The organism is Thermodesulfovibrio sp. 3907-1M, assembly GCF_040450955.1.
Taxonomy (GTDB): domain Bacteria; phylum Nitrospirota; class Thermodesulfovibrionia; order Thermodesulfovibrionales; family Thermodesulfovibrionaceae; genus Thermodesulfovibrio; species Thermodesulfovibrio autotrophicus.
The window spans coordinates 1,132,339-1,935,540 of sequence record NZ_CP144373.1 but is presented as its reverse complement, the minus strand read 5'-3'; the positions used below and the strand labels follow the sequence as shown (position 1 = coordinate 1,935,540).

Genomic DNA, 803,202 nt, shown 5'->3' with positions numbered 1-803,202 from the left:
TCTTCTTCTTAAAGCCCATGACCGGGATCGAACCGGTGGCCTCGTCCTTACCAAGGACGTGCTCTGCCGACTGAGCTACATGGGCATAAAAAAGCGGGAAACGGGATTTGAACCCGCGACCCTCAGCTTGGAAGGCTGACGCTCTACCGCTGAGCTATTCCCGCACATATGGAGGGGGAAGGATTCGAACCTTCGAAGGCAGACGCCAACAGGTTTACAGCCTGTCCCCTTTGGCCACTCGGGTACCCCTCCATTGTTAATATTATATCTTTTTATTTTCAAGCAATTCAAGCCACCGAAGGGATTTGAACCCCCGACCCGCTGATTACAAATCAGCTGCTCTACCCGCTGAGCTACGGTGGCATCTATAACTTATAATATAAGAACTTTTAAGCTGGATTGTCAACTTTTCAAGAAACCTGTATAATAATTTTAACAAAATAATACAATGGAGGTAAAGCATGAATACAAAAGTAAAGGAAGTAATGAACACTAAACTGGAAACAATAAAAGCCGAAGCATCGGTTTATGATGCTATTGAAAAACTGGTTGATAAAAGAATGAGGTCTTTGATAGTTCTGCCAAGGGATGAAAAGGATGTATATGGAGTAATAACTGTTAGAGACATTGTTTTTAAAGTAATTGCAAAAAACCTTGATCCCCATAAAATCAGAGTAGAAGAAATTGCTTCAAAACCTGTTATAAGCATTGATAAGGAAACAGATCTGGAGCATCTTATCAAGCTTATGGAAAAATTCAACATCGCGAGAGTTTTTGTTCACGAAGGCAAAGAAATCGTAGGAGTTGTATCCCTTCTGGATGTAATGGGTGCTTCCTTAATAGAAAGGGCAAGGAGAGTTTAGATGTTTGATAAAATTATTTCTGGTGGAAAATTAGAAAAAAAAGTAATAGAAGACATAAAAACACACATCAAAACCTTATGTTTAGCAACTGAATGTTTTAAAAATGCCTTAACAAGCTCAGATATTGAATCTACATTCTGTGTGGCAGACCTTGAAAGAGAGGCAGATTCAATCAGAAGAGAGATAATCTCCACAATTCATGAAGGAGCTTTTTTGCCATTCATAAGACCAAACATATGCAGATTTATAGAAATGGTAGACGAAGCCTTTGATATTCTTGAGGATGCTGCATTTGAATTTAGATATCTTAACATGGAAGTTTACAGAATAATTGAACCTGAATGTGTAAAAATTGCTTCCATAAATACCAATATATGTGAGCTCCTTTCAATTGCCTTTGATAGTCTGATCACTAAAGGAGACCTTAAAGAAAAAAATCTTGCTATAAGAGTATATGAAAAGCAGGTTGATGATCTTAAGTTTGATATAACGGAAAAATTAAGAAAAATTGAGATAAAAAACTTTTGGGAAGGGAAAATAATAACTGATTTTGTTGAGTATTTAACCAGAATAAGTGACTTAATTGAAGATGCAAGTGACTATTTATACATAATTGAGATAAGCCTGAGATAATTTATGACAGAAATTGCAGTTGTAGCGAGTCTTCTTATTGCATTTGGAATAGGTTCAAATGATGCCTCTAATGCTCTTGGTATCTGCATAGGTGCAGGAATAATAAGATTAAAAAGAGCAATATTTCTCTTCGGACTTCTTGTTTTTCTCGGCATTCTTCTTCAGGGACAAAAGGTCATGAAAACAGTGGGAAAAAACATTGTTGATGTTAATTCATCAATTATCATAGTTGCATTAACTATTTCTGCAATTTTGATTATTGTTTCAAACTGGCGCAGGCTTCCTCTTTCAACTCATCAGGTAATAATAGGCAGTCTCACAGGTGCTGCAGTTGCATCAGACAGCACTGTTAACTTTGCATCTATCATAAAAATTATAGTATCCTGGCTCATTTCACCTTTTGTAGCCATGGCTTTTTCATTTTTTTTATATAAACTCCTTGAAAAAACTCTATCAAAATTTCCTTTCTTCCAGATTGAAAAACTTTTAAGAACTTTTCTTCTCTTAAGTGCTTCTTTAATTGCCTATAACACAGGAGCAAATGAACTTGCAACTGTTCTTGGACCTGTGATGCATTCAGGAATTGAGATTAATAAAATACTGCTTTTCTTTCTTGCTTCAATCATGGTTTTTTCTGGTGCTACTCTGCTTAGCCACAGGGTTATTGAAACCGTAGGGAAAGGAATTACCACCTTAGACCCTTACTCTGGATTTGCTGCCCAATTTGGTGCAGGTGCATCTGTTTTATTCTTTACTTTTCTGGGTATGCCTATATCAACCACTTACTGCATAATAGGTGGAATAAGTGGAGTGGGAATGTCCAAAGGTATTGCTACAGTTAAACTCAGCCTTTTAAAGAAAATTGCTATTAATTTTGTAATCACGCCATCTGCTGCTTTTATAATAAGTTATCTTGCTTTAAAACTCTTTTATTCCTAAATATTCCTTAATTTTTGATATAACCTCAGGTATTGCTGCCTCAACAGAAGGACTCAACTGCCTGCTTAAGGTTTCCACATCCTCTACTTCTACGCCAATGATTTTTATTTCCTCTGGCATTTCATCGGAGAAGAGAGAATAACCAATTCTTAATATCTCAAAGATTGAGAGATTATGTGTCCCACTTGCATATATGTTTCCCCAGTAATCAGTATTAAATTCTAAGATGCTTCCTGGTTCAGCTCCTGATTTAACTCCATCAACGATCACAGCTCTGTCATAACCAAGTATGGAATCAATAATTTGAAAACTTATGTTTAAAAGAGAAACTGTATCTACCAATCCATCAAGTTTTTCCGCGATCTTAAGCCCTACTGCATCATCTTTAAAATTTGGATTACCAATTCCCACAACTATAGCTTTCATGTTTTATCCGTGGTGTTATACTTGAAAGCGGAGGCTGATGCCTCCGCCTGGACTGATAAATTAAGCGATTTCAAAATTTCTGAGGCTTTTTACAACTTCACCGTGGTGATCAATGATGTCAATTCTTACAGGAATTCTTCCAGGAAGAGTATGAGTTGAACAGGCAAAGCAAAGGTCATAGGGACGATAGGCAATCTCAACAAGATTAAGAATTCCATCATCAACTTTGCCATTCTTTATAAAGTTCTGGGCAGCCCTCTTAACTGCAATGTTCATTGGACCTTTATTATGAGTTGTTGCAACTATAAGATTAGCATCAGTAACTATACCCTTTTCATCGGTCTTATAATGATGAATCAATGTTCCTCTTGCTGCTTCAACAATTCCCACACCTTCACCAACAGGACTGCCAAGCTCCTGACGAACATTTGGATCTGTAATAGATTCATCTGAGGCAATCTGTTTCACTTTCTCAGCAGCGTGCATTAATTCAATTGCTCTTGTCCAGTGATAGGCAAGTGTGTTATGAACAGGCTTACCACCAAAGGCAGCAACCATTTTTTCATATGCTTCCTGTGCCAGAGGTGTATCAAATCCACTTCCAACATTAAACCTTGCAAGTGGTCCTACGCTGTAAATGCTTGTTCCATCTCCATCTACGAGACCCTTCCAACCTATTTTCTTTAGATATGGAGCTTTCTGATAACTCCATGGAAGGGTCTTTTCTGCAATGTAGTCCAGATATTGAATGCCTTTAAATCTTCCTATTTCATTTCCTTTTGTATCAACAATCTTTTGAGTTCCATCATAATAGGTAACCTTATCGTTTTCATCAACTGTTCCAACGTAATTGGTCACCACCTTATAAACATCACCTGTGACCAAAGCCATGTATTCTTTGTTCTGAAGTACAACTTTATCAAATACATCAAGAGTCAACTTTCCAAGCTCAATACAATCATCAGCACACTTAAGAATCTCCTGCCTTTCTTCTTCTGTTATTCTCTTTGCCCATCCTCCTGGTAATGCAGCAACTGGATGGCTTGTTCTTCCACCAGTGATCTCAAAAATTCTTACTGCTGAAAATCTTTTCTTTAAAACAAGCTTACCCACATCTGCACCCACTTTCAAAATAAGTCCTATAAGATTTCTCTCAGCAGGTGAAGCTGTTGGACCGCATACAAAATCTGGAAAACCAAGAGCATAGAGAATTCCTGTGTGGTCTTCTACATAATGGGCATTATAAAAAAGTTCTCTTATCTTTTTTGCTGTAGGAGTTGGTTCAACTCCATAAACTGCATCTGCAGCCTTCACTGAGGCTGTAAAATGCACGCCCCTTCAAACTCCGCAGATAGTGCTTACAGTTCTGGGAACTTCCTCAATGGGCATACCTATGAGGAACTTTTCGTATCCCATAAATTCAACAACTTGCATAAAAGCATTCTCTACATTTCCCTGTTCATCAAGGAATATGGTTATTTTGCCATGGCCTTCAAGCCTTGTCATAGGATTAATTTCAATTTTCTTCATTCCCTTTCCCCCCTTCTGGGTTATTTTTCTTATTATATCTTTCAGACTCATTTTTTCATCTCTTTATTCTTTTGCCAAGAAAAGAACTTGGCAGTGTGTATCTATAAAATAAATGAACCGGATCTGGAATCTTATCCACAAGCTCTTCATTGTCAAGCATGCTTGCAATAGCACTTATTGCTCTGAGACCAAAGTCTTTGACTCCAGGGATTGGTCCTCCGCAGCCTCTACATGGAATATTTGCAGAAGGACATTTTGCACCACAATCTCCCTGCGTTACAGGACCAAGACATAGATATCCTTCTTCAAGAAGGCATCCGTCTTCACTTGGTGCTCCATCAATTGTTCTTTTTACCTCAGTGGCAAGCTTCTTTGGTTTGCCTTTTAATACAGGATTTCTATCGCATACCTCGCATACAGCCTTGCCCATTGTAATCCATGAACCTGGAGGTGGAAGCTGTCCAGAGAGTAAAGCTGTAAATGCCTTTGCTATATGTTCATGATAGGGAGGGCATCCACCTATGTAATAATCCACCTTTACAACCTGATCAAGAGCCCTTGCATCCATCAAAGTTGGCAGCGTTAACTCATATTTTCCATCCACCACAACAGTTGTTTGAGGAAGTATCTTTTCTGGATTATCTGTGCTGAATGTATTGATGTATGCTTTTTCAAGTAACTGCTCAGTTGTATGTAAATTCACAAGTCCTTTTATTCCACCACATGATGCACATATTCCAAAAGCGATAAGAACTTTACATTTCTGTCTTAATACCTTTGCAATATGCTCATGCTCTGAATTCCTTACATTACCACTAAAAAGCCCTACATCAATTGAACCATCTGGCATTGCTTCAAGATCTTTATACTTTACATCTGCCACTGTTGGTGCCCAGAATACTATATCTAATTGTAAAGCAACATCTACCAATGCTTCAGATAAATCTACAACTGCAATATCACAGCCACCACAACCTCCGGCAAGATAATATGCAAGTTTAGGTTTACTCATTGTGCCCCTCCTTTCAATGGATTTGGTCCAAGTTCCCTAATTTTAGCATCAAACTCTGTCATGGCTTCAGAAAATCTCTTGCCTTCACTTCCTGAGATCCATTCAAGCTGAATTCTTTCAGGCTCAATTCCGAGATCTGTGGCAACTCTCTTAAAGAGTTTGAATCTTCTGATTGCTTTGTAGTTACCCTCTTTATAATGGCAGTCACCAAAGTGGCATCCACCAATAAATACACCATCTGCACCTCTTCTGAGGGCTTCTGCAATAAATTCGGGTTCAACTCTTCCACTACAGGGCACTCTTACAATATGCACTGTAGGAGGATAACTGTAACGGAGACTTCCTGCCAGATCTGCCCCCTGATATGTACACCACTGGCAGGCAATAACAATTAGCCTTGGCTCCCATGCCATCTTAATTCCCTCCTTTTATCTTAGTTATTACTCCATTCAAAGGGATTGATGCCTGTGCTGTTGCTTTTTCAACATCTGCACCCATTGCTATAGCAGCAACCTGAACAATATGAAGAGCTGGAATCTTGTAATCAAGCTTTTTCTGCTCTACTAAAAGAGCCTGTCCTGCATCAAACTGAAGTAAACATGAGCTGCAGCCCGTTACTGTAACATCAGGATTTAACTCCTCTTTTATTACATCAAGTTTCTTTTTAAACAATGCAAGAGATTTTTCAGAAGCAGCAGATCTCAGTGCGCCCATTCCACAGCAGTCAGTTATTGTGCTGTAATGTGGTGCCACACCGCCCATAGCTTCGCAAATCTCTCTCAGTCTTGTTGGATAAAATGTGTTATCCTCATTTGTTGGATAAGCTCTGCTGGGCCAGAGATTGTGACATCCAGTCTGAACAGCGCATTTTAATCCATTGAGATTGTATTTTATTTTTGATTTGAGATTGTCAAGTCCGATTTCTTCATATAAAAAGTTAATAAAATTCCATACCTTTACTGTTCCTTTGTATTCTTTCCCGACTTTACCAAGAATTTTATTAACCTGCTCCTTAATCTCAGGATGCTTTTCCATGTGATATCTTGCTTCATTTAGTGAACCATAACAGGAACCACACCCTGTAATTATATCAACACCTTTTTCCTCAGCAATGCTTAAATTCCATGCTGATGCAGCTGCCCATCCTACAAGATCAACTGATGGCATTGTTCCAAAGGCAGGACAGCATGCAGCTCCTTCAAGCTCTACAATTTCAACTCCGAGTTCATTCAACATATACCTTGCTGAATACTCCACATCTGGTCTATTAAAGGGTATGTTACATCCAAGGAAAAATCCTATCTTTTTCATTTCTCTCCTCCTTAGTCAAGCGGGAATGGTGCTATTTCTTCCAGGATAGTTTGTTTTAAAACTTCCTGGTATTTTTTCCTTAACTCGTCATAACTCAATGCGGTTGGTGGTTTTTCTGGCAATCCTGCTTTCTTTCTTCTTTCTTCAAAACCCTTAGGAAATACTGCATGACCGAATTTGTATAAATTTCTCAAACCTTCATAGGTGTTTGCAGGACAGGATTCAACCTTAATTGCTGCTCTTCTTAATGCTTGAATAACTTCATAAGGTTTTATATCCATTGGGCATATTTCAACACAACGGTTACAGGACTGACACCCCCACACTGAAGAGTCTTCAAGAAGCACATCCCTTAAACCTAAGTTTGCAGCATGAACAATTCTTTTAATAAAAAACTCTAAGCCCGCTAATGCCATTGGACATGTAGCTCCACATTTTCCACACTGTATGCATTCTCTAAGTTCATCAGCCCCTAATCCTTCCAACTCCTTTACAAAACTCTCATCTCCCTGTGTAAGATCAATTACATTTACGCCACCCTCTTCCATTTTTTCCCTCCTTTTATTTTTTATGCTTCTGCTAATGCATCAATCTGTGCCAGAATCTGCTCTGTTGTGAATCCATGGAATGTAATTGCCCTTGATGGACATGCACTGGCACAGACTCCACATCCTGCACATAAGGCAGGCTCTATGTATGCCTTTTCTTTACCTTTATACTCCTCAAGTCTTATTGCTCCATAAGGACAAAGAGGTACGCAGACACCGCAGGAACTGCACTTTTCTCTATCAACTTCAGAAATAATTGCCTCAAATTTAATCTTGCCTGGAATAACAAGAGCAGCAGCTGCAGAAGATGCTGCACGTGCCTGAGCAATGGACTCAGGAATATCCTTTGGACCTTGAACACATCCAGCAAGAAATACTCCTTTTGAAGCTGTCTCAACAGGATAAAGCTTGGTATGAACTTCCCTTAAAAATCCTTCCCTTCCGCAGGTTGCTGCAAAAAGTCTTCCAAGCTCATCTGTTCCTGCTGGAGGTTCAATGGCTGTTGCAAGCACAACCATGTCTGCCTCAAGCTCAACAGGGGAGCAAAGGTCAACATCAAAACCTCTTACTCTCAGTTTTCCATTTGGCTTCACATCAACTGCTGAAACTCTTCCTCCCCTTATTACCTTTACGCCAAGTTCTCTTGTATAAACATAGAATTCTTCAAAGTCCTTACCAGCTGTTCTAACGTCTATAAAGAAGAGATAAAGCTTTATATCAGGATACTTTTCCTTAAGAATTCTTGCATGTTTTAGCATATACATGCAGCATACTTTTGAACAGTAAGAATGATATCTCTCATCACGGCTTCCAACACATGAGATAAAAGCAATTGTCTTCGGCTTTGTTCCATCGGAAGGTCTTTTGAGCTCTCCTTCTGTTGGACCTGTTGCTGAAAGAATTCTTTCAAACTCCATTGCTGTAACCACATCTGGACTATGAGGTGAGTATTCTTTGAAGTGAGTTTTTTCCATTACCTTGTATCCTGTGGCAATAATCACTGCTCCAACTTTGAGATTTATATACTCGTCTTTATCATCAAACTTAATTGCACCTGCTGGACATCCCTGTATTCCTTTAGGTGGTATTCCTTTTTCGCAGATCTGACAGGCAGGCTTTCCTGTTTTATCCATTGATTTGAAGTACAGGCAGTTTGCTCTATCAATAACTGCTTTTTTAGGCACTGCCTGTGGAAATTCAATATATGCTGCTCTTCTCTGGTTCATACCAAAGTTATACTCATTAGGAACCCTTGATGGACATATCTGTGTACAAACACCACAACCTGTGCATTTATCCCAGTCTATATATCTTGCCTTTTTCTTTACTGTAATATCAAAATTACCAACATAACCCTTTACAGAATCTACCTCTGCATAGGTAATAAGCTCAATATTTGGATGCTGAGCTACTTCAACCATCTTTGGAGTAAGAATACAGGCTGAGCAGTCCATTGTAGGGAAGGTTTTATCAAGCTTTATCATCTGCCCACCAATGGATGGCTGTCTTTCAACAAGATAAACCTTAAGCCCCATGTTTGCAAGATCAATAGCTGCAAACATTCCTGCAACTCCACCACCAATAACCATAACAGATTTCTCCATGTCTCCATAGCGATCCTCAAGAGGCTCAGCCAGTCTAACCTTAGCAACAGCACTGCGAATCAGTCTTTTTGCTTTTTCTGTAGCACCAGTTTTATCATGCCAGTGTGCCCAACTATCCTGATCTCTTATGTTTGCCATTTCAAGAAAGTATCTATTAAGCCCAGCTGACTCCACTGCATCTCTAAAGATTGGTTCATGCGTTCTTGGCGTACAGGCAGCTACCACCACTCTATCAACCAATCCATCTTTAATGTCCTTTTTAATAATATCTTGTCCTGGATCAGAACACATGAATAAATAGTTTCTTACGACTGCTACATCTGGAAGGGTCTCTGCATATTTCATAACTTCTTCAATCTTCACTGCACCTGCAATATTTTCTCCACAATGGCACACATAAACCCCTATTTTTGCCATCTTAAGCCCTCCTTATAATTATAGATTTTTAATGTGGTTTACCCTTTTTACCATTTTTTGAAAAATTTGTCAAGAGGTATTTTAAAATATTTACATGTTGTTGATTTTTTTTGATTTTTTATGGTATTGTTGTTTATAGCCGGTGTGGTGGAACGGCAGACGCGGCGGACTCAAAATCCGCTGGGAGCAATCCCGTGTGGGTTCAAATCCCACCACCGGCATTCTTAAATCTTGAACTTTAAATCATATATAGGGTATAGGGCGGTGAATGGCTTAATCGCTGAAGGCATTACCGGAGGAGATTCCTCGCCTTCAGCTCGGAATGACAAGGAAAGAGCTCGGAATGACATAGAAAGAGCTTGGAATGACAAGGAAAGAGGCTCGGAATAACAGCCTACATATATTATCATTGCGCTGGTGACAATGCTTTTTTATTGTCATTCCGAGGGTGGCACTCCACCCGAGGAATCTCTGATTTGTTCCGATGCTGAAAAAAGGTGGAGATTCCTCGTCGCTATCGCTCCTCGGAATGACAAGGAAGAAATGAAAAAGCGGAAGTGATTCCTCATCTGCTACGCAGGTTCGGAATGACATGGAAACGGCTTGAAATAACAAGAAAAAAGGCTCAGAATGAGATAGAAAAAAGCTTGGAATGACAAAAAAGTTCAGAATCAGAGGAAAGATGTGCGAAATCACAAGAGGAGTTTATTGAAAATTAAAGAGGTTTGCAAGTTCTTGATTTTCAAGAAATCACAAATTTTTGACCTCTCTTATATGTTTATAGGTGGAAGAAATATTCTTGCGGAATTTCATCATAGAAAGGTAAAATCACACTTACCCCCCCCCCAACAAGAAGTAGGTATTTCCAATATCTGCAAAACTTTTTTAAATAAGCCTTTTTTATTCAATGAAATCACTGCAATTTAAATTAACAGAAGAATCTTTATTTTCTATCTTTGAAAACATTGAACACAACATGTCTATTATGGATAAAGAGCTAAATGTCTTGTGGTGTAACAAAGTCTATGCTGAAAGATTAGGCATGACTCCTGAGGATGTTAAAGGTAAAAAATGTTATAGTCTGTGGCATAAAAGAAGCACTCCCTGTGAAGGCTGTCCATGTGTGAAAGCCTTGAAAACTGGCAGTACTGAAACCGCTGAAAGAATATCAGATGAAGGAAGGCACTATATTTTAACGGGAATTCCTCTCAAGGAGAACGGAGAAATAAAGGCTGTCTTTGAAATAGGGAGAGAAGTAACGGAGAAGAAAATAATTGATGAAAAATTTAAGGAAGCTATAAAACTTGAAGGAATTTATGAGGTTCTGGATAATCTCACACATCAGTTTAATAATATATTTAATGGTATCTATGGATTTGCCCAGTTACTGAAAGACAGAGTTACGGAGAAAAATTATTCTCTATACATTGAAAAATTAATTGAATCTGTTGAAAAAGGTGCTAAATTGATTCAAGCTTTGCTTGCCCTGAGAAAAACCCCTTCTTTGGCAAAAGTTTTTGATCTGAATTCTCTTGTTATTTCCACTAAAGAGGTGCTCAAAAATATAGCAGGTGAAAAAATAAATCTGGAGATTTCTTTATCTAAGGAAAGCCCTTTAATTAAAGGAGACCCTCAACAGCTGAGAGAAGTTCTGGTTGAGCTTGTTCAAAATGCAAGAAACGCTATGCCTGAGCATGGAGTTATTTCAATCTCTACTGAAAAAATCAGAACTGACTTAAAAGAAAATATCGTTCTTACAGTTTCTGATACAGGACATGGTATGGATAAAGAAACACTGGAAAAATGCTTTGAACCTCTGTTTACTCAAGATCCAAGAAAATTTGGGCTGGGACTGTCAATTGTAAAAAATATAGTTCAAAAACATAATGGCTTTATTGAAGTAAAAAGCTCTCCCCATGCCGGGACAACAGTAAAAATATTTTTCCCTTCTGCTACTTTACAACAAGAACAGGACACTTAGAATATTCAACAACTTTGGCAGATACGCTTCCAATAAGAAATTTTTTTGTTCCGTGTTTTCCATGAGAGCCTGTAACAATCAGGTCAACCTTCATTTTATGAGCTGTCTCAAGTATTTTTTCAGCTGGGTCTCCTTCTCTTACAAGAAATTTAATCTCAATTGGTTTTCCTGAAAGAGACTTTCTTATCCTTTCCATATTCTCTTCAGTTTCCCTTTTAAGCACTTCTGTAATTCTCTGTCTGTCAGCATCAGAAAGCTCTGTAAGATAAAGCTCTGGAACTACTGCAAGCACAGTGAGGGATGAATTCATGCTTAAAGCGATCTCCAGTGCCTTTCTTAATGCTTTGTCTGATGCCTTTGAACCATCATGAGCTACTAAAATTCTCTGCATCTTTTCCTCCTTTATATCTTAATCTCCTGTAGTAGGCTTCTGTTTTTCTTGAACCAGTCAACGGTAATCTGAATTCCCTCTTCTATTGAAATCTTTGGAGACCATCCTATGTATTTTTTTGCCTCAGAAATGTCTGCCCATGTTGCATAAATATCCGCTGGATGTCTTGGCTGCCATTGAATTTTTGCTTTTTTTTGAAGAAGTTCCTCAATTAAATTTATTACATAGATGAGTTCAACAGGTCTGTCATTACCAAGATTCAAAATTTTATATCCATCAAGATTAAGGCAGCGCACTGTTGCCTCTGCAATGTCTTCAACAAAGGTAAAATCTCTTTTCTGTTTTCCATCTCCATATACAGTTATTGGTTCTCCTGAGTCTATTTTCTTGATAAATCTAAAAATACTCATATCAGGTCTTCCAAAAGGTCCATACACTGTAAAATATCTTGGAATTATCGTATTTATATCATAAAGATAGTGATAGCTGTAGCAGAAAAGTTCTGCAGCCTTCTTTGAAGCAGGATAAGGAGCAAGAGGTTTATCTGTAGCATCAGAAACCTTGAATGGCATCCTTTCTGTGTCACCATAAACGCTTGATGTGGAAGCAAGAACAAATGTTTTAATTTCGTGCTCCTTAATGCATTCAAGAAGATTAATTGTCCCTTTAACATTTGTGTCAAGATATCCCCAGGGATTTTCAACAGATGCTCTGACTCCAGCTCTTGCTGCAAGATTAATAACCGCATCTATTTTATGAGTTTTAAAAATGTTTTTCAGTATCTCAAAATTCTCAATGTCTGCCTTGTAAAAAATAAAATTCTGAAATTTTCTTAAGTCCTGAAGCCTTAATTCTTTAATTTTTGGGTCATAGTAGTCATTAACATTGTCAATGCCTATAACTGTAAAACCTTGGTTTAAAAGTAATCTGCACGTTGCCCATCCAATAAAACCAGCGCTTCCTGTTACAAAAATTTTTTGCATAGTTTTTTATTTTAACATAAAAAGTTATTTTCTTTGTTTGACTTTTATGCTTATGGGAGAAAACTCAAAATTAAATGTCTCTCGCAAAAGTTTTTCAATAAATTTGATGTGATGCTGTTTGACTGCTGATTTATCATTAACAAAGACAACAAATGTAGGTGGTTCTACACCAACCTGGGTTATGTAATAAAACTTTAACTCCTTTCCACCTGAGGAAAGCACCACATCTTTTAATTTCTGATTAAAAAGTTTATTCAACTCAGATGTGGATACTCTTTTAGTGTATTCCTCTAAAATCTGATCAATAAGTGGAAAAATTTTTGTGAGTCTTGTTTTATCTACTGCAGAAACAGTAAGATACGGAGCATAATCAACAAACCAGAGTTTTCTTTTTATTTCATCGGCAAAAAATTTTGCCTTTCTGTCTCTTTCATCCTTTGCAATTAAATCCCATTTATTGATTAAAATTATCAATCCTTTTTTCTGCTCAGCCACTATGCCAGCAATTTTCTGATCCTGATTAACAATGCCTTCTGTGGCATCTATAACAAGAACTGCCACATCAGCTCTTTCAATGCTTCTTAATGCTTTAAAGTATGAAAGCTTTTCAACATAAGAGTGTTGAGCTATTTCTTTCTTATAATAGGAAAGTCTTTTTATACCCGCTGTGTCTATCAATAGATATTTTTTCCCATAGTATGTGCATACTGCATCAATAGCATCTCTTGTTGTTCCAGGTAATGGACTTACTATCATTCTTTTTTTGCCAAGCAAGGCATTGATAATAGTTGATTTTCCCACATTGGGCCTACCAACAATAGCTATTTTCGGCAGTTCTTCTTCTAATTTTAATGATTGAGTTAAAGGGAGTCTTTCAATAATTTTTTCAATCAGTTCTTCAAATCCATAACCTGTAAGGGCTGAAATCGGTATAAGTTGTTCTGGGCCTATGCTATAAAACTCATATGTTCTGCTTAGTTTTGAAGGATCATCTATTTTGTTCACGACCCACAGAATCTCTTTTCCTGTTTGCCTTAACCATCTTGCTGTTTCAATGTCATCAGGAAGAAGCCCTTCTTTTCCATCAAGAAGATGAATTATTAAATCTGCCTCTGATATTGCCATTTCAATCTGTTCAAGCATCTGTTTCTGAATTATGTCTTTTGCTTTTTCCTCTGGGAAAAAACCTCCTGTATCAACTACAGTAAATGCTTTATCATACCATCTCGCAACTCCGTAGTTTATATCTCGGGTTACTCCGGGAAGCTTATCTGTAATTGCTTTAATTTTATCATCAGACTTAATCATTCTATTAAAAAGAGTTGACTTTCCAGCATTAGGACGACCAACAATAACTACTGTTAACATTTAATTCTCCTTTAGTTTTCTGAAAACTCTTTGGGAAGAATTATTCCAAGAGATTTGATTTTTTTATAGAGATTGCTTCTCTCCATTCCTATGATTTCTGCTGTTTTTGTCATATTCCAGTTATTCTCTTTAAGTTTTCTTAGAATGAATTCCCTTTCAAAGGCCTCTCTTGCCTGTTTTAATGAAGTATAAGAAAAACATGTTTCTTCTTTTACATTATTCTTTATTATTCCAGTATTTTCAATATCTGAAATCTCTATCACATCTTTTGAGACCATTATCATAAGTCTTTCTACAGCATTTCTCAGCTCCCTTACATTTCCAGGCCAATCATAATTCTGAAGCATTTTCATTGCCTCAGGCTCCACAGTCTTTTTTTTCCATCCTTTCTCCCTATTGAATTCATCTATAAAGTAATTAATCAGCTCTGGGATATCTTCTTTTCTCTCCCTTAAAGGAGGAATATAGATGGGAACAACATTAAGTCTCCAGTAAAGGTCCTCACGGAAATTGCCTTTTTTAATCTCTTCAGTTAGGTCTTTATTTGTTGCTGAAATAATTCTAACATTTACTGTTATATCCCTTGTCCCTCCAACTCTCTGAAACTTCTGTGTTTCAATTACCCTTAAAAGTTTTGCCTGTGTAAGCAAGGACATGTCTCCTATTTCATCAAGAAAAAGAGTTCCTTCATTGGCAAGCTCAAATTTACCAATCTTTCTGTCTATTGCTCCTGTAAAAGCACCTTTTTCATGCCCAAACAGTTCGCTTTCTATGAGTTCCTGAGGAATTGCTGCACAGTTTACCTCAACAAAAGGAGCTCTGGCTCTGGGACTGAATAAATGAATCATCCTCGCTACAAGTTCCTTACCTGTTCCAGACTCACCAAGTATTAAAACTCTGGAGTCTCCTTTAGCAATCATTTCAATCTGAGTCTTTATTTTTTTCATTGCCTGAGAACTTCCAATAAGTTCATACTTTTTAGTTACACTGCTGCGAAGCTTTATGTTTTCTTTTTCAAGGCGTTTAAATTCTAATGCCCTCTCAGCAGTCAATATAATCCTTTCCATTGACAGAGGCTTTTCAAGAAAATCAAATGCTCCAAGCTTTACAGCTTGCACTGCAACTTCCACATTTCCATGTCCTGAAATCATGATAACTGGAATATTAAAATCCTTTTCTTTTATCTTTTTTATTGCTTCAACTCCATTCATCTGAGGAAGCCAGACATCAAGAAAAATTAAGTCTATCTCTTCTTTATCAAGGATATCCAGAGCAGTCTCTGCATCCACTGCTGTAATGGTGCTATAGCCTTCGTCTTCTAAAATACCAGAGACTGTGTCAAGAATTCCCATCTCATCATCAACTATTAAAACTTTTCCTTTCAAGCAGGCACCTCTATTTTAAAAATTGTTCCATGGGGTTTATTATCTATAACATATATCTTTCCACCATGCTCATTAACAATTTTCCTTGCAATCGCAAGACCAAGACCTGTGCCCTCTTTGTTTTTTGAAAAGTATGGTAAAAACAGCTTTTCTTTTATTTCATCATCCACTCCAGGACCGGTATCAGCCACTTCTATCTCAAGGTTATTATTTAGTTTAACAGATATTGTTATTTCACCTTTAGCATTCATAGCTTTTATTGCATTGTCAATTATATTTATCAAAACTCTTTTAAATTCCTGAGAATCAAGCAAAACAGGTCTAATCTCGTCACACAATACAAGATTTATCCTCACATCTTTATATCCTCTATAAAGCTCTATCACATCTTCTATTAAATTTATCGGATTTACAGATTCCTTTTTAATTTCAGGGAGTTTACCCAGTTTCTGAAAGGCATCAATTAAATTTTTAAGAGATTCAACTTCTGATATAATTGTCTGAGTTGATTTTTCAAAAACTCTGTCAAAATCCTCCTCTTTATTTTTCCATTTTTTAATCAATCTTTCAGTGGCAAGTTTAATTGGAGTAAGAGGATTTTTTATCTCATGGGCAAGTCTTCTTGCAACTTCTTCCCATGCAATTGCCTGTTGTGCCTTAACAATATCTGTAATATCATCAAATACCACGAGAATTCCCGTGGCTTCACTTTCCTGAGATTCTCTTAACGAAATAAATCTTGACTTAATTATTTTATTTCTGCCTTTTATTTTGATATTTAAATCTTTGGAAATCTCATAGATTCGCTCCTCAGAAAGCTTCTTTATAAATTCTTTTAATTCATCAGATTCAATAAATTCAAGGATTTCTGTATAGTGTTTGCCCTCTATTTTATCTCCTGGAATTTGAAGTATCTCTTCTCCTGCTTTGTTTATTTTAAAAATTTTACCACCCTGTCCAATGAAGATAATTCCTGAAGTAATATTGGAAAACATTCTCTCAAGTAAAATGTTTCTCTCTGATAGCTCAAAATAAGCTCTGTCAAGCTTTGCTATCATTTCATTGAAAGAATTAACAAGAATTCCTATTTCATCAGAGCTTTTGGTAAGGATTTTCACCTTAAGGTCTCCCTTTGAGACACGCTCAGTTGCCTGAACAAGTTCTTTAAGAGGATTTGTAATTTCCTGAGAGATTTTTAAGGATGCCCATAGAGCTAAAAAAACAATAATAAGACTGAGAAATCCAAGAAACATGAAATAGTTTGACTTAACAGCTTTTCTCATAGAACCCATTTTGAGATACTCTTCGTGACGAGCCTTAACCTCTTCAACTTTTTTTGTTATATAAGAAGGAACCCTCATCTTTAAAGCCAGAACACCTTTTTCATCAGGTACTGCTGCAATAATTACATCACCATCTGAAGAAGAAATAACCTGAACTGATTTCTTGCCATAAAAAGCATCTTTTATTGATTCTGGCATATCAGTCTTAAAAATTTTCAGTCTTTCAACAGTAATTCCATAGGGAACACCCTTTATTTTGTTGTTTCTCAAATCTTCAGCAAAATTAAGAAGCTTTTCTTTTTCAAAGTCGTAAAAAGCTTTAACTGTATCAACTGTTTTTGATATAACTTCTCTGTTTGATTTGGAAAAAATTCTTTCTATTGAATTTTCAAGAACTCCGCTAAAGGCAATGAATAAAAGAGCTGAGGGAATGAGCACCAGTCCAACAAAGATGGTCACTATTTTTATCCTGAATCTGTATCCAGGCACTTCTCTATGCTTTTCAAGATAAAGTCTAAAGACACTTCTTATGACAAAAAATCCTAAGGTTACAAGGGAAATTATGTTTATTACAAAAAGTGAAACGATTATAAACCTCGTAGGAATCTGTTCAGGTGGAAGCCTTAAAAGGTATATTTCAAAACCAAGAACTATAAAAAGTAGCGATGTTAGAAAAACAGGAAAAAAGTATTTTTTCAGTTTCTCTTTCATGGCAATCTAAAGTTTTCTGACTCCTTTGTTATTTTTTTTTCATATGTAGGTATAAAAAACAAAATATGTTCAAGAACTGAAGGAAGCTTTTTTATGTTTGATTCGACTGTAATTTTTATGTAATACTTACCTTTTTCCACATTATTGATATTCACAATTTTTACAGGTTCTATCTTTAAAGCCCAGTCCAGAGCTTCCTGCCAGTTTTTAAACCTTTTTTCCGTTAAAGCCTCACCCTGCAAAGTTTTTACAATAAACTCATCTTTTATTGGATCAGAAATTAAAACTCTCTGTATCTGAACTCCGCTTATAAACTCATCTGGAATAATTGACCATCTTCTGTAAAGCTCTATCAGTATAAAAATATTTTTACTTAAGCCATTTTTAAAATCTTCAATAAACTCCTGAGAGGGAATAATGCGGGCTCTGACAATGAGGAAAGAATTGTCTCTCTGAATCTCCATGTTTATGTTTTCAATTGCCTGCAGAGGAAATGGGATTACCAGTAAAAATCCCACAATAATAATGAAGCTTATCATGAATTTTTTCATCAGTTTTATTATATTATTTTTCCTTTACTTTTTCTTAATCTTTATGATAAAAACAAAATTAAAAGGAGGCTGTTCAATAAAAAATTTTGTTATTCCGAGGGAGTCGTCCCGATGAATCTCTAAAAATATTTAGAGAGGAGGAGATTCCTCGCTTACGCTCGGAATGACAAATAAAAGGCTCGGAATTAAAAAAGAAAAGGCTAGAATTAAAAAAGAAAGGCTCAGAATGATAATTTTTCTGTTATCCCGATGGATTTTTTATGTTACTGTAAGGCTATTTTTCTGTCATCCCGAGTTATTCTATTCTGTCATCCCGAGCTATTCTGTTCTGTCATCCGAGCTATTCTATTCTGTCATCCGAGTTATTCTATTCTGTCATCCCGAGGCGAAGCCGAGGGATCTCCTCCTTAGTGAAGGTGGAGTTAATTGAAAATTAATGAGACTTGCAATTTATTGATTTTCAGGATTTTGCAAGTTTTTGAATATACTTAAAACTATTTGGAGGTTTAGAATGAAAAAGTATTTAATTATTGCAGGAGCAACATTTATTTTGTTGAGCGGTTGTGCAACAAAGGAGTATGTAAAGGAGCAAACAGACCCGATTTATCAGAAACTTGAAAAAATTGAAAAACAACTGGAAAACATGAACAAAGAGATTTCTTCCCTCCGAACAGATATTAAAACCATCAGCTCCCAAGTAGATTCTGTTCAGTGGACAGCAAAGGAGGCATTGAAAAAATCAGAAGAAGCAGTGAAAGAGTCTCAAGCTGCAGTGATACAGGCTCAGGATGCTGCAAGAAAAGCTCAGGCTGCAGCAGAAACATCTAAAAAAGCTTTTGAATTACAGCAAAGAAAGTAAATTTGACATTTTAGCTTAATAAGTATTAAATTTTTTGATTGTGAAAAATCAGTTTATCCATTCGGTATGGATAGGAGCGGTTGCTGGCTGTTTTGGTGGGCTTGTTGGGCTGGGTGGTGGAGTGGTTATGATTCCATTGATGGTGGCTGTACTCAGAATTACCCAGCACAAAGCTCACGGAACAAGTCTGTTTGCACTGGTATTTACAGGCATTACAGGTGCAATCACTTATGGGATGAAAGGTTCTGTTGATGTTATTGCTTCTTTGATTCTTGCTACAACAGCAATCTTTACTGCTCGAACAGGTGCACGCTTTGCCCATAGTCTTGCAGAGTGGAAACTTAAAAGAGCTTTTGGTGCCTTCTTAATATTCGCTGCTTTAATTCTTGTTGCAAAACCTTATCTTACTGAGTTTTACCACTTTGAAATTCAAGGAGTTGGAAAAATTATCGCACTTCTTATGACAGGCGTTTTTGCAGGCTTTCTTGCTGGAATGATGGGTATAGGTGGAGGCACTGTTATGGTTCCTGCTTTAGTTATTATTCTCAATTATGGTCAGCATATAGCACAGGGAACATCTCTTTTATGCATGGTTCCTGCTGGAGCAGTTGGTGCTTATACGCATTTAAAGCTTGGTAACGTTATTAAAAAACTCCTTCCTGGATTGATTTCTGGAATTATCGTTGGAACTTACATTGGCTCTAACATTGCCCATGCTCTTGCTGATACTTATTTAAGAGTTATATTTGCTTTGATTATAATATGGACAGGAATAAGATTTTTAAAAACACCAAAACCTGTTAAATGATTAAAAAAACAGTAATTTTTATTATTTTTTTTATTTTATCAACAGCTTTTGCACAGGAGGATACCCATAAAATAGTTTTAAAATACGGCAAGCATCAGGATTTTTATAGATTTGTCCTGGTATGCGAAAAACCTGAGATTACATATTCAATAAATGTAAATCTGCTTAATGATGGAAAAATAAAACTAAGTTTTACAGCACCCTTTGATATTGAATTTGAAGGGAAAATACTGTCTCAACAGGATAAAATAAAGGATTTAAAAATTTTTAAAAATGAGGGCAGCTTTATTATCGGAACTTCAAACATAAGTAAAATAAAAGTCTCAAGATATGAATCTCCTTCAAGGCTTGTAATAGATGCTTTTTTGGGAGAGCCCTCAGAAGAGGAAAAAATTAAATCAGCATCAATATTAATTGATCCGGGACATGGTGGACAGGATTCAGGAATAAAGGAAAAAAACAGCAGTGAAAAGGAGCTTGTGCTATATATCTCCAAGGAGATAGCATCAAGGCTTGCACAGAAAGGCATAAAAGCTTTCTTAACAAGAGCTACTGACGAAGATATCTCACTTAAAAAAAGGTTAAAAATTCAAAATGCTCTGAAACCTGCCCTGTTTCTGAGTGTTCATCTATCAAGTAGAGATTTCTTTGTTATTTATACATCTGCAAAGAAGATAAACATATCAAAAGATGATCCGTCAAAAATTTTTCTCAAAGAAGACAGTTTAGTACAAACTTTTGTAAAAAAAATAAAAGAGAAGTTTTCAGAACCTGTTTATACAGAAAAACTGCCTGCAACTCTTCTTAAAGAAGCTTCTGCACCGGCTTTGATGATTGAAGTTCCTAAAAGAGCTTTATTTTCTGATAAAAGCTATGTAAATAAAGTTGTAGATGTGCTTGTTCAGGGAACTCTGGAAAACTTTAAAATAAAACTACAGAAAACAAACGATGAATAAAAGATTAATTACAATTTCAGTTTTAATATTGGTTGCGATAGCAACCACTGTAATTTATTTCACTTTATTTAAACACGATGGAAAAACTTCTGAAAAATCTCAAACAGAGCAAACCATGGTAAACTTTAAAATATACCTGCCTTCTTCAAATTCTACAGTTGTAAAAGAAATATACCTGCAGAAAGAAAGCTCAGAGTTAAAAAATATTGAAAGAATTCTTGAAAGTTTTTTATCAGAACTGCCTTTAAAGGAAACGAAGATTCTTGGCATATACAGAGACATGGAAAATGTCGTTTATATAGATTTATCAAAAGATTTTGCCATACCTCAGAGTATGCTGCAGGAGTATCTTATGCTTAAATCCCTTTATAAAACATTAAAAGAGAACTTTCCGTGGATAAAAGATATTAAAATATTGATAGAAAGCAAAGAAGTTGAAACTGTATCAGGACACATCTCAATTGCTTCATCTTTAAAAGAAGCTGTGGAGGAAAATTAATGCAAGAAAAACCAATAGGTATTTTTGACTCAGGGATTGGAGGCTTAACAGTTTTAAAAGAAATTGCAAAGCTACTTCCAAATGAAAACCTCATATATCTTGGGGATACTGCAAGGGTGCCCTATGGAATCCGTTCTGCTGAGACTGTTATCAGATATTCTCTTGAATGTGCAAAATTTCTTTTTAAAAAAGAGATTAAAATGCTTGTCGTAGCCTGTAATACCTCTTCATCTGTAAGCCTTGAAATTCTGAGAGAAAAATTACCAGTACCTGTCATTGGAGTTATTGACCCCGGAGTTCGGGCAGCATTAAGAGTTACAAAAAATGGAAAAATTGGTATAATTGGAACAGAAGCAACTGTTCAGAGTGAAGCCTATCCTAAAAAAATTAAAACAATAAAACCAGATACAGAGGTTATTTCAAAAGCCTGCCCCTTATTCGTTCCATTAGTGGAAGAGGGAATTTTAGAGGGAAGCATTGCAGAACTGGTAGTTGAAAGATATCTTAAAGATTTGAAACACAGTGGAATTGACACTTTAATTCTCGGTTGCACCCATTATCCTTTACTAAAAAAAACTATTCAGAAATACATGGAAGGAATAAGACTTGTGGATTCCGCTCAGGAAATAGCTCAGGAAGTAAGAAATCTACTTAGCCAGCAAAAGCTTATAAATAAAAGCTCCGAGCCAGGTTTAAAAACCTTTTATGTAACTGATTCACCGGAGAGATTTAAAAAAATCGGCGAAATATTTTTAAACTGTGAAATCAACAACATTTTTAAAGTATCTCTTGAGGAGGAAAACTAAATGAGGCCTGATGGACGAAAAAATGATGAACTTAGGAGTTTAAAAATTGAAAAAAACTTTATTAAAAATGCTGACGGCTCTGTTTTAATTGAACTTGGTAATACAAGAGTAATATGCACAGCATCAATAGAAAATAAAGTTCCACCTTTCCTGAAGGATCAGAAAAAAGGATGGATCACAGCTGAGTACGGAATGCTTCCTCGGTCAACTCCTGTGAGAATGTTAAGGGAATCTACTGCTGGAAGAGTTGGAGGAAGAACTCATGAGATTCAAAGGCTCATTGGAAGGTCACTGAGAGCAGTTGTTGACCTTGAAAAGCTTGGAGAAAGAACAATATGGATTGACTGCGATGTTATTGAAGCTGATGGAGGAACCCGAACAGCCTCAATAACCGGTGGGTATTTAGCGTTAAGAGAAGCTATTAAAAAGGCAATGAATGCTGGAATGATTACTGAAAATCCAATTAAAGATAGCATAGCTGCTATTAGTGTTGGAATAGTCTCAGGTGAACCCCGTCTTGACCTCTGCTATCAGGAAGACTCTCAGGCAGAGGTTGATATGAATATAGTAATGACAGGGTCTGGAAAGTTTGTGGAGATTCAGGGAACAGCTGAATTAATGCCTTTTTCTAAGGAAAATCTGCTTCAACTCATTTCTCTGGCAGAAAAAGGAATAAGGGAGATAATAAGAATTATAAATATTGACTGAGTATGTATCATGTACTGATACTTCATTTTGATGATACATACTTTTATCAACGCAATTTAAGAAAAAAAGCTTTTGTAGAGATAGACTTACGCTTTCTTAAAGAAACAAAATTTATGTGTCCACAAGAGCGTCTGAAGTTTATTGAAGAAAGAATTCCTCTTCATCATTCTTTAATAACTTTTATCGGTAAAGGGGATTACCATTACATCTCCTTCCTTTTTCTTAAAAGAATAAGAGAATACTTTGCTCTTGTAGTCATTGATAATCATCTTGATATGAGAGCCTCTAATGAAGATATTATAAGATGTGATTCATGGATTTACAGGGCAGGTTTTATTAAAAATCTTAAAGAAATCTTCTACATAAACTCTTCAAATATTGAAACAACCCCTTGTTTTATGCTTCCAGTATATCTGAGCATAGACAAGGACATCATTGATAAGAAGTATTTAAACACGAATTGGACACAGGGGAAAGTAACACCACAACAACTTTTTAATTTTATTTCAAAGATTAATTTAATTACCAAAATAATTGGTGTAGACATCTGTGGAGAGCCACAGCTTGATATGGAAGAATTAAGGAAAAGTGAAGCAATAAATCTCTCAATTGTTGAAATTTTACAGTCATTGAGCATGAAAAAATCCGCATAATTTACTAAAATCAGCTTAATCATATATAATACTCAACATGAAGGTTGCTATTGGTTCTGATCATGCAGGTTTTGAATTAAAAGAAGTTATCTCCCATATGGTGAAAAAAATGGGACATGAAGTTATTGATATGGGAACAGGCTCCTCATGCTCTGTTGATTATCCAGATTATGCAGAGGCTGTTGCAAAAGCTGTATCTGATGGTGCTGTTGAAAGAGGAATTCTGATATGCGGCACAGGCATAGGCATGTCAATTGTTGCAAATAAGTTTAAAAATGTCCGCGCAGCTCTCTGTAATGATCTTTTTACAGCAAAAATGTCCAGACTTCACAATGATGCCAATATTCTCTGCATTGGTGGAAGAGTTGTAGGAAAGGACCTTGCAATGGAAATAGTAAATGTCTGGTTTAACACTTCTTTTGAAGGTGGAAGACACATAAGAAGGCTTGAAAAAATAAATCTTATAGAAAGGAAGGTCATTGATAGATGAAAACAAAATCATTAAAAGAAGTTGACCCTGAGATTTATTCGTTAATACTGAAGGAAAAAAAGAGAGAGAGCAACAAAATCCTCATGATAGCTTCAGAAAACTATGCAAGTAGAGCAGTTATGGAAGCTCAGGGCAGTCTTTTTACAAATAAATATGCTGAAGGATATCCTGGCAGAAGATACTATGGTGGTTGTGAGTATGCTGATGAGGTGGAAAGACTTGCCCAGGAAAGATGTAAGCAACTTTTCAATGCTCAACATGTAAATGTTCAACCCCATTCTGGAACACAGGCAAACATGGCAGTTTACTTTGCCGTATTAAAACCTGGAGATACAATAATGGGAATGAGCCTTCCTCATGGAGGGCATCTTTCTCATGGCTCTGCTGTAAACTTTACAGGTAAGCTTTACAAAACAGTATTTTACGGTGTAAACAAAGATACTGGATACATTGACATGGAGGAGGTTCGTAGACTTGCCCATGAACACAAACCAAGAATAATCATTACTGGTGCGAGCGCCTATCCAAGAATTATTGATTTTAAAGCTTTTGCTGAAATAGCAAAAGAAGTTGACGCCTACTTGATGGCAGACATTGCACATATCGCTGGACTTATTGCCACAGGAATTCATCCTTCTCCTGTCCCCTATTCTGATTTTATAACAACAACAACTCATAAAACTCTCAGAGGTCCAAGAGGTGGCGTCATAATGTGTAAAGAGGAGTTTGCAAAAGCCATTGATAAAGCTGTTTTCCCGGGAATTCAGGGGGGGCCTCTGGTCCATGTAATTGCAGCTAAAGCTGTTGCCTTTAAGGAAGCTCTATCAGAGGAGTTTAAAGAATATCAGAAAAAGGTTGTAAAAAATGCAAAAACCCTCGCAGAGGCATTAAAAAGAAAGGGCTTTAAATTAGTATCTGATGGAACAGACAATCATCTCATGCTCGTTGATCTTACGAATTTTAACATTACTGGGAAAGAAGCTGAAGAAGCCCTGGATAAAGCTGGAATAACAGTAAACAAAAATACCATTCCCTTTGACACAAAGCCTCCTACGGTTACTTCTGGTATAAGAATAGGAACTCCCTGTGTGACAACAAGAGGGATGGGAGAACAGGAGATGGAGGAAATTGCTGAGATTATTGAAAGAGTTATAAAAAATATATCAAATGAGTCAGTGATAAAGGATATGAAAAAAAAAGTTCAGGCACTCTGTAAAAGATTCCCCATTTATTGATTTCTCAATTCCTTAAAAAATCTCTGCAAAACAGCACGGCATTCTTCTTCAAGAATGCCGGCTGTTATCTCAACTTGATGGTTTAGTCTTGGATCCTGAAGAATTCTGTAAAGACTGACTGCTCCTCCACTTTTCGGATCACTACATCCATAGACAACTCTTTTTATTCTTGCATGAACTATAGCACCAGAACACATTATACATGGCTCTTTTGTTACATAAAGAGTTGCCTCTGTAAGTCTCCATGCATCAAGAGCATTTGCTGCCTGCCTGATTGCCAGCATTTCTGCATGAGCAGTAGGATCATTAGTTGTTTCTTTTATGTTATGAGCTCTTGCAACGATTCTACCATCCACAACTATAACAGCACCAACAGGAACCTCACCAAGTGCATATGCCTTTTCCGCTTCTTTTAATGCTTCTTTCAGGAAATATTCGTCAGAAGCCAGTTCGTCCACTCATCAATACCCTGCCCTGTTTTGCATGATACTTCAAATATCTTGATTCCGGGGTTTAAGAATTGAGCATCTTTTTTGATTTTATCAATACTTACATCAAGTAAATCCCTGAGGTCAATCTTATTAATAATCAAGACAGAGGATTCCTGAAACATGAGAGGATACTTAAGAGGCTTGTCATCTCCCTCGGTGAGGCTTAAAATCATTACTTTAACATCTTCTCCAACTTTAAATTCTGCTGGACATACGAGATTCCCCACATTCTCAATAAATAAAACATCCAGATCTTTAAGTGGTAGCTCCTTTGCTGCATCAGCTATCATGTTCGCATCAAGATGACACGCTCCTTCAGTATTAATTTGAACCACAGGAACGCCAAGACGGTCTATTCTTTCAGCATCATTTGTTCCAGTAATGTCACCTTCAATAACTCCAACTCTCACTTTATCCTTTATTGCTGCAATTGTTCTCTCAAGTAAAGAAGTTTTTCCTGCACCAGGAGAACTCATGAGATTTATTACATAAACCCCTGCTTCTTTGAACATTTTTTTGTTTTCTTCTGCTATTCTTTCGTTGGCATCAAGAATTTTTGTTGTTAACTTCACCTTCATTGGCTAACCTCCATCTCAATTATGTTAAGTTCTTTGCCTGAAATTAAATCTACTGAAAAGCTTCCACAATGCGGACATTCAAAAATAATATAGTTTTCATTACTTTCAAACTCTTTTCCACACTCCTTACACACTCCTCTTACAGGAAGTTCCTCAATTATCAATGTAGCATTCTTTGCAACTGTATCTTCCTTTAAAACATTAAAAGCAAAAAGCAAAGCATCGGTCATTACACCCGTTGCTCTGCCTACCACAACTTTGATTGTGTCTATCTTACTGTATCCATTTTTAGAACACTCATTCACTGCAATATTGAGCAATTCATAGGCAATGGATGCCTCGTGCATCAGCCTTCCTGCTCCTTGTCCTTAGACAGCTCCTTTTCATAAGCTTCTTTCCCTGCTTCAACTGCTTTTGTAATGGCTGATTTTTTCTCTTCAAGAGTTTCTTTAGCTTTATCAAGAATGCCTGCTACTTTTCCCTTTGCTTCTTTCAGGTAACCTTCAGCCTTTTCTTTTACATCCTCAGCTGTTTCTTTAATCTTAGCTCTTGTCTCTTTCCCTGACTGTGGAGCTAAAAGCAAAGCCAGCCCTGCTCCTACAATGCCACCAAGTAAAAATGATAAAAACACTGATTTTGCGCTGAATCCTCTTTCTTCATCCATTTTTATTTACCTCCTTTCTTTAAATTCTCTAAAAAAACATTAGTTGCCACACTTAATGCTGTTTTTAAAGCACTGCTCCTTAGAGAGACAGAACTTTTTATCCTTTCAACAGCATTTACAACTTCAGACATGAGAAAGGTTAATTTCTCTACAGCCTGCGAAAGTTCTTTAACTTTTCTGGTTACCTCATTTACATCATCCACCGATGCTCTGACACCCTGAATAACCTTTTCAGTTTCAAAAATAGCAGGGTCTAATTTTGACTTTGTTGAATTAATAAATTCTTTTAATGCACTAATCCCTCTTCTTAATTCAACAGCAACAACAATGAGAAAAATAAGTGCAGCAATAAGACTAACAGTTGCGAGAAAATATCCTATGCTCAGCAAGACTATCAATGTATCACTCATTTCTGCCTCCTTTAAAAAAGGATAACATTTTAAATATCATTGAGGCAAATATTTAATCTGCTTTCTGGCATAAAGAATTCTTTGAATTACCGTTATCCAGCTCAATGCTGTAAGAATTATTAACACAGGATATATCAGATTCGTTAAACAACCAAAGGCAAGAAAAATCAATCTTTCGGGTCTTTCTATTATGCCCACATTACATGACACTCCTAAACCTTCTGCCCTTGCTCTTACATAGGAGATCAGATAAGAGGCTATCATGCATAAAAGAGCAATAATCAAAGCAATATCATGATTGAGCCTGAAAAAATACCATGCTATCCCAATAAATATAAATCCATCGGCAATTCTATCAAAGGTAGAGTCAAGCAGAGCTCCAAATCTTGTTGCTCTTCCATTAACCCTTGCCACTATTCCGTCAACAAGATCAAAGGCGCCTCCAGCAAGAATGAAAATTCCGCCCAGAAAGAGATTAAAAGGAATTATGAATCCTGATAATGCTGTAACAAGCATTCCTATAAAAGTAATAATATTTGGATTAACAGGCAAGGCTTTTGCTAAAGGTGTTAATGGTTTGTCTAATAGATGACTGAATTTCTCACTGAGCAAGTTATCGTTCCCTCTTGCCTTCTATAAACTCCTCCACCATAGTTCTTGCCACTTCGTCAGGGTATTGAACTCTTGGATGCTTCATAAAGTAAGCAGATGCTGATATGAGCAGCCCGCCAATTTTCCTGTCAAGGGCTAATTTACAGCATCTTATTGCATCAATTACAACACCAGCACTGTTAGGAGAATCCTCAACAGAAAGTCTTAGTTCAAGATTAATCGGAACATTTCCAAAAATTTCACCTTCAATTCTTAGAAAGCATATTTTATTGTCATTTAACCACGGAATATAATCAGAAGGACCAATGTGAACATGTTCATTGGTAATCTCATGTAAAATCTGACTTGTTACAGCCTCTGTTTTTGAAATCTTTTTTGATGAAAGTCTTTCACGATTGAGCATATTTAAAAAGTCAGTGTTGCCTCCTACATTAAGTTGATAGGTATTCGTTATTTTTACTCCTCTGTCCATGCAGAGCTTTGTAAGGACTCTATGAACAATCGTTGCACCTATCTGACTTTTAATGTCATCTCCTATTATTGGAAGATTTTTGCTTTCAAATTTTTTGATCCATTCATCATCAGAGGCAATAAAAACAGGAATACAGTTTATAAAAGCAACACCTGCATCTAAAGCTGCCTGTGCATAAAAGCGGGTGGCTTTTTCTGAACCAACAGGCAAATAACTTACCATTACCTGAGCACCTGAATCTTTTAAAATCCTGACAACATCTGCAGGCTCTTCATTGGCTGGAATAAATCTTTTATCTGGAGGATAATTCTTCATGTGTTCAGCAAAACCATCAAAAACAGGTCCCATAGAGACTTTTACAGGATAATCGGGTAAATCTGGATAAAATATTTTTGTGCAGTTTGGCTTGGCAAAAACAGCTTCCCTGAGAGGCTTGTTCACCTTTCTTTCATCTATATCAAAAGCTGCTACAACTTCTATGTCTCCTGGAACATAACCTCCTAAATTGAAATGCATAAGTCCAGGAACCTGGTCCATGGCATTGTATTTTTTATAATACTCAATTCCCTGAATAAGAGCACTTGCACAGTTTCCTACTCCCACAATAGCAAGCTTTATTTTACCCATTCCATGCTCCTTAATTTTTCTGTTAAAAATGCTAAAACAAATTTTTATAAACTAATAAATGCCTTTATGTCAAGCATAAAGCTGTTGATTTAATTTATCATCGGATTTTACAATATTTTTTGAAGATGAATAAAACTGACTCCTGCATAAATAATTTTTTAAATTATATAAGACTTCAAAAAGGAGACTCTGTCCATACCATCAGAGCTTACAAAAAGGATTTGGAAGAGTTTTTTAACTTTGCTAAAATAGAACCTGAGCAGGTTGAACCTGTCACAGTGAGAGGCTTTATTTCAGAGCAGATATTAAAGGGCAAATCAAAAACAACGGTAGCAAGAAAACTTTCCACATTAAGATCCTTTTTCTCCTATCTATATTCAGAGGGAATTATAAAAGTTAATCCTGCAAGGGTCGTTGCATCAGTTAAAACAAAGAGGAGTCTGCCGAAATTCCTTACTGTTGATGATGCCTTCAGGCTTGTTGAAGCACCAGGTGAAGATAAATTTACAGCTCAAAGAGACAAGGCAATTCTTGAAGTTTTTTATGGCAGCGGAATAAGAGTAAGTGAGCTTTGTGGGTTAAACATGGACGATGTAGATTTAAAAGAAGGACTGATAAAAGTGAGAGGAAAAGGAAGAAAGGAAAGAATAGTTCCTATTGGGCAGAAAGCACGAGAAGCATTGAAAAAATATCTTGCAGTAAGACAGATTTTGCGAATTAAGAAAAAATTGGTTGCAGAGGAGTCTCCACTTTTCATAAACAATCGCGGCAAAAGAATTTCCGATAGACAGGTACGGAGAGTTGTTGAAAGATATGCAAAAGCCATTGGAATTCCTGAAAAAATTGGACCTCACACCTTAAGACACACCTTTGCCAGTCATATGCTCATGGAAGGTGCTGATCTAAGAGTAATTCAGGAACTTCTCGGACACGCTTCTCTTTCTACAACTCAGATTTATACTCACATTGATTTAAAACATCTAATGGATGTGTACGATAAATCGCATCCGCTTTCAAAGGAGGAAAAATAAATGGAGTTTCATGGAACAACAGTGTTATGCGTAAAAAGAAATGATTCTGTAATTATGGCATCTGATGGACAGGTAACGATGGGGAATACTGTGCTAAAACATAATGCAAGAAAAATAAGAAAACTTTACAATGGTCAGGTTATTACAGGTTTTGCAGGCTCTACTGCAGATGCTTTCACACTCTTTGAGAGATTTGAAGGAAAACTTGAAACATATAAAGGGAACCTCCTGAGAGCTGCTGTTGAGCTTGCAAAGGACTGGAGAACGGACAGGATCCTTAGAAGGCTTGAAGCACTGTTAATTGTAGCAGACAGACAGCACATCTTAATTATTTCCGGAAATGGAGATGTAATTGAACCAGAAGACCCTGTAGCAGCAATTGGCTCTGGAGGTCCCTATGCCTTTGCAGCAGCAAAGGCACTTTATGAAAACTCGGAGCTTTCAGCAAAGGAAATTGCTTTAAAAGCAATGGAAATTGCTTCTAAAATCTGTATTTATACTAACAATCAAATAATACTGGAGGAATTAAGCTGATGGAAAATCTTACACCTAAAAAAATAGTTGAAGAGCTTGATAAATTCATTATTGGACAGATTGAGGCAAAAAAAGCAGTGGCAATAGCATTGAGAAACAGATTCCGCCGACAAAAGCTTCCCAAAGAGTTGAGAGATGAGATTTTGCCAAAGAATATATTGATGATCGGTCCTACAGGAGTTGGAAAAACTGAAATTGCAAGAAGACTTGCAAGGCTTGTAAATGCTCCATTTATAAAGGTGGAGGCATCAAAATTTACAGAAGTAGGATATGTTGGAAGAGATGTGGAATCAATAATCAGAGACCTTACAGAAGTGGCAATGAATATGGTTAAACAGGAACATACTGAGAGAGTGCAGGAGAAGGCAAAACAGATGGCAGAAGAAAGAGTTCTTGATATACTTTTACCTCAACCAGGATACTCAAGACAGATGGATGAAGCAGCAGAAGAAAAAACAAGGTATAAAGAAACGAGAGAAAAACTCAGAAAACAACTAAGACAAGGAGTTCTTGATGACCGTTATATTGAGATTGATTTAAAAGAAAAAGTTGTGCCTTTCGGTATCATATCAAATGTTGCTATGGAAGAGATAGAAATAAACCTTAAAGAAATGCTTGGCAGTTTTTTACCGGAACGAGTAAAAAGAAAGAAGGTAAAAATTAGAGAAGCCCTTCACTTATTCACTCAGGAAGAGGCAAATAAACTTATTGATATGGATAAGGTGACAAAGGAGGCAATTGAAAGAGTTGAACAAACAGGAATCGTCTTTATTGATGAAATTGACAAAATTGCTTCTCGTGGAAGCTCCTACGGTCCTGATGTATCAAGGGAAGGTGTTCAGAGAGACCTTCTTCCCATTGTTGAAGGCTCCACAGTCACAACAAAATATGGACCTGTAAGAACTGATCATATTCTCTTTATTGCTGCTGGAGCTTTCCATGTGGCAAAACCCTCTGATCTTATACCTGAATTGCAGGGAAGATTTCCAATAAGGGTTGAGCTAAGCTCCCTTGGTAAAGAGGAGTTTGTAAGAATTCTTACAGAGCCTGACAATGCACTTATAAAGCAATACATTGCCCTTCTGGGAACAGAAGATGTTCATCTTGAGTTTACCAGTGATGGAATTGAAGAAATTGCAGAGATAGCCCAGCAGGTAAATGAAAAAACAGAAAATATTGGAGCAAGAAGGCTTCATACAGTAATGGAAAAACTTCTTGAAGATATATCTTTTAATGCTTCAGAGCTAAGAGGACAGAAAATAGTGATTGATGCAAAGTTTGTAAGAGAAAAACTGAGTGAGATAATCAAAAGTGAGGATCTCAGCAGATACATTTTATAAGTTAAAAATAGTACTGCTGGTATTTATACTGTTTTCCTGCACTCCTAAAAAGCCTCCTGAAATAGAATATGTGCCAGAGGGATCACTGAAAGGAATTGCATCCTGGTATGGAGCAGATTTTCACGGAAGACCAACAGCATCAGGAGAAACATATAACATGTATGATTACACATGTGCGCACAGAGAATATCCTTTTGGAACAAGGCTGAGGGTTGTAAATCTTCAGAATGGAAAAGATGTTGTATGCACAGTAAATGACAGAGGTCCTTTTATCCCGGGAAGAGATCTTGATTTGTCCTATGCATCGGCAAAAAAAATTGGTCTAATCGGACCAGGCACAGCAGAAGTCTTAATGCAACCTATTGGACGAGACATGAGCTATGTAAGATATGTAAAATATACTCCTACATCCGGGCTGTTAACAATTCAGGTAGGAGCTTTTCGTGAAATTGAAAATGCAATGAGACTAAAGCAGGCTTTGAATCTTAAATATCAAAATGTTTACATAAATAAAGTACTGCTGAGAGGAGAAACCTTTTATAGAGTCAGAGTTGGAAAGTTTACAAACTATGACGAAGCATACAGCTTAGCAAAATTAATGGGACAGGAAGGATATAAGGTAATCATCACCAATTTTACAGGAGGGAAAGATGAAATTTGAAGATGTAGTAAAATTTCACGGGCATAGCTGCCCAGGGCTTGCACTTGGATATAGAGTGTCCACTGCAGCGCTGGAAGAACTTGGAGTCAAAGACCGCTCCAGTGATGAGGAAATTGTATGCATAGTGGAGAATGATTCCTGCGCTGTTGATGCCATTCAGGTTGTCACAGGATGCACTTTTGGAAAGGGAAACTTGATTTTTAAGGATTATGGAAAACAGGTTTACACATTCTTTAACAGAAGAAATGGTAAAACTGTAAGAATCTCAATTGATTTTGAATTCAAGGAAACTGAAGATGAAAAAGCACTATGGCAAAGATTTATGCAGGGAGACAGCTCCACTGAGGTTGTTGAATTCGTAAATAAAAGAAAAGCAGAGAAAATAAAGCAGATTCTCAATGCAGAAAAAGAGAAAATTCTTAAAATTACCTATCCTAAGATTGATCCACCAAGGCAAGCAAGAATTTTTAAAAGCTTGAGATGTGCAAACTGCGGAGAAAAAGTTGCAGAGGCAAAAGCAAGAATACTGGATGGAAAAATCCTGTGCATTCCCTGCTTTGAGGCATATTTATGAAAGAGATAGAAATTCAACTTACAGGTATGGCACATCTTGGTGAGGCAATTGGTAAGTATGATGGTAAAGTGGTATTTGTTCCTTACGCAATTCCAGGAGAAACAGTAAAAGCTAAAATAGTAAAAGATGAAGGAGACTATCTTAGAGCAGAGATTGTTGATGTAGTTGAACCATCATTTTTTAGAGAAGACCCTCCGTGTAAACTCTTTGGAGTGTGTGGTGGCTGTAGTTTTCAGCACGTGGCATACAGCTATCAAATAAAATTGAAAGAAATTGTTGTGATGGAGCAGCTTAAAAGAATTGGAGGTTTTGAAAATCCTGAAGAGTTTACACTTCTTACAATTAAAGCAGAGCCTTTTTACAATTACCGTAATAGGGCTGATTTTTCCATAAACAGACAGAGGCTTCTGGGATTTAAAATGCGAGCAAGCCATAAATTTATTCATGTAGAGCACTGCTTCCTGCTGCATCAAAAAATAAATGAAATTCTTGCTACTCTACAGGGTAAAACACCAAAGAGAAAAACCCACAATGTTACAATAAGATATGGAGTAAACACAGGACAGTGGCTTGTTCAGCCTGAAATGGATACTGAAGAAATTGAAACAGGACAGAAAAATTATACTGAAAAACTTTTTGAACATGAATTCCTTATATCAGCACCTTCGTTCTTTCAGGTAAATACCTACCAAGCAGAAAAACTTATTGAGACAGTTCTGAAATACATAGACAGAGATGACAGAGTAATTATAGATGCCTATGCTGGAGTCGGAACATTTACAGTTTTTTTAGCAAAAAAAGCAGACAAAGTTATTGCCATTGAAGAAAGCCGCTCTGCTTATAAAGATGCTCAGATAAACATTAAAAATTTTGATAACATCAACTATCTTTGTAAAAAAACTGAAGAAGCCTTAAATGAGCATAGCATTGATGCAGATGCTATAGTTCTTGATCCACCAAGAGTTGGATGTATGAAAGAAGTCCTTGAAGCAATTTCTGAAAAAAAGATTAAAAAAATAATCTATGTATCCTGCGAACCATCCACCCTTGCAAGAGACTTGAAATACTTAAGGGAAAAGGGATACAAACTCATAGAAGTTCAACCAGTTGACATGTTTCCCCAGACATATCACATTGAAAATGTGGCTTTAATGAAGATTGAATAAAGGAGGAATTACCATGGCATTAAAAATTAATTTAAGTGAAGTTCAGATGAATCCCCATCCTAAGTTTAGTGGAGTAAAAGTTGGTTATGTAGTTACAAAGGACAGGTATCCGGAGTTAAGCATCATAATACTTGAACTTGATTCAGGAGTTGAAATCCCTTTGCACACCCATGAAAAAGAAGTAGACAGCATTTTTATAATTGAAGGTGAAGGTGATATGTATATTAACAATGACTGGCAACCAGTAAAAAAAGGTGATATCATAGCCATTGGTAGCAGGGAACTACACGGACTGAAGGCTAAAACTCTACTGAAATGCTATGTTGTTCACGCTCCAGCTCTGTGGTAAAACTGTAATAACTTGAGAATTCTTAATGCTTTACTGAAATGTTATAATTTTGCTAAATTAAATAATGTAAAATAAAATGAACACTGACGGAGGACTCTTGAATAATGGATAGAATTCCAATGACACCTGAGGGTTATGAAAAACTCAAAAGTGAGCTTGACAGACTGATAAAAATTGAGCGTCCTGCAATAATAAAGGCAATTTCAGAAGCCCGTGCTCACGGAGATTTATCAGAAAATGCCGAGTATCATGCTGCCCGTGAAAAACAATCTTTTATTGAAGGAAGAATTCAAGAACTTCAGGCAAAGCTTTCCCGTGCTTATGTAATTGAGCCATCAAAGATAAATCAAAACAAAGTTGCCTTTGGTGCAAAAGTAAAGGTGGTTGACCTTGATACAGATGAAGAAAAAGAGTTTCATCTTGTTGGTCCTGATGAAGCAGATGTAAAAAATGGAAAAATTTCAATTACTTCACCTGTAGGAAAGGCTTTAATAGGGAAGGAAGTTGGCGATCAGGTTACAATAAAGGCTCCTGCAAGAACAATTAATTACGAAATTATCTCTATAAGCTTTGAATAAGTTATTTAAATCAAAAATAATAACTAACGAAGCAGTTACAGAGGAGATTTATTTAATATCCCTTGAAATTCCTGAGAACATTGAAACAAAACCAGGACAGTTCTGCATTCTAAGGTTAAATCACAGACTTGACCCCCTTCTTGGAAGGCCGTTTAGCATTTTTGACCATGTCTGTGGTGAAATAAAATTTTTATACAGAGTAAAAGGAAAGGGAACAAAGATACTGAGTCAACTTAAAAAAGATGAGCTTCTGACTGTTACAGGTCCGTTTGGAAAATGGTATCCCTTTCCTCAGGGAGACTTTATAGTAATTGCAGGAGGAATCGGACTTGCTTCAGTTTATTATCTAATTAAAAAATTTCCTAAAAAGGCGCATCTTTTTTACGGAGTAAGAAACGAAAACGAGATACTCTTTTATGAAGAGTTAAAAGAGCTTGCAAAGCATGTTTATATTTCCACAGAAAAAGAAACATCATATACGTACAGAGGCGTTGTTACAGAGCTATTTAAAGAAAAAGGCAAAAGTTTATCCTTGCCCATTTATGCGTGCGGACCTATGGTAATGCTAAAAGAGCTTAAAAAGATAGTTAACGAAGCTCAACCATGTTATGTAGCTACTGAGGAGAGAATGGCTTGCGGAGTTGGTGCATGTCTTGGCTGCGTAATAGAAACAAAGCAGGGATTTAAAAGAGTTTGTACGGATGGACCTGTTTTTGAGATTAAGGAGCTTTTGTTATGATGCCATCCTTAGAAGTTAAAATAGGTAATCTTACTTTTAAAAATCCTGTTTTAACAGCTTCTGGCACATTTGGATACGGACTTGAGTATTCCCAGTTTGTTGATCTCAATCTTTTAGGCGGAGTTGTTGTAAAAGGGCTTTCCCTGCAGCCAAAACAGGGAAATCCTCCTCCAAGAATTTATGAGACTGCCTGTGGAATGATTAACTCCATCGGATTACAAAACATAGGATTTGAAGAATTCAAGAAAGAAAAACTTCCATTTTTGAAAAAGTTTAACACTAACATAATAGTTAATTTTTTCGGTGAAAATCTTGAAGAATATATTGAAATGGCTCGTTTACTTGATTCCCTGCAAGAGATTAATGCTCTTGAGATGAATGTTTCATGCCCTAACAAAGACAGTGAGTGGAGAAGAATGGGGCTGGAACCCGAGCTGCTGAAAAAAGCTGTAAAGGAAGTTAGAGCCATTACAAAAAAAACATTAATTGTAAAACTAAGTCCTCAAGGAGATGTTGCTTTAATGGCAAAAATCTGTGAAGATGAAGGTGCCGATGCTGTTTCTCTGATTAACACAATTCCTGCAATGGTTATTGATATAAAAACCCGTAGAAGTATGTTAGGAACTTCCACAGGAGGTCTCTCAGGTCCTGCAATAAAGCCCATAGCATTAAGAGCAGTATGGGAAGCTTCACAGACTATTAAAATTCCAGTGATTGGAATAGGAGGAATTGTTACTGCAGAGGATGCATTACAGTTTTTAATTGTTGGAGCAAGAGCTATTCAGGTGGGAACAGCTAATTTTATAAATCCTCAGGCAACAGTTGAAATAATTGAGGGAATCAAACAGTTTTTGATTGAAGAAAAAATAAAAGATGTAAATGAAATCATTGGAAGCTTCATCCAGTAAAATAATTACGATTCTGACAGATTTTGGTTTAAAAGATCCTTTTGTTGGACAGATGAAAGGAGTTATTTTAAGTATAAACCCGCATGTAAGAATAGTTGACATTACTCATGAAATTGAACCTCAGTCAGTTGAAGATGCTGCTTTTGTTCTGTATGAGAGTTTTCAGTATTTTCCTGAAGGAAGCATTCACATAGCAGTTGTTGATCCAGAAGTGGGATCTCAGAGAAAAGCTTTAATAGTGAAATCACAGGGGCACTACTTTGTTGCACCTGATAATGGTATTCTCAGTTATATTTTAAAGGAGCCTTTCTATGCTGTGTCCATTGAAAATGAAAAATACTTTTTAAGAAAAAGTCCTACTTTTCAGGGTAGAGATGTTTTTGCACCAGCTGCTGCATGGCTTTCAAAGGGTATTGAAATAAATGAATTCGGAGGTCCTGCAAAGGATATTAAAGTCTTCAAAACTCTTTATGATATTCAGGGCTTTGATGACAAAATTGTTGGTAAAATAGTTTACATTGACAGATTCGGCAACGCGATAACCAATATAAAGCCAGAGGGTAAAAAAATAAGGCAAATAAAAATTAATGAGTTAATACTTCCAGTGGTAAGCTTTTATTCACAGTATCCCCATAAACCTGCAGCAGTTATAAACAGTGATGGATTTATTGAGATATTCATTTACATGGGTAATGCTAAAAAAACTCTAAGCTTAGAGAAAAAACAGACTGTGGAGGCTTTTTTAGATGGATGAAGTCCTAAAGGGATTAATAAAGGATGAGCATGTTTTAGTTGTAGCAACGATTTGCACAGAAACAGTTGAGTATGCAAGAAAAATTCATGATACCTGGCCCACAGCAACTGCAGCTATGGGAAGGGTTATTGCGGGAAGCCTTCTTTTGGCATCAACACTTAAGGACAGACAAAAAGTAATGATTCAGATAAAAGGTGACGGACCTCTTAAAGAAGTTGTTGCTGAAGCAGACTTTCTTTACAGAGTTCGTGCCTATGTTAAAAGACCTCATATTTACATGGGATTGAAAAATGAGAAGATTGATGTGGGAAGGGCAATAGGTAAAGGCTTTTTAAATGTGATAAGAGACCTTGGTTTAAGAGAATACTACCAGAGCAGTGTGGCACTTCAAACAGGTGAGATTGCAAGAGACCTTGCCTATTATTTGAATGTTTCTGAACAAATTCCTTCAGCAGTCTCTCTTGGAGTTTATGTAGAACCAGACAATTCAGTTAAGGCAGCAGGTGGATTTATGATTCAGACAATGCCTGAAACAAGGGCTGAGATAATTGATTTTCTTGAAAGAAAGCTTTATCAAACTCCATCAGCTTCATCAATGATACTGCAGGGAATGGATTGTCTAAGAATTCTTGAAGAAGCCGTAGGACTTCCCATTGAGGTTCTTCATAGAGGCAGTGTGGCATACTTCTGTCCATGTACAAAAGATAGAGTTATCAGTGCAATTATTACTCTTGGAAGAGAAGAAATTCAAAAAATGATTGATGAAGGTGAAACAGTTGAGGTTGAATGCTATTTCTGTAAGAAAAAATATAAGGTAACTGTAGAAGAATTACAGAGTCTTCTCATGGAGATTTAAGCTTCAGTTTAAAATTGTAATCAGCAAATCTGTCCTTTTTCTTAATAAAAAGCCACTCATCTGATTTTCCTTTAAGTCTCACTAAAACAAAGTTTCCCTTTAAAATCTCACCTTCCATAAAAATCTCCCACTGCCCCTCTTCAGGAGAGCCTTTTACAGTGCTGTAACTACCTCTATCCCAGATATAGACTTCTCCAGCTCCATACTGCCCTTCGGGAATAACTCCTTCAAAATTACCATACTCCAGTGCATGGTCTTCCACCTGAATGGCAAGACGCTTATCCTTAGGGTTCATTGAAGGACCTTTTGGAATTGCCCATGATTTGAGTACTCCATCCTTTTCAAGTCTTAAATCAAAGTGAAGCTTTTTTGCATGATGCTCATGGACAACAAAATAGGGCATGCTCCCTCCTATTTCTTTGCAAAAATTCTTTTAATAACCATTGTGGCATAGGAACCTCTGGGAAGAATAAATCCAACAATGAGTTTCTTTTTGCCTTCATAAACCTCGTCATCTCCAATTTTATACTGTAGTTTTGGAATAACAAGAATTACTCTGGGAACTGATTTAAAGAATGCCTGCCTTATTTTCTTTAGATTAAACTGTGCAGGTCTTATCTGCCTTTCTGAAACTATCTCATTATATATTTCTTCAACGACAGTATCTGATATTTCTGTTTTTGAAGAGATTAAGGGAATTTCCAGGTTTTTAAGATATTCAAAAATTTTGTCATCAATTTCATCAAAAAATATGTATTCTCCTGCAACTCCTTTATGATAAAGGAGATTCTCCTGTGGTAGCAATTTTTTGATAAGCCTTTTTACTGTTTCATTCCATATAAAGCTTTGATAGGCAGCAAAAAACATTGACATTTCCTCTTTAGGAATTTTCTGCAGAGGTAAAAGATAATCCTTTGGATGCTCTTTAAGATATCTGAATGTAAATTTTTCAAACTTTGTTTTTGCTAAACTCAGGCAGACGCTCCAGTTTCCCCAGTTTTCAAAAATCTTTCTTTTTCTTTCCTTTGCTAATTTTTTATCTTCAGGATATATGTGAGTAAGATAAATTTTTAGTGCTCCATTGTAATGCCCTTTAACGATTTTTTCAGCAATAAAGCCCTGGTCTGGATCATAGCTTCCAAAACGCTGATCATCAAAGTAGTTTATAAATCCTTGTGTTTTAACTTTTTCTATGCGCTGCATGATAAGATCAATCATTTTTTCTGGTATGGCTCTTACAGTTAGTTTAAATACATTGCAATCAATTAGCAGTGGAGTCATCGGTTGATCTGAAAATCCAACATGTTTGAGTTCAAAGTGGTCTTCTTTTAGATTAATCTTACGAGGTGGATTCTTTATTGTTATGAACTGTTCTGTAATGCCGTGTCTGTCTTTTTTACCTCCATAGGAGATGTTGTCAAGGGGAATTTTCAACTTTCGTGCAATTTTTTTTAATAGATCAAAGGTATTCCATCCTGTCTTCTTTAAAATAAAAACACTGTATGGACCTTCTTCTTTCAATGGTATTGAACTTATCTCTTTTACAATAAAGTCTTCAGGTTTTACTTTAATTTTATATTTCATTCTTTGAATTTTATTTTTGAGATTTTTTTATCAATCCGGCTCTCTTTTTTAACTCCTCTACTTCTTCTTTCGTCAATGCTCTGTATTGCCCTGGTTTAAGTTCTCCCAATTTAATACCGTCAATAGAAACTCTTATAAGTCTTATCACAGGATGTCCTACTTTTTCCAGCATTTTACGAATCTGACGCTTTCTTCCTTCATGAAGCGTAATTCTTATCCAAGAGTTTGCTTTAAGTTTTTTGACAAAATTAACACTTACAGGAACTGCAAGTTTTCCCTCAATTTTTATACCTTTTCTCAGTTTTTCAATTGTTTCAGGTTCAATTATTCCGTCAACTTTTACTAGATAGGTTTTTTCAATCTCTGAACTTGGATGCATTATGCGATAGGCAAGCTCTCCATCATTGGTAAGAATTAGTAAGCCTTCAGAGTCATAGTCAAGCCTGCCAACTGGATAAACCCTGAATTTAATACCTTTTAAAAAATTTTTTATTGTTGGTCTTCCTTGTGGATCAATCAGTGAAGTTATTACTTTTCTCGGCTTGTAAAAAGCATAATAAACTTTTGGTTCAGGTCTTATGAGAAGTTTTCCATCAACTTTTATGTAGTCTTTTTCAGGGTCTGCCTTCTGTCCAAGATGAGCAATCTCACCATTTACAGTAACTCTTCCTTCTTTAATTAATTCTTCTGCTTTTCTTCTGGAAGCAATTCCAAAGTCAGAGAGAATTTTTTGCAATCTTTTCATCATAGACTAATCCATAATTTCAATGTAAGCTCTCTGACGAAGCCCTCTTGTCCAGAGTTTATATTCTTTTTTAAATTTTTCATCTTCTAAAAGATTTCTCACATAATTTACAAGCTCTTGTGAGCCTTTGCTGAAACATACTCCATCAAGCTTAAAAATAAAAACTCCCTGCTCTGTCATCATTGGTTCGCTTATTTGCCCTACACTCATTTTGGAAAAAAGATTTGAAAGTTCTCGGGCAATTTCATTTTTTTTCAAAACTCCGATTGCTCCTCCTGATCTCGCTGATACATCCTCACTCATCTGAGAGGCAACTTTGCTAAAGGATTCTCCCTGAATAAGTCTTTTAAAAATCTCATTGATTTTTGCCTTTAATTCCTCTGGATTTTCTCTTTTTTTGATAAATATCTGACTCACATAGTATCCATCATTATCACAACTTAGTTCAGGATGAGCTCCGATGTATCCATTTATCTCAGCATCAGTAACAATGATCTTGCTCCTTACAAGTGAGTTCAATGCTCTTCCGATTATTATCTGTTCCTTAAGCATCTTTTTGTAATCATTAAGAGTCATTCCTTCCTTTTTAAGTATTTCTATGAAGCCTTCTTCAGTGAGATTGTATTTTTTCTTTATATCATTTATTGCTCCTTCTATCTCACTATCACTAACAAAAATTCCGTATCTTTCTGCTTCCTCAATCTGAAGTTTTGTATCAATAAGTTTTTCAAGGAACTCTTCCTCATGAGCTTTGAAGTATTTGAATTTTTCATCAGGATTTAATGCTTTAAACTCATCCTTTGCATTGAACTCCATAAATTTGTAAAGTTCACTCCATGTAATAACTTCCTTATTAACCACAGCTACTACTTTGTCAACAAAAAATTTATTTTCCTCTGCCCAGACTGATTTAATTAAGAAACTCAGCGATAAAATAAAAAAGACAAAAAATTTGAACAATTTTAACTCCTCCTTAATCTTTAAATTTAACATATTCTTGGTAATTGCTCTCCCGGAAGCATATCAACTATTCTTGTGCCTCCGATGGATGTCTTAAGTAAGACTTTACCCCCCTCACCAGTAACCTCTCCAATTATAGCAGATTCCTTCCCAAAAGGATGTGATTTCATTAATTCAATCAATTTTTCAGCCATATGGGATTTCACAATAGCTATAAAAATCCCTTCGTTTGCCACATATAGAGGGTCAAGTCCTAATAGTTCACAGGCACCTCTTACTGTATCATGAAGGGGAATTGTATTTTCATAAATTAAGATGTCTTTCCCTGACTCAAGAGCAAGCTCTTTAAGTGTTGTTGCCACTCCTCCACGAGTTGGATCACGCATTACTTTAACATAGCAAGCAAATTCTTTTAAGATTTCTGATATTAATCCATTTAAAGCCCTTGAGTCACTTAGCACAGGAGGCTCAAAAACAAAGCCGTTTCTCTCGCTCATCACAGCAATTCCGTGATTTCCAATGGAACCACTTATTATTACTTTATCACCAACTTCTATTTTAAGAGGTGAAAGCTCAACTCCTTCAGGCACTATACCAATGCCTGAGGTATTTATAAAAATTCCATCTCCCTTTCCTTTGTCAACGACCTTTGTATCTCCTGCAACTATTTTTACTCCTGCCTTTTTAGCTGCATTTGAGATACTATTTAAAACTCTTTCAAAATCAGATATTGGAAAGCCTTCTTCAAGAATAAAACCAACAGTAAGATAAAGAGGAATAGCACCAACAACAGCAAGGTCATTCACTGTTCCATTAATTGCCAGGTCTCCAATGTCACCACCAGGGAAAAATATCGGTGAGACTGTGTAGGAGTCAGTTGTTATTGCCAATTTACCTGAGTGACTAATTGAGACTATGGCAGAATCCATTAAAGAAGGCAGCTCAAATACAGGAGCAATATATTTTTTTATAAGCTCATGCATAAGCTTTCCACCACTTCCATGTCCAAGAAGAATTCTATCCATTCTGAACCTCCACTTTTATTTCAATAGGTTCGCTTTCCTTTAAAGGAGCTGCTGAAGAAATTCTATAAAAAACTGGTGCTTTCAAATTATTTATATTATACTGCACATCAAAAAACAATGGAATCATAGTTTCACCAATCAGGATAAACTCTGAATCACTGGCTGTTTTTCTGTAAATTTTGTATCCCTTAATCCATTTTTCAGGAACTTCTTTCCAGGAGATATAAACACCGTTTTCATTGATTGTCCAGAATACTTCTTTGGGTTTTGATGGAATAAAATCTTCAATGGGAATCTTTATCTGTCTGCCAGGTCCTTCAATGTACGCTGCGCCTTCAGAAATATATGGAGAAATAAGATAGGTTAAATATCCAGAAGCAGTAACATCCTCAAAAGAAATAAAAGAACTTAAAGTGAAAAAACTTATTTTATCCAGGAAAAAATCTTTATCCGTTGAGCCTTTTTTTGACCTTTCTCCTTTATGATTGATCGTATAAATGTTATACATAACAGAGTCTGAACTATGCCATGAAAGCATCACTCCTTCATCTGTAATCTTATACTGGATATTTTCAACCTCAGGCAGTTTTTTTGGGGTTATACTTGCCTCAACCGGTTTACTGTAAACACCCTTTCCACTTATTGCAATCAGACGATATTTATAGGTTTCACCAAGTACAAACTCTTTATCTTCATATGAGTTAGTCTGATTATCAAAATATCCTAAAGATTTTACCTGGCCTGAATTTTCTCTTTCCAGAAGAAAACTTCCAATTTTTGCTTTCTTTTTTTCAGAGTAGCTCCATGAAATCACAATTTTGTCATAAGAAGCTGATAATGTTATGTTCTGAGCAGGTTCTGGTTGAAGATAATCTTCCAGGGTAGGATCCATCTTTCTTCCACAGCCTGTAAGGAGGAACAACAATGAGATGAAAATTACTAAGAAGGAGGAGATTCCTCGCTTCGCTCGGAATGACAATAAAAAAGCTCGGAATGACAATAAAAAAGCTCGGAATGACAATAAAAAAGCTCGGAATGATCTAATATACGATGACAAGGAAAAGGCTCGGAATGACCTATTTTTTGTCATTCCGAGGGGCTCAATGCCCCGAGGAATCTCTATGTAAATATTCAATTTTCCTTTCTTCATCCCCTCAATCTCTTTCTCAGTAGCTTTATCTGCTCCTTTACACTCTTTTTTGAACTGCTTCCATAGGAGATTTTTACCTTAATTGAACCTTCTGGAGTAAGTATTTCGTAAACATCTCTTTCAATTTTTCTGGAAAACTTTTTAAACTCCTTCATGCTCAAATCTGTGAGATTCTTTCCCTTTTCAATGCAGTAAAGCACAATCTTGCCTGTTATTTCATGGGCATTTCTAAAGGGAACACCTTTTTTTACAAGATACTCTGCAAGGTCTGTAGCAGTGGTAAAGCCTTTCTCTGAAGCTTCTTTCATCTTGTCTTTGTTGAACTTTATCTCTGGAAGCATCTCATTGACTATCTTAAGGCTCACGTTCACTGTTTCAACTGTATCAAAAACAGGTTCTTTATCCTCCTGCATGTCTCTGTTGTATGTAAGCGGAAGTCCTTTCATTGTTGTAAGAAGGGAGAGCAGATTTCCATAAACTCTGCCTGTTTTTCCCCTGATTAACTCTGCCGGGTCTGGATTTTTCTTCTGAGGCATCATACTTGAGCCTGTTGAGAATCTATCGGGAAGCTCTATGAATCTGAACTCATCAGTTGCCCAAACTATTAACTCTTCAGCAAGTCTGCTTAAATGCATCATCACCATTGCTCCGCAGTATAAAACATCAAGCACAAAATCTCTATCTGATACAGCATCCATGCTGTTTGGAATAACTCCTTCAAATCCAAGCTCTCTTGCAGTGAATTCCCTGTCAATTGGAAGGCTGCTACCAGCTATTGCACAGGCACCAAGGGGGCAGTGATTTATTCTTTTTAATGCTTCTTTAAATCTTTCACGGTCTCTTTCAAACATCCATGCATAGGCAAGAAGATGATGAGCAAGAAGCACTGGCTGAGCTTTCTGAAGATGGGTATAGCCGGGCATAATTGTATCAATATGTTTTTCAGCAATGGAGATGAAGATTTTCTCAAGTTCTGTAAGCTGTTCAATAATTTTAGAGACTTTTTTTCTCAGATAAAGTCTCAAGTCTGTTGCTACCTGATCATTCCTTGAACGGGCAGTATGAAGCTTTGCACCTGCAGAGCCGATCTTTTCAATGAGTGCTTTTTCAATGTTCATATGAACATCTTCAAGCTCCTCTTTAAACTGAAATCTGCCCTGCTCAATCTCTTTCGCAATCTCTTTAAGTCCCTGAAGTATCTGCTCAAGCTCAAAGGCATCAATAATGCCCTGTTTATGAAGCATCTTTGCATGGGCAGAGCTTGTCTCTATGTCCTCTCTCCAGAGTTTATGGTCAAAGGAGATGGACTGGGAAAACTCCTCAAGAGTCTTTGCTGTCCCTTCCTTAAACCTCCCACCCCACGGCTTTTTCATTTATTTATCCTCACTCCTCTGCCTTCGCCTGACGCTCTTTCTGTCTTTGTTCAATTATTTTCTGAGCTATATGTGATGGAACTTCTTCATAGTGTGAAAACTCCATTGAATAAATTCCCCTTCCTGATGTCATGCTATGTAGCTGGTTTGCATATGTAAGCATCTCTGCCATTGGAACAAGGGCAATTATTTTCTGATTTCCACCTGCCTGAGGCTCTACTCCCTGAACTTTTCCCCTGCGGGAGTTAAGGTCTCCAATTATTGTTCCAAGAGTTTCATCGGGAACAACTATTTCAGCCTTCATAATTGGCTCAAGAAGAACCGGTTTTGCATCCATGAATGCTTTTTTAAGTGCAAGTGCACCAGCTATTTTAAAAGCCATTTCTGAGGAATCCACTGGATGATAGGAACCATCATAAAGGGTTACCCTTATGTCAATAATGGGATAGTATGCAAGGATTCCCTCTTTCATTGTTTCAATTATTCCCTTTTCAACTGCAGGACGATACTGCTGAGGGATTACTCCGCCAACAATTTTGTCAACAAACTCATAGCCTCCACCTCTTGGAAGTGGTTCAATCTGAATCCAGCAGTCACCATACTGACCTCTTCCACCTGACTGCTTTTTATACTTACCCTGTGCTCTTGCAGTGGCTTTTATTGTCTCTCTATAAGGAACTTTTGGTGCCATAAGGTTAACTTCTACTCCGAATTTTCTCTTCAGTTTTTCAAGAGCAACTTCAATGTGAACCTGTCCCATGCCGCTCAGTATCATATCCTTTGATTCCTCATCTCTTGAAAACTTAAGAGTCGGGTCTTCTTCAAGAAGCTTGTGAAGTCCTGCACTTACCTTTTCCTCATCACCTCTTGTTTTTGGCGCAATAGCATAGGATATAATGGGCTCAGAAAATCTAACCTCTGGAAGCTGAACTGGATTATTCTCATCGCATAGAGTATGCCCTGTAAGTGTATCCTTAAGTTTAACTGTTGCCACAATCTCTCCAGGACCTGCTTTCTGACAAGGTGTTTGAGTTTTGCCGAGAATATAATAAATCTGACCAATTCTTTCCTTTGTCCCTGTATTTGGATTAAGAACTGTTGAGTCAGCTTTAAGCACGCCAGAAAAAACTCTTATGTAGGAAATTTTTCCAGCAAATGGGTCAATCGTAGTTTTGAAAACATAGGCAGCAAGTGGTTCAGTTTCAGATGGTTGTCTTGTAACCTCGCTTCCATCTTTTGGATTAATGCCTTTTACAGGATAGATATTTGCTCTTTCCTTTGGATCAGGCAGAGCAAGTATGATGCTGTCAAGCAACGCTTCCACACCAACTCCAAGAAGTGCAGAACCTGCAAGCACAGGTATGAATCTTCTTGCTAAAGAGGCATCATGCAATCCCTTTCTTAACTCCTCTTCAGTAAGCTCTCCACCTTCAAGATATTTCTCAAGAAGGCTGTCATCAAGCTCTGCAATCTTTTCTACGAATTTTTTCCTGTATTCTTCAACCCTGCCCATCAAATCAGAGGGAATCTCAACTTCTTTTAATGATTTTCCATCCTGAATGTAGGCTTTTAAAGAAATTAAATCTACAATTCCTTTAAGGTCTGGGCCTTCTCCTATTGGTAAAGTAAGAGGGATTGCTTCTTGTCCAAAGACCTTTTCAATCTCGGCAACAGCTCTATCAAAGGAAGCATTTTCCTTGTCAAGCTTGTTTACAAAAACAACTCTTGGAAGGTCATAGTCATCGCAGTATTTCCATATTCTTTCTGTTTCAGCTTTAACTCCAGAGATGGCACTTACAATTACCACAGCACCATCCACCACTCTCAGTGCATTCTTTGTATCTTCAAGAAAGTTCACGAATCCCGGTGTATCTATAATATTGATTCTGTAATCCCTGTAATCGCAGTAAGCAACTTTACAGCTTAATGTCATGTTTCTTGCAAGTTCTTCTGGTTCATAATCAATCACCTTACCTGTTGTCTCTCCAGTTGTGACCCTATCAATCTGGCCTGTTTTAAAAAGTATCTGCTCTGCAAGTTTTGTGTTACCTGCACCTGCATGGGCAACAATTGCAATGTTTCTGATTTTAGTGATATCTCTACTCATACTCTGCCTCCTTTTATTTTTTAAATTTTCCTTTTGGACTTATATCCAAATTTGCCTTAAGTAATGCTTCTACGGGATGTGTGCCATTTGCAACATTATACACTAAGAGATATTCATGAACTATTTTTAGATAACCTATTAAAGAATTTGATTCTTCTTGAGATTTATTATTTGTTACTAACACAATCTCCTTAAGCCATAAATTTTCATGTGTTATTAAATCCACAATTTTTTTTGCAAGAGGTTCTACATATCCATTTATTCTCACATCATTAGTTTGAATTACTAAAAATCCCTTATCTTTTAGGTCTGGTAATACTCTCTCAATCATTTCTTTTAAACTCCCAAAGTATTGCTCAGGTTCAAACCAGGCAGCCTCTTGAACATTGGCTTTTATTATCATAAGCTCATATTTATTTTTAATTTGCCTTTTTCCTGTTCTACTTTTAATTTCTGGAATAAAGCCTGAATGTGTAAAAAAGTTAATAATGCTATAACTGCCTTTTTGAGAATATCTTTCAATTATATTTTTATTCAATCTCTCCTCAAAATCCTTTTCAGGAAATATCCAGACCTTAGTTGTCTCAAGCTCTTCTAATCTTTTTTTTAATTTTAGCATTGCTCATTTCCAAAAGCTCTCCTGTAAATATGCTCAATATTTCTTGTGTAATAGTTTAGCTCAAAAATGCTCTTTATTTCATCTTCAGTAAGATATTTTCTTACATCACTATCATTAAGTAAAAGCTCCATGAAAGGCCTACCATCTTTCCAGCTTTTCATGGCATTTGACTGAACAACTCTGTATGCTGCCTCCCGGGTAAGTCCTTTGTCAACCAGAGCAAGTAGCACACGCTGAGAATTATAAAGACCGAAACTAAGTTCAATGTTTTTAAGCATTCTTTCAGGATAGACCCTTAAATCCTTGATTATTCCATAAAGCCTGTTAAGCATGTAATCAACAAGAATGCAGTTGTCTGGAATTATCACTCTTTCCACAGATGAGTGGGAAATGTCTCTGTCATGCCAGAGTGCTATGTTTTCAAAGCTTGCAAAGGCATTACTGCGGACAAGTCTTGCAAGCCCTGACAGATTTTCACATCCCACTGGATTTCTTTTGTGGGGCATTGCTGAGGAGCCTTTCTGCCCTTCTGTGAAGGGTTCTTCTGCCTCAAGCACCTCTGTTCTCTGAAGATGCCTTATCTCAACAGCAATCTTTTCAATCATTGCAGCAATCAATGCAAGAACACTTAAGAATTCAGCATGTCTGTCCCTCTGAACCACCTGAGTTGCCACAGGCTCTGGTTTAAGCCCGAGTTTGTTGAGTGCAATCTCTTCAATCTCTGGCGGAATATTTGAAAATGTGCCAACAGCGCCAGAGATTTTACCTACAGAGATTCTATCAATTGCTGAGTTAAGCCTCTCAATGTTTCTTTTTGCTTCTTCATACCACAGAGCAAATCTCAATCCAAAAGAAGTTGGCTCAGCATGAACTCCGTGGCTACGACCCATGCATATTGTGTCTTTGTATTGAAATGCCTTTTCACGGAAAAGCTCTTTGATTTTCTCAAGATCGTTCATTATGAGTTCTGCTGCCTGCCTCATCTGTAAAGCCAATGCAGTATCAACAACATCAGAAGAGGTAAGTCCCATATGAATGTAACGAGATACAGGTCCAACTTTTTCAGCCACAGAAGTTAAAAAGGCTATTACATCGTGCTTGACAGTTGCTTCAATCTCATCAATTCTTTTAATGTCAAAGTCAGCTTTTTCTTTTATCTCCTTTAAAGCATCCTGAGGAATTTTGCCGAGCTCTGCCCATGCCTCGCAAACAGCAATCTCCACCTCAAGCCATTTTCTGAATTTGTTTTCCATACTCCATATATTACCCATCTCTTTTCTTGTGTACCTTTCTATCATGATACCTCCTCCCAGATAATTCTTTCTGGTTTTATGATTACGCCATTGCCAAAGCCTATTCCAACTATTTTTCCTGTTTTATCCTTAACCTTTACCCATCCTGCTGGAACAATGCCTGAGAGAATTTTTACAGAGTTGCCATTAATAAATCGTCTAACAAGCGTATCATCTACTGTCACAGAGGAAATAAAGTATAAAGCCCTGTCAATATTTAATATGGATGAGACTGAATCATCTAACCCCTTCTCACATAAGGCTCTCAATCCATCAATATCAATTGAATCTTCAATCTTAAACTGTCCTACTCTTGTTCTCTCAAGTTCTACTATGTGAGCACCCATTCCAAGCTCTTCACCAACGTCATGACACAGAGCCCTTACATATGTGCCTTTGCTACATACTACCCTGAATCTGACAAATGGAGGAGAGAATTCTTCAATGTTAAATGAGTGTATGAAAACTTTTTTCGGTTTTCTTTCCACTTCAATACCTTTTCTTGCAAGTTTATGAAGAGGCTTTCCTTCCACTTTGACTGCTGAATACATTGGCGGAGTCTGTATGATTTCACCTGTGTATTTTTTAAGTATTTTTTCTAATTCTGTTGTTTTAAGTTCAAAATTATCAACCTCTCTTATAACTCTTCCTTCAGCATCATAGGTATCTGTTGAAATCCCAAATCTTGCTTTAAAAACATACTCCTTTTCAAGTTCCATTAGTAAAGCAGAGATCTTTGTTGCCTCATTAAGACAAACAAGCAAAACTCCCGTTGCCATTGGATCAAGTGCACCGGCATGACCTGCTTTTTTAGCTTTTAAAATCCTTTTTACTTTTGTAACAGCATCCTGACTTGTAAATCCCTTTGATTTATTAAGAACTACCACTGCGTTCATAAACCCTTATTGGTCCTATCCCCTTTAATTCAAAAATTACAAGGAAACTGAATTCAGAAGTTTTTCTTCCCTGAATTTCCACAGGTCTTCTCGTTACTGAAATATTTGCTGCCCAGCATTTCTCAGCATATCTTACATTTAATGAACTATCCCTTAATCCAGCTCCTTTGGCATCATAGTTTACATTTGCTGTAAATGACCACTTTTCTGATAGTTTTTTAACCAATGTCAGAGCATAGGTTTTTATGCCACCTTCTTTTTCCTGAACATTGTACTGGTCTCTCAATGTAGGAGACCATAGATAGGCAGGGGAAAGAGCTTCGTTTCTTGTATATCGCTCACTGAACGACAGAGATGTTGTTTCATCAGGAGAAAAGCTTATATCACTGTTAAATCTTTCCATTCTTTTTTTCACAATATTCTGATATGTATCAAATCCTAAGCTTATTTTCCAGAATGAGATTCTTCCTTCAAGAAGAACAGGATAAAGTTTGTCCCACTCATTTTTTGCCCTTAAGTCATATACCTGCGTAATTCTCGCTTCTGCAGTCAAAGTTTTAAAATTAATTTTATTATAAACTCCAGCCCTTAGAAGTGCGGTATCGTCAATTACCTCAGAACTCTTTAAAATTGGCGGCTTACCATTGACTCCAATAAAAACTCCTTCTACAAAAGGCTCAATTAAATGGGTAAAATTTTCTCCTCTTTTATAAAGCCTGATAAAAGTTTTTGCATTATACTGAATCATTTCTCTGTGAGAAGTATCCTCATAGGGAAAAGTTTTTTCAAGATTGTAAAAAATTTCATTTAATCCGAGCATTTGGGTTAATTTAATAGCATCTCCTGATGTATGACTTATCTGAGGAGCTATCTCAAATCTCTGCCCTTTAACTCCATCTTCTTTATAAAACTCAGCCACATTGGTATTAAAATTTACATTAAACTGTCCGAGTCTGTATGGATAAACTACATATCCAAGCTCTGTTTTCACTGGAGGACTCGTGCTCCCCTCTTTTAAATCCTTCCATCCCTGTCCAAGCAAATAAAATCTTGATTGAACTCCAGGAACAGAAAGCTCTACAGAGGACTGTAAAAATCTGTCATATCTTGCTGAGAGGTCTTTACTGTATTCCTTAAAAAGATACGTATTTGAAGCTGAGCGCACATCTCCATATTCTCTGTAAAAATCATTTTTATTCACATAGTTTATATCTGCGAGTAGATCAACTCCTTTAAATTTTTGAAGATGAATACCCCTTAACTCAATATAATCTTTGTTAAGTTTTCTGTCTTTAATCTGATATCCATACCACATTCCCTTTGTATCAAAGTCAAGGTATCTGTATTCAATTCCTTTGCCGAGTCCAACTTTTGAAAAATAATCAAGATAAAATGTTGCATCTTTATTGCTATCAACTACAAGATAATAGGCTGGGCTAAAACGAAATCCACGAGTATTTGAATTGCCAAATTTAAACGGTAGAAATCCTGATTTTTTTGTGCTTCCTCCCGGTCCCCAGAACACAGGAGAAAAAAGAATAGGCACATCTTTTACTTTAAAGGTGGTAATTTTTGATGTTAATTTATCATCAACTACAAGGTCAACAAACTCTCCTGTAAAACACCATGGTTGAGCACTGTCTGGTTCTGGTTCACATGTGGAGAATGTGGCTTTTTTAGCTTTGTATTTAATTTCACTTAATCTTTCAATCTCTGCTGCCTTTATCCACATATCCTGCTTTTTTATATGAAGAAGAGCGTTTTTTAAAATTCCTGTTTTTTTATCTCTATTAAATTTTCCTTCTTCTGCCCATGTTGTTATTTCATCGTCATCGTAATATAGATCTCCAAAGGCTTCTATTTCACCAGTATTTTCATAATAAATTACCTTCTGAGCTTTAAGATCAAATGTTCCGTCACTCATATAAACATCACCGATTGCAATAAATTTTTTTTCTTCTTCAAATCGTTCCAGTGTGTCAGAAATTATCTCCATAGCAAATGAAACAGTAGCTTTTAAAAGAATAATCAAGACGATCAATGAACTGCTTATTATTGACCATCCTTTGAATCCTCTTGAGTCGCATTTCATATAAGCTCTCCAAGTTTTCTATGCAATGTTTTCTCACCAAGATACTCTTTCAGTTCACCAATCAGATAAGTTGAGCCTGTACAGAGAAGAAACTTATGGCTATTTTTACATATGGAAAGCCCTTGGTTAAACGCTTCCACAGGATCATGTATAAAGCAGTCAATCATTGAAGCACAATTTTTATTTAGTTCTTCATATGTGATAGCTCTTTCATAGTGAGGCACTGTAAAGATTAATTTATGAGCATAAGTTTTAAAGCAATCAATAAATCCACATACATCTTTATCTCGCATCATCCCAAAAACTATCACAGGTCTTTCATCTGTAAGAGCTTTCAGGGATTTTACTAAAGCCTCCGCAGCAGGTGGATTATGAGCTATGTCAAAGATTATAAGAGGATGCTTTGACATGACTTCAAGTCTTCCCTGTAATCTGACATTTTTAAGTCCTTCCTTAATAAAATTTTCATTCCATTGAGGATATGCGTTCATAAAAGCTTTTAATGCTACAGAAGCATTTTCAAGTTGATGAACTCCTGTAAGAGGCAAGAATAAGGATAGGCTTAATGCTGAAGAGTTAAAAACAAAACTAATTCCCTCTAAATTCATTGATTTAAGCTCGGCGGAAAACTCTTTCCCATATGTAAAGACCGAACAGTCAAGCTCACTGGCTTTTTTATAAATCTCTTCTTCTACATAGGGATTTTGCTTTGATGTAACAACAGGAACTCCTTTTTTTATAATCCCTGCTTTCTCTCTGGCAATGGAGCTTATATCATGTCCGAGAAAATCCTGATGATCAGGTCCAATACTGGTAATTACAGAAACCTGAGGTATTACCACATTTGTAGCATCAAGTCTTCCTCCCATACCTGTTTCAACAACTGCGTATTCAATGCTTTTTTCTTTAAAGTAAAGAAAAGCCATTATTGTAACATACTCAAAAAAGGTAAGCTCCTCTGCAAAGGGTTTAATTTTTTCAATTAATTCTACAACTTCCTCTTCAGAAATTTCCCTATCATTAACAACTATTCTCTCTGTAAATCTTGTAAGATGTGGAGAAGTGAAAAGTCCTGTATTTAATCCGTGCGTCCTTAAAAGAGTGTAAATTATTTTAGAAACCGAGCCCTTTCCATTTGTACCTGCAATATGAATTGATTTAAAACTTTGATGAGGATTGCCAAGTTTTTCCAGCACTGAGAAGACTCTTTCAAGTCCCAATTTTATGCCATTTGTTCTTTTTCTATAAAGCTCATTTATCAATTCTTTATATTTCTTTGTCTCTGTCATACTTCAGGAGGACTGCTCTGAGGAAGGTTTGACAAACTGTTAAGATTATAAGAGCTTGATGCTGGCATGATAATTTCAATTAGCCTGTAAATAGTATTTTTCAGTTCCTTTCTTTCCACAACAATATCAACCATTCCGTGTTCAAGCAGAAACTCAGCTCTCTGAAATCCTTCGGGAAGTTGCTGCTTTATGGTTTCCTGAATAACTCTCGGTCCTGCAAAGCCTATAAGACTGCGGGGTTCTGCAATGATTATGTCACCGAGCATGGCAAAAGATGCTGTAACTCCTCCAAAGGTGGGATCAGCTAATACAGAAATATACAGTATGCCTGCTTCTTTAAGTTTACCGATTGCCTGTGCTGTTTTAGCCATCTGCATAAGTGAAAACATTCCTTCCTGCATTCTTGCTCCACCCGATGAAGATATGATAATTAACGGAACTCTTCTCTCTAATGCTTTTTCAGCAGCTCTTGTAATCTTTTCTCCAACAACTGTTCCCATGCTTCCACCCATGAAAGAAAAATCAAGAACAGCGATTACCACATCTCTTCCATTGATTTTTGCCTCCCCGTATATGGCTGCTTCTTTAAGCCCTGTCTTTTTTTCATTTTCAGTAAGCCTTTCTTTATAAGACACTGTATCTTTAAATTCAAGAGGATCAGGGCTTTTAAGTTCAGGATCTAATTCTATAAAGGTTCCATTGTCAGTTATGAGAGAGATTCTCTCTTTTGCTGAAATTCTGAAGTGATACTGACATTTCGGACAAACCTTAAGATTGTTTTCAAGCTCTTTGCGATAAATTATTTCCTTACAGTTTTCACACTTTACCCACAATCCTTCAGGAATTTTTACTTTCTTTTCTATTTTTGGCTCTTTTCTTTTAAACCATGCCATTACACTGCCTCTCTAAGTGATTTAATAAACTCATAAGCCCTTTCAGGTGCTTCATGGAAAATTTTTACAATGGCGCTTCCCACAATTACTCCATCAGCAAATTTGGCTACATATTTAGCTTCTTGAGGGGTACTTACTCCAAAGCCAACGCAAACAGGTTTCCCAAAACTTTTAACGAAATTTATATGCTCATTGAAGGTGCTTTCAAGTCTAAGTTCAGTGCCTGTTATGCCTGTTATTGAGACATAGTAAACAAATCCAGTTGAGGACCTTACAACTTTTTTAACTCTTTGAGGAGTTGATGTTGGTGCTACGAGGAAAATCGTATCAATACCATATGCTTTGGCAAAATCTCTGTAACTGTCTGATTCTTCCACTGTAAGGTCAGGGAAAATTACTCCTGCTACATTTGCTTCACTGGCATCATGAAAAAACTTTTCTATCCCGTAGCAGAAAACAGGATTTAGATAGGTCATCAGAATTATTGGTGTATCTATACTTCCTTTGAAATCATGTAAGAAACTGATTATTTTTCTTAAAGTTGTTCCAGAGTTTAATGCTCTTTCTGCTGCTCTCTGTATTGTTGGTCCGTCAGCAAGGGGATCTGTAAAGGGCACACCAAGCTCAATAAGATCAGCACCTGCCTCATGTAAAAGTTTTAGCCTTTTTGCAGTTTCATCAAGGCTGGGATCTCCTGCCATGATATAGGGTATAAATGCTTTTTTACCCTGTTTTTTTATATATTCAAGCTTTCCTCTTACAGCAAACCCTTTCATAAAGAAATTCCCTTTATCCTTGCTACTTCCTGAACATCCTTGTCTCCTCTTCCAGAGAGGTTTACGATGACTACTGAATCTTTTGGCATCTTAGGTGCAATCTTTACTGCTAAAGCCACTGCATGGGCAGACTCCAAAGCAGGGATAATTCCTTCAAGTCTGCTTAAAAGCTCAAAAGACTGCAAAGCCTCTTCATCTGTTGCATAGGTATAGGTTACTCTGCCTGTATCTTTTAGATAGGCATGTTCAGGACCAACAGAGGCATAATCAAGTCCAGCACTGACAGAGTGAGTCTGAAGAATATTCCCATCTTTATTTTCAAGAACATAGCTAAGGCAGCCCTGAAAAATTCCCTTCGCACCACCTGCAAATCTTGCTGCATGGAGCCCTGTGTCAATACCCTTGCCTCCTGCTTCAACGCCAATCATTTTTACATCTTTATCGTCTAAAAAAGCACTGAAAAGTCCTATGGAGTTACTGCCACCTCCAACGCAGGCAATTAAAACCTCTGGAAGTTTGCCTTCTTTCTGAATTATCTGCTTTTTTGCCTCTCTACCAATAACACTCTGAAAGTATCTAACAAGAAGTGGATATGGATGAGGTCCAAAAACAGTGCCTAAAACATAGTGAGTAGTCCGTACATTTGTTGTCCAGTCTCTTAAAGCTTCATTTATGGCATCCTTTAGTGTTTTTGAACCTGTATCAACGGGAATAACCCTTGCACCGAGAAGATTCATTCTAAAGACATTGAGCTTTTGCCTTCTTATATCCTCAGTTCCCATGTATATGTCACAGCTCAATCCTGCAAGAGCAGCACCTGTTGCAGTGGCTACACCGTGTTGCCCTGCTCCTGTTTCAGCAATAATTCTTTGCTTTTTCATTAATCTACTGGCAAGAAGTGCCTGCCCAAGAGCATTGTTTATTTTGTGAGCTCCTGTATGGGCAAGGTCTTCTCTTTTGAGATATATCTTTGCTCCACCAAGATGTTCCGTTAATCTCCGGGCAAAGTAAAGAGGTGTCGGTCGACCCACATAGTCTTTAAGCAAGGATTCAAATTCAGCATTAAAATTTTTATCTCTTTTTGCTCTTTGAAAAGCTCTCTCAAGCTCTTCAAGAGCTGGCATTAAGGTTTCAGGAACAAAACAGCCTCCATATTCTCCAAAGTATCCTCTTTTTTTGCCCATGAAAAGTATTATAGCATGAAGATTTTAAGTTTTTCATTTGATACCAGGAGAAACTCTGCCTCAGTCTATCATGAAGTTTTAAGGCTTGCATAATTTTTTAAATGCCTTTCCTGAGAGGATTTCTTCAGCTCGTGAAGTTACTTTGAAGTTATTTCTTTCATCTTCAATCTCTCCTATAAATTTTTCAAGCAACTGCTTTACTCTTTCTTCGTCAGCTTTTTCTCTTAAGTATTTCCAAATGACATAAAATCTCAAGGATTTTTTCTGCAACCTTTAAATATGTAGTGGCAATTAAATTTTAGTGCTTTCTGAGCAATTGCTCCTGAATTTAAATATGTGTAGTTCTCCAGAGGAAATAAAGCTAAATAACAATGACCATTGCTACACTGTATTTTTTTTCATGAGAGAGGGATACAAAAATTTTCCTATTCAATCCCTCTATTTTAACCTCTGGTGAGCCATCAGAATTGTTTTTTACTTCAATATGCTTTAAAGTTAAACCTGAAGGCTTTTTCAGTGCCTTAATCACTGCTTCCTTTACAGCAAAACGAGCTGCAAGATGGCAAAAGGGATTTGAATAACTAAAGCTATAAGCAATCTCTCCTTCAGTAAAAACTCTATCTAAAAACTTTCTTCCAAATCTTTCATAGACTCTTTTTATTCTATCAACAGAAACAATATCAACACCAATCCCTTCAATCACGGCACTGCCCAGCTCCTTGGTATAAATATTTTCTCAAAAGTATAAAGGGCATATCTGTCTGTCATTCCTGCAATAAAATCACATATTTTTCTGTGAAGTTCCTTTTCTTCAAGGGCTTGAGCATCTATTGCATGAGGATTCTCAAGATAATAATTATAAAGACTTTCAAGTATTCTTTTTGCCTTTTTAAACTCCTGAATAACCCTCTCATTGTAATAAACTTTTTCAAAGAGAAAATCCCTAAACTCATAAACCATTTCTTCCATTTCAGAAGACATGGAAATTTTTTTATAGTCTTCTTTTATAGTCGTAAAAATAACATCTCTGACCATTTTGTCAATTCTTTTTGAGTGCCTGTCACCAAAAAATTTTAAAAACCTTTGCGGAATATCACTTTTTTTGATAATTCCAGCTCTCAGTGCATCATCAATATCATGATTCAGATAGGCAATAACATCTCCTACTCTCACAATCTGACCTTCTAAAGTAACTGGCTCATCACTTAAAATCCTTCCCCGACCTTTTGAATGTTTAAGTATTCCGTCCCTTACCTCAAAAGTAAGATTAAGTCCTTCTCCATTTTTTTCAAGAACATCAACTACTCTCAGGCTCTGCTCATAGTGTTCAAATCCTCCTGGATGAAGTTCTCTTAGAATTGCTTCTCCTGCATGTCCAAAAGGAGTATGCCCCAGATCATGTCCAAGTGCAATGGCTTCTGTAAGGTCTTCATTAAGTCTTAATGCTCTTGCAATTGTTCTGGCTATTTGAGAGACTTCAAGCACATGAGTAAGTCTGGTTCTGTAGTGGTCACCCTGAGGAGAAAAGAAAACCTGAGTTTTATGCTTCAGCCTACGAAAAGCTTTGCTGTGGATGATTCTGTCTCTGTCACGCTGAAAAGGTGTTCTGATATCATCCTCTGGTTCAGGCTTAAGCCTTCCCTTTGTTTGACAGCTTAAACATGCTCTGGAATGTAGAACAGTTTTTTCTATCTCCTCGTATTGTTTTCTAAGGTTCATACAAGCATTATTCCATGATTTGTTTTACAGCTTTCACAAGTAATGGAATCTCTCTTTCCTGTATGGTTCTCGCGTCAAAAATAACAAAATCGTCCTTTATTCTCCCAATAACCGGAGGCTGAGTTTGTCTTAATTTTTCTGAGAATTCATCAGGCTTATCTGTCTTAATAGCAACAACATATGTTCTAACTCCACTTTCAGGAAGTGAACCTCCTCCTGGCATTGATACATCTTCTCTGAGCATTGCCTCAATCCCGTGTTTTTTAAACATTTTTAATATCTTAGCTGCTCTTTTTTTGATTTTTTCCGGTGGTTCAAGAATCATTCTCAGTGTGGGAATTTTTTCAATGGCTTCTTTTTCGTCAAGATAAAGCATTAAAGTTGCCTCAAGAGCTGAAAGAGTGAGTTTGTCAACTCTTAATGCCCTCATAAGAGGATTTTTTGATATTCTCTCAATAATCGCAGATCTGCCAATTATAAATCCTGCCTGAGCTCCTCCGAGAAGTTTATCCCCACTGAAAGTAACAATATCAGCTCCTTCATCTACCACTTCCTGAACTGAAGGTTCTCCATAGAATCCGTATTTTTTTAGATCAATAAAACATCCACTGCCGAGATCAACCATTACTGGAATGCCTCTCTGTTTTCCAAGTTCACAGAGCTCTTTTACTGAAACTTCTTCGGTAAAGCCTGTAATCTTGAAGTTTGATCTGTGCACTTTAAGTAACAGAGCTGTATTTTCATTTATTGCTCTTTCATAATCGCTTAATCTGGTTTTATTTGTTGTTCCCACTTCCCTTAAGATGGCGCCTGATTGAGCCATAACATCAGGAATCCTGAAAGAACCTCCTATTTCAACCAATTCTCCACGAGAAACAACTACCTCTTTACCATGAGCAAGTGTATTAAGAGACAGGAAAACCGCACCTGCATTGTTATTTACAACTACTGCTGCCTCTACATTCACAATCTTTTTCACAGCATCAATAATGTGAGCATATCTTTTTCCTCTTTTACCCATCTCAAGGTCATACTCAAGATTTGAATAACTCTGAGCAATCTCCACAACATGCTTGATTGCCTCTTGTGGAAGTATCGCTCTTCCAAGGTTTGTGTGAATCACCACTCCTGTTGCATTTATGACAGGCTGAAGAGAATACCTTTTATTCAAGGAGTTCTTTATCTCTTCAATTAAGCTTTCTTCATTAATTTCTGAAAAACTGCCTTTCAAAACCTTAGTCCTCAAACTATCAATAACATTCCTTACTGATTCTCTGACCATTGAGTAAGAGTAATCTTTGAGGAGAGCTTTTATTTTTTCATTTTTCAAAATTCTGTCAACTGAGGGAATCTCTCTTAAAACCTTGGCTTTATCCATAATAGATTTTCAATTATTCTTTCAATTTTTCTTCAATCTTTGTAATCCTTAGATTCATTTCATTTATGAGAGATTTCAGGTTTTCAATCTCGTCTTTTGTGGCTAAGTTCATTCCCTGAAGTGTTTTCTGAATCATCTCTTTAAAGCTCTCTTTAAAGCCCTCCTTTGCTTCCTCAGATTTTGAGATGAATTCATTAACTATCTTTGCAGCCTCAGACTCGCTCATCTTTCCTTTTTTTACAAGATCATTGAGAAATTCTTTAAGTATCTCCTGCATTCCAAGACAGGCAAAAATCATATTTTTAAATAAATCCTGAAACATTCTTCCCTCCTGTTATTTTTTAATTAATTCATAAAATACTTCTACTGCTTTGTCAATGCTTGCAGCATCAGGACACCCACCCTGAGCAGAATCAGCCCTTCCTCCACCCTTACCACCAACAGCCTGAGTTATGTTTTTTAAGAGTTTACCAGCATCATATTTAGCTGTGGCATCTTTTGTAACTGAAAGAAGCAGAATTCCCTGCCCATCAGTCTTTGATGCAACTAAAATTACTGCTGGATGGAGTCTCTCTCTAAGTTTGTCTGAAAGTGTTCTTAAGGATTTTGTATCAACGCCTTCAAGTTTTATTGCCAAGGCTTTAACTCCGTCTATTTCTCTTGCCTGTTTTACAAATTCATCAATATTCTGACTGATTAGTTTCTCCTTTAAGGCTTCAATTTCCTGTTGCTTTGCCTTTAATTCACTGATAAGTCTTTCTACTGCTTGTACAGGTTCTGCTGATTTAAGAATCTGGGAGATATTTCTTATCTGCTCTCTATACCTGTTAGCATATTCAAAGGCATGGAGCCCTGTAACAGCTTCAACTCTCCTGATTCCTGAGGCAACAGAGCCTTCTGAAACAATATAAAAACTTCCTATTTCACCAGTAGATTTACAGTGAGTGCCACCGCAGAGTTCTTTACTGAATCCGAGAATTTTTACAACTCTAACAGTATCTTCATATTTATCTTCAAAAAGGGCTATAACACCCTCATTCAAAGCCTCATTAAGGGACTTTATCTCTACTATGACGGGTAAATTTTCAACTATTTTCTCATTGACAATGCTCTCAATTTCCTGTAACTCCGTATCACTCAAGGCATCAAAATGGGTAAAATCAAAACGAAGTCTGTCTGGTGCAACAAGGCTTCCAGCCTGCTTTACATGCTCACCAAGAACAGCTCTTAAGGCAGTGTGAAGAAGATGAGTTGCTGTATGATTTCTCGCAATTGCCTTTCTTCTTTCTATGTCAATCTTTGCAAAAACTTTGTCACCTTCTGTTATGTTTCCTTCAATAACTCTTACTTTGTGACAGTGAAGTCCTGCTATCTTCTTGGTATCAAAAACCTCTGCTTTACCTGAACCTGAAATTATTATTCCTGTATCTCCTACCTGTCCACCTGACTCTGCATAAAAGGGTGTTTCATAGAGAAAAACTTCTCCTTCCTCACCTTTTTCAAGTATCTTTACAGTCTTTCCATTTTTTACGATGGAATGAATGTTTGTTTCTGCTTCATAATCAGTGTAACCTGTAAATTTAAACTCATAAGCCCCGCTTCTTAACTCTTTATATACTTCATCTACTCCGATTTCCTGAGCCTTTGAAGCTGCCCTTGCCCGCTCACGCTGTTTATTCAGCTGTCTGTGAAAGCCTATCTCATCAAGCTCCAAGCAAGAATCCTCTGCCATCTCCTTTATTAAGTCAAAGGGCAAACCAAAGGTATCATAAAGTCTGAAAATTTCTTCTCCAGGAAGAACCTTTGAGCCTGATTTTTTAAGATTTTCAAGAATTCCATCAAAAATCTGCTGCGCCCTTTCAAGACTTCTAAGAAATCTTTCTTCCTCCACTTTTATAACCTTTTCAATTCTCTTTCTTTCAGAAACAATCTCAGGATAAACTGTTCCAAGAGTTACAATAACAGGTTCAACAAATTTATAAAAAGCCACTCTATCATACTGAAGTAGCTTAATGTGTCTTAATGCTCTTCTTATAATTCTTCTTAAGACATAGCCTCTTCCTTCATTGGAAGGAATTAGTCCTTCAGCTATCAAAAATGTGGAAGCTCTGATGTGGTCTGCAATAACTTTTATTGAAATGTCAGTTTTCCTTTCTTTACCGTAACTTACATTTAAAACAGAGCAAACTTCAGAAATAATTGGCTGAAAAAGGTCTGTATCAAAATTTGTTTTCTTTCCCTGCAATACTGCTGTAATTCTTTCAAGTCCCATTCCTGTGTCAATGCTTGGCTTTGGAAGAGCTGTCAATTTTCCTTCTTCGTCTTTGTTGTACTGCATGAAAACAAGATTCCACAGTTCAAGAAATCTGTCACAGTCACAACCTACTGAACAGTCAGGCTTTCCGCATCCAAAATCCTCTCCCTGATCAATTATTATCTCAGAGCATGGTCCACAGGGTCCTGTATCTCCCATCTGCCAGAAGTTATCCTTTTCACCTAAACGAACAATTTTATCTGAAGGAATCCCTATCTCTTTCTCCCATATATATGCAGCCTCGTCATCGTCTTTATAGATTGAAACCCAGAGTTTTTCTTTCGGTAGTTTAAAATGTTCTGTTAAAAGCTCCCATGCAAAAACTATTGCTTCCCTTTTAAAATAATCACCAAAGGAAAAATTTCCAAGCATCTCAAAGAAAGTATGATGTCTTGCAGTAAATCCAACATTTTCAAGATCACTGTGTTTTCCGCCTGCACGCATACATTTCTGACAGCTTGTGGCTCTGCTGTAAGGTTTCTGTTCTTCACCAAGAAAAACTCTTTTAAACTGAACCATGCCTGCATTTGTAAATAACAACGATGGATCATCCTTAGGAATGAGTGGAGAACTCTTTACAAGTTCATGTCCATGGGAGACAAAGTATTCCAGAAATAGATTCCTTATTTCAGAACTTTGCATTTACTACTCCTCACCTATTATTCTCTGCTCATTGCTTATTATGTAAGTGAGCTTACCATCAACAAAAATAAGCCTTGATTTTAAGAGCCCTAAAGAGGAAGAATAAACCCATTCCTCTCTTTGCTTTCCTTTTTCAGGAGTAAGAATCCTCACCGAAGAAGGATTCCCCCATGAAAGTCTTACCTGCTCCTTTGTCATTCCAAGTGCTATCTCTCCTTTAGCAATTCTTTCCTGAATATCTGGTGGATAGTTTTTAATCTCATCATAGGTATATCTCACACCCTGAGAAGCACATCCAAAGATAAATAATGCGATAAATAAAGCAATTAAAACTCTCATTGCAGTTCCTCCTTTAAATTGTCATTCTCTGGAGACTCTGTGTCTCCGGGGAATTTCTCACTTAAGCATTTATTTATAGTGTCCCATGAAAATCCTCTTCTGAGAAGATATCCTGCTATTTTAACCTTTTTTTTCTCTGAAGAGTCATGCTTGATTAAATGAATTTTTCTCTGGATAAGTTTCTGAGCAAGGGAAAATTCTTCTATCTCTGGGATACTGTCAAGTAATTCTTTATCAATACCTTTTTTTGCAAAGTAGTTTTTTAAACCCATATTGCCTAGAAATCTGTCCTGTGCAATTTTTTCTGCTTTCTGGATAAATCTACTGTCATCTATAAATCCATTCTGCTTTAGATAAGCAACTGCCTCATCAATGTCCATTTGAGAAAATCCTTTTCTGTGAAGTCTATCTCTTAATTCAGCCTCTGTTCTATCTTTTTTAGTAATTAACCTCAATGCATACTTCACTGCTTCATTGTTCTGCTTTTTCACCTTCCATAACCTTTGGCTTTAATCCATAAGCATCCATAACTTTGGAGTAAATTTCATTGAAGATTTCAGAATGAATTTTTAGATATTCCTTGGCATTTTCTCTGCCCTGGGCAAATCTTGCTCCGTTGTAGTTGTACCATGCTCCGGATTTTTCAATAATTCCTTTTTCCACTGCAAGATCAAGAACCTCGCCTGTCCTTGATATTCCTTCATTAAAGTAGATATCAAAGTGAGCTTCTTTGAATGGTGGTGCTACTTTATTTTTCACGATTTTAACTCTCACTCTACCACCTGTTGTATCCTGCCCTTCCTTCAATGTGTCTGTCTTTCTTATATCCAGCCTCATTGAAGCATAAAATTTCAGAGCAGTGCCACCGGGTGTTGTCTCTGGATTTCCAAACATTACTCCAATTTTCTGTCTCAGTTGATTTATAAATATTACCACTGTTTGAGATTTTGATATGGCTGCTGTAAGCTTTCTCAATGCCTGACTCATAAGTCTTGCCTGAAGCCCGGGAAGGCTGTCACCCATCTCTCCTTCAATCTCAGCCTTTGGAACAAGAGCAGCCACTGAGTCAATAACAATAATGTCAACTGCTCCGCTTCGGACAAGGGTTTCTGTTACTTCCAGAGCCTGCTCTCCTGTATCAGGCTGGCTTATCAGCAAATTTTCCACATCAACACCTAATTTTGAAGCGTAACTGACATCAAGAGCATGCTCAGCATCTATAAATGCTGCCACACCGCCAAGTCTCTGAGCCTCTGCAATTGCATGAAGAGCAAGGGTTGTTTTCCCTGAAGACTCAGGTCCAAAGATTTCTATAACCCTTCCACGGGGATATCCTCCAACACCTGTTGCTATATCAAGAGATATTGAACCTGTTGGAATTACGCTTATTCCCTCTGCCTGAGCTTTGGTTCCAAGACGCATTATTGCGCCTTTGCCAAAATTTCTCTCAATCTGAGATATGGCAATCTCCAATGCCTTTAATTTTTCCTTATTCATAAAACACCTCTTTAAGCTTTTTTTTATTATACCATTAAACTATTTGAGCAGAGGAAACCTCTCCAGAACCGAATAAATTGAACCTTTTGCAGTCAATGTACTTTTCATTAAAACGAACTCTTTAACCTCAAACTGGAAATTAAAAGAGTTTTCAGAAAACTTCTTTAAAATCTTCTCAAAAAAATACTTCCCATTCCTGTGATTCTTCACTCTTGCTAAGGTTATGTGAGACTTAAACTGTCTTTCTTCCCTTTGAAAACCAAGACTGGCGGTCTCCTCGTCAATCCTTTCTGCTAATCTCCTAAGTGTCTCTGTATTTTCTGTGCCAATCCATATGACTCTTGGTTTTATTTTATCCGGGAAAACTCCAGGAGTAGTAATCTTCAATGTAAAATTAGAAAACTCACTTGATAAGGATTTCAAAGTAGATATTAAATCAGGGATAATTTTTTCTTCAACTTCACCAAGAAATTTTAATGTAATATGAAAGTTTTCTTTCTGAACAATATTAACTCCATCAATTGTTGATTTGAAACTGGTCAGTTCTGCAAGAAACTCTTTAATTTCTCGAGGAAGTTGTATTGCTATGAAAAGACGCATAAAATATCATAACAGAAGAAAAACTCTTATTAAAAGATTGCTAAGGACTCCTGCCAGAAAATCATCAATCATGATACCAAATCCACCACCTATTCTTTCAGCCTGCCTTATGGGAGGTGGTTTTACAATATCAAAAAATCTGAAAAGCACAAATCCTGTAATCAGAACATTCAAGTTTAACGGAAGAAAAATCACTGCTGTGAGATAGCCTGCAAACTCATCTATCACAATACAGGAAGGATCTTTAATACCCAGATGCTTTGCCAGTATTTCCGAAGAAATTGTTCCCAGAATAAATGAACTCAGTAGCATGAATAACACAATCGTATCATGGGGGTTAAAAATCCATAAAAAAGCCATTGCAAAAGCAGAAGCCAGTGTGCCTGGTGCAACAGGACAGTATCCAATAAAAAAAACTGTAGCAATAATCTTTGAAAGCATTAAAAATTTCACTTTTTTATTATGCTTAACAGTCTTAGTTTAGTCAACAATTGAGAAGAATCTAAATTTGCTGACAAAAATAGAAAACTAATGTTTCAAAGGGGTTTATAGATTTGTCATTCCGAGCTCCTTCTCTGTCATTCCGAGCCTGCCCATACTTTGTCATTCCGAGCGAAGCGAGGAATCTCCTCCTTTCTCACTATTTCAGAGATTCCTCGGGTGGGATGCCACCCTCGGAATGACAATGAAAATGGCATTGAGCCCCTCGGAATGACAGTTTCTATCTTCAATTTCAGAGAGAATTGAACTGTTATTGACAAATAGGTTACACTTCATTATAATTCACTAAAAAAGTTTATGGAGGGAGAGATGGATACAGCACTGGTAGTAAGTGAAAAAAAAGCAGGTGGAGATACAAAAATTCTTCAGCTTGTCACATTTACTCTTGGTGGGGAAGAATATGCTGTTGATATCCTCAAAGTTCAGGAAATAAACAGAATGAAAGAAATAACAAGAGTTCCCAATGCTCCATACTATGTTGAAGGCGTTATAAATCTTCGTGGAAAAGTTATTCCTGTTGTTAGTCTGAGAAAAAAATTTGGTCTTCCAGAGGAAGAAGAAACGGCAAAACAAAGAATTATGATAATGGATATTCAGGGTATAACCATCGGACTTATTGTTGACTCAGTCTCTGAAGTTCTAAGAATATCCACTGATATAGTTGAACCACCTCCACCAATGACTTATTCTGTAAGTTCAGAGTTTATATGGGGAATTGCAAAACTTGAAGACAGACTTATTATACTTCTTGATATGGACAGGCTTATTGGTAAAGAAGAAAGCGAAGGAATGGTTGAAGCTGCAGAAAAGGTAGCTATTGAGTAATAAACTTCCAGTATCTCTTTTGGTGCTGTCGTCCGCTTCTCCAGCACGGCTTCATATTCTCATCGCGAAATGAATAAATTTTGCCTGTTGATATGTTATGAATTGATCTTGCAATAATAAAAAATTCACCCTTTTTTGAAAAAAACTTAGCACCATGAACAACCACTTCATCTCCAAGATTGAGTTCTATTTTTTCCTGCTCAATGTACCATCCTGGAGCTGTGATAATATTGTAAATTTTATCATGCTTTGTGATTCCTATCACCACAGGTCCACGGTCCCTCTGGATAATTTCAGCAATTTTACCTTTAATGGCAATTTCTGTGTTGGGATCATAACTTTCCTCCCATTCTTGAGCTTCTGCAACTTGACCTATGGTTATCAGAAAAATCATTATTAAAATACTCCATTTCATTGCATTAATCCTTAAAAGGGGGCATAGGCCCCCTTGATTTTTTACCATCCACAGATTCTTCTGATGTTTAATCCTCTTTTACCACCTGGTGCATAGGGAAGTCCCATTTCATAAGCCTTCTTGTGCATTTCAACTTTTAAGCTTGCTCTTTCCTGTTCTTTTTGCTTGATTGCATTCCAGTCAGGGTTTGGTTGTGCCCAGAGGGTCAAAAGCTCACCCCTTAGCTGTAAATCCTTCTGATAAAGTGGCTGAACTTCCTTACAATACTGCTGTGCCTTGGCTGGGTCAACTCCTACTGGATACCGTGGTCCCATCCCTCTCTGAGCAAAAGATACACCTGCAAATACTGTTAGTGCTGTTAGTAATGCAACCACTGTTAAAAACTTTTTCATTTCTTACACCTCCTAATGAAAAATAATAATATTAATTAAGAGGGGCAATGCCCCTCTTGTTTTACCAGCATCTTCCACAATTTCCAAATCCTTGCATTCTACCAAATCCATATCCGTATCCTGTCCCATACTCCTGTGCCTTTTTCTTCATTTCTACTCTGAGCTGTGTCAATTCCTGCTGTTTCTTACCAATAGCGTTCCAATCTGGATTTGGCTGTGCATAAAGCTGTGCAAGCTCTCCTCGTAACTGAAGCATCTTCTGTCTGAGTGATGCTGTGTCATTATAAAATTTTTGAGCCTTTTCAGGATCAACATTAGCATAACCAGGACAATTATAACCGTATCCACCATATCCAGGTCCTCCACCTCTCCATGCATAAGCTGCACCAACCAAAGCAACTGCAAACAGAGCAACCAAAGCTATTATGAGTGTTTTCCTCATCTTCTTTCACCTCCTTTTTGTTACTTTTCTTTACTTCTTTAGTTATCAATTACCATGCCAGAATTCAAATGTATTGATTTTATTAGGTTTTATTATGAAACCGTGGATAACCAAAGCCTTTATTTTTACAAAATTTGCATTATTTTTTGCAAAATTTGCAAACTTCATTGGTAATGTAAGCAAAATCCTCAATTGAAAGTTCTTCTGCTCTTTTCATTGGATTTATACCGATTTGAGTTAAAAATTCTTTTGGCTTCTCAATAACTAATTTTAAAGAGTTTGCTATCATTTTTCTTCGCTGACCAAAGGCTGATTTAACGATCTTAAAAAACATCTGTTTATCAGCTACTTTTACAGCTGGACTGGGTCTTCTGTCCATCTTTATTACTGCTGAATCTACTTCTGGTGGAGGAGTGAAAAATTTAGGAGGAATATAAAATTTTATTTCAGGCACAGTATAATACTGAACAATAATACTCAGGGCAGAGTATGCCTTTGAGTGAGGAACTGCAACAACTCTTTGAGCAACCTCCTTTTGAACTGTTAAAGTCATTGAAATAAGATTCTTAGCTTCAATTAATCTGAAAATTATTGGTTTTGTTATGTAGTAGGGTATGTTAGCAACAACTTTAAACTCTCCAATTTCTTCATATGGAAATCTGAGAGCATTTTGATTTACTATCTTTAAGTTTTCCCTTTGAGCAAATCTTTCCTTTAAAATTTTAAAGAGCACAGGATCAATCTCAATTGCTATAACTTCCTTTGCATTCTGAATTAATAAATCTGTTAAATCGCCCATTCCTGCACCAATCTCAACAACTCTGTCCTGAGGTTTAATCTCTGAAACCGTAACAATCCTTTGAAGAATCTCCTTATTTCTTAAGAAATGCTGTCCAAGCTTTTTACCCATTTATTAGCTTTAACTTTTCTATATTGATTGTTAAGGTTCTATTTTTGTAATAAACAATAATTCTGGAAGGCATTACAAGTGAAGTTTTATCCTCAGTCTGAAACTCTTTAAAATTATCATAAGTTATTAAAATTTGCTGATTTTCAAAAGTAAAGCTCTGGCTTACGGGTATAAATCCTTTTTTATTTAGCATAACTTCTCTGTCGCTATTTTTTTCCTTCAAAATAAAGTTATTGTCTTTTTCATTAATCTCAAAATCACCAACCCACCACATAAAACCCTTTCTTACTCCGGTTAAAATTTGCTTTACCTTATCTTTTTCTATTGGTAGGGTCGATGATACTTCTTCATCTTTCTGATAAACTTCACCTGCAGGAAAGCCTATGTAATAAATGCGAAGAAGTGTTTCATTTTTGTTGATTTTAAGTAAAGCATCTCCACTGAGAAGATTTCCCTTGCTTTCGTAATCAATAGCTAAGGAGCTCTCAATGCTCTGATAATTCTGCATTTTTTTTATAAAATCATGAACATCCTCAGCATAAAACTCTTTCAAAATCTCAGGCTTCTTCTCAGCACAACCCAAAATAAGAAGTATCACAAAACTAATTGTCAATAATCTCAAGAAGTTCATTTATTGACCTCACTCCTTTTATGTTTAAGTTATAATCTTCTTTAAGTCTTTCAAAGTTGCTTTTAGGAATAATTGCCTGTTTCATACCTATTCGGTATGCTTCTTTTAATCTTAACTCAGTTTGAGATATCGCACGAACCTCACCACTTAATCCAACTTCACCAAAAATAACAGTTCTCTCAGGCAAAGGCACATCTCTGAAAGAGGAAACAATGGCAGAAATTATTGCTAAATCTGAAGCAGGCTCTGTAATTTTGAGTCCACCAACTACATTTACGAATATATCTGCACCTGCAAGATTCACTCTTCCACGCTTCTCCAGCACTGCAACCAGAAGATTTACCCTCTGATAGTCAACTCCAATATAGTTCCTTCTTGGCATGCCAAATTGAGAAGGTGCCACCAGAGCCTGTATCTCTGTAAGAATTGCCCTTGTACCCTCAATTGTTGCCGTAATGGCTGAGCCACTGCAGACTCCATGTTCGGATAGAAAAATGAGGGAAGGATTTTCAACCTCTGAGAGTCCTTGCGAAGTCATCTCAAAAACACCTATTTCATTGGTTGGTCCAAAACGGTTTTTTACGCTTCTTAAGATTCTGTAGGCATGTCCTCTGTCTCCTTCAAAATAAAGAACTGTATCTACAAGATGCTCAAGCACTCTTGGACCTGCTATTGCTCCTTCCTTTGTCACATGACCAATTAGAAAGACAGGCACACCCGTGGATTTTGCAAAATTCATAAATTTTGCTGCAGAATCTCTAATCTGACTTACAGAACCAGGTGCTGAAACTACTTCTTCAGTGTAAACTGTCTGAATTGAATCAACAATTAGCACAGCTGGTTGAGTTTCTTTTGCACATTCAATAATTTTCTCAACAAGGGTTTCACTTAGAAGCAAAATTCCCTCTGAACTAATTCCGAGCCTTTCTGCTCTAAGTTTTATCTGGGTAAGAGATTCTTCTGCTGAAACATAAAGAACTTTACCATACTGCACTGAAAGATTAAGGGATGCCTGTAGCAGTAGCGTTGATTTTCCAATACCAGGGTCTCCTCCAATAAGAATAAGAGAGCCTTTAACTAATCCGCCACCAAGAACTCTGTCAAGTTCACCAATTCCAGTTAAAAACCTATCCGATACTGTAATTTCAATGGAACTAATGGAGACAGGCTGAACAGTTTCTGATAAAGTTTTTCTTTCAGCTCCTGCTTCTATAGTTTCCTCAACAAAGCTATTCCATGCGCCACAATCAGGGCATCGGCCAATCCACTTTGGTGAAATATATCCACAGCTCTGGCACTGAAAAAATCTTCTCAGTTTTACCTTCATGCATTAATGATAATTTATTTTGCTATAAATACACAATTGCCATAACCATTGCACCTGTTATGGCACACATGAGTAAAACTGGAATCAAAACCGCTTTTATAAACTGTGCTTCCTCTTTTCCTCCAACACCAATTGTTGCAGCCGCATTTGTAATCTTAGAAGGAGTTATTGCAGAGGCTATTCCTCCACCAACTGCGTGGGCTGCATAAATCCACATAAAAGCATTTGCTCCAACTGTTGAAAGTGTTGCCTCCCATTGAATCTTTGCAAAAAGAACATTTGACGCTGTTTCACTTCCGCCCACAAAGGCACCAAAAAGACCAAGAAAAGGTGCAATGAAAGGATAGGCAGGACCAAAGACATTTGCAAGGGTGATTCCAATAATTCTGTCCATATTATACTGAGCAAAATATTGAGATGGAACAAGCTTTCCATTAGAAACTTCCATTGCAGACCATGCCATAATGAATGCGACAGCGAAAAAAAGTGAGTAAGCCAGAAATGGTCCCCATATTCTTGTTATCCAGAGTTTAAAGACATTGCTTAATTGCTTTCCTGATGGTCTTAGTATAAATACTGAAATAAAAGAGACAAACATTATCCAGAACCAGACATTTCCAAGAATGTTGAGATCTTCTCTTTTATCGGCGATGATTCTAATTACCTCTGTCTGACCCAGAACATTTTCAAGCTTCGTTTTTAACGAAGGAATATTTACAATGAGCGAGATTATTATTAGCAGAATAAATGGTAGGCAGGCTATAAAAACTTCTTTATTAAAAACAGCTCTGCTTTGCTCCTGGCTGTTATTCCTGCGATAAATAAAATAAACTGTGAGCATGGTAATTAATCCAGAGATAATTCCTATAATCTCTACTGGAAGAATTCTGAAACCGGCTATTATCAGAGCAGAAAATGAAAGCACAAGCCCTGAAATCAATGCCGCTTTCCAGTTTTTCTTTATAGCTTCTTTCCCTCCCACAACTTTAAGCATTAAAAAAGCAAAAATTACTGAGATTACAGGTAATAAAACAGTTACCTTGAAAGTGTAATCCCAGATAAATTCATTAAGGCTTTCTATGCCAGGAGGTTTAATGCCAAATGCCATTGCAACTTTTGAAGGCAGAGTCAAAGGGATTGTAAAGAGAGCAAAGGAAGTGAGAGGGTCGTAGCACAGAATGCTTACGCCAATGGCTGCAATAGGGGAAAAACCGAGTAATAAAAAAATTGGTGGAAACATTGCAGGAGTTACCATTCCCAGTGCTGTGCTTAAAGAACCAAATCCCATTCCAATAAAAAGAGTCTGTTCCTCCTTATTTCTGGCAATTCCCTTTACATACTCAATGATTTTCTTTAATGCCCCTGTTTCTCTCATTAAAAATATCAAAAACATTGTAAATACTACAGCTAAGGATATTCCAAAGGCTTTCACAATTCCCGTAAGTGTAGCACCCCATACAACATTCCATGGAGTTTTAAAATAGTAAACTGCTACAATTACAGCAAGAACCCATCCTACTACAGAAACAAAGCTCCCTGAACGATAAAAAACGAGCATACCTATTAAAACCACAAGAATCGGGAAAATAGCTAAAAAGAAATCCATCTTACCCTCCTTTTAGAGTTGAAAATTTCAAAAAAGTTTAATATTTTAAACAATTTTTCATTATAAAAATCAACATGGTATAATTTTAAAGTTGCTGAGAGAAAATATTATTTCGAGCCTTTGCCTTGTCATTCCGAGCCAAAGGCGAGGAATTTGAGAATACTGCAACGCCCGAGCTTGTTGGACTCACAATCACGGCAGAGGCAATGCTTTGTTAATTCTATTCGGCAATCTTAGGATAAACCGAAACAAGGAGGATTTATGAATCGCACACTTATAGCTATTTTGAAAATTCTTGCAAAGGAAAATAAAATAATAGGCTCAAAAGAAATTGCAAAAAAATTAAAGATGTATGGTGTAAATTTATCAGAGAGAACAGTTAGATATCATCTGAAAATTCTTGATGAGAAAGGCTTGACAAAAGTCTTTGGTAAAGAGGGCAGAGTTATAACTGAAAAAGGCAGGCAGGAGCTTGAAACTGTAAGCACAGTTGAAAAAGTTGGATTTATCATAAATAAGATTGAAACGCTGAGTTATCTTTCTGATTTTGATATAAATTCATGTAAAGGCAAGATTATTGTCAATCTCAGCTACATTCCAAAAAGCAAACTTAAAAAAGCTCTCAAATCAATGGAAAATGTCTTTAACTCTTCACTCGTAATGAGCAATAGAATTCTTTTTATAGAAAAAGATGATGAGACTGTTATTGTCCCTGATGATCATGTTTGTATAGGAACAATATGTAGTGTCACGCTCAACGCTATTTTATTAAAACATGGAATACCTGTTATATCAAGGTTTGGTGGAGTGCTTGAAATAAGGGATGGACAGCCTTATAGATTTAATGCCCTCATAAGTTATGACGGAACATCACTTGACCCACTGGAAATATTTATAAGAGGTAAGATGACCGATGTTTCAGGTGCCATCAAAAACGGTTATGGAAGAGTTCTTGCAAGCTTTAGAGAGATTCCAACTGTTTGCCTAAATAAAGTTAAAGAGATTTATGCAATAATGCAGGACAAAGGATTTCAGGGAATTCTTATGTTTGGCGAGCCAAATCAGTCTTTGCTTGACATCCCTGTTGGAATAGACCGGGTTGGTATTATAGTCGTGGGAGGACTGAATCCCATTGCAGCAGTTGAAGAATCTGGCATTCAGACATATACTTCAGCTATCTCCACACTTTGTGATTATCAGGCAATGATTGATTTTAAAGAACTGAACGAAACTGTGAAATAATGCAGATAATAACAACCCATCTTAATGCTGATTTTGACGCTCTTGCTTCTTGTATGGCAGCAAAAAAACTTTATCCAGAGGCAGTTGTCGTGCTACCTGGCTCAATGGAAAAGAAGGTTAAGCTTTTTTTTGAAACTTTCAAGCCCTTTGAAATAAAAAAAATAAAAGAAGTTGATTTAGATAAAGTGAAAACCTTAATAGTTGTTGATACAAGAAGCGTTCAAAGAATTGGAGAACTTGCCCAACTATTAAAAAAACAACTAAAAGTTCATCTTTATGATCATCATCCTAAGGGAGAAGATGACATAAAAGCAGATTTTGAAATAACAGAGCAGATTGGTGCTCTTGCATCCCTTTTTACAGAAATTTTCCGTAAAAAGAATATTCCTATAACCCCTCTTGAAGCAACTCTTCTGTGTCTGGGAATTTATGAAGAAACAGGATGTCTTCTTTTCCCATCAACAACTGAAAGAGATGTCCTATCAGTGGCATATTTACTTAAAAGAGGAGCAAATTTGAATATAGTTTCACAATTTCTTAAGGAAGAGCTTTCACGGGAAGAAGTATCTCTTCTTAATGAGATTCTTAACTCCCTGCAGGAACATTTAATTAATGGAATAAGAATTAACATCGGTCATGCTGTAAAAGAAGAGCCTCAGGACATCTCTCACATTGCTCATAAAGTAATGGACATTATTGACACAGATGCGCTTTTTGTCATCATTGAAATGGAAGATAAAATTTTGATAATCGGAAGAAGTAACACTCCGCAGGTTGATGTAGGTTTAATTTTAACTGAATTTGGAGGAGGCGGACACCGGGCTGCAGGAAGTGCCACTTTAAAAGAAAAACCTGTTAATTTAATTATTGATGAGCTTGTCAAAGTTATTAAACAGCAAATAAAGCCAGAAAAAGTTGCCAGAGATTTAATGACAACTCCGGTAATCTCTGTTCAATGGGACAGAACAATCAAAGAAGTTGAAGGAATGATGACAAAATATGGCATAAATGCCATGCCTGTAATTAAAAATAATAAATACATTGGAGTAATCACAAGAGGTGTGGTTGAAAAAGCAATTTTTCATGGACTGAAACAATCAAGAGTTGGAGATTTTGCTACAACAGATGCCTACACTGCTGAGGAAGACACTCCATTATGGGAGGTAGAAAAAAACATGGTTGAACTTAATCAGAGATTTGTTCCAATTGTCAAAGATGATAAAGTGGTGGGAGTTATTACCAGAACCGATATACTGCGTAATTTATATGAAGAATTAATAAAAAAATTTAAGATTTCAAAGCCTGTAGAGGTCGAAGAATCAAGCAAAAATGTAGCAAAGCTGATGAAAGAGTTTTTCTCTGAAGAAATTTATGAAATTCTCACTACTGCTGGAAAACTTGCTGAAGAAATGGGATATGGAGCCTATCTGGTAGGTGGCTCAGTGAGAGACCTTATTATGAGAAGACCGAGTCCTGATGTAGATATTGTAGTTGAAGGAGATGGCATAGCTTTTGCACAGGAGCTTTCAAAAAAAATAGATGGCAAGGTAATTCCTCATCCAAGATTTGCTACTGCCAAGATCTTAAAAGAAATCATAAGAAATGGTGAAAAAAAGAGCTTTTACATAGATATTGCAACAGCCCGAACAGAATACTATGAGTCACCAGCAGCTTTACCAAAAGTTGAAACTTCATCCATCAAAAAAGATTTATATAGAAGAGATTTTACAATAAATGCTCTGGCTGTCAAACTAAATTCAAAAAACTTCGGATTGCTCATAGATTTTTTTGGTGGACAGAGAGACATAAAAGACAAAAAAATAAGAGTGCTTCATAACCTAAGCTTTGTGGAAGACCCTACCAGAGCTATAAGAGCCATAAGATTTTCAGAGAAATTGGGATTTAAAATATCAAAACACACTGAAAATTTAATAAAACTTGCGGTTAAGATGAGCATTTTTGAGAAACTTAAAGGACCAAGACTTTATGAGGAACTCATTTTACTTTTAAAGGAAACTCAACCTCATCACTCAATAAAAAGACTTGCAGATTATGGTTTACTCAAAATCCTTCACCCTTCCTTAGAAGAAAAAAAACTTTACAGTGAACTTGCAAGAGCTTATGAAACTGTGCAAGCCATGGAACTCCTTTTTTTAAAAGAAAAATACAGAAAAGAATTAATCTATTTAATGGTCATGCTCTGGAACCTGGAGGATCATGAAAGGCAGGAGTTTCTTCAAAAAATATGCGTTCCAGAGAATATAAAAAAGGAAGTTATTGAAAATATTATCTCCGCTGAGAAAGCCCTGCAGGCTTTTCCTTCTGAAGAGTCTCCTGTAGAAATATATACACTCTTAAGCAGTTTGAACATAGAAATAATAATTTTGATGATGGTTTATGCACAGGAGCAGCAAAAAAAAGCAATTTCTTTCTATCTTACTAAGCTTAAAGAAATAAAGCCCTTATTGCGTGGAGAAGATCTAAAAACTCTTGGAATTCCGCCTGGACCTATTTATAAAAAGATTTTTGATGAAATTTTAAAGGAAAAGCTCCAGGGGAGACTCCTATCAAAAGAAGAGGAGATAGAGTTTGCAAAAAATTTTGGAAAATAAAAAATTTTATATGCTATTATAGTTTATGGCGTCCACTAATCTTGAAGAAATAAAAAAAATAATTAAAACTGAATTACCAACAATTTTGAGAACAGATCCTTCTTTTCGCAGATATATTCTTCAAATAACAAAGCTTTATTACCCTCCAAAGAAAAAAACAGAAGACAGAATAGAACAACTTTATCAACAGCTTTTGCAGATGCAGGAACAATCTGAAAAAAGATGGCAAGAGTGGAGCAAAAGATGGGATGAAACTCAGGCTGAGTGGAATAGAAAATGGGAAGAAAATCAAAAAACTATAAATGAAATGCTTAAAAGGCTTGACAAAATTGACAGAAGACATCTTTATACAATTGGTGCACTTGGTGCAAGATGGGGACTTTACTCAGAAGAATCATTTCGTAATGGACTTAAAGCAATCATTGAGGATTCCTTCGGTGTGGAAGTTATGCGATATGTTGATTATGATGAAAAAGGAGAAGTATTTGGACCTCCTGACCAGATAGAACTTGACTTGATAATAAGAAACGGAGTGGTTATCGCGTGTGAGATTAAGTCTTCCATGAGCAAAGCTGACATGTATACTTTGTGGAGAAAGAAAAAATTCTATGAGAAAAAACATCAAAAAAAAGTGGATAGAGTCATTGCTATTTGTCCAATGGTTGATCCTCGTGCAAAACCTGCGGCAGAAAAACTTGGGATAGAGCTCTATACTCATTCAGACGAATTTATAGAAAAAGAAGAAAAAAATATAAACGAAATAGCATAGTAAATTGTTTCAGGACAGTATCCCTGTTTTGATGTATCATCATGTAATGCCCTGCAGTAGTGCCCTTAATGTTACTCCAGATATTTTTGAAGAACAACTGAGAGGCTTAAAAACAAAGGGCTGGAAAACCCTTGAAGCAAAAGAGTTTTTATATCTCATGGAAAATCCTGAAGAGTCAAGAAAAAAATGCGTGCTTATCACCTTTGATGATGGCTTTGTTGATAACTATATTTATGCTTATCCTGTTCTCAAAAAATATAAAATGAAGGCATTGTTATTTGTGGCAACAGATTTTATAACTGATTTAGATATTAAAAGGAGTAACTTAAAACTTACCCATAAAGAGATGTGGGAGATTGCTTTTTCAGAAAGAAAGCATGAGGTAATGTGCACATGGAATGAACTCAGGGAAATGCAGGATGAAGGCGTTTTTGATATACAGAGTCATGGACACACGCATAAAACGCCTGATTTCATAGAAAGGGCTGATTATCAGGCGCTGCAGGATGATTTAAGAGTGGGAAAAGAGTTATTAATTAAAAATCTCGGGAAACAGCCTCTTCATCTTGCCTGGCCCAGAGGAGTTTATGACAGCAAGACAGTAGAAGTTGCAAAAAAACTCGGATTTAAAGCTCTCTATACAACTCAAAGAGGAGCAAACATAGATGATCCCTTTCATATTAAAAGACTGGCTATAAAAAACAAAGGCATGGGATGGCTTAATAAAAAGTTAATCATTTACAGCTCTTCACTGTTAAGCAAAATATATTATAGAATAAGACTTTAATGAAAATTGCTTTCGTAAAAAGAAATTTCTCATATCATGGTGGTGCAGAAAGATATCTTTCCACCCTCATAGAAGCTTTGAAAAACAAAGAATGGGAAATTCATATATTTGCAAACAAATGGTTAAAACATGAAGAAGTAATATTTCATAAAATTCCAATTTTGCCTTTAGGATCATTTTTGAGGGCTTATAGCTTCAACCGAAATCTTAAAATTAATCTTAAAGAGTTTGACTGCGTTATTAGCTTTGAGAGGACCACAAATCAACATATTTACAGAGCTGGAGAAGGATGCCACAGAAGATGGCTTGAATTACGTTCTTCCTTTGAATCTGAAATAAAAAAACTATCATTTAAACTGAATCCACTTCATAGATACTATCTACGGCTTGAAAGGGAAATCTTTGAAAAAACTCCATTAATTATTGCAAACTCACATATGGTAAAAAATGAAATAATCAATTATTATGGAATCCCTTCTTCAAAAATAAAGGCAATTTACAATGGCGTTGATACTGAGAAATTCTCACCGAAAAACAGAAAAAAAAATAGTCAATTAAGGCAAGCACTTAATTTGCCAGAGGACAGAAAAATTATTCTTTTCGTTGGTTCAGGATTTAAAAGAAAGGGACTTTTTACTCTTCTTAAAGCAATGGCAATTTTGAAGCACAAACCTTATCTGCTTCTTGTTATAGGTAAAGGAGATATAAAAAAATACATGAAGATATCTAAAAATCTTGGTATTGAAAATAAAGTATTTTTTATGGGCACAAGAAAAGAGATTGAAAATTTTTATGCCATTGCGAACCTGTTTGTTCTTCCAACAATCTATGATCCCTTCAGCAATGCAGCACTTGAAGCAATGGCATCGGGAATTCCAGTAATTACAACCACAAACAATGGTGTAGCAGAATTAATTGAAGAAGGAAAAGAGGGCTTTACCATAAAAAATCCCTTTGCCCATGAGGAGCTTGCAGATAAGATAAATACTGCCATGGAGAGTACTGAAAAAATGGGAGAGTTTGCAAGGAAAAAAGCAGAACATTTTACAATTCAAAGAGCTGTAGAGGAGTTCATGGAGTGTATAAAAAATTTCTTGTCATAAAGCTTCGTCATATAGGAGATGTTTTACTTACAACACCTGTTTTCAAGACTTTAAAAGAAAATCTTCCGAATTCCTTTATTGCTGCACTGGTAAACAAAGGCACAGAGGCTGTTCTTGAGAAAAATCCTTACATTGACCAGATTATCACCTATGACAGGGAAATAAAAAAATTACCTGCTTTTAAAAGATATATTGATGAGATTCGATTTCTAAGGAATATAAAAAAGATTGGGTTTGATACCACCATAGACCTTACAGGAGGAGACAGAGCAGCGGTAATATCCTATTTTTCAGGAGCTAAAACAAGAATTGGCATAAAATCAAAAGGATTTTTTGGGAAAAAACATCTTTATACCAGAATTTTTGAAATAAACGGGCATAAACATACATTGCTTCAAAATCTTGAAGTTCTTGAAAAAATAGGATTAAAAATCGGAAAGCCTGAATTATTTCTCAATGTTACAGAAGATGAAAAAACTTTGGCAAAAAACCTGATTTTTCCTCGTCATTCCGAGCCTCATTTATGTCATTCCGAGCAAATGCGAGGAATCCCCTCCTCTAATAAAAAAATTATCCATATTCATCCTACATCCCGATGGCTTTTTAAATGCTGGAAGGACGAATACATGGCAGAAGTTATAAAATGGCTGATTTCCAATGGACACAGAGTTGTTCTTACTTCATCGGCAGATGAAAGGGAACTTAAAAAAATAGAGTCAATTCTTTCATATATTCCCTCCTGCCATTATGAGCCTTTCGGCTACTCTCAGGATGGTTCTTCTATAATCAATCTTGCAGGAAAACTAACACTTAGACAACTCATAGCAGTAGCAGCCCTCTGTGACATATACTTTGGCATAGACACAGCACCAATGCACATAGCAGCAGCCTTAGGGAAACCTGTTGTAGCACTTTTTGGTCCAAGTGGAGCATTCCATTGGGGTCCATGGGATAATGAAGCAGTTGAAAATCCCTATTCACAAAAAAATGGCATTCAAAGATTCGGCAAAAACATAGTAATCCAGAGAAACTGGAGTTGCATTCCCTGCGGACAGGATGGCTGCGGAGGCTCAAAAATAAGCAAATGCCTCTTTGACATAAAACCTGATGAAGTGATTGAGATTTTAAAAACAGTATTGAGTGGAAATATTCAATAACAACAGAGATGTGATATAATTCAAGGATATAGATGAGGTTGAAGATAAGGGAAAATTTGCTTTATATAGCATTAAAAATAATTAAAAAATTTGATAAAAGACAAACAGATTTAAAATATTTTAATCCCGATGAGGTTAAAAATATACTTGTTGTGTCTTCAACTGCAATTGGAGATACTCTCATGGCAACGCCTGCAATAAGAGCAGTAAGAGAAAGATATCCTGATGCAAAAATAATCGCTCATTTTAATGTGAAAAATATGGAGCTTTTTGAAAACAATCCCCATATTGATGGAATTATTCCTTATTACGGTGGATGGAAAAAATTTTTTAAAACAATCAGGGAGTTCCGTAAACACAAGTTTGATGTAGCGTTAATCCTTCACGGAAATGAACCACAGGCAACTCCAATGGCATACCTCGGCGGTGCAAGATTTATTGTAAAAGTGCCAATCCCCAAAGATTTTGGCTTTTTACTCAGTAATAAAACAAACGGATTTGATGACCCATGGAAACATCATGGAATAGATGTAAGGCTTAAGGCAGCATCTTTTATTGATTGTCAGATTAATAACAAAGAAATGGTTCTTTTAGTAGATGAAGAAGACAGAGAGAAAATTAAAAAATTACTAAAAAACATAAAAATAAGAAATGGCAGAAAAATAGTGTGTTTCCAGGTAGCGGCAGCTACCAAATTTAAAATGTGGCCAAAAGAAAATTTCATACAATTAGGTAAAAAACTTATTGATAACAATAAAAATGTTGTAATTTTGATCTTAGGCTCAAAAGAAGAAAAAAAACTCTGTGAAAGTATTGCAAAAAAAATAGGAGAAAATGCTATTTCCTTAGCAGGCAAATTATCATTGAGAGAATTGAGAGCTTTAATAGAAAAAACTCATTTATTGATAACAAATGATACAGGCACAATGCATATAGCTATTGCTCTTAAGACCAAAACATTATCTTTATTTTGTCCAACCTATGCTTGGGGAGTTGGTCCCTTACAGGACTTCCATCTTCATAAAGTAATAGAAAAACATAGACCATGTAATCCCTGCATTACAAAAAAGTGTAAAAATCCATATTGTATGAATCTTATAAAAGTAGAAGAAGTTTTAACATCTGCTCAAGAGATGTTATCATGAAAATACTTTTTTATAATGTCACAACTACCATAAAACATGGAGGAATAGAAAGCTTTTGTTTAGGCTTAGCAAAAAATCTTGCAATTTCAGGATGGGATGTGACTGTTTGTGGTGGTTTCCCAATAAATATTGAACTGCCTGATAATCTAAATTTTTTAACTTTTCCTTTTATACCAAGAAAAAAATTCCCTGATTTTGGTTCAAGATTTAGAAAATTCATGGAAAGACTGTCTTTTGCTTATGCCGCATTGCCGACTTTAAAAAAGAATAGATATGATTTTTTCTGTATTTTTAAGCCCTATGATTTACCTGTCGCTTTATTTATTAAAAAGATGAATAAGTGCAAAATAATATTTTTCTCTGGAGGAACAGAGTTTTACCCAGGATATGGTTATTTTGTTAAAAAATTAGATTATTTTTTCTCCTGTAGCAATTTTAATGCTTCTCAAATAGAAAAATATTGTAATATTAAGCCTGTAGTGCTCCCAAATGGAATTGATACACAAGTTTTTAAACCTCTTCAGCCCGATTTAGAAATAAAAAATTCTCTTGGAATAAAAAATGAAAAAGTTATAATAAGTGTTTGCAGACTTGTAGGTTGGAAAGGTATTCAATACAGCATTAAAGCTGTAAATAAAGCCATTAAAGAAGGATATAATGTAAAATATTTAATAATTGGAGAAGGAGAATATAGAAAAAATCTTGAAAGATTGGTAAATAGTCTCAAAATTAATAATAAAGTTATTTTTTTAGGGAATAAAAGCAATTTTGAACTCCCAAGATATTATTCAATAGCAGATATTGCAATATTTCCGAGCGTAGCAGATGAAACATTTGGGATATCTATTGCAGAGGCTATGGCATGTGGGATTCCTGTAATATCAACAACTGTAGGAGGAATTCCCGAAGTAATAGGAGATACTGGTTTTTTAGTGCCACCTTGTGATAAAAATGCGATTTTAGATAAAATAAAACTTTTGATTAACAATGAAAATCTCAGGATTGAATTAGGTTCTAAAGGTAGACAGAGAGTAGTACAGAATTTTAGCTGGGATATAGTAATAAAAAAATTTTGGAGACATCTTTATGCCTAAAAAAGTTTTAATTTTTGCCGGACCTGTTCATCCTAATCCTCCTCTTAAAGGAGCAGCTGTGGAAACATGGATGTTTGAAACAGCAAAAAGATTGATCAATTTTGAACCTCATATTGTTTCCATAGGTAATCCATTTTATGCTGAAAGACAATATAAAGATAATATTTATTTTTACAGAATTAATTTTGGTAAACTTTATAAAAGATTTTTTCAAAAAATGACAAAACTTGATCCTTTATCATATCCAAAAAGAATACTAAAAATTATAAACGAAGTAAAGCCAGATATAATTCATGTACATAATACTGTAAAGTGGTTTTTTCCTATCATTAAAGAGTTAGACACGAAAATAAAAAAGATTTTACATTTTCATAATGAAATTTCCATAAGTACTCCCTTAGAAGTAGATGCTTTCATCGGATGCAGTAATTATATTGTCAATATTTATAAAAACAATGAAAAAATTAAAGCTAAACAGTTTAAATGTATATACAATGGAGTTGATTCTCAAAAATTCTCTCCTTATTGGGAGCTTGCTGAGTTAAGAAAAACTATCAGAAGAAGATTTAAAATTAATGAAAATGAATTTGTAGTTTTATTTGTTGGCAGAATCTCACCAGAAAAAGGAGTAGAACATTTCGTTAAAGTAGCGATCAATTTAAAGGAATTTGAAAATATTAAATTTGTTGTAGTTGGAGAAATTGCAAAAAGAGGAGATAGATTTGATTACGCCAAAAAAATATTTGAACTTTCCAGAAAGCTAAACAATAAAATAACTTTTACAGATGTTTTCCCACCATCTAAAATTCACCAAATTTATTTAATAGGCGATGTAGTACTTATACCATCTGAATTTAATGAACCATTCGGTATGGTGGCTTTAGAAGCCATGGCAACAGGACTTCCTGTTATAACAAGAGCCCGAGGAGGATTAAAAGAATATATTTATCATGGGATAAATGGATTTTTTTTAAAAGAGGATAACTTACTCAATAATGGAGCCGAACTTGTTAAAACCTTAATGATAGATAAACAACTACATCAAAAAATTAGTAAAGAAGCGAGAAAAACAGCGGAAAAATTTGATTGGCTTTATATTTCTGAAGAATTGGAAATATTTTATAACGAAATATTAGAAAAATGAATAAAAACTTACAATTATCAAATAAATTACTTTTATTAACTGAATATGGAACATATCTTTTAATACTTTTTTTATTTATGGACAAGGGAGAAACACTACGGGCAATCGGAATTTATATTCCTCCACTTCTTATTTTTGTAAGAGCTATTTTTCTAAAAGAAAATCCATTAAATTTTAAAAATATTATTTCTATTTTAACGATTTTTTTATGTTTGTCTGGAATCATTTCCTCAATTTTTGCCCCTGACCCATTATACTCTTTAAAATGGTTTCAAAGAACATATCTCAAACTTTTTTTAGTATACCTAAGTATTTCTTATGTTTTCCAAACTCAACAAAAACTTGAAAAATTGAGTAGATTATTCGTTTTTCTTAGTGTTCTATTCACAATTTTTACATTTTACGACTTTTACACCAAAGTTCTACCAAACTCCTATAATTATGGAAAATTTGTGAGAAAATATATAGTTCCATTAGAATTTTTCTTACCTTTTATTCCGTTTTTCATTACTACTCAAAAAACAAAGCTTTTGAAAGTTATAGGCTTCGTTATTTTATTATTAGGAATAATAGCAATTATTCTTACTGGAAGTAGAGGTGGTTGGATAAGTGTTAGCTTAAGCTTATTTATTTGGTTAATTGGTTACCTGCTGATTACTAAAAAGAAATTTATTAAAATTTTACCTATAATAAGTGGAATCATTGTAGTAATAGTAATTTTACTTACAGTAATATCGCCTCCTTATGTAAAGGGAAATTTTAAAGAGCTTTTGGAAGGATATACTTCTTTAAGAAAAGAAATGGTCTGGCCAGCAGCAATAGATTCATATTATAATCTTTCTCTTATTAATAAGATATTTGGCAATGGACTTGGACGAATGACATATCTTGAAGATTTCAAAAAATGGTACCTGAATAAGTTCGGTAAAGAACCTGAAGAACTTTATTCACCTCATAATGTCTATCTTTCTATTCTATATAAGCAAGGCATACTCGGTATTAGCATATTTTTATTGTTGATATATTTTTCTTTTAAATATTTCATAGCAAATTTGACAACTGAACAAATTTTATCAATGAAACTTTTTAGTCTGTCATTAATATCTGTTTTAACAATATTGCTTGTTCACGGAATAGTAGAAGATACAAGATTTATTCAATTGATATTGATAATTCCATTAATTGGAGCTTATGTTAATTTTGTGGAGAAAATAAAAAAATGATTGAAGTTATATATCCTGTTCCAGAAGTATTTCCAGACAGTAGAGCAAGATTTATTCAGATAATCAATACCTGTTATGCTCTTGCCAAAAAAGGACTAAATATTACTCTGGTAACGGGAATTAAGAGTGGATATTCCATGAGAGATTTATATCAATTTTATGATATAGAGTCCTGTGAGACTTTTAAAATTATAAATCTACCTGTATTAAGAAGAGAAAAGGCGAAATATTTAAAGATTTCGTGGAATGGATTATTTTATTTATTTTTTTTGAAATTTTTATCAAATAGAGCAAAAAAGCAAAAATCCTTAGTATTTTTAAGACATGTTAAACTTGCCAGTTTTTTGCTGAATTTTAAAAGATTTTTCAAAATCCCTATGATTTTTGAGGTTCATGAAATATTTCATTTAAATACTTTAAACAAAAAAAAACAGAACAAATTAAAGCAAACTGAAATAGAGGTTTACAAAAACATGGATGCTCTAATATGCATATCTTTCAAACTTAAAGAATTCCTGATAGATAATTTTAAAATTGATGAGAAAAAAATTTCAGTGGTACACGATGCTGTTAGAAATGAATGGTTTGAAACAGAGAGAAATCATGAAAATTCCTATATATGTTATACAGGAAGTTTATATAAATGGAAAGGAGTAGATGTTTTAATTTCTGCCATGAAATATCTTCAAGATGAAAAATTAGTGATAATTGGAGGAGGGGATAGATTAAATGAATTAAAAGAGCTTGCTATGGAAGAAAACATAGATAATAGAGTAATTTTTACAGGAGATATCCCTCACTCTCTTATACCTGAATATCTTTCTAAAGCTAAAATTGCTGTGTTACCTAACTTAGCAGAAGGACCGTCAGAGTTTTCATCGCCTTTAAAATTATTTGAGTATATGGCTGCAGGAATCCCGATTGTAGCTTCTGATTTACCAGTTTTTAAAGAAATACTACAAAATAATGAAACTACTATATTTTTTGAAGCTGGGAATCCTAAATCTCTGGCGGATGCAATAAAAAAAATTTCAGATTCAAAAAGTTTAGCAGAAAAATTAAGTTACAATGCAAAAAAAATTGCTAAACATTATACATACGAAAAGAGGGCTGAGAAAATTCTTGAAATATGTCTTAAATGTCTAAAATGCTAAACAAAATCCTTTTCATTCGCCGGGATAATATTGGTGATCTTATATGCACAACGCCTGCAATTCATGCAGTAAGAAAGCATTGTCCTAATGCAAAAATTGGTATTCTTGTAAACAGCTATAATGCAGAGGTTGTAATGAATAATCCAGATATTGATGAAGTTTACATTTATGAAAAAGCCAAGCATGTGCCTGAAAAAAATAAGCTTTCTGTCTGGCTGAATAATTCAAAGATTCTCATAAAAATTCGCAAAGAAAAATATGATATGGCAATTGCCTGTGGTTCATACTCGCCAAGACTTGCAAGATATACATATATGACTCAAGCAAGAATAAGAATCGGATATTCACCTAAAAATGTTAATAAATCCCTGTTTTACAATATGTCTTTAAAAGAAGCTGAAAAGCCAATGCATGAAGTTGAAAGAGTTTTTAATCTACTATCACCTCTGGGAATTGATGGTTTACCTGATAAATTGAGGGTATTCCCTTCAACCACTGAGATTCAAAGAGTGCGGGAATTTTTACAAAGGAGAAGATCCCTCGCTAACGCTCGGGATGACAGACTATTATCAGCTACTTCAGGTATACCATTTCAGAATGGCGAGCTTCTAATCGCCTTCCATATAAGCAGTAGAAAGCCTGAAAATAGATGGTCTGCTGAAAAATTTATAAGCCTTGCAGAACTTATTTTGAAACAAAAAAATGCAGAAATAATGCTTTTGTGGTCCCCAGGAAGTGAAAAAAATCCTTATCATCCCGGAGACGATGAAAAGGCAGAGTTAATTATTAAAGCAGTGCCTCAAATTATTCCATACAAAACAAATCATTTAAGAGAGCTTATTGCTGCCCTGAGTCTTGCTAATCTGGTTGTCTGTCTTGATGGTGGCACAATGCACATAGCAGCAGCACTTGAAAAACCCATTGTAACAATATGGGGCTCTACAGACCCACATAGATGGAGACCGTGGGGAGTAAAGCATACTATTTTACAGGGAAGTGATAGGAAAGCTGAAAATGTTAATGTTGAGACTGTTTTTGACGCAATTAAGCAATTTCTTAAGGAGATTACCAGATAAATGTCACTTAAAATACTTCATACAGAAGCCTCACCTGGATGGGGAGGGCAGGAAAACAGGATTCTAAATGAAGCATTAGGGATACAAAGGCTTGGAGCAAAGGTTTACATTTTATCTCAGCCTGAAAGCAGGCTTGCTGAAAAAGCAGAAGAAGCAGGAATTGAGGTTTTCACCTATCCCATGCAAAAAAGTTACGATTTTAAGGCAATTTACTATACAGCAAGGCTTATCAATAAATTAAATATTGATGTTGTAAACACTCACAGCGGTAAAGATAGCTACATTGCTGGATTTGCTGGTAAACTTTCAAAAAAGCGTGCTTTAATTGTAAGAACACGGCATCTTGCATTACCCATAACTTCAACTTTTTCATATAAATATCTTGCAGACATTATCGTTACAGTAAGCAAATATGTAAGAGAGTATCTCATAAGCAAGGGTATTAATCCTGAAAAAGTCTTTGCAGTTCCGACAGGCATTGACATTGAAAAATTCAATCCAGACAGAGTAAAAGCCTCTTTAAGAGAAGAACTCGGACTTAGTGAAAACATCCCACTCATCGGGACCATATCAGTTTTAAGAAAGAAAAAGGGACATCATATTTTAATTGAGGCAATCCCAAATGTTTTAAAGAAGTTTCCTCAAGCAGTTTTTATTTTTGCTGGTGATGGTCCTCAGAGAAAAAACATTGAAGATAAAATAAAGCAGCATGGCTTATCTCAAAATGTTATCATGCTCGGACACAGGGATGACATTCCACAAATTCTTAAATCCATTGATATATTTGTCCTTCCAACGCTTCAGGAGGCACTGGGCACATCATTCATTGAAGCAATGGCAATGGGAAAGCCTGTCATAGGCTCTGATGTGGATGGCGTAAGGGAAGTAATTGATGACGGAGTAAATGGCTATCTTGTGCCTTGTGAGAATTCCTTAGCCTTAGCAGAAAGAATCATAGAGCTTCTTAATAACAGACAAAAAGCAAGGGATTTTGGAGTTCAGGGAAGGAAAAAGGTTGAAAACAAATACACAATAAAAAAAATGTGCAATGGAATGCTTGAAGTTTATCTAAAAAATTTAAAGAAGCTTTAAAACAAAATTTTGGAAGCAAAAATTTTTATATTTTGTTAAAATACTTACCATGATTACAGGAAAAACGAAAATAATCGGGATATTTGGTGATCCCGTTGAGCATACCCTTTCTCCCTTAATTCATAATGAAGCTTTTCAATATCTCGGGCTTGACTACTGTTATGTGCCATTTCATGTAAAAAAAGAATATTTAAAAGATGCTGTTTTTGCCATCAAAGCCTTGAATATAAAGGGTGTGAATATAACAGTTCCCCACAAAGAGGTAGTAATTCAATATCTTGATGAAGTTTCAGAGGAAGCTAAATATATTGGAGCAGTCAATACGATTCTAAATAATGAAGGGACTCTGAAAGGGTTCAATACAGATTCACAGGGCTTTGTTTTATCACTTAAGGATGAAGGAATATTGATTAAAGATAAAAAATTTCTGGTGCTTGGTGCAGGAGGTGCTGCAAAAGCCGTAGTTTACGGAGTTTTAAAAGAAGGTGGGGAAGTTTATATCTACAATAGAACCCTGTCTAAAGCATGGGCAACAAAAGAAAGATTTAATAACTTAGGACTTATAGAGGTAGTAAACACCATTGACAAATCTGTTACTGAAAGAATGCAGGTAATAGTAAATGCCACTTCTCTTGGGTTAAAAAAGGACGATCCTATGCCCTTAAGTCCAGAACTATTATTATCAGAGCATATTTATTGTGATATTGTTTATCCTGAAACTCCTTTAATGAAGGAGGCGGAAAAAATTGGATGCAAAGTTATTGGAGGCACTGGAATGCTACTTTGGCAGGCTATAGCTGCCTTTGAAATATGGACCGCATTGCAGGCACCTGTTGAAATTATGAAAAAAACTCTATATAAAGTATTGACAAAATAATAATTTTTTATTATAAAACTTAAAAATGATGCTCGGCATAGAAATAGAAACTTCTTCTGTGAGGGTTGCTTACATAGGGAAAAAGTATGAACTTACTGAATGGGAGAGCTTTGAACTTCCAGAAGGAGCAATCAGTTCTGAAGGAATAGTGGATGCTGACAGTGTCGTAAAAACTCTTATAAAAATCCCATCTAAATTTAATATGAAAAACCCGAAAGCAGCATTTGCAGTTTCAGGACCTGCTTACACAGCAGTAAGAATAATTCAGGTTCCTTTTATTGATAAAGATGAAATTATTTTAAATCTTCCAATGGAGCTTGACAAATATATTCCATTTAATGTGAAAGAAGTTTACCACGATTTTCACATAGTTGAAACAGTAAAAGATAAAAATTTAACAGAACTTATTGTGGCGGTGGCAAACAAACAGATCGTGAATGAATATGTTAATGTTTTTGAAAAAGCAGGCATAACTCCTCAGGTTGTAGATATTGGATCCTTAGCTCTTTATAATATATATGAATTGAATTACAGAGAGAATGATACAAATCTCATTGTAAATGTGGGAGAAAGTGTTATTAACTTCATTATTGCCAGAGACAATAAACCTCTTTATGTAAGAGATAGCATAATTACTGTTAAGATTAACATAAATGAAGCTAAGGAAGAAGAAATAAGGAATTTTGCCGATGATGTTTCTGCAGAAATCTATAGACAGATTGAATACTTTAAATCTTTTTTAACAGAAAGACCCGTAAAAAAGATATATCTTACAGGCTATCCAGTGATTTCTCCCATTTTTATTTCATCAATTGAAGAAAGACTTGATCAGGAAATCCTTATATTGAATCCCTTTAGAAAAATCAAAATAAATAAAAAAATTGCATCAAAGATGCATAAATATTCACATATAGCTGCCATATCAATCGGATTGTCTCTCAGGGGAACGGAGAAGATAAAATGATAAAGATAAATCTTCTACCCAAAAAAGAGATAAAAAAAGCAGGCAAAAAAATTGAAATCAAATTATCAGGAGAGATTGTTAAAAAACTGGCAATTCCCGTAGGTTTAACTTTGATCGTCCTGGTAGCTATTTTAGTCTACTGTGAGATTACAAAATCAGCCCTTGAAAAAGATATTCAGCTTCAAAAAAGAACCATTGAAGGGCTTCAGAAAAAAATACAGGAAGTTAAAAAATTTGAAGCAATGAATAAAGATATAGAAGCAAAGGCAAAATTAATTGAAAACCTTAAAAAAATGCAGTCAGCACCGGTTAGTATTTTAAGTATTGTGGTAAAAAGACTTCCCGATGGAGTATGGCTTACAGCGCTTACATTTGATAACACAATTACAGTGGAAGGAATAGGATTTTCAAATCTGAATGTTGTCCAGTTTGTTGATAATCTTAAAGCAACACCAGAGCTGCAGGATGTTTATCTTGTAGAATCACAACAAACTGAGTTTGAAAAACAGGCTGTTTACAAATTCACCGTAAAATTCAAGTTAAAGGTGTGATATGGACTGGGAAAGACTTTCAAAGAGCAACAGAGTTCTTTTAATGATTCTACCATGTCTTGTTCTATCTGTTCTTTTCAGTTCTGTTTATTTATTGCCAGCTGTTGAAAATATTAATAAGTTAAACTCTGAAAAAAAGATCCTGAAAGAGGAAATAGACAAAGCCAATATGATTGTCAATAAATATGAAGACTTAAAAGCTCTGAATGAGCAACTTCAGAAAAAAATGGAGTTTTTAAAAACTCTTCTTCCAAAAGAAACAGAAGTTTCCGATGTATTAAAAAAGGTCTCTGAGATAGGACTACAGAAAGGACTTGTTGTAACATCATGGAAACCTAAGGAAAAAGTACCCCATTCATCAAATGAAGTTTATGAAATTCCTGTTGAAGTATCCATGAGAGGAAAATATCATACATTTGGAACATTTTTCGCCGATATTACAAAAATAGAAAGAATAATTAACATAAAAAAGATGGAAATAAAAAAGGGAGACAAGGATACAACAATGCTTAATGCAAATTTAACTGCAGTAACCTATTCATTGATACCTGAAGAGGAAAAGAAAAAAATACAAAAAAAGAAAAAATAATGGGAAGAAAAAGGATTTTAATTATTACTGGAGCATTGGTATTATTAGCAGTTTTGCTGATAGCTGGGTATTTCTTGCTTAACAAAGAGGAAACCAAACAGACAGTCACAAAAACTCCAAAAAAACAACCAGTTCAGATAAATCAACCTGAGATTGTATTCCCCACATACAACTATGATGCTCAACAACTAAGAGATCCATTCGCACCACTGATTGTAAAAAGAGAGGCAAGAAAAAAAGGTGCCTCACCTCTTGAGACTTACGAGATAGAAGAACTTAAACTTACTGGAATTGCTAAGGATAAAAAAGGCTCTTTAGCACTCCTTCAGGCACCTGATGGAAGATTTTATATTGTGAGGGAAAACGATAGAATAGGATATAGCGGAGGAAAAGTAATTAAAATTCTAAATGACAGCATTGAAATCAGAGAGAACAACAAAGTTAAATATTTAAAACTCAAGACGGAGGAAGACAGATGATAAATAAAATTGTCTTTAGTTTAATCTTTATATTTCTTCTTGCAGTAAATGCTCTGGCAGTAGAGATCATCAGTATAACTCCTGAAGGAGATACATTAAGAATAAAACTTACAGAAAAAACCGAGTTTAATCTTCTTCCAAGTGAAGATCCCTTCAAAATAAAAATAGAGCTTAAAAATACAAAGCCAGGAGTTTTAGAGAAAAAAATGTTCTTAAGAGAAGGCATTGTAAGTGAAGTTTCCGCTCAAGTAAAGGACAACAACACAGAGATAGAACTTCTTGTCAGTGAACCTGTAAGACCTGAAATTAAAATGGAAGAAAATATTCTTACTGTTTCTTTTAATTCTGCTCCTGCTCAAACATCCAGAGTTACAAAAATTATTGAAATGACAATGGATGAAACAGAAGAAGGCTTTGAAATATCAATCCAGGCAGACAGCGAACTTCCTCAGCCATCTGTGAATAAAGTTGATGATTACATCAATGTGGATTTTCAAGGAGTAAGTTTTGAAGCAGAAACTGGAAACATTCCTGTTTCTGTAAAAAGACAAGGTGATGAGCTTACATTAAGCTTCTTTTTTGGAAAAGATTTTGATGTTGAGCCTGTTTATCTTGGAGATGAATTAATCCTCAATTTAAAAAAAGTTAAAGAACTCAAAATTGCTAAATCAGAAGAAAAAAAGCCTGCAGAAGCAATTAAACCAGAAATTTCCAGTGAAAAAACTGTTTCCCTTGACCTTCAGGATGCTGACATTGTAGGAGTTTTTAGACTTCTTGGAGACATAGGAGGATACAATGTTGTCATACATCCTGAGGTAAAGGGCAAAGTAACGCTTAAGCTTATAAATGTTCCATGGATACAGGCTATTGATGTAATATGTAAAACCTTTCAGCTTGAAAAGACCTTTGAGGGAAACATAATAAGAATTGCTCCAATTAAGGTCTTCCAGGAGGAGAAAAAACTTGAAGCAGAAACAAAAGACCTTTTCAAGAAAGCTGAGGATGAACAGATTCGTATATTTGTTTTAAAATATGCCTCTGTTGATAAGGTAAAAACAACCATAGAGGCATCAAAAATTCTTTCACCAAAAGGGAATATCTCCACTGATGAAAGAACCAGAACAGTAATTGTGAGAGATATTCCGTCAGTGCTAAATCAGGTAGCCTCCCTTATTCAAGATCTTGATAAACCCACAAGGCAAATACTTCTTGAAGCAAGAATTGTAGAGATATCAAGCAGTTTCTCAAAGGCTCTCGGATTTGAATGGGGTATTTTCTGGCAGCCTCCTGATACAAGAACAACAATAATGGGTTCAGTGGGAGCATCTACCACAGGCACATTACAAAACCCGTCCATTAATGTTGTCGGAGTCCCAGGTGGGGTTACTCCACTTGGAGTAAATCTACCTGCTTCAACAGGAAGTGTCACCTCACCAACAACTGCATTCACCATTGGATATATTAATGCCGCTGGCACATTTGCTCTTGATTTAAGAATTTCAGCGCTTCAACAATCAGGAAAAGGCAAGGTCATATCAAATCCTAAGGTTATCACTCTTGACAATCAGAAGGCAAAAATAGTTCAGGGAGCCAGTATTCCCTACGGAGAAAAAGATGTTCAGAGCGGGCAGATATCAACCAAGTTTAAAGATGTTGCCATAACAGTTGAGGCAACTCCCCATCTTATTGACGATAAATCAATGCTTCTTGATGTCAATGTTGTAAAGGAAGACCTTGTTGAGTTTGTAAATATTGGAGGAGTTTATGCACCGAGAACTCAAAAGATAGAAGGAAATACAAAGGTTGCTTTAAAAGATGGTGAAACTCTTGTCATAGGTGGAATATACAAAAAAACTGACAGCACTACAGAATCAAAGGTTCCAGGGCTTGGAGATGTTCCTGTGCTTGGTGAGTTGTTTAAAAGTCGTGGAAGGGATGAAACACTTTATGAAGTTATGATTTTCATAACTCCAAGAATAATGAAGTATGAGTAATGAGGATTCTTCTTATAGAAGATGATAGAATTTTCGGCGAAACACTCAAGGATTATCTTAAAATTGAAAATGTAGAGACAGTATGGCTATGGGATGAAAGACAGCTTCCTAAAATTATCACCAAATATGAGTTTGATGTAATAGTTATAGACCTTATATTAAAGTTTACTTCCGGCGAAGAAATTATCGCTGCATTGAGAAAAGCAGGCATTAAAACTCCGATTTTAGTAATTACTGCGAAAAAAACTCTAAATGACAAAGAAGAATGTTTCCTGAGAGGAGCAGATGACTATCTTACAAAACCTTTTGAATTCAAAGAATTTGTTCTCAGGCTAAAAGCACTAAGCAAGAGAAAGCATTTACCCAGTGTTTTTACCATTGGTGATGTTACTGTAAATATTGATGCAAAAACAATCTACAGAGGCAGTGAAGAAATAAAGATTTCAAAAAAAGCATGGCAACTTCTTGAGTTTCTTCTTAAAAATAGAGGAGAAATTGTAAGTTCTGAAAAAATCCTGAACTATGTCTGGCCAGAAAAAGCAGTGGGAGATGAGATTGTGAGAGCCTATATTAAAGAACTGAGAAAAGCACTACCACCAGACAGCATAATAACCTATCCAGGAAGGGGATACAGAATCCGTTGAAATTCCAGATTAAAATAATCATCGTTTTTTCTCTGGTTTTAGCCTTGATTCTTTTCTATTTAAACACAGTGGTGTTGAGTTTTCTGGATTCTTTTAAAGAGGAGTATGCATTGCAATCTTTAACTGGAAAAAATTTTGTTGAGCAGAAGTTTCAGGAATATGTAAAGAATATACTGTTATGGGAGTTTTTGCTTGTTTTAAGTTTAATGCTCATTTTATACAAGATTATTGAGAAAATGCTTAAGCAGGAAAGAGACTACATGGATTTTTTAGAGTTAATTCTTTTAAATATCTCTCACAAATTTGGCAATTTTTTAGCCACTCATAAAGGCAATATAGAGATTTTAAAAATCAGATACGATGAAAAAGCCATTCAAAGACTTGAGACCAGTTATAACTACATTCAAAATGATTTTTGTAAAATTTTAGAAACAATAAATCGTTTTAAAAGCTTTTCATCCAGCAAAGAAAAAGTTAATTTAAAGGAAACAGTAGAAAAAAATCTTTCAATATTTGAGATAAATCAAAAACTCATACTTAATCTAAAAGATGTTTTTATCTATGCAAACAGGCAGATGGTGGACAATATTGTATTTTCACTTATAGATAATGCTATAAGGTATTCCGACGAAAAAATTCATATAAGGCTGACAAAAAACTTTCTTGCAATAGGAAATGACATTTCAGAGAAAGAAAAAGGCTCTGGAGTAGGTTTGAAAATTACAGAGGCTCTTGCAAAAAAACAGGGATTTAAACTAAAATACCGAGCAAAGGAGAATAAATTTATTGTAGTTTTAAAATTCACATAGTTTTCACAACTTATTTAAACTTTTTGTTTATAATTTCTTTAAAAGGCTTCCTTGAAGCCTGAAAAATCTTATGGAGGTTTAACTATGAAAAGAGTATTTTTAAGAGACCAGAAAGGTTTTACCCTGATTGAACTACTAATCGTCATCGCAATTATTGCAATTCTTGCCTCAATTGCCATTCCTCAGTATATGAAGTATCAGCAAAAAGCAAAGGTATCCTCTTATGCAGAACCAATGGCAAGAGCATGCATGATGGATGCAACTGCATACTGCGTTGAAAATCCTGATACTTCAGGAAACGGTTACACCATTCCTGTGGCAAGTCTTAAAAACTGCTCACAAGCAAATATTACAATTACAACTCCCGGTGGAGCAGTTATATTGTCTGGAAATGATAATATTACATGTGATTCTACAGGTTCAATTACCGCTGGAGCTGTAACAGGCTCTTTAGCTGGTGTTACTGCCTATCAAGCATACTGCTCTGTTTCTGCTGGTGGATTTAAGTGTGAAGTTAAATAGTTTAATAGGGCAGGCTTATGCCTGCCCTTTTCAGTTTTCATATCCCTCAAAAATTGTTCTCAATGAGTTCTAAAAACTTTCCTCTCTCCATCTCTCTTTTTCTCATTATGTCTCTTTATATTTTCTCCCTTCCTCCTGTTCTTTCAACAGGTGATGGAGGAGAACTTATAGCAGCATCATACGGACTTGGCAGTCCCCATCCCTCAGGCTATCCTCTTTATGTTCAGATTGGTAAAATCTTCAGTTTCCTTCCCGCTGGAAACATTGGAATCAGAGTTGAGTTAATCTCAGTTTTTTTCTCAATGCTTACACTTCTTCTTGTATACTCAGTGGTTTTTAAACTCTCAGGGCAGAATCGTGAGGCATCCTTTGCTGCTATTGCATCAGTTATTTTTCTTGCCCTTTCCTACTCATTTTTTGGACAGAGCATTGTGGCAAAGTTTTATACTTTAAACTCTTTTTTTGTTATGTTTTTAGTTTTTTGTGGGATAATTTTAGTTTTAAAAGGATATGACAGAAGAATTCAATTTATTGCATCATTTATTCTGGGACTTACGCTTTCAGCACATCATACAGGATTTATGATGATTGTGCCTCTTGGTGTTGTTGGATTTTTTTATTGCAGAAATTTTTTACGAAATCTTCCATTGAGTTTTCTCTTTTTTTCCCTTGGCTTTTCAGTGAATTTTTATTTTTTTATTAGAGACATGAAAGGAACTCTTTTCAGCATGATACCTGTAACTGACCTGGATTCTTTTTTAAAGGTTTTTTTAAGAAAAAACTACGGAGCAGGTTCATCAATTGATGTTACGGCATCAGGGTTTTTTAATCTTTATGGATATTTTTATGCTTTTAAAAACTATCTTTACCTTATTGAAAAAAACTTTACTTTTTTTTCTATACCTTTTTTCATTCTTGGAGTTGTATGGCTTTTTAAAAAATCAAAAAAACTTCTTGTATTTGTTTTAACATCCTTTTTTATCTATTCAATTTTTCTTGCAAAGTTAACATTTTCAATGCAAAATCCTGACAGCCATGAGCTTTATGTAATAGGACATCAATATTTTATTCCATCCTTTGCCATTTACTGTGGTATAGTCGGGCTGGGAGTTTATTTTATATACAGCATTTTTGAAAAATATGGCTTTTATTCCCTTCAAAGAATCGTTCCCATTATTGTAATCTTCTTTCCTTTACTAATGATTTTTGACAGACTCACTGATCAGTATCAGGGGAAAAACTATGTTCCCTATTCGCATACTAAAGGGATTTTCACATCTCTGCCAGTAGCATCAATTTATATGACCTACGGAGACAATCATGCTTTTCAGGGATGGTATTTAAAGCTTGTTGGAAGATACAGAGAAGACATATGTCATATTGTTCTTGATGACTATAAAACCATGGTCTGGGCACTTCATGGCTGCAAACCCTATAGCCTTTACAAAAGAATTTTCCCTGAATTTTTTGGTGGCAATTTGATAGAGCTCACTGAAAAATACAGATATTACTCAATCATCGCTTTATCAGAAGAACATCCCCTTTATACCGTGGTTGACAGTTACCCTTATTTTTATATTTTCATTTATATTGGAAAACAATCGGATAAAAGGGATTTTGATGAATTTTTCATGGAAAGAATGAAAAAAGTTGAACCCTTTTTAAACTATGAAGACTGCCTTACCCATAGAACAGACGATGTTTATACGCTTCAGCTGTGTAATTTCTCTACAATTGGATATATAAGCATTGCCAAGGCATATGAAAAAGCATCTGATAAAGACACAGCAGAAGTTGCATTTGATCAGAAATTAAGCTATGGCGATTTTACAGCACCCTTTAAGATGAAGCTTAAAGTTAACAGTGAAAATGAGAAATATCTCAACATCTACAATGCAGTTAAAAAATACAATAAAATGAATAAATTTTACCTGCTTGGGAAGGAAGATGAAAAGAATTAGCTTATTTTTTCTCATATTAATCCTGATAATGCTTTTAATTTTTTATCTGAGACTTTTTTTACAGCAAAAAGATTTTATGAATAAAGCAAAGCATAGCAATGATTCAATAAAAGCAATCACATATTATGAAAGAGTTATTCTTTCCTATATTCCATTTAGCCCCTACAGCAGGGAAGCAGTTAATGGAATCCTTGAGAAATGCAAAAAAACTGGCGATGATGAACAGAAACTTTACTGTTATGAAACATTAAGAAGTGCTCTTTATCAAGTAAGAAGCTTTTATCAGCCCTACAGAGAGGAAATTAAAAAGCTTGAACCTCTTATTGCAGAGCTTAAGACATATGAGATGATTCAATGGAAGTATAATAATCTTTCAGAGAAGGATTATCAGCGTCTTTACAATTATAATATTGAAATCATGCAATATGATAGTTCTCCATCTGTATTCTGGAGCATGGTGTCTGTTTTGTCTCTTTTTGCATGGATCTGTTCTGTTTGCTTTATAATTCTTAAAGGACTTAAAACTCCAATAAATAAAAGATATCTCTTATGGGGGTTGACAGGTTTCATACTGTTTTTTAGCCTATGGATTATAGGACTTTATAATGCATAGACCATGAAAATTCTTATTTTACCACTTTACGGAATAGGCGATACATTGATGACAACACCGGCAATTGAGACTCTGAAAAGATCCATTGACTGCAGGATTGTCAATATATGCATGTTTAAAACTACCTGTGAGGTTCTTAAAAAAAATCCATTCATTGATGAGCTTGTCTATTTTCCTTTTTTAGAGCAGGGGTTATGGAATTCATTGAAATTCATTTTTTCTCTTGGAAAATTTGACTGTGCAATAAACTTTTATCCTTCAAACAGAAAGCAGTATAACATATTAAGCTTTCTTACCAGAGCAAAAATCAGACTGGGACATAGATATTTAAAAAGAGATTTAAGTGAGCTTAACTTTCTTAAAAATCGGACATTAAAGGAAAACCCTGATCTACATAATGTGGAAGAAAATCTCAGAATTCTTGAGCTTCTTGGGATAAAAACAGATAATACCCCAGAAATGAAGATTTATCTTGACGAAAAGGAGATTGAACAGGGAAAGGCATTTGTAAATGCTTCATCTAAAAAAACATTTAAGGTGGGAATTCATACAGGAACGAGTAGTTTCAAGGGACACAGACAGAGAAGATGGCAGAAGGAGAAATTTCTGGAACTTATAAATAGTCTGCCTGATGTAGATTTTTTCCTCTTTGGCACAATAGAAGAAAAGCAGGAAAATAAATTTATACTAAAAAATGCAAAACATGGGAATGTAATCCTTGTTGAGAATAAACCTATTCGTGAAGTTGCATCAATTATTGCTCATCTTAATGCATTTGTCTCCAATGATTCAGGGCTTATGCATCTTGCTGCAGCGGTAAAAGTGCCTGTTGTGGCTATTTTTGGTCCTACAAACCCAAAATGGGTTTATCCATGGGTTGTAGAACACAGAATAGTAAGAGTTAATTTAAATTGTTCTCCCTGTTTCTATTACTCTCCAGAACCTCTAAGGTGCGAATCTGGGCTTGATTTTAAATGTTTAAAAGATATTGATGCTTCAATTGTAAAGTCAGCATTGGAGTCATTAATTAAATCGTAAATCTAATTTTACCCTTCCCTTCCGCTTTAGCTAAATAAGCGCATTGGTCAGCTTCTTTTATCAGTGTTTCAATATCTTTCGTCCCATCAATAATCGTTATTCCTATACTTACTGAGGGATTGATTGTATGATTACCAAGATTTAAATTTATTTTCCTGAGATTTGACTGAATTCTTTCTGCAACAGTTTTCGCATTTTCAACATTTCCTTTTAATAAAACAACAAATTCATCTCCACCCCATCTTGCAGCAATATCGCTTGCTCTAATGCTATTTTGAATAGCCCTTGACACAGCTCTTATTGTATCATCACCTACTAAATGACCAAAGTTATCATTAATTTTCTTTAAATTATCCATATCAATAAAAAGAATAGAATAAATTTCCCCTCTTTTGGCTGATTCTATTGTATTTTTTAATGTTTCTTCAAAGAAATTTCTGTTATACAGTGAAGTTAACAAATCTTTTGTAGCAATTTCAAAGAGTTTATCCCTTTCTTTTTTGAATAAAGTTATATCATGAGCAATAAAGAGCATTGTTCCTGTTTTGCTGTCGACTGGAATTATCCATGCGCTTAAGAAAGTTCCGTCAGGCAATTTTATCTCCTGCCATGCTGTAATTTCCTCATCTTTTAGTTGAAGAATATTCTGTATAAAAGGCTTCAGTTTCTCCTGAGAAAGAGTACATTGCTCATTACCCAAGTAATCAATGGCTTTAGGATTTGCAAAAACTATATCGCCTTTTTTATTGAAAATTATTATTATTTCTTCAGATCTGTCAGCTATAAGCTGATAAATCTTGCGAGCTTCTTCAACTTCTGAAATACGAGTTTTTAAAGCTTCTATGTATTGGTTTATCATTTTTTGAAAATAATCTATCTCATCTTTATAAAAGCCTATTACTAATGGAGTGCCTTTGTCCTTCTCTTCTTCATATAATTTTGATATAATCTTTGAGATTCTTTTTATTATATTTCGTCTAACGATAAAATAAAGAAGTACTCCAGATAAAATCCAAACCGTTAAATTTAACAGTAATAAGAGCTTCACATCTTGTTTAATATATACCCCGGAAATCAGTGCATTTACCCCAATAACAAGCCCACTGCAAAAACAATAAATAAGAATTATTTTCTTCGTTATGGACATGGGGATAAAAAATTCTAACATAAATGAAAGAGAAAATTTGACATTTCCATAATTTTTTCTGGCATCATAAAATTAATGAACATATTTGAAAAAATCGCTGAAGAAAAAATCAGGGAAGCAATTGAGCAGGGAGTTTTTGATAACCTTCCCAACAAAGGAAAGCCTTTAGAGCTGGAAGACCTTAGCTGGGTTCCTGAAGATTTAAGACTTGCCTACAAGATTCTTAAAAATGCTGGATGCATTCCTCCAGAGATGGAGATAAGGAAGGAAATTATAGATTTAAAAGAACTGCTTAAAACAATTGATGAAGACGAAGAGAGAATTAAAAAAATTAGAGAGCTCAATTTTAAACTGCTGAAATTCAATATTGGAAGAAAGCGTCCCTTTTATCTTGAAGACTTCCCTGAATACGAAGACAAAATAATAAAAAAATTCATAGAATAACGGAGAGGGAGGGATTCGAACCCCCGGTGGTGTTACCCACAGCGGTTTTCGAGACCGCCCCAATCGTCCACTCTGGCACCTCTCCAGAAGGTTTATAATAAATTATATCACTTACAAAAATGGAAAAAGTAGTTGTTGCAATGAGTGGTGGCGTTGATTCAGCAGTTACAGCCTATTTATTCACTAAAGAAAATAAGGCTGTAGAAGGAGTATTCTTTATTCTCTTTGATGAGCCACCAAATATAGAGCTGGCAAAGAAAACCGCAGATTTTCTCAAAATAAAGCTTCATATTGAAGACCTAAGAGAAGATTTTAAAAAATATGTTATCAATCCATTTTTTGAAGGATACAAAAAAGGGCTCACACCAAATCCATGTATTCTCTGCAATAGATACATAAAGTTTCCCGCTCTTAAAAGAATTGCTGATAAAGTATCTGCAGATTTTTTTGCCACAGGACATTATGCAAGAGTATTGAAAAAAAACGGCAAATGCTTTCTTCTTAAAGGAACTGACAAGAAAAAGGATCAGTCCTACTTCCTTTATGGAATAAACAGGTTATTTCTTAATCAGCTTGTCTTGCCTCTTGGAGAATACACAAAACAGCAGGTTAAAGACATTGCTGAGCAGGCTCAAATTCCCTCTAAGGTTGCAGAGGAAAGTGCAGAAGTCTGCTTTCTCAAAAACAAAAGATACTATGAGATTCTTAAACCAGCATCTTATGGACCCATAGTTGAAGCATCAACTGGCAAAATTATTGGGCAGCATAGAGGGATACATCTTTTTACCATTGGGCAGAGAAAAAGACTGGGAGTTTCATCTTCCCATCCTCTTTATGTGGTAAAAATAGAGCCTGCTATTAATGCAGTCTATGTTGATTCAAAGGAAAAGGCTTTTATGAAAAAGTTTTATGTGAAACAACTGAACTGGCTTGTTATGCCTGAAACTAATATTTTCACCTGTGAAGTAAAAATTCGCTATGCCATGAATCCAGAAAAAGCATTAATCACACTAATTGATGAAGATAGAGTCAAGGTAACTTTTGATGAGCCTCAGTTTGCACCAACCCCAGGTCAGAGTGCTGTTTTTTATAATGATGAAGTTGTTTTAGGTGGAGGAGTAATTACGGAGACAGTGCAAGGCTTCTGAGAGCCTTCGCCTCATCAATTCCGAACATAATGTTCATGTTCTGCACAGCCTGTCCTGATGCACCTTTTACGAGATTGTCAATAGCAGAGACAAGAATAAGCCTTTTTGTTCTGGGATTTACAACTGCACCAATGTAACAGTAGTTTGTTCCCCTTACATACTTCATACTCGGAAGTTCACCTTCTGGCATAATCTGAATAAATGGCTCATTCTGATACTGCTCTTTAAGAATTTCTAATGCCTCAGCAGTGGATAAATCTTTTTTCATACTGGCATATATTGTTGAAAGAATTCCTCTGTTTAAGGGTAACAGATGGGTTGTAAAATCAATTGTTATTGAACTGCCAGAGGCAAAGCCAACTTCCTGCTCTATCTCAGGTGTGTGTCTGTGTTTTGCCACATTGTATGCTCTGAAATCTTCGTTTACCTCGCAGTAGCTTAAGGTGATATCAGCTTTTCTTCCTGCTCCAGAAACACCTGAGCAGGAATCAACAATGATTGTGGATGTATCAATAAGTTTCTTTTTTAAAAAAGGATAAAGGGGAAGAATCACACTTGTAGGATAACATCCTGGATTGGCTATGAGTCTTGCTTTTTTTATCTTTTCCCTGTAAATTTCGGGCAATCCATAGACTGCTTCTTTAAGTAGCTCCGGAAACAGATGTTGAGTTTTATACCATTGTTCATAAATCCTGACATCCTTAATTCTGAAATCAGCAGAAAGGTCAATTACTTTCTTGCCAGCCTGAAGAAGTTCTGCTGCAACCTGTTGAGATTTTCCATGGGGAAGTGCAAGAAAATAGACATCTGCCCTGTTTTTGATAGCTTCTGTATTAAGGCTTTCAAATTTAAGCTTTTTATAAATAAAAAAAGCAGGGAAAAGCTCTGAAACTTTCATCCCTGCTGATTTTTCAGAAGTTACTCCGACTATCTCAACTTCGTCGTGCAAAGCAAGAATTCTTAAAAGCTCACTTCCTGTATAGCCACTTCCTCCGCATATGAAAACTTTAAGCATTTTATCTCTTGGAGAACTGGAATCTCTTTCTTGCCTTTGGCTGTCCGTATTTCTTTCTTTCTACTTCTCTTGGGTCTCTTGTAAGAAGTCCTTCTTTTTTGAGTTTTGGCTTAAGATCTGGATTAAGATTTACAAGGGCTCTTGCGATTCCATGCCTTATTGCTCCAGCCTGACCACTTAAACCACCTCCATCAACTGTTACAATTGCATCATACTTGCCAGTCACACCAGCTACATGAAAGGGTTGCATAAGTATCATTCTCAGAGTTTCTCTTGGAAAGTACTCTTCCACTGGTTTTTCATTAACCGTGATTTTCCCTGAGCCGGGCATTAGGATTACCCTAGCGATTGATCTTTTTCTTCTTCCTGTAGCTAAATTTTCAGCCATTATCTTCACCTCAAAAATTAACTTATTTTCAGAGGTTCAGGCTTCTGTGCAACATGAGGATGCTCTGAACCTTTGTAAACTTTCAGTTTTTTTATCATTTTTCTGCCCAGTCTTGTTTTTGGAAGCATGCCCCAGACAGCATCAACGATAACTTCCTCAGGCTCTTTTTCAAGCCTTTCTTTAAGAGTTTCTGCTTTGAGATTGCCCATAAAACCCGTGTGACGATAGTAAAATTTGTCAGTAAGTTTTTTACCGGTTACCTTAATCTTCTCAGCATTGATAACTATAACAAAGTCTCCATTATCTACATTGGGAGTATAAGTTGGTTTGTGCTTACCCATCAAAATCTTTGCAATTCTTGATGCAAATCTCCCGAGAGTCTGCCCATTTGCATCAGCAATATACCACTGTCTGTTAACTTCTTCTTTTTTTACAAAAGCGGTTTTCATTTTTATCCCTCACCCCTAAAATTTTAATTATTGAGCTAAAATTATAAAATACCTTAAAAATTATTTATTTGTCAAATAATTAAGGGATTGTCTCAATAAATGCATACTTTGGTTCATGAAGAGGGATGACCATTTGAGCCATCTCTTTAACTTTTAAAACTATGTCATAGGCTTCATAGGAATTTATAAGGGTTCCTGGAGGAATTACCTCCATCCCCATACCAAGAATTTTTGGTGGAGGATTAAGGTTTTCTTCAATTATGCAAAATCCTGTTATTAAAACATCGCCTTTTTCAGTATTTATGAGAACAGACATACCGCCCGGAGTATGGGCTGGCGTATGAATCATTTTTATTCCTGGAAGAACTTCTGTGTCTTCCTTTAATTTTATAATCTGCCCATTGCTTTCAATCTCTGTAATAAAGTCTTCGTTATATCTAAAATCAAGGGGATGGGGATTATGTATTTGCTTAAGCTCCTTTTCATGAACATAAAATGTGGCATTCACGCATTTTGAATCATTTTCACAATGGTCATTATGAAGATGTGTATGAAGCACTATATCAATGTCCTCAGGCTGTAATCCATATTTTGCCAGACCTTCTTCAAACTTATAGACCTTTCCGATCGTCTGTTCAATCTCAACAGATGTGCGGGGGCTTAGCTCCCCTGTATCTATAAGGATATTCTTATCGCTTCCCTCTATTAACCACGAAAATATAGGTATAACAAAGGGTTTACCATAGTCATGCTGATATGTCATCATACCTTTGTCAAAAATTTTTGCTCCTACTAAAATTGGATGAATCCTGTAAATCATTCTATTATATTAAGTATTTTTTACAAAATTATGTCAAGGTTCTGAATTACACCTTTGCGGTCCTTTTAAAAATTTTTATGTCATCCCGAGGATTTTTCCCTATCATTCCGAACCCTTTTCCCTGTCATTCCAAACCTGCCCATACTTTGTCATTCCGAGGGGCTCAATGCCCCGAGGAATCTCCTCCTTGAAGACTTTAAATAACCAATAAAGCTATATACTCTCTTATTGCCTTTGATGAAAGCGAAAAATTACCAAATTTGGGTAAAAAGCTGTAAATATTGTAATGGTTACTTCTTTTGAAATCTGCAGGATAAGGCAAAATCACAAGCCCCGTTTTCTTGAAAAGTTTAACTGCTCTCTCCATATGATATGCTGATGTAATAAGTATTACTCTTTTAAAATTTTTTTCTTTACATATTTCACTAACATATCTGGCATTTTGAGCTGTATCTTTACTTTTACTCTCTTCAATAATTTTATCTGATTCAACTCCAAGTTCTTTTAACATCTCAGCCATTGCAGTTGAATCTGGAGTTTTTCCTTCCAAAGCACTACCTGAAACAATAATAGGAAGTCTGGTCTTTTTATAAACTCTATACCCAGCTAATAATCTATTTGATGTGTCTTCAGTGAACGAATTTAAAGAATATATACCGCCCCCAAGTATAACAATAGCATCGGCATTTAATTTCTCAGTAACAGTATAGTTTTTCTCAAGAGGATACAACAACAAATCCTTTACAGGCTCAATAGATATCAAATAAACGAATAAAGCTGATAAAATTGCTAAAAAACGAATAAATTTCTTTTTTTTCTCCAAGACTGCCATGAAAAGAAAAATAAGTATCAGAATGCCTGGTGGTAAAATCATGGAAGTTAAAAATTTTTTCAAAAAAAACATGAAAATAAGTATAGCAAAATTGCCTGTTTCATGCAAAATTAGGTTATAATAAACAGCAATGGAGATAATAAGAATTCCAAGAATAATGAGAGAGATATCCAGAGAGTTAAGAGCAAAGGGAAAATCCATAGGATTTGTTCCCACAATGGGTGCACTTCATGAAGGACATCTTTCTTTGATTAAGAGAGCAAAGGAAGAAAATGATTTTACTGTAGTGAGCATTTTTGTAAATCCAACACAGTTTGCTCAGGGAGAAGACTATGATAGATATCCAAGAGATGTTGAGTCTGATAAAGAAAAACTCCAGAAAATTGAAATTGATTATTTATTTTTGCCTGATGTTGAATCTCTTTATCCACAGGGATACAGCACTTATGTTACAGTAGAAGGACTTAGTGATAAACTTTGCGGAAAGTTTAGACCTGGTCATTTCAGAGGAGTTGCCACAATAGTCTGCAAGCTTTTTAATATTATAAAGCCTGCAAAAGCATATTTCGGACAGAAGGATTATCAACAATCATTAATAATCAGAAGAATGGTTGAGGACTTAAACTTTGACATTGAGATTATTGTCTGTCCAACAATAAGAGAGCAGGATGGGCTTGCAATGAGCTCACGAAATCTTTATTTAAATGAAGAAGAACGAAAAGCAGCTACTGTTATATATAAAGCCTTGCAGGAAGGTGAAAAGCTTTTAAAACAGGGTGCTCAGCCAGTAGATGTAAATTTAAACATGATGGAAATTCTTAAAAATGAACCTCTTGTTAAAGAAATTCAGTATGCCGGTGTTTTTGATCCATTGACACTTGAAGAAGTTAAGGAAAAACAGAAAAAATATTTGCTTGCAATTGCTTTAAAAATTGCAGAGACAAGATTAATTGACAATCTTCTTGTTGAAGTTTAATCTTTAAATGTTTCCTTGATTTTTAAGAAACTGTCAAGATTTTCCATGAAAAGCTCTAAAAGTTCTGGGTCAAAATGGCTTCCTTTGCCTTTTTTCATAATGTCAATCGTTTGCTCAACAGTAAAAGCTGGTCTGTAAACTCTATCTGATGTCATTGCATCAAATACATCGCATACTGCTACAATTCTTGCATAAGGATGTATCTCCTGCTCTTTAAGTCCTTTAGGATATCCAGAACCATCCCACTTTTCATGATGCTGCAGAGCTATGATTTTCCCTGCATGAAGTGTTATAAATCTCGTATCAGAGGTTAAAATTTTTCCACCTATGATAGTATGAAGCTTCATAATTTCAAACTCTTCAGGAGTCAAAGGTCCTGGCTTTCTTAAAATATTATCCGGGATTCCAACCTTGCCAACATCATGTAAAGGAGAGGCATAAAATATAATATTTTGCTCAGACTCTGGCAAGCCTGCAAGCTGAGCAAGCAATCGGGAATAGTAACTGATTCTTCGTATATGCTGTCCTGTTTCTTCGTCTCTGAACTCAGAAATCATACCAAATTTTAAAACCATCTCATACTCTGCTTCTTTCGCAAGTTCCAGTGCTTCTCTGAGTTCTTTTGTTTTTTTCATTACCTCTTTCTGCAAAACTTCGTTTATGTCTTTTATTAAATCCTGATATTTTTTTACCTGCAGGTTATTGATTACCCTGAGCTTTAACTCTTCAGCATCAAAAGGTTTTGGAATAAAATCGTTAGCTCCGTTTTTTAAAGCATTTTTTCTCTCCTTTTCATCTCCTGAAAGAACCACAACAGGAATGTGTGACGTATTGGGGTCAGACTTTAAAACATTTAAAACTTCTATTCCATTCATTCTTGGCATTCTTATATCAAGAACAATAACATCAGGAGTATGTTCTTTTAGAACTTCCAGTGCTTCCAGCCCATCCCTTGCTGTAATAACCATAATATTTGGAGAGTCTATGAAAACAGCAGATATTAATTCCAGATTTACATTTTCATCATCAACTACTAAAATTTTTGAAATTTCTTCAAACATGGTATGATATATTAACATAAAATGATAGCACTTTTGCAGAGAGTAATAAAGGCAAGTGTAGAAATTGAAGGTAAAAAAGTATCAGAAATTGGCAGAGGTATTGTCGTTTTTATTGGTATAGAAAAGGAAGATGCTGAAAAAGATGCTCAATATCTTGCAAACAAGATTGTTAACTTAAGAATTTTTGAAGATAAAAATGGTAAAATGAACCTCTCAGTAAAAGATGTGGGCGGTGAAATTATGGTTGTATCAGAGTTTACCCTTGCAGGAGACTGTAAAAAAGGAAATCGCCCCTCATTTGATAGAGCAATGCCACCAGAGGAAGCTGAAACAATTTATAGATATTTTGTGGATGCCCTTAAAAAAAGAGGCATCCCTGTAAAAGAAGGAGTATTCAGAAGCTATATGCATGTATCCCTTGTAAATGAAGGACCTGTCACATTTATATTAAAGGCTGTTTAATATGAATAAAAGCTTTATTTTGTCATTCCGAGGGGCTCAATGCCATTTTCATTGTCATTCCGAGGGTGGCATCCCCCCGAGGAATCTCTGAAATAGTGAGAAAGGAGGAGATTCCTCGCCTTCCGAGGGGTTCAATGCCCCGAGGAATCTTTGAGTCTTTCAATGCCGAAAAAAACAAAGGAGATTCCTCGCTTCGCTCGGAATGACAAAGTATGGGCAAGCTCGGAGTGACAAAGTATGGGCAGGCTCGGAATGACAGAGAAGGAGCTCGGAAGGACAAAGGAGAAATAAAAAAAGCAAGCAATAACGAGTAAAGCTATGTAAAATTAAATAGACCTGCAAATTCTTGATTTTCAAGAACTTGCAGGCTTTTGAACAGTCTCTTATATTAAATACGAGGTGAGCCATGTTTGAGAAATTAAAAGAAAATCCACATTTTAAAGAAGCTGTGGAATTTTTAAACCAAAAAAATCTTTATGAAAGCTCCTACCTCGTTGGCGGAAGTGTAAGGGACATACTGCTTGAACGTGAATTAAAAGATATTGACTTTGCAATAAAGGGTGATACTATTGAGCTTGCACGAGAGTTTGCAAGAAAGGTCAATGGAAGTTTTGTCTTACTTGATGAAGTCTTTTTTATTGGAAGAATTGTAAAGGATTATGTAACAATAGATTTTGCACAATTAAGGGGGAATTCAATTGAGGCTGACTTAGCAGACAGAGACTTTACCATAAATGCCATGGCAGTAACTCTAAATTTAGATACTTTGATTGATCCTTTCAATGGTAAGCAAGATTTGAAAAACAGATTAATAAGGATGGTTAAGGAAGAAAACCTCAAGGCAGACCCGCTCAGAGTGCTCAGGGCTTACAGATTTCATGCCACACTGGATTTTGATATTGAGGAAAACACCCGAGAAGCTTTAAAGAGAAATGCCCATCTAATGAAAGTTACTGCAAGAGAAAGAGTAAAAGATGAGTTATGGAAAATTCTTTCAGTATCTGAGAGTTTCAAAACCGTTCAACTCATGATTGAAGATGAGATATTTAAAGCCATTTTTAAAACCCGTGATTTTCTTGAAATAAAGCCTGATATTGAAACCCTTAAGACTGCTGAAGAAATCTTAATGAATTCAAAAAAAGAAGTGAAGAATTTAAGTTGTTTTAAGTTTGCCTGTCTCTTTGATTTCCATGCCTCTGAACTGATAAAGCAAATAAAACCTGCAAGAAAAGAACAAAGATTTGTTGAAGATTTAGTTGAGGCAGGTGTAAGAATAAGAAAAATAGAGACCTTACTTGATAAAGTAAGATTCATAAGAGAGTTTGAAAGCATTCTTTATCCAGCCCTCTTATATGGAATGAGTAAAGACCCATTAAAAACATCAAAAAGATGGTTTTACGATGAGATTGAGGAGTTTTATAAAAAAGTTTACTTAAAAAACAAAAAAAAGCTTCCCATTCTGAAAGGCGAAGATATAATTTCACTGGGGTTTGAGCCTTCTCGGCTTGTTGGCGAAATAGTTGAAAGAATAGAAACCCTTGTTTTAGCAGGAAAAATCTCAAACAAAGAGCAGGCAATTGAGGAGATTAAAAAGAGATTTATTTTAAAATAAAAAACCTTCACCAAGAATGAGGCACTTGTCAAGAGTTTTGTGTCTGGCCATAGAATTTTCTGTTAAAAATCTGTCTGAGTTCATAGGCATTAGCCTTGAGTATAGGGACGGGTTTTTTCCATCTGCCCTGTAATAATCGCTCCCTCTGCAAAAACAGATTCATCTCAAGTATTTCAACTGATTGAAAGTATCCTCCAAGCCTGAGCCTTATCTCCTCTATCCTCCGATTAAAGTTCTCTACTGCATTGGTTGTGTATATGTGTCTTTTTTATATTTTCAGGATATCTAAGGAAATTAAAATACTTCTCTGCCTTCTCCTTCAGTTCTTTCATAAAATAAGGATAACTTCTCTGGTATCTATCTCAGAGGGCTTTAAACCTCTCTACAGCCTCCTCAAGACCTGCACTGAATTGTTTTATCTGATGAAGCTTTTTGAGAAACTCCTTGGATGCCTCCTTTCCCATATTCCTCCTTATGTTTCTCTTTAAATGCACAAAACACAACTGATGCTCTCAGCCTTCCTTACTCTCTGAGCCAAAAAACTCATAAAATCCATAGATATCCTTCTGCCCCTGAAGGTCTATCCCCATTCATCATGGTTTAGATTTACCTTGGTCTTAGCCCCTTACTTCAGGGATTCCTGTTTGGACCTTAGGGTTGTCATTCCGAGGGGCTCGATGCCATTTTCATTGTCATTCCGAGGGGCTCGATGCCCCGAGGAATCTCTGAGTCTTTCAATGCCGAAAAAAACAAAGGAGATTCCTCGCTTCGCTCGGAATGACAAAAAAAGAGTGACGTCAGGGATTCCTGTTTGGACCTTAGGGTTGTCATTCCGAGGGGCTCGATGCCATTTTCATTGTCATTCCGAGGGGCTCGATGCCCCGAGGAATCTCTGAGTCTTTCAATGCCGAAAAAAACAAAGGAGATTCCTCGCTTCGCTCGGAATGACAAAAAAAGAGTGACGTCAGGGATTCCTGTTTGGACTAGGGGCTGGCAAAAAAAAGAAGATATTCAAAAAATAATCAAAAAGGGAAGAGTAATAAAAAATGAATTATAGAGGGCTGCGCCTGGTAGCCCTGTGGGACCTATGCAGCGGACTCCCATAACCCGCTGAAAGAGGTTTACACCTCTGTGGGTCTGCGCATTTACTTCAACCCCCTTTTTGAGGTCCAGGCAACCTCTCAGCCATTCGCCGGGAGATTTTTCCATAGATCCTTATAAATATTATGCCACATTTTAAACGCCTTTTAAGTCTCAGCCCCTGACGTCAGGGATTCCTGTTTGGACCTTAGGGTTGTCATTCCGAGGGTGGCATTCCACCCGAGGAATCTCTGAGTCTTTCAATGCCGAAAAAACAAAGGAGATTCCTCGCTTCGCTCGGAATGACAAATTATGGGTATGCTCGGAATGACAAAGTATGGGCAAGCTCGGAATGACAAACAAAGAGCCCCTTACGTCAGGGATTCCTGTTTGGACCTTAGGGTTGTCATTCCGAGGGGCTCGATGCCCTGAGGAATCTCTGAGTCTTTCAATGCCGAAAAAAACAAAGGAGATTCCTCGCTTCGCTCGGAATGACAAATTATGGGTATGCTCGGAATGACAAAGTATGGGCAGGCTCGGAATGACAAACAAAGAGCCCCTGACGTCAGGGATTCCTGTTTGGACCTTAGGGTTGTCATTCCGAGGGGCTCGATGCCATTTTCATTGTCATTCCGAGGGGCTCGATGCCCTGAGGAATCTCTGAGTTCTTTCAATGCCGAAAAAAACAAAGGAGATTCCTCGCTTCGCTCGGAATGACAAAAAAAGAGTGACGTCAGGGATTCCTGTTTGGACTAGGGGCTGGCAAAAAAAAGAAGATATTCAAAAAATAATCAAAAAGGGAAGAGTAATAAAAAATGAATTATAGAGGGCTGCGCCTGGTAGCCCTGTGGGACCTATGCAGCGGACTCCCATAACCCGCTGAAAGAGGTTTACACCTCTGTGGGTCTGCGCATTTGCTTCAACCCCCTTTTTGAGGTCCAGGCAACCTCTCAGCCATTCGCCGGGAGATTTTTCCATAGATCCTTATAAATATTATGCCACATTTTAAACGCCTTTTAAGTCTCAGCCCCTGACGTCAGGGATTCCTGTTTGGACCTTAGGGTTGTCATTCCGAGGGGCTCGATGCCCCGAGGAATCTCTGAGTCTTTCAATGCCGAAAAAAAACAAAGGAGATTCCTCGCTTCGCTCGGAATGACAAAAAAAAGAGTGACGTCAGGGATTCCTGTTTGGACCTTAGGGTTGTCATTCCGAGGGTGGCATTCCACCCGAGGAATCTCTGAGTCTTTCAATGCCGAAAAAAACAAAGGAGATTCCTCGCTTCGCTCGGAATGACAGAGTATGGGCAGGCTCGGAATGACAAAGTATGGGTATGCTCGGAATGACAAAGTATGGGCAAGCTCGGAGTGACAGAGTATGGGCAAGCTTGGAATGACAAAGTATGGACAGGCTCGGAATGACAAACAAAGAGCCCCTGACGTCAGGGATTCCTGTTTGGACTAAGGTATATTGAATCAATAGGAGAAGTTGTAGGGCTTACATTAATGGGAGTGAAGGAGAGATTTTTAAAAAGTCTGAAATCAAATTGATCTCTTAAAAATATCTCCTCCGTGACAGTCAATTGCCACTATAGCAGGAAAATCTTTAAGTAGCAATCTTTTGATTGATTCTGTCCCCAGTTCAGCAAAAGCTATCTCCTCTGCTGAAACAATGTGTCTGCTAAGGAGAGCTCCTGCTCCGCCTGTTGCAAGAAAATAAACGGCTTTATATTTTTTTATAGCCTCCCTTACTTCCTCACCTCGCTGTCCTTTTCCTATCATGCCTTTAAGTCCTAATGAAAGAAGAAGGGGAGTGTATGAATCCATCCTTGATGAAGTTGTTGGACCTGCTGAGCCTATCACCTTTCCCGGAGGTGCTGGTGTTGGTCCCACATAGTATATTACCTGTCCTTTCAGGTCAAAGGGTAAAGGTGCATCATCGTTTATCAATTCTACAAGTTTTTTGTGTGCAGCATCTCTTGCTGTGTAAACATATCCATTTATTAAAACAATATCCCCTGCTTTTAAATTTTCCACTACCTCATCTGTAAGCGGCGTTTCAATCTTTATCATATCTCTGCCTCCTTTAAGATTAACTAAACAACAAAGTCAGTAAAAATTTAAGTTTCTCCTTTGATATCCCTGCTTTTTTGAGTATGTTATGTAAAGTTCCCCTTTTTAATGGTTTATTTGCATGAACAGGGACAGGGATTGTTATTGTTCCTTCTTCGGTTTGTTTCTGATATATCCTATGTGAAGCCGTTTGTCTTATCAAAACAAAACCATCCTTTTCAAGAGCTTTACATAGTTGCTTACCAGAAACTGATGGTAGTTTACTCATTTATTACAAGTTCCAGCTCCTGCTTACTGATCTTACTTGAAAAGTGGGGAATATTTTCTAAGCCCACAACTTCAATATAACCCTCTGCAGCATCCTTAAGCATAGCAATTGCCTCTTCAATAGTTTCTCCTTCTGTGGTGATGTCAAGTTCAGGACAATAAACTACATATCCTCCCTCTTCAGCGGGGATCAATTCAGCTGTTAATTTTATTTTTCTCATAATTGTCCTCCTTAAATATCATATCTCTGCCTCCTTGTGTCTTGCAGAATGGCATTGAATGTTTACTGCAACAGGAAGTGATGCAATATGACACGGTGCATACTCAATATGAACAGCCAGTGCAGTAACTTTACCTCCTATACCCATAGGACCAATGTTAAGAGAGTTTATCTGCTGTAATAACTCTCTTTCAAGTTGAGCATAAGATGGATTTTTATTGGGCTGTCCAACCTTCCTCAAGAGTGCTTTTTTAGCAATGATTGCAGCCTTTTCAAAGTTTCCTCCAACTCCAACTCCAACTATTATTGGTGGGCAGGGATTACCTCCTGCGTTTTTAACTGTTTCAATAACAAACTCCTTCACTCCTTTCAATCCCTGCGCAGGTTTAAGCATCCGAAGAGCAGACATATTTTCGCTTCCTGCACCCTTTGGTGCAACTATGATTTTTACCCTGTCACCCTTTACCAGTTCAAAATGAACAATACAGGGTGTGTTATCTTTCGTATTTCTTCTTTCAAATATAGGATCATCAACTACAGAAGCCCTCAAGTATCCCTCTTTCACTGCAAGCCTTACTCCCTCATTGAAGGCTTCAATGGGGTCTTCATCTTCATACACCACCTCACTGCCCCATTCAACAAAAATAACAGCAATGCCTGTGTCCTGACACAGTGGAATTCTGTCTTCAAGTGCTACTGTTTGATTATCAATAATCTGTTTAAGTATCTCCTTTGCTAACCCTGTTTCAGCTTCATATGCAGAGTTCAATGCTTCTGAAACATCCTGTGGGAGAGAAATTGCTGCATCCATGTAAAGTTTTTTAACTGTTTTTACTATCTCTTCCTTGCTGATTTTTCTCATATCTCAATTAAATACTTAATACCCTCCCCTCTTGATAGTTTTTCAAAAGCCAGAGAAATCTCAGAAAGTGGAAACCTGTCTGATATAAGCTCTTTAAGTCTGAGTTTTTTAGATTTTATAAGAGCCGCAGCTTCTTTAACATCATCGGGATTATAATGAAAAGCTCCTTTAAGAGTTATTTCGTCATAGTGAAGTCTGCCTGCATCATAGCATACCTCTGTGCCAGTCTTGAGTCCTCCAAAAAGCAAAACTGTGCCACCTTTTCTCACATAGTTTACTGATTTAAGCCATATTTCTTTCTGTCCTGTGCATTCAACAACACTGTCAAAACCAAATCCATCTGTAAAATCAAGGGGGTTCTGTTCTGAACTGTAAACTTTATCAGCACCGAGGCTTTCAGCCAGAGCAAGCTTATTTTTATTTCTACCTATAACCGCTACATTAATATCCATACTCTTTAAAACCTGAAGAAAAAGAAGCCCTACCGGACCTGTTCCAATTATGAGAATTCTTTCTTCTTTCTTTGGATTAAGAGCCTTTACTCCGTGAACTATACAGGAAAGAGGCTCTAAAAAAGCAGCCTCTTCAAAATCTATGTTTTCTGGCTTGTGAAACATGTTCTGCCTTACAACTCTTTCCTTTACAACAATGTATTCAGCAAAAGCACCAAGCATCATTTCCTTTGTTAGAGTATCGCAGAGATTGAAAAGACCTCTTTTGCAATAAGCACATTCTCCACAGGGTGCTGTGTGAACAAGCATAACTGCATCTCCTGTTTTAAAACCATTTACACCTTTGCCAACATCCTCAATCACTCCAGAAAACTCATGTCCAAAAGGTCCTGGCATGGGAATAAGAGGATGTCCCCTTAAATAGGCTTTCAGGTCAGTGCCACAAGTAAGTGCTGCTTTGATACGAACCAGAACTTCTCCTTCATTTATTGTGGGAACAGGTTTTTCTAAAACTTCAATTTTATTTGGTTCTATTAAATAAGCTGATTTCATTGTATTTCATCCATTTTCAGGCTTTTTTCATAGAGCTCTTTTTTGCTTAAGTTATAAAGCTCTGATACTATTTTAACAGCTTCTTTTCTTCCTTTTCCTTTTTTCATGAGCTCCTTTACTTCCTTCAGAGCCTCTTCAAAGCTCTGAAAAGCTTCATGAGCACCTTCAACTACTATAACATATTCACCTGCTATCTTAGAATTTTCAAGCTTTTCAATAATTTCTGAAAGCCTGCCTCTTACAACCTCCTCAAACATCTTTGTAAGCTCCCTTGCAACACAGGCTCTTCTGTCTCCAAAGACTTCAAGCAAGGCAACAAGGCTTTGGAGTATTCTGTGAGGAGCTTCATAAAAAACAAGGGTTCTCTTTTCTGTGCTTAGCTCAAGAAGTTTCTTTCTTCTCTGAGACTGTTTGACAGGAAGAAAGCCTATGAAGGTGAATTCATCTGTGTTCAGTCCTGAAATACTCAATGCAGTAATCAATGCTGTAGCCCCCGGGATTGGTATTAGTTCTATTCCCTCTTCAATTGCCCTTCCAATAACCACTGCTCCGGGGTCTGAAATTCCAGGAGTTCCTGCATCAGTTATTAAAGCCACTGAGTGTCCTGAGCGAATTTTTTCAATTATCTCCTCAGCACGCACCTTTTCTTTCTCTGACCAGTAACTTATAAGAGGCTTTTTTATTCCGAAATGATTGAGAAGTTTTAGACTGTGCTCTGTATCCTCACAGGCAATATAGTCAACTTTTTTAAGTGTCTCAATTGCCCTTAATGTTATGTCATCAAGATTACCAATTGGCGTTGACACTATGTAAAGCCTTCCTTGCAACTTTCATCCTCCTGGGAATTTATCACTCCTCTTTCAATAACTGCCTTAGTCTCTTATCAGCCTTTATTATATCGTCAACACTCTCACCTGTAATATCCCACGAGTATTCACCCTTTTTATCACGATGAAGTTTTATCTTAACTGGTTTCTTTGGCTTTGCATACTGAAGCGACTTATCCTTCGTAACCTGAACCTGTGTCTGGCTAAAAGAGATGTCAGAAAATGCAAATGCTAAAAACAAAAATAAAGATGTGATTATGAATAATTTTCTCATAGCTCCTCCAGAATTGCTTATTCTATATTTACAATCTCTTTTAAATCTCTGTCATTTAATCGCACGAAAAAATTATTTTTCTTAGCTTCTTCATAAAGCGAGTTCAACAGATTTTGATTTTTAATTTTATCAATCTCAAGAGATTTTTCCGAAGTCAGCTTCAGCATACTTATATTTCGGTATTCCTTGTCGTTAATTCTTAGATTTTTCAAATTTGTATAAAGTATCATCTTTATAAGACCATCTTCTATGTCATTCATTGATGGCAAAATGGAGTTTTTTGAGTGTCTGCTCTCTATGAGGAAAGCTGTATCAGGCTCTTTAATGATGACTTCATCGGAGGTAAAGAAATAGCAACCTCCAAGATAGTTTTTGATTGTGAGAGAAGCCTTCTTCCCTGAAAGCTTTTCCTTAGGCTGAACTGTATGGGTTTGTCTAATCTGTGCACACTTTGCCAGATTTCGGGAAAAATTTAAAAATGAATTCTTTTCATTGAGAATTTCGTTTATTCTCTTATTTACTTCCTCATCGGAATGAAGTTGAACTTTAAGTTTCTTAGAGATTTTTTCATAACACTGCAGAGCATTTTCTGTAAGTTCTGATATTTTTTTAATCTGCTCCATGTTCCAATGGAAGGCATCAGATTGATAGAAAGATAATCGTTCAATTTCGGTTTTTAAATATTTAAAATCAAACCTCTGATTAGTAATTTTGTTTTTAAATCTTGGATTTTTATAAGTATCTTTGTAAAATGCAATAACAACATACACTCCCAGCAAACTCATCAAAGAAATCGTATCCCATTGAAGAAAATCACGGTCTCCATCCTTGCCTTCATCTTTTAATACTGGAATAACTGTAACTCTTTTCCCCTGAAAAAATAAAGAATCATAAACTCTTGCATAGGGATATGACCTCGTTCTTTTTGGAGATACCCACCAGCTTATGGCAAATTTATTATTTTTATTCAGTGTTAAAATAAAAGTACCATCTTTTTCAAAAGCTCTTTGCAGGTCTGATAGGCAGTATTCATTTAATTGTCGGCATAAAAATGGAGTATAGTTTATCCCCTCTATTTCAGCAAAGAGATTCAACTTTTCTTCCCTCTCTGATTATTATTTCCAATGTGTCTTTTTCCCCATCAATAGAAAGCTGACCTTCAAAGCCGAGTTTTTTCTTTATTATTAGGAATCAGAGACTCATTTATCTCAATGCCTATGCTGTTTCTGCCAAGCAATCTTGCCATCTTCATTGTTGTCCCCGAGCCTGCAAATGGGTCAAGCACTGTCTCTCCTTTGTATGAAAAAAAGTTTAATTATTCTATATGGTAGCTCTTCAGGAAAAGCTGCGATATTTTTCTCCAGTACTGAGTTTGGTAAAACATTGACCATATCCCATAGAGTTGAATACCATTTATTGTCTAAAAACTCCTTAGTATCAATCTTTGAAGCTTCTTTTATTTCTCTGGGTATTGAAGCATAGTTGAATTTTCCCTTTTGAAAGATAAGAATGCTTTCAAGAAGATTATCAGGATAAAAATACATGGGATAGGGGTTTTGAAGGATCACTCCACTTCTTCTGCTTATTCTCAAGTATCCATCAGGTTTTTCCATATTATCCTGTCTCTGTATCTAAAACCAGCTCTTTGAAAAATTTTTGTTACATCAGCCACAATGGGAAATTTTTCACCATTAATGAGCATGTCATCAATATTGACAACCGCTACCCGTCCATTTTTAAGCACCCTGTAGATTTCTTCAGCAACTTTACCTATAAGTTCAAGATACTCCTCATAGCTTTTAAACATATCCTTGTAGTCAAAGGGAGCATTAAAATATGGAGGTGATGTTAACATCAGATGAACTGATTCATCTTCAATCTCACGCATACTGATAGCATTCCCGATTATCAATTTATGCCATGTGGGCACTCCTAACCTCCAAATCTGTTCGTAATAGGGAATCTCCAGTCTTTGCCGAGGGATACGGAAGATACTTTTATACCTAAGGGAGCCTGCCTTCTTTTGAACTCTGCTTTTTTTACCATTTTCAATACTTTTTGAACCGTGCTTCTTTCAAGCCCGTACTCAACAATCTCTTGCTCTCCCATACATTTTTCAATGTGTAAATAAAGAATTTTATCAAGCACTTCATAGGGAGGGAGAGTATCCTGATCAGTCTGTCCTGGTTTAAGCTCTGCAGATGGTGGCTTTGTAAATACCCTCTCAGGGATTCTTCCACGGGATGCCCATCTCGCAACTTTGTAAACCTGAGTTTTATAAACATCTTTAATTACAGCATATCCACCTGCCATGTCACCATACAGAGTGGCATAACCCACGGAAAGCTCTGATTTATTTCCTGTTGTTATCACAAGCCAGCCAAACTTGTTTGAGACTGCCATAAGAATGTTACCACGAATTCTGCTCTGGATGTTTTCTTCAGTCACATCCTGAGGCAGGTCTTTAAATGTATCTGAAAGGAATTTAAGATACTCCTCAAAGAGTTCATCAATGGATATCTCAATTAATTCAATCCCGAGATTTTTTACGAGCTCATACACATCTTCTCTGCTTTCCTTTGATGTATATCTTGATGGCATAAAAACACCGATAACTCTATCTCTACCCAGTGCCTCTACTGCAATCAATGCCACAAAGGAAGAATCAATTCCTCCACTTAAACCAAGACATACCCTTTTAAAGCCATTCTTGTTAACATAATCTCTCAACCCTGTGGTAAGAGCCTTAAAAATCTCCTCTTCTTCTGTCATTTCATGGTCAGAAGAAGGCTTTTCAGAGCTCGGAATGAGTTTATTTTTTGCTTTTCTTTTCAATGGAACTTTAATAACTTCGCCGCCTTCAAAATCACCTTCCCATCTTATCTTTGGTTCACGAAGTCTTGTTCTTGTTACCTCTTCCATGTCAATCTCAGCAACTATAAAATCTTCCTCAAAGGCTTTACCTCTTACAAGAATCTCACCTGATGGCGAGATAATGAGACTTCTTCCATCAAATACTGTCTCATCCTGTCCACCAACCATGTTTAAATAGCAGACATAAACCCCCATGTCATAGGCTCTTGTTGTTAGCATTCTCATTTTTCTCTGATACTTTCCAGCATAAAAGGGTGAGGCACTTATGTTTATTATCAATTCTGCACCAGCTGCTGCCTGAATAAGCCCGGGAAGGGAAGGATGAAAGATGTCTTCACATATATTCACAGAAAAAAACACTCCATCATATTCATAAACAGGGGTTCTGCTTCCTGGCTTAAAATATCTCATCTCATCAAAGACACTGTAGTTGGGAAGATAAATCTTATGATAAATATCAATCAGGTTTTGATCTGCAACAATAGCAGCAGAGTTATAAAGATCGTCCTTTTTTACTGGCAAACCAGCAATTACTATAAAATCCTTAACTTTTTTAACTATCTCGTATAAAGCTTCCTCTGCTTTTTTTATAAAGGTTGGATAAAAAAGAAGGTCTTCAGGATTGTATCCAGTTATTGCAAGCTCTGGAAATATGATAATCTCTGCTTTTTCAGCTACTGCTTTGTCAATGTAAAAAAGAATCTTTTCAAGATTTCCCTCAATGTCTCCAACAATAGGATTTATTTGGCATACTGCTAATCTTAAGCTTCTCATATATTACAGGTTGGACAGCATTTTATTGCATCAAAGGCATAAAGAATTCTTCTTTCCTTCGGTAGTTTTTCTTCGCTGTAGGGGATAAAACTTATTGATGGCAATAGCCTGAGTAAATCCTCTTTCTTCGGAATATCCATTGTCTCTTTTACTTCTCCTGTAAGAACATCTATCAGTCTTCCCTCTCTTCCATCAGTGACCATAGCAAATGGAATCTGATATGGCTCAACAACCCTGCAAAATGCAAGCATAAACCTTTCCCACGAATCAATGGATGCGGGAGTGCACTTAATTGCATATAAAACCTTTTCCTGTAGCCTGACAACTATATCAACACTGGTTACAAACTTTTCTTTCTCAGAAACAACAACTTCATAGCCTCTGTTAAGCTCTATATCATCTGAGCTATAGCCACGCTCAATTAAATATTGAATTACCAATCTCTGAATGTATCCAATGCTTTGGGCAAAAAGTTCTTCCTGTTGCTTGATAATATCTCCAATAAGCTCCTTCCTTTGTTCTGGAGATTCAGGCGTTTTATTGAGCGGTAAATACATGACAACCTCCTTTTTTTAAAAATTTTTTTATTTCAACATTTGTGAAAGAACCAAATAAATAGGCAAATACGATCTGTTTATTTTCCGATAAAACATTCTTTATTTTATTAACAAGTTCTGCCTTCATCTTTCAATATTTTTAAACAATAAAGGTTAAAAAATCAAACTATATAGACAAACACAAGATTCCTGACAAGTGCCGCAGTGTGGTCAATTGGCTTATCTTTATGAAAGTTTTTGGATAAGACCATAGAGATAGTCCTGAAGTTTCTCTGGTGAAAAGGCATCAAAAACAGGTTCATTTATTAACATTGCTCTGAACATTTTGCGCAGTAATTCAGAAGGAGCATAGTTTTTTATTTTCTCTCCAAGAGATTCTGAATAGTTGAGAATTAAAAAAGACTCTGTATACCATAAGTCTTCTTTTATAGGTTTTACATACTGACAGAAAAGATTTTTCACTGTCTCAGGGGTAGCTTTGTTTTCAATTATGATTGCTCTGATGTCGTTGTTCAGGCTCTGGAGTCCCTTAACAGCAGGATTCTGTCCCAGTCTGTGTCTGCCCTTTGTAATTGGAGCAAACTTTGTTAGATTTACACCTGAACAATAAATGTGCTTTCCATCTTCCAGAGGTTTTACTACAAAATAAACAAAATCGTTTACATATTCCATAGGTTATCTTTTACCACATACAGGACAAGCTGAGTCTTTCCTGGCTTTGAAGGTTTTAAACTCTCCGCTCATTCCATCCCATACAAGAAGCTTGTTTTTAAGAAGTTTACCAATTCCCACTATGTATTTTATTGCTTCCAGTGCCTGAAGTGCTCCTATTACTCCAGGAGTTGCACCTACCACAGGAAATGTCTCTCTTGGAGGTGCTTCAGGAAAGAGGCATTTAAGACAGGGTGTCTCCGGAGGCTGAATAAAGCTGAGCATTCCCTGTACTCCATAAATTGCACCAAAAACAAGGGGAATCCCTTTTTTTATTGCCGCTTCATTAAGAATATATCTTGTCTCAAGATTGTCCATGCAGTCCATGATTATATGTGAATCTCCAACAACTGCAGAGGCATTTTCAGCTGTAATCTTCTCAGTAACAGGAATTACCTCTACATCAGGATTTATTGCACTCAAGGTAATCTTTGCTGAAAGGGCTTTGTTAATTCCAATTCTTGTATGGCTGTGCAGTATCTGCCTGTTTAAATTTGTAATTTCTACGCTGTCAAAGTCACATATGATTATTTTTCCAACTCCAGAAACAGTAAGATAAATTGAAACCGGGCTTCCAAGACCACCCGCACCAGCAATGAATACAGTGGAATTTTTTAGCTTTTTTTGACCTTCCTCACCCCATCCATCTATTAGCATCTGACGACTGTATCTTAAGAAATCCATCCAATGACCTCCTTCATTTCTTTAAGAGTCTCACTAGCTACCTTTTTTGCCTTTTTAGAGCCTTCACGGGCAATTTCAATGAGCACTGAAGGGTTATCAATTAAATGCTGTCTTTTGTCCCATATGGGTTTTAAAGTATCAATTACATGTTTTATAAGAACCTTTTTACAGTCAATACAGCCAATGCTTGCTTGGCTGCAGCCTTCAATGACTTCTCTTTTTTCTTCCTCTGTGGAAAATATTTTATGCAGATCAAATACAGGGCATTTCTTGGGGTCTCCTTTGTCTGTTCTTCTTTTTCGTGCTGGATCAGTTACCATTGTTCTTATTTTTTCTGTAACGGTTTTTTCATCATCGCTGAGATATATGGCATTTCCATAGCTCTTTGACATCTTTCTTCCATCGGTCCCCGGCACCTTTGGAAACTCTGTAAGCAAAGCTTGTGGTTCAGGGAAAAACTCTTTTCCATATAGATAGTTAAATCTTCTTGCAATTTCACGGGAAATTTCAAGATGAGGCACCTGATCAACTCCAACAGGCACATACTTTGCCCGATAAATTATGATGTCTGCTGTCTGAAGCACCGGATACCCGAGAAATCCATAGGTATCAAGGTCTTTATCTTTAATCTGCTCTTTTTTTTCTTTGTAAGTGGGGACTCTTTCAAGCCAACCAAGTGGTGTAATCATGCTTAAAAATATATGAAGTTCTGCATGCTGAGGTACTTGTGACTGAATGAATATGGTTGATTTTTCTGGGTCAAGCCCTGCTGCAATAAAGTTCATAAGAAGGTCAACTGTCCATTCCTTTATCTGGGAAGGATTTCCATATCCTGTTGTCAATGCATGCCAGTCCGCAACAAAAAAATAGCATTCATATTTGTCCTGAAGCCTCACCCAGTTTGAAAGAGCTCCAATAAGATTTCCAAGATGAAGTGGTCCGCTTGGCTGCATTCCACTTAATACTCTGTCCATTTATGCCTCCTAAAAAAGTGAGAGTATATTAAAAAAAAGTTTGACTATGGGCCATACAAAAACAGTTGTTAAACCTGTGATAATCATAAAAATGACGATTAGAGAACCGAAAGGCTCAATTCTCTCCATCATCTGAGCATACTGTAAAGGTAGTACCCCCATTAGAATTCTTCCTCCATCAAGAGGTGGTATGGGAATGAGATTAAATGCTGCAAGAACTATGTTTATCATTATTGTGGCTCTGAGAATTAAAATCAATGGTTCAAAAATATAATCAGGAATTACGCCCATTAAAGGTAAAACAATCCACTTAATCAAAATAGTGCAGATTATTGCAACCATAAGATTTGCCGCAGGACCACCTGCTGCTGTAAGTGCCATACCAGATCGGGGATTTCTGAAGTTGTAAGGATTTACTGGAACTGGTTTTGCATATCCGAATACCCACTGCCCATTTGTAAGAATTAGAAGAACGAATGGCATAATTATCGTTCCAAAAGGGTCAATATGGGATACTGGGTTGAGAGTCAGCCTTCCTGAAAGCTTTGCCGTGTTGTCACCAAGCCTGTAAGCTACCCATCCATGAGCAAGCTCGTGAAAAACGATTGCAATAAGTATTGCAGGTGTTGAAATTATAATCTGTCTCAGGATTCCTGTAAAGTCCATTATCTTATCCTTATCATTACTTCATCAGGGTTGACCATGTCACCTTCTTTAATATAAATCTCTTCAACTGTTCCATCAACTGGTGAGTGAATCTCATTTTCCATCTTCATTGCCTCAACTATTACAACCGTGTCTCCAGCACTGACTCTATCACCTTTTTTAACCTTAATTTTTACTACTGTACCAGGCATTGGGGAGGCTATGTCACCAGGTTCTGAAGGTCTTGGCCTTACTGATTCTTTTGGCTTTATTTCCACTTTTCCTTCCTCACTGGGAACAATCTCCTGAAGAGGTTCAACAATGACTTCAACAAGTTGATTGTTTACATAGAGAAAATAGGGTCTTTTACCATCAACTTTATGCCCTTTGCCTCCTACCTTTACATGATAGGACTCTCCATAAAGATTTATGACAAACTCTGTTGGTGCAAGGCTTGGAGCAGGTTTTACCTCTTCTTTCTTTGGCTGAGGTTCTTCTTTAATCCCTTTTTCCTTTGCTTCAAGGAACTCGAGGAAAATCTTTGGAAAGAGGCAATAACTGAGCACATCTTCCTCTGAGCGAGCTTTGTCTTTTAACTCTGCTTTTGCTTTTTCAAACTCAGGCTCAAGAAGGTCTGCAGGTCTGCATGTGATAAATTCTTCGTCTCCGAGTATTTTTTTTCTAATCTCTTCATTTACCGGCACAGGGGGCTTACCATACAGTCCTTTAAAGTAGTTTTTCGTCTCTGTTGTAACCATTTTATATCTTTCACCTGTAAGCACATTCAAAGTAGCCTGTGTTCCTACAATCTGGCTTGAAGGAGTAACCAAAGGAGGATATCCAAAGTCCTCTCTTACACGAGGAATTTCTTCAAGAACTTCTTTTATTCTATGTAAAGCATTCTGTTCCCTTAGCTGATTTACAAGATTGCTCAACATCCCTCCAGGAACCTGATAAACAATTACTTTTGGATCAGGTCCAATGTATTCGCTTTCAAGATGTTTGTATTTTTTCCGTTTTTCATAAAAATAGTCAGCAATCTCATCAAGAAGCTCCATATTGAATTTTGGGTCTCTTTCAGTTCCTTTAAGTATATGGCATATTGTCTCAACAGGAGGTTGAGATGTTCCTCCTGCCATTGTTGATATTGCAGTGTCAACTATATCAACTCCTGCTTCAATTGCCTTAATTGTTGTTGCCACTGCCATTCCTGCTGTATCATGGGTATGAAGATGTATTGGTAGATTTATTTCTTCCTTTAGTCTTTTTATAAGCTCATAGGCAGTGTAAGGATCAAGAAGTCCTGCCATGTCTTTTATGCAGATTATATGCGCTCCGAGGCTTTCCAGGTTTTTTGCAAGTCCGACAAAGAAATCTATTGTATAAATTGGTCCTATTGTGTAACAAAAAGAAGCCTCAACAATTCCACCATACTTCAATGTAACCTCTATAGCTTTTTCCATGTTTCTTAAGTCGTTTAAAGCATCAAAAATTCTGAAAATATCTATACCATTTGCACGAGCTCTCTCAACGAATTTTTCCAAAACATCATCAGGATAGTGTCTATATCCGACAATGTTCTGTCCTCTTAGAAGCATCTGAAGCTTTGTATTTTTAACGAGCGCTTTTATGGTTCTCAATCTTTCCCAGGGGTCTTCTCTCAAGAACCTTAAACAGCTGTCAAAAGTTGCACCTCCCCATACTTCAAGGGAGTGAAACCCGACTTGATCCAACTTCTCGGCAATAGGAACTATATCCTCAAGCTTCATTCTTGTAGCATGAAGACTTTGATGGGCATCCCTTAATGTAGTGTCCATTATTTTAATAGGTGATGATTTTGACATCTCTACACCTCTTAATTTTATTTAAACTCTGCTATGAGCAACAATGGCAGCAGACAGTACCACTGCCAGATCAAAGGGATCTTTTTCCTCACTGTAAAGAAGGCTTGGAAGCTTTTCTTCAATGTATTTTGTGCTAAAGTTTCCTTTACGGAAATCTTCATCTTCCATGATTTTTATGTAAAGAGGAATTGTTGTTTTAACTCCTCTTATAATGTATTCACTCAAAGCGCGATGCATTCTTCTTACAGTCTCTTCCCATGTTCTTCCTCTGGCAACAAGCTTTGCCAGAAGAGAGTCATAATAGGGTGGCACATTATAGCCCTCAGTTACATGTCCGTCAATTCTGATTCCAAAGCCACCAGGAGAATAATAAGCTGTAACAGTACCTGTAGAAGGAAGAAAATCGTTCAGAGGGTCTTCAGCATTAATTCTGCACTGAATGGCATATCCATTGAGTGTCACCTCGTACTGCTTTATTTCAAGAGGCTCGCCATAGGCAATTTTTATCATATTTTGCACAAGATCAATTCCTGTGATTTCCTCTGTAATTGTGTGCTCCACCTGGATTCTCGTGTTCATCTCAAGAAAGTAGTAGTTGAGATTTTCATCAACGAGAAACTCAACTGTTCCAACATTATCGTAACCAACTTCATAGGCAAGTCTCTTTGCCGCCTCTCCCATCTGGCATCTTACTTTTTCTGTAAGTAAGAGTGAAGGTGCAATCTCTATAAGCTTTTGATGTCTTCTCTGAATTGAGCAATCCCTTTCTCCAAGATGAATAATTTTTCCGTATTTATCAGCCATTATCTGTATTTCAATGTGATGAGGTCTTTCAAGATACTTTTCAATAAAAACTCTCTCGTCACCAAAGGCTTTTTTTGCCTCTGACATGGCAATTGGTATCTGTCTCCGTAAAGATTCTTCATCATAACAGATTCTCAAGCCTCTTCCACCACCTCCTGCAACAGCTTTAACCATGACTGGATAACCGATTTGTCTGGCTGCACTCACTGCTTCATCTATACTGTGCAGAGGAGGTGTCCCGGGCAAAAGAGGAATGCCAAGCTTTTGAGCAATTCTGCGGGCTTCGTCTTTAAGTCCCATTTTTCTTATTGCCTGAGGATTTGGACCTATAAAAGTTATTCCAGCCTGCGTGCAGGCTTCTGCAAACTGAGGATTTTCAGCAAGAAAACCATATCCTGGATGAATTGCATCAGCCCCAACATTTTTTGCAAGCTCCACTATTCCGTAAATATTGAGGTAACCTCTTAGAGGACCTGGAGTGACAAGATAAGCTTCGTCAGCTTTTTTAACATATCTTGCTGTTGCATCGGGCTCGCAGTATATGGCAACAGTGCGAATTCCAAGCTCTTTACAGGCACGAATTATTCTTAATGCAATCTCTCCTCTGTTTGCAACTAAAACTTTTTTAAACATAGCCTGCCTTTCAAAGGTAAATATAAAAATTTTAAATGAAAACTTAAAATAAATCAATTAGCAGTGCTATAATAAGTTTATGTTTGATGAAATTAAAAGAAAAATCATACATGCAGAACGAATTAATAGAGATGAAGCATTAGAACTTTTTAATACAGATGATATTCACAAGCTTGGTGAACTTGCAGATGAAGTATCAAGAAGATTTAATTCAAATAAGGTCTATTTTATCGTAAACAGGCACATTAATCCCACCAATATATGCGTTAATCGTTGCAGATTCTGTGCCTTTTCTCGTTCAAAGGGAGAGGAATACGCCTATGAACTAAGCATTGATGACATAATTGCTCAACTTAGGGAAGCTCAGAAGACTACTGGCTACATAAGCGAAGTTCATATTGTTTCAGGACTTCATCCTGAATGGCAGTTTGAATACTATCTTGAGATGATTTCAACAATAAAAAAAGAGTTCCCTTCAATTGGAATTAAGGCATTTACAGCTGTTGAAATTGATTACTTTGCAAGAAAATCTGGTTTGAGCATAGAGCAGACACTCATGAAACTGAAGGAAGCAGGACTTGATATTATGCCGGGAGGCGGTGCAGAAATCTTCAATCCTGAGGTAAGAAATAGAATATGTCCAGAAAAGATCTCTGGTGAAAGATGGCTTGAGGTAATAAGAACTGCTCACAGGCTCGGGATAAAAACAAATGCTACCATGCTTTATGGTCATGTAGAAACATATGAGGACAGGGTTGAGCATTTGATGAAATTGAGAGAGCTTCAGGATGAAACAGGAGGATTTCTTGCTTTCATTCCTCTCAGTTATCAGCCTGAAAATACGGATATTAAAGTTCCCTATCCAAGTGGAATAGATGATCTAAAGACAATTGCTGTCTCAAGGCTTGTGCTTGACAATATTGCACACATAAAGGCCTATTGGATAATGCTCGGAGAGAAGCTTGCACAACTTGCCCTGCTTTATGGTGCTGATTGCCTTGAGGGAACTGTAATTGAAGAAAAGATTGCCCATTCAGCCGGTGCTCGCTCAAAAAAGGGAAACACCATTGAAGAACTTGTTCACCTTATAAGGGAAGCAGGCAAAATCCCTGTGGAAAGAGACAGCTTTTATAATGTAAAGAGAGTATTTGATTAAGGAACCAAAATGAGGAGCTTGATTAGTAAGGAAAAAATTTTAGAGTTGTACAATTTAACCTTTTACATGAACTACACAGAGTGCAAGAGAAAATAAGACTTTTTGAAAACAAGTATAATATTGGATTTGAAGAATTTGAAAAATTAATAAAAGGTTTACTCCTCAGATAAAATTCAATGTGATGAAATATTAAGAGTAGAGATAAAAATTTTGATGGTTTGATTATCATGGTAAGAGTTAACAAAAAAGAAGCTATTGAGATGCTCAAAGAAGCCTCAATTTATGAACTGGGCAGAATTGCTGACAGCATAAGAAAAGGGCTTCATCCAGAGGGCATTGTCACCTTTGTTGTTGACAGAAATATAAATTATACAAACATCTGTATTAACCGCTGTAAATTCTGCGCTTTCTGGAGACCAGCAGGACATCCTGAAGCATATATTCTTACAAAAGAAGAGCTCGCGCAGAAAATTCAAGAAACCATTGAAAAAGGCGGAACCCAGATACTTCTTCAGGGTGGAGTGCATCCAGAGCTCGGATTAGATTTTTACATTGATATGCTTAAATTTATAAAGAGCAACTTCATGATTCATGTTCATGGATTTTCACCTCCGGAGATTTCCTTTTTAAGTAAAAAGGAGTGTTTGTCAATAAAGGAGGTTCTTGAAAGACTGAAAGAAGCAGGTCTTGATTCAATTCCCGGTGGTGGAGCAGAGATTTTAAGTGATAGAGTAAGACAGATTCAGTCACCAAACAAGATTAAGTCGTCTGAGTGGCTCAAGGTAATGCGTGAGGCACACCTTCTCGGCATGAAAACTTCAGCCACAATGATGTTCGGAAGCATTGACACAGAGGAGGATATAATTGAACATTTAGATGCACTAAGACAACTACAGGATGACACAGGTGGATTTACTGCCTTTATTCCGTGGAGTTTTCAACCTTCCAATACAGAGCTTAAAAGAGAATTTCCAGAGCTTCATGCAGCAGGCTCTGTGAAATATCTTAAAGTTCTCGCGTTAAGCAGAATTTATCTTGACAACTTTCCCAATATTCAGGTCTCCTGGGTTACTCAGGGGATAAAAGTTGCTCAGGTAGGACTCAGATTTGGTGCTAATGACTTTGGCTCAACAATGCTTGAAGAAAATGTTGTAAGGGCAGCAGGAGTCTGCTACCGTGTAAGTATGGATGAGATAATAGAGGCTATAAAAAGCGCAGGATTCAGACCAGCACAGAGGGATACATATTACAGAATTTTGAAATTCTTTGATGAAAATTAAATGGGATTAGTCCAAACAGGAATCACTGACATCAAGGGCTCATTTTTTGTCATTCCCTTCTTTTTTGTCATTGCGAGCCGAAGGCGTGGCAATCTCCTCTGCTACCTTAATCTGTCATCCCGAGGGGCTCTCTTCCTGTCATCCAGAACTTCTCTTTCTGTCATTCCGAGGGTGGCATTCCACCCGAGGAATCTCTGAAATAGTGAGAACAAAGGAGATTCCTCGCCTGCCTCTGGCAGGCTCGGAATGACAAAGGATGGACAGACTCGGCATGACAGGGGAAAAAGTCGGAATGACAAAAAAGGTTGAATGACAAATGAAAAAACGCTTAAAATGATATAAAATGGTGAGGGTGCGCGGAATGACATTTGGAGTAATTGAAATTTAAAGATGTTTACAAACTTTTGACTTTCAAGGGCTTGTGAGTTTTTAAACAGTCTTACTTTTATAAGGAGGTCACAATGAGTGAAGTTTATGATGTAATAATAATCGGCGGTGGACCAGCAGGACTTACAGCAGGGATATATGCAGCAAGGGCAAACCTTAAAACAATAATTCTTGATAAATCTAAAACAGCAGGAGCTTTAGCCTACGCTTCTTTGATTGAAAACTATCCCGGGCTTGAAAAACCCTTGCCGGGCAAGGAGCTTCTTGAAAGAATCAGGTCACAGGCACTATCTTTTGGAGTTAAATACAAAGAGGAGCAGGTTGTGGGAGTGGATTTAACATCAGAAACAAAGGAAGTGGTAACAATGAGTGATAGCTATAAAGGAAAAACCGTTATTGTTGCCACAGGCTCCATGGGAAGAAAGCCGACAATTAAGGGTGAAGGTGAACTTCTTGGAAGAGGAGTAAGTTACTGTGCTGTATGCGATGCTCCTTTTTTCAGAGGAAAAACTGTAGCTGTGCTTGGTGACAGTGAAGAAGCTGTAAAAGAGGCAATTTATTTAACAGAATTTGCTGAAAAGGTTTATTTAATAACTTCTTCATCAAAGTTAAAGGTAGAGCCTGAACATCCCGTTTACCAGAATGCAAAAGTTGAGACACTCACATCTCATTCAATAAAGGAAATCACAGGCAAAGATTTTGTTACAGGAGTTCTATTGAAAGACTCAGTGGGTAATGAAAAAAATCTTGAGGTTACAGGAGTTTTCGTCTATCTGCAGGGTTCTCAACCTGTGGTAGATTTTCTTGGAGAGGCTCTAAAGTTTGATGAAAAAGGTTTTATTTTGGTAGATAATTTTATGCAGACAAATATTCAGGGCGTGTTTGCAGCAGGAGATGTGGCAAGCCCTCATGCAAGACAGGTCGTTATAGCCTGTGCTCAGGGAGCTATTGCAGCACTTTCTGCTGAAAAATACATAAGAGGAAGAAGCCGTATAAAAACTGACTGGCATGGGTGAGAGTATGAGTGGAAATGATAGTAGTTTTAGTAATTGGGAAGGCGAAGCTTTTGAAGAAATGCTTTTTGACTACCTTGACAATGGATACCTTGAAAACATAATAACCTTCTTTGAGCATGAGCCTGAGCAGATTAAGTTAATACCGAGAATGCTTGCCGATGAGAGATTAAGAGTTAAGGTTGGAGCATTTGCAATAATTGAAGAAATGAAAACAAAAAATCCCGGGCTGCTACGGGAAATTATTCCAGGCATTGTTGAACTTTTAAATTCAAAAGAGAAAAATATTCGCGGTGATGCTGCCTATGCTCTCGAGATAATTGGCGATGAAAAAGCCAGACCAGCATTAATTGAAGCCTTATCAAAGGAAGATGACGCTCAGGTAAAGGAGTTCATTGAAGATGCCTTAAAAAGCATAAGATGAGTTACAGAGTTATTGATGTTGCAGGAGATGTAGGTTTAAGAGCAGAGGGAAAAACAGTTGAAGAATGCTTTGTAAATGCAGGCTTAGGGCTTTATAGCCTCATTACTGATATAAGTCTCGTAACTGCAGGAGAAAAAAGAGAGTTCTCACTGACAGAAGAGACTCTTGAAGACATGCTCGTAAGCTTTCTCAATGAACTTATTTTTCAGTTTGATGCTTATGGATTTATTGGCAGAGATATAAAATTGGAAATTAAGGGAAATACTCTTGAAGCAGCTCTTTTTGGCGAGCACTTTAATGCAGAAAAGCATGAAAGAAAACTCCTTGTAAAAGCAGCCACATATCATAATCTTGTTCTTAAAAGGGAAAACTCCCACTGGATAGCAGAGATAATTTTTGATATTTAAGGATATAATAATAAAATTAAAGCCTGCCTCAAAGGAGGTGTCCTATGCCTAAAATAGAAGGGACAGAAAGAATAGACCCATACAGAATCAGAGTGCCAAAGGGATTTGTCCAAGGAATGAAAACCGAGGGAATTATCTTTGTTGATGAAATCCTTGAGCAGGAGCTTGAGTTTGACTCAGTAAAACAGGTAGCAAATGTGGCAACACTGCCAGGAATTGTGGGCAAATCCCTTGCAATGCCAGATATTCATACAGGATATGGATTCCCTATAGGTGGTGTTGCAGCCTTTGATGCAGAACAAGGGATTATCTCTCCTGGAGGCGTCGGATATGATATTAACTGTGGCGTAAGACTTCTCAAGAGTAATCTTACAAAAGATGAGGTGGAGCCAAAAATCAGAGAGCTTGTTGATTTACTTTATACTCACATTCCCTCAGGAGTTGGTTCCACTGGAAAAATTAGACTTAATTATGAAGAGCTAAAAAAAGTTGTTCGCAAAGGTGCAATATGGGCAGTTGAGCATGGTTATGGCGATGCTGATGACCTTAAGCGTATTGAATCTCATGGATGCCTTGATGGAGCAGACCCTGAAGTTATAAGTAAAAAAGCCTATGAACGCGGTAAAGATCAGTTAGGAACTCTTGGTTCAGGTAATCACTTTCTTGAGGTTCAGTATGTGGATGAAGTTTATGAGCCAGAAATTGCTCAGGCTATGGGATTGTTCAAAAATCAGGTCACTGTGATGATACATAGCGGTTCTCGTGGTTTTGGTCATCAAATATGCGATGACTATGTGAGAGATATGTTACAGGCAGCAAAAAAATACGGAATAGAGCTTCCTGATAGAGAGCTTGCATGTGCTCCTTTCCTCAGTAAAGAAGGACAGAGATACTTTTCTGCAATGAAAGGAGCAGCTAACTATGCATGGGCAAACAGGCAGTGTCTTATGCACTGGACAAGAGAAGTTTTTCTGAGAGTCTTTAAAGTTTCACCAAAGGAGCTTGCCATGAGAGTTGTTTATGATGTGGCACACAACATTGCAAAGGAAGAATTCCACATTATTAACGGCAAAAGAAGAAGAGTTGTTGTTCATAGAAAAGGAGCAACCAGAGCCTTTCCAGAGGGACATCCTGAACTGCCTGATTGCTACGCTTCTATTGGACAGCCTGTTATTATTCCTGGAGATATGGGAAGAGTTTCCTTTGTCCTTGTAGGGCTTCAAAGAGCAATGGATGAGACCTTTGGTTCAACATGTCACGGAGCTGGAAGGCTTCTCAGCAGAACACAGGCAATAAAGCAGGCAAAGGGAAGAGCTATCAAAGAGGAGCTTGCTCAGAGAGGCATAGTTAAGATCTGCTGGTAAGGAAACTCTCGCAGAGGAGATGCCAGATGCTTACAAAGATGTATCAAATGTTGTTGACATTGTTCATAATGCAGGAATTGCTCGTAAAGTTGTAAAATTAAGACCAATGGGGGTAATAAAAGGGTGAAGTTAAAAGTAGGATGGATTCAGTATGCCAATGTTTATCCCATATTCTATGTTCTTGAAAAAGAGGGTTTAATTACAGAAGAGATTCATTTTGTAAAAGGAGTTCCATCTCAGCTTAACTGGGCATTAAGAAATGATTTGATTGATGTGAGCCCTTCATCTTCAGTGGAATATCTCCTAAATCAGGAGCTTTATGACTATGTTGATGGAATCTGCATAAGCTCAAAAGAGTATGTAGGAAGCGTGCTTTTTTTCAGTGATTATGAATTAAAAGCCCTTGATGGCAAAAAAATACTTCTTACAGACCAATCAGCCACTTCTCATTTATTGTTAAGAGTCATACTGGAGAAATTCCTGGGATTAAAACCAGAGTATGATATTTCAGCTGCGCCTTTTACAGGGGAATCTTTTTTGTTAATAGGCGATGATGCACTCAGATATAGAAAAATTCTTAAAAATAAGAAAGTTTACGACCTTGCAAATATATGGTATCAGAATACAGGGCTTCCATTTGTTTTTGCCTTATGGATTGTAAGAAAAGAGATTACTAAACCTGAAAATGAACTTTACGGAGTTTATACAAAATTCAGGGAAAAACTTCTTTATGCAAAAGATAAATGGATAGCTTATGCTCAGGAGATGTTGAAAGATTACTACTTAAAAAATTTTATGAGTGAGGATGAGATTTTATTTTACTGGAGAGAAAACATGGATTATAATCTTACAGAGACCCATAAAAAAAGTCTAAAACTCTTTGGCTCATACATTAATTCATTGAGGTAAAAAATCAGCGTAAATTCTCTTGAGCACTATTTCAGTTAAATCTTTAAACTCGGAAGTATCAACTCTTATCAACCTTTCACCTTCTATTTCATCGGGAGGTTCAAACTTTCGCTTCTGCGCTAAATATATTTCCCATCGGGCATCTGAAATATCTTCTGCTTCCTTCCTTTTCATAAATCTTTCCTTAACAACGCTGTCTTCTGCAGTGCACCATATAAAGTAAATCTCAGCAAAGTTAAGCTCTCTCGAGACTGCCTGCCTGAAGACTCTTTCACGAAAAGTGGCATCTAAAATAACATCCCTGCCTCTCAGTAGATGCTCCCTTGCAATTTCTATCATTTTCATATAGGTCTTCTCTGTAATTTCTTTACTGTAAATACCCTTTTCAAAGGGCTCATAGTGATGCTCTGTTGGTGCAATCCCAACAAGGCTTTTGCGAACTATGTCAGATGCAATCCATTCTGCAAGGGTCTTCTGAGCAAGAGCTCTTGCAAAGGTTGACTTCCCTGTTCCAGAAAGTCCGAAAACAACAAAGACCTTAGGTTTACCATCAGCATAAATATAGGCAAGGTCAAAGTATCTCCGTGACTCCTGTAAAGCAGACTGTCTTGTCTCTTCAGATAAAGCAGTATCCTCTGAGGTAAAACATCCGATTTTCCCCCTCACATAGGCACGGTAGCATTTATAAAAATTTAAAAGTTTTAACAAATCTCCATCGCCAGCCTTTTCCACATAGGTTTTAACAAAGTATTCTGAAAGCTTTTTATAGCTATGAAAATCCAGATCCATGCTTAAAAAAGCTATGTCAGAGGCAACATCACCGCATCTAAATCTTTCATTGAACTCAATGCAGTCAAATATGTAAACTTTTTTTAAATTATCAAAACATATGTTGGCTGAGTAAAGGTCTCCATGACCTTCACGGATAAATCCTTCCTTAATACGGGTTTCAAAGAGTGCTCTGTTTTCTTTTATAAAGTTTCTTGTCCAGCTAACAATCTCATTATATCTCCATTTATTAAGGGCAATGCCTACAAAGCTTTCTGTCTGGCTGAAGTTTTCTTCAGTATTAAAGGAAACTGTATCAATAGAGCCATACTCATCAACTCCTTTTCCTGTTTTGGCTGATTTATAAAAAGGAACTAATAAATCCACAATTAAATCAATGTGTTTTTCTGTTAATGCTTTATCTTTCAATATTTTTTGCATCATTCCATCCTCTGGAAGCCTCTTCATCTTTACAGCATACTCTACAACATCTGAATTATCCTCAACTTTATAGCCATTCTCTGTTCGGGAAACAGGCACGACTCCAAGATAAATCTCAGGGCAAAGTCTTCTGTTAAGTTCCACTTCCTTTTCTGAGTAAAGCTTTCTTAACTCAAGGGTTGTGAAATCAAGAAAACCAAAGTTTACAGGCTTTTTAATCTTATAAACCACCTCATCAGCAAGAAAAACATAGGAAATATGTGTTTGTAAAATTTTTAATTCCTGCGGCTTATCTGGAAAAGCCTCTCTTTTAAGCTCCTCTGCCCAGTTAATCATCTTCATTGTCTCCATGATGGTATAATCTCACTGCCATATTCTCTCTGCCAGTTTTTTAGCTTCTTCAAGAAGATATTTTTTCTCTTCAAGATTCTTTGTTTCTACATATATACGAATTTTTGGTTCTGTTCCTGATGGTCTTATCATAATCCATGATAGGTCATCAAAAACAATTTTAATACCGTCAATGTCTGTTATGTGGAGAATTTTTTTATTGAGTGTTCCTATTTTAAATAAATCACCAGCTTTAAAGTATTCTTTCAATGCATGTGCCTGCTTTTTTATGTGGGGACTGAACTTTTCCCGTGGTATCTCAATACCCGTTCTTTCTGAATAGTATCTTCCATAAATGGATTCAATCTCTTCAAGATAATCGCTCAGGTTTTTATTGAGCGTAGCCATCATCTCAAGGGCAAGCAAACAACCAAAGATAGCATCTTTTTCAAGCACATGATTCTGAGCTGAAATTCCGTCAGATTCTTCAAATGCTACAATGGCTTTTTTTGTTGCTTCTGGCAGAAGATATGGTCTAAAATGCTTGAATCCTACTTTTGTTTCAATAACTTCAACTCCTAATACTGCTGCAATAGCATTTACAAAGTTACTTGTGCCAACACTTTTTGCAACAACTCCACGCATCCTTTTATAAGTATAAAGGTAATGTAATGCCATTGCACCGAAATAGTTCATAGGAATCTGCCTCCTGAGGTCTGCAAAACGAACTCTGTCTGCATCAGGGTCAATTATGGCTGCAAATCCTAAGGAGTTTTTATTTAAATATGATAGGGCAAGCTTTAAATTAGTCTCGCTTGGCTCTGGAGGAAGACCTTCAAAGAGGGGATCATCCTCTTTTCTTAAACATACAAAAGTTCCTGGCTTTAATGAAAGAATTCTTGCCAGCTTGCCTCTACTTGTTCCATACATATGATCAATTGCGCAGACAGGTTTTTCAGTTTCCATGAAATTTTTAATTTTTTCCAGGTCCAACACAGCTCTTTTTTTGATAAATTTTATGTAAAGTTCTGTCAGGTCTATTTTTTCAATGTTTTTTGGTTTTATGCTTTTTACATCCTGAGCTTTTTTCATTATTTCATTTGCAATAGCCTCAACTGGTTTTGTGAGCTCTTCTGGAGCAGGTCCTCCATCTGCAGGATTTAGTTTCAATCCTCCATAGTTTGCTGGATTGTGACTTGGAGTAAGATTCACCGACGCTGCTGCTTTAAGTTCAACTATTCCTGCTGAAAACTCTGGAGTTGCTGCTTCGCCTGCATAGAGGCATCTAACTCCTTCTGACTGAAATAATCCTATTACTTCCCAGGCAAAGTCTTTTCCGAGAATTCTGTTGTCATGTCCAACAATGACTCCTCTGTCTTTGAATTCATTGAAGGAGTTCACTCCCAAGGCATTTAAAATCCTGCGGTCTTCGCTTTTTACTGCCTCAATGATTGCTTTTGTTAGCACTCTCACATTCTGCATTGTGAAATCAGAGCCAATCTCTCCACGCCATCCAGAAGTGCCAAAATGAATCTCCGCAGGCTCAGTATTTTCCTTTGCCAGTTTTTCTATCTCTGTGAGAAGTTGTCTTTTATTTCTGGGGTCTTTGAGAATCTCTTTCCATAAATTGGATGCCTTCATTGATTTCCTCCAGAGTTTTATTTAATTATAAATATCTTAGCACGCTAAAGGCAAAATTTGATGGTATAATATGAAAAAATACAGAAAAGGAGGAAAGAAAATGGTAAGGAAGCTTCAGGCAGAAGAGGTCTATAAAAAATGTGAACATAGCATATTTGATTTTGAAACAACTGAAGAGCTTTCACCTCTTAAAGGAACAATCGGGCAGGACAGAGCAGTTGCTTCTTTAGAGTTTGGTTTAAATCTGCCAGCTAAAGGTTTTAACATATATGCTCTTGGTGAACAGGGCACAGGTAAGATGCGTGCAATAAGAACACTTCTTTCTGAAAAAGTAAAAAAAGAGCCTGTTCCACCTGACTGGTGCTATCTTTATAACTTTAAAAATCCTGATGCTCCAGTGGCTGTTAGTTTACCTGCAGGCAGAGCAACGGAATTTCAGAAAGACATGGAAAATCTTATTAATACACTAAAAGTAGAAATTCCGAAAGCCTTTGAGTCAAAGGAGTATGATAAACAGAGAAACAAAATCCTTGAGGATTTTCAGCAAAAGCAGAGAGAATGGTTTTCCACAGTTGAAGAAGAAGCAAAAGCAAAAGGCTTTGCAATTCGTAAAGCTCTTGCAGGATTAATAATTGTTCCCGTAAAAAGAAATGGTGAGCCTCTTACAGAGGAAGAGTTTCAGGCTCTTGATCCCGATACAAGAAAACGAATTGATGAACTTGGTAAAATGCTTCAGGACAAACTTGATGATGTTGTAAGAGCAGTTAAAGAAGCTGAGAAAATCGTTAAGGACATGCTTGCGAGGCTTGAACGGCAGATCGCACTTGATGTAATAGAGCAACCTATTGAAGAACTCAAGAAAAAATACTCTTTCAATGAAAAAATTGTAAATTATCTTGATGCTGTCAAGGAAGATATACTTAACAATATTCAGGATTTTAAGATTCAGGAAGAAGTGCCTGCAGTGCCTCCTTTTATGAAAATTCAGAGGGAGGTTTCTTTTGCTAAATACAGTGTAAATGTTCTTGTTGACAACTCTACGACAGAAGGTGCTCCTGTTGTTTATGAACCAAATCCTACGTATCTCAATCTTTTTGGAAGGATTGAATATAAAATCCAGTATGGAATGGCAATTACTGATTTTACAATGATTAAGCCTGGCTCGCTTCATAAGGCAAATGGAGGATATCTTGTAATAGATGCGATGGCTTTAATAAAAAATCTTTTTTCCTATGATTCTTTAAAAAGAGCATTAAGAAGTAAAGAAATCAGAATTGAAGACGTATGGGAACAATACAGACTCATAACCACTACTACATTAAGACCAGAACCAATTCCATTAAATGTTAAAGTTATTCTTACTGGAACGCCCTTTCTTTATTACATTCTCTACAACTATGATGAGGAATACAGGGAACTCTTTAAAGTTAAGGCAGATTTTGATATACGAATGCCAAGAACTGAAGAGAACATAAAAAAATATGCTCAGTTTGTCTCCCTCTGTCAAAAAGAAGAAGGACTTCTTCCATTCCATAAATCAGCGGTTGCAAAGATTGTTGAATATGGTTCAAGGCTGGCAGAGCATCAGGAAAAGCTTTCTACTCAATTCAGTAGTATAGCAGACCTTATAAGAGAATCCCATTTCTGGGCAAAAAAAGATGGAAAAACGCAGGTTTATGAAGAAGATGTCAATAAAGCCCTTGAACAGAGGGTTTACAGATCAGCAAGCATAGAGGAAAAACTAAGGGAGCTGATTGTCGAAGATGTTTTAATCGTGGAGACATCTGGCAGAAAAGTGGGACAGATTAACGGACTTGCTGTTATTGATCTTGGAGACTACAGCTTTGGCAAGCCTTCCCGTATTACTGCAAGAGTCTATCTTGGTAAGGCTGGAATAGTGAATATTGAAAGAGAAACAAAGATGTCTGGCAAGATTCATGAAAAGGCAGTTATGATTCTTTCAAGCTACCTGTGGAGTAAATACGCCATAAAAAAGCCAATAAGTCTGAGTGCTTCCCTTACATTTGAGCAACTATATGAGATGATAGAAGGTGACAGTGCTACATGTGCTGAACTTTATGCACTTTTAAGCAGCATTGCCGAAATACCTTTAAAACAAAATATTGCTGTTACAGGCTCAATGGATCAAAAAGGAGAAGTTCAGCCAGTTGGTGGAATAAATGAGAAAATTGAAGGATTTTTTGAACTCTGTAAAATCAGAGGACTTGATGGAACTCACGGAGTAATAATTCCAAGAAGAAATACGAAACATTTGATGCTGAAGGAGGAGATTCAAAAAGCTATTAAAGACGGAGCTTTCCATATTTACGCCATTGATTATGCAGAGGAAGGGCTTGAAATACTTACAGATATGCCAGCAGGTGAGCTTCAGCAGGATGGAACATATCCAGAAGGAACGATAAACTATCTTGTTATGAAAAAGCTTGATGCGATGTCAGAGTTGCTTAAGCAGAAGGAAAAAGAAGAGGAAAAAAAGAATGAGAAATAAAAAATCATTTAAAGGCTTTAAAAACAGTGGAGATTAAAAAGAAAAAGATTAAAATTGTTGAGATTGATGCTCCAAGCGGAATTCCTGAGTAAAAGGAAAGAAAAATTCCTGTATAGGATGAAAAAAGAGAAATAATAATTGAGAATATTACCGTAGTTTTAAGGCTTTTAGAGAGCTGCATCGCAGTTAAAGGAGGAATAATCATAAGAGCACCAATTAAAAGTGCTCCCATTGTTTTTATTGATATGGAAATTGACAATGCTACTGTAGTGGCAAAAAGCATTTTAGTTTCTGTTGTATTAATTCCAGAGGCATGAGCAATCTCTTCATCAATGCAGAGATTTAATATTTTTTTATGATATTTGAGCAGGAAAGCTCCGCAGATTAAAGCCCCGGCAAGAATAAGATAAAAATCTTCCTTCGTTACAGTGGAAAGACTTCCAAAAAGTATATTCATTATTGAACCTGTACTACCAGATAATGCTATAAAAACTACTGACAGTGAAACACCTGCATAGAGAAAAAAGGAAAGAGAACCCTCTGCGGGAAGCCTGTCTTTTGCTCTAAGCTGCTCAACAGAAATAGAGACAATAAGGCTCAATAAAATAAGCAAAACAAGAGAATTTATCTTAAAAAAAAGGCTCAATGCCAGTGCTAAAAAACCAACATGAGCAAGAGTATCGGCAAAAAAGGCATATCTACGCAAAAGTAGAAATACTCCAAACACAGGAGCCAGTGGAGCTACAAATGTTATAACCAGAAAAGCTCTCTTTATGACGCTTAACTCAAATATTTCAAGCATTTTTATGGGGAAAAACAGTATGTTCAGGATATAACATGCCCATATATTCATCTTTTAGAATCCTCTGAGGCTCTCCGAGACATACAACCTTTCTGTTCAGACATAGAATACATTTTGCTTCATGGGCAAAAGTTGCTATATCATGAGTAACCACAACTATTGTAATTCCAAAATCCTGATTAAGACTCTCAAGTATCTGAAGCAGCTCATCCATTGAGTAAGGATCAATACCTGTAGTTGGTTCATCAAGCAGTAAAATTCTTGGTCTGCAAGCAATTGCTCTTGCAAGAAATGCCTTCTGCCTCTGACCTCCAGAAAGTTCCCTAATTAATTTCTTTTTTAAATGGGAAATCTTAAAAACATCCAGCGCCCATTCAATATTGTCTTTTTTAAATTTTTCATGCCCGCTTCTAACAAGTTCTTCTACTGTAAATGGAAACTCATATATTGTCTGGGATATTCTCTGAGGCAGATATCCAATAGGCTCTGATTTTAAATACTCCTCTGGAGTCACTCCATAAATCAATACCTGACCTCTTTGAGGTTTTATTATGCCCAGTATTAACCTCAGCAGAGTTGTTTTACCTGCTCCATTTGGTCCTATAATTCCGAGATAACAGCCTTCAGGTATCTCAAGATTAATGTCTTCAAGCACAAAAATGCTGTCAAAGGAGTAGTAAAGATTCGTTAATGTTATGGCTTTTAGTGGCATTTTAAAGCGGTTTTTAAAGTTTTAAGGTTCTCATTCATTATTTGAAAGTAGTCAAGTCTATGTTGAGTATCTGCTCTGTGAAGAGTGTTAAATGTTAATATTTTTGCTGCTGTTTCTTCTGATAGAGCTTTTGCGATTCTTTCTCCTTCAGGCTCTGAAACAATATACTCAATGGAGCTCTGCTTCATGAGATCCTTGAGTTTTTTAATTCTCTTCAAAGAAGGCTCCTGTTCTGGTTCATGAACGATAAAGTAAGAAGTAAAACCATATCTTGAACTGAGGTAGTTTAAAAATTCATGGGTAATTATCACATCTTTCAAAGAACAATTTGACAGTCCTTGCCTGTAGGAATTATCAAGCTCTTTTAATTTTGTTTCATAAATGGAGAAATTTTTCTCGTATAAATCTTTTTTTTCTGGTGTAATCTCTGTGGCTGCATTTTTTATGACTTTTATAATTTCTGCTGTTAAAATAGGATCTAACCATATGTGAGGGTCTATTTCATTGCCTGAAGAGTATTTTTTAAATTGAATGCTATCCTGGAGTCTGACTACCTTTACGCCCTTTTGAGTAAGTTCATCTTTTATTTTGTCAATCCATCGGTCAATATCTGTATTTCCAAGATACACTATCATGTTTGCCCTGTAAAGTTTTTGAATGTCCTTTAAAGAAGGCTCAAAATTATGGGGATCAACTCCCTGAGGCATTACACTCTCAACCTGAGCTTCTGGAATTATCCATTTTGTAAACTCTGCAAGGGGATAAAGACTCGTATAAACTACAATAGACTTTGATATTTTCTCAGGCTTTTGACTGCACGATGAAAAAACTATCATAAAGCAGATTAGAAAAAGGAAAATTATGTTTCTTTTCATAAATACCTCTACATTGAAAAGATGTCTTTTATTTTATCTTTTAGTCCCTTTGAAGTTTTTTTGATTTCTTCGCCAGAGACTCTTGCAAACTCTTCAAGAAGTTCTCTCTGTCTTTCATTAAGCTTCTTTGGAACATCAATGTAAACTGTTACAATCTGATCTCCTCTGTGGGTGCTCCCAACTCTTGGAAGTCCTTTACCCTTGAGCTTAAAAACTCTACCAGATGGTGTCCCAGGAGGTATTTCTATCTTTGCTTTGCCATCAATTGTTGGAACTTCCACTTCTCCGCCAAAAACTGCTCTGACAAATGAAATGGGAATAGAACAGTAAATATTTATCCCCTCTCTTTTGAAAAACTCGTGCTCTTTAACATTGACATAAATATAAAGATCGCCACGGGGACCACCAAACTCTCCAATTTCTCCTTCTCCAGTAACCTTCAATTTAGTGCCTGTATCAACGCCAGGAGGAATATGAATTTTTAACTCTCTCTCTATCCTTACCTTACCATTTCCAGAGCAATCAAGACATGGCTCTTTAATAATTCTTCCAGTTCCACCACACTTTGAACATGTCTTTGATACTGAGAAAAATCCCTGATTGTATCTGATATATCCGGTTCCACCGCAGGATGAGCATATAATTGGCTCACTGCCTGGTTTTATTCCAGAACCATTACAGGTTTCACATATTTCCCAGCGGAAGAATTTAATTTCTTTTTCAACGCCTTTAGCTGCCTCTTCAAGGGTAATTGTAATATCATATCTTAAATCAGCTCCTTTTTTAGGTCTGTTTTTCCTGAATCCAAAGCTGCCGAAAAATCCTTCAAATATGTCTTCAAATATGTCTGTAAAGGTTGTATAAGTTTCGTATCCAAATCCTGTAGCTGCTCCTTCTGCAGTTCCATATCTGTCATAGTTTGCTCTTTTTACTGGGTCACTAAGACATGCATAAGCTTCATTTATCTCTTTAAATCTCTCTTCAGCCTCTTTGTTACCAGGATTTAAATCAGGATGATACTGTCTTGCAAGGCGCCGGAACGCCTTTTTTATTTCTTCCTGAGAGGCGTTCCGGCTTACTCCGAGAATGCTGTAATAGTCCTTCATTTATTGTCTTTGTCCTCTACTTCAGCTTCTATCACATCTTCCTCTTTTTTAGTCTCTGAAGAAGCACTCTGTGATGCACCTGCACGCTTGTAGAGCTCTTCTGCTATTCTGTGTGAAGCTCTGGCAAGCTCTTCTGTAGCAGCCTTTATCTCATTTATGTCATTACTTGTGTCTTTAATTCTACGGCACTTTTCAATGGCATCCTGAATTCTTCTCTTTTCATCCTCTGGAACTCTGTCACCCATCTCTCTTAAAGTTTTTTCCACTGTATAAATCATGTTGTCAGCATCATTTCTTGCTTCAGCAAGCTGTTTTTTACGCCTGTCTTCTTCTGCGTGAGCTTCAGCTTCTCTGATCATTCTTTTAATCTCTTCCTCTGTAAGACCGCTTGAAGCTGTAATTCTGATTGACTGTTCCTTACCTGTGGCAAGATCCTTTGCAGAAACATGTAGAATTCCATTCGCATCAATGTCAAAGGTAACCTCTATCTGAGGAATTCCTCTTGGTGCAGGAGGGATTCCAACCAGCTCAAATACTCCAAGAAGCTTGTTATCAGCAGCCATTTCTCTTTCGCCCTGATATACCTTGATTGTAACAGCTGTCTGGTTATCAGCGGCTGTTGTGAATATCTGAGACTTTCTGGTTGGTATTGTTGTATTGCGCTCAATAATTTTCGTAAATACTCCGCCAAGTGTTTCAATTCCGAGGGAAAGAGGTGTAACGTCAAGAAGGAGAACTTCTTTTACTTCTCCCTTAAGAATTGCTGCCTGAATTGCTGCTCCTATGGCAACAACCTCATCAGGATTAACGCCTTTGTGAGGCTCTTTCCCAAAGAAATCCTGAACAACTTTCTGAACCTTTGGAGTTCTTGTCTGTCCACCAACAAGTATTACTTCATCTATCTGACTCTGAGAAAGTCCAGCATCAGCAAGAGCTTTCCTGCATGGTTCAAGACTTTTCTGGATTAAATCATCAACGAGCTGTTCAAGTTTAGCTCTGGTTAGCTTCATAAGAAGATGTTTCGGACCTGATGCATCAGCTGTTATAAAGGGAAGATTTATTTCCGTTTCCATTGCTGAGCTTAGCTCTATTTTTGCTCTTTCAGCAGCTTCTTTAAGCCTCTGAAGAGCCATTCTGTCTTTGCGTAAATCAATGCCTTCCTGTTTTTTGAATTCTTCTATGAGCCAGTCCATAATTCTTATATCAAAGTCATCACCACCAAGATAAGTATCTCCATTCGTAGCCTTTACTTCAATTACACCTTCTCCTATCTCAAGTATGGAGATGTCAAAAGTTCCACCACCAAGGTCATAAACAGCGATTTTTTCTTCTTTTTTCTTGTCAAGCCCGTATGCAAGTGCTGCAGCTGTTGGTTCATTGATGATTCTCAGGACATTTAATCCTGCAATACGGCCTGCGTCTTTTGTTGCCTGACGCTGACTATCATCAAAATAGGCAGGCACTGTAATTACTGCTTCTGTAACAGGCTCTCCAAGATAGTCCTCAGCAGCCTGTTTAAGTTTCTGAAGAATCATTGCAGAGATTTCAGGTGGAGAGTATCTTTTACCCATTATCTCCACATGAGCATCTCCATTGGGAGCTTCAACAATTTTATAGGGAAGTCTTTTTTTAGCCTCCTGCACTTCAGGAGAGTTATACTTTCTTCCCATCAATCTTTTTATGGAAAATATTGTATTTTCAGGATTTGTTATTGCCTGTCTCTTTGCCACCTGTCCAACCAGCCTTTCACCTTTATCAGTAAAAGCAACCACAGAAGGAGTTGTTCTCTGTCCTTCCTGATTTGGTATTACAACTGGCTCACCACCGATAACTACTGCAACAACAGAGTTTGTTGTGCCCAGGTCTATTCCTATTGCTTTTCCCATTGTTTAATCCTCCTTTTTATTTGTGTCTTGAGCACCCGAGGGGTGCATACCCTCCTCTGAGGGTTTAGATTTACGAGAAACAGCCACCAGAGGTTCTCTCAAAAGTTTATTTTTATACATGTATCCTTTCCGCAATTCTTCTACGATAATGTTATCATCCATGTCTGCTGTTTCAACTGTAGAGACTGCATGATGCAGTTCAGGATTAAAAGCCTGCCCAACTGTCTCCATCTGCTTTACTCCATACTTCTCTAAAATGCGTAAAAACTCTTTAAGTGCGTTTTCCACTCCCTGTTTCATACTTTCAAGCCATTGGGAATTCAGTTCATTCCCTGCGTGTTTGATAGCCAGTTCAAAATTGTCTATGACTGGCAGTAAATCCTTAATCAGTCTTTCGTTTGCATAATTTATCAGTTCCTCTCTTTCTTTTTGAATCATCCTTTTATAGTTCTCAAACTCGGCATACAATCTCAAATACTTCTCTTTTTGCTGATTTAACTCATTTTGAAGATTTTCAATAATATCCCTTGGTTTGTCTTCAAGGGCTGAGCCTTCATAGGAAATTTCTTCGGTTTCTCTATTCTCAGTTATCTCTTCCTTTTTTATCTCCTCCATTTTTCTCCCCCTAATCTGAAAGTGTTCTTGTCAACACCCTTGCAAAGGCATTAACTAAAACGATTGCTCTTTGATAGTCCATTCTCTTCGGGCCAACAAGAGCAATAACACCGAGTGACTTATCTTTTTCTTTATATGGTGAAGCAATTATGCTAAAGCTTCGGAATTCTTCCACAGGATTTTCCTCTCCTATTATAACCTTTACATCCTCATCTTCAGAGATGTTTTCAAAGAGTTTGAGCAAAAGATGCTTGTTCTGTATTGTTTTAGCAACTTCTCTGAGCTTTTCTATATCGGAAAAATCAGGTAAATGCATAATGTGATACAATCCTGATACATAGACATCTTCTACGGAAAAATACAATGCTTCCTGACACATCTTTAAAATCTTTGTAATCAGTTTATCCCAGAAAAGTTTTTCCTTTTTTATTCTTACGAGAAGGTCTTCTCTTATTTCATCAATAGTTTTTCCATGATAGTTTCTATTGACAAAATCCGCAAGGCTGTTAAGTTCGTTCTGAGTTATTTCAGGATAGGCTTTTATAATTTTGTTTTTAACAATGCCTTTATCGTTTACAACAACCGCAATTACAAGGTCATCTTTAAACTTTATAAAATCCACTCTATGAAGTGCAGTTTTTTCAGTGGCCGGTAAAACAGCCAGCCCCAGATATTGAGTAGCCTGAGACAAACTCTGAGTTGCCTCAAGAAACAGTGAATTCATATTGTTTCTTAGTTTTCTCAATTTTTTCGTTAAGTTTTCTATGAATTTTTTAATTTCCGCTGAATGGATAACTAAGGCTTCCTTAAATATGTAGTCAACATAAAATCTATATGCTCTGTCAGTTGGCACTCGTCCTGCTGAAGTATGAGGCTGGAAGAGAAAACCAGCATCCTCTAAATCTGACATTATATTTCTTATGGTTGCAGAGCAAACATCAAATCTGTATTTTTTCATAATATAACGGGAGCCAACAGGTTCTGGTTTCTCAATATAACTCTCTACAACTGCGCAGAGTATTTTCTTAGTTCTCTCATCAAGCATTATATCTCTCATTTTAGCACTCTCCATCATTAAGTGCTAACATTTAAAAATTATCATGAAAACTTTAAAAAAGTCAAATATCTTACCAATCAAGTTCTTTATTAAGAAGTTTTGCATAAATATCACGAGGCAGAAAACAAACTCTGTGTAAATCTTCTGTATAAAGTTTTGTTGATACTTTCACCTGCTTTCTTATCTCCCTGGGATCCAGCGATTTTGAGCCAACGGAAAAGCTCCACCAGTTTCCAGCATAGGTTGCAATAGAAGCCGTATAAAGGTCAACAATGGGGAAAATAAGCTTCATTGAGTTTTGAACTTCATAAACGAGCTCTTTATGAAAGATGAGGGATTCTGAAAGGGTTACAAACATTCCATCCTGAGTAAGGGCATCTCTTACTGATTTAAAAAACTCAACGGTAAAAAGACTTTTAGCAAAACCGATTATATCAGTGGAATCAACAATTATAATGTCAAGAGCATTATTCATCTCCTTTATAAACTCTGCTCCATCCATACATCTTATCTCTACTCTTGGATCATCTATGGAGCATGATACAGTGGGGAAAAATTTTTTTGAAACATTTATCACTTCTTCATCAATCTCTATAAAATAAAGCTTTTTTACGCAGTCATGCTTGAGAACCTCTCTTACTGCACCACCATCTCCGCCTCCTATAACTGCAACTGTTTTTGCTTCTGGATGAGCGTGCAAGAGGACATGGGTTAACATTTCATGATATATGAACTCATCTCTTTCAGTGAGCTGAACAACACCATCAAGAACAAGAATTCTTCCAAAATAGGGATTTTCAAAAACCATTATCTCCTGAAACTTACTTTTGCCCTTATAAAGAACCTTTTCTACATCATACACATACTGTATTGGGGCATAAGGGTCCTTCTCAAAAAATTTAATCATAGCATCCTCCTAAATTAAAAATGTTTTTGGTATAGAAAATCCATTGAACTCTGAAGCATAGGATATGGTATATGCTCCAGCAGAAAGAATAAGTATAAGACTTCCCACATCTGGTTCAGGTAGCAGAACTTCCCTGTCTATGACATCAAAGCTATCACAGCTTGGTCCTGCAATTGTCCACTGCTTTTGCTCTCCTCTGCTTCCAACAATATACTGATATTTAATTCCTCCTATGCTTTCCATTAACCCATTGAAAACACCCACATCTATGTAAAGCCAGTTTTCATCTCCTCTTTGAGCTTTGCCAATAATTCTTGAGACAAAAACTCCAGAATCTCCCACCACTGCTCTACCAGGCTCTATAAAAATCTCGGTATCAGGAAAATATTCTTCAAGAAGCGAGTTAATTTTTGCCTCTATTGTTTCTATAGGAGGCACTCTTTTAGTGTATTCAATAGGATATCCACCTCCAATATTAAGCATTTTTATTTCAATCCCTGCCTTTCTGGCAAGCTCTTTTACCTGTCTTGCTTTATCTATGGCAGTGTGCCAGTTATATATATTGCTGCACTGTGAACCCACATGAAAGGTAATACCTACAGGGTCAAGTCCTTTCTGTTTTGCATAAATAAGTAACTGTACAGCTTCTTCCATCTCAACACCAAATTTTTTACTGAGAGGCCATTCACTTCCTTCATTCGGAACAGACAGTCTTACATAGACTTTTTTTTCAGGTGCATATTTCGCCATTTTTTCAACTTCTGCCTGAGAGTCAAAGGCATAGTAGTCAATTCCGTACTGCACTGCCTCTTTAAGAAATTTAAATGTCTTTACTGGATTGCTTGTTATTATTCGCTCAGGCTCAACATTAAGCTGTTTAAGGATTGCCAGCTCTCCCTCTGATGCTATCTCAAAGCCCACATTAAAACTATTTAAATATCTGAGAACTTCCACATCTGGATTGGCTTTGACTGCGTAGAAAATCTTTGAATTTTTGATTCCTTTCCCGATAAGGGAGATTTTTTCTTTTAGAGTCTCTCTATCAATAAGAAGATATGGAGGTTCATCATCATGAGAAGCTATCCAGTTTAAAACTCTGTCCATAAGAAGATTCTGTTTTTTCATAATTTTAAAATTTTATCATATTCTATGATAGAATAAGAAATGGAAAATGAAAGGTTAAAAAATCTAAGAGATAGGATTGACAAGATTGACAGAGAAATTCTCAAACTTTTGAATGAGAGAGCAAAAATTGCTATAGAAATAGCAACAATAAAACGGGCTAAAGGACTTTCATTCTATGACCCTGTAAGAGAAAAAAATATCATTGATAAAGTTTTAAAAATAAATGAAGGACCCTTTTCTGATGATGTAATTAAAACTCTTTTCAGAGAAATTGTTTCAGCCACACTCGCACTTCAGGAATCACAAAAAGTGGCTTATCTCGGACCTGAGGGAACATTCACCCATCTTGCTGCAATAAAGTATTTTGGAAGCTTTGCTCAGTTTGAACCTCAGGATAGCATTAAATCCATTTTTGAGTCCGTTGAAAAGGGACTGTCAAGATTTGGCGTTGTTCCAATAGAAAACTCCAATGAAGGAACTGTTACATATACTTTAGATATGTTCATGCAGTATGCAGTAAAAATCTCTGGAGAGATAATAATTCCTATAACCCTTCACCTTCTCTCTCTTACAGGTCAAAAGGAAAAAATAAAGAAAATCTACTCCCATCCACATGCAAGAGCTCAATGCAGAGAATGGCTTAGCAAAAACATGCTCGGTATTCCTGTGTATGATGTGGCATCAACTGCTGAGGCAGCAAGACAAGCCTGCGTTGATGAGGAAATTGCAGCCATTGCAAGCGAATTTGCAGCGCAGATCTACGGACTTAAATTTGTTGCAAAACACATTGAAGACTTCAAAAACAACTACACAAGATTCTTTATAATCGGGAAAAGCTTCCCAGGTAAAACAGGTTCTGATAAGACTTCTATAATGTTCTCCCTTCAGGACAAGCCCGGTGCTCTTTATAATGCTTTGAAACCATTCAAGGATGCCAGCATAAATCTTACCAAAATAGAATCAAGACCGGCAAAGATGCGTAAGTGGGAATATATATTTTTTGTTGACTTCATAGGACATATAGAAGATGAAGAAGTGAAAAAAACCCTTGAAAAAGTAAAAGATTACTGCATAGAGCTTGTCCATCTTGGCTCATATCCAATGTTTGAATAAAGGGAGGCTTTATGATTAAACCATTACCATATGTGCAAAAAATTCAGCCCTACATTCCGGGTAAACCAATTAAAGAGGTTGAAAGAGAGCTTGGTATAAAGCAATGCATTAAGCTTGCTTCCAATGAAAATCCTCTTGGACCTTCACCAAAGGTTGTAGAGAGCATCATGGATTTTTTATCAAATCCTGCAGAACTTGCGAGGTATCCTGAAGGAAGTGGATTTTATCTTAAAAATGCTTTATGTGAATTATTTGCAACAAGAGGAGTAAATCTTACACATGATGAAATCATTCTGGGCAATGGCTCAAATGAGCTTATTGATATTGCAGTAAAAACTTACATTGGTCCAGGCGATGAAGCAGTTATGGCTACTCCTTCTTTCGTTGTCTATGCAATGAGCGTGACAGCACAAGGTGGAGTGGCAAAGGAAGTAACACTTAAAGAGTGGAGACATGATCTTGAAGGAATGCTCAAGGAGATAACAGACAGAACAAAAATCGTATTCATAGCCAATCCCAATAATCCAACAGGCACAATGAACTACAGAGATGAGTTTGATAGCTTCATGAAAGCTCTCCGAGAAGACATACTCGTTGTGGTAGATGAAGCTTATTATGAGTATGTGACAGAACCAGATTATCCTGACACCTTAAAATATTTCAAAGATGGCAGGGATATACTGATTTTAAGAACCTTTTCAAAAGCCTATGGATTAGCAAGCCTGAGAATAGGTTATGGAGTTGCGAAAAAAGAGATCATTACAGAGATGAACAGAATAAGAGAACCCTTTAACACAAACACCATTGCTCAGATTGCTGCAGAGGCTGCTTTAAAAGATGAGGAGCATCTGAAAAAAGTGCTTGAAATCAACGAAAAGGGCAAACAATATCTTTATTCTGAGCTTGATAAAATCAGACAAATTCAATATCTTCCCACACAGACAAACTTTATTTACATAATACTGCCAGAGAGTATTTCATCCAAGGAAGTTTTTGACTCACTTCTCAGGCAGGGAGTTATTATAAGACCTGTAGGACCAAGACAGATAAGAGTCACAATTGGTTTACCTGAAGAAAATAAAGCTTTTATAGAAAGTTTAAAAAAATTTTTTGGAGGTTAAAGCATGGATATTATTGTATTAAGACCTGATGTAACTGATGAGCAGATTGAAAAGATTGTAAAAAAACTTGAAGCAAAGGGACTTAAGCCCCACATCTCAAGAGGAGCAGAAAGAACAATCATCGGAGTTATTGGAGACACATCAAAGGTAACAGAAGATGAGGAAAATGCTATAAGAGCAATTCCAGGAGTTGAGGATGTTGTAAGAATTCTCAAGCCCTACAAACTGGCAAGCAGAGACTTCAAAAAGACTGATACAGTAATTCAGGTTGATAATACCGTGATAGGAGGCAAAAGAGTTCACATTGCAGCAGGTCCGTGTGCTGTGGAAAACAGGGTTACACTTCTTGATATTGCTGAAAAAGTTAAGGCTTCTGGAGCAACGTTCTTAAGAGGTGGTGCCTTTAAGCCTCGCACATCACCTTACTCCTTTCAGGGGCTTGGTGTTGAAGGACTTAAATATCTCAAAGAGGCAAAGGAAAGAACAGGACTTCCAATTATTAGCGAAATCATGGATCCAAGAGACATTGATGTAATGCTTGATTATGTTGATATTCTTCAAATTGGCACAAGAAACATGCAAAATTTTAAGCTTCTTATGGAAGTTGGTTCAGTGGACAAGCCTGTTTTACTTAAAAGAGGAATGTCTGCCACAATAAAAGAGCTTCTTATGGCAGCAGAGTATATTCTTTCAAGAGGAAATGAAAAGGTCATACTCTGTGAAAGAGGAATCAGAACCTTTGAAACAGCAACGAGAAATACCCTTGACCTGAGCGCTGTTCCACTTCTTAAGTCAGTCAGCCACTTACCTGTTGCAGTGGACCCAAGTCATGGAGTAGGAAAGCGTGAGCTTGTTGGTCCAATGGCAGTTGCAGCTGTTGCTGCAGGTGCTGACATGCTCTTAATTGAGGTTCATACAAATCCTGAAGAAGCTCTATCTGATGGAGAACAATCCTTAACTCCAGAGCAGTTTAAAGAAGTGATGAAAAAAGTCAAAGCTGTGGCAGAGGCTATTGGCAGGGAAGTGTAATGGAGGATGGATTTAAAACTGTATCAATTATTGGAGTTGGGTTAATTGGAGGCTCATTAGCCTTAGCATTAAAAGAAAAAAGCTTAGCTGATAAAATTATTGGATATGGAAGAAACGAGGAAAGGCTTAAAAAAGCTCTTAAGCTTGGCATAATAGATACCTATACAGATTCTCTTAAAGAGGCTTGCGAAGCAGAACTCATTGTTCTTGCAACCCCTCTGGGAGTATTTGAAAAAATTACTTCAGAAATGGTTTCTTATCTTAAAAGAGGAACAGTGATTACTGATGTGGGAAGTGTTAAGGAAGAAGTGGTTAATAAACTTGAAAGATTAATGCCACAAGGCGTTTACTTTGTTGGAACACATCCTATTGCTGGTTCAGACAGAACAGGATTTGAGCATGCAAAAGCTCATCTTTTTGAGGGTTCAAAGGTCGTCATTACTCCCACAGAGAAAACTGACAAATCTGCCTTAGAAAGAATTGCGAAACTATGGACTAAAACAGGAGCCCAGGTTGAGTTCATGACTCCTTCAGAACATGACAGAATTTATGCTCTTGTAAGTCATCTTCCCCACCTGGTATCCTTCTGCCTTGTAAACACTGTGGCGGAGATGGATAAAAATCTTATAAAATACGCTGGCTCTGGATTTAAAGACACAACGAGAATTGCTAAAAGCTCTCCAGAACTCTGGGCTGATATTTTCGCAATGAATGATAAAAATGTCTTACACTGCCTTGAAATTTTTACAAAAAAGCTTGAAGAGGTCAAACAGATGCTTTATAGAAAAGAGCTTGAAAGAGTCAAAAAATTTATAGAGGAAGCAAAAAACTTAAGGCAGGAGCTTGATTGATAATGGGGGAATGAATCTTGACCTGACATTTATACTAAATGAAGATGGTAAGACACTTAAAGATCGCTTTAAACAGCTAATAAAAGACTGCAAATTCTTTGATTGCCTTGTAGCTTACTTTTATGTAAGCGGATTTCATTTAATTTATGAAGCACTGGAAAATACTGAAAAGCTGAGAATTCTTGTGGGAATTGGCATGTCAAAAGAATCCTACGATCTGATAAAGAAGACAGAACAAGAGAGGCTATCCCATTACGAGGCAAAGCAGACAATAGAAAAACTGATTGAAGATGAGATGGCTGAATCAGAAGACAGTGATAATGTTGAATCAGGCGTGCAGAAGTTTATTGAATGGATAAACTCCGGGAAACTTGAGATACGAGCTTATCCCTCTCAAAACCTTCATGCAAAGCTATACATTATGACTTTTAAGGAAGGAGACAGGGATGTAGGAAGGGTCATCACAGGTTCAAGTAATTTTACTCAATCTGGGCTTAACGATAATCTTGAATTTAATGTTGAGCTTAAGAGCCGTGCAGATTATGAATTTGCAAAGGAAAAATTTGAGGAGTTATGGAAAGATGCTGTTGATGTTAGTGAAAAATATGTTGAAACGATAAAAGAGAAGACCTGGCTCAATCAGAACATTACACCCTATGAGCTCTATCTTAAATTTTTGTATGAATATTTTAAGGATGAACTCAGCAGAGTTGATGAGATTTTTGCTAAATATCTACCGGAGGACTTCAAAAAATTAAAATATCAGGAGCAGGCTGTCTTAAATGCAAAGAAGATCCTTGAAGAATATGGAGGGGTTTTCATATCTGATGTGGTGGGTCTTGGGAAAACCTATGTTGCCACTATGCTTGCAGGACAACTTGATGGAAGGACTCTTGTTATTGCACCGCCAGCACTTCTTAATGAAAACAACCCAGGCTCATGGACAAATGTAATCCGCGACTTTCACATTCCCGCCAAATGTTGCTCTATTGGGAAGCTTGATGAAGCGAAGGCATTTGTGGAAAGATATGAAAACACAGAACATCCCGTAAAAAACATAATCATAGATGAAGCGCACCGCTTCAGGACAGAAACAACGATAAGTTATGAAGATATTGCTGAAATCTGTAGAGGAAAAAGAGTGATTTTGGTATCTGCAACGCCATATAATAATTCACCAAGAGACATTATTGCCCAGATTAAACTTTTTCAGAATACAAAAAAGAGTAATATTCCAGGGATTCCAAACCTTGAACTATTCTTTGTAGGACTTGAAGGGAGATTAATAGGAATTGACCGTCAAGAAGACTACGAGGAGTACCTTGAATTAATAAAAAATAATGCAAAAGAAATCCGTGATAAAGTTTTAAAACATCTGATGGTTAGAAGGACAAGAAAAGAGATTGAAAAATATTTTGCAGAGGATTTAAAGATAAACAATGTCAAATTCCCAGAAGTTGAAGATCCCAAGCCATTTTATTATCAATTAAGCGATAAAGAAGATAAAATCTTCATGGAAACTGTGAAAATGATAACTCAAGATTTTAAATATGCTCGTTATATGCCGTTACTCTATTTAAATAAGCCCATCACTCCACTTGAACGGCAATCCCAGCGAAATATGGGTGGATTTATGAAAGTTTTGCTTGTAAAACGCCTTGAAAGCAGTTTTTACGCCTTTAGGAAAAGTATTGATAGATTTATCAGGTCTTACAAAATGTTTATTCAAGAGTATGAAAAGGGAAATGTATATATTAGCAAGAAATATATAAATAAAATCTTTGAACTACTGGAACAGGGTGATGATGAAGAAATTCAGAGGTTGATAGAAGAAGGTAAAGCAGAGAGATATAAAAGCGAGGATTTCAACCCTGATTTTGAAGAAGACTTAAAGAATGATCTTGAAATTTTGAAAAAAATAAAATCCATGTGGGAAGAAATTAAGCGTGACCCGAAGCTTGAAACACTTCTTAAAAATTTGAAATCTCACCATGTTTTGAAAGGAAGCGACAAAATAATCATTTTCACTGAATCAAAAGAGACCGCAGAGTATTTGACCCAAAACATAAATAAAGAGTTTGGCGAAATTGCACTACTTTTTCATGGGGGGTCTTCTGGAAGCATCAGAGATAAAGTCATAGAGAATTTTGATGCAAGGGCAAGAAACAAAAAAGACGATTACAGAATACTTATCTCAACCGAGGTCCTTTCAGAGGGTGTTAACCTTCATCGTTCAAATATCGTTATAAACTATGACATCCCCTGGAATCCAACTCGGCTAATGCAAAGAATTGGGCGAGTAAATCGTGTAGATACAAAATTTGATAAAATATATACCTTTAACTTCTTTCCAACAAGCAGGGCGGATTCTGAAATTGAACTAACAAACATTGCCCGCTCAAAGATAGAGGCTTTTTTGACCTTACTTGGAGGCGATTCAGCAATTCTTACAGAAGGAGAGCCTGTTTCATCTCATGAATTATTTGATAAACTCCTTTCAAAGAAGACCATTACAGGAGATGATGAGGAAGAAGAAAGTGAGCTTAAGTATTTAAAAATCATTGAAGATATTCGTAATAATAATCCAGAGCTTTTTGAAAGAATAAAAAGACTTCCCAAAAAGGCTCGCTCAGCAAAGATATTTTCTGAAGATTTGAAAGATTATGTTTCTCCTGATGCATTGCTCACATTTTTTAGAAAAGGGAAACTTATGAAATTCTTTTTATCAAATAAGGGAAAAACTGTTGAACTTGACTTTTTAAGTGCTGCAAAGATTCTTGAAAGCTCAACTGATGCAAAAAGGGCAAAACTGCCTTTAAAGGAATATTACGAGCTGCTTGATAAAAATAAAACTGCCTTTTTTAATTCAACCATTGAGGGAATAATCGAAACACGAAGGCGAGGTGGAAGAAGTAGTTATGATGAACTCCTGAAAATCTTGAAGGTGACCCAAAAGAATAGCAGTCAATTAACAGAAGAGCAGGAAGAATATCTTAGAAAAGTAATAACCCGACTTGAAGAAGGCTCACTGCCTAAAAAGACAGTCCAGAAGACTCTTAAAGCACTGAATACCCTTGGCAACGAGCTTCAAAATCCAATAAAAGTTATCGGAACACTCCAGCGAGAGATTCCACCTGCTTTTCTTAAAAGCCACTATGCGGAAACCTCTGCTATAACAGAAGGGAAAAGGGAGGTCATTCTATCACTTTATCTTGAGGGCGATGAAGATGAAAAAAATTGAAGAGATAAAAGAAAAATTAAGAGAATTAAAGCCTTTGCTTCAAGAAAAATACAAGGTTAGCGAGATAGGAATTTTTGGCTCTTATATAAAAGAGGAGCAGAGAAAGAGAAGCGACCTTGATATTCTTGTTGATTTTTACGAAGTTCCTGACCTCTGGACTTACATTGAGCTTAAAGATTTTTTATCAAAGAAGTTGAAAGTTAAAGTTGATCTTGTTATGAAATCTGCACTGAAACCATATATAGGGAAGATTATCTTGCAAGAGGTGGTTTATATATGAGAGTTTTGTGGAAAGTCATTAAAGAAAAAATACCGGAATTTTAAGAAGTTATCAAAAAGATGATTGAAGAAATAAACGAAAATGAATAGAGAACAGGCAAAAAAAATTATAGTTGAAACATTTGAAAATCCTTTTAACAAATCTAACTTTGTTAATTTCGTTACCAATCTACTGAAAAGTTATAACAGAACAAAAGCCCTTGAACCAAGGTCTGGCATACAGGGGGTCACTGAAAGATACCTTAATTTTATAAGTTCCTGGGAAAGAGTTGGTAGGTATGAGGACAAAATTGGTAATAAGATTGATATATTGGTTGTGAATTTAAAAAGAGGAACATCCCTTTACAGAGCAAGAACTGCTCAGAGAAATTTTGTTGCTGAATACTTAAGGGGAAGACTCGGGACAACCACTGAAAAAGACGCAGCCCTTGTTGCCTTTGTCTCACCAGATGAAGAGGATTGGCGTTTTTCTCTCGTTAAGATGGATTATCGCTTTGAGGAAACACCAGTTGGCAAAGTAAAAGTCAAAGAAGAATTCACACCTGCAAAGAGATGGTCATTTTTGGTTGGCAAAAATGAAAAAAGCCATACTGCCCAAAGTAGATTTTTACCAATACTTGAAAATGATGAGCTAAAGCCAACCCTTGAAGATTTAGAAAAAGCCTTTGATATAGAGGTTGTAACAAAAGAATTTTTTGAAAAGTATAGAGACCTGTTCATAAGAACAAAATTAGAACTCGATAAAATCGTAAAAAATAGCCAAATTGTTCAGCGGGAGTTCCAAAATAAAAACATCAATACCGTTGACTTTGCAAAAAAACTTCTCGGTCAAATTGTATTTTTATATTTTCTTCAGAAAAAAGGATGGTTTGGAGTTGAAAGAGGAAAACTTTGGGGAACAGGCCCAAAGGATTTCATAAGAAGATTATTTAATAGGGAATTCGGAGATTACAAAAACTTTTATAACGATATACTTGAACCACTCTTTTATGAGGCATTAAGAACTGATAGAACTGCATATGACCATTATTACAACAGATTTAATTGTAAGATTCCATTTTTAAATGGTGGGCTTTTTGACCCAATAAATGATTTTGACTGGGAAAATGTTGATTTGCTTTTACCAAATGAACTTTTTTCAAATAGCAACAGAACAAAAGAAGGCGATATTGGCGATGGAATTTTAGATGTTTTTGATAGATACAACTTCACAGTTAATGAAGAAGAGCCACTTGAAAAAGAGGTTGCCCTTGACCCAGAGCTTCTTGGAAAAATCTATGAGAAATTAAATGCCATCAGACCTGATAATTTTGATGAGTATGTAAAGGTTTTGAAGTCGGGTAAAAAGGGAGAAGAGACAAAGTTTAATAAAGAATACGGTGTTTATTATACACCAAGAGAAATTGTCCATTATATGTGTCAGGAGAGTTTAATAAGTTACTTGTGTAGCACAGACATTCTTGTCTGTACAAAGAAAGACATAGAAGAGTTTGTTAAATATGCTGATTTAATTTTAGAGCACGAAAGAACCGCCATTGAAAAGAAAGAAAAAATTGAGATGGGATATCAGAAAGAAACAAAGTACGAACATAAAATGCCAGAAAGTATCATTCAAAACGCAGAACTCATTGATAAACTTCTTGCTGATATTAAAGTTTGCGACCCTGCTGTTGGGTCAGGAGCATTTCCAATAGGAATGATGCATGAGATTGTGAAATTGAGACAATTATTATCAATCTATCTAAACAGGGAAATTAACACCTATCAACTAAAACGCCACTCAATTGAAAACTCCCTTTATGGCGTTGATATAGACCCCGGAGCAGTTGAAATCTGTAAATTAAGGTTCTGGCTTTCAATGATTGTAGATGAGGAGGACTTTTATCAGATAAAACCTCTTCCAAACCTTGATTATAAGGTTGTTTGTGGGGATTCACTTTTGGGGGTTGAAAAAGATTTATTCAATGCAGATGCATTTGGAAGATTAGAAAAACTTAAGCCATTATATTTCAACGAAACAAACCCATCGAAAAAACAAGAATATAAAAGACAGATTGATGAATTGATTAGAGAAATAACAAAAGGACACACAGAATTTGATTTTGAAGTTTATTTTTCTGAGGTATTTCATCAAAAAGGTGGCTTTGATATTGTAATTGCTAATCCGCCGTATAGTGGAGTTTTAAGGAGTAAAGATAAACTTGTAAATCAATACCGATATTTTGATTCCAGAAAAAACTCAGCATCATTTTTTATTGAAAGAGCCACTCATATTACTAATATTAAAGGAATAGTAGCCTACATAGTTCCGAAAAGCCTTACTTATGTAGAGGGTTGGGAAAATACAAGAAAATTTGTTTTAAATAAGAATCTTCTTATAGATATTGCAGATGTCAGCAAGGCATTTGAGGATGTATTATTAGAACAGGTGATTATTATTTTTAAAAGTGATACTCAACAAAAGAATTATGAGTTCTTTACATTTGAAGGATGGAGTAAAAATATTCTGCGTCTCGGAAAGATATCAATTGCTGATTGCCATAACCTTAATATTATCCCTGTTTATTTGGATGACCAAAAGAAAAATATTCTTTATAAAATGAGAGAGAACTCTCTTCCTTTATCATCAATTTCAAAAACCTTTAGAGGATTGCCATTTCAAAAAAGAGTAGTAGGAAAAGGTGGAATTGAGATATTAAAGGGTAAAAACATCGGTAAATACAGAATATATGGTAAAATTGACTATGTGAAATTGGATAAAACCGAGTTAATAAATAAAAAAATTCAGGAACTGATGAGACCAAAAATAATCTCTCAAAATATAGTAGCTCATGTTATGAATCCATTTGACAGAATAATTATAATGGCGACTTATGACAAAGAAGGCTTCCTAACGCTTGATACAGTAATGAATACATTTTTAACTGACGATAGATTTTCATATGAGTATATTCTGGGAATTTTGAATTCGCGCTTAGCTGAATGGTTTTACTACTGGTTTGTCTATAACAGAGCAATAAGGACAATGCATTTTGATGAATATTATATTGGAAAACTGCCAATGAAGAAAATCACTCCCCAAAACCAGCCCATAGTCAAAGGGATAGAAAACCTCGTCTCCCAAATCCTCTCCCTCACCCAATCCGAGGATTATATGGAGAACCAGCAAAAACAAACTCAGGTCAAAGCCCTTGAAAGAGAGATTGACCAATTGGTTTATAAACTTTATGCTTTAACGGAAGAAGAAATAAAAATAATTGAAGGTAATAAAATATGATACATAAAGCCCTTGATTATATAATTTTTGATGCCCTTGGCTTAACAGATGAAGAGCGAAAAGAGGTCTACTGGGCAGTGACAGAACTTGTTAAAACAAGGTTAGAAAAAGCAAGGAGTGTGTGAAAGGAAGAATTATCATAAACGTAGTGGCGGACCTGCGTGTCCGCCCTGATAAAATGGGTTGTGAAAGGATGAAATATAATCCCGACATTCACCACCGCCGTTCAATTCGTTTAAAAGAATACGTTTATTCCCAACCCGGCGCGTATTTTGTAACGATTTACACAAAAAACCGCCAATGTTTATTTGGGGATGTTGTTGATGGTGAAATGATTTTAAACGATGCTGGGAAAATGATTGAAAAAATGGTATTTTGAATTAATGAATAAATTTCCTGATATCCAATGTGACCAACACATTATAATGCCAAATCACATCCATTTCATAATAATAAATGTACGGGTAGACCTGCGTGTCTGCCCCAATAACATAGGCGAACACACAGGTTCGCCCCTACAGAAAATCATACAATGGTTTAAAACGATGACAACGAATGAATACATACGTAATGTAAAAAATAATGGATGGAAACCATTTGATGGTAAATTGTGGCAACGCAATTATTACTGAAAAAACAGCGGATGCGAAATCTATTAAAAATTGCTCTGCCTGATAAAGCTCTTTACAGGGAAATAATGCTTTCCAACTAAACAATCCGTAGGAGCGAAAAATATTTTACAAAGAATTTTTATGCTATAATAAAACCTTATGGAGAGACTTCTTAGAAAAGCGAAAGCTCTTAAAGGCGAGATAACTCCACCTGCTGATAAATCCATATCTCACAGAGCAGTTATGTTTGCCTGTATGGCAGAGGGTCATTCAAGGATAAAAAACTTTTTATGGGCAAAAGACCCTCTCAGCAGTCTCACTGCGATGAGATCGCTTGGAGCAGAAATTCAGATAACACAGGCAAAAGAGATCATGGTTAATGCAAAGGGTTTACATTCCTTGAAAGAGCCTGAAAATGTCATTGACTGTGGAAATTCTGGAACAACGATAAGACTACTTAGCGGAATACTTGCAGGACAGCCGTTTTTAAGCGTGCTTACAGGTGATGACTCTCTTAGGCAAAGACCGATGAGACGAATTATTGAGCCTTTGAGGCTTATGGGAGCTAACATCATGGGAAGAGCAGAAAACACACTCCCACCTCTTGTGATAAAAGGAGGTCATCTAAAGGCAATAAACTATAGTATGCCCATTGCCTCTGCACAGGTAAAAAGTGCGATTCTGCTTGCAGCTCTTTTTGCAGAAGGTGAGACTTCTGTCACAGAACCCCATAAAAGCAGAGATCACACTGAGAAGATGCTTAAAAGCATGGGGGTAGAGCTTGAAATAAACAATAATACAATAAAAATAACACCACCCGAGCATCCTCTTAAACCTTTTGATATAGTCATACCAAATGATTTCTCATCAGCAGCTTTTTTCATTGCAGGAGCCTGCCTTGTGTCAGGCTCTGAGATAATAATTAAAAATGTCTGCCTGAATGAGACAAGAACTGGTTTTATTGAAGTTTTAAAATCAATGGGTGCAAACATAGAGATATTTAATTTAAAAGAACAGGCTGGAGAGCCTGTGGGAGATATATCAGTAAAAACTGCTAGTGCTCTTAAAGCTGTGAGTGTTCAGGGTGAGATTATTCCAAGACTTATTGATGAATTTCCAGTTTTATGTGTTGTAGCCACACAGGCTGAAGGAACCACAGTAATTAAGGACGCTAAGGATTTAAGAGCAAAGGAATCAGACAGAATAAAAGCAATGACCACAGAGCTCAGTAAAATGGGTGTTTCAATAAAAGAGTTTGAAGATGGAGTTGAGATAAAAGGTCCGTGCAGGCTTAAAGGTGCCCGGGTTTACTCTTATAAGGACCACCGTATAGCAATGGCATTAAGCATAGCAGCACTTATTGCACAAGGTGAAACTGTGATAAAAGACGCAGACTGTGTTGATATATCATTCCCGGAGTTTTATAGTCTTCTTGAGATGCTTCAGAGATGAAAAAGGTAATAGCAATTGATGGACCTTCTGGTGCTGGTAAAAGCACTGTTTCAAGACAGGTAGCTAAAGCATTGGGCTTTCAATATCTTGATACAGGCGCTCTATACAGGGCTGTGGCATACTATTTTTTTAAGAAATTTCAGAACATTGATGATTTTTCACTGTTAACAGAGCATGAAATAGAAAGAGAGCTTTCAAATATAAAGATTTACTATGAAAATGGTAGAGTCTTTTTATCTGATGAAGATGTCTCAGAGTTAATTAGAGACCCCAAAGTTGGTGCTGTTACATCAGAGCTTTCTGCTAAAAAGATTATAAGAGAGTTTTTACTGCCTCTTCAGAGAAGCTTTGCAGAAAAGATGAATCTTGTTGCTGAAGGAAGAGATATGACAACAGTTGTTTTTCCTGATGCGTGGAAAAAGTTTTATCTGGACGCATCCCCAGAAGAAAGAGCCCACAGAAGATTTGAGCAACTCATACAATCAGGTAAAAAAATAACCTTTGATGAAGCATTAAGAGATGTTATTGAAAGAGACAAAAGAGACTCCTCCCGTAAAGATGCTCCCTTAAGAATCAGTAAAGATGCTTTTTATATTGATACATCAAGGCTTACAGCTCAGGAAGTTGTATCAATCATTTTAAAAAAAGTTGCAGAGGATGACTGATATCATGTATTATCAAAAACAGTATGTTAAAAGAGATTGTTCTTGTAGAAGGTGCTGGTTTTTGTTTTGGAGTAAAAAGAGCTATTGACATCGCCTTTGATGTTGCTAGAAAACATAAAGACGGCGTTTTTACCTTAGGACCTATCATTCATAATCCTCGGGTTGTAGAAAAACTTAAAGATTTAGGCGTTTATCCCATAGATGATATCCATGAAAAAAACATAAAAACATTGATAATCAGAGCTCATGGAATCCCGAAGGAAAACTCTGAAGAGATTAAAAAGCTCGGTATTGAGGTTATTGATGCCACATGTCCTTTTGTAAAAAAAGCTCAGAGTCTTGCTGCAAAATTAGCATCTGAAGGTTATCAGGTTCTCATTATCGGTGACAGGGAACATCCTGAAGTTAAAGGAATTTTCAGTTATGCCGGTGAAAAAGCTGCTGTAATAGGCTCTGATGAAACTCCAGCTTTAAATAAAAAAATTGGTATAATTCAACAGACAACTCAGCCAATCTCAAAGGTTAAGGAGATAGTAAACAAAATAGTAAACTCCCAAAATGAATTTGAAGAGATAAGAATTTTCAACACTTTATGTAATTTTACATCCAGAAGGCTTGAGGCAACAGAGAAAGTTGCCCGAGAAGTTGATGTTATGATTGTTGTAGGAGGTAAAAATAGTGCAAATACAACCCAGCTTGCCAATCTTTGTAGAAAGATTGGTGTAAAAACATATCATATAGAAGATGCTCAAGAGATTGACAAAGACTGGGTTAAATCTGCTAAAAAAATTGGTATTACAGCAGGAGCATCAACTCCTCAGTGGATTATTGATGAAGTAATTGATAAAATAAAAAGTTTATAAAAGTAAGGAGGAACTGGACCATGCAGAGTGAGATCAGTGAAAAACAAGAATTGGAAAGTCTCTATGAAGCCTCACTTTCTCATTTAGAAAGAGGAGAGATCGTAAAAGGTAAAATAATAGGAGTAAGAAATGATGGAGTAATAGTGGATGTGGGATATAAATTTGAGGGAATTATCCCACTCAATGAATTTTCAGAAGAAGAGCTGAAGAATGTTAAAGAAGCAGATCAAATAGAGGTTTTTATTGAAAAAATAGATGATGCCCAGGGAGTAATATCTCTGTCAAGAGAAAGGGCATTGAAAATAAAGGGATGGGAAATTCTTATGGATGCTTATGAAAAAGGACAGCCTGTTGAAGTAAAGGTTACTGGAAAAACAAAGGGAGGCGTTTTAACGCTCTTTTATGGTATAAATGGTTTTATACCTGCTTCATTGCTTGAACTGAGAAAACCGAGAAATCTTGATGAATACACAGGAAAAACTTTTAAAGTAAAGATAGAAAAAATTGAGCCGCCCAAAAATCTTTATGGACAGTGGAGAAATCTTAAAACTTCTTTAATTTTTTCAAGAAAAGCTTATCTACAGGAAGAAAGGGAAAAACTTAAAAAGGAAATATCTGAAAAAATAAGAGAAGGACTGAAAATAAAAGGCGTTGTGAAAAATATAACAAACTATGGAGTTTTTGTTGATCTTGGCGGGCTTGATGGTTTTCTTCATATTTCTGACATATCCTGGGGCAAAGTTAAACATCCTTCTCAGTTTTTTGAAACAGGTAAGGAGTATGAATTTATTGTATTGAAAGTTGACTCGGAGACTGAAAGAATAACACTTGGATATAAGCAGAAAAATCCTGATCCATGGGAAAATATTGAAAAAAAATACCTACCAGGCATGAAAGTTAGAGGGAAAGTAACAAAAATTGAGGAGTTTGGTATTTTTGTTGAGCTTGAAGAGGGAGTTGAAGGACTGATTCATTTAAGTGAACTTGACTGGACAACTCCAAAGCATCCAACATATTATGCAGAAGTGGATGAATGGATAAATGTAAAAGTTCTTGATATTGATAAAGAAAAGAGAAAAATCTCTCTAAGCCTTAAACAACTGAAGCCCAAACCATGGGAAGTGGTTGCTAAAAAATACAAAGTGGGCGATAGGATTACAGGAAGAGTAAAAACAATAACAGATTTTGGAGTATTTGTAAGACTGCCAGAAGGAGTTGATGGACTCATTCATATATCTGACATTTCATGGACAAAACATGTTGACCATCCCTCACAATTTTTTAAAAAAGGACAAAAAATTGAGGCTGTTATTTTAAATTTAGAACCTGAAAAGGAAAAACTTTCACTGGGCGTAAAACAGCTTACTGAAGATCCATGGATTAATGAAATTCCAGAGAGGTTTAAAGTTGGAGAAGTTTACAATGCCAAGGTAATTAAACAAACTGAACACGGATTATTTGTTGATATTGAAGGAATTGTTGAAGGATTGGTTTATAACTCTGAGATTGATAAAAGCAAACCTGTGAAAGAAGGAGATGAAATAAAGGTTGTGGTTGTAAAAGTAGACAGAGATAAAAGAAAAATCGGATTAAGCATGAAAAAGACAGGAGAAAATGAAAAATAAACCGCTTAAAATATTATTTATTATCATTGGAATTCTGCTTTTGTTGAGCCTTATTATAACCATTATGGAAAGCGGGCTTTCTCCTGGCAAAGTGGCTATCGTTAATATTAAAGGTGTTATTGTAGACTCTAAGCAAGCAATTGATGAAATAAAACAATACAGAAAGGATCCCTCAATAAAAGCTATTGTAATACGTGTGGATAGCCCTGGTGGTGCTGTTGTTCCATCACAGGAAATGTATGAAGAAATAAAAAGAACAATCTCTGTGAAACCTGTTGTAGTTTCTATGGGTTCTGTAGCTGCCTCAGGAGGCTATTATATTTCCTGCCCTGCTACAAAAATAATTGCTAATCCAGGAACACTTACAGGCTCAATAGGAGTATTGATAGAGATACCCAATATAAAAGGTTTGCTTGACAAAATTGGAGTTAAGGCAGAAGTTATAAAAAGTGGCAGATACAAAGACATTACATCTCCTTTTAAGCCTTTACAGAGTGATGAAAAAGAAGTATTGCAAAGATTGATAGATGATGTTCATGAACAGTTTATCAAAGCTGTGGCTGAAGGAAGGAAAATTCCAGTAGAAAAAGTAAGAAAAATAGCTGATGGAAGAGTATTCACAGGACTGAAAGCTAAAGAGCTCGGACTTGTAGATGAGATAGGTGATCTTGATTATGCAATAAAAGTGGCTGCTCAGCTTGCTAAAATAAAAGGTGAACCAGAGATAGTAACGAAGAAATCAACGCTGTTAATTGAACTTTTAAAAAGTGATACTGAGTCATTGATAAAAAAGATTTTGCCTTATATACAGGTTTATTATTTATATTCACCGGTATTGCAGAATTAAAATTATTTAAACAGACAGGGAGGACAGATATGAAAAAATCAGAGCTAATTGAAAGGGTTTCTCAAAAAATTGATATTTTAACAAAAAAACAAATTGAGACAATAATAGATATGATTTTTGATTGTATGACAGAAACCCTATCAAGGGGTGAAAAGATTGAGATAAGAGGATTTGCCAATTTTAAAGTAAAACAAAGACCTGAAAGAACTGCAAGAAATCCAAAAACAGGTGAGAAGATTAAAGTTCCAGCTCAGAGAGCAATACATTTTAAAATGAGCAAAGCTCTTCGGGAAGCTTTAAATAAGTGAAGTGCTACTTCAGGTTCAAAATCTAAGGACATTTTATAAAAATGCTGCTATCATAGATGATATCAATTTTCATGTAAAAAAGGGTGAGATATTTTCTATTGTTGGCGAGAGTGGCAGCGGAAAAACTCTAACAGGACTCTCAATAATAAATCTTTTGCCAGATTATTTCAGAGTTACGGGCAGATTAATATTTAAAAATACAGATATTCTTGCTCTTGATTCTTCTCAGATAAGAAAAATCAGAGGTAAAGAGATTTCCTGTATATTTCAGGACCCTATGGTCTCTTTAAATCCTGTTCTGAAAGCAGGCTATCAGGTCGCAGAGATGTTTATCTATCATTTTAATATGTCTGAGAAAGAAGCAATAAAAAGAACGGAACAAATATTTAACGAGCTTAAAATAGCCCATATAATCAATAACTATCCCCATCAGCTTTCAGGTGGAATGCGTCAGAGAGTTATGATAGCAATGGCAATAGCATGTGAGCCCGAGCTTATAATAGCGGACGAACCCACTACTGCACTGGATGTAACTGTGCAGGAAGAAATTCTTGATCTTCTTTATTTTTTAATTAAAGAAAAGGAAAAAGCCATGATTTTAATAACTCATGACATGAACATTCTTGGCGAGTACGCTGATAGAATGATGGTTATGTATGCAGGGAGAATCATGGAGATGGGAGATGTGGAGGAGATTTTTAAAAATCCTCTGCATCCTTATACCCGAGCTCTTCTGGATTGCATGCCTGTAGAAGGAAAGAAAATAGAAGGCATTCCGGGTAGTGTTCCGGACCTTAAAAATTTACCTCAGGGATGCGTATTTTATCCAAGATGTAAATATAAAGGGAAGGAGTGCAGGGTTGAGCCTCCTTCCCTTCGTGAGGTAGCTCCCGGACATCTTGTCCGATGCTTTTTACATTGACTCCTTTGATGTTATCTGAATCACTTCCTTTATATGTTTGTCTATTATTTCAGGCAGGAATGGTATGTCAAGATTCAGAAATCCGCTTGTAATAAGGCTTGTTGCCTCATCCTTTGTCATTCCCCTTGACATAAGATACTCAACCTGTTCCTCTGATATAGGACCTATTGATGCTTCATGGGAAAGGTCTGCTCTATCTGCTCCATACGAAATAAGCTGGGGTATTGCATATATAGATGCTTCTTTTGAAAATATAATACCTCTACAGTCAAGTCTACCCATACAGTATTCTCTTGTTTTTGCAATAAGATCACCACGGGAGTAAATAACACTTTTATGGTCAGCAATGGTTCTTGCAAGAGATTCTCCTTTGGTGTCTTTCCCCTCAAAGATTATTTTAGAGCCAAGGTCAATGTATGAATCTTTAAGCCCGTAAATTACTGTATTAAACCTTGCTGAGGCTCTGTCTCCTTTTAAATAAACCACGGGAAATGACTGAATGGATTTTACGGGTTTTAGCAGAGCATAATTGTTTACATAAACTCCGTCTTCTTCAACCATAACTGCTGTTCTTGGTCTAACATAAAAGTTTTCAGCCCAGTTATGTATCATTGTGAAGAAAAGCTTTCCACCTTTTTTAACATAAAACTCTGAAATTCCAAGATGGATTCCAGTTGCGTCAGACCTTGAAAGAGTGCAACCTGTAATTACATGAAGCTCTGCTCCTTCTTCAACAATAATTATATTATGGACATTCTGGCTAATATAGCCTTCTGCAATCATCAGACAGGTTTGAAGTGGATAATCAAGCTTCTGCCCTGGCAGAATTCTTATAAAGTATCCATGCGTAGGATTTAATGCAACCTGAGCAGTGTATTTATCAGTATCAGGCTGAACAATTCTCCAGAAATACTCTTCAAGCCAGTCATAGGATTCAACTGCTTCATTTGTGCTCATCAGTTCAACCTTGCCTTCATAAAGTTTACTCAGCCTTTTATATACTACTGAGTGGTCCATCTGTAGATAAGAGCCTGAACGCTCTTTTTCCTCCACATCAACGCCTGCCATCAATGCAGCTTCTTTTGCAAGCTCTGGAAGAAGCTCAAGAGACTCAATTTTGCTTCTTTCAATGTATTTTTGAAATTTTGTTAAATCTATATCCTCTCCATAAACTGCTGGTTTGTTTAAGGCTTTTTCAGCTCTTTTGCGGATTTCCTCTAAGTATTTCTTGCTTACTGGCATGTGGCGCACCTCCTGTAGCCATTTTTCTTTATTTCAGATAGTATGTCTCTTGGATTACCCCTGCACATGAGTTTCCCATTAAAAAGTATGTATCCTCTGTCAGCATTGATGTAGTCAAGTATATATCCTGTGTGGGTTATTACAATTGCGCTCCTTTTTACATCTTTAACTCTCTGGTCTCTTCCAAGAAGATGATTTGTCATTTCACCGATTAATACGATGTTTTCAAGATCAACTCCACTTTCTGGTTCGTCAATAAAAACAAGTTCTGGCTTCTGCATTAGTAATTGCAATAACTCTGCTCTTTTTACCTCACCTCCTGAGAAACCGTCATTTACGTCTCTGTCTAAGTGATTTGTAAGATTCAATTTTTCAGCATATTTTAGAATTTCATCATCTGTGTTTTTGCCATTGCTCACAATTTTAAGAAGCTTCCTTAAACTTACACCTCTTACAACAGGAGGTCTCTGAAAGGATATTCCCATTCCAAGTTTTGCTCTTTCAGAAATATCCATATGTGTAATGTCCACACCTTTAAAGATTATTTTACCTTTCTCAATTTTATATTTCGGGAATCCCATCAATGTCATTATAAATGTTGTCTTACCAGCACCATTTGGTCCGAAAAGAACTGCTATTTCTCCATAATCAAGGGAAAAATTAATATCCTCAAGAACTCTTCTGCCTTCAACAGAAACATGGAGATTTTTTACTTTTAACATCTCTCCCATACCAGTCCTCCTTTGTTTTAAATATTGTATCACCGTTCACATTCCTCGTGATTTTTAGTATTGCATCTTGGGTCTGATTTACTGAAATTATTATAGTGAATAATACTGTGAGCAACACAACCTCCCCTGCATTTTTCTTTTATGTTACATGATTTATTATTACATGAATTGTTAAGGAGAGTTTTAAAAATTTTAAATTTGTGAGAGTTGAGAATCTCATAAAGAGAATTTTGAAAAACATTACCTATGCAGAACTCGTCAAATCCTGATAGAAGATAACAGGGATAAACTGCTCCATCGGGTATGACAGTTATTTTTTCCGTTCCTGCAGGACAACGATATTTCTTATCTCCACCTGTAAATCCCTTACAGTAAACAGGCTTTATACCCGAATACTGATTTTTTAATTCTTCAATTAGTTTCATAAATTCATAAAAAGGCATTGATAGCTCTAAATCTTTTTCTGTTACAGCGTCCATGTAGATTAAATAATAATCAATCCCATTGTTTTTTGCAAATTCTATGATTTCTCTGTGAGGAGTATGTTTTCTTGATATAACGCTTTTAATCCATAACTTATGTTTTTTTATTAAATCAAGAAGACTTTGATTTATTCCATCATTGATGGATACTCCGATCTGTATTCTGGAATTTTTATTAAGTTTCAATAGCCTTTCTATTCTTTCCTCAAAACTTCCATTTGTGCTGATAGTTACTTTTATTTCATGATCAATGGCTGATTTCACTAGCTCATCAAGAGCTTCATAAAGAAAAGGCTCACCACCAAGGATATCAAGGTGTAGAACATTGTTTCTTTTTAAAATATTTACAAAATCTTCAATTTTATCTGGAGGAAACTCTACAGATTCAAAAGAGCGATTTGCCCTGTTAAAACAGAAGTCACATGTTTTATTACATCTTAGTGTGGGAAAAAACTGGACATATTCAATCATTTTCTAACAATTCTATCACAGCGTTTTTTAAATCATTGATTACCTCATAATTTTTCAATAAAGAGCCGGGTTCTTCATATCCGAGGTAAGAGATTGTTCTGTGCTCACTCACATTGATTGTTCTGAGAAAGGCTTTCAGTGTTGCCTCTGAACAGGTAACTCCAATTTGTCCCTTTTTCATCCCACCAACAAGCATGATGAGAGCTTTTCTTTTAAACTCTTTTTCCGGAATCGGTCTTTTTAAAACATATTTTTCATACCAGAAGCACTGACATCGGTCAATAATAAGCTTTAATTGGGCTGGAACACCAAAAAAGAATATGGGTGATGCAATTATGATTCTGTTTGCCTCTCTTAGTAAAGGATAGATTTTATCCATATCATCATGAATAATGCATTCACCCGTATCTTTACAGCCATCACAGGCAGTGCAGCCTGAGATGTTTAGTTCACATGCTTTTATGAGATTTATCTCATAATTTTTTTCACTACAGAGCTTTATTGCTTCATTGAGAAGCATTTCAGAGTTTCCCTTTCTTGGTGAACCCAGTATAGCAAGAATTTTCATTTTTTTTGTAAAAGCTCCCTCCAGAATGGAGGGAGCTTTGGTTTATTCAATTTTTTTATACATCTTTTTGGGAGCACCACAAACAGGACATTTATCTGGTGGTTCACCTTCTACTGTATGCCCGCATACCTGACAGACATAGTAGTCAGCATCCAGTTTTTTATCGAGATTTTCAAGGGCTTTTTTGAATAACTCAGCATGAACCTTTTCCACTTCATTAGCATAGTAAAAGCTTCTTTTTGCCTGAGTAGCACCTTCTGCTTCTGCATCTTTAATCATTGGTGGATACATGCTTTCAAATTCATAGGTTTCTCCACTGATGGCAGCTTCAAGATTTTCTTTTGTGCTTTTAATTCCATTTGCAGCTTTTAGGTGATTCATTGCATGAATCGTTTCAGCATCAGCAGCAGCTTTGAAAAGTTTAGCAACTGCGGGGTATCCTTCTTCCTCTGCTTTCTTTGCAAAGGCAAGATATTTTCTATTTGCCTGAGACTCACCTGCAAAGGCTTCCATCAAATTCTTAAGTGTTTTTTCCATTTTTACACCTCCATTTTTGCATGATATTCTTTTAAAGCCTTTCCAAAGGCTATGCCAAACTCATAGCATTTAGCCAGATCCTCCTCTGATGGTTTGTATAAAACTCTTATACCCGGTTCAAAAACATCAAGTTTCATTGCTTTAGCTATTTCATACATGTCTTTTACTGCCTCACCAGACCAGCCATAACTCCCGAATGCAGCAAATAGCCTGTTTTTAGGTCTTAGACCTTTAAGATAACTTAAAAACTCAGCAACTGATGGGAAAACTCCATTATTTAATGTGGGGCAACCAACTATAACCCCCCTTGACTTCCAAACTTCCTTTACTGCCACTGATTTTGGAGTTGCTCTGAGTTTAATTATTTTTACAGGAATCCCTTCATCTTCAAGCCCCTTTGCAATTGGAAAGACCATCTGCTCAGTGCTGTGCCACATTGTATCATAGACTATAACTGCACTTAATTTTGCTTTTGCATCAACCATATTAGAATAAAGACTCAATACTTTGTCTATGTGAGAACGCCAAATAACCCCGTGGTCTGGAGCTATCATTTCAATCTCAATGCCAAGCTTTTTTATTTCCTCAATTTTCGCCTTAATAACATTTCCATAGGGCATAAGAATGTTTGCATAGTAATCAATAACAGCATCTTCAAGCTCTTCCATTGAACGGCTCTGAACAAACTCATCATCAAATCTCTCTACAGTTGCCATGTGCTGACCAAAAGCGTCCTGACTTACGAGCAGTTTTTCTTCTTTAATATAGGTAAACATGGAGTCAGGCCAATGCATCATAGGTGTTTCAATGAAATGGAGGGTTCTTTTTCCAGTTTTGAGGCTATCTCCTGATTTTACCACATTGACTTTATATCTGGATAAATCCATAAATCTGCTTAATCCCTTTTTGGCTCTTTCTGTCATGTAAAGATTTGCATTTGGAACAATCTCTAAAATCTTTTCCAGTCCTGTAGCATGGTCATTTTCAATGTGATTTATTACAATGTGCCTTATTTTTTTAGGCTCAATGATTCTTGAGATGTTTTCAATTGAAATATGAACAAAATCATGATGAACTGCATCAAGCAGTGCTGGTTCGTCATCAACTATAAGATAGTTGTTATAACTTGTTCCATGAGGTGTTTCATAACCGTGAAAATCTCTTATTGCCCAGTCAACAACGCCAACCCAGTAAATCTGATTTTTTAATTCCACTGGCTTCATTTTTATTCCTCAAGAAGAGAACTGAATTTATCAAGATGAATCTCTTCTTCTTCAAGAATCTGCTCAAAGAGCTTCCTTGTTACATAGTCTTCTTCTTTCTCAGCCATTTTGATAATTTCTTTGTAAAGCGCAACAGCTTCCTCTTCTGCTTTTTTGTCAATCTGAAGCATTTCCGTGAGGTTCTTACCAATTGTTATTGGGTCTGGTTGTGTTGTTGGGATGCCTCCATAAAAGGCAATTCTTTCTGCAATCTTTTCAGCATGAATCATTTCATTAATAGCAAATTCCTTAAAAAGTTTACCCACTGCCTCTGCTTTGATTCCCTTTGCCAGAACATGTTGCCACATGTACTGAATGCTTACCTGAAGCTCTCTTGCAACTGCTTTCTGCAGTTTACTCATAAGCTCATTGCTTATCATAAAGCACCTCCGTTTTTAATGAATTGATTTTTTTTAATTTTGATGTTTAAGTTCTTCCAAAGTGCCTCTGCTTCCGCAGGAAGGACATTTCTGAGGTTTGTGCTTTGCTGTTCTGATTGAATCACATTGAGAGCATTTATATTCTTTCAATCCCACTTTGATGTCTTTTTTCTTTTTACATTCAGGGCATAAAACATGTACTGTTAATTGAGCATCAAGAATGTCAAACTGAGGAAGATACTGATACAAATCAGGAAGCTCAACTTTTTGATAAATGTCAAAAACTTTTTTACATCTTACACATATTGCATGATGATGTTCAGTTGTATCAGGATCAAATCTTCTTTTCTCAGGATCAACATGAATCTCTTTAACTTTGCCCGTTGTTTTTAAAAACTCTAAAACATTGTAAACTGTTGCAACTGACATTGTAGGGAAATCCTTTGATAAGGCTTCATAAATCTCCTCTGCTGATGGATGTTGTTTATTTCCATCAAGATACTTCAAAATAGCAAGCCTCTGCGGTGTCCATTTTATTTTCGGTATCATTAAAACAATTCTAAATAAAAAACGATTTGTTTGTCAAATTAGTTAATGGCACATTGACAGATTCAGTTATAAATTTATACAATTAATTAATCCCTGGGGGAGGTCAAAGGACCTGAGAGTTCCCGATGAGGGAAGACCCCTTGAACCTGATCCGGGTAATGCCGGCGTAGGGAAAGGGAGAGACTGAGCTAAAAACCAGCCTCTATCCTTCAGGGATAGGGGCTTTTTATTTTGGAGGTTTTATGAAAGTAAGGGTAAATGGCAGTGATATGGAGGTGAAGGCAACTACAATAGCAGAGCTTTTACAGGAGCTTGAGATAAATCCTCAGAGGGTTGTTGTTGAGGTTAACCTTGAAATAATTAAAAGAGATAGATTCAGTGAGCATAAAATAAAAGAAGGCGACTCAATTGAGATCGTCAACTTTGTTGGAGGAGGATAAAATGGATGATCCATTAATTATCAGAGGTATTGAGTTTAAGTCAAGGCTATGGGTTGGAACAGGTAAATACAAAAACTTTGAGGAAACTGCCCGTGCAATTGAAGCTTCCGGAACAGATGTGGTAACAGTGGCAGTAAGAAGAGTAAACATCATAGACCGCTCAAAGGAAAATCTTCTTGATTACATTGATCCAAAGAAATACAAAATTCTTCCCAATACTGCAGGTTGTTACACAGTGGAAGATGCCCTTAGGTATGCAAGATTGGCAAGAGAAGCAGGTGTGTCAGACATGGTCAAGCTTGAGGTAATTGGTGACGAAAAAACACTTTTCCCTGATGTATGCGGGCTTCTTAAGGCAACAGAGATTCTTGCAAAAGAAGGCTTTATTGTTTTTCCATACACAAATGATGACCCTGTAACAGCAAAAAGACTTGTTGATGCAGGTGCTGCAGCAGTTATGCCTCTTGGTGCCCCCATTGGCTCAGGACTTGGAATAAGAAATCCCTACAACATAAAGATAATTCTTGAGACCGTAAATGTTCCTGTAATTGTTGATGCAGGAGTAGGAACAGCCTCTGATGTATCACAGGCAATGGAGCTTGGCTGTGACGCAGTTCTTGTAAACACTGCAATTGCAGGCGCCAAAGATCCAATTATGATGGCTCAAGCACTGAAGCATGCATGGATTGCTGGAAGGCTTGCATACAAGGCAGGAAGAATTCCTAAAAAGCTTTATGCCTCTGCAAGCTCACCAATTGAGGGAATGCTTACATGAAGTATAAACTTTATCTCATAGGTGATAGAAAGCTTTTTCCTCAAGAAGAAGCTTTTTTAGAGGCAGTGCAAAAGGCTCTTAAGGCAGGTGTTAAGGCTTTTCAACTAAGAGAAAAGGATTTGACTGCAAAGGAGCTTTATTTTCTTGCAAAAAAAATGCGTGAGATAACAAAAAGAAATGACGCTTTACTATTCATAAATGACAGAATTGATGTAGCTCTGGCTATTGATGCTGATGGAGTTCATCTTCCCCAGAGCGGTTTTCCTGCTCATGTTGTAAGAAAGGTATGGAAGGATAGATTTATCATAGGTGTATCAACCCATTCAGTGGAGGAGGCAAAGGAAGCTTCAGAGTGGGCTGATTTTATAACCTTTAGCCCTGTTTTTCATACTCCAATGAAAGGAAAGCCACAGGGAATAGATAAGTTAAAAGAGGTAAAAGAGGCTGTTAAATGCAAAGTTTTTGCTCTTGGAGGAATCAAGCTTGACAATCTCCATGAAGTAATGCCCTATTGTGATGGAGTGGCCATGATAAGCGGAATTTTAGGGCAGAAGGACATTGAAGGAACAGTGAAAAAATTCAATGAAATTTTAGGAGAAAAGCCATGACAAGAATTGAGTTAGCAAAAAAGGGAATAATTACCGATGAAGTAAAAGAGGTTGCAAAAGAGGAAGGTATCTCACCTGAAATGCTTTCTAAAAATATTGCAGAAGGAAAGGCAGTTATAACAAGGAATGTTCTTCGTGATATAAAGCCTCTTGGAATAGGAAAAGGATTAAAAACCAAGATAAATGCCAATATTGGAACATCAAAAGATAAAACAGACCTCAATGAAGAGCTTGAAAAGCTTGAGATAGCTGTCCATTACGGTGCTGATGCAGTAATGGACCTTTCCACAGGAGGTCCACTTAAAGAGATGCGTAGAGCAGTGATAAAGCATTCTCCTGTAAGTGTTGGAACTGTTCCAGTTTATGAGGTTGCTGTAAGGGCAATTGAAAAGTATGGAAGCATAGTAAAGATGACCGTTGACGATATATTTGATGTAATTGAGGAGCATGCAAAGGATGGAGTTGATTTTGTAACAGTTCACTGCGGTGTTACCATGAAGATTGTTGAGATGCTTAAATCCGGTGAGAGAGTTTTACCAATTGTAAGCAGAGGAGGTTCAATCCTTGCAGACTGGATGTGTTATCATGGAAGAGAAAATCCACTTTATGAGCAGTTTGACAGACTTCTTGAGATTGCAAAAAAGTATGATCTCACACTTAGTCTTGGAGATGGATTGAGACCAGGATGTCTTGCTGATGCAACAGATAAATATCAGTTGCTTGAACTCATAACCATTGGTAAACTGAAGGAAATAGCTGTATCAGAAGGAGTTCAGTGCATAATTGAAGGACCCGGGCATCTTCCACTGAATCATGTGCAGACAAACATTAAACTTCAGAAAAGCATATGCAGGGAAGCACCTTTTTATGTTCTTGGTCCTCTTGTAACAGACTGTGCGATGGGTTATGACCACATTGCAGCAGCAATTGGTGGTGCTCTTGCAGGGATGTACGGTGCTGATTTTCTCTGCTACGTTACTCCTTCAGAGCATATAAGGCTTCCTGATAAGGAAGATGTAAAGGAAGGGGTTATTGCATCAAAGATTGCTGCCCATGCAGCAGACCTTGCAAAGGGGTTACCTCAGGCATGGCAGAGAGACAACAAAATGGCAGAAGCAAGAAGAAACTTTGACTGGCAGGCTCAGATTGCTCTGTCCTTTGACCCTGAAAAAGTAAGCTCCATGCGAGCTCAAAGACCACCACTTCAGGATGAAAAAGTCTGCAGCATGTGTGGTGAGTTCTGCGCAATAAAGATTTCACGGAGGGCTGTTGAACTTTAATTTAAACTTTGAACTTTAAATTTTGAATATAAATAAGCGAATATTTCTCAATAATTCTTTTTACAGCCCTGTGCGCTGAATTAAATGCATGAACTATACTGCCTCTTTTAACTGCTACATCACCAACAAGAAATACTCTTTCAAGATTGCTCTCTCCAAATTCATCAATGTCCGGGAGTGAATCTTTAAATCTTACACCTATTTTCTCAAGAAAGTTTCTTGGTGTGCTTCCTCCAAGACAGTAAAAAATCTTTGAAAATACTTCAGTATACCCATCAGTGAAGATTACTTTTACTCCTTCCTTTTCAGGTTCAACTCCCTTTATCTCTGTGCCCAAAAAAAAGGTTATTTTATCTTTTCTCTTTTCAAGCTCTCTAAGATTTTCTTCATTTATTCTAAAAAATTCAGGTCTTCGGTATGATATATATACATCACACCTTCCTGATAGAATACAGGCAAGTTCAGCAGCTGTATTCCCTCCTCCAACCACAAGTATTTTTTCTCCTTCAGGCAACTCTTTTGGAAGTTCAAAAAAAACTCTGTGTTTTACTTCTTCAGGAATTGGATATGATGGCTTTTTAGGCTTATCAAAAACTCCTGTAGCAATAACCACCGCATATGCTCTGGCAACAGAACATGTGCCAGCTTTAATAATATAAAATTCTCCGTTCTTTTGCAGCCCGTTAATTTCTGTGTTATAAAAAATTTCTACCTGATAATCTTTAATATATTTCTCCATCCGTTCAAGAAATTGCTCTTTTGTTTCTGTTTCAAAAGAACATACTCCCTCTAAAGCTATATTCATGCCTTTGTAATTTCTATCCACTCTTTTACCTTCAGGATAAAGCCTTCGTATTGTGTAACAAAGATTACCAGCTTTCTCAAAAATTGCAATATTCTTTATGCCTGCTGTTTTCAATTCAACTGCTGCAGCAATACCTGCAGGACCTGCACCAATTATGGCAACCAATAGCTCTTTCATAAGCTTTTATTATACCTTAGAAAGCCTGCCTGTGTAAAAATATTGACTTTTTTATAATTACTATTTTATAATTATTTTAAAATAAAATCGGAGGTGATAAGATGGATGTAAGAATGCCTTTATTAGGTGAGAAAATTGAAAACAGAAAAGTAAAAACAACGCACGGAATCATTAATTTCCCCGGTGATTATGCAGAGAAATGGGTAGTTTTGTTCAGTCATCCTGCAGACTTCACGCCTGTTTGCACAACAGAGTTTGTTGCTTTCCAGAAGCGAATTGATGAATTTAAAGCATTAAATTGTGAGCTTATTGGGCTTTCAATTGATCAAGTATTCTCTCATATTAAATGGATTGAATGGATTAAAGAAAAACTTGGAGTGGAAATAACTTTTCCAATTATTGCAGATGATATGGGAGAAATAGCAAGATCTTTTGGAATGATTTCGCCGGCAAAAGGAACCAATACAATCAGAGCTGTATTTGTTATTGATCCTCAGAGTGTTTTAAGACTTGTTCTTTATTATCCTCAGGAAGTAGGTAGAAACATTGATGAGATTATTAGAGCAGTAAAAGCACTACAGACATCTGATGCTAACAATGTTGCAATTCCTGCAGGATGGCCTAATAATGAATTAATAGGAGACAAAGTAATCATTCCACCAGCCTCTGATGTGAAAACAGCTCAGGAAAGAACTAAGCAGTTTGAAAACTTTGATTGGTGGTTTTGCTACAAGAAACTATAGAATTATTGAGCCCGCTTATGCGGGCTGTTTCCCTCTATATTGCCCTTATAAAATCACACTTTATTTAGCATAATATGATAAAATTTAAAAAACACATCAACAGGAGAAAAACAATGAAGAGGATAAAAATATTTATTGAAGGAATGAGTTGTCAACATTGTATTAAAAGAGTTTCTCAGGCACTTCAAAAAGCGGCAGTTGCAGAAGCAGATGTAAAAATCGGAGAAGCTACAATTGTTTTTGATGAAAATAAAACAAATATTGAAAGGATTACACAGGCTATTGAGGAAGCAGGGTATAAACTTAAAAATTAGGTTCTGAGAGTAGCTCCGGTTTCAGCAATAATTTTTTCTATTAATTGATTATGAAAGCTTTCAACTTCCTCTGCAGTTAATGTCCTGTCAAAGGCTCTATAAGTTATCCTGAAGGCTATACTTTTACTTCCTTCAGGAATTCCTTTGCCCTGATATACATCAAAGATAAAGACATCCTCAATAAGTTCACTGCTGTATGAGCTAACAATATCAAGTATTTTCTGTGATTCAAAATCAATAGGCAGTATTAATGCCACATCTCTCTTCACTGGAGGATATGTGGAAAAAGGTTTATACTTTATTTCTGTCTGAACGAATGAGAACAACTTATCAAGATCAAGCTCTGTCATACATATGTAAGGCTTTGTCTTAAAATCAAGTCTTGATAAAACCTTTGGAGAAAGTACTCCAATGAATCCAATTTTTTCACCATTTACGAAGATATCCGCTGATTGTCCAGTATGTAAAAATATCTCTTTAGACCTAATATATTGAACATTGTTTATTTTGAAATACCTGAAAACTCCGTCAATCAAACCCTTCAAAGCATAGAAATCATAGGGGTCCTCTTTAAAGGGAGATTTAAAATCCTCTTTCTTTGTTATTATGGCAAGATGAACAGGTTCTTCAGGAAGAGAGGCAGCTTGCTGAGCTATAAATACTCTTCCTATTTCAAAAAGCTTTAAATTTTCTATGCCACGGGCAGTGTTTTTTTCAATGTTCTTAAGAAGCCCCGGAAGAAGCATTGTTCTCATTACTGATTCTTCCTGCCTTAAAGGATTAAGAAGGGAGATAAACTTTCTTCTTCTGTCATCTTTTGGAATTTCTAATAAATCAAGATCATCGGCAGACATAAAGCTGAAATTAACAGCTTCGCTGAAGCCAAGAGAAATCATGTAATTTCTTAAAAGATCTAAAAATTTTCTCTTTTTTGTAAGTTCATAGTTTTCTTCAACATATTTAAATGCCTGAGGTAACTCAGCAGGGATTCTGTCATAACCATAAATTCTTGCTACTTCTTCAGCAATATCTTCTTCAATTGATATGTCCTGTCTGTGAGAGGGAATTTTAGCAATATAAATCCCGGAGTCCTTTTTTCTAACTTCTATTTCAAGAAGTTCAAGAATTTTTAAGATTTCATCATCTGAGAGATTTATACCTAAAAAGTTGCGGATTTTTTCTGTGTTAAACAGAACTTCTTTCAATGGAATTTTGACTGGATAGACATCTATGATCTCATAGAGCTCACCGCCTGCAAGCTGCTGAATTAAAAAAGCTGACCTGTCAAGAGCTTCTTTAAGAGCCTCAATATCAGTGCCTCTTTCAAATCTGTAAGAGGCTTCAGTTGAAAGTCCGAGTTTTTTTGATGTTTTTCTTATTCTTTCAGGTTTAAAATAAGCACTCTCAAGAAGAATATTGACAGTTTTATCAGTAACCTCAGTATCTGCACCACCCATAATTCCAGCAATCGCAACAGGTTTTACTCCATCCCAGATTAAAAGATCATGAGAGTCAAGCTTTCTTTTTGCCCCATCAAGAGTGGTAATTTCAACAGAATCCATACCAAAATCTTCTGGCGTTCCAACTCTTATTTGCTTCCCTTCAAGAAGGTCAAGGTCAAAGGCATGAAGAGGTTGCCCCCATTCAAGAAGAACATAGTTTGTAACATCAACAACATTGTTTATTGAACGAATTCCTGATGCCTCAAGCCTTTTTTTTAGCCAATCAGGTGATGGAGCAATCTTTACATTCCTGATAATTCTTCCCGCATATCTATAACAGAGGTCTTGATTGGCAATAGAAATTTTAAAATTCGGTTCTTTTAATTCTTTTTGAATTTCAAAGAATGGTTTTTTGAGTCTTAATCCAAAAATTGCTTTAATCTCTCTTGCTATTCCAATTAGGCTGAGGCAGTCTGCTCTATTGGGTGTTATTTCTAAATCAAGAACTGCATCGCCTTCAAAATCTTCAATTCCTCCTACTTCAACTCCTACCATTGTCAGGGCATCGGCAAGCTTTTTTAGTTCTATCTCTCCCTCAATGTAGTCTTTTAACCAGCTAAATAAAACTTTCATCAGAATTGCCTCAAAAATCTTATGTCATTTTCAAAGAATAATCTTATATCATCTATTCCGTATTTAAGCATTGTAAGTCTTTCCACACCCATTCCAAAGGCAAAGCCTGTGTATTTTCCTTCAGGATATCCTGCAAACTTAAATACATTGGGATGAACCATTCCAGCACCAAGAACTTCAAGCCATCCACTGCCTTTACAAACCCTGCATCCAGCTCCACTACAAATAATACAGCCAATGTCTATCTCAGTTGAAGGCTCAGTAAAGGGGAAAAAACTTGGTCTAAATCTTATGGGAATATCTCCAAAAAGCCTTTTTAAAAAATAAACAAGCACACCCTTTAAATGAGAAAAGGAGACATTTTCATCAACCATCAAACCCTCAACCTGATGAAACATTGGAGTATGTGTTACATCTGAATCACAGCGATAAACCTTTCCAGGAGAAATAAACCTAAGCGGAGGCTTTTTCTTTTCCATAACTCTCACCTGAACAGGTGAGGTGTGGGTTCTTAAAACAACATCTTCACTTATATAAAAAGTATCCTGCATGTCTCTGGCAGGATGGTTCTTTGGAATGTTTAATGCTTCAAAGTTATAATAATCAAGCTCTACTTCAGGACCTTCTTCAACAGTAAATCCCAGTTCTCTGAAAATATCTATGATTTCAAGAAGAGTTCTGTTAACTGGATGACTTCCACCAGAATAAAAATCCTTACCTGGCAGTGTGATATCAATTAATTCTTTTTTTAAAGCCTCTGATATTTCCTTTTGCTTAAGTTCTTCTTCTTTGTTTTTAAGAGCTTCTTCAATAAAGTTTTTAAGTCCATTAAGGATTTTTCCCTGTAATTTTCTCTGTTCAGGCGGAAGTTTTCCTAAATTTTTGATTCTTTCTGTAATTATACCTTTTTTACCAATATACTTTGCTTTAAGATTAACAAGCTCAACAACAGAGTTAATCTCATTTATTTCTTTAACAAAGGCTTGCAGTAAAGGGTCTTGCATTTATGCTGCTTTTACAAAGGGTTTTACCTTCTCTATCAATGCTCCAAAGGCATTTATATCATTGTAAGCAATATCAGCAAGAGCTTTTCTGTTAAGTGAAATATTTGCCTTTTTAAGTCCATTAATGAATTGATTATAAGTGAGACCAAACATTCTTGCAGCAGCATTTATTCTTGTAATCCAGAGAGCCCTGAAGTCTCTCTTTTTAAGCCTTCTGTCTTTATATGCGTGCTCTAATGCCTTTTCTACTGCTTTGGCAGCCACTTTATATGAGCGATGTCTGCCACTGTAGTATCCTTTAGCCATTGAAAGAACTTTTTTATGATATCTTCTTGTTTTAAATCCACCTTTTGCTCTTGGCATCTGCTCCTCCATTAATTTTAAAATTTAAACTCCTGGGGAGGGATTCGAACCCCCGACCAAGTGGTTAACAGCCACCCGCTCTGCCGACTGAGCTACCCAGGAATCATTTTAAAGTTATCAAATTTTGCTAAGTTATGTCAAATTTCAAAGCTGTGCTACTCTGATTTTTTCTCTTCCTTTTCAGGTTTCTTATAGTCTACAAACTCCAGTATTGCCATTGGTGCGCTATCTTTAATTCTAAATCCTGTTCTTACAACTCTTACATATCCACCGTTTCGGTCCGCAAAGCGAGGTGCAATTTCTGTAAAAAGCTTTCTTATTAACTCTTTATCTGGTAAGTAACTGAGTGCGAGCCTTCTTGAGTGCAGATCCCTCCTTTTCCCAAAGGTAACAAGTCTATCAGCAAGTTCTTTAACAGCTTTTGCCTTAGCAGCAGTTGTTTCAATTCTTTCATACTTAATAAGAGAAGCCAGAAGTCCCCTCAAAAGAGCCTTTCTCTGATTTGCTGTTCTTCCAAAATGTCTTCCATCAACTCTATGCCTCATCCATTACCCCCTCTGAGCTTTTTCTTTGAATTTTTCAAGTAACTCTTGATTTATTCTCATTCCAAGCTTTAAACCCAATGTGTTCAAAACTTCCTTTATTTCCTCAAGTGAACGCTTACCAAAGTTTTTAGTTTTTAAAAGCTCGTTTTCGTTTTTCTGAACAAGTTCAGCAATGGTGTTTATTCCAGCACTCTTTAAACAATTATATGCTCTAACAGATAGTTCAAGGTCCTCAATTGGCTTAAAAATATTTTCATTTACTGTATCAAATGTTAAACTTTCTTCGGTGTTAGTAACCTCCTCTTCTGACTGTTTATTTTGAATTTCAGATTCTTTGAAAAACCTCATATATTCAAAATGATTGATGAGTATATTAGAAGCCTCGCTGATTGCTCTCTCAGGAGTTATACTTCCATCAGTCCAGAGCTCCAAAATCAATCTATCATAGTCTGTAAGTTCTCCAACCCTGGTCTTTTCCACTCTAAAGTTGACCTTTTTAATGGGACTGAATATGGCATCAACAGTAATCGCATCTACAGGCAAATCCTCATCTTTAATTGCCTCTGAAGGAACATACCCCCTGCCTTTGCTCAGATAAAGGGACATCTCCAGTGAAGCATCCTGATCAAGAGAGCAAATATACTGGGATTTATTCAAAACTTCATATGTTCCATCCGTCTGGATAGCTTCTGCAGTAACTTCAGCTGGACCTTTTACATTAAGAGTAGCTATTTTTTTATCAGCACTCTGAGAATAGTATTTAAATCTTAATTTTTTAACATTCAAAACAATATCCAGTACGTCTTCCTTTACTCCTTTTATTGAGCTGAACTCATGTAAAACACCATTTATTTTTATGGCATAAACTGCTACTCCTTCAAGAGAAGAAAGCAATACTCTTCTCAATGAATTTCCCAGTGTTATTCCATATCCTCTCTCAAGGGGCTCTATTATAAGCTTTCCATATGTATCAGTTAAACTTTCCTGCTCAAACTCAACTTTTTTGGGCATTTGAAATTCTTTATATAAATTCATTTACTGCCTCCCAACTTTCACTATAAATTATTTTGAATAAAACTCTACAATTAACTGTTCTTGCACTGAAAGCTGTATTTCGTCTCTTTCGGGAAGTCTCACAAATTTACCTTTCATTTCTTCAGTATTCACTTCTATCCACTCAGGGAATCCTCTCTGCTCAGCCAAAGCAAAGCTTTCTTTAATGACTTCTAATTCTTTACCTGATGGGATAATTTCAATTATATCTCCAGGTCTTACCAGATAAGAGGGAATATCAACTTTTCTGCCATTAACCATAAAATATCCATGCTTTACTAACTGCCTTGCCTGTCTTCTATTCAGAGCAAACCCCATCCTGTAAACCACATTGTCAAGCCTTCTTTCAAGAAGTCTCAATAGATTTTCACCAGTTACACCCTTCATTTTTGTAGCTTTTTCAAAGTAGTTCTTAAACTGCCTTTCCATAACACCATAAATTCTCTTGACTTTCTGTTTTTCTCTTAACTGTAAACCATAATCTGATAATTTACCCCTGTTATGTCCGTGCTGTCCAGGAGGGTATTTTCTTCTTTCAAAGGCACATTTTTCTGTATAGCATCTTGTACCTTTTAAAAACAGTTTCATGCCTTCTCTTCTGCAAAGTCTACAAAGAGGACCTGTATATCTTGCCATTTTTTAAACCCTCCTTCTTTTTGGAGGTCTGCACCCATTATGGGGCACAGGTGTTACATCTTTAATTAAGTTAATTTCAAGCCCTGCTGCCTGTAGTGCTCTTATTGCTGTTTCTCTTCCTGCTCCAGGACCCTTAATTAAAACATCTATCTGTTTCATTCCCATGTCAATAACTCTCTTTGCAACTGTCTCTGCTGCTATTTGAGCTGCATAAGGAGTTCCCTTCCTTGAACCTTTAAAGCCGCAACTACCTGCAGAAGCCCACGCTACAACATTACCATTGGGGTCTGTGATTGTTATAATTGTATTATTAAAAGTCGTCTGAACATGAGCCACTCCGTATGGAACATTCTTTTTTACTTTTTTTATACCTTTTCTTTTCTGTGCCATTAATTTATATAACCTCCTTTAAATTTTTTATTTTTTCTTCATGATCTTTCTTCTCGGACCTTTACGGGTTCTCGCATTTGTGCGCGTTCTCTGTCCTCTTACAGGCAAGTTAGCCATGTGTCTGAGTCCTCTATAACAGCCTATATCCATCAATCTTTTTATATTCATGGATATCTCTTTTCTGAGCTCACCTTCAACCTTGTAGTTTCTCTCTATCTCACTCCTTATCTTTACTATCTCTTCATCTGTAAGGTCTTTTACTCTTTTGTTAGGATCCACCCCTGTTTCTTTCAATATTTTATTTGACAAGCTTCTGCCTATGCCGAAAATTCTTGTCAGTCCTATTTCAACTCTTTCATTTTTTGGTATATCAACGCCTGCTATTCTTGCCATACTATACTCCTTTCTTATCCCTGTCTTTGTTTATGCTTTGGATTTTCACAGATAACTCTAATAACTCCTTTTCTCTTAATTATCTTACACTTTGAACAAATCTTTTTTACTGAGGCTCTTACTTTCAATTAACACCTCCTATTTAACCTATTTAAATCTATAAATTATTCTACCTTTGGTAAGGTCATAGGGAGATATTTCAACCAGTACTTTATCGCCTGGCAAAATCTTTATAAAATGCATTCTCATTTTTCCAGAAACATAAGCAAGTATAACATGCCCATTTTCAAGCCTTACTCTAAACATAGCATTAGGTAAGGCTTCCTCAATGGTTCCCTGCATTTCTATATGTTCTTCTTTCGGCATATAACTTGTTAATATATCTATATTTTTATAATTTAGTCAAGATTTCCGGTTCACCTTCAGTAATTACAATGGTATGCTCAAAGTGAGCTGAAAGAGAACCATCCTTAGTAACAGCTGTCCATCCATCTGAGAGAATTTGTACTTCATAAGTTCCTACATTTACCATGGGTTCAATAGCAAGGGTCATGCCTTTTTTCAGTTTTGGACCAACTCCTTTTGTGCCAAAATTCGGAATTTGAGGATCTTCATGAAGAGACCTTCCTATTCCATGACCTACAAAGGCTCGTACAACAGAAAATCCGTTGGATTCAACATGTGCTTGAATTGCACTGGATATATCACCGATTCTATTGCCTGGAATTGCTTCAGAAATTCCTTTATACAATGCTTCTTCTGTAACTTTGAGTAATTTCTGAGCTTCCTCTGAAATCCTTCCAACAGGATAAGTATATGCAGCATCACCATAGAAGCTTTCACATAAAACTCCTACATCAACGCTCACAATGTCTCCTTCTTTAATAAAAACTTTTTCTGATGGGATTCCATGAACAACCTGCTCATTTATTGAAATACATGCACTGGCAGGATAACCTCTGTAACCTTTAAACGCAGGAGTTCCTCCCATCTTAATTATCAAATTTTCAATAAATTGCTCTATATGCTTTGTTGTCAATCCTTCTTTAATAAAATTTTTAAGTTCACAAAGAACTGCAGCCACTATCCGGCAAGATTTGCGCATTTTTTGTAGCTCTTCAGGACTTTTTAATATGATCACTACCTGATTAGTCCTTCCTGCCCTTTATTCTGAACTTTTTGAAGAATCCTTCATAGGATCTGCTTATCATGTGAGTTTCAATTTGAGAAACTGTATCAAGAGCCACACCAACTGCTATAAGAAGTGAAGTTCCACCAAAATAAAAAGGAACTTTAAACTTGGCAATAAGAATTTCCGGTAAAACACAAACAGCACTCAGATAAAGAGCACCGATGAACGTAAGGCGTGAAAGCACACGATAAATATATTCAGATGTCTTCTGTCCTGGTCTTACTCCTGTAATATATCCTCCATTTTTCTGAAGATTTTCAGCAATTTCCACAGGATTGTAAATTACAGCTGTATAAAAATATGTAAAAAAGATTATCAAACCAACGTAAAGTATGATATGAAGAAAGCTTCCTGGAGAAAGCTGTTTTGCCAGAGCCTGAACCCATGGAACAGCTATAAATCCTGCGACAGTAGCGGGAAACATCAATACTGAAGAAGCAAAAATCGGAGGAATAACTCCTGCTGAATTAATCTTCAATGGAAGATATGTGGTATATCCACCATACATCTTTCTTCCAACAACTCTTTTTGCATATTGAATCGGAATTCTTCTCTGTCCTCTTTCAATAAATATAATTCCTGCCACAACTCCTACCATAACCGCAACCAGAATTAAAACAAAAAATATTGATAATTCACCTGTTCTAACAAGATTGTATGTATAAAAACAGGCATTTGGAAATCTTGCAACAATTCCTGCAAATATTATTAAAGAAATACCATTACCTATTCCTTTTTCTGTTATCTGTTCTCCAAGCCACATGAGAAAAGCTGTTCCTGCTGTCAGAGTAATCATTGTTACGAATCTAAATGACCATCCTGGGTCCTGAATAAACTGTCCACCACCCATGCTTTCAAGTCCAATAGCTATACCAAATCCTTGAATTGCAGCAATTACCACTGTTGCATATCGTGTATATCTCGTTATTTTTTTCCTGCCTTCCTCTCCTTCTTTTGCAAGCTTTGCCAGAGATGGAATAACAACAGTCAAAAGCTGAAAAATAATTGATGCACTTATATAGGGCATTACGCCGAGAGCAAAGATGGTAACCTTAGAAAGTGCTCCACCTGTAAAAATATCAAAAAAGCCCATAACCGCTCCACCGCGCTCAAGTAAAAACTTGCTCAACGCTTCACCATCTATGCCTGGTGTTGGTATATGAGCTCCGATTCTGAATACAGCAAGCATGGCAAGAGTAAATAAAACTCTTGCCCTTAATTCTGGTATCTTGAGAATGTTTCTAAAGGCTGTTATAAGTCCCACTATATGACCTCTACTTTACCACCGATTGATTCAATCTTTTGCAGGGCTGCTTTGCTTATAGCATGAGTCTTAATTATGACAGGCTTTTTTATTTCACCACTTCCAAGAATTTTCAATCCATCTTTTAACTTTTTAACAACACCTTTCTGTAAAAGAGTTTCTGGAGTAATAACATCAACTTCATCAATAATTTTATTTAAATCTTTAAGATTTACTATTGCATACTCTTTCCGAAAAGGTACATTTGAAAAACCTCTTTTGGGAACTCTTCTCTGAAGCGGCATCTGCCCACCTTCAAATCCTGCTCCTTTAGCACCCCCTGAACGGGATTTCTGTCCCTTAATTCCCTTTGTTGCATATCTTCCATGTCCAGAACCCAGTCCTCTTCCAATTCTTTTTACTCTTTTTTTGCTTCCTGGAGCTGGTTTTAATTCATTTATTTTCATAAAACCTTTTCCTCCTCAACTGCTTGATTTTCTTCAGGGACTTCTATTTCAGAAGGTTTTACTCTGAGTTTTGCTACCGAAGTAGGCTCTTTTAGGCTACTTAATGCTCCTATTGTTGCCTTAACTGAATTAAAAGGATTGTGGCTTCCAAGAACTTTTGCAACAACATCCTGAACTCCCGCCACTTCAAAAACCGCTCTTGCAGGACCGCCAGCTATTATACCAGTTCCTTTTGGAGCAGGGTTTATTACTATCTTTGTAGCACCATATTTGTACTCCACACGATGTGGAATTGTAGTATCTTTCAATGGAAAACTTATAAGATTTTTTTTCGCCTTATCTATTGCCTTTCTTATTGCATCAGGAACTTCTGCTGCTTTTCCCTTGCCAACTCCAACAATCCCTGCTTCATTTCCTACTACAACCAAAGCACTGAAGGAGAATCGTCTGCCACCTTTTACAACTTTGGCAACTCTATTTATGTAGACTACTTTATCTTTTAAATTCAGTTCCTGAGCATTTATTCTCTGCTGCTTCATTACTCCTCCCTAAAATTGTAATCCCTTTTGTCTTGCAGCATCTGCAAGAGCTTTAACACATCCATGATATTTATAACCTGCTCTGTCAAAAACAACTTTGGTTATACCAGCCTTAAGAGCTCTTTCTGCAATCAGTTCTCCTACCTTTGCAGCAAATTCTTTATTACCCTTATGACCTGGTAAATTTCTCAATTCTTTGTCAAGAGTTGAGGCAGATACAACTGTATGTCCCTTTGTATCATCAATAATCTGCGCATATATATGATTGAGACTTCTGAATACACATAGCCTTGGCCTGTCAGGAGTTCCAAAAACCTTTTTTCTGATTCTTCTGCGTCTTCTTTCTCTTAATTCAGTTTTATCTCGCAATGCTGAACCTCCTTATTTCTTTCCAGTCTTTCCAGGTTTTAATTTTAAAACTTCATCAGCGTATCTGATTCCTTTACCCTTGTAAGCATCTGGAGGTCTGATAGCTCTCAGGTTAGCAGCTACCTGCCCAACAAGCTGTTTGTCTATCCCGTACAGAGTAATGGTTGTCTGTTTCTCATCAACAGTAGCTTTAATACCCTCTGGAAGAGGAAACTCCACTGGATGAGAATATCCCACATTAAGTATAAGCTTATTTCCACTTACTTGAGCCCTGTAACCAACACCATAAATCTGGAGAGTCTTTGTAAATCCCTGAGAAACTCCTATAACCATATTTGATATCAAACTTCTTACAAGTCCATGCATGGCTTTTTGTTTAGCCACATCAGAATCTCTTGTAACAACTACAGCTTTGCTGTCTAAGGTTAATCCTATTCCTTCAGGTAGTTCATAGCTTAACTGTCCTTTTGGACCTTTAACAATGACTTTTCTATTTTCTACTGCTATGTTCACTCCCTCTGGTATCTGAATTGGTTTTCTTCCTATTCTTGACATCCCTTCACCTCTTACCATACATAACATATTACTTCTCCACCGACTCCTCTATGTCGGCACTCTTTATCAGTCATAACACCCTGAGATGTGGTCAATATAGCTATACCAAGTCCTCCCATTACACGAGGAACTTCATCTTTACTGACATATACTCTTCTGCCAGGTTTACTGATTCTCCGAAGATTTGAGATTACTGAATCGCCCTCGGGCGTATATTTCAGATTTATTCTTATTATGCCTTGCTTTTTATCCTTGATAATCTTGTAAGACTTGATAAACCCTTCTTCCTTAAGTATCTTTGAGATCTCAATCTTCATCCTTGAAGCAGGGATATCAACCTTATCTGCCTTTACTTTTATTGCATTTCTAATCCGAGTTAGCATATCTGCAATTGGATCTGTCATCATAATTACCACCTCTTACCAGCTTGCTTTTACAACTCCAGGGATCTTCCCTGAGTTGGCTAAAAATCTAAAACAAATTCTACAGAGCCCAAAGTCTCTCAGATATCCTCTGGGTCTACCGCAAATTTTACAACGATTTCTTACTCTTACTTTAAATTTTGGTGGATACTTTGCTCTTTCTATTTTACTCTTTCTTGCCACAGCTCCTCCTTATCTTATTGGCATTCCAAAGGCTTTTAATAATGCTAAAGCCTCTTCATCAGACTTAGCTGTTGTGCATATAGTTATATCAAGTCCGTGTATCATCTCAACTTTATCATAATCTATTTCAGGAAATATAAACTGCTCTTTAATTCCAAAGGAGTAGTTTCCTCTTCCATCAAAAGATTTTGGCGAAATCCCTCTGAAATCCCTTATTCTTGGTAAAGCAAGACAAATTAATCTATCTAAAAATTCATACATTCTGTCTTTTCTTAATGTAACCTTGCAGCCTATAGGCATTCCTTTTTTAAGTTTGAAAGCTGCCAGTGCTCTTTTAGCCTTTGTTATAACAGGTTTCTGACCTGTAATTAAAGCAAGCTGTTTTTCAGCAGCATCAAGAAGCTTTATATTCTGAATTGCCTCTCCCAGAGTAACATGAACAATTATTTTATCAAGGCGAGGCACCTGCATAACGTTTTTATAGTTAAACTTTTTCATTAATGCTGGAATGATTTCTTTGTCATATTTTTCCTTAAGGCGAGGCACATATTTTTTAGCTTCAGCATTCATCAGTCAATAACCTCCTTACACTTCTTGCAAATCCTCAGCTTTTTACCATCTTCTAAAATTCTTGCACCTATCCGTGTAGGTTTATCACATTTTGGACACATAAGCATTACCTTTGATATGTGAATCGGATGCTCTCTTTCAATAATTCCACCCTGTGGATACTTACGCGAAGGTTTCTGATGCTTTTTTACAATATTAACTCCCTCTACTACCACTTTTTCGTCCTTGGGTATAACCCTTAGAACTCTTCCTTTTTTATCCTTATCTTTTCCTGATAAAACTAAAACTGTGTCTCCCTTTTTTATCCTTAAGCTCACTTTATTCCTCCGCCTAAATAACTTCTGGAGCAAGAGAAACTATTTTTGTAAACTCTTTCCATCTCAGTTCCCTTGCCACAGGTCCAAATATTCTTGTGCCTATAGGTTCAAGTTGATTGTTTACCAGCACAACAGCATTCTGATCAAATCTTATATAAGAACCATCAGGTCTCCTTACGGATCTGCGCAATCTAACAATAACAGCTTTCACGACAGAACCCTTTTTTATATTGCTATCTGGCAAAGCCTCTTTAACACTTACAACAATAACATCTCCCAGACTTGCATATTTTCTATTTGAACCTCCAAGAACTCTTATGCACTGTACTTTTTTTGCACCAGAATTATCAGCAACCTCAAGAATGCTTCTTGGCTGAATCATTGAGCATCAACCTCCTTAATAATTCTTAAAACCTTCCATCTTTTTGTTTTACTTATTGGTCTTGATTCAATTATCTCCACCATATCTCCGAGTTTGCATTTGTTTTCTTCATCATGGGCTTTATACTTCTTTTTTGTTTTAATGGTTTTTTTGTAAAGAGGATGCTGAAAAATTCTTTCCACAGAAACCACCACTGTTTTATCCATTTTATCGCTTACAACTGTGCCTTTTAATATCTTTTTCGGCATATCACTAACTCCTTATTCCTCTTTGTTTCTCTGTAATAATCGTTAAAATTCTTGCAATGTCTTTTTTTACTGCCCTGATTCTTTTTACATTCTGAAGCTCACCCTTTGCAAGTTGAAATCTCAAATTAAACAGCTCCCTGCGTAACTCCTGCTCTTTTTTCTTTAACTCTTCTATTGAAAAATTTCTAAGCTCTACAGTCTTCATACAAAACTCTCCTGCCTTTTTACGAATTTCGTCTTAACTGGAAGTTTATGTGATGCCAGTTCAAAGGCTTCTTTTGCAACTTCTTCTGAAACTCCAGATAGTTCAAAGAGAATTCTACCAGGTTTAACCACTGCGACCCAGAATTCAGGATTACCTTTTCCTTTACCCATTCGTGTTTCAGCAGGTTTACGAGTAATTGGCTTATCAGGGAAAATTCTTATCCAGAGCTTACAGCCCTTTTTAGCATGCCTCATTATAGCAACTCTTGCTGCTTCAATCTGCCTTGCTGTAATCCATGCTGGCTCTAAAGCCTTAAGTCCATAATCACCAAAAGAGATTGTGCTACCTCTGTAGGCAATTCCCTTCATTCTGCCTTTTTGCATCTTACGAAATTTAACTTTCTTTGGAGCTAACATAATTTATTCCTCTCCGTTTCTAAGAGTTTATATATTGCCCTGGCTGAACTTCACCCTTAAAAATCCATACCTTGACACCAATCACTCCATAGGTAGTCCTTGCCTCTGCAAAACCATAATCAATGTCTGCCCTGAAAGTGCTCAAAGGAACTCTTCCTTCTCTATACCATTCAGTTCTTGCTATTTCTGCTCCTGCCAGTCTTCCAGCACAGGATACCTTGATACCTTTAGCCCCGAATCTCATGGAAGAGGCTACGGCTCTTTTCATTGCCCTCCTGTAGGCAACTCTTTTTTCTATCTGAAGAGCTATGTTTTCAGCAACAAGCTGTGCATCAAGCTCTGGACGCCTTACCTCCTGCACATCAACAGTTGCCTGTTTATGCGTTATTTCTTCAACTTCCTTTTTTAGTTTTTCCACTTCTGCACCTTTTTTACCTATGATTATCCCGGGTCTGGCTGCAAATATTAAAACCTTTATTTTTTCTCCAACTCTTTCTATCTCAATTCTGGATACTCCAGCATGATAAAGCTTTTCTTTTAACATCTTTCTAAGCTTCAAATCCTCTATTAATTGGTCAGCATATCCTTTTTTAGCAAACCACCTGCTTTCCCATGTTCTTATTATTCCCAGTCTGTTACCTATTGGATTTGTTTTCTGTCCCAAATCAACACCCCCGGTTTAATTTTCTTCAATTCCAACATATATTGTAATATGCGAAGTTTTCTTTTTAATGATATTTGCTCTTCCCATAGCTCTATGCTCAATCCTTTTCATCATAGGACCCTGATCAACATAAGCCTTCAGTATTTTTAATGCATCTATATCTATTCTTGGATTTTTCTGCTCAGCATTTGCCAGTGCAGATCTTAAAACCTTTTCAATTATTCTGGCACCTCTGTGAGGCATATATTTCAACATCAGCAATGCCTCACCTGCTCTTTTACCACGAATTAAATTTATAACTCTTCTTGCTTTAGTTGGAGTTATACGAGCATATCTCAATATAGCCCTTGCTTCCATCTTTATTTCCCCTTAGCCTTTTTCTTTTCTTCAGAGCCTGCATGCCCTTTAAAGGTTCTTGTTGGAGCAAATTCTCCGAGCTTGTGCCCGATCATATTTTCAGTAACATATACAGGAATAAACTTTTTGCCATTGTGAACTGCAAATGTAAGACCAATAAACTCAGGAATAATCGTAGATCTTCTTGACCATGTCTTTATAGGCTTTTTATCTCCTGTTTCCAGTGCTTTTTTTACCTTTTCCATAAGTTTGGCATCAACGAATGGACCTTTTTTAAGCGATCTTGCCACCTTTAACCCCCTTTACTTCCGCCTCTTTATTATAAACTTATCAGTTCTTTTGTTTTTCCTCGTTTTAACTCCTTCAGGTTTACCCCATGGTGTGCATGCAGGTCTTCCTCCGGAGGATTTACCCTCTCCACCTCCAAGAGGATGATCCACAGGATTCATTGCAACTCCTCTAACAGAAGGTCTTCTTCCCATGTGCCTCATTCTGCCTGCTTTTCCAATTATGACATTTTCATGCTCAAGATTGCTTACCTGCCCTATGGTGGCAAAACAGTTTACATTTATGAGCCTCACTTCTCCTGATGGCAGTTTTACATGGGCATATCTCCCCTCTTTTGCCATAAGCTGGGCTGCTGTTCCTGCACTTCTTACAAGTTTTCCTCCTCCACCAGGATAGAGTTCAATATTATGTATCATTGTTCCAAGAGGTATCTCCTTAAGAGGCAAACTATTACCAACTTTTACATCAATGCCTGAGCCACTTATTATTTTGTCTCCAACACTTAATCCATCAGGTGCAAGAATGTATCTGTATTCACCATCCACATACTTCAGAAGAGCTATCCTCGCTGATCTGTTGGGATCATACTCAATACTCACAACTGTTGCTGGAACACCGTGTTTGTTTCTTTTAAAATCTATAATTCTATAAAGCTTTCTGTTGCCTCCTCCTTTAAGCCATGAGGTGATTCTGCCCTGATTGTTTCTTCCCTTTCTCTTTTTAATGCATACAGTCAAAGGCTTATAAGGTTCTTCCCTGGTTATCTCACTAAAATCAGGATATGTTACAAATCTTCTACCTGCTGATGTTGGTTTACACCTTCTTATAGCCATTTATACACCCTCTATCAGATCTAATTTTTCCCCTGGTTTCAGGGTAACTATTGCTTTTTTTATCTTCTTAGTTTTTGTAAAATGGAGTCCCACTCTTTTTAACTTAGGTTTAACATTGATAACATCAACGCTGTCAACTTTTACCTTGAATATTTCCTCAAAAGCCTTCCTAATCTGAACCTTATTAGCATCAGGATGAACTTCCACAATGATTTTATTCTGACTTTCTTTTAGATTTAAAGCTTTTTCTGTAAAAATAGGCTTTTTTATTATGCTGTAAGTATCCATCAGGAAACCCCCTTAATACTTAGCAACTTATCAAGTCCAGCAACTGTGAATATTACTTTATCAAACATTGCCACATGGTAAGCATTGAGATCCTCTGCCCTTACTACGCCTACATATGGAATGTTCCTTGCCGAAAGAAGTATTTTTTCATCCTTCTCTGGAAGAGCTATAAGAACAGATTTCCCCTGTAGCTGCAACTTTTTTAAAATTTCTACCATATCTCTGGTCTTTATTCTATCAAGAGAAAGATTATCAAGCAATAAAATCTCGCTATCTTTGTATTTCATCGTTAAAGCTTTAAACAAAGCAGTATCTTTCATCTGCTTTGGTAACTGCACATAGTAGTCTCTTGGCTTAGGACCAAATACTATTCCACCTTTTCTCCATAAAGGCGATCTGATGCTGCCATGCCTTGCTCTTCCTGTATGCTTCTGTCTCCACGGCTTTCTTCCACCACCAGAAACTTCAGCCCTTGTCTTCGTAGAATGCGTGCCCTGTCTCTGATTTGCCATATAGGCAACCACCACTGTATGAACAACAGATTCATGGGCTGGATTGTTAAAAACAATTTCTGGAACTTCTTTTTTACCAACTATGTTGTTATTAATGTCTCTTATCTCAATCTCCATCATGCTTCTACCTTCCATATTTCTAAGATTCCATTTTCACCCCCCGGAACAGCACCTTTCACAAGAAGTAAATTCTGCTCCGGAATAACATCAACAATTGTTAAATTTTTCACAGTAACTGTCTCGTCTCCCATATGACCCGCCATTCTTTTACCTTTCCACACCCTTGAAGGAAAAGAACTTGCACCAATAGAGCCAGGTGCCCTGTTAAACATGGAACCATGACTGTCAGGACCACCTGCAAAGTTATGCCTTTTCATAACTCCCTGAAACCCTTTTCCTTTTGAAGTTCCTCTCACACTTACCACATCACCCTTTGAGAATATTTCCACAGTAACTTTATCTCCCACATTGTAGCCTATCATTCTGAATTCCCTTAAAACTCTGCATGGAGGAACTCCAGCTTTTTTAAAAATTCCAAGCAAAGGTTTGGGTATATTTTTTTCTTTCTTTATTTCTTTAAAACCGAGCTGAACCGCTTCATACCCATCTTTCCCAGGAGTTCTAACCTGCACAACCCAGCAAGGTCCTGCTTCTATAACAGTTACAGGAATAATTCTACCTTCTTCATCAAATATTTGAGTCATTCCTACTTTTCTACCCAAGATTCCTTTCATAGCTTTATCTCCACATCTACCCCTGCAGAAAGCTCTAATTTCATAAGAGCCTCCACTGTTTCGGGGGTGGGATCATGTATATCTATTAATCTTTTATGCACTCTTATTTCAAATTGTTCCCTTGATTTTTTATCCTGATTTGTTGACCTTAAAACCGTGTATCTACTTATTTTTGTTGGTAAAGGCACAGGACCAGAAATCCTCGCGCCTGTTCTTTTAACAGTATCCACTATTTCTTTAACAGACTGATCCAGAACTCTGTGATCATAAGCTCTTAATTTTATTCTAATCTTTTGGTCCATTTTACTCCAGCACCTCTGTGACTACACCTGCACCTACTGTTCTTCCACCTTCTCTTATTGCAAACCTCAGTCCCTCCTCCATCGCTATCGGCGCTATCAGCTCCACTGTTAGATTAACATTGTCCCCAGGCATTACCATCTCCACTCCCTCAGGTAACTTTATCACTCCTGTTACATCCGTTGTCCTAAAGTAAAACTGCGGCCTGTATCCATTGAAAAAGGGTGTGTGTCTCCCCCCTTCTTCCTTCGTCAATACATAAACTTCTGCCTTAAACTTTGTATGCGGTGTGATGCTCCCTGGCTTCGCCAACACCATCCCACGCTCTACTTCATCCTTGCCTATCCCCCTTAACAGTACTCCTATGTTGTCTCCTGCCCTTCCTTCATCAAGTATCTTACGAAACATCTCTACCCCTGTGGCTACTGTCTTCCGTGTCTCCCTTAATCCCACTATCTCTACTTCATCTCCTACTTTTATTATCCCTCTCTCTACTCTACCCGTCACTACTGTCCCACGACCAGAGATGCTGAATACATCCTCTATGGGCATTAAAAATGGCTTGTCTATCGGCCTCTCAGGCTCTGGTATGTAGTTGTCCAGCGCATCAAGTAGCTCCTGTATGGGTTTGTACTCAGCTGCATTCGGATCTCTGCTGCTGCTTTCCAATGCCTTCAATGCACTGCCCCTTATTATCGGTATCTCATCCCCAGGAAATCCATACTTGCTCAACAATTCCCTCACTTCAAGCTCTACTAAGTCAAGCAACTCAGGATCATCTACCATGTCTGTCTTGTTCATAAATACTACTATGTACGGCACTCCTACCTGCCTGGCAAGCAGTATGTGCTCCCTTGTCTGTGGCATAGGTCCATCATTGGCTGCCACTACAAGTATGGAGCCATCCATCTGCGCCGCACCCGTTATCATGTTCTTTATGTAGTCTGCATGTCCAGGACAGTCTACATGTGCATAATGCCTCTTGTCTGTCTCATACTCTACATGGGCTGTGTTTATCGTTATCCCCCTCGCTTTCTCCTCAGGTGCATTGTCTATCTGGTCATAACTCCTGTACTGCGCCAATCCCTTAAGTTCCAGATACTTCGTTATCGCTGCTGTAAGTGTGGTCTTTCCATGATCAATGTGCCCTATCGTTCCTACATTTACATGCGGCTTCTTCCTCTCAAATTTTGCCTTAGCCATCGTCTCCTCCTTAAAATCTTATAAAACTTTATTTATTATTACCCTTTATCTTGGCAATTATCTGCTCTGTAAGATTTTTTGGAACCTCGTCATAATGTGAAAACTGCATTGTGTATGTGCCTCTACCCTGTGTCTTTGACCTTAAATCAGTTGCATAACCGAACATTTCTGATAATGGAACCATTGCTCTTATCACCTGAGCTTTTCCTCTTTTTTCCATAGACTGAATTTTACCACGTCTTGAATTCAAATCTCCTATAACCTCACCCATATAGTCTTCAGGAACTACAACTTCAACATCCATAATTGGTTCCAGCAAAACAAGTTCAGCTTTCTTACAGGCATCTTTAAATGCCATTGATGCAGCAATTTTAAATGCAAGCTCTGAAGAGTCAACCTCATGATAGGAACCGTCAAAAAGCGTTACTCTCACATCAACAACAGGATATCCAGCGAGAACTCCTCCCTCCATAGCCTCAATGATACCTTTTTCAACAGCTGGAATGAACTCTCTTGGGATAGTTCCTCCGACAATCTTGTTCACGAACTCAAAACCCTTTCCTCTCTCAAGTGGCTCCACCTCAAGCCATACATGTCCGTACTGACCACGTCCACCAGTTTGCCTTATAAACTTTCCTTCAGCCTTTGCTGGCATTTTAATTGTTTCTTTATATGCAACCTGAGGCTTTCCAACATTTGCTCCAACTTTAAATTCTCGTGTGAGTCTGTCAACAATTATTTCAAGGTGAAGCTCTCCCATTCCAGAAATAATTGTCTGGCCCGTTTCTTCATTAAAGCTTACCCTGAAAGATGGGTCTTCCTGAGAGATTTTCTGCAGCGAAAGAGATAATTTTTCCTGATCTGCCTTTGTTTTTGGTTCTATGGCAACGGAGATAACTGGCTCGGGAAACTCTATAGATTCAAGAATAACAGGATTATTTTCGTCACAAAGAGTATCTCCTGTTAAAGTATTCTTTAAACCTACAACAGCAGCAATATCTCCTGCACAGATTTCTTTTATTTCTTCTCTTCTATTTGAATGCATTCTAAATATTCTTGCAACTCTTTCTTTTATGTTTCTTGTGGAATTGTATACATAGCTGCCAGAAGTTAAAATACCTGAATACACTCTCACATAAGTAAGACTACCCATGTACGGATCTGCCATAATCTTGAAAGCAAGAGCTGTCAATGGTTCATCTATAGTTGCTCTTCGCTGGACCTCTGTTCCATCCAGAGGATTGACTCCTTTGACCGGAGGGATGTCAAGAGGAGAAGGCAAATAATAAACAATAGCATCAAGAAGCATCTGAACTCCTTTATTTTTAAAGGCAGAACCACATAAAACAGGAGTAATCTTCATCTGGATTGTTCCTTTTCTTATCGCAGCCCTTATTTCTTCTGCAGTAATCTCCTCTCCTGAAAGATATTTTTCCATAATTCTATCATCTATATCGCATAGGGCTTCTATCATTTTTTCTCTATATTTTTTTGCCTCTTCAAGATACTCAGAGGGAATTTCGTCTTCTACAAATTTGGCACCGAGTGTCTCATCGTCAAAATAGTAGGCTTTCATTTCAATCAAATCTATCGGCCCCCTGAATGTATCTTCTTTGCCAATGGGAATCTGCACTGCCACAGGGTTTGCACCAAGTTTTTCTATCATGCTTTCAATGGACATGAAAAAATCTGCTCCTATTTTATCCATCTTGTTCATAAAAGCAATTCGCGGCACTTTATATTTGTCAGCCTGTCTCCAGACCGTCTCACTCTGTGGTTCAACTCCTGCTGAAGCATCAAAAACAGCAATAGCTCCATCAAGAACTCTTAAAGATCTTTCAACCTCAATTGTAAAGTCAACGTGCCCTGGAGTGTCTATTATATTAATTTTATGTTCCTTCCACATACAGCTTGTGGATGCTGCAGTTATCGTTATTCCACGTTCCTGCTCCTGTGGCATCCAATCCATTACTGCGGTGCCTTCATGAACTTCTCCTATTTTATAGGTCACACCGGTATAGTACAGAATTCGCTCGGTAGTTGTTGTTTTACCGGCATCAATATGAGCCATAATACCAATATTTCTCGTCTTTTCAAGCGGAAATCTTTCCATAATACTCCTTCTAATAAATTACCACCTATAATGGGCAAATGCCCTGTTGGCTTCTGCCATTTTGTGGGTTTCTTCTTTTTTCTTTATTGAAGAACCTACATTATTGTAGGCATCAAGTATTTCTGCAGCAAGTCTTTCTTTCATTGTCTTTTCTTTTCTTTGCCTTGCATATGTCTTGAGCCACCTTAATGCAAGACTCAATCTTCTATTGGGTCTTACCTCCATTGGAACCTGATATGTAGCACCTCCTACTCTGCGAGGCCTTACTTCAAGAACAGGCTTAATGTTTTCAATTGCCTGCTTAAATACTTTTAAAGGATCTTGACCTGTTTTTTCTTTAATTATCTCAAATGCACCATAACATATTTTTTCACTTATTGATTTTTTGCCATCTTCCATGATTACATTTATTAATTTGGATACAAGCTTGCTTTGATATTTTGGATCAGGCAAAACTTCTCTTTTTGGTACATAACCTCTTCTTGGCATCTTATACTCCTACTTATTTTGGTCTTTTAGTGCCATATTTTGAACGACTCTTTCTTCTATTATTAACACCTGCACAGTCCAGAGTTCCTCTTACAATATGATATCTCACACCTGGCAAATCCTTCACTCTTCCACCTCTCACAAGAACTATCGAATGTTCCTGTAAATTGTGTCCTTCTCCGGGTATATAAGCTATTACCTCAACTCCATTTGTAAGCCTTACCTTTGCCACTTTTCTTAAAGCAGAATTAGGCTTTTTCGGAGTTGTAGTATATACCCTTACGCAAACCCCTCTTCTCTGAGGGCATGATTGCAAAGCAGGTGATTTGGTTTTCTTTTCAACCTTTTCCCTGCCTTTTTTTACTAATTGTGAAATTGTCGGCACCTTTCCACCTCATAATAAAATTACTTTAACAAAACTTTAACATTTGCAGACAAGACTTTTTAGTTTATCAAAAAATAAAAACTCTGTCAAGTAAGTAGCGGCACAAAAATTTGAAATATATAAAAAATAATTTAACCAAATTTATATAAAAAAAGCAACAAGACTCAATAATCTTAGCCGAGAGAATATCTGTGATACTTGCCTTTTTTCTTTCTTATCTTTTCAATCTCTTTCTGTTTTTCTGTGGGAATGCCTAAATATTCTTTTAATTTTTCCACAAGCATTCTACGTGCAAAAAAGCGATTTAATCCTTGAGATCTTTCCTTTGTGCATTTTACCTCAAGTCCTGTAGGTTTATGCTTTAAATAAACTCCTGTGGAGGCTTTATTTAGCTTTTGTCCTCCACGCCCTGAACATCTGATAAACTTTTCCTCAATATCTGATTCCTTTATCCCAAGCTTTTGCATTTCATCTAAAAGCTCTCTTTCTTTCTTTTCAGTTACTGGAAATTTTCCCATTTTAAGAAAGAAGTGGCAAAATTTTATTGATTTCTGTAAGAGTTTCAACAACCATGTCTGCCTCTGTCTTTTTCAGTGTTTCAACACCGTAAGGACCTGTAGCAACGGCTATTACCTTTGCTCCATAGGGCTTTGCACAGGCTACATCTCTTGGAGTATCGCCAATAACAATACATTGATGGAAATCTAAATAATTATTGAATCTCTTTGAAAATCTCTTAACAGCGATGGGCAAAAGTTTGTTTCTGTCCTCATGGTCACTTCCAAAAGCACCGGTAGGGAAAAAAGAATTTAAGCCAAAGGGGTCTAACTTAATTCTTGCGCCTTTTTCAAGATTTCCTGTAAGAAGTCCAATTGGATATTTTAATTCGTAATGGATAAACTCTATGAAATCCTTTACTCCTGGTTTTAGGTGCTTTGAGTTATTATTTATTTCCACTGTCAGATTTTTAAGATAACTCTCAATCAGTTCACTAACCAGAGAAATTGAAGGCTCTATTCCATGAAGTATAAGTCCTTCCTTTATAATCTGGACATCGGTTTTACCAGCCATTTCAAAGTTTTTAAATGCGTCTTTAATTCCAAGAACCTTTTCAAAGGCTCTATTAAGAGAGCGGGTTCCAGCTCCTCCAGCACTGATTAATGTCCCATCAATATCAAAAAGAATTAGCTTCATAAATCCTCCGCGGAATTAACTTTTCTTTCAGAAATTTCGCAGTTTTTGATGTAGGCTTCTGCTCTTTATTCCATTCTGTTGAATCCTTTTTATTTAAAGCTTCATCAAGCAAAACAAGAAAAACTTTTCGTGGCATTTCATAGGCTCCAAGGCTTAATAAATGTCTGTTTGTAATTTGACAGTCAATAAAGTAAAAATTATTTTTAATCAGATGTTCAACAAGACAGGCAAGAGCTACCTTTGATGCATCCTTCATAAGTGTAAACATTGACTCACCGAAAAAAGCTTTACCAAGTGAGACTCCATATAGTCCTCCTACTATTTTATCTTCAAACCAGACTTCCACTGAATGAGCATATCCAAGTTTGTGAAGCTTTATATAAGCCTCCATCATTTCTGAAGTAATCCATGTTCCTACAGAATCACTTCTTGGAGCTGTGGCACATCCCTTAATAACAGAGATGAAATCTCTATCAAAGCTAACTCTATAAATGTCTTTTTTTAAACTCTGATAAAGACTTCTTGACATTTTAAAAAGCAAGGGGAATATCAGAGGCCTTTGAGAAGGTGACCACCACAAAATTGGTTTATGATTGTACCATGGAAATATCCCTGATCTGTAAGCAAGTATAAGTCTTTCTGGACTAAGGTCTCCACCAATTGCAAGTAAACCGTCGGGATCTGCAAATTCTGGATGAGGAAAAACCAGTTCCTCACGAAGTAAATACACTGTCATCTATTTCAAAGGAAATGCTTCCTTCATGTAGAGTTACGATAACTTTTCCGCCTTGTTTAAGTCTTCCAAATAAAATTTCTTCAACAAGCGGTGCTTTTACTTCCTTTTGGATAATTCTTTGAAGGGGTCTTGCTCCGAATTTTGGATCAAAACCCTTTTGTGCAAGCCATTTTCTTGTTTCCTCTGTAATTTCAACGAAAATATTTTTTGATGCAAGCTGTTCATTAAGTTCCTTTATGAATTTATCCACAATCTTTAAGACAATATCTTCAGGTAAAGGATTGAAACTAACTATTCCATCAAGTCTGTTACGAAATTCTGGGCTAAAGAGTCTTTCAACCGCCTCTTTACTTTTTCTGAGTTGATCAGAACTTCTGTCACCGAAACCAACTACCGGTCTTTCCATTTCTCTTGCACCAATATTTGATGTCATAATAAGAATAACATTCCTCATATCTGCTTTTCTTCCTGTGTTGTCCGTGAGAGTTCCATAGTCCATTACCTGAAGCAGCACATTAAATATATCTTCATGGGCTTTTTCTATCTCATCAAGCAAAAGCACACAGTGAGGATTTTTTCTTATCTGCTCAGTAAGAAGCCCGCCCTGTTCAAATCCGATATATCCTGGAGGAGCTCCAATAAGCTTTGCAATAGAATGTTTTTCCATATATTCAGACATATCAAATCTTATAAAACTAATTCCCAGTATGTTTGCCAGCTGCCTTGAAAGTTCTGTCTTTCCAACTCCTGTAGGACCTGTAAAGAGAAAGCAACCTATTGGTCTCTGAGGCTCTTTAAGACCCGCTTTAGCAAGTTTTATTACTCTTGCAACTGCCTCTATTGCTTCATCCTGCCCAAAAATTACAGATTTCAATTCTGATTCAAGATTTCTGAGCCTGTCAGCATCACTGGATGTTATCTCCTGAGAAGGTATTCTTGCCATCTTTGCCACTGTCTGCTCAATGATTTTTTCAGTAACAACTGGATTATCACTGTGATAAAGTCTCACAACAGCACCTGCCTCATCAATAACATCAATGGCTTTATCTGGTAAAAATCTCTCAGTTATGTATTTCGCTGAAAGGTGAACTGCTGAGCGTAAAGCTTCTGCAGTATAAGCTACTCCATGATACTGCTCATAGTAGGACTTGAGACCTTTAAGAATCTCAATTGTCTCTTCTTCAGAGGGTTCGGAGATATCTATTTTCTGAAATCTTCTTGAAAGTGCCCTGTCTTTTTCAAAGTAGTTTCTGTATTCCTCATAGGTTGTGGCACCAATGCAGCGTATTTTCCCTTCAATTAAAACGGGCTTTAAAAGATTTGATGCATCAACAGTACTTCCACTTGCAGAACCAGCACCAACAACGGTATGAATCTCATCTATAAAAAGTATGCAGTTTTTTATTTTATAAAGAGAGTTTATTAAAGCCTTCATCCTTGCTTCAAAATCTCCTCTGTATTTAGTCCCGGCAAGCAATGAACCCATGTCAAGAGCAAAAATTTTAACATTTTTAAGATGCTCTGGCACTTCACCATGAGCAATCTTTAATGCCAGTCCTTCAACAATTGCGGTTTTTCCAACTCCTGGTTCTCCTACTAAAATTACATTGTTCTTTCTTCTTCTTGATAGAACCTGAATAACTCTTTCAAGTTCACTCTGCCGACCAATTATTGGATCAATTTCGCCCCTTCTTGCTTTTTCAACCAGTTCTATTGTAAAAGTCTTAAGGGGATCACCCCGTTTTTCCTCTTTTCTTACAGTTTCTTCAAAGCCTGTTTTAGGAATGCCATGAGAAATATAATTCAAAACATCAATTCTTGTGATTCCATATGACTTAAGAAGATTTACTGCGTAGGTTTCTTCCTCAAGAAAAAGGGATGCAAGAAAATCTCCTGCATCAGCCTCTTTTTTCTCTGCACTTTTTATATGATTGAGGGTTCTTTCCATTACTCTCTGGAAACTCACTGTTGGATATGTCTGCCCTTTGGTTTTTCTCTTTGGAACCTGTTCTTCAAGAAATCTTTCAAGATTTCTTTTAATCTGTTCAGGGTCTCCGCCGCAGTTTTTAATTATTTCCATGCCAAAATCATCATGGAGAATAGCATAAAGAAGATGTTCAACTGTAAGATACTGATGACCCCTTTCAATGGCATCTTCAACAGTAGCTGATATAATAATCTGTAAATCTTTATTGATCATCTCTTTCTATACTGCATTTTAACGGAAAACCATTGGCTCTTGCAAGGCTTTCCACCTGGGCTACCTTTGTTTCAGCAATCTCCTTTGGATAAATACCTGCAAGACCTTTTCCGTGTCTGTGAACATAAAGCATTATTCTGGTAGCTTCTACCTTTGATTTTTCAAAAATTGTCATTAAAACATGGACAACAAAATCCATTGTAGTGTAATCATCATTCAGGAGATAAACTCTGTAAAGTTCAGGTTGGTCAATTGAGATTTCCTGTTCTTCTTCAAGGAAGACTCTTTCTTTCATTTTGTAATAAGGGAAAATTAAAAATTGCTCAATGTCTGATTAATCCAAAAATAGCAATAAGAATACTTATGAATGTAAAACCAACACCCATAAACCACTGTAAAAATTGAACTCTTCTCTCCAACGCTTCAAATCTTTTGTCAACTGCCTCAAATCTCTTTTCAACTGCCTCAAATCTCTTGTCAACTGCCTCATGATAAGCTTTCATCTGTTGCTGAATCGCCTCAAATCTCTTGTCAACTGCCTCATGATAAGCTTTCATCTGTTGCTGAATCACCTCAAATCTCTCCTGCATTGCATCAAATCTTGCATTTTCAATTTCTCTTAATGCCTTTAGTTCTTCCTCAACTCTGATGATTCTTTCAATAATGGATAATTCCCTTGCTCTTTGTTCATTCTGACGAACAAGACCTTCAATAATTTCCTTTACAAGGGTTTCCAGTTCTTCTCTTGATATTTTTTCTATAACTTCAGGCATAGTTAATTATATCATATTTTTTGTTTAGAAATGCCATTATAATTAAAATGGATTGAGCGAATCAAAAAAACAGCTTAATTCTCTATCGGCAAATTCAGCTTTTATGTAGTGTATGCAGAGTTTATTCTCACATATTCTTCCGATAAATCAGTTGTGAAAACAGTTGCTTTCCCTGTACCGAGATTTAAGTTAATCAAAATCTCAATTTCATGCTCTTTAAGAATTTCCTTGAGTTCCTCCTGTCTCATTGTGGGAAAGCCTCTGTTAAAAAGGCAGATACCATTTATATAAATCTCAATTTTTTCTTCCTTTACAGCAACTCCAGAGTATCCCACAGCAGCAATTACTCTGCCCCAGTTGGGGTCACATCCATAAAAGGCTGTTTTAACCAGAAGGGAATTTGCCACAGCCCTGGCAACTCTTTTTGCATCCTGAGCTGTCTTAGCTCCTTTAACATTAACTGTTATGAATTTTGTTGCTCCTTCTCCATCTTTCACTATCATTTTTGAAAGCTCAATACACAGCTCATTAAGAGCTCCCTTAAACTGCTTCCATAGAGTGGTTTTTCTTTCAATCTTTACATCAGATTCTCCATTCGCAAGCATTAAAACCGTATCATTTGTTGACATGTCTCCGTCAACTGTAATTGAGTTAAAGCTCTGTGCCACAGCATCTCTTAAAGCCTCTTTCATCAAATCCGAACTTATCTTCGCATCAGTAACTATTGCACACAGCATTGTTGCCATATTTGGACAGATCATTCCAGCGCCCTTACATATTCCCAGAATCGTGACAGCAGTATCCTCTCCAATTTGCCTGTATGTAAGCTTTGGGAAAGTATCGGTTGTCATTATTGCTTCTGCAACCTGTATAGGCTGAGCATTGCCAAGCCTGTTTACAAGTTCATCAACTCCTTTAATGATTTTTTCAACAGGCAAATGCACTCCAATAACTCCTGTTGAAAGTGGTAAAACATGTTCTTTATTAATATTGAGTTTTTCTGCCAGATAATCCGTTATTTTTAATGCATCCTCAATTCCTTTCTGGCCTGTGCAGGCATTGGCATTTCCACTGTTTAAAATCAATGCCTGAGCCTGTCCTGAGCGTATTCTTTTCATACAAATTTTTACAGGAGCAGCTTTTATCTGATTGGTAGTAAAAACTCCTGCAACCTGAGCAGGCTTTTTAGAATAAATTAAAGCCACATCATACCTGTCTTGGTACTTAATCCCCGCCTTTGCAACTGAATAAAAAAATCCTTCAGGTGAAACAATATCCATTACTGCTCACCTAATTTAAATGTATCATGAAGCACTCTTACAGCAAGTTCAGTATATTTAGCATCAATAAGGCATGAAATCTTTATCTCCGATGTGCTTATTGCCATTATGTTTATTCCATGGTTGGCAAGGGCTTCAAACATCTGAGCTGCCACTCCTGAATGTGTTCTCATGCCAACACCTACAATGGAAATTTTCGCTATCCCCTCGTTTAAAAGAACTCCCTCGGCTCCCAGTTCTCTGGAAATTTTCTCTGTAAGCTCAAGAGCTTTTTTAGCATCAGCTTTTGGAACTGTAAAAGAAATGTCAGTTGCTTTACCATCACTGCTTATGTTCTGAACAATCATGTCAACAACAATATTTGCATCTGCCACTGCTTTGAAAAGTTTTGCTGCTATTCCAGGTCTGTCAGGAACTTTAAGAATTGTTATTTTTGCTTGATTTTTGTCATGGGCAATGCCTGATACTACCACTTTTTCCATGTCTTTATCCTCCTTTGTAACTAATGTTCCGGGATTCCAGTTAAAGCTTGAACGAACTATTACAGGGACATTGTATTTCATTGCAAACTCTACAGAACGAGTTTGCAAAACCTTTGCTCCCAGTGAAGCAAGTTCAAGCATTTCCTCATAAGAAATCTTATCAAGCTTACGAGCATTGGGGACAATATTTGGATCAGCAGTAAATACACCATCAACATCTGTGTAAATTTCACATAAATCAGCATTCAATGCAGCTGCAATGGCAACTGCCGTAAGATCAGAGCCACCTCTGCCAAGCGTTGTTACATCCTCTGTTTCCGTAATCCCCTGAAAGCCTGCAGCCACTACAATATAACCGTCTTCAAGAGCTTTCAATGCTCGGGTTGCGATAATTTTCTCAATTCGTGCCTTTGTATGCACTGCATCGGTAATTATTCCCATCTGCCTTCCAGTAAGAGCAATTGCCTTGTGTCCCAGTTCGCATAAAGCCATTGCTGTAAGTGCAGCAGTAACTCTTTCTCCAGAGGAAAGAAGTAAATCCATTTCCCTTTCTGGAGGGTTTGAACATACCTGATGAGCAAGTCCAATGAGTTTGTCTGTCTCTCCAGCCATTGCAGAAACAACAACAACAACTTTATTGCCTTCTTTAACAGTTTTTGAAACCCTTTCTGCAACAGCTTTTATTCTTTCAATGTTTGCAACAGAAGTTCCACCATATTTTTGAACAATAAGCATAGATGCCTCCATCTCGGAAATTTGAGTTTTTCTATTATGTAAAAATTCTTCACTTTTTTACAATTATCTTAAAATATCATTAGAAATCGTCATGCCGAACCTGCGTAAGCAGGCGAGGAATCTCTTCCGCTTTTTTCGCCATCGGAAGAAGACACTGCCTTCGCCTCGGGATGACAAAGTGGTGTGTCATTCCGAGCGGAGCATGAGTGGAGTGAGGAATCTCATCCTACTCAATGCAAAAAAATAATGATACTGCCACGCACCCTACTGCTACTCACAATGACCAGTGAAAGTTTTTCTATCTTTATCGGCAAATTTAGACATTATCCTGAATTTATCTCTCCTGTATGGTATAATTTTGATATGAAAGTCGTCACATCCCGTGAAATGGCAGAAATTGATAGACTAACCATTGAGCATTACGGCATTCCTTCAATGGTATTAATGGAAAGAGCTGCCTTAGCTGTTAGTGAGCATGTGCTTGAGCTTAATCCAGAAAATGTTATTGTTCTTGCAGGACCAGGAAACAATGGTGGTGATGGAGTTGCCTGTGCAAGAATACTTAAAAATAAAATTAAAGATGTAAAAATTTTTCAGCTTTTTCCCGATGAAAAACTTTCCAGTGATTGCAAAAATCAACTTGATATTGCAAAAAAATTTGGAGTGCCAGTGATTGATGGTTATCCCGGAGATGAGGAAATAATGCAGGCAGATGTAATTATTGATGCAATCTTTGGAACAGGACTTAAAAAAGCAATTGAAGGTGAAATTGCCCAATTCATTGAAAATTTAAATTCTCTAAAAAAATTCGTTTTAGCTGTTGATGTTCCCTCAGGAATATCCTCAGATACAGGAGAAGTTCTCGGAGTTGCTATTAGAGCAAAAATAACTGTAACTTTCGGACTTCCAAAAAGAGGGCATTTACTTTTTCCAGGAAAAGAGTATACAGGTAAGCTTTTTATTGAAGATATCGGATTTCCAAAAGAATTAACAGAGTCTGAAAATTTAAAGATTTCAACAATTGAAAAACATCTTGCCTGCTGCCTTATTCCTCCGAGACCTGAGTATTCTCATAAAACAAGATACGGGCATGTTCTTGTGATTGCAGGTTCTACAGGAAAAACAGGTGCAGCAGTCATGACAGCAAAGGCTGCTTTGCGGGCAGGTTCTGGACTTGTAACAATGGCAGTTCCTGCAGCACTTAAAGTTGTTTTTCAGAGTAAGGTTCTTGAGGAGATGATTCTTCCTCTTGCATGCACAATGAATACCCTTTCAAGGCAGGCTTTACCTGAAATTATGGAATTTATAAATGCAAAGGCAAACTCTGTTGCCTTTGGTCCTGGAGTTGGAGTTAATGAAGATATTGAGATCATTTTAAAAGAGCTTATTTTAAACTGTCCATGTCCAATTGTAATTGATGCTGATGGTATAACAGTTCTTGGAAAAATCTCAGATGTTCTCAAGCAAGCTCGCTCTGAGATTGTTCTTACGCCTCATCCTGGTGAGTTAAGCAGACTTATAAACATGGCAGTCAAAGATATTGAAAAACAGAGAGTTGATATTGCTCAAAAAGTAGCGAACCAATTAAATGTTGTCCTTGTTTTAAAAGGAGTTCCAACAGTAGTTGCTGAGCCTCAGGGTAGCGTATATTTAAATACAACAGGAAATCCAGGAATGGCAACAGCAGGTTCAGGAGATGTTCTCACAGGCATAATTGCTTCACTTATTGGGCAGGGACTCACTCCTTTTCATGCTTCTGTGCTTGGTTGTTTCATTCATGGATTAAGTGGAGACATAGCTGCTAAAAAGAAAGGATATCATGGTCTTATTGCCGGAGATTTGATTGAAAACCTTCCAGAAGCTTTTATTGAGCTCAGTCAATGAAGTGGATCCAAAGTCCTGAAAATCCATTAATAAAAGAAATAAAGAAAATCATCAAAAAACCAGAGGAAAAAATCTTTATTGAAGGAATAAATCTTATTGAAGCAGCCCTTACCTCTGATTATGTTCAGATTGAGGAAGTACTTGTTACAGAAGATTTTATTGAGAAACAAAGGGAGTTTTTTAAAACTTTTAAAAGCAAAATCCTGGTTACAGGCATTTCTGAAAGGATTGCAAAGACAATATCTGAAACAGTAACTCCTCAGGGAATATTTGCAGTAGCAAAATTTAAGTATAAAAATCTCAATGAAATCAAAAATCCAAAACTCGCCGTTATTGCAGACAGAATTCAGGATCCAGGAAATCTTGGAACAATCATTCGTGCTTCTGAGGCTCTTGGTGCAGAAGCTCTGCTGACCACTCCAGGAACATGCAATCCCCTTTCAGGCAAGGTTTTAAGAGCATCCGCAGGAAGCATATTTTTTATTCCAGTGATAAAGGCTTCTGTAAAAGATATTAAAGACTTCATCTTGAAAAATAAACTTAAGCTTGTAATAACAGATTTAAAGGCAAAATTGCACTGTTTTAATGTTGATTTTACTGGTTCATTAGCAGTTGCTTTTGGGAATGAATCTCATGGAGTAAGTGAAGAGCTAAAGACAATAAAACATATAAGTTGCAGAATTCCCCATAAAGGTAAAACAGAAAGTCTGAATGTTGCCATAGCTGCTACTGTGCTTCTTTATGAAATTCTTCGTCAACGATCTTTAAAGCCTCCTTAAACTCATGAATATAAAAAGGTTTGGTAAGACAAAGAGCATTATTTTTTAAAATTTCTTCTTCAGGACAGTTCAGAGTAGATAAAATTATCACAGGTTTATGAGAAATTATGCTCGCTATTTCTTCCAGAAGATTTAATTCCTTTATTGTTGTATAATCGGCTATAATAAATTTGTAGTCTATAAATGATTTTACAGTTGATGTAGCAAGTTCACCTTCATAGCCAAAGAACCGTAGATACTCCATCAGGACTTCTTTTACAAGTCGGTTATTTTCAATGACCAGAACTTTTTTCATAGTTATAAATTTTATACAACTTTTGATATATAAAGTCAATATTTTTACAACTAAATATTGATAGATTTTGAAGGGGTTGAAGATTTAATGTTTTAAGTTGATGAAAATAGGTGAAACAATAAAGAAGTTGAGAAAGGCAAAAGGGATTTCTCAGATGGAACTTGCCGACAGGATTGGAATAACCTATCAACAGCTTCAGAAGTATGAAAAAGGGAAATCAAAAATTACAATAGAAAGGCTTATTGATATAGCAAAAGCCCTTGATGTTCCCGTAAGCGTATTTTTCCATGAAGTATATGAAAAGGAAAGGAAATTTTATTCTGAAGATGAAGTTATTCTTATAGAACTTTACAGAAAACTTTCTGACGCTGAATTAAAAAAAGCATTATTGAAAATCATGAAAGAACTGAGCTCAAAATAGTCACACTTCCTATACTTATTTGTGCATATGGTATGATATATTTAAGTGAAAAAATTTTTTGGGAGGCAGTAATGAAGGTAATTCTCAAAGAAGATGTTCATGGATTGGGTAAAGCAGGACAGATTATCAATGTAAAAGATGGATATGCAAGAAACTATCTTCTGCCAAGAGGGCTTGTATTAATTGCTGATGAAAAAAACTTAAAAGCTCTTGAGTATCAAAAGAAAAAAATTGAAGAAGAAGCAAAGAAAAAGCGTCAGGATGCAGAATCAGTAGCAGAAAGACTCAGTGCTCTTGAACTTACAATTAAAGCAAAGGCTGGGGAAGACCAGAAACTTTTTGGTTCCATTACAGCAAAAGATGTAGCAGAAGCTTTACAAAATCATGGTTTTTCAATCGACAAGAGACAAATCAACATCTTAGAGCCCATAAAAAGATTGGGAGAGCATGAAGTAGAGGTTAAACTCCATTCAAATGTCAGTGCAAAATTAAAGATTAATGTTGTAGGAGAATAATGGCTTATTTAAAGGAAATAGATGCTACTGCCCTCAGACTACCACCTCAGAGCCTTGAGGCTGAACAAGCTGTTCTTGGTGCAATAATTCTTGAAGGAGACTCAATAACTAAAGTAATTGAAATAGTTTCACCAGAAGATTTCTATAGTGAAAGGCACAGAAAAATTTATCAGGCAATGCTTGAACTTTTTGATAAAAATGAGCCAATTGACCTCATCACTCTTACAGAACATTTAAGGGACAAAGGTGAGCTTGAAGAGGCTGGAGGAGTTAGTTATTTAGGAAATCTCACCACAGTAGTTCCTACAGCAGCAAATATAAAATATCATGCCAGACTTGTCAGAGAAAAGGCTTTGCTGAGGGCTATTATTCGTGCCTGCACTGAGATCGTTACAAAAGTTTATGAAGAGCCTGAGGATGCTGAGGAAATGATTGATTATGCTGAAAGATTAATCTTTGAAATTTCAGAAAAACGAACAAATACAAGCTTTTATCATATGAAAGATGTGGTGAAACATACTTTCAAGATAATAGAGAGCATGTATGAGAGAAAGGCAGTAATAACAGGCATTCCTTCAGGTTTCAAGGACCTTGACGAGTTAACCTCAGGTTTTCAGCCTGGGGATCTGATAATTATTGGTGGCAGACCTGGAATGGGAAAAACAGCTTTTTCATTAAACATTGCCCAGCATGTGGGAGTAGAGCTTGGAGAGCCTGTTGCCTTTTTCAGCCTTGAGATGTCAAAGGAGCAAATCGCAATGAGGCTTCTTAGCAGCATTGCAATGGTAAATTCCACAAGTCTCAGAAAGGGCTTTATAAGTAAGAAAGACTGGGAAAGAATTACAGATGCTGCTGTTAAACTTAGTGAAGCACCCATTTACATAGATGATTCCTCTCAGATGAGTGTTCTTGAGATAAGGGCAAAGGCAAGAAGGCTTAAAATGGAAAAAGGCAGGCTTGGACTGGTTATCATAGACTATCTTCAGCTTATGAGAAGCAGAAACTCATATGATGTAAGAGAGCAGGAAATAGCTGATATATCCCGTTCACTCAAAGCTATGGCAAAGGAGTTAAAAGTTCCTGTCATTGCATTGAGTCAGCTTAATCGCTCAGTGGAAAAAACTTCTGATAGAAGACCTACTCTGGCAAACTTAAGAGAATCAGGTGCAATTGAACAGGATGCAGATGTAATAATCTTTCTTTACAGAGACGAAGTATACAACAGGAAAAACTCTGCCAACAAAGGCAAAGCTGAAGTAATAGTGGCAAAGCAGAGAAATGGACCTACTGACACTGTGTATCTTACTTTTCTTGATGATTATACAAGATTCCTTGATTATACAGACAAGTACACAGGCACAGAAATACAAGAGGAAGTCTAAAATGCTTAGAAGAAAGCCAGCAGTTGCAGGATATTTTTATCCATCAAATCCTAAAGAACTTTTATATGAAGTGGAAGAATACATGACCCCACAGGCAAAACTGAAGGCTCGTGGTGCCATATGTCCTCATGCAGGATATGTTTATTCAGGTCATGTAGCAGGTGCTGTATACTCAAGAATTTCTCCTGGTGAAACGTTTATTCTTCTTGGACCAAACCATACAGGGTATGGAGCAGATATTTCTCTGATGGTTGAAGGACAGTGGGAAATTCCTCTTGGAAGTTTAAAGATAAATGAAGAACTTGCGAAAAAAATCATAGAAAATTCTTCTGCTACAGAAGACCTTCAGGCTCATCTTTACGAGCATTCACTTGAAGTTCAGCTCCCTTTTATTTATAAGCTAAACCCTCAGGCTCAGATTGTACCTATAACATTGAAAATGCTTTCACTTAAAGACAGTCTCAGTTTAGCACAGTGCATTGCTAAAGCAGTGGAAGAGCTTGCTGTTAAGGATAAAGTTGTTATTATTGCAAGCACAGATATGAGCCATTATTTACCCGATGATCTGGCAAGAAAGGTTGACTCCCTGGCAATTGAAAAAATTAAAGCCTTTGATCCAGAGGGACTTTACAACGCTGTATTAGAGCATGGGATATCAATGTGTGGAGTAATTCCTACCACAGTAATGCTTCAGGCAACAAAGCTTCTTGGTGCAAAGGAAGTTCAAATTATTAAATACGCAACCTCTGCTGAGGTTAGCAGAGACTATGATAAGGTTGTAGGATATCTCGGTGCAATTGTCATCTAAACTGCCTCTGACAGGTGTAATACTTGCTGGTGGAAAATCATCACGAATGAAAACAAATAAATGTTTGCTTTCTTTGAATAACAAGAAACTTATTGAAATTCTTCTCATAAACTTGAAAGAAATATTTGAAGAGCTTTTCATTGTTACAAACTTTCCTGAAGCATATTTTTATACAGGCTTTCCTCTGCTTGGAGATATTTATCCCTTTAAAGGACCCTTGGCAGGAATTCATGTGGCATTGAAGAACTCAAAATACGATGTCTTTGCTTTTGCCTGCGATATGCCCTTTGTTAAAAAGGAAATCGTTTATTTTCTTGGTGAAAAACATCGTAGTCAGAAAAACAACATAACTGTTTCCTGTTATAAGGAAAAGATTTATCCTTTACCAGGGATTTATTCAAAAGAGATTCTGAATGAATTAGAAAATTTACTTAAAGAAGACAAACTAAGCATGATTAGACTTATTGAAGATATTCATGCTCAGACAGTAGATGTTGCAAATTTAGATAAAGAAGGGTTATCTTTTATTAATGTAAACACAGAAGAAGACTTAAAATTTCTTGAAAAAGGAGGCAAAAGATGTTTGGGTTAGGAACACAGGAATTAATGCTAATTCTTATAATAGTGGTTATTCTTTTTGGGGCAACAAGACTGCCCCAGATTGGAAAAGGAATTGGCGAGGCTATAAGGAACTTTAAAAAAGCAACATCTGAAAAGGATGAGATTGATGTAACTCCAAAAAAGGATGAAGAGAAAAAATAGATGTGAGACTTCTTGAAGCAGAGATAGATTTAAAAGCATTAATTCACAACTTTCATACAGTTAAAGCTGTCCTCAAGCCAATTAATCCATCCTGCCGGATAATAGCAATTGTAAAAGCAGATGCCTATGGACATGGAGCAGTAGAGGTTGCCCGTGCTCTTGAAAAAAGATGCTTTGCCTTTGGAGTGGCTTTTTTAGAAGAAGCTGCTATATTACGAGAATCAGGAATAAAATCAAAAATTATTGTTCTCTTTGACAGAGAAGTGGAAGGTATATTTAAATACGATCTTACTCCAGTGGTCTTTGATTTTAAACAGGCTCAGGCTCTTTCAAAACAGGCTCAGAAAAAAGGAGTTGCTCTCCCTGTTCATATTAAAGTTGAGACAGGCATGGGAAGACTTGGAATTTATAATGCACCATGCAAAACAATTAAAAAAATTGCTCAGTTACCAAATATAAAAATTGAGGGTGTTATGAGTCATCTTTCAGAGGCTGAAAATAAAGAATGGACAACAGAACAAATAAGGAGATTTCAGGAGATTCAAAAATGCGTTAGCAATCTTGAAATTAATCCTGTTTTCCACATTTCAAACTCTCATGGAATTATATATCCTGAGGCTTTGTTTGATGCAATAAGACCTGGTTTGATGCTTTACGGATACAGTCAAAACTTTGAAAAAGAATTAAAACCATGCATGAAAGTTAAAACAAAAATTATTGACATAAGAAGGCTTCCAAAGGGTTCACCAATAAGTTATGGAAGAACCTTTATAACAAAAAAAGCCTCTCTCATTGGAGTTATTCCTGTGGGATATGCTGATGGATACTTCAGAAAATTAACTAACAGAGCAAAGGTTATTGTGAGAGGTAAAAAGGTGCCTGTTGTAGGGACAGTTTGCATGGATCTTACAATGATAGACCTTACAGATGTGCCAGATACAGAAATTGACGATGAAGTAATTTTGCTTGGAGAATCAGGAAATGAAAAAATTACAGCTCAGGATATTGCAGGATGGGCAGAAACTATACCCTATGAAGTATTAACTTCCTTAGGAAGCCGTGCAAAAAGAAAATATATTAAGGAGGAGGCATGTTAGCAGAGAGAACAAAAAAAATTAAACCTTCACCAACTCTTGCCGTTGACAGCCGAGCTAAGGAATTAAAAGCAAAGGGAATGGATGTTGTAAATTTTGGAGTTGGAGAGCCAGACTTTGATACTCCTGAACATATTAAAGAGGCTGCAATAAAGGCAATCAAAGATGGTTTTACAAAGTATACTCCTGTTGGTGGAATTGATGAGCTCAAAGAGGCAATAATTGAAAAACTTGAAAGAGACAATGGATTAAAGTATGAAAAAGCAAACATTTTAGTGTCCTCAGGTGCAAAACATTCTTTGTATAACATTGCTCAGGCATTATTTGGTCCAGGGGATGAAGTAATAATTCCCGCTCCTTACTGGGTTTCTTATCCTGATCAGGTTTTACTTAATGATGCCCAGCCTGTAATTGTTGAAACAAGGGAAGAATATGATTTTATGCTTCATCCCGAGGTTTTAAAAGAAAAGATTACTTCGCGCACAAAAGCAATTATTCTTAACTCACCATCAAATCCTACTGGTTTCATTTACACAAAAAAAGCCCTGGAACAGATCGCAGAAATTGCTTTAAAACACAATCTTTACATTATTTCTGACGAGATATATGAAAAACTGATTTATGATGGTGAAAAACACATAAGTATTGCCTCTTTAAGTGAAGAGGTTAAGAATAAAACTATCGTTGTAAATGGATTGAGTAAATCCCACGCAATGACTGGCTGGAGAATAGGATATGCAGCAGGACCTCAAGAGATTATAAAAACTATGACGACAATACAGAGTCAGTCCACATCAAATCCAACCTCTATTGCCCAGAAAGCAGCAGTGGCAGCACTGAGAGGACCTCAGGATTGTGTTGAACAGATGCGTCTGGAGTTCGAAAAAAGAAGAGACTATCTTGTCAAAGAGTTAAACAGCATTCCAGGAGTCTCCTGCAAAATGCCAAAAGGTGCTTTTTATGCTTTTCCAAATGTAGAAAAAATTCTTGGCAAAAACGGAATAAATTCATCAATGGATTTAAGCATCTACCTTCTTGAGAAAGCTCTTGTCGCTGTGGTTCCAGGTTCTGCCTTTGGTGCTGAAGGATATGTAAGAATATCCTATGCAACAAGCATGGAAAATATATCAAAAGGCATCAATAGAATACGCAAAGCAGTGGAAGAACTTAGATGAAATGTGGATATGTTGGAATAATTGGAAGACCAAATGTTGGTAAATCTACACTTCTGAATACAGTTGTTGGAGAGAAAATTGCCATCGTGACTGAAAAGCCTCAGACAACAAGAAATAGAATCATTGGAATAAAAAATCTTCCCCATGCTCAAATTATCTTTGTTGACACACCTGGAATTCACAAACCAAGACATAAACTTGGTGAATTTATGGTTAAAGAATCTCATCAGGCAATGGACATGGTTGACTTAATAGTTTTCATGGTAGAACCAGTGAATCCTTCTGAAACTGAATTTTCAATTATTGAAAAACTAAAAAAGCTCAATAAACCTGTTATTCTCACAATTAATAAAATAGACACAATCTCAAAGCAGAGCCTTCTTCCTTTAATAGATCTGTATAAAGATTTATATCCATTCAAGGAAATAATTCCCATTTCTGCCCTTAAAAACGACGGGATTGAACGCCTGCTTGACAGAATTATTTTTTATCTTCCAGACTCTGCGAAGCTTTATCCAGAGGATATGCTTACTGATCAGGCAGAAAGATTTATGGTTGCTGAGTTCATAAGAGAAAAAATTATGAAATACACTTATAATGAAATTCCTTATTCAGTGGCTGTTGAAATAGAAAAATGGGAAGAAATAAAAAAACTGCTCAAAATTGGAGCAAATATTTATGTTGAAAGAGAAGGACAGAAAATTATTATAATAGGGGAAAAGGGTGAGAGGTTGAAAAAAATTGCTCAAGAGGCAAGGCTTGATATTGAGAGATTTCTGGGAACAAAAGTTTTTCTTGAAGTCTGGGTAAAAGTTAGAAAAAAGTGGAGGCAAAGAGATATAATATTAAAATCACTGGGGTATTGAGATGTTAATTGAGATGAAAGTAGAAGGATTGTTATTTGATCCAAGAAGTGGAATGTATATTCTGTTACTTCAACAGATAGATGGAGATGAAACCCTTCCCATATGGATTGGCAAACCAGAGGCTGACTCAATTGCACTGGCACTTGGTAAGGTGCTTACTCCAAGACCTTTAACGCACGATCTGATAAAAAACATTCTTGAGGAACTTGAAGTTCGGATTACAAAAGTTGTTATAACTGACTTAATTGACAATACTTATTATGCTCTAATATATGCTCACGACGGAGTAAGAGAAAGAGCTATTGACTCTCGCCCTTCTGATGCTGTTGCCATTGCTTTAAGGGTTCAGGCGCCAATATTTGTTGAGGAAGGAATCTTTGAGTTGAGAAAAGCAGATGAGCTTGAAGAGTGGCTCAAAAATCTTAAACCTGAAGATTTTGGCAATATAATGTAGTGATTTATTCCACTGAAGGAATTGTCCTCAAAAATACAGACTATGCCGAGGCAGATTTAATCGTTACTTATCTCAGTAAAGATTTTGGATTAATAAATCTTTTTGCAAAAAGCCCTCGCAAAATAAAAAGCCGCTGGGGAAGTTCCTTTGAACCTTTAACCTATGCAAGAATCTCATTTATCGGGAAAGAAGATAAACTTCAGAAAATAATTCAATCCGACATAATAAAGCCTTTCCAGACAATAAGGGAAAACTATAGGCTCTTCTTAAAGCTGTCAGAGGTTTTAAGCCTCTTTTTAGATATTCTTCCAAAAAGAGAGCCAAATCATGAAATTTTCTCTCTTTTTTTAGAAACTCTTTTTTTTATGGAGAACACGCAAAGGGCAGAAAACTACATTGTTTTTCTTAAACTAAAGACATTAAAAATTCTCGGCTATCTTCCCGATTTCAGCCATTGTGGAGTCTGCCGTGGTTCTTTAAATGGAGAGTCCTTTTATTCCGATGGTTTTGTAATCTGCAAAAAATGCGCTTCCAACAGAGAATCTCATATGCTGTCTCAGGGAGTTTTAAAGCTTCTCAATACAATCTCCCAATGGAGATTGTCATATCTTGAAAGAGTAAAGATTGCAGAAAAATTGATGAATGAAATGGAAAAATTTTTAAAAAATCACATTTCAAACACTGTTAAGGTATAATAAAAGCATGGAATACAGGCAGAAATACTTTGATTTTATTGAAAAGCTTTCATTTGACAGAGATGATTTTTTCAAAAAATATCTGCAAACACTTAAAATAAAACTAAAAACTCTTGGTGCAAGGAAGATTTACACTAAAGGCGGGTATTATTGGGAATTAAAGCCTGATTATAAATTTGGAGAAATAATTGAGTTATGACAACTCATCAGCTCGCAAAAGAATATGATATAAAGAAATTCTATTTTGTCATTCTGAGGGTGGCATCCCACCCGAGGAATCTCTGATTTGTTCAGATACTGAAAAAAGGAGATTCCTCGCTTCGCTCGGAATGACAAAGTATGGGCAGGCTCGGAATGACAAAGTATGGGCAGGCTCGGAATGACAAAAAAGCTCAGGATACAAAAGAGCTCGGGATGACAACTTTAAGGAGGTGGAGAAGAGTGCTATGTCTGTCTTTGTCAGACTCGCAATTGAAAAATGTCATCCACAGTCAAAGCAGTTTGTACTCCTTAGTGAAGGTGGAGGTTATTGAAATTTTAAACAGTCGCTAATAAAACCTTAGGAGGTAGCAATGGCAGAGCAAAAACCAATGTGTATTATCTGTGCATGGAGGGCAACATGCCAGAAACAGTTTTCCCTTAAAGCAGGGCAGAGATGTCCTGACTTTGTAAAAGATGTAACAGTAAAAACTGAAGAGGAAGAACAAGAAAAGGAAAAAGAAGAAAAAGAATAAGTGGAAATAATAAAGACATTTTTACTCACATTTATACCCATTTTTGTGGCAATTGATGCACCTGGAATTCTGCCTCTTTACATCTCACTTGTTGAAGGCATTCCAGAGGCTCAAAGAAAACACATTGCAAGGCAGTCTGTAATTACAGCCTTTCTTGTGGCAATCTCTTTTCTGTTTCTGGGAAACTTCATATTTTCTCTGCTTGGAATAAAGCTTGAAGACTTCATGATTGCTGGAGGGATTCTTCTCTTAATTCTTTCAATCTCAGATATTCTAACACTAAAAAAAGAGCTTTCAATAACTGACACTCTTGGAGTTGTTCCCATAGGAACACCCCTGCTTACAGGTCCTGCTACTCTTACAACACTAATTATTCTTGCAGGAAGTTACGGATATCCGATTGTGATTTTTTCCCTTTCTCTTAATCTTTTGATTGCATGGGTAATGCTTGAAAAAGCAGATTTTGTAATAAAAGTAATGGGAGTTCACGGAATAAAAGCCTTTGCAAAAGTTATGGCTTTACTTTTGAGTGCCATTGCTGTAAGCCTTATTAAAAAGGGATTGACAAAGATTTTAGGAGTCAGTTAATGATTCAGGTTTACACAGGTGATGGAAAGGGTAAAACAACAGCAGCAGTAGGAGCTACGATAAGGGCAGTTGGAAACGGTTTAAAAGTTTTGTTTGTCCAGTTTATAAAAGGTGCTCACACAGGAGAGATTGAAGTATTTCAGAAATTTCCGGATTTGATTAAAGTTTACCGATGTAGCACCGGCTTTGTTTATGGAAAGCCTTTACCTTCTCAAATAAGTGTTGTAGTGGAATGTATTAAAGAGATTGAAACTCTTACTAAAAAAGAACATTACGATTTGATAGTGCTTGATGAACTTACTGTAGCATTAAACACAGGCTTAATCTCAAAGGAGCAGGTGCAAAATCTTATAGCCCTTGCCCAAGATGCAGAGCTTATAATTACTGGAAGAAATGCACCAGACTGGCTTATTGAAAAGGCAGATTTAGTTACAGAGATGAAGAAGATTAAACACTATTTTGAAAGAGGAATAAATGCAAGAAGGGGGATTGAATACTGATGAATCCAACATTAGTAATTTATCTTTTGAGACATGGACAAACAGAGGGAGCAAGAAAAGTCTATAAAGGTCACATTGATGTTCTGTTAAGCAAAGAAGGAGAGGCTCAGATTGAGAAAGTTTCCAATTTTTTAAAGAAGTACATAAAAAAATATAATCTCAAGCCTGAAGTAATCTATTCATCACCCCTTAAAAGAGCCATTACTTCAGCAGAAATTTTAAGCAAAACTCTTTCATTAAAAGTAAGACCTGAGGAGCTTTTAAAGGAACGAAGCTTTGGAAAATGGGAAGGCTTAAGCATAAATGAAATAGTATCACTTTATCCTGATGACTTTGAAAGATGGAGGCTCAATCCAGTACAGTTTTCACCTCCAGAAGGTGAATCCACCATAGAGGTAAGCAAGAGAGCTACTGAGGCATTAAAGAAGATTATTAAAAACCATAAAAACAGCCAGATTTTTATCACAGCCCATGGAGGAATAAACAGAGTAATTTTATGCAATCTTCTTGGAATGCCCCTTGAAAACATATTTAGAATTGAGCAGGATTTTGCCTGTGTTAATATAATTGAATTTTACGAAAGCGAGCCTGTCGTTAAGCTCGTAAATGGCGTCTTCTGGAAAAATGAATATTTTTGAAAGGCTTTATCTATGTTTTTACCTTCGTAAAAAAAAGAAACTCCTAAACTGTCAGAAAAAGCTTCCATTTCCTGTAATCAGCGTTGGAAATCTGACAGTTGGAGGAACAGGGAAGACTCCTTTTACAATCGCTTTTTCAAAGGAGTTAAAAAAAGCAGGCTATGAGCCAGTTATTCTTACCCGTGGATATAGAGGCAGGCTAAAAGGACCTGTAATCGTCTCTGAAGATATGAATGCAGAGGATGCCGGAGATGAGCCATTGATGATGGCTATGGAAGGTCTTAAAGTAGTAAAAGGTGCTGATAGATACGCTGCTGGAGTGTATGCCATTGAGAAATTCGGATTTGATGAACATAACAAAGCAGTATTTATTCTTGATGATGGATTTCAGCACTGGAAGCTTTACAGAGATTTAAACATTTTACTCGTTGATGGATATAAAGGTTTTGGAAACTTCCGTTTGCTTCCATCTGGACCTTTAAGGTCTCCACTCAATGAAATCTTTGAAGCAAACATGATATTTATAACAAAAAAAGAAAATGAAACTTTGAAAGACAAACTCAAAGCATATGGAGCTAAGGAAATACATTTTGCACCAATAAAAATTGAAGGAATTAAAAACCGGGATGGCAGAGACATTCAACCAGATGGTAAAAGAGCTTTTGCCTTTGCAGGGATTGGCAATTTTCAGAGCTTCATAGACTGCCTAAGCAAGCTTAATCTTAAAATTATCGGACAGAAAAAATTTATTGACCACAAGAGATACACTGAAAAAACTATTAAAAAAATTGAAAAACTTGCCAGAGACTCAGAACTCCTTATCACAACAAAAAAGGATTTCGTAAAGATAAAGGATAAGATTTTGAAACCAGAGCTATGCTATCTTGAAGTATCTTTGAAAATTAATAAAAAATCTGTTGCCAATATAATTGATTTTTTATTAAAATTGAAGCATGATAGAGCTTGAAAAGAAAATTTCCAGCGCACTCACCACAATTTTATTGATTTTTCTGATTTTTACTAGCTCAGCAGTTTTTGCAAAGGATTTCTCTCAGGAAGACAGGGAAAGACTGATAAGGCTTGAGACGACCTTAAAGGAGTTCAAAGAATCTGTTGACAAGAGATTTGAACAGATTGACAAGAGATTTGAACAGATTGACAAACGGCTTGAATTCATGCAAAATCTTATGATAGGAATGCTTGGAGTATTTGGAGGACTATGCGGAGTATTTGTAGGATTACTCTTATGGGATAGAAAAACTTTTAAGGAGAATGCAAAAGAAGAAGCAATGAAAGAAATTGAGGCAAAATACAGGGTGGGAGACTGGATTACTGCATTAAAGGAGTATTCAAAGGAAAGACAGGATCTGGCAGAGATTCTCAAAAAATTGAATTTATTGTAGAGTTGCTGGTTTAGTTAAGAAAGGAGGTGAGAGGAACTCTGGAGGAAGGATGTCATAACTGCCAATATGGGCGTCATGGTGGTTATGACAGATTCCGAGTGACGCAACCGGCCTCCTGTTAATGCAATGACATTTTTTGTTATGTTGCTTTGTATTGATATTCTGAAGTAAGTGGCATTGAATTTGCATGAACAAAATCAAAAAAGGAGGTCAGGTTATGAAGTATTTAAGAAGTAACAGAGGTTTTACTCTTGTTGAGTTAGCAATTGTTCTTGTGATCATTGGAATCATTCTCGGTGCAGTGCTAAAGGGACAGGATTTGATTCAGAATGCAAGACATAAGAAATTTATCAATGATGCTGGCAGAAAATTTGAAGTTGCCACATGGACATTTTTTGACAGAAATGGAAGATTCCCTGGAGATCCCGATAAAAATGGAATCATAAATGATGGAACAGGAACACCTGATGTCCATCAGGACCTTGTTACAAACTCCAAGTTGCTTAGTGATACTGATAATCCAGTAACCCTTGGAAGTTTCAGCTTTTATGTTGGTCTGGGAAATGATGGTGGTACTCCCAAAAAGAATGTCCTTGTAATATGTCCAGGGACAGGAGGTTCGTGTAATGGGAGCATCACTGACGATGAGTTAGAGTTCTTTAAAGCCTTTGATACATCAATTGATGGGACAACTGATGCTGGCTCTGGCGTAGTAAGAGGTGCAACTAGTGCTACTTTTAATTCGGGCACGTGGATAATGACACCAACGGGTATACAGAATACGTCTACTGACTGGAGTTCCGCAATGAAAGCCCTTGTTTACTACTTTGACAGAAAACCATAAAAACTTAGGGGAGGCGTATGCCTCCCTTTCTTAAAATTAATAAGCTTTCAGCTGAAAGAATCCTGCTTTTTATTCTGAGTTTTGTTTTTTTATTTATAATGCATATATTCCTTCCAAATATTGGAGGAGTTATTGCAAAGCAGGTTGAATATGTCATATGGTTTTGTTCAGGAGCAGTTGTTTTTATTGCAGGATTGAAAGTAATCGGAAGCAAAACTATAAAAGACTCTCCGCTAAAAATATACATTCTTCTTTTTATTGCTCTGTGGATTGGTAGCATAGTTTTCAACCCAATAAGAAATCTTGATTATTTTTTAATAAGCTCAGCATGGCTTTCTGGCGGATTTGTTCTCTGGTTTGCACTTATTCAATATGAACTCACAGTAAGACAGAAGCTTTTTATTCTTTTTTTGATATTTTTATCCGCTTTAATTGAATCCATGATAGGAATAATCCAGTTTTTCGGACTTTACAGATACATTCCTGTTAGTCCATCCCCTGAGGCAGGAATGGTTGGAGGAGTATTTCAGCAAAAGAATCTTTTTGCATCATGGATAGCAACAGGGCTTATTATAAGTCTTTACCTTATTTCAACAGCATGGCTCAGAAGCTTTTCAAAGGCTAAAAAAATATTATTTTTTTCAGGAGTCTTTGTTTTATCACTAAGTCTTATTATTGCAGAGTCAAGGACAGGACTTCTCGGTGTGGCAGTTGCAATGACTTTAATCTTTATATCCAGATGGAAAAATTACAGAGCAATAAAAAAGACTGTTTTTGTCTTGATAATGATTTTTATTGCAGGATTTTCAACTGGATTTCTCCTTCTATCCATTCAGGATCAGCTTAGTATAGAAAAACTCGCATTGAAAAAAATAAAATGGTTCTCTGATCCTGAACAGATCTCCTACAGAGAAAGAATTCTAATGTATGAAACATCCTTTGAGATGTTCAGGGAAAAACCGATCACAGGACAGGGATTTTCAAATTTTGGTAGTCTTTACATGTATTATCAGGCAAAGGTTAAAAAACTGCATCCTCAGTATTATAAAGGAACTGGAAATCAATATACCCATCATCCTCACAATGAGCTTTCTCTTATAGTAGCAGAAAGTGGAGGCATGGGAATTGCAGGGCTTTTAATTCTTTTATATGGGGTTTTAAGGTTTTGTAAGAAAATTGGCTTAACACGGGCAGTTGCTTATACTGGTCTTTTGACACCTTTTTCAATTCATATGATGCTTGAGTATCCCCTTCATCTTTCAGTGGCTCACTGGTTTGCCTTTTTGCTTATTGGTGCAATTGCAACATCTCATTTTTTAAAGAAAACTGAGTTAAGAATTAAAAAAATTCTACAGGTTATATCAGTGGCAACAGTTTCAGTTTTATTTCTACTTTTTTCAGTTTTCATAGTAAAAATCTTTATTGCCTATAATCAGCTCGTTATATGGTATATAGATTACTCTGAAGGAAAACAGGCTTACATTGAAAACCTGATTCCTGCAAAAGAAAATATTTATTTAAGAAACTGGGCTATGCCAATGTATATGTTTTACAGCGCTGAGAATGCATTGAAGGATATTGACAAAAATAAAGAGTTTTTGCTCGATTTTTTAGAGTGGGCAGAGGCTGAAAAGAAAAGAATTCCTATACCTCAGGTTTTTCAGTATGATGCTTTTGTTTTATTCAATCTTGGGAAACACTTTGACAGATTTGAATACTTAAGTGAAGCAGCAAAATCAACTGAAGAGGGGCTTAAGCTCTATCCTGATAATCAAGAACTTAAAAACCTACGGAGGGTTATTCTGGTTGAGGCTTTTAAAAGGATACTCAATAACTTTAAAAAAAATAATCTGAAACAGCAGGCGTAAAAAGTAGAGATTCCTTGGACAGACACTGCTATTACTCGGGGCAAGCTCTAGAATGACAACATTCAGGCGCAACTTCAAATTGACTTACTTCCGATAACATTGCTAATATTAACTATGCCAGACGCTATCCTTTTTAGAAAATTGTGAAATCTATGCTTCTTGTAGGTATTGTTCTTATTTTGATTGGCTACTTTATTCTGTTTTCAGTCCCTTCAGAGGCAACACCAGAAAGAATTATGAATCAAGCAATGACTGGTATTGGATTAAGCATCGCAGGTGCTATTTTTTTAATAATTCACATTTATAAAAAGACCTGAACTAATCGCAAACATAAATCAAAATCTCTTGACTTTTTTAGCCATCTATGTTTTTAATAAATAAATTCTTAAAGCAATGAAAGAGCTTCACATAATAAGTACAGGTATATCTCTTTTAACAAATGCGCAGAAAGCAGGAATTTTTCCTGAGAGAAAAATTTCTGACGAAGATTACTGGCAGAAGCTTCTCAATTCTGACATTGAAATTCATAAACTTGTGAACTTCCTGAAAAGCTCACCAATGAAAAACTCTGCTGAGATGAATACATTTTTAAGGGTTGTTGAGGGAAAATCCCCGAATTCCATTGAAGTTTATCTATTCGGCACAAAAACTGCATCAAATGAACTCTGCAGACTGGCAATTGAGCAGTTTCTGAAGGATGCAGGATATGAAATTTATACACCCTATGAAATAAGCGGATATTTCTGGGAGGCAAAGTATTATGAACCTTCTTACGCCATAGATAAATTTAAGCTCGGCATTTCAGAGCTTCTTGACAGATTAATTTGTCTTGCCAATACAAAAAAGAAACAGGGTTACAGAGTATTTTTCAATCCCACTGGAGGACTTAAAGCCCATGTAATTGCCACTGCTCTGGCAGGAATTCTTACAGACTGCCAGATTTATTATATGAACGAGGAATTTCACGAAGTTGTATTTTTACCAAAACTATTTTACCTTCCAAAAGGAAAAGAGCTTGAACTTCTTAAAAAATTAGCAGAAAAAAGAGTTTTCACCAGTAGAGACTATGAAGAACTGGAAAAAAACTATGAAGAAGAAATTGAAAGACTTGAGATTTACGGACTCATAGCAAGACTACCCGATGAATCACAGAAAGCTCTGTGGATAACCAACAGGGGGTTACTGTTTATAGCTGAATCAAATGAAAAAATTTAAAGAAATTCTCGTTTGTGTTATAGGTGGAACTCCTCAGATTATTACAGAAACCCTTTATGCTCTCGCCAATAAAGAGCCTCCAGTTTACATTGATGAGATATATATAATAACAACATCTGTTGGCAGGAAACAGATTGAAAATGCATTGATTAAAAAAGAAATTTTAAAACAGTTTCTCGTTGAATACAATCTCCCTTATGTTGAAATCAAGCCTTCGCAGGTCATTGTAATAAAAGATAAAAATGACAATGAAATTGAGGACATAAGAGATTCTTCTCATAGCGAGGCAACAGCCGACACAATCATCTCTTTAATAAAAGAGCTCACAAAAGACAGTTCTACAAGACTTCATTGCTCTCTTACAGGTGGAAGAAAAACAATGAGCTTTTATCTTGGCTCTGCAATGGAGCTTTTCGGACGCCCACATGACAGGCTTTATCATGTGCTTGTTTCACCAGAGTTTGAATCAAATCCAGAGTTTTTCTATAAACCGAAAAAAGAAAAGTTTATAAAGTGCAGACTTCAAGACGGCACAATAAAAGAAATAAGCACAGAGAAAGCAAAAATTGAGCTTATGGAACTTCCTTTTGTAAGGTTTTCTGGAAAGATTCAGTTTCATGGAAAAAACTTTAAAGAACTCATACGGGAGACTCAATCAGAAATTAATCTTGGAGGCTTTCAGCCTGAAATAATTCTTGATGTAAAAGAGCGAAAACTGGAAATTGCAGGAGTTTGCCTTACCCTGAATCCAGCTTTCATTGCTCTGTATGCCACATTACTTCAACAAAAACTTTCATGCACCAGAAAAAGAGTTTGTAGTAGCTGCACTGACTGCTATGTATCGCTAATTCAGATTACAGAGGAGCCTCTGGTAAAATGGTTTGCCAGGTTTTATTCAGAAGCTTACAAACCTGCCTTAGTTTCAGCGGAAGAAGTAGAGGAAAAAATAAGAAAAAAACTGAGTCTATACACTATAAGAAGTTACATAAGCAAAATAAATAATTCAATTTTTCAGGCTCTACCCGATAAAGCTATACATTGCAAAATTAACTCTATTAGGCGATATGGTGCAACTACCTATGGTATTGCTGTTGACAGAAGAAAAATAAAAATTAAATAAAAATATTGCAGCAACATTGTTTTTGAAAAAAAATTGAAAAAACTTAAGATAAAATAGATTTGAAATGACTCAATAAGACGCAAGGAGAAAAGTTATGAGCTTTAAAATCTTAAAAATTGCTTTGGCAGGCATGCTGCATGACATCGGAAAATTCATGGAAAGGGCTGAATTGAAGATACCACAGAAATACATAGATAATAATCAAGCACTATATCAACCAAAAACCCACTGGCATTATACTCACAAGCATGCTCTCTATACAGCTTACTTTATTGATGAAATGAGCGAATACTTTCCTAGCCAATTTACAGAATATTCCTCTCCAAAAGATTCTATCGTAAATCTATGCGCAAAACACCACAGACCAGACTCAGATTCTCCAGAACAAATAATAATTCAGGAAGCTGATTGCATAAGCAGTGGCATCGAGAGAAGAGAATTTGAAGAAAAAGAAGAAAGTGTGAGAAAAGCAAAGGAGATTCCTTTACTGTCAATATTTGAGGATATTTCTATTACCGAAAACTGGAAAGCAGTTAGCTCCCAGGAGTTCCGTTTTTCCTATCCTGTAAGAGAAATTTCTCCCGTAAATATTTTCCCCATAGAGAAACAGAATGTTACGGGACAGGCTTATTCTGAGCTTTATCAGAAATTTGTTAAAGTTTTTAAGAATCTCCCTCATAAAGACTCTCCCAGACTCTGGATGGAACATCTTGATTCAGCACTTTTTGTTTTCACAACATTGATCCCATCAGCCACACTTAAAGAGGCTCAAGGCAGGTTTGAAGAGATTATTTCAGATATCTCTCTTTATGATCATGGAAGACTTACTTCTGCTTTAGCAATTGCCATGTATCTTTATCATCTCTCAACAGATTCAATGGATGAAAATTCAATAAAAGCAAGAGATATCAAGAAATTTCTTTTAATTGAGGGAAATTTTTACGGAATTCAGGATTTTATATTTTCAGAAGGTGGCTCTACTGCTAAACATGCAGCAAAATTACTGAGAGGTAGATCCTTTTATGTTTCTCTATTAAGTGAGCTTGCTGCAGATTTTATCCTTGACAAACTAAACTTACCTTTCACATCAATTGTTACGAATGCAGCAGGAAAATTCAAAATTTTAGCCCCCAACACTGAAAAACATATTAATGCAGTGAAAGAAGCAGAAGATGAAATAAACCACTGGCTTGTAAAAAACTTTTATGGAGAGGTAAGCATTGGTCTGAGCTGGATTGAAGCCTCACCAGATGATTTCATTTGTAGCGGAGACAGTCTTGGTAGAGTTTTAAGAGCGATTGGAAATGCATCTGAGGAAAGAAAACTCAAAAAATTAGATCTTACTCTATATGGAGGCACTAAATCTACTGCAAGATATCTTGATACATTTTCCGATGCTGGAGTATGTTCCCTTTGCAATCGAAGAGCAGCAAAACTTGAAAATCAAATAAATGAAGACTACCTATGTGATATCTGTCATGATCACGTAAAAATTGGGGAAAATCTTGTTAAGAAAGATACTCTTGTTGTAGCAACAGCTGATGCAGAACTTCACGAAACACTAAAAATGCCAGTTTTTGATAAGTATCAGGTAAGTTTTCTCCCAGGAAGACTCTCAGAACTCGTAAGACAGAACAAAATAATTCATTACTGGAACATTAATTCTCTCTGGAAAAATGAGAATATTCTTGATGATTTTGTTTCAATTAAACTTATAAACGGCTATGTTCCAAGGTTTACCCCAGAATATAAAAATGAGATTGAAAAAATAACTTATGGAGAATCAGATAAAGAAGAAACTATTGAAGCTATTCAAAACCAGGCAATTCTTAACTTTCATCATATCGCAAGACTTGCTTTACAGAAAACAGAGCAGGGGATGAATGGAGTGGATGCTCTGGGAGTTTTTAAAGCCGACATTGATAATCTCGGAACCATATTTACTAAAGGATTAAGACCTGAAAAGAGAACTTTCTCAAGATATGCAGCACTTTCACGCCAGCTTAACCTCTTTTTTACACTTTATCTACCATATCTTTGTAAAACAGAGTTTAAAAACATCTATACAATTTTTGCCGGAGGAGATGACCTCTTTCTCATTGCTCCGTGGAGTGAAATAACGAGATTTTCAATGAGACTGTCAGAGGATTTTTACAGATACTGCTGTAACAACAGTGAAATTACTCTCTCAGCAGGAGTATATATTACTCAACCTGAAACCCCTGTGCTCAAAATGGCTGAAGCTTCAGAGAAAGCACTGGAAAAAGCAAAAAATAGTGGGAAAAACAAGATAACAATATTTAATTGTCCTGTTGAATGGAGCAGTATTGAAGAATTGGAAAAAATTAGACAGGAACTGGAAAGCTGGTTTGATGACGAACTTATAACCATTTCTTTCCTGTATAAACTAAACGAGCTGAGACAGCTTGCTGAAGAGGAGAAAGAGATACTGAAACGACAATTAATCCATGAAAAACTTAATCCTCTAATATGGAGAGCAAAACTTCATTATTTTGCCACAAGAAACATTGCAAAAGGGAAAAACAGAGAAGAGAGAATTAAAACAGTAGAAGAAGTCCTATCAAAACTCGTAATCTGGATAGAAAAATACAGGGAATCCTTCAGGATTCCCTTATGGCAAACAATTTACATGAGGAGGAAAGCATGAATACTAAACTACCAGAAATCAAATTCTGGAAAGATGAAGTTAAAGGTCTTGTTAATCCAGAACTGTTCTCAGAGGTAGCGAATAAATGGGCAGAGCAAATTAAAACAGCAGGTAAAAACAATAAAGACAGAAACAAAATTTCCCAGCTTAGAAAGTTTTACGATGAAGTTTTAATCTTTCATGGAAGAGTAAAAAACGAGGAAGAATTCCAGAAAATGCTTCCTTACATTAAGATTCTTAATGCCAAAGCATATTATGCTGAAGGAAGAAAACTTATCACAGAAGATTTTAGAGAGTTTATACAAAAAGCGTTAAGTCAGATTAAAAATAAAAGAGACTTTGATGTCTTTGTAAAATTTTTTGAAGCCTTCATGGGCTTTTACAAATACTACGATGAAAAATTAGATAAAGGAGGCAGCCGATGAAACTAAAGGAAATCAAAACAATCAAAGGCAAAATAATTCTTAGAACAGGACTTCACATTGGCTCAGGCAACATGGAAATGCAGATAGGAGGCACAGACAATCCTGTGATAAAACACCCCCATACCCAGGAACCCTACATTCCTGGCTCATCACTAAAAGGCAAAATAAGAAGTCTTCTTGAATACTACTACGGTGTTGTTGCAGAATCTGCAAAAACTGAAGATTACAAAAAATCTGGTGGTCTTGCCTCCTGCGAACTTTACAGAAGAGCAAACGGCGATGTTAAAAAACACATAAAAAACATACTCAAAGTATTTGGTTCAGCTGCATCTGATGAAGAATTACTTGTAGAGTTTGGACCAACGAGGGTATCTTTCAGTGACTGTAGCCTCAGTGAAGATTTCAAAAAAGAAGCTGAAGAAAAACAGTGGAGTTACATAGAAGTAAAATCTGAAAACAGAATAAATCGCATTACAGGAACAGCAAAGGATCCAAGATTTATTGAGAGAGTTCCAGCAGGCGCTAAATTTGATTTTGAAGTTTACTTTAAAATTCTTGACGATGAAGATGAAGAGCTCTTTGAAAACTATTTACTTACAGGGTTGAAACTTCTTGAGATGGACTCTCTTGGAGGTTCAGGAAGTCGTGGATACGGAAAAATTGAGTTCCAATTTTACGATAAACAAATAAGGGAAAAATTTAACTCTTTAAAGCTATGGGGGTAAATTTGAAAACTTATATTGTAAAAATAAAACCTCTAACAGGCTTTGGAAGCCCTATTAAAGGAGATAGCCTCTTTGGACATCTCTGCTGGCAGGCAGTTTATGACCCTCAACTTTTTGGAAAACCTCTCAAGGAGCTTCTCAAAGACTATGAGGAAAATCCCTTTATAATTGTATCCTCTGCTTTCCCTTTTATAGATGAAAAAATTTATCTGAAACGTCCATCATTGCCTTTGTTTAAGCTTTTTAAACTCACAGAGGAAGAATTTGTGCAAAAAAGAAAGGAATTAAAGAGCAAAAACTACTTTGCCTTTGAAATACCTCTTAAACCACTGAACGAGATTGAATACGAAAAAATAAACTTTATAGAGGAAGATACTCAGACAAGATGCACCATAAATAGAATTAGCGGCACAACAGGTGAACCCCCTTTTAATCCATACACGGTTGACAGATTTTACTTCAACTGTGAGCTTGCCATATTTGCAGGAATAAGACAAGACATAACCATTGATTCCTTTGAAGAAGCATTATCAAGAGTAGGGAAATATGGATTTGGCAAGGATGCAACTGTTGGATATGGTAAGTTTGAGGTAATAGAAAGCAAAGAAATTCAGCTTTCAAATGCTTCTCAAAATTTCAATGCCCTATACACCCTTGCTCCTTCTGTTCCAAAGAAAGAAGAAGTTAAGGAAATCTACTTTTCTCCTTTTATCAGATTTGGACGCCATGGAAGCTTCCTTGCAAAGTCAAAAAATCCATTCAAAAATCCGGTGATATTTGCTGATGAAGCAGCGGTAATAATTCCAGCACAATACACTCAGAAACCCTACATCGGCATGAGTGTAAGAAATCTCTCAAAGACAGTCCCTGAAACAGTAACACAGGGATACTCCCTGGTTTTACCTGTGGAGGTGCGATAATGATTTACGAAGTAAAACTTCATGTATTAAGTCCTGTTCACATTGGCTGTGATGAGAGTTATAAACCTACAGAGTTTGTCATAGATACGGACAATAGCACAATGATCCACTTTAATCTATGGCAATTCATAGAAAACCTTACAGATGAAGAATTGCAGGAACTCAAAAGAATATCTGAAAAGCTATCAGCCACAGCTCTTGTTGAATTATATAGATTTTATGCCAGTTGCAAAGGAAAAATAAATGGCAGAGTTATTCCAATTCCAAAAAAGTTAGCTGAAAGATATAGAGAGGTAAAGCAATTAAGAGAGGAAGGAAAGATTTTAAGAAATTTCAACGAATTTGATATTCCAAGAACCTTTTTTAATGCCTATACACAAACACCTCTGATTCCTGGAAGTTCTGTAAAGGGTTCTCTTAGAACTGGTTATCTTGAAGGACTACTTGAAGAATCACAAAATAAAACGGCTCTAATAGAAAATGCCAATCCCAGAAGTCCTGAACAACTTGAAGAGAGCATTCTTAAAGGGAAAATGTCCACAGATCCTTTCAGGCTTTTGAAAATTTCAGATTTTGAGCCTATCAATGAGGTCAAAACAAAAATTATCTATCAGATAAATGTAAATAAACTCAGAGCATCTGTTTCAGCACTTTCAATTCCTCTGGAAGTTATTCCTGAAGGCAGTATTTTTAGAGGCAATGTAAGCTTAGACAGTCCTTTAGAAAACTCTGGTATAAGAGAACCTCTTAACTTTCTTAATCTTCTTCTTAAAGCCCATGCACATTACGCTGGTATCTTTAACGGTGAAATTGATTTGCGTAAAAATAAAGGCTTTAGAATGCCCAATATATCGCCATTTATAGATGCTATTAAAAGGAGATATTTTCTTATTCGCATCGGAAAGCACTCTGGTGCAGAGGCTGTTACTATAAAAAGCGTAAGAAAAATAAAAATAAAAACAGCAAAAGGTTCAAGATGGGACAGAACAGCAACCACTATCTGGCTTGCCAGTACTGATAAGGGACCAGACAATCTCAGTCAAACAATACCTTTTGGATGGGTTATGCTTGAGGTTGTAAATGCAGATAAACTATAAAATTCTTGAATTTACTATAAAAGCTGAAACCGAGCTAAAACTGCCAGATTTCAAGGGTTCTGCTTTCAGAGGAGGTTTTGGAAATGTTTTCCGACAGATTACATGCGTTCTTAAGCGATATAATTGCGTAGAATGTCCTCTTAAGGGAAAATGCATTTATGCTTATGTATTTGAAACCGTATCTGATGGAGCATCTGAGTTTCTCAACATGCATAAGTATGAGAAAGTTCCTCATCCCTTTATTTTTGAGCCACCATTAAGCAGAAAAAATACGTTTCAGCCTGAAGAAGAACTCAACTTCAAGGTAATACTCATTGGAGATGCTATAGATTACGCTCCATATTTTGCTTTTACATTTAAAGAACTTGGGTATGTGGGAATTGGCAAAGGCAGGGGTAAATTCAGTATTTCAAAGATTTTATCAACCAATGTTAGAAACCTGATACTACAACCTAAAGAAGTGAGTGAAAAAAATTATACAAAGTTATGTTTACATATCCTTACTCCCATCAGAATAAAGTATGAGCGGAAACTTATAGACAAGCTTGATTTTCACATTCTTATTCGCTCACTCCTAAGAAGACTCACTCTTCTTTGTTACTTTCACTGCGGAAAACAGCCGCCTCAAATTGATGTAAAATCATTGATTGAAAAAGCAGAAAAAGTCAGAATTTTAAACGAAAACATTCGCTGGTATGATTGGGAGAGATACTCATCAAGGCAAAATACCAGAATGAAACTCGGTGGTGTCATTGGCGAGATTACCTATGAAGGCAGTCTTGCTCCATTTATACCTTTTCTGAAAGCTGGTGAAATTCTTCATATAGGCAAAGGAACAAGCTTTGGACTGGGTAAATATGAAATAGTTGACATCTGAGCAATTTAAGAACCAGCAAATTCTTGCATCCTGAGCAAACTAAAATAGAAATGTTTCTGGAATATTGTTTTCCAACAAATTTTCTCAACAGGAATTTTAAAATTAAAGATGAGGAGTCTATTCATAATAGCCTATGATATAACTGATGAACGAAGACTGGCACAGATAAGATATTTTCTCAAAGGCTACAGCACCGGTGGACAACGCTCTGTTTATGAATGTTTTTTAATACCTGAAGAGGTTAGATTCATTATAAGCAAGCTTAAAAGACTGATAAATCCATATGAAGACAGAGTTCACATATTCAGAATTGACGGACACTGTACAGTGCATACCCTGGGAATAGCAGTCTTACCAAAAGACCCTTCTTACTTTTACATAGGATAAATGGGCACAGTTTTCATAGATAGAAAGGACATCTATTTAAAAACCGATGGAAACTCAATTGAATTTTACTACAGAGGGAAAAAAGAAGGAAGTCTTCCTATTACTCCCTTAAAAAGAGTTGTAATAGTCGGAAATGTTAAACTCCAAACAACTGTAATTCATAAGTTGATAAAAAATAATGTTACAGTAGTTTTTTTTACTGGAAAACTTAAATATATTGGCACAATTTATGGCTCATTGCATAATAATGGATTTTTAAGAGTAAAACAGTATGAAAAATCAACTAATGAATTTGCTCTTAAACTGGCAAAAGAGATTGTGGAGAAGAAAATCTCATCAAATATTGAATTTTTGAAGGAAATAGTAAATATCAAACCTATTCTTTCAATGCATGTGACAGAAACTATAGAAAACTTACAAAATAAAATTAATTCAGTCAAAACTGCCTTATCCATTGACTCATTGAGAGGCATTGAAGGCACAGCACAGGCACTTTATTTTTCAATATATACAAAGCTATATCCAAACTCATATGGCTTTACAAAAAGAACACGCAGACCTCCACTGGATCCTGTAAATGCCATGCTTAGCTTTTGCTATACTCTGCTTCATTATGAAACAGTAAGAGAGATTCAACTTATCGGACTTGACCCTACAATTGGTTTTTATCATCAGTTTGAATATGGAAGGGAATCTCTTGCCTGTGACATTGTGGAAATGTTCAGAGTTGATGTTGACAGACTCGTATATGAACTTTTCAAAGAAAGGCATATTACTGCGCGAGATTTTATGAAAGATATGACACAAGGAGGAGTTTATCTGAAAAAATCAGGTAGGAAAAAGTTTTATCCTCTTTATGAGCAATGGGCACAGCCAATGAGGCAAAAATTAAGAGACACCTTAAGAGCCATTGCAAGGAGGATAGTTGATGCAAAGGACATTATATCTGATTGAACGAGGAAACAGAATAAATTTACATGCCGATGGACCCTCGCTTTTGATAACCTCTCGAAATAAGGCGGCACGAAGAATTCCTGTAAATGCAATTGATAAAGTTGTAGTAATCGGCAATATTAGAATTGATGCTGATTCAATTACTCTTTGCGCTGACAATAACATACCATTGCTTTTTATTTCACAAGGAAATACAGAAAAAGCTTTTATTTTACCATACAATCATAAACTTCCCAGGCATTATAAAGAGCAAAGGATAATTATTCAATCAGAAGATACACAAAGGCGATACAGAAAATGGATTCAGACAAGAAAGACCATGATGCAGATGCAGATTTTAAGAGAAATATTTAAAAAATTCCGTCTTCCAGATGAGATTGGCGAGGGAAATTATCAGTTTATAATCAATAAAATTGGCCAGAGATACGCCACATGGAGCATGATAAAAGATATAGTTGAAAACTTTATCAGAGCAATAATTTTAGGAAGAATCCTTAATGCAGGATTAGATCCTCACTTTGGAATAATCAACAGAAGAGTTAATTTTGGATTATTACTTGATCTTTCACTGATCTTTGAACCAGAGGCAGATCTTCAAACAATAAAGTTCTTCCAGTCCAACAGTGTAAAAATTGAAAATAATGAACTTTCAGAGAGTAATATAAAAAGCATAATTGACAGATTTGAATCAAGAAGGGAAAGCATCTTTCAACTTGCTGAAACTGTTATTGATGAATTTTTTGAAATAATGAAGGATCTAAGAAAATGAAAGCACCTTATCTTGTATGTTATGACATAGCTGATGAAAAAAGACTTGCAAGAATTTACAAATTAATGAAAGGGAAAGGACTCCATCTTCAATACTCTGTTTTTTATTGTGTTCTTACAATTCATGAGCTTAGAAATTTAAAAGATAATCTGAAAAAACTGATTCATCCAAAATACGATGATGTGCGAATTTATCCGCTCTCTAAAGATTCACTGGTTGCGGTGCTGGGTTGTGGAGCTAAAATTCCCGATGGAGTGGAGGTTTTTATGTGATTTTTAAATTATTTGCTTTTTTTAATCTTGAACTTTGAATTTTTACTACCTGTTTCTCTCGGCAATCTGATGATGAATTATTTAAAGTTGACTTTTTCAACAACTGTATGCTTTAATTTTAAAAATACTGATCTTTGACAATGCGAGCTTTACTTTAAGGGAGTGGAAATTTGTTAAAAAATCTTGATTTTAAGAACATTAAAAATCTTGCATTAATAACACTTTTTGACTTAATCGGTGATAGAAATGTATTAAAAAATTTGCACAACCTTCCTTATAACTTATTGAAAAATAAGAAAAAAAGTAACCGACTCAGTAGGAAACTTGACCTCATTTAAAAGGGATTGCGACAAAATGCTTAAGAATTCTTTTAGTAACTCTGTAGGAAACTTGACCTCATTTAAAAGGGATTGCGACTTTAAAATGCTTCAAGTAATTCTTTGAGATAGGGACATCGTAGGAAACTTGACCTCATTTAAAAGGGATTGCGACCTGGAAAACCTTTTTCTCATCTTTTCCTCCTTCTTTCTCTCGTAGGAAACTTGACCTCATTTAAAAGGGATTGCGACCTCCCCAGGATCTGCGCAAAGCAAATCCTGAGGAACCAGTAGGAAACTTGACCTCATTTAAAAGGGATTGCGACTGCCAGACCCACCCACACTTACCACATCCAACCTTAACGTAGGAAACTTGACCTCATTTAAAAGGGATTGCGACTATACCCCTGCCGAACTACATTCTGTTTAAGCAAAAAGTAGGAAACTTGACCTCATTTAAAAGGGATTGCGACAAGAGCTGATACAATCACGCCCCCGTAGGTAAGAAGTAGGAAACTTGACCTCATTTAAAAGGGATTGCGACATCGTTCTTTGCAAGAATTTTGAATAAAGCCTCCATCTCGTAGGAAACTTGACCTCATTTAAAAGGGATTGCGACAAGAGCTGATACAATCACGCCCCCGTAGGTAAGAAGTAGGAAACTTGACCTCATTTAAAAGGGATTGCGACTATCTGGAAATCAAGACAGTATTTCCCAATAATGTGTGTAGGAAACTTGACCTCATTTAAAAGGGATTGCGACCTCTTCTCTTTCCATATTCCCCCCCTTACGTTTTTGTAGGAAACTTGACCTCATTTAAAAGGGATTGCGACTATCTGGAAATCAAGACAGTATTTCCCAATAATGTGTGTAGGAAACTTGACCTCATTTAAAAGGGATTGCGACCTCTTCTCTTTCCATATTCCCCCCCTTACGTTTTTGTAGGAAACTTGACCTCATTTAAAAGGGATTGCGACTTCTTTATTATCTTCATAAATTTGATTGCCGCAGAAAGTAGGAAACTTGACCTCATTTAAAAGGGATTGCGACTACTTCATCTTCTTGCACCCCCTTTCTTTTTTCATAGTAGGAAACTTGACCTCATTTAAAAGGGATTGCGACAGCATGCTCGGTCCAACATCTTTGTTACCTGTTAAGTAGGAAACTTGACCTCATTTAAAAGGGATTGCGACTGTGAATAGTTAATAGTTATCCCTTTTAAAAAATAGGAGTAGGAAACTTGACCTCATTTAAAAGGGATTGCGACGTCAATCAAAAATGAAAATTCTGTCTTGCTTTTAAATGAGTAGGAAACTTGACCTCATTTAAAAGGGATTGCGACTCGCAGAATTCTGGCAAAATTCGATAAATGTTGCATATGGTAGGAAACTTGACCTCATTTAAAAGGGATTGCGACGGACATAATTCCTTCAATCTTTTTGCATAAGTTGTGTAGGAAACTTGACCTCATTTAAAAGGGATTGCGACCAACAAATTTTTTAAAAGTTCTCTTTCCATGTTATCGTAGGAAACTTGACCTCATTTAAAAGGGATTGCGACGAAAACACATACCCGCCAACCTTATCCCTGAACCCATGTAGGAAACTTGACCTCATTTAAAAGGGATTGCGACTTGCCTTTGGGGTGATCAAGGGAAAAACCTACTCGTAGGAAACTTGACCTCATTTAAAAGGGATTGCGACTTATCTCTAATAAGAAAGCCATAGTTACCATTTTACACGTAGGAAACTTGACCTCATTTAAAAGGGATTGCGACACATACCGTCCTAACAGGATGTCTAAAAACCTGCTTAGTAGGAAACTTGACCTCATTTAAAAGGGATTGCGACGCTGTCAAGTTTACGCCATATCTATAAATCAACAATTTTGTAGGAAACTTGACCTCATTTAAAAGGGATTGCGACGCCACGCCCTCGGCGTGAAGTGAGTTCAGGACTAACTCACTAAATCACTTGCGACTAACTCTCACTACTTTAGCCGACCTCATCTCGGGTTTAAGATCAATGGCTGGGAAGAAACGAGCAGTTTAAGTTTTGATTGCCTTCAAAAGAGATTCTGGTTCTGAATTAATTTTTATTGCTTTAATCTGTAAAATCTTTTCAATATCACTTATTTTTAAATTATCTATGAACATGTCTTCAGAATCCTTCATTGTGACATCAGGGATAAGAAGTAAGTCTCCAGGCTCCACACATGAAGCTAACCCTTTGATTATGTCCTCGCCAGTTAAAAGTCCTGTTACTGTTACTGTTTCTCCAAACATGTTGTTTTTTAGAGGATAAACATCAATTGGAATGTTTTTTTTCTTAAGTTTTTCAATAAACTCACAAAGATATGGATAAAAAGACGCTCCTGTAAAGGTAACAAATCTTTTTTTTAAACTCATTGATGGTATATTCAGTTTTGCTGCTTTATGCATAAACAATGGAACCATTCCAACTCCATTTTCAATCTGAGGAAGCTCGTCATAGAAACTAAGCGGCGGAAAAGGTCTTTCAGCTTTAATGTAAAACTCATCGGCAAGATAAACAAAGCTAACTCCATGTTTTTTTCTGAAGCGTCTCTGAAATCTTTCAACAGTTTTTATTACTTCTTCAGCTTTATCTTTTGTTACAGGAGTAAGTCCATTTTTATGATATTTTGTAAGTCCTACGGGAACAATGGCTACTGAAGATACATAGGGATAAAGTTTGTAAAGATCTGAGATTGTTTTTTCAAGTATTTCTCCATCATTAAACCCGGGACAGAGCACTATCTGAGTATGCATCCTGATTTTGATCTTTGCAAGTTTTTTTAACTCAATCATAACTGGTGGAGCTTCAAAATTTCCTAAAAGAGTGTTTCTTATCTCAGGCTCTGTAGCATGAACAGAGATATAAAGAGGGCTCAGTCTTAGTTTTTTTATCCTTTCATAGTCCTTCTGGGTGAGATTTGTCAATGTAATATAATTTCCATAAAGAAAGCTCGCTCTGTAGTCTTCATCTTTAACATATAAAGACCTTCTTAATCCCTTTGGAAGCTGCTCAACAAAACAAAACAAACACTTATTTACGCATCTCTTTATTCTGAAGGGCTCTACTTCAATGCCAATAGGCTTTGCTCTCTTTTTAATATTAAAGCTTATTTTTTTGCCATCTCTTTCAACTGTAATTTTGAGAAAATCCTCATCAGCATAGAACATTAAATCAACTGCATCCTTGACAGAATGCCTGTTTATTGATAGTATTATATCTCCTTCTTTTAATCCTGCTTTTTGAGCGGGACTTCCAGGATTTATGTATTCAATTTTAACTCCTGATTTTGCCATCTTTAAATCTTATCAATATGTATTGAAATAGTGAGACAATTGCAAGGAAGCTTACCAAGAAATATCCAATTTGAGGTATTGAGGGAATGTCAAAGTTTGTGGAAAGAAGAATATAGCCAAACATGATTACCTGTGAGGCATTGCTTATCTTGCCAAGCAGTGTTGGTTTTGTTATTTTTCTTTTTCTTAGGTAAATTTCTAACCATCCAGTAGCTACAAATGCATCTCTTATGAAAACCAGTATTATAAACCATTTTGGTGCAAGTTCATTGATGTAAAAAGTTATCATAATACTTAAGAGAAGAAGTTTATCTGCCAGAGGGTCAAGAAACACTCCAAGCTTTGATATCTGATTAAATTTTCTTGCAATAATTCCATCAAGGCTGTCAGTTAACCCTGCAACAATTACAATTTTTAACGCTGCTGAGTAGTCCTTTGAGTTCATCGCAATAATGAAAAAGGGCACAAGAAATATGCGGAGACAACTCAGTATATTTGGAACTGTTATTACCCTTGCATTTGTCATCATAAATTATAATCTATGGAATATTATAAGGCAAAGAATACTTCCTATTAATTAAAGCCTGAGCATATTTTTTCTCAAGTGCAAAATCGTGATTTTGAGCTTCTTTCCATGCTTCATTAAAATATTTCATTGCCATTTTTTTTCTTCTGTTTAGATAATGGAGCATGCCTCTTTGAAGTTTGCAATATATTAGTCCGCGGGGGTCATTGCAGTTTTTGAAGTTTTTTTCGGCTTTTTCAATATACTGGAGAGCCTTCCTATACTGCTTCTGCAAAATATACACCATTGCCATGCTCCAAAGGGTATAAGATGAGCTTACAATATCACCGATTTTACTGTAAATATTTAAAGCCTTTCTGAAATTTCTTTCCGAATTTTTAAAATCATTTATCATTCTGTAAGCATTACCTATACCACAAAAAGAGTAAGCCAATCCAAATCTATCTCCAATTTTATGAAATATCTCATTTGCCATTTTGTAGTATTTCATTGAATCTTCATAATTACCATAGATTCTTGAGCTTCCACCAAGCCCGCAGTAAACATATCCAAGACTCTGTTTTTCTCTAAGTTTCTTAAAGTGCAATAGTGCTTGATTAAAAGACTGTAATGATTTTTTTATTCTTCCTCCAAATCTCCATATACTGCCTTCAGCCCACAGCGTAAAGGCAATTCCTTTTTTATCCTTATGATTTTCATAAATCTTTCTTGAAAGTCTCACAAATTTTAAAGCATCTTTCCATTGACCTATTGCCTTTTTTGTAAGAGCAAGTCCTACCAAGGCGTCTGCTTTAGCGAGTCTGTTATATAAAATATCTGAAACTTCTAAGGCTTCATTATAAAGAAGTGCTGCTTTTTTAAATTTTCCAATAATTCTGTTCAGGTCTGCAATCACTATTAAACAGTCAACAGAAAGCTCCAAATCATTGTTTTTAATCGCCTTCTTATAAATTTTTCTCCACAGCTGTAAAGATTCTTTAAAATAACCATTCAGCCTTAGTTTTTCAGCTTTTTCAATAATTTTTTTAATCTCCATATAACTCCCTATTCAGATTTTCCATAAATACTCTGTAATCTTTCTGCCCAAAAAATGCTGAACCAATTACAAGAATGTCTGCTCCTGCCCGAACAATCTCTTTTGCATTTTCAAGCTTTACTCCTCCATCTACTTCAATCATTGCTGAACAGCCACGAGATAAAACCATCTTTTTAGCTCTGTTAATTTTGTCAATTGAAGAAGGAATAAATTGCTGCCCACCAAAACCTGGATTAACCGACATAATTAAGATTAAGTCAATATCCTGCATGATTTCTTCAATTGAAGAAAGTGAAGTTGCAGGATTTAAAGAGACTCCTGCTTTCGTTCCATGCTCTTTTATCTGCCACACTGTTCTGTGAAGATGCACACATGCCTCAACATGAACTGTAATAATGTCTGCTCCTGCCTTAACAAAATCATCAATATATTTTTCCGGGCTTACAATCATCAGATGAACATCAAGTGGAAGTGCTGTTGCATTCTTGACTGCTTCCACTACGAGAGGACCTATCGTTATGTTGGGAACAAAGCATCCATCCATTACATCTATATGAATCATGTCTGCACCAGCCTGCTCTGCAAGCTTAACCTCTTCAGCAAGCCTTCCAAAATCAGCAGAAAGTATTGATGGAGCTATAAGTGTCATTGTTCTTCCTCCTTTTGTCCAAGACTTACAATTAACTTCACTGCCTTTCCTCCTTCCTGTGGCTCGGGTGACTGTGCTATAACAGTGGCTTCAGGATATTTGTCTGAATGAATCTTTATAACTTTTTCTATGGGAATACCTTTCTCATTTAAAACTTTTTCAGCCTCATCATAACTCATTCCTCTTACATCAGGAAAAACTGTAAACCTCAATCCCTTACTCATTATTACTCCAATTTCTCTTCCTTTTTTAATCTTTGTTCCTGCGGGTGGAGATTGTCTTGAAACTGTTCCTGTAGGCATTTCTGAATACTCTTCTCCATCAATTCGTATGTAAAGTCCCTTTTCCTTAAGTATTTGATTTGCCTGTACAATGTCTTTCCCTCTTAAGTCAGGAACTTCTATGGTTCCTCCTGAAACAAAGAGAGTCAAAGAAAGATAACCTGCTAAAAAGCCTCCAAATATTGCTCCTGCTATGTATAACACTCTTCTCATTTAATTCTCAAAAGCTTAGCCATGAAAAATCCATCCATTCCGTGTGTGTGCGGATATGTTCGTAACTTATTTATACTACTAAATTCATCATGCTTCTGTAAAAAACTTTCAATTACTTCTTCTGCCTCCTCTGGCTCTGTTGAACAAACAGAGTATAAAAGAATACCGTCTTTAGCTAAAAAATGTGAGACCTTTTCAATCATATGTTTTTGAATTTCTGAAAGCCTTTTAATCTCTTCTTCACTTACTCTGTATCTTACATCAGGATTTCTTCTTATAACTCCCGTTGAAGAACAGGGTGCATCAAGAATAATTCTTTCAAAGAAGTATTTAAACTCTATCTGACGAATGTCTGCAAGCTGAGGCTTTATTTTTACATGAGGGACAAATTTTTTCAATCTGTTAATGTTTTCCTGCAAAGTTTTAAACCTTACTCTGTTATTTTCAATGCAGATAATTTCTCCCTTTTTCATCAAAGCTGCTGTAAGAAGTGTCTTACCACCAGGGCTTGCACAAGCATCAAGAATTCTTGCACCCTCAAAGGACTCTAAAAGAAAACAAACAAGCTGAGAAGCTTCATCCTGAACAATCCAGAAAAATGAAGCCTCCCTGAGAGCCTGTCTTATTTCATAGCCCTGTCCATATAGTTTTAATCCCGATGAAACAGCTTCTGAAAACTCTACTTTAAAGCCCTTTTCTGTTAAGTAATCAGCCACAGTAGCTCTTTCTTCAGGCTTAACAGCAATTGTAAATGGCGGTTTTTCATTATTTGCTTTAAGAAGATGCTCTACATCTTCATGGGAAAATCTTTTGAGCCATCTTCTGATAAGCCACTCTGGATGGGAGTATTTTATTGAAAGAGATAAGTTGCTTTTAACAATGTCCTGCAAACTTTTACCAGAATACTGTTTTATGAAATTTCTCAATATGGCATTTACAACCGAAGGATTCCCATTAAAGCTTTTTTCAACATTTACAGCCTCAAAAGTCACAGCATATTCTGGCAGTCTCATAAACAGCAGTTGATAGACTGCTGATCTTAGATTGTTTACTGTAAAAGGAGAAAGCCTTGTTTTGTCTTTAAAAAAACCTTCAAGTAAAAAATCAATGAGATATAGATTTCTTAGTGTGCCATATAAAACTTCTATGAGAAATGCTCTATCAGGCTTATGAAAAGATGAGAGAACTTCATCAGTAAGCAGGGATTTCAAAGATTTTTTTTTATACAATACAGTGCTTAAGATTGCAACTACCGTTTTTCTTGGTGATTTATAAACCATTTAATTGCTTCCTCAACTTTCTGAAGATTTACTGTGGTGTCAATGCATGGACCAAATGGTCTCTCATTGAGAATTCCAATAACAGGAATTGGATAAGTATCAACTATTCCACTTGAGAGATCCCTTTCACAGGCAACTGCAACAATCGCATCCGGTTTAATCTCCTTTACTACTTTTCTTGCAATTGTTCCTCCAGTAGCAATGGCAATTGATACATTGTAAGTCTCAGCAAGTTCAATTAAATATTTTACTTTACAGCTTCCACATCTACGACATTTATAAACATCAAAGGTAAGCCTGACATCGCACTTTGAGTTCTGAATACAGTGAGGAAGCAAAAGAAGTATTTTTCTTGGATTCACACTATCACGCATAACGAGAAGATTGTTAAGCTTTACAATGTATGCCTGAAATTCAGCCTTTTTAGATTTTAAAAATGCTCCCACAAGCATTAAGACAGGATAAAGAATCTTAAGAATAAAACCTCTAAGAAAATGAATCCACGCCTTCATTTATTTTTCTTCCAGAGATAAATTCTTTTGCTGTCATTACTTTTTTACCTTCGGGTTGAATAAGAAGAATTCTTAGTAAGCCACTGCCTGTGCCGACAATTAATTCATTTTTTGCTTTAACAATAATGCCTGGAGAGGCAACTCCTTCCAATACTTCTGCCTTAATTATTTTTACTCTCTCATTTTTTAAAAAACCGTATGCGCACGGCCAGGGATAGGTTCCTCTTATAAGATTAAGTATTTCCCGTGCTGAAAGATTCCAGTTAATTTTTCCGTCTTCCTTTTTAAGCTGAGGCGCGTAGCTTGGCTCTCCCTCTTGAGGCTTTGGCTCAATCTCTCTATTTCTCATTTTTTCAATTGTCTTAATAATTAATTCAGCACCAACTATAGAAAGCTTATGAGCAAGACTCTGAGCGTTGTCTTCATCTTCTATGGGAACTTCTTTCTGCAAAAGCACCGGACCTGTATCAAGACCTTCATCAATAAGCATGGTTGTCACACCAGTTATCTTTTCTCCTTTTATCAATGCCCACTGGATTGGTGCTGCACCCCTGTATTTTGGCAGCAGTGAAGCATGCAAGTTTATGCAACCGTATTGGGGTATTTGAAGAATCTCCTTGGGAAGAATTTTTCCATATGCCACCACCACTGCAAACTCAGGAGATAACTCCTTTAACATCTTTACGAAGCTTTCATCTCTCAATTTTTCTGGCTGTACCACATTAAGCCCGAATTCTATAGCAACTTTCTTAATCTCACAGGATTGAATAATCTTTCCTCTTCCTTTTGGTTTATCAGGCTGTGTGATTACAAGGAGAATCTTTTCTTTTCTTTCAATTAAAGCTTTAAGCGTAGGAACTGCAAACTCTGGAGTCCCAAAAAAAATTATCCCGGCTGGCATGACAGAGTTATTTCTTTGCTTTTAAGTATTTTCTTCTGAAAAGTTCCCGTTTAAGAGGACTTATTCTATCAATAAGAAGAATGCCATCAAGATGGTCAATTTCATGCTGCAATGCTCTTGCAAGAAGTCCTGTTGCTTCAATTTCTATGGGCTTACCTTTTCTGTCCAGTCCTTTCACAAAAACTCTTTCATTTCTTTTAAGCCTCGTTATAAAACCTGGTAAACTCAAGCATCCCTCTTCAGAGAGAACTTCTCCCTCTGAATTTATTATCTCAGGATTGATTAAAACAATAAGTGATTGATTCTCCTGTCTTGGAGAGGTATCAACAATAATAACTCTTTTTGAGACTCCCACCTGAGGAGCAGCCAGGCCAATACCATTTGAATTATACATAGTTTCAATCATGTTATCAATGAATTTCTGTAAATCTCCATCAATATCATTAACTAACTCAGCTTTCTTTTTTAATACCTCATCAGGATATTTTCTTATCTCAAGGGTTGCCATAAAAAATTATAACTAAAATATGCTGAATTTGAAAAATTTTTTCGGTTCTTTCTTTATTTCCTCAATAAGTTCTTTAAGCTCTTTTATGCTTTGTTTTAAATCTTCCGCTGCTTTTTTATCCTTGATTAGCATCTTAACTGTTCCCTCTGAATCTTCAATTTCCTTTAAAAGATTTTCAAGTCTTTGAGAACTGTTAAGAAGGCTTTCATATAAAGCAGGATCATTTATCATTTTTCCAAGTGTTCCCTGCTGTGAGGATATTTTATTTGAAGCTTCCTCAAAGTTTTTTAAAGCATTTGCCAATCTTTGAGAAAGTTCCTTATCTCTTGAAATCATTCCAATGCTTCCAAGTCTTATCTCTTGCACTGTTCTTTTAAGTTCTAAAACCGTTGAGTTCAGATTATTATAAAGGGAAGGATCAGTGATCAGTTTTGGAATTGTTCCTTCAGCGCTTTCAACTTTTGTTATCAAGAAATCAATTTTCTGAATCAGTCCTTCAATTTTATTCATTGTTGATGCTGCAACTGCTATTATTTCCCTTACTTCTGTCTGAGGATATCCATGCATGGCCTTTGATATGTCAAAGCTTTCCTGAGATTCACCTGGAAATATCTCAATGTATTTATCACCAAGAAGTCCTATTGTCTGAACAGTAGCTCTGGCGTCGGATTTCAAATAACCTAAAACTTTTTTATCTATCAAAACTCTTACCACAGTTCCGTATTCTTTGCTGAGTTTTATATCCTTGACCTCTCCAACATCAACTCCTGCTACTCTTACGGGTGCACCTTTACGCAGTCCTTTTACATCTGATATGTAAATATTCATCAGCACTCTTTTTTGAAAAAAGGATTGTATTCCGCCTGAAAAAATTATTACGAAAAAAATTATAAGCAGGGTAGTTGTTATGACAATACCAACTTTTAAAGATGCCCACCTGAGCTGTTTTTTTCTGTCAAACATTATATTCTTTTAAGAACCTCTGCGTACTTACTCACCATTTCACTTATTTCTCTTTCAATCCTTTCATCAGGCTTTCCAATTGAAACAGGTCCGTAGTGTCCAAGTCTTGTAAAACCTAAACATATACATCCATGAATTAAAAATGCCTTCAGAATATCAAGACATACTGTCTCTCCACCTCCACCAATCATTCCAGTAGAGGTGAAGGCTGCTACAAGTTTTCCCTCAATTTTTCTGTAATATTTAACAGACTCATCAATGAATTTTTTAACCTCTGCTGCCATAGTTCCAAAATAGTTCGGTGAACCAATTATAAAACCATCATACTCCGGCAGGCTGTCTACACTCGCTTCTTCAACTTTTTTTAAATCAACAATGACACTTTTATCCGCAAGTCCTTGAGCAATCATTTTTGCCATTTTCTCTGTATTTCCTGTCCTTGAATAGTAAAGTATCAAAACTTTTTTCATCTTCCACCTCCATAAGCTTATTTTTTCCATTTTATCATAGTATCATTAAATTTGCCATAAAAACCTTCTAAATCATGTCTTGAGTAAGTAACTGCTCAAGCAAAACTCTGGTGAGTTTCTAAACAGTATTTGATATAATTGTTTATAAAAAAATTAAACAAAAGTATATGGGGGTAAACATGAAAACAATAGGAATTTTCACTGTTGGTGGAAGCACTGTGCCCATTATAAACTCCATAATAGAAGAGAAGTTTGACTTCGTTTATTTTATCTGTTCCTCTGGAAAATCTGATGTAGCATCGGAAAGACTGGTTGATGGTAAGCCCTTGAAAGAAGGGGATAAAATTATCGCAAAAGAGTGCAATCTTTCAAAAGAAGACTATGAAAAAATAACTCTTGATGTGGACATTATAGATGACCTAAATGAAACCTTTAAAAAGCTTGAAGAAGATTTGCTCTCCAGACTAAATGAGAGGTTTCCAGACAAACAAAGTATCAGAGTCATTGCAAACTACACTGGAGGGACAAAAACCATGAGTGCAGCACTGGTGATTCTTAGTATTCTTCAGGATGGTTGGGAGCTTCAACTTAATACTGCCCAGAGAACAAACCTTATTAAAATTGACAGCGGAGACTTTCCAACATCAATAAATAAGATAAATCTTCTTTACAGAATTGACAGGAAATACTTTGATACTTTAATGCATAAGTACTATTACGAGGAAATCATTGAAAAAGCGAAAAACTATCTTAAAGCTTCCCTGCCTGTGGAAACAAAAAACGAAATAATGCGATTAAAGGATATACTTAATGCATTTGTTTTATGGGATAAGTTTCACCATCAGTCTGCTTTTGAAGAGTTTGACAGAATAATTAAAGCCCTTCCAAAGGACAGTTCTTGTCACAAAGCAATAATCAACTATTATCTCTGTCTAAAGCAAATTCTCGGGAAAAAATCCTGTCATGGTTATGAGAAAGTTATTGACCTTGTTATGAATGCTGAAAGAAGGGCTGAACAGAGTAAGTTTGATGACTCTATTGCCAGATACTACAGAGCAATTGAGATGATAGCACAGCTAAGGTTAAATTCTCACGGAATAGATAATTCAAACATAAAATGTAATGAGCTTCCTAAACTTAATGAGAAGGCTTTGCAATTTTTGCAAACAGAGTGTGAAAAGAATAGCGAAGATGGCATAGTCAAGCTTGCTCTTGCAAAGAGCTATGAACTCCTCGCTCATATGGATGACGATTTAGGAAAACTTTACCTGGAAAGAAAAAAAGAACTTCTTGAATGCCTCAAATTGAGAAACAACTCCATACTTGCCCATGGATTGGAGCCCGTACTAAAAGAGAAGTTTGAACAAGTAAAAAGCACATTTAAAAGTTTCATACAGGAAGCATTAAAAATTGCAGCAGGCACAGACTTAGAATCACTAAGACAATTTCCAAGAAGCCTGAGGGATATAGGGTTTTAAATACCTTCACAAATTCTTGATTTTATTGGCGGGGTGGACGGGACTTGAACCCGCGGCCTCTTGCGTGACAGGCAATCCTAAAATCAAAACATGGCTTGCATAGCTGATTTGTCAAAGTGATTTTTTCAAATTTTGATGCCTTTTATTACAGTTTTATTACAGCAGCCCAACACTTTTTAGTATCTCTGCCACTCTGGAGTCAATCTTTGAGAGTTCTTTTAAAGCTTTTTCTATTTTATCTTGTCTTTCTTCCAGTTCCTTGTTTTTCTTTAATGCAGGTTGAAGCGTGGAGATACCTTCCAGCTCGTGTAATTGGATAGGAGTTTTGTTATTAAGCGAGGCCGGAGGAAATTGTAATGTGTAACAAAGAGGACAGTAAGGGCTACAGCGCCATTTAAACAATTAAAGCCGTGAGCAGGTTTCACACGGTGTTTGCAAGTTCTATTAAGCCTTTCAATGAGTTGTTTAAAAGCCCTGAATTCTTCTGATTCATCATCAAGGTTTTGCAGCCCAACAACCTTGCGATGCTGGACATTGGAGTTTAATAGATTGGCAATCTCACTTTGATTAATGAAGTGAATATCTGCTGGATAAGAAGGATTTCCATTTTACGAACTTTCCAGGTAAAGAGTGCATGATGGCAATATGAGCAATAGTATCTGGATTTAGAGTATTTACGGGCTCTTTGATTTAGTTGAAAGAGGTGATTGCAGACCTTACATCAGGAGTGAATTTAGAGCAAATCCAGAAAACGAGCAACTTTAGACATACGAGCTTGCCTCCTTTTGTAGTTGCTGTAGCTACTAGTTTAACCCTAAAAAGGGGGAAGCAAGCAAAATATAAACAATACATTTAAATTCAAGGCTTTTAAGCATTTTTGCTTAAAAAGTTTTGACAATCCTATTGAGTATATGATTTAGTATGAGTAAAATGGATTTCTCAAAAATTGCGACAGAATACGAAGAATACGCAACCGTTCAAAAATCAGCATCAGAAATACTGCTAAAACTTTTAAAAATTAGAACTAATGATGATGTTTTAGATTTGGGGTGTGGAACAGGGCATTTAACGAGGAAGATAAGAAGTTTGTCTAATGGAAATGTTGTGGGAGTTGATCCTTCTGAAGGGATGATGAGGGAGGCTATTGAAAAAAGTAAAGGGTTAGAGATAGTGTATGAAATTAAAAGTGCAGAGGATATAGATTATGTGGAAAGTTTTGATGTTATTTTTTGCAACTCAGCCTTTCAGTGGTTTAAAGATCCCGAGAAAGTGATAAAGAACTGCTACAGAGCATTAAAGAGGAATGGAAGAATTGGCATTCAGGCACCAGCAAAGAAGATATACTGTCCCAATTTTATAGAAGCAGTTGAAATGGTGAAGAGAGATGAGAGGACAAAAGAAATATTCTCCCATTTTAAGGAACCATGGTTCTTCCTTGAAACTGCAGAAGAATATAAATCTCTATTTGAAAAATGTGGTTTTAAAGTTGTGTTTTCAAAAATTGAGACCATCACAACAGAACATACACCTGAAGATGTGCTCAAGATATTTTCTTCGGGCGCAATAGCAGGATATTTAAACCAAGATTACTACAACATAAAACTGACAGCAAACTACATCTCAGTATTCAAAGAAATCGTGAGAAAAGCATTTGAATATCAAGCTAAAAAAGGAATGGTAAAATTAAAGTTCAACCGGATATTCCTAATAGCAGTAAAAGAATGATGGTAACGGCAGATAACAGCGGACATAAGGCTATGCTTCGCTCGCCCAAATTCGGCAAAGCTGAGCTTCGCATGTCCGCAAGCCGTTATCTGCTCATTCGTTATCGGCTCGTTGAGGATAGAAATAAAAATTATAAGGAGGTCTAAATTATGAAAACAAAGTTTTTAGTATGGCTTTTAATGAGTCTTATGGTTTTCCCGGTTCTTTCATCTGCCCAGATGAAACCACAGACTCCTGCTCAGGTAAAAATTGCTAAGAGTTACTGGTGCGCAGAGGTAGGAGACATTCTTTTTTCTAAGGGACCTCAACAGGGAGAAAAATTAAATGTTGGCGCGAGGGTCAAATTCACAAAGAAGACAATAATTCCTGGCGCTCCGGGTCAAAAGCTCTGCGACTGTGCCTTTGAAGGACCTTCAGACGCTCCAGCTAAATTCTGGTCAAAAACGATGTCTCTCAGACTGATAGGAATTAAGTATTCTGAAACTGAAACTAATCTTCTCGAATATTATGGTCCAACGCCAGCCTTTCCTCCCTACGATTATGGCGGATTTCCAGTTATAGGCTTTGTAGTAACAGAAAATGATTTAAAGAAGGGCTACATTGATGTATGGGGATGGTCTTCAAAAGAGCCTTTACAATGCAGGGACGCTGCAATCCATGCCTCTTTCGCAGTTTACAACCGGTCGCCATATGACCAGAAAAATGAATGCCATCCACATCCTGACTTCAAAAAGAGTTTCAAACCAAAATGCCTCCAGGTTCCAAAGATTCCTGAAGGGGCTGTAAAAGAGGGGGTAAAAAAGTCAGAGGAAGTATTAAAATCTCTACCAGACCTAAAAATAACAAAAGCTGAGATTTTCCCAAAAATTTCAGAAAGAGAAAATGAGCAGGCTGTTGTCTATGATGAAGCACAGCTAAAAATTAATGTCGTCAATTCCGGACATAGTGATGTTTCAAAGCTGAAGGTCAGAATTGAGAGAAGATGGGATTGGGAAAAGGAGTATCACGCAGAAACTGGTAGAGATAGTAAATACGATGTAGGTTATTATTACAGCAAAGAGGAAAAGTGGCACAGTATAAAGGAAGGTAAAATTGTGAATGGAATCATAGAAATTGAGGATCTTCAAGCTAATGGAGGATATAGAACTATATGGATTTATGTTGACAACTATTTTGCACCAAAGGCTGATTGCTGGTTCAGAATTACTCTTGATCCTGATAACGAGGTAGCAGAGCTTGATGAATCAAATAATAGAACTAGTGATATCTTCTTCCCCAGCCATTATGAACATCCCGAAAAATATAAAAAATTTAAGCCTGCTCCAGCAAAAGCAAAATAGGAGGTTATCATGAAAAGACTGACAGTTTTTCTTATTTTATTCCTCTTGGTTTTCGGGTCTGGGGGTTCCTATGCCCAGAAAAGGTTTGAAAAGAAACCAAAGGTAGTAACTAAGAATAATGTCCCTCCAGAAAAAGCCGACGAGGAAACAGGCAGAGTTATCCTATCCCTTGGATTTTCAGGTCCTTCTTTTGGCAGTGACCCTTGCTCAAGGATGGAAAAATCAAGGATGGGCGGGTTGAAAAAATATTCTCCCGAGGGTTTATCCATGGGGAAATTACCAGGAAAACCCTCGGCAAACATAGGAAAGTCAGGGCAGGCAATGGAGGGGGAGGTAGATAGAAAAGAGGAAGAAGAAAAGATCATTGATGAGATGGATTCTGCCATGAACGACTTTCTGAACAATAAAAATGAATCGGCAGAACAGCATTTAGACAATGCTCGAGAGATAAATGATGATAGGACCAGAAGGGACATGGAAGAAGTAAAAAATACTGAAAATCCAACAAATGAACAACTGGACAGATTAGCGGAAGACATCCATACTGGATGGGTGATTGGGCGGAATGATGACAGCCTTGATCGTCAGGCATGGCAGGAGTTTGCAAAAGGAGCTGTGAGATCAACCGAGTACCCTCAAGATAGAAAAGAATGGATTAAAAAGACCATTTATACGCCTAATCCTGAGTCAGTATCATGTGATAGTCCTGTATGCAAGAAGGCTGATGAATTGAGAAGAAAATATAAGGAGCAACTTGAAGCTTCTATAAGAAAAGAGAAAGAGAGGAAGATTGGCAAACAGGAGCAAATAGGCGGAAGGACATTCAGCAAAGGAGTGCAACCTTCTAAAACCTATCCCGGTGAAGCAACAGAATCTGGTTATGAAAAAGAAAAGGAGGCAAAGACTGGCAAGGGTGGGCTTGTTACAAATCCGACTGGTGAAGGTGGAGGGTTTTCTACAAGAGGTTTTGACCTCTGCGGTCGGCATCTTCCAACACCACAGGAGATGACTGCCATGAAGCTCGACCAGGGCCACATTGTTGACCCTGCTGACAAAAGCTGGATCGGAAGGATTGAGGAGATTGCTCAGGAAAGGAGCCTTGTCTGGTCAAAGAGCATGAGAGGGAGTGATGGTAATATGGTGAAGGTAGAAAGGAGATATACAGATGGGAATCTTTCATCAATAAGTTATACCTTTTACGATAGAAATGGCAGGCAAATAGGAACCGTCAATTACAATGCCAAAGACCATTTAGTGAGAGGGGAAAGGAAATAAGGAAAAGAAGTTTTGCCACCGCTTGTAAGAAAGCTAACATCAGAGACTTCCACTTCCACGACCTAAGACACACACATTTGCAAGCCAACTGGTGATGTCAGGAGTGGATCTGAAAACTGTTGAGGACTATCACAAATTCTTGATTTTATTGGCGGGGTGGACGGGACTTGAACCCGCGGCCTCTTGCGTGACAGGCAAGCGTTCTAACCGGGCTGAACTACCACCCCATTTACCACATGGGCGGAACAGGTTTCGAACCTGTGACCTCAGCCTTGTAAGGGCTGCGCTCTCCCATCTGAGCTATCCGCCCATCTTTTTTAAACTACTACAATATTTGAGAATTTGTCAAGAAAATAGGGAGAATCCTAATATTCTTAACTACTTAACAGAAACCTTAAAGATTTTAACAGGTTTTTCTTTCCCTTTTACTGATATCTCTCCAAGTTCCTCTACATCTATTGCACCAAAAAAATCAGCCTCAATCTTCTCCTGCAATTTTTTAAATGTAAATTCAGATATAATTATTTCAGAATTAAACTCTTTATTTAAACCTTCAAGCCTTGATGCCAGATTTACACTATCACCAATTACAGTGTAATCCATCTTTTTACCCTCTGCACCAATATTGCCAACAAGAGCTTGTCCTGTGTTTATACCAATGCCAATTTTTAATTGAGGTTTTCCCTCTTCATCCCACTTTTTACATAAATTCCTTAGCTTTTTTATCATCTCTACTGTGCAGTTCAGGGCTCTCTCTGCATGGTCATTCTGTGAAAGTGGCGCATTCCAAAAAACCATTATCGCATCACCCATAAATTTATCAAGTGTTCCTTCCCATTTGAAGATAATCTCAGCCATCTGAGCAAAATACTCATTGAGAAGCTCGACAACCTTCTCAGGAGGAAGCTTTTCAGACAGAGTTGTAAATCCTCTGATATCAGAGAATAATACAGTAACTTCTCTTCTTTCTCCACCAAGTTTTGCCATTGAGGGATTTTTAATAAGTTCATTGACAACCTTTTCTGTGACATAGCTTGAGAATATCTTTTTTATCTGTCTTGCCTGTTTTTCAGAGTATGCATATCTTAATGTGATTGTTGTCAGAAAATGAATAAATAAACTTCCTGAAACATAGATAACAGAAAGCCATGTGCCCTTTGTAAATAAATAGAAAGATGCCATGAAAACTCCGCTCAGCATAATCAGCAAAACAATCAAACAGTATCCTGCTTTTAATCTCTGATAGAGAAACAGTCCTGAAAATACTGAAGTTAAAATCAACATAACAACAACATAGTTGGAAACTGCAAGAATGCTTTTGCCTTCCATAAGTGAAGCAATTACATTTGCATGTTTTTCCACGCCCGGCAAAGCTGAACTCACTGGAGTCACCCTTAAATCATAAATACCAACAGCAGTAGCACCAATGAGGATAATTTTGTCCTGTAGCGCATCTTTTTTAACTCTGTTTTCAACTATATCAGCAATTGAGATGTGTTTGAAACTTCCATTACCTCCGTAGTAGGGAATTAAAATTCTTCCCCAGGGGTCAGTTGGAATGTATCTTTTGCCAAGATAGACTCCTTTTGTTGCATCAATCAGTTGCTTTTCCTGAGGGATTCCGAGATACATTGCTGCTGTTTTAAGAGGAAGTCCTGGTATCATGTATCCATAGTAGTTAATAAACAAAACTTCCCATCTTATTGTCCCGTCAGAATCCGGAAACATATTTATATGTCCAAATCCTGCTGCTTTCCGAGAAAGAATGCTTTCAGGAACAAGAACGCTTTTTGATGAAACAGGTTGGTATCTAAGAAATCTTTCAGGATTTAAAATAGAAAAAGCTGATTCGGTTATTTCAGCCTCTTTCGGTGCATCTTCCACATCAAAAAAGAAAACAACAGGTAAAATAACATTACCTGCTCTTGATATAGTTTCAGCCAATAAACGATCATTTTTTTCAGACTCGCTAAAAATAATATCCAGAGCAATAACAGCAGCTTCATATTCTGAAAGTTTATCTATTAGTTTTGCTATTTTATCTCTACTCCAGGGCCATCTTCCAAGTTTTTCAAGCGAGGCTTCATCAATTGCAGCAATAACTATGTTGTCAGGAGGATTTTCTTTGCCACGAACATGGAAAAATAAATCATATATTTTCATATCAATGATTTCAAGTGGTCGTGGTTTTATATAAAAGAGACACGAGAAAAAAACAGCAATAAATAAGGTTGCTATGAGTTCTTTATTTTTAGCCATCATTAAAACTTTATTGTTTCTCCTCCCTGAAGAATCTTTATTCTGTACTCAGGGAACTTCTTTAGTTCTTTCTCAATTTGCTTTCTGTAAAAGGGTTTTATGTGGGTTATGAAGATTCTTTCAGGCTTATGATGAAACATCTTTAAAGCTTCAAAAAAGAGTTCTGCGGTTAAATGTCCTGTTTTTATTGCAAGTTCTTTCATTTTATCTGGAAGAGAAACTTCAATGATTAATGCATTTAATTTCTTGTCTGAAAGCTTTTTCCAGGAATTCTTTGCAGGTCCTGTATCTCCTGTATAAAAGAAAGCTTGACCATCTTTTTCAACAAGATAGCCAACTGATGGCACTGTGTGATTCATTCTGTAAGCAGTTATTTTATATCCATCTATTAAAATTGGGCTTTCTTCTGGAATGATCTCAAGTCTTAAAATTGAGTTCTGAACATCTGGAATAACTGTGAAATCTGGCCATAGTCTGTGATTGAGCAAATGTTTTTTTATATCATCAAGAATTTCTTTTATGGAATAAATTTTTATACTTTTCCCTTTACCGCTCACAATTAAATTATCAGCCAGAAAAGGGATATCTCTTATGTGGTCAAGATGAGCATGGGTTATAAATATATGCTCTATTTTCTGTTGATTTCTAAAGCTTAAAGAGCCTGTGATACCTCCTGCATCAAAAAGTATTTTATTGTTTAAAAGAAAAGATGAAAGGTGATATCCTGGAACATCAGAACCGGAAGCCCCAAGAACTTTTATTCTCAAAGCTCACCTCATTTTATTTAATGCTTTCAGAAAGGCTTCAACCAACTCAGAATCAAATTGAGTTCCTGCCTTATCTTTCAACTCTTCTATCGCATTTTCAACACTCATTGCTTTTCTGTAGGGTCTGTCTGTGGTCATTGCATCAAATGTATCAGCCACTGCAATAATTCTTGCAATTAAGGGAATCTCTTCCGCTTTTAGTCCTTCAGGATATCCACTACCGTCAAACTTTTCATGATGATATTTTACTCCAGGAATAATATCTTTAAGCTGTCGTACATGTTGAAGAATTTCTGCTCCATAAATTGCGTGATTCTGTATTATTCTATACTCTTCATCTGTTAATCTTTCGGTTTTAAGTAAAATTGAATCTCTTATACCAATCTTGCCTATATCATGAAGTATTGCTGCGAGTTTGAGTTTTTCAAGCTCTTCTTTACCAAGCCCCATCTCAATCGCTGTCGCAACAGAATAATCCATCACTCTTTTTGTATGTCCTGCTGTATAGGGGTCTCTTTTTTCAATGGTGTCTGCAAGGGCAAAAACAATTTCATAAAAGGTCTGTTTAAGTTCGTCATAGAGTCTTGCATTTTCTATTGCCACTGCAACCTGACTGCTAAGTGCATTGAGTAGCTCCATATCGTATTCATTAAAAAAACCGTTCCTTTTGTTTATTGCCTGAATCACTCCTAAAAGTCTTTCTTTAATCATTACAGGTAAACAAAGCATTGTTTTTGTGATGAATCCTGATTTTTTATCTCCTCCTCTGAAAAATCTTGGATCATTCTGAACATCATTTATTATAACTGCCTGTTTTTTTTCAGCGACCCATCCAGCAATACCCTGTCCCAATTTAAGTCTTATTGTTTTTACTTTGTGAGCTTTTTCTCCAAGAGCAACATCAAAATAAAGCTCTTCTGATTCCCTATCAAAAAGCAGAAGACTTGCAGCCTCGCAATTGACGAGAGCTATTATTGCTTCGCAGGCTCTCTTTCTTATCTCTTCAATTTCAAGAGATGAATTAATTATTGCTGAAAACTCAAGAAGTGCCCTAAAATGCTCTGAAAAAATTTCTTTTTCCATTAATCCTTATATTTTTCTTTTATTTCAATTATTTTTTTAAGATTTTCAAAGAAAACATCAACAACTTCTGGATCAAAGGCTTTTTCTTTCATAGCTTCTATGTAACTTACTGCCTTATCTATGCTCCACGATTCTCTGTCATCTTTATCTGTTGTAAGGGTATCAAAGTTGTCAACAACGCCTACTATTCTTGCCCATAAAGATATTTCATTTTCTTTTTTAGCAAAGGGATAACCCTTTCCATCCCATCTTTCATGGTGTTCCAGTGCTATTATGGCTGCCATCTGTAGAAGTTCACTTTCTTCATCGTAAAGAAGCTCATATCCAATTATTGGATGTTTTTTCATTATTTCCCACTCATCAGGTTCAAGCCTGCCTGATTTCTGAAGAATTCTGTCTGGAATCCCTATTTTTCCTATATCATGCATTGTGGAAGCTAACATGAGCAATTCACATCTTTCCTCATCTATTCCAAGTTTTTCTGCAATTAAACTTGAAATAAGTCCCACTCTTAAAAAGTGGTTCGGAGTTTCAGGGTCTTTGTATTCTGCTGCTTTTGAAAGTTTTATGAGAACTTTTTTTTGTACTTCTTTTATTTTTTCGTAAAGCATTCTCGTCTCTATTGCCGCTGCAGCAAACTCTGCAATAAGCTTCATTAGCCTGATGTCTGTGTTGTTGAATCTGCCTGATTTGTTTATCGCCTGATATACACCAATTACCTTGCCTTTTGAATCAATAACTGGAACAGCGAGAATATTTCTTGTTATGTATCCTGAGGCTCTATCAATCTCTGGATTAAAAAATTTGCTTTTGTAAGCATTTTCTGTCACGTAGCTTTTCCCTGTTTTTACAACATGCCCTGCAATCCCAGAAGTCAAAGGAATTCTAATTTCCTTTACTCCATGGGCAAATATTGTATAAAGCTCCTTTTTTGGTTCATCTATGATAAAGAGACTGCAACGGTCAACTTCAATTATCTCCTTTGCAAGATTAGAAAGAATCTCAATAAGATTATTAAGTCTTTTCTCCCTTGTTATCTTTGGAGCAGCTTTAAGTAAAACTTCAAGCTTGTCCATCAATCCTCCACAGTAACTCTTAAAACTTCCTCTATGCTCGTTATTCCTGCCATTATTTTTCTTATCCCCGATTGCCTCAAAGTAAGCATACCAAGTTTTACAGCTTCTTTCTTAATCTCTCTTGCAGAAGCACCTGTAAGAATCAATTCTCTAATTTCCTCTTTTATAGGCATTACTTCATAAAGAGCCATTCTTCCACGATAACCTGTTTGATTGCACTCAGGACATCCTTTTGCCTCATAAATTTTTAATCCTTCAATCCTGTCCTCAGGAAATCCGAGCTTTATTAAAGAGTCTTTTGAATACTTTTGTTCTTTTTTACAGTTTTCACATAGCTTTCTTATAAGTCTCTGCGCTACAATCAGAATTACGGAGGATGAAATTAAAAAAGGCTCTATACCCATGTTTACTAATCTTGTAATGGTGCTTGGTGCATCATTTGTATGAAGTGTGCTCAAAACAAGATGCCCTGTGAGTGCTGCTTTTATGGCAATCTCTGCAGTTTCAAAATCTCTTATTTCACCAACCATGATTATATCAGGATCTTGTCTTAAAAAAGACCTTAGCACCTGAGCAAATGTCCTTCCTATTTCTTCTTCAACCTGAACCTGTGTAATTCTTGGAAGAGTGTATTCAACAGGGTCCTCAACAGTCATGATATTTACCTCTGGTCTGTTAAGTTTCATTAAAGCTGAATACAAGGTAGTAGTTTTTCCTGAACCCGTTGGTCCTGTAACGAGTATCATTCCATAGGGTTTGCTCAGAGCCTCAAGGAAAAATTCAAGAGATTCTTCTTCAAAGCCAAGACGGGTAAGGTCAAGCTGAAGAGAGCCTTTTTCAAGGATTCTTAAAACAATCTTCTCACCAAATATTGAAGGAAGAGTGGAGACTCTGAAATCAACCTCTTTTTTGCCGATTTTCATCTTTATCCTTCCATCTTGGGGAAGCCTTTTTTCTGATATATCAAGATTTGACATAATCTTTATTCTTGCAGTCAGATTTCTCTTTAATTTTTCTGGTAAAGTTAAAATATCATGAAGAACACCATCTATTCTGTATCTTACATATACACTGTCTTCAAAAGGCTCTATATGAATATCGCTTGCTCTTTTTGAAATAGCATTCAAAATTATTTGATTGACAACTCTAACTAAAGGACCTTCTGCTTCCAGGTGAATCTCCTCTTGAGGCTCTCCTGAAGAGGGTTCCTTAGAGACTATCTCAACAAGTTCATGAATATTCTGGGAAGCATAAGTCTCATCCTGTTCTCCAAAAAATTGATTTATCAGAGTTCTAAAATCCGAATCCTTTCCTATATAAAACATTATTCTAAATCCACTTAAGAAAAACTTAAGCTGTTCCAGTGCTATTTCATTAGCTGGATCAGTTGTAAGAACCTTTACTATGTTTCCTTCTCTATAAATTGGCAACATCTTATACTTTTTTATTACATCCTCTGGAAGAAGTTTAACTACAGAGGGATCAATTTTGTGAGAATCCATTTTAAATACTGGAAATCCGTAAAGCTCGCTCATAGACTGCACAAGCTCATCTTCTGTTATATAACCTAATTTTACTAATGCGGCACCAATCTTTATACCTTCAATTTTCTGAACTGCCTGAGCATCAATTAGTTGTTTCTCAGAAATCTTACCTTTTTTCAGAAGGAAAGCCCCAAGAGGCATTTTTTCTGTCAAAGGTTTTGTCGGCATAATGCTAATATAGCATAGCATAAAAATCGTGCCAAAGTGTATACTAATTTATTAATATCAGCGTTAGTAAAGGAGGATAGATGGTAAGGGTTAGATTTGCACCTTCTCCAACAGGACATCTACATATTGGAGGAGCAAGAACAGCTCTTTTTAACTGGCTTTTTGCAAGGCATCATAATGGAATTTTTATCTTAAGGATTGAAGACACTGACAGGTCCCGTTCCACAGAGGAGTATATTGAATCAATTATAGAGGCATTGAAATGGTTGGGACTCAACTGGGATGAAGGTCCTTTCAGGCAGACTGATAGAATAGAAATTTACAAAGCCTATGCCCATAAACTTCTTGAAGAAGGGAAAGCCTATCGTTGCTACTGTACTCCAGAGGAGCTTGAAGATCGTAGACAAAAAGCTATGAAAGAAGGAAAACCGCCAAGATATGACAGGCGCTGTAGAGAAATTAAAGAATACCTCAATAAACCCTTTGCAATTCGTTTTAAAATGCCTCTTGAAGGTGAAACAGTAGTTAATGACCTTGTAAAAGGTCCTGTTACATTTAAGAACAGTGAGATTGAAGACCTTGTAATACTTAGAAGTGATGGAACTCCAACATACAATTTCTGCGTTGTTGTTGACGATTATGAAATGAGAATAACTCATGTAATAAGAGGAGAGGATCATCTTAATAACACACCGAAACAGATTCATATTTATCATGCTCTTGGAATCAATCCTCCAGAGTTTGCCCATATTCCTATGATTCTTGGAAAAGACAGAACTCGTTTAAGTAAGAGGCATGGTGCTACCAGTGTGCTTGCTTACCGAGATGAAGGATATCTTGCAGATGCAGTTGTAAACTTTCTTGCCCGACTTGGCTGGTCTCATGGAGATCAGGAGATTTTTACCAGAGAAGAATTAATAAAATATTTTAACTTAGATCAGGTAGGAAAGGCAAATGCTGTTTTTGATTCTGAAAAACTTCTCTGGTTAAACAGTGAATACATGAAATTAACTTCAGAAGAAAAACTCTTTGAACTTGTAAAACCTTTTTTAATTAAAGAAGGATACATAAAAAAAGACGAAACTGTTGATTTAAAATGGATATGCAAAGCTATAAGATCCCTTAAAGAAAGATGTAGAACACTTCTGGAACTTGCCCATGCAATGAGATATTATTTTCTTGAGTATGTTGAGATTGATCCAAAGGCAAAGGAAAAATACATAAACTCTGAAACCATGCCAATACTTAAAGAAGTTACTGAAAAACTATCTCAACTGCAAGATTTTACGCAGGATAAAATAGAAAAAATATTTATGGATATCGTTAATGAAAGAGGATTAAAACTTGGTCAGATAGCCCAGCCTGTTAGAGTAGCCATAACAGGCAATACTGTAAGCCCTGGAATATACGAAGTTCTTGAAATTGTTGGCAAGGAAAAAACTCTGAAAAGATTAAGGAGGTTGCTGGATGCCTCTTGATAAAGAATTGCTTGAGATAATAGTCTGTCCAAAATGCAAAGAGGATCTTGTTTATGAAGAAGACGAAGAAAGACTTGTCTGTAAAAACTGCTCTGTCTATTATCCAATAAAAGAAGGTATCCCTATTCTATTAATTGAAGAGGCTATTCCAATTGAACCTGAAGATAAGTTATAATTTTGTATGCCTGAGTTAGAGACAGAATTCCTATCAAAACAGCAAGTAGAAGCTCTGGTAAGAGAGTTAATAGCTGATTTTGTTCGTCAAAATGAGCAGAGAGCAAAGGAACTCTCTATTATTGAGAGAGTTATTAGGGTTGAAGAGGAAATAAAAGCTTTAAGGGAAATAGAAACTGCACGATTTGAAGCAATGGAAAAAAGATTTGAAGCTCTACAACGGGAGATGAATGCACGATTTGAAGCAATGGAAAAAAGATTTGAAGCTCTACAACGGGAGATGAATGCACGATTTGAAGCAATGGAAAAAAGATTAACATTCATACAATGGTTTATAGGAATAGGATTTACCTTTGTAAGTATTCTCATCACAATATTTGGTTTAGCTGCCAAATAACTCAATAGTGATAACTCTTGCCATGAATGATCGTCATTGCTCTGTAGAGCTGTTCAAGAAGAAGGAGTCTACTGATTTCGTGGGTAAAGGTTAAATAAGAAAGAGAAAGTTTAAAGTAAGCTGACTTAATAACTTCTTCACTGACTCCATAAACTCCACCTATGACAAATTCATGTGTGGCTTTATCTTTTATTAAACGTGCAAATTCTAAAGAATCAAGCTTTTGTCCTTCTCTATGAAGAAGGATAAAATTTCCCTTTACTGAATTAAGAATCTGCTTTGATTCTTCTTCAATTACTTTATCTGCTTTCCCGTGTCCTTCTTTAAGCTCAATGAGTTCAACCTTTGCATAGGGAGTAAGGAGTTTAGTGTAATGGTTAATACCATCTTTAATAAACTTGGCTTTTGTTCTTCCTGGACAGATAATTCTGAGTTTATACAAGCCTCACCCGAGTATCTTCAGCAATTCTTCATAGGATATGGTTTTCACTCCTAATTCCTTTGCCTTTGCAAGTTTACTTCCCGGTTCTTCACCTACTACGAGATAGTCAGTATTTTTTGATACAGAAGATGAAACTTTACCTCCAGCCTTTTCAATCATATCCTGCACTTCATGTCTTGGCTTAGGTAGACTGCCTGTTATAACAAAAGTAAGTCCTTTAAGAGGTAATGGTCTTTCTTTCTCCTGATAATCCGGATTTTCTATGGTCAAGCCTAATTTTTTAAGTTCCTCTATTGCTTTCAGATTTTCTTCATTATTGAAGAACTGCTCAATTGCTCTTGCTGTTTTTTCTCCTATCTGAGGAATCTCAATGAGTTGCTCCATTTTAACATGATAAAACTCCTCAAGTCTTCTAAAATTCTGAGCAAGAAGTTTAGCCGCATACTCTCCAACCTGACTTATTCCAAGAGCGTAAAGAAATCTTGCCAGAGTTGTCTTTTTGCTCCTTTCAATTGCTTCAATAAGCTTTTTTGATGAGAGATCAGCAAATCCTGGAAGTCCTCTAATATCTTCCTGTTTAAGTTTATATAAATCAACAAAACTTTTTATCAAACCTCTTTCATGAAGAAGTTCAACAGTTTTGTCCCCCAATCCTTCAATATTCATTGCTCTACGGGATGCAAAATGTTTAATCCGTTCCTCCACCTGGGCAGGACAGTTGAAGTTAATGCATTTTAAGGCCACCTCTCCTGGCTCTCTCACAGTTTTTGATCCACACACTGGACATTGCTCGGGAACCTGAGGTATGACTTCTTGTCCGCTTCTTCTATCAACAACAACGCCGATTATATGAGGAATTACCTCTCCAGCTCTCTCCACAATCACATAATCTCCAACTCTTATATCCTTTCTTTTTACTTCATCCCAGTTATGAAGAGTTGACCTTGAAACTGTAACTCCTCCAATTCTGACAGGTTCAAGGATTGCCACTGGTGTTATAACACCAGTCCTTCCTACACTTGCAAGAATGTCCTTCAATTTTGTAATTCCTTGATGGGCAGGATACTTATAGGCAATTGCCCATCTTGGTTCACGGGTTTTTGCACCGAGACGTCTCTGAAGTTCAAAACTATTCACTTTAACAACAGCTCCATCTGTCTCAAAAGGATAACCTGCTCTAAGTTTTTCTATCTCTTTTATTGCCTCTATTACTTCATCAATTCCTTTTGCCACCTTAACAAAAGCAGGAACAGGAAATCTTGCTTTTTTTAGCCACTCAATAAACTCATCCTGAGTTTTAAAATCTATGCCTGAATAATATCCCACACCATAACATGCCATATGAAGTCTTCTACTCGCTGTAATAGATGGGTCAAGTTGACGCACTGAACCAGAAGCTGCATTTCTTGGATTGGCAAAAACTGGCTCTCCTTTTTCTTCTCTTTCACTGTTTATTCTCTCAAATTCATCAATGTTCATGTAAACTTCACCACGAATGTCTATCTCTTCTGGTATGATCTGCACTCCTTCAATTTTGAGGGGAATTGATTTTATTGTCTTGATATTCTGAGTTATGTCCTCACCAACATAGCCATCTCCACGGGTTGATGCTTTGTATAAAAATCCATTTTTATAGGAAAGCTCTACTGCAAGCCCGTCATATTTTGGCTCTACTGTGTATTCAACAGGTTCACTGCTTCCAAGAAGCCTTCTTACTCTGTTATCAAAATCTCTTAATTCCTCTTCAGAAAAGGCATTATCAAGGGAAAGCATGGGTTCACGGTGTTCAACCTTTTCAAACTTTTCAGATGGAGCTGCTCCAACTCTCTGAGTGGGTGAGTCAGGTAGAATATATCCCCATTTTTCTTCAAGCTCCTTGAGCCTTCTCAGCATCTGGTCGTATTCTTCATCAGAGATAACAGGGCTGTCAAGAACATAGTAACGGTAGTTGTGATAGTTTATCTCTTTAACAAGCCTTTCTATCTCCTTTTTTATATCTTCAGGAATCTCATTCATAATATAACCTCTTTTAATTTCATCTAAAAATGTCCAAATTTCCCCAAATATTCAAGACTTTTTATTATAAAATCCTCTGAAGAAAGTCCTATCCTTGCAATTAAAGAGAAGTCTGAAAAATCAAAATAAAGAATTTTTAAGTTGGATTTTAAGGCAAGATTCTGAATTAAATTTATATACCCTTTCATTCATTTAGTTCTTCAATCTTTTTAATTTTATCTGAAAGAACTTTTAATGACTCAATAGCATGTTCCCACTGCATTGCATCCTTTTCAACATCCCATGAGAAATTTCTCTTTTCTACGATATTTTCTTTTTCAAAAAATGTCATTCCATACTTTTTTTCATATTTTCTTCTGTATTCATTTAAAACAATTTCTTTGAGTTCTTTTTCTGAAATAAGCTCGTTAATTTTCATATTTTAATTATAACATTTCTTCAAGCAACTTTAATGCTTCTTCTGTTGCTTTTATTTTATTTGATAGTCTATCACCTGTAAGATTAAGTTCCTTAATACAGAGCTTTTCTGGTGTTGAAACAGCAATATAGATTAATCCCTTTGGCTTTTCCTCCATTGTATCAGGTCCGAGATTTCCTGTTGTGGAAATTGAATAGTCTGAGACAGTGATTGATTTTATCGCTCTTGCCATTGCTTCTGCCATTTCTTCTGAAATAACTCCGTAGTGAAACACTTCATCAGGAATTTTTAAAATCCTTTTTTTCATCTCAGTTGCATAAACAACGACTCCTCCGAGAAAAACTTTGCTTGCACCAGGAATCTCTGTTATTGATGATGCAATAAGACCTCCTGTGCAAGATTCTGCTGTTGAAAAAGTTTTTTGTTTTTCTTTGAGCTTTCTGACAATATCTGAAGCAATTTTATTCAAGGAACTCATAAATAAATTATATCAAAAATCAGGACATGGAGCACTGAGTCCTTCAGCTATGCTCAAGGTAAACTTCGCAAGAAAGTTGCCTGAAAAATCTAATCCTTAAAGGGTTATCCAGAACCACTTTTTTCTGTCATCCCTAAGCAAGCCGATGGGTCTACTCCTTAGTGCGAAGATAATTGAAGATTAAAGAGGCTACAATTTCTTGATTTTCAAAGGCTTGTAAATTTTTGAAGAGTATCAAAAATAAAAGGAGGGGAAGACCCTCCTTTAAAACCTCGTTGATTAAGCACCTTTGCGTTTTTCTCCAAGTTCTATATAGCTTCCACCAAAGTAGGTATAAATCAACTCTCCTGAGTCAATAAGCTCTCTTATTGCTGCTTTTGTTTCTGCATCAGGAATACCCTGCTGTCTGAAATGCTTTATTACATCTGCCTGCTTGTATTTCTTCTTGCCGGCTGACTGCTCGATTAGTTGGTATATTGCTTTTTTGAGTTCCTCTTTCTCCATTTAAAATCACACTCCTTTCGTAAAAAATTAAGAAGGAGGGTAATCCCCTCCTTCTTATTTATTTTGTCCACTTAAATTGTGTTGTAGTTCTAAAAGTCTTGAATGCATATGTCCAGTCGTCAATGTGCTGGAATGTGAATGGTAAACCAGTGACTGCGAAGAATTTCTCCCAGCCAATCCTTTCAATCCATTCACCCACTCTCTCATGCTTCTTTGCACCAGCAACATAAGCATCAAAAATCTTCCTCGTTGCCTTTACAACTTCTGGCCATCTTGGTGGATTATTTGGTAGATATGCAACCGCAAGCTTTGAAAACATTGGTGGTTTTCTCAAATTACCAACCTTTCCACCTACCACTATTGCAACACCATCATTCTCAGGGTCTGCAATGGGAAGTGCAGGACAGACTGAGAAGCAGTTACCACAGTACATGCATTTATCAGCATTGATTTTTACTGATTTCTTTGCTGGATCAGGTGTTATTGCTGCTGTTGGGCATGCAGCCATTGTTGTAGGAAGCTCGCAGAGGTTTTTAAAGTTATCATGGTCAATTCTTGGAATCTTTCTATGAATTCCCACAAATGCTATATCTGAGCAGTGAACTGCACCACACATGTTTGTGCAACAGGCAACTGCAAATCTAACCTTATTAGGAGTTTCTTTTGTGGTAAAATAATCAGCAAATTCATCCATTATACATTTAACTAAAGCAGAAGCATCTACTGCAGCTGAATGACAGTGAATCCAACCCTGTGTATGAACAATATTGCTAACTCTTGAGCCGATTCCGCCAATCATGTATTTCTTAGCTGTAAGTTCATCCATTAAAGGTTTAACTTTGCTTTCATCGGATACAAGAAACTCTATGTTGTTTCTCGTTGTAAATCTTAAATAGCCATCACAATACTTCTCAGCAAGTTCAGCAATCTCTCTCAATGTATCAGTGCTCAGAAGTCTTGGAGATGCTACTCTTACCGTCCAGATTTTATCACCAGAATTAGCTATATGAACCATTAAGCCAGGGCTTAATATTTCATGGGTTTTCCAGTCTCCATAGTTTTTCTGGATTACTGGGGGTAAAAAGTTTTTGTAATGAGGTGGTCCTATATCTGTTTTCCTCTGTTTTACATCTACTACATCGGGAATTACATAAGGCATAATTCTTACCTCCTTTTATTTAGTTAGTTATTTTAAGAATTCTTCCCATGGTTTTTTCTCTAAGTCTTCTTCTTTCCAGAACCAGAATGGATCATTTCTTGGCTCTCTAACCATTTCAGGTGTTGGTTCAAGTCCACATACTTCAAGGAACTCTCTCATTCCGCGGCGAATAATAAGCTCTCCAATTCTTTCTCTGTTCTTTCCATATTCGTTCCACCAATCCCACATATTTCTAATAAGATTCTTTATTTCTTCATATGGTGGCTTCATTTCCATAAATGGTACGATTACCCATGAAAGAGTTGCACCTATAACGAATGGTGCCTTTGCACCTATGAGAAGAGTTGCACCAAAAGGTGGTGTAGGCTTTAAAGCTCCTTTAAGTCTTGTGATACAGTGCATGCAACGTAAACAATCACTGTTGTTTATTGAAAGATTGTTTCCATCCCATGTTATGCATTTTCCAGGACAGAAATTAACTATTTCTTCCTGAATATTCATGCCTTTCTTTGCATACTCTCTGACTTTGTCCTGATCAATTGCTATAGGTCCTTTCCATGTTCCGATTATAGAAAGGTCTGCACGGGCAATAGCTGCATTGCAATCAACTGGACATCCAACTGTTTTAATTTTGAACTTGTATGGGAACTGTGGTCTATGAAGCTCATCCTGGAATTCTTGAGTTAAGATCATAAGTGATATCAAGTGTATCAATCATTGACCACTCACATCTTGCTGGACCAACACAGCAGCTTGGTGTTCTCATTGCAGAACCAGAACCACCAAGGTCAAAACCATTCATGCTTAAAATAGTAGCTATCGGCTCAAGGTTGTCAGTTGTTGTGCCAAGCAATACCATATCACCTGTTGAACCATGAAAGTTGGTTAATCCACTTCCATACTTGTCCCAAAGATCACAAATAAATTTGATAGTTTCTGAGGTATAAAATAATCCAGAGGTTTGATTAACACGGACTGTGTGGAAGTGAGCAACACCAGGGAACTGATCAGCTAACTGGGAGTATCTTCCGATAACTCCACCTCCGTAACCTCTTACGCCAACGATTCCACCGTGCTTCCAGTAAGTTACTTTGTCCTTCATGACTTTTTTCTAACTGACCAAGCTCATCAGCGGCCATTGGATTTTTAGCAGCTGCTTTCTTGATTTCCGTAACAAAGCTCGGGAAAGGACCTTTTTCAAGTTCATCCAATAAAGGTGTGTCATACTTCTTTGTCATAGTTTCCTCCTGCTTTAAGATTTTTTAAAATTATACCACAAATTTTAGTGTCTATCAACAGTAAAATAGTTGCACTTTTTTGGTCAAATAAAAAAATTTTATGTTTACATTAAAGCTTTTAAATGCAAAATAAGCTAAAATATTTTAATGCGAATTAGATGGATAGAACTTAACGGATTTAAATCTTTTCCTGAAAAAACCAGAATAGAGCTCAATGAAGGTATAACCTGCTTTGTTGGACCAAATGGAGCAGGAAAAAGCAATATTGTTGATGCCTTCAGATGGGTCCTTGGCGAGCATAATCCCAGAATTCTTCGTGGTGAAAAAATGGAAGAAGTCATATTCCAGGGATCTCAATCAAAAAAAGAAAAGGGCATTGCTGAAGTAACCATCCTATTAAAATCTCTAAAAGAACCAGAAAATGGAGGGCAACCAGAGGCAGAATTAACCGAAATAAAGAGAAGGTTTTACAAAACAGGAGAATCCTACTTTATCATCAATGGTAAACAGGCAAGACTTAAAGACATAAAAGAGATATTCCTTTCAGAAGGAGTTGATGTAAGAACTTACTCAATAATTGACCAGATTAAAATCAATGAGATCTTATCAAAACCTTCACATAGGAAAGCTCTTCTTGAAGAATGTGCTGGAATTTCATTGTATAAACTGAAAAAAAACGAATCTGAAGGAAAGCTTCAATCAGCACAGGAGAATCTTCAGAGAATAGAGGACATCATTAGCGAGCTAAAAAAACAGTACTCTTTACTTGAGAGACAGGCTAAAAAAGCTGAAAAGTATAAAAAAACCATGGAAGAATTAAAAAATCTGGAATTAAAGGTCTCTAAGGCTGAAAGCTTAAATCTCCTTAAAGAAATTGAAAAACTTCGCGAAGATATTCAAATTCTTGAAAATACACAGTTAGAATCAAAAGAAAAAAACGAAAAAATTATAAAAAAGATTAACGAGCAGAAGATAAAAATCTCCTATACTGAAAATCTCATACAGGAAAGGGAGAAAGAACTAAAGCAAAAAGAGATAGAAAAGACAAAGGCAGAAAATCAACAGACCCTCATGATTCAGGAAGAAAAAAGTAAACGAGAATTGATAAATAAACTTCATGAAGAAAACTCTGCTTTAAAAAGAGAAATAGAAAAATCTCAGAATGATTTAAAATCTGCTTGCATTGAATATGGAGAAATTGAGGAAAATATTGCCAATCTCCAAAAAGAAATCATTCAAAAAGAACAGGAACTAATGAACTTTTACAAAGAAATAAATGAGATTGAAAAGGAGATTGAAAAGCAGAGAAAAATTCTTTTTAATCTTACCACTGAATTGGTAAACAAGAAAAATTATTACCAATCCATAAATAAATCCAGTGAAAATGCTCAAAACAGGTTAAACACTCTTTATATACGAAAAAAAGAAACAATACAAAGGATAAATCAGATGGAAACAGAAATTCAAAAGATGCAGAAAAACATAAAAAACTTAAAAGAAAGCCTGCAGTTAGAAAACAACAAAAACAAAGCTATTCAAAATCAACTCTATGAGTTAGAAAACCAGCTGGAAACAAAAACTCAGCTAATAATTGAAAAAAAGAAACAAGAAGCAGTAATAAACGGAAAAATTGAAGCCCTTTTATCAGAAATATGGCAGGAGGACAAAAACCACAAACTCTTTTTTGAATGCATTGATGTAAGCCCTGAAGTTGAGGAATTAATTGAAGCTGTCCTGGAAGAAAGACTCAAAGCCTCAGTAATACAAGACATTGAAACAATTAAAGATTTTAAAAATAAGGGCTGGTTCTTTTTAAAAAATACAGAATTAAGTTCTGCTTACCAAAAAGATGAGACTCATAGTGATAAAAAAATTAAAAGCTACATAAGAATAAAAGAATCAGGGATTAATGAAAAAATTTTTGATAATGTTTACATTGTAAACAATCTCAAAGAGGCAATGGAAATAAAAAAAGAAATTCCCAATTGCTGCTTTGTGACCAGAAAAGGTGAAGTGTTTTTTCCAGATGGATTTATAAAAACAGGCAAAACTTCAAATCTTCTTAAAAAGAAAAGAATGCTTGAAGATTTAAATAAGGAAAAGTCTGAAATATCAGAGGAAATTGAATACTTACAGCATGAAATTGAAAAAATGCAAGCTACAAAACAGGAGCTTAAAAGAGAAATAGAAAGTAAAAGACTGCAGATTTCTCAAATACAAAAAGAGATTTTCAAGGCTGAGGAAAAAAATAAAAGTCTTCACAGGGAAATGGAACAGACAAAGCAAAGAACAAAATACATGGAAAATGAAGAAAAAGCTCTACAAAATGAAATATCTCATAACACAAAAGTTATGGAAAAAACCCGCTCTGAAATTGAGCAACTTTCTATGGAAATTGAAGCTTTAGAAAGGACGATTGAAGAATTGAAAAATAAACAAAAAGAGATATCCCAAGCGAACGAGAGCCAGAAAGAAGAGCTTTCCAGCAAAAAAATTATCCTTTCCACATTAAAGGAAAGATACAATAACAAAAAGCAGGAAATAAACAGGCTAAATGAAGAAATTAAGAAACTTACAATGAAACAACAGAAAAATGAAGAAGAGATTGAGCAAAGTCTGAAAAGATTATCTCAGATTGAAAAAGAAAAAACAGAGATATTAAAAACAATTGAAATGCTTACTCTTGAAACATTCAATCTGAAAGAGCAAATAGAAAAACTTTATAAAGAACTGCAGAATGAAAAAGAATATTTAATAGAACTGGAAAAAAATTATCAGAGCATAAACGAAAAACTACACAACATCACAGCAGAACTCGGAGAGAAAAAAACCATTGAAGGTGAAAAAAAAGTAAAGCTTGAAAATCTATGGAATGAGATTTATAGCATATACGGCATTGACATAATTAAAGAAGAGATTGAGCCAGCTCAGGAAACGGAAACATTTAAATCTCGTATAACACAGCTTAAAAATCAGCTCAAAGAAATCGGAGCTGTTGATGTAGAAATCTTGAAGGAATATGAAGATGTTAAAGAGAGATATAACTTTTTAATAGCTCAGAAACAGGATATTGTAAAATCCATAGAAGAATTACAGGAAGCAATAAAAAAAATTAACTCACTCACGAAAAAGAAACTAAGAGAAACATTCAATCTTTTAAAAGAAAGATTTAATAGCCTTTTCAATGAACTTTTTGAAGGAGGAAAAGCTGAAATTTTTCTTACTGATGAAAATAACATTCTTGAGTCAGAGATAGAAATGCAGATTCAACCACCTGGCAAAAAAGCAGGAAACATAAATCTCCTTTCAGGCGGGGAGAAAGACACTTACTGCCATAGCATTCATCTTTGCTTGCTTGAGCATCCGTTCATCTCCTGTATGTATACTTGATGAAGTTGATGCTCCCCTTGATGATATAAATACGCTGAGACTGAGAAAACTGATAAAAGAGCTAAGCAAGGATACGCAATTTCTCATCATAACTCACAATAAGCTCATGATGGAAATTGCCGATTACATATATGGTGTTACAATGCAGGAGGAAGGAGTATCAACAGTAATTTCTTTAGAATTAAAAGAAGCAGAGGTATATGCATGAAAGATACAAAATTACTTGAAGGAATAGAGATATCAGATGAAAAAGAAGACCTTATATGCTACAGCTACGATGCTTCCTATGCAAAGGGAACTATTCCAGAGTTTGTAGCATGGCCAAAAAGCTCTGAAGAGATTGTAAAGGTTGTAAAATGGGCAACAAATAGAGGATTAAAAATGCTGCCAAGAGGTGCTGGAACAGGCATGGCAGGAGGTGCCATCCCAATCAATTCAAGAACAGTCGTAATCAGCCTTGAAAGAATGAGAGAAGTTCTGGAAATAAATTCAAAAAACTTTACTGCCACTTTAGAGCCTGGTGTTATAAATGGAGAACTTCAAAAAGAACTTATGATTTACGGACTCTTTTATCCACCAGATCCTGCATCCATGGATTACTGCACAATAGGAGGAAATGTGGCAACAAATGCTGGTGGTCCAAGAGCAATAAAATATGGAGTTACAAGAAACTACTGTTTAGCCATTGAGGTGGTGCTTTCAACTGGAACTGTTCTTACCTTAGGTGGTAAAACTTTCAAAAGAGTCACAGGATATGAAATGAAAGAACTTTTTATTGGCTCAGAGGGAACACTTGGAATAATTTCAAAGATAACTGTCAGAGTTTTACCACAACCAGAGGAAGTAATCACCCTTCTTATAAGTTTTAACTCAGTAGAGTCTGCTGGAAAGAGTGTTTCAGAGATTATTGGTTCAGGAATTATTCCAAGAACCCTTGAGTTCCTTGACAGTTCCTGTTTAAGTTTAATTGAAAAAAATTTTGAACTCGGACTGCCAACAAATGTGGAAGCAATGCTTCTTGTTGAGCTTGACGGAGAGATAACTTCCATTAAAAGACAGGGTGAGAAAATTGTTGACATTGCAAGAAAATTTAATGGAGAGGCTAAGATTGCCACAGATTACTACTCAAGAGAAAATCTATGGAAAGCTCGCAGAAGCATTTCACCGTGCATTTTGAAGATGAAGGATAAAGAAAAGATAAACATTGATATTGCCGTTCCTATAGATAGCCTTTCAAAAACATTCGTTAAGTTAAATGAGCTTTCAAACAAATCAAATATTCCCATTATATCCTTTGGACATGCTGGAGATGGTAATATTCATGTAAACATTCTTGTTGAAAAGAGCAATGAAGAAGAAAAAAAACAGGGGTTTGAAATGGTTAAAAAAATTTTTGAATTCACAGTCAGTATTGGTGGAGCTATTTCAGGAGAACATGGAATCGGAATAACAAAAAAGCCTTACATTGATATTCAATTAGAAAAAAAACAGATTGAGCTGATGCAGGCTATAAAAAGAGTTTTTGATCCCAAGGGATTTATGAATCCAGGAAAGATTTTTTAAATGTTCCAAGAAAGTCAGGTTGAAATCAAAAAATTTCAGGAAGTTTTCCCAGAGCTTCCTTTATTTTTTCATCGGGATATTCAAAATCAGAAAGTCTCCCTGATAAGTATGCCTCATAAGAAGGAAGATCAAGAAATCCTATTCCGCTTAGATTGAAAAGTATTACTCTTTCTTTTCCTTCTTCCTTTGCTTTTAATGCCTCATCTATTGCCACCTTGATGGCATGAGCACTTTCAGGAGCAGGAATAATTCCCTCACTCCTTGCAAAAAGTATGGCAGCTTCAAAGACAGATATCTGTCCTACTGCCTTTGCTTCAATCAAGCCATCGTGACATAGCTGACTTATGAGTGGAGAGTCTCCATGATATCTTAAACCTCCTGCATGAATTCCCGGAGGCACAAAATCATGTCCGAGAGTATACATCATGAGAAAAGGTGTAAGTCCTGCAGTATCGCCGTAGTCATATCTGAACTCGCCCTTTGTAAGTGTGGGACATGAGGATGGCTCTACGGCAATAACTCTTAGATCCTTCCCATGAATCTTATCATAAAGGAATGGGAAGCTTATACCACCGAGATTGCTTCCTCCTCCGCAGCAACCAATTACTATATCCGGGTATTCTCCTACAATTTCAAACTGTTTTTTGCATTCAAGTCCTATAATTGTCTGATGAAGTAAAACATGATTTAGCACTGAACCAAGAGCATAGTTTGTATCTTTATGGGTTGCTGCATCTTCAACTGCTTCTGAGATGGCAATTCCAAGTGTTCCAGGATGATCTGGATTTTCACGGAGAATTCTTTTTCCTGATTCAGTTTTATCAGAGGGAGATGGATAAACCTTTGCTCCCCATGTTTCCATCATTATTCTGCGGTAAGGTTTCTGATCATAGCTTACTCTTACCATATAAACGGTAATCTCTATCCCCATTAATGCTCCTGCTAATGCAAGAGCAGAACCCCACTGACCTGCCCCAGTTTCTGTAGCTATTCTTTTTATTCCTTCAATTTTGTTGTAATAAGCCTGAGGGATTGAAGTATTTGTCTTATGACTTCCTGCCGGTCCAAAGCCTTCATGTTTAAAATAAATCCTTGCAGGAGTCTTAAGAGCTTTTTCAAGTCCAATTGCTCTATAAAGAGGAGTTGGACGAAAGCTTGCATATATATCTAAAACCTCTTGTGGAATATCTACCCATCTTTCAATAGTAACTTCTTGCTCAATAAGAGACATGGGAAATATAATTTTTAAATCATCAGGAGAAATTGGCTTCTTTGTTTGAGGATGAAGAGGTGGAGGAGGTAGCTTTGGCATATCAGCCTGTATGTTATACCACTGTCTTGGTAGATCTTTTTCAGAAAGTAAAATTCTTCTCATTCTGCCCTCCAGTTGCTGTAATTTTTTATGATAATTACACCTTTTATATTTTTGCAAGATTTTTCTTGCAATCCTGATCTCTTGTATGATAAAATGTTTTCAAGCCACGAAGGCTTAATAAGCTCAGAAAAGCTAAAATTAAGCTTTCGTGGCTTTTTTATTTTCTTATATAAAAGGAGGAGAACATGAAGAAATGGTTTATTTTTCTTGTGGTTTTATTGTTTCCTGTATCAGTTTTTGCTGCGGATGTAACAGACTGGCTTTCAGTATCTGGCTCAGCTACTACCGTCTATCAATGGCTGCACATGACAAAGGGATATGTAGATTCTGACACGAATGATAAGACAAAAGACCGTGGCTCAGCAGTGATTGACTTTAATGTATCCCTTAAGCCTACTGAAAATGACGAATTCTTTTTAAGGGCAAGCTTTGCAAAAGGAAGCGGATTTCATTCAGAAAGCGCAAACTATCCCTTTGTTCTTAATCCAAATGCAGATGATCTATTTGTAGACTTGAGAAACATCAATGGACATGCAAGGGATCATCTTCAGGAGTTATGGTATTCTCACAGGTTTCCAATTGAAAAAGAAGTATTCCTCAAGCTTACAGCAGGAATAATTGACTCAACAGCTTTTATTGATGACAATGCCTATGCAGCTGATGAATTACAGCAGTTCATGAATGAAGCTCTGGTTCACAACCCCCTTGCAAATCTTCCAAGCTATGATGCTGGAGTTGCAGCAGAGTTTGAAGCTGGTAAATTTCATCTGAGAGTAGTTGGAATGCGCTCAAAAAATGAAAACGAGACAATGGATGTCAAGAGATACAACTGGATAGGAGCACAGATTGGTTACAAACTTGAGACAGGACTTGGTGAGGGAAACTACAGGATTTATGGCTACACAACGAATAAGAAGTTTGAAAACTGGGATGCTGATGCATACAAGGCATTAAAAGGAATAGGAGTATCATTTGACCAGCAACTGCTGAAAGACACTCTTGGAGCATTCTTCCGTGCAGGATGGCAGGATGACTCAGCCCAGCGGGTGAATTACAACAGAATGGTTTCACTGGGATTGAATCTCAATGGAAGCGTATGGGGTAGGAAGGACGATGAAGTAGGAGTTGGCTATGCCTATCTGAAAACTCCATCAAAGAATGAGGAGCTCAAGCACAGTCAGGTATTTGAGTCATATGTGAAGTTTAAGCTGTTTTCATACAAATTTCTGAGCTCAGATATAACCCTTGATTACCAGTACATTCGTGACACTGCCCGTGAGTCTGACAACACAAAGGCAGGTCATGTTTATGGTGTTAGATTTAACATTAACTTTTAATGAGGAGGTTTAAGATGAAGAGTTTTAAAAGTCTTTTAATCAGCAGCATCATCGCAGTATTATTTCTTACAGGCACAGCACTGGCTCATTTTGGAGTTATAATGCCTTCTGATGACATTATCGGAGAGAAAGACACAAAAAAGATTACACTTAAAGTTTACTTCATGCATCCCTTTGAGCAAGAATGGCTTAACATGGAAAAACCAAAAGCTTTTGGCGTAATGCTCGGTGATGAAAAAACTGATCTCCTGAGCACCCTCGTTAACAAAAAAGTAAAAGGCAAAAACGCATGGGAGACTACTTTTACAATTAAACGCCCAGGAGACTACATCTTTTATCTTGAGCCACAGCCTTACTGGGAGCCTGCTGAGGAAAAATTCATAGCTCACTATCCTAAGGTTGTTGTTCAGGCTCTTGGAAAGGAGGAAGGATGGGACAAGGAAGTGGGGCTTCCTATTGAGATTGTTCCCCTTACAAGACCTTACGGACTCTGGGTTGGAAATGTTTTTCAGGGAGTTGTGAAACTCAATGGAAAGCCTTTGCCTTTTGCAGATGTTGAGGTTGAATACTTTAATGAAAGTGGTAAAGTTAAAGCACCAAAGGAAGCCTATGTAACACAGGTTATAAAAGCTGATGCAAACGGTGTATTTACCTATGCAATTCCAAAGGCTGGATGGTGGGGATTTGCAGCATTGACTGATGCTACTTATAAGATTAAAAAAGATGGTAAAGAATATCCTGTTGAAATTGGTGGAATTATATGGGTTAAGGCAAGGGAGATGAAATAATGCATATATCTGAAGGAGTTCTTTCTGCGCCGGTATTGCTTACCGGCGCTGTTTTATCTTTAAGAGGTCTTGTCCTTGGGCTTAGAAAGATTAAGAATGAAGACATTCCAAAGGTTGCTGTTCTTTCTTCTGCTTTTTTTGTGGCATCATTAATTCACATTCCAATAGGTCCTACATCTGCTCATCTTGTTTTAAACGGGCTTGTTGGAATGCTCCTTGGATGGGCAGCTTTTCCTGCTATATTTGTCGGACTTGTGCTTCAGGCTCTGCTTTTTCAGTTTGGTGGATTGACAACTCTTGGTGTGAACACCTTTGCAATGGCAATGCCTGCAGTATTATCATATTATGTTTTCAAACGATTGTTACATAAAGGTAAAAATACTGCCTTTATTGGAGGAGCTCTTGGAGGAGCTTCTGCAGTGCTTGTTGGCACATTATTTATCAGTCTGGCTCTTGATTGAAACAGAAAAAAGCTTTATGGCAGTTGCAGTAACTCTTTTTACAATGCATCTTCCAATTGCTGTAGTGGAAGGAATAATAACGGGTTTTGTTATATTGTATCTTAAAAAAGTAAAACCGGAGGCATTGGAATGAAAAAATCGCTCAATTCAGCATATTTTTTTCTTTTTTTAACAATTATTTGCCTACAGCTTCTTCTTTCCAACGATGTTTATGCTCATAAGGTAAGTGCCTATGCATACAGGGATGGTGATAAAGTAGTTGGTGAATGCTACTTTGTTGATGGTTCACCATGTAAAAACTCTAAGGTTGAGGTTTATGACAGCAGGGGTAAAAAAATTACAGAGACCACCACTGATGAAAAAGGAAGATTTAGTTTTAAAACCTCAGAAGCTGGACAATTAAAAATAGTAATTCCCGCTGGAGAAGGTCATAGAACAGAATACACCCTTGAGGCAGCTGAAAAGCCTGAAAAAAAGGAAGTAAAAAAGCAGGAACCAGTTAAAGAGACTCAGAAACAACGAGATCTCCTCAGGCGTCAATCAACAAAGAGGAACTCAAACAGATTATTGATGAGGCAATGGATGCAAAACTTCAGGGATTAAGAAGTGAGCTCATGGATTTAAGAAAACAGATGGATAAAATCAGCATAAGAGACATAATCGGAGGAATTGGATATATTGTTGGAGTCTGGGGCATAATAATGTTTATTAAAAGAAAGAAAAATGCATCTTGAAGAGTTTTCAGAAGGAAGCTCTTTTTTACATAAGGCAGACCCGAGATTAAAAGTCATAGTTTTTTCCATATTCAGCATTCTCTGCGCCACTGCTTCAGGATTGAAAACTCCATCTTTGTTTTTACTCTATTCTGTTTTTTCTGTTTTCATTGCACGATTAAGAATAAAACCGCTTTTTTCAAGACTCAGTATGACAAACTTTTTCATACTTTTCATCTGGATTTTTGTGCCTGTAAGCTATCCAGGCAATCCTTATATCTCATTTGCCGGATTAAAGATAAGCCATGAAGGTCTTCTTTATGCATTATCAATTACCCTGAAAGCCAATGCAATAATTATAGCTACAATAACACTTCTTGGAACTTCTTCCATCAATGCTTTAGCTCATGCAATGCTTCATCTAAAAGCACCTAAGAAACTCGTTACAGTATTTTTCCTTTTTTATCGCTACATTACAGTTATCCATGACGAATATTTAAAAATAAAAAGAGCTGTTATTGCCCGGGGATTCGTTCCAAGAACAAATCTTCACACTTACAGAACCTATGCTTACATTGTTGGTGGAATGCTTATTAAAAGCTATGAAAGAGCAGAGGAGATTTATAAGGCAATGCTGTGTAGAGGCTTTCAGGGATATTTTCCACTTTTTAAGCATTTCCATATGAGAAAAACTGATATAATATTCAGTATCGTTTCAATTTCTGTGTTTATTTTATTCTGGAGTGATTAGTATTGGAATCTTTGAAACTGCAACGGGAGTTAAATTTGGAGCAACCAATTATCAAGCTTAGAAATATCTCCTTCCATTATGATGACAGGGCTGTTTTGGACAACCTGAGTCTTGATATTTATGAGGGTGAAAGAATTGGTCTTATGGGACCTAATGGTTCGGGGAAAACAACCCTTCTTTACATTATAATGGGACTTCTTAAGCCATCTTCAGGGACAGTTGAGATATTCGGAAATGATAAGACAAAAAGAGAAAGACTTCATTGAAGTAAGGACAGAAGATAGGGCTTTTATTTCAGGATTCAGAAAGTCAACTCTTCTGTCCGACAGTAAAAGAAGATATAGCATTTGGACCGCTCAATCTCGGGAAAACAAAAGAGGAGGCATTAAAAATTGTAAAAGAGACCTGTGAAATTCTGGGTTTAAAAGGTTTTGAAGACAGGCTAACCTATAAACTCTCTGGAGGAGAAAAAAGGCTTGTAGCACTTGCAACAGTAATAGCTATGAAGCCAGTCTGCTATCTCTTTGATGAACCTTCAAATGGTCTTGATGAGAAAACTAAAGAAAGACTTCTTCAGTATTTAACAGGCAATGCAAAGACCTATCTTATTGTGTCTCACGATAGGGATTTTATAGAAAAAACAACTGATAAAGTTTATCTTCTTGAGAAGGGCAGTATTTATTCTTAAAAAGGAAATATCTTAGGAAGCTTAAAGCCCTTACCGTGTTTTAACTGTTTCATCATCTTTTTCATCTCATTGAATTGTTTAATAAGCCTGTTAACATCTGTTACGGTCGTTCCGCTTCCTTTTGCAATTCTTATTCTTCTACTTGCATTTAATAATTTTTGGATTTCTTCTTTCTTCTGGCGTCATAGAATTTATTATTGCCTCAACTTTCACAAACTCTTTTTCATCAATTTTTATTTCCTTTAATATCTTATGAGCTCCGGGAAGCATTGAAAGTATATTTTCAAGGGGACCCATCTTTCTCATCTTTCTTATCTGCTCTCTTAAATCATCAAAGGTAAATTCTTCTTTTTCAATTTTTTTCTTTAGTTTTTCCGCTTCTTTCTCGTCATAGGCTTTCTGTGCCTGCTCAATTAGTGTGAGAACATCACCCATTCCAAGAATTCTATTCGCCATTCTATCAGGATAAAACTCCTCAAGAGCATCAATCTTTTCTCCTGTTCCAATAAGTTTTATGGGCTTGCCTGTTACTTCTTTTATTGAAAGTGCTGCACCACCACGGGCATCTCCATCCATCTTTGTGAGAATAACTCCTGTAATTCCTATTTTTTCATTAAAGCTTTTTGCAATATTTACTGCATCCTGTCCTGTCATTGCATCGGCAACAAAAAGAACTTCGTGAGGATTGAGAATTGCCTTTACATCCTGTAACTCCTGCATCAATTCTTCATCCACATGCATTCTTCCAGCAGTATCAACAATCACTGGATCCATTCTATCAATTACGGCTTTTTTTAAAGCTTCTTTGCAGAGGAGCCGCGGATCCTTAGTTTCATAAGAATGAAATACTACAACATCAATTTGTTTGCCCAGGGTAACAAGCTGTTCAATTGCTGCTGGTCTTTGAAGGTCTGCTGCCACAAGCATTGGACGCCGCCCCTGTTTCTTAAAAATTCTTGCAAGCTTTGCTGAAGTGGTGGTTTTTCCAGAACCGTGCAGTCCCACCATCATAAGAATAGTTGGTGGATTTGCAGTTAGCTGAATCTTAGAAGTGGTTCCTCCCAAAAGCTCGCACAGTTCATCATAAACAATTTTTATTACCTGTTGAGCAGGAGAAAGACTTTCAAGGATTTCTTTGCCAACAGCTTTCTGGCGAACTCTTTCAATAAAAGACTTTTACAACCCTAAAATTGACATCTGCTTCAAGCAAAGCAATTCTTATCTCTTTTAAGGCTGCATCAACATCTTCTTCTTTCAGAATTCCTTTGCCTTTGAGTTTTTTAAATATTGCTTCAAGTTTATCTGTTAATGCCTCAAACATCTATTTTACCTCTCTCAGGAGATTTTCAATTTCCTTATTTAACAAACCAAAGGTATCCTGTGTTATTCCTCTGTATATCTGAACTACGATTTTTTTCTCATTTAAAATAAAAAAATTTGGAAAACCGTAAACATTATACATTTTTTTTATCTTTGCATCAGCTATAAATAGAGGATATTGAATTCCTCTATCTTTTGCGAACTCAATAAGTTTTTGAGTCTCCTTTATTTCGTCATTGAATAAAATCCCGATTATTTGAACATTTTTATTTTTGAATTTCTCATAAAGTTTGTTTATATCCGAAATTACATAATCACATGCAAAACATTTAGTTGAGAGAAACTCTATAACTATGACCCTGCCTTTAATTTGATAAAGCTCTACAGGCTTACTATTTATATCGGTTAAGAAAAAATTTGGGGCAGAATCACTCTTTTTAAGTGCACTCTGCCCTACCTGTGGAATTAACAATATAAGAGTTAAGATTAAAAGCTTTTTCACAGATCAACTGTTAAGAAGGCTATCCAGTTTGCTTTTTAATATGGATTTTGGAACAACTCCAACGATCTGGTCAACCCTTTGACCATCTTTGAAAAACATTATTGTGGGAATGCCCATAATTCCATAGCGTGTTGCAATATCTGGATTTTCATCTGTATTAAGTTTTCCTACTTTGATTTTTCCTTCATATTCTTTGGCAAGTTCCTCTATTGTTGGTGCAATTATTCTGCAGGGACCACACCATGGTGCCCAGAAATCTACCATTATTATACCTTTTGAGTTTAAAACTTCTGTTTCCCATTTAGCACTTGTAAGTTCTAAAATACCTTCAGCCATTTTTACCTCCACAAAAATTTTGTAAACAACTTTTTTAAAATAAATTTTTCTTTATTATTTTGTCAATCTTGAAATTCCTATATTCATAATCAAAGAACGAAATCCTGAGCCTGCCAGTGAGCAAGCTCAGGACAGTTATGAATATATTTAAATTCACTCCAGTGGAATCTTTATCTCTCTTGGCTTTGCTTCCTCTTTTCTTAAAATAACTATCTCAAGTAAGCCATTATTTAGATTTGCCTTGACAGAAGATTTATCAACATCTGCTGGCAAATTGATAGTTCTTGAAAAAGGACCATAGCTTCTTTCATTCAAAATATAGTCTTCTTCAGAAACACCTTCAGGTTTTTTAATTTCTCCTTTGATTATGAGTCTATCATCAGTAATTGTTAAATCTATATCCTGTTTGTCAACCCCTGGAATTTCTACCTGAATAACCAGCTCATTTCCTCTCTCAAAAATATCCACATTGGGAGAAATAATTCCCTCACTGCTAACAGCCCTTTTCCTCCGAACAGGTGAGAGAAACTCTTCAAAAAGCCTGTCCATTTCCTTTCTTATCTCCTCAATCTCTTTTAAAGGACTCCATTTTACAATAGCCATTTTACACCTCCTAATTTTTAGGCTGCTTCTGCCAAAACAACTTTATCAAATATAATTTTACCATCTTTGAAATCCACTTCCACAACATCTCCCTCTCTGAATGCTCCTTCAATAAGTTTTACTGCCAGTGGATCAAGTATCTCTTTCTGCAATACCCTTCTTAGAGGTCTTGCTCCATATACAGGATCATAGCCAATTCTTGCAATGTATTCTTTTGCCTTTTCTGTAAGAGTAATATCAATCTTTCTCTGCTTGAGATACTGCTTTATTCTCTTAATCTGAATTTCTATGATCTCTTTCATCACTTCTCTGCTCAATGGATTGAATATGATTATCTCATCAATTCTGTTGAGAAACTCAGGTCTGAAGAAGGCTCTTAAGTCATCCATAATTTTTGTTTTTAAATCCTTTTTCAAATCCTGCCAGTGCTCAGAGCCTGCAGTCTCAAGAAACTCCTGAATATGGGCACTCCCTATGTTTGATGTCATGATGATAATTGTGTTTCTGAAATCAACGGTTCTTCCATGCCCATCAGTCAGACGACCATCATCAAGAACCTGAAGCAGTATGTTAAAAACTTCCTGATGAGCCTTTTCAACTTCATCAAAAAGAACAACACTGTATGGACGTCTTCTTACTGCCTCTGTAAGCTGACCACCTTCCTCATAACCAACATATCCAGGAGGCGCACCAATCAGACGGGATACTGTATGACGCTCCTGATACTCTGACATATCAATTCTAATCATTGCATTTTCATCATCAAATAGAAACTCTGCCAGAGCCTTTGCAAGCTCTGTTTTACCCACACCAGTAGGACCAAGAAACATAAACGAGCCAATCGGGCGATTGGGATCCTGAAGCCCTGCTCTTGCTCTTCTTATGGCATTTGAAACAGCAATAATTGCCTCATCCTGTCCAACAACTCTCTGACGGAGTCGCTCTTCCATTTTGATTAACTTCTGGGTTTCACTCTCAAGCAGCTTTTTAACAGGGATTCCTGTCCATTTAGCAACAACCTCTGCAATGTCTTCCTCATCAACCTCCTCTTTAAGCATCTGTCTTGTCTTCTGAATCTTCTTCAGCCGTGCATTTGCCTCATCAAGGGCTTTCTGTAGCTCAATGAGTTTTCCATACCTGAGTTCTGCTGCTCGTGTAAGGTCTCCCTGACGCTCTGCCTGCTCAGAAGCAATACGGGTCTGCTCAATCTCTGCCTTTATCTCTCTGATTTTTAAAATAATCTCCTTTTCAGCCTGCCACTGCCTGCTTAACTCCTCTTTTTTAGTAAGCAGTTGCTCTATCTCCTGAGAAATCTTTTCTATCTTCTCCTTTGCATCCTCAGTTGGCTCTTTGCTCAATGCCTGTCTTTCTATCTCAAGCTGACGGAGTTTTCTCTCAATCTCATCAAGTTCAATTGGCATGCTGTCAATCTCCATTCTGAGCTTTGCTGCAGCCTCATCAATCAGGTCAATTGCTTTATCTGGAAGGTATCTGTCTGTTATGTATCTTGCTGAAAGAACTGCAGCAGCAACCAGTGCTGAATCCTTAATCTTTACACCATGATGAACTTCATATCTCTCTTTAAGTCCTCTCAAAATTGATATTGTATCCTCAACTGAAGGCTCTTTAACCAAAATAGGCTGAAATCTTCTTTCCAATGCAGGGTCTTTTTCAATGTATTTTCTGTATTCATTAACTGTTGTTGCACCAATGCATCTTAGCTCTCCTCTTGCCAGAGCTGGCTTAAGCATATTTGCAGCATCAACAGCTCCCTCTGCCGCACCTGCACCTACAAGTGTGTGAAGCTCATCTATGAATGTTATAATTCTTCCTTCTGACTGGGTAATCTCCTTAAGCACTGCCTTAAGTCTTTCCTCAAACTCTCCACGGTATTTTGCACCTGCAAGAAGTGAGCCTATATCAAGTGCTATCAGTTCCTTGTCTCTCAGAGATTCAGGAACATCGCCTGCCACAATTCTCTGCGCAAGACCTTCAACTATTGCAGTTTTACCAACACCAGGGTCTCCAATCAGCACTGGATTGTTCTTTGTTCTTCTGCTTAAAACCTGAATAACTCTTCTTATCTCCTCATCCCTTCCAATAACAGGATCAAGCTTGCCTTTGCGGGCTAACTCTGTAAGATTTTTACCATATCTAACCAATGCCTGATACTTTTCCTCTGGATTGGGGTCAGTTACCTGATGAACTCCCCTTATTTTTCTCATTGCATCAAGCACTTTTTGCCGTGTAACTGCCTGCTTCTTTATGGCATCAAGGGCAGGACCACCTACATCAAAAAGAGCTATAAGAAGATGTTCCACACTAATGTATTCATCCTTAAGATGCTCAGCTTCTGCTTCAGCTTTCTCAAAAAGCTGATTCAGTCTTGGAGTAATATAAATCTGCTCCAGGGGTTGAGAACCATAAACCTTTGGAATTCTATCAATGGCTTTTTTTAAATCTGCTTTTATTGTGTTTAAGTCTGCTCCGCATTCCCTTAAAATACGGGGAACAAGCCCTTCACTGTCTTCAATTAGAGCATAAACCAGATGCTCCACGTCTATCTGCTGATTGCCATACTGAGAGGCAATTCTCTGAGCCTCTCTTATCGCTTCTTGAGTTTTATAGGTAAATCTATCAAATCTCATGGGTTTCCTCCTTAAATTTCTTCAAAAATTTTTTTAATTCTCTTTTCAATCTGCTCTTTTATGTCTTCATCAACATAGCGAAGTAATTCCTGTATGAATTGTTCCATAATCTGCATTCTTTCCCGCATTCTGAGAATAATATCCACTCCAGCCCTGTTAACTCCAAATTCCTTAGTAAGTTTTATTACAAAGTTAAGTCTTTCAATGTCTTCATCAGTATAAACTCTCTGTCTTTTAATTCTCTTTGGTTTTATAAAACCTTCCCTCTCATAAAGCCTCACTGTCTGAGGATGAACATTGAGAAGTCTGCACACCATGCTTATCATATAGAGCCTGTCGTCCTGTCTCATGCTTACCTCCTCAACATGAATTCTCTTGGGTTTTCTCTATAAAGGCGTTCAATTTTTCTTATTTCCTCCTTTTCAGAAGCTGTTAATCCTCTGGGAACTGCTATTTTTATAACCACATACATGTCTGCTTTTCTGCCTCCTTTAGGAGAAGTAAATCCTTTCCCTGAAATTCTGAATTTCTGTCCACCCTGTGTTCCCTCTGGAATCTTCATTGTGACTGTACTGCCATCTGCTGTCGGAACATCAACTTTAGCTCCTAATGCAGCTTCAACAAATGTTACTGGAAGCTCAATGTATATATCATCTCCTTTTCTGGTGAAGAAAGGATGGGCAGTAACATTAACCTCAAGTATCAGATCACCATAAGGTGCGCCGCCTCTACCGGCATTTCCATATCCTTTAACCTTTACAGTTGAACCATTATCAACTCCTGCTGGAATTTTTGCCTTTACTGTCTCCGTGATTAATATTCTTCCTGTTCCACCACAGTTTTTACACTTTGATGCTGAAGTTCTTCCTGTTCCACCACAATTGGGGCAGGTCTGGCTTACCCTCATAAATCCCCTTGAGGTTTGAATTCTTCCTGTTCCGCCACATCTTGAGCATATATCCACTTTATCAGCACCACTTCCATGACAGAGTTGACACTCAATGTATCTCTGATAGGTAACTGGCTTTACAGTGCCTTTATAGGCTTCTTCAAAGGTTAATGTAACAGGAATAACTATATCTTCGCCTTTTATATAAGTAGTTCTTGTTTGAGTAAATGTCTCACCGAATATATCTCCAAAAATATCTCCGAGGTCAAAGCCTTTTGTAAAGTCAAAGCCACCAAAGTCAAAGCCCTTAAAATCAAAGCTCTCGCCCCTGTCATACTCAGCCCTTTTCTGCGGATCACTCAGAACTGCATATGCCTCATTAATCTCCTTAAACTTTTCCTCAGCCTCCTTATTTCCGGGATTTAAATCAGGATGATACTTTCTTGCAAGCTTACGATAAGCCTTCTTAATCTCTTCCTGTGTGGCATCCTTGCTTACACCGAGAATTTTATAGTAATCCTTGCGTTCCATAAAATCATTTTAACATATTGAGTTAATTTATATCAATATCCTGAGATTGCCGATAAAATCATGTGCTGAATGAAATTGTTCAATAAAAATGTAAATTACTTTGCCATTTCAAGCGATACGAGAAATCTCTTGATTCAGGTTGAAGGCATAATCAAGCACTACTCGGCGATTCTCCGCCCTGATGGACAATTCAAAGTTTAAAAAACAAAGGTAATTTTGCCTATCGGCAATTTAAGTAAATTAATGTTAAAATAAAAAATTAACTCATGGAAATAGGAGGTGGGAAATGAAATATGTAAAAGGACTTAAATGCAGAGAGTGCGGAAGAGAGTATCCTGTAGAGCCCATATATGTTTGTGAATTCTGCTTTGGTCCTCTTGAGGCAGTCTATGACTATGCAAAGATAAAGAAAGCTCTTTCAAGGAGAACAATAGAAAAAAGACCTAAAACATTATGGCGATACAAGGAGCTTTTACCAATAGACGGTGAACCACAGGTGGGACTCAATTCCGGTTTCACACCTCTGGTTGAAGCTAAAAATCTTGCAAAATATCTTGGCGTAAAAGAACTTTACATAAAAGATGATACAGTTGCCCATCCCACCCTTTCATTTAAAGATAGAGTTGTTGCAGTAGCGCTTACAAAAGCAAAAGAGTTTGGTTTTGATACAGTTGCCTGTGCTTCTACAGGAAATCTTGCTCATGCTGTTTCAGCTCACGGTGCAAAAGCTGGATTTAAAAGATTCATATTTATTCCTGCTACCCTTGAACAGAGTAAAATCGTTGCTTCCATTGTTTATGAGCCAAATCTTGTTGCCGTTGACGGCAATTATGACGATGTAAACAGACTTTGCAGTGAAATAGCAAATAAATACAGATGGGCTTTCGTAAACATAAACATCCGACCATTTTATGCAGAAGGCTCAAAAACAATAGGATTTGAGATAGTTGAACAGCTTGGCTGGAAAGCACCAGACAGCATTGTTGTTCCCTGTGCAAGTGGCTCACTTCTTACAAAGGTGTGGAAGGCATTAAAGGAGTTCAAGGAGCTTGGTATTTTAAAGGAGCTTGAGACAAAAATATATGGTGCACAGGCAACTGGATGTTCTCCGATTTCTACAGCCTTTAAACAGGGTACAGATGTTATAAGACCTGTTAAGCCAAACACAGTTGCAAAATCTCTTGCAATTGGAAACCCTGCTGATGGATATTACGCTTTGCAGGCTGTAAAAGAAAGTGGCGGTGCCATGGAGGATGTATCTGATGAAGAAATAGTGGAAGCAATAAAGCTTCTTGCAAGAACTGAAGGAATCTTTACAGAGACAGCAGGAGGAGTTACTTTAGCCTGTTACATCAAGCTGTTGAAAGAAGGAAAAATTGACAAAAAAGACACAACAGTGCTTTGTATTACAGGAAACGGGCTTAAGACAGCAGAGGTTTTAAATGGAAGAACAGCAGAAGTTTACAATATAAAACCAAATCTTGCTTCATTTGAAGAAGCTTTGAAAAAAATTAATGAAAAGGGGAGGTAAAAATGGCAGTAAAAGTTTTAATACCAACACCACTTCAGAAATTAACAGGTGGTAAAGATGTGGTAGAAGCACCAGCTGGAAAGATCATAGATATAATCAATGCTCTTGATAAACAATATCCAGGGCTTGCAGAAAGGTTGTGTCAGGATGGTAAGATAAGAAGGTTTATAAATGTTTATCTGAACGAAGAAGATGTGAGATTCCTTCAGGGAGAAGAAACTCTGGTTAAAGACGGTGATGAAGTATCAATTGTTCCTGCCATTGCAGGAGGCAAATAAGTAAGGAGGATTTTATGGGTGAGATTAAAAAATTAAGGGTAAGGCTCACCTTCCCTCAGGAATTAATAAAAGAGCCGGTGCTTTTCAGAATGGCAAAAAAATACGATGTTATGCCAAATATTCGCAGAGCAAGGGTTACTGATACATTTGGAGAGATGATACTGGAGCTTGAAGGAGTTGAAGAAAATCTTAATGAAGGTATTAACTCCCTAAGACAGCAGGGAGTTGTAGTGGAATTAATAGAAGGAGACATAATTGAATAGCCATGAATACAAAATCACCTTGGAAAGGAATTATAAAAGAGTACTTTGAATTTTTCCCTGTAAGTGAAAAAACTCCTGTCGTCACTTTATTAGAAGGCAATACTCCTCTTGTAAAGGTCAATAATCTTACGAAAAGATTAAATATGGACATAGAGCTTTATTTTAAATTTGATGGAGCAAATCCAACAGGCTCCTTTAAAGACAGAGGAATGACACTTGCAATTTCAAAAGCATTAGAGGAAGGCTCCAGAGCGGTCATATGTGCTTCTACTGGTAACACTTCTGCCTCTGCATCAGCCTATGCTGCAAGAGCTGGGATCAAGGCAATTGTCCTTATTCCTGAAGGTAAAATTGCCACTGGAAAGCTTGTTCAGGCAATGATTCATGGAGCAGTGGTCATTCAAATAAAGGGTAATTTCGACCAGGCTCTCAACATAGTTAGAGCAATAGTTAATGAATATCCAATAACACTTGTAAATTCAATTAATCCATACAGAATTGAAGGACAGAAATCAGCAGCCTTTGAAGTCTGTGATCAGCTTGGAAGAGTTCCTGATTATCATGCTTTGCCTGTGGGAAATGCGGGCAATATCTCAGCATACTGGAAGGGTTATAAAGAATACAAGGAAAAGGGAAAAATAAATAGTTTACCAAGAATGCTCGGATTTCAGGCAGCAGGAGCAGCACCGATTGTTCTTGGGCATCCTGTGGATAAGCCTGAAACAATTGCAACAGCAATAAGAATAGGAAATCCTGCAAGCTGGAAAACTGCTGTTAAGGCAAGAGATGAATCCGGTGGAACGATTGATATGGTAACAGATGAAGAAATCCTTAAAGCTTACAAAATGATAGCATCCTATGAAGGTATATTCTGTGAGCCAGCTTCTGCAGCTTCGGTTGCTGGAGTTATAAAGCTTTACAGTCAGGGATATTTTAAAAAAGGAAGCTGTGTAGTTTGCACACTTACAGGCAATGGACTCAAAGACCCTGATACTGTTTTTAAGGTAGCTGATGAACCTCATGTTTTGCCTGCAAGCCTTGATAGTGTGAAAGCCTTTGTGGAGAAGATTCTATGAAATACATTGTCATTGTTCCTGATGGTGCAGCAGATTATCCCCTTGATGAGCTGGGAGGACTTACTCCTTTACAGGCTGCCAATACTCCCAATATGGATTATCTTGCTTCATGTGGCATTGCAGGCTCAGTTAGAAATATTCCTGAGGCATTTCCTCCTGGAAGTGATGTGGCAAACCTGAGCATTCTTGGTTATGACCCGAAAGTTTACTATACAGGAAGAGCACCACTTGAAGCTGTAAGCATGGGATTGAATCTATCAAAAAATGATGTGGCATACAGGTGCAATCTTGTTACGCTGAAATTTTCAGATAAAAAAAGGATTTTCATGGAAGATTACTCAGCCGGTCACATATCTTCTGAAGAGGCAAAAATTCTTATTGAAGAGATAGATAAAAAACTTGGAAGTGATGCTTTGAGATTTTATCCTGGAGTAAGTTATCGTCATATAATGTTATGGAAAAATGGTTCAGATGACGTAGAATGTAGCCCCCCTCATGACATTACAGGAAAGGAAATCTCTATGTATCTTCCTATAGGCAGAAGTGCTCAAATGCTAAAAGAGCTTATTTTCAGGTCAATGGATATTCTTAAAGACCATCCTGTGAATAAAAAAAGAGCATCTCAAGGCAAAAAACCTGCAAACAGTATATGGCTGTGGGGGCAGGGACGGACTCCAACGCTACCAAAGTTTCAGGAAAAATACGGAATTTCAGGTGCTCTTATTTCCGCAGTGGATTTAACAAAAGGGCTTGGAATTTTAGCAGGATTTCATATAATAAATGTTCCCGGAGCAACAGGCTGGATAGATACAAACTATGAAGGCAAGGCTGAATATGCACTTAATGCACTTGAAAGGGTTGATTTTGTATATGTCCACATAGAAGCGCCTGATGAAGCAGGACATCAGGGTGATTACAAACTGAAAATTAAAGCAATTGAAGATATTGACAGCATTGTTATCAGGAGAATTCTTGAGGAAGCACCAAAGCGTTTCAAAGAGTTTAGGATTCTCCTACTTCCAGATCATCCAACACCAGTAAAAGTAAGAACCCATACTGCTGAAGCGGTCCCATTTGTAATTTACGATAGCAACCATATTGAAAAGAAAGATAAAAAATTTTCAGAGGAAATTCTTACTTCTCCCGATCTTCACATAGAAGATGGCTACAAACTTATGAGTTTATTTATATTCGGACATGTTTGATTTGATTGATCTCCTTCTTCATATTGACATTTATCTTGAAACTCTCTTTTCTCAGATTGGCAACTGGATTTATGTTGTGCTTTTCTTCATTGTTTTCTCAGAAACAGGATTTGTTGTAACGCCATTTTTGCCAGGTGATTCTCTTCTTTTTACTGTAGGAGCTTTATCTTCAAGGCAATTACTCTGTCCATTGAGCTCCTTAATTATTTTAAGTATTGCCGCTACAGTGGGAAACACTGTAAACTATCATGTTGGTAAATTTGTTGGTCCGAAAGTTTTCTCAAAGGAAAACTCCTTTTTTTTCAACAAAAAGCATCTTTATACAACTGCCCAATTCTATGAAAGACATGGAGCAAAAACTATAATAATAGCGAGATTTTTGCCAATTCTTAGAACCTTTGCACCATTTGTAGCAGGCATAGGAAGAATGAGATATTTAAAGTTTCAGATTTACAATATCGTTAGTAGCATTCTCTGGAGTGGCTCTTTAATTGCCACAGGTTATTTCTTCGGAAATCTTCCCTTTGTGAAAAAGAACTTTTCCATGTTCATACTTGGTATTATTATTGTTTCAGTCATGCCGAGCATATGGAAAGCTATATCAATTAAAAGGAGTAAATTAAAATGATACCAATAAGAGATTGCCTTCCAAGAAGATACACTCCATACATGACATGGTTGATTATAGCTCTGAATTCATTTATCTTCATTTTTGAACTCATGTTCCCAAAAGAGGACTTAGATTATCTATTTCACATATTTGGTGTTGTTCCTGCAAAATACATGCTTGTAGCCTCCCTTCCTCTTGATCCTTTTTATTATCTTCCTTTCTTAACGAGTATGTTTCTTCACGGAGGATGGTTTCATTTAATCAGCAACATGTGGGTAATGTGGATTTTTGCTGACAATGTGGAAGACAAGATGGGTTCTTTCAGATTTTTAATTTTCTATCTTATTTGCGGATTTGGAGCAAGCTGGATTCACTGCCTCATCAATCCAGCTTCAACAATACCTACAGTTGGAGCTTCAGGTGCAATTTCAGGTGTTTTAGGTGCCTATATGGTAATGTTTCCGCATGCAAGAGTGATAACTTTATTCCCCATTTTATTTTTTCCATTCTTTTTCGCGCTTCCTGCATTTTTCTATATTCTCATGTGGTTTTTTATTCAACTTTTTTCAGGGCTTGGCTCTCTTCTTAGCCCAGCAGATGTGGGTGGAGTTGCCTGGTGGGCACATGTAGGAGGCTTTCTGTTTGGAATTATATTACATAGAGTTTTTGTAATCAAAAAACGACTCCGTATATACGATGACCACTTTGATTACTACTGTGCCTGGGGAAGATTTTTATAATTATTTTATAATTAAATATGTCAACTTGCAAAATTTGCAATAATTTCTCTCCCTACATTGCAAAACATCCTGGAGTTTGTCTTAACTGTATAAGAAAAAAGCCATCTCAAGCTATTACAGTGGCTTTACAATCCCATACAGCAAGCAGACTCACCTATGGATTACCTCCATCGCCTCCAAAAGCTGAAGATGCAGTTCAGTGTAAAATTTGTGCAAACGAATGCAGAATTGCAGAAGGGCAGTATGGATATTGTGGATTAAGAAAAAACGAAAGAGGAAAATTAATTGCTCTTCAACGCAATCATGGAAAACTTAACTGGTATCTTGATCCTCTTCCGACAAACTGTGTTGCAGACTGGGTATGCCCTGCTGGAACTGGTTCTGGATATCCAGATTTTGCCTATACCAATGGACCTGAATACGGATACTACAATCTTGCAGTATTTTTTCACGCCTGTTCCTTTAACTGTCTTTACTGTCAGAACTGGCATTTTAAAGAAGAAACCTTTAAACCAGAAACAAGAACCGTTGATGAGTTATTAAGAGACATTACTTCAGCTGTATCCTGTATATGTTATTTTGGAGGTGATCCTTCGCCTCAAATAATTTTTGCCATTGAGGCATCACGCAGAGCAATTAAAGAAAAAAAGACAAAGATATTGAGAATATGCTGGGAGACCAATGGTTCAATGAATAAAGCCTATCTTGAAAAAATGATTGAGTTGAGTCTTCAGTCAGGAGGCTGTATCAAGTTTGACCTGAAAGCATGGGATGAGTCTCTGCACATTGCATTAACAGGAGTTTCAAATAAAAGAACCTTAGAAAATTTCGCCTATGTGGCAAAGTTTTTTGAAAAAAGATCTGTTCCACCACTTCTTATTGGAAGTACTCTCTTAGTCCCTGGATATATAGATAGTGAAGAAGTAAGTAATATAGCTAAATTTATTGCCTCATTAAATCCTGAAATTCCCTACCGTTTACTTGGATTTTATCCTCATTTTTATATGAGTGATCTTCCTTTAACTTCTAAAAAATTAGCCCATGAATGCTATGAAGCTGCTTTAAGTGCAGGGTTAAAAAATGTTTCCATTGGCAATGTTCATTTATTAAAATAAGGAGAGGGCAGAAACCTGCCCTCTAAATTTAAAGAATCGGTAAATATCTTTCAATTTCATAGGGGAAAATTCTGATGCGATAGTCATCCCACTCCTTCTTTTTGCTCTCAATGAGATTTGTGAATATGTGGTCTCCAAGAGTTTCTCTGAGCAATTCACTTTTTTCAGCATATTCAATGGCTTCAATCAAGCTACCCGGAAGATTATCTATACCAAGAGCTTTTCTTTCTTCTGGATCAAGATGATAAACATCCTTTTCAACTGGCTCAGGCAGTTTATACTTCTTCTCCACTCCTGTCAATCCCGCATTTAACATACATGCAAAGGCTAAATAGGGATTGCATGCTGGGTCTGGACTTCTTAACTCAATTCTCGTTGCTTTTTCTTTGCCGGGTTTATAAAGTGGAACTCTTATAAGTGCAGACCTATTTCTTCTTGCCCAGCAGATATAAACAGGAGCTTCATAACCAGGAACAAGCCTTTTGTATGAGTTAACCCACTGATTCAAAACAAGAGTAATTTCTTTTATGTGAGTTAAGACTCCTGCTATGTAGCTTTTCGCCACATCTGAAAGGTAGTACTTGTCTTTTGCATCAAAAAAGGCATTTTTATCACCTTTAAATAGAGACTGATGGGTATGCATTCCGCTTCCGTTTTCACCAAAAAGTGGTTTTGGCATGAATGTGGCATAAACACCATGCTTCTTGGCAATCTCTTTTACCACAACTCTGTATGTCATAACAATGTCTGCCATCTGTAAAGCTTCAGCATACCTCAAGTCTATTTCATGCTGAGAAGGTGCCACTTCATGATGTGAGTATTCCACTTTGATACCCATCTGTTCAAGAGCCAGGATAGTGTCTCTTCTCAGGTCTTCTGCAGCATCAAGGGGATAATCAAAATATCCGCCTTCATCAAGAGTTTCGGGATTTCTGTCCGATTTAAAATAGAAAAACTCAAGCTCTGGACCAAGATAAAAGGTGTAACCTTTTTTTGCAGCTTTTTCAAGATTTAACTTCAGAATATATCTGGGGTCTCCTTTGTAAGGCGTTCCATCAGGCTCATAGATATCACAGAACATTCTTGCAACAGCGCTTTCTGATGGTCTCCATGGAAGAATAGCAAAGGTTGTTGGATCAGGTCTTGCAATCATGTCTGACTCATCAATCCTTGCAAATCCGTGAATTGATGAACCATCAAACCCCATTCCTTCTGAAAAAGCCATTTCAAGTTCTTCAACTGGAACGGCAAAGCTTTTTAGCTGTCCGAGAATATCAGTAAACCACAGTCTTACGAACTTGACATTCATCTCCTTGACCAGTTTCATTACATCCTTTTCATCTCTCGGTTTTGTGTAAGTCATAACATCCTCCTACAGTTTTTTATTGAGGCAAAGCCCCTTATGTTTAAATTTTAGCTTTCAAAAATAGTTTAACCATATTTATATAAAACTTTTCCATTAATTTTAAACGGCTAACGGTTACCATATAGACATAGAAGTATGATAATCAATATTTAAAATTTTGTCAACATTTTTTGCCTCTAACAAAAATCATGTAACTGTAACGTTTTTTGTAACAATTCCCAACGAGCTAAGCCTTAAAAAGGAGAAGGCAAATTAAGTTTACAAAAAATATTTGACAAAAATGTAGCTTTGGTAATATTCTAAAGTTATGGTAACCATTTGCCGAAGGGAGACTACTGATGTGTAGATTGGCAGCTATAACATCATCTAAATATTTTTCACCAATGGAAAATATTCTTGCCCTTGAAACAATGAAAGAAGGACACGATGGCTCAGGGCTTGGGCTTACACTTAAGGATCTGGGAGGAGAGTTTAAAGATTTAAAAAAATATCCTATACTTTCAGGAATTTGCTCAAGAAAGGGCAAAGAGATTCTTGATGATTACATGAAAGAGTGTGGCTTTAAGCTAATGCATGAGTGGACACCTAAAATTAAACCTGTAAAGGGTATCATTAGAAGGGACTATTATTTTGCAAGAGTTTATGATTATCCTGATGACTGGAAGGATAAATCAGACAGAGAAAAAGAAGACCTTCTTATGAATACGAGATTAACCCTGAGAAAAATGGGCGAAGCCGATGAATCAATCTTTGTTTTTTCTTTTTATCCTGATATTGTAACCATCAAAGAAGTGGGTGATCCTCTTGAACTTGCCGAATTTTTTGGACTTGATAAAGACAACCTTGAGGCGAAAATAATATTCGCTCAGGGAAGGCAGAATACTAACTATCAAATATATCTTTATGCATGTCATCCCTTCTTTATTCAGGGATACTGCACAATGACAAATGGTGAAAATACTGCCTTTGTTCCTATTAGAGAGTTTCTTATGAGTAGAGGATTTCCTGGCTATGTGGGATATAATTCAGATAGTGAAGTGTTCTGCCACATACTGCATTATTCTGTAAGACAGCTTGGATTTCCGCTTACTTATTATAAAGACATAATTACTCCATTAAAATGGGAAGAAATACAACAGAGACCTGACAGAGAAGCTTTATCACTTTTAAAAATGTCCCTTCGTCCTCTTTGTATTGACGGTCCTAATATGGTGATAGGTTTTACTCCTGATGGCACATGCTTTATGGTTCAGGATGCAAAAAAACTGAGACCAGGAGTCGTAGGAGGCGTAAAAGGTAAATATGCACTTATGTCAGAGCTTTGTGGACTTGACAAAGTCATTCCTGAAAGAGATAAATCAAAAGATATATATCCAATGAAGTATGACATGGTGATTGTATCACCAGGTGCAAAGGAGGTAAAAGTATGGAACCAGCTACAGGTTTAAGACTTGACTTTAATCATAAATTAACACTAAAAGAGTTTCCTTACATAATTCGCTGGAGAGAAGACCGTTGCAAACGCTGCGGACAATGTACAGCAGTATGTCCTCAGGGAGCCATCAGACCTGCCGTTAAATACGTGAGAGTTATTGAATCAGGTGGAGATACTCCAAAGCCAAGACCTGTAAGAAGAATAATTCATGTAATTGAACAGGTTAATGATATTGAACACTATTGCACTGGATGTGCCATATGTTCTCTTGTATGTCCAAATAATGCTATAGAGCCTGAATACAATCCTCAGAATAAATTTTTATTTTATAAGAATCGTGGAGGAGAAGGATACAAAAGAGGTGGGAGAAGAAATGATCCAGGCGTATCAACTCTTGACAGACTTAAGTTCACAAGAATCTCAATGCTTACAGACCCTGCCCTTGATGCTGGAAGACACGAATTTAGAGTCCGCTCATACATAGGAAGAATTCTTCCTCCAGAGGAATTGCCTCTTAAAGTTGAAGATGGCAGACTTGTTGTTGATAAATCCTCAGGAAAGTTTATTCCGCCAGTAAGAGAAATATTTCCTATAATGATTGGAAGCATGTCTATTGGCGCACTTTCTCCAACAATGTGGGAAGGACTTGCAATGGGAGTTGCCTATCTTAATGAGGTTGAAGGAATTCCTGTTGTTATGTGCTCAGGTGAAGGAGGCTTTCCTCCAAGACTTCTTAAATCAAGATATGTGAAATATTTTATTTTGCAAATTGCTTCAGGTTATTTTGGCTGGGACAGCATAATTCACACTTTACCATATATGACTGAAGACCCTGCAGCAATAGAAATAAAATACGGTCAGGGTGCAAAACCAGGAGACGGTGGCTTATTGATGGCTCCAAAGGTTATAAAATTGATTGCAGAAATAAGAGGAGTTCCTCAATTTGTAGATCTTCCTTCACCTCCAACTCATCAAACAAAGTATTCAATTGAAGAGTCTGTTATGAAGATGATCCAGTCAATGTCAATGGCTTTTGGCTTCAGAGTGCCGGTTTATCCTAAAATTTCTGGAACCCGGACTGCCAAAGCAGTTCTTAACAATCTTGCAAGAAACCCCTATGCTGCTGCTTTATGCATTGATGGGGAAGACGGTGGCACAGGAGCTGCATACAATGTATCTCTTGATAAAATGGGACATCCAATTGCATCAAACATCAGAGAATGCTATCTTGATCTTGTAAAACAGGGTAAACAGAACGAGCTTCCACTTATTGCTGCAGGAGGAATTGGTAAAAAAGGAAATCTCGCAGCAAATGCAGCAGCACTAATAATGCTTGGTGCAAGTGCAGTTGCTGTTGGAAAATATATAATGCAGGCAACTGCTGACTGTCTTGGCGATGAATACAACCGTTGCAACATATGCAATACAGGAAAGTGCCCAAGAGGAATAACAACGCAAGACCCTAAACTTTACAGGCGTCTTGATCCTGATAAAGTTGCAGAAAGGCTTGTGGAAGTATTTAAGGCTGCTGATGTTGAACTTCGTAAGATATTCGCACCGATGGGAAGAAGCACAGAGCTTCCAATTGGAATGTCTGATGGATTAAGTATAGATGATAAAGCAATGGCAGAAAGGTTGGAGATAAGCTATGCCTGCTAAGAAAACAACACAAAGAGAAATGCCAAAAATTGGCTTACATGAAACCATTATCCCATATGAAGAAGTGGTAAAATGGGTTGATGAAAAATCTGTAATTATTCATGGAAATGTAAAAGGAAGAAGGATTCCCTCAAGAATTCTTGAGGACTACATTCAGGAAGCTGTCAGAGAAGGTGCAAGAAATCTACATGTCTATGCTGATGGACAGCACGGAATTGGTGGAAGAATATATCCACAGGGTGAGCCTGTGAGAGTTACTGTAGAAGGACCTGTTGGACAGAGATGTGGTTCAATGGGAATGTTCGGCACAGAGATAGTGGTAAAAAATGGAGTTTCCGATGATGTTGGATGGCTCAACTGTGGTGCAAAAATCACAGTGCTTGGAGATGCTACAAATGGAGCATGGAATGCTGCTGCACAGGGAATTCTTTATGTTCAGGGAAGTGGTGGTGCAAGATGTGATACAATGACAAAACACAATCCAAGATTTGATCCTCCTCAGTCCTGGTATTTCAGAGATGTGGGGGACTCCTTTGCTGAGTTTAAAGCTGGCGGAATTGCAGTAATCTGTGGAGTAAATCCGCGGAATCCAAGAACAGTGCTTGGATACAGACCCTGCGTTGGAATGGTAGGTGGTGTAATTTATTTCCGTGGCAGAATTGAGGGATACAGTGAAAGAGATGTAAAACTTCTTGAACTAAGTGAACAGGACTGGCAGTGGTTATGTGAAAATCTTAAGCCATTTCTTACTGCCATTGACAGAATGGATTATTATGATGAACTCACAAAAGATGTTGAGCAATGGCGTAAACTTGTCCCCTTTACACCACAGGAAAGAAGAAGGAGAAGATGGTTTAAGATTGAAATCTCAGAATTCAGAAAAAACTACTGGGAAAAAGAAGTTGGTCAGGGTGGAATATTTGCTGAATACATTGACCATGAACCCACTGTTATCCCATACATAGTAACTGGCAAATATCGTAGATACAAACCAGTATGGGCAAATGAAAAATATGCTCCACCCTGTGCATACAGTTGTCCAACAAACATACCAACCCATAAAAGAACAGCGCTGATCAGACTTGGCAAAATAAAAGAAGCACTTGAACTCGTACTTCAATACAGTCCTCTTCCTGCAACTGTATGTGGAATGATTTGTCCAAATCTATGCATGCAGGCATGTACCCGTGGCAGAATTGATATGCCCATCTCTGTAAAAGAGCTCGGTAAAGCTTCAGCCTTGCTTCCTCCCCCAAAGAAGGCAGAACCAACAGGACATAAAGTAGCTGTGATTGGAGCAGGACCTGCAGGAATGTCTGTTGCATGGCAACTAAGCCTTAAAGGACACAGTGTCACAGTGTTTGAAGCAACAGATAAAATTGGTGGAAAAATAGAGCTTTGTATTCCAGAACATAGACTTGACAAAAAAATTCTTCACATGGAAATAGAAAGATTCATTGAAGTTGTGCCAGATGTTCGTCTTAATACAAAGGTTACGAAGGAGCTTTTTGAAAAAATACGTAAAGAATACGAATTTGTCGTTATAGCAGTTGGAGCTCATAAACCAAGAAAAATCCCTTTCCCCGGGTCAGAGCATACTATCTCAGCGTATGAATTTTTAAGGGCAACAAATGAAGGTAAACCATTTGATCTTAAAGGGAAAAAAGTGGTTATAATTGGTGCTGGCAATGTGGGAATGGATGCTGCAGTAGAGGCTTTTTTGTGTGGAGCAGAAAAAGTAACTGCAATTGATATTCAGAAACCTGCATCTTTTGGAGCAGAGCTTGAACGGGCACAACAAAAAGGTGTGGAGATCCTCTGGCCCAAGTTCACTGAAAAATATGTTCCAGAGGAAAAAAAGATTTACTTCAAGGATGGAACAAGTCTTGATGCAGATTTTGTAATTATGGCAATAGGTGATATGCCTGACCTTGATTTTATTCCGCCACAGATTCATACTGAAAAGGGCTGGGTCGTTATAAATGAATTTTTCCAGACATCTGATCCAAAAGTCTATGCAATTGGTGATGTAACAGGCTTGGGGCTTGTCACTCATGCAATTGGGCATGGAAGAATTCTTGCCGAGTATCTGCATGGAGAGTTGATGCATGCACCTGTAACAAGGGATTTAAGGCAGAGAATCCCCTATGAAAAAATCAAACTTGACTACTATGAAAGATGTCGCGCCACATCTTCTCTTGAGCAGGAGGCAGAGAGGTGTCTTAGTTGTGGCTCATGCAGAGACTGTCACATGTGTGAGATGACCTGTTACTGGGGTGCAATAAGCAGAGTGGAAAAGCCTGATGGAAGATATGAGTATGTTGTTGATGACAATAAATGCATTGCCTGTGGCTTCTGTGTAGGGATATGCCCCTGCGGTGTGTGGGAGATGGTTGAGAATATTTAAACCAGCTTAAATCAATCTTTTCTTATTAATTTAAGTTTTGGCTGCTAATTGAATTTAGCAGCCATTTTTTATTCAACTGAAGCCCGTCCTTGAGATTGCCCTTGAGGTTAAAATTTCCGATTTATGGTAAATATTGCTTGAATTGTTTTATAATTTTAAGATTTTTTCTTGAAGGGAGCTTAAAATGAAAATACCCATCTCTATTCCTGCTGAAACATTTAAAGTAAGAGCAATTGATATAGCAGTATTTTTTATTATTCTGGGAATTCTTTCTTTCATTATATATATTGCCTCTCAGTGGAGCACTCCCTATGAAAGGACTCTGCAGATAGATCTAAATCCTTCAAATATTCCGGAATATGCCCTTCAGTCTCTGGCAAGAATTTTTTCTGCCTATTTACTCTCACTCCTTTTTTCAATATGGTATGGATATACTGCATCAAGAAGCAAGATTCATGAAAAAATAATGATTCCCCTTCTTGACATTCTTCAGTCAATTCCTGTGCTTTCTTTTTTGCCTGGAGTTGTTTTGGCAATGATATCTCTTTTCCCGGGCAAAAGAATCGGACTTGAACTTGCATGTGTTCTTCTTATTTTTACTGGACAGGTATGGAACATGACCTTTAGCTTTTATCATTCCATCAATACCATTCCAAAGGAATTAAAAGAAGTAGTGAAAGTTTTCAAAATGAATAAATTTTCAAAGTTCTTAAGACTTGATCTTCCCTTTAGCGCCATAGGCCTTATCTGGAACAGCATGATGAGTGTAGCAGGTGGCTGGTTTTTTCTAATGGCATGTGAGATGTTCATCCTTGAAGATAAAGATTTCAGACTGCCAGGAATTGGCTCTTATATTCAGACAGCGGCGAATAAAGGAAATATTGAGCATGTAATTTATGGACTTGGCACAATGATTTTTTTGATAATTATTCTTGACCTCTTTGTATGGAGACCTCTCATTGTATGGTCACAAAAATTCAGACTAGAGACAGTTCCACCAGAAGAAGAAAGAGAGTCCTTTGTATTAAATCTTTTTTCAGGCTCTATTTTTATTAAAAAAGTAGGAGAGTTTATTACCGGCACAATTAACAAAATGGAAAAAATGAGTTACAGGAAGTTTGCCTTTTCAGAAAATCCATTTATTAATAAACTAAGCAAAATAACGGGATTCGTTTCTTTATTGATCATTTTAATGGTGATTATTTGGGCTATTTTCAAGGCTTCCCATCTCCTTTCATCTGTCAGTTTAAGTGATATTATAACCATAATAAAAGCTGCTTCTTATTCATTGCTGAGGGTTTCAATGGCTTTATTAATAGCTCTTGCATGGACTCTTCCGGTTGGTGTTTACATTGGACTGAATCCAAAGGCTGCGAAAATCTTGCAGGGAATTGTTCAGATAGCTGCAAGTGTTCCTGCAACAGCAGTTTTCCCTGTTATTCTTTTATTTTTAATTAAACTCGGTGGAGGACTTGATGTTGGAGCAGTATTTCTGATGCTACTTGGAACTCAGTGGTATCTTCTTTTTAATATAATTGCTGGAGCAAGTGCTATTCCAAAAGATTTGATAGAGATCTCTAAAGCCTATGGAATTAAAGGACTGAGAAGATGGAAAACTCTCATACTTCCTGGAATATTTCCCTATCTTGTTACAGGCTTGATTACTGCCAGTGGAGGGGCGTGGAATGCTACAATTGTAAGTGAGTATGTTTCCTTTGGTGGAGAAATCATGCATACAACAGGGCTGGGTGCATTAATAAGTCAGTCTTCTGCTTCTGGAAATTTTGGAGTCTTATTGCTCTCCACTGGTTTTATGTCCTTCATTGTTGTTGGAATAAATAGATTGGTCTGGAAAAGACTTTTTATTTTAGCTAAAACAAAATATATTCTGGAGTAGACTATGGAAAAAGAAATTATCCTTGAAACCATAGGCATTAAAAAATCTTTTTTGGTAGGCAAAGGAAGAGAAATCACAGTTTTAGAAGATATTAATCTCAAAATATATTCGGGTGAGTTTGTCTCAATTCTTGGACAGTCAGGTGCTGGGAAATCAACCCTTTTAAGAATCATTGCAGGAATTGTGGAGCCCACTGAAGGAGAAGTCTTGTATAAAGGAACACCGCTTAAAAATGCCAGAGCTAAGATAGCAGTAGTTTTCCAGAGTTTTGCTCTTTTTCCATGGTTTACTGTTCTTGAAAATGTTAAAGTTGGGCTGGTAGGACAGGGATTGAACGAACAGGAAATGAATGAAAAAGCTTTGAGAGCAATTGACCTTGTTGGACTTGACGGATTTGAAGATGCCTATCCAAGAGAACTAAGTGGTGGAATGCGTCAGAGAGTTGGAATTGCAAGAGCACTGGCAGTGGAACCTGAACTTCTACTTATGGATGAACCTTTTTCAGCCCTTGATGTCCTTACAGCTGATAATTTACGTGGAGACATTATTGACTTATGGAGAAATGGAAAAATGCCAGCAAAGGCAATTATTCTTGTAACACACAATATTGAGGAAGCTGTAAGCATGTCAAGCCGGGCTATTGTGTTAAGTCATAATCCAGGAAAAATAAAAGCTGAAATACCCATTGAAATGCCCTATCCGAGAGACAGAAATTCAAGAGATTTCAAATTTTTACTGGATAAAATATACACTGTTCTTATAAAATCACCGGAAGAAATTCCCTTTCTGCTTGCTGCCGGCAGATATCAGTTCCTTCCCCATGCAAAAGTTGGAGCAATTGCAGGACTTATTGAACTTGTTCATGATAAGGGTGGAAGAGTTGATATCTATGCCCTGAGTTCAGAGCTCAGCATGGAGGTGGATGATATTTTCCCATTGATAGAAGCCTCCGTAATACTTGATTTTGGAGAGATAAAGGAGGGTGACTTTATTCTCACTGAAAAAGGTAAAAAATGGGCAGAGGCTGATACTCTTGAGAAAAAAGAAATATTTAAAGAAGTTGCTCTTCAGAATGTTCAGCTTATTAAACAGATTATGCAGGTTCTGTCAACAATTTCAAAACATAGGGTATCTGAGGAGTTTTTTCTTGACATTCTCAAGAATCATTTTACGCCTGAAGAATCATGGAATCAGCTTGAGACAGCCATAGACTGGGGAAGATATGCAGAGCTTTTTGCCTATGACTACGATGCTGGAGAGCTTTACCTTGAAGCAGCTGAAACAATTGATATGTGAGCTTTCAGATTTAGCTGGAGTAATTCCTTTTTACTATGATTGTAAAGGCAATTACATTGAAATATCTTTTGAAACAAAGGCTCAACTAATTTATTCTATGGGAATTAGCCCTGAAGAGGCTCTGCATTGGATTGAATACTTTAAGAGTTATCCTGCTTTTTTAGAACCAGTGTATGTTATTGAGCCAGGTTACCCTGTAGAGGTTTATCTAAAAGGCTGCTGCAGAATGAAATACGCCATGATTGAAATTTTTCCTTTTGAGGAATTGGCTGACAAAGGTGACGCTCTTTGTTTTCAGGTAGAGTGCTCACCTGTAGCAGAGAAAAAATACAGCATTCCCATTCCTTCTTTGCCAATTGGTTATTACAGATTACGAGTTTCTTTAGAGAAAACCACCGGTGAAACTGTTTTAATAGTTGTGCCAGAGAATTGTTTTGTGCCCTATAAAAATAAAATATGGGGGCTTCAATGCAATCTCTGGAGCTTAAAAGAAAGCGCAGAGGGAAATTTTTCCCATTTGAGGGAATTGGCAGAATACTTAAAAAGTATTGGAGGATTTATAAGCATAAATCCTTTACATTTTAATGACCCTGAGGACATATGTGGAATAAGTCCCTATTCAGCCATATCAAGGCAGTTTAATACGCCTCTTTATTTATCAAAGTGTCCAGTCCAGCTTAAAAATGAGAAGATTTTTGAGTATCCATCTGTCTGGAAAGAAAAAATGGAATACCTCAGAAAAGACTTTGAAGCATTTTACAGGGATTACATCAATGCAGATGCCAGGAATTTCATCGCTTATAAAAATAAGCTTTGCCCAGCAATTAGAGAGGATTTAAAATTCTTTTCAGTTTTTTGTTTCCTGAGAGAAAGATTTGGAAAAGACTGGCAGAGCTGGAGTCCTGAATTTCGGCATCCCAGCAAAGAAGTCCTGAATAAAATTTACAGAGACAATGAAAAAGAAGTTCTCTTTTATGAGTATCTTCAATGGCTTGTGGATAGTGAACTTGAGGAGATTAAAAAATATCCAGTCTTACTTGATATGGGTTTCTGCTCAATTAAATCAAGCTTTGATGTGTGGATTAATCAGGAGCTTTATGCTCTTAAGGCAGAATATGGTGCGCCTCCCGATGATTTTAATCCAAAGGGACAGAAATGGGGAGCACCTCCTGTGATTCCCTTTAAATTAAAAGAAAAGGCTTACCTTCCCTTTATAAAGACTTTAAGAGCAAATATGAAAACAAAGCTTCTCAGAATTGATCACGCTCTTGGTTTATTTAGAGCATTCTGGATTCCTGAAGGTTCTTCTCCATACAATGGTGCCTATGTAAGATATCCATGGAAAGACCTTCTTGGAATTATTGCACTTGAAAGTCAGTTAAACCAGACAGGAGTCATAGGAGAAGACCTCGGAACAGCAGAGGAATGGATGAAGAATGAGTTGATTAAAAGAAAAATATGCTCATGGAGAGTTTTTTATTTTGAAAAAACTCAGGAAAGATATAAACCATCTAGTATTTATCCTGAAGATTCTCTATGCAGCATAACAACCCATGATTTGCCAACACTTAAAGGATTCTGGAATGGAAAGGACATAGAATTGAGAAATAAATTTAAAATTTACGATGAAAAACAGGCTCATAATGCTTTTTTGGAAAGACAGAATGATAAAGAAAAAATCATTGCTCTCTTAAAAGAAGAAAGCTTGCTTGAAGGAGACTCTCTAAAAGAGCTTTTTTTTGCCATATTAAGATTTCTTGCAAAAACTCCCTCAAAATATCTTCTTTTATATCCTGAGGATATCTTACTTTTAGAAGAGCAGATAAACTTTCCTGGAACAACCACTGAGTATCCTAACTGGCAGAGAAAGCTTCCTTTTGCAATTGATGAAATTATAAAACTGCCAATCTTCAAGGAAATTGAGGCTATTTTGAAGGAGGCTGGTCGGGTTCATTCTTTTGATTAGACTCTAATGGAGTTTCCTGTAAAACGGGCATAGAATCTTTTTCTTCTGGCTCTGTATACTCTTCCTTGATTATCCCTCTTTTCTGCATTATAAAGTAAATAAGATTTGCCCGTCTTTCAATAAATCTTGAATTTCCTACAGGACTGTATCTAAGAGGATTTGGCAAAGATGCAGCCAGCCTTGCTGCCTCCATTGCTGTAAGCTCTGATGCTGATTTCCCGAAGTAATGCCTTGATGCAGCCTCTACACCAAAAATTCCCTCACCCCACTCAGCAATATTGAGATATAGCTCAAGAATTCTCTTTTTGGATAGAGTTTTTTCAAGCCTCCATGTAATTATTGCTTCCTGAATCTTTCTTACCGGATTTTTTGATGGATTGAGGTAAAGATTTTTTGCAAGCTGTTGGGTGATTGTGCTTCCTCCGTATTTAAGCTTTTTTTCTTTTATATCCTTTTCAATTGCTTTTTTTATTCCTTCAATATCAAAGCCTGAATGGCTGTAAAATTTGTCATCTTCACCAATAAGCACAGCTTTGACAAGATAGGGTGAAATTCTATTAAGAGGCATCCATATTTTTTTGATTTTTATTTTTCTGCCTTCCTTTTGCCATTGCTCCATGCGATACTTCATCATTGCAGTCAACTCCGGATTTTTCTTTTTTAAATAAGAAACATCCACGACAAAAGGATAAATAATTACGTAAGTAAAATAAACTAAAACTGCGGCAATTAAAGTTCTAAAAAACCATTTAAGCATTTTAATATTTTATCATTCAAAGCGTCATATTCCTCAAATAACAGGTTAATCCTGGTGATATTTCTGTGGTATAATTAAAAATCAAAGCTGATAAAAAGGAGTTTTCATGGCTTTTGAACAAGGATGGTGTTGCAAGAAAAGATTTAGAGAATGTGGTTTAAAATGGACACAAACCCGTGAAGCCATAATAAATCTTCTGTCTTCAAAAAAAGGTCATCTAAGTGCTGAAGAAATTTTTCTTGAAGTTAAGGAACTTTACCCGGGAATTGGACTTGCAACTGTTTACAGAACTCTTGAGCTTTTAACAGAACTTGGAATTTTAAGAAAGTTTGACTTCAAAGATGGAAGAGCCCGTTATGAATTTATTGCAGGAAAAGAAACAGTTGAGCATTATCATCTTGTTTGCAGAATCTGTGGTAAAATCATTGATTATGAAATTGACCTTGAAACACAGCAAGATCCTCTTAAATATTTAAAAAACACTCTTACTGAGAAGTTTAAGTTCTCAATTGAGCGTTCTGATATTCAGTTTTTTGGACTCTGCGAAAGATGTAAGGCTCTTTCAGAAAGAGGTTAACTTAACTTTCTTTTAGATTCTCTCTTATGGCTTTGCCTATATCAACCCTCGCAATTATTCCAACAACAACACCAGAGCGTTTTACTACAGGAAGCCTTCCAATACCTCTGTTAGTCATTATCTCAAGGCAGTGAGCCAAGGTATCTTCTTCTGTAACTGTAATAACCTTTTTTGTCATTATATCACCCACTTTTTTTTGTACCAGATTTTTAGCAGACTTTATATCCTCCTTTGTAATTATCCCAACAACTTTGCCCTCGCTCAATACTGGTAAACCACCAATAAAATTCTCTTTCATTAAATGAAAAGCCTCTGTCGCAGGAGTTTCTGGATTTACAGTTATAGCTGGTTTCATATATTCTTTTACTTTAAGCTTCTGAAGCACATAAATACCATATTCATCCCTGTACGCAGGAGAGTCAAATTTTGTATTTACCTGACTTGGAAATATTGTCTTATCTCCACTCAGGTAATACGCTGTAAAAACAGAAAGCATGGCAGGTAAAAGAAGACTGTATCCGCCTGTCATCTCGGCAATGAGAATCAAAGTGGAAAGAGGAGCTTTTGCAGCAGCACCAAAAAGAGAAACCATCCCAACTACTATGAATGAAGGAAGGTGTAAGTTTAGATTTATGAACCTGTTCCATAAAAGGCAATAAACTGCTCCTGTAAGTCCTCCAATCATAACAGAAGGGCCAAAAATTCCTCCAGAACCACCAGAACCAAGAGTAAAAGATACTCCAAGAATAACTCCAGCAATACCCATTGTTATGAAACTCATATCCAAAAGTTTTCCATCTATGATCAACTGAATCCATCCGTAGCCATTTCCTATAGCTACAGGGATAAAGGCTCCTATAGCACCTGTAATAACTCCACCAATTGCGGGTTTTATATAAGAGGGAATAGAAAAAGCATCAAATTTACTTTTTATATAAAAAAATAAAAATATGTAAACTCTTATCACAATAGCACATACAATGCCAAGCCCTACATAGAAAAATAAATCCTTTATGTTTATATATGGAGGTATCTGAGTTGAAAATATTGGCTGAAAACCAAAAACAAGACAGGCTACAGTATAGGCAGTGACAGAAGCTATAAAGCTCAATAACATTGCCTCAATGTCAAAGTCTCTTTTAAAAAAAACTTCTCCGCTGATAAGTGCACCTGCTAAGGGAGCTTTAAAAATAGCAGCAATTCCAGCTCCGAGTCCAACTGCAAGAAAAATTCTCTTTTGCTTTTCTGCAAGATTAAATATCTTTCCCATCCATGAGCCAATACTACCTCCAATAAGAGCAATTGGTCCTTCCCTGCCTGAAGTTCCACCTGTACCTATTGTTATGGCAGATGTAATAAGCTTGATTATGGAGGTTTTTATAGAAAGACTCTGTCCCTCATGATATGCCTTTATGGCAGCATCTGTTCCTATTCCACGGGACTCTGGAGAAAAGAAATAGGTTAAGAGTCCTCCTATAAAACCTCCTGCTGCGACAACCATTGGAAGAAGATAAGGCTTCTGAAATATGAATTTGTATGTTTCTGATTCTCCACCTTCTCCATATGGTTTTGGTTGAATATATAAAACAAACCTTTCAAGTACAAAGGAGTTGATAAAATTTATGGCATAAATAAAAAGTATGGCAAAAATGCCTACAAAAATACCTATTAAAAAGGAGATGAAAACATGATTTTTCCCGAAAAAGCTCAACTTATCAATGAAAATGAATTTTTCCCTTATTTTCATCTTTATGACAGACATTATATCACATAATTACCGAGACACTCCTAAAATTGCCTATAGAAAATCATATCTTGATTATTTTGATACTTTTGAGTGTGATTTTTTCAATTCTATACATAGAAATTTTATGAAAAAATTAAAATAGAAAAAAGTCCGGTGATGACTACTACATAAAAAATACTGATTTTCCTTAAGAGACAGAGAAAACCTATTAAAACAATAAATAGTTTAATCCAGTCCCAGGTTACTGCACCGGCAAACTTAATTGTGGCAAACAGTAAAAGTCCTGTAAAGGATGCTAAAAGCCCTCTTTTTGCTCTGATAAATACCTTTGAATTCTTTATTTTTTCACTTACTTCTGAGGCAAAAGCCATAATTAAAAAGGAAGGAGTAAAAACCGCCAATGTGGCAACAAGAGCACCTGCAGATCCCTTTAAAAGATACCCCACAAAGGCAGCAGTAATTACAATTGGTCCAGGAGTCACCTGTCCGAGAGCTATTCCATCCATGAATGTCTTTCCATCAAGCCATTGTAGTCTGTCAACAACTTCATGTAGCATCAATGGCAAAGAAGCATAACCTCCTCCGAAGGCAAAGAGATCTATTTTCATCATGAGCAAAGCAAGACTTAAAAGAGTTTTATCAAAGAAAAAAAGAAAAATTAATCCTGAGGTTACAATTAAAATGAGACTGCCAATACCTTTGAAATTTAATCTCTTTAAATTTTTAGTTTCAATGTTTGCTCTGTCTTTAAAAATTAATTGAGAAATAAGAAAGCAGGCTATGATTATCAAAAAGGGATTGGTTTTAAAGAAAAAAAGCAAAAACGAGAAAACAGCCACCACTATTTCACCGATTGATTTAATAACTGGTTTTGCAAAGCTTAATGTAGCATTGGCAACTATTGCTACAACAATCACCTGTAGCCCGGTAAAAATCGCTGCTACCTGAGAAACTGAATGAGTCTTTTCGTATAATGCTGAAAGAATAAGCATGAGTATGAATGCTGGTAATCCAAAGCCTGTAAAGCTTGCAATTCCTCCTGAAATACCTCTTGCCTTTAACCCTACATAAGCTGCAACCTGCATTGCCGTTGCACCGGGAATTGCCTGAGCGAGCGCAACTCCTTCCTGAAAAGTTTTTCCATCAAGCCACTTTTTCTTCTGAACAGCAAACTCTTTAATGTAGGCAACCATGGCAGGACCACCAAAGGCAGTAATCCCAAGCTTGAGGAATGAGAAAAACAGCTCTGTTACTTTAGCAAATCCCATATCATTTTTGCTGCTATGATATATAATACAATGCCTATGACTTTTTTTACCTGCGGAGCAGAAAGCTTTTTTCTCATAAGATAATTTCCTAAAACAGCACCGGCAATTGAACCAACAGCGCATAAAACCAATAAGTTATGGTCAATGTTTCCAAGTGAGATGTGCCCTAAGAATCCTGAAAAAGATGAAAAAATAACTATGAAAGCTGTTGTTGCTGAGGCTTTCTTAGGGTCAAAGCCAAGCCATACAAGTGCAGGAACAATCAGATTACCTCCACCAACACCTAAAAGACCACCAACATAACCTGCAAATCCACCAACTCCCACTCCATAGGTGATCAGTTTATTGGGAGATGAAATCTCTCTTTTCTTTGGTTTATACCATAGCATCATTGAGCCTGCAAAAATAAGAAATCCAACAAAAAGCCATAAAAGAAGGTTTCTTGAAAGATGTTCTGCAGTAATCGCACCAAGAGGAGATAGAATAGAGGCAAAGATTAAAATTGGCAGGGCTGTTTTGTAAACAATCAGCCCTGCTCTGGCATTATAAAAAGAAGCAACAGCCATGGCAATGCTGTTTAAAAGCAAAGCAGTTGACATGGCTGTAAGAAGAGGAACTCCAAGAGCAACAAACACTGGAATCAGAATAAAGGCAGCTCCGACTCCTGCTATTGTCAGCAGTGCGGTAAAGATAAAAGTGACCAGAGATGCTATGATATAGGTCATTTTTCAAAACCCTCTTCATATCCTGAGCAGTCTATACATACTTTTTTAAACTCTCCAACCTCGCAAGCCTGTCCTGAACCAATAAGCCTGAGATAGGGTCTTGCCACCATCTCTCCGCATATATCACAGATACCCATTCCCATAACTTCAACTGGTGGCTCAAAATGGCTATCTTCCACCTTTCCAACTAAAAGCACCTCTTCAACTGGAGAATCAAGCACAAGATTTACAACTTCCATGACTTCTTCAGGAGATATCTCTGTTGGAGGAACTCCTGCTGCTCTTTTCTTCATAAAGCTTGAGTTTGCGATCTTTTCCCTTATTTTTGGATTAAAGCAAAGCCTTATCTGTTTACCCTGCTTAGGATCAATCAGTGTGAAAGCAAGTTTACCTCTTGGTTTTTTAATGAGATTTCCTTTTCCTGCTGTGCAGCCTGTTGCAAACTGAACTCCGTCTCCAAAGCATCCTGCTCCATGATTGTATCCTGTTTCAAGAATTACAAAAAGCTCCTTCACATTTGAGCGATTCACTCCGAGTTTTTCCAATGCAAGCAATCCTGCTCTTAATCCCAGTGCAGAAGCCCAGCATCTGTGCCCGTGAAACTCAAACATTTTGTTTAACAATTCCCTGTCCATAACAAAACCTCCTTTGTTTAATTTTGTTAAATGCAGTTTAAAACATTTAAAGAGATTCTGTCAAGAATAAATAAAAATTTTTTATTATGAAAAGAATTTTCAATTAAGTAATCCACCTGCTATTGGAGGGAAGAAGCTCAATTTATCTCCATCTTTAAGTTTTATGGCAAGGTCATGAAGAATGACTCCATTGAGGACAACTATAAAAGGTTTTTTATTTAATGAAAGCTCATCAATCAGCTCAGCAACAGAAATCTCTGATGGAAGCTCTACAATAAGATCCCCTTCTTCATTCTTTGGGAAATCTTTTGTTGATTTTATTCCTCCAAATAGTTTTACAGTGAGTTTCATAAAAGCTTCTGGAGCCTGCATGAAGCAGGCTCCAGATTTATTTTACCAGTTAAAGAGCTGATCAAGCTCTTCGTCTTTTACCTGGAAAACAACATTGTGCGGTGGAATTGGCTCTTTGTAAAAGAATCTCGGAAGTCTGTCATGCTGTTTTGTAAATCCTGCACGGGTATTAAAATCTCTTTCAAATTTGAGAACTTTTTTGCCATACTCAACGACATCTTTATCAGTCATATTCCATCCGTAAAAAGCATTGAGCATGTCAAGCAAAGCCTGATTTGTCTCTGGCTGGTCAAGCAGGGCAAAGGCAATAAACAGGCACATTCCTGTTGAATCTATGAAAGCTGTTGCAATCTGAAGATTACGGGATAGGTCAACCTGTCCTTCGGGTTTAAGGGGATCAACAAATCCACCTGTTTTCAATACATTAAGTGCAATGGAATAACCTGCTGTGTGATCAGCACCCATCGGGCTTGTTGCATAGGTAACACCTATGCCTTGAACTGCTCTTGGATCATAGGCTGGAAGTGCCTGTCCTTTGACAACAGGAACTCTCTCAACTGCAAAGGCTCTACCAGTGAAGGCTGCACCATTTCCGATGATTCTTCCAAGAGGTGTGCCTTTCCCTACTTCATGCAAAAGATTTATCGCTCCATCAGCATCACCCCATTTAAGAATTCCTGCTTCCATTGCAACTGCAATTGTTGCACCCATCTCAATTGTATCAAGTCCGTAGTTGTCACAGAGGAAATCCATCATAGCAATTTTGTCTATGTCATCAATTCCACAGTTTCCACCCAATGCCCATACTGTTTCATACTCAGGCTGTTTTGTAAGATAATGCCCATCCTTGTCATGATAAATTCCTGAGCAGCGAATAACACATCCACGGTGACATCCATGAGTTGGATTTCCACCTCTCTGTTTTTCAAGCTCTGCTTCAACTTCACCACTGATTTTTCTTGCTCCTTGAAATCTTCCTTCTTTAAAATTATAGGTGGGATAAGCACCAACTTCATTTATAATGTTTGTAAGCACATTCGTTCCATAGGCAGGAAGTCCCTGACCTGTAACAGGATGTTTCTGAAGCCCTGCTACAAAGCGTTTGTTAGCATCCTTAAATGCCTCTGCATCCTTTGGCTGTCTTGGCGTTGTTCCTGTATCATCAAGAACAATTACCTTAACTCCCTTTGAACCCATTACAGCTCCGACACCACCTCTTCCAGCATGTCTGGTGGGTCTTAGCTCCATATCTGTTATGGCAACTGAAGCTCCTGAAAGTTTCATCTCACCTGCAGGACCGATGCTCACACAGGCAATTTTCTCTCCGTATTCCTTTTTCATTCTGTCAATGAGGTCATAGTTGGGAAGCATCTTAATGGAGTTGTCCTTTTCAATCCTGACTTCATCTTTATTAATGTAAACTTTGTAGGTATCGTTTCCTTCAGGCTTTCCTTCAAGAACAATTGCTGCAATGCCGAGTCTTCCAAGAACCTGTCCAGCCTGTCCACCTGCATTTGCTTCTTTAATTCCACCTGTAAGCGGACTTTTACATCCTACAGAGACTCTTCCAGACATAGCAGCTGCTGTCCCACCAAGCAGCCCAGGAGCAATTACAAGCTTATTGTCAGCACTTAGGGGATGACACAAAGGGTCAACTTCTTTTGAAATAACTGCAGAGGTAAGAGCTCTTCCTCCAAGTCCTTCATACTCACCCAGTTCCTCAAACTTTGCAGTAGGATTTCCAGACATGTTAATTCTTAAAATCTTCATACCACACCTCCTTGTTTTTAAAACTCACGTTCAATTATATCATACAATAAAACAAACCGCCACACCACAAGCAGGCTCCACAGGGAACAGGGTTTGTGTAGCAGTCGTAGAGAAACTCTTCAAACTCCATAAGGTCACAAAGGGCAAAGTTGCAATCATAGCAATAGGGAAAATCATATCTCAGAACAGATTCAATAAATTGACGATATGAAGGAGAGTTAAAAATCTCCAGTGGATCCTTTTCTATTACATTTCCAAAGCTCCATCTTTTGACAGATTTTTTTAATCCACCAATGTAGCATGTAAAGCTATGCCACAGGAAATAACATGGCGAGATTTCTCCATCAACTCCAACATACATGCATTTTTCTTCAAGAAAATCACATTTTCTATGAGGTGCAGGATTTGTTCCTGGAATCTGAACGGAAATATTCGCTTTTTTGCACAAATTCTCCACTTCTTCAAGCACAGCTCTTACAGTATTAACTAACTCACCGTTTCTATTTATAAGATTCTGCATATGAAGAGTAAGTCCCTGGTATGCAGCTTCATCATACATTGCTTTAAAAAGTTTCATGGGCTCATTTTCCTCTGGAAAAAACTCTGGCAGGGCTTTCTTTTTCATGAGTTCAAGCCAGTCATTTATTGTGTATCCTTTATTTTCAAGTGAGCTTACCCATTTTTTAAAAATTTTTACTGCCTCTTCATTGTTCGTTTCATAGGCAACTTTCTTTGAATTTTCTGATGAATAAGGAATAAGATGTGAAAGAATTATGAAGTCAATTCTGTATTTTAAAGACTCTTTTACTGTGGGAAAAATCTGCTCAAGGTTATCAGTAGTTATAACAAGCTCTATCCCGCTTTTAAGGTTCTTTGCTCCATTTAATTTTGCCCGGGCAATAACTTCAAGTGCTTTTTCTCCAAATTCTGGAACATGAAGCCCATTAATAGGCACAAGGCTATCAATAGAAACACAGATTCTGTTCAAACCTGCCTTAATAAGCTCTTTTAATTTTTCATCACTTAAAAGTGCTCCATTTGTTTGAAATCCAATGAAGGAGTTCTCGGGCATGTGTGCTTTTGCAAAGGCAATAAAATTTTCAATCTCTGAATGTAAAAGAGGTTCGCCGAGTCCATTTAATACAAGACTTTTTATATGAGGAAAAAGAGGCTTGAGCCTGCTGAATGTTTCAAAATCCATATCTGACTCAGGCTGGTGATAGTTGGGACTCTGCTTTGGACAGATTTCACAATGAAGATTACATTTTGTAGTAATCTCTACAGATAGTCTTTCAGGAAAATTCACGTGCCCATCTGCCAGCTGTGTAAATACTTATATTGCTCCGTTGTCAGGATGTCAATTCTTATACCCATAGATTCAAGTTTTAATCTGGCAATCTCTCTGTCAATCTCTTCAGGAACAGGATACACCTTTTTTTCAAGTTTTTTTGAATTTTTATAAATATACTCAGCAGAAAGAGCCTGATTTGCAAAGCTCATGTCCATAACAGCTGCAGGATGACCTTCTGCAGCAGCTAAGTTTACAAGACGACCCTGGGCAAGAAGATAAATTCTTTTTCCATTTTTCAGAGTGTACTCTTCGACGAAATCTCTTACTGTTCTTTTTGATTTTGAGATTTTTTCAAGGCTTTCAATGTCTATCTCCACATTAAAATGTCCTGTATTTGCTACTATAGCACCGTCTTTCATTTTAAGAAAATGTTTATCTGTAAGCACATTAATGTTGCCCGTTACAGTTACAAAAATATCTCCTGATTTTGCTGCTTCAAGCCCTGGCATCACATCAAATCCGTCCATAACTGCTTCAAGTGCTTTAAGTGGATCAATCTCTGTAACAATTACCCTTGCACCCATTCCCCTTGCTCTCATGGCAACACCTCTACCACACCATCCGTAACCACAGACTACAAATATACTTCCAGCAAGAAGTCTGTTTGTTGCCCTGAGAATGCCATCTATGGTGCTCTGCCCTGTTCCATAGCGATTATCAAAAAGGTGCTTTGTATAAGCATCGTTTACAGCAATTACAGGATACTGAAGAGCTTTGTCATCTGCCATTGCTCTAAGACGGATTACTCCTGTAGTTGTCTCTTCTGTCCCTCCAAGCACATTTTTAAGAAGCTCTCTTTTTTCTTTATGAAGCGTGGATATCAAGTCTGCTCCGTCATCCATTGTTATATGGGGTTTAATCTCAAGTGCCTGATAAATATGTTTATAATATGTATCTCTGTCTTCCCCTTTAATTGCAAAAACAGGGATTTTGTAGAACTTAACAAGTGCAGCTGCTACATCATCCTGAGTGCTTAATGGATTTGATGCACATAGGGCAAGTTCTGCACCACCCTCTTTGAGAGTAATCATTAAATTGGCTGTTTCTGTTGTTACATGAAGACATGCCGCAATCTTTGCACCTTTAAGGGGTTTTTGTTTTTTAAATCTCTCCCTTATCATTCTCAAAACAGGCATATCCATCTCTGCCCATTCAATTCTGAGTTTACCTTTCTGAGCAAGTTTTATATCTTTTATGTCATGCTTTAACAAAGCTCTGCCTCCTTTCTGAGAGTTTCTGCCATGTCTGTCTGTTCCCATGTAAAATCTGGGTCAAGCCTTCCAAAGTGACCATAGGCAGCAGTTTTTTTGTATATGGGTCTTCTAAGCTGGAGTTTTTCAATAATCCCTTTAGGAGTCAGATCAAAGACTTTCTTAACAATCTCTTCCATTTTTCTATCTTCAATCTTGCCTGTTGCATAGCTGTTGATATAAACAGAAACTGGTTCAGGAATGCCTATTACATAGGCAATCTGAATCTCAACTCTGTCACAAAGTCCTGCTGCAACAAGATTTTTTGCGATATATCTTGCCATATATGAGCCTGAGCGGTCTACCTTTGTAGGATCTTTACCTGAAAAACATCCTCCACCATGTCTTGCAACCCCTCCATAGGTGTCAACAATTATTTTTCTTCCTGTAAGCCCTGTATCACCCATTGGACCACCAATTACAAATCTACCTGTTGGATTTATAAAATACTGAACCGACTCCTCATCAAGAAGCTCCCTTGGTATAACAGGTTTTATAACCTTCTCAACTATGTCTTCTCTTAATTCTCTCAGAGTGATGTCTGGTGCGTGCTGGGCTGAAACAACCACACTGCGGACCTGATAGGGCTTGCCATCTCTGTATTCTACTGTAACCTGAGTTTTTCCATCAGGTCTGAGATATGTAAGAATGTCTTTTTTCCTTACTTCAGCAAGTTTCATTGCAAGCTTATGGGCAAGCATTATTGGCATTGGCATAAGCTCTTCTGTTTCATTGCAGGCAAATCCAAACATAAGCCCCTGGTCTCCTGCTCCGCCCGGGTCAACACCCATTGCAATATCAGGTGATTGCTCATGAATTGATGTTATAACAGCACAGGTTTCATAATCAAATCCATACTTTGCACGGGTATAACCAATTTCCTTAACAGTTTCTCTTATTACAGATGGGATATCCACATAACACTCCGTTGTAATCTCTCCTGCAACCATCACAAGACCAGTGGTTACAAGAGTCTCACAGGCAACTCTTGAATAGGGATCCTTTGAAATCATTGCATCAAGTATGGCATCGGAAATCTGGTCAGCCACTTTATCTGGATGTCCCTCGGTTACTGATTCTGAGGTAAAGATGTAATCCTTTCTGTCTCCTAACATTTTCTCCTCCTAAAGCATTTTTATAAGTTCTTCTGCGATCTGAACAGCATTCAATGCTGCACCTTTTCTCAGGTTGTCTGATACAATCCACATATTTATTCCATTTTCAATTGATTCATCTTCACGAATTCTTCCAACAAAAACCTCATCTCTGCCTGATGCATAAATTGGCAGAGGATACTCATTTTTGTCAGGATTGTCTATTACAACCACACCTGGTGCTTTGCTGAGAAGTTCTCTAACTTCCTGGGCTGTGATTTTCTTTTCAGTTTCTATATTTACGCTCTCGCTATGCCCTCTGAATACAGGAACTCTTACCGTTGTGGCAGTGACTCTTATTGATGGGTCTCCCATTATCTTTTTTGTTTCGTTAACCATTTTCATCTCTTCCTTTGTATAGCCGTTTTCAAGAAATTTATCTATGTGTGGTAAAACATTAAAGGCAATCTGATGGGGATAAACTTTAATTTCTATATCCTTAAAATTAAGTAAAGCCACTGTTTGCTGAAGCAGCTCGTCCATTGCTTTTTTACCTGTTCCTGATACTGCCTGAAAAGTCGTAACTACCACTCTTTTAATCTTTGCCACATCATGAATTGGCTTTAATGCAACAACCATCTGGATTGTGGAACAGTTTGGATTGGCAATAATGCCTTTGTGCCATTTTAAATCATGAGGATTGACTTCTGGAACAACAAGTGGAACCTCCGGGTCCATTCTCCACTGGCTTGAGTTGTCAATAACCACACAACCACTTTTAGCTGCTATTGGTGCCCATATCTTAGACCTTTCTGCACCTGCAGAAAAAAGAGCTATATCTATACCCTGAAAGGAGTCTTCTTTTAAAGTCTCAACTGTAATTTCCTGTCCTTTAAAGTTAAGTCTCACGCCCTCACTTCTTTCTGAGGCAAAAAGCCTTAAGCGTTCAACTGGAAAATCTCTTTCCTCTAAGACTGCTATCATCTCATTTCCAACAGCACCTGTTGCACCAACCACTGCTACAACATATTTTTCCTTTTTTTTAAGCATTTTTTATCCCTCCAGAGGTAGTTCTGTTACATACTTTGCCACAAGATCACCAACTTCTGTTGTCGTATATCCCATTCTGCCAGCTGCAAGACTTTTAAGATGCTTGCTTGTCACTTCAATAACTGCCCTTTCAATAAGTTTTCCTGCAACTCCCTCACCAAGATATTCAAGCATCATCCCACCTGCACATATAGCAGCAAGAGGATTTATTACATTTTTACCTGTATATTTCGGTGCAGAGCCTCCAATTGGCTCAAACATTGACACACCTTCAGGATTTATGTTTCCACCAGCAGCTATTCCCATGCCTCCTTGAATCATCGCGCCAAGGTCAGTGATTATGTCTCCAAACATGTTATCAGTAACGATGACATCAAACCATTCAGGATTTTTCACAAACCACATCGTTATAGCATCCACGTGGGCATAATCTGTTGTAATCTCTGGATACTCTTTTGCCACCTCATAAAAGGTTCTCTCCCATAGGTCAAAAGCAAAGGTTAAAACATTTGTTTTTCCGCATAAAGTAAGCTTATTCTTTTTGTTGCGTTTTTTGCAGTATTCAAAGGCAAATCTTATGCATCTTTCAACGCCTTTACGGGTATTTATTGAAACCTGAATTGCCACTTCATCAGCTGTGCCTTTCTTAAGAAATCCACCAGAACCGGTATATAACCCTTCTGTGTTTTCCCTTACAACGACAAAATCTATGTCTTCAGGCTTTTTGTCTTTAAGGGGACAGTCAACTCCCGGATAAAGCTTTACAGGTCTGAGATTTACATACTGGTCAAGCTCAAATCTGAGTCTTAAAAGTATTCCTTTTTCAAGAATACCTGGTTTAACCTGAGGGTGACCAATCGCGCCGAGATATATGGCATTGAATTTTTTAAGTTCCTCTATTGCGCTATCAGGAAGAGTCTCGCCTGTTCTTAAATATCTCTCACCACCAAAATCATAATAGGTGTAATCAAGCTTAAATCCGAGCCTGTGGCTTACAGCATCAAGGACCTTTACTCCCTCACGGATAACTTCAGGTCCTGTGCCATCACCGGGAATTACAGCAATTTTGTAAGTCTTCATTTTATTACCTCCATAGTTAATCTCTTTTTTGTCCATTCAACAAGTCCACCTGCTTTAATTAGTTCCTGCATAAATGAAGGAATAGGCTTGGTTTTGTATTTTTTCCCTTTTGTTAAATTAACAATATCACCACTATCCATATCAATCTCTATTTCATCGCCCTCACTTGCCTCATCAATAAGCTCAGGAACCTCAAAAATTGGTAGCCCGATATTGAAGGCATTCCTGAAAAATATTCTTGCAAAGCTTTTTGCAACAACTGCTTGAATTCCAGCCGCTTTAATTGCAATCGGCGCATGTTCTCTTGAGGAACCACATCCAAAATTTTTTCCTGCGATTATTATATCACCCTGTTTAACCTTTGATGGAAACTCCTTATCAGCATCCTCCATAACATGCTTTGCAAGCTCTTTAGGGTCAGATGTATTAAGATATCTGGCAGGAATAATAGCGTCTGTGTCAATGTTATCGCCAAATTTCCAGACTTTTCCTCTTATTTTCATAGGCTTCTCCTTATATTAAAATAATTTATAATTTTACTGCATAAATCAAATAGTAATCAACTATCATTTTAAGTTCGTCTTGACATTGTATTTTTTCTTGGTGTATGTTAGTAATTACTACCATGAAAGATACGAAAGGAAAAATTCTTAAATCTGCACTCAAACTTTTTTCCCAGAAAGGATATCTTGGAACAACTACAAAAGAAATAGCAAAGGAAGCAAATGTTGCTGAGGTAACTCTTTTCAGGTATTTTACATCCAAGGAAAAACTTTTTATTGATGTTCTTAAAAATCAATCATTTCTGCCCACACTTAAAGACCTTCTTCCAAGATTGAAAAATATGGATTATAAAGAAGCTCTGAAGAGTATTGCCAAATATTATTTTGATTTGCTGAAAAAAAAGAGAGACCTCATATGCATAATGCATACAGAAATTTTTCAATATCCTGCTGAAATAAGAACAATCCACAGCAAAATGATTCATGAGGTATATCTTGTTTTTGCTTCCTATCTGGATGAGCTTAAAAATAATGGAATACTGAGAAAAGATTTAAACACCACCTATGCCTCTCTTGCATACTTTGGAATGCTCTTTAATCTTTTCATTAAAAAAGAGCTTCTCAGAAAAAAAATAGATTTAAAAAAAGCTCTGCAAACTTACATTGAGATATTTTACGAAGGAACCAGGAGGAATGAATGAAAATTAAAATATTACTTTTTTTGTTATTTTTTATTTTTGCTGAGCAGGCATTTGCAGAGCAAAATTTAACAATTTCAGATGTTTTCTCTCTCGCTCTAAAAAAAGCTGAAAAAATTAGAGTTGCCGAGGAAAATATAAACATATCAAAGGAAGGAAAATACAAAGCTCTCGCAGGGCTTCTTCCAACTTTAACAGCTTCTGGCAAATATACTGACTACAGTAGAGAAAAAATTGTCAACAATCAGATAATTCAGCCAGATAAAACTATGCTGTGGGCAGTAACAATTGAAGAAAAGCTTTCTCTTGGAGGCAAAGAATTTATAAATTATGCAATATCAAAGGATACTCTTACAAAAACAGAGTTTGAAGTGAACTCCTTTAAAGAGCAGTATCTTCTAAGGGTTGCCAGCGACCTTTATGGCTATCTCAAAGCAAAAAGAGCAGTGGAGATTGCTGAAACTAATGTGGAAAGATTAAGAAAACACAGAGATGCAGCAAAGATTAGGCTCAAGGTAGGAGAGGTAACAAAAACTGACCTTCTAAGAGCAGAGGCTGAGCTTAGTGGAGCAGAAGCTGATTTAATATCAGCGAAAAACAACTTAAAGGTTGCGAAGGCTGTTTTAGCAAGGGATGCAGGTATTGAAGGAGATTTTGAAATCTTAGAAAGCAAGCTTTATGATCCCTATCTTAGTCTTACTGTGGACCATGTTAAAGCTCTTGCAAAGGAATTAAGACCAGAAATAAAGGTTGCTTTACTTGCAAAGGAAATAGCTAAAAAAAATGTAAATTATGCAATAAGCTCCTTTTTCCCATATCTCGGTCTTTCTGCTACCTATCAAAAACTTGACCAGAACCCTTCAAACCAGATGACAAATAAAGAATCAAGTTATGCAATTGCCTCAATTAACTTTCCAATTTTTGAAGGAGGACTGAGAAGAGCAGAAGTTGCAGAAGCCAGAGCAAAACTGAGACAGGCTGAGCTTCAATATGAAGATACACTCAAAGAAGTTTTTATTGATGTGGAGTCTGCCTATCATGATTATGTAACCTTTAGAGATACGATTAAATCTCTTCAGGATGAAGTAACATATGCAAAAGATAACTTTAACTCTGTATTCAAGCAGTATCAATTTGGACTTGCTTCAAGCCTTGATGTAACCGATGCAAATACATTTCTTGTCACAGCTGAAAGAAAGCTTATGGAAGCTCAGTATAATTATCAGCTTGCTATAGTGAGACTTAGACAGGCAACAGGAGCATTGCTTAAAGCATTTACCAGTAATGAACTTGTTGCTCAGGGGGTAAACAAGTGAGCTTTAAAGGCTTAAGGGAGAGATTCAAAAATTCAAAAAAGATTAAAATCAGTCTGTTGATCATCATTTCCATCGGTGTTTTGATTTTCATGGTAAAAGAAATTTATTACTACATTGTTTACGAAAGAACAGACGATGCCTACATTGAAGGAACAATAGTGCCGATATCTCCTCAGGTCTCAGGAAAAGTTATCAGGGTTTATGTTGACTATAACCAGAGAGTAAAAAAAGGTGAACCCCTTGTGGAAATAGAACCGGATGACTATTTAGCAGATGTAAGAGCAAAAAAAGAAAATGTAAACACATTGTCCAATCAGTTAAAGGAAATAAGCTCTCAGTTGAATGAAGCAATGGCAAAACTTAAAACAATGGAAGCTAATCTTCAGGCAGCTCATGCCCAGAGAGTGCTTGCTGAAAGGGAATTTCAGAGAATTAAAGGACTTTATGAGGAAGACCTTGTTTCAAAAAGCAGGTTTGATTCTCAAGAAGCAGCCCTGAAAGTAGCAATAGCCCAGGAAAAAGCTGTAGAAAGTCAGATAAAGGAGATTAAATCATCAATAAATACTCTTACAGTAAAATTGAAAACTCAGCAGTATCAAATAGGAAAAGCTCAGGAGGAACTGAAGATTGCTGAGATAAACTTAAAAAGAACTTTGATTGTTTCTCCAAGAGATGGAAGAATTGCAAAAAAATCTGTTGAAACAGGACAGTATGTCCGACCCGGGCAGCTTCTCATGGCAGTTGTTGATGAGCAGGATATATGGGTTGGTGCTAATTTTAAAGAAACACAGATAGAAAAAATGAGAGTAGGACAGCCTGTTAAAATTAAAGTTGATGCCTATCCTGGCAAGATTTTTAAAGGTCATGTTGCAAGCTTTCAGCCAGGAACAGGTGCTGTTTTCAGCCTTTTTCCACCTGAAAATGCCACTGGAAACTTTGTGAAAGTTGTTCAAAGAATTCCAGTTAGAATAATAATTGATACACCCTTTGATCCTGATTATCCTCTCTGGCCAGGCATGTCAGTGATTCCCTATGTGGATGTTACAGTAAACACAGGCGCAAAGTTGAAAGATGTCATTGGAAAGCAATGATATTTAGAGTTTTATTATTATCCTTGTTTGTCTTTCTCAGTCTTCAGCATTCAGCATTCAGCATTCAGCCTTCAGCCTTAAGTCTTCAGCCTGTTTACAGCCTTCAGGACTGTATTAATATAGCATTAAAGAAAAATCCTGAGATTCTTGCATCTAAGGCTACTGTTAACAAAAGTTTTTTTAAAATTGGAGAGGCTCGCTCAGGCTATTTCCCTCAAATAGATTTATCCCTTGGATATCAAAGGAGTTATCTGGAAAACAGAATTTCTGAAGAATACTCAAAACAGTATTCAGCTCAGGTGAGTCTCACTCAAACTATTTTTGATTTTGGAAAGACTTCTAAACAGGTAGAGATTCAGAAGCAGTTATACAGAGCAACAGAGTGGCAAGACAGAGACGCTGTTTTACAAACGATTTATAATGTTAAAGAAGCTTATTACAGTGTGCTCAAGGCAAAAAAACAAAAGGAGACAGCTCAGGAAGTGCTCAGGCAGGCGCAAAGACATCTTGACCTTGCAACAGGATTTTATGAAGTTGGACTTAAGCCAAAAATTGAAGTAACAAAAGCAGAGGTTGAACTAAGCAATGCAAAACTCAATTTAATCACAGCTGAAAAACAGCTTTCTCAAGCATTTTTAAATCTTAAAGTGGCAATGGGAACAGTGGATATGCCAGACTTTGACATTAAAGAAGAAGACTATGTTGTGAGAAAGCTTGATGAAAATGAGGCTATTCAAATAGCCATTGAAAGAAATCCTCAACTTCAGGCAATAAAGTTTAATAAACAGGCTTCAATTTCCACAGAGGAACTGATAAAAAAGGAATATTTCCCTCTTTTTACAGGTTCAGCAAATTATGGATACATCAATGAAGAATTCCCTCTCAATAAAAAATGGACAGTCCTTTTGCAGATGTCTCTTCCACTTTTCAGTGGATGGTCAACAAAATATAAACTTGCTGAGGCAAAAGCAGATACAGCATACTATTCATACAAGGAAGACTCTTTAAAACAGCAGATTACATCGCAGATAAAAAATCTCTTTGCTCAGCTTAAAGAAGCTTCACAGAAAATAGAGACTCTTAAGAGTACTTTAAAACAGGCAAAAGAAAATCTTGATCTTGCAATGGGAAGATATGAAGTCGGCATAGGAAGCTCAATAGAAGTTGTTGATGCCATAGTTCTTTATGAACAGACGAATACTCAATACTGGCAGGCAATCTATGACTATAATGTAACCTATGCACAAATACAAAAAACAGTGGGATGGTTGGAATGAAAAAAAAGAAAAAAATAGCATTGGTTTCAGTAGCATTTTTAATTATTGTAGGAATTGTTTTAGTCATGCTTCTGTCAGGTTCAAAGAAAACAGAGTTTAAAACTGTTAAAGTTCAGAGAGGAGACATTGTTCAGACAGTGACTGCTACAGGAACTGTAAATCCTGTAACAACGATTCTTGTTGGAACAAGGGTCTCTGGAACAATTGTAGCCCTCTATGCTGATTATAACTCTATTGTTAAAAAGGGACAGCTTATTGCTCAGATTGATCCAACTCCTTTTGAAAATGATCTGAAACAGGCTGAAGCAGACCTTTACAATGCAAAGTCAAATCTTTTCAAGGCTGATGTTACATTGAAAGATGCAGAAAGAACTTTTAAAAGAAAACAGGAGCTATGGAAGCGTGACCTCATTGCTCGCAGCGAGCTTGATGATGCCGAGACAGCGTATAATACTGCCAGAGCTCAGTATGAAATTGCTCTTGCACAGGTTAAAAAAGCTCAAGCAGGACTCAAACAGGCAAAAACAAATCTCGGATATACAAGAATAGTCTCACCTGTTAATGGTGTTGTTATTGCAAAAAATGTTGAGGTTGGTCAGACAGTGGCAGCAAGCTTTCAAACTCCGACACTTTTCACAATAGCTCCTGACCTTACAAAAATGCAGGTTGATACAAATGTGGATGAAGCAGATATATCAAAAATCAAAAATGCAATGGAGGCAACTTTTACAGTAGATGCCTATCCTGATAGAAAGTTTAAAGGAGTTGTAGCTCAAATAAGGCTTTCTCCTACAGTTACCCAGAATGTCGTAACCTATGATGTTGTAATAGCAGTGGATAACTCTCATCTGCTTCTTAAACCAGGTATGACTGCTAATGTTACTTTTGTTACCCAGGAAAAGAAAAATGTTCTCAAAATTCCAAATGCTGCTTTAAGATTCAGAATGCCTAATACAGCTCCTTCAAAAGAGCAGGGAGTATGGGTTTTAAGAGGAGGAAAACCTGTAAGAGTTAAAATAAAAACAGGAATAAGTGATGGTGAATGGAGTGAAGTTCTGGAAGGAAATGTAAAAGAAGGCGATGATGTGATTGTTGAGATTCAAACTGGCAAAAAAACATCTACTACCACAACAGGACATCCTCCGCCAAGATTTTAAATATGCCAGTTATAAAACTTGAAAATGTAACGAAGATTTACAAAATTGGAGAACAGCAGCTGGTTGTTCTTAACGGAATCTCCGTGCTCATTGAAAAAGGAGAATTTGTCTGCATCATGGGACCAAGTGGCTCTGGAAAATCAACATTTATGAACATCGTTGGATGCCTTGATACTCCAACCAGCGGAAAATATTATCTTGAAGAAGTAGATGTTTCCACAATGGATGTAAACGAGCTTGCAGAGATAAGAAATAAAAAAATAGGCTTTGTTTTTCAACAATTCAATCTTCTTTCAAGAGCTACAGCACTGGAAAATGTTGAACTTCCGCTTATTTATGCAGGAGTTCCTGCAAAAGAAAGAAAAGAAAGAGCAGTTGAGACTCTTTCCTGGGTTGGACTTAAAGAGAGAGCAAATCATTATCCAAGACAGCTAAGTGGAGGACAGCAACAGAGAGTTGCAATTGCCCGTGCACTTGTGAATAATCCCTCAATAATACTTGCTGATGAACCAACAGGAAATCTTGATTCTAAGGCAAGCATGGAGATAATGGAGATTTTCAAAAGACTTAATGAAGAACAGAATCTTACAACTATCATTGTTACCCATGAGCCAGACATAGCAGCTTTTGGGAAAAGACAGATAAGATTTCTTGATGGTAAAATTATAAGTGATACAAAGTCATGATAGCTATTTCATCAATAATTAACATTGCAGTCCGTTCCCTTATAGCTAATGCAATGCGTTCTTTCCTTGCCATACTTGGAATTATCATAGGTGTTGGTGCAGTTGTTACAATGATTGCAATCGGTCAGGGTGCAAGCGAAAAAATTTCAGCTCAGATTTCAAGTATAGGAAGCAATTTAATTCTTATTCTTCCGGGAGCAACAACACAGGGTGGTATAAGAATGGGTGCAGGAACGCAGCAAACCCTTACAATGGCAGATGCTGAGGCTATAGCAAAAGAGTGTTCTCATGTTTCTCGGGTAGCGCCTGTAATATCTGGCACAGCACAGGTTGTATTTGGAAATCAGAACTGGTCAACAGCTGTGCTTGGAACAACTTCTGAGATGGCTGCTGTCAGAGAATGGGAAATTGTCTCGGGAAGATTTATAACAGAACAAGATGTAAGAAGTGGGACAAAAGTGGCAGTGATAGGGCAGACTGTCAGTGAAAAACTTTTTGGTGATCTTGAGCCCATTGGAAAGTTAATAAGAATAAAAAAAATACCCTTTGAAGTTGTTGGAGTTCTTGATAAAAAAGGACAGTCCCTTACAGGACAGGATCAGGACGACATAATATATGTTCCCATTACAACAGCACAGAGAACGCTTTTTGGTAACATTCTGCCAGGTAGAGTAAGATTAATCTACGCAAAAGCTCAGTCTTTAGAGTCAATCCCTCTGGCAACAGAGGAGATTAAAGCCCTCTTAAGACAAAGGCATAGAATCGGACAGGCTCAGGAAGATGATTTTACAGTTATGGATCTCACACAGATGCTTAAAACAGCAGAAGAGTCAACCAGAACCATGTCAATTCTTCTTGGTGCAATTGCCTCTGTATCCTTAGTTGTAGGCGGAATTGGAATAATGAACATAATGCTTGTTTCAGTTACTGAAAGAACAAGGGAAATCGGAATAAGAATGGCAGTGGGAGCAAAGCCAAAAGACATAAGAATGCAATTTCTAATTGAATCTGTCTTTTTGACAATGATAGGAGGAGTTTTTGGACTTCTTTCAGGAATTGCAGGCTCTTTAATTGTTTCTGATTTAATGAAATGGCCGGTAAGTATTTCACCTTTTTCAGCTTTAATAGCCTTTTCTTTTTCAGCCTTTGTAGGCATTTTCTTTGGATTTTATCCTGCCTATAAAGCTTCCATGCTTAATCCCATTGATGCATTGAGGTATGAGTAATTTGTTATAATAAAAAATCTGGAGGGGTGGCCGAGTGGATTAAGGCGGCGGTCTTGAAAACCGCTGTAGGGTTACACCCTACCGGGGGTTCGAATCCCTCCCCCTCCGTTATTTTGTAAAGGTTGTCCAATTCTGTAAAACTTAATTTTTTCCCATAAGGCTTTTCTGCTTATTCCGAGTTTTTTTGCTGCTTCAGCTTTTTTCCATCCGCATTCCTCAAGAGCTTTTATTATCAAATTTCTTTCAAAGTTTTCAAGACACTCTTTAAGAGAAAAATTACTTATAAGACACTGTTTTTGAAGTGATCCCATTGGTGAGAACTCTTCTGGAAGATGTTTAATATCAATTATGCCGTCCTTTGAAAGAAGCACAGCTCTCTCAATGGCGTGCTTTAACTCTCTCACATTTCCGGGATAATCATAACTTAGTAAAGCTTCATAGGCTGAAGGAGAGATGGTGATATTCTTTTTACCATATTTTTCTGAGAAAATTTTAAGAAAATGTTCAATGAGTGCTGAAATATCTTCTTTTCTTTCTCTTAAAGGTGGTATTACCACAGGAATGACATTTATTCTGTAAAAGAGATCTTCTCTGAATTTTTCATTTTTTATCAATTCTTTAAGATTCTTGCTTGTTGCATAGATGCATCTAACATTAATCTTTATTGGTTCTTTGCCTCCAAGAGGATATACAGTTCCATCTTCAATGACTCTCAGGAGCTTTGCCTGTAGCGGCATCGGCATATCGCCAATTTCATCAAAAAATATGGTGCCTCCGTTTGCAAGCTCAAATTTGCCAGATTTTCTCTCTGTGGCTCCTGTAAAAGCACCTTTTTCATATCCAAAGAGCTCTGATTCAAAAAGAGTTTCAGGAATGGCAGCACAGTTTATTTTGATATAGGGTTTATCTTTTCTTAAACTTCTTCTCTGGATTGCATCTGCTATGAGTTCTTTTCCAGTTCCACTTTCACCCTGAATTAAAACAGGCACATCAGTTTTTGCCACTGCCTCAATCTTATCAAGAATTTCTTTCATAGCAGAACTGTTACAAACTATCTCTTCAAATCCTTCTTTTCTTTTGACAAGCTCAGTAAGTTGTTTTACTTCCTTTTCAAGGTCACGAAACTTTAAAAATCTTTCTATTACTAAAAAAAGTTCTTCATTTGTGAATGGTTTTGCAATGTAATCAAATGCACCATCTTTTATTGCCTGAACAGCAGTTTTTACCTCAGCAAAAGCGGTTATGATTATTACTCCTGTTTGGGGAGTTCTATTTTTTATTTCTTTAAGTATAGTGAGACCATCCACTCCCGGAAGTTTAAGATCAACTATGGCAATGTCAAATCTCTCTGAATCAAGTATAAAAAGAGCTTTTTTGCCATCTTCGCAGGATTTTACTTCATATCCACAGGATCTAAGAAAATGATTCATACCGAGATTCATTGCAGGATCATCTTCAATTATGAGAATCTTTTCTTTCATTTTACCGGTAACTCTACTGTAAAAGTGCTACCTCTATTAGAGGTTTCAACGAGAATTCTTCCATTGTGTTGCTCTACAATAGATTTACTTACTGAAAGACCAAGTCCTGTTCCTTCACCAACAGGCTTTGTGGTAAAGAAAGGATCAAAAATTTTCGGAAAGATTTCATCAGGAATTCCAGGACCTGTATCCGTGAAAGAGATGTAACAGTAGCCATTTTTTAAATAACTCTGTACAGTTAAAGTTCCTTCTTTACCATCCATTGCCTGAATAGCATTAAGAACAATATTTAAAAATACCTGTTCTATTTTATTTGAGTCAACCATGATTTCTGGGACATCTGCAGAAAGCTTTTTTATAACTTTTATTCCCTTTTTTGATATTAAATAATCCGTTAATTTTAAGACATTTTCTACAAGGCTGTTAACAGAAACCAGTGAAATTACAAGCTCACTCTGCTTTGAAAAATCAAGGAGTTGTTTTATTATTTCCTGAATCTTTGTGAGCCCTTGATTTATTACCTCAATGTGTCTGTTTTTTGTCTCTTCATCCATCTCTGTGCTTATCAAATTATTGAAACAAAGTTTGATTCCTCCAAGAGGATTATTGATTTCATGGGCTAATCCTGCTGAAAGCTGCCCGATTGCTGCAAGTTTTTCAGTAATTCTCATCTGCTCCTCAATCTTTCTTTTTTCTGTAATATCCTTGACATAATGAACCAATTTTATCACATTTCCTTTATCATCAAAAATTGGATAAAGATGGATAAAATAGTGTTTTTGATCCTCGCCTTCCCAGTATTCTGAAAACGGTTTTTTCGTGTCTATTACCTTCTTAAGAAAGTGAACAGGACAGAATTTATCTGGATCAACTCTTTCAGGATCACATCTTTCATTAAATACAGCAGCTCTTCCTTCTATCATCCATGTTCTGTAAGCATGATTAGTCATCTCCACTGTGCAATCCGGATTAACGAGAGCAAGTGGGTCTGTTATACCCTCAAATATCGTCTGAAGAGTTTCAGCGTATTTTTTAGTGGCTTCCTGAGCCTCAAATAAATATTTTGACATCTGATTAAATGAAAAAATTAGCTCACCAATCTCATCCTTTGTTTTTGCCTCAATTGTTTGATTAAGAGGCTCTGTGCCGTTGACAATTCCTCTGAATAGGGAGCTTAATCTTTTCAAAGGTTTAATTACAAAGCTCCAGAAAGCACCCTGAAGGGCAACAAAAAGGAAGATTAAAGAAACCACGCCGAAAAGAAATGTAGAGATGGCAACACCTTTTATTTCACCCAATGTTGATGCAATTGGAAGAGATACTGACTCCACTCCCATTATTTCTCCCTCTTTCCATTTAAAATCCTGCTCCCGAGGAAACATCTTAAGCAAAGCCTTAGGTGCATCTTTAATCTTTCCATGACAGATTAAGCATCCTTTTTCAACTACAATAGGTTTTGCCATTATAAGAAGTTCCTGGGACTCTGATTTCACAATTCCGCTCCAGGACTCCTTATCTGGATTTCTCTGAAAATAATCAATCAGTTTAGCGTGCAGCGCATCAGCTTTATGCAATGGATTTATGGGCTCAAGAGAAACTCTTTTATAAGTATAATTTCCTATCTTATTATTAAATCTTTTCATTACACTCAGTCTCACATGAGTTGTTGACATTCCCTCAACGATAAATTCATCTTTTTTTCCTGTTTCGTGAAGAAGTTTAAAAATAGCAGGTCTTAGTTCTTCTTTAACATAATTGCCCAGTGCATCAATCTGAGTAATGATTATTCTTGTCTTTTCATTTGCATCCTCTATTACTTTTTGCTTAAGGTGATAATAAATAAGAAAAGAAAATATTACACAGAAAGCAAAGATTATCAAACTGATTGAAAGAGTGAATTTTGTATTCAGTGAGAGATTTTTAAGCTTCATTATTTTAAATTTTAATAGAGTTTGCACAATATTGCAAATTTCATGAAATTGCCGATAGGTTAAGTTTTCTATCAAAAATATTTCATAATAAACTATGTATCTACGCCCCTTTGATCCGTGGAAGAGCGAGCTATGCACATGTCCACCAAAGTATTCACTTAATCCATATACAGGATGTTCTCACGGATGCCTTTACTGTTATGCTTCTTCATACATAAAGGATTTTTTTCATTTAAGAGAAAAAAAGAATCTCATTGCAAGCCTTAAAAGGGAAATAGAAAAAATTCCTGAAAACTCCCTAATTTCACTATGTAACACCTCAGATCCCTATCCACCAGTAGAAAAAATCAAAAAATTTACGAGAAAATGTCTTGAAATTTTTAAAGAACACCATATGAGAGTTATCATCATAACAAAAAGTGATGTAGTTTTAAGAGACATAGATTTACTAAGAGAAATGCCATCATGTGTAACATTTACTATAACCAGTTTAAAACATGACAGAAAACTTGAACCAAATGCTCCTTCATCATTTGATAGATTTAAAGCAGTTGAAAGATTAAGTAAAGAAGGAATTCCTGCTGGTTTGAGGCTTGACCCGATTATTCCAATGCTTAATGAAGATGAAGTGGAGAGAATTTTAAAAGAAGCAAAAAACTGCGGTGTAAGACATGTTACAGCAAGCACCTTTAAACCAAGATGGGATAGCTGGAAGAGAATAGTTAAAGCTTTTCCTGAAGTAGCTGAAAAAATTAAAAGCCTTTACTTCAGAGACGGAACGAAGATTTCAAACTCCCTGTATCTTCCAGAATCCTTAAGAAAAGATTTGATGATTAAAGTAAGAAAAATTTGTGATTCCCTCTCTTTAACCTTTTCTTCCTGTAGAGAGAGCTTCCCTGAGCTCAGCAATGCTGCAAGCTGTGATGGAAGTCATCTCATAGGGCAGAAAAGTTTTTCTCAAGCACATGCATCCACTCTTTTTTAAAATCTTGAAATCTTCCATCAGCTATAGCCTGTCTCATTTTTTCAAAGAATCTGCAGTAAAAGTAAAGATTATGGATGGTATTAAGCCTCATTGAAAGAATCTCTCTGCACATGTAAAGATGCCTTAAAAAAGCCTTTGTATAGTTTCTACATGTATAACAGTCACAGTCTGGATCAAGGGGAGAGTTATCTTCTTTAAACTCACTTCTTTTAATGCTAATTCTGCCCTGAGATGTAAAAAGTGTTCCATTTCTTGCATTTCTCGTTGGTATAACGCAGTCAAACATATCAATCCCGTGCTCAACTGCATGAAGAACATCCATCAAGTCACCAACTCCCATCAGATAACGAGGTTTTTCTTCAGGCATTAAAGGTGCAATATTTTTTATCACTCTATACATGTCTTCCTTTGGCTCTCCCACACTTAAGCCTCCAAGAGCATATCCATCAAAGCCTGTTTTCACAATTTCTTCCACTGCCTTTTGCCTTAGCTCATCATAAATGCCTCCCTGAATAATACCAAAAACTGCTTGATCATTTCTGTGTTTTTCAAAATAATCTTTGCTTCTTTTTGCCCAATCTGCTGTGAGCTTGAGAGATTTTTCAACATATTCCTTTTCTGCTGGATATGGAACACACTCATCTAAAACCATCATTATGTCTGAACCCAGAGCAAGCTGAATCTCTATTGCCTTTTCAGGAGTTATAAAGTGAAGGGAGCCATCAATGTGAGAGCGAAATTCAACTCCTTGGGATGTTATCTTTCTTAGTGATGCGAGGCTATAAATCTGAAATCCGCCACTATCAGTAAGAATTGGTCCATGCCAATTAATGAATTTGTGAATTCCTCCAAGTTTTTTAACTGTCTCATGCCCCGGTCTCAAGTAAAGATGATAAGTATTTGAAAGTATTATTTCATAACCGATTTCTCTGATCTCCTCAGGAGTCATTGCTTTAACTGTTCCATTTGTCCCCACAGGCATAAATGCGGGTGTATGAATAACACCTCTTTTAGTTTCAATTAATGCATTGCGGGCAAATCCATCTTTTCTGAGAATTTTAAATCGCATTTAAATATTTTAACAAACCCTCTTAATCATTTTCCGAATCGGCATCTTTTATTTATAAAAATGAAATGATACATTATTCTGTCATTCCCGGATAAGCTGTTCCGAGCCCTTCAGCTACGCTCAGGATAAACTCAGCAATGTCTCTCACACCTGAGTTCGTGAGGGTGTAGGGGTTTAATGTAAGATTAAAACAGTTGTTCGGGAAACTAAATCATAAATCTCTGTCTTTTTAAATAATCTTTAATCTCCTCACCTTCACTTTCAAAGCCTCTCCTGCCCATTGCACCATAGGTGAGTCTTTTGCCAAGCTCAACTCCTGGCTGATTAAAGGGGTTTATGCCATAAAGAAGCCCTGTCATTGAAGTGGTTATCTGGAGGAACTGAAAGATTTGCCCAATGTTGTAAGCATTAATCTTGGGAATGATGATTTTAAGATTGGGTTTTTTATTTATTGTTAAAGCCATTTCTGTGGCAAGTTGCTCGGTATTTATAAGCTCCTCAAGGGTATGTCCTCCAAGAAATCTCAATCCTTCTATGTCATGAAACTCCTCTGGAATCTCTTCCTGACAGCCATGTCTTTCAACGCTCAAAAAAAGGATAACTTTATCCTCAGGTCCCTCCATCCATAGCTGAAGCTGAGAATGCTGATCAGTGCTTCCAAGAGATGGATATGGTGTGGTTCCCTTTCCTTCTTTACCAAGGCTTTCTGCCCAGAGTTGACAGAACCATTCAGAGAGTGTTTTAAGTCTATCAGAGTAGGGAAGAAAAACGACAATTTTCTTTCCTTTAATTGTATCCATCAAATACAGAGATGAAGCAGCAACTGCCATTGGATTTTCCTCTAAAGAGTTATTTAAAGCCTTTTCTGAAACTTCTCTTACACCTTCCAGCATTTCCTCACTTTTAATGCCAATAACTTCAAGCAAAAAAAGCCCAACAGGTGTAAGAACAGAGTATCTTCCAACAACATTTTTTGGAATAAAAAGACATGGAATGCCGTACTCATCTGCAATCCTTCTTAAATTACCTTTTTCAGGGTCTGTGGTAAAAACAAAATGCTCTTTTACATCAAGCTTTCTGTCTCTTATCATCTTCCAGAAAATCAAAAAGGAGGCTAAAGTCTCTGAAGTAGCTCCAGATTTTGAAATAACATTGATGAGAGTTCCCCTTAAGTCAATGTTTTCAATAATGTTTTTAAAGGTTACAGGATCAACATTGTCATATATAAAAATCTTTGGTTTTTTCTTGAGATTATGCATGGGACTCAGAGCTTCAAGAATAACCTTGGGTCCCAGTGCACTTCCTCCTATTCCAAGAAGAATAAAATATTCATAATCTCTTGCTTTGTTAGCAAGTTCTTTAACTGCTGTTAAATCCTGACTGTAAAGCCCTATAAAATCAAATTCTTTATACGGTTTTTCTGATATCAGACTGATTGCCTTTTTAGCATAGTATTCAATCTCAGTAATAGAAACTCCTGCATGCCCTATTTCTTCCGATAGAACATTGGAAAAATCTAATTTAACCACCTCTGCCTCCTTTCTTTGAAAAATAGGCTACTACAAAGACTATTAAAACAGATAAAATAACAATTGTTGCTAAAACCTTGGTAATTTTGAATGCCATAATTACAAGAAGTGCAAGCGCCAGGAGAAGATAAAGCTGCCAGCTCAATTTTTAACCTCTGTTTTCTTTCAGTGTAAGAGTGAGTTTGTCATTCTGCACATTAACAAAAAATTCCACCTTTAACCTCTCAAACATCTTCTTGTTGTTTTTTCATATGAAGATAAGCTTCCTTAACTGAGATAACCAAAATTGCAAAAAATCCTATCAATAATCCCTTAATACTAAACCAGCCATTTATCGCAATAAACCATAAAAACAAAAAAATACCACCCAACTTAACATAACTCAAACCTATAACCGTAAGCTGAAACATAGGTTTACCGAAGAATTTCTTTACAGCCCATGCAAGCTCTCTTAAACTGAACCAGCTAATTAAACCTCCGAGAATGACATTAAATGCAACTATTTCATTCTGCCATAAAAGATAACTCGCCAAAGCAAGTGCTGGCACTAAAATTAAAGTTTGTCTATTTATCCTCTTCTGAACTTCCCTGTCCACTTTCTTTATCCGCCTTTCTTACAACTCTGAAAATTTCTTTCACGCCAGCAACAAAACCAGCTATTAAAAAAATAATAGAAAACAATGGAAAACTATGCAAAAGCCCATCAATCAAATATCCAATCACAACACCTATAACTACACACAGAACAAAGTTAATTCCTAAGGCTGAAGCATCAAGAATTACCTTAAAAATGGATCTCTTAGGACTCTCTTCACTCAATTGTCTCCTCACATTCTGATAATACAAACTCTTTTAAGGAAGTTGCAACTTCTTTGTAAAATGCTGTGTTTGCTTTCTCATATAAAGTATCACAGAATAAAGGAATCCACTCGCAAAGTCTTCTTAAAAATTCAATCTGTAGGTCTTTGAGATTTTGCTCTATAAGATAGCTCATAAAGAGAAGCTCCATTGAGATGTGGTCATGGGGAAGGTCTATTTCTTCATCTATGGCAACTCCTGCTGCCCAGTAAAAATGCTGAACATCTCTGAGTTCAAAACTTAAAGGAATATCCTTGTAAAGCTCTGTCAGATAGTATCCTTCATAGTTTGGAACAGCACCCTCCACAAACAAAGCTATATAGTCATTACATATTTCTTCATAGGTATCATTAATTGAAACTTCAGCAAAATCTTTAAAGTCCTCAATATGTTCAAATTGAGGAATGTTCATAAAAAGATAGGCAAAAAGTCTGTATGCTTCAACTCTTTCCTGCTGAACGGGATCTAAAAAATTCATAGCTTTCTAAAGGCTTCATAAGCAGCTTTTACAGTTTTTTCTATATCCTTTTCAGTATGGGCAAGTGAGATAAAGCCCGCTTCAAACTGAGATGGTGCAATGTAAATACCCTGTTCAATCATGCTCCAGAAAAATTTTTTAAACTTTTCAATATCAGAAGTCTTTGCTGTACGGGCATCCACTACTTCTGCTTCAGTAAAGTAAGTGCAGAACATTGTTCCTGCCCTGTAAAATTTAACTTTTACACCTGCCCGCTGAGCAGCATCTTTTAATCCATCCTCAAGATGTTTCATTGATTTTTCAAGTTTTTTATATGTTGCGTGTTTTGAAAGAATCTTCAGTGTCTCAATTCCTGCAGTGACTGCAAGAGGATTGCCAGAGAGTGTTCCAGCTTGATAAACTCCTCCTTCAGGTGCAACAAGACTCATTATCTCTCCTTTACCACCATAAGCACCAACAGGAAGCCCGCCTCCAATAACCTTTCCAAGGCAGGTTAAATCAGGTTTTATTCCATAATACTGCTGCGCTCCACCAAAGGCAACTCTAAATCCTGTCATAACCTCGTCAAAAATCAAAACAATTCCGTATTTCTCTGTTTCTTCTCTTAAAGCTTTTAAAAAATTGTCATTTGGCAGAATACATCCCATGTTTCCAACAACAGGCTCAACGATAACACAGGCTATATCGTTCCAGTGTTCTTTCAGGGTATTTTTAAATGCCTCTGTATCATTGAAAGGCAAAACTATTGTTTCTGAAATATATGATTGAGGCACTCCGAGACTGTCTGGAATTCCAAAGGTTGCTCCACCAGAGCCAGCTGAAACCAGAAGTCCATCCACATGACCATGATAGCATCCTTCAAACTTTACAACTTTGTTTCTTTTTGTAAAACCTCTCGCAACTCTTATGGCAGACATAGTTGCCTCTGTACCAGAGTTAACCATGCGAATTTTTTCAATTGATGGGAAAGCCTTTTTTATTAAGCCTGCAAGCTCTATCTCAAGGGAAGTTGGTGCTCCATAGCTTGTTCCTCTCTCAGCTGCTTTTTTTAAAGCTTTCACAACTGTTGGATAGGCATGTCCGAGAATAAGAGGACCCCATGAAAGAACATAGTCTATGTATTCATTTCCGTCCACATCATAGATTTTTGAACCCTTTGCCCTTGCTATAAATAATGGATTTCCACCAACTGCTCTGAATGCTCTTACAGGGCTGTTTACTCCACCTGGCATTAGTGTGATCGCCTTTTTATAAAGTTTCTCTGATTTTTTTCTCTTCATTATAACCTCCAGATTTATTTATGAGACTGTTCAAACTCACAAACTCTTGAAAATCAATAACTTGCAAACCTCTTTAATTTTCAATTACCCTCCATCTTAACTAAAGAGGAGACACTGCTCTGCCTCGGGCTGACAGAAAAATGCCTCCACATAACAAAACAATGTATCATTTTATTGAAAAGCCTCTGTTTATTTTAAATAAAAAGATAACAAAAAATGCGAGAAAATCTCAATTATGTTATAATTAAACATGGCAAAAACGGCACTTGTTATAGATGACAATAACCTTGTAAGAGAAACTCTTAAAGCCATGCTTGAATTTCTGGATTTTGAAGTTGCTATTGCTGAAAATGGTGAGGAAGCCTTAGAAAAATTCAAATCTACTGAAAAACCCTTTGATGTTGTCTTTGTTGACCTTGTTATGCCAGGAATCTCAGGGAAAACAGTTTTACAAAAACTCATGGAGATTGACCCTCAGGTTAAAGCCATAATATCAAGCGGATACTCCAATGATCCAGCAATTGCTGAATATGAAAAATTAGGATTTAAAGGCATTCTCAACAAACCCTACACACTTGATGAACTTAAGAAGATTCTTAAGGACCTAAATATCCTCTGATGCTGGAATATATATTCTGAAAGTTGTTCCAATTCCTACTTTACTTTCCACTTCTATTTTACCCTCCATTTTTTCTATTATGTTCTTTACGATACTCAATCCAAGACCTTTTCCTTCCCTTTTCATGGTAAAAAAGGGATCAAATATTTTATCTATGTATTCTTCAGGGATTCCAGGACCTGAATCAGTGATTGTTATACAGACATAGTTTCCTTTTTTTAAATTTTTAATCTCTCCATGATTAGTTAAGTTTTGCAGACTTATTTTAATTGTGCCAGTATCCTGCATAGCCTGCCTTGCATTCATAAGAATGTTTTGAAATACTCTGTAAAGCTGTGCAGTATCAGCATAAACAGAAAACAAAGAAGGCTCAGCTTCAACGGTAAAACTTATTTTTGTTCCATTTAAAACAAAGGCTGCAGAAGTTTTTGCAATATCTTCAATGTTTATCTTTTCTCTTTTTGATATAAGATCAGGGCTTAAATCTTTGAGCTGCTCTATAATCATATTCATCATCTTTGTTGCCTCAAGCATTTTTTCTATACTTTTTTTCTTATCCTCTGATGTTTCAATCTCTTTAAGAATGGAAAGATTTCCTGTAAGAACCATAAGATAATTACTGAAATCATGAACAATTCCTGCAGAAATCTTCGTAATTACATCCAGCCTTTCAAGCCTTTTTGAAACCTCCTGTCTCTGAATTATTTCAGTGGCATCTTTTATTGGTATTAAATTGCCAAAATTAACTCCCTTTATATATATAGGAATCTCCTCATAAACCACAGGAGTCTCCTTTCCCTTTACACTTAAAATTTTAAATTCCGGATTTTCATGCTCTTTCAAGCTAAATACCTCTGTTACCTGCTTTCCTATCAACTCTTCAGAGGCATCTAAAATTCTCTTTGCCTCTTTGTTCACATATTTTATTTTGTCTTTAGTATCAGCATAAATTATTCCAGTATCCATTGCATCAAAGACAATTCTTTTTTCTTCAGCTTCCTCAGCAAGTCTAAGGAATATGCTTCTTATTCTCTCAAAGTTTCTTATAGCAAAGGAGTGAGAGATAAAGACAAGAATAATCAGGGCAATGTAAGAAATGTTTTTATATCCCTCATAGATGGAAAGATTTAAAAAACTTGCAACAAACCAGTCTTTAACAATCTCGTGTTTGACAATCTGCCATTTCTGTGCTTTAAAGTCTTCAAAGATATTATCATCAATCTGTTTATATTCTGAAGACAGAAGCTTATCATTACCAAAGATTTTTTCTTCATAAACTCTCCCAAGCTCCTTTTGTGATACGCTAAAGAGCAATCTATTTGTTAACTCCGGTTTTCCTATCAAAACACCACCTGAAGAATGCATTAAAAAGGCATTCTCCATGTTAATCTGTTTTTTAAAATCCTCACTTATATAAAACTGAAAAACAAGCACGCCTTTAATACTACCTTTATCATACACAGGATAGGAAATCCTTATATCATCTCTTCCTGTATAAACACCTCTTGCAATAAAAATGGAAAGCTTACCTTGAATAGACTCTTTAAAATATCTTCTAAAACTCACATCTTTACTAATCATTCGCTCTCTGTATTCAGAAGAACAGGCTCTTATAATTCCATCTTTATCGGTAAACCATATTAAAGCTGTGTCAAGGCTCTGATTGAGATAAGAAAGATATTTATTAAGCTGCTCAGGTCCTTTTCTCATAGCCATCTTAAGATCCTCGGAAGAGGCAACAACTTTTATGAAATTGCTTAAAGCGTCTATCTTGTTTTTAACTTCAAGAGAAAGCCTCTCTAAGGTGAGTTTTTTATGATAGACATCCATGTTTTTTGTATCTTCAATAAATTTTGCAGAGAAATAAAGTAAGATGGAAACGACAAAAATAAAAACAGAAATGTAAAGAAAGAAAGTTTTATATTTCTCTTCATAAAGAAAGATTACTCTGAAACACAGAGAGAGGAAAACAGATATTGTTGCACAAACATTAAAAACCAATAATTGTGTAATAAGATAAAGAGAAAGAAAAATGTAGTAAATGCCGAAGAAAACAAAAGGTAGAATCGTTCCTTTTCTTATAATTGAAGGAACAACATCAGATGGCTTTGATTTTGAAAATTCCTCTTTATACCATAGATGAAAATAAGATATGCCTGTAAAAAAAAGCCCTGAAAAGGCAAAAGCTTCATTTTTCTGAAATATGAAAAACAGAAGAAGAATTATGGGCAGCAAAAGATAATAAAAATTGAAATTCAGGATTCTTCTGTATCCGTAAAATAGAATTGTTCCAATTACAACAGTATTTAAACCAACCAGGAAGGGGTAAAAATTGCTTAAATACTCTCTGAAAAGAATTAAGAGATTTAGTGTGAAATTTAAAAAAATAACAGCGAAAAAATATGTAATAACTCTTTTATCAGTCTGAAGCTCTATTTTACTTCGCCAGGACAAAACATAGTAAAAAACAATTGAATGAAATAAAAGAAAAGAGAGTCTCAAAAAATTAGATAAATCATCAAAAAATTGAGTATTCATTTTATCAGTTCATCAAAAAGGGATATTTGTTTATCAAAAATGTTTAATTTTATATCATTTGCTCTTTTTAAATTGATAATTCTCACATATTTGTCAGCATCTTCAACATCCAGTTCTGATGTTTTACCAGTTTTAAGTATATATGAAGCCATCTGACCTGCTCTGTATCCCATCTGATAAAAATCAACAGATACTCCGCCAAAAAAGCCGAGTTCTACAAATTGTTTATTAATCGCCAGATCAATCTTTTTTATTTTCTCTGTAATTATTGATGCCACATCCCGTAAAGTAAGGAATTTTTCATTTTTTATTGACATTACGAAAGGGAAATAGGCAGTAATCTCTTTTCTTTTATTTATTTCTTCTGAAGCTTTATCTAACTCTGAAACTGTGCTTACAGGATAAAAAACTATTCTGTTTTTCAAATCTGTATCTTTAAGTTCGTAAATAACCTGCTGTTTAAGTGCCTCTCCCATAAAATCAGTGGAATAAAGAACAGCGATTTTATCAATCCTGCCAACTAAGACTTCAACGAGTTCAATCTGTTTTGGAATAAAAAGCCTCTCATAAACACCAGTAAAGTTTTTAGTTGGTTTTCTCTCTTTAAGAAAGTGATATTTCTTATTGTAATGCTCTGGAGTAACATTTATTCCTGAAAAAACAACAGGAATTTCCTCTCCCATAAAATGCTTTGCGGCGCACTGAAAAGCCGCATCATCGGTTGTAAGAATTAAGGAAGGTCTGCGAGATTTAACTTTTTCTGCAAAGTCATCACATTTTTTTTCAAGTTCATGCCTGGAGATTCTTCTTGAATCAAGATATGTTATCTCAATCTTCAGGTTATTAATCTCCCTTTTCAATGAATCAATTGCTCCTTGAACTTGCGGTTGTCCACATACATCTCTATCATCATAGCTTGAGAGAACAAAAACAGTCCTCTCCTCTGAGCATCCATAAAGAAGCATGAAGATAAGTGTAAAAAAGTAAACTTTTAGAAACTTTAGCATGATATATTTTACTAAATTTCATGAAGTTGGCAACAGAAATTTATCTTAAGCGCAGGTTCTTATTTTTCAAGAAATTGCATGTTTTAAGAAGCTTCAGAATTTATTTCTCAAAGAAGGCTTTATAAAAATTACTTGCCCGATGGGAGTATTCTGTGTTTATTTTTTCTGCTTCATTGAGGATTTTTTCTCTTAAAGGATGGTCTTCAAACCATTCTTCAAGCAGCTGTCTCGTTACCTCTATATGAAACTGTAAAGCATAAGCCTTCCTGTATCTGAATGCCTGATTTTCATAAAGGCAGGACCTTGCAAGATGAACTGCACCCACTGGCAAATCAAAGGTATCTCCATGCCAGTGAAAGACTTTAAATTTCCTCCATACATCGCCAACTGATGGATGCTTTGCAAGGGCAATCATTAATGGGTCTCTCAAACCTTCTCCAGTAAGCTCTATTTCATGCCAGCCAATTTCCTCACCATGTCCCTTATAAACCCTTGCTCCAAGAGTATGGGCAATTAACTGAGCACCAAGACATATTCCCAGAACCTTCAGGTTTCTGTTTATTGCTTCTCTTATAAGCCTTGAAACTATTTTTAGATGGGGATAAATATCCATCTCATAAACACCCATTGGTCCACCCATAACTATCAGCCCTGTAAAATCTTCAAGGGTTGAAGGCAATTGCCCTTGTTCTGCTTCAAAGATTTTGTAGGGGATTGAGTTTTCAATTAAATAGTTCTCTATGCTTCCTGGTCCTTCTGATTTAATATTTTTAATTATCGCTATCATTGAGCTTTACTCCTTTCTTTATTAAAATTCCGTATTTTTTTATTCTGTAGTTGAGCTGTCTTTCAGTAAGACCTAAAGCATGAGCTGTTTTTCTGATATTATAATTAAATTTTGGAAGGGTATCCATGATTCGTATTCTTTCAAGTTCTTCAACCTCTGTGGGAAGCTTAAGCTCTCCAGAAAAAGAGGATTTTATTTTTAATACTCCTCTTACAGTATCAGGAAGGTCATAGAGTTTTATCTTATTGCTCTCTGTCATTACAACAAGCCTTTCTATGGTATTGGCAAGCTCTCTCACATTTCCAGGCCAGTCATAGGACACAAGCATCCTTAATGCTTCTTCATCAATTGAGACTGATTTTTTATAAATCTTGCAGAAACTCTTAAGATAATGCTCAACAAGCAGAGGAATATCCTCTTTTCTGTCTCTTAGGGGTGGAATATATATGGGTATGACATTAAGCCTCCAGAAAAGGTCTTCCCTGAATGTTCCTTTTCGTATCTGCTCGGAGAGGTCCTTGTTTGTGGCTGAAATGAGTCTTACATCAACCTTTACTGTTTTTGAGGAACCAAGAGGCTCAACTGTTCTTTCCTGAAGCACTCTTAATAGTTTTGGCTGAAGCGTTAGAGGCAGTTCACCTACTTCATCAAGGAAAATAGTGCCTCCATTTGCCTGTTCAAACTTGCCAATTCTCTTTACAGCACCTGTAAATGCTCCTTTTTCAGAACCAAAAAGCTCTGCTTCAAGAAGGTTTTCAGGGATTGCAGCACAGTTTATTGCCACAAAAGGTCCTTTTGCCCTTTTGCTCTGAAAATGGATTGTCTTTGCAATAAGCTCTTTACCTGTTCCGGACTCTCCAAAAAGTAGCACTGTGGCGTCTGTTCCTGCAACTTTCATAACTGTTTTAAGCACTGACTGAAAAGAAGGTGATTGTCCTACAAGATTGGGAAAGTTGTATCTATCCTTAAGCTGTGCTCTTAGCAGCATATTCTCATCTTCCATGACTTTATAACTCTCCCACAGCTTCAGAAACTGAGCAATAAGGGATGCAACTATTGAAAGAACTCTGAGGTCATCATCCACTTCTCCTTTTTCGTCTGAATAGATTCTGTCAGCAGAGACAACGCCAAGAATTTCATCCTCAATCTTTATTGGAACACAAAGAAAGGATATGCCTCTTTTATCTGGTCTGCTTCCTGTTTTATTGAGAAACTGAGGCTCCTTTTCAATATCTGGAATAAACATGGGCAATCCTGTCTCTATCACTTTACCGACAATTCCTTCACCGGCTCTGTATTTGCCTCTGCTAATCTCCTCCTGAGTCAGTCCATAGGCAGCAACAATGCTTATCTCTTCTGTTTTTTTATCAAAGATAAAAATACTTCCTCTTCGCATATCAAGCTGTTTTGATAAAATCTCAAGAACAGAGTAAAGATTTTTCTCAAGGTCAAAGGATGAGGTCAAAACCCTGCTAACTTCAAATAGTGCTTTTAATTCTATGTTTTCACTTTTATTCATACTCTAAACGGCAAATTATTGCCGATAAACTATTATAACATTTGAATCACCTGTGGTCAAGAAATAGGATTAGTACTTATTTTTGAAGGATGAATTGTTTGTTTAACGTCAGAATATTTTCTTAGAATTTGCATTTCATAATTGTCCCTCTGTGAACCAAAGGCATAGATAAGTGCTATGTTAAATTTGCGACAAATTTCTGAGAACTTTTCAAATTTTTTCATATAATAAAATCATAGCATAATAGGAAACTCTCATGGGATTGCTGAATTTTTTAAATACTTTCAAATAAAATCGGCAGGAAAGCTCCTGCCGATTTCTCAATTATTATATTGCCTGTTCACCCTTTTCTTTTGTTCTTATCCTCACAGCATCTTCAACAGGAAGAACAAATATCTTTCCATCACCAACACTCCCTGTGTAAGCTTTTTCAAGTATGGCATTGATTACTTTTTCAACAAGGCTATCAGGCACAACAACTTCAACCTTTATCTTAGGTATAAATAGCACCTCAAGCTCAGAGCCTCTGTAAACCTCCACATGACCTTTCTGTCTGCCAAAACCCTTTACATCACTCACTGTCATTCCCTGAATGCCTGCTAAAACAAGGGCTTCCTTCACTTCTTCAAATTTAAAGGGTTTAATTATTGCCTCAATCTTTTTCATCTCATTCCTCCTTTTTATAAGTTATATGCTCTTTCACTGTGCTGAGATGCATCAAGCCCCGCAATTTCATCTTCCTCTGAGACCCTGACCTTCATGAATATTCTGAGCGCCAAGAATATTAAAGCAGTCATTATAGCTGTGTAAACTATTGTAACTAAAACAGCCAGAGTCTGTGTCCATAACTGCCCAGGATTTCCATAAAGCAGCCCTTTCCCAGCCTCATTAATTGCAGGGTCTGCAAAAACTCCAGTAAGAATTGCACCCAGTATTCCTGCAACACCGTGAATTCCAAATACATCAAGGGCATCATCATATCCTATCTTTGGTTTCATTGCAGTGACACTGAAGTAGCAGATAAATCCTGCAACAGCACCAATTATAATTGAACCAATAATATTTACAAATCCAGCTGCAGGTGTAATTGCAACAAGACCCGCTATCATTCCTGATGCAAGACCAAGCACTGTTGGCTTCTTTGTTACTGCCCATTCTGTAAACATCCATGCCAAAGCAGCCACTGCTGTTGCTGTGTTTGTGTTAATGAATGACTGTGCTGCAAGACCATTTGATGCAGCTGCACTTCCTGCATTAAATCCAAACCATCCAAACCACAGAACTGCTGCACCAATTGCTACCAGAGTAAGATTGTTTGGCACAAGAAGAGTATTTTTTCTTTTACCAAGAATGAGCACTCCCACCAAAGCCGCTATACCAGCATTTATATGAACAACTGTTCCACCTGCAAAATCAAGAGCACCCATCTTTGCAAGAAATCCTCCACCCCATACCCAGTGAGCAACAGGAACATAAACAAAGCTCATCCACAGAATTGAAAATACTACCCAGGCTGAAAACTTCATTCTTTCAATATAAGCACCACTTATCAAAGCAACAGTAATTGCAGCAAAAGTAAGCTGGAATATGGAGAACAAAACCTCAGGTATAGTTCCCTGAAGTGATTCCACTTTAACTCCTGATAAAAATGCCTTATCAAGATAGCCAATTATTCCTGCCATATCGCCTGAAAATGTAAGGCTGTATCCATAAAGCACCCATAGAAAACTTACGAGGCAATAGGTAACAAAGCTCATTGCAATTGTGTTAAGAACATCCTTTTTCTTTGCCAGTCCACCGTAAAACAATGCAAGTCCAGGCACTGTCATAAGCATAACAAGAGCAGTTGCTACAATCATCCATGCTGTATCACCTGTGTCAAGCTTTGGCTGAGTAGGTGTTTCTCCTTCAGCAAATACTAAATTCGCTGAAATTGCTAAAATTATCATTATTAGTATTAATATACTCAATAACTTTTTCATCTTATTCCTCCTTAAAAGCTAAATGTAATGTTGATTCCTGTTACCCAGGTATCATCAAGATGCCCATTGGGATTGTATGGATTTCCGTCCACAACTCTTTTTGCCTTGCTTGAAAGTGGAAACCAGTACTGAACCGCAGGTTGAATTGTTAAATTTTTCATAACTGGAATTGTAAGCCCTGCCTGAAGTTTTCCATCATGAAAGGCACTGTATTTTTTGCCCGAGTATTCACCTATGCTGCTTTCATAGGTTCTCCAGTAAGAGTCATCACCTTTGAAATAACCAAAGGATGCTGCAAGGTCAAGGGTGATGTCTTTGTAAACATCAAAGGAGTGGGAGAAGCTCAGATTAAGGTAGGTGCCAGGATAAGTTGAAATGTCACGGTAAATAGTAAAAGCTGGCTTTGATATAATATCATAGCTTGCAGTGAGAAAAACTTCCTCTGTTTCATCAGCATACTTTGTTCCGTAGTAAATGTAACCACCTGTGAGAGAGAGTTTGTCAATTGTGTAAGTGTAGCTCAAGGTTATGTCAGATTCATTAAAACTTTTTCTGCCAGGTCTGTCAGGAATAAATGATTGAGTAGCGTGTTCATCACTGTCAATGTTACCCCAGTAATTGAGAGAAAACCCTTTGTAAGATAGAGTAACAGAAGGCTGAATAACAAAGCTTTTAGAACTCAACTCATAACCACGAAAAATATACCTGTTGTAAGCACCCACGGAAATACTCCCAGTAACCCTGTCTTCTTGCTTCGGTTCTTCCTTTTTTACATCTTCTGCTTTAACAAAAGAGACAGACATCAAAAAAGCTAAAACCACTACCAGATACTTAAAACTTCTCATAACAGCACCTCCATTTTTATTTGCCTATGAATAGAGCTAAAATTGTGCCAGAATATAACTGTTTGAGAATTAAGAACTTTTTCAGGCTAAAAACATTACAATTTTGTAATTTCCTGCAAAATTGTAGAAATTAAAAGTCGTTAACCTTTTTGTAAGCCTCAAGAATTTTTTCTCAGAAGCTTTTTTCACATTGATTGAATTTATCCTGTATTGCTATACAAAATCAGGAGGATTTGCAAGAACCCCCAATTCAGCAGCATTCTTGGATTCAACATTTTATGCAGTGGAAAGTTTAACTCTCTTAAAATTTTAAATTTTGATTTTTTGTTTTGCTCTTTTTAAAAATTCCTTAGCCAGGACTATTGCTTCTTTTGAATCCTCATAATCAAATGGAATTTCTGGATAGTAATCAGCTTCCTCTCTCATTTTACGAAGTCTTCCAATTACCTTACCTATTCTTGAATCAAACTCACCAGTTTTTATGTAATATAGCCCGAACATTCTTTCAACACCTTCATGGGTTTTCGGGTCAACACATTTTAAAAGTAGAAGAGCCTTTGCAGCATGATAAACTGTATAATATGCAGATACAATGCTTTTGTAGTAAAACTCTTTTTCCTGTAATATCTGAGATGCCTTTAATTCCTCATCAGCCCTTTTAAGTTCATCCTTTGCTCTTATTAATGCTTCTTTTTTATTTATTCTCTCAACCATAATAAAATACCTTCTTTCTTAATATTGCTCAGAAAATTGATTTTTTTTGTTTTAAAATCTTCCTCACAAGCAAAAACAACAGAGACCAAAACGGTATATTTTATTTCAAGTTCAGAGATTAAGTCATAAATTAAAAATTTTGTCTTTTTATCAATGGCTTTTTCTACAACAAAAAGCAGATCTATATCAGAGTCTTCAAGAAAGTCACCTCTTGCCTTTGAACCATAAAGAATAATTTTTTTGATATTCGGATAAAGATTTTTAATTTTTTCAATGAGCTCGTTTATAAATCTATCTTCATAGTAGTTTAAGTAAGGAATTTTCTTGATTTTTTGAGCTTTCTTCATGAAAAATTATAACATAATTGTCAAGGAAACAAGCATGAAACCTGCAACAGTATTTATTGTTTTACTCGGAGTTGTAAGTCTATTTTCTGATATGACCTATGAGGCTGCAAGAAGTATCACAGGTCCTTTTCTTGCTTTTTTAGGTGCCTCTGCAACTTTGGTTGGGTTTATTGCAGGTCTTGGTGAGTTTATCGGATATGCTTTAAGACTTTTCTCAGGCTGGCTTGCTGACAGGACAGGTAAATACTGGAGTATTACAATCGCAGGATATTTAATAAATCTTTTAAGTGTTCCAGCACTGGCTCTGGTTGGAGGATGGCAGCTGGCAGCAATGTTGATTATGGCTGAAAGAGCTGGCAAGGCAGTGAGGACACCCTCAAGGGATGCCATGTTAAGTCATGCTACAAGCCAGATTGGTCGTGGATGGGGATTTGGACTTCATGAGGCAATGGATCAGATTGGAGCAATGCTTGGTCCATTGATAGTGGCAGTTGTATTTTATTTTCATGGTGGATACAGAGAAGCTTTTGCAGTATTGCTTATTCCAGCTACCCTTGCTATTGGCATACTGATCTTTGCAAGATTTCTCTATCCATCACCAAGAGAGTTAGAAATATCAAATCTTCAGATACAAACAAAGGGTCTTAGCAAAGTCTACTGGATTTATCTCATATCAGTTGCTTTAAATGGTGCAGGATATGCTGATTTCCCTTTAATTGCATACCATTTTAAAAAAGTGTCAATGGTTTCTGAGCAGTGGATACCTGTTTTTTATGCTATGGCAATGGGTATTGATGCTCTGGCAGCCTTAATCTTTGGATATTTTTTTGATAAAAAGGGGCTGTCAATACTTATTTTTTCAGTTATTATCTCAGCAGGTTTTGCTCCCCTGTGTTTTCTTGGTGGATTTTATTCTGCCCTCTTTGGAATGCTACTGTGGGGAGTAGGAATGGGAGCGCAGGAGTCTATTATGAGGGCTACAGTAGCGGTTTTAGTTCCAAAGCAGAAAAGAGGTACAGGATATGGAGTATTCAATACAGGCTATGGTTTATTCTGGTTTTTAGGTAGCACTGTTTTAGGTCTTTTGTATGATTTTTCAGTCTCTGCTTTAGTAATTTTCTCAGTGCTTCTTCAGCTTTCCTCTATACCCTTTCTTATGAGAGTAAGAAAAATGTTACACTAAAAAATTGATGAAATGGCTTTTTATATGAAAGCATTTATGAAACATATTATTTTCCGGGGTGGGCTTAAACTATTTTTCTGGCTTGGAAAAATTTTAAAAAAAAAGCACCTTAAAAAATTTTCAATCATGTTAGGAAGCCTGCTTTGCCTTTTTCCCTGGACAAGAAAAAATATTGCCTTTGAAAATTTAAAAATTGCCTTCGGTGAGCAATACAGCGAAAAAGAACTAAAAAAAATTCTGAAAAAATTTATTCAGGAAGTTATATTAACTGCCCTTGAAGTTGCCTTTATTGTCAAAAAAAATGAAAAACTCGCTCCGTGGGCAAAGGCAGAGGGAGTTGAACTGCTTGATGAAGCATTAAAACAAAATAAAGGAGTTATTGCATTGAGCGGGCACATTGGAAATATTCCTGTAATGCTTGCATGGCTTGCGGAAAAAGGTTATCCCGTTGCAGTGCTTTTTAAAGAAGGAAAGTATCTACCAGAGGGATTTCTTTATAACCTGATAAGTTCCTACAAAATTTATCCAATCCCCATGCATTCTGACAGAGAAGTGCCAAAGGAGATTATCAAAGCATTAAACAAAAACATGATAGTTTTTATTCTTGCTGATCAGGCAAGACCTGGAGTCTATGCAAAATTTTTTGGTAAGTATGTTCAATGTCAGAAAGGTGCTTTTGTTATTGCTTTAAGGAAAAATTCTCCAATAATTCCTGTTTTCATCGTGAGAGAAAAAGAAGGACATACCATAAAATTTTACAGGGAAGAATTTCAATTGCTTCAACCTCAGAATAAAAGTTTTTTATTCTCCGATGAATATTTAGTAAAACTGATTGAAAATTACAACTTCATTCTTGAAAGCCTGATAAGAAAGCATCCTGAGCAGTATTATTGGTTTCATAGAAGATTTAAGAAGATGCTTCACTGAACTGAAGATGCCAGAGTTCACTGTAAAGTCCTCCCAGGGAAAGTAACTCTTCATGTGTTCCCTGTTCAATAATCTGTCCTTTATCCATGACTATGATTTTGTCTGCTCTTCTGATTGTTGAAAGCCTGTGAGCAATTACTATAGTTGTTCTTCCCTTTCTCATTTGTTCAAGAGCTCTTTGAATTTTCTCTTCTGATTCTGTATCAAGAGAAGCAGTTGCTTCATCAAAAATCAAAATTTTTGGTTCTCTTAGAATTGCTCTTGCTATAGTTATTCTTTGCTTCTGTCCTCCTGAAAGCAAAACTCCTTTTTCACCTACAAGGGAGTCATAACCCTGAGGCAATTTCATAATAAAATCATGTGCATCTGCCAGTTTTGCTGCAGCCAGGGCTTCTTCAAAACTTGACGATATATTGCCAAATTTAATATTGTTAATCACTGAATCGTTAAATAAAACAATGTCCTGAGTTACAAGGGCAATCTGTGAACGCAAACTGTAAAGAGAAAGCTCCCGAATACTTACACCATCAATCAATATCTCTCCTTCTGTGGGATACCAGAATCCAGCAAGCAAATCTGCTATTGTGCTTTTCCCTGCACCTGATGGACCAACAATTGCAGCAGTTTCACCTGGTTTTATTTCAAAGGAAACATTTTTTAAAGCATAATCCTTTGCAAGTGGATATTGGAAAGAGACATTTCTGAACACAATATGCCCTTTCAACTCCTTTTCAACTCCCTTTTCAGGCTCATGTTCAACAAATATTATTTCTCTCAATCTTTCAATAACATTTCTTCCCTTCTGAAAAGAGGCATTTACTCTGCTCAGTCTCTTAAGAGGAGTGTACATAAGAATAACGGCTGTAGCAAAGGAAAAGAAGTCTCCGGATGAAATCTTATCATTTACCACAAGCCATCCACCATAAAAAAGTATCATTGCCACGCCAACTCCAGCAATCACCTCTGTAAGAAGATTAGTAAACTCTTCTGTCCTCACTTCACGCATTATATTGTGATAATGCTCTGTAAGAGCCTTTTTATATCGTTCTTTCATGTCTTTTTCCATTGTAAAAGCCTTAATAATCTTTATGCCATGAAGTGTCTCATGAAGAAGAGTGGTCACTTTTGCAATTCTTATTCTTGTTTTCATGCCTATTTTTTTCATTTTTTTACCGAGTTCTGTCATAGCATAAATCATAAAAGGTATAACCAAGAATGAGAGAATCGCAAGATCCCATCTGCGATAAAAAGCAACTGCAGCTAAAGCAACAACGGTCAATCCCTCAACAATGAAGTCTTTAATCGTATTTGAAACAGTGCTTTTTAGCAAATCTATATCATTTAAAACCCTGGAAATGACATTGCCTGAAGAATCCTTACAAAAAAATGAAAAAGGGAGTTTAAGAAGCTTTTCATAAATCATATCTCTTACATTTTTCACTATTTTTGCACCAATTGAGTTCATAAGATAGTTATTTAAAAATGTAAAAACACCTCTTAAAGCAAAAAGTATAATGACTCCAAAGGTAATTAGATAAAGATACTCTGAAGACTTTTTAATAAAAATCTGATCCATTGCAGGTTTAACACTCCACGCAATAGCTCCATTTATGCCTGATATTGCAAGTCCACAGAGAAGTGCTAAAAGGAGTCTTAGACGATATTCCTTTATAAGTCTCCAGAAAACTGCAAGGTCGTCAATCCATTGTTTTTTAAACTTAATTTTAAACTGCTTCTCTATTTCCATAATTTTTCCCATGCTCTGGCATATTTCAAAAATGAATAAAAACTGTAAAGAACTGCAAGAATAAGTCCTCTCAAACCATCCAAAAATCCTGCTCGTAAAATATACATTTTAAAAAAAGTAAAAAGAGGAGAAAAGATCATCCTAAAAATTATTTTATATTGAGAGGGATTACTTTTAACAATCTCCTCTGCTGCCAGGCAGGCATAACTCTTCATCTTTCTGACGAAATCATCAATACTGTAATAGGTGTAATGAAGCAAAGGCTCTTTTAAATATCCCGTTTTACCTCCAACAAGGATTTTTTCGTGAACCTCTCTTTTTTGAATTTTCCCTTTGTCTTTTTTAAAAAGTCTAAGCGTATAGTCAGGCCACCATCCACTGTGTCTAATCCACTTCCCAAGAAAAAAATTCTTTCTTGGAATAAAATATCCATCATTGTCTTCCTTTATTTTCTCCATTATCTCTTTTTTTAAAGATTCTGTTACTCTCTCGTCAGCATCCAGAACCAGAACCCATGCAAGTGTTGTTTTATCTATAGCAAGCTGTTTTTGATTTGAAAAACCCATCCATTCCCGCTGAAAAATCTTTTCTGTATATTCTCTACATATCTGCACTGTTCTGTCTTCACTGAAGGAGTCAACAACAACAATCTCTTCAAAATCTTTAACTGATTCCAAAGCATCTCTAATGTTTTTTTCTTCGTTTTTCGTTATGATTGCTACTGATACAGGAATTTTCAAAAAACTTCAGCCTCCTATTGTTGACATAGCCCTTAAAGGCTTTGTCTGAGATGAGATTCCCTGAGGCTTAAGCTGAATTGCTTTTATAATAATCTGCCTTATTTCATCCTCTGATGCACCGCTTCTTAAAACTCTTTTTAAATCAATTTCCCTGTCTGAGAAAAGACAGGGTCTCAGCTTTCCCTCAGCAGTTAGCCTGAGTCTGTTACATCTTGTGCATATATGGGTAGAAAGAGGGCTTATAAACCCGAGCAATCCCTTTGCACCTTCAAGCATAAAATACTCTGCAGGTCCTGATTTTTTTATCTGAACAGGTATAAGACTGCCAACGGTATTTTCTATCTTTTGTTTTATTTCTTCTCGGGAGATAAAAAGTTCTTTTTTCCAGTTATTCTGTCCAACTGGCATAAACTCTATAAACCTTATTTGATAGGGCACCTCAATGCTCCATCTGGCAAATCTTTCTATTTCATCATCATTAACTCCCTTCATTACAACCATATTTATCTTTACAGGATTTAGCCCAACCATTTGAGCTTCTTCAATTCCTTCAAGAACTTCTTTCAATGAACCCAATCTTGTTATAGCTCTAAATTTATCTTCATTCAGAGAATCAAGACTCACATTTACTCTTTTAAGCCCCGCTTCAAATAAAGATCTGGCATACTTTTTTAAAAGTATTCCATTTGTTGTCATTCCTATGTCCTTTATACCTTCTATTCTGGAAGCTCTTTCAATAAAGCTTACAATATTCTTTCTTAACAATGGTTCTCCACCTGTTACTCTTATTTTAGATATCCCTGTTGTTGTAGCAATCCTGATTATCTTAAGTATTTCTTCATAACTAAGTATTTCTTCATGGGGAAGCAAGTTCTTAATTCCTTCTTCAGGCATGCAGTAAATGCAACGGAGATTACATCTATCAATAACTGAAATTCTCAGATAATCAATGTTTCTATTAAAGTTATCATTCATCTTTTTGTTTTGCTTTTTGTTTTGCTTTTTGTTTTTTTGGTTGGCGTCTTTTTACCGGAATTTCCACTGTTAAGTATCTCTGCTATTTTCTGCTGAGCAATCTCTGCTTCCTTGGACTGAGGATATCTTTCAATAACTCTTTCAAAAACCACTTTTGCTGTTTTTTTATCCTTTAGCTCAAGGAATGCCATTCCTTCTTTGAGAAGTGCGCCGGGTGCCTTATCATGTTTTGGATATCTTTTTAAGAACTCTTCATATGCAAGAATGGCATCCTCATATTTTTTTTCATTATAGTAAGTCTCACCTACCCAGAAATATGAGTTAGGAAGAAGTTCAAAATCAGGATAATTTTTTATAATTTCCTGAAATTTTTCTCTTGCAGAGGCAAAATTTTTGTTTTTCATATCAATATGCGCCGAATCGTAAATTGCCTTTGGATCTTTTAATGTTTCCTGTGCAGGTTTTGTAAGCTCGTTTTTTTCTGGTGATGCAGCTGGTTGATTCAATTTTGCCTGTAATTCTGCTATTTTATCATTCAGTTCCTTAAATTTTTTTTCATTCTGAAAGGAGTTTTCTTCAAATCTTCCCTTAAGAAGCTGAAGTTCCTTTACATAATCCTGTGTTTGAGCAAGAAGGGTAAGTTGCCCTTCCTTTAATGCCACTGCTGAGGTTAAGTCTGATGACATTTTATCAATCCTTGTTTTAAGCTCTGAAACATCCTGCTTTAATTGAGAGCTTTCCACATAGAGCCTTGCAATATCAGCCTTCATCTGTTCAAACTCCGATGTTGTAACACATCCAGACAAAATTACAGAAGCTATAATGCCTGTAATTGCTGTTTTAAGTTTTTTCATTTGCCCTCCTCTATAAATACAAAGTGTGCTCTTCTGTTTTTCTGCCAGCAAGATTCATTGTGCTCTGTGCATAAAGGTTTTTCTTCACCATAACTTATTATTTCCATTTTAGATGGTAGAACTCCCAGAGTTATCAAGTACTGTTTCACTGCATTTGCTCTTTTTTGTCCAAGTGCAAAGTTGTATTCATTTGTTCCTCTCTCATCACAATGACCTTCAATTATAACTCTCAAATTTGAATACTTCTGAAGCAATGAAGCAACTTTTTTCAATGTGGGAATATCTTCCTGTCTTATATCATACCTATCAAAATCAAAATGTATGTCCTTTATTTCTTCCTGAAGTTTTTTTAAAACTTCTGACATCTCTGTAGCGGAGAGTTCCTCTTGCCCAGTTGGTTTTTCAGCCTCTGTTTTTTCCTCTTTTTTGGGCATCTCTCCTTCTACTTTTCCTTCTGGCATGTAGATTTTTCTTTCAGCACAGGCAAAGATAAAGAAAAGACAAAAAATAACTATAAAAAGATTTTTTATGCCCATTTTACGCCTCCAGGAGGGGTTTTTTATGACAGGCTTGTAATGTTTTTTCATACTTATATAATACAACAATTAATAAAGCTTTGAAAGGTCAGCAACAGATTTCAATAATTGAGCCAGTTCCTGTAAAAGGGCAACTCTATTTTTTCTTATGTTTTCGTCCTTATCCATAACAAGCACTCTATCAAAAAAATTATTTATCACAGGTGTAAGAGTTTCAAGATAGTTTAAAGCATCAAGAAAGCGGGAATTTATTAAGTATTCATCAAGCCTTTGTTTTTTTTCTATCATGGCATTGTAAAGATTTTTTTCTTCCTCTGCAATTAAAACAGAAGGGTTAAGCTCAAATTTTTCGTAATTTTTAATAATATTTGAAACTCTCTTTGCTGCAAGGAAAAAGGACTCAAAATTTTCTTTTTTGTAAAATACCTTTACTGCCCCAAGTCTCTCCTCAATCTCATAAACAGGAGTATTTAAGATGAAATCACTCACTGTTTTTATTAATTTTACTTCATAACCACAGCTCTCAAAATAGCTTTCCAATCTCTGTCCAATAAAGTTTGAAATCTGTTGCTTTATTTTTTCATCGGCAAACTCTTTTAGAGTATTAACACAATCTTTAATGCTTAAAGGATATCTCTTTTTCAAAAGTATAGCTAAAATTCCATTTGCTGCTCTTCTCAAGCCAAATGGATCTTCTGTTCCTGATGGAATCTCTCCAAGATAAAAAAAGGAGGCAATGTGGTCAAGTTTGTCAGCTATGCTTAAAAGACAACCCTCTTGTGTAGATGGCAGAGCATCTGTAAAACCCTTTGGAAGATAATGCTCTTTAATTGCCAGTTCCACTTCCCGAGGTAAATCTAACGCTCTGGCATAATATCCACCTATTATTCCCTGAAGTTCTGGAAACTCTCCAACAACTCCACTGGCAAGATCAGCTTTACAGTACTTGGCAGCAGTTCTCACTGATTCAATTTTCTCTGGAAAGACTTTCTCTGCAAGCTGCTGAGCTATATTCAAAATTCTTAAACTTTTATCATAGAGACTTCCAAGTTTTTCGTGATAAACTATTCCCTTTGTTGCATTAACAAGACTGTCTAATCCCTTTTTAAGGTCTTCTTCATAATAAAACTTTGCATCTTCAAATCTTGCTTTTATGACTCTTTGAGCACCTTTTCTGACATTTTCTTCATTCTCTCTTAAAGTGTTACTTACTACGATAAAATAATTTTTCAGTTTTCCTTTGAGATCAGTAATCGCGAAGTATCTTTGATGATCTTTCATAACTGTAATGAGCAACTCATCTGGAAGGCTCAGGTATTCTTCAGGAAACTCACATAAAACCGAGTTTGGAAACTCAACAAGATAATTTACTTCTGTAAAAAGCTCTTCATCCAGTAAAACCCTTCCATTTACTTTATTTGCAAGCTCTGTAGCCTGATTAATTATTATCTGTTTTCTTTTTTCCTGATCAACGATCACAAAGGCTTCATTAAGAGCTTTTTCATAATCCTGTATTTTTAATAAAAATATGGGATTTTCAGTAAGGAATCTGTGTCCCCATGTTTTTCCCTCTACTTTTATGCCGTCTATCTCAAATGAAACTGCTTTATCATTATACAAACACATAAGCCATCTTACAGGTCTTACAAATTTTATAGTTCCACTTCCCCATCTCATCATCTTTGGGAAACTGAGAGAAAAAAATAACTCCTTTAAAATTTCTGGTAAAACTTCTTCTGTTTTCTTACCTTTTTCCCTGATTACAGCACAAACATAACTTCCCTTGCCCTTTTGCTTAACTTCTAAGCTATAAACATCTAATCCATGGGCTTTTGCAAAAGCATATGCAGGCTCCTTTGGTTTCCCTTCTTCATCAAAGGCAACATGGGTAGGTGGTCCCCATAGGAGTTTTTCCTCTGATGCCTGCTCCTGTGAAATCTTTGCCTTGAAAACCATTCTTCTCGGTGTTGCATAAATCTTTAACTCTTCAATATTTATTCTGAAGTGAGAAAAAATTTTCTTAGCGTTTTCCTCCAATTGATTAAGCGCCTGAGGAATAAATCTTGCAGGAATTTCCTCAACTCCTATTTCAAAAAGCAGATTCATGTCCATACCTCTTTTTTAAGTATGCTTCTGCACAAGCTTTTGCAATAGCTCTTACTCTTGCTATATAATTTGTTCTCTCTGTCACTGAAAGAACTCCTCTTGCATCCAGAAGGTTAAACATATGAGAACACTTAAGGCAGAACTCATAGGCAGGTAAAATAAGACCAACTTCAAGCATTCTTTTTGATTCCCTTTCAAAATCGTCAAAATGTTTTTTTATTAACTCTGGCTGAGAATAATCAAAATTAAAGTAAGAAAACTCTATCTCACTCTCCCGATGAATCTGACCATAGTTAAATTTTTCATTCCACTTTATATCAAAAACATTGTCTACTTCCTGCAGATACATGGCAATTCTCTCAAGACCATAGGTTATTTCAACAGAAACAGGGTTTAAATCAATTCCTCCCACCTGCTGAAAATAAGTAAACTGCGTTATCTCCATGCCATCAAGCCATACTTCCCAGCCAAGTCCCCATGCGCCAAGTGTAGGAGATTCCCAGTCATCTTCTACAAATCTTATATCATGTCTTTTAAGCTCTATACCAAGAGCTTTGAGGCTTTCAAGGTAAATCTCCTGAGAATTCTCAGGTGATGGCTTTAAAATAACCTGATACTGATAATACTGCCCGAGCCTGTTTGGATTCTCTCCATATCTTCCATCAGTTGGTCTGCGACAGGGCTGAACATATCCTGCACTCCAGTGCTCGGGACCTAAAACCCTAAAAAAAGTGGCAGTATGAAAAGTTCCTGCTCCAACCTCCATGTCATAGGGTTGAAGTATAACGCATCCTTTTTGAGCCCAGTATTTGTTGAGTGTAAAAATTATATCTTGAAAATACATAGATTTTCATGATACTTTAGCATAGAGGTTTATGTCAAATGTATCCAAGAGTTCTCATAGCAGGTGTACGCGGTGGTGCTGGAAAAACAACTGTAGCCCTTTCAATAATCTCTCTTCTTGTAAAAAAAGGATTGAATGTAATTGCCTTTAAGAAGGGACCTGATTACATAGACAGTGGCTGGTTAAGTCTTTTTTCAAAAAATCCCTGTTACAACCTTGATACATTTATGATTCCACCAGAAAGAGTAGTTCAATCTTTTATTGAAAGAGCAAGAGGAGATATTTCTGTAATAGAAGGCAATAGAGGACTTTATGATGGTCTGGATGCTGAAGGCACGGTCTGTTCAGCAGAACTGGCAAAACTTTTAAAATGTCCTGTAATTCTTGTAATAGACTGCACAAAAATGACCCGCTCAGTGGCTGCTTTGATTAATGGATTTACTCAGTTTGACAGACAATTAAGCATTAAAGCAGTTGTATTAAATCAGCTTGCCAATGCAAGACATGAAAAGATAATTAAAGAATCTATAAAAAAATACTGCGATGTGAAAATTGTTGGTTTACTGCCGAGATTTAAAGATTTAAAAATGCCTGAAAGACATATGGGGCTTTTACCATATCAGGAGCATGAAGAAAAAGAGGAAGCCAGGAAGTTCATAGATAAAGTATCTCAACATATTGATATAGAAAAAATCATCGAAATTGCCAAAGATGCTGAGGCATTACACTATGATCCGATGGAAAGCTCAGAATCTTTAGATGGAAGGGGCTTAAAAATAGGTGTTATAAGAGACAGAGTTTTTCAGTTTTATTACGAAGAAAATCTTGAAGAGTTAAAAAAAACCGGAGCCTCTATTGTTTTAATTAACTCCTTAGAAGACAGAGCCTTACCAGATGTTGATGCTCTTTATATTGGAGGAGGTTTTCCAGAAACCAATGTGAAGTATCTTGTTAAAAATTTCTCTTTTATGAATGACATTAAGCAAAAGGCAGAAGAAGGGCTTCCCATATATGCTGAATGTGGTGGCTTAATGTATCTCTGTAAAACTCTGATCACTCAGGAAGGAAGCTTTCCCATGATTGGCATCTTCCCTTTAACTCTTAATATGTTTAAAAAACCTCAAGCGCATGGATATGTTGTTGCCAAAGTAGAGGAAGACAATCCCTTTTATGAAAAAGGATTACAAATAAAGGGACATGAATTTCACTATTCAAAAGTTATTGAGTATGATAAACTGCCCCAGATGTGCTTTACAATGGAAAGAGGACAGGGTATTATTAACAGCAAGGATGGAGTTATATATAAGAATGCCATAGGCACATATGTTCATATTCATGCTCTTGGCTGTAAAGAATGGATCAGTGGTATTTTAAAAAGAGCAAAAATCTATAAGGAGTCAAAAAATGCCTAAAAGAGAACTACCAACATGTCTTTTCTGTGGAAGAGTAATATCGCCTCCGCAGGAAACCTTTACAGAAATAGGAGAAGTAATCTATGGAAAATGTGAGTGTGGTGCAATTTATGTATGTGAACCAACAGGGCACAATCAGGGTGATGCTCTTGTTGATGCAATGCTACTTGCATCACCTCAAGGAATTGATAATGTTGAACTGGGTGTTAACTTTGAATTAAGAGAAAGAGACTATGATTACAGAACTCACCAGTATATTTATATGAAAACCTCTCATTTTAATGGAAGACTTTTTTTTATTAAAGCATTAACTGGAGGCACAAAATTAGACAGACATGAAAAAATTAATATCAATAAAAAAGATTTTGTCTGTCTCCTTGAAAATTTAGAATTTGAAACAATTGAGAAAGCCTCCTTAGGTAATAAAAACATATTTGGATGGCTTATTTCTCTATCCTATGATAAGGAAAATCCTATTTCATGGAAAGCAATTGAAGCAATGGGACATGTGGCAAGGGCATATATTGAAGCTCAGGACATAGAACCCCTGAGGAACACTATAAGAAAACTTTTATGGTCAATGACTGATGAATCAGGTGGAATTGGCTGGCGCGCAGCTGAATTAATTGGAGAGATAATATATGCGGAGCCTTCACTCTTTGATGATATAATTCCAATACTCTGGTCACAAAGACAAGAAGAAAGCTTTCTTGAAAGTGTCTTAAGAAGCTTGATTAAGCTTTCAAAAAAGGTTGATTTAAATAAATACATTCCAATAAATGATGATGATGAATTGAAAGAGCTTCTACATCATGAAAAAGATGAAATAAGAGCCCTTACAGCAATTTTAATTAACAAAATTAAAAGTCCTGTCCCTGTTCCAGAAGATATTAAAGAATTAATGTTATCAGTTTACACCAGGGGCAATATAATTAAACTTAAAACCTTTAAGGCTGAAAAATTTTTATAAAATTATAAACTAAATTTATTTGACTTCAAAACTCATTATACTTTAAAGTTGTTTTACCTTATTAAATGCAAATATGGCTTGAAATTCTTTTTTTAAAGAAGTTAGAATATTTGCAAAAAAACTAAAAGGAGGTTAGAAAATGCCTTACATTGAATTTAAGGGAAAGCAGATTGAGATTGATGAGGATGGTTACATTCAGAATCTTGATGACTGGTCACCAGAACTTGCAGAGTACATGGCTCAACAGGATGGAATTACACTTACTGAGCATCACTGGGAAGTTATTAACTTCTTAAGAGATTATTATCAGAAATATCAGATTGCTCCTATGATCAAGATTCTTGTTAAAGAAATGGCTAAGATGTTTGGACCTGACAAAGGAAACACAAAGTATCTTTACGGTCTCTTCCCAGATGGACCAGCAAAGCAAGCCTGTAGATATGCAGGACTTCCAAAACCAACAGGATGCGTATAATTTCCAATATAAAGGGGCAGTCAACTGCCCCTTTTGTTTTTTGAAAGGGGGAGATATTAACCTAAAAGATTAAAAATTTATAGGAGAAAAAAATGACCATTAACGACCTCCTTTCAAAGAAAAAGGAGAGCATAGTTGAAAAATCTTTTAATTTAACTATCTCAACTTATCCTGAAAATACTCAGGCTTTTTTCAAAGAAAAGAAAAAACAGTTTACCAATCCTGTTGGTTATACCATTTATCAAGGAATTCAGGATATTATTGACAGATTAATCAACGACGAATCTCTTGATAGTTTTATCCCTCCCCTGGAAGAGATTATCAAAATAAGAGCTGTACAGGATTTTAGCCCTTCTCAGGCAGTAGGATTTATATTTTTTATAAAAAAAGCAATATACGATGAACTCCGTAAAGAGACAGAGCCTGAAAAGCTTGCAGAGTTTCTTTCACAAATTGACTCTCTTGCTTTGGTTGCCTTTGATATTTTTATGAAGTATCGGGAAAAAATCTACGACATAAAAGCTAAGGAACTGATTGACAGAACCTGGTGGATTCTTAAGAAATGGAATATTGTCTCAGAAATTGAAGATGAAACTGTAGGAAAAACAAAAAACTTATAAAGAGAGGTAGGGTGATATGGGTATAGGATTAGCTTTTATAGTAGTTTTAGGATTAATAATTTTTGCCTATATTGGCACTGATATTTTAGGGCTGGACAGTCTGTTTGCGGTGGTTTTTCCCTATGCTGCGCTTTTAATCTTCGTAATTGGATTTATCTACAGGGTGGTCAAATGGGGAAAATCACCTGTTCCTTTCAGAATCCCAACAACTGCTGGACAGCAATTCTCTCTTCCTTGGATTAAGTACAGCAAAATTGACAATCCTGCAACTGGCTGGGGTGTAGCACTAAGAATGTTTTTTGAAATAGCCCTTTTCAGGTCCCTTTTCAGGAACACAAAGGCTGAAATACTCAATGGAAGGCTTTATATTGGTTCAAACAAATGGCTTTGGCTCGGTGCTCTGGCATTTCATTATTCATTTCTAATTATCCTAATCAGGCACCTGAGATTCTTTGCTGCTCAAACTCCATGGTGTGTCTCTATAATTGACTCTGTTGACTCTTTCTGGCAGATTGGTCTTCCAATGCTTTATATGACAGATATTGTAATTGCTGCTGCCCTTCTTTATCTTTTAGGTAGAAGAATATTTAATCCTCAGGTAAAATATATTTCTCTGCCCTCTGACTACTTTCCACTTTTCCTTATAATTGGCATAGTTGCCACTGGTATTCTAATGAGATACTTTGCAAGAGTGGATATTACAAGCATAAAAGAGCTTGCTCTGGGACTAGCTTATCTTAAGCCTACTGTGCCTAAGGGGATAGGAAGTCTCTTTTACATTCATCTGTTTCTCGTGAGTGTACTTTTTGCTTACTTCCCATTCAGCAAACTTATGCACATGGGTGGAGTATTTTTAAGCCCCACAAGGAATCTCGCTAATAACAACAGGATGAAAAGACATGTGAATCCCTGGGATTATCCAGTTAAGCATCGTCATTATGAAGAATATGAAGATGAATTTAGAGAAAAAATGAAAAAAGCTGGAATACCAGTAGAAAAGGAGTGAGACTATGGGACTGCCAAAACCAGAAGAATTAATCTCAACAGTTAATTTAAAAAAGATGCCATCCAGATGGTGGATGGATACTTTACCTGTAGAATTTAAGCCAGGTTTTTACTGTTACGGTGCAAAGGGGAAAAATCTTGAATATGTTGACTTCCCTAATGCAAGAGACTTTCATGTAACAGACCCTGACTGGAAGCTTCCAGAAGACTGGAAAAAAATCGTTATTGAAGGTATCAAACAGAGGCTTGAGAGATTCAGAACATTCCACGTATTCATGGACATATGTGTGAGATGCGGTGCCTGTGCTGATAAGTGTCACTTCTTCATAGGCTCTGGAGATCCCAAAAACATGCCAGTGCTGAGGGCAGAACTATTAAGGTCTGTTTATAGAAAATACTTTACCACTGGTGGAAAACTCTTTGGAAGGAATGGAGGAGCAAGAGACCTTGACCTTGATGTGCTGAAGGAGCTCTGGTATTACTTCTATCAGTGTACAGAATGTAGAAGATGTTCTCTTTTCTGCCCTTATGGAATTGATACAGCAGAGATAACAATAATTGCAAGGGAGCTTTTAAATCTCCTTGGCTTGAATACTGACTGGATATCTGGTCCTGTTGCAAACTGTTACAGAACTGGAAACCATCTTGGAATTGAGCCGCATACAATGAAATCAACCCTTGAGTTCATGTGTAATGACATAGAAGAGATAACCGGAATCAGAATTGAACCACCAATAAACAGAAAGGGTGCTGAAATCCTTTTTGTAACTCCATCAGGGGACCTCTTTGCAGATCCCGGAATATACACCTGCATGGGATATATGATGCTTTTCCACGAAATTGGACTTGACTATACGTGGAGCACCTTTGCATCAGAAGGTGGAAACTTCGGATTCTTTACATCCCATGAAATGGCTAAAAGACTTCATACAAAAATTTATGAAGAGGCTAAGCGTCTTAAAGTTAAATGGATAATTGGTGGAGAGTGTGGACACATGTGGAGAGTCTGGCATCAATATCATAATACATGGTATGGACCTATTGATTTCCTTGAAGAGCCTGTCTCACCAATTACAGGCACAAAGTTTGAAAATGCTAAATCAAATAAAATTGTTCACATAAGTGAATTCACTGCAGACCTTATCAGACATGGAGTTCTTAAATTTGATAAATCAAGAAATGACAACCTAATAGTTACTTTCCATGACTCCTGTAATCCATCAAGAGCAATGGGAATTCTTGAAGAACCAAGATACATAATTAAAAATGTGTGTAACCATTTCTATGATATGCCAGACGAAACAATCCGTGAACAGACATTCTGCTGCGGTGGTGGAGCTGGATTAAATGCAGGAGAAATTATGGAACTTAGAATGAGAGGAGGATTCCCAAGAGCTAACGCTGTCCGGTATGTCCATGAAAAATTTGGCGTTAATATGCTTGCATGTATATGTGCAATAGACAGAGCAACTCTGCCACCACTTATGGATTACTGGGTTCCTGGTGTGAGAGTTACAGGAGTTACTGAGCTTGTTGCCAATGCAATGATAATGAAAGGTGAAAAGGAAAGAACCATGAATTTAAGGATGGAGCCACTACCAGGAAAGGAGGAACAGTAAAATGTATGATGGATGGAAAATAATTCTTGGATTAGTAGTTTTTGTAGTGATAGTGACTCTTCCTTTTACAATGAGCGTTGGAAAGACTTATGTAGAGCCTAAACCAAGCATTGATACTCCTGAAATACAGAAAATGGAAAAAAAACAATGTATTGAACCAAAGCAATACATGAGAGAGATGCATATTAAACTTCTTTATTCATGGAAAGATTATGCCACAAGAGAAGGTAAAAGACTCTATGTAGCCAGTGATGGCAAAACGTACACAATAAGCCTTCAGAATACCTGCTTGAAATGTCATTCCAACAAAGAAAAATTCTGTGATGAATGTCATAATTATGTGAATGTGAAACCCTATTGCTGGGATTGTCATATTGAGCCTAAGGTGGGAGGGTTAAAATGATTACGAGAAGAGATTTTCTGAAAATAGCTGCTTTTTCATCATTGCTTGGTTTAGGTGGTGCTTTTACAATTAATGCACTGGAAAAAGAGCCAGGGCAGAAGGTATTAAAAGACATCAAGGCTTTAAAAGGAAAAAGATGGGCAATGGTGATTGATACAAGAAAGTTTAAAACGCAGGAAGATTTTGAAAAGGTTATAAGAGCATGTCATAAAGCCCATAATGTTCCTGAAATTGCCAATCCTCTTCATGAAGTAAAATGGATTTGGACAGATGACTATGAACACAGCTTCGCAGGCACTGCTGAAGAATATATATCAACGGAAGTGAAAGAAAGAAAATTCCTTCTGCTCTGCAATCACTGTGACAATGCACCATGTGTCAGAGTATGTCCTGTTAAGGCAACATTTAAAAGACCTGATGGCATAACAATGCAGGACATGCACCGCTGTATTGGATGTAAATTCTGCATGGCTGGCTGTCCCTACGGTGCAAGAAACTACAACTTCCTTCCACCAAGAGACTACATTAAAGAATTAAATCCTGAATATCCAACAAGAACTATTGGAGTTGTTGAAAAATGCACATTCTGTAATGAAAGAATAGACAGAGGACTTCTTCCATACTGTGTTGAAGCTTCAGAGGGTAAAATAATCTTCGGCGATCTCTATGATCCTAACTCTGAGATAAGAAAAGTGCTTTCTGAAAACATTGTTATTCGCAGAAAAGTTGAACTCGGCACACAGCCTATGGTTTTCTACATAATTTAATGGGAGGTAAAAGATGCTTGATTTAGCATTAAAAGGCAGGCCAAGATACTGGATTTGGGTATCCTTTTTAATAACCATGATACTTATTGGTTTTATATGCTGGATGAGAGAACATCACATTGGTGCAGCTTTTACAACAGGACTGAGCAGAGATGTAACGTGGGGATTCCATGTTGGTCAGTTAACATTCTTTGTTGGTGTTGCAGCATCTGCGGTGCTTGTTGTTCTTCCCTATTACTTTCACAATTATAGAGTATTCGGAAGAATAGCTGTTATTGGAGAATTCCTTGCCGTTGGATGCGTTTTAATAGCAATGCTTTCTGTTTTTGTTATCATGGGACAGCCTTCCCGCGTTTGGAATGTTTTGCTTCATGCCACGCCGCATTCAATTATATTCTGGGATATGGTAGTTCTTATAACCTATCTATCTCTTAATCTACTTTGTGGATGGACAGTTCTTCATGCTGAGAAAAAAAGCGCTCCTCCCCCTAAGTGGATTAAACCATTTATCTACTGGGCAATTCTGTGGGCACCCTCAATTCATACAGTAACTGCATTCCTTTATGCAGGCTTACCTGGAAGGCCCCACTGGATGACAGCGCTTCAGGCAGCCCACTTTCTTGCAACAGCCTTTGCAGCAGGTCCAAGTCTTCTTATAATTCTTAGCATGATAATCAGAAAGGTTTCAAAATTTGATCCTGGTCAACAGGCTATTAACAAACTTGCAGAGATAGCTACTTATGCCTTAATAATTCATTTATTCTTCATAGGACTTGAATTTTTCACTGCTTTCTATAGCCAGATTCCAGATCATATGAAATCATTAATATATCTCTATCAAGGACTCGAGGGACATAACAGACTTGTTCCATGGATGGCTGTATCCACACTGCTTGCCTTTATTGGATTAATCATATTTATATTCCCACCTTTAAGAAAGTGGAATGTTACCAAAGTAATTGCTGCTGCATGTGTATTTTTCTCCATATGGATGGACAAAGGATTTGCCTTTGTAGTTAGTGGTTTTATTCCAAATCCCTTTGACAGAGTCACAGAGGCATGGATAGCTCTGAATGAGTTTCTTGTGGCTGCTGGCGTATGGTCAGTAGGTGCACTGGTAATAACAGTGCTTTATAAAATAGCAATCACGGTTAAAGAAAAGGCAGTATTTGACAAATACGGACAGAAACAGGTTGTAGAGTAGAATTTAATTTATCAAAACTTGTTAAGGGCGGGATTTAACCGCCCTTTTTTTATTCAACAGAACTGAATAAAGAATGTTTTTCCTTTAATGAAGCCTTTATAAACTCTCTAAATAAAGGATGAGGTCTGAAAGGTTTTGACTTAAACTCTGGATGAAACTGACATCCCAAAAACCATGGATGCCCTTTTAATTCAATTATCTCAACAAGCTGTCCATCAGGTGAGGTTCCGCTAAATACGACACCCTTTTCCTCAAGAACCTGAATATATTTATTATTAAACTCATACCTGTGTCTGTGTCTTTCTGAGATTTCCCTCGTTTTATAGGCTTCATAGGCTTTAGTTCCTTCTTTTATCACACATGGATATGCTCCGAGTCTCATTGTTCCACCTTTTTGCGAATCAACTGTCCTCAACTCATACCTTCCAGTTCTTGGATTAAACCATTTCTCCATTAAATAAATAACAGGATGTTCCGTATCAGGATCAAATTCAGTAGAATGGGCACCATGAAGCCCTGCCAGATTTCTGCTTAATTCTATAACAGCACACTGCATTCCAAGACATATTCCGAAGAAAGGAATTTTGTTCTCCCTGGCATATCTTATAGCTTCAATTTTACCTTCAATACCGCGGCTACCAAATCCTCCTGGAATTAAAATACCATGAGCCTCTGAAAGATGTGTTTTTGCTCCATCTTTTTCTATATCTTCTGAGTTTACCCATAGGATGTTAACCCTTGCTTCATTGGCTATTGCACCATGAATCAATGCTTCATTAAGACTTTTATATGAGTCTTTTAATCCCACATACTTACCAACAACAGCTATATTAACCTCTGTTTTAGGATTTTTAATTCTCTGAACCACATCCTCCCATTCGGTTAAATCGCCCAATCTATGAGGTAAACCAAGCTTTTTTTCAATCAGCAAGTCAAGCCCTTCCTGTTTAAAGTTCAAAGGAACTTCATAAACTGTTTCCACATCATGAGCAGAGATAACAGAGTCAAAATCAAGGTTGCAGTGAAGAGCTATTTTTTTCTTAAGTGCATGGGGCAATGGGCGATCTGCCCTGCACAGAAGAATATCTGGCTGAATTCCTATTGCTCTTAAACTGTTAACACTGTGCTGGGTTGGTTTTGTTTTGAGCTCTCCAGCACTTTTTACATACGGAACAAGAGTAAGGTGAATATAAAGCACATTTTCTCTGCCCACATCATATCTGAATTGCCTTATAGCTTCAAGAAAAGGAAGTCCTTCAATATCTCCCACTGTTCCACCCACTTCTACAATAACCACATCAAAATCATTTTCTCCTGCTGCACTTTTTATGGCATCTTTTATTTCATCTGTAACATGGGGAACAACCTGAACAGTATGCCCAAGATAATCGCCCCTTCTTTCTTTTGATATAACATTAAAATAAATTTTGCCTGAAGTATAGTTATTCACATGGGAGGTTGTTAAATGAGTAAATCTTTCATAATGCCCAAGATCTAAATCAGTCTCGCAGCCGTCATCAGTAACATAAACCTCTCCATGTTCAAAGGGACTCAGTGTGCCAGGGTCCACATTTATATAGGGGTCAAGCTTTTGAATTGTAACTTTAAATCCCTTTGATTCAAGTAAAGCACCAATTGAAGCTGCTGCTATTCCTTTTCCTAAGGCTGATACTACTCCACCAGTTATAAATATGTATTTAGGCATTTCTCAGCTACCTCCAGGTCTTCTGGTGTATCTATTCCAAAGGAATCATATTCTGTTATGGCTATCTTAATTTTTATACCATTTTCAAGAGCTCGCAACTGTTCTAAAGCCTCTATTTTTTCAAGCCTTGATTGAGGAAGTTTTACAAAATTTTTAAGAAGTTCCAATGTATATCCATACACTCCTATATGTTTATACATAAAATCATTGCCTGAAATACCCTTTAAATATTTTTCTCTATTAAATGGTATCGGACAGCGGGAAAAATAAAGAGCATAGCCTGTCTCATCAAAAACGACTTTTACAGTATTGGGATTCTGAAACTCTCTTTCATTTTCAATTTTCTTTGCAAGAGTTCCAATGAATTGATTTGCACAGGAAGACTCTTTCATAAGATTTACAAGCTGGTCAATCATCTGTGGTTTTATCAAAGGTTCATCTCCTTGAAGATTAATGACAATTGATTCATTTTTTAAATTATATCCATCTTTTATTAGTATATCAACTGCTTCAGCAATTCTATCAGTTCCTGATGGATGCATTTTTGATGTCATTATAACTTTTCCACCAAAGGCAGTAACGCATTGAAATATTCTTTCATCATCTGTTGCTACAAAAACATCATCAACTAAACGAGATGCTTTTGCTTTTTCATATACATGCTGAATAATGGGTTTATTCTTTAAAGGAGCAAGAGGTTTTCCAGGAAATCTTGTAGAAGCAAATCTTGCTGGTATAATAATTGTAACCATAAATTCAATTTTTATGATAACATAAATATCTGATGCTGTGGCCAGATTTTATAGGAGAAACGAAAAATTATTGCCTTAGAACAATTAAAAAATATTTTCTGCCAGCTTTATCAGCCTTTGCACTGGTATTGAGTTTTCCACCTTTTAATCTATTTTTTCTTGCATGGTTTTCTTTTTTACCATTTTTTTTCTTTTTAAACAGAGCTCAGGATTATAAAACAGTATTTAAAGGTGGTATGATTTTCGGCTTTTTTTATTTTTTAGGAAATGTTTACTGGATATATCATTCTCTTTATTACTATGGTTCGGTTCCTCTTTTATTAAGCTATAGTATTGTTGGATTGCTCAGTTTGTATCTTGCGCTGTATCCTGCTTTTTTTTCTCTGTTATACAGAAATTTATCAAAACATACCCTTCCTACTTCATTTTATGCTCCCTTTATATGGGTTAGTCTTGAAGTTTTAAGAAACTATCTTTTAACAGGCTTTCCATGGGCACTGATAGGGTATAGCCAGTATAAATTTTTAATAATCGCGCAAATTGCTGATATTACAGGAATTTATGGAGTTTCCTATCTTGTTTTACTTTTTAACTGTTTTATTTTTGACTTATGGAGCTTTAAAGATAAAAAAACTCGTTATCCTCTTTTGCCATATACTCCGAATATTATAGCTGTAGTTGCGGTTTTATTAATTTTTATTTTCTGTATTATATACGGAGTAAAGAAGCTTCATGAACCAGTTACAGGTAGAGAATTCAGGGTAGCGGTAATTCAAGGAAGCATACCTCAAAATGAAAAATGGGATTTTAATAAAGTTAAAGAGATTTTAGATATCTATAAAGACCTTACAATAAAAGCTAAACTATATAATCCACAGTTTGTTGTATGGCCTGAAACAGCAGTTCCTTTCGTGTTTGAAAAAAATAAATACTTTACTTCAGATTTAATAAATTTTGTTAAAGAACAAAATATATATTTGCTTTTTGGAAGTATAATGGAAAGACAAAAGGATAGTTATACAAACAGTGCTGTTTTAATTGATCCAAATGGAACAATTGCTTATTATTATGATAAAATACATTTAGTACCCTTTGGAGAATATGTTCCTTTAAGAAAAATTTTATTTTTCATTAACAAACTAACAGTTGGAATAGGAGATTATAAGCCTGGAGACAGTTATAATGTAGCAATTACACCGTTCGGAAGATTTGCAACTTTAATCTGCTATGAAAGTATTTTCCCTGGACAGGTAAGAAAATTTTATCAAAAAGGTGGACAATTTATTGTAAATATTACGAATGATGGATGGTTTGGAACTACATCAGGACCATACCAGCATTTTTCAATGGCAGTATTCAGGGCAATTGAGAATAGAAAGCCTTTAATAAGAGCAGCTAATTCCGGTATTTCAGGTTTTATAGACAGTAAAGGAAGAATTATAAATACAACAGCTTTATTTGAAAGAACTTATTTAGTTGGAGATATTCAGGGAGATGAAAAATTAAGTTTTTATACAAAATACGGGGATATATTTTCTTATTTCTGTATTGTATTTTCTTTAATTTTTGTTATAGGGAATATGAGATTCGGAGGTAAAAAATGGTTACATATGAAGATTTAAAAGTTGTTTTAAAAGAGACTAAAGAGAGAATTTTTTCATTAAGAGGCTGTCTTTGAGATAGATAAGCTTAAAAAGAGACTTGAGGATCTGGATAAAGAGCTTCAGAAAAAAGAAACTTGGCAAAATATAGAAAAAATAAAAGAAATTCAGAAGGAAAAAAATAGACTTTCAGAAGTAATTGAACCAATTGAAAATATTACTGACCGATTTTTGTATATTGAAGAAGCTTTTAGTATTGCTGAATCTGAAGAAGAAGGATATCTTCTTTTAAAAGATTTAGAAAGTGAGATAGAGAATATAAAATCCCAAATTGATAGTCTTGAAATCCAGCTTTTACTTAATGGAGAGCATGATAAAAATAATGCCATAGTATCCATTCATCCTGGAGCTGGTGGAACAGAGAGTCAGGATTGGGCTGAAATCCTTTTGCGTATGTATTTAAGATGGGCTGAAAAGAAGGGTTTTAAAGTTGAGATTATTGATTTACAGGCAGGTGAAGAAGCTGGAATTAAAGATGTTACTTTTACTGTTGAAGGACAGTATGCTTATGGATATTTAAAATCAGAGTCAGGAGTTCACAGGCTTGTAAGAATTTCACCATTTGATGCTAATAAAAGAAGGCATACTTCCTTTGCAGCTGTTTCTGTTTTACCAGAAATAGAGAATGATATTAAAGTTGAAATAAGAGATGAGGATTTAAGAATTGATACTTTTAGAGCTTCAGGAGCAGGTGGACAACATGTAAACAAAGTTTCTTCTGCTGTAAGAATTGTTCATATTCCCACTGGTATTATTGTTACATCTCAGACAGAAAGGTCTCAACATAGAAATAGAGAGATCGCAATGAAGATTTTAAAATCAAAGCTTTATGTTCTTTTACAGAAAGAACAGGAAAATAAAATTAAATCCATTGCAGGTGATAAAAAAGAGATAGGATGGGGCAATCAGATAAGGTCTTATATTCTTCATCCTTACAGGTTAATAAAGGACCACAGAACTGATGTTGAAGTTTATAATGTTGAAGAAGTTTTGGATGGAGATATAGATATTTTTATAGAGGCATATCTTAAAAAGTTTGCTTCAGTTTCTTAATTTTTTGTTTTTATTTTTTGGAAGTAGCTATAGAGGCGCTTTTTATGTTTAAAATTGATTTTTTGCTTTTTTTTTGAAGATGTTTGCTTGTTTAAAATTTAGGATGTTTTTTTAACAAATTTAACAATTTGTAATTAAAATGATTTTAAATATGAAGATTATGTTAATAATTTTTGAGTTTTTAACAATTTATTGCTCAGTTTGTTAATTATAGGATATAATGAAAAGGTTTAAAATTGGTACTAAGGATAAAACTCTTTGAATTTAAAAAGTTTTTAATTTAACGGGCTTTTAACAGTAAAGTTTTTAACAAATGTTAAAAAGTTGTTGAAAAATGAATGATATAAATAAAATCTGGCAAAAAATTTTAGAGATTGTTGCTCAGAAAGTGGGAGAATCAACTTTTGAATTGTGGTTTTCTCCTGTAAAACTTTTAGATATTAAGAATTCAGAGGCTTTTATTGAAGTTCCAAACAGATTTTTTAAGGACTGGATAGAAGATAATTTTCCTTCAATAATAAGTGATACTTTCTATCAAATTACAGGAAATCAAATCTCGGTTCGTTACATTATTACAGGTAAAGAGCATGAGACAGTTTCAACTGGAGAAAAAAAGCAGGGATTAAAAAGAGGTAATCTGAATCCTAAATATACCTTTAATACCTTTGTTGTGGGTCCGTCAAATCAGTTTGCCCATGCAGCAGCACTAAGAGTTGCTGAAAATCCAGGATTTGCCTATAATCCTCTTTTTATATATGGGGGTGTCGGGCTTGGTAAAACTCATTTAATAACAGCTATTGGAAATTATATTCTGGATAAAAAGCCAGAACTTAATGTATGCTACATGTCCTCAGAACAATTTACAGGAGAGTTTGTTTCCGCAATAAGACATGAAAAGATGCCTGAGTTCAGACAAAAGTACAGAACCCTTGATGTATTTCTTGTAGATGACATTCAGTTTATTGCAGGGAAGGACTCAACCCAGGAAGAGTTCTTTCATACTTTTAATGAACTCTACAGTAAACAAAAGCAGATCGTTATTTCAAGCGATAGACCTCCGATGGAGATTTCTGATATTACAGACAGACTTCGTTCAAGATTTGGAATGGGTCTTATTGCAGACATTCAACCACCAGAAATAGAGACCAGGCTTGCCATTTTATATAAAAAAGCTGAGCTTGAAGGAGTTCAACTACCCGAAGATGTGGCATATTTTATAGCATCCAGAGTTAAATCAAATGTGAGAGAACTTGAAGGCTCTTTAATCAAGCTATGTGCATATATTTCTATTACAAAGACCCCAATAACAATGGATCTGGCAAAACATGTTCTAAAGGATTTACTTCCCGATGAAAATAAGCCAATTACAATAGATTTAATTCAAAAAGCTGTATGTGAAGCATTGGGAATCAGGGTTCATGATGTAAAGTCAAAAAAAAGAACTAAAGAGATTGCAAATGCGAGAAAAATAGCTATGTATATAACAAAAAAACTAACAAATCTTTCGTTAGCAGAAATAGGTAATGCTTTTGGAGGTAAGGATCATGCAACTGTTATATATGCCTGTAAGCAGATAGAAAAGGATAAAGAAAAAGATGAAGCGCTTGCAAAATTGATAGACAGCATTATAAGAAAATTACAGGAAAATAAATAACTTTGAATTGCCGAATGTGGACAGTGTAAGAGATTCCTCATGGCATTGAGCCCTTCGCAATGACAGATATGGGTAGCTGAGGAGATGCCTCGCCTGCTTCGCAGGGTGGCAATGAGATATAGGTAGTTGAAAATTAGGGAGGCTAAAAGTTTTTGATTAAGTTTAATCATATAATAGAAAAAGGAGGAAAGCCATGCATGTAAAACTGAAAAAACAAAAGATACAGGATAGTCTTTCAAAAATTCAAAGCATTGTTGAAAAAAAGAGCATTATGCCTGTACTGAATCATTTTCTTATGGATGTTACAGAAAGTTCTGTATCTATTTTAGCTACTGATCTTGAAACCGCTGTAAAACTACCACTGGAAGCAGAGATCTTTGAATCTGGTAAGACCTGTATACCTGCAAGAAAATTTTATGAAATTGTAAAAGAACTTGATGATAACTTTGAGATTAAACTTTCAGAGGGATGGCTTAAAATTCGGTCTGGAAGAACAAATGTGAGACTTGCCGCTTTAGATGCTTCTGAGTTTCCTGTTTGGCCTCAGATTGGACAAGCTTTGCAGATTAATTTATCAAGAGATCTTCTTCTTACGGCAATAGATAAGACCCTTTATGCTTCTGGAGAAGCTGATGCAAGATATGTTTTAAATGCTCTTCTTTTTGAAATAAAAGATGGACAACTTCATGTAGTTGGTACAGATGGACATAGACTTGCTCATTTTAAGGCACCACTTAATTTAGCATCAGAAGAAAGAAAAGTTATCTTATCAAAAAAATCTTTAAATGAATTAAAAAAATTCTTATCCGGTACTGAAAATGTTTCACTTCAAATTGGCAAGACCCATGTGATGATAGAAATGGATGGAATAAGTTTTCTTACCCGTATGATAGAAGGTAATTATCCAAACTATGAAGCAGTTATTCCAAAAGCCTTTGATAAACAGGCAATTGTTGACAGAGAATTGTTGATAGCATCATTAAAAAGAGTTTCTGTTCTAAGCAGAGAAAGACAGAATGCTGTAAAAACAGAATGGAGTGAGGATTTAGTTGTTATTTCTGCATCAGACCCTGAAATTGGAGAGGCTCAGGATGAGCTTAGCATTGATTATCAGGGAGAACCCGTGTGTGTTGGCTTTAATGCAAAGTATTTAATGGACGCTCTTGAGCGCATAACATCAGATAAAGCAAAGATTATGATGACCGAGCCAGAAAAAGCTGTGTATATAACAGATGCTCACGATACTTCCTTTGTTTATGAATGCGTTGTTATGCCTTTAAGACTTTAAGCTTTGAATAACCCAAAAGCTTATGAATCGCCATAATGTGAACAGCAAAGATGTTGAGAAGGAGGCATTGTGAATAAAGAAGAAACCTACAGGGTTGAAGACATAAAAATTCTTAAGGGGCTTGAAGGTGTAAGAGCCCGTCCTGCAATGTATATTGGCTCTACTGGAATTGAAGGATTACATCATCTTGTTTATGAAGTGGTGGACAATAGTGTGGATGAGGCTTTAGCAGGATTCTGTAATAAAATTGAAGTTTACCTGCATAAAGATGGAAGTTGTACTGTAAGTGATAATGGTAGAGGTATTCCAATAGGAACTCATCCTGAAGATCCTGAAGGTAGAACTGCTCTTGAGATTGTTCTTACAGAGCTTCATGCAGGTGGTAAGTTTGAATCCAAGGCTTACAAGGTTTCAGGTGGACTTCATGGAGTAGGATTAAGTGTTGTTAATGCCCTTTCTGAGGAACTTGAGGTTGAAGTAAAAAGAGAAGGTAAAGTAGTAAGGCAGAAGTATTGTCGTGGAATACCTCAGGAAAGCCCCAAAGTTGTGGATCAAACAACAGCCACAGGCACTAAAATAAGATTTAAACCTGATCCTGAAATATTTGAAGTTACAGAGTTTTCAAGAGAGATTCTTGCTGAGAGATTTAAGGAACTGGCTTATTTAAACAAAGGATTGAAAATTATTCTTACAGATGAAAGGAATGGCTACTCTGAGGAATTCATAAAAGAAGGTGGAATAGTTTCTTTTGTTGAAGATTTAAACAGAAATAAAAAGCCTTTACATCCCAAGCCAATATATATTTCAGGTGAAAAAGACAGAATTATTGTTGAAATCGCCATTCAATACAATTCAGGTTTTTCAGAGGAAATTCTTACCTTTGTCAATAACATTAATACAAAAGAAGGTGGCACTCATTTAGTAGGTTTTAAATCTGCTCTTACAAGAACAATAAATACTTATGCTCTACAGAATGGACTTTTAAAAGAAGGCAAAGAGTCTCTTTCCGGTGAGGATGTAAGAGAAGGTATTGTTGCTGTAATAAGTGTGAAGATTCCAGAGCCTCAGTTTGAAGGGCAGACAAAAATGAAGCTTGGCAACAGCGAGGTAAAAGGAATTGTAGAAACAATAGTTAATGAAAAACTCAGTAGATGGCTTGAGGAAAATCCTAATTATGCAAGGAAAATCGTTGAAAAAGCAAAAGAGGCTGCCCGTGCCCGTGAAGCAGCTAAAAAAGCAAAAGAACTTACGCGCAGAAAAGGTATACTTGAAGATACATCGCTTCCAGGAAAACTTGCTGACTGCACTGAAAAGGACCCTTCTCAAGCAGAACTCTTTATTGTTGAGGGTGACAGTGCAGGTGGTTCGGCAAAGCAAGCAAGGGACAGAAGAACTCAGGCAGTGCTTCCACTGAGAGGTAAGATTTTAAATGTAGAAAAGGCAAGAATTGACAAAATGTTGACCTCTGAAGAGATAAAAACTCTTATCACCGCAATTGGAGGAGGTATTGGAAAAGAAAACTTTGAGCCTGAAAACATCAGGTACCATAAAATAATTCTTATGACAGATGCTGATGTTGATGGAGCTCATATAAGAACCCTTCTTTTAACATTTTTTTACAGGCAGATGCTTCCCTTGATTGAAAAAGGCTGGCTTTTCATTGCTCAACCACCACTTTATAGAATAAAGAGAGGTAAATGGGAGAAATATATTCAAACAGAGGAGGAAATGAATGAGTTTTTGATGGATATTGCGGTTGATGAGCTCTCATTAATTGTTCAAACAGATTTAGAAACAAAGAAGAATTTTCTTAGATTACTTTTTGATTATGGAAGGGTTCTTGAAGATTTTGAAAGAAAAGGTTTTGCACCATCTTATATTGAGCAGATGCTCAGGACTCCTGAAGAGCAAACCAGAATTTCCGAGTTAAAGGATTTTATCCTTCTTAAGAACATCTTTGAAAAACTTCAATCAATCCAGGAAATAAAAGAAGATAAAAATTATGTCATTCAGATTAAAAATGAAGTGGTAAAAACACCATCTCTATGGGAGCTTTACAGTAAAATTATGGATTCTGTAAAAAAGGGGCTTACAATTCAGAGATATAAAGGACTTGGTGAAATGAATCCAGAACAGCTATGGGAAACCACGATGGATCCTGAGAAAAGAACTCTGCTGCAGGTTACAGTTGAGGATGCTCAAAAGGCAAATGAGATATTTACCATACTTATGGGAGATGATGTTGAACCAAGAAAGGAATTTATTGTAAAACATGCTCTTGAAGCAAAAAATCTTGACATTTAGGAGACTATATGCTTGATATAAAATTTTTGAGAGAAAATCCAGAGAAAGTAAAAGAGGCACTTCAAAAAAGAGGTTATGAAATTGATTTCGATAAATTCTTATCCCTGGAAGAAGAAAGGCTAAAACTCTTAAGAGAGATTGAGAATAAAAGAGCCATAAGAAATTCCGTATCTCAGGAGATTGCAAAATTAAAGAAATCCGCCAGCGACACAGCAAGGATGGAAGCCCTTATCCTTGAGATGCGTCAATTAGGAGAAGAATTGAATGATATTGAAAATAAACTTAGAGGGATTGAGGAGCAGGTGCAGAACTTTCTTCTTTATATCCCAAATATTCCTCATCATACAGTCCCTGTTGGTAAGGATGAAACGGAAAATGTTGAGATAAGAAGATGGGGTAAGCCACCAGAATTTGATTTTGAACCACTTAATCACTGGGATATTGGAGAGATTCTTGGAATAATTGATTTTGAGCGTGCTGGTAAAATTGCAGGGAGCAGATTTGCTGTAATGAGAGGTCTTGGTGCTAAGCTTGAGCGCGCACTTATTAATTTTATGCTTGATTTACATACCACCAAAGGATATGTTGAAGTCTTTCCTCCGCTTCTTGTAAACAGAGCATCCATGACAGGAACTGGACAGCTTCCAAAGTTTGAAGAGGATTTATTTAAAATCGGTGAGCCAGAGTTCTATCTTATACCAACTGCAGAGGTCCCTGTAACAAATCTTCACAGAGAAGAGATTCTCTCAGAGGATGACTTGCCCATTTATTATGTTTCCTATACTCCGTGTTTTCGTCGGGAAGCAGGTTCTCATGGAAAGGATGTTCGCGGGCTTATAAGACAGCATCAGTTTAATAAGGTGGAGCTTGTTAAATTTGTAAAACCAGAGGACTCCTATGATGAATTAGAATCTCTTACACGGGATGCGGAAGAGGTTCTCAAGAAGCTTGGACTTGCATACAGGGTTGTTGCACTATGTAGTGGAGACCTTGGTTTTGCCTCAGCAAAAACCTATGATATAGAAGTCTGGCTTCCAGGACAGAAGCGTTACAGAGAGATAAGCTCCTGTTCTAATTTTGAGGATTTTCAGGCAAGAAGAGCAAATATAAGATTTCGTAGAAGAGGGAAAAAAGGAACAGAGTTTGTTCATACATTGAATGGTTCCGGACTGGCAATTGGAAGAACAGTTGTTGCCATCCTTGAAAATTATCAGCAGAAAGACGGCTCAGTTAAAGTTCCTGAGGCTTTAATACCCTATATGGGTGTTGATGTAATAAGATGATTCAACCAGTAATTGATTCTTCAGGTGTTATTCATATTTTTAAAGGTAAAGACTCTGTCCCAATTAAATTTGTAATTGGAGAGATTTTAACAGCTGAGATAATGGACATATTCCCTACAGGCACAATTCAGGTAAAGATAAACAATAGAATTCTTAATGCTCAACCCCAAAGAGAATTACCTTTGAATAAAGGTGATACAGTGATGGTGAAAGTTGAAAAACCCCTTCCTGACGGAACAATTCCACTGAGAGTTTTATCCACTTCTGAATCTGAACAGGTTCAGAAAGCCATAATAAAGGCTGAAAATCAAATATCAGATAAAATTTTTAAACTCATAGAATCCCTTTTTTTAACTGATACCAGACAGGCAAAGCAGACACAACAGGCTCAGATGGATTCAATTAAAGAATTGCTATTACTGTCAACAGAAAATCTTTCAGAAGCACAAAAGAGTGTGCTTATGCAGAAAATAATTGATGTAATTTCTCATGAAAATACTGTAGAGCATCTTCAGCAATTAATAAAACTTCTTGAGAAAAATAACTTTCCAGAAGAGGAGATTGCAAGGCTCAAAAACATAATTATTTCAGACAACGAAGAACTTACGACAGAAAAATTAAAAAATACAATCCTCAATACAGGAGTATCCTTTGAGGCAAAAATGAAACAGGCTCTTTTTGATACATTTAAGATTGAACAGATTAAAGAGGATTTGAAAGCCATTCTTGATAACATATCTAAGCAGGCAAAAACAGCAGGTCTGGAAGAAATAGCTGATAAAGCACAACATATTCTCAGAGAGATAGAAGGCTATCAGGTTCTTTCAAAAACCTATCAGAGTTTTTTTACATTTCTTCCCCTTTTGTGGAATGCAATAGATGGTGGAAACTTTGCTTTCAGGACATTTAAAAAGCAGGGAAAAGACTATCACACTGTCTTTATAAATCTCAGGATAAAAGAAGAGTCTATATCCTTTGTTGTTACGATGATCAATAAAAGTTTTTTTGTTAGTTTTTCTGGAAAACCTGAAACAATGCAAATTATTAAAAACTATGAGGAGGAACTTAAAGAGAGATTTCACAGGCAGGGGCTGTTCCTCTCAGGAATAAACTATGTTACAAAAATTGAGGAACTCTTAAAGCAGTGGCAAATACAGGAAGGATTGGTTAGCGTAATAATATGAAAGAAGAAAACAGAAAGGCAGTTGCGTTAAAATATGAAAAAGAAAGGGATTCTGCACCAAGGGTTGTAGCAAAGGGAAGAGGCTGGATTGCTGAAAAAATTATAGAGCTTGCAAGATATCATGGAGTACCACTTAAGGAAGATGAAACTCTTGTAGAGGTTCTTTCAAAGCTTGACCTTTACGAGGAGATTCCTGTGGAATTATACAAAGCGGTAGCTGAGATTCTGGTTTTTGTTTATCAGATTAAGGGAAAGATTAAATGATTGATATTTTAAATAAAATAGTTGAAGCTAAAAAAATAAGAGTAAGTGAGCTAAAGAAAATTAAATCCATTGAAGAAATAAAAAAGCAGGCACAGAGCATTAAAACTCTATCCCGATTTTATAGTGCCATAAAAAGACTACCCAATGAGCCAATCAAGCTTATTGCAGAGATAAAAAAAGCCTCTCCTATTAAAGGACCCCTTAAAGAGTATGATGTCTTAAAAATGGCTGATTTATATGTATCTGCTGGTGCTGATGCTATTTCAGTGATAACAGAAGAAGATTTTTTCCTTGGGAGTCCAGAATTTTTAATAAAGATAAAAGAAAACTATCCTCATGTTCCGGTGTTGAGAAAGGACTTTATTTTTGATGAATACCAAATATATGAATCAAAGTTGCTCAAAGCAGATGCTATTCTCTTAATTGCCTGCATTTTGAGTAAACAGCAGTGTAAAAATCTCTATGAACTGGCAAAGTCTCTTCAAATGGATGTTTTATTTGAGGTTCATAATGAAGAAGATTTAGAAAAAGCTTTTTTTGCAGGAGTTAATATAATAGGAATAAACAACAGAAATCTTAAAACAATGGAGATTGACCTTAATACAACTTTAAGGCTTAAAAATTTAATTGCCGAGGATAAAGTTATAGTCAGTGAGTCTGGAATTTCTGAAAGAGCTCATGTTGACAAAATTAAAAATGGAATAGATGCCATACTGGTGGGAACATCAATAGTTTTGAGCGATAATCCTGTAGAAAAGATAAAAGAGCTTTTATTGAATAATAAAGTTAATTTTTCTTATTATATATAAATGTCAAAGCTGTATCTTTCTGGTAATCAGGCAATTGCTTATGGATTAATTCATGCTGGAGTAAGGTTTATTACCGGATATCCTGGAACTCCTTCAAGCGAGATTATTCCTGCAGCTCAGGATATTGTCAAATCCAGCGCACTTAAAGCCTATGTTGACTGGGCTATTAATGAAAAGGTAGCCTATGAGGTAGCCTACGGAGCCTGCCTTGCCAATATAAAGAGCGCTGTGACAATGAAGCAGGTTGGGTTGAATGTGGCAATGGATCCTTTTATGAATTCTGCCTATGTAGGAACAGTAGCAGGATTTGTAGTAATAAGTGTTGACGATCCCGGTCCTCATTCATCGCAAACAGAGCAGGATAGTCGCTTTATGGCAATGGCTGCAAAGATTCCAGCTTTAGATCCTTCAACTGTAGAAGAAGCTTATGATTTTGCAAAGAAAGCCATTGAGTTAAGCGAAAAATACAGCATACCAGTCATGCTCCGGAGCACCACAAGGGTTTCTCATGGAAGAGCAGTTGTTGAAGTTGATGATGTAGCACCTGAAGATATCATAAAGCCTCATTTTAAGTCTTCAAAAGATTGGGCTAAACAATTAAGCAGGTTTGCAGCAACTCCAAAACAACGCCTTGAACTACATAGGATTTTAAACAAAAAGATTGAAAAAATTGCTGAACAGAATAAGCCGAAATTCTTTTTTAGTGGAGACATTCTCATTCTTTCAAGTGGTGTTGTATTTGCATATCTTTATGAGCTCATTGAAGAATACGGTTTACATGACAAAGTTACTCTTTCTAAATTTGACATGCCCTATCCTTTATCAAAGAACATAATTAATTTTAAAGAGAAGTTCAGCCGGGTAATCTCTGTTGAAGAAACCTATCCTGTTATAGAGCTACAGCTTGATACAGAGGGAAGAAGAAATGGTTTAGTTCCCAGAGAAGGAGAGCTTACACCAGAGGTTTGTGAGGAAATTCTTGAAAAAATTGATTTGATTAAAAGGACAAAAACATTCAATGTCCTTCCGCTTAAGAGACCTTCCCTTTGTCCTGGATGTGCTCACAGAATAGCTCTTTTTGCAGTTAAGAAGGTATTTGGTAAAAAGACAATATACGCTGGTGATATAGGTTGCTATACTCTTGCCCTCAATTTTAATGTTACTGACACGGTTCTCAATATGGGTGCGAGTGTTTCTTTTGGTTTTGCCTTCAGTAAAACTTTTGCGCTGGGGCAGAAAGAGCAGGAAGTTGTTGCAATAATTGGAGATTCAACATTTTTTCACTCAGGAATTCCTCCTTTGATTGATGCTGTTCATTATAGAGTGCCTTTTTTAGTTGTGATTCTTGATAACAAAAGCGTTGCAATGACAGGAAATCAGAAAACCCTCTCTGATGAATTCAGCTCTTCAGGGCAGCCTGTAACACCAATTGTTATTGAAAATCTTGTAAAAGGTATAGGAGTTAACTTTGTTCACGTTGTGGATCCCTATGATTTTGATCTTTCAGTAAGAACTCTTAAGGAGGCAAAAAATTTTCTTAAGAAAAAAGAGCCTGCAGTTATTGTATTCAGACATCCATGTATTAATACAAAGGAAGGACTTAGTGCTAATCCAAAGTATAATGTTCAGATTTCAAAGGAACTCTGTAAAGGATGTAGAGTTTGCACCGTAGAATTTGAATGTCCTGCAATAATTTTTAATGAAGATGAAGGTAAAGCAGAGATTGATAGTGCCTTTTGTATAGGTTGTGGATGCTGTATTCATGTATGCCCTACAAAGGCAATTGCTCTGATATAATATTTAAGCTGCTTGAGGTATAAGATATTAATACGAAGAATGAAGAAAAAATTTAAATTAATAGAGAATGAAACTGGTCATAGTTGGTAAAGGTGGACAGGGCGTAATATTTTTTTCAAGGATGATTGCCCATGCTGCAATCAAAAAGGGATTTTCTGTTCGCTCAACAGAAATCAAAGGAATGGCTAAAAAAGGTGGCACTGTTGAGATTCAGATGAAAATTAATGAAGGAATGAGCGGAGTTGTTCGCAGAGGCACTGCTCAGATGGTTGTTCTTTTAAGTGAGGATTTGTTGTATTATGCAAAAACCTTTGGTGACAGAGTTTTTACATTTACCAGAGAAGAAATTGATAATGCATTGAATTCTGTATCGGCGCGTTATGTAAATACTTTTTTGCTTGGAGTATTTGTTAAGAAGACAGATTTTTTTAAATGTGAAGATTTTATCAATATCCTTGATGAGGAAAATAAAAAATCTTTCATAAAGGGGTGTGAATATGTTCAATCCTCAGCAGGAAACTCTTCCAAGACAGGAGATTGAAAAAATTCAGCTTGCAGGATTAAGAAAAACATTAAAATATCTTAAAAATTCAAAATCAAAACTTAAAGAAAAATATAAACACATTGAGCCGGAAGACATCCGCAGTCTTGACGATTTAAAACTTCTGCCCTTTACAACAAAGGATGAGCTCAGAGATTGCTATCCCTTTGAACATATTGCTGCCCAGCTGGTAGATTGTGCAAGGATGCACATGAGTTCGGGCACAACTGGAGTTCCTGTTATTAATGCAATGACAAAAGGAGACATTGCTCAATGGGGTGAGATAATGGCAAGATGCCTTGCCTGTGCAGGACTTACAGAAAAAGACAGACTTCAGATAATGCCTTCATTCGGACTTTTTAATGGCGGATTTGGTTTTCACTATGGTGCCGAGCGTCTTGGCTGCTTTATAGTTCCAGCAGGTGCAGGAAGGTCACTTATGCAACTTAAACTTATTAAAGAGCTTGAAGTAACGGCAATAGGAGCAATTGCATCCTATCCTGCAAGGTTAATTGAGGTTGCCCGTGAGAGTGGGTTTGATTTTAAAGAAACCAAATTGAGAGTTGCCATACTTGGCGCTGAAACATGGTCAGATGAATACAGACGAAGAATTGAAGAAGAAATGAATATAAAGACTTTTGATATAATCGGACTTACAGAAACAGGTGGAGTCGGGCTTGGAATAGACTGTCCTGCAAGAGCAGGCATTCATGTATGGGAAGACCATTACATAGTTGAGATAATAGATCCTGAAACAGGTGAACCCGTATCAGCAGGACAGGAAGGAGAGATGGTCATAACAACTCTTACCCGTGAAGGGTTACCACTTCTCAGGTATAGGACAAGAGATATATCAAGCATTTTATCCTATGAAAAATGTGATTGTGGTAGAACTCATCTTCGTGTAAGCAGAATTCGTGGAAGAACTGATGATATGCTGAAAGTTAAGGGAGTTAATTTTTATCCTTCACAGGTTGAGCAGATTTTGCTTAAATATAAAGGGCTCTCTCCTTATTATCAGCTTGTAATAGAAACAGTTAAAGGCAAAGATGAGATGACAATTATCGTAGAAAAGGCTGACAATGGAATTACTCAAAAAGAGCTTGAGCATCTTGATCTTGAACTTTATGACTTTTTAGGATTTCACAGCAAAATTCAGGTTGTGCCAGAAGGAACAATTCAGAGAGTCCCCGGCAAGGCAGTAAGAATTGTGGACAAAAGAAAGAAAATTTAAAATACTGTTAAGAATGTTCCACGTGGAACGTTCTTAACAGACTCCTCCTTTTACTACAAGAACAGACCTGTCACTGTATTCTACAATATTTCTTGAAACAGAACCCCATAAAATTCCTTCAATAAATCCTTTTCCGTGAGCTCCCATTACAATACAGGTTACATCCTCTTGTTTTGCCAACTTTATAATCTCTGCTGATGGTTTTCCAATGTAAAGATGGGTTTTTACTCTAAAGCCTTCCCTTTCCAGTTTTAATTTTACATTTTCAAGCTTTTCTCTATCCATTCTTTCAAATTCCTTAATTTTCTCCACAGACTGAAGTTTCATGGATTTTTCATCCATAATATGTGCTACCACAACTTCTTCAATCAGATTTTTTAATCCAGAAATGTATTCAATCGCACTTTCAGCGCAGTCTGACCAATCTGTAGGATAAAGAATTTTTCTAAAAGGATTTTCACAATAGCGTTTACAGGCTGCAGTATTGCCACTGAAGCAGGCAGGATATTTAGGAACATAAACTGGTACATTTCCATAACGAATTATTTTATCTGTATTTGAGCCAATAAATATCTCGCCAAGAATCCCTTTTCTCTGTCTCCCTGAAACAATCAATGAAACCTTTTCCTGCTCAGCAACCTTTAGAATCTCTCTGTAGGGAACTCCAACAGTTATAAATTTTTTTGATGAAAGACCTGATTCTGATATCAGTTCAAGGGCTTCTTCCATTTTCTTTTCAGCTATTTCAGAAAGGGTTTTCACAAAATCAAGGTCATATCCAGCGTATTTTTCCATTGGAATTTTTGATACATCAATAATATGAATGAGAATTATCTCTTTTGTGCCGACTTTTTTAAAATTTAAAAGGCATTTCAAAATATCCATTGAAAATTCTTCAAACTTAATTGGATAAACTATTTTTTCATACATATTAAGCCTCCTATTTTTTTATTTTGAAGAGTTTATATTCCGTATTTTTTGCAAACCATACGAGAACAAGCATCACGGGCACTTCAATCAGTGGACCAATTACCGTGGCAAGAGCAACAGTGGGATTAAAAGCCGAGATTGCAATTGCTATGGCAATTTCAAAATCTCTTCCTGTTGAGTTGAAGGCTACTGCTACTGAATCCTCATAATTTAATTTCAATTTCCAGCTTACAAGATAAACAATCACATACATTGTCCAGAAGAAAATTGTCATTGGCATTGCCATCTGAACAATAAAAATTGGCTTTTCAACAATTAAATCTCCCTTAAGGGCAAACATGACAATCAGAGTAAATAGAAGTCCCAAAATTGACATGGTATTAGATAAAATTTCAGTTTTTTAAACCACTCTTCACCAAATCTTTTGACTCCTAAAAATCTTGTAAGCATTCCAGCCAACAGAGGCACTCCAAGATATAAAACAACGCTTTCACCCACCACCCAAACATCAAACTTAACATCTCCAAGAAGCAATTTTGCATAAACAGGAATTAAAAGCATCTGAACAATGGAGTTAAAAGCAACAAGAATTATTGCAAGGGGACCATTTCCTCCTGCAAGATAGGTAAAAACAATTACCATTGCAATGCATGGTGCAAGTCCGTAAAGAACCAATCCTGTATATAAATCTTGCTCTCCGCTCAAGAAAAGCTTTGCTAGCAGAAGCATAAAAAACGGAGCTACTGCATAATTAAAAAAGGCAACAATTGCAAGTTGTCTTGGTGACTTAGCAGCTTTTCCAAGATCTTCAAATTTTATATTTGCCATGGCAGGATACATCATCATAAAAAGACCTACCACTACTCCAAGAGCAAGCGTATTTGGCAAACTGAATTCATAGGTGCCCTTAAAAATTGCCTTTATGGCATCAATTGGTGGTGTAAGTTCAAAATTTGATATACCATACCACTTTCCTATGGCAATTCCAATAATCATGCTGATAATAACGAAAAAAGGAAGCAGTTTAAAATTGTGCAGCTTTTCAAGAAATCTTCTCATTGAACCCTCCTATAACTATTATTTTCACAACCAGTCTTTGCCATTAAACGATAAGCTTTTTCATGCTTTATCCTGCAAGTGGATAACTTAAAAAATCAAAGTATAAATCTTATATCCAGTGACAATTAAAATCAAAACTGCGAATATCTGTTTTACTCTTACACCTGGTACAAATATGCTTGTTACTCTCGCACCGAGAAAGGAAAATAAAGCTCCAGCAGCTATCAAAGCAACTGTTAAAGAGAAATTCCAGTGAGCGGTGCTTAAATGCGGAAGTAACAAAGTTTTCGCTTTCCTGAGTGCTTTTTACTGGATTAAAGAGTCTATAGACAAGATAAAATACTGCAACAAAATATAGCAACAAAATATATAATCCAGACATATTTCTGGTTAACAAATTGAACAATATATGCACCAATGGGAGCAGAGACTGTTGTTATAATGGATAAGGGAATGGCTTTCCTCCAGTCCACAAATCCACTTTTTGCAAATCCTAAGGTGGAAAGCAGAGCAGTAACACCGTTCAGTAAAAGACTTAAAGGTTGAACCTGATGAACTAAATCTTCCATGAAAACTCCTAAAAAGGGAATGGCAGCAAAGGCAACTCCAAGCCCAAGCATTCCTGAAATAAAGGATAGAATACAGATACCTGCAACGATTATGATGCTTTCTTTCATAAAAAAAATTTTATATTATTACATAAAACCTGTCAAGATTATATTTATTTTGATTTAATGGAAACAAAAACTTTTTATTTTTGGCGGTGATTCAGGTTTAAAATTCAAAATTTTGAAACAATATTTTAAAGTTGACCAGAAATATGAGAATGTTTTAAAATTTTTCAACTTGTCCTGAAGGATGAGTTAAGCCATGAAGGCTCAATGAGCTTTCATGGCTTTTTTATGTGAAGATGAAGACAGTTTATATAAATAAAATTCAACATTTTATTGTGCTTTCAATGTTTTTACATCTCTTACTTTTTGTGGCATTCTCAAGTTTTGCAAAGGTAAGCAAAGAGCATCAGGAGATTGATATTTTTATAATAAACGATGTTGTTAGGTCCATTAAGGATTCAACAACTCAGGTTTCAGCAAAAAAGAATCATATTGAAAAAACACAGTCTACTGCTAAATCTGCTGAGGATACAAAAATTGTAGAAGAAAAAACACAACATACTATTTTAAGTTTTCCCTCCTCACATTCTGAATCCTTAGAAAAAAAATCATCAGCTGGATCTATCTCAACTTCAAATACAGAAAAAACAGGAATAGTTGATGCAGAATTTGGAACCACTTATGGTCCGAAGTTTCTTTACAGAGAAATTCCTGTATATCCCCAGATTGCAAGAAGGCTTGGTAAAGAAGGTAAAGTTGTTTTAAGGCTTACTATTAATGAAAAAGGAGAACTTTTAAATGTAGAAGTCATAGAAGGAGCTCCCTATGGATTTACAGAGTCTGCTGTTGAGGCAGTAAAAAAATCAAAATTTTCCCCTGCAATTAAAAATGGTAAACCAGTAGCCTGCCGGGCAATTCTTCCTGTAAGGTTTGTTTTAAAGTAGAGTTTATTTCAGGATTATTTTGAAATATTGCATTTTTTTTTGTAAACTAAATAAACAATCAATGATTGAGGAGGTATTATGGAGATTCATTATGCAGAAAGAATCAGGACGCTTCCGCCTTATCTTTTTGCAACCATTGATCAAATGAAAAAAGAGGCTCTTTCAAAGGGTGCAGACTTAATTGATTTAAGCATTGGAGACCCTGATATTCCAACACCTTCTCATATTGTGGAGGCAATGAAAAAGGCTGTAGAAAAGCCAGAACATCATAGATATCCAAGTTATGAAGGAATGCTCTCATTCAGAAAAGCAGTATCAGACTGGTATAAGAGAAGATTTAATGTTAACCTTGACCCTGAACATGAGGTTTTAAGTCTTATTGGTTCAAAAGAAGGAATTGGTCATATCCCTCTTGCCTTTGTTGATCCTGGTGAGATTGTTCTTGTTCCTTCTCCCGGATATCCAGTTTATCCTGTGGGAACAAAGTTTGCCGGTGGCATTCCCTATTTTATGCCCCTTAAAGATGAAAACAGGTTTCTGCCCGATTTGGACTCAATTCCTAAGGATGTTTGTAAAAAAGCAAAGCTTATGTTCATAAACTATCCTAACAACCCAACCAGTGCTGTTGCTGATGAGGAGTTTTATAAAAAAGTTGTTGAATTTGCCAGAAAATATAATATTATTGTATGTCATGATGCAGCCTATTCAGAAGTTTATTACGAGGAAAAGCCTGTCAGTTTTATGCAGATAGATGGAGCTAAGGAAGTTGGTATAGAGTTTCATTCCCTCTCAAAAACCTATAATATGACAGGATGGAGAATAGGATTTGCTGTAGGAAATAAAGAAATTCTTTCAGGACTTGGAAAGGTTAAAACAAATCTTGACTCTGGTGTTTTTCAGGCAATTCAGGAAGCGAGCATAGTGGCTCTTGAAACAGATGATAGTATCTTAAGAGAAATAAGAGAGATTTACAGGGAAAGAAGAGATGTGTTGTACGAAGGACTTAAGTCAGCAGGATTTGATGTTAGAAAACCTATGGCAACATTTTATCTTTGGGCAAAAGTTCCACGTGGAACAAATTCAATAGATTTTGTTGCAAGGCTTTTAAAGGAAGCTGAGGTTTTATGTACACCAGGGGTTGGATTTGGTGAATATGGCGAAGGATACATAAGATTTGCTCTTACACAGTCTAAGGAAAGAATAAAAGAAGCAGTAGAAAGAATAAGGAGGCTTAAGCTGTGATGAAGACATTAACAGTAAAAACTTCTTCAAGAGAAGAATTTGTTGATATCACAGATGAAGTTGAAATGGTTGTTAGAGATAGCGGAATTAAAAACGGAGTGTGTTACCTATATGTTCCTCACACCACAGCAGGCATAACCATTAACGAAGGTGCTGACCCTTCAGTAAAAAAGGACATCCTAAATGCATTAAAAAAGATTGCGCCCTATGGTGCAGGATACCTTCACATGGAGGGCAATGCAGACAGCCATATTAAAACAACAATTGTGGGTTCATCAGTGACTGTTTTTATTGAAGATGGTAATCTCATTTTAGGACAATGGCAGAGTATATTTTTCTGTGAGTTTGATGGGCCAAGAACAAGAAAAGTTTATTTAAAAATAATTAAACAGGAGGAATAATGTTAAACATTAATGCCATAGCTCCAGAGGAGCTAACAGAGGAGTCAAAGTTTAAGTTTCGTTGCTATCCCGGCATTTCCTGCTACAGGAGTTGCTGCAAGAACATTGATATAATGCTAACTCCCTATTGCATCATGAGATTAAAAAATAGATTTGGCATGTCATCTGGTGAATTTTTAATGCAGTATACCTATGTATTCATTGAGCCAAGAAGTGGTTACCCCTTTGTTTTTTTAAATAAAAATAATGATGAAGAGAAAACATGCCCATTTTTATATGAAGCGGGATGCTCTGTTTATGAGGATAGACCTGCTACATGCAGATATTATCCAGTTGGACAGGCTTCTCTTAAAAAGTTTGATATGACAGATGGAATAACAGAGGAGCATTATTTTTTTGTTAAAGAGCCTCACTGCAAAGGCTTTAATGAAGACAGAGAATGGACAGTGGCTGAATGGAGAAAGGCTGAGGGAGTTGACCTTTATGATGATATGAACAGAGGATGGAAAGAGCTTTTCTTTAAGAGAAATCTGAAGCCTGAAAAGCTTGATGAAAGAAAGGCTAAGGCATTTTATATGGCTTGCTATGACATTGATGCTTTCAGAAGATTTGTTTTTGAAAGCAGATTTCTTCAGATTTTTGATGTTCCTGAGGATAGAGTGGAAAAGATGAAGAAAGACGAAACAGAGTTGATGAATTTTGGATTTGACTACGTAAAATTTCTTTTGATGATTAAAGAGACGCTGAAATTAAAGCATAGTTGAAGCTGTGCTGCAAAGATAAAGGGCTTTTAACTGTCCACAGGCGGCGAGGATGTCCTGTCCTTTGCTTTTTCTGATAAACACAGAATAGCCCTGGGATATCAATGTTTGCTGAAATTTAAGTATCTCCCATTCATCAGGTTTTTCAAGCTCACATCCTTTCCATGGATTGAAGGGAATGAGATTTATTTTTGATGGTATTCCTTTGAGAATCTGTCCGAGCCTTAAAGCATCTTTTTCAGAGGAGTTAATTCCTTTAAGCATTACATACTCAAAGGTTATTCTTTCTCTTGACTTCAGAGGATACTCTCTCAGCGTTTTTAGAAGCTCATGAAGTGGATATTTTTTGTTCACTGGCATAATAAAGGTTCTTGTTTTTTCATCCGATGCATTAAGGGATATTGCGAGTTTTACTGAAGGAGCTTTGTGTGGTAATTCCTTAATTGCTGGAATAATACCAGCAGTTGAAACAGTGATTCTTCGCGGTGAAAATTCAATCAAATTTTTGAATCTCCACAATGCTTCAACAACATTTTCAAAATTCAGCAGAGGCTCACCCATTCCCATAAAAACAATGTTTGTAATCCTTTTGTTTTCATCTTTTATTAGCCTGCTTACCTGAATAAACTGGTCAACTATCTCCCATGTATGGAGATTTCTTTTAAATCCAATTCTGCCTGTAAGACAAAATCTGCATTTGACAGGACAGCCAACCTGACTTGATATGCAAAGTGTTAATCTACTTTTATCTGTAATTAATACACTTTCAATTTTTTCTTTATCTTCCAGCTCCCAAAGAAATTTTTCAGTGCTGTCCTTGCTGATTTTTCTTTCAACCAGTTTAATGTTGCCAATATAGTATTCTTTAGATAAACTTTCTCTAAGTGATTTAGGCAATTCTGTAATTTCATCAATTGAGGTGGCAAACTTTTTGTAAATCCAGTGAATGATCTGCTTTGCTCTGTATAAAGGAAGATGCTCGTTTTTTATAATTTCTTCAATTTCCTGTGCATTGTAATTCTTGAGATTTTTTAGTATCATTCGTGATGAAGAGGTGGTATAGGAACTTCAAGCTTTGTAAGATAATTTTTAAGATAACTGCAGACTGCCTCAGGATTGTCAATTACTTCAAAGTATTTAAAGTCATCAAGGCTTATGGCACCAAGATTTTTAGGGGAGTTTTTAAACCATTCAAGAAGTCCTTTCCAGTAAGTAGAACTATAAAGAATTATGGGAAATGAAAGAATTTTACCTGTTTGAACAAGGGTGAGAGCTTCAAAAAGCTCATCAAGGGTTCCGAAACCACCTGGGAAAATAACAAATCCAATTGAGTATTTTATAAACATCAGCTTTCTTACGAAAAAATATCTGAAGTTTAAAGAAATATCAAGATATTTATTGGGATGCTGCTCATGAGGAAGCTCAATATTCAATCCAATAGATTTTCCTTTACCCAGTTTAGCGCCTTTATTAGCAGCTTCCATTATCCCGGGACCACCGCCTGTAATTATTGAAAAACCAGCCTCACTCAGCAGTTTTCCCACTTTGAATGCTTCCTGATAATAAAAATTTTCTTCTGTTAATCTGGAACTTCCAAATATTGAAACTGCAGGACCAATCCCATGCAGTGTTTCAAAGCCCTCAACAAGCTCTGATTGAATCCTGAATACTCGCCATGTATCAGAAGACTTAAAATCCTCTATCATCTTCATCATCCTCTACAATTGTCGTTCTTATAAGTGCAAGAATTGCAGAATGAGGCACAATTAGATACTTTTTTTCCTCAAATTCTATTTCAATTCCTGCATCTTTAAGAAAAAGTGCATAATCACCTTCCTGAGCCTGAAGAGGTATATATCTTATGGGTTCAGCGTTTGTCTGTTTCCAAGGTTCTTCAAGAACAACTGAGATGTCGTTAACAGGATAACCGGGTCCCACTTTTATAACTCTTCCACCAAGAACTTTGTCTTTTTCTTTTACAGTGGGAGGTAAAAAGAGTCCTGCCCGTGTTTCCATTCTCTCATCCGGTTCAATGAGAACCCTGTCTCCCACTATTATTAACTTTCTCTGTGTTTTCATAAATTTTAAACTTTAAATCACTCGCAGGTGCTTGAATCTTTAATTTTATTTTATCTCAGCTACATCTGGTAAATCCACAACTGTGACAGATAACGCATCCTTCTTCATAAGAAAGTGCACTTCCACATTCAGGACATGCACCGTAATGAGCTGCTTCATCATCTGAACTTTGAACTGTTAATTTTGAATTTTGAAGCTTTTGAGTTGGTGAGCCGTCTGAGGCTTTTGAATCACCTGTCTTGCTATGGTAACTTTCTCTTATTTCAGCCTCAATTGCCTTTGCAATGGCATCTGAACAGCTTGTGATCTTTCCATTACCTGACCACACAGGAGCATGACAGGATATTCCTTTAAGTTGTTTTACTATTTCTTCTGGTTCAATTCCGCTTCTTAGGGCAAGAGATATAAGCCTTCCAATTGCTTCTGCCTGAGAAGCTGCGCATCCACCTGCTTTGCCTATATTTGTAAAGACTTCAAAGGGTTTTCCTTCATGATCTTGATTTATTGTTACATAAAGATTTCCACAGCCTGTTTTCATCAATCTTGTAACTCCTTTCAGAACCTCAGGTCTTTTTCTTGGTTTAAGAGTTAAAGGAGTGCTTTGAGCTTCTGTTTTAGTCTTCTGTATGACCTGTCCCTGTCTTGAGCCGTCTCTATAAACAGTAACGCCTTTGCATCCAAGACGATAGGCAAGAAGATAAACCTCTCTTACATCATCCTCTGTTGCATGATTTGGAAGATTTACTGTTTTACTTACTGCATTGTCAACATATTGTTGAAAAGCTGCCTGCATGCGCACATGTTCAGATGGAGAAATTTCGTGAGCTGTAACAAATATTTTCTTAATCTCCTCAGGGATTTCTTTAATTTCCTGAATTGAACCTGTTTCAGCTATCTTTTCAGCTAAAGCATCAGACCAGAGTCCTAATTTTTCCATTTCTTTTCTGAAATAAGGGTTAACTTCTACAAGGCGTGTTCCATCCATCACATTTCTTGCAAAACATATGGCAAAAAGTGGTTCAATTCCAGATGAACATCCTGCAATTATGCTCAGTGTCCCTGTTGGTGCAATTGTGGTTATAGTCGCATTTCTTAAAGGCATTTTTCCGTAATAAATGCTTTTTTCATAATTAGGAAATGTTCCTCTTTCCTTTGCCAGTTCCTGAGAAGCCAACCTTCCTTCCTGAAGTATAAACTTCATCAATTCTTCTGCCAGACTTAGAGCTTCTTTTGAATTATAAGGAATTCTTAACTGAACAAGCATGTCAGCCCAGCCCATCACACCAAGCCCTATTTTTCTGTTTGCCTTTGTATTTTTTTCTATGATAGTCAATGGATATTTATTTGCATCAATTACATTATCAAGAAAATGAACAGCCTTCCATACAGTGCTTCTCAGAAGCTCCCAGTCAACAGAGTCTCCTCTTACCATTTTTGCAAGATTTATTGAGCCAAGATTACAGGACTCATATGGTAAAAGAGGTTGTTCTCCACAGGGATTTGTTGCTTCAATTTCTCCAAGTAGAGGTGTTGGATTGGCGGCATTAATTCTATCAAGGAAAACAATTCCTGGTTCACCATTTTTCCATGCCTGATGCACTATCAGATCAAAAACTTCCTTAGCTTTAAGCCTTTTTACAGCCTTACCTGTTCTTGGATTTATTAGATCGTATTCTTCATCATTTATAACTGCTCTCATAAACTCTTCTGTAAGTCCAACAGAAATATTAAAGTTTGTAAATTTTGTAAGGTCATCTTTGCATTTTATAAACTCTAAAATATCCGGATGGTCAACTCTCAGAAGCCCCATGTTAGCACCTCTGCGCCTTCCTCCCTGTTTTACAGCCTCTGTTGCCGAATCAAAAACACTCATGAAGGATACAGGTCCTGAACTTATTCCCTTTGTTGAGCCCACCACATCTCCTTTGGGCCTGAGACGAGAAAAGCTAAAACCTGTGCCACCTCCTGATTTATGTATGATTGCTGCATACTTGACAGCATCAAAAATTCCTTCCATAGAGTCTTCCACAGGCAAGACAAAGCAGGCGCTGAGTTGTCCAAGAGGAGTTCCGGCATTCATTAAAGTGGGAGAGTTTGGTAAGAATTTAAGTGTAGTCATAAGCTCGTAGAATTCCTCTTTTGTTTTATTGACCTCCTTTTCAGATTTACCGTACATTGCGTCTATTTGAGCAATTGCTATGGCTACCCGACGAAATAACTCTTCTGGTGTTTCTATGATTTTACCCTCTTCATCTTTTTTAAGGTATCTCCTTTTTAAAACTTCTATTGCATTGTCTGTTAGCTCCACTTTTACCATTGTTTCCATGTGCCCTCCCATCTTTTAGTAGACTGTTCAAAAACTTGCAAGCTCCTGAAAATCAAGAACTTGCAAGCCTCTTTAATTTTCAATAACCTCCAATAAGGAGGAGATCCCTTGCTTAAGCTCGGGATGACATAAAAAATGCCTCAAAAGGACAAAATAAAGTTGTTAAGAAATAAAACTTTAGATTATAATTTTAAGCATGACAACAGATATTTTTCTACTACTTTTTAATCTTTTCTTGATATTATTGAGCGCGGAGATTTTCACCAACGGCATTGAAGTGTTCGGGAAAAGACTCGCCCTTAGTCAGGCAGTTACAGGAAGTATACTGGCTGCAGTAGGCACAGCTCTTCCTGAAACGATTCTTCCTCTAGTTGCTATTTTACTGCATAAAGGAGAGGCAGGACATAGTATTGGTATCGGCGCAATTCTCGGTGCTCCTTTTATGCTTGCCACACTGGCTTTTTTAATGATAGGATTAACTGTTGTTGCTGGATATGTTTCAAAAAGGAGAACCTTTGTCTTTGAAGCTGAAATTCCAACAGTGAGAAGGGATTTAGTTTTTTTTCTAATTATGTATTCTTCAGGAATCTTTTTACCCATGTTTTTAAAAAAACACATAGTAGTTGCCCTTTTACTTCTGTTTGGATACATTGCCTATTTATATGTTACTGTCAAGAGTGAAAGTGAAGGAATTTTACATGAGGAAAAACTCTATTTTGATAAAATCTTTGGAAAAGTTCTGCCAGTAAAGAGATTTGAAACTTTTTTTTCACTCGCCCAGGTTTTGATTGCTCTTTTTATAATGATTGAAGGTGCACATGGATTTGTTTCTGCGCTGCAGCATTTTTCTCTGAAGATAGGATTTGACCCTCTTTTGTTTGCTCTTTTGATTGCTCCTATTGCAACAGAGCTTCCTGAAAAGTTTAATTCTGTAACATGGACCTTCAAAGGAAGGGATACCTTAGCGATGGGAAATGTAACAGGCGCAATGGTTTTTCAGTCAACCTTTCCTGTTTCAGTAGGAATTATTTTTACGGACTGGGATATTACAGGTTATGCTCTTTTGAGTGCCTGTCTTGCAATTTTAGCAGTAGCAATAATTTTAGGGGGAATCCTCATAAAAAAAAGGATTTCCCCCTTTATTTTAATTTTATCAGGCTCCTTTTATCTGATATATGCGTTGCTTATTATAAAGCCCTTTTAGCTATTCTTCCTCTTCCTCAAACAATTCTTCAACTTCCTCTTTCCCTTCTTCAAGCTCATCTTCCTGTTCCTCATCATTCATAAGAAGAAGGGTGAGAAATTCACCAACATGGGTTTTTTCTTCTCTTGCAATGTCAAGAAAAACAGCTTTAATCTTTTCATCATCTGTTAATGAAGCAAGCTGTTCATAGAGATTGATAGCATCAAGCTCCGCAATAAGCCCTATTCTTAAAATTTGTCTGTTAATATCGCCCTGTTCTAAATTTTCCATTGAAAAAGGTATTTTGGAAAGCATAAAACACCTCCGTTTTCTTTCAATTATACAATAAAAATTTGTTAAAATTAAACAAATAGTTTAAGGAGGATGAAAATGAGAGAGGAAGGTAAGATTTTGGCAGCTTTTCTTTTAGGAGGAGTAATTGGAGCAGCTGTGGCACTTCTTTATGCACCAAAGTCAGGGCAAGAAACAAGAAAAGAAATTAAAAAGAAAGCTAAAGAGCTTAAGAAAAAAACTGTCAGAGCAGCGGAAGAGCTTTATGAAGAGATTGAGGAACTTTCAGAAATGCTTAAAGAGAAACTTAAAGATATTAAAGAGCGTGGTCAGGAATTAAGCTCAGATGCTAAAAAAGAAGTTTTAAATCAGATTGAAAAGCTTACAAAAATAATTGACGACAAAAAGAAGAAGCTTCTGGAGAAGCTTGATTGATTGAAAAAAAAGCTCTTCTGGACTTAGATTTTTATAAAATTCTGAGTTTAATAGAAGAGTTTGCCAGTTCCTCAGCTACAAAAAAAGCTATTGAAGCGATTTTTCCTTTTGATGATTTTGAACAAGCAGACAGGTCTCTTAAAGAGTTTGAGGAAATAAAAGAATATCTTGATCAGGGAGCTGAGCTTCCTATATCTTTTTTCCCTGATATTTCTGAATTGCTTGATAAAGCAAAGAAAGAAGGAGCTATTTTTGAACCCTCTGAATTAACTCAATTTTTAAAGGTTCTGAGAGTTCTGGATAAAGTAGCTCCTTTTGTTGATGAGCTTTTAAACTACCCTTTTTTCAGAGAGAAAATAAAAAGCATTCTTAAAACCAGTTTATCATTGGGTCAGCCATATCTTCTTGAAATACTTGAAAATACCATTGATGAAGAGGGAAATATTCTTGACACAGCCTCTCCGTTTCTGAATTACATAAGAAAACAGATAAAAATAACAGAGGAAAGAATAAAACAAAAGCTTGAAGAAATAATTAACAGACCAAATATACAGGTTTTTCTTCAGGACAGATTTATTACAAAAAGAAACAACAGATGGGTTATACCTGTTCGGATGGATTCAAAGGGACAGGTTGCAGGAATTGTTCATGATGTTTCTCGTTCAGGGGAGACAGCTTTTATAGAACCAGCTGAAATAACAGCCTTATCCAAAAAACTGGAAGAGCTTTTAATTGAACAGAGAGTTGAAGAAATAAGAATACTTAAAGAAGTCTCCTTTGAGATTCATCAAATCAGTGATGCCCTTGAAAGAGAGTTTAAATTACTCATTTATCTTGATAAAATGCTTTCAATATATAAATTTTCCAGAAAATTTAATGCTCATGCTCCTCAACTCACTAAAGAAATCACGATAAATCTGATTGATGCCAGACATCCTATACTGATGCTTTCAAGAGATGTTGTGCCCCTTCAGATAGAACTGAGAAATAAAAAAGTTCTTGTAATTACAGGTCCTAATGCAGGGGGCAAAACTGTAACACTGAAGACAGTAGGACTTCTAACTGCAATGGCTATTTCTGGACTTCCCATACCAGCAAGTCCTTCTTCTACAGTTCCCTTTGTAAAAAGTATATATGTTGACTTTTATCATGAAGACTCTATTGAAGAGCATCTTTCCAGCTTTGCCGCCCACATAGTAACTCTCAAAAAAATAGTTGAAAATGCTAATTCTGATAGCCTTGTTCTTCTTGATGAAATAGGCACAAATACTGATCCTGAGGAAGGCTCTGCATTAGCATGTGCAATACTTGAAGAGTTAAAAGACAGAGGAGTTTTCACCTTCGCAACAACCCATTTAAGTAAAGTTAAAATTTTTGCAACAACCAATGAAGACATAGAGATAGCCTCTATGCTTTTTGACGAAAAAACAATGTCTCCTCTTTATAAATTAAGCATCGGCAGTTTAACTCCTTCATATGCCCTTCAGATTGCTCAAAAATATGGTTTTCCTGAAAAGCTTATTAAAAGAGCTTACGAGTTAAAAGGCTCTCAGGATAAAGAAATCTATAAACTTATGAAAGAGCTTGAAGAGGCTAAAGCTGAATACAATAAGAGACTTGATGAGATTGAAAAAATCAAAAACAGTGTCATTACCGAAAAGGAAAGACTGGAAAAAGAAATTTCCTTTGCTTCTGAAAAAAAGAAAAGAATCATTGAAGAAGCAAAAATAGAGGCTCATAATATGATCATGAAATTAAAAAAAGAGATTAACATTCTTCATGAGGAAGCTAAAAAAGCAGACAGGAAAAAACTTAAAGAAATATCTCTTAAAATTTCAGAACTCTCAAAACAGCTATTGCCTCAGGAGATTAGAGTTCCTGAAAACATTCAGATTGGTGATGCTGTAAAGGTAAAAACTCTTGAGCTTACAGGAAAGGTGGCTTTTATTGAAGATAAAAAAGTAAAGATTAAAACAGATAAAATGTTTGTAGAAGCAAAAATTGAAGAGCTTGAGAAGATTGAACCAGAGCAGACAGAGGAAAAATCAAATATTTCTTTTATTCAGGTTGAGGAGATTACTACAAAGCTTGACATTCGGGGTTTAAGAGTTGATGAATCAGTCCCGCTAATAGAAAAATTTTTAAATAAACTCTCTTTAAGCGAGGCTTCCTCAGGAGTCATTATTCACGGAGTCGGTAAAGGTATTTTAAGAAATTTCGTGAGAGACTACTTAAAGGAACATCCTCTGGTAAAAAGCCTCAGAAAGGGTAATGCTGATGAAGGCGGAGATGCTGTAACAGTGGTTGAAATAAAATGAAAACCGCTGGCATTATTGGAGCAGGTAAAGCTGATAAAGAGCTTTTAGAGCTGGCAGAAGAAGTTGGAAGACTCCTTGCAAAGGAAGGAATTACTGTTATCACAGGTGGTTTAGGAGGAGTAATGGAGGCAGCAAGCAGGGGAGCATTTCTTGAAGGAGGCATTACAGTGGGAATCTTGCCAACACTTAAAAAAGAAGATGCCAATCCCTATGTGAAAATTCCTATTCCTACAGGAATGGGGGAGATGAGAAATGCTCTTATTGTAAGAGCCTCTGATTTATTGATTGCTATTGGTGGTGAGTATGGCACCCTCAGTGAGATAGCCCTGGCATTAAAAACCGGTAAAAAAGTCATAGGACTTAAAACATGGAATATACCCGGAATAATAGAGTGTCACTCAGCAGAAGAGGCTGTAAGGCTTGCCACATCCTTAATTAAGGGTAAATAAATCTTAAAGGTTGTTCCTTTGCCTACCTCGCTTTCTACTTCAATAGATCCCTCATGGTCTCTCACAATTCGGTAAACAATTGAAAGCCCCAGTCCTGTTCCCTTAGCACCTTTTGTAGTAAAAAAGGGTTCAAATATTCTTTTCTGAGTTTCCTCATCCATGCCAGTTCCTGTATCTGTTACAGATAAAACCGCAAACTCTTTATTTAACAGAGAGGCAACATCTGTTTTTATCTTTATTGTTCCTCCTTCTGGCATGGCATCAAGGGCATTCTGTATTAAATTAGTTAAAACTTCATTAAAGGCTTCAATATCAAGCTTTACCATGAGAGGAATGCTTGATAATTCGTAAACTACTTTAATGTAGTGTTCAACAGTCACATCTATCTTTGTTTTCATTGACTGAATCAGGAAGTTTAGATCAAAAACCTTCATCTCATACCTTCTTTCACCTGTAACATTTAAGATTTCCTTTGAAAGATATATTGCCCTTTTTGATGCATTAATTATCTGGTCAAGAGCGTTTCTTACAAACTCCTCTGATGCCTTTGGCTGAGCAAGAGTTGCAAATCCCTGAATTATGTTGATTAAATCCTTAAATCTATGTACTGCTTCACCAAGAGAATGCCTTACACATTCAAAATAGCTAAATTCCTCCATTTTTCTTTCCATTTCTCTTGCTTCAAGGATTCTTAATGAAGCACTGGAAATTGCTCTGCTTAAGTATCCTATTTCATCTGTTCTTTGAGAATATTTTTTAAGGTATATCTCTTTGAAGCCAAGATAAGATGTCTGCTCTGAGATTTCAATTAAGGGATTCATGTATTTTTTTGTAATGTAAAGGAGCACTATAAAAACAAGAGCCAGGGAAGCAAAAATCTGATAAAAAAGATGAAGGTATAGGCTTTTTGTAATGACTTTCTCTGGTATCATTATTACAAGAGAAAGTTTTCTATTTTTTATGCTCCAGTTTTCTATTTTTACAAACCATTTTTGATTGTGAAAACTGATCTTATCTTTTCCTGAATACAGGGCTTTGTACAGTAGAGGGAATTGCTCCTTATTAACTCTATAAATTTTTTCTGGCTCAGGAGTGATTTCATCAACAAAAGCTATAAGCTCATTACTGTCTGAAATAAGATAAAGCTTTACTTCTGGATAAAGCCTTTCTTTGGCTTTATATAAGAACGATGATACATCCTTTATCATTAAATCAATGCCGACAACTTCTTTTGAATCACCACACAAAACTAAAGAAGCTGTAAAACCAGGGTCCTTTGTGGTCCTGAAAAGGTACTGTTGACTCCATTGAATATCATTGCTCTCAAGAGCCTGTTTATACCAGAGTGTGTTTCTTGGATCGTAATTATCCTTAAGTTGTCTTTTATTTATTATTTCTCCATTATTGTTGAGAGTATTCCATACTACATATCCTCGGTTCTTTGCCTTTTTAATTCTGTTAAGCCATCTGCCTCTATCATTTAAAATAAGATAGCCATTTCCCTTCCCATCTCCGTAATTTATTGATGTTACATAGGGATATTTTTTCATAAAATCCATAAGAAATTTATTGGTTTTTTCAATGTCATTGAAGTTTAAAATTTTACAGCAAACAAGAGACTGAATGTTATACAGGAAAGTTTCAACAGGACTCACCAATTTATCAACCTCTCCTTTAAAAAATGATGAAACTGTTTCAATGTGATGACTAAGATATTGCTCACAAAGATGGAAAGAGACTAAATAATTGGTTATGGCAATACCTGTAGCCAGAGCTATCATTACCAGTACAGTAAGCCACTTAATACTTAAAGTAAATTTTGCCATCCAGATTAAATTATATCTTTTAAAAATTTTTTTAGCTACTTTAAGATTGCCGATAGAAAATTTTCAAGACTGACTTAATCTTCAATTACCTGCACAATAAGGAGTAGACACTTAGCGTTTTTTATTCAACAATTAACACTTTACCTTATACGGAGTGCATTTGCCATTTTTATCAGGACAGCATCTTTCGCACCAGTGTTGCCCGTTTTTATCACAGCAACATACTCTCTCATAGCAACCATTTAACTGAAGACTCCATTGGGAGCAGTTTGCCGATTCTGCAAGAAGAGTATTTTCTGAGTTAATATTACATGAATTAAACTGCTCAACGGATTTTGTTGTTGATAACCCTGATGAAGCAAAGGTAAACATCAGTCCGATCAAAAAAATTGCTAAAACTAATCTTTTCATTTTTAACCTCCTGAATTATTTAATTGTTAATCGTTCCATTAAAAATCTTACCTGTCTGTCCTCTGGGTTAAGTCTCAAAACTTCTTCAAAAATCTTTTTCGCCTCATCTTCCTTTCCAGCTTGGTAATACATTAAACCAAGGGATCTTTTTAGTGTTGAGTCTTTTGGAAACTTTTCCACCCCCTCTACGAGATAATTCAATGCTTTTTCATCTTCTCTCATCTCCTGATAGCAGACAGCAAGATAGTAGTAAACCTCTGCAGTTGGCTGAGCTTTAAGTGCTTTTTCAAAAAGTGTTACAGCTTTTCCATAGTTTCTCTGTCTGAAGTAGTTTCCACCTTCAATAACAAGTTCTGTTGCCTTTCTCTGCCTTTCTTCCTGAGAGAGACCTGAATAGGGATTGGCAATGGCATTTACAACTTTCCCTTCTGGAAGTTTAAGATTATAAACACTGCTTACATGAATATTTTTAAGCTTCATCTCATCAATGTTTATTGAACCAAAGTAATTTGGAGCAATCTTTACAATTGTTTCTGAAGAAATATTCAGAGTATTATCATAAATGTTGTTATCCTTTATCTCGCCTGAAAATCCGTTAATCTTAATGCCTGTCTCATTCTGGAATATGTTGTTCATGGAAATTGTAGAATCTGTTTTTAAAAGCTCAATTCCTGTTTTATTTCCTGAAATTGTTAAGTTTTTAATTGAAGCAGAGGGAATTCCTGATATTAAAATCCCTGTATCACAGTAGGTTATTACTCCGTTTTCAACAAAACCACGAGCTGAATTTAAAATCAATCCCGTGTGTGCATTCTTTAGCCTGAATCCGTTTATGTTTAAATCTCCTTCTTTAACAGTTATTCCTTTCCATTTTTTATCAGTAGCTGAAACAAACTCAACAGAAGCGTCCTTTGCATCTATGACGATCTTACCTTCAACAGTAAGCTCAGAATTTTCATGAAACATTATTCTTGTCTCAGGCTCAACTGTCAGCGTTAAACCTTTTGGTATTCTGAGGCTATCCTTAACAATGTAAATCCCTGAAAGCACGGTGTCTCTTTCAATTGTTCCTGAGATTATCTGAGACTCAATGGTTGTGAGAGAAGCTTTTACAGAATCCTGTATTTCCGATTCATTTCCCGCAGTATCATATGCAATGACTCTGTAGTAATAAACTTTTCCATGCTCCAATGCTCTGTCTTCAAAGAAAGAGAGTTCAACCTTTCCAATTTCTTTAAATCCTGTAAGTGGCTGTTCACTTCTTAAAATCTTATAGCCCTTTAAATCAGAAACATTTTTCAGAGCCTGCCATGAAACTTCAATTCTGTCATGAAAGCCTTTAGCTCTTAATCCTGTTACCTGAGGAGGTGGTGTTGTGTCAATTGTAATAAATCCACTTACATCAATCCATTGAGTTTCATACCCGCCTGGTTTTCTTAATGATACAACTATGGGAGCTTCTTTTACATTATCACCGGGCATAACAACATACTCACCAATGTAAATTCCAGGCTGAGTTTCTTTCATGGCTATGCCTCTTTTAAAGTTACCAATATCAAAGGTAGCAACCATTCCTCTGTCTCCTTCTAAACCAACCTGTATGAGTTTTCCTTTGCCAAAGGGAGAATCCTTAGCATTTGTAAGAACCTCTTTAATTACAGGTCTTTCCTCAACTATACCAGATGGTGAAGGAATTTTTGCATTGAATTTATAGCAAAGTTCATTGAGCATTCTTACCTGTTGAATATCCCTTATGTTCATTGCTGTTGAGATTGCTGTTATGACCGCACTTAATGGAGAGAGTGGAACTCCACCCTCATGGTATCTGACAGAGTCTTTCAGTCTAAGAATCTCTTTTGCTGTCCTTGTATTTATCATCCAGACTTCAGCTTCTATGCCAAGCTGTGAATAGGCAACTGCATAAATTTTTTTATAGTCCGTAACTCTACCGTAAATCAATCCATCGCATCCAAGAGCCTCACATATCTCCTTTGGTTGGATGTCAAGGATGTTTTTGCCCTTTGATTTTTCAAGCTGAACTATTTTTTCATCAACAATGTTCAGTTCAATATCCCTGTAAGGCTTAGAGCTAAAGTGATTGTAAAAGGCTTTTCTTACTTGATTTGCTATTCCAAGCTCTTCTGTTTTATTTTCAAAAGGAAGAATGGCAACTGTTTTTGGAAGCTCTTCCTCTGATATTTCTCCTTGAGGGGTTTCCTTTTTTACCTCAGGCATGGTAGCACAGGAAGCGATAAACAAAACAATAAAGAAGACAAACAAAGTTTTTTTCATTAACGCACTCCTAAGGCTTTTTTCAAATTATAATGCTTTATCGAAATGATTTCAAGGTAATTTTCACATTAACTGCGGAGGAGATTCTTCGCCTTCCGAGGGTGGCATCCCGCCCGAGGAATCTCCTGTCCTTCTGTCATTGCGAGCCCGACGGAGTGGGGCGTGGCAATCTCTTCTTTTTCAGTAAGGAGGAGATTACTCGCCTGTCTCTGGCAGGCTCGGAATGACAAAAAATATGGGAATGACAAGGCAGAGGGGAATGACAGAAAAAGAGGTTCAGGATGAGTTAACTCACTTTTATTCTAATAAATCTTCTTTTGCCCACCTTTAAAATATACTCCCCAGCTTTAAGTTTTATATCAGGATTTATCGTGAGCTCATTGTTAATCTTGACAGCACCCTGTTTGATAAGCCTTATTGCCTCTGAGGTGCTTGTTGTAAGAGCATGTTCTTTCATTATTTTTGGAAGCCAGATTCCTTCTCCTTCATCCTTTACCTCTACAGTCTCAATGTCTTCAGGAATCCCTTTTTTTCTGAAAAGTTTAACAAAGTTTTCTCTTGCTTTCTCTGCAAGCTCTTTACTGTGATATCTTGTAACAATTTCCACTGCAAGAGCTTCCTTTGCATCTCTTGGATTAATTCTTCCTTCTTTTATACCATTTTTAAGCTCATTGAGATCTTCAATTGATATATGACTCAGAAGTTCGTAATACTTGAGCATTAATTCATCGTTGATGGACATTATTTTCCCAAACATCTCATCAGGTGGTTCGTTTATTCCAATGTAGTTACCAAGACTTTTAGACATCTTTTGCACACCATCAAGCCCCTCAAGAAGAGGCATTGTGATTATTACCTGCTGTTGCATTCCGTACATCTTCATTAACTGTCTTCCCATAAGAAGATTGAACTTCTGATCAGTGCCACCGAGTTCTACATCTGCTTTTAAGTAAACGGAGTCATAAGCCTGAAGCAGAGGATAGAGAAACTCAAGAATTGATATGGGACGACCTTCTGTAAAGCGTTTTTTAAAGTCCTCTCTTTCAAGCATTCTTGCTACAGTCTCTGCTCCTGCAAGTCTGCACATATCAAGTGCTGTCATTCTGTTAAACCATTCACTGTTAAACATTATCACCGTTTTTTCTGGATCAAGAATTTTGAAGACCTGCTCTTTGTATGTTTCGGCATTTTTCAGGACTTCCTCTCTTGTAAGAGGCTTTCTTGTCTCTGTTTTACCTGAAGGGTCTCCTATCATTCCAGTGAAATCGCCAATAAGAAATATAACTTCATGACCAAGTTCCTGAAACTGCCTCATCTTTTCAAGTAGCACAGTATGTCCGAGATGTATGTCTGGTGCAGTTGGATCAAAACCAACTTTTATTCTTAATGGTTTTCCTTCTTTGCAGGAGCGTTCAAGCTTTTTTTTGAGGTCTTCTTCAAGAATTATCTCAACAGTGCCTCTTTTAATTATTTCAAGCTGTTTTTCAGGTGTAACCATCTGTCCTCCTTTGCCTTAGAAAGAATGTTGTTTGTCAGGGAACTCGCCTTTTTCAACTTCTTCTTTATATTGTTTTACTGCTTTCAGAATTTCATCTTTTAAACTTGCGTATTTTTTAACAAATTTTGGCGTAAATCTCTCAAAAAGTCCGAGCAAATCATGTATTACCAAAACCTGTCCATCACAGTGAGGACCTGCTCCAATACCTATTGTTGGAATTTCAAGAGATTCAGTTATCTCCTGGGCAAGCTCTGAAGGAATTACTTCAAGCACTATTGCCACAGCACCCTTTTCCTGAAGTCTTAATGCATCCTCCTTTATTCTTTTTGCCTGCTGTTCTGTTTTACCCTGAAGCCTGTATCCTCCCATTCTGAGCACTGCCTGAGGAGTAAGTCCAAGATGCCCAATAACAGGAATCTCTGCTTCTGTAATAGCTTTTACTTGAGAGAGAATTTCTCTTCCACCTTCAAGTTTGACAGCCTGTGCACCTGCCTCTTTTATAAGTTTACCCGCATTTCTTACAGCCTCCTCAACACTTACCTGATAGGACATAAATGGCATGTCAGCCACAATCATTGCTCTTTTTGTTGATTTTACAACAATTTTTGTATGATATAACATCTCTTCCATTGTTACAGGAAGTGTTGTTTCATTTCCCTGAACTACCATTGAAAGAGAGTCTCCTACAAGAATCATATCTATTCCCGCTTCATCAATAAGATGGGCCAAGGGATAGTCATAAGCGGTAAGCATTGTGATTTTCTGTTTTTGCTTTTTTTTATCCAGTAAATCAGTAACAGTGAACCTCATTTTAAAATTTAGCCTTTGAATTTTGAACGCCCATGAGGCGGTTCTGTGTCCTTCTAATTGCCTTAAGTTGAAGTTGAAGACTTCTTACTCCCTCCCACTCATTTATCACTGGAGTAAATGCTGCATCAACAAGGCATCCCTCAAGTATTGGTTCTCCTGCCATATCAAAACCTATTGCCGGAATATATTTTCCATTTTGCCTTAAAGACATTTTAAGATGATTACTGCCCACCTTTCTTAAATTTACCACAGTAAGCTCTTTTGCTCCAAAAATGGGCTCACGATTTCCTTCTCCAAAAGGTTCAAGAAGCTTTATTTCTTCTGTGAGTTTTTCATTGACCTCTGATAAACTGACCTGAGCATCCAGCTGAAGCACATTTTTTGGCTCCATATCCATGCTTTCTGCTAATTTGCAAAGCCTTTCTTTGAATTCATTAAGCTTTTCTTTGTAAAGCATTACTCCTGCTGCCTGCTTGTGACCTCCAAAGCGTATAAGAAGGTCTTTGCAACTGCAAAGCATTTTCTGTAAATCAACACCACTGGGAGCTCTTGCAGAACCCTTTGCTTTGTTTTCGTCTATTGCCATGATGAATACAGGTCTGTTAAATCTATCAAGAAGTTTGCTTGCCACTGTGCCAACAACTCCAAGATGCCAGTCCCCCCATAGTACAACAACGGCTTCGTCGTTAAATTCATTATCCAGCTTCTTTTCAACCTCCTCCATAATTTTTTCTTCTGTTTTTTGTCTTAAAGAGTTTATCTGATTTATCCACTGTCCAATGTTTTCAATTTCTCCAATATCCTCGGAAGTAAAAAACTTTACTACATCTTGAGCATGGTCAATTCTTCCAGGTGCATTTATTCTCGGTATAAGGCAATAACTTAAATGAAAATTTTTGATAATGTTTGAATTTACTCCTGCTATTTCTTTTAATATCTTAATTGAAGCTCTACATGGATTTTCAAGAAGTCCCCATCCCTGTTTTATTAGTGCTCTATTTGTGGTATTAAGAGGTACCATATCAGCATAGGTTCCGAGTGTTACAAGGTCAAGATACTGCATGGCTTCTTCAGAATTTAAAGCCATCGCAAGCATGAAAGCAACTCCTACACCTGCCAGAGATGTATATGGAGAGTTTTCATCAACTTTAGGATTGATTATGGTTAAAGCCTCAGGAAGCACCAATTCTCCATCTATTCTCAATGGTTCATGATGATCTGTGATGATTGTCTCAATTCCCTCTTTTTTTGCGTATTGAACCATCTCAAAGTCTCTTATTCCGCAGTCAACAGTTATGATGAGCTTTGCTCCTGCTTTTTTTGCCTCTTCAATGCTTGTTTTAGTTAAACCGTATCCGTGATGAATTCTATGGGGAATGTGATAAAAAACTTGAGCTTTCATCTTTTTCAAAATGTCATAAAGAATTGCAGTCCCTGTTAATCCATCAGCATCATAATCTCCATTGATAAAAATTTTTATGCCTGAGTTTATCGCATCCTTTATTATTCTTACAGCTTCATAAACTCCTGAAATGCTGAAGGGATCAATTAAATCCATTGAAGGGTTCAGGAAGGAATATATTTCATCTACCTCTTTAAGTCCCCTTGATACAAGAACCTGTGCAATGGGAATTGATATATTTAAGGACTTAGACAGATACTGAAGATAATCCTGATTTGTCTTAACAACAATCCATTCGCTGTATTGCATTTTATCTTTTTAATAAAGAATGTTTGCCAAGCAATAAGACCACAGGGCTTGCCACAAATATGGATGAATAGGTTCCAATTACTATTCCGATCATCATTGCTAAGGCAAAGTCATGCAGAACCTCTCCTCCAAAGAAAAAGAGCGCTACCGCTGACAGAAATGTTGTAAGAGATGTTACAATTGTTCTTGATAAAACTTCATTTATGCTTTTGTTCATCAATGCTTCAAGCGTCATTGTGCCTTTTGCCACTTTACCGAGATTTTCACGAATTCTATCAAAGACCACAACAGTATCAGTAAGAGAGTATCCAGCGATTGTTAAAAGAGCACTTATAAAAATCAGATTTATCTCTTTGTTAAGGATGTAAAAAATTCCAAGCACAGCCATAACATCATGAAATGTTGCCACTGTTGCACCAATTGAAAAATGGAATCTAAATCTTATGGCAATGTATAATAGTATTCCTACAGTAGCAGCAGCAATGGCAAGGAGAGCATCTCTTTTTGTTCTTTCTCCAATTTTTGGACCAATTTCAGTAATTGATTCAATCACAGGCTCTTTGCCTGGTAAAATTTCTTTAAGGGCTTTTTCAATTGCTTCCTGAGCGCCTTCCTGTTGTTTTTTTAGTTTTATGAGAATCTTTCTTTCAGCAGGAAGTTCCTGTATATCAGCGTCTTTTACTCCTGTTTTATCAACCACTGCTCTGACTTCAGCAAGAGTTACAGGTTGAGAGAATCTTATCTGAAGACTCAATCCTCCGGCAAAGTCAACACCGAGATTCGCCCTGCCAGCATGAATCTGAAAAATTGCAAAAATTCCAAGAATTATCATTATACAGGACAGACCAAAGGCAATGTATCTTTTCCCGAGAAAATCAATATTTGTTTTACCCAATATCTGTATCATATGCTCAGGCTCTTACGCTCCTTTCCAGTGTATATAAAGTCAAAAGCTGTTTTTGTTCCAATTAAAGCTGTAAAAAGATTTATCGCAACACCCAGTGACAGCGTTACTGCAAATCCCTTTATTGGTCCAGAACCAAAATGAAAAAGCACTGCTGCTGTTATAAGAGTTGTAACATGGGAGTCAAATATAGTCCAGAATGCCTTTTTATATCCAGACTCAATTGCAGCTTTTGGAGTTTTTCCAAGCTTCAGTTCCTCTCTTATTCTCTCAAACATAAGAACGTTAGAATCCACTGCCATCCCGATTGCAAGAGCAATTCCTGCAATTCCGGGTAATGTAAGGGTTGCATTTAAAGCTGCAAGAGCACCAATAAGAAGAATAATATTTAAAATCAAAGCAAGGTCAGCAATAACTCCACTTAGGCGATAATAAAAAATTATGAACAAAGAAACAAAAACCGCTGCAACTATTACAGCCATTTTGCCTGCTTCAATGGAGTCCTTTCCAAGGGTAGGACCAACTGTTACATTCTGAATAAGCTTAACAGGTGCTGGAAGTGCACCAGCTCTGAGAACAATTGCAAGGTCTTTAGCTTCCTCAAGAGTAAAGCTTCCTGTAATCTGGGCATTACCGCCTTCAATTTTTTCCTGAATTACAGGTGCTGAATAGAGATTTCCATCAAGTATTATGGCGAGTCTTTGTTTAACATACTTTGCTGTTATTTCTTCAAAAATTTTTGCACCTGCATCATTGAATCTCAGAGATACATAGGGTTCATTAAATCTCTGGTCAATGCTTACATGGGCTTCAGCAAGTAAGTCTCCAGTAAGTAGAGTTTCTTTTTTAACGATATATGGTCTTTTATAAACTTCTCCTGTTTCCTTATTGATGATTTTTTGAAAAACTATCTCATCGCTTTCAGGAATTCTGTTTTTCCATTGATTTAAAAATGCCTCTTCTTCTCCAGCTTTTATCAGTGATGGCAGTTCTTTCCAGAGAGGAGTCTCTTCATCAAGAAGTTTAAACTCAAGCTGAGCAGTTTTACCAATAATTTCAAGGGCTTTTTTAGGGTCCTTTACCCCAGGCAGTTGAACCACTATTTCATTTTCTCCCTGACGATGTATTGTTGGCTCAGCAACTCCAAGCTGGTCAATTCTGTTGCGAATTACTTCAATTGCCTGCTCAACAGATGTAGTCTCTACTCTTTTAAATGCAGTTTCTGGAAGTTCGCATACAAGATTATTACCCTGAACAGAGATGGAGAGATCAGGATAGTTTTCTTTTATGAGCTTTTTTACCTCATCGTTTAAAGGCTGAATAAATATTTTCTCGCCTACAGTTTTTACTGTTGCTTTTATCCCCTTTTTTTCAAGAAGACTTTGAAGATGCATACCAATTCTCTCCACAGTTATTCCTCTTGCTCTTTTGAGGTCAACTTCAAAAACAAGATGAGAACCTCCTCTTAAATCAAGCCCGAGAACAATTCCTTTATGAGGCATATTTTTTTTCCACCAATCAGGCATGGAATCAAAAAAAGGAGTATTTGGTAAAAAGAAGATGAATGCTAAAATAACAGTTGCCAGTATCAGTGCAATTCTCAGATAAATGCTTTTTCTCATGAATTCTTATTAATCCTCGTCTGTTGGTGGTCTTAATGCAGCAACTGACTGTTTTGAAAATTTAACCTTTACATTTTCCGCAATTTTTAAAACCACTGTATTGGGATTTACAGATTCAACAACTCCGTATATTCCGCCTACTGTGATTACCTTGTCTCCTTTTTTAAGATTCTCAAGCATCTGTCTGTGTTCTTTTGCCCTTTTCTGCTGAGGCCTGATAAGCAAAAAATAAAAAACAACTACAATCAAAACCAGGGGTAAAATGCTTGCAATAAGGCTCATTATTGGGTCGCCCTGTGCTGTACCCTGCGGTGCAGGTCCCATTGCATATGCTTCTGATATCAAATTTAAAAAGTTCATAATTCACCTCCAAAATTTTTTAAATCTTTTTATAGTAGCAAGCTTAAGCAAAAAATCTCAAGTAACGGTGAATATCCCTAAATTAACGATAGAAAGCCATTAATGAAGAGATTCCTCACTCCGCTCATACTCCGTTCGGAATGACAAAAAAGGGCTCGGAATGATAAGGAAAAAGGTTCGGAATGATAATATGTAACAGGCTTGCAATGACAGTTTCTATCAGCAATTTTAGGATATGCTATAATTCTTGATATGAAAGAAACTCAACAGATTAAATCTATGTTTGACAGGATTGTAGGCAGATATGATTTTCTCAATCATCTGCTTTCCTTTGGACAGGACTTTTTCTGGAGAAAAAAAATGGCAGAGCATGCAGTGAATGGCGGTACCACCATTGTTTTAGACCTTGCAACAGGAACTGCAGATTCTGCCAGAGCATTATTAAAAAGAGGAGCTAAAGTGGTCGGTGTTGATATAAGCTTTGAAATGTTACGGACTGGGAATAAAAAAATTAAAAAAAAGAAGAGAAATGCTTTCTTCTCTGCAGTCGTTGCATCTGGCTATAGACTTCCTTTCAGAGACGAGTGTTTTGATGCTGTGACCTGTGCTTTTGGCATAAGAAATATGCATGAAACAGAATCTGCAGTGAAAGAGATTTACAGAGTTATAAAAAAGGGCGGCAGGATTGTTATTCTTGAGTTTTCCATTCCAGATGGATTTTTCAGAAAACCCTATCTTTTATACTTAAAAAAAATTGTTCCCTTTATTGCTTCTGTTTTTTCAGTTCGTTCTGCCTATGAATATCTTGGCTCATCAATTGAGGGATTTTATAAACCCCGTGAAATTATAAAACTTCTTGAAAATTGCAGCTTTAGGAATATAAAAGCTATTCCATTAAGTTTCCGTTCAGTTTATTTGTATGTGGGAAAGAAGAATCCATTATGATAAAATAAATTATGTTTTTAGAGGAAAAGAGAGCACTTAAAAGAATTGCTGACAGGCTCAAGAAAGCACTGGGAGATGAGCTCATATCAGTTACAGCCTTTGGTTCAAGGGTAAGGGGTGATTTCAAAGGAGATTCTGACCTTGATGTGCTTGTAATTGTAAGGGAGAGAAATAGAGATATAGTGGACAGAATAGTTGATATATTCAATGAGGAGGAGATAAGGACAGGTATACCTTTTTCACCTGTTGTAAAATCATCAGAGCTCTTTGAAAAGGAAAAAAAATTCAACACAACCTTTTATAGAAACATAAAAAATGAAGGAAGGCTTTTTTATGGAAAAGCTCACGATTAGTGATAAAATAGCTTTATCAGAATACAGATTTGAAAAAGCCTTAGAAACCTTAAAAGATGGAGAGATTGCCTTTAAAAGTAAAAGCTATAAAATGGCAACAAATAGAGCATACTACGCTGTTTTACATGGAATCAGGTCTCTTTTGATACTGAAAGGATTAGACCCGATTACTCATGATGGAGCGAAAACAATGTTTTCCCTTCATTTTATAAAGCCAGGGATACTACCAGCAGAAATGTTGAAAATTTTCAATCAGCTTCTTTTATTGAGAAAAGATGTGGATTATGGCGATTTTGAAAAAATTGAGGAAGAAGATGCAAGGGAAGCCCTTGATAAGGCAGATAAGTTTTTAAAAACTGTCAAACCAGTGCGAACAAAACTAATATCTGAATTAAAGGATTAAGCTATGATTCCCTATCCCAACATAAGTCCTGAAATTGTAAAGATAGGTCCTCTATCAATCCGATGGTATGGATTAATGTATCTTATCGGGTTTATATGCTCCTACTTAATTGTAAGAAGCGAGATTAAGCGAAGAGGCTTAAGGGTTGAAAAGGACTTTCTTGAAAATCTTTATTTTTACCTGATTTTGGGACTTCTTTTAGGTGCCAGGCTTGGATATGTGATATTTTATAATCTGCCTTACTACATAAAACATCCTCTTGAGGTTTTTGCCATATGGCAGGGTGGAATGTCTTTTCATGGCGGTCTTATTGGAGTTATAGTTTCTGCATGGCTTTTTACAAGGGCAAAAAAGTTTGATTTCTTAACCCTTACTGATATGCTTGTTCTTACAGCACCAATTGGACTTGGCCTTGGCAGAATAGGTAACTTTATTAATGGAGAGCTCTTTGGAAGAATAACTGATGTTCCTTGGGCGATGATTTTTCCTGAAGGAGGACCTCTTCCAAGGCATCCAAGTCAGCTTTATGAGGCTGCAGTTGAAGGAGTTGCATTATTTGTTATTTTATGGTTTTTAAAGGATAAATTCAGCCGTTCCGGAATTATCTCGTCCCTTTTTTTGATTCTTTACGGAGTATTTCGCTTTTTTGTAGAGTTTTTCCGTGAGCCAGACCCTCAGATTGGCTATATTCTGGGTATATTCACAATGGGACAGATTTTATGCAGTATTATGATATTAGCAGGTCTGGGTTTAATCCTTTACAGGAGTAGAAAATGATTGAGTTTACAGATGAATTAATCAGAAGGCTCAATGACCTGAAAAGACAAACATTTTTTGATTTGCTTGAGCTTGCTGGCAGAGTTTTCATTGTTGTTGACTATGATGAAAGTGTTGTAATTGGTAAAAGAGGATTTCTTCCAGAGGAAAAGGAAAGAGGTCTTATTCTTGTTTTTAACAGTAGAATGAAGTTCAACTGGGAAAATGATGCCATTACTGCAACACTTGTATTTGGTAGCACACCCGAAAAATGCTACATCCCAGTAAATGCAATTGCTGCAGTTTTCTCTCCTGACCTGAGAGTTCAGCTTTCAGTGCCTGTGGTTAAAAAAACCAACAAAGAAGAGCAAATAAATGAGACTTCCAAGCAGAGTGACATGGAAGATAAAGGAAAAGTTATAGACATTACAAAACTAAGGAAGAAAAAGTGAGCACGGAAAAATATTTGAAAGAACTTCTAATTCAGCAACTTAAACAAAGGCTAAGCAGAACTGGGCAGGAGTTAGAGCCTGTAAAAGAGCCTCCACCGGATTTAAAAATTATGAGTTACGGAATGGTCATCGGATACATTGATATAGTCACAGAAAAGGAAATAAGTCCTGATAGAATCACTAAATGGAAGGAATTGCTTTCAAAGGGAAACAAAATGATTATTATTGTTCCAAAAGAAGAAAAGCTTAAAATAACAGATACTCTGTGGAAAGAAGGGCTTGCTCAGAAAGTAAGCATTGGCACATATGAGATAAATCTATTTCTGCCTTGACATAAAGTCTTCCAGACAGAGCTTGTGTATTTCCTCTGTAACGAAGCTGCCTCTTATCATTTTACCCTCAACCATGTAGATGACCATCTCAGCTATGTTTGTGGCATGGTCTGCAATTCTCTCAAGGTATTTGGCAATAAACATTCTTTTAAGAGCAAGAGGAATTATTTCAGGATTTTTTACCATAAGTCCGAAAAGTTCATTGTGATTATTCTGTAACAGTTCATCAACTTTATCATCTCTTTTAATAACCTCATAGCACAAATCTACATCTTCCTTAACAAAAGCATTTATTGCATCTTCAACCATACTTTCCGTAATCTCAGCCATTTTTGGGATATTGACAAAGGGCTTCAAAAAAGGCTCCTGTGCAAGCTCTATCGCTCTTTCAGCTATGTTGACTGCAAAATCTCCCATTCGCTCAAGGTCAGTGCTTATTTTCATTGCTGTGGTGATGAATCTTAAATCCTTTGCCATCGGCTGTCTTAACGCAATAAGCCTAATGCATTCCTCATTTATTTCAACCTCAAGCCCGTTAATTAAATTATCCCTTGATATAACCTGTTTTGCAAGGTCAATATCTCTATCAATCAAAGCTTTAACCGATTTTCTAATCCCCTCCTCAACAAGGCAACCAAGTATAAGTATTTTTTCCTTTAATTTTCTTAATTCATTTTCTAAGATTCCCATACTGCCTCCTTGTCTGGATAACTTAAAGCATTTTAACAATTTTTGCACCATAAATGGTAGGTCTTTAACAAAAATTTAATATTGCTGTAACTTTGTTTTAACATAACCCATGATATCATTTAAATAAATCATGGGACATTGTCCCTGAAAATCTTAAAAAAGGAGGTTTTTATGCGGTATTTATCCTTAGCTTGTCTCATTGTTTTGCTTTTTAGTTTCACGCTCGCACATTCTGCTGAGATGCTTAATGGAGCTGGTGCTACTTTCCCTTATCCGTTGTATTCAAGCTGGGCTTCAGACTATAACAAAGCAACAGGAATTAAGATTAACTATCAGTCCATTGGTTCTGGTGGAGGAATCAGACAGATTACAGAGAGAACAGTGGATTTCGGTGCCTCTGATATGGCACTTAAACCTGAGGAGATTGAAAAGTCTAAGCTTCTTCAATTCCCTGCTGTAATAGGTGGTGTTGTGCCTGTTGTTAATATTCCGGGAATCCCATCTAACACATTGGTTCTTGATGGAACCACCATTTGTGAGATATTTCTTGGTGAGATTAAACAATGGAATGATCCAAAAATTAAAGCTCTCAATCCAAATCTAAATCTTCCTGCAAAACCTATTACAGTGGTTCATCGCTCTGATGGTTCTGGAACAACTGCTATATTTACCCACTATCTAAGTGGAGTATGTAAAAGATGGGCAGACTCTGTTGGTTATGGAACATCGGTAAGCTGGAAAACAGGACTTGGCGGTAAAGGCAATGAAGGTGTGGCTAACTATGTTAAAAGAACTCCCTATTCCATTGGATATGTAGAGTTTGCCTATGCAAAACAGAATAAACTTAGCACAGTAAAACTTAAAAATCCAGCAGGACAGATTGTAGTAGCTGATTTTGAAAGCTTTGCCGATGCAGCAGCAACTGCTCAACTTGACCCTAAACAGCACTTTTATGCATGGATGACAAATGCTCCAGGTAAAAAATCATGGCCCATTACAGGAGCCACTTATATTCTTCTTGCAAGAGATAAAAATGATGTAAACAAATCTGTAATAAAATTCTTTGACTGGGCATTCACACACGGAGATTCAACTGCTAAAAAGCTTGATTATGTCCCTCTTCCGAAATCTGTTAAAGATAAAATAAGAGCCTATTGGAAAACATATATAAAATAACATTCAAGCCCGAAGAAAGCCTCTTCGGGCTTGCCTTTCCTTTTTTAATCCCTTAAATCAAGTTTTCTGAAAATATCTACCATATCCTGCAAAGAAATCTGTCCTGGAGCTGATGAAATGTTTAAACTGGCGTAGGTAATGAGAGAGCCAAGGGCAGGAAAAATTACTCTCGTTAATCTACCCTTTTTACCCATTCCGATTACAATAATATTATTTTTTCTGTGATTCAATAAGAAAAGAGAAAGTCTCTCTATGTCCTCCCTTTCATTAACCATTGTGGCAATCTTAATTATATCTACACCAAGATTAAACCCTTTCTCAAAAACCCTTTCCAGTTCCTCTGTGGAGGGTGTTGTATCAAATCTATGATAGGAACCTATAAGCTTAATGTTATTTTTTAAACTGAGTTCCCGTAAGGCACCTGCTTCATCAGAAAAAATCTCTATATCAAAGAAATCACAAAAAGGAATCATTTTAAAATAAATACTCAATCTATCAGGAATATCTATCATGCCGCCTTCTTGCGGAGACCTTATTGTGCAAATTAAGGGAAGATTGAATTTTTTCCTTGCAGTATTAAAGATATTTTCAACTTCCATGAGATTTTCAAACATATCAACTCTTAATTCAATAAGATCAGTATCCTTCAATGAATTCTCTTTAAGAGATAGGACATCTCTATCATTTAGTACCACTGCTATTGCAGGTATGTTTTTCAAAAGCATATTTAAGTTTAACAATTAATTTAAGGAAATTCAAAAATATCCCCGAGTCTTTAAACCCGGGGATTATTTTTGAGGAGGGGAGTGGGAGGAGCTAATAGGACTTTTTAATATAAAAGGAAATCTTTTTATATAGCTGAAAAACATCTCCCTTTGGTATATAATCTACCCTCTTTTGTAATGCTAATCTTTTTAAAAAGTTCTCGTCCATGGAAGAGTAAAACAGTACTGGAATTCCCTCTGTCTTTAAATTTTTCTCCAGTAGTTCATATAGCCTTTCTCCTGACAAAGCTGGCATATTTACATCAAGAAGGACTAAATCAGGCTTGAAGTTTTTTATTGTCTTTGTTGAACCAAGCCATCCAAGATTTTCAACAACATTGTAGCCAACTTTTTCAAGAAGCTCTTTTGTAAGGCTTAAATCATCTTGTCTGTCATCAATTATTAAAATTCTTCCTCTGTTCATATTTTACCTCCCTATTTCGCCTGCATTAGTTTTTGAGCAAAGTAAGGGGGAAGCCCCCTTTCAATAATTGCATCAACGGTCTTTTTAATGTCATACTCTTTTCTTATAAATTCAGTTCTAAAATGGTCCTGACCAATCTCAACGAGGCAAACACAGGTTCTTGGATCTCCATCCTTTGGTTTACCCACACTTCCAGCGTTGATAAAGTATTTTTCATTGATTTTCTTGAAATAAGGTATGTGGGTGTGTCCATAAATCATCACATCTGCCTTTGCTTTATCTGCCATTTGAAAGAAAAACTTATCAGGTCTTTCCTCATACCAGTAAAGGTTGTTTTTCGTTGGCGTTGCATGAAAGATGCTGACCTTTTTATCCTCAGCCAAAAAATCAATGGAAAAAGGAAGATTTTTCATATATTCCTTTGCTCTGTCACTTGCATGTTTTTTTGTCCATTCCAAGGAGATATGAGCCATCTCTGCCTGAAATTCATCTTCATATTTACAACCGCAGTGGGGTTTATCAAGGGCGACTGCCTCATCATAGTTACCCTGAACTCCCGGGATATTATGCTCAATAAGAAAATCAACAACCTCATTTACAAATGGGGCATATCCACCCAGGTCGCCAAGATGAAAGATTCTATCTACGCCAGTTTCCAATGCAGTCCTGTAGGCTACCTTTAATGCCTCAATATTTCCGTGAATATCTCCTAATATGGCAATTTTCATTTTTGCTCCTATGAAGTCAATGATTCCCTGAATTTAAAATATATGCTCTTTATGCTCCATGTTCTTCTTTGTTCAAAAAGTACCGTATCCTTTCCAATGGTATAAACATTGCCTCTCCACATTACTTTGTTTGAAAAAAGCGGAACAAACCATAAAACTCCCATCATAAGGTCTTTAATTGGAATTAGCAAGAATGAGAATCCAATTTTAAATCTCACAAGTTTTGCTACATAAACATCAAGGATAACTTTGTAAAGGCAAGTAATTAAAAATAAAATCATTGAAAATCTTGTAAATCCATATATCAATGGGACAAAGGATGCTAAAAATAATGGATTATTTATTGGCTCTAAAAAATACTTCCAACCAGCAATCTTCCATCTAATCTTTGCCCATCTTGAATGTCTGTTTAGAAATCTTCTCAAAGACCAAAATTCATTAACATTCTTTATTGTATAGTTTGAAAGAACCACTCTTTTACCTCTTTCATGCATTAGCTTTCCGAGGATGTAGTCCTCTGCAAGCACATTGCCCACAGCATTGAAACCTCCAATCTCCTCAAAATTGCTTTTTCTCATAAGCATTGACTTCCCTATGCTACAAGGCATCCTCAAGAATTTTTCAAGAAAGCATGTGCTGAGCATGACAAAGGAGTTAAGCTGTAGATTTTCAAGCTTTGCACCAATGCTTTTACCTCCTACTCCCACTATAAGATTTGTAACCAGACCTGTATTTTCATCCATAGCAGATAAAGTTTTTCTCAAATAATCCTTATCCACAAAGACATTGCTGTCACTGATTAAAAAATACTCATATTTTGACTCTCTATAAGCAGCAATCATATTTTTCACTTTTGGATTTAAAGCCTTTGACGTATTATCAATGATTATCTTTACCAATGAGGGATACTTATTTCTGATTTTTTCAGCAACTCTGCAGGCAGGATCATTTATGTCTTCAATGGATAAAATTACTTCATAATCAGGATAGTCCTGTTTGCAAAAGCTTTCAAGGTTGTCAAAGAGATTATCATCAAGCCCTTTAAGGGGTTTAATAATTGAGATTGGAGGAAGATTTACTCTATTGTAGTTCTCTCTCATTTTTCTTTTTAATGCTATGACCTGTAAAATATAAACAGTTATACTAACAAACACTAAAAAGACTAATAGACATAAAATCATTTTTACCTCCTGAAAAGTGTTATTGCCACACCTCTGTTATTTTTTATACATCTTTTAACAGCTTCTGAATCCTTTTCACAATTAAGAAGAGTTTTCCATGAATAAAGATGTCTTGGCTTGTGAAAATCGCTGTTTGCTATGTAAGGATACCTTTTAAGACTTACCACATTGAAAACATCATCCCTGTTGGCAATCTCCCATGCGTCAATATACTTTCCGTATTTTTGCCTGTTATTCCATAAATAAAGAGTATTTCTTATCTCTCCCTTCATGTGATGGGGATGACAGGCTACTACTATAGCATTCTGCCTTTTTGCTTCAAGAAATATTTTTTCGTAGGACTCACAGGCAGGAATATAATCTTTTATGTCAATTATTAAAATATGAGCTGATTTATCAGAGGAAAGGTAGTTTTTGCTTATTTCAACTCCAGGGATAACGAGCATCCCATACTTATTCCATGCTCTCTCTGCTTCATATCTGACATTTTCAAGATATTCATTGAAGTTTTTCTCTGTAATGGTAAATCTAAATTTATGGGCAAGCTTTCCAATCATGCTGTCTCCATTTACCACATGGTCTGTTATGGCAACTACATCAAAACCTGCCTGGCCAAAGAGGTCAACAACTTTTCTTAGTTCCATTGAACCATCGGAGTATTTAGTATGGATATGGAAGTCACATAAAAGCATACTTTTAATTTAATAATAACTTCTGAAAGTTACAGGAATATTAAATTAAAATTAAATTTCTGTTAAATATTTGCTTAAATTTAACCTTTTTTTAACACTGTTTTAAAACTGCTGTAACATTTCTTTGTAATAATTAAATATAACAAAGATTAAATATACAAGCTTTCAAGGAGGACAATATGCTTCAACTACAAACTGAAACAGCTGAAAGTGTAAAGCTTTATTCTGATTTAACAGTCCATTTCCAGCCTATTTTTGTAGCAAAAACAGGTAAAATTTTTGGATATGAAGCTCTTACAAGACATAAATCAAAAAAGATCAATGTAAGAAATCTATTTGAAAAAGCTAAGAAAAATGGCTCTATATACCTTCTTGACATGTTATGCAGAAGAAATGCTCTCAAAGAAGCATGCATACAGGGTCTTAATGATTATCTTTTTATGAATGTATGTCCAGAGACACTTTTACATCCCAATCATCAATTAGGATTGACTGATATATTTGCAGATGAGTTTAGTTTCCCTAAAGAGAGAATTGTACTTGAAATAACTGAACAAACAACAATTGAAAATTATGAAATTTTTATTAAAGCTGTGAATTATTACAAAAGCCGTGGCTATAAAATAGCAATTGATGATTTTGGTGCAGGCTTTGGTGGACCCAAGCTTCTAAGCCTTATAGAGCCAGACATAGTAAAAATAGACAGACACTTTATATCCTGTCTGAGGGAAAATTCTGTATGTAAATCCTTTGTGGCATTTACATTGGCTATATGTCACGAGAAAAACATAATGGTGGTTGCTGAGGGTATAGAAACTCAGGCAGAGTTAGTGGATACATTAAGACTTGGAGTTGATCTCCTGCAGGGTTATTATCTTGGAATGCCTGCTTCAACCATAATTAAAGATGGTAACTGATAAAATTATAAAAAATGAGATAATCACTCTTGATCTTCTTGTTGGTGACATAGCTGAAAGGATCCCTCCATTAACAATGAAGGCTTCAGTTACAGATGCCTTTTTCATTTTTATGAAAGATGAAAAACTCAGCCTGATTCCGGTGATTGATGAAAGACAGATGGTAGTTGGTCAATTGAGCAGAACAAAATTTTTAGAAAAGACTATTCTTGGTAGATTCGGATACGGAATCCATTTAAATGCAAGAAAATGTGTATGTGAGGTCATGGAAAGGTTTTCTTTACTTTTTGACTACAGTCTTACAATTGAGGAAGCCTCAATGCTCATTCAATCAAGACCTATAGAAAATCTTTATGATGATATCATAGTCACCAAAAATGATAAATATTTTGGAACTCTTCCAGTGAATATTCTATTAAATGCTATAACTCAAAAAACCATAATACTTGCTAAGGAGTCAAATCCACTTACAGGTTTACCCGGTAACTGGGCAATACAGAGAGAAACAGAGAGAAGAATTTCAAATGGAAATAGTTTTGATACCATTTACATAGATATCAACAATTTCAAGCCTTACAATGATCATTACGGCTTCAGCAGTGGTGATAAAGTTATAATAATTCTCGGTAAAATTATTTCAGAGACCCTAAGAAATTACCGAAATAATTTTGCAGGACATATCGGTGGAGATGATTTCATAGTGCTGTGTCTGCCAGAGGATTCAATTCCCATAGCAGAATCAATAGTTGAAAAATTTGAATGCTATCTTCCTGAGTTGCATGGAGATGACTTTGTTAGAGGATACTACACTTCAAAGAATAGAAAGGGAGAGGAAGAGGTTTTCTCTCTTCTGTCTCTTTCCTGTGCGATTGTAAGCACTGAAACTCGACATATTGCATCTTATGCTCAACTTGCTTCTGTTGCAGCAGAAATAAAGGCAGAAGCAAAAAGAAGAGCAAAAATTAACAAAGGCTCTGTAATTTTCAAAGAAAGAAGAAATGATTGATAGAAAAATTTCTTCATACCTTGCTATGTTTTCTCATGAATTGAAATCACCTTTGAACAACATTATTAACCTTACAAAACTTATTGAATTGAGCATACAGGAGGCAGATGAAGGGAAACTAAAAAAATATCTATCTTTAGTCATGTCTTCGGCATTTTATCTTAAAACACTTATTAACAATACTATAGAATTTGGCAAGATAAATCATGGTAAATCAGAAGTTTATCCTGAAGAGTTTAACATAGTAGAAACTCTATTTGAAATGGTTGATTTAACGAAAATAATGTTAGGTCCAAAACCCGTAGAGGTAAAGTTTAATTATCCTCTGGAAAGCTTTTACATAGTTTCAGATCCAGTGAAAATAAAACAGATACTACTCAATATTGCGTCAAATGCTGCAAAATTTACAAAAGAAGGCTGCATTACTTTTAGCCTCTTTGATAGTGGAGACTTTGTAACCATAACAGTAGAGGACACAGGTAAGGGAATAAAGGATATAGAGCTTAACAGACTTTTTCATCCTTTCTGTAAATTAGAAAACTCCCATGAAAGAAAATGTGACAGCACAGGGCTTGGTCTGTATATTACACGGCAATTATTGAATATGTTAGGCGGAGAAATATCAATAGAAAGTGAATATGGAAAGGGAACGACAGTTTATATCACAATCCCTAAGAATTACAAAGAATAACTTTCTCTGGGGAGTTGCTACTTCAGCATTTCAGCTTGAAGGCTCTCCCTATGCTGACTGGTCAACATGGGACAGCATTTTTAATCTCAATCCTAAGGTTACCAATCACTATGAGCTTTACAAAGAAGACATAAGGCTTATCAAAAATCTTGGAGTCAATGCATACAGGTTTTCCATTGAATGGAGCAGAATTCAGCCTTCAGAGAACTACTGGAACAAAGATGTGGTAAAACATTATCAGAGAATAATTGACCTTTTAAATGAAAACAACATAACCCCCATGGTTACAATTCATCACTTTACCCATCCTGTATGGTTCATAAAAAAGTATCCCTGGCATACTCGTAAATCCATTGAAAAATTTAAAGAGTATGTGGAAAGACTTATTGAAAATATAAAGGGAGTGGATTACTGGATTACCTTCAATGAACCCTATTTATTGATACTGGGTGGCTACATTGAAGGATGTATTCCTCCAGGGCAGCAAGATTTAAATCTTGCCATAAAGGCTTTAAAAAATATACTCACCTGTCACGGACAACTCTATGACATGATTCATTTAATAAATAAAAATGCCATGATAAGCATAGCTCACAATATGGCAGTTTTTGCACCATGGCTCACATGGAATCCCTTTGATAGAATTCTTGCCAAGGTGGCAAAAAGATTTTACAATCATTCAATTATTGAAGGTTTTATGGATGGTAAAATCAGGCTTCCCATTCCATTTAGAAAAACCATTGAAGTGGATGTGCCCATTCAGGGAAAACTTGATTTCTTTGGAATAAACTACTATACAAGAGTTCATATGCGATTTAATCCCTTTAAAAAACTTTTTGTTGAGTTCAGGCATAAAGACATTAATGGAGGAGGGCTTACAGACATGGGATGGGAGATATATCCAAAGGGACTGAAAAAGGTATTGAGATATGCATCCAGACTCAAAGTTCCTCTTATCATTACAGAAAATGGGATTGCCACTAAGGATGACAACAGAAAAATAAAATTCATCAAAGCCCATGTTGATGTTCTTGAAACTGCCATACAAGAAGGAATTGATGTAAGAGGATACTTTTACTGGTCTTTGATTGACAACTATGAGTGGCTTCACGGTCTTGATGCAAGATTTGGACTTTACAGGGTTGATTTCAGAAATTACAGAAGATCGCCAACAAGAGCAGCTTCATTTTATTCTTATATCATTAAATCAAGATATCATTAAATCAAGGAGATTCACCTTAAGACAGTAGATTTTTAACATTACTGTAACATAACATCGTGTATAATATTTCGATTATGTCCAAGCAGAAAGGCAAGATAACAGACTTTGTTTTTTTAATGCTTACAGCATTAACAGCCTTCAGTGTAATCATTATTACATTCGGTATTTTTTTAGTGCTTTTTAAAGAATCTCTTCCCGCAATGAATAAATTTGGATTTGAGGGATTCATTTTTTCAACAGAATGGGATCCTGTTCAGGAACTCTTTGGTGCATTGCCTGCTTTAACTGGTACTCTTATTACAGCTTTTTTAGCACTGCTGCTTGCCACACCAATAGCCATTGGAATAGCGATATTCATTACTGAAATCGCACCTTCTTTTTTGAAAGGTATTATTGGCACAAGCATAGAACTTTTAGCTGCAATTCCAAGTATAATTTACGGAATGTGGGGATTATTTACTCTTGCACCAATAATGAGCCAGCATATTGAGCCATTTTTCCAGTCAACAATAGGTAAGATTCCTTTAATTGGTAAACTATTTGAAGGAACACCGCTTGGCGTTGATCTTTTTACTGCAAGCATTATCTTAAGTATCATGATTATCCCTTTTACAGCATCAATTGCAAGGGACTCCTTCAATCTTACACCAGCGGTGCTTAAGGAGTCTGCCTATGCCATGGGAGCTACAAAGTGGGAAGTTGTAAAAGATGTTGTAATGCCCTATTCAAAATTAGGAGTTCTCGGTGGAGTAGGGCTTTCTCTTGGAAGAGCCCTGGGAGAGACAATGGCAGTTGCCTTTGTTCTTGGAAATCTAAATCAGATTCCAAAGTCACTTTTTGAAGCTGCTGCCACTGTGACAGTAAAGCTTGCCAATGAGTTTACAGAAGCTGATAAAGACATTTATCTAAGCTCTCTTTACTACCTTGCTTTTCTTTTATTTATTATGAGTTTTGCAATTCTTGCAATGGCTAAACTTTTTCTTGTAAAAGCTGAAAAAAGATGAATAGAAAAAGAAGAAAAATAATAAGCAGTTTAGCACTGTTTGCATGTTTTCTTACTGCTTTATGGGGTATTTTCTGGTTATTTTTTATAATTATTGATGTTTTGAGGCATGGTATTTCTGCAATAACTCCTTCTCTTTTTTTAAATGATCCTGCACCACCAGGACAAGAAGGTGGAGGATTGAGAAATGCCTTTGTTGGGCACTTTATGATTACTATATGTGCCACATTAATCGGCGTTCCAATTGGAGTTCTTGGAGGAACATTTCTTGCTGAATATGGAAGAAAGTATAAGATTTCAAAAGTAATAAGCACTCTTGCAGACATTATGGTGAGTGTACCTGCAATAATTGTAGGTGCCTTTGTCTATGCAAGTTTTGTTAAGCCTCTTGGACATTTTAGCGGATGGGCAGGCGGTGTATCTCTTGGTATCATTATGATTCCCACGGTTTTAAGAACAACGGAGAATATGCTTTCTCTCATCCCTTGGACATTAAGAGAAGCAGCCTTTGCTCTTGGAGCACCCTACTACAAAGTAATTATTCAGGTTGTTTACCGTGGTGCAGCAACTGGAATTTTAACCGGAATTATTCTTGCCATTGCAAGAGTTACAGGAGAAGCAGCACCACTGTTATTCACATCGTTCAACAATGCCTTTTTCTCCACAAACATGAATGAGCCAATAGCATCCCTTACTGTAACCATATTTCAGTATGCTATGGGACCCTATGAAGACTGGCATACACAGGCATGGGGTGCTTCTTTAATGATAACTGTATTTATCCTTTTTGCAACAATCGCTGGAAGGATTCTTATAAAAAGGAGGTATAAAGATTGAATCCTGAAATTGAGGTAAGAAATCTTAATTTTTACTACACAGGAGGCATTCACATTCTTAAAAATATAAACATGACGGTGTATAAAAACAGGGTTACAGCACTTATTGGTCCAAGTGGATGTGGAAAAACCACCTTGCTGAGATGTTTTAATAGAATGCACGATCTTTATGCTGGAAACAGATATGAGGGAGAAATAATCTTTCAGGGAAAGAATATACTTTCAAAAGATACAGACCTGATTGAATTGAGAAGCAAAATCGGTATGGTATTTCAGAAACCCACTCCTTTTCCAATGACAATATTTGACAACATTGCCTATGGTTTAAAACTTAAAGGAATAAAAAATAAATCAGAATTAAAACAAAGGGTTGAAAAAGCTTTGAAAGATGCTGCGCTATGGGATGAAGTGAAGGATAAACTGAATACAAATGCCTTTGGACTGAGTGGAGGACAACAGCAACGCCTCTGCATTGCAAGAGCACTGGCAGTGGAGCCTGAAATTATACTTTTTGATGAGCCCACAAGTGCTCTTGACCCTATCTCAACAGGAAAGATTGAAGAATTGATTGTCTCTTTAAAAGATAGAGTAACAATTATAATTGTTACTCACAACATGCAGCAGGCAGCAAGAATATCTGACTGGACAGGATTTATGATGCTCGGTGAACTCATTGAGTATGACAAAACTGACAAAATATTTACCGTTCCATCAAACAAACTTACAGAGGAATACATCACTGGTAGATTTGGCTAATCTGGATATCTGAAAGGATTGCCCCTCAGGATTTTTTCAACTCGCGGAGGATTACCTTTCATAAAAAAGATTGCAAGCCCCCGTTCTTCTGTTTCCTTGCCGAGATAACTCCATTTTCCATTCCATGAAACATAAAGTCTGTATCCATCTTTTTCCAACTCAGCAAGAACAGGGGTAAATTCAAGCTCTGCTTTATCAAAGGGTTTTATTGATGCAATTATCTCTCTATAAGCTGATTCTGAACAGTTTTTTCTTATTCCAGCATTATCTTTATTTTGATAAGCCTGCCTTATTTCATCTACAACTTTAAATGCCTCTGTGCTATATGAGTATTCATAAGATTGCGGTTTGACCTGCTTTTTTCCTCCGCAACCAAAAAGAAGTAATATTAAAAAGATGATAATAATCTTTCTCATCTCTAACCTCCATAGTATTTATGAGACTGTTCAAAAATCTGCAAATTCTTGAAAATCAAGAACTTGCAAACTTAATTAATTTTCAATTATCCTCACACTGAAGAGGAGATTCCTCGCCTGCCTCTGGCAGGCTCGGAATGACAGTAAAAAGGCTCGAATGACAAAATAGTATAACATTTTATTGAACAGCTCCATCTATCACAGTCTGTATTTTACTATTCTGTCATGTGTAATTGCATCATAAGTTTTTCTTTTCTCTTGACTGCCAGTTTTAATGATAACCTCCAGAGTTTTTCTTTTTGAATAATACACACATATTGATGCTGCCATGTCAATATCTTTATCTGAACACTCTCCAGCTAAAAATACGACAGGACCTTTAAAATCACAGGGGTAGATAAATGTTCCATGATAGTTGCTTAATAGAACTTGATTTTCCTTTTCATCTCTTCCAGCAATTGCCTTGCATTTTTCTGAAATCCTGAAATGTCTTCCTGTTTTGAGCAATTCAATATTCTTTACAGTAAGTTCATTATGTTCCATAAGGTCTTTAACCTTTTTGCAAAAGCCCGGATCAGTAAGCAAACATCCACCTGCTGGTTGAGGAGGTTTTTCAATGCCAAATTTTTTTGCTAAATCAAGCTGAGGTTTTCTCGTTCTTCCACAAATATCGTATAACATTTCCCTGTTAATAACTCCTTCTTGTTCAGGCTTTGTAGGATTAAGCAGTTTTGCAGAAAGAGGCCTTAAAATCAATCCTTTTAATGTTGCCTTATTTTCAATAAGTGTGAGAAATTCTCTCTTCTGTGACATGGGTCTCTGTGAAAGCACTTCTCCTGTAATTACGAATGAGGCATTGTATTCTGAAAGTCTTTCCTTTGCTTCTCTGAGCATGAGAATTTTGCAGTCTATGCAGGGATTAAGATTTTTTCCATATCCATACTCTGGATTTTTTAACACTTCGATAAATTTCTCTTTTATATCAATCTCTTTTATTTCAAAGCCAAACTGACAGGAGTATTTTAAATCAGATTCCTTTAAAGGTGATGTAAAACCAGTTAAGAATTTTAAGGCAATTACATCAATGCCCTGTTGCTTTACAATGATTATTGAAAGAAGACTATCAAGACCTCCAGAATAGAGGGCAAGAGCTCTATGCATAGGGATGGGTTTTCAGAAATTCCAGTATCTCTTCAGGTGTAGCGGTAGCAGTTCCAATTTTGCCAACCACAATTCCTGCTGCTACATTGGCTATCTTTGCAGCAGAAACCACATCAGCACCTGCAACATGAGCAAGTGTTACAGTGGCAATTACAGTGTCTCCTGCACCTGTGACATCAAATACCTTTCTGGCAACTGTTGGAAGATGGGTAACAATAACCTCAGAGTCTTTTTTTTCAAAAAGACTCATGCCTTCTTCCCCTCTTGTTATTAAAACAGAATCGCAGAGGAGCTTTTTTAAAAGATTATGTCCAGCTTTTATAAGAGTTTTCTCATCCTTGATCTCAATTTCTGCTCCATGTGAGGCTTCAGCAATATTTGGAGTTATAAGAGAAACATGTTTGTAAAGCCTAAAGTGTCCCACCTTTGGGTCAACAGCGACAAAATTACCATTTTTCTTTTTATGAGTCACCAGAATTCTGAATAGTTCTTCAGAGACAACGCCTTTTTTGTAATCAGATACTATTACAGCATCAAAATCCTTTAAGGCATTTTTTATCATGGAAAGAAATTTTTCTTTTGCTTTACCTTCAAGTCTTCTACGATCCTCTACATCAAATCTTACAATTTGTTGATTTCCTGCAATTATTCTTGTTTTAACTGTAGTTTTTCTGGAATCTTCAAAGATATAGTCAATGCAAACGCCTTTTTCTTCCAGTAAATCCCTTACAGTTTTTCCAGCAGAACCTTTCCCAATAATTCCTGAAATATAAGCTTTTCCGCCAAGAGCAATAATATTATTAGCTACATTTGCTGCACCTCCAAGTCTGAAAGACTCCTCTGTAACCTCAACAACTGGAACAGGTGCTTCAGGAGAAATTCTTGAAACCTTTCCAAAGATATATCTGTCAAGAATAATATCTCCAATTACCAGAATTTTTTTATCTTTAAATTTCTTAAAAAAATGTTCTGCCTTAGTTCTGGTCATTACTCCTCCTTATTAACTCAATTAACTCATTAAAAGAACATTCACCCTCTGTGCCTGTCTTCATATTTTTCCATCTATAGACTGATTTTTTAATCTCATCCTCACCAATAATTATAACAATGTTAACGCCTAACCTGTCAGCTTTTCTCATCTGACTTTTTAAAGAAACTTCCTCATATGCAGTTTCTGTGGATATGTTGTTTTCTCTTAAAAATTTGATAACTTTCTTCGCCTCTTTTTTTGATTCACTGCCAATGTAAGCAACATATGCAAGAGGTTTATCAGTCTGTATTAACAAATCCGTTGAGCAAAGCTCTATCAATCTCTCAATTCCTATGGCAAATCCAGCTGCAGGAGTTGGTGGACCTCCAAAGGACTCAACAAGGTCATCATATCTTCCTCCTGCTGCAACAGCATTTTGTGCACCAAGAGCAGTGGTTGTAACTTCAAAAACCGTTCTTGTGTAATAGTCAAGTCCCCTTACAATCTTAGGATTGACAGTGTAGGATATATTCATCTCATCAAGCTCTCTCTGCAAGCTTAAAAAATGTTCTTTACAGTCTTCACATAAAAAATCCAGAATTAAAGGAGTCTGTTTCAGAGCTTCCTTGCAGGATTCTACCTTACAGTCCAGAACCCTTAGAGGATTTCTTTTAAATCTTCTCTGACAGTCATTGCATAAAAGGGATACTTTGTCAGATAAGAAATTAAAAAGTGTTTTTCTGTACTCTGGTCTGCATTTTTTGCATCCAAGAGAGTTTATCTCATAAGTTAAGTTTTTAATCTTTAGTCTTTCAAGAAAAACTTTGACCATATAAATTAATTCAGCATCTATCCATGAAGAGCCTACCCCAAAACATTCCACTCCAATCTGATGAAACTGTCTGAATCTTCCCTTTTGAGGTCTTTCATATCTGAACATGGGACCAATATAGTAAAACTTCTGTGGAGCTGGACTCAGAAAAAGACTGTGTTGAATGTAAGCTCTGACAACAGAAGCTGTTCCTTCAGGCCTTAAGGCAACGGTTCTTCCTTTTTTGTCTTTAAAGATGTACATCTCTTTTTCCACTATATCTGTATCCTCACCAATACTTCTTAGAAAAACTTCAGCACTCTCTACAACAGGGGTACGGATTTCCTTAAAATTATAGAGTTTAAATATTTCTCTTGCATTTTCTTCAATGTGGCTCCACAGGTGAACTTGCTCTATAATATCCTGCATTCCTCTCAAAGAACTAAATCTCACTTTCTTCTTCCCCTTCTCTTTCTTTATCAAACTCAAGCATTCTTAAATGACTCTCTATGAGTCTTTTTATCTCTTCTTTAAAATGCCTTCTTATTCCTTTTAGATCCACAATATCCTCGTGAATTTTGACAACTTTTTCCTGTGCTTCCTTAATAATATTCTCTGCCTTTATTTCAGCCTCTTTAATTATAAGTTCAGCCTCTTTTTTAGCATTTGCTTTGTAGTCTTCAACAAGCTTTTGTGCTGTCATCAATGTATCTCTAATTGATTGCTCAATCTTTCTGTATTCCTCCATCTGATTCTCAAGGATTGCAACCTTTTCCTTTAGCATTGAGTTTTCTTTTAAAAGTTCTTCCAACTCTTCCCTGATAATCTCAAGAAAAGAGTATACTTCTTCCATGTCAAAACCTCTGAATTTAACCTTGAACTGCTTTTGTTGAATATCCAGTGGTGTGATTCTCATACAATGCCTCCTTTAATTCTGTAACCAAGCTCTACAAGGCTTGGGATTAAAAATCTCTGTAGAAAATATATCAAAAGCAAAAGAATTAATGGTGAAATATCAACAGGAAGTCTCAGGGGTAACAGTCTTCTTATTGGTCTGAGCAGAGGCTCTGTAACTGCATAAACGAAGCGGACAACAGGATTGTAAGGGTCTGGGTTCACCCAGCTAAGTACTGCTGCAATAATCACGATAAAGGTATAAATGGTAAAGACAATATCTAAAATGTTTGCCAGTGCAATTATGAGATTTCCAATTATAAACATTTTTTCACCTCAGCTCTGAATGCTGAGCTCTTCAGCTCTTTTTGCTGCTTCCTGCACTGTTTTAAAAAGGATTTCTCTTAATGCTCCCTGAGACAAAACCTTCAGCCCTGCTTCTGTTGTTCCAGCGGGAGATGTTACCTTCTGTCTGATTTTATCAGGTGGAAGTCCGCTGTCAAGAAGCTTTGCTGTTCCAATAAATGTTTGCACTACGAGTTCCTTTGCTATATCCTCAGCGAATCCAAGCTCTGTTGCCACATCTATAAACTGCTCAACTATGTAACAGAAAAATCCAGGTCCACTGCCTGACAAAGCAGTGACAAGATTCATGTATTGTTCTGGCAGCGTAATTACTTTTCCCACACTCATGAATATGTCTCTTACCGGAGCTATAATCTTCATTTCAAGGCACTCGCAAAGGGCAAGAACAGTTATTGCCTCTCCCACTGTGGCTGCAAGATTTGGCATAGCTCTGATTAACTTGTCTGTTTTGAGATATTTCTGAATGAATTCAATAGGAATTCCTGCAGCTATTGAAACTACAGTGTGTTTTTCAGAAACAGTATCTTTAATCTCTTCAAGAACTTCTTTCATATTTTGAGGTTTTACTGCAAGTACAATGATGTTAGATAAATTAACAACTTCCTGATTCGATGGCGTTGTTTTTACTCCATAACAGTTCTCAAGGTATCTTCTTCTTTCAGCAATTGGTTCAGATACGATAATATTTTTTTTACCCTCTTTAACAAGCCCTCTTATAAGGGCTTCTGCCATATTGCCACCACCAATAAAACCTATCATATTTTGCCTCCTAAATTTATTGAGACTGTTCAAAAACTTACAAGTTCTTGAAAATCAAGAAGTTGCAAGTTTCTTTAATTTTCAATTACCTCTACTCTTCATTCCGAGCTTTTTTTCCTGTCATTCCGAGCTTTTTTTCCTGTCATTCCGAGCGAAGCGAGGAATCTCCTCCACTTTTTTAGCATCGGAACGAGCCAGAGATTCCTCGGGGCATTGAGCCCCTCGGAATGACAAAATAACCCTTTATTCATATTAAACAGCCTCATATTCTCTGCCCGAAAAGGGCTGTGCCTATTCTCACCATTGTTGCACCTTCTTCAATGGCTACCTCAAAATCATGAGACATTCCCATTGAAAGCTCTTTAATAAAAGAATATTTACCTGATAAAAAATCCCTTAACTGTCTCAATTTTCTAAAATAGGGTCTTACATCTTCAGGATTCTCAAAATAGGGTGGAATTGTCATAAGTCCCTCTACTTTAATATTTGGAAGTTTAGAGCAAAACTCTATTAATTTTTCCGTATCTTCAGGCTCTATTCCGAATTTAGACTCCTCCTCTGACAGCTTTACCTGAATTAAAACTCTTTGAATTTTGCCAATTTTTTCTGCTTCTTTGTTAATCAATGCTGCGAGCTTTTCTGAATCCACAGAATGAATTAATTCAAAGAGCCTTACAGCATCCTTTGCTTTATTGCTCTGCAGATGCCCTATCATGTGCCATTCAATATTAATTCTCCACTGAGCCATGAACTCCGTTAAAGCTTCTATTTTATTTTTTGCTTCTTGAACTCTGTTTTCTCCAAAAACTCTTAAACCAAGCTGAGCTGCCTCTTTTATTTTATCAATGCTTTGAGATTTTGTTACAGCAATAAGTTTAATTTCCTCTGGATTTCTGCCTGCTTTTAAAGCAGCATATGTTATCTTTTTAAAGACAGATGATATTCTTTCTGAAAGCATACTATAATACATTATACATGATTATGAATATCCTTGATAGGCTTTCTTTAAAGTGGAAGCTTGTAGTGCTTTTGCTTTTGCTTAATTTTACTTTAATGTCCTCGCTCTATGTATTTTATACGCAGACCGAAAAGAGACTTTTAAAAGAAATAGAATCTCAAACTGCAGATCTCACAAAGGCGATCCAGATAGGAGTTGAAGAGGTTACCCGTGGTGGTTCAAACAAACTTGCAGATTATATTAAAAAACTTAATACAAAAGGCATAAAAGAGATCTCTATTATCAGCAATCAGCAGGAAATAATTGCAAGCACCAATCCACAAAACATAGGAAAGCCAATAACTCACAGGAAAAAGGAATTAATAATCAAGGCAGAACTCGGTGAACCTGTGTTTGAAGAAGAAAATGTTTACAATGTAATAGTTCCTGTAATAGCTGGTAATGTTCAATATGGATATATTCATCTTAGAATTAATAAGGATGATTTTTCAAAAATTTTAAAAACCAATGCACTGAAAAGAATCATAACAACTTTGATTATATTTTCCATAGGCATAATAGTGACCTACATAATTTCTTTAAGATATACCAGACCAATTGATAACCTGACTGAAGCTGCAATAAAAGTGGCACAGGGTGATTTTAATTATAGACTTGATATTAATAGAAAAGATGAAATAGGCAAAATAGCAGAAAGTTTTAATTTCATGATTCAGAAACTTAAGGAAAGCCATATGCTACAGGAAAGACTCAGAGAAGCAGAACATCTTGCAGCAATTGGACAGCTCAGCCGAACAATTGCTCATGAAATAAGAAATCCTCTTAATTTCATAAACTTAAGCATTGATCATCTTATAGAAAAACTGAAAAAAGAAGAAAAAAATAACAATAACCATGTAAAACTGCTTGAAACCATGAAACAGGAAATCTATAGGGTAAACAACCTTATCACAGAATATCTTGAATATACAAGACCTCTTAAACTTAATAGAAAGCCTGCAAGTATTTTAGAGATAATAGATGAAGTTGTCTCAATTATTGAAGCAACAGCAGAAAAAGAAGGAATTAATATTTATAAAGATTACACAGTTGATTTTACTCTCAATATTGATGTAGATTTGATAAAAAGCTGTTTTTTAAATATCATAACAAACGCAATATATGCGATGAAAAATTCTGAAGTTAAAAATCTCTTCATTAAAACAGAGCTCGTAGAAGACAGTATTTTAATCAGAATATCTGATACAGGTTCTGGAGTGCCTGAGCAGCTTATTGATAAAATTTTTGAACCCTTCTTCTCTACTAAAAAAGAAGGTTTAGGGCTTGGGCTTCCTCTGGCAAAAAAAGTTATAGAAGAGCATGGTGGAACAATAGGATTTTCAAGTAAGTTAGGACAGGGTAGCGAAGTAAAAATCTATATCCCGGTTTAACCAATGACATCAATACTCGTAATTGATGACGAACAGTTACAGAGAGAAATTCTTAAAACAATCCTTTCAGAAGAGGGCTATGATGTTTATGTCGCCTCTTGCTTAGATGAGGCAAAAAAAATAATCAATGAAGCCCTTCCTGAGATAATTCTTACTGATTTAAAGCTTGGTAATCAGAACGGTATTGAAATTCTCAACAGCCTGCCAGAAGAACCCTTCAGTCCTGCTGTAATTGTTATTACTGCATTTGGAACAATCTCATCAGCAGTTGAGGCAATTAAAAAAGGAGCCTTTGATTATCTTACAAAACCTCTTGATAAAGAAGTTCTTTTAGTTACCGTAAAAAAAGCAGAAGAAAGAATGAAGCTTATTAAAGAAAATCTGATGCTGAGAAAAGAACTTTATGAAAAATTTAAAATAAATGGCATTATTGGAAAATCCAGAAAAATGCTTCAGGTAATTGATATAGTTAAGAAAGTAACTCCAACAAATGCAACAGTGCTAATATATGGCGAATCAGGAACAGGAAAAGAACTTATTGCAAAGGCAATCCATTATAATTCATCAAGAAAAGACAAACCCTTTATTGCAATAAATTGTGCAGCAATTCCTGAAACATTGATAGAGAGTGAACTTTTTGGCTATGAACCAGGAGCTTTCACAGGTGCAAATACGAGGAAAATAGGACTCATAGAGGCTGCGGACAAGGGCACACTTTTTCTTGACGAAATTGCTGAACTTCCTCTTGCAACTCAATCCAAGCTTCTCAGAGTGCTTCAGGAAAAAGAAGTTAGAAGAATTGGCGGTAAAGATACAATCAAAGTTGATGTTAGAATAATTGCAGCAACCAACAAGAATCTCTCTACAGAGGTGGAAAAAAACAGATTTAGAGAAGACCTTTATTACAGATTAAAAGTCATAACAGTGGAAATACCTCCTTTAAGAGAGAGAAAAGAGGACATTCCAGAGCTTGTAAACTTTTTTATTGAAAAATACTCAAGAGAATTTGGAAAAAGAATTAATGGAATTGACAGTACAGCACTGGAGGCTTTAATTAATTATCACTGGCCTGGAAACATAAGACAGCTGGAGACGGTTATTGAGAGAGCAATAATTATTTGTGAAGGAGAAAAAATTACATTGAAAGATATTAAGGATGAAATAAAAATTTCCATACCAAGAAATGTCTTTGAAATAGATATACCGGATGAGGGAATAAACTACGAAGAGCTTGAAAAAGAGTTGTTAAAAAAAGCACTGGTTAAATCCAATTATGTTATTGCAAAGGCAGCAAGATTACTTGGAATGAGTTACAAAACATTCTGGTACAGGCTTGAAAAATTCGGACTTTCTGAGAATTTCCCGAAAAGGGAAAATTTCCTCAAATGAGGAAAACTCTATTAAAGAAAACGTAGATAAATAGGCTTATACAGACTGGCATAAAATTTGTATAATATATTTTCAGAGCTAAAGACTGAAATCCCTTTGAAAAAAAACAAAAAGGAAAGGAGGTGACAAAAGAGAATGAAGAAAATTTTAGCAGTAGTAATGGCATTGGTATTTGCTCTCACAGTAACAGCAGCATTTGCTCAGCCTCAGGCAAAACCAGCCGAGCCAGCAAAGAAAGCTGAACCAGCAAAACCAGCCGAGCCAGCAAAGAAGCCTGCTAAGGAAAAAGTAAAAAGCATTACTGGTGAAGTTACAGCTGTTGACACAGTTGGTAAAACCATCACAGTAAAAAGCAAAAAGCAGGAACTCACAATCGGTGTTACAGATGAACAGATTAAGGATGTAAAGGCTGGTGATAAGGTTGTAGTAAAATACACTGAGAAAGATGGCAAACTCACAGCAAAGAGCGTAAAGAAAGCAGCAGCCAAGGCTGAGAAAAAAGCTAAAGGAAAGAAAGAAGAAAAGAAAGAAGAAAAGAAATAGTAAGCTTTTCAGTAAAGAGGTGGAGGAACAATCCTCCACCTCTTTTTATTTTATACTTCTATTCCTCTTTTTCTTAATTCTTCTAATTTCTTTTCTCTGCATTCTTTGCATCTAAACTCTGGTTCAGGATCATGAAGCCTGTCATAGTTTTTTGTTTTCACAACCCTATATCCCTCACAAATCTTTCCGCAGTCAGCACATACCACATTCTTTCTGATTTCCCATAGAGGATAAAAAGCAGGGATATTGAAGTGAGATTTAAATATTGCTTTGTCAACAAACCAGAATACATTGGCAAGTAAAAACTGATTAAGCAAAAATGCTGGAATTGTATGGATTTTTAAATAGTCACTTAAAACAAACTGTAGCAGTGCTCCTGCAATACCTGAAAGAACTATCCACCGACCAAATACATACACAAACCATGTTTTCATCTAAAACCTCCGAAAGTAGATGTCTTGTGATCAATTTTTAGTGTAACATTTTTCTTACCCTCATAAGAAAGGGTATGGAGGAACAATGAACAATTAGGTCATATCAGAAAATAGACTTACAACTCCGAGTAAAACAATAAATACTGTTGCAGGTTTCATGTTTGTTTCCTTAAGAGTTATGTTATAATTTTTCATGAAGACAGCTCAAAAAATCAAGAAAATTCCTTTCTTGATAATTCCTTTACAGGACAGATAAATAAACATATATGAATCCTTTACTGGTATGGGTTCAGGTAATTTTCCAATATCTGATAGATGGGAATCTATTAATTCTGAATTTAAACAAGCTCTTTCAGAGATTGTATTATCATTAATGCATGGTAGGTATCTTCAACTGTTGCAGGCAATAATGGAGTTGCAGCAAAACCGCCCTCTGGTTTTCTCCTCTGTATAACAAACTGATAGCACTCATAAAGAACTTTTCTCAAATCCATAGTATTTAATTAATTTTATACCAAATATTTGACATATAGCTTCAAATTTTTTTATTTTAAAAAAGGCGATGGAGTTCGCCTTTAACTGCCTCTGATTTTCAGTGGCTGATAACTCCTACCAATAAAGGTAGAGTTATGCACTGAAAAGGAGGCAAAAATGTTTGAAATCCTTCTAAAAGCTTCATTCTGGGACAGAGAGGAATGTCAAATATTGAAAAATGGCTTCTTGGCTCAGTCTCCCGTAGGGTTGCACTCATGCAACATGCCCTGTGGTTATAGTGAAGTAGCTTACATTTCAATTCTTGTTAGAACACCATGAAGCTTTCTTGAAGGCAAACGGAAAAAGCTTATAAATGCTGGAGTTATTCTTTTTATAAAGGCGAATAACTTCCAGTGTTTTCTTGCAATAATGTCTTCAAGACCATAAAATATTGCTCTTTCATCAATTCCATTTTCCCTGAGTATTTCTTCAATATTTACAAACTCCATGTAACCCATCTCAATCTCAAAGACTCTTATACCCTGGCAGAGATTTTCCTTAAAATAACCTGTTACTCCAAATGGATCAGGTCTTATGAGTATTGAAAGAAATATATTGTCCTCATAGATTATTCCGTGATAGAACATTGTTTCCACTATATATGGTGAAATCTTACCTGTATCCCTGATAAAGAAAATGGCTGTTCCTGCTATCTTTGGATTTGTTTTATAAACTCTCTCAAATTTTAAAATAAAGTCTTCTCTATCCATAAACTGCATGGCAGTGTAAAGTTTTTTCTGCCCATTTGTAAAAAGCAGAATAGTCAAAAGTGGAAACAATGCAAGTACAATTGAATAATATCCACCCTGAGGAATCTTATGTATACAGGAGCTGAAATATATAAGATCAACAGCGGTAACAGCCAGAGCAGCTATCAGCGCAAAATAGTTTCTTTTAAGAAAAAAGATTAAAATTAATATGATTCCTGTTATACACATATTTCCTATTACAGCAATTCCATAAGCAGCTGCTAAATTGGAAGAACTTTTAAACTCCAGCATAATGAATAAAACTGCAATAAGTAAAAGCCAGTTAACACTGCCGATATATATCTGGGATTTTAATTCCTTTGAGGTATAATCAATCTTTAACATGGGCATTATTCTTGTGGTGATTGCCTGATAAACAATTGAAAACATGCCACTTATCATTGCCTGAGAAGCAATAACTGTTGCAGCTATACTCAAAATTAAAAAAGGAACATAAAGATAGGATGAAAAATTTAAAGATAGTTCAAAAAGTATGTTTTTAACTTCAGGATGAGATAGAATAAAAGCACCCTGACCAAGATAGTTAATTGAAAGAACAAAAAACAGAATTGCCCAAGCCTGTCTTATTGGCTTTGAACCAAGATGGCCCATATCTGCATACATTGCTTCAGCACCAGTTGCGCAAAGAATAACTTCTCCCAAGATTAAGTAGCCCTTCCAGCCATTTTTTAAAAGAAAATTAATGGCATAGTAGGGATTTACAGCTTTCAAAACATCGGTATTTTTAAAAATTCCATAAACACCAAGAACAAAAAGAGAAGAAAACCATACAACCATTACAGGACCAAAAGCAGAGGCAATCTTTTCAGTTCCTTTTTTTTGAAAGAAAAATAAGAATATGGCAATAACCATTGCAGTCAAAACAATCATTCCCTGTGATACTGTAACACCCGGGATAAAAGCCGAGCCTTCAACAGCACTTAGAATGCTTATTGATGGTGTTATAACCCCATCGCCCATAAGAAAAGAGATTCCAATAAAAGATAAGAACGTAACAACTGCTCTTGCTTTTTTTGATTTTGCAAGGGATTTAAATATCTCAGCAAGAACAATTGTACCACCTTCACCTCTTATACTGAGTCTCATTGCAAGGATATTGTATTGAAGAGTTGGTATAATAACAAGCGTCCAGAAAACGAGGCTTAGAACGCCAAGAACATTTTCATAGGTAGGCTCAAGAATTAAAAATGCTACAGTTAATGTATATATGGGACTTGTTCCAATGTCTCCAAAAACAAGTCCCATTGCTTTTATTATTCCTGTCATAGATTTTTATTATACATGAAATTTACAATATAAGAAATCCCGAATTTGCCATCTGAAATAAACCTAAAAAATGCTGATAGAGTAAGCAAAACATTGGATCTTTCGTCATTGCAAGGGACATGTCCCGAGCCTGAGCAGTGTCTTCTTCATAATGAAAGCTGAGGAGATTCCTCGCCTGCTCCGCAGGTTTGGACTGACAAGGAAAAAGCTTGGAATGACAGAAAAGACTTGGAAATGATATTTTTATTGGCAAATTCAATGATTAAACAAAATCTTGATTTTTTGGAATTAATTTCTGTAACCTATTATCGTTGATATCAGGCATACTCTAATGCCTGATTTTTCCTTTAGGTGTATGAATTGTAAACAATTTAAGGGTGATACATGAACATTGAAAAAATTGCAGTTTCCTCTATCATAGTAATAGTTTCAGCGGGAGTTTTACTTTTAGCAAGATTTTTTCTGTTTAAAATAGTTCATCACTGGGCTAAAAGGACTAAAACTGGCTTAGACAACTTAATAATAGAAACAATTAAATTTCCTTCCATTTTCTGGTGCATTGGAATAGCCCTTTACATTGGAGTTGACAGCTCGGAACTTCCATCAAAGTACAACTTATATGTAGTCAGGGCAATTCATATATTGATAATTCTATCAATCACTGTGGTTGCTGCAAATCTTGTTAACAGACTTTTCAATCAGTATGTTGAGCGTTCATCAGTCTCTGTTCAATCAACGGGACTTTTAAATTTCATCATAAAACTAACCGTATATTTAATCGGGTTTATAGTAATCCTTAATATTCTCGGAATTTCCATAGCACCACTTATAACAGCACTTGGAGTAGGCGGACTTGCTGTTGCTCTGGCACTTAAAGACACTCTTGAGAATCTCTTTGCTGGAATACATATCATGGCAGAAAAAACAATAAGGGTTGGAGATTTCATTAGGCTTGAGACAGGACAGGAAGGATATGTGGAGGATATTTCATGGAGAACAACGAGAATAAGAATGCTTCCAAATAATATGATAGTAATACCCAACAGCAAGCTTGCTCAGAGTATTGTGATTAACTACTTCCTTCCTGAAAAAAGAATGTCTCTACTGATTCCTGTAAGTGTAAGTTATTCATCAGACCCTGAGAAGGTTGAAAAGATACTGATTGAAGAGGCAAAAAAGGCTTCAGAGGAGATAGAAGGACTGCTCAGCGAACCTGAACCCTTTGTAAGATTTATCCCTGGTTTTGGGGAAAGCTCACTTGACTTTACTCTTGTATGTCAGATAAGAGAGTTCGTTGATCAATATAAAATTCAGCATGAGCTAAGAAAAAGAATATTTAAACGCTTCCAGGAAGAAGGAATTGAAATTCCCTTCCCTCAGAGAGTTGTATGGCTTAAAAATGATATAATTAACTCATGATTGTTACAAAAAATTTAAATCTTTCCTTTGCTGAAGAAAAAATTCTTGAACTGTTTTCTTCAACTATACAACACAGCATGCCTGAGGCATCAAAAATTATTTTATTCGGCTCCCGTGCTCGAGGTCTTTCTGATGAGGAAAGTGACCTTGATGTTGCTGTGGTGGTTAAATCTCCAGTAAATAAAAGTTTATGGGACATAATCTGGAGTATAAAATGGGAAGTACTCAACAAACTCCTTTTAGAAGAATTTCCTCTCTCCCTTACATTATTGTCTGAGGAGGAATTTAACTCAGACAAAGCTCTTATCAGAGAAATAAAAAAAGATGGAGTGGTGCTTTGGGAAAGGAATTAGCATTAGCTGAGATTGAAATAGCAGAAGAAAAGCTTGAAGCTTTTTTAGATGACAGAAAAGCAAAAAGATGGGCAAATGCCACAGTAAACCTCTACTTTGCACTGGAACATGCAGTAAAAGCACTTCTTGCAAGTGTTGGCATTGAACCAAAATCCCATGAGGGCGTAAAAATAATGTTCAGCATGCATTTTATTAAATCAGGTGCAGTCTCACCCAAAATAGGAAGATATCTTGGAAATCTTTATGATAGAAGAACCACTGCTGAATACAGTCCTCTGCGTAGAAGTGAGTTTACAGAGGAAGAGGTAAAAGCTTATTCAGAATGGGTTAAAGAAGCATTATTGGAAATACTGCCCCTCCTCAATAAAAATAAAGTGCCTGCAGATAAAATCAAATATTTAATTGAAAAAATATAGCTTTTATCTGGCTCTTGGATGGTGTTTAAGGTACTCCTTGCGGAGTCTATCCATTGAAACTTTAGTATAAATTTGCGTTGTTGATATGTCACTGTGACCAAGCATTTTCTGTAAAGATCTTAAATCTGCACCACCTTCAAGCAAGTGGGTTGCAAAGCTATGTCTTATCATATGAGGTGTTACATTCACTCCAGCAACGCTTCCCATTGTCTTGAGATTCTGCCAGAATCTTTGACGGGTCATTGCCTCTCCTCTGTTATTTAAAAAAACATAATCAGAAGTCTTCTTTTTAAGAAGCTTTGGTCTTAGCTCTACTAAATACTTTTTAATTTTCTCTATTGAACGATGAGCTATTGGAACAACTCTTTCTTTATCTCCCTTGCCTTTAACTCTTATAAATCCTGCTTCAAAATTTATATCGCTCAATTTTAAATTAACAAGCTCACTAACCCTTAAGCCCGAAGCATACATTAATTCAAGCATGGTAATATCTCTTAAGTAGTATTTGCTTTGAAGCATCACTGAAAGAAGCTTTTTTACCTCATCCAACTCAAGAGCCTTTGGAAGTCTTAGCCATAGTTTTGGTGATTTAAGCCCCTCTGTTGGATCGTGGTTTATTGAGCCTTCAAAAATCAAAAAACGAAAAAACTGCTTTAAAGAAGATAGGTTTCTCGCAATGGATGAAGAAGTGTAGCCTTTTTCCTTTAAGCCTAACAGATAGTGCACTATGTCATCTTTTTTACAGTTAAGAATTAAAATATTTTGCTCATCAAGCCAATTTAAAAATCCTTTCAAATCATTTTCATAAGATTTTACTGTATTTATAGAGAGGGCTTTTTCAGTAAGACAATAATTAAGAAACTTTTTGACAATCTCTTTTTGTTCCATTATCCATAAACTCTTCAATGCCTACTTGTGAACGCAGCATCTCATAAAAAATCTTTCCCAGTTGAAATAAATTTTCTGTATCCGCTCTGTTATAAGAGATAAGGCGTTCAAGGCTGTCAATGCTTCCACTTAAATAGGCTTTCCATAGCTTTACAGCATCATATCCGTTAAGTCCTTTAAGCTCGTCCTGTCTTTCAATCAGAAATAATGTTTCAAGCTTTTTCAGTCCACCCTGAATCCCGAGCCTTTTTCCTGCAAAAAAGAGGTCAAAGTGAGGAATGTGTTCAATTTTTAAATTAGGAAACTCTTTTTTAAGAAAGGGGATATCAAAGATGCTTCCATAAAAGGTTATCAGATATTTATGCTCATCAATGGCTTGCTGCAGTGTGTCTTCAGTTAGATTTTCTCCTTTAATTAAAGCTTTATATCCTTTTATTGAATATAGCCCAACAACTGTTACATATCCACCTTTTTCTGGTGTCAGTCCGTTTGTTTCTATATCAAGGCATACAGTATCATTGATAAACTCTTCAAATAGTCTCCAATGTTCTCTTTTTTTTAAGTTTTCAGAGAAGAAGTAACAATTCTTACAACTTAACGCCTCATAAGCTTTATAAAGAAACTCGTCATAGGCTCTTTTTTTCTCATAGTCTACATCTAAAACTTCTTTACAATTGAAAAAATCTTCCCATGTAAGAATTCCTTCTCTCCATAGCTTTCGCTCTCTTTTTTCTCCAATTCCATCAAGAAGGATAAAGGTGTTTTTAATCATAAACTTATTATATTAAGCTTAAGGAAATTTAGACAAGTTCTCAAAAAACAAAATACTTGAATATTAAGTCAAAATTTGAAATAATAATTTATTCATTCAAAGGAAGGGGGTGGTTGTTGTGTATAAACTAAAAAAATTAATGTTAAAAATCTTTTCTCCTGTCACAATAATGTTTATTCCCCATGGAAGAACAAAAGTTTATGGATTAAAGGTTCCTTTTTTAATAATTTTTTTACTTATTTTTTCTGTTTTTGCCTTTAATGTTTATGTTGCATCAAAAGCTGTTAACACGATTGAATACTATCGTATGAAACAGGATTTTTCCTCTATAATGAACAGATTTAATGAACTTAAATCTACAATTATTGCTTTGAAAAATGCCGAAGCAGAATTTAATAGAATTTTTTCGTTGAAATCAAAGAGAGCAATCCTTGAATCTGTCAATTTTCACCCCTCTGGCGATATTGATATAGAAGAATTGAAAAGCCATGCTCAGAAAGCTATAAACTCAGTGAATGAAATAAAAAATTTTTTATTGGAGCAGCATGATATATACAGGTCAACTCCTCTTGGCTGGCCTGTCAATGGAGAGATAACATCTCCTTTTGGAAAAAGAGAGCATCCAAAATATGGAAATGAAGAAATACACACAGGTGTTGATATTTCTGTGCCAGAAGGCACAGAAGTCAGAGCAACGGCAGACGGCATAGTTGTTTTTTCAGGATATCAGGCTCGTAGTGGAAATGTAGTAATGATTAAACATGGTTATGGTTTTACCACTGTTTATGCTCATAATAAACAAAATCTTGTAAATGTAGGACAAAAAGTAAAACGGGGAGACATTATAGCTCTTTCAGGGAATACTGGTTCTACCACAGGAGCACATCTTCATTATGAAGTATGGAAAAACAACTCTCCTGTTAATCCTTTGTCTTATCTAAAGGAGGATTCTAATGTTTTTTAAAAAACAGCAGAAAATGGGAACAGTTATTGGAGCAGAGACTTTTATTAACGGAGAAATAACATCAAACAGCAGTGTAAGAATTGATGGAACAGTTGAAGGTACAGTAAAAGCAGACTGGATTTCAGTAGGAGATTCAGGGAAAATCACAGGGAATATTGTATGCAGAGGTATCATAATTGGTGGAAATGTTAATGGAATCATAAATGCTTCAGAAATAATCACTATAACTCATAAAGGCAGTGTAACAGGCGAAATTTATACTCTTAAGCTTTCCATTGAAGAGGGTGGAAAATTTGAGGGAAAATCCTGCATTCAGGATTCAACTCTTTTGTCGGAAGGAAAATAACCTTACTGTGAATTACAGAACCATTTTATTTGGCGAAGGCCTTTTTGAGACAATTCTATGGCAGGGAAAAACAAAGAAACTTCTGAGGCATTATGAAAGGCTTAAAAATTCAGCTCAATTTTTTCATATTCCATGCCCTGATTTTGAGAGTTTCTACAGGCTAATTGAAGAAAAAGCAGAAAAAAGAAAAAATATATATGTTAAATACTGCCTTATATCAAAGGGAGAAGGTATTTATCACTCATACCCTGAAGAAAGTGAATCTCTCGTTATAATCAAAGATTACAAAGCCGATTTAAATCCAAAAAAACTTTTTATCTCAAGCATTAAAAGACACAGTAGGAATCCTGTAATTTATCATAAAACAATGAACTACCTTACAAATATTCTTGCAAAGAGAGAAGCCTTGTTGGAAGGTTTTGATGATTCAATCATGCTTAATGAAAATGATGAAATAACGGAATGTGCCTCATCAAATATTTTAGTTGTTAAGGGGGAGAGGCTGCAAACTCCTGCAAAAGAATCTGGACTGCTTTCAGGAACAACACTTCAGATTTTGATTGAAAAAGCAAATGTGAAAGAGGAAAGGCTAAAAATAGAAGACCTTTACACTGCCCGAGCTGTTTTTATACTAAACAGTCTTACAGGAGCATTGCCTGTGTCTCAGATTATGGATAAAAAATATCCTTTTGATAATGAAATTTTACAATATCTAAATTCCCTTATTGATGAGGAAAACCAACCATAAATGCAACTTGTATTGTCTGGTAACTGGCTTGTCAAAAAAGGCTTTTACGAGGCAGAAATTGAAGATATTAAATTATACAATAGCTTAGATAGTATCAAAGAGATTCCTCCCCTCAGTTTTGCTGTATTTTCCTATCATCTTGCAACCCATACCCTTGAATTAAACATTAAGGAGTCTGAATTACCCCCTGTTTTAATAGCGAAAATTAAAAAATTCAAAAAACTTGCACCAAAACCGAAAAAAACAAAGCTTATACTAAAAGGAAAATCGCTAAACGATGATGAATTTAAAGCAGGAGTCTTAAAAATACGTAGCCTTATAGAGGATGGAACAGTTTATCAGATAAACCTGACAAATCGTTTTGATTTTGAACTTTGTGGAGATCCTGTGAGTCTTTTCTTCAATTTTTATAAAAATCAGCCAGTTCCTTATGGATTTTTTCTTGATACTGGCAGTTTCTTCGTAATTTCTGGCTCAATGGAACTCTTTTTAGAAAAAACAGGAAATAAACTCATAAGCAAACCAATTAAAGGCACCTCAAAATATCTCAAATTCCTCCAGAACAGTGAAAAGGACAAAGCAGAAAATCTCATGATTACAGATATGATGAGAAATGATATTGGTAGAATTGCCCACATTGGAAGTATAAAGGTCCCTGAGCTTTTTAAAATAACAAAATATAGAACTCTTTATCAGATGCACTCAACAGTTGAAGGACAAACAGATAAATCTATGATTGAGATAATAAAACAGACCTTTCCTCCTGCCAGTGTGACTGGTGCACCAAAAAGAAAAACTGTTGAGATGATTGACACACTTGAGCCTCATAATAGGGAGTACTACTGCGGATGTGCAGGACTGATAAAGAATGAAACCGACTTTACTTTATCAATTCTAATAAGAACAGCAATAGGCTCAAAAAATGCTCTTTCCTACTACGCAGGCTGTGGTATTGTATGGGATTCAGATCCTGAGAGCGAATTAAATGAACTGCATTTGAAAGTCAAGGCTTTTTATGAAAAATAAAGCATTAACATAAAAATAATGTTAAATACTATGGAGCATGTAAATTATTAAAAACACCGCAATTGCAAGGATAGAAATCACTAAAAGTATATCAAGTAATAAAGAGGGCTTATAACTATCTTCATCAATTTGTTTTTCTACTTTTTTATATCTTATAAATGCAAGAAAACCCATTACTGCACCAAGAGCAATAAGAAAGGCTCCAAAAAATGAAGAATATCCTATATGTGTTGACTGAGGCATCTCTTTGCCCAGAAAAATAGAGAGTTGCCTTACAAAAAGTGCAAACTTTTCAACAACAAATCCAAATGCCATTATTCCGATGCTTGTTCTAATCCATGCAAGAAAAGTCCTTTCATTGGCAAGATGAACTCTTCTGTTACGAACTCTTGGATGAATGCTATTGTTTTCTTCCAATGCTTGAAGCACTCCTTTTGTTAATTTTATTATTTGAAAAATTTTAAAATCTTTTTAATTAACCGGTCAATACTCAATAAAAATTATCTGAAAATTTAATTGACAAAACTATTATTATTTTTTTATTTTTAGAAAAAATAGAAAAAAAAGGAGGGCAAAATGCTCAGTTATCAGGATATATTTCTTTTTTCAATAATCATAATTGTTCTTTTTGGCTCTTCCAAGCTTCCTGAGATAGGCAAAGGTCTTGGAGAAGCCATTAGAGGCTTTAAAAAAGCTGTGTCAGATGCTGAATCTCGTGAGGAACACAAAGGGACTGAAGAGATTGAAAATAAAAAACTAAATTGAACGATTCTGGTCTGTTTTTGGTAAAAGTTTAAATATAACAAATCGCCCAATAATAGCACCCAACACTGCTCCTGCTAAAACATCAGAAGGGAAATGTGCAAAATCCTCAACCCTTTCAAATCCCACCCATATTGCAAAAGCATAAAATAAATAGCGATATTTTGGATAGTAGTGCGAAAATACTGTGGCAAGCATGAAAGCAAAAGTTGTATGTCCAGAAGGAAATGATGAGTAAAGATAGTTTAGAGAAGGACCTGCAAAAAATGTATCAAATCCAAGCCTTGGTCTTGCCCTTCCAATAAGATGCTTTATTTGGATAACTATGGAAACGGCAATGATGCCCATTGATAAAGATTTACCAACTTCTTTCTTTTTAAATAAACTGTAAATTGCAAAAAGAGATATTACTATGATAGCAGCCTTATATACAAAATCCATTATCATATCCAGTTCTTCAAAAAATTGATTAAGATTCATATGATTTTTCTGGAAATGCTTAATAAATAACATTACATCTTTATCAAAAGCAAAAATAAATAACGGAATAAGAAACAAAACAATAAGAAAGAGAATTTTAACCCGAGAATGTAAAAATTGCATAATCTCTGTCCTCCTCTATCAAGTTTAATCCGATACTTTTTAAAAATTCCACATCTTTAACCCGTGATATAACAACTCCATTTAATTTTCGTTCTGTAATGCCTTTATTTTTAATGCTTTCAATAAGCTCTTTTTCAGAGTCAATCCTCAGTATTCTTCTGTCCGAATAAAAGGGAATACTTGGCTTGTTTATTTTGTATGTAATTAAAACATCATTTTTTTGAAGATTCTGCTTAGCATAAATGCTGTATTTATAAAGCGTTCCCTGCATATATTCATTTATGGCAGGCAGTACTTTTATTGAAATAGCTAAAATTAAAATGAAACTCAATCCCGCAAACAATAAAAAACCCCTCTCTCTTCTTAGGAATGTATAAATGCTTATCACAGCAAAGAAACTTATTATCAAGAGGAGTACGTTAAGCCAGCTCATATTAAAATACGGTAACAAGTTGGTAATCTTTACTTTTACAACAATTAAAAAACCTGCAATTAAAATTGAAATAACTGCCGAAAAAATATATGGAATTCTTGAAAAATTTTTATTAACCTCAATCATGCCATAGGAAATTAAGATTGAAAAAGCAGGAATAGCAGGTAGAATATAGTTTGGAAGCTTTGTCGTTGAAAAAGAAAAAAACAGGAAGATAAATCCTGCCCAGACCAAAGAAAACTGCTTAAGAGCATCTCTTTTAAAATTTTTAAAAGCCTTTCCAATAAAAGAAATCCATGGAAACATTCCGATTATTAATACAGGGATAAAAAAATAAATCGGACCTCTGTGTCCTGAAATCACTCCTGTATATCGCATAAAATGATGCTTTATGAAAAACTGCTCAATAAATTCTTTACCATTTATCAGAATTTGAGCAACATACCATGGCATTGATATTAAAAGAAAAAGCAAAATTGCCCACAAGTTGTAAAGCTCCTTTAATCCTTTAAAGCCCTTTTTAATGCATAAATAAACTGAAGCTATACCAAATGGAAACACTATGCCAATTAATCCTTTTGTAAGAAAAGCAAAGGCTGAGAAAATATAAAATCCATAAATAAACTTTTTATTTTTTTCTTCTGACATGTAAAAACAGATGAGACTAATGCTTATAAATAGACTTAATGCCATATCTGTCACAGCAGCATGGGTATAAATGAAATAATACAAAGAAAAAGCAAATGATAAAATAGTATAAAAAGCCTGTTTCTCACCTTTCAGGTTTTTAATAAAAAAATAAAGAACAGCACATAAAATCAAGCCTGATAACGCTGAAGTAAATCTTGCAGCAAACTCATTAACTCCAAATAACTTGAAAGAAAAAGCCATCAGCCAGTAAAAAAGAATGGGCTTGTCATATCTGGGCTCACCATTATATGTAGGAGTTATCCAGTCTCCACTCTGAATCATCTCTTTTGTTGCCTGTGCAAAGACTGCTTCATCAACATCAAAAAGCCTCCCGGAGCCAAGCCTTAATAGGGATATAAATATAATGATTGCAAAAACAATTTTATTCATTTTGCCTTTTTAGAAATAAAACTCCAAGAGGAGGCAAAGTTAACTTTAGAGAATAAGGTCTTCCATGCATTGGTGTATCTTCTGAAAAGACTCCTCCCATGTTTCCGCAGTTACTTCCTCCGTAAAGCTCTGAATCAGTATTTAAAATCTCTCTCCAGTAACCTTTAAAGGGAACTCCTATTCGGTAATTAAATCTTGGAACAGGCGTGAAATTGCATACAATCAAAATCATCTGGGCTGTTCCTTTTCTCAAAAAACTTATTATACTCTGCTCTGCATCGCTAAAATCAATCCATTCAAAACCTGATGGATCAAATTCAAACTCATAAAGGGCTGGCTCATTTCTGTAAAGATTGTTCAAATCTTTTATCAATCTTTGAATGCCCTGATGCTGGGGATACTGAAGAAGATGCCAGTCAAGACTTTTTTCATGATACCACTCACACAGCTGTCCAAACTCTCCTCCCATAAAAATAAGTTTTTTACCTGGATGAGCATACATATATCCAAAAAGAAGCCTTAGATTAGCAAACTTCTGCCAGCTATCTCCGGGCATTTTATTTAAAAGAGATCCCTTACCATAAACAACCTCATCATGACTTAGCGGAAGAACAAAGTTTTCAGAAAAAGCATACCATATACTGAATGTAAGCTCTCCATGATGATATTTTCTGTATATGGGATCCTTTGAAAAATAATTAAGTGTGTCATGCATCCATCCCATATTCCACTTCATCCCGAATCCAAGTCCACCAATATAGGTAGGACGGGTGACAAGAGGCCAGGCTGTTGATTCTTCAGCAATTGTTTGAGTATCAGGATATTTTTCATAAACTGCTTCATTAAGTCTTCTTATAAATTCTATTGCCTCTAAATTTTCCTTGCCTCCATACCTATTTGGAATCCATTCTCCGTGCTGTCTTCCATAATCAAGATAAAGCATTGAGGCAACAGCATCAACTCTTAATCCGTCAATGTGATACTTTTCAAGCCAGAATATTGCTGAGCTTATAAGAAAGTTCCTAATCTCATTTCTTCCATGATTGAAGATATAACTGTGCCAGTGAGGATGGTATCCTTTTTTGGGATCCTGATGCTCATAAAGATAAGTTCCATCAAAAAAGCTGAGTCCATGTCCATCATCGGGAAAATGAGATGGAACCCAGTCAAGAATTACACCGATTTCATACTGGTGAAGCTTATCAATCAAATACATAAAGTCCTGAGGGGTGCCATATCTACTTGTGGGTGCAAAATATCCAATTGTTTGATATCCCCATGAACCATAAAAAGGATGTTCCATAACAGGTAAAAATTCTACATGAGTAAAGCCTAATTCTTTTACATATTCTGGTAACCATTCAGCAAGCTCTCTGTATGTAAGAAATCTATTTCCTTCACCTCTTCTCCATGAACCAAGATGAACCTCATATATTGATATGGGTGAATAAAGGGAGTTTTTCTGAGCCCTGTTTTGCATCCATTTTTTATCATTCCACTGATACTCTAAATCCCAAACTATTGATGCAGTTGCAGGAGGAGTTTCCCATAAAAAAGCATAAGGATCTCCTTTTTCAAGATGATAACCGTATCTGGATATGATATAGTATTTATACTTTGTGCCTTTATCAATTCCAGGTATAAAACCCTCCCATATACCAGAGCCATCCCATCTTACTGAAAGAGGATGTAATGGTTTCCATCCATTAAAATCACCTATAACATAGACCTGTTCTGCATTTGGTGCCCACACAGCAAAATATATTCCTCTCTGTCCATCAACCTCAATAATGTGAGAACCGAGCTTTTCATAGGCATTAAAATGATTTCCTTCTTTAAAAAGATAAATGTCAAAATCAGTAAAAAGGCTTACATCATGCCTTATCATGAGAATTTCCCCTTTTCTTCTTTTAAAAGAGTTTTTAATACAACAGGAGCAATCAGAGTGGTTAGAGCAACAACAAAGATTATTACTGCATAAAGGGTGCTGTCATAAATTCCGCTTATTCTTCCAAATTCAGCAAAAATAAGACCTACCTCACCTCTTGGAAGCATGGAAAAGCCAACACTTAATTTTTCTTTTTTTGTCCCTTTTACAAATAAACCAGCCAGTAGTTTGGTTGCGAGAGCAACTATGAGGAGGACAGCACTTAAAGCCCAGAAGTGCAGAGACTGAAAATCAATTGCTCTCAAATTAATTTGCAATCCCACATAGACAAAAAATATTGGAGTAAATATCCATATGAGAGGATTCAGCGATTCTTCAATTTTATGGATAATCTCTCTGTCTGCCTGAAAAGCTGCAGCAAAGGGAATAGTGAATCTTCTTGAAAAGGCAATTCCTGCAGTAAATGCACCAAGTATTTCAGGTGAGCCTATTTCATGCGCGGCAAAGGCAAACAGCAGAATTATGGCAACTACAATAGGAGGAACAAAATCAAGGGTATTGAGCTTTTTTGCAAGAAAGCTTATGAAATAGGCAAAAATTTTACCTATTATTGGTGCAAAGAGAAAGAATGTCCCAATATAAAGTATTAGAAGCAATGTAGCATTTAAATGAATCTCCTGAGTTTTTGAAAACTCAAACAATGCTGCAAGCACAACAACGCCAAATATGTCATCTAAAACTGCTGCACCAAGCACTATCTGAGCAAAGCGTTCTTTTATTTTACCTAAATCTTCAAGTACTCTTACAGTAATGCCAATGCTTGTAGCAGTAAGAGTCCCTCCAATAAAAAGAGAGCTCATAAATGGGAAATTAAAAATGTAATAGGAAACAAGAAATCCTGTAATAATTGGAGCTACTGCTCCAGTGAGTGCAACAGCTAAAGCAGAAATACCGACCTGTTTCAATTGTTTTAAATCAGCCTCAAGTCCGATGTGAAAAAGCAAAATTATTATTCCAAGTTCTGCAAGCAAGCGAAAAACATCACTAAGTGGAATTATTCCAAGAACACTCTGTCCAAGAAGCACTCCTACGAATATCTCACCAATAACAGATGGAATGCCAAATTTTGCAAAGATGTCTCCTGTAAGCCTTGCAAAAAACAGCAAAACCGCCAGATAAAGAAAAATAAGATGAAGTTCCATTAGATATTGTAGCATGACAAACTATAAAGAAACATAGATTTAGCATAAAATTAGCATAAAATGTTATAATATTTTCAATGAAATTAACCTTCAGGCTTATTTTATCTCTTTTTATTGGCATTACACTTGTTGTGGCAGTTTTCTCTTTAATTCAGATCAATGATGAAAAAAATAGTCTTCAGGCTGATATTGAAAGAAGAAGCATAATACTTGCAGAAAGTCTGCGAGAGTCTGTTGTAACGCTGGTTGAAACAGGACAGACTGAGAGACTTAGCAGGCTTGTTGAAAAATTCGGCAATCGTGAAAGACTGAAGGGTGTTGCTGTTTTTGATGCATCAGGGCATGTTATATCTTCAAATTCTTTCCTGAAATCCCATATATCAAAAGCACCTGTTGAGGTGATAAATGCTCTCGCTGAAAAATCTCCAAAATCCAAGTTTATAAAAATTGACAGAGAAAGAATATATCTCTATGTAATACCAATATTTTCAGATGTCTTTGAAGAAAAGCCTTTAATCGGTGCTTTAGCACTATTTCAGGATGCTTCATATATTGATATAAGACTTAAAGAGATGTGGAAACAGAATATGCTTCGTTTGTTGGCTTTAACTATTTCAATTGTAGCAATCTCTGTTCTTGTAATTAAATGGAATATTACAGGTCCTGTTGCTCGTATGGCTGAATGGCTTAAAGAGTTAAGAACAGGAAAAATTAAAAATCCTCCATCTTATGTGCCTGTTAAAGGAGACGTTCTTGCTCCATTGGTAAATGAAGTTACAAATCTGATTAAAACCCTATCAATGATTAAGGCAAAAGCTGAAGAGGAAGAAAGATTTAAAGCAGTTACAGACTCACTGTGGACTGCTGAAAGACTCAAGGAATTTATCAGAATAGAATTAGGAGATAAGAAACTGTTTCTTCTTTCAAACAGAGAACCATATATGCACATAAAAGAAGGAGAGAACATAAAGTGCGTTGTTCCTGCAGGAGGACTTGTTACAGCCCTTGACCCTGTTATGAAAGCCTGTGATGGAGTATGGATTGCCCATGGAGCAGGAGATGCTGACAGAGAGGTTGTTGACAGAGAGGACAAAATAAGAGTGCCACCTGAAAAACCTTCATATACATTAAAAAGAGTATGGCTTACAAAAGAAGAAGAAAAAAAATATTACTATGGATTTTCCAATGAAGGACTCTGGCCCCTCTGTCACATAACCTATGTTAGACCTGTTTTCAGAAAGGAAGACTGGATTGAGTATCAGAGAGTGAATGAAAAATTCGCCAATGCCCTGCTTGATGAGATAAAAGATGAGGACTCTCCCCTTGTTCTCGTTCAGGATTATCATCTTGCTCTTGTTCCTCTTTTAATAAAGCAAAAAAGACCTGATGCAAAAATAGCTTTGTTCTGGCATATTCCATGGCCTAATCCTGAAGTGTTTGGTATATGTCCATGGGCAAGAGAAATTCTTATTGGAATGCTTGGTGCAGATTTAATAGGCTTTCATATTCAGTTTTACTGCAACAACTTCCTTGATACCGTTGACAGATTTCTTGAATCAAAGATAGACTGGGAACATTTTTCAATAGAACGAAGAGGCCAGATTACGACTGTAAAGCCTTTTCCAATAAGTGTCAGTTTTGAGGATTTTTCAGATAATGTTGAAAATAAGGCAAAACTAAAAGTAAAACTTATTAAAGAACTCGGAATAAAAGCAGAATACATTGGAGTGGGCGTTGACAGAATTGACTATACAAAAGGAATCCTTGAAAGATTTCTTGGAATTGAGAGATTTCTTGAAAAATATCCCCAATTTATTGGTAAGTTTAGCTTCGTGCAGTTTGGCTCCCCAAGCAGAACTCACATAAAACAATACAGAGAAATTATGGATGCTGTTGAAGAAGTCGCAGACAGAATTAACTGGAAGTTTCAGAGTAATAATTACAAACCCATAGTATTTTTAAAAGGATATCATCCTCATTCAAAAATTATACCTTTTTATAAAATAGCAGACCTTTGCATGGTAACATCTCTTCATGATGGAATGAATCTCGTGGCAAAAGAGTTTATTGCATCAAGAGAAGACGAAAGCGGAGTTCTTATTTTAAGTCAATTCGCAGGTGCATCCCGTGAACTTAAAGATGCAGTTATAATTAATCCATATGATATTGAAAGCATAGCAGATGCAATATATGATGCTTTAACAATGGATGAAGATGAAAAAATGGAAAGAATGCGTAAGATGAGAAGTTTTATTCAGGAAAGGAATATATATCGCTGGACAAGAGATCTTATTGCATCACTGGTGAGACTCTGAAAAATGCCGGAATATCTTTTTCATTCAAACTGGCTTGATACTGCAAATGTAAAAAAAATATTTTTGTTTTTTGATTTTGATGGAACTCTTGTTCCGATAATGAAAAATCCAGAAGACTGTTATTTATCTTATGAACTTAAAGAAGTTTTTAAGGAACTTAAAAATAAAATAAAAATTGGAATAATAAGCGGTAGAGATTTGAAAGATTTAAAAAAGAGAGTTTCAATAAAAGGAGTTTACTACAGTGGAAGTCATGGTTTATACATAGAAGGTCCAGAGATAAAATATATTAATCCAGATGCGGAAAGACTGAAGGATTATATAAACAAAATTTACAGAGAGGTTAAAAAATTGAATGATAAATTTCTGGGAATGGTGGTTGAAAAAAAAGAGTTTTCTTTTGCACTTCATTATCGTCAGGTTGATGCAAAAAATAGAAGCACACTGAAAAAGCTCTTTTCAGATATTATCAGCAATTTTAACCAAGATTATATAAAAATTTTAAAGGGGAAAATGGTTTTTGAAGTATTACCAGCAGTTAACTGGAATAAAGGCAGCGCAGTTTCATTTTTGATAAGTCACTTTAAAGGAGAACATTTACCTGTTTTTGTTGGTGATGACATTACAGATGAAACAGTATTCAGCGAAATTAATGATAAGGGTTTAACCGTTAAAGTTGGATATTCAAAAAAAACTCTGGCAAAATACTTTATCAGGAATCAGAAAGAGGTATATAGGTTTATTAAAACATTGAAAGAGGTTTTAAATGCTTGAATGGTTTGAAAAAAACTGGTTTATATTTTTTGTTCCGCTGATAGTTTTAGTGTCTTTCACAATCTTAGCATTCTTTGTAAGATTCAAATTTTCTAAATATATTATAGACAGGCTTAAATCAGTAAAGTGGGCTGGCAAGGAGATAGTTATCTCAAATCTTACTATTATTATATTTTACTGGATTTTAATCATTGGTGCCTATACTGCAGTAGAACTCTCTCCTGTAAAAGGACAAATTTATTTGATTATCTGCAGAATTCTTCTAACCGTTTTCTTTCTATCTTTAATCTATGTTCTTTACAGAACAGCAATAGAAATGTTAAATCTTTACTCTGAAACTATAAAGAAACCTCTATTTAAACCTTTTCAGGCATTGAAAACCGCATTTGTTATTGTTTTTATTACTATGGCAATATTGATATTTTTTGAGATATGGAAGTTCCCCACCACTCCTTTTATTCTTTTTATAATTCTTGGCTGCGCAATAGCTGTTTTTGCTCTAAAAGAAAATATTTCAAATTTTATTGCTGGTTTTGACATTATAAATGGTGAGATAATCAAAAAAGGAGACTATATTAAACTTGAATCTGGTGAAGAAGGTAGTGTTTTAAACATAACATGGAGACATATAGAGGTAAAAAGTTTTGACGAAAAAATATTAATCATACCCAATAGCAGGCTTATTAAAGCAAAACTGGAAATACTCAGAAAACCGCCCAAAAAAGCAAAAGAACCTTTCAGATTTTATACAAGACTAAACGCAAAAGAACTTACAGGATTAAAGGCAAAAAATCTAACTGAACTATTGAGATACATAAGAGAAGTTCCCGATTCTGTTATTTTCTATCATACCCATGACTTTATTGAAGAGTATCACTATCTTACCCCTCAGCCTTCTAATGAATTTGCTCTATGGATTGGAAATGCTTTAGGTTATGATGCCCTTGCTGAAAAACTCTCTTCAATGGACATCTTTGAGTTCTCAAGTATTGGAGAAATAAGAAAAAGAGTATCAGATATAATTGAGGAATATCTCAGCAATAACCCCGGCGATAAAAATTGTGAAGAAGGAGAAGAGTTTCATTTTATTAAATCTGTGAGTGTAATCATGCCAACACCCTATATTGCTCATGACCTCAGAGAGTTTGTTCAAGTATTAAGATTTATAAGTTCCAATTCTTTGTTTTTTCATATATATGAGGCAAAATTAAGAGTTGGTAAAATCTCCAATGATTTTTCTTTATGGCTAAGTGAAAGTCTTGGTGAGTCAAAACTTGCAGAGGCTATTATGAGCATAGACCCCTATATGCACACAATTGAAAGCTTAAGAGAGCAGATAATCTCTATAATTGAGAGTTATCTTGAAACGGAGGTAACAGTTGGATAGGGATTTGCATACTAAAAGACCAAAACTCAGAGATTATGAACCAATAATTGGTAAATCCTTACTTGAAGAATTAAAAATTCTTGCAGATAAACTTTCAGGGAAAAGAATTTTGAATATTAACTCTACATATATTGGAGGAGGAGTTGCAGAGATTCTTGCAAGAATGGTCCCCTTTCTTAATGAACTTGGAGTTGATGCAAAATGGAGTGTCATTAAGGGAGACAATGAATTTTTCAACATTACTAAAAAATTTCACAATGCACTGCATGGAAAAAGAGAAGAATTCAAAGAAGATGAGTTTGAGTATTTTCTTGAGATAAACAGAAAAAATTCTGAAGAAATGGAGTTATCAGGAGACATAATTTTTGTTCATGACCCCCAGCCAGTTGCTCTAATAAAAAAACGAGAACAGGTAGGAGAAAAATGGCTGTGGCGATGTCATATTGATGTATCAAATCCTGATGAAAGGATATGGAACTTTATCAAAGACTATGTTGAACAGTATGATGCAGCGGTTTTTTCTGCTCCAAACTTTGCAAAGATGCTTAAAATCAGAATGTTTTTGATATATCCTTCTATAGATCCTCTAAGCAATAAGAATAAAGAGCTCTCTGAGGAACAGATTAATGCTGTCCTGGATAAATATGGAATTGATAGAAAAAAGCCAATAATACTTCAGGTTTCAAGGTTTGATTATCTCAAAGACCCTGTTGGTGTAATAAAAGCCTTTGAGATAGTAAGAAAAAGCATTCCCTGTCAGCTTATTCTCGCTGGAGGAACAGCCACTGATGATCCTGAGTCCGATAAGGTTCTTGAAGAGGTAAGGCAGGTGGCAGGTAAAAATCCCGATATACATATTCTTCTGCTTCCACCTGACAGTGACATAGAGATAAATGCTTTGCAGAGGGCAGCAAAAGTGATTGTTCAGAAATCATTAAAAGAAGGCTTTGGTTTAACAGTGACAGAGGCATTGTGGAAGGGTAAACCAGTGGTTGCATCAGCTGTTGGTGGAATAATGCTTCAAGTAAAACACAAAATCACAGGAATGCTGTGTCATTCAATAGAGGGTGCTGCCTATTCAATAAGAACACTTCTTACAAATCAGGAGTTTGCACAGTGGCTTGGAAAAAATGGACATGCCCATGTAAAGCAAAACTTTTTAATAACAAGGCATCTTAAAGACTATCTGCTTCTTTTCCTTTCCCAGTATTACAAGGATGAGTTGATATATCTATGAACTAAATCTGAAAACAGAATACTGTGTTTTCAAGGCTGGTGTATTCTTTTGAGACAATCCTGAATTCTTTTAAACCTATATCATGAACCAGTTTTTTAAGTCTTGAAACATCTGAAGCATAGGGCTTTAGCTTAGTCTCATAACCTTTTTCTTTGTTCAGAATAAAATCAATCTCCACTCCTGATTTTCTTTGATAGTAGTTCAATTCTCCTTTAAGTCTCAGATTCTGAAATATAGCATTTTCAAAGATTCTTCCCTTTTCCAGTTTTGAAATTCTATTTAAAAGTCCGCAATCACAGAGGTAAACTTTTGGCATCTTTCTTATCTCAATATCTTTCCCCCTACTAAAAGGTTTTAACAATTTAATAAAATAAGTTCCTTCAAGAAATGAAAGATATTCTTTTACTGTTATATGGGAAACTCCAAGCTCACTTGACAGCTTTCCTATTTCAATCTTTGTTCCAACTCTTTGAGCAAGAAGTAGCATCATGTCTCTTATTGTCTCATTTCTTTTAAAATCGCCAAGCTGTATTATTTCCAGTTGATAAAAGGAACTAAATATATCATCAAGTACTTTTTGTTTTTCTTCTATGCTTTCTTTAAGCACAACGCCGGGAAAGCCTCCAAATTCAAGATACTCTTCATAAAGGGGCATTAATAAGCTGTAAGTGCTCTGAGAAACAGGGGAGTTTTCATTAATATCAAAATTTTTATCTTTAAAGTGGAGAAACTCTTTAAAACTTAAAGGAAAAAGCTCAAATATGTATTTTCTTCCTGAAAGTGATTCAGTAAAAAGATTTTTAAGATAAAAGCTTGCAGATCCTGTAAGAAAAAATTTAGCATTGTAATTATCAATAAAGTACTTAACTACAGATGGAATTGTCTTTACGAACTGAATCTCATCAATGAAAATAAAAGCTCTTTCAGTAAAATTTAACCCCATAAATTCAAGATTTCTCTTAATTTCATAATAATTTTCCGAGCTAAAAATCTTTCTATTTATGGGATTTTCAAGGTCAATGAAAATTTTATTTTTATGCTCTATCTTTTCGTAAGCCCACTTTAGCACTGTAGCTTTGCCAGTTCTCCTCATTCCTGTTATAACAATGGCTTCAGGCGACAGAATAAGAGGTTCAATTTTATCAAAAATTGCACGCCACTTTATCATAAGTATAGTTTAAAAAAAGTAGAACTTTTTGTAAAGTATAGTTTAAAAAAAGTATTTAGCTCTTTTAATGCCTGTCCAGATGAAATAAAAGGAAAAGCCCATAAGAATTAAGGCACAGAGAAAGACTATTTTTCTGTAAAGGCTGTCATTGAGAACTTTTTTGCCCTTATAAACTCCTACTGAAACTCCTGAATACCATGCCAAATCTCCGAGAATATGTCCAGTGAAAAAGGCAACAATTCCAATAACTCCAATTTCCATTGCCTGAACAAGATACCCAAGCCCTATTGTTGCCCACCAGAAGGACCAGTAAGGATTTGCCAGACTTAATAAAATGCCTGATAAGAAAAGAGAACCCTTTGCCTGCCTGTTAAACTCATTTTGAAGGCTCAGTTCTGGTAAAGAACGAAACATTGATAAACCCATAATAAATAAAAATAAGCCACCAACCAGTGCAACAACAATAAAAGTTTCATTCATCTGTAAAAAACTTCCCAGTCCTGAAACAATCAACAGCAAAAGAGAAAGCTCAAGAACTCCATGCCCTGCTACAAGAATAGGTCCTGTAAGCCAGCCTCTTCTGGGTGTTTCTGAGACCGTTATTGCAAAAAGAGGCCCAGGCATCATTGCACCTGATAAAGCTATGAGAAATGAGGATAATCCAATAAAAAGGATTTTAAACATTAAAACTTAACCTTTCAAGACTTCTGTAATGAATTGCTTCTGCTATATGTTGAGATTTAATGTTTTCAGAGCCTTCAAGGTCAGCTATTGTTCTTGCGACTTTAATTATCTTTGTATGAGCCCTTGCACTCAAGCCTAATTTCTCCATTGCAGACTGCATGAGTTTATGGCAGTCTTCATCAATTCTGCAAAATTTTCTTAGATGTCTTGTCTTCATGTGAGCATTACAGTATATTCCTTCATCCTTAAATCTTTTAAGTTGAATCTGTCTTGCTTTGATTACTCTTTCTCGGACACTTCTTGAGCTTTCTGATGGTGTGTCATTTTTCAGCTCCTGATAGTTCACTCTGGGCACTTCAATGTGAATGTCAATTCTGTCAAGAAGAGGACCTGAGACTCTTGACCGATAACGAATTATCATCTGAGGAGTGCAAGTGCATGGTTTCAAAGTATCTCCATAGTGACCACAAGGGCATGGGTTCATTGCTGCTACCAGCAAAAATCTTGAAGGAAACTGAACTGTAGCATAACTGCGAGCAACAGTTACAAAGCCATCTTCAAGGGGTTGTCTCAGCACCTCTAAAACGTTTCTTTTAAACTCAGGAAGCTCATCAAGAAAAAGCACACCATTATGAGCAAGTGAGACTTCTCCTGGTTTTGGAATCTGTCCTCCGCCAATTAAACTTACATCACTTGAGGAGTGATGCGGGCTACGAAATGGGCGGGTGGTGATTAATCCCTTTCCATCAGGAATTAGTCCTGCAACGCTGTGTATCTTGGTTGTCTCTATTGCCTCATCAACAGTAATTGGAGGAAGTATACCTGGAAGTCTTCTTGCAAGCATGCTTTTACCGCTTCCGGGTGGACCAATAAAAATTATGTTATGCCCGCCTGCTGCTGCAATCTCAAGGGCTCTTTTTGCCTGAAACTGACCCTTCACATCAGCAAGGTCTTCATAATGATCGGTATCATCATAAAAATTAATTTCCGTTTTAAAGGGTTTAATTATTTTTTCACCCCTTAAAAACTCCACTGCCTCTGTAAGATTTTCCACAGGGTATGCCTCTACATCCTTAACAACTCCTGCTTCATAGGCATTGCTTTTGGGAATTATGATTTTTTTAATCTCACTATCTTTCAGCTTTGAGGCAATACATAAAGTTCCCTTAATACCTCTTACCTTGCCTTCAAGGGAGAGTTCTCCAACAATAAGAAAATCCTTTAAAGCTTCCTTTGGAATGTGTCCCTCTGCAGCAAGAATTCCCATGGCAATGGGAAGGTCAAAGGAAGAGCCTTCTTTTCTCAGATCTGCTGGTGCAAGATTAACTGTAATCTGTTTTATGGGGAAGGGGAATCCTGTATTTTTAAAAGCAGCTTTTATTCTATCTCTGGATTCTTTGACTGCTGTATCAGGAAGCCCCACAATGTTGAAATGGGGAAGTCCTCTTTGAGCTATATCAACTTCTACCTCAATAGCATAAGGCTCTATCCCTAATAAATGTGCACTTTGAACCCTGGCGAGCATTTCTCTCCTCAAGTCTTTTCTCTATATCGTTCAAAATCTGTTGCTTTGAACGATTCCACTTAGGTGCAATTAAAATTTCATCAGGCGATGTAGCAAAAAGTCTCTGAATAACAATATCTGGACTCAATCTTTCAAGAAAATCTACCACAAAGTCAAGATACTCTTCATATTCAAATACCTTAAAAGGCTTTTTCTCATAAATTCTTGCAAGAACAGTGTCTTTTACAACCTGAAGCTGATGAATCTTTAGAAACTTTATTGGATGACGATTTATCTCGTCTGCCATCTGAAGGGATTCCTCTTTTGTCTCTGTAGGAAGACCAACTATTATATGAGCTCCAACAAGTATTCCTTTTTCACAGGTATCATAAACAGCCTTAAGAAATGTAGCATAGTCATGTCCTCTATGAATAAATTTGAGAGATTTATCGTAAATTGACTGTAATCCGTATTCAATAATTATCATATGAGATTTTGAAAGTTCTTTAAGTAAATCAAGTTTTTCATCATCTACACAATCTGGACGGGTTCCGATTGCAAGTCCTATGACTTCCGGGAAAGATAGAGCCTCTTTGTAAAGCTTTTCAAGCTTTGCTACTGGAGCATATGTGTTTGTATAGGGTTGAAAATAAACAAGAAAAGCTTGAGCTTTATATCTTTTTTTCACATGTTGTATTCCTCTTGAAATCTGTTCAGTCAAAGAAATTTCTGGAACACAGCTTGGAGGTCTGAAAGAAGCATTATTACAATAAATACAACCACCATAACCAAGAGTGCCATCCCTGTTTGGACATGTGAAACCAGCGTCCACATTTACTTTATACACCTTTTTACCAAATATTTCTTTAAGATATTCTCCAAAGGAGTAATAACGCTTTATCATAGTTTTTTCTAATATATTTCAGCAGATTTAGTCAAATCTTAACAGGATTAGCTTGAAATAAATTAGGAGTTCTTGCTATTATTTATATAAGCCGAAGTGGTGGAACTGGTAGACACGCACGTTTGAGGGGCGTGTGGGGAAACCCGTGCGGGTTCGAGTCCCGCCTTCGGCATATAAAAAAAAGGGTGAGGTGACCCTCACCCTTAAAATTTATTTCCTTCCTGTGACTAACTCCTCTACTACTGATGGGTCTGCAAGAGTTGAGGTATCACCGAGGTCTTCAATAGCACCGGAAGCTATTTTTCTTAAAATTCTTCTCATTATCTTACCGCTTCTTGTTTTTGGAAGTCCTCCTGCAAACTGGATTTTATCCGGCGTAGCTATGGGTCCTATCATATGTCTTATATGGGAAATCAATAATTTTTCCAGATCCCTTGATGGCTCGTATCCTTCTTTCAAAACCACATAAACATAGATACCTTCACCTTTTATATCATGAGGAAAACCTACTACAGCTGCCTCTGCAACTGCAGGATGGGCAACCAGAGCAGACTCTACTTCAGCAGTTCCGATTCTATGTCCAGAGACATTTATAACATCATCAATTCTTCCCATTAACCAGTAATCTCCATCTTCATCCACTCTTGCACCATCTCCTGTAAAGTATTTCCCTGGAAAGCGAGAGAAATAAACCTCTTTTATTCTTTTGTTTTCCGGGTCTCCCCATGTGCCTCTTAGCATTCCTGGCCAGGGTTTTTCAATCACAAGATATCCGCCCTCATTGACTCCTGCAGGAGAGCCGTCTTCTTTTAACACTCTTGGAACAACTCCAAAGAAAGGTCTTGTTGCAGAGCCGGGCTTGAGTGTCATTGCTCCTGGCAAAGGTGTAATCATAAATCCACCTGTTTCAGTCTGCCACCATGTATCAACTATGGGACAGCGTTCCCTCCCAACATGTTTGTAATACCACATCCATGCCTCAGGATTAATTGGCTCACCAACTGTTCCAAGAATTCTTAAGCTTGAAAGGTCATATTTGTAGGGCCACTGCTCTCCTTCTCTCATTAAAGCCCTGATTGCTGTAGGTGCTGTATAAAATATATTAACTCTGTGTTTTTCCACTATCTCCCAGAATCTTCCAGGATTTGGATAAGTTGGCACTCCTTCAAACATGAGTGATGTAGCTCCTGCACTAAGTGGACCATAAACTATATAGCTATGTCCTGTTACCCAGCCGATATCTGCTGTGCAGAAAAATGTTTCCTCGGGTTTGTAGTCAAATACCCATTTAAATGTTACATTTACATACACCATGTATCCGCCTGTTGTGTGAAGCACTCCCTTTGGTTTTCCCGTTGAACCTGATGTGTAAAGTATAAAAAGCGGGTCTTCTGCATCCATTACTTCTGGTTCGCAATAGTTACTTATTTCAGGATCATTTATGAGGTCATGCCACCAGAAGTCTCTTTGGGGATCCATGTCAACAAAATTGGGTGTTCTCTTCACAACGACTACTTTTTCTATAGAAGGAGTTCCTTCCAGTGCCTGATCAGCATTTGCTTTAAGAGGAACAATCCTTCCACCTCTTACTCCCTGATTCGCAGTAATGAGAAGCTTTGCTCCACAATCATTTATTCTGTCTCTCAGGGATTGTGCTGAAAAACCTGCAAAGACAACACTGTGAATTGCTCCAATTCTTGCACAGGCAAGCATTGTAATTGGAAGCTCAGGTATCATGGGCAAATAAACAGCCACTCTATCGCCTTTTTTAATTCCTAATTTTTTTAACACATTGGCAAATCTGTTAACTTCTCTGTAAAGCTGCCAGTAAGTGTAAGTTCTGACTTCTCCATCATCTGCTTCCCATACAAGAGCTGCTTTGTTTCTTAAAGAGTCAAGATTGCGATCAAGGCAGTTATAAGAAGCATTGAGTTTTCCATTGATAAACCACTTAATATATGGTTTCTCAAAATCATAATCTAATACTTTATCCCATTTTTTATACCATGTAATGTTTTGCTCCGCAACTTCTGCCCAGAAACCTTCAGGATCTTCCACTGATCTCTTATACATTGCTTCATATTCAGCCATGCTTTTAATATAGGCTTTTTCTGAAATCTCCTTTGGTGGAGGGAAAACCCTCTGTTCTTTAAGTAATACATCAATTCCCTGTGTCATAGCCTTACCTCCTTTTTTCTATCAATTTTAACATTTATTCCGCTCCAACTCCAATATAGGACCTTATTTTTTCAGATTCAAACTTTGCTTCAGCTTCTTTTTCCTGTGTCAAAAGAGAGACAAGGATTCCCATGGCAAAGGAAGCAAAGAAAGAAACTATTCCAGGATTTTTTAACGGGAATATTGCCTGAGGATTTTTCAAAATATCCACCCATACAGTAGGACTCAGAATAATTAAAACTACACTCAAAGTGAGACCTGTATAAATGCTCCATACAGCCCCCTGTGTGGTAAACTTTCTCCAGAAAATGGACATGAGCAATGCTGGAAAGTTTGCAGAAGCTGCTACTGCAAAGGCTAAACCTACCATGAAGGCTACATTCTGTCCTTTAAATACGATACCGAGAATTATTGCAAGAATGCCAAGACAGAGAGTTGCAATCTTAGCTGCTCTTACTTCCTGTTTTTCATCCGCTCTTCCTCTTTTAACAACGCCAACATAAATATCATGAGACACTGCTGATGCTCCAGCTAAGGTCAGACCCGCCACCACTGCAAGAATTGTTGCAAAGGCAACAGCAGCTAAAAATCCAAGAAAAATCTCACCACCCAGTGCTTCAGCAAGAAGTGGTGCTGCCATATTACCACCTTTGTCAATTTTCTTTATAATTTCCTGTCCTACTAATGCTGCTGCTCCAAATCCTATTGTAAATGTCAGAATGTAGAAATAACCGATAAACCCTGTTGCATAAAATACTGACTTTCTTGCTTCCTTGGCATCGGGCACAGTGTAAAATCTCATGAGAATATGGGGTAGTCCTGCAGTTCCAAACATCAGGGCTATTCCAAGAGATATAGCATCAAGAGGATTTGTTATTAAACCACCAGGCTGAACAAATTTTTCACCATACTGCGTTGTAACAGTTGAAAAGAGTTCAAGATAATTGAAGCCAAACTTATAAAGAGTGAGCAAAACCAGTAAAGTTGCACCGCCAAGAAGCAGACAGGCTTTTATAATCTGAACCCATGTGGTTGCAAGCATTCCTCCAAAGAGAACATACGCTATCATCAGGCATCCTACAATTATTATGGCAATCTCATAAGGAAGTCCGAACATAAGCTTTATTAATGAGCCTGCACCAACCATCTGAGCAATGAGATAAAAAAGCACAGTTATTAAAGCTCCTGTGGCTGCTGCTGTTCTGATTGGTCTTTGTTTAAGCCTGTAAGCCACAACATCTGCAAAAGTGTATTTACCGAGATTTCTTAATGGTTCTGCAATCAGAAACATAACAATGGGCCATCCAACAAGCCAGCCTACTGCGTAAATTAAGCCATCGTATCCTTTAAGAGAAACCAGTCCCGCTATCCCAAGAAAGCTTGCTGCAGACATATAGTCTCCAGCAAGAGCAAGCCCATTTTGTAGCCCTGTAATGCTTCTTCCAGCAGCATAAAACTCTGTTGTTGTTCTTGTTCTTTTAGCTGCCCAGTAGGTAATATAAAGAGTTATTGATACAAACAAAAGAAAGAAAAATATACCAGTTAAAGTTGGTTGTCCCAAAACGGTTTGCATTATTCACCTCCTAATTTTTCTTTAATCTCTGCTACTTTTTGGTCATACTTCTTATTTGACCATGCTACATAAATTCCTGTAAAAATCCATGAAACAACTATCACACCTATACCAATTGGAATACCTACATTAACTGGTCCATAGATTTTCTGACTCAGAAATTCTTTGTTGTAAGCTATAAGCAGAACAAAACCGAAGTAAACTACCAGTTCAGCCATCGTAAGAATCAGAGAAATGGCATTTTTACTTCTTACAAGACTTTTGAATTCACTGGAACTTAAAATCTTCTCTTTCATCTTAAAACCTCCTCCTTAAAGTTGAAATGCTTGTTTTTTTTCAACTCCCATATATCCGGATATATTGGGATTCCCTATGTCCATGAGTTCCTGGGTAGTATAAATCTTAATATCTCCAAGTAATGTTATTATCTTTTGAAAAACCTGAGCAGTAATAAAAGCATCAACCAGTGCATCATGCAACTCTTTTGGTTCAATGCCAAGTGATATAGCCACATCCTTTAATGATTTATTATTTATAAAGTTCTCTGGTAATAACCCCTTATGAATAAGCCATTTATAAATAACAAAAGTATCTACTGCCATAGGCTCATAGCTCTCTTTGAGGTGTCTGTGAATTGCCTTTTTAAGAAAAGCAATATCAATTGATATACAATGCCCTACAATGACTGAATTCCTTACAAAAGAAAGATACTCTCTCAGAATTGGAGCTATGTCAGGACATTCTTCCAGTTCTGATGGTGTAATCTCATGAACCATTATGCTGTCTTTTTTTACAAACCTGTCTGGTTTTATAGTCCTGTAAAATATTTCACCCATTTTTATTGATTTACCCTTCATTTTTATGCCTCCAATAGCAATAATTGTGTCCCTCAATTCGTTTAGTCCTGTAAGTTCAGTATCCACAACTGTAAACTCTGTTTCTGCAATTGATATTCCTTTATATTCAGGAATCTTTTTCTTTTTTCTAAATATTGAAAGCATTTCAGATAATCATAAGCTTATATCTTTCAATCAAAATATCCTGTAACTTTGATATAAGATGAAATGTATCCTTAAGCAATTTCTTTTCAAGATTGCTGAGGGTCTCAGGATTTATAAAGTTGTCTGGCATCATTCCCTGAACTACCTGTTCGTACTGATGTTTCATTCTTAAAAGCATGAGAAACTCAAAGGCATAAATAATTTCTTCTCCATAATCTTTAACTACGCCATGCTTATTTTTAAGTGTTTCAATTCTTTCCAGAGTAGAGGTCTCTCTTATTCCTTTTTCAAGACTGAAAAGTCTAATAATCTCAACAATGGGAGCAATCCCTTTTATTTTTATATTGAGTTTATCTTTATGTTCCCCGCTTTTTTCAACCACAAATGTTTTGAAAAATCCCAGAGGCGGCTTATTTTTTACAGCAAGATTCGCAAGATAACCTAAAAATATTTTCTGATCTTTAACGGTGTTTAAAAGATAATCCCTTAAAGACTCTTCAAGGGAAAAGTCTCCATAAATAGCTCTAAAATCAAAGAATATATTAGAAAGACTGATTGATTCACCCTTTGGCGTATATATCCATTGAGAAAAGTATTTTTTCCATACTTTAAGAGGCTGACACCATCTTGGATTGCTTGCCATAATATCTCCAGGACAGGGTGGAAAACCACATTTAAGAAGGCTGTCTTTAATATAACTTGCAAATTCAAGGAAATACTTTCTTATTGATTCTTCCTGTCCTGCTGGAGGGTCTGAATAAATTAAAGCATTGTCCTGATCAGTTTTAAATGTCTGCTCTTTTCTGCCTTCAGAACCAAGAGCTATCCAGCAATAAGGAAGTGGCGGAGGACCGAATTCTCTTTCAGCAAACTGTGCTATTTTTCTAACTATTCTGTCATTTATCTCAGTAATAATCCTGGTAATATTGCTCGCCTTTGCACCCTGCTGAAGTAAATTACCAACGAGATTGGTTATCTGTTTTGAAGTACTAATAATTCCTTCAATACTCTGTTGCATTTCAATATCTCTTACTATTGTTACAGGAGAAAGACCCTGAAGCATCATGATGTCGTGATTTGTAATTATTCCGCCAATCTGTCCATTTTTAATTACGAGAAGATGATGAATATTGTATTTGAGCATTCTTACAATTGCTTCAAAACAGTAGTCCTTTGCATCCACGCTAATTATTGGAAAGCTCATTATATTCTTTACGGGTTCATTAACATCTCTTGCAGCTGCAACTACCTTTCTTCTGAGGTCTTTATCCGTTATTATACCTACAGGAATTCCTTCGGAGTTCATTATAACAAGAGAGCTTATTCCATTCTCGCACATTATTCTTGCAGCTTCTCTAAGAGGAGTATGTTCAGGCACTGAAATAACATTTTTTGAAGCAATTTCTTCTACAGTTGTAGTGAAAAGAATTTTATCAACCGTAGCTGTCAGAGTTTTTTTGGAAGTCTCTTCAGCATATTTTTTATCAATATATATGTTCATGAAAGATTTTAAATAAAAATCCCTTACTTCAGGATATCTGTTCATGAGATTAAGGATTACATCTTTTGGAATTAAATAACAGATCGTGTCATCTATGGCAACAACATTTGCACGTGATTTGTCTCCGCTTATTAAAGATACAAATCCAAAAGAATCACCCTCACTTCGGAAGTCAATTGTTACTTCTTCTGTATCAACTTTTCTGTAAACCTTTATCCCGCCTTTTTTTATAATATAGAGGAATTCACTTGGCGAACCATCCTGAATAAGTATATGAGTTCCTTTCGGATAATACTCCATAGAGGTTTTAACAGCTATGGAATTTACCACCTCTGTATCTAAAAACTCAAAAGGTGGCACGCTTTTTAGAAACTCTATCGTATCTTCTATTATTTTGACCATGCCTTAAAATTTAGCAAAAGAAATGCCAGATAAAAAAATGTTAAAAATCAAAAATTTATAAAAGGAGACTCTTTTTAATGTTACGAAAAGTAACATGCTGATGTGTAGAAAAGTTACAATTTTAAGAAAAATATCTTAAATTGTATTTATTAAAAAGAAGCTTTTGAAACTCTTCAATCTTCTTAAAGGAATCCTTTAAAACCCCTTTTTCCGTTTTTGAAAGACTGTAGGGAGCGATGTAGTTATCCGGTGTCTTTCCTTCCCTTATTTGCGTAGCCTGAGATTTTAATCTGAGGCTCATTAAAAATCTATAGGATTCTTCTAAGTCTCTTGCAAATTCTTCTGTGAATACTCCTTTACTTTTTAACCCTCTTATTCTCTCAAAAGTATTAGTCTCATTTATTTCGTTATCAAGAGCTAAAACTCTTATCCCCTGGACTATTGGAAAAATTCCGTATTTTTTTATATCAATTTTTCCCTTGTGTTCACCTGATTTCTCGACTAAAAAAGTTTTAAAAAAGCTCAATGGAGGCTTAAACCTCACTGCTTCAGAGGCAAGAAAAGGGAGAAAAGTTTTACTTGCCTTTATTTTTTTCTTTACATGATCTCTTAATTCCTCAACAAGGGATTCAGAACCTGCAACACTTCTGAAATCAAAAAATATACTGATATTAAGAACATTTTCTGGCTTGGGATTTTCCATCCATTGGTGTATCTCCTTAAACCATTCTTCTTTGCTTTTTCTCCAGTAAGGATTATTGAGCATAACATTTCCAGGACAGGGTGGGAAGCCTATTTTAAGAAGCAGTTCAATATAAGTTTGAGAGAATCTTTCAAAATAGTCTTCTCTTTTATTTTCATAAATTAAAGCATTATCCTGATCAGTCTTAAGACTCTGCTCTCTTCTTCCTTCTGAGCCAATAACCATAATACTGTATAAAGAAGATGCTGTTCCATAAAGATTTTCTGTAAGCTGTGCCGCTTTTTTCATAAAATGATCATTTAATTCTGCAATATACTTGCCCACATATTCTGGATCCATTCCACTTAAAACACCTTCAATAATACTGTCCTGTATGATTGAGTAAATATAAGCAAGTTCTTCTGCTGATTTTGCTTTATCAATCTCTTTGATAAGGAAAATTATGTTTTTACTTTCATGGGATATAACTGTTCTGTCATCAAGAACGCCTGAAATAGTGTTACCATCCTTTATTACAAGCTTTCTTATTCCATGCTTTGCCATTGTAAGAAGAGCATTGAAAAGTGGCTCAGATGAAGATATTTCTATTACAGGAAAAGTTGCTATATCTTTTGCTTTTATCTGTTGAGGATTTAAATCTTTTGCAAGAACTTTTTTTATTATATCTCTTTCAGTAATAATACCAACTGTACTGTCTGTTTTAACAAGACAGAAAGTTGAGTCTTTCTCTGCCATTAATTTTATTGCTTCTTGAAGTACTGTTTCTGAGGCAATAATTACTGGCTCTTTTAATTTTATGTCCTTAACTCTTACATCAATAAGTCTTTCCATCTGAAAAGAAGTTTTTGTTTGAGGAACTCTGTGAACTCTCTTTGCCAGCTCCTTTGTAAAAAATCTTGCAAATTCATCGTATCCGGTTAAAAGGTTAAGAAAAATATCTTTTGGCAACTCCAGTATAACTGTCCTGTCTTCCACAACTCTTGCTGTGGTAGCAGGAGGAAGCTCTCCAAGCAGGGAAACATAACCGAAAATATCTCCATCTTTCAGGTGATATACAAGTTGATTGTTTTTTTCAAGAAAAACTTCACCTTTGTGAATTATATAAAGAAATTGTAAAGGTTGAGCTCCTTCTTTAAAAATTATATCGCCCTTCTGATAATCTCTTTTTAATAAAAATTTGGATAAATTTTTTATTTCTTCCAGAGGAAGTCTGTTAAAGGGATAAGTATTTCTTAAAAATTGAATAAGTTCTTCCATACCTGAGATATTTTACAATAATTTTTGCTTTTTAAAAAATTTATATTTTCTCTCCGGGTCTTGGAAGACCCCATTTTTTCCTTTTTTCCCATAAAGCCTTTCTTGTTATTCCAAGCATGTCTGCAAGCTCCTGTTCAGTGTAAACTGACTGATATTTCAAAATAAATTCCTTTGTAAATTCTTCAATTGAAATAAGAGGAATATCCTTTTTCTTTTCTGGAGTAACTTCCATGTTTCTTACATGCTCTGGAAGATGCTCTGGCTTTATTGTATCTGACTCGGCAAATACTACTGCCTGCTCTATTACATTTTGAAGTTCTCTTATGTTTCCTGGCCAAGGATATTTAAGCAGAATCTGGATTGTCTGTGGCTCAAATTTTTTAATATCTTTTCCCATCTTTATGGCAAATTTTCTCATAAAATGATATGCAAGAATTTCTATATCTTTTCCTCTTTCCCTAAGAGGAGGAATATGAAGTGTTATCACATTCAGCCTGAAAAAAAGGTCTTCTCTAAATTTACCTTCTCTTACCTCTTCTAAGAGGTCCTTATTTGTGGCTGAAATAAACCTAAGATCAATCTTTTTAGTGGTAACACTGCCAAGTGGGCGAATTTCCTTGTCTTCAATCACTCTCAAGAGTTTTGCCTGTAGCCCTACTGGCATATCACCTATTTCATCAAGAAATACAGTGCCACCATCAGCTATTTCAAGAAGCCCCTTTTTGTCAGATGTGGCTCCAGTGAAAGCACCTTTTATAAAACCAAAAAGCTCACTTTCAAGAAGATTCTCAGGCAGACTGGCGCAATTAATTGCTACAAATGGTTTTTTCTTTCTGTAGCTTGCTTCATGAATTGCTCTTGCAAAAAGCTCTTTTCCTGTTCCTGTCTCACCAAGAAGTAAAACATTCGTTGGAGTGTTTGCTATCTTTTTTATTTTTTCAAGCAAAAGTTTAATCTCCACTGATTCACCGATTATTGAAAAAAATTTTTCTTCAAAGGATGGAATAATCTTTTCAGTCTTCTGTTTTTCTGCTGGTTTCTTGAAAAATGTGAGAATTTCCTCATAAACAAAAGGTTTTATAAGATAATCGTCCACTTTAAGTTTTAATGCTTTAAGCGCAGAGTTTACTGATGGACAGGATGTAGTTACAATAGTTTTTACAGAAGGATTTAATGATTTGATTTTGTTTATAAACTCCAGTCCATCTCCATCTGGAAGCTCTATCTCAACAATCACAAAGTCATGGATATAGGATGCATAAGTATTTATTGCTTCCTGAAATGTTGCTGCTACATCTACAGTAAAACCCAGTTTTTTCAGATAGTTACTTAAGTTTTCTCTTAAAACTCCATCTTCATCTACTACAAGAATTCTTTCATTCATCAGGTGCTATCAAGATTTAATAATACCTTGACACTGTCCTCATCAACATGGTGTCTCTGGAATCCTAATCTGTCTGAAAGTCCCAACATATAAGTATTTATTCTTAAAATATCCATCCAGATTCTTTTTACACCTAAATCCCTTGCTACCTCAATAGCATAACTGCAAAGTGCTTTTCCAACTCCTTTACCCTGCCATGCATCTTCAACTAAAATTGCCATTTCAGCATCTGTGCCATCAGGATCCTTTGAAAGTCTCACATCTGCAACAATCTTTTCCTCTTCACCATCCTTAATAACGCACACAAAGGCAAGTTCTCTATCATAGTCAACCTGACAGAATCTAACCAGATTTTCATGTCTCAAATCAATTGCTCTCTGGAAAAATCTTAAGCTTATTGTTCTTTCTGAACATCTTCCAAGCAGAGCTGCAATAAGAGATTCATCTTCAGCCTTAATGGGCCTTACAATTGCCTTTGTTCTATCTTTTAATTCCACTTCTTTGTAAAGATGCACTGGATATGGACATATACTCAGGTGGGGTGGGCAGAACTCTCCCTTGATCACTGCCTTTTTCTTTGGCGCTGTTTTATCAAGAATTATGCTGCAGTCAAGGGCAAATATTTCTGAATCAGTGATAAATATAGGATTAATGTCAAACTCCTTTATCTGGGGAAAATCTGATATAAGATAAGAGAATTTTACCACAGTCTCTTCAAGCCTGCGTAAAATATCTTCATAGTAAGGGTATTTTTTAAGGTAACGATAAATTTTCGTCTCTTCCATAAGTCTCTTTGCAAGAGTCTGATTAAGAGGTGGAAGGCCTATTGAGTAGTCTTCAAGTGCTTCAAGAAGATTCCCTCCTGTTCCAAATAAAATAACTGAACCAAAGGTTGGCTCCTTCTTGGCTCCAAGAGCAATTTCATATCCATAGGTTATGACCATTGGTTGAACAATAACAGAAGCATCAGGGTCTCCATGCTCTTCAGCAAGTCTTTTCAGCCATTTAAATCCTTCTACAGCTTCCAGCTCATCTCTTACATCAAGAATTACTCCACCTTTTTTAAATTTGTGTATTATTTTTGGCGTATCTATTTTTAAAACAATTGGATATCCAATTTCAGCTATTGCTTGCTTGAGTTCTTCAATACTGTTAGCTCTTTTTGTTAAAATTACAGGGATTCCATAGCCAGAAAGAATTTCTGAGGCTTCAAAGAATGTTGGGATAGACCTTCCTTCTGAAATTGCCTTTTCTATTATGCTTTCTGCTTTTTCAGTATCAAATTTTACATCCTTAAGAATTGTTTGAGGAGTCTCAAGAAGAAGTTTCAGGTTAAAATCATAACGATACATATACATAAATGTTCTTACTGCCTGTTCAGGAGTTACAAATGTTGGAATTCCATTGGAATTGAGCAATTCTCTTGCTTCATCAACCAGTGCTGCGCCCATCCAGTTGGTAAGAACAGGTTTGTATGGATTCTCCTTTACTATTTTTATAACTCTCTGAGCTGTCTGAACAGGCTCTGTTCCCAGGGATGGAGTCAACATTACCAATACTGCATCTACATTTTTATCTTTTATTACTATTCTCAAAGCCTTTTCATAGTGGTCAGGGTTTGCATCTGAAACTAAGTCTAAGGGATTTCTAATAAAACGAGTAGGCACATTGCCTTCAAGTTCTTTTATTGTTTCCTCTGAAAACTCAGCAAGCTCCCCTCCAAGTCTTAGAAGGCTATCCACTGCAGTAACAGCTGGAGCTCCAGCATTCGTAATTATTGCAAGCCTTTTACCTCTTGGTCTCCGTTGCTTTGAAAGAGTTTCTGTAATATAAAACATATCAAGCGTTTCATCAACCCTTACAGCACCTGCTCTTTTAAAGGCAGCATCATAAACTTTGTCTTCACCTGCAAGAAGTCCTGAGTGAGTTAAAGCAACTTCCAGTGATTCCACAAACTTTCCTGATTTTACTATAACTATAGGCTTTGAAAAAGCAAAAGAGCGGGCAGAAGTCATAAACTTTCTTCCATTTTTAATAGATTGCATATATATAACAATTGCTCTTGTAGATGGGTCAACACCGAAAAAATCTATAAGATCAGCAAAGTCTATGTCTATATCAGAACCGAGAGAGACAAAATAACTGAAACCAATATTTTTATCAGCAGCTCTATCTAATAGGGCAACTGAAAGGGTTGCACTCTGTGCTATCAATGCAATATTGCCCTTGTTAAGTCTTCTTCTGAACAGGCTCACATTTAAATTTATCCCTGGCCTGATAAAGCCAAGGGTGTTTGGTCCCAAAAGTCTGAAACCATATTTTCGGTGAATTTCCTCTATCTTTTCTTCAAGATGCATTGCTTCTTTGACCTTTGTTCTAAAATCAGGACAGAGCAAAATAACTCCTTTAACTCCTTTTTGCCCACATTCTTCAAGAACATTCAGAATGCCTGTGCCACATTCTTCTGCCAGCACAACAAGATCAATCTCTTTTGAAATATCACTCAGGCGTTTATATGCTTCAACTCCCTGAACAGAATCTGCTCCTGAGTTCACAGGATAAACAATTCCTCTGTAGCCTTCACCAATGAGGTTTCTAAAAACCGTATAGCCAATACTTCCAGGTCTGTCATTAGCTCCAATTACTGCAATTCTTCTTGGATTAAAAAAATAATCAAGATTATAAATTGACATTTGCCTCTCCTTCCAGAATCCTGCCCACACTGACTACAGTGTCGTCATGAGAAAGCTCTATTAGTCTAACACCTGTTGTGGCTCTTCCCTGGGGTCTCAGCTGGGAAACTTTAAGCCTCAGCATCTTACTGCTGCTACAAACTATAACTTCATCCTCCTCTTTAACCTGTAATGATGCTACAACATTGCCTGTTTTTGGAGAAAGCTTAATGTTTTTTATGCCAGTGCCTCCTCTATGCTGAAGTCTATACTCCTCAATTGGCGTTTTTTTCCCAATCCCCTTTTCAGTAATTGTAAGAACATATGAGCCTTCAGATACCACATCTGCAGATACCACTTCATCGCCCTGCTCTGAGAATCTAATGCCAATTACACCCCGTGCTGTTCTTCCAGTGGGTCTTACATCTTTTTCATCGAATCTTATGGACATTCCTTTTTTAGTCGCAATGATTAGATGATTATGCCCATCTGTCTTTATCACTGAAATTAATTTATCTGTCTCTTCAAGGTCTATTGCGATAACACCTTTACTGCGTATGTTTTTAAACTCTTCAATGGATGTTTTTTTAACAAATCCCCTTTTTGTAAACATCGTAAGGAAACCCTTTTCAAGATCCTTGCATATCAGAGCAGTGGTAATCTTTTCTCCTTCGCTGAGAGGCAGAAGATTGATAATTGCTTTTCCACGAGACAGCCTTCCTGCCTCTGGAATCTGATAGACTTTAAGACAGTAGACCCTGCCAAAATTACTGAAAAACAGGATGTGGTCATGTGTTGAACCAACCAGCACATCTGTGAGATAATCCTCTGAAACTGTTTCCATTGGAGTAAGTCCCTTACCGCCTCTTTTCTGACTGCGATAATCAGAAAGAGAAGTTCTTTTTATATAGCCAAGATGCGTAAGGGTGATTACCATATCTTCCTGGGCAATGAGATCTTCTACATTTATTTCCTTTATTTCAGCTACTATCTGTGTTCTTCTCTCATCACCGTATTTTTGTTTGATTTCAATAAGTTCATCCCTGATAATTTCTCTCACAAGAGCATCATTTTCAAGTATTGCTTTAAGGCTTTCAATTTCTTTTAGCATTGTTTCATAATCCTGAATTATTTTTTCCCTTTCAAGTCCTGTAAGTCTCTGCAGTCTCATATCAAGTATTGCCTGTGCCTGAGTTTCTGTTAAAGGAAATCTACTCATAAGGCGAATTTTAGCCTCTTCTGGATTTTGTGATTTTCTTATAATGGAAATTACTTCATCAAGATTTTCTACAGCAATTTTTAACCCAAGTAAAATATGAGCCTGGTGTTCTGCTTTCTTTAAATCAAAAGCTGTTCTCTTAAGGACAACATCTTTTCTGTGCTTAAGAAATTCCCACAAAGATTCCTTAAGGTTTAAAATTCTTGGTTGTCCATCAACAATAGCAAGCATTATGGCACCAAATGTGGTTTCCATCTGAGTATGTTTATAAAGATTATTTAAAATTACCTCAGGCATTTCACCTTTTTTAAGCTCAAGAACAACTCTTATACCTTCCCTGTTTGACTCATCTCTTATTTCAGTTATACCTTCAATCTTTTTTTCTCTTACAAGTTCTGCAATCTTTTCAATAAGCTTCGCTTTGTTTACCTGATAGGGAATCTCTGTTATTACAACTCTTTCTTTAACTGCCTTGCCTTCTGTTTCTCCTTCAAAAAGAGAGCTTTCCTTAAGTTTTTTACCTTTTGTTTCCCTTTCAATTTTAACCTTTGCCCTTATTTTAATAAGTCCTCTTCCTGTTAAATAAAGGTCTTTGATTCCTTCTATGCCATAAATTGTGCCACCTGTTGGAAAATCAGGACCTTTTACAAAATTCATGAGTTCTTCTGATGAAATCTGAGGATTCTCAAGAAGACTGACTAATGCATCTATAATTTCATTGAGATTATGGGGAGGTATATTTGTTGCCATGCCAACAGCAATTCCTGAAGAACCATTTATGAGAAGATTGGGAATTCTGGCTGGAAGCACGAGAGGCTCTTCAGTGGTTGCATCAAAGTTTGGAACAAATGGAACCGTCTCCTTATCAATATCCTGCAAGAGTTCTTCAGCTATCTTTGTAAGTCTCGCTTCTGTATAACGATAGGCTGCTGGAGGATCTCCATCAATGGAACCAAAATTTCCCTGCCCATCAATTAATGGATACCGCATGTTAAAGTCCTGTGCAAGCCTGACTAAAGCATCATAAACAGCCTGGTCTCCATGGGGATGATATTTTTTAAGAACCTCGCCAACAACACCAGCACACTTTGAATACTTTTTCCCGGCAAGAAGTCCTTCTCTGAACATGGCATAAAGAATTCTGCGCTGCACAGGTTTAAGCCCATCTCTTACATCAGGAAGTGCTCTACCAATGATTACGCTCATGGCGTAATCAAGGTAGCTTGTTTTCATCTCTTCTTCAATATTAACTTTTAGGACATCTGGCATACTGACTCCTTTTTATAATCTTCTGGTAAGTAAATGAAGACTGATAAGTTATTTACAGGAACTGCACGAAGAGGCTCCGCAGGAAGAACATTTGGAGTTTCCTTTTTGCACTCCTTTGGTTGCAAAGGTGGAAAATTTTTTAATAACTTCCTCTGAACCACATTTAGGGCATGAAACACTTTTGTTCCCAAAAACCAGTAACTCAAAAGCCTCTCCGCATTTTTTGCATTCATACTCATAAATAGGCATCAATTCACCTCATAAAATTTTGATTTAAGCTTTTTTATTATATCATAGCTTGCCTTATGTTAAAAAATTCTTTTAAAGTAAAAGAGTTAATTTATTCAGGGAGGTTCGATGTGATAAAAACACTTAGAAAAAATGCAAAATATTTCTACTTTCTGTTTTTTCTTGTAATTATCACCTTTGTTTTCTGGGGTGTGGGAACCGTGGATAAACAGCACTCTTCTGTAGTAGCAGAGGTGGCAGGGCAGAAAATTACATCAGAAAGGTTTTGGAGAAGCTATGAAGAGACAAGAAGGCTTTATAGAGAAGTATTTAAAGAGAAGGCAGCAAAAATGGAAGAAAACCTGAAGGAAAAAGTTCTGGAAGATTTAATTAATGAAGAAGTTCTGCTTTATTTAGCAAAAAAGTATGCAGTAGAGGCAACAGAAAGAGAAATTCAGGATGCAATTATTAATGATCCGAGATTTCAACGAAATGGAATTTTCCAGAAAGACATATATTTTCAAATTTTAAGACTTAATAGAATTACTCCAGAGCAGTATGAAGCCTCTTTAAAAAGAGATATAACTATTGGAAAGATTTTCCAAATTATCATGTTAGCAAAGGACAGAGCTGATATATCTGATGAAGCTTTTTTTAAATCATTTTTAAAGGCGGTGAAATCAAACATTCCAATAAAAATTAATAAAGAAGCATTATCCTGAAAATATGGAAAAATTTTTTGATCAACTAAGATGGCAGGATTTAATTGATATTGCCATTGTTTCTTTTATCATTTACAAGATATTTATTCTTGTTAAAGGAACTCGTGCTGCAAGAATGCTCATTGGAGTTGGGGTTCTTCTTGCAATTTCTGTAATTTCAAGATTTTTAGAACTTTATACTCTTGACTGGCTTATCCAGAGTTTCTGGACCCAGATAGTAATAGTTTTGATAATTCTTTTTCAGCCTGAGATAAGAAAAGCTCTTGCTCAGATGGGAGAAGCTCCAATACTTCATAGATTCAGTTCTGCAGAAGAAATGAAAACGATTGAAGAAATAGTTAAGGCATCTCAGGGGCTTGCTAACAAAAAAATAGGTGCATTAATTGTTTTTGAAAGAAATGTGAGTCTCAATGAGTACATTGAGATAGGTGTTCCTCTTGAAGCAAGAGTCACAAAAGAGCTTTTAATGAGTATATTTCATCCCACAAGCCCGATTCATGATGGTGCTGTAATCATAAAAAAGAACAGAATAATAGCTGCCGGATGTTTTCTTCCCATAAAGCTCGGAGCAGACTTAAAGAAAACATATGGGACAAGACATAGAGCTGCTCTTGGTATTACAGAAGAAACAGATGCTGTTGCTGTTATAGTTTCAGAGGAAACAGGAGCTATCTCTTTAGCAGTAAATGGAGAGCTTCTCAGCAACCTTGATATGGAAAATCTGAGAGAGAAATTAACAAATCTATTTACAACGGAAAGAGAGAGAAAATGAGCAGAGTTTTGCAAAAACTTTTAGCGGAAAATCTTACATTTAAATTAATATCCATTGCTTTAGCGATATTTCTTTGGTTTTTCGTCACATTTAAAGGACAAACAGAAACCTCTGTTGAAGTTCCTATAGAGTTTAAAAATACTCCAGCAGAGATGGAGATTTTAAAACAAAGCGTAAAAAAGGTAACAATTGCGATCTCTGCAAGGGAAAGAATTCTTAAGGAATTAGTGCAAAATAATATCAGAGTGGTAATTGACCTGTCTGCTGCTAAACTTGGTGAAAATTCAATCCCCATAACAAAGTCCTCCATTAAACTGCCAAGAGGAATTGAAATATTGAGAATTGAACCTTCGCAGGTAAAAGTTTACATGGACGAAAAATTACAAAAAATAGTTCCTGTAAAAGTGATTCTCTCTGGGAGTCCTGCCAGAGGATTTTATATTGCATCAGTAAGCTCTGAGCCTCATACCATAAAAATAGAAGGAGCAAAAAAGGAACTCAACAGAATTCGTGTAATTAAAACCGAGCCAGTGGACATAGAAGGCATCGCTGAAGACTTGAAAATTCAGGCAAAAATAGACCCGGAAGGAAAAATTTTCAGAACAGCTGAGGACACAGTTTATATAAATGTCAAACTGGGGAGGAAGAAATGAAACTTTTTGGCACAGATGGAATTAGAGGGACAATAAATCAGTATCCAATGATACCTGAATTATGCATGAAAGCAGGGATGTCTCTATGTTTTCTTCTAAAACAGAGGATTTCTCACAAACCAAAAATCCTTATTGGAAAGGACACAAGAATCTCAGGCTATGTGATTGAATCAGCTTTAACAGCAGGAATAACTTCAATGGGAGGAGATGTTTATCTTGTTGGACCAATTCCCACTCCAGCAGTTGCTTTTCTTGTAAAAAGCATGCGTCAGGATGCCGGAGTGGTGATTTCAGCCTCTCATAATCCATTTCCCGATAATGGAATAAAGATATTTTCCTTTGATGGTTTTAAGCTGTCTGAGGATATTGAGAACACTATTGAAAAACTTTTAAATGAACCTGATTTTCCTCAAAGCAGACCTCAGGCAGAGGTTCTTGGGAAAGCTTTTAGAATTGAAGATGCTGTAGGAAGATACATAGAGTTTGTTAAATCAACTCTACCAAAAAATTTCACCTTTGAAGGACTTAAAGTAGTAATTGATCCGGCGAATGGAGCAGCTTACAAAATTACTCCAACACTTTTCAAAGAACTTGGAGCAGAAGTAATAACAATCAATGATAAACCTGATGGACTGAATATAAATAAGGAATGCGGAGCTCTTTATCCTGAAGGGTTAGTAAAAAAAGTAAAAGAAACTCAGTCACATCTTGGAATTGCCCATGATGGAGATGCAGACAGAACAATTTTAGTTGATGAAAAGGGAAACATTATTGATGGTGATTTTATTCTCTCTCTGTGGGCAATGAATCTGAAAAAAGAAAAAAAACTTAAAAAGAATACAGTCGTTGCTACTGTTATGACAAACAGTGGAGTTGAGAACTATCTTAAGAAACATGGAATAAAACTCGTAAGAACGCAGGTTGGTGATAAATATGTGGTGGAGGAGATGCTTAAAGGTGGATACAATCTCGGTGGAGAACAGTCAGGACATATCGTTTGTCTTGATTATTCATGCACAGGAGACGGAGCAATAACAGCTGTTCAGATGGCTTACATTATGATGAAAAATGGTAAACTTCTCAGTGAATTAACAAAGGAAATATTAAGGTATCCACAGCTTTTAAAGAACATTAAGATTCCTGAGAGAATTTCAAAAAATGAGGCTATAAAAAAAATTGAAGATTTAAATTGCAAAGTATCAAAGCTTCAACAGAAAATAAACGGAAGAATACTTATAAGACTATCAGGAACAGAGCCAAAAATAAGAGTTATGGTGGAGGAAGAAGATCCAGAAAGAGCCAATAAGGTTTTAGAGGAACTGGAAGAGTTAATAAAACAAAAACTCTGCTAATGCCCGTTATCCCATGTTTACTCTTGGGAATTCTTCTTGGATATCTTTTTACTTATTTCCCTGTAATAACAATAGCTCTTTCAATTCTTTTAATTTTTACCTTTAAAAATAAAAGGTTTATCGCTATACTCCTTGCAATATCAATATTTCTTGGGATTCTCTATGGAAGCATTACTTACACTAAAGATGCCAAAACACCTGAAAATATCCACTTTACAGGATATTTAAAAAATAAAACTGGCAATACATACGAGTTTAAGGTTATTAACTCCAATTCCGAAATAAAAAAAACACTCTTGAAAGTATACTCAAACCAAACTTTAAAAGAAGGAGAAACATATGAGATAGAATGCCGCATGGGTAAAAAACATTTAAATCCCTATCAATATGGAGATTCTCTCTGTTTTTTGAAAAGACTGAAGCTGCAAGAGCAATCTCATAAACCTGCTGTTGATGAAGTAAGAGAAAAAATAAATAGAAAAATCTCAGAGAGCCTTGATAGAGAAATCTCTGGAACACTCATTGCAATGACAACAGGTGAAAGAACCTCAATTCCGTTAGAGATTCACGAAGACTTCAGAAAAACAGGACTGATTCATCTTCTCAGCATATCAGGAGCTCATTTCAGTCTTTTATTTACGGTTTGTTTTTTGATATTTAAATTTCTCATTAAAAGGCTTCCCTACAGTGTTCTGTTAAAAATTACCCTTTACTGGAAACCTTCTCAGTTAGCCACTTTTTTTACCTTTCCTGTTATTTTATGCTACTTTCTTATTGTTGAACCAAATTATCCAAGCACTCGCTCTTTTATTATGGCAATACTTTTTATGATAGGAGTTTTATCAGAGAGGAAATCCCTGTGGATTTTTACTGTAAGCTTTGCATGCTTTATGATTTTAATTCTTGAACCTCAGGCAATAAAAGATGTTTCCTTTCAACTCAGCTTTCTTGCCACTGCAGGAATAGGCTTTGCATCAGATCTTTATAAAAATTTTAAAGATAAAATTCCAAAGAGAGTCTCCTATCTTCTTTTAAGTTTCCTTGTAACTGTCTCAGCAACGCTAATTACAGCACCCTTAATAATTTACAGATTTCACTATTTATCCTTAATATCACCTTTAGCAAACCTTACAGCAGGAGTTTTGATAGGGATGATTCTTTTTCCTCTTCATCTATTGTTTGTAGCAATTTTTTTAATTACAGGATATTATCCTTTTCCAGAATTAATTGATTTTATTGGAAAGCTTTCTTTTAAAACAATGCACATTCTTGCCTCTTTTAAATATTCATCAATATGGATTCCTCCAGTTCCTCCTGTAGCACTGGTTAATTTCTATATGGCTGTTTTTGTCTTGTTATTTAGTTTTTATTGTTTAAAGAAGACAAAAATAATTACTTTTGGTTTTTCCCTGATGTTATTTTTAACTTCTATTTTAATCCCAATTTTTATGCATGTAAAAGATAAAGAAAGCCTGAAAATTACATTGCTTGATGTTGGTCAGGCAGAATCAGTGGTTTTAAAAACTTCAACTGGATTTTTTCTTATAGATACAGGGAAAACAGGATGGGAGGCTAATCAGTTTCTTAAAGCCTATGACGCTAAAGAGCTGATATTGATTATTACTCATGAACAAAAGGATCATGCAGGAGGAGTTGAGAGAATTTTACAAAACTTTCAGATAAAAGAAATATGGGACACAGGATATATTAATTACAGCAAAGAGCTTATCAATGATATTTTAATCAGGCATCTTAAAAGAGGCGATGTTTTAAAGACAGACAGATGCTTCTTCATAATACTTCATCCTTATAAAGGATTCTGGAGTCCTTCTTTATTGGAAGACAGCAATGAAGTGAGCCTGATATTTAAATTTCAATGTTTTAAAAAAACTTTTCTCTTTACATCAGATGCTGGGATTGATGCTTTACAGACAATTCCTGTGAATTACTTAAAATCAGATGTAGTAAAAATTCCCCATCATGGAAGTAAACGCTCTTTTTATCCAGAATTTTATAAAGCAACAGAGCCTGAGATTTGTATAATAAGTGCAGGAAAACAGAATCCCTATGGACATCCTCATAAGGAAATCATTGAAAATCTAAATAAAAAATGCAAGATTTATAGAACTGATGAAGACGGAGCAATTCAGATTAAAGAATTACCAGATGGAAGCCTTAGAGTGCAAACCTTTAAAGATGCCGTATTTAAGCCATATAAAGACTGGGAAAATTTAAAAAAACTTTTTATTTTATGGTAAACTTTAAAAATGATAGCAGTCATTGACTATGGAATGGGAAATATAAGGAGCGTTTCAAAGGCAGTAGAGGCAGTTGGAGCTCAGGTAAAAATCACTCAGAATGCAGAGGATATTAAAAATGCCCGAGCTCTGGTGCTTCCAGGAGTTGGAGCTTTCCGTGACTGCATGGTAAACCTTTCAGAATTGGGACTATTACAAACAATAAAGGAAGAAATTCTCAATGGCAAACCTTATCTTGGAATATGTCTTGGAATGCAGATACTTTTCAGTGAATCTGAAGAGTTCGGACTCTGCAAAGGGCTTGACATATTCAAAGGAAGGGTTGTAAGATTCGATCTTCCAAGAGAATACAAAATCCCTCATATGGGATGGAATGTAGTTAAATTCAAAAGAAAAAACAAAATAGTCGAGAGTATTCCTGATAACTCCTATTTTTACTTTGTCCACTCTTACTATGTTGTCCCTGAAGATGAAAGGATTATTGCTGGAGTTACAGATTATGGAAGAGATTTTACATCAATGATAATTTATGAGAATATTTTTGCCACACAGTTTCATCCTGAAAAATCACAGAAAACAGGACTTAAGCTTCTGAGAAACTTCGTTCAGTTCAGTAGATGAAAAAGGTAATTCTTGGCACAGCAGGACATATTGATCACGGTAAAAGTGCTATAGTAAAGGCATTAACTGGAATTGATCCTGACAGACTCAAAGAGGAAAAAGAAAGAGGAATAACAATTGATCTTGGTTTTGCAAACATAAAATATCCAGACCTGATTGTTGGCATAGTTGATGTCCCAGGGCATGAAAGACTCATTAAAAACATGCTTGCAGGAGTTGGTGGAATTGATATAGTCATGCTGGTAGTGGCTGCAGATGAAGGAGTTATGCCTCAGACAAAAGAACACCTTGCAATATGTGATCTGCTAAAAATAAAATCAGGGTTGATTGCTCTGAATAAAGTAGATCTTGTTGATGAAGAAACAGTGGAACTTGCAAAAGAAGATGTAAAGGAAGCTGTTAAAGGAACATTTCTTGAGAATGCTCAGATAATACCGGTTTCAGCAAGAAGTGGATACAACATAGAACTTTTAAAAGAAAAAATCAGAGAGCTTGCACTTTCAGTTGAAGAAAAATCAACCGGCGGAATATTCAGAATGCCCATTGACAGAGTTTTCACTTTAAAAGGCTTTGGAACTGTTGTTACAGGCACTGTTCTTTCAGGTAAAATTTCTGTTGACTCCTCAGTAGAAATTATTCCTGCAGGAATTAGTTCAAAAATAAGAGGACTTCAAAGTCACGGACAAAGACTTAATGAAGCCTATGCAGGACAGAGAGTTGGAATAAATCTTCAGGGAGTATCAAAAGAAGACCTTAAAAGAGGAGATGTTGTCACCATCCCTAAAAAACTTAAACCTACCACATTTCTGGAAGTAAAGATAAAGCTTTTAAAAGATGTAAGTCCCCTCAAAAACGGAGCTCCCATTCATTTTTATCTTAATACATCGGAAACAGTAGGCAGGATAAAGCTTTTCAACAAAGCTGAAATTTTACCTGAAGAAGAAGCTTTTGCTTATGTTAAACTGCAGGAACCCATAGTGGCAATGGCTCAAGATAAATTTATTTTCAGGAGATTTTCTCCCCTTGAAACTCTTGGAGGAGGAATTGTTCTTGACCCTCAACCACCAAGAAAAAAGAAAGAAATACAGCCTGAGCATCTTGAGTTGCTTTCAGGTGGCAAGCTTTCAGAAAAGATAGAAGTCAAAATTAAAAGAAAAGCATTTAGCGGAATCTCAATGTCTGAGCTTGAAGGCTGGATAAATGCAGATTTAAAGGAGATTAAAAAAGCTATAGATGAACTTCTTGAAAAAAGAAAGATTATAAAGACAGAAAATCATCTTTTCCACACGGATGTTTTCAATAGTTTCAAATCATCTATCTTGAATTTTCTCAAGGAGTTTCATCGGGTAAACCCCCTTAAAGAAGGATTACCAAAGGAGGAACTTAAAACAAAACTTTCCTTTGATAGATTCCCAGAGGTCTTAATGCTTTTACCCTACATAGAGGATATCTCAGTACAGGGCAACACAGTAAAGCTTAAGTCAGCACAAAGGGAAGAGATTGACCCAGAGCTTGAGGAAAGAATAATAAAAGAACTTCAAAGAGATTTTCAACCACCACTTAAAGAGGAGCTTGCTCAAAAACTTTCAATCTCTGAATCAAAATTGTCAGACATATTAAAAATAATTGTCAAAAAAGGCAAGATAGTACGGATAAATGACTCCCTGTATCTTCCAGTGGAAAGTTATAACAAAATGCTTGAACTCCTTAAAGATTTCTTTTCAAAAAAGAATGAAATGACAGTTTCTGAATTTAGAACTCTTCTTAATACAACGAGAAGATATGCTATAGCATATCTTGAGCATCTTGATTCACATAAAATAACTCTCAGGATTGGAGAGATCAGGAAAATGGTTAAAAGAGGATAGAATGACAAGAAAAAAACTTGCTTTACTCATTTTAACTTTCATCATTGGATGCTTAACAGGGATAACATCATTTTATCTTATAACCACACCAAGACAGTCTATCCCTATTTATAGAGATATTGCTGAGCCTGTTAAAAGTTTTGCTGAGATAGTTAAAGCTGTCTCTCCTTCCGTGGTAAATATCTCTACAACAAGAACAGTTCAGAGTCCGCCAACACTGGAAGATCTCTTTGAGTTTTTACCACCCTTTGGAAATTCTCAGGGTAAAAAATGGAAAGAAATGAGTATGGGATCAGGGGTGATTGTTTCCGCTGATGGATATATACTTACAAACTATCATGTTATTGAACAGGCAGAGGACATAAAAGTAACTCTCTATGATAGAAGAACATTTAAAGCCATCTTAGTAGGAGCTGATCCGAAAACAGATCTTGCGGTAATCAAAATAAATGCAAAGGATTTACCAGTTGCTCCATGGGGAGATTCAGACAATCTTCAGGTGGGAGATTTTGTTCTTGCAATTGGTAATCCCTATGGATTAACTCATACAGTTACAATGGGAATTATAAGTGCTACAGGGAGAGCAGATGTAGGGATAGCTGATTATGAAGACTTTATTCAAACAGATGCAGCAATTAATCCCGGAAATTCAGGAGGACCTCTTGTAAACATAAAAGGAGAAATCATAGGAATAAATACAGCAATATTTTCAAGAACAGGAGGGTATCAGGGAATAGGATTTGCTGTGCCAAGCAACATGGCTCGTGTGATAAAAGACAGTTTAATAAAAGAAGGCAGGGTAATAAGGGGATGGATAGGAATAATGGTTCAGGATTTAACTGCAGAGCTTGCAGAAAGATTTAACTTAAAAGAGGCATATGGAGTTATAATTACAGATGTAACAAAACAGTCTCCTGCTTACAGTGCAGGACTCCGTAGAGGTGACATAATTCTTGAATACGATGGCAAACAGATAACAGAAAGTGCTATACTTAGAAATCTCGTAGCTCAAAGCAAAATTGGTTCAATCGTGAATCTAAAAATTTTCAGAGATGGTCAGATTTATATAATACCAGTGACAATTGCTCAACTTCCTTCAGAGCAGATTCAGGAGACAAAAATTTTAAAAAAATCAACAGGAAAGCCTGAAAATCCCTTTAAAGGACTATCAGTAATTGACCTTGACCCGTCTATGGCAAAACAGATTGGAGTTGATCCTGAAGACAGAGGAGTTGTTGTTTACAAAATTGAACCTGGCTCACCAGCTGAAACAACTGGACTTAGAAAGGGAGACCTTATAATGGAGATTGAAAGACAGAGGATACTGTCTGCATCTGATTTTCAAAAGGCAATTCAGAGAATCTCAAGAGCTGATGTTCTGGTTTTGATAAACAGAGGCGGTAAAAAATTTTATATGATTCTGGGATCATGAGCCTGTTAGTTCTTCTTTTTGTGATAACTATCGGCATTGTTAGTCTTTTCAACTTAAGTGATTCATTTTTCGTCAATCCTATTATAAAAAGCCTGATTGTTTTATCAGGCAGTATTTTTTTGCTGCTTTTTATATACTCAAAACTGAAAAAAATGAATAGTTCGCAAATAATGTTTGGATTTTTAGGGCTTTTTTTCGGAATTTTAACAGGACTTCTTTTAAGCATTCCTCTTCTAATTTTCTCTGATCTGAGACTTCTTGTTTTTAGCATTGTTACAGGTTTTGGATATGCTGGTGCAATTTTTGGTTTAAAAAAGGCTCAGACAATCAAAATTGGAGATATTTTATGGATAATTAAAAAAGAGGCTATATGGGAAGAGCCAAAAATCCTTGATACCAATGTTCTCATAGATGGTAGAATTGCCGATCTCGTAGAGTTAGGCTTCATAAAAGGCACAGTATTAATTCCAAGATTTGTTTTAAGAGAAATCCAGTACATTGCAGACTCACCAGATCCTCTGAGAAGAGCAAAAGGAAGAAGAGCACTTGATGTACTTCATAAAATTAAGAGTGCCGAAAAAATAAGATTTGAGATTGTGGAAAAAGACATTCCTGAAATAAAGGAAGTTGATACCAAACTAGTTGAAATTACAAGAATTCTAAAAGGTACGCTGATTACAAACGATTTAAACCTCATAAAAATTGCTCAATTAAGAGGAGTGCCTGTGTTGAATATGAATGAACTTGCTCAGGCAATGAGGCCTCCTGTGCTTCCGGGTGAGATTTTAAAACTCTTTATAGTTAAAGAAGGTAAAGAGCCTGAGCAGGGAGTTGCTTATCTTGATGATGGAACAATGGTAGTTGTTGAAGAAGGAAAACAATATATTGGTAAGACTATTGATGTTGTAATTCATAGTGTTTTACAAACAGGAACTGGAAGAATGATATTCGGCAAACCAAAAAGCGAAGACTCCTCTTCTGAAACACACCCATGAAATGCAGTGCCATAATAGTTTCAGCAGGCTTAGGGAAAAGATTTGGTTCACCAGATAAAGTATTTTTTGAAGTAAATGACAAACCCATTTTTATGTGGGCTGTTCAAACTTTTGATAATCTTGATTTTATCAATGATATTTGGATCGTAACAAGAAAAGATGCAGTCCAAAAGGTGCGATCTTATCTAAAAATTTTTAATATTAAAAAAGTTAGAGAAGTTGTTGAAGGCGGAAATGAAAGACAGGACTCTGTTTACAACGCTCTAAAATTAATGCCTGCGGATACAGAGATTGTTTTAATTCACGATGCAGCCCGTCCTCTGGTCAGTAAAGAATTAGTAGAAAGAGTGTTTAATGCCTTGAATCCACAGATTGACGGTGTAATCCCCGTAACAAGAATAACCGATACAGTTAAATGGATTAAAGGTAGAAACATTGTTGGTGGAACAATTAATAGAGAAATGCTAAGAGCAGTGCAAACACCTCAGGCATTCTGGTTTAAAAAGATTCTTGAGGTGTACGAAAAAGCTTACAGTGAAGGTGTTTATGGAACTGATGACGCATTTTTAATAGAAAGATACAGCGGTAAAGTTTATACTGTAGATGGTGATGAAAAAAATATTAAAATAACAACAAAACAGGACATTGAAAAGATGGAATCAATTCTCAATATAAACAATATTAAAACTTTCAGCCTAAACATAAGAGTTGGCATAGGATATGACAGCCACAGACTCGTCTCAGGGAAAAAACTTATTATTGGTGGAGTTGAGATCCCTTATGAAAAAGGACTCGAAGGGCATTCAGATGCAGATGTCCTAATTCATGCTATAATTGATGCAATACTGGGTGCTGCAGGAGCAGGCGACATAGGAAAACATTTTCCCGATTCAGATCCTCAATATAAAGATATTTCAAGCCTTGTTTTGCTTGAAAAAACTTTAAAGTTCACAAGGGAGCAAAAAATTGAACCAATCTGGATTGACTGCACAGTCTTTGCTGAAAAACCAAGGCTTAGCCCTTACATACCAGAAATGATTGAAAACTTCAGAAAACTTGGACTAAAAGTAAACATTAAAGCAAAAACAGCTGAAGGCATGGGATTTATTGGAAGAGGTGAGGGGATAGCTGCTCAGGCAATATGCCTGAGCAGTATGAAATTAGACCCTTAAAATAGCTTTTGGAACATCCTTCACTGAGGCAACCCCTGTAAGAAGCATTGCCTGTTTAAGTTCATTCTTTATATTGTCAAAATAAAGCTTAAGACCTTCTCTTCCACCACCAAAAACCGCTACAACCACTGGTCTTCCAATAAGCACAGCATCTGCACCAAGAGCAAGAAGCTTAAGGACATCAACACCAGAGCGAACTCCTCCATCTGCAATAATTGTAATTTTACCTTTAAATTTTTCAGCAATCTCTGGCAGAACCTCTGCAACACCTGCAGTGTGGTCAAGAATTCTTCCACCGTGATTTGATACAACAATGGCAGCTACTCCTATATTATATGCAATCTCAGCCTCTCTTAAAGTCATTATTCCTTTCAAAATAAAAGGAAGTTTTGTTGCCTTAACGAGTTCTTCAATTTCCTCAGGAGATTTTGGACTTACGGGCTGTCCCTTAAGCGCCATTGTAATAAGCCCTGCTCCGTCAATATCAACTCCTACTGCTATTGCTCCTGCATCCTCAGCCTGCCTTATTCTTTTGATTATCTCATCCTGTGCTCTTGGCTTAATTACAGGAATTCCTTTGCCATTATTTTTCTTAATTGCATTAATTCCGCTTCCATACATTAATGGATCTGCTCCATCACCTGTCCAGCCAATTGTTCCTGCCATAACGGAGCCTGCAATTACCTCTTCAGTATAAACCTCTTCTGTAATTGCTCCTCCCATATTATATGTTGTCCCTGTTATAGGAGCAGCCATTACAGGAAGAGAAAGACTCTGACCAAAAATTTCCAATGCTGTATCAGGTTCTTTTACATTATGAATAGTAGAAAGATTGAGTTTGATCTTATTTAAAGCTTCAATATTGGCTTTGAAAGAAGAGCCTGTTCCAACACCTCCCATGCCGGGAACTTCTCCTGCGCAGGCAATACCATTGCAAATAGGACATACACGGCAGTAAGGTTTTAACTTTTCTTTTGCATTTTTTTTCACATCTTGCCAGTTCATCTTTTCCTCCTTAGAAATTTTTTTGCTAAAATAATATTATAAAACAGATCGGGCGGTTAGCTCAGATGGGAGAGCGCCAGAATCGCACTCTGGAGGTCGGGGGTTCAACTCCCCTACCGTCCATCAAGAATTATCAAGGCTTTGTGAAAGTCCTCTCTTTAGACTTTCGTAAAATTGTTATACTGTAGTTTTTCCAGAGTTTCACTCCTCAATGTAAATCTTTACTACTTCTATTCACGGTTTCAGTTTAAAATCTTACAGACGATTTTGAGGATGCTGTTTTCTCCATTTAGATGGGCTCTCACTGAGTCCATCCTTCCCCCAAATCCCTCTTTTTTCCTCTCTTGCCAGTCTTTGTGCTTGCAGAAACCATTCAGCATATTTAACATTTGGTGGCACTGTATAAACCATAGCATATCCATCTCTTACCATCATATAGTTGAGCATTCTTCCGTTTTTGTCCCATAGATAGGCAAGAATTCTTCCGTATCTATCTCTACGCTGAATATCAAGCTCAAGTTGAACCTGCCAGTCACTTTCTTTAATGAGTTTTCTTAGATGATTTTTAGCTCTTCTTCCCCATGGTTCCTGAGCAAGCTCTGGTGCATCTATTCCAGTAAGACGGACTCTCTCAGTTTTAACCATAATTCCAAAAAAACTACCTGTAACGATGGTGACAGTATCTCCATCGTTGATTTCTGTAACCTTATAGTAATCAGCCTCTTTTTTTGCACAGGCAGTGGTAAAAATAAAAAATACAAGAAACAGAAGAATCCCGAAGCCTATAAAATTTTTAGTATAATAATATTGCATAATTTAATTTTAGCATGAAAAACATTGTTCTCATAGGATTCATGGGCACAGGGAAAACCTCAGTTGGGAAGATTCTATCAGAAAAGCTTGGCTTTAAGTTCATTGATGTTGATGAAGTGATTGAAAAAACTACAGGGATGAAAATAAGTGAAATCTTTTCAAGATTTGGAGAGTCCCGTTTCAGAGATATTGAATCAGAAGTTATAAATCTTATAACTAAAAGGGACTCACAGGTTATTGCCACTGGAGGAGGAGTTGTATTAAGAGATGAAAATATGAAAAAACTTAGGGGAAATGGTGTAATTTTTTGCCTTAAAGCTTCAGAAAATGTTATTTTTGAAAGAGTGAAACATTGCAAAGACAGACCTTTACTGCAGGTTGAAAATCCTGAGGAAAGGATAAAGGAACTTTTTAACAGAAGAAAGCCTCTTTACGAAAAAGCAGATTTTTGCATTGACACCGAAGGATTAACTCCTGAGCAGGTGGCAGAAAAAATAATTGAGAGGTTGAGAGATGGAAAAACTTAGAGTTGAACTGGGTGAACGAAGTTATGAAATTCTTATTGACAGAGGAAATCTCTCTCTTATTGGAGAAAGATTGCTCAGATTTTCTATAGGAAAGAAAGTAGCTCTAATTAGCAATCCAAAGATTTTTGAGCTTTATGGCGAAAAAGTAATATCATCTCTAAAAAATGAAGGATTTGACGCTTATGTAGTTTTAATCCCCGATGGAGAGCTTTATAAAGACTATTTCTGGGCATATCATATTCTTACTCAGCTTCTTGAAGCTGGATTTGACAGACGCTCCTCACTTATTGCCCTGGGAGGAGGTGTGATCGGAGACATTACAGGCTTTGTTGCCTCCATTTACATGAGAGGCATACCTTACATTCAGATACCAACAACTTTGCTTGCCCAGGTTGATAGTTCAGTTGGCGGGAAAACAGCTGTTAATCATTCCCTTGGCAAAAACATGATTGGTAGTTTCTGGCAACCTTCCTTAGTATGGATTGATGTTGATACTCTTGATACTTTACCTGAAAGAGAGTTTATTTCAGGTTTGTCTGAGGTAATAAAGTACGGGATTATATGGGACAGTGCGTTTTTTGAATTTCTTGAGACGAATAGAGAAAAAATTCTAAGAAAAGAAAAAGAAATACTGATCCAGATAATAAAAAGAGCCTGTGAGATCAAGGCAGAGGTTGTTTCAAAGGATGAAAGAGAAAGCTCTCTCAGAGCTATACTAAATTATGGTCATACCATTGGGCATGCTCTTGAAACTTTAACAGGTTACAGAAGTTATCTTCACGGAGAGGCAATATCAATTGGAATGGTCTATGAGGCAAAGCTGAGTGGAATGCTTGGTTTTCTTGACAGGGGGACTCTGGAAAGAATAAAAAATATTTTGAAAAATTTTGGATTACCCATAAATCTTCCCCTTAATGTAGATTCCTCAGCCATGATAAAAACCATTTTGCTTGATAAAAAGAATATTGAAGGGAAGCTGAGAATGGTTATTCCAGAGGCAATAGGCAAAATGAAAATAAATTTTGAAATATCAGAGGAAGATTTAAAAAAGGTTTTAAATGAATGAAAAAATTTTAATTGTTGAGGACGAAAAAGAGATTGCTGATTTAATAGCTTACACTCTTAAAAAGGAAAATTTTGAAGTAACAGTGGCTCTTGATGGCGAGATAGCTTTAAAGAAATTGAGAGAGAATTTCTTTGACCTCGTAGTTTTAGACCTCATGCTACCTAAGATTCAAGGACTTGAGATATGCAAAGTTATAAGAAATAATCCAAAGATGCAGAAAACAGGAATAATAATTGTAACTGCAAAAGGTGAAGAGTTTGATAAAGTTACGGGACTGGAGGCAGGAGCAGACGACTACATTACAAAGCCTTTCAGTCCAAAAGAGCTTCTGGCAAGGATAAAAGCAGTTTTAAGAAGAACAATCCGAGCAAATTCTGAGCAGGGAATTATAAAAATAAAAGAAATGGTAATAGATAAGGAAAAATATCTGGTAACAGTAAAAGGTCAACCAAAAAGACTTTCAGCAACTGAGTTTAAACTTCTTTTATACCTTGCAGAAAGACCAAATAAAATTTTCAACAGAGACCACCTTCTTGATGCAGTATGGGGACAGGATATTTATGTGGATTCAAGAACAGTGGATGTTCACATAAGAAGACTTCGTTTAAAAATTGAAGACGATCCTGACAATCCAGAATATATAAAAACACTTCGTGGTATCGGCTATTACATAGAGGCTTAATGGTATCGGAACTTTTAATATTTCTGATTTTTCTTTTAATTCTTATAATTTTGATAATGGCAGGCAGAATAAAAACGCTTTCTCAAAGAATACAGACTCTGCGGTCTGAGAAAAATCTTTATGAATTACCTCAAATCAAATCACCTCAAAGCTTTGAAACAGTTTTGAAATCAATAACAGAAGGACTTCTTATAATTGATCCCAGAGGTTATATAATGCTTGCAAATCAAAGCCTTAGAGATATTTTAAAGATAGACGAACCTCCGGAAGGAAAACCTGTAATTGAGGTTATTAGAAACATAGATTTAATAAATCTTATAAGCTCAGCAATGAGTGAAAAACAGGATTTGACCGAAGAAATTACAGTTAAAAAAGGAGGAAAAGACATATATCTTCTTGCCAAAGCAATGCCTGTGATTGATTCAGGTAGTGTATCTTTTTTAATAATTCTTCTTCATGATATAAGCAGACTTAAACAACTTGAAAATATAAGAAGAGATTTTGTTGCAAATGTTTCTCATGAATTTAAAACTCCTGTTACTGCTATAAAAGGCTATGCAGAAGCTCTTCTTGATGGAGCCATTGATGACAGAGAGAATGCAAAAAAATTTATTCAGATCATAAAAAATCAGGCAGACAGACTTGATGCACTTGTGGAAGACCTGTTGACTCTTTCAAGAATTGAATCAGGAGATATAAAAATTGAAAAGCAAAAGATACTGCTTGAGAGTCTGGTAGACTCAGTTTTTGAGATTTTTAAAGACAGGGCAGAAAAAAAGGGACTTATCTTAGAAAAAGAAATTCCTTCAGAAACATTTATTTACGCTGATAAAAACAGATTCACTCAGATAATGGTAAACCTCATAGACAATGCCATAAAATTTACTGAAAAAGGCTTAGTAAAAGTGAGATTTTTTAAAGAAAATGATAAAGAAATTCTTTCAGTGGAAGATACAGGAATTGGAATTCCAAAGGATTATCTTCATAGAATTGGAGAAAGATTTTATAGAGTTGACAGAGCTCGTTCAAGACAGCTTGGAGGAACAGGATTGGGGTTGGCTATAGTTAAACACCTTGTTTTAGCTCATGGATGGCAGTTTAAAATTGACAGTGAGGTGGATAAAGGAACAGAAGTAAAAATTATCATTCATAAAAAATTTTAAAAATCTCTTGACAAATTATAAAAAAATATATAGACTTTTATACAGAAAAAAATTTTTTTGGGGGGCATGTATGGAGAGAGAAACAATCTATGAAGGATTGGTTCGTAAAGGGGTTTCAAGAAGAGACTTCCTTAAGTTTTGTGCTTCTACTGCAGCAGTATTAGGACTTTCCTCTTCTTTTGTTCCAAAGATAGCTGAAGCAATGGAGAAAAAACAAAAACCTGTTGTTGTCTGGCTTGAATATCAGGATTGTGCAGGTTGTTCTGAAAGTATTCTAAGAGCAAGCAAACCAACAATTGGTCAGATTGTTCTTGATGTTGTATCTCTTGAGTATCATGAGACAATTATGGCTGCAGCAGGACATCAGGCAGAAAAATCTCTGCATGATGCAATCAAGAATTACAAGGGTAAGTATTTAGTGGTAGTTGAAGGTGCAATTCCATTGAAGGATGGTGGAGTTTACTGCACAATTGGTGGGAAATCAGCAGTTGATCTCATTAAAGAAATATGTAAAGATGCTATGGCAGTGATTGCCGTTGGAAACTGTGCATGCTTTGGTGGAGTACCAGCAGCAAAGCCAAATCCAACAGGTGCTGTAGGAGTAATGGATATAATTAAGGACAAACCAGTCATTAATCTGCCAGGATGTCCACTTAATGTGGAAAACTTTACTGCAACGGTGGTTTACTTCCTCACTTTTGGAAAACTTCCAGCAGTTGACAAACTCAAAAGACCTCTTTTTGCATACGGAAAACTCATTCACGATAACTGTGAAAGAAGAGGACACTTTGATGCAAGTGAGTATGTAAAAGCATGGGGAGACAAAGGTCACAGACAGGGCTGGTGCTTATTCCAGATGGGTTGTAAAGGTCCATTCACAAATCACAACTGCCCTACGATTAGATGGAATGAGGGTGTTAGCTGGCCGGTGATGGCAGGGCATCCTTGCATCGGTTGTTCAGAGCCAAAGTTCTGGGATAATAATCTGTATGCAGAAGCAGAGAAAAATAGTTTCTATGCTAAAGCAGTTGGTCTTGCTGCAATGGCTGGTATAGCAAATAAAGTAAAAACAGAATAAATTATAAAGGGGGCATGTATGGCAAGGTTAGTCATTGATCCTGTAACAAGGATTGAGGGGCATTTAAGAGTAGAAGCCACCGTGAATGGTGGAAAGGTAAAAGATGCCTGGTCTTCCTGCACAATGTGGCGTGGTATGGAAATTGTCCTCAGAGGGAAAGATCCAAGAGATGCATGGGCATACGCACAGAGAGCATGCGGTGTTTGTACCACTGTTCATGCAATTGCATCAGTAAGAGCAGTTGAAGATGCAATTGGAGCAAAGATTCCAGATAATGCGAGAATCTTAAGAAACATTATAATGGCAAATCAGAATGTTCAGGACCACATTATTCATTTCTATCATCTTCATGCACTTGACTGGGTTGATGTTGTTTCAGCATTAAAGGCAGATCCTGTTAAAACATCAGAGCTTGCAAAGAGCATATCTTCATGGCCCAAGAATTCTGCCACATACTTCAAGGCAGTTCAGGATAAAGTCAAGGCTTTTGTAGAGTCAGGGCAGCTTGGAATATTCAGCAATGCCTACTGGGGACATCCAGCATATAAACTTCCACCAGAAGCAAACTTAATGGCAGTTGCCCACTATCTTGAGGCACTGGATGTTCAGAGAGAGATAATCAAGATTCAGGCACTTCTTGGTGCAAAGAATCCTCATCCACAGACATTTGTTGTTGGTGGACAGTCAACACCAGTTGACCCGGAAAGCCAGAATGCACTTAATGCCGACAGTATTGCATTTATGCTCAAGTATGCTGATATGGCTCTTGAGTTTGTTGAGAAGGTCTATATACCTGATCTTCTTGCAGTTGCTTCATTTTATAAAGAATGGGCTGGAATTGGTGGATTTAATAACTTCCTTGCTTGTGGAGACTGGCCTGATGCAAATGGCAAGATGTATCTGCCAGGTGGAGTTATTAAGAACAAGAATTTGGCAAAGATAGAACCATTAGACCACAAAAAATTCAAAGAGTATATTACACATTCATGGTATAAATACTCAAAAGGTGATGTAGGACTTCATCCATGGGAAGGTGAGACAACACCCAACTATACTGGACCAAAACCTCCTTATGAATATCTAAATGTTGAAGGAAAATACAGCTGGGGTAAAGCAATCAGATACGAAGACCTTCCAATGGAAGTAGGTCCTCTTGCAAGAATGCTTGTTGCCTATGGACTAGGGCATAAGGATGTAAAGGAAGTTGTTGACATGGTTCTTAAGAAACTCGGAGTAGGACCTGAGGCATTGTTCTCCACACTTGGAAGAACCGCTGCAAGAGGAATTGAGACTTTGCTCATGGCAAGAAAGACAAAGGATTATATCCTTGAGCTTGCCCAGAATATGAAAAAAGCAGATACAAAGATAGCTGACACCGACAAGTGGGATCCGAAAACATGGCCCAAAGAGTGTAAAGGAGTAGGATTACACGATGCACCTCGTGGATGTCTTGCTCACTTTGTTGTTATAAAAGATGGAAAGATTGCAAACTATCAGATGGTTGTTCCATCAACATGGAATCTTTCACCAAGAGACCATAAAGGGCAGCGTGGTCCTGTTGAAGAAGCACTTGTTGGCACACCTGTTGCCGATTCCAAACTTCCTCTTGAACTTTTGAGAACCATACATTCTTATGATCCATGTATGGCATGCGGAATGCACATGATTGAGGTGAGAGAAGAATAGAGTAATAAACTCAGAACAAAAAATAAAAAGCCCTCCCCGCGGGGAGGGCTTTTTATTGGAGGAGAGATGGAAATTGGTATAATCGGAATAGGCAATATTCTCTTAAGGGATGAAGGAGTTGGTCCAAAAGTCATTGAAATACTTAGGAAAAATTATAAGTTTGAACCCGAGATTGAAATAATTGATGGTGGGACACTGGGGCTTGAACTTCTTCCATACATTGAAAAGTATAAAAAAGTTCTTTTGATAGACATAGTTGATTTTCATAAAGAACCAGGATATATAGGCATTTTAAAAGGACAAGAGATCCCTCCGTATTTAAAAACGAAGCTTTCTCTTCATCATGTGGGAGTGCAGGATCTCCTTGAGATTGCGAGGCTTATGGGTATAATGCCAGAGGAGCTCGTTCTGGTTGGTATTCAGCCTGAGGTTATAGATGTTGGACTTGACCTTTCAGAGACAATAGCTGGTAAAATAGGTGAGTTAGTAGGTGTAGTTTTAGAGATTTTAAAAAACTGGGGGGTAAGATGTGTCTTGCAGTGCCATCAAGAATAGTAGAGATTGAAGGCTTCACGGCAACTGTTGATGTAATGGGACTGAGGAAACAGGTCAGTTTAATGTTGCTTCCTGAAGAGCCAAAAATTGGTGATTATGTTCTTGTCCATGCAGGTTTTGCAATAAATAAGATGGAGCCAGCAGAGGCAGAAGAGGCATTGAAAATTTTTGAAAAAATATTCAAAGAAATGGAGGAACAGGAAAAAGCTTGGCAGACAGAAGCTTAGATTTTTCAGGATTAAAATGTCCCATCCCTGTTCTTAAACTAAGTGCTGTTTATCCAGAATTCAAAAAGGGCGAAGTTATAGAAGTAATAGGAGACTGCCCTACCTTTGAAAAAGACATAAAAGCCTGGTGCCAGAAGCTTGGCAAAACAATCCTTAACATAGAAAAATTCGGAAATAAACTAAAGGTTACGATAAGGATTTAGTAATGGAACAGTATCCCTGTCCTTATGGTGGATATCTTAAGTGCAATAATCCCTTATGCGAATATAGACATAGTTTAAGTGAGGTCCTTCATCTTTGTTCTGATGTTCTATTAAAGATTGCCGAGGGAGATACTTCTTATAAAATAGACCTTCAGTGTGAAAGATATGCAGTTCAAAGACTTATCAATTCCATAAACAAAGTTTCAGAAGAACTCTCTGCAATGATAGAGCTTACTCATGAGCTTGCAATTGGAATCTGTGAGCATTTTGATGTATTAAGAAGCATTCATGAAGGAGACTTTACAGCAACTGCATCTGAAGACTCTCCTGTGGAAATCGTAAGAATGCTCGGTCAGTTGATTAATAAACAAAAAGAAACATTCATGAAATTTATCAGTGACATTAAAAAACAAGATGAAGAAATTCTTCATCTTTATGAACAACAAAAGACAATTATATCATCCGTAGGAGTTGCAATTATAGTTGTTGAAGAAGATATGACCATTGAATTCACCAATGAAGAATTTGAGGCTTTAACGGGATATAAAAAAGAAGAGATTGAAGGTAAAATGAAGTGGACAGAGTTTTTTGCTGAGGAGATGCTTGAAAAAATGATAGAGTATTACAAATTAAGAAGAATCTCTCCATCCCTTGCTCCAAGGCAGTATGAATCAAAACTGAAGGACAGAAACGGAAAAGTTAGAGATGTCCTTTTAAGTGTAGCAATGATTCCCTATACGAAAAAATCAGTCGCCTCAATAATAGACATCTCAGAGAGAAAAAAGATACAGGAACAGATAATTCATTCCCAAAAAATGGAATCCTTAGGTGTTCTTTCAGGAAGGGTTGCCCATGAGTTTAACAACATTCTTACTGGAATAATAGGATTTGCAGGGCTTCTTCATACAAAAATAGAAGAGCCAGCTCTTAAAAACTTTGTTGAAAAAATCCTTGATGCTGGAGAAAGAGCAAGAGATCTGGCAAAGAAACTACTCACATTCAGCAGAAAAGAGGAAGTTGGAGAAGTTCAGAAAATCAGTTTAAATAAGTATCTTAAAGAGTTTTCAGATTTTGTAAGACCAATTATCGGGAAAGATATTGAGTTAAAACTCCATTTTCCTGAGGAAGAAATTTTTTATAAAATAGATAAAACTCATCTTGAAGTAATTCTTATGAATCTCGTTACAAATGCCCGTGATGCAATGCCAGAAGGAGGAAAGCTTTCAATAGGGCTTAAAGAAATCTATATAGATGCTGAGTATTCTTACACTCATCCTCTTGTAAAGCCAGGGGATTATGTTCTTCTGTGTGTTTCTGATACAGGAAAAGGAATGGATGAAGAGACAAAGCAAAAAATATTTGAACCCTTTTTTACAACAAAACCAAAAGGTAAAGGAACAGGTTTAGGACTTGCTACTGTTTTCGGACTTGTAAGGCAGTATGATGGACACATTCATGTTTATAGTGAGCCAAGCAAAGGAACAACATTTAAGATATATTTACCGGCAAAAGACAGGAAAACAAAACATTCCATAGATCCTGAAGTTTTGAAGGGCAAAGAAACAATTCTCGTTGTTGATGATGACGAGCAGACGAGAGGATTTGTCTCATCCTTTCTTAAAGAATACGGTTATACTGTTTATGAAGCTAAAAATGGAGATGAAGCTTTAGAGCTTTATGAAAAACACAAGGATGAGATTGCCCTTTGTCTTATTGACCTTGTTATGCCAGGAATTCCTGGAATTGAAGTTATGAGACATATTAAGAGAATAAAACCAGAGGCAAAGGTTATCATAATGAGCGGTCATCCAGTGCAACTTAAAGATGTTATCTCTGTAGAAAAAACCGTATCTCCTGAGGAGATTTTATTTAAAATAAGAAACACAATTGATGAGAAGGAGTAGATCGTATGGTAAGAAATGACAGATGGATAAAACAGATGGCTCGCAAAGGAATGATTGAGCCCTTTGAGGAAGGACTTGTCAGAGAAGGAGTTATTTCTTTTGGTGTAAGTTCCTATGGCTATGACATGAGAGTTGCCGATGAGTTTAAGATATTTACTAATATAAACACCACCGTCGTTGATCCAAAAAACTTTGACCCGAAAAGCTTTGTTGAATTTAAAGGTCCTGTGTGCATAATTCCACCAAACTCCTTTGCCCTTGCCCGTTCTGTGGAGTATTTCAGAATTCCAAGAGATGTGCTTGTAATATGCATTGGGAAATCAACTTATGCAAGATGCGGAATAATTGTAAATGTAACGCCTCTTGAGCCCTGTTATGACAGGGAAACAGAGATTTTAACAAAAGAAGGCTGGAAAAGGTTTGAAGAGTTAAGGGGAGATGAAGAAGTTGCCACTTTAAATAAAGAAGGTGTGCTTGAGTATCAAAAGATTGAAAAAATGCAGAAGTTTAGATTTAAAGGACAGATGATTCAGATTAAAGGAAGAAGTATTGACCTTTTAGTAACCCCAGCGCATTTAATGTATGTTAGAAATAAATACAGAGAGCATTTTGAGTTTATTCCTGCAGAAAAGATTTATGGAAAGCATAACTATGAACTCAAAAGAGACTGCATATGGAATGCACCAGATGTGGAGTATTTTGAACTGCCTTCCATAATGCTGGATGATATTGAAAAAAGAGGAGTTGAAATAAGAAATACCATTCTCAGTCGTCTTGATGGTGAGTATGTGGAGACAGAAGAGCTTTATGAAGCCTGTGAAGTTACTGTTTCTGAAAGAACATTCTTATATCATCTGGAAAAACTTCATGAACAGGGTTTTATTGAAAAGAAAAAGAATAGGAAAATTATAAATGGTCACAGTGTAGGTATTAATTTATGGAAAAAAATAAAATATGAATCAATCCCTGATTATTTACCTCCATTAAGGATAAAAATGGATGACTGGCTTAGATTTTTTGGATTATGGCTTGCTGAAGGAAGTGCCTATAAAGGAAAAAATGGCAATTATCTTGTTAAAATAGCGTGTTTTGGCAGTAAAAAAGAGATTGTTAAAAAGTGGCTTGAAGTACTACCTTTTAATTTTATTGAGACAGAAACAGGCTTTCAGTGTAACAGTAAACAGCTTGCCAAATATCTTATGCAGTTTGGTAAAGCATCTGATAAATTTGTTCCGAAAATTATTAAGGAATTAAGCAGCAGGCAGATAAGAGTTTTCCTTTCAGCTTTCATGTTTGGCGATGGTAATATGCAGACAGAGACATTTACAACATCATCAAAGAGACTGGCAGATGACTTACAGGAGCTCATTTTAAAAGCAGGCTGGGCATCAATTATAAGAAGAATTCCAAAAGAAAATCATAAAGAGAAAGTCTTAAAAAACCACATTGTTAAAAGCAATCACGATATATACAAAATAAGAATTTCAAAGAAACATCTAACACCTAAAATTTACAAAAATTCATTCAGTAAAGTTCCATATGATGATTATGTGTATGATGTTACTGTTCCAAATCATACACTTTATGTTAGGAGAAACGGTAAAGCATGCTGGTCAAGTAACTGCTGGGAAGGTTACTTAACAATAGAGATATCAAATACAACGCCTCTGCCTGCAAAGATTTATGCCAATGAAGGAATTGCCCAGCTCATTTTCTTAAAGGCTGAGGAAGAATGCGAGGTCTCCTATGCTGACAGAAAAGGAAAGTATCAGGCTCAACAGGGCATAGTGCTGCCAAAGATATGATTGACCCGGGTCGCATCATAGTTGCCCTTGATTTTTCAAAAAAAGAAGATGCTTTAAAGATTGTTGATGAACTCGAAGGGCTTATTAATTTTTACAAAGTAGGACTTGAGCTTTTTCTGAGCGAAGGAGCTCAGATTTTAAAAATTCTCAAAAATAAAGGAAAGAAAGTTTTCCTTGATCTCAAATTTCACGACATTCCCAACACTGTTTACAAAGCTGTAAAATCTGTGCTTCAATATGAGATTGACATGTTTACAGTTCATGCCTCAGGCGGTATTGAAATGATGCAAAGAGCTGTCATGGCTGTAAAAGAATATTCTTACAGAGAAAATATACCACCACCTAAGATTTTAGGGGTTACTGTTTTAACAAGTCTGAACGACGAAGAATTAACTCAGGTGTTTTCTTCCCCAGTTGCCCGGGAAGTTCTTGCTAAAAATTTAGCTTTAAAGGCAAAACAGGCAGAACTGGATGGAGTTGTATCTGCAGTTTCTTCAGTAAAAACCATTAAAGAGCTGTGCGGAAAGGATTTCACTGTTGTAACTCCAGGAATAAGGCTGAAAGATGCTAATTTTCACGATCAAAAAATAGTTGCCACACCTTATGAAGCCTTTTGTGAGGGTGCAGACTACATAGTTATTGGAAGAGCCATTACTGAGACATCACCAAGGAGGGCAATTATTACAATGATAAATCCGCAGTGATGAATCTCTTTGTTTGTTCTAATAGAGAAAAATTTATAAAAAAATTGTCTGATTTTCTTAAAGAAGAAGTGAAAAATCTTTTCGTTTCTCCCATTGATGATGAAACTATTGATAGAATTTATAAAAGCCAGCCTGATATAATTATTCTTGATTTTTGCCTGAGGACATGCTGGAAGTTATTGAAAAAAATTGTTCAAGCACCCTCTCTAAGAGAGATTCCATTGATTCTGATATTAAGGAGAAAAGATGAAAAAACCATTGAAAAACTCTGTAACTATGAGATTTTTGACTATGTCATAGAGCCTTTTTTGAAATGTGAAATCTTAATGAAGATAAATAAAGCCAGTGAAATTGTTGAGTTTAAGAAAGATTTTAATAGCCTTCTAACAAAAGACCCTTTAACAGGAGCCTATCAAAGAGGCTTTTTATTAGAAAAGATGCATGAGGAGATTCAGTGGTGCAATCTTTATAAAGAACCTTTAACTCTGGCAATGTTTGACATAGACTTCTTCAAAAAAGTTAATGATACCTACGGGCATCAAACAGGTGATAAAGTTTTAATTGAGTTGATACATCTTGCTCACAATAGCATGCCTGAAAGGGCACTGATTGGAAGATATGGAGGTGAAGAGTTTTGTATTCTTCTGCCAGGCACAGATGAAAATACAGCAAGAGAAATTCTTGAGAGTTTCAGAGAAAAAGTTGAAAAAAATGATTTTTATACATTCAAAGGCGAAAGAATTAAAAACACCATAAGCATAGGATTTACCACATACTATGGAGAAGAGGGATATTCAATTGATGAAATAATCCAGAAAGCGGATATAGCTCTTTACAAAGCAAAGCAGTCAGGAAGAAATAGAGTAATTTTTGAAGCAATTGATGTAGAATAAAAAAAAGGAGGGCAAATGAAAGTAGAGAGAATTTCAGTGGATCCTCAAATTTGCAGTGGAAAGCCCTGCATAAAAGGAACAAGAATTCCTGTTCATATAATTCTTGAACTCTTGGCTTCAGGAGAAAGTTTTGAAGATATAAAAAAAGCCTATCCTAACATTACAGATGAAGATATTAAGGCATGTTTGAGTTATGCTGCGACTCTTGCTGATGAAGAAGCTGGTGTGTTTATATGAGATTTCTTGCTGATGAGAACTTATTTGAACCGATTATTGAATACTTGAGAGAACAAGGACATGATGTATTGAGTATACGCGGTAGATTATCAGGGATAAAAGATGATGAAGTGTATAAAATAGCCTGTCAGCAGAATCGCATAATTATTACAATGGATAAAGATTTTTCAAAAATTTTCAGATATCATCCTAATAAGTTAGAATAAAAGAAAAAAAGGAGGTTGATGTATGAAGGGATTAGCCCTGGTCTTGGCAGCATTAATGCTTTTTACAGTGGCATGCGGGCAGCTTCAGCAACAACACTATGAAGGAGCAGGTGCAGGTGCAGTGGTTGGTGGGATAGCAGGAGCACTCCTTGACAAAAAAAATCCATGGCGTGGTGGAGTTATCGGTGCGGGATTGGGAGCTGTATTTGGTGCAACTATTGCTGATATTTCAACAAGAGGTTCAAGAGAAGCCTATCAGAGTGGAAGACCTGTTGAATACAGGACTGAAGATGGAAGAGGCTACTACAGAGCAGAACCAGCAAGCGATTACTACTATAAGGACCCTTATACAAAATGCAGAAAAGTATCAGAAAAAGTCTGGGAAAATGGAAAACTTGTGAAAGATACTGTAAAAGAGGTATGTGAGTCTGAAAAGCAGGAAAGAAGCTATTAAAAATAGAGAAATAAAGCTATACCAGATTCCTGAGGAAGAAAAAAGAAAAATATCTAACATTATAAAATCAGAGCTTGAAGAGGAAGACCGTATTGCGTTTGCCTATTTATTTGGCTCTTTCATTGAGAATGCTTACTTTAGAGATATTGATATAGCTGTTTTTGTTGAAAATTTTAAAGAAAGCGACTGGTATTACTACGAGATTACTTTACTTGATAAAGTAGAAAAAAAGTAAACTATCCTGTTGACTGCAAAGTTTTAAATGATGCATATGTTCTTTTTGCTTATAATGTAGTAAGAGGCAGGCTTATAACTTTAAAGAATGAAGAACTATGGGAAGATTTTTTAATCTATACTCTTAAAGCCTATGCTGATTTTTATCCTTACTGGATGAGACATATAAAGGAGGTCTTAGCCTCAGGTGTTTAATCCTGAGATAGATTTTAAAGAAACTATAACTAAACTACTGGAGGCTGAAACTGAAAGTCATGAAAGAAAAACTCATTAAACTTATTTATGAAAAGGCATTTAAATACTCTGAAACACCTGTATTCAAGCTTACCTCTGGAAGGCTAAGTAATTATTATTTTAACTGCAAAGCAGTAACATTTTCTCCAGAAGGAATGTATTTGATAGGCAACATTATTTATGACATGATTGCCAGCCTTAATGTAAAAGGCATCGGAGGGCTTACTCTCGGTGCTGATCCAATTGCCAGTGCTGTAGCCTATACATCCTATCTAAGAGGTAATCCAGTAGAAGCATTCGTCGTAAGAAAAAAAGCAAAGGAACATGGCACAATGCAGTGGATTGAAGGAAATATTAAGGAAGGTGATAGTGTGGTAGTTGTGGATGATGTTATTACAACAGGTAGCTCAACAATCCAGGCAATAACCCGGCTTAAGGAGGCAGGAATTTTTGTAAAAAAGGTTGTGGTTCTTGTTGACAGGCAGGAAGGCGGAAGGGAAAATATATTAAAATTTCTTGAAGAATGCGGATTTCCTGCGCAGCTTGAAGCAGTTGTATTAAGGGATGATGTAATGCAGTTTAGAAAGTGAAAAAGCAGATCAGATTTCAATGCATGATTAATTGCTCCTCTGTCTGTTGTGGAGGAGCAACAATTCTTACATTGAAAGAGTCTGGCAGACTTTACAGATTTTTCCCGATTACAGTCGGATTCAGAAAAATACATCCTTTTAATTCGTCTCATAAAACTTATATAGAAGAGTTTGCCATTAAATACAAAAACTCTTACATAATTGGAGATTTTATAGCTGGAAACCGTTTTAAAAAAAGATGTAAAATGTTGAGAGATTCTTTATGTTCCCTACATGGAAAAGAGAAACCTCTTCAATGCAATGTTATTCCGTTTTCAGTTACTTTTCCAGAAGACTTACAAGATCTTGTAATAACAGAAAGAAAAAAAGGTGCTTTTCGGGCATGTAAGGGATTTCATGATGATGCTCCTTTGATATGGGACGGTGAGTTTACAGATAAAGAGCTTAAAGAGAATTTTTATAAACTTCAGCAGAATCTTATTTTTCAAAAAAATATCATGGAAAGGATTTTTTTAGAGTTTGAGAATAATCCTTTTTTTAGAAAATTCATGATGAATGAAAACAGCCTCTTTGAAGTTCCTGTTATTCCTGAGTTTATTGATGAAATATGCAGTATTGCTTCAATTGATAAATCTGAATTTATAAAGGCGCAAAGAAGTTTGTTTATTAAGGAGCTTACAGTTGGAGGCATTAAAAATTCTTTATTTATTGATGCTTTGAATGTTATAGAAGAGATAAGAATTTGACATAAAAAGAAAAATCTTATTATTATTAAAAATATTCCATCCTTCTCGGGGAGGTTATTGTGGCAGGTCATTCCAAATGGGCACAAATCAAACATAAAAAAGCTCAGGTTGATGCCAGAAAAGGGAAAATTTTTACAAAGCTTGTAAAAGAAATATCAGTAGCAGCTCGTCTTGGCGGTGGAGACCCTGAAAAAAATCCCAGGCTGAGAGTAGCCATTGAGAAGGCAAGAGAAGTAAACATGCCCTCTGACAACATAAAAAGAGCAATAATGAAAGGCACTGGAGAGCTTGCTGGAACAGCATATGAGGAGGTTGTCTATGAAGGCTATGGTCCGGGAGGAGTTGCCCTTCTAATTGAAGCAATGACAGACAATAAAAACAGAACTGTTTCTGAAATAAGGCATATTCTTTCAAAGCATGGTGGAAGTCTTGGTGAGTCAGGATGTGTTTCATGGATTTTTGAGAAAAAAGGATATATTCTTGTTGATAAAAAATCTGTAGATGAAGATACTCTTCTTTCAGTTGCACTGGATGCAGGCGTAGAAGATGTAAAGAATGATCCAAAAGAGGAAAATTATGAAATAATTGTTTCACCAGAAAATTTAAAAAATGTGAAGGAGGTTCTTCAGAAGGCTGGTATAAATGTTTCTCTGGCAGAGGTTACGATGTTGCCTAAAAACTATGTTTCCGTAGAAGGAGAAGATGCAGAAAAAATGTTGAAACTGATGGATGCCTTAGAGGATCATGACGATGTTCAGAATGTATATGCAAACTTTGATATACCAGATGAGGCTATGAGTAAGGCAGAAGCATAGCATGGAACCATCTATTAGGCTTACTTTTAAGAGAAAATTTATTGCAGGTCTAATAGTAACAATTCCTGTAGCAATAAGCATCTTTATCCTTATTCAACTTTTTAAAATCATAGATGGTCTTTTGGGTCCTATATATGACTATATTTTTGGCAAGCACATCGCTGGATTGGGATTTATAACAGCGCTACTGCTTGTATTTATAGTAGGAGTTATATCAACCAATGTTTTTGGGAAAAAGCTTTTAGACCAGATTGAAAAACTGCTCTTTCTTAAAATTCCCATTTTTAAAAGCCTTTATTCTTCACTGAAACAGCTAATTGATGCTTTTTCACCTGAAAATAAAACATCCTTTCAGAAGTTTGTAATTGTTGAGTATCCAAGAAAGGACAGTTTCGTGTTCGGATTTCAGACAAAGGAGTGTTTATTAAAAGAAAATAATATGGAAAAAAGACTTATTGCAGTTTATATACCAACGAATAATCTCTATCTTGGAGAAGTTGTGCTTTTTGAACCTGAAAGTGTAATTCATACAAATATTCCAGTGCAGGAAGGAATAAAGATAATTCTTTCAGGTGGAATAGCAGCACCACAGATAATAAGAGGTGATAAATAGTGGATGTGATAATTTTGGCAGCAGGAATGGGCACAAGAATGAAATCCACGCTGCCAAAAGTGCTTCACAGAATTTTTGATAAACCAATTATAGACTATGTTGTAGAGTGTGCTCAGAGTTTAAGTCCTGCCAGTATATTTGTTGTTGTCAATCCATCTTTAACTGAAGTTATAGAATATCTGAGTACGAGAAATGTAAAAATTGTTTTTCAGAACGAGCCGAAGGGAACAGCTAATGCTGTGGAAGTTGCTCTGCCTCGTATAAAAAGTGAAAAAATCCTTATTCTTAATGGTGATACACCCTTGATAAAAAAGGACACACTACTTAATTTTTTAGAGGTGTTTGATGAGAAATCTCTGGATATGGCAATTCTCTCTTTTTATCCAAGCAGAAAGCATTCATATGGAAGAATTTTAAGAAACTCTAAGGGTGAGGTTGAAAAAATATTGGAAATCACTGATTACTCTGGCTCTGAATCAGATGAGGCTAACAGCGGAGTTTATCTGGTAAAAAAAGAAGTCCTCAAGCTCGTTAAAGAGATTAAGGAAAACCCTCGTAAGGGAGAGTTTTACTTAACAGACCTTGTAGAAATAGCCATAGCTAAAGGATATAAAGTGGATGCCTATGCAATGGCAGAAGAAGATGAACTAATCGGAATAAACAATCGGGAAGAGCTTTCCCTTGCCATAAAGTATTTAAGAGACAGAGTTGTTAAAGAGTGGGTGAATGAAGGGGTTACATTTTATGATCCGGACTCAGTCTGGATTGGTCCTTCAGTGAAAATTGGGCAGGATACAATAGTTTATCCAAATGTTTTTCTTGAAGGAAATACCTCAATCGGTCGAAACTGTGTTATTTATCAGGGAGTAAGAATCCGTGACAGCATAATTGAAGACAGGGTTGAGGTGAGGGACTACACAGTTATTGAAGGCTCTCATATAAAATCAGGTTCAAAAATTGGTCCTTTTGCCCATATAAGACCTGAGAGCTTTATTGGTAAGGAGTGCAGAATCGGCAATTTTGTAGAAGTTAAGAAATCAGTAATTGGAGATAGAACGAAGGCTGCTCATCTAAGTTATCTCGGAGATGCTGAAATAGGTAAGAATGTAAACATAGGTGCAGGCACGATTACATGCAATTATGACGGAAAGAAAAAGCACAAGACAAAAATAGAAGATGAAGTTTTCATAGGAAGTGACACTCAGCTTGTGGCACCTGTAAAAGTTGGAAAAGGTGCATACATAGGTGCAGGCTCTACAATTACAAAAGATGTTCCAGAGGATGCTCTTGCCATATCAAGAACACCTCAAAAACACATTGAAGGCTGGGCAAAGAAAAAGAAGGGGAGACAATAATGTGTGGCATTATCGGCTACGTAGGAAGTAAAAATGCCATTGAAGTAGTGCTTGATGGATTAAAGAGGCTTGAATACAGGGGATATGATTCAGCAGGAATAGCCTGTTTGACTGATGGTAGAATTAAAACTGTCAAATGCAAAGGAAAGATTAATGATCTGGAACAACTTATTAAAACTCAGAATCCTCAACTTTTGAGTTCACAACCCTTTCTGGCAATAGGACATACGAGATGGGCAACTCATGGTAAACCATCAAGTTTAAATGCACATCCCCACTGTTCTGGTGGAATTGCTATTGTTCATAATGGTATTATTGAAAACTATGCTGCCCTGAAAGATGAATTAACACGGGAAGGCTATAAATTCATTTCTGAGACTGATACAGAAGTAATTGCACATCTCATAAATAAATATAGAGCCAATTTTAATCTTGAGGAAGCAGTAAGACAGGCAGTTAAATTGCTCAAAGGCTCCTATGCTCTTGTAGTAATTGATGAGAAAGAGCCTGATAAAATCATTGGCGTAAGAATGGAAAGCCCTCTTGTTGCTGGAATTATGGATAATGAAAAGTTCATTGCTTCTGATGTACCAGCATTTCTAAATCACTGTAACAGAGTAATCTTTCTTGATGATGGTGAGATGATTGTGCTCAAAAAGGACGATTTTAAAGTGTTTGACATAAATGGTAAAGAGAAAAGCAAAAAAATACAGACCGTTACATGGACAGCCTCAATGGCTGAAAAAGGTGGATACAAGCATTTCATGCTTAAGGAAATACATGAACAACCGAGAGCCATTGCAGATACAATAAGGGGAAGAGTTTTACCTGATGCTTCAAAGGTGGTGTACAAAGAGCTTGGAATAAGCTTTGAAGATCTTGCTCTTACACAAAGAATATATCTCGTTGCCTGTGGTACCTCCTACCATGCCTGTCTTATTGGTAAATACATGATTGAAAATATGGCAGAAACACCTGTAGAAGTAGATATTGCCTCTGAATTCAGATACAGAAATGTTCCCTTTGAGGAAGGCTCTCTATTTATAGCAATAACCCAGTCTGGAGAAACAGCGGATACTCTTGCAGCTCTAAGATTTGCTAAAAAATCAAGAGTAAAAACTCTTGCCATATGCAATGTTGTAGGAAGCACAGCATCAAGGGAAGCAGATGGTGTTTTTTATACCCATTCAGGACCTGAGATAGGGGTTGCCTCAACAAAGGCTTTTACCTGTCAGATTGTAGCCCTGTATCTTCTTACTCTTGCTATGGCAAAGGCAAAGAGAATATTTACAGCGGATCTCTACTCAGGTTTTTTGAGACATCTTATCATGCTTCCGCGGATGGCTGAAGAGGCTTTAAAGCTTGAAGATAAGATAATGGAGCTTGCAAAGGAAGTTTACAGAAAGCAAAATTTTCTTTATCTTGGTAGAGGACCGCTCTATCCTGTTGCCCTTGAAGGAGCGCTTAAACTCAAGGAAATATCCTATATTCATGCAGAAGGATATCCTGCTGGAGAGATGAAACACGGACCCATTGCTTTAGTAGAGGAAGGATTTCCTGTAGTTTTCATTGTTTCCGACGATCTTTATTTTGACAAGACCCTGTCAAACATGCAGGAAATAAAGGCAAGAGACGGCTTTATAATAACCATTTCAGACAGTAAAGATGAAAAACTCAAAAAGTTGTCTGATAGATTTATTTATGTTGAGGGAATAAACACCTATCTCAATACAGTGCTTTTCACTATTCCTCTTCAGTTGCTTGCTTATCATGTGGCGGTTTTAAGAGGATGTGATGTGGATCAACCGAGAAATCTTGCAAAAAGTGTTACCGTTGAATAGTTTGATAAAAAATAAAATAAGAGGGGTACAGCTATGAAAGATTTCCCTCTGTCGGAATTAAATCCGGCACAACAGGAAGCAGTTCTTTACTGTGAAGGTCCACTTCTTGTTCTTGCAGGAGCAGGAAGTGGTAAAACAAGAGTGATTACTTATAAGTATGCCTATCTCAAAGAAGCAATGGGATTCCATCCATCTTCCATATTCACCGTAACTTTTACAAATAAGGCAGCTGATGAAATGAAGGAAAGAATCTTTAAAATCTGTAACGGCACTCTTAAAAATCCTTGGATAGGAACATTCCATTCACTCTGTGTAAGAATACTGCGAGCTCAAATTGAAAAAATTGGTTATAAAAAAGACTTTATCATTTATGACGAAGATGATCAGGCAGGGCTGATAAAGAGAATCTTAAAAGATCTGAACATGCATGAAGCTTTATGTAAATGTGTTGTGAACAAAATAAGCAATCTTAAATCAAATCTGGTCACTCCGGAAGATTATATCTCAAATATTGAAGGTTACGAGTTTGAAGAAAGACTGGGCAGGATATATATGCGATACCAGACAGAGCTTCAAAAATGCAATGCTCTGGATTTTGATGATCTGATTCTTTGCGTAATAAGGTTATTCAGGGAAAATGAAGATTTACTCAGACGATACTCTGAACAGTTCAGATACGTACTTGTGGATGAATTTCAGGATACCAATAAATCTCAGTATGAACTGTTACAACTTCTTTGCAAATATCATGGAAATATCTGTGCTGTTGGAGATGATGATCAGAGTATTTACAAATTCAGAGGAGCAAATGTTTATAACATTCTTAACTTTGAAAAAGACTTTCCAAAGACAAAAGTAGTTAAACTGGAGCAGAATTATCGTTCTACAAAGCATATAATTCTTGCCTCAACTGCCATGATTTCAAAAAATCCAATGAGAAAACCAAAATCTCTCTGGACAGAAAGAGATTGGGGTGAAAAAGTTTTTTACTGTCAATTGAGCAATGAAGAGGAAGAAGCAAAGTACATAGCAAAAAATATAAAGGAACTTTATCTTAAAGGTGAGTATGAATTTAGAGATTTTGCAATTCTTTACAGATTGGTTCTTCAGGCAAGAGCTCTGGAAGAGGCTTTGCGTATGGAAGGGATACCCTATCAGGTGATAAGTGGAGTAAGCTTTTACCACCGTAAAGAAATAAAAGATGTGCTTGCTTACATGCGATTTATTTTAAACAAAGAAGACAATGTAAGCCTTATGAGAATCATAAATACTCCTCCAAGGGGAATTGGAGCAGGAGCTTTATTAAAAATTGAAAATGAAGCTAAAAAACATATGATATCAACCTATGAAGCAATAAAAAAAATGATAAAAGATGATTCTGTTGCTGTTAATTTAAAAGAAAAGCTTTTATCCTTTACCACAATTATAGATGAGCTTTCTGAGAAAGAGTATCAGGATGCTGCGTCAATGATAAGGGATATATTGAATCTTACTGGATATCTTGAGGAAATTGAAGAGGACAGAATTCAGAATGTTTTAGAGCTTCTTAGTTCTGCAGAAAAAGTATCATTAAGGGAATTTCTTGATAAAGTTGCTCTTCTTTCAAGCGTGGATACATGGGAAAACAGGAAAAACGGAGTCTGTCTTCTTACCCTTCATGCAGCCAAGGGACTTGAGTTTCCGGTGGTTTTCATCGTAGGCTGTGAAGAGGGAATTTTACCTTACTTTAAGGCACTTGAAGATCCTGTGGAATTACAGGAAGAAAGAAGGCTTTTTTATGTGGGAATGACAAGAGCCAAGAATCTTTTATACCTTACAAGTGTAAGGCAGAGAAAGCTTTATTCAAAAGTTCAGAAACAGGAGCCATCAAGCTTTATCAAAGACATTCCACCTGAATACTGCACATGCATCAGAAAAGATTATTCCTCATTTACTCCAGAAAAAAAGGAATCAGAAAAATCCAGGGTCAAGCATCCATTTGTGATAGGATGCAAAGTAAAGCATCCCACATGGGGAGTTGGAGTTGTAAGAGACTGTTATGGAGAAGGAGATGATTTAAAGGTTGTTGTTAACTTTCCAGGCATAGGGGTTAAAAAATTAGCTCCAAAAATTGTAAACTTAGAGAGGGTGTAAAGATGAAAATAACAAAACAAGAGGTAAAACATATTGCAATGCTGAGTAGGCTTGAGCTTGATGAGAAAGAATTAGAGCTTTATCAGGATCAATTAAGCCGCATTCTTGAGTATGTTGAAAAATTAAATGAAATTGATACAGCTGCTATAGAGCCTACATCCCATGTTATTGAGCTTAATAATGTATTCAGAGAGGATGTTGTTAAGGAGTCTTTACCGAGACAGGAAGTGTTAAAAAATGCTCCCCAGGCTACAGATAAATTTTTTAAAGTTCCTAAAATAATAGAGTAAGATGCTTAGAAGTTTTTTAAGAGCAAAACTACATCTGGCAAAGGTAACAGAGACTAATTTATTTTATGAAGGCTCAATAAGCATTGATGCTGAGCTAATTGAGCTGGCTGGAATATTGCCTTATGAAAGAGTATGGATAAGCAACATGAATAATGGTGAGCGATTTGATACCTATGTTATTCCTGCACCAAAAGGCTCAAAAACAATAGGACTTAATGGTCCAGCTGCAAAAAAAGCTCAGGTAGGAGACAGAATTGTTATTTTTTCCTATGGCTATTTTACGGAAAATGAAATTCCTTTGCACAAACCAAAGATTGTAATCCTTGATGAAAATAACAATCCTGTAAAGGTTTATACTCCTTGAATCAAGGCTTCAACATCAAGACTTTTTAGAGCTGTTTCTCCTATTCTGTCTTTATTCAGTTCAGTTAAATATGGAAGAACTCCGAGACAGGGTATATCAAGCAATTCTTTTAAAACCTGCGGATTTGTTTTTTCAGCAATGTCATTTTTTGCGGGCTCAGAAAAATTAATAATGTAACCCTTTACAGGAATTTTTTTATTTTTCAATGCCTCCAATGTAAGAAGTGTGTGATTAATGGTGCCAAGAGATGGTCTCGTTACGATTATTACAGGTAACTCCATATCTTTGATTAAATCCCTGACAAAATAAAAATTTGTTTTCCTTTTTTCTTCTTTGATAAGAGGAACCATTAATCCACCTACACCTTCAATAACAAGATAGTCATACTTTTTCTTAAGAGTTTCAAAGGACTTAAATATTCTATCAATGTCAACTTCTATATTTTCAAGCCTTGATGCCACAAGGGGGCTCAATGGATTCTCCATTTTTACAGGCGTTATTAAATCAACAGAGTCATTCATTTCAGCCATGTCTCTTAAAAGCATTCCATCACTTGGTAACAGTATCCCATCTTTGTTAAGACATCCTGTTTCAACAACCTTCATTGCACCAACCTTTAATCCTTTTTTTATAAAACTCCTAAGTATTGCAGCAGTAACAATAGTTTTCCCCACTCCTGTATCTGTGCCTGTAATAAAGTATCCAGCTTTCATATTAATCCTCCCTTTCAAAGAATATTATCGTTATATGGTATAATGTTATATAAACTAAAGGCAACCCGATAAGGAGGAACTGTGATAAGATTTGAAGAATTACAGATGAGAATAATGGATGCAGCAAAAAATTATCTTGATGTGTATGATATGTCCACATACATTGAGCAGTATTCCTTAAATAAAGAGAGCAAGCTTTTAATGACCTTGCCAGAAATTAAGCCTCCCTATCCAATAAGTGCTACAGTGTCATTTTCTTATGATGCCCATCAGACAAGTAGTTCTTTTCTTTATGATGAGGAGGACCAGAACTCTGATGAGTTTGAAAACATGGTAGAGATTGAATTTGTCATAAACCTTCCATTTATTGAAGGATACAATCATATAAGTGAACTTTTTGAAGAGATAGTTAATGAGTATCCTGAGCTGGATATGGTTTTAGTAAAAAAAGAGTTCATTGGAAAAGATTTGATGGAGGGTGAAGAGTATGAAATTGCTTATTCCTATCCTGCTTCTCAAGAAGAATTAAAGGATCTTCAGTTTTATGAAGAGATATTTTTTGAATTAAGCAATATCTTACGCACCATTTACGAGAGAACAAGATTTTATATTGATATGTCCTGGTATTCAGCAGAAGATGAAACTTTTTAATGAAATAAAAACAATTCTTCTGGATATGGACGGAACAATACTGGATAAGTATTATGACGATTACTTCTGGGAGATTTATGTACCTCAAAAGTATGCTGAAAAAGAAGGAATAAGCTTTGATGAAGCTCAAAGAATACTTTTCTCAATGTACAAAACAGAAGAAGGGAGTCTTAATTGGACAGACGTAGATTTCTGGTCATGTAAAACAGGTCTTGATATATTCCAGCTTAAAAAGGAAGTGGATCATCTTATTTGTCCTCATCCAGATGCTGAAGAATTTTTAAAATTTGTAAACTCCAATGGTAAAAAAGTTTATCTTGTAACAAACGCTCACAACAAAGTAATGGAGCTTAAACTTAAGAAAACAGGCTTTGATAAATATTTTCATGACGTGTTTACATCCTTTGATATTGGCTATCCCAAAGAGAAAATTGAATTCTGGAAAAGACTTAAAGAAAGAGTTTCTTTTGAACCAGACTATTCAATCTTTGTTGACGATACAGAAGAAATTCTCCATACAGCCAAACTTGCAGGAGTAAAACTACCTATTTTAAGAGCAGTTTCCTCTGCCCGCTCTATTCCACGGAAATCAAAGCATTTTTTAACAATAATGAGCTTTGAGGAGATTTTTAATTTATAAAGCTCCAAGTTCTCTTTTTAGCCACTGTTTTATCTTTTCATTTATTGGACACATTCCGAAGCATATTTTATCCCTGTTTTCATTAACTGCTTCAATAAGCATTTCTTCAGGGATTTCATCTATTCTTGCTATGGTTTCTCCATAATCCATCTGGGTATGTCTCATTATAAAAAGAACAGGCTTTGCACCTGAAGTGTCAATGTATGGGATATAACCCTTAATAGGACCTTTATAAACTAATTTATCTCCTTCTTTTACACATCTTGGAGACATGACTTCCTGTGGCTCAACATCCCACAACATATTTTCTCTAAAATAGGGATCCTCTTTTAGTTCTTTAAGCGTGATTAATTCACTGAAAATCATGAAATCACCTCCCTCTTCTATTTCTTTCTTCTTTCTGGGACGACATTACTTTTTATCTTTCCTTCATTATACTCTTTTGTTACATAAAGACCGCAATAGCATCTTCCATATTCTTTTATGTCCTCTACGCTGTAGAGGCAGGGACAGATTATATCAGCATCTGTCTTTTTGTCTCCTGAAGCCAGTCTACAAGGGCACGATCTGTAACCATAACGTTCTTCATTTTTAATCAACCCTTTCAAAAGTTCAAATACAAAGTCTTTATCCTTGTTTAACTGCCAGCCCCTTGACCTGGCATATTTTTCTAAAATTTCATAGAGTTTTTCAGGTGTCATATGAGGTATTAAGTTCCAGAATTTTTCTGAGGCTTTCCTCATCAAAGCCTACTACAGCTGTCTCAACAACAACTGTTGGAAAGGTTTCCAGATGATTGATTTTTTTCAGTTCTTTCATTGCAAGCCATTGTTCACCACTGTCAAGAGTATCAACTTCAATTAAATCATATTCTACAGAGTTATTCTTTAAAAATTCTTTTACTTTTTTACATACAGGGCATGTGCTCAATGAATATAATCTAACTCTTTTATGCATTGCCTTTCCTCTTTTTATTAAAAGTATTGTCAAGGGTTAATTGAACATCTTCAAGCATCTCAAAGTTTGCCTTTCTTATTGTTTCAAGAGGTAGTTTTAACATATTTGCCAACTCTTCAAAGGGGATTTTTGAAACATAACAGAGCTCTGCAATAAGTATCTTTAATGCATCATCTTCTATCAAAGCTTTTAATTCATTATCATCCACCTGGACACTGTCAACAGCGTCTCTGAAGGACATTCCGTTCTTTATGTTCTGCATTATTTCTTTCATGGCTCCTTCATAAATTCTGCTTTCTTCCTCTGAGTAATCCTTAAAGATGAAATTAAACTCTGTCATTATTAAACTCCTTAATTTTTATTTTGCCCAGATTTAATTTGATTTATAAAAAGAAGATATTTTTTTAAGAGTTCTTCAGCAGTTGTTCTTATCTCCTCATCTCTTATATTTTTCGTAATATCTTCCATCCATTCTCGCTGTTGTGCAGATAAACCGGTGATTTCTCTCTCCTCTTCTTTTTCTTTCTGATTCCTGTAAATTCTTCCAAAACAGAATTCCACATCCTTGATTCCATATACATGAAGTTTTTTAATAAATTCATCTTTTAACAGAATTAGCTGAGAAAGCCATGCATGGGAGTTAACTACCACATAAAGAACGCCATTTTTTAAATCCTTTGGAAAAGTATGATCTTTAACAGGACAACCGAATAGATCATTCCATCGTTTTCTTAAAAATTTTAGTGATACTGCTTCTTCTATACCAAAATTATTGAATAAAGTAGGTAAAACTTGTCCTATTCTCTCCATGTCTAAATCGCTTTTTTGATAAGACCTGAACGAAGACATCTTGTGCATACATGCACTCTTCTTGGACCTTTTTCAGTAATAATTTTCATTCTCTGAAGATTTGGAAAGAAGTATCTTTTTGTTTTGTTGTTTGCGTGACTTACATTGTGTCCCACCACTTTTTTCTTGCCACATACATAGCAGCTTGCCATTTTCCCTCCTCCTTAATTTGCATATACTTAATTATTTATGATAACATTTTATTGATTTAGAGACAAGGAGGGAAGAATTAAATTATGTCTGATAAAGCAGTTAGAAGCATAGAATTAGCCAAACAGCTTGGCGTAAAACCTTCAGAAATTGTAAAATTCGTTGAAAAAATTAGAAATGTCCAGTTCAAAAAAAGAACTACAAACATCAACATAGAACCAGAGGAAGTTGACTTAATAAAACAGCATTTTAAAAAAGAAAAACAACCAGAAAAAATGGACGAAAAAATAGAAACAGTTGAAGTAAAAAAGATTGAAGAGACAAAAGAGATAGAGAAAAAAGAAGAAGCGCCTAAAATTATTGAAGAAGAAATAAAAGATGAAGAAGAGATACATCTGCCCGGTAGATTTAGAAGAGAAATAACTTTTGAAAAAATTGAAAAAATAAAGCCAAAACCCGTGATAAACAGAATACCTCCCAAAAAATCAGAACCAAAGAAGTGGCTTGATATAAAGGAGCAAAAAAAAGTTAAAAACAAACTAAAAAAAGAAGAGCCTGTTCAGGTACCATCAACTGCTCCGAGAAAAAAGTCTATCAAGATAGAAGAAGGCACAACAGTTAAAGAGTTTGCAGAACTCATAGGTCAGAAAGTCTCTGATGTTATAAAAAAATTCATGGAACTCGGTTACATGCCAACAATTAATCAGCCTGTTGACTTGGATGCAGCCCAGCTTGTAGCAGAAAGCTTTGGAGTGAAAGTAGAGCTCTCTCAGGCTGAGGAAATTGATGTAATAGAAGAGCCAGAAGATACTCCAGAGCTTCTTCAACCGAGACCTCCTATTGTAACTGTTATGGGTCATGTTGACCATGGTAAAACTTCACTGCTTGATGCAATAAGAAAAACAAAAGTTACAGAACAGGAAGCAGGAGGAATCACGCAGCACATAGGTGCCTATAAGGTTAGTCTTGCAGGTAAAGATATTACATTTCTTGACACACCAGGGCATGAAGCATTTACAGCTCTTAGAGCAAGAGGAGCAAAGGTTACTGATATTGTTGTTCTTGTTGTTGCTGCTGATGATGGAGTAATGCCACAGACAATTGAAGCAATAAATCATGCTCGGGCAGCAGGTGTTCCTATAGTGGTTGCTGTAAACAAAATAGACAAACCAGAGGCAAATCCCCAGAGAGTGAGAACCCAGCTCAGTGAACATGGAGTTATTCCTGAAGAATGGGGTGGTCAGAATATATTCGTTGATATTTCAGCAAAAAAGAGAATAGGTATAGAAAATTTACTGGAAATGATACTCCTTCAGGCAGAAATAATGGAACTCAAAGCAAATCCAAATAAGCCTGCAAGGGGAACAATAATTGAATCCAGACTTGACAAAGGTCGTGGTCCTGTGGCAACAGTGATTGTTCAAAACGGGACTTTAAGGGTTGGAGATGCTTTTGTTGCAGGAACAACTTATGGAAAAGTAAGAGCATTAATTGATGATACAGGTAAAAGAGTTAATGAAGCTCCACCATCAACTCCTGTTGAAGTAGTAGGGTTTGAAGAAGTGCCTCAAGCAGGAGACAGTTTCACAGTTGTGGAAGATGAAAAGATTGCCCGTCAAATAGCTAATGCAAGAGCACAGAAGAAAAGACTTGCCGAGATGCAAAAAGCCCAGAAACTGACGCTGCAGGATTTGTATGAGAAAATTAAAGAAGGAGAAGTTAAGGAGCTTAATTTAATCATAAAAGGTGATGTTCAGGGTTCAGTGGAAGCATTGAAAAAAGCAGTGGAGGAGATAACTCATCCTGATATTAAAGTCAGGGTTATACATACAGCTGTTGGAGGTATAACAGAGAGTGATGTTAATCTTGCAGCCACTGCCAATGCAATAATAATAGGATTTAATGTTCGTCCAGAAACAAAAGCTCAGGAACTGGCTGACCAGCTTGGTGTTGACATAAAGCTTTATAGTATTATTTATGAAGTAATTGATGATGTAAAGAAAGCTCTGCAGGGAATGCTTGAACCAGAAATTAAAGAAAGAGTTATAGGTAGAGCAGAGGTAAGAGCAGTATTTAAGATTTCAAAAGTTGGAACTGTGGCAGGATGCTATGTTTTAAATGGTGTAATATCAAGAGCAAGTGACGGCATAAGAGTAATAAGAGACAACGTCGTGATCTATGAAGGCAGAATCAGTTCTTTAAAAAGATTTAAAGAAGATGTAAGAGAAGTTCAGGCTGGTTATGAATGCGGTTTAACAATAGAAAACTTTAATGACATTAAAGAAGGCGATATTCTTGAAAATTATGTTCTTGAAAAAATTCCCGTAAAAGGAATTTAAAATGCATCCATATAAAAGGTCTGAGAGACTTGGAGTTCTCTTAAAAGAAGAGGTTGCCCAGATAATTTTACATAAAATAAAAGACCCCAGACTCGGTTTTGTTACAGTAACTGATGTGAAACTTTCAGATGACCTAAGACAGGCACGAGTTTTTATCTCTGTGCTTAAGGCAGAAGAAAGAGAGCTTTCAATTCAGATTTTAAATGAAGCAAAGGGATTTATAAGAAGTGAGATAGCCAAAAGACTCAGAATAAAGATAATACCTACTTTTGAATTTGTTTTTGATGAATCCATAGAGCGAGGATTTAGAATTGATCAGCTTTTAAAAGAAATTAAAAAGGCTCCGGAGGAGGTTTGAAACCACCGAAAGATTTAATTGACGCAATCCAGAAGAATAACTCTTTTTTGATACTTACCCATACAACGCCTGATGGAGACGCCTTTGGTTCAGCAATTGCTTTAAAATTTTTGCTTGAACAGCTTGGCAAAAAAGCAGAAATTTATGCAGAACCAGCCCCTCAGCAGTATCAGTTTCTTCCAGGAATTGGATTAATTAAAAACATTGAAAACCTTCAATCCTCAATCCTTAAGCCTGTTTTGATTCTTGTTGATTGCAATACTGTTGCCAGAATCAGCTATAAAAAAGAAATTATTGAAACTATTAATGCCTCAACTTTTAGCACTAAATTAATTATTGACCATCACATTGAAACTAACAAAACAGTTGATGCATCGAGTATAAAGTGGATTGAACCAGAGGCTGCAGCTACAGGCATAATGATTTATTATCTTATAAAAAGCCTCAACGGTAAAATAACTCCTCAAATTGCCACAAATCTTTATACAGCAATAATTGTGGATACCGGTAATTTCCAGTTTGACAACACTAATGAAGAGGTTTTTCAGATAGCATCAGAGCTGGTAATATGTGGAGCTAAACCTTCATATATTTATCAAAATAGTTTTGAATCGTGGAGTGAAAATAGATTTAAACTTTTTATAAAAATGCTGAACAGAGTGGAATTAATACCTCCTGTTGCAATAGCTTTTATAAGTAAAGAGGATTTTGAAGAGACTGAAACTTCTGAGCCAGATACTGAGAGATTTGTGGAGTTTTTGAGAATTTTGAAAGATGTCAAAGCTGCAGTGCTTTTTAGAGAGATGGAAAAAAACTTCATTAAAGTAAGCCTTCGTTCAAAGGGTGATGTGGATGTTAGTAGGATTGCAATAGAGTTTGGTGGTGGAGGTCACAAAAATGCAGCCGGATTTAGAATCAAAACATCCTTTGAAGAAGCACGGAGGCAACTTATAGAGAAACTGAAGATTTATAATGTTCTGAGTGGCGATTTAGATTTCAAAGTTTAAAATTCAAATTGAGATAAATGGGGAAGGTTATAGCAATAGCCAGTCAGAAGGGTGGTGTTGGCAAAACAACAACAGCTATTAATCTTTCAGCTTCTCTGGCAGTAAAAGGTAAAAAAGTTCTCGTAATAGATTCAGATCCTCAGGCAAGTCTTACCTTTGGATTGGGGATGAGAAAAAATGGAGAAAAAATTAAAGGACTATACGAACTTTACGCAGACAAAGCAACACTCAAAGAAGTTTTAATCCAGCCATTTGAAAACCTTTATGTAATTCCTTCGAGAATTGATCTATTCATGGCAGAACTTGAGATATTTGAAACTGAAGAGAGAGACAAAAGGCTGAAGTGTTTACTTGAGCCCTGTAAAGACGAATTTGATTATATTTTCATTGATTGTCCTCCATCTTTTTCTTTTCTTGCTCTCTGTGCCCTTGTTGCCTCAGACTCTGTAATAATTCCTGTTCAGTGTGAGCAGTTTGCTCTTGAAGCTTTGAGAGTATTTATAAAGCTGCTTTGGAGAATTAAAGGAAATTTCAACGAAGCTCTTGAACTTGAAGGAATTCTTCTTACCATGTTCAGCAAACATCTTACTTTAAGCAGAACCATTGCAGAGGATATAAAAAAAGTTTTTCGTTCAAAAACCTTTGAAACCTGCATCCCAAGAAACATTGCCCTTGCTGAGGCATCCATGAATGGATTGCCTGCTATTTTTTATGCTCCAGAGGCTCAGGGAACTATTGCTTACAGGGAACTTGCAGAAGAAATCCTTCAGAAAGAAAAAGATAAATAGCTTAATTAAGTGCTTCAATAACTTTTTGAGCAACTTTCAGGTTAAATCCAGGCAAAGATGCTATTTCCTCTAAGGATGCAGACTTTATTTTTTCAATGCTACCAAAATGTCTGAGCAGCGTAAGCCTTCTTTTTTTGCCAACTCCAGGAATTTTTTCAAGAACTGACTGAAAAGTGGCTTTCTTTCTGAGCTTTTTATGATAGGATATGGCAAATCTGTGAGCCTCATTTCTTATTTTTTTTAATAGAAGGGAAGAGGATTTTTTATCTTCAAGAAGCATCTCCCTTCCATCTGGAAAAACAAGCCTGTCAGGTTCCTTAGCAATTGCAAAACATGGTAGTTCCTCTTTTAAATCATTTATGACTTTCAATGCAGTATTTAAGTGTCCCAAACCACCATCAATAAGAACTAAATCTGGTTTTGGAACTCCCTCATCTGTATCAAACTTTCTTACAACTCTTAAAACAATCTCCTTCATGGCTGAATAATCATCAATTCCTTGAGTTTCCTTTATTTTTAAATGTCTGTAAAAATTTTTGTTAAAGTTTCCGTCTTCCCAGTAAATGAAGCTTCCTACAGAATGAGCTCCAAAAAGAGTTGATACATCAAAGGCGCCAATTTTGGAAGGAGTTTCTATAAGATTAAGTCTCTGTTTGAGCTCTTCAAGTGTGGTCTCTACCGGCGAAAGCTTTGATTCTATATGAATCTTTGCATTATTTAATGCCATATCAAGAAGTGCTCTTTCTTCTTCGGAATAAGGGGTTTTGAGCTCAACTGGAGCACCTCTTTTAGCTTTTAACCATTCCTTTATTTCATCCAAACTTTCTGGTAAGTTTTTCATCATAATGGTTGAAGGAATAAGCATTTCCTTTGAATAGAGAGCCTCAACTACTGAAGTGATGAGTTCTCTCTCATTTTCATAAAAAGCCTTTTTAACTATCCAGTCCTTTGAACCAATAAGCAAGCCATTCCTTACAAATAAAACATTGACGGATATTTTTGAATTTTCCGTATAAATTCCTATAACATCCATATCTTCAACAGATTGAGAGACCACCCTCTGCTGAGAAAATATTCTTTCAAGTCTTCTAATCTGATCTCTAACAACAGCAGCTTCTTCAAATTTAAGTTCTTGAGAGAGTTTTCTCATCTTTTCATGTAATCTATCAAGCAACTTAGTTTTCCTCCCATTTAAAAATAAGATAACCTCATCAACTCCTTTCATGTAGTCTTCTTTTTTTATCAATCCAGCACAGGGAGCAGGACATCTTTTCATCTGATACTGAACACATGGACGCACTGGTTTGTTTAAACTGTGTTTACAGGTTCTTATTGGAAAGTTTCTCCTGATAAAAGATAAAGCTTCCCACATTGACTGAGCAGGAACATAGGGACCAAAATATAAATTACCATCTCTCTTTGGCTTCCGAACAACATCTATTCTGGGCCACTCTTCAGCAATTGTTATTCTCAGGTATGGATAGTTTTTATCATCTCTTAATAAAACATTATAAGGTGGCTTATACTCCTTTATAAGATTTGCTTCAAGAACAAGGGCTTCATACTCATTTGATGTAACGATGTAGGAGAAGTTTTTTACAAGCTGAACCATTTTTTTCTTTCTTTCATCAAGCTCACTGCTTTGAAAATAACTCTTGAGCCTATTTTTAAGATTTTTCGCCTTTCCAACATAAAGAACCTTTCCCGACGCATCTTTAAATAGATAAACTCCTGGTAAAGAAGGCACAGTGGTTAAATCAATCATATAATTTATTGTATTACTTTTCTCTGGCAGTGTAAACTTTATCCCAGTCTGATGCAGGAGGATTCTGAAGATAGGCTTTGCATCTTTCTTCATAAACAGATGAAGCTTTATCATTAAATTTTTCTTTAATATAGCTAAATATTTCGATCGCTTCCTTAAATCTGAAATTTCTGTAAAGATTTAGAGCTTTTTCAAAATCTTTTATTGCAGGCTCAAAAGCAAGGTTTTCTATAACTTCATATATCTTTACAGGCTCTTTTTTACCTTTAACTCTTATGAGATCAAGTTCTCTTATAATAAACTCTTTCTTCTGTTTTAAAGCATTGAAGGTGCTTTCACTTATTATTATTCTTGTTCCATAAAATTTATTTAATCCTTCAAGCCTTGATGCTAAATTTACGGTATCTCCAATGGCAGTGTAGTCAAATCTCATATCTGTACCCATATTTCCTATTACTGCCTCTCCTGTATTTATTCCTATTCCAATATCTATTTCGGGAAATCCATATTGAATAAACTTTTCATTTAAATTTTTAAGCTCTTTTGTCATCTCAATAGCAGTTAAGACTGCTTCTTTAGCATGTTCCGAAAACTCCACGGGTGCGTTATATAATGCCATTATGGCATCACCTATGTATTTATCAAGCATTCCTCTGTGTTTAAGAACAATCTTCGTCATTGGATCAAGATAACTATTAAGAAGCAATACGAGTTTTTCAGGCTTAAGCTGCTCTGATACTGTAGTAAAACCTCTTACATCTGAAAAAAGCACAGTTATTGTTCTTTTTTCTCCACCAAGCTTTAATGCATCAGGATTTTTCATTATTATGTTAACAACTTCAGGTGAGACATAGCTTGAGAAGGCTTTTTTAAGAAATCTGCTTTTTTTCTCAATTATTAAGTTTCTGTATGCCTCTGAAAGCACATAACACAAAGAAAGAGCAACAAAAGGGTAAATCAAAGAGAGATCCAAAAAGTAGTTTTTGAATATAAAAAGATTGACAAAATATGTTAAAAACGAAAAAGCCATAAATATGGTGAGTGAAAGGAAAGTTCTTGATACTTTGATGAAAATAAAGCTCAGCAAAATTGCAGGCACTGTTATAAATAAAATATCAACCAGTGTAACCCATGCATTGTAAATTAAATACTGATTTTTCAGGATATTTGAAACAGCGGTTGCAGATATTTCAACTCCCGGCATAACAGGATCCACTGGCGTACTACGGATGTCAGCAATTCCTATTTCTGTAGCACCAATAAAAATTATTGAGTCCTCAGGAATCTGCACATTTCCATCAATAACATCAACTGCTGAAACTGTTTTAAATGTGCCAGCTTTTCCGTAATAGTTAAGAGTAAGACTGCCAGATTCATCAACAGGCGCTGTTTCATATCCAATTTTTATGCTTTTTATTCCATACTGGGCTATTTCAACAATGACTGGAACTTCTTTAAATTGTGCAACTGCTTTAAGTGCAAGATGGGGATAAAGCTCTCCATTGTATAGAGCAAGGAGCGCAATTTTTCTGTAAACTCCATCATTATCGGGAAAAATATTAAAAAAACCTGCCTGGGTTTTTATTGAGGGGATATTAAGCTCTGCATAGGCAAATTCTCGCACTGGCAGGGTTTTTACTTCTTGTTCTGTCTTGATTATTTTTATTCTTGATTCTCTAAGATTTTCATAAGATCGGGGATTGATGTATGTTTCGTCATCTCTGAAATAATATCCCACAACTGCATTTTTATTTACTGTTTCAGAGAGAATTCTGTCAGCCTGAGGATTGGAGACTTCTGAAAAAACAATATCAAGTGCAATGACTTTTGCTTTTTTAAGATTTTCTATCAATTTTGCGATTATTTTTCTGTCCCATGGCCATCTGCCAAGTCTGTCAATACTTTTTGAATCTATAGCAACAATTAAAACCCTTCTGTCAGGCTCAAGATTTCCCCTAAGACGGAATCTTACATCTTTAAGTTTCAAGTCAAAGGATGTTAAAAAATCAATCTTTAAAATGTATAAAAAAGAAACAATGAAAGCTGAAACAAAGCCAATGCACAGAAAAATCAGAAGTTTACTTTTCATCGTCCAGAAGTTTCAGAATTGTCTCTATATTTGTCAAATATTTTCCATCAGGATACTCCTTTTTATACTGAGTAAGTCTTTGCTTTGCCTGTTTTTTAAACTTCAGTTCATAAAGAGTCATTGCTGTAAGATAAAGAGCTGTTTCTTTTTGAGGAGTCTCTGGATACTCCTCAAGAATAAGAAGATATTCAGAAAGCGCAGCCTCAGGATTTCTTAAAAATCTTGAGTATACAGCACCTCTTTCAAGTCTTGCATCTGCCCTTATTTCTGAATTATCACTCAGGTCAAGAGCTATCTGAAACACATAAAGTGCTTCTTCATATCTACCAGCATCGGCGAGATAATGCCCATAATTTATATTCCACCTTGCTATTATATGTGGCAACTCACCTGAAATCTCCCACTCCTTCGGTGGAGCTGCTCCTGTAATCTGTGAAAGTCCTATCTTTGCATCATAAAGAAGTGTTCCTTCTTCCACTTTTACAGGTTCTGTGGGTGTAAGACCTCTTGTATTCTGAACCATTGTATCAGCGGTAAGAGTTTTTTCCACTGTATTATATCCTGAGACGTAGACCGTATTTTCGTTACCAAAAAATACATTAGCCTGTCCTTTTGCAAGCATCATAAATTCTGTCCCTTTTATTCCTGCCACTGCTGTAGGTGTTTTTACCCTGAAGTTCGTTGTCTGTCCTGTAAGTTTTAAAACGGTTGCTCTTATTTTACCCTGAGTTACATAAAAAACTCCGCTCTTTCTGCCTCTGTCAAACAGATAATCTGAAATCTCAAGTTCTGTGTTATCAGAGAGGATAAATCTGCTTCCATCGATGAGTTTTATGTTTGTCCAGCTTTTTGACTCTGTTTTTATCCAGTAGCCAGAGTTTAATAATAACCCTGCTGTTGCTTTTTTATAGGGAATACCTGAGTGCTCTCTGTAAAAAACATTGCCTTCAATTTTCTCAATCTCTCCAACTGCTCCATAGGCAACTGCTGATAAATAAAATATGGATAAAATAACAAAAATTACTGCCTTCATAATTACCTCCTGCTTTTTATTCAATGTCATCCTTGCCGAGTCCATTCCAGATTTCATGGGCTCTCATAAGGTATTCTTTTGCTTTCTCCTGGTCACCAATTTTTTCATAAAATATGGCAAGAGTTTGCATATCAAGGGCTATTTTTTTCGGAATTGCCAGTTCTTTGTCAATCTCCAGTGCTCTAAGAAAATAGTCTTCTGCTCTTTTTTTATCCCTATCTAAGTAAACAATACCAAGAAGTCTTAATGAATTAGCCTCTTCAACTCTGCTCATTTTCTGGTTAATATCAAGAGCTTCATTGAGTAACTTTTCAGCCTCATCATTTTTATTTTGTTTTATTCTGACTCTTGCAAGAAGGTTTAATGATTTTATCTTTATGCTGGTGATCTCTGAAAGAGTGAGTTTTCTTAAAAACTCTTCCACATCCTCATTGACAATAAAGCCTATTCTTGCCCTTTCAAAATCAAGCTCTTCAATTGTTTCCTCTGGCAGAGATGCTCTTTTAGAAAGCTCTACTGCTGTATCAATAAAATTTTTAGCCTCCTTTATCTGTTTTTCTGATGTATAAAGCCTTGATAGACTTATCAAAATTATAACAGTGGCATTGTCATCCTGAATTAAACGGGATTTTTTTAAAGCCTCTGTGTAAAGATTTTTTGCTCTTTCATTTTGTCCTCTTTCAAAGGCTTTATTTGCCTGCAAAATTAAACTATTCAGTTCTTTTATTCTGTAAGGTTGCTCCAATGGAGCTTTATAGCATGCCTGAATTATGAAAAGGAATAAAAGAGTTATTCCTGAAATTTTCAATTTATTTTTCATAGGTATCTGCCTCTACAGGCTTTATTTTCTGTGGTTTAATTCCCTCTCTTATGGGCCAAAGTCCCTTTATGCTCTGCAGTATCTCATCAAGATCTTGCATGTTCTTTTTGGCTCTTTCAACCATTATGGGTAAATCCTCCTTTGTTGCTCCCTTAATCACTTTTGCTGTTTCATTAAGCTCTTGAGAAAGCCTTTGCAGAGATTTTATAAGCTCTGTAAGCTCCTGCAGTGCTTTATCTGATTTTTCTGCTATCTCAGGAGTTTTTCTGTTCAGTTCCTTAAGTAATCTGTTAATTTGCTCTGTGGTCTCTATTAAATTTCTGGATATTTTTTCAATGTTTTCAATGCTTTTTTTAATATTACCCTGGGGTTCATTTATGTAGTTTATCGTTTCCCTTATACCCTGAAGAATATCGGAAATCTCGCCCTTGAGCTCTCCTGCAATCTCCTCAATCCCTGTCTGCTTGAAAAACTTTATTGACTGCCCTGGCTTAAGAGGCTTTCCATCTCCAGGTAAAATTGCAATGTAAGACTCGCCAATAAATCCCTCCTTGGCAAAAATTGCTACTGTGCCTTCCTTAAACCATTTAGCTTGATTTTCTTCTATGGAAAGGATTACTTTTACAAAGCCATTATCCTGAAGTTGCATATCTTTAACTCTTCCAATTTTGAATCCTGATAGTTTAACAGGCATACCACTGTAAAGTCCTGTTGCTTTTGTTGTAATGAAGTAGAAGTTTTCTGTTTTTATAAATACTCCTCTGTGTTTTGCAATGAAAAAAAGAAGGATGCTCACTCCTATGAGAGCTATTGCAATAAATAAAAAAACTTTACCTTTGAGAAAAATAAATCTCGGATCTGTCTGTTTAATTTTCTGCATATTTAATTACATCTGCCTTTTCAATTAATAAACTTTCTCTTTCTGAACCAAGAATGTAAAGCATTGTGCTACTGTCTGTGAGCGCTTGTATTTTCTCAATGAGCCACTTTTTTTCTGATTCTTCAGCTCCATCAAAGGGATATTCAAAGATAAAAATCTCAGGATTCATTAAAACTGCCCTTGCAATTGCAATGATCCTTTTTTCAAAATTTGTAAGCTCTGCTATAGCACTCATTGGTTCTTTTTTAAATTCAAGTTTTTTAAGTAATTCCATCCCTCTTTTAATAATTTTTTCCTCATCATCCACTTTATGATAAACAGCAGGAAGTATTAAATTTTCCCATGCCTTTAAATTGCTTATAAGTCCTCCTGTTTTGAAAACAATGCCTGTTTTTCTTCTTAATTCAAAAAGGTCATCTCTTGTTGTTTCTTTCAGGTTTTTTCCCATGAAGATAATCTCTCCTTTTTCAGGATTTTTAATACCTGTAATGAGTTTTAAAAACTCACTTCCCTGCTCTTCCTTTTCAAAAATAAAAACAGTTTTTGAACCTTTTTTAATCTCAAAGTTCATTTCTCTTTTAATAAATTCACCAGTTAAATCAAAGGCTTTTATCATTCAATAATTTTCGCAATAAAGTCCATTATAACATCAATCAGAAACAATGAAAAAAGACTTCCAGTAACAGCTTTTGTTGCTATCTGGGGCACTTCAGTTGGACTTTTTACGACAGAGAGTCCCTGCCAAATACAGATTAGAGAAATAGCAAATCCAAAAACAAAAGACTTTATAAAAGATATGACAACTTCTTTAAAGGAAAACTGTGATACAATAGCATCTCCGTAATCTGAAAAAGAAATCCCACTTATAAGGGTTGCAAGAAAAATGCCTCCAAAAATGGCTGTAAGCTGAAAATATACAGAAAGAACAATAGCAGAACACATAATTCCGTAAAGCCGGGGTTTTATTAAATAAACTTCAGGTTTTATTCCCATTGCTTCAAGATACTCAATTTCTCTGCCAAGTTTCATTGTTGCAAGCTCTGTTGCAATAGCAGAGCCACTTCTTGTGAGAATTATGAGTCCTGTAAAAAATGGAGCAATTTCTTTTAAAACGAGCCATAAAAGTATTTTACCAATCATATTGCTTGAGCCTGCTCCAGCTATTGAAGCTGTCTGAAGAACTATAACAAAGCCTATCAGCAATCCTGAAATTGTTACTGCAACAACTGCCTGAATTCCTGTAAAGTATATCTGTCTTAAAAGAACTTCTTTAACAGGTGACATTACTGTCTTTTTGCCCTTACTTTAAATACAAAGTCATAGTTTAAAATATCTTCCCAGCTGTATCCTTTAAGAGTTGAACGGGTATCATCAGCATCTCCATAGGGATTCCCCGGTATGAAAAACCAGTTTATTATAACATCTCCAGAATGCCTAAGCACTATCCAGTATCTTCCCTTTTCTATAATTACCTTATCTGGGAATGTAAAATCAATCCAGTAATAGCCCGGTCTTTTTTGAATGTTTTCAAGAAATACAGGATTTGACCTGAATCCTTTAAGCCCTGGCTTACTGTTTTCATCATATACGAGATCAATATAAATAGTCCCATCACCACCGAATTTTCTCATTGCAAGGGATATTTTTTCAATCTCTACAAGTTCGTCAACTCTGAATGCCTGAGCATAGATGTATTTTGAAGTAACATACTCTGCTGTTTCCCTATCAAGTATTTTCATTGCTCTGTCTCCAGAAATCTGATATAGCTCAACGAGATTAGGGAAATCCATATTTCCGAATTCAAATACCTTTTCTTTTGGTAATAGTGGAGGTGGCGGCGGAGGAGGTGGCTTTTCCACTATCTCTCTTTTAACTATCATTTTGTTGCTTAAAAGATAGGCTTTTGGATAATTCTCTGAAGCTTTTGGTGATATATTAATTCTGTCAAAGAGAAACTGTGCATTGATTGTTTCAGTATATGCAGGCAGGTAAGGATAAGCTTTCCATGTATCATTCACCTCGTCTGATTCAAGAGCGTGAGTTTGCTTTATGTGCCTTGTTGATGTAAACTGTTTTGACTGTTGGGGGTCATAGCTCAGCCATCCAAGATCAGGGAAATAAATCTCTATCCATGCATGTCCTCCCTGTCCCATGCTCTGAACAAGAAAGCTTTTTCCCATTGGAATCTTCCACTGTTCCTTCAAAGTGAGTCCTCCCACAACTCTTGATGGAATTCCAGATGCTCTAAGAAGTGCTATTGCAATGTGGGCAAAGTTCTGACAGTTTCCCTTACCTGTTTTAAGTGTCCATAGGGCATCAAACTGAGGTGGATTGTAGGTGTATTTTATGTGGTCAACAACCCAGTTGAGAATCCTTGTAACTGCTTCATATTCTGTTTGAGCATCTTTTGTAAGCTCCTGTGTAAGCTTTATGATTTCAGGATGTTCAGACTGCACGAGCTCTGTTGATTTGAGAAAAAGTCTTTCAGATTCAGGAATGCTTTTTAGAGGAAACTCTGCTAATGAGTTTTCTGCTTTAAGCTCTGAGCCAACAAAAGCTTCAAAGGTAACTATTACTTTCACTGATTTTGTGAGATTTTTCCAGCTTGCAATGCCCCAGTGATTTTCATACCTGTCAGTTACTGTTTCAAATTTTTCTGGCTCTGGCTCAATTTTTATATCAAGATTCTGGATTTTCTGGGACATGAATTTATTTAAGAAATTCTTTGGAAGAGCAAATTTGAAACTCAGTGTTTCAAGAGGCTCTGGTACATCAAATCGCATCTGCTGGGTTACCTTTATCCTGCTTTGAAGACTTCCTTCAAGAATAAGAGTTTTTGAGAATGCAGAAGGGCAGAGGAAAACTATAAAAAATAGTATCAGAATTTTATAAACTATCAAAATTTTTCTCATGACTTTTTCTAATGTATTCCTTTTACAATGTCAAATTTTTCTACCATTCTACAACGCTTTTTTTCTTGTTAAAGCAACCCTTACTTTTTCATTCCAAGTCTCTTTTACTTTGTCATTCTGGTCTTTTTCTTTGTTATTCTGTTCCTTTACTTTGTCATTCCTGCCCTTTACTTTGTGATTCCGAGGAGCGTTAGCAACGAGGAATCTCCTCCTTTTTTACCCTTCTTTGTCATTCCTTTTTTACCCTTCTTTGTCATTCCTTGTTTACCCTTTTTTGTCATTCCGAGCGAAGCGAGGAATCTCCTCCGCTTTTTTCGCTGTCACAAGGAGATCCCTCGCCTTCGGCTCGGGACAAGCCCTCTGAATGACAAAGAACATCATCTAATCACATACATTGTTTGTGCATCTGCCACTGCAGCACTGGCTATTAGAGGTGCACCACCAGCCTGATGGTGTGCATGGTTTGACAGCTATCATTGTTTCAATTTTTCCATCTGAATTCATTGCAAGGCAGTAATCAACTCTTTGAGAAGCTGTGGCAGTATCTTGATTTTGTGTAACTGCAAATCCAGAAATAACAAATACCACAAAGCAGACAGCAATCAGAAAAAGTTTTCTTACCATTTTCTAACCTCCTCTGTTTTTAATTTAAGCTCCTCAAGGAGCTCACTATTTTGTCTGAACATTAAGTTTTATCTCAAAAAACTCTGTTGCTTTGCTCTGTCCTTTCTCAATAATCTGGACTCCTCTTGTTTTATCAGCAATTTCATCAAGCTTTGTTCGTATCTTATAAACCCCTCCAGCTGGTTCAAGATCAACTGTCCCCAGCTCACCTGTGCTGGCATAAACAATGATGCTTTCCTCTCCAAAGGGTGGTGTCACCTCAAGTTCAAACCTGTCAGGACCTGAAGGAATCTCATAAACAACTCCTCCTTGAAAGTAGTTGTCTTTTCTGTAAGGATTTGGAAGAATCTGAACAAGGCTTCCATCTGCTTGTCTGTAAACAACTCTTGCATAAAAGGGCTTGTTACCTCTGAGGAAAATTTTAATTCTCTCACCAGCGTGATACTCCTTTTTATCTGTCCAGAGCTGAACTTTAAGTGGAGCAGAAGGGTCATCAAGTTCCTTTGCCTGAGAGAGTCTCTTCATAGCCTCTTCATCAGGGATCACCTCTGCCTTAATTTTAATTCTGTAACAGTCTCCTACCTTTGGTGGTCCAGTGTCCCATTTTGCCTGAGAATCAATCACCCTTACCTTTGCATTTGCATAGGCTTTAATAATGTCATTCTGAAGTTCAAAATCCTTAACCTGTGTTTCTACTTGAATGTATGTTGATACCTGCTCAATTGCCTTTCTCTTTGCATCCTGAAGGGCAGTCTCCTCTGTCTGGCGTTTTGTCCTGTCCTCACTCATACAGGCATAACCTTCTGATTCTGTAATTGTGGACTGAGCTCCGTAAAGATATGAAGTAAAAAGAACTGGCAGTATTATTACTATAAAGAGTTTAATCCTCATTGTAACCTCCTTCTTCTTTGGCTAATCAAATTATAAGCTCTTATTAAGAAGTTTTCAAGGTAATTTTCACTTTTGAATCTTTTTGAACTTTAAACTTTGAATTTTGAATCTTGAATCACCTCACCTTGCATATGGGGAATGCCTGTCCGCTTGGTGTGGCTGTTGGATACTGGGCACGCTTGAAGACCTTCTCTGCCAGTGCTGGCACCTCACTGTCCACATAGCTTGCTATCTCAAGGGTCCTGATAAACCCATCCCTGTCTGTGTCTGCCTTACCCTTCAATCCTTCTGTAAGTACATAGGTAAAGAGCCCGTGCCCCTGATAGCCTTCCATCGCTTCCTGCAAAGATGTTGATGCACTGAGTATCGTTGAGCCCACAGCACGACTGAGTATCTTCATTGCTGTCTCCTCACTCATTCCCCTTGTAAGCATCGCCATCTGAAGCGCCTCACCGAGTTTCCCGGCATTGCAGGTGTCTATGACTATGAGCTTCTTTGTTGATGGCACATTGGCTATGAGCTCTTTCAGCTCTGTCTGTGTAAGGGCATCCTCCTTGAGCCTGAATGTACTTAAAGAACCAACATTTGAGGTGATAAGAAAATACTCTCCCTCATCCACTGTGCCGTGGCTTGCCACATAAAAGACAAATACATCTTCAGGGTTTACTGTCTTCATACCTTCAAGAGTCTTTTTGATATTTTCCTTTGTGGTCTCCTCTTTTGTTGCAAGAAGTTTGACCTCTACCTTTTCAAATAAAGGTTTGGCAACCTGTTTTAATGACTCAGCAAAAAGCTTTGCATCCGCCACTGCGTATCTGAGCTGAAGCTTCGGGTTTTTGTATTCATTAATGCCTATGACAACTGCATACATAGAGGGCTTTCTGATTGAAAGTGTGGCAACTACCTTATGCACCGCAGGGTTACTCTGCATGGTGTTGTCTCCATTAAAGGCAACTGCCTTGATAATGTTTTCACCATTAAGGAGCTTTACTATGTAGGTCTTATAAATCGCCTTCTCCCCGGGCTTTGGCGTAATCTTTATCCCCCTTGCACTGTCAACTAACACTGCTGTCTCATTAAGATATAGCCTCACATCCCCAATGCCACCACCAGCATCTGTAAGCCTCACGGTAACCCTTATCTCATCCTTCTCTGTGGTTGATGGAGTATCAATTATCTCTACCACAGGAGGCTGTTTTACATCAGCCAATGTCTTAAAGTCCTTTAACGAGCCTCCTGATAGCGCAAGCTTTACAAGGTCAGGACGATAAAATGTCTCACGGTAGTTTTCAATGCCATAGACATTGTTGCCAATGCGGACATTAAGATGCTTATCACCGTTGGGAGAGGCATTGTAATAGCCTTCAGGAGTAATAACTATCCATTCACCGTCAGTAAACAGGATGAATTTGGCAAGTTCACTATTAGTTTTGGCATCGCGAAGGGATAATATGCCTGTGGCATCATCCACTGTTGCCTTAAATATACTATTTAAAGATGTTGCTTCTCCACTCACTACTATTAGACCTTCATTATTATAAGCATCTTTGGGTACATACGGGCGTATAAAGTCTGTAAACTCTGTCATAGTAATAAGTGAACCATTATAAATATCCCAGATAACCCATTTTTTACTTGCAACTGCTACCAAATATTTTTCAAATTTTTTTACTACATATTGTTGTCTGGCGTGTAGTGGACTAAATTTTCTGACTTCTTTACCTGAAAAAATATCCCAAAGAATAATATTGCCTTCTTCATCACCAGTAAGAAGATAATCTTTATAAAATGTAGCTTTGGTAAACTTCTGCCCTTGAAGTTGTAATTTTTTTTCTAAATTATCTGAGGAATAAACATTATTTGCTGAAGTTATAAAATATTTACCATCAGGAGAAATAGAATTAATTTCTTCATTGGAATTTATTTTTCTTAATTGACTCCCAGATCGAATATCCAAAAGTTCTATTGAATTTGGTGTTTTTATTAATGCATATCTGCCATAAGCATTTATAAGTTTACTGTGATCAGATATCTTATATAGTTGAATTCTTTTGCCAGTTTTCAAATCTATTATATGGAGAAAATTATTTTCTGTTGTTGTCAAAACAATTTTAAGTTCTGACGAAATTATGGTAGATGTAGGGGTGTCGGACAATTCATAATTCCATAATGTTTTACCTGTTTTTATATCTATAAGAGTAAGAGTAATATCAAGCCCTTTGTAAGGATCATAGTTAATTATTGCTGCATTTTTTAGGTCACTAGAGATACTAATCGGCACTATCCATGAGGGTAATATCTTATATAATAATTCTCCTGTCTCCAAATCTATAAGCGCAATCATCCTATGGAATTTGGATGACAATAATGCATATTTACTGTTAGGATAAATGGCTATTTCATCAGCAGTTATCTCCGATTTAAATATCTTTATAGCTTGGTTAGTTTGTATTTCAAAAAGTATAATTTTGTCTACAAAAACAGCCAGAAGCGACTTTGCATCTGGTAATAAAATTGCTGCGGTGGGCATGTCACTGATTCCTTGAGGGAACTGAAATGTTTTAAACAACTTACCCGTTTCTATACTCCATATTTTTAAAATATTAACTCCTGTCTGATCACCTGATAATACATATCTACCATCTTGAGAAAAATTAAGAATAGCAACCGGTTGCAAGTGCCCCAACTGCACAAAAATCTCTGGCTTTTCAGCGGCATATGAGGGGTTTATGCTAATCGCACAAAATATATTCAAGCAAACTAAAAATAAAAGAACCTTTCTGCTAATCATATGTATCTCCAGCTAACTTTTCAAATTATTTTATATCTTTTTTCAACGCCTTTTTTAACTCTGCAAGGAAATTCTTATAAAGAGCATTTTTTGTTTTTATCAGTTCCTCATGAATTTCTTGATAAAGTTCCTTTGCCTTATCAATCTGCCCTGATTTTGCATAAATGAGAGGTTTTATGAGCAATGTAAGGCTATCTGAACCTCCTTTTTCTAATTTTTCCATAATCTCAAATGCCTCGTTGTATCTCTTTTTATGAGCCATGACGAGGGCTAAAGCAGTAAGGGTCAATCTGTCTTCAGGGTTTAATTCCTCTGCCCTTAATGATAACTCCTCAAATTCCCTGTAATCTCCTTTTGATCGTAAAATAAGTGCCTTCAGTGCCAGAACCTGTGAGGCACTGGATTGTAATAATTCCTGTGGGATAAGTTCTACATTTTTTAATTCAGTAGAGTTTTCAGAGTGGATTGTTAATCTGATTTTATCATTTTTGTTTATATATTCAACAAGCATCTTAACAATGTCGCCTTTTTCTCTAAAAAGCCTTAAATCCTTTCCATCAATATTTATAATTTTATCTCCCTTCTTTAAACCTCCCCTTTCAGCAGGGCTATTTTTTCTAACAGAGAAAATCTGAGGATAAATCTCGCCCTTAACAATGTTTACACCTATACCTCTCGATTTTAGCAATGAAACTGCCTTGTCAGCCATTTTTAAGGCTTTGTTGAAGTTTCCCTTGCTTGCGTATAGATAGGCAAAATGTCCGTATATGCTCGGCTCATTGGGATTTTTAGCAATCATTCCATTCAACAGTTTTTCTGCCCTGTCAAGGTCTTCAAGCTCAATAAGTGCATGGATTATCTTTAGCTGGTATGGTAGAATTTTATATTCGCAGTCAACAGGAGGAACATCCCCCCTGTAAAAGAACTTATTTAATAAACCTTCACTCTCACATTCCTCTTTTAGAAACTTTATCGCCTTTTCAAAGGAGGTAACTGCATCGTTATAATTTCTCTCTGCAACATATACCTCACCTAAAATCCCATAGGCTTTGTAAAGACCATTGTCAAATCTTAGATTTAGGGCTTTTTGAACAAGATATTCTGCCTTATCTAATTCTCTCTCATAAAGATAGATATTTGCCAGAGAGATGTATGATAAAGGGTCATACGGTGAATTTTCAATCTCCTTTAGCAGGATTTCTTTTGCCTTATTGTATTGCTTGGCGGCAAGATAGAAATTTAAAAGTTGTGCAAGGTCTTTCTTATCAGAAAGTTCCACTGCCTTTTTGTATGCCTTTTCTGCCTTTTCATAATCAAGTCTCTTTAAATACTTTTCTGCAAGGTTTTCAATTGCCACCGTATTTTTATTCTTTTCGTGTATATCGAGAACTTCATCAAAAGTATACAGGCATTTATCCTGCAAAGGCTTTGTTGAAGGTTTTTTGTCAATATAACAGAAAAATTCATGAGAAGCCCCTCCAAGCCCGCTGAATGTAATAAAGGTTCTATGCGGAGTCTCAAGATTCAGCTTTTCTGCAGTTTGTTTTAAGGTTGGATAAAGAGGATATTCAGGATTTATCAATGGAGTGATTTTCCCGCGATAGAAGTTAAAATTTATCCCTTCGTAATCTGTTAAATCAGCATCTTCAGGAAAAGGTTGAGAACATTCAATCGCAAAAAGGTCATTTTTCTCTATCCTTCCGTCTTCAATAATTCTTCGTGATTGTTTGTAAATTATACTTCTATTTTTTACATGGATTTTTAAGTTTTCCAAAACACAATCTTTAATCTCAAACTCAGCATAGTTTTCTTTGTTTATGCCGTATTGGACTTTGTTTCCTGCAAGGTCTGTTTTAACTTCTACACAGCTGTATTTTTCAATCTCCGCCTTCGCATAGATGGAGGTGATGAGAAGAAAAAAAATGGATATAAAAATCTTTTTCATGACTTATCCTCACCTTTTACTTCTCTTTACATTTACAACATCTTACTTCATCATAACAAGATTTATCTTCACATTCACAATTACAACAGGTCATTGCATTTCTGCAGAAATTGTCGGGTCTGCAATTCCAGCATAGTAAGTTATCTTTCATTTCATTAGTATAGTCAAACCTTTCTGAATAAATGTTTTGGACTGATTGCTTTATGGCTTTATCCTCTCCAGCATACAGATTAACCATGCTGCACAGAAGCAAAACTATCACAATTAAAAGTTTTTGTAACTTTCTCATGATATACCTCCTTTTGTTTTAATTTAATATGCAGATTATACTTTATTTACACTCTATACTTTACCTTTCTGAACCCCCTTCCTTTTCTATCTTTGGAGTAGGAGTTGGGATTTTCTCGTTAATATCTTTTAAAAAATTTTCCCTTTCCTGCTGGGGCTGTGCTGGACCTGGGAAGCTACTTCTTCTGTTTTCCTGTTCTGCCTTTTTGCTTTCAATTGCCGTATCCACAGCTTCTTCAAAAGCAGAGCGTGCAAATACCTGATTTGCAAGAAAAAAACTCACTACTAACATAAAGGCTAATAACTTTCTCATAATACACCTCCGTCAAATTTATTTCTTTCTTAGCTCTGGATGGGCTTCAAAATAATCATTAAGCTCATCAAGTGTAAAATCATCAAGAAAGTTCGGTTCATATCCCCAACCTCTTTCTACCTTCCTTGCATAAGGTGCAATATTTGATATATCAATGTTCAAATCATCTCTGAACTTATAAGCTCCTTCATAACGAAGCATCTGAAGATAGATTTTGCTTTTTTCTGTGAAAATCTCATCTGCCTTTTCATAAATGGGCTTGAGTTCCTTCAGATAAACCTTTGATGTGGTGCTTAATTCAGGTCTGCGTTTTTCTGGGAATGCTTCAATTATCTTTATTCGCTCATTTTCATTTATTCCAAGACTTCCTGGAAGTATGAGCACAAGCTCAATTCTTCCAAATCCGCCTATTATGTTTGAAGTCTTCAATGGATAATATAGTTTGTCTGTTTTAAACCTGTAGATTAATGGCTCTATAAACCTCGGTGTCTTCTTTACTTCAACATAGTCAAAGACAAAGTATTGAATGCCTCTTTTTATATAATCCTCTGCAATAGCTGAAAAATTCTTAAGGGCTTTGAGCTCAATCTTTTTAATTCCTTTTTTATCAAGAAAATCAATGACCCAGTTATTAAAACCATTTATATCATTTATCTTTATCACTGTTACATCATGAAGCCCTATCTTCTGGCTTAATCTTATCTCAACAGGCTCAGTCCCCGCACCACCTTTTGTAATTGGTCCTTCAAACTCTATCCTTTTAATTCTCAAAAGCTTATTTATCGCTTCAAATGGATTCCCCTTAGCAAGGCTTACCGCTGGTTCTGAAGGAAAGGGAATAAATTCTAAAACCCCTGTTTCCTTGTCTGCTTTAAGTTCTGTCCCGAGAATAAGCACCTCTTCTTCTTTGTTGTGAAATATGATTGCCTTCTGAGAATCCTCACTCAAACTTGCATCATCCCACCAGAAATGTCCTTTGTCTGCAAATAATAAAGAGGGAGATAAAATCAGCAGAAAAAATATAGTTGCAATTAATTTTTTATTCATTGTTTTCTCCTTTATTTTTTTAATCTTTCTGCATTTTTACAAGCCCTGTCGTCTTTGAAAGTATTGCATAAATAGAGATATTCTTCCCTTGCCTTTTGGGGCAAATCCAGCCTCTCATAAATCTCAGCTTTCTGATTTGAAATCTGTGCTGCAAAAGCAAACCAATAAAAGGCTTCTGCCTGTTCTTTGTTGAGTTTAGCAAGTTTTTTGGTAACATCAGCTCTATCTGTGTCACTTTTTGCCTTTTCCATCTCTGATGACAAAGAAATAACTTCATTTATGCTCAATGCCTTTTGTGCCTGTGAAAGATTTTTATCCACAATTTTTTTCGCTTTGCTTAAATAACTTAGTTGAACATCATAATTTCCTCCATGGGAAAGATAAAGATACACAAGCAAAAGTAAATCAATCCCTTGAGGATTTCTTTTTTCCAGAAGAGATATACCTTTTTTGAAATATTCCTCCTTTAAGGGAGGCTCTACTCTATAAGACATAAAAAGATACTCTTCTGCAGATGCAGTTCCTGAAGAAATCTTCTTTTCAAGTTTTGAGATTAGTTCTTTACCTTTTTTCTCCCGTTCATCCTCGCTTTTTTGCCTCATCTCTTTGAAGGAAACACCCGCTACCCTCTCTTCCCAACCTCCCCCAAATAGGTAGTATTCAATTTTGCCATATTCTGATTTGACATATTGAGAGAATAACGCCTCTTCTTTAGATATTGTTTCATCTAATTTAGCCTCTTCCCTTTTTTCTACTTCTTCTGCCTTGGCGATAAATTTATTTCTTAAATCTTCAAATACTTTTTCTCTTTTTTTATTACCACGCCTTATATAATAAGCCCTTGCTACACTATATGCAGATGCTTTCTTTCTATAATTTTCAGCAAGACAGGCTAAGTCTTCTTCTTTACAAAGAGAAACAGCCATGTCTATCTCTTTTAATGCTTTATTGAGGTAATCTTCTATTACTTCGTAGTTATACTGGTCTGTTTTAGCCTGTTCTAATTCAGCATCATGTAGTTCCTCCAGATATATTGAAGCCCTAAGATAATACAAATCACCTTTATTCGAGGCGTTTAACGCCAATGCCCTGCTTATATCTTTTAATATCCTCTCATCGTAGTCCTTTTTATTTTCATCCTGATTCTCCATCCATTTTATTTTGTGAAGTGTATCTGCCCGAAGGGCATAAGCATCTGCATAGTTTTCATCAAGCGCTATTGCTCTGTTTATACTTTCTACAGCATCTCTTAAAGCATCAAGTTTATCTTCTCTCTCTTTGTCACTGGATGGTTCGCCTATGTGTTTATCTATCATGGCTTTTGCAATACCAAGGTAAGCCTGAGGCAAATCTGGATTGAATTCTAAGGCTTTTTCATAGGCTTTTAACTTTTCATCGGTATCCCAAACTTCCTGAGCCCTTTCAAGCCAGAGGTTTGCCTTGTATTTTTTTTCCTCTTCGGAGATGAGTTTAGCTATTTTTTGTTTATCTCCAGCTGTTGCAAATTCAAGCTGTCGTTTAAGTTTTGCCATTTCCTTATCCTGTTTTTCAAACTCTGCTTTAAGCCTGTTATAAGCTTCTACGATGCTCTGGTCTTCTCTTACTTTTTTAAGATTTGCCTCTATCTCTTCCTGGGTCATGGTTGCTTTTATCTTCACATAAAACCTTATTGCATCCACATCACCGAGCACTGACTTTTTCTTTTCAATGACTTCTACTTTCATTGAGTGATTGGCAATGACCTCAATAACATCGCTTTCAAGGGCAAGATTCTTAACCTTTGTATAGCTTTTTACATATGCACCCGCCTGCTCTGCCGCTTTCTGTATCGCTGCCTTTTTCGCTCTTTCCTCTGCCACCTCCATTGTCTCCCCATTACCCATAACATATTCACCATCTGCAGTAATGACCACAGGTTCAGAGGCAAAGGCCACTGTAAAACCAAATCCTAAAAAAATACATAACATCATACAAAACCATAAAATCGTTTCAATAAAAACAGGTTTTTTTATTCTGCCTATCCAATCATTTAGGTTCATAAACCCTCCCGATAAATAGTATTGCACCAGTTTTGTTGTGCTGGATTATGAAGATAAACGGATGGTCTGCACGAAATACAACTGGTTTTTTCGGCTCATTTAAAGCTGATTTAGTTACCATAACCACAGCAGTTGCTGCCGCTGCCTCTGTGCCTTCTTCATTGACCTCTACAAATGCCTTATGGATTACTTTATCTATTTTGAGCTTCTTTGTGCCATCCATGCCTGAAAAGTCAGCAAAATTAGAAAAGGCAGTTGGCATTCCCATTTCAGCAAAAACTGAGTTGAGTGAGTATTCTGTTTCAAACTTAAACCTCGGCAGGTATAATTCTACAAGCCTTAAACTTAAACTTCTTTTTATCCCCTCTATTTTTTCATAGCTTAAAGTCTTTTCCAAGTTCTCCAGATTTCCCTTTGGAAGCAATATCAGCATGGAGAGTTCTTCTCCTTCATAGGGAAGTTCAAGGGCTTGCAGTTCATCTGTTTCAGCATAGTTAAACTCAGGGTAGTCATTAAACCCTTTCATAGCCATTCTCATCATTGGCACTTTTATCTTTTTATCTGCCGTAACCTTGAAGTCATCATCTTTTGTTAATTTTTTATCAAACTGGAGCTTCCATTTACCTTTAAAGTATATCGCATTTGTAAGGATGAGCCTTGTATCCTGAGATACTGCTTGCGGTTTTATTATATCCTTGATTTTACCATTTGTATGCCCCAAAACCCAGCTATTTATCATTGATACTGCCTGTTCCCTCTCTGATGGATCAATAAATCCAACATTAGTTGCCTTTCCATGGTAATATCTTTCCACTGTTTTAAGATAATCTTCTAAAAATTTATAACTCTTTTCAGCCCAGAGGGCATTAGCAGTGTGGAGTTCGTATTTTTTGTCCTTTTTATTTATCTCATTAATTAATTTGAGAAATCCCTCTCTACGAGCCTTATCGTCCACAGGGAAATGAAAGACTTTTTCCATCTCTTCTTTTGTCTGCCCCCTTGCTCCTTCATAGGTCATAACCATGGCAGAGATTATACTGAAAGGCGAGAAGAATAGATTTTTATCCTCTTTACCATGTGTGAGCTTTTGGTAGATTTCAAAGGTAAATCTATTGTTTGCATCTGGAATGTCCTCAGCCTTACAGGGAAGGGGGGTAGAAATAAAAACCATCATCAGAATAATTGCTGTAATAAAATATTTAGACACATTACCCACGACATACCTCCAGAGATTTTTATTTAATCCTTTCCCCACAGTTAGGGCAAAATAAGAATGTCTCCTTTACTGGATTTCCACAGTAGGGACAATAATTTGTAGAGCCTCTATCGCTTTTTTCATTCCTTACCCCTTTAATAGATTCATCTTCTTCTGATTGTTCAACAATATCGTATTCAGAAATTCTTTTTTCACTGAATGCATTTTTATAGGAATAAATTGCACTTCCAATTCCACCCACTACTATTACAACGCCAACCAGCATAAAAACAAGATGAATAAAAGTCCCACCCTCACCGTGTTCAGAAAATTGGGAATTGATAAGTATCAGCATCAATAGTGCTAAAATTATAAATACGATTGACCCCGCAAAACCTATTTTAGACGGCACTCGGCCTGGCATTACCTGTTTCATGGCTTACCCCCCCTTATATTCTATTACATATAAAGTCTTATCAATCTTTTTAAACGCCCTCATGAGTTTAATCCCTTTGTAAACCTCTGTCTCATCAGATGATTTGATGGCAAGGCTCATAACATTGATGGCATCAGCAATAGACTTGCCATCGTCTTTTTCTTTAGCTGTTTCTTCGGCTGTGCCAGTATAACTACAGCAAATTTCAAATAATTTGATAGACTGGTTGGGTTTTAATACTACTTCTACAAAGCATTCATCTTGATTGTAGATGAATTCATCAGACTGCAATAATCTGCAGTTTTCAAAATTTTCATCACATATCTTTGGAAAACAGTTGTTTTTTATTTCTTTTTCAAACTTGCAAGGTGTGGGTTTGATTTTTTCATAAAGTTCCGGATTTTTCTTTTTCAATCTTTCAAGATAGGGGGTTGTCCTTTCAGGTTCTACTGGATATTTAAAAGTAACCACTATTTGATCTTTTGAGCTATTAAGCACAAAGAACTCTGTTGTCCATGAGCAGGACTGAAGAAAAAACATTAATAGTATAGTTACAAAAACCTTTTTCACAAAAACCTCTATGGCTTCATCCTTTCAGGCTCCTTGATAACATATCCTTTTTCTCCTTTATTATCTATCTTCTTGATTTTTTCAAGCTCAGCCTCTAATTGCTTAACTTTTTCCTCATCTTTTCGCTGTTTATACCTGTTAATCTCCTTGAGTATAGAGTAAGTTGTTGCATTTTTAACATCCTTTCTTATCTTCATTACAACTTCTGATAAGGCATGATATATGTTTTTTTCATTTTCTATGGTAGTTCTTTCTCTAATCTCATAGCCTCCTATATCAAAATAATCTGGATCGTTTAATGATGATTTCTCCACAATTCCACCCCACTCTACTACTGTAAAACCTTTTCTTTCAGGCGTTTTAATAGCAGGCTCTTTTAAAGTTTGTGGAGCACCAGAACCAGCTTTGAAATTAAAGATAACTCTTATAAATGTGTCAGGCTCTGGATTTATTTTAACTTGCAGGTTTTTTGATAAAAAATCAATGTTCAAAAGTTTTATCTCGTAGTAATCAAATGGATGTTTCTGAAGTTCTTTAAGCCAGTAATCTTTGAAATCCTTAATTTCTCTGCTATTTAAGCCCAGTTTTGGAAGGTATCTATCAAACCAGCTGGATAGATCTTTCTTATAAACTACCCATCCTTCCCCAGGTGGGACAACAGGCTTATGCAGCTTTACTTCATAAAAAAGATATTGATACTTACCGTCTATTAAGCCATCTGGATTAGCAGTCACAATCCATTTATCTTTGTATTCTGGGATTGTCCTTGTTATAATACCATTTGGTTTAAGAGCTACTTCAACCTTCTCTGTTTTTTCAGGATAAAGATAAATTGCAGGTTTTTTAACAATAGGGATAGGATATTTTTCATCCGCTTCTTCGCAGAATAATAACTTAATCTTTTTGGCCTCATCTCTTACAAGAGTAAAACATCTTTTTTCAAGTTTTGATGGACAGCAGGATGGATCACTTTCTTTGTGAGTTAGAAGCGTAAGCAAGATTGAACTTCTCTTAGCTCCAGCAAGAGGGAAAGAATAACCTTTAATAAAGTTTAAGTCTTTTATTTCAACTCTATCTCCAAGTTCAATAGAGTTTGTCTGAACTATTTTATCTTCTTCTTTAACAATTGCGGTAATCTCATAGAAAAAACCGCTTCCACCTTCATTCTCAACCAGTATTACCACAGCAAATGGTCCAACTTCAGATGAGTTTACTGTCAGATATTTTACAAGCTTTACTTTAACAAAGTTTTTTAAATCTTTTTCATTGCCTGGTCTCAGTGGAGCTTCATATTCTCCGTTTTTCAGCATAACAGTTTTATCTGAATAAAGCAGATGATAAGTGAAATTTTTTATTGTCTCCTCTTTAATCAACTCCTCGGCAGCAATAGCCTTAGTTGAAAGAAAAATTAATATTCCTGCTATTAGCAAAGTATAAATTTTTCTCATTTTTCTGCCTCTTTTGCCTTAACTGTTCTGTTTTTGATTTTTTTCATGTAGAAAAATATTGAGATTTGCAGTGCACAGATCACAAAACTGCTTATGGCAAATGCAATCACGCTGCTTTTGAAGGTTGATACTATCTGATTTTTGATTAAAAAGATGCTCAATACTCTGTTTAAAAACATTAACACTGGTAAGGACAACACGGCAAGAGGAATGTAAAAAGCCTTCTTCTGCTTTATCCTAATTGCAACCACGATTCCTGCAATCCAGAATGCCACTGAAATAAGATAAATTAGCAATATCAATTCCGGTAAACCAATCATTTTTCTTTTCCTCCTTTCATACTATGTGACAAACCATTATTCTAAACTATACACCCATCTATCCGTTCCAAAATTTATTATGAATGGTGTCTGGGTATTACCGAGTTTTTGAGATATCTCAACGGTTTTCATTTTTGAATATCCTCCAAGCTCTTTTATGAGCATTAAATCATCCCTCTCCATGCAAAATAAACACAGCCCAGTAGAAAGGATTGGGATATTTTGCTTTCATTTCTATTCGTGTCAGCTTTACTGCCTCTGCCCTGCTTTTGCCTGACTTCAGATGGCTATACAGAGTCTTCATATACTCCACTGCTGGCTCAGATGCCACTTCCCAGAGGCTCACTATCACAGCCTTTGCTCCTGCCTGCTGAAATGCCCTTGCAAAGTTTACAACTCCTTCTCCTTCAACCTCTTTCCCAACTCCAGTAACACAGGCAGAAAGCACAACCATATCTGCATTGAGCTTCATACCAGTAACTTCGCTTAATGTTAAGAATCCGTCATCTCCCTGATTTTCTACCTGTCCAAGAAGTATGAATGGCTCATTTATTCCCTGAATCATTCCCGGAAGGGATGCATGGGTTGCAAGATGGATGTATCTATATTTTTCAAGACCTGCATTTTTAAGATTTGTCTCATTAGCCATCACTGAAAGTAAAATCTGAGGAGGTTCAGGCACAACTCCAATTATCTTTGCAATCTCTCTTACTTCATCTTCTGTTTCTGGAAGAGGTGGAAACACTATTCTGTTTTCTCTTTCTTCCTCTGTTACAGCACCCCATTTTGCCTTTATTGCAAGACCTCTGAAGGCATACTGATTTAGATTTGCAAAGGACACATCTTTTCTTCCCTGTTTCCATGCGATGTATCTTGGGTCATCTTTGCTGTAAACTGGATTTCCAAGTGCAAAGAGAGGCTTTTCTGGCTTAGTTTCTTTTAAAATCCTCTGAAGTGCCATAATGGTTGCGGATTGATAGTATGTGATTGTGTATCTGTCTGCCACATACAGACTGTCTTTGAGACCTGTTCCTTCTTTAATAATCAGTGCTTCAAAGGGAAGTAGTCCCAGAATTCCGTCAGGCACGATGATTATCCTTTCATTTTCTTTTACCTCATTTAATGCCTCAGAAAGCAGTGCCTTGTATAGTCTGCTGGCTAAGTTTGTTGAGAATTTTTCAGGTTTTCTCATATTCATTGGCTCAATGAAGGATTTTACTGTCTCTTCAAGGGACTGCCCTGTTAAAGGTATTTTTATAAGCCTTTTTACACTGCCTTTTCTCACAACAAATAAATAGGTTGCATCATCAGTTACGGCATACTCAAACAAAACTTCATCCTCTCTCAATGGCAACTCTTCGGCTTTAACAGGAAGTGGATAGTGAAGCGCTGCATATCTTGGATGATTCTTTCTCAGCACCTCTATCAATTCATCAATCTGTTTTTTAACTCCTTGTCTTTTCTGCTGAAGTTGTTTTACCGCCTGTTCACCTTTTTTTAATGCCTCTTCCCATCTACTATCAATGTATGAAAGCTCCTGAAGAAGTCTATCTTCAGCATCCTTTAAACTCTGCGGGATTTCCGCTGTTACAGTTTTTCTTGCTGAACCAGCCATTGCCTCAAGAAGGGTGCGTGCCTTTGTAAGTTCAGAGAAATAAAAGGCAGCAGATTCAGGATTCTGTCCATAGGTTGAAAAGTCAAAAGCGCTTCTTCTTGTGCGAACCTGCCATGATGAAGCCTCTGGCGTGAGAGTTATTCTGCTACCAGGTGTAAGGTTATAACCCTTTTCTGCCATCTCATAAAGCACAGATATTATGGCTCTGTATGGGGTAAGCCTTCCGTAATACCCTCCTCCAGCGAAAAATTGTCCCTTTTCAGTAATGGCCTGCCTCATGTCTTCAACTATATTTATGGCATTCATCAAGTTGATTGCTGATTCCTGCAAAGCACCCTTGCCTTTCAATGCCAGCCCTACCTGAGTATAATACTCAAAGTGTCTGTATGGATTATCCCTCCATGAAGGCGGGATCTCATTTGCAAGCCTTAAAGCCTCATCATATCTTCCTGTTAGAATATATACCTCTATGAGTCCGGGGTGAAGCATTCTGTTTGGCTTAATTCTTTCTTCAAGCCTTTTTCTTTCAAGGAATACCTGCTCAGCCTCTTTCAGTCTCCCCTGCTTCAGATAAACTGCTCCTATATTATTAAGCCTTGTTTCAATTAAATCTGGATTATTCAGTTTTCTGTCAATATCAACTGCCTCATAAAGATATCTCAGAGCTTCATTAAACTTACCTACCCTGAAGTACTCCATCCCGATATTGTTTAAAACATAAGTAAGCGAAAAAGGTCTTTTAAGTTGCCTTTCCAACTCCAGTGATTTTCCATAATATTCAAGGGCTTTGTTAGAGTAACCCATTCTTCCATATACATGTCCGATGTTATTTAAAAGGGTTGCAGTTGTTGGTAAATCACTTTCCTGTTTTGCCAGTTTCAATGCCTCTTCATAGTGTGAGAGAGCCTTTTCATATCTGCCCATGTCCATATAAAGTGAGCCGAGATTATTTAAAGTAACTCCTAACTCCTTTTTAAGATCATTTTTCTTCTGGATCTCTATTGCCTCTTCATAGTAGGAGATTGCCCTGTGATGTTTGTAAAGGTCACAGTATGCATCGGCAATCTCTCTCAGGACAATTGAGGTGCCTACAGGATCATTGTGTTTTTTTGCAATCTTCAGTGCCTCCTCATAGTATGAAAGAGCCCTTTCATGCTGAGCCATCTGGGAGTAGGTAAGTCCTATATGAGAAAGATTTGCTCCCACTGAGTATTCATCGCCCTTTTGTCTATAAAGCTTCAAAGACTCATTAAAGCTTGAAAGAGCTTTGTCATGCTTGCCTATAGCCCTTGCAGCTTTTCCCAGTTCATGAAGCACAATTGGTAGAGAGTCTTTAGCACCGATTTCGCTGAAAAGCCTTCTTGATTCTTCAAGATAGTTATACGCCTTATTGTAATCTATTGCTTTGCGATAATAAATTGAACCAGCAAGAAAAAGGTTATCAGCAAGCCACTCTTTATTGCCAAGTCTTTTTGCAGCATCAATTGCTTTTTCGTAATAAAAGAGTGCTTTATTGTCATCACCCATGTCTTCATAGGATGAGCCAAGCCCATTGTAGTTAGAGGCATAACATTCATAATCGTTTCCGCATAATGCAAGGGATTTTTCATAGTAATAGATTGCTTCTTTGTATCTTTTTTCCTTATACGCTTTATCCCCAAGTTCCCATAGCCTTTCTGCCTCACTTTTTGGCTGGGCTAAGGCAATTGAAGGTATAAGAAGCAAAAATATTATAAAAACCCTCACCTGCATATGAATCTAATAGATGCTTTTACATTCAATGTTTTTTCCTCCTTTTTCGGCTCAGGTGCTTCCATCATGGCTTTTTCCATATTCATAGATTTGTAAACAGGTAGGTCCCAAAAGTAGGGACGCCTCACCTCATAGTCAATGCTTGAGATTGAGCAGATTTTACCCAATTTTTCTCCTGCTTTTTTTGCGAAATCCTTTGCAGTATCAATGATCTCATATTTAAGCTCATTTTCTGCTGCTTTTGCATTTTTGGTTGATATGAGCCACTGAGGATGAGATACTGTATAATCCATTTTTTCACCGTATTTTTCCTTTAATGCATCAATTGCATCAAGAATCCTGTTTTGCTCCTTAGCCTCTTTCAGTTCAAATGAATAGCCAATGTCACCTTTGTATCCTGAGCATTTTGTTTTATTTTTTTCCCACCAGCAGTTTTTATAGACCGAATAACTTCCGCCACTGTATTTGACATTGAGTCCTCTTATAGCTTTATCAACTACACCGAGCATATTAACAGCCTCTGCTTCTTTCTGAGTGTTTACATTTACTGAGAGTGTCATGTTGAGTATATCTGGCATGAGTTCCTTTCTTTCTTCAAGGGTTATAAAGATACGGGTGATTTCATATTCTTTTTCTTCAGCATATGAAGCTGTTACAGTGATAAAAAGCAAACTTAAAACAAGCAAAGTCAGCTTTTTCATGTTTTTCCTCCTATTTCAAAACAAAGGCAACTTTTGCACTTGCAAAGAAGTTTGCCTTCTGGTTGGCAGAATAAATTTTGACAGCATCTTCATCAGAAATCTGAACATCAGAGGGAGTCACGATGCCAGAGGCTTTAATAATTAAGGGATTTTTAACTCCTCTCTTTTCCAGTGCTGCCTTTGCTTTTTCAATGCTGTTGGTGTACTCTCCACATCCCTGCTCAACAAGCACTTTTTGACTTATCTTTGAAGGATCATAAAGAACCTCTCCCTTTGCTGTAAATATTCTGTTTATTAGAGCAGGTCTGAAGTTCACCTCTCTGGCATCAATTATAAGTCCGTCATACTTCTCCTCCACCGGAACAGGTTTTGCTTTAAACTGTGGCTGTGGCTCAATAATCTCCTTTTTGACTTTTGGATCACCGAGAATTTTCTCATACATTAGAGAGCCAAAACCTTTTGGACCTGACATTCCCACTTTTACAACAACAAGAGCAACCTCTTGCTGAGGATCCCATTCTTTATAAACAATCTGAGCACCCTTTATAAAGCCTGTGGCTGCTGTTCTTACAACATCATACTGAAGCTCAGCATCCCTTACAAGGGTATCACCAACCACTGCAACTCCTTCAAGAATCTCTGCAAGCTGTCGGTATGCAAGGGCTGTTGCAGCGCGCTCTGCAGTAAGCCTCCTCTGGGCTGGAGTTTTGGCAGTTGCTGAAGGAAGCCCTTCAGCTGCCACGAGAATGTAATCATTAATAAACGCCTGCTCAGGAGATGTTGTGATGGATAGATTGTTTTTCTGAAGCCATTCATTTGCCTTTTCAAACACAGATGAAAATTTGTCATCCTGAGCATTTGCAAGCCCTGTTAATAAAAGGATTGATAAAATAAGAACTACAAGCTTTTTCATCTTTTCCCTCCTAATAAGTATTCAATTTTTGTTTTAACATTCTTATTGCAAGAATTGCTTCTGCACCATCAACAGCTCTTTCAGGATTAAACTCTCCTGAAAGCTCTGGCTCCATTATTCCCCTTGTGGTCATATTCATGACAGCATTGTAAATTGGTGAGGTTGTTCTTACATCGGGAAAAGGAGATTTTTCATGTCCAAAGAAAGCTGTGGCTATTTTTTCATCTGCCGTGATTTTAATCAATACATCTTCCAGTATCAAAGCCATCTCACCTCTTTTTACAACCTCATCTGGTTTGAAAAGATAAGCCTTAACTGTTTCATCGTATTTTGGTTCAAGCCCTCTTATCTTCCATTTGAGTATGGTGAGGATTTCCTGCTTAAATGGATTGTTTAGGATGTCTGCAGGCACAAACTCGGGCTTTATTTTTTCAATCTGGCTTTGAGCAGGAATTCTTCCTGAAAAAACTCTGTCAATTTTAAGCTCATTAATGAGCAGAGCTGCAAGATCAGCCCTTGTTATTGAATCTTTAACTGCGATTTTCTTACCAGCATTTCCAACTGTTATTCCAGCCATTGCACGGGTGATTTTATCAGCTTTTTTCCATGCCCTGTCAGATTTTTCATGCCATTTTCCGTCTCTTTTTGAGTTTAACACTGCCTTGAATTTATCCTTTGCTTTCTCAAAATCAAATGCTTCAAGATAGGCAATTCCCATAAAATAATGCGTTGCTTCTTTGCCCTGATAATAAGTAAGCTGAGAATCATCAACTTTAATGTCCACTGCATTAAAATAGGCTTTCTCAGTTTCCTCAAGCCAGTCATTTGGTTTAAGATTGGTTAAAATTCTTATTTTTGCCATGTAATAGTCAAACTCTTCCTGTGGAGTCTTTGCTTTATTTTTTGCAGTTTTCAGATCTTTTTTAATTCTTTCAATTTCAATTTTCTTAATTTCAGGGTCCTGAATTCTTTTAACTTTTTCAGATTTTGCAATGGCAAGCCCTGAATAAGCCTTTGAAAAGTTTTCATCGCAGTAAATGGCTCTTTCAAATTTCTCCTGTGCAAGCTCAGGATTTCCATCTTCCAGAGCTTTCATCCCAATGAGATAGTGATGCTCAGGGTTGTGCTCAGGCAGTGTGCACTTTGAAATCTCCTTTTGAGCACATCCATAGAAAAATCCTGCAAGAATTAATAAAATCATAAGCTTTAAATATTTCATCTTAACCTCCCTTTTATGCTTTTCTAAGCAGATGATATCAGAAAAAAATGTGAGTGTAAAGGTAATTTTCACATTATTCTGTCAAATTTCATCGAGAATTCAGTTTTAGTTTCTTGTTTTTTTCTCTTAAAAACTACAGGACTCAAAATTTTTTGATATAAGGAAAAAGCCTTCTTCCTCCTTCAATATTCCTTTAAACTTCAAAACTTTTAATGCCTTTGTAATGGCTTCTCTTGAAGCACCTGTACAGGAGGCAAGTTCTCTATGGGTGATTTTTTTGATTCTTATAAGTCCGTCTCTGGTTTTCTCTCCTTGCTTTTCAGCAATATTCATGAGAAATTTCATGATTCTCCTGCTAACATCCAAAAATACCATTGCACCAAGCATTTCATCGGTCATCCTTATTCTTTCAACAAGAGCAGAAAGAAGAGAGATAACAATCATAGGATTATTTTTGAGTAATTTTAGAAAGTGTTCTCTTTTAAGCAATCCAACAACAGAATCCTCAATAGCAATAATTGTTGCCGATCTTGGTCTACCATCAAGAAGACTTAACTCCCCAAAGAAATCACCTTTTTTAAAAATATTGAGAATGAGTTCTTTACCATCCGGGTCTAAAAGGCAGGCTTTAACTGCACCATCAAGAATAATATAAAGATCAGTGCTTTCATCAGATTGATAGAAGATAATTTCTCCCTTTTTTACTCTGTATATTTTAAAACCTTTAGAAATAAGAGTTAGATGTTCATCAGAAAGATGCTGGAAAATAGGGATTTCTTTTAAGATTTTAAGAACCTCACTATTTGACATATCCAAGTTTATCAAAACATTCTAAAGGAGTCAAGAGATTGAATTATTCTCTGTGTGAAGCTTGTAATGACATCCCACTTTGTCATCCCGAGGCAAAACCGAGGGATCTCCTTGAAAAAAGACAGGAATGGAACAAACGCTGGGAGGAGAATCAGAAAGGTATAAACTCCGTCCTTGAAGAGATAAAGCTACTGCAAAGAAGGCATGACATAGGTGCATCCCCTGCAAGAGGGGGCCTCAGGGCAGAGGCTTCATTTAGAGATGCAATGAAAGGAATAGTTGAGGAAAGCTCTCCTGTGTACATGCCTTCTGAGATTCAAAATTCAATTATCTCACTATGTTCATCAATTCATTTAACATATTGTCAGTTGTTGTAATTACTCTTACATTTGCCTGATAGGCTCTCTGTGCTGCAATCATACGAATAAATTCCTCAGCAAGATCCACATTGCTTGATTCAAGAGAGTTTGCATAAACAGAGCCAACACCCACTGTCCCTGGAGCTCCATAAGTAGGTCCGCCTGAACCATAGGATTCAAGAAATAAATTTTTGCCCACTTTCGTTAGATTATGAGCTGCAACAAATTTTGCAAGAACAACTTGAGCAACCTTTTTTACCTGTCCGTTTGTAAATACGCCCGATATAACTCCATCCTGATCAACAGTAATTGCAATCAGATTTCCTGAAGTATATCCGTTTTGATTCTGGAATACCACAGCATTTGGTGAACCATACTGAGTTGAGTCTGTAAAATCAAAGGTAATATTCTGCGGATTAGTAGCTCCCCAAGCTGAAAAATTAAAATTTGCTATGGGAGTGGCAGGGGAGATTGTGGTAAGTTTTCCATCGGAATTAAAGGTTAAAGTTATGGGCTGTGTTCCTGCTGTGCCTGAATCAAAGTCTATCTCTTGATAATTTGGTGTTCCTGTTGCACTGGTATTGTATATAACATGTGCTTCCCATTGATTTGGTGTTGCAGTTTTTACAAAATATGTATAAACAAGATGAGGATTACCAAGACTGTCATATACTGTTATTGCTGTTGAAAAGTTATATACCGACGAATTTGGCAAGTTTGCTCCAGGAGTAAAACTCCATGTTTTGCTATCATCCCTTGAATCAAGATTTACCTGCATATTTATTTTATTGGTTGCTGAAGGCTCACTCATCAATCCTGCAAGATATACATCACTTATCGCACCTGTGACATTGCCAGTTGCATCCATCTGATATGCCTGAAGCCTATAACCATTGGGATCAACGACATAGCCGTCTTTGTCAAGCCTGAACTGTCCTGCTCTGGTGTAGTATGTTGGTCCATTAAGTTGCCTTACGACAAAGAATCCATCTCCCTCTATTGCCAGATCAAGAGGATTTGATGTGGTCTCAAGAGTTCCCTGTGTGAACATCTTTTGAATATCTATAATCATAGTTCCACGACCAACCTGCATTGCTGATGCCCCGCCAAGTGTCTGACTGAGTATATCTCCAAAATTAGCTCTGCTTGCTTTAAAGCCAACAGTGTTTGCATTGGCAATGTTATCTCCTATTACTGAAAGGGCGAGTCCGTTTGCATTAAGTCCGCTTATTCCTGTAAAAAGTGATGTTAACACAGTATCACCTCCTTTTTAGGCTTTTATTCCATTTATTTCATCAAGCGATAAGGTTTTACTTCCCACATCAATTTTAAGTTTTCCATCCTCATAGCTTACTCCTTTTACTGTGAATTCTTCTGAAGAGGTGGTTGTAATGGTTTTTCCAATTAAAGTTGCTCCAAGCAGCATGGCATCTTCCTTTGTTTTGGTAGATACAAAACTATTTAATGTATCTCCAATATTAATGATCTGCTCAAGTGCTGAAAACATTGCAAGCTGTCCAACAAATTCTGTATTGTCCATCGGATTCAGTGGATCCTGATATTTGAGTTGTGCTGTAAGAAGCTTTAAAAATGCTTCTTTGTCTATCTGATTGTTTCCAGTTCCAGTTGTTTTTTGCTGGAGTGTGTAAAGTGGATTATCAAATATAGTTGTTACATCAGTCATTTTTTTATCCTCCTTATCTTGTTTATTATTCTCAATTGCCTCCACACTGAGAGGAGATTCCTCGCCTGCTTACGCAGTCTCGGAATGACAAAATAATGTATCATTTTTATTGAACAGTCTCATACAAAGTATTCAAAAAATTTCTGATTGCCTCTGTATTTTCTCTGTCCCTGACCATTGTAGGAATCAGAGTATCCACGATTCTCCTTCATCAAATCAAGCAGAAAATCCGAAACCTTTAGTCCTGTTGACTCAAGATTGCTTTTAATCTCAGGAATAAGTCCTGAAAGAGCCTCTTTTACATGGGGATAATCAACTTTCATATCAGCTCTCAAACCCGCATTGTCCATGGAGAGTTTAATCAGTATTTTACCAAGCTCTGGTGGTTCAAGCTGCACTATTATGGTTTTCTGAGAACTAGATAATGCCTTAAAAACTATATCTGAGACTTCCTTTAACCGGGTAAAGGGAAGTTCAATTTTTTGCTGAGCATCCTTAATTTCATTGATTTTTTCCTGAATATTGTGAAAAATACTTAATTGTGATGATAACTCTTCTTTATTGAAAGTTTTCTTTATCATGTGAATATTCTGAAAATCTGAGTGATTACCACTGCTTTCTGAATAGGTTTTAATAATATTTAAAAGTAAAGTTGAAGGAGACTCAGCGCTGAGCTTACCCTGAGAGCAGCTGAATGACTCGGAATTAAAAAGAAGTTGCTCGGAATTACCTTTGTTTGAATAAATTTGAACTACTTCTGATAAGTTTAAACTATTTGGGTGCTGTTTTTCTTTATTTAAAAGAATTTTTCCATCAAAATTTTCAATTAAACTCTGAATTTCATTTCTGTTATTCTGAGATTTAAGATTTTGCAAAAGACTGCTCAATTCTTTTATATCTATCTGACCTGACTGAAGAAGACTGAGGGAGGCTTTTAGTTCAGAAGAAAACTCTGAAGACTGAAAGAGTTCTTTAAAGTTTGTAAAATCCTGAAATAGCAAATTCTGTAAAGAAACAAAGGGAGGAACAAAGGGATTATTATCTGCTGAAGCATCAGTTGATATGTCCTTATTTTCAAAGAGAAACTTCAGAAGTTCCTTGAAGAGATCATCAAATCCGTTGGGGTTACTTGTTACAGCCACCTGTGTTTTGATTAAATTTAATGCATTTAGATTTATGTTTCCTGTTAACATCATGCCAGAAATAATTCAATCTTTATGCCAGTTTTAATTTATTGATTTTAAAAGATTTTTTGCATTTAAACGCAGATTAGAAAGAGAAAAATTTTCCTACTTGGATACTTTTTCCTTTATTGAAACGATTCTTTTTGAAAGTGCTGCTGCTTTGTCAGGAGTTACATTGGCAAGAATTTTTCCTGCCTGACGGGGTTTTATTGCGAGCAGAAGCGCAACAGCAGTGTCTTCATCAAGCTTTTCAATTCTTGATGCAGCTTCTTCTGGAGGCATTGCTTCGTATATTTTGGCAAGCCTCTGATAGTTTTCCTGCTGAGCTTTTTCAAGCTGAGCTTTAAGTTCCTCCTGCTGTTTTAGCTTTGCATCAATTTCACTTTTTAATTTTTTCAACTCCTCAGTCTTTTTGGCAAGGTCTTGCTGAAGAATCTTCAGTCTGTCTTCTTCTATGCTGGTAGCCTGTTTGTTTGATGTCTGCTGTCCAATTAAGGTTCCTGCTGCCAGTCCTAAAACAATAATTAATATGGAAAGAATAATTGCTCTCTTAAACATCATTTGCTCCTTAACCGACTTATAAACACATCGGAAACTAATTTTTCTTCAAGTTTTTCTCGATTTGTCTTTATTTTACTAATAAGTTTATCGTAAAGCTGCTCAATCTTTTTTCTTTCTTTGAAGGCTTCTTCATAAGCCTGTCTTTGCACTTCCAATTCATCATCTATTTTTTGTATGATTTCCCGGGTTTCCTTTAACTGTTTCACAAGATACTGCATTTCATCATAAATTGATAGAAGCTCTGCTGAAGTCGCCTCATTACGAAAATCCATGGAGCTGAATCTTTCCTCAAGCTCTTTCAGATATCCCTCCAGTTTTTGCTTCTCAGCGAGGATGCTTATAAACTTCTGTTTTTCAAGCTCCTCTTCCCATTCCCGTAATTTGAATATCATATTTAAAGTATTCATGTTCATTGCTCTTCAAATAAACTGTAAAGCTGACTGAGGCTTTCCTGAAAACTAACCTTTTCATTTATATCCTGCCTTAAGAAGCTGTTTATTCTGTCCATCATCTTAATAGCAAGATCAACCTGAGGATTTGTTCCTTCTTTATATGCACCAATATTTATGATGTCCTCATATCTTGCATAGATTGCAAGAAGCTCAAGAAGCCTTTGAGCATACTTCATGTGTTTTTCATCAATAATGTCTTTCATCAGTCTGCTTATACTCTTCAGTGGATCAATTGCAGGATAGTGATTCCTGTTTGCCAGCTCTCTACTTAGCACAATATGTCCATCAAGAATTGCTCTTGCTGCATCAGCAACAGGATCTGAAAGATCATCTCCTTCAACAAGCACAGTGTAGATTCCTGTTATTGAGCCACCATTTTTCGTGACTCCCACTCTCTCAAGAAGCTTTGGCATTAAATTGAAAACACTCGGTGGATATCCTTTCATTGTGGGAGGCTCACCTGCTGCAAGCCCTATTTCTCTCTGCGCCATTGCAAAACGGGTAAGTGAATCCATAAGTAAAAGTACATCTTTGCCCTTTGACCTGAAATACTCTGCTATAGCAGTTGCTAAAAAAGCACCCCTGATGCGTGCAAGAGCTGGCGTGTCAGAGGTTGAAACAACCACGACTGACTTCTTTAAGCCTTCATCTCCTAAGTCATTTTCAATAAATTCTCTTACTTCTCTACCACGCTCACCAATAAGCGCTATTACATTTACATCTGCTGAAGTATATTTTGCAATCATTCCAAGAAGAACACTTTTCCCAACTCCGCTTCCTGCCATAATTCCAATCTTCTGTCCTTTGCCGCATGTTATAAGGGCATTTATAGTTCTTATGCCAAGATCAAGAGGTTCCTCAATGATTTCTCTTTCAAGGGGATTAATAGCATCTTTATATATTGGAAAAGGCTTTCCTTTTACTGGCTCTTTGCCATCAATGGGTTTTCCTGTTCCATCGATTATTCTTCCAAGAATATCACCACTCACAGAAACATAGCTCTGTTTACCCTTCACAGCAATTTTTGCTCCTGTTCTTATTCCGTAAATCTCGCCCAGTGGAGAAAGTAATATGTTTCCATTTTTAAAACCTACAACCTCAGCTTCAATCGTGTTTCCCTCAGTAATAATTTCACAGATGTCTCCGATGCTTGCATTTATTCCAATGCTTTCAACAATAAGTCCAACAGCTTTTGTTACTTTTCCGTAAATCTTTAAAGGATTTATCTGCTGCAGAGCCTTTTCAGCTTCACTGAAAAAGGATTGAATTGAGAGCATTCTCTATCTCCTTAAGTCTCTGCTCAATTGTTGATACAATATGCTGAGATTGAGTCTCAATTGAACAGCCTCCATGTGTGATCTCAGTGGAAGGTTCTACTTGAAGGCGAGCACTTTCAATTTCAAGAGTCTCAATTTTTTGAGAGATAAAACCATAATCCTCCGGATTAACCTTTATGATTATCTTTTCCTCATTCAAAGGAACGGCTTTTAATGCTTCTTTAACAACTGAAAGTGTTACTTCCTTGTCAAAGGAAATTTTTGTAGCCACGATTTTCTCTGCTATCTGAAAGGCAAGCTTTAAAATTTGAGGGAAGAAAAATTCTACCTGCTTTTGTTTAAATTCTGTTAATTCTTTTATCAGATTTTTAAAGATTTCTGTTGCTCTCACAAGTTCGTAAGTTTTTTCTTTTACTTCCTTCTGGCTTTTTTCAAGACCCTCTTCGTAGCCTTTTTTAAAACCCTCATTAACTCCGGCTTCATAACCTTTATTAAAACCGGCTTCATAGCCTTTTTTTATGATTTCTTCATTAAATTTAGTCTCCTGTCTTTCAACAGATTTTTTATTTTCATCAAAACACAGAAAGTTGTAAGGCTTTATTTCCTTAGGTAACAATTGCCTCTCCTCCTCGTTTCCCAACTACAATTTTGCCTTCTTCCTCAAGTCTTCTTGCAACCCTTACAATGTTCATCTGAGCCTTTTCCACATCACTTACCCGAACAGGTCCTTTTGCCTCCATTTCTTCTTTAAGTATCTCAACTGCTCTGCTTGACATATTTTTGAATATCTTTTCCTTTAATTCTTCAGAAGCCATCTTAAGTGCAAGGGCAAGATCATCAGTGGAAATCTCTTTAAGAATTGTTTGAATTCCTCTGTCATCAACATAGAGAAGATCTTCAAAGGTAAACATGAGTTTTCTTATTTCATCAGCAAGAATTGGATCTTTTTCTTCAATGTTTTTTAGAATTAACTCCTCACTGGTTCTGTCCATCTGATTGAGAATCTCAGCAACTGTTTTTACTCCACCAATTCTTCTTGATTGTGTGTATGAGCGAAGCTGGCTCTGCAGAACATCTTCAAGCTCAGTGAGTATTGTAGGAGAAATCTGGTCAAGATTAGCAATTCTTTGAGAAACCTCTATTTTAAGCTGCTCTGGAAATCTGCTTAAAACCTCTGCTGCCTGTGTTGGTTCTAAATGAGCCAGAACTATGGCAATTGTTTGAGGATGCTCTCTTTGAAGCATTGTTGCTATGCTCTGAGAATCAAGCCACCTTAAAATATCAAAGGCACTTGCTCCACTTTCAATCTTGCTTATGAGCTTTGCTGCCTGTTCCTCTCCAAAGGCTTTTGTAAGAATTGTTTTAATGTATTCCTCATCAACCATAACAGGAGCAGTGCCCACTTTCTCTGCAAACTCCTTAAGTACTGCTTCAGCCTCCTCTGGAGTAAGTTTTATTCTTGACATCATGGGAATAATTCGGGCAAGTTCAATGGGATCAAAATGTTTGAATAATTCTGTTGCCGCATCTTCACCAATTAATGAAAGAAGGGCTGCAACTTTTTCTATGCCTGAAAATTTTCTCATTTACTCGCTTATCCACTCTCTTAGAATGGCGACAACTTTTTTGGGATTTGTTTTTGCTATATGCCTTATCTCTTCCTTTATGTCTCTTTCTGGTACTGGAGGAATAGCTTCCTCAGATATAATGACTTCTTTCTTTGTAATTTTTTCTTCCACTGGTCTTTTAAGCAATTCAATTATTGGTTTTACAACAAAAAGAATTATAAGGGCAACAATAATTAGAGGTATCAGGTATTTAAGAACTGTTTTTGCTATGCCTATATAGTCAATCCCTGGCTTTTCTTCAGGTATGACTTCAAAGGGCATACTTTCCACTATCACATAATCACCTCTTTCTTTATTATATCCTATGGCTGCCTGAACAAGCTCTTGATACTTTTTAATCTCTTCATCACTTCTTGGAACATAAACTTTTTTACCCTTTTCTTCTCTATAAGTTCCATCAACCAGAACAGCTACAGATATCTTTTTTATCTGACCTGTGGATTGAAGAATTTTGCTTATACTTTTGCTTACCTCATAGTTTATGCTTTCCTGCTGTCTTTGAGATTGTACATTCTGAGAAGCTGCTGCTGGAGGTTGACCGGGTTGATTTGAAAGCACTCCCGGAATTCCTCCTACCTGAGGTCCCATTGTCTTTTCCTGTGTGCGCTGTTCCTGCCTGATTGCTATGGTGTCAGGATCATATTTTTCCTCAACCTTTTCAACCTTTGAAAAATCTATATCTGCAGAAACCCTGACTATTGCTTTTCCTTTGCCAACAATATTTTCAAGCATGCTTTGAATGTTTTTCTCATAAGTTTTTTCAATGTTTCTTTTGTATTCAATCTGAGAAGCCTCAACAAGCTGTGTCGGATCCTTTGGTGCGGAAAGAAGATTGCCATACTGGTCAACAACAGTTACATATTGAGGAGAAAGACCTTCCACACTGCTTGATACAAGGTGAACTATGCTTGTTACTTGCTCCTTTGTGAGGGTTCTTCCAGGTTTGAGTTTGAGTACAACAGATGCTGTTGGATGGTCCTCCTTTTCTGTGAATATTGTTTTTTCTGGAATTGCTATGTGAACCCTTGCCTCAGCAACTTCCTGAAGCTGTTTAATTGTTCTTTGAAGTTCACCCTGCAAAGCCCTTATATAGTTTATACGCTGAGAAAACTCTGTAAGTCCTATTTGAGTTTTATCAAATATCTCAAAACCAACGCCACCTCCTGAGGGAATTCCCTGTGCAGCCAGTTCAAGTCTCAGTTCATAAACTTTCCCTGAAGGAACATATATGGCATTGTCCTTAACCTGATAGGGCACTTTTTTCTCTTTCAGTTTATTGATTACATTTCCTGCATCTTCTGTTGAAAGATTACTGTATAAGACTTGATAATCCTGCTTTGGTAGCCATAGAAACAAAGTCAAAATAAGTGCAAAAACAATGACAACAAGACCACCAAGCGCCAGCTTTCTATTGAGAGGCATGTTTTTAATGTTTTCTATGGCTGTTTTTATTCTGTCTGTAACTGGCATTTTTTATTAAACCTGCATGCGAGAGATTTCTTCATAGGCTGTTATTACTTTGTTTCTGACCTGAATGAGTGTTTGAAGAGTAAGGTCAGCCTTTTGCATTGCCATAACAACCTGATTAATGCTTAATTCACCCTTTGCAAAAGCTTCAATTGCATTTTGAGCTTCCTGCTCTACCTGAGATGCCTCTTTTATAGCATCTTTTAAAGCCTGTTCAAAGGATTCTTTTTGAGCTCCTTTTAGATTTTTTAACTCCTCCTGAGTTTTCCCTAAAATTTCGCTTATGTTTTTTATTTCTGTCATTTAAATCCTCCTAAATCCTCAATATATCTATGGTTTTCATAAACATGTCCTTGTATGAGTTAATCATCGTAAGATTTGCTTCATAGGCACGGGATGCAGAAATAAGATTAATCATTTCTTCCATTGGATTTACATTTGGATATCTCACATATCCATCTTTATCTGCATCAGGATGTGATGGATCATAAACAACTCTCAAAGGTCTCTGGTCTTCCACTATTTTCGCCACATCAACACCCTGAGAAATCTGGTCATACATATATGTGGTAAAAATAACATCTTTTCTGCGATAGGGACCTCCTTCAGGACTTCTCGTTGAATTAATGTTTGCAAGATTTGAGGCAATTAAATTGAGTCTTATCTTCTGAGCTTCAAGCCCTGTTGCTGAAACCTTTAGAGGTAAAAATATATCCTTCATCATCTACCTCCTTTGATTGCGTCTTTAAGCATGCGAATTCTTGTTGAAATAAGTTGCGTTGCAGTATTATACATAAGCATTGTCTCTGCAAGCTTGGTCATCTCCACTTCTATATTAACAGTATTTCCATCTCTGTTTGGCATAGTTGTTGATGCTTCAATTACTTTGTATGTCTCTGTATCATTCTCAAATGCTCTTTTTAATTCTTCCTGAAAATTTATGTCCTTTGCTTTATAACCTGGTGTGTCAGCATTTGCAATATTTGAAGCAAGAATTTTTTGCCTGTAGGCACATATATCCATTACTTTTTCAAGAATTTTTATTGTCGTATCCATATTTTTACGCCTCCCTGCAAATTAAAGCAAAATTAATGCCAGAATCATAAATCTTTAAGTCCGTATTCATTTATTTTGTTCCTCAGTGTTCTCACACTTATTCCAAGAATCTTTGCAGCCTTTGTGCGATTTCCTTGAGTTTTCTTAAGAGCGTCAATTATTAAATCCTTTTCTGCATCCTTTATTTTGCCAATTTTTACTGATTTTTTGTCTTCAAAAAAAACTTCATCTTCAGGAATCCTTAACTGTCCATCTGTACTTAGAACAGCACATCTGTATATAAAATTTTCAAGTTCTCGGACATTGCCCTGCCAGGAGTTACTGAGCAGGTATTTTTTCATCTCTTCTGTAATTGTAAATTTTTTTGACATCTTATTTGAAAGTCTTTTTACGAAAAACTCTGCAAGCGGAACTATATCTTCAGTTCTTTCTCTTAAAGGTGGGATCCTCAATGGAAACACATTTATTCTGTAAAAAAGGTCCTCCCTGAAGTTGCCTTTTTTCACCTCTTCCCAGAGGTCTCTATTTGTTGTGGCAATTATTCTTACATCAACTTGGATAGGTTTTGTTCCACCAACTCTATCAACTTCCTTTTCTTGAATAACCCTTAAGAGCTTTGCCTGAAGCCTGTATGCCATCTCACTTATCTCATCAAGAAGAATTGTTCCTTTATTGGCAAGTTCAAACTTACCGGGTTTTCTTTCAGTTGCTCCTGTGAAAGCTCCCTTTTCATGACCAAAAAGCTCTGACTCAAGAAGTGTTTCTGTAATAGCTGCGCAGTTTACAGCGACAAAAGGTTCACATGCCCTCAGGCTGTGCTTGTGAATGTATCTTGCAATAACTTCTTTACCAACCCCGCTTTCGCCTGTTAGCAGGACTGTAATGTCTGTTTTTGCTATCTCTCTTGCTATTTCAAGAAGTCTTCTCATCTGATGAGACTCTGCAACAATTTCATCTTCTTCTGGAATAAGCCTGAACACAAGAGATTTCAGAGTATCCATTGAAAATGGTTTCATAATGTAGTCCACAGCACCAAGCTTCATTGCTTTCACAGCATCTTCAACAGAGCCATACCCTGTAATAACGATTACAGGAGTGAAAATACCTCTTTTTCTTATCTCAGCAAGAAACTCAAGACCACTCATTCTGGGCATTTTTACATCTGTTATGATTAAAGAGAAATCACTCAGGTTAACTGAGGAAAGAACATGACAAGGGTCTCTATAATAATGAGAAGCAAAGCCAAAACGAGACACTGCTTCCTTTAGAGCAAAGCCCATGTCAGGTTCATCATCTATTATAAGAACCGACTTCATTTCACAGGTAGATATATTGCAAATTCTGTGCCTTCATTAATCTCACTTTTTACTTCAATTCTTCCTGAATGAGCAGAAATTATACTTCCTGTGATGCTAAGCCCAAGTCCTGTGCCTCTGTCTTTTGTGGAGAAAAAGGGATCAAAGATTTTATCTATTATGTTACTGTCAATTCCATGACCGGTGTCTTTAATAGTGAGCTTGATAAAATCACCATCATTACATGCATCAATAGTAATTGTTCCACCCTCTGGCATTGCCTGATATGCATTAACAATAAGATTTATCAATGCCTGCCTCATGAGAGCAGGGTCAAGGTTTAGAAAAAATTTTTCCTTTATTCTGTTGTGAATCTCTATTCCAACCCTGCTAAATAGTTCCTGAAACTCCTTTATTATTTCATCAATCAATTCATTGAGACACATAAAAGTTTTTTTTGGAGTTATTCCCTTTGTAAAACTCAGCATGTTTTCAAGGGTGTTTCTTAACATCTTTACAGAGCTTGAGATTCTTCGTGCATAATCTCCATGAATTCCTTCTTTTATGTCTTCAGATATCATATTGGCAAAAAGTTCAATGCTTCCAAGAGGATTTCTTATTTCATGAGCTATTTTCATAACAAGAGACCCCATAGCAGTGAGTCTTCTGTTTCTTTCATTTTCTGCTTCAAGTTCCTTTATTCTCGTAATGTCTTTGCAGAGAAAAACATGCCCAATTTTATTTCCTTCTGAATCAACAACCTCTGATCTTGAAACTATTGCATAAAAAGGCTTTCCAAGGTCTGGATAAATCATGTCTCCCTGAATCTTTATCGGTAAATCTCTTTTGCCAATAACATCTTCTGCTTTAATATTAAAGAGATTCTCACCTGCCCGATTGATTAATCTGATGACACCTTCGCTGTCAAAAAACACAACAGCTATGTCAATGCTTTCAATTATGCTACTCAGCAACCTCTTTTTCTGCTCAACTTCCTCGGTAAGAAGTTTTACTTTTTCTTCAAGAAGGCTGTAATACTTAATTAAAGCTTCAGAGGCTGTGTTAAATCTTAGTATTGCTTCCTTTAAAAGTTCGTCCTGCATGGCTAATGAAGAAGCGCCCTCGCTGCTTCAGAGAGTTCTCCCTTTGAAGCGGCAACCTTTTCAAGATATGTTTTATCATGGGCAAGTTTGCCATACTGGTAATATGCCCACATGAGAGAATTATTGTCCTTTATTCCCGCATCTATTGCTTTTTTGTAATATTGAATTGCCTCTTTTATTTTTTTTGAAAGATAAAAGTAGTCAGCAGCCTTAAGTGCTGCTTCTGCATTGCCAAGCTTTGACGCTTCAAGCCAGTAATGAATTGCCTTTTTTCTATCTCCATTTGAATATTCAAGATCTCCCAATAATGTTAAAATCTCAGGATCCTTTATTGATTTTGATACTCTCCTTAAATAGGAAAGTGCGGTAAGTTTATCTCCTTCCTGAGCAAGAATCTGAGCATAAAGAGCAGTTGCTTGAGGATTTTTCTCTTTAAGAGGCTCTAAAAATTTTTTAGCTTCTTTATACTTGCCCTCTTTTATCAAAATCTGTGAGTATGGAATCACTGCCTCTGCTCTTCTTGTACCTGTTTGAACTTTCCTTAGTAGATTTTTAGCCTCATTGTATCTTCCCTGAGAAATGAGAAATTGAGCTGATTGAATTAGTAGAGAGGAATCTGCTGGTAAAAAGGGATATATTTTAACAATATAGTTTGCAGCCTTTTCCGGGCTTTTATGCATGATAGTTTTTAGAAATTCCTCAATTTTCTTATTTTTAAGCTCCTTATCTCTGAATAAGAAAAGCATTCTCAATGCTTCATCATAGTTTTTGCTATTCATGTAAATTGAGTAAATCTTGAGTCTCACATCATCCGTGGGAATATAAAAGTAAATCTCTTTTCCTATTTTGAGAGCTTCCTCGGTTTTCCCCTGTGTTAGATACATCTCAAAGAGCATTTTTTTTGCCTTGATTGTATCGTATTGTTTATTTGACTTTTCAATGAATTTTTTCAGAACATCTTCTGCTTCTTTGAATTTAGTTGCCCTTATTAAAACATCAGCTCTGTCAAGATCATAAAGAGTTTTTCTAAGTTTCAGATTTTTATTAAACTCCTTTAATGCTTCATCAGCTTTGCCTGTCATGGCAAGATATTTTATCCTCAATAAATCAGTTTCCGGATCATTAAAATCTTTCCTGTCAAGCCTCTGTAAAACTGCCTGCAGTGTCCTTAAATCACCTTTATAAAAGGCGATCCAGCCTTTGCCAATCATTGCCTGTTTTTCAAGAGGTTGTTGAACTTTTTCAAGATAATACTCCGCATCCCTGAGTCTTCCAATTTTTAAATATGTTAATCCCATGTAAAGATTTGCTTCATTTAAAGTAGAAGAGTTTTTAAAGTCTCTTAAAAGTCTCTTAAGAGGAATTGTGGCTTCATAGTAATTTCCAAGGAAGTATTCTGCCTTTGCCAGACCTAAAAGTGCTCTATCTGCAAGCTTTGGGTCTTCAGTAAACTTTTGAAAAAACTCCTTTGCCTGTAAATAATTCTCAGTTTTTAAAAAATCCTCGCCCTTCTTAAGAGCATCATTTGCCCAGGCAATGCTGAAAAATAAAATAATAGTAATGATGCTAATCAGAGTTTTCATTGTCTTTAATGCCAAGTCTTTTCATTTTTTCAATAAGTGTTGTTCTGTTTATGTTCAGATACCTGGCTGCTCTGCTTTTAATCCATCCGTGCAGATTTAAGGCATGTAAAATTAACTTTTTCTCGTAGTCTTTTAAAACTTCATTAAGGTCTATTCCTGCACTAAATGGATTTAAATCCTCAGAAATAGCCTTTGGCAGTAAATTTTCTCCAAGCCTTATTCTTTCAGGAATATCTTCCACATTTACAACTCCACCATCATTTAAAACATAAAGTCTTTCAACCAAATTTTCAAGTTCCCTGACATTTCCAGGCCAGTGATAGTTTAAAAGAACATCCATTACTTCTGATTTTATTTTTAATGAATAGCCAAATTTTTTTGAAAATTTATAAATAAAATACTCGCAAAGAAGAGGTATATCTTCTTTTCTTTCTCTCAATGGAGGTATTACTACAGGAACTACATTCAGTCTCCAGAAAAGGTCCTCTCTGAATCTTCCTTCCTTTACTTCATTTTCCAAGTCTTTATTTGTAGCTGCTATAATTCTCACATTTACATGAATGGGTTTGGTTCCTCCTATTCTTTCAAAGGTTTTTTCCTGTAAAACTCTCAATATTTTTACCTGAAGATGAAGGGGCATATCACCTATTTCATCAAGAAAAATTGTTCCTTCATTGGCAAGTTCAAATCTTCCAGGACGCTGAGCCTGTGCTCCTGTAAAAGCCCCTTTTTCATGACCAAAAAGCTCTGATTCAAGAAGCTCGGAAGGTATGGCAGCACAGTTAACAGGAATAAAAGGCTTTTCTGCTCTGAGACTTTTAAGATGAATCATCTTTGCAACAAGCTCTTTACCTGTTCCACTCTCTCCCATTATCAAGCACGTGCTATCAGTTCTGGATAGTTTATCAATAAGTGTCATGATTTTTTGAATTTGAATTGATTGACCTACAATCACAACTTTATCCTTCATGTCATAAATATGACATATAGAAAAACAAAATTTCAATAAAAAAACAAAAGTTGTAGAATTCTTGTTGAAAACATGATTTAAATCATATTTTCTGCTGATTAAATAGAGTAAAATTAATTATAAACAATGCTTCTGAGGAGGTTTAACTATGTTTTGTAGACAATGTGAACAAACAGCAAATCAGGTAGCATGCACAAAACTGGGTGTGTGCGGGAAACAGCCAGATACGGCATATCTTCAAGATTTGTTAATCTACTGCCTTCAGGGACTTTCTACTTATGCAAAGGAAGCACTCAGGGAAAACAGGCTGGACAACAAAATTAAAAGATTTACTGTTGAAGCTCTCTTTGCAACACTTACCAATGTTAATTTTGATTCTGAGGCAATAAGAAATTTTATCTATGAAGCAGTAAAAATCAGAGAAGAACTCAAGGAAAAAGGTTACACAGTTAAGGAAACAGATGCCTGCCGCATCTTTCCTGTTGATTCAATGGAAGAACTGATAAAGCAGGGTGAAGAGGCAAATAAAAAGTTATTTCAGAATTCTCCGGATCCTGACATTCAATCGCTTAAAGAGACTACTCTTTATGCAATAAAAGGAATCGCAGCATATGCTGACCATGCAGCAATTCTTGGCAAAGAAGATGACTCTGTCTATGCCTTTATTTATGATGCCCTTGATGCCATGCAGAGAGATGGAGATATGAATTACTGGCTTAATATGGTTTTGAAAGCCGGAGAGGTTAATCTCAAAACAATGGAGCTTCTTGATGCTGCCAACACTGGCAAATACGGACATCCTGTTCCTACGGCAGTTCCACTGGGTTATAAAAAAGGCAAGGCAATTGTAGTCTCTGGTCACGACCTGAGAGACCTTGAGCTTCTTTTACAACAGACAGAAGGAAAGGGCATATATGTTTACACCCACGGAGAGATGCTTCCCTGTCATGGATATCCAGAGTTGAAGAAATATAAGCATTTTTATGGACATTACGGCACAGCATGGCAGAACCAGCAGAAGGAGTTTGCTGAGTTTCCCGGAGCAATTTTAATGACCACAAACTGTATAATTAAACCTCAGGAGTCCTACAAAGACAGAATCTTCACAACAGGTGTTGTTGGCTGGCCCGGGGTAAGACATATCAAAGATAAGGATTTTACACCTGTAATTGAAAAAGCTCTTGAGTTGCCAGGTTTTCCAGAGGACAGAGAAGAAAAAACCGTAATGGTAGGCTTTGCAAGAAATGCTGTTTTAAGCGTTGCCGATAAAGTAATTGAGCTTGTTAAAGCTGGTAAAATAAGACATTTCTTCCTTGTGGGAGGTTGTGACGGTGCAAAACCTGGTAGAAGCTATTACACAGAGTTTGTTGAAAAAGCACCAAAAGACACTGTTATTCTTACTCTTGCCTGTGGTAAATTCAGATTTTTTGATAAAGAACTTGGTTCAATTGAAGGAATTCCAAGACTTCTTGATGTGGGTCAATGCAATGATGCCTATTCAGCAATCCAGATAGCTCTGGCGCTTTCAAAGGCTTTCAATGTAAGTGTAAACGAGCTTCCACTTTCTCTGATTCTTTCATGGTTTGAACAGAAAGCAGTTGCAATTCTTACGACACTGCTTTATCTCGGTATTAAGAACATCCGTCTCGGACCAAGCCTTCCTGCCTTTGTAAGCCCTAATGTTTTGACAGTTCTTGTTGATAATTTTAGTATAAAGCCAATCAAAACAGCGGATGAAGACTTAAAAGAAATACTGGGTTCATGAAAATGCGATAAACTAAAACTGTGTGACGCTTTTACTTAGAGACTGGTTTACCGTTCAGAATGTTAAACCAGTCTCTAAGGCAACTTCAGAGATTTCTGCATTGAATCTTGCTACACTTTAAAAAATAGCTCTTTTATGAAATCCTTTACAACAGGAATTTGGGTTTTAATGAGTTCCTCTCTATTGCCATCAAATAAGATATATCCATCTTTAAGAAAAATAAATCTATTGCAAAGTTGCCATGCTACATAAACCATATGAGTTATTATCATGAAACCTATATTTTCTCTGTCTGCTAAATCTTTAATTAGCTGAATAATTCGTTCAGAATTGATAGGATCAAGTCCTGCGGTTGGCTCATCATAAAGAAACATCTTTGTTTTCCCCACTGCCAGAGCACGGGCAATGGCTACTCTTCGGTGCATGCCTCCACTTAGTTCTTCTGGCATGAGTTCCTCTGCATCTTCAACTCCAACACGTTTAAGCAATTCTCTTACCCTCCGATAAACTTCTTCATCAGGAAGTTTTAAAAGTTCCCTCATGAAAAAAGCTACGTTTTCTTTCACAGGCAGAGAGTCAAAAAGAGCTCCTTCTTGAAAAACAATGCTAAACTTTCTTCTTACAGGAATAAGTTCTTCTTCAGTTAGTTTGGTTATATCAATACCATCTATTATAATTTTTCCTTTGTCCGGTGTGATTAAACCCAGAATCAGTTTTAAGATGGTTGTTTTTCCTTCACCGCTTTCGCCAAGAACAGCTATTTGTTCATCAAATTCTGCAGTAAAGCTCACACCTTTGAGGACTTCTCTGTCTCCGTAAGAGAACCATACATCATCAAAGATTATCATACAGTAAACCCCAGTGCATAGAGTAAAATTCTTGTTAGTATAAAATCAGTAGCGATTACAACAACAATTGATGTAACCACTGCTTTTGTGGTTGAGGTTCTTAAACCTTTTGCACCTCCACGGGTTGTAAGTCCGTAAAAACAGCTTATACAGGAGATAAGATATCCGAATATAAAGGGTTTTACTGAGCCGGAGAAGACATTTTGAAAATTTAATTCTCTAATAATGCTTGACCAATAAAAAGAACCGCTCTGATTACTGACAAAAACTGCTATGTAGTAGCCTCCAATAAGACATACGAGGTCTCCTATTATTGTAAGACAAGGGAGCATTACAACTGATGCAATTACTCTTGGAATTACTACTTTTTTAACAGGATCAATTCCGTAAACCCTTAAGGTGTCTATCTGATGTCCGAGAATCATTGAGCCAATTTCAGCAGTCTGTCCAGCACCAACTCTACCTATAAAAACCAGTGCGGTTACAAGGGGACCAATTTCTCTTATTACTGCAATACCGACAATTTTACCTGTGTACATCTTTAATCCAAGTCTGCTGAGTTCAGCACTGAGTTGTAGACTGAGAGCCATTCCTACAAAAAGACAGACCAGAGATACAATAAAAACAGAGGCAGAACCAGCATACTCCATATGCTCAATTATATCATCAAAGTATAGAGGTCTTTTAAAAAGTTTTAAAATGGAGTTTATGCAAAGAAGATAGAAATCCTGTAACTCTGCCAGTATTTTTTTTACCCTGCTATATTTTTTCATAGGGCGTAACAATATCTTAACATAAACAGTTTATAATAAATAAAAAGGCTGTTCAATAAAAATGATACAGCCTCAAACAAAATCATAGGGGGTGTGGTATGTCTAAAAAAATTTTAATGCTTGTTGGAGATTTTGTGGAAGACTATGAGGCAATGGTGCCATTCCAGATACTCAAGATGGTGGGACATACTGTTCATGCAGTTTGTCCGGGGAAAAAAGCAGGCGAAACTGTAAAAACTGCTGTGCACGATTTTGAAGGAGATCAGACATACACAGAAAAAAGAGGTCATAATTTTATGTTAAATGCAGATTTTGAAAAAATTAAACCTGAAAATTATGATGCCATTGTAATTCCAGGTGGAAGAGCTCCTGAATATCTGAGACTTAATGATAAAGTATTAGAAATAGTAAAACATTTTGTTGAATCAGGCAAACCTGTTGCTGCCATATGTCATGGAATTCAGCTTTTGACTGCCGCAAATGTTATAAAGGGCAGAACTCTTACTGCCTATCCTGCAGTAAAGGCAGAAATTTTACTTGCCGGTGGAAAGTGGTGTGAAGTAAATTCAACTTTTTCAAATGCTTGTGTAGATGGAAATATTGTAACAGCACCTGCCTGGCCAGCTCATCCAGAGTGGATAAGAAAGTTTCTTGAGCTTCTTGGTACAGAAATAAAAGTTTAAAAAAGACCTTTTTGTCTTGGTCCGGTTCTGTTTGACCGGACCTTTTTTATTTTTATGTATTCTGCTGGTATATCTTTAAGAAAAGAAGAAACACACATATTTAATTTTTTCTCATTTATGAGTCTTTGCCTTGAATGAATAAGTATTAAGTCATCCATTGCCCGTGTCATTCCAACATAAAAGAGCCTTCTTTCTTCCTCTACATCAGTATCAGATGCCAGAGTATAGGGAATCAGACCCTCATCAAAACCTGCGATGAAAACAACAGGAAATTCAAGACCCTTTGAACTGTGAAGAGTAAGCAGGCTTACTGCATTCAGGCTTTCTGGAAATAGATCAAGAGGTGTCATTGCGGAGACTTCATCAATGAATGCCTGTATCTGCTCTATAAGTTTGCCATTTTTATATGTCTTTGCCATGTTGCTTAACATAAAGATTTCCATTTCTGATAATCCTTCATAGATTCCAAATGATTCAAGAAAATCTTTTAATGGCATATTTGTAAAAAGTTTTTCCGATGAGTTACTCATTACTTCAGTAAGTTTCTTTATAATTGAAGATATCCAGTGTTCTGCATCTTTCTTTATAGTTTTTACTGGGATTCCTTCTTTTTTTAAAAAATCTTTAATGATTTTAAGCTGAGCATTTGTTCTTGTAAGAACTGCAAAACTTGAAAAACTATAGGGTGTTTCTTCTTTGTTCTTATAGAGTTCTGTAAAATCTGTTGCACCAACTCTTGACTTTATTTCTTTAACAATGATTCTGGCTTCCTCATGTTCGTCTTCAACTTCAAAAAGGATTAGAGGAGATTTTATTTTTCTTGTAGCTTCAACTCTTTTAGAAAACCTTTTCGTGTTTGCTGTGATAAACTTATTTGAAGCTTCTATTATATTTTTCTGAGAACGATAATTAAGAGACAGATTTATAAGAGTTAAATCTGGAAAATCTTGTGGTAGTTTTAAAAAAAGTTCAATTTCTGAGCCTCTGAAAGAATAAATAGCCTGGTCAGGATCACCAAATACTGCAAGAAAACCATTCTCTTTGAGCAATCCTTTTACAAGTTCATACTGAATCTTGTTTATATCCTGGAATTCATCAACGATTATATAAGAAAAAAGAGGTGGAATCTGGTTTTTATTGATTAATTCAAGAGTTTTTAGCAATAGATCATCAAAATCGAGAAGATTAAGCTGTCTCTTTTTTTCTTCGTATTTTTCGTAGACCAGTAAGATGTTTTTATCCAGAGGTGTAGCTGTATTTTTGAATTTTGTTATTTTTTCAATTGCTTTATCGGCATTTTTCCCGTATAAATCAGAGATTATTTCTCTCTGTTTTGTTCTTGTGCATAGTTGAAAATGCTTTTCCTTATCTGGCAAAAATTCTCTTAAAAGTTTTAGGCATAAAAGATGAAAGGTGCCTATAAAAGGTATGTTTTCTTTTTGTTTCAGGCTATTTATAACTCTCTGCTTCATTTCAATGGCTGCTTTTTGGGTGAAAGTAAGTGCAGCAATTTCCTGAGGTTTTATACCTTTCTGCAGTAGATGAATGATCTTTGCAGTTATTGTAAGAGTTTTACCAGTGCCAGGACCTGCAAGAACACAGCATATTTTCTCTGAAGTTTCTGCTGCTATTTTTTGATTTTTATTAAGATTCATTTAAAAAAGGATTGCCTGCCCTTTAATCTCTCTTTCAATAGGTTCACCAAAAACTCTTATTTTGCCATATTCTCCGTCATATCCAGCTTCTACATAAACCTTTCCATCTCTCATTCGTTTAATTGCTTCTGCCAGTTTTGAATCAAATTTTTCAATTTCCGCTAAATCTTTTTTCAAAAGTATATCATATTCATTCCCCAGTTTATAAAGGGCTTTCATATATGTATCAAACACTGATTTAGACTGCGGAGAACTATCTTTTATTTCAGCAATTATCTCAGGTAAAGGAATGATGGATTTAAAAGGAAAGGACTGTTTAGGTTTAAACCCTTCAGGTCTATTAGAAAGGAGTTCAACTCTATGCATTACTCCAACAGTAACTTTTTTACCACATACAGGACATAAATAATTTCTTTTTATTGTCTCCTTAGGTGATAATCTTACTCCACATGCTCTGTGTCCGTCATAATGATATTTTCCCTCTTCAGGGAAAAACTCTACTGTGCCAAGAAATCCCTTACCTGTTTTTATTGCTTGAGCAATGGCATTGTAATTCATTTCAGTATCAAAGATGTTTGCTTCTCTGCCAATTTTTCCTGGTGAATGGGCATCAGAATTTGAAACAAGAATTACTCTGTCAAGTTCACTGAGACGCCAGTTCATTGGTGGATCAGAACTCAGACCTGTTTCAATTGCATAGATGTAAGGAGTAAGTTCTTCAAAGCATTCAGTTAGACTGTCAAAACCTGACTGAGATCCAAACACGGAAAAATGAGGAGTCCATGCGTGGGCTGGAATTATCATTGAAGATGGTGAAATATCAAAAATTATTTTCATAACTTCCTTTGCATCAACTCCAAGAATGGGTCTACCATCTGAACCAAGACTCCCTATGTGAGATAAAGCATGATTTATTTTTGTAACATCCCTTATTGAGGGCGATAAAATTACAAGATGAATTTTCCTTAATTTATTATTTTTTTGATAAATGCAGCTTATTTCAGAGGATAGGATGAAAAATATATCCTCTTTGCAGGAATCGGGCACATCAAGGCGATATTGTTTTTTAAGGGTAAACAGTCCATTTCCTTCCTCATTTAATTTTTTTTCTATTTCCCTGAGCCATTCTGGATGGGTGAAATCACCTGTTCCAATTAGTTTTATGCCTTTGAGCTGAGCCCACTGCTCAATTACCTCAGGAATCATTTCTTTGCTTGTTGCTCTTGAGAATCTGGAATGAATATGAAGATCAGCGTAGAACATTTATTAGAATAACATCCAGTTCTTGAGCTTTTTTTATGGCACCCTGTGTTTTTTCTTTGCAGACCACAACAGCTAAGGTTTCAGTATCTGTAGCTTTTTTAAAAATCTGGGCTCTTCTATAAGCTCTTTCTATATCTCTTTTATCAGCTTTTACAGAGGCTTCGGCAACGAGGAAGACTTTTTTTGTCGGATCCTTCGTCAAAACACCGGTTGCAACAAGGTCAACATCAAGAGCATCTTCTCTTTCTTCAAAGGTAATTTTGTTTTCATCAAGGGCGTCGTCTAAAATTTCTACATATTTTTCAGCACTTAAAACCTTACATCTTCTGATGATGAAGCCAAAACGGGAAGGTGCCTTATCCTTTAATTTCATTTCAAACATGTCACCTTTAAGCATTCCAACATCATCCTTTAATATTTTTACATCCTGTTTAAGCACTGCCACATCCTGTTTAAGCACTGCCACATCCTGTTTAAGCACTGCCACATCCTGTTTAAGCACTGCCACATCTTGTTTAAGCACTGCCACATCTTCTTCTAATTTATCTACTTTTTTCTTTAAAGGTTTAAATTCGTTTTCTATGAATTCTTCAAATTTTTTCGGTAGTTCAATGAGTTCAGTAGTTAAAATAAGTTGTCTGAGTTCTTCAAGCCATTCAGGATGAGTTTTGAGAACCCTGACAAGATCATGAAAAGTTTCAATTCTGTCATTGGCCTTAACTTGCATAATCAATTATAACATTTTTTAAGAGAGTTTTCTATGAATTGGATGACCTGAATATGCTGCTTCAGTCCTTTATCTTCAACATAAAGAGGACTACCAATAAAAAAACAAATAGGCTTTGAAGGATCAATTTTACCAAAATCTTTAAAAATTTTGCCTATTCCCCATGCATCTGTTCTTAAAGCTATAGGCACAGCGGGAACGTGAGCTTTTTTTGCAAGCTTTATTCCAAGAGTGTTGAACTTCGTTGGGTCAAAAATAATCTCACGGGTTGCCTGAGGAAAGACGATTACAGATATTCCTTCCTGAAGCCTTTTTAATCCTTCAGTCATTACTACTTTGTAGTCTTCTCTGGGATTTTTTCTTGTAACTGGAATTGGATTCAGAGCAGACAGAATTTTTCCAAAAAAGGGATATTTAAGTAAAGATTTCTTCACTACAAAGGTTACTCTAAATTCTTTTCCAATTACACCGGGAAGAACTAGTGTTTCAAGGGTGCTCATGTGATTTGCTATAAAAACGCATGGAGGTTCTAAATCTTTAAGGTTTTCCCTTCCTTTAATTGTAATTCTGCAACCAACATCTCTCATCATCTCAAGAATTTTCAAACCATCAATTACCAGTTCTTCATATGTGTATTTACCTTTATTGGCTTTAATTGCACTGAGAACTATTTTTTTTATTACATTCGTGTGAAGTTTTATTGTAATCATTTTATTAGAGGATCTTGTATCCCTGCTTCTTCAAAGCCTTTCAATCTATATATGCAACTTGGGCATTTAAGACATGGTTTTGGAGGTTCACCCTGAGGATTGTAGCAGCTCCATGTAAGAGAATAATCAAGCCCGAGTTCAACTCCTTTTTTAATTATTTCTGCTTTTGTAAGATAAAGGAGAGGAGCATGAATTTTAAATTGTAATTTGCCTTCTACTGAGATTTTTGTTGCAAGATTTGCCATGCGCTCAAAAGCCTGAAGATATTCGGGTCTGCAATCAGGATATCCCGAATAATCAACAACATTAGCACCAATAAAGATATACGATGCATTTAAAACCTCAGCCCAGGCAAGGGCAAAACTCAGGAATATGGTATTACGGGCTGGAACATAGGTAACAGGGATTCCTTCCTGTGTTCCAGCTGGCACATCAATCTCTGATGTTAAAGCTGAACCTCCGATTTTTCTTAAATCAAAGGAAATGATTAAATGTTCCTTTACTCCTACATATTCTGCCACCTTTTTGGCAGATTCAAGCTCTACTTTATGTCGTTGTCTATAGTCAAAGGAAAGAGCATAACATTCAAATCCTTCATTTTTTGCTATGGCAAGAGTTGTTGAGGAGTCAATTCCTCCGCTTAAAAGTACAACAGCTTTCATTTCTTTTCTCCGATTCTGGGTTCAGTTCCTTTAATTAATCTTTTTATATTTGAAATATGCCTTGAATAAATGAGAATTGTAAAGAGCCATGCAAAAAACAAAAACTCCTTAGGATAGTTTATAATGATCACATTCAAGGGAAGCAAAGCAAAGGAGACAAGTGCTCCCAGAGAAGAGATTCTGCTAATTTTAACAGTAATTATCCAGATAAACACTGTAATAAGCCCAGCTAAAGGCATGTAGGCTAATAAAACTCCGATAGAGGTGGCAACTCCTTTGCCTCCTTTAAACTTAAGAAAAGGTGTAAAACAGTGTCCAAGTATGGCAAAAAATCCCACTGCACCAGGCAAAATTTCATTTTCTCCATAGGAAGAGAATTTTAAAATCACAACAGGAATAATCCCTTTTGCTATATCAAGTAGTAAAGTAATCAATGCCTCTTTTTTACCAATAACTCTCATTACATTTGTTGCTCCGATGTTTCCACTTCCTGTTTTTCTCAGGTCAATGCCTTTTGCTTTACCGATGAGATATCCCCAGGGAATGGAGCCAAGAAAAAAGGCTAATATACAGAAAAGAAGACTCATTTTATATTCCTCCAGAAGTGGAAAATATACTGAATTCCAGAAAATACAGCTACAAATGTGGCGATGTATATTAAAATAACTCCTAAATCATAAAGGTCAACTCCATATACTTCTTCTGCAATAAGAAGTAGCAAAATTGATATCATCTGAAGCACGGTTTTTGCCTTGCCAGCAGTCTCAGCAGGAATAACAACTCCACGGGATAAAGCATAAAAACGCATTGTGGTGATTATGAATTCTCTTAAAACAATAACAGTGGCTATCCATGCAGGAACTCTTGCTATGTCAACGAGAATAATTAAGGCAGCTATTACAAGAAGTTTATCAGCAATAGGGTCTAATATAATTCCTAATTTTGTTATCTGGCGAAATTTTCTTGCCAGATATCCGTCAAGAAAATCAGTTACAGATGCTATAAAAAACAGAAATGCACCAAGTTGTGGATTTGTTGGCGCCTCTATTATAAAAATCGGAATAATAAGTATGCGTATAATCGTTAATGTCGTAGGAAGATTAAAGATTTGAGTATTCATCTATAAATTTATCCCAGAGTCCTTTTGCTTTTAAAATTATATCACAGATTTCTCTTACAGCACCCTGTCCAGCTTTACATTGAGTTACCATGTCAACATTTTTTTTAACTTCTTCATGAGCATCCTGTGGAGCAAATGACAGTCCTGCTCTGCTTAAAATAGATAAATCAATTATGTCATCACCCATTGCTGCAATTTCTTCTTTTTTGAGATTGAATTTTTTAACTATTTCATAGAAAATCTTGAGTTTTTCCCGTGTACCCTGATGAACCTCTGTAATTCCAAGTTCTTTCATTCTTCTCTGAAGTGCCTTTGAATGTCTTCCTGTTATTACAGCAATCTTTATTCCTGCTTTATGAAGCATAACAAGACCGTGCCCATCTCTTACATTAAAAATTTTAAATTCATTGTTTTCATCGTCAAGGATTATGTCTCCACGAGTTAAAACTCCGTCAACATCAAGAATGAGAAATTTTACTTTTTTTGCCTTTTCTATAGTTTCAGCTGAAGGCTGAATATTGAAATTTTTGTATTTATTTAAAATTTTATTGATTATTTCAGTGGTTGAAACTCCTTCAACATATGGAAGACTGTAGGCTTCCTTTACAAGGTCTGCTCCTACAATATCCTGAATCTTCCAGTCTCCTCCTTTAACAAGAACATCTGGCTGAAGATACTTAATAAGTTCATAGGGCGTGTCTTCATTAAAAAGTGTAACAAAATCAACGAATTGCATTGCAGAAAGCACTTCTGCTCTCTCATTCTCTGGATTAATTGGTCTGAGTGGTTTGATTTTTCTAACAGAGCTGTCAGAGTTTATGGCAACTATTAGTACATTCCCAAGTTTTTTTGCTTCCTTTAAATATCTTATGTGTCCCACATGGATTATATCAAAGCATCCATTTGTAAAAACAATTTTTTTACCCTTTTTTTTTAATTTCTCTATCTCTTTTTTCAGTTGTTCAGGACTTAATATTTTGCCCATAAATTTTTTCTATGGCTTTTTTTAAGATTTCTCTGTCAGTCTTGTAGGTAATTTTCTCCACTGCCTCATCGGGGCTAAACCATTCTGCAGAATTTATTTCCCATTGAGGAGTTATTTCACCGCCTGTGTATTCTACAAGAAAGTATTTTACAGTTTTAAAGTATTTTTCTCCATCCATGACAAACCAGTAAGAAGTTTCTCCAATTTCATCAACTATTTTACCATCTATGCCTGTTTCTTCTTTTATCTCTCTCAGGGCAGTTTCTTTAGAGTTCTCTCCTTTTTCTATCAACCCCTTTGGTAAAGCCCAGGCTTTACCTTCTTTTGTTGAAATCAGCAGTATTTTTAAATCTCCGTTTTCAAATTTATAAACAACTCCACCTGCAGAGAAAACTCTTTTCATCATGGCATCTTCCCGGTTAAAAGTCTTAAAATATCATTGTAAAAAGCAAGCATCATTAAGGCAACTAAAAAGGCTATGCCGATTTTTTGCGAGACTGCAATGAATTTTTCACTTAAGGGTTTCCTTCTTATTGCCTCAATTAGGAAAAATAAAATGTGACCACCATCTAAAACAGGAATTGGAAGCAAGTTAAGCACTCCGAGATTTATGCTGATTATTGCTGCAAAGCTTAAGAAACTTACCAATCCCTGCTCAGCAGTTTTCCCTGCAGCCTGAAATATGAGAATAGGACCTCCTATTACCTCAGTTGAAACAACTCTTTGAAAGATTTTTACAATGGTAAGATAGGTAAGCTCTACAATTTCATAGCATTTCTTAATAGACATGTTAAGAGCATTCAAAGGCTCTTCTTTTTTTATAAAAATAGCCTTTTCATCTGGCTTTATTCCGATTTGCCCAACAAAAACCTTTTCCCCAAAAATGTTTTTAGCCTCCTTTCCATGAGGAGTTATCTGAAGTTGAATGATTTCACCGTTTCTTTCAATTTTAAAATTAAGATTTTTATTTGGATTCTGCTGGATAAACTGAGCCATGTCAAACCAGTTTGAGATTTTTTGTCCTTCAATCTCTATGATTTTATCGCCAGTCTTTAATCCTGCCATGTAAGCAGGTGAGTTTTCCATAACTTCTCCTATTACTGGTTTAATTACAGGAACTCCGTGCACAAATACAATCCAGAAGAGAAAGACAGCGCCAATTATGTTAAAAAGAGGACCTGCAAAAACAATGAAAATTTTTTTATAGACTGGCTGATGTTTAAAAGAGCGTCTTTCGTCAATTACTTCATCGCCAAACTCTTCTCCATACATTTTTACATATCCACCAAGAGGAACAGCACTCAGTAGATATTCTGTTTCTCCAATTCTTTTACCAATTACCTTTGGTCCAAAACCAATTGAGAATTTAAGAACCCTTACCCCACTTATTTTGGCAGCGAGGAAATGACCGATTTCATGAATAAATATTAAAAAACCAAAGAGAATTATTGCATAAATAAAGTTCATTTTTTTATTTCCTCCAGTGCTTTTTTTCTTGCCCAGCTATCAATTTCAAGGATTTCTTCTATACTGTCAGGATTAAAAACTCTGTGGACATCCATAACTTTTTTAATCAATTTGGGTATCTCATTAAATTTTAACCTTCCTGAAAGAAAAGCATCAACAGCAATCTCATCAGCGGCATTTAAAACCACTGGCATACTGCCTCCAATCTTGACTGCTTCATAAGCAAGGCTTAGGCATGGAAAAACCTCTGTATCAGGTAATTCAAAGTTAAGCTCCCGTAAAGTGTTCCAGTCTATTGGAGAAACTATATCTGGAAGTCTCTCTGGAAGAGAAAGTGCCAGCGCAATAGGAGCTTTCATATCAGGGTTGCTTATCTGGGCGAGATAGGTTCCGTCAATAAATTCAACAAGACAGTGAACAATGCTTTGAGGATGAATCAATACTGCAATGTTTTCAACAGGTATGTCAAAGAGAAAATGTGCTTCAATAACTTCAAATCCTTTATTCATAAGGGTTGCTGAATCTATGGTAATTCTCTTTCCCATCTTCCATTTTGGATGATTTAATGCTTCCTGAGGAGTTACATTTTCTATTTCCCAGGATTTCTTTCCTCTAAAAGGTCCTCCAGAGGCAGTAAGCCATATTTTTCTTATGTAAGTTTTATTGCATCCGTTAATGCATTGAAAAACAGCACTGTGTTCGCTGTCAACGGGAATTATCTGAGCTTTGCTCTTGCTGACTTGTTTTTTTATTAAGTCACCAGCCATTACAAGGCTTTCCTTGTTCGCAAGTGCTACTGTTTTGCCAGCCTTTACTGCTTCAAATGTGGGTAGAAGACCTTCTGCACCAACAATAGCTGAAAGAACAATGTCTACTTCTTTAAGTCTTGCAATCTCGCATACTCCTTCAGTTCCACAGAGTATATTTAATGATTTTATTTCTTTCTTTAACTTTTCGCAGGCTTTTTTATCATAAACTGCCACGTACTCTGGTTTAAACTCTTCAATCTGCTCTTTAAGAAGGTTAATGCTACTTTTGACAGCAAGCCCAAGAACCTTAAATTTTTCAGGAAATTGCCTTATTACCTGAAGAGCATTTTTACCTATAGAGCCTGTGCTACCAAGTATTACAACTTTTTTCAATGCCTTCTCCTACATAAGCTTCATAAAAAAATACAGTAAAACACCTGCAAAAAGCATACTATCTATTTTATCAAGAACTCCACCATGCTCTGGAAAAAGAAAGCTTGAATCCTTTACCTGAGCATCTCTTTTAAACATTGATTCAACAAGATCACCAAATATGCTGATAAAGCCAATTAAGAAGCCAGCTATTAAAAGTTTGACAAAAGGCTTTGACAGTAAAAAATTTCCAAATAATAAAGAAGCAATTATTCCACCCATTAAAGAGCCATAGGCACCAGCCCATGTTTTTTTGGGACTTACTTCTGGATAAAGCTTCTTTTTCCCTAATCCCTTTCCGATGTAATAGGCAAAGGAGTCTGCTGACCATACAACAGCATACAGATATATAATCCATTGCCAGCCATGTTCTCTTAAAAACCATTGGAAAGCAAGTAAAGCAGGAATGTATAAAAGCCCGATCATAACAGGAGAGATTTCAGAGAGTGCATACTGAGGGTCTTTTTTTGCTATTAAACGAATGATGGTTATTACTGCAAAGGCTGTAGCATAATAATGCAGTGCAAACTGGGGATAAAAACAGTTAAGTAAAAAAATGATCACAGAGGAGAAAATTCCAAAACCAATCCAGAAACTGCAAGTCTTATACATTTTTAAAAATTCCCACATTCCAACAGCACACACTGCTGTAAGGAGTGCTAAAAAGAAGTAAGGAGGTAGCTTTACAACAAGAAAAACTAAAAGAGGTAAAGCAATCAGTGCAACGAGAACTCTTTTTTTATGACCTTGTAAACTCACTTACTTTTCCAAATCTCCTCTGTCTTTTTTGAAAATCAAGAATTGCTTCTGTAAACTCCTCTTCAGTGAAATCTGGCCAAAGAGTTTGAGTAAAGTAAAACTCAGAATAGGCAGACTGCCATATTAAAAAATTACTGAGTCTTTGTTCTCCTGAAGTTCTGATTATAAGATCAGGCTCTGCAGTCCCGGCTGTGTCAAGCATTGATGAGAATAAGCTTTCATTGAGTTCGTCAGGTTTTATTTGATTTTCAATTATTTTTTTCACTGCCCTTAAGATTTCATCCCTTCCACTATAACTTATGGCAAACTGTGCGGTAAGATTACTACAATGCTCTGTTAGTTGCTCTGTTTCTTCAATTATTTTAAGTATATTTGTAGGCAACATCTGACGATTTCCTATCATTTTAAACCTGACTCCCTGAGAAAGAAATAATTGAGTTTCCTTTTTTAGATGATTTTGTAATAACTCCATAATTATTTCAACTTCCTTTTTTGGTCTTTGCCAGTTTTCTATTGAAAAAGCATAAAAGGTAAGCGCATCAATGTTTAGTCTTATCGCAGCACGGATAATTTCTTTTACTTTTTCAACTCCTCTTTTATGTCCTTCATAGCGAGGTAGTCCTCTCAACTGTGCCCATCTTCCATTTCCATCCATTATTATTCCAACATGCCTTATAAATCTGCCCATTTTTTAATATTTGAAGGAAAGTATATGTAGAATTGTCTCAAAAGGACTTTCTCCCTGAAGAAGCCTCTTTGGATTGAAGCCAAAAGGAGGCTTTACAAGAACAAACAATTTATCTGATGAAACAGCGTAGTCAAGTATTTCTCCTGACATCTCTTCTGTAATGGATGTATCTTCAATTCCGATTCCTGTCCATTGAAGTAGATGTAATGTAGAGCTTTTGTATCCAAGGGTTGAAACATTTACAAGTCCTAAAAGAGGTTTTTTCTCTATAACTATTATTCCGTTACTTAAAGGCTTTATTCTGCTTTGAACTTTCCATTTTCCGAGGCTTAACATAGCAATTCCAGTTTGTTTTTCATACTGTAGTCCGTATCCAAGAGGTTCCTGTGAGCGCCAGAGAGAAACACCCTTGTTGTCATATACTGCGAGAGAGCCGTCATCTTCCCACTTAAACATGATATTGCCGAAAAGATAAAAATCATAGATGTTTGCTTTAACTGGAAGTTTTAACGCTGCCTTAGTCTGATAACCTGATTGTTGAGGCTTTATATAAAAAATTTCTCCGTCAAAACCAGAGGAAGGAGAGTAACTCTGGGCAATTAATCTTCCATCATAGATTCTTAAAAATACATCATTAAGTCTGGCAATTTCATTGAAACCATCACCAACCCATTTAATTATCAATGAAATAACTCTCTCATCCTTCTTTATTGTTATCACTATCTCATCTTTGCCATCCCTGTCAATATCACCTGTATCAAACCAGAGAACATCACCACTTACTGCAATTGAGTAGTTGCTCTTGAGTTTAAGGTCAACATCTATGGTGTAGAGGCTTACTTCACTGTCTGAGGCAATTAAAATTTGATTTGGGCTTATTCCATCAAAATTGCCAACAGCAATCCTGTTAATGCTTTTTGAAAGTCTGAAAGAAAGAAGAGTGTGCCCTTCAGGAACTATTAATGAGGCATATTTTTTTCTTAACTCATTCAAAGCTAATGAAGGCAGTTCAATCTCGGTGCGAGAAAAAAGTTTTTTATCTTTAATCCAGTAAAGCTCCTGAGAGAGCTTCAGGTTTCCATCCTGTTTTGATTGTTTAAGTAAAAGTAAAACGTCGGCATTACCCGGATGTTTTAAAAGTTTTTCTACATCAGTTACATTTACAGGAGCATCAATAAGTTCAAATCTTTCAGTATCTTTCAGGTCCCTGTAATAGCCTTCGCCGACTGCCCATTCAGTATCTCCTTGAGCATATAAAATTTTAATTTTTGATTTCGGTATCTTGAATAAAAGGGGTTCGCTGGAGGAGATGTTTCCTTCTAAAAGCTCAGCTACCGAAGAGTTTTCTTCAACGCTTACAACCTCAGCAGAACCAACTATTTTTTCTGATTTACCTATAACCTGTCTTGTTACAGGGTGAATTAAAGGAACAGTTTCTTCAAAAATAACCACTCTCTGACCCTTTTTTACTCCCTCTTTATAACCTTTATCAAGAGTGAGTTTGTTATTTTCCAGTTTTACAACTTTACCAGCAATGAAAGGGAAATAGGATAAGAGAGTTTCTTTAAAATTTTTAAAATAGTCAACTTCTGCATAACATGGTTTGACATAAATTAAACACAGTACAAAAAATAGCATCAGCCCATTTTTTATAAAATGCATTTTAAAGTTTAAACTAAAATGCTTTTACAAGTCAAAAGTTTTCCTTAACCAGAAAATGCGAAGCATCTCCCTGAGGTAAGGTCTGAAGTATTTAATGTTTTGCATTTCTGGAGGCTTTGCCGAAGCAGACAATCTCTGAGGCAATCACAAGATATGATTCTAATGGCAGTATCTCAGGAGTTTAATCGCATTTAATCGCATATGAAAGGTTTTTTATGGTATATTTAAACAGAGATGAAAAAACTGGTATTAGTTTTTGCAGGTATAATTATTGTTGTAATTTTACTTGTAGTTCTTGATTATCTGGACAAAGAGCATCCTGTTAAGGTAAAGGTTTCAATGGAAGGTTCTTTTTTTAAAGATGCTCAGTTTATTCAGAAAAAAGATGGGCAGTTGAAGCTACAACTTTTTTCAAAAGAGGCTTTGATGAGTGATGATGGCAAGTTAATGGATTTACGGGAGCTTACTATGTTTTTCCCTGAAAAAAATCTTACTGTAAAAGCCAGAAAGGGATTTTACTGGATTGAATCAGGCGATCTTATTTTAAGTGAATGGATAGAAGGATTTTCAAAGGAGTATAAAATTTATGGCACAGAGGCATACTGGAGCGCAAAGGATAAAACTCTTTATTCTGATAATCCACTTAAGATTGAAGGAAACAGGTTTATTATAGAAGGCAACTCTGGCAAAGCCAGTGAGAATTTGATAGAATTAAAGAAAGGGGTGACAGCAATTGTCTATTCTAAAAAGTAGTTTTATAGTTTTGGTAGCTTTGTTTCTTTTTATTAATCCAGTTCTTGCTCAGGACAAAAAAGAGATGCCAGAGCCTATCATAATAACCTCAAACACGCTTATAAATGATAGTAAAGCAAAAACAGCTACATTTGAAGGAAATGTTGTAGCTAAAAGAGGAGAGGTTACATTGTACGCAAATAAAATGATTGTTTATTACGAGGATGAGCAAAAAGGTGGAAATATAAAGATGATAGAGGCAATAGGAAATGTAAAGCTTGTAAAGGCAGACAGAGTAATTACCTCCCATAAGGCAACATATCTTCCTGAGCCTGAGGAAAGAGTGATTTTCACCGGCGAACCAAGAGCAACAGAAGGTAAAAATCTTGTAACAGGCGAAAAAATAACATATTTCATGAAAGATGATAGATCGCTGGTGGAAAAAAGTAAGGTTTATTTAAAAGAGAAAAAAACAGGAAAATGAGCACTCTTAAGGTTGAAAATTTAAAAAAGAGCTTTGGCAAGAAAGAGGCTGTTAAAGGTATAAGTTTCAAAGTAAAAAGTGGAGAAGTTGTTGGTTTGTTGGGCCCCAATGGAGCTGGAAAAACAACCACATTTTATATGATAACAGGAATAATAAAACCAGACAGTGGCAATATTTTTCTTGATAACAAAAACATTTCATCAATGCCAATTTATGAAAGAGCAAGACTTGGATTGGGATACCTTCCTCAGGAACCTTCTATATTCAGGAAATTGACAGTGAGGGAAAATCTTAAAGCTGTTCTTGAAATTAAATATGAAGATGATAAAGCTGCTTTAAGCAGGATTGATGAAGAAGTTGATTCAATTCTTAAAGAATTCAATTTAACAGAGTTTGCTGACAGGGAAGGATATAAGCTTTCTGGTGGTGAGCGCAGAAGGGCTGAGATTGCAAGGGCAATTGCATTAAAACCTATTTTTATGCTTTTTGATGAACCATTTGCAGGCATAGATCCTCTGGCTGTGGTTGAACTAAAAAAAACGATAAAGCATCTCAAAGATAAGGGAATTGGGGTAATAATAACAGACCATAATGTGAGGGAAACTCTTTCTATAACTGATAGAGCATTTATTATACACAGCGGTAAATTGCTTGCCGAAGGTCGTCCTGATATGCTGATTAATGATCCTGTGGTAAGAGAAGCCTACTTAGGGGAGGAGTTTAAACTATAATGGCACTTGAACAGAAAGCTGAGCTAAGGCTTACGCAGAAACTGGCACTCACACCGCAGCTTCAGCTTCAGCTAAAGCTTTTACAACTGCCGCAGCTTGAGCTCAGCCAGTTTATTGAGCTTCAATTAATGGAAAATCCCATGCTTGAACTGGATGAAGAGACTGAAAACGATCATGAAAAAGAAGTTTCAGAAGAAGCTGAAGAGCCCGTAGCAGTGGATAAATTAGAAAAGATAATGATAGATGAATATTTTGCTGAGAGAGCTGATGATGGTAGGGATCTTGGTTATTTTAATCCTGGCATAGAAGAAAAGCCTTCCTTTGAACTTTTTTACTCAACGACCTCTGACCTCTGGGAATATCTCCTGTGGCAATTGAGATTAAGTAAAGCTCCAGATGAAATAAGGGCAGTGGCGGAGATAATTATTGGCAACATTGATGAAGATGGATATCTTAAAGCAACAGAAGAAGAATTAGCAAAAATTGCAGAAACAAACATTGAAACTGTAAAGAAAGCAATTGAACTTGTTCAGGGATTTGATCCTCCGGGAGTTGCTGCCAGGGACATAAAAGAATGTTTAATCCTGCAGATAAAAGCGCTTGATCTGGGAAATACCCTGGTTCAGTCTATTGTGGAAGAGCATCTTGAAGATATAAGAAAAAAGAAATATGAAACCATTGCGAAAAAATTCAATGTTTCTGTTGATGAAGTCACTAAAGCAGTAAAAATTATAGAAAAACTTGAGCCAAGACCGGGTAGAAACTTTTCTAAGATTCATGTGAACATTCCAGTTCCTGATGTTTATGTAAACAGGGTTGAAGGTGAATATCAGATTATATTGAATGACGAAGGCATTCCAAAGCTGAGACTAAGCAAACTTTACAGACAGCTTTTTACAGAAAAAGATTTATCTTCTGATGAAAAGAAATATCTGAAAGAAAAATTTAAAAATGCTGTAGAACTTTTAAGAAGCATAGAGCAGAGAAACAGGACAATTTACAGAGTAACTGAAAGTCTGATCAAGTTTCAGAGAGAGTTTTTTGATAAAGGCATTAGCTACTTAAAACCCCTTAATTTGAAGGATGTGGCAAATGACCTCGGACTTCATGAAAGCACAATAAGCAGGGTAACTTCAAATAAGTATCTTGCCTGTGAACATGGTGTGTTTAGTTTCAGATTTTTTTTCAGTAACGCTTTGCCATCCAATCATGGAAGTGTTTCCACCACTTTTGTAAAGGAGCTAATTCAAAAAATTATAAGTGAGGAAAATCCAGCAAATCCTCTTTCTGACAAGGAAATTTCAGATATGTTAAAAAAACAGGGCATAGATGTTGCCAGAAGAACTGTTGCAAAATATAGAGAAGAGCTTAAAATACCACCAAAATCTTTGAGAAAACAAAAAATTATTAAGGAGGAGACAGAATGAAGATAACAATCAGAGGGAAAAACATTGATGTCACAGAGGCATTAAAACAGTATATTGAGAAAAGGGTTAGTAAATTTGAAAGGTTTTTAAATGACGCTTCAGAGGCAATAGTAACAATAAGCACAGAAAAGTTTACTCATAAAATAGATGTTCTGTTAAAAGTAAATGGGCATTTAATTCAGGCTGAAGGTAAAACAGAAGACCTTTATTCAGCAGTGGATCAGGTTGTGGAGAAACTGGAAAAACAGGTTTTGAAGTACAAAGAGAAGATTCAAAATAAAAATAAAAAAGAAGCAGTCAAATATCCCGCTTCAGCTTCTCAAGAAACAGAACAGACAAAGAGAATCGTTAAATATAAAAAATTTGATTTAAGACCTATGTCACCAGAAGAAGCAGTTGACCAGATGGAACTTTTAGATAAAGATTTCTTTATTTTTCTTAATTCATTCACCGGAGATGTTAATGTGGTATACAGAAGAAAAGATGGCAATTTTGGCTTAATTGAACCAGCAAGATAAGTTGAGCTCTGAAAAATTTATAGTAATAGTAACAGGGCTTTCTGGTGCGGGTAAAACCGTAACTCTTAGAACTCTGGAAGATATAGGATTTTTCTGTGTAGATAATCTTCCACCTCCGGTTATACTGGAATTTTTAAAGTTGCTGGAGAAGCACACAACTTTCAGAAATATTGCCATAGGAATTGACATCAGAGTTCAGCAGTTTCTGGAAGAAGCAACAAAAGTTATTGAAAAAATCAAAAGTATTTACAGAACAGAAATTTTGTTTCTTGAAGCTGATGATGAGGCAATTCTTTTAAGATATAAAGAAACAAGAAGACCTCATCCCCTTTCAGGTTATGGCAGTGATTTAATTGAGGCAGTAAAAAAGGAAAGAGCTCTGCTTTATCCTCTCAGAAGCTTTTCTGAAAGAATAATTGATACATCAAATTTTAATCCCCATCAGTTAAAGTCATTAATTCGTTCAATTTATGCAGAAGAAGAAATACTGCCTTCAGTGACCATTATTTCCTTTGGTTATAAAAAAGGTGTTCCTATGAATGCTGATCTTGTTTTTGACGCAAGATTCCTGCCAAATCCTTATTTTGTGCCTTCTTTAACAGAGTTAAGCGGAAAAGATGAACCAGTAAGAGATTTTGTTTTGAAACAAAAGGAAACAATTGAATTTTTGAAATATATCAAGAATTTCTTGAATTTTGCAGTTTCAGGATATAAAAAAGAAGGCAGAGCCTATATAACAATAGCAATTGGATGTACTGGAGGCAGGCACAGGTCAGTGGTTTTAGCAGAAGAAATAGCCAGGTATATAAAGAGCCTCTCTCTTAATCCCGTAGTGATTCACAGAGATTTATAAGTAAATTTTAAGAAATCCATAAAAATTTAAAATTAACAATTTCTTGACAAAATAGAGTTTGTATGGTATTCTTTTTTGCAGTTGTTTTTTATAGCCACAAAAATCTAACAGAAAGAAGGTGGGGTATGTTAGAGTTCAACAATTGGTTTTTTGTCTTAATGGTTCAATTTTTTGTGTTGATGTTTATTCTTAATGCTATTCTGTTTAAGCCCATGATGGAGCTTTTCAGGCAGAGGGAACAGACGATTAAAGGTGCTCTGGAAGAAGCTCAGGCTATGAATGAAAAGAAAGAGAAAGCCATTGCTCAGATGAATGCAGATCTGGCTCAGGCAAAGGCTCAGGCAAAAAGTATTATCAATGCTTTAAGAGAGGAAGGGCTTTCCTATCAGAGAGAGGTTGTCGCAAATGCAGAAAAAGAAGCTGTTCAAATGATTGAAAAAGCAAGAACAGAAATTAAAGCAGAAACAGAAAGAATAAGAGCAGCACTCAGGCAGGAAGTTGAAAGACTTTCTGAAGAGATCGTGAATAAACTGATTAAGGTTTGATTGGAGGTAATATGAAGAGAGTATTGATTTTGATATCAATGATAGTAATCTTTGCCTCTACAGCAATGGCAGCAGAGACAGAGCATGGAGGAGGAAGTTTAAAAAGCTGGGCTTTTCAGTTCATTAATTTTGCCATACTTGTCTTTCTTCTTGTTAAGTTCTTAGGTAAACCCCTTAAAAACTTCTTTGCTCAGAGAAGAGAATTAATTGAGAAGAGCATAAAAGAATCACAGGAAGCCAAAGAGCTTGCTCAGAAAGCTCTTCAGGAAGTAGAGGAAAAGCTTAAATTAAAGGACAGAGAAATTCAGGATATTTTAGATACAGCTAAAAAGATAGGTGAGCAAGAAAAGTTACAGATTATTCAGGAGACTGATAAATTAAAGGAAAAAATTCTTGAGCAGGCTAAAACAAATATAGAATTTGAAGTTAAGATGGCTAAGGATGCATTAAGACTTGAAGCAGCAGAGCTTGCAATTCAGCTCAGTGAACAAAAGCTGAAAGAGAAAATAACACCTGAAGAGCAGGAAAAGCTTCTTCAGGAATCAATAAAAATAATAGAGGGGCGGAAAAATTGAGAAAGGTAAGAGGAGCTAAGGCAAAAAAATATGCAAAACAATTTTTAAGCCTGGTTAATCTTGACCAGGTTCCTGAAATTGCAGGGAAATTAGAAACAATGGCTCTGCTCATGCAGAAAGAAAAGCAGTTCAGAAACATGCTTGCTTCTCCCTCATTTAATGTGCAAGAAAGAGCTGGAGTGATTAACTATCTCTGTGAGAAACTGGCACTTCCAGAAGAAGCAAAGAAATTTCTCACTTTCCTCAGTATTGAAGGTGTGCTTGTTGGATTGGGAGAGATTGTAAAGTATATCAATGCCCTTTATCTGGAAGCCAAGAAAAAGGTTAAAGGTGTTGTTACATCTGCTGTGGAGCTTCCTGAAAGTATTAAGCAAAAGATTGTTGAATCTCTCAGGGCAATTACTGGTAGAGACATTGAACTACAATATGAGGTTGACCCATCACTGCTTGGTGGAATTAGAGTTAAGGTGGGTAGCACTATGTATGACTTGAGCATAAAAGGCCAGTTAGGTCTTTTAAGAGATAAGCTTATAAAGGGGTGAAAAACTATGGAACTTAAGATGGAAGAAATTAGCGAGTACCTTAAAAAGCAGATTGCTGACTTTGAGAAGAAGGCTGATGTCAGCGAAGTAGGAATTGTTACTTCTGTTGGTGACGGTGTTGCAAGAATTTATGGACTGGATAACTGCATGGCTTCCGAAATGCTTGAGCTTCCAAATGGTGTTTACGGAATGGCTCTCAACCTTGAAGAAGACAATGTAGGTGCAATTCTGTTTGGTGATGACAGGCTGATAAAAGAAGGTGATATTGTTAAGAGAACTGGAAGGGTTATGGAAACACCAGTTGGAGAAGAGCTCATTGGAAGAGTTGTTAATGCAGTTGGAATGCCAATTGACGGCAAAGGTCCAATTAATGCAAAACACTTCAGAAAGGTTGATGTAATTGCACCTGGAATTATTAAAAGACAGCCTGTTAAAGAGCCACTCCAGACAGGTATTAAGGCAATAGATGCAATGATTCCAATAGGAAGAGGTCAGAGAGAGCTTGTCATTGGTGACCGTCAGACTGGTAAAACAGCAATTCTGCTTGATACAATAATCAATCAAAAAGGTCAGAATTGTATATGTATATATGTTGCATGTGGTCAGAGACGTCAGAGTGTTGTTCAGGTTGTTGAGACTCTGAGGAAATATGGTGCAATGGATCATACAATTGTTGTTGCAGCTACTGCTTCAGAACCTGCTGCTATGCAGTACATAGCTCCATATGTTGGTTGCGCAATGGGTGAATACTTTAGAGATAAAGGGATGCATGCCCTTGTATGTTATGATGACCTTACAAAGCAGGCTTATGCATACAGGCAGATTTCATTGATTCTTAGAAGACCTCCAGGAAGAGAAGCATATCCTGGTGATGTATTTTATCTCCATTCAAGATTGCTTGAAAGAGCAGCTAAACTTTCAGATGCAGAAGGTGGAGGGTCACTGACAGCACTTCCGGTTATTGAGACTCAGGCAGGTGATGTTTCAGGATATATTCCAACAAATGTTATTTCCATTACAGATGGACAGATTTATCTTGAACCTGAGCTTTTCTATGCTGGTGTTCGTCCAGCTATTAATGTGGGTCTATCAGTCAGTCGTGTTGGTGGTGCAGCACAGATTAAAGCAATGAAGCAGGTTGCAGGAATGTTAAGACTTGACCTCGCCCAATATAGAGAACTGGCAGCATTTGCACAGTTTGCTGCAGATCTTGATAAAGCTACCAGAGCATTGCTTGAAAGAGGACAGAGAATGGTTGAGCTTCTTAAACAGGATCAGTATGTTCCAATGCCTGTAGAAGATCAGATAATGCTCATTTTTGCAGGAACTCAGGGACATCTTGATGACTTACCCGTTTCTTCAATCAGAGCATTTGAACAGGGATTCCTGAGCTTCATTAGAAGCCAGAAAGAAGACCTTAGAAAGGAAATTAGAGAAAAGAAAGAGCTTGATGATACATTAAAACAGAAGATTACAGATGCTATCTTAGAGTTTAAAAAGACATTTCAGCCTTAGTTAAATAAAATCTGAAGGTAGGAGCAGTTAAATGCCAACATTAAGAGATATAAGGAAAAAAATAAAAGCAATACAGGGAACAAAAAAGATCACATCTGCTATGAAAATGGTGGCAGCAGCCAAGCTTCGCAAGGTTCAGGAGAGTATGCTCAGATACAGACCTTATGCCACTAAAATGCAACAGGTTCTTTCAGATTTGGCTGTAGCAGTTGAGACAAGAAGTGATCTTCCTCCTCTGCTTTTAAGAAGACCTATTAAGACAGTAGAAGTACTGGTTATTACATCTGATAAAGGACTCTGCGGAGCCTTTAATACTAATATTTTAAGAGTTGCCACAAAAGAGATAGACAGGCTAAAGAAGGAAGGTTTGAATACTACAATTTCAGTGGTGGGCAGAAAAGCAAGGGATTACTTCAAAAGAAGAGAGATTCCCCTTAAAAATATATGGACCGGAATTTCTGGAAAACTTCAATACACTCACGCTCAGATGATAGCACAGGAGATGATTAATGCCTATGTAACTGAAGCAGTTGATGAAGTGTTGATCATTTATAATGAATTTAAATCGGTAATATCTCAAAGAGTTGTAATTAATAGAATTTTACCAGTTGGAAGAATAGCTTCTGAACCTTCTGAACAGCCTGTATTTATTCCCTTTACATACGAACCCCGTGCACCTGAGTTATTTGCCATGCTTCTTCCGATTTATATAGAAATCCAGATTTACAGAGCGCTTCTGGAATCTCAGGCAGCAGAAGAGGCAGCAAGAATGACGGCAATGGATAATGCTACAAAGAACTGTGATGAGTTAATCAAGAAGACAACTCTTATAGCAAACAAAGTAAGACAGGCATCAATCACAAAGGAGCTTATGGACATAGTTGGTGGTGTGGAAGCTTTAAAACAAAGTGAAGGATAAAAATTTAAAAAAAGAATAAAGGAGGTTTAAAAATTATGAACGTAGGCAAAGTAGTACAGGTTATTGGAACAGTGGTTGACTGTGAATTTGAAGGACAGTTGCCTGAAGTTTTGAATGCTCTAAGAATAGATGAACCTGGTGATCCGCAGAAGGGTATTCCAGAGATTCATCTAACGCTGGAAGTTGCCATGCATCTCGGTGAAAATAGAGTAAGAACAATAGCTATGGGTTCAACAGACGGACTTGTCAGAGGAATGAAGGTTGTTGACACAGGTGCACCAATTAAAGTTCCTGTTGGCAAGCCTGTTCTTGGAAGAATTATAAATGTTATTGGTGAACCTGTTGATGAAATAGGTCCAATTCAGGCTAATGAGTACTATCCAATTCATATTCCAGCTCCTGATTTTACAGCCCAGTCTCCAACAACTCAGCAGTTTGAAACAGGTGTTAAAGTTTTTGACCTCCTTGTCCCATTCGTCAGAGGTGGTAAAATGGGAATGTTTGGTGGTGCAGGAGTTGGCAAAACAGTCATCATTATGGAAATGATTCACAATATCGCAATGAAACACGGTGGTGTTTCAGTTTTTGCAGGTGTTGGAGAGAGGACCCGTGAAGGAAATGACCTTTATCTTGAAATGAAGCATTCAGGAGTTTTGCCTCAGGTTGCTCTTGTTTATGGACAGATGAATGAGCCTCCAGGAGTTAGAGCACGCGTTGCTCTTACGGCACTTACAGTTGCAGAATACTTCAGAGATCAGGGGCAGGACGTTCTCATATTTATAGATAACATTTTCAGATACACTCTTGCAGGTTCTGAGGTTTCAGCACTTCTTGGAAGAATGCCATCAGCAGTGGGTTATCAGCCAACACTTTCCACAGAGATGGGTGCTCTTCAGGAGAGGATTACAACAACAGCAAAAGGTTCAATCACATCCATGCAGGCAATTTATGTTCCTGCAGATGACTTAACAGACCCTGCAGTTGCAGCAGTTTTTGCTCACCTTGATGGAACTGTTGTTCTTTCCCGTCAGATTGCAGAGCTTGGAATTTATCCTGCTGTTGATCCTCTGGATTCAACAAGCCGAATTCTTGATCCAAGAATAATTGGTGAGGAGCATTATCAGGTTGCAAGAGGTGTTCAGGCAGTTCTTCAGAGATACAAAGAATTGCAGGACATAATAGCAATTCTTGGAATTGAAGAACTTTCTGAAGATGACAAACTCACTGTTGCAAGAGCAAGAAAGCTTCAGAGATTCCTCAGTCAGCCATTCCATGTTGCTGAAACATTTACAGGAACACCAGGAAAATATGTAAAACTTGAAGATACGATAAAGGGCTTCAAAGCAATTCTTGATGGTAAATATGATGACCTGCCAGAACAGGCATTTTACATGGTTGGTCCGATTGAGGAAGTTGAGGAAAAAGCCAAGAAGATGGGATATACAAGACAGGTATAAACTAAAGGAGTGAACAATGGCGGATAAATTGAAGTTAGAAGTTATAACCCCCTATGGAGAAGTAATAAACGAAGAAGTTGATGAAGTCTATACTACTGGCGTGGAAGGAGATTTTGGAGTATTTCCGGGACATTGTGCCTTTATGACAGCCATAAGGATAGGCTCTCTCTCATACAAAAAAGATGGACAGATGCATTATCTTTTCGTTAATAGGGGATACTGCGAAGTGCTAAATGACAGAGTTCTGGTACTGGTTGGAAGTGCTGAGAGAGTTGAGGAGATTGATATTGAAAGAGCAAAAGCAGCATTAGCCCGTGCAGAGGAAAGAATTCGCAGAGCTCAGGCTGGCGAGACAGACATTGATCTTGCCAGGGCTCAGGCAGCATTAGAAAGAGCAACCATAAGAATTCAACTGGCTACAAAACTTATCCCAAGATAAAAAGCATTTGAATGGGTTTTTATAAGAGGGGAGGTAATCCCTCCCCTCTTATTTTTATCCGTGGGATGCTGGGAAGAATGTGTAGCTTATCCACACAAGGACAATCAATAACACTATTCCAAGACCTATGCTCCATACAATAAGCTTTTTTTCAATAGGAAGTAGAGGCTCATACTCCATTTTTTCAAGCTCTTCTTTGAGTTTTGCTTCTTCTGACATGTTTTTACCTCCCTTAACCAGTTATTACCGGAGGTTTTACTCCGTGGAAGAATATATAAGATATTAACAATCCAATCCAGAGAATGAAACCGAATAGACATATAAGATAGACAAGTGCAAGCTTTCCAATTCCCTCTTCCCAGAGTTTTCTGAAGTCAGACATTACTCCAATGGTAAAGAATGTAATCAGGAAGAAGAGAACTCTCAAGGCATTTGTTCCTGCTGTTGATACTGATGTTTGAGAAATAATTTTCTTTGCATCTTTTACAGTTGCTTCTAAGTCTTGAATCTGCTTTTTCTTTTCATCAATCTTTGCTGTTAAGGCTGCCTGTTGAGCAGGATCTGTAACTTGAGGGAGTTGTTTTTCAATTGCTGTAATCTCTTTCTTGATTTTGTTAACCTTTCCTTCAACAGAACCAACTTTTGGAGCATATGGGATAGCAATGAGAAGAATAACAACAAAGGTAACAGCATAAGCCATAACGAATTTTGGAAATCTTCTCCATATTTCTGCAGCAGAAACTCTTTCCCCTGGTCTGCACTCAATTCTTGCACACCAGATATAGGCAAGAATAAATGCCCATATACTGATAAATATGTCAATAAATAGCTTTGTCGTTGAGGCTGCCATCAACATCCATCCTGGCTCATACTTAATTCCAGCAGCTGTCTCAGCCTTTGCTCTTATTAAGGCATCAACAACTGCACCGGATGCAAAGGCTGCACCGTCTGTTTTTACTGCCAGTCCCATCCATGCGCCTGCAACCATTGGCTCTTTCCATAGGAAAGCCTGTGCAAAGAATGGCAGAATAATAAGCTCAACAACGGCAAATATAACAACAAGGGAACTGACCATAATGGGAACAACAGGTCTTGCCTTGATTGCTCCACCTGTTGCAATAGCTGCAGAAACACCACATATGGAAATACCTGATGCCAGTGGAGCTGCCCATTCTTTACTGAACTTAAACCACTTTCTTGCAATAAAGTAAACCAATGCCCAGTAAACGAGATAGGCTTCAATTATAGCACAGAGTCCTCTAAAAAGAACTGCTTGAGCAAGTCCAAATGATTGTGCAGCTTTCAATCCCAGTAACGCACCCATCAAACCAATAGCAGTTTTAATGTAGAACTCTGGCTTTAATGCCTCACCAATGAATTTTGCAAAGCCTCTGAAGAAGTTGCCAACTATCAAACCAAGTAAAAGTGCAAATATAAAGCCACCTTCACCTGTAAGTTTCAATGACCACGGAATATTGAATTTTTTAGCATCTGTTGCTGCAAAATAGGCATAGTGCCCAATAAACCAACATAGGTAACTCAGCCAGAAGACAAAGAAGAAGCCTATGTTGAATTTTACTATGTTAGCTCGCATCAATGCTGCTCCAATTGTAAAGACAACTGCCATAAAGATATAGGTAAGCACAAGAGATGCAAAGCCTGAAAGCCCTTTCTTTTCGTAAGTATCACCCACTTTGTATTTCGTTGGATCTGCAACAGTTACAGTTTCTTCCTTTCCATCAGCTTTCTTAATGGTGAGCTTGTTTCCGTCAATCTTGGTAATTTCCCCCTTCAGACTCTGATAAACTTTTCCTGTTGGAGCCATCGCCTTACTTGAATCTGTCCATTCTTGTGTGCTCACAACCCATCCAAGAGGATCAATTCCTGTGTAAGCAAGAAGAGAGATAAGGAAGATAACAATTGCCAACCAGAAAGCTAACCAGTCTTCACTAACACCTTTCTTTTTTTCCTCCATACTTCAACCTCCTTTCTAAGATTTTTTGCAAAAAATTTACAAAAAGGGAAAAAAACTCTTCTCTCACCTCCTCTCCTGAGGATCATTTTGTTCGTTTCAAAGGGAGCAAATTACATACCAGATATAAAAGTAGAAAAATCAAAGGGTTTTTTATATTTGGGTTACCATTTGGTAACATTTTTTATATCCCTTCTGTTACTTTAAGGTAACAATAGAGTTGAAAAGCTGTCTTGAGTGAAGGCATCGTTATGAATAACCTGTTTAACGATTTTATCATCACAAAGGTTAGCAGAGGCTACAGGCTATCGTCTCAAGCATACGAAAAGCATTTTTGAGTTTTAAAAGCATAGGACAAAAATTGTTTGACAAAAAATTTTTTTTTGCTTTAATATATAAAGTTTGCAGGGGCTTTGTCCCTGTTTTCATCTCTGTGGGAGGAGGTCGAAAAATTGTATGCTTTAGGGACCCATCTTTTAATTGAATTAAAAAATTGCAATCCCGAGATCCTCAAAGATCTCGAAAGCGTCAAAAAAATTCTTGTAGATGCTGCAAAAAAAGCAAATGCAACAATCATTAATGTAAACTTCCATGAATTTAATCCCTTTGGTATTAGTGGAGTAGTAGTTATTGCTGAGTCACATCTTACAATTCATACATGGCCAGAGTATGGTTTTGCTGCAGTGGATGTATTTACCTGTGGAGATACTATAAAGCCAGAGATTGCAGCTCAATACATTATAGAAGCCTTTGAATGTGAATCTCCGTCAATTGTTGAAATGAAAAGAGGTATAATTTCTTACAAAAACGAGAAATTACCACATAAGGTATGTCATGAAGAATTGCAAATGGTATATTGAGCAGACATCAGAGGATGAGATTATACTTCATTCTCTGAAGGAGATTATATATTCTGAAATATCTCCTTATCAAAGAATTGAAGTCATTTATTCTGGTAATCTTGGCAGATGTCTTCTTCTTGATGGTAAAATGCAGTCTGCTGAGGCTGATGAGTTTATTTATCACGAAGCACTGGTTCATCCGATTATGCTTTTAAGTGAGTCAGTAGAAAGGGTTCTTATTGCAGGTGGTGGAGAAGGAGCTACTTTAAGAGAGGTCTTAAAGTATCCTGTTAAAGAGGTTGTGATGGTTGAGCTTGATGAATCAGTTATTAAAACTGCTAAGAGATATCTTCCAGAATGGCATAATGGCGCTTTTGATGATCCGAGGGTCAGGTTGGTTATAGATGATGCAAGAACTTATATTGAAAGAACGAAAAACTACTTTGATGTAATAATAATAGATTTGCCAGAACCAGCAGAAGGAGGACCTGCGTATCTTCTTTATACAAAAGAGTTTTATGAAAAAGTTAAGGAAGCCCTTACAGAAAAGGGGATGATGGTAACCCAATCTGCCTCCACTTCTGTGAATAATCTAAAAGTTTTTGTTTCAATTGTTACTACTCTTAAGCAAGTATTTCCCTATGTAAAGCCTTACATTGCTTATATTCCTTCTTTTTTTGCTCCGTGGGGTTTTGTTCTTGTTTCAAAAAACATAAATCCTGAAGACTCTATGAGAAAAATAAATGAAAAAATTGTTTTAATTGAGGATAGTTTAAAATTTTACGATATAGATGCACATACTGCAATGTTTTGTCTCCCAAAGCACATTAAAAAAGCTATTGAAACACAAGGGGTAGTCATTCATGATGACTCCCCTCTTTCTTTTTATTAATCTTTTTTCTTAGAAGGCAGTACTGAAAGCCCGGGTAACTCTTTACCTTCAAGAAGTTGTAATGCAGCACCACCACCAGTTGAGATGAATGAAATAGCATCACTTACGCCTGCTTTATGTACTGCATAATCTGTATCTCCACCGCCAACTATTGTAAAAGCATAAGAGTCAGCAACGGCATGGGCAATTGAAAAAGTTCCCCTTGAAAATGCGTCTATTTCAAAAACCCCCATTGGTCCATTCCACAAAATAGTTTTTGCATCCTGTAGTGCTTCAGTAAAAAGCTTTACTGAAGCAGGGCCTATATCAAGTGCTCTCCAGCCCTGTGGTATTTCCTGAACAGGAACAATTTTTGTTTCTGCTCCATGCTCTATACTTTGAGCAATAACAACATCAACAGGCAAATAAAATTTAACTTTATTTTTGCGAAGTTTTTCCATAATTTTAAGGGCAAAGTCTATCATATCTGGTTCAACAAGACTGTCTCCCACTTCATGTCCCATGGCTTTTACAAATGTAAAAGCCATACCTCCACCAACTATGACTTTATCTGCTTTATCTGCAAGATTTTCAAGTACTCCAATTTTGCCTCCAACCTTTGCTCCGCCAAGTATTACAACAAAGGGTCTTATTGGAGACTCCACTGCGCCTTTCAGGTATTCAATCTCCTTTTTAAGTAAAAACCCTGCAGCAGAGGGAATGAATTTGGGAATACCGACAATTGAGGCATGAGCTCTGTGTGATGCACCAAAAGCGTCGTTTACATAAAAATCAGCTAAAGCGGCTAAAGCTCTGGCAAATTTTTCATCATTTTTCTCCTCTTCAATGTGAAATCTTAGATTTTCAAGGAGCAGCACATCTCCTTCCTTCATTTTTGAGACAAGTTGTTCCACCTGAGGTCCAATGCAGTCAGGAGCAAAAATTACTTCTTTGTTAAGCAATCTTTGAAGTCTTCTTGCTACAGGTGCCAGAGAAAGTTTTGGATCAACTTTTCCTTTAGGTCTGCCAAGATGGGAAGCTAAAATTACTTTAGCTCCTTCGTCAATGGCATAGTTTATAGTTGGCAGGGTTGAACGAATTCGTCTGTCATCAGTTATCATTAAATTTGCATCAAGGGGAACATTGAAGTCAGCCCTGATAAAAACTCTTTTTCCTTTTACAGGCAAATCCTCAATCGTCATTTTATCAAAAGAGTTATTAAATGGTGCCATCCTGTCCTCCTTAAATTTTTTCCATTAAATAAAGAACAAGGTCTCTTACTCTGCAACTATATCCATATTCATTGTCGTACCATGAGATTACTTTAGCGAGTCTTCCTTCTATAACCTTTGTAAGAAGTCCATCAACAATTGATGAATATGGTGAGTCGTTGAAATCAATAGAGACCAGAGGCTCTTCAACATAGTATAAAATTCCTTTAAGATACTCCTGGGATGCTTTTTTCAGTGTTTCGTTAATATCAGACTCTGTAGTATCTTTACTAAGAAGAGCTACAAAATCAACCATTGAAACATTAGGAGTTGGAACTCTTATTGCCACTCCATCAAGCTTTCCTTTAAGTTCTGGAAGAACCTTCCCTACAGCTTTTGCAGCACCTGTTGTGGTAGGAATTATTGAAACAGCAGCAGCTCTCGCTCTTCTTAAGTCCTTATGAGGAAGGTCCAGGATTCTCTGGTCATTTGTGTAGGCATGAACAGTTGTGGCAAAACCTTTTTCAATCCCAAAATGCTCATGAAGAACCTTTGCTACAGGAGCAAGACAATTGGTGGTACATGAAGCATTAGATATTATTTTATGCTGTGCTGGATCAATAAGATGATGATTAACTCCCATCACAACTGTAATATCCTCTTCCTTGGCAGGTGCTGTAATTATCACCCATCTTGCACCAGCCTGCAGGTGTCTGGATGCTCCTGCTCTGTCTGTAAATCTTCCTGTTGATTCAATGACAACATCAACTTTTAAATCTTGCCATGGAAGTTTTTGAGGGTCTGTTTCAGCAAAAACCTGAATTTCTTTTCCATCAACCACGATATTACTTCCTTGAGCTTTTACATTTCCCTTAAACTTTCCATGAACAGAGTCATACTGAAGTAGATGAGCAAGAGTATATGCATCTGTAAGGTCATTAATTGCAACGATTTCGATTTCTGGATAACCGTAGGAAGCACGGAAAAAAAGTCTTCCAATTCTGCCAAAACCATTAATGCCGACTTTTAACGCCATATTAAACCCTCCATTAAAAATTTTCTCTAAAACTGTTAATAATCATTCCTGTAAGAAGTTTCGGATAGAAATATGTGGATTTTGGCGGCATTCTAAGTCCTGCGAGGGCAACTCGTTCTATCTCCTCTACCTTTGTTGCTCTAAGTATAAAAATTGCGTCACATTTTCCTTCTTTAACCATTTTTATGCCTTTTTCTATATCTATATCATAACAGACTTCTTTCTGAGGAAATATTTCTTTTAGAATTATTTCTTCAAGAATGGTAACATCAAGATCTCTTAACTCTTCAGGTAAATGCTCAAGGGATGAGCCTTTATATTGAAGGATATAGAATTTGTTATCCTTAAAATAAACTCCGATATTTTTACTCCCCATTCTTTCAATTGCTTCCTGAATATCGTCATTTTTATTGAATTCAACTAAATGGAAAAGATTATTATGTTTTTCAAGTTGTTGCTTGACAGGTAAAGGAGTGCTTAAAAGTCTGTGAGTTGGTAGAATTAGATAACCATCATCTTCAATATTGGACAGAAACATAAGAACATAATTCCACGGTGGGTCTTCAATGTCTGGATAGATTTCGCTCATCAGTTTTTTAAACTCCAGGGCAACCTCATATCTATGATGACCATCAGCGATAAATATGGCTTTGTTATTAAACTCTTCTACTATTTTTTTTATTTGAGATTGGTCATTTATTTTAAACAGTCTGTGAATATTTCCATCTAAATCCTTTGCCTGAATATAGGGATTTTGAAGATTTTCAAGTATTTGAGATGTTATTCTTTCCTTTGAGCGATAAATAGAAAATATCAATGATGTATTTGCCATACAGGCTTTCATTAGATTTAATCTATCTGTTTTAGGTTTTGAATATGTCTGTTCATGGGGATAAATTCCTCTGCCAAGCTCTTCAAGCTTTACAGTGCCTATAATTCCTCTTAATATCTTCTTTTTATTTTTATAGGAATACTGAATTTCATAACCATAGAAGCAGGGTTCTGTATCCTGCACGAGGATAGCTTCTCTAAGCCATCTATCCAGATATTCTTTTGCGAGGCTGTATTTATTTATTCCTGGTGAATTTTTTCCGTAATCAATTCTTATTATGTTATAAGGGCTTTTATTGTAAAGAACATCTTTAAGTTCATCGGAGATGATATCATATGGAGGGCACATGACATCATCTCCACATATTTTTTCAGGGTTGTAAACAATTCCCTTAAAAGGTTTGATTACAGTCATATAGGTTTTATGATAACATTTACAGTTATTATAGCTCAACAGTAGTAAAATATGTTATATTGTTTTTCATGAATCTTATTACAAAAACAGTTTTTCTTCCAAAAATTGGAAAAACAAGAATAACATTTTACCGTGACAGAAGAAAAATTACAAAGGATAAAACAACAATTTCTTTGCCCTTTGATCTTCAACTGAATGAAAAACTTGCTTATGGAGAGATAATTTATAGTCCTGTATTCAGGTCCTGTAGAATATTGTGGAGTGATGCTCCTGATGACATGCAGATAAAAGAAGAGACAGAAAATTTTATTAAAGAATTTTTATTTGGCAGTTTGATGGCTACAGCAGAACCAATAGAATCTGAGGAAGTTGAAAAGATTTTTAATGATTTTATAGAATTTTTAGCCTCCTCTTTGCAATACAGGATAACAGCTGAAGGTGCCTGCGTTTTGACTATTCCCATTGCTGGTAAGGAATTAAAAGCAATTAAAGTAATATTAAGAAAAAAAGACACAGGAGATTATTTTTTCAGTGATGACGGATTGATACTCAGAAGTTTTCGTCCTCATGAAAGAGGTCAGAGAGAGCGGGTAGTTTTTGCTGCAAAAAGATTGGGCATAGAAATTAAAGAAGAAGAGATGTTTCTTGATTCAACGCCTGAAGAGCTTTCTCAAAACTTTTATAAGTTTGTCCAGTTTGTTTCTGCAGTGTATTTATTTTATTTAATGTAAAAGGTTTATTCTTTTAGGTTGACACAAAACAGGCAAAAAAATTAATATTGATTTTAGAAACTAAAAAAACTTTTACAGGAGCTTTAAAATGTTTGAGAAGTTTACAGAAAAGGGCCGTAAAATAATTCTCTACGCCAGAGAAGAAGCAGAAAAAAGAAATAGCGAGTTTCTTGATACAGAACATCTACTTCTTGCAATTTTAAGAGAAGAAGATTCCATTCCAGTGGCTATACTCCGAAAAATCGGAATTTCTCCTGAAAATGTCCGATATGAAATTGAAAAAAGAATAAACACTGAAGGCAATCTCCTTACTTATGGAGAAATACCATTTTCTCCAAGAGCGAAAAAGGTTCTTGAAAATGCAGTGGAAGAGGCAAGACTTTTAGGACATCCCTATATCGGCAGTGAACATCTCTTTCTTGGTTTAATTAAAGAAGAAGAAGGAATTGCAGGTAAAATTTTGAGAAGTTTTGGAATTAATCTTTTGGGTGCAAGACAATTGACTATTAACTTTTCAATAAGACCTCATTTTCAGACTACACCTCAGAAAGAAAAAAGAAGAACAAATACTCCAGCCCTTGATGAATTTGGAAGAGACCTCACTTTGTTTGCTATTGAAGGCAAACTTGATCCTGTGATCGGAAGAGAAGATGAGATAGAAAGGGTCATTCAGATTCTTGGAAGAAGAATTAAAAATAATCCTGTGATAATCGGTGAACCAGGAGTTGGAAAAACAGCAATAGTGGAAGGTCTTGCTCAGAAAATTATTGAGGGAGATGTGCCTGATATTTTACTTGGTAAAAGAATTATTGCTCTTGATCTTGGAGCATTGATTGCGGGAACAAAATACAGAGGGCAGTTTGAAGAGCGACTCAAAGCAGTAATAAGAGAGGCAACTCAATCAGACAACATTATTTTGTTCATTGACGAGCTTCACACAATAATTGGAGCAGGTGCAGCAGAAGGCTCTGTTGATGCATCAAACATGTTAAAACCTGCTCTGGCAAGAGGAGAAATGCAGTGTATTGGTGCTACCACTCCTCAGGAATACAGAAAATACATAGAAAGAGATGGAGCTCTTGAAAGAAGATTTCAACCTGTATACATTCAACCAACAACTGTTGAAGTAACAATTGCGATTTTAAAAGGAATAAGAGAAAAATATGAATCCCATCACAGGGTAAAAATTACAGATGAGGCAGTAGAAGCTGCTGTAAAGCTTTCAGATAGATACATTACGGACAGATTCTTACCAGACAAAGCAATAGATGTTATTGATGAGACTGCTTCAAGAATTAAACTTAGAAGGTCTGTGATGCCTCAGGAACTTAAAGACCTTGAGTTTGAGCTTGCCAGAATTGCCAAAGAAAAGTCTTTATATATAAAGCTTCACGATCTAACTGCAGCACAGAAGGCAAAATATGAAGAGGAAAAACTAAAAAGAATTTATGAAGCTAATTACAAAAAATGGAAAGACTCAATACATAAAGAAGTTCCTCTTGTTACAGCAGAGGATGTCTCATATACTGTTTCCAAGATGACAGGTATCCCACTTTATAAACTTGAACAGACAGAGTCTGAAAAACTGCTTCATATGGAGGAAATTCTACATCAAAGAATTGTAGGACAGGATGAGGCAATAAAAAGTGTTTGCAAGGCAATAAGACGTTCTCGTGCAGGATTGAAAACAAAAAACAGGCCCATTGGTTCATTTTTCTTTTTAGGTCCCACAGGAGTTGGCAAAACAGAACTTGCAAAGGTTCTGGCAGAGTTCATGTTCAATGATGACAATGCATTAGTAAAGTTTGACATGTCCGAGTATATGGAAAAATTCAATGTATCAAAACTCATAGGAGCACCTCCTGGCTATGTTGGTTATGAAGAAGGAGGGCAGCTTACAGAAAGAATTCGTAAAAGACCTTATTCTGTTGTTTTATTTGATGAGATTGAAAAAGCTCATCCTGATGTGTTTAATCTGTTGCTGCAGATACTTGATGAAGGCGTTCTTACTGATAGTTTTGGAAGAAAGGTTGATTTCAGAAATACGATTATAATAATGACATCCAATATAGGAGCAAGATTGATTGAAAAATCCACACCTCTTGGTTTTCACAAATCTCGGAGTACTGACATATATCAGAAAATCAAAGACAGTGTGTTTGATGAACTTAAAAAGACCTTTAATCCTGAATTTCTGAACCGAGTTGATGACATTGTGGTATTCCATCCCCTTGAAGAGTCCCATTTACTTGCTATTATTGATCTTTTAATTGCAGAAACAAATAAAAAACTTGCAGAATACGGTTTTGTTATTGCTGTTTCTGATGAAGTAAAACATTGGATTTTGAATAAATATTATCAGCCAGCTTACGGTGCAAGACCAATGAGAAGAGCTATTGCAAAAGAAATAGAAGACCCACTTTCAGAGGAGATTCTGAAGGGTAACTTTAAAGGAGCAAGCTTTATAAAAGTTGAGCTAAATAACAATCAGATAGAGTTTAAAGAAGTTGCTGAAGAAGTAACAGCATCTGTTAATTGAGGTGAGTGATGAAAAAGAATGTATTTTTAATTTTATTTATTTTGCTTGCCTTGATTGTTACAGGAAGTATTTTATTAAAAAAAGGCAAGACTTCTATAAAAGAAAATGCACAGATTGGACTTCCTGCACCTGATTTTGAGCTCAAGGATATTAATGGTAAAAAATGGAGTCTCAAAGACTTAAAAGGTAAAATTGTGATTCTCAACTTCTGGGCATCATGGTGCAATGACTGTAAAGTAGAGAAAAAGTCAATACAGGATTATTTAAATAAAAATGGAGCTTCCGATGACCTTATATTTCTTACAGTTCTTTACAAGGATAATCCATTAACTGCCAGTGAAATGGCAAAAAAAGAGGGTTTTACTTTCCCTGTGCTTATTGATGATGAAGTTACATCAATCATTTATGGAATAAAGGGAGTTCCTGAAACATTTCTCATAGATAAAAAAGGAATATTAAGGCACAAAATAATTGGTCCTGTTGACTGGAGCAATCCTCACATAGTTCCTCATCTAAGACAAGTATTATCTTAATGGGTAAACCTAGTCAGCCAAAAAAGGTTTTGCTATTTATTGGAACGCTTTTCAAGGATAAAGAGGTATACTACAGGGCAAGAAAAATCCTGGAAGAAAAATTCGGCGAAATAATCTTAGAGTCAAGTCCGAGATATTGGAATTATTCAGATTACTATACTCCAGAACTTGGTAGCCCAATTCTGAGAAGATTCATTTTCTTTAAAAATTTAGTTTCTGAAGGCGATATTGCTCAAATAAAAATTCAAACAAATCAGATTGAAGAGAAACTTTCACGAGATGGAAAAAGACAGATTAATCTTGACCCCGGTTACATAGGACTTGCAAAGCTTGTTCTTGCAACCACAAAGGACTACTCACACAGGATTTATATTGGTGAAGGAATTTATGCTGAAGTTACATTGATTTTTAAAGATAATTCTTTCAGACCAAACATAAACACATACAGAGATTATGCAGAAGAGGAATACATAAAACTTTTTAATCTTGCAAGAGCTATTTATAAGGATTTGTTGCTTCCTAAAAATTGACAAAAACTCAGCCTGACTTTTAAACTTAAATTAAAATCATACGCAAGGAGGGAATGTGTTAAAAGGAATTGAGGATATTTCAGCGACAAAAAAAAGACTGAAATTTGAAATACCAGCAGATGTAGTTGAAGAAGAGATTCAAAAGGCATTAAAGGAGATTCAAAGGGAGGCAAAAATTCCTGGTTTCAGACCAGGAAAAGCTCCACTTTCAATTATTGAGAAAAAATTTGGACAAGATGCCACATCAGAGGTACTTGAAAGGCTTGTTTCTGAATCTTACAAAAAAGCAATTAAAGAGGCTAATTTAAAACCTCTTCTTCCTCCTATAGCTGAAGATGCCATTGATATAAGGAGGAAGGAGCCTCTTTATTTTGAATTAATTGTTGAGGTAAGGCCAGAGATTGAAAATCTTAATTATGAAAACATAGAGGTAGAAGAGATTCAGGCAGAAGTGAAAGATGAAGAGATTGAAGAGGTTATTGAAAGATTATGCGAAGAAAGAGGAAGTTATGAACCAACAGATGAGCCTGCTCAGGCTGAAGATCTCGTAGTTATTGATTATAAAACAGACATTGGAAAACAAGCAGAGGACTTTGTTTATAAGCTTGGTGCTGGACCTTTCCCAGAGGAGTTTTCAAAGGCAATAGAAGGCAAGAAAAAAGGAGAAACTTTCAATGTGACCATTGATTTTCCGGAAGACTCAATTGCTGATTTCGCAGGTAAAAAAGTTAATTTTGATATTACACTAAAAGAAATCAAAAGAAAACAGAACATCCCCTATGAAGAAATTCATAAAGAGTTTGGGTTTGACAATCCTGATGAATTTAAAAACCATATAAGACAAAGACTTGAAAATAATAAAAAAGAACAGGTTCTGGAAAAACAAAAGTATGATATACTTAAAAAACTTCTTGATACTCATGAGTTTGAACTTCCAGAGGGTCTTGTGGAGATGGAAATGAAAAGAATAACAGAGGAATACGAATCATTGGGGCTTGATATAACACAACATATGGATAAAATCTCAGAAAGGGCAAAAAGAAATGTTAAAGCCTATATTCTTCTTGAAGCCATAGGTGAGAAAGAGGGAGTTACTGTTTCAGAAGAAGAGATTAAACAGGAAATTATAAATATTTCAAGAAGATACAGTATAACTCCAAAGGGAGTCATTCAGTATTACATGTCAAGGGATGGTTCTTTAGAGGCACTGCAGAACAGTATTTTTGAAAGAAAGGTTTTTGACATACTTTTACAGAAATCAAATAAGATTAAAAAACAGGAGGAAGCATGAGCATTGTTCCGATAGTAATAGAACAGACTGGAAGAACCGAGAGAGTTTATGATATATATTCAAGACTCCTAAAGGATAGAATTATATTCATTGGTACTGAGATAAATGATCAGGTTGCTAATGTTGTAATAGCACAGTTGCTTTTCCTTCAGACCGAGGATCCGGAAAAAGACATTCATATTTACATAAACTCACCGGGAGGTATGGTATCAAGCGGGCTTGCAATTTATGACACAATGCAGTACGTAAAACCCGATATTGCCACTTACTGCATCGGGCAGGCTTCTTCAATGGCATGCGTTCTTCTTGCAGCAGGTACAAAAGGTAAAAGGTTTGCTCTTCCTCATTCAAGAGTTATGATTCATCAGCCAATTGGTGGATTTTATGGGCAGGCAACTGATGTGGAGATTCATGCAAGGGAGATTTTAAAGATGAAGGATTTACTAAATAATATCTTAGCAAAACACACAGGACAGCCAATTGAAAAAATACAGAAGGATACGGAAAGAGACTTTTTCATGTCCGCTGAAGAAGCAAAAAATTACGGAATTGTTGATGAAGTCATTACATCAATAAAAAAGTAAGGTGTTAGCATGGCAAGAAAGAACGAAGAAACACTGAGATGTTCTTTTTGTGGAAAATCACAGAAAGAGGTAAAAAAACTCATTGCAGGCAATGGAGTCTACATATGTGATGAATGTGTTGCCCTTTGTAATGAGATTCTTGAAGAGGAAAGATTTAATAGTCTTGAAGGAATAAAAACAGATTTGCCAACTCCTCAGGAGATTCACAAATTTCTGAATGACTATGTTATCGGGCAGGAAAGAGCAAAGAAAATTCTTTCAGTTGCTGTGTACAATCATTACAAAAGAATTTTTAAAGGCTCTTCCTCTGATGAAATTCAGAAAAGCAATATAATGCTTATCGGTCCTACTGGAACAGGGAAAACCCTTTTAGCGCAAACTCTTGCAAAGTTTCTTGATGTTCCATTTGCAATTGCTGATGCTACGACACTTACAGAGGCGGGATATGTTGGTGAGGATGTGGAAAACATCCTTCTTAAACTGCTTCAGAATGCCAATTATGACATCCAGCGTGCTCAAATAGGAATAATTTACATTGATGAAATTGACAAAATAAGCAGAAAATCTGACAGTCCATCCATTACTCGTGATGTATCAGGAGAAGGAGTTCAACAGGCGCTTTTAAAAATAGTGGAAGGAACACTGGCAAATATACCTCCTCAGGGAGGAAGAAAGCATCCTCAACAGGAATACATTCAGATGGATACAACAAACATACTTTTTATATGCGGTGGTGCATTTGTAGGGCTTGAAGAGATTATAAAAAAGAGGATTGGTAAAAGAACAATCGGATTTCTCTCAGAGACAGCAAAGATGGATAAGGAAAATGTTTTAAGTTATGTTGAGCCAGAGGATTTGATAAAATATGGGATGATTCCAGAATTTGTGGGAAGATTTCCTGTTGTAGCCACCCTAAATGAACTTGATGAGAATGCTCTTGTAGAAATACTTACCAAACCAAAGAATGCTCTTGTAAAGCAGTATCAGAAACTTTTCAGCATTGATGGAGTAAAACTTACATTCACTGAAGATGCTTTACGGGCAATTGCAAAAAAAGCAATTGAGAGAAAAACAGGTGCTCGTGCTTTAAGAAGCATACTGGAAGACATAATGCTTGATGTTATGTATCTCATTCCTTCTGAAAAGGGAATCTCAGAGTGCATTATAAACGAGGATGTGGTAAATAAAAAGACATCTCCTCTTTTGATTTACAGGGAAAAGAAAGTAAAACAGGCATGAATACAAAAGTCAGATTAATTATTGATGGAAGACAAATAAGAGCAGAATTATATGATACTGAATGTGCAAAAAAAATTCTTGAAGCACTTCCAATAGAAAGCAAAATCAATGAATGGGGTGATGAATTCTATTTTTCAATAGGGATAAGCATGCCTCTTGACAGCACAGCAACTACCTGTGTAGCAGTAGGAGACATTGGTTACTGGCCTCCAGGTAAAGCTCTGGCAGTATTTTTTGGAAAAACTCCTTTAAGCACTGGCGAGGATCCTGTCCCAGCCAGTGAAGTAAATATCGTTGGAAGAGTTATTGACGATCCATCTATTTTAAAAACTCTGAAGGGTGCAAAAAAAATCAGAATTGAAAAAGAATAAACTGAGGCTCAGCTTTCCTGAAGATGAAAAACTTCACAGCTGGCTATCTTTGCTTCTTAATGCCTATGCAATAATGGATGAAGGAGTTAAAAAAGATATTGATAAATATAAAAAAAAGGGCAAAAAACTTGCATGTTATCGTGGATGCAGCTTTTGCTGTAAAACCCATCGTGACATTCCCGTTTATCCTATTGAAATTGTGGGAATTTACTGGTATGTAATTGAAAAAGTAAAAGAGCCCTTGCGAACAAAAATAAAAGCCTCACTTATATCTCATAAAAAAGGCGAACCCTGTCCATTTTTGATTGATGAAGTATGCTCAATTTATCCGATGAGGCCTCTTGCATGCAGACAGTTCAATGTATTTAATAAATCCTGCAATCCCGGTGAAGATCCATTTTATACAAGACCTGAAGATGTACTAAAGCCTTCAGAACACTATCTTGGTAAAGCCCTCTATGAGACAACGCCATTTTACAATGTTTATGATGAGGAAGAAAAAGTTGATTTTATAAACTCCGGTAGACTTAATTCACTCGTCCGAGTTCTTCAAAACTATCCATGGATTGAACTGGCAAGAAGAATGGATAATCTAAGGCTTTAAAAGCTTCTTTACTTTTTAAAGAATTTCAATCAAATATTGATTTTTTTAAAATTTTTGTTTTACTATAAAATAAATTTATATATTTTATAAAAAAAACTTTTTCATGGAGGAAAAGCATGGGAAATTTATTATTTATCATTGCTTTAGCTTCTCCTGTCATAATGATTCTTGGTATCGCAATCAAGTTTTACAGAATCTCAAAAATGCCACTTAATCTTAGATGGGAGATTTATCCGTTGCCACATGAAGCAGAAGAAAAAAGAAAATACGGTGGTTCTTACATGGAAGAGGTTGACTGGCAGGACAAAAAACCAGAGAGATACTTCATGGGAGAAATAATAGAGCCTCTTAAAGAAATTTTTTATCTACACAGAGTAAAAAAATTCAATCCTTACGGTATATGGATCTGGTCACTGGCTTTACATTGGGGAATTTGGCTACTGTTCCTCTGGATGGGAATTCTTTTGATAAATGGAGTTTTTAACTGGGAGATTGCTTCAAAACTTGATTTCGTAGCCTATCTTTCTTACATTTTAGGAATTCTTGGAATTCTCGGGTTAATTATTAAGAGAGTTTCCACGCATGATTTAAAAATATACACTTCAGGTATTGATTATTTCAATCTTCTGTTTCTTCTGATTCTTTTTACTTCAGGCTTATTTGCAATAATGAAAGATAATGGGACGGATCAATTCTTAGCTTATTTAAATGGAGTTTTAAATGGAGGTGTTCCTGTTCATGAATTATCTACTATTACAATAGTTCACTTTGTTATTTTTGAGTTATTTTTGATTTACATTCCCGTTTCAAGATTTTTTCACGGTCCTGTTAAGTATTCAACCTTCCACAGTATTTTATGGAACGATATGTATCAGATAAAAAGTTCTACAGAAGAGAAAAAAATCTCTGAACAGCTTAATTACAAAGTGGAATGGTCAGGTCCACATATCCTTTCTCACCAAACATGGCTTGAAAATGCCCAGAACACCAATCTTCATGAAAAAATATAGGAGGCTAAGAATGAAAGAATTAAAAGAAGTTGCAAAGGAGTCCAGAAAGCCAATTGTAGATATAAACGAAAATGAACTTCTCTCTTTAGCTCCTTATGTTGATGAAAAAAATGGAAATTACAAAGCTCCTGAGGATTGGTTTGATAAATATGACCTTTCTCTTGATGGTTTCTCAGGTTTTCAGATTTTAAATCCCTCAGAAGAAGAAAAAAAGGAAGTTGTAAAAAATTTTATTAATGGCATTAAAAAACTTTTAAATCCTCAATCCAACTGGACTTTTTACAAACCCTTTTATCTTTCCCTGAAACACTGTGTGAAATGTAATACCTGTGCAGAAGCCTGTCATGTATATATTGGTAGTGGTAAGAAAGAGATATACAGACCCAATTTTCGTTCAGAAATACTTCGCAGAATTCATAAAAGATATTTAACTCCCGGTGGTAAATTGTTAAAATCTTTTGTCGGCGCAGATATAGAAGCTACTTATTCTTTGATAAGAAGGCTTTTAGAGCTTGCTTACAGATGCACCCTTTGTAGAAGATGTGCTTTATACTGCCCTGTTGGAGTTGATAATGGGTTGATTGCAAGAGAATTAAGAAAACTATTCAGCCAGGAACTCGGCATGGCTCCTGAAGAGGTTTATAAAAAAGGAACAAGGTTGCATTTAAGAGCTGGCTCATCAACTGGAATGGGACCTGATGCATTTAAGGATATAATAAAATTTATTGAAGAAGATATTTATGAAAGAACAGGAAGAAAAATCACTATTCCAGTAGATAAAAAGGGAGCTGATATTCTGTTACTGCATAACGGTGGAGAGTATCTTGCCTGGCCTGACCACATAGCAGCATTTGCAATACTTTTGGATGCTGCAGGAGTTAATTATACTTTAAGCAGTGAAACACTTGGATATGATGGAGTTAATTATGGTGCATGGTATGATGATATTGAACTGGCAAGAGTTGGGTTAAGACATTTAAAGATTGCCCAAGAGCTTGGAGTTAAAAAGCTGGTAATAGGAGAATGTGGTCACTCTCACAAGGTTTATTCTGTAATTTTTGACAGAATTCTTCCTGCAAGCTCTCCACTGTGGAACATTAAAAGAGAAAGCTGTATACCTTTAGTGTGGGAGATTATAAAAAGTGGAAGAATTAAATTAGACCCGATGAGAAACAACTTCCCCATAACATTCCATGATTCCTGTAACATAGTTAGATTAATGGGGATTGTGAATCCCCAAAGAGAAATAATAAAAGCAGTCTCTCCTGGAACATTTAGAGAGATGAACCCTCACGGTCCTTTTAACTATTGTTGTGGTGGGGGAAGTGGTTTTGCAATAATCCGATCACTTAATTTCCCTGTATGGAGAGATAAAGTCTCTTTCCGATTAAAAACCAGACAGATTCTTGATACTTTCAAGGATGTCCTGAATCAGAATGTTCCTAAACTTGTTGTTGCTACATGCTCTAACTGTAAAGGAGCCTTGAGAGATATGATAAAGACTTATGGACTTTTTGAGAAATTTAAGATTAATTACTCTGGACTGGTGGATTTAGTCGTTAATGCCATGGCAGATATACCACCATTATTTAACTTTGAGGAAATGGAAGAATGAGATAGAAACCGTAATTTTTTGTTAAAATTATTAATGCTTGAAGAAATTGCCATTTTCAATGAACTGAGCAACGATGATCTGAGAAATCTTGAAAAAAATTTAACAATCCAGAGCTTTAAAAAACGTCAGGTAATTTTTTATGAAGGAGACAGCGCGGAGTGGTTTTATATTCTTTTAAAAGGTAAGGTTAAAATATCAAAGTTTTCCGCTGATGGCAGAGAAATTGTTCTTGAAATAATTGATGCACCTGATTTTTTTGGTGCTCTTGCAGTAATAAAAAATTTTCCTTATCCAGCTACTGCAATAGCAATAGAGAATTGCGAGGTTGGAAAGGTTGGGAGGAATATTTTTTTAAAAGTATTCAATAAGTATCCTGGTTTAAATAATAAGATTCTACATCATATTACTATGAGGCTGAGAGCAGGCGTTGAAAGTCTTAAAAATCTCGCGCTGGAAGATGTTTTATCAAGGATTGTTTATCAAATCCTCAAGCTTACCACAAAGTATGGTAAAAAAGTTTCAGAAGGGGTTTTAATAGATTTAAAACTCACAAAGCAGGAGATTGCAGAAATGGCAGGCACAACTACTGAAACGGCAATAAGAATAATAGGCAGATTAAAAAAAGAAGGCTACATAGTTGAGCAAAATCGTAAGATTATCGTGAAAGATATAGATAGGCTTTTTGAATTACTTAAAAATAAACTTTGATTGAGGAGGAAGGCTTATGGAATGCAGAATTGAAAGAAACAAAAAAATCTGTAACTGCAGTTATGAACCCTGTGAGAAAAAAGGAATATGCTGTGAATGCTTGCATTATCACAGAAAAAGAGGAGAGCTGCCAGCATGTTATTTTACTCCAGAAGTGGAAGCTACCTATGACAGAAGTATAAAAAGATTTATATCAATGTATCAAGGAAAGAAGTAAAGTCTTCTAAAACAATATCTGTTGCATCTTTAACTTTTCTGGATAAATCAACTTTTGCTACAGTCATGCCTGCCTTGAATGCGTATCTACGGCAGGTAAATACAGTTATGCACTTATTTGAATATATAGCTTTGCCTGCTACAGTGTAGTCATGTCCTCTTATAAAACATGAAGCACCACAAGAATCTAAAAAATTAATGAGTTGCTCCTCTGTGAACTTAGGAACTCCATATCCTCTAAACATGGGAGAACACTCAGGGTCTGCCCATAAAATGTCCATAATTAAATCTTCACGAGATTTATCCTCTATTTTTTGTCCTCTCATGGGAAATCCACCATGAGCAGCTACAACTCCATTTAGTGTCTGAAGCATCAAAGGCATCTCTTTAAAAACGGATACCGCAGCCTCATGGATTTTTACTCCTGTGCTACCAAAAATTTCAATAAGCTCTTCATTAAATTCATAGGGAAAACATTCCACAGCATAGTTTGCTTCATGGTTACCCTTTAAGAGAAAAACTCTTTCTGGAAAGTTTATTTTCAGCAAGCATAGATAAACAAGATTCCAGAGAGAACCTTCAGGTTCAGGCTCTCTATCCACATAATCTCCAAGAAATACAAGATATTGTTTGCCTGAGGCATTTAAAAATCTTTTAACGATGTATTTTGTAGTTGAAAAATCTCCATGAGTATCTCCAACAAATACTGCTTTACCTTCCTGAAGATCTGGTTTTATAAAAGCAGGCTCCTTTGCCAGCACTTCAGTGGTATTTTTAAAAACCTCAATAATATCTTCTGGTTCAAAATCATTTAATAATTCCGTATTATAAAGAACTTCCGAAAACATCTATCAGTTCTTTATGGTTCCCGTCAGAGGCTATTTCCTTTATAAAGTTTTTTGCCTCTGGTGTCCCTATTGATTTTAATGCATTGATAATTGCTATTCTCACTGCAAGAGTTTTTTCTGATAAAAAGGCTTCTTTTAAATATTTAACTGCTTCAGCCATCTTAATTCTACCCAGTGACCTTGCAGTAGCTTCTCTCACAAGAGTTTCTGGGTCATTTAAGCCTTCTTTAAGAATCTCAAGAAGCCTCATGCTTGGTTTAAAGTCTCCTAAAGCATCAGCTACATAAGATTTTAGAGAAGGACATTCATTATGAAAGAAGGGGTCCTGAAACATTCCCAGTAAAGCTTCCTCAGCCTGAGGACTGCCGATACTTCCAAGTAGTCTTATTGCGCGGATTCTGTATCTCCAGTCATAACCCCTTGCATCAGCAAGTTTTACAACAGTTGAAAGCATATCAGGATTTTTGAATTTTCCAACAAATGCTGGATCTACAATCTTATCTCTCCATTGGGGTGTATCAAGCTCCTTAAAAAGTTCATCAATTGTAAGGCTGTAAACACTGGTAAAAGGGAAAAGCAGAAATACTAAAATCAGAAGTTTCAAAAAATTTTTCATAAAAAACCTCCGTAACGGTTTTTTTATAAATTTTATAATTATTTTATAATAAAACTATGCAATGGAAAAAAGAAAGAGAAGAAGTTGTGAAGATAGCAAAAAGAATTTATAAAAAAGGGCTTGTTACTGGATGTAGTGGTAACATTAGTATGAGACTGAAAGAAAATCTTATTGCTATTACAGCAAAATCCAAATCTTACAATACAATGAAAGCATCAGATGTGGTAATTATTGATTTTAATGAGAATGTCATAGAAGGAGACAGAGAACCCTCATCGGAAAGAAAGCTTCATATAGAGATTTATAAGGCAAGAGAGGATGTAAATGCGGTGATTCACACACATTCTACTTTTGCATGCACAATGGCAGCCTTGAATCTTTCTCTTCCTTCAATTCTTGATGAACAGATGGATGTTCTGGGAGGACAGATAGATGTTACAAAATACGCTCCCTCTGGAACAAAAGAGCTTGCTGCAGAGGTTGTAAAAGCTTTAGGGAATAAAAAAGCTGTTTTTTTATCAAGGCATGGAGCTGTTAGTGTAGGATATAACATGGAGGAAGCTTTTTCAGTCTGTGAACTTCTTGAAAAACTCTGCAAGATTTATATTTTGATAAGATTAATTCAGAGATAACTTAGTGTTTTTCAAGATAGTTAACAATATAGTCTTTTATCCCTTCTTCAAGAGATAAAGTGGGTTTATTGTAGCCTGCTTTTTTAAGTTTACTCATATCAGCTTTTGTAAGATATTGATATCTTTCTTTAATTTCTTCTGGCATGTCAATGTATTCAATCTGTGGTTTAAGTCCTAATGCTGAAAAAACCGCTTTTGCTAAATCATTCCATGAACGGGGTATGCCTGTTCCTGCATTGAAAATCCCATTTATTTCAGGTTTTTCAAGGAAAAACAGAGTCATCTCTACAGCATCTTTTACATAAATGAAATCTCTAAGTTGTTCACCATCTCTGTAATGCGGGTGATAGGATTTAAAAAGTCTTATTTTGCCATCTTTTTTAATCTGCTCATAGGCTTTTAAAACCATACTTCTCATGTCACCTTTATGAGCTTCTCCTGGTCCGTAAACATTGAAGTATTTTAACCCAACTATTTTATCAAGAATTCCATTTTTTAATGCCCAGAGGTCAAATATCTGCTTTGAATAACCATAGGCATTTAAAGGTCTTAAAAGAGGAATTAAGCTATGCTCATCAGAAAATCCTTTAGAGCCATCTCCATAGGTGGCTGCAGTTGATGCATATATGAATCTGACATTGTTTTTTAATGACCATTTTGCCAGCTTTTTAGTGTATTCATAGTTGTTTTTCATAAGAAAATCAACATCCCTTTCAGTAGTGCTACTTCTTGCACCAAGATGGATTATTGCTTTAGTTGAAATTTTAAATTCCTCTATTTTTTCAATAAACTCATCTTTATGAATGTAATCCTCAAAATTAAGTTCCACAAGATTTTTCCACTTTTCCGAGGTATTTAAATTATCAACTATGAAGATTTTTTCTTCACCCAGTTCATTAAGCCTTTTTACCACATTTGAGCCAATAAATCCAGCTCCTCCAGTGACAATTATGTAGCTCAATTTTACCTCCAGAACAGTTTAATTTTTATTTTACCAGAATTTTGCTCTATTCTGTAACGAGAAGGAAAAAGTTTTGAAATTGTAGATATAAATGTGACCTGCCTCTTTCTTTATCATTTCAAACCGAAGTGAGGAACCTCCTCCTTACTGAAAAAGATGGTATTTACCATGCCCGACTTTGTCGGGCTTGCAATCCCCTCATTAATAATTCTTTTCACTTCTCATTTCTCCCGTTTCACTTTTAAAGAAAATGAGGAGATTCCTCGTCGCTTACGCTCCTCGGAATGACACTTTGTCATTGAGAGCCCGACAAAGTCGGGCGTGGCAATCTTTGTGATAAGGAGATTCCTCACTCCGTTCGTGCTCTGTTTGGAATGACAAAAAGAAAAAAGATGAGATTCCTCGTTTAGCTCGGAATCTAATATACAATGATAAAAAGAAAGCATTGGGATGACAATAAAGGTGGAATGCCACCTTTGTAATGACAAAGATGCAATGTTTTTCAGCTCTATCTGCAATCTTAGTAAGTTGACAAACATATAAAAAATTTTTTATACTTTTTTATGAAAAATTTGAAAACATCTGAGTTGGCAAAGGTGTTTCATGCCTTATCTGATGAAACGAGGCTTAAAATTCTCAAACTTCTTGAAAAAGGCGAACTTTGCGTATGTGAGATAGTTAATGCTCTTGAGATGGTTCAGCCAAAGGTTTCATTTCATCTCGGCGTTTTAAAGGAAGCAGGGCTTGTAAAGATAAAAAGAAAAGGAAAATGGATTCTTTATAGCCTTGATGACGCAGATCTGTTTAAAAGATTTTTAATTCTCTCTGTGCTTGAAAAGATTTCAGATGATGAAATAAGAAAAGAGCTTGAAAGTCTAAAAAATTTTAAAGATAGCCAGGATCCCCGCTATTGTAAGACTTAATTAAAAATTCAGGAGGATAAAATTGAAGGAAAAAACTAAACTTGGATTGATTGTTCTTATTTTTCTTGTATTTTATTTTCTTCCAATAGAAAATCAAAGATTTACCAATGCGATTTTTGAATCCTTAGCTCTTGCTAAGTGGTATGCTCAGGAGCATGTGCTTTTATGCTTAATTCCAGCTTTTTTCATTGCAGGTGCAATTGCTGTTTTTGTAAACAAAGCTGCTGTAATGAAATACTTTGGTGCAAAGGCAAACAAGGTTCTTTCTTATGGTGTGGCTGCTGTATCTGGCTCAATTCTGGCTGTGTGTTCCTGCACAATACTGCCCCTGTTTATGAGTATCTATCAAAGAGGAGCAGGGCTTGGTCCTGCAATTGCTTTTCTTTACTCTGGTCCTGCAATAAATGTTCTTGCAATAATTCTCACTGCAAGAATTCTTGGATGGGATATTGGAGTTGCAAGGGCAGTAGGAGCAGTTCTTTTCAGCATAATTATTGGATTGCTCATGCATCTTATTTTTATAAAAGAAGAGAAAAAAAGGCAGGCTGATGAGGAGTTTGATGTTGCAGGGCCACAGGCTAAACCACTTTATCAGACAGCACTACATCTTTTTTTCATGATAGGATTTCTAATTTTCGCAAACTGGGGAAAACCACAGGAAGGCGCAGTTTCTCTCTGGTGGACCGTGTATAATATAAAGTGGGTGCTTGCAATAGTATTCCTTACACTGGTAGTTTTGTTCAGCCTTAAATGGTTCAGTAAGGATGAAATTACTCAGTGGGTTTATCAGACATGGTATTATGCCTATCTTATAATTCCTCTTCTTTTTATCGGTGTTGTCGTTGCTGGATTTTTCTTTGGTAGAGTAGGACATGAAGGAGTTGTTCCATCAGAGTGGGTTTACTCATTGGTGGGCGGAAACTCTTTACAGGCAAACTTTATAGCCAGTGTTGTGGGAGCTTTTATGTATTTTGCAACTCTAACAGAAGTTCCTATAATTCAGGGTTTGCTCGGTGCAGGAATGGGAAAAGGACCTGCCCTTGCACTTCTGCTTGCAGGACCTGCGCTGAGTCTTCCAAGTATGATTGTTATAATGAGAACAATAGGATTCAAAAAAACAGCAGTCTATGTAAGCCTCGTTATTATAATGGCAACAATTACAGGCATGGTTTTTGGTGCAATTGTTGATTGACCTTAGCATAGATTAAATACTCAATATTGCCTTTTTGCCCTTTGATGGGAGACTCTATAATACCAACTACAATGAGATTCAGAGTTTCAAAGAATTTTTTAATTTCCTCTACTGCTTTTCTTCTTTTTTCTGGAGCTTTTACTATTCCACCTCTGTCAACTTCACCACGACCAACCTCAAACTGTGGTTTAATTAGTGCGATAATTTCACCTCCTGGTTTCAGGAACTCTATAAGTTTTGGAATAACAAGCTTTAAAGATATGAAGGATACATCAACTGTTGCTATATCAATATCCTCGGGAATGCTTTCTCTATTCATGTATCTTATATTCGTTCTCTCTACTGGAATAACTCTCGGATCTGTTCTGAGTTTCCATGCAAGCTTACCATATCCAACATCTATTGCATAAACACGCTTTGCACCATGCTGCAAAAGACAGTCAGTAAATCCTCCTGTGCTTGCGCCCACATCCATTGCTACTTTATCTTTCACATCTATAGAAAAAGCTTTTAATGCTGCCTCAAGCTTTAATCCACCTCTGCTAACATATGGAAGAGGCTGTCCGCAGAGCTCTATTTTTGCATCTTCATCAACCTGTGTGCCTGGCTTTTCAATTTTCCGTCCATTTACAATGACTTTTCCCTCAATTATGAGTGCACGGGCTTTTTCTCTGCTTTCGGTAATGCCCTTTTTAAGGAGTAATTGATCCAGACGAAGCTTCACGATGTGCGTTTTATTATATATCTTGCAATCTCTCTTAATGGTTCTGCTTTATGATCAAATGTTAAAAGAGCATCCAGGGCCTCATCTATCAGTTTTTTTGCCTTTTTCTTTGATTCAGCAATTCCATATACTCTTGGATAGGTCATCTTTCCTTTTTCAATATCAGAGCCTTTTGGTTTTCCCATCTCCTCAGTACAGCCCTCTATATCAAGGATGTCATCAATTATTTGAAAGGCAAGACCTATACTTAATCCGTATTTTTCAATTCTTTTTATTTTTTCATCATCAGCACTGGCAAGTATTGCTCCTGATTTAACGGATGCAGAAATCAACTTTGCAGTTTTATTTAAATGAATGAATTCAACAGTTTCTCTATCAGGCTCTTTTCCCTCTGAGATTAAATCCATTGCCTGACCTCCTACCATTCCGTAAACACCCGCTGAACTACTTAATTCATAAATGACCTTTATAAGATTTAATGGCTCAACATCAGCATATTCTGGATTGGATAGAATTCTAAAAGCCTCTGTCAGCAATCCATCACCTGCAAGGATTGCAATTCCCTCTCCAAATACTTTATGATTTGTTGGTTTACCCCGTCTTAGGTCATCGTTATCCATTGAAGGAAGGTCATCGTGAATTAAAGAATAGGTATGGATAAACTCTATTGCAGTCGCATATGGAGTTATATCTTTCTTGCCTCCACAGGCTTCATAGGAAGCGATACAGAGAACGGGTCTCAGTCTTTTTCCACCAGCAGTTAAAGAGTAAAAAACAGAGTCATGAAGTATGGACGGTTTTATGGATGGATTGAAATAAGATTTGATAAATTCTTCAACTTTCTCTTTTTTTTCGGCAATGTATTTTTTTAGATCAAACATTTTATTCCCACTCAATTGTTCCCGGTGGCTTTGAAGTTATGTCATAGACAACCCTGTTTACTCCCTTTACTTCATTGATTATTCTATTTGAAATTCTCTCAAGTAATTCATATGGAAGCCTTACCCAGTCTGCTGTCATTCCGTCAACACTGTGAACTGCTCTAACAGCAATAACATACTCGTATGTTCTTTCATCTCCCATAACTCCCACTGTTCTTATGGGAAGAAGAACTGCAAAGGACTGCCATACTTTTTTATACCATCCTGAGTTTTTAATCTCTTCAAGAACAACTCTGTCAGCCTGCCTAAGTATTTCAAGCCTTTCACTGGTAACCTCTCCAACGCATCTTATAGCAAGCCCAGGTCCAGGGAAAGGATGTCTGTATAAAATCTCATCAGGTATTCCAAGTTCTCTGCCAAGCTGTCTTACCTCATCCTTAAAAAGCTCTCTTAAAGGTTCAATCAATCTGAGCTTCATTCTTTTAAGCAGTCCGCCCACATTGTGATGGCTCTTTATGGTTGCAGAAGGACCTTTAAAGGACACACTTTCTATTACATCGGGATAAAGAGTTCCCTGGGCTAAGAACTTAACTCCTTCAATTTTTTTAGCTTCTTCTTCAAATATCTTTATAAACTCTGCACCGATAATTTTTCTTTTTCTCTCAGGGTCACGCACTCCTTTAAGCCTTTTAAGAAATCTCTCTGATGCATCAACTACTTTTAAATTTATATGAAAATTATTCTTAAGCATCTCTTCAACCTTTTGCCTCTCACCAGCCCTTAAAAGTCCGTTATCAACGAATATGCAGGTTAAAGCATCTCCTATAGCCTGATGAACCAGAACTGCTGTAACAGTTGAGTCCACTCCTCCACTTAAAGCACAGACAACTTTATATGAGCCGACCTTTTTTCTTATTTCCTCTATCTGCCTTTCCACAAAAGAATGCATGTTCCATGAAGGCTGGCAACCACATATCTTGAATACAAAGTTATGGAGAATTTTTTTGCCTTCCTCAGTATGCACAACCTCTGGATGAAACTGTAATGCGTATATTTTTTTATCTTTATTAGCCATTGCAGCATAGGGAGAGTTTTCAGTATGGGCAATCTTTATAAAGCCTTCAGGCATTTCTGTGATTCTATCAGCATGACTCATCCAGACCACTGTTTCCCGAGCAACATCGCTGAAAATATCAGAAAAATCTTCAATTTTTAAAACAGCTTTACCATATTCCCTTTTCTGAGCCCTTGAAACCTTTCCACCAAGAAGATGGGTAATAAGCTGCATTCCATAGCATATTCCAAGAACTGGTATGCCAAGATTAAATATTTCTTTATCAATAGATGGTGCACCTTCTTCATAAACACTTGCAGGTCCACCAGAAAGAATAATTCCCGCTGGTTTTCTTTTTTTTATTTCATTAAAGGAAGCGTTACAGGGAATTATTTCAGAATAAACATTAAACTCTCTTATCCTTCTCGCAATAAGCTGAGTATATTGGGAGCCAAAGTCAATTACTATAATTTCTTCCATATCAGTCTTCAACCCAGTAGTTTGGTGATTCTCTTGTTATTGTAACATCGTGAACATGGCTCTCTCTTAATCCAGCATTGGTAATTTTGATAAATCTTGCTTTAGTTCTTAGTTCCTCAAGGTTTCTACAACCGCAGTATCCCATTCCTGATTTAAGCCCTCCAACAAGTTGATGAACGCTTTTTGCAAGAGGTCCTCTGTAAGGAACTCTTCCTTCAACTCCTTCAGGGACGAGCTTTTCAGGAGATACAGCTTCCTGTCTGTATCTGTCACGGGAACCTTCCTGCATGGCACCAATAGAGCCCATGCCTCTGTACGTTTTATAACTTCTTCCCTGATAAAGTATTATTTCACCGGGTGCTTCATCTGTTCCTGCAAATAGGCTTCCAATCATAACGCAGTGAGCCCCTGCTGCAAGAGCTTTTGTAATATCTCCTGAGTATTTTATACCACCATCGGCAATAAGAGGTATGTTATATTTTGATGTAACAGAATAACAGTTCATAATTGCGGTAAGCTGTGGAACTCCTGCCCCGGCAACAATACGGGTTGTGCATATGGAGCCCGGTCCAATTCCTACTTTTACTGCGTCAGCACCTGCCTGAATGAGCTCCTCTGCAGCCTCTGCTGTTGCAATGTTGCCTGCAACCACATCAATGTCAAATCTCCTTTTAAGTTCTTTCAGTGTTTCAATCACGCCTTTGCTGTGTCCATGAGCTGTGTCAATTACAATTGCATCTACACCGGCTTTAACGAGCAATTCTGCTCTATAAATAGCAGGTTCACCAACTCCTACTGCTGCAGCAACTCTGAGTCTTCCAAGATGGTCTTTGCAGGCATTTGGATATTTTCTTCTTTTTTCAATGTCTTTTATGGTTATCAATCCTTTGAGATTGAAGTTTTCGTCCACAATTGGAAGCTTCTCTATCTTGTATCTGTGAAGAATTTCCTGTGCCTCTTCAAGAGTTATTCCAACAGGAGCTGTGATAAGTCTTTCCTTTGTCATTACTTCTTCAACCTTTCTTGTAAAATCCCTTTCAAACTTGAGGTCTCTGTTTGTTATTATGCCTACAAGTTTTCCATTAACAGTTACAGGAACGCCTGAAATTCTGTATCTCTCCATTAAGGCTAAAGCCTCTGATATTGGAGCATCAGGCCCGATTGTTATTGGATCAACAATCATTCCACTTTCTGATTTTTTTACCTTATCCACTTCCATTGCCTGTTTTTCAGGAGACATGTTTCTGTGAATTACTCCAATGCCTCCTTCTCTTGCAATGGCTATTGCAAGATTTGCATCTGTAACTGTATCCATTGCAGCACTGACTATAGGAATGTTAAGCTTTATATTTGGAGTGAAGTAAGTTGTTACATCCACCTCAGCAGGAACAACATCTGATTTTGCAGGAACAAGTAACACATCATCAAAGGTTAAGCCTAAAGGGATTTCACTTTCTCTCATTTGATAACTCCTTTTTGTTATAATTTATTTAAGATGCGCCTGTAGCTCAGTGGAGAGAGCGTGGGGCTCCGGACCCCGAGGTCGGAGGTTCAAATCCTCTCAGGCGCATTATACTTTTGTCAAAATGTGTCCAAGCTTTTCCTTCTTTGTTTTTAAATAGCATTTGTTATTTTCATTTGGTTTAATTTCAATGGGAACTCTTTCCACAACTTTAAGTCCATAACCTTCCAATCCTACAATCTTACGGGGATTGTTTGTCATAAGTCTCATTTTTCTTATACCGAGGTCAACTAAAATCTGAGCTCCCACTCCGTAGTCTCTCAGATCTGGTTTAAAGCCAAGTTTTATATTGGCTTCCACAGTATCATAGCCCTTCTCCTGTAATTCATAGGCTTTTAACTTATTCAGAAGACCAATTCCTCTTCCTTCCTGCCTCATGTAAAGAAGCACTCCTTTTCCTGCCTCTTCAATCATTTCCAGTGCTCTGTGAAGCTGTGAACCGCAGTCACATCTTTTTGACAGAAATACATCACCGGTTAAGCATTCTGAGTGAACCCTCACAAGGACTTCATCGCCTGGTTTAATCTCTCCTTTTACAAGTGCAAGATGAACTTTGTCATCTATTAAAGTAGTATATGCTATTGCTTTAAACTCACCGTAGTCTGTGGGAAGTTGAACTGTTGCAACTCTTCTTACGAGGGTTTCATTTCTCATTCTGTATCTGATGAGGTCTTTAATTGTCGTAATCTTAAGTCCGTGTTTTTTAGCAAACTCCATCAATTGTGGAACTCTTGCCATTGTTCCATCTTCATTCATAATCTCGCATATAACACCTGCTGGATAAAGCCCTGCAAGACGAGCAAGATCAACAGCTCCTTCAGTGTGTCCTGCTCTCTTAAGAACTCCACCTTTTTGAGCTCTCAATGGAAAAACATGACCGGGTTTTACGAGGTCTTCAGGTTTTGTTTTTGGATCAATTGCAGTAAGAATTGTGTGAGCTCTGTCATGGGCTGAAATTCCTGTGGTTACACCTCTCCTCGCTTCAATTGATACAGTAAAGGCTGTTTGATGCGGAGTTTCATTTATGTCCACCATCATGGGAAGTTTCAATTCTTCAACCCTTTCAGGAGTTAAAGCTAAGCATATTAAACCTCTGGCATACTTTGCCATAAAGTTTATTGCTTCAGGTGTGACCTTTTCTGCTGCTATAAAGAGGTCTCCCTCATTTTCTCTATCTTCATCATCAACAAGTATGATCATTTTTCCCTGAGCTACGTCTTCAAGAACTTCCTCTATTGTGTTAAATTTGAATGTCTCTTTTTTTAGAGTCATTTCTACTCCCTCCTCTGAGGATTAATTTTTAATATATCAAAATTTGAAAAGTTTTTGCGAGGTTTAAATTAAAAGCCTAAGAATTTTTTGAGTATCTTGAACTATGGTATAATTTTTAATAATGAAAAAGGTTTATCTCAGTATAGAGGGAAATATTGTAAAAGCTGTTATACCTAAAAAAGGAATTGAAAATGCCGAATTTTCAGAATTTTCTCGGGATGAGATTTTTGACTTCGTTAAAGAAAATTCAATAAAAGAGTTGTATATTTCAGTTTCCTTTTCAGATCTATACACATTTAAATTTTCTTTACCTTTTCAAATTCCTGAAAAGAAAAAAATTCTTGAAAAGTTGACATTTAATGAAATAAGAAAAAGATATCCATCGTTGCAGCAATTTTCATTTATTTATGAAAAATACGAGACTGAGGCAAGAAGCTGGATAAGATGTTATGTGGTACCTGAGTCTTCCTATCAATTCATTGAGGAATTAATAGAAGCAAAGGTTAATATAAAAGCTCTTTATCCAATGCATGTTCCTTTAATTTCTCTCATAAATTCTGACTCACAGCTTGCAGAAAAAAATAAAGTAGTATGCTTTATTTCTGGAAAATCAAGATTTTTATTCATTTTTGAGAAATCTGAGATGCTTCTTATGAGAGAGTTTGAAGGAAGCGAGGATTTAGCAGAGGAAGATATAATGAATATCAATATGACAGTGAACTACGCAATCCAGAATTTAAGGGTAACTCCTGAGGAGATTATTTTTATTGGCACAAAACATAAGGAAGTTTCAGGACTTATTCTTCCTCATAGATTTTTATCAGTATTGCTAGAAACACAAGAATATACATTGCCTTTGAGCATGGTATTGTTTGAAGAAAGCTTAAAAAAGAGAAGCATTCTACCTAAGTCCTACAGAAGATTTAAAAAAACAACGAAATATTTAAACTATGCAGGCTTTTTTCTTATAATAACTGCTGTGATTTTATCAGTCTATAATCTGGAGTATTTTTACAGATTAAAATCCCTCTACAGTTCATTGCTCTCTCAAAGGCAATATATACTGCAGCATGAGCAAGAGTTTGTCAATGTTCAACAAATTATGAAAAAATTTGAAACCGAGTTAAAACCTTTTGTTGAATTGCAAAACAAAAGAAATTCCATGATTGATACGAGATATATTATTATGAATATTTCTCAGTCCAAAACAGGCTTGATTCAGCTGGATTCTTTAGAGATACTGAATTCTGAAAAACCAGAGATAAAAATAAAAGGAAAGAGCACTGGAAAAAGTTTTTCTGAAAGACAAAGCTTTTATTTGAATTTTAAATCATCTCTTTCTGAGAAAGGTTTTAAAATTACCAGTGAAAACTGGGATATTACAAAAGGAGAGCTGAGCCTAAACGCAGTTTATGAGCATCCGGGAATTTTACAGTAAAAAAATAAGCAAAAAAATTTTTTTCTTATCATGCCTTTACGCTATTGTCATGATTCTTTTGTCTGCCTTAATTTATCTTGATAAAACAGAAAAATCTATTAAAGAAGATGCTGCATTTATAAAGAAATTAGAGCATAAGATAAACCAGAGCATTAGATTAAAGAAAACTCTTGAAAGCATCAGTATACCTGAAAAGAAAAGCGCAGAAATTCTGGCAGCCCAGTTTATTGATAGTTTAAAAGCAAAATTCCCTGAAATTAATATAGAGATATCAAAGATGACAAAGGAACAAAAACAATTAAGTCTTGATATGAGCTTGAAAGCGGAAACTTCCTGGAGTAGATTTACTGATTTGTTAAGCTTTCTTGAGGAAACTGGATATCCTTTTATTTTCATTAAATCAATCTCAATTTCTCAAAAGGGCAATTCAATAGGTATTGATATCAAAACAGAATTAAAGTTAATTTATCAGGAAGATGATAAAAGAGTTTAAGATATCCATTGCTATTTTTATAGTTTCTTTTTTGTTTTTAGGGCTTTCTTTGAAAATCAAACCTCCCTCATTTGTTACTCCCTTTGAAAAAAATATCTCAGAGTATGCCCTACCGGAGATAACAATTAAAGAGAAAATTCGTTTCCTCGGATATAGTTTAAACAATCCTTTTGAAACATCAAAAATAGCAGAGAATGAAAAAAAGCTTGAAAAATCAACAGTTACAGAAATTCCACTTCCTGTGCTATCATTTATCTATGAAGGTAGGAATAAGTATGCTGTGATAGGAAACTCTATCGTAAAGGAAGGGGATATTATTAATGGATACCAGATAAAAGGCATTTTCAAAAACAGGGTTTTGATTAAAGACAAAAAAGGAGAATTGAAATGGTTAAAGCTGGAAAATTATTAATATTGCTTTTTTTAATGCTCCATGCCTGTAGCAGTATGGAGATGAAAGGAGAGATAAAGATTCCTCAGATTGAGTTTCCTAAGAAGGAAGAAACGGTAAAAAAAGAAGTTTCTCCAGACTTCAGAATAGAGCAGGAGGATATAACTCCACTTAAGATGAAAAGGGTTTCTGTAAACGCGAGACAGACTCCGATGAGAGATATTTTGCTTGTTTTATGTAAAGATGCTGGTTTAAATTTGGTTATTGAAAAAGGTGTAGACCCAAATGTTCCAATAACACTGGTTTTAAGTAATGTAACACTGAAGGATGCTCTTGATGCTGTTTTTTCCTCCACTGATTATTTCTATAAAATTGAAAGAAACATGCTTCTTGTAAAAGACACTGATACAAGAATATTTCATCTGAGTACAATCCCCATTCAACAGAATTATTCAACAGATGTGGGTGGAGATATTCTTGGTGGAGTAACAGGCCAGCTGCCGGGTACAACAACAAGCACCGCAGGAACAACAGGCGCTACAGCAGGGACAGGGGCAACTATACTTAAGGGAAATGTATCAAAATCTGAAAAAACAGATGATACGGCATATAAGTTCTGGGATTCAATAGAAAAAGCACTTTCTACAATTCTTGGAACATCTGCACCTCAAATAGTTTCTCCAGCAGTCCCAGGAGGTCCAGTTCAAGCCACTGTGGGAGGTAGTCGCGAAAACTATGTAATAAATAGGATGACAGGAACAGTGATGGTTACAGCAACAAAGAAAAATATGAGAAAAGTTGAAGAGTATCTTGAAACAGTGAAAAAGGTAATGGCAAGGCAGGTTCTTATAGAAGCCAAAGTTATAGAAGTAGCACTTTCAAAATCTTTAAAATACGGAATTGATTGGTCTTTCTTAAGAGAGTGGAGTCATGGCACACATAACTGGAACATTGGTGCTCAGACATCAGGCTTTACAAATGTAATAGGTCCTGATACTCCCTATTCCGCTGCGAAGTTCTCATTGACAACAACGGCTATAAAGGATTTCTCAGCTTTAATTAAGGCTCTTGGACAGTTTGGAGATGTGAGAACCCTTTCAAATCCTCGCGTAAGTATAATGAATGGACAGACTTCTCTTTTTACAGTGGGAAGAAATTACTCATTTATATCAAAAGCTCAGAGCAATGTTACAACATCCGGGACAGGTTCACCAATTATAACTTATACAGTGGAAACAGGCAATCTTCTTTCAGGACTCATAATTGGTATAGTTCCTTACATTGATGACAATGGAGAAATTTCTCTTACAATTACTCCGATAGTTTCAAAGCTTATAGAAATGAGGTCTGCAACTTTTGGTTCTTCAGAGGCTCAAACAACAATTCAGCTTCCCAGCGTTGATTTAAGAGAACTCAGCACAACAGTTAAAGTAAAGGATGGAGAGATTATAATAATTGGTGGGATGATTAAAAAAGAAGAGAGTCTCTCAGAAAATAAAATGCCCCTTTTAGGAGACATTCCTGTAGTAGGTGAACTTTTTAAAAGTAAAGACAAGGAAGAGACAAATACAGAGCTTGTGATACTTTTACAGCCAAGGATTATTCCCCAATGAGGCTTGGTGATCTTTTATTAGAAAAAAATTTAATAACCGAACAGGAACTAAGCATAGCTCTTAATGTTCAGAAAATCACGGGGCAAGTTCTCGGAAAATGTTTAACATCACTTGGATTTATTACATCTTCAGAGCTTGCAGAAGTTCTTGCAGTTCAACATGGACTTGAATATATAGATATCAAGCAGTATCCAATTGACTCAGATATTCTTAAAAAATTTCCAAAGGATGTTACTGAAACAGCAAGATTTCTTCCCATTGAAGAAGCAGATGGAGTTGTCAGAATAGCCGTTACTGATCCAAGCAACATCGTTGCTCTTGATAAAGTAAGATCAATCACAGGGAAAAGAGCAAAACCCTATCTTACAGATGAAGATAGCTTCATAGATACACTTGAAAAGGCTTACTATTTTCTGGAAAATCCAACAGAAAAGATTATAGAAGAAGCAATAAATGTAACTCTAACAACAGGAGTAACTCCTCCTGATCGTTTTCCACGAATTGTGGATGCTTTATTAGCAGAGGGAATAAGAAGAGGTGCAACAGACATACATATAAATGTTAATGCTGGTGTTTTAACAATCAGTTACAGAGTTGATGGAATTCTTACTGAAGGTTACTTTCTTCCAAAGTCAATGCATACAGGAATTGTATCAAGAATAAAGATTCTTTCAAGACTTGATATAGCAGAGCAGAGGCTTCCTCAGGATGGCTCATTTATTTTCTCTTTTATAGGAAAGAAATATGAAGTAAGAGTATCAACCATTCCCACAGTAGAAGGAGAAAGCGTTGTCCTTAGATTGCTTTTTGGTGGTTCAGAGGAGTTTTATAACCTTCCAAAACTCGGCTTCAGTGAGGCTCTTTTTTCAAGCCTTAAAGCTCTTATTAAAAAACCCAATGGCATAATTCTTGTTGTCGGACCTACAGGTGCTGGAAAGAGTACAACCCTTTATGCATTAATAAGAGAAATTAACAGGCTTCAGAGAAGTGTTATCACCATTGAAGATCCTGTTGAATACAGAATCTCTTTTGTAAAACAAAGTGAAGTGAATGAAAAAATAGGATATGACTTTGCTCTTGCTGGAAGAAACTTTATGAGACATGATCCTGATATAATTCTTCTTGGTGAGATTCGTGATGAGGAAACAGCACGCATTGCAATAAGAGCATCAATTACAGGGCATCTTGTTTTGAGCACTCTTCATACTTCTGATGCAGTGAGTTCTATTCCAAGACTTTTTGACCTCGGTGCTGATAGATTTCTTCTTAGTTCATCTCTGCTTGCTGTCCTCAGTCAGAGACTTATAAGAAAAATATGCCCTTTCTGTAAAACATCAAGAGATTTAAAAGAAAGAGAAAAAGAGATTTTTGCTTCCTTTAACATGAATCCTGACAGAATCTATTATGGTAAAGGCTGTAAAATGTGCAGAAACACTGGCTATTTAGGAAGAGTAGCCATAGGAGAGCTTATGACAGTAAATGAAAAGATTAGAGATATGATTTATGAAGGAGCTTCCTTTAATGCTCTCACAGAAGCAGCAGTTCAGCAGGGCATGATTCCACTTAAAATTGACGGATTAAAAAAGATTGCGGAAGGAGTCTCCACTTTTGAAGAAGTTGAAAGGGTGGTAGGATGAGCATTTTTATATACAGGGCAGTTACTGAGGAAGGCAAAGTTTTTAAAGGGTTTGTTAAAGCAGACAGTTACACAGATGCCATGAACATTCTTGCAATGAAAAATATTTATATTCTATCTGTATCAGAAATACCCAGAATTTTTTCACCTCTTATAAATCTTTTTTCAGGCAGGGTAAAAAATGTTCAGTTAATTGAATTTGCCAGAAACCTCTCAATAATGCTTAAAGCAGGAGTCCCTCTTACTGTAGCTCTTGCAGACATTGCTGAAAATATAACAAAGGAGAGATTTAAAAGAATTGTCCTGGATATGAAAGAAATGATTGAAAATGGAATGCCTTTTAATGAGGCAATATCAATGCACAGGGAAGTTTTCCCTCCTGTGGTTCAGTATCTCATAAAAATTGGAGAGGAAACAGGAAGACTTGACAGTAGCCTTAATGAGATAGCAGATTATTTTCAAAGAATTGAAGACTTAAGAACAGCAATAAAAAGAGCCCTTATTTATCCCATATTTGCCACCTCAGTTTCCTTTGGTGCTGTTTGCTTCTGGCTTGTTTATGTTCTACCAAAAATTGTAAATGCCATGCAGGGTATAGGAGTTAAGATTCCTTTTATTACGCAAATTCTGGTTCAGATCGGAGGGTTACTGACAAAGTTTTTTTACCTTTTACCTGTTTTCCCTTTAATTTTAATTTTTTCCATGCCTGTGATTAAGAAAAATAAAAAATTGAAGTGGATGAGAGACTTTCTTTCTTTTAAATTGCCCATAATAAAAGAGATATTTTACAATAGAGCAGTTGCTCTCTTTGCAGAGCAGCTGCGTATTCTTACAGTAACAGGAGTGCCAATAGACAATGCCCTGGAAATGACAGCAGAAGTTGTTAATAATGAAATAATGAAAAAGGCAATAAATAATGCAAAAGAAAAAATCATTACAGGAGAAAGAATTTCACAATCTCTTAAAGAACAGAAAATTTTTCCTCCAATGGCAATAAGGCTTATAGACACTGGCGAGACTTCAGGAAATCTTGATGAGCAGCTTAGATTTTTGAATAATTACTATACATCAAAACTTCAGGAATACTCTACAAGACTCGGCAAAATAATAGAGCCTGTAATGATTTTATTTATTGGGCTTTTCTTTACTGTGATTTTTATAAGTCTTTTAAGTCCTGTATATGATTTAATATCAAAACTCGGGAGATAGCTGTGGAGTATTTTGAGTTTTACAAACTTAAAGAAGATCCCTTTGGAATTACTCCAGATCCTGATTTCTTTTATCCTTCAAAGAGCCATATGGAAGCTCTTGAATCTATTAAATATCTTATTCAGAAAGGTGAAGGATTTATGCTCGTTACAGGTTATCCAGGCACGGGTAAAACAACACTTATAAGGAAAGTTTTAAGAAACTTTAAGGAAGAAAACATTCTGCCAGTTGTTATTTATAACTCTTCACTTACTCCTCAGGAATTGCTTAAAGGAATAATTGAGAAGATAAGTGCCGAGGATAGTTCAATTGATTTAAATAAGTTTCAAAGCAAGCTTTCAATGGTTGAATTTCTCTCAGAATATCTTAGAAATAAAAAACTTTCAGGATATAAAAATCTTCTCATAATTGATGAAGCACAGGATATGCCTGAGGAGACTCTCACTGAAATAAAACACCTTTCAAATATTGAAACAGAAAAGGAAAAACTTATTCAGATTATTCTTTTTGCTCAACCCTATTTTGAGGATATTCTGTCAAAACCAAAGTACTCACAGATAAATCAGAGAATAAGTCTCAAGGTTAGACTGTCTCCTTTGACAAAGGAAGAAGTTGGTGAATATATAAATTTTAGGCTTAAGAGTGCAGTAGAAAGCCCTGTTTATTTTAAAAAATCAGCTATAAGGAGAATATATAAAGCATCAAAGGGAATTCCAAGAGTTATAAATCTAATATGTTCAAGGGCATTGATGGTTGGATATATTAAAAATTCATATAAAATAAAAAAATCCTATGTAAAATTTGTTTTAAAACATCTTCATCTGTAAAATGCAACAGTTTTGTCTGACTGAGAAAATAGAACTTCTCTGGAATAAAATTGACGAATTAAAAAAACTTGTAGATGGGCTTGACTCGCTTTTTGTGAATTTTCCTGAAGTTTTTGAGCAAACAAAGGCTCTGGCAAATGAAGTTAAAAACCTAATTTTAAAAGTTGATCCCTTTGTTGAAATTTACGCTAAAAAGGTTTGTTCAAACTGTATTAACATCTGCTGTCTTAACAAAAACAGTCGCTATGAATATGATGATCTTATCTATATTCTGGCTTTGAGAGAAAAATTTCCTCTTCCTGAAAGAAATCTCAAAGAAAAAGAACCATGCTATCTTCTTACAGAAAAGGGATGTAAAATTCCTCGTTATTTGAGACCTCTTAGATGTAACTGGTATTTTTGTAAAGAGCTTTTACAGGAGATGGAAACAGCACCTCCTCGTGCCTTTAGAGAATTTTCAAACACATTTAACAAAATGCTTTATTTAAGACAGCAGATGCTAAACTCCTTCTTTCAATCACTCTCTTATACTAAGGGTGATGTATGATACTCTTCCGTTTCTGTAAAACCACACAATAGCTTCATTCTGAGCTTTTTTCGCAACTCTCATAAAGTCTTTAACATTGTTGATTTTTTCATTGTTAATCTCCATGATAACATCTCCTTTCTGAAGAAGTCCTTCAGCAGGAGAATTGGGATCAATTGATGTTATAACAACTCCATTGATTTTCTTAGGAACATTAAGCTCACTTCTCAGTTTATTTGTCAGATTATCAACAGAAATACCTGCCAGAACAGATTCTGCCTGAGAGAGCTGCTGTGCTGCTGGAAGCTCACCTATGGTAACAGTGACACTGTGATGTTTTCCGTTTCTTACTATCTCCATATTTACTGTTTTCCCCGGAGGAGTGTTTACTACCATGTTTCTTAGATGGGCTGAATCTTCAACTTCTTTACCGTCAAAGCTGATTATAATGTCTTTTCTCATGAGTCCAGCTTTTTCAGCCGGGCTTCCTTCCTGAACATCTGTAACAACAGCACCTTTTACTTCTTTAAGTTTTGCTGCCTTTGCCATTTCTGTATCTAAATCCTGAACTGTTACTCCAAGCCATCCACGGATTACCTTTTTATGTTTGATAAGGCTATCCATAACAGTCTTTGCCATGTTACTTGGAATTGCAAATCCTATTCCTTGATATCCTCCTGTGGTGCTGAATATGGCAGTATTTATACCAACAAGCTCACCTCTCACATTAACCAGAGGACCACCTGAATTTCCAGGGTTAATTGCAGCATCTGTCTGAATAAAATCTTCATAATCGGATATTCCCACATTGGCTCTTCCAGTAGCACTTACAATTCCGCTTGTCACAGTAAGATTAAGCCCATAGGGATTACCAATTGCAATTACTGTTTCACCAACCTTAAGTTTGTCAGAGTCTCCCCATTTGATGGCACGCAAGCCGTCTGCCTTTATTTTTATCACTGCAATATCGGTTTTTGCATCATAACCAATCACTGTTCCATCAAAAACCCTTTTATCATAAAGCTTTACCTTGATTTCATCAGCTCCTTTAATGACATGATAGTTTGTAAGAATGTATCCTGATGGATCAACGATTACTCCTGAACCAAGTGCGGTTTGAGTATATTCTCTTGGTCTTTCAAACATGTCGCCAAACTCCTCACCAAAGAATCTTCTGAAAAAAGGGTCATCAAAAGGAAAAGGAATTCCTGGTCTTTTGATTTTTTTCGTTGTGTAAATATTTACTACAGAAGGTCTTACAGCCTGAATAACCTCTGCCATGGCATTGCTGATTTTTGTTAAAAGCTCCTGAGATTCCTTAGAAATCTGATAGTCCTCTGAAAATCCTTTGCTCTGCAGGTCAAATCTTGAAGCAATTACCAGTCCGATGGTAATACCTATTAAAAGAAAAAGGACAGCGGAAAAAAGAATCTTTTTATTTTTCCTCATTCTTTACTCCTCCTTTATTTTTTGATTTTTTCCCAATCCTGTAGAAATCTCTCAATACCAATGTCAGTTAAAGGATGTTTAATAAGCTGTTTTATTACAGAATAGGGAATAGTGGCAATGTGCGCACCAATTCTTGCTGCTTCAAGGACATGCAGGGGATTGCGAATGCTTGCAACAATTACCTGAGTTTCAAAATCATAGTTTTCAAAGATGATCTGAATGTCCCTTATAAGTTCCATTCCAAAGTGACTTATGTCATCAAGTCTTCCCACAAAGGGACTTACATATGTAGCTCCAGCCTTTGCTGCTAAAAGTGCCTGCATTGGTGAAAAAACAAGGGTTACATTGGTTTTTATCCCTTCCTGAGAAAGCTTTCTTACTGCCTTAAGCCCATCTTCAGTCATAGGAATTTTGATAACAATATTTGTATGAATTTTGCTTAACTCATAAGCCTCTTTAACCATATCATCAAAATTAAGAGATACTGCTTCAGCGCTCACAGGACCATCTACGATCTGGCATATTTCTTTAAGAAGAGACACTGGTTCTCGCTTTTCCTTTGCAATAAGTGAAGGATTTGTTGTCACTCCGTCAATAACTCCAGATTCCCATGCTTTTTTGATTTCTTCCACATTGGCTGTGTCAATGAAGAACTTCATTCTTCTGCCTCCTCCATAACTTTAATTATAAAATTTTCTCCTTCCTTCTCTATCAAAACTCTATAAAGTGTGGCAATTTCCATAAGAGATCTGCCAAAAAGCAGAGGCAGGACATCATCCTGAATCTCCAGTTTTTCTTTTGCCCAATTCCTTATGGCAGTATCATATAAAATCATCTCAACAATTTTTTCAAAGTTTTCTTCTTTGCCAGAGACAAATTCTTCCACAATATCATTAAATTTATTGAGAGAGCATTTTTCTTCATGTTTGTTTATGGCTTCTCTAATAATATCAATACTTCCAAAAAGGTCATCTCTTGTAAGTCTTCTTGACTCAAGACCTGTGATTGCAATGTTCTGACTCCAGCATTCAAATTCCCTGCATACAGTGGGTCTCATCTCATAAATTGAGCATCCCTCGTGAGGATCATAAAAAATGCATGTAGAACTTCCAAAGATAGGACGGAGTTTTATCAATTCCATTGACGAATAATAGGTATCACCATCAATAAAAGAGCGAATCTTTTCACCTTCTCTTATGGTGTAAATCTCCTTTTCAGTTATGATACCTTTTTTAAAAAGCTCAATATCCTCCTTAAGAATTACAGGAGTGTCTCTTCTACAGCATTCTCCACATCTTTCACATTCTGTTTTCACTGAAAACTTCATTTTCTTTGGTTTCCCATCAGAATCATAACCCTGAACCACAGACTCTTTTCTTGGCTTATAAACTGTTCCATCGGGTAAAATTATTTCAAAGGGCTCTTCCATATTTTTCTCCTTTAAATAATATTTTTTGAATTACCTCTGCATAATGAAGTATTTTTTTATCCTTCATGGCTGATTTAAACTGAATTATGCAATTTGGACATGAACTTATTATCATATCTGCCTTTTCATATTCTAAAACTTTTTTTCTCAGAATATCCATAGATTGTTTTTCAAATAGAAAAGAAAAAAGCCCTCCAAAACCGCAACATCCTGTTTTTTTCTCCGCATTAATTCCAAATTTTTTAAGTAATTTCAATGTCTTATCAGAATCATTAACATAGTTAGATGTATGGCAGGAAATATGGAAAAAAACATTACTTCTGTCGTCTCCTTTGAACTCCTTCAGATTTTCTTCAAATAAATCTGCAAACTTCAGTACATTAAGTCCTTCTCCAGTAATTTCTTTATACACATCTCTAATAAAGTGAGCACAAGTTGGACATGGAGTGATTATACCGTCAATGTTGAAAGATTTATAGATTTCAAGATTTTTTCTGGCAAGTTTTTTTGCCTCTTTTTCAAAACCTGCACTTAAAAGTGGTGCACCACAGCAGTGCTGTTTAGGCACAATTACTTCATAGTTTAACCAGTTTAAAATGTAAATTAAAGCTTCAGTGATTGAGGGCATTAAATACTGTGATGAGCATCCTGAAAAAAGTGCTATTCTTCCTCTAGGTTTTAATTTACTGTAAACCTGGAGAAAACTGGATTGCTGTTTAATATTCAGCGTGGGAAATCTGTTGAGGTAAGGTAAATTTTTTGTTTTCAAAAGGTTTTTAAAACGATTCATGATGGAAAAAATAGAGAAAAATATACCGGGATAAAGGGAGAAATACCTAAACAAATATTGTAAAAATCCTTTCTTTGCCATTGCTCTTGTTTTATATATCATACTAGTTACATTTACATTCAAAGGACATAAATTTTCACAGTTTCCACAAAGAAGGCAGCTAAAGATTCTCTTTTTAAAAGATTCCTCACAGGTTATTTCATTTTCCTGTAGAGCCTCAATAAGCCTCAGCCTTCCTCTTGGACAGAAGGATTCATTAAGAAAAACCTGATAGCTGGGGCACGATTCTTTACATTTTCCGCACTTATTGCATTCTGTGAGAAAATCCATTTTTATGGTAAGTTTTTGTGAATTAAGTAGTTTTCCTGATGTAGCATCATGTCCTTTTTAATTGTAATTCTTATTTTTTTGGTATTTTCAATCTCCTCAATTGAGTCTCTCTCTTCATCAGTAAGCAGATCTGCAACAGCAGTGTTTGCAGTTACTGTAAGCTCTGTTCCTTGAGGAACTGGCATGAATTTCAGTTTTCTCAGAATTTCATATGCTACAGTTCTTGTGCTTTTTATTCTTCCTTTTCCTTCGCAATAGGGACAACTGTCACAAAGAATGTGTTCGAGGCTTTCTCTTGTTCTTTTTCTTGTCATCTGAACTATTCCCAACTCTGTAATGTTGTAAATTGTTGTTTTTGCTCTGTCTTTCTTCATAGCCTCTATCATGGCATTTATGATTTTTTGTTTATTTTCCTCCTTTTCCATATCTATAAAGTCAATCAATATAATTCCTCCAAGATTTCTTAGTCTTATCTGATAGGCAATTTCTTTAACTGCTTCAAGATTTGTTCTGAGAATTGTATCTTCAAGATTTTCTTTGCCAACAAACTTACCGGTGTTTACATCTATTACTGTCATTGCCTCTGTTTGGTCAATAACGATGTATCCTCCAGACTTAAGCCAAATCTTGCGGTGAAGTGCTCTTTCAAGGTCAACCTCTATTCCAAAGGCATCAAATATTGGCTCTTCTCCATCATAAAGTTCAATTTTGTCTGTCAGTCTTGGGAAATAAACCTGAGCAAACTCCCTGAGTCTCTGCCATTCCACATAACTGTCGATTATCATCCGATCCACATCCTGGGTCATAAAATCTCTAAGACTTCTTAAGACGAGATCAAATTCACTGTGAATTAATGAAGGTGCATGAGCTTTATCTTTTTTCTTTTGAATATTGTCCCACAAAAGAAAGAGAAAATCTATATCCTTCTGAATCTCTTCTTCAGTGGCATTTTCACTTACAGTTCTCATAATTAATCCAAATCCTGATGGTTTAATTTTTGCTGCTAGTTCTTTCAATTGTTTTCTTTTTTCTTCATCCTCTATTTTTCTTGATATTCCAATATGTTCCATTCCAGGCATAAGGACAACATATCTACCGGGAAGTGTAATTCTTGATGTAACCCTTGCTCCTTTAGTTCCCATTGGATCCTTTGCAACCTGGACAAGTATTTCCTGTCCTTCCTGAACAAGCTCTTCTATCGAGATATCTTTAAAGTCAATTTTTGCAATCTCTGTTTCTTCATCGCTTTCCAAAAAAGGATAAAGCTCTTTAATTCCACCTCTTATGTCATCAACATAAAGAAATGCTGCCTTATCAAGTCCTATATCAACAAAACATGCCTGCATACCTTTCAGAACCTTTACAACTCTGCCTTTATAAATGTTCCCCACATAGCTTGAATCACCCTTTCTTTCAATGTAAAACTCAACGACCTGACCTCCTTCAAGAAGAGCAACTCTGCATTCCTGTTTTGTTACATTTATTAAAAGCTCACTGCTCAAGGCTCTATCCATCCTCCCTTAAAGCCATACATGGCTACTCTTTTTATTTTTAACTCTTTAAGAGGCTTGCCAAAAACAGCCTCTACTATTTCAGAAATTCTTGCTTTATCAGTAGAATCTCTTACTATTATACATACTTGTTTGCCATTTATTTGAATTTCCTCTAAAAAATCCTTTACAGAAAGAAGTTTACCTTCTCTTTTTATTGTTAATTTCTCTATTTTATCACACATAAACTCTTCTTCCAGTTGAACAATATACCTGTATCGCTGAATAAAGGAACTAAGAGAAGGAATTCCCTGTGGAATTGTTTTTACTTCAATTATTTTTAATCCTTCAGGCAAAATTTTATTTAATCTTTCAATATGTTCATGTTTGAATTCAGTAGAAATCTTTAAATCAAAATACTCCTTTTCGCTTTCCACTCCCACAGGCAGTGAAGGACCAAAGGAAATCTCAGGCTTTGGATGAAATCCCTTTGAAACAATAAAGGGAATTTCCGCCATTCTCAATGCTCTTGTAAGAAGATTGCTTAGTTCAAGCTGAGAAAGGTATTTCATTAATCCTGTTTTTCTATGAGAGAACCTCACTGTTAAGTAAGTTTGAGGAGCTTTGCTATCATTCATTGTGCCGTAAAAGTTCTTACTCCAAGCTTTCTCAGTTATTCCGAGCCCCTCCTTATTAATTCCTTTTGAAGAGCATATTAATCCACATCCTTCACACTTCAAAGTGCATTCCACTGAAGATTCAAGATTAAGTGCTCTCCTTAACTCTCTTTTAAGAAACTCCTTTTTCACCCCTGTATCGATGAAATCCCATGGTAGAGCCTCTTCAGGAGAAAACTCTTTATTTGCATAGTTAAATAAATCAATCCCTGTTTCATCCATAGCTTTGAGCCATCTACCGAAGTCAAATAAATCAGACCATGCACTCAGCCTTTCTCCATTGAGCCATGCTCTGTATAATGCTTCTGCGGTTTTTTCATCTCCCCTTGATAAAGCAGCTTCAAGAACGCTCATTCGGGGATTATGTCCTTTGTAGTGGATTTTACTCTTATGAAAAGCTTCTCTTATAAAATCAAGCTTTTTTACCATTTCGTCAAAACTAATCTGTCCAAGCCATTGAAAGGGCGTATGAGGCTTGGGGATAAAGGGAGATACAGTAACATTTATCTCAATAAATTTTTTTGTGTATTTTTTTGCAGTTTTTATTATCTTCCTTGTGAGATTAACAATTTCTTGTATGTCTTCCGCTGTTTCAGTGGGAAGTCCTATCATGAAGTAAAGCTTTATACTCTGCCAGCCTTCTTCAAAGAGAAGACTACAGGCTCTCTCAATATCTTCATCAGATATATTTTTATTGATAACACTGCGAAGTCTCTGAGTGGCAGCTTCAGGTGCAATTGTAAATCCTGTTTTTCTTGCTGATTTAATTGCCTGAAGTAAATCCTTTGTTATCCTGTCAGCTCTTATTGAAGGAAGGGACACAGCAACTGCTTTTTCTGAAAACCGTTGATTTAAATCTTTAACAAGCTCAGTTAAACAAGGATAGTGTCCTATGCTGAATGAGAGAAGGGAGAGTTCTTCATAACCTGTATTTTTTATTAGACTTTCTGCAATTTCAAGGACTTTCTGGGGGCTTCTGAATCTCAAAGGTCTGTAAATAAAACCTGCCTGACAGAATCTGCATCCTGAGGGACATCCTCTGGAGACTTCAATAGAGACTCTGTCATGAACAATTTTCGCATAGGGAACAACAGGAGCATTAGGAAAAGGAGCATTGTCTAAGTCATTGACAAATCTTCTTTTAACAATTTTTTTGCCAGCATAGGGCACATAAAAACCCTCTATCTCTGATATTGCTTTTAAAAGAGATTCCTTTGAAGAATTTGATTTTTTCCATTCGCCAAATACTGTAATGAATTCCTGAATTGCCTCTTCAGCTTCTCCAATTAAAAAGACATCAATAAACTCCGATAGTGGTAAAGGATTAACAGCGCATGGACCTCCAGCAATTACAACTGGACAGTCACTACTCATTCTATCATGCCATCTCAATGGAATTCTACCAAGCTCAAGCATGCTGAGGACAGTTGGATAGGCAAGTTCATACTGAAGGGAAAAACCTACAATATCAAAATCTTTAAGAGGAGTTTTTGTCTCAAGCGAGCATAAAGGAACACCGTTTTTTAACATATAATCCTGCATATCAATCCATGGAGAGAAAACCCTTTCAGCATAAACATCGGGAAGGCTGTTTAAAATATGATAAAGAATTTTTAAGCCAAGATGAGACATTCCTATCTCATAAACATCGGGAAAACAGAGGGCAAACCTGATTAGGTTACCTTCTTTGTAAACAGCATTAATCTCGTGATTTATGTATCTTGTAGGTTTTTCAAAATAAAGAAGATTCATTATTTAATTAAAACAGAGATTGGCTTTTTTAGGCAATAAAAGACAAGAGCTTGTCTTCTGGAACAGGTTTTGAAAATAAAAATCCTTGAACAAGGTCACATCCTGCTGATTTTAAAATTTCAAGTTGTTCCTCTGTTTCTACTCCCTCTGCTAAGGTTTTCTTTTCAAGTCTTCTTGTAAGGTCTATGATTGTCTGAACAATGGCAAGACTCTTTTTATCTTTAACAATGTCTTTAATAAAGGTTCTGTCTATTTTTATGATGTCAACTGGTAAATCTCTAAGATAAATCATTGAGGAATAACCTGTTCCAAAATCATCTATGGCAATTTTTGGTGGACTGTCCATTGATTTTATCTCTCTGAGTATCTGCATGGTATAATAAGGGTCTTTGATGAAAGTTCTTTCAGTAATCTCTATAGTGAGCTTGTCTCTCACATCAGAAGGAATCGCTGATAAAAGGGAAAGAATAATGGGGTTACTGAACGTATTCCCTGAAATGTTAATAGAGATATTTATCCGCCATTTTTTTATTTTTTCTATAACTTCACCAATTGCCCAGTTTTCAAAAGCGCTCAGATAATGGCTATTTTCCAGTTGATCAATAAAAAAATCTGGAGTATATAACTTCCCGTTTCTGTCAATAATTCTTACAAGAGCCTCAGCTCCAGCAAATCTTAATGACTCTGTGTAAAAATAGGGTTGATAATAAAAAATAAAAAGTTTCTCCTCCGTGGCTTTTTTAAGCAGTTCAAATACTTTCCATAGCTTTTCAGCTTCCCTTTCAATTTCAGAGTCAAAAAACAGAATCACTCCAGCACCTGCCTTTTTAGCCTTCTGAAGAGCAATGTCTGTCCTTTCATAAAGAGTGTTGAAACTTACTCCATCTTTTGGAAAAACAGATAATGCTGCATTAATATTGACAGAGACCGCTTTGTCGTCTATTTTCAAAACAGAGTTTTTCATTTCGTATAGTTTTGAGTAAGCTTTGTATATTTCATCAGAACTCTCCAGTATCAGATAAACTCCAAAGGTATCAGCAGAGATTCTTGCTAAGGAATCAGTGTTTTCGAAGGATTTTTTTATTCTTTCTGCAAACTTGATTAAAAGCTGGTCTCCTATGTTGATTCCGTAAGCTTTGTTTATACTACTCATATTATAAATGTCTATCAGTATAAACAAGCCTAAGCCCGGAGTTTCCTTTATTTTCTGGGATACATTTACGGTAAAGCCATTCATATTAAGAAGTCCTGTTAGAGCATCATAGTTGTGAAGTCTCTGAACTCTCTCAGAGAGTCTTATCTTTTCCGTTACATCTTTTGCAACAGCAACAAATCTTAAGACATTTCCTGTAAGTCTCACTGGAATTATTTTTAAATCCACATGGAAAATTTCACCGTCCTTTTTTCTGTTAGGAGTTATGGCATTAAATACTCTGCCTGAAAGAATCGTATCCCACATCTCTTTATAAAATTCAGGAGGATTTAGTCCTGATTTAAATATTCTCGGATTTTTCCCTATCAATTCTTCTTTTTTGTATCCACTAATTCTTTCTACAGCTTCATTGACATAAAGAATATTACCATTTTCATCTGTAACAAGTATCCAGATGTCAGAGTTTTTAAGTGCCTCTGCGATTATTGTGTTTTCCTGTAATATTTCATTTGCTTTTTGTGACTCTTTCTCAATTAAATTTTTCATTGTTCAGGATTGAAATTAAAATTTTGTCAGCTTTGAAATCTCATTATTAACTTTGATAACTGTGGAGAAGACCTTATAGGTTTCATTGAGCATGGAGGCAGTGTTTGTGATTCTTTTTGAGACATCTGTGAGAACCTGACTCTGCTCTTCAATGGCTGCGGAAAGAGTGTTGACAGCATCACCCACTGTATCGGACATTATCTTTGTTTTTTCAAAGGATTTTCTTATATTTTTCATGTCCTCCTCTATGCTTGAAAATAACTCTCTTATTTTTTCAACCTCTCCCACTGCTGAGATAACACGATCTTTAAGGTCTCCAAGAATTTTTCCAATATCCTTTGTGAGAGCCTCTGTTTTCTGGGAAAGCCTTCTTATCTCATCTGCCACAACTGCAAATCCTCTTCCTGCTTCTCCAACCCTTGCTGCTTCAATTGAAGCATTCAATGCAAGCAGATTTGTCTGATCAGCCACATCTGATATGGCAGTGACTACATTACCAATATTTTCTGTAGCATGTCCGAGGTCTTTTATGTTGTTGACCACTCCAATGATTTTAATGTTTTGAGACTCAATATCCTTTACTCTCTTTTCAAGCTCCTCATCCATTGTTTCGTTCTGGGCAACCATGGCTTTGACTTCCTCATTTATGGATGCCACACTTCTTGACATGTCTCTGATTGTTGTATCTATCTCTTCCATTGCTGTAGCTATTGAGGAGACCTCATCCTTTATTCTTGTGAAGTTTGAATCAATTAATCCCATTGTATTTGATATGGTTGAACCTACAAGGTTTGACTTTATAATTCCCGATGAAAGGGTTTTAATCAGTGAAAGATTGATGTCAACCATTTTTTTATTATCACTGACTGCTTTCTTTTTTCTGAAAAACATATTAAGCCCTCCTATTTATAGAATTCATCGGCAATGTCAACACCACATCTTAAACCACTTAGCCAGTTAAAAAATCTTTGGATATGCTCCTTTTTGTAGATTATTGCTCCATGCTGGGGAGCTATTACATCAATATTAAGCCTGCTTACTCTCTCAAGATATTTTTTTACCACGCTGTTTGATGCAAGATATCTTCTATGAAAACCCTCCATGAGCTTTAAATGACTGTCAAAGTCCTCCACATAGGTATATCTCTGTCCTTTAGGAAAGATAGCAGCACCGAGATCTCCTGTAAAAAGAGTTTTAGAACGGGGATCATATACATGGAAATTAGCCACTGAGTGAAGAAAATGGGCAGGGATTATTTCAAGATAATCACCTGAGGGAAGCTGAATCTTTCCACCACCTTCATCTATGGGAACTATTTTTGACATGTCAAAAATTCCGTAATGGGGAAGAAATCTCACCCACCACTTTGATATATAAACCTTTGCATTTGTTACACTCAGCCATAAAGCCACACCTGATGAAACATCAGGATCCTGATGGGAGAAAAAGAGATGTTCAATTCTTTCAAGGTCTACATATCTTGAAACATTTGCTACGACCCTTGGAAATACATGGACTCCTCCAGGGTCAAGGATTACACCCGCTCCCCTGTTTTCAATGAGATACTGATTAACCTGAACAAGTCCTTCTTCCTCATGCTCTTCCCATCCAAGCCATATAAATTTGTGAGTTCCGTCATCATAAATTGTGTCTCCTCTTACAATATCAACCTCTTTGTTCAATGCTGGCATATTTCATCCTCCTTTAATAAGTCTTTAGACAGTGCAAAATTTTAATTTTCTATTACCTCTGTCCTACTATTTTATGCGATTGCTGAAATCAGCCTTTAAAAATTCTAAAAAATCCTCTCTTTTGACCATCTCACTAATGGTCTTATTAAGGCTTTTCAATAGCTTGATAAGAGTTGACCTGATAGCAGGCTCAAGTTTATCTAATTCTTCAATAATTTCTATACTAAAAAGCATACTATAATATAACAGTTTTAATAAATGTTATCAATATTTTAGATGCAGGCTTTTTCAATGCTCCGCCTCCTCAGTTACATCAGTGCAAAGGAAGAATCTCTTTGATATACCTTCCAGCTTCTGTCTTTATAGAAGGGTGAGTGCAAAAATGATTTTTATTCTAGAGGAGTAAAACGCTTCTTATTTTATCATGGATTGCCTTTGCAGTTTTTTATATCTGACTTTACTTCAGAATTATAAAACTTAAAACACCAAAGATTTTGAGGCTTAAAGATAAAGATTGATAAAAAGTTCTTACTGGGAGCTAAAATTTTATAAAAGATTTAAGCGTTTCAAAACTTCAGCAACTTTTTCATCAGTTTTTGCAAGATTACGAAAAGCTTCAACAACTGAATTAAGTTTCTCTCTATCCCTGTTTATTTCCTCTTCTATTATTCTTGTTTTTGTTTCAAAGGGTTTTATCATAGTTCTTCTATCCCAGATAGCGAAACCTATTGTAGCTGATGTAATACCTGTAAAAATAGCAACAAGCATCCACATAAATGTTATTATCTGCTCAAATCTTTTGTCAATTTGCTCAAATCTTTTGTCAATTTGCTCAAATCTTTTGTCAATTTGCTCAAATCTCTTTTCTATCTCAGACAACTTTGCTTCCATACGAATAATTCTATCTCTATCTTCAAGAGTAAAAGGCACTTCCTTACAATATCCAGAATTAGTAATTGAAAACATCACAAATAAAATAAAAATTAATAATACTTTTTTCATCTCTCACTCTCTATTTTACATTATTTAACCTAAATGCCGAAGGCGGGATTTGAACCCGCACGGCGTTGCCACCACCAGATCCTGAATCTGGCGCGTCTGCCAGTTCCGCCACTTCGGCTCAATATTTTAATTTTATCCTTATTGCAGGATTCCTGGCAAGTCCAGAGTGTTATCTATTTGAAAGTTGATAACTTGAATAATTTTTTGCTATACTATATTAGCATTCTTTATAATTAGCTGCTACTAAGAATTTTCTTAGGAGGTGGCTAATGAGGAATGCTGGCTGGCGTTTTCCTTCCAGATTTCTTTATTTCTTAATTATTTCTGGATACATTTTTTACATACTTCATCTGAGTTTTTTTGAAGCAATCATAAACTGCATTTCTTTATGTCTTCTCTCTCTGGAGCTTTTTCTAATTTTTGATACTACAAAAAAACACAGATTGAGAAAAACGGATTTTATTGATTTGCCGGCTGATTATAAGCCTTTTGTTTCCATTCTTGTTCCCATATGTAGAGAACCAGCAGAAGTAGTTAAATCCACATTAACTTCTCTGAGTAATCTTGATTATGAAAACTATGAAGTATATGCCCTGGTAAACAATACTCCTTATGATAAAGATGTAGAAATCATTAGAAAAATCTGCAACTGTCTTGGTGAAAAACTAAAATTTTTTTACATTCCAGAGATTGAAGGAGCTAAAGCAGGAGTTTTAAATTATGCTTTAAGACTCATCTCATCTGAGACCGAGATAATCGGAATTATAGATTCTGACTACGTAGTGGAAAGGGATTTTCTCAAAAAAACAGTGGGATACTTTAAAAATCAGGAAATAGCAGTTGTTCAACTTCCTCAGGATTATTTCCTGGATGATACTCCTGCATCAAAGGGAATGTATCATGCTTACAGATACTTCTTTAGCACTGTAATGAATACATGCAATGAATACAATGCTGCCTCTTTTATGGGCACAATGGGACTTATAAGAAGAAGCGTTCTTGAAAGAATTGGAGGATTTTCAGAGGAAGTCATAACAGAAGACAGTGAAATCGGGATAAGAATTCATGAGCTTGGTTACAAAACAATTTATATTGATCGTTCAAAAGGTAAGGGGCTTATGCCATATAGCTACAAAGCTTACAAGAAACAGAGAGCAAGATGGGTATTCGGAAACATGCAGACTATAATGAAAAATCTCAAATTTTTTATCAGTGGTAAACTCAATTTCATGCAAAAGCTTTGTTATTTAGCTCAAAATACAATATGGTTTAACAACTTATTTATACCTTTCTGGATTATAATATTCAGCAGCATTGGACTGGTTTCATTCAGCTTTGCTTTTTTAGTTCCATATTTAGCATTCCTGTTAAGCAGGTCTCTTGGTTTCTTTTTTGCAATGCCCGCTAATACTGCTGTGAGTTTAAAAGAGCGTATCTATGCATTTATCTCTTTTCTTTCCCTGACTCTGCCGATGGCAACTGAATGGATTAAATGCCTGATTTATCCAAAAAAAGGATTTTGGAGAACTCCTAAATTTAAGGAAAACTCTCGAGTAATTGGATGTATTCAAGAAGGCTTGCCAGAGTTCTTAATACTGCTCTTGAGCGGATTCGCCTTTGTTTTAGGAATCTTAAAAAATCAAGTTATCTTAGCTACAGGAGCTTTTATCAATGGCTTAATATACTTTTCAGTAGTATGGCAGATATATGGATTTTTTAAACTCTCAAGAAAAGAGAAAGATGAAAATTGGATTAATTTCGCCACTTTGGAAGAAACTGCCTCCTGAAAAATACGGAGGAACAGAACTTGTTGTTTATGACCTTGCATGCGCTTTAACTGAAAAAGGTCACGAAGTAAGTGTTTTTGCTTCTGGAGATTCAAATCTTCCATGCAAATTAATCCCAGTTGTAGAAAAAAATCTTTATGAGATGCTTGGGCAGTTTAAATGGGATTTCTATGACTATGATATTTTACAAACAGAGAAAGTAGGGAAAATGAATAATGAGTTTGATATTCTTCATAATCATAATGGATTTATTCCTCTGACTATTACTCCTCTAATAAAAACTCCCATGCTAACAACAATTCACAGTTCTTTACCACCAGAGCCTGCTGTGCTCAGAGAAGCCTTTAAAGACAGATTCTATATCTCCATAAGCAATGCTCAGAGAGAACTTGCCCCTGAGCTCAACTGGATAGCTACAGTTTATCATGGCATAGATGTAAAAAAATATCCCTTTTCAGGGGAGAAAGGAGAGTATCTTGTCTTTCTTGGAACTTTTTCTCCTCATAAGGGTCCTGATATAGCAATTGAGATAAGCAAAAAAAGCGGTATTCCCATTATTCTTGCTGGAGAAATAAGAAAAGAGTTTGAGGAGTTTTACAGAGAGAAGATTCTTTCCCAGCAGGATGGAAGGCAGATTAAAGTATTTGGTGAGCTTACTTTTCAGGAAAAGGCAGAACTTTTAAAAAATGCTTTAGCACTGATATTCCCTGTAAGATGGAAAGAAGCCTTTGGACTTGTAATGATTGAATCAATGGCTTGCGGAACGCCTGTTATTGCTTTCAGAAAGGGCTCCACACAGGAAGTTGTAGAGCACGGTATTACCGGATTTTTAGTTGGTTCTGTTGATGAAGCATGCGAGGCTTTAAAAAAGATTGAAAAAATTGACAGAAACCTTTGCAGAAAAACTGTTCAGCAAAAGTTTTCAAGAGACACCATGGCTGAAAGTTATTTAAAAATCTACAAAATGCTGGAGGAAGACCGATGAAAATAGCACAGGTTGCACCACTTATTGAAAGAGTTCCACCACCAATGTATGGAGGAGTGGAACTCATCGTGGGAGAACTTGTAGAAGGATTGCACAACCAGGGGCATGAAGTAACGCTTTTTGCAACAGGAGATTCTATCTGTCCCCAAAAACTTGTTTCTGTTGTAGCTTCTGCAATGAGAGGAAGACCAAGAAGAGAAATATGGAAGTACGAGTTTTTGCAGGCTGCAAAAGTAATTGAAATGAGTGATGATTTTGATATAATTCACTGTCATTTTGGTCCCAATATTTTTCCCTGGGGATGGATTGCGGATTTAATAGAAAAACCTGTAGTCTTCACTCTTCATTGTAGACTTGATCTCCCTGAACTTAAAAAGATTTATAATGAAACGGATTTATTTAAAAGATGTTACCATGTGTCTATCAGCAATGACCAGAGAACACCTCTTCCAGAAGCCCACTATGTGGCAACTGTTTACAATGGAATAGAAGTTGAAAAATATCCATTCAATGATAAAAAAGAAGACTTTTTAATATTTCTTGGAAGGTCTTCTCCTGAAAAAGGAATTGTTGAAGCAATAAAAATTGCCAAAAAAGCAAAACAAAAGCTTATGGTTTTAACAAAGGTTGATCCTGTTGATGAGGAATACTTCAATAAAGAAGTAAAACCATTGATTGATGGCAAAGATGTAATTTTAATTGGAGAAGTTCCATTTAAAGAAAAAGTGTCATGGTTAAGTAAAGCAAAGGCAATGCTTTTTCCAATTCAATGGAAAGAACCTTTTGGACTTGTAATGATTGAATCAATGGCTTGCGGAACGCCTGTTATTGCTCCAAGAAGAGCTTCTGTGCCTGAAATAGTAGTTGATGGAACTACAGGTTTTATTGTTTCAGTTGAAAACATGATTGATGAGATGGTTGAAAAAATTAAAGAGATTGAAAAAATAAATCCTTTGGATTGCAGATTGCATGTAGAAAAAAACTTCACCGCAGACAAGATGGTAAAAGAATATTTAAAGGTATATGAAAAAATTCTTCAACTCCATAAACCCTTTTGTCTTGTAGAAAAAATTTGGTAAACCTGAAATCCCATACTTTTTTCATAATAAACAGGAGTTTTGTCAACTCTTTAGAAAAATTGATATAATCAAATCAATTAATCCTCGGGAGGGTCAATTATGGTTATCTTAGGAGTAAATGTTGACCATGTTGCTACTGTAAGGCAGGCAAGAAAAACTTTTGAACCAGACCCTGTAATGGCTGCAACTCTGGCAATACTGGGTGGAGCTGATGGAATAACGGTGCATCTAAGAGAGGACCGCAGGCACATACAGGACAGAGACCTTAAAATCCTCAGAGAAGTTGTCCCATGTGAGCTAAATCTGGAAATGGCTGCTACTGAAGAGATGATTAACATAGCCCTTGCTGTAAAACCTGATATGGTAACCCTTGTCCCAGAAAAAAGACAAGAACTTACAACAGAAGGTGGTTTAAATGTTATTGAACTCAAAACTCATCTGAGGGAAGCCATTAAGAAAATTAAAGATCAAGGCATTCCAGTAAGTCTTTTCATAAATCCTGACAGAGCCTCCATTGAGTGCTCAAAGGAAATTGGAGCAGACATGGTTGAAATTCACACAGGATATTATTCTGAAACAAAAGGACATAGTCAGTTTAAAGAACTTGAAAGAATTAAAGACGCGGTTGCCTTTTCTTTAAGCATCGGACTTAAAACAAATGCAGGTCATGGACTAAATTATTATAATGTAAAACCTGTTGCAGCAATAAAAGGATTAAGAGGGCTTTATATTGGACACAGTATAATTGCAAGAGCTATTCTTGTAGGAATTGCAAGAGCAGTAGGAGAAATGAAAAATCTTATTAAAGAGGCTTGCATGAATGTTTAAAGTAGACGTAACCTATCAGAGTCTTTCACAGTACTTAATTGAGATCAGGGAATATATTCAGGAAATCTCTGATTATCAATGGATTGTTGCTGAGATAGCAAAAATAGACCCTGATAAAAACGGAAACTACTGGATTGAACTTGTTGAGAAAACCAACAATGAAATCGTTGCCAAATGTGATGCTGTGGTATGGAGTAGAAACGCTGATACAGTCTTGAACTTTTACATAAAAACAGGGATGCAGCTTCAAAAGGGTATAAAAATTCTTTTTCTCGGCAGAGCAACTTTTCACGAAAAGCACGGTTTTAAAATAAGTATTTATCAGATTGATCCCTCCTTCAGCCTTGGAGAGATGGCTTTAAAAAAGAAAGAAACAATAGAAAGGCTCACAAGAGAAGGACTTATTCAAAGGAATAAACTTCTTGAAATTCCAGTTATAATTCAGAGGATTGCAATTGTATCCAGTGAGTCTGCAGCGGGATATGAGGATTTTTTAAAAATTTTAAAGGGTAATAGATATGGTTTTAAGTTCTATACAAAACTTTTTGATGCCTTTGTTCAGGGAGAGTCTGCTGTTGTCTCTTTAATGGAGGCTTTTCAAAGATGCGCGATTGAAGCTAAAGCTTTTGATGCTGTTGTTTTAATTCGTGGAGGTGGTTCTGTTACTGATCTGGCAATTTTTAATGACTATGAACTGGCAAAAACAATGGCTTTGATGCCAATACCTGTATTTACTGGAATAGGACATACAAGGGATGAAACTGTTGCAGACTTTGTTGCATCAATGTCTTTTAAAACTCCATCCGAGGTTGCCAAATTTATAGTTGACAAAGCAGTAGATTTTGACTCAAGGCTTGATACCCTGAAACATAGAATTATTCACAGAGCTGAGAGTTTTTTGAGTGTTGAGATTTCAAGAAATCAAAGCATTGAAGAAAGATTCAAGCTGGCTGTTAAAAACTCAAGGGAAAAAATTTTACAGAAGATGAATCTGACCGTAAGTGAAGTTCATAATAATGTTTTAAAAAGGGTTCACAGTGAAAGAGAAATTCTTTTCAAAGTTAAACAGCAGCTTTATAAAAAGACAAATCTACTCTTGACAGCGCAGGAAGTAGAGATCACAAACATTAATAATAAAGTAAAAATGAAAATCAACGAAAACATGGCAAAACAGAGTTTCAGAATAAGCTCTTACAGAGACAGCCTTTTTACAAAGCTGAAAAACACGCTTTCATTGAAAAATATCCAAATTGAAAGAGTTAGTGAAAAGCTTCGTCTTCTCAGTCCTGAAAATATCTTAAAAAGAGGCTACAGCATTACCTATTTAAATGGAAAAGTTCTGAAAAACTCTCAGGAAGTCCCTCTCAGGGCTAATATACAGATTCAGCTTTATAATGGAAAGCTTACAGCAGAAGTAACCAGGAAGGAGGAAAACAATGGAGAACTTAAGTTATTCTAAGGCAATGAAAGAGATTGAAGAAATTCTTAAGTTTATAGAATCACAGGAAGTGGATGTGGATGTTCTCGTTGAAAAGGTAAAAAGGGCAACAGAGCTTATTCGTTTTTGCAAGAGCAAATTGAAAACTGCAGAGGAAGAACTTCATAAAACCCTCATTACCCTTGAAGAATCAGATTCTACAGAGGTTGACCCCTTTTAAATGACTTTATGGAAAGATAATGTCTATTTTGTTTTAGTTGAGCCAAAAGAGTCAGGAAATATTGGCTCCTCTGCAAGAGCAATAAAAAACATGGGGTTTAGAAATCTCATCCTTGTAAATCCTGTAACGCTAACAGACGAAGCTTACTGGATGGCATGGGCAAGCAAGGATATTCTTGAAAGAGCTGAAGTTTATAAAGAGCTTGACGATGCTCTCAGAGACAAAGCGCTTGTAGTTGGAACAACACGAAGAAGAGGCTCAAAAAGAGGAGCGATTCTGGATGTAAAGGATGGAGTAAAAAGAGTTTTTGAAGTAGCTCAAAATAACAAAGTTGCCATACTTTTTGGAAGAGAGGACAAAGGTCTTTTCAATGAAGAAGTGGAAAAGTGCGGATGTCTTATAACAATTCCCACATCAGAGCTACAGCCTTCATTAAATCTTGCTCAGGCAGTTTTAATAGTTGCCTATGAACTCATGAGATTAGAAGAAATAAAAGACTTCCACATGGAAAGGCAGTTTTATGTGGATCAGCAGGAACTCAACAGACTTTACGAAAGAGTCTTTACGGTTCTAAAAAAAATTGGATACATGCCTGACAATCCTTACCTTGAAAAAAGGATAATGAACAATTTCAGACATCTTCTTGGAAGAACAGGGCTTACATTCTGGGAACTGAAACTTCTTCACGGAATCTGCACTCACATAGAAGAAAAACTTAAAAATTCAGGTTGAATTTCAGCAGAGTATCTGATATAATTCCACAGAATGGATGTTAAAAATCTGATTCCTTATCCTGAAAGCCTTCCAGCACCTGCGCAGATTTTTATTTTCCTTGAACAGTTATTTTTCCTGATTCATATCGTACTTGTGAATTCTATTCTTGGTTTGAGTCTTATAACAATTTATAAGGCATTTAAATCCTCTGAAAGCATGGAGAGGGATAAATCAATTGCAAAGCAGATCCCCATTCTTTTTGCCTTTGCAATAAACATGGCAATTCCAGCACTTTTGTTCATCCAGGTTGTTTTTGGTCATCTCTTTTATACGAGCTCTGTTATTATAGGAACTTTCTGGATAATGATTATTCCTCTGCTCGTAATCGCTTACTATTCGTCCTATTTTCATTATAAGAAATTTAAAAACTCAGGACTGGCAAAGTCTTCGCTTTTAATTGTAATTTTTATAATGTTTTACATTGCTTTTATTCTGGTCAACAATCTATCTCTTATGGAAGAGCCTGAACAGTGGAAAAAATACTTTGAAAACAGAACTGGAACAATACTTATGTGGAATACATTGAGCATATACCCGAGATACTTACATTTTATAATTGGTAGTATTGCCATAGGAGGACTATTTTATAGCCTCTATTACAAATTCCGAAAGGATATGGAACAAAAACTGCAAAATCTGAAAATTAAAGAGGGTTTGAAGATATTCAGTTATGCCACCATGTTTCAGATTTTTGCTGGAATTCTGTTTCTTCTGAGTCTTCCTGAGAGAGTCTTACTTAACTTTATTGGTGGTGATTTTCTGGCAACCATAGTATTTGTTTCAGGGATTATATTTGCTATAATTGCATTATTTTCAGGACTAAAGGAGAAACTCTCTGCCACAGCTTTTTTTCTTTTTTTAACCCTTATTGCTATGATAATAAATCGGTACCACCTGAGAATATTTCAGCTTGGCGAAAACTTCCGTATCGCTGAGTTCAAGGTCATGCCTCAGTGGGATGTTTTCGTCATATTCCTTCTGATTCTTGTTGCTGGCATAGCAGTTATTCTTTACATGCTTAGGGTTGCCTTTTTTAGAGAGGGCAAAGTATGAACTATCCTGTCTGGGAACTTTACTATCTTAACTCTGGAACACTGGTAGCAATAATTGCAGTGTTACATGTATTTATATCCCACTTTGCCGTGGGTGGTGGGATATTCCTATGGCTTACAGATCTTAAAAGCGTAAAAGAGGGCAATGCTGCTTTAAGACAGTATGTGCGGAGACATATTTGGTTTTTCCTGCTTCTTACAATGGTTTTTGGTGGAGTTTCAGGTGTTGGGATATGGTTTATAATTGCTCTTTCAAGTCCATGGGCTACTTCTGTGCTTATTCATACCTTTGTTTTTGCCTGGGCAATTGAGTGGGTCTTCTTCATTGTGGAGATTGTATCACTGCTTATTTATCACTACAAATTTGACAAACTTTCAGATAAAAACCGTTTAAGAATTGCCTTTATCTACGCAGCTTCAGCTTGGTTAAGCCTTTTTGTAATAAATGGAATTATAACATTCATGCTCACACCAGGGCAGTGGCTTGTAACTTATAATTTCTGGGATGGATTTTTCAATCCCACCAATCTTCCAGGACTGTTTTTCAGAACTGCTATATGCATAATGTTTGCAGGACTTTTTGGTTTTGTTACCGCAGTATTTGAAAAGGATGAAACTCTGAGGCAAAAACTTCTCAGATACTGTGCAAAATGGCTTTATGTTCCCATTCCATTCCTCATAATTTCGGGGTTATGGTATTTCTATTCGGTTCCAGAAAATGCAAGACTTACAAATTTTGTCCTTAATCAACAAACTGCCATTGCTTTAAACGTATTCATAGTTTCCTCAGTCTTACTTTATCTTTTAGCATTAATCTTGATATTTAAAACCTCAACTGCTTTGAATAGGGCTGCAGTTTTTTTGCTTTTGCTAATCGGGCTTTCCTGGATTGGCGGCTTTGAATACATGAGAGAGTACGCAAGAAAACCCTATGTAATTTATAGATACATGTACTCTCCTTCTATTTTGGTCACAGATGAAGAAAGGCTAAGCAGAGAAGGATTTCTCAAACATGCGAAATGGAGTCCTGTTAAAGAAATCACTGAAAAAAACAAACTCCTTGCAGGTAAAGAACTATTTAATCTTCAATGTTTAAGCTGCCATACAATCAGAGGGGTTAAAAACGATATTGTTGAAAAAACAAAAGGGCTTACAAAGCTTGGAATACTATCCCAGCTTTATGGTCAGGGCAAAATTCGTGATTACATGCCCAAGTTTATAGGGGCAGAAAAGGAGATGGAGGCTCTGGCAGACTTTTTAGCAAGCCTACATGCTAAAGGGGAAAGCAAAACTGTAGATTTTAAGCCAGAGAAAGAGAGAGTCAGCATTCCATCCTTCAATCCTGCTAAGGATGAATATGTCCTGCTTGCCTGGAGTACACTCGGTGAGAAATGCATAACTGATTCAGACAGATGGTTTTCATTCCTCTATCCAGGAAGTGCCTTTCAGGCAGTGCTCATAAAAAGAGGTGTGAAGCCAGAGATTGTCTCAGAGGACATAGAAATTCATTATGAAGTTCAGAAAGGATATGAGAATCCATCAAGACATAGTGAGTTCTGGAGATACTCAGAGTTTTTGAAAGGCAAAAAGCTGCCTGAAAATACAGGAGTTACCGGTAAAGGTCTCCGTGGAGTCTTTGATTATGATAAGGAGAAAAACATATTCTCCGTTGAGGGAGTTCCAGTCTTACCTTACAGAGATGATGGAACATTCAATCCCTATCCAGTTTTTGAAGCAAAGGCATTGCAGAAGTCTACAGGAAAGGTTTTACAGAGCACAAAATTTGTTGCTCCTGTTTCAACGGAGCTAAGATGCTTTGAGTGTCATGGTGGTGCTCTAAGATGGAATGGCATTTCAGGTATATCCGATGAGACTGCCAGAAATATCTTAAGAGTTCATGACAGAAATCACGGAACAAAGCTTCTTGAAAGTGCTCTTAAAGGAAAACCTATGATGTGTCAGAAGTGCCACGAGGATTTTATAGTTAAATCAAAGGGAATAAAGGGACACAATAGTTTTTCAGCCTCCATGCATGGCTGGCATGCTAACTACATACCATGGAAAGATGAGAGAGCCTGTAACTACTGCCATCCCAATGATGCAAAAGGAAACACGAGATGTAATAGAGATATCCATTCAAAGCTTGGAATTGGCTGTACTAAGTGTCATGGAAGACTTGATGAGCATGCCTCAGCAGTTTTACTCTCTCAGGAAGGGAAAAGAACCGCTCAGCTTCTTGTCAGAAATCTAAAGCCTGAAACACCAATCTCAGAGATAAATCCAAGAAAGCCATGGATACAGCAGCCTGATTGCCTTAGCTGTCATGTGGGATTTCAGAAGCCTGCTAAGAATGTAAGAGCCTTCAATAAATGGATAACAGATGCTGCAGGTCTTTACAGAAACAGAAAAGAAAACACTGGAAAAATCCCTTGTATTGCCTGTCACAGCTCTCCCCATGCAATTTATCCTGCTTTCAATGAGTTTGGAAAAAACAGAGACAATATTCAACCTATGCAGTATCAAGGTATGCCTCTTCCAATCTCATCGGAGATGAAGTGTGAGGTATGCCATAAGGTGAAAATGCAGGGCTCTCCTCATCATGCAAACATGTTAAGAGCCTTCCGAAATAAAAAAGCTTTACAGTAAGTGATAATTTTGTTAAAATGAAATAACCTTTTCTGTCATTGCGAGCTTTTCCCCTGTCATTCCGAGGGGCTCAATGCCCCGAGGAATCTCTGAGTCTTTCAATACAGAAAAAACGGAGGAGATTCCTCGCTTCGCTCGGGATGACACTTCTTTTTGTAATCCCGAGGCAAAGCCGAGGGATCTTCCGATGGATGTCTGAAATAGTGAGAACGAAGGGGAGTCCTCGCCTGCTATAACGCAGGCTCGAAATGACAAGAAAGGGGTGAATGATAAAGAATGGGTAGGCTTGCATTGATGAATAAGAGGTTAGGATATATAAAATCTTATAAGTCTTTTCCTACAATTACAACAATGTACCCCTGTGTATTAAGAATTCTTTGTGTCACTCTTTTTATGTCTTCCTTTGTCACTTTTTCAATATATTCGGGATATTTTGTTATATAATTATCCCCGAGACCATAAAAATCAATAACTGGTAGGAACTCGCTGATTTTTTTCATTGTATCAATTCTTAATGGAAAGCTTCCAGTAAGGAATGACTTTGCCTCTTTTAGTTCTTCATCAGTCACTTCTTTTTCTTTCATTTTTTTAATTTCTTCAATAATTAATTTTATTACATCCTGAGTGTTTTCTTTTTTCGTCTTCACTTCTACATAAAAGGCTCCAGGCATTAAATAAGGAGAAAATGTGCTATAAACTGAATAGGCAAGGCCTCGCTCTTCTCTAACCTGTTTTGCAAGTCTTGATGTTAGCCCGCCTCCACCAAGGATATAGTTCATAACGCTTAAAGCATAAAAATCAGGGTCCTGTCTTGAAATCCCTTCAAAACCAAGAACTACCGTTGATTGAGTTAAATCCTGTCTTTTTACATAAATTTTTAATGGTTCATTTCTTTCTTTAAATGAAGGAGGATTTACTATGCGATTGTAAAGACTTCCTTGCCACAGGGAAATGGGTTTTTCAATAAGCTCTTTTAATTCTCTTTCATCTATACTACCAACAACAGAGAAAACCATTGCCTGAGGATTATAAAATTTTTTATAAAAATCTAATATATCATGCCTTGTAATGTTTCTGAGTTCCTCAGGCTCACCTTCAACAGGTCTTCCATAGGGATGTTTATTAAAAAGCTGTTTAATAAAGGTTTTATAAGCTATATAAGAAGGGTCTTCCTCCAACTGCTTTAAAGATTTTTCAACTCTCGCAAGTTCTTTTTTTAGCTCCTCTTCAGGAAATGTTGGATTCATAAGGACATCAAAAAATAAGTTTAAAGCTTCTTTTAAATGTCTCTTCGTTGTCGCAAGGGTAAGCATCGTATAGTCATGGGTAATTTTTTTGTCAATTGAAATTGCAAGGAAATCAATTTTATCTTCAATCTGCTGTGCAGTCATTGTTTTTGTGCCATGAGTAAGCAAGTGTGCTGTGAGATAGGCAACTGAGGGCTTAGACTCATCCAGTGGAGATGCTGGAATTAAAACAGATACATAAACAATGGGAATGCTATCCCTGTAAAGATATTTAATTTTTGCTCCGTTTCCCAGTTTAAAGGTTTTAAAATCCATAGTTGTAGCTCCTGCTATGGAATAAAAAAATAAAGTCAAAACGCATATTATTAAAAATTTTTTCATTCTGGTAAAAGCACTCCTACTGAGAGATTATCAAAGTTAAAATACTTTTTTGCTACTTCCTGAACATCCCTTGCTGTTACTTTCATTATATCTTCCTTATATTTTTCAATAAGCCTCCAACTTCCAAGAATTTCAAATTTACCGAGATAAAGAGCATGTCCGAAAACAGAGTCCTGACTAAAAAGAAAAGATGCTTCTATCTGATTTTTTGCTTTTTCAATCTCTGCTTCCGTAGGAGGTTCACTTTTTATCTTTTCAATTTCTTCCTTTATAATTCTTTCAACTTCGTCAACTTTCTCTGGAGTTTTAATATAAGCTACTACAAAAAATAAAAATCCATCTCTGCTTAATGGTGAATTGCTTGTTGAAACATCTACTGCCAGTGCCTTTTCTGTAACAAGGGTTCTGTAAAGCCTTGAACTTTTACCCTCTCCCAATATTGTGCTTAAAATCTCAAGAGCAATGCTATCTTTATTGGGATAAGCAGGAACTTTATAGCTTAAAACAAGCACTGGTAGATGAGTCTGTCTTTTCAGTATAACTCTCTTTTGTCCGTATTGTTTTGGTTCATGAAAAGTTTTTCTTAAAACACTGCAGGATGGAATATCTTCAAATTTCTCTTTTATTTTTTCTTTCACTTCATCAATCCTTATGTCTCCTGCAACAATTATAAAGGCATTACCAGGGCAGTAATATTCATGATAGTATCTTTTCAGGTCATCAAGACTGATAGATTTAATATCATCAGTCCAGCCAATTACAGGCTTACGATATGGATGATCTTTAAAAGCCAATCCAATAACTTCTTCAATTATCAGGCTTTCAGGATCATCTTCATATCGCTGTCTTCGCTCTTCAAGAACTATCTTTTTTTCAAGTTCAAAGTCTTCAGAATTAAAAAGAAGATTTGCCATTCTGTCAGACTCAAGATCAATTGAAGTTTGCAACTTTGAAGGAGAAAGCTTCTGGAAATAAACTGTATAATCCTTCGTTGTAAAAGCATTATCAATTCCACCTTGAGCCTGAATTATTTTTGAAAACACATTTCCTGGATAGTTTTTACTTCCTCTGAACATCATGTGTTCAAGAAGATGGCTTATTCCTGATTTGCCCTCTGGTTCATCTATTGAACCAACTTTATACCATACCTGAAAGGTTGCTACAGGAGATGAAGTATCTTTAATAAATATCACTTTGAGTCCATTTTTTAAGACTTCTTCTTTAACTTCAGAGAAACTCATAAGTGGAAATATTAAAACAAAGATTAAAGATATTACAAGATGTCTCATTTTATTCCAAACTTCTCTGCAATTTCTTTAATGGTCTCTTTTAAAGTACTAAGGTCAGATGATTTAACAACATAGGCATCTGATGCCCATATTGAAAAATCATCCCTGTAATCATAGGCAGTAAGCATTATTACAGGAACACTGGGATTTTTCTGTTTCAGCTGTCTTAAAACCTGAATTCCGTCAATATCAGGCATCATTATATCAAGAGTCACCATATCTGGTTTTTCTGATTCAAAAAGTTCAAGGGCTTCACGACCAGAATTCGCTGTGACAACCTCATATCCTTCATCTTCAAGTTCAGCTTTATAAAGCATAAGTATGTTTTTCTCATCATCAACTACCAGAATTTTCATTATCCCCTCCTTCTTTATGTATTGGCAAAAAAACTTTAAATGTTGTTCCTTTACTGAGTTCGCTTTCTACCTTAATTATACCACCATGCTCTTCAACAATTCTTTTCACAATTGCAAGTCCAAGTCCTGTGCCAGTTGTTTTTGTGGTGAAAAAGGGATCAAATATTCTCTTTAAATTTGCCTTTTCTATTCCGCATCCGGTATCTTCAACTTCAATTATGAAATACTCTTTACCTGCATCTGCCTCTACCGGTAATTTATCTGCCTTATGTATTTTTAAAGTTATACTTCCATTTTTTGTTGCTTCATTGGCATTTGAGATCAGGTTTAAAAGCACCTCTTTCAATTTATCATAGTTGCCGAGCACTTTAAAGTTGTTATTTATCGTCAATTTAAATTCATTGTTATTGTCTTTCAGCGTAGATTCAACAAAGTTGACCACATCACCCACAAGCTGATTGATTTCAAAAGATTCCTTGCCAATTGGGTAAGGCTTTACGAAGCTTAATATTTCATTGAGAATTCTTTCAAGCCTTCTTACTTCTTCAATGATTACTTTTATATACTCCTGTGATTTTTCATCCTTCAGCTCTTTATTAAGTCTTTTAGCAAATCCACCTATTGCAAGTAAGGGATTCCTTATTTCATGAGCAACCTTTGCTGCCATTTCTCCAAGTGCTGCCATCTTTTCCATTGATATTATTCTTTCTTTTAAATTCTTGAGTTCTGTTATATTCTTTGCTACATTAATAGTTCCTATTAGAATACCATTTTTATCAAATATTGGAGAACTTGAAAGAAGATAAACACCATCAAGATAGTTTTCTTCAAGCTCTCCCACTTGGGGAATTCCAGTTTCCATTGCTTTTCTATGAGGACATTCTTCCAGCGGATAAGAAGTCTTATGAATAAGTTTAAAACATTTTTTGCCAATTACTTCATTCTCTTTTAATCCAACAGCCTCAAGAAATGAGCGATTGACCTTTTTTATTGTATAGGTATCATCAGTGTAATAAATAAGGTCTGTTATTGAATTAAAAAGCATCTCAAGCTCTTTTTCTGCCTGTTCTATTTTGTCAAATATCCAGGCATTTTCTATTGCACCTGCCACCTGGTCAGCAAATCCTTTCAAAAAATTAATATCTTGTTCAGTAATGGGTTTTCTTGTATAAAGATTGTCAACCCATACTGCTCCTATTGCCTTGTCTTTAGAGATAAGAGGTGTAACTGCATAGGCAAAGCTTCCAAGTTGCTGAATTATAACAGGGTCTGCTTCTTCTTTGTGAACATCTTTGATGTTAAAGACTTTTTTTTCTTTTACAGCTCGCACAATCGGTGTATTTTCACTTAATGGTATGGAGATGTTTTTACAGAGTCTTTCAAGAAAGCTATCTTCTTCAAACTCTCTTCTGCTTAATTCATCAAGAACCTCAAAGAGAGTTTTCTTTTCTCGTGACATGCTTGACCATATATGCCAGGCTTCTTCATAACTGGAAGGACCTACTGCCATAACTCCCCGTAAAGAATTGCTTTCTTCATCAACAAGAAACAGCACTGCTCTGTTAAACCCGAGTCCTTCACCCATTGTAATTACTGTAAGTATAATTCTTAGAAGTTTATTCAGTTCTAAGGTGCTTCTTACAGCAGAGCTTATAAAGAGAATCTTTGTAAGTTCTTCGTTTCTTCTTATGAGGTCTCTTTCAAGCTTTTTCTTTTCTGTAATATCTCTTATTATTCTGCTGACTCCCACTATTTGTCCCCTTGAATTCTTTATCGGAGACATGGTAAGACTTACTTCTATGATTTTATTTTCCTTTGTTACCATGACTGTTTCTATATCTTTTAATGTTTCATCCTGTTTAATTTTTTCAAAATATATTTTTTCCATCTCTCGTAAGAAATCAGGAATAACAGGTAAAGGTTTCCCGATAACTTCCTCCTTTGCATAACCAAAAATATTTTCTGCGCCTTTATTCCAGGCGGTCACAATATTATCTAAATCAGTGGCTATTATTGCATCAGCAGAACTCTGAATCAGGCTTTCAAGATAACTTTTAAGCTCCTCTATCTGAGCCATTGCCTTTGTATTTTGCATTTCTCTCTCTTTAAGTTCTTTGAACCTAAGGGATTTAAGAATAATTAGTGAGGCTATTGCTGAAAAAAGCTCTCCTACTGCAATGTCTTCTTCTGTAAATTCTCCAAACCCTTCTTCTGAGTCAAGTTTATTGTAAACAAGAATTGTACCAATATTTTCCTGTTGCATTTTTAATGGAATACATATTGCTGAGTAAGCAGGTATATCAAGCTCATATTTTTCAAGTTGAGCTTTATTAAATGTTTTAACTTTGCCTTCCTTTAAAACTTTTCCACATATTCCTTCATCAGACTTAATAACAGTTTTATCGGAATTAACGTTGTAAGCGGCAGTGATATATAAATATCCATTTCTAATCAGTCTTACGATACCTGCCTGAGCATTCATAAGCTCACAGACATAGTAAATAAGTCTTTCAAGAAGAATCTCAGTATCCTCGTATATTTCAAGAAGTTTTATAAGCTCAAATAATGCCTGTCTTTCCTTCATTTATTAATCCTTTATAAAGTTCCAAATATTTTTTACAGGAATTGCTCCAGGAGAAATCTCTTTTCATGGCTTCATAAATGATTCTGGAAAATCTGTTTTTGTCCTCGTAGGCTGAGCAAAATTGCTTAACTGCTTCTGTTAAAGCTTCTGCACTGTATTCATCAAAGAGGAAACCTGTTACTCCATCCTCAACTGTGTCTGAAAGTCCTCCAGTTCGTCTGCATACTGGAGGCGTGCCATATCTCATAGCAATAAGCTGACTCAAACCGCATGGTTCATATCTTGATGGAACGAGCAAACTATCTGCACCAGCATATATTTTATGAGCTAAAGCTTCGTCAAATCCTACAAAAGCATATATTTTTGAGGGATAATTATTTTGAAGTTCTCTGATTTTATTTTCATAATAGGCTTCGCCTGTTCCTTCAAATATAAAGCTTACTCCTTTTTCAATTAACCCTGGTATGGCATCAACAATTATATCAATACCTTTTTGGTAGGTGAGTCTCCCTATAAAGGCTATTAGAGGGTTTTGTATGGAGCATTTTAAATTAGTAAAACTCAGTAAATATTGTTTGTTTTTTTGTTTATCACTTATGTTGCCAGTTCCATAATTTTGAACAATAAATGGGTCTTTTTCAGGATTCCATATTTTGTAGTCAATTCCATTTATAATGCCCACAAGGCTTTCTTTTCTCTTTCTTAACACTCCGTCAAGTCCTGCTCCGTATTCAGGAGTCAGAATCTCTTTTGCATATGTGGGACTCACAGTGGTAATTATATCGGCATTGAAAAGTCCTACTTTAAGAAAGTTAACCATTCCGTAAAATTCAAATCCATCTATATGAAACATCTCCTGGCCAAAGCCTGTTATCTCAAGTTTTTCACGGGGGAATATGCCCTGATACCCAAGATTGTGAATGGTTAATACGGTTTTTGTTCTTTCAAAGCAGCTGCATTCTTTGTAAAACGTTTTCAGATAAAGAGGAACCAGAGCTGTATGCCAGTCATGGCAGTGAATTATGTCAAATTTTAAATTCATGACTTTACAAATCTCAAGAACTGCTCTGGAAAAAAATACAAATCTTTCTGCGTTATCAAGATACTCACCATGATTTGTTCCATAAAGTTCGTCTCTATCAAAGAAGTCGTTATGCTCAATAAAAAACAGATTTCCCTCAGTTGAAGCTTCAATCTTTAAGTTGTCTTCCTCATCAAAAGAAACTCTTGCAGTTCTTACAGCACCAAAACGCTTAGTTGAACCAACAGCAACTCCATAAACTATTCCTGCATTTACTGTAGATGAAAAAAAGTTCTGTCTTGTTGTTCTGTAAAAGGGAAGAAACACTGTTACATCAATTCCTGCTTTTATAAATTCTTTGAAAAGAGCTCCCACAACATCACCAAGACCTCCTGTTTTTGAAAAGGGATAAGCCTCTGCTGAAACAAGAGCAATCTTCATATTTTAGCCTCCCTCATAAACTGAGCAGCTTCTTCAGGAGGAGTTGGATTTATAAAAAATCCAGAACCCCATTCAAATCCTGCAGTTTTTGTGAGCTTTGGAATTATCTCAATATGCCAGTGATAGTATTCATTTATCTCATCTTGGAAAGGAGATGTGTGAAGAACATAGTTATAGGGAGGAGTTTCAAGCACAGCATCAAGTTTTTTAAGTGTTGTCTGAAGAGCATCTGCAAGAAGACTGAAGCTTTTTTCTCTTGGCTCAAAACGAGACTCATGCCTTTTTGGCAGAATCCATGTTTCAAAAGGCTCTCTTGGTGCAAAGGGAGAAAGCACTATATAAGCGTCATTTTGATAGATTATTCTTTTTTCAAATTCAAGCTCCTGCGCTATTATATCACAGAAAATGCATCTGTCTCTCAACTCAAAATACTTCCTTGCAGAATTCATCTCATCTTTTACAATCTGAGGAACAATGGGTAAAGCAATTAACTGACTATGGGTGTGCTCAATTGATGCTCCTGCTGCTTCACCTTCATTTTTAAAAACAAGGACATATTTAAAGCGTATGTCTTTTTTAAGGTCAGTAATTCTAAAATAATAAGCCCACAAAACATCTTCAACTGCCTTAAGGGATATTGTAGAAAGTGAGGCAAGATGGTCAGGTGTTTCAATGATTACTTCATGAGCGCCAATTCCGTTCATTTTATCGTAAATTCCTTCTCCTCTTTTATTGAGATCTCCATGAATCTGCAAAGCTGGGAATTTATTTGGAACAACTCTGAGACTCCATCCAGGTGTGTTTGGCGCAGTGTTGGGAGGTCTGAAAGCAATAATTTCATTTGGAGCCGTATGTTCATTCCCCGGGCAGAATGGACAGAATCCTTTTATTTTTCTTTTCTGACTGACAGGTGCAAAATCTGAAGGTCTTTTACCTCTTTCAACAGCTATAATAACCCATCTTCCTGATATTGGATCTCTTCTCAGTTCTGACATGCATTCCTCCATTGATTAAGTTTCTGGATAACGTCACAAAACTGCTTTTCATTTTGTATAATTATACCATTGTGGCAAGACTTTTTCACTATAAGATTGTAAACAATGCCTTTGGAGACCCTTGCGTTTTTGTAAGGCTTCTCAGGGAAAGGAGAGCTTTGCTTTTTGATGTAGGAGATATAAGAAAAATTCCATTTAATGAAATACTCAAAGTAAGCGATATCTTTGTAACTCATACCCATATTGATCATTTTATAGGATTTGATCAGGTAATAAGAGCTGTTTTAAGAAGAGCTGAACCTTTGAGAGTTTACGGACCTGACAGTATTATAGATTGCGTTTATGGAAAACTCAAGGGGTATACGTGGAATCTCGTTTCAGATTATCCATTATCAATTGAGGTTTATGCAATTACAGAAAAAAAGATAAAAAGAGCAAGATTTCTGGCTTCTCAGAAATTCAAAATTGAAAAATTGCCGAGTCTTCCAAAGCAAGAATTCATTCTTAAGGAGCCTCTTTTTAAAGTTAAAGCTCTTGTTTTATCCCATGGAATACCTGTTATAGCCTACTGTATTGAAGAGGATTTTCATATAAATATTGACAAAGTAAAGCTTGAAAAAAAAGGCTTTGTCGTAGGTCCCTGGCTTGGAGAGCTTAAAAAGCTGATTAAACTTCACTATGATTATGAGCCTTATGGGATGCTTAAGCCCAAAAATCCCTCAATTAAATTGAAGGTCAATACTCCAAAAGGAGAGTTTGGCTTGGAAGAGCTTTTTGAGATTGTAAATATTACAAAGGGAGAAAAAATCTCTTATGTAATGGATGTGGCGCCTCTGGAAGAAAACATTCAGAAAATAATAGATTTTGTAAAAGGTTCTGATGTTCTATTCTGTGAAGCCTACTTTTTAAGTAAAGACATGGAGAGAGCAATTGAAAGAAATCATCTGACCGCTGCATTAACTGGCAAAATTGCAAGGCAGGCAGAAGTTAAAGAGCTTGTGATACTACATATTTCTCCAAAATATATTGAAAATCCGGAGGAAGTTTACAGAGAGGTGGAATTATCAAGGTTTCAAGATTTACAGTAAAATTAATTATATATTTTTTAGTTTTCTTTGCCTCTTTAACTCAGTTGATCAGTGCTTTTTTTCTTTACAAAAATGCTGAACAAGCTACAGAGCAATCTCTTCAGATGCAGGCAATAGGAATTACAATAACTCTTAACAGTGTTCTACAGGCTTCTGATATTGGCCAGATTAAAAAACAGAGTAGCACAATCTTTTCAGAAATCTTACTGGATGAGAGATGGGAGGGGGTTGCCTTTATAGCTCTTTACAGTCAAGAAGGAAATGTGGTATTTCATTCAAATCCCGCACTGATAGGAAAAAAATTTCAGGAAGTAATCGCAGTTTTTCAGGAGAAAACTCCCTATTATCATTATCTTGTTCTGGGCACAGGAGAAAAAGTTTTTATTTCGGATACAAAAATAGTTCTCCGTGGGCTACCCTATCTTTTAAGAGTTGCTTTACATACATATCCAGCTGAGGCTATTTTAAGAAATGCAAAAATACATATACTTTTTATGGCTTTTACAGCAGTATTCCTTATTCTGGCAGGTTTTTTCACAGCAATACTTCTAAATAAAATAGAAAAAATGCAGATTAAAATGCGGGAGCTTGAAAATCTTTCAATGCTTTCACGAGTTTTAGCCCATGAAATAAGAAACCCCCTTGGAAGCATAAAGGGATTTGCCCAGTATCTTATGAAAAAGATTTCAGAGGCTTCTTTAAAAGAGTATCTTGAAATAATTGTAAAGGAGAGTTTGAGGCTTGAAAGACTTACTGAAGAGCTATCACAGTATGCAAATCCTCAAAGTATTAGCCTGCAGAGGGTTAATCTCAAAGAATTAATTCATGAAACTGTCTTGCCTTTTACAATTGAGCACAGGGAGATATTTTTTGATTTAGACTTAGATGAACTATACCTGAACACGGACAGAGATAAAATAACACAAATTTTAAGCAATATTCTTCAGAACTCTGTTTTTGCCGTATCAGAAACAGAGGATAAAAGAATCAGTATAAAAGCAAAAAAAATCAATGGTAAAATAAAAATTGAAATATCTGATACAGGAACTGGAATGGATGAAGAGACTTTAAAAAAAGCCCAGGAGCCTTTTTTTACGACAAAGCCAAAAGGTACAGGATTGGGGCTTGCAATAGTAAGTCGTCTTTGTGAGGTTTTAAATATTAATCTGGAAATTAAAAGCAAAGAAGGACAGGGAACAAAAGTATGGTTGACAATGCCAGAATCGTTATAGTTGAAGATGACTCCTCCTTTGCCTCCCTTCTTAAAACAATTCTTGAAGAAGAAGGCTACACGGTAAAGGTATTTAACGATCCTCAGATAGCCTTAAAAAATATTGGGAGTTTTTCTCCTCATCTCATAATTACAGATTTAAAGATGCCAAAAATGGATGGTATTGAGTTTATGGAAAAAGCAGAAGATGTTGTAAATACAGAGTTTATTGTAATAACAGCTTATGGCACGATCCCTTCTGCAGTAGAAGCAATAAAAAAGGGCGCAATTGATTATATCACAAAGCCTCTTTCATCCCCTGAAGAATTTTTAAAACGCATAGAAAAAGTTTTAAAGACATGGCATTACAGTGAAGAACTTGAACTACCTCCATATGAGATTCTCTTTGCAGGAATTGAAGAGGTCTATCAGATGGTTAAAGAAGTGGCAAAGACAGATACTACAGTAATTCTCTATGGTGAAACAGGAACAGGTAAATCAGCTATTGCAAAGGCAATTCACATTATGAGCGGCAAGAAAGGTGCTTTTGTTGAGATAAACTGTGCATCAATTCCTGAAACATTAATAGAAAGCGAGCTTTTCGGCTATGAAAAAGGTGCTTTCTCAGGAGCAATAAAGCAAAAACCTGGTAAAATTGAGCTTGCCCAGAATGGAACTCTATTTCTTGATGAAATAGGGGAATTAACTCTCTCAATTCAGGCAAAATTTTTAAAAGTGCTGCAGGACAAAAGCTTTGAAAGAGTTGGTGGGCTTCAGACTCTTAAAACAAATGCAAGATTTATTACTGCAACAAACAGAGACTTAAAACAGCTTGTAAAAGATGGAAAATTCAGGGAAGATTTATATTTCAGGCTCAATGTCTTTCCAATTACCATTCCTCCTTTAAGAGAAAGAAGACAGCATATAACTAAAATTGCTGATTATCTTATAGAAAGGATTTCTAAAAAGCTTGGAAAGGAACCAAAAAGATTGAACAAAAAATCTGTAGAAACGATCAAGAATTACTCCTTTCCGGGAAATATAAGAGAGCTTGAGAACATTCTTGAAAGAGCAATAATTCTCTCAAAAACAGAGGAGATTGAGATAAAAATTGAAAAAGAGGAAAAATCAGAAGATAATAATCTTAAAAGTCTTGAAAAAAAAGCAATAATAGAAGCTTTGAAAAAAACCAGTGGCAATAAAAAAATGGCATCCCGATTACTTGGTATTTCTTTAAGAACTCTTTACAATAAAATTAAAGAATTCGGATTGGAATAGCTTTTTGTCTGGTGAGTTCTTCTAATGCAACATTTAATCCTTCTTTCTTAAGTTCAGAGAAAATTTTTCTTCTTATAACCTTTGGTAAAGCCTCAGGAGCAAACACTCCCTGCTCGAGAGACTGAATTTTCTTTATAAATTTAGCCATAATGCCAGCTATCAAAGCAGTAGGATAAGAAACATGGGTAGAGCCAGGAGCAATTCTTATAAGTTCTTTAATTGAAGGAAAAATTAAGTAACCTCTTAATGTTTTTCTTTCTCCCTGTATTTTTCCAGAGGTCTCTACAACAAGACCAAAGGTTGCTTCTTCAAGCACTCCTTCCTTTACTTTCTGGATAATTTCTTTTATTGAAGCAACCCGTTTGGTGATTTTTAAAAGAATTTCATAGGGAGAAACATTAACTCCGTTAATTTTCAGTGAATTTTCACTTAAAAGTCCCATATTATAAAGAGCCATGAGAAACTCTATATCAGAACCTGCAGATTTAAGGTTTACATTTTTTACTTTGAGAAATCTTGGTAGAGTGGAAACTTCATCTCCGTAAACAAGATAGGCTTTTCTTCTACCTATGGGTTCTGGATAACTGTAATATTCAGGCTCATCAAAAGGTTCACGGAATTTAAATTTTCCTTTTTCATAGATCAGAGGAGGAGATAGAATATCACTGAACAAAACCTTTGGTGACCACGACCATATTGTTCCAGGTGGTCTTTGATCTTCAAAAATTCTAATTTTAATGATGTCCAGACTTTCAAATTTTGAAGCAAGCTCCCCGGCAATTAGGTTTGTCAAGCCAGGACTTATCCCTGTATTTATTAAACCAACAATTCCTTTTCTTTTAAATTCCTGAGAGTATTCAAGCTGTTCAGGATTTATCAAGTCTTCAAGATTTGAAGCAAGATCCTGGTAATTAACAGCATGTTTCAAGGCAATCTCTATTATTTTTCTGTTAATTGCAGGGGTTGCTGAATTTATTACGAGATCCACATCTTTGATTAATTTTTCTAAAGTAGAGTTGTCATTTACTGAAATTCTATGGAGAGTTAATCTTTTAGTGTCTGCAAATTCTTTGAGCCTTCTAAGATTTCTAATGCTTTTATCAGCGCACTTTATTGTAAAATCTGTTTTTTCAAGAAAATACCTGCAAAGAAAAAATCCAACTGCACCAACGCCAATTACAGCAATCTTCATAAATTCTAATTACTCCTCTTTCCATCCATACTTTCCTATTAGTGGGACAAAGGCTACTGGAATCAGATAATGCCTTTCTATTTCGCCGTCTTTTTTTATAGCTTTAAGCATATACTGAGAGTATCTTTCACCAACAGGTGCAACAATAATGCCATACTCTTTTAGTTGTGCAATAAGTGGTTCGGGTATATCTGGAGTTGCTGCAGTTATAATTATTCTATCAAATGGAGCCTCTTCTGGTATTCCTTCTGTGCCATCTCTGATATAAACTTTGATATTTTTAATTCCGAGATTTTCAAATCTTTTTTTCGCAGCAATAGCCAGTGGTTCAACTCTTTCAACGGTATGAACTTCTTTTGCAAGTTCAGCAAGAATTGCAGCCTGATATCCAGAACCTGTTCCTATTTCCAGAACCTTTTCTTCTCCTTTAAGTTCAAGTAATTCTGTCATTAAAGCAACAATGTATGGCTGAGAAATAGTCTGACCATGACCAATTGGAAGAGCTCTATCATCATATGCGCTATCAATGATGTCCTCTGGTATGAAGAGATGTCTCGGAATCTTTTTCATTACCTCAATAACCCTTTTATCCCTGATGCCTCTTTCAATGATCTGGGTTTCAACCATCCATTCTCTTAAATGTTTGTATTTATCCATAGAAAAATCAACCGAGTTTAAATAACTTTTTAATCAATTCTGCTGCCACGGGATTCATAAGAGTAAGAGCTATCAAGTTTATAATGATGAGGAATTTAAGAGTTAAATCGATCTTGTTAATTTTACTGGACAATTCAGCTTTGTCTTTCTCTATTTTTTCATATAATGCATCTATTTTACCGAGAAGTTCAGTTTTGTCTTTCTCTATTTTACCGAGAAGTTCAGCTTTGTCTTTCTCTATTTTACCGAGAAGTTCAGCTTTGTCTTTCTCTATTTTACCGAGAAGTTCAGTTTTGTCTTTCTCTGTCTTACTAAGAAGTTCAGCTTTGTCTTTCTCTATTTTACCGAGAAGTTCAGTTTTGTCTTTCTCTGTCTTACCGAGAAGTTCAGTTTTGTCTTTCTCCATCTTGCTAAGTAACTCAGTTTTGTCTTTTTCTGTTTTTTCGTATAATGCCTCTATTTTACCGAGAAGTTCAGTTTTGTCTTTCTCTGTCTTACCGAGAAGTTCAGTTTTGTCTTTCTCCATCTTGCTAAGTAACTCAGTTTTGTCTTTTTCTGTTTTTTCGTATAATGCCTCTATTTTACCGAGAAGTTCAGTTTTGTCTTTCTCTGTCTTACCGAGAAGTTCAGTTTTGTCTTTCTCTGTCTTACCGAGAAGTTCAGTTTTGTCTTTCTCCATCTTGCTAAGTAACTCAGTTTTGTCTTTTTCTGTTTTTTCGTATAATGCCTCTATTTTACCAAGCAACTCTGTTCTCAGAATTTCTAAATCTTTCTTTGTTGCAACCTCTCTTAATAATTCTTCTTTTAATTCTTCTTTTGTTTCATACCATTTTTGGTAAATTTCATCGGCAGTGACTTTTTCAAATGATTTCAATAAAGTTTTAGCATCTTCCCGTCCAAAAGTTTTCTCAAATATTTCAAATACTTCTATTGGCAATGTTACAGGCATAAACTCCTCCTTTTTTGTTAATTATAACATTTAACCGCGTCTTAGTATCTCTCTTGCTACAAGAATACCAGATACTGAAGCTTGAATCAAGCCCCTGCTGATACCTGCTCCATCTCCTGCAGCAAAAAGATTATCTATTTCTGTTTCAAGACTTTCAGTAAGTTTAAGCCTCATACTGTAAAGTTTAATCTCCACTCCGTAAAGAAGTGTATGATTTGAATTTATACCTGGCATAATCCTGTCAAGGGCTTCAAGCATTTCAAGAATATTTACCAGATACCGATATGGTAAAACAAAACTGAGATCACCTGCAGTAGCATCTTTAAGGGTAGGGTGAACAGGATTTTTAAGAATTCTCTCATGGGTTGATCTTCTACCCTTTTTAAGATCGCCAAGTCTTTGAATTAAAACTCCCTGTCCAAGATAATTTGCCAGTCTTGCAATACTCTGTCCATAAAGAATTGGTTCACGGAAAGGTTCTGTAAAGTATGTGCTTGAAAGAATTGCGAAGTTGGTGTTGTCTGTTTTTTTATTTGCATAACTGTGCCCATTTACGGTCCATATTCCATTTATGTTTTCTCTTACAACTTCGCCATAGGGATTTACACAGAATGTTCTTACCATATCATCAAAAGTTTTTGAATAATAAATAAACTTTGGCTCGTAACAGACTCTGGTAAGCTCATCACAAACTGAAGCAGGAACTTCCACTCTAACACCAATATCAACAGGATTAAGCTCTGTATTTAATTTCAGCCTTTTTGCCTCTTCTCTTAACCAGCTACTTCCTGCTCTTCCAGGTGCGAGAACGATGTATTTTGCATAGAATCTTCTTTTATCTTTAAGCTCAATCCCTAAAGCTTTTGTTCTGTTTATAATGATTTTGAAGGCTTCAGAATCAAAGATTATATCAACTTTTTCTGAAAGCTCCTCCTTTATTGCTTTAAGAATTTCAGCACATCTTTCTGTTCCAATGTGTCTTATTTTTGATGGAATAAAAAGAATTCCATTTTTTGCTGCCTGATTTTTGATTTTTTCAGCTACCTTAGGCTCAGGCTCGTAAACTGTTTCTGGAGCACCGTATTTAAGATATATTTTATCAACATAATTAATAAGTTCAACAAGGCTGTCTCTTTCCATGTATTTATCTAAAAATCCTCCAATTTGAGGAGATAAATTCAATTTTCCATCGCTGAAAGCTCCTGCACCACCCCATCCACTTAAAATATCACAAACTGGACAATTGATACACTTTCCTGTTTGCTCCATCGGGCATTTTCTTTTTTCAATGTCTTTGCCCTTTTCAATAATTAAAACTTTTAATGAGGCATTCTTAATTATCTCTAAGGCTGTAAAAATACCGGCAGGTCCTGCACCAATAATAATTACATCATACTTATTCTTCAATGCCATGTCTTCTTAAATACTCCAATGCCTGATAATTTGTTAAATCAATATGAAGTGGAGTAACTGATACATATCCTTCCATTATTGCCTGAATATCTGTTCCTTCCATTTTCTGCCATGATACAATTCCTCCTCCAATCCAGTACTGTTTTTCTCCCCATGGAGAAAAAATTTCATGAATTGAGTTTTCATAGGAACGTTTACCCTGCTTTGTTATTTTAATTCCATTGATTTCCTGTAAAGGTTTATTGGGCAGGTTCACATTCAAGAGTGTATCATGAGGAAGACCCTTTTCAAGAATGAATTTTGCTATCTTTAATGCATAGTAACATGCTGTTTCATATCTGAAAGGTCTTTCGCCAACTATAGATATTGCAAAAGAGGGAACTCCGAGAATTGTTCCTTCAATAGCAGCTGAAACAGTTCCTGAGTATGTTATGTCCTCTCCAAGGTTCGCTCCTTTGTTTATGCCTGACACGATTAAATTAGGTTCACGGGGCAAAAGTTTTTTCACTCCAACAACAACACAGTCAGTAGGAGTGCCGTTTACACTGTAACAGCCCTCTCTTATTAAGTCCACTCGTAGGGGTCTGTGCATTGTAAGAGCATGACTTACAGCAGAACGATCTCTGTCTGGTGCAACAATGTATACTTCACCAAGCTCTTTTAAAGTTTCTGCAAGCGTTTGTATTCCTTTTGAGAAAAAGCCATCATCGTTTGTTACAAGAATTAAAGCCATTAATTACTCCTCAGAGTAATATAGTCTGCTATGTAAAACAGTCGCTCTCTGGCTTCAGAGTCTGGAAACACCTGAAGAGCCTTTTTTGCTTTATCTATATATTGCTTTACTATTTTCATAGATGAATCAATGCAGTTGTATTGTCTGAGATAATTCAAAATCTTTGAAAGATTTTTTTCTGAAAGATTGTCATATTTTATTATGCTTATAATTTCTTCCTTTTCCTGTGCTTTTTTTATCAATTCAATGAGGGGAAGAGTAATTTTGCCTTCCATTAGATCTTTGCCAAGTTTTTTACCAAGTTCTGCTTCATCTGCTATATAATCAAGAATATCATCTACCATCTGAAAAGCTATGCCAATATTATTTCCAAATTCAGTTAAAGCTTGAAGTTTTTCCTGTGATAGCTTACCCAGAATTCCTGCAACTCTGCAGGCAGTGCGAATCAATCCTGCTGTTTTTCCTGTAATTATTTTTAAGTATTCATCAAAAGTTATGCTTGGATCGCCTGCTTTCATAAGCTGGAGAATCTCTCCTTCAGCCATCTGTGAAGTTGCTTGAGATAAAGCTTCCATTATTGGAAGACTTTCCTGTTGAACTGATATGTGCAATGCCTTTGCATAAAGATAATCACCAAGTAAAACTGTAACCTGATTTCCCCATATTTTGTTAGCAGAAGCCTTACCTCTTCTGAGTTCAGCCTCATCAACCACATCATCGTGAAGAAGACTTGCAGTGTGAAGTGCCTCAATTACTGCAGCCAGAATCACTCTTTTGTATCCCCTGTAACCAACAAGGTCAGCACTTAAAAGTAAAAACAATGGACGAAGCCTTTTACCTCCTGAGTTTACAATATATGCTCCTATGGTTGGTATTAAGGAAGCTTCTGACTGGAATATATTCAGAAGCTCTCTTTCTACCATTTTTAATTCATCTTCGTATTGCCTGAATATATCCTGAAAATTCACAGTTTAAACCTCAATTCTTCAGGGTTAAAAATTCCTTTTTCAGTGATTATTGCGGTTATATACTTAGCAGGAGTTACATCAAAGGCAAGATTTATTACCTTAACTCCTTCCGGTGCAATTTTTATACCTCTGATGGTTGTTACTTCTTCTGATGCTCTCTGTTCAATGGGAATCATATCTCCTGATGGTATGCTTAAGTCAATGCTTGACAAGGGAGCTGCTACATAAAAAGGAACATTGTTTTCTCTGCAAAGAACAGCTAAGGAATAAGTACCGATTTTGTTTGCCACATCACCATTTCTTACAGTTCTATCTGTTCCCACAATTGCAAAATCAATCATACCTTTTCTGAGTAAAGCACCGGCTGTGTTGTCGCAGACTAAGGTTACATCAATTCCAGCCTGCATTAGTTCAAAAGCTGTAATACGGGCGCCCTGAAGCACAGGTCTTGTCTCACAGGCAATTACATTAAATTTTATTCCCTTTTCCTTCGCAAGATACATTGGCGCAGTTGCTGTTCCGTATCCACCTGTTGCCAATGCACCGGCATTGCAGTAGGTTATAACAGTGCATCCTTCTTTAAAAAGATGTAAGGCATTTTCACCTATGTGTTTGTTTGTCTGTATGTCTTCTTCATGAATTTTTAAAGCCTCATTTATTACTAAATCTTTGAGTTCAGAGACAGATAAAGATGCATTTTTCTCTATCAGATTTTTAATTCTATCAACAGCCCATTTTATATTTACAGCAGTTGGTCTTGTATTTATGAGTCTTTGAAAAACAGTATTTAAATCGGAAAGAAATTTTTCAGAACAACAGGATTTTAAACCGATTGAGGCAACTGCTACAGCATACGCAGCAGCAATTCCTATCGCAGGAGCTCCTCTTATTGAGAGATTTTCAATCGCCCTTGCAATTTCTTCATAATTGGTACATTTTAAGTATTCAATTTTTTCTGGTAAAAGCCTCTGGTCAAGGATGTAAACAGCACCATTTTCCCATCTTATAGACTGAAGCATAGGCATATTATAACAATTTTTCGCAGGCTAAATCTTTTTTCTAAATGATATAATTAAAAAACAGGGAGTATTTCAATGAGTTCATCTAAGGCTCAAAATGTAGCTTATTTAAATTTATCAGATAAAGAGTTTAATCAAAGGATTGAAAAAGCTTTTGAGATTCTGAAAGATTGCACTCTCTGCCCGAGAAATTGCTATGTTGACAGAACCTCGGGTAGAAAAGGAGCATGTAAAGTTCTTATAAAACCCTATGTTTCAAGCTGGGGACCTCATTTTGGAGAAGAAGCTCCTTTGGTTGGAAGATACGGTTCAGGAACCATATTTTTCGGTTTTTGTAATCTCAGCTGTGTTTACTGTCAGAACTGGACAATAAGTCATCTTGGAGAAGGCGAAGAAATCTCATATGATGAGCTTGCTCAACTTATGATTTTTCTTCAAAATTCAGGCTGTCACAATATAAATCTTGTGACACCCACTCATCAGGTGCCTCAAATTATTAAATCAATTTACATTGCCCGTGAACAGGGACTCAGAATTCCCATTGTTTATAATTGTGGTGGTTATGAAGCTATTGAAACATTGAAAATTCTTGATGGAATCATTGATATTTATATGCCTGATTTTAAATATGCTGATAGTGCTCTGGCTGAAAAGTACTCAAAGGTTAAAAATTATACTGAGTTCGCAAAAAAAGCTTTGAAGGAGATGCACAGGCAGGTTGGAGATCTGATTATAAATGAAGAAGGAGTTGCTGTTAGAGGACTTCTTGTAAGACATCTTGTTTTGCCTAACAATATCGCAGGAACACAGGAGATTGTAAAATTTATTGCAGAGGAAATCTCCAAAAATACATACATAAACATCATGGATCAGTACAGACCATGCTGGCAGGCAGAGGAGTATCCGGAATTAAACAGAAGAATAACGCAAAAGGAGTTTGAAGACGCTGTAAATATGGCTTTAAAATATGGACTAACAAGAATAGATTGTGTTATTTATTCAAAAAGATATTACCACTGGCTGTAAACTTTCAAGATCAAGAACCACAACCGTTGCTTTTCCATAAAGCCAGCCACAGGCTTCACCAGGATTTATGATTAAAGTATTATTTACCTTGCGAATATCAACTTCATGCATATGTCCATAAACGATAAGATCAAATCTACCTGATTGAGCAAGTGCTTCAACTATCTGAGGTTCATGCATCAATGCAATCCTTTTACCATTAATTTCAAATTCTCTTATTTGTGGCTGAATTCTTTCTCCGTACATTTTCTTTAAAAGAACTTTATCTCCATCGTTATTACCAAAAACTCCGTAAAACTCACCATCAAAATCCTTAAAAACTCTCCATGTAAAGGGAGAGACAAAATCACCTGCATGAATTATTGTCTTTACATCATTTTCTTTAAAAATTTTCAATGCCTTTTTTATGTTGTCCATATGATCATGGGTATCAGAGATAATTCCTATTTTCATTTCTTTCCTCCAGATTTATTAAAATTTCTCCAAAAGGTTTTTCCTGATAAGCTCTGGCAATTCTGAGTTTTATTAATTCCAATAATGCAAGAAAAGTCACTATAATTTCAAGCCTTGATGAGTTATGTTCAAAAAGTTCATAAAAAGCTATTGATTTTTTCAATCTCAGTAAACTGAGAATCTGTTCAATTTTTTCCTCAACTTTTATAGTTTCCTTTGGAACATATACTCTCGGCTGAGGTTTATCAACTATTTTCCTTAAAGCCTGTAAAAGGTCAAATATACTCAGCTCCTCAAGAAAAAATTCTTCCTCATGTGATGTATTTCTTGGAAAGGCTAATGACCATACTTCATATCTTTCTTTAAGAATTTTAGAGGCTTCTTTAAAATTCTGATATTCTATTAACTGTGCTACCAGTTCTTTCCTTGGGTCTTCCTCCTCAGGCTCCTGCACTGGAAGAAGCATTTTTGACTTTATATAAATCAATGTAGCTGCCATAAGAAGAAACTCTGAGGCAATTTCAAGGTCAAGCTCTTGCATAAGTTCAAGATATTCAAGATACTGCTTTGTAATTAAAGCAATCGGAATGTCATAGATGTCTATTTTATTCTGCTTAATAAGATGAAGAAGCAAATCTAAAGGACCTTCAAATGTGGGTAAATTAACCTGAATCATTTTATAGTATTTTATCACAATCTTAACTGACATCTCTCTTTTTTTTCCTGTATAATAAAATTTATGCTTGATAAAAAATACCTGCTTCCTCATGATGCTTTAAAACTTATACTCGCTCAAATCGTGCCAGGATGCCTTCCAGTAGAAATAATTCCAATTGAAAAAGCCTATGGTAGAGTTACCGCAGAAGATATAATCTCACCTGAGGATCTTCCAGGGTTTGAACGTTCCACTGTTGACGGCTTTGCTGTTAAAGCTTCTGATACATTCGGCGCAAAAGAAAGCTCTCCATCCTATCTCAATGTTAAAGGTGACATACCTATGGGAGCTATACCTAATTTTTCCCTATCAAAAGGAGAAACAGCATCTATTGCAACTGGAGGTATGCTTCCTGAAGGAGCTGATGCTGTTGTGATGATAGAGCACGTTAATGTGATATCAAAAGATTTGATTGAGGTATTAAAGGCTGTTTCTCCAGGTGAGAATGTCATATTTCGCGATGAGGATGCAAAAAAGGGAGAAGTTGTTATAAAAGCAGGACACAGGCTTAAGCCTCAGGATATAGGAGCTCTTGCTGGAGTTGGAATAACCGCTGTTAAAGTTTTTAAACAGCCTGTGGTTTCTATAATTCTTACAGGAGATGAGATAATTCCTCACACTGAAAAGGTTACTCCTGGAAAAGTAAGGGATGTAAACTCCTTTACTCTTGCAGGCTTAATTTATGAAAGTGGTGCTATTCCATTAAAAATGGGAATTATAAAGGATGAATACAACGCACTTAAAGAAACTGCTGAGAAAGCATATCAATTAAGTGATATTGTGCTTATTACAGGTGGAACCTCTGCTGGCGTGAAAGATTTAACTGCAAAAGTTATTGATGAGCTTGGCTGTCCAGGTGTGCTTTTTCATGGTGCTTCAATAAAGCCTGGGAAACCTGTTATTGGTGCAGCGTGCAATGGCAAACCTGTTTTTGGACTTCCGGGGCACCCTGTAGCTGTATATATTTGTTTTGAACTTTTTGTCAAACCAGTGATTCATCATATGCTTGCAGTAACAGATAAAAACTTTAAAAAACTCATAAAAGCAAAAATTTCAAGAAGTATTCACTCCCAGGCTGGTAGAGAAGATTTTATAAGAGTTTGTCTTGACAGTCGGGATGGTGAAATATGGGCAACTCCTCTGTTGAGTAAATCAGGACTTATAATGAGTCTTGTAAAAGCAGAGGGAATTGTTCACATACCTTCTCAATTACTGGGGTTGTCAGAAGGAGAAGAAGTTTTAGTTGAAATCATAGATTAATGCTGAGCAGCCCATTTTATCTGTTCTCTATAAGGAATCGACTTTTTCTTTAAGAGAGTCTCCATCTGCAACACTTCAGAGTATCCGCAGACATTGTCCCTCCACATCATCTTGTATTGCTGTCTTGCAAAAATTTTAAGAACAGTCTTTGGGAAAGGAACAAAAATAGCATTTTTACCCAGATTTTTTGCAAAGTCATGAACTATGTTCCTTAAAGTAACTTTTTCATCTCCACATAGTTCAAAAATAGCGTTACCATTGTAATCAATGGCATTGATGAAACATTCTGCAACATCTCTCACATCCACTGGCTGAAAGTAGTATTTGCCAATGTCAGGAAATATCAAAATTGGCAGTCTCTTTAAAACCGGTTTTAATTTTAAAAAAAGAAGTTGCTCAGGTCCCACAACAAAAGAAGGACGAAGAATTACAAAGGGAATTCCTGTTTTTATCAGTTCTTTTTCCGCCTTAAGCTTTGTAATATGGTAATTAGACGGAGCTTTTTCATCAACTCCCAAAGCACTCATGTGTATTATTTTCTCCACGGGAAAATCTTTTAAAGCTTCATAAAGAGCTTTTGAATACTGGTAATGCACTTTTTCAAATGTAGCTTTGCCTTTTTCCTGAATAATTCCAATAAGATGAATCACATATTGAGGGTTGATAATCTCTATGATTTTTCTCAGTTTTTCCCGATTAGTAAACTCATTAAGTTGATAGATTTTCGGTTTTTCACCAAAAAGAGCTTTTGCTTTTTCTGGATTTCTTACAATTAAGTGAACATCATAGCTTCTTTGTAAAGCAAGCTTTACAACATACCTTCCAATAAAACCTGTTCCGCCTGTAATAAGTAGTTTTTTCATAAGAATTAAGGAGGGCAGATGCCCTCCTGTTTTTTATTCAATCTGAAGCTTTCTTTCTTTTTTCTTTGCTTCTTCTGTCTTAGGAATTCTTATTTCAAGCACACCATTTTCAAATTTTGCCTTTGCTTTGTCAGTCTGAACATCCACAGGAAGCCTGAATGTTCTTGAGAATGAACCATAGGATCGCTCGTATCTGTAGTAGTCTTTCTTTTCTACTTTTTCTTCTTTCTTTTTCTCACCAGATATGGTGAGATAATCATCGGTAATTTTAACTTCAATGTCTTCTTTTTTTATACCGGGTAGCTCTGCCTTAACAACCAGCTCATCGCCTTCTTCATATATGTCCACTGCTGGAGACACAATCTCTTCTTCTCTTAGTCTCGGAACAAAGGACCTGAACAGGGAAAAGGGTCTCCTCATAAATTCATCAAAAAGACGATCAATCTCCTCAAAGGGAGAAAGGATTGAAGGTTCAACCCTTGCTACATCCTTTGTTTCTTTTCTTGTCATGGCTAACACCTCCTTTTAGGTGATATTGATATTTTTTAACTAAATATATCATTAAAACATTATTTTTGTCAAGAGATTTTATTAAATTATTTTATACAATTCATATCAAATCAAAATGATCCTGCCCTGACTTTTTTCTATAACTTCACCTACTGCAGTTGCCTGAATTCCATTTAAATTCAATTTTGCAGTTAAATCATCTGTTTTATCTGATGGTACAGAAATAAGTAGCCCTCCTGATGTTTGAGGATCGGAGAGAATATCAAGAGTTACTGGATCTGTTTGTCCTGTATCAACCAGTTTTGAACAATACTTTACATTTCTTCTTCCTCCTGCTGGAACAACTCCCATGCAAGCAAACTCATAAACTCTTGGTAAGAGTGGAACTTTATCCTTCCATATTTTTATAGTTACTTTGCTTGCCCTTGCCATTTCAAGAGCATGTCCAAGTAATCCAAATCCAGTTATGTCCGTACAGGCATGAACTCCAGTATTTATCATAACTTCTGAGGCTGTTTTATTGAGTAAAGTCATTGTTTGAGTAAGAATATTTGCTGTTTCAGGGTCAAGAAGTTTTCCTTTAAGGGCTGTTGAAAGAATACCGGTTCCAATAGGTTTTGTTAAAACTAAAATATCTCCAGGTTTTGAACCCCTGTTGGTAACAAATTTTTCAGGATGAACAATTCCAGTTACTGCAATTCCATATTTTATCTCAGGATCTTCAACACTGTGCCCACCAATCATAAAAGCTCCTGCTTCCTTTAGTTTGTCCGCTCCGCCTTTTAAAATTTCTCGTAGGATTGACTTATCCATCTCATTTACTGGAAAACAAACGATATTGAGAGCCAGAAGAGGCTTAGCTCCAACTGCATATATATCACTTAAGGCATTGGCTACTGCAATCTGTCCAAAATCATAGGGATCATCAACAATAGGAGTAAAGAAATCAACACTCTGGACCACTGCCATGTCTTCTTTTAAACGATAAATCCCTGCATCAGACCAGTCTTCAGAGCCAACCAGAATGTTGGGATCTTCTGGCAAAGGAATATGTTTTAGTATTTCTTCCAGGTCCCCTGGACCTATCTTTGCTGCTCAGCCAGCAGCTTTAACTTTTTCTGTGAGCATTTCAACACCTTTTGTTTTTTTTATTTTACCATAATCCGGGATGGTTTGCCATTTAATGTTATCATCTGCTAACATTAAATAATGAAGCTGTGGAAAGCTGTGGCGATTGTTTTTGCTGGCTATTTTTTGTTTTTTACACTTTACTTAACAATAGAACTTACAAAGCCAATAAATATCTCCGAGGATACAGAGGTTTATGTTCCTAAGGGTGCGAGTTTTTCCTCAATAGCCAGAATTTTTAAGGAAAAAGGTATTATCAGAAATGAAACGATTTTTATTATCATAGGAAGAATTTACGGAATTGAGAAAAAGGCAAGAGCTGGATATTATCTATTTACTAAAGAAATGACTGTGCTTGATGTTATTAAAAAGCTTCTTCAGGGAAAAATCACAGAGTATACTGTTACAGTGGTTGAAGGTGACAGTCTATACGAGATTGCTGACAAGCTTTCAAAAATTAATCCTGATTTTAAAGATCAACTATTTCAGCTGGCATATGACAAAGCATTTCTTCGCTCTTTAAAAATTGATGCGCCTTCGTTGGAAGGATATCTTTTCCCTGATACTTACAACATTCCGAAAGGACTGCAGCTTGAAGAGATTGTAAGACTGATGGTAAAGAGATTCTGGGATGTTTATGATTCAAAATTAATGGAAAGAACAAAGAAAATTGGATGGACAACAAATCAGGTAGTTACTCTTGCATCAATAATTGAAAAGGAAGCAAAGGTTGATGAAGAGAAGCCTTTAATTTCAGCAGTTTATCATAATAGATTGAAACTTGGAATGCCTCTTCAGGCAGATCCAACAGCAATTTATGGAATTAAAAGATATAAAGATGGAGTTACAAAAAAAGATCTTAAAAACAGAACTCCCTACAATACCTACTTAATAAAAGGGCTTCCTCCAGGACCGATTGCTTCACCAGGATTGAAATCAATTTTAGCTGCTCTGAATCCTGCCAGGGTGTCATATCTTTATTTTGTTTCCCGTGGAGACGGAACTCATGAATTTTCTTCTGATTACAAAACGCACATTTCAGCCATAAATCAAATAAGAGGAAACAGATTTGATTGAGAGGAAAAAAACAAGAAGAATATATGTTGGAGATGTCTCAATTGGAGATGGTGCTCCTGTTAGGGTACAGTCAATGACAAAAACAGATACCCGTGATGTGCAATCAACTGTAAAGGAGATAAGAAGACTTGAAAAGGCAGGCTGCGAAATAGTAAGAGTTGCAGTTCCTGATGAGACTGCTGCGAAAGCCTTGGGAGAAATAAAAAAGAGAATAAAAATTCCATTGATTGCAGACATACATTTTAACTACAAACTCGCGCTTGAGGCAATTGTTCAGGGAGTTGATGGATTAAGAATAAATCCGGGCAATATTGGAGCAAAATGGAAGGTTAAAGAAGTTGTCAGTGCTGCGAAGGACAGAAGAATACCAATAAGAATAGGAGTCAATGCAGGCTCTTTGCCAAAAGATTTAGTGGAAAAACACGGTCCTACCCCTCAGGCAATGGTTGAGGCAGCAGAAAGGCACATAGAGATTCTTGAAGAACTTGATTTTCATGATATTAAGGTTTCACTTAAAGCATCAGATGTTATGAAAACAGTTGAAGCTTACAGAGTTTTTAGCAGTAAATATGATTATCCTCTTCATGTGGGAATTACAGAGACAGGATCTGTTCCCGAAGGTGTTGTAAAGAGCTCTATTGGAATTGGACTTCTTCTTCTTGAAGGAATTGGCGACACAATAAGAGTCTCTCTCACAGATTCTTCGGTTTTTGAAGTTAATGTAGCCTATGAAATATTGAGAGTGGTGGGATTAAGAAATGTTGGAGTTGAGATAATTAGCTGTCCTACCTGTGGAAGATGTGAAGTAAATATTAAGAGAATGGTAAGGCAGGTAAAAAAAGCACTTAAAAATATAAAAGAGCCTATAAAAGTAGCTGTAATGGGATGCTCGGTGAATGGTCCTGGAGAGGCAAAAGAAGCAGACTTTGGAATAGCAGGTGGACGAGCTCAGGGAATAGTTTTTGCAAAAGGAAAAGTTATAAAAACTGTAAAAGAAACTGAGCTTGTTAAGGCTTTAATAGAGGAAATAAGGAAAGCAATTGCTTGATAAAAAAATATTTTTCAGGATAAAATTAAATATTAAACTTTTACGGAGGGAAGAATGAAGGAGAAAATTCACCCTGAATACAAAGAAGCAAAAGTTATATGTGCCTGTGGTGAAACTTTTGTTACCCGTTCAACAAAGCCTTTAATTAAAGTGGATATCTGCTCTAAGTGTCATCCTTTCTATACGGGTAAACAGAAAATTGTTGATACAGAGGGTAGAGTAGAGAAGTTCATGAAAAAATACAGTAAAAAGTAGATTCTAAAGAGTCTTTTAAGGGGTTAGAACTGAATCTTAGATTTTCTAACCCCTTTTTGTTTGCAATAAGGGAGAAATTCAGAGATGAATGATATTGCTATTGGCGGACAAGCTGTAATTGAGGGTGTGATGATGAAATCAAAAGAAGGATGGGCAGTAGCTGTAAGAAACCCTCAGGGAGAAATTGTTGTGAAATCGGAAAAATTTAAAAAACAGAACATTTTTTCAAAAATACCGATAATAAGAGGTTTCTTTATTCTTCTTGAAACTTTATGGCTTGGCATGAAGGCAATAGATTTTAGTAGCAGGATAGTGTTTAAAGAAGAAAAATCAAGTCCTTGGAGTCTTGCTTTATCACTACTTCTTGCATCTGTTATTGGAGTATTTCTTTTTATCCTTTTACCGTTGTATCTGACGAGATTGTCAGGCTATTTTATTGAGATGATATCAACAAATTCTTTTGTTTTTAATCTTATTGATGGTATTTTAAGGGTCTTTGTTTTTATATGCTATGTTCTTGCAGTAAGCATGTTCCCCATGATGAGAAGAATTTTTGCCTATCACGGTGCTGAACACAAAACAATAAATGCCTTTGAAGCTGGTGAAGCTCTGATTCCTGAAAATATCAAAAAATATTCAAGATTACATGTAAGATGTGGAACAAGCTTTATTTTTATCGTGCTTGTAATAAGTATCTTAGTATTTTCCATGATTCCTACTTCATGGAATTTCTTTTTAAAGGCTACATCAAGAGTGATACTTCTGCCATTAATAGCAGGTCTGTCTTACGAGATACTGAAAATTTCTGCCAGATGGCGTAATAATTTAATAGGCAAAACCCTTACATACCCTGGCTTGATTTTTCAAAAAATAACAACCCGTGAGCCAGATGAGGCACAGATAGAGGTTGCCTGTGAATCATTAAAGGTATTGCTAAATCTTTCCCACAAGGAGGTGAAAATCAATGCTTGAAAAATTAATGGAGGTGGAAAACAAATATGAGAGAATAACTTATGCACTTTCTGACCCAAAACTGCTTTCAAATAAAGATGAATATATGAAATACTCCAGAGAACAGGCAGAGCTTGAACCAATTGTTACAAAATTCAGAGAATACAAAAAAATTCTTACCCAAATACAGGAAGCTGAGGAGATAATCAAAAGTGGTGACTCTGATTTAAAAGAGCTTGCTGAAGAAGAGCTACAGAAACTAAAAAAAATAAAGCCGCAGATTGAACAGGAACTGAAAATCCTTCTTCTACCAAAAGACCCAAGAGATGAAAAAAATGTAATCCTTGAAATTAGAGCAGGTACAGGTGGTGAAGAAGCAGCACTTTTTGCAGCAGACCTTTTCAGAATGTATATGAAGTATGCTGAATCAAAGGGATGGAAAGTAGAAGTTATTGATAGTCATCCTACAGGATTGGGAGGTTTCAAGGAAATAATTGCCTCAATATCAGGTAAAGGAGCTTTTAGCAAACTGAAATACGAAAGCGGAGTGCATAGAGTTCAAAGAATTCCTGTAACAGAAGCCTCTGGAAGAATTCATACCTCTACTGCAACAGTAGCTGTGCTTCCTGAAGCAGAAGAGGTTGATATAAAAATTGATGAAAAAGACTTAAGAATTGACACCTTTTGCTCTTCAGGACCTGGAGGACAATCAGTAAATACAGCCTATTCAGCAGTAAGAATTGTTCACATTCCAACAGGCATAATTGTTCAATGTCAGGACGAGAGATCTCAGATTAAAAACAGAGAAAAAGCCATGAAGGTCCTGAGAGCCCGCTTGCTTGAGATGGAAAGGCAGAAAAAGGAAGCAGAAAGGGCAGCTGAAAGGAAAGGACAGGTTGGAACAGGTGAAAGAAGTGAAAGAATAAGAACTTATAATTTTCCCCAGAACAGGGTTACAGACCACAGAATAGGATTGACTCTTTATAAACTTGAACAGATCTTAAACGGAGAGATTGATGAAATAATTGATGCGCTGATTGCTTATTATCAGGCTGAAAAATTAAAAGAAATGTGAGAGCCCTTGAAAAAATAAGAAATCTCACCGATAAATTTTCTATTCATATCAAAGAAGCACTGGAAATTGTCTGTCATGTTTTAGAAATTGGAAAAACTCAACTTTATACTGAAAATCCAGAAATAACTCCAGATAAATCTCAGATCATTGAGAGTTTAATTGAAAGAAGGCTAAAAAAAGAACCTCTTCAGTACATTCTTGGAGAATGCTTTTTTTATAACATTAAAATAAAAGTGGGTCCTGGTGTTCTAATCCCAAGACCTGAAACAGAAATCCTTGTTGAAGAAGTTATAAAAAGGAAAAACCTGATTGCAAACACAGGACACAGAGTGCTTGATTTATGCACAGGTTCAGGATGTATTGCTCTGGCTATTGCTAAAAATATTCCAGACTTTCATGTTTTTGGTATTGATATTTCAAAAAAAGCAGTAATGTACGCTGTTGAAAATAAAGCTTTAAATAATATAAAAAATGCTGATTTTCTTGTGGGTAATTTATTTGAACCCTTCAGGGAAAAATTATTTTCCTGTATTACTGCAAACCCGCCTTATGTGAAGACAGAAGACATCTTTAAATTGCAGCCAGAGATTAAAGATTATGAGCCCTTTGAAGCATTGGATGGAGGAAAGGATGGACTCAGGTTTTACAGGGATATTATAAAAGAGGCAATGAGGTATCTTTTAAAAGATGGATTAATTTTTCTGGAAATTGGAGCTGGGCAGTCAGATGCAGTTTATGCTGAAGCATCAATGGAAGGTTTTGAAGTAGTTGATGTGGTAAAAGACCTTGCAGGAATTGAAAGAGTTATGATATTAAAAAATTGAGAGGTAAAATTTGAAAAAGAATAAAAAAATGCTTTTATTGTTTACTTTAGTTGTCTTAATCTCTGCTGCCTATGCTCAGGAATACATAATAAGCTCTGTTCCCTTTTTTCCTTCAGAGGATTTTCAATGCGGTCCAGCATCCTTGGCAATGGTCTTAAATTTCTGGGGTTTAAGAATTACTCCAGAAGAGATAGCAAAAGATATCTACAGCAAAACTGCTCGTGGAACAGCAGATTTTGATATGCTCATATTTGCAGAAAAAAAGGGATTTAAAGCCAGTCAGTACAGTGGAAATATTGAAGATATAAAGGAAAAAATAAAGGCTCAGAAACCTTTAATAGTTATGACTGATGAGGGTTTTTGGTTTTATAAAAAGTATCATTATATGGTGATTGTTGGATTTGATAAACATAGTATCATAGTAAACTCCGGGACAGAACAATACAAAAGAATAGATTTTGAAAGCTTTGCAAAAAAATGGAAAAAGACAGACTTCTGGACACTTTTAATAGAGAAATAGGGAGGGGGTATGACAAAGGTCTTAGCAATAGTTCTTGCAGGAGGAAAGGGAGAAAGACTTTTTCCTTTAACATCTTTCAGATCAAAGCCTTCTGTTCCCTTTGGTGCAAGATATAGAATTGTTGATTTTGTTTTAAGCAATCTTGTCAATTCCCATATTTATTCAATCTATCTTCTTGTTCAGTATAAATCTCAATCACTTATTGAACACATCAGACAGAACTGGTTTTTTTCTTCTGTTGGACGAGATCACTTTGTTACAGTTGTTCCGCCTCAGATGCGAATGGGACCTGAATGGTTTCAGGGAACAGCTGATGCAGTTTTTCAGAATATGGGATTAATCAAAGAACATAAGCCAGATATTGTTCTGATTTTCGGTGCTGACCACATTTACAGAATGGACATAAGACAGATGATAAAATTTCATGTTGAAAACAATGCTCAGGTTACCGTAGCTGCAAGACCTGTCCCTTTAAAACAGGCTTCAGCATTTGGAGTAATTGTTTCAGATTCAGAGCAGAGAATTACAGGATTTCAGGAAAAACCCAAACAGCCTCAACCAATGCCTGACAATCCTGAGATGGCTTATGTTTCAATGGGGAATTATATCTTTAATAGTGATATTTTAATTGATGCTTTAATCCGTGCTGAAAAGAAAAAACAGCATGATTTTGGTGCCCATGTTATACCTGATCTTGTTGAAAGAGGCGCAAGGGTTTATGCCTATGATTTTGCTAAAAATGAGGTCCCCGGTATAAAATCCTATGAAGAACCTGGTTACTGGAGAGATGTGGGAACAATAAAAACATATTTTGATGCCCATATGGATATGCTTGGAGAGAAACCTGTTTTTGAAATCTACAATAAGATGTGGCCTATCTATCCTGCAAGATATGAAGGACCACCTGTAAAAATTCTTGATGGAGAGATAAAAAATAGCGTTATTGCTGATGGAGCATTAATCTATGGCGGGAAAATAGAAAACTCCTTTATAAGAAGTGGTTGCATAATAGAAAAAGGAGCAGAGGTAAGGGATTCTCTTATTATGGATGATGTTATTGTAAAAAGAAATAGCAAACTTTACAGGGTCATAGTGGATAAAAAAAATGTGGTTTATGAAGGAGAACAGATCGGTTTTTCACCAGAAAGGGATCGTTTTCGCTGTCATATAGACTCATCAGGAATATGCATTATTCCAAGAGCAGCACGATATAATGACTGGATTAAAGAATTTAGCAATGTTTAGAAATTGTTTAATTCTTATTTTTTTATTCATCTTTTGTCTTTCAACACCTGCTCACACTCAGGATAAAAAAAAGATTTTAATTCTTAACTCTTACCATCAGGGATTAAGCTGGACAGACAACATAGTGAAAGGGATTCAAGAATCACTGAAGCCTATGGAGAATTATGTTGATTACTATATTGAATACATGGATACCAAGCGTTTTTATAATGAAAAATACTTTGAGAAAATTTTTAATCTTCTTGAACAAAAATACCGTGGAGTTAAATTTGATTTGATAATTGTTTCAGATAATGATGCTCTTTTATTCACCATGAAACATTATCACAGATTGTTTAATGGAGTTCCTGTGGTTTTCTGTGGAATCAATAATTTCAGGGATAGTATGATAGAAAAGTACAGAAAATGGTTTACTGGAGTTGCCGAAGAAACAGATATTGAAGGAACAATTGACATAGCACTTAAGCTTCATCCTGATACCAGGAGGGTCTACATTATCAATGATATTACAACAACTGGACTGGCGATGAAAAAGGGACTTCTTGAGATATTCCCGAAATTTGCCAGTAAAGTTACTTTCATTATGCTTGAAAATCCTGATATGAAGGAGCTTCAGAGAGAAGTTGAGAAAATTCCACCAAAAAGTATCATACTTCTCTTACTCGTAAATAGGGACAGAACAGGTAATTTCTTTGCCTATGAGGAGAGTCTTGACTTACTCTATCCCCACACTAATGCTCCCATATACAGTGTATGGGATTTTTATCTTGGCAGAGGAATTGTTGGTGGTAAACTAACAAGTGCATATTTACAGGGCAAAAAGGCTGGTGAACTGGCATTGAGAATTTTGAATGGCAAATCTCCCTCAGAAATTCCAGTTATTAAAGAAAGCCCAAATGAATTCATGTTTGATTATAATGAACTCAAGAGATTTCATGTTTCTTTAAATAAACTTCCCAAAGAAAGCAGAGTTATAAATCTTCCTGAAAGCTTCTGGATAAAATACCGAAAAACATTGATAGGAATTACTTTAATTTTTATTGGATTATCTCTTGTAATAATTGTTCTTTCAATAAATATTTCAAAAAGAAAAAAAGTTGAAAAAGAGTTGAGAATATCAGAAGAAAAATACAGAGACCTCTATGATAATGCTCCTGATATGTATCACTCTGTTGATAAAAATGGAATTATTATTGAATGTAATGAAACAGAGGCAAAAATGCTGGGATACAAAAAAGAAGAAATAATTGGTAAACCAGTAACATATTTTATGACAGAAGAATCAAGAAAAGCACAGGAGGAATTTTTCTCTAACATAGGAAAATACAGTTTTATTCAAGTTGAGAGAGACTTTGTCAGAAAGGATGGCTCAGTTTTTACTGCGGCTTTAAATGTTTATGTTGAGGTGGATGAAAAGGGAAATTTTGTTAAAACAAAAACAATAGGAAGAGACATTACGTACAGAAAAAAAATTGAGGAAGAACTCAGGAAATCAAAAGAAGCTCTTAGAAAGCTTTCCGTATATTTACAGAATGTGAGAGAAAAAGAAAGAAAGGAAATTGCCAGGGAAATTCATGATGAAATGGGACAGTCTCTCACTGCATTAAAACTGTCGCTATCATGGATTAGAAAAAGGATTGAAGATAAAATTTTACAAGAAAAATTTGATGAAACATTAAGTATAGTAAATGCTCTGATAAGACAGGTTCAGAATATATCAAACAGACTTCGTCCTTCTTTAATTGACCATTTAACCTTGGAGGATGCTATAGTGTGGCAGGTCAAGGAATTTGAGAGAAATACTTCAGTGCCGTGCAGTGTTGAGATTTTAGAGGACAGCGTGAAACTATCAAGAAACATATCTTTAAACATTTTCAGAATATTTCAGGAAGCACTTACAAATATTGCAAGACATGCCAATGCAACACTTGTCAATATTAAAATGTTTCGGTCAAATGGAAGTATTGTGCTAATAATTAAAGACAATGGAGTAGGAATATCAGAAGAAAAAATTAAAAGTCCTGAATCATTTGGTTTAATGGCAATGAGAGAAAGGGCTTACTCAATAAATGCAACCTTTGACATACGAAGGAGCTCAGAGGGAGGAACTGAGTTAATTCTCTCAGTTCCTTTAAAAGACAATGAATAAAAAACTGAGAGTTTTAATCGTTGATGACCATACTCTATTCAGAAAAGGTTTAAAAGAGATTCTTCTTGATACTCCTTATATTAAAGAATGCAAAGAAGCTAAAACTGGTTACGAAGCCATTGATATTCTTTCAAAAGAAAGTTTTGATATAGTATTTCTTGATATAGCAATGCCTGATATGGATGGAATACAGACCCTGAAAAAAATTAGAACTGAGTATCCTGAAACAAAAATCCTTATGCTAAGTATGTATCCTGAAGAGCAGTATGCCATAAGATCATTAAAATTTGGAGCTTCAGGTTACTTAACAAAATCAGCTGACCCTGAAGAACTACTAAAAGCTATCAATAAGATAGTGAAGGGTGGGAAGTATGTACCACAGGCTTTTTCAGAAAAGTTGATTCATTACATTGATAAATCCAGGGAAATTCCACCACATGAAAAGTTATCAGAAAGAGAATTTCAGGTTTTTCTTATGATAGCAAGAGGCAAAAGTCTCATTGAGATTGCCAGAGAACTTTCCATAAGCATTAAAACTGTAAGCACATACAGAGCAAGAATTCTTGAAAAACTTGGATGTGAAAACAATGCTGAAATTATAAATTATGCTATTAAGCATGGTCTGATAGTTTAGTGACCATAAAAAAACCAGCAACTACCAGAATAAATAAACTGATTATAAAACTCTGCCATCCAAAATTTTTATATACAATTCCTGGTAAATAAGAGCCAAGAACACCACCTGAATAATAAAAAGCTATATATGCTCCATTTACAAGGCTTTTTTGCATTGTTGTGATTTTATTTAAATAACCAGAGGCTACTGAATGAATAAGAAACATGCCTGAGCAAAAACCAAACATTGTGATAAATATCAGAGATATGTCTGGTATGCTCATTATTAAAAGGAAAAAACCATAGGCAGCAAAACCAGCAAGCATTGTTTTTTTCTCGTTTCCGATTAATTTTATGATTTTCGTTGCAATAAAGGAAATAAAAACACCAGTAATATACCCTGAATAGATAAACCCTATGAGCATTTCACTGGCTTCTTTGTTGATGCTTTTTATTCTGAAAGGTAGAAAGTTTGTTATTCCTGAAAAAACAAAAAAAAGACAGAAAACTGCAGTGTAAATATAAAAGTTTCTTTTATCAAAAATAATAGATTTAAACTTTTTGAAACTGAAATAATTTTTTTGTTCTATTTTTGGCAACTTTAAATCTTCCATAAGATAATAAACTATAGGAAGTACAAGAAGAAGACTTATTGACATGATCTGAAAACAGGTTCTCCATCCAAAGTAATTGGCTATCATGCTACCAAAAACTCTTCCAGAAAGCCCTCCAATTATCGTAAAAGCAATGTAATAGGACATGAAAACAGGAACTCGTTCCTTGACTGATTTTAATGAAATATACGTTGTATTTGAAGTAAGAATTGCAGAGATTAAAAAACCCTCTATAAACCTGAGAAGTATAACGAGATAAACATTTTCTGCCATAGATATTGAAAATACAACAAAAGAGTGCACTGTAGCTGCAAGAAGAATCATTCCTTTTGGCGGTAAAAAATTAAGTAAAATTCCTGAAATAACTGGAATTACTGTAAGAGGGATAAATGTGGCACTCATAATAAGAGATACTGTATCCATTTCCACTTTAAAGGAATTTCCAAGTAAAGGCAGAAGGGGCTGAGGCATGTGTAATGCTGAAATTGTAAGTATTGTAGTATAGATTATAGCAAGAAAATCCTTAATCGGCATGTATCAGAGCTCTTTTACATTATTTATTTTTATTAAGGCTCTTTTAAAATACACAAATTTCTGAAAATCATAAACCGTTAGCTCCCTAATTTTCAATTACATCCTCTTTTACAAAGGAGGAGATGCTGCTGTCGCCTCAGAATGACACTCTCTGCTGTCTCCTGAGCACCAATCGGCATACACCTTACAGCAACTCAAACGCCCTTCACCACTCGGGGTGATTCAGAGTTCAAGGTTCAAAATTCAAAGTTAAAAAACTTCAACCTGAGCCTTAACAGGAGGAAATTCCTCGTGACAAAAATAAAAAATGCTGTCTCTATAATGTTATTTTTACCAGTTTATCAAATATGTGAATTGTATCAACAAATCTTACAATTCTCTGATGAGACTCTATTACAATTGAATGAGTTCTTGCACCTCCACCAAAAAATCTCACTCCATTAAGAAGATCACCTTTTGTTACGCCTGTAGCAACAAAAATTATATCATCACTTGGAACAAGGTCATCAAGAGTATAAACTTTGTCTTCATCAATATCCATTCCATAGCTTATAGCTCGCTTTTTTTCTTCCTCATTTCTCCATCGCATTCTTGCCTGCATCTCTCCACCAAGACACTTAACTGCTGCTGCAGAAAGCACACCTTCAGGTGCTCCACCAATTCCCATCAGGGCGTGAATACCTGTTCCTTCAACTGTTGCCGCTATTGCTGGAGTAATATCACCATCTGAGATCAGTTTAATTCTCGCACCAGCAGCCCTGATTTCTTTAATTAAATTTTCATGACGGGGTCTATCAAGCACCACCACTACAAGGTCATCAATGTCTCTTCCAAGAGCTTTTGCAAGGGCTTCAAGATTTTCCTTGACAGGTTTTCTTATATCAACCATTCCCTTTGCCTGAGGACGAACTACGAGTTTTTCCATATATGTATCAGGGCAGTGAAGAAGTCCGTTTCTTTCTGTAACTGCCATAACAGTCAATGCATTTGGCATTCCTGTAGCACACAGATTTGTTCCTTCAAGAGGGTCAACAGCTATATCAACTTCAGGACCAGTTCCATTACCAACTTCCTCACCTATATAAAGCATTGGAGCCTCGTCTCTTTCACCCTCACCTATGACTATTCTTCCTTTAATAGGTAAATCATTCAAAGCCTTTCTCATTGCTGTAACAGCTGCCTGGTCTGCTTCTTTTCTATTACCCTTTCCCATAAGTCTTGCAGCCTCAATTGCTGCAAGTTCACAAACTCTTAAAATTGCTGGAGTTAATGAACTATTCATTTTAATTTCCTCCTATGATTTTTTTGAAGTTATTGAATAAAATCCTGAAATAACCTTTTTTACTTTCTGAGATTTACATTTTGGACATCTTACCTTTGTTTTTTCCATTTCGCTTATGCTCATCTTCTTTGTAAAAGTTTCATTGCACTTTTGACATTGAAACTCATACAAAGGCATAAGCCACCTCCTAAATTATTTTATTTTCCTTCATGCTAAAATATTTTCCATTACCTATAATTACGTGGTCTAAAAGAGAAATTTCAAGTATCTCTGAAGCTTTTTTTAGCTTTCTTGTTATCTCCACATCCTGCTCTGATGGATCAGGATCTCCACTTGGATGATTGTGAGCAACTATTACTGCGTAAGCTGATTCCTTTACTGCTTCCTTAAAAATCTCTCTCGGATGAATCAGTGTCTGCGTTAATATACCTTCTGTAACTTTAATCTCCTTTATGAGTTTCAATTTTGTATCCAGTAAAAGGGTGATAAAGACTTCTTTTTTCAAACCATTAAGTTTTGGATATAGATAATTATAAACCAAACTTGCAGAATTGAATACTTCTTCCTGTGCTGGCTGACTTAAAAGCCTTCTACCAAGTTCAAAGGATGCTTTAATTTGAGCAATTTTTGCAATCCCAAGCCCGGTTACAGACTGAAGTTCATTGATTGATGCCTCTTCAATTCCTTTTAATCCGCCAAATTTATTTAAAAGTTCAATGGCTGTTTCCATTACTGTTTTCCCATTACTACCTGTTCTGAGAATAATTGCAAGCAACTGAGCATCAGTCAGGTTCTGAGCACCATGTTTTAATAGTCTTTCTCTCGGTCTTTCAGTTTCTGGCCATTCCTTAACAGATTTCATTTTATGCTTGCACCAGGATTAACCTCTCTGTCAACAGTAAGTATTGATATTGTTCCATCAGAGCCAGTTGCTGCAAGAAGCATACCCTGAGATTCAACTCCCATAAGCTTTGCAGGCTTGAGATTACTTACAATAACAATTGACCTGCCAACAAGCTCTTCAGGTGAGTAGGACTTCCCAATGCCTGCCACAATCTGTCTTTTCTCTCCAATATCTACAATAAGCTTTATAAGTTTTTCTGAACCCTTTAGTTTTTCAGCTTCTATAACTTTACCCACTTTAAGTTTGATCCTTGCAAAATCTTCAATACTTATAAGCTCTTCCATCTTGCTCTCCTTAATTTTTTCTTCAGATTTATTCTCTATTCTCGGGAAAATTTGTTCAATCTTTTCAGTTCTCACCTCTTTTATCTCTATGTCCCAATTTAATATATTACAGTCAATTTTAAAAGAACTTAATCCTAAAGCATTCCAGATTTTCAATGATGTCTGTGGCATAAATGGATAAAGAAAAGCTGTAATAATTCTCAATGCATTCCATATATTAAAAAGTATTTGAGGAAGCCTCTCAGAGTTTTCCTTTGCTACTCTCCAGGGTTCTGTTTTTGCAATGTAGTTGTTTGTAAGGGATATAACCTCCCATATTTTTTCAAGAATTATATTGAATTTGAACTCATTCCAGAGGTTTTCATTATCAATCTCTTGGATCAGATTTTTGAGTTTTTCTGACAATTCATCAACTGCTTTTGTAGGCTTTATCTGACCATTCATATATTTTTCATTCATCACAAGAAAACGATTTACAAGATTGCCTAAGTCATTAGCAAGATCATTGTTTATTCTTCTTATAATTGCTTCTTCTGAAAAATCTCCATCAAGACCAAAGGAAACCTCTCTGAATAAAAAGTATCTGAAAGCATCTACTCCGTATTTCTTTATAACTTCGTATGGATTTACAACATTGCCAAGAGATTTTGACATTTTAGCACCCTGGACTGTCCACCATCCATGAGCAAATATATTTTTTGGAAGAGGCATTTCCAGAGCCATAAGCATTGTTGACCAGTAAACTGCATGGGTTATTAGAATGTCCTTGCCTATTAAATGATGATCAGGGGGCCACCACTCAATGTCTTTTGGTGCAAGATAATTCAATGCTGAGTAATAATTAACAAGTGCGTCAAACCATACATAGGTTGTGTAGTTTTCATCAAAGGGAAGAGGAATTCCCCACTGCAGTCTCTGCCGAGGGCGGGAAATGCAGAGGTCACCAAGAGGTTTAGTTTTAAGAAATGAAAGAACCTCATTTTTTCTCGTTTCAGGAAGAATGTATCCTGGATTTTTCTCAATGTAATCAATGAGAGAGCTCTGATACCTGGACATGAGGAAGAAATAGTTTTCCTCTTCAATGCATTCAACTTCTCTTCCGCAGTCAGGGCACTTCCCTTCTATCAAATCTTTTGCTGTCCAGAATCTCTCGCAGGGAGTGCAATACATTCCACAGTATTTTCTCTTTTCAATCTCACCTTTATCATAAAGCTTCTGAAGTATTGCACTAACAACTTTTTTGTGTTCTTCATCGGTTGTTCGTATAAAAGCATCATTGCTTATATTTAATTCATTCCATAAAGCTTTAAAGTTTTCAACCATGATATCTGCATGTTCCTTTGGAGCTCTGCCACGCTCACAAGCTGCTTTTTCAACTTTCTGACCATGCTCGTCTGTTCCTGTAAGAAAGAATACTTTTCTACCTTTAAGTCTCATATATCTCGCAAGTATGTCAGCAGCCACAGTGGTGTAGGCATGTCCAATATGTGGAATATCATTAACATAGTATATTGGGGTGGTAATGTAAAATCCCTTATTTTGACTCATCATTTCCTCCAGAATTCTCATCTATTAATTCTTCTGCCTCTTTTATAATAAAGGACAGCTTTTTGATCTCAGGCTCTTTTTCTTCCTGAGTAATAATTTCTTCATCAAAACTATCCTCTACTTCACCATAGTATTCGTGTCTGAGACAACATTTCAACCTTCCGCAAACACCTGAAAGTTTGGAAACATTAAGCACAATTTCCTGATCTTTAGCCATTTTTAAAGAGACTGGCTTAAAGAAGCTGATAAATGTTTTACAGCATACCTCAAACCCGCAAACTCCGATCCCGCCAAGAAATTTTGCTTCATCCCTTACTCCTATCTGCCTCATCTCTATTCTTGTTTTGAATTTTGCTGCAAGGTCTTTAACCAGTTCTCTGAAATCAATCCTTCCTTCTGCAGTAAAATAAAAGATAATTCTTTTTCTGTCAAGAGCAGATTCAACTACTAAGAGTTTCATTGGCAACTTTCTTTCATTTATTCTTTGAAGACAAAAATTCCATGCTTCTTTCTCTAAGGAAAGATTTTTCTGAAAGGCTTCCATATCTTCCTGAGTTGCCTTTCTGATTACTGGCTTAAAGGAGTTTTCTGTGTCAGAAGAAGTTTTCAAAACGTATCCCAAGGTTAATCCAAAATCACCTTCTACTACAACAAAATCACCTTTTTTTAATTCTATACCAAGATTGTTTAAATAGCGATAAACCTTACCAAAAGGTCTAACTCTTACATGTACTGTATTGTTCATCCCTGCGTCTCCCTATTGTTCTAAGTTAGTTGTTTCCTGCTTTTTCATAGTTATCAAATTTCCAAGAAGACAAGCCATATAGTTCCATACAATTGACTTATTTAAGTTTAAATCAATGCTTTTTTTTATGTTTTGCATCTCTTCATACAGATTAAACAACTCCTCTACTGATACATTCTCTTTTAGTTTAAAATCTGAAGGTAAAATAGGGCAATATGAAGTTTTAAGAAAAAATCCCGCAAGGCAGTCTCTAAGAAAAATACATAAAAAATCTATCCACCATTTAACATCTTCATTGTCTTTCCAAGGAGATTTTTTATTCTTTTCTTTCATGTTTTTTAATGTAGCATTAAACCATTGAATATCTTTTAATACATCCCTTGATATAAAAAGCCCAGGTTTACCCATAATAATTCTGATTACACTGTCTTCAACATCAGGCAAAATCTTTTTTACTGCTTGAGTTGAAAGAGGTGTAAAATATAGTTTAAAACATCTTGAAATCAGAGGTTCTGGTAAAGTATACATATTTTCGCAGATAAGAATTATTACTGTATTTAAAGGAGGCTCTTCAACTGTTTTAAGAAAGGCATTCGCTGCTGCATTATTCATTTTATGTGCTTCTTTTATAATAACAACTTTATACCTTCCTTCAAGGCTGCGGAAAGAAACAAACTCTTCAACCTCTCTTATGCTGTTCACTGTGATTACATCCTTTTCAGCAGTTACGAGTTTAACATCTGGATGCAGTCCTTGTTCAATTTTTTTGCATGATATACATGTATCGCAGGCATCTTCTTCAGAATTCAAGCAATTTAAAGCTTTGGCATAGGTAATAGCTGCTCTGGTCTTTCCGATATAAGCGTCTCCCAGAAATAATAAAGCACCGGGAATCTTTTTCGTCCTTAATGTGCCCTTGAGCAGTTTTATTGCTTTTTGCTGAAATTCACTAAAACCCATTTTAATAAACTTAAGAGCGGCATTCAATGATAGATTTAACTTTTTTATATATTTTTTCAGTTATTACATTTATGGGCTCGGTGGCATCTAGAACAAAGAATCTTTCTTTATTTATTCTTGCAAGTTCAAGATAACCCTCTCTTACTTTCTCATGAAAAGATAAATTTTCCATCTCAAATCTATCTTTCTTATTAACTTTCTTATTTCGTCCAAGTCCAATGCTTGCTGAACAGTCAAGCAATACTGTTAAATCAGGCATTAATTCGCTGAAAAGTTCTTTATTCAATTTTTCAATTAAATCAATTGATATGCCTCTTGCATATCCCTGATAAACTACAGTTGAATCAGTAAATCTGTCACATATTACAATAAAACCTGCTTCAAGATGTGGCTTTATTTTTTCCTCAATATGTTGAATCCTGTCTGCAACATAAAGAAGAAGTTCGCATAATGGAGTTATTTTAATTTCTGAATTAAGAAGAATCTCTCTTATATGCTTTCCAGCTTCTGTATCTCCTGGTTCATAGGTGTATAAAACTGGAAATCCCTCTTTTTTAAGCTTTTCTGCAAGTAATTTTCCCTGAGTTGTTTTACCAGAACCCTCTATGCCTTCAAAGGTTATAAAAATTCCTTTATTCATTTACTAGTCTATTTTTTAATTTTTTAAGAAGTTCGCAAACTCTCTGGGAACTTGAAACATCAAGAGAGCCCATTCCACAGGATGGAGTGAGAAGTGAGTTTTTATTTATTAAGTGTAAATTTTTTGATATTTCCTCAGTTTTTCTTACTGCCCGTTCAATTATTTCTTCATCGCTCAGAGCATTTAAATCATCTGTAGTTGGAATAAATCCCCAGGCAATATAGCCACTTCTGCTCAGAAATTCTGAAATTTCATCACTGTAAATTTTGAAAAAATCAAAAAAGGAAAAGGCATCAAAGCTTAAAATGTCTATATCAAGAGATAAAACTTCTTTCCAGTCAGTTCTTCCACAGCAGTGAATTCCTACTTTAACATCAAAAGATTTAATAAAAGAGACAATTTCCTTAATTAACCTCATTGCTTCAGACTGCTCAACAGAGATATATGCAGATGTGCTAACTGCCTGAAGTATGGGTTCATCAATAAAAATTATTACATTTTCGGCAAAAGTTTTTAGAAATTCAATTTGCCACTTTACTTTTGCTTTAAGATGCATGAGAGAAAGTTCTCTCAGAGTTTCATCAAAATAAATAAGTTTACCCTCATCATCTTTAAGAGATAAGGTAAATGTAACGGGTCCTGTAATCTGTCCTTTAAAGAGTTTTAGTTTTTCGTTTTTTATCAATCTCTGCATGCTGTAAAGACCGATGGCAAATTGTTCACTTACAGGAGATAACATTTCATCATGATAGTTACTTAACCATTCAGTGATAAGCTCGTCATTTTTTTTGATGTAAACTTTGTCTGACTCAAAAGTTATGCCGGGAAATCCTTCACAGAACTGGGCAATCATCTGCTCATTAACTGAATATTTAGGCATCTGAGGCCAGAATGGGATATCAAAGTATTTCAAAATAAGTTCACAAGCAGACAAAACCTCTGTATGAGGCATGCTTCCTATGCCTGTGGTGGTAAATGGTTCAAACATAATTACTCCATTGAGCTGAGTTTTTTTAGAATATCAGGATACTCTTTTTTAAAATCAGGGAAAACCCTCTTTAAAAACATTTTAATTGCCTTGATTTCAAGGGCAAGCTCATCAATTTTTTCTAATTTTTTATTCATTTCATCAATTTTCTCTGAAATTACTTTTATCTCAGCTTCTATCAAGGCAATCTTTTCTTTTAAACTCATTAGGTCTTTCATAAAAATTACCTCTTATTTATTTCTTCTCTGTGCTCTCATTTTTTTGCGAAGCTTTCTGTATTTGTGTTTTTTTATCTTTTTTTTCCTCCACTTAAGAACACTTCCCACTCAATTCACCTCCTTTTTTTATATCTTAAGACTGTTCAAACTTACAAGCTCTTGAAAATCAGAAAATTCCAAGCCCTGTTAATTTTCAATCAACTCCACATGTCATTCCGAATTTTTTAATTGTTTCCATAAAAGCTTCAAGCCACAGTTCATTCACAGTTGAGTTTGTGCCATCATAGGCAAGAGATATAACAGGAATATTATAATCTTTTTGAATAAATCTCAACAAAGCAGTAACAATAGCACCTGGCATACATCCAAAGGGCATTGCATTAACGATGCCACTTACGCCTTTTTTAATTAAGTCAACACTTTTACCTATACTCAAAATAGTCTCTCCTTCAAAACTGTCAGGAACATAGGGTGATGCAAACTTAAAAATTTCTTTTATGGAGGGTTCATGCAAAAAATTCATTGCTCCTTTAAAACATGAAGAAAACTTCCTTTCCACCCTCCACTGGAAAAATTTATTAACAAGAATTTTTATAATAGCAGATTTATCCTTTTTTATCAAGGCTTTTCTTAAAGCCATTTTATTTACATAGTGAATCCACTCCTCAATTGGCGTAAGATAAACTTCTGCACCTAAGGACTCAAGTCTCTTTATCAGATTCTCATTGGAAAATGAATGAGAACGAATAAATATCTCTCCTACAACTCCAACAAGAGGCTTTTTATCCTTATATTTTGGTATATTTTCAAAATCTCTTCTCATGTCTTTTAATAAACTATCAATGCTGCCATTTCTACTCTTTAATGCATCATAAATTTTCACAAGATAACTTTCATATAAAGCTTCAGTTTCACCTTTGTTTTTTTCATAAGGTCTTGTCTGTAAAAGCAATTTTGTAAGCAAGCCATAGGCAACAACTCCCTGCCACGCTCTGAGGGAAAACTCTCCTCCTGCAATGTTTAAGTCTTTGTAAAATTGAGCATCCTGCTGGGGTGAATAAACGGGAACACTTTCAAATCCTAATTTTTTAAGCATCATCCTGTGAGAAACATTATATTGACCAAATCTGCATGGACCAGCTCCAGAAGGCATGAAAAAGGCTGTCCTCTGAGGATTGAAATCTTTTGAAAAAACAATCTTAAGCATATCACCAAGAGTTACAACATAGGGAAAGCATTCTCCTCCTGATACATATTTTCTTGCAAGCTCAACTGACTGCCTGTCCGAAGGAGGCATTACTTCTGCATCAATTCCACAGTAGTTAAAGGCTGCCTTTAAAGCAAAGGCATGGTCAGACATTCTTGGAATGTATATGGTTCTTTTTGAAATGTCTGAAGTTTTAATCAATAGGGGAATGAATTTATTTGCTGAATCCTTTTTATCTCTATCCTTGACGCTATCTATAAAAGCCTCAAGTCTTGTAACAACTCCAGCATCAGCACTGTGTTCATCAATCTCAACTATCAAATAAGGCTTTTGAGCCATTTCTTCTCTGAAATAATTTATTATGAAGGAGTCAGGTCCACAGGAAAAATTCGTTATAAATACAGGATATACCTCATCCAGCTTATGAATAAATCTTGAAGCTCTTATAATCCTTTGCCCTGAACGCCAGTATAAGTTGCTCCAATCATCCTTTATGTTTATTCCCTCAAGAGGAAGCATATCCATTGGAATTGGAAGAACATTAAGGCGGGTAAGCTTTCCTGAAATATCAAGACTAACTGCCTGATCAAAGGAGTTATAGGACCGGCCAAGAATAACCACTGTGGCTTGCTGACCGAGGGATCTGTCTATGGCTGTCGCAAGAAGCTTTAGTCCTTCTTTTTGAATTGAACTAACAAACTCTCTCTGCTTCTGTTTTGCAGTAGCTATTTTTTCATCAATGTTTTTTATATTTATAATTCCCTTAAATGCCTCAATCAGTTCCTTTTTAAGGTAATCAAATCCTCTTGAGAAATCTATTCTCGGTATAACAAACTTTGCTTCTCTAAATAGCTTTCTGTTTACATATGGAATTGTCTGAACAAGAGGACATGCAAGACCTCTTTCAAACTCATCATAAAGATTAAGATTTATAAAGCTCGGAAGAAAGATTAGATCAACTCCTTTTTCAATTAAGTCTGCTATGTGTCCATAGGCAACCTTAAGGGGGAAACATGCCTCAGATAAAACCTTTTCAATGCCTTTATTAATAATTTCTTTGTTCGTCTTATCGGAAATCTTTACATTAAAACCGAGCTCCCATAGAAGAGTGCTCCAGAAAGGAAGATGATCATGAAAGAAAAATATGTAAGGTATTCCAATTACAGGTGCCTTTCTATCTCTGTATTGAGTTTCATACTCTTTATGTGCCTTCCAGAGCAGCTCCTCTCTCAGTTTTACAGGGTCTGGAAGCTTTGAAATCACATCCTTTTTTTCATATTTCTCGCATCTACCGCCATAAAAAAGATAGTTTTCTTCGCCTTCTATCTTAACCCTGTTTATTTCACAGTAGTTGGGACAGCCTTTGCATTCAAAGGAAGAAATACTGTAAAGTCTATCCTTTAAAGAAAAGCCTTTGAATTTGCTTTCTTTACCGTTTTTCATAAAATCTTTTGCAATCAGTGCTACACCAATTGCGCCCATGACTTCGTGATGAGGTGGAATAATTAGCTCCAACTCCCTGTTAACTTTCTCTTTTAAGAAATTATCAAAGGCTGCAACAACTGCTCTGTTAAAGGCAACGCCACCCTGAAAGAATACTCTTTTACCGATCGGCTTCCCAGCTACAACCCTGTTTATGTAGTTTTCCGCAATACTGTAACAAAGACCTGCAACAATGTCTTCTTTGCGAGCACCTTTATGTAGATTTATGACAAGGGAGTTTTCCATAAAAACAGTGCATCTTTCACCGAGCTTGCATGGTGTTTTTGAGCTAAATGCAAGGCTTTGAAACTCTTCAAGAGTTATACCGAGTTTGTCAACCTGTTCTTCTATAAATGAGCCTGTTCCTGCTGCACAGGCTTTATTCATCTCAAAATCAACAACTTTGCCATCTTTAAGCCTTATGTATTTTGAATCCTGTCCTCCAATCTCAAAAATCGTGTCAATGCTTGGATCAAAATGAATTGCACCTCTGGCATGGGCTGTTATCTCATTTTTCACCACATCTGCACCTACAAAATCTGCAATCATGTAACGACCCGAACCTGTAACACCAACTCCTTTTATCTGGATATTCTGGACTTCCCTGCTTATCTCACTCAAGCCTCTTTTTACTGCATCAATTGGCTTTCCTGCTGTGGGAAGATACTTCTTTGTGATGATGTTACCCTCTTCATCTATAAGAACAATGTTTGTGCTTACAGAACCAACATCAATACCGAGATAGGCATGCTGAGGCTGAGAGCTTAAGTCTGAGGGCTGAGGACTAAAGTGAGAAGAAAAACTCTTAATTGGTGGAAGTCCGTATTCAATCTCTGCTTTGAGCTTACCGATTTTTTCAATGATTGACTCATTGAGATAAACTCCCTCTTTTTTAGCCTTAATCGCAGCACCAATTGCACCTGTTACCTCAAAATGCTCAGGAATGATTATCTCATCTATTCCCAGCACCTTCTTAAATGCCTTTATCATTCCCCTGTTTGCTGCAACTCCACCCTGAAAGGCAACTTCTTTTTCAATGCTTCTGCCTTTAAACATGGTTGCCTTGAAGTTTCTTGCAAGGGCAAAGCAAACTCCTGCAATTATGTCTTCCAGAGGAGTTGCAATCTGCTGAAGATGTATCATGTCTGATTTTGCAAAAACACTGCAACGACCGGCAATCTTTGATGGTCTTTCAGATCTTATGGCAAGCTCGCTGAACTCTTCTATTGTAAGCCCAAGCCGCTCTGCCTGCTGCTCAAGAAAAGAGCCAGTTCCTGCTGCACATATACTATTAAGGGAGAAATCCTTTATTCTTCCTCCTTTATCAAGGAAGATAAGCTTTGAATCCTCTCCTCCGATCTCAATAATTGTCCTTACCTGAGGATAGAAAAACGATGTTGCCGTTGCCTGTGATACAATCTCATTTACATATGAAGCACAAGCAGTCCTTGCAATAAATCTTCCTGAGACGCCTGTAAAACATAATCTTAAATCACGGTATCTTGAGAAAATCTCTGTCAAAATGCGGGATACTATCTCAGCAGGCTTTCCAAAATGTTTTAAATATAGCTTTTCAATAATTCTAAAATCCCTGTCTAAAACTGCTATCTTGGCTGTCTCGCTTCCTACATCAATACCAACTGCAAGTTCAGAACCCATACTCATGCCATCTTTTTGTGACAAGCTCTTTTATTTCTTCTGCCTGAGTGATTTCCTCTGGCCAGTCTCTCATCATTCCTTCTTCACGGGTTTTGCGTGTTGCATCAATTCCCATTTTACCGCCAAATCTTGGCATGCTTGATGCATGGTCAAGCTCATCAACAGGTCCTTCAGAGATTATCACATCTCTCCGCCAGTCCACATTGTTAAGAACCTTCCATGCAGTAGTTGATAAATCCTGAACATTAACATCTTCATCCACGACAATTATGAGCTTTGAAAACATCATCTGTCCCATTCCCCATAGCCCGTGAATTATCTTCTTACCATGCCCTGGATACTGCTTTTTTATTGAAACTATAGCGGCATTATGAAATACTCCTTCAATAGGAAGATTAATGTCCTTTATCTCTGGAAAATGCATTCTGAGCAAAGGAAGAAAGATTCTCTCCGTTGCTTTACCCATATAACAGTCTTCCATCGGAGGCTTCCCAACCACTGTTGCAGGATATATGGGGTTTTTTCTATGGGTAATGCATGTTACATGAAAAACAGGAAATTTATCAACTGGAGAGTAAAAACCTGTATGATCGCCAAAAGGACCTTCATCCCTTAATTCATCAGGTTCCACATAACCTTCAAGGACTATCTCAGAGTTTGCAGGCACTTCTATATCAGAAGTTACGCACTTAACCATCTCAACAGGACTTCTTCTTAAAAATCCAGCAAACACAATCTCATCAACTCCGTAGGGAAGAGGTGCTGTGGAAGAATAAATAACAGCGGGATCAGAACCAATGGCAACAGCAACTGGCATTCTTTTGCCGAGTTCCTTATATTTTCTGTAATGCACAGCTCCATCTTTATGAATGTGCCAGTGCATGCCTGTTGTTCTTTCATCATAGACATGCATGCGATACATTCCGCAGTTCTGTTTGCCTGTTTCAGGATCACGGGTAAAAACCATTGGGAAGGTAATAAATCTTCCACCATCCTTGGGCCATGTTTTAAGAATTGGAAGTTTACTTAAGTCAGGATTATGATTTATAACTTCCTGACATGCTGCTTTGCTTACTCTTTTTGGCAGGTATTTGCTAATCTCAATCAATTCAAAAACAGCTTTTATTTTGTCTTTCAAACTCTTTGGTGGAGTTTGATTAATAAGCTTTTCAATTCTTTTGCTAACGTCATCAAGGCTTTCAACTTCAAGGGCAAGACACATTCTCTCAAAGGAGCCAAAAATATTGGTTACTACTGGCATGGATGAACCCTTTACTTTTTCAAAAAACAAAGCCTTTCCACCATTGGGAGATTTACACATTCTGTCAGTTATCTCAGCAATCTCAAGCACAGGGTCAACCTCTACCCTGACTCTGTGAAGTAATCCTTTTTTATCAAGTATGTGCAGGAATTCTCTTAAATCGTTATAAGCCATATAAAGTTATTATCCATACTCATGTAAAATTCTGTCAATCATTTGAAAGGCACAGGGATGGGTGTATTTCTACTTTCTTTGTGTTGCTTTTATTAGTTTAATAGAAAATTTTACACTATCTGGATTTTATCCTGACAAAATTGAGTATAATATAAAAAATTTTTCAGGAGGTGCATCATGGGATTTGAAAAATTTGCAGAAGCAGTGGAGATTAAAAATGGGAAAGTTACAGTAAAAGATAAAGAATCAATTAAAAATTTAATGGATGAACTCATATTTGATGCAGTTTTTGAAGGATCAGATGATGTAAGAGTAAAAAAGCTTTTAATAATTAAAGAAATTGCAAAAGAAATAGGAGCAATACCAGCCTCAATTCAGGAATTATATGAGGAAATGGGAAGAGAATTTCCTGGATTTACAGTTCCTGCGATAAATATCAGAGGATTAACATATGATGTGGCAAGAGCAATCTTTAGAAAGGCAAAGGAGAAAAATGTTGGTGCCTTTATATTTGAAATTGCTCGCTCTGAAATTGGCTATACAAAACAGAGACCTCTTGAATACTCAGCCTGTGTTTTAGCTGCTGCTGTCAAAGAAGGATTTACAGGTCCTGTTTTCATTCAGGGAGATCATTTCCAGATAGTAAGAAGACATTTTGAAAAAGACCCAGAAGCTGAAGTTAACTATGTAAAAGGCTTAATAAAAGAGGCAATTGAAGCAGAATTTTACAATATAGACATTGACACTTCCACTCTTGTTGACCTTAGTAAAGATACAGTGTATGAACAGCAAAGACCTAATTTTGAATATACTGCTCAGCTTGCGGAATATGTCCGTAGTCTTCAACCTGAAGGTATTACAGTATCAATCGGTGGAGAGATTGGTGAAATTGGTGGTAAAAACTCAACACCTGAAGAAGCAAGAGCTTATCTTGATGGATTCAAAGATGTTTATAAAGGAAACAAAGGCTTAAGCAAACTGAGTGTGCAGACAGGCACAAAACATGGTGGAGTAGTGCTTCCTGATGGAAGCATTGCGCAGGTTAAGATTGATTTTGAAACTCTTAGAGTTCTTTCTGAGCTTGTAAGAAAAGAGTATGGTCTAAGCGGATGCGTTCAGCATGGGGCAAGCACTCTTCCAGAGGAAGCATTTGATAAATTCCCTGAAACAGGCACATCAGAAATACATCTTGCAACAGGATTTCAGAATATAATTTATGATAGCAAAGCTCTACCAGATGATTTCAGGAAGATGATTTATGAATTTCTTAAAAAGCAGTTTGCCTCTGAATGGAAGGAAGGTCAGACAGAAGAACAATTCATTTACAGCACCCGCAAAAAAGGATTTGGTCCTTTTAAGAAAGAGTGGTGGAGCCTGCCAAAAGAGGTTAAAGAAACCATCATGAAAGAGCTTGAGGATAAATTTGAATTACTTTTTGGCAAGTTAAAGGTTTTCAATACAAAAGATATTGTTAACAGGACTGTAAAAGTTGTCAAAGTGCCTGTGAAGATTTAAATTTAATTTATTATGAGTAAAATAGAGGAAATAATCACCGTATTGCAAAAAGAGAAAAATGAATTGAAAAGAAGATTTGGAGTATTAGAAATAGGTATTTTTGGTTCTTATGTTAGAGGGGAAGAGACAGAAAAAAGTGATATTGATATACTGGTTGTTTTAGATGAAAAATTCAGGACATTTGACAACTATATGGATTTAAAAAATTTTCTTTCTGAGATTTTATCTACTGATATTGATCTCGTAATTAAAGATGCTATTAAACCTTATTTAATGCCTTACATATTAGAGGAAACTGTTTATGTCTAAAAAGAGGATTCTCTTCGTTATTTTACAGGATATTCTTGAAGAAATAAAGAGAATAAAAAGGTTTAATAAATGTATTAATTCAGTAGAGGAATTTAGTGATAATGAACTCGTAATGTATGCTACAATAAAAGCTCTTGAAAACATTGGAGAAGCAGTAAAAAAAATACCCGAGGATGTACGACAAAAATATCCAATTGATTGGAAAAAGATTGCAGGATTAAGAGACATTCTTATACATGAGTATTTTGGAATTGACAGTAAAATAATCTGGAATATTATTGAAGAAAAAACTTCCCGAATTAGAAAAAGCTGTCAATTTTTTAATTAATGAGCAACATTAAGGAGGCATTTTATGGAAACAGTAGGAATTATTGTAGGTGGAGGACCTGCTCCTGGAATAAACGGAACAATAAGTGCTGCAACAATTGAGGCAGTAAATCAGGGCAAAAAAGTTGTTGGAATAAAAGGTGGATTTAAACCTCTCTTTGATGGTGATCTTTCCTGTGCTGTGCCTCTTACTGTTGATGATGTTTCAAGAATACATACGAAGGGAGGCTCAATACTGAGGACATCCCGTGAGCATGCAGAGAGAGTTAAGGAAAGATTCCCGATTTTGATGAAAACATTGAAAGCTCTTGGAATAAAATATCTCATTACAATTGGTGGAGATGGGACTCTTTTTATGGCAAACTGGATTGAAAGAGAAGCAAGGGGAGAGATAAATGTTGTCCATGTCCCAAAAACAATAGACAATGACATTCCACTTCCAGGAGGTGCTTCTACGTTTGGATATGAAACAGCGAGACACTGGGGAGTAGAAATTGTAAAAAACATTATGGAAGATGCAAGGGTTACAGCAAGATGGTATTTCCTTACAATAATGGGAAGATACACAGGTCATTTGGCTTTAGGTGTAGGCAAGGCAGCGGGAGCAACTCTTACAATAATTCCCGAAGAGTTCCAAGAGGAAAAGATCTCATTCAGAAAAGTAGCTGATATTCTCACAGGAGCAATAATTAAGAGACTAAGCATGGGAAGAGACCACGGAGTTGCCATTCTTGCCGAGGGTTTATCTGAGAAGTTTGATCCTGACGAACTAAGTGAATATGAACAGCTTGAAAAGGATGAAACAGGAAGAGTGAGACTCAGTGAGATTCAGCTTGGAAGAATTATGAAAAACTTTGTTAAAAAATCTCTTGAAGATATGGGGATTAAACTGACAATTGTTGATAAAAACATTGGTTATGAACTGAGGTCTGCTGACCCTATACCCTATGACATAGAATACACACGAAATCTTGGCTATGGAGCAGTCCGCTATTTATTGAGAGGTGGCACAGGTGCTATGATAACCTTTGAAGAAGGTCATCTCCGTCCCATTCCATTTGTTGAGCTTATAGATTACAGAACAGGTAAAGTTAAAATAAGAAAGGTTGACATCACCTCAGAAAACTATGAGGTTGGGAGAAAATACATGATAAGACTTGAAAAGGAAGACTTTGAAGGTAAGCGTCTTAAATCCCTTGCCAGTGTGGTAAGAATGACAGAAGAGGAGTTCAGGGAAAGATTTTATTATGTCACTTCATAAAAGGCGTATAAAGAATAAAAAAGAATTCATTCCACTTGATTGGGAAAGAGCAGAAAAAATAAGAGAAGTTCTTCATTATCTCTACGAGATTAACAAGCTTGTTCCAATCATCGTAGAGGGCAAAAAGGATAAGAAAGCTTTAAGAGACATTGGTTTTGATGGTGAGATAATTACACTGCACAGCGGAAAATCCATATATGAGTTTACTGAAACAATAGCTCAAAAATTTGAAAAGATTGTTTTACTTATTGACTGGGATGAAAAGGGTGAAGAACTCTACTCCAAAGTAGGTGAAAATCTTCAGGGAATGTGGGAAGATTTTGCCTCCATCCGTGAAGTTTTAAAATTGCTATGTCAGAAAGAGATTACAGAAATAGAAGAAATTCCATCACTTTTTCAAAGAATTGCAGGACAGAGCCTTGATGTAAGACAGTGGGACGAATAGATCTTGGCAAAGAGGGAGAGAAACTGGCAGTTGATTATCTTTTAGCCAAAGGATACGAGATTCTTGAAAAAAACTTTCGTACCCCGATTGGCGAGATAGATATTATAGCAAAGCATGGCAAATATATTGTTATTATAGAGGTTAAAAGAAGAATGTCAGAGAATTTCGGAAATCCTGAGATGGCAGTGAATTACAGAAAGCAGGAAAAGCTTAAAAAATTGGCACTTTTCTATCTAAGTAAACTGGGTAAAGAATATCCTGTAAGATTTGATATTATAGCCATAAAAGACAAACAGATTAAGCACATTGAGAATGCTTTTTACTGAAATGTATTGATTTTTTTATTCTGAGTTTGCTATTTTTTAAACATGCCAGTATTAAGTTTACCAAAATCAGTAAGAGAACGCCTCGGAGAAGATGCGGCAGAGGCATTTATTGAATTTTTGAAAGAGTTTGAAAAAGAAATAAAAGATGACCTTGCCACAAGAAGAGACATTAAAGAGATTGAAGCAAGAATTAGGGAAGTGGAAGCAAATATTGAAGTAAAACTTGCTCAATTCAAGATAGAAATAATTAAATGGGTAGCAGGATTTTTAATTGCTCAAACCGCCATCCTTGCTGGTGTTTTTGCAGGACTTATCAAATTATTTTTCTAAAAATCAGTTTCACTGTTTTATTGCATAAAAAAGCTTCATAGATACAAATCCAAAAATTAAGGGCGTAATCCATGGTGATACAAAGGATGGTAAGATTTTTGAATAACCCATAAACATAAAGAGTGAATATACAAGCCAGTAAACTATTGTTATGAGCAAACCTATCCCTACGGTTATGATTCCACTGCTTCCTCCTCTGGTTTTTGAGAAAATAAAAATAAATTTTTCATGGGCACCAAGAGGCAAAGAAATTCCAAGCACCATCATGAAAAATGTTACAAAGTTATATGAAAGCCTTCCACTGATATCAGTATCAATTTTAGGATTGCTCAATCCCGCTCTTTTAAGTTCTTTTCTTTTCTGAATAAGTTCTACTATTCCAAACTCTTCAATTTTTTTAATATCTTTAAATGTGGCAACGGATATCTTCAAATTAATCGGATAGTCTGTTAATTCGGATTTTTCAACTTTGCCGGATAAGAAATCATAAATCAGGGCATTTTTAAAAATCCATGAGTTTTCTTTTATTTCTGTCTCCTGAGCATCTATTCTTTTGGTTAAGATATTGTTTTTTATAATAAATGCTTTTACATCCTTTGCCTTTCTTTGCCCCGCCAAATATTCTCCAATTTTTATCACAGTTCCATCCTTGGCTCTGAGAAAAATATTTTTTTGTACAGAACTTTTCCCTTTCATGGTCAATTCTTCAACCATGATATTTAATTTTTTCGTAAATTCTGGCTGAATAAACTCTCCAAATATAAAGCCAGAAATAGAGATGACAATACCTAAAATTAAGAAGGGCTTTAAAAGGACTCTTAATTTTCCGCCAGAAACAGAAAGAATTAGGAATTCCCTGCTTCTTACACCAACTGAAAATATAAAGAGAGAGGTTACAAGTGTGACAAAAGGTATAAGATAAAAAATGTATCTGGGGATGCTGTATAAACCATATTTAACAAAAAAAACAGCTGAAGGTTTATAAGGCATAAAATCATCTATTTTTTCAATAAGCCCAACAATTGACAGAAGAAGAGACATTGAAAAAAGCAGAATTAAAAAAGTTTTTAAAAACTCTTTTATGTAGCTCTTACATACGATATTCATTTTTTTTCCAGCTCAAGCCTGTATCAGAATAGCGTTTGCCAGTCATTTTTTAATCCTGAAATAAATAACGAAAGCTAAAAATCCCATGACTAAAACAGGCATAAGAGAACCAACTTCTGCTGATGTTTTTCCTGCTTTTGCAACATTTGCTCCATATATCATGAAGATGTAATAAATTGCAAATATAGCAAGCCCTACTGTAATTCCTCCAATTCTACCACTTTTCCCGACAATAAGACATAATGAAGGAGCTAAAAAAACACTTATTATGCATAAAATAGGTAAAGCCAATCTCTTATAAAGCTCCAGTTTGTAATCTATGCTCTTTGATCTTTCAGTAACAATTTTTGAAAAAAGCTCAATTAAAGAAAGCTCACTGATTTTTTTTGCTATTGGATCTATATTTGGAGAAAGCTTGAATATATACTCTTTAAAGCTTACTTCATTTAAAGATGTGCCTTTGTTAAAATAAGCTTTCCCGTCCAACAAACTTAAATTTATATTGTCTTTTTCCTTTTTAATAACTCCTTCCTTAGCAATCACTATTTTTGTCTCATTTTTTCTCTCATCAAAAATTACCACTTCTTTTAAGTGTAAACTGTCAGGTTTCTCCTTCACAAAAATTGTTACATCTTTAAATCCCTGATTGAAAACTCCTTCTTCCAGCCCAAGAGGTGCTCTTTCTGCAAGAATACTTAAAATTTTTTCTCTTACAAGACTTACTCCTGCTGGCGCAAGATAAAAACTCATCAGAGTAGTAAGAAAAAATGCTGCTGTTGCAATGTATATAGCGGGTTTGAATGTCTTTTTATAGGGCATGCCGCTTACCATGTAGATTGTCATTTCATTGTCTGCCTGAGTTCTTCCATAAGTAAGCAAAACACCGAGAAGCAAAGCCATTGGAATTGTAAAAATAAGCAACTGAGGCTGTAAAAGGATTATGAGCAAAACAAGATTTGGCAAATCTATTCCAACAGAAGCAAATATTTTACTTAGTTTAAACAGTTTTTCAATGATTAAAACAGCATTTAAAAAGGCTATTGAAAGAGCAATATTCTGAATAAGCTCCCGGGTTAAGCTGCCGTAAATAACTTTCATTAAAAAATACCCTTTTTAAGAATATCATGAATGTGAATTAAGCCTTTAAGTGTTCCATCACTGGCAGGCACAATAAGGCTTGTTATAGAGTATTTCTGCATCGTTGAAAGGGCAACTGCTGCAAGCTCTTCTTCATTTATAGTTTTCGGGTTTCTGGTCATGATCTGAGAAGCTCTCAGTTCAAAGAGCTCCTTACCGTATTTCTGAACACCTCTTCGCACATCGCCATCAGTAATAATTCCAAGAATCTTTCTGTTTTCATCAACAATTATAACAACGCCAAGTCTTTTTGATGAAATCTCCAAAACAGCATCAAGCATTACAGTATCAGGATAGGCAACTGGAAGTTCTTCCCCAGTATGCATCAGGTCTTTAACTTTTGTTAGCATTTTTCTTCCAAGAGAGCCTCCCGGGTGGAAGAAAGCAAAATCCTCTTTTTTGAAACCATTACGCATAATAAGTGCCACTGCTAAAGCATCTCCCATTGCAAGAGTAGCTGTTGTTGATGCAGTTGGAATAAAACCAAATGGACAGGCTTCCTCTTTTACTGATACATCCAGTGTCACATCAGCCTGTCTGGCAAGGGTTGATTGAGGATTTCCAGTAAGAGCAATAATTTTCACATTGAAATATTTAAGATAGGGAATAAGCCTTAAGACTTCCTCTGTCTCACCACTGTTACTTATAGCAATTACAACATCATCCTCTGTAACCATGCCAAGATCACCGTGACTTGCTTCAGCAGGATGCATGAAAAATGAAGGCGTTCCAGTGGATGCAAGAGTTGCTGCAATTTTTCTTCCCACAAGCCCTGACTTGCCCATTCCTGTTACAACAACTCTTCCCTTTGAGTTATGAATTATCTCAACAGCTTTGAGAAACTCTTCGTTAATTCTTTTTTTAAGGTCTTGAAGAGATTGTGCTTCAATTGTAAGAACTCTTTTTGCTACATCAATGAGATTTTCCATAAATTTTATTTTAAGTTAGTATGAGGTTTTATTTCAAACAAAAGCTACTTTTATCAAGAATTAAAAATAGATCGCCATCTATAAGATTATCTATAACTTTAAATTTTTCTGTAAGGGTGCAGGCGAATCTTTGTAACTCTTCTACAGAAAAATAAGTAACCCCGATGTCTCTTAATTTTGTTTTTTCATTAAGGCATGTAAAAACAAGTCTTTCTCTCGTATGCTGAAATAGTATTTTCACGCATCTCTGCATGAGCTCTTTTACATCCTGCACAGCAAGATTGAATACACCAATTGCAACGGTAAGATCAAAAAACTCTGATAATGGTTCATTTTCAATATCCATAACATAAAACTCCGCTTCTGGGTAACTCTTTCTGGCAACTTCAATTAGCGAAGGATTTATATCTATGCCTGTATAGCGACATCTGACTCCCTTTTCCTTCAAAAAGCCGTAAAAATCTCCTTTTCCACAGCCAAAATCAAGCAGAGTCTTGCCCTCAGGCTCAATTAGTTTAAGAACTGTTTCATATCGGAGCAACTGACCTGTGCGTGTCCATCCCACTGATTCAGGAGTGTTTTTAAAGTGAATCAGCCTTTTTGTAAAAAAATCAATTACATACTCCTTTGCAAGCTCATCCATCCTGTTATGTTATACTAAAAAATGAAGATTATTCCAGCAATTGACCTTAAAGATGGAAAATGCGTAAGACTTCGTCAGGGTAAGTTTGATGAAGTAACAGTTTATTATGACAATCCCGAGGAAGCTGCATTAAGATGGCAAGCTGAAGGAGCAGAAGTCCTTCATGTTGTTGACCTTGATGGAGCAAAGCAGGGCAGACTGAGCAATCTTTCGTCAATAAAAAAAATCAGAGAAGTTTTTCATGGTGCAGTAGAGGTTGGTGGAGGAATAAGAAAGATAGAGGACATAGAATTGCTTTTAAATTCAGGAATTGACAGAGTAGTTCTTGGAACAGTATTAGCTCATAATCCTGATTTTGTAAAAGAGGTATGCAAAATATTTCCTGAAAGAATAGTTGCAGGCATTGATGCAAAGGATGGGTTTGTAGCAGTAAAGGGCTGGGTTGAACTTACAGAGCTAAAGGCAGCAGAGCTTGCCCTTAGGATGCAGGATTACGGAGTGTGGGGAATAATTTATACTGACATATCAAGAGATGGGATGCTTACAGGACCAAATATTGATGCAACAAAAGCGATTGTTGAGGCTGTTAACATTCCTGTAATTGCTTCAGGCGGAGTTTCATCAATGGAGGATATAAAGAAGCTTGCTGAAATAGAAAAACTCTGGGGAGTTATAACAGGCAAAGCAATCTATTCAGGCGCAATAAATTTAAAAGAAGCAATTGAGTTGGTAAATGCGATTAAGTGAAGAGGTGTTAAAAGCCATTAAAACTCTTGCCAAAAAGTATTTTGGAGAAAACTGCGAGGTTCGTATGTTCGGTTCAAGAGTTGACGATACTCAGAAAGGCGGAGATATAGATATATACATAAGCACTGAGATGAAGGATGGAATAATTGAGGCAAAGGCTTCATTTCTCGCTGAACTTAAAAGAAAAATTGGAGAGCAAAAGATTGATATTCTTGTTGAAAATATGCATAAACCTGAAGAAAATTCAATCTACGAAATAGCAAGAACATGTGGTATAAAAATATGAAGAGCTCTTAAGTTACATAAAAAATAAAAAAATTCTGGAGTAAGGTATGCTTGCTAAGAGAATTATACCCTGTCTTGATGTGAAAGATGGAAGAGTTGTAAAAGGTGTGAACTTTCTCAATCTCAGGGATGCAGGTGATCCTGTTGAGAATGCTCTTTACTATGATGAGGAAGAGGCTGATGAGCTTGTATTCCTTGATGTTACAGCATCCCATGAAAAAAGGAAAATCATAATTGATGTCGTTGAAAGGACTGCCTCAGTTGTATTCATGCCTCTTACTGTTGGTGGAGGAATAAAAAGCCTTGATGACATAAGAGATTTACTTAATGCAGGTGCTGATAAAGTTTCTATTAATACAACTGCTGTCCGTGATCCATACTTTATTCAGAAAGCATCATCACGTTTTGGCTCACAATGCATAGTGATTGCAATAGATGCAAAAAGGGTTGATAACACATTCAATCCAAAAGCTTATCCACAGGAAAAATGGTTTGATGACCCTGAACTACAGGATGTGCTTTACAATGAAAACTCAAGATTTGTTCTGTCAACTCATGGTGGAAGACTTATGCGTCCAATTGATGCTACTGCATGGGCAAAAAAAATGGAGGAATTCGGTGCTGGTGAGATTTTGCTTACGAGTATGGACAGAGATGGAACCCGTGAAGGCTATGACATAGAGCTTACAAGAGCAATTGCAGAGACTGTTACAATACCAGTTATTGCCTCAGGAGGTGCGGGCACCTTAGAGCATCTCTATGAAGCCTTTGCCCTTGGCAAAGCAGACGCAGCTCTTGCAGCGTCCATATTCCATTTCAGAGAATACTCGGTAAGAGAGGCAAAGGAGTATTTAAGACAAAGAGGAATTCCTGTAAGAATCAGTTGATTTTTTATAAAAAAAATTTTTACACTTTTTAATGTTAAAAAAGATTTCAATAAACTCTTTTTTAGCATTAATCTTGATATTTATTCCCTTTTTAGCTTATGCAGAAGACCTTCAGAAAGCAGTTGAGCAATACAGAGCAGAAAACTATGAAGAGGCCTTTGAGATATTAAAAGAGGTTTACAAAACAAAGCCATCAACAATGGCAGCCTTTTATCTTGGACTTACATACAAACAGACTGGAGATTACAGAGCTGCAAAGGACTATTTTTATAAGGCTCTTACTGGCACACCAAGAATAAATGATGCCTATGTTGAAGTTGCTGAGGTTTTATATTTTCTTGGTGAGTTAAAAGAGGCAATTCATTGGCTTGATGAGGCTGAAAGAGAGTTTGTCATGCCTTCAAGGGTGATGTTTCTTAAAGGAGTTGTTCTTTCAAAGATGGGAAGATTTGATGAAGCAAGAAAGGCTTTTGAAAAGGCAAAATCAATTGATCCAGCACTCACTCAGGCATCAGATTTACAGATAGCACTCACATATGCCTCTGAAAGAAAGATAAAGGAGGCAATGAAAAGCCTTGAAACTCTAATAAAGATTGAACCAAAGACAGATATAGCAGAGTTTGCATCTGATTATCTTACAGCATTAAAGACTGCTTTTAAGGAGTGGAGCATTACATTGGGAGTTGCGTATCAGTATGATGACAATGTTGTATCAAAGCCTACAACTATAATTGGAGTTACAGCAGTTGATGAGATTTCAGGGAAAAGAGACTCAGCGGTGACAAACACCCTGAAGCTTAGTTACAGAACTCTGCCAGGAGGAGATCTATTTTTTACAGGAGACCTCACTCTTTACACAAAAAACTACTTTCACTCCTTCAAATATGACACTACTTTAAGCACGGTTACATTAACCCCTGGATTAAACATCAAAGATGGATTCATAACGCTTCCAGTAAGCTACTCCCACATGTGGATTAATGAAAGAGAATATATGTCATTCTTTTCAATTACTCCAACCCTGAGCATTCAGATTTTTCCCGGGCATATAGGTCAGGTTTTTGCTGGATACGGTAAAAGAGAGATGCTTAAATACATTGAAGGTTTTAATCCTGATGAAGACAGGGATAGCAGTCAGTACAGTATTGGAGCTGGATATTTTTATCCTTTTAAAGAAAAAGGAGTTTTATATGCAAGATATGACTACACAGTTGATGATACTCAGGGAATAAACTGGGATTCTTCTTCCCATAGAGTTTCTGCTGGGCTGGTATATCCTCTGACAGAAAAACTCAGCCTTCAGATAGCAGGAGAGCATACCTGGCAGAACTATAAAAATATTAATACCCTCAGTGCAAGAGGAGTCCAAGGTTTTCCTGAAACACCAGAAAAAAGAAAAGACAGGATTTATTCATTAACATCTGGATTTATCTTTGATGTTTCAAAGACAGTGAGAGCAAATCTTAACTACTATCACTTAAGAGCTGACTCTAATTTTCCTATTTACGATTACAGGAGAAATATTTACACATTTGAGTTAAGCTTTAACTTTTAAGGAGGCTTAAGATGAGAGAAAAATCGCTGCGGGCAAAGCGAGAAGTCTTCTCATTTTTCTTTTTTTCATTAATTATGTGCTTTTTATTTATTTCCATAGCTCATGCAGAGGAAGTGGGGAAAATAACAGCACTTCAGGGAAAGGTTGATATATTAAGGGCTGGCAAGTCTCCAGCAGTCCCTGCAAAGATAAATGAGCCTGTTTATTTAAATGACATAATAAGGACAAAGACAGACTCAAGAGCAGAGATAACATTCAGAGATGGAACAGTTGTAAAAATTGCACCCCGTAGCAGAGTTGATATAAGCGAGTATTTTGTTGATGGTGAAACTCTCAAGGTTACACTCAATGTGCCAAGAGGCAAGGTAGGAGCTGCTGTAGCGGAAAAAAGCATTGAAAAAATAAAGGCTTCACCAAAGGCTAACAGATTTGAGATTAAAACACCAATAGCAGTTGCAGGAGTAAGGGGAACAAACTACATAGTTGCCCACTATCCAACATATTCAACCGTAACTGTTATTACAGGAAGGGTTTATACCTATAATATTCAGCGCCCAGAGATTGTTGTTGAAGTTAAAGCTGGTGAGAGCACGATAGTAAGAGAGGGAGCTCCACCATCACCACCAAGAGCAACTACACCAAAAGAGATTGAAAGAGAACAAAGAGATATAACTGTTGCTAAGGAAGAGATGTCTCCTGCTGGTAAAGAAGAGACACGGACAGCTTCTGATGAGAAAGCCTCTTCTGCAGAGACAATGCCTGTAGCAGTTGAGGCAACTGCAGTATTAGAGAGAAAGCCTTTTGCAACTCAGCTTGTGGGAAAAACAGTTACAGAGACCCTGGTTGAAGCTACTCCACCCATTACGGAGACAATACCTTCTACTACCGAGTTTCTAATGGATGTAAGTTTTCAAAGCATTGAACCAATATCAGCATCTGATCCCAATATAAAGCTGAATTATACAGTCTCAGCAAACAGAAACATAAATGTTAAATACAGAGTCATACAAGGAGGTAGTTATGGTGACTGGATTACTGTAAATACAGTAGCTCAAAATCCTGTCTATTTTTCAGTGCCTGTTATGGGTTATGGTTATTCCTCATATCAAGTTGAGATAGAAGCAAATGATGAATCTGGCAATACTAAGAAATGGTTTTCTTCAATCATTAATCCTCTTTCTAAGTATCTCACAGGAACGATTGTAACTAATGCAAGTAGTTCAGTAACCGGATATGCTGCAGGAGCAACAGGGTTTGACAAGGGAATGCTCAAACTTACAGTTGCAAATCCTGTTTCCTTTAGTTCCACATTTAATGCAGGAGGAGGAGATAGCTCAACAGGTTGCTGGATTTTAAAAGGAACTGCCTCCTCTTCCTATTTCAGACTTCTTACGCCAGATTATCTTTTTACAGGAAGCGGTCCTTCTTCAATTACTCTTGAATCTGGAAGTATAAAATCATTAACCACTGCACCATGGATATATGTAAAGCCACTTAATTTGTCTGCCCAAATTACAGGATATATTCATCATTATGATGGCAGTAAAATAGATGAACTCTCAGGACTCCCTCAGTCCACCATATTTATTGGAAGAACAGGGCAGTTGAATTTGCCATCAAATATCAATGATTCAGTCCCATATACCACTGAAAATTACACAGTTGGATATGTTCCTTCTCATGATATACCTGAGCCAACAATGCTATGGGGTTCTTTTCAGCAAAACTCTGGAAGCAGTCTAAAGCTTCAGGGATTTGCTGGAGGCTCATGGGAGCAGGATTATGCTATCTATGGATTATACATTGGTTCTGACAACTCTGCAGGAATTATTAAAGGCTTAAAGGGAGGCTATAACTTTTATGATGAAGGCCTTCACATCTTTGATAGTGAACCTGTCATTACACTAAAAAAGAAAGCAGATGGTTATTCCGCAATGAATACATGGAGGAACTATATTGAGGGTTATTATCAGGGATTCTTTAGAGGCGGAAGTGGAACTCCGACAATATCAAGGCAGGATATAAATGCTACATCTTATGGTGCAATTGGTTCAGCCTCTCTTTCTCTTAAAAAAGGAAGCTATATTGAGCCATGGGGAGTTTTTGGAATAGAGCTTGGTGGAAGTCATTCTGCAACATCACCAACAGGATTTACACTTGAATTTGGGGGTGACTCTTGGGATAACAGAGATGCAGATCCAGACAAACCTGATTACTGGGTCGGCTCTATTTCAGATGCAACAGTATCAGGTAATAGAATGTCAGGAACATTCACTGGCAGATTCATGACTCCAAACCATTATGGAACAGTAGAAGGTAAACTGTTTGGTGATTTTGGTTCAGATAAATGGGTTGGTGTTGTGCTCGGCAGTTATGAACCAGTTATGGAGCTTTCCCATATAAGTAATATTGTATCAGGTACAGACACGAGTAAGATTTACAAACAGAATTTTTCACCAACACAAGCAAGAATTAATGCATATCTTGGTGGAGATAGCTTCTGGAGTAAAGGCTACGGAAGTATTTATTCAGTGGGAAAGATTGTTGATGATTCTAATGAAATAGATTTTAGCACTGACAAAGGCTATTTATGGTATGCACCAATTACCTGGTCATTAGGTTCAAATCAGTATTCTGGTTATATAGGTGGAAGATTTGCAAAAAAATCAGATACAACATATAACATGTCTGCCTATCTGGCAGGAATATATAATGATTCAACGAACAAGGGAATTTTTATAGGAAATCTCTCAACAGATGGATCATCAAATGTATTAACCCTTGAAAAAAGATTTTTCCTTGAAGGTGAAAACACTGTAAGGGCGGTAACTATTGATACAGGTTCAATACCTTCAACTCCCTCTCCAGCAGTTATCTCAAATCTCAGTGCTGATTCTAATGAGTATGGAATAACAATAAATATTTATAATCAGGAAGCCAAAATTGTCATGGATACAAACACAAATGAATACAACTTTGGAGCAGGCATAATTGGAATGGGAGGAACATACAGCTCTGCTCCCTCAGGCTTATGGAATATAACATATACTGGAAGCTTTGAAGGACAGCCAAATACCTTTGGTGCTTTAATTAAAGGAGATTTATGGGGGAGTGAAAACAGTATTCAGAATCTAATTCACGGTAAAACATATGCATATTTTGCAGACATAACAGGAACTCCCGCCGTAACAGGAATATTCGTTGGTGAAACTGTTGGAACCTTTGACCCAACAAGTTGGCAGGCAATCACAGTGGGAGTAGCTTTTGAAACGCAGAAATTCTTAAGCATGGCATGTCCGGGAGGAACATGTAATACATCAGGAACTGGGTTTACAGAAGACCAGGAAAAGCTTAGAAAACTTGGCATACCTGTTGTTGAGGTTGGAAAAGCAAGTTTTAGTGGTTCAGGAAACAATCTAACAGTAAACATGAATGATGTTGTATTCTTTTCAACTCAGACAGGACAAAAGCCTCTGCTCTGGTCAACGGCAAATGTAACTGGAACATATTCTGGAACACCAACACTAAATCAGTCTGTCACTCTCAATGCTACATCGGGAGCTTCAGGTTCTGTTCAGTTTACTCCCACATATTGGTCAGGTGGAGCATGGGCGGCAACAGTGGCAAATGATACTGCCTATCCAGTCCAGCTTTCAGGTGGTTCATATACAGGTTCTGTAAACATGCAGGGTGCTGCTGCAGGAACTTACGGAAGTGGTAGTTTTTCAGGAACAGCATCTGGGATTGTAAGGTAAGGAGATTCCTCGCCTGCCTCTGGCAGGCGAGGAATGACAAAAATGTCGGAATGACACTTACTCTGTCATTGCGAGCCGAGGGCGTGGCAATCCCCTACGCTACCCGAATCTGTCATCCAGAACTTCTCTTTTTGTCATTCCGAGGGGTTCAATGCCCCGAGGAATCTCTGACTCCTTCCAATGCTGAAAGAAACTGAGGAGATTCCTCGCCTGCTTACGCAGGCTCGGAATGACAAATTGAAAGGTCGGAATGACAAAGGAAAAAGGCTTGGAATGACATTTGCAATCGGCAAATTCAGTTAATTGTTATTATTAAAATTTTTATGCCATAATTTTTCATGCCTGTTACAGAGATAGAAGTTTATGAAGCTCTTAAACAGCAGGTTGGAGAAAACTCTGTAAAAACTCTTCTTGAGTTTATTGATATTCTCGCCATTAAGCAAGACATTGCAAATTTAGAAGTAAAGATAGAACAAGTTCGGGCAGAGCTTATAAGATGGATGTTTATTTTCTGGGCTGATCAGATTGGTGCTCTTGTGTCAATACTTGCTTTATTTTTTAAGTAGTTTTCTTTATCTCATTCCAAAGGCTATCCATTTCCTGAAGACTCAAATCTTTGAGAGTTTTACCCTTTTGTCCAGCAAGTTTTTCAAGTTTTTTAAATCTTTTTTCAAATTTCCTGTTTGTTTTTCTCAAAGCAGTCTCTGGATCAATTTTGAGAAAACGAGAAAGATTCACAATACTGAAGAGTAAGTCTCCGATCTCTTCTTCTATTCTATCTTTCTCTCCAGTCTTAATCGCTTCTTCAACCTCTCTAAGCTCTTCTTTTATTTTTTCAATAACTCCTTGAGGAGTTTCCCAGTCAAATCCCACTTTTGAGACTCTTGACTGAATTTTATAAGCTTTGAGCAAAGCCGGCAATGCCAGTGGAATTCCTTCAAGAATTGAACTACCAAACTTACCTTCTTCCTTTTTCCTTTCATCCCATTGATTTAAAACTTCTTCAGGTGTCTTAAAATCAGCTTCTCCAAATACATGAGGATGCCTTCCGATCATTTTCTGAATGATTGTCTGTATCACATCATCAATATCAAAATTTCCTTCTTCCTTTGCTATCTGACTGTGAAAAACAATCTGAAGAAGCAAATCTCCAAGTTCTTCTTTAATTGCTTCTGGCTTTTTATTTTCTATGGCTTCAATAAGTTCATAAGCCTCTTCAAGAAGGTATCTTTTAAGAGTATCGTGGGTTTGAACTCTATCCCAGGGACATCCTTTTTCAGAGCGAAGGGTTTCCATTATTTTGACAAGGTCATCAAATTTTTTGCTCAACTGTCTCCTCCAGAATCCATTTAAAGTTTACCCATATTGCCTCTCCCTTTGGAAGACTGAATACATTTCTGCCTTTTTCACTGAGCTTGAGGAAATCTTTATCAAAGAAAACATAGTAGATGCTGTCAAAGTGTTTTAGAAGCTCTTCTTCCTCAGAATCTTCAAACTCTCTGAATGCCATGTTTATAATCAAAAGCTTCTTTTCAGGATTTATGTTAAGCTCTTTAATCAATTCATTTATTCTTAAAGCAGCCTGAATACCGGTTTTAGTAAAGGTGCTTACTATGAATAAAAGGTCAACTTTGTTAAGAATGCCTCTGCTTATGTGTTCCATGCCAGCCTCGTTATCAACAACGATATATCTGTAATGCTCTGCAATCTCCTGTAAAATTCTTTTTAAAACATTGTTTACAGCACAGTAACATCCACTTCCTTCAGGTCTTCCCATCACAATAAGGTCAAATCCTTCAGCTTCTTCAACAACTCTGTTTATTTGAATCTCAAGCCATTCATCAAGACTCATTCCCTCAGGCTTTTCTTTCAAAGCATTATCCCTTACTGATGCAACTGTCTCCTTAATCTCCACTCCTAAAAGCTCTGGGAGACAGTAGTTAGGATCCGCATCAACGACTAAAACAGGTCCAAGTTTCCTCTCAGAAAGATACTTTACTGTGAAGGCAGCAAGAGTGCTTTTCCCTGTCCCTCCTTTTCCAGCAAAGACTATAAAATAACTCATAGCTCTCTCACAATTTTTAATAACTCACTGAATTTATCAATTATAAAATCAGCCTCTTTTAAAACTTCTCTTTCCCTGTATCCGTATGTAACCGCAACTGTTTTCACTTCTGCCTGTTTGCCTGCTATAATGTCAAGCTCGCTGTCTCCAACAACTAATGTTTTATCCGGCGTAGTATAAAATCTTTTAACTGTTTCAATAATCGGAACAGCTGAAGGTTTTCTTTCTGAGAAAAGATCACTTCCAGCTACAAAGTCAAAGTATTTTAAAAGACCGAGATTTTCAAGAGTTTTAAAGCTCAACTCAGTAAGTTTATTGGAAATTACCACTTTTTTAATGTTCTTTAATTCTTCAAGCGTTTCTTTTACTTCAGGGTAAGCTCTTGAGAAATCTGTTATGTGTTCCCTGTAATAGTTTACAAAGCAGTCAATAAGTTTTTGAGATGGAAAATTAACACCTCTTGCCTGCAAAGCTTTTTCTATGAGACGATTAACACCTTCTCCAACCATTTTTTTCACTTCATCCTTTGAGAAACCCGAAATTCCTGATTTTTCAAGACAGTAATTCAATGCCTGCGTTATGTCCTCACAGGAATCAACCAGTGTGCCATCCAGGTCAAAAATAATAAGCTCAATCATAGCAGTTTTTTAGTATAACATGACTTCACTTCTTTATAAAATCGTGCTATAATTTAAACATGGCTCGGATAGATGCCTTTTTTAAACTAATGCTTGAAAATAAAGCAAGTGACCTTCATCTTGTTGCTGGAAGTCAGCCTGTTTTAAGAATTCATGGGGAGCTTGTAAGGGTTCAGTATAAGGTTCTTGACAATCAGGAACTGAGGGCACTTCTCTATGAAATCACTCCGGAGGAAAAAATCAAAATATTTGAAGAAACCGGTGATCTTGATTTTGCTCATGAAATTCCTGGTGTCGCCCGTTTTCGTGTTAACTATTTTATGCATAAGGAAGGAATTGGTGCAGCATTCAGACACATTCCCAATGAAATAAAAACAATTGATCAGCTCGGACTGCCTCAGGTGCTGAAGCGTTTTGCAATGCTTAAAAAGGGAATTGTTCTCGTTACAGGACCTACTGGTTCTGGAAAATCAACAACTCTTGCCGCAATTATTGATTATGCAAATACCCACAGAAAAGAAAGAATAATCACCATTGAAGACCCAATTGAGTTTGTTCACCCCAATAAAGGATGTGTTATATCTTACAGAGAAGTTGGAACTCACACAGAGTCCTTTGCAAAAGCCTTGAGAGCAGCTTTAAGAGAGGACCCTGACATAATTCTCGTTGGTGAAATGCGTGACATTGAGACAATTCAGCTTGCTCTGGAGGCAGCTGCAACAGGGCATCTTGTTTTCAGCACCCTTCATACATCATCCGCAATTAAAACAGTTGATAGAATTATTGATGTCTTTCCTCCTGAACAGCAGGCACAGGTGAGAACCTCACTGAGTGAGTCTTTACAAGCAGTTATTGCTCAGACACTTTTAAGAAGAGCAGATGGTAAAGGAAGGGTTGCAGCCTGCGAGATTCTGATTAACACCTATGCTGTTGCAAACCTTATAAGAGAAGGAAAAACTCATCAGATACTTTCAATAATGCAGACAAGTAAAAAAATCGGCATGCAGACAATGGATGACACACTTTTACAACTTCTTCAGGAGGGGAAAATCACTCCAGAGGATGCTTATGAAAGGGCAACAGATAAGCAAAAATTCGCTAAATTTCTTAAAGAAGTTCCTCAAGAAGGCATTGGATGAGAAAACAGGAACTTGACTACATACTTGACAAAATCTGTGAAACCTATCCTGAGCTGTCAGATATTGTCTTTACAGTGGGAAGACCCTTTCAGGTGCTTATGTGGGGCGAGTTAAAATCAGTTTATCTGCAAAATATACCTATTCAGTTATTAACTCCATTTCATACAGAAAGAATAGCTTTAGCATTAATGAATAATCAAAAAAGGCTTATTGAAAATCTTATAAAAGAAGGATATTGCGATACAAGTTATGTTATACAAAAAGCAAGATTCAGGGTAAATATTTTTTCTCAAAGAGGAAACTATTCAGCGGTTTTAAGAAAGCTTCCAATGAAGATACCAACAGTTGAGGAACTCAGGCTCCCTCCGATTATTCAAGAAATAGCCAATGAAAGAATGGGGCTTGTTCTGGTTACAGGAGCAACAGGTTCTGGTAAATCTTCTACCCTTGCAGCAATTTTAAATATTATTAATGAAACAAGGTCATGTCACATTATAACTCTTGAAGATCCTGTTGAATTCATTCATCAGCATAAAAAATCTACATTTAACCAGAGAGAATTTGGCATAGATTTTCACAACTTTGCAGATGGACTCAGAGCTGCATTGAGGCAGGCTCCTCACGTAATACTTGTGGGAGAAATAAGAGACAGGGAAACTCTTGAAATTGCAATGCAGGCAGCAGAAACAGGTCATCTTGTTCTCGGCACACTTCATACAACTGATGCAGGACAAACAATTGGAAGAATGATTGGAATGTTTCCACCACAGGATGAAAATTACATAAGACTCAGAGTTTCTGACACCCTTAAGTGGGTTGTTAGCCAGAGACTTTTACCGAAAATTGGCGGAGGAAGAATAGTAGCCACAGAAGTTATGAGGAAAAATCTCAGAATAAGAGACTTGATTATAAATGGAGAGACTGCTGAGAAAACCTTTTATGATGTTATTGCCACAAGTGGAGCAGTTGGTATGCACACTTTTGATCAGTCCATACTTGAACTTTATAAGCAGGGATTAATTACAGAGGAAACTGCAGTAGCCTTTGCATCAAGGCGCTCCTATGTAACTATGGAGATTGACAAAATGAAGGCAGCAAAGGGAGAAAAAACAACAGATATAGAGGGACTTAGGCTTGATATTGATTATGGTAAAAAAATAAAAGGATGAAGCATGCCAAAAGCTATTATATGTGAAACAAATGAGGAGGTTCAGAAATTTTTAGTTGATTATTTAAAATCAGCAGGATTTGAATGTTTTATTTTTTCCAATTCTAAAGAAGTTTTAAATGCAATTGAAGATGCATCTTTAGTGGTAACAGCAGAACAATTTAATGAGATAATTGAAATCATATCTTCCTTGCCAATGTATCAGAGAAGAGATATCATTGTTATTTTGTTGTCTACATCAATTCCAACAATGGACAGACTTTCTGCCTTTGCAAAGGGTGTTGATTTTATTGTGAATGTTAAAGATATAAATAATTTTCCAGCAATTTTTAAAAGAGCATATGTGGAACACCAGAAAACATACAAACTTTTTAAAGAGACTCTTTCAAAGTTGTTTTACTAAGCTTTTGCTATTAATCTTTTTATTCCTGCTGGGTTGTGCGAGTCTGCCAAAACCATTACAGGAGGCTTCGGCATTAAGAGATGTGTCATTTAAAGCTGTTAAAGAAAATCCTGATAAATACATTAATCTTTCTTTGTTATGGGGTGGACGAATTACAAACTGCACAAATACTCAGGATGGCACAGTTTTTGAAGTTCTTTATTTGCCTCTTGACAGAGAAGGTTATCCAGAGGAGCGGGATGATTCAGAAGGAAGATTTATCGTAATTTCAAAAAATTTTCTTGATTGTGCAGTTTATTCAAAAGGAAGGCTTCTAACAGTTGTTGGAAAATTTAAAGGATTAAAAGAAGGAAAAATTGATACAATGCCTTATAGTTTCCCTCTTATTGAATCTCAGGCAACATATCTATGGAAGAAAAGACACAGGGAATACTACTGGCATCCTTCTTTATGGTTCTGGTATGGATATCCTCCATGGTATTTTGAATATGGACCTGGATGGTGGTAAACTTACAAAATAATGGGAAAAATTCAAATACTTCCTGAAAGCATTGTAGGGAAGATCGCAGCAGGAGAAGTTGTTGAAAGACCTGCCAGTGTTGTAAAAGAACTTATTGAAAACTCAATAGATGCGGGCGCAAACTCAATCTCTGTATACATAAAAAAATCAGGAATTGCTGAAATAAAGGTAATTGATGATGGAGAAGGCATTGCTTCTGAGGACGTTTTGACTGCCTTTCAAAGACATGCCACAAGCAAGATAAAAGACGACAGAGATCTTATCAGAATCTCCTCACTTGGTTTCAGAGGTGAAGCTCTTTATTCTATTGCACAGGTAAGCAAAATAAAAATAATTACTCAGCACATAACAGAAAATACAGGCACAGAAACTTATTTTGTTGCTGGTAGTTTAAAATGGCAAAAACCAGCAGTTACCAGAGGAACAACAATAGAGGTTTCAGAGCTCTTTTTTAATACTCCTGTAAGAAGAAAGTTTCTCAAATCTCCATATACTGAAAAAGCACATATCATTGAAACTTTTCAGAACTATTGTCTTGCCTATCCTGAGATTTCTTTTTCCCTGTTTATTGACGATGAAGAGATATTAAACATTCCTGAGACAGACAGCATTTATAAAAGGATATGGCAGGTTTTTGGTGTGGAACTGGCTGAAAACCTTAAGATTAAAACAATTTCAAAGGATGATTACAGAGTAGAGCTTTTTTTAGGTGATGGACTTAAAGGAAAATCTAAAGTTTTTTTAAACCGAAGACCTGTGAAAGAGCAATCCATTGTAGGTAACATATGTAAAGCTTTTCAGCTTATGCAGCCACAGTTTATTGTTTTTATCACTGTTCCTCCAGAAGAAGCAGATTTCAATGTTCATCCAGCTAAAACTCAGGTTAGATTCTGTAATCCACAGAAAATTCACCAGCTTATTTTTAGAATGGCAGAAGCAGAGCCGAGCTCCTTATCGTCTGCAGCCAGAGAAAACATGGTTGCAGAAAAGCCATCTCAGTGGGAGTTTAACAGTGTATCTGCAGAGCAAATTGCTATATTTCATGCAGAGCCGGTTTTTAGTAGAGAGTTTTTTGTTCTTGGTGATTCCATTGTGGTTGTCAAGGAGCCTCACGGCGTGGTATTTCTTGACTATCATGCTGCCCATGAGAGAGTAAATTTTGAAAAAATTTTAAATAAGAATCCTGTGGTTGTAAAGCTTGTCTTTCCTGTAATTGTAAATCTAAGTTCCGATAATTATATTGTAATAAAAGAGAATCTGCCGATTCTTCACGAGCTTGGCATTGAAGCTGAGGATTTCGGTAAAAACTCAATAATAATAAGAGCATTGCCTGAATTTATCCAAAATGGTGATGTGGCAGGAATAGTTGAAAGCATTGCTCAGACTCTTAAAGAGGAAATTAGCAAACCAGATTTAATTGAGATAAAAAGAAAGATCGCAGCTCAGGTTGCCTGTCACACCTCTCTCAGGGCAAATGATAAAATTAATTATGTTGAGATAAAGATCTTATTACAGGAGCTTGAAAAAACCACTGATCCTGAACACTGTCCTCACGGAAGACCGGTAAAAAAGTATTTTTCAATTGATGAAATTAAGAAGTGGTTTTTAAGGTAGTGTTGTCAGAAAGAGACTCTAAAATGTCAAAAATTTGGCATAATCTGGTTTGCTACTGCCATGATTTTGCCTGGAGATTCCCTTTAGAGACGACAAAATAGAATATCATTCTCCGTATCTGGCATAAATTATGCTAAATGTTTTAAATTTAGAAAAGAACCTTAGGAGGTTAAGCTATGCCAAAAGAAACAAAACTACAGAATGATGAAGCTGAGTCAAAGGAACAACCAGAAAAACCGAAGAAAAAAAGCAAACTTCCATTAATTATTATTGCTGCTTTAGTCCTTATAGCTGGCGCAGCAGCAGCTTATTTTTTCATTCTCGGTAAAGGCGATCAGCATACTAAAAGCGCCACTTCAAAGGAATCTCAGGGTGTAAACTTTGCCCTTGAACCTTTTGTGGTAAATTTAATGGATCAGGGTGGAACAAAGTATCTTAAAGTTACTGTTCAGCTTGAGCTTTCCCAGGCAAAACTTGCTGAAGAGGCAAAAAGTAAAACGCCTCAGATAAGAGATGCTATTATAACGCTTTTAACAAATAAAACCTCCGATGAGCTTATTACTCCAGAGGGAAAACTACTTCTTAAGGACGAGATAAAGCAGAGAGTGAACCAGATTCTCGGTGAAAATACTGTTACAAATGTTTATCTTACAGATTTTGTAATGCAGTAGCCATGCCAGACGACGAAATTTTATCTCAAGAAGAAATTGATGCTTTACTTAAAGGTATTTCAGGAGGAGAAGTTGAAACTGAGACAGCAGAAGCTCCTTCTGGAATAAGACCCTATGATTTTACATCTCAAGAGAAGATTGTTCGTGGTAGAATGCCTTCTCTTGATATCATCAATGAACGACTGGCAAGGAATTTTAGAATAGCACTTTCCTCAGATATAAGAAAAATTGTGGAGATTGTCAATGTAAATGTTAACATAACAAAATTCTATGACTTTTTACGTTCTGTTCCTTTCCCTTCAAGTTTAAATATCATAAAACTTGAGCCTTTAAGAGGCTTCAGTCTTGTTGTTTTTGATGCGCCAATGATTTTCTCTCTTATAGAGTTTTATTTTGGAGGCTCTGGTAAGGGATATTATAAACCTGAAGGAAGAGAGTTTACTCCAATTGAGCAGAGGATTATTCATAAAGTTGTAATGATGTTTCTTGAATCTATGGAAGAAGCATGGAAACCTGTATTCCCTGTAAAACCTCAATACATCCGCAGTGAGATGAATCCGCAGTTCGTTACGATTGTTACACCTGTAGATGTGGTTATAGAAACAGAATTCACACTTGAGATTGAGACAAGAGAGTGTAAAGTCATGGTATGTATCCCCTATTCTTCTGTAGAACCCATAAAGGAAAAACTTTACAGTGCATTTCTTGCTGACAGGGATGAAATAGACATGAAATGGATAGGAAGACTTAAGGCACAACTGAAACAGTCTCCTGTCAAGGTAGAAGCAGTTTTAGGCAGGGTAACAATAGATTTTAAAACTTTATTGGATCTTAAAGTAGGTGACATTATAACTCTTCATAGAAGAATAGATGAGGATATGGATGTGCTTGTAGAAGGTGTGCCAAAGTTTAAGGGAAAGCTTGGCACTTATAAGGGAAACTATGCAATAAAAATATTAGGGGAGGCATAGAATGGAAGAGAAAGAAGTTAAACAACAGGACATACAGGAAAACCTGGAAGAAGAGCTTGATATGACAAAGGCTCTTGAGATGGAGAAAGCAATGAAGCAGCAGACGGTGCAAACTCCACAGATAGATGAATTTACTCCAACTGCAGAAAAACCAAAGATAAGAGACATAGAATTCATTCTTGACATTCCGCTTGAATTAACAGTCATTATTGGTTCAACAAGAATTCTTGTCCAGGAACTTCTTCAGTTAACCCAGGGGTCTGTGGTAGCACTTGACAAACTTGCAGGAGAGCCAATGGAGGTCTATGTTAATGGAAAGCTTATTGGAAGAGGAGAAGTGGTTGTAGTTAATGAAAAGTTTGGAATTAGAATTACTGATATCATAAGTCCGCAGGAAAGAGTAAAACAGCTTGGGTGAGGTGTGTGGTGGAGTATTTTAAACTCATAGCATCCTTAATTTTCATTATTGCAGCCCTTTACATTGTTCTTAGATTGATGAAAAACAAGATAAATCCAGGCAAAGGATTTATTCAAATTGTTTACTATCAACCAATAGGTTATAAAAAGGGTATAGGAGTTGTAAAAGCCTTTGATGAATATCTCTTGGTGGGAATATCAGACAACGGAATCAATCTATTAAGTAAACTGGATACTTCAAAGATTAAGGCAATTTTTGAGACACAACAAGAGGAAAGAAAATCTGTATGGCAAAAAATATTCAAAGGTGGATTGTTCTGTTTTGGTTTTATCATGATTCCTGCCCTTTGCTTTGCAGCTCCTCAGGTAAATGCAGGAGGTGGACTTTTTGGATTTTCCTCTGCAGTTGATATCCTTGTATTTATCACACTGCTTAGCTTTTTACCTGCAATTTTGATTATGATGACTTCTTTCACAAGAATTGTGATAGTTTTATCCCTTCTAAGACAGGCTCTTGGAACTCCTGCTGTTCCACCAAATCAGGTGATAATAGGACTTGCATTGTTTCTTACCCTTTTTATTATGTCTCCAACCATTGATAGAGTTTACAATGAAGCTTATGTTCCTTTTTCAAAAAAAGAGATTACAATGCAAGAGGCAATAAACAGAGCCTCAGTTCCATTTAAAGAATTCATGTTAAAGCAGACAAGGGAAAAGGATCTTGCGTTGTTTCTTAAACTTTCAAAAACTGAGGTAAAACCTGCAACTCCTATGGATCTGCCAATGAAGATTGTTGTCCCTGCCTTTGCTCTTGGAGAGTTAAAAAGAGCTTTTGAGATAGGATTTTTAATTTTTTTGCCTTTTCTTGTTATTGACATTGTTGTGGCAAGTATTTTGCTGTCAATGGGTATGTTTATGGTGCCGCCAGTTATGATATCAATGCCTTTTAAGCTTTTGCTCTTTGTTTTAGTTGATGGCTGGCAGTTAATAATTGGTTCACTTGCAGGAGGATTTAAATGACAGTAGAATTTTTAAATTACATATCAAAGCAGACCTTTGAAACTATACTTCTGGTTGGAGGTCCTGTTCTTCTTGTAAGCCTTCTTGTGGGTCTTCTTATTGGATTATTTCAGGCAATAACTCAACTACAGGAGATGACTATAAGCTTTGTTCCAAAGGTTATTGCTGTGTTTTTAACACTTCTTCTTACAATTCCATGGATTGTCAATATAATGACTAAGTTTACGAGAGGAATTTTTGAAAATCTTCCATTGTATGTGAAATGAACTACTTAGAATTGCTTACAACGCAGATTTATAAATTTATTCCTGTTTTTATCAGAGTCTCTGTAATTCTGTTTTTTCTGCCATACATTGGAAGTAGAACAGTTCCTTTAATTTTTAGATTCTTTTTTGCCCTTTCAGTATCTTTTGCAATAATGCCTTTTATGCCTCAGAGGGAAGAGAATTTTTTAATCTCTCTCTTTAATGCTGTGCTTTTTGGATTAGCCATTGGTTTGATGGTAAGAGTTATAATTGCAGCAGTTGAGACAGCATCTCAATGGATGAGCATGCAGATAGGTTTTGCAGTAGCAAACATCTTTAATCCCCAGTTTGGTGAACTTATGGGACCGCTCAGTGTTTTTTATGAAATGTTTATGATAGCTCTATTTTTTTCTCTTGATCTGCATCTAAGTATGGTGGAAATTATTGTTAAAAGCTTTGAAGCACCAGCAAATTTTTCCTTTGCAAAAAATATAATAGAGTTTTCCTATCTTTTATTCCCTCTGGCACTGAAGCTTTCAGCACCTGTACTGCTTGTTCAGGTTTTGATGAATATGGGGCTCGGATTTTTATCAAGGATTATGCCTCAGGCAAATGTTTTTTTCGTTGGATTTCCACTTTTACTTGCCACAGGAATTGCGGTTGTCTGGCTCAGTATTCCTATTTTTACAATGGTTTTATCAAAGGCATTTATTAATCTTAAAGATGCTTTAGTTAACTTATTGAGGTAAGAAATGCCAGAGGAGCTTCAAGAACGAACAGAGCAGGCTACTCCACGAAGGAGAGAAAAGGCTCGTCAGAAAGGTGAAGTTCCCAGAAGCAGGGAACTTACAGGTATAGTGAGCCCCTGGATGATTTTTCTTTATTTTGTCTTCTTCGGTAGTTTTTTAATAGCAGCAGAAGAACACCTGAAACTGGCATTTACAAGACTGAATCCTGATTTTACGAGCAGTGCTATCCTTATCATAATAAAAGACGAGATAAAATGGTTTTTCCTTCAGTTTACTCCTGTTGGAGGATTTGTTCTTTTCGGTGTTTTGCTCGTTCACTTTGTTCAAACAGGCTTTCTTTTTACTGCTGCTCCATTAGTTCCTGACATTTCAAGAATAAGCCCCTTGAAGGGCATAAAAAGAATGTTTTCCTTTACTGCTTTATTTGAAACAATAAAGGGTGTTTTAAAACTGATAGCTCTTGGTGCTGTAATATACTTTGTTTTAAAAAAAGATGTCAATATCCTGCCACTCTTAATAGATATGGATGTAAAAGGTATTGCAGGAGTCTCATTCCAGAAGATTTATCAGCTTTTGCTTGCATGCCTTATAATGCTTACAGTTTTTGCAGGTATAGATTTTGCTTATCAAAGATGGCAGTATGAGAGAAATCTGAGAATGACCAAGCAGGAAATAAAGGAAGAGTTTAAGGAAACAGAGGGTTCACCAATGGTAAGAGCAAGAATAAGAAGTCTGCAGAGAGAAATTGCAAGAAGAAGAATGATGCAGGAAGTTCCAAAGGCAGATGTGGTAATAACAAACCCTCTTCATATTGCTGTATGCATAAAGTATGACTCTCAAAGCATGGATGCTCCAAAAGTTGTCGCAAAGGGAGCAAACATTCTTGCCGAAAGAATAAAAGAGATTGCAAGAGCAGCAGGTGTACCAATTTATGAGAATAAACCGCTGGCAAGAGCATTGTATAAAATTTCCGTGGGAGAAGAAATTCCTGAAGCGCTTTATAAGGCAGTTGCTACCATTTTAGCGACAGTTTATAAGCTTAAAGGAAGAAAGATTGCATGAAGGTAATGAATTACATAAGAAGTGATGTTTTAGTGGCAGTAGGCATAATTTTAATACTTATTTTCATGATTGTGCCAATTCCTCCGTTTATGCTTGATCTTTCTCTTACAATGAGCATAACCCTTTCAATCCTTATTATTCTTGTGGCATCCTATGTGAGAAGACCACTTGATTTTTCAGTATTTCCCTCTGTTTTGCTGATTGCTACCTTAATGAGGCTTTCTCTGAATATTGCATCAACCAGGCTTATTCTTACAAGGGGTGAACTCGGAACAGAAGCAGCAGGAAAGGTTATTAAAGCCTTTGGAGAGTTCGTTGTAAGCGGAAACTTTGTGGTTGGATTAATTGTCTTTTTAATTCTCGTAATCATTAACTTCATCGTGATTACAAAAGGTGCTGGAAGAATTGCAGAGGTTTCAGCCCGTTTTACCCTTGATGCAATGCCTGGTAAACAGATGAGCATAGATGCGGACCTTAATGCTGGACTTATTGACGAAAAGGAGGCAAGGCGTAGAAGAGAAGAGATAAGTAGAGAAGCAGACTTTTATGGAGCGATGGATGGTGCAAGTAAATTTATTCGTGGCGATGCTATTGCAGCGATAATTATTATGATTATAAACATCATTGGTGGAATTTTAATTGGAGTGCTACAGAAGGGAATGGCAATAGGAGATGCTGTTCAAACATATGTGATTCTTACAATTGGTGATGGACTGGCAGCTCAGGTCCCCGCACTTATTACATCAACTGCAGCAGGCATTGTGGTAAGTAGAGCAGCTACTGAGTCAAATCTCGGGCAGGATATCCTGAATCAACTTTTTAAAAATCCAAAAACTCTTGCCACAGCATCAGGAGTGCTTCTTTTGCTTGGATTAATTCCAGGTCTTCCCCATCTTCCTTTTATAATTATTGCAGTTGTTTCTGGTGCAATTGCGTATCTGATGATAACCAGAGAGAGGAAAGAAAAAGAGGTACTTCCAGCAGCTCCACCAGAGGAAAAACCTCCTACAATGGAAGCTCAGCTTGAAAGTCTTCTCAGAGTTGATCCAATTTCTCTTGAAATAGGATACAATCTTATTCCACTTGTTGAGGGAGAAAGCTCTCTTGTTGAAAGGATTCGCTCTCTGAGAAAACAGATTGCCATGGAGATGGGTTACATAGTTCCATCCATCCATATAAAAGACAATTTAATGCTTAAGCCTTCTCAATACAGTATTCTCATAAAAGGAGTTGAAATAGCCACATCAGAGATAATTCCTGGAAGATTTCTTGCAATCGGTGCCAGACCCTCTGCGGAACTTGAAGGAATTCCAACAAAGGACCCAGCTTTTGGAGTGGATGCTCTATGGATTGAACAAAAGGATGTTTCAAAGGCACAGATGCTTGGATTTACAGTTGTTGATGCATCATCTGTTATTGTTACTCATCTTAGAGAAATTCTTAAAAACTATGGTTATGAACTTCTTGGAAAACAGGAAACTCAGAGACTTCTTGATAATCTTGCAAAAACCCATCCAAGAGTGGTTGATGACCTCGTTCCTAATCTTTTAACTCTTTCGCAGGTTCAGAAAGTTCTTCAGAACCTTTTAAGAGAGAGAGTTTCAATAAAAGATTTACAGACTATACTTGAAAGCCTCGCAGAATACGCCAGTGTAACAAAGGATCCAGATATTTTAACAGAATATGTTAGACAGGCACTGTCAAGAAGAATAACAAAAAGTGTTCAGAATCCTGACGGCACAATAACTGCAATTTTACTTGATCCTTCCCTGGAAAGAACATTTATTGAGTCTTTGCAAACAACGCCTCAAGGCACAATTTTTGCTCCTGATCCGGTGTTAGTGGAAAAAACGATTGAAAAAGTAAAGGCATTGGCTGACGAAGCAACAATTAAGGGATATCAACCAGTCTTAATATGTTCACAGGCAATAAGAAGATTTTTAAAAAGGGCGATGGAAAGAGTTGCTCCTTCTTTACCTGTAGTATCGCCGCAGGAGATATCTTCAGGAGTAAAAATACTTATGCTTGCTACTGTAAAGCCTGACTAATCAGGAGGAAACTATGAAAATAAGAAAATTTCAGGGTAAGAGCTTTAAGGAGGTTTTAGAAGTAGTTAAAAAAGAAATGGGTCCAGATGCGGTGATTCTATCAAGTTCTTCTAAAAAAGAGCCTCTTTCAAATAATTCATATATAGAGGTTACTGCTGCAATAGATAATGGCACAGATTCTGTCGAGGATGCTCTGGGTAACAGACTCCAGAGTCAATTTGACTTGGGAGTGTTTAAGGAAATAGAAAGGCTTAAAGCTGAAGTAAGCCTTTTAAGAGAAAGTGTTATAAAACTATTTCCTTGTCTTGATGACCTCTCAAAAAGAGGACTGTACAATTTTCTCATAAAAAATAGTGTGGAACCATATCTTGCTTTGATGCTCATAGAAAAAGCTAATGATATGAATGAGTTAAGGATGGCAATTGAAAGGGATCTCAAAATCTGTAAAAATAATTTTGATGAAGAAAGAGGATTTGTTTTTTATGGATTACCAGGTGTTGGCAAAACAACAACAATTTTTAAATTGGGGCAGATTTTAAGAGCAAATAATCAGAAATTTATAATTCTTTCTCTTGATTCAAGAATTTCCTCTGTTGCTTATGTAAAAGAAATGGCATTAAAGTTAAAATGTGAAACAAAATTCGTGAATGAACCAGGAGAACTTTATAAAATAATGCACAAAGAGATTGACAGAAAAAAAATACTTGTTGATACTCCCGGAGATGCAAACATAAGCATAGCAGGAGAAATTAGAGATATATTAAAGGATATGCCAGTAAAAAAATGTCTTGTTATGGATGCATCAATGGCAACCCAATCAAATATAAGAGTGTTAAAAACAATGGATACTGCTTCAGTGGATTGTATAGGCTTCAGCAAAATTGATTTAGCGCAGAACTATGGTTCTTTATATAACCTCTCAGTTTTATCAGGTAAACCTGTCAGTTTTATTACATCAGGAGCTTACGGAGAGCCTCAGGCTCGGGTATTTCCTCCATATACAATACCAAATCTTATTATAGGAGGAGTCTGTGAAACCTAATATCCCAAGAATTGTGGCTGTTTCAAGCGGTAAAGGAGGTGTGGGGAAAACCAACTTTGTAACAAACATTGCTCTGGTTTTCAGAAGCATGCAAAAGAGAGTGCTTCTTATGGATGCAGATGTTGGGTTAAGCAACATTGATATAATGTTTGGAATAGCACCAAAATATAATATCAAACATCTACTCTCAGGAGAAAAATCAATGAAAGATATAATTGTGAAAACTCCTGAAGGAATTGATATTATTCCTGCCAGTTCCGGAATAAGAGAGCTTACTCAGCTTACGTATGGTCATAAGATGAGAATTATTGAAGAGCTTGAAAATATTGATAAAGACTATGATATCTTTCTTATTGATACGGGAGCAGGAATTTCAGATAATGTAACTTTTTTCTGTTCTGCTGCTCATGACACAATTGTAATTGTTACTGCTGAGCCAACTTCAATTGCCGATGCCTATGCATTAATTAAGGTGCTTTATAGGGAACATGGAGAGATGAATTTTCGTATAGTTGTGAATAATACTAAAAATCATAGGGAGGCAAAGGAAACATTCAGAAAACTATCCATGGTTACTGAAAGATTTCTTGGTATATCCATTGACTGGCTTGGAGAACTTCCCTATGATGAGAAAATAAGAGAAGCTGTAGTTGCACAGAAACCTTACATAACCCTTTACCCAACATCTGATTTTTCAAAAAAACTTACAGAAATTGCAAAGCAGTTTCTGAAAAGAGAGGTTGACCTACTAAAAGGTGGAATGCAGTTTTTCCTTAAAAAGGCTTTAATTAAATAAATTTATGTTTTATTCTGACGATGAAAAAGAAAAACTTATTAAACAGTTTTTGCCAAAAATAAAGCACCTTGCTTTAAGATACCATCATATTGTTCAGTCTGTTCTTGAACTGGATGATTTAATCTCTGCTGGAGTAAAGGGATTGCTTGAGGCGTTAAATAAATACGATCCTTCCTTAAATGTCCCCCTTTCTTCTTTTATAGAATATAGAATAAGAGGAGCTATCCTTGATGAAATTCGCTCTCTTGATGTTTTTTCAAAGGAATTTCGGAAAAAAGTAGAAGATGTAAAAAAAACATGGAAAAATCTTAGACAATCTGGCAGAGAACCAACAGATGAAGAAATTGCAGCTTCTTTAGATATTACTCCTCAGCAGTTACAGGAGATTTATCAGAGTATAACAGCTTCTGATGTGATAAGTCTGGATAATTCTTTAATCAGTCAAAACGGAGACAGATTAAATCTTCTTGAAGTTATATCTGATGAAAAGGATATTTTTGAAGAGATAAATCTTCGTGAAGTTAAAGAAAGGCTTTCTGCTGCTATTGAGAGTCTGTCAGAAATTGAAAAACTTGTTATCTCCCTTTATTATTATGAAGAATTAAACATGAAAGAAATTGCACAGATTCTTGGAGTTTCTCTGTCAAGAGTGAGTCAGATTCACGGAAAGTCACTGTTAAAATTGAAAAATTTTCTTGAAAAATAAGTTGATTAAAGATAAAAATTTTGTATAATATTATCAATTGTTTCTGGAGGGTTAATAATGAAAAATATAAAGCAGATAGTTTTTAAACTACTCAATGATCCTGAACCATCAGTTCGCAGACAGGCAGCAGAAGAGCTTGGCAGTGCAGATGAGAGAGCAGTTTATCCATTAATCAAGGCATTAAAAGATGAAAATACAGCAGTTCAGGAAGCAGCAACTCAGTCTCTAATCTCTCTTGGTAGTGGAAACAGATTCTTAATAAATTCAGGAGAAGTTGTTACTTACATGGTCATTCCTTTATTAAGAGAAGAAGAGGCATATTTAAGGAATACTGCTATTTTAATAATTAAAGAAATTGGGCACAGAGCACCACAGCTTATTTACAAACTTCTTAAGGATAAAGACCCTGACATAAGAAAGTTTGCTCTTGATTTGATTTCAGACATAAAAAAAGGATTTGATGGTGAAAAAATTATTCCTCTGCTTAAAGATCCTAATGGAAATGTTAGGGCTGCAGCTGCCCATGCACTGGGAGAACTCGGATATAAAGAGGCTATTTCTGCATTAATAGAAAATCTGCAGGATGAAGAATGGGTTGTCTTTTATGTTTTACAGGCTCTTGCTCAACTCAAGGCAGAAGAGGCTGTGGATAAAATTGGTGAGCTTCTTTTAAGTACAGACTCACTCTTAATTAAATCAGAAGCAATTGATACTCTCGGGAAAATAGGAACTGAAAAGGTTTCACAGCCTCTTTTAAAGTATTTTCCTGTTGCCACAAAAGATGAAAAGAAAGAGATTGTAAAAGCTTTAATAAGAATAGGAATAATTCCTGATGGACAGGAAATAAAAGAAGAAGTTCTTTCAATTTTTAAAGAAGAAGAATGGGAGGATAGGCTTATAGCTCTGAAAGGAGTGAAACTACTAAATCTTGTAGAGGCTGTTCCATTAATTGTGGAAGAAGCTGGAGCTCTTGACCCAGGATGTTTTGATTATGAAGAAAAAATAGAGGCTTTAGGGGAAGCTTTGCTTTCAATAGACTCAGAAGATGAACTCATCTCAATGATTGAAAAAAACAAACTTAAGTATAGAGCAAAAGCTTTTGTTATAAAACTGCTTGGTAAATTAAGGAGTAAAAAAGCTGTCCCGATTCTCATAAGACTTCTTGAAGACATAAAAAGGGATATAAGAATAGCATCTGCAAAGGCACTTGGCGAAATTGGAAGCACACAAGCAATTAAGCCTCTTATTAAAAAAATCAATGAAGATCAGGACGCAAATGTGAGAAAGGCAGCGATAGAAGCTCTTGGAATGATAAGAGTTCCAGAAGCCTATGAGCCTCTTTATCATTTGCTTGAAAGAGAAGCATATCCAGACATTATTGAAGCAATTGTCTCAGCTCTTATATCAATTGATCAGGAGAGATTTTTAAAAAATTTAAAGTCTTATAAAAAAGAAGTAAAGCAGGCTCTGGCAGGAATGACTTATTCAATAGATATTTTAGATATGCTTTCTAAGTGTGAAGACAGGGAAGTGCAAAAAGCAGCCATATATGGACTTGGCAGAGTTGCTACAGAAGAAGCTATAGCCAAAATTCTTGAATTTATTAGGTCTGATGATAAGGAGCTAAAAAAAGCAGCTATTTTAGCTCTTGGAGAAGCCAGCTTCTGTTCTGATGTATTGTTTCAATGTCTTGAAGATGAAGACCCATGGATAAGATACTATGCTGTAAAATCAATCAGTAAAGCCTGTGACCCAGAAATTTTAATGGAAAAACTAATCCCATGCTTGGACGATCCATTCCCTCCTGTTGTAATTGCTGCAGTTGAGGCTTTAGGAGAAATAGGTGGTGCTCAGGTTTATGACATTCTTGCCTCTAAAAGAGAGCATCCTGACAGGGAAGTTAAAGAAAAAATAGAGGAGGTTTTGCAGAAAATATGATAACTCAGACTACTTCCTCTTCTACAACAATAAATGATGAAGTTTTTAAACAACTGAGGGATTTTATTTATGAAAAGACAGGAATATATGTGCCTGATAATAAAAAATACTTTCTTGAAAACAGGCTGAGCAGAATTTTAAAGGAAAAAAATCTGCGTAATTTTGAAGACTATCTTTATTTCTTAAAATACAGCGCAAATAAACATGAGATAGCAAGGCTTTTTGATGCGGTCACAACAAATGAGACTTTTTTCTTCAGAGAACCTCAACAGTTTGAAGTATTTTCAAATAATCTTATTCCCCAGATCATTAAAGAGAATACTCAGATGGGAAGAAGGGATATAAAAATATGGTCTGCTGCATGTTCAACAGGAGAAGAACCATATACAATTGCAATGATACTGCTTGACAAACCTGAGTTAGTCTCTTTCAGAAAAGAGATATATGCATCTGATATAAGTGAGTCAGTTTTAATCTCTGCAAGAAAAGGTATGTATGGCTCTTATTCTGTAAGAAATGTTCCACCACAGTATATGGCAAAGTATTTTAAAGACTCAGGTGGTATTTATGTTCTTTCTGAAACAGTAAAGTCAATTGTAAAATTTATGAACATTAATCTTATAGAAGAAAGAGAAGTCAAGCAGCTTAAAGGCATGGATGTGGTATTTTGCAGAAATGTTTTAATATATTTTGATGACAAAGCAAAAAAGAAAGCAGTTTCTCTTATTTATGATGTTTTGCGTCCAAAGGGCTATCTTTTTGTTGGAACCTCAGAGAGTCTACACAACATAACAAGAGCATTTCGTCCTGTTGTTATTAGTAAAGTTGTTGTATATCAAAAAGTTTAGTAAGGAGGGCTTTATGAAGATTCTTGTAGTGGATGACGATAAAACAACAAGGAAAATGATTTCTTTAATACTGAAAAGCAAAGGATATGAAGTGGTTACTGCTGAAAATGGCCTTGAGGCATTACAGAAACTCGGACTTGAGAAAATAAATTTAATTCTTACAGATATGAATATGCCATATATGGATGGAATAGAGCTAACAAAACAGGTAAAAGCAAATCCTGATTTTTCTTATATTCCTGTGGTTATGATAACAACAGAAGCTGATGAAGATGAAAAAAAGAGAGCCTTTGAAGCAGGCGTGGATGACTATCTTGTAAAGCCCACAAATGCTGAACAGATTACAGAGAGCATGAAAAAAATAGTAAAAAAAATTTTTAGTAAGTGAGGAGGGCTTGAGATGTTTAACTTTAAAATAAAAGTTCTGGTAGTGGATGATTTCCCAACCATGAGAAGAATTATAAAAAATCTTTTAAAACAGCTTGGATTTGAAAACATAGAAGAGGCAGAAAATGGAGAAGATGCTTTAAGAAAGTTAAAAAGTGGTGATTATGGTCTTGTGGTTTCGGACTGGAACATGCCTGTAATGGAAGGGATAGAACTTTTAAAACACATAAGAAGTGACCCTCAACTTAAGGATATACCATTTCTCATGGTTACGGCAGAGGCAGAAAAGGAGAGGGTCATTGAGGCAATTAAAGCAGGCGTTGACAACTACATAGTAAAACCCTTTACAGGAGAGGTTCTTAAAGAAAAGCTTGAAAAAATCGCCCAGAAAAAACCGTCTCTTAAAGGAGGGCAATGATGGCTGATGAGATGGATGAGATAATAAATGAATTTATAGTGGAAGCTGAGGAAATTCTTGAACAGATTGATCCTCTTTTTGTGGAGCTTGAAAGTAAGGGTGAGGATCCTGAAATTATAAACGAAATATTCAGAGGAATGCATACTCTCAAAGGAGCTGCTGGATTTCTTGGATTTCAGAATGTTGTGGATGTTGCTCACAGAGCTGAGACAATTCTGAAGAAAGTCAGGGAAGGGGAGATCTCAATTTCGCCAGAACTTACCGATGCAATACTTAAAGCAGTAGATACATTAAAAATCTTGATTTCTCATATTAAAGCAAAAGAAGAACCCAAAGAAGATATTAAGCCAGTTCTTGATTTACTTGACAGTGCTCTTCAGAAAGCTTCTGAGAAAGAGGTTTCAGAAACCACTGAAGCTATTGAAAAGGTTGAAAAAATTGAATCTCAGGAGGTTAGCACTCCAGAGCACAGAGAACCCACTGCACAGGCTCCAAAAGAAAAGGAAAAAGAAGTCTCCACTCTCAGGGTTGATGTCGAAAGAATAGACAAGGTTATGGATCTTGCAGGAGAGATAGTTCTTGCTCGTAACAGGCTTCTTAATCTTTCCAACAAACTTGAAGCAAAGTATGCAGGCGACGAACACATAGAAGGACTTATTGAAACAACTGCATTTCTTGACAGAGTTACTTCAGATCTTCAGCTTGCTGTAATGAAGATGAGGATGCAGCCTCTTCAAAAGGTATTTGTAAAATTCCCGAGAATGGTAAGAGACCTTGCAAGAACACTTGGAAAGGAAGTTGATCTTGAGATTATTGGTGAAGATACAGAGGTTGACAAATCAGTCATTGAGCATATTGGAGACCCCCTTGTTCATATCATAAGAAATTCAATAGACCATGGAATAGAGTCCCCTGAAGAGAGAATCTCAAAGGGCAAACCATCAAAGGGTAAGATTGTTATAAATGCATATCAGAAGGGAACTCAGATTGTCATAGACATCTCAGATGATGGTAAAGGAATAAATGTTGAAGCTGTTAAAGCAAAGGCAATTACAAAGGGGCTTATTACCCTTGAAGAAGCTGAAAAAATGTCTGAAGAGGCATTAATCAATTTAATCTTTCTGCCAGGTTTTTCCACAAAGGATGTCTCAACAGAACTGAGTGGTAGAGGAGTAGGAATGGATGTTGTTAAATCCAATGTGGCAAAACTCAACGGATATGTAGAGATATTTACTGAAAAAGATAAAGGAACAACTTTCAGGATAAGCTTACCCCTTACGCTGGCAATAATTCAGGCTATGATGGTTCAAGTTGGAGACGAAACATATGCCATACCTCAATCCATGATTGAAGAAACATTAAGAATAAACATCAATGAAATCAAAGAGGTAACAGGACAGAGGGTTCTTACAATTAGAAACAGGGTTTTGCCCCTTTTCATGTTAAATGAAATTCTGGGTGCAACAGGTGATGCAGAAACTGATAGAAAGTATGTTCTTGTAGCAAGTGTGGGAGACAGGAGATTCTGCATATCTGTGGACTCTGTTCTGGGACAGGAAGAAATTGTTATAAAAACCATAAATGGTGTGGATTCTGAAGAATGTGGAATAATGGGAGCAACTATAACAGGTGATGGTAAGGTTGTGTTGATTCTTGACCTTGCCGTGCTCTCAAGAAAAGTTTTGACTGTAAAATAAATTTAAGGGAGAGAGAAAATGAAACAGTACATTGGTTTTATTCTGGAAAAAAACGAATATACTGTTCCCATTCTTAAAGTTCAGGAAATTATTAAACTTCCTCAAATTACAAAAATGCCAGGGGTACCCTTTTATGTTGAGGGAGTTACAAATCTTCGTGGTAGAGTAATTCCAATTGTAAATCTAAAAAGAATTCTTGGTATTCCAGAAGAAAACAATGGAGGAAAAGTAATTGTTGTTTCCTCAGGAAAGATAACTTTTGGTGCACTGGTAGATGATATTACTGGAGTGGTAAACATAGATGAAACAAGTGTTGAACCTGCTGATGAGTTTATGCAGCATGGTCAGACCCAGATAGAAGGTGTTGCCCGTTTAGATGATAGACTGCTTATTTTGCTGGATACAAAAAAATTAATTCCGTCAGAAGACCAGAGTCTTTTTGAAGAAGAAATAGTAGAGGTTCATGATGAGGGAGACAGGGTTGAGGTTGTGAAAAAAGTCAGTGGAATTGGTGGAGAAGTAACAGTTACTGAAGTCATAGATCCTGTAAAATTTTACGAAAAGAAAGGTATAGCAAAGGATGATCCAAAATATGTTTTGCTGGAAGAAATAACCAATTTTATGAACGCAGTAACACAGGGAGACTATGAGCAGGCAGACAGAATAATGAATAACATAATTCAAAAAAGCCAGAGTGATTTATTTAAAGAAGTGGGAAAAGTTGCACGGAAACTTCATGATTCTTTAAAAAGCTTTAGAGAAGCCCTTGATCCAAGACTTAGGGAAATTGCTACTCAACAGATGCCAAGAGCAGTTGATCAGCTTCAGATGGTCATTGATAAAACAGAGGAAGCAGCAAATAAAACAATGGAGATTGTTGAAAAATATATTTTAAAAATGGATGACCTTGCAAATCACATAAGAGGGCTTCAAGGACCCTCAGAAAGTGTAGAATTTCTTAGAGAGTTTAAAAATTCTCTTGAAGATGATTTAACAGAGATTCTTACAACTCAGTCTTTTCAGGATCTGACAGGACAGGTTCTTAAAAAGGTGATTACTCTTGTAGGAGACCTTGAGATAGAGCTTCTTCGTCTTATAACCACTTTTGGGTTGAAAATTGAAGAAAAGGAAGCAGCTAAAAAGGAAGTTGAAAAAGTTTCACAGGAAGATGTTGATGAGCTTCTTAAAGAATTTGGTTTTTAAGGAGATTCAGCTATGATTAAGGTTCTTGTTGTTGATGATTCAGCCTTTATGAGAAAGGCAATAACAGCCATGTTGCAGGAAGACCCTGAAATTAAGGTAATTGGAACAGCAAGGGATGGAGTTGAAGCTGTTCAGATGGTTCAGGAACTCAAGCCTGATGTAGTAACAATGGATGTGGAAATGCCAAGAATGGATGGTATAACTGCATTAAAGGAGATAATGCAAAAATACCCTGTTCCTGTTATTATGGTTAGCTCTCTTACAACAGAAGGAGCAAAGGTAACCCTTGAAGCACTGGAGCTTGGTGCAATAGATTTTATACCCAAAAATCTTGCCGAACTTTCTGTAAATATCGTTAAGATTAAGGGAATGTTGATTGAAAAGATTAAAACAATTGGCAAACGAGGGATTGTAAAAAGAAGACCAGTAGTCAAAGCCACAGAGCCCAAAATAGAAATCCCCAAGGTTGAAGTTCCTAAAGTGAGAGTAACTACGGAAAGAAAGATCGGAATAGTATCCATTGGAACTTCCACAGGAGGTCCTAAAGCACTTCAGGAGATTATTCCAAAGCTACCAAAAGACTTTCCTGTTCCTGTAGTTATTGCCCAGCACATGCCACCTAATTTTACAAAGCCCTTTGCAGAAAGACTTGACCAGTTGAGCCAGCTTTCAGTAAAAGAAGCTGAAGAAGGAGAACCTATAAAACCAGGTATCGTATACATTGCTCCGGGCCGAGGACATATGAGACTTAAAAGAAGAGGAATTGAAACCTTTGTGTCCATTTCAGAAGATAAAGAAGAGTTCATATATCGTCCGAGCGTTGATGTTTTAATGTTATCTGTGGCAGAGTGTTTTCCTGGCAGAAGTCTTGGAGTAATACTAACAGGAATGGGTAATGACGGAGCAAAAGGATGTAAGAAAATTAAGGAAACAGGCGGAAGAGTATTTGCACAAAATGAGGAAACCTGTGTAGTATATGGTATGCCAAAAGCAGTTGTGGAAGCTGGCATTGCTGATAAAGTGGTGTCTCTTGAAGAAATGGCAGGTGAAATAATAAATGCTGTATAGGAGGCAATTTTGCAGGAAGAAATTATAGAAAGAATAATTCTTAAGACAGTTGATATACCTTCTTTACCACCAATTGCCATGAAAGTTATGAGCCTTATTCATGATGATTATGCTTCTTTAAAGACTCTTGAAGAAATAATCTCCCGCGATCAGGGATTTGCCACAAGACTTTTGAGAATAGCAAACTCTCCCTACTATGGCCGCGACAGAAAAATTGAGGATATCCCACAGGCAATACTTCTCATTGGGTTTGAAACTCTTAAATCACTCGTTATTGCAACTTCATTAAAAGATTTACACAGAAATTTCGGAGTGTTTGAGCAAAGACTCTGGGAACATGCTCTTGGAGTAGCTTTGTGTTCAAGTTTGCTTGCCATGGTAACTCATATGGTAACTTCAGATGAGGCTCTTGTATGTGGATTAATCCATGATGTTGGTAAAACAGTTATAAACAACGCAATGCCAGAAATGTACATTCAAATTTATGAAAGAATGTATAAGGAAAATCGTCCAGTAATAGAAATTGAAGATGAAATACTGGGATTTAATCATGCTGTTATAGGTAGTCTCATCGCAAAGAAGTGGAGGCTTCCTGAAAAACTTGAAATGGTAATAACCTATCATCATACATATCCCTATCCAGATTACGAAGATCAGGCATTTGCCGATATCTGCAATATTGTAAGGGTTGCAGACCAGATATGTCTCAATCTCGGAATAGGATTAAAAGAGCCTTTTACAACTCAAATAGACTTTGAATCTCTTGGTATGACAAAAGATGCTATAAATGAACTTATAGGACTCTTTAAAATTAAGTTTGAACAACAAAAAGACTATTTATTGAGCTAAAAAAAATGAGCCCTGAAGACAGAATAGACCCTCTGAACCCTTACAGAGCCATAAAACCTGTAAGGGAGGGTTCTGTTTTTGCAAAATATAAACTGAGAAAAAAGTTTAAAAAGAAGGAAGAACAGCCTGAGGAAAAAACTGCACCTAAAGAATCTTCAGAACATAAAATAGATATTGAAGCATAAAATTCCATTCAGGAAAAAATTTCCCATTAAAGCAAACTTCACTTCTATGTAAAGCAATAGTTTTTAAGAAAATCGCATTGGCATAGTTATTGCTTTATTGTTTTCAAGAGGAGGTAAGGATGTATAAAGGAATTTACATAACAATGACTGGAATGAGCATGAGGCAGTATGAAGTTGATGCTGTAGCAAATAATCTTGCCAACATTAATACCACAGGATATAAAAGACAGCAGTTTGCAAGCAGGCTTTATCCATTGCTTTCAGGAAGACCCGTTGAGCCCAATTCTATTTATCAGGATGCGAGGGTGCAAACATATTTTGGAACTCAGTATATTGATACATCTCAGGGTGTTTTAAAACAAACACAAAATCCCTTTGACCTTGCCATACAGGGAGATGGATTCTTTGCTGTAAGACAGAGCAATAAGATTTTATACACCCGTGGAGGCTCATTTACAAGAGACAGGGAAAACTATCTTGTTACACAGGCAGGATTAAGGGTTCTTGATGAAAATAACAATCCGATAGTAATAGATGGAACAAAAATAGAGATTGCAAAGGATGGTAGTATCTTCATTGATGGAAATCCTGCTGGACGCATTAAACTTGTAAAATTAAATAATCTTAGACATATTGGGCAATCCCTTTATGAAGGAACAGAAGCTGGTGAGGCTCATGGTCAGATTTTACAGGGCTGGATAGAGTCTTCAAATGTAAATCCAATGAGTGAGATGGTTCAGATGATTCAGGCTATAAGGAACTTTGACCTCACTCAGAGAGTTACCTTAAATTTTGATCAGCTTGCACAGAGAGCAGTAAGTGAAATTGCAAGAATCTAAAAGGAGGTAAACCATGTTAAGGTCTCTTTTTACAGCAGCAACAGGGCTGACAGCCCAGCAGTTAAATTTAGATGTAATATCCCATAATCTTGCCAATGTTAATACAACAGGATTCAAAAAAGGAAGAGCAGAGTTTCAGGACCTGCTTTATCAAAACATTATCAATCCCGGTGCACCTTCTGATGATGGAACCCAGTATCCTACTGGAATTCAGATTGGTCTTGGCGTAAGGCCTGTTGCTGTAGCAAAGTTTTTTACTCCCGGAGATCTTGTAAACACAGGTAATGACCTTGATCTGGCAATTGATGGAGATGGATTTTTTCAGGTGACTCTTCCTGATGGAACAATTGCCTACACAAGAGCAGGCAATTTCAGAATTGATAAAGATGGAAGGATTGTGACAAACGATGGATATCCAATTGAACCGGGAATTACAGTTCCCGCTGATGCATTAAAAATAACAGTTGGAGCAGATGGCACTGTTACTGTGCTACAGCCTGGAACAGTTGCACCTGTCCAGATAGGAACCATAGAACTTGCAAGATTTATAAATCCAGGAGGGTTACAGGCAATTGGAAAAAATCTTTTTATTGAAACAGATGCCTCTGGAACTCCTGTAACTGGAGCTCCTGGAACAGAAGGAAGAGGAAGAATTGTTCAGGGTTTTCTTGAGATGTCAAATGTAAACATTGTTGAAGAGCTTGCAAATATGATAATTGCTCAGAGAGCATTTGATATCAACTCCAAGGCAGTGCAGGCATCTGATGAAATGTTACAGACAGTGGCTGCCCTTAAGAGGTAAAAATGCGTAAGCTTTTAACCTTAGTGATAATTTTTATCTCTTTTTTACTGAGCTCTTCAGGCTTTGCCTTTGAAGCGGGCGTTTTAGCTCAACTTCTTGCAAAGGAGATGAAAAAATTATCATTTAACAAAGAAGTTCAGATTGGACAGATAAGATTTATAGGATTTGAACCTGAGAAAGGTTGTATTCCAGAGAATTTAAAAATTCGGGAAATAAAAAGACCAAACTCTGTAGAGTTCACATTTAATTGTGGAAAGAGACAGCATAGAGCTCTGGCAAATTATGAAATTTTAACCACTGTTTATGTTACTCAGAGGTCAATAAAAAGAGGTGAATCTGTTACAGAAGAAGACATCATGGAAATAAAACAACCTTTAAGCAGAATTCCTGCTGGAGCCATTACAGAGCGTGACTTAATAGTAGGAAAGGTTGTAAAAAGAACCCTCGCCAGAGGTTTAATTATTAAAGAAGAATATCTTTATCCTAACACGCCGGTTAAAAAAGGAAGCAAAGTAAATGTAATAGTAAATGCTGGAAAGGTTATCATAATGACAGAAGGTGTCTTAAAATCTGACGCTGTAGTTGGAGGGAATGCCCGTATTATCTGTATTCAAACTGGCAAGGAAATTGTAGGCAAACTTATAGATAAAGACAAAGTGAGGGTATCATTATGAAAAAAATAATTTTAGTAAGCCTTTTTATAGTTTTTCTTACATCCTGTTCAGAGCTTAAAGAAGTAAGAGATATTAAAAACGCTGGAATGCCTCCAAAGTATTATCCAGAACCTCCGCAGGCTCAGACAACAACTGAAGGCTCTTTATGGAAAAACAGGGCTTCACTTTATGAAGATAGAAAAGCAAGAAGAGTAAATGACCTTGTAACAATCTTAATAAATGAATCAACATCAGCACAGAAAAAAGCTTCAACCACTGCATCAAGAGACTCGTCAACGAACTATGGAGTTGACACATTCTTCGGTATGAACACGGATTTTAACATCCAGAATCTTCCACTTATAAATGGATTTTACAAGGCAGGGAAAGTTTTCTCTCCGTCTGTTAAAGGCTCTGCAACGAGCGATTTTAAAGGAAATGGAGATACGGAAAGAGCAGGCAGTATTACTGGAACAATTACCGCAAAGGTGGTGGAGGTTTTGCCCAATGGCAATCTTGTTATTGAATCAAGAAAAGAAATCATCGTTAACAATGAAAAGGAAATTCTTGTATTAAGAGGTATTATAAGACCTGACGATATAAGCCAGAATAACACAATTCTCAGTCAGTATGTAGCAGATGCTCAGATATATCTTGTAGGAGAAGGCACACTGGGAGACAAACAGTCTCAGGGCTGGCTTGTAAGATTACTTGATAAAATCTGGCCCTTTTAAAGGAGGAAAGGCATGAGAGAATCTAAAATCTCATCACGAGAAGCTTTAGCCATGCGGAGTCTGTGCATTATTTTCTTAATTCTTTTTCTTGTATCCACTTCCTTTGCTGAAAGAATAAAGGATATAGCCAATTGGGCTGGAGTGAGGGAAAATCAGCTTGTTGGCTATGGTCTTGTTGTTGGATTAAACGGCACAGGAGACAAAGATGGAACATATCTTTATCAGCCTATTGCCAATATGCTCAGCAGAATGGGAATTACAATAAATGTAAAGGATTTGAAAGGTAAGGTTAAAAATGTTGCAGCAGTAATGGTTACTGCAAAATTGCCAACAAATGTTAAGCCAGGTGCAAAGATAGATGTTCAGGTATCCTCCATTGGGGATGCAAAGTCTCTTCAGGGTGGAACACTTCTCATGACTCCTCTTACAGGTCCTGATGGAGAGGTTTATGCACTGGCACAGGGACCTATTTCAATAGGTGGTTTTATTGCAGCAGGAAGAGCTGCTCAGACTACAAAAAATCATCAAAACGTGGGATACATTCCAGAAGGAGCTATTGTGGAGAAAGCTGTTGCAGTTAATTTAAATGCAAAGAGTGAACTTCAGCTTCTTCTTCAATTTCCAGATATAACTACTGCAAGAAACATTGCTGAAAAAATAAATGAGACTTTTAAAGCAGGTATTGCAAAAGCGCTGGATCCGGGAACAGTAGCAGTGAATGTTCCACCAAACTACAGAGGAGATGTATTAGATTTCATGGCTGAAGTTGAAAAAGTTGAAGTCTCCACTGATTTACCAGCCCGCGTTGTCATAAATGAGAGAACAGGCACTGTGGTTATTGGTTCTCATGTAAAGATAACTCCTGTAGCACTGGCTCATGGTGGTTTAACAATTACAATTAAAGAGACTCCTCAGGTTATTCAACCGCCTCCTTTAGCTCCAAGAGGAGCAGAGACAGTAACAGTTCCAAGAACTGAAGTAAAAGCTGAAGAAAAACAGGCATCTTTGTTAGAAGTACAGGGTTCCACAGTTGGAGAACTCGTAAAAGCATTAAATGCACTGGGAGTAACACCCAAGGATTTAATATCAATACTTCAGGCATTGAAAACCTCTGGTGCATTAAAGGCAGATTTAGTAATAATGTGAGGTAGCTGTGATAAGCAGAGTTGATACACAGACATTGAATTCTTTTAATGATACAAAAGAACTCTCAAAAAAAATTGAAACAGTTTTTCTTACAGAGTTATTAAAGGTTATGTTTGAAAGCACCTCTTTTTCTAACGGAACGACTTCCACCTATATGACAGTTATTATTCCTCAGATAGCAGAAATGATGGCTGGTAATGTAGGAATTGGTAGATTTTTAACTGAAAATCCCAATTTTTTAAACAGCATTTCAAAAAACCAGAAAATTGAACTGAAACCTCCTTCAGAAAAACAGGAACCACAAAATAATCTGTCTAATAAGCTCTCTCTACCAGTTTCAGGCAGAATAACATCATCCTTTGGATTAAGAATTGATCCAATAGATGGAAAGCTAAGACATCATAATGGAGTAGACATAGCAGTTCCTGAAGGTACACCTGTTAAACCTGTTTTATCCGGGAAGGTTGTTTACTCCGGCTGGATGGGTGGATATGGAAACTGTGTCATTGTGGAACATGAAAATGGAATTCAGACAGTTTATGCTCATAACTCAAAAAACCTTGTTAAAACTGGAGATGTTGTTACATCTCAGAGTATTATTGCTCTTTCAGGTTCAACAGGAAGAACAACTGGTCCTCATCTTCACTTTGAGGTTCGCAAAGATGGAGTAGCGGTTAATCCTCTGGCTATGATAAATAATTCTGAAAAACCGACGATTTAAAAAAACAATGCATGAAACAAAGGAGGTGTTTTAAATGATAGGAGGACCAATAAGAATAGATGGAATAGCACCGAATGCTCAGATCGCACCTGAAAAATCACAGGGTAAGACTCCAGAAAGAGGAGAAGAGGTTCTTACAAAAGATCAAGTTACTCTATCCGAGGCAGCAAAGAATATCGCAAGGCTTATGGTAGAAGTAAGCAATATTCCAGATATAAGAGCTGACAAAGTGGATGAGCTTAAAAATGCAATAAACTCAGGCACCTATGAAGTTAAAGGAAGTGAAATAGCGGGAAAGATGATTAAGGAGGCTTTAATTGATAAGCTTGCATGAAGAGCTTTTAAAAATTCTTCATGAAGAAAAAAAACTGCTTGAAGTTCTTTATAAAATTGTCTCAGAAGAAAGAGATGCTATTGTTGCATTAAGGGCTGATGAACTTGAAAGAATACTAAGAGACAAAGAAACAGTTATAATGAAACTGTCTTTATGGGAGCAGGAAAGACAAAAGCTTCTTGGAAAGCATGATTTATCTGATAAATCTCTCTCTGAGATAATCTCTCAGATTGAAAACTCAGAGGATGCTCAAAGACTCAGAGAAATATATTCGGCAATGAAGACTCTTTTAAGTGCTATTGGAGAAATTCAGAAAATAAATGAGCAGCTTATTGATCGCTCAATAATTCACATTAAAACAGCAATAAAATTTCTTGAAACCTTCGGCATCGCACCAAAGCAGAGCCTTTCAAAGGAGGCATAAATGGCACTGACTGCTCTTTTTGATATCGGTAAAACAGGTGTTTTAACATATCAGAAGGCTCTTGAAGTTGTCTCTCATAATATTGCCAATGCAGCAACAGAGGGTTATACAAGGCAGGATGTTATATTTGAAAATATGCCATCAGGAGTGATAAGTGCTCAGGGAGTTTCAGGTAGAGGAGTAAAGCTTTCTGATATACGAAGAATGTATGATTCTTTTATAGATCTTCAGCTTAAAACAGAAAGTTCTCGTTCTGCCTACTGGGATGTTCTTCAGAATGGAATGCTCAGACTTGAAAACATATTCAATGATGCTTCAGATGTAGCACTCAGCAATGTAATAAATGACTTTTTTAATGCATGGCAGGAACTAAGCCAGAATCCACAGGGAACAACAGAGCGCTCCCTACTTCTTGACAAAGCAAATTATCTTGCTCAGAGAATGAATGTTTCATACAAGTCACTAATTGATGAAAGATACGAAATATATCAGGACAGTCAGAATCTCGTTAATCAGGTAAACCAATATCTTGACCAGATAAATGAATTGAATGAAAAGATTGCTGCAAGCCCGGGTTCTCTTGATGCAAAGGATCAGAGAGATAATCTTGTAAAACAGCTCAATGACATTGTTCAGATAACATATTTTGAGGATAATGCAGGAAGATACTCAATTTTACTTGGTGGAATGCCTCTTGTTGACGGTGGAAAGGTTTACCATATGAGTGTTGGATTGGACAGCAATCAGAACATGCGTTTTACAGTTGAGACAGCTTCAGGAAGCATTGATGCAACCCAATTAATTCAGGGTGGAAAGCTGAAAGCAGAGATTGATTTAAGAGATAATGTAATTCCTGAGTATATGAATAAGCTTAACATGTTTGTTTTTGATTTAACAGAAGCAGTAAATGCCCAGCATAGATTAGGGTATGGACTTGATGGAAGCACGGGGAATAATTTTTTTAAGCCAGTTTACGATTTAAATTTAACAGCGGGTTCATATAACGATATTACATTCAAAATAAATAGCATGAATACAAACACTTATGATGAATACAGAATTCAGTTTGACGGAACTAACTGGACAGTAACAGACAACACAACTTCTTCTTCTGTTACTCCCACAGTAACTTCATGGACAGAAGGAACGGACACTTACTATAAGTTAAGCTTTAATGACATTGAGATAACATTAAAAAATCCATCAAACAATCTTGATTTCACCTTCCAGATAAAACCAAACACATCCTTTTATTTTGGAGTTGCCATTACAGATACAAACAAGATCGCTGCTGCTAAGAGTGATCCAACAGGTTCCACAAGTGGTCCAATGGATAATGAAAATGCAAGGGCAGTATATGGATTGCTTGATGGGCAAATAATCGGAAATGCAAAGCCAATAGATTTCTACAGGTCAATTGTCTCAGAAATTGGAGTTTACTCTTCAAGTGCTCAGACTCAAAAAAACTTTCAGGATGCTTTGGTTCAGGAGATGCAAAAGCGAAGGCAGGATATTTCAGGTGTAAGTCTTGATGAAGAAGCTGTAAACCTCGTTAAATATCAGAAGATGTACGAAGCCTCAGCAAGAGTGATAAGAGTTGCCGATGAAATACTTTCAACCCTCTTTGATATGGTGAGGTAACCATGAAAGTTACAACAGGCTTTTTTTACAAAACATTTTTGAATGACCTTAACAAACAGCTTGATGCAATGTATAAAGCTCAACAGCAACTTGCCACAGGCAAAAGGGTCCTTTCACCAGGGGATGATCCTGTAGCTGTATCAAGAATTGTCAAATATAACTCTGAAATTTCTGCTCTTGATGAGTACAAGAGAGTGATGGATACGGCAAAAAACTACAACTCTTCCATTGAAACAGCAATTGATGATCTTAAAAACATGCTGATAAAGGCAAAAACTTACGCTGTTCAGGGTTCAACAGATACCCTTTCAGCTATTGATAGACTGGCACTGGCAAGAGAAGTGGATACATTAATTCAGAGAAGTATTGAAACAATAAATACAAAGGTAGCAGGAAGATATATTTTTGCTGGATTTAAGGCAGATACTGCTCCAGTTAATGCTCAAACAGGGCTTTATCAGGCAGACACCAATTTTCAGTATCTTGATATAAGCTTTTTCCTTGATGTAGCTGTGAATCTTCCAGCAACAGAGTTTTTTACCTATACAGTAGATCCGTTAGATCCTAACAGAAGTTTGAAAGTTTTTACTCCCTATAATTACAACTTTACTTTAGACCCTAATGCTCCTTATGATGCAGATCCTCTTGGAGCTTTGCTAATGCCACAGCCTTCAGGTGGTCCTATAACTGATCCTTCATCATCTTTCACCAGCAATGGAGGAACTTTAACAGTCAAGTTTGCAGATAATCAGGCTGTAACTGTTAATATTTCAGCTAATGCTTCTTTGAATGACATTAGAGATGCAATAAACAATGATCCACAGGTTTCCAGATATGTGAAAGCATGGGTTGTAAATACAGGAACTTCAGCCTCTCCTGACTACCGACTGGTTATTTCAAGCATTCCCAATGGAAAAGCAGACAAAATAAGAATTGATGTAAATGCTCCATCAGCAGATAATCTCAATCTTTTAGCTTATAATCCTGAATCTGGCAATGTTTCAATGAGTTTTCAGGAAAACATAAATGGATACAACTACATAACCGATCCCGCTGATCCTGACTACTACAGCTTCAATAACAACTATCTCAATGAAAACTACTATCTCAGAGCTCTTTATTTTCTTAAGGTAGCCCTTGAAAACAATGATCAAGGAAGAATTCAGAAAGCAGTAGGATATCTTGACAAAATTGCAGACAAACTTTACTCACAGCAGTCTCAAATTGGAGCAAGGCTTAGCAAAATTGAAAATATTTCAGACTATAACCTTGATGTGGAAACAAACACTAAACAGTCTCTTTCAAATGATCGTGATGTAGATGCTGTTCAGGTTATTTCAGAGCTTAATCAGAGGATGACAGTACTGCAGGCATTAAGGGTTACATTAACGGACTTTTTCCGTAGTAATCTTTTTGATTTTCTGAGGTAGCTTTGTTAATACTTACAAGAAAACAAGGTCAATCAATAAGAGTGGGCGATGATATTCTGATTAAAATCGTTGATGTTGATGGCTCTCAGGTAAAAATCGGCATTGAAGCACCAAAGGGTGTTCCCATTTTTAGAGAAGAATTATATGAAAAACTCAAAGAGAGTAACATAGAGGCATTGAAGGCTTCAAAGGAATTAAAAGCGGAGGATTTGATAAAGTGATAAAGATTAATACAGAAAGATTTGGTGAACTTCAGATTGATGAAAATGAAATAATTAACTTTCCCTACGGAATCCCTGGAGTTCCCTTTGAGAGATTTATTCTAAAGGAGCTTATTGATCCTGTAAAATGGCTTATTGCCGTGGATGACCCTGATGTGGCAATGCTTGTTGTCTCTCCATTTAACTATTTCCCTACCTATGGATTTGAACTCAGTGAGGAGATTGCATCAGTACTTGAAGCAGAAAAGCAAGAGGATATAGAGGTTTATGTAGCACTGTTAAAATACAACGATGGAGTAGCAGCCAATCTTAAGTCTCCTTTTGTAATTAACAGGAATAAAAAAATTGGGGTCCAGATTCTCCTTGAAGATGAAAGATACAGCTTTAAGGAGCCAATAAGAAAGTGAAAGTCTGGAAGGCAAAAGGTAGAATTGAGCTGAATTTTAATGGTTATGATTTTCATATTAAACCAGGAGATAAGTTTCTCTTTGCTGATGATGTGTTCAACCTTCTTCCAGAACAGGCAAAATCAGCCTTTGAGCAGGCACACAGCGTGCTTCCACCTTTTTACAAAGGTGAACCTCTCAGAGGTAAAACTCTCCTCGTCATAGCTCAGGCAGCAATTGGTGATGCTCTTTGTATGACGCCTGCATTAAGGGAGATTAAAAAGAAGTATCCGGATATGACTCTTAATGTAAGCATCTCTGGAAGAGCAAAGCCTGTGCTTGAAGGTTTGCCCTATATTGATAATTTACTTCCTATGCCCATTCCATTTAAAGAGGTAGCAAGGGCTGATTACATTGTTAAAGTTGTAGAGATGGTTAATACACCACAGTTTGACAACCTCTCTTTGATTGATTACTATTTATGGAAACTTTACATTTATAAGGCAGAAAAAGAGACTCCAGATGTACTTGTGGATGAAGCAATTTTACATGAGATGAAGGAGCGATTTGACAGAATAAGGGAGGCCTCGGGTGGTAAAAAAGTTTTGCTTTTTCATTACCTTGCCTCATCTGTTCATAGAACATTACCTCCAAGACTTTTAAAAGAAATAGAAGATTTAATCTGGGATGAATATGTGCCTGTAATATGTGCACTTCCAGATGAAGACATAACTGTTGAGACAGCTCTTGATGTATACGGGATAAGGGCTGCAAACTTTTCAGTTTTCATGAAGGATATTAAGTATCTGATTGCTTCTGTGGCGCTCTCAGATGCTGTTATTACAGCTGATACAGCAACGCTTCATATAGCTGCAGGCTTGGGTAAGCCTACTGTGCTTATTTCAGGACCAATTGATGCAGAATTAAGAGCGTCAAATTATTCCACAGTTATACCTGTTTCACCGAACTATAAAGGGCAGACATGTATTTCTCCCTGCATGCAGCATGCCACTACAGAGCCTTGCATTGAAGCTCAGGTAAAAAGGCAGTTTTACAGCCCCTGCATAGACAGTATTCCACCAAAAGTCATTTATCTTGCCCTTAAAGATGCTGAATTGCTGCTTCAGAAAGAATATGAAAAGCCTGAAAGATGTATTGTATGTGATTTTAACGGAGATATACCTCTCTTTGAAGTAATAAATAGTGCAAGAGTGTTTGAATGCCCTTCCTGTGGTTTGCAGTTTACCTATCCCATGAAGGTTATGGATTATGATGAGGCATACGATAAAGAATATGATAATCTACTTAAGTTTGGTGAATTGTCTTATGAGTTTTATCAGAATTTGAAAGACGAAAAAGTAGAGATAGAGAACTGGAGCAGACTACCGAGATTTAATATATTAATTCCAATTCTGTCACTGCTTCCAAAGGGAAGACTGCTTGATATTGGTTGTTCCACTGGATTTTTTATGCTCATAGCAAAAAAACTCGGGTTTGAAGTTTACGGGATGGAGGCTTCAGAGAAGGCAGTAAAAATCGCAAAGGATAAATTTAAATTGAATGTTGTTCAGGCTTTAACTCTTGATGAACTTTCTGAGGAGGTTAAAAATCCCTATGACATTATCACAGCCTTTGAGGTTTTAGAGCATGTTCATGAACCCATGAAATTTTTAACTGATATATACTTTCTTCTCAAACAAGAAGGCATTTTTATTCTAAGCTGTCCGCCATTTTATAAATTTGAAAACACAGCTAAGGGATACAGAAAATACAAATGGTGGTATAATGATTATCCACCCCATCATGTAACACGATGGAAGCCATGGACACTTCATTATTCGCTTAAGAAAGCTGGATTTGATGAGGTGCATTTATTTACAGAGCCTTTGATCCCAGGAACAGTTCTTGAAGGAGTAAATCCTTTTAGTGTTAATCTTAAACTTCCTGATGGAAAGACTATAAATATTGATACAAATTTAACGAAAGCAATCGTCTTAGAAACTTTAAAACCTCTTTATCTAAACTCTCGGCTGCTTGGTAATTTTCAATATGCCATTGCCGTGAAGGGGAAAAATTCAATTAATCTTGAAGAAATCATAAAAAAGGCAATAAAATACTCAGCAGTAGAAATAATCTGGGGAAAAGGTGATAAGCTTTGAGCCTTGAACTTGAATCGCCCAAATGGCGGTTGCTCAAAGAGCTAATAGAGGAGGTAGAATATGCATCTTGATCCAACAATATTTTTCTGGATTTTTCTCATAATAATTGCAATTCAGCCAATTATCCGACAAAAGCTTCTTGAAAATGCGAGGATGAGACTCATAGCAGAAATTGAAAAACAACGGGGTAGCCGGGTAATACTTCTTGTTCACAGGCAGGAAACCATGAGTTTTCTTGGTTTTCCGATAATGAGATATATAGACATTAATGACTCTGAAGAAGTCTTAAGAGCAATACATCTAACTGATGATGAAACTCCGATTGACCTTGTCGTTCATACACCTGGAGGTCTTGCTATTGCTGCAACACAGATTGCAAGAGCTCTTTCAAGACAGAAAGGTAAAGTTACAGTTTTTGTCCCTCATTATGCGATGTCCGGTGGAACTTTGATTGCCCTTTCAGCAGATGAGATTGTAATGTGTGAACATGCAGTGCTTGGTCCGCTTGACCCCCAGATTGGAGGACAACCTGCTGTTTCGGTTTTAAGTGTTCTTCAGAAAAAACCCTTAAGCGAGATTGATGATAATACTCTAATTTTAGCTGATCAGGCTGAAAAAGCAATAAGACAGATGAAAGAAACAATAATAGAGATTCTCTCCCATAAGCACACAATTGAAAAAGCTCAGGATATTGCAGAAAAGCTTGTTTCAGGAAAGTGGACCCATGATTATCCAATAAGCACTGAAGAGGCAAAACAGATAGGACTTCCTGTAAGCACTGATATGCCAAAAGAAATTATGTTTCTTATGAATCTTTATCCTCAACCTGTAAGACAATCAGTAGAATATATTCCTGTAAGAAAAACGGGAAAAGTTTAAACTATTTTTAGGGAAAGGAAACAGTAAGTTTTCCTTTTTCAAGAAAAAGAAAGATGTCCCCAGCTTTTTTTGCTGATTGATAATCATGGGTTGCCATGATAATTACTGAGTTAAGCCTTTGTTTTAACTGAACAATAATTTCTTCAATTATTTTGGTATTTTCGTGATCCACTGACGCTGTTGGTTCATCAAGAAACAAAACCTCTGGTTCTAAAACAATTGCACGGGCAATCCCCATTCTTTTTACTTCTCCACTTGAAAGACTGAGGGCATTCTGACTTTTCTTGTGTAACAATCCAACAAAATCAAGAGCTTTTTCAACCCTTTCCTTTATTTCTTCTTTGTTCATTCCTCTTACTTCTAAGCCATAGGCAACATTTTTAAAAACCGTTGCATTAAAAACTCCAATGTTTGGTAAAACCAAAGTAATCCTTCTTCTAAGATTTAGATCATTTTCAATAACTTTTCCTTCATCAGAATAGATAACTTCACCCTTATCAGGGCTTTCTAAGAGTGCACATATTCTTAAAAGAGTTGATTTTCCTGAGCCATTTGGTCCCATTAAAACATAGACTCCGCTTTTTTCAAATGAAAAGGAACACTCATCAAGGATAATCCTGCCATTATAAGATTTATGAATATTGGAGATACTAAGGCTTAAAGCCACTGGATTGACTCCCTTATGCCTTTTTTCTGAATTGAAAATAAAACAATGTTTATTGTAAAGGAAATTAGTAGAAGTATTATTCCAAGTGCCATTGCAAGCTCAAAGTTACCTTTGTCCGTTTCAAGGGCGATTGTTGTTGTCATTACTCTGGTATATCCTGCAATATTTCCTCCAACAATAAGTATTGCTCCAACTTCAGCCATAACCCTTCCAAGAGCGGCACAGACTCCAGCCATTATTCCATATCTTGCTTCTTTTATTACTGTAACTGCTATCTGAAAGGAAGTGGCTCCAAGAGTTTTTGCAGCGAGTTTCACTGCAGGGTCCACTTTAACAATTGATGAATGGGTAATGGCTGCAACAATTGGGAATGCGAGAATGCTCTGGGCAATAATCATTGCAGTAGGAGTATAAAGAAGACTTAAAAAACCAAGTGGTCCACTACGCGATAGCATTAGATAGAGAAACAATCCAACAACAACAGGAGGAAGCCCCATGAATGTATTAACCAGTGTTATTAATGCGTTCCTGCCTGAAAAACTCTTTAATCCAAGAAAAGCACCAAAAGGTATCCCTGAAATTGTTGCTATAAAAAGAGCTGTAAGAGAAACCCTCAGAGACATAAGAATTATCTCCATCAGCTCTTTATCAAGGTGTAAAATAAGATAAAATGCCTGTTTAAAGGACTCTACGATAAAGTTCATTTTGCATTTGGAATAAAAAGTTGATTCCCGAACTTATCCTTAAATGATGCTATAGCCTCTTGCCCTTCCTTTGATATTATCCAGTTTATAAACTTCATTGCCTCTTTATATTTTACATGTTTATGTTTTTCAGGGTTAACTGCCATAACGCCGTATTGATTAAATAAAACAGGGTCTCCCTGAAAAAGTATTGCTAACTCAAGCTTGTCTTTTATTGCAAGCCATGTTCCCCTGTCAGTAAGTGTGTATGCCTGTTTTTCATTTGCAATTCTTAAAGTCTTTTCCATTCCCTGTCCTACTTCAAGATACCACCTCTGTCCTTTAGGTTCAATTCCTGCCCTCTGCCATATCTGTAATTCCTTTACATGAGTGCCTGATTTGTCTCCTCTTGAAATAAAAAGGCTCTGTGAAGAGGCAATTCTTTTAAAGGCATCCACTGCTTTTTTAACTTCTCTTATTTTTGCAGGATCATTTTTTGGACCCACAATAATAAAATCATTGTAGCAAACATCGTGTCTGTTTACAAACCAACCCTCTCTTACACCTTCAAGTTCAAGCTCCTTTGCATGGACAAGCACAGCATCAGCATCTCCTCTTTTACCCATTTCAATTGCTGCACCTGTTCCTCTTGCAACAACCTTGACCTTAATCCCTGTTTTTTTCTCAAAAACAGGCAGGATGTGACTTAGCAATCCTGAGTTTTCCACAGAAGTGGTTGTTGCAAGGACAATTACACTGTCCTGAGCTACTGCAGTGTTTACCATAAGTAAAAATGAAAACATCAGAGCTACTATAATTTTCATTTGACACCTCCAATATGTTTATTTAAATATAACACTGGTTACAAAAAATTAAATTCTGAAATTTTTAATACCTTCTTCAAGAAATTTTTTAAAATCTTCCTGAATTCTCAAGAACTGCTCAATTGCTTTTTCAGCAGCCTCTGTAATCTTTGTTCCGCCACCGCTTTGACCACCAACCTGTGTCTCCACAAAAGGCGTTCCTGCCTGCCTGTTCATAGAATTTATAAGCCTCCATGCCTGTCTGTATGACATGTTAAGGGCTTTAGCTGCCTTTGAAATTGAGCCATACTGCTTGATTTTCTCAAGCAGTGCAATTCTTCCATAGCCAAGAAAAGTTCCCTCTTTTCCTTCAATCCAGATTTTACCTTTAAGCTCATAGTCTCCCTGTTTTCCACTGCCAGTAATACAAAACTGATGTAGATCTTTTAATTTTTTTCTCCCTCTTTTTTTCACATGGAAATATACAATAAAATATAACGCGATGTCAAGAAAGTTTCTGAGCTTGTAATAGAAATTGATAAAATTTTATGAAATTTTTTCTTGACAAATGAGAATGATTTTCATTAATATAAAATCAGAAATAAATCTGAGGAGGTGATAACTATGCCATGGGGTGACAGAACAGGACCTCTTGGAGCAGGTCCAAGAACAGGCAGAGGCTTGGGATTTTGTGGTGGATTTGCAACTCCAGGATATATGAATCCTGCACCAGGTAGAGGCTTTGGAAGAGGCAGAGGATGGAGATGCTTTGGAGGTTTGGCAAGGAGATTTAGATGGTTCTGGAGAGCACCTTTTTTCGGAATTTCTTCAAGAGAAGAGGTGGATTTACTCAGAGAAGAAGCAGAAATACTTAGAAAAAATCTTGAAGCAGTTCAGAAGCGTCTGAGTGAGCTTGAAAAAGGTGAAACAAAGTAAACCGGAGGTTTTGCCTCCGGTTAAAAATTTTTTGGAGGTTTTTATATGAAAAAGTTAGCTATACTTAAATGTGCAATGATTGGGGAGAAAAATTTATGTCCTGGTGATGCAAAATGTCTCGTTGCTTTTATGCGTAAAGAAGGAGAGTTTGAGCGTTATAAAAATGAGGACGCTGCTATTGTTGGAATTATGGATTGCGGTGGCTGTGAAGGCAATAAAACAAGAGCAATATGTAGCCTTCTTCTTTTAAAGTTACAACTTACAGCTCTTGGTGAAAATGTTGATGTTTTACATATCGGAACATGTATTATGAAGTTTTGTCCGAGAAAAGAAGATATCATATCAGCTATAAAAGAAAAGGCGGGTGTAGAAGTAATTGAAGGAACACATAAATATGCACCACCAACAATTTTTGGTAAATAGGAGGTTAAAATGAGATTAGCAATAGCAACAGAAGATGGATATGTAGCTCAACATTTTGGTAGATGCCCTGGCTTCACAATAGTAGATATTGAAGATGGAAAGGTTATCAGTAAAAATTTGATTGAAAATCCAGGTTATAAAGCCCACCAGCCAGGTGCTGTTCCAATGTTTTTGAGAAATCAGAATGTTGATTGTGTTATATCAGGTGGAATGGGCCCAAATGCTGTAATGAATCTTCAGTCCTCTGGAATAAAGGTAATTGTTGGAGTTACAGGGAAAGTGGAGGATGTTATTGCTCAATTTCTGAGCGGCACACTGAGTGGAGGAGAAAGCCTTTGTGAACATGGTCATGGACACTGTGAACATTAAAGGAGGAAAAAATCGTGAAAATATGCATTACATCGCAGGGTAATGATTTAAACTCAGAGATTGACCCAAGATTTGGCCGTTGTAAGTATTTTATTTTTTTTGATACAGATACAATGCAGTATGAAGCAGTTGAGAATCCTTGGAGAGATGCTCAGCAGGGAGCAGGCACACAGGCAGGACAGTTTGTAGCGTCAAAAGGCGTGAAGACTCTAATAACCGGGAAAATTGGACCTGGTGCAGAGCGGGTTATAAAAGCAGCAGGAATAAAAGTTTTTGAAGCTCATGGTAAAATAATAGATGTAATAAATAAACTTCAGGAGGAGGTCAGATGACAGAGAAAAAGGAAAGCTGCCAGTGCGATGAGAGACAGGCGATTAAAAAAGAAATCGCTTTAAAAGCAACTGTTTCAGCAATCAAGAAAAAAATTCTTGTTTTATCAGGTAAAGGTGGAGTTGGTAAAAGCACGGTTTCAACAAATCTTGCGGTAGGATTATCTCAAAAGGGATATCATGTTGGACTCCTTGACATTGACATTCATGGACCGAATATTCCAAACATGCTTGGATTGCAGGGATTTCCTCCACTGATAACTGATATGGGGCTTTTCCCCATAAAAATGTATGATAATCTTCAGGTGATTTCAATTGGCTTTTTTCTTGAAGAAAGGGACACTCCTGTTGTATGGCGTGGACCTTTGAAACATAGGATGATTGAGCAATTCTTGAGTGATGTTCGCTGGGGAGATCTTGATTATTTAGTTGTTGACTCTCCTCCCGGAACAGGAGATGAAATAATATCAATTGTTCAGCTTCTTGATAAGGTTGATGGAGCAGTGATAGTTGCTACGCCACAGGATGTTGCTTTAGCTGATGTTCGCAGAAGTATTAAATTTTGTATTGAAGGCTCAATCCCTGTGCTTGGAATAGTTGAAAATATGAGCGGCTTTGTATGTCCCCACTGTGGAAATACTGTTGAAATATTTAAAACAGGTGGAGCAGAAAGGCTTGCACAGGAATATAAGGTTCCCTTCCTCGGCAGAATTCCCATTGATCCAGCAATTGTTCAGGCTGGAGATGATGGAAAACCTGTAATGATTTATTATCCCAATAGCAAACCAGCAGAAGCTTTCTCAAATATAATCAACAAAATTACGGAAACCTTAAAACTATGATTATTGACCTGACTGTTCTTTTTGACAACTATCCTGCAGAGGAAGGCTTTGAAACAGGCTGGGGATATAGCTGCTTTGTAAAAAAAGGCTATGGTGGAATTCTTTTTGATACAGGAGCAGATGGAGGGAAACTACTCAGAAATCTCAAGAAAGCTGAGATAAAACCAGACAGGATTTTAAGAGTTGTTATATCTCATTCTCATAAGGATCATTCAGGTGGCTTAAAAGAGATTGCAGCAATTAACAACAAAGCTGAAATCTATGTCGGTGCATCCCAGTATGAGGAAATAAAAAACTTTCTCCCTTCATCAAGAATTCATCAGGTAGACTCTGAGCCTCTTGAGATAATGAATGGAGTTTATCTTACAGGTGAACTTGGTGAGCAAATAAAAGAAATCTCTCTTATTATGGATACAGGCGGAGGTCTGGTAGTTGTAACAGGCTGTGCTCATCCGGGAATAAAAGAAATCATAGATAAAGCTCATAAAATAGCAAACGATAAAATATTTGCCGTTGTAGGAGGGCTACATCTTAAAGATAAAAAGGAGAATGAAATAGCTCATCTGATAGAGTTTCTGAAAAATGAAGGAGTAAAATACATTGCTCCTTCACACTGCACAGGAGACCTTGCAAGAGCGATGTTTAAACAAGCATTTGGTAAAAGTTTTATAGAAGCAGGTGCGGGAAGCCATATTTACATTGGAGGCTCCTGTGATTATGTCTGATCCTTTTGAATCTTATTTTACTGAATATGATGAGTGGTATGACTCAGAAAAGGGAAAGATTATATATGAAAACGAAGCAAAATGTATTAAAAAGCTTCTTTGCAGCTGTGAAGATAGGATTCTTGAAGTAGGCACTGGAACAGGAAGATTTGCTGTTTTAGCCAAAAATGTTACAGGAGTTGATAAAGCATTCTCTCCACTTAAAATGGCAAAACTAAGAGGAGTTCCAGTAGTAAGAGCAAAGGCAGAGGTTTTGCCTTTCAGGGATAAGACCTTTTCCTGTGTAGTGTTTATTGTAACTCTTCCTTTTGTTGATGATATTTCCCTTGCACTGAATGAAGCAAAAAGGGTCTTGAAGGACAATGGCAGCATAATTGTTGGAGATATCTTTCTTGATTCCTATCTTGGAAAGCTATATGAAGAAAAGAAAAAACAGGGGCATCCCTTTTACAGATTTGCAAAATTTTATCATTTCACTGAGTTTCAGAAAATACTCTCTCAATGCGGTTTAAAAACTGAAAAAGTCTTTGGAACACTGAAAAATATTTCATTTCAGAGTCCTGAGCCTGAAGAACCTGAGGAAATTGAAAAAAATTTTAAAGAATTGCCTGGTTTTGTGTGCATGGAGATAAAAAAATGGTAATCTCAGTGGCAAGTGGAAAAGGTGGAACAGGAAAGACAACAGTTGCTGTATCTTTGGCATTAAGCATTGAAAACTCTCAGATAATTGACTGTGATGTGGAAGAGCCAAATGTTCATCTTTTTTTAAATCCTGAAATAAAACAAGAGATTGAGGTAACCTCTGTTGTTCCTGAGGTTGATAAAGAAAAATGTAATCTTTGTGGTTACTGTAGCAAGGTCTGTGCTTACAATGCTTTAAGTGTGATTAAACTTGACAGCTCAGGCGATGTTATTTTATTTCCCCATCTATGTCATGGATGTGAGGGATGTATTTTGCTATGTCCTGAAAAAGCAATGAAGCCTGCTCATAGAGGCATTGGAATGATAAAAATCGGTAGTTTTGATAGCCTTGAATTCATTGAGGGAAGGCTTAATATTTCAGAAGTGCTTGCTCCAAAGGTTATTGAAAAAGCAAAGGCTTACGCAAAAAAGGATAAAATTACAATAGTTGATGCACCTCCGGGAACATCATGCCCTGCTGTGGCTGCGATTAAAGACTCTGATTTTTGCATTCTTGTTACAGAGCCAACTCCTTTTGGACTTCATGATCTTGAGCTTGCCTATGAGGTAACCCAAGCTTTAAAGATTAAATCAGGCGTTATTATAAACAAAAGTGGAGATGATTGGCTCATAGAGGGGTTTTGCAGAAAAAATAAAATCCCTGTTTTCCTGAAAATTCCATTTCACAGGAAAATAGCAGAAGCTTATTCAAAAGGCATTCCCCTTGTAAAAGCAATGCCTGAATATAAAGAGATTTTTCAGAAGATTTATAAAGAGATAAGGGAAATCATATGAAACAGATTTTGATAATAAGTGGAAAAGGCGGAACAGGGAAGACATTTTTTACAGGATGTCTTGCCACCGCATTAAATAATAAGGTTCTTGTTGACTGCGATGTTGATGCTGCAAACCTTCATCTGCTTTTACATCCAGAGATAAAAGAAACACACGATTTTACAGGAGGCAAGATTGCATCAATAGATGAGGCTAAATGCATTCAATGTGGAGCATGTAAAGAAGTTTGCAAATTTAATGCTATAAATGAAATTTTTCAATCATTTCAAATAGAAACTTTAAAACATTCCCGTTCTGTCATTCCGAGCCTGCCCATACTTTGTCATTCCGAGCGTCAGCGAAGAATCTCCTCCTCAGTTTTTCAGGTTGATGAACTGTCCTGTGAAGGCTGTACAATATGTAGCTATGTATGTCCTGAGGAAGCCATAACTCTCAATGACAGAATTTCAGGGCAGTATTTTATCTCTGAAACCAGATATGGAACACTGATTCATGCAAGGCTTGGCATTGCACAAGAAAACTCAGGAAAGCTTGTTACAAAGCTGAGAGAGCTTGCAAAGGAGACTGCTCAGGAAAAGGGCTGTGAATATGTAGTGATTGATGGACCTCCAGGGGTTGGATGCCCTGTTATGGCTTCCATGACAGGTGTTGACCTTGTTGTTGCAGTAACAGAGCCAACCCTTTCAGGAATGCATGACCTCATGAGGGTTATTGAGCTTTCAAAACATTTCAATATACCTGTAAAAGTTGTGATAAACAAGCATGACCTGAATACGGAGATGAGCTCACAGATTGTAAAGGCGGTTGAGAGTTCAGGAATTGAAGTTTGTGGGAAAATTCCATTCTCAGAAGATATTTTAGCTTCAGTGAAAGCAGGCAAGCCTTTTTTAGAGTTTACAAAAAACAGTTTAACGAAGGAAATTGAGGAACTGATAGGTAAAATTACTTAAAATTAATCTTAACCATGTGAACTGAGCAAGATATACAAGGGTCATAGGCTCTTACAAGCATTTCAAGGGCAAGGGTTATCTCTTCCTGAGACTGAGTTATAATCTCTGGAACGAGCTTTAACATATCAAGCTCTATGTTGTGGGTATTCTGGTTTGTTGGAATTACACAGTTTGCATTTCTCAGAATTCCTCTTTCATCGCACTCATAATGATGAATCAACAAGCCACGGGGAACTTCAACTGCACCAACTCCCTCTCCAGCACGCTGGGGAAGTTTACCCAGTTCATTTATATCAGGAATAACTATCTCATCGTAGTTTATTCCTCTTTGCCAGAGAAGTTCCACAATTCTTATGGCGTCTTCAACGCAATGAACACACTCGACAATCTGAGCAACGGTATTAAAATATGGATTTATGCATTTTGGTTTGAGATTCAGAACATTGGCTGCTTGTTTTGCTTTTGGATGAAGTTTTTCATGATTGAGATTAAATCTTGCAAGTGCGCCCACAGCATATGAGTCTCTGTGCCACTTTGTTCTTTTAGCAGAGGCGTAGGGAACAACGAATTCATTGACAACATTTTTATATTCATATTTGCTTACTCTGTATCCATCTGTTGAACCAATATCTCCGTAAAGCAGTGGATACTCATCTTCATCGTTAACCAGTGCTAAATACTCTGTATCTCTTTCAAACTCAGGGAAAGTGAGTTTACTGAAAAGTTCAACAGTAACCTCCACATCGTGCTTTAGCTCCAGAAGCCTTTTATGCATCTCTTCAAGATCACTTAGATTTGGAAGTTTTGTAAATCCACCGATAACTGCACTGATTGGATGAACATGCCTTCCAACAAGTATATCACAAAGCTCATTGCAGAGCCTTTTCATTCTAAGTGCACGTCTCACAACATCAGGGTTAGATTTTATAAGAGGAACAAAGCTTGGAACGCCAACAAGGTCTGGTGCAACGAGAAGATATATATGAAGAATGTGGCTGTCAAGCTGTTCATAGTGAAGTAGAAGCTTTCTTAAAAGAGTTGTCTGCTCAGTTGGCTTTATTTCCAATGCGTCCTCAGCTGCCTGAATTGATGCAAGAGTATGTCCACATGAACAGATTCCACAGATTCTACAGGTTATATGAGGGGCTTCATAAATGGAACGGCCTCTCAGGAATGCTTCAAAAAATCGTGGAGACTCAACAATTTCAAGTCTGCAAACTTCAAGCTTTCCATCTTTAACTTCCACCACAATATTGCCGTGCCCTTCAACTCTTGTTAGATAATTAACATTAATGCTGATGTTTTTACTCACGACCTATCAAGCTCCTTACACTTGTTATACATCTCTATTTTTTTCATTAAAAAGTCTTCAGGAATGTTATATTTTTTAAGAACTTCCTTAAATCCCTCAGTATTGGGATTGATTGTGAGACCTCTACAACCATAGCAGATGTTTCCATTATTAATGCACCATGAATTACATCCTGCCTTTGTAACAGGTCCCATGCATGTAAGTCCTCTGTCATACATGCAGACATTTTCATTTAGTTTGCATTCAACGCAAACAGGATACTCTGGCACATAATAGGGTATTCCCTGAAGTATGCATTTAAGAACAGTAAGAAATTCAGACTGATATATGGGACAGCCATTTACAAAATAATCCACCTTCACAACCTGATGCACTGCTTTTGTATGAATTGTCGGGAAAAATTTATATGATTCTCCATAAACATATTTGCCCACTTCTTCAAGCTGAAAGGAGTTTTTCATTCCATTAACACCACCAATTGTGGCACAGGAGCCAAGAGCAACAAGGATTTTGCTTCTTTCTCTTATTTTTTTAACTCTCTCCACAGCATGCTCATCTGTAATACTTCCTTCAACAAAGGCTACATCAAACTCTCCATCCCACTTTTCAGACATTACCTCTCTGAATTCAACAACCTGAACAATATCAAGAACATCAATCAGTGGCTCACCAATGTTTGCCACTTGAAGCTGGCATCCTTCACAGCAGGCAAAATCAAAAAATGCAACCTTTGGTTTACTCATCACAGTGCCTCTGCCATATCCATTATTTCTTTAAATGTGAAAACAGGACCATCTTTACAGCAATAAAGATTTTGAATCTGACATCTTCCACATTTACCCATCCCGCATTTCATGTGTCTTTCAAAGCTAAGAAGAATCTGGTCCACAGGCAATCCCTTTGCAAGAAGCTCTTTTATCACGAACTTATACATAACAGGAGGTCCTACTACAGCAGCATAGGTCCTCGCAGGGTCTATATCAACTCCAGGAATTAGAGAGGTAATCAATCCCACATTTCCCTTCCAGTCAGGGTCTGCTCTGTCAACTGTGCAGGCAAAGTGTATATCAAGTCTTTTACTCCACTCTTCAATTTCATCGGCAAAAAGAAGCTCTCCAGGGGTTTTGCATCCAAAAAGTATGTGTATTTCACCAAAATCTCTTCTGTTATCAATAGCATAGAGTATCAATGACCTAAGAGGTGCAAGACCCAATCCTCCTGCAATTATTAACAAATCATGTCCTTCAATCATTTTAATTGGAAATCCATTCCCATAAGGACCTCTAACTCCGATAATGTCTCCAGCATTTAGTTTATGAAGAGAGTTTGTAACTTTTCCAACTGCTCTTACGCATATTTCAAAATAGTGCCTGTTTAAAGGAGAGGAACATATAGAAACCGGGATTTCACCAATACCCATAAGTGAAACCATTATGAACTGGCCTGGTTCAAAATCAAGCCAACTGCTATTTTCAAAAGCTATTTTGAAAAGCTTTTCCTTTTCTGTTAGAGATTTTATATCAAGAATTCTTGCTTTTTTTAGATTATAGGGTGAATCCTTTATAACCACTTGCGCCATATTTTTGCCTCTGACTCCTTTATGAGAGATGTCAAAACTTCTTTAAGATTAATTTTTGCCATGCATGTTCTGGAGCATCTTCCACAGCCTGTACAGAAAATCATACCATACCTGTCTATGTGATATCTAAACTTTCTGTAAAATCTATGTCTCTGCCTTGCTGATCGCTCTCTTCGGAAATCTATTCCACCAGCTACCTTTGCAAAGGGATCAAGCTGACAGGAAAACCACACTCTGTATCTTTCACCTGCCTTAAGAGTTAAATCCACTTCTTCTTTTATATCAAAACAGTAACATGTGGGACAGACTGCTGTGCAGTTACCGCAACTAAGACACTTAGTTTCAAGCTCTTTCCATACAGATGCATTAAAGGAACGGTCAAAAAGGTCTGGAAGATATCTTCTTTCTGTTGGAACTTCGTTATTAAATATTTTCAGTTTATTATTTCGCAATGCTTTGAGTTCTTCAATGTGAACTGTTTCAGCAGGTTTAAATAACCCAGTTTTTTCAATAATATCAGAGCCCTTTGATGAATGAATATGAACGATAAAGTAATCACTGAGTTCTGTAAACATCAAGTCATATCCTGTTGTTGGAATATGAGCACCTACAAATGAGCAACTTGCATACTCATCGCAGTAGTCATTACACTCAAGCCCGATTATTGTTATATGTTTTTTTCTTATTAAATAGCCAGTATCCTTTGGTTTGTCTGAAAGAACCATATTCAGGCATTTTATTCCAGCTATGTCACAGGTATGGACACCAAAAAGGACTAAATTTTCATATTCAACAACAGGTTCAATTTTTAAGTCCTCATTTACATCAAACTTTAGCAAAGTTTCTTTCTGCGGCATAAAGTATTTCTTCGGTGGAATTATTGTTGGGATATATTTCAGACTTACTTCATCAGCGGATTTTATTTCCTGAAATGCATAGTTGTTATAGCCTTTGTAGACAGGAGCAGCTACTTTGGAAAAAGAAATTAAAGAGTTTATAAAATCATTAATTTTTGATTTTTCAAGTATTTTATATTGTTCAACTTTCACTTTCTGCCCAAAAAAAACAAAAGTAGTCAATTATAGTTTTTCAAAATTAATTTTGTCAATAGGGTTATAAGCAGATTCAGAACGAGAAAGTTCTTTTTTTGCTACTCTATCAAGAATTCCATTAATAAAGGCAGCACTTTCTTTTGTAGAAAATTTTTTTGCAATCTCCACTGCTTCATTTATTGTGACCTGATAGGGAATATCATGACGAAATAATATTTCATAAATTGAAAATCTTAAAATATTTTTATCAATCGGGATAATTCTTTCTAAATGCCATTTTTCAGTGTATTTTTGAATTGTTTTATCAATAACATCAATATTTGCAATCGTTCCTTCTATCAATTGATTCGCAAATGTTTTTATATCATGATCCTGCTCCTCATTATTTCTTTCCCAGAATTTTTCAATTTCTTCCTGCAATAGATTGTAATCACACATTTTTCTTGTATTTTCATTCATTTCACAGGCATAAAGAAATTGTAAAACATATTCCCTTGCTTTTCTTCTCTTCATTTTTACCCGATTTCTAAGGCTATTTCAACTCTTCCATAACTCTTGCCATTTCAATGGCTACCATGGCTGCATCCCAGCCTTTGTTTCCTGATTTCGAACCAGCCCTTTCTATTGCCTGTTCAATGGTATCTGCTGTAATTATTCCAAATGAAACGGGTATGCCTGTTTCTAATCCGATAAGGGCAATTCCCTTTGAGACTTCGGCAGCGATGTAGTCAAAGTGAGGAGTCGCACCTCTAATTAAACTGCCAAGACAGATAATTGCATGGAACTTGCCTGATTGAGCTAATTTTTTTGCAATTAATGGAATTTCAAATGAACCAGGAACTTTCACAATCTCAATGTCTGTGTCGTATGCTCCGTGCCTTATCAGAGCATCAATAGCACCTTCAAGAAGGCGCGAAGTAATAAATTCATTGAATCTGCTTACAACAATTCCAAATTTTAGTCCCTGAGCATCAAGTTTTCCTTCAATGATTTTCATGACTGACCTCCTATGGATAGAATAATTCAAATCTTCTCATTCTAACATTTATTACTAAAGCAATTCCTACAAAATTAGCAACAAGAGTTGTCCCTCCATAACTCATAAATGGTAAGGGAATTCCTACTACTGGCATGATTCCAAGAGTCATGCCAACATTTATAAAAAAGTATAAGACAAAAATTGAAGTAAAACCTATTGAAAGAAGTTTTCCAAAGCTGTCTTTGGCAACTATAGAGACTTTCCAGCATCGGATAAAAAGTGTAAAATAGAGTGCTAAAAGCATAAAACAGCCTATAAATCCCCATTCTTCTGCAAAAATGGGGAAAATAAAGTCAGTATGTCTTTCCGGAAGAAATTTTAAAGGTCCCTGTGTGCCTTCAAGAAAGCCTTTGCCAAAAAGCCCACCAGAACCTACAGTTATTACTGATTGCATGATATTGTAACCAATTCCTTTCGGATCTATGCTCGGATCAATAAAAGCAATTAATCTATTTTTCTGATATTCCTTCAGTCCTTCCCACAGAATCTCCCATAAAAAGAATATGGAAATAATCAATAAGGAAAGAAGCAGTATTAACAATCTTACAGGAAGCCCTTTATAAATAATCATTATAAATGTAATTATAAAAAGCAACACTGCTGTTCCAAGGTCAGGCTGTTTAATAATAAGCAAAAATGGTATTACTCCAAAAATGAGTAATGTCTTCAGGGTATCCTTTATTGATAGAGGAGACTGTTTGTCTTCCAGAAAGGCTGAAATACTTATGATAAAAATTATTTTAAATATTTCTGAGGGCTGAAATGAAAAAAATCCAAAATTTATCCACCTTTTTGCACCCATTGCTGTTTTACCTGTAAAAAGAACAATAATAAGAAGTAAAATTCCTATTATGTAAAAGATTAGCCAGAAATTTTTTAGCTTAATATAGTCAAAAGTTACAAAAGCAATCAAAGTTGATATAGCTATTGCAAGCCATATCAATTGTTTAACATAAAAAGGAGGTTGTTCTCCCTCATCAAGGGGTGGTCTTGTGGCACTGTAAATTGTTAGTATCCCGAGGATACATATGAAAAGAACTACAGCAAAAGTAATCCAGTCAAAATAGCTAATCAGTCTTCTATCAATTTTTAACATTCAGTTGCCTCTTTTTAAGAATATATCCTTCAAGAATATTTCTTGCCACAGGTGCTGCTACTGCTCCTCCGCTTCCTCCATGTTCAACAATTACAGAGAAAGCCATCTCAGGATTTTCCACTGGAGCAAATCCAATAAACCACGCATGATGTTCAATATTTTTATATGATACTTTCTCTTTCAATTTTTTGCTAATTACCTGCACTGTTCCTGTCTTGCCGCCAAACTTTATAATATAAGAACGAGCACCTGAAGCTGTTCCTGATGGTTCATTTACCACTCCTGATAATGCTTCTTTAATTATATCAAGATTTTTAGGATTAAGATTTAGATTTTCTTTTCTGGGCTCATCACCTCTGATTATGTAAGGAGTAACCTTGAGTCCTCCATTTACTACTATAGCCATAACGCGAGCCATCTGTAATGGTGTGACTTTCAGAAATCCCTGTCCAATGGCGGTGTTAAAGGTATCACCTAAAAACCAGGAAGATTTCTTTACTTTTTTTTTCCATTCATCATCAGGAACTAACCCTGATTTTTCATCTGAATTAAATCCTGTAGAACTACCCAATCCCAACAAAGTAGCGTATTTATGTATTTTTTTGATTCCAAGAATTCTACCAAGTTCATAAAAATAAACATCGCAGGACTCAACGAGAGCTTTTCTAAGATTAACAGGTCCGTGTCCTTCTTTTTTCCAGCAACCAAATGTCCATTGTCCAACACTTATACCACCATTACAGTTTACGAGGACTTTATCTGGAGTTATGACTCCTTCCTCAAGCCCAGCCAGTGCAGTGATGATCTTGAATGTTGAGCCTGGTGCATACAAACCCTGAACTGCTCTATTAAGTAAAGGATTTTTTGGATTACTTATTAATTCATTCCAGTAGGCTTCTGTAACACCTTCTACAAATTTATTTGGATCAAAGGATGGAGAGCTTAATAAAGCTAATAGTTCTCCAGTATCAGGTTTTATTGCAACAAAAGCTCCTGTTAGAGTATCAAAAGATTTGTAAGCTGCCTCCTGCAGTAGAGCATCAATTGTTAAATAAATATCTTCGCCTTTTACAGGTGGTGACTCCTTTATTAGTCTTAGTTCTCTGCCAAGAGCATCCACTTCTACAATTTTTTCTCCAGGAATACCCATAAGTCTTTCATCAAATAATTTTTCCAGTCCTGTCTGTCCGACCAGAAAATAAGATGGCAAACTCTGATATTGCGGATTATTTTTTATTTGTTGTTCCGTGATTTTACCGAGATATCCCAGTAAATGAGCTGTGGCAGGGCCAAAGGGATAATGTCTTTTTAACTCTGTTTGTATTATCAATCCCGGGATTTCTGAACGTCTTGCTTCAAGCATGGCAATTTCTTTAAATGTGAGGTCATCTTTTATTTTTATAGGCATATAAATACTTTCAATCTTTGTTTTAAGCCTGTTTTGTAGCTCATCTGGAGGAATGTTTAAAATCTTTGATAATAAATTTATATCCACTTTATCTGCATATTCAGGAGAAATCAAAGCAGCAAAAGAAGGAATATTTTCAACAAGAGGAATCCCATTTCTATCATAAATAATTCCCCGTGGAGCAGGAATTTTTATTATTCTGATTCTGTTTTGTTCAGCAAGTTTTTTATATTTCTCTGTGTTAAGTATCTGAAGTTGCCAGAGTCTTAGTAGAATTATAATGAATATTAAAAAAATTATACCTGCAAATATTTGGTCTTTTTTTTTCATGGTTTTCTCCAGCTTAAAATCAAGCCAAAAGGAATATTAATAAGTCCCCTTATGAAAAAGATTTTAAAAAGTTGCGTACTCAAACTAAAATTAAAAAAATATACCATAATTAAACTGTAAATAATCTCATCCATTATGGTGAAAATAAATATAACCAGAGCTTTGAAAAATTCTGTCCAGTGAAAAAAGAGCTGCCTGACCAGGATTATTAACATAACACCTGTAATTGTTTTAGATATGATTGCAGGACCGATTATTCCTTGAAAAAAGTCTTCTACCACCCCAACTGTTACAAAAAATAAAACAGGTAAGGTTTCTGAAGGTGCGATTTTTTTTTGTTCTATTTCAGGGAAAAAGTAATGTATAACAAAGAGATAAATTAGTAAAAAAGAGAAATCAAAACTTATACTGTCAATTGTAAAAATCTGTTCAATAAAAAAAGTGAAAAATATGAATATGCCCCATTTAATTACATGTTTCATATCAGGCTTTTAATTATTGCGACTTCTTCAATTTTTGAATCTAATTGATATGGAATAACTTCTATACTCTGAAAGAATCCTTTTTTTCTTTCTATTTTTTTTACAACTCCCACTTTAATTCCTTCAGGAAAAATACCATCTGTTCCAGAGGTAATTAATCTGTCTCCAACCATTATATCTTCTTCTAAGGGAATATATTTGAGAATACAAAAGTTTGTTCCTGTCCCACTTACTATACCTTCTGTGCGTGTTCTTTCAACTCTTACAGCAACAGAAAAATTAGGATCAGTCAATAGAAGTATTTCTGAGAAGTTTGAAGATGTAGAGATAACTTTTCCTGCTAATCCATTAAGTGTTATTGCTGGCATTCCCGTTTTTATCCCCTGGGCACTTCCTTTATCTATCCACAGAGTCTTCAGAAACTTATTTGATCCAGTACGAATTACCTTTGCTATTGTTACAACTTCTTTCTTTTTTTCCTTTAAGTTTAAAAGTTCCTTTAATCTTTTATTTTCTTCTATAAGTTCATAAGACGATTTTTGTTCTAAAATCATTTGATATAGCTGTGCTTTTAATTTTCTGTTTTCTTCTTTAAAATAGAAAAATTCAGAAAAAAAGTTTTTTAAATATTCTCCAGGTAATACTAAAGGTGAAAGATCAAACTTATTAAAGCTTATAATTCCCCTGGATTGGTAACTTATGATAAAAAAAGAAACCAAACATATAACAGTTACAATTAAAACAGTGATTTTTTTTATCATAAATTAACATTAAGAGAGACTCTTCTGAGAAGGTCAAGCTTGTCAAGCATCGCACCACATCCTTTAACAACTGCTCTAAGAGGGTCATCGGGAATTATCACAGGGACTCCAGTGTGTTCTCTTATAAGAATATCTAATCCTCTCAATAAAGCTCCTCCACCTGCTAGAACTATTCCTTTATCTGCTATATCAGAGGCAAGCTCAGGAGGTGTATTTTCCAGGGTAACTTTTATTGTATCAAGAATGATTGTTACAGGTTCCTGTAAAGCTTCTCTGATTTCTTCTTCAGTGACTGTTATTGCTTTTGGAATTCCTGTTATTAAGTCTCTTCCCTTAATTTCCATTGTTCTGTCAGAATTCATAGGATAAGCGCTACCAATGTTTATTTTTATTAGTTCAGCAGTTCTTTCTCCTATCATCAGGTTGTATTTTCTTTTAATGTAAGCTATTATTGCCTCATCCATTTTATCTCCGCCAACTTTTACTGCCTTTGAACATACAATTCCATCAAGAGAAATCACAGCAACATCTGTAGTTCCTCCACCAATGTCAACTATCATATTACCAGAAGGTTCTCCTACAGGAAGCCCGACTCCTATTGCTGCAGCCATGGGCTCTTCTATAAGATAAACTTCCCTGGCACCTGAAGCAATTGCAGCATCTTTAACAGCTCTCTGTTCAACCTGAGTTATTCCTGAAGGCACTCCAATAATAATTCTTGGAGAGATAAAACATTTTCTATTATGAGCTTTTGTGATGAAATACTTAAGCATCTCTCCTGTTGCATCAAAATCTGCTATAACACCATCTTTAAGAGGTTTTATTGCACTGATATTGGCTGGAGTTTTACCCATCATTTCTTTTGCCTCTGTGCCGACAGCAATAACTTTTTTATTATCTCTTCTTACAACAACAACTGAAGGTTCGTCGCATACAATACCTTTACCTTTTACATAAACAAGAGTGTTTGCTGTTCCAAGGTCAATTGCCAGATCATTAGAAAATTTTCCCACTAATTTTTGAAGAAACACCATTGTCCTCCCTGATATAGATTTAATTAATTATTTTAAAATATTTCAGATTTATTCTTCTATGACTGAAGTTTTAGCCAGGTAATCACCCAATCTTCTCGCGTCTGGATCACCTACAATGAGTGTAAATTCAAAGGCAAACAATGCAATACAAATTAGCCAGCCAAGAATGGGTATCAGTAAAAAAAATGCTGCTAAAGCTAAAGGTAAATTTCTGATTATGGAGTCTCTAAAATCAGCCTTGCTCTGTCTCTCTATGTTAATAACCTTTAGTCTTAAGAATTTTTTTCCAATACTGCAACCTTTGAATAAACCATCACTTATCAACAGATAAAAAATTCCAGTAAAAAATCCTCCTTCATGAAAAAATTTCCAAAGGACTAAAATAAGAAGCAAATCAATTAATTTAGCAATTCCTCTGAAGAAAATATTGCCATATTTTGATTGATTATTAATCATTTTTATTGTTTTATTATTATTTTAAATATTCTATAATATATTAGCACTTGCCTCTTTTTAATATAAACAATTATGATAGGATACAATAAAATTTGTTGATAAAGCAAAATGTAAAAATAGAAATTACAGAGGAGGGTAAAATGGGTAATAAAATTTTAAGGATGAGTTGTTGGTTGAATTTTGTTGTTTTTTTGTTATTTTTTTACTGTATATCATTAACTCATGCAGAAATTATTGCTAAACCAGGAACTTTTGATCATTTTCAGTTTGATACCCCGGATGTATTGACAGCTGGCAATGAATATAAAATATTTATTATAGCAGTTGATGCCTTTGGTAATCCTGTAAGCATGCCTGCTGAAAGCTTTAAAGAATATAAATTAACCGTAACAGGCTCAGCTATGGTATCACCTTCTCAGTTTAAGTCAAGTGAAATAACTCAGTCAGGTCTGACTATTAAGTTTAAGGATGAGAAAGCAGAAGAAGTTGTGATCTCCCTTTATGAAATTAATAGTCCTTTCCCCATTATTGAAAAAAAGATAAAAATTCTGCCAGCAGAGATATCTGATCTTAGTATAAAAGTTCCTGCTTCAGTAAAAGCTGGTAGTGATTTTGAAGTATGGATTTCAGGAAAAGATCGTTTTGGTAATGTGGTTTGTAAGGATTTTGAACCTAAGGATTTGAACTTATTTTTTAAAGGTGATGTTTCTCCTCAGATAAAAGAAATTCAGTATATACCTGAAAGCTGTAGTGTGAGAGTGAAACTTTTATCAGAAAAAATTGGAAATTTCCACATTGAAGCAGACTTATTGAATAAAAAAATCACAGGTAAAAGTGAAAAAATAGCGGTTTTAAATGGTCCTGTAAATTCTTTTATTGTTAATGCACCTGAAACCGCTGTTGTTGATGAACCTTTTGATATAACCATATTGGCTATTGATAGATTCAATAATTTTGTTAAAGACTTTGCTATACAAAAGGAAAAAATAATAATAGAAGCACAGGGCAAAGGTTATATCTTTCCTTCTGAGTTATCATCTTATGCCTTTTCAGACGGCAAAGCAAAAATAAGTCTTCGCTATGATATGCCTGAAGATATAAAAATAGTAGTTAAAGTTGCCAATAATAATTCAATAAGAGGAGAAAGCGGTGTTGTAAAAATTGTTCCACCGAAAGTAAAAAGATTTGAAATTATTTCACCTGAGACAATTATTGCAGGGCAGAGATTCAAAATAAAGATTATTGCCTATAATCATCTTGACAAAGTTATGTCCAATTACAACTTGTATGGCAGTACAGTTATATTAAAATCGTCAGGTTCAGGCAGTCTTACTCCAAATAGAGTTCCTCCATCAGAATTTATTAATGGAGTTGCTACTGTTGAAGTTATGTATGACAGGGCAGAAAAATTTAATATTTTTGCAACAACAGAAGAAAAAGAGATTCCTTCAAAGGAAATTAAAATTGCTGAAGAAAAGAGAGTAGAAAAAACAAAGAAAAAAATAGTTGAAAAAAGAGAAGCAAAAAAAGCAAAAACTAAAAAAAGAATTGTCACCAAAGGGCAGGTTTTAGAACTTAAAAATATTTCTCTTGTTGAAACAAAAAAAAGTTCTTCCTTGACTCTTTTTATTCCAAATGTGGATAAATACGGTGGATATTATCCAAAAACAAAAAAAGAAGGAAAATCTATGTCAGTTGCATTAGAAGTTTATCCTGTTAAAAATAAGTTAGAAGCACCGATAAAAATTGAATCCGATTTTATAAGAGAGGTTTCTATATCTGAAAAAGAAAATAAAGTTATACTCAATATAACCCTTAAGAAGCCTCTTAAGTATCGTGTTACAAAGAAAAAAGATGAACTCCTTGTAGAGTTCAGGAGACCTTAATGGGTTTATTTGACAAGCTCAAGGAAAAGTTAAGCAAGACAAAACAACATATTGTTGAAAAAATTGAAGCTGTTGTTCCAGTAGGCAGAAAAATTGATGAAACTACAATAGAAGAAATAGAGGAGATTTTAATATCCTCTGATTTTGGTATACATGCAACAGAACAGATTACATCTATTCTAAGAAAAAGAGTAAAAGAAGGCGCATTAAAGGACTATAGTGATTTTAAATCTATACTCAAAGATGAGCTTTATAAAATTCTTGAAAATGCAACAAATTTAAATTTATCCTCAAAACCTGCAGTAATTCTGGTGGTTGGAGTAAATGGAGTTGGAAAAACTACAACCATTGGAAAACTGGGTTATAAATTTATAAGTGAAGGTAAATCTGTTGTTTTTGCTGCTGCTGATACCTTTAGAGCTGCAGCTATAGAACAACTTGAAATATGGGCAAAAAGGGTAGGAGCTGATATTATCAAACATAAGAGTGGAGCTGATCCAGCTGCTGTTGTTTTTGATGCAGTGGAGCATGCTAGAGCAAAAAAAAAGGATATAGTAATTATAGATACAGCAGGCAGACTTCACACAAAGCAACCATTAATGGAAGAGTTAAAAAAAATCAACAGAGTTATAAAAAAATCAATTCCAGAAGCTCCCCATGAGACTTTGCTGATTTTAGATGCTACAACAGGGCAGAATGCAATAAGACAGGCTTGTCTGTTTAATGAAGCCTTAGGATTAACAGGTGTGGTTGTTACAAAGCTTGATGGAACAGCAAAGGGTGGAGTTATTTTCGGAATAAAAAAAGAGATAGGCATTCCTGTTAAATTAATCGGCATTGGCGAAGGAATTGATGATTTAAAGGAGTTCAATCCTAAAGAATTTGTTGAAGCTTTGTTTGATTAAATTGCGGGGAGAGGATTTGAACCTCTGACCTTCGGGTTATGAGCCCGACGAGCTACCAGACTGCTCCACCCCGCGATAAATTCAATATACCTTAAAGAAACAGGATTTGTCAAATGCAGATTGTAATTGCTTCAAGAAACAAAAAAAAGATAGAAGAGTTAAAAAGGATTCTTGAAGGGCTCAGCATTGAACTGCTTTCTGTCAATAATTTTCCCCATCTCGGAGAAGTTGTTGAAGATGGTGAGACTTTTCAAGAAAATGCCTTAAAAAAAGCAAGATATGTATGTAAACAAACAGGACTGCCTGCTCTGGCTGATGATTCAGGACTGGAAGTTGATGCATTGGAAGGTGCTCCAGGTGTAAGGTCAGCAAGATATGCAGGAGATAATGCCACTGATGAGGACAATATAAAAAAGCTTTTGAAAGATTTAGAAGGAGTTCCTTTAGATAGAAGAACTGCAAGATTCGTATGCTGCATTGCATTAGTTTTTCCAGGACATAAGGAATATTTATTCTGGGGTTATGTGAGAGGTAAAATTACAGAAACTCCAAGAGGAAGCTATGGTTTTGGATACGATCCTGTATTTATACCTGAAGGGTTTTCAACTACATTTGCTCAGATGCTACCTCATGAAAAGGACAGGATAAGTCATCGCAAAGAAGCACTTGACAAATTAAGAGAATTTTTGATAAAACTAACGACAAATTTATAAGCAAAACTTATTACAAAATTATAAAATTTAAGTTGCTTTTTAATCAATAATAAGTTAAATTATAAACCAAAAGTTAATTTTAAACCTAAAAGGAGGAAACAGTGAGATTAGTATTCTTAGGTGCTCCAGGAGCAGGCAAGGGAACTCAGGCAAAAAGATTGGTAGAAAAATATGGTATCCCTCAGATTTCTACAGGTGATCTCCTCAGAGCAGCAGTTGCAGCAGGAACTCCGCTTGGCAAAGAAGCAAAGTCATACATGGACAGAGGAGAACTGGTTCCTGATAGCGTTGTTCTTGGAATGGTCAAAGAAAGACTGTCTCAGGATGACTGTAAAAAAGGTTTTATTCTTGATGGTTTTCCAAGAAATGTTGCTCAAGCTGAGGCTCTTGATAAAATGCTTTCTGAGATGAATATGCCTTTAGACCTTGCACTTAATCTTGATGTTCCCTTTGATGACCTTATGAAAAGACTTACAGGAAGAAGAACTTGTAAAGTCTGCGGTCAAATGTACAATATTTATTATTCTCCTTCAAAAGTGGAAGGTAAGTGTGACAAATGTGGAGGTGAGCTTTTCCAGAGGGATGACGACAAAGAAGAAACAATCAGAAAAAGGCTTGAAGTTTACAGGGCTCAAACAGAACCATTGATTGATTATTATTCAAAAAAAGGAATTCTTAAAAGCGTTTCAGGCACAGGTAGCATAGATGAAATATTTAACAGTATCTGTGCAATATTAGAAAAAATTAAATAAGGAGGGAAAGGTATGCCAGATGTAAGAATTAAAACACTGCCCCCACCTCATGGTGGAAAACTTGTTGAGAGGGTTGTTCGTGACCCTGAGATGGCAAGAAAATTAATGGAAAAATGCTCTGCAGTTTATGACATCAAGCCAACCCTTTTTAAGGGTAATCCTGTAAGAAATGTTTACAGGGAAATAATGTCAGTATGTTATGGCTTTTTCAGCCCTGTTGAAGGCTCAATGACAAAGGCTGAGCTTGAAAGTGTTCTTGAAAAAAGAAGGCTTTTGAGCGGATGGGTTTTTCCCTATCCAATTCTCTTTGACATCTCAGAAGAAGATTTCAAAAAACTTAAAGTTGGAGCAGGTGACTGGCTTCTTCTAAGACTCAAGGGTGAACCTTTTGCAATTCTTGAGATTGAAGAAGTTTATGAGATCGTGCCTGGTGACGTTGCGGTAAGAACCTTTGGAACACCAGAGAAAAATCCGGAAGTGGTTAAAGCCCCATTTGATCAGAAGCATACAGGATATAACATTTACTGCTCATTGAATCCAATAATACTTGCTGGAAAATACACAATAATAAATGAGCCAAAAATCAGACCACCTTTTGACAGATTCTGGTATCCACCAAAGAGATCAAGAGAAGAGTTTGAAAAAAGAGGCTGGACCACTGTTATAGCTCATCAGACAAGAAATGTTCCTCACACGGGTCATGAAGCATTAATGAAGAATGCAGCATATATAGGTGATATAGAGCCTTCTCATGGTATAGTTGTTAATGCTATAGTTGGTGCAAAGAGAATAGGAGACTTCCCAGATGAAGCAATTGTAGAAGGGCACGAAATGCTTCATCTTGCTGGTTACATAAAGCCTGAGCGCCATCTTGTAACATTTACACTCTGGGATATGAGATACGGAAACCCCATTGAATCTCTCATCCATGCAGTAATCAGACAGAACATGGGAATTTCCTTCCATATGTTTGGAAGAGATCATGCAGCACTTGGCGAGTACTATGATATTTATGCAACTCAGATACTCTGGTCAAAGGGAATCCCGAGCTTTGGTTTTGATGCTCCACCATATGCAGTGGAAGGCGGATTCTATATAAGGCCTCAGAATATTGCAGAGTTCTGGTATTGTCCAAAATGCCTTGAGTTTGCATACTCTGGTAATTGTAATCATAAAGGTATATATTCAAGATACTCTGGAAGCTTTATAAGAGGACTTATAAACGAAGGCGTAACACCACCACCACAGATTTACAGACCAGAAGTTTATAAAGTTGTTGTAAAATGGTGGCAGAAGTTTGGATATCCATTTAACAATGAGAAGTATCTGAAAGAGAGAGAGGAGAGATTAGAGGTTGATCTCCCTCACATGGAACTTCCAGCTCACTTAAAAAAATAAAAGAGGAGGTGAATAATGGCTAAGTATTTTGGCGTAATAATTGATGAAAAAAGATTGGCAGCTATAAAGGGAACTCCCTTAGAGGAAAAGGTTGAGCCAATTTTTGGTGGAGCATTAAAGCGTCTTGTAATTGAGGTTTCTGATGAGCTTGGTCAGAAAGTTATTGAACAGTTCTCAAAGGCAAGATTTGATGCAAGAGGATTTATTGAGGAAACTCCTGCTGCATTCAAAAGATTGGTATTTAAGAAAATTGTAGAGAAAAAATCTTTAGGTCCAGAGGTAATAGAGGCTGCTGTTGCTGAGATTCATTCAATTAAAGAAGAAATCGCAAAGGAAGACAGAGAGCTTCCAGTCCCTGATATTGATATAAGTGATGTACTGGAATTACAAAAAAATCCAGTGCAAAAACCAGCATAATAAAAAACAAAAAAGGAGGTTAAGCTATGCCAAGTTTTGTAATTCAGGAAAAGTGTGACGGCTGCAAAGCACAGGACAAAACTGCATGTCAGTACATCTGTCCCAACGACCTTATGGTGCTTGACAGAGAAAAGATGAAGGCTTACAATCAGGAGCCTGACCAGTGCTGGGAGTGCTATAACTGCGTAAAAATTTGCCCTCAGCAGGCAATTGAGGTAAGAGGTTACGCAGACTTCTGTCCTCTCGGTGCAAGCGTTATTCCAATGAGAGGTCAGGATGCAATTATGTGGACAATTAAATTCAGAAATGGCTCAATCAAGAGATTCAAATTCCCAATCAGACTTACACCAGAAGGTTACTGGAATGCAGACAACATTTATGCAGGATTACCTGAGCCTGATTATTCAAAGATTAAACAGCCTGGCTACTTTAATTATGAAGCCAGAAAAGAGTAAAAAAATAAAGTAAGGAGGGATAACATGGAAAAAGAGACTTGCACATTTTCATACTGTCAGAGACCTGATGTTGTAGAGGTTGAGACTGATTTTCTAATCATTGGTGGTGGAATGGCTGCATGCGGTGCTGCATTTGAAGGTTGCAGATGGGCAACGCCAAAGGGAATTAAGGTAACACTCGTTGACAAAGCAGCAATGGATCGTTCCGGTGCTGTTGCAATGGGTCTCAGCGCCATTAATACCTACATTGGCGAAAACAAGGTTGTTGACTATGTAAAATATGTCCGTGCAGACCTGATGGGAATTATCAGAGAAGACCTTGTTTATGACCTTGGAAGACATGTTGATGATTCTGTTCATATGTTTGAGGAATGGGGTCTTCCAATATGGAAAAAGAGCGATGATGGTTGGTCACTTGATGGATTCCAGGCAAGAGACCAGGGCAAACCAAAGCTCAAAGATGGTGGAGTTCCATGCCGTTCTGGAAAGTGGCAGATCATGATCAATGGTGAATCATATAAGGTAATAGTTGCAGAGGCTGCAAAGGCTGCTCTTGAGTTCAATAGAAAGGCAACTGGACAGGCTCAGAATATTTATGAGAGAGTATTTATAGTTAAACTCCTTAAGGATGCAAAAGAGCCTAACAGAGTAGCAGGTGCAATAGGCTTCAGTGTAAGAGAAAATAAGATTTATCTCTTCAAAGCAAAGGCAATTCTTGCAGCCTGCGGTGGTGCAGTTAATGTCTTCAGACCAAGATCAACCAGAGAAGGAATGGGAAGAGCTTGGTATCCAGTATGGAATTCTGGTTCTGGATATTATCTCGGTATTACTGTTGGTGCAGAATTGACAATGATGGAAAATAGATTTGTTCCTGCAAGATTCAAAGATGGATATGGTCCTGTTGGTGCATGGTTCCTCTTCTTTAAAGCAAAAGCAAGCGATTCTCTTGGAAATGATTACTGCGCCAAGGATACTCCAGAATTTCAGGATGCTGTAAAGAAATATGGAAAATGGGCTGAGGCTTTAGGAACTGCCATCAGAAACCATCTTATGATGCAGGCTATGAAGCAGGGTAGAGGACCTATTCTTATGAATACACACACTGCAATGCAGGAACTTGCAAAGCAGATGGATGCAAAGAGACTCAAACACCTTGAAGCAGAAGCATGGGAAGACTTTCTTGACATGTGTATTGGTCAGGCAGGACTGTGGGCAGCCTATAATGTAGAGCCTGATAAAGTTCCATCCGAGATTATGCCAACAGAGCCTTATCTCCTTGGCTCACATGCTGGCTGTGCAGGCTTCTGGGTAAGCGGACCTGGTGACATCCCCGGTACACCAGCAGAGTGGTTCTGGGGCTATAACAGAATGAGCACAGTTAATGGCCTCTTCATGGCTGGTGATATTGTTGGTGCATCAGGACATAAATTCTCCTCAGGTTCACACGCAGAGGGAAGAATTGCTGCAAAAGCAGCAATTGCCTTCATACTTGATAATTCAGCATACACACCAACAATAGCAGAAGATCCAAATGCTCTGGCAGCAGAGCTGTATCTGCCATTTGAGCTTTACGAGAAATATAAGACTTATTCAACAGATCCTAAGGTCAATCCATACTATATCAAACCCGATATGTATCAGGCAAGACTCCAGAAGATTGCTGACGAGTACTTTGGTGGAGTCGGTACATGGTACATGACATCAAAGACAATGATTGAAGAAGGTCTCAGGAAACTTCAGGTTCTTAAAGAAGATGCAGCAAGACTGGCAGCATCCAATCTCCATGAGCTTCTACGTTGCTGGGAGAATGTACATAGAACACTCTCACTTGAAGCTCATGCAAGACACATTCTCTTCAGAGAAGAGTCCAGATATCCTGGCTACTACTACAGAGGAGACTTTGACTTTGTTGATGACAATAACTGGCGTGCCTTTGTCAACTCAGTTTATGATCCAGCTACCGATACATTTACACTTAAGAAAGTCCCATACGTCCAGATATTCCCAGACTAATACAGAGTCAGGTTCGGGAGGGGTATTTCCCCTCCCTTTAATTTTAAACATTGAAAAGAGATGACTATAAAAATTCGTAATGCAGTCAAAGCTGTATTACGAATTTTTGTGTTTAAGAATTTATTTAAAGGAGGCTACCGATGAGTGCTGAAACAAACCGCATCTTGGTAATTGGTGGAGGATTCAGTGGCTTAACTGCAGGGATTGAGGCTGCCGAGACAGGAGCAGAAGTTATAATTGTTGAGAAAAATCCTTATCTCGGCGGAAGAGTTGCCCAGTTGAATAAATACTTTCCAAAAATCTGTCCACCAATGTGTGGTCTTGAGATTAATTTCAGGCGTATAAAAGTTAATCCAGCAGTAACATTCTACACCATGGCAGAGGTTACATCAATTAGTGGTGGACCAGGAGATTATACAGCAACAATAAAGTTGAACCCTCGTTACGTAAATGAAAACTGTACAGCCTGCAATGCCTGTGCAGAAGCCTGTCCTCAGGAAAGAGATAATGATTTCAACTTTGGCTTAAACAAAACTAAAGCTATTTATCTGCCATTTGAACAGGCTTTTCCTCTAAGATACGTTGTTGACAGAGGAAGCTGTCCAAAGGATTGTCCAGCTCCATGTGTGGATGCCTGTAAATACAATGCAATAGACCTTAATATGCAACCCGAAACAGTTGAGGTTAAAGTTAACTCAATAATTGTTGCAACAGGCTGGAAGCCTTATGATGCTTCAAAGATAGACAATCTCGGATTTGGAAAGGTTAAAAACGTAATAACAAATATGATGCTTGAAAGACTTGCCTCTAAGAATGGTCCAACCCAGGGGCAGATTTTAAGACCATCAGATGGAAAACCTGTTGAGAGTGTTGCTTTTGTTCAGTGTGCAGGAAGCAGAGATGAAAATCATCTTCCCTTCTGCTCATACATCTGCTGTCTTGCTTCATTAAAGCACACGCTGTATATAAAAGAGCAGAATCCTGATGCTGAGGTTACAATCTTTTACATTGATATAAGAACTCCTGGCAGATATGAGAAGTTTTTCAATCAGGTTAAAGAACAAACAGGAGTCAATCTTGTCAAAGGCAAGGTTGCTGAAGTCCAGCAGGATAAGGATTCAGATGATGTTGTGGTAACTGCAGAAGATATGCTCAGTGGAGAAAAAATTAGAAAGAAAGTAGATATGGTAGTTCTCGCCACAGGAATGCAGCCAGAGGGCTTTGAAATAAAAGTTCCAGGGCTCAAGTACGCAATAGATGGATTTGTAGTTGACTCTGAAGGTGTGTATTCTGCGGGTTGTGCAAAAGCTCCAATGGATGTAGCAGGTTGTGGAAAGGATGCCACAGCTGCAGCCCTCAAGGCAATTCAGACTGGAGTAAGGAGGTAATCTATGGAAAAGAAAATTGGACTATATATCTGCAAAGGCTGTGGTATAGGTGAAGCAGTTGATGTTGAAAAGATTCAGAACATAGCAAAAAATGCATTAAGAGTTCCAGTGGTAGCAGTCAGTGATGTTTTATGTAGCAGCCAAGGTGTTGAATTAATTAAAAAGGACATTGCTGAGCAGGGAGTAAATAGCATAGTTATAGCAGGATGTTCACCAAGAGTTAAAACCTATGAATTTACTTTTCCTGGTTGCTTTGTTGAAAGAGTCCCTGTAAGAGAGCTTGCCATATGGAGTATTGAGGATGCATCTGAAAAACAGCTTGCAGCAGAAGACTACATTAAAATGGGCGTAATAAAGGCTCAGAAAGCTGATATCCCCGAACCCTACATTATTGAAATTGCTAAATCAATTCTTGTAGTAGGTGGTGGAATCTCAGGTATGACAGCTGCTCTGGAGGCAGCTCGTGCTGGATATGATGTTGTTGTTGTTGAAAAAGAGCCAGAGCTTGGTGGTTTTGCGAGAAAACTTTACAAAAGAGTGCCAACAGATGATTTTACAAAGGGAGTTCTCGGAGAAGTTAATCTTGAGCCACTTATAAATGAAGTTACATCAAACCCAAAAATAAAGGTTTATACATCATCAAAGATTGAGAGAATTGATGGACAACCCGGTGATTTTGATGTAACCATTGCTAAAGAAGGCTCCACTGAAACTATTAAAATCGGTGCAATAATTCAGGCAACAGGATGGAAACCCTATGATGCTAAAAAACTTGCAAAGAAGTATGGATACGGCAAGTTCAAGGATGTGGTTACTAATTTTGAGTTTGAAGAGATTGCAAAAAATAACAATGGTGTAATCAAGAGACCTTCTGATCACAGAGTTGTTAAGTCTGTTCTTTTTGTTCAGTGTGCAGGGCAGAGAGATCCTGAGCATATTCCCTATTGTTCAGGAATGTGCTGTGCTACAACACTTAAACAGGCAAGATATGTTACAGATGGTAATCCTGATGCCACTGCAATGGTTATTTACAAGGATATTCGCACCCCAGGAAAGCTTGAATACTATTACAAAGAAGCTCAGAACACACCTGGAGTTATGCTTGCTAAAGGGGAAGTTACAGGAATCAAAGAAGAATGGGATAAATTGATTGTTACTGTGGAAGACTCTTTACTTGGTGAAAAAGTTGAGATAGAAGCAGAGATGGTAGTTCTTGCCACTGGTATGGTTCCGACAACAAAAGAACCACAGGATTATCTTATTGGTCTCGCAGAAGCTGCAGCAAAAGGTGATGAAGCAAAGGCAAAATATATTGAGACAACCAAAAAACCAGAATTTATTCTTAACCTTGGATATCGTCAGGGACCTGAACTTCCTTTCCTTGAAGGTGGATTCGGCTTTGTTGATTCTAACTTTATATGCTTTCAGTATGAAACCCGTAGAACAGGTATATATGCGGTTGGACCGGTGCGTCAACCAATGAACATGACTGAATCACAGGAAGATGCTCGTGGCGCAGCATTAAAGGCAATTCAGTGCATTGAACATGTTGCAAAGGGAATGGCTGTTCATCCAAGAGCATGGGATACTTCTTATCCTGAACCAAATCTTTCAAAATGTACAGCATGCAAGCGATGCACAGAAGAATGTCCCTTTGGTGCAATTGATGAAGACGAAAAGGGTATCCCATTTTATAAACCTAACAGATGTCGTAGATGTGGAACCTGTATGGGTGCATGTCCAGAAAGAATTGTTTCATTCAAGGACTACAGCGTAGATATGATTGGTTCAATGTTGAAGAATGTTTCTGTACCGAGCGAAGATGAAAGACCTCGTATTATAGTGCTTTGCTGCGAAAATGATGCATTTCCTGCAACAGAAACAGCAGCTTTTCACAGACTTAAACTTGATCCTGCATTGAGATTTATTCAATTGAGATGCCTTGGTTCTATGAACCTTGTCTGGATTGCTGATGCTCTCTCAAGAGGTGTTGATGGAATGCTGCTACTTGGATGCAAATTTGGTGAAAACTATCAATGTCATTTTGCAAAAGGCAGTGAGCTTGCTAAATACAGACTTGGTAAGGTTCAGGAAACCCTTGACAGACTTCAACTTGAATCAGACAGAGTTCAGATGTATGAGGTAGCAATTGATGAGTACTGGAGAATTCCTGATATAGTAAATGAGTTTATGGAGAAAATTAGACAAATCGGTCCTAATCCATTTAAGGGCTTCTAAGGAGGAAAGATATGGAGAAACCTGTAAAACCAGATTTACAGTTTGCAAAAGAGATTATAAAAGCTGGTGGAGAATCTTTAAAAAAGTGTTATCAGTGCTCCACATGTACTGTTGTATGCCAGCTCTCACCTGATAAAGCACCTTTTCCAAGAAAAGAAATGCTTTATGCTCAGTGGGGAATTAAGGAAAAACTTTTCCAGAATCCTGATATATGGCTATGTCATCATTGTGGTGATTGCACAGCCTACTGCCCAAGAGGAGCAAAGCCAGGTGAAGTTTTAGGTGCTGTGAGAAAGCTCATGATACAGAACTATTCACCGCCTAAATTCCTTGCCAGATGGGTAGCAGATCCCAGATACATATTGCTTATCTTTCTTATTCCGCTGCTGTTCTTCCTTGGTGAGATGGCAGTTTTGGGTTACTTCAGTGGAGTAGAGATTCCAAGGGGTGAAAATGGAGAGATGTCATATGTGGCGTTTCTACCTGCAGTTCCGTGGATTGATGTTCCCTTTATGGCATTGGCAGCTTTTGCAATAATTTGCTTTTACAATGGCGTTAAGCGATACTGGCTTGACCTTGCACAAGGAACGGAGATTAAGCGCAAGGATATATATGGATGCATATGGGAAACCATAAAAGACATACTTCTTCATAAGAAATTTCAGCTCTGCGGCGTAAATAAAGGAAGATATACAGCTCATATTCTTGTTCTTTATGCCTTTATCGGACTTGCTATAACAACTGCTATAGCTGCATTTTATGAATGGGTACTGAGATGGGAATCTCCATATCCACAGACAAACATTGTGAAGATTATCGGAAATATAAGTGGAATTGCGCTTATTATCGGAATGTTCCTTGTTATTGTAAATAGAAGTAAGAATTCGGCAAAACAGGGAATTGGAAGTTACTTTGACTGGCTACTTATTACCATAATTGCTGCAGTTGGAGTTACAGGATTTCTTGCTGAAATTCTAAGACTTGCTGAAGTAGAAACACTTGGATATGCCTCATACATTGCTCATCTTGTATTTGTGTTTGCTCTTTTTGCATATGCTCCTCATTCAAAGATGGCACACATGGTTTATAGAGCAACCGCAATGGTTTTTGCAAAAGCCTCATTGAGAGAGGAAGCTGCAATCAAGCAGGAAGAAGCAGCATAGAGAAAGGGCGGCTTAAGCCGCCCTTAAATTTTTATTTTTCAAAAAACAAGTTTTTCAGTAACAGGTCCAAGAAGAGTTATTGAAAAATCCTTTTCTTTTAAAATTGATGCCATATCCTTCACTTCATTAAATGAGACTGCTTCAATCTGTCTTATCTGCTGCTGAAGAGTATAACACTGTCCAAGATATAATTCCTGATAGGCTAAATTGTGCATTACTGAGCTTGGAGATTCCTGAGAAAAAATAATTTGCGATATTGTCTGAGTTTTTGCCCTTTCAAATTCTTCCTTTTTCAAGTTTTCAGGAATCTTTTTTAATATTTTAAAGATTGATTCCACTATTTTGTTTATTTTTTTAGGTTCACAAGCAGTATAAACTCCAAATAAACCTGTATCGTGATAAAAGGAAGTAAAAGAATAAATATTATAAACCCAGCCTCTTTTTTCTCTTATTTCCTGAAACAATCTTGAGCTGACGCTTCCACCAATAATACAGTTAAGCAGAATTAGAGCATACCTGTGAGAACTGTTGAAAGGGAAAGTCTCTGTTCCCATACATAAATGGATTTCATTTAAGTCTTTTTCATGGAGTTTAAGAGATGGAGAAAAAAGGGCGTTACTATTTATCACGACTTTTTTAGGAATCCTGGGTTTTATGTTTTTTTCAAGGCTTTCAATTAATTTTTCTTCATCAAAACTTCCTGCGCAGCTTATAATAGAGTTTCCATAAAACTCATTATAACGGTCAACAATATCTTTTCTTGTTATTGTTAATACTGCTTCCTCTCTGCCAATAATGGGTTGTCCAAGCCCATCAGGAAATGAGTTTTCCATAAAAAGATCATGAACAAGCTCATCTGGCGTATCATTTATTGTTCTGATTTCATCAAGAATAACAGAACGTTCTTTTTCTATTTCTTGCTCAGGGAAAAGGGGATTTGAATAAATGTCCCCAATAAGTTCTATTGCCTGAAGCATGTAAGTATCAAGAACTTTTATATAAATTGAAGTAAACTCTCTTGAAGTAAAGGCATTTATATCTCCTCCCAGAGTATCAATCTCAAGTGATATTCTGTGAGCATCCCTCTTTGGAGTTCCCTGAAAAAATAGATGCTCTATGAAATGGGATAATCCATTTTTTGAAGAAGGCTCATGCCTGGAGCCATGTTTTATCCATACTCCAAGCACAAAAGATCTGTAGCCTTTCATTTCATTCATTAATACAGGGATGTTGGATGACAGATAGGTCTTTTTAATCATCAAGATTATTTTTTTGCTATGCTTCTGCCTTCAATCTCTCTTAAAGCTTCTTTTCTGCTCAGGCGAACCCTTCCAAGTTCATCAATCTCAATTACTTTTACAGGAATCTGATCTCCCACTTTTAAGACTTCTGAAACTTTGTGAATTCTTTTATCAGCAATTTGAGATATATGAAGTAATCCTTCCACTCCTGGCATTATTTCAACAAAAGCTCCAAAATCTGCTATTCTTGTTACTTTACCCATGTAAATTCTTCCCAGTTCTGCCTCCTGCGTAATTCCTTTAATGATTTCAATAGCTCGTAAAGCTGAAGCTTCTCGTGAAGATGCAATTTTGATAATTCCCTCTTTATCTTCAATGTCTATTTTTACCCCTGTTTCTTCTATAATGCTTTTAATTACCCTTCCTCCTGTGCCAATGATGTCTCTAATTTTTTCGGGTTTGACCTGTATTTTATATATTCTTGGAGCATATGAGGAAAGCTCCTTTGGCTGACTGATGGTTTCGTACATTTTTTTGAGGATAGATAATCTTGCCTGCTTTGCCTGTTTTAAAGCTTTTTTAAATATTTCATAATCTATGCCAGAAATTTTTACGTCCATCTGAAAGGCTGTTATACCTTTTTCAGTTCCTGCTACTTTAAAATCCATATCACCATAATGGTCTTCCATCCCGAGTATATCAGTAAGTATTACAACTTCATCGTCCTCTTTAATGAGTCCCATGGCAACCCCTGCTACATGAGCTTTTATTGGAACTCCTGCATCCATCAAAGAAAGACTTGCTCCGCATACTGTTGCCATTGATGATGAACCATTGGATTCAAGAATATCTGATACAACTCTTATGGTATATGGAAATTCATCTTTGGAAGGAATTACATACTGTATAGCTCTCTCTGCAAGATATCCATGACCGATTTCTCTTCTTCCAGGTGCTCGCAAGGGCTTAACTTCTCCTACACTGAATGGTAAAAAATTATAATGAAGCATGAATGTTTTGAATATTTCTCCTTCAAGAGAATCAACCTTTTGTTCATCTTCTGAAGTCCCAAGAGTTGTTGCAACGAGTGCCTGTGTCTCTCCTCTTGTAAATAAAGCAGAACCATGAACTCTTGGCAGTATTCCTACCAGACATGTAATTGGTCTTATTTCATCAGGTTTTCTACCATCCACTCTCAATCCCTTTTTTACAACTGTCTGTCGAATAAATTTTTTCACTACTTTATCAAAGGCATTGCTAATTTTTAGGGAGTCTACTTCTTCTGTGCTTAAATTTTGTATGCATTCATTAAGTAGTTCTTCAAGTGCCTGCTGTCTTTCAAGCTTTTTTTGTATAAATAAGGCATTTTCAATTTTTCCTGAAATGATATTTAAAATAGCTTCTTTGAGAGTTTCATCTTCCTGGACTTTAATTTCTCTTTTTGGTTTTCCTGCTAAAAGAGCAAGTTTTTTCTGGATAGCTATTATTTCTTTAATGTGAGTGTGAGCAAACTTTAAAGCTTCTACAAGCGTGTCTTCAGAGCACTCTTGAGCCCCACCTTCAACCATGGTAACAGCTTCCTCTGTGCCTGCGACCACAAGATTAAGGCTGCTCTTTTCAGATTCTTCATTGTCAGGATTCAAAATGAAATCATCTCCAATCAGACCAACTCTTACAGCCCCCACAGGTCCATTAAATGGTATATCAGAGATGGTAAGGCTTGCTGAAATTCCGATTATACTTAAGATATCGGCAATGTTTTCATCTCCATAGGAAAGAACAGAGGCAATTCCCTGAGTTTCATAATTAAATCCCTCAGGAAAAAGGGGCCTTATTGGTCTGTCAATCAGACGGGAAACCAGAATTTCTCTGTCCGTTGGTTTACCTTCTCTTTTAAAAAAACCTCCTGGAATTTTGCCTGCAGAGTAGGCTTTTTCCTGATAGTCAATGGTTAGCGGAACAAAATCCAGCCCTTCCTTAGGAGTTTTTTCAGCAACTACAGTGCATAATACATATGTATCACCATATTTTACTAAAACTGAGCCATTTGTTTGTTTTGCAAAGATTCCCGTTTCAAAAATAAGTTTTTTCCCTTTAACTTCAATTTCTACTTCCACATTCTACCTCATCTTTAATTTATTTTCTGATGCTAAGCCTTTCAATGACTCTGTTATATCTTTCTCTGTCAATTTTTTTGAGATAGTTTAAAAGTTTTCTTCTTTGAGCTACCAATTTAATGAGTCCTCTTCTTGAGTGATGATCCTTCTTGTGAATTTTAAAGTGTTCAGTTAAATAATTAATTCTTTCAGTCATTAAGGCAATCTGCACCTCTGGTGAACCTGTATCAGTTGGATGCATTTTAAAACTTTCAATAATCTCTTTTTTTCTTTCTGGAGAAATTCCCATACTTTCACCACCTTTCCTAAAGGGATTAACTTTAAAAATTAACATAAAATTAAAGATTTAGTAAAGTTTCAGGCTTAGGTATTTACTGAAATAAGCTTAAAATCACCTTCTAATTCCTTAAGAAGGTTTAATCTATTCTGATGACAGCTCAGTATAATTACTTGATTTGATTTTGCAATTTCCTGTATTAAGTATTTCATACCCCTGATAAATCTCTCATCATCTGAATGAGCAAAGGGTTCATCCAGTATTAAAGGAATTTTTATATTTTTACTTAAAGCCTGAGCAAGAATGAGTCTCACAGTAAGGTATATCTGTTCCACCATTCCTCCGCTGAGTTTAGTTTCAATTTCTTTTTCCGATAAATCATATTCAATTTCTGGCACTTTTATATTAAAGGAAAGGTCTTTGCTAAAAGATATGTTTACTGTTTTACCTGTTATTTTACTTAAAAGCTCTGAAGCTGATACATTTAATCTTTCAGCCCAGACTTCATGATGTTTCTCCGTAATAGTTTCAATTACTTCAAAAGACTTTTGTAAGGCTTTTTTAAATCTCTCCAGGGTTTTTAAGTATTTTTCTGAAGCCTCTATCTTTTCATCTAACTCTTCAATCTCTTTTCTGCGCTGAATAATTTTTTCATAATCCCTCTGGAGTTGATGGATTTTGTCCTTTAACTCTTCTTTGGTTCTAAGCAATTCATCTTTTTTTTGTTCATATTTTTCAATATCTTCATAATTTATTTCCCCATCGGTGAGAATTCTTGATTCATAAAACTTTATTTCCTCCTCTGACAGAAGATTTTTTTTGTAGTCTTCAGTCTTTTTAGCGTTTTCTATAAATTCTTTAATTTCTGCTTTGTGCATGTTCATTTTTTTAAAAATACTGAAGAATTCCGATGCGTCATTTATAGAAAATTTGGAAATAAGCTGCTGCGCATGTTCAGAAAGACTGGTATTTTTCAGTTGTAACTCTTTTATTTCGTTGGTTAATTTTTTATTTTCACTGTAAAGTTTAAGTTGATAAAAAAGCAGAGGAATACTAAGGAGAATTCCAGAGTAAAATATTTTGTTTATAAATCCTGCTATGATGCTTAATAAGGCTATTATGAGAACGAGCAAGTATAGTTTTTTTGATAAAATTTTTATCTCCTTTTGCCTCTGCTGTTTTGATTTTAAACTCTGTAGCAATGTCTGAATTTCATTTTCATAAAGAATTATAAATTGCTGCTCCTCAGATTTTAGATTTTCAAAATTCTTGTAAAAATCAACGAGTTTTTCAAACTCCTTTAATTCCTGGTTTCTTCTTTCAAGTTTTTCAAGCTCCCTCCTGTAAAGATTATCTCTCTGGATTTTCCATGTAGCATAATTACTTTCAATCTTTGTTAGTTTATTATTGATTTTTTCCAGTTCATGCATTGTCTGAGCATATTTTTCAATAATATCCGCTTGCAATTCTGTCAAACTTTTTAAATGTGACTTTTTTTCCTGGTACTGAGCCAGTTTTTCTTTCCATGATTTTATTGCTGTATCCAGCTTTCCCTTTGTGGCAAAGGGAAACAGTGATCCCGCATGAATGCTTTCATGTAGTGCCTCTTTTATTTTCGCTAAAGCTACCGATGCTGATGTATCCTGAAAACCGGTATCAATAGCTCTCTCTAAAAAAGATGTAATTGAATAAAGCTCCTTGGTATTTACTCCTGCCTTTTGAGTTAAAAAAGAAGTATTGATAAAAACTTCCCGTGAAAGATTGAAGATAATCTCTCCCGGCGATTTTTTTACAATCCTTCCTTTATTTTTAGTTTCAAATTTTAAGGGATTTCCATTTTTTAATATTCTGTATCCGTTGGAGCCTCTAATAATCTGATAGAAATCATTCTCTGATTCAATCTCAATTGTAATGTTGCCGTTGTTTAAAAGATGACTGCTTTTTAGGGGATATAGGGCTTCAAGTATAGAATTTGCAAGAAGGGATTTGCCAGCTTCATTTCTGTCCACAATCAGACAGCAGGGGTGTTCAAAAATAAATTCCCTCTGCCTGTAAATACCTACATTTTCTATGAGTATTCTTTTTATCTTAATCATAAAATTTTGGTGTTATCTGTTTACCGGCAAAAGCATCAAGTCCGTATATTAAAGCATCTTCAAGAATTTGTTTTTCCTCATCATCTGACTGCTCTATCATTTTGAGCATTTCATTAATAAAGATACCAATTGTCGTTTGTGGTGAGACTTCTCTTAATCTTTCAATATCAAATTTTGTGAATTCAGAAATATCAAATAAAATTTTATGTCCAGAAAAAAGCTCTTTCAAATAGTTTATATTTAAATCGCCCATTCCTTTTATTTTCACAATAAAAAGGGTATCCTGAGGAGCGTCACTCTCTGTGATCTCATTGGATATAATATTTTTAACTTTTTCCATATTTTGAGATGCTGAAATCTCAATTTTTTTGATTGAAAAATCACTTAACCCTACGAATTCTGTTTCAATTTTTGTTTTACCACCCTCCTTTACAATTTCAACAATCAGTCCACCCCTTTTACCATACTCATAGATTGAAGCTGGTACCATACTGCCTGAATAGGCTGCTTTTATTCCTGAGTCATCAGAGATTTCTGAGTAATTATGATAGTGTCCTAAAGCAATATAATCAAAGCCTGATTTTAAAATATCGCTGTCTTCAAAGGGATGCCAGACTTCTTTGCTTTCAGGGTTAAAGTTAACTCTTGATGCGTGAATAACTGCTATATTAATTTTTGCTGGATTAATATTGATAGATTTATCAAAAGCTCTTGCCTGCCTGTTAATACAGGGCTTTCCATAAATATTGACATTGTCAAGTGGGAAAAATGAAAATTCTGGTTTTTTAAACACTTTTACATTTTCCTGCCATCCTTTAAATCTGAGTATATTAAGAAGTTTCTCATCATAGGGACAATCAGGTGCTAAAAAGTCATGATTTCCAGGTGAAATAATAACAGGTTTTGGATAGATTAATTCAAAAACTTCGTTTAAAAACTCTATGTCTTCCCTGTAAATTTTATCGTTTTCAAAAAAATCTCCTGCCACTATCATGGCATCAAGCTGTTTTTCTTTAATGATTTTAAACGCTTTTAATAGAGCCTGTTGACAGTATTTAAGTCTGTCTATTTCCTTGATTTTTAAGCCTAAATGAAGGTCTGAAACATGCAAAAATTTAAACTTCATTCTTTATTATAAAAAATACTTGACATTATATGAAAAATTTGGTATTGTTTACATCAAATCCTTAATCTATCAATAAAAAAGGAGGTATGAAGTATGACAAAGGCAGAGTTGGTAAGCAAAATTGCAGGGAAGGCAGAGCTTACAAAGGCTGAGGCAGCGAAGGCACTGGATGCCACAATTGAAGCTATTAAGGAAGCTCTAAAAAAGGGTGACAAAGTTACATTAGTAGGATTTGGCAGCTTCTATGTTTCAAAGAGAAAGGCAAGAAAGGGAAGAAATCCAAGAACAGGACAGGAGATTAAGATTCCTGCAACAAAAGTCCCCAAATTTACAGCAGGAAAAGCCCTGAAAGAGGCAGTAAAGTAATCTACAAATTTATTTAGGGGGGGATCTCCCTCCCTAAATATTTTTAAAAGTGAAAAATTGGTCTGAGTTTCTTTTAAAACACATTTTCAAGGAAAAAATTCCTCCGAAACAGCAACTTAAAAACTTGATTCTAAAAGCTTCTGAACTTTTTACTTTTTCAGATTTTAAAAGACCCATAGATTACATGAAAAATCAAGATTTTTTAAAAGGTTATCTTGCCTATTTTGTTCCCGTAAATTTGTCAAAGCTATATGGCATTCTGAAAGAGCTTTTCAGACATCCTTCAATTTCTCATAAAAAAGATTTAAAAATAGTTGACATTGGTTGTGGTCCTTGTCCAGCAGTTCTGCCAGTCTTTAAGCTATTTGAGGAGGGAATAATTTCAGCAGGCTATATTAGATATGTTGGTGTTGAATTTGAAGAGCAGGCTATAAATTTTGCAAGAGAAATGATTGAGAGATTTAAACCATATAATTTGCCTGTAAATTATGAATTTTTAAAGGCTGATGCATCGGATGTAAAAACATATGTTGAATTGAAAGAATTAAAACCTGACATAATAATTTTTTCAAATTCTATGGGAGAAATATTTGATAAACAGAGAATAAGCCAGGAGGAGTTTATAAAATTCATAAGGTATTTTATTTATCGGAATGAAAATTTTACCCTGATTATTATTGAACCGGCAACTAAAAGGAGCTCTACGAGGCTTCATAAACTCAGAGATAGTCTCATTGATGAGCTTAAACTTTATCCTTACAGCCCCTGTCTGAATAACCTTCCCTGTTCTGCTCTTAGAGCAAACAACTGGTGTTATGAAGAAAGGAGATGGATTCCTCCGGAATATCTTTCATTTTTAAGCGCGGTGGGATTGCAGGTAAACTATCTTAAATTTAGCTATGTAGTTTTAAGAAAAGATGGGATAAACATAAAAGATAGTTTTCCAGAACATGAGATGGTGATAAAAAACACTTCCCACATTCTCAATGAAAAAGGAAAAAGCAGACTGTGGGGATGCTGGGATGGAAGACTTGTTGATATTGAGAGATTGAAAAGAGACTATACAGATGATGATTGCTGGCTTAAAATTAAAAAAGGATGTTATTTTTCTTTTGATAAGTTTATTGAAGTCTCAGAGAAAAAAGTTCGTATTCCTAAAAATTCTAAAATAGAAATTCTTTACTGTCCTGAAGTCGTATCTTTTATTTCATTATAGGCAAGACGGGCAATTGCTCCTGCAGTATGAACTTTAAGCTCCTTTTTAGTTTCAACTGAAGCTTCTTGTAATTCTTTAATCTTCTTTAATGCTATCTCGGGGTCTGCGCGAAGTATCATTCTTACTGTATTTTTCGTGATTCCCACCAGGCTGGCTATCTCTTCTTCGGTTTTTAAAAATTTTTCTTTAAGCACTACTGCATAAGAAGCTCTTGCTAAAGCAGGAAGCCATGTAAGGCTTCTGTATTCAGCAAGTTTTCTAATTCCCCCAAGAAGCTCAATTGTTTTGAAAAAAACCTTTTGTGTAATCTGCTCAACATCAGAAGACTCATCTTTTTGAGGCTTAACTTCAATAACCATTTTTTACCTCCCAATAGGTTCAAGGATTTTTACAAGTCCTGTTTCTGTTATTTCAAGAAAATGCGTTTTTGTATCATGCCCTGAAAGTCTGCAACCATCAATTCTGAAAAGTCTCACGATATCACCAATCTCTTTTTTATAAAGTTTCACTTTGTATGCAGAATCAACCAGTTCTTTAGCCAAAACCATTGTTCCATCAACAATGTGTCCCACAGCATATCCTCCGGCAGCTTCTGCAGTGAGTTCTTCATGTCCGCTTCTTTTTTGTGATACAAGAAGTGCTGTTTGATACCATTTTTTTAGAAAATTGAAGATCTGTCTTACCACAACTCTTGCAAGCATTTCTTTGTTTTCAAAAAGCCCTGTAACAGAATCAATTACTGTAAATTTAACTTTATAGTTCTGAATTACATAGACGAGTGTGGAAAGAAGTTCTGGAATATTCTCTCTTAAGCTTCCATAGGAAGCAGCATCAATCAAAATTATGTTGTCTTCAAATTTCTCAAAATTATAACCCATTGCCTGTGCTCTGAGTTTAAGCCCTGCAACAAGAAAGTTAGCAGGAGCCTCAACGGTTATAAAGGCTACTTTATATCCCTTTCTTGCCTGTTCTACAGCAAACTGTTCAACCATTAATGATTTTCCTGTGTCCGAAACTCCTGTGATATTAAAGACAGAGTAGGCTGGAATTCCTCCAAGAGGCTGATTAATAAGCCTGCCATCCTTTGAAGCAACTATATAAAAAAGCTCATCAAGCCCTTCAATTCCTGTTGAGACTCCTTGTATTTCTGGAGCTTTTTCAAGTGCCTGTCTGGCAGTAAATATAGCCTTTTTAACAGGCTCAGGATATTCTTTCTGTTCTTTTAATGTTTCTGTAATTTCAGTCTCCTTTTTCATCTTACGCTTTTAAATTTTGAATCAACTCCTCCACAGCAATAGCAGGCATTGTCATAAGTTGAACTGTGCCTCTTGAACCAAGTTCAACAGACATCTTCATCACAGTGATGTTATCCGGAGCTTCTACGATGTTTACAAAATCATAAGGACCAAGAACAGCATACTGTGCAACTATCTTTACTCCCATCCTCTCAATCTCTTTGTTGACTTCAATAATTCTTTCAGGTCTTTCCTTTAATGTCTCCCTTCCTTCATCTGTAAGAGTGCTTAAAATAACATAGTAAGGCATAATACACCTCCTGCTTTTTTTAAATTATACCAATTTTTTTGCAAATTTTTTATAACTAAATTGCGAATGGGAAAAGCTGTTTTTCGCTTTCCGAGGTGCTCAATGCCCTGAGGAATCTCTGAATCTTTCAATACAGAAAAAGCGGAAGGAGATTCCTCGCTAATGCTCTGAATGACAAAGGAAAAAGCTCGGAATGACACCTTTTTTCTGTCATTGCGAGCCCGACGGAGTCGGGCGTGGCAATCTCATCCGCTATCCGAATCTGTCATTGCGAGCCTCTCTTACTGTCATCCAGAACTTCTCTTTCTGTCATTCTAAGAGATTGGGTGACAATTCCGAGCCGAAGGCGAGGAGTTTTCTTCCTAATGCAAAAACACCCGTGATTCTGTCACTTATCCTACGGTTGCTCACAATGACCAGTGAAACGGTAGTTTTATCATTTTATCAGCAAAATTGGTTGCTTAGTTTGCCTTTTTTGAAGTTGATTATTTAAACTATCTCTATGAATCTCGGGCGTGAGGAGTTTCTTTCTTTAGCCGAACACTACAATGTTATTCCCATTTACAGGGAGATAATTGCTGATCTTGATACTCCCGTGGGTGCTTTTTTAAAACTCAATAAAAAACCCTCTTTCCTCCTTGAAAGTGTTGTGGGAGGTGAGAAATGGGGAAGGTATTCTTTTATTGGATTTGATCCTGCTTTTATAATAAAATCAAATGGAAGAAGCATAGCTCTGGAAGGTTCAAACCAAGCCCGCTTTGAGAATGTAAATCCCTTTGATTTTTTAAAAGATTTTTTCAGAAAATTTAAAGCATACATAGAACCCTCACTTCCAAGATTTTTCGGAGGCATGGTCGGCTACATATCTTATGATACTGTAAAACTTTTTGAAAAAGTTCCAGACCTTGCTCGCTCCGATCTTGATATGCCTGATATATTTCTCATGATTCCAGAAACCCTTTTAATCTTTGATAATCTCAAACAGTCAATAAAAATCGTCTACAATGCTTTCCTTAATTCTGAAGTTGCTTCAGAGGCTTACGAAAAAGCTCAGGATAAAATAGACACAATAATAAGAGAGCTGAAAAATCATAAGGATGAAAGATTCAGGTCCTATTTATATGTTTCAGAAAACCAGTTTAAAGAACCATTACTCGGATTTACTTCAAACTTTAAAAAGGAAGATTTTATCAATGCTGTAAAAAAAGCAAGAGATTATGTTCTTTCAGGTGATGTTGTTCAGGTTGTTATCTCTCAAAGATTTGAAACCTGTTCAGAGGTTCATCCCTTTGACATTTACAGGGCTTTACGAATAATAAATCCTTCACCATACATGTTTTATATTGATACAGAGGAAGGATATCTTGTTGGCTCATCTCCTGAAATCCTTGTAAGAGTGGAAGATGAAAAGATTACTTTAAGACCCATTGCAGGAACCCGTCCGAGAGGAAGAACTGAAGAGGAAGATCTATCTCTTGAAAAAGAGCTTCTCAGTGATGAAAAAGAAAAGGCTGAACATATTATGCTTGTTGATCTTGGAAGAAACGATGTTGGCAGGGTTGCAGAAATAGGCAGTGTTATGGTTACAGAGCTTATGACAATTGAAAGATACAGTCATGTTATGCATATTGTGAGCAATGTTGAAGGCAGGCTCAGAGGAGGGCTTGATATTTTTGATGTTTTTATGTCCTGTTTCCCTGCAGGAACCGTAACAGGAGCACCGAAGATAAGAGCAATGCAGATTATTGAAGAGCTTGAGCCAACCCGAAGAGGTCCCTATGCTGGAGCAGTTGGCTATTTTGGTTTTAGTGGAAATATGGATATGTGCATAGGCATAAGAATGCTTGTGATTAAGGATAAAAAAGTATTCGTTCAGGCAGGTGCTGGTATCGTGGCAGATTCAGTTCCTGAAAAGGAGTATACTGAAACAGTTAATAAGGCAACTGCCATGCTTAAAGCAGTGAGTTTTTTGGAGTTTAAGGAGCAGAAATGATTCTTTTAATTGACAACTATGACTCATTTACATACAATCTTTATCAATACATTGGAGAAATCAATCCAGATATTGTCGTTTACAGGAATGATCAGATCACCATAGAAGAAATTGAAGAGCTTAATCCTGAAAAAATAATAATATCGCCAGGTCCTTGTACTCCGAAAGAAGCTGGAGTTTCATGTGATGTAATAAGGCATTTTGCAGGTAAAATACCAATTCTTGGAGTATGTCTTGGTCATCAGGCAATTGGTGCAGCCTTTGGTGCAAAAATAGTTCGCTCTGCAGAGATAATGCATGGTAAGACCTCTCTCATTTATCATGATGGGAAAACGATTTTTAAAGGTCTTCCCAATCCATTTGAGGCAACGAGATATCATTCACTCATTATTGATAAGGAGAGTTTACCAGACTGTCTTGCTATCACAGCATGGACCTCAAATGGTATAATTATGGGTATAAGGCATAAAGAATACATAATTGAGGGTGTTCAGTTTCATCCTGAAAGTATTCTTACAAAAGTTGGAAAGGATTTATTAAAGAACTTCTTAACACTATGATATCTGAGGCAATAGTTAAATTAAGCAAAAAAGAAAATCTGGAGCCTGAACTTTTAAGAGAAAGCTTTATTGAAATTATTGAAGGTAAGGCATCAGAGGCTCAGATTGCAGCTTTTCTTATGGGGCTTTCTATAAAAGGTGAGACAGAAGAAGAAATTCTTGAAGCAGTAAAGCTTTTTAGAGAATATGCAATAAAGATTAAAGCTCCTGAGAATGCTATTGATATTGTTGGAACAGGTGGAGACCATTCAGGAACATTCAATGTTTCTACTGTAACAAGCTTTGTTGTTGCTGCAGCTGGTATTCCTGTTGCAAAGCATGGCAATCGCTCTGCTTCAAGCCAGTGTGGGAGCATTGACGTTCTTGAGGAGCTTGGTGTAAAAGTTAATATGCCTCCTGAGACTGCTGAGAGATGTCTTTTTGAGTGTGGAATTACTGTTCTTTTTGCTCCTCTTTATCATCCTGCAATGAAGAGAGTTGCTCCGGTAAGAAAAGAGCTTAAAATAAGGACGATGTTTAATATTCTTGGTCCGATGCTTAATCCTGCACAGGTTAAGCGTCAGCTTTTAGGTGTTTTTTCAAGGCAATACATGGAAACAATTGCAAGGGTTTTACAAAAACTTGGCTCCGAGGATGTAATGGTTGTCCATAGCAATGACGGGCTTGATGAGATAACAGTAACAGAGAAGACATACATTGTAAGAGCTAAAAACGGAGAAGTAAAATCAACCATGATTTCTCCTGAAGATGCAGGCTTTAAAAGAGCATCCCTTCAGGACATAAAGATTAGAAATAAAAAACAAAGCGCAGAAATATTTTTGAGTATTCTTAAAGGTGAAAAATCTACATGTCTGGATATGGTTTTAATTAATGCTTCTGGAGCACTTCAGCTGAGCAGTCTGGCATCAGATTTTAAAGAAGGAGTTGAGATAGCCAGAGAATCAATTTACAGCGGCAGGGCTTACAGAAAATTTGAGGAATTTAAAAAGTTTTCTAATCCAAGTTAAACATGGTTGAATTAGGTAAAATACAGAGACTCAGCGTAGATGAATTCAAAGGCAAAAAAAGACTTTTTTGCGTTCCCAATATTTTTGTTGTTGATGAGGAAGATGAAAAACTTAAAAATTTAATTGAGAGATACTGGCAGGAAGCAGGTTTTCATGTTGAAAAGCTTGAAAAATTAGGCTTTGTTACCAAGATATTTGTGGAAACAATATTCATTGAAGGACAGGAAGCAGTTGATGTCATAAGAGAGACAAATCCTTATCTTTATCCATTCATAGAGAAAAAAGTTTCTGAAGGAGCTACTGTTATAGGGATTGAAGATCCTGAAATATTTGGAGAGTTTATTGATTGGGGGAATTGCCTGAGAGTTGTTAAAACCAATGCTGTGATCCAGAAAGTTTTTGATTATTTTAATCAAGTAACTGAGAGGCGAATAAAAGAAATAAGCAATAAAATTTCAGATAAACTTCAGGAAGGAGAATCAGCAGTTTTGATATTAAGAGATCAGGACAGGATTAAACTTTCACTTCCAAAGGATATAGAAATCTTCATTGTTGTTCCCTCTGCATATGATGAGATTCTCAGGTATTTACGAGATAAGTTCCTATCTCAATAAACAGGTGACAAAAAAGAAGAATAAAACTTTTATTTTTTGTTATAATGTCTAACTATGTTTATAGGAACGCCGCTTATTACAGAAGAGCAGATTCAAAAAAAAGTTAAGGAACTCGCCTATAAAATATCCTTAGACTATGCCAATAAAGACTTGGTTGTAATAGGTATTTTAAAAGGCTCATTCATGTTTTTTTCAGATTTGATAAGATATATTCAAACACCTCTTAAGGTGGATTTCATTATTGCATCAAGTTATATTAAAGATAAATCCTCCGGTGAAGTAAAAATCCATTATTTTCCAAGAGAGGAGATTCAGGGCAAAGATATACTTCTTGTTGATGATATTATTGATACGGGAATTTCTTTAAAAACCATAAGAGAAAAAATTCTTTCAAAGAATCCATCTTCCTTAAAAATATGCGTTTTGCTTGATAAAACAGAAAGAAGAGTTGTTGATGTTGCTGTGGACTACATTGGCTTTAAAGTTCCCAATAAATTCATTGTGGGTTACGGGCTTGATTATCAAGAGATGTTCAGAAATCTTCCTTACATAACAGTATTTAAGAAAGCAGTTAAATAATGTATAAGCTAAAAATCATCACAGAATTTGATGCTGCTCATCAGTTAAGAGGCTATAAAGGAAAATGTGAGAATATTCACGGGCACAACTGGAAGGTTGAAGTAGAAGTAATTGCTGAAAATCTTAATGAAATCGGCATTGCCATTGATTTTAAAGAAT

Annotated in this window: 835 protein-coding genes, 15 tRNA genes, 11 pseudogenes, 1 CRISPR repeat array and 2 riboswitches (1 of these 864 only partly in view); of the genes and pseudogenes, 423 read left to right on the top strand and 438 right to left on the bottom strand. The window is 36.2% G+C overall.

Annotated features, from left to right (window positions below):
* Positions 1-12 precede the first annotated feature (12 nt).
* The 4 genes from V4D30_RS10155 to V4D30_RS10140 all read right to left on the bottom strand — a co-directional run bounded on the left by V4D30_RS10155 (position 13) and on the right by V4D30_RS10140 (position 363).
* Positions 13-85 (bottom strand) — tRNA-Thr (locus V4D30_RS10155).
* A 7-nt stretch (positions 86-92) separates the two neighbouring features.
* Positions 93-164 (bottom strand) — tRNA-Gly (locus tag V4D30_RS10150).
* Between the two features lie 5 nt (positions 165-169).
* Positions 170-252 (bottom strand) — tRNA-Tyr (locus V4D30_RS10145).
* 38 nt (positions 253-290) lie between these two features.
* A tRNA-Thr gene (locus tag V4D30_RS10140) sits at positions 291-363 on the bottom strand.
* Positions 364-461: 98 nt separating this feature from the next.
* Here V4D30_RS10140 and V4D30_RS10135 point away from each other — a divergent pair.
* The 3 genes from V4D30_RS10135 to V4D30_RS10125 are packed head-to-tail and all read left to right on the top strand — an operon-like array spanning position 462 to position 2,435.
* The gene (locus V4D30_RS10135; protein ID WP_353684205.1) at positions 462-863 is read left to right on the top strand and encodes a CBS domain-containing protein; all 402 of its coding nucleotides are present in this window, start codon (positions 462-464) and stop codon (positions 861-863) included.
* A complete protein-coding gene (locus tag V4D30_RS10130; protein ID WP_353684204.1) occupies positions 864-1,496 on the top strand; it encodes a TIGR00153 family protein in 633 nt (210 codons plus the stop codon). It abuts the gene before it with no gap.
* A gap of 3 nt (positions 1,497-1,499) precedes the next feature.
* Positions 1,500-2,435, top strand: coding sequence for an inorganic phosphate transporter (locus tag V4D30_RS10125; protein WP_353684203.1), 936 nt, complete (start codon positions 1,500-1,502; stop codon positions 2,433-2,435).
* Here the strand turns inward: V4D30_RS10125 and V4D30_RS10120 are convergent.
* From V4D30_RS10120 to V4D30_RS10090, 7 genes are read right to left on the bottom strand one after another with little or no spacing between them, the layout of a single operon-like run.
* On the bottom strand, positions 2,415-2,861 hold the full coding sequence (locus tag V4D30_RS10120) for a hydrogenase maturation protease (RefSeq protein WP_353684202.1): 447 nt from the start codon (positions 2,859-2,861) through the stop codon (positions 2,415-2,417). The genes V4D30_RS10125 and V4D30_RS10120 overlap by 21 nt on opposite strands.
* Positions 2,862-2,921: 60 nt before the next feature.
* A complete protein-coding gene (locus V4D30_RS10115; RefSeq protein ID WP_353684201.1) occupies positions 2,922-4,391 on the bottom strand; it encodes a Ni/Fe hydrogenase subunit alpha in 1,470 nt (489 codons plus the stop codon).
* A 55-nt stretch (positions 4,392-4,446) separates the two neighbouring features.
* Complete coding sequence (locus V4D30_RS10110; protein WP_353684200.1) at positions 4,447-5,403, bottom strand: F420-nonreducing hydrogenase; 957 nt, start codon at positions 5,401-5,403, stop codon at positions 4,447-4,449.
* The gene (locus V4D30_RS10105) at positions 5,400-5,822 is read right to left on the bottom strand and encodes a hydrogenase iron-sulfur subunit (protein ID WP_353685174.1); all 423 of its coding nucleotides are present in this window, start codon (positions 5,820-5,822) and stop codon (positions 5,400-5,402) included. The genes V4D30_RS10110 and V4D30_RS10105 overlap by 4 nt, the downstream gene beginning before the upstream one ends.
* Positions 5,818-6,714: a CoB--CoM heterodisulfide reductase iron-sulfur subunit B family protein gene (locus V4D30_RS10100; RefSeq protein WP_353684199.1), complete on the bottom strand. Its 897-nt coding sequence runs from the start codon at positions 6,712-6,714 to the stop codon at positions 5,818-5,820. Before V4D30_RS10100 ends, V4D30_RS10105 begins: the two co-directional genes overlap by 5 nt.
* 11 nt (positions 6,715-6,725) lie before the next feature.
* Positions 6,726-7,262: a 4Fe-4S dicluster domain-containing protein gene (locus V4D30_RS10095; protein ID WP_353684198.1), complete on the bottom strand. Its 537-nt coding sequence runs from the start codon at positions 7,260-7,262 to the stop codon at positions 6,726-6,728.
* A 20-nt stretch (positions 7,263-7,282) separates the two neighbouring features.
* Positions 7,283-9,283, bottom strand: coding sequence for a CoB--CoM heterodisulfide reductase iron-sulfur subunit A family protein (locus V4D30_RS10090; protein WP_353684197.1), 2,001 nt, complete (start codon positions 9,281-9,283; stop codon positions 7,283-7,285).
* 138 nt (positions 9,284-9,421) lie between these two features.
* On the opposite strand from V4D30_RS10090, the gene V4D30_RS10085 reads away from it, so the two are divergent.
* Both V4D30_RS10085 and V4D30_RS10080 read left to right on the top strand, forming a co-directional pair.
* Positions 9,422-9,504: transfer RNA gene (locus V4D30_RS10085), tRNA-Leu, on the top strand.
* Between the two features lie 686 nt (positions 9,505-10,190).
* Complete coding sequence (locus V4D30_RS10080) at positions 10,191-11,264, top strand: ATP-binding protein (RefSeq protein WP_353684196.1); 1,074 nt, start codon at positions 10,191-10,193, stop codon at positions 11,262-11,264.
* Here V4D30_RS10080 and V4D30_RS10075 read toward each other — a convergent pair.
* The 6 genes from V4D30_RS10075 to V4D30_RS10050 are packed head-to-tail and all read right to left on the bottom strand — an operon-like array spanning position 11,236 to position 17,924.
* Entirely contained in the window at positions 11,236-11,655 is a 420-nt protein-coding gene (locus V4D30_RS10075; RefSeq protein ID WP_353684195.1) for a universal stress protein, read from the bottom strand. The genes V4D30_RS10080 and V4D30_RS10075 overlap by 29 nt on opposite strands.
* An 11-nt stretch (positions 11,656-11,666) precedes the next feature.
* Positions 11,667-12,638, bottom strand: a complete 972-nt coding sequence (locus tag V4D30_RS10070; RefSeq protein WP_353684194.1) for an SDR family NAD(P)-dependent oxidoreductase — start codon at positions 12,636-12,638, stop codon at positions 11,667-11,669.
* Positions 12,639-12,662: 24 nt separating this feature from the next.
* Entirely contained in the window at positions 12,663-14,006 is a 1,344-nt protein-coding gene (gene der / locus V4D30_RS10065; protein ID WP_353684193.1) for a ribosome biogenesis GTPase Der, read from the bottom strand.
* An 11-nt stretch (positions 14,007-14,017) separates the two neighbouring features.
* Positions 14,018-15,391 carry a sigma-54 dependent transcriptional regulator gene (locus V4D30_RS10060; protein WP_353684192.1) on the bottom strand — a complete coding sequence of 458 codons (1,374 nt, stop codon included), beginning with the start codon at positions 15,389-15,391 and terminating at the stop codon, positions 14,018-14,020.
* Positions 15,388-17,385, bottom strand: a complete 1,998-nt coding sequence (locus V4D30_RS10055; protein ID WP_353684191.1) for an ATP-binding protein — start codon at positions 17,383-17,385, stop codon at positions 15,388-15,390. Before V4D30_RS10055 ends, V4D30_RS10060 begins: the two co-directional genes overlap by 4 nt.
* The gene (locus tag V4D30_RS10050) at positions 17,382-17,924 is read right to left on the bottom strand and encodes a DUF4390 domain-containing protein (RefSeq protein WP_353684190.1); all 543 of its coding nucleotides are present in this window, start codon (positions 17,922-17,924) and stop codon (positions 17,382-17,384) included. The genes V4D30_RS10055 and V4D30_RS10050 overlap by 4 nt, the downstream gene beginning before the upstream one ends.
* A gap of 523 nt (positions 17,925-18,447) precedes the next feature.
* Here V4D30_RS10050 and V4D30_RS10045 point away from each other — a divergent pair.
* The 9 genes from V4D30_RS10045 to glyA are packed head-to-tail and all read left to right on the top strand — an operon-like array spanning position 18,448 to position 24,950.
* On the top strand, positions 18,448-18,795 hold the full coding sequence (locus tag V4D30_RS10045) for an alanine-zipper protein (protein ID WP_353684189.1): 348 nt from the start codon (positions 18,448-18,450) through the stop codon (positions 18,793-18,795).
* 40 nt (positions 18,796-18,835) lie between these two features.
* Positions 18,836-19,603, top strand: coding sequence for a sulfite exporter TauE/SafE family protein (locus V4D30_RS10040; protein WP_353684188.1), 768 nt, complete (start codon positions 18,836-18,838; stop codon positions 19,601-19,603).
* On the top strand, positions 19,600-20,559 hold the full coding sequence (locus V4D30_RS10035; protein WP_353684187.1) for an N-acetylmuramoyl-L-alanine amidase: 960 nt from the start codon (positions 19,600-19,602) through the stop codon (positions 20,557-20,559). The genes V4D30_RS10040 and V4D30_RS10035 overlap by 4 nt, the downstream gene beginning before the upstream one ends.
* Positions 20,552-21,058 carry a GerMN domain-containing protein gene (locus V4D30_RS10030; protein WP_353684186.1) on the top strand — a complete coding sequence of 169 codons (507 nt, stop codon included), beginning with the start codon at positions 20,552-20,554 and terminating at the stop codon, positions 21,056-21,058. The genes V4D30_RS10035 and V4D30_RS10030 overlap by 8 nt, the downstream gene beginning before the upstream one ends.
* Positions 21,058-21,864, top strand: coding sequence for a glutamate racemase (gene murI, locus V4D30_RS10025; RefSeq protein WP_353684185.1), 807 nt, complete (start codon positions 21,058-21,060; stop codon positions 21,862-21,864). The genes V4D30_RS10030 and murI overlap by 1 nt, the downstream gene beginning before the upstream one ends.
* Complete coding sequence (gene rph / locus V4D30_RS10020) at positions 21,865-22,572, top strand: ribonuclease PH (protein ID WP_353684184.1); 708 nt, start codon at positions 21,865-21,867, stop codon at positions 22,570-22,572.
* Between the two features lie 2 nt (positions 22,573-22,574).
* Positions 22,575-23,225, top strand: a complete 651-nt coding sequence (locus tag V4D30_RS10015) for a hypothetical protein (protein WP_353684183.1) — start codon at positions 22,575-22,577, stop codon at positions 23,223-23,225.
* 37 nt (positions 23,226-23,262) lie between these two features.
* Complete coding sequence (gene rpiB / locus V4D30_RS10010) at positions 23,263-23,715, top strand: ribose 5-phosphate isomerase B (RefSeq protein WP_353684182.1); 453 nt, start codon at positions 23,263-23,265, stop codon at positions 23,713-23,715.
* Positions 23,712-24,950, top strand: a complete 1,239-nt coding sequence (gene glyA, locus V4D30_RS10005; protein ID WP_353684181.1) for a serine hydroxymethyltransferase — start codon at positions 23,712-23,714, stop codon at positions 24,948-24,950. Before rpiB ends, glyA begins: the two co-directional genes overlap by 4 nt.
* Here the strand turns inward: glyA and tadA are convergent.
* Genes tadA through V4D30_RS09970 form a run of 7 tightly spaced genes read right to left on the bottom strand, consistent with a single transcriptional unit; the run spans position 24,944 to position 28,804 of the window.
* Positions 24,944-25,408, bottom strand: coding sequence for a tRNA adenosine(34) deaminase TadA (gene tadA, locus V4D30_RS10000; RefSeq protein WP_353684180.1), 465 nt, complete (start codon positions 25,406-25,408; stop codon positions 24,944-24,946). The two genes, glyA and tadA, sit on opposite strands and share 7 nt — an antisense overlap.
* Positions 25,375-26,019, bottom strand: coding sequence for a hydrogenase nickel incorporation protein HypB (gene hypB / locus V4D30_RS09995; protein WP_353684179.1), 645 nt, complete (start codon positions 26,017-26,019; stop codon positions 25,375-25,377). Before hypB ends, tadA begins: the two co-directional genes overlap by 34 nt.
* Positions 26,016-26,366: a hydrogenase maturation nickel metallochaperone HypA gene (hypA, locus tag V4D30_RS09990; protein WP_353684178.1), complete on the bottom strand. Its 351-nt coding sequence runs from the start codon at positions 26,364-26,366 to the stop codon at positions 26,016-26,018. The genes hypB and hypA overlap by 4 nt, the downstream gene beginning before the upstream one ends.
* On the bottom strand, positions 26,366-26,683 hold the full coding sequence (locus tag V4D30_RS09985; protein ID WP_353684177.1) for a YtxH domain-containing protein: 318 nt from the start codon (positions 26,681-26,683) through the stop codon (positions 26,366-26,368). The genes hypA and V4D30_RS09985 overlap by 1 nt, the downstream gene beginning before the upstream one ends.
* A gap of 2 nt (positions 26,684-26,685) precedes the next feature.
* The gene (locus V4D30_RS09980; RefSeq protein ID WP_353684176.1) at positions 26,686-27,093 is read right to left on the bottom strand and encodes a DUF948 domain-containing protein; all 408 of its coding nucleotides are present in this window, start codon (positions 27,091-27,093) and stop codon (positions 26,686-26,688) included.
* A 36-nt stretch (positions 27,094-27,129) separates the two neighbouring features.
* Positions 27,130-27,705: a CDP-alcohol phosphatidyltransferase family protein gene (locus V4D30_RS09975; protein WP_353684175.1), complete on the bottom strand. Its 576-nt coding sequence runs from the start codon at positions 27,703-27,705 to the stop codon at positions 27,130-27,132.
* Position 27,706: 1 nt separating this feature from the next.
* Positions 27,707-28,804 carry an inositol-3-phosphate synthase gene (locus V4D30_RS09970; RefSeq protein WP_353684174.1) on the bottom strand — a complete coding sequence of 366 codons (1,098 nt, stop codon included), beginning with the start codon at positions 28,802-28,804 and terminating at the stop codon, positions 27,707-27,709.
* Between the two features lie 125 nt (positions 28,805-28,929).
* On the opposite strand from V4D30_RS09970, the gene xerC reads away from it, so the two are divergent.
* From xerC to hslO, 12 genes are all read left to right on the top strand, one after another.
* Positions 28,930-29,835 carry a tyrosine recombinase XerC gene (gene xerC, locus V4D30_RS09965; RefSeq protein WP_353685173.1) on the top strand — a complete coding sequence of 302 codons (906 nt, stop codon included), beginning with the start codon at positions 28,930-28,932 and terminating at the stop codon, positions 29,833-29,835.
* Complete coding sequence (hslV, locus tag V4D30_RS09960; RefSeq protein ID WP_353684173.1) at positions 29,836-30,369, top strand: ATP-dependent protease subunit HslV; 534 nt, start codon at positions 29,836-29,838, stop codon at positions 30,367-30,369.
* A complete protein-coding gene (gene hslU / locus V4D30_RS09955) occupies positions 30,360-31,709 on the top strand; it encodes an ATP-dependent protease ATPase subunit HslU (protein ID WP_353685172.1) in 1,350 nt (449 codons plus the stop codon). The genes hslV and hslU overlap by 10 nt, the downstream gene beginning before the upstream one ends.
* Positions 31,681-32,370 carry a septal ring lytic transglycosylase RlpA family protein gene (locus V4D30_RS09950; RefSeq protein WP_353684172.1) on the top strand — a complete coding sequence of 230 codons (690 nt, stop codon included), beginning with the start codon at positions 31,681-31,683 and terminating at the stop codon, positions 32,368-32,370. Before hslU ends, V4D30_RS09950 begins: the two co-directional genes overlap by 29 nt.
* The gene (locus tag V4D30_RS09945; RefSeq protein ID WP_353684171.1) at positions 32,360-32,944 is read left to right on the top strand and encodes an FmdE family protein; all 585 of its coding nucleotides are present in this window, start codon (positions 32,360-32,362) and stop codon (positions 32,942-32,944) included. Before V4D30_RS09950 ends, V4D30_RS09945 begins: the two co-directional genes overlap by 11 nt.
* Positions 32,941-34,110, top strand: a complete 1,170-nt coding sequence (gene rlmD / locus V4D30_RS09940) for a 23S rRNA (uracil(1939)-C(5))-methyltransferase RlmD (RefSeq protein WP_353684170.1) — start codon at positions 32,941-32,943, stop codon at positions 34,108-34,110. Before V4D30_RS09945 ends, rlmD begins: the two co-directional genes overlap by 4 nt.
* A gap of 13 nt (positions 34,111-34,123) precedes the next feature.
* Positions 34,124-34,459 carry a cupin domain-containing protein gene (locus V4D30_RS09935; protein ID WP_353684169.1) on the top strand — a complete coding sequence of 112 codons (336 nt, stop codon included), beginning with the start codon at positions 34,124-34,126 and terminating at the stop codon, positions 34,457-34,459.
* Positions 34,460-34,563: 104 nt separating this feature from the next.
* The gene (gene greA, locus V4D30_RS09930) at positions 34,564-35,037 is read left to right on the top strand and encodes a transcription elongation factor GreA (RefSeq protein ID WP_353684168.1); all 474 of its coding nucleotides are present in this window, start codon (positions 34,564-34,566) and stop codon (positions 35,035-35,037) included.
* Complete coding sequence (locus V4D30_RS09925) at positions 35,030-35,776, top strand: dihydroorotate dehydrogenase electron transfer subunit (RefSeq protein ID WP_353684167.1); 747 nt, start codon at positions 35,030-35,032, stop codon at positions 35,774-35,776. Before greA ends, V4D30_RS09925 begins: the two co-directional genes overlap by 8 nt.
* Positions 35,776-36,684 (top strand): dihydroorotate dehydrogenase, encoded by a 909-nt coding sequence (locus V4D30_RS09920; protein WP_353685171.1) that lies wholly within the window; start codon positions 35,776-35,778, stop codon positions 36,682-36,684. The genes V4D30_RS09925 and V4D30_RS09920 overlap by 1 nt, the downstream gene beginning before the upstream one ends.
* Positions 36,656-37,438, top strand: coding sequence for an SAM-dependent chlorinase/fluorinase (locus tag V4D30_RS09915; RefSeq protein ID WP_353684166.1), 783 nt, complete (start codon positions 36,656-36,658; stop codon positions 37,436-37,438). The genes V4D30_RS09920 and V4D30_RS09915 overlap by 29 nt, the downstream gene beginning before the upstream one ends.
* Complete coding sequence (hslO, locus tag V4D30_RS09910) at positions 37,431-38,294, top strand: Hsp33 family molecular chaperone HslO (RefSeq protein WP_353684165.1); 864 nt, start codon at positions 37,431-37,433, stop codon at positions 38,292-38,294. The genes V4D30_RS09915 and hslO overlap by 8 nt, the downstream gene beginning before the upstream one ends.
* Here the strand turns inward: hslO and V4D30_RS09905 are convergent.
* The 27 genes from V4D30_RS09905 to V4D30_RS09775 all read right to left on the bottom strand — a co-directional run bounded on the left by V4D30_RS09905 (position 38,281) and on the right by V4D30_RS09775 (position 65,221).
* Positions 38,281-38,697 carry a DNA polymerase ligase N-terminal domain-containing protein gene (locus V4D30_RS09905; RefSeq protein WP_353684164.1) on the bottom strand — a complete coding sequence of 139 codons (417 nt, stop codon included), beginning with the start codon at positions 38,695-38,697 and terminating at the stop codon, positions 38,281-38,283. The genes hslO and V4D30_RS09905 overlap by 14 nt on opposite strands.
* Before the next feature lie 8 nt (positions 38,698-38,705).
* Positions 38,706-39,878, bottom strand: coding sequence for a tRNA pseudouridine(13) synthase TruD (gene truD / locus V4D30_RS09900; RefSeq protein WP_353684163.1), 1,173 nt, complete (start codon positions 39,876-39,878; stop codon positions 38,706-38,708).
* 10 nt (positions 39,879-39,888) lie between these two features.
* Entirely contained in the window at positions 39,889-40,626 is a 738-nt protein-coding gene (locus V4D30_RS09895; protein ID WP_353684162.1) for a pseudouridine synthase, read from the bottom strand.
* 3 nt (positions 40,627-40,629) lie between these two features.
* Positions 40,630-41,616, bottom strand: a complete 987-nt coding sequence (locus V4D30_RS09890; RefSeq protein WP_353684161.1) for a SurA N-terminal domain-containing protein — start codon at positions 41,614-41,616, stop codon at positions 40,630-40,632.
* A complete protein-coding gene (gene hypE, locus V4D30_RS09885; RefSeq protein WP_353684160.1) occupies positions 41,610-42,608 on the bottom strand; it encodes a hydrogenase expression/formation protein HypE in 999 nt (332 codons plus the stop codon). The genes V4D30_RS09890 and hypE overlap by 7 nt, the downstream gene beginning before the upstream one ends.
* Positions 42,601-43,500: a fibronectin type III domain-containing protein gene (locus tag V4D30_RS09880; protein WP_353684159.1), complete on the bottom strand. Its 900-nt coding sequence runs from the start codon at positions 43,498-43,500 to the stop codon at positions 42,601-42,603. Before V4D30_RS09880 ends, hypE begins: the two co-directional genes overlap by 8 nt.
* Before the next feature lie 254 nt (positions 43,501-43,754).
* Positions 43,755-45,131, bottom strand: coding sequence for an argininosuccinate lyase (gene argH / locus V4D30_RS09875; protein ID WP_353684158.1), 1,377 nt, complete (start codon positions 45,129-45,131; stop codon positions 43,755-43,757).
* Between the two features lie 10 nt (positions 45,132-45,141).
* Entirely contained in the window at positions 45,142-47,238 is a 2,097-nt protein-coding gene (gene fusA / locus V4D30_RS09870) for an elongation factor G (RefSeq protein ID WP_353684157.1), read from the bottom strand.
* 13 nt (positions 47,239-47,251) lie between these two features.
* The gene (locus V4D30_RS09865) at positions 47,252-47,857 is read right to left on the bottom strand and encodes a hypothetical protein (protein WP_353684156.1); all 606 of its coding nucleotides are present in this window, start codon (positions 47,855-47,857) and stop codon (positions 47,252-47,254) included.
* On the bottom strand, positions 47,851-49,155 hold the full coding sequence (purB, locus tag V4D30_RS09860; protein WP_353684155.1) for an adenylosuccinate lyase: 1,305 nt from the start codon (positions 49,153-49,155) through the stop codon (positions 47,851-47,853). The genes V4D30_RS09865 and purB overlap by 7 nt, the downstream gene beginning before the upstream one ends.
* A complete protein-coding gene (gene truB / locus V4D30_RS09855; RefSeq protein WP_353684154.1) occupies positions 49,152-50,045 on the bottom strand; it encodes a tRNA pseudouridine(55) synthase TruB in 894 nt (297 codons plus the stop codon). The genes purB and truB overlap by 4 nt, the downstream gene beginning before the upstream one ends.
* Positions 50,023-52,137: an LptA/OstA family protein gene (locus tag V4D30_RS09850; RefSeq protein ID WP_353684153.1), complete on the bottom strand. Its 2,115-nt coding sequence runs from the start codon at positions 52,135-52,137 to the stop codon at positions 50,023-50,025. The genes truB and V4D30_RS09850 overlap by 23 nt, the downstream gene beginning before the upstream one ends.
* Entirely contained in the window at positions 52,134-53,426 is a 1,293-nt protein-coding gene (locus V4D30_RS09845) for a folylpolyglutamate synthase/dihydrofolate synthase family protein (protein WP_353684152.1), read from the bottom strand. The genes V4D30_RS09850 and V4D30_RS09845 overlap by 4 nt, the downstream gene beginning before the upstream one ends.
* Complete coding sequence (gene accD / locus V4D30_RS09840) at positions 53,423-54,319, bottom strand: acetyl-CoA carboxylase, carboxyltransferase subunit beta (RefSeq protein ID WP_353684151.1); 897 nt, start codon at positions 54,317-54,319, stop codon at positions 53,423-53,425. The genes V4D30_RS09845 and accD overlap by 4 nt, the downstream gene beginning before the upstream one ends.
* Positions 54,319-55,095: a tryptophan synthase subunit alpha gene (trpA, locus tag V4D30_RS09835; protein WP_353684150.1), complete on the bottom strand. Its 777-nt coding sequence runs from the start codon at positions 55,093-55,095 to the stop codon at positions 54,319-54,321. Before trpA ends, accD begins: the two co-directional genes overlap by 1 nt.
* Positions 55,092-56,279, bottom strand: a complete 1,188-nt coding sequence (trpB, locus tag V4D30_RS09830; protein WP_353684149.1) for a tryptophan synthase subunit beta — start codon at positions 56,277-56,279, stop codon at positions 55,092-55,094. The genes trpA and trpB overlap by 4 nt, the downstream gene beginning before the upstream one ends.
* A gap of 78 nt (positions 56,280-56,357) precedes the next feature.
* Positions 56,358-56,534 (bottom strand): hypothetical protein, encoded by a 177-nt coding sequence (locus V4D30_RS09825; protein ID WP_353684148.1) that lies wholly within the window; start codon positions 56,532-56,534, stop codon positions 56,358-56,360.
* A 106-nt stretch (positions 56,535-56,640) separates the two neighbouring features.
* A complete protein-coding gene (gene acpS, locus V4D30_RS09820) occupies positions 56,641-56,982 on the bottom strand; it encodes a holo-ACP synthase (protein WP_353684147.1) in 342 nt (113 codons plus the stop codon).
* Entirely contained in the window at positions 56,979-57,998 is a 1,020-nt protein-coding gene (locus tag V4D30_RS09815; protein WP_353684146.1) for a deoxyguanosinetriphosphate triphosphohydrolase, read from the bottom strand. The genes acpS and V4D30_RS09815 overlap by 4 nt, the downstream gene beginning before the upstream one ends.
* A 7-nt stretch (positions 57,999-58,005) precedes the next feature.
* Positions 58,006-59,376 (bottom strand): L-seryl-tRNA(Sec) selenium transferase, encoded by a 1,371-nt coding sequence (gene selA / locus V4D30_RS09810; RefSeq protein ID WP_353684145.1) that lies wholly within the window; start codon positions 59,374-59,376, stop codon positions 58,006-58,008.
* Between the two features lie 13 nt (positions 59,377-59,389).
* Complete coding sequence (locus V4D30_RS09805) at positions 59,390-59,698, bottom strand: hypothetical protein (RefSeq protein WP_353684144.1); 309 nt, start codon at positions 59,696-59,698, stop codon at positions 59,390-59,392.
* A 12-nt stretch (positions 59,699-59,710) separates the two neighbouring features.
* Positions 59,711-62,332: an alanine--tRNA ligase gene (alaS, locus tag V4D30_RS09800; protein ID WP_353684143.1), complete on the bottom strand. Its 2,622-nt coding sequence runs from the start codon at positions 62,330-62,332 to the stop codon at positions 59,711-59,713.
* 3 nt (positions 62,333-62,335) lie between these two features.
* Positions 62,336-62,671 carry a hypothetical protein gene (locus V4D30_RS09795; protein WP_353684142.1) on the bottom strand — a complete coding sequence of 112 codons (336 nt, stop codon included), beginning with the start codon at positions 62,669-62,671 and terminating at the stop codon, positions 62,336-62,338.
* A complete protein-coding gene (locus tag V4D30_RS09790; protein ID WP_353684141.1) occupies positions 62,668-63,162 on the bottom strand; it encodes a regulatory protein RecX in 495 nt (164 codons plus the stop codon). The genes V4D30_RS09795 and V4D30_RS09790 overlap by 4 nt, the downstream gene beginning before the upstream one ends.
* Positions 63,143-64,168 carry a recombinase RecA gene (recA, locus tag V4D30_RS09785; RefSeq protein ID WP_353684140.1) on the bottom strand — a complete coding sequence of 342 codons (1,026 nt, stop codon included), beginning with the start codon at positions 64,166-64,168 and terminating at the stop codon, positions 63,143-63,145. Before recA ends, V4D30_RS09790 begins: the two co-directional genes overlap by 20 nt.
* A 39-nt stretch (positions 64,169-64,207) precedes the next feature.
* Positions 64,208-64,768, bottom strand: coding sequence for an RNA 2',3'-cyclic phosphodiesterase (thpR, locus tag V4D30_RS09780; protein ID WP_353684139.1), 561 nt, complete (start codon positions 64,766-64,768; stop codon positions 64,208-64,210).
* Between the two features lie 6 nt (positions 64,769-64,774).
* A complete protein-coding gene (locus V4D30_RS09775) occupies positions 64,775-65,221 on the bottom strand; it encodes a phosphatidylglycerophosphatase A (protein ID WP_353684138.1) in 447 nt (148 codons plus the stop codon).
* A gap of 357 nt (positions 65,222-65,578) precedes the next feature.
* Here V4D30_RS09775 and V4D30_RS09770 point away from each other — a divergent pair, with 357 nt between their 5' ends.
* Positions 65,579-66,094 carry a chemotaxis protein CheW gene (locus tag V4D30_RS09770; protein WP_353684137.1) on the top strand — a complete coding sequence of 172 codons (516 nt, stop codon included), beginning with the start codon at positions 65,579-65,581 and terminating at the stop codon, positions 66,092-66,094.
* Here the strand turns inward: V4D30_RS09770 and V4D30_RS09765 are convergent.
* From V4D30_RS09765 to V4D30_RS09735, 7 genes are all read right to left on the bottom strand, one after another.
* Complete coding sequence (locus tag V4D30_RS09765) at positions 66,084-66,488, bottom strand: hypothetical protein (protein ID WP_353684136.1); 405 nt, start codon at positions 66,486-66,488, stop codon at positions 66,084-66,086. The genes V4D30_RS09770 and V4D30_RS09765 overlap by 11 nt on opposite strands.
* A 62-nt stretch (positions 66,489-66,550) precedes the next feature.
* The gene (locus V4D30_RS09760) at positions 66,551-66,901 is read right to left on the bottom strand and encodes a hypothetical protein (protein ID WP_353684135.1); all 351 of its coding nucleotides are present in this window, start codon (positions 66,899-66,901) and stop codon (positions 66,551-66,553) included.
* A gap of 61 nt (positions 66,902-66,962) precedes the next feature.
* Positions 66,963-67,343 (bottom strand): hypothetical protein, encoded by a 381-nt coding sequence (locus tag V4D30_RS09755; RefSeq protein WP_353684134.1) that lies wholly within the window; start codon positions 67,341-67,343, stop codon positions 66,963-66,965.
* 139 nt (positions 67,344-67,482) lie between these two features.
* Entirely contained in the window at positions 67,483-68,253 is a 771-nt protein-coding gene (rsmA, locus tag V4D30_RS09750; RefSeq protein WP_353684133.1) for a 16S rRNA (adenine(1518)-N(6)/adenine(1519)-N(6))-dimethyltransferase RsmA, read from the bottom strand.
* A complete protein-coding gene (locus V4D30_RS09745; protein WP_353684132.1) occupies positions 68,246-68,884 on the bottom strand; it encodes a hypothetical protein in 639 nt (212 codons plus the stop codon). Before V4D30_RS09745 ends, rsmA begins: the two co-directional genes overlap by 8 nt.
* Complete coding sequence (radA, locus tag V4D30_RS09740; RefSeq protein ID WP_353684131.1) at positions 68,856-70,211, bottom strand: DNA repair protein RadA; 1,356 nt, start codon at positions 70,209-70,211, stop codon at positions 68,856-68,858. The genes V4D30_RS09745 and radA overlap by 29 nt, the downstream gene beginning before the upstream one ends.
* A 22-nt stretch (positions 70,212-70,233) precedes the next feature.
* Entirely contained in the window at positions 70,234-71,817 is a 1,584-nt protein-coding gene (locus tag V4D30_RS09735; RefSeq protein WP_353684130.1) for an L-lactate permease, read from the bottom strand.
* Between the two features lie 261 nt (positions 71,818-72,078).
* On the opposite strand from V4D30_RS09735, the gene V4D30_RS09730 reads away from it, so the two are divergent.
* From V4D30_RS09730 to V4D30_RS09610, 25 genes are all read left to right on the top strand, one after another.
* Positions 72,079-73,059, top strand: a complete 981-nt coding sequence (locus V4D30_RS09730) for an NrpR regulatory domain-containing protein (protein WP_353684129.1) — start codon at positions 72,079-72,081, stop codon at positions 73,057-73,059.
* Complete coding sequence (locus tag V4D30_RS09725; protein WP_353684128.1) at positions 73,059-75,671, top strand: CBS domain-containing protein; 2,613 nt, start codon at positions 73,059-73,061, stop codon at positions 75,669-75,671. Before V4D30_RS09730 ends, V4D30_RS09725 begins: the two co-directional genes overlap by 1 nt.
* A gap of 25 nt (positions 75,672-75,696) precedes the next feature.
* Positions 75,697-76,440 carry a DUF3782 domain-containing protein gene (locus tag V4D30_RS09720; RefSeq protein ID WP_353684127.1) on the top strand — a complete coding sequence of 248 codons (744 nt, stop codon included), beginning with the start codon at positions 75,697-75,699 and terminating at the stop codon, positions 76,438-76,440.
* A 46-nt stretch (positions 76,441-76,486) separates the two neighbouring features.
* Complete coding sequence (locus V4D30_RS09715) at positions 76,487-77,227, top strand: polysaccharide deacetylase family protein (protein WP_353684126.1); 741 nt, start codon at positions 76,487-76,489, stop codon at positions 77,225-77,227.
* Positions 77,227-78,330, top strand: a complete 1,104-nt coding sequence (locus V4D30_RS09710) for a glycosyltransferase family 4 protein (protein ID WP_353684125.1) — start codon at positions 77,227-77,229, stop codon at positions 78,328-78,330. The genes V4D30_RS09715 and V4D30_RS09710 overlap by 1 nt, the downstream gene beginning before the upstream one ends.
* Complete coding sequence (rfaQ, locus tag V4D30_RS09705) at positions 78,306-79,487, top strand: putative lipopolysaccharide heptosyltransferase III (protein WP_353684124.1); 1,182 nt, start codon at positions 78,306-78,308, stop codon at positions 79,485-79,487. The genes V4D30_RS09710 and rfaQ overlap by 25 nt, the downstream gene beginning before the upstream one ends.
* 38 nt (positions 79,488-79,525) lie before the next feature.
* The gene (locus V4D30_RS09700) at positions 79,526-80,632 is read left to right on the top strand and encodes a glycosyltransferase family 9 protein (protein ID WP_353684123.1); all 1,107 of its coding nucleotides are present in this window, start codon (positions 79,526-79,528) and stop codon (positions 80,630-80,632) included.
* Positions 80,629-81,726, top strand: a complete 1,098-nt coding sequence (locus V4D30_RS09695; RefSeq protein ID WP_353684122.1) for a glycosyltransferase family 4 protein — start codon at positions 80,629-80,631, stop codon at positions 81,724-81,726. Before V4D30_RS09700 ends, V4D30_RS09695 begins: the two co-directional genes overlap by 4 nt.
* On the top strand, positions 81,719-82,870 hold the full coding sequence (locus V4D30_RS09690; RefSeq protein WP_353684121.1) for a glycosyltransferase: 1,152 nt from the start codon (positions 81,719-81,721) through the stop codon (positions 82,868-82,870). The genes V4D30_RS09695 and V4D30_RS09690 overlap by 8 nt, the downstream gene beginning before the upstream one ends.
* Positions 82,867-84,093: an O-antigen ligase family protein gene (locus V4D30_RS09685; RefSeq protein ID WP_353684120.1), complete on the top strand. Its 1,227-nt coding sequence runs from the start codon at positions 82,867-82,869 to the stop codon at positions 84,091-84,093. The genes V4D30_RS09690 and V4D30_RS09685 overlap by 4 nt, the downstream gene beginning before the upstream one ends.
* The gene (locus tag V4D30_RS09680) at positions 84,090-85,247 is read left to right on the top strand and encodes a glycosyltransferase family 4 protein (protein WP_353684119.1); all 1,158 of its coding nucleotides are present in this window, start codon (positions 84,090-84,092) and stop codon (positions 85,245-85,247) included. The genes V4D30_RS09685 and V4D30_RS09680 overlap by 4 nt, the downstream gene beginning before the upstream one ends.
* Positions 85,241-86,323, top strand: a complete 1,083-nt coding sequence (locus tag V4D30_RS09675; RefSeq protein ID WP_353684118.1) for a glycosyltransferase family 9 protein — start codon at positions 85,241-85,243, stop codon at positions 86,321-86,323. Before V4D30_RS09680 ends, V4D30_RS09675 begins: the two co-directional genes overlap by 7 nt.
* Positions 86,324-87,415, top strand: coding sequence for a glycosyltransferase family 4 protein (locus tag V4D30_RS09670; protein ID WP_353684117.1), 1,092 nt, complete (start codon positions 86,324-86,326; stop codon positions 87,413-87,415). It abuts the gene before it with no gap.
* 49 nt (positions 87,416-87,464) lie between these two features.
* Positions 87,465-88,292, top strand: a complete 828-nt coding sequence (gene aroE, locus V4D30_RS09665) for a shikimate dehydrogenase (RefSeq protein WP_353684116.1) — start codon at positions 87,465-87,467, stop codon at positions 88,290-88,292.
* Positions 88,293-88,317: 25 nt separating this feature from the next.
* Positions 88,318-89,256: a pilus assembly protein PilM gene (gene pilM / locus V4D30_RS09660; protein WP_353684115.1), complete on the top strand. Its 939-nt coding sequence runs from the start codon at positions 88,318-88,320 to the stop codon at positions 89,254-89,256.
* Positions 89,253-89,807 (top strand): PilN domain-containing protein, encoded by a 555-nt coding sequence (locus V4D30_RS09655; RefSeq protein WP_353684114.1) that lies wholly within the window; start codon positions 89,253-89,255, stop codon positions 89,805-89,807. Before pilM ends, V4D30_RS09655 begins: the two co-directional genes overlap by 4 nt.
* Before the next feature lies 1 nt (position 89,808).
* Positions 89,809-90,396 (top strand): type 4a pilus biogenesis protein PilO, encoded by a 588-nt coding sequence (gene pilO / locus V4D30_RS09650; RefSeq protein WP_353684113.1) that lies wholly within the window; start codon positions 89,809-89,811, stop codon positions 90,394-90,396.
* Complete coding sequence (locus tag V4D30_RS09645; protein ID WP_353684112.1) at positions 90,396-90,875, top strand: pilus assembly protein PilP; 480 nt, start codon at positions 90,396-90,398, stop codon at positions 90,873-90,875. The genes pilO and V4D30_RS09645 overlap by 1 nt, the downstream gene beginning before the upstream one ends.
* A complete protein-coding gene (gene pilQ, locus V4D30_RS09640) occupies positions 90,872-92,869 on the top strand; it encodes a type IV pilus secretin PilQ (RefSeq protein WP_353684111.1) in 1,998 nt (665 codons plus the stop codon). The genes V4D30_RS09645 and pilQ overlap by 4 nt, the downstream gene beginning before the upstream one ends.
* Positions 92,869-93,513 carry a response regulator transcription factor gene (locus tag V4D30_RS09635; protein WP_353684110.1) on the top strand — a complete coding sequence of 215 codons (645 nt, stop codon included), beginning with the start codon at positions 92,869-92,871 and terminating at the stop codon, positions 93,511-93,513. Before pilQ ends, V4D30_RS09635 begins: the two co-directional genes overlap by 1 nt.
* A complete protein-coding gene (locus tag V4D30_RS09630; protein ID WP_353684109.1) occupies positions 93,510-94,322 on the top strand; it encodes a hypothetical protein in 813 nt (270 codons plus the stop codon). Before V4D30_RS09635 ends, V4D30_RS09630 begins: the two co-directional genes overlap by 4 nt.
* Before the next feature lie 84 nt (positions 94,323-94,406).
* Positions 94,407-94,844 (top strand): prepilin-type N-terminal cleavage/methylation domain-containing protein, encoded by a 438-nt coding sequence (locus V4D30_RS09625; protein WP_353684108.1) that lies wholly within the window; start codon positions 94,407-94,409, stop codon positions 94,842-94,844.
* 62 nt (positions 94,845-94,906) lie between these two features.
* Positions 94,907-96,805: a DUF2723 domain-containing protein gene (locus tag V4D30_RS09620; RefSeq protein WP_353684107.1), complete on the top strand. Its 1,899-nt coding sequence runs from the start codon at positions 94,907-94,909 to the stop codon at positions 96,803-96,805.
* Positions 96,792-97,418 (top strand): hypothetical protein, encoded by a 627-nt coding sequence (locus V4D30_RS09615; protein WP_353684106.1) that lies wholly within the window; start codon positions 96,792-96,794, stop codon positions 97,416-97,418. Before V4D30_RS09620 ends, V4D30_RS09615 begins: the two co-directional genes overlap by 14 nt.
* A 3-nt stretch (positions 97,419-97,421) precedes the next feature.
* Positions 97,422-98,456: a glycosyltransferase family 9 protein gene (locus V4D30_RS09610; protein ID WP_353684105.1), complete on the top strand. Its 1,035-nt coding sequence runs from the start codon at positions 97,422-97,424 to the stop codon at positions 98,454-98,456.
* Here V4D30_RS09610 and V4D30_RS09605 read toward each other — a convergent pair.
* Positions 98,446-99,624 (bottom strand): sensor domain-containing diguanylate cyclase, encoded by a 1,179-nt coding sequence (locus V4D30_RS09605; protein ID WP_353684104.1) that lies wholly within the window; start codon positions 99,622-99,624, stop codon positions 98,446-98,448. The genes V4D30_RS09610 and V4D30_RS09605 overlap by 11 nt on opposite strands.
* 54 nt (positions 99,625-99,678) lie before the next feature.
* Between V4D30_RS09605 and V4D30_RS09600 the strand changes: the two genes are divergently transcribed.
* Positions 99,679-100,047, top strand: coding sequence for a DnaJ family domain-containing protein (locus V4D30_RS09600; protein ID WP_353684103.1), 369 nt, complete (start codon positions 99,679-99,681; stop codon positions 100,045-100,047).
* Here the strand turns inward: V4D30_RS09600 and V4D30_RS09595 are convergent.
* A tRNA-Ser gene (locus V4D30_RS09595) sits at positions 100,048-100,132 on the bottom strand.
* Positions 100,133-100,166: 34 nt separating this feature from the next.
* Here V4D30_RS09595 and mnmA point away from each other — a divergent pair.
* The gene (gene mnmA / locus V4D30_RS09590) at positions 100,167-101,195 is read left to right on the top strand and encodes a tRNA 2-thiouridine(34) synthase MnmA (RefSeq protein WP_353684102.1); all 1,029 of its coding nucleotides are present in this window, start codon (positions 100,167-100,169) and stop codon (positions 101,193-101,195) included.
* Here the strand turns inward: mnmA and argC are convergent.
* The 5 genes from argC to V4D30_RS09565 all read right to left on the bottom strand — a co-directional run bounded on the left by argC (position 101,170) and on the right by V4D30_RS09565 (position 104,771).
* Positions 101,170-102,210: an N-acetyl-gamma-glutamyl-phosphate reductase gene (gene argC / locus V4D30_RS09585; protein ID WP_353684101.1), complete on the bottom strand. Its 1,041-nt coding sequence runs from the start codon at positions 102,208-102,210 to the stop codon at positions 101,170-101,172. The genes mnmA and argC overlap by 26 nt on opposite strands.
* A gap of 1 nt (position 102,211) precedes the next feature.
* A complete protein-coding gene (rpsI, locus tag V4D30_RS09580) occupies positions 102,212-102,598 on the bottom strand; it encodes a 30S ribosomal protein S9 (protein WP_353684100.1) in 387 nt (128 codons plus the stop codon).
* 17 nt (positions 102,599-102,615) lie between these two features.
* Positions 102,616-103,047: a 50S ribosomal protein L13 gene (gene rplM / locus V4D30_RS09575; protein ID WP_353684099.1), complete on the bottom strand. Its 432-nt coding sequence runs from the start codon at positions 103,045-103,047 to the stop codon at positions 102,616-102,618.
* A 79-nt stretch (positions 103,048-103,126) separates the two neighbouring features.
* A complete protein-coding gene (locus tag V4D30_RS09570; RefSeq protein ID WP_353684098.1) occupies positions 103,127-103,867 on the bottom strand; it encodes an N-acyl homoserine lactonase family protein in 741 nt (246 codons plus the stop codon).
* A gap of 196 nt (positions 103,868-104,063) precedes the next feature.
* Entirely contained in the window at positions 104,064-104,771 is a 708-nt protein-coding gene (locus tag V4D30_RS09565) for a YdcF family protein (RefSeq protein ID WP_353684097.1), read from the bottom strand.
* A gap of 58 nt (positions 104,772-104,829) precedes the next feature.
* Between V4D30_RS09565 and panC the strand changes: the two genes are divergently transcribed.
* Positions 104,830-105,675, top strand: coding sequence for a pantoate--beta-alanine ligase (gene panC / locus V4D30_RS09560; protein WP_353684096.1), 846 nt, complete (start codon positions 104,830-104,832; stop codon positions 105,673-105,675).
* Here panC and V4D30_RS09555 read toward each other — a convergent pair.
* Positions 105,672-106,736, bottom strand: a complete 1,065-nt coding sequence (locus V4D30_RS09555; protein WP_353684095.1) for an HD domain-containing phosphohydrolase — start codon at positions 106,734-106,736, stop codon at positions 105,672-105,674. The genes panC and V4D30_RS09555 overlap by 4 nt on opposite strands.
* A gap of 21 nt (positions 106,737-106,757) precedes the next feature.
* Between V4D30_RS09555 and dtd the strand changes: the two genes are divergently transcribed.
* Positions 106,758-107,198: a D-aminoacyl-tRNA deacylase gene (gene dtd / locus V4D30_RS09550; protein WP_353684094.1), complete on the top strand. Its 441-nt coding sequence runs from the start codon at positions 106,758-106,760 to the stop codon at positions 107,196-107,198.
* A 406-nt stretch (positions 107,199-107,604) separates the two neighbouring features.
* The gene (locus V4D30_RS09545; RefSeq protein WP_353684093.1) at positions 107,605-108,810 is read left to right on the top strand and encodes a hypothetical protein; all 1,206 of its coding nucleotides are present in this window, start codon (positions 107,605-107,607) and stop codon (positions 108,808-108,810) included.
* Between the two features lie 2,618 nt (positions 108,811-111,428).
* On the opposite strand, the gene V4D30_RS09540 is transcribed toward V4D30_RS09545, so the two are convergent.
* From V4D30_RS09540 to V4D30_RS09450, 19 genes are all read right to left on the bottom strand, one after another.
* On the bottom strand, positions 111,429-111,959 hold the full coding sequence (locus tag V4D30_RS09540; protein ID WP_353684092.1) for a Fe-S-containing hydro-lyase: 531 nt from the start codon (positions 111,957-111,959) through the stop codon (positions 111,429-111,431).
* 19 nt (positions 111,960-111,978) lie between these two features.
* Complete coding sequence (locus V4D30_RS09535; protein WP_353684091.1) at positions 111,979-112,227, bottom strand: type II toxin-antitoxin system HicA family toxin; 249 nt, start codon at positions 112,225-112,227, stop codon at positions 111,979-111,981.
* On the bottom strand, positions 112,220-112,447 hold the full coding sequence (locus tag V4D30_RS09530) for a type II toxin-antitoxin system HicB family antitoxin (RefSeq protein WP_353684090.1): 228 nt from the start codon (positions 112,445-112,447) through the stop codon (positions 112,220-112,222). The genes V4D30_RS09535 and V4D30_RS09530 overlap by 8 nt, the downstream gene beginning before the upstream one ends.
* An 18-nt stretch (positions 112,448-112,465) precedes the next feature.
* Positions 112,466-113,308 carry a fumarate hydratase gene (locus V4D30_RS09525; protein WP_353684089.1) on the bottom strand — a complete coding sequence of 281 codons (843 nt, stop codon included), beginning with the start codon at positions 113,306-113,308 and terminating at the stop codon, positions 112,466-112,468.
* A complete protein-coding gene (locus tag V4D30_RS09520) occupies positions 113,305-114,312 on the bottom strand; it encodes an alcohol dehydrogenase catalytic domain-containing protein (RefSeq protein ID WP_353684088.1) in 1,008 nt (335 codons plus the stop codon). The genes V4D30_RS09525 and V4D30_RS09520 overlap by 4 nt, the downstream gene beginning before the upstream one ends.
* Positions 114,309-115,139, bottom strand: coding sequence for a 16S rRNA (cytidine(1402)-2'-O)-methyltransferase (gene rsmI / locus V4D30_RS09515; protein WP_353684087.1), 831 nt, complete (start codon positions 115,137-115,139; stop codon positions 114,309-114,311). Before rsmI ends, V4D30_RS09520 begins: the two co-directional genes overlap by 4 nt.
* A gap of 22 nt (positions 115,140-115,161) precedes the next feature.
* Complete coding sequence (locus V4D30_RS09510; protein WP_353684086.1) at positions 115,162-115,413, bottom strand: hypothetical protein; 252 nt, start codon at positions 115,411-115,413, stop codon at positions 115,162-115,164.
* A gap of 17 nt (positions 115,414-115,430) precedes the next feature.
* Entirely contained in the window at positions 115,431-116,507 is a 1,077-nt protein-coding gene (locus tag V4D30_RS09505) for a hypothetical protein (protein ID WP_353684085.1), read from the bottom strand.
* A gap of 65 nt (positions 116,508-116,572) precedes the next feature.
* Entirely contained in the window at positions 116,573-116,698 is a 126-nt protein-coding gene (locus V4D30_RS09500) for a DNA methyltransferase (RefSeq protein ID WP_353684084.1), read from the bottom strand.
* Entirely contained in the window at positions 116,691-117,026 is a 336-nt protein-coding gene (locus V4D30_RS09495; protein WP_353684083.1) for a DNA methyltransferase, read from the bottom strand. The genes V4D30_RS09500 and V4D30_RS09495 overlap by 8 nt, the downstream gene beginning before the upstream one ends.
* A complete protein-coding gene (locus tag V4D30_RS09490) occupies positions 117,002-117,343 on the bottom strand; it encodes a DNA methyltransferase (RefSeq protein WP_353684082.1) in 342 nt (113 codons plus the stop codon). The genes V4D30_RS09495 and V4D30_RS09490 overlap by 25 nt, the downstream gene beginning before the upstream one ends.
* Before the next feature lie 2 nt (positions 117,344-117,345).
* Positions 117,346-119,061 carry an NAD+ synthase gene (locus V4D30_RS09485; protein ID WP_353684081.1) on the bottom strand — a complete coding sequence of 572 codons (1,716 nt, stop codon included), beginning with the start codon at positions 119,059-119,061 and terminating at the stop codon, positions 117,346-117,348.
* Entirely contained in the window at positions 119,058-119,618 is a 561-nt protein-coding gene (locus V4D30_RS09480) for a type I restriction enzyme HsdR N-terminal domain-containing protein (protein WP_353684080.1), read from the bottom strand. Before V4D30_RS09480 ends, V4D30_RS09485 begins: the two co-directional genes overlap by 4 nt.
* Positions 119,619-119,843: 225 nt before the next feature.
* A complete protein-coding gene (locus V4D30_RS09475; RefSeq protein WP_353684079.1) occupies positions 119,844-120,290 on the bottom strand; it encodes a hypothetical protein in 447 nt (148 codons plus the stop codon).
* Between the two features lie 3 nt (positions 120,291-120,293).
* Positions 120,294-121,013 (bottom strand): HesA/MoeB/ThiF family protein, encoded by a 720-nt coding sequence (locus V4D30_RS09470; protein ID WP_353684078.1) that lies wholly within the window; start codon positions 121,011-121,013, stop codon positions 120,294-120,296.
* Positions 121,001-121,987: a tryptophan--tRNA ligase gene (trpS, locus tag V4D30_RS09465; RefSeq protein WP_353684077.1), complete on the bottom strand. Its 987-nt coding sequence runs from the start codon at positions 121,985-121,987 to the stop codon at positions 121,001-121,003. The genes V4D30_RS09470 and trpS overlap by 13 nt, the downstream gene beginning before the upstream one ends.
* A gap of 9 nt (positions 121,988-121,996) precedes the next feature.
* Positions 121,997-122,653: a site-2 protease family protein gene (locus V4D30_RS09460; protein ID WP_353684076.1), complete on the bottom strand. Its 657-nt coding sequence runs from the start codon at positions 122,651-122,653 to the stop codon at positions 121,997-121,999.
* Complete coding sequence (gene oadA, locus V4D30_RS09455; RefSeq protein ID WP_353684075.1) at positions 122,653-124,476, bottom strand: sodium-extruding oxaloacetate decarboxylase subunit alpha; 1,824 nt, start codon at positions 124,474-124,476, stop codon at positions 122,653-122,655. Before oadA ends, V4D30_RS09460 begins: the two co-directional genes overlap by 1 nt.
* A gap of 21 nt (positions 124,477-124,497) precedes the next feature.
* Entirely contained in the window at positions 124,498-125,913 is a 1,416-nt protein-coding gene (locus V4D30_RS09450) for an acetyl-CoA carboxylase biotin carboxylase subunit (protein WP_353684074.1), read from the bottom strand.
* A 79-nt stretch (positions 125,914-125,992) separates the two neighbouring features.
* On the opposite strand from V4D30_RS09450, the gene mqnE reads away from it, so the two are divergent.
* From mqnE to V4D30_RS09415, 7 genes and pseudogenes are all read left to right on the top strand, one after another.
* The gene (gene mqnE, locus V4D30_RS09445; protein WP_353684073.1) at positions 125,993-127,069 is read left to right on the top strand and encodes an aminofutalosine synthase MqnE; all 1,077 of its coding nucleotides are present in this window, start codon (positions 125,993-125,995) and stop codon (positions 127,067-127,069) included.
* Positions 127,070-127,296: 227 nt separating this feature from the next.
* A complete protein-coding gene (gene mqnC / locus V4D30_RS09440; protein ID WP_353684072.1) occupies positions 127,297-128,349 on the top strand; it encodes a cyclic dehypoxanthinyl futalosine synthase in 1,053 nt (350 codons plus the stop codon).
* A 461-nt stretch (positions 128,350-128,810) separates the two neighbouring features.
* A complete protein-coding gene (locus tag V4D30_RS09435) occupies positions 128,811-129,752 on the top strand; it encodes an FAD-dependent oxidoreductase (RefSeq protein ID WP_353684071.1) in 942 nt (313 codons plus the stop codon).
* A gap of 4 nt (positions 129,753-129,756) precedes the next feature.
* Positions 129,757-130,173, top strand: a complete 417-nt coding sequence (locus V4D30_RS09430) for a HEAT repeat domain-containing protein (RefSeq protein ID WP_353684070.1) — start codon at positions 129,757-129,759, stop codon at positions 130,171-130,173.
* On the top strand, positions 130,170-130,580 hold the full coding sequence (locus V4D30_RS09425; RefSeq protein ID WP_353684069.1) for an archease: 411 nt from the start codon (positions 130,170-130,172) through the stop codon (positions 130,578-130,580). Before V4D30_RS09430 ends, V4D30_RS09425 begins: the two co-directional genes overlap by 4 nt.
* 44 nt (positions 130,581-130,624) lie before the next feature.
* A pseudogene (locus V4D30_RS09420) lies at positions 130,625-132,071 on the top strand (RtcB family protein).
* Positions 132,068-132,853: a menaquinone biosynthesis protein gene (locus V4D30_RS09415; protein ID WP_353684068.1), complete on the top strand. Its 786-nt coding sequence runs from the start codon at positions 132,068-132,070 to the stop codon at positions 132,851-132,853. Before V4D30_RS09420 ends, V4D30_RS09415 begins: the two are co-directional and overlap by 4 nt.
* Here the strand turns inward: V4D30_RS09415 and V4D30_RS09410 are convergent.
* Entirely contained in the window at positions 132,842-134,398 is a 1,557-nt protein-coding gene (locus V4D30_RS09410) for an AAA family ATPase (protein ID WP_353684067.1), read from the bottom strand. The genes V4D30_RS09415 and V4D30_RS09410 overlap by 12 nt on opposite strands.
* A 27-nt stretch (positions 134,399-134,425) precedes the next feature.
* Positions 134,426-136,033 (bottom strand): phosphomannomutase, encoded by a 1,608-nt coding sequence (locus V4D30_RS09405; RefSeq protein ID WP_353684066.1) that lies wholly within the window; start codon positions 136,031-136,033, stop codon positions 134,426-134,428.
* Between the two features lie 100 nt (positions 136,034-136,133).
* Here V4D30_RS09405 and V4D30_RS09400 point away from each other — a divergent pair, with 100 nt between their 5' ends.
* On the top strand, positions 136,134-138,542 hold the full coding sequence (locus V4D30_RS09400; RefSeq protein WP_353684065.1) for an ATP-binding protein: 2,409 nt from the start codon (positions 136,134-136,136) through the stop codon (positions 138,540-138,542).
* A 4-nt stretch (positions 138,543-138,546) separates the two neighbouring features.
* Here the strand turns inward: V4D30_RS09400 and V4D30_RS09395 are convergent, their stop codons facing one another.
* The 9 genes from V4D30_RS09395 to V4D30_RS09355 form a co-directional block, all read right to left on the bottom strand.
* Positions 138,547-139,395 carry a metal ABC transporter permease gene (locus V4D30_RS09395; RefSeq protein WP_353684064.1) on the bottom strand — a complete coding sequence of 283 codons (849 nt, stop codon included), beginning with the start codon at positions 139,393-139,395 and terminating at the stop codon, positions 138,547-138,549.
* Complete coding sequence (locus tag V4D30_RS09390) at positions 139,337-140,056, bottom strand: metal ABC transporter ATP-binding protein (protein ID WP_353684063.1); 720 nt, start codon at positions 140,054-140,056, stop codon at positions 139,337-139,339. Before V4D30_RS09390 ends, V4D30_RS09395 begins: the two co-directional genes overlap by 59 nt.
* The gene (locus tag V4D30_RS09385) at positions 140,047-140,931 is read right to left on the bottom strand and encodes a zinc ABC transporter substrate-binding protein (RefSeq protein WP_353684062.1); all 885 of its coding nucleotides are present in this window, start codon (positions 140,929-140,931) and stop codon (positions 140,047-140,049) included. Before V4D30_RS09385 ends, V4D30_RS09390 begins: the two co-directional genes overlap by 10 nt.
* A gap of 8 nt (positions 140,932-140,939) precedes the next feature.
* Positions 140,940-142,037, bottom strand: coding sequence for a molecular chaperone DnaJ (gene dnaJ / locus V4D30_RS09380; RefSeq protein ID WP_353684061.1), 1,098 nt, complete (start codon positions 142,035-142,037; stop codon positions 140,940-140,942).
* The gene (gene dnaK / locus V4D30_RS09375; RefSeq protein ID WP_353684060.1) at positions 142,034-143,923 is read right to left on the bottom strand and encodes a molecular chaperone DnaK; all 1,890 of its coding nucleotides are present in this window, start codon (positions 143,921-143,923) and stop codon (positions 142,034-142,036) included. The genes dnaJ (V4D30_RS09380) and dnaK overlap by 4 nt, the downstream gene beginning before the upstream one ends.
* 3 nt (positions 143,924-143,926) lie before the next feature.
* Positions 143,927-144,538 (bottom strand): nucleotide exchange factor GrpE, encoded by a 612-nt coding sequence (grpE, locus tag V4D30_RS09370; protein WP_353684059.1) that lies wholly within the window; start codon positions 144,536-144,538, stop codon positions 143,927-143,929.
* A 10-nt stretch (positions 144,539-144,548) separates the two neighbouring features.
* Complete coding sequence (hrcA, locus tag V4D30_RS09365) at positions 144,549-145,595, bottom strand: heat-inducible transcriptional repressor HrcA (RefSeq protein WP_353684058.1); 1,047 nt, start codon at positions 145,593-145,595, stop codon at positions 144,549-144,551.
* A 70-nt stretch (positions 145,596-145,665) separates the two neighbouring features.
* On the bottom strand, positions 145,666-146,502 hold the full coding sequence (gene speE / locus V4D30_RS09360) for a polyamine aminopropyltransferase (RefSeq protein ID WP_353684057.1): 837 nt from the start codon (positions 146,500-146,502) through the stop codon (positions 145,666-145,668).
* Between the two features lie 9 nt (positions 146,503-146,511).
* On the bottom strand, positions 146,512-147,627 hold the full coding sequence (locus tag V4D30_RS09355; RefSeq protein ID WP_353684056.1) for a type III PLP-dependent enzyme: 1,116 nt from the start codon (positions 147,625-147,627) through the stop codon (positions 146,512-146,514).
* 39 nt (positions 147,628-147,666) lie between these two features.
* Between V4D30_RS09355 and pheA the strand changes: the two genes are divergently transcribed.
* From pheA to V4D30_RS09270, 17 genes are all read left to right on the top strand, one after another.
* Positions 147,667-148,740 carry a prephenate dehydratase gene (gene pheA / locus V4D30_RS09350; RefSeq protein ID WP_353684055.1) on the top strand — a complete coding sequence of 358 codons (1,074 nt, stop codon included), beginning with the start codon at positions 147,667-147,669 and terminating at the stop codon, positions 148,738-148,740.
* 11 nt (positions 148,741-148,751) lie between these two features.
* Positions 148,752-149,861: a histidinol-phosphate transaminase gene (gene hisC / locus V4D30_RS09345; RefSeq protein ID WP_353684054.1), complete on the top strand. Its 1,110-nt coding sequence runs from the start codon at positions 148,752-148,754 to the stop codon at positions 149,859-149,861.
* A 3-nt stretch (positions 149,862-149,864) separates the two neighbouring features.
* Positions 149,865-150,890, top strand: a complete 1,026-nt coding sequence (gene aroF / locus V4D30_RS09340) for a 3-deoxy-7-phosphoheptulonate synthase (RefSeq protein ID WP_353684053.1) — start codon at positions 149,865-149,867, stop codon at positions 150,888-150,890.
* Complete coding sequence (locus V4D30_RS09335; RefSeq protein WP_353684052.1) at positions 150,890-151,741, top strand: prephenate dehydrogenase; 852 nt, start codon at positions 150,890-150,892, stop codon at positions 151,739-151,741. Before aroF ends, V4D30_RS09335 begins: the two co-directional genes overlap by 1 nt.
* A 10-nt stretch (positions 151,742-151,751) precedes the next feature.
* Positions 151,752-154,982 (top strand): helicase-related protein, encoded by a 3,231-nt coding sequence (locus V4D30_RS09330; protein WP_353685170.1) that lies wholly within the window; start codon positions 151,752-151,754, stop codon positions 154,980-154,982.
* Positions 154,969-155,262 (top strand): nucleotidyltransferase family protein, encoded by a 294-nt coding sequence (locus tag V4D30_RS09325; RefSeq protein WP_353684051.1) that lies wholly within the window; start codon positions 154,969-154,971, stop codon positions 155,260-155,262. The genes V4D30_RS09330 and V4D30_RS09325 overlap by 14 nt, the downstream gene beginning before the upstream one ends.
* 81 nt (positions 155,263-155,343) lie before the next feature.
* Positions 155,344-158,538 (top strand): TaqI-like C-terminal specificity domain-containing protein, encoded by a 3,195-nt coding sequence (locus V4D30_RS09320; protein WP_353684050.1) that lies wholly within the window; start codon positions 155,344-155,346, stop codon positions 158,536-158,538.
* Positions 158,535-158,663, top strand: coding sequence for a hypothetical protein (locus V4D30_RS09315; RefSeq protein WP_353684049.1), 129 nt, complete (start codon positions 158,535-158,537; stop codon positions 158,661-158,663). The genes V4D30_RS09320 and V4D30_RS09315 overlap by 4 nt, the downstream gene beginning before the upstream one ends.
* A complete protein-coding gene (locus V4D30_RS09310) occupies positions 158,660-158,917 on the top strand; it encodes a hypothetical protein (RefSeq protein ID WP_353684048.1) in 258 nt (85 codons plus the stop codon). Before V4D30_RS09315 ends, V4D30_RS09310 begins: the two co-directional genes overlap by 4 nt.
* A gap of 4 nt (positions 158,918-158,921) precedes the next feature.
* On the top strand, positions 158,922-159,170 hold the full coding sequence (locus tag V4D30_RS09305; protein ID WP_353685169.1) for a transposase: 249 nt from the start codon (positions 158,922-158,924) through the stop codon (positions 159,168-159,170).
* Positions 159,171-159,308: 138 nt separating this feature from the next.
* The gene (gene aroA / locus V4D30_RS09300) at positions 159,309-160,601 is read left to right on the top strand and encodes a 3-phosphoshikimate 1-carboxyvinyltransferase (protein WP_353684047.1); all 1,293 of its coding nucleotides are present in this window, start codon (positions 159,309-159,311) and stop codon (positions 160,599-160,601) included.
* Positions 160,598-161,266 (top strand): (d)CMP kinase, encoded by a 669-nt coding sequence (gene cmk, locus V4D30_RS09295; RefSeq protein WP_353684046.1) that lies wholly within the window; start codon positions 160,598-160,600, stop codon positions 161,264-161,266. Before aroA ends, cmk begins: the two co-directional genes overlap by 4 nt.
* A gap of 23 nt (positions 161,267-161,289) precedes the next feature.
* Positions 161,290-162,129, top strand: coding sequence for a 4-hydroxy-3-methylbut-2-enyl diphosphate reductase (gene ispH, locus V4D30_RS09290; RefSeq protein ID WP_353684045.1), 840 nt, complete (start codon positions 161,290-161,292; stop codon positions 162,127-162,129).
* Between the two features lie 20 nt (positions 162,130-162,149).
* Complete coding sequence (locus V4D30_RS09285) at positions 162,150-163,754, top strand: 30S ribosomal protein S1 (RefSeq protein ID WP_353684044.1); 1,605 nt, start codon at positions 162,150-162,152, stop codon at positions 163,752-163,754.
* Positions 163,744-164,601 carry a signal peptide peptidase SppA gene (sppA, locus tag V4D30_RS09280; RefSeq protein WP_353684043.1) on the top strand — a complete coding sequence of 286 codons (858 nt, stop codon included), beginning with the start codon at positions 163,744-163,746 and terminating at the stop codon, positions 164,599-164,601. The genes V4D30_RS09285 and sppA overlap by 11 nt, the downstream gene beginning before the upstream one ends.
* 29 nt (positions 164,602-164,630) lie before the next feature.
* Positions 164,631-164,909 (top strand): HU family DNA-binding protein, encoded by a 279-nt coding sequence (locus tag V4D30_RS09275; protein ID WP_353684042.1) that lies wholly within the window; start codon positions 164,631-164,633, stop codon positions 164,907-164,909.
* Between the two features lies 1 nt (position 164,910).
* On the top strand, positions 164,911-165,831 hold the full coding sequence (locus tag V4D30_RS09270) for an ABC transporter ATP-binding protein (RefSeq protein WP_353684041.1): 921 nt from the start codon (positions 164,911-164,913) through the stop codon (positions 165,829-165,831).
* On the opposite strand, the gene V4D30_RS09265 is transcribed toward V4D30_RS09270, so the two are convergent.
* Genes V4D30_RS09265 through V4D30_RS09230 form a run of 8 tightly spaced genes read right to left on the bottom strand, consistent with a single transcriptional unit; the run spans position 165,823 to position 172,053 of the window.
* Positions 165,823-167,073 carry a SufD family Fe-S cluster assembly protein gene (locus tag V4D30_RS09265; RefSeq protein ID WP_353684040.1) on the bottom strand — a complete coding sequence of 417 codons (1,251 nt, stop codon included), beginning with the start codon at positions 167,071-167,073 and terminating at the stop codon, positions 165,823-165,825. The genes V4D30_RS09270 and V4D30_RS09265 overlap by 9 nt on opposite strands.
* On the bottom strand, positions 167,064-167,795 hold the full coding sequence (locus V4D30_RS09260) for an ABC transporter ATP-binding protein (RefSeq protein WP_353685168.1): 732 nt from the start codon (positions 167,793-167,795) through the stop codon (positions 167,064-167,066). Before V4D30_RS09260 ends, V4D30_RS09265 begins: the two co-directional genes overlap by 10 nt.
* Before the next feature lie 38 nt (positions 167,796-167,833).
* Positions 167,834-168,757 (bottom strand): radical SAM/SPASM domain-containing protein, encoded by a 924-nt coding sequence (locus V4D30_RS09255; protein WP_353684039.1) that lies wholly within the window; start codon positions 168,755-168,757, stop codon positions 167,834-167,836.
* Complete coding sequence (locus tag V4D30_RS09250; protein ID WP_353684038.1) at positions 168,750-169,325, bottom strand: flavodoxin family protein; 576 nt, start codon at positions 169,323-169,325, stop codon at positions 168,750-168,752. The genes V4D30_RS09255 and V4D30_RS09250 overlap by 8 nt, the downstream gene beginning before the upstream one ends.
* 42 nt (positions 169,326-169,367) lie before the next feature.
* A complete protein-coding gene (locus V4D30_RS09245; RefSeq protein ID WP_353684037.1) occupies positions 169,368-169,862 on the bottom strand; it encodes a rubrerythrin family protein in 495 nt (164 codons plus the stop codon).
* A gap of 2 nt (positions 169,863-169,864) precedes the next feature.
* Positions 169,865-171,085 (bottom strand): FprA family A-type flavoprotein, encoded by a 1,221-nt coding sequence (locus V4D30_RS09240; RefSeq protein ID WP_353684036.1) that lies wholly within the window; start codon positions 171,083-171,085, stop codon positions 169,865-169,867.
* 2 nt (positions 171,086-171,087) lie between these two features.
* Complete coding sequence (locus V4D30_RS09235) at positions 171,088-171,504, bottom strand: ferritin-like domain-containing protein (protein ID WP_353684035.1); 417 nt, start codon at positions 171,502-171,504, stop codon at positions 171,088-171,090.
* Positions 171,505-171,537: 33 nt separating this feature from the next.
* Positions 171,538-172,053, bottom strand: coding sequence for a transcriptional repressor (locus V4D30_RS09230; RefSeq protein WP_353684034.1), 516 nt, complete (start codon positions 172,051-172,053; stop codon positions 171,538-171,540).
* Between the two features lie 85 nt (positions 172,054-172,138).
* Positions 172,139-172,244: riboswitch (TPP riboswitch) on the top strand.
* Between the two features lie 51 nt (positions 172,245-172,295).
* Here V4D30_RS09230 and thiS point away from each other — a divergent pair.
* Genes thiS through thiC form a run of 4 tightly spaced genes read left to right on the top strand, consistent with a single transcriptional unit; the run spans position 172,296 to position 175,156 of the window.
* Entirely contained in the window at positions 172,296-172,493 is a 198-nt protein-coding gene (thiS, locus tag V4D30_RS09225) for a sulfur carrier protein ThiS (RefSeq protein WP_353684033.1), read from the top strand.
* A 1-nt stretch (position 172,494) separates the two neighbouring features.
* Positions 172,495-173,268 carry a thiazole synthase gene (locus V4D30_RS09220; protein WP_353684032.1) on the top strand — a complete coding sequence of 258 codons (774 nt, stop codon included), beginning with the start codon at positions 172,495-172,497 and terminating at the stop codon, positions 173,266-173,268.
* A complete protein-coding gene (gene thiE / locus V4D30_RS09215; protein ID WP_353684031.1) occupies positions 173,265-173,876 on the top strand; it encodes a thiamine phosphate synthase in 612 nt (203 codons plus the stop codon). Before V4D30_RS09220 ends, thiE begins: the two co-directional genes overlap by 4 nt.
* A complete protein-coding gene (gene thiC / locus V4D30_RS09210; RefSeq protein WP_353684030.1) occupies positions 173,873-175,156 on the top strand; it encodes a phosphomethylpyrimidine synthase ThiC in 1,284 nt (427 codons plus the stop codon). Before thiE ends, thiC begins: the two co-directional genes overlap by 4 nt.
* A 1-nt stretch (position 175,157) precedes the next feature.
* On the opposite strand, the gene V4D30_RS09205 is transcribed toward thiC, so the two are convergent.
* Positions 175,158-176,138 carry an NAD(P)-binding domain-containing protein gene (locus V4D30_RS09205; protein ID WP_353684029.1) on the bottom strand — a complete coding sequence of 327 codons (981 nt, stop codon included), beginning with the start codon at positions 176,136-176,138 and terminating at the stop codon, positions 175,158-175,160.
* Between the two features lie 101 nt (positions 176,139-176,239).
* Between V4D30_RS09205 and V4D30_RS09200 the strand changes: the two genes are divergently transcribed.
* Both V4D30_RS09200 and V4D30_RS09195 read left to right on the top strand, forming a co-directional pair.
* Positions 176,240-176,881 (top strand): peroxiredoxin, encoded by a 642-nt coding sequence (locus V4D30_RS09200; RefSeq protein ID WP_353684028.1) that lies wholly within the window; start codon positions 176,240-176,242, stop codon positions 176,879-176,881.
* 113 nt (positions 176,882-176,994) lie between these two features.
* The gene (locus V4D30_RS09195; RefSeq protein ID WP_353684027.1) at positions 176,995-177,195 is read left to right on the top strand and encodes a heavy-metal-associated domain-containing protein; all 201 of its coding nucleotides are present in this window, start codon (positions 176,995-176,997) and stop codon (positions 177,193-177,195) included.
* Here the strand turns inward: V4D30_RS09195 and pheT are convergent.
* The 45 genes from pheT to V4D30_RS08970 form a co-directional block, all read right to left on the bottom strand.
* On the bottom strand, positions 177,192-179,270 hold the full coding sequence (gene pheT, locus V4D30_RS09190) for a phenylalanine--tRNA ligase subunit beta (RefSeq protein ID WP_353684026.1): 2,079 nt from the start codon (positions 179,268-179,270) through the stop codon (positions 177,192-177,194). The genes V4D30_RS09195 and pheT overlap by 4 nt on opposite strands.
* Complete coding sequence (pheS, locus tag V4D30_RS09185) at positions 179,270-180,274, bottom strand: phenylalanine--tRNA ligase subunit alpha (RefSeq protein WP_353684025.1); 1,005 nt, start codon at positions 180,272-180,274, stop codon at positions 179,270-179,272. Before pheS ends, pheT begins: the two co-directional genes overlap by 1 nt.
* Positions 180,275-180,637, bottom strand: a complete 363-nt coding sequence (gene rplT, locus V4D30_RS09180) for a 50S ribosomal protein L20 (protein ID WP_353684024.1) — start codon at positions 180,635-180,637, stop codon at positions 180,275-180,277. It abuts the gene before it with no gap.
* A gap of 29 nt (positions 180,638-180,666) precedes the next feature.
* Positions 180,667-180,739: transfer RNA gene (locus tag V4D30_RS09175), tRNA-Asn, on the bottom strand.
* A 53-nt stretch (positions 180,740-180,792) separates the two neighbouring features.
* Complete coding sequence (gene rplQ, locus V4D30_RS09170; protein WP_353684023.1) at positions 180,793-181,182, bottom strand: 50S ribosomal protein L17; 390 nt, start codon at positions 181,180-181,182, stop codon at positions 180,793-180,795.
* 3 nt (positions 181,183-181,185) lie between these two features.
* Positions 181,186-182,217, bottom strand: coding sequence for a DNA-directed RNA polymerase subunit alpha (locus tag V4D30_RS09165; RefSeq protein WP_353684022.1), 1,032 nt, complete (start codon positions 182,215-182,217; stop codon positions 181,186-181,188).
* A 27-nt stretch (positions 182,218-182,244) separates the two neighbouring features.
* Positions 182,245-182,871, bottom strand: a complete 627-nt coding sequence (gene rpsD, locus V4D30_RS09160; RefSeq protein ID WP_353684021.1) for a 30S ribosomal protein S4 — start codon at positions 182,869-182,871, stop codon at positions 182,245-182,247.
* Positions 182,872-182,874: 3 nt separating this feature from the next.
* Positions 182,875-183,261 carry a 30S ribosomal protein S11 gene (gene rpsK, locus V4D30_RS09155; protein ID WP_353684020.1) on the bottom strand — a complete coding sequence of 129 codons (387 nt, stop codon included), beginning with the start codon at positions 183,259-183,261 and terminating at the stop codon, positions 182,875-182,877.
* Positions 183,262-183,288: 27 nt separating this feature from the next.
* A complete protein-coding gene (gene rpsM, locus V4D30_RS09150) occupies positions 183,289-183,654 on the bottom strand; it encodes a 30S ribosomal protein S13 (RefSeq protein WP_353684019.1) in 366 nt (121 codons plus the stop codon).
* A 14-nt stretch (positions 183,655-183,668) separates the two neighbouring features.
* Positions 183,669-183,782: a 50S ribosomal protein L36 gene (gene rpmJ, locus V4D30_RS09145; protein ID WP_353684018.1), complete on the bottom strand. Its 114-nt coding sequence runs from the start codon at positions 183,780-183,782 to the stop codon at positions 183,669-183,671.
* Positions 183,783-183,801: 19 nt separating this feature from the next.
* The gene (gene infA, locus V4D30_RS09140; RefSeq protein WP_353684017.1) at positions 183,802-184,020 is read right to left on the bottom strand and encodes a translation initiation factor IF-1; all 219 of its coding nucleotides are present in this window, start codon (positions 184,018-184,020) and stop codon (positions 183,802-183,804) included.
* A 25-nt stretch (positions 184,021-184,045) separates the two neighbouring features.
* Positions 184,046-184,795: a type I methionyl aminopeptidase gene (gene map, locus V4D30_RS09135; RefSeq protein ID WP_353684016.1), complete on the bottom strand. Its 750-nt coding sequence runs from the start codon at positions 184,793-184,795 to the stop codon at positions 184,046-184,048.
* Between the two features lie 7 nt (positions 184,796-184,802).
* On the bottom strand, positions 184,803-186,110 hold the full coding sequence (gene secY, locus V4D30_RS09130) for a preprotein translocase subunit SecY (RefSeq protein ID WP_353684015.1): 1,308 nt from the start codon (positions 186,108-186,110) through the stop codon (positions 184,803-184,805).
* A complete protein-coding gene (gene rplO, locus V4D30_RS09125) occupies positions 186,110-186,556 on the bottom strand; it encodes a 50S ribosomal protein L15 (protein WP_353684014.1) in 447 nt (148 codons plus the stop codon). The genes secY and rplO overlap by 1 nt, the downstream gene beginning before the upstream one ends.
* Complete coding sequence (rpsE, locus tag V4D30_RS09120) at positions 186,553-187,095, bottom strand: 30S ribosomal protein S5 (protein WP_353684013.1); 543 nt, start codon at positions 187,093-187,095, stop codon at positions 186,553-186,555. Before rpsE ends, rplO begins: the two co-directional genes overlap by 4 nt.
* 9 nt (positions 187,096-187,104) lie before the next feature.
* Positions 187,105-187,464, bottom strand: a complete 360-nt coding sequence (gene rplR / locus V4D30_RS09115; RefSeq protein WP_353684012.1) for a 50S ribosomal protein L18 — start codon at positions 187,462-187,464, stop codon at positions 187,105-187,107.
* A 12-nt stretch (positions 187,465-187,476) separates the two neighbouring features.
* On the bottom strand, positions 187,477-188,019 hold the full coding sequence (rplF, locus tag V4D30_RS09110) for a 50S ribosomal protein L6 (protein WP_353685167.1): 543 nt from the start codon (positions 188,017-188,019) through the stop codon (positions 187,477-187,479).
* Positions 188,020-188,030: 11 nt separating this feature from the next.
* On the bottom strand, positions 188,031-188,429 hold the full coding sequence (gene rpsH, locus V4D30_RS09105) for a 30S ribosomal protein S8 (RefSeq protein WP_353685166.1): 399 nt from the start codon (positions 188,427-188,429) through the stop codon (positions 188,031-188,033).
* A 9-nt stretch (positions 188,430-188,438) separates the two neighbouring features.
* Positions 188,439-188,624 (bottom strand): type Z 30S ribosomal protein S14, encoded by a 186-nt coding sequence (locus tag V4D30_RS09100; RefSeq protein ID WP_353684011.1) that lies wholly within the window; start codon positions 188,622-188,624, stop codon positions 188,439-188,441.
* Positions 188,625-188,633: 9 nt separating this feature from the next.
* A complete protein-coding gene (rplE, locus tag V4D30_RS09095; protein WP_353684010.1) occupies positions 188,634-189,194 on the bottom strand; it encodes a 50S ribosomal protein L5 in 561 nt (186 codons plus the stop codon).
* Positions 189,194-189,511 (bottom strand): 50S ribosomal protein L24, encoded by a 318-nt coding sequence (gene rplX / locus V4D30_RS09090; protein ID WP_353684009.1) that lies wholly within the window; start codon positions 189,509-189,511, stop codon positions 189,194-189,196. Before rplX ends, rplE begins: the two co-directional genes overlap by 1 nt.
* A gap of 13 nt (positions 189,512-189,524) precedes the next feature.
* Entirely contained in the window at positions 189,525-189,893 is a 369-nt protein-coding gene (rplN, locus tag V4D30_RS09085) for a 50S ribosomal protein L14 (protein ID WP_353684008.1), read from the bottom strand.
* A complete protein-coding gene (rpsQ, locus tag V4D30_RS09080; RefSeq protein WP_353684007.1) occupies positions 189,890-190,141 on the bottom strand; it encodes a 30S ribosomal protein S17 in 252 nt (83 codons plus the stop codon). Before rpsQ ends, rplN begins: the two co-directional genes overlap by 4 nt.
* 4 nt (positions 190,142-190,145) lie before the next feature.
* A complete protein-coding gene (rpmC, locus tag V4D30_RS09075) occupies positions 190,146-190,346 on the bottom strand; it encodes a 50S ribosomal protein L29 (RefSeq protein WP_353684006.1) in 201 nt (66 codons plus the stop codon).
* Entirely contained in the window at positions 190,343-190,762 is a 420-nt protein-coding gene (rplP, locus tag V4D30_RS09070; protein ID WP_353684005.1) for a 50S ribosomal protein L16, read from the bottom strand. Before rplP ends, rpmC begins: the two co-directional genes overlap by 4 nt.
* A gap of 19 nt (positions 190,763-190,781) precedes the next feature.
* Positions 190,782-191,426 carry a 30S ribosomal protein S3 gene (rpsC, locus tag V4D30_RS09065; protein WP_353684004.1) on the bottom strand — a complete coding sequence of 215 codons (645 nt, stop codon included), beginning with the start codon at positions 191,424-191,426 and terminating at the stop codon, positions 190,782-190,784.
* Positions 191,427-191,441: 15 nt separating this feature from the next.
* Entirely contained in the window at positions 191,442-191,783 is a 342-nt protein-coding gene (gene rplV / locus V4D30_RS09060; protein WP_353684003.1) for a 50S ribosomal protein L22, read from the bottom strand.
* A 2-nt stretch (positions 191,784-191,785) separates the two neighbouring features.
* Entirely contained in the window at positions 191,786-192,073 is a 288-nt protein-coding gene (rpsS, locus tag V4D30_RS09055; RefSeq protein WP_353684002.1) for a 30S ribosomal protein S19, read from the bottom strand.
* A gap of 12 nt (positions 192,074-192,085) precedes the next feature.
* Positions 192,086-192,904 (bottom strand): 50S ribosomal protein L2, encoded by an 819-nt coding sequence (rplB, locus tag V4D30_RS09050; protein ID WP_353684001.1) that lies wholly within the window; start codon positions 192,902-192,904, stop codon positions 192,086-192,088.
* Positions 192,905-193,192: a 50S ribosomal protein L23 gene (gene rplW, locus V4D30_RS09045; RefSeq protein ID WP_353684000.1), complete on the bottom strand. Its 288-nt coding sequence runs from the start codon at positions 193,190-193,192 to the stop codon at positions 192,905-192,907.
* On the bottom strand, positions 193,192-193,824 hold the full coding sequence (gene rplD, locus V4D30_RS09040) for a 50S ribosomal protein L4 (RefSeq protein ID WP_353683999.1): 633 nt from the start codon (positions 193,822-193,824) through the stop codon (positions 193,192-193,194). The genes rplW and rplD overlap by 1 nt, the downstream gene beginning before the upstream one ends.
* Positions 193,821-194,438, bottom strand: coding sequence for a 50S ribosomal protein L3 (rplC, locus tag V4D30_RS09035; protein ID WP_353683998.1), 618 nt, complete (start codon positions 194,436-194,438; stop codon positions 193,821-193,823). The genes rplD and rplC overlap by 4 nt, the downstream gene beginning before the upstream one ends.
* Positions 194,435-194,740, bottom strand: coding sequence for a 30S ribosomal protein S10 (rpsJ, locus tag V4D30_RS09030; protein ID WP_353683997.1), 306 nt, complete (start codon positions 194,738-194,740; stop codon positions 194,435-194,437). Before rpsJ ends, rplC begins: the two co-directional genes overlap by 4 nt.
* A gap of 1 nt (position 194,741) precedes the next feature.
* The gene (tuf, locus tag V4D30_RS09025) at positions 194,742-195,941 is read right to left on the bottom strand and encodes an elongation factor Tu (RefSeq protein ID WP_353683996.1); all 1,200 of its coding nucleotides are present in this window, start codon (positions 195,939-195,941) and stop codon (positions 194,742-194,744) included.
* 28 nt (positions 195,942-195,969) lie between these two features.
* The gene (fusA, locus tag V4D30_RS09020) at positions 195,970-198,054 is read right to left on the bottom strand and encodes an elongation factor G (RefSeq protein WP_353683995.1); all 2,085 of its coding nucleotides are present in this window, start codon (positions 198,052-198,054) and stop codon (positions 195,970-195,972) included.
* An 18-nt stretch (positions 198,055-198,072) separates the two neighbouring features.
* On the bottom strand, positions 198,073-198,543 hold the full coding sequence (gene rpsG, locus V4D30_RS09015; RefSeq protein ID WP_353683994.1) for a 30S ribosomal protein S7: 471 nt from the start codon (positions 198,541-198,543) through the stop codon (positions 198,073-198,075).
* Positions 198,544-198,556: 13 nt separating this feature from the next.
* Entirely contained in the window at positions 198,557-198,928 is a 372-nt protein-coding gene (gene rpsL / locus V4D30_RS09010) for a 30S ribosomal protein S12 (RefSeq protein WP_028844518.1), read from the bottom strand.
* Between the two features lie 173 nt (positions 198,929-199,101).
* Complete coding sequence (locus tag V4D30_RS09005; RefSeq protein WP_353683993.1) at positions 199,102-199,446, bottom strand: peptide chain release factor-like protein; 345 nt, start codon at positions 199,444-199,446, stop codon at positions 199,102-199,104.
* A gap of 1 nt (position 199,447) precedes the next feature.
* Entirely contained in the window at positions 199,448-200,122 is a 675-nt protein-coding gene (locus V4D30_RS09000; RefSeq protein WP_353683992.1) for an HAD family hydrolase, read from the bottom strand.
* Positions 200,103-200,858, bottom strand: a complete 756-nt coding sequence (aat, locus tag V4D30_RS08995; RefSeq protein ID WP_353683991.1) for a leucyl/phenylalanyl-tRNA--protein transferase — start codon at positions 200,856-200,858, stop codon at positions 200,103-200,105. Before aat ends, V4D30_RS09000 begins: the two co-directional genes overlap by 20 nt.
* Positions 200,836-203,058, bottom strand: coding sequence for an ATP-dependent Clp protease ATP-binding subunit ClpA (clpA, locus tag V4D30_RS08990; RefSeq protein ID WP_353683990.1), 2,223 nt, complete (start codon positions 203,056-203,058; stop codon positions 200,836-200,838). Before clpA ends, aat begins: the two co-directional genes overlap by 23 nt.
* Positions 203,048-203,353 (bottom strand): ATP-dependent Clp protease adapter ClpS, encoded by a 306-nt coding sequence (gene clpS / locus V4D30_RS08985; RefSeq protein ID WP_353683989.1) that lies wholly within the window; start codon positions 203,351-203,353, stop codon positions 203,048-203,050. The genes clpA and clpS overlap by 11 nt, the downstream gene beginning before the upstream one ends.
* Before the next feature lie 28 nt (positions 203,354-203,381).
* A complete protein-coding gene (locus tag V4D30_RS08980) occupies positions 203,382-203,831 on the bottom strand; it encodes a hypothetical protein (protein ID WP_353683988.1) in 450 nt (149 codons plus the stop codon).
* Positions 203,832-203,932: 101 nt separating this feature from the next.
* Positions 203,933-205,111, bottom strand: coding sequence for a bifunctional glutamate N-acetyltransferase/amino-acid acetyltransferase ArgJ (gene argJ / locus V4D30_RS08975; RefSeq protein ID WP_353683987.1), 1,179 nt, complete (start codon positions 205,109-205,111; stop codon positions 203,933-203,935).
* Positions 205,111-206,328, bottom strand: a complete 1,218-nt coding sequence (locus V4D30_RS08970; RefSeq protein ID WP_353683986.1) for an aspartate kinase — start codon at positions 206,326-206,328, stop codon at positions 205,111-205,113. Before V4D30_RS08970 ends, argJ begins: the two co-directional genes overlap by 1 nt.
* A gap of 246 nt (positions 206,329-206,574) precedes the next feature.
* Between V4D30_RS08970 and V4D30_RS08965 the strand changes: the two genes are divergently transcribed.
* Both V4D30_RS08965 and V4D30_RS08960 read left to right on the top strand, forming a co-directional pair.
* Positions 206,575-208,212 (top strand): NAD(P)H-hydrate dehydratase, encoded by a 1,638-nt coding sequence (locus V4D30_RS08965; RefSeq protein ID WP_353683985.1) that lies wholly within the window; start codon positions 206,575-206,577, stop codon positions 208,210-208,212.
* Positions 208,209-208,991 (top strand): RNA methyltransferase, encoded by a 783-nt coding sequence (locus V4D30_RS08960; RefSeq protein ID WP_353683984.1) that lies wholly within the window; start codon positions 208,209-208,211, stop codon positions 208,989-208,991. Before V4D30_RS08965 ends, V4D30_RS08960 begins: the two co-directional genes overlap by 4 nt.
* Here the strand turns inward: V4D30_RS08960 and V4D30_RS08955 are convergent.
* The gene (locus V4D30_RS08955) at positions 208,939-209,286 is read right to left on the bottom strand and encodes a response regulator (protein WP_353683983.1); all 348 of its coding nucleotides are present in this window, start codon (positions 209,284-209,286) and stop codon (positions 208,939-208,941) included. The genes V4D30_RS08960 and V4D30_RS08955 overlap by 53 nt on opposite strands.
* Before the next feature lie 100 nt (positions 209,287-209,386).
* Here V4D30_RS08955 and V4D30_RS08950 point away from each other — a divergent pair, with 100 nt between their 5' ends.
* The 33 genes from V4D30_RS08950 (at position 209,387) to cas2 (V4D30_RS08790) (ending at position 235,462) form a co-directional block, all read left to right on the top strand.
* Positions 209,387-209,707, top strand: a complete 321-nt coding sequence (locus V4D30_RS08950; RefSeq protein WP_353683982.1) for a helix-turn-helix transcriptional regulator — start codon at positions 209,387-209,389, stop codon at positions 209,705-209,707.
* A 71-nt stretch (positions 209,708-209,778) separates the two neighbouring features.
* Complete coding sequence (gene rplI / locus V4D30_RS08945; RefSeq protein ID WP_353683981.1) at positions 209,779-210,222, top strand: 50S ribosomal protein L9; 444 nt, start codon at positions 209,779-209,781, stop codon at positions 210,220-210,222.
* The gene (gene dnaB / locus V4D30_RS08940) at positions 210,222-211,604 is read left to right on the top strand and encodes a replicative DNA helicase (RefSeq protein WP_353683980.1); all 1,383 of its coding nucleotides are present in this window, start codon (positions 210,222-210,224) and stop codon (positions 211,602-211,604) included. Before rplI ends, dnaB begins: the two co-directional genes overlap by 1 nt.
* 1 nt (position 211,605) lies before the next feature.
* Positions 211,606-212,412: an AmmeMemoRadiSam system protein B gene (gene amrB, locus V4D30_RS08935; RefSeq protein ID WP_353683979.1), complete on the top strand. Its 807-nt coding sequence runs from the start codon at positions 211,606-211,608 to the stop codon at positions 212,410-212,412.
* The gene (locus tag V4D30_RS08930) at positions 212,402-213,004 is read left to right on the top strand and encodes a molybdenum cofactor guanylyltransferase (protein WP_353683978.1); all 603 of its coding nucleotides are present in this window, start codon (positions 212,402-212,404) and stop codon (positions 213,002-213,004) included. The genes amrB and V4D30_RS08930 overlap by 11 nt, the downstream gene beginning before the upstream one ends.
* The gene (locus V4D30_RS08925; protein WP_353683977.1) at positions 212,992-213,174 is read left to right on the top strand and encodes a twin-arginine translocase TatA/TatE family subunit; all 183 of its coding nucleotides are present in this window, start codon (positions 212,992-212,994) and stop codon (positions 213,172-213,174) included. The genes V4D30_RS08930 and V4D30_RS08925 overlap by 13 nt, the downstream gene beginning before the upstream one ends.
* Positions 213,175-213,176: 2 nt before the next feature.
* On the top strand, positions 213,177-214,271 hold the full coding sequence (alr, locus tag V4D30_RS08920; protein ID WP_353683976.1) for an alanine racemase: 1,095 nt from the start codon (positions 213,177-213,179) through the stop codon (positions 214,269-214,271).
* A complete protein-coding gene (locus tag V4D30_RS08915; RefSeq protein WP_353683975.1) occupies positions 214,265-215,443 on the top strand; it encodes a pyridoxal phosphate-dependent aminotransferase in 1,179 nt (392 codons plus the stop codon). The genes alr and V4D30_RS08915 overlap by 7 nt, the downstream gene beginning before the upstream one ends.
* Complete coding sequence (gene era / locus V4D30_RS08910; protein WP_353683974.1) at positions 215,440-216,309, top strand: GTPase Era; 870 nt, start codon at positions 215,440-215,442, stop codon at positions 216,307-216,309. Before V4D30_RS08915 ends, era begins: the two co-directional genes overlap by 4 nt.
* 1 nt (position 216,310) lies before the next feature.
* A complete protein-coding gene (locus V4D30_RS08905; protein ID WP_059176716.1) occupies positions 216,311-216,763 on the top strand; it encodes a bifunctional nuclease family protein in 453 nt (150 codons plus the stop codon).
* Positions 216,763-217,458 (top strand): DNA repair protein RecO, encoded by a 696-nt coding sequence (gene recO / locus V4D30_RS08900; protein WP_353683973.1) that lies wholly within the window; start codon positions 216,763-216,765, stop codon positions 217,456-217,458. Before V4D30_RS08905 ends, recO begins: the two co-directional genes overlap by 1 nt.
* Before the next feature lie 7 nt (positions 217,459-217,465).
* Positions 217,466-217,657, top strand: coding sequence for a hypothetical protein (locus V4D30_RS08895; RefSeq protein ID WP_353683972.1), 192 nt, complete (start codon positions 217,466-217,468; stop codon positions 217,655-217,657).
* A 373-nt stretch (positions 217,658-218,030) separates the two neighbouring features.
* Positions 218,031-218,192, top strand: a complete 162-nt coding sequence (locus V4D30_RS08890; RefSeq protein WP_353683971.1) for a hypothetical protein — start codon at positions 218,031-218,033, stop codon at positions 218,190-218,192.
* On the top strand, positions 218,193-218,780 hold the full coding sequence (locus V4D30_RS08885; RefSeq protein WP_353683970.1) for a MarC family protein: 588 nt from the start codon (positions 218,193-218,195) through the stop codon (positions 218,778-218,780). It abuts the gene before it with no gap.
* Positions 218,780-219,280 carry a cob(I)yrinic acid a,c-diamide adenosyltransferase gene (locus tag V4D30_RS08880; protein WP_353683969.1) on the top strand — a complete coding sequence of 167 codons (501 nt, stop codon included), beginning with the start codon at positions 218,780-218,782 and terminating at the stop codon, positions 219,278-219,280. Before V4D30_RS08885 ends, V4D30_RS08880 begins: the two co-directional genes overlap by 1 nt.
* Positions 219,280-219,918, top strand: a complete 639-nt coding sequence (locus V4D30_RS08875) for a histidine phosphatase family protein (protein WP_353683968.1) — start codon at positions 219,280-219,282, stop codon at positions 219,916-219,918. Before V4D30_RS08880 ends, V4D30_RS08875 begins: the two co-directional genes overlap by 1 nt.
* On the top strand, positions 219,905-220,885 hold the full coding sequence (lpxK, locus tag V4D30_RS08870) for a tetraacyldisaccharide 4'-kinase (RefSeq protein WP_353683967.1): 981 nt from the start codon (positions 219,905-219,907) through the stop codon (positions 220,883-220,885). The genes V4D30_RS08875 and lpxK overlap by 14 nt, the downstream gene beginning before the upstream one ends.
* A complete protein-coding gene (locus V4D30_RS08865) occupies positions 220,872-221,321 on the top strand; it encodes a hypothetical protein (protein WP_353683966.1) in 450 nt (149 codons plus the stop codon). The genes lpxK and V4D30_RS08865 overlap by 14 nt, the downstream gene beginning before the upstream one ends.
* A 217-nt stretch (positions 221,322-221,538) precedes the next feature.
* Complete coding sequence (locus V4D30_RS08860) at positions 221,539-222,165, top strand: prepilin-type N-terminal cleavage/methylation domain-containing protein (protein ID WP_353683965.1); 627 nt, start codon at positions 221,539-221,541, stop codon at positions 222,163-222,165.
* A 17-nt stretch (positions 222,166-222,182) separates the two neighbouring features.
* Positions 222,183-224,033 carry a Wzy polymerase domain-containing protein gene (locus V4D30_RS08855; protein WP_353683964.1) on the top strand — a complete coding sequence of 617 codons (1,851 nt, stop codon included), beginning with the start codon at positions 222,183-222,185 and terminating at the stop codon, positions 224,031-224,033.
* A gap of 152 nt (positions 224,034-224,185) precedes the next feature.
* On the top strand, positions 224,186-224,350 hold the full coding sequence (locus V4D30_RS08850; RefSeq protein WP_353683963.1) for a hypothetical protein: 165 nt from the start codon (positions 224,186-224,188) through the stop codon (positions 224,348-224,350).
* Between the two features lie 76 nt (positions 224,351-224,426).
* Positions 224,427-225,248 carry a putative CRISPR-associated protein gene (locus V4D30_RS08845; RefSeq protein ID WP_353683962.1) on the top strand — a complete coding sequence of 274 codons (822 nt, stop codon included), beginning with the start codon at positions 224,427-224,429 and terminating at the stop codon, positions 225,246-225,248.
* A complete protein-coding gene (csm6, locus tag V4D30_RS08840; protein WP_353683961.1) occupies positions 225,235-226,368 on the top strand; it encodes a CRISPR-associated ring nuclease Csm6 in 1,134 nt (377 codons plus the stop codon). Before V4D30_RS08845 ends, csm6 begins: the two co-directional genes overlap by 14 nt.
* 94 nt (positions 226,369-226,462) lie before the next feature.
* On the top strand, positions 226,463-229,036 hold the full coding sequence (gene cas10 / locus V4D30_RS08835; protein WP_353683960.1) for a type III-A CRISPR-associated protein Cas10/Csm1: 2,574 nt from the start codon (positions 226,463-226,465) through the stop codon (positions 229,034-229,036).
* Positions 229,033-229,461, top strand: coding sequence for a type III-A CRISPR-associated protein Csm2 (gene csm2, locus V4D30_RS08830; RefSeq protein ID WP_353683959.1), 429 nt, complete (start codon positions 229,033-229,035; stop codon positions 229,459-229,461). Before cas10 ends, csm2 begins: the two co-directional genes overlap by 4 nt.
* On the top strand, positions 229,458-230,186 hold the full coding sequence (gene csm3, locus V4D30_RS08825) for a type III-A CRISPR-associated RAMP protein Csm3 (protein ID WP_353683958.1): 729 nt from the start codon (positions 229,458-229,460) through the stop codon (positions 230,184-230,186). The genes csm2 and csm3 overlap by 4 nt, the downstream gene beginning before the upstream one ends.
* A 2-nt stretch (positions 230,187-230,188) precedes the next feature.
* Positions 230,189-231,106, top strand: coding sequence for an RAMP superfamily CRISPR-associated protein (locus tag V4D30_RS08820; RefSeq protein ID WP_353683957.1), 918 nt, complete (start codon positions 230,189-230,191; stop codon positions 231,104-231,106).
* On the top strand, positions 231,106-232,203 hold the full coding sequence (gene csm5, locus V4D30_RS08815; RefSeq protein WP_353683956.1) for a type III-A CRISPR-associated RAMP protein Csm5: 1,098 nt from the start codon (positions 231,106-231,108) through the stop codon (positions 232,201-232,203). The genes V4D30_RS08820 and csm5 overlap by 1 nt, the downstream gene beginning before the upstream one ends.
* The gene (gene cas6 / locus V4D30_RS08810) at positions 232,187-233,080 is read left to right on the top strand and encodes a CRISPR system precrRNA processing endoribonuclease RAMP protein Cas6 (RefSeq protein WP_353683955.1); all 894 of its coding nucleotides are present in this window, start codon (positions 232,187-232,189) and stop codon (positions 233,078-233,080) included. Before csm5 ends, cas6 begins: the two co-directional genes overlap by 17 nt.
* A gap of 108 nt (positions 233,081-233,188) precedes the next feature.
* Entirely contained in the window at positions 233,189-233,467 is a 279-nt protein-coding gene (gene cas2 / locus V4D30_RS08805) for a CRISPR-associated endonuclease Cas2 (RefSeq protein WP_353683954.1), read from the top strand.
* Positions 233,468-234,421 (top strand): CRISPR-associated endonuclease Cas1, encoded by a 954-nt coding sequence (cas1, locus tag V4D30_RS08800; protein ID WP_353683953.1) that lies wholly within the window; start codon positions 233,468-233,470, stop codon positions 234,419-234,421. It begins immediately after the preceding gene.
* Positions 234,396-235,190 (top strand): CRISPR-associated endonuclease Cas1, encoded by a 795-nt coding sequence (locus tag V4D30_RS08795; RefSeq protein ID WP_353683952.1) that lies wholly within the window; start codon positions 234,396-234,398, stop codon positions 235,188-235,190. The genes cas1 and V4D30_RS08795 overlap by 26 nt, the downstream gene beginning before the upstream one ends.
* A complete protein-coding gene (gene cas2 / locus V4D30_RS08790; RefSeq protein WP_353683951.1) occupies positions 235,187-235,462 on the top strand; it encodes a CRISPR-associated endonuclease Cas2 in 276 nt (91 codons plus the stop codon). Before V4D30_RS08795 ends, cas2 (V4D30_RS08790) begins: the two co-directional genes overlap by 4 nt.
* Before the next feature lie 315 nt (positions 235,463-235,777).
* Positions 235,778-237,705: direct repeats of the CRISPR family, unit length 36 nt; unit sequence GTAGGAAACTTGACCTCATTTAAAAGGGATTGCGAC.
* A gap of 122 nt (positions 237,706-237,827) precedes the next feature.
* Here the strand turns inward: cas2 (V4D30_RS08790) and V4D30_RS08785 are convergent.
* The 11 genes from V4D30_RS08785 to V4D30_RS08735 are packed head-to-tail and all read right to left on the bottom strand — an operon-like array spanning position 237,828 to position 246,447.
* Positions 237,828-239,108: a DUF512 domain-containing protein gene (locus tag V4D30_RS08785; protein WP_353683950.1), complete on the bottom strand. Its 1,281-nt coding sequence runs from the start codon at positions 239,106-239,108 to the stop codon at positions 237,828-237,830.
* A complete protein-coding gene (locus V4D30_RS08780; protein ID WP_353683949.1) occupies positions 239,089-239,637 on the bottom strand; it encodes a CDP-alcohol phosphatidyltransferase family protein in 549 nt (182 codons plus the stop codon). The genes V4D30_RS08785 and V4D30_RS08780 overlap by 20 nt, the downstream gene beginning before the upstream one ends.
* Before the next feature lie 10 nt (positions 239,638-239,647).
* Complete coding sequence (locus tag V4D30_RS08775; RefSeq protein WP_353683948.1) at positions 239,648-240,670, bottom strand: tetratricopeptide repeat protein; 1,023 nt, start codon at positions 240,668-240,670, stop codon at positions 239,648-239,650.
* Positions 240,660-241,319: a ribulose-phosphate 3-epimerase gene (gene rpe, locus V4D30_RS08770; protein WP_353683947.1), complete on the bottom strand. Its 660-nt coding sequence runs from the start codon at positions 241,317-241,319 to the stop codon at positions 240,660-240,662. Before rpe ends, V4D30_RS08775 begins: the two co-directional genes overlap by 11 nt.
* Positions 241,316-241,813, bottom strand: a complete 498-nt coding sequence (locus V4D30_RS08765) for a PASTA domain-containing protein (protein ID WP_353683946.1) — start codon at positions 241,811-241,813, stop codon at positions 241,316-241,318. Before V4D30_RS08765 ends, rpe begins: the two co-directional genes overlap by 4 nt.
* Positions 241,810-243,093: a 16S rRNA (cytosine(967)-C(5))-methyltransferase RsmB gene (gene rsmB / locus V4D30_RS08760; RefSeq protein ID WP_353683945.1), complete on the bottom strand. Its 1,284-nt coding sequence runs from the start codon at positions 243,091-243,093 to the stop codon at positions 241,810-241,812. Before rsmB ends, V4D30_RS08765 begins: the two co-directional genes overlap by 4 nt.
* A complete protein-coding gene (locus tag V4D30_RS08755) occupies positions 243,063-243,605 on the bottom strand; it encodes a DUF116 domain-containing protein (RefSeq protein WP_353683944.1) in 543 nt (180 codons plus the stop codon). Before V4D30_RS08755 ends, rsmB begins: the two co-directional genes overlap by 31 nt.
* Entirely contained in the window at positions 243,580-244,506 is a 927-nt protein-coding gene (gene fmt, locus V4D30_RS08750) for a methionyl-tRNA formyltransferase (protein ID WP_353683943.1), read from the bottom strand. The genes V4D30_RS08755 and fmt overlap by 26 nt, the downstream gene beginning before the upstream one ends.
* A gap of 7 nt (positions 244,507-244,513) precedes the next feature.
* The gene (def, locus tag V4D30_RS08745) at positions 244,514-245,014 is read right to left on the bottom strand and encodes a peptide deformylase (RefSeq protein WP_353683942.1); all 501 of its coding nucleotides are present in this window, start codon (positions 245,012-245,014) and stop codon (positions 244,514-244,516) included.
* A gap of 12 nt (positions 245,015-245,026) precedes the next feature.
* Positions 245,027-245,977, bottom strand: a complete 951-nt coding sequence (locus V4D30_RS08740; protein WP_353683941.1) for an MlaD family protein — start codon at positions 245,975-245,977, stop codon at positions 245,027-245,029.
* Positions 245,977-246,447: a flavodoxin domain-containing protein gene (locus V4D30_RS08735; protein WP_353683940.1), complete on the bottom strand. Its 471-nt coding sequence runs from the start codon at positions 246,445-246,447 to the stop codon at positions 245,977-245,979. The genes V4D30_RS08740 and V4D30_RS08735 overlap by 1 nt, the downstream gene beginning before the upstream one ends.
* Before the next feature lie 179 nt (positions 246,448-246,626).
* Here V4D30_RS08735 and V4D30_RS08730 point away from each other — a divergent pair, with 179 nt between their 5' ends.
* The 5 genes from V4D30_RS08730 (at position 246,627) to V4D30_RS08710 (ending at position 252,265) form a co-directional block, all read left to right on the top strand.
* Positions 246,627-247,925, top strand: coding sequence for a TIGR02710 family CRISPR-associated CARF protein (locus tag V4D30_RS08730; protein WP_353683939.1), 1,299 nt, complete (start codon positions 246,627-246,629; stop codon positions 247,923-247,925).
* A gap of 116 nt (positions 247,926-248,041) precedes the next feature.
* Positions 248,042-248,245 (top strand): hypothetical protein, encoded by a 204-nt coding sequence (locus tag V4D30_RS08725; RefSeq protein ID WP_353683938.1) that lies wholly within the window; start codon positions 248,042-248,044, stop codon positions 248,243-248,245.
* A gap of 601 nt (positions 248,246-248,846) precedes the next feature.
* Positions 248,847-249,650, top strand: a complete 804-nt coding sequence (locus V4D30_RS08720) for a methyltransferase domain-containing protein (RefSeq protein WP_353683937.1) — start codon at positions 248,847-248,849, stop codon at positions 249,648-249,650.
* Positions 249,651-249,799: 149 nt separating this feature from the next.
* Positions 249,800-250,990, top strand: a complete 1,191-nt coding sequence (locus tag V4D30_RS08715; RefSeq protein ID WP_353683936.1) for a hypothetical protein — start codon at positions 249,800-249,802, stop codon at positions 250,988-250,990.
* Positions 250,991-251,203: 213 nt separating this feature from the next.
* The gene (locus V4D30_RS08710; RefSeq protein ID WP_353683935.1) at positions 251,204-252,265 is read left to right on the top strand and encodes a hypothetical protein; all 1,062 of its coding nucleotides are present in this window, start codon (positions 251,204-251,206) and stop codon (positions 252,263-252,265) included.
* 149 nt (positions 252,266-252,414) lie between these two features.
* Here V4D30_RS08710 and V4D30_RS08705 read toward each other — a convergent pair.
* The 7 genes from V4D30_RS08705 to pilB all read right to left on the bottom strand — a co-directional run bounded on the left by V4D30_RS08705 (position 252,415) and on the right by pilB (position 259,183).
* Positions 252,415-252,492: transfer RNA gene (locus tag V4D30_RS08705), tRNA-Asp, on the bottom strand.
* 10 nt (positions 252,493-252,502) lie between these two features.
* Positions 252,503-252,575: transfer RNA gene (locus V4D30_RS08700), tRNA-Val, on the bottom strand.
* Positions 252,576-252,643: 68 nt separating this feature from the next.
* Entirely contained in the window at positions 252,644-254,527 is a 1,884-nt protein-coding gene (locus V4D30_RS08695) for an adenylate/guanylate cyclase domain-containing protein (RefSeq protein WP_353683934.1), read from the bottom strand.
* On the bottom strand, positions 254,527-255,291 hold the full coding sequence (locus V4D30_RS08690; protein WP_353683933.1) for a 3',5'-cyclic-nucleotide phosphodiesterase: 765 nt from the start codon (positions 255,289-255,291) through the stop codon (positions 254,527-254,529). The genes V4D30_RS08695 and V4D30_RS08690 overlap by 1 nt, the downstream gene beginning before the upstream one ends.
* 3 nt (positions 255,292-255,294) lie before the next feature.
* Entirely contained in the window at positions 255,295-256,374 is a 1,080-nt protein-coding gene (locus V4D30_RS08685) for an HD domain-containing phosphohydrolase (protein WP_353683932.1), read from the bottom strand.
* Positions 256,374-257,450, bottom strand: coding sequence for an HD domain-containing phosphohydrolase (locus V4D30_RS08680; RefSeq protein ID WP_353683931.1), 1,077 nt, complete (start codon positions 257,448-257,450; stop codon positions 256,374-256,376). The genes V4D30_RS08685 and V4D30_RS08680 overlap by 1 nt, the downstream gene beginning before the upstream one ends.
* Complete coding sequence (pilB, locus tag V4D30_RS08675) at positions 257,450-259,183, bottom strand: type IV-A pilus assembly ATPase PilB (RefSeq protein ID WP_353683930.1); 1,734 nt, start codon at positions 259,181-259,183, stop codon at positions 257,450-257,452. The genes V4D30_RS08680 and pilB overlap by 1 nt, the downstream gene beginning before the upstream one ends.
* 59 nt (positions 259,184-259,242) lie before the next feature.
* Here pilB and gltX point away from each other — a divergent pair, with 59 nt between their 5' ends.
* From gltX to V4D30_RS08660, 3 genes are read left to right on the top strand one after another with little or no spacing between them, the layout of a single operon-like run.
* A complete protein-coding gene (gltX, locus tag V4D30_RS08670; protein ID WP_353683929.1) occupies positions 259,243-260,640 on the top strand; it encodes a glutamate--tRNA ligase in 1,398 nt (465 codons plus the stop codon).
* Entirely contained in the window at positions 260,630-260,815 is a 186-nt protein-coding gene (locus V4D30_RS08665; RefSeq protein WP_353683928.1) for a Trm112 family protein, read from the top strand. Before gltX ends, V4D30_RS08665 begins: the two co-directional genes overlap by 11 nt.
* Before the next feature lie 6 nt (positions 260,816-260,821).
* The gene (locus V4D30_RS08660; RefSeq protein ID WP_353683927.1) at positions 260,822-261,211 is read left to right on the top strand and encodes a hypothetical protein; all 390 of its coding nucleotides are present in this window, start codon (positions 260,822-260,824) and stop codon (positions 261,209-261,211) included.
* Between the two features lies 1 nt (position 261,212).
* Here V4D30_RS08660 and V4D30_RS08655 read toward each other — a convergent pair whose 3' ends face one another.
* The 8 genes and pseudogenes from V4D30_RS08655 to dsrA all read right to left on the bottom strand — a co-directional run bounded on the left by V4D30_RS08655 (position 261,213) and on the right by dsrA (position 267,466).
* Positions 261,213-261,653 carry a 23S rRNA (pseudouridine(1915)-N(3))-methyltransferase RlmH gene (locus tag V4D30_RS08655; RefSeq protein WP_353683926.1) on the bottom strand — a complete coding sequence of 147 codons (441 nt, stop codon included), beginning with the start codon at positions 261,651-261,653 and terminating at the stop codon, positions 261,213-261,215.
* A 3-nt stretch (positions 261,654-261,656) separates the two neighbouring features.
* Entirely contained in the window at positions 261,657-263,669 is a 2,013-nt protein-coding gene (ligA, locus tag V4D30_RS08650; protein WP_353683925.1) for an NAD-dependent DNA ligase LigA, read from the bottom strand.
* A 23-nt stretch (positions 263,670-263,692) separates the two neighbouring features.
* Complete coding sequence (locus tag V4D30_RS08645; protein ID WP_353683924.1) at positions 263,693-263,857, bottom strand: hypothetical protein; 165 nt, start codon at positions 263,855-263,857, stop codon at positions 263,693-263,695.
* Positions 263,854-264,087, bottom strand: coding sequence for a hypothetical protein (locus tag V4D30_RS08640; protein WP_353683923.1), 234 nt, complete (start codon positions 264,085-264,087; stop codon positions 263,854-263,856). The genes V4D30_RS08645 and V4D30_RS08640 overlap by 4 nt, the downstream gene beginning before the upstream one ends.
* 7 nt (positions 264,088-264,094) lie before the next feature.
* Positions 264,095-264,565 carry a CinA family protein gene (locus V4D30_RS08635; RefSeq protein WP_353683922.1) on the bottom strand — a complete coding sequence of 157 codons (471 nt, stop codon included), beginning with the start codon at positions 264,563-264,565 and terminating at the stop codon, positions 264,095-264,097.
* Between the two features lie 279 nt (positions 264,566-264,844).
* Positions 264,845-265,069 carry a hypothetical protein gene (locus tag V4D30_RS08630; RefSeq protein ID WP_353683921.1) on the bottom strand — a complete coding sequence of 75 codons (225 nt, stop codon included), beginning with the start codon at positions 265,067-265,069 and terminating at the stop codon, positions 264,845-264,847.
* 58 nt (positions 265,070-265,127) lie between these two features.
* Positions 265,128-266,228 carry a dissimilatory-type sulfite reductase subunit beta gene (gene dsrB / locus V4D30_RS08625; RefSeq protein ID WP_353683920.1) on the bottom strand — a complete coding sequence of 367 codons (1,101 nt, stop codon included), beginning with the start codon at positions 266,226-266,228 and terminating at the stop codon, positions 265,128-265,130.
* A gap of 27 nt (positions 266,229-266,255) precedes the next feature.
* Positions 266,256-267,466 (bottom strand): annotated as a pseudogene (gene dsrA, locus V4D30_RS08620) (dissimilatory-type sulfite reductase subunit alpha).
* A gap of 147 nt (positions 267,467-267,613) precedes the next feature.
* On the opposite strand from dsrA, the gene smc reads away from it, so the two are divergent.
* The 3 genes from smc to V4D30_RS08605 are packed head-to-tail and all read left to right on the top strand — an operon-like array spanning position 267,614 to position 272,419.
* Positions 267,614-270,856: a chromosome segregation protein SMC gene (gene smc, locus V4D30_RS08615; protein WP_353683919.1), complete on the top strand. Its 3,243-nt coding sequence runs from the start codon at positions 267,614-267,616 to the stop codon at positions 270,854-270,856.
* Positions 270,822-271,064 (top strand): hypothetical protein, encoded by a 243-nt coding sequence (locus tag V4D30_RS08610; RefSeq protein ID WP_353683918.1) that lies wholly within the window; start codon positions 270,822-270,824, stop codon positions 271,062-271,064. Before smc ends, V4D30_RS08610 begins: the two co-directional genes overlap by 35 nt.
* Positions 271,061-272,419 carry an FAD-linked oxidase C-terminal domain-containing protein gene (locus V4D30_RS08605; protein ID WP_353683917.1) on the top strand — a complete coding sequence of 453 codons (1,359 nt, stop codon included), beginning with the start codon at positions 271,061-271,063 and terminating at the stop codon, positions 272,417-272,419. The genes V4D30_RS08610 and V4D30_RS08605 overlap by 4 nt, the downstream gene beginning before the upstream one ends.
* 25 nt (positions 272,420-272,444) lie before the next feature.
* On the opposite strand, the gene V4D30_RS08600 is transcribed toward V4D30_RS08605, so the two are convergent.
* On the bottom strand, positions 272,445-273,794 hold the full coding sequence (locus tag V4D30_RS08600) for a TrpB-like pyridoxal phosphate-dependent enzyme (protein ID WP_353683916.1): 1,350 nt from the start codon (positions 273,792-273,794) through the stop codon (positions 272,445-272,447).
* Between the two features lie 185 nt (positions 273,795-273,979).
* Here V4D30_RS08600 and V4D30_RS08595 point away from each other — a divergent pair, with 185 nt between their 5' ends.
* The 9 genes and pseudogenes from V4D30_RS08595 (at position 273,980) to V4D30_RS08555 (ending at position 278,532) form a co-directional block, all read left to right on the top strand.
* Positions 273,980-275,131, top strand: coding sequence for a carbohydrate porin (locus tag V4D30_RS08595; protein ID WP_353683915.1), 1,152 nt, complete (start codon positions 273,980-273,982; stop codon positions 275,129-275,131).
* A gap of 14 nt (positions 275,132-275,145) precedes the next feature.
* Entirely contained in the window at positions 275,146-275,919 is a 774-nt protein-coding gene (locus V4D30_RS08590; protein ID WP_353683914.1) for a DUF4198 domain-containing protein, read from the top strand.
* Positions 275,919-276,513: pseudogene (cbiM, locus tag V4D30_RS08585) on the top strand (cobalt transporter CbiM). Before V4D30_RS08590 ends, cbiM begins: the two are co-directional and overlap by 1 nt.
* A complete protein-coding gene (locus tag V4D30_RS08580) occupies positions 276,510-276,983 on the top strand; it encodes a hypothetical protein (RefSeq protein WP_353683913.1) in 474 nt (157 codons plus the stop codon). The pseudogene cbiM and the gene V4D30_RS08580 overlap by 4 nt, the downstream one beginning before the upstream one ends.
* Positions 276,959-277,114 (top strand): hypothetical protein, encoded by a 156-nt coding sequence (locus tag V4D30_RS08575; RefSeq protein WP_353683912.1) that lies wholly within the window; start codon positions 276,959-276,961, stop codon positions 277,112-277,114. Before V4D30_RS08580 ends, V4D30_RS08575 begins: the two co-directional genes overlap by 25 nt.
* Positions 277,104-277,844 (top strand): cobalt ECF transporter T component CbiQ, encoded by a 741-nt coding sequence (cbiQ, locus tag V4D30_RS08570; RefSeq protein WP_353683911.1) that lies wholly within the window; start codon positions 277,104-277,106, stop codon positions 277,842-277,844. The genes V4D30_RS08575 and cbiQ overlap by 11 nt, the downstream gene beginning before the upstream one ends.
* 35 nt (positions 277,845-277,879) lie before the next feature.
* Positions 277,880-278,110, top strand: a complete 231-nt coding sequence (locus V4D30_RS08565) for an ATP-binding cassette domain-containing protein (protein WP_353683910.1) — start codon at positions 277,880-277,882, stop codon at positions 278,108-278,110.
* A 14-nt stretch (positions 278,111-278,124) separates the two neighbouring features.
* A pseudogene (locus V4D30_RS08560) lies at positions 278,125-278,325 on the top strand (ABC transporter ATP-binding protein); the annotation flags it as partial.
* A 21-nt stretch (positions 278,326-278,346) separates the two neighbouring features.
* Positions 278,347-278,532 (top strand): hypothetical protein, encoded by a 186-nt coding sequence (locus tag V4D30_RS08555; RefSeq protein ID WP_353683909.1) that lies wholly within the window; start codon positions 278,347-278,349, stop codon positions 278,530-278,532.
* On the opposite strand, the pseudogene ffh reads toward V4D30_RS08555, so the two are convergent.
* The 7 genes and pseudogenes from ffh to dnaJ (V4D30_RS08520) form a co-directional block, all read right to left on the bottom strand.
* Positions 278,529-279,853 (bottom strand): annotated as a pseudogene (gene ffh / locus V4D30_RS08550) (signal recognition particle protein). The gene V4D30_RS08555 and the pseudogene ffh overlap by 4 nt on opposite strands.
* On the bottom strand, positions 279,854-280,354 hold the full coding sequence (locus V4D30_RS08545; protein ID WP_353683908.1) for a TlpA disulfide reductase family protein: 501 nt from the start codon (positions 280,352-280,354) through the stop codon (positions 279,854-279,856).
* A gap of 3 nt (positions 280,355-280,357) precedes the next feature.
* On the bottom strand, positions 280,358-280,690 hold the full coding sequence (trxA, locus tag V4D30_RS08540) for a thioredoxin (RefSeq protein WP_353683907.1): 333 nt from the start codon (positions 280,688-280,690) through the stop codon (positions 280,358-280,360).
* 153 nt (positions 280,691-280,843) lie between these two features.
* Positions 280,844-281,293 carry an Hsp20/alpha crystallin family protein gene (locus tag V4D30_RS08535; RefSeq protein WP_353683906.1) on the bottom strand — a complete coding sequence of 150 codons (450 nt, stop codon included), beginning with the start codon at positions 281,291-281,293 and terminating at the stop codon, positions 280,844-280,846.
* Between the two features lie 17 nt (positions 281,294-281,310).
* Positions 281,311-283,941 (bottom strand): ATP-dependent chaperone ClpB, encoded by a 2,631-nt coding sequence (clpB, locus tag V4D30_RS08530; RefSeq protein WP_353683905.1) that lies wholly within the window; start codon positions 283,939-283,941, stop codon positions 281,311-281,313.
* An 11-nt stretch (positions 283,942-283,952) separates the two neighbouring features.
* Positions 283,953-284,291, bottom strand: a complete 339-nt coding sequence (locus V4D30_RS08525) for a MerR family transcriptional regulator (protein ID WP_353683904.1) — start codon at positions 284,289-284,291, stop codon at positions 283,953-283,955.
* Positions 284,292-284,293: 2 nt separating this feature from the next.
* The gene (dnaJ, locus tag V4D30_RS08520; protein ID WP_353683903.1) at positions 284,294-285,361 is read right to left on the bottom strand and encodes a molecular chaperone DnaJ; all 1,068 of its coding nucleotides are present in this window, start codon (positions 285,359-285,361) and stop codon (positions 284,294-284,296) included.
* 286 nt (positions 285,362-285,647) lie between these two features.
* On the opposite strand from dnaJ (V4D30_RS08520), the gene V4D30_RS08515 reads away from it, so the two are divergent.
* Genes V4D30_RS08515 through V4D30_RS08480 form a run of 8 tightly spaced genes read left to right on the top strand, consistent with a single transcriptional unit; the run spans position 285,648 to position 292,179 of the window.
* Complete coding sequence (locus V4D30_RS08515; protein ID WP_353683902.1) at positions 285,648-286,892, top strand: threonine synthase; 1,245 nt, start codon at positions 285,648-285,650, stop codon at positions 286,890-286,892.
* A gap of 2 nt (positions 286,893-286,894) precedes the next feature.
* Positions 286,895-287,170: a MoaD/ThiS family protein gene (locus V4D30_RS08510; protein WP_353683901.1), complete on the top strand. Its 276-nt coding sequence runs from the start codon at positions 286,895-286,897 to the stop codon at positions 287,168-287,170.
* A gap of 14 nt (positions 287,171-287,184) precedes the next feature.
* A complete protein-coding gene (locus V4D30_RS08505) occupies positions 287,185-287,433 on the top strand; it encodes an NIL domain-containing protein (RefSeq protein ID WP_353683900.1) in 249 nt (82 codons plus the stop codon).
* 2 nt (positions 287,434-287,435) lie between these two features.
* Positions 287,436-288,509: a threonine synthase gene (gene thrC / locus V4D30_RS08500; RefSeq protein ID WP_353683899.1), complete on the top strand. Its 1,074-nt coding sequence runs from the start codon at positions 287,436-287,438 to the stop codon at positions 288,507-288,509.
* Entirely contained in the window at positions 288,506-289,714 is a 1,209-nt protein-coding gene (locus tag V4D30_RS08495) for a cofactor-independent phosphoglycerate mutase (protein ID WP_353683898.1), read from the top strand. The genes thrC and V4D30_RS08495 overlap by 4 nt, the downstream gene beginning before the upstream one ends.
* Complete coding sequence (locus V4D30_RS08490; protein ID WP_353683897.1) at positions 289,707-290,342, top strand: DedA family protein; 636 nt, start codon at positions 289,707-289,709, stop codon at positions 290,340-290,342. The genes V4D30_RS08495 and V4D30_RS08490 overlap by 8 nt, the downstream gene beginning before the upstream one ends.
* The gene (locus tag V4D30_RS08485; RefSeq protein ID WP_353683896.1) at positions 290,339-291,064 is read left to right on the top strand and encodes a rhomboid family intramembrane serine protease; all 726 of its coding nucleotides are present in this window, start codon (positions 290,339-290,341) and stop codon (positions 291,062-291,064) included. The genes V4D30_RS08490 and V4D30_RS08485 overlap by 4 nt, the downstream gene beginning before the upstream one ends.
* A gap of 17 nt (positions 291,065-291,081) precedes the next feature.
* Positions 291,082-292,179 (top strand): radical SAM protein, encoded by a 1,098-nt coding sequence (locus tag V4D30_RS08480; RefSeq protein ID WP_353683895.1) that lies wholly within the window; start codon positions 291,082-291,084, stop codon positions 292,177-292,179.
* Positions 292,180-292,207: 28 nt separating this feature from the next.
* Here the strand turns inward: V4D30_RS08480 and glnA are convergent, their stop codons facing one another.
* Positions 292,208-293,542, bottom strand: a complete 1,335-nt coding sequence (gene glnA / locus V4D30_RS08475; protein WP_353683894.1) for a type I glutamate--ammonia ligase — start codon at positions 293,540-293,542, stop codon at positions 292,208-292,210.
* A gap of 341 nt (positions 293,543-293,883) precedes the next feature.
* Between glnA and V4D30_RS08470 the strand changes: the two genes are divergently transcribed.
* The 6 genes from V4D30_RS08470 to malQ all read left to right on the top strand — a co-directional run bounded on the left by V4D30_RS08470 (position 293,884) and on the right by malQ (position 304,205).
* Complete coding sequence (locus V4D30_RS08470) at positions 293,884-294,993, top strand: glutamate synthase (RefSeq protein ID WP_353683893.1); 1,110 nt, start codon at positions 293,884-293,886, stop codon at positions 294,991-294,993.
* Positions 294,972-296,639: a glutamate synthase-related protein gene (locus tag V4D30_RS08465; protein WP_353683892.1), complete on the top strand. Its 1,668-nt coding sequence runs from the start codon at positions 294,972-294,974 to the stop codon at positions 296,637-296,639. The genes V4D30_RS08470 and V4D30_RS08465 overlap by 22 nt, the downstream gene beginning before the upstream one ends.
* Positions 296,629-299,046, top strand: a complete 2,418-nt coding sequence (locus V4D30_RS08460) for an FAD-dependent oxidoreductase (protein ID WP_353683891.1) — start codon at positions 296,629-296,631, stop codon at positions 299,044-299,046. The genes V4D30_RS08465 and V4D30_RS08460 overlap by 11 nt, the downstream gene beginning before the upstream one ends.
* Before the next feature lie 184 nt (positions 299,047-299,230).
* A complete protein-coding gene (locus V4D30_RS08455) occupies positions 299,231-300,943 on the top strand; it encodes an ABC transporter permease subunit (protein ID WP_353683890.1) in 1,713 nt (570 codons plus the stop codon).
* 3 nt (positions 300,944-300,946) lie between these two features.
* Positions 300,947-302,239: a nitrate/sulfonate/bicarbonate ABC transporter ATP-binding protein gene (locus V4D30_RS08450; protein ID WP_353683889.1), complete on the top strand. Its 1,293-nt coding sequence runs from the start codon at positions 300,947-300,949 to the stop codon at positions 302,237-302,239.
* A complete protein-coding gene (gene malQ, locus V4D30_RS08445) occupies positions 302,211-304,205 on the top strand; it encodes a 4-alpha-glucanotransferase (RefSeq protein ID WP_353683888.1) in 1,995 nt (664 codons plus the stop codon). The genes V4D30_RS08450 and malQ overlap by 29 nt, the downstream gene beginning before the upstream one ends.
* Here malQ and mtgA read toward each other — a convergent pair.
* A complete protein-coding gene (gene mtgA, locus V4D30_RS08440) occupies positions 304,165-304,962 on the bottom strand; it encodes a monofunctional biosynthetic peptidoglycan transglycosylase (protein ID WP_353683887.1) in 798 nt (265 codons plus the stop codon). The two genes, malQ and mtgA, sit on opposite strands and share 41 nt — an antisense overlap.
* 106 nt (positions 304,963-305,068) lie before the next feature.
* Here mtgA and V4D30_RS08435 point away from each other — a divergent pair, with 106 nt between their 5' ends.
* Complete coding sequence (locus V4D30_RS08435; protein ID WP_353683886.1) at positions 305,069-305,539, top strand: transcriptional repressor; 471 nt, start codon at positions 305,069-305,071, stop codon at positions 305,537-305,539.
* Between the two features lies 1 nt (position 305,540).
* Here V4D30_RS08435 and V4D30_RS08430 read toward each other — a convergent pair whose 3' ends face one another.
* From V4D30_RS08430 to leuD, 12 genes are all read right to left on the bottom strand, one after another.
* Positions 305,541-307,286, bottom strand: a complete 1,746-nt coding sequence (locus V4D30_RS08430) for a chloride channel protein (RefSeq protein WP_353683885.1) — start codon at positions 307,284-307,286, stop codon at positions 305,541-305,543.
* A 122-nt stretch (positions 307,287-307,408) separates the two neighbouring features.
* Positions 307,409-308,554 (bottom strand): chromate efflux transporter, encoded by a 1,146-nt coding sequence (chrA, locus tag V4D30_RS08425; protein ID WP_353683884.1) that lies wholly within the window; start codon positions 308,552-308,554, stop codon positions 307,409-307,411.
* On the bottom strand, positions 308,536-309,279 hold the full coding sequence (locus V4D30_RS08420) for a sulfite exporter TauE/SafE family protein (RefSeq protein WP_353683883.1): 744 nt from the start codon (positions 309,277-309,279) through the stop codon (positions 308,536-308,538). Before V4D30_RS08420 ends, chrA begins: the two co-directional genes overlap by 19 nt.
* A complete protein-coding gene (locus tag V4D30_RS08415; RefSeq protein WP_353683882.1) occupies positions 309,276-309,914 on the bottom strand; it encodes an FmdE family protein in 639 nt (212 codons plus the stop codon). The genes V4D30_RS08420 and V4D30_RS08415 overlap by 4 nt, the downstream gene beginning before the upstream one ends.
* Before the next feature lie 99 nt (positions 309,915-310,013).
* A complete protein-coding gene (locus V4D30_RS08410; RefSeq protein WP_353683881.1) occupies positions 310,014-310,286 on the bottom strand; it encodes a MoaD/ThiS family protein in 273 nt (90 codons plus the stop codon).
* A gap of 21 nt (positions 310,287-310,307) precedes the next feature.
* Positions 310,308-312,035, bottom strand: coding sequence for an aldehyde ferredoxin oxidoreductase C-terminal domain-containing protein (locus tag V4D30_RS08405; protein WP_353683880.1), 1,728 nt, complete (start codon positions 312,033-312,035; stop codon positions 310,308-310,310).
* Between the two features lie 34 nt (positions 312,036-312,069).
* Positions 312,070-313,341: a radical SAM/SPASM family putative metalloenzyme maturase gene (locus V4D30_RS08400; RefSeq protein ID WP_353683879.1), complete on the bottom strand. Its 1,272-nt coding sequence runs from the start codon at positions 313,339-313,341 to the stop codon at positions 312,070-312,072.
* Entirely contained in the window at positions 313,338-314,645 is a 1,308-nt protein-coding gene (gene ahcY / locus V4D30_RS08395; protein ID WP_353683878.1) for an adenosylhomocysteinase, read from the bottom strand. Before ahcY ends, V4D30_RS08400 begins: the two co-directional genes overlap by 4 nt.
* Positions 314,591-315,751 carry a methionine adenosyltransferase gene (gene metK / locus V4D30_RS08390; RefSeq protein ID WP_353683877.1) on the bottom strand — a complete coding sequence of 387 codons (1,161 nt, stop codon included), beginning with the start codon at positions 315,749-315,751 and terminating at the stop codon, positions 314,591-314,593. Before metK ends, ahcY begins: the two co-directional genes overlap by 55 nt.
* Positions 315,752-315,760: 9 nt before the next feature.
* A complete protein-coding gene (locus tag V4D30_RS08385; protein WP_353683876.1) occupies positions 315,761-316,780 on the bottom strand; it encodes an aspartate-semialdehyde dehydrogenase in 1,020 nt (339 codons plus the stop codon).
* Between the two features lie 3 nt (positions 316,781-316,783).
* A complete protein-coding gene (locus V4D30_RS08380; protein WP_353683875.1) occupies positions 316,784-317,860 on the bottom strand; it encodes a 3-isopropylmalate dehydrogenase in 1,077 nt (358 codons plus the stop codon).
* On the bottom strand, positions 317,857-318,363 hold the full coding sequence (gene leuD / locus V4D30_RS08375; protein ID WP_353683874.1) for a 3-isopropylmalate dehydratase small subunit: 507 nt from the start codon (positions 318,361-318,363) through the stop codon (positions 317,857-317,859). Before leuD ends, V4D30_RS08380 begins: the two co-directional genes overlap by 4 nt.
* A 122-nt stretch (positions 318,364-318,485) precedes the next feature.
* Between leuD and V4D30_RS08370 the strand changes: the two genes are divergently transcribed.
* The 8 genes from V4D30_RS08370 to V4D30_RS08335 all read left to right on the top strand — a co-directional run bounded on the left by V4D30_RS08370 (position 318,486) and on the right by V4D30_RS08335 (position 325,922).
* Complete coding sequence (locus V4D30_RS08370) at positions 318,486-319,064, top strand: TetR/AcrR family transcriptional regulator (protein ID WP_353683873.1); 579 nt, start codon at positions 318,486-318,488, stop codon at positions 319,062-319,064.
* Positions 319,061-320,377, top strand: a complete 1,317-nt coding sequence (locus V4D30_RS08365; RefSeq protein WP_353683872.1) for a TolC family protein — start codon at positions 319,061-319,063, stop codon at positions 320,375-320,377. The genes V4D30_RS08370 and V4D30_RS08365 overlap by 4 nt, the downstream gene beginning before the upstream one ends.
* The gene (locus tag V4D30_RS08360) at positions 320,374-321,468 is read left to right on the top strand and encodes an HlyD family secretion protein (RefSeq protein WP_353683871.1); all 1,095 of its coding nucleotides are present in this window, start codon (positions 320,374-320,376) and stop codon (positions 321,466-321,468) included. Before V4D30_RS08365 ends, V4D30_RS08360 begins: the two co-directional genes overlap by 4 nt.
* Positions 321,465-322,745 carry a TolC family protein gene (locus V4D30_RS08355; protein ID WP_353683870.1) on the top strand — a complete coding sequence of 427 codons (1,281 nt, stop codon included), beginning with the start codon at positions 321,465-321,467 and terminating at the stop codon, positions 322,743-322,745. The genes V4D30_RS08360 and V4D30_RS08355 overlap by 4 nt, the downstream gene beginning before the upstream one ends.
* The gene (locus V4D30_RS08350; protein ID WP_353683869.1) at positions 322,742-323,902 is read left to right on the top strand and encodes an efflux RND transporter periplasmic adaptor subunit; all 1,161 of its coding nucleotides are present in this window, start codon (positions 322,742-322,744) and stop codon (positions 323,900-323,902) included. The genes V4D30_RS08355 and V4D30_RS08350 overlap by 4 nt, the downstream gene beginning before the upstream one ends.
* A gap of 2 nt (positions 323,903-323,904) precedes the next feature.
* On the top strand, positions 323,905-324,588 hold the full coding sequence (locus V4D30_RS08345) for an ABC transporter ATP-binding protein (protein WP_353683868.1): 684 nt from the start codon (positions 323,905-323,907) through the stop codon (positions 324,586-324,588).
* Positions 324,585-325,814, top strand: a complete 1,230-nt coding sequence (locus V4D30_RS08340; protein ID WP_353683867.1) for an ABC transporter permease — start codon at positions 324,585-324,587, stop codon at positions 325,812-325,814. The genes V4D30_RS08345 and V4D30_RS08340 overlap by 4 nt, the downstream gene beginning before the upstream one ends.
* A gap of 20 nt (positions 325,815-325,834) precedes the next feature.
* Positions 325,835-325,922 (top strand) — tRNA-Ser (locus tag V4D30_RS08335).
* Here V4D30_RS08335 and V4D30_RS08330 read toward each other — a convergent pair.
* Together V4D30_RS08330 and V4D30_RS08325 are read right to left on the bottom strand one after the other, a co-directional pair.
* A complete protein-coding gene (locus V4D30_RS08330; RefSeq protein WP_353683866.1) occupies positions 325,886-327,295 on the bottom strand; it encodes a sigma-54 dependent transcriptional regulator in 1,410 nt (469 codons plus the stop codon). The genes V4D30_RS08335 and V4D30_RS08330 overlap by 37 nt on opposite strands.
* A complete protein-coding gene (locus V4D30_RS08325) occupies positions 327,292-329,253 on the bottom strand; it encodes a DUF3365 domain-containing protein (RefSeq protein ID WP_353683865.1) in 1,962 nt (653 codons plus the stop codon). The genes V4D30_RS08330 and V4D30_RS08325 overlap by 4 nt, the downstream gene beginning before the upstream one ends.
* Before the next feature lie 67 nt (positions 329,254-329,320).
* Between V4D30_RS08325 and V4D30_RS08320 the strand changes: the two genes are divergently transcribed.
* Entirely contained in the window at positions 329,321-330,211 is an 891-nt protein-coding gene (locus V4D30_RS08320) for a radical SAM protein (RefSeq protein ID WP_353683864.1), read from the top strand.
* Here the strand turns inward: V4D30_RS08320 and tgt are convergent.
* The 7 genes from tgt to hemL form a co-directional block, all read right to left on the bottom strand.
* A complete protein-coding gene (tgt, locus tag V4D30_RS08315) occupies positions 330,162-331,280 on the bottom strand; it encodes a tRNA guanosine(34) transglycosylase Tgt (RefSeq protein WP_353683863.1) in 1,119 nt (372 codons plus the stop codon). The genes V4D30_RS08320 and tgt overlap by 50 nt on opposite strands.
* A gap of 206 nt (positions 331,281-331,486) precedes the next feature.
* The gene (locus V4D30_RS08310) at positions 331,487-332,809 is read right to left on the bottom strand and encodes a glucose-6-phosphate isomerase (protein ID WP_353683862.1); all 1,323 of its coding nucleotides are present in this window, start codon (positions 332,807-332,809) and stop codon (positions 331,487-331,489) included.
* Positions 332,802-332,954 (bottom strand): hypothetical protein, encoded by a 153-nt coding sequence (locus tag V4D30_RS08305; protein ID WP_353683861.1) that lies wholly within the window; start codon positions 332,952-332,954, stop codon positions 332,802-332,804. The genes V4D30_RS08310 and V4D30_RS08305 overlap by 8 nt, the downstream gene beginning before the upstream one ends.
* 79 nt (positions 332,955-333,033) lie before the next feature.
* On the bottom strand, positions 333,034-333,405 hold the full coding sequence (locus V4D30_RS08300) for an ATP synthase subunit I (protein WP_353683860.1): 372 nt from the start codon (positions 333,403-333,405) through the stop codon (positions 333,034-333,036).
* Positions 333,374-333,628 carry an AtpZ/AtpI family protein gene (locus tag V4D30_RS08295; protein ID WP_353683859.1) on the bottom strand — a complete coding sequence of 85 codons (255 nt, stop codon included), beginning with the start codon at positions 333,626-333,628 and terminating at the stop codon, positions 333,374-333,376. The genes V4D30_RS08300 and V4D30_RS08295 overlap by 32 nt, the downstream gene beginning before the upstream one ends.
* On the bottom strand, positions 333,621-334,145 hold the full coding sequence (locus V4D30_RS08290) for a molecular chaperone TorD family protein (protein WP_353683858.1): 525 nt from the start codon (positions 334,143-334,145) through the stop codon (positions 333,621-333,623). Before V4D30_RS08290 ends, V4D30_RS08295 begins: the two co-directional genes overlap by 8 nt.
* Positions 334,142-335,425, bottom strand: coding sequence for a glutamate-1-semialdehyde 2,1-aminomutase (gene hemL / locus V4D30_RS08285; RefSeq protein ID WP_353683857.1), 1,284 nt, complete (start codon positions 335,423-335,425; stop codon positions 334,142-334,144). Before hemL ends, V4D30_RS08290 begins: the two co-directional genes overlap by 4 nt.
* Before the next feature lie 250 nt (positions 335,426-335,675).
* Here hemL and V4D30_RS08280 point away from each other — a divergent pair, with 250 nt between their 5' ends.
* A complete protein-coding gene (locus V4D30_RS08280) occupies positions 335,676-336,044 on the top strand; it encodes a response regulator (RefSeq protein ID WP_353683856.1) in 369 nt (122 codons plus the stop codon).
* Here V4D30_RS08280 and V4D30_RS08275 read toward each other — a convergent pair.
* From V4D30_RS08275 to V4D30_RS08245, 7 genes are all read right to left on the bottom strand, one after another.
* Positions 336,030-338,582, bottom strand: coding sequence for an ATP-binding protein (locus tag V4D30_RS08275; protein ID WP_353683855.1), 2,553 nt, complete (start codon positions 338,580-338,582; stop codon positions 336,030-336,032). The two genes, V4D30_RS08280 and V4D30_RS08275, sit on opposite strands and share 15 nt — an antisense overlap.
* Positions 338,579-339,589 (bottom strand): ABC transporter substrate binding protein, encoded by a 1,011-nt coding sequence (locus tag V4D30_RS08270; protein ID WP_353683854.1) that lies wholly within the window; start codon positions 339,587-339,589, stop codon positions 338,579-338,581. Before V4D30_RS08270 ends, V4D30_RS08275 begins: the two co-directional genes overlap by 4 nt.
* A 100-nt stretch (positions 339,590-339,689) precedes the next feature.
* Positions 339,690-340,376, bottom strand: a complete 687-nt coding sequence (locus tag V4D30_RS08265; protein WP_353683853.1) for a type 1 glutamine amidotransferase — start codon at positions 340,374-340,376, stop codon at positions 339,690-339,692.
* Positions 340,360-341,895 carry a sigma 54-interacting transcriptional regulator gene (locus V4D30_RS08260; protein ID WP_353683852.1) on the bottom strand — a complete coding sequence of 512 codons (1,536 nt, stop codon included), beginning with the start codon at positions 341,893-341,895 and terminating at the stop codon, positions 340,360-340,362. Before V4D30_RS08260 ends, V4D30_RS08265 begins: the two co-directional genes overlap by 17 nt.
* A gap of 327 nt (positions 341,896-342,222) precedes the next feature.
* Positions 342,223-342,561 carry a P-II family nitrogen regulator gene (locus V4D30_RS08255; RefSeq protein ID WP_353683851.1) on the bottom strand — a complete coding sequence of 113 codons (339 nt, stop codon included), beginning with the start codon at positions 342,559-342,561 and terminating at the stop codon, positions 342,223-342,225.
* Positions 342,562-342,575: 14 nt separating this feature from the next.
* Entirely contained in the window at positions 342,576-343,877 is a 1,302-nt protein-coding gene (locus V4D30_RS08250) for an ammonium transporter (RefSeq protein ID WP_353683850.1), read from the bottom strand.
* Positions 343,878-343,888: 11 nt separating this feature from the next.
* Positions 343,889-344,722, bottom strand: a complete 834-nt coding sequence (locus V4D30_RS08245; RefSeq protein WP_353683849.1) for a hypothetical protein — start codon at positions 344,720-344,722, stop codon at positions 343,889-343,891.
* Between the two features lie 190 nt (positions 344,723-344,912).
* On the opposite strand from V4D30_RS08245, the gene V4D30_RS08240 reads away from it, so the two are divergent.
* A complete protein-coding gene (locus V4D30_RS08240; RefSeq protein ID WP_353683848.1) occupies positions 344,913-345,035 on the top strand; it encodes a prenyltransferase/squalene oxidase repeat-containing protein in 123 nt (40 codons plus the stop codon).
* Here V4D30_RS08240 and V4D30_RS08235 read toward each other — a convergent pair.
* On the bottom strand, positions 345,032-345,436 hold the full coding sequence (locus tag V4D30_RS08235; RefSeq protein WP_353683847.1) for a HEPN domain-containing protein: 405 nt from the start codon (positions 345,434-345,436) through the stop codon (positions 345,032-345,034). The genes V4D30_RS08240 and V4D30_RS08235 overlap by 4 nt on opposite strands.
* Positions 345,421-345,783: a nucleotidyltransferase domain-containing protein gene (locus V4D30_RS08230; protein WP_353683846.1), complete on the bottom strand. Its 363-nt coding sequence runs from the start codon at positions 345,781-345,783 to the stop codon at positions 345,421-345,423. Before V4D30_RS08230 ends, V4D30_RS08235 begins: the two co-directional genes overlap by 16 nt.
* A 34-nt stretch (positions 345,784-345,817) precedes the next feature.
* Here V4D30_RS08230 and V4D30_RS08225 point away from each other — a divergent pair, with 34 nt between their 5' ends.
* On the top strand, positions 345,818-346,966 hold the full coding sequence (locus tag V4D30_RS08225; RefSeq protein ID WP_353685165.1) for an MFS transporter: 1,149 nt from the start codon (positions 345,818-345,820) through the stop codon (positions 346,964-346,966).
* A 24-nt stretch (positions 346,967-346,990) separates the two neighbouring features.
* Complete coding sequence (locus tag V4D30_RS08220; protein ID WP_353683845.1) at positions 346,991-347,893, top strand: lysophospholipid acyltransferase family protein; 903 nt, start codon at positions 346,991-346,993, stop codon at positions 347,891-347,893.
* Here the strand turns inward: V4D30_RS08220 and V4D30_RS08215 are convergent.
* The 7 genes from V4D30_RS08215 to V4D30_RS08185 all read right to left on the bottom strand — a co-directional run bounded on the left by V4D30_RS08215 (position 347,874) and on the right by V4D30_RS08185 (position 355,695).
* Complete coding sequence (locus tag V4D30_RS08215; RefSeq protein ID WP_353683844.1) at positions 347,874-349,640, bottom strand: ABC transporter ATP-binding protein; 1,767 nt, start codon at positions 349,638-349,640, stop codon at positions 347,874-347,876. The two genes, V4D30_RS08220 and V4D30_RS08215, sit on opposite strands and share 20 nt — an antisense overlap.
* Positions 349,631-350,380, bottom strand: coding sequence for a glycosyltransferase family 2 protein (locus tag V4D30_RS08210; protein WP_353683843.1), 750 nt, complete (start codon positions 350,378-350,380; stop codon positions 349,631-349,633). The genes V4D30_RS08215 and V4D30_RS08210 overlap by 10 nt, the downstream gene beginning before the upstream one ends.
* Positions 350,381-350,386: 6 nt before the next feature.
* Positions 350,387-351,355: a GTP 3',8-cyclase MoaA gene (moaA, locus tag V4D30_RS08205; protein ID WP_353683842.1), complete on the bottom strand. Its 969-nt coding sequence runs from the start codon at positions 351,353-351,355 to the stop codon at positions 350,387-350,389.
* Positions 351,352-352,209, bottom strand: a complete 858-nt coding sequence (gene ybgF / locus V4D30_RS08200) for a tol-pal system protein YbgF (RefSeq protein ID WP_353683841.1) — start codon at positions 352,207-352,209, stop codon at positions 351,352-351,354. The genes moaA and ybgF overlap by 4 nt, the downstream gene beginning before the upstream one ends.
* Positions 352,206-352,745, bottom strand: coding sequence for a peptidoglycan-associated lipoprotein Pal (gene pal, locus V4D30_RS08195; protein WP_353683840.1), 540 nt, complete (start codon positions 352,743-352,745; stop codon positions 352,206-352,208). Before pal ends, ybgF begins: the two co-directional genes overlap by 4 nt.
* Positions 352,746-352,814: 69 nt before the next feature.
* Positions 352,815-354,851 carry a glycine--tRNA ligase subunit beta gene (glyS, locus tag V4D30_RS08190; RefSeq protein WP_353683839.1) on the bottom strand — a complete coding sequence of 679 codons (2,037 nt, stop codon included), beginning with the start codon at positions 354,849-354,851 and terminating at the stop codon, positions 352,815-352,817.
* Positions 354,835-355,695 (bottom strand): glycine--tRNA ligase subunit alpha, encoded by an 861-nt coding sequence (locus tag V4D30_RS08185; protein WP_353683838.1) that lies wholly within the window; start codon positions 355,693-355,695, stop codon positions 354,835-354,837. The genes glyS and V4D30_RS08185 overlap by 17 nt, the downstream gene beginning before the upstream one ends.
* A gap of 38 nt (positions 355,696-355,733) precedes the next feature.
* Here V4D30_RS08185 and V4D30_RS08180 point away from each other — a divergent pair, with 38 nt between their 5' ends.
* The 9 genes from V4D30_RS08180 (at position 355,734) to dsrP (ending at position 364,170) form a co-directional block, all read left to right on the top strand.
* Entirely contained in the window at positions 355,734-357,107 is a 1,374-nt protein-coding gene (locus V4D30_RS08180) for a cobyrinate a,c-diamide synthase (protein WP_353683837.1), read from the top strand.
* The gene (locus tag V4D30_RS08175) at positions 357,100-358,077 is read left to right on the top strand and encodes a DVU0298 family protein (RefSeq protein ID WP_353683836.1); all 978 of its coding nucleotides are present in this window, start codon (positions 357,100-357,102) and stop codon (positions 358,075-358,077) included. Before V4D30_RS08180 ends, V4D30_RS08175 begins: the two co-directional genes overlap by 8 nt.
* Positions 358,078-358,216: 139 nt before the next feature.
* Positions 358,217-358,552, top strand: a complete 336-nt coding sequence (locus tag V4D30_RS08170; protein ID WP_353683835.1) for a TusE/DsrC/DsvC family sulfur relay protein — start codon at positions 358,217-358,219, stop codon at positions 358,550-358,552.
* Between the two features lie 92 nt (positions 358,553-358,644).
* Complete coding sequence (locus V4D30_RS08165; protein ID WP_353683834.1) at positions 358,645-359,172, top strand: RsbRD N-terminal domain-containing protein; 528 nt, start codon at positions 358,645-358,647, stop codon at positions 359,170-359,172.
* A 16-nt stretch (positions 359,173-359,188) separates the two neighbouring features.
* On the top strand, positions 359,189-360,178 hold the full coding sequence (gene dsrM, locus V4D30_RS08160; RefSeq protein ID WP_353683833.1) for a sulfate reduction electron transfer complex DsrMKJOP subunit DsrM: 990 nt from the start codon (positions 359,189-359,191) through the stop codon (positions 360,176-360,178).
* 4 nt (positions 360,179-360,182) lie between these two features.
* Complete coding sequence (dsrK, locus tag V4D30_RS08155; RefSeq protein WP_353683832.1) at positions 360,183-361,796, top strand: sulfate reduction electron transfer complex DsrMKJOP subunit DsrK; 1,614 nt, start codon at positions 360,183-360,185, stop codon at positions 361,794-361,796.
* A gap of 1 nt (position 361,797) precedes the next feature.
* Positions 361,798-362,199 carry a sulfate reduction electron transfer complex DsrMKJOP subunit DsrJ gene (dsrJ, locus tag V4D30_RS08150; protein ID WP_353683831.1) on the top strand — a complete coding sequence of 134 codons (402 nt, stop codon included), beginning with the start codon at positions 361,798-361,800 and terminating at the stop codon, positions 362,197-362,199.
* A complete protein-coding gene (gene dsrO, locus V4D30_RS08145; protein WP_353683830.1) occupies positions 362,196-362,966 on the top strand; it encodes a sulfate reduction electron transfer complex DsrMKJOP subunit DsrO in 771 nt (256 codons plus the stop codon). The genes dsrJ and dsrO overlap by 4 nt, the downstream gene beginning before the upstream one ends.
* 13 nt (positions 362,967-362,979) lie before the next feature.
* Positions 362,980-364,170 (top strand): sulfate reduction electron transfer complex DsrMKJOP subunit DsrP, encoded by a 1,191-nt coding sequence (gene dsrP / locus V4D30_RS08140; RefSeq protein WP_353683829.1) that lies wholly within the window; start codon positions 362,980-362,982, stop codon positions 364,168-364,170.
* A gap of 49 nt (positions 364,171-364,219) precedes the next feature.
* On the opposite strand, the gene V4D30_RS08135 is transcribed toward dsrP, so the two are convergent.
* Positions 364,220-365,875 carry a CTP synthase gene (locus V4D30_RS08135; RefSeq protein WP_353683828.1) on the bottom strand — a complete coding sequence of 552 codons (1,656 nt, stop codon included), beginning with the start codon at positions 365,873-365,875 and terminating at the stop codon, positions 364,220-364,222.
* Entirely contained in the window at positions 365,854-366,627 is a 774-nt protein-coding gene (gene kdsB, locus V4D30_RS08130) for a 3-deoxy-manno-octulosonate cytidylyltransferase (RefSeq protein ID WP_353683827.1), read from the bottom strand. Before kdsB ends, V4D30_RS08135 begins: the two co-directional genes overlap by 22 nt.
* A gap of 32 nt (positions 366,628-366,659) precedes the next feature.
* Here kdsB and lnt point away from each other — a divergent pair, with 32 nt between their 5' ends.
* The 12 genes from lnt to V4D30_RS08070 all read left to right on the top strand — a co-directional run bounded on the left by lnt (position 366,660) and on the right by V4D30_RS08070 (position 381,698).
* Entirely contained in the window at positions 366,660-368,249 is a 1,590-nt protein-coding gene (lnt, locus tag V4D30_RS08125; protein WP_353683826.1) for an apolipoprotein N-acyltransferase, read from the top strand.
* A protein-coding gene (gene prfB, locus V4D30_RS08120; protein WP_353683825.1) for a peptide chain release factor 2 occupies positions 368,228-369,341 on the top strand; the annotation gives its coding sequence in 2 pieces (ribosomal slippage) (positions 368,228-368,302 and positions 368,304-369,341; 1,113 coding nt in all). Before lnt ends, prfB begins: the two co-directional genes overlap by 22 nt.
* A gap of 334 nt (positions 369,342-369,675) precedes the next feature.
* Positions 369,676-370,995 carry a chromosomal replication initiator protein DnaA gene (gene dnaA, locus V4D30_RS08115; RefSeq protein WP_353683824.1) on the top strand — a complete coding sequence of 440 codons (1,320 nt, stop codon included), beginning with the start codon at positions 369,676-369,678 and terminating at the stop codon, positions 370,993-370,995.
* Between the two features lie 193 nt (positions 370,996-371,188).
* The gene (gene dnaN, locus V4D30_RS08110) at positions 371,189-372,283 is read left to right on the top strand and encodes a DNA polymerase III subunit beta (protein WP_353683823.1); all 1,095 of its coding nucleotides are present in this window, start codon (positions 371,189-371,191) and stop codon (positions 372,281-372,283) included.
* Positions 372,284-372,352: 69 nt separating this feature from the next.
* On the top strand, positions 372,353-374,587 hold the full coding sequence (gene gyrB / locus V4D30_RS08105) for a DNA topoisomerase (ATP-hydrolyzing) subunit B (protein WP_353683822.1): 2,235 nt from the start codon (positions 372,353-372,355) through the stop codon (positions 374,585-374,587).
* Positions 374,588-374,595: 8 nt separating this feature from the next.
* The gene (serS, locus tag V4D30_RS08100) at positions 374,596-375,870 is read left to right on the top strand and encodes a serine--tRNA ligase (protein ID WP_353683821.1); all 1,275 of its coding nucleotides are present in this window, start codon (positions 374,596-374,598) and stop codon (positions 375,868-375,870) included.
* Complete coding sequence (locus V4D30_RS08095; RefSeq protein ID WP_353683820.1) at positions 375,867-377,054, top strand: hypothetical protein; 1,188 nt, start codon at positions 375,867-375,869, stop codon at positions 377,052-377,054. Before serS ends, V4D30_RS08095 begins: the two co-directional genes overlap by 4 nt.
* Positions 377,051-377,317: an EscU/YscU/HrcU family type III secretion system export apparatus switch protein gene (locus V4D30_RS08090; protein WP_353683819.1), complete on the top strand. Its 267-nt coding sequence runs from the start codon at positions 377,051-377,053 to the stop codon at positions 377,315-377,317. Before V4D30_RS08095 ends, V4D30_RS08090 begins: the two co-directional genes overlap by 4 nt.
* Positions 377,314-378,126: an indole-3-glycerol phosphate synthase TrpC gene (trpC, locus tag V4D30_RS08085; RefSeq protein ID WP_353683818.1), complete on the top strand. Its 813-nt coding sequence runs from the start codon at positions 377,314-377,316 to the stop codon at positions 378,124-378,126. The genes V4D30_RS08090 and trpC overlap by 4 nt, the downstream gene beginning before the upstream one ends.
* Positions 378,127-379,923: a thiamine pyrophosphate-dependent enzyme gene (locus V4D30_RS08080; RefSeq protein WP_353683817.1), complete on the top strand. Its 1,797-nt coding sequence runs from the start codon at positions 378,127-378,129 to the stop codon at positions 379,921-379,923.
* A 67-nt stretch (positions 379,924-379,990) separates the two neighbouring features.
* Positions 379,991-380,464: a 2-oxoacid:acceptor oxidoreductase family protein gene (locus tag V4D30_RS08075; protein ID WP_353683816.1), complete on the top strand. Its 474-nt coding sequence runs from the start codon at positions 379,991-379,993 to the stop codon at positions 380,462-380,464.
* A complete protein-coding gene (locus V4D30_RS08070) occupies positions 380,421-381,698 on the top strand; it encodes a phenylacetate--CoA ligase (protein ID WP_353683815.1) in 1,278 nt (425 codons plus the stop codon). The genes V4D30_RS08075 and V4D30_RS08070 overlap by 44 nt, the downstream gene beginning before the upstream one ends.
* A gap of 33 nt (positions 381,699-381,731) precedes the next feature.
* Here V4D30_RS08070 and V4D30_RS08065 read toward each other — a convergent pair whose 3' ends face one another.
* The 5 genes from V4D30_RS08065 to V4D30_RS08045 form a co-directional block, all read right to left on the bottom strand.
* Entirely contained in the window at positions 381,732-382,628 is an 897-nt protein-coding gene (locus tag V4D30_RS08065) for a universal stress protein (RefSeq protein ID WP_353683814.1), read from the bottom strand.
* 10 nt (positions 382,629-382,638) lie between these two features.
* Positions 382,639-382,968, bottom strand: a complete 330-nt coding sequence (locus V4D30_RS08060; RefSeq protein ID WP_353683813.1) for a hypothetical protein — start codon at positions 382,966-382,968, stop codon at positions 382,639-382,641.
* Between the two features lie 5 nt (positions 382,969-382,973).
* A complete protein-coding gene (locus V4D30_RS08055) occupies positions 382,974-383,687 on the bottom strand; it encodes a bile acid:sodium symporter (RefSeq protein ID WP_353683812.1) in 714 nt (237 codons plus the stop codon).
* An 87-nt stretch (positions 383,688-383,774) separates the two neighbouring features.
* Entirely contained in the window at positions 383,775-383,969 is a 195-nt protein-coding gene (locus tag V4D30_RS08050) for a hypothetical protein (protein ID WP_353683811.1), read from the bottom strand.
* 41 nt (positions 383,970-384,010) lie between these two features.
* Positions 384,011-384,364, bottom strand: a complete 354-nt coding sequence (locus V4D30_RS08045) for a sulfite exporter TauE/SafE family protein (protein ID WP_353683810.1) — start codon at positions 384,362-384,364, stop codon at positions 384,011-384,013.
* A 233-nt stretch (positions 384,365-384,597) separates the two neighbouring features.
* Here V4D30_RS08045 and V4D30_RS08040 point away from each other — a divergent pair, with 233 nt between their 5' ends.
* From V4D30_RS08040 to V4D30_RS08025, 4 genes are all read left to right on the top strand, one after another.
* Positions 384,598-385,245, top strand: a complete 648-nt coding sequence (locus V4D30_RS08040) for an energy transducer TonB (protein ID WP_353683809.1) — start codon at positions 384,598-384,600, stop codon at positions 385,243-385,245.
* A 78-nt stretch (positions 385,246-385,323) separates the two neighbouring features.
* Entirely contained in the window at positions 385,324-386,487 is a 1,164-nt protein-coding gene (locus V4D30_RS08035; RefSeq protein WP_353683808.1) for an LL-diaminopimelate aminotransferase, read from the top strand.
* Positions 386,487-386,888 (top strand): secondary thiamine-phosphate synthase enzyme YjbQ, encoded by a 402-nt coding sequence (locus V4D30_RS08030; RefSeq protein WP_353683807.1) that lies wholly within the window; start codon positions 386,487-386,489, stop codon positions 386,886-386,888. Before V4D30_RS08035 ends, V4D30_RS08030 begins: the two co-directional genes overlap by 1 nt.
* On the top strand, positions 386,888-387,652 hold the full coding sequence (locus V4D30_RS08025; protein WP_353683806.1) for a YkgJ family cysteine cluster protein: 765 nt from the start codon (positions 386,888-386,890) through the stop codon (positions 387,650-387,652). Before V4D30_RS08030 ends, V4D30_RS08025 begins: the two co-directional genes overlap by 1 nt.
* On the opposite strand, the gene rlmN is transcribed toward V4D30_RS08025, so the two are convergent.
* From rlmN to V4D30_RS08005, 4 genes are read right to left on the bottom strand one after another with little or no spacing between them, the layout of a single operon-like run.
* On the bottom strand, positions 387,638-388,690 hold the full coding sequence (gene rlmN, locus V4D30_RS08020) for a 23S rRNA (adenine(2503)-C(2))-methyltransferase RlmN (protein ID WP_353683805.1): 1,053 nt from the start codon (positions 388,688-388,690) through the stop codon (positions 387,638-387,640). The genes V4D30_RS08025 and rlmN overlap by 15 nt on opposite strands.
* Complete coding sequence (locus tag V4D30_RS08015) at positions 388,687-389,355, bottom strand: TIGR00730 family Rossman fold protein (RefSeq protein WP_353683804.1); 669 nt, start codon at positions 389,353-389,355, stop codon at positions 388,687-388,689. The genes rlmN and V4D30_RS08015 overlap by 4 nt, the downstream gene beginning before the upstream one ends.
* Positions 389,339-389,728: a co-chaperone GroES family protein gene (locus V4D30_RS08010; protein ID WP_353683803.1), complete on the bottom strand. Its 390-nt coding sequence runs from the start codon at positions 389,726-389,728 to the stop codon at positions 389,339-389,341. The genes V4D30_RS08015 and V4D30_RS08010 overlap by 17 nt, the downstream gene beginning before the upstream one ends.
* A gap of 55 nt (positions 389,729-389,783) precedes the next feature.
* A complete protein-coding gene (locus tag V4D30_RS08005; protein ID WP_353685164.1) occupies positions 389,784-392,036 on the bottom strand; it encodes a vitamin B12-dependent ribonucleotide reductase in 2,253 nt (750 codons plus the stop codon).
* Positions 392,037-392,250: 214 nt separating this feature from the next.
* Here V4D30_RS08005 and V4D30_RS08000 point away from each other — a divergent pair, with 214 nt between their 5' ends.
* Complete coding sequence (locus V4D30_RS08000; RefSeq protein ID WP_353683802.1) at positions 392,251-393,258, top strand: sodium:calcium antiporter; 1,008 nt, start codon at positions 392,251-392,253, stop codon at positions 393,256-393,258.
* Here V4D30_RS08000 and V4D30_RS07995 read toward each other — a convergent pair whose 3' ends face one another.
* A complete protein-coding gene (locus tag V4D30_RS07995; RefSeq protein ID WP_353683801.1) occupies positions 393,259-393,552 on the bottom strand; it encodes a ferritin family protein in 294 nt (97 codons plus the stop codon). It abuts the gene before it with no gap.
* A 75-nt stretch (positions 393,553-393,627) separates the two neighbouring features.
* Here V4D30_RS07995 and V4D30_RS07990 point away from each other — a divergent pair, with 75 nt between their 5' ends.
* The 3 genes from V4D30_RS07990 to V4D30_RS07980 are packed head-to-tail and all read left to right on the top strand — an operon-like array spanning position 393,628 to position 396,730.
* Complete coding sequence (locus V4D30_RS07990) at positions 393,628-393,963, top strand: YtxH domain-containing protein (protein WP_353683800.1); 336 nt, start codon at positions 393,628-393,630, stop codon at positions 393,961-393,963.
* A complete protein-coding gene (locus V4D30_RS07985; RefSeq protein WP_353683799.1) occupies positions 393,960-396,281 on the top strand; it encodes an endonuclease MutS2 in 2,322 nt (773 codons plus the stop codon). Before V4D30_RS07990 ends, V4D30_RS07985 begins: the two co-directional genes overlap by 4 nt.
* Complete coding sequence (locus tag V4D30_RS07980; RefSeq protein WP_353683798.1) at positions 396,278-396,730, top strand: TIGR00725 family protein; 453 nt, start codon at positions 396,278-396,280, stop codon at positions 396,728-396,730. Before V4D30_RS07985 ends, V4D30_RS07980 begins: the two co-directional genes overlap by 4 nt.
* Here V4D30_RS07980 and V4D30_RS07975 read toward each other — a convergent pair.
* The 9 genes from V4D30_RS07975 to yajC form a co-directional block, all read right to left on the bottom strand.
* Positions 396,676-398,556 (bottom strand): ATP-binding protein, encoded by a 1,881-nt coding sequence (locus V4D30_RS07975; protein ID WP_353683797.1) that lies wholly within the window; start codon positions 398,554-398,556, stop codon positions 396,676-396,678. The two genes, V4D30_RS07980 and V4D30_RS07975, sit on opposite strands and share 55 nt — an antisense overlap.
* A 132-nt stretch (positions 398,557-398,688) precedes the next feature.
* Positions 398,689-398,967 carry a hypothetical protein gene (locus V4D30_RS07970; RefSeq protein WP_353683796.1) on the bottom strand — a complete coding sequence of 93 codons (279 nt, stop codon included), beginning with the start codon at positions 398,965-398,967 and terminating at the stop codon, positions 398,689-398,691.
* A 15-nt stretch (positions 398,968-398,982) separates the two neighbouring features.
* Entirely contained in the window at positions 398,983-401,259 is a 2,277-nt protein-coding gene (locus V4D30_RS07965; protein ID WP_353683795.1) for a GNA1162 family protein, read from the bottom strand.
* A 286-nt stretch (positions 401,260-401,545) separates the two neighbouring features.
* Entirely contained in the window at positions 401,546-402,757 is a 1,212-nt protein-coding gene (tyrS, locus tag V4D30_RS07960; protein ID WP_353683794.1) for a tyrosine--tRNA ligase, read from the bottom strand.
* Between the two features lie 15 nt (positions 402,758-402,772).
* Positions 402,773-403,567, bottom strand: a complete 795-nt coding sequence (gene panB / locus V4D30_RS07955; protein WP_353683793.1) for a 3-methyl-2-oxobutanoate hydroxymethyltransferase — start codon at positions 403,565-403,567, stop codon at positions 402,773-402,775.
* A 1-nt stretch (position 403,568) separates the two neighbouring features.
* Entirely contained in the window at positions 403,569-405,278 is a 1,710-nt protein-coding gene (gene recJ / locus V4D30_RS07950) for a single-stranded-DNA-specific exonuclease RecJ (protein WP_353683792.1), read from the bottom strand.
* Position 405,279: 1 nt separating this feature from the next.
* Positions 405,280-406,185, bottom strand: a complete 906-nt coding sequence (secF, locus tag V4D30_RS07945) for a protein translocase subunit SecF (protein WP_353683791.1) — start codon at positions 406,183-406,185, stop codon at positions 405,280-405,282.
* Positions 406,182-407,804, bottom strand: a complete 1,623-nt coding sequence (secD, locus tag V4D30_RS07940) for a protein translocase subunit SecD (protein ID WP_353683790.1) — start codon at positions 407,802-407,804, stop codon at positions 406,182-406,184. Before secD ends, secF begins: the two co-directional genes overlap by 4 nt.
* 9 nt (positions 407,805-407,813) lie before the next feature.
* Entirely contained in the window at positions 407,814-408,164 is a 351-nt protein-coding gene (gene yajC / locus V4D30_RS07935) for a preprotein translocase subunit YajC (protein WP_353683789.1), read from the bottom strand.
* 252 nt (positions 408,165-408,416) lie between these two features.
* Between yajC and V4D30_RS07930 the strand changes: the two genes are divergently transcribed.
* From V4D30_RS07930 to V4D30_RS07905, 6 genes are read left to right on the top strand one after another with little or no spacing between them, the layout of a single operon-like run.
* The gene (locus V4D30_RS07930) at positions 408,417-409,109 is read left to right on the top strand and encodes a ubiquinone/menaquinone biosynthesis methyltransferase (protein ID WP_353683788.1); all 693 of its coding nucleotides are present in this window, start codon (positions 408,417-408,419) and stop codon (positions 409,107-409,109) included.
* A gap of 11 nt (positions 409,110-409,120) precedes the next feature.
* Positions 409,121-409,462, top strand: a complete 342-nt coding sequence (locus tag V4D30_RS07925; RefSeq protein WP_353683787.1) for a nucleotidyltransferase domain-containing protein — start codon at positions 409,121-409,123, stop codon at positions 409,460-409,462.
* Positions 409,443-409,865 carry a HEPN domain-containing protein gene (locus tag V4D30_RS07920; RefSeq protein ID WP_353683786.1) on the top strand — a complete coding sequence of 141 codons (423 nt, stop codon included), beginning with the start codon at positions 409,443-409,445 and terminating at the stop codon, positions 409,863-409,865. Before V4D30_RS07925 ends, V4D30_RS07920 begins: the two co-directional genes overlap by 20 nt.
* Positions 409,866-409,868: 3 nt before the next feature.
* Positions 409,869-410,642 carry a prolipoprotein diacylglyceryl transferase gene (gene lgt, locus V4D30_RS07915; RefSeq protein WP_353683785.1) on the top strand — a complete coding sequence of 258 codons (774 nt, stop codon included), beginning with the start codon at positions 409,869-409,871 and terminating at the stop codon, positions 410,640-410,642.
* Positions 410,639-411,073 (top strand): ClpXP protease specificity-enhancing factor SspB, encoded by a 435-nt coding sequence (locus tag V4D30_RS07910; protein WP_353683784.1) that lies wholly within the window; start codon positions 410,639-410,641, stop codon positions 411,071-411,073. The genes lgt and V4D30_RS07910 overlap by 4 nt, the downstream gene beginning before the upstream one ends.
* Positions 411,070-411,405, top strand: coding sequence for a hypothetical protein (locus V4D30_RS07905; RefSeq protein ID WP_353683783.1), 336 nt, complete (start codon positions 411,070-411,072; stop codon positions 411,403-411,405). Before V4D30_RS07910 ends, V4D30_RS07905 begins: the two co-directional genes overlap by 4 nt.
* On the opposite strand, the gene phoU is transcribed toward V4D30_RS07905, so the two are convergent.
* On the bottom strand, positions 411,391-412,095 hold the full coding sequence (gene phoU, locus V4D30_RS07900) for a phosphate signaling complex protein PhoU (protein WP_353683782.1): 705 nt from the start codon (positions 412,093-412,095) through the stop codon (positions 411,391-411,393). The two genes, V4D30_RS07905 and phoU, sit on opposite strands and share 15 nt — an antisense overlap.
* Before the next feature lie 171 nt (positions 412,096-412,266).
* Between phoU and pstS the strand changes: the two genes are divergently transcribed.
* On the top strand, positions 412,267-413,271 hold the full coding sequence (gene pstS, locus V4D30_RS07895) for a phosphate ABC transporter substrate-binding protein PstS (RefSeq protein ID WP_353683781.1): 1,005 nt from the start codon (positions 412,267-412,269) through the stop codon (positions 413,269-413,271).
* Positions 413,272-413,315: 44 nt separating this feature from the next.
* Here pstS and aroD read toward each other — a convergent pair whose 3' ends face one another.
* The 5 genes from aroD to V4D30_RS07870 form a co-directional block, all read right to left on the bottom strand.
* Positions 413,316-414,011 carry a type I 3-dehydroquinate dehydratase gene (gene aroD, locus V4D30_RS07890; RefSeq protein ID WP_353683780.1) on the bottom strand — a complete coding sequence of 232 codons (696 nt, stop codon included), beginning with the start codon at positions 414,009-414,011 and terminating at the stop codon, positions 413,316-413,318.
* 76 nt (positions 414,012-414,087) lie between these two features.
* Entirely contained in the window at positions 414,088-414,459 is a 372-nt protein-coding gene (locus V4D30_RS07885) for a response regulator (RefSeq protein WP_353683779.1), read from the bottom strand.
* An 11-nt stretch (positions 414,460-414,470) separates the two neighbouring features.
* Positions 414,471-415,187 carry a metallophosphoesterase family protein gene (locus tag V4D30_RS07880; RefSeq protein ID WP_353683778.1) on the bottom strand — a complete coding sequence of 239 codons (717 nt, stop codon included), beginning with the start codon at positions 415,185-415,187 and terminating at the stop codon, positions 414,471-414,473.
* Positions 415,188-415,195: 8 nt separating this feature from the next.
* Positions 415,196-416,368: a ceramide glucosyltransferase gene (locus V4D30_RS07875; protein ID WP_353683777.1), complete on the bottom strand. Its 1,173-nt coding sequence runs from the start codon at positions 416,366-416,368 to the stop codon at positions 415,196-415,198.
* Between the two features lie 2 nt (positions 416,369-416,370).
* Entirely contained in the window at positions 416,371-417,060 is a 690-nt protein-coding gene (locus V4D30_RS07870) for a PHP domain-containing protein (protein ID WP_353683776.1), read from the bottom strand.
* Between the two features lie 179 nt (positions 417,061-417,239).
* Here V4D30_RS07870 and V4D30_RS07865 point away from each other — a divergent pair, with 179 nt between their 5' ends.
* The 7 genes from V4D30_RS07865 to pstB all read left to right on the top strand — a co-directional run bounded on the left by V4D30_RS07865 (position 417,240) and on the right by pstB (position 423,491).
* Positions 417,240-417,977, top strand: a complete 738-nt coding sequence (locus V4D30_RS07865; protein WP_353683775.1) for an EAL domain-containing protein — start codon at positions 417,240-417,242, stop codon at positions 417,975-417,977.
* On the top strand, positions 417,967-418,983 hold the full coding sequence (locus V4D30_RS07860; RefSeq protein ID WP_353683774.1) for a GGDEF domain-containing protein: 1,017 nt from the start codon (positions 417,967-417,969) through the stop codon (positions 418,981-418,983). Before V4D30_RS07865 ends, V4D30_RS07860 begins: the two co-directional genes overlap by 11 nt.
* Entirely contained in the window at positions 418,976-419,674 is a 699-nt protein-coding gene (locus V4D30_RS07855; RefSeq protein ID WP_353683773.1) for a HAMP domain-containing sensor histidine kinase, read from the top strand. The genes V4D30_RS07860 and V4D30_RS07855 overlap by 8 nt, the downstream gene beginning before the upstream one ends.
* Positions 419,622-420,896: a family 1 glycosylhydrolase gene (locus V4D30_RS07850; RefSeq protein WP_353683772.1), complete on the top strand. Its 1,275-nt coding sequence runs from the start codon at positions 419,622-419,624 to the stop codon at positions 420,894-420,896. The genes V4D30_RS07855 and V4D30_RS07850 overlap by 53 nt, the downstream gene beginning before the upstream one ends.
* Before the next feature lie 74 nt (positions 420,897-420,970).
* Positions 420,971-421,900 carry a phosphate ABC transporter permease subunit PstC gene (pstC, locus tag V4D30_RS07845; RefSeq protein WP_353683771.1) on the top strand — a complete coding sequence of 310 codons (930 nt, stop codon included), beginning with the start codon at positions 420,971-420,973 and terminating at the stop codon, positions 421,898-421,900.
* Positions 421,897-422,736, top strand: a complete 840-nt coding sequence (pstA, locus tag V4D30_RS07840) for a phosphate ABC transporter permease PstA (RefSeq protein ID WP_353683770.1) — start codon at positions 421,897-421,899, stop codon at positions 422,734-422,736. Before pstC ends, pstA begins: the two co-directional genes overlap by 4 nt.
* Complete coding sequence (pstB, locus tag V4D30_RS07835; RefSeq protein ID WP_353683769.1) at positions 422,733-423,491, top strand: phosphate ABC transporter ATP-binding protein PstB; 759 nt, start codon at positions 422,733-422,735, stop codon at positions 423,489-423,491. The genes pstA and pstB overlap by 4 nt, the downstream gene beginning before the upstream one ends.
* Here pstB and V4D30_RS07830 read toward each other — a convergent pair.
* The 8 genes from V4D30_RS07830 to V4D30_RS07795 all read right to left on the bottom strand — a co-directional run bounded on the left by V4D30_RS07830 (position 423,488) and on the right by V4D30_RS07795 (position 429,826).
* Entirely contained in the window at positions 423,488-423,907 is a 420-nt protein-coding gene (locus tag V4D30_RS07830) for a hypothetical protein (RefSeq protein WP_353683768.1), read from the bottom strand. The genes pstB and V4D30_RS07830 overlap by 4 nt on opposite strands.
* 198 nt (positions 423,908-424,105) lie before the next feature.
* Positions 424,106-425,068 carry a tRNA 4-thiouridine(8) synthase ThiI gene (locus tag V4D30_RS07825; protein ID WP_353683767.1) on the bottom strand — a complete coding sequence of 321 codons (963 nt, stop codon included), beginning with the start codon at positions 425,066-425,068 and terminating at the stop codon, positions 424,106-424,108.
* Positions 425,061-426,056: a D-glycero-beta-D-manno-heptose-7-phosphate kinase gene (gene rfaE1 / locus V4D30_RS07820; protein WP_353683766.1), complete on the bottom strand. Its 996-nt coding sequence runs from the start codon at positions 426,054-426,056 to the stop codon at positions 425,061-425,063. The genes V4D30_RS07825 and rfaE1 overlap by 8 nt, the downstream gene beginning before the upstream one ends.
* Positions 426,043-427,278: a histidine--tRNA ligase gene (hisS, locus tag V4D30_RS07815; protein ID WP_353683765.1), complete on the bottom strand. Its 1,236-nt coding sequence runs from the start codon at positions 427,276-427,278 to the stop codon at positions 426,043-426,045. The genes rfaE1 and hisS overlap by 14 nt, the downstream gene beginning before the upstream one ends.
* A 13-nt stretch (positions 427,279-427,291) precedes the next feature.
* Positions 427,292-427,765, bottom strand: coding sequence for a DivIVA domain-containing protein (locus V4D30_RS07810; RefSeq protein ID WP_353683764.1), 474 nt, complete (start codon positions 427,763-427,765; stop codon positions 427,292-427,294).
* Positions 427,762-428,070, bottom strand: a complete 309-nt coding sequence (locus tag V4D30_RS07805) for a YggT family protein (protein WP_353683763.1) — start codon at positions 428,068-428,070, stop codon at positions 427,762-427,764. Before V4D30_RS07805 ends, V4D30_RS07810 begins: the two co-directional genes overlap by 4 nt.
* Before the next feature lie 9 nt (positions 428,071-428,079).
* On the bottom strand, positions 428,080-428,868 hold the full coding sequence (proC, locus tag V4D30_RS07800) for a pyrroline-5-carboxylate reductase (protein ID WP_353683762.1): 789 nt from the start codon (positions 428,866-428,868) through the stop codon (positions 428,080-428,082).
* A 262-nt stretch (positions 428,869-429,130) separates the two neighbouring features.
* Entirely contained in the window at positions 429,131-429,826 is a 696-nt protein-coding gene (locus V4D30_RS07795; protein ID WP_353683761.1) for a YggS family pyridoxal phosphate-dependent enzyme, read from the bottom strand.
* A 23-nt stretch (positions 429,827-429,849) separates the two neighbouring features.
* On the opposite strand from V4D30_RS07795, the gene V4D30_RS07790 reads away from it, so the two are divergent.
* From V4D30_RS07790 to V4D30_RS07780, 3 genes are all read left to right on the top strand, one after another.
* Positions 429,850-431,256: a HAMP domain-containing sensor histidine kinase gene (locus tag V4D30_RS07790; protein ID WP_353683760.1), complete on the top strand. Its 1,407-nt coding sequence runs from the start codon at positions 429,850-429,852 to the stop codon at positions 431,254-431,256.
* Between the two features lie 3 nt (positions 431,257-431,259).
* The gene (locus tag V4D30_RS07785; RefSeq protein WP_353683759.1) at positions 431,260-432,645 is read left to right on the top strand and encodes a sigma-54 dependent transcriptional regulator; all 1,386 of its coding nucleotides are present in this window, start codon (positions 431,260-431,262) and stop codon (positions 432,643-432,645) included.
* 135 nt (positions 432,646-432,780) lie between these two features.
* Entirely contained in the window at positions 432,781-433,188 is a 408-nt protein-coding gene (locus tag V4D30_RS07780) for a hypothetical protein (protein WP_353683758.1), read from the top strand.
* A gap of 50 nt (positions 433,189-433,238) precedes the next feature.
* Here the strand turns inward: V4D30_RS07780 and V4D30_RS07775 are convergent, their stop codons facing one another.
* From V4D30_RS07775 to V4D30_RS07765, 3 genes are all read right to left on the bottom strand, one after another.
* Positions 433,239-433,622: a hypothetical protein gene (locus V4D30_RS07775; protein ID WP_353683757.1), complete on the bottom strand. Its 384-nt coding sequence runs from the start codon at positions 433,620-433,622 to the stop codon at positions 433,239-433,241.
* Between the two features lie 338 nt (positions 433,623-433,960).
* Positions 433,961-434,116: a hypothetical protein gene (locus tag V4D30_RS07770; RefSeq protein WP_353683756.1), complete on the bottom strand. Its 156-nt coding sequence runs from the start codon at positions 434,114-434,116 to the stop codon at positions 433,961-433,963.
* A gap of 55 nt (positions 434,117-434,171) precedes the next feature.
* Positions 434,172-434,241, top strand: a riboswitch (Fluoride riboswitch).
* Positions 434,242-434,404: 163 nt separating this feature from the next.
* On the bottom strand, positions 434,405-436,192 hold the full coding sequence (locus V4D30_RS07765) for a KUP/HAK/KT family potassium transporter (RefSeq protein WP_353683755.1): 1,788 nt from the start codon (positions 436,190-436,192) through the stop codon (positions 434,405-434,407).
* Between the two features lie 384 nt (positions 436,193-436,576).
* Between V4D30_RS07765 and V4D30_RS07760 the strand changes: the two genes are divergently transcribed.
* From V4D30_RS07760 to V4D30_RS07750, 3 genes are read left to right on the top strand one after another with little or no spacing between them, the layout of a single operon-like run.
* The gene (locus tag V4D30_RS07760; protein ID WP_353683754.1) at positions 436,577-437,611 is read left to right on the top strand and encodes a mechanosensitive ion channel family protein; all 1,035 of its coding nucleotides are present in this window, start codon (positions 436,577-436,579) and stop codon (positions 437,609-437,611) included.
* Entirely contained in the window at positions 437,608-437,964 is a 357-nt protein-coding gene (locus tag V4D30_RS07755; protein WP_353683753.1) for a nucleotidyltransferase domain-containing protein, read from the top strand. The genes V4D30_RS07760 and V4D30_RS07755 overlap by 4 nt, the downstream gene beginning before the upstream one ends.
* Positions 437,949-438,380 carry a HEPN domain-containing protein gene (locus V4D30_RS07750; protein WP_353683752.1) on the top strand — a complete coding sequence of 144 codons (432 nt, stop codon included), beginning with the start codon at positions 437,949-437,951 and terminating at the stop codon, positions 438,378-438,380. Before V4D30_RS07755 ends, V4D30_RS07750 begins: the two co-directional genes overlap by 16 nt.
* A 3-nt stretch (positions 438,381-438,383) precedes the next feature.
* On the opposite strand, the gene xerD is transcribed toward V4D30_RS07750, so the two are convergent.
* Entirely contained in the window at positions 438,384-439,268 is an 885-nt protein-coding gene (xerD, locus tag V4D30_RS07745) for a site-specific tyrosine recombinase XerD (RefSeq protein ID WP_353683751.1), read from the bottom strand.
* Positions 439,234-440,040, bottom strand: a complete 807-nt coding sequence (locus V4D30_RS07740; protein ID WP_353683750.1) for a ribonuclease H-like domain-containing protein — start codon at positions 440,038-440,040, stop codon at positions 439,234-439,236. The genes xerD and V4D30_RS07740 overlap by 35 nt, the downstream gene beginning before the upstream one ends.
* A gap of 118 nt (positions 440,041-440,158) precedes the next feature.
* Between V4D30_RS07740 and V4D30_RS07735 the strand changes: the two genes are divergently transcribed.
* Genes V4D30_RS07735 through V4D30_RS07720 form a run of 4 tightly spaced genes read left to right on the top strand, consistent with a single transcriptional unit; the run spans position 440,159 to position 443,124 of the window.
* Positions 440,159-441,004, top strand: coding sequence for a M23 family metallopeptidase (locus tag V4D30_RS07735; RefSeq protein ID WP_353683749.1), 846 nt, complete (start codon positions 440,159-440,161; stop codon positions 441,002-441,004).
* On the top strand, positions 440,994-441,350 hold the full coding sequence (locus V4D30_RS07730) for a polymer-forming cytoskeletal protein (protein WP_353683748.1): 357 nt from the start codon (positions 440,994-440,996) through the stop codon (positions 441,348-441,350). The genes V4D30_RS07735 and V4D30_RS07730 overlap by 11 nt, the downstream gene beginning before the upstream one ends.
* A 7-nt stretch (positions 441,351-441,357) precedes the next feature.
* Positions 441,358-442,098, top strand: coding sequence for an aminotransferase class IV (locus V4D30_RS07725; RefSeq protein ID WP_353683747.1), 741 nt, complete (start codon positions 441,358-441,360; stop codon positions 442,096-442,098).
* A complete protein-coding gene (locus V4D30_RS07720) occupies positions 442,099-443,124 on the top strand; it encodes an anthranilate synthase component I family protein (protein WP_353683746.1) in 1,026 nt (341 codons plus the stop codon).
* A 21-nt stretch (positions 443,125-443,145) separates the two neighbouring features.
* Here V4D30_RS07720 and V4D30_RS07715 read toward each other — a convergent pair whose 3' ends face one another.
* Entirely contained in the window at positions 443,146-443,553 is a 408-nt protein-coding gene (locus V4D30_RS07715) for a DUF202 domain-containing protein (protein WP_353683745.1), read from the bottom strand.
* A gap of 147 nt (positions 443,554-443,700) precedes the next feature.
* Between V4D30_RS07715 and tatA the strand changes: the two genes are divergently transcribed.
* A complete protein-coding gene (tatA, locus tag V4D30_RS07710) occupies positions 443,701-443,889 on the top strand; it encodes a twin-arginine translocase TatA/TatE family subunit (protein WP_353683744.1) in 189 nt (62 codons plus the stop codon).
* On the opposite strand, the gene V4D30_RS07705 is transcribed toward tatA, so the two are convergent.
* Genes V4D30_RS07705 through V4D30_RS07690 form a run of 4 tightly spaced genes read right to left on the bottom strand, consistent with a single transcriptional unit; the run spans position 443,881 to position 449,092 of the window.
* Positions 443,881-444,489, bottom strand: a complete 609-nt coding sequence (locus V4D30_RS07705; RefSeq protein ID WP_353683743.1) for a phosphatase PAP2 family protein — start codon at positions 444,487-444,489, stop codon at positions 443,881-443,883. The two genes, tatA and V4D30_RS07705, sit on opposite strands and share 9 nt — an antisense overlap.
* Positions 444,464-446,002 carry a glycosyltransferase family 39 protein gene (locus V4D30_RS07700; protein ID WP_353683742.1) on the bottom strand — a complete coding sequence of 513 codons (1,539 nt, stop codon included), beginning with the start codon at positions 446,000-446,002 and terminating at the stop codon, positions 444,464-444,466. The genes V4D30_RS07705 and V4D30_RS07700 overlap by 26 nt, the downstream gene beginning before the upstream one ends.
* The gene (gene glgB / locus V4D30_RS07695; RefSeq protein WP_353683741.1) at positions 445,995-447,890 is read right to left on the bottom strand and encodes a 1,4-alpha-glucan branching protein GlgB; all 1,896 of its coding nucleotides are present in this window, start codon (positions 447,888-447,890) and stop codon (positions 445,995-445,997) included. The genes V4D30_RS07700 and glgB overlap by 8 nt, the downstream gene beginning before the upstream one ends.
* Positions 447,887-449,092, bottom strand: a complete 1,206-nt coding sequence (locus tag V4D30_RS07690) for a cation:proton antiporter (protein ID WP_353683740.1) — start codon at positions 449,090-449,092, stop codon at positions 447,887-447,889. Before V4D30_RS07690 ends, glgB begins: the two co-directional genes overlap by 4 nt.
* Before the next feature lie 77 nt (positions 449,093-449,169).
* Between V4D30_RS07690 and V4D30_RS07685 the strand changes: the two genes are divergently transcribed.
* From V4D30_RS07685 to V4D30_RS07670, 4 genes are read left to right on the top strand one after another with little or no spacing between them, the layout of a single operon-like run.
* Positions 449,170-451,407 carry a trehalose-6-phosphate synthase gene (locus tag V4D30_RS07685; protein WP_353683739.1) on the top strand — a complete coding sequence of 746 codons (2,238 nt, stop codon included), beginning with the start codon at positions 449,170-449,172 and terminating at the stop codon, positions 451,405-451,407.
* 3 nt (positions 451,408-451,410) lie between these two features.
* Positions 451,411-452,181: a trehalose-phosphatase gene (gene otsB, locus V4D30_RS07680; protein WP_353683738.1), complete on the top strand. Its 771-nt coding sequence runs from the start codon at positions 451,411-451,413 to the stop codon at positions 452,179-452,181.
* Positions 452,174-453,568 carry a DUF5752 family protein gene (locus V4D30_RS07675; RefSeq protein ID WP_353683737.1) on the top strand — a complete coding sequence of 465 codons (1,395 nt, stop codon included), beginning with the start codon at positions 452,174-452,176 and terminating at the stop codon, positions 453,566-453,568. Before otsB ends, V4D30_RS07675 begins: the two co-directional genes overlap by 8 nt.
* The gene (locus V4D30_RS07670) at positions 453,561-454,805 is read left to right on the top strand and encodes a glycosyltransferase (RefSeq protein WP_353683736.1); all 1,245 of its coding nucleotides are present in this window, start codon (positions 453,561-453,563) and stop codon (positions 454,803-454,805) included. Before V4D30_RS07675 ends, V4D30_RS07670 begins: the two co-directional genes overlap by 8 nt.
* Before the next feature lies 1 nt (position 454,806).
* Here the strand turns inward: V4D30_RS07670 and V4D30_RS07665 are convergent, their stop codons facing one another.
* From V4D30_RS07665 to V4D30_RS07650, 4 genes are read right to left on the bottom strand one after another with little or no spacing between them, the layout of a single operon-like run.
* Entirely contained in the window at positions 454,807-455,973 is a 1,167-nt protein-coding gene (locus V4D30_RS07665) for an ATP-binding protein (RefSeq protein ID WP_353683735.1), read from the bottom strand.
* 42 nt (positions 455,974-456,015) lie between these two features.
* Positions 456,016-456,657: a LysE family transporter gene (locus V4D30_RS07660; RefSeq protein WP_353683734.1), complete on the bottom strand. Its 642-nt coding sequence runs from the start codon at positions 456,655-456,657 to the stop codon at positions 456,016-456,018.
* Positions 456,650-458,182, bottom strand: coding sequence for a YifB family Mg chelatase-like AAA ATPase (locus V4D30_RS07655; protein WP_353683733.1), 1,533 nt, complete (start codon positions 458,180-458,182; stop codon positions 456,650-456,652). The genes V4D30_RS07660 and V4D30_RS07655 overlap by 8 nt, the downstream gene beginning before the upstream one ends.
* Positions 458,127-459,065 carry a TIGR01212 family radical SAM protein gene (locus V4D30_RS07650; RefSeq protein WP_353683732.1) on the bottom strand — a complete coding sequence of 313 codons (939 nt, stop codon included), beginning with the start codon at positions 459,063-459,065 and terminating at the stop codon, positions 458,127-458,129. The genes V4D30_RS07655 and V4D30_RS07650 overlap by 56 nt, the downstream gene beginning before the upstream one ends.
* Positions 459,066-459,155: 90 nt before the next feature.
* Between V4D30_RS07650 and V4D30_RS07645 the strand changes: the two genes are divergently transcribed.
* Positions 459,156-459,237, top strand: a tRNA-Leu gene (locus tag V4D30_RS07645).
* 38 nt (positions 459,238-459,275) lie between these two features.
* On the opposite strand, the gene acs is transcribed toward V4D30_RS07645, so the two are convergent.
* The 10 genes from acs to V4D30_RS07595 form a co-directional block, all read right to left on the bottom strand.
* Positions 459,276-461,243 carry an acetate--CoA ligase gene (acs, locus tag V4D30_RS07640; protein WP_353683731.1) on the bottom strand — a complete coding sequence of 656 codons (1,968 nt, stop codon included), beginning with the start codon at positions 461,241-461,243 and terminating at the stop codon, positions 459,276-459,278.
* A gap of 34 nt (positions 461,244-461,277) precedes the next feature.
* A complete protein-coding gene (gene actP, locus V4D30_RS07635; protein ID WP_353683730.1) occupies positions 461,278-462,816 on the bottom strand; it encodes a cation/acetate symporter ActP in 1,539 nt (512 codons plus the stop codon).
* Positions 462,816-463,112, bottom strand: a complete 297-nt coding sequence (locus V4D30_RS07630) for a DUF485 domain-containing protein (RefSeq protein WP_353683729.1) — start codon at positions 463,110-463,112, stop codon at positions 462,816-462,818. The genes actP and V4D30_RS07630 overlap by 1 nt, the downstream gene beginning before the upstream one ends.
* 15 nt (positions 463,113-463,127) lie before the next feature.
* Positions 463,128-463,817: a 3'-5' exonuclease gene (locus V4D30_RS07625; protein ID WP_353683728.1), complete on the bottom strand. Its 690-nt coding sequence runs from the start codon at positions 463,815-463,817 to the stop codon at positions 463,128-463,130.
* A gap of 1 nt (position 463,818) precedes the next feature.
* Entirely contained in the window at positions 463,819-465,720 is a 1,902-nt protein-coding gene (locus V4D30_RS07620) for a DUF294 nucleotidyltransferase-like domain-containing protein (protein ID WP_353683727.1), read from the bottom strand.
* 121 nt (positions 465,721-465,841) lie between these two features.
* Entirely contained in the window at positions 465,842-467,680 is a 1,839-nt protein-coding gene (locus tag V4D30_RS07615; RefSeq protein WP_353683726.1) for a putative nucleotidyltransferase substrate binding domain-containing protein, read from the bottom strand.
* A gap of 40 nt (positions 467,681-467,720) precedes the next feature.
* Complete coding sequence (locus V4D30_RS07610; RefSeq protein WP_353683725.1) at positions 467,721-469,064, bottom strand: sigma-54 dependent transcriptional regulator; 1,344 nt, start codon at positions 469,062-469,064, stop codon at positions 467,721-467,723.
* Positions 469,064-471,757 carry a GNAT family N-acetyltransferase gene (locus V4D30_RS07605; RefSeq protein ID WP_353683724.1) on the bottom strand — a complete coding sequence of 898 codons (2,694 nt, stop codon included), beginning with the start codon at positions 471,755-471,757 and terminating at the stop codon, positions 469,064-469,066. The genes V4D30_RS07610 and V4D30_RS07605 overlap by 1 nt, the downstream gene beginning before the upstream one ends.
* The gene (gyrA, locus tag V4D30_RS07600) at positions 471,744-474,224 is read right to left on the bottom strand and encodes a DNA gyrase subunit A (protein ID WP_353683723.1); all 2,481 of its coding nucleotides are present in this window, start codon (positions 474,222-474,224) and stop codon (positions 471,744-471,746) included. The genes V4D30_RS07605 and gyrA overlap by 14 nt, the downstream gene beginning before the upstream one ends.
* A gap of 48 nt (positions 474,225-474,272) precedes the next feature.
* Entirely contained in the window at positions 474,273-474,473 is a 201-nt protein-coding gene (locus V4D30_RS07595) for a zinc ribbon domain-containing protein (RefSeq protein ID WP_353683722.1), read from the bottom strand.
* 110 nt (positions 474,474-474,583) lie between these two features.
* Here V4D30_RS07595 and V4D30_RS07590 point away from each other — a divergent pair, with 110 nt between their 5' ends.
* The 10 genes from V4D30_RS07590 to ispD are packed head-to-tail and all read left to right on the top strand — an operon-like array spanning position 474,584 to position 486,297.
* Entirely contained in the window at positions 474,584-475,174 is a 591-nt protein-coding gene (locus V4D30_RS07590) for a SurA N-terminal domain-containing protein (RefSeq protein ID WP_353683721.1), read from the top strand.
* Between the two features lie 4 nt (positions 475,175-475,178).
* On the top strand, positions 475,179-475,946 hold the full coding sequence (cdaA, locus tag V4D30_RS07585) for a diadenylate cyclase CdaA (RefSeq protein ID WP_353683720.1): 768 nt from the start codon (positions 475,179-475,181) through the stop codon (positions 475,944-475,946).
* Positions 475,943-476,599, top strand: coding sequence for a CdaR family protein (locus V4D30_RS07580; protein WP_353683719.1), 657 nt, complete (start codon positions 475,943-475,945; stop codon positions 476,597-476,599). The genes cdaA and V4D30_RS07580 overlap by 4 nt, the downstream gene beginning before the upstream one ends.
* On the top strand, positions 476,596-477,951 hold the full coding sequence (glmM, locus tag V4D30_RS07575) for a phosphoglucosamine mutase (protein ID WP_353683718.1): 1,356 nt from the start codon (positions 476,596-476,598) through the stop codon (positions 477,949-477,951). The genes V4D30_RS07580 and glmM overlap by 4 nt, the downstream gene beginning before the upstream one ends.
* Positions 477,952-477,974: 23 nt before the next feature.
* Entirely contained in the window at positions 477,975-480,209 is a 2,235-nt protein-coding gene (locus V4D30_RS07570; protein WP_353683717.1) for a DNA internalization-related competence protein ComEC/Rec2, read from the top strand.
* 9 nt (positions 480,210-480,218) lie between these two features.
* On the top strand, positions 480,219-480,830 hold the full coding sequence (gene hisH / locus V4D30_RS07565; RefSeq protein ID WP_353683716.1) for an imidazole glycerol phosphate synthase subunit HisH: 612 nt from the start codon (positions 480,219-480,221) through the stop codon (positions 480,828-480,830).
* Positions 480,827-482,698, top strand: a complete 1,872-nt coding sequence (selB, locus tag V4D30_RS07560) for a selenocysteine-specific translation elongation factor (protein WP_353683715.1) — start codon at positions 480,827-480,829, stop codon at positions 482,696-482,698. Before hisH ends, selB begins: the two co-directional genes overlap by 4 nt.
* 1 nt (position 482,699) lies before the next feature.
* Complete coding sequence (locus V4D30_RS07555) at positions 482,700-484,130, top strand: DegQ family serine endoprotease (RefSeq protein ID WP_353683714.1); 1,431 nt, start codon at positions 482,700-482,702, stop codon at positions 484,128-484,130.
* Positions 484,127-485,125, top strand: coding sequence for a PIN domain-containing protein (locus V4D30_RS07550; RefSeq protein WP_353683713.1), 999 nt, complete (start codon positions 484,127-484,129; stop codon positions 485,123-485,125). The genes V4D30_RS07555 and V4D30_RS07550 overlap by 4 nt, the downstream gene beginning before the upstream one ends.
* Positions 485,122-486,297: a 2-C-methyl-D-erythritol 4-phosphate cytidylyltransferase gene (gene ispD / locus V4D30_RS07545; protein ID WP_353683712.1), complete on the top strand. Its 1,176-nt coding sequence runs from the start codon at positions 485,122-485,124 to the stop codon at positions 486,295-486,297. Before V4D30_RS07550 ends, ispD begins: the two co-directional genes overlap by 4 nt.
* Here ispD and V4D30_RS07540 read toward each other — a convergent pair.
* Positions 486,286-487,302: an alpha-hydroxy-acid oxidizing protein gene (locus tag V4D30_RS07540; RefSeq protein WP_353683711.1), complete on the bottom strand. Its 1,017-nt coding sequence runs from the start codon at positions 487,300-487,302 to the stop codon at positions 486,286-486,288. The genes ispD and V4D30_RS07540 overlap by 12 nt on opposite strands.
* 50 nt (positions 487,303-487,352) lie before the next feature.
* Between V4D30_RS07540 and V4D30_RS07535 the strand changes: the two genes are divergently transcribed.
* A tRNA-Ala gene (locus V4D30_RS07535) sits at positions 487,353-487,425 on the top strand.
* A gap of 132 nt (positions 487,426-487,557) precedes the next feature.
* Here the strand turns inward: V4D30_RS07535 and V4D30_RS07530 are convergent.
* Positions 487,558-488,115: a thermonuclease family protein gene (locus tag V4D30_RS07530; RefSeq protein WP_353683710.1), complete on the bottom strand. Its 558-nt coding sequence runs from the start codon at positions 488,113-488,115 to the stop codon at positions 487,558-487,560.
* Positions 488,116-488,129: 14 nt separating this feature from the next.
* On the opposite strand from V4D30_RS07530, the gene V4D30_RS07525 reads away from it, so the two are divergent.
* From V4D30_RS07525 to panD, 28 genes and pseudogenes are all read left to right on the top strand, one after another.
* Positions 488,130-488,642: a shikimate kinase gene (locus V4D30_RS07525; protein WP_353683709.1), complete on the top strand. Its 513-nt coding sequence runs from the start codon at positions 488,130-488,132 to the stop codon at positions 488,640-488,642.
* Positions 488,629-489,708 (top strand): 3-dehydroquinate synthase, encoded by a 1,080-nt coding sequence (gene aroB / locus V4D30_RS07520; protein ID WP_353683708.1) that lies wholly within the window; start codon positions 488,629-488,631, stop codon positions 489,706-489,708. The genes V4D30_RS07525 and aroB overlap by 14 nt, the downstream gene beginning before the upstream one ends.
* Positions 489,701-490,390, top strand: coding sequence for a response regulator transcription factor (locus V4D30_RS07515; protein WP_353683707.1), 690 nt, complete (start codon positions 489,701-489,703; stop codon positions 490,388-490,390). The genes aroB and V4D30_RS07515 overlap by 8 nt, the downstream gene beginning before the upstream one ends.
* Entirely contained in the window at positions 490,390-491,553 is a 1,164-nt protein-coding gene (locus V4D30_RS07510; RefSeq protein ID WP_353683706.1) for an ATP-binding protein, read from the top strand. Before V4D30_RS07515 ends, V4D30_RS07510 begins: the two co-directional genes overlap by 1 nt.
* 70 nt (positions 491,554-491,623) lie before the next feature.
* On the top strand, positions 491,624-492,631 hold the full coding sequence (locus tag V4D30_RS07505; RefSeq protein WP_353683705.1) for a hydrogenase small subunit: 1,008 nt from the start codon (positions 491,624-491,626) through the stop codon (positions 492,629-492,631).
* 18 nt (positions 492,632-492,649) lie between these two features.
* Positions 492,650-494,317 (top strand): nickel-dependent hydrogenase large subunit, encoded by a 1,668-nt coding sequence (locus V4D30_RS07500; protein ID WP_353683704.1) that lies wholly within the window; start codon positions 492,650-492,652, stop codon positions 494,315-494,317.
* A 66-nt stretch (positions 494,318-494,383) separates the two neighbouring features.
* Entirely contained in the window at positions 494,384-494,872 is a 489-nt protein-coding gene (locus V4D30_RS07495; RefSeq protein WP_353683703.1) for a HyaD/HybD family hydrogenase maturation endopeptidase, read from the top strand.
* Positions 494,845-495,099 carry a HypC/HybG/HupF family hydrogenase formation chaperone gene (locus V4D30_RS07490; RefSeq protein WP_353683702.1) on the top strand — a complete coding sequence of 85 codons (255 nt, stop codon included), beginning with the start codon at positions 494,845-494,847 and terminating at the stop codon, positions 495,097-495,099. Before V4D30_RS07495 ends, V4D30_RS07490 begins: the two co-directional genes overlap by 28 nt.
* Entirely contained in the window at positions 495,081-495,302 is a 222-nt protein-coding gene (locus V4D30_RS07485) for a sulfurtransferase TusA family protein (protein WP_353683701.1), read from the top strand. Before V4D30_RS07490 ends, V4D30_RS07485 begins: the two co-directional genes overlap by 19 nt.
* A 2-nt stretch (positions 495,303-495,304) precedes the next feature.
* A complete protein-coding gene (locus V4D30_RS07480; RefSeq protein ID WP_353683700.1) occupies positions 495,305-497,206 on the top strand; it encodes an ATP-binding protein in 1,902 nt (633 codons plus the stop codon).
* Between the two features lie 5 nt (positions 497,207-497,211).
* Positions 497,212-497,586: pseudogene (locus V4D30_RS07475) on the top strand (dCTP deaminase); the annotation flags it as partial.
* 117 nt (positions 497,587-497,703) lie between these two features.
* Positions 497,704-498,639: pseudogene (locus V4D30_RS07470) on the top strand (LAGLIDADG family homing endonuclease); the annotation flags it as partial.
* Between the two features lie 192 nt (positions 498,640-498,831).
* A pseudogene (locus V4D30_RS07465) lies at positions 498,832-499,011 on the top strand (dCTP deaminase); the annotation flags it as partial.
* On the top strand, positions 499,008-499,715 hold the full coding sequence (gene pyrF, locus V4D30_RS07460) for an orotidine-5'-phosphate decarboxylase (protein WP_353683699.1): 708 nt from the start codon (positions 499,008-499,010) through the stop codon (positions 499,713-499,715). The pseudogene V4D30_RS07465 and the gene pyrF, both read left to right, overlap by 4 nt.
* Entirely contained in the window at positions 499,715-500,608 is an 894-nt protein-coding gene (locus V4D30_RS07455; protein ID WP_353683698.1) for a diguanylate cyclase, read from the top strand. The genes pyrF and V4D30_RS07455 overlap by 1 nt, the downstream gene beginning before the upstream one ends.
* A 15-nt stretch (positions 500,609-500,623) precedes the next feature.
* Positions 500,624-500,845, top strand: coding sequence for a DUF433 domain-containing protein (locus V4D30_RS07450; protein WP_353683697.1), 222 nt, complete (start codon positions 500,624-500,626; stop codon positions 500,843-500,845).
* The gene (locus V4D30_RS07445) at positions 500,842-501,051 is read left to right on the top strand and encodes a DUF5615 family PIN-like protein (protein WP_353683696.1); all 210 of its coding nucleotides are present in this window, start codon (positions 500,842-500,844) and stop codon (positions 501,049-501,051) included. Before V4D30_RS07450 ends, V4D30_RS07445 begins: the two co-directional genes overlap by 4 nt.
* A 22-nt stretch (positions 501,052-501,073) precedes the next feature.
* A complete protein-coding gene (locus V4D30_RS07440; RefSeq protein ID WP_353683695.1) occupies positions 501,074-501,505 on the top strand; it encodes a glycine zipper 2TM domain-containing protein in 432 nt (143 codons plus the stop codon).
* Complete coding sequence (locus tag V4D30_RS07435) at positions 501,474-501,740, top strand: nucleotidyltransferase domain-containing protein (RefSeq protein ID WP_353683694.1); 267 nt, start codon at positions 501,474-501,476, stop codon at positions 501,738-501,740. The genes V4D30_RS07440 and V4D30_RS07435 overlap by 32 nt, the downstream gene beginning before the upstream one ends.
* Before the next feature lie 253 nt (positions 501,741-501,993).
* Entirely contained in the window at positions 501,994-502,563 is a 570-nt protein-coding gene (pyrE, locus tag V4D30_RS07430; protein ID WP_353683693.1) for an orotate phosphoribosyltransferase, read from the top strand.
* Positions 502,560-503,309 carry a hypothetical protein gene (locus V4D30_RS07425; protein WP_353683692.1) on the top strand — a complete coding sequence of 250 codons (750 nt, stop codon included), beginning with the start codon at positions 502,560-502,562 and terminating at the stop codon, positions 503,307-503,309. The genes pyrE and V4D30_RS07425 overlap by 4 nt, the downstream gene beginning before the upstream one ends.
* Before the next feature lie 59 nt (positions 503,310-503,368).
* Positions 503,369-504,124: a YebC/PmpR family DNA-binding transcriptional regulator gene (locus tag V4D30_RS07420; RefSeq protein ID WP_353683691.1), complete on the top strand. Its 756-nt coding sequence runs from the start codon at positions 503,369-503,371 to the stop codon at positions 504,122-504,124.
* A gap of 1 nt (position 504,125) precedes the next feature.
* Positions 504,126-504,737 carry a DUF502 domain-containing protein gene (locus V4D30_RS07415; RefSeq protein WP_353683690.1) on the top strand — a complete coding sequence of 204 codons (612 nt, stop codon included), beginning with the start codon at positions 504,126-504,128 and terminating at the stop codon, positions 504,735-504,737.
* Positions 504,737-506,092: a bifunctional UDP-N-acetylglucosamine diphosphorylase/glucosamine-1-phosphate N-acetyltransferase GlmU gene (gene glmU / locus V4D30_RS07410; RefSeq protein ID WP_353683689.1), complete on the top strand. Its 1,356-nt coding sequence runs from the start codon at positions 504,737-504,739 to the stop codon at positions 506,090-506,092. The genes V4D30_RS07415 and glmU overlap by 1 nt, the downstream gene beginning before the upstream one ends.
* Positions 506,092-507,933, top strand: a complete 1,842-nt coding sequence (gene glmS / locus V4D30_RS07405; RefSeq protein ID WP_353683688.1) for a glutamine--fructose-6-phosphate transaminase (isomerizing) — start codon at positions 506,092-506,094, stop codon at positions 507,931-507,933. The genes glmU and glmS overlap by 1 nt, the downstream gene beginning before the upstream one ends.
* A gap of 33 nt (positions 507,934-507,966) precedes the next feature.
* A complete protein-coding gene (locus V4D30_RS07400) occupies positions 507,967-510,066 on the top strand; it encodes a UvrD-helicase domain-containing protein (RefSeq protein WP_353683687.1) in 2,100 nt (699 codons plus the stop codon).
* 2 nt (positions 510,067-510,068) lie between these two features.
* On the top strand, positions 510,069-510,356 hold the full coding sequence (gene gatC / locus V4D30_RS07395; RefSeq protein ID WP_353683686.1) for an Asp-tRNA(Asn)/Glu-tRNA(Gln) amidotransferase subunit GatC: 288 nt from the start codon (positions 510,069-510,071) through the stop codon (positions 510,354-510,356).
* A gap of 1 nt (position 510,357) precedes the next feature.
* The gene (gene panD / locus V4D30_RS07390; RefSeq protein ID WP_353683685.1) at positions 510,358-510,720 is read left to right on the top strand and encodes an aspartate 1-decarboxylase; all 363 of its coding nucleotides are present in this window, start codon (positions 510,358-510,360) and stop codon (positions 510,718-510,720) included.
* Here the strand turns inward: panD and bioD are convergent.
* On the bottom strand, positions 510,708-511,433 hold the full coding sequence (bioD, locus tag V4D30_RS07385; RefSeq protein ID WP_353683684.1) for a dethiobiotin synthase: 726 nt from the start codon (positions 511,431-511,433) through the stop codon (positions 510,708-510,710). The genes panD and bioD overlap by 13 nt on opposite strands.
* 81 nt (positions 511,434-511,514) lie before the next feature.
* Here bioD and V4D30_RS07380 point away from each other — a divergent pair, with 81 nt between their 5' ends.
* Together V4D30_RS07380 and V4D30_RS07375 are read left to right on the top strand one after the other, a co-directional pair.
* Positions 511,515-512,084, top strand: a complete 570-nt coding sequence (locus V4D30_RS07380) for a hypothetical protein (protein WP_353683683.1) — start codon at positions 511,515-511,517, stop codon at positions 512,082-512,084.
* Positions 512,071-512,724, top strand: a complete 654-nt coding sequence (locus tag V4D30_RS07375; RefSeq protein WP_353683682.1) for an HAD-IA family hydrolase — start codon at positions 512,071-512,073, stop codon at positions 512,722-512,724. Before V4D30_RS07380 ends, V4D30_RS07375 begins: the two co-directional genes overlap by 14 nt.
* Here the strand turns inward: V4D30_RS07375 and V4D30_RS07370 are convergent.
* From V4D30_RS07370 to rpmB, 6 genes are read right to left on the bottom strand one after another with little or no spacing between them, the layout of a single operon-like run.
* Positions 512,719-513,090 (bottom strand): DVU0772 family protein, encoded by a 372-nt coding sequence (locus V4D30_RS07370; RefSeq protein ID WP_353683681.1) that lies wholly within the window; start codon positions 513,088-513,090, stop codon positions 512,719-512,721. The genes V4D30_RS07375 and V4D30_RS07370 overlap by 6 nt on opposite strands.
* A gap of 17 nt (positions 513,091-513,107) precedes the next feature.
* Positions 513,108-513,467, bottom strand: a complete 360-nt coding sequence (locus tag V4D30_RS07365; RefSeq protein WP_353683680.1) for a ferredoxin-thioredoxin reductase catalytic domain-containing protein — start codon at positions 513,465-513,467, stop codon at positions 513,108-513,110.
* Complete coding sequence (locus V4D30_RS07360) at positions 513,415-513,681, bottom strand: glutaredoxin family protein (protein WP_353683679.1); 267 nt, start codon at positions 513,679-513,681, stop codon at positions 513,415-513,417. The genes V4D30_RS07365 and V4D30_RS07360 overlap by 53 nt, the downstream gene beginning before the upstream one ends.
* Entirely contained in the window at positions 513,674-514,021 is a 348-nt protein-coding gene (locus V4D30_RS07355; protein WP_353683678.1) for a hypothetical protein, read from the bottom strand. Before V4D30_RS07355 ends, V4D30_RS07360 begins: the two co-directional genes overlap by 8 nt.
* An 11-nt stretch (positions 514,022-514,032) precedes the next feature.
* Complete coding sequence (locus V4D30_RS07350) at positions 514,033-514,491, bottom strand: DUF721 domain-containing protein (protein ID WP_353683677.1); 459 nt, start codon at positions 514,489-514,491, stop codon at positions 514,033-514,035.
* 2 nt (positions 514,492-514,493) lie between these two features.
* The gene (gene rpmB, locus V4D30_RS07345; RefSeq protein ID WP_353683676.1) at positions 514,494-514,682 is read right to left on the bottom strand and encodes a 50S ribosomal protein L28; all 189 of its coding nucleotides are present in this window, start codon (positions 514,680-514,682) and stop codon (positions 514,494-514,496) included.
* 84 nt (positions 514,683-514,766) lie between these two features.
* On the opposite strand from rpmB, the gene infB reads away from it, so the two are divergent.
* Genes infB through V4D30_RS07325 form a run of 4 tightly spaced genes read left to right on the top strand, consistent with a single transcriptional unit; the run spans position 514,767 to position 519,172 of the window.
* The gene (gene infB / locus V4D30_RS07340; RefSeq protein ID WP_353683675.1) at positions 514,767-517,019 is read left to right on the top strand and encodes a translation initiation factor IF-2; all 2,253 of its coding nucleotides are present in this window, start codon (positions 514,767-514,769) and stop codon (positions 517,017-517,019) included.
* Between the two features lies 1 nt (position 517,020).
* Entirely contained in the window at positions 517,021-517,377 is a 357-nt protein-coding gene (rbfA, locus tag V4D30_RS07335) for a 30S ribosome-binding factor RbfA (RefSeq protein ID WP_353683674.1), read from the top strand.
* Entirely contained in the window at positions 517,374-518,384 is a 1,011-nt protein-coding gene (locus V4D30_RS07330; RefSeq protein WP_353683673.1) for a bifunctional oligoribonuclease/PAP phosphatase NrnA, read from the top strand. The genes rbfA and V4D30_RS07330 overlap by 4 nt, the downstream gene beginning before the upstream one ends.
* Positions 518,385-518,401: 17 nt before the next feature.
* The gene (locus V4D30_RS07325; protein ID WP_353683672.1) at positions 518,402-519,172 is read left to right on the top strand and encodes a ParA family protein; all 771 of its coding nucleotides are present in this window, start codon (positions 518,402-518,404) and stop codon (positions 519,170-519,172) included.
* Position 519,173: 1 nt separating this feature from the next.
* Here V4D30_RS07325 and uvrC read toward each other — a convergent pair whose 3' ends face one another.
* The 26 genes from uvrC to V4D30_RS07195 form a co-directional block, all read right to left on the bottom strand.
* Positions 519,174-520,937, bottom strand: a complete 1,764-nt coding sequence (gene uvrC, locus V4D30_RS07320) for an excinuclease ABC subunit UvrC (RefSeq protein ID WP_353683671.1) — start codon at positions 520,935-520,937, stop codon at positions 519,174-519,176.
* Positions 520,938-520,950: 13 nt separating this feature from the next.
* The gene (locus tag V4D30_RS07315) at positions 520,951-523,026 is read right to left on the bottom strand and encodes an adenylate/guanylate cyclase domain-containing protein (protein ID WP_353683670.1); all 2,076 of its coding nucleotides are present in this window, start codon (positions 523,024-523,026) and stop codon (positions 520,951-520,953) included.
* Positions 523,016-524,059, bottom strand: coding sequence for a FecR domain-containing protein (locus tag V4D30_RS07310; RefSeq protein ID WP_353683669.1), 1,044 nt, complete (start codon positions 524,057-524,059; stop codon positions 523,016-523,018). Before V4D30_RS07310 ends, V4D30_RS07315 begins: the two co-directional genes overlap by 11 nt.
* 16 nt (positions 524,060-524,075) lie before the next feature.
* Complete coding sequence (locus V4D30_RS07305; RefSeq protein WP_353683668.1) at positions 524,076-524,879, bottom strand: tetratricopeptide repeat protein; 804 nt, start codon at positions 524,877-524,879, stop codon at positions 524,076-524,078.
* A complete protein-coding gene (locus V4D30_RS07300) occupies positions 524,869-525,759 on the bottom strand; it encodes an MlaD family protein (protein WP_353683667.1) in 891 nt (296 codons plus the stop codon). The genes V4D30_RS07305 and V4D30_RS07300 overlap by 11 nt, the downstream gene beginning before the upstream one ends.
* Positions 525,746-526,375 (bottom strand): ATP-binding cassette domain-containing protein, encoded by a 630-nt coding sequence (locus V4D30_RS07295; RefSeq protein WP_353683666.1) that lies wholly within the window; start codon positions 526,373-526,375, stop codon positions 525,746-525,748. Before V4D30_RS07295 ends, V4D30_RS07300 begins: the two co-directional genes overlap by 14 nt.
* On the bottom strand, positions 526,372-527,043 hold the full coding sequence (locus tag V4D30_RS07290; RefSeq protein ID WP_353683665.1) for an ABC transporter permease: 672 nt from the start codon (positions 527,041-527,043) through the stop codon (positions 526,372-526,374). Before V4D30_RS07290 ends, V4D30_RS07295 begins: the two co-directional genes overlap by 4 nt.
* Positions 527,043-528,671 (bottom strand): transglutaminase-like domain-containing protein, encoded by a 1,629-nt coding sequence (locus tag V4D30_RS07285; protein ID WP_353683664.1) that lies wholly within the window; start codon positions 528,669-528,671, stop codon positions 527,043-527,045. The genes V4D30_RS07290 and V4D30_RS07285 overlap by 1 nt, the downstream gene beginning before the upstream one ends.
* A gap of 381 nt (positions 528,672-529,052) precedes the next feature.
* Entirely contained in the window at positions 529,053-529,295 is a 243-nt protein-coding gene (locus tag V4D30_RS07280; RefSeq protein ID WP_353683663.1) for a conotoxin, read from the bottom strand.
* A gap of 45 nt (positions 529,296-529,340) precedes the next feature.
* On the bottom strand, positions 529,341-530,186 hold the full coding sequence (locus V4D30_RS07275) for a DUF4384 domain-containing protein (RefSeq protein WP_353683662.1): 846 nt from the start codon (positions 530,184-530,186) through the stop codon (positions 529,341-529,343).
* Between the two features lie 115 nt (positions 530,187-530,301).
* The gene (locus V4D30_RS07270) at positions 530,302-532,863 is read right to left on the bottom strand and encodes a caspase family protein (protein ID WP_353683661.1); all 2,562 of its coding nucleotides are present in this window, start codon (positions 532,861-532,863) and stop codon (positions 530,302-530,304) included.
* A 139-nt stretch (positions 532,864-533,002) separates the two neighbouring features.
* Positions 533,003-534,922, bottom strand: coding sequence for a PDZ domain-containing protein (locus V4D30_RS07265; protein ID WP_353683660.1), 1,920 nt, complete (start codon positions 534,920-534,922; stop codon positions 533,003-533,005).
* Between the two features lie 349 nt (positions 534,923-535,271).
* On the bottom strand, positions 535,272-535,523 hold the full coding sequence (locus V4D30_RS07260) for a hypothetical protein (protein ID WP_353683659.1): 252 nt from the start codon (positions 535,521-535,523) through the stop codon (positions 535,272-535,274).
* An 18-nt stretch (positions 535,524-535,541) separates the two neighbouring features.
* Positions 535,542-536,570 carry a hypothetical protein gene (locus V4D30_RS07255; RefSeq protein WP_353683658.1) on the bottom strand — a complete coding sequence of 343 codons (1,029 nt, stop codon included), beginning with the start codon at positions 536,568-536,570 and terminating at the stop codon, positions 535,542-535,544.
* Between the two features lie 11 nt (positions 536,571-536,581).
* On the bottom strand, positions 536,582-538,609 hold the full coding sequence (locus V4D30_RS07250; protein WP_353683657.1) for a hypothetical protein: 2,028 nt from the start codon (positions 538,607-538,609) through the stop codon (positions 536,582-536,584).
* Positions 538,596-539,816 carry a serpin family protein gene (locus V4D30_RS07245; RefSeq protein ID WP_353683656.1) on the bottom strand — a complete coding sequence of 407 codons (1,221 nt, stop codon included), beginning with the start codon at positions 539,814-539,816 and terminating at the stop codon, positions 538,596-538,598. The genes V4D30_RS07250 and V4D30_RS07245 overlap by 14 nt, the downstream gene beginning before the upstream one ends.
* 28 nt (positions 539,817-539,844) lie before the next feature.
* On the bottom strand, positions 539,845-540,240 hold the full coding sequence (locus tag V4D30_RS07240; RefSeq protein ID WP_353683655.1) for a zinc ribbon domain-containing protein: 396 nt from the start codon (positions 540,238-540,240) through the stop codon (positions 539,845-539,847).
* Between the two features lie 3 nt (positions 540,241-540,243).
* Positions 540,244-540,810: a hypothetical protein gene (locus V4D30_RS07235; RefSeq protein WP_353683654.1), complete on the bottom strand. Its 567-nt coding sequence runs from the start codon at positions 540,808-540,810 to the stop codon at positions 540,244-540,246.
* Positions 540,811-540,818: 8 nt separating this feature from the next.
* Complete coding sequence (locus V4D30_RS07230; protein WP_353683653.1) at positions 540,819-542,258, bottom strand: hypothetical protein; 1,440 nt, start codon at positions 542,256-542,258, stop codon at positions 540,819-540,821.
* Entirely contained in the window at positions 542,255-542,578 is a 324-nt protein-coding gene (locus V4D30_RS07225; protein ID WP_353683652.1) for a hypothetical protein, read from the bottom strand. Before V4D30_RS07225 ends, V4D30_RS07230 begins: the two co-directional genes overlap by 4 nt.
* A 36-nt stretch (positions 542,579-542,614) precedes the next feature.
* Entirely contained in the window at positions 542,615-542,761 is a 147-nt protein-coding gene (locus V4D30_RS07220) for a hypothetical protein (RefSeq protein ID WP_353683651.1), read from the bottom strand.
* On the bottom strand, positions 542,748-545,945 hold the full coding sequence (locus tag V4D30_RS07215; protein ID WP_353683650.1) for a tetratricopeptide repeat protein: 3,198 nt from the start codon (positions 545,943-545,945) through the stop codon (positions 542,748-542,750). Before V4D30_RS07215 ends, V4D30_RS07220 begins: the two co-directional genes overlap by 14 nt.
* A complete protein-coding gene (locus tag V4D30_RS07210) occupies positions 545,936-546,646 on the bottom strand; it encodes an SIMPL domain-containing protein (protein WP_353683649.1) in 711 nt (236 codons plus the stop codon). The genes V4D30_RS07215 and V4D30_RS07210 overlap by 10 nt, the downstream gene beginning before the upstream one ends.
* Positions 546,647-546,656: 10 nt before the next feature.
* Complete coding sequence (locus tag V4D30_RS07205; protein WP_353683648.1) at positions 546,657-547,559, bottom strand: hypothetical protein; 903 nt, start codon at positions 547,557-547,559, stop codon at positions 546,657-546,659.
* Between the two features lie 10 nt (positions 547,560-547,569).
* Positions 547,570-548,778 carry an S-layer homology domain-containing protein gene (locus V4D30_RS07200; RefSeq protein WP_353683647.1) on the bottom strand — a complete coding sequence of 403 codons (1,209 nt, stop codon included), beginning with the start codon at positions 548,776-548,778 and terminating at the stop codon, positions 547,570-547,572.
* Positions 548,779-548,904: 126 nt separating this feature from the next.
* Positions 548,905-549,588 carry a Crp/Fnr family transcriptional regulator gene (locus V4D30_RS07195; RefSeq protein WP_353683646.1) on the bottom strand — a complete coding sequence of 228 codons (684 nt, stop codon included), beginning with the start codon at positions 549,586-549,588 and terminating at the stop codon, positions 548,905-548,907.
* Between the two features lie 38 nt (positions 549,589-549,626).
* Here V4D30_RS07195 and V4D30_RS07190 point away from each other — a divergent pair, with 38 nt between their 5' ends.
* Positions 549,627-549,965: a DUF3782 domain-containing protein gene (locus V4D30_RS07190; protein ID WP_353683645.1), complete on the top strand. Its 339-nt coding sequence runs from the start codon at positions 549,627-549,629 to the stop codon at positions 549,963-549,965.
* Here the strand turns inward: V4D30_RS07190 and flgE are convergent.
* The 16 genes from flgE to V4D30_RS07110 form a co-directional block, all read right to left on the bottom strand.
* Positions 549,916-551,202, bottom strand: coding sequence for a flagellar hook protein FlgE (flgE, locus tag V4D30_RS07185; protein WP_353683644.1), 1,287 nt, complete (start codon positions 551,200-551,202; stop codon positions 549,916-549,918). The genes V4D30_RS07190 and flgE overlap by 50 nt on opposite strands.
* Positions 551,203-551,217: 15 nt before the next feature.
* Positions 551,218-551,631, bottom strand: a complete 414-nt coding sequence (locus V4D30_RS07180; protein ID WP_353683643.1) for a flagellar hook capping FlgD N-terminal domain-containing protein — start codon at positions 551,629-551,631, stop codon at positions 551,218-551,220.
* 119 nt (positions 551,632-551,750) lie between these two features.
* Complete coding sequence (locus V4D30_RS07175; RefSeq protein WP_353683642.1) at positions 551,751-552,827, bottom strand: flagellar hook-length control protein FliK; 1,077 nt, start codon at positions 552,825-552,827, stop codon at positions 551,751-551,753.
* 93 nt (positions 552,828-552,920) lie between these two features.
* Positions 552,921-553,376, bottom strand: coding sequence for a hypothetical protein (locus tag V4D30_RS07170; RefSeq protein ID WP_353683641.1), 456 nt, complete (start codon positions 553,374-553,376; stop codon positions 552,921-552,923).
* The gene (locus tag V4D30_RS07165; RefSeq protein WP_353683640.1) at positions 553,373-553,783 is read right to left on the bottom strand and encodes a hypothetical protein; all 411 of its coding nucleotides are present in this window, start codon (positions 553,781-553,783) and stop codon (positions 553,373-553,375) included. Before V4D30_RS07165 ends, V4D30_RS07170 begins: the two co-directional genes overlap by 4 nt.
* A gap of 2 nt (positions 553,784-553,785) precedes the next feature.
* Complete coding sequence (locus tag V4D30_RS07160; protein WP_353683639.1) at positions 553,786-555,105, bottom strand: FliI/YscN family ATPase; 1,320 nt, start codon at positions 555,103-555,105, stop codon at positions 553,786-553,788.
* Entirely contained in the window at positions 555,077-555,721 is a 645-nt protein-coding gene (locus tag V4D30_RS07155; RefSeq protein WP_353683638.1) for a FliH/SctL family protein, read from the bottom strand. Before V4D30_RS07155 ends, V4D30_RS07160 begins: the two co-directional genes overlap by 29 nt.
* A complete protein-coding gene (gene fliG / locus V4D30_RS07150; RefSeq protein WP_353683637.1) occupies positions 555,711-556,691 on the bottom strand; it encodes a flagellar motor switch protein FliG in 981 nt (326 codons plus the stop codon). Before fliG ends, V4D30_RS07155 begins: the two co-directional genes overlap by 11 nt.
* Complete coding sequence (gene fliF, locus V4D30_RS07145; protein WP_353683636.1) at positions 556,692-558,203, bottom strand: flagellar basal-body MS-ring/collar protein FliF; 1,512 nt, start codon at positions 558,201-558,203, stop codon at positions 556,692-556,694.
* A gap of 6 nt (positions 558,204-558,209) precedes the next feature.
* Entirely contained in the window at positions 558,210-558,503 is a 294-nt protein-coding gene (gene fliE, locus V4D30_RS07140) for a flagellar hook-basal body complex protein FliE (protein WP_353683635.1), read from the bottom strand.
* Between the two features lie 10 nt (positions 558,504-558,513).
* Positions 558,514-558,921: a flagellar basal body rod protein FlgC gene (gene flgC, locus V4D30_RS07135; protein WP_353683634.1), complete on the bottom strand. Its 408-nt coding sequence runs from the start codon at positions 558,919-558,921 to the stop codon at positions 558,514-558,516.
* The gene (flgB, locus tag V4D30_RS07130) at positions 558,921-559,256 is read right to left on the bottom strand and encodes a flagellar basal body rod protein FlgB (RefSeq protein ID WP_353683633.1); all 336 of its coding nucleotides are present in this window, start codon (positions 559,254-559,256) and stop codon (positions 558,921-558,923) included. Before flgB ends, flgC begins: the two co-directional genes overlap by 1 nt.
* Before the next feature lie 44 nt (positions 559,257-559,300).
* Positions 559,301-560,572: a sigma-54 dependent transcriptional regulator gene (locus V4D30_RS07125; RefSeq protein ID WP_353683632.1), complete on the bottom strand. Its 1,272-nt coding sequence runs from the start codon at positions 560,570-560,572 to the stop codon at positions 559,301-559,303.
* Positions 560,569-561,654 (bottom strand): ATP-binding protein, encoded by a 1,086-nt coding sequence (locus V4D30_RS07120; protein ID WP_353683631.1) that lies wholly within the window; start codon positions 561,652-561,654, stop codon positions 560,569-560,571. Before V4D30_RS07120 ends, V4D30_RS07125 begins: the two co-directional genes overlap by 4 nt.
* A 2-nt stretch (positions 561,655-561,656) precedes the next feature.
* Positions 561,657-563,237: a tetratricopeptide repeat protein gene (locus tag V4D30_RS07115; protein WP_353683630.1), complete on the bottom strand. Its 1,581-nt coding sequence runs from the start codon at positions 563,235-563,237 to the stop codon at positions 561,657-561,659.
* The gene (locus V4D30_RS07110) at positions 563,221-564,207 is read right to left on the bottom strand and encodes a sigma-54 dependent transcriptional regulator (protein WP_353683629.1); all 987 of its coding nucleotides are present in this window, start codon (positions 564,205-564,207) and stop codon (positions 563,221-563,223) included. The genes V4D30_RS07115 and V4D30_RS07110 overlap by 17 nt, the downstream gene beginning before the upstream one ends.
* 148 nt (positions 564,208-564,355) lie before the next feature.
* On the opposite strand from V4D30_RS07110, the gene hcp reads away from it, so the two are divergent.
* A complete protein-coding gene (hcp, locus tag V4D30_RS07105; RefSeq protein ID WP_353683628.1) occupies positions 564,356-565,972 on the top strand; it encodes a hydroxylamine reductase in 1,617 nt (538 codons plus the stop codon).
* Positions 565,973-566,082: 110 nt separating this feature from the next.
* On the opposite strand, the gene V4D30_RS07100 is transcribed toward hcp, so the two are convergent.
* Positions 566,083-566,820 (bottom strand): ATP-binding cassette domain-containing protein, encoded by a 738-nt coding sequence (locus V4D30_RS07100; protein WP_353683627.1) that lies wholly within the window; start codon positions 566,818-566,820, stop codon positions 566,083-566,085.
* On the bottom strand, positions 566,817-567,593 hold the full coding sequence (locus V4D30_RS07095) for an ABC transporter permease (RefSeq protein WP_353683626.1): 777 nt from the start codon (positions 567,591-567,593) through the stop codon (positions 566,817-566,819). The genes V4D30_RS07100 and V4D30_RS07095 overlap by 4 nt, the downstream gene beginning before the upstream one ends.
* 98 nt (positions 567,594-567,691) lie before the next feature.
* On the opposite strand from V4D30_RS07095, the gene V4D30_RS07090 reads away from it, so the two are divergent.
* Positions 567,692-568,276, top strand: a complete 585-nt coding sequence (locus tag V4D30_RS07090; RefSeq protein ID WP_353683625.1) for a DJ-1/PfpI family protein — start codon at positions 567,692-567,694, stop codon at positions 568,274-568,276.
* Here the strand turns inward: V4D30_RS07090 and V4D30_RS07085 are convergent.
* Genes V4D30_RS07085 through V4D30_RS07020 form a run of 14 tightly spaced genes read right to left on the bottom strand, consistent with a single transcriptional unit; the run spans position 568,273 to position 581,131 of the window.
* Positions 568,273-569,931: an ATP-dependent helicase gene (locus tag V4D30_RS07085; RefSeq protein ID WP_353683624.1), complete on the bottom strand. Its 1,659-nt coding sequence runs from the start codon at positions 569,929-569,931 to the stop codon at positions 568,273-568,275. The genes V4D30_RS07090 and V4D30_RS07085 overlap by 4 nt on opposite strands.
* A complete protein-coding gene (locus V4D30_RS07080) occupies positions 569,932-571,194 on the bottom strand; it encodes an endonuclease Q family protein (protein WP_353683623.1) in 1,263 nt (420 codons plus the stop codon).
* On the bottom strand, positions 571,181-571,921 hold the full coding sequence (locus V4D30_RS07075; protein ID WP_353683622.1) for a hypothetical protein: 741 nt from the start codon (positions 571,919-571,921) through the stop codon (positions 571,181-571,183). The genes V4D30_RS07080 and V4D30_RS07075 overlap by 14 nt, the downstream gene beginning before the upstream one ends.
* Positions 571,922-571,923: 2 nt before the next feature.
* Positions 571,924-572,631 carry a lysophospholipid acyltransferase family protein gene (locus tag V4D30_RS07070; protein ID WP_353683621.1) on the bottom strand — a complete coding sequence of 236 codons (708 nt, stop codon included), beginning with the start codon at positions 572,629-572,631 and terminating at the stop codon, positions 571,924-571,926.
* On the bottom strand, positions 572,628-573,293 hold the full coding sequence (gene queC / locus V4D30_RS07065; RefSeq protein ID WP_353683620.1) for a 7-cyano-7-deazaguanine synthase QueC: 666 nt from the start codon (positions 573,291-573,293) through the stop codon (positions 572,628-572,630). Before queC ends, V4D30_RS07070 begins: the two co-directional genes overlap by 4 nt.
* The gene (gene plsY, locus V4D30_RS07060; RefSeq protein ID WP_353683619.1) at positions 573,290-573,880 is read right to left on the bottom strand and encodes a glycerol-3-phosphate 1-O-acyltransferase PlsY; all 591 of its coding nucleotides are present in this window, start codon (positions 573,878-573,880) and stop codon (positions 573,290-573,292) included. The genes queC and plsY overlap by 4 nt, the downstream gene beginning before the upstream one ends.
* A complete protein-coding gene (gene pgsA / locus V4D30_RS07055) occupies positions 573,877-574,413 on the bottom strand; it encodes a CDP-diacylglycerol--glycerol-3-phosphate 3-phosphatidyltransferase (protein ID WP_353683618.1) in 537 nt (178 codons plus the stop codon). The genes plsY and pgsA overlap by 4 nt, the downstream gene beginning before the upstream one ends.
* Positions 574,394-575,398 (bottom strand): D-glycero-beta-D-manno-heptose 1-phosphate adenylyltransferase, encoded by a 1,005-nt coding sequence (gene rfaE2, locus V4D30_RS07050; RefSeq protein WP_353683617.1) that lies wholly within the window; start codon positions 575,396-575,398, stop codon positions 574,394-574,396. Before rfaE2 ends, pgsA begins: the two co-directional genes overlap by 20 nt.
* Positions 575,376-575,804 carry an NUDIX hydrolase gene (locus V4D30_RS07045; protein ID WP_353683616.1) on the bottom strand — a complete coding sequence of 143 codons (429 nt, stop codon included), beginning with the start codon at positions 575,802-575,804 and terminating at the stop codon, positions 575,376-575,378. Before V4D30_RS07045 ends, rfaE2 begins: the two co-directional genes overlap by 23 nt.
* Complete coding sequence (gene rseP, locus V4D30_RS07040) at positions 575,801-576,865, bottom strand: RIP metalloprotease RseP (RefSeq protein WP_353683615.1); 1,065 nt, start codon at positions 576,863-576,865, stop codon at positions 575,801-575,803. Before rseP ends, V4D30_RS07045 begins: the two co-directional genes overlap by 4 nt.
* The gene (locus V4D30_RS07035; protein WP_353683614.1) at positions 576,862-578,007 is read right to left on the bottom strand and encodes a 1-deoxy-D-xylulose-5-phosphate reductoisomerase; all 1,146 of its coding nucleotides are present in this window, start codon (positions 578,005-578,007) and stop codon (positions 576,862-576,864) included. The genes rseP and V4D30_RS07035 overlap by 4 nt, the downstream gene beginning before the upstream one ends.
* Positions 578,008-578,016: 9 nt before the next feature.
* Positions 578,017-578,805: a phosphatidate cytidylyltransferase gene (locus tag V4D30_RS07030; protein WP_353683613.1), complete on the bottom strand. Its 789-nt coding sequence runs from the start codon at positions 578,803-578,805 to the stop codon at positions 578,017-578,019.
* Positions 578,786-579,493 (bottom strand): isoprenyl transferase, encoded by a 708-nt coding sequence (locus V4D30_RS07025; RefSeq protein ID WP_353683612.1) that lies wholly within the window; start codon positions 579,491-579,493, stop codon positions 578,786-578,788. Before V4D30_RS07025 ends, V4D30_RS07030 begins: the two co-directional genes overlap by 20 nt.
* Positions 579,494-579,496: 3 nt before the next feature.
* Positions 579,497-581,131 carry a VCBS repeat-containing protein gene (locus V4D30_RS07020; RefSeq protein WP_353683611.1) on the bottom strand — a complete coding sequence of 545 codons (1,635 nt, stop codon included), beginning with the start codon at positions 581,129-581,131 and terminating at the stop codon, positions 579,497-579,499.
* A 258-nt stretch (positions 581,132-581,389) separates the two neighbouring features.
* On the opposite strand from V4D30_RS07020, the gene lptC reads away from it, so the two are divergent.
* From lptC to V4D30_RS06955, 13 genes are all read left to right on the top strand, one after another.
* Entirely contained in the window at positions 581,390-581,908 is a 519-nt protein-coding gene (gene lptC, locus V4D30_RS07015) for an LPS export ABC transporter periplasmic protein LptC (protein WP_353683610.1), read from the top strand.
* Positions 581,889-582,371, top strand: coding sequence for an LptA/OstA family protein (locus tag V4D30_RS07010; protein ID WP_353683609.1), 483 nt, complete (start codon positions 581,889-581,891; stop codon positions 582,369-582,371). Before lptC ends, V4D30_RS07010 begins: the two co-directional genes overlap by 20 nt.
* A complete protein-coding gene (gene lptB / locus V4D30_RS07005; RefSeq protein WP_353683608.1) occupies positions 582,368-583,102 on the top strand; it encodes an LPS export ABC transporter ATP-binding protein in 735 nt (244 codons plus the stop codon). The genes V4D30_RS07010 and lptB overlap by 4 nt, the downstream gene beginning before the upstream one ends.
* Positions 583,102-584,529, top strand: coding sequence for an RNA polymerase factor sigma-54 (gene rpoN, locus V4D30_RS07000; protein ID WP_353683607.1), 1,428 nt, complete (start codon positions 583,102-583,104; stop codon positions 584,527-584,529). Before lptB ends, rpoN begins: the two co-directional genes overlap by 1 nt.
* Positions 584,526-585,047: a ribosome-associated translation inhibitor RaiA gene (gene raiA / locus V4D30_RS06995; protein ID WP_353683606.1), complete on the top strand. Its 522-nt coding sequence runs from the start codon at positions 584,526-584,528 to the stop codon at positions 585,045-585,047. The genes rpoN and raiA overlap by 4 nt, the downstream gene beginning before the upstream one ends.
* Positions 585,031-585,900 (top strand): RNase adapter RapZ, encoded by an 870-nt coding sequence (rapZ, locus tag V4D30_RS06990; RefSeq protein WP_353683605.1) that lies wholly within the window; start codon positions 585,031-585,033, stop codon positions 585,898-585,900. Before raiA ends, rapZ begins: the two co-directional genes overlap by 17 nt.
* Positions 585,901-586,025: 125 nt before the next feature.
* A complete protein-coding gene (gene atpF, locus V4D30_RS06985) occupies positions 586,026-586,445 on the top strand; it encodes a F0F1 ATP synthase subunit B (RefSeq protein ID WP_353683604.1) in 420 nt (139 codons plus the stop codon).
* Between the two features lie 11 nt (positions 586,446-586,456).
* Positions 586,457-587,020: a F0F1 ATP synthase subunit B gene (atpF, locus tag V4D30_RS06980; RefSeq protein ID WP_353683603.1), complete on the top strand. Its 564-nt coding sequence runs from the start codon at positions 586,457-586,459 to the stop codon at positions 587,018-587,020.
* The gene (atpH, locus tag V4D30_RS06975) at positions 587,017-587,562 is read left to right on the top strand and encodes an ATP synthase F1 subunit delta (RefSeq protein ID WP_353683602.1); all 546 of its coding nucleotides are present in this window, start codon (positions 587,017-587,019) and stop codon (positions 587,560-587,562) included. Before atpF (V4D30_RS06980) ends, atpH begins: the two co-directional genes overlap by 4 nt.
* Positions 587,563-587,568: 6 nt before the next feature.
* Positions 587,569-589,077: a F0F1 ATP synthase subunit alpha gene (gene atpA / locus V4D30_RS06970; RefSeq protein ID WP_353683601.1), complete on the top strand. Its 1,509-nt coding sequence runs from the start codon at positions 587,569-587,571 to the stop codon at positions 589,075-589,077.
* Positions 589,078-589,108: 31 nt separating this feature from the next.
* Positions 589,109-589,996, top strand: coding sequence for an ATP synthase F1 subunit gamma (atpG, locus tag V4D30_RS06965; RefSeq protein ID WP_353683600.1), 888 nt, complete (start codon positions 589,109-589,111; stop codon positions 589,994-589,996).
* Between the two features lie 35 nt (positions 589,997-590,031).
* Positions 590,032-591,453, top strand: a complete 1,422-nt coding sequence (gene atpD, locus V4D30_RS06960; protein WP_353683599.1) for a F0F1 ATP synthase subunit beta — start codon at positions 590,032-590,034, stop codon at positions 591,451-591,453.
* 16 nt (positions 591,454-591,469) lie between these two features.
* Complete coding sequence (locus V4D30_RS06955) at positions 591,470-591,892, top strand: F0F1 ATP synthase subunit epsilon (RefSeq protein ID WP_353683598.1); 423 nt, start codon at positions 591,470-591,472, stop codon at positions 591,890-591,892.
* 54 nt (positions 591,893-591,946) lie between these two features.
* Here the strand turns inward: V4D30_RS06955 and V4D30_RS06950 are convergent, their stop codons facing one another.
* A complete protein-coding gene (locus V4D30_RS06950; RefSeq protein WP_353683597.1) occupies positions 591,947-592,111 on the bottom strand; it encodes a hypothetical protein in 165 nt (54 codons plus the stop codon).
* Between the two features lie 13 nt (positions 592,112-592,124).
* The gene (locus V4D30_RS06945) at positions 592,125-593,867 is read right to left on the bottom strand and encodes a putative sulfate exporter family transporter (protein WP_353683596.1); all 1,743 of its coding nucleotides are present in this window, start codon (positions 593,865-593,867) and stop codon (positions 592,125-592,127) included.
* A 449-nt stretch (positions 593,868-594,316) separates the two neighbouring features.
* Between V4D30_RS06945 and speD the strand changes: the two genes are divergently transcribed.
* Positions 594,317-594,724 (top strand): adenosylmethionine decarboxylase, encoded by a 408-nt coding sequence (speD, locus tag V4D30_RS06940; protein ID WP_353683595.1) that lies wholly within the window; start codon positions 594,317-594,319, stop codon positions 594,722-594,724.
* Positions 594,699-595,598: a polyamine aminopropyltransferase gene (speE, locus tag V4D30_RS06935; RefSeq protein WP_353683594.1), complete on the top strand. Its 900-nt coding sequence runs from the start codon at positions 594,699-594,701 to the stop codon at positions 595,596-595,598. Before speD ends, speE (V4D30_RS06935) begins: the two co-directional genes overlap by 26 nt.
* Here speE (V4D30_RS06935) and V4D30_RS06930 read toward each other — a convergent pair.
* Genes V4D30_RS06930 through V4D30_RS06920 form a run of 3 tightly spaced genes read right to left on the bottom strand, consistent with a single transcriptional unit; the run spans position 595,595 to position 599,070 of the window.
* On the bottom strand, positions 595,595-596,809 hold the full coding sequence (locus V4D30_RS06930) for a phosphoglycerate kinase (protein WP_353683593.1): 1,215 nt from the start codon (positions 596,807-596,809) through the stop codon (positions 595,595-595,597). The genes speE (V4D30_RS06935) and V4D30_RS06930 overlap by 4 nt on opposite strands.
* A gap of 10 nt (positions 596,810-596,819) precedes the next feature.
* Positions 596,820-597,824, bottom strand: coding sequence for a type I glyceraldehyde-3-phosphate dehydrogenase (gap, locus tag V4D30_RS06925; protein WP_353683592.1), 1,005 nt, complete (start codon positions 597,822-597,824; stop codon positions 596,820-596,822).
* A gap of 13 nt (positions 597,825-597,837) precedes the next feature.
* Positions 597,838-599,070, bottom strand: a complete 1,233-nt coding sequence (locus V4D30_RS06920) for a DUF1015 domain-containing protein (protein ID WP_353683591.1) — start codon at positions 599,068-599,070, stop codon at positions 597,838-597,840.
* 68 nt (positions 599,071-599,138) lie between these two features.
* On the opposite strand from V4D30_RS06920, the gene V4D30_RS06915 reads away from it, so the two are divergent.
* The 13 genes from V4D30_RS06915 (at position 599,139) to V4D30_RS06855 (ending at position 611,042) form a co-directional block, all read left to right on the top strand.
* Positions 599,139-599,801 (top strand): DUF1828 domain-containing protein, encoded by a 663-nt coding sequence (locus tag V4D30_RS06915; RefSeq protein WP_353683590.1) that lies wholly within the window; start codon positions 599,139-599,141, stop codon positions 599,799-599,801.
* Positions 599,802-599,889: 88 nt separating this feature from the next.
* A complete protein-coding gene (locus V4D30_RS06910) occupies positions 599,890-602,340 on the top strand; it encodes an ATP-dependent Clp protease ATP-binding subunit (protein WP_353683589.1) in 2,451 nt (816 codons plus the stop codon).
* Between the two features lie 8 nt (positions 602,341-602,348).
* Complete coding sequence (locus V4D30_RS06905; protein ID WP_353683588.1) at positions 602,349-602,873, top strand: TlpA disulfide reductase family protein; 525 nt, start codon at positions 602,349-602,351, stop codon at positions 602,871-602,873.
* Positions 602,873-603,403: a DUF4416 family protein gene (locus V4D30_RS06900; RefSeq protein ID WP_353683587.1), complete on the top strand. Its 531-nt coding sequence runs from the start codon at positions 602,873-602,875 to the stop codon at positions 603,401-603,403. The genes V4D30_RS06905 and V4D30_RS06900 overlap by 1 nt, the downstream gene beginning before the upstream one ends.
* A 55-nt stretch (positions 603,404-603,458) precedes the next feature.
* Entirely contained in the window at positions 603,459-604,694 is a 1,236-nt protein-coding gene (tig, locus tag V4D30_RS06895; RefSeq protein ID WP_353683586.1) for a trigger factor, read from the top strand.
* Entirely contained in the window at positions 604,691-605,278 is a 588-nt protein-coding gene (clpP, locus tag V4D30_RS06890; RefSeq protein ID WP_353683585.1) for an ATP-dependent Clp endopeptidase proteolytic subunit ClpP, read from the top strand. Before tig ends, clpP begins: the two co-directional genes overlap by 4 nt.
* A 9-nt stretch (positions 605,279-605,287) precedes the next feature.
* Positions 605,288-606,517 (top strand): ATP-dependent Clp protease ATP-binding subunit ClpX, encoded by a 1,230-nt coding sequence (clpX, locus tag V4D30_RS06885; protein WP_353683584.1) that lies wholly within the window; start codon positions 605,288-605,290, stop codon positions 606,515-606,517.
* Positions 606,514-606,888 (top strand): cyclophilin-like fold protein, encoded by a 375-nt coding sequence (locus V4D30_RS06880; RefSeq protein WP_353683583.1) that lies wholly within the window; start codon positions 606,514-606,516, stop codon positions 606,886-606,888. The genes clpX and V4D30_RS06880 overlap by 4 nt, the downstream gene beginning before the upstream one ends.
* Complete coding sequence (locus V4D30_RS06875) at positions 606,875-607,492, top strand: YkgJ family cysteine cluster protein (RefSeq protein WP_353683582.1); 618 nt, start codon at positions 606,875-606,877, stop codon at positions 607,490-607,492. The genes V4D30_RS06880 and V4D30_RS06875 overlap by 14 nt, the downstream gene beginning before the upstream one ends.
* A 116-nt stretch (positions 607,493-607,608) precedes the next feature.
* Entirely contained in the window at positions 607,609-608,502 is an 894-nt protein-coding gene (locus V4D30_RS06870; protein ID WP_353683581.1) for a hypothetical protein, read from the top strand.
* A 10-nt stretch (positions 608,503-608,512) separates the two neighbouring features.
* Positions 608,513-610,117 carry a (Fe-S)-binding protein gene (locus V4D30_RS06865; protein WP_353683580.1) on the top strand — a complete coding sequence of 535 codons (1,605 nt, stop codon included), beginning with the start codon at positions 608,513-608,515 and terminating at the stop codon, positions 610,115-610,117.
* A gap of 18 nt (positions 610,118-610,135) precedes the next feature.
* Positions 610,136-610,825, top strand: coding sequence for a Crp/Fnr family transcriptional regulator (locus V4D30_RS06860; protein ID WP_353683579.1), 690 nt, complete (start codon positions 610,136-610,138; stop codon positions 610,823-610,825).
* A gap of 16 nt (positions 610,826-610,841) precedes the next feature.
* Positions 610,842-611,042: a DUF6485 family protein gene (locus V4D30_RS06855; protein WP_353683578.1), complete on the top strand. Its 201-nt coding sequence runs from the start codon at positions 610,842-610,844 to the stop codon at positions 611,040-611,042.
* On the opposite strand, the gene V4D30_RS06850 is transcribed toward V4D30_RS06855, so the two are convergent.
* Both V4D30_RS06850 and V4D30_RS06845 read right to left on the bottom strand, forming a co-directional pair.
* Positions 611,014-611,889 (bottom strand): metallophosphoesterase family protein, encoded by an 876-nt coding sequence (locus V4D30_RS06850; RefSeq protein ID WP_353683577.1) that lies wholly within the window; start codon positions 611,887-611,889, stop codon positions 611,014-611,016. The genes V4D30_RS06855 and V4D30_RS06850 overlap by 29 nt on opposite strands.
* Positions 611,867-612,505, bottom strand: coding sequence for a HEAT repeat domain-containing protein (locus tag V4D30_RS06845; RefSeq protein ID WP_353683576.1), 639 nt, complete (start codon positions 612,503-612,505; stop codon positions 611,867-611,869). Before V4D30_RS06845 ends, V4D30_RS06850 begins: the two co-directional genes overlap by 23 nt.
* A 56-nt stretch (positions 612,506-612,561) precedes the next feature.
* On the opposite strand from V4D30_RS06845, the gene V4D30_RS06840 reads away from it, so the two are divergent.
* Complete coding sequence (locus V4D30_RS06840; protein ID WP_353683575.1) at positions 612,562-613,137, top strand: class II aldolase/adducin family protein; 576 nt, start codon at positions 612,562-612,564, stop codon at positions 613,135-613,137.
* 1 nt (position 613,138) lies between these two features.
* On the opposite strand, the gene rfaD is transcribed toward V4D30_RS06840, so the two are convergent.
* Positions 613,139-614,098 (bottom strand): ADP-glyceromanno-heptose 6-epimerase, encoded by a 960-nt coding sequence (gene rfaD, locus V4D30_RS06835; RefSeq protein WP_353683574.1) that lies wholly within the window; start codon positions 614,096-614,098, stop codon positions 613,139-613,141.
* A gap of 563 nt (positions 614,099-614,661) precedes the next feature.
* Here rfaD and V4D30_RS06830 point away from each other — a divergent pair.
* Together V4D30_RS06830 and V4D30_RS06825 are read left to right on the top strand one after the other, a co-directional pair.
* Complete coding sequence (locus tag V4D30_RS06830) at positions 614,662-615,021, top strand: metalloregulator ArsR/SmtB family transcription factor (RefSeq protein WP_353683573.1); 360 nt, start codon at positions 614,662-614,664, stop codon at positions 615,019-615,021.
* A 22-nt stretch (positions 615,022-615,043) separates the two neighbouring features.
* Complete coding sequence (locus V4D30_RS06825) at positions 615,044-616,213, top strand: permease (protein ID WP_353683572.1); 1,170 nt, start codon at positions 615,044-615,046, stop codon at positions 616,211-616,213.
* Here the strand turns inward: V4D30_RS06825 and V4D30_RS06820 are convergent.
* From V4D30_RS06820 to guaB, 4 genes are read right to left on the bottom strand one after another with little or no spacing between them, the layout of a single operon-like run.
* Entirely contained in the window at positions 616,179-616,937 is a 759-nt protein-coding gene (locus V4D30_RS06820) for a TlyA family RNA methyltransferase (protein ID WP_353683571.1), read from the bottom strand. The genes V4D30_RS06825 and V4D30_RS06820 overlap by 35 nt on opposite strands.
* Positions 616,934-617,818: a polyprenyl synthetase family protein gene (locus V4D30_RS06815; protein ID WP_353683570.1), complete on the bottom strand. Its 885-nt coding sequence runs from the start codon at positions 617,816-617,818 to the stop codon at positions 616,934-616,936. Before V4D30_RS06815 ends, V4D30_RS06820 begins: the two co-directional genes overlap by 4 nt.
* Before the next feature lies 1 nt (position 617,819).
* Complete coding sequence (guaA, locus tag V4D30_RS06810) at positions 617,820-619,352, bottom strand: glutamine-hydrolyzing GMP synthase (protein ID WP_353683569.1); 1,533 nt, start codon at positions 619,350-619,352, stop codon at positions 617,820-617,822.
* A gap of 1 nt (position 619,353) precedes the next feature.
* Positions 619,354-620,814, bottom strand: a complete 1,461-nt coding sequence (gene guaB / locus V4D30_RS06805; protein WP_353683568.1) for an IMP dehydrogenase — start codon at positions 620,812-620,814, stop codon at positions 619,354-619,356.
* 35 nt (positions 620,815-620,849) lie between these two features.
* Here guaB and V4D30_RS06800 point away from each other — a divergent pair.
* Positions 620,850-620,922: transfer RNA gene (locus tag V4D30_RS06800), tRNA-Arg, on the top strand.
* Here the strand turns inward: V4D30_RS06800 and V4D30_RS06795 are convergent.
* Complete coding sequence (locus tag V4D30_RS06795; RefSeq protein WP_353683567.1) at positions 620,923-622,146, bottom strand: bifunctional 3,4-dihydroxy-2-butanone-4-phosphate synthase/GTP cyclohydrolase II; 1,224 nt, start codon at positions 622,144-622,146, stop codon at positions 620,923-620,925.
* 121 nt (positions 622,147-622,267) lie between these two features.
* Here V4D30_RS06795 and V4D30_RS06790 point away from each other — a divergent pair, with 121 nt between their 5' ends.
* From V4D30_RS06790 to V4D30_RS06755, 8 genes are read left to right on the top strand one after another with little or no spacing between them, the layout of a single operon-like run.
* Positions 622,268-623,584, top strand: a complete 1,317-nt coding sequence (locus V4D30_RS06790; protein ID WP_353683566.1) for a hypothetical protein — start codon at positions 622,268-622,270, stop codon at positions 623,582-623,584.
* Between the two features lie 58 nt (positions 623,585-623,642).
* Positions 623,643-624,077 (top strand): hypothetical protein, encoded by a 435-nt coding sequence (locus V4D30_RS06785; protein WP_353683565.1) that lies wholly within the window; start codon positions 623,643-623,645, stop codon positions 624,075-624,077.
* A complete protein-coding gene (locus tag V4D30_RS06780) occupies positions 624,061-624,489 on the top strand; it encodes a hypothetical protein (protein WP_353683564.1) in 429 nt (142 codons plus the stop codon). Before V4D30_RS06785 ends, V4D30_RS06780 begins: the two co-directional genes overlap by 17 nt.
* Entirely contained in the window at positions 624,465-626,081 is a 1,617-nt protein-coding gene (gene mshL / locus V4D30_RS06775) for a pilus (MSHA type) biogenesis protein MshL (RefSeq protein ID WP_353683563.1), read from the top strand. The genes V4D30_RS06780 and mshL overlap by 25 nt, the downstream gene beginning before the upstream one ends.
* The gene (locus tag V4D30_RS06770) at positions 626,078-627,718 is read left to right on the top strand and encodes an ATPase, T2SS/T4P/T4SS family (protein WP_353683562.1); all 1,641 of its coding nucleotides are present in this window, start codon (positions 626,078-626,080) and stop codon (positions 627,716-627,718) included. The genes mshL and V4D30_RS06770 overlap by 4 nt, the downstream gene beginning before the upstream one ends.
* Positions 627,715-628,926, top strand: a complete 1,212-nt coding sequence (locus V4D30_RS06765) for a type II secretion system F family protein (RefSeq protein WP_353683561.1) — start codon at positions 627,715-627,717, stop codon at positions 628,924-628,926. The genes V4D30_RS06770 and V4D30_RS06765 overlap by 4 nt, the downstream gene beginning before the upstream one ends.
* Before the next feature lie 2 nt (positions 628,927-628,928).
* A complete protein-coding gene (locus V4D30_RS06760) occupies positions 628,929-629,753 on the top strand; it encodes an AAA family ATPase (RefSeq protein WP_353683560.1) in 825 nt (274 codons plus the stop codon).
* Between the two features lies 1 nt (position 629,754).
* Entirely contained in the window at positions 629,755-630,300 is a 546-nt protein-coding gene (locus V4D30_RS06755; RefSeq protein ID WP_353683559.1) for a hypothetical protein, read from the top strand.
* Here V4D30_RS06755 and V4D30_RS06750 read toward each other — a convergent pair.
* The 12 genes and pseudogenes from V4D30_RS06750 to V4D30_RS06695 all read right to left on the bottom strand — a co-directional run bounded on the left by V4D30_RS06750 (position 630,271) and on the right by V4D30_RS06695 (position 642,706).
* A complete protein-coding gene (locus tag V4D30_RS06750; RefSeq protein WP_353683558.1) occupies positions 630,271-631,728 on the bottom strand; it encodes a DegQ family serine endoprotease in 1,458 nt (485 codons plus the stop codon). The genes V4D30_RS06755 and V4D30_RS06750 overlap by 30 nt on opposite strands.
* Before the next feature lie 14 nt (positions 631,729-631,742).
* A complete protein-coding gene (fsa, locus tag V4D30_RS06745; RefSeq protein ID WP_353683557.1) occupies positions 631,743-632,387 on the bottom strand; it encodes a fructose-6-phosphate aldolase in 645 nt (214 codons plus the stop codon).
* Positions 632,384-633,157 carry a YkgJ family cysteine cluster protein gene (locus tag V4D30_RS06740; protein ID WP_353683556.1) on the bottom strand — a complete coding sequence of 258 codons (774 nt, stop codon included), beginning with the start codon at positions 633,155-633,157 and terminating at the stop codon, positions 632,384-632,386. The genes fsa and V4D30_RS06740 overlap by 4 nt, the downstream gene beginning before the upstream one ends.
* Positions 633,141-634,049 (bottom strand): (Fe-S)-binding protein, encoded by a 909-nt coding sequence (locus V4D30_RS06735; RefSeq protein WP_353685163.1) that lies wholly within the window; start codon positions 634,047-634,049, stop codon positions 633,141-633,143. The genes V4D30_RS06740 and V4D30_RS06735 overlap by 17 nt, the downstream gene beginning before the upstream one ends.
* Before the next feature lie 24 nt (positions 634,050-634,073).
* Positions 634,074-634,277: pseudogene (locus tag V4D30_RS06730) on the bottom strand ((Fe-S)-binding protein); the annotation flags it as partial.
* Positions 634,278-634,279: 2 nt separating this feature from the next.
* Positions 634,280-635,779, bottom strand: coding sequence for an Rne/Rng family ribonuclease (locus V4D30_RS06725; RefSeq protein WP_353685162.1), 1,500 nt, complete (start codon positions 635,777-635,779; stop codon positions 634,280-634,282).
* Positions 635,776-638,196 carry a TIGR03936 family radical SAM-associated protein gene (locus V4D30_RS06720; protein ID WP_353683555.1) on the bottom strand — a complete coding sequence of 807 codons (2,421 nt, stop codon included), beginning with the start codon at positions 638,194-638,196 and terminating at the stop codon, positions 635,776-635,778. The genes V4D30_RS06725 and V4D30_RS06720 overlap by 4 nt, the downstream gene beginning before the upstream one ends.
* A gap of 28 nt (positions 638,197-638,224) precedes the next feature.
* Positions 638,225-639,895: an EAL domain-containing protein gene (locus V4D30_RS06715; RefSeq protein WP_353683554.1), complete on the bottom strand. Its 1,671-nt coding sequence runs from the start codon at positions 639,893-639,895 to the stop codon at positions 638,225-638,227.
* A gap of 15 nt (positions 639,896-639,910) precedes the next feature.
* On the bottom strand, positions 639,911-640,786 hold the full coding sequence (locus tag V4D30_RS06710) for a methyl-accepting chemotaxis protein (RefSeq protein WP_353683553.1): 876 nt from the start codon (positions 640,784-640,786) through the stop codon (positions 639,911-639,913).
* A gap of 11 nt (positions 640,787-640,797) precedes the next feature.
* The gene (locus V4D30_RS06705) at positions 640,798-641,586 is read right to left on the bottom strand and encodes an MBL fold metallo-hydrolase (protein ID WP_353683552.1); all 789 of its coding nucleotides are present in this window, start codon (positions 641,584-641,586) and stop codon (positions 640,798-640,800) included.
* 546 nt (positions 641,587-642,132) lie between these two features.
* Complete coding sequence (locus tag V4D30_RS06700; protein ID WP_353683551.1) at positions 642,133-642,588, bottom strand: hypothetical protein; 456 nt, start codon at positions 642,586-642,588, stop codon at positions 642,133-642,135.
* A gap of 34 nt (positions 642,589-642,622) precedes the next feature.
* Positions 642,623-642,706, bottom strand: a tRNA-Leu gene (locus tag V4D30_RS06695).
* Positions 642,707-642,857: 151 nt separating this feature from the next.
* Here V4D30_RS06695 and V4D30_RS06690 point away from each other — a divergent pair.
* The 9 genes from V4D30_RS06690 (at position 642,858) to V4D30_RS06650 (ending at position 653,397) form a co-directional block, all read left to right on the top strand.
* Positions 642,858-644,375: a glycosyltransferase family 2 protein gene (locus V4D30_RS06690; protein WP_353683550.1), complete on the top strand. Its 1,518-nt coding sequence runs from the start codon at positions 642,858-642,860 to the stop codon at positions 644,373-644,375.
* Positions 644,329-645,360 (top strand): glycosyltransferase family 4 protein, encoded by a 1,032-nt coding sequence (locus V4D30_RS06685; RefSeq protein ID WP_353683549.1) that lies wholly within the window; start codon positions 644,329-644,331, stop codon positions 645,358-645,360. Before V4D30_RS06690 ends, V4D30_RS06685 begins: the two co-directional genes overlap by 47 nt.
* On the top strand, positions 645,357-646,439 hold the full coding sequence (locus V4D30_RS06680) for a glycosyltransferase family 4 protein (RefSeq protein WP_353683548.1): 1,083 nt from the start codon (positions 645,357-645,359) through the stop codon (positions 646,437-646,439). The genes V4D30_RS06685 and V4D30_RS06680 overlap by 4 nt, the downstream gene beginning before the upstream one ends.
* Before the next feature lie 99 nt (positions 646,440-646,538).
* Complete coding sequence (locus tag V4D30_RS06675) at positions 646,539-647,267, top strand: pyridoxine 5'-phosphate synthase (RefSeq protein ID WP_353683547.1); 729 nt, start codon at positions 646,539-646,541, stop codon at positions 647,265-647,267.
* Positions 647,260-648,726: an exodeoxyribonuclease VII large subunit gene (gene xseA, locus V4D30_RS06670; RefSeq protein ID WP_353683546.1), complete on the top strand. Its 1,467-nt coding sequence runs from the start codon at positions 647,260-647,262 to the stop codon at positions 648,724-648,726. The genes V4D30_RS06675 and xseA overlap by 8 nt, the downstream gene beginning before the upstream one ends.
* On the top strand, positions 648,704-648,925 hold the full coding sequence (gene xseB, locus V4D30_RS06665) for an exodeoxyribonuclease VII small subunit (RefSeq protein WP_353683545.1): 222 nt from the start codon (positions 648,704-648,706) through the stop codon (positions 648,923-648,925). The genes xseA and xseB overlap by 23 nt, the downstream gene beginning before the upstream one ends.
* Entirely contained in the window at positions 648,926-649,657 is a 732-nt protein-coding gene (locus tag V4D30_RS06660) for an RNA methyltransferase (protein WP_353683544.1), read from the top strand.
* A 33-nt stretch (positions 649,658-649,690) separates the two neighbouring features.
* Positions 649,691-650,752, top strand: coding sequence for a hypothetical protein (locus tag V4D30_RS06655; protein ID WP_353683543.1), 1,062 nt, complete (start codon positions 649,691-649,693; stop codon positions 650,750-650,752).
* Complete coding sequence (locus tag V4D30_RS06650; RefSeq protein WP_353683542.1) at positions 650,749-653,397, top strand: cytochrome C; 2,649 nt, start codon at positions 650,749-650,751, stop codon at positions 653,395-653,397. Before V4D30_RS06655 ends, V4D30_RS06650 begins: the two co-directional genes overlap by 4 nt.
* Before the next feature lie 323 nt (positions 653,398-653,720).
* Here V4D30_RS06650 and V4D30_RS06645 read toward each other — a convergent pair whose 3' ends face one another.
* Genes V4D30_RS06645 through galT form a run of 6 tightly spaced genes read right to left on the bottom strand, consistent with a single transcriptional unit; the run spans position 653,721 to position 661,711 of the window.
* A complete protein-coding gene (locus tag V4D30_RS06645) occupies positions 653,721-655,025 on the bottom strand; it encodes a pitrilysin family protein (protein WP_353683541.1) in 1,305 nt (434 codons plus the stop codon).
* Positions 655,022-656,314 carry a pitrilysin family protein gene (locus tag V4D30_RS06640; protein WP_353683540.1) on the bottom strand — a complete coding sequence of 431 codons (1,293 nt, stop codon included), beginning with the start codon at positions 656,312-656,314 and terminating at the stop codon, positions 655,022-655,024. The genes V4D30_RS06645 and V4D30_RS06640 overlap by 4 nt, the downstream gene beginning before the upstream one ends.
* Positions 656,311-656,670, bottom strand: a complete 360-nt coding sequence (locus V4D30_RS06635; RefSeq protein WP_353683539.1) for a response regulator — start codon at positions 656,668-656,670, stop codon at positions 656,311-656,313. The genes V4D30_RS06640 and V4D30_RS06635 overlap by 4 nt, the downstream gene beginning before the upstream one ends.
* Positions 656,651-659,254: a PAS domain S-box protein gene (locus V4D30_RS06630; RefSeq protein ID WP_353683538.1), complete on the bottom strand. Its 2,604-nt coding sequence runs from the start codon at positions 659,252-659,254 to the stop codon at positions 656,651-656,653. Before V4D30_RS06630 ends, V4D30_RS06635 begins: the two co-directional genes overlap by 20 nt.
* Positions 659,229-660,716: a glycogen synthase GlgA gene (gene glgA / locus V4D30_RS06625; protein WP_353683537.1), complete on the bottom strand. Its 1,488-nt coding sequence runs from the start codon at positions 660,714-660,716 to the stop codon at positions 659,229-659,231. Before glgA ends, V4D30_RS06630 begins: the two co-directional genes overlap by 26 nt.
* Entirely contained in the window at positions 660,713-661,711 is a 999-nt protein-coding gene (gene galT / locus V4D30_RS06620) for a galactose-1-phosphate uridylyltransferase (RefSeq protein ID WP_353683536.1), read from the bottom strand. The genes glgA and galT overlap by 4 nt, the downstream gene beginning before the upstream one ends.
* A 53-nt stretch (positions 661,712-661,764) precedes the next feature.
* Here galT and V4D30_RS06615 point away from each other — a divergent pair, with 53 nt between their 5' ends.
* From V4D30_RS06615 to V4D30_RS06605, 3 genes are read left to right on the top strand one after another with little or no spacing between them, the layout of a single operon-like run.
* Entirely contained in the window at positions 661,765-662,799 is a 1,035-nt protein-coding gene (locus V4D30_RS06615) for a ribonuclease Z (RefSeq protein WP_353683535.1), read from the top strand.
* A gap of 44 nt (positions 662,800-662,843) precedes the next feature.
* Positions 662,844-664,031, top strand: coding sequence for an ATP-binding protein (locus tag V4D30_RS06610; RefSeq protein ID WP_353683534.1), 1,188 nt, complete (start codon positions 662,844-662,846; stop codon positions 664,029-664,031).
* On the top strand, positions 664,004-665,287 hold the full coding sequence (locus V4D30_RS06605) for a sigma-54 dependent transcriptional regulator (protein WP_353683533.1): 1,284 nt from the start codon (positions 664,004-664,006) through the stop codon (positions 665,285-665,287). Before V4D30_RS06610 ends, V4D30_RS06605 begins: the two co-directional genes overlap by 28 nt.
* Here the strand turns inward: V4D30_RS06605 and V4D30_RS06600 are convergent.
* Genes V4D30_RS06600 through mtnA form a run of 7 tightly spaced genes read right to left on the bottom strand, consistent with a single transcriptional unit; the run spans position 665,265 to position 672,224 of the window.
* The gene (locus V4D30_RS06600; RefSeq protein WP_353683532.1) at positions 665,265-666,479 is read right to left on the bottom strand and encodes a saccharopine dehydrogenase NADP-binding domain-containing protein; all 1,215 of its coding nucleotides are present in this window, start codon (positions 666,477-666,479) and stop codon (positions 665,265-665,267) included. The two genes, V4D30_RS06605 and V4D30_RS06600, sit on opposite strands and share 23 nt — an antisense overlap.
* A gap of 9 nt (positions 666,480-666,488) precedes the next feature.
* A complete protein-coding gene (locus tag V4D30_RS06595; protein WP_353683531.1) occupies positions 666,489-667,136 on the bottom strand; it encodes a protein-L-isoaspartate(D-aspartate) O-methyltransferase in 648 nt (215 codons plus the stop codon).
* Between the two features lie 7 nt (positions 667,137-667,143).
* On the bottom strand, positions 667,144-668,085 hold the full coding sequence (locus V4D30_RS06590; protein ID WP_353683530.1) for a hypothetical protein: 942 nt from the start codon (positions 668,083-668,085) through the stop codon (positions 667,144-667,146).
* A gap of 30 nt (positions 668,086-668,115) precedes the next feature.
* A complete protein-coding gene (locus V4D30_RS06585) occupies positions 668,116-669,498 on the bottom strand; it encodes an NAD(P)/FAD-dependent oxidoreductase (RefSeq protein WP_353683529.1) in 1,383 nt (460 codons plus the stop codon).
* Entirely contained in the window at positions 669,482-670,231 is a 750-nt protein-coding gene (gene surE, locus V4D30_RS06580; RefSeq protein ID WP_353683528.1) for a 5'/3'-nucleotidase SurE, read from the bottom strand. The genes V4D30_RS06585 and surE overlap by 17 nt, the downstream gene beginning before the upstream one ends.
* Positions 670,231-671,199, bottom strand: coding sequence for a polyprenyl synthetase family protein (locus V4D30_RS06575; RefSeq protein WP_353683527.1), 969 nt, complete (start codon positions 671,197-671,199; stop codon positions 670,231-670,233). Before V4D30_RS06575 ends, surE begins: the two co-directional genes overlap by 1 nt.
* A complete protein-coding gene (gene mtnA, locus V4D30_RS06570; RefSeq protein ID WP_353683526.1) occupies positions 671,196-672,224 on the bottom strand; it encodes an S-methyl-5-thioribose-1-phosphate isomerase in 1,029 nt (342 codons plus the stop codon). The genes V4D30_RS06575 and mtnA overlap by 4 nt, the downstream gene beginning before the upstream one ends.
* A gap of 69 nt (positions 672,225-672,293) precedes the next feature.
* Here mtnA and V4D30_RS06565 point away from each other — a divergent pair, with 69 nt between their 5' ends.
* Positions 672,294-673,244, top strand: coding sequence for a radical SAM protein (locus V4D30_RS06565; RefSeq protein ID WP_353683525.1), 951 nt, complete (start codon positions 672,294-672,296; stop codon positions 673,242-673,244).
* Here the strand turns inward: V4D30_RS06565 and V4D30_RS06560 are convergent.
* The gene (locus tag V4D30_RS06560) at positions 673,218-673,697 is read right to left on the bottom strand and encodes a metallophosphoesterase (protein ID WP_353683524.1); all 480 of its coding nucleotides are present in this window, start codon (positions 673,695-673,697) and stop codon (positions 673,218-673,220) included. The two genes, V4D30_RS06565 and V4D30_RS06560, sit on opposite strands and share 27 nt — an antisense overlap.
* Complete coding sequence (locus tag V4D30_RS06555; RefSeq protein WP_353683523.1) at positions 673,675-674,406, bottom strand: segregation/condensation protein A; 732 nt, start codon at positions 674,404-674,406, stop codon at positions 673,675-673,677. The genes V4D30_RS06560 and V4D30_RS06555 overlap by 23 nt, the downstream gene beginning before the upstream one ends.
* Before the next feature lie 30 nt (positions 674,407-674,436).
* Here V4D30_RS06555 and glp point away from each other — a divergent pair, with 30 nt between their 5' ends.
* A complete protein-coding gene (glp, locus tag V4D30_RS06550; protein ID WP_353683522.1) occupies positions 674,437-675,672 on the top strand; it encodes a gephyrin-like molybdotransferase Glp in 1,236 nt (411 codons plus the stop codon).
* On the opposite strand, the gene V4D30_RS06545 is transcribed toward glp, so the two are convergent.
* From V4D30_RS06545 to selD, 3 genes are all read right to left on the bottom strand, one after another.
* Entirely contained in the window at positions 675,669-676,535 is an 867-nt protein-coding gene (locus V4D30_RS06545; protein WP_353683521.1) for an NAD-dependent epimerase/dehydratase family protein, read from the bottom strand. The genes glp and V4D30_RS06545 overlap by 4 nt on opposite strands.
* 33 nt (positions 676,536-676,568) lie before the next feature.
* On the bottom strand, positions 676,569-677,045 hold the full coding sequence (locus tag V4D30_RS06540) for an Hsp20/alpha crystallin family protein (protein ID WP_353683520.1): 477 nt from the start codon (positions 677,043-677,045) through the stop codon (positions 676,569-676,571).
* 105 nt (positions 677,046-677,150) lie between these two features.
* On the bottom strand, positions 677,151-678,173 hold the full coding sequence (selD, locus tag V4D30_RS06535) for a selenide, water dikinase SelD (protein WP_353685161.1): 1,023 nt from the start codon (positions 678,171-678,173) through the stop codon (positions 677,151-677,153).
* 81 nt (positions 678,174-678,254) lie between these two features.
* On the opposite strand from selD, the gene mltG reads away from it, so the two are divergent.
* The 10 genes from mltG to V4D30_RS06485 all read left to right on the top strand — a co-directional run bounded on the left by mltG (position 678,255) and on the right by V4D30_RS06485 (position 687,951).
* A complete protein-coding gene (mltG, locus tag V4D30_RS06530; RefSeq protein WP_353683519.1) occupies positions 678,255-679,250 on the top strand; it encodes an endolytic transglycosylase MltG in 996 nt (331 codons plus the stop codon).
* The gene (ispG, locus tag V4D30_RS06525; RefSeq protein ID WP_353683518.1) at positions 679,243-680,298 is read left to right on the top strand and encodes a flavodoxin-dependent (E)-4-hydroxy-3-methylbut-2-enyl-diphosphate synthase; all 1,056 of its coding nucleotides are present in this window, start codon (positions 679,243-679,245) and stop codon (positions 680,296-680,298) included. Before mltG ends, ispG begins: the two co-directional genes overlap by 8 nt.
* 54 nt (positions 680,299-680,352) lie before the next feature.
* Positions 680,353-680,553 carry a 50S ribosomal protein L31 gene (rpmE, locus tag V4D30_RS06520; protein WP_353683517.1) on the top strand — a complete coding sequence of 67 codons (201 nt, stop codon included), beginning with the start codon at positions 680,353-680,355 and terminating at the stop codon, positions 680,551-680,553.
* Between the two features lie 84 nt (positions 680,554-680,637).
* Positions 680,638-681,525 carry a DUF1385 domain-containing protein gene (locus V4D30_RS06515; protein WP_353683516.1) on the top strand — a complete coding sequence of 296 codons (888 nt, stop codon included), beginning with the start codon at positions 680,638-680,640 and terminating at the stop codon, positions 681,523-681,525.
* A complete protein-coding gene (gene prfA / locus V4D30_RS06510) occupies positions 681,518-682,579 on the top strand; it encodes a peptide chain release factor 1 (protein WP_353683515.1) in 1,062 nt (353 codons plus the stop codon). Before V4D30_RS06515 ends, prfA begins: the two co-directional genes overlap by 8 nt.
* Positions 682,576-683,403, top strand: a complete 828-nt coding sequence (prmC, locus tag V4D30_RS06505; RefSeq protein WP_353683514.1) for a peptide chain release factor N(5)-glutamine methyltransferase — start codon at positions 682,576-682,578, stop codon at positions 683,401-683,403. The genes prfA and prmC overlap by 4 nt, the downstream gene beginning before the upstream one ends.
* 10 nt (positions 683,404-683,413) lie before the next feature.
* Positions 683,414-683,923 (top strand): C39 family peptidase, encoded by a 510-nt coding sequence (locus V4D30_RS06500; protein ID WP_353683513.1) that lies wholly within the window; start codon positions 683,414-683,416, stop codon positions 683,921-683,923.
* A 9-nt stretch (positions 683,924-683,932) separates the two neighbouring features.
* Positions 683,933-685,168 carry a glucose-1-phosphate adenylyltransferase gene (glgC, locus tag V4D30_RS06495; RefSeq protein WP_353683512.1) on the top strand — a complete coding sequence of 412 codons (1,236 nt, stop codon included), beginning with the start codon at positions 683,933-683,935 and terminating at the stop codon, positions 685,166-685,168.
* On the top strand, positions 685,161-687,317 hold the full coding sequence (locus tag V4D30_RS06490) for an ABC transporter substrate binding protein (protein ID WP_353683511.1): 2,157 nt from the start codon (positions 685,161-685,163) through the stop codon (positions 687,315-687,317). Before glgC ends, V4D30_RS06490 begins: the two co-directional genes overlap by 8 nt.
* On the top strand, positions 687,310-687,951 hold the full coding sequence (locus V4D30_RS06485) for a response regulator transcription factor (RefSeq protein WP_353683510.1): 642 nt from the start codon (positions 687,310-687,312) through the stop codon (positions 687,949-687,951). Before V4D30_RS06490 ends, V4D30_RS06485 begins: the two co-directional genes overlap by 8 nt.
* Here the strand turns inward: V4D30_RS06485 and V4D30_RS06480 are convergent.
* The 13 genes from V4D30_RS06480 to V4D30_RS06420 form a co-directional block, all read right to left on the bottom strand.
* Positions 687,929-689,080, bottom strand: coding sequence for an MFS transporter (locus V4D30_RS06480; protein ID WP_353683509.1), 1,152 nt, complete (start codon positions 689,078-689,080; stop codon positions 687,929-687,931). The two genes, V4D30_RS06485 and V4D30_RS06480, sit on opposite strands and share 23 nt — an antisense overlap.
* A 316-nt stretch (positions 689,081-689,396) precedes the next feature.
* Entirely contained in the window at positions 689,397-690,362 is a 966-nt protein-coding gene (gene glpX, locus V4D30_RS06475; RefSeq protein WP_353683508.1) for a class II fructose-bisphosphatase, read from the bottom strand.
* 12 nt (positions 690,363-690,374) lie between these two features.
* Positions 690,375-690,539, bottom strand: a complete 165-nt coding sequence (locus tag V4D30_RS06470) for a zinc ribbon domain-containing protein (RefSeq protein WP_353683507.1) — start codon at positions 690,537-690,539, stop codon at positions 690,375-690,377.
* Positions 690,540-690,549: 10 nt separating this feature from the next.
* Positions 690,550-691,224, bottom strand: a complete 675-nt coding sequence (radC, locus tag V4D30_RS06465) for a DNA repair protein RadC (protein WP_353683506.1) — start codon at positions 691,222-691,224, stop codon at positions 690,550-690,552.
* Positions 691,221-693,098, bottom strand: a complete 1,878-nt coding sequence (gene metG, locus V4D30_RS06460; RefSeq protein WP_353683505.1) for a methionine--tRNA ligase — start codon at positions 693,096-693,098, stop codon at positions 691,221-691,223. Before metG ends, radC begins: the two co-directional genes overlap by 4 nt.
* On the bottom strand, positions 693,085-693,843 hold the full coding sequence (gene ricT, locus V4D30_RS06455) for a regulatory iron-sulfur-containing complex subunit RicT (protein ID WP_353683504.1): 759 nt from the start codon (positions 693,841-693,843) through the stop codon (positions 693,085-693,087). Before ricT ends, metG begins: the two co-directional genes overlap by 14 nt.
* Before the next feature lie 12 nt (positions 693,844-693,855).
* Positions 693,856-694,803 (bottom strand): DNA polymerase III subunit, encoded by a 948-nt coding sequence (locus tag V4D30_RS06450; RefSeq protein WP_353683503.1) that lies wholly within the window; start codon positions 694,801-694,803, stop codon positions 693,856-693,858.
* Positions 694,804-694,813: 10 nt separating this feature from the next.
* Positions 694,814-695,443 (bottom strand): dTMP kinase, encoded by a 630-nt coding sequence (tmk, locus tag V4D30_RS06445; protein ID WP_353683502.1) that lies wholly within the window; start codon positions 695,441-695,443, stop codon positions 694,814-694,816.
* Positions 695,436-696,431: a hypothetical protein gene (locus V4D30_RS06440; protein WP_353683501.1), complete on the bottom strand. Its 996-nt coding sequence runs from the start codon at positions 696,429-696,431 to the stop codon at positions 695,436-695,438. The genes tmk and V4D30_RS06440 overlap by 8 nt, the downstream gene beginning before the upstream one ends.
* 2 nt (positions 696,432-696,433) lie before the next feature.
* A complete protein-coding gene (locus V4D30_RS06435; RefSeq protein ID WP_353683500.1) occupies positions 696,434-696,649 on the bottom strand; it encodes a hypothetical protein in 216 nt (71 codons plus the stop codon).
* 12 nt (positions 696,650-696,661) lie between these two features.
* Positions 696,662-696,757: an AURKAIP1/COX24 domain-containing protein gene (locus V4D30_RS06430; RefSeq protein WP_082673659.1), complete on the bottom strand. Its 96-nt coding sequence runs from the start codon at positions 696,755-696,757 to the stop codon at positions 696,662-696,664.
* A gap of 85 nt (positions 696,758-696,842) precedes the next feature.
* A complete protein-coding gene (locus V4D30_RS06425; protein ID WP_353683499.1) occupies positions 696,843-700,997 on the bottom strand; it encodes an acyl-CoA dehydratase activase in 4,155 nt (1,384 codons plus the stop codon).
* Positions 700,987-702,432, bottom strand: coding sequence for a menaquinone biosynthesis decarboxylase (locus V4D30_RS06420; protein WP_353683498.1), 1,446 nt, complete (start codon positions 702,430-702,432; stop codon positions 700,987-700,989). The genes V4D30_RS06425 and V4D30_RS06420 overlap by 11 nt, the downstream gene beginning before the upstream one ends.
* A 177-nt stretch (positions 702,433-702,609) precedes the next feature.
* Here V4D30_RS06420 and V4D30_RS06415 point away from each other — a divergent pair, with 177 nt between their 5' ends.
* From V4D30_RS06415 to V4D30_RS06385, 7 genes are read left to right on the top strand one after another with little or no spacing between them, the layout of a single operon-like run.
* Positions 702,610-703,947 carry a class II fructose-bisphosphate aldolase gene (locus V4D30_RS06415; RefSeq protein ID WP_353683497.1) on the top strand — a complete coding sequence of 446 codons (1,338 nt, stop codon included), beginning with the start codon at positions 702,610-702,612 and terminating at the stop codon, positions 703,945-703,947.
* Between the two features lie 12 nt (positions 703,948-703,959).
* The gene (locus V4D30_RS06410) at positions 703,960-704,256 is read left to right on the top strand and encodes a nucleotidyltransferase family protein (RefSeq protein WP_353683496.1); all 297 of its coding nucleotides are present in this window, start codon (positions 703,960-703,962) and stop codon (positions 704,254-704,256) included.
* The gene (locus tag V4D30_RS06405) at positions 704,249-704,584 is read left to right on the top strand and encodes a HepT-like ribonuclease domain-containing protein (protein ID WP_353683495.1); all 336 of its coding nucleotides are present in this window, start codon (positions 704,249-704,251) and stop codon (positions 704,582-704,584) included. The genes V4D30_RS06410 and V4D30_RS06405 overlap by 8 nt, the downstream gene beginning before the upstream one ends.
* Positions 704,585-704,608: 24 nt before the next feature.
* Positions 704,609-705,844, top strand: coding sequence for a diphosphate--fructose-6-phosphate 1-phosphotransferase (gene pfp / locus V4D30_RS06400; RefSeq protein ID WP_353683494.1), 1,236 nt, complete (start codon positions 704,609-704,611; stop codon positions 705,842-705,844).
* On the top strand, positions 705,831-706,289 hold the full coding sequence (locus tag V4D30_RS06395; protein ID WP_353683493.1) for a toprim domain-containing protein: 459 nt from the start codon (positions 705,831-705,833) through the stop codon (positions 706,287-706,289). The genes pfp and V4D30_RS06395 overlap by 14 nt, the downstream gene beginning before the upstream one ends.
* A complete protein-coding gene (locus tag V4D30_RS06390; RefSeq protein ID WP_353683492.1) occupies positions 706,277-706,615 on the top strand; it encodes a YraN family protein in 339 nt (112 codons plus the stop codon). Before V4D30_RS06395 ends, V4D30_RS06390 begins: the two co-directional genes overlap by 13 nt.
* Before the next feature lie 42 nt (positions 706,616-706,657).
* On the top strand, positions 706,658-706,945 hold the full coding sequence (locus V4D30_RS06385) for a DUF1640 domain-containing protein (protein ID WP_353683491.1): 288 nt from the start codon (positions 706,658-706,660) through the stop codon (positions 706,943-706,945).
* A gap of 9 nt (positions 706,946-706,954) precedes the next feature.
* On the opposite strand, the gene V4D30_RS06380 is transcribed toward V4D30_RS06385, so the two are convergent.
* From V4D30_RS06380 to V4D30_RS06365, 4 genes are read right to left on the bottom strand one after another with little or no spacing between them, the layout of a single operon-like run.
* Positions 706,955-708,052: an LptF/LptG family permease gene (locus V4D30_RS06380; RefSeq protein WP_353683490.1), complete on the bottom strand. Its 1,098-nt coding sequence runs from the start codon at positions 708,050-708,052 to the stop codon at positions 706,955-706,957.
* 42 nt (positions 708,053-708,094) lie between these two features.
* Complete coding sequence (locus V4D30_RS06375; protein WP_353683489.1) at positions 708,095-709,150, bottom strand: LptF/LptG family permease; 1,056 nt, start codon at positions 709,148-709,150, stop codon at positions 708,095-708,097.
* Positions 709,150-710,118, bottom strand: a complete 969-nt coding sequence (locus V4D30_RS06370) for a KpsF/GutQ family sugar-phosphate isomerase (RefSeq protein ID WP_353683488.1) — start codon at positions 710,116-710,118, stop codon at positions 709,150-709,152. Before V4D30_RS06370 ends, V4D30_RS06375 begins: the two co-directional genes overlap by 1 nt.
* A 28-nt stretch (positions 710,119-710,146) precedes the next feature.
* Positions 710,147-710,761 (bottom strand): class I SAM-dependent methyltransferase, encoded by a 615-nt coding sequence (locus V4D30_RS06365; protein ID WP_353683487.1) that lies wholly within the window; start codon positions 710,759-710,761, stop codon positions 710,147-710,149.
* 21 nt (positions 710,762-710,782) lie between these two features.
* Between V4D30_RS06365 and hisA the strand changes: the two genes are divergently transcribed.
* The 6 genes from hisA (at position 710,783) to V4D30_RS06335 (ending at position 718,556) form a co-directional block, all read left to right on the top strand.
* Positions 710,783-711,508, top strand: coding sequence for a 1-(5-phosphoribosyl)-5-[(5-phosphoribosylamino)methylideneamino]imidazole-4-carboxamide isomerase (hisA, locus tag V4D30_RS06360; protein WP_353683486.1), 726 nt, complete (start codon positions 710,783-710,785; stop codon positions 711,506-711,508).
* Positions 711,495-711,794: a nucleotidyltransferase domain-containing protein gene (locus V4D30_RS06355; RefSeq protein ID WP_353683485.1), complete on the top strand. Its 300-nt coding sequence runs from the start codon at positions 711,495-711,497 to the stop codon at positions 711,792-711,794. The genes hisA and V4D30_RS06355 overlap by 14 nt, the downstream gene beginning before the upstream one ends.
* Positions 711,795-711,840: 46 nt before the next feature.
* The gene (hisF, locus tag V4D30_RS06350; protein ID WP_353683484.1) at positions 711,841-712,680 is read left to right on the top strand and encodes an imidazole glycerol phosphate synthase subunit HisF; all 840 of its coding nucleotides are present in this window, start codon (positions 711,841-711,843) and stop codon (positions 712,678-712,680) included.
* 31 nt (positions 712,681-712,711) lie between these two features.
* Positions 712,712-714,235: a tetratricopeptide repeat protein gene (locus V4D30_RS06345; RefSeq protein WP_353683483.1), complete on the top strand. Its 1,524-nt coding sequence runs from the start codon at positions 712,712-712,714 to the stop codon at positions 714,233-714,235.
* A gap of 11 nt (positions 714,236-714,246) precedes the next feature.
* Positions 714,247-717,990, top strand: coding sequence for a FecR family protein (locus tag V4D30_RS06340; protein WP_353683482.1), 3,744 nt, complete (start codon positions 714,247-714,249; stop codon positions 717,988-717,990).
* Positions 717,991-718,328: 338 nt separating this feature from the next.
* Positions 718,329-718,556 (top strand): hypothetical protein, encoded by a 228-nt coding sequence (locus V4D30_RS06335; protein ID WP_353683481.1) that lies wholly within the window; start codon positions 718,329-718,331, stop codon positions 718,554-718,556.
* On the opposite strand, the gene mazG is transcribed toward V4D30_RS06335, so the two are convergent.
* The 3 genes from mazG to V4D30_RS06320 are packed head-to-tail and all read right to left on the bottom strand — an operon-like array spanning position 718,549 to position 720,693.
* Positions 718,549-719,319, bottom strand: a complete 771-nt coding sequence (mazG, locus tag V4D30_RS06330) for a nucleoside triphosphate pyrophosphohydrolase (protein ID WP_353683480.1) — start codon at positions 719,317-719,319, stop codon at positions 718,549-718,551. The genes V4D30_RS06335 and mazG overlap by 8 nt on opposite strands.
* Positions 719,303-720,055 carry an AAA family ATPase gene (locus V4D30_RS06325; RefSeq protein WP_353683479.1) on the bottom strand — a complete coding sequence of 251 codons (753 nt, stop codon included), beginning with the start codon at positions 720,053-720,055 and terminating at the stop codon, positions 719,303-719,305. Before V4D30_RS06325 ends, mazG begins: the two co-directional genes overlap by 17 nt.
* Positions 720,052-720,693, bottom strand: a complete 642-nt coding sequence (locus V4D30_RS06320) for an HAD-IA family hydrolase (RefSeq protein WP_353683478.1) — start codon at positions 720,691-720,693, stop codon at positions 720,052-720,054. The genes V4D30_RS06325 and V4D30_RS06320 overlap by 4 nt, the downstream gene beginning before the upstream one ends.
* Positions 720,694-720,752: 59 nt before the next feature.
* Here V4D30_RS06320 and V4D30_RS06315 point away from each other — a divergent pair, with 59 nt between their 5' ends.
* The 40 genes and pseudogenes from V4D30_RS06315 to V4D30_RS06120 all read left to right on the top strand — a co-directional run bounded on the left by V4D30_RS06315 (position 720,753) and on the right by V4D30_RS06120 (position 756,226).
* A complete protein-coding gene (locus V4D30_RS06315) occupies positions 720,753-721,832 on the top strand; it encodes a type IV pilus twitching motility protein PilT (RefSeq protein WP_353683477.1) in 1,080 nt (359 codons plus the stop codon).
* A complete protein-coding gene (locus V4D30_RS06310; protein WP_353683476.1) occupies positions 721,829-723,001 on the top strand; it encodes a PilT/PilU family type 4a pilus ATPase in 1,173 nt (390 codons plus the stop codon). Before V4D30_RS06315 ends, V4D30_RS06310 begins: the two co-directional genes overlap by 4 nt.
* 3 nt (positions 723,002-723,004) lie before the next feature.
* Positions 723,005-723,403 carry a hypothetical protein gene (locus V4D30_RS06305; RefSeq protein WP_353683475.1) on the top strand — a complete coding sequence of 133 codons (399 nt, stop codon included), beginning with the start codon at positions 723,005-723,007 and terminating at the stop codon, positions 723,401-723,403.
* A complete protein-coding gene (locus V4D30_RS06300; protein ID WP_353683474.1) occupies positions 723,342-723,911 on the top strand; it encodes a Slp family lipoprotein in 570 nt (189 codons plus the stop codon). Before V4D30_RS06305 ends, V4D30_RS06300 begins: the two co-directional genes overlap by 62 nt.
* 12 nt (positions 723,912-723,923) lie before the next feature.
* Entirely contained in the window at positions 723,924-725,537 is a 1,614-nt protein-coding gene (gene mutL, locus V4D30_RS06295; protein ID WP_353683473.1) for a DNA mismatch repair endonuclease MutL, read from the top strand.
* Between the two features lie 176 nt (positions 725,538-725,713).
* Positions 725,714-726,208, top strand: a complete 495-nt coding sequence (locus V4D30_RS06290; RefSeq protein WP_353683472.1) for a flagellar basal body-associated protein FliL — start codon at positions 725,714-725,716, stop codon at positions 726,206-726,208.
* Between the two features lie 2 nt (positions 726,209-726,210).
* Complete coding sequence (fliM, locus tag V4D30_RS06285; protein ID WP_353683471.1) at positions 726,211-727,179, top strand: flagellar motor switch protein FliM; 969 nt, start codon at positions 726,211-726,213, stop codon at positions 727,177-727,179.
* 1 nt (position 727,180) lies between these two features.
* A complete protein-coding gene (gene fliN, locus V4D30_RS06280) occupies positions 727,181-727,597 on the top strand; it encodes a flagellar motor switch protein FliN (RefSeq protein ID WP_353683470.1) in 417 nt (138 codons plus the stop codon).
* Positions 727,594-727,866: pseudogene (gene fliO / locus V4D30_RS06275) on the top strand (flagellar biosynthetic protein FliO); the annotation flags it as partial. The gene fliN and the pseudogene fliO, both read left to right, overlap by 4 nt.
* Positions 727,867-727,989: 123 nt before the next feature.
* Positions 727,990-728,616: pseudogene (gene fliP, locus V4D30_RS06270) on the top strand (flagellar type III secretion system pore protein FliP); the annotation flags it as partial.
* Positions 728,613-728,882 (top strand): flagellar biosynthesis protein FliQ, encoded by a 270-nt coding sequence (gene fliQ / locus V4D30_RS06265; protein ID WP_353683469.1) that lies wholly within the window; start codon positions 728,613-728,615, stop codon positions 728,880-728,882. The pseudogene fliP and the gene fliQ, both read left to right, overlap by 4 nt.
* Positions 728,879-729,610, top strand: coding sequence for a flagellar biosynthetic protein FliR (locus V4D30_RS06260; RefSeq protein ID WP_353683468.1), 732 nt, complete (start codon positions 728,879-728,881; stop codon positions 729,608-729,610). The genes fliQ and V4D30_RS06260 overlap by 4 nt, the downstream gene beginning before the upstream one ends.
* Positions 729,611-729,613: 3 nt before the next feature.
* Entirely contained in the window at positions 729,614-730,672 is a 1,059-nt protein-coding gene (gene flhB, locus V4D30_RS06255) for a flagellar biosynthesis protein FlhB (RefSeq protein WP_353683467.1), read from the top strand.
* 5 nt (positions 730,673-730,677) lie between these two features.
* Positions 730,678-732,720: a flagellar biosynthesis protein FlhA gene (gene flhA, locus V4D30_RS06250; RefSeq protein ID WP_353683466.1), complete on the top strand. Its 2,043-nt coding sequence runs from the start codon at positions 730,678-730,680 to the stop codon at positions 732,718-732,720.
* Between the two features lie 13 nt (positions 732,721-732,733).
* Positions 732,734-733,762 (top strand): hypothetical protein, encoded by a 1,029-nt coding sequence (locus V4D30_RS06245; RefSeq protein ID WP_353683465.1) that lies wholly within the window; start codon positions 732,734-732,736, stop codon positions 733,760-733,762.
* On the top strand, positions 733,752-734,558 hold the full coding sequence (locus V4D30_RS06240) for a MinD/ParA family protein (protein WP_353683464.1): 807 nt from the start codon (positions 733,752-733,754) through the stop codon (positions 734,556-734,558). The genes V4D30_RS06245 and V4D30_RS06240 overlap by 11 nt, the downstream gene beginning before the upstream one ends.
* Positions 734,559-734,562: 4 nt before the next feature.
* Positions 734,563-735,264: a FliA/WhiG family RNA polymerase sigma factor gene (locus V4D30_RS06235; RefSeq protein WP_353683463.1), complete on the top strand. Its 702-nt coding sequence runs from the start codon at positions 734,563-734,565 to the stop codon at positions 735,262-735,264.
* A 57-nt stretch (positions 735,265-735,321) separates the two neighbouring features.
* The gene (locus V4D30_RS06230; protein ID WP_353683462.1) at positions 735,322-737,202 is read left to right on the top strand and encodes a HEAT repeat domain-containing protein; all 1,881 of its coding nucleotides are present in this window, start codon (positions 735,322-735,324) and stop codon (positions 737,200-737,202) included.
* Positions 737,199-738,050 carry a protein-glutamate O-methyltransferase CheR gene (locus V4D30_RS06225; RefSeq protein ID WP_353683461.1) on the top strand — a complete coding sequence of 284 codons (852 nt, stop codon included), beginning with the start codon at positions 737,199-737,201 and terminating at the stop codon, positions 738,048-738,050. Before V4D30_RS06230 ends, V4D30_RS06225 begins: the two co-directional genes overlap by 4 nt.
* A 13-nt stretch (positions 738,051-738,063) precedes the next feature.
* On the top strand, positions 738,064-738,438 hold the full coding sequence (locus V4D30_RS06220) for a response regulator (RefSeq protein WP_353683460.1): 375 nt from the start codon (positions 738,064-738,066) through the stop codon (positions 738,436-738,438).
* A 12-nt stretch (positions 738,439-738,450) separates the two neighbouring features.
* Positions 738,451-738,855 (top strand): chemotaxis response regulator CheY, encoded by a 405-nt coding sequence (locus tag V4D30_RS06215; RefSeq protein ID WP_353683459.1) that lies wholly within the window; start codon positions 738,451-738,453, stop codon positions 738,853-738,855.
* Positions 738,855-740,552, top strand: coding sequence for a chemotaxis protein CheA (locus V4D30_RS06210; RefSeq protein WP_353683458.1), 1,698 nt, complete (start codon positions 738,855-738,857; stop codon positions 740,550-740,552). The genes V4D30_RS06215 and V4D30_RS06210 overlap by 1 nt, the downstream gene beginning before the upstream one ends.
* A gap of 18 nt (positions 740,553-740,570) precedes the next feature.
* Positions 740,571-741,755 carry a protein phosphatase CheZ gene (locus V4D30_RS06205; RefSeq protein ID WP_353683457.1) on the top strand — a complete coding sequence of 395 codons (1,185 nt, stop codon included), beginning with the start codon at positions 740,571-740,573 and terminating at the stop codon, positions 741,753-741,755.
* Between the two features lie 12 nt (positions 741,756-741,767).
* Complete coding sequence (locus tag V4D30_RS06200) at positions 741,768-742,823, top strand: chemotaxis response regulator protein-glutamate methylesterase (protein ID WP_353683456.1); 1,056 nt, start codon at positions 741,768-741,770, stop codon at positions 742,821-742,823.
* A gap of 9 nt (positions 742,824-742,832) precedes the next feature.
* A complete protein-coding gene (locus V4D30_RS06195; RefSeq protein WP_353683455.1) occupies positions 742,833-743,672 on the top strand; it encodes an HDOD domain-containing protein in 840 nt (279 codons plus the stop codon).
* A gap of 5 nt (positions 743,673-743,677) precedes the next feature.
* Positions 743,678-743,857 (top strand): hypothetical protein, encoded by a 180-nt coding sequence (locus V4D30_RS06190; RefSeq protein WP_353683454.1) that lies wholly within the window; start codon positions 743,678-743,680, stop codon positions 743,855-743,857.
* 119 nt (positions 743,858-743,976) lie between these two features.
* Positions 743,977-744,696 (top strand): flagellar basal-body rod protein FlgF, encoded by a 720-nt coding sequence (gene flgF / locus V4D30_RS06185; protein WP_353683453.1) that lies wholly within the window; start codon positions 743,977-743,979, stop codon positions 744,694-744,696.
* 13 nt (positions 744,697-744,709) lie between these two features.
* The gene (gene flgG, locus V4D30_RS06180) at positions 744,710-745,498 is read left to right on the top strand and encodes a flagellar basal-body rod protein FlgG (RefSeq protein WP_353683452.1); all 789 of its coding nucleotides are present in this window, start codon (positions 744,710-744,712) and stop codon (positions 745,496-745,498) included.
* Between the two features lie 2 nt (positions 745,499-745,500).
* On the top strand, positions 745,501-746,172 hold the full coding sequence (gene flgA, locus V4D30_RS06175) for a flagellar basal body P-ring formation chaperone FlgA (RefSeq protein WP_353683451.1): 672 nt from the start codon (positions 745,501-745,503) through the stop codon (positions 746,170-746,172).
* Complete coding sequence (locus tag V4D30_RS06170) at positions 746,169-746,885, top strand: flagellar basal body L-ring protein FlgH (protein ID WP_353683450.1); 717 nt, start codon at positions 746,169-746,171, stop codon at positions 746,883-746,885. The genes flgA and V4D30_RS06170 overlap by 4 nt, the downstream gene beginning before the upstream one ends.
* Positions 746,886-746,897: 12 nt before the next feature.
* A complete protein-coding gene (locus tag V4D30_RS06165) occupies positions 746,898-748,031 on the top strand; it encodes a flagellar basal body P-ring protein FlgI (protein ID WP_353683449.1) in 1,134 nt (377 codons plus the stop codon).
* 7 nt (positions 748,032-748,038) lie between these two features.
* A complete protein-coding gene (locus tag V4D30_RS06160; protein ID WP_353683448.1) occupies positions 748,039-748,752 on the top strand; it encodes a M23 family metallopeptidase in 714 nt (237 codons plus the stop codon).
* A gap of 34 nt (positions 748,753-748,786) precedes the next feature.
* Entirely contained in the window at positions 748,787-749,086 is a 300-nt protein-coding gene (gene flgM, locus V4D30_RS06155) for a flagellar biosynthesis anti-sigma factor FlgM (protein WP_353683447.1), read from the top strand.
* On the top strand, positions 749,070-749,510 hold the full coding sequence (locus V4D30_RS06150; protein WP_353683446.1) for a flagellar protein FlgN: 441 nt from the start codon (positions 749,070-749,072) through the stop codon (positions 749,508-749,510). The genes flgM and V4D30_RS06150 overlap by 17 nt, the downstream gene beginning before the upstream one ends.
* A complete protein-coding gene (flgK, locus tag V4D30_RS06145; protein WP_353683445.1) occupies positions 749,511-751,151 on the top strand; it encodes a flagellar hook-associated protein FlgK in 1,641 nt (546 codons plus the stop codon).
* Between the two features lie 2 nt (positions 751,152-751,153).
* The gene (flgL, locus tag V4D30_RS06140) at positions 751,154-752,581 is read left to right on the top strand and encodes a flagellar hook-associated protein FlgL (protein ID WP_353683444.1); all 1,428 of its coding nucleotides are present in this window, start codon (positions 751,154-751,156) and stop codon (positions 752,579-752,581) included.
* A 2-nt stretch (positions 752,582-752,583) separates the two neighbouring features.
* Positions 752,584-752,802, top strand: coding sequence for a carbon storage regulator CsrA (gene csrA / locus V4D30_RS06135; RefSeq protein WP_353683443.1), 219 nt, complete (start codon positions 752,584-752,586; stop codon positions 752,800-752,802).
* Entirely contained in the window at positions 752,799-753,209 is a 411-nt protein-coding gene (fliW, locus tag V4D30_RS06130) for a flagellar assembly protein FliW (protein WP_353683442.1), read from the top strand. Before csrA ends, fliW begins: the two co-directional genes overlap by 4 nt.
* Positions 753,206-755,347, top strand: a complete 2,142-nt coding sequence (locus tag V4D30_RS06125; protein ID WP_353683441.1) for a methyltransferase domain-containing protein — start codon at positions 753,206-753,208, stop codon at positions 755,345-755,347. The genes fliW and V4D30_RS06125 overlap by 4 nt, the downstream gene beginning before the upstream one ends.
* Positions 755,348-755,407: 60 nt before the next feature.
* Complete coding sequence (locus V4D30_RS06120) at positions 755,408-756,226, top strand: ATP-dependent Clp protease proteolytic subunit (RefSeq protein WP_353683440.1); 819 nt, start codon at positions 755,408-755,410, stop codon at positions 756,224-756,226.
* Positions 756,227-756,233: 7 nt separating this feature from the next.
* Here V4D30_RS06120 and V4D30_RS06115 read toward each other — a convergent pair whose 3' ends face one another.
* From V4D30_RS06115 to V4D30_RS06100, 4 genes are read right to left on the bottom strand one after another with little or no spacing between them, the layout of a single operon-like run.
* Complete coding sequence (locus V4D30_RS06115) at positions 756,234-756,893, bottom strand: ATP-binding cassette domain-containing protein (RefSeq protein WP_353683439.1); 660 nt, start codon at positions 756,891-756,893, stop codon at positions 756,234-756,236.
* Positions 756,884-757,597 (bottom strand): ABC transporter permease, encoded by a 714-nt coding sequence (locus V4D30_RS06110; RefSeq protein WP_353683438.1) that lies wholly within the window; start codon positions 757,595-757,597, stop codon positions 756,884-756,886. The genes V4D30_RS06115 and V4D30_RS06110 overlap by 10 nt, the downstream gene beginning before the upstream one ends.
* Entirely contained in the window at positions 757,594-758,400 is an 807-nt protein-coding gene (locus tag V4D30_RS06105; protein WP_353683437.1) for a substrate-binding domain-containing protein, read from the bottom strand. The genes V4D30_RS06110 and V4D30_RS06105 overlap by 4 nt, the downstream gene beginning before the upstream one ends.
* A gap of 48 nt (positions 758,401-758,448) precedes the next feature.
* Complete coding sequence (locus V4D30_RS06100) at positions 758,449-758,853, bottom strand: LysR family transcriptional regulator (RefSeq protein WP_353683436.1); 405 nt, start codon at positions 758,851-758,853, stop codon at positions 758,449-758,451.
* 150 nt (positions 758,854-759,003) lie between these two features.
* Here V4D30_RS06100 and V4D30_RS06095 point away from each other — a divergent pair, with 150 nt between their 5' ends.
* From V4D30_RS06095 to V4D30_RS06055, 9 genes are read left to right on the top strand one after another with little or no spacing between them, the layout of a single operon-like run.
* Entirely contained in the window at positions 759,004-759,315 is a 312-nt protein-coding gene (locus V4D30_RS06095; RefSeq protein WP_353683435.1) for a DUF5320 domain-containing protein, read from the top strand.
* A 45-nt stretch (positions 759,316-759,360) separates the two neighbouring features.
* Positions 759,361-759,738, top strand: coding sequence for a CGGC domain-containing protein (locus V4D30_RS06090; protein ID WP_353683434.1), 378 nt, complete (start codon positions 759,361-759,363; stop codon positions 759,736-759,738).
* Between the two features lie 9 nt (positions 759,739-759,747).
* On the top strand, positions 759,748-760,107 hold the full coding sequence (locus V4D30_RS06085) for a NifB/NifX family molybdenum-iron cluster-binding protein (protein WP_353683433.1): 360 nt from the start codon (positions 759,748-759,750) through the stop codon (positions 760,105-760,107).
* A 14-nt stretch (positions 760,108-760,121) separates the two neighbouring features.
* Positions 760,122-760,439: a NifB/NifX family molybdenum-iron cluster-binding protein gene (locus V4D30_RS06080; RefSeq protein WP_353683432.1), complete on the top strand. Its 318-nt coding sequence runs from the start codon at positions 760,122-760,124 to the stop codon at positions 760,437-760,439.
* The gene (locus V4D30_RS06075) at positions 760,436-761,278 is read left to right on the top strand and encodes an Mrp/NBP35 family ATP-binding protein (protein ID WP_353683431.1); all 843 of its coding nucleotides are present in this window, start codon (positions 760,436-760,438) and stop codon (positions 761,276-761,278) included. The genes V4D30_RS06080 and V4D30_RS06075 overlap by 4 nt, the downstream gene beginning before the upstream one ends.
* Complete coding sequence (locus tag V4D30_RS06070; protein ID WP_353683430.1) at positions 761,275-762,003, top strand: MBL fold metallo-hydrolase; 729 nt, start codon at positions 761,275-761,277, stop codon at positions 762,001-762,003. Before V4D30_RS06075 ends, V4D30_RS06070 begins: the two co-directional genes overlap by 4 nt.
* The gene (locus V4D30_RS06065; protein ID WP_353683429.1) at positions 761,996-762,646 is read left to right on the top strand and encodes a class I SAM-dependent methyltransferase; all 651 of its coding nucleotides are present in this window, start codon (positions 761,996-761,998) and stop codon (positions 762,644-762,646) included. The genes V4D30_RS06070 and V4D30_RS06065 overlap by 8 nt, the downstream gene beginning before the upstream one ends.
* Entirely contained in the window at positions 762,640-763,479 is an 840-nt protein-coding gene (locus V4D30_RS06060) for an ATP-binding protein (protein WP_353683428.1), read from the top strand. The genes V4D30_RS06065 and V4D30_RS06060 overlap by 7 nt, the downstream gene beginning before the upstream one ends.
* Complete coding sequence (locus V4D30_RS06055) at positions 763,476-764,429, top strand: ATP-binding protein (RefSeq protein WP_353683427.1); 954 nt, start codon at positions 763,476-763,478, stop codon at positions 764,427-764,429. The genes V4D30_RS06060 and V4D30_RS06055 overlap by 4 nt, the downstream gene beginning before the upstream one ends.
* Here the strand turns inward: V4D30_RS06055 and V4D30_RS06050 are convergent.
* Genes V4D30_RS06050 through V4D30_RS05995 form a run of 12 tightly spaced genes read right to left on the bottom strand, consistent with a single transcriptional unit; the run spans position 764,422 to position 774,978 of the window.
* Positions 764,422-765,741: a Ni/Fe hydrogenase subunit alpha gene (locus tag V4D30_RS06050; protein WP_353683426.1), complete on the bottom strand. Its 1,320-nt coding sequence runs from the start codon at positions 765,739-765,741 to the stop codon at positions 764,422-764,424. The two genes, V4D30_RS06055 and V4D30_RS06050, sit on opposite strands and share 8 nt — an antisense overlap.
* Entirely contained in the window at positions 765,738-766,484 is a 747-nt protein-coding gene (locus V4D30_RS06045) for a cytochrome B (RefSeq protein WP_353683425.1), read from the bottom strand. Before V4D30_RS06045 ends, V4D30_RS06050 begins: the two co-directional genes overlap by 4 nt.
* Complete coding sequence (locus V4D30_RS06040) at positions 766,484-767,320, bottom strand: FAD/NAD(P)-binding protein (protein ID WP_353683424.1); 837 nt, start codon at positions 767,318-767,320, stop codon at positions 766,484-766,486. Before V4D30_RS06040 ends, V4D30_RS06045 begins: the two co-directional genes overlap by 1 nt.
* Positions 767,302-768,369 carry a 4Fe-4S dicluster domain-containing protein gene (locus V4D30_RS06035; RefSeq protein ID WP_353683423.1) on the bottom strand — a complete coding sequence of 356 codons (1,068 nt, stop codon included), beginning with the start codon at positions 768,367-768,369 and terminating at the stop codon, positions 767,302-767,304. Before V4D30_RS06035 ends, V4D30_RS06040 begins: the two co-directional genes overlap by 19 nt.
* 30 nt (positions 768,370-768,399) lie before the next feature.
* The gene (nusB, locus tag V4D30_RS06030) at positions 768,400-768,885 is read right to left on the bottom strand and encodes a transcription antitermination factor NusB (protein ID WP_353683422.1); all 486 of its coding nucleotides are present in this window, start codon (positions 768,883-768,885) and stop codon (positions 768,400-768,402) included.
* 19 nt (positions 768,886-768,904) lie between these two features.
* The gene (gene ribE / locus V4D30_RS06025) at positions 768,905-769,369 is read right to left on the bottom strand and encodes a 6,7-dimethyl-8-ribityllumazine synthase (protein ID WP_353683421.1); all 465 of its coding nucleotides are present in this window, start codon (positions 769,367-769,369) and stop codon (positions 768,905-768,907) included.
* Positions 769,370-769,379: 10 nt separating this feature from the next.
* Positions 769,380-770,507, bottom strand: a complete 1,128-nt coding sequence (gene rodA, locus V4D30_RS06020) for a rod shape-determining protein RodA (protein WP_353683420.1) — start codon at positions 770,505-770,507, stop codon at positions 769,380-769,382.
* Positions 770,494-772,245, bottom strand: coding sequence for a penicillin-binding protein 2 (gene mrdA / locus V4D30_RS06015; protein WP_353683419.1), 1,752 nt, complete (start codon positions 772,243-772,245; stop codon positions 770,494-770,496). Before mrdA ends, rodA begins: the two co-directional genes overlap by 14 nt.
* Positions 772,242-772,727 (bottom strand): hypothetical protein, encoded by a 486-nt coding sequence (locus tag V4D30_RS06010; RefSeq protein WP_353683418.1) that lies wholly within the window; start codon positions 772,725-772,727, stop codon positions 772,242-772,244. The genes mrdA and V4D30_RS06010 overlap by 4 nt, the downstream gene beginning before the upstream one ends.
* The gene (mreC, locus tag V4D30_RS06005; protein ID WP_353683417.1) at positions 772,724-773,488 is read right to left on the bottom strand and encodes a rod shape-determining protein MreC; all 765 of its coding nucleotides are present in this window, start codon (positions 773,486-773,488) and stop codon (positions 772,724-772,726) included. The genes V4D30_RS06010 and mreC overlap by 4 nt, the downstream gene beginning before the upstream one ends.
* Entirely contained in the window at positions 773,485-774,522 is a 1,038-nt protein-coding gene (locus V4D30_RS06000) for a rod shape-determining protein (protein ID WP_353683416.1), read from the bottom strand. The genes mreC and V4D30_RS06000 overlap by 4 nt, the downstream gene beginning before the upstream one ends.
* A 48-nt stretch (positions 774,523-774,570) precedes the next feature.
* Entirely contained in the window at positions 774,571-774,978 is a 408-nt protein-coding gene (locus V4D30_RS05995; RefSeq protein WP_353683415.1) for an RDD family protein, read from the bottom strand.
* Between the two features lie 140 nt (positions 774,979-775,118).
* Here V4D30_RS05995 and V4D30_RS05990 point away from each other — a divergent pair, with 140 nt between their 5' ends.
* Both V4D30_RS05990 and ftsY read left to right on the top strand, forming a co-directional pair.
* The gene (locus V4D30_RS05990) at positions 775,119-776,864 is read left to right on the top strand and encodes a hypothetical protein (protein WP_353683414.1); all 1,746 of its coding nucleotides are present in this window, start codon (positions 775,119-775,121) and stop codon (positions 776,862-776,864) included.
* Positions 776,864-777,769, top strand: coding sequence for a signal recognition particle-docking protein FtsY (gene ftsY / locus V4D30_RS05985; RefSeq protein WP_353683413.1), 906 nt, complete (start codon positions 776,864-776,866; stop codon positions 777,767-777,769). The genes V4D30_RS05990 and ftsY overlap by 1 nt, the downstream gene beginning before the upstream one ends.
* Position 777,770: 1 nt before the next feature.
* Here the strand turns inward: ftsY and V4D30_RS05980 are convergent.
* Positions 777,771-777,844, bottom strand: a tRNA-Met gene (locus V4D30_RS05980).
* A 38-nt stretch (positions 777,845-777,882) separates the two neighbouring features.
* Between V4D30_RS05980 and V4D30_RS05975 the strand changes: the two genes are divergently transcribed.
* The 9 genes from V4D30_RS05975 (at position 777,883) to qmoC (ending at position 788,306) form a co-directional block, all read left to right on the top strand.
* Positions 777,883-778,482, top strand: coding sequence for an XTP/dITP diphosphatase (locus V4D30_RS05975; RefSeq protein ID WP_353683412.1), 600 nt, complete (start codon positions 777,883-777,885; stop codon positions 778,480-778,482).
* 101 nt (positions 778,483-778,583) lie between these two features.
* Complete coding sequence (locus V4D30_RS05970; RefSeq protein ID WP_353683411.1) at positions 778,584-779,234, top strand: adenylate kinase; 651 nt, start codon at positions 778,584-778,586, stop codon at positions 779,232-779,234.
* A 12-nt stretch (positions 779,235-779,246) separates the two neighbouring features.
* Complete coding sequence (gene sat / locus V4D30_RS05965) at positions 779,247-780,632, top strand: sulfate adenylyltransferase (protein WP_353683410.1); 1,386 nt, start codon at positions 779,247-779,249, stop codon at positions 780,630-780,632.
* Between the two features lie 15 nt (positions 780,633-780,647).
* Entirely contained in the window at positions 780,648-781,049 is a 402-nt protein-coding gene (locus V4D30_RS05960; protein ID WP_353683409.1) for a hypothetical protein, read from the top strand.
* A gap of 26 nt (positions 781,050-781,075) precedes the next feature.
* Positions 781,076-781,504: an adenylyl-sulfate reductase subunit beta gene (aprB, locus tag V4D30_RS05955; RefSeq protein ID WP_353683408.1), complete on the top strand. Its 429-nt coding sequence runs from the start codon at positions 781,076-781,078 to the stop codon at positions 781,502-781,504.
* Positions 781,505-781,528: 24 nt separating this feature from the next.
* A complete protein-coding gene (gene aprA, locus V4D30_RS05950; RefSeq protein WP_353683407.1) occupies positions 781,529-783,517 on the top strand; it encodes an adenylyl-sulfate reductase subunit alpha in 1,989 nt (662 codons plus the stop codon).
* 140 nt (positions 783,518-783,657) lie between these two features.
* Entirely contained in the window at positions 783,658-784,905 is a 1,248-nt protein-coding gene (locus V4D30_RS05945) for a CoB--CoM heterodisulfide reductase iron-sulfur subunit A family protein (protein WP_353683406.1), read from the top strand.
* Positions 784,906-784,908: 3 nt separating this feature from the next.
* A complete protein-coding gene (locus V4D30_RS05940) occupies positions 784,909-787,143 on the top strand; it encodes an FAD-dependent oxidoreductase (protein WP_353683405.1) in 2,235 nt (744 codons plus the stop codon).
* Positions 787,144-787,154: 11 nt separating this feature from the next.
* The gene (qmoC, locus tag V4D30_RS05935; RefSeq protein WP_353683404.1) at positions 787,155-788,306 is read left to right on the top strand and encodes a quinone-interacting membrane-bound oxidoreductase complex subunit QmoC; all 1,152 of its coding nucleotides are present in this window, start codon (positions 787,155-787,157) and stop codon (positions 788,304-788,306) included.
* A gap of 38 nt (positions 788,307-788,344) precedes the next feature.
* Here the strand turns inward: qmoC and V4D30_RS05930 are convergent, their stop codons facing one another.
* The 5 genes from V4D30_RS05930 to V4D30_RS05910 form a co-directional block, all read right to left on the bottom strand.
* A complete protein-coding gene (locus tag V4D30_RS05930) occupies positions 788,345-789,514 on the bottom strand; it encodes a pitrilysin family protein (protein WP_353683403.1) in 1,170 nt (389 codons plus the stop codon).
* Between the two features lie 56 nt (positions 789,515-789,570).
* A complete protein-coding gene (gene pnp / locus V4D30_RS05925; RefSeq protein WP_353683402.1) occupies positions 789,571-791,664 on the bottom strand; it encodes a polyribonucleotide nucleotidyltransferase in 2,094 nt (697 codons plus the stop codon).
* A gap of 19 nt (positions 791,665-791,683) precedes the next feature.
* Positions 791,684-791,953: a 30S ribosomal protein S15 gene (gene rpsO, locus V4D30_RS05920; RefSeq protein ID WP_353683401.1), complete on the bottom strand. Its 270-nt coding sequence runs from the start codon at positions 791,951-791,953 to the stop codon at positions 791,684-791,686.
* 74 nt (positions 791,954-792,027) lie between these two features.
* The gene (locus V4D30_RS05915; protein WP_353683400.1) at positions 792,028-794,037 is read right to left on the bottom strand and encodes an AAA family ATPase; all 2,010 of its coding nucleotides are present in this window, start codon (positions 794,035-794,037) and stop codon (positions 792,028-792,030) included.
* Entirely contained in the window at positions 794,030-795,163 is a 1,134-nt protein-coding gene (locus V4D30_RS05910; protein WP_353683399.1) for a metallophosphoesterase, read from the bottom strand. Before V4D30_RS05910 ends, V4D30_RS05915 begins: the two co-directional genes overlap by 8 nt.
* Before the next feature lie 93 nt (positions 795,164-795,256).
* Here V4D30_RS05910 and V4D30_RS05905 point away from each other — a divergent pair, with 93 nt between their 5' ends.
* Positions 795,257-795,529, top strand: coding sequence for an HU family DNA-binding protein (locus tag V4D30_RS05905; protein WP_353683398.1), 273 nt, complete (start codon positions 795,257-795,259; stop codon positions 795,527-795,529).
* Between the two features lie 49 nt (positions 795,530-795,578).
* On the top strand, positions 795,579-796,745 hold the full coding sequence (locus V4D30_RS05900) for a small ribosomal subunit Rsm22 family protein (RefSeq protein WP_353683397.1): 1,167 nt from the start codon (positions 795,579-795,581) through the stop codon (positions 796,743-796,745).
* Here the strand turns inward: V4D30_RS05900 and V4D30_RS05895 are convergent.
* Genes V4D30_RS05895 through V4D30_RS05885 form a run of 3 tightly spaced genes read right to left on the bottom strand, consistent with a single transcriptional unit; the run spans position 796,709 to position 798,290 of the window.
* A complete protein-coding gene (locus tag V4D30_RS05895) occupies positions 796,709-797,104 on the bottom strand; it encodes a hypothetical protein (protein WP_353683396.1) in 396 nt (131 codons plus the stop codon). The two genes, V4D30_RS05900 and V4D30_RS05895, sit on opposite strands and share 37 nt — an antisense overlap.
* 3 nt (positions 797,105-797,107) lie before the next feature.
* On the bottom strand, positions 797,108-798,001 hold the full coding sequence (locus V4D30_RS05890; RefSeq protein ID WP_353683395.1) for a KaiC domain-containing protein: 894 nt from the start codon (positions 797,999-798,001) through the stop codon (positions 797,108-797,110).
* Between the two features lies 1 nt (position 798,002).
* Positions 798,003-798,290, bottom strand: coding sequence for a GYD domain-containing protein (locus tag V4D30_RS05885; protein ID WP_353683394.1), 288 nt, complete (start codon positions 798,288-798,290; stop codon positions 798,003-798,005).
* A 502-nt stretch (positions 798,291-798,792) separates the two neighbouring features.
* Between V4D30_RS05885 and trpE the strand changes: the two genes are divergently transcribed.
* The 6 genes in view from trpE to queD are tightly spaced (at most 54 nt apart) and all read left to right on the top strand, a layout consistent with a single transcriptional unit that may run on beyond the window.
* Positions 798,793-800,283 (top strand): anthranilate synthase component I, encoded by a 1,491-nt coding sequence (trpE, locus tag V4D30_RS05880; protein ID WP_353683393.1) that lies wholly within the window; start codon positions 798,793-798,795, stop codon positions 800,281-800,283.
* Positions 800,280-800,843: an aminodeoxychorismate/anthranilate synthase component II gene (locus tag V4D30_RS05875; protein ID WP_353683392.1), complete on the top strand. Its 564-nt coding sequence runs from the start codon at positions 800,280-800,282 to the stop codon at positions 800,841-800,843. Before trpE ends, V4D30_RS05875 begins: the two co-directional genes overlap by 4 nt.
* Positions 800,840-801,850: an anthranilate phosphoribosyltransferase gene (gene trpD, locus V4D30_RS05870; protein ID WP_353683391.1), complete on the top strand. Its 1,011-nt coding sequence runs from the start codon at positions 800,840-800,842 to the stop codon at positions 801,848-801,850. The genes V4D30_RS05875 and trpD overlap by 4 nt, the downstream gene beginning before the upstream one ends.
* A 2-nt stretch (positions 801,851-801,852) precedes the next feature.
* A complete protein-coding gene (locus tag V4D30_RS05865; RefSeq protein WP_353683390.1) occupies positions 801,853-802,464 on the top strand; it encodes a hypothetical protein in 612 nt (203 codons plus the stop codon).
* Between the two features lie 54 nt (positions 802,465-802,518).
* Positions 802,519-803,043 (top strand): hypoxanthine phosphoribosyltransferase, encoded by a 525-nt coding sequence (gene hpt, locus V4D30_RS05860; RefSeq protein WP_353683389.1) that lies wholly within the window; start codon positions 802,519-802,521, stop codon positions 803,041-803,043.
* Positions 803,043-803,202, top strand: partial view of a 6-carboxytetrahydropterin synthase QueD gene (queD, locus tag V4D30_RS05855; RefSeq protein WP_353683388.1) — the 5' portion only. Its footprint extends 221 nt past the window's final position; 160 of the gene's 381 nt are visible here — the first part of the coding sequence; its start codon is at positions 803,043-803,045; its stop codon lies off the right edge, out of view. Before hpt ends, queD begins: the two co-directional genes overlap by 1 nt.

Bases quoted from the DNA above. Each gene is read 5' to 3' on its own strand.
- mtgA (WP_353683887.1), bottom strand. From the start codon at position 304,962: ATGCTTAAATGGTTTTTTAGAACTTTAATTGCCGCAGTTTTAGTTTAT.
- V4D30_RS09235 (WP_353684035.1), bottom strand. From the start codon at position 171,504: ATGATAAGCAATGAGCTTATGAGTAAACTGCAGAAAGCAGTTGCAAGA.
- V4D30_RS08785 (WP_353683950.1), bottom strand. From the start codon at position 239,108: ATGGCAAAATCAGGAGTTAAAATTGAATACATAAATCCTGGAAGTCCC.
- rplN (WP_353684008.1), bottom strand. From the start codon at position 189,893: ATGATTCAGCCAAGAAGCATTCTTGAGGTTGCTGATAATTCTGGTGCA.
- V4D30_RS09435 (WP_353684071.1), top strand. From the start codon at position 128,811: ATGAGTGAAGTTTATGATGTAATAATAATCGGCGGTGGACCAGCAGGA.
- V4D30_RS08180 (WP_353683837.1), top strand. From the start codon at position 355,734: ATGTATCCAAGAGTTCTCATAGCAGGTGTACGCGGTGGTGCTGGAAAA.
- V4D30_RS10100 (WP_353684199.1), bottom strand. From the start codon at position 6,714: ATGAAAAAGATAGGATTTTTCCTTGGATGTAACATACCCTTTAATAGA.
- V4D30_RS08220 (WP_353683845.1), top strand. From the start codon at position 346,991: ATGAAAGCATTTATGAAACATATTATTTTCCGGGGTGGGCTTAAACTA.
- V4D30_RS07365 (WP_353683680.1), bottom strand. From the start codon at position 513,467: ATGAGGAAAGCCTCAGAAAAATTCTGGAACTTAATACCTCATATGACA.
- V4D30_RS08260 (WP_353683852.1), bottom strand. From the start codon at position 341,895: ATGAATAAAAGTGAAAACATAGAATTAAAAGCACTATTTGAAGTTAGC.
- rplQ (WP_353684023.1), bottom strand. From the start codon at position 181,182: ATGAGGCATAGAGTTGATGGAAGACATTTTGGAAGAACAGCAAATCAG.
- V4D30_RS07095 (WP_353683626.1), bottom strand. From the start codon at position 567,593: ATGAAAAAATATAGCAGGGTAAAAAAAATACTGGCAGAGTTACAGGAT.
- V4D30_RS06750 (WP_353683558.1), bottom strand. From the start codon at position 631,728: ATGAGGAAAAATAAAAAGATTCTTTTTTCCGCTGTCCTTTTTCTTTTA.
- csm2 (WP_353683959.1), top strand. From the start codon at position 229,033: ATGAATACTAAACTACCAGAAATCAAATTCTGGAAAGATGAAGTTAAA.
- V4D30_RS08660 (WP_353683927.1), top strand. From the start codon at position 260,822: ATGCCTGAGTTAGAGACAGAATTCCTATCAAAACAGCAAGTAGAAGCT.
- V4D30_RS06170 (WP_353683450.1), top strand. From the start codon at position 746,169: ATGAAAAAAATAATTTTAGTAAGCCTTTTTATAGTTTTTCTTACATCC.
- V4D30_RS06945 (WP_353683596.1), bottom strand. From the start codon at position 593,867: ATGGAGGAAAAAAAGAAAGGTGTTAGTGAAGACTGGTTAGCTTTCTGG.
- V4D30_RS08365 (WP_353683872.1), top strand. From the start codon at position 319,061: ATGAAAATTAAAATATTACTTTTTTTGTTATTTTTTATTTTTGCTGAG.
- hypA (WP_353684178.1), bottom strand. From the start codon at position 26,366: ATGCACGAGGCATCCATTGCCTATGAATTGCTCAATATTGCAGTGAAT.
- metG (WP_353683505.1), bottom strand. From the start codon at position 693,098: ATGAGTCAAAATAAGGGATTTTACATTACCACCCCAATATACTATGTT.
- rplD (WP_353683999.1), bottom strand. From the start codon at position 193,824: ATGATGGAGATTGAGATAAGAGACATTAATAACAACATAGTTGGTAAA.
- tyrS (WP_353683794.1), bottom strand. From the start codon at position 402,757: ATGGTTACACCTGAAAAACAGCTTGAAATAATTAAAAGAGGCACTGTT.
- V4D30_RS07665 (WP_353683735.1), bottom strand. From the start codon at position 455,973: ATGATAAAGTGGCGTGCAATTTTTGATAAAATTGAACCTCTTATTCTG.
- V4D30_RS06815 (WP_353683570.1), bottom strand. From the start codon at position 617,818: ATGTTTGATCTAAAAAAATACATTGCCGAAAAAAAAGAGAAAGTTGAA.
- V4D30_RS07995 (WP_353683801.1), bottom strand. From the start codon at position 393,552: ATGCTTTCCAAAATACCTTTTTCAATGGAAAATTTAGAACAGGGCGAT.
- glgC (WP_353683512.1), top strand. From the start codon at position 683,933: ATGACAAAGGTCTTAGCAATAGTTCTTGCAGGAGGAAAGGGAGAAAGA.
- V4D30_RS07705 (WP_353683743.1), bottom strand. From the start codon at position 444,489: ATGCAATTTTTACATTCTCGGGTTAAAATTCTCTTTCTTATTGTTTTG.
- V4D30_RS09315 (WP_353684049.1), top strand. From the start codon at position 158,535: ATGATACATAAAGCCCTTGATTATATAATTTTTGATGCCCTTGGCTTA.
- V4D30_RS07445 (WP_353683696.1), top strand. From the start codon at position 500,842: ATGAGATTTCTTGCTGATGAGAACTTATTTGAACCGATTATTGAATAC.
- hcp (WP_353683628.1), top strand. From the start codon at position 564,356: ATGTTTTGTAGACAATGTGAACAAACAGCAAATCAGGTAGCATGCACA.
- V4D30_RS09230 (WP_353684034.1), bottom strand. From the start codon at position 172,053: ATGATACCGAAAATAAAATGGACACCGCAGAGGCTTGCTATTTTGAAG.
- V4D30_RS07805 (WP_353683763.1), bottom strand. From the start codon at position 428,070: ATGTTTATAATTGGAAATCTCATAATTGCACTGGCAAACATTTTAGAT.
- V4D30_RS06435 (WP_353683500.1), bottom strand. From the start codon at position 696,649: ATGAAAGACCTAATGAGTTTAAAAGAAAAGATTGCCTTGATAGAAGCT.
- V4D30_RS07070 (WP_353683621.1), bottom strand. From the start codon at position 572,631: ATGATTACAATAAAACTTCACACGAATGTAATAAAAAAAATAGTTCTC.
- trpD (WP_353683391.1), top strand. From the start codon at position 800,840: ATGATATCTGAGGCAATAGTTAAATTAAGCAAAAAAGAAAATCTGGAG.
- V4D30_RS09510 (WP_353684086.1), bottom strand. From the start codon at position 115,413: ATGAGAAAATTATTCATAATCACATCTTTATTTTTGTTTTTAGCATTT.
- V4D30_RS07025 (WP_353683612.1), bottom strand. From the start codon at position 579,493: ATGGGCAGATTTATAAGGCATGTTGGAATAATAATGGATGGAAATGGA.
- argJ (WP_353683987.1), bottom strand. From the start codon at position 205,111: ATGGATATTGTTTCACCTGAAGGATTTTTTTATTCAGTTGCAAAGGCG.
- V4D30_RS08450 (WP_353683889.1), top strand. From the start codon at position 300,947: ATGGAAAAAGAAATTATCCTTGAAACCATAGGCATTAAAAAATCTTTT.
- V4D30_RS09275 (WP_353684042.1), top strand. From the start codon at position 164,631: ATGAAAAAATCAGAGCTAATTGAAAGGGTTTCTCAAAAAATTGATATT.
- V4D30_RS07200 (WP_353683647.1), bottom strand. From the start codon at position 548,778: ATGAAATATTTAAAGCTTATGATTTTATTAATTCTTGCAGGATTTTTC.
- V4D30_RS09730 (WP_353684129.1), top strand. From the start codon at position 72,079: ATGAATCGCACACTTATAGCTATTTTGAAAATTCTTGCAAAGGAAAAT.
- V4D30_RS09425 (WP_353684069.1), top strand. From the start codon at position 130,170: ATGAGTTACAGAGTTATTGATGTTGCAGGAGATGTAGGTTTAAGAGCA.
- rpoN (WP_353683607.1), top strand. From the start codon at position 583,102: ATGGCACTTGAACAGAAAGCTGAGCTAAGGCTTACGCAGAAACTGGCA.
- glnA (WP_353683894.1), bottom strand. From the start codon at position 293,542: ATGACTTACACAAAACCGAGAGATGAAAAGGATGTAATGAAACTGGTC.
- V4D30_RS06675 (WP_353683547.1), top strand. From the start codon at position 646,539: ATGGTTATCTTAGGAGTAAATGTTGACCATGTTGCTACTGTAAGGCAG.
- trpS (WP_353684077.1), bottom strand. From the start codon at position 121,987: ATGGACAGAGTATTAAGTGGAATGCAGCCAAGCGGACCACTTCATCTT.
- thrC (WP_353683899.1), top strand. From the start codon at position 287,436: ATGAATACAAAATCACCTTGGAAAGGAATTATAAAAGAGTACTTTGAA.
- cas2 (WP_353683954.1), top strand. From the start codon at position 233,189: ATGAGGAGTCTATTCATAATAGCCTATGATATAACTGATGAACGAAGA.
- V4D30_RS06055 (WP_353683427.1), top strand. From the start codon at position 763,476: ATGAAACAGATTTTGATAATAAGTGGAAAAGGCGGAACAGGGAAGACA.
- rplO (WP_353684014.1), bottom strand. From the start codon at position 186,556: ATGAAAATAAATGAATTAAAACCAGCTCCAGGAAGCAAAAAAAGAGTA.
- V4D30_RS07175 (WP_353683642.1), bottom strand. From the start codon at position 552,827: ATGATGTTAACAGGAAACATAAATCTAAATGCATTAAATTTAATCAAA.
- V4D30_RS08980 (WP_353683988.1), bottom strand. From the start codon at position 203,831: ATGCCTGAAGTTATAGAAAAAATATCAAGAGAAGAACTGGAAACCCTT.
- V4D30_RS10045 (WP_353684189.1), top strand. From the start codon at position 18,448: ATGAAAAAGTATTTAATTATTGCAGGAGCAACATTTATTTTGTTGAGC.
- V4D30_RS05865 (WP_353683390.1), top strand. From the start codon at position 801,853: ATGGTTGAATTAGGTAAAATACAGAGACTCAGCGTAGATGAATTCAAA.
- V4D30_RS06865 (WP_353683580.1), top strand. From the start codon at position 608,513: ATGAAAGAATTAAAAGAAGTTGCAAAGGAGTCCAGAAAGCCAATTGTA.
- chrA (WP_353683884.1), bottom strand. From the start codon at position 308,554: ATGGGATTTGCTAAAGTAACAGAGCTGTTTTTCTCATTCCTCAAGCTT.
- V4D30_RS06095 (WP_353683435.1), top strand. From the start codon at position 759,004: ATGCCATGGGGTGACAGAACAGGACCTCTTGGAGCAGGTCCAAGAACA.
- rpmC (WP_353684006.1), bottom strand. From the start codon at position 190,346: ATGAAGACTGTAGAGCTTAGAAATTTTTCAATAGAAGAGTTAAAGAAA.
- V4D30_RS06200 (WP_353683456.1), top strand. From the start codon at position 741,768: ATGATTAAGGTTCTTGTTGTTGATGATTCAGCCTTTATGAGAAAGGCA.
- V4D30_RS06335 (WP_353683481.1), top strand. From the start codon at position 718,329: ATGCCTGTTACAGAGATAGAAGTTTATGAAGCTCTTAAACAGCAGGTT.
- clpA (WP_353683990.1), bottom strand. From the start codon at position 203,058: ATGATCAATAAAGATTTACAGATTATTATATCAGCTACTGTTGAAGAT.
- V4D30_RS09845 (WP_353684152.1), bottom strand. From the start codon at position 53,426: ATGACAGAGACAAAGAAATATAAAGAATTGATAAATGAGCTTTATAGA.
- aroE (WP_353684116.1), top strand. From the start codon at position 87,465: ATGATTACAGGAAAAACGAAAATAATCGGGATATTTGGTGATCCCGTT.
- V4D30_RS08715 (WP_353683936.1), top strand. From the start codon at position 249,800: ATGAAAACAAAGTTTTTAGTATGGCTTTTAATGAGTCTTATGGTTTTC.
- V4D30_RS06315 (WP_353683477.1), top strand. From the start codon at position 720,753: ATGGCTCGGATAGATGCCTTTTTTAAACTAATGCTTGAAAATAAAGCA.
- V4D30_RS06090 (WP_353683434.1), top strand. From the start codon at position 759,361: ATGAAAAAGTTAGCTATACTTAAATGTGCAATGATTGGGGAGAAAAAT.
- V4D30_RS09725 (WP_353684128.1), top strand. From the start codon at position 73,059: ATGCAGATAATAACAACCCATCTTAATGCTGATTTTGACGCTCTTGCT.
- V4D30_RS09760 (WP_353684135.1), bottom strand. From the start codon at position 66,901: ATGAAAAAGTTTTTAACAGTGGTTGCATTACTAACAGCACTAACAGTA.
- V4D30_RS09385 (WP_353684062.1), bottom strand. From the start codon at position 140,931: ATGAAAAGAAACATAATTTTCCTTTTTCTAATCTGCTTTATGATAGTT.
- V4D30_RS09285 (WP_353684044.1), top strand. From the start codon at position 162,150: ATGCAGAGTGAGATCAGTGAAAAACAAGAATTGGAAAGTCTCTATGAA.
- fliM (WP_353683471.1), top strand. From the start codon at position 726,211: ATGCCAGACGACGAAATTTTATCTCAAGAAGAAATTGATGCTTTACTT.
- cas6 (WP_353683955.1), top strand. From the start codon at position 232,187: ATGCAGATAAACTATAAAATTCTTGAATTTACTATAAAAGCTGAAACC.
- trpC (WP_353683818.1), top strand. From the start codon at position 377,314: ATGATTGATATTTTAAATAAAATAGTTGAAGCTAAAAAAATAAGAGTA.
- plsY (WP_353683619.1), bottom strand. From the start codon at position 573,880: ATGAGTCTTCTTTTCTGTATATTAGCCTTTTTTCTTGGCTCCATTCCC.
- V4D30_RS09865 (WP_353684156.1), bottom strand. From the start codon at position 47,857: ATGCTAAAATTAAAAAAAAGATTAGAAGAGCTTGAGACAACTAAGGTC.
- truD (WP_353684163.1), bottom strand. From the start codon at position 39,878: ATGAAATATAAAATTAAAGTAAAACCTGAAGACTTTATTGTAAAAGAG.
- hisH (WP_353683716.1), top strand. From the start codon at position 480,219: ATGATAGCAGTCATTGACTATGGAATGGGAAATATAAGGAGCGTTTCA.
- V4D30_RS07740 (WP_353683750.1), bottom strand. From the start codon at position 440,040: ATGATTAAAAACACCTTTATCCTTCTTGATGGAATTGGAGAAAAAAGA.
- pyrF (WP_353683699.1), top strand. From the start codon at position 499,008: ATGATTGACCCGGGTCGCATCATAGTTGCCCTTGATTTTTCAAAAAAA.
- V4D30_RS06325 (WP_353683479.1), bottom strand. From the start codon at position 720,055: ATGAGTTATTTTATAGTCTTTGCTGGAAAAGGAGGGACAGGGAAAAGC.
- rplB (WP_353684001.1), bottom strand. From the start codon at position 192,904: ATGGCTATAAGAAGGTGTAAACCAACATCAGCAGGTAGAAGATTTGTA.
- V4D30_RS08460 (WP_353683891.1), top strand. From the start codon at position 296,629: ATGCCTGCTAAGAAAACAACACAAAGAGAAATGCCAAAAATTGGCTTA.
- flgK (WP_353683445.1), top strand. From the start codon at position 749,511: ATGGCACTGACTGCTCTTTTTGATATCGGTAAAACAGGTGTTTTAACA.
- proC (WP_353683762.1), bottom strand. From the start codon at position 428,868: ATGATAGGTTTTATTGGTGGTGGCAATATGGCAGAAGCCCTTATAAGA.
- V4D30_RS09905 (WP_353684164.1), bottom strand. From the start codon at position 38,697: ATGCCCTATTTTGTTGTCCATGAGCATCATGCAAAAAAGCTTCACTTT.
- pilQ (WP_353684111.1), top strand. From the start codon at position 90,872: ATGATAAATAAAATTGTCTTTAGTTTAATCTTTATATTTCTTCTTGCA.
- V4D30_RS09400 (WP_353684065.1), top strand. From the start codon at position 136,134: ATGGTAAGGAAGCTTCAGGCAGAAGAGGTCTATAAAAAATGTGAACAT.
- V4D30_RS08665 (WP_353683928.1), top strand. From the start codon at position 260,630: ATGCCTCTTGATAAAGAATTGCTTGAGATAATAGTCTGTCCAAAATGC.
- V4D30_RS08720 (WP_353683937.1), top strand. From the start codon at position 248,847: ATGAGTAAAATGGATTTCTCAAAAATTGCGACAGAATACGAAGAATAC.
- leuD (WP_353683874.1), bottom strand. From the start codon at position 318,363: ATGAAAATAAGAGGAAAAGTCTGGAAATTTGGCGATAACATTGACACA.
- aat (WP_353683991.1), bottom strand. From the start codon at position 200,858: ATGACAGTGTATTTACTTCGTGAGGAACTGGTTTTTCCTCATCCAGAA.
- V4D30_RS09165 (WP_353684022.1), bottom strand. From the start codon at position 182,217: ATGAATTTATATAAAGAATTTCAAATGCCCAAAAAAGTTGAGTTTGAG.
- glmM (WP_353683718.1), top strand. From the start codon at position 476,596: ATGAAACTTTTTGGCACAGATGGAATTAGAGGGACAATAAATCAGTAT.
- V4D30_RS06910 (WP_353683589.1), top strand. From the start codon at position 599,890: ATGTTTGAGAAGTTTACAGAAAAGGGCCGTAAAATAATTCTCTACGCC.
- dnaJ (WP_353683903.1), bottom strand. From the start codon at position 285,361: ATGGAACGCAAGGATTACTATAAAATTCTCGGTGTAAGCAAGGATGCC.
- V4D30_RS09255 (WP_353684039.1), bottom strand. From the start codon at position 168,757: ATGATTGAATATGTCCAGTTTTTTCCCACACTAAGATGTAATAAAACA.
- pilM (WP_353684115.1), top strand. From the start codon at position 88,318: ATGATGCTCGGCATAGAAATAGAAACTTCTTCTGTGAGGGTTGCTTAC.
- V4D30_RS08410 (WP_353683881.1), bottom strand. From the start codon at position 310,286: ATGCAGGCTCCAGAAGCTTTTATGAAACTCACTGTAAAACTATTTGGA.
- V4D30_RS06380 (WP_353683490.1), bottom strand. From the start codon at position 708,052: ATGAATATCGTATGTAAGAGCTACATAAAAGAGTTTTTAAAAACTTTT.
- V4D30_RS08710 (WP_353683935.1), top strand. From the start codon at position 251,204: ATGGAAAAATCAAGGATGGGCGGGTTGAAAAAATATTCTCCCGAGGGT.
- nusB (WP_353683422.1), bottom strand. From the start codon at position 768,885: ATGAAGAGAAGAAAAGCAAGGGAATATGTTTTACAATTTCTTTATGCC.
- V4D30_RS08175 (WP_353683836.1), top strand. From the start codon at position 357,100: ATGCCTAAAAGAGAACTACCAACATGTCTTTTCTGTGGAAGAGTAATA.
- V4D30_RS09260 (WP_353685168.1), bottom strand. From the start codon at position 167,795: ATGTTAAAAGTAAAAAATCTCCATGTTTCTGTTGAAGGCAGAAGAGTT.
- V4D30_RS09195 (WP_353684027.1), top strand. From the start codon at position 176,995: ATGAAGAGGATAAAAATATTTATTGAAGGAATGAGTTGTCAACATTGT.
- V4D30_RS08025 (WP_353683806.1), top strand. From the start codon at position 386,888: ATGTTAAACATTAATGCCATAGCTCCAGAGGAGCTAACAGAGGAGTCA.
- trpA (WP_353684150.1), bottom strand. From the start codon at position 55,095: ATGAAAGGGTTTGCTGTAAGAGGAAAGCTTGAATATATAAAAAAACAG.
- V4D30_RS09755 (WP_353684134.1), bottom strand. From the start codon at position 67,343: ATGAGGAAAACACTCATAATAGCTTTGGTTGCTCTGTTTGCAGTTGCT.
- V4D30_RS08860 (WP_353683965.1), top strand. From the start codon at position 221,539: ATGAAGTATTTAAGAAGTAACAGAGGTTTTACTCTTGTTGAGTTAGCA.
- atpF (WP_353683603.1), top strand. From the start codon at position 586,457: ATGAAGAGAGTATTGATTTTGATATCAATGATAGTAATCTTTGCCTCT.
- glpX (WP_353683508.1), bottom strand. From the start codon at position 690,362: ATGAATAGTTCATTAACTCCAGCAATTTTAAGAGTTTGTGAACTTGCA.
- V4D30_RS07215 (WP_353683650.1), bottom strand. From the start codon at position 545,945: ATGCAGGTGAGGGTTTTTATAATATTTTTGCTTCTTATACCTTCAATT.
- V4D30_RS10050 (WP_353684190.1), bottom strand. From the start codon at position 17,924: ATGATAAGCTTCATTATTATTGTGGGATTTTTACTGGTAATCCCATTT.
- rpiB (WP_353684182.1), top strand. From the start codon at position 23,263: ATGAAGGTTGCTATTGGTTCTGATCATGCAGGTTTTGAATTAAAAGAA.
- V4D30_RS07265 (WP_353683660.1), bottom strand. From the start codon at position 534,922: ATGAAAAAGATTTTTATATCCATTTTTTTTCTTCTCATCACCTCCATC.
- dnaJ (WP_353684061.1), bottom strand. From the start codon at position 142,037: ATGAAGGACTATTACAGCATTCTCGGAGTAAGCCGGAACGCCTCTCAG.
- V4D30_RS09335 (WP_353684052.1), top strand. From the start codon at position 150,890: ATGGAGGATGGATTTAAAACTGTATCAATTATTGGAGTTGGGTTAATT.
- V4D30_RS08430 (WP_353683885.1), bottom strand. From the start codon at position 307,286: ATGAAAATAAGGGAAAAATTCATTTTCATTGATAAGTTGAGCTTTTTC.
- cbiQ (WP_353683911.1), top strand. From the start codon at position 277,104: ATGCATCTTGAAGAGTTTTCAGAAGGAAGCTCTTTTTTACATAAGGCA.
- V4D30_RS09935 (WP_353684169.1), top strand. From the start codon at position 34,124: ATGGCATTAAAAATTAATTTAAGTGAAGTTCAGATGAATCCCCATCCT.
- rlmD (WP_353684170.1), top strand. From the start codon at position 32,941: ATGAAAGAGATAGAAATTCAACTTACAGGTATGGCACATCTTGGTGAG.
- V4D30_RS06540 (WP_353683520.1), bottom strand. From the start codon at position 677,045: ATGACAAGAAAAGAAACAAAGGATGTAGCAAGGGTTGAACCTTCAATC.
- V4D30_RS06340 (WP_353683482.1), top strand. From the start codon at position 714,247: ATGAGAGAAAAATCGCTGCGGGCAAAGCGAGAAGTCTTCTCATTTTTC.
- V4D30_RS06740 (WP_353683556.1), bottom strand. From the start codon at position 633,157: ATGGAAGAGCCCTTTGAAATAATTTTACCCGATGGAACAGTTTATAAG.
- atpA (WP_353683601.1), top strand. From the start codon at position 587,569: ATGGAACTTAAGATGGAAGAAATTAGCGAGTACCTTAAAAAGCAGATT.
- tmk (WP_353683502.1), bottom strand. From the start codon at position 695,443: ATGAATAAAGGAATTTTTATAACCTTTGAAGGCATAGAGGGTTCTGGT.
- V4D30_RS08875 (WP_353683968.1), top strand. From the start codon at position 219,280: ATGAATCCAACATTAGTAATTTATCTTTTGAGACATGGACAAACAGAG.
- V4D30_RS07910 (WP_353683784.1), top strand. From the start codon at position 410,639: ATGATTGAGTTTACAGATGAATTAATCAGAAGGCTCAATGACCTGAAA.
- V4D30_RS06795 (WP_353683567.1), bottom strand. From the start codon at position 622,146: ATGACTCTAAAAAAAGAGACATTCAAATTTAACACAATAGAGGAAGTT.
- V4D30_RS06870 (WP_353683581.1), top strand. From the start codon at position 607,609: ATGGGAAATTTATTATTTATCATTGCTTTAGCTTCTCCTGTCATAATG.
- V4D30_RS10015 (WP_353684183.1), top strand. From the start codon at position 22,575: ATGTATCATGTACTGATACTTCATTTTGATGATACATACTTTTATCAA.
- panD (WP_353683685.1), top strand. From the start codon at position 510,358: ATGCTTAGAAGTTTTTTAAGAGCAAAACTACATCTGGCAAAGGTAACA.
- V4D30_RS06830 (WP_353683573.1), top strand. From the start codon at position 614,662: ATGAAAAATTTGAAAACATCTGAGTTGGCAAAGGTGTTTCATGCCTTA.
- V4D30_RS09625 (WP_353684108.1), top strand. From the start codon at position 94,407: ATGAAAAGAGTATTTTTAAGAGACCAGAAAGGTTTTACCCTGATTGAA.
- V4D30_RS09540 (WP_353684092.1), bottom strand. From the start codon at position 111,959: ATGATAAAGATTGAAACGCCGCTTACAGATGAGGTAGTGGAAAATTTA.
- mltG (WP_353683519.1), top strand. From the start codon at position 678,255: ATGAAGCTGTGGAAAGCTGTGGCGATTGTTTTTGCTGGCTATTTTTTG.
- V4D30_RS08685 (WP_353683932.1), bottom strand. From the start codon at position 256,374: ATGGAAAAAGAAATTTTTTCAGAGCATTTTAGGGCACTTCTTGAGTTT.
- V4D30_RS05905 (WP_353683398.1), top strand. From the start codon at position 795,257: ATGACAAAGGCAGAGTTGGTAAGCAAAATTGCAGGGAAGGCAGAGCTT.
- speE (WP_353684057.1), bottom strand. From the start codon at position 146,502: ATGATTAAATTTTTTGAGAAGGACCCTTATGCCCCAATACAGTATGTG.
- mreC (WP_353683417.1), bottom strand. From the start codon at position 773,488: ATGATAAAAAAAATCACTGTTTTAATTGTAACTGTTATATGTTTGGTT.
- V4D30_RS05930 (WP_353683403.1), bottom strand. From the start codon at position 789,514: ATGAAAGGCTACAGATCTTTTGTGCTTGGAGTATGGATAAAACATGGC.
- V4D30_RS08915 (WP_353683975.1), top strand. From the start codon at position 214,265: ATGTTAGCAGAGAGAACAAAAAAAATTAAACCTTCACCAACTCTTGCC.
- V4D30_RS07355 (WP_353683678.1), bottom strand. From the start codon at position 514,021: ATGACAGAGTTTAATTTCATCTTTAAGGATTACTCAGAGGAAGAAAGC.
- V4D30_RS08515 (WP_353683902.1), top strand. From the start codon at position 285,648: ATGAAATATGTAAAAGGACTTAAATGCAGAGAGTGCGGAAGAGAGTAT.
- ispH (WP_353684045.1), top strand. From the start codon at position 161,290: ATGTTAAAAGAGATTGTTCTTGTAGAAGGTGCTGGTTTTTGTTTTGGA.
- V4D30_RS07865 (WP_353683775.1), top strand. From the start codon at position 417,240: ATGCTTCAACTACAAACTGAAACAGCTGAAAGTGTAAAGCTTTATTCT.
- clpX (WP_353683584.1), top strand. From the start codon at position 605,288: ATGGCAAGAAAGAACGAAGAAACACTGAGATGTTCTTTTTGTGGAAAA.
- V4D30_RS07505 (WP_353683705.1), top strand. From the start codon at position 491,624: ATGGAGAGAGAAACAATCTATGAAGGATTGGTTCGTAAAGGGGTTTCA.
- gltX (WP_353683929.1), top strand. From the start codon at position 259,243: ATGGTAAGGGTTAGATTTGCACCTTCTCCAACAGGACATCTACATATT.
- V4D30_RS05960 (WP_353683409.1), top strand. From the start codon at position 780,648: ATGGCTAAGTATTTTGGCGTAATAATTGATGAAAAAAGATTGGCAGCT.
- V4D30_RS06415 (WP_353683497.1), top strand. From the start codon at position 702,610: ATGGGATTTGAAAAATTTGCAGAAGCAGTGGAGATTAAAAATGGGAAA.
- V4D30_RS08135 (WP_353683828.1), bottom strand. From the start codon at position 365,875: ATGCCTAAATACATATTTATAACTGGTGGAGTAGTATCAGCCTTAGGA.
- V4D30_RS09675 (WP_353684118.1), top strand. From the start codon at position 85,241: ATGCTAAACAAAATCCTTTTCATTCGCCGGGATAATATTGGTGATCTT.
- V4D30_RS06635 (WP_353683539.1), bottom strand. From the start codon at position 656,670: ATGAAAATTCTGGTAGTTGATGATGAGAAAAACATACTTATGCTTTAT.
- flgF (WP_353683453.1), top strand. From the start codon at position 743,977: ATGTATAAAGGAATTTACATAACAATGACTGGAATGAGCATGAGGCAG.
- fusA (WP_353683995.1), bottom strand. From the start codon at position 198,054: ATGGAAAGATTTCCGCTTGAAAAGACGAGAAATATTGGTATTATGGCT.
- V4D30_RS08485 (WP_353683896.1), top strand. From the start codon at position 290,339: ATGATACCAATAAGAGATTGCCTTCCAAGAAGATACACTCCATACATG.
- V4D30_RS07780 (WP_353683758.1), top strand. From the start codon at position 432,781: ATGAAGAAAATTTTAGCAGTAGTAATGGCATTGGTATTTGCTCTCACA.
- atpD (WP_353683599.1), top strand. From the start codon at position 590,032: ATGAACGTAGGCAAAGTAGTACAGGTTATTGGAACAGTGGTTGACTGT.
- xerD (WP_353683751.1), bottom strand. From the start codon at position 439,268: ATGGAACAAAAAGAGATTGTCAAAAAGTTTCTTAATTATTGTCTTACT.
- V4D30_RS08000 (WP_353683802.1), top strand. From the start codon at position 392,251: ATGACAACAGATATTTTTCTACTACTTTTTAATCTTTTCTTGATATTA.
- V4D30_RS07275 (WP_353683662.1), bottom strand. From the start codon at position 530,186: ATGAGGATTAAACTCTTTATAGTAATAATACTGCCAGTTCTTTTTACT.
- V4D30_RS09945 (WP_353684171.1), top strand. From the start codon at position 32,360: ATGAAATTTGAAGATGTAGTAAAATTTCACGGGCATAGCTGCCCAGGG.
- V4D30_RS07775 (WP_353683757.1), bottom strand. From the start codon at position 433,622: ATGAAAACATGGTTTGTGTATGTATTTGGTCGGTGGATAGTTCTTTCA.
- V4D30_RS06120 (WP_353683440.1), top strand. From the start codon at position 755,408: ATGCATCTTGATCCAACAATATTTTTCTGGATTTTTCTCATAATAATT.
- grpE (WP_353684059.1), bottom strand. From the start codon at position 144,538: ATGGAGGAGATAAAAAAGGAAGAGATAACTGAGAATAGAGAAACCGAA.
- V4D30_RS06190 (WP_353683454.1), top strand. From the start codon at position 743,678: ATGAGCCCTGAAGACAGAATAGACCCTCTGAACCCTTACAGAGCCATA.
- rsmA (WP_353684133.1), bottom strand. From the start codon at position 68,253: ATGGGTAAAAAGCTTGGACAGCATTTCTTAAGAAATAAGGAGATTCTT.
- V4D30_RS09460 (WP_353684076.1), bottom strand. From the start codon at position 122,653: ATGGACTTTACAGGAATCCTGAGACAGATTATAATTTCAACACCTGCA.
- lptB (WP_353683608.1), top strand. From the start codon at position 582,368: ATGAGCACTCTTAAGGTTGAAAATTTAAAAAAGAGCTTTGGCAAGAAA.
- V4D30_RS08595 (WP_353683915.1), top strand. From the start codon at position 273,980: ATGAAGAAATGGTTTATTTTTCTTGTGGTTTTATTGTTTCCTGTATCA.
- fliF (WP_353683636.1), bottom strand. From the start codon at position 558,203: ATGCCAGTTACAGACAGAATAAAAACAGCCATAGAAAACATTAAAAAC.
- infB (WP_353683675.1), top strand. From the start codon at position 514,767: ATGTCTGATAAAGCAGTTAGAAGCATAGAATTAGCCAAACAGCTTGGC.
- V4D30_RS06000 (WP_353683416.1), bottom strand. From the start codon at position 774,522: ATGGTGTTTCTTCAAAAATTAGTGGGAAAATTTTCTAATGATCTGGCA.
- V4D30_RS08890 (WP_353683971.1), top strand. From the start codon at position 218,031: ATGGCAGAGCAAAAACCAATGTGTATTATCTGTGCATGGAGGGCAACA.
- V4D30_RS07885 (WP_353683779.1), bottom strand. From the start codon at position 414,459: ATGAACAGAGGAAGAATTTTAATAATTGATGACAGACAAGATGATTTA.
- pheT (WP_353684026.1), bottom strand. From the start codon at position 179,270: ATGAAAGTTTTATTTAGCTGGTTAAAAGACTACATTGAGGGAGAGATA.
- secF (WP_353683791.1), bottom strand. From the start codon at position 406,185: ATGATACAGATATTGGGTAAAACAAATATTGATTTTCTCGGGAAAAGA.
- V4D30_RS08970 (WP_353683986.1), bottom strand. From the start codon at position 206,328: ATGCTTATTGTTCAAAAATATGGTGGAACTTCTGTTGCAAACATTGAA.
- V4D30_RS09485 (WP_353684081.1), bottom strand. From the start codon at position 119,061: ATGAGAAGCTTAAGATTAGCAGTATGCCAAATAAATCCTATTGTTGGA.
- V4D30_RS10090 (WP_353684197.1), bottom strand. From the start codon at position 9,283: ATGGCAAAAATAGGGGTTTATGTGTGCCATTGTGGAGAAAATATTGCA.
- mshL (WP_353683563.1), top strand. From the start codon at position 624,465: ATGGTTAAAGCTGGAAAATTATTAATATTGCTTTTTTTAATGCTCCAT.
- V4D30_RS07360 (WP_353683679.1), bottom strand. From the start codon at position 513,681: ATGCATAAAAGAGTTAGATTATATTCATTGAGCACATGCCCTGTATGT.
- ricT (WP_353683504.1), bottom strand. From the start codon at position 693,843: ATGAACAATACAGTACATGTAAGAGTTAGACCTTTTGGTAAGGTTTAT.
- V4D30_RS08165 (WP_353683834.1), top strand. From the start codon at position 358,645: ATGACCATTAACGACCTCCTTTCAAAGAAAAAGGAGAGCATAGTTGAA.
- V4D30_RS08340 (WP_353683867.1), top strand. From the start codon at position 324,585: ATGATAGCTATTTCATCAATAATTAACATTGCAGTCCGTTCCCTTATA.
- V4D30_RS07490 (WP_353683702.1), top strand. From the start codon at position 494,845: ATGTGTCTTGCAGTGCCATCAAGAATAGTAGAGATTGAAGGCTTCACG.
- V4D30_RS08280 (WP_353683856.1), top strand. From the start codon at position 335,676: ATGGCAAAAACGGCACTTGTTATAGATGACAATAACCTTGTAAGAGAA.
- V4D30_RS08555 (WP_353683909.1), top strand. From the start codon at position 278,347: ATGAAGCCAGTCTGCTATCTCTTTGATGAACCTTCAAATGGTCTTGAT.
- thiE (WP_353684031.1), top strand. From the start codon at position 173,265: ATGAAGTATAAACTTTATCTCATAGGTGATAGAAAGCTTTTTCCTCAA.
- V4D30_RS09450 (WP_353684074.1), bottom strand. From the start codon at position 125,913: ATGTTTAAAAAAGTTTTAGTTGCAAACAGAGGAGAGATTGCATTAAGA.
- V4D30_RS07285 (WP_353683664.1), bottom strand. From the start codon at position 528,671: ATGAGAAAAATTTTGATAGTTTATAAAATTCTGATACTATTTTTTATA.
- V4D30_RS06735 (WP_353685163.1), bottom strand. From the start codon at position 634,049: ATGATATATAAAACAAGAGCAATGGCAAAGAAAGGATTTTTACAATAT.
- V4D30_RS09570 (WP_353684098.1), bottom strand. From the start codon at position 103,867: ATGATTTACAGGATTCATCCAATTTTAGTAGGAGCAAAAATTTTTGAC.
- dsrO (WP_353683830.1), top strand. From the start codon at position 362,196: ATGATTACGAGAAGAGATTTTCTGAAAATAGCTGCTTTTTCATCATTG.
- V4D30_RS06490 (WP_353683511.1), top strand. From the start codon at position 685,161: ATGTTTAGAAATTGTTTAATTCTTATTTTTTTATTCATCTTTTGTCTT.
- qmoC (WP_353683404.1), top strand. From the start codon at position 787,155: ATGGAGAAACCTGTAAAACCAGATTTACAGTTTGCAAAAGAGATTATA.
- V4D30_RS09535 (WP_353684091.1), bottom strand. From the start codon at position 112,227: ATGAGTAAACTACCATCAGTTTCTGGTAAGCAACTATGTAAAGCTCTT.
- rpsD (WP_353684021.1), bottom strand. From the start codon at position 182,871: ATGGCAAGATATACAGGTCCTCTTTGTAGACTTTGCAGAAGAGAAGGC.
- otsB (WP_353683738.1), top strand. From the start codon at position 451,411: ATGCCGGAATATCTTTTTCATTCAAACTGGCTTGATACTGCAAATGTA.
- V4D30_RS07290 (WP_353683665.1), bottom strand. From the start codon at position 527,043: ATGTCACCTGTTAAAGAAGTTCTTTTAAGACAGATATACTTTACAGGA.
- rpmB (WP_353683676.1), bottom strand. From the start codon at position 514,682: ATGGCAAGCTGCTATGTATGTGGCAAGAAAAAAGTGGTGGGACACAAT.
- pstS (WP_353683781.1), top strand. From the start codon at position 412,267: ATGCGGTATTTATCCTTAGCTTGTCTCATTGTTTTGCTTTTTAGTTTC.
- V4D30_RS08010 (WP_353683803.1), bottom strand. From the start codon at position 389,728: ATGAAAACACAGAGAAAGTTAATAATAGTGGGAGACAGGGTTCTCATT.
- pstC (WP_353683771.1), top strand. From the start codon at position 420,971: ATGTCCAAGCAGAAAGGCAAGATAACAGACTTTGTTTTTTTAATGCTT.
- glgB (WP_353683741.1), bottom strand. From the start codon at position 447,890: ATGATAAGGCATGATGTAAGCCTTTTTACTGATTTTGACATTTATCTT.
- argC (WP_353684101.1), bottom strand. From the start codon at position 102,210: ATGCTTAAAGTTTTCATATGCGGAGGAAGTGGCTATACAGGAAGTGAG.
- V4D30_RS09265 (WP_353684040.1), bottom strand. From the start codon at position 167,073: ATGCCAGTAAGCAAGAAATACTTAGAGGAAATCCGCAAAAGAGCTGAA.
- V4D30_RS06770 (WP_353683562.1), top strand. From the start codon at position 626,078: ATGAGGCTTGGTGATCTTTTATTAGAAAAAAATTTAATAACCGAACAG.
- V4D30_RS08465 (WP_353683892.1), top strand. From the start codon at position 294,972: ATGGAACCAGCTACAGGTTTAAGACTTGACTTTAATCATAAATTAACA.
- V4D30_RS06070 (WP_353683430.1), top strand. From the start codon at position 761,275: ATGATTATTGACCTGACTGTTCTTTTTGACAACTATCCTGCAGAGGAA.
- V4D30_RS06260 (WP_353683468.1), top strand. From the start codon at position 728,879: ATGAACTACTTAGAATTGCTTACAACGCAGATTTATAAATTTATTCCT.
- V4D30_RS09245 (WP_353684037.1), bottom strand. From the start codon at position 169,862: ATGGAAAAAACACTTAAGAATTTGATGGAAGCCTTTGCAGGTGAGTCT.
- phoU (WP_353683782.1), bottom strand. From the start codon at position 412,095: ATGGGAATCTTAGAAAATGAATTAAGAAAATTAAAGGAAAAAATACTT.
- V4D30_RS06290 (WP_353683472.1), top strand. From the start codon at position 725,714: ATGCCAAAAGAAACAAAACTACAGAATGATGAAGCTGAGTCAAAGGAA.
- V4D30_RS06320 (WP_353683478.1), bottom strand. From the start codon at position 720,693: ATGATTGAGCTTATTATTTTTGACCTGGATGGCACACTGGTTGATTCC.
- V4D30_RS05995 (WP_353683415.1), bottom strand. From the start codon at position 774,978: ATGATTAATAATCAATCAAAATATGGCAATATTTTCTTCAGAGGAATT.
- V4D30_RS08415 (WP_353683882.1), bottom strand. From the start codon at position 309,914: ATGGACAGGGAATTGTTAAACAAAATGTTTGAGTTTCACGGGCACAGA.
- V4D30_RS07850 (WP_353683772.1), top strand. From the start codon at position 419,622: ATGGAAAGGGAACGACAGTTTATATCACAATCCCTAAGAATTACAAAG.
- pstA (WP_353683770.1), top strand. From the start codon at position 421,897: ATGAATAGAAAAAGAAGAAAAATAATAAGCAGTTTAGCACTGTTTGCA.
- V4D30_RS09715 (WP_353684126.1), top strand. From the start codon at position 76,487: ATGCCCTGCAGTAGTGCCCTTAATGTTACTCCAGATATTTTTGAAGAA.
- V4D30_RS06345 (WP_353683483.1), top strand. From the start codon at position 712,712: ATGTTAAAAAAGATTTCAATAAACTCTTTTTTAGCATTAATCTTGATA.
- guaA (WP_353683569.1), bottom strand. From the start codon at position 619,352: ATGGAAGAAATTATAGTAATTGACTTTGGCTCCCAATATACTCAGCTT.
- V4D30_RS07080 (WP_353683623.1), bottom strand. From the start codon at position 571,194: ATGTTCTACGCTGATCTTCATATTCATTCCAGATTCTCAAGAGCAACA.
- V4D30_RS07620 (WP_353683727.1), bottom strand. From the start codon at position 465,720: ATGGTCAAAATAATAGAAGATACGATAGAGTTTCTAAAAAGCGTGCCA.
- V4D30_RS07930 (WP_353683788.1), top strand. From the start codon at position 408,417: ATGAAAGAAACTCAACAGATTAAATCTATGTTTGACAGGATTGTAGGC.
- rplE (WP_353684010.1), bottom strand. From the start codon at position 189,194: ATGAATGCTGAAGCTAAAAAATATGTGCCTCGCCTTAAGGAAAAATAT.
- V4D30_RS06105 (WP_353683437.1), bottom strand. From the start codon at position 758,400: ATGAAAATTATAGTAGCTCTGATGTTTTCATTTTTACTTATGGTAAAC.
- V4D30_RS08420 (WP_353683883.1), bottom strand. From the start codon at position 309,279: ATGACCTATATCATAGCATCTCTGGTCACTTTTATCTTTACCGCACTG.
- V4D30_RS09520 (WP_353684088.1), bottom strand. From the start codon at position 114,312: ATGAAATCAGCTTATTTAATAGAACCAAATAAAATTGAAGTTTTAGAA.
- dsrM (WP_353683833.1), top strand. From the start codon at position 359,189: ATGGGTATAGGATTAGCTTTTATAGTAGTTTTAGGATTAATAATTTTT.
- V4D30_RS06300 (WP_353683474.1), top strand. From the start codon at position 723,342: ATGTGGAACACCAGAAAACATACAAACTTTTTAAAGAGACTCTTTCAA.
- V4D30_RS08055 (WP_353683812.1), bottom strand. From the start codon at position 383,687: ATGAGAAGATTTCTTGAAAAGCTGCACAATTTTAAACTGCTTCCTTTT.
- smc (WP_353683919.1), top strand. From the start codon at position 267,614: ATGCGAATTAGATGGATAGAACTTAACGGATTTAAATCTTTTCCTGAA.
- V4D30_RS09240 (WP_353684036.1), bottom strand. From the start codon at position 171,085: ATGAAGCCAGTGGAATTAAAAAATCAGATTTACTGGGTTGGCGTTGTT.
- V4D30_RS08015 (WP_353683804.1), bottom strand. From the start codon at position 389,355: ATGATAGAGGATTTTAAGTCTTCTGATACATGGCGAGTATTCAGGATT.
- V4D30_RS06850 (WP_353683577.1), bottom strand. From the start codon at position 611,889: ATGTTTTCGGAAGTTCTTTATAATACGGAATTATTAAATGATTTTGAA.
- V4D30_RS08505 (WP_353683900.1), top strand. From the start codon at position 287,185: ATGGGTGAGATTAAAAAATTAAGGGTAAGGCTCACCTTCCCTCAGGAA.
- V4D30_RS06660 (WP_353683544.1), top strand. From the start codon at position 648,926: ATGACTTTATGGAAAGATAATGTCTATTTTGTTTTAGTTGAGCCAAAA.
- flhB (WP_353683467.1), top strand. From the start codon at position 729,614: ATGCCAGAGGAGCTTCAAGAACGAACAGAGCAGGCTACTCCACGAAGG.
- V4D30_RS09895 (WP_353684162.1), bottom strand. From the start codon at position 40,626: ATGATGAAAAGATTGCAAAAAATTCTCTCTGACTTTGGAATTGCTTCC.
- pheA (WP_353684055.1), top strand. From the start codon at position 147,667: ATGGAAAATGAAAGGTTAAAAAATCTAAGAGATAGGATTGACAAGATT.
- V4D30_RS07795 (WP_353683761.1), bottom strand. From the start codon at position 429,826: ATGCTTTCAGAAAGAATATCATCTGTCTTTAAAAAGATAACATATGCT.
- V4D30_RS09915 (WP_353684166.1), top strand. From the start codon at position 36,656: ATGAAATCATTGGAAGCTTCATCCAGTAAAATAATTACGATTCTGACA.
- V4D30_RS10030 (WP_353684186.1), top strand. From the start codon at position 20,552: ATGAATAAAAGATTAATTACAATTTCAGTTTTAATATTGGTTGCGATA.
- V4D30_RS09605 (WP_353684104.1), bottom strand. From the start codon at position 99,624: ATGTTAGAATTTTTTATCCCCATGTCCATAACGAAGAAAATAATTCTT.
- rpsI (WP_353684100.1), bottom strand. From the start codon at position 102,598: ATGGCTGAAAATTTAGCTACAGGAAGAAGAAAAAGATCAATCGCTAGG.
- fliG (WP_353683637.1), bottom strand. From the start codon at position 556,691: ATGAGAAAATTTTCAGGCATAGAAAAAGTTGCAGCCCTTCTTTCATTA.
- rodA (WP_353683420.1), bottom strand. From the start codon at position 770,507: ATGTTAAAAATTGATAGAAGACTGATTAGCTATTTTGACTGGATTACT.
- V4D30_RS07685 (WP_353683739.1), top strand. From the start codon at position 449,170: ATGAAATTAACCTTCAGGCTTATTTTATCTCTTTTTATTGGCATTACA.
- V4D30_RS07250 (WP_353683657.1), bottom strand. From the start codon at position 538,609: ATGAACCTAAATGATTGGATAGGCAGAATAAAAAAACCTGTTTTTATT.
- V4D30_RS06545 (WP_353683521.1), bottom strand. From the start codon at position 676,535: ATGAAAAAACTACTTATTACAGGCGGAACAGGTTTTATTGGAAGGTAT.
- selB (WP_353683715.1), top strand. From the start codon at position 480,827: ATGAAAAAGGTAATTCTTGGCACAGCAGGACATATTGATCACGGTAAA.
- V4D30_RS09200 (WP_353684028.1), top strand. From the start codon at position 176,240: ATGGATGTAAGAATGCCTTTATTAGGTGAGAAAATTGAAAACAGAAAA.
- V4D30_RS09615 (WP_353684106.1), top strand. From the start codon at position 96,792: ATGAAAAGAATTAGCTTATTTTTTCTCATATTAATCCTGATAATGCTT.
- V4D30_RS07650 (WP_353683732.1), bottom strand. From the start codon at position 459,065: ATGATAAAGCGTTATTACTCCTTTGGAGAATATCTTAAAGAAATATTT.
- V4D30_RS07295 (WP_353683666.1), bottom strand. From the start codon at position 526,375: ATGATAAAAGCCTTTGATTTAACTGGTGAATTTATTAAAAGAGAAATG.
- V4D30_RS08455 (WP_353683890.1), top strand. From the start codon at position 299,231: ATGAAAATACCCATCTCTATTCCTGCTGAAACATTTAAAGTAAGAGCA.
- V4D30_RS07860 (WP_353683774.1), top strand. From the start codon at position 417,967: ATGGTAACTGATAAAATTATAAAAAATGAGATAATCACTCTTGATCTT.
- rpe (WP_353683947.1), bottom strand. From the start codon at position 241,319: ATGACACTTATAGCTCCATCAATACTTTCTGCTGATTTTGGAAGGCTT.
- gatC (WP_353683686.1), top strand. From the start codon at position 510,069: ATGAAAATAACAAAACAAGAGGTAAAACATATTGCAATGCTGAGTAGG.
- V4D30_RS09525 (WP_353684089.1), bottom strand. From the start codon at position 113,308: ATGAGAAAAATCAGCAAGGAAGAGATAGTAAAAACAGTTAAAAAACTT.
- V4D30_RS08075 (WP_353683816.1), top strand. From the start codon at position 379,991: ATGAAACTGGTCATAGTTGGTAAAGGTGGACAGGGCGTAATATTTTTT.
- V4D30_RS10075 (WP_353684195.1), bottom strand. From the start codon at position 11,655: ATGCAGAGAATTTTAGTAGCTCATGATGGTTCAAAGGCATCAGACAAA.
- V4D30_RS09635 (WP_353684110.1), top strand. From the start codon at position 92,869: ATGAGGATTCTTCTTATAGAAGATGATAGAATTTTCGGCGAAACACTC.
- V4D30_RS08925 (WP_353683977.1), top strand. From the start codon at position 212,992: ATGTTTGGGTTAGGAACACAGGAATTAATGCTAATTCTTATAATAGTG.
- V4D30_RS06425 (WP_353683499.1), bottom strand. From the start codon at position 700,997: ATGGGTTCTGAACTTGCAGTTGGTATTGATGTAGGAAGCGAGACAGCC.
- V4D30_RS08865 (WP_353683966.1), top strand. From the start codon at position 220,872: ATGATAGAGCTTGAAAAGAAAATTTCCAGCGCACTCACCACAATTTTA.
- flgL (WP_353683444.1), top strand. From the start codon at position 751,154: ATGAAAGTTACAACAGGCTTTTTTTACAAAACATTTTTGAATGACCTT.
- rseP (WP_353683615.1), bottom strand. From the start codon at position 576,865: ATGAACTTTATTTATGCAATAATTCTCTTTGGTTTTTTAATATTTATT.
- recJ (WP_353683792.1), bottom strand. From the start codon at position 405,278: ATGCAATACAGCGAATGGATTGTTGTTAAGACAAATCAGGATTATCTT.
- V4D30_RS07440 (WP_353683695.1), top strand. From the start codon at position 501,074: ATGAAGGGATTAGCCCTGGTCTTGGCAGCATTAATGCTTTTTACAGTG.
- V4D30_RS06755 (WP_353683559.1), top strand. From the start codon at position 629,755: ATGCAACAGTTTTGTCTGACTGAGAAAATAGAACTTCTCTGGAATAAA.
- xerC (WP_353685173.1), top strand. From the start codon at position 28,930: ATGAATAAAACTGACTCCTGCATAAATAATTTTTTAAATTATATAAGA.
- V4D30_RS06060 (WP_353683428.1), top strand. From the start codon at position 762,640: ATGGTAATCTCAGTGGCAAGTGGAAAAGGTGGAACAGGAAAGACAACA.
- V4D30_RS06045 (WP_353683425.1), bottom strand. From the start codon at position 766,484: ATGAGTAAACCAAAGGTTGCATTTTTTGATTTTGCCTGCTGTGAAGGA.
- V4D30_RS07810 (WP_353683764.1), bottom strand. From the start codon at position 427,765: ATGAGAATCACACCACTGGATATTCAACAAAAGCAGTTCAAGGTTAAA.
- V4D30_RS06905 (WP_353683588.1), top strand. From the start codon at position 602,349: ATGAAAAAGAATGTATTTTTAATTTTATTTATTTTGCTTGCCTTGATT.
- V4D30_RS08775 (WP_353683948.1), bottom strand. From the start codon at position 240,670: ATGGAGATTAAAAAAATTATTGAAAAAGCTGAAAAACTAAGGCTGAAT.
- flhA (WP_353683466.1), top strand. From the start codon at position 730,678: ATGAATTACATAAGAAGTGATGTTTTAGTGGCAGTAGGCATAATTTTA.
- aroF (WP_353684053.1), top strand. From the start codon at position 149,865: ATGGATATTATTGTATTAAGACCTGATGTAACTGATGAGCAGATTGAA.
- fusA (WP_353684157.1), bottom strand. From the start codon at position 47,238: ATGAGTAGAGATATCACTAAAATCAGAAACATTGCAATTGTTGCCCAT.
- V4D30_RS05945 (WP_353683406.1), top strand. From the start codon at position 783,658: ATGAGTGCTGAAACAAACCGCATCTTGGTAATTGGTGGAGGATTCAGT.
- yajC (WP_353683789.1), bottom strand. From the start codon at position 408,164: ATGAACTTTTTAAATTTGATATCAGAAGCATATGCAATGGGACCTGCA.
- lgt (WP_353683785.1), top strand. From the start codon at position 409,869: ATGATTCCCTATCCCAACATAAGTCCTGAAATTGTAAAGATAGGTCCT.
- rfaE1 (WP_353683766.1), bottom strand. From the start codon at position 426,056: ATGACCAGAACTAAGGCAGAACATTTTTTTAAGAAATTTAAAGATAAA.
- V4D30_RS08355 (WP_353683870.1), top strand. From the start codon at position 321,465: ATGATATTTAGAGTTTTATTATTATCCTTGTTTGTCTTTCTCAGTCTT.
- V4D30_RS08385 (WP_353683876.1), bottom strand. From the start codon at position 316,780: ATGCTTAAAAAAAAGGAAAAATATGTTGTAGCAGTGGTTGGTGCAACA.
- V4D30_RS09600 (WP_353684103.1), top strand. From the start codon at position 99,679: ATGAACATATTTGAAAAAATCGCTGAAGAAAAAATCAGGGAAGCAATT.
- V4D30_RS08880 (WP_353683969.1), top strand. From the start codon at position 218,780: ATGATTCAGGTTTACACAGGTGATGGAAAGGGTAAAACAACAGCAGCA.
- V4D30_RS09655 (WP_353684114.1), top strand. From the start codon at position 89,253: ATGATAAAGATAAATCTTCTACCCAAAAAAGAGATAAAAAAAGCAGGC.
- V4D30_RS07975 (WP_353683797.1), bottom strand. From the start codon at position 398,556: ATGGCAAAATTTACTTTAAGTATTAAGTGGCTTACTGTACTGGTAATG.
- V4D30_RS07170 (WP_353683641.1), bottom strand. From the start codon at position 553,376: ATGATGTTTAAGAGAGCAATTATTCTTTCCATATTAATTATTGTTTTA.
- V4D30_RS06225 (WP_353683461.1), top strand. From the start codon at position 737,199: ATGATAACTCAGACTACTTCCTCTTCTACAACAATAAATGATGAAGTT.
- V4D30_RS08320 (WP_353683864.1), top strand. From the start codon at position 329,321: ATGTATCTACGCCCCTTTGATCCGTGGAAGAGCGAGCTATGCACATGT.
- V4D30_RS07965 (WP_353683795.1), bottom strand. From the start codon at position 401,259: ATGAAAAAAACTTTGTTTGTCTTCTTTATTGTTTTGTTTATCGCTTCC.
- V4D30_RS09205 (WP_353684029.1), bottom strand. From the start codon at position 176,138: ATGAAAGAGCTATTGGTTGCCATAATTGGTGCAGGTCCTGCAGGTATT.
- amrB (WP_353683979.1), top strand. From the start codon at position 211,606: ATGCTTAGAAGAAAGCCAGCAGTTGCAGGATATTTTTATCCATCAAAT.
- V4D30_RS07625 (WP_353683728.1), bottom strand. From the start codon at position 463,817: ATGCTTTCAATATTTAGAAAAAAGAAAAAGATTCCTGAATATAAAGGA.
- V4D30_RS06915 (WP_353683590.1), top strand. From the start codon at position 599,139: ATGAATCTTATTACAAAAACAGTTTTTCTTCCAAAAATTGGAAAAACA.
- V4D30_RS06560 (WP_353683524.1), bottom strand. From the start codon at position 673,697: ATGAAAATAGGAATTATCTCTGATACCCATGATCATATGGACAACATA.
- dnaB (WP_353683980.1), top strand. From the start codon at position 210,222: ATGGCTTATTTAAAGGAAATAGATGCTACTGCCCTCAGACTACCACCT.
- recA (WP_353684140.1), bottom strand. From the start codon at position 64,168: ATGAATAAGGAAAAATTAAAGGCATTGGAGATTGCCATATCTCAGATT.
- V4D30_RS06205 (WP_353683457.1), top strand. From the start codon at position 740,571: ATGAAACAGTACATTGGTTTTATTCTGGAAAAAAACGAATATACTGTT.
- V4D30_RS06555 (WP_353683523.1), bottom strand. From the start codon at position 674,406: ATGTCAGTTAAGATTGTGATAAAATACTATAAAATGATTCAGGTTAAT.
- V4D30_RS09620 (WP_353684107.1), top strand. From the start codon at position 94,907: ATGAGTTCTAAAAACTTTCCTCTCTCCATCTCTCTTTTTCTCATTATG.
- secD (WP_353683790.1), bottom strand. From the start codon at position 407,804: ATGAGAAAAAGCATTTATCTGAGAATTGCACTGATACTGGCAACTGTT.
- V4D30_RS07500 (WP_353683704.1), top strand. From the start codon at position 492,650: ATGGCAAGGTTAGTCATTGATCCTGTAACAAGGATTGAGGGGCATTTA.
- V4D30_RS06485 (WP_353683510.1), top strand. From the start codon at position 687,310: ATGAATAAAAAACTGAGAGTTTTAATCGTTGATGACCATACTCTATTC.
- V4D30_RS07415 (WP_353683690.1), top strand. From the start codon at position 504,126: ATGGAACCATCTATTAGGCTTACTTTTAAGAGAAAATTTATTGCAGGT.
- dsrK (WP_353683832.1), top strand. From the start codon at position 360,183: ATGGGACTGCCAAAACCAGAAGAATTAATCTCAACAGTTAATTTAAAA.
- V4D30_RS07530 (WP_353683710.1), bottom strand. From the start codon at position 488,115: ATGCAATATTATTATACTAAAAATTTTATAGGCTTCGGGATTCTTCTG.
- mutL (WP_353683473.1), top strand. From the start codon at position 723,924: ATGGGAAAAATTCAAATACTTCCTGAAAGCATTGTAGGGAAGATCGCA.
- V4D30_RS07990 (WP_353683800.1), top strand. From the start codon at position 393,628: ATGAGAGAGGAAGGTAAGATTTTGGCAGCTTTTCTTTTAGGAGGAGTA.
- hslO (WP_353684165.1), top strand. From the start codon at position 37,431: ATGGATGAAGTCCTAAAGGGATTAATAAAGGATGAGCATGTTTTAGTT.
- V4D30_RS09250 (WP_353684038.1), bottom strand. From the start codon at position 169,325: ATGAAAATTCTTGCTATACTGGGTTCACCAAGAAAGGGAAACTCTGAA.
- V4D30_RS09670 (WP_353684117.1), top strand. From the start codon at position 86,324: ATGTCACTTAAAATACTTCATACAGAAGCCTCACCTGGATGGGGAGGG.
- V4D30_RS08905 (WP_059176716.1), top strand. From the start codon at position 216,311: ATGTTAATTGAGATGAAAGTAGAAGGATTGTTATTTGATCCAAGAAGT.
- V4D30_RS07595 (WP_353683722.1), bottom strand. From the start codon at position 474,473: ATGCCTATTTATGAGTATGAATGCAAAAAATGCGGAGAGGCTTTTGAG.
- V4D30_RS06220 (WP_353683460.1), top strand. From the start codon at position 738,064: ATGAAGATTCTTGTAGTGGATGACGATAAAACAACAAGGAAAATGATT.
- trpE (WP_353683393.1), top strand. From the start codon at position 798,793: ATGAATCTCGGGCGTGAGGAGTTTCTTTCTTTAGCCGAACACTACAAT.
- V4D30_RS07450 (WP_353683697.1), top strand. From the start codon at position 500,624: ATGAAAGTAGAGAGAATTTCAGTGGATCCTCAAATTTGCAGTGGAAAG.
- hisF (WP_353683484.1), top strand. From the start codon at position 711,841: ATGCTTGCTAAGAGAATTATACCCTGTCTTGATGTGAAAGATGGAAGA.
- V4D30_RS08080 (WP_353683817.1), top strand. From the start codon at position 378,127: ATGTCAAAGCTGTATCTTTCTGGTAATCAGGCAATTGCTTATGGATTA.
- V4D30_RS09770 (WP_353684137.1), top strand. From the start codon at position 65,579: ATGGATACAGCACTGGTAGTAAGTGAAAAAAAAGCAGGTGGAGATACA.
- V4D30_RS07925 (WP_353683787.1), top strand. From the start codon at position 409,121: ATGTTTTTAGAGGAAAAGAGAGCACTTAAAAGAATTGCTGACAGGCTC.
- V4D30_RS08535 (WP_353683906.1), bottom strand. From the start codon at position 281,293: ATGGCTATTGTAAAATGGAGTCCTTTAAAAGAGATTGAGGAGATAAGA.
- V4D30_RS07255 (WP_353683658.1), bottom strand. From the start codon at position 536,570: ATGAATAAAAAATTAATTGCAACTATATTTTTTCTGCTGATTTTATCT.
- V4D30_RS08795 (WP_353683952.1), top strand. From the start codon at position 234,396: ATGCAAAGGACATTATATCTGATTGAACGAGGAAACAGAATAAATTTA.
- V4D30_RS10080 (WP_353684196.1), top strand. From the start codon at position 10,191: ATGAAATCACTGCAATTTAAATTAACAGAAGAATCTTTATTTTCTATC.
- V4D30_RS09735 (WP_353684130.1), bottom strand. From the start codon at position 71,817: ATGGATTTCTTTTTAGCTATTTTCCCGATTCTTGTGGTTTTAATAGGT.
- V4D30_RS07880 (WP_353683778.1), bottom strand. From the start codon at position 415,187: ATGAAAATTGCCATATTAGGAGATATTCACGGAAATATTGAGGCATTA.
- V4D30_RS05875 (WP_353683392.1), top strand. From the start codon at position 800,280: ATGATTCTTTTAATTGACAACTATGACTCATTTACATACAATCTTTAT.
- rpsK (WP_353684020.1), bottom strand. From the start codon at position 183,261: ATGGCACAGAAAAGAAAAGGTATAAAAAAAGTAAAAAAGAATGTTCCA.
- mqnC (WP_353684072.1), top strand. From the start codon at position 127,297: ATGGTAAGAGTTAACAAAAAAGAAGCTATTGAGATGCTCAAAGAAGCC.
- V4D30_RS08070 (WP_353683815.1), top strand. From the start codon at position 380,421: ATGTTCAATCCTCAGCAGGAAACTCTTCCAAGACAGGAGATTGAAAAA.
- speE (WP_353683594.1), top strand. From the start codon at position 594,699: ATGAAGAATTGCAAATGGTATATTGAGCAGACATCAGAGGATGAGATT.
- V4D30_RS07350 (WP_353683677.1), bottom strand. From the start codon at position 514,491: ATGGAGAGAATAGGACAAGTTTTACCTACTTTATTCAATAATTTTGGT.
- prfA (WP_353683515.1), top strand. From the start codon at position 681,518: ATGCTTGAAAAATTAATGGAGGTGGAAAACAAATATGAGAGAATAACT.
- V4D30_RS08350 (WP_353683869.1), top strand. From the start codon at position 322,742: ATGAAAAAAAAGAAAAAAATAGCATTGGTTTCAGTAGCATTTTTAATT.
- V4D30_RS08270 (WP_353683854.1), bottom strand. From the start codon at position 339,589: ATGCTAAAGTTTCTAAAAGTTTACTTTTTTACACTTATCTTCATGCTT.
- rpsO (WP_353683401.1), bottom strand. From the start codon at position 791,953: ATGGGAATTTCTCCAGAAAGAAAAAAAGAGATTATTGAAAGTTTTAAA.
- V4D30_RS09005 (WP_353683993.1), bottom strand. From the start codon at position 199,446: ATGGGAAAATTTCCAGTAACTGAAAAGAAAGAAAGAGAGCTTTTAGAT.
- V4D30_RS06110 (WP_353683438.1), bottom strand. From the start codon at position 757,597: ATGAACTTTATCGTAGAGTCCTTTAAACAGGCATTTTATCTTATTTTA.
- V4D30_RS09720 (WP_353684127.1), top strand. From the start codon at position 75,697: ATGGCGTCCACTAATCTTGAAGAAATAAAAAAAATAATTAAAACTGAA.
- V4D30_RS06355 (WP_353683485.1), top strand. From the start codon at position 711,495: ATGCGATTAAGTGAAGAGGTGTTAAAAGCCATTAAAACTCTTGCCAAA.
- V4D30_RS08040 (WP_353683809.1), top strand. From the start codon at position 384,598: ATGAAGACAGTTTATATAAATAAAATTCAACATTTTATTGTGCTTTCA.
- V4D30_RS06215 (WP_353683459.1), top strand. From the start codon at position 738,451: ATGTTTAACTTTAAAATAAAAGTTCTGGTAGTGGATGATTTCCCAACC.
- dsrJ (WP_353683831.1), top strand. From the start codon at position 361,798: ATGTATGATGGATGGAAAATAATTCTTGGATTAGTAGTTTTTGTAGTG.
- pfp (WP_353683494.1), top strand. From the start codon at position 704,609: ATGGAAACAGTAGGAATTATTGTAGGTGGAGGACCTGCTCCTGGAATA.
- moaA (WP_353683842.1), bottom strand. From the start codon at position 351,355: ATGAATGATAACTTTAATAGAAACATTGATTATCTGAGAATTTCAGTT.
- rbfA (WP_353683674.1), top strand. From the start codon at position 517,021: ATGCATCCATATAAAAGGTCTGAGAGACTTGGAGTTCTCTTAAAAGAA.
- V4D30_RS08095 (WP_353683820.1), top strand. From the start codon at position 375,867: ATGATTCAACCAGTAATTGATTCTTCAGGTGTTATTCATATTTTTAAA.
- V4D30_RS07610 (WP_353683725.1), bottom strand. From the start codon at position 469,064: ATGAATGAAAGAATTCTTGTAGTAGATGAAGATGGAGTTTTAAGAGAA.
- fsa (WP_353683557.1), bottom strand. From the start codon at position 632,387: ATGAAGTTCTTCATTGACACAGCCAATGTGGAAGAAATCAAAAAAGCA.
- dnaN (WP_353683823.1), top strand. From the start codon at position 371,189: ATGCATGTAAAACTGAAAAAACAAAAGATACAGGATAGTCTTTCAAAA.
- V4D30_RS09325 (WP_353684051.1), top strand. From the start codon at position 154,969: ATGAAAAAAATTGAAGAGATAAAAGAAAAATTAAGAGAATTAAAGCCT.
- V4D30_RS07230 (WP_353683653.1), bottom strand. From the start codon at position 542,258: ATGAGAAAAATTTATACTTTGCTAATAGCAGGAATATTAATTTTTCTT.
- V4D30_RS06085 (WP_353683433.1), top strand. From the start codon at position 759,748: ATGAGATTAGCAATAGCAACAGAAGATGGATATGTAGCTCAACATTTT.
- rsmB (WP_353683945.1), bottom strand. From the start codon at position 243,093: ATGGTTTATAAATCACCAAGAAAAACGGTAGTTGCAATCTTAAGCACT.
- oadA (WP_353684075.1), bottom strand. From the start codon at position 124,476: ATGTCAAAATCATCACCTATTAAAATAATGGACACTACATTAAGGGAT.
- V4D30_RS08245 (WP_353683849.1), bottom strand. From the start codon at position 344,722: ATGAGAAGTTTTAAGTATCTGGTAGTGGTTTTAGCTTTTTTGATGTCT.
- V4D30_RS08895 (WP_353683972.1), top strand. From the start codon at position 217,466: ATGGAATACAGGCAGAAATACTTTGATTTTATTGAAAAGCTTTCATTT.
- V4D30_RS07555 (WP_353683714.1), top strand. From the start codon at position 482,700: ATGACAAGAAAAAAACTTGCTTTACTCATTTTAACTTTCATCATTGGA.
- V4D30_RS05885 (WP_353683394.1), bottom strand. From the start codon at position 798,290: ATGCCTTACTATGTTATTTTAAGCACTCTTACAGATGAAGGAAGGGAG.
- V4D30_RS10070 (WP_353684194.1), bottom strand. From the start codon at position 12,638: ATGCAAAAAATTTTTGTAACAGGAAGCGCTGGTTTTATTGGATGGGCA.
- trpB (WP_353684149.1), bottom strand. From the start codon at position 56,279: ATGGGCAAAAAAAGAGGATACTTTGGAGAATATGGAGGCTGTTTTGTT.
- rplI (WP_353683981.1), top strand. From the start codon at position 209,779: ATGAAGGTAATTCTCAAAGAAGATGTTCATGGATTGGGTAAAGCAGGA.
- V4D30_RS08250 (WP_353683850.1), bottom strand. From the start codon at position 343,877: ATGAAAAAGTTATTGAGTATATTAATACTAATAATGATAATTTTAGCA.
- V4D30_RS09355 (WP_353684056.1), bottom strand. From the start codon at position 147,627: ATGAAAAAACAGAATCTTCTTATGGACAGAGTTTTAAACTGGATAGCT.
- V4D30_RS08510 (WP_353683901.1), top strand. From the start codon at position 286,895: ATGGCAGTAAAAGTTTTAATACCAACACCACTTCAGAAATTAACAGGT.
- V4D30_RS08045 (WP_353683810.1), bottom strand. From the start codon at position 384,364: ATGAAAGAAAGCATCATAATCGTTGCAGGTATCTGTATTCTATCCTTT.
- V4D30_RS07870 (WP_353683776.1), bottom strand. From the start codon at position 417,060: ATGCTTTTATGTGACTTCCATATCCATACTAAATACTCCGATGGTTCA.
- aroA (WP_353684047.1), top strand. From the start codon at position 159,309: ATGGAGAGACTTCTTAGAAAAGCGAAAGCTCTTAAAGGCGAGATAACT.
- V4D30_RS06395 (WP_353683493.1), top strand. From the start codon at position 705,831: ATGTCACTTCATAAAAGGCGTATAAAGAATAAAAAAGAATTCATTCCA.
- hpt (WP_353683389.1), top strand. From the start codon at position 802,519: ATGTTTATAGGAACGCCGCTTATTACAGAAGAGCAGATTCAAAAAAAA.
- V4D30_RS09765 (WP_353684136.1), bottom strand. From the start codon at position 66,488: ATGATTTTTCTGATAACCATAGGTCAAGTTGCAGAAGCTCAAGAATGG.
- V4D30_RS08255 (WP_353683851.1), bottom strand. From the start codon at position 342,561: ATGAAAAAGATTGAGGCAATAATTAAACCCTTTAAATTTGAAGAAGTG.
- ispD (WP_353683712.1), top strand. From the start codon at position 485,122: ATGAAATGCAGTGCCATAATAGTTTCAGCAGGCTTAGGGAAAAGATTT.
- V4D30_RS08950 (WP_353683982.1), top strand. From the start codon at position 209,387: ATGAAAATAGGTGAAACAATAAAGAAGTTGAGAAAGGCAAAAGGGATT.
- accD (WP_353684151.1), bottom strand. From the start codon at position 54,319: ATGGCATGGTTTAAAAGAAAAGAGCCAAAAATAGAAAAGAAAGTAAAA.
- V4D30_RS07455 (WP_353683698.1), top strand. From the start codon at position 499,715: ATGAATCTCTTTGTTTGTTCTAATAGAGAAAAATTTATAAAAAAATTG.
- mqnE (WP_353684073.1), top strand. From the start codon at position 125,993: ATGTTTGATGAAATTAAAAGAAAAATCATACATGCAGAACGAATTAAT.
- rplV (WP_353684003.1), bottom strand. From the start codon at position 191,783: ATGGAAGCAAGGGCTATATTGAGATATGCTCGTATAACTCCAACTAAA.
- acs (WP_353683731.1), bottom strand. From the start codon at position 461,243: ATGACACAGGGAATTGATGTATTACTTAAAGAACAGAGGGTTTTCCCT.
- V4D30_RS07305 (WP_353683668.1), bottom strand. From the start codon at position 524,879: ATGAAAAATAAATTGAAAATTTCAGGAATAACTCTTTTATTCCTTTTC.
- V4D30_RS06230 (WP_353683462.1), top strand. From the start codon at position 735,322: ATGAAAAATATAAAGCAGATAGTTTTTAAACTACTCAATGATCCTGAA.
- V4D30_RS06630 (WP_353683538.1), bottom strand. From the start codon at position 659,254: ATGAAGGAAAGACAGGCATTATTTGAGCTTATAAAACTTCTTGAAATA.
- V4D30_RS07210 (WP_353683649.1), bottom strand. From the start codon at position 546,646: ATGAAAAAGCTGACTTTGCTTGTTTTAAGTTTGCTTTTTATCACTGTA.
- V4D30_RS05915 (WP_353683400.1), bottom strand. From the start codon at position 794,037: ATGATTAAGATAAAAAGAATACTCATAGAAAATGTAGGTATTTACAGG.
- ftsY (WP_353683413.1), top strand. From the start codon at position 776,864: ATGGGTTTATTTGACAAGCTCAAGGAAAAGTTAAGCAAGACAAAACAA.
- V4D30_RS07280 (WP_353683663.1), bottom strand. From the start codon at position 529,295: ATGGTAAGAAAACTTTTTCTGATTGCTGTCTGCTTTGTGGTATTTGTT.
- bioD (WP_353683684.1), bottom strand. From the start codon at position 511,433: ATGAAAGCTGGATACTTTATTACAGGCACAGATACAGGAGTGGGGAAA.
- V4D30_RS08575 (WP_353683912.1), top strand. From the start codon at position 276,959: ATGGATGCAAAACTTCAGGGATTAAGAAGTGAGCTCATGGATTTAAGA.
- flgM (WP_353683447.1), top strand. From the start codon at position 748,787: ATGATAGGAGGACCAATAAGAATAGATGGAATAGCACCGAATGCTCAG.
- V4D30_RS06590 (WP_353683530.1), bottom strand. From the start codon at position 668,085: ATGCCTGTAACATTGCCAATAGAAGTATTTGAAATATTTGAGAAAACT.
- xseB (WP_353683545.1), top strand. From the start codon at position 648,704: ATGGAGAACTTAAGTTATTCTAAGGCAATGAAAGAGATTGAAGAAATT.
- V4D30_RS07675 (WP_353683737.1), top strand. From the start codon at position 452,174: ATGCTTGAATGGTTTGAAAAAAACTGGTTTATATTTTTTGTTCCGCTG.
- V4D30_RS06640 (WP_353683540.1), bottom strand. From the start codon at position 656,314: ATGAGACATCTTGTAATATCTTTAATCTTTGTTTTAATATTTCCACTT.
- V4D30_RS08580 (WP_353683913.1), top strand. From the start codon at position 276,510: ATGAAAAAATCGCTCAATTCAGCATATTTTTTTCTTTTTTTAACAATT.
- V4D30_RS09920 (WP_353685171.1), top strand. From the start codon at position 35,776: ATGCCATCCTTAGAAGTTAAAATAGGTAATCTTACTTTTAAAAATCCT.
- V4D30_RS08265 (WP_353683853.1), bottom strand. From the start codon at position 340,376: ATGATAGCGATAATTAAAAATATTAAATCAGAAGGACCAGGAAGCATA.
- aroB (WP_353683708.1), top strand. From the start codon at position 488,629: ATGGAAAAACTTAGAGTTGAACTGGGTGAACGAAGTTATGAAATTCTT.
- V4D30_RS08225 (WP_353685165.1), top strand. From the start codon at position 345,818: ATGAAACCTGCAACAGTATTTATTGTTTTACTCGGAGTTGTAAGTCTA.
- V4D30_RS08590 (WP_353683914.1), top strand. From the start codon at position 275,146: ATGAAGAGTTTTAAAAGTCTTTTAATCAGCAGCATCATCGCAGTATTA.
- V4D30_RS07090 (WP_353683625.1), top strand. From the start codon at position 567,692: ATGTCTAAAAAAATTTTAATGCTTGTTGGAGATTTTGTGGAAGACTAT.
- V4D30_RS07020 (WP_353683611.1), bottom strand. From the start codon at position 581,131: ATGCTATTTTTTGTACTGTGTTTAATTTATGTCAAACCATGTTATGCA.
- V4D30_RS05895 (WP_353683396.1), bottom strand. From the start codon at position 797,104: ATGGTTATTGAAGTTAAGCCTCAAAAAGATGAGTCTTCTGATGTTGAG.
- V4D30_RS09305 (WP_353685169.1), top strand. From the start codon at position 158,922: ATGAATAAATTTCCTGATATCCAATGTGACCAACACATTATAATGCCA.
- V4D30_RS07370 (WP_353683681.1), bottom strand. From the start codon at position 513,090: ATGATTTTCAGTGAATTAATCACGCTTAAAGAACTAAAAGAGGATCCC.
- V4D30_RS09880 (WP_353684159.1), bottom strand. From the start codon at position 43,500: ATGGATCCTACCCTGGAAGATTATCTTCAACCAGAACCTGCTCAGAAC.
- V4D30_RS06840 (WP_353683575.1), top strand. From the start codon at position 612,562: ATGCAATGGAAAAAAGAAAGAGAAGAAGTTGTGAAGATAGCAAAAAGA.
- V4D30_RS09480 (WP_353684080.1), bottom strand. From the start codon at position 119,618: ATGTATTTACCGCTCAATAAAACGCCTGAATCTCCAGAACAAAGGAAG.
- dtd (WP_353684094.1), top strand. From the start codon at position 106,758: ATGATAGCACTTTTGCAGAGAGTAATAAAGGCAAGTGTAGAAATTGAA.
- hisC (WP_353684054.1), top strand. From the start codon at position 148,752: ATGATTAAACCATTACCATATGTGCAAAAAATTCAGCCCTACATTCCG.
- V4D30_RS10130 (WP_353684204.1), top strand. From the start codon at position 864: ATGTTTGATAAAATTATTTCTGGTGGAAAATTAGAAAAAAAAGTAATA.
- hemL (WP_353683857.1), bottom strand. From the start codon at position 335,425: ATGAAGAGAAAAAAATCAGAGAAACTTTATAAAAAGGCGATCACACTA.
- V4D30_RS06305 (WP_353683475.1), top strand. From the start codon at position 723,005: ATGCCAAAAGCTATTATATGTGAAACAAATGAGGAGGTTCAGAAATTT.
- V4D30_RS08780 (WP_353683949.1), bottom strand. From the start codon at position 239,637: ATGATGACAAATGCAAGGGTAATAACAGTTCCAAATATACTGAGTTGT.
- V4D30_RS08230 (WP_353683846.1), bottom strand. From the start codon at position 345,783: ATGAAGAAAGCTCAAAAAATCAAGAAAATTCCTTACTTAAACTACTAT.
- V4D30_RS06075 (WP_353683431.1), top strand. From the start codon at position 760,436: ATGACAGAGAAAAAGGAAAGCTGCCAGTGCGATGAGAGACAGGCGATT.
- V4D30_RS07160 (WP_353683639.1), bottom strand. From the start codon at position 555,105: ATGCTCTCAATTCAATCCTTTTTCAGTGAAGCTGAAAAGGCTCTGCAG.
- V4D30_RS06450 (WP_353683503.1), bottom strand. From the start codon at position 694,803: ATGGGTTTTAGTGAATTTCAGCAAAAAGCAATAAAACTGCTCAAGGGC.
- pyrE (WP_353683693.1), top strand. From the start codon at position 501,994: ATGAAAGAAAAACTCATTAAACTTATTTATGAAAAGGCATTTAAATAC.
- V4D30_RS06595 (WP_353683531.1), bottom strand. From the start codon at position 667,136: ATGGATAAATACAAACATTTAAGAGAATGGATGGTTGAAACCCAGATC.
- V4D30_RS08405 (WP_353683880.1), bottom strand. From the start codon at position 312,035: ATGAAGATTTTAAGAATTAACATGTCTGGAAATCCTACTGCAAAGTTT.
- V4D30_RS07125 (WP_353683632.1), bottom strand. From the start codon at position 560,572: ATGAAGTCGGTTCTTATAATAGATGATGAACCTGACATGGGCTTTGCT.
- V4D30_RS10055 (WP_353684191.1), bottom strand. From the start codon at position 17,385: ATGAAAGAGAAACTGAAAAAATACTTTTTTCCTGTTTTTCTAACATCG.
- V4D30_RS09685 (WP_353684120.1), top strand. From the start codon at position 82,867: ATGAATAAAAACTTACAATTATCAAATAAATTACTTTTATTAACTGAA.
- V4D30_RS07770 (WP_353683756.1), bottom strand. From the start codon at position 434,116: ATGGATTTGAGAAAAGTTCTTTATGAGTGCTATCAGTTTGTTATACAG.
- argH (WP_353684158.1), bottom strand. From the start codon at position 45,131: ATGAAAAAGCCGTGGGGTGGGAGGTTTAAGGAAGGGACAGCAAAGACT.
- V4D30_RS06010 (WP_353683418.1), bottom strand. From the start codon at position 772,727: ATGAAACATGTAATTAAATGGGGCATATTCATATTTTTCACTTTTTTT.
- V4D30_RS08380 (WP_353683875.1), bottom strand. From the start codon at position 317,860: ATGAAGACTTACAAAATTGCTGTAATTCCCGGTGATGGCACAGGACCT.
- V4D30_RS09980 (WP_353684176.1), bottom strand. From the start codon at position 27,093: ATGAGTGATACATTGATAGTCTTGCTGAGCATAGGATATTTTCTCGCA.
- V4D30_RS07165 (WP_353683640.1), bottom strand. From the start codon at position 553,783: ATGAATACTTTAAATATGATATTCAAATTACGGGAATGGGAAGAGGAG.
- glmS (WP_353683688.1), top strand. From the start codon at position 506,092: ATGTGTGGCATTATCGGCTACGTAGGAAGTAAAAATGCCATTGAAGTA.
- V4D30_RS06420 (WP_353683498.1), bottom strand. From the start codon at position 702,432: ATGGCTTATAACGATTTAAGAGAATTCCTGCACATACTTGATAAAAAA.
- ybgF (WP_353683841.1), bottom strand. From the start codon at position 352,209: ATGAAAAAACTTAAAACAGCAATTACAGGCATTATAGCTTCTGTAATT.
- V4D30_RS06385 (WP_353683491.1), top strand. From the start codon at position 706,658: ATGCCAGTATTAAGTTTACCAAAATCAGTAAGAGAACGCCTCGGAGAA.
- V4D30_RS05975 (WP_353683412.1), top strand. From the start codon at position 777,883: ATGCAGATTGTAATTGCTTCAAGAAACAAAAAAAAGATAGAAGAGTTA.
- V4D30_RS07240 (WP_353683655.1), bottom strand. From the start codon at position 540,240: ATGAAACAGGTAATGCCAGGCCGAGTGCCGTCTAAAATAGGTTTTGCG.
- V4D30_RS06845 (WP_353683576.1), bottom strand. From the start codon at position 612,505: ATGAAAAATTTTTTGAAACTTCTGATTTTAGTATTTCTGCTTTTCCCT.
- V4D30_RS09565 (WP_353684097.1), bottom strand. From the start codon at position 104,771: ATGTTTTTTTTGAAAAAATTTTTAACTTCCATGATTTTACCACCAGGC.
- V4D30_RS08630 (WP_353683921.1), bottom strand. From the start codon at position 265,069: ATGGAGAAAGAGGAACTCAAAAAAGCAATATACCAACTAATCGAGCAG.
- V4D30_RS10125 (WP_353684203.1), top strand. From the start codon at position 1,500: ATGACAGAAATTGCAGTTGTAGCGAGTCTTCTTATTGCATTTGGAATA.
- ligA (WP_353683925.1), bottom strand. From the start codon at position 263,669: ATGAATGAGATTCCTGAAGATATAAAAAAGGAGATAGAAAGGCTTGTT.
- ribE (WP_353683421.1), bottom strand. From the start codon at position 769,369: ATGAAAATCATTGAAGGAAAACTTGATGCTCAGGGACTAAAATTTGGA.
- V4D30_RS09985 (WP_353684177.1), bottom strand. From the start codon at position 26,683: ATGGATGAAGAAAGAGGATTCAGCGCAAAATCAGTGTTTTTATCATTT.
- V4D30_RS08345 (WP_353683868.1), top strand. From the start codon at position 323,905: ATGCCAGTTATAAAACTTGAAAATGTAACGAAGATTTACAAAATTGGA.
- V4D30_RS06210 (WP_353683458.1), top strand. From the start codon at position 738,855: ATGGCTGATGAGATGGATGAGATAATAAATGAATTTATAGTGGAAGCT.
- cas2 (WP_353683951.1), top strand. From the start codon at position 235,187: ATGAAAGCACCTTATCTTGTATGTTATGACATAGCTGATGAAAAAAGA.
- gyrA (WP_353683723.1), bottom strand. From the start codon at position 474,224: ATGCCAGATGTCCTAAAAGTTAATATTGAAGAAGAGATGAAAACAAGC.
- V4D30_RS06710 (WP_353683553.1), bottom strand. From the start codon at position 640,786: ATGTTTTTCAGAAAAAAGAAAGCAGTCAGTGATAATAAAAAAATGGTT.
- rpsQ (WP_353684007.1), bottom strand. From the start codon at position 190,141: ATGCCGAAAAAGATATTAAAAGGCACAGTTGTAAGCGATAAAATGGAT.
- glyA (WP_353684181.1), top strand. From the start codon at position 23,712: ATGAAAACAAAATCATTAAAAGAAGTTGACCCTGAGATTTATTCGTTA.
- V4D30_RS07765 (WP_353683755.1), bottom strand. From the start codon at position 436,192: ATGACAGGAATAATAAAAGCAATGGGACTTGTTTTTGGAGACATTGGA.
- V4D30_RS08035 (WP_353683808.1), top strand. From the start codon at position 385,324: ATGGAGATTCATTATGCAGAAAGAATCAGGACGCTTCCGCCTTATCTT.
- pal (WP_353683840.1), bottom strand. From the start codon at position 352,745: ATGGGCATAAAAAATCTTTTTATAGTTATTTTTTGTCTTTTCTTTATC.
- V4D30_RS07630 (WP_353683729.1), bottom strand. From the start codon at position 463,112: ATGAAAGAGAAGATTTTAAGTTCCAGTGAATTCAAAAGTCTTGTAAGA.
- V4D30_RS07375 (WP_353683682.1), top strand. From the start codon at position 512,071: ATGAAACTTTTTAATGAAATAAAAACAATTCTTCTGGATATGGACGGA.
- V4D30_RS07920 (WP_353683786.1), top strand. From the start codon at position 409,443: ATGGAAAAGCTCACGATTAGTGATAAAATAGCTTTATCAGAATACAGA.
- V4D30_RS09545 (WP_353684093.1), top strand. From the start codon at position 107,605: ATGTTTGAGAAATTAAAAGAAAATCCACATTTTAAAGAAGCTGTGGAA.
- V4D30_RS08600 (WP_353683916.1), bottom strand. From the start codon at position 273,794: ATGAGAAGAATTTTACTTTCTGAAAAAGATCTACCAAGACAGTGGTAT.
- V4D30_RS07755 (WP_353683753.1), top strand. From the start codon at position 437,608: ATGATTGTTACAAAAAATTTAAATCTTTCCTTTGCTGAAGAAAAAATT.
- rpsM (WP_353684019.1), bottom strand. From the start codon at position 183,654: ATGGCAAGAATAGCAGGCGTTGATATACCAAAAAATGAAAGAGTTGAA.
- dnaK (WP_353684060.1), bottom strand. From the start codon at position 143,923: ATGGGAAAAGCAATAGGAATAGACCTGGGCACAACAAACTCTGTTGTT.
- V4D30_RS08330 (WP_353683866.1), bottom strand. From the start codon at position 327,295: ATGAAAGAAAAGATTCTCATAATTGAAGATGATCCTGCAATGAATCTC.
- V4D30_RS06040 (WP_353683424.1), bottom strand. From the start codon at position 767,320: ATGGCGCAAGTGGTTATAAAGGATTCACCCTATAATCTAAAAAAAGCA.
- V4D30_RS06470 (WP_353683507.1), bottom strand. From the start codon at position 690,539: ATGCCTTTGTATGAGTTTCAATGTCAAAAGTGCAATGAAACTTTTACA.
- clpS (WP_353683989.1), bottom strand. From the start codon at position 203,353: ATGAAAGAAAGAGTCTTCCTTGAAGAAGAACAGGAAATCTCAATTGAC.
- V4D30_RS08645 (WP_353683924.1), bottom strand. From the start codon at position 263,857: ATGAAAGGGTATATAAATTTAATTCAGAATCTTGCCTTAAAATCCAAC.
- V4D30_RS06685 (WP_353683549.1), top strand. From the start codon at position 644,329: ATGAAAATTGGATTAATTTCGCCACTTTGGAAGAAACTGCCTCCTGAA.
- V4D30_RS07480 (WP_353683700.1), top strand. From the start codon at position 495,305: ATGGAACAGTATCCCTGTCCTTATGGTGGATATCTTAAGTGCAATAAT.
- V4D30_RS07495 (WP_353683703.1), top strand. From the start codon at position 494,384: ATGGAAATTGGTATAATCGGAATAGGCAATATTCTCTTAAGGGATGAA.
- V4D30_RS06930 (WP_353683593.1), bottom strand. From the start codon at position 596,809: ATGGCACCATTTAATAACTCTTTTGATAAAATGACGATTGAGGATTTG.
- V4D30_RS08635 (WP_353683922.1), bottom strand. From the start codon at position 264,565: ATGAGTTCCTTGAATAAAATTGCTTCAGATATTGTCAGAAAGCTCAAA.
- V4D30_RS07180 (WP_353683643.1), bottom strand. From the start codon at position 551,631: ATGACTGATGTAACAACTATATTTGATAATCCACTTTACACACTCCAG.
- V4D30_RS06410 (WP_353683496.1), top strand. From the start codon at position 703,960: ATGAGTAAAATAGAGGAAATAATCACCGTATTGCAAAAAGAGAAAAAT.
- V4D30_RS08855 (WP_353683964.1), top strand. From the start codon at position 222,183: ATGCCTCCCTTTCTTAAAATTAATAAGCTTTCAGCTGAAAGAATCCTG.
- V4D30_RS06700 (WP_353683551.1), bottom strand. From the start codon at position 642,588: ATGAAAAAAGTATTATTAATTTTTATTTTATTTGTGATGTTTTCAATT.
- V4D30_RS08185 (WP_353683838.1), bottom strand. From the start codon at position 355,695: ATGTATTTTCAAGATATAATTTTTACACTCAACAAATACTGGGCTCAA.
- V4D30_RS08370 (WP_353683873.1), top strand. From the start codon at position 318,486: ATGAAAGATACGAAAGGAAAAATTCTTAAATCTGCACTCAAACTTTTT.
- flgA (WP_353683451.1), top strand. From the start codon at position 745,501: ATGCGTAAGCTTTTAACCTTAGTGATAATTTTTATCTCTTTTTTACTG.
- clpP (WP_353683585.1), top strand. From the start codon at position 604,691: ATGAGCATTGTTCCGATAGTAATAGAACAGACTGGAAGAACCGAGAGA.
- V4D30_RS06645 (WP_353683541.1), bottom strand. From the start codon at position 655,025: ATGAAAAAATTTTTAATAATATGCGTTTTGACTTTATTTTTTTATTCC.
- V4D30_RS07875 (WP_353683777.1), bottom strand. From the start codon at position 416,368: ATGATTTTATGTCTATTAGTCTTTTTAGTGTTTGTTAGTATAACTGTT.
- V4D30_RS08525 (WP_353683904.1), bottom strand. From the start codon at position 284,291: ATGAGACAGGACGACAGGCTCTATATGATAAGCATGGTGTGCAGACTT.
- panB (WP_353683793.1), bottom strand. From the start codon at position 403,567: ATGAGGTTCACTGTTACTGATTTACTGGATAAAAAAAAGCAAAAACAG.
- V4D30_RS09220 (WP_353684032.1), top strand. From the start codon at position 172,495: ATGGATGATCCATTAATTATCAGAGGTATTGAGTTTAAGTCAAGGCTA.
- V4D30_RS06370 (WP_353683488.1), bottom strand. From the start codon at position 710,118: ATGGAAAATCTCATTGATGTAGCAAAAAGAGTTCTTACAATTGAAGCA.
- V4D30_RS09320 (WP_353684050.1), top strand. From the start codon at position 155,344: ATGAATAGAGAACAGGCAAAAAAAATTATAGTTGAAACATTTGAAAAT.
- atpG (WP_353683600.1), top strand. From the start codon at position 589,109: ATGCCAACATTAAGAGATATAAGGAAAAAAATAAAAGCAATACAGGGA.
- V4D30_RS09970 (WP_353684174.1), bottom strand. From the start codon at position 28,804: ATGGGTAAAATAAAGCTTGCTATTGTGGGAGTAGGAAACTGTGCAAGT.
- V4D30_RS08955 (WP_353683983.1), bottom strand. From the start codon at position 209,286: ATGAAAAAAGTTCTGGTCATTGAAAATAACCGACTTGTAAAAGAAGTC.
- sat (WP_353683410.1), top strand. From the start codon at position 779,247: ATGCCAGATGTAAGAATTAAAACACTGCCCCCACCTCATGGTGGAAAA.
- V4D30_RS07540 (WP_353683711.1), bottom strand. From the start codon at position 487,302: ATGAACTGGCAAGATGTGAAAAAAAATGCAAAAGAAAAGTTAAAACCT.
- V4D30_RS05910 (WP_353683399.1), bottom strand. From the start codon at position 795,163: ATGAAGTTTAAATTTTTGCATGTTTCAGACCTTCATTTAGGCTTAAAA.
- V4D30_RS10120 (WP_353684202.1), bottom strand. From the start codon at position 2,861: ATGAAAGCTATAGTTGTGGGAATTGGTAATCCAAATTTTAAAGATGAT.
- V4D30_RS08235 (WP_353683847.1), bottom strand. From the start codon at position 345,436: ATGGTTGAGAGAATAAATAAAAAAGAAGCATTAATAAGAGCAAAGGAT.
- V4D30_RS09745 (WP_353684132.1), bottom strand. From the start codon at position 68,884: ATGAACTTCTTGAGATTATTGACAATTAGTTTTGTGATACTTCTTATT.
- aprA (WP_353683407.1), top strand. From the start codon at position 781,529: ATGGAAAAAGAGACTTGCACATTTTCATACTGTCAGAGACCTGATGTT.
- V4D30_RS08735 (WP_353683940.1), bottom strand. From the start codon at position 246,447: ATGAAAAAAGTTTTGATACTTTACTATTCAAGGACAGGAAATACAGAG.
- gap (WP_353683592.1), bottom strand. From the start codon at position 597,824: ATGGCGTTAAAAGTCGGCATTAATGGTTTTGGCAGAATTGGAAGACTT.
- galT (WP_353683536.1), bottom strand. From the start codon at position 661,711: ATGTCAGAACTGAGAAGAGATCCAATATCAGGAAGATGGGTTATTATA.
- V4D30_RS08765 (WP_353683946.1), bottom strand. From the start codon at position 241,813: ATGAGAAGAGTGTTATACATAGCAGGAGCAATATTTGGAGGCTTTTTA.
- V4D30_RS07525 (WP_353683709.1), top strand. From the start codon at position 488,130: ATGAAAAACATTGTTCTCATAGGATTCATGGGCACAGGGAAAACCTCA.
- lptC (WP_353683610.1), top strand. From the start codon at position 581,390: ATGAAAAAACTGGTATTAGTTTTTGCAGGTATAATTATTGTTGTAATT.
- glyS (WP_353683839.1), bottom strand. From the start codon at position 354,851: ATGAATCTGCTTTTTGAAATAGGAGTTGAGGAAATTCCTGCAAGATTT.
- V4D30_RS07220 (WP_353683651.1), bottom strand. From the start codon at position 542,761: ATGGAGAGGGATGATTTAATGCTCATAAAAGAGCTTGGAGGATATTCA.
- V4D30_RS09690 (WP_353684121.1), top strand. From the start codon at position 81,719: ATGCCTAAAAAAGTTTTAATTTTTGCCGGACCTGTTCATCCTAATCCT.
- V4D30_RS05940 (WP_353683405.1), top strand. From the start codon at position 784,909: ATGGAAAAGAAAATTGGACTATATATCTGCAAAGGCTGTGGTATAGGT.
- V4D30_RS09890 (WP_353684161.1), bottom strand. From the start codon at position 41,616: ATGTTAAATTTAAAGATTAAGGAGGAGTTAAAATTGTTCAAATTTTTT.
- def (WP_353683942.1), bottom strand. From the start codon at position 245,014: ATGGCAACCCTTGAGATAAGAAAATATCCTGATGAGGTATTAAAAAAG.
- glgA (WP_353683537.1), bottom strand. From the start codon at position 660,716: ATGAAGATTGCTCTTGTTTCAGCAGAGGCTTATCCCTTTTCAAAAACA.
- V4D30_RS07690 (WP_353683740.1), bottom strand. From the start codon at position 449,092: ATGGAACTTCATCTTATTTTTCTTTATCTGGCGGTTTTGCTGTTTTTT.
- V4D30_RS07315 (WP_353683670.1), bottom strand. From the start codon at position 523,026: ATGAAAAGTAAACTTCTGATTTTTCTGTGCATTGGCTTTGTTTCAGCT.
- V4D30_RS07790 (WP_353683760.1), top strand. From the start codon at position 429,850: ATGAATATCCTTGATAGGCTTTCTTTAAAGTGGAAGCTTGTAGTGCTT.
- V4D30_RS06480 (WP_353683509.1), bottom strand. From the start codon at position 689,080: ATGCCGATTAAGGATTTTCTTGCTATAATCTATACTACAATACTTACA.
- V4D30_RS09395 (WP_353684064.1), bottom strand. From the start codon at position 139,395: ATGAATATATGGGCATGTTATATCCTGAACATACTGTTTTTCCCCATA.
- V4D30_RS10110 (WP_353684200.1), bottom strand. From the start codon at position 5,403: ATGAGTAAACCTAAACTTGCATATTATCTTGCCGGAGGTTGTGGTGGC.
- uvrC (WP_353683671.1), bottom strand. From the start codon at position 520,937: ATGATTGATTTAACCACTGTGCCTTCTTTACCAGGAGTTTATCTATTT.
- rpmE (WP_353683517.1), top strand. From the start codon at position 680,353: ATGAAGGAGAAAATTCACCCTGAATACAAAGAAGCAAAAGTTATATGT.
- V4D30_RS08850 (WP_353683963.1), top strand. From the start codon at position 224,186: ATGCTTCTTGTAGGTATTGTTCTTATTTTGATTGGCTACTTTATTCTG.
- truB (WP_353684154.1), bottom strand. From the start codon at position 50,045: ATGAACGCAGTGGTAGTTCTTAATAAATCAAAGGGATTTACAAGTCAG.
- V4D30_RS08680 (WP_353683931.1), bottom strand. From the start codon at position 257,450: ATGGACAAGCTTGAAGTTTTACTTAAAGCTGCTCCAAAGATAACAAGG.
- pilB (WP_353683930.1), bottom strand. From the start codon at position 259,183: ATGCTATGCTATATTAGCATTATGCCGACAAAACCTTTGACAGAAAAA.
- V4D30_RS08290 (WP_353683858.1), bottom strand. From the start codon at position 334,145: ATGAATTTTTTAGATCCCGTTCAGCAGGAAAGAGTTGAAGCATACAGA.
- V4D30_RS07045 (WP_353683616.1), bottom strand. From the start codon at position 575,804: ATGATGAAAAGAGTTTTCTCTGCAGGTGGAGTTGTTTATAAATTTGAA.
- V4D30_RS07580 (WP_353683719.1), top strand. From the start codon at position 475,943: ATGAGCAGAGTTTTGCAAAAACTTTTAGCGGAAAATCTTACATTTAAA.
- V4D30_RS10035 (WP_353684187.1), top strand. From the start codon at position 19,600: ATGATTAAAAAAACAGTAATTTTTATTATTTTTTTTATTTTATCAACA.
- V4D30_RS09555 (WP_353684095.1), bottom strand. From the start codon at position 106,736: ATGTTTGAAGAAATTTCAAAAATTTTAGTAGTTGATGATGAAAATGTA.
- V4D30_RS06655 (WP_353683543.1), top strand. From the start codon at position 649,691: ATGGATGTTAAAAATCTGATTCCTTATCCTGAAAGCCTTCCAGCACCT.
- V4D30_RS06585 (WP_353683529.1), bottom strand. From the start codon at position 669,498: ATGGCATTGAAGAATAAGTATGATGTAATTATTATTGGTGCAGGACCT.
- V4D30_RS09405 (WP_353684066.1), bottom strand. From the start codon at position 136,033: ATGAAGGCATCCAATTTATGGAAAGAGATTCTCAAAGACCCCAGAAAT.
- pheS (WP_353684025.1), bottom strand. From the start codon at position 180,274: ATGCAAGACCCTTTACTGCAAGCCTTTGTTAAAGAAATAAATGAGATT.
- V4D30_RS07075 (WP_353683622.1), bottom strand. From the start codon at position 571,921: ATGCAAGTTAAGGCCAATGACAGAATTGAAACTTTTCATGATCTTGTC.
- xseA (WP_353683546.1), top strand. From the start codon at position 647,260: ATGTTTAAAGTAGACGTAACCTATCAGAGTCTTTCACAGTACTTAATT.
- V4D30_RS09330 (WP_353685170.1), top strand. From the start codon at position 151,752: ATGAATCTTGACCTGACATTTATACTAAATGAAGATGGTAAGACACTT.
- V4D30_RS08755 (WP_353683944.1), bottom strand. From the start codon at position 243,605: ATGAAGGCGTGGATTCATTTTCTTAGAGGTTTTATTCTTAAGATTCTT.
- flgC (WP_353683634.1), bottom strand. From the start codon at position 558,921: ATGAAGGATATATTTTTACCTCTAAAGGTTTCAGCAACAGGGCTTGAA.
- raiA (WP_353683606.1), top strand. From the start codon at position 584,526: ATGAAGATAACAATCAGAGGGAAAAACATTGATGTCACAGAGGCATTA.
- V4D30_RS07205 (WP_353683648.1), bottom strand. From the start codon at position 547,559: ATGAAAAAGCTTGTAGTTCTTATTTTATCAATCCTTTTATTAACAGGG.
- V4D30_RS07855 (WP_353683773.1), top strand. From the start codon at position 418,976: ATGATTGATAGAAAAATTTCTTCATACCTTGCTATGTTTTCTCATGAA.
- era (WP_353683974.1), top strand. From the start codon at position 215,440: ATGAAATGTGGATATGTTGGAATAATTGGAAGACCAAATGTTGGTAAA.
- rplC (WP_353683998.1), bottom strand. From the start codon at position 194,438: ATGAAAGGAATCTTGGGTAGAAAAGTAGGAATGACTCAAATATTTGAT.
- V4D30_RS07760 (WP_353683754.1), top strand. From the start codon at position 436,577: ATGAACATTGAAAAAATTGCAGTTTCCTCTATCATAGTAATAGTTTCA.
- hrcA (WP_353684058.1), bottom strand. From the start codon at position 145,595: ATGAGAGATATAATGCTTGATGAGAGAACTAAGAAAATACTCTGCGCA.
- rfaE2 (WP_353683617.1), bottom strand. From the start codon at position 575,398: ATGGGCAAAATATTAAGTCCTGAACAACTGAAAAAAGAGATAGAGAAA.
- V4D30_RS07980 (WP_353683798.1), top strand. From the start codon at position 396,278: ATGAAAACCGCTGGCATTATTGGAGCAGGTAAAGCTGATAAAGAGCTT.
- V4D30_RS06900 (WP_353683587.1), top strand. From the start codon at position 602,873: ATGGGTAAACCTAGTCAGCCAAAAAAGGTTTTGCTATTTATTGGAACG.
- V4D30_RS07110 (WP_353683629.1), bottom strand. From the start codon at position 564,207: ATGAAGGATAAAGTTGTGATTGTAGGTCAATCAATTCAAATTCAAAAA.
- V4D30_RS07550 (WP_353683713.1), top strand. From the start codon at position 484,127: ATGAGCCTGTTAGTTCTTCTTTTTGTGATAACTATCGGCATTGTTAGT.
- V4D30_RS07785 (WP_353683759.1), top strand. From the start codon at position 431,260: ATGACATCAATACTCGTAATTGATGACGAACAGTTACAGAGAGAAATT.
- guaB (WP_353683568.1), bottom strand. From the start codon at position 620,814: ATGAGAGAAAGTGAAATCCCTTTAGGCTTAACCTTTGATGATGTGTTA.
- V4D30_RS08215 (WP_353683844.1), bottom strand. From the start codon at position 349,640: ATGGAAATAGAGAAGCAGTTTAAAATTAAGTTTAAAAAACAATGGATT.
- tgt (WP_353683863.1), bottom strand. From the start codon at position 331,280: ATGCGATTTAAAATTCTCAGAAAAGATGGATTTGCCCGCAATGCATTA.
- V4D30_RS07970 (WP_353683796.1), bottom strand. From the start codon at position 398,967: ATGAAAAGATTAGTTTTAGCAATTTTTTTGATCGGACTGATGTTTACC.
- V4D30_RS07700 (WP_353683742.1), bottom strand. From the start codon at position 446,002: ATGAATAAAATTGTTTTTGCAATCATTATATTTATATCCCTATTAAGG.
- V4D30_RS07300 (WP_353683667.1), bottom strand. From the start codon at position 525,759: ATGCAGAAAATTAAACAGACAGATCCGAGATTTATTTTTCTCAAAGGT.
- fliE (WP_353683635.1), bottom strand. From the start codon at position 558,503: ATGACAGAAATAAAAAACATAAGCGAAATTTTAGGGAAAACTCAGGAG.
- V4D30_RS06720 (WP_353683555.1), bottom strand. From the start codon at position 638,196: ATGAATCTTCTTTATTTTGAAAAACCTACAAGATACATAAATCACGAG.
- panC (WP_353684096.1), top strand. From the start codon at position 104,830: ATGGAGATAATAAGAATTCCAAGAATAATGAGAGAGATATCCAGAGAG.
- V4D30_RS07115 (WP_353683630.1), bottom strand. From the start codon at position 563,237: ATGAAAACTCTGATTAGCATCATTACTATTATTTTATTTTTCAGCATT.
- V4D30_RS06375 (WP_353683489.1), bottom strand. From the start codon at position 709,150: ATGAAAGTTATTTACGGCAGCTTAACCCGGGAGCTTATTCAGAATATT.
- V4D30_RS06365 (WP_353683487.1), bottom strand. From the start codon at position 710,761: ATGGATGAGCTTGCAAAGGAGTATGTAATTGATTTTTTTACAAAAAGG.
- V4D30_RS06955 (WP_353683598.1), top strand. From the start codon at position 591,470: ATGGCGGATAAATTGAAGTTAGAAGTTATAACCCCCTATGGAGAAGTA.
- V4D30_RS09815 (WP_353684146.1), bottom strand. From the start codon at position 57,998: ATGAACCTTAGAAAACAATACGAGGAGATAGAAAAAACTGTTCTACAT.
- rlmN (WP_353683805.1), bottom strand. From the start codon at position 388,690: ATGATACTAAAAAATCTCAAGAATTACAATGCACAGGAAATTGAAGAA.
- atpF (WP_353683604.1), top strand. From the start codon at position 586,026: ATGTTAGAGTTCAACAATTGGTTTTTTGTCTTAATGGTTCAATTTTTT.
- hisS (WP_353683765.1), bottom strand. From the start codon at position 427,278: ATGCAGGATATTATAGAGCAAGTTCACCTGTGGAGCCACATTGAAGAA.
- dsrB (WP_353683920.1), bottom strand. From the start codon at position 266,228: ATGCCTTATGTAATTCCCGATGTAGTAGATGTAAAACAGAGGAAAACA.
- V4D30_RS07720 (WP_353683746.1), top strand. From the start codon at position 442,099: ATGCAACTTGTATTGTCTGGTAACTGGCTTGTCAAAAAAGGCTTTTAC.
- tuf (WP_353683996.1), bottom strand. From the start codon at position 195,941: ATGGCTAAGGCAAAATTTGAGAGGAAGAAGCCGCATGTAAATGTAGGA.
- purB (WP_353684155.1), bottom strand. From the start codon at position 49,155: ATGATAGAAAGGTACACAAGAAAAGAGATGGGTAATATATGGAGTATG.
- V4D30_RS08740 (WP_353683941.1), bottom strand. From the start codon at position 245,977: ATGTTTGACAGAAAAAAACAGCTCAGGTGGGCATCTTTAAAAGTTGGT.
- V4D30_RS09695 (WP_353684122.1), top strand. From the start codon at position 80,629: ATGAAAATACTTTTTTATAATGTCACAACTACCATAAAACATGGAGGA.
- rplT (WP_353684024.1), bottom strand. From the start codon at position 180,637: ATGCCAAGAGCAAAAGGTGGATTTAAAACAAGAAGATATCATAAAAAA.
- aprB (WP_353683408.1), top strand. From the start codon at position 781,076: ATGCCAAGTTTTGTAATTCAGGAAAAGTGTGACGGCTGCAAAGCACAG.
- rplP (WP_353684005.1), bottom strand. From the start codon at position 190,762: ATGTTAGCTCCAAAGAAAGTTAAATTTCGTAAGATGCAAAAAGGCAGA.
- V4D30_RS07510 (WP_353683706.1), top strand. From the start codon at position 490,390: ATGGTATCGGAACTTTTAATATTTCTGATTTTTCTTTTAATTCTTATA.
- pilO (WP_353684113.1), top strand. From the start codon at position 89,809: ATGGACTGGGAAAGACTTTCAAAGAGCAACAGAGTTCTTTTAATGATT.
- V4D30_RS08490 (WP_353683897.1), top strand. From the start codon at position 289,707: ATGTTTGATTTGATTGATCTCCTTCTTCATATTGACATTTATCTTGAA.
- infA (WP_353684017.1), bottom strand. From the start codon at position 184,020: ATGCCGAAAGAAGAACATATAGAAATGCAGGGAACCATTGAGGAAGCC.
- V4D30_RS06780 (WP_353683564.1), top strand. From the start codon at position 624,061: ATGATAAAAGAGTTTAAGATATCCATTGCTATTTTTATAGTTTCTTTT.
- V4D30_RS08695 (WP_353683934.1), bottom strand. From the start codon at position 254,527: ATGATGGCTAAAAATAAAGAACTCATAGCAACCTTATTTATTGCTGTT.
- metK (WP_353683877.1), bottom strand. From the start codon at position 315,751: ATGTTAGGAGACAGAAAGGATTACATCTTTACCTCAGAATCAGTAACC.
- V4D30_RS08435 (WP_353683886.1), top strand. From the start codon at position 305,069: ATGGCTTTTGAACAAGGATGGTGTTGCAAGAAAAGATTTAGAGAATGT.
- V4D30_RS07605 (WP_353683724.1), bottom strand. From the start codon at position 471,757: ATGTCAATTTATAATCTTGATTATTTTTTTAATCCAAGAAGAATTGCA.
- V4D30_RS09610 (WP_353684105.1), top strand. From the start codon at position 97,422: ATGAAAATTCTTATTTTACCACTTTACGGAATAGGCGATACATTGATG.
- V4D30_RS06165 (WP_353683449.1), top strand. From the start codon at position 746,898: ATGAGAGAATCTAAAATCTCATCACGAGAAGCTTTAGCCATGCGGAGT.
- V4D30_RS07085 (WP_353683624.1), bottom strand. From the start codon at position 569,931: ATGAATCTTAATAAAAATCAAAAAATAGCAGCAGAAACTTCAGAGAAA.
- rpsJ (WP_353683997.1), bottom strand. From the start codon at position 194,740: ATGGACCAAAAGATTAGAATAAAATTAAGAGCTTATGATCACAGAGTT.
- thiS (WP_353684033.1), top strand. From the start codon at position 172,296: ATGAAAGTAAGGGTAAATGGCAGTGATATGGAGGTGAAGGCAACTACA.
- V4D30_RS08495 (WP_353683898.1), top strand. From the start codon at position 288,506: ATGAAATACATTGTCATTGTTCCTGATGGTGCAGCAGATTATCCCCTT.
- V4D30_RS08640 (WP_353683923.1), bottom strand. From the start codon at position 264,087: ATGAAAATTAACGAGCTTATTTCAGAAAAAGAACTCAAAGAAATTGTT.
- surE (WP_353683528.1), bottom strand. From the start codon at position 670,231: ATGGCTTTAATTCTTGTAACAAACGATGATGGCTTTTTCTCAAAAGGA.
- V4D30_RS08960 (WP_353683984.1), top strand. From the start codon at position 208,209: ATGAAGTGGATCCAAAGTCCTGAAAATCCATTAATAAAAGAAATAAAG.
- V4D30_RS09680 (WP_353684119.1), top strand. From the start codon at position 84,090: ATGATTGAAGTTATATATCCTGTTCCAGAAGTATTTCCAGACAGTAGA.
- V4D30_RS08170 (WP_353683835.1), top strand. From the start codon at position 358,217: ATGCCTTACATTGAATTTAAGGGAAAGCAGATTGAGATTGATGAGGAT.
- dnaA (WP_353683824.1), top strand. From the start codon at position 369,676: ATGAATGATATAAATAAAATCTGGCAAAAAATTTTAGAGATTGTTGCT.
- V4D30_RS07515 (WP_353683707.1), top strand. From the start codon at position 489,701: ATGAATGAAAAAATTTTAATTGTTGAGGACGAAAAAGAGATTGCTGAT.
- V4D30_RS09795 (WP_353684142.1), bottom strand. From the start codon at position 62,671: ATGAGAGTTTTAATTGCTTTATTTATCGCATTATTTATCTTTGGATGT.
- V4D30_RS06690 (WP_353683550.1), top strand. From the start codon at position 642,858: ATGAGGAATGCTGGCTGGCGTTTTCCTTCCAGATTTCTTTATTTCTTA.
- radC (WP_353683506.1), bottom strand. From the start codon at position 691,224: ATGAAATCTGTTAAGGAATGGCCAGAAACTGAAAGACCGAGAGAAAGA.
- rpsG (WP_353683994.1), bottom strand. From the start codon at position 198,543: ATGCCAAGAAGAGGTTATGTACCAAAAAGAGAAGTTTTGCCTGATCCA.
- V4D30_RS06245 (WP_353683465.1), top strand. From the start codon at position 732,734: ATGAAAATAAGAAAATTTCAGGGTAAGAGCTTTAAGGAGGTTTTAGAA.
- alaS (WP_353684143.1), bottom strand. From the start codon at position 62,332: ATGCAAAGTTCTGAAATAAGGAATCTATTTCTGGAATACTTTGTCTCC.
- V4D30_RS07615 (WP_353683726.1), bottom strand. From the start codon at position 467,680: ATGGAAGAACTTATTCAATTTTTAAGAAATACTTATCCCTTTAACAGA.
- rplM (WP_353684099.1), bottom strand. From the start codon at position 103,047: ATGAAAACCGCTTTTGTAAAAAAAGAAGAAGTTAACAGACAGTGGTAT.
- lnt (WP_353683826.1), top strand. From the start codon at position 366,660: ATGCTGTGGCCAGATTTTATAGGAGAAACGAAAAATTATTGCCTTAGA.
- serS (WP_353683821.1), top strand. From the start codon at position 374,596: ATGCTTGATATAAAATTTTTGAGAGAAAATCCAGAGAAAGTAAAAGAG.
- V4D30_RS08060 (WP_353683813.1), bottom strand. From the start codon at position 382,968: ATGTTTGCCCTTAAGGGAGATTTAATTGTTGAAAAGCCAATTTTTATT.
- thpR (WP_353684139.1), bottom strand. From the start codon at position 64,768: ATGCGTCTTTTCATAGCAATACAACTTCCTCGAGAAATTAAAGAGTTT.
- clpB (WP_353683905.1), bottom strand. From the start codon at position 283,941: ATGAGATTTGATAGATTTACCTATAAAACTCAAGAAGCGATAAGAGAG.
- mtnA (WP_353683526.1), bottom strand. From the start codon at position 672,224: ATGCCTATGCTTCAGTCTATAAGATGGGAAAATGGTGCTGTTTACATC.
- V4D30_RS06650 (WP_353683542.1), top strand. From the start codon at position 650,749: ATGAACTATCCTGTCTGGGAACTTTACTATCTTAACTCTGGAACACTG.
- V4D30_RS06605 (WP_353683533.1), top strand. From the start codon at position 664,004: ATGGTTGACAATGCCAGAATCGTTATAGTTGAAGATGACTCCTCCTTT.
- V4D30_RS10095 (WP_353684198.1), bottom strand. From the start codon at position 7,262: ATGGAAGAGGGTGGCGTAAATGTAATTGATCTTACACAGGGAGATGAG.
- cdaA (WP_353683720.1), top strand. From the start codon at position 475,179: ATGGAAAAATTTTTTGATCAACTAAGATGGCAGGATTTAATTGATATT.
- der (WP_353684193.1), bottom strand. From the start codon at position 14,006: ATGTTAACAGTAGTTATTGTTGGTCGTCCTAATGCTGGAAAGTCAACT.
- V4D30_RS07225 (WP_353683652.1), bottom strand. From the start codon at position 542,578: ATGATTGGTTTACCGGAATTGATATTGCTAATTTATCTTATTTCAGTG.
- V4D30_RS06715 (WP_353683554.1), bottom strand. From the start codon at position 639,895: ATGAAAAATTTAATTGAGAAAGAGTCACAAAAAGCAAATGAAATATTA.
- queC (WP_353683620.1), bottom strand. From the start codon at position 573,293: ATGAAAGCTGTTGTACTTTTAAGCGGAGGAATTGACTCCTCAACAACT.
- V4D30_RS08480 (WP_353683895.1), top strand. From the start codon at position 291,082: ATGTCAACTTGCAAAATTTGCAATAATTTCTCTCCCTACATTGCAAAA.
- cas10 (WP_353683960.1), top strand. From the start codon at position 226,463: ATGAGCTTTAAAATCTTAAAAATTGCTTTGGCAGGCATGCTGCATGAC.
- greA (WP_353684168.1), top strand. From the start codon at position 34,564: ATGGATAGAATTCCAATGACACCTGAGGGTTATGAAAAACTCAAAAGT.
- V4D30_RS10135 (WP_353684205.1), top strand. From the start codon at position 462: ATGAATACAAAAGTAAAGGAAGTAATGAACACTAAACTGGAAACAATA.
- V4D30_RS09390 (WP_353684063.1), bottom strand. From the start codon at position 140,056: ATGCCACTAAAAGCCATAACATTAACGAATCTTTACTACTCCTTTGAC.
- mrdA (WP_353683419.1), bottom strand. From the start codon at position 772,245: ATGAAAAAAAAAGACCAAATATTTGCAGGTATAATTTTTTTAATATTC.
- V4D30_RS09645 (WP_353684112.1), top strand. From the start codon at position 90,396: ATGGGAAGAAAAAGGATTTTAATTATTACTGGAGCATTGGTATTATTA.
- V4D30_RS07730 (WP_353683748.1), top strand. From the start codon at position 440,994: ATGTTTTTTAAAAAACAGCAGAAAATGGGAACAGTTATTGGAGCAGAG.
- V4D30_RS08030 (WP_353683807.1), top strand. From the start codon at position 386,487: ATGAAGACATTAACAGTAAAAACTTCTTCAAGAGAAGAATTTGTTGAT.
- rpsE (WP_353684013.1), bottom strand. From the start codon at position 187,095: ATGAAGCAGCAGAGAATAAATGCTCAGGAACTGAATTTAAAAGATAAA.
- V4D30_RS06855 (WP_353683578.1), top strand. From the start codon at position 610,842: ATGGAATGCAGAATTGAAAGAAACAAAAAAATCTGTAACTGCAGTTAT.
- V4D30_RS07825 (WP_353683767.1), bottom strand. From the start codon at position 425,068: ATGCATAGAGCTCTTGCCCTCTATTCTGGAGGTCTTGATAGTCTTCTT.
- V4D30_RS06235 (WP_353683463.1), top strand. From the start codon at position 734,563: ATGTTTTATTCTGACGATGAAAAAGAAAAACTTATTAAACAGTTTTTG.
- V4D30_RS06310 (WP_353683476.1), top strand. From the start codon at position 721,829: ATGAGAAAACAGGAACTTGACTACATACTTGACAAAATCTGTGAAACC.
- V4D30_RS09850 (WP_353684153.1), bottom strand. From the start codon at position 52,137: ATGAAATGCGACTCAAGAGGATTCAAAGGATGGTCAATAATAAGCAGT.
- V4D30_RS06765 (WP_353683561.1), top strand. From the start codon at position 627,715: ATGAGCATTTTTATATACAGGGCAGTTACTGAGGAAGGCAAAGTTTTT.
- trxA (WP_353683907.1), bottom strand. From the start codon at position 280,690: ATGGCTGAAGGTATTTTAGAACTTACAAGTGCTAAATGGGAAACAGAA.
- fmt (WP_353683943.1), bottom strand. From the start codon at position 244,506: ATGCCAGCCGGGATAATTTTTTTTGGGACTCCAGAGTTTGCAGTTCCT.
- dsrP (WP_353683829.1), top strand. From the start codon at position 362,980: ATGCTTGATTTAGCATTAAAAGGCAGGCCAAGATACTGGATTTGGGTA.
- V4D30_RS06405 (WP_353683495.1), top strand. From the start codon at position 704,249: ATGTCTAAAAAGAGGATTCTCTTCGTTATTTTACAGGATATTCTTGAA.
- V4D30_RS07400 (WP_353683687.1), top strand. From the start codon at position 507,967: ATGAAAGATTTCCCTCTGTCGGAATTAAATCCGGCACAACAGGAAGCA.
- V4D30_RS08065 (WP_353683814.1), bottom strand. From the start codon at position 382,628: ATGTATGAAAAAATAGTTTATCCAATTAAGTTTGAAGAATTTTCAATG.
- V4D30_RS08090 (WP_353683819.1), top strand. From the start codon at position 377,051: ATGAAAGAAGAAAACAGAAAGGCAGTTGCGTTAAAATATGAAAAAGAA.
- V4D30_RS06880 (WP_353683583.1), top strand. From the start codon at position 606,514: ATGAATACAAAAGTCAGATTAATTATTGATGGAAGACAAATAAGAGCA.
- pgsA (WP_353683618.1), bottom strand. From the start codon at position 574,413: ATGAATACTCAAATCTTTAATCTTCCTACGACATTAACGATTATACGC.
- flgG (WP_353683452.1), top strand. From the start codon at position 744,710: ATGTTAAGGTCTCTTTTTACAGCAGCAACAGGGCTGACAGCCCAGCAG.
- V4D30_RS07830 (WP_353683768.1), bottom strand. From the start codon at position 423,907: ATGAGAAAGATTATTATCATCTTTTTAATATTACTTCTTTTTGGTTGC.
- V4D30_RS08275 (WP_353683855.1), bottom strand. From the start codon at position 338,582: ATGAATACTCAATTTTTTGATGATTTATCTAATTTTTTGAGACTCTCT.
- selA (WP_353684145.1), bottom strand. From the start codon at position 59,376: ATGGATAAAGCCAAGGTTTTAAGAGAGATTCCCTCAGTTGACAGAATT.
- V4D30_RS07120 (WP_353683631.1), bottom strand. From the start codon at position 561,654: ATGCAGGACGAACTTTTAAAGGAAGCAATACTAAGATTTAACACAGCC.
- V4D30_RS08965 (WP_353683985.1), top strand. From the start codon at position 206,575: ATGATACTGCCACGCACCCTACTGCTACTCACAATGACCAGTGAAAGT.
- V4D30_RS08470 (WP_353683893.1), top strand. From the start codon at position 293,884: ATGTGTAGATTGGCAGCTATAACATCATCTAAATATTTTTCACCAATG.
- lpxK (WP_353683967.1), top strand. From the start codon at position 219,905: ATGAATATTTTTGAAAGGCTTTATCTATGTTTTTACCTTCGTAAAAAA.
- V4D30_RS05890 (WP_353683395.1), bottom strand. From the start codon at position 798,001: ATGAAAAAGGAGACTGAAATTACAGAAACATTAAAAGAACAGAAAGAA.
- V4D30_RS07325 (WP_353683672.1), top strand. From the start codon at position 518,402: ATGGGGAAGGTTATAGCAATAGCCAGTCAGAAGGGTGGTGTTGGCAAA.
- V4D30_RS07655 (WP_353683733.1), bottom strand. From the start codon at position 458,182: ATGCTCGCCAGGGTTCAAAGTGCACATTTATTAGGGATAGAGCCTTAT.
- V4D30_RS09710 (WP_353684125.1), top strand. From the start codon at position 77,227: ATGAAAATTGCTTTCGTAAAAAGAAATTTCTCATATCATGGTGGTGCA.
- V4D30_RS09805 (WP_353684144.1), bottom strand. From the start codon at position 59,698: ATGTTTCAGGATTTATTTAAAAATATGATTTTTGCCTGTCTTGGAATG.
- actP (WP_353683730.1), bottom strand. From the start codon at position 462,816: ATGCAAACCGTTTTGGGACAACCAACTTTAACTGGTATATTTTTCTTT.
- rplW (WP_353684000.1), bottom strand. From the start codon at position 193,192: ATGGATACTTACAGCATAATAAAAAAGCCTATTTTTACAGAAAAAGCT.
- kdsB (WP_353683827.1), bottom strand. From the start codon at position 366,627: ATGGTTACAATTATTATACCAGCAAGATTTGCTTCTACAAGATTTCCT.
- V4D30_RS09495 (WP_353684083.1), bottom strand. From the start codon at position 117,026: ATGGAAAAACCTGATGGATACTTGAGAATAAGCAGAAGAAGTGGAGTG.
- hisA (WP_353683486.1), top strand. From the start codon at position 710,783: ATGAAGATTATTCCAGCAATTGACCTTAAAGATGGAAAATGCGTAAGA.
- V4D30_RS07195 (WP_353683646.1), bottom strand. From the start codon at position 549,588: ATGTCAAATAGTGAGGTTCTTAAAATCTTAAAAGAAATCCCTATTTTC.
- V4D30_RS06950 (WP_353683597.1), bottom strand. From the start codon at position 592,111: ATGTCAGAAGAAGCAAAACTCAAAGAAGAGCTTGAAAAAATGGAGTAT.
- V4D30_RS06920 (WP_353683591.1), bottom strand. From the start codon at position 599,070: ATGACTGTAATCAAACCTTTTAAGGGAATTGTTTACAACCCTGAAAAA.
- V4D30_RS07660 (WP_353683734.1), bottom strand. From the start codon at position 456,657: ATGTTTAAAATCCTTTTTATTGGATTATCCTCATTTCTCATAGCTTTA.
- V4D30_RS09475 (WP_353684079.1), bottom strand. From the start codon at position 120,290: ATGGAATATGTAAACGATTTTGTTTATTTTGTAGTAAAACCTCTGGAA.
- V4D30_RS09430 (WP_353684070.1), top strand. From the start codon at position 129,757: ATGAGTGGAAATGATAGTAGTTTTAGTAATTGGGAAGGCGAAGCTTTT.
- V4D30_RS08605 (WP_353683917.1), top strand. From the start codon at position 271,061: ATGAAAGATACAAAATTACTTGAAGGAATAGAGATATCAGATGAAAAA.
- V4D30_RS06440 (WP_353683501.1), bottom strand. From the start codon at position 696,431: ATGTTTGAACCATTTACCACCACAGGCATAGGAAGCATGCCTCATACA.
- V4D30_RS09000 (WP_353683992.1), bottom strand. From the start codon at position 200,122: ATGAAGCTAATTCTTTTTGATATTGATGGGACATTAATCAGTGCTGGA.
- flgB (WP_353683633.1), bottom strand. From the start codon at position 559,256: ATGGATACGACAATAAAAATTCTTGAAAAAGTAATGGATATATGTGCC.
- V4D30_RS06065 (WP_353683429.1), top strand. From the start codon at position 761,996: ATGTCTGATCCTTTTGAATCTTATTTTACTGAATATGATGAGTGGTAT.
- mnmA (WP_353684102.1), top strand. From the start codon at position 100,167: ATGGAAAAAGTAGTTGTTGCAATGAGTGGTGGCGTTGATTCAGCAGTT.
- hslV (WP_353684173.1), top strand. From the start codon at position 29,836: ATGGAGTTTCATGGAACAACAGTGTTATGCGTAAAAAGAAATGATTCT.
- V4D30_RS05990 (WP_353683414.1), top strand. From the start codon at position 775,119: ATGGGTAATAAAATTTTAAGGATGAGTTGTTGGTTGAATTTTGTTGTT.
- cmk (WP_353684046.1), top strand. From the start codon at position 160,598: ATGAAAAAGGTAATAGCAATTGATGGACCTTCTGGTGCTGGTAAAAGC.
- hypE (WP_353684160.1), bottom strand. From the start codon at position 42,608: ATGGATAGAATTCTTCTTGGACATGGAAGTGGTGGAAAGCTTATGCAT.
- csm3 (WP_353683958.1), top strand. From the start codon at position 229,458: ATGAAACTAAAGGAAATCAAAACAATCAAAGGCAAAATAATTCTTAGA.
- V4D30_RS07100 (WP_353683627.1), bottom strand. From the start codon at position 566,820: ATGATAATCTTTGATGATGTATGGTTCTCTTACGGAGACAGAGAAGTC.
- V4D30_RS06705 (WP_353683552.1), bottom strand. From the start codon at position 641,586: ATGCCAGCATTGAACAAAGAGGTTGATATTGTAAGAGGAGACACAATT.
- rplF (WP_353685167.1), bottom strand. From the start codon at position 188,019: ATGTCAAGAATAGGAAGAAAACCAATTCAGATACCAGAGGGAGTGAAC.
- thiC (WP_353684030.1), top strand. From the start codon at position 173,873: ATGACAAGAATTGAGTTAGCAAAAAAGGGAATAATTACCGATGAAGTA.
- V4D30_RS09470 (WP_353684078.1), bottom strand. From the start codon at position 121,013: ATGGATTTCTTAAGATACAGTCGTCAGATGCTAATAGATGGATGGGGT.
- V4D30_RS06565 (WP_353683525.1), top strand. From the start codon at position 672,294: ATGAGTTCATCTAAGGCTCAAAATGTAGCTTATTTAAATTTATCAGAT.
- V4D30_RS08845 (WP_353683962.1), top strand. From the start codon at position 224,427: ATGAAAGAGCTTCACATAATAAGTACAGGTATATCTCTTTTAACAAAT.
- V4D30_RS06600 (WP_353683532.1), bottom strand. From the start codon at position 666,479: ATGAAGATTGCTGTAATTGGCGTTGGTGCAGTTGGATTTTTTCTTTGC.
- V4D30_RS06680 (WP_353683548.1), top strand. From the start codon at position 645,357: ATGAAAATAGCACAGGTTGCACCACTTATTGAAAGAGTTCCACCACCA.
- ahcY (WP_353683878.1), bottom strand. From the start codon at position 314,645: ATGGGAACAGACAGACATGGCAGAAACTCTCAGAAAGGAGGCAGAGCT.
- V4D30_RS09530 (WP_353684090.1), bottom strand. From the start codon at position 112,447: ATGAGAAAAATAAAATTAACAGCTGAATTGATCCCCGCTGAAGAGGGA.
- V4D30_RS06790 (WP_353683566.1), top strand. From the start codon at position 622,268: ATGAAAAAGGTTTATCTCAGTATAGAGGGAAATATTGTAAAAGCTGTT.
- csm6 (WP_353683961.1), top strand. From the start codon at position 225,235: ATGAAAAAATTTAAAGAAATTCTCGTTTGTGTTATAGGTGGAACTCCT.
- sppA (WP_353684043.1), top strand. From the start codon at position 163,744: ATGAAAAATAAACCGCTTAAAATATTATTTATTATCATTGGAATTCTG.
- glp (WP_353683522.1), top strand. From the start codon at position 674,437: ATGCTTGATAAAAAATACCTGCTTCCTCATGATGCTTTAAAACTTATA.
- rph (WP_353684184.1), top strand. From the start codon at position 21,865: ATGAGGCCTGATGGACGAAAAAATGATGAACTTAGGAGTTTAAAAATT.
- V4D30_RS08730 (WP_353683939.1), top strand. From the start codon at position 246,627: ATGAAAACAATAGGAATTTTCACTGTTGGTGGAAGCACTGTGCCCATT.
- tatA (WP_353683744.1), top strand. From the start codon at position 443,701: ATGCTCAGTTATCAGGATATATTTCTTTTTTCAATAATCATAATTGTT.
- V4D30_RS07310 (WP_353683669.1), bottom strand. From the start codon at position 524,059: ATGAAGGCAGTAATTTTTGTTATTTTATCCATATTTTATTTATCAGCA.
- V4D30_RS06515 (WP_353683516.1), top strand. From the start codon at position 680,638: ATGAATGATATTGCTATTGGCGGACAAGCTGTAATTGAGGGTGTGATG.
- fliQ (WP_353683469.1), top strand. From the start codon at position 728,613: ATGACAGTAGAATTTTTAAATTACATATCAAAGCAGACCTTTGAAACT.
- V4D30_RS09410 (WP_353684067.1), bottom strand. From the start codon at position 134,398: ATGATTAACTGGGCAGAGGAGCTTAAAAGAGAGGCTTTTCCAGATAAG.
- radA (WP_353684131.1), bottom strand. From the start codon at position 70,211: ATGAAGGTAAAACTGAGAAGATTTTTTCAGTGCCAGAGCTGTGGATAT.
- fliN (WP_353683470.1), top strand. From the start codon at position 727,181: ATGGAAGAGAAAGAAGTTAAACAACAGGACATACAGGAAAACCTGGAA.
- csm5 (WP_353683956.1), top strand. From the start codon at position 231,106: ATGATTTACGAAGTAAAACTTCATGTATTAAGTCCTGTTCACATTGGC.
- murI (WP_353684185.1), top strand. From the start codon at position 21,058: ATGCAAGAAAAACCAATAGGTATTTTTGACTCAGGGATTGGAGGCTTA.
- hypB (WP_353684179.1), bottom strand. From the start codon at position 26,019: ATGAAGGTGAAGTTAACAACAAAAATTCTTGATGCCAACGAAAGAATA.
- V4D30_RS07260 (WP_353683659.1), bottom strand. From the start codon at position 535,523: ATGAGAAAGTTATTAGCCTTTATGTTAGTAGTGAGTTTTTTTCTTGCA.
- cas1 (WP_353683953.1), top strand. From the start codon at position 233,468: ATGGGCACAGTTTTCATAGATAGAAAGGACATCTATTTAAAAACCGAT.